The following is a 922746-nucleotide window of genomic DNA, read 5'->3' on the forward strand; positions in this document are numbered from 1 at the left end:
AGCTGGCCTCGCTCGATTCGGTCGACGCGGCCGTGGCGGAACTGCGGCGGAAGAATCCGCGACTGGGCGCGATGGTGTGCAATGCCGGCCTCCAGATCGTGGACTCCGTGCGGACCTCGCAGGACGGCTACGAACTCACCTTCGCGGTGAATCACCTCGGGCATTTCGCGCTCGTCACCGGGTGCGCCGATCTACTCGCGCCGGGCGCGCGGGTCGTCGTGGTGTCCAGCGATGTGCACCAGGGGCCGCGCAAGTCCATGGGCTTCCCCGCGCCGCAATGGCGTCACCCTCGCGAGCTGGCGGACCCGGACGACCAGCGGGACTCCGGTGTGGACGGCCGAATCCGTTATGCCACCAGCAAACTCGCCAATGTCTACTTCACCCATGAGCTCGCGCGGCGTTGGCGCGACCGGGGTATCACGGTCAACGCCTTCGATCCCGGGCTGATGCCGCAGACCGGGCTGTCGCGCGGCTACCCGACTGTGGCCCGCATCGGATTCCGTTTCCTGGCACCGGTTCTCATTCGGGTCATGCCCATCGCCCGCACCGTCACCCGGTCGGCGGCGGACCTCGCCTGGCTGGTCACCGCACCCGAACTCGCCGACACCACCGGTAAATACTTCACGGGGGCGGCGGAGGTGCCCAGCGCACCGGAGTCCTACGACGAGGAGCGAGCCGCCGAACTCTGGCGGGTCTCCGAAGATCTGGTCCGGTCCGTGCGACACGTGCCGCCCGCCGAACGGCGGTGAGCCCCGTGCTGACTCGAATCGCGCTCTTCGCCCAGCACCGCGCGCGGGCCGTGCTGGCGATGGCGGGGCTGGCCGCCGTGCTCTGCTACGCCGTCGGCTGGTCCGCGCCGATGCACCTGCAGTCCGGTGGCTTCCAAGCGCCCGACTCCGAATCCACCTGGGTGGACCAGTATCTCGAACAGCATTTCCCGGGTGCCGCGCCGAACGTCGTGCTGCTGCTCACCGCGCCCGACGGCATCGACGGTCCGGCCGCCACCACGGTGGGAAAGCAGCTCACCGATGAACTGCGCGACTCGGATCTGCAAGGCGTGCAGTCGTATTGGAGCGTCGCGACCGAGATGCGGCCGGCCTTGCGCAGCAAGGATCAGCACAGCGCCGTCATCGTGGCCTTCGCGCGCGGCGATGACACCGCCGCGCCCAAGGTGGCCGACGCCATCGCCGAGAAGTACAACGGAACCCGAGACGGGGTCAGGATCCGGGCGGGCGGTGAAGCGGTCGCGCTCGCCCAGATGAGCCGCCAGGTGACCCTCGATCTGGTGCTCATCGAATCGATTGCCGTCCCGCTCGCCGGTATCGCCCTGGTGCTGGTGTTCGGCAGCCTGATCGCCTCCATGCTGCCGCTGCTGGTGGGTGTGGTGACAATCGGAGCGGCCCTGGCGGTCCTGCGCGGGCTGGCCGCCGTCGGGCATGTCTCGATCTTCGCGTTGAACATGACCACCGCGCTCGGGTTCGCGGTGGCGCTCGACTCCAGCCTGTTCATGGTGAGCCGGTTCCGGGAGGAGATCGCGGCGGGCGCGGACACCGTCGAGGCGGTGGTTCGCACGGTGCGCACAGCCGGGCGCACCGTGTTGTATTCCGGTCTGACCGTGGCCCTGTCGCTGTCCGCGCTGCTGGTGTTCCCGCTCTACTTCCTGCGCTCGTTCGCCTACGCGGGGCTGGCGGTGCTCGCGGCGGCGGTGTTCACCACGCTGCTGGTGCTCCCGGCGGCCCTGGCGCTCATGGGTTCCCGGGTCGACGCCTGGGATGTGCGGCGGTTCCTGCGCCGCCGTCTCGGACGCCCCGACGCCGTACCCGTTCCCGTCGAAGACGACCGCTGGTACCGCTTCGCCATGGGTGTGATGCGCCGTCCCGTGCTGTGGATCACCGCCGTGGTAGCGGTCCTGCTGCTGCTCGGATCGCCATTCCTGACCGTCCGTTTCGGCTGGGCCGACGATCGGGTGCTCGCCGCCGGCTCCAGCCGCGATGTCGGCGACGCTTCCCGATCCGACTTCTCCGAGAACCTGACCGCGGGCATCCTGGCGATCCTGCCCGATGATCACGGCGACACCACGGGGGTCGGCGACTACGCGAAGACTCTGTCCCAGATTCCCGATGTCACCTCGGTGCTGTCCAGCGCCGGGGCCTACGCCGGCGGATTCCAGGTGGCCGGACCACAATCCGCGCTGACCGGGGACGCGGGCACGTATCTGCGGATCGGCACCCGCCTCGACCCGTATTCGACGGCGGCGACCACTCAACTCGACCGCCTGCGCGCGGTCCCCGCCCCGGGCCGGGTGCTCTTCGGCGGCCCGGCGGCCCGCAATGCCGACTCGGTGTCCACACTGGCCCGGCGAGTTCCCCTGGCACTGAGCATTATCGCGGTGTCGATGTTCCTGGTGCTGCTGATGTTCACCCGCAGTGTGGTGCTGCCGATCAAGGCACTGGCGCTGACGGTGCTGTCGCTGACGGCCACCTTCGGCGCGATGGTGTGGATCTTCCAGGACGGGCACCTCTCGGGCGCACTGGGATTCACCTCGACCGGCTATCTGGTCCCGACCATGCCGATCCTGATGTTCTGCCTGGCATTCGGCGTATCCATGGACTACGAGGTGTTCCTGCTGTCACGCATTCGTGAGGAGTATCTCGCCTCCGGCGCGACCGATCGCGCCGTCGCCGTCGGAATCGCACGCACCGCACGGATATTCACGGCCGCGGCGACCTTGCTGGCCATCGCCTTCGTCGGCATGGTGTTCTCCGGGGTGTCGTTCGTCCAGCTCTTCGGCCTGGGACTCACCCTGGCCGTGCTGGTCGACGCGACGATCATCCGCACCATCCTGGTCCCGGCCCTCATGCAGGCCATGGGCCGCCTCAACTGGTGGGCTCCCGGCCGGCGACATCCGGAACCAGCCACCGTCCGAGGGTAAAACCCCATGAACCGGGTGGGGTCTGGCGTTATCGCCGGGCCCACCCGGTGGGGAGGCTGCCGGGCGGCACGGACTTCGATTGTCGTCAGCGGTCACCACTCGGGATCAGCGTGGTAGATCTCGCGGTATTCCTTGGCGAAGGTGCGGCGGCCGAGCAGACGCCAGGCGAGCCGGGCGGGGAGCGGCAGCTCGGCGAGGAGTTTCCGGCGATCGGTGTCGGGGACGTCCTGCAGGATGAAGCCGAGGAAGATCAACTGGCGATCCTTGGGCAGGTGCTCGCGGCCGCGTTCGCCGAGAGCCTGCCATTCGAGCACGGTCATCACGTTCTCGACCACGGGGAGGATGTGCCGCTCCTCCTCGGTCATGTGCTCGTCGAGGGCATCGGAGAGCGCCCGCAGCGTGGCTGCGAGCTGGTCCCGAACCGATGGGTCTGCGGCAGTGGCGAACTCGGCCCCCTCGCGGTGGGCGCGATCGGTGAGTTCGGAGATCCGCTCGTGCTGTTCCTCCATACGCAGCACCAGGGCGGAGTCCGCGGGGGCGCGCTCGAGCAGGATCGGCCACATGAGCTCGTCCTCGCCGGTGTGGTGGTGGCGCAGGCCGGTGCCGAGTTCGTCGAGGAAGGCCAGCAGGCGGCGGGCACGCTCGACGTCTCCGGACGACACCGCCGCGACGAGGCCGGGTAGAGCGCTGAAGTGCCTGCGGAAAGCATTGTGTACGACGATCATGTCGTAGGTGTCGGGGCGGCCGGGTGCGATATCGGTGGTGCTCATGCTGTGCTCCTTGCTGTCGGGTGCCGAGGCGACTATGTGGCCCGCGGCTTGCAGCCCACTTGCAGGGCATTGCGTCGGGGCCCGTCCTAGACTTGGCCCGTCATGATTCGGATTCGGGTACTCGGCGCGCTGACCGCGGCGGACGGGCGTGGCGAACTCGATCTCGGCGGCCCACGGCAACGCGGCGTGCTGGCGCGTCTGCTGGTCGCGCGGGGTGAGGTGGTGCCGATCGATCGCCTGATCGATGATCTGTGGCGAGGTGAACCGCCGCCGCGGGCACTCGGCGCATTGCAGGCCTACGTCTCCAACCTGCGGCGGTTGCTGGAGCCGCAGCGGGCGCCGCGCACGCCCGCCACCGTTCTGATCAGCCGGACCCCGGGCTACGCAGTGCGTTTCGACGCCGAGGACGTGGACGCGTGGTGCTTCGTGTCCGAACTGGAAGCTGCTGGGCGGCAAGGCGATCCGCGCGAGCGACGACAGACGCTGGAACACGCGCTGGCCCACTGGCAGGGCCCCGCCTACGCCGCCTTCGCGGCCGAGCCGTGGGCGACCGCGGAAGCGGCGCGGCTGGAGGAATTGCGGCTGGGCGCACGCGAGAAACTCGCGGCCGCCCTGCTCGAGCTGGACGAGCCGGCGCTCGCCGCGGCCGAGGCCGAGGTATTGAGCAGGGAGCACCCGCTCCGTGAGGAGGCGTGGCGGCTGACAGCGCTGGCTCGATATCGCGCGGGCCGCCAGGCCGACGCGCTGAGCGCCCTGCGGCAGGCCCGCAGCGTTCTCGCGGCCGAACTCGGCATCGATCCGGGCCCGGCTCTGACGCGGCTGGAGTCGGACATTCTCGCGCAACGAATCCCGCTGTGCGAGCCGGTGATTCCACTCCAGGAGACACTTTCCGCGGCCATCGTGACCGGAAGCACCCCACCTGCCGGACCGGGTCCCGAATTGTTCGGCCGCACAGCGGAACTCGCCGCGCTGCGGGAAGCGGCCGCCGGCACCGGGCCCCGGTCGGCGACCGTGGCGGGCGAAGCGGGCAGCGGGAAATCGACTCTGCTGCGGCACGTCGACGCTGCCTTGCGCGCGTCGGGGCACCGGGTGGTGATCGGGCGCTGCCCGGAGGACGACGCCGCTCCGTCGGCTTGGCCATGGGTCGAGATCCTGCGCGCCCTGGCCCGTGAGCATGATCCCGGAGGCTTCGCGCCCGCCCTGGCGCCGCTGCTCACCGACGGCGCCGACGCACCGGACTCCGGCCACGCCCACGGCCGCTTCCTGATGCATCGGGCGGTATGCGACTACCTCACCGCCGTCGCCGCCGACGCTCCGCTGGCGATCCTGCTCGATGACGTACACCGAGGAGACACCGAGACAGCGGCGCTGCTCACCGCGGTGGCGACCCAGGTGCCCGGGCTCGTCGTGATCGGCTACCGTCCGGACGAAGTGCCGCCGGCCTTGGCCGACACGCTCGCCGCCCTGGCCACCTCCGTCCGCGCCCGGGTTCACCTGCGCGGCCTCGGCGTCGAAGACAGCGGTCGCCTGATCACCGCCCTGACCGGCAGCACACCGGCGTCCGCCGTGGTCGCGACCTTGCACGAGCGCACCGGCGGAAATCCGTTCTATCTCGTCGAGGTCGCGCGTCTGCTGCAGAGCGAGGGCGAGCTGGTAGCCGCGTCGGAGGTGCCGGCGGGCGTGCGGGATGTGTTGCGCCGCAGGTTTTCCCGGCTTCCCGAGACCGGGGTGGCGCTGCTGCGCCTGGCCGCGGTGATCGGCCGTGAGTTCGATCTCGCGGTGCTGGTGCACGCGGCCGAGGTATCCGAGGACGAGGTGCTGGACGCGGTGGAAGCCGGGGTACTGGCCGGGCTTCTGGACGAACCCGCCAGCGGCCGAGCGCGTTTCACACACGTGCTGGTGCGTCAAACGCTGCTCGGCGATCTGTCCCGGATCCGCCGCGACCGATGGCATCGACGGGTCGCCGCCGCGATCGAGGAGATCGATCCGGGCGATCTCGCGGCCCTGGCCCACCACTACGGCGAGTCGGTGAGCCCGGAGACGGCACGACGGGCCGCCGACTACGCCGTGGCGGCAGCCGAACAGGCCGAGCGGCGCTACGCCCACGACGTCGCCGCGGCCGGGTACGAACGCGCGGCCGCGGCCCTCGAGCGCCGCGCGGGCGCCGATACCGTCGAGGAACGGGTCGCGATGCTGTGCCGGGCGGGTCGCAGCCATCGCGCCGGTGGAGCTGGGCTCGCCGCTCGCAGCGCTCGGCATCGGGCCGCGGCGCTGGCCGAGGAGGTCGGCCGGACCGATCTGCTGGTACGGGCGTTCACCGCCTGGGAGACACCCACCCCGTGGATGAATCGGCAATGGGGCGTGGTCGAGCACCGGGTCGTCGGTTGGATAGAGGACGCGCTCCGTTACCCCGGCCTCACTCCCGCCGACCGGTGCCGGCTGCTGGTGACCCTGGTCGACGAGATCGGCAGCGACGCAGGCGAACCCGCGGCGGTGGCCGCCGCTCAGGCGCAGGCCCCGGCCCGCGAACTCGGTGACGACGCCCTGCTCGCTCCCGCGCTGCAAGCCATGGCCTCGCTCTACGACTCGCCGGACCGCAGCCCGCTCGGGGCCGAGCTGATCGAGGTCGGGCGGCGCACCGACCGCGGCGAATACCTGCTCCTCGGGCATACGGTCGCGATCCAGGCCGCCGCATCCACGGCCGACATCGCCACCGTCCGCGAGCATCTCGAGGCGGCCACCGTGCTGGCCGACCGTTATCAGTGGCGGCAGGCGCAGGTGGCGAACACGATGGCACGCGGGCTGGTGGCCCTCACGACCGGTGACCCCGACACAGCCGAGCAGCATTATCTACGAGCCAATGAAATGCTCACCCGCGCGGGCATTCTCAATGCGAGCGGGATCCTGGGCATGGCGCTGTTCGTGGTGCGGCTGCACCAGGGCCGCGCCGGTGAACTGGTCGAGATGGCCAGAGAATTCGCCGACAGCGCCGTCCCCGCGACCGTCGACGCCATGGTGGATTTTCTGGTGCTGGCCCTGCTCGCGGCCGGCGACCGGATGGAAGCGGCCCGGGTCTGGCGCCGGGCCCGGCCGATCCGCGACCACGTGTTCCGATCGCTGTTCCTCTCACTGCGCGGCATGGTGGTCGCGACGCTGGGCACGGCCGACGAGGCCGCCACGCTCTACCGCGATCTGCTTCCCTTCCGCGACTGGCTCGGTGGCGCGGACACCGGTTCCTACTCGGTCGGTCCGGTCGACACCGTCCTCGGTGACCTGGCGGCCCGGCACGGGGATGCCGGGCTCGCCACCGAGCACTACCGGGCCGCGCTCCGCGTCGCCCAACGCTGTGGCAACCCGACTTGGATTGCGGCTGCGGCCGAACGCCTCGAGCACTGACGCTTCACTGGTCGCTCACAAGCCGGCCCCGGACCATCACTTCCGACGATCCCGACCGACCGAGGAGTACCCCGTGCCGCATACCCGCCGCTTTCGCGCGGCCACCGATCTGTACCTGAAGACCACGACCACCGCGCACCGCAAACTGCTCGACCTCAGCGGCGGCCGCGTCGGCACCCGATTCAAGAAGATGCCCACCCTGGCCCTCACCACCACGGGACGGCGAACAAGTTTGCCGCGCACCGTGATTCTCACCGTTCCCGTCGTGGAGGACGACAGCTATCTGATCGTCGCTTCGCGGGCCGGAGACGACATCTCCCCGGACTGGTTCCACAACCTGTGCGCCGATCCCGCGGTCGAGGTGTCGTTCCAGCACGGCGTGAAGCAACCGATGACCGCCCGCGTGCTCACCCCGCAGGAACGCGACGGCCGGTGGCCACAGGTCGTCGCGGCATACCCGGGGTACCAGACCTACCAGAAGCGGACCGCCCGGCAGATCCCCTTGGTCCTGCTCTACCCACGCGGGTGAGCGACGTCGCCGCCTCGCAGGAAAAAAACAGAGCCGCAGGTCGATGACCTGCGGCTCTTGTTCTTTGGACCTGACGGACCAGCATACGAACCGAGCGGTGCTGGTGAACGGACCAGACATCACGATCCGTGCGATAGGTACCCGGCCACGGTCAGCAGGCGGCGACACAATATGACCCGGAACCCATCACAACCGGCAAGCCGTCGACCTACCTGTTTTGTTACACAGGACGGTTCAGTCGTCCTGGAGCAGCAGCCGAAACGACGGGTGAGCGGGTGTCAGGGGCCGGACAGCGCGAAAGTTCTTCTCATCCAACGTCAGTATGTCGTTGGTGAGGTAGCGCTCGGCCAGAACCACGGTGACCGCGTCGGCAAGATCGAGGCGGAGCCCGCGGTAGTGCTCGATGATCTTCTGCGCAACTCGGAGATCATCGCGGTCCACGGCCGGAACGAGCACCGAGCCCTCCTCGGCAGAGGTGAGCAAGTCATCGAGTACGAGATCGGCTGTACGGCGGTCTTTTCCGAATCGCGCGATCAGCAGATGATCGATCTCATCGAGGACCAATGGCGAAACAACCGCGACAGAGGTAGCGAGGTACTCACGGGCCTTCTCGTGCAACTCAGCGGCACGATCGTAGGCAGCGATGATGGCCGAAGTGTCGGCGATGAAGAAGCTCACTCGCCGTATGCCTCCCCGAGCAGATCCTCACTATTGGCCGCGAACCCGGGATCGCCGGAATCGAACGACGGCCACGGGCGAGTACGACGAACCCTGTGCGCCCGTAGCAGCACGAGGTCGATTCCCTCCCGAATCAGGTCGGCCTCCGACCGCCCCGACGATTCCGCAGCCTCTTTCAACCGCGCAGCCTGCTCGGGATCGAGATACACGCTGGTCTTGGCCTTCATAAACGTAGGGTACCGCGTAGGGCACCTACCGGGTTCGCGCAATGCCGGAATAGCAACAGAGCCGCAGGTCTTTGACCTGCGGCTCTGTCATTCTGTGGAGCTAAGGGGACTCGAACCCCTGACCCCCACACTGCCAGTGTGGTGCGCTACCAGCTGCGCCATAGCCCCATGTTCACTTCTCCGCCAGCGGGGCGTTGCCCTGCTTGCTTGAACGAAGTTACACGACTGGTGTCGAACAAACCAAATCGCCTGCACAGAGGCTGGCGGCGGCAATCTTCTCGATGTAGTCTCGAACGCATGTTCGATAGCCGAGAGGTGGAGGCGATGGGCGAGGAAGAGCTGATCGACGCGCTGCGGCGAGCACACGGGTCGGCGGCGTTCGCACAGGCGGCGGAAATCACGGCGGTGCGGGAGGTGTATCGCCGGCATCGGGCCGGGAATGCCGCGCCGGGGGTGGGCGGCGTGCGTGCCGGGGAGTTCGCCGCGGCGGAGATCGCCGTGGCGGTGCACGTGTCGGAGGCGGTGGCGGCAGCTCTCATCGATATCGGGTTGGCGCTGGATTCCCTACCGCAGACCAAACACGCCTTCGCGGCCGGGCGGATCGACCTGTCACGGGTGCAGGTGATCGCGGACAGTCTGCGCGGCTTGCCGCACGAGGTGCGAGAAGTGCTGGAGCCCAAGCTGATCGAGGCGGCTCTGCGCTCGGATCCGGCCCGATTACGTCAGACCGCCCAGCGCTGGGTCACCCGCCTGGACCCCGAGGGCGAGACCCGCCGCCGCGAGGAGCGCGAGCAGGACCGCGACGTCCGCATTCGCGCGGTACAGGACGGCATGGCCGTATTCGACGGCCTGCTGCCCGCCGCGGGCGCCCAGGCGCTCGCCATGCGGCTACGCGAAATGAGCCTCCAGGTCTGTGAGGCCGATCCCCGCACCATGTCCCAGCGCCGCACCGACGCGCTGGTCGCGCTCGCCGACGGCTCCGGCCGCCTGCGCTGCGGCTGCGGCCGAGGACTCGACTGCCCCAAGGCCGATGCCCCCACCACGCCCCGCCGCCCGCTGATCCAGGTCGGGGTCTCCGCCGAAACCCTGCTGGGTCTGCGCGACGATCCGGCCTTCCTCGCCGGCTACGGCCCCATCGACGGCGCCCTCGCCCGCACCCTTGCCGAACACGCACGTTTCCAGGTGATTCCGGAGTACTTCCCGAACGAAGCCGCCCAGGAGGCGAACGCGACGGACGGAGCTGCCCCCCAGCGCGCCGAACCGGCCGACGCGCCGGGCCCCCGCACCGCGCGCCGACCGGAGTCACGGACCGTCCCGGTCCGGCAGGCTCCCTGGGAACGCGCCATGACCGCCCTGGATGCGAAACCCGTGGCGGTACGCGCTTTTTCGAGCGCGCCACCCCGTGAGGTCCGCGCCGTAGATGGCCTGTGCCGCTTCCCCGGCTGCACCATGCCCGCGGCGGAAACCACCCTGGTCCAGTTCGAGCCGCACTCCTCCCGCGGCGCCACGGGCCCGAATCCCGCCTACCGCGCCGTCCTGTGCACCCATCACCATCGGCTGAAGCTACTGGCCGACAAGGGCAAACACCCCTGGCGCGTCTATCTCTCGGATACCGATCGCATGCGCTGGATCGACCCCAGTGGCGAGTCACACGAAACCGTCCGCGAAGGTGCGCGCTACCTGTTCCCGCACACCGATATCGACGCACCCGCCAGGCCACACCCCTTGCGCGTCGTTCCCGACCCCATCGAAACCGCGACGGCCGGAGCACCTTTCACCCAGGACCTGGCCTACCCGATGGAATCCCACATCCTCATCCACCCCCAGCTGTCCCGCGCCACCCCGGACAACGACATCCCCGAAACCCCCACCCGAGCCGCATCGCGCTGACCCGCAAGATCTCCTCCCCGACCAAGGAGCCGAGCCCCAGCCCGGCTCCCTCCCCGGGGTGCGGCTCACTTCTCCGTTCCCCCGAGGGCCGCACCCCACCCATTCCACCGGCGTGCGGTGGTGCACAAGAACATCCGAATTCCTGTGCACCACTGCATGTTCTGACCCACCACTGCATGCTGGTCGCATGAGCGACCACGAATCGAGCCCGAAAGCCGACCTGCGGGACCCACTTCTGTTGGAGCAGCGGCGGCAACTCCTGCGGGATCGGCTGCAGACCCTCCGCGCGGACCTGGCGGACCTGACCGCCGCCTACCGCGATCTCCCCGACTCCGGCCTGCTGCTCGATACACCGGGCACCGGCGCACTCACCACCCCGGCCTACTGCATCGCCGGCGCCGCCGAGGTGTTCGACGAGGCCCTCATCGAACTCGACGCCGCCGAGGACGCACTGGGCCGGGCAGCCACCTACACAGGTCGTCTGCGCCGGCCCATCCTCGACGTCTGAAGCCTTACCGCCCAGCCTATTTCGCGGCGTCGAGGACCCAGTTCTTGTTGTTCACGTCGATCTTCTTGCCGTCGATGAAGACCGACGGGGTGGCGGCGCGATTGTTGAGGGCGTCGTTGAGGGCCTTCAGCGCGGCTTCGGCGTGGGCGCGGGCTGTGTCGGCGCGGTCGCCGGAGGTGATGCACTTGGCGACGTCGTCACCGGCGCCCGCCTCCTTGGCGATGGCGGCCAGTTCCTTGTTGTCGTGGTCGGAACCGCCCTCGGCGGGCTGCTTGGTGGTGAACAGCAGCGAGTGGAACTTCGAGTAGACCGGACCGTCACCGGCCTGGGCGACGCACTCGTTGGCGGCGACGGCGCGGGTGGAGTAGTCCTTGCTGCTCGACTTCGAGTCGAGGAAGTTCACCAGGCGGTACCGCACCGCGATCTTGCCGAGGTCGACCTGCTGGGCGATCTCCTGCCCGTAGATCTTCTCCAGCTGGCCACACGCCGGGCACAGCGGATCCTCATAGATGTCAATGGTTTTCGCATTGGGCTTGCCCAGCACAATGGCCCCGTCGGAATCCAGCGCCACCGACACCGCAGCATCGTGCACCGGACCGTATCCGTCGTTGCGCACCTCGTCCCCGCCGCCGCGATTCCACAGGTAGAGGGCCGCCACGATCACCACGACCACGACAACGGCCAGCCCGGCCAGCGCGTAGGTGGTCTTGCTCGAGACCGGCCGCGGTGTGTGATTCGAAGTCGGTTTGCTCACCCGCAACACTCTGCCCGACGCCCCCACCCGAGCAACACCCACCCCGCCCCACCAAAATCTGATGCCGGCCCGCTAGACGGCGGACGCGGCGGGTTCTTTCCGGCGGAGGGTTTCCGGTACCAGCAGCCAGACCGCCGATGCCGAGGCCAGTAGGACGCCGGTTACACCGAGGGCCACGCCGTAGGAGACGCGGTCGGCGAGCATGCCGATGGCGTAGGGGCCCAGGAAGGTGCCCAGGTCGGCGGACATCTGGTAGCCCGCGAGGACCGGGCCGCCTCGGGTGCCGGGGCCGATGATGTCGGCGACCGCCGCTTGCAGGGCCGGGGTGAACATGCCGGAGCCGATGCCCGCCACGCAGGAGGCGGCCAGAAGCCAGGCGAGGGTGGGGGCGAGGCCGATGCCCGCGGTGCCGACGGCGCAGACCAGGGTTCCCGCGATGAGGAAGGGCTTGCGGCCCAGCGTGTCCGACCACCGCCCGGACAGGAACAGGACCGAGGCATTGCCGAGGGCGAAGGCGGTCAGGGCCACGCCTGCGAGGGCGGCGTCCTGCTTCAGGACCTCCACCACGATGAGCGGCACCAGCGCCATGCGCACACCGAAAACGGCTGCGCCATTGCCGAAGTTTGCCCACAGCGCGGCCCGGTAGGCGGGCCGGGCCAGTCCCTCGCGGAAGGTCATCACGGGCGTGCCGTTCGACTTCTCCGGCAGGGCCAGCGGGGAATCCCGCAGCGCCACATAGACGATGAGGCTGGCTATCAGCAGCGCCACGCAGTAGATGAGGAACGGCGCGCGCAGGCCGAGGAAGGACAGCGCACCGCCGACCAGCGGCCCGCTGATCGAGCCGATCAGGAAGCTCGTCGAGTACACCCCCGACACCCGCCCTCGTTCGGCGGGCGGCGACATCCGGATGACCAGCCCCAGCGAGGACACCGTGAACATCGTCGACCCGATCCCACCCAGCGACCGCAATACCAGCAGCTGCCAATAACTCTGGGCCAGCGCACACGCACCGGTCGACACCGCCACGATCAACAGCCCGGTCAGATAGACCGGCCGCTCCCCCAGCTTCTGCAGCAGCCGCCCCGCGAGCGGTGCGAAGATCAACCGCATCAACGCGAACGCGCTCACGATGAACGAGGCCGCGGCCACCCCCACATCGAAACTCCGCGCGAACTGCGGCAACGCCGGCGCCACCAACCCGAACCCGATAGCGATCGTGAACGCCGACCCCACCAGCACCCAGATCTCCACCGGCAGCCGATGCCGCCCGCCCACCGGCCCCTCGACCTCATTCACCACAACGCACCGCCCACCCGGATCCGCCCGGCGCACACACCAATCCATCCATTCGCCACACCTGATCGAAGACCGCGCTATTCACCCGTGAGGGCGTGTCCGACGATCTCCTCGGCCGCGGCCTGGACCTGCGCGAGGTGCTCCGGCCCCTGGAAGGATTCGGCGTAGATCTTGTACTTGTCCTCGGTGCCCGACGGGCGGGCGGCGAACCAGGCGTTCTCGGTGGTGACCTTGACGCCGCCGAGGGCCGCGCCATTGCCGCGGGCGCGGGTCTGGATGCCGGTGACGGATTCGCCGGCGATTTCGGCCGCAGTGATCATGTCGGGCGTCAACGCCGCCAGGCGGGTCTTCTGTTCCGGGGTGGCGGTGGCGTCGACGCGGGCGTAGGCGGGTGAGCCGTAGCGTTTTTCGAGTTCGGTGTAGCGGGTGGACGGACTCTGCCCGGTGACGGCGGTGATCTCCGCGGCCAGCAGCGCGAGCAGGATGCCATCCTTGTCGGTGGTCCACACGGTGCCGTCCATGCGCAGGAACGACGCGCCCGCGGATTCCTCGCCGCCGAAAGCCAGGCTGCCACTGAACAATCCGGGCACGAACCACTTGAACCCGACCGGCACCTCGTACACGTCGCGGCCGAGTACGCCGACCACCCGGTCGATCATGGAGGATGTCACCACCGTCTTGCCGATCTTGGTGAGCGCGTCCCATCCCATCCGGTTGGCGATCATGTACTCGATCGCCACCGCCAGGTAATGGTTCGGATTCATCAGTCCCGCATCGGGAGTCACGATCCCGTGCCGGTCCGCGTCCGCGTCGTTGCCGGTAGAAATGTCGTAATCGTCGCGAATCGCCACCAGCGAGGCCATGGCGTACCGCGACGAGGGATCCATCCGGATCCGCCCGTCGGAGTCCAGTGTCATGAACCGCCAGGTCGGATCGACGAACGGATTCACCACCTCGAGTTCGAGGTCGTACCGCTGCCCGATCTCCTCCCAGTAGTCCACCGAGGCCCCGCCCATGGGGTCCGCGCCCAGCCGAATCCCGGCGCCCCGAATGGCGTCCAGGTTCAGCACATTGGGTAGGTCCGAGATGTAGCGGTCCAGGTAGTCGTAGCGCTCGACATTGCCGGCCAGCGCCTGCGTCAGCGAGGTGCGCTTGACGTCGGCGAGCCCGGTGCGCAGCAGCTCGTTCGCGCGCGCTGCGATGGCGTCGGTGGCGATGGTGTCGGCGGGACCGCCGTGCGGCGGGTTGTATTTGAACCCCCCATCACGCGGCGGATTGTGCGAGGGCGTCACCACGATGCCGTCGGCCTGGTGCCGGGTCCCGCCCCGATTGTGCCGCAGCACGGCGTGGCTCAAAGCCGGTGTGGGCGTGTACCTGTCGCGCGAGTCGATGACGGCGGTGACGTCATTGGCGGCCAGCACCTCCAGCGCGGTGGTCCAGGCGGGCTCGGACAGCGCGTGCGTATCCCGTGCCAGATACACCGGCCCGGTGATGCCACGCGAGGCACGGTATTCCACGATCGCCTGGGTGATGGCCAGGATGTGCGCCTCGTTGAAGGCGCAGTCCAGGCTCGACCCGCGATGCCCGGAAGTGCCGAAGGACACCAGTTGCGCGGGATCCGACGGATCCGGAATCCGGCTGTAGTAGGCCGTCACCAGGTGCGCGATGTCCTCGAGGTCCGTGGCCCGTGCCGGTCGTCCGGCTCGATCGTGGGCCATGCTCGCACCCCCCTTCCGTATCGCCTGCGCCCGGCTCGTCATGAGAATCACGGCAACACCCACTGCCCGAGGAAGGCACCGAGGTAGGCCGCGGCCAGGCTTGCGCCGACGCCGATCACGACGTTCGCCACCGCATAGCTGTAAGCGCCCTCCTCGGCCAATCGAACCGTTTCGTACCCGAACGTGCTGAACGTGGTCAGCGCGCCGCAGAACCCCGTTCCCACGGCAGCCAGGAGCCAATGATTTGCTCCCGCACCGATCAACGCGCCCAGTACGGCCGAACCGCCCATGTTCACCGCCAGTGTGCCCAGGGGGAGAACACTATCGAATCGATAGGCCACCGCGCGATCCACCAGATACCGGACGGGCGCCCCGAAGAGCGCGCCGAGGATGACCAGCAGCCCTGTCACCGCCGCACTCCGGCGAAGACCTCGACCGGCGAGAGCGCCACCGTCACCGAATCCAGCAGGTCCGCATTGCTTTCCACGAAGGCACGCAGCCGAGCGGTGTCGTCGATGATCATCACCATCACCGGCAGCCGCTCGGCCAGATCGAGCAGCCGGGCGGTGTGGATATGGGAGGACACCCCGTAGCCCTCGACGCCGCGCCACACACTGGCCCCGGCCAATCCGGCATCCCGGGCACGCCGCACGATCTCGTGATAGCGGGGCCGGTGCCGGTAGGTGTCGTCCTCGCCGAGCAACACCGTCAGCCGAGACGCGGGTACCCACTGCCGAGCCATGTCACTCATCGCCTGCCCCCAATCGTCGTGCCGTCTCCGATACCCATCGTGTCGCACTCACGCCCAGCAGGACCGAAATCAGTCCTGTCACCACCGTTCCCCCGAGGTAGGCCAGTCCGGCGCCGACCCGGCCCGATTCGAGCAGTGTACGAACTTCCACCGCGTAGGTGGACATCGTGGTGAATCCGCCGAGAATGCCGACCCCGAGAAAGGGCCGCAGCAGCCGGTGCGCCACCCAGATCTCGGTGATACACACCATCAGTACCCCGATGAGGAAGCAACCGATCACGTTGACCGCCAAGGTCTGCCACGGAATCGAGCCGTGGTGCGGCACCCACAGGCTCACGGCGTAGCGCGCTTCCGCGCCGATCGCGCCGCCCAGGGCGATGACACCGAGCAGGGCGGTGTCCACGCCCGCGCGTCTCGCCGCCACCGCCCCTCCTCTCCAATTAGCCATATCGTTGCTGTTCGGCGTGTTGTTGAAGCCGAACAGCAGCCCGGAACTGCGAGGATAATGCCGCTTGCCCGGAGTTGTCCCACCGGCCTCGAGGAGCCAAGTTGGCGGTCCGGCAGTCGATCAGAAAGCTGCTGGTCCAAGGGTTCGGAATCGATACGGTACCGGTCGCTGTCATGGCTGCCACCCCCGCCGCCCGGGCCGGGGCGATTTACCCGGTTTTCCGACCCGGACGGGTTCTACTACGCCGCAGGGAATCTCGACGCCGCAAATAACGGTGACGACATCATTTCGGTCGGCGCGAACCGCAATATCGACAACGTCCTCGACCCGGGCGTCGAGAACACCGCGGACCTGATCCGCACCCTGCATACCAATGCCCTCGAGGTCGCCCCCGAGCTCATCCACCAGCCCGTCGACGAATGACACGGCAGCAACGATCAAGGTCCCCCTGGACCTCGCCGACCGGTTCGCGGGCCTGGCCCGCCCTCCAGCTGCCGCCGATCGCGGTCAGCCGAAAAAGAAGCGGCCCCACTCACTTTCGCGAGCGGAGCCGCTTCCATGTCCGGAACTCAGTGCGCCAGAACGGGTTCACCCTCGGCGGGGACCGGCACCTTGTTCGGCATGATCAGGCCGGTGATCACCGCGCCGACCACGAAGATCGCTGCGGCCCACCAGAAGGTGGTGGTGTAGCTCTTCACCGCGGCCTCGGCCAGCACCGCCGGCGACGGCGGCACATGGCTCGACGCGTAGTTGTCGAAGGCCGTCGAGGCCAGCGTGCTCAGCAGCGCGGTGCCGATGGAACCGCCGACCTGCTGGCTGGTGTTCACCATCGCCGAGGCGACACCGGCGTCACTGTGGTGCACGCCCGAGGTCGCGCCGCTGAAGGCGGTCGACATCGCCATACCGAGACCCAGGCCCATCAGGACCAGGCTGGGCAGGATGTGGCTCGCGTAGCCGGTATCCACGCCGATGCGGGTCAGCAGCACCATTCCCACTGTGGCGAGCAGGAATCCGCTCACCACGGTCACCTTCGGGCCCACCCGCGGAATCAGCAGGGCGGGCACGGTGGTGGAGGCCGCCACCATGCCGGCGACCATGGGCAGGAACGCCACGCCGGTGCGGATCGGCGAATACTCCAGCTGCTGCTGCATGTAGTAGGTGAGGAACAGGAACATGGCGAACATGCCGATGCCGATGGTGAACACCGTGACGTAGGACGCGCCGCGGGTCTTGTCCAGCACCACGCGCAGCGGCAGCAGCGGATGCGCGACACGCTGTTCCAGCCAGGCGAACACGCCGAGCAGCACCGCGCCGCCGATCAGGAAGGACAGTGTCAGGCCATTGGTCCAGCCGTCCGACTCGGCGTGCGAGAAGCCGTAGACGATGGCGAACAGCGCGGCGGTCACCGCCAGGGTGCCGGGCAGATCCAGCTTGGGCCGCTCGGTGGCGGTGTGCTTGGCCAGCAGCAGCACCGCGCCGACCAGCGCGATGGCCGCGAAGACCAGGTTCACGTACATCACCCAGCGCCACGAGGCCCACTCGGTGAGCGCGCCGCCCAGCAGCAGGCCCAGGGCGCCGCCGGCGCCGGCGATGGCACCGAAGATGCCGAAAGCCTTTGCGCGCTCGGCGGGTTCGGTGAAGGTGACGGTCAGCAGCGAGAGCGCGGCGGGCGCGAGCAGCGCGGCGAACACGCCCTGCGCGACGCGGGAGCCGACCAGCACCTCGAAGTTGCCGGCCGCGCCGCCGACGGCCGAGGCGACCGCGAAGCCGACCAGGCCGGTGATGAAGGTGGTGCGCCGTCCGAACAGATCGGAGAGCCGTCCACCCAGCAGCAGCAGGCTGCCGAAGGCGAGCGCGTAGCCGGTGATGACCCACTGCCGATCGCCATTGGAGAAGCCCAGATCGGCCTGCGCGTGCGGCAGCGCGATGTTCACGACGGTCGCGTCCAGCACGACCATCAGCTGGGCGACGCCGAGTACGGCGAGCACCCACCAGCGCAGCGCGTGCGATCCGCGCCGCGGCGCGGCGGCCGGTGCCGCGACCTCTTTCTCGAGAGCTGTTGTCATGGTGGTTTTCCTCGTCCCCTAGGATTAGTGGAGAACCGATCTCCGCTTACCGGTAAAAGCTACCAGCAAAACGGAGACAGGTCCTCCAGATAATCCCGATTGCTGTTAGGATCAGGGTGTGAATCACGTCACCACCGCGCCCCCACCTCGGCGTCTGCGCGCGGACGCCGCCCGCAACCAGCAGCGCATCATCGCGGCCGCCCGCGAGCTGTTCGCCGATCGCGGGCTGGAGGTCACCCTCGACGATGTAGCGGAGCGCGCCGGCGTCGGCGTCGGCACCGTCTACCGCCGCTTCGCCAACAAACAGGAGCTCATCTCCGAGGTCTTCGACCAGATGGTCACCGAACTCGCCGGGGCCGTGGATGTGGCACTGCACCATCCGGACCCCTGGGAGGGCCTGGTCGACCTGTTCGAGTACTCGTGCCGGCACGTCGCGGTCAACCGCGGATTCGGCGAGGTCATCCTCGAATTGCACGACAGCATGGATCGCTTCTGCGCCATGAAGGATCACATCCGGCCCGGCATGCAGGCGGTCATCCAGCGCGCCAGGGACGCGGGCGTGCTGCAGCCCGACATCGAGGCGGGCGACTTCTTCGCCATGGTGAACATGGTCGACGGCATTGCCGGGTTCGCCCGGCCGGTCAATCCCCAGGTCTGGGAGCGCTACATGGCGCTGATTCTCAATGGTGTGCGAGGTGACGGCGTGCCCCGCCTGGCGCTGGCCCAGCCGCCGCTCACCGAGGACGAGGTGGAGCGGGCCAAGGCAGCTGCGTATACCCCGCGCAAACGGTAGCGCGCATCACACTCGCGGTTTAAAGTTGGTCGCATGACCAATTCTTGGGCGAACTGGGCCGGGGATCAGAGCTGCACCCCGGCGACCATCGCCGAACCGAGCTCGCCCGAGGACGTCGCGGCAGTACTCGCACAGGCCGAAGCGAACGGGCACACCGTCCGGGTCGCCGGATCGGGACACTCCTTCACCGAGACCGTGCTCACCGACGGCACACTCCTGCGCCTGAACAAGCTGGACCGGATCCTGAATGTGGACCGCGAATCCGGGCTGGTCCGGGCGGAAGCCGGCATCACGCTCAATGCCGCCAGCAATGCGCTGCACCCGCTGGGCCTGGCCTTCCCCAACCTCGGCGACATCGACGTGCAGTCCATCGCCGGCGCCACCGCGACCGGCACCCACGGAACCGGATCCAAGCTGCAGAACCTCTCGGCCGCACTGCATTCCGTCGAGCTCATGCTCGCCGACGGCAGCCGGGTCGAACTCAACGAGCAGACCGACCCCGACGGCTGGCGCGCCGCCCGCGTGAACGTGGGTGCGCTGGGCGTGGTCACCGCCGTGACCCTGCAGATGGTGCCGTCCTTCGTCCTCGAGGGCATCGAACGGCCGGTGCCGGTCGAGGAGGTGCTGGCCGATCTCGACAGCTACGTCGAGGGCAACGACCACTTCGAGTTCTACATGTTCGCGCACAGCCCGCTGGCAATGACCAAGCGCAACAACCGGGTCGAGCTGCCCGAGCAACCGCGCGGCAAGGCCGTGGACTGGTTCTCCGACATCCTCATGACCAACTACACCTTCGACGCGCTGTGCCGGCTCACCCGCCGCCGCCCGAGCCTGATCCCGCTGGTCCAGCGCAGCGCCGCCTACGCGGGCAGCTACCGCCGCCAGGTCGAGCGCTCCTACCGGGTCTTCGCCAGCCCCCGGCTGTTCCGCTTCACCGAGATGGAATACGCGCTGCCACGCGAGCATTCGGCCGACGCCATCCGCGAGATCAAGGAGGTGGCCAAGCATTTCGACACCCCGATGCCGATCGAGGTGCGCTGGGTCGCCCCCGACGACGCCTTCCTCTCCCCCGCCGGCGGCCGCGAGACCTGCTACATCGCCGTGCACCAGTACCAGAGCATGAACTACGAGCCGTATTTCCGCGCCTGCGAACGCGTCTTCGACCGCTATAACGGCCGCCCGCACTGGGGCAAGCGGCACTTCCAGACCGCCGAGACCCTGCGCGAGCGCTACCCGGACTGGGAAAAGTTCGCCGAGGTCCGCCGCCGCTTCGACCCGAAGGGGCGCTTCACGAACGGGTACATCGAGCGCGCCCTGGGTCCCGTGCACTGAAAGTGCCGGGCATCGTGCACCGAAAGAGTGCAGATGGCGCACCGAAACAGGACTAGTATCGATTGCTGAAAGATCGCTGAAACTGCCCGAGCGTGACCGACGTAGGGAGGGTTCCGATGCCTGAGCGGCGGATCGAAGTAGGGAACCACGACGATGCCCACCAATGATGACTCCGATGACAAGGTCGAACGCCTGACCGACGATCTGCGCACCACCGCCGACGATCTGACCACCGACCTCGGGGTCACCGCCTCCGACCTGCGAGAGCGAGCCGAATCAGCGGCGGGAGCGCTGGCCGAGCGAGCCAGCGGAGCCGCCGCCGAATTGGCCGACCGGGCACAGAGCGCGGCCGCAGATCTCGCCGATATGGCAAAGGCCTTCGCCGACAAGATCACTCCCGAGGATCTCCAGAGCACTCTGGAATCGGTACGCGCCAACCTCGACCACGCCGCCCAGGACGTGCTCGCCGCGGTCAACGAGATCGTCACCGCCCTCAAGAACAGGGCGGGCGGAAAGTAGTCCACCCAACCCCGGTTCCGGGCCACACGGCCCGGAACCGGGGTTGTTCGCTTTCGTCCGGCAGCTTCGTTCGCCCCAAACGACCCCGTAGGGTTGCCAACTGTGTGCCAGCTCCCGACCGACATCCGGAGTGATGCACGTCAAGGGGGCTGTGCCATGTGCGCGCCACGCCGCGACCAGCGCTTAAACTCCCATTCAGAAGATAACGAAAACGTCTCGGATTGGATTAAGCGCGCATCATGCTCAAGGGCTTCAAAGACTTCCTGATGAGGGGCAATGTCATCGATCTCGCCGTGGCCGTGGTCATGGGCACGGCCTTCACCGCGATTGTGACCTCGGTGACCAAGGGTGTGATCGAGCCGCTGCTGGCCACCCTCGGCGGCAACAAGGAGTACGGCCTGGGCTTCCAGCTCCTGTCCGACAAGCCGGCCACCTTCGTCGCCCTTGGTCCGATCATCAGCGCCGGCATCAACTTCCTGTGCGTGGCCGCGGTCCTCTACTTCGTGCTCATCCTCCCGATGAACACCCTGAAGAACCGGCTCAGCAAGCCCACCGCGGTGAAGGCCGATCCCACCGAACTGGAGCTCCTCACCGAGATCCGCGACCTGTTGGCGAAGCAGAACGCGAACAAGTGAGCAGCACACCCCGGGTAGGCTTAGCCAGGTTGTTGCCAGAAGCTTGACCTATGCCTAGCCGAGGAGGCGGAAGACGTGGGCCGCATCCCATCCCGGGAACAGTCGGACGACCTGACGGACCGGGTGGCGCCCGCGCCGGCGAGCCGGTGGGCCATGCTCGCCGTGCTGTGCGCGAGCCTGCTGCTGGTGGCGATGGATGCGACCATCCTCAATGTCGCGCTGCCGTCGCTCATCGATCACATGGCGCCCACTCCGATGGAACAGCTCTGGATCGTCGACCTGTACGGCCTGGTGCTGGGCGGTCTGCTCATCACCTGCGGCGCGATCGGCGACCGTTACGGCCGCAAGCGGCTGTTCCTGTCCGGCTTCGTGCTCTTCGGCCTGGCCTCGGTGGTGGCGGCGACCGCGCACGCCCCCGCGCAGCTCATCGCGGGACGCGCACTGCTGGGCGTCGGCGGGGCCATGGTGATGCCGTCCACACTCTCGCTGATCCGCAATATCTTCTCCGATGACCGGGAACGCACGCTGGCCATCGGCATCTGGGCCTCGGTGGCCGGTGCGGGCGCGGCCATCGGCCCGCTGGTCGGCGGCCACCTGGTCGAGGCGTTCGGGTGGTCGGCGGCCTTCTGGCTGAACGTGCCGGTGGTGATCATCACGGTGGCCGCCGGACTGTGGCTGCTACCGGAATACAAGGCGCCGCAGCACGGCAGCCTGGACTGGGCGAGCGCGGCGCTGTCGGTGCTGGGCGTCGTGGCGCTGGCGTGGGGCATCAAGCATGTGGCCAAGGGCAATCCGGCCCCGATCGATCTGGTGATCATGGCCGCCTCGGTGATCCTGCTGGGGCTGTTCGCCTATCGGCAGCTGAAGTCGCCGGATCCGCTGCTGGATGTGCGGCTGTTCCGCAATCGCGCGTTCACCGCGGCGGCGCTGGCCACCCTGCTGGCCATGCTGGCCATCGGTGCGGCACTGTTCCTGATCTCGTTGTGGCTGCAGTACATTCACGGCTACTCGCCCTCCCAGGCGGGCATGCGCACGCTGCCCGCGGCGCTGGCCACACTGTTCGGCTCGCTGTCCACCCCGTGGCTCATGCAGCACGTGAGCGTGCGCGCACTGATGGGCGTCGCCCTGGGCGCGCTCGCCTCGGGTTTCGCGGTGCTGGCGGCGGCGCCGGACACCACCTATCCGATCGTCGCGCTGGTGCTGGTGTGCCTGGGCATCGGTGACGGCATCGCCATCACCACCGCGGCCGCCGTGCTGGTATCGGCGGTGCCGGCCGAGCGCGCCGGGCAGGCGGGCGCGGTCGAGGAGACCAACTACGAGCTGGGCATCGGCCTGGGCGTCGCGCTGCTCGGCAGCATTCACGGTCGTCTGTTCACCGGCCACATGACCGGATTGCCGCTGCAGGGCGATGATCTGGCCGAGGCGCGCGGCTCGGTGGGCGGTGCGGCCTACATCGCCGAGAAGATCGGCGGGCCCACCGGTGACGAGGTGCTGCGGATCGCCCAGCACGCCTACGATGCCGCGCTCACCACCACCTCCTGGATCTCGACCGCCATGGTGGGCACGGTCGCGGTGCTCACCGTGATTCTGGTTCCGCGCGGCTTCAAGGCCACCGCCGCACACTGATCGACACGCCGTATCCCGTTATGCCAGTGATACTTTGAGCTGGGCGAGCGCCGAGCGGATGCGCGCCTTCACCGCCGGCAGCCCGATGCCCAGCTGTGCCGCGACCTGTGGGTACGTGAGGCCACCGTAGAAGGCCAGCACCACCGACTCGCGCTGGTAGGGGGTGAGCATTGCCAGGCCGCGACGGATGGCCCGCTCGTCGTGGCGGCGCAGGATCTCCTCGGCCACCACATCGATGGCGGGCCGGTAATCGCAGACGCCCCAGCGGTGTTCGTGCCCGGCCGCACTGCATTCGCGCCGCACCCGGTCCACCGCCTGATGGTGGGCCAAGGTGGTGAGCCAGGTCAGAGCATTGCCGCGGGCCGGGTCGAAGGCGGCGGCGCTGCGCCAGACCTGCAGGTAGACCTCGTGACAGGTCTCCTCGGCATATCCGGTGTCGCACACGATGTTCAGGACTCGGGAGTAGACGAGGCCGCGGGTGCGGCGATAGAGCTCCTCGTAGGCGTCCCGATCGCCCGCGCCGATGCGGCGCACGAGCTGATCGAATTCACTACCGCGCCGGTTGGATCGGGACGCGGCGGGACGGATGGATGGGCTGGGATGCGAGTGGGTTGCCGGGTGGGCAGCGGAATATTGCGGTGCACGTGAGGAATTCACGATTTCCCCCAGGTCGACGGAAAGCGAGCACAGACTTGCCGAAACGAGCCGTCGAGGACTGGGACGGTCGCCAACCGCGAACGGAAACCGGCCGGGGACAGGGGCTTTCGGTTCCGCCAACTCTCCAGGCTACTCCACGAACACCCCGTTACCGCCGGGATCTATTTTCGGGGATTGAATTCCGGGCAATGCGCGCGAATTCCTCGCCGATCAAATCCGCAGGCCCAGTTCGACAATGCCGTGCGCGACCGCGTGCACGGTGACGCGATTGCGCCGCGCGTGGGCGCGAATGAGGGCGAAGGCGGCATCGGGGGTGGTGTGGTGGGCGTGCGCGATCACGCCCTTGGCCTGTTCCACCACGATGCGGGTGGTGAGGGCGTGCTGTAGCTGCTCGGTCACCCGCTGCTGGCGCTGCACCAGGTTGGCGGTGACGATGTGGCCGGTGGCCATGCCCGCCAGCAGGGTGGCGACCGAGAGGTCCTTGCCGGTCCAGTGCCGAGGGTCGCGCGAATACAGGCTCAGCACACCGGCTTCGGTGTCGTCGAGGCGCATGGGGACGGCGGCCACCGAGGAAATCCGGTGCCGCCCGGCCAGACTCGTGTACTCCGGCCACACATCGCCGTAGCTACCGATATCGGTGACGGTCACCGGCGCGCCGCAGGCGTGGGCGACCACGCCGGGTCCGCGAGCGTGATCGTGCTGGCAGACCTCGAGATCCAGCAGCTCCTCGGGGATGCCGCCGAAGAGTTCCGACCGGTCACCCCGCAGTTTCGGGGACAGCGCCACCGTCACACCGCCCGGTTCCAGCACATCGATGGCACTGTGCATCAATTCGTCCAGAATATGGGGCAGTTCGGTTGCCGCCGGTAGCAGGCGCGCGAACCTGGCCAGCACCGCCACCAGCAACTCACTGTCGGACACCGTGATCACCCCTCGGCCAACGCCGGGGCGCCCGCCATGAAAGTCTTCCTGTGCCGCTCTTGCCGTCAGCTCATGGTATTTGCCGGGCGGGGTGCTGCGGAACAGTTGCGCTCATTCGGCTTCGATCCGAATCTCGCGCTCCACCACCCGCCGTGCCACCTCCACCAGGGAAAGCCCATGGGTGAAGGCGTATCCGCGCAGGCGTGCATAGGCGTCGGCGATCTCGATCCCGAGCCGGGCGCTGGTCATCCCGGCTGCCTGGTGAATCCACCTGCTGGACAACGGCTGCGCCCACTGCCGGGCGTCGTCGCCGGTGGCCAGTACCAGACTGGCGGTGACCAGATCCGCGATGTGCAGCGCCGCCGACAGCAGTCGCGGCCCCGGCCGCCCGACCGAATCGCGGTACAGATCCACCGCGCCGAGCCGAATCATGCCCAGCCGCAAAGGTACCGCGAACAGAGAACCCGACACCGGCTCCCCCGAGAGCGCCTCGGCGAACCCGGGCCAGTGCTCGCAGTCCGTGCTCAGATCGGTCACCAGCACCGGCATCCCGTCGGCCACCGCCGACACCGCGGGCCCCTCCCCCGCGGTGGCCTGCGCCCGCTCCACCTGCTCGGCGAATCCGTCACTGGCGCACCAGGGTTGCATGCCGGCGTCGCATTCCTCGAGCACGATGGCCGCGCGCCGGACCGGCAGCACCCGCACACACGCGGTGCACACCGCGCCCAGACCGCCGCCGGCATCACGCACAGCGCGCAGGAACTGTCCCGTCAGCTGATCGAACTGCGACGAAGCCATCACCATCGAACCGCCCCACAATCATCGCCCGGCGATGAGTAATTCGGTGCCCGGGGCCAGTATCACCGTCGCGGCTCGACAACGAACAGGGCCGAAAGTCACTGTGGCGGACGGTGGTCAGGGCTGGTAGGCCACACCGAGCCGGGAAAGGCCGCGCAGGTCGTAGGTGTGGGTGGCGACCGCGCCCAGCACCAGACCCAGGGTCAGGCCGAACACCGTCATCCAGATACCGGTGCTCAGACCCGCCTCCAGGTGCCCGTCGAAGAACAGGATGGCGCGCACCGACAGGTAGATCTGGTGCATGGGCTCGAAGCTGGACAGCGCCGCGATCCAGCGCGGAATCGCCTCCACCGGAATCGAACCCGAGGAGGACGGCAGGCCCAGTACCACGAAGACGATCATATTGATCAGCAGGCCGGCGGTGCCGAAGGCCGCCAGCACCGACAGCCCGGTCACCCCCACCGCGATGATGGCCAGCGTGCCGTAGAGGAACAGCGGCAGCGGCTGGTCGATCGGCATGCCGAAGATCCTCGCTATGCCCATGAACATGCCCGAGAGGACCGGCGCGGTGATGACGGTGATGGCCCACTTCACCAGCAGGGTGCGCCAGCGGCTGATGGACGCCGGCTCCGGCGCGCGGAACCACGGGCCGTATTCGGCCGGGACGTAACCGAGCACGTTGTCGATCATGGAGTGGATGATCATGGCGCCGCTGAAGCCCGCGAACAGCAGCACGAGGGTGTAGAAGAAGGCCGACAGGCCCTGGCCGGTGCCCGCGGGCAGCGGCCGGTACGGGCTGACCACGACGTCGATGGGCTCGGCCAGCTGCAGCCGTGCCGCGCCGGATAATTCGGTTGCGGGAGCACCTGCCTTGGGCGCCAGCTTGGCCTTCACCTGATCGGTGAGCTGCGCGCCGACGGTCGTATTGACCTGCGCCATGGCCCGATCGGTGATGCGCTGCATGATCGAGGACGCGTAGGTGCCCGCACGCGGATTGGTCTGCACCGTGATGACCGGGCGCTCCACGTCGCCGGGGACCACCGAGGCCGCCGCCAGAATGGACAGCCGCTTGGTGAAGTCGCTCGGGATGATGATGGCGCCGTAGATCTGGCCGTTGCTCAGCTGCTGGCGGGCGTCGTTGATGCCGACCAGCCGCAGATCGATCTTGTCCTTCGGAATCTGCTCGGTCAGCGCGCCGGTGATCTGGTCGCCGACATTGAGGGTCTTGCCGTCCATCACGTCGCCCACATCCTGATTGACCAGGGCGACCGGGAAGTCGTGCAGGTTCTTCTCCGGGTCGGAGGTATAGCCGAGGTACATGGTGCCGATCAGCGCCGCGAGCAGCGTGAGCACCAGCATCGGGCCGATCCAGCCGCGCAGCGGCACGGCCCGCCGGGCCGGGGTCGCCGCCGGGGTCACCGTGGCCTCCGGGCCGGTCGGGGAGGCACTGTCATTCGCCATGCGACGAATGTAGGCAGCGACAACAAAGTAGTCAACGCCAACATCCCCGAGTGTGTCCGATATCCTGCTCTCACCATGAGCATCGCCAAGCGCAAAGCCCGCGAGGTGGTGGAGCGCGCGCGGTCCTACCACCACGGGGACCTGCGCGCCGAACTACTCCGGCGCGCCGAGGAGACCCTGCGCGGCGCGGGTGTCGACGGCCTGTCGCTGCGGCAGCTCGCCCGCGACACCGGCGTCAGCCACGCCGCGCCCAGTCGGCACTTCCGCGACAAACAGGCACTGCTGGACGCGCTGACCGTAGCCGGATTCGAGCGGCTCGGAGCCGGATTCGAGAAGGCCGCAGCCACCGGCGCCTTCCTGGAGCGCCTGCGCGCCATGGCCCATACCTATCTGCGCTTCGCCATCGACAATCCGGCACTACTGGCACTCATGTTCGCGCGCAAGAACAGCGCGACTCCGGCCATCGGCGAGGCCGCCGCGCGCGCCTTCACCGTGCCGATCGAAATGGTCACCGATGCGCAGGCGAGCGGCGAGGTGGTGCCCGGCGACGCGCGCCGCATCTGTCTGTCTGCGGTCGCCGCGCTGCACGGGCTGGCCGCCATCATGGGGTCGGGCCTGGTCGACGCCGAGGAGGCCGACGGTCTCTTCGACGAGATGGTCACCCACATGATGAACGGTTTGCGTCCGCGACGCTGACGCCGCGTCCGCGAACCGGGCTGCGGAGGTCCGCGAACCGGAATCCGTGAGCCCGCACCCGTAACCTTTCAGGCGTGGCGATCGAGAAACGACAGTGACGATCGAAGGCAGGCAGTACGGCGGACGCGCCGTGACCGAACGAAAAGCCGAGCGCCGGCAGCGCTTCCTCGACGCGGCCATCCAGATTTTCGGTGAGCGCGGCTATGCCAACTGTTCGCTGGCCGATGTGTGCGCGGCCGCCGGACTGTCCAAACGCCAGTTCTACGAGGAGTTCCAGACCCGCGAGGACGTGCTGGTCGCGGCATACGACCAGATCCAGGACCAGGCCGGCGCCGCGCTGGCCACGGCCCTGAGCGCCATGGGACCGGACCCGGACCCGACCGACACGGTGACGCGGGCCCTCTCGGCCTTCCTCGGCTCGATCGGCACCGACCCGCACCGCGCCAAGGTCGCCTTCGTCGAGGTCGTCGGCGTGAGCGAGCGCATGGAGCAGCACCGGCGCGATCGGCGGCACGCCTGGGTCGCCACCCTGCATCTGGCGGTGGAACCGCTGGCCGGATCGGGCGCGCGCGTGCGCGGCGCGGGCGAACTTGCGGGCAGCGCCCTGATCGGCGCGATCAACGGCCTGGCCCACGAGTGGCTGATGTCCGAACCGCGCCCGCCGGTGAGCGACCTGGTGGAAGTACTCGTCCCGATGGCGGTTTCGCTCATCGTGCGGGATCCGGCCTAGGCGGTCACTTCACACCGAGCCGGTCACATCAACTGCCGCATGAAGTAGGTGTACTCCAGCGCGCTGGTGTGCGCCTTCTCGTCATTGTTCGCGCCGGACCCGTGGCCGCCCTGGGTGGCCTCGTAGAACAGGTACGGATCGCCGAATTCGGCTAGTCGGGCGGCGAATTTGCGCGCGTGCTGGGGCCCGACCCGGTCGTCCCTGGTGGTCGTCCAGATCAGCGGCTCGGGGTACTTCACGCCCTTCTTCAGCTGTGCGTACGGCGAAATGGACGCGAGGAAGGCACGTTCGTCCGGATCGGCCACCGATCCGTACTCCCCCACCCAGGACGCGCCCGCCGCGATCTGCTCGTAGCGGACCATGTCCAGCAGCGGAACCTGGATGTCCACCGCACTCCACAGTTCCGGATGCTGCGTGAATTCGACACCCATGAGCAGCCCGCCATTGGACCCGCCCTGGATCCCCAGCCGCCGCGGCGAGGTGATCTTGCGCGCGACGAGATCGTCGGCCACGGCCGCGAAGTCGTCGAAGGCCTTCTGCCGGTGCGTCTTCAGGGCCGCGTCGTGCCAGGCGGGCCCGTATTCGCCGCCGCCGCGGATGTTCGCGATGACATACGCGCCGCCGTGTTCCAGCCACGACTTGCCGAGCAGCCCGTTGTAGCCGGGCGTGGACGAGGAGGCGAAGCCGCCGTACCCCCACAGGATCGTCGGGGTGCTGCCGTCGTAGGGCAGCGTGGCCGGATGCACGATGAAGTAGGGCACCTTGGTCCCGTCGGGCGAGGTGGCCTTCAGTTGCTCCACCACGAACCCGGTCGAATCGAACCGTGCCGGTGCGGCTTTCACCTGGTTCAGCCCGCCGGTCGCGGTGTCCAGGCGCCAGATGGTGGCCGGTGTGAGCATCGAGGTGACCGAGAGGTAGGCCGTCTCGCCCTGGGAATCGGCGTCCACGCCCGAGACGGTCGCATTGTCGGGCAGGGAAACCGGTGCGGACGTCCAGCCGCCATCGGGCTGCGGGGTGTAGACGGCGGCGCGGCCCTTCACGTCGTAGAGCGAGGTCACCACCGCGTGGTCCCGGGTCGTCATGACCCCTTCGAGGGTCTCCTGCGGCCCGGGTTCGTAGACGAGGGTGGCCTTCGGCTGATCCGGGTGCGCGGTCAGGTCGTCGGCGTCGAGGGACACCAGTGAGCCGGACTTGAAGGTGGCACCGCCGGTGGTCCAATCCTGTTGCAGCGCAACCAGCACCCGATTGCCGACCATGCCCTCGAGCCCGGACTTGGGCGGAAGCCCCAGCCGCATGGGCCGCGCGCCGCCGAGCAGGCTGACCTCCGACTCGTAGAACGACGGCCGCCGCTCCACCAGGTTCATCCGCCGCCCGGTCCCGTTGTCCAGCAGCACCGCCGCGGTGGCGAGCCCATCACCCTGGCTGCCGCGGGCGATCTCCACCGCCTGGTCGAGCGCCTGCCCGCGCCCCAGACGCTTCACGACGTACGGATAGCCCGAGGTGGTCTTCTCGCCCGGCTGCCATTCCCGCGACACCAGCAGCGTGTCGGTGTCCACCCAGGCGGCATACTGCTTGCCGCGGTCGAGCACGAACCCGCCGGCCACGAACGTCCCTGTCCCCAGGTCGAATTCGCGCAGTGTGACGGCGTCCTCGCCACCCTCGGACAGCTCGACCATGCATCGCCGATGGGTGACCGGGTCGCAGGACATGCCCTTCCACACCCAGTTCCTGCCCTCGTCGCGGGCCAGGGCGTCCAGATCCAGGACGGTGCGCCACTGTGGTTGCGGCGATTCGTAATCCGCGACCGTCGTCTCCCGCCAGATGCCCCGCTGATGGTCGGCGTCCTGCCAGAAGTTGCCGATCATCCCGTCGTGGAACTCCGGCACCGGCAGGCGATCCGCCGCATTCGCCAGCGCCTTCGCCTGGGCCAGATTGTCGGCGTAGCGCGGATCCTGTTCCAGCACGCCGAGCGTCTTCGTGTTTTCGGCCGCCACCCAGGATTGCGCACGGGGACTGTCCAGCTCTTCGAGCCACCGATACGGGTCGCTCGCCGTGCTCGATCCCCCGCACGCGGCCAGCAGGACCACCGCCAGACCCGCCAGGGCGGCCCGGATTCCGCTCTTGCTCCCCACCATGAAATCCCCCATCCCATGATCACGAGGCGACCCCGATCGGGGCGTCAGCGAGCCACCTTACCGCCGCCCACCGACAATCTGCCGGTGCCCGCCTGCCGACAACCTGTCTGCGCCTCCTGCCGACGACCTGTCGGTGCCGGGCGGCAAGATCACGGGCATGACCGACGAGGAGAGGCGCTGGGCCGATCCGCACGCCACCACGGCGGTGCGGAAATTCCTGCGCCGGCACCGTCGAGCGGTGGAGACCGTGCTGACCGCGGCCCGGCTGGACGGACTGGACGAATTCGCCGATGCCGCAGCGGAATACGCCGCCGACCCCGCCGGGACGGTCACCCCGGAGGGCGCGGCGGTGGTATTCGCCATCGCTCAGCAGGCGGCGATCGCGTATCGGACCGGGGCACAGCGAGAGCAGGAGTTCATCGACCGGTTCATCGACAGCTGGATGAACGAGCACGGGTACGCGTTCACGGCCGCGGTCGCCGAGACACGGCGGGGGTTGCGCGTCGAGGAACCGGAACCGCGCGCGGGACGGATGACACCGTGGCTGCGGGCGACCGTGCCCGGCGAGGAGCCCGAGGCCGCCGCGGAGACGTTGAGTCTCCGGGTGCATGCCCGGCTCGGTGCACAACCGCCCTCTCCCGGCGGGGACACATCGCACACCCCCGCTGACCCGAAATCGGTGACCACCGACCAGATTCGGCGACTGGAGGCGGCCATGGTGGACGGCCGGCGGTGGCGGGCCGCGGCTCACCGGCGGCTGGTGCTCGAGGATCCCGCGCTCGGTCAGCTGGCCCGGCGGCTGGTGTGGGCGAGCTTCGACGGCCGCGGCGCCGTGACGGGCACGTTCCGGATCGATGCCGAGGGCGTGCTCCGGGCCGTGGACGACGGGCCCGTCGAGCTGCCGCGCGAGACGCTGGTGGGTGTGGCCCACCCGCTGCACCTCGGGTCATCCCTCGCGGCATGGCGGAATTCGTTCGCCGGCAACCGATTACGCCAGCCGTTCGAGCAGCTGGACCGACCCACGTACGCCCTCACGCCGGAAGAGGCGGAAGCGGATCGCCTGTCCCGCTTCACCGATCGCCAGGTCCGCACCGATCGGGTGTTCGGACTGCAACAGCTGGGCTGGGAGTTGTCAGGGGAGCTCCTGTATCGCCGATTCGGTCCGTCCCGGGAGGTGGCCGTCGCCCTGGACCCCGGGCTCGCGGGCGGTTATCGCTACGAGCCCGAGCTCCAGCGGGTGCTGGCGGTGGAGCTCCGGGGCGGCACGTTCGGGTCGTTCGATGCCGTCACCGCCTCGGAACTGATCCGTCAGCTGGAGCGGCTGGCGGCGTGACGTCCGGCGCGGCGGCCGAAGAAGGAACCCGCGCCGAGCTGCGTGCCGCTGGAATAGCCCTTGCCGTCCTGGGCCAGGGTGGAGGCCGTCGCGCCCGCCGCGTAGAGCCCTGGAATCGCTGATCCGTTGTCCCGCAGTACTTCCGAGTCGGCCGAGGTGCGCAGACCACCGAGAGTGAAGCCCGCGTACAGCGCCTTGCCCAGGGTCAGGTCGAAGGCCGCCCACGGCCCGTGATCCTGCGGCTCGAGCCATTCGGCCGCCTTGTGGAAATCGGGATCCTCGCCGCGAGCCGCGTTCTCGTTGTATCGGTCGAGGGTGGATCGCAGTGCCTCGTACGGGATTCCGAGCGCGGCCGCCATCTCCTCGACGGTCTCCCAGCCGTCGATGAACGGCGCGAGCGGGAACATGGGCCGTTCCATGTGCTCGGAGTCCACGATCAGATAGGCCACCGCGCCGGGCTGATCGAGCACGAAGGCGGAGGTCCGAGCGTGATAGGAATCCTCGGCGACGAAGCGTTCGCCCCGGTGGTTCACCACGATTCCGGTCAGCAGTTTCGCGGGCGGGTACACGGGCGCGGTGACGAAGGCCTGGTCCATCATGCGGGTCACGCCGCCTGCCGAGACGCCGAGCCGGATGCTCAGCCCGTCGTCGAAGGGCGTCCCCAGCACGAAGGGTTTCTCGGTCAGCCACGGCACGTGCTCGGCCACCATGTCGGTGTTCATGACGAAGCCGCCGGCGGCGAGCACGACCGACTTCGCCCGCACCGCACCGGTGGTGCCGAGGTGCTTCCAGCTCACGCCGGCCACACTGCCGTCGGCCTCGGTGATCAGATTGCTCACTCCGGTCTCGTACCGCACCTCGACGCCGAGCGCGGCGGCCCGCTTCACCAGCAGCTCGATGATCATGGCCGCGCCCTGGGTGTCACCGGGCACCGGAACCTTGTGCCCGCGCGGCGCGGGTGTCGCCTGATCCCGGTAGGGCCATACCTTTTCGTTGCCGGTGTACATCAGCCCCTGGGTGCCGGGCTGAATGACCGCCTTCTCCGGGTAGTAGCTGCGCTCGAATTCGAAGCCCAGGCTCTCCAGCCAGTCGAAGTGCTCGACGCTGCCGTCGCAGTAGGCGCGGATCTTGTCCGGTTCGGGATCGCGCGCCACCGACAGCAGGTACTTGTACATCTCCTCGGCCGAATCGTCGTGGCCGGTCGCCCGCTGCACGGCGGTGCCGCCGCCGAGGTAGAAGTGCCCGCCAGCCAGCGCGGTGGTGCCGCCCGCGACGCCGGCCCGCTCCAGGACCAGCACGCGGGCCCCGTTGGCCGCCGCCTCGACCGCCGCGCAGCCGCCCGCGATGCCGAATCCGGCCACGACCACGTCGACTTCGTCGGACCACTCGGTAATCGACGCCGCCGCAAGGGTTTCCGGGATCTGTGTGCTCACTGCGCATCCTTCTTGATCTGCTCGAAGAACAGCCGCATATTCGGCCCGATCTCGGCGAGTTCGATGAACGGCACGCCCGAGGCGGCGCCGTCGAGGTAGGCGAAACGCATCTGCCCGCTCATATCACCCTGCTGCACGACCGGGATCCCCTGCGCCGCGGCGTCTTTCAGCGCCGCGTCGAAGTCGTCGGGTTCCAGGCAGACGTGGTGCAGGCCGGGTCCGCCGCGTTCGAGGAATTCGGTGTAGATGGAGCGGCCGCGCACCGGCTGGATGAGTTCGAGCTGGATGTCGCCGCTGTAGGACAGCGAGATGTGCGCGGTGAAGTCGGCGGGTTCGCCACGGTAGACGCAGCTCTCGGGCCCGAAGTGGACCTCGGGCATGCGCATCCAGCCGCCTGCGCCCATGGTGGTCTTCAGGAACTGTTCACCGGCCGCGATGTCCCCGACCACCCAGGCGATCTGGGTGACCGGGCCGCGGGCCACACTTGTGCTGTCCACCCCGGCAGTTAATCACAATCGCTTAAATTGGCAAGGGTTACTCGTCGTCGGGATCCGGATCGGACGGCGCCGTCCACCCCTTGTTGCTGAGGCCGTAGAACGTCGAGACCAGCAGATACAGCACCAGAGCCGTGATCGGCGACAAGAATCCGACCCCGATGCACACCGCGTAGACCAGGATGCCCGGCCAGGCCCGCCAACTCTCGCGACGCGCGTAATCCGCACCCAGACCGGGCTTCAACATCTCCGGCCGCTTCGCCAGCCGCCACCACATGGGCGCCCACGGCACGGTCATGATCACCCCGACGATCCCGTACAGCGCCACCGCCACCACCGCGTCCCGGCGCGTCCCGTGCACCACATTGTCGGCCACCACCATCGTCGGGAACGGCACCAGTGAAATGCCCAGCAGCAGCATCAGATTCCACCACCGCAGTACGTGGTCGATGCGTCGCAAACGCCCGAAGAAGGTGTGGTGGTTCATCCACACGACGCCGATCGTCATGAACGACGCCAGATAGGCCACGTACGCCGGCCAGATGTGCGCCAACGCCTGTAGCAGCTGCCCGGGCTCGTGCTCGGGCACCCGGATGTCCAAAATCAACAGGGTGATGGCAATGGCCATCACCCCGTCGCTGAACGCTTCCACCCGGGCGGTTCCGGCGAGCGTGCGATCCGGAACCGATCCATCACTCATGGACCGAAGCGTAACCCGATTCCGTGATCGCTTCGGATCGCTTGGCCTGCTTGATGGTTCGAACCGTGATCGCCATCAGCACCACGGTGACGCCGATCATGAGCGCGCTCGACAGCCAGGCCATGGTGTGAATGGGCAGCCGGTAGGCGAGCACCACCCGCAGCACGGACTCGCCGACCAGGCCCACGCCCCACATCGCGGCGATCCGATTGTGCACGCGGCGCACCAGCGGGTTGGTGCGGAACTTGTGCTCCATCTCCGCCAGCTTCGCCGGTGAGTTCGCGAAAGCCTTCCGGGCCGCCACGTAGGTCAGCGGCTTGCCCAGCAGCGCGCTCACCCCGAACGCGAGACCGATGACGGCGGTGGTGAGGGAGTCCCGCACGATCATCATCCGGGCGTCGCCGCTGATCAGCGAGCTGGCGATACCGAAGACGAAGCCGGCCAGGATGAGCGCGGCCAGGGCGTCGACGCGCCGGGCCCGGATCACCTCGACGAGAACCACGACGCCGGAGAACACCGCGCCCGCCAGCAGCGCGAGGAAATCGGAGTACCCGGCCCAGTGCAGGAGGTAGTACGCCGCGAGCGGCACCGCGATGTCACGGGCGGTGGGTGCGAGCATGCGCAGCAGGTTCGGCCGGTCCTGCGACTGCGGCGCGGGCGCTGCGGTGATGTTGTCGGCCATGGTCGGAACTCCTGTAATCGGTTTGTGCGCTACAGGAATGACGCTACGGTCGCGCCGACCTCGCCGAATCTGCCAACCATCACCTCCCGGCCATGACAGTTGTCATGCCGGCGCCGGACACGCCGTCGGCCGCCATCCCCGCTTCGGGCCGACCGGCGACGATGATTTCCGGAGCCGGGCGTCGTCTCCATTCCCGGGGACCGAAACACCGATTCGAGGAGTTGACCATGTCCTACGTGATGCAGCCGGGCGATCCGGTCTGGACCGATCTCTTCACCACCGACACCGACAGCGCCATCGACTTCTACGGCGACCTGTTCGGGTGGAGCGCGGATGTCGCGCCCGAATACGGCAACTACATCACCTTCCGCAAGGACGGGCGGGCCGTGGCGGGCGGGATGCGCAACGAAGGGAACAGCGGGCCCAACCAGTGGACCGTGTACCTGGCCAGCCCGGACGCCGAGGCGACCGCGGCGGCCGTCGTGGCGGCCGGCGGGATGATCGCGGCGCCGGTGACGACGGTCGGGGACCTCGGAAAGTTCGGGGTGTTCGGGGACAACGGCGGGGTCGGGATCGGTGTGTGGGAAGCCGGAACCATGGCCGGGTTCGAGCAGCGTGGCCTGGTCGGCGGCGGGCAGTGGGAGGAGCATGTGGGCGCGCCCTCGTGGTTCGAACTGCACACTCGCAACTACGACGACGCGCTGAAGTTCTATCGCGAGGTCTTCGGTTGGAAGGACCCGTTCACCATTGCCGATACGCCCGAATTCCGGTACACCACCATTCATTCCGTGACCCCGATGCTGGGCGGCGTGATGGACTCGACCAGCTTCCTGCCGCCGAGCGTGCCCGGATACTGGACCGTCTACTTCGGCGTCGAGGACGTCGACGCCGCCGTACGCAAGGTGGCCGAGTTGGGCGGCAGCGTGGTGCGCCCCGCCGAGGACACCCCGTACGGCCGGCTGGCGGCGGTGGCCGACCCGTCCGGCGTGCGATTCAGCCTGGGCGGCAACAAGTCCTGAACGAGCGCTCTTCGGCGTGTACCCGATCGATAGCCGACCCCCCGACAGGACGAACGGCCCGGTCCCCACAGTGACCGGGCCGTTCGGATCATCCCGCGGCGACGTGGTCGGCGCCCCAGCAGCGCTTCGGACGCCGCCGCGGGAAACTCAGCCCCCGATGACGACGGAGCCGCGCACGCCGGTGGCCAGGGTCTGCTGCCTGCCCAGTCCGGCGACCTCCACGACCACGACATCACCGTCGCGCAGATAGGGTTTCGGCTCCGGCCGGCTGACCGCGACGCCGCCCGGGGTTCCGGTCAGCACCAGATCACCGGGCTCCAGGGTCATCAGCGTGCTCAGGTATCGCAGCAGTTCGCCCACTCCGGCGACCATGTTGCCGGTCGTACCCGCCTGCCGCTGTTCACCGTTCACCCACAGCTGCAGGCTCAGCGCCTGCGGTTCGGCGACCTCGTCGGGCGTCACCAGCCACGGGCCGATGGGGGTGAAGGTATCGAAGGACTTGCCCTTCACCCAGGTCGGTTCACCCGCAATGCCATTGCGCTCGGTGACGTCGTTGGCGGTGACATAGCCGCCCACCGCCCCCAGCGCGGTGGCGGCGTCCGGGCAGTCACGCAGCGTGCGGCCGATCACCACGCCCAGCTCCACCTCGTGGTCGGTGGCGCGGCTGCCGGGCGGCAGCTCGATGGCGTCGTAGGGACCGCTCACCGTGGTGCCCGGCTTCAGGAACACCACGGGCCGTTCCGGAATGGCCGCGCCGATGGCGGCGGCGTGGTCGGTGTAGTTGAGCCCGATGCCGATCACCTTGCCGGGCCGGGCAATCGGTGCGCCGATCCGCGCGGCCGGATCCACCTCGGGCAGTGATCCAGCGGCGAGCGCGGACCGCACCGCGCTCAGCGCCGCCGGATCACCCAGCAGCCGGCCGTCGATATCGGCGGTCACGGACGACAGATCGCGCAGCGCGCCCTCATCGTCGATGGCCACGGGACGCTCGGCGCCCCGTGCCCCTACGCGCAGCAGTTTCATACGTCGCCTCCCGGCTGCTTCATTTCTCGGCCCCCGATTGCTCGGCGGCCGCGGCCGCCACCCCTGCGCCACCCGGCAGATGTTCGTGCGCGATGCGAATACCCAACTGCTGCAACAGCATTGCCCCAGCACTCAGGCAGCGCCGTTCGTCCGGCTCGATCTCGATGAGCGAATACACAGCAGCGAAGCCGGTTTCGCGCAAGCGGTCCGCCGGCAACGTGTTCCGGCCGCACACGGCGACCACCGGCACACCTGGGGTCCGCGCGGCCGCCGCGACGCCCGCGGGCGCCTTGCCGTGCAGGGTCTGCTCGTCGAGCTTGCCCTCACCGGTGACGACCAGGTCCACCCCGGCCAGCTGCGCGTCGAAACCGACCAGCTCCAGCATCAATTCGATGCCGGGCCGCAGGGTCGCGCCGAGGACGGCGAGCGCGGCGAATCCAACACCCCCCGCGGCGCCGGCCCCCGCCGCGTCGCGCCGATCCGACCCGAGTTTCGCCGCCAGCCGCTGCGCCCACTGCCCGAGCGCGGCGTCCAGCTCGGCCACCTGGGCCGGATCGGCGCCCTTCTGCGGTCCGTAGACCGCAGCGGCCCCATAGGGCCCGGTGAGCGGATTGTCGACATCGCAGGCCACCGTGACCTCGACGCCGTCCATCCGCTCGCGCAGGGCGGTCAGGTCGATGGAGTGCACCCGGGTGAGAGCCGCCCCGCCGTCGCCGATGGGCTGCCCATCCGCGTCCAGCAGCCGGGCGCCGAGCGCCTCCAACAGACCTGCGCCGCCGTCGGTTCCGGCGCTGCCGCCGATGCCGAGCACGATGCGGCGGCACCCGGCCGCGACCGCGGCCGCCATCACCTCGCCGGTGCCGCGGCTGGTGGCGGTCATCGGTCGCAGCCGGCCTTCCGGCAGCCGCACCAGGCCCGACACATCGGCCATCTCCACGACCGCGAGTTCGTCGCGGCGGGCATAGGCGGTCAGCACCGGTTCCCCGGTCGGCCCCGACGCGGTCAGCGGGACCGCGTCGAAACCGGCCGCGAGCGCGGCGGCGACGGTGCCGTCACCGCCGTCGGCCACGGGCACGACCGCCACCGAGGCGTCGGGACGCGCCCGCCGGATTCCGGCTCGCACGGCGGCCCCGACCTGCGCCGCGGTCAGCGAGCCCTTGAATTTGTCCGAGGCGATCAGCACACGAGCCATGGGAATCCTCTAGTCCAGCGGGACGGTCGCGGTCGGGGCGTCGACGAAGGCCGAGGCCAGCTCCTCGAACTCCACGACCTCGTTGATCTCACGCGCGCCCATGGACACATTGGTGACGCGCTCGAGAATGCACTCGACCACGACGGGCACCTTGAATTCGGCCATCAGCGACTTGGCCTTCTCGAAGGCGGGACCGATGTCCTGCGGCTGGAAAACGCGAATCGCCTTGCAGCCCAGACCCTCCGCGACCTTGACGTGGTCCACTCCGTAGCCGTTGACCTCGGGCGAGTTGATGTTCTCGAAGTCGAGCTGGACGTAGTAGTCCATCTCGAACGCCCGCTGCGCCTGCCGGATCAGCCCCAGGTACGAGTTGTTCACCAGCACATGGATGTACGGGATGTTGAACTGGGCGCCGACCGCCAATTCCTCGATGAGGAACTGGAAGTCGTAGTCACCGGACAGCGCGACGACCTGCTCGTCCTTGCACGCGGTGGCGACACCCAGCGCGGCGGGCAGGGTCCAGCCCAGCGGACCGGCCTGACCGGCGTTGATCCAGTGCCGCGGCTTGTACACGTGCAGCAGCTGCGAGGCCTGGATCTGCGACAGGCCGATGGTGGTGACGTAGCGGGTGTCCCGGCCGAAGGCCTTGTTCATCTCTTCGTACACGCGCTGCGGCTTGAGCGGCACGTTCTCGAAGTGCGTCTTGCGCTGGCCGGTCGCGCGGCGGGCACGCACCTGTTTCGCCCAGTCGCCGTGGTCGGTCAGACCACCCACGGCGTCAAGGGATTCCGCGACGGCGATGAACTGCTCCAGGGCCGCGCCGGCGTCGGAGACGATGCCGTAGTCGGGCGCGAAGACCCGGCCGATCTGGGTCGGCTCGATGTCGACGTGCACGAACGTGCGGTCCTTGGTGTAGGTGTCGAGACCACCGGTGTGGCGATTGGCCCACCGGTTGCCGATACCCAGCACGAAGTCCGAAGCCAGCAGCGACTCGTTGCCGTAGATGTGCGAGGTCTGCAGACCCACCATGCCGGCGTTCAGCTCGTGATCGTCGGCGATGGTGCCCCACCCCATCAGGGTCGGGACCACCGGAACACCGGTCAGCTCGGCGAATTTCACCAGCAGTGCGTCCGCGTCGGCATTGATGATGCCGCCGCCGGCGATGATCAGCGGGCGCTTCGCGGCGTTCAGCATCTGCAGCACCTTGGCGGCCTGCGCCTGGGTGGCGGCCGGGCGAGCCACGGGCAGCGGCTCGTAGGTGTCGATGTCGAACTCGATCTCGGCCAGCTGCACGTCGATCGGCAGATCGATGAGCACCGGGCCCGGACGGCCTTCGCGCATGAGCCAGAACGCCTTCTGGAAGGCGCCCGGCACCTGGGCGGGCTCGAGCACCGTGTGCGCCCACTTGGCCAGCGGCTTCGCGATGGACGCGATGTCGACGGCCTGGAAGTCCTCCTTGTGCAGCTTGGACACCGGGGCCTGGCCCGTGATGCACAGGATCGGAATGGAATCCGCGCTGGCGGCGTACAGACCGGTCACCATGTCGGTGCCCGCCGGGCCCGAAGTCCCGATGCAGATACCGATATTGCCGGGCTTGGCCCGGGTGAAGCCCTCGGCCATGTGCGAGGCGGCCTCGACGTGGCGGGCCAGCACGTGCTTGATGCCGCCGTGTGCCTTCATGGCGCTGTAGAACGGGTTGATCGCGGCGCCCGGCAGGCCGAAAGCCTGTGTGGCCCCTTCCTTTTCCAGGATCAGGACCGCCGCGTCGACGGTGCGCATGCGCGCCATAGTCAGTTCTCCTTGTCCAGCTTGCCGCTCAGGCGCTCGACGCCGCGCAGCAGTGCAGAGTGGTCCAGGTGGCCGTCGCCATTGGCGCGGGCCGAGGCGACCAGCTGCGCGATGAGCGACCCGGCCGGGGTCACCAGACCGGCCTCACGGGCGGCGGTGGTGAAGATGCCCATGTCCTTGTGGTGCAGGTCGATGCGGAAGCCCGGCGCGAACTCGCGGTTGATCATCTTGTCGCGCTTCTGGTTCAGCACGGCCGAACCGGCCAGGCCGCCGCCGAGCACGTCCAGGGCGGGGCCCAGCTCGACGCCGTAGGCCTCGAGGAAGACCACGGCCTCGGCCACGGCCTGGATGTTGCTGGCCACGATGAGCTGGTTGGCGGCCTTCACGGTCTGGCCCGCGCCATTGGTGCCGACGTGCACGATGGTCTTGCCGACGGTGGCGAAAACCGGCTCGGCGGTGGCGAAGTCCTCGGCCGAGCCGCCGACCATGATGGACAGGGTCGCGTTCACCGCGCCCGGCTCGCCGCCGGACACCGGGGCGTCCAGCAGGCGGAAGCCACGCTCGGCGGCCTGCTTCGCCAGCTCCTGGGTGACATCCGGGCGGATGCTGGAGAAGTCGATGATCAACGCGCCGGGCTCGGCGGTTTCGAAGACACCCTTCTCACCGGCCAGCACCTCCTGTACGTGCGGGGAGTCCGGCACCATCACGGCGATGACCTCCGCGCCGCGCACGGCGTCCGCGATCGAGGTGACGGCACGGCCGCCCGCGTCGACCAGCGGCTGGGCCTGCGCCGGGTTGCGGTCGAAGCCCTTGACGGCGTGGCCGGCGTTCTGGAGGTGGACGGCCATCGGGCTGCCCATGATGCCGAGGCCGATGAAAGCGATGTTGGTCATGATCTGTTCCCTAATCCTCTGTATGGCAAGTTCTCTGGGTCTCCGTACGGGCTACTTCGCGGCGCGGCGCTCGCGCGGCAGCCATTCGAACGCGTCCTCGGAGCGGCCGGACGGCTTGTACTCGAGGCCGACCCAGCCCCGGTAGCCGCGCGACGCGAGGTCGGTGAGCTGAAGCTCGAGCTGGAGCTCGCCGGTGCCCGGCTCGTTGCGGCCCGGGTTGTCGGCGATCTGCACGTGGGCGATCCGGTCGGTGTACTCGGAGATCACCTTGTCCACGTCGTCACCGTTCACGGCGAGGTGGTACAGGTCGGCGAGCAGGCCGATACTGCTGACGCCCGCGTACGCCTGCACCTTGTCGATCACGGCGAGGCCGTCGACGGCCTTCAGCAGCGGGTAGCGCGGCGCGCCGGAGGCGGGCTCGACCAGGATGGTGGCCCCGATCCGGGAGGCGGCCACCGCCGCCGCCGCCAGATTCTCGACGGCCAGCTCGTCCTGCCGCTCCGGGGTGGCGTCGTCGACGCGGTTGCCGTAGAGGGCATTGAAAGCTTTGGTGCCCAGTCGTTCTCCGATGCCGACCGTGACGTCGATATTGTCCTTGAACTCCGCGGACCGCGACGGCCAGGAGACCAGGCCGCGGTCGCCGCCGGCCATGTCACCGGCGAAGAAGTTGAGGCCGATCAGCTGCACGCCCGCGTTCTGCACGGCGGCGACGAAGGCGTCCACGTCCCGGTCCGACGGGACCGCCTCGGCGAACGGCCACCAGAACTCGATCGCGTCGAATCCGGCCTGCCGCACGGCTTCCGGACGCTCCAGGATGGGCAGCTCGGTGAACAGCAGCGAGCAGTTGACGGCGTAGTTGAGCGAGTGGGTCATCAGGAATCCCTCCAGTTCGTTCCCGCAGCGCATCCGCTAGTTTCCATAATGCGGAAATAGTTTTTCGGGATATGAAAATGCTAGTGCTCCCGAAACAAACCCGTCAAGAGAGTTCCGGGAGCTACCGGCCAGTACGGCACGAGATATACGAAATAGCCGACTCAGTCGCGGATATCGTCGTCCAGGCGATCGCCCAGATCGTCCTTGCGATCCTCGGCCGCCGCGAACACCGAAGCGCCCGCCTTGTTTCCACGCTTGATCTCGTTGAACACCAGGTTCAACACGATCGCCACCACCGCCGTGGCGGAGATGCCGGAGTGCATGACCACCCCGAGCCAGGTCGGGAACTTGTCCCAGAACGTCGGCGCCGCAATCGGAATCAGGCCCACACCCATGGCCACCGCGACGATGACCATATTGAGATTGCCGGTGAAGTCCACCCGCGCCAGCGTGCGGATACCGCTCGCCGCCACGGATCCGAACAGGACGATGCCCGCACCGCCCAGCACCGGATACGGAATCCCAGCCACCACCGCGCCCACCACCGGGAACAAGCCCAGCAGTACGAGCACCAAACCGCCTGTCGCGACCACGAATCGGCTCTTGATGCCGGTGAGCGCCACCAGTCCCACGTTCTGTGCGAAGGCGCTGCACGGGAAGCTGCCGAACACCGGCGCGACCGTGGTGGACAGCATGTCGGCCCGCAGGCCGGCCGCCACCCGCGCCGAATCCACCTCGGTGCCGACGATTTCGCCGATGGCGAGGATATCGGCGGTGGTCTCGGTCATGATCACCAGGATCACGATGGTCATGGACACGATCGCCCCGGCCTGGAAGGTCGGCCCGCCGAAGTGCAGGATCGGCGGCAGCGCAATGATTTTCGCCTTGCCCACCGCCGAGAAGTCGGCATGGTGGGTGACCACGGCCAGCAGGGTGCCGATCGCCAGGCCGATCAGGATCGAGAGCCGCGAGATCGCGCCCTGGAAGAGCCGGCTGATCACCAGAATGATGAGCAGGGTCAGCCCCGCGAAACCGATATTGCCCATCGAGCCGTAGTCGGCCGCCTTGGGATTGTTGCCCATCGCCCACCGGAATGTGGTGGGCAGCAACGAGAGTCCGATCACCGTGATGATCGTCCCGGTCACCACGGCCGGGAAGAGCCGTACCAGCTTGGCGAAGAAACTGGACAGCACCAGCCCGATCAGACCGGCCACAATGATCGCGCCGAAGACGGGCCGGAGTCCGCCGTCGCTCGCGATGGTGACCATCGTCGAGACACTGGCGAACGAAATGCCCTGCACGATCGGCAATCTGGAGCCGACCGGCCCGATGCCGAGGGTCTGTAGCAGGGTGGCCAGACCGGAGAGGAACAGGCCCGCCGTCACCAGCAGGGCCATGTCCGATACCGAGAGCCCGGCCGCACCGCCGACGATCAGCGGCGGTGCGATCACACCGCCGTACATCGTCAGAATGTGCTGAGTTCCGTAGACCACCAACTGGCCCAGGGGATGTCGCGCATCCTCGGGACGGGTGATGGTCTCTGTCACGCGGCTATGGTCATCACCCATCGCCGCACCTCCTAGATCAGCACTGAGCCAATTAACAAAAGCCCGGGGTGGCGAGCCAGGCGTTCCCGGCCTCGTTGGCGTCGTCGCGCTCGACGGTGGCCTCGATCAGGCCGTACGGACGGTCCGCGGCGATGAAGACCTCGCCCGGGTTGTCCACATTGAAGGGGCTCAGGTCCACCAGGAAGTGATGCTTGTTCGGGGCCGAGAAGCGGATCTCGGCGACCTCGGTGAACTGCTCGAGCACCGCGCGGCCCATGGAGTAGAGGGTCTGCTGCAGCGCCAGCGAGTGCACCACGGCGAACTGCCGCAGGATGGTCTTGAGGATGGCGTCGTAGGTCTTGTCCCAGTCGACGTCGGTGTGGTTGTAGCGCCACCGGGCCACCAGCGAGGTCGCCATGATGCGGTCGTTGGTCGGCTGCAGGGTGGTGTACTTGTCCTTGAAGAAGCCGTGGAACTCCGAGCCCGTGGTCTTCAGCAGGGTCAGGTCCTTCACGCCGGAGACCACGTGGGCCTTGCGGTCCGGGCCGACGCCGTCGACGTTCACCACGGTGGTGCGTACGCCCCGGCCCGACTTCACGAACGAGTGATCGTGGCCCTGGCCGTCGACCTCGATGCGATCCCAGGCGTACTCCTCGATCTCGACGCGCGCACCGGTGGCGGTGGGGGCCCGGGAGATGAAGTGGTCGGCGAGGGTGAGGCCGAACTCCTCGAGGGAGTGCACGCCCTTCTCCTTGGCGAAGGAGAAGGCGGTGTTCTTCTGGGTGTCGGTGGGGAGCACGTCACCCTGGTCGCCGGTGATGTGAGCGTCGGCGAAGTCGCCGCGCAGCGCCGAGGAGACGTTCAGGTCGCGGATCTGGTGGCGCGGGGTGTCGCGGTAGACGCGGACGACACGGTTCTCGGCCTTGCCGTACTGGTTCTGTCCCAGCTTGATTGCCATGTGAGTTCAGCTTCCTCGGTAGGTGGAATAGGCGAAGGGGCTCATGAGCAGGGGCACGTGATAGTGCTCGCCCGCCTCCCCGGCGACCTTGAAGGTGATGGAGACCGACGGGTAGAAGTAGGTCTGATTCGTTGCGGCGGCATAGCTTTCGATGTCGAAGGTGAGCCGGTAGACACCGGCCGCGAGCCCTTCGGGGCCGAGATCGCGCACTCGGCCGTCGTCATCGGTCTTGCCCTCGGCCAGCACTCGGGCGTCCGGGCCGACCTGTTCCAGCCGCACCTCGACACCGGCCGCGGGCTTGCCCAGCGCGGAGTCCAGGATGTGCGTCGTAATGGTGCTCACTGCTCGAATACCTTTCGCAGGCGCAGGACCGCGATCTTGCGCAGCTCCTCGGCCACCACGGCCGCCTCGGCGGCGTCGTCGTTGGTGAGGCGCTGGTGCAGGCTCGCCAGAATCTGCTCGGCGGACAGACCGGTGGCGCAGATCAGGAAGACCCGGCCGAAACGCTTCTCGTAGGCCCGATTGCCGTCCAGCAGCTGCGCGGCGATGGCCACGTCCTGGCCGACTCCGGCCTGCTCCTGGCGCGACCACGCGGATCCGGTGTCGGTGCCCGACACGCGCTCACCGATGCGGGGGTGCGCGGCGAGCGCACGGTCCACCTCGGTTCCAGAGAGGGCGCCGGCCAGCTCGCCGGCCCGGGCGAGCACGCTGTCGATATCGGCGTAGGGCCGGGCCGCCAGCACACCGTCGGCCCAGGCGGGCACGTCACAGCAGGACAGCAGGTCCGGCCGAAGTTGTTCCCCGGCAGTCGAATTGAATTCGCTCAACGTCACCATCGGCACTACCTCTCTCGGATAGCGGAAGGGTGATTCCGCTACTCGAGAAGAGTGTCGTGGGCCACAACAACTCGTCAACATTTTGTTGAAAATATACAGAGATCGCAGGTCAGGACGCCAGCGAAGCGTACGTGCCAACCAACCCGAAACGAGGACAGCGGCGTCGGGCCGACCGTGGTCGGCCCTCCGCCGCTGATCATCGCACCGGCGTCGGCTAGGTATGCCGCGCGGCCGGTGCCGCCGCCAGGGCGGCGCTGGTGCGGGATCTGAACAGCTGGTGCAACACCAGGGCCGCCAGACAGCCCGCGCTGATCCCCGACGCCAGGATGATCGACACCGGTCCCGGCAGACCGGCGTAGAACGAGGGCGCGACCGTCGGCGTCATGCCGATGAACAGCGCGACGCCCACGATCAGGGAGTTGATCGGTTCGTGCAGATCGGCCTTGGCCAGGGTGCGGATACCGCTCGCGGCGACCGTCCCGAACAGTACGAGACCCGTTCCACCCAGGGCCGGTTTCGGCACCAGCTCCACCACGGCACTCGCCACCGGGAACAATCCCAGCAGCACCAGCAGCGCACCGCTGGCGGCCACGACGAATCGGCTGTACATGCGGGTGAGCGCCACCAGTCCGACGTTCTGCGCGAAAGCGCCGCAGGCGAATCCGCCCATGACCGAGGCCAGCATGGTGCCGACGCCGGCCGCCCGCAGCCCACCCGCGATGTGCTGCTCCTCGGCGGGCCGGTCCACGATCTCACCGAGCGCGATCATGGTCGCGGTCGACTCGGTCATCACCACGAGCATCACGATGCACAGCGAGACGATCGCACCGACCTGGAACTGCGGTGCGCCGAAGTGCATGGGCGGTATGAAACCGACCAGCGCGCTATTGCGCACCGGGCCCGTATCCAGCAGTCCCAGTGGCCATCCCGCCAGCGAACCCGCGACCAGTCCGATCAGCAGGGCCAGCTGCCGCCCGAACCCCTTCAGGAACCGATGGCACAGCAGCACGACCACCAGCGCGATCGCCGCGTCCAGCAGGTTCTTCAGCGGCACATGCGCCGAGCCCATGGAGCCCTCGCCCGCGCCGCTGATCCAGCCGAGCGCGACCGGTAGCAGCGACAGGCCGATGAGCGAGATGACCGTGCCACCCACGATCGGCGGGAAGAACCGGTGCAGCCGTGAGAAATACGGGGCGGCGAAGACGGCGAGCATGCCCGCCACCAGGGTGGCCCCGAAGATGACCGGCAGCGCCTCGCCCGGTGCGGCATCCTTGGCGATCGCCAGGATCGGCCCCACCGCCGCGAACGATCCGCCATTGATGAGCGGCAGCCGCGCGCCGAACTTCCACCAGCCCAGGGATTGCAGCAGGGTGGCCAGTCCGGCGGTGAACAGGCTCGCGGTGATGAGCATGACCGTGTCGCGCGTGCCCAGGCCGACCGCGGCGCCCACGATCAGCGGTGGCGCCACGACGCCGGCGACCATGGCGGCGATGTGCTGCAGGCCGCCGGCGAGCAACTGCCAGGGCGGCGGGACGATATCGACCGGATGCCGTTCGGGCGCTTCGGATTCCAGGACCGCCGATACGGTGGACTCCGGCGCGGAGGGAGTTCCCGGGACGCCGGGTGCGGATTCAGCAGTCACGGGCGGACCGGCCCCCTCGATCAGCGGAGGAAGCAGCACTTCCGTCGCGTAGTCGGCCCGATCGCGACGGCCGGACGACCATCGAAAGTCTTCGGTATGGCGTCGAAACTCTTTGGCCCGCAGGTGAACCGCGTTCGCTCAACGTCTCCATTGGCGCAACCTCTCTTGGATAGCGGAAGGGTCATTCCGCTATCCGAGAAGAGTGGCACGGGCCACATAGGCCGTCAACAATTCGTTGAATATATATCGGTCGACCGACAGCCCGGTCAGGCGCGTTCGCGGTTCAGGTAGTTGTAGACGGTGAAGCGGGTGACGCCCAGCGCCGCCGCCACGGTCTCCGCGGACTTGCGGAACGTGAAGGCGCCCCGCTCTTCCAGCAATCGCACAGCACGCTGCTTGTCGACGCGCGGCAGACCTGCCAGTGGCCCGCCCAGCTCCGCCGCCACCTCGTCCAGCAGCCGCTCCAGGCCGCCGAGGGTGTCGGACTCGGGCTGACCGAAACGGACACAGGCCAGGGTCGTTCCTTCCCAGACCAGGGGGACATCGTCGGCGGTGGCCTCCTGCGCGGGCACCAGGCGGCCGCCGGTTCTCTCCAGCAGCGGGGCAAGGGTCACCAGCACGGGGTGCGACTCGTCCATCGGCGAACGCTCAGTCATCCTGCTCGACCTGCATGGTCACCCGGGTCGCCCCGTGCGCGAAGGCGGTCACCATGATCTCGCCCAGCACCGGCAGCAGGCGGTCGTCAGTCCCGGCCACCGAGGTGCCGAGCGGACCGAAATCGCATTCCAGACCGGCCGATTCGGCGAGTTCGAGGGCCGCTCTGGCATGCGGCGGCGTCTCCCCTTCACCATGGAACGGTTCGGTCGTGAACTCCGCGCGTAGCCGCATGGGCCTCAGGCTACTGGGCAGAACAGGTGATCTACGATCTGCCCTAGAATTCCGGCATTCGGAAAAACGGAGGAGGACCGGGGTGCCAGCAGCGAAGGAGTCCAAGAGCGGCACCGGGGGCGTGCAGTCCATCGAGCGCGCGTTCGCCCTGCTGGAGCTGATGGCCGACGAGGGCGGCATGATGGGCCTGTCCCAGCTCGCCACGGAGTCCGGGCTGCCGCTGCCGACCATTCACCGGCTGGTGCGCACCCTGGTGGATCTGGGCTACCTGCACCAGGAGCCGTCGCGCAAGTACGTACTGGGCCCCAAGCTGATCAAGCTCGGTGAGAGCTCCTCGCAGATGCTGGCGGTGCTGGCCCGCCCGCACCTGTCCCGGCTGGTCGACGAGCTCGGTGAATCCGCGAACATGGCCATGCTGGACGGCGATCAGATCGTCTATGTGGCGCAGGTGCAGTCGCGGCACTCCATGCGCATGTTCACCGAGGTGGGCCGGCGGGTACTGCCGCACTGCACGGCCGTGGGCAAGGCCATCCTGGCCGGTTCGGCGCCGGACCTGACCCGAGAGCTGTTGCAGCGCACCGGAATGCCGCGCTACACCGACAACACCATCACCGATCCGGTGGAGTTCGCCCGGCAACTGGACGAGGCCGCGCGCACCGGATACGCCATGGACGAGGGCGAGCAGGAGCTCGGCGTGCGCTGCGTGGCGGTCGCGGTGCCCAAAGCACCTGCCCGGCTTGCGATTTCGGTGTCCGGCCCGGTTGGCCGGATGACCGAGGAGCTCATCGACCGCGCCGCACCGCTACTGACGGAAGTCGCCGCCGCCCTGTCCGACGACCTCCGATAGCCACGCCCCACCCGCGCGTCACGGCACGACGAAGGTGGCGAAACCGGGTGTGCAGGTCCGCCCGGCTTCGCCCGGTCGAACATCATGGCTCGAATCTCCTACGCAGCAATCTCACCGGCGGTTCTCGGTCGGATACCAGACAGCGATGTCGTAATCGACCTCATAGAACCCGCGAAAACTCGCGGACCAGGCAATTCGAAAAGGATTCCGCCATGACGACCCCCGAACCAGCAGCAACGCCCGACGAGCCCCGAACAACCGAGCTTCCCGCCGCGGCCACAACCCCCGCAACCTCGCAGCGACCCGCCACTCGCCCGCCGAACAATATCGGCTGGGCCGTCGCGTCCCTCCTGTTCTTCTGGCCGCTCTCCTTCTCCGCGTTCACTCACGCCCTGAACGTCTTTCCCCTGTGGTCCGAAGGCGATGCCGACGCCGCCCGCTATGCCTCGCACCGAGCCCGCTACCTCGGCATCCTCTCCCTCTGGATCGGCGGCGTCCTCTTCGTCCTGTTCGCCATCCTCTACATCGTGGGCATGCTGGTCCTCGTGCACCACGGCCATCACGGCCACCACAATTGGGGCGGCCCGGGCCCGCGGATGCACCGCGGCTGACGGTTCCCGGGTCCGTGCACGACAGTGCGCGGGCCCAATCTCTTCCGACGCCTTGCACAAACGTCTTCCGCTACCTCGCAAAACCGGTCGCTGCCAACAATTCCCATGATCGGGACAGATCCGAGAGGGTTCCGGTTTCGAATCCTGATGCGAAGTCATCGACATCTCGGAATGAGGTTTCCATATGGGCACAAGGCAGCCCACAGGTTCGGTTCAGCTGCGTCGGCGTGTGGCCCGGGTCGCTGTTGCGGGGGCTCTTCCCCTCTCCCTGGTTCTCCTGGGGGTAACACCCGCCCTGGCCGAGGAAGCGCCACCGGCCGTGGCGAATCAGCCGGCCCTGGATATCCCGGACTCGTCGATTCACATCGGCACCCTCCAGCTCGACCGGCCGTTCTTTCTGACCCCCGAGCAGACCCAGCAGATCAATATCGCGACCACGGGCACGGAAGCCGGCCTGGCGCAGTCGCTCGAAGCGGCCGGGCTCGACCATGCCCGCTCCACCAGTGTCGCGAAGGCCGTCCTCGGTGACGCGGCCATCGGCGCGTCGGTCGGGTCCGTCCTGGCCAGTCCGATCGCGTGGACCGGCGCACTGGTCGGCGTGGTCTCGGGCGCTGTCGCCGGACTCCCCTTCGCGCCGATCGGCCTGGTCATCGTCCCTGCCATCGGCGGCGCCATCGGCTATGCCATGGTCGCCGCACCGTTCATGGCGCTCGGCGCAGGTGTCGGCGCGGCCGTCGGCGTGGCGGACGGTCTGATCAATCCGGCGCCGGCAATCCAGCCCGACCCGGCTGCGCCTCAGCCCAGCTGAACGCTTTGCAGTTCAGCTGAACCCTATTGGGAGACAACGAGTTCCAGCAGCACGTAGAGCTCGCGCTGCTGGTTCGCGTTCAGCACGGCCAGCGCCGGACCGAACGGCGAAAGCCGGCACCGCGGCGATCCGTGGCGAAGACGGCCGGAGCACCGGCGTAGATTGTGATCCACGCTGCTCGGGCCGTCTTCTTCGATGAAGGGATCGGGTGATGGGTGTGTCGACTCGGTGCCGAGTGGGTGCGGTCCTGGCGATCGTGCTGATCGTGGCCACCGGTGCCTGCGGATCCGATCGGGGCGGTGAGACGAAGAGCTCCGGCACCAATTCCCCCGAAGCCGCGCAGATCGCCGATATCGTGCGCACCAAACTGACCCAACTCGACCTCACCGCAGCGGTTTTCGGGGTGTGGCGGGGCAAGGAGTCGATCATCATCGGCGCGGCGGGCGACTCGCCGCTGGGCATCCCGGCGACCACCGACATGCAGCTGCGGGTGGGCCAGCCCATGGAGCCGATGCTCTCCACCGTGCTGTGGCATCTGGACGCGGCCGGCACCCTGTCCATGGACCAGCCGATCGCCACATGGCTGCCGACCTTCCCGCGCGCCGACCGCATCACCCCGCGCATGCTCGCCGACAGCACCTCCGGAATCTCCGACTACGTCACCGACCCCGGCTTCCTGAAACGCTTCGCCGACAATCCGTTCCACACCTGGACCGCCCAGGAGCTGTTCGACCTGGCCAATGCCCGCCCGCCCCTGTTCGATCCCGGCACCAGCTTCGCCTACGCCCACAGCGACCTGGTCGTCCTGGGCGAGGTGCTGCAGCTGGCCAGCGGCAAATCGCTGGGCGATCTGATCTCCCAGTACGTCCTGGGCCCGCTCGGCATGCGGCATTCCGCGGTGGTCCGCATCGCCCGGATCGACGAGCCGATCCTGCACGGGTACACCGACGAGCGAAAGATCTTCGAAGACGCCACCTTCTGGAACCCGACGGCCTTCCTGCACTCCGGCAACATGAATTCCACCGTCGCCGACGTGGGCCGCTGGGTCCGGGCCCTCGGCAAGGGAGAACTGCTCTCCAGCAGCCAGTTCCAGCAGATGATGGCCCCCTCCACCGCCGGCCTCGGCCCGCTCACCGCCCAGAAATACTTCGCCTTCGGCGTCCCCCACATGGGCGACTGGCTGTTCATGAATCCCGCCTACGGCGGCTACAACGGCATCGCCCTCTACGACACCGAATCCGACACCACCATCGTCGTCTACGCCACCCTGGGCCCGACCGCCAACCCCGACACCGACAACGCCATCCTCATCGGCGCCGCCATTGCCACCCTGCTGGTACCCGACCGCCCGCCGCCCCTGCCCCTGCCCTGATGTGGAACATCCATGGAGATCGTCGGGGATGGCGTGCTCAGCGGGATAGGCTGAGCGCGACGCCCGGGTCCTGACGCAGGTCGGCCGAGAGGAGTTAGCGATGAGCGCCGAGGATGCCACCGCCGCACCGGCCCTGGCCGGTGACCTGTCGGGAATCGTCGGGCGACATCTGATCTATGCGTACGAGAACGGCTGGAAGTACGACCTCTACATACGCAATTCGCAGACTGTCGCCTTCCGCTGCCTGATGGGACCGATGTTCGGGCGCTGGTCCACGGCGCAACCGGCGAAGATGATCCAGCTCAGCGGCGATATGTACAAGCTCGCCTGGGTGGAGCCGACCGGGACGGTCACCGTGCTCATCGTCTGGCTCGGCGAGCGCCGGGTGCACACGACGATCTGCTATCCGCAGTGGATGCTCGACTTACCCGAGAGCACCCTGGGCCGCTACGAGGACGACATCCCTCAGATCATCGCCGACCGCGACCAGGGCCCGACCTACCCGCAAACCCTGATCGCCTCCACCGGCCGCATCACCTACCTCGAAATCCGGGAACCCGACGACGACACCGTCATCGACCGCCCACCGGCCAAACTCCCCCTCGATTACGCGAATCGCATCAACTGATTCGACGGCGGGTCACCGATGAGTTCTGCGCGCCCGCGGCGTCTATGCCTACAGCACGCTCTGTGAACCCGGTGAGGGAGGACCCTGTGAGCATCAACCCGCTGCCGCCCGTCGTCGACATCGACACCTGGCGGACCGAACTCGAAGCACTGCGTATCCGTGAGAAGGCCGCGACCCGCGAGCTCGACGCCATCGCCGCCCAGCGCCGCCGCCTGCCGATGGTCGAACTGCCCGACTACACCCTGGAAGGTGAGGACGGCCCGGTCCGCCTGGTCGACGTCTTCGCCGGTAAGTCCCAATTGATCGTCTACAGCCACATGTGGTTCCCGGGCGAGGAATGGCAGTGCCCGGGTTGCACCGGATTCACCTCGCAATTCACCCGTTTGGAATTCCTGGACCTCTACGACGCCCGCTTCGTCATCGTCACCCAGGGCCCGATCGACGAGGCCCTCGCCTACAAACGTCGCGTCGGCAACCGGATGCCCTGGTACTCCACGGCCAACAGCCCGTTCGGCGCGGACATCGACGCCCCGCCCGGCGGCGGCTTCGGCGTCAACGTCTTCCTCCGCGACGGCGACACGGTCTACCGCACCTGGCACACCAACGGCCGCGGCGTTGAACAACTCACCCACACCTTCCCCCTCATCGACCTCCTCCCCTACGGCCGCCAGGAAGACTGGCAAGACGTCCCCACCGGCTGGCCCCAGTCCCCCACCTACAACCGCTGGCCCAGCTCCAAAGACATCGCCGCCACCTACGGCGATCCGAATACTTGAGACTGCCAACGGAATAACGAATACCCGGCCGATCAAGAATCGAGTTGGATTCCTGTCCACCATGATTCACAGCAAACCGACCGTTCCGTTCATTGTTCTGGATGCGAGTGTTGACGGTGCTGCTGTGCTGCGGAATCGGTGGCGGCAAGTCCGAAGCGCAACCCGGACCAGCCGACCCTGAGCAGGAGCAGGTGGGCGCGAGATCCCCTCGCTGAGGGTGTTGCCGAGCCGGATACCGCGGACGCTACAACCGCCACCGAGCCGCACCCAGCTGTCTCACTGCACTGACGGTGGGGGTATTGCTGGTATTGCCGTCGGCGGGTTGGTGCGCGTGGACTCTGCCGCGAGTTTGCAACGCCGGCACAGTGGAGAACCTCTGCTGACCTGCGTTCAGTCACTGCCCGCACGGGGTTCGGCGTGACCATCGAATCGGTCACAGAAGGAGTGACCCTGTTGACCGAAATCCGATCGGCCGGGCAGTCAGGGCGGGTGCGGGTTTCACCCTGGGGTGGGTGTTGCTCGATCCGTTCACAGACAAGGATTGACCCTGTCCACGTCATGATCGATACCACGCCCAGGGATGTGATGCAGATGCCTCTTGCTGCTCAGTTTCTGTCTTCTCGTCCCGGGAAGCCCGGCAGGCGAATGTGCTCGCGTGCCCGGCGCCGCATCCTTTTGTCGATGACCCTTACCGGTGGACTCATGCTGTTCGGCCCCAGCGTCCTGGGGATGTCGGGGTCGCTGCCGCTACCTGCACCACCGGCGGCCTCCGCGTCGTCGTTCGATGCCGCCTCGCAAAGCCACGGGCATCCGCCGATGCCACGGTGCCCTCACTTCGACTGCTAACTCAGTTCCCTGCCGGGCGGCGGGGGTGGTTCTCCATGTCGCGGAGGGGCGGAGGCTCCGCGCCATCTATCCGTGTTCCCCGGCCCCGGACCAGGGTGGACTGCATGCGGCACCCAGGTTCCCCTGTAACACGAACGCAGAGGCTTCGAGGCCAGACACGGTTTGCCCGAAGACCAGTTGACTTCGTCAGTCCTCATCACGCGAGTTATCGACGTCTGGTCGACGCTGGTTTTGCCGACGCGGCGGAAACATCGGCGTCTACAGCGGGTTCTTCTTGAACCAATCGGACAATCCCTGATCGGTCTTGGGACGGTTGGAGGGGGAATCGGGACCGACGGATTTGACTCGGATGGCGATGTCACTGCTCTGATCCAACGCAACGAGCGTCGGCACGGGATCGGTGAGGCAGGTGAACCGGCCGACGGTCGTGCCATTTCGAATCGACGGTTGCTCGGAAACCGTTGAACCGTCGCACGCGCGCCCGCCGGACTTCCTTATGACACCATCGAAAAACTGGGTCGCGATCGGATGGTTGGGGAATTGGAGAAACCTTGCTGTCGGCGCACCAGACTCGTTGCCGAAGCATAGAACGGCGGCGGTCGCATCGCTCACGGGTGACTCGTGTCGACAGTATCGCGGGTCGTAGGCCTTGGGCAGTTTTTTGAGCAGATCGCGGTCGGCCGGGGTGTAGTCGTCCGGGTCCCTCGGAGTAGTCAGGAATTGCGAATTCCCCTCTCCCGTGTCGTGCAGTGTCCAGTACAGGGCGGCGCTACCGCCCACCGAGTCGGTGAAGGAGAAAACCGCCATGCTCATGGCCGCGTCGTCGGTTTGGATCACGCCCGATGTCGGTGTCGTCGTGGTATTCGCGAAGCAGGCCATCCGCCCGACCTGCCTGCCGTCTCTCGTCGCGGGGCCGTCGGGGCCGGGTGGATCGTCCGGACAGTTGCTGGTCTTCAACGCTGTCTGTAACGCTACGGCGTGATAGGCCTTGCCTAGTGCGTCGGCGCTGGGAAAAAGGTGGAACTCCGCACTGGGCGTGCGGATTTCGGGAATCTCGTCGCAGGTGAGATGGGCTTTCTCCCCCAGAATCGCCTCCGGGTTCCGGTGATGACAGACGCTGCGGTTGTAAGGGTCTCCCACGTTCTTCAGCAAGGTGACGTCATCCTCGGTGAATTCGGATTTCGCCGCCCCCGGGGTCGGTGGTGTGGGCTTGTGGAGCAGCGGCCAGGCTCCGACGGCCACGACGGCGGCAACGGCCGCGGTAGCGGCGATCCAGAGGAAGCGTGGCCGACGCTTGGGTGCCGGAACGGATCTCGCCTCGGATGTGGAGGTCGCCCGGGGTGCGGGATGCGCCGCCACGGTGGGATCGTATTCGAATACGGCGAGGGGACTATGGTCTCCGGCGTCGCCGGTAGACGATGCAAGTGCGGCGTGGGCGGCGGCGGCCAGTTCGCCTGCGCTGGAGTAGCGCTCATCGGGCGACTTCGCCATGCCGCGCGCGACGACAGCGTCGATCGAGACCGGGATTCCCGGTGCGTAGCTGCTCGTCCGGGGTGGAAGTTCGATCATGTGGGCCCGCATGATCGCGGCGTCACCACCGTCGGTCGCGTAAGGGCGGGTGCCGGTCAGGCATTCGTGCAACACGCACGCCAGGGCATACACGTCGACAGCCGGGGTGGCCGGGCCGGCTCGGAAACGTTCGGGTGCCATGTAGCTGAACGAGCCGATCGCCGATCCGGTCTGGGTCAGGCGTTCGTCGGTGTTCGTGTTGGCCAGGCCGAAGTCGGCCAGGTAGGCGAACCCCTCGTCGGTGAGCAGGATATTGTCCGGCTTGACGTCACGATGGACCAGGCCGTCATGGTGTGCGGCGTCGAGTCCGGCCGCGATCTGGCTGATCACCGAGACAGCTTGCTCAGGCGGCAGCGGGCCGTGGGTTCTCACCACGTTGCGGAGGCTTTCGCCGTGCACGAGTCGCATGTCGATGTAGAGCAGCCCGTCGATCTCGCCATAGTCGTGGATCGGGATGACGTGGGGCTCCTGCAGCAGCGCGGCGATGTGGGATTCGCGCCGGAACCGGGCCCGATAGACCGGGTCGTCGGCCAGCTGTTCGGGCAGCACTTTCAACGCGACCACCCGACCCTTGGTGGTGTCGAGTGCCTCGAATACCCTGCCCATCCCGCCGGAGCCGATCAGCCGACGCAGGCGATATTTCCCGAACGCCGACCCTGGCGTCAGTGGCTGCCGTAGGTTGGTCATGACGGCCCTGCCTGCGTTGCGGGTAATGTGCGCAGGTTGGTCAAGATCGAGAATCGGCGCTTGAACATTGTCGACTTGCCAACTGGTCGACGACGCGGCTTCGGGCCCTTCGGCGAAAGTGCGACACCACTGCCACACAATCCATGACCCTTCGCATTGTAGTCCAACGGTGTTGCCCGACGTGCTACGAATGCTCGGGTATCGACCGGCTCTCGCGCCGAAACGTCCAGCGAATACTGGCAACTCACTGCTGATGGCAGCACCGTCTCGTTCCACGAACTCGCCTGGAGAACTTGGTCCGCTGCATGCTGCGCGCAGCGTGCAGCGCGCGGCCGGTACTGCGATCGCTCCGGTATACGGGCAATCGAAGAACGCCCGCGATGGCTCGCGTCCTGGCGGACACGGCGACGGCACCGCCCGATTCGCTTCTGGACGGCACGGACGGCCGGACCACCATCGCCCGTGCGTCGGGGGCGAGTGCGCGGCAGCTCACCGCCTCCGCGACCAGTTCGCGGCCCTTCTCGCGGAGAAAGGTGTAGCGCGGTAGGCATCGGCTCAGTCGCAAACATCCGCGACAAAGGTGGACGGCATTCGTGAACTCCTCGGAAGCTGGTTCGTGTATCGGCGCGCGATGGGTGAGGTCCGCCGCTTCGCTGGTAGCAGCCTCGACAAGAATCTTCGGCGCCGCCGCTCGTCCCGAATAGCCACCATAGGTGGCGATCGTTTTCACCCCCTGGGCAACATCTCCCGCCCTGGGTACCGGCACAGCACCGCTGGTCGGCGCCGATTCCATCGCGGTTGTACAACCGGCCGGTCCGCTGCGCGACGCGATTCCGCGTGTTCCCCTGGTTCCTTGTCTACGCCGGCCCGTCCGCCAGGAGTGAGACCGACGTCGGCGGCGTCGTCTGCACCGCGGACGGTGGTGAGGGCAACGGCCGCAACGGACCCGCGGACTCGAAGGGGCCCGTTGCCCCGGCTCATCGATGACGCGGTCACCGTGGGAGTCTCGAATTTCGTCTATGGGTGTCGGCGAACCGAGGTCACCGCTTCGGGTGGGTGGACCAGGGAGCAGGTGCAGATCTTCGCCACCGAGGCAACCGTGGACCGGTTGCACGCCGTGTTTCTGATGTCCTCCTGCGGTCCGCACCGCTCGGAGGTATGCGGGTTGCGCTGGACCGATATCGATCTGTCGCACGGCACATAGCGTCGAACAGAGTCACCTCGAAGTGGAGGGCGACGACCACACAGTCGGCGAACCCGAGACAGAGCGCTCGCGCCGTGCTCTGCCAACGAATGGCAACCGCTTTGCAGGAGCAGAAGACTGGCCAGAAGCGAGGCGGCCCCGACTGCCGCACCGGACGCGACAACTTCTGCTCGGCTCGGCCGTTGTTCAGCCGGTGAGCCGGCTCACCACCGCAATCCGACCATCCCCCGGAACGTCCCCTGATCAACCAGACGACAGCGCCAGTTGCGTCATCTTCCGTGCCACCGCCCCGACTTCGGCTGCGGACAGTGGGAGCGAAACATATTGGCAGGCAGCAACATCAACACCATTACCGTCAGGACGCACGGTTCCCACTACACCACCGACGTAGTAGCACCGCGTCGACTCCCAACCTCGCCGGGACTGAAGGTCATAGAAGTATTCGACGAACTCACAGAGAAAAGCGGGCTCACCTGCCAGACGAAGTCCCGTCTCCTCCAGCAGCTCCCGATCGAGAGCATCCAGACGCCCCTCTCCAGGCTCGAGACCGCCGCCAGGTAGATCCCATCTCCCCTTCTGCCCGGTGCCATCTCGAACCAGCAGCACCGCATTGTCGCAAAGTGCCACGAGGTACGCGGACGTCCGTTGGACCAGTTCAATTTCGGGCACCAGGTGGGCATCGCCGTTGATGTCACGGCACAGATACATCCTGCTCATGTGGCCTCCGGGTCGGGCCGAACCTCCCACGGACACAAGTAAGTCTGCGCCCGGCCTCGCTGAGCGCCATGGTGAGCATGATCCGCTCGCGCTCGGCGACACGCCAGAGGCGAAACGCAACGATAGGCTGGGTCCATGGCCGACGAACAAGAAGTCCCAGCCGAGCTACTCGCGGGTGATGCTATCGAGTCGCCGGAGGAGGCGACCAAACGGAAGTTCCGGGAAGCACTCGACCGAAAGAATGGCCACGCCTCCGCAGGCGGTTCCGCCCAACACTCCGCCAAGGTGCGCGGCACGCACGCTCAGGCAGGCGGCAAACGCACCTTCCGCCGCAGAGCAGGCGGCTAGACGCGGGAGCGTCACCGCAACTCCGGCTGCCACGTGAACATCGGAATGACGAAGGCCCGGTCCATGTGGACCGGGCCTTCTCATGGACCTAGTTCAGCGCGGCGTGCATCGCGACGCCATCGACGTAGGAGTGCTTCTCCTTGACCGTGCCGTCCTCGACGACGACATAGTCCGCGAGATCGATTTGGACCGGCTTGCCGGTCGAAGAGGTCCCTGTCATCTCGAACCGACTGACCCAGAAGTCCTCTCCCACACGCAGCGAAACCAGCTGGAACGTCAGGTCGGGAACGAGGGTCAAGAATCCCGCCGCCGCCTCGCGGATGGCGGTCCGGCCGCGCGCCGGCTCCTGGCCCGCGTGCAGGTGGAACAGGGAGTCGGCAGCGTGCAGCTCGGCTATCCGGTCAGGGTCGCGGTCGGCCCAGCAGGCGTGGTATCGCTCGAACAGTTCGCGAGTGGCAGCGCTCATGGTGGATGACTCCATATCTATTCAGCCGGTAGGTAATCCGGCGTCGGGGAACTTCAGTCTCGCCGGGAGCGGCGACCATGGCGACAGGCGCAGGCCTCCACTTCGACCGGCTCCGTTGTGCCTGTGCACAATTGAGGACTACGGTTGGCCGTCGTGACACGGGACACGCAGGCCGACTGGCCCCGCCTTCTCGGTGAGCTGCGAGGCGATGTGGCTGTGATCTCCGACCGGGTGACCGCCCGGATCGAGCACGAGGAGCGGGACTACGGCGATGCCGCGCTGACCCACGACGAACTGGCGACCCTGGTGGCCGACAATATCGCCGAGTTACTGGATGCCATTGCCGACAAACGCTATTCGTTGGAACCGGCCCACCGGACCGGGCGGCTCAAGGCCGAGCGAGGCCTTCCGCTGGACGGCCTGCTGCACGCTTTCCGAATCGCGGGGATGGCGGTCTGGGAAGTCATCATCGACCGTGTCGATCACCCGATGCTTCCCCAACTGTCCACCCGGGTGTGGGCCACCGTCGACGAGTACTCCATCGCCGCCGCCGACGCATACCGGCGCACCGTCGTGTCCGGAGATCAACGACCGAATCAACTGCTGTTGCGGGCCTTGCTCGATCCCGACCTCCCCGCCGCACAGCGTGAGACCCTGCGTAGCCGGATGCGCCTGCCTGCGGGAGCCACGCTCGCGGTCCTCGTCGGCGATGTTCGCCTCGCTGCGGCGGGGGTGACAACCGTCGAGACTCTGCTCGCCGACGACCGTGTAACCCTGGCCGTGGCGGCCTCGCCTCGTGCGCTCGACCACGCCTTCCGCGCCGCGACATCACAGCGGGCCGGTGCCAGCCGCCCCTTCACCGACCTCGTGTACGCACCGACCGCCCTCGACCAGGCGCGCCTCGCCCTCCTATGTCTGACACCGTCCGAGACCGGTATCCACACCTACGCCTCGGCACCGGTGCGTGCGCTGCTCGCGGCCGACCCGAGCCTCACCGCCGACGTCCTCTCCGACGTACTGGCAGCACTCGACCCTCTCCACCCCGATGATTCCAACGCTCTCGTGGAAACCGCCCTGGCCTGGTACGAGCTCGGTGGCTCCACGTCGGCCGTCGGCAAACGCCTTCACCTGCATCGCAATACGGTTTTGCACCGACTCAAGCGGATCGAGCGACTCACCGGCAAGGCTTTTGCCGTCCCGGCCGACGCCGCACTGCTGTATCTCGCACTACAGGCGAGCCTGCTACATCCCGCCTCGGGACCCGAGACATAAAAGGTTGCGGCCCCGCAGGTCTCAGACCTGCGGGGCCGCCTCTGGTGGAGCTGCCGGGAATCGAACCCGGGTCCTCCGCCGCATCTTCAGGGCTTCTCCGTGTGCAGTTCGCTATGCCTCTGCTCGGATCTCCCGGTCACGCGAACAAGCCGAGATGACGATCCCAGTCGCTGTTGGATGTCCCGTCCGGCGCCGCGACCGCGTCGGACGGTAGAGCCCTCTAGCTGATGCCAGGGACCGGGTCGAGGGCGAACCCGGGCTGACAGACACGCTTCGTTGCTTAGGCAGCGAGAGCGTAGTCGCGCTGATGAGAATCGGCGCTTATAGGGTTACAGCGACGCTTATACGGTGGTCTCCTGCCTGCACCGACACGCTTCCCCTGAATCAACGTACGCAGTCGAAACCGTTCAGCCCCGTCTGTGTTCACCGATTCAGATGAACTACCCGGCTCTCACCGGGCTACCTATCCTAACACCGAACAAACCTTGGTTCATTCCATTAACGCGCCGTCACCCGGGGGTTCCCGGGATCAGCCGCGCATGCCCTTGATGCGGCGGCCGAGTTCGCGGGTGACCTCGCGTTCGGCGTCGCGTCGGGCCAGGTCCTGGCGCTTGTCGTAGTCCTGCTTGCCCTTGGCGAGGGCCAGTTCGACCTTGACCTTGCCGTCGGAGAAATACATCGACAGCGGGACCAGGGTCAGGCTCGACTCCTTGGTCTTGCCGAGCAGCTTGTCGATCTCACGGCGGTGCAGCAGCAACTTTCGGGTGCGACGCGGCGCGTGGTTGGTCCAGGTGCCGTGCCCGTACTCGGGTACATGCAGGCCGCGCAGCCACACCTCGCCGTCGTCGATGGAGGCGTAGGCGTCGACCAGCGAGGCCTTGCCCTCACGCAGGCTCTTCACCTCGGTACCGACCAGCGCGACCCCGGCCTCGTAGGTCTCGAGGATCGCGTAGTTGTGCCGCGCCTTCTTGTTGCTGGCGATGACCTTGCGCCCCTTTTCCTTCATGTCTCCTCTATCGTCCCGTCGCTGCCCGGAGTGCCCAACCAGCTTACGGATGATCCGGCCCGAACCCGCACGGTGACGGAATCGGGCCTCGTTGTACAACCGCGCCGGCCGACGGGTTGTTCCGGTGGCCGGGACGCGCCCAGCCCGTCCCGGCGGGCCCGGTGTTAGTGATGAGAACGGTGCTGGCGTGAGCCAGTTCACAGCGACTCTCCTCGAAAGGACTTCCGTGCATACGGCTTTCATCCGCATCAAGGTCGATCCCGTGGCAGCCGACCAGGTCGCACAGGCGATGCTGACGCTGACCGCGCCCACCCTCGCAGAACCGGGCTGCCACACCTACGAGTTCTACCGCGACCAGGACGACCCGTCGCTGTTCCTGTGCTTCGAGCATTGGAATTCACGGCAGGCGCTCGACGCTCACGGCTCGACTCCGCACGTGCAGGCCTTCCTCACCGAGTTCGGGCCGCACATCCAGGTGTGGGAACAGAACCATACGACCGCGCTGGCCTGAACCGGTCCCGGCCGGAACGGGATGTTCCGGCCGGGGCGGTGCTCAGACATTCTCCCGCGAGTCGAGGACTACCTTGCTGCCCGGGGCGGCCGCGACCTGCAGGGTCCGCAGGCGCAGCAGGACCGGGTTGTCCGTCAGGAGCTTCGCGGTATTGGCCAGCGAGCGCAGGGCGGCAGCCTCGGCGCGGGCGCGCTCGAGTTCGGCTCGGCCGCGTTCGCGCGCCAGCACCGTCTCGAGGGCGGCCCTGCGGAGCTCGCCCGGGAGCATGAGGTCCTTGGCGCGAAGGCTCTCGACACGAATGCCGAGGCGTTCGACGGCCGCCGCCACGCGCTCGGCGCCCCCGCTGAGCCGGGTGCGGTCGGCGACCAGCTCGTCGAGGGTGTGCGCGGCCACGAGATCACGAGCGACCTCCTGGACCGTCGCGTAGAGCACGGTCTCCGCGGACTGGGCGCCGGTGGTGAAGGTCACCGGATCGGTGACCACCCAGTCGCCGACGAAGCTGACGCGCAGCGACAGACCGTCGCGGGTCAGCAGTTCCTGGCCGCCGACCTGCAGCAGACGCGGGCGCATATCGACGGTGACCAGGGTGCAGCGCTCCTTGTTGTAGCGGTGCCGCCCGGGGCCGAGAACCTCCCGCAGGGTGCCGTCCTCGAATCGCAGCGTGCGCTGGTATTCCATGACCGTCTTGTGTTCCATGACCGTCGTGAACATGTGTATCTCCTTCCCCCACAGTGGTTTCGGCGTGACCGGATACGCCTCGCCCGACCACGGGACCGCGTCGGGGGCGTCCCCCGACCGAAGTCGGGGAGCCCGCAGGGCCGCGGCGCCGTACCCGATCGGGTGAGGCGTACCGGTGAAGGGAATCGAACCCCGGCAGATTTGTTCTGCGCCAACCTGAATGACGTGGCCGCCCTCGAACGGGGAATACGATCCGGAGATTCCGGGGCACCTCTCGAACAGCCGGGACCCACGGTAGCCACGGCATCGCGGTGCACGCCAATGATTTTTGGGCCCGGGATGGACGCTGAAATACAGAAAGGCCCTTCAGCATTCGCTGAAGGGCCTTCTCAGTAGTCCCGACGGGATTTGAACCCGCGCTACCGCCTTGAGAGGGCGGCGTCCTAGGCCGCTAGACGACGGGACCAGGTCGCTCGCTGCGATCCGTGGACCGCGGCAGCTCCGAAAGCTTATCGCGGCGCCGCCCAGCAACCAAATCGCCTGCTACTGGACGTGCGCGAGGTCATTTCCGGACACTGGTCACTGGTAGTCGGGCGGGAGCTCGTCGAAGTCCGGTGGCGCTTCGTCGGGCCAGGGGATCTCGTCGGCGGGGGTGATGGTGGCCGGGCTCGGCTTCGGCGCAGCGGCCGGCGCGGCGCCGAACCGCGAGGAGCGCCGCTCGGGGACCGCGGATTGCGAGCTCGCCCCCGGAGCCGCGGACCGAGATCCCTGGGACGAGGCCGCCGACCGGCCGGGCGGCGTGGCGACGGCGGAACCGGAAGCCGGTGCGGAGCTTGATGTTTCGGTGCTCGAACCGCCCGCGACGACCACTTCCAGCACGCCCTCACCGTATTTGGCGCGCTTGTTCTCCCCGATGCCGGAGATGCCCGCGAGATCGGACAGGGTGGCGGGTTTGCGGGTGGCGATCTCGCGGAGGGTGGCGTCGTGGAAAACCACGTAGGCGGGGACGCCCTGTTCCTTGGCGGTGGCCGCGCGCCAGGCGCGGAGCTTTTCGAACAGGTCGGTGTCGGACTGGCTCAGGTCGCCGGCGGCCAGGCGGGATGCCTTGGCGGGCTTGGCGGTTCGGGCGGCCTTGGCGCGTTCGGGCTCACGCCGGAACATGACCTGGCGCTTCTCGAACAGCACCTGGTTGCTGGCGTCGGTGAGGGTGAGCACACCGTAGTCGCCGTGCACGGCGAGCAGGCCCTGGGCCAGCAGCTGGCGGACGACGCCGCGCCACTCGATGTCGCGCAGCTCGGTGCCGATGCCGAACACCTTCAGCTCGTGGTGTGCGTGCTGCTCCACCTTGGGATTGCGCTTGCCGATCAGAATGTCCACGATGTGGCCCGCACCGAAGCTCTGGCCGCGTTCGCGTTTGAGCCGCAGCACGGTGGAGAGCACTTTCTGGGCGGGCACGGTGCCGTCCCACGCCTCGGGCGCGTTGAGGCAGGTGTCGCAGTTGCCGCAGCGCTCACCCTGCTGACCGAAGTAGGCCAGCAGCTGGACGCGGCGGCACTGCACGGTCTCGCAGAGCGCGAGCATGGCGTCCAGGTGCAGTTGCAGCTGGCGGCGGTGCATGGCGTCGCCGTCGGAGGAGTCGATCATCTTCCGTTGCTGCACAACGTCACTGAGGCCGTACACCATCCACGCGGTGGACGGCTGCCCGTCGCGCCCGGCACGGCCGGTCTCCTGGTAATAGCCCTCGACCGACTTGGGCAGATCCAGGTGTGCGACGAAGCGCACGTCCGGCTTGTCGATGCCCATGCCGAAGGCGATGGTGGCGACCACCACAAGCCCGTCCTCACGCAGGAACCGCGCCTGGTTGGTCGCGCGGATGCGATTGTCCAGCCCCGCGTGGTACGGCACGGCTTCCACGCCATTGGCGGTCAGGAAGGCCGCGGTCTTCTCGACGGAATTGCGCGAGAGGCAGTAGACGATGCCCGCGTCGCCGGCGTGCTCGGTCTGGATGAACGAGAGCAGCTGGTGCTCCGGCCGATTCTTGGCCTCGATCCGGTATTGGATATTGGGCCGGTCGAAGCTGGCCACGAAGTGCTTGGCGCGGGTGAGGTCCAGCCGCTCGGCGATCTCCTTGCGGGTGGCCTCGGTCGCGGTGGCGGTGAGCGCGATGCGCGGCACGTCCGGCCAGCGCTCGTGCACCATCGACAGGCCCAGATAGTCGGGCCGGAAGTCGTGGCCCCACTGCGAGACACAGTGCGCCTCGTCGATGGCGAAGACCGAGATCTTGCCGCGATCCAGCAACTGCGCGGTGGACTCCAGCCGCAGCCGCTCCGGTGCGAGGTAGAGCACATCCAGCTCGCCCGCCACGAATTGCGCCTCGACCGTGCGCCGTTCATCGGGGAACTGGGTGGAGTTCAGGAATCCGGCGCGCACGCCGACGGCATTGAGGGCGTCCACCTGGTCCTGCATGAGCGCGATGAGCGGTGAGATCACCACGCCCACGCCCGGCCGCACCAGCGCCGGAATCTGATAGCACAGCGATTTGCCGCCGCCGGTGGGCATGAGCACCAGGGCGTCGCCACCGGCGATCACCTGGTCGACGATCTCCCGCTGCGGCCCGCGAAAACTGTCGTACCCGAACGTCTTTCGCAGCACCTGGTGCGCCGGATCACTTCCGGCGGCATCCAGGTTTCCGACTACGGTCTCGACCTCCGGCGCGCTCACGCCCGCAATCCTACGGACACCACCCGACACCGGAATGCCGTTGGCCCGTATGCGCCGAACTTCGCACCCGGTGGATGCCTCGTGTCCGTAGGCGACAAACTGATCTCGTACCGATTGGGGTAACTCACCGGGTACGTCCAAAATCGGTTCGGCACCCAACCGTCGGCACCGGTGCGCAACGGCTCACGGTACTCGGCCGTCCGCTGAAGTCGCGGAGAGGCGGGGGAGCACCCTTACTCGCGGACGTAGTACCGAAGCGCGGCATATGCCGTGAGAGCGGCGAATCCGACACCGATCGGTGTGACGATCATCGCTACGGCCGCGATGTCGTCGCCGGTGATCCGCGGCAGCACCTGGTCGTTGAACAGCGACCCCAGCGCCCGGTTGATCACCAGCGGTTGCGCGACGAACAGACCGCACACCGCCAGCACCGATCCCACCAGCGCGGCCAGCACCGCCTCCAGCAGGAACGGCAGCTGCGTGTACCACCGCGTGGCACCGACCAGCCGCATGATGCCGACCTCGGTCTTGCGGGCCAGCGCCGCCACCTGAACCATATTGGCGATCAGCAGCAGCGCCGCCAGCGCCTGCAGCGCCGCCAAACCGAAGGCGGCATTGCGCAATCCGACGAAGAAGCTGACCAGCCGGTCCACGATGTCCATGTCATTGAGCACGGTCATGACGCCGGGCCGCTTGGAGAAATCGTCATAGATGGACCGATATTTGGTGACATCGTCGAGCTTCACCCGGAACGAGGAGGGCAGCCCGTCCTTGCTCACCTCGTCGGCGAGCCCGGGCTGATCCTTGAAGGTGGTCTCCTTGACCTCCTTCACCGCGTCCTGGCTGTTGATGTACTGCACGTTCGCCACATAGTGGTGCTTCTTCAGATCCGCCATGAGCGAGGCGCACGGCTGCCCGGTGCAGTCCGGATCGGTCTTGGAGACCTGATCGTCGAGATACAACCGGATCTCGACACGCTGGACGTAGTAGTCCTGGATCTTGTCCGCCATGCGCACCGCCAGCAGACCGCCGCCCAGCATGGTCAGCGACACCGCGGTGGTGAGGATCATGGCGATGGTCATGGTGACATTGCGGCGCAGGCCGGTGAAGACCTCGCTGAACAGGAATCCCGCGCGCATTACCGGCCCACCCCGTACACGCCCATCTCGTCGTCGCGCACGATGCGCCCGCGGTCGAGTTCGACCACGCGCCGGCGCATGGCATCGACGATGGTGTTGTCGTGGGTGGCCATGACGACCGTGGTTCCGGTGCGGTTGATGCGTTCGAGCAGCGTCATGATGTCCTGACTGGTCTCCGGGTCGAGGTTGCCGGTCGGTTCGTCGGCCAGCAGTACCAGCGGCCGGTTCACGAAGGCGCGCGCGAGCGCCACCCGTTGCTGTTCACCGCCGGAGAGCTCACCCGGCAGCCGGTCGGCCTTGCCGGCGAGGCCGACCATGTCGAGCGCCTCGGGCACCGAGCGATTGATGAATGCTCGCGATTTGCCAATCACTTCCAGCGCGAAGGCCACGTTCTGTTCCACGGTCTTCTGCTGCAGCAGCCGGAAATCCTGGAAGACGCAGCCGATGCGCTGGCGCAGCTTGGGAACCTTGCGCCCGGGCAGCCTGTCGACCCGGAAGTCGGCGACCCACACCTCACCGGTGGTCGGCTTCTCGTCCTTGAGCAGCAGCCGCATGAACGTGGACTTTCCGGAGCCCGAGGGCCCGATAACGAAGACGAACTCGCCTTTTCCGATATCGACGGAGACATTGTCCAGCGCGGGCCGCGTCGAGGTCTGATACGACTTGGTGACGTTGCGCAGGGTTATCACGGGGAGCCAGTGTAGCCAGCACGACGCAGCGGCCGACTACACCGCGCGGACTCGGGCTCAGCGGCCCGTGTGCCCGGAAGTGTTTGGCAGATAGTTGCTGAGCATGGTGTTCATGATCGGCGGGGTGCTGTTGGTCTCGTGTTGGGCGGGCTTGACGAAGATGTACAGAACGAATGTTGCCACCCACACGGCCATCAGGATCGCCGTGGACTTACGCATTCTCTTAATCAGCACCGACACTGAGACCCTCCCGGCGCAACGCGGCGGCCACTCGCACCCGCAAGTCGCGCCCGACTTCGAACTGTTTGCCCGGCAGCGTCCGGGCCACCATCTTGATGTTCATCTGATTGACGGTGAGATCTTCGACACCCATGACGGTCGGCTCGTCCAGCAGCAGTGCTTTGAGCTTGCGATCGGCGAAGGCCTTGGCCCCCACCTCGCGCAGGATCTCGTTGACCTTGTTGATGTCGGCGGTGGCGGGAACGGGCACGTCGATGGCGGCGCGCGCCCAATCCTTCGACAGGTTGGTCACTTTCACGATCTGACCGTTCGGGACGGTTATCACTTCGCCGTCGGCGCTACGCAGCGTCGTGATGCGCAGCGTGACGTCCTCGACCGTACCCTCGGCCTCGGTCGAATTGCCAGTGACGGCGATGCGCACGACATCGCCGAAGCCGTACTGCCTTTCGGTGATCAGGAAGAATCCGGCGAGCAGGTCCTGCACGATCCGCTGCGCCCCGAAACCCAGGGCGGCGCCGAGCACCGCGGCCGGGGCGACCAGTCCGCCGAGCTCGAAACCCATGCGCCGCAAGACTTCCAGCGACACCAGGAAGTAGACGATGGACAGCACCACCCAGGTGATGACCTGCGCCAGCGCATGCCGGTGCTTGGCCGCCTCCGATCGCACCAGCGAATCGCTGCTGCGGAAGCCGGCGTCGATCTTGCGAGTGATGCGGTCGCGCACGAAGGTCGCGGCGCGACTGAACAGCATGGCGCCGACGACCAGCAGCACGATCTCGAGACCGCTCGAACGCAGCCAGTTCCCGAGATCGGCTCCGGTGCCGGCGGCGAGAACTGCGCCCATTTTGCCTCCGCTTCGCTCCGGCGGTTCGCGGCCCTCGTAACCCCGGTCTTCCTTCCTCCGCTTCGCTCCCCCGCTACGTCAGTCCAGACCGGGGCAGGCCGCGAACACCGAAGTGAGCCGCCAACAATGGTTAGTTTGTCGCCTGCTCCCGCATGCGCCAACGGATGCCGGATTCGATGAAAGCATCGATGTCGCCGTCGAGCACGGCGGAGGGGTTGTTGACCTCGTAACCGGTGCGGAGATCCTTGACCATCTGGTACGGGTGCAGCACATAGGAGCGCATCTGGTTACCCCAGGACGCGCCCTCGTTGGTCTTGAGCGCGTCCATCTGGGCGCGTTCTTCCTGGCGCTTGCGTTCGAGCAGCTTGGCCTGCAGCACGCGCATGGCCGAAATCTTGTTCTGCAGCTGCGATTTCTCGTTCTGACAGGTGACGACGATGCCGGTGGGGATGTGGGTGAGGCGGACCGCCGAGTCGGTGGTGTTGACCGACTGGCCGCCGGGGCCGGACGAACGGTAGACGTCGACCCGCACCTCGTTCTCGGGAATCTCGATGTGGTCGGTGGTCTCGACCACCGGCAGCACCTCGACCTCGGCGAAGGAGGTCTGGCGGCGGCCCTGGTTGTCGAACGGGCTGATGCGGACCAGGCGGTGCGTGCCCATTTCCACCGACAGCGTGCCGTACGCGTAGGGCGTCTTGACCGCGAAGGTCGCCGACTTGATGCCCGCCTCTTCCGCATACGAGGTGTCGTAGATCTCGACCGCGTACTTGTGGCCCTCGGCCCAGCGCACGTACATGCGCATGAGCATCTGCGCCCAGTCCGCGGCGTCCACGCCGCCCGCGCCGGAGCGGATGTTGACCAGCGCCTCACGCTTGTCGTACTCGCCCGAGAGCAGGGTCCGGACTTCCATGGCCTCGACATCGGCATGCAGGCTCGCCCGCTCCGAATCGGCGTCGGCGAGCGCGGCCGTGCGATCCGCACCCTCTTCCGCCTCGGCGAGCTCATAGAGCACGGGCAGATCCTCGAGCCGCTGGCGGAGGTCGCGCACCCGGCGCATTTCACTCTGCGCGTGGGAGAGCTGACTGGTCACGCTCTGCGCGTGTTCCTGGTTGTTCCACAGCTCCGGGTCGGCCGCCTGCTGCTCCAGCTCGTCGATGCGGCGAGCCAGCTCGTCGATGTCGAGCACCGACTCGATGGTCTTCAGAGTCGTGTCGAGTTCGGCCAGATCAGCGGAGACGTCAGGATGCACGATGTTCAAGGCTACCCCGCCTCCCCGAGCCTTCAGCGGACGGCCAAGTGCCGTAGTCACTTAGGCACCCGTGCCGGCGGTTGGGAGCCAACCCGATTTTGGACGTACCCGGTGAGTTACCCCGACCGTTGCGAGATCAGTTGCCACCTCTCGAACGGGACAAGAACCCGCCACCAGGCATTATCTCGATAAATCACCCGGCGACGGCGCGGAGGCCGCCTGGGCGGCGGCCCACCAGGCGGTCCAGGGCCTGGGCGGTGGCGTCGTCGGCCGGGAGGTAGACCATGAGGAATTGGTCGTCGTCGGCGGAGAGGTTCAGGGTTTCGTATGCCAGTCGCAGGGGACCCGACTCGGGGTGGGTGAGGCGGCCCACACCATTGGTGTCGGGAAGGCCGGGGAGGGTGTCCAGGCGGCGGGTGAATTCGGGGCCGACGGTGGCGGCCAGCTCATCCATGAGGGCACTGACGTGGGGATCGGCGCGGCCGGGGCCCTGTTTGAGGGTGGCGACCACCTTGTCGGCCTTCTGTTCCCAGTCCGGGTAGGCGTCGCGGGCGCGCGGGTCGGCCAGGACGTAGCGGGCGTAACTGCCGGGCAGACCGCCGTCGAGCAGGCCGATCGGGCCGAACAGGGCACGGTAGCCGTCGGTCACCGCGAGGATCTCGCTGAGCCGGTTCATGATGGCCGCGGGCGCGGGTTCGAGTTGATCCAGCATGGCCTGCACGGCCGGGCGGATGCGGCGGTTGGGCCCGGAACCGCCGCGGCAGCTGAAGTTCGGATCCCCGGCCTTGACGAAATTGAGCAGGTGCACCCGTTGCGCCGGGGTCAATCGCAGCGCGTCGGCCAGCGCGATCAGCACGGGCGCGGACGGGTGCCGGTCGCGGCCCTGCTCCAGCCGGGTCAGGTACTCGACGGAAACTCCTGCGAGTGTGGCCAATTCGGCGCGGCGCAGGCCGGGTGTGCGGCGGCGCGGCCCCGTCGGCAGGCCCACTTCGGCGGGCGTGACCGCCTCCCGGCGCAGCCGCAGGAACAGACCCAGCTCGTTCTCACTCACCTATTCGACGCTAGCAACGGGAGCGATTCTTATCGTGTCCCTGCCACTACCACCCTCAGCATGGTCTCCCTAGCGCTCGGCCGGGCTCGCAGAGTTGATCTCGAGCGGCCGACCGGTCGCGGCGAATCTCGAAGGAGACCCACAATGACCAGCACTCCCCTGCGCCTCGCGGTGATCATCGGCAGCGTCCGGGAGGGCCGCTTCGGACCGGTGGTGGCGAACTGGTTCGCCGAGCAAGCCCGCGTCCACGGGGGGTTCGAGGTGGATGTCATCGACCTGGCCGACTACCCGCTGCCGCACGCCCTGCCCGCCGTCTCGCCGCTCATGGACCCGAACCCGGTGCGCCCCGGCAATACCGCCGAGCTGGCCGAGCGACTGGCCGACGCCGACGCCTTCGTGGTCGTCACGCCCGATATCAACCGCAGCTTCCCGGCCTCTCTGAAGACCGCGATCGATTGGCACTTCACGCAGTGGGATCGCAAAACGGTCGGATTCGTCGGCTACGGCGGCAGCACCGGCGGCCTGCTCGCCATCGAGTCCCTGCGCACGGTATTCAACGAACTCAACGCCCACACCGTCCGCTCCACCGTCACCTTCTCCCGCTACTTCCTGCACTTCGCCCCCGACGGCACCCTCCCCAACCCCACCGAATTCGACGAATCCGCCGGCCGCCTCCTCGAGCAGCTCCACTGGTGGGCGACCGCCCTCACCGCGGCCCGCACGGCCGCCGTCCACGCATGATCGGCGGGTGGCACACCGGCGAGCGCGATATCGGGCAAATCACCTCACCGGTGTGCCACTCGATGTTGGGGACGTGGGACACCACCTGTTAACGGGGGAGGACTAACGTGCTGGGGCGTGACCGGATACTCCGCTGACCTGGAACTCGCGCTGAAGCTGGCCGACGCGGCCGATGGGATCACCCGTGAGCGGTTCCGGGCGCTCGATTTGAAGATCGATTCCAAGCCGGATCTGACGCCGGTATCGGATGCGGATCTGGCTGTCGAGCGGAAGCTGCGGGAGATCCTCGCCGACGAGCGGCCGGGGGACCTGGTGCTCGGTGAGGAGTTCGGCGGGGACGTCGAATTCAGCGGTCGGCAGTGGGTCATCGACCCGATCGACGGGACCAAGAACTTCGTGCGCGGGGTGCCGGTGTGGGCCTCGCTCATCTCGCTGCTCGAGGACGGCGTGCCGGTGGTGGGCGTGGTCAGCGCGCCGGCATTGGCGCGACGCTGGTGGGCGGCGACCGGTCACGGCGCGTGGAGCAGCTTCGAGCAGGGTGAGCCTCGGGCCCTCTCGGTGTCGGCGATCGCCGAGCTGGGTGCGGCCAGCCTCGCGATCTCCAGCCTGTCGGGCTGGCGGGCCATCGGGCGCCGGGCCAAGCTCATCGCGCTCACCGACGAGGTGTGGCGGGTGCGCGGGTACGGCGACTTCTTCGGGTACACGCTGCTGGCCGAGGGCGCGGTCGACATCGTCACCGAACCCGAACTGTCGCTGTGGGACATGGCGGCGCTGGACATTCTGATTCGCGAGGCGGGCGGCACCTTCACGGCGCTGGACGGCAAGCCGGGGCCGCACGGCGGGAGCGCGGTGGCGACCAATTCGCATCTGCAGGACCAGGTGCTGGCGGCCCTGCAGGCCTGATCCGGGCCGGAGGTCCGAGCCTCAGCCGAGTTGCCGCATGGCGGGCCACATCTCGGACCAGGGGCGACGGGGTGTGCGGCACAGGATGATCGCGCGCCCCTGCTCGAGATTGCGGATGTTCAGGCCATTGTCCAAGCGCCCCAATGGTTCCGGGTCCACGCAGAAGCGGCTCACCCGGTCGGCGGGCATGCCGAGCACGAGCACCGAATGGGCGCCCGAAGGCGGACCCCACCACCAGTACGCGTTGTGCACGCTGTGCGGGGTCGGCAGGTTGCGGCTTCCGCCGAAGAATTCGAGAGCGGCTGCCTCTCCGTAGTTGGCGGTGAGGAGGTCGGCGTCGGGCGCGGAATGTGCTCGGACATCCGCGATCTGCGCGGTGAACTGCGACCAGCCGACGGTCTCCCCAGCCTCCTTGTTGATCGCGAGCAGGGCCGACGGGTCCCGAAGGGCGGACATCGGCAGCACGGGTAGGAAGACCACCGCCGAGAACACCGAGTTCAGCGCGATGACGAAAGTCAGTGCGGCAAACCGTATCCAATGCCCGCTGAGCCGCGGCTCCAGTCCGACGGCGCCCGCGGCCACCAGCATCGGATACATCCCGCCGAGGTAGTACGCCTTGCCGACCATGACCAGGTAGCCGACGAACAGCATCGCGTAGGCGACGGCGAAGGCCCGGTAGCGTCGCCACAGCCACCACAGGCCGAACGCCCACACTGGCACCAGCAGTACGCCGATCAGCCCGAATTGCAGGAGCACGAACCCGATTCGCGAATTCGAGCTGCCCGAGGAGCCGCCCGCGATGGCCCGGCTCAGCGCCCACTGCGGCCAACCGTTGCGCGCCTGCCACAGCACGTAGGGCGCGCTGATCACCGCCGCGATACCGAGGGCGAGCGGGAAATACCTGGTGGCGAACACTTCTCGCGGTCCGACCAGGAGCAGTGAGAAGGCCAGCGCGGCAAGGGGAACCACGATCAGGGCCTTGTTCTGCACCCCGATTCCGGACAGCGCGCCGATCGCGAGCCACCATCGCGGGTCGGCGTCGGGTCGCATCAGACGCAGAACCAGCAGCATCAGTACCGACCACACCGCGAGATCGATATCCGCCGTACCGAGGGTGTGCCCGGCCCCGGCCACCACGGCCGCCGACGCCATGGTCCCGGCCGCGACCGCCTGCGCCACCCGGCCGCCGCCGAGTTCGCGGGCGGCGAGTCCGGCGCAGATCACCACGGTGGTGGCCGCCAGCGTCGCCGGAAGACGCAGCAGCATCAAGGAATTCGGATCTATGGCCGACATCGCGCGGGCCAGCAGTGGCACCAGCGGCGGCTGATCGGGATATCCCCAGTCCAATCGCCGTCCCGCGGCCAGAAAGTAGAGCTCATCGCGGTGGTACCCGTACCGTCCGGAGAGCGCGGTGAGCAGCACCGCGAAAATTCCTGCTATCCAGTACGTTTCGCCACCCGAGGCATTGACCGGCCGTTCGCGCATCCCCCGCATCGTCGCATCTCCGGGGCGGCCGGGCCACCGGTGCCGGGGTACCCGGCGCGGGCTGCGGTCCCGCCACCGGGCGCGTTGCTACGCTCTGCTATTCAGCGTCGCTACGCCGTTGTCTCTCAGCCGAGCGGGACGCAGACCGAGCCGAGGTCCAGGAACGGGCCGCCGGGGACAGCGGAGCCCACACCGACCGAACCGAGTCCGATCTCGGTGCCGACACCGCTGATGCAGCCACCCGTGCCGGATCCGGTGCCCAGGCCGACACCGGAACCGGTGATACCCACATCGATCGGCTGCAGCTGCACGTCGGCGCTGGCGTTGGGGGCGGCGAGGAAGAGACCGGCGGCAATGATGCCCGCCGTTCCGAGCGCAATCTTCATATGTACGAACCTCCATCAGGAGCGGGTTATGCGCCGACACCCTAGCCCACCTCGGGTGCGTCTGAAGCGTATTTGTTTCACTAGATCCGAGTGACACCGGTCGGTAAGTTCGAACGACTGCCCTGACCTGCCGATTCGACAATCCTCGACGCCAGTTCTTACTCTGAAGTAAGATAGTCTTACTCAGGAGTAAGATTGCTGGGCAGGATCACCCACCTCCTCGATAGAAAACTGGTGATTATGAGCACTCGAGACACCGCAACGAAGCGGGATACCTCCGCCGTTGGCCTCAACCCGGTCAAACGCGACTGGATGGGCGCGGCGATGCGGGTCATGACGACCATCACGGGATCGGAGCTGGCAGAGAAGTACAAGCTGCGCAAGCCGATCGAACGATTCACCTACGAGAGCACCAAGACCGGGTTCCGCACCCTGGGTGCTGCGACTCGGGTGTTCGAGAAGGTCGCCGGCGGTGGCGCCCCGAAGCGTCTGCCCGCCAACGAGTCTCGTAAGAAGGACTACTTCGACCTCACCCCGTCCGACGAGCAGCAGATGATCGTCGAGACCGTGCGCGACTTCGCCGGCGAGATCCTGCGCCCGGCCGCGTACGAGGCCGACAATTCCGCCAAGGCCCCGCGCGACCTGCTCGAGCGCGCCGCGGAACTCGGCATCACCCTGATCAACGTGCCCGAGGAGCTCGAAGGCGCGGCCTCCGAGCGTGGCGCCGTCACCAATTCGCTGGTGGCCGAGGCGCTCTCGTACGGCGACATGGGCCTGGCGCTGCCGATCCTGGCGCCGAGCGGTGTCGCGGTCGCGCTGTCGCAGTGGGGTACCGACGCCCAGCAGCAGACCTACCTGGGCGCCTTCACGGGTGAGAACGTGCCGCAGGCCTCGGTCGTCATCTCCGAGCCGCAGGCGCTGTTCGATCCGTTCGCGCTGCAGACCAAGGCCACTCGCTCCCCCAGCGGTTTCCGCCTCAACGGTGTGAAGACCCTGGTCCCGGCCGCCGGTGACGCCGAGCTGTTCATCGTCGCCGCCGAGCTGGACGGCCGGCCCACCTTCTTCATCGTCGAGTCCGACACCGAGGGTGTCGTGATCGAGGCCGACCCGAGCATGGGCATGCGGGCCGCGGGCCTGGGTCGCCTGCACCTGAAGAATGTCGCCGTTCCGGCCACCGCCCTGCTGGGCGACTCGGAGGGCGCGCAGCGCGCCGAGGAGTACGCCGACGCCGTGCGGCTGGCCCGCCTGGGCTGGGCCTCGCTGGCCATCGGCACCGGTCAGGCCGTGCTCGACTACGTGATTCCGTACGTGAAGGAGCGTGAGGCGTTCGGTGAGCCGATCGCGCACCGCCAGGCGGTCGCGTTCATGGTCGCGAACATGGCGATCGAGCTGGACGGCCTCCGTCTCGTGACGCTGCGTGGTGCGTCGCGCGCGGAACAGGGGCTGTCCTTCGCCCGCGAGGCGGCGCTGGCCAAGAAGCTGGCCACCGACAAGGGCATGCAGGTCGGGCTCGACGGCGTGCAGCTGCTCGGCGGCCACGGTTTCACCAAGGAGCACCCGGTCGAGCGCTGGTACCGCGATCTGCGCGGCGTCGGCGTGGCCGAAGGCATCGTCCTCATCTGAGCCCGCCTCGTCCCCGCCGCCACCCTCAATCGAGACGCTGCGCGTCGCGGGGCTGAACCTCAACGGAGAGACCACCTCATGATCAATCTCGAACTCCCCAAGAAGCTGCGGGCCAGCGCCAACCAGGCCCACCAGGTCGCGCAGGAGATCTTCCGTCCTGCGTCGCGCAAGTACGACCTGGCCGAGCACGAATACCCGGTCGAGCTGGACACCATGGCCGCCATGGTCGAGGGCCTGTCCGACTCCGGCTCGGCCGACGTCTCCGGAGCCACCGGTGGCCGCAAGGCCGGTGAGAAGACCGACGGTGATGCGCACGCCACCGAGCTGCTCGGGAACACCAACGGCGGCAATATGTCCGCGCTGATGAACGCGCTGGAGACCTCGTGGGGCGATGTCGGCCTCATGCTGTCGATCCCCTACCAGGGCCTCGGCAATGCCGCCATCGCGGCGGTCGCCACCGATGAGCAGCTGTCGCGCTTCGGCAAGGTGTGGGCCGCCATGGCCATCACCGAGCCGTCCTTCGGCTCCGACTCCGCGGCGGTGTCCACCACCGCGGTGCTCGACGGCGACGAGTGGGTGCTCAACGGCACCAAGATCTTCGTGACCGCCGGCTCGCGCGCCACCCACATCGTGGTGTGGGCGACCGTCGACAAGACAGCCGGCCGCGCGGCCATCAAGTCGTTCGTGGTGCCGCGGGATGCCAAGGGCCTCACCGTATCCCGCCTCGAGCACAAGCTGGGCATCAAGGCCTCCGACACCGCCGAGCTCCGCCTCGAGGACTGCCGCATCCCCAAGGACAACATCCTGGGTTCGCCGGAAGTCAATGTGGAGAAGGGTTTCGCGGGCGTCATGCAGACGTTCGACAACACCCGCCCGCTGGTCGCCGGCATGGCCGTCGGCGTCGGCCGCGCCGCCCTCGAGGAGCTTCGCACCGTCCTCACCGACGCGGGCATCGAGATCTCCTACGACAAGCCGGCCAACAACCAGCACGCCGCCGCCGCGGAATTCCTCCGCCTGGAGGCCGACTGGGAAGCCGCCTACCTGCTGTCGCTGCGCGCCGCGTGGATGGCCGACAACAAGAAGCCCAACTCCCTCGAGGCTTCCATGTCCAAGGCCAAGGCCGGCCGCATGGGCACCGACGTCACCCTCAAGGCCGTCGAACTCGCCGGCACCACGGGTTACTCCCAGCGCACCCTCCTGGAGAAGTGGGCCCGCGACTCGAAGATCCTCGACATCTTCGAAGGCACCCAGCAGATCCAGCAGCTCATCGTGGCCCGCCGCGTGCTCGGGCTGTCGAGCGACAAGCTGAAGTAAGTTCTGGCACAACGGAAAACCGGTGCGCGCCGCATTCGTGGCTCGCACCGGTTTTCTCGTTTCCGGACGTCCCTGGTCCGTGGCGGGTTGGATTCCGAGCGCCTTCAGCAGGTGGCCGACAACCGGGATGGAGTCGGAGCTGCCGGTGCCGGTTTGCGCAATCGAGGTTCGCTCGGGTACAGGCGCATCGGCCGGAAGGAACTCGATGTCCGCGATCCGGAACTGCTGTCGGCGGGGACGATGACCAGCGCTACCTGCCGGCCGCCGGGTACGCGCTGAAACTGGCGGTCAACTGGGGCGCGGCCGGGGCGGCGGCCGCTGTTCGACCGGTTCCCCGATCCGCGACCCCGGCGGCTGAGCCGCGCGACTCGACGACACCAGCTGGGAGTTTCGGGCTCTGGTTGCCGAAATGTGATTTGCGCGGATAGGTTTCGCCGGTGCGTGGATTCAGTAGGCGGATGCTATTGGGGGCCGGCGCTATCGCCGCTGGGGGGATGATGCGGACGGGGACGGCCCGGGCCGGGGTGCCGGTGGTGGGCCCGGCCTTCGATGCCCAGTACCGGGCCATCACGAAGGTCGCCGGGGGCCGGTGGCACTGTCTGGTCAGCGATCTCGGGTCGGGGCAGCCGGTTCCGGTCGTCGAGGAGGACGCCGACTTCGTCATCGAGGGGGCCAGCGTGCAGAAGCTGGCGGTGATGACCGCGGTGATGACCGAGGTGGATGCCGGGCGGATCAAGCTGTCGGACACCACGACTCTGGATGCCGACATGGTGGCCGAGGGCAGCGGCCTGTATCTGAACCAGGCGGCGTTCGGGGATCAGCTGACGGTGGCGAATCTGCTGACGACCATGCTGCAGGTGTCGGACAACACCGCGGTGCGGTTGTTGTCGCGTTTCGTGTCCGGGGATCAGATCAACGAGATCTTGGATCGGCTGGGGTTCAAGGCGACCCGGGTGCTGCCGATACCCGGTGAGAGCCGGTTCTATCTGGGGAACACGACGGCGCGGGAGAACAATGATCTGCTGTTCCGGCTGGCGTCGGGGACGCTGCTGTCGAGGGAGTCGACGCAGGCGGTGCTGCGGATCATGACGTGGACCGCGGTGGGATACACCGACGGGATCCGGCGGAACATGTCCTCGGAGGAGCGGGCGCGGTTCGCCACCAAACACGGTGCGTCCGACGACAAGCGGCACGACACCGGGATCATGTTCGACGCGGCGGGCGCGCCGCTGGTGGTGTTCTCGTTCTTCGCCGATCAGGCGCCGGACGCGGACAACTACGGGGCCACCAATCCGGTGGTGGAGGCGCATGCCACGCTGGGCCGGTCGCTGTTCGACACGTACACGCATCTGTCGCCGCTGCAGTCGTTCATCGATCCGAAGAAGATCGCCTCGGGCGGGCACTGAGCCGGCGCGGGAAGTATCAGCCCGCCAATAGATTTCGCATGGCGGTGAAGACCTCGGAGGCGCCGCCCAGCGACCAGCCGCCGTCGACGGGGATGATGGCGCCGTTGACGTAGGTGGCGTACGGGGACGCCAGCCACAGGCAGCAGTCGGCGATCTCCTGGGCGGTGCCGTAGCGGCCCAGCGGCACGGATCTGGCCACCAGCTCGGATAATTCGGGGGTGGGGGCCAGGCGGGACATGCCCTCGGTGTCCTCGATGGGGCCGGGAACCACGGCATTGACGCGGATGCCCGCTCCGGCCCACTCCAGCGCCGCGACCTTGGTGAGCATGTCCACGCCAGCCTTGGCGGCGCAGGCGTGGGCCTGCAGGGTCATGGGAACGGTCGACTGCGGCGCCGAGATGGTGATGACCGACGCCCCGGGCGTGCGCAGGTGCTCGCGGGCGGCGCGCAGGACATTGAAGGTGCCCTTCAGGTCGATGTCCACCACGGCCCCGAAGGCTCGCGCCGACATGGATTCCGTTGCGGCGGGGAAGTTCCCGGCCGCGCCAGAGACCAGCACATCCAGCTCGCCGAGCTCGGTGCAGGTGGCCGCGAGACCCTCGGCGACCGCGTCGTAGTCGCGCACGTCCGCGGCGAAACCCAGGGCGGTGACTCCGCATTCGCCGAGCGAGTCGACGGCCGCGCGCACCTTGCCGGGCGTGCGCGAGAGCACCGCCACCGAGCCCCCTGCCCGCGCGAAGGCTCGAGCCACAACGAGATTGATGCCGCTGGTACCGCCTGCCACGAAGACCGTCCGGCCGGAGAAATCGAAGAGGTCGCTCATCACCTGATTCTGCGGCGCGGTATCGGCGCCGGTACCCGGATCGACCGGTTCGATACCGGATGGTGGCGCGGTCAGGCCACGGCGAGCGTGGTCAGGCCGCCGCGAAGCGGACGGCCAGCTGGGTGCGACTGGTGCAGGCGGTCTCCGCCAGCACCCGGCTGAGGTGCTTCTTCACGGTGTCGACGCCGATGAACAGGCGCTCGGCGATCTGCCGATTGGTGAGCCCGCGCGCGGCCAGGTCCGCGACCTCCCATTCCCGGGGCGTCAGCTGCCAATTCGCTACGGTGTCACGCCGTTCCCGATCCCGGGCGAGCTGGTCGGCGACGAGCGGTGCGAGGTGCCGGCGCAGGGCGTGCAGGACGGCGACGTCCCGTTCCGGCACCCGCAGCGAGTCCGCCACGGCCATACCGACATACAGCACACCGGCGGGACCGCCGTCCACCAGCATGGCGGCCTTGTCACTGATTCCATTGGGGCGCAGGAAATCCGTCAAAAACGGGGTGGCGCCGGGTACTTCGCTGAGCCGGATGACGCCCCGGGTCCGCAAGAGATCGGCGACCAGCTCCCCCCGCAGGGGATCCGCGTCGATCCAGCGCGCGGCGTAGTCGGCGAGGAACTCGGAGGTGTACCCACCTTGGATGCCACAGCCCTCACGGATCGCCTCTGAGAGCGAATCACCGTGCAGCACAGCGACTCCGGTGAATCCGAACCAGCTCTGCAGGGCCAGCAGCAACCGCTCCCGGAACTCGGTCAGATCCCCGGCCCGATCCACCGATTCGAGCACGCCGATCAGCCGCCGATGGTCCTCGGCACTCAGCGGGCCACCCTCGGGCAGCAGGCGAGGACGACGAGTGGGGTCGGTGAGGGCTCCGGTCACCGGTCCATATTCCACCTCTGGGCCATACCGGGCCACGCCGCGCGCGGGCATTGTCGGTGACAGCACTCCGGCGGACCCGCCGGAAGAACCGATCGAGGAAGCGACCCATGACTGCACAGACCTCCCGCCGCTGGCTGATCACCGGAGCGAACAGCGGTTTCGGCGCGGCCTTCGCCCAGGCCGTGCTGGCCGCCGGGGACGAGGTGGTGGCCGCGGTGCGTCGCCCCGAGACCATGGCGGACGTGGTTGCCGCGCACCCGGACCGGGTGCAGGTGGTGACCCTGGACGTGCGCGACCCGGCCGCCGCCGAGCGGGCGGTGAAGGAGGCCGGGAGGATCGACGTCCTGGTCAACAATGCGGGCTACGGCATCGTCGGCGCGATCGAGGAGACCACGGAGGCCGATCTGCGCGACGCCATGGAGGTCATGTTCTTCGGCCCGCTACGGCTGACCCAGCTGGTCCTCCCCCAGATGCGCGAGCGCCACGCGGGCACCATCGTCCAGCTGACCAGCATGGGCGGGTTCCTGTCCTTCGCGGGCGTGGGCGCCTACAGCGCCGCCAAGGGCGCGCTGGAGCTGGCCAGCGAAGCCCTTGCCGCCGAGGTGAATCCGCTCGGCATCCAGGTGCTGATCGTCGAACCCGGGGAATTCCGAACCGGTTTCGCCAAGCCCGCCGCCCTCACCATCGGTTCCGCCATCCCGGACTACGCCGCCACCGTGGGCGCCATCCGCGACGGCCTGCCCGCCTCCGACCAGCAGCAGCAGGGCGATCCCGGCAAGGCCGCGACCGCAGTCCTCGCCCTGGTCGGCCAGGCCGACGCCCCGCTGCGCCTGGCCCTGGGCCCGGACGCGGTCGGCGCCATCCGCGGCAAGCTGGCCACCGTCGCCGCCGAGCTGGACGCCACCGCCCACCTGGGCCTGACCACCGGCTTCGACGAGATCTGAGCCCGGATATGCGAACAGCCCGCCGATCGGTCGGCGGGCTGTTCGCGTGAGCGCTGGATTACAGGGCTGCCAGCGCCGCGCTTCCGCTGCTCATGGCGGCGACGATGTTGGCGAGTACGGCGAGCATTTCCATGTGGGTACCTCATCAGTTCAGGAAGGGGAACCCGCAGCCTGTGGGACCCAGGTTACGAGCGAGCAATCGATAGGTGAACACAGTAGGGCGATTCGCTCAGAGTTGCCGTGTGTCTGTTGTGACCGAATTTGTGTAACGACCGTCACAGGCCGCTGTTACGGTGACGCTACCGCCGTCGGGTCCGGGCGGTGGACGGCTCGTCAACGGAGGTGGTCCGCATGGCCTCGGTTCTGCATTCGGCTCGGCAGCGCATGGCGCACACCGGTGAGGCGCTCAAGGGCCTGAGGCGTTTGCGGGAGCTGGGGTTGAGCGATCCCACCGATCCGGTGGAGACGGTCCGATTGCTCAGGGACGCCAGGGTTTTCGGGCCGCCTGCGACAGCGATACGGCGCGCGGCGCGCCTGTTCGGGGACCGGCCGGCCCTCGCGGACGAGCGGGGTGAGCTCACCTACCGGGAGCTGGACGAGCAGTCGAACGCGCTGGCGCGCGGATTGCAGCGCAATGGCGTCAAACCCGGAACCGTGGTGGGCGTGCTGGCCCGCGATCACCGGGGCCTGGTGCTGACCATGGCGGCGCTGGGCAAACTCGGCGCGCGGCTGGCGCTGATGAACACCGGATTCGCCAAACCGCAGTTCGCCCAGGTCTGTGAGCGCGAGAACGTGCGAGTCGTGTTGCACGACAGCGAATTCCTCGGCCTGCTCGACGCCCTGCCCGAGGACCTTCCCCGCGTACTGACCTGGGTCGACGAGGGCATCGAAATACCCGCCGGCGCAAAAACTCTGGACGAGCTCATCGCGGCCAACGCACCGGCGCCGCTGCCCGCGCCGAAGCAGCCGGGCGGCTTCATCATCCTCACCTCGGGTACCACCGGCCTGCCCAAGGGCGCCCCGCGCGAACGCACCGGACCGCTGTCGACGGTGCAGATGGTGGACCGCATCGACTTTCCGCACCAGGGCACGATGGTCATCGTCTCCCCCATCTTCCACTCCACCGGGTTCGCGACCTGGCTGACCGCGTGCGCCTTCGGCAACAAGGTGGTGATGGCGCGCCGCTTCGACGCCGAGCGGACGCTGCGCCTGATCGCCGAGCACCGCGCCGACATGCTGGTGGCGGTGCCGACCATGCTGCATCGAATGGTGGAGCTGGACAAGGAGATTCGCCAGCAGTACGACACCTCCTCACTGACCGGCATCGTGCTGGCCGGTTCGGCGCTGTCGCCGGAGCTGTCGGTGCGCACGGCCGAGGTGTTCGGGCCGGTGCTCTACAACCTCTACGGCTCCACCGAATGCGCGATCGCCTCGGTGGCCCGGCCCGAGGATCTGGCCCTCGCGCCGGGGACGGCGGGACGGGCGCCGCTGACCTGCGAGGTGGCGCTCTTCGACGACGACGGACGGCGCGTCCTCGCCAAGAACGTGACCGGCCGTGTCTTCATCCGCTCGGGCTCGCCGTTCAAGGGCTACACCGACGGGCGGATGAAGGAGGTCATCGACGGGTACATGTCCAGCGGCGATGTCGGGCACTTCGACGATCGCGGACTGCTGTTCATCGACGGCCGCGACGACGACATGATCGTCTCCGGCGGCGAGAACGTCTTCCCGCAGGAGGTCGAGAACCTGCTGCTGGAGCGCCCCGACGTGTTCGATGCGGCCGTGGTCGGCGTGGACGATGTCGAATTCGGTAAGCGCCTGCGCGCGTTCATCGTTCCCGAGCCCGGCGTGCAGCTCGCGCCCGAGGAGATCAAGACCTATGTGAAGGCCAATCTGGCTCGCTACAAGGTGCCGCGGGACGTCTTCTTTCTCGACGATCTGCCGCGCAATGCCACCGGCAAACTGCTGCGCCGGGTCCTCGTGGAGTACGAGCCGCCCGTCGCGAGTCAGTAGGTGACACAGCACCGAGTCAGCAGGCGGCACAGCACCAATGGTGTCCGCGACACGGCGGCAATCCTGGGATCCCCACCACGAGCTGCGCGGTTTATTCGTAACCGCGAGTAACGGAGACCTCGGCCACACCCGGGCTGCCTGCGCTTGCTAGGGTTAGCACCGCACTGGATCTCGATGTTGCGGTCCGTCGGCCGACTCGTCCGGCGGGGGATCGCGGAAGGTTGTACCCATGTCACTTGCCCTTCCATCGGCTGGCACGGTTCTACGCAAGGCCGGCGATACGGCGCTCAGCGTCAATGCCATGGTCCGAGGGGGACTCTTCAATCCGCTGCGCCCCGATCACGCGGTGCGCTCGGCGCTCAATGTGCTGAAGTTCGGTCCGTTCGCGGGCGCGGTCGTGCATGCGGCCAACACCAATCCCAAGTCCGCGGCCATTGTCGACGAGCGCGGTGAGCTGACCTTCGAGCAGCTCGACCAGCAGTCCAATGCCTTCGCGCGCGGCCTCGCCGCCCGGGGCCTGGGCCCCGGCGATGTGATCGGCGTGCTGGCCCGCGACCACCGCGGCATGGTGCTGACCCTGGTCGCCGCCGGCAAGCTGGGAGTGCGCGCGGTGCTGATGAACACCGGCTTCGCCAAGCCGCAGTTCACCGATGTGGCCGCCCGCGAGAACGTCAAGGCGGTGCTGCACGACAGCGAGTTCTTCGACCTGATGTCGGCCATTCCGGCCGAGATTCCGCGCATCCTGACCTGGGTCGACGAGCAGGACAATGCCGACCCGTCGATTCCGACCATCGAGTCGGTGGCGGCCGGGCAGTCCACCGCGCCGCTGACCCCGCCGGAGAAGCCGGGCGGCATGGTCATCCTGACCTCGGGCACCACCGGCACCCCCAAGGGCGCGCCGCGCGACAAGGTCAGCCCGTTCATCACGGCGCAGTTCCTGGATCGGATCCCGCTGCCGCGCAACAGCACCGTGGTGATGGCCGCCCCGATCTTCCACGCCACCGGCCTGTCGCAGTTCACGCTGTCGATCGCGCTGGGCAACCGGGTGGTGTTCCAGCAGCGCCGCTTCGATCCCGAGGGCACGCTGGCCAATATCAAGAAGTTCCGCGCGCAGGGTCTGACCGTGGTCCCGACCATGCTGCAGCGCATCCTGGACCTGCCGGAAGAGACGCTGGCGAAATACAACCCGGCGGAGACCCTGAAGGTCGTCTTCGCCGCCGGCTCGGCCATCCCGCCGGACGTGGTCACCCGCACCCTCGACTACTTCGGCGAGACCCTCTACAACGTGTACGGCTCCACCGAGTGCGCGGTCATGACCGTGGCCACCCCGTCGGAACTGCGCAAGGCCCCGACCACCGCGGGCAAGGCGCCGGTCGGCATTCGCGTCGCGCTCTACGACGAGAACCGCAGGCGCATCTCCGCGCCCAACGTGACCGGCACGATCTTCATCGAGAACGGGCACTCGTTCAAGCAGTACACCGACGGCCGCACCAAGGAGTATGTGGACGGCCTCATGTCCTCCGGCGATGTCGGCCACTTCGACACCGACGGGCTGCTGTTCATCGACGGCCGCGACGACGACATGATCGTCTCCGGCGGTGAGAACGTCTTCCCGCAGGAGGTCGAGAACCTGCTGTCCAACCGCCACGACATCCTGGAGGCGGCGGTGGTCGGCGTCGACGACCGCGACTTCGGAAAGCGTCTGCGCGCCATCGTGGTTCCGGGGCCCGACTCCAAGCGGGACGTGCAGGAGATCAAGGACTACGTGAAGGAGAACCTGGCGCGCTACAAGGTGCCGCGCGAGGTGATCTTCCTCGATGAGCTGCCGCGCAATGCCACCGGGAAGCTGCTGCGCAAGCCGCTGATCGAGATGGAAGTCACGGGGAATTAGCCAAAGCCGTTCGCACTCCGCCGGTCAACGGCAGGGTACGGGCAGGGGCCAGATCAGGCCTGGCTATTATCAGCGCGTGAACATCGAATCCGGCCGCTCTACAGCGCATTACCGCAGCGATGCTGCGGTATTGCGCGGTGGGGCGGCCGGTTCGGTATCCGGGGCGCTCGCGGTGGCCGCGCACGGCTGGATCTCGGGGGCCGCGCCCCTGGAGTCCGGTCCACTGACGCTGCTGGTCGCCGCCTCGGCGACGGTAGGCGCGGTGGTCGCGAGCGTGCACACGCTGCGCACCACGGCGCTCGGTCTGGTGGTCGCACTCCTCGGCGGGCAATTGCTGGGTCACTTCAGCATGATGTGGGGCTCGCCGGGCAGCATGCACCATCAGCACCACAATGCCGCGATGTGGAGTCCGGCCATGCTGGCCGCGCACATCGTGGCAGCGTGCGCGGCGGCCGCGGTAATTCTCGGCGCGGAAGCGGCCTATCGGATCGGCACCACGGTGCTGTCCTGGGCGCTGCCGCTGCCTATTTCACTACCGGTGCTCACCGGGCCGCCGCTGCTGCCCATCCCGCACCGGGATCTCGTCGTACTGCGCATCTTCGCGGCCGACGTCTTCCGCACTCGCGGACCACCCGCACTCGTTCGAGGCTGATTCACTTCTTTTCACACCCGGGCACACGGACTTTCGCCTCCGTGTGACTTCGCTGTACGCCCGCGACCGTCGCGGTGGCGTCATGCGCGTCCGGGCATCCCCATGACCGCTGTGCGCACGCGGTGGCAGTCGCGTGCGCGCCATGAGGGGGTCATGGTGTGCCCCGACATGCGTCGCCTCGATGTGTTCGCTCCGGTACGGCGTGTCCCCGGGCGTTCCCTCGAACCCGAAAGATCGCTGGTGACAATCACTGACAGCGGTGTCGATGCGACACCGCCGCCCTCCCCTACCCCGGCGACGGATCCACCGCCGTCCGGGAAGGCCCCGAAACGCGGCGCGGGCAATGCCTTCCAGGCGCTCATGCTGCGTTTGCATTTCTATGCCGGCGTCTTCGTGGCGCCGTTCATCCTGATCGCGGCCGTGACCGGTGCGCTGTACGCGATCTCGCCGACGCTGGAGACCGTCACCTCCAGCGGCCTGCTGCACACCGATTCGACCGGCCCGGCCAAGCCGTTGCGGGAGCAGGTCGCCGCCGGGCAGGCCGCCGAGCCGAACCTGGCGCTGGTGGCCGTGGCCCCCGGACAGCACGCCGGTGAGACCACGCGCGTGCTCTTCAGCGATCCGTCGCTGGGCGAATCCGAGCGGCGCGCGGTGTTCGTCGACCCGGTGACCGCGCAGCCGGTGGGCGACAGCGTCGTCTACGGCTCCTCGGGCGCGCTGCCCATGCGCACCTGGATCGACCAGCTGCACAAGGATCTGCACCTGGGTGCGTTCGGGCGCTACTACAGCGAGATCGCGGCGTCCTGGCTGTGGCTGGTGGCGCTGGCCGGGCTGGTGCTCTGGTACCGGCGGGTGCGGGCGCGGCGCGAGAAGCGCTCGCCCGGTTGGCTGCTGCGGCCGGACCGGTCGCGGCCTCGGGTCCGGACACTGAATTGGCATGCGGTGGTGGGTGTCTGGATCCTGCCGGTGCTCCTGCTGCTGTCGGTCACCGGTATGACCTGGTCGAAGTACGCGGGTGAGAACGTCACCCAGCTGCGGCAGGCGATGAGCTGGACCACGCCCGCGGTGAGCGCCAAGCTGCCCGGGTCGACCGGTCCGGCCATGTCCGCGGGCGGTGAACACGATCACCACGGTGGCGGCGCGGGCGCGGCCATGCCTCCCGCCGACAGGTCGGCACTGGTCGACACCGTGTACGGCGTCGCCCGGGCCAACGGCCTGACCGGGCCCTTGGAGATCAGCATTCCGGCCAAGGACGGCACGGCCTTCGTGGCGCAGGAGCTGCGCCGGCCCGGCCAGTACACCCGCGATGCCATCGCGGTGGACGGCGCGACCGGCAATGTCACCGACAAGCTGCCGTACGCCGACTGGCCGCTCATGGCCAAGCTCACCAATTGGGGCATCCAGTTCCACATGGGCCTGATGTTCGGGCTGGCCAATCAGCTTCTGCTGCTGGTCATCATGGCCGGGCTGGGCACGGTGATCGTGCGCGGCTACCTCATGTGGTGGCGGCGCCGCCCGACCAAGGAGTCGAAGCTCGCCGCGGGCAAGGCCCCGCGCCGGGCGCTGGCGCAGACCCCGCTGATCGTCCTGGCGCCGCTGGCAGCGGCCGCCGCGGTGGTCGGCTGGTTCGCGCCCATGATCGGCATTCCGTTGCTGGGCTTCCTGGTGATCGACGTGCTGGTGGGTGTGGGAGCCCGCCTGCGCGCCACCGCCTAGTCCACGAGAACCGCTGAGCGACACGGCCTCCGGGCCGTGCCGCCGGCCGGTCACATCCTTTCGCGGCTCACGCACATAGCAGAGCCGCGCCATTCGTGCGGACCCTGACCCGCACTGACGAAAGACGAAACCTGATGAAGCTCAACAAGTTCGCCGTGTCCGCCGCCCTCGTGACGACCGCGCTCGGGATCACCGCCGGAACCGTGAACGCCGCACCCGCCCAGTCCGACCCGGGTGTCGTCAACTACACGGCCACCACCGGCGAGAGGGACCTGACCATCCGCACGGATGCCGGGTCGCTGGTGGTGGACAACGGCGTCCTGAAGATCAAGGCTCCCGACGGAACCACGGTCGCGGGCACCGAATTGTCGTTCCGGGTAGATGATTTCGTCTTCCCGATCGCCGCCGACATCCACGACCGCGTCGCCACGCTCACCCCGCAGTTCGACACCGCCCACGCGGTCTACCAGCCGGTCGCGCTGCCCTTCGAGAACAGCGCCCCCTGGAAGTCGGACTACGAGCGTGAACAGGCCGCCTGGAGCCGCATGACCAGCACCATCTCCATGGGCGCCACCATCGGCACCCTGGCCGGCGGCCTCGGCGGCGCGGCTCTCGGCTGCCTGCTCGGCGCCGTCGGAGCCGCCGGCCTGGTCACCCTCGGCTCCGCAGGCGTCCTCGCCGCCATGTTCGTCCCGCTCCTCGGCGCAGCCGGCACCGGCTGCCTCATCGGCGCCGGCGCCGTCGGCTTCCTCGGCACCATCGCCGGCCAGCTCTTCGTCACCGCCCCGGTAGCCATCGCCGCCGCGGTTCAGTACTTCACGACGATCAGTCAGCCCTCCATCCAGCCGGCGAAGTAACCCGAAACCCGTTGCCGCCGACCGATCTACACACTTCACGATCGGTCGGCGGCACCGTGACGGCAATCCATCACGAAGTATGTGATCTCCCATCACGAGCCGAATCGTGTCGTCCGAATCCTGCAGGTGCGTAGGGGTGGAGCATCATCTCAGAGGAGGCGGCGGGCGCCGGCGGAGGGGGTTGCGGTGTAGTCACGGGGTGGATTGAAGCCGTTGGCCGAGAAGGCTTCTCGAACGGCCGTCCGCACTTCCACGACGCGGTCGTGGTCTACGAGGGCGAGGATGCTGCCACCGAAGCCGGCGCCGGTCAGGCGGGCGCCGTGGGCGCCGGCGGAGAGGGCGGCGGTTACGGCGGTGTCGAGGGGTGGGGAGGAGACTTCGAAGTCGTCTCGGAGGGAGGCGTGGCCGGCGGTGAGAAGGGGGGCGATGAGGCGGGGGTCGGCGCCCGTGCGCAATTGTTCGGCAATTCGCAGGACACGGGCGTTTTCGGTGATGACGTGGCGGGCGCGTCGGCGGAGGACGGGGTCGGGGAGGTGGTCGGCTTCGGCGGCGAAGGGGACGTCGCGGAGGGTGGGGACGCCCAGTTGAGCTGCGGCGGCGGCACATTCGGTGCGGCGGGCGGCGTATTCGCCGTCCACCAGGCGGTGGGGAGTGCCGGTGTCGATGATCAGAAGGGCGAGGCCGAAGGCGTCGAGGTCGAAGGGGATCTGTTCGGTGGCGCCGGTGCGGGTGTCGAGGAAGAGGAGGTGGCCCGCGGTGCAGAGGAGGGAAGCGGACGGGTCGAGGGTGCCGGTGGGGACGCCGGCGTAGACGTTTTCGGCGGTGCGGGCGATGTCGATGAGCTCGGTGTCGGTGGCGGCGGGGGCGAACAGGTCCCGCAGGGCGACGGCGACCGAGCAGGACAGGGCGGCCGAGGAGGACAGGCCCGCGCCGATCGGGACGGTGCCGTCGAGATCGAGGTGGACGCCGGGCACCTCATGGCCGCGGCGCTCGAATTCGCGGATGACACCGAGCGGGTAGCGCGACCAGGCGGGGAATTCGGACCAGCCGCCGCTGGCGAGGGCAGCCGTGGTGGTGTCGACGGGGTCACCGGGCGCCTGCCGGGATCTCAACCGCACCACGCCACCCGGTCCGGCCGCCGCGGTGCAGGTCACACCCAGTGGCAGGGCCATCGGCAGCACGTAACCGTCGTTGTAATCGGTGTGCTCGCCGATGAGATTCACCCGGCCCGGGGCCCACCAGCGTCCCGCCGTCGTTTCCACTTCCGGCTCCTGTTCACAGGTTCGCGCAGGCCGTACGGTTCGATTCGCTGGGGAGCATAACGAGTCTCGCGGAAAGCGATCCTGCGGGTTCGCCGAACTCCGCTCCGGAGCGGCCGTTTTCATGTCATGATCGGTTCGGTTGCCCAGTTAGTGGCAGCGCCTTTTCTCTACCGGGCACTCTGTCACCGCTGCGCGGGACCTATGCTCGTACCGCAACACTCGGTTGATGATCGGCGGTGTCTTTTCGAGTACTGCTCGGACAAGGGGGGCTGGTGGGAACGGACGCACAACCGACCGAACGGTCTGGTCCGCGCTTCAAAATCTGCTGGCGCACCGTGTTGTTCGTCGGCGGTGTGCTCATTCTCGGCCTGCCCATGGTGGTCAATACCCGCGCGGTGGCGCTGGGCACCCTGTTCGTGTCGGTGGCCATCAGCCTCACCATGATCGGGCTCGGCGTGCGCAGGTACCGCCCCCGCCATCCCCTGCCCTGGTATCTGCTGTCGGCGTCCGCCGTGCAATTCGCCATCGGCACCGGGCTGCGCCACATCTCCGAATCGCAGCGCCACCCCTTCGACGATCTCTTCACCCTCAGTGGATACTGCTGCGTCGGCGTGGCCGCGGTGCTGTGGCTGCGCCCGCGGCAGAACAGCACCGATCACGATCTCCTGCTGGACTCGGGACTGATCGGCCTGGGCGCGCTGCTGCTGTCGTGGACGTTCCTCATCTCACCGGTGCTGCACATGGCGCACCACACCCCCTTCACCACCATTACCTCGGTCGCGGATCCGATCGTGGACGCCCTGCTGCTCACCGTGATCGTGCACTCGGTGATCACCTCGGCGCGCTCGGAAACCTCGCTGCGGCTGGTGCACCTGGCCATGCTGGTGATCCTGGCCGGTGACCTGGCCTACAACCTCGAGACCGCGGGCTCGGCGGTCTTCGGCCGCCAGATCCAGCTGCTGCCACTGCAACTGGGCTTCACGCTGATCGGCGCGGCCGCCCTGCACCCGAGCATGGTGGTCCTCGGCGAGCCGCGCGACATCCATCCGCACCGGTCCCGGCAGCGGGCCAGCATCATCGCCATCGTGATGATCGTGGCCTCGCTGGTGCCGGTCGTGGGCTCCAGCCTCGACACACTGGACCGCGTGGTGGTGTCCTCGCTGTTCGCCCTACTACTAGCGGGCGTACTGCTACGCAGTGAACGCGCCATCGAACGCAGCGCCCGCAGCGAACGGCGCGCGCAGTATCAGGCAGACCACGACATGCTCACCGGACTCCTGAACCGCGCCGCCCTGCTGCGGGCGCTGCATCGTAATCGGGAGCATTGGGCCGGACAGCCTTTGGCCCTGCTGTTCATCGACCTCGACGGCTTCAAGCGGGTCAACGACAACTACGGCCATGCGGTGGGTGACGAGCTCATCGCCAATGCCGCCGCCCGCATCCGCCGCGTGATCCGCCGCGATGACGCGGCCGCCCGCTACGGCGGCGACGAATTCGTGGTGCTCGCCCCGCTCGCGCAGCAGCAGACCCGCCAGCTGGCGGAGCGGCTGCTGGCCACCCTGGGAGAACCGTTCGAGCTGAGCGCGGCCGAGGTGCGAATTGCGGCCAGCATCGGAATCGCCTGCACCAAGCCGCGAGAGACCGAGACCACGGTCTACGAGCTACTGCGCGAGGCGGATTCGGCCATGTACCACGCCAAGGAATACTCCCTCGGCTACATCTTCCACGACGATCTACGCCGCAGCCGTCCCGAATCCGGTCCTCGCACCTGGCAGCGCGAATCCGCGGTATGACCCGGAAGCGGCCCAGCCCCACACGAAAAGGGTTGGGCCACCGGTCCTCGCGCCGGACTTACCCGCGTGGAATCTCGTCAGGCCAGGTCTTCGAGTAGCCGACGGGCCGATTCGAGTTCGGCCTGCAGCTGCGCGACCTTGGCCTGCTGGGCGGCGCGGACCGACTCGTGGATGGAGTCGACGACCTCGGCGAATTCGGGATGGAGAATCTTGGCGGCCTGGGCCACAGCCGAACTCGTGACCGGCAGGCCCTTGATGGTGCGCTTCTTGCCGTTCACGACATCCAGCGTCCACTCCCCCTCGGCGGTGCCGCTGAGGGCGACCGTCACCTCGGCAGCCTTCGGCTTCTTCGCGGCGGCGCTGTTGGCGGCATTGCGGGCCGGACGCGACGCGGCGGGCTTGGTCTTGGCCTCGGGCGCGGATTCCGCAGCCGGCTGCGGGATCTCGACCTTGGCTTCCGGAGCGGGCGAAGCACTCGGCGCGGTCGCCGGCATCGTCACGGGAGACGACATCGTCACGGTGGGTTCCTTCCTGGTTGCCGTTTTCGGTTGAGCTCCGGCCGGTTTGGCCGGGTTCTGCCGGGCCGGTTTGGTCAGGGTCACCTCGGTGGGACCGAAGGACAGCACATCCTTCGAGCCCGTCGGCTTCACCTGCAGGAAATCCCCCTCGGACGGATCCCCGAGGGACATCACCTTTCCGGAACGGCCTTCCGGGACGCCGACCGCCACCGCGGTGAACCACACCATCGGTGGCCGGCCCGCGTCGATTTCGGCGGCGATCTGCCGAATTTCGGTATCCGACAAGGGCTGTGGCTTGGTACGGGTCGACATGGGGCACTCCGGGCGGACGGGGCGGACATCTGCGTGCCAAGAGCATGCACCATGGCACCGACAAATCCACATCCGGAGAACGCACATGGTCACCGCCCGAGAGCCAGTGAACCGTCAGCTATTCCTACTGGTGCGGCCCACAGAGCATGGCCGGCGCTGGTGATCCTAAGCGTCCGCCCCTGTCCCCGCGCAACTTTCGAGGCAGCGCGACCGCCCGGCCGCACGATTCGCGAACATCGGTCAGAGTTGTTCGACCCCGCGCAGCACACACCGGACGGTCTGCGGCCGCGACACCGGATTCAGCCGCGTCTCCGTGGTGAAGTCCTGCGTCGAGCCCGGCGCCACCAGCACCTCGGTGCGTGTCCGTTCCAGATCGGTGGACTCCGGCGACATGAAACTGATCACTACCAGGTACCGGTGCTCCACCACATCCCGATTGCTCACCACGGCGGTCGCCTGCCAGCCCGCCGAGGTTCCCGCGCAGGCGGTGACGAAGGCGCTGCGCTGCATCTCACCGCCGTCGGTGGACGCCATCTCGGTGTTGGACTGGTGTGCGTGCGCGGCATCGGTGTGACCGGCATGAGCGCATCCGGTGAGCAGCGCCGCACATCCCGAGACGACACCGACGAGACCTCGGCCGGGGGTGATCATGAATCTCCCATTCCACCGCGCACTTCCGCCCCCGCACTCCTGTTGCGGCTGATTAGCCGCGCGCCGAGAGTACCCCAGCTCGCCCGCGTGTCGTCACATGACGGCATAGGCGTGTCGCGCCCGGAAACCCGCCGTACGCTCGTCTTTCGCGCACTCACGCGCACCTGCCTACGATCTGTGAGGTGAAGGTTCTCGGCGCATGCCCACTCGACTGCCCGGACGCCTGCTCCTGGGTGGTGGACGTACAGGACGGCCGGGCGACCGGCCTGCGCGGCAACCGCGAGCACCCGGTCACCCGGGGCGCGCTGTGCGTGAAGGTGAACCGCTACCTCGACCAGGTCCACTCTCCCGAGCGTCTCACCCGGCCATTGCGCCGGATCGGCCGCAAGGGCGAGGGCCGCTTCGAACCGATCACCTGGGACGAGGCGCTCGACGAGATCGCCACCCGGCTCACCGGCATCATCGCCGAATACGGCGGCGAGGCCGTCTGGCCCTTCCACGGCACCGGCAGCCTGGGCTACATCCAAGGACTGGAGGGCTTTTCCGGCCGGCGGTTCTTCAATGCGCTCGGCGCCTCCCTGCACGACCCGACCATCTGCTCCGTCGCGGGCAGCACGGGGCTGAAGTACACCCTGGGCACCGCGGGTGGCATGGATCCGGAGGAGCTGGCGCAGTCGCGGCTGATCCTGCTGTGGGGCACCAATCCGCTCAGCTCCGGCCATCATGTCTGGAAGTTCATCCAGGACAGCGACGCGTACACGGTGGCCATCGATCCGGTGCGCACCCGCACCGCCGAACGCTGTGACGAGCACCTGGCCCCGCTGCCCGGCACCGACGCGGCGCTGGCGCTGGGGCTCATGCACGTCATCGTCGGGCTGGGAGCCGAGGACACCGAGTTCCTGGAAACCCGCACCGAGGGCTGGCCCGAATTCCGTGACCGCATCGCGCAGTACCCGCCGGAGCGGGTCGCCGAGATCACCGGGCTGCCGGTGGAACGCATCGTGGCCCTGGGCGAACGCATCGCCCACACCCGGCCCACGGCCATTCGCGCCTCGCAGGGGATGCAGCGGCACGCGGGCGGCGGGATGGCGCTGCGCACCCTGGCCTGCCTGCCCGGCGTCACCGGCGACTGGGCGATTCCCGGTGGCGGACTGCACTATTCGACCAGCGGTCACTTCCGGCTCGACACCCCCGCGCTGATGCGATTCGATCTGCTGCCGCATCCGGTGCGGACGCTGTCCATGACCCGCATGGGCGAGGTGCTGCTGGACACCGACGGGCCGCCGGTCAAGGCGCTGTTCGTGATCGCGGCGAATCCGGTGGGCTCCAATCCCGATCAGCGCCGGGTGATCGAGGGCCTGTCCCGCGAGGATCTGTTCACCGTTGTCCTGGAACACTTTCCGACCGACACGGTCGACTACGCCGATATCGTCCTCCCAGCCACCATGCAGCCCGAGCACCTCGATGTGCTGGCCGCATACGGCAATCTCTATCTGGTCTGGAACGAACCGGCCGTGACCCCGCCCGGTGAATGCCTGCCCACCACCGAGACCTTCCGACTGTTGGCCCGGCGCCTGGGGCTGACCGAACCGGCGCTGTACGAGTCGGATGAGGACCTGGCGAACCAGCTGTTGCAACAGTACGACGTCGACCGGCTGCGCTCCGAGGGCTTCCTGAAGATCGATCCGCGCCCGGTGCCCGTGGACAAGCTCCGGTTCCTATCGGACCGCGCGACCCGGGCGGGCCACGATCCACTGGCCGGGTACACCCCGCCCGCCGATCCGGGCGACGGACTGGTGCTGATCTCCGCGGCGTCGCACTACTTCCTGAACACCAGCTTCGGCATCGATCCCGAACTACGCAGGCGTGCAGGCGAACCGACCGTAACCATCCATCCCGAAGACGCGGCGACACGCGGAATTGCGGACGGCGATCCGATCACCGTCCGCAATGCTCGCGGCTCCTTCGAGGCCGTCGCCGAGGTCTCCGACCGGGTCCGCCCCGGTGTCGCCGCGACCACGAAGGGCCGCTGGGCCAAACACTCCGGTGGTTCGACGGTGAATGCGACCGTCGCGGAACGCGATTCGGATTTCGGCGGCGGCGCGGTGTTCCACGACAACCGGGTCAGCATCACCGTGCGTGGCAGCTATTGCCGCACGTGAACGGATCGCGGCTGAATCAGAGGCACCACACCAGATTCGCTGATCCCGGCATCGGGATCGTGAAGCAGATGCCGACCGATCCATCGACGGGTGAGGCCTGCGGTGTGTCGGCGGAGGCGGTCGAGGCTCCGAGGGTAGCGAAGGAAAGGACTACCGCGCATGCGGCGGCGGAACCGGCGATTCTTGCGATCATCACATCAACTCCCTTTCGTGAACTACCCGCACCGGAACCGGCGCTGGGGGAGGCGTACATGTGCCCGGCATCCACCGTAGGTTTCAGCGTCTACGGCCGTAAACATTGATAGCTGGCCCGGATAAGTGGTGGTACTGGCCGGTGCCACCACCAGGAGCGAATGCGGAGTCACCCCGCGTCGAGCGTCTCCAGCACCTTGCGCGCCTGGTAGTCGGCGCCGAGCTGGTTGGGGTGAAACGGCACCGCGAGCCCGAGCGGGTTGCCGGAGTACGGCAGCAGACCCTCGACCCAGCGGGTGCCGATGGGCTTGCACGCATCGTGTCCGGTACTGCCGTCGTAAGTGTCGACGAACTCCACTCCGGTCTCGGCCGCGACCCGGCCGAGCATGTCGTGCATCTCGATCAGCTTCTGCCCCAGCCAGATCGCGTCGGGGTCGGAGATGGGGATCTCCGGCCAGCAGCCGCCGTCGAGGCCGATGCCCTCGAAGTAGTCGAGCAGCAGGATGCGGGCGTGCGGGGCGCGTTCGCGGATGCCGGCGATGGTGGCGGCCACCCGGGGTTCGGTGCGGGCGATGTTCTGCGACATCCGATCGACGCCGTTCACCACCAGCTCGTTCAGGCAGGGGCTGACGGCCGGGTCGAGGGTGATGCAGTCGGAGACGGTGGCCGCGAGACCCGCGTCATTGCCGCCGATTTCGAGGGTGACCAGGTCGGTGTTCTCGGTCAGCCGGTCGAACTGCGGCGCGTTGTCGCCGAGCACGGTGCGCTGCGGCCGGGTCATGTCTGCGGTGACCGCGCCGCCGCAGGTGGCGTCACGGAACACCGGCACTGCCAGCGCCGCGGCGACCTGCTTGGCGTAATTGTGGACGCTCTGTACACACGGCGCCGGGGTGAAGGCGGTGGTGAGCTGGCTCAGGGTGGCGTCGGCGGCCCAGGAATCGCCCAGGGCCACATACTCGTGGACAGCTGCGCCGGTGTCGGGGGTGGCGGGTTCGGCCTGGGCGGCGGCGGTGGGCACGAGGGCGGCGAGGGCGGCCACGGTCAGCAGTGCATACGAGGTCTTCATGTCTGTTCTCCCCTGAAGCAGCCCAATACCGAATGTTGGACTGCATTCGGTCGGAAACCTAACAGCTGCAGAACCGCGGCGCGCGGCGAATTGAAACAATCCTCAGCCGCAACCGCTCCCGACCCCGGCTCAGACCCGATCCACCGACTCCCAGCGCTCCCGCGCGGGCGACTCCACCCGCTCGTAGCCCAGCAGGACATCGTGGGCGACCTCGCCGTCCGCGACCGTGATCCGGCTGAACACCGCCGGATATCCCCGGGCCATCACGGTGTAGCGCCCCTCCGCCAGATCCGGCACGGCATAGCGGCCGGTGTCGTCGGTGCGGGTCACGGCGATCAGATCCCCGGCCTCGTCCAGCACCGTGATCTGGGCATCGGGCACGCCGTTCCCGCGGTCGTTGCAGGCCGATCCGGCCAGCACCGCGCGCGGCGCCAATTCGATGTCGTGGCGCAGCATTCCGCTGTCCGGCACGGTCAGGCTGACCGCGGAGGGACGCATGTGGTCGGCCACCGCGACCAGCGTGTAGGTGCCGGCCAGCACGCCACGGCAGATGAAATCGCCCTCCGGGGTGGTGACCGTCGAGCCGACCACTTCGCCGAACGCGTCGGTGAGGGTGATGGTCGCATCGCCCAGCGGCGCACCGCGTCCCACCGACCGCACCACGCCCGACACCTCACCGGATCCGAGCAGCGCCACATCCAGGCGGTGCGGGCGACTGCCGACCGAAATGGTCACCGCGGCGGGTTGATACCCGAACGCCGATACGATCAGCACGTAGCCGCCCGGCCGCGGGACACCGATGACATAGCCGCCGTCGGATTCGCCGACGGTTCGCGAAACCTGGTGTCCGCGTTGGTCGATGAGGGTGAGCACGGCGTCGGGCACCGACTGCCCGTCCTCGCGGTGCACGCACCCCGACACCGACGGCCCCAACGGCTCGACGAAATGGAACTCCGGCTCGGGCTCCGGTTCGAGTTCTGGTTCCGGTTCGGCGATATCCTCCATCACCGGGGTCGGAACGTCCTGCAGCGGAATCTCTTTCATGAACATGAGCACCAACGCCGCCACCACCGCCACCGCAGCCGCCACGAGGAACACACCGCCCATGGCGTGGGTGAATCCGGTCAGGATGGGTACGCGCAGCTGGTCCGGTAGTGCCGCGATGCCGCTGGTGTTGCTCTGGATCCGGCCCAGCTGCCCGGCGTCGAATCCCGGCGGCAGCTGTCCACCGAAGGCCGCCAGGATCTTGCGCGGCAGCAGGTTGAACAGGATGGTCAGGAAGACCGCGACGCCGAGCGTGCCGCCCATCTGCCGGAAGAAGGTGGCCGACGCAGTGGACACACCCATATCCGAGCGCGGCCCGGCGTTCTGCGCTGCGATGATGAGCGTCTGCATGCACCCGCCCAGGCCGAAACCGATGACGCCGCAGTACAGCAGCGGCTGCCACAGCGGGCTGTCGTAGTGCACCAGCGCGAACAGCACCGACCCGGCGCCGATCACCAGCGACCCGAGCACCGGAAGCATCTTGTACCGACCGGTGAATTTGGTGACGAGCCCGGACAATTGCGCGCCCAGCATGATGCCCACGACCAGCGGCAGCATGAAAAGCCCGGAGCGCGTGGGCGAATACCCGCGCACCACCTGGAAGTACAGCGGCACCATCACGATCGCGCCGAACATGGCCACGCCGACGATGAACCCGCCCACGATGGCGATGCTGAAGGTGCGATTCCCGAACAGCCGCAGCGGAATCAGCGCGCTGTTCTTCATGAGGAACTCGACGATCAGGAACAGCACCAGCCCCGCCGCCGCGATGCCGTAGCAGAGCAGCGCGCGATGCGAGCTCCAGCCCCAGTCCCGGCCCTGCTGGGCGACGATGAGCAGCGGAACCGTGCCCGCCGCAAGGGTTATCGCCCCCAGCCAGTCGGTGCGGTGGCGGTGCCGCTCGAAGGGCACGTCCAGCACCTTGCCGACGACCCCGATCGCCAGCACGCCGATCGGCACGTTCACCAGGAACACCCAGCGCCAGCCGGAGAGTCCGAGAATGTGGTCGGCATTGGAGAAGAAGCCGCCCAGTACCGGACCGAGCACCGTGGCGATGCCGAAGACCATCATGAAATAGCCCTGGTACTTCACTCTTTCGCGGGGCGGCACGATATCGCCGATGATGGTGAAGGCCAGGGACATGAGTCCGCCGGCGCCGACGCCCTGCAGCGCACGGAATCCCGCGAGCTGGTACATGGAGGTCGCGAAGGTGCAGGCCACCGAGCCGGTCACGAAGATGCCGATGGCGATGAGGTAGCAGGGTTTTCGGCCGTAGATATCGGCGAGCTTGCCGTAGAGCGGCGTCGAGATGGTGGCGGTGATGAGGTACGCCGTGGTGGCCCAGGCCTGTTTGTCGAAGCCGTGCAGGCTGTTGGCGATGCGGACGATCGCCACGCTCACGATGTTCTGGTCCAGCGCCGCCAGGAAGACGCCCAGCAGCAGGCCGGACAGGATGGTCATGATCTGACGGTGCGACAGCGTTCTCTCGATCGGTGCTGCGCGGTCGTTCGGCGTCGGGGCTGCCGGGGCGACCCGGACCGGCGCCGCCACCCGCGACGGGGTGGACACCGATGTCTGGGTGGAGATGTTGGTCATGTTTGGGGCCCTTGTCGGATTTCGGCTGTCCGTGCGTGCGGTGCTACTCGAAAAGACCTCGCCATGAAGCAATTCGGGCAGCTTACTCCCGCCGATCGGGGCCCCTCACACGAGGTGGTGGTTACGCCTCCGTTTGCGCGTAGAGCGGAATACCGGTGTGGAAGAAGCGAATGAGCCGCCCGATGCGCACGCAATGGTCGGCCCCACGCTCGTAGTGGTGGGCCAGCAGCGCGATATCGATGGCCATGGCCGACCCGTGCGGCCAGCCGTCATCGGCCGCCAGCTCCACCAGCCGGCCGCGCAGCCGCTCCAGGTTCTCGTCGCGCGGTACCAGCGCGCGATCACGCGGCGGGTTCTGTGCCGCAATGACTTTGCCCGCGAGATCGGTGAGATCGGTGACCGCGGCGGACATTTCCGCGAGCAGGTCGAGCACGTGTTGCGGGGCCACCGCATTCGGGTAGCGGCGCACCACCACATCGGCCACCCGGCTCAGGGCGCGGCTGACCGCCAGCAGGTCGTCGGCGATCTGCATGGCCGTCACCACCTGGCGCAGGTCGCGGGCCACCGGCGCCTCCAGGGCGAGCAGGATGACCGACCGGTCCTCACATTTCGCGTGCTCGATCTCCACCTGCTCTTCGAGCGCGAACACCTCGTAGGCGGCGGTCAGGTCGCTGCCGAGGAGCGCCGCCGCGGCCCGGTCGGAAGCCTCATGCGTCAGCTGCGCCATATGCGCGAGCTCATCGGTCAGCGCGATCAGCTCGCTGGAGAATTTCGTGCGCACTCGCATATCTTGGCCGCCCACCCGCATGCCTGCACACTATCGCGGCAAAACCTTTATCCCCGAATGGCTCTCGGTTCCCTTCCCGAGGTGGAAACCGACCGCCCAGTCGGGTGGCTGCCGCCGGACACCCACGTGTGGGCCACGGCCTACTGCCCGGCTCCGGGGCCGTTGTCTGTGCGGTGCAGTACCCAGGTGCCGCGGCCGGCGGCCTTGGCGCGGTACAGACCGACATCGGCGTCGTCCAACAGCTTTTCGGCATTCGCGCCGGCAACCGGGGTGACAACGGCGCCGATGCTGGCCGAAATCGACAGCAGATCGCCGGGACCGACCGGAACCGGGTCTCGCAGCGTCGCAAGCATGGTCTCGGCGGCCGCGTGGGCCGTGGCGTCGTCACAGGGCGGTGCGAGCAGCGCGACGAACTCGTCTCCTCCGATGCGTGCCGGCGTGACCGTCGGCGAGGTCAGGGTCGCGTCGAGCCTGCGGCCGACCTCGGCCAGCACGCTGTCTCCCGCGTGGTGGCCGTAGCGGTCGTTGATCAGCTTGAACGCGTCGAGATCGAGGAAGCACAAACCGATGTGATCGGCGGGACGGGCCGCCGCGACAATGGCCTCCAACTGCTCGAGCAGGCGATGACGATTCGGCAGACCCGTCAATGGGTCATGACGGGCCTCCCACCACAGTTTCTGCTGCATGGCCCGCCGTTCGGTGATGTCCTCCCCGACGGCGAGCACGCGCACGTCACCTCCGCCCGTGTCGTGCACCAGCGTCATCGTCCATGCGCCCCAGCTGACGCTGCCGTCGGGGCGACAGAAGCGGCCTTCGAAGTGCGCCGTGCCGCATCCGCGCTTGAGTAGACCAACGACCGTGTGACGGAGCTTGTCGCGGTCGTCGGGGTGCATCAAGTCCAGAGCGGACACCCCTGGCAGGTCCTCCTGGTTCATCCCGACCATTCGTGCCGTCGTGGAATTGGCCTCGAGCGTGATGCCGTAGTTGTCGTAGAGCGCGATAGCAACCGCGGCGTTGTCGAACACCACGCGAAAGCGTTGCTCGGCAGCCTCCTGGCTGCGGGCGTGGACGTCCAGCAGCTCGGTGGTGTAGCCGCGGCCCAGCTCTCCCAGGAGCGCGCCGAACCGCTGTGCTCGATCCGGCCGCCGTGACCGCTCCAGTAAACCGGCCAGCACCGCTGCGGTCGGGGTCATCATGGCGGGGACCGTCAGGTTCGACCGGACCATCTCGACCCCGACTCGGCATGCGGGCGACGGGTCGAACGACTCAGCCGACAGGGCAGCTTCCAGCTCGACGATCCATCTTGTCGTCAACTGGCGGATGTCGTCCGGCACCGATGTCGGCACGCCATCGCAATCGACCAGGGCCGCCGACCATTCCCGCGCCAGATCGGCAACCTCACGACTGTCCATCCGTGAGGACCTTCCTCCATCGCCGGGCCATCGAGGTCCAGCACTTCCTTCCCCGCTCGCTAACAATGAGCATACGAAAGAACCGCTGCACCTGTATCGGTGCCGACCGAGCTAGGCCGGCGCGGGCTCGGCCGCAGGCCGCACCCGGGCCCGGGCGGTGCCGAGGAGCGAGCCCAGGATCACCAGCGGGAAGCCGATCGCCATGCCCGCGGTGAGGGGCTCGTCCAGCAGCGAGACACCGATCAGCAGTGCCACCGCGGGATTGATGTAGGTGATGACGGTGGCGCGCGACGGGCCGACCTCGCCGATCAGCGCGAAGAAGACCACGAAGGCCAGCGCGGTGCAGATCAGGCCCAGGCCCACCACCGACCAGCTCGGCCCGGCCGGGAAGCGAGAAGGCATCCGCCACAGCGCGAACGGCAGATAGATGGCGGCGGCGAAGATCAGCGACCCGGTCACCACGCCGATCGGCGGCAGCTCGGCCAGCTTGCGGTCGATGATGATCGGGCCCAGCGCATAGCCGATGACACTCACGCCGATGGCCGCCAGCGCACCCAGATTCGAGACGTCGATATCCAGACCGACCAGGGCGGTCACACCCGCGAAGCCGATCACCAGGCCGAGAATGCGCCGCGGGTCGAGGCGTTCGTGTCCGAGGCGGGTGGTGAGCACGATGGCGATCAGCGGCACCGCCGCGATCAGCAGGCCCACCGTCGAGCTGGTCAGCCTGGTCTCGGCGCGCCCGATGAGCAGCCACGGACCGGTGATCTCGACGATCGTGTACACCAGCACCCAGTGCCAGTGCCGCAGCGCCGGCCGCAGCACCCGGGTGGACAGCGCGATGGGCAACAGCACCAGCGCACCCAGGAGGGTCCGCCCGAAGGCCACGAACACCGGATCGAAATCCCGCACCGCGACCCGGATCATCGCGTACGGCACACCCCAGATGACACCCATGCCCAGGAACAGCAGCCAGCCGCGCTTGCTCACCGCCCCACCCCGCAACCTCGTCCCACGACACGCTCCTTCCGAATCCCCGGGAGCGTAAGCCACGCCGCCGACACGCTGAATCGGTCGTCCGAACGTCATGGGCAACCGAACTATTTCGGTCGCTGCAAAACTTTCCCAGCGAGAAACATTGCCCACTGGGCACGTTTTGCGCATACTGGAGTCATGCCGGACGAACAGACCCTCGGTCTCCGCGAACGCAAGAAGCTCGACACTCGGAAAGCCTTGAGCGACGCGGCACTCCAGCTCATGTTCGAGCGCGGCCTGGAGAACGTGGTGCGCGAGGACATCGCCGCCCGCGCGGGAGTGTCCGTGCGCACCTTCAACAACTACTTCTCCGGCAAGTACGACGCGCTCGCCTACCGGCATCTGGCCCGAATCAGCAGCGCCGTCGAGATTCTGCGCTCCCGTCCGGTGAACGAGCCGCTGTGGGAGTCGCTCACGGCGGCACTGCTCGAGCCACTCGAAGCGGAACTCGCCGAGTCGCCCGGATATCTGCCCTCCCCCACGGAGCTCGCCGAGGTCCGGAAACTGGTGGCCGCCCCCGAGACTCGGGCCCTGCTGTCCAAGGGCGTCGAGGACAACCTGATCACCGCTATCGCCGAACGCACCGGAACCGACCCGGAGCTCGACCTGTATCCGCGGCTCGTGGCCGGGGCAGCGGGCGCCGCGCTGCAGGCCGCCTTCGAGGTCTATGTGCGCACGGCCCCGACCGTCCCCGTCACCCATCTGCTCCGGCAGGCCCTGACCGCGCTCGCGGCGGGCCTGCCGCAACCACCGGCATAGCAGCGCCGCTCTCGCCGGTTTCTCCAAATACCCTCAACGACAAGAGGTTTATTTGCCATGCCCGAAAACACTGTCGACATCGTCATTGCCGGAGCCGGCCCCAACGGCCTGATGCTCGCCTGCGAACTCGCACTCGCCGGCCTCCGCCCGATCGTGCTGGATCGACTACCCGCGCCCAGCCCCGAACCGAAGGCCAACGGCCTGGCCGGGCAGGTGGTCCGGGTCCTCGATATGCGGGGGCTGTACGCCGCGTTCAGCGGCAGTCCGGCCGCACCGGCCCCGGCCCCGCGCTATATCTTCGGCGGCCTGCCCCTGGATCTCACTGCCGTACAACCGAATCCGGTGCACCTCGTCTTCAAGCCGCAGCCGGAGATGGTGGAGATCCTCACCGAGCGCGCCATCGACCTCGGCGTGGACCTGCGCTGGGGACACGAGCTGACCGGTATCGAACCCGCCGGCGACCAGGTCACGGTCACGGTGTCCGCACCCGACGGGCCCTACCCGCTGACGGCCCGTTTCCTGGTCGGGGCGGACGGCGGAAAGAGCCTGGTGCGCAAGCGGATCGGGATCGAATTCCCGGGCATCACCTCCGACGGGCACGTCAGCCGGGTCGGCCATGCCACTCTGCCCGACGAGTTCCGTTCCGGCGACGGCGGCATCGAGATTCCCGGGGTGGGCCGGTTCGGACTCGGCCATCACCGGCTCGAACGCGGCATCTTCATCTACGCCGAACTCGATCCGGGCCGGCCGATCATCGGAACCATGGAATTCCAAGGCGGCGAGCAGTTTTCCGAGAGCGAACCCCTGACGTTCGAGGAACTGCGCGAGAGCGTCGAACGCGTCCTCGGCGCCCCGCTGCCCATCACGCCGCCGCCCGGCCCGGGCCCGCACACGCTGCGCCGCACGATCGGCCAGAACACCCGGGTGGCGCAGCATTATCGGCAGGGCGCCGTCCTCCTGCTCGGCGATGCCGCGCACGTGCATTCGGCAATGGGCGGGCCCGGGCTGAACCTCGGCCTGCAGGACACCGTCAACCTCGGCTGGAAGCTCGCGGCCGAAATCCGGGGCTGGGCTCCCGAGGGCCTGCTCGACACCTACGAGTCCGAACGCCACCCGGTGGCCGAGCGCGTGGTGATGTACTCGCTCTCCCAGGCGGCGCTGGTCTCCCCCGGTCCGGAAATCACCGCTCTCCGAGAGCTTTTCGGCGAACTGTTGCGGCTCCCGGCAGCAGCCGCCCATATTGCCGGGCTGCTGGCAGGCTCGGACATCCGCTACGACGTCGGCGAGGATCATCGGCTGTCCGGCTACTTCTTCCCCGACTGCGCCCTCGAAACAGCCGGCGGCCCAACCCGGATCGCCGAACTCCTGCGCGACGCCCGGCCCCTCCTGCTGACCTTCGACGCCGCCCTCGATCCGGTCGCCGCCGCGGCGGGCTGGACCGACCGCATCACGCCCATCGCCGTCACCGCCACCGATGCCCCTGCCGCGGCGCTGCTGATCCGGCCGGACGGCTACGTGGCCTGGGCGACCGACGACATCACCCCGGCCGCTCAGGAGAGCCTCCGGAACGCCCTGCACCGATGGTTCGGCGCACCCACTGCCGACGTCGCGGCCGGATAGGAGGGTCGCGCGAGCTCGATCAGGCGTCACCGCCGAAGGCCGGGCGGCCAACCTGATCGAGCCCCTCGGCACTGTCTCCGGCGGTGTCCGGAACCGGGGCCCTGCGACCGGCGTGATCGCGCCGGCCGCAGGCCACGGGTCCTGGGAATCCCCGTGCGGTCGAACTAGAGTCCTCCCATGGCGACATCGGAGGCGGAGTCGGCGGCGGGCGGTAACGGGGCATCGGAGGCCGGGCGGGCCGCCCGGAAGCAGGTGCCACGGCGATCGCTCGGTGAGTGGAAGCCCGCGGCGGATCGGGAGGATCCGATGGCGGTGCTGGAGCGTCAGGCCGCGACCCGGGTGCCCGAGCTGGTGGAGATCCGGTACGCGCGCATGGCGGCCGGGCAGTTCCCGTTCTATCGGGGTGCGCCGGCGATCATGGCGGCCGATCTGGCGAGCGGGCCGAACACCGGGCTCACCGTGCAGTTGTGCGGGGACGCGCACCTGTCGAACTTCGGGTTGTTCGCCTCGCCGGAACGGTCACTCGTGTTCGACGTCAACGACTTCGACGAGACCCTGCCCGGGCCGTTCGAATGGGATGTGAAGCGGCTGGCGGCAAGCGTGGCGGTGGCGGCGCGGGCCAATGGGTGCGACGACGCCGAGGCGGGTGGGGCGGCCGCCGCGGCGGCGCAGGCCTATCGCGAGGCCATGGTCCGGCTGGCGGGTCTGGGCGAGACCGACGTCTGGTACGAGAAGGTGGACGCCGAACAGGTCGCCGAGCTGCTGCGCCCGCACGACCGCAAGCAGACCGAGAAGGTGATCAGCCGGGCGCGGGCGCGCACCAGCCTGCAGGCGCTGGACAAGCTCACCGAACCCGGGCCCGATGGCGCGCCGCGCATCAAGGCCGAGCCGCCGCTGCTCAGGCCGGTACCGAAAGAGCTGCACTCCGAACTGCTCTCGGTGCTCTCGAACTACCGGGAAACGCTGCCGGAGGAGCGCCGGGTGCTGCTGGATCGGTACGAATTGCGGGATATCGCCCTGAAAGTCGTGGGCGTGGGCAGCGTGGGCACGCGCTGCTTCATCGCGCTGCTGACCGGGCGCAATACCGGCGATCCACTCTTCCTCCAGGTGAAACAGGCCGAGAATTCGGTACTGGCCGCGCACCTGCGGAGCAGCAAGTTCCAGCACCAGGGGCACCGGGTGGTGCACGGGCAGCGGCTCACCCAGTCCGCCGGTGACATCTTCCTGGGCTGGGCGACCGGCCCCGATGGGCTGTTCTACTACTGGCGGCAGCTGCGAGACATGAAGGGCTCCTTGGTCATCGACGAGATGTCGGCGGCACAGCTGCGGCAGTACGCGAGCCTGTGCGGGTACACGCTGGCGCGTGGCCACGCGCGATCGGGAGATCGGGTGGCCATCGCCGCGTATCTCGGCAGCAACGACGTCTTCGACCAGGCCATGGGAGCCTTCGCACTGGCCTACGCCGATCAGACGGCGGCCGATCGCGAATCCCTGCTCGCCGCCATCGAATCCGGTCGCGTCACGGCTGCCGAGAACCTCGCGTCGGAGAAGAACGGGCAATAGGCGTGCCGGGCGCTACTCCGGGTTGACGGCGATCACCAGCTTGCCGGTCGAGGAGCGGCCCGCCATCAGCCGGTGCGCGTCCGCCGCCTCGGCGAGCGGGAACTCGGCGGTGATGGGCAGCCGCACCTTGCCGGATGTGGCCAATTCGAAGGCGTGCGAGGCGATCTCGTGCAGAACGTCCGGAGCCTCGACGCTCAGGCCGAGAATGGAGAACCCGGCCACCGAGCGGCCCTGCGGGTAGAGATCGGGCGCGCCGACCTGCCACGGACCCGCACCGCCCGCATTGCCGAAGGAGACCAGGCGGCCGAAGCGGGCCAGGGAATCCAGTGTGCGGCACAGGGTTTCACCGCCGATGGACTCCAGCGCGAGGTCCACGCCGCGACCGCCGGTGGCGGCGGCCACCTCCGCATCGAAGGATTCGTTCAGAAACGCTGCGTCATAACCGTATTCGCGGGCGTACTCGGCCTTGGCGGGGCTGGACACCACGCCGTACACCGCGCCCGCGCCGGCGAGCTTGGCGATCTGCGCGACCACCGTGCCCACGCCGCCCGCCGCGGCCTGCACCAGCATGGTCTCCCCGGGCTGCAGGCGGCCGACGGTGTGCACCAGGGCGTAGGCGGTCGGCAGCACGGTGGGAAGCGTTGCGGCGGTGCGCAGATCGACACCCTCCGGCACCGGGAACACCGTCGCGGCCGAGACGACCGCGACATCGGCGTACGCGCCGCCGTCGGTGATGGCGGCCACCGGCCGGCCGACGCTCAAACCCTCGACCCCCTCGCCCACGGCCCGCACCCGCCCGGACAATTCCAGGCCCGGCACGAACGGCAGCCCCGGCACCCGATAACCCACGGCCCGCGCCTGCAGATCGGCGAAATTCACTCCGACATAGGCCACGTCGATGGATACCTGCCCGGCCCCCGGCTCCGGCACCGCGAGCTCCACCGACCGCAGCACCTCCGGTCCGCCGAATTCGTCGAATCGAATCGCACGCATGCCGCCACACTCCCTCTCCGCCTGCTCACCGGGCGGGTCGAACCACATCATCCGAACGCCGGACGCACAGCCTTGCAGCACCCGGGCGTCACCGGCTATTCCGCATGCTGCCCTTCAGGTCTCGCTCCCGCCACCCGATCCGGTGCCACACCGGACCCGGTGCGATCGACCTTCGGCGATCAGAGTGGTGAGCCCTCCTCGGTCCGAGCAATTGGCCCTCGCCCCCAGTCCGGTGAGACACCGTCAATCCGAGCGACGGGCCGTCGTCAGTCGGAGCGATTGGCGTTGCGGGCGGTGCCGCGGTGGGCGGTGACCGTGGTGGGGTCCTCGGGCCAGGAGTGTTTCGGGTAGCGGCCACGCAGGTCGGCGCGGACCTGGGGCCAGCCGGTGCGCCAGAAGGACGGCAGGTCGGCGGTGACGGCCACCGGGCGCTGGGCCGGGGACAGTAGGTGCAGCAGGATCGAGGCACGGCCGTCGGCCAGGCGGGGCGGCTCGGTCCAGCCGAAGATCTCCTGCACCTTGACCGCGAGCACCGGCGGATCCGCGGAGTAGTCGAGGCGGACGCGGGTGCCCGAAGGGACCTCCAGGCGTTCGGGGGCGAGCTCGTCCAGGCGTGCGGCCTCGGGCCACGGAAGCAGGCGGCGCAGGGCCTGACCGGCGTCGGCGCGCTCCAGGTCGGCGCGGCGGCGGGCGGTGGAAAGTTCGGGGGCGAGCCAGGTTTCGGCGTCGGCCAGCAGGGTCGCGTCATCGACGGCGGGCCAGGGCGCGCCGAGGGTGCGGTGCAGGAAGTCCAGGCGCTGCCGCAGGCTGCGGGCATCCTCGTTCCAGCGCAGCAGGTCCAGCCCGGTGGCGCGCAGTCCGCGCAGCAGGGCCGCCGACACCAGGCTCGGATCCGGATCCCTGAGCGGCTGCTCCGACAGCACGATCGCGCCGAGCCGCCGCACCCGGCGGGCCACCAGATCGTCTTCGGCCCAATCGACCTCGTCGGTGGTTTCCAGGAGGTTCGCGGCGGCTTGCCGGGCGAGCTGCTCATCGGCCTTGGCGGCCAATCGGATTCGTCCCTCGGCCTGACCGGGGTCGCGCCCGGCTACCGCGATGGCGAGCCATTCGGCATCGCCCAGCCCGCTGCCCGGCGGCAGGGTCACCGCGGTACCGCCCGCCATCAGATAACCGGCCGAACCGGGAGCCCGGCGGCGGGCCAGCCGTTCCGGATAGGCCAGTGCCGCAACGAGAGCCGGGGCGTCCACGCCGTCGCCCTCGACGAGTTTCGCCAGTCGCTGCGCCTCCCGCTGCCAGCGGGCGGGCCGGTCGCCGCGCAGGGTCCGCAGCGCTGCGGCCAGATCGATGCCGGGAGCGAGGGAATCGTCGTCGAGCAGCGCGACCACCTCGGCGGCCGCCCGCGCCCCCACCTCACGCGCCCCGTCGAGCAGTGCGCGCGCCAGGCGCGGATGCAATCCGACGGCCGCCATGCGCCGTCCCCGATCCGTCACCGCCCCATGGTCATCCACCGCGTCGAGCGCCCGCAGCACCGCCCGCCCCGCCGCCAGGCCGCCCGCCGGCGGGGCGTCCCACCAGGCCAGCGCCTGCCCGTCGACGGTGCCCCAGCACGCCAATTCCAAGGCCAGCCGGGTCAGATCGGCGGTGCGGATCTCCGGTTCCGGATACGCGGGCAGGGTCGCGTGCTCGTATTCCGGCCAGCACCGCCACGCCCACCCCGGGCCTTCGCGGCCCGCGCGTCCGGCCCGCTGCTCGGCCACCGCGGCCGAAACCCGAACGGTCGCAAGCCCGGACAGCCCGCGCCGATGATCGATGCGAGGCACCCGCGCCAGCCCCGAGTCCACCACCGCCCGCACCCCCGGCACGGTCAGACTGGATTCGGCCACCGCCGTGGACAGTACGACCCGCCGCCGCGCGCCCGGCCGCAGCGCCGCGTCCTGGGCCGCGGCGGAGAGCCTGCCGTGCAAGGGCAGCACGTCCACGTCGGGCAGTCCCGACAACAGGTCGGCGGTCCGGCGTATCTCCCCCGCCCCGGGCAGGAAGACCAGTACATCGCCCGCGCTGCCCGCCAACGCCTGGCGGGTCACTCGCGCCACCTGCTGCTCGATCCGCTCCCGGGCGGCCGGCGGCACGTACTCCAGCTCGACCGGATAGGCCCGGCCCCGCACCTCCAGCACCGGCGCGGCGGTCGCGCCCTCCCCGCCCAGCAGCGCCGAAAGCCGGTCCGCCGCAACGGTCGCCGAGGTCGCCAGCACCCGCAGGTCCGGCCGCAGTCCGGCCCGGGCATCCAGCAGCAGGGCCAGCAGCAGATCCGCGTCCAGGTGGCGTTCGTGGCACTCGTCCATGACGACCACGTCGACCCCGGCCAGCTCCGGATCGTTCTGCAGCCGCCGCACCAGCAGCCCGGAGGTCACCACCTCGATCCGAGTCCCGACCCCGACCTTCCGGTCTCCGCGCACCGCATAGCCGACGGTCTCTCCGACCCGCTCGCCCAGCAGCGCCGCCATTCGCGCGGCCGCCGCCCGCGCGGCCAGCCGACGCGGCTCCGCCACGACTACCCGTCCGCCGGTGGTTGCGGCCAGGGCCAGCGGAACCAGCGTCGTCTTGCCGGTTCCGGGTGGCGCGACCAGCACTGCGGTCCCGCACTCGCCCAGGGTGGCCGCGATGCGGTCCAGAGCCGGGCGTACGGGAAGGTCGGGAAGATCAGGCAGCTTCATTACCGCTCAGTCTGCCGCCCCGGCGACGCGCCGCCGCCACCGGCGTGGGCGGCGACGGCCCGGAACGGCCGATACCGTGACCGGTTCGTGTCGCTACGCGCAGCGAGCGCAACCGGACTAGGGTGAGTCAGTTATCTCGGACGAGGAGCCGTACATCACATGGGAATTCGATCCCACCGCTGGTCGAGTCATTCCGGATTCCCTGCGGCGCCCGCACTCTCGGGCGTTGTCGCGCTGGGCGCGATGCTGCTGCCCGCGCCGCCCGCCGGGGCCGCACCACATCCCTGGGCGCCCGCGCCGGTGAACAGCTGCGGCGAGACCGGATTCGATCCGCTGGATCGCCGAGCGGACCCGAATGGCGCCCAGCCGCAGGGCAATCAGACCATCAAGGTCCCGGTGCCGGTGCCCCAGATCGTCACCGTCCAGGTGCCCGGTCCGAAGCCCGACAGCACCCGTGTCGATCCGGTCGCGCTGCCCGCCGATCCCTGCGCCAATCCGTGCCCGGACGTCCGCGACACGGTCCCGGCCCCGGCGAATCAGCCCGGCGGCGGCAGCGCGTCGCTGCCACAGGTCGAGATCACCACCGAGCCCGAACCCATCCCGATCGTGGTGCCGGGCGGCGAACCACCCGAACCCCAGGCGGTGCCCGCCGCGGCAACGCAGCCGCCCGCGCCCGCACCCGTGGCCGCGGCGGTGGCCGCGCCGCAGGTGGATTCGGTCCAGCTGGTCAACCAGGTCACCGGGCAGGGATCGGTCAATCGCACCGATATGCGCTGGTCGGTCGACGGCACCGACCTCGGGCTCATGTGGGAGACCAAGCCCGGCCAGATCGCCGTCATGTTCGGCGACACCTTCGGCAAGGGCTGGAAACCCACCGGCGCCGGCACCGACCAGCAGGACTGGCGCAGCAATGTGCTGGCCTATAGCAGCACTCGCGATCTGTCGCAGGGTCTGGTCCTCGACGACTTCGTGCAGAACAGCCGCTGCCACGCCGCCGAACTGCTCGACAGCCGCAAGATCAAGAACTTCGAGACCACCACCATCCCCACCTCGGGATTCGCCGTCGGCGACCGCCAGTACCTGACCTACATGTCGGTCAACCACTGGTCCAGGATCCCCGGCATGTGGTCGACCAACCTCGGCGGCATCGCCTGGTCCGACGACAATGGCCGCACCTGGACCAAATCGCAGTGGGCCCGCTGGGACAACCTGTTCGGGCTCGGCCGCTTCCAGGTCGCCACCATGGTTCCGCACGGCGACTACGTCTACATGTTCGGCACACCCAACGGCCGCCTCGGCGTCATCGGCCTCGCCCGCGTCCCCGCCGACCGGGTCCTGAACAAGTCCGCCTACCAGTACTGGATCGACGGCACCTGGACCCCCGCCGACGGCCCCAACGAATTGCTCGCCACCCCACTGGTGTCCGGCACCGCCAGCGAACTGTCCATCCACTACGACCCCGAGTCGAACCAGTGGCGAATGGTCTACCTCGACGTCACCCGCAACCAGATCGTCCTCCGCACCGCCGCCGAACCCCAGGGCGCCTGGTCGGATCCGACCCCGCTGCTCAGCACCGACGACTACCCCACCGCCTATGGCGGGTTCATCCACCCCTGGTCCACCGCCAAGGACCTCTACTTCACCATCTCCACCTGGAACAGCTACAACGTCTACCTCATGCACGCGACGCTGAAGTGATACCGACCCGCTGAGCACTCCCGCTCGATTGCCGCCAGGTGTCGGTTGCGCGACGGAACGGTGGAGATCCCGTCCGGCGTCGTGATCTTGTTGGCCGGCGGCGCGATGCTGACACGACCGAGCCGGGTCCGGGCCGAGGTCGAAGGGAGCGCGCATTGGGGTTGCGACGTCGTCAGGTATTGACCGGGATCATGGGGCTGGGCGGCCTGTTCGTCGCCGGCAGCGTGCCGTACCGGGGCAACGGGCTGCTCCCCCGCGCCTTGCGGCCCGCAGCCATCGTGTTGCCGCCCGTGGCCGCCGGGCGCGAGTTGAGTCCGCGCCAACTCGGCCGGGTCGGTGTTCTCAACGGGACCTTGACCTCGGTCTCCTGGATCGACGAAAACGGTCGACCGCTACCGGGCGCGCTGTCCGCGGATCACCGGACCTGGATCAGTTCCGAACCACTCGGCTACGGCCACACCTATACGGCGTCGGTGGTGGCGAACGGCGAGACCGGAGACGTCGACACCACCGCCGTCTTCACCACCGTCCGGCCCGACACGCTGACCAGCGTCTCCTTCCGTACGAACAACCTCCTCGACATCCAGGACGGCGAAACCTACGGCATCGGCCTGGTGCTGGTCGCGCACTTCGACGAGGCCGTCGACCGCGCCGCCGCGGAACGCACGCTCCAGGTCACCACCGAGCCTCACGTGCCGGGCGCGTGGTACTGGCTCGACGACCGCAATGCGCACTGGCGTCCGGAGAACTATCACACGCCCGGCACCCGGATCACGGTGGCGGCGAACCTGTTCGGCACCCGCCTCGGCGGCGGCGTGTACGGCCGGGACGACCAGCGGGTCTCGCTGGTGATCGGCCCATCCCACATCGCCATCGCCGACGACAACACCAAGCACATCGAGGTCTTCGACAACGGCAACCTGGTCCGCTCCATGCCCACGTCCATGGGCCGGGGCGGCACCGCCGTGGTGGGCGGGCGGGTGTTGTCGTTCTGGACCCATCCCGGGGTCTACACCGTGCTCGACAAGAACAGCGTCGTCAGCATGGACTCCTCCAGCTACGGCCTGCCCGTCAACTCGGGCCTCGGCTACCGCGAGAACATCAACAATGCCGTCCGCATCAGCCACGACGGCATCTACCTGCACGAACTCGCCGCGACGGTCTGGGCGCAGGGCAATACCAACGTCTCACACGGCTGCCTCAACCTCAGTCCCGCTGACGCCGCCTGGTTCTTCGACTTCGCCAATCCCGGCGATGTGGTCGAGGTCCGCAATACCGGCGGCGATCCCCTCGGCATCGGGCAGGGCGGGGACTGGACCATCCTCTGGCCGGACTGGCAGCGCGGCAGCGCCCTGGCCTGAGGGCCGTCAGCGGTCTGCGGGCAGGAAGCCGTCGAGCGCCAGCGCGACCGGCGCGGGCTGCTCCAGGGTCTGCGTGTGCGGGGTGCCGGGCGGTTCCCGGCACCCGTCCACCGGGATGCGCCTGCGATCCCTTCATGTTCGCGGGTGGGTCGAGGCGTCGTGCTCGCGGGCGAGGACGAGCACCGGAGAGGTGAAGTTTCACGAACCTCTCCCGCGTCGCCCCGCTGGGCATCGCGCCTCCATTCCGCGTCCCGCTTCAAGGTATGTGCGGACCCACCCCTCGTTGGGCCCGGACCGGCCAAATCTATCGGTGTTCCGATGGCCGGACGGGGATGGAACGCGCCTGCTAGGGGACATTTCGTGCCAAAGTGCATGATTCGATCCGCATGACTCGGCCACGAATGGCGTCCAGATCACATTCGGGGTAGGTCGGTGCGGTCGGTCACGTTGCGGGCCAATCGTTCTCGGTTTCGGCGACTTGTCGATGTAGTTGGTCAGGGTCCGCAGCGCGCCACGCGGCGCCGGCGTCAGCGGACTACCGGCGTCGCGGTCCGGGTTGCGACACCTCGCAGGATGACGTCGAGTACGTCGCGCAGTTCGCCGGCTATCCGTGCCTGGTCGGTCGTGTGGCGGGCCCAGCGGTACACGACACCGAGGTAGGCGTCGCGCAGGAGGTTCCCCAGCAGGACCGGATCCACGCGTGAGTCGATGTCGCCGCGCCGGACGCCGATCTCGATGATCCGCGCGAAAACCTCGGCGGTGCAGGGCTCTTCGGTCAGTGGCCGACCCGTCTTCACCCACGCCGTCAGCATGATCTCGGTGACGCCGCGCTGCGCCTCGCCGACCTGGGCGAGACCGGCCATGCACAGGTGCAGCAGCGCGCCGGTATCGCTCGCCCCGGTCCCGAGTGGCTGCTCGATCCGGTCCAGCAGTGCGCGGCGCCGGTCCTCGGCCCACTCGGTGATGAGGTCTTCCTTGCGCGGAAAGTGATTGAAGAAGGTGCCGCGCGACACGTCCGCGCGTTCCGCGATCTCATCGATTGTCGTTGCGTCGTAGCCTCTTTCGGCGAACAACTCCAGCGCGGACGTGTAGATCCGGGCACGGACCCGCTGCCTGTTGCGCTCCCTGCGGCCGATCACGGGTATATCGGTGGTAGTCGCCATGTTTCGCTCCCCCTCAGGTCCGGCTCCCCACCGGTCCATGGATCACAGATCCTAACCCGCCCCAACGCGGGCAGCCCCGGAACCAGTGGTTCCGGGGCCGGGAGCGGGCGTCCCGTCAAGCCTCCAGGGAGCCCAGGAAGTCCAGGAGCAGCTGTACGTCGTCGCCGTAGTCGACGTGCGCCTTCGAGGCGTAGAAGGTGGCCATGTCGACGCCTTGGCGGCTCAGTTCCAGCAGATCGTTGATGCTGTCGATACCGCCGATGCCGAGCAGGGTCTGCGCGGAGACGCGGAGATCACCCCGGACGGCATTGGTGAGGGGGCCGAGAACGGAGCCGGCCAGATCGAGTCCGGCCGGGGCGAGGGTCGCCACTTCGGCAGCGGCGGCGGTCGCGTCGTTGCGGGTGAGGGATTCGACTGCACGCCAGAGGGTTTCCTGCATGCGGCCGACATTCCCCGCGATGCGCAGGATGTCGATCTGGGTCAGGGCATCGGCGATCACGCTGGCGGCGGCGGTCCAGCCCGACGGGTCGATGGCAGCGGCCGCCCGGATTACCGAGCCGATGAGCGGCAGGTCCACGCCCGCGGCCGCCTGGACCATCGGAGCCAGGGCCACATTGAGGTTGCTCGCGATCTCGTGCGCACCGGTGATGTCGCCCGCCTGGATCAGATCGGGCAAGTTGGTGAGGCTTTGGAGAATGGCGGGCAGGTTCGCCGCGGTCGCCGCCCAGCCGGCGCCGACCTTCACGGCCTGCGCGAGGAGTGTGCTGGGATCCGTCCCCGCCGGAATCAGGGATGCGATCATCGCGGAGTCACCGCTGAGCACCCGGCCGAGCGCCGAGAGGAACGGGGACGTGGCGGCATTGAGCGAGCAGTACAGATCGCCTTCGACGCACAGGGTGCGCACCCGATCGGTCAGCGCACCGAAATCCTGACTCCGCGTCCCGGCGATGCCGTGACCGGGTTGCGGGTCGCCCAGCGAGAGAGTGGTTCTCGGATCGCGATGCGGATCGGCCAGCAGCCCCACGCCGACCACCCGATCGGCGCTGATCGGCCCCTCCCCATTGCCGATCGCGGTCGCGAAATCGCCGATCCCGTCCGCACCCTGGCTGTACCCGGCAAGGAAGACTCGCGTCGAATCGCACAGGCTGCTCGCCATCTGATACAACCGGGATTCGAGGGTGCTGAGGGATTGCGCATAGCTCAACCCCTGATCGAACGCGCTCGCCGCATACGGGGCGTAGAGCACGGTGATGTCACTGCCGTACTGCCGTTGCAGCCCATCGCCGATCGGCCGGAGCATGCCGACCGGCACCATCGGATCCGCATCGAAGCGCGTCTCCCAGGTCCCCGGCGCGAGAATCGCCGTGTACGGGGTGCAGGGCAGTGCGCCGTGCGTCTCCGCCTGCGCATCGCCGACCACCGTGGTCCCGACCGTGACGCCCGCGGCAACCAAGATCGCCGCGCACGATGTCGCCAGCCTGCTCATTGTCCAATTCCTCTGGTGCCGATGGGGTTTCGGGCGATGCGGTGGCGGGTGCACGTTCCGCTGCGCAGTCATAGACAATTTTCGCCACTGACGGTCGGTTTCGCAGGCTTTTCAGACACATAATCGTTTCAGATTTACAACCCACAGTTGTGGATCACCACCCACGGAGACGAACAGCGAAAAGGCCCCGGAGAGAATCTCTCCGGGGCCCGTCATTTGTAGCGGGGACAGGATTTGAACCTGCGACCTCTGGGTTATGAGCCAACGGGAAACAGTCCCGAACGCACCGCCGCGTACCACTACGTCCTGTCTGCGCAGGTCAGCGACCTATCAATCGTCCGTGACATCCGCCTAGTCCCACGCCGTCCGCTGGGTCCCGCCCTGTCCTGATGCCAAATCTGATGCCAAATCCCCGCCGGTGACCAGCGATTTTCCCCGTCTGGGTTTGTCGGCCGACCACTGCCGATTCAACGGGTGGTCGGCAGACATAGCTTCTTCGGCATGGCCATTCCGGGGCCAATGTGCCGATGTGACCAACGGGCTAGGGATTGCATCTGTTCGGCGCTAGGTGGCCCACCTGTGCCGCAGGAATCGGCCATACCCCGCCCCGGTCCAGTTGTCGGATGCGGGTCGTCCTGCCCGCGCCTTCGGTACGACCAGCCGGTCGACGGTCTCTCGTCTCACGAGATCGATGGTGGCCGCTGGAGATCGGTAGCGTCGCGTCCCTCAGTCGTTGCCGTACTCGGGCTCGAACCACTCCTCCAGGTCCTCCGGGTCGACTTCGACAGTGAATCCCTCCTCACCCAGTTCGGTCTCACAGATCAGCTCGAATCTGTCGAGCACGAGATGGCAAGTCGGACAGCTGAAGTAGTCGGCACTGACATCGATCTCGGCAATCGTTCCAACGAAGTGATCGCGGTCGTCAGCACCGTAGTGCGTCACCCGACGATCGACGATCTCGCTACCCTCCAACCTGCCGATGTTCGAGCATGCCGGACAGGTTGCTTCTGTGCTGTAGTCCAGGACTGGTGCCCAGCGCGGCGCTGCCTGCCACTTCGCCTGTTCACTGCCACTCATTCGCCCGTCCCGGAATCGAGCGAGGGACAGCTTCGCGGCCTCGATTCGCGATGTTAGCTGGTGCTCGATGTTCTTTTTGTTCTGCGCCAGGTGGACTTCCACAGTGTTGACGCGTTCCGGCCCGACCAGATCCGAGATATCCGCCCCCTGCGCTGGCAACAGGATGTGCGCCTGCGCCCAAAACCTGGGCCACCACACATGTGCAGGAATGCCGGTGATCCCCAGTGCCGCACCATGAAGGTATTCGTTTCGCCCCGAGGAGATCTTCGATGCCTCTTCCTCGCTGAAGGGGCGGAACACCTTCTGGCATCGCTTGAAGATCGTCGATGCCCGCGCCGTCGTGAAGTGTGCTTCTCCCTCAATCAACCCGGCAGCCTTCAGCACATGCGATCCGTCCTCTGTCGGTTCAGCAACGAGGATGGGTGAGACCTTACAGAGAGCCGCCTTAGCAAGCAGTTCGAGCGCCAGAGGGCGCCGAAGGTAGATCCGATGCGGTGGCGGGAACGCCAGAAGATGCCGGCGTGGATCAGGCACCGCGGTTGGGAGTTCATCGGCACCGGAAGGCTTGAGCTCGTAATCGACGGGCGAGGCTGTGCCTACAACGGGGACCACTATCGGGACGCGAAGACCGTCAAGGTGGAGGACAAGCTCCCCGAAATCTTCCGTTCCTTCGAGATCCATAAGCTCCGCGCCGACTGGCAGGCGCAGGAACGTGAGCGAGAGGAGATCAAACGCCGTCGACGCTGGGAGGCTGCGATGGCGGTCGCGAAAGAGCGATACGCCGAGCACGCTCGGTGGGAGCACTTCAAAGACTGCTCGCGCGAGTGGCAGAAGATCAACGAGCACCGCCGCTTCCTTACCGCAGCCAAGGACGCCCTTGAACGGTACGACGGGGACGACCGTGACGCCATCCTGCAACATCTCGACGAAGCCGAACGAAACCTCGACACGCTGGACCCGATACTGCACCCAACACGTATCGCCCCAAACTTGTCAGAGCCGAAGCCAGAAGACCTCAAGCCATTTCTCCAGGGCTGGAGACCGCAAGGTCCAGACGGCAAGCTCTGGTGAAGCGGTCGCGCGGAAGGGCTGGAGATAGGCGCGAACGAGGTTGGGTTGGCCGCGGTTGCCGCGCGCGGTGATCTCTTCGAACAGGCGGGCCGCGTTGGTGCAGCCCTGGTTCCAGCACCCGCGTCAACGCCACCGCCGGGCACCAGCAGGCTGGGCAACGTGGAGTGGACGACGCGGTAGCTGCCGCGGCATCACCCGTGGTGCTGGTGTAAGTAGGGCTTGAACTCGTCGAGAATGCTGTCGCGGTAGCCGGTGCGGTTGTTGACCAGCAGTTCCTCCGGCGATGTGGCGCGCGCGAACCGGCGGGTCGTGCCGCGCGCCAGCCCGAGCTGAGTGCCGATGCTGCGAATGCTGTTGCCCTGGGCCAACAGTGCCTGGATCTCGGCATAACGTGCGCGGGTGCGGACCGCGACTCGGTCTTGTCGCAGCGGCGGTTCGACCGGACCGCGCTGCAGTCCTGCGGCGACTTCGGCAATATCCGGTCGTTTCGGTGCGTCGTCGAGGTCGGCGACCGCGGCGACCAGACAGTGTCGGTGCCGCGCGACGGTGCGCTCGACGGCGACACCGAGGTTGTTCCAGAGGTGCCAGCGATCTGCGACCTGGATCGCCTGCGGTGCTCCCTTCGCGACGCCGTCGGCGTAGGCGCTGGCACGATCGCGGCAGATGATCTCGATACCGGGGTGGGCTCGCAACCAGGCCGCCAGGGTGTCGCCGGACCGGTCGGTCAGGACGTCGATCGGGCGGCGGGTCTGCATCTCGATCAGGATCGTGCCGTAGCGGTGTCCGCGGCGCAGCGCGAAGTCGTCGACGCCAGCACGCTGGGCGTCACCAGGTCCGGATCGGGCATGGCGCGGATCTGCCGCAGCAGGGTCATGCGACTGACTCTCGCCGCGAGATGCCCGGTCAACCGCGCGCCGGCGCGGCCACCCAGTGCGAGCCCGACCGCGCCCAGCACCCGTTGTAGCAGCAGGTCCGTCGTCCGTATCGAGCGGCCAGCCCTGGCACCTGTTCAGCGAAAGTTGTTCTCGCGCAATCGGAGTTGTCGCAGAACTGTCGGACCCGCAACACGATGATGACTTCGCGGACGGTGATCGACGTGTCGGACAACCGCCGCCGATAGCGGCTGTGAACGCGCCGCGACGGCGTCGAGCAGCACGGACAAACCGCCGATACATCGCGCGTGGCTGCCTCGATGTGCACCGTCGAGCCGACGGCTCGAACCGTACCGATCGCCAACCCGTCGAGGTGCGGAAACAGGCCCCTCATGGCTGGGCGACGACCGATGGACGGACTTCACCACCCCACCCGCGGGCTGGACGCTGAAGTTGACTCCCGGCTGGCCGGACTCCGCGTGCCCCCGACTCCCGAAGGGCGAGTTCCACAGCTGACGCCGAGGCAGCCTTCCGGTCGGCATTGACCGTCCCACCTCGGGAGCTGTTGCGATTACAGCGCGTGCCGAAGGGACTCTCAAACGTGCCTGGCAGTCGGCCACCGAAGCCCGACGGCATTCGACCTTATAGTGGGGCTTGCTACGGCCATCCGGGATACCTGTCTGGGTGAGGTGGAAAGCGGAAACGTGCTGCGACAGGCAGCGAAGGAGCACGAGCGTGGGGAACGATGACCTTACCCGGTCGGCGCGGTTCAACAGCGACATCGGAGCCGAGTCGCCCGTCAGCATCGAAAACGACTCGCCGGATAAAGGTTTCGCCCTCGGCGAGAGCGCTGCTCAACAGACAGAGGAAAGAACCTCGCCTACAGGTGATTTGAGTCAGCAGCTAATCGACGAGCTCGCTGAACTCCTTGCGTCCGATTGGGGGCAGCTTGATGCGGTGTTCGCGATGACCGTCTCCGACGAGGCTGCGCGTATCACGGTCTCCGACGATCGTCGAAGTGCCCGGGTACGGCCGCCAGCGAGGGTGCTTGCGCTGTTGCGTGAATTGCGGCATCGATCGGCGGAGACCGATGATGGGCCGTGGTGGCGTGTGTTGGTGTCGCTGAACGACGTTGGCGATGTTCAGGTCGACTATGACCACGGTGCCGAGCCGTTTCCCGACGATCAGTTGTTTCCACCTCGATCGTATCTAGCCGATCTGCAGGTCTATCCGCGAAAGCGGCTTCCGGTATGGCTCGCAGCGTATGCCGGTCATAACGGGAGCCAAGAGCGCGGCCCCGGCAGCGCCGCCAGGCAGGCGCGGGCGGATCTTGCGGCGGCAGTTCAGGCAACCCCGGTTGAGTCGGGCCTGCCACCGTTTCCATTGGTGTGGGCGCGTTGGGCGGTAGTCTCGGCAGCCTTCGTCGCTGCGAAATCGCCTTGGGGACCGAGGATTACGACCGCACTTGGCTGGTTCGAAGGGGCGTCGCGCAGCGGATCGACGTTGCATCGACTTCCAAGCGATCGTGCGGTGTTGTCGGGAGGACTGTGGAACGCACCTGAGCTGGATGCGGTCTACAACGACGGTGCGCCGATGCCCGCGTTCTACCGGGGTGCACCGGACTGGGTGGCCGACCCCGTGTTGAGTCCTCGTGCGGCCAACGGCTTGTTGTCGTTCTGCTTTTGGTGGGATGGTACGGGCTGGTATCGCGGCGAATCACCGCAAGCCGAGGCGCTGAGTTCAGCGGTGCCCGGTGTCTGGTCGCCGGAGAGTGCCGTGGATGTGGTCGCTCGGATCCTCGAGACGAGTCGGCGGGATTCAATCGCTGAACTGGTTGCCGCGGCCGAGACGGGCACGGTGACACGCGCTCTGTTTGTCAGTTCGATCGATGCCGATGAAGTCGATGTCGATAGTGCGTACTACCAGCTGATGTTGGCCGGGGTCGTTGCACCGGTGCATACAGCCTGATCGCTCCTCTTGGATTCGCCCAGCCTCGCTGCCGTGTATAAGATCGGCGGGAGTTCGTCCGATCATCGAACCGCGGGGGTTGGTATGACAGGCAAGGTGGAAGTCGAAGTTGCCGGATTGCGGTCTACCGCAGGCGGACTCGATGGCGTCGCATCTCGGATTCGCACGATCCTGTCCGAAGTCAGCTCGGCGGCCCAGTCATACGACGGTTGCTGGGGCGACGACGAGTTCGGGCGGCCTTTCGCCGAGGGGGACAAGGGGTATAAAGCCCGCAATCTTGCTCTTCAAAAAGTGTTCGGGCAGCAGGCCGACCGTTTGGGGAAAGACGCCAATGGTCTGCGTGATGGTGCGACAGCCCTCGAGATCGCCGAGGCCAACAACACCGATGGCTTCCGAACCTAAGGGTCGCAAGAATCCGACAGGCACAGTCGCTTCCGGGGCGCTTGAGGGATGGGAACAGGGGCAGTAGGGCATGGCGAACGAGGCAGAGAAGGCACAGCTGGCCGGGCTGAAAGAATTGGTCAAGGGCAGCTTCGCCTCGATCGCTCGGGCCCAGCAGCAGCGAGCGCTGTTGACTGCAACCGCCCAAGCAGCCGGACGGCGCGTCACGATCACCGTGAACGCTGACGGTGTGGTGATCAAGACCGAATTCTCTGATGACATAGACGATCTGACCTATTCCGAGATCGCCGATGCCGTTACCAAAGCAACTCAGGATGCCGCAGCCCAAGTGCAACAGAGGGCTCAGCAGATCATGACGGGCCTCCAAGAGGAACAGGCCCGAATCCCCTCTATGTCCGAGTTCTTCCCGATGATGCCCGACGTGCAGTCCATGATCCCCACGCCGCCCGAGGTGTCCATGGCGCCCCCGGGATCTCCCGAGAGGACAACGGTCGAACCCGATACGGCCGTGCGATTCTCCAAAGTCGAAGAGTACGAGCATGATCCGTCGATCCGGGGGCGGTCCAGCATCGCTGCTCCCGAGTGGGATTGATACGGTCGGGGACTATTTGTGTCGGGGTGGACATGGGTCGGGGATCACCTTCCCGCCTGGCTGATAGAGGGCCTGAACTTCTTCTCGGCGTACCCGAAAGGCGACCAGGACGAGCTGTTCGCGCTCGGTGACGCCTGGAAGAAAGCGGCCACGGAACTCGAGAATCTCGAGCCCGACCTGAAATCGGTCACCGGCGGGTTTTCCCAGTACTACACGGGTCAGGGCGCTGATGAGATCTTGCAGGAGTTCGCCGCGTACTTCGACAGCTCGGAAACCTCCCTTCCAGCGCTGATCGACAGCCTGAAGAACCTCGGCCACGATGCCCGCTCTACCGCAGCGGAAATCGAGTACACCAAGATCCAGGCCGAGATCTTCGCCGGACTCACTCTCGTCGCCGTCGTGCAATTGTTCGCCAGCCTTTATGGTTCGGTCGCGGTGCCGGCCTACCTGGCCATCTCCCGCGAGGGGCTGGCCGTGTTCGCCCGCACGATGATGGGACGCATCGAGGCGATCGCCGCCCGAGCCGCGACAAAGTCGCTGGCCAAAGCGGTGTCGAAAGAGATCGCGATTCCGCTCGGGGAACGAGTCCTCCCGAAGGCACCCCTGCGTTTGGTGACGAACAGCCTCAAGGGCGGGGCCATCATGGCGGGCCTCGGCGCCGTATCCGATGCCGGTGTGCAAGCCATCCAGCTCGGGGAAGGACATCTCGACGACGGCTTCGATCTGAAGAAGACCTTTCAGACCTCGATAGAATGGGGAGTCGGCGGACTCGTCGGCGGTCCAGCGCACATCAAAGTCGCTGACTTGCTCGGGAATCGAGGATTGTCGCCGCGGCTGGGCGGTTTGATCTCCGGTGGCATCGGAGGCATGGCGGGCGGCCTCGGCATGTACGCCGGTGGTCTCGGAAACCAGATCTACGACCACTTCAAAAACGGCAAGACCATCGATTGGTCGATCAGTCCCCAACTTTTGCTCGGCGGTGCGGCACTCGGCGGCGCGGGGGGTCTTCGCCACGGGCTCAAAAACGAACACGCCACACCGACAGGGGACGGCCCCGGAGCGACGGCGAACGGCCGTGTCGAAGCCCAGGCACCACGCGGACACACTGTCACTCCCGAGACCGACGCCGCGGGTAAGGACCTGTACCGCAACCTGCAAAAACAGGTCAATCCTGACATTCTCAGGGCAAACGGTGAACCGGCCCACCTCATCGACCACGGCGAACAGCTAACCCGACAAATCAATGACATCAACGCCGAGTCGAAGCAACTCGGTGGTTTCAGCGACCAGCACGTCTCCCAACTCGCGGACGTCCGTCAGGAATGGAAGCAGATCTCCGCCGAAGGCGGCGACGGAAGTGCAGCGTACCCCGACGCCCCGATCGGGGCCGACCATCGCGGCGGTCCCGCGAATTCAGCCAACCCACACGGTCCGGCGGAAACGCGAGCCGCAACCCCAGACGGTGCCAGGCCCCTCGATGCCACAACACGTTCGGCCCCAACCGATTACGCCGCACGTCAGGCGGCACCTATCCGTGCCGGTGACCCATCGACACTGCGGGAACCGGTGATCAGTCGACAACCGACACCGGAGAGCCCGGCCCGGATTGTCCCCACTGCGACTACCACCGGCAGCAACGTGAGTGTTGCTGCCGGAAGCCACGACACGCTCGCTCCAGCAGGCGATGCTGCGGCGTCTCGCCCAGTAACCGCGAACCCTGACACCCAGATAAAGCCGGTCCCTTCGGAACTCACGCCGCGCGAGCCCGGGACCCAGCCAGAATCGACCACGCCGCTCCCAACTCGACCAGTCGACCCATCCGTGAAGAACGGTGGCACTTCTCCTGTCGGCCGCCAACCGAATGTCATCGACTCTCCCGAGGTGCCCTCGAAATCTCAGCGGCCGTCCGAATCGCCATCGAGTCCGGCGGGTGATACTGGGCTGCCTGCTGGCGATCACCAGCCTTCGGCACCGACTCCGGACGGAAAGGCCCCCTCCGCGCCGTCTGGAGGCGATCACCTCGCACCCATCGGACCCGAACCGGCCCTCACGGTTCCTTCGCCCGCGGGTGCCGAGCATCCGCTCGAGGTCCGTCGCCGTATCGACCGCATCACTGGCATCGAGCCCGAGCCCGCCCAAGAGAAGGCCGCCGCGGACCTCCGCGACTTCTACCAGCACCAGAACACCGAAGCAGCCGACGCCACATCCGTCACCCCGCGCGATACCCAATCAACGGCTCCCGCACCGGCATACGAGGCGCGGCGGTTCAACTACGGTCCCGACGACTTCCTCCACACCCTCACCGTCCGTGTGCATCTCGACGGCGTCGAACATCTGCCGCCCGAACACGTAGGGCAGATCGTCGACCGGCTTCACACGACCGTCGACAACACGTTCAACAACGGACAGTGCCTCCTCAGTGGCGACCATCTGCGCGTGCACATCGAGCTCACCGACAATCCGGCCGAAGCCCACCTCCGCGCCAGTATCGGTGACCCCCAACATGTTTCCAACCCTCATGTGTGGACCCGCGACACCCACGCCGACACCCTCGCTCGGCAACTTCGCGAACACCTCGGACTATCGACCGACCCGACCAAACAGAAACTCGACTACATCGATGTCCGCCAAATCAGCAACGACATCGCCCTCGCGAACACCGACAACCACCTCACCGGACTGCCTGAGACCCGCACCGTAGCTCCAAAACGTCTGTACGGTCTCGAGACTCGCAACCATCAGTGGGCAGTCGAGGACGCCCTCCGCGACGGCAACAAGTTCCTCACCGGAGCCGACCCACGCACCAACCCCTACGGGCAACTCATCAACGACGGCGGCCCCCACAACATCGGCCGCAGCAACAACTGTTTGGACAACAGCCTCTCCGCCCTCTCGTCATTCCATGGCGACCCCCAGGTCGCACTGCCCCGCTGGCCCGACAAACTTCTCGACGGCAGCATCGATAAGTGGACCGGTGAACAGGGCGGCAACGACCGTGCGCTTGACTGGCTCGGTGGCGGCTTCAGTACCTGGGCCGGGCAAGCCAATCCCCCGACCATCCCGGAACAGTTTGCATGGCTGCACAACCATCTCTCGCAACTGGGCGAGATGTCCTCCGCCCTGGTGGTCAACGAATGGAAGGGTCCTGGCGCTCACGCCACCGTGGTCGTCTATCCGAAGGGCGCGAAGGGCCCGCTCTGGTGGGATCCCCAGCAGCGGACGATCTCTGAAACACCGCCCGACAGTCTTACCCAGGGGTCGTCGGGGCTATGGTTCCGTGCGCTCGATCCGAACGAACCCAATGGAGGTATCACCGGTGCCGGAGCAATACCGCACTCAGGACCAAGTGGAGCAATACCTGGCCCGGATCTTTCGTCCGGATCAGGAATTCTTCATCCTTCAGAGCGAGTACGGCTGGGTCTGCCACCCGAAACCAGCGGAGACGGAACCGCGCAACCCGAACATGCCAACGGAGACGGGCCAGGCGAACTTCGTGGTGAACGCCCAGACGGGGGTGGTGACAGTCCACTCGAGCCTGTCCATGGAGATGATCGGCCAGCAGTACGACCAGGCGATACGGACCGGCCAACCGATACCGGGCGGCCAGGTGTATCCCCACCGCTGGAGAGTGACCCTGCAGCGGACTCACGAGGACGCGACGGAGATCGAGTACCAGGTGACGACCGAGGCCCTGACAATGCCACCAGAACCGACCACCGACCACCGACTGACGATCAACAAGAACACCCTGCAGACGCGGACGAACGTGCTCAGGGTTCCCGAACCGAGCCACCAAGCGATGGCCTGGGCATACGAACACCGGGCGAATCAGACCTGGCCGGAGACCGGAACCTACGAGGTCTAGACGCCCCGACTCGACTACCAGAAGCAACTGACGATCACCAGATCCCGTTCCGGCCGGAACGCGACAACGGCTCGGTACTGGCATCGGCTGCGACAGCCGGCCCACGCGACCAGACACCATTGGATCCAGGGTCCGCCGACCTCGATAGCACGGACCGAGGCCCTAATGAACCGGGTGATCGGCCAAGCCATCGCGAATCGCCGACCTCTGACGAAGCGGAGCGCATCGATGACTCTCACGCATCAGATGCTCTCGAACAAACTGATACTCCTCCGCGGCTACCGGAAACTAGTGCCCGCAGCGGCGAACCGGCAGTACCGGAGTATCGCTCCGCCACGCTGGCGGATCTGGGTTTTCCTGATGTAGCAGATGTGCCCCCGGGTGAGCTGGCCCGGATCGAGTCGGCGCTGCCAACGACCAAAATGGTTCCTCCGAACGAGGTTCGCTTCACCCAGCGCAGCGTGAGCCGGGAGACCTCGGAGGGTATGCCCATCCGGGAACTCGCCGATGCGATGGCCGAATACGGATGGCGCGGTGGCCCGATCCATGCGGTTCTCTGGGAGGACGGTGGTCTTTCGAGCCTGGATAATCGTCGCCTGACCGCAGCTCGTATGGCCGAACTCGACGACGTGCCAACCGCGGTACATGCCCCGAGTGACCGTTTGGCGGACTGGCCGCACGAGTGGGATCCCGCGCGCCGCGAACGGAATCCGCTGCGCGTAGACATCCGCCAGTTGGCAGACGGCACGCTTCGGGTCGGTGGCGACAAAGGTGAAATCGTCTACCACCGTGGCCAAGTCGCGGATACGTGGGGAGAGATCGCGCTGTTCCGCGCGGCGGAACAGCGCAGCTTGCTCCCCGGGGTGCTCGAGGGCTCCGATCACCCGCCGGTCTACGCGGCCAAGCCCGCTAAACCGGTGGAAATCGAACTACCGACCGAAACCCAGCACGAGGTCACCGCGGCCGTTCGAGACGCGCATCCTGATGCCGATCGCATCCTCGCCGATTTCCGGACAACTATCGACAGCGTCACCAACGATCTCGGTATTGGGCACGACCCGCTCGACATGCGCGGCGAGGACCACCGCGTCAAGTCCGCAGATTCCCTGGCACGCAAGTACTTCACCGAACGTGAACCCGGTGAACAGGTCGGCGACTTCCTCGACCGCGTCAACGACCTGGTCCGCTTCTCGGTTCGACTACCCGAAGGCGAACACTACCTGTCCAGCCTGGAGGCCACCCTCGACCGGATGCGAGACCGCGGCTACGAGATCGTCGACGTCAAGAACTTCTGGCGCGAGGGCAACCGCTACCTCGGCATGAACACCACGCTGCGCTCGCCACACGGCCGTGAGTTCGAAGTGCAGTTCCCGACCGACGCGGCTTGGCGCGCCAACAAACTCACCCACGAGCCGTACGAAATCTTCCGCCGCACCGAGGAACCCATCGAACGCCGCATCCATGCGTTCCTCGATATTCTGCGCATCAACAACGAACTCAACCTGAGCGAAAAGATCCCGCCGGGTGTAGATCAGCGCTGGAAACCGGTAGATACGAGCCTTCAGAAGTGGACTGGGAAGAACCCTGCACCGTGGCATGCGTACCAGCGGTGGCTCGTGGAAAACCATCGCGAGTTCGCTTGGGTGACAGACCAATTCGGGCTTGACGTCCATAAGTTGCTGCCGCCGGCGCCCTCGCCACATCCGACGCCGGGCGAAGCTGGCCACCGGCCCACCGGGCCGGAGCCGACGCCCACGGAGCGCGCCGCGAACGAGCCCTCCGGCGATCTGGATCACCCCTCGACACTAACCCAGCATCTGAAGGATCGGTTCGAACAGATCCGCGGACACATCGACGACATCTTCACGGCTCACCAGGACCCAGCCCGCGCACCCGAATTACCGAGCCTACGTGTGAAATTCGGCGAACTGATCGATACAATCGGGCTACGCGACCAGCAGGACTGGGTCACCCCGTGGCGACTGTTCAACGAGCACGACGCGGCACTTGCGAAGTACGTCGAACAGAATCACGAGCACCTGCTACCAACTGCGAAGGACCTTGCTGAAGCTCGCATCGAGCCCGGCACCGAACCGACAGGCCACGAGCCGAGCAACCGCTCACAAGCACTCGACGACCTTCTGGACACTGATGGTTCGAATGACCTGCCGACTCTTTCACTCAAGGCTCAGGAACTCACCGCACAACTAGCAGTCGCCGAGCATATCGAAATCCGGCCCGGAGAAGTCAGCGTCGAACATCTGGGTGAGCTGCAACGACACTCAGGTCTCGAGCACGCGATCGTCCAAGGCCCCAATGGTGAGCTACGACTCTTCCGCGGCAGCGAGATATCCAGCACCATTCCCGAAAGCCTCCGCGACGGTTACGAGTACGTCGTCCACTCACACCCTGAGACAGGTCTGCCGACCGACGCCAGCATGCATCTCGATGTGCTGTACAAGACCACCTCACACATCGAAGCCGTCATCAGCAGCGACGGCCAGGTCCGGTTCTTCGACGAAAACGGCGTCCTGCCCTCCGAAACCCTCCCGCAGGGAAGCCCGATCAACCGACAAGGGTTCGTGGTCCCGGTCGACGAACTCAGGATTCCGACGTCAGAGCACCAGCAGCCGAACCGTTGGATGGCCACGCGCGGGCCGGACGGAAAGCCCTATCGATTCCCTGATTCGAGCTCGTCGACATCGCCTCGCGCGGAAGGCAGTCCGTATCGGGACCTCGACGCGGTCAGACGCGACGCCGACGCCGTCGGCCGCTCGCACATCGAGGGGGCAACTCAACCTGGTACACGGGAGAACCCCGCGACAGACCCCGCCACTAGACAAAGCCGAGATCTAAGCCGCGCCCCCTACTCCGGAACAGCCGCCACCGTCGACCGCACACACGTCCAGGAGGCAACCCAGTCCGGTACACGGGAGAACCCCGCGACAGACCCCGTCACCAGACAAAGCCGAGATCTAAGCCGCGCCCCCTACTCCGGAACAGCCGCCACCGTCGACCGCTCACACGTCCAGGAGGCTCGGGAGGCCCCGGACGTCAGTCGTGCGCCCCAGAGCGAACCAACCCAGCAGATCGAGCGACCACCCGTTCAACCGGCCGACCTGTATCGGCTTCCGACCGACGGAGACAGGCCGATTCCGGCGGTGCCGGAGAAGTACACACAGCTGCCGCCCAACTCGGGCAACTTGGTTCTCGGCAAGGATGGGCTGCTGCACCTACCGTCGGACAAAAATCCGAAGGAGACCTACCGTTCGCTCGAGAACGGAAAGCCGGATGGCCAACTGCACCATATAACGGACCCGGAGAATACCTACCGAGACAAGGATTTCTCCCTCCGCGATAAGTCGAAGCCTCGCCATCCCTTCATGCAGGACCATCTGGCAAATAGAGACGAGCCGGTCCTCTACGAACCCATACCCGTCGGAGAACCCGAACCTTACAAAATTTCTGACACGAAAATCCATTCCGAGCTCCAAGCGAGTGCCAACCTTCGAGCCGAGCTGCAGACGATACGCGATCCGGCCGCAAAAATTGTCCGCACATATATGCCCGAATTCGGAATAGATCACATAAATGACCTTTCCGGCAAGAAGCTCGAGCAGAAATACAAAGAACTCAAGGCAGCTGTCGGCCGCATGCCCGATGGTGTCGCGAAGACGGAGAAGCTGGCACACCTCGAGGCCCTGAGGGAAAACGCCGAGATTTACCACACCGTCGGCCCCGAGATGGTTCAAACATCCAAGAACATGGGCGACGCTGCCGGAAAGGCACGCGCCAGTGATCCGGACCTGCACCCCAACGGCGTCATCCTGCAGTCCCCCGGCCGGGTAATAGACGGTCGCGACACCATCGACATACCCGTCTTCGACCCGGCCGTCGGCGACCAACCTCCGACACTCACATCATTGGAGTGCAAGGGCGTCGGCTCTGAGCTGGGCGCAGCTGACACCGACCTCGGTCGCGCACGACAGTGTTCACCGGAGTACACAGCACGGACGATCGGGATCGAAAAGAACCTCGAGCTGCTCCTGCAAGACACCCCGGAGAGCCTGCGCGCTCGCGGTATCGACCCGAATTCTCCGGAAGTCCGGAAAGTTCTCCAAGCTCGAGACGAAATGATGCGGGCATTCCAAGACGGCACGCTCGTGCACAAGGTCGAGAAAGTTCATGCCGACCTCGCAAGAAACGCGGACGGTAGCACGACCTACGTCGTTTCCGTCACAACATACAGCTTGGAACGCGACGGAGTCGCCATCGCGATCGATCGAATCGGCGGCGTCGAACGAGTCCAAATCCCAGTTCTCGAACGCGCCAGGCAACGCGAGTTGGAGATCATCCGGACAATCGAAAGGGAACGCGCTCGGATACTCGAAGGCTTGTCTCCCGATCAACGGGACATCGTGCAAGCGGCCCTCGACACCACCCGAGACATCCAGAGCGGTACCGCGGCACAACAGTTCGCCCTCACCCAGGACACGTTGGGAAACGTTGTGCGAGCCATCGAAGAGCACGGCGATCCGGCGCAGGTGAGCAAAAGTCTCACTGACGCCCAGTCGGCGCTGGCTCGGATTCACCAACTCGAACTCGATAGCCGGATGCCGGCACTGCGCGAGCTCGACTTGGGTGCGCAAGCAGGTGCGGCCCGGGAATTGCTTGCGCTGGAATTGGATACGCGGAACAGCGTCCTCGCCGCCCAGGTGCAGGTGCTCGAACGCGAGCTCATCGACCAGAGCATCACTCGGGCAATCGACGCGAGAGAAGTCCCAGCCAAGGATCGCGCCAAGTTCGTCCAAAACCACCTCAACCTGGCCCGAACTATCGAAATCGCCGGGGAGGAAGGCCAACCGGTCCGCGAACTGAGCGATCTCCGAGATGCCTTCGAGGGCGCGCAGCGGGTGATCGAGCATGAGCGAGCATGCGAGGCCCGGGCCCTCGAGACAATGGGATTGAGCGAGAAACACCTCCAGGAGGTGCGAAAGGCGCTCGAAGAGGAGCGCGCACACACCCTAGGCAAGGCGCAGGAGGTTTTGGGGCGGGAGATTGTGCGACAGGCCGAGGCCAAGGTCCGGGAAGGCAGGGAACTCGACCCGCGGGAACGTGACGAACGCGAGAGGCTTCGCGAGTACGTGCGCACCATGACGGAAGCGATCGAGCAAGGCGAGACACCCGATCTGGACACGGTTCGAACGAAATACAATGAACTCGCGCAACGCATCGATCGCGACCGCGACCGTGACGCCCGAACACTCGAACGACTCAGGCTGCCCGACGAACTCCACGAAAAGGTCATGCAGGCACTCGACCTCGAACGCGAGCAAACCTACGGCCCAGACCGTGACGCTCTCGGCAGAGTAATGGAACGTGAGGCCGAAGCCAGAGCCCGGGAAGCCCGCGAGCTCGACCCCCGGCAACGTGACGAACGCGAGAGACTTCGCGAATACGTGCGCACCATGGAAGAAGCCATCGAGCAAGGCGAAACGCCCGATTTCGAAACGGTGCGGACCAAATACAATGAGCTCGCTGAACTCATTGAACGTGACCGCGAACGCGACGCCCGAGTACTCGAACGACTCAGACTGCCTCACGAACACGAAGAACGGGTTAGACAACGGCTCGATGGCGACCGTGAGTACGGTCGAGAGCGTGACGCTCTCGGCAGAGAAATGGACCGGCAACAGCCTGGCCGCGAGCGCCATCCTGAGGCGATAGCCGCTCGCGCAATCGAGGCTCGGGATCGGGATGGGCGCACGCCTGATCATCGTGCACCCGAATCACCCACCGTCGCACAGCGACAGACTCCGAGTACCCTCTTCGACCAACAGAGAGCGCTGGCAGACCGTCTCGCTCGCCAGGGATACTCTGCTGATTTGATTGCGGTGCGTCTGCTGATGGAAGTAGGGCAGGGACAGACAATCGCCGATGCCCTTCAGCAGCCTGCCGAGGCGGAGCAGCGGGATCGCGCACGCCGAGAGCGGCTAGAACGCGAACGAGAACGCGAGCGGGAACGCGGCCGCGAACGGGGCGGACAGTGACATTGAGATCAGCGCGGTTCATGTCACCTGCCTTGTCGTTGGTTTCTCGACTGTGGCACAGTCGTTTCCACGCAGACAGGCTGGCCCGACGCGATGAAATCGCGAAGTTCCAAGACCAGGAGCAGTTTTGATCGACGGGGACGATTTCACTGACCGACTCGCCCACGAACGAACGAGCCCCGACGCCGACCAGATCTGGCCGACGCTCGGATACGACGAGATCATGACACTGGCGGCCAGGCTGGTCTCACTCGGCCCCGCGTGGACGTCCGATCCTGGCACGATCGCGCGGATATTCGGGTGGCAGATCCGCGAACCTGCGCCCGGTCTACATCAACTCGATACGGGGCCGGGGACAGCCAAGGGTTATCTGTACTGGCGCGACGGTCGAGCCGAGGGATTGGAGATCCCGGTCACGATGCCAGTTCCCCGCGATGACGTACACCGGCTCGGCTACCTCTTCACGCTGCTGTCCCCCACACTCGCGGAAGCCCTCGGCCGCTCAACCGAAGCGTCATCGTCTCGTCGCGACGAAATCGTTTGGGCCAATAGTGATCTCAGACTGACCCTGGCGCTGTCGGCGACTGACATCCGGCTGTTCGTCGCCCTGAAGCATTGAATAACACTGCTAGTCAAAGTAATTCGAGCTAGTGAAGTCCTTATGGTTGATCCACAGGCTTCACGCTGCCCGGTGCTGCGGAGCGTTCCGTCTCCATGGCCGAGGGGTGGGCCGAACTGCGAGAGGCAGCAACAAAGTCAAAGGTCAATGACGTTAGGGTGATCGTATGACGGAATGGCGTGCGTTGTCCGGACCTGAGGTAGGTGACCTGGCCGTCAGGCTGCGGTCCCTGGACTGGTCGTGGTTGCTCGCGGATGTGCCCGCGCTGGCTGCGAACTTTGGCTGGACTGTGGAAACAACCTATCGGTATTCGGTCTCGCTGGGCGCTGAGCTCGGCCCGGACTCGGGCAGCGTATCCGGCCGATCCGAAACAGCCGACAAGATCGACGTCCGTGTCACCGATTACGCCGACGACGACAGTGATGGCCGCGCGCACGTTCGTGACGCGTTCGTCGATATGGCGTCCGCGATCACCTCTGTCCTCGGCCCTCCTGCCCTGCGCTGCCCCGGTGAGTTCGCCGAAATCCGCTGGTCCGGAGCGGAAACTACGGTGCGGCTACGCCAGTTCACAAGCAGCGTGTCGCTCTATCTCTGCACTAACACGTCACTCGCTCTCGAGGACCAGGTGACCGCGATGGACGAACAGGGGTTGCTGTGACCGACTGGATCCAATTCGAGGCCGGACTCGCCGAGGAGTTGGCCATGCTCCCCGCCGGTGCTCTGATCACTATCGATACGAAAGCACCGGATACCGAACCGGGGTTCGCGCAATTCGCGCAATCGGAGGAGAAGGTGGTGGCCGAATTGGGTGCCTACGCCGACCTCGACCGGGACGCGGGGGCAGCCGCACCCGGAGCTGCAGTGGTACTCGCCGCGGGCTGGCATCCCCCGGACGGGAACGATCACGAGAACTGGTGGGTCGAATTGCCGTGGCCGGTAACCACCGCGACCTACCAGCAACTGGCGGCCATGGTGGTCATCGGGCTGCGGGATGCTTTCCATGTCTCCAGCCCCACACGCCTGGTGTACGACGCGTGGAATTCGAACGCCGGAAACCGTCGCTTCGATCTCCCGCTGCTGGGAATCGAGAAGCAATGAACACGCCACCACACCACGATGGTCCGGAGACGACCTCACCGACCAGGCGTCTGCTGAAACGCCGTCGCGAACTCGAGTTGTGCGGGGATCTGGCCGCCGACAGTCTCGATCAACTCCGACGCGACCTCGGGCTCACCACCGTGAATACGCCCGGTGAAGCTCCGAATACCATTCTGGGAGAACGCGTCGAACGTAGCCAGCGATACCGCACCGTCGCGGAGATGGCGATGACGTTCTCACGCCTCGGCGCGCAGGAGTGGCTGCTGGCGATCGACGCAATGCCCCGGGCCGACATCGATCGCTGGCGGTGCTTGGCCGAAATCGCCTGCCGCAAGGCAGGAATGAGTATCGTCGCCACCCGCACGCCGACGTCCGTGGTTCTCCCTGACGATGAGAAAGAAGAGATCCAGAAGGAAGCCGCCCGCTTGACCGCCCAGTCGCAACGCAGACTCGACGAAATCCCGTTCAGTACGCCGTTCCAGGCGTTCGCGACAGACTCCCAGGAATGACTCCATGCTTCACACGCCTCATGCCTGCCAGTTCTGCGGACGGTATGTCCTCGAGGTCGAGGGGTGGGCGGAATCCCTGAAGCCCGGGCACAAAGTTCTGGTGCCTTGGGATGATGACCCGTCGGTCTTCCACGGCTTCTACCACTGGTCCTGTGTGCGCGCATCCGAGTTCGGACCGAAGTTCCGGACAGAGTTGCTGAACTGGGTCTGCCAGAAGGATCAACTCATCACGGTCCGGGGCGAGGACGGTCTGTTGCATGACACGGTGCGCACGGGACTCGGCTACACACGGCATCTCGCAACAGTTGGGGGTGGCGACATCTACGAAAGCCCGCGATTCGATCGTTGGGTATTCGCGGAGACCGCTGGCCCAGTGCATTTCCTGGACATCGACCAGGCACGCGTCTTGTCCGAGGGAAAGCCGCTGCGCGGCAATAACGGTGGGCGGCATGCGTTTCTGCCGGAAGACCCGGGAGACGTTGTCGCTGGATGGGGATTGGCAGAAGTACTCGACTTCCTCCAGGTCCGCGACGTGTACCAGGACATGATCGACCGGTTTGCGCCGGAATACAGTTTCTGGAGGGGTTCGCCCAAGGGTTCAAGCTACATACTGGTCTACTCGTTGTCGGCCATGCGTCCGGTTCCATCCGATATCGCTGAGTTCTTTCAGAACTACCTGCAGCGGTACACCCTCAAAATCCCCGAACCGGTCCGAACGAACGGTGATCAGTAGGCCCGTCTATCCCTGGTCCCGCCGAGCGCGATCGCTGGGCCGAGGCGTCGTCTACGAATCCTGCTGTGGGGCACGGTCTTCTTTCCATCTCCGGACGTGATGGTCATCGTCCCACGAGATGTCCTCCTGGTCGGGTGGATCGCCCTTCCAGGAGAAGAACCACTCGATCCAATCCTCGGTCGGCAGTTCGCTGGCGGTCGAGCCGTCCACGGCCAACTGGCGAGAGAACTCCTCGGCCGCTGAACGATCGAGAACCGAGATCCGATCGTCGTTGCGGTAATCGGCAGTGAACCGGGCCACCCGAGCCGGGTCGTACTGCCACATCTGGATGCCCTGATTCCAGACCAATGCATCATTAGACGCGTCGGTGGTGACGAAAATGGTAAACGGAGGGGTCTTTCCGAACTCACCGCTGCAAACCGCCTGATAGAACAGCATTTTCGATCTCCTTGTCAGTGGATGTCGGCGTCGCGGACCACCGGCAGATCGGCGAGGAATCTGGCCACCGCCGCCAACTCGCCGCGTGTCACCACAGTGGGAACGTCGACCATAGATCTCACCTCGAGCACGACGCACACCGTCCCTCTTCTGGATCCCAGCCCCAGCTGCTAGCCGATCCTGCCCCGCCGATTGCGGATGCCGGCCCCCACGTCAGTCGTTGCTGAGAGACACTACAAGCGTATGCAGGGTCTCAGAAATACCAACCACGGCGGACAGGCGTGTTCCTACACCGCAGGAGGAGTCCGGTGCTCGCCGCGGCGGGCAGCGTCGCGGGCCATCGCCTGACGGTGGGCATCACGGAACTTCCTACCCATCAACACCACAAAAACCACTCCCATCACGGCCGCCCCGGCTGCACCGCTATTAGTCACCGTGCCGACCACCCCCGCCACCACGACCAACCCGACAGCAGTCAGGAACCAGCTCACCGGAATCATTGTCGAACCCCCTCCGCACCTTCACATCTGATTGCCGAGCGATCTTAACCGGTATCGACGACCGACACTCTGCCGTAGCGGCTGGGAGGGCTGTTGTTGGTGCGATAGTCACAGGCCGTGTCCGAGCCCGCCGAGTAGGTCGAGGCGGAAACCGGCACCCCATTTGGAACCGATTTCTCGAAGTGCGCCGGGCCGATAGCCGCGCAGAGATCGGGCGGGGCTGCGGCAGGCGGGTCGGCGTCGTCGATCGCCTGCAGGGCTTTCGGAATCAGCAGGGAGACAACGACTGCAACGACGATGGCGACCAGGGCGGTCAGGCAGCCCGATGGGCGGCGCCGTGGAGGGGGCGGCATGTCGAACTCCCTGTGACGTCATTCGCGGCCGGGCAGGCAGGCCCGACCCCAAGATCATCTTCCTGGAGACAGCGGATCATCGCCGATCCGGGTGTCGGTGGCGGGGATGATTTCTCCGAGCTCGCGTGAAGCACGGGCGCGGGGTTGAGGAGCGAGGAAGGGCCGGGCCTGCAAGGCGGATTGCTGTGCTTTCCGGCCCGGTTTCCCTAGTACCTATTTGGTCACTGAGGACAAGGGTTTGTTGTCCGCGCCGGGCTCCTTGCATTCGATGCGGACTTCCACGAGGGTGCCGAACGGGCCGACCGTGCCGGTACCGGAAAGTTCCGCTGCGAGCTGCTGCATGAGCGCGATGCCGGTGTCGTCGTCGGTGTCCTGGGCCAGGAAGTCACGGCAGGTCGTCTTGGCGACATTGGTGGCATGTACTTCGGTTGACGGGTTGACGTCCAACGCAACCCCGATAGCCTGGTCGCCTTTGCCTTTGCAGTTCATCTCCGCCCAGGTGACGCCCAGTTCATCGCTGCCTGAGTTCTGCCAGCCAGGGTTCTCCCTGGCGACCCGGCGCAGAATCGACTGTTTCTCGGACGGGCTCGCAGCCAGGAACGTCGCGCAGGCGGTCTTGGATGCCGGGCCCAGGCCTGCAGCACGGTCAGCGGTCATCGTCGGGACGGCGCCGGTGGAGCTCGACGGCGCCGGGGCCGATGCTGGCGAGGCAGTGGTTCCGCATCCCGTGAGGACCGAGACAGCGGCCACGGCTCCGAACAACACACCAGCGGATGACTTCATCGATCGGTCTTCCCCTCATCGAATCTTCCCGCCGGACATACACATTCGCTCCGGGCCCGAAACGATCTTGCCAGATAGTGGCCGAGATGCGGCGTGCCGAAGGCATCTTCACTCATTGCGGACCGCTTGGTTTGGGGCCGACGGCCAACCTCGCCGCAGTTAGCCAGCACTTCCAGGCCCTCAAGCAGATTGTCGATGCTCTCAGCAACGACAGCTTGGGACGACTGCCTGCGCGGGCACCGCCAGCTGGGCCGGCCGGGAGACCGGACCTCGCTGCGGTCGCTTACGACGCATCCGGCACTAGGAGCGAAAGTTTCGGCTTGTGTGTCGCAAAACGGGGGTCGGCATGCAGTTAACGAAGCGCCAGGATCCTCTGCGATCGCCCCCGTCCGCCGGGAATGACCATGCCCACCACGTCGACACCGCGCACCAGCCACGCCCGCTGCAGGCCCGCATCCGACACCGTCGCCACGATCGGACCCCGGGTCGTATCACGGCTGCACCGGCTGGTTCCCGCACCGCACAACGGCACCAGAAGCAGCCGAAGGCAAGCCACGGTAGCGGGGCCGATGCCCGCCCGCGCCAGAAATTCGGCACACAATCGCCCGACTCGGCCAACCAGACGGCTCAAATGCCGCCGCGCTCCAGATCGCTCACCGCCACTCCGAACCACACTCGGGTATCGAGATTTGTTCTTACGCAAGGCACTTGACCCAACGAACGCAACGGAGGGTCCATATCCGGTCGTACCACACCGGTACACACCCGCCCGACACCGGACAAAAGGAAACCGACCATGCCCGATATCGAACCGGATGCCACCACCCACGACCGTTGGGACACGCTGCCGCTACTGCTGTCCGTGCCAAGAGCCGCCGCGCTGCTCGGGATCAGCCGCTCGGCGGGCTACCGGCTCGCCGAATCCGGCGAACTGCCGACTAAACGTATGGGCGGCCGGGTCTACATCGTGACCGCCCGGCTGCGGACCCTGCTCGAGCAGGACACCCGCGGGGAGGCTGCCGCATGAAGCAAGGCCATGTCCGCAAACGCGGCAAGACCTGGTACTACCAGTTCCGGCTCCCGGAGAAGGGTCCCGACGGTAAACCCGAATTCGACTCCAAGGGCGGCTTTGCCACCGAGAAGGAAGCCTGGGCGGCCTGCCGGGACGCGATCAAGGCGGTCGAGCAGAACAAGCGGGTGAGACGCTCGAAGCTCACCGTGCGCACGTTCTTTGTCGACGAATGGCTGCCCGCGATCAAGATGATCGTCGACGCCACCACCTACGACAACTGGCAGGCGCTGATCCACGCCTACGTCGTCCCCCGTCTCGGCGAAGGTGACTTACAGAAACTGACCGCGCCGATGCTGGTGAAGTTCTACACACAGCTGCTCACCGATGGTCGTATCAAGCCCGACAACAACATTCGCATGTACGATTACTGGCTGAAGGCGGCCAACCGCGGCCAGCACCCGACACCTCGCCAGATTGAGCAAGCCTGCGGCGTAACCATCCACGCCGCCCGAGCTGCCGTGCGCCGCTACAAGGCCGGGCGAATTCCTTACACCGAAACCAGCTGGGCTGGAACCGAAAACCGTCCGCAATATCCACCTCGCCGTCCACCGGGCACTCGTAGACGCCGTCGCCTGGAGGCACCTTGTCGACAACCCGGCCGACAACGCGAAACCACCCCGCGTCGCCCGAACACGACGTCCGGTGTGGACGCCCGAGCAGGCTGCCCAGTTCATGGAAAGCATCTGTTTCGACCGCTTCTACGCGCTGTTCCGGCTGGAGCTGACCACAGGGCTGCGGCGCGCGGAGATCTGTGGAATCCGTTGGCCATCTCTGGATCTCGAAGCCGGGGCGCTGTCGGTGCACCAGGGCCGGGTCGTCGTTTCCGGGCGCGCCCAGGATGCTGAGGTCAAGTCCGAAGACTCAGCCCGCCTGATCGCCCTCGATGCGGAGACCGTCTCCGCGCTGCGTATCTGGAAGGCCATCCAGGATGCCGAGCGCGCGCTCTACGGTGACGACTTCCGCGACACCGATCTGGTCTTCACCTACGAGGATGGGCGCCCTGTGCACCCCGATTCGATCCGGGAGCGATTCAAGCGCCTCGCGGCCCGAGCGGGCCTACCCGAGATCCGCTTCTACGACCTCCGCCACACCTACATCACGGCGTCACTGATGGCCGGAGTCAGCCCGAAGGTGGTCAGCCAGCGCGCCGGGCACGCCGACGTCGCCTTCACCATGAAGACCTACCAACACGTCCTGCCCGGCATGGACGAGGACGCCGCCGCCCGCGCCGCCAGCTACATGCTGGGACGCCGCGAACACCCCGAGACGGCATCGCATCCCTGAAACTGAGTTTGGCTAATGATGCCAAACGTGATGCCAAACCAACGCGAAAACGGCCCGGAACCTGATGGTTCCGGGCCGTTTCCCCTAGTAGCGGGGACAGGATTTGAACCTGCGACCTCTGGGTTATGAGCCCAGCGAGCTACCGAGCTGCTCCACCCCGCGTCGGTGAACACAACATTACACACGAGTGGGGAAGGGAACCTAATCGACTGGTCAGAGCCGGTTTTCAGGGTCTGGAGGGAATCGGGCGCAGAGGTTCGGGGGTGCGGTCGGCGGGGGCTGGATCGGGTACGGAGGCGGCTAGGTAGCGGGCGGCGATCATGATCGCCAGGGCGGCAGTGAGGATGAGGAGCAGGGCCGCGATGGAGGTCCAGAACATGCGGTCGTAGAGCGCGATGTCGGTGCGGATGATGGCACGACGGGCGAAGGTCATCGGGGCGATGCCTTTGAAGGGGCGGAACAGGAGTGGGGTGGTGCCGGCGGGGAAAACGCCGCCGAAGGCGAAGATTTGGAACATATAGAAGGAGAAGGCCGCGATGGAACCGGCGACGCGGCCGAAGAGCACGACGAACAGCTGAGCGGTCACCGCTGCCACCAGGCCGACAAGGGCGATGACGGCGACCATGGCGGGCCACTGTTGCGGGGACCAGCCGAGCCGGCTGCCGTAACCGGCGGCGAGGGCGGACAGGGCGATGACGCACGCCGCGCCGACCGCGGTGCCACGCAGGACGGGGCCGGCGGCGCGCCGCCAGGGTGAGCGGCCGCGGGCGGCTCCGCGCAAGGGGCGCAACAACATCCACAGGACGATGGCCGCGAGGAAGGAGCCCATGACGACCAGCACAGGGCCGGCGCCGCGGGCGATCTCCTTGTGGCTCCGGTCGCCGTCGCGGATGAGCTGGCTGGGTTCCTGATTGCGGATGTCCATGGTGACGGGCTGGGCCATGACGTCGGCCGAGGCGTTGGGGTCGGCGATGTGGGGTGCGGCGGCCGCACCGTCGCGCAGGCCGTTGTCGAGCTGGGTTGCGCCGTCGCCCAATTGGGTGACGCCCGCCCGGAGGTCGCGGCCGCCGGCGACCAGCTGGTCCAGGCCCGTGGACAGGTCGTTCGCACCGCTGCCGAGTTGTGCTGTACCGTCGCGCAATTGGGCGCTGCCGTCGGCGAGGGCGAGCACGCCGGAGCGGAAGTCGGCCTTGGGATCGGTGAGCTGTCTGGCCAATTCCTTTGTGCCGTCGCGCAACTGGGTCAGCTGGCCGACGATGGAATCCGGGTCGCCGGGTCGCACCTGGCCGATGAGGCTCTTCAGCTGGCTGACCGCGTCGGCCACCGCGGGGTCCGGGTTCCTGCTCAACTGGTCGAGCAGTGGATCGAGCTGGCCCGCGAGCCGTCCGGCGGGTTCGAGGGCATCCAGCAGCGGTGTGACGACCTGGTCCACGCCGTCGCGGATCTGCCGTGCTCCGGAGCCGAGTTGATCGGTGCCGGTGACCAATTGGTTCGCGCCGTCGGCGAGCTGGACCGCGCCGGTATGGAGCTGGCCCGTGCCGGTCGCGAGTTGCGCCGCGCCGGTGGCGGCCTGATCGAGTCCAGCGGTCAGCTGATCGGAGCCGTCGGCGAGCTGAGTGGTGCCCTGGGCCAATTGGGTCGCCCCCTTGGCGGCGTCGCCCAGACCGGAGCCGAGACTGTTCACGCCGACCAGGATCTGACCGGCGTAACCGCGCCCGATGGTGGCCGCGATCTGGTTCTGCGCCTCGGTGACAACGCTATTGGCGACGGCCGGTCCCAGCGTGCCGTTGAAATCGTTGTACCAGACCATGATCCGAGCATGCTGCGGCGCGGGATCGGTCACGCTCAGCACGTTCCGGGTGAAGTCGGGGGGAATGACGACCGAGAAGGCGTACCGGCTCTCCCGCAGCCCGCGTACCGCTTCCGCGCTGCTGACCCGATGGAACTGGAGTTCGCCGCTGGACACCAGATTGTCGAGAATCTCGGTGCCCATGTTCTGGGCCTTGCCGTCGGAGATGCCGCCGGCATCGTCGCTGGCGACGGCGACCGGAATCTGCTTCAGGTACAGCTCCGGATCCCACATGATCCACATGTAGACCGCCGAGACCAGTGTCGGCACCACCAGGAGCAGCACGATCGAGGCCCGCGCGAAGGCGGATCCCCACGGCTTGCGCCGGAGCAGACCGCCGAGGTGACTGCGGATGGATGTCGATCTGTCTGCCACGGCGAACCCCGATACTGCGCACTGCCAAAGTCGGGCCCAAGCTACCTGGTCACCCGTCCAGAATGTGCGAATTCGGGGAAATACCCGCCCGGCTCAGCGGCTCGCCTCCACCACCAGTGCGGTGGTGTTGTCGGTGCCGCCGCGGCCGAGGGCCGTCCCCACCAGCAACTCCGCCGTCTGACCGGCCGAGGTTCCCTGGGACAGAATCGACTTGATGATCGGCATGCCGAGCTTCTTACCCACCCCATCGGTGCACAGCAGCAGCCTGCCCGCGCTCGATCCGGTGGCCGCGCGCCCGATGTCGCCCGGCTGCACGGTCCGCACCGAGGTCGTGACGAGATGCCGCATACCCGGCAGCGGGTCGCGCCCACGCGCCCGGAAGTACTCGGCGACAGTGTGATCGGTGGTCATGCGGTGCAGGACCCGGCCGTTCCATCGGTAGGCCCGGCAGTCACCCACCCAGGCGATATCACAGGGGCCGTCCAACTGACCACTACTCGGCAACACCGCGACCACCAGTACGCTGTCGGCGCTCGACTCGGGTAGCTCGCGCAGCAATTCCCGCTGCGCCGCCAGGATTCCGGCCTGTGCGCCGTCCCCCACCGCCGCCCGCGCGGCGGTCTGCGCAGCCAACCGTGCCGCCCGGGCCGCCGCCAGATGATCCCCCACCCCGTCGGCCACCACGAAAGCACTCCGCCCGAGCCGGGCATCGGTGAACGTGGCAAACGCGTCCGCATTGATCGTGCGCCGCCCCAGCCGGCTCACCCCCGCCCCGGCCACCAGGCCGAGCCGCACCTGCGCATCGGCGTCGACAGCGGTGGCATCTCCCACCTCGATGGCTTCGGTGTGCACGACCGGACCTCCTGGGACTCCGTCTCACGGGGGTGCTGTCCTGCAGCACTACCTCATTCAACGGCCGAAACCCAAGCTTCGCTCCCGAAATGTCTGTGTGCTTGCTGAGTAATTCGGGAGGTTCACGAACGAACCGCTACGCCACGACGCGTAGCACGGGAAGCGGGCCGCTGGTCATCCCGCTACACGGGTTACCGGGCGGGCCGTTCACTCCGGTCATGAGCACCGGGGCCGCGTTCGGCGCGGGCACCGGCATCCCGTGGACGTAGCTACAGTCCGCCTTCCCGCCGGCGCCTTCGCAATGATCGCCGCCACGGTCGCGGCCGCCATGGTCGTGCGACACCTCGACGGCTACTCCATCTATTCCGCGCGACTCCCGGCCGCCCCGCTCCTGATACCCCGGCGGAGAACCCCGGCTTGGCCTCCCGAGGCGACACCGGGTTGGATGCTCGCCTGGCATGAATGGAGAGCCTCGAATATGCGAAGGGCCCGGAACCTAATGGTTCCGGGCCCTTCGCTTAGTAGCGGGGACAGGATTTGAACCTGCGACCTCTGGGTTATGAGCCCAGCGAGCTACCGAGCTGCTCCACCCCGCGTCGGTGAACACAACATTACACACGGGCCGTGAGATGTACCAAATCGGCTGGTCAAGCCAGGTTTTGAAGCGGTAGGCAGCCAGGGAACGAGGGTGACGGAGCGAACCAGACCGGACGGTTGCCCTTAAAGCGGAGTAATCAGGGTGAAAATCTTCCATTTGAGAGTCTCGCGCACACGTTTGGTTGTTCATTTGAGCATGAAACGTGACTGGGATCACAAATTCTTGGTGAGTTGAATCACATCACGGCTAGATAACAGACCGCTCTGGATTGGCATTTGCAGCATAGCCAGCCTGCATCAACGCCGTTTTTTGGGTCATTCGCTTCATGCAATTCTGGAGTTATCAAGACGTGATCTGCCGAGATTTACTCGTTATCGTCAGTCGCGGCCCGGATCAAACCTGAGATGGGCTCCGACCCGAACCGCTGCACTCCGGAAACCCTGTCCCGCGGTCGGGCACCCCGACTCCTGGGGACAGGGACACGGCGGAGCACTTACGCCGGGCCGGTCGGCACAGGGAGGGAAAACACCATGAAACAGAACCGGAAGATCAACACCCGCGTCCTCGGCTTCGCCGCCGTCACCGGCGCACTTGTTGCCGTCCCGTTCGGCTTCACCGCAACCGCCTCCGCCGCCCCGACCCACGACTGGGACGGCGTCGCCCAGTGCGAGAGCGGCGGCAACTGGGGTATCAACACCGGCAACGGCTACTACGGCGGTCTGCAGTTCTCGCAGAGCACCTGGGCCGCCAATGGCGGCGCCGGCCTCGCCTCCAATGCCAGCAAGGCCGAGCAGATCCGCGTGGCCGAGAACGTGCTGTCCACCCAGGGCGCCGGCGCCTGGCCGGTGTGCGGCCAGTACCTGCGCGCGGGCACCAGCGAGCCCGAGCCCCAGGCCGCCCCGGAGCCCGCTGCCCCGGCTCCCGCCCCCGCCCTCCCGACCGATCGCCAGGCCGTCATCGACCAGGCCAAGAGCGTTGCCGGCGGCCTCGCCGAGCAGTTCGGCGTGCAGGACCAGTACAACCAGGTCCTCCAGTCCAACGCCGCCCTCATCGAATCCTGGGGCAAATAACCCGAATCTCCTTCCCATACCGGAAGAAATGGAAAGGTGCTGCGTCAATGGCGACGCAGCACCTTTCGCTATTCGGAGGCAACAATTCTTATTGTGCGACAGTAAATTCCGCACGATTATCGAGAGCCCATTCCTGAAAGGTTCGCGGTGACCGGCCCGTGACCTCCGCGACCGTCGGGTGCACCACCGACGTGAAGGACTCCAGCGCCGTGGCGCGCAGGGCCATGATGGCCGCGGCCATCTCCGGCTCCACCCCGAAGCACAGCAGATCCGTCCGCGCCCGGTCGGCCGAGATCTCCTCGAATCGCAGTGGGCGGCCGAGGATTTCAGCGAGAGTCTCGGTCTGCTCGCCCGGGGAGAGCGCCTGCGGACCGGTGACCGTGTAGACCTGACCGGCATGGCGCGCCGGGTCGGCGAGCGCCGCGGCAGCGAGGGCGGCGATATCGCGCGGATCCACCACCGCGATGCGGCCCTGGCCGAAAGGTGCACGGACGGTACCGGATTCGCGGATCGAGGGCGCCCAGTGCAGCGCGTTGGACATGAATCCCATGGGACGCACCATGGTCCAGGCGACCCCGCTCGCGCGCACCGCGTCCTCGCCGGAGCGATGCCAGGCGGGAATCGGGTCGGTCGCGGCCGCGTCACCGGCGCGACCCGAGGACAACTTCACGATGTGCTCGACGCCTGCGGCCGCCGCGGACCGAGCGAGATTCGCGTCGTGCGTGGGGATCTCGGGGCCCGCGGTCGACAGGAAGACACGGCGAACACCGGTCAGCGCGGCGGGCAGGCTGTCCGCGTCACCGAGATCGGCGCGCACGACCTCCACGCCGGCGGGCAGTCCGGCAGCCTCGGGGCGGCGGGTGACGGCCCGCACCGGCAGGCCCTCGGCCAGCAGCCGATCGACCACCGCGCGGCCGACAGTGCCGGTGGCTCCGGTCACGAGAAACATGGGTACTCCGTTCGTCGGTGGGTGGCGGGTGTGTCCCGCTCCTTCATCCTGCGAACGCCGCGGAACAGCGGCCAGCCTCTGCCCCTCGACTGCAGATATCTTCCGCGCCAACCTCATCCGCGGTGTTTTCCTCCACATTGGACGCTGGATCGCGGCATTGCCCACGCCCCGCCCATCGATGGGCATCCTGATACGCGAAAGGCGCTGTCACCCAGTGGTGACAGCGCCTTTCGTGGCTAACGGGTCAGTTACCCACCCGTCTTCTCGTAGTTGTTCACGGCGGTCTGCAACTGCTCCAGCGCCTTGCCCAGTTGGCCCAGGTCGCCCGACTTCTGCGCGTCCTGAACCGCCTTCAAGGCGTCGTCGAGCTGTTTGACCGCGGCGTCTCTACCGCCGGACCCGGTGGCCGGGGGTGTCACCGGTGCGGTCGGCGGCGTCGCGCCCTGGGTCGGCGGGGTGGCCGCCTGTCCCGGCTGATCGGTTGCGGCGCTGCCGGTTCCGGGCAGCACCTGGTCGAGCGCTTCCTTCACCGTCGATCCGTAGCCGACCTTGTCGCGGTAGCTGGCCAGCACCTTCACCAGCTGCGGGAAGGACGGCGCGTTGGGCCCGCCGGTATTGCGTTCCAGGTACCAGGGTTCGACGTACAGGATGCCGCCGTCACCGACCGGCAGGGTCAGCAGATTGCCGTATTTGATCTTGTTGACATTGCCACCGGTCAGCAGGTTCCGGTCTCGGGACACTTGATCGGCCGTCGTCATGGACGTCTGCGTCTGGCCCGGGCCCGGCGTCTGTGAATCCGGGGGCAGCTTCAGAACGGTGATCTTGCCGTAGTTGTCGGGATCCGAGTGCGCCTGGATGTAGGCGGACAGGAAGTTCCGCTTGTAACCCACCATCACACTGGTCAGATTGAACTGCGACTTGCCGGTCTTCGTATCACCGAGCAGGACGTAATACGGCGGTTGATGCGCCCCGCTCGCCGCACCCTCCTGGGTCGGATCATTGGGCACCGACCAGAAGGCGTTGTTGGTGAAGAACTCTCGCGGATCGTCCACGTGATACTTCGCCAGCATCTCGCGCTGCACCTTGAACAGGTCCTCCGGGTAGCGGAAGTGCGCGCGCAGCTCGTCGGAGATGGCGCTCTCCGGCTTCACAGCGTTCGGGAACACGCCCATCCACGCCTTCAGCACCGGATCGGTCTTGTCCACCTCGTACAGGCTGACGGTGCCGTCGTACGCATCGACGGTGGCCTTCACCGAGTTCCGGATGTAGGAGACCTCCTTGCGGGGTAGTAGACGCCCCGTGGTCTGGTCGATGGAGTCCTCGACGACGCCGTCCAGCGAGGTCTTCTGCGCGTACGGGTAGTTGTCGAGGGTGGTGTAGGCGTCCACGATCCAGACGATGCGGCCCTTCACCACGGCCGGATACGCATCGCCGTCGGCGGTCAGCCACGGCGCCACCTGGGTGACGCGGTCGCGCGGATTGCGATTGAAGATGATCTTCGAATCCGGTCCGATGGCGCCCGAGAACAGGATGTTGCGCTCGGCGTACTTGGCCGCGAAGGCCAGCCGGTTGAACCAGTTGCCGAGCGGCACGCCGCCCGCGCCGTCGTAGGTGAACTGGTCGGTGGGGGTGTCGTATTCGCGCTTGGGCTGGTTGTTGCTGCCCACGATCGCGTAGTCGGCGTCCGACTTGGCGATCAGCTCGCCGTAGTAGATGCGCGGCTGATCGACCGGGATGGCCTGCTCTTCCTTGGGCGTGAACAGGTCGCTGACCGTCTTCTTGTCGCCGACATTGAACACCGGATAGCCGTACCCGCCACCGGAATCACTGCCCGCGGACTGACCGGCCTGCTGGGATTCCTTGGGCGGAGCCGCGTTCACCTTGTTGGCGGGCGAGGCCACGAAGCCGTTGCCGTGCGTGTACACGGTGTGCTTGTTGATCCAGTCGGTCTGGTTACCGGACAGGTTCTGCGGCTGCAGCTCACGCGCGGCCACGATGTAATCGCCCATCTCACCGTTGATGGTGTAACGGTCGATGTCCAGCGGATCCGGGAAGCCGTAGAAGTTCTGCAGCTGCAGATTGCGCTGAATGAACGTCTGGGTCAGCAGGTTCGGGTCCAGCAGCCGGATGTTCTTGATGGTCTGCTGGTCGGCGGGCACGGTGACCGGGTCCTTGGTCGCCTCGCCCTTGTAGTCGACGTACTGGACCTTGTCCTGGGTGAGCCCGTAGGCCTGGCGGGTGGCCTCGATATTGCGCTCGATGTAGGCCTGTTCCTTGGTGGCCGCGTTCGGGCGCACCGAGAACTGCTCCACCAGCAGCGGCCATACCGCGCCCACCAGCACCGAGGACAGCACCAGCAGCGCCGCCGCCATGGCCGGAATCCGCAAGTCGCGCAGCACGACTCCGGCGAAGAAGGCGATGGCGCAGATGACCGCGATGGACAGCAGGATCAGCTTGGCCGGCAGCACCGCGTTGATATCGGTGTAGGAGCCACCGGTGAAGGTCGGCTCCTTGCGGGTGCTCGACAGCAGCGCGTAGCGGTCCAGCCAGTACGCGACCGCCTTGAGCAGCACGAAGAGTCCGGCCAGGATGGCCAGCTGCACGCGCGCCGAGGTGCTCAGCGTGCCCTCGCGGCCGGACAGCCGCAGCCCGCCGAAGACATAGTGCGCCACCAGGTTCGCGAAGAAGGCGATGACCACGGAGACGAACAGCCAGTTCAGCACCATCCGATAGAACGGCAGATCGAAGGCGTAGAAACCGACGTCCAGATGGAACTGCGGATCCTTGACCCCGAAGGAGCTGCCGTGCAGGAACAGCTGCACCGTCACCCAGCTCGACTGCGCCACCAGACCCGACAGCACGCCGATGAGCACCGGGATGCCGGTCCCGAAAAGGCGCAGCCGGCTCATCACCGTGGTCCGGTAGCGGGCGATCGGGTCGCCGGGTCCGTTCATCGGCACGAACACCGGACGCGACCGGTACGCGAGCAGCAGCGCCAGCCAGATGATGACGGCCACGACCACCGCGACCACCAGGAACAACAGGATCCGGGTGAACAGCACGGTGGTGTAGACGTTGCGGAATCCGACCTCCCCGAACCACAACCAGTTGGTGTAGGCGTCGGTGAGCCGGGGCCCGACCAGTAACAGGGCGGCCAGCACCAGCGCCGCGACGAGCAGAATGCGGCTGCGTCGCGACAGCGAAGGTAAGCCGGTCGGGGGGCGCATGCCCACGATGCCACTCTCCCAGGTCCGGCGACGCCCCGGCCGGGATACCGGCACGCAGCGTCGCAGTCCGATGATGCGAGTTGGTCCCAGGGGACCGTTCGCGCCCCACTCTACGTAAAACGCCCGCCGCGCGGCCGAACACCTGCCGCGTGAGCCGGACACGGGCGGGATGCGAGGATTGCCGGGTGAATCCTGAGCAGTGGGCGGCCTCGGCCCTGTACCGGTGTATCCGGGAAGTCGCGGAATATGTCGACGGCGAGGGCTGGGACCGGCCGCCGCAGATGTTCGCCCTGGTACGGACCGCGGACCTGGTCGCCGCCGAACCCGCGCTGCTGGATCAGCTGGACGAGCAGGACGCCCTGACTCCCATTGCACAGGAGCCTTTCCCGGAGGACATCGCGGGCGAGGCCGACGCCATGGCCCTCGACGAGTTCCTCGCCACCACCAGCTGGCCGCCGTCGGTCGAGGGCTGTGTACTGGTACAGCAGATCGTGGTACTGCCGCCGGCCGCCGAGCAGACCCTCGACGATGCCATCGCGCCCCTGCTCGCCGACCGCGACGCCGCCGACCAGGCCGCCCGCCGCGCGGCCATGACCCACGCCGAGCGCCGCGACGCCCGTCTGTTCGTCGGCGTCCTGCGCGATGGCACCTCGCTGTCGCTGCTGCAGGTCCGCCCCAGCGAGGAGGACGAGGATCCCTTCGGCGACCTCGATCTGCGCACCGCCCCCAACCTCGCCCCGAATCTCGTCGAAGCCCTGCGCCACACGCTGGAGAACGATCCCGACGACTTCTGAACGAGGTCAGCCGCAGCTGGTGACTTCCTTGCCCGCGTTGATGTCCTCGAGCGATTGGACTGCGCCGGACAGGTTTTCGACCTTGACCAGGCGCAGGCCCGCGGGCGTGCGCTGAGCGGCCTCGTTGCAGTTGGCGGCGGGAACCATGAACGTCTCGGCGCCGGCGTCGCGGGCGGCGATCATCTTGTACTGGATGCCACCGATCGGGCCGACCTTGCCGTCGGGGTCGATGGTGCCGGTACCCGCGACGAACTTGCCGCCGGACAGGTCACCGGTGGTGAGCTTGTCGATGAGGGCCAGGGTGAACATGAGGCCCGCCGACGGGCCGCCGATCTCGCCGAGGTTGAAGTCGACCTTGATCGGGCCCTTGTTGATCTCGTCGGGAGTGATGCCGAGGTAGCCCTTGCCGGAATCGTCGGGGCGCGCGCCCAGGGTGATCTCGGCGGTCTGCTCGACGCCGTCGCGGCGGACCACCACGGGGATGGTGGTGCCGGGCTTGGCCGAGGAGACCGCGGTCACAACGTCTTTGGTGGTGGAGATCGGCTTACCGTCGATGCTGACGATCTCGTCGCCCTTCTTCAGCATGTCCTTGGCCGGGCCGTCGTCGGCGACATTCGCCAGCTGCACCGCGGTCGGCAGCTTCAGATAGTTGAGGGCCGCCAATTCCGCGGAGTCCTCGGAATCCTTGAACTGCTGCTGATTGGATTTGTCGACATCATCACGCGATTGTCCCGGCGGATAGACCTCCGCACGCGGCACCAAACCGTGCTGGCCGTCGATCCACAAGCCGATCGCCTCGAAAATATTCAGCCGATCGCGAACGGAGACGGTCGTCATATTGAGATTGCCGGACACCGGTTTCACCGGCGCGCCCCGCACATCGACCACCTGTTTTCCGTCGACTTCGCCCAGCGTATTGAAGGTCGGCCCTGGTCCGAGCGCCACGAACGGAACGGTGACGACACTGCCCAGTATGCCCAGCGCCAGAATCGGGATCAGAGCGGCGAGCAAGGTGAATATCCGACGGTTCACGCGGCCAAGGGTACTGGTCATCGAGGCCATTGCCGCGCTCCGCTCGGCGGTTCGCGTCGTCCACGGCTCCAGTACCGTAGTGGGTATGAGTGATTTTCCGTTCGGATTCTCGAATCGCGACGACGATCCGGAGCGCAAGCCCGGTGACCAGTCCAGCGGTTCTGGTGCGAACAACCCGTTCGGATTTGCCATGGGCGGTCCGGGCGGCGGCGGATTCGATCCCTCGCAACTCGGTCAGATGCTGACGCAGCTGGGTGCCATGTTCTCGAGCATGGGACAGCCGGGCACGCAGACCGGTCCGGTCAATTACGACATCGCCAAGCGGCTGGCCCGCCAGCAGCTCGGGTCCAGTGTCCCGCCCGTCTCGTCCGGCGCGCAGAGCGCGGTCGCCGACGCGGCGCACCTGGCGGAGCTGTGGCTCGACGCCGTCACCACCTTCCCCGCGGGCGCGACCAAGACCGTCGCGTGGACCGCCAACGACTGGATCGAAGAGACGCTGCCCACCTGGAAACGGCTGTGTGATCCGGTGGCCGAACAGGTTTCGGGCATGTGGACGGCCACACTCCCGACCGAGGCCAGGGAATTCGCGGCGCCGATGTTCGGAATGCTCGGCCAGATGGGCGGACTCGCGTTCGGGTCGCAGCTGGGCCAGGCCCTGGGCCAGCTCGCCAGGGAGGTGCTGACCTCCACCGACATCGGCCTGCCGCTGGGTCCCGACGGCACCGCGGCGCTGCTGCCCGCGGCCATCTCGGAATTCAGCGCCGGGCTCGAGCAGCCGGAGAGCGAGATCCTGGTCTACCTGGCCGCCCGCGAGGCCGCGCACCAGCGACTGTTCGCGCATGTGCCGTGGCTGCGCCAGCAGGTGCTGGGCGCGGTGGAGGACTACGCGCGCGGCATCAAGATGGACTTCTCGGCCATCGAGCAGGCCGCCCAGAACCTGGATCCCATGACGCTGGCGCAGGATCCGTCGAAGCTGGAAGAGCTGCTGTCGCAGGGCACGTTCGAACCGCAGACCACCCCCGAGCAGAAGGCCGCGCTGGAGCGGCTGGAGACGCTGCTGGCCCTCATCGAGGGCTGGGTGGAGACCGTGGTCACCGACGCCGTGGGCGATCGGCTGCCCGGTGCGGGCGCCCTGGCCGAGACGCTGCGCCGACGCCGCGCCACCGGCGGGCCGGCCGAGCAGACCTTCGCGACCCTCGTCGGCCTGGAGCTGCGGCCACGCAAGGTGCGCGAGGCCGCGGCGCTGTGGCGGCGGCTGACCACCGACGTCGGGCTGGAGAAGCGCGACGGCGTGTGGGCGCACCCGGACCTGCTGCCCGACTCCTCCGACCTGGACGCCCCGACGGGCTTCGTCGATTCGGTGCTGGGCGGCGGCGCGGCGGTGTTCGACGATCCGCTGGCGCAGCTGGCCGAGACGGAGGCGCGGGAGCGCGCCGAAAAGGAAGGCAAGGGCGAGGATTCCACCGGCGACAAGCCCGAAGGCGACGCCACCGCCTGACCTGTGGATGGGCGCAAGGCCCCGACCTGAGTTGTGGATAACCCGGGAAAGCGCTGATGAACAAGCGTTTTCGCGGGTTTCCGCGTTTCCGGGAGCATGCACGCTGATGGCATGACGACTGTGCTGCCGACCCGTGGACCGATGCTCCATCCCCGAATCTCCGTGCTGGTGCGCCCGAATGGCGCGGTCCAGCTCGGCTGGGATCCCGAGCACGCGGTCATCCTGCAACCGCCGGGGCCGATCGAGGCGGTGCCCGCGCTGCTGCGGCTACTGGACGGGTCCCGCACCGAGGCCGAGATTCTCTGGCAGGCCAGGGAATTGGGATTCGGGACCGATATCGCACAGTCGCTGCTCGAGCAGATGGCGGCCGCGGAGCTACTGGCCGCGGATGAGCCGCGGGCACGGTTGCGGAAGGTGCGGGTCCACGGCCGCGGACCGCTGGCGGACGCACTGCTGGAGGGCCTGCGCCGAATCGGGCTGCGGGCCAAGCACTCCCACGCCGGCTACGGAGAGCCGGATATCGAGAGTCTCGAGGCGGAACGGCCGGATCTGCTCGTACTGTCCGACACCCTGGTCCCGGATCCGGCCCTGGTGGCCGCGCTCATGCGCCGCCGCATTCCCCATCTGCAGGTCCGTATCCGCGATGGGCGCGGGATCGTCGGCCCGCTGGTGCTGCCGGGCGAAACCGGTTGTCTGCGTTGCGCGGACCTGTACCGCGCCGAGTCCGAACCGGCGTGGCCGCAACTGGCGGCGCAGCTGCTGGGGCGGGTCGGGTACGCGTCCCCGGCGGGGGTGGCCATGACCGCGGCCCTGGCGCTGAAGGAGATCGAGACCGTGTCCTTCGGCCGGGCGGAGCGCCCACCGGCCACGCTGCATGCCACGCTCGAATTGGATCCGGAGATTCCGCACCTGGATCGGCGTCCATGGCCTGTCCATCCGAACTGCGGTTGCCATGAAAGCGCGGTGGTGTGATGGAAACCACTATTGCCGCTAACCCGGAAGAACACCCCAATCCCATGGCGGACCGTCTGGGACATCGGCATGATGGGAACGTGTCAGAGATTGTGAGCAAGCGCTCTTCCCGCAATGCCAAGCTGGCCAAGATTCCACTCGGCATCGCAGGGCGGGCGGCCGTGGGTTTCGGCCGCAAACTTGCCGGGGGAGACAAGCAGGAGATCAACGCCGAGCTGAATCAGAAGGCCGCCGAACAGCTCTTCGCCGTCCTCGGTGAGCTCAAGGGCGGCGCCATGAAGTTCGGTCAGGCGCTGTCGGTGATGGAGGCCGCCGTTCCGGAGGAGTTCGGCGAGCACTATCGCGAGGCGCTCACCAAGCTGCAGGCCGCCGCGCCGCCCATGCCGGCCGCGGCCGTGCACCGGCAGCTGGACCAGCAGCTGGGAACCGGCTGGCGGCAGCGCTTCAAGGAATTCGACGACGCGCCCACCGCCTCGGCCAGCATCGGCCAGGTGCACAAGGCGATCTGGTCCGACGGCCGGGTGGTCGCGGTCAAGGTGCAGTACCCGGGCGCCGACGAGGCGCTGCGCGCCGATCTCAAGACGCTCAACCGGATGGCGGGCATGATGGGCGCGCTCATTCCGGGCGCGGATATCAAGCCGATCCTCGCCGAGATCAGTGAGCGCACCGAGGAGGAGCTGGACTACCGGATCGAGGCCGGGCATCAGCGCCAGTTCGCCCGGGCCTACGACGGGCACCCGCGCTTCCTGGTGCCGAAGGTGGTGGCCAGCGCGCCGAAGGTGATCGTCACCGAGTGGCTGGACAATGCCACCCCGGTCTCGACGATCATTCAGCGCGGCATGACCGACCCGGCCGGCACGGTCGACCTGCGTAATCGGACGGCCTCGCTGATGGGCGAATTCCATTTCAGCTCACCGTCGATCGCGGGCCTGCTGCACGCCGATCCGCATCCGGGCAACTTCATGGTGCTCGAGGACGGCCGCCTCGCGGTCATCGACTACGGCGCCTGCGCTCCCCTGCCCAATGGCTTCCCCAAGATCCTGGGCCAGATGGTGGCGCTCGAGGTCCAGCAGCGCTACGACGAACTGACGGCGCTGCTGCACGACAACGGCTGGGTCATCCCGGGCAAGACCGTGAGCATCCAGGAGATCCAGGACTACCTGCGCCCCTTCAGCGACCCCATCAAAACCGAAACCTTCCACTTCACCCGCCGGTGGATGCAGCGCGTGGCGGGCAAGGCCACCGACATCTCCAATGCCGAGATGATGAAAACCGCTCGCTCCCTGCAACTCCCGGCGGAACACGTGATGATCTTCCGAGTCCTCGGCGGCTCGGTTGGGATCTGCGCCCAGCTCGACGCCGAAATCCCCTTCATGAAGCTCATGAACGACTGGGTCCCCGGCTACATCGAGACCCTTCGCGCCGCGAGCTGAATTCCCCTGCGACGCAAAACGACCCGCCTACCGTCTGGTAAGCGGGTCGTATGCGTTCTACTCCCCCGGAAGCCGGGGCGGTCATGCCACCGCGACCTTGCGCGGGCGGCCACGCGGGCGCTTGCGGGCGATCACGACACCCTGGTCGAAGATCTCACCGCCCCAGACACCCCAGGGCTCACCGCGATCCAGTGCGGCCGACAGGCAGCCCTGACGGATCGGGCAGGACGCGCACAGCGCCTTCGCCTCTTCCAGCTGGGCGGGGGCCTCGGCGAACCAGAGGTCCGGGTTGCCGACTCGGCAGGGCAGGGTGATGGTGACTCCCCGGCGGGTGCGGGTAGTCGTGTTGGCCACGGTGTTGCGGCATGTCACTCGTTCACGGATGACCGTGGTGGACACGTCGGGCTCCTTCAGCTCGTGCATCGGTCGTTCGGTGTTTCGCGAAACCGGTGCCGGTGGCTGCAGGGCCGATAAAACTATGGCCACGGTTTCGCGGGGTTCGCGATCCGTGGCCAGGAGGTCTGGGAGTGATTCCCTACCTGAGTCGACTTCGGTGTCGACTCCTGATCACGGTCGCTGGGTCGGTAGTGCGGGGACGGGCTGCCAGCAGATGCACCGGACGCTCGGTTCCGGTTGCGACTGCGAGGGTTTCGACGGCCGCGTACACGGCAGCCGGGTGCCAGTCACCCTTGGGCTTGTCCTGCTTGATCACGATCTGCTGATCCGCTTGGGCTTTGCTTGCAAAGACCTGAAGACCAAGATCGCCATTCATGCCGGACATACGAATCCCCTTGGGCGCGAGGATCCCCCGGGAGACGGACGCGACGGAAATGACACGTGCCGTCGCCAAACGGCCGGCGATGCTGCCGGTCGAAACGAAGCTCGAAATGTTGTTCATCGGTCTGCCTCCCTCCTTCACTCGTATGCGATCAGTGCTTGGAACACGCGGGTTCTTCCCCGGTGCGTGAGAACCACACTAGGTACCTATACGAATGCGCACAACCTATTTTTGACCTGCGGTTTTAGGGGCTTGCACACATTCTTCGCACGGACTAGGAAGAGTCCCGTAGTCGCGACCGGACGATCGCGAGGACATCCGCGCCGTATGTGCGCAGTTTTTTGGCCCCGATGCCGGGGATCGCGACCAAGGCTCGGTCGTCGGCCGGGCGCTGTTCGGCGATGGCGGTCAGGGTCGTATCGCTGAACACCACAAAATGTGGCAGTGACAGCTCCTCGGCCTTCTCGCGGCGCCATTCCTTCAGTGCTTCCAGCAGTTCCGGGTCGATGTCGGCGGGGCAGCGGGAGCAGCGGCCGAGCATGGTGGCCTGCGTATTCAGCAGCGGCCGACCGCAGATGCGGCAGGTCGGGTGGATGCGCTTGGGACCGTTGGGACGTTCGGTGGTGTGGGCGGCGATGCGCGAGGCCGGAGAGTCGTCGGGGACCAGGCCGATGAGGAAGCGGGAACGGCGGCGCACCTTGCGGCCGCCCGCGGAACGGGCCAGGGCCCAGGACAATTGGAGGTGCTCCCGGGCGCGCGTGACGCCGACGTAGAGCAGACGACGTTCCTCCTCGAGGGCGGCCTCGTCGGAAACCGTTGCGTCCGGGCCGAGTACATGCTGGATGGGCAGGGTGCCGTCGGCCAGGCCGACCAGGAAGACGGCGTCCCACTCCAGGCCCTTGGCGGCGTGCAGCGAGGCCAGGGTGACGCCCTGCACGGTCGGAGGGTGCCGGGCCTCGGCGCGGGCGGCCAGCTCGCGCAGCAGGCCGGTCAGTTCCAGGTCCGGATCCTGTTCGGCGAGTTCCTCGGTGAGCTGGACCAGCGCCATCAGCGAGGACCAGCGTTCGCGGGCCTGGGCGCCGACCGGCTCCTCCTTGGTGAGCCCGACCTGGGCCAGCGCCGCGCGCACCAGGGTGACCAGCTGCTCGCCGCGGGCGTCGGGCAGGTCGTCGCGATTGGCGGCCGTGCGCAGCGCCGACACCGCCTGCCGCACCTCGGGCCGATGGAAGAAGCCCTCGCCGCCGCGCACCTGATACGGGATGCCCGCCTCGGTGAGGGCCTGCTCGTAGACCTCCGATTGCGCGTTGATGCGGTAGAGGATCGCGATTTCCGCTGCGGGAACACCGTTTCCGAGCAGTTTGGCGACGGCCTTGGCGACGGCGGCAGCCTCGGCGGGCTCGTCGTCGAATTCGGCGAAGGTCGGTTCCGGGCCGTCGGCGCGCTGGCCGATGAGCTGCAGCCGGGTGCCCGCGATGCGGCCACGGGCCGCACCGATCACCCGGTTGGCCAGCGACACCACCTGCGGGGTGGAGCGAAAGTCGCGTTCCAGACGGACGACGGTGGCGTCGGGGAAGCGGCGGGAGAAGTCGAGCAGATAGGCCGGGCTGGCTCCGGTGAAGGAGTAGATGGTCTGGTTGGCGTCGCCGACCACCGTCAGGTCGTCGCGATCGCCGAGCCAGGCGTCGAGCACCCGCTGCTGCAGCGGGGTGACGTCCTGGTACTCGTCCACCACGAAACACCGGTAGCGGCCGCGGAACTCCTCGGCCACGGACGAATAGTCCTCGAGCGCGGCCGCGGTGTGCAGCAGCAGATCGTCGAAATCGAGCAGTAGCCCATCGGGGGTGTTCTTCAGGGCCTCGTAGTAGGTGTAGACCGCCGAGACCTTCTTCGCCTCGTAGGGCACATCGCGGTGGCGGCGGGCCGCCTCACCCGCATAGTCCTCGGGCGCGACGAGCGAGCCCTTGGCCCATTCGATCTCACCGATCAGGTCGCGCAGGCTATCGGTGTCGGTGGGCAGCCCGGCCCGGCCGGCGGCCTGGGCCACGATGGGGAACTTGCCGTCGATCAGCCGCCACGGCACCTCGCCGACGACCTGCGGCCAGAAGTATTTGAGCTGCCGCAGGGCCGCGGCATGGAAGGTCCGCGCCTGGACCTGCCCGGCCTCACCGCTCAAACCCAGTGCCCGCAGCCGATTCCGCAGCTCCCCCGCCGCGCGGGCGGTGAAGGTCACCGACAGCACCTGGTCGGCGCGCACATGCCCGGCCGAGACCAGGTGCGCGATGCGATGGGTGATGGTGCGCGTCTTGCCGGTGCCCGCGCCCGCCAGCACGCAGACCGGTCCCCGGGGTGCGCGCACGGCCGCGGCCTGCTCGGCATCGAGGTCGTCGAGCCGGAGCTGGGCCTGGGTGGTCGCGGCAGTCACGCGCTCCATCATGACAGTGCCCTCCGACAGGTGTGGTGGCCCTCGGCGTGGCGCTGGTGCTGTGGCCGCTGCTGTGGGAGAGCTGGACTAGCCGCGGTCGCGAAGCCGGCGCAATGCCGCGGTGAACCGGGGGGTGCGGTCGCCGAGGGGGGCGAAGAAGTCGCGGTCGCAGGTTTCGACGGCGCCGATGGCCCGATTGACCAGAGCCGCACCGGATTCGGTGGCAACGAGGGATTTGGCGCGGCGGTCGGTGGGGTGGTCGCGCCGTTCCAGCAGGCCCTTCTGTTCCAGGGTGCGCAGCACCTGGGAGGTCATCATGGGGTCCGTGGCGGCGTGGTCGGCGAGGTCGCGCTGGGTGACGGGATCGCCGCCCGACCCGCCGGTGAGCCAGGTCAGGGAGGCGAGCAGGACGAATTGGACGTGAGTCAGGTCGAAGGGGGCCAGTGCCGCGCGTTGCGCGGCCTGCCAGCGGTTGGTCACCTGCCAGAGCAAGAGACCGGGACTTTCGTCGGCGTGCTCGAATTCGGTGCGCAGTCCGTCATTCGCCATCACTGCCCGACCATAGCGCGGGAAATGAGGTCGAAATCATGGGCGGTGAGCTCGACCAGGCCGCGGCGCAGCACGATCCCCCAGTTGGGGACGCTGGTCAGGTCGAGCTCGGTGCGCAGGTCGTCGATGGGGACCTGGCGGGCCGCGCGGTCGTAGTCGACCGCGCGCCGCCAGGGGCGGAAGCAGCCGCCCTGTTCCTCGACCTGCCAGGCCGGGCCATCGGCGACGGTGCCGATGGCGGTGAAGGATTTGATCGGTTCGCCCTCGCGCATACCGGTGCGGGGCGAGTAGTAGACCAGTCCGTCCCCGGCCTTCATGCGTTCCACGGCCGCGCGCTTGCCGTGATTGGCCTGCGCGAAGCCGAGTTCCACACCCCGGCGGACATGATCGCGGGAGACGACGGCGAGCCAGTACCTGGTACTCATACCAGCACCGCCTCGGCGGCCGCGACCAGCGCCTCGACATCGCCCTGCAGGGACTTGGCGAGATTGCCGCCCATGATCTTGTTCCAGAGGCCGCGCAGCGGGCCCTCCATGGTGATGCGGACCTTCACGGTGGTGCGCTCACCGTCGGTGGTGACCTCGTGGGCGAAGATCAGCCGCGCGCCGATCAGCTTGGACGAGTCGATGAATTCGGTGTCGGTGAGCTTGGTGACGACGAACTTGGTCTTGGGGCCGCCCTTGGGCTTGAGGGTGCCGGTCGCGCCCTGCTGGAAGGGGCCGTCGAGGGTGACCCACTCGGTGTCCTGGTTCCACTCGGGCCAGGTGGCCATGTCGGCCCACTTGGTGAAGAAGGCGGCGGGGGTGGCGGTCGAGGTGGCGGAGGCTTCAGCGATGAACGTCATGCAATTAGTATGCGCGCTTAGTACTTCTGCGTCAACCCCTGATCTTCGATCGGTTCGGAACAGGGTCGATCGACTCACAACCGACCCTGCGCGGGGAACACGATCAGCGGCGAGTATGTTGCACCGACCGTGACTGCTACCGATCTGACCATGTACTCGACGACCTGGTGCGGCTACTGCCGTCGCCTCAAGAAGCAGCTCGACGAGGCCGGCATCACCTACGAGGTGATCGACATCGAGGACCACCCCGATGCCGCCGAATTCGTGGGCAGTGTGAACAACGGCAATCACGTTGTGCCGACCGTGAAGTACCGCGACGGCTCGACGGCCACCAACCCCACCCTGGTACAGGTGAAAGAGGCCCTGGCCGCCATCGGCTAGCCCCGGGGATGAAAGAAAGAAGCCGCACACCAGCAGGTGTGCGGCTTCTTGTTGTGCCCGATCAGCTTTCGGCGGCCCAGGATTCGACAATGGTCCGGGCGATCGAAATCGACCCCGGCAGTAGCAGTTTCGCCTCGCCGGCGGTGCCCCCGGTGGGCGATCCCCACGCACCCGCGGCCAGCGCGGCCCGCACCTCGTCGCGGGTGAACCAGTAGGCCTCGGCGATCTCGCCGTCGTGGAAGGCCAGCGGCTGGTCCGGGTCGGCGACGGCGGCGAAGCCGAGCATGAGCGAGCGCGGGAAGGGCCAGGGCTGGCTGCCCAGGTAGCGGATCTCGCGGACGTCGACACCGACCTCCTCCTTGATCTCGCGTTCGACGCAGCGTTCCAGGGACTCCCCCGCCTCCACGAAACCGGCCAGCAGTGAGAACAATCCCTGCGGCCAGGTGTGCTGGCGAGCGAGCAGCACGCGGTCGCCGCCGTCGTGGATGAGGCAGATGACCGCCGGGTCGGTACGCGGGAAATCCTCGTGCCCGGTTTCGCTGATGCGCGACCAGCCGCCGTTGGCAGCTGTGGTCGGGGTGCCGTCGACGGCGCTGAAGGCCGCCTTGTCGTGCCAATTCAGCAGGGCGATGGCGGTGGAGAGCAGGCCGGTGCCGAAATCGTCGAGGTCCAGGGTGGAACCGTAGGCACGCAGGTCGGCCAGCGTGCCCTCGATGGTGTTGTCGCGCACGGCCCACAGGTGGGTGCCGTCGTCCACGCCGAGGAAGACGGCCTCGGGCGCGCGTTCGGGGGCGAGGGTGAGTGCGGGCTCGAGCACCACGGTCCCGTTGTCGACGCGGACCTGGCCGCGCTTGTTCATTCGCAGGAGCTTGGCCTGGGCCCAGCCCTCTTTGAGGGCCTGTTCGTCGGAGCGGAGGTCTTCGGCTCGATCGAGTGAGGTACGGGACAGCACCGGAACGGCATTCAGCTGGAAACCTGACACACCCCGAGACTAGACGGGCGTGATCGTCAGGCGTGGACGCGGCGCAGATAGAGGAGCTTGTCCCCGGTTTCGAGGGCGTCGGTCTCGGGATCGCCGACGCGGATGAGGCGGCCGTCGCGGACCACGCCCAGCACGATGTCGCGCAGGTGACGCGGGGAGCCGCCGATCTCCTCGGTCTCCACGTCGCGTTCGGCGATGGCGAAGCCGGCCTCGGGGGTGAGCAGGTCCTCGATCATGTCGACCACGGCCGGGGTGGTGGTGGCGATGCCGAGCAGGCGGCCGGCGGTCTCGGAGGACACCACCACCGAGTCGGCGCCGGACTGACGCAGCAGGTGGGTGTTCTCGGCCTCGCGCACGGCCGCGGAAATCTTTGCCCTGGGATTGATTTCGCGGGCGGTGAGGGTGACCAGGACGGCGGTGTCGTCGCGATTGGCGGCCACCACGACGGCCGCGGCGTGCTGAACTCCGGCCAGCCGCAACACATCCGACTTGGTGGCCGAGCCGTGCACCGTCACCAGTCCGGCATTGGCGGCGAATTCGAGCACCTGCGGGTCGGTGTCGACCACCACGATGTCGCCGGCCTGCGCGCCGTCGGCCAGCATGGCGTCCACTGCGGTGCGGCCCTTGGTGCCGTAGCCGACTACCACGGTGTGATTACGCACGGTGCGCCTCCATCGCTGAATCTTGAACGCCTGCCGGGACCGCTCGGTGAGCACCGCCAGGGTGGTGCCGACAAGGACGATGAGGAACAGGATCCGCAGCGGCGTGACAATGAGAATATTGATGAGCCGCGCGGTGGGAGTGACAGGTGTGATGTCGCCGTAGCCGGTGGTCGACAGCGACACCGTGGCGTAGTAGGCGCAGTCCAGCAGGCCCATCCGGTCGCGGGCGTTGTCGTGGTAGCCGTCGCGTCCGATGTACACCACCAGGGTGGCCCCCACCAGCAGCAGCATCGCCAGGCCCAGCCGTCGCACCAGCGAGTACCAGGGACTGGACTGGGCGGAGGGGACCCGCAGGACGCCGACCAGCGCGAAGTCGGGCCGCTCGGTGAGACCGGCCAGTCCGCGCGAGGAGTCACCGAACACGTGAATCACCGGTCATTTCGGGCACTTCTGGCTGCGGCACAGGTCCGGAGCGTACCGGGCGAAACGGCATGCGGCGGTGTCGGCGGGCGCGCGTCGCGAAGTCGGGCGGCGGTCCGGGGCTCAATGCAGCGGGTCCGGCGGCACCGACTCCGGATCGGGTGGCGGCTCGAAATCGGGTGGGAAATCGAAGCCCGGCACGGGATCCCGGTGTGAGACCGGGCGGGCATCGGCGCGCTCGGTGGGCATCGGCGCCGAGGGCGGTGGCGCGTCCGGGCCGGGTGGCGCTTCCGGGTCGGGCGGCGGTTCGAACCCGGGCGCGGGTTCATCGTCGAATCCGGCGGGTACGAGTCGTCCCGAAGCGGCCGGGAGACGCAGCATTTCGACATCGGTGGGCTCGGCGGGACCCGGGTCGTCGTCGTCCGGCTCGGGCGGGAGCGGGGGTTCGGGCGGGGTAGGCTGGGTCCGGCGCGGGGCCGCGTCGGTGATGATGGCGGCGAGTTCGGCTGGGCCGGGCAGGTGTTCGGGGGCGATGGTGCGGCCGGTGCGGACGTAGTGGAAGGCGGCGACCGTCTCGGCCAGCAGGTCGGATTCGGCGCGGCCACTGCGGGCGGCCTCCAGACGGGCCCACGCGAGCCGGTAGACGGCGAGCTGGACGGCGACCGAATCCTCGTCGGCGCGTTGCGGTTCCGCACCGGTCTTCCAGTCGACGATGACCCAGGTGCCGTCGGGGCGGCGGAAGACGGCATCCATGCGGCCGCGAATCACGGTGCCCGCGACGGTGGTTTCGAAGGAGATCTCCACCTCGACGGGATTGCGGTCGGCCCACGGGGAGGCGAGGAAGGCCTCCTGCAGACGCATCAGGTCGGCATCGGTGTCGGTGATGTCGGCCGCGCCGGGCAGTTCCTCGAAGCCGAGCAGGCGCGCGCCGCCGAACCAGCGCTGCAGCCAGGCGTGGAAGGCGGTGCCGCGGCGGGTGTAGGGGCTGGGCGGGTACGGGAGCGGACGGCGCAGGCGGGCGGCGAGTTTCGCGGGATCGGCGCTCAGGTCGACCAGGGCGGTGGCGGCGAGCTGGCCGGGCAGCTCGACCTCGCGCACGGCCTGTTCGGCGGCGCGGTGCTCGGCGATGAGGGCGCTGACATCCTCGGCCCAGCCTTCAGGATCCTCGTCCTCGGGCTCGGGTTCGGCTGGGGTGCCGCCGAATTCGGGTCCGAAGTCGAGTTCCGTCTGCTGCGGCCGGGATTCGGCGCGCAGGGTGTCGAGTGCGGCCTTGACCAGGGTCACCCCCTCCTCCACGAATTCGCGGCGGGAGCCGAGCGGGTCGCGCGGCCAGGTGGCGGTCTGCGGGTTGTCGGTGAAGGGATTGGGGGTGTCGGGCAGGGGCGGATCATCCCAGCGGTCGATGTGCACACCGCGCGCCAGTTCCGAGCCCGGGGCCTCGGTCTCGTGTTTGAGTTCGAGCAGAAAAGCGGAGGGGCCCTTGGGTTTCGAGCCGGTCTCCGACCAGTGGTGGGCGGAGACGAACAGGGCGCGCTCGGTGCGGGTGAGGGCCACGTAGAACAAGCGGCGTTCCTCGTCGAGGCGGCGGGCCGCGAGTGCCTTCTTGTGTTGGTCGAGGGCGCGTTCCAGGTCGGCGCGGTCGTAGAGGTCGGCCAGGTCGAGGACGGGGACGCCGTCCGTGGCGTCCTCCTGCTCGCGGTCACCGCGCAGCACGGTCGGAAGTTCGGCGAGCGCGCCCATCCAGGTCGCGGTGCCGGTGCCGGATGGGAAGGTGCCGTCCACCACGTGCGGAACCGCGACCACCTCCCATTCGAGGCCCTTGGCCGCATGGACGGTGAGCACCTGGACGCGGTCGTGGGCGACCTCGACTTCGCCTGGCTCCAAACCGTTTTCGACCTCTTCTGCGGCGGTGAGGAAGTCGAGCAGGCCGGACAGGGAGGAGCGGTGGTCGGCGGAGTATCCGGCCACCACCTCGGCGAAGGCGTCGAGGTGCTCGCGCCCGGCGGCCGCGTGCGTGCGGCGGGCCTGGGTCTCCACACCGACGCCGATGGTGCGCTCCACATCGGCGACCAGTTCGGCCAGCGGCTGCCCGGCCCGTTCGCGCAGCGCGGAGAGCTCGCGGCCGAGGGCCGTGATGCGGGCGAAGCCCTGGGCCGAATACTGGTCCGGCTCACCGGGATCGGCGATGGCGTCGCCGAGTCCGGCCTTCTCGGCGGGTTCGGGCGCGACCTCGCGCAGCGCCTCGTCCAGGGTGGCGGTGTCGGTGATGGCGTCGGTCTGCCCGGCGGGTCGGCGGATGGACAGCTCCCGGGCACGGCGGGACAGGGCCGCGATGTCAGCGACACCGATCCGCCAGCGGGCACCGGTCAGGATGCGCACCGCCGCGCTACCCGCCGACGGGTCGGCGACCAGACGCAGGGTGGCGACGATATCGGCGACCTCCGGCGTGTGCAGCAGCCCGCCGAGGCCGACGATCTCCACGGGTAATCCGCGCTCCCGCAGGGCTTCCGCGAGCGGGGCGGCATCGGCATTGCGCCGCACCAGCACCGCGGAGGTGGGCGGCGGGTCGCCCGCGTCGCTCGCGGCCCCCCATTCTGCGGCGATCCGTTCGGCGACCCACTCTCGTTCCACCGCAACGGTTTCCGCGAGCGCAAAGGCGACCAGTCCGGCCGTGGCGTCTGGGCGGGGCCGCAGCGCGTCCACCGTCACTCCCCCGCCGCGCGCCGCCCGCTCGCGCAGGGGATCCGATACCAGATTGGCCAGATCCAGGGCCTCCGGCGGATTCCGCCAGCTGGTGAGCAGCGGCAGGATCGGCGCGGGAATCCCTGGGGCACTGGGGAAGTCGGTGGCGAAGCGCGGCAGATTGGCCGCCGACGCGCCACGCCAACCGTAGATCGACTGCATGGGGTCGCCGACCGCGGTCACGGCCAGCGGCTGCCGGGTCCGTGCTGCGGCCGGGTCGGGCGGATCCGTCGCACCGAAGAGGGAGGAGAGCAGGATACGCTGGGAGTGGCCGGTGTCCTGGTATTCGTCCAGGAGGACCAGGCGGAAGCGATCACGTTCGGCCGCACCGACTTCCGCGTGGGTGGCGGCCAGGCGGGCGGACAAGGACATTTGTGCGCCGAAGTCCAGGGCGCCGCGGCGGCGCAGTTCCTCGGCGAGGCGATCCACCAGGGGGAGCAGGGCGACACGCTCGTGCTGGGCTTCGAGAAGGTCGAGAAGGGCCCTCTTCGGGCCGCCCTTCTGCCGGGGTCCGGCGGGGAGAGTGTGGACCAGGCGCTCCAATTCCAGGTGGGCCGTGGCCAATTGGTGCGGTTCCACCAGGTGTTCGGCGAGCTGGCCGGAGAGGGCGAGCACGGCCTCGGTGACGCCGACGGGGCTGCGGTCGGTGTCGAGATCGCCGTCCCAGGTGGAGACGACCCGGTAGGCGAGCTGCCACAGCTGGGTCTGGGTGAGCAGGGTGGCGGTGGGTTCGACCGGCAGCAGCAGGCCGTATTCGGTGAGCAGCCTGCCCGCGTAGGAGTGGTAGGTGCTGATCTCCGGTTCGGACGAGGCGAGCTGGGCACGCAGCTGGCCGGTGGGGTCGATGTCGCGCACCACCGGCGCGCCGGCCAGCCGGGCCAGGCGGGTCCGGATGCGCTGGGTGAGCTGCTGGGCGGCCTTGCGGGTGAAGGTCAGTCCCAGCACCTGTTCGGGTTCGACCAGGCCGTTGGCCACCATCCAGACCACGCGGGCGGCCATGGTCTCGGTCTTGCCCGCGCCCGCGCCCGCCACCACCAGGGTGGGTCCCGGCGGGGCGGCGATGACGGCGGCTTGTTCGTCGGTGGGCGGCGGCAGGCCCAGCGCGTCGGCGAGTTGACGCGGGGTTGGCCCGCCCGTCGCCCGGCCATCACCCCCCACGGAATCGCTACGCGATGCCGCATTCACCGGTCCGTCACCTGCCGGCCGGTGTCCTGCACGGGGCAGCTGCCGGCGACCTTGCAGTGACGGCAGCCGTCATTGCGCATGGCGAGGTAGCTGGGGCCCTTGGAGGCATCGGCGGCGTCGTGGATGACGGTGCGCCAGGTCTCGATTCCGTCCGCGTCCAGTGGCGGCTGGGTGCGCTGGGTCGCACCCTCCTTGCTGCTGGGCTTGGCCACGTAGACCAGGCGCGCGCCGCCGGGCTCGCCCTCGCCGAGCGCGCCCTCGGCGGCGGCGACCTGATAGGTGGCCAGCTGTGCGTGCTCCTCGGCGGCCTGCTTGGAGATGGGGGTCTTGCCGGTCTTCACATCGACGATGACGAAGCGGCCCAGGGCATCTCGCTCCACCCGGTCCACCCGGCCGCTGATCCGCACCGGCTGTTCGCCGGGGCCGCGGGCGGGCAGCACGCAGTCCACCGGCACCTCGACGCCGATGGCGGTGAGCTCGTCGCGGGTATTGCGCAGCCAGGCCAGGAAGGTGTCGACCATGGTCTCGGTGCGGCGCAGTTCCGCCCGGGAGTGCCAGTTCTCGCCGTCGCGGGCGGTGGGGTCGACCTTCTTCCACGCCTTCGCCAGGGCCTGTTTGACCTGGTCCTCGCTGACCTGCCCGGCCAGCGCCTGCACCAGGGTGTGCACCAGATTGCCCTTGAGCGCGTGCGGGTTCTCGCCGTCCCCGCCGCCGTGCCGTTCCAGTGCCCAGCGCAGCGGGCAGGTCTTCAGCTGATCCACTGTGGACGGCGACAGCGAGATCGCGCCGTCTTCGCTGTCCCACAGCGGATTCGTGGAGGAGAGCTCCGCGGTGCCGTACCAGTCGTCCGGGTGTGCGCCGCGCACTCCGGCCTCCGCCAGCCGCGCCAGCTGCCGGGCCGCGCGCAGGCGACGCTCCGGCTCGGTCTCGGGATCGCAGGCGGCGGCACGCAATTCGGCGATGAGGGCGTGCATGGCCAGGGCGCGGCCCGGGTCCACCGGCGGCGGGATCCGGCCGGGCTGTCCGTCGGCGGCCTCGCCGTCCATGTCGGCCAGGAACCGCGACGGCACCAGATCCTGGTCCCCCGTGACGGATTCGACCGCGGTCACCAGCAGCGACCGGCGCGCCCGGCTGCACGCCACCAGCAGCAGTCGCCGCTCCTCGGCCAGCAGCGGCGCGGCCCGGCTCACCTTCTCCCCCGAACCGCCCACGCCCGCGAGCAGATCCACCAGATCCTCGACGCCGAGCAGAGTGCCGCGCGGCCGCAGATTGGGCCAGATGCCCTCCTGCACTGCCGCCACCGCCACGGTGTCCCACTCCCGCCCGGCGGCCGCGTGCGCGCTGCAGATGGTCACCGCCTCGCCCGGATCGGTGACCGGTGCGTTGTCCTGCGGAATCTCCTGCTGCTCCAGGTATTCCACGAATCCCTCGATGGTGGCGCGCGGCAGCCGGTCCACATACGCCGCGGCCGCCTCGAACAACCCGACCACCGCGTCGAGATCCCGATCGGCCTGCATCCCGACCGCTCCCCCGCGCTCGGACTGCCCCACCCACCGCCGCTCCAGCGTGGAGCTCGTCCACACCCCCCACATCACGTCTTCCAGCCCGCCCCCGTCCCGCCGCACCTTCCGCGCCCGCCCCAGCGCCTTCAGCACCCGGCGCAGCGGCGCGGCCTCCACCGGCGTGAGCTTCTCCAGCACCACCCGATTCCCGGCCCCCACCAGCAGATCCCGCAGAATCTCCGCCGACGACCGATCCAAGTCGGCGAATCGCTCCGCGTCCCGGTCGAATTCGGCGTCCGGTCGCGGCCGGGCCGGGCTGTCGCCACGCGGCTGTGCGACAGCGGACGAGCCCGCATCCGCACCCGGCGACTCGGAGGGCCGCCCGCTGCCTGTCGTATCCGATTCCGTCGCATCGGATTCGGCCGCGTCGATCGAATCGCGCTCGGCGTCGTCCTCCGCCGCGCGCTCCGGATATCCGAGCTCCATGACCGTGCGCCGGATACCGCGCCGCAGCCGCCGCAGGCTGATCTGGTCTGCCCCGCCCAGCGGTCCGGCCAGCAGGTCGAGCGCGTCGTCGGCGGTGAATGCAATCGGACGCGGATGCCGCACCGACGTCGGATCGCCCGCGGTTACGGCCCGCAGCGCCAGCAACATCCACACCGCACCCCGCCGCCGCGCGAGCGGAACATCCGCCGGCGGTTGCCGCACCGGCACACCGGCGGCCAGCAGCGCCCGCCGCAGCGGCGCCAGCGACAGCGGCACCGACCGCACGATCACCGCCATGTGCGACCAGGGCACCCCGTGGGTGAGGTGCGCGCGCCGCAGATGATCAGCGATCAGTGCCGCCTCCTTGGCCGGTGTGGTCAGCACCTGCACCCGCACCGAATCGCCGATCGTGCCCGGCGGGGCCGCGGCGGCGTGCCGGATGCCGTTCGAACGGCGGGTGCTGCCGTTGGCGGTCATGGGCGTCGCGTCGTCCGGTCCCGATGTACCGGCTGGGCCGTCGATGTGCGGCGGGGTTGTGGCACCACGAGATTCGCCGCCGGCCACGAGGCCGGCGGCGATCTCGTGGAGGAAATCGAAGGTGGCGGCGGTGGGGCGCGGATCGGCGGGTGGAGTGCGGTGGGGCGCGGCGCCGGGGAGGCGGGCGGCTATGCGGTCGGCTATTTCCTGGATAGCCGGGGTGGAGCGGTGGTTGTGACGCAGGATGATTCGGCGGTCGGCGGGGCCTTCGGGGTCGGCGGCGAAGCGGGGGTCGGCGCCGCGGAAGGTGTAGACGGCCTGGTCGGGGTCGGCGGCGATGACCGTGGTGGCGGCGCCGCCGCCCAGGGCGCGGATGAGCTGGGCGGCATGGGGATCGAGGTGCTGGGCGTCGTCGGCGAGAATGCAGTGCAGCCGATTACGTTCGGCGGCAAGCAGTTCGGGGTCGGTGTAGAAGGCGTCGAGGGCGGCCGTGACGAGTTCGGCGGCGTCGAGGGCGGGGGCGCTGGCCTCGGGCACGTCCATGCCGACCGACCAGCGCAGCATCATGATCTGCTCGTAGCGTTCGGCGAAGCGCCCGGCGGCGACCCATTCCGGGTGGCCGTGGGCGCGCCCGAGTTCGATGAGATCCTCGGGCCCCAGACCGCGTTCGGTGGCCCGCAACATGAGGTCCCGCAATTGTTCGGCGAATCCGGCGGCGGGCAGCGCGGGATGCAGCCTTTCGGGCCATGCCGCGGCGCCGTCGGCGAGGTCGCCGCGCAGCAGTTCGCGCACCACGATGTCCTGCTCGGATCCGGTGAGCAGGCGCGGCGGCGGATTGCCGTGCGCCGCCGCGAAGGAACGCAGCAGTCCGAAGGCGTAGGAGTGGATGGTCCGCACCAGCGGCCCGCGGGTGGCGCCGGGCACCCCGCCCAGTTCCGGATCGGCCGCGGCGACGCGGGCGGTGATGGCGGCGCGCACGGCGGTGGCGGCGCGCTTGGTGTAGGTGAGCACCAGCACCGATTCGGGTGCGGCCCCGGCCAGGATGCGCCCCGCGGCCAGATCGACCAGCAGCGCGGTCTTGCCGGTCCCGGGCCCGCCGAGCACCTGCCAGGGCTGCCAGCCGGGGTCGGCGCCGAGGTCGTCGAACAGCGGCCGGAGGGCGGCGTCCCACTCCCGTGAGGGGGTTTCCGCCTCGGCCCGGCGCACCAATTGCACCGAGCTATCCGATCGCATCACGTCGGCTATTTCAACAGACCGCCCCGACAGGTTTCGTTTGCCATGAGTTGGCCGTGCCGCCGATCACAGTCCGGAAGCTGTTCATATCGGGCGCAGGCAGCAGAATGGGCGGCGTGGTGGAGCTTCATAGTCATCGTTTCGGTCCCCCGACCGGTCCGGTCGTGCTGGCATTGCACGGGTTGACGGGCCACGGCCGGCGCTGGCAGGCGCTGGCCGACGAGCATCTCCCCGATGTCCGGATCATTGCACCGGATCTGCGGGGGCACGGGAGGTCGCCCGGCGTGCCGCCGTGGGATTTCGAAACTCTCGTCGATGATCTCGCGGCGCTGCTGGAGCACGAGACGAGCGAACCCGTGGTGGTGCTCGGGCATTCGTTCGGCGCGGCCACCGCGGTGCATCTGGCGCATCGCCGCCCGGAGCTGGTGCGCGGGCTGGTACTGCTGGATCCGGCCATCGGCCTGGAACCCGAGCGCATGCTGACCATCGCGAATTCCATGCTGGCGGCGCCGGATTACGAGAGCCTCGAACAGGCTCGCTTCGACAAGCTGGAGACCTCGTGGGCCGAGGTGGACCCGGCGGTCCTGGATGCCGAGCTGGCGGAGCACCTGGTGCCCACCGCGAACGGCCGCGTGGGCTGGCGCATGACCATGCCCGCGATCATCGCCTTCTGGGGTGAGATCGCCCGGGACTTCGTGCTGCCGCCCCGCGAGCTGCCGACGGTCATGGTGCAGGCGATGAAGGTGAACCCGCCGCTGGTGTCTCCGGACTTCCGCGCGGCGCTCACCGCTCATCTGGGTGACCGGCTCACCGTCCACGAATTCGATTGCGACCACATGGTCGCGCAGGCGCGGCCGGTGCAGACCGCCGCGCTGGTCCGTGCCCTGCTCTGACCCAGGAGGCGCGAAATGCCAACCACCGAAGCCGAAGTCGAGCGGGTGCGCGAACTGGTCGCGGCCATTCCGCCCGGCCGGGTCGCCACCTACGGGGATATCGCGGCCGCCGCGGGTCTGTCCACGCCCCGCACGGTCGGCTGGATCATGCGTACCGATTCCGCGGATCTGCCGTGGCACCGGGTGCTGCGCGCAACCGGTACGCCCGCACCACATTTGGCGCATCGGCAACTGGCCGAGCTGGCCGCCGAGGGTTGTCCGATCGCGGATGGCCGCGTGGACCTGCGGCGCGCCCGCTTCCGGTTCGCCGAAACCTGATACGCGCCACCCCGCCCGCCGGTTACCGTGGAAGGATGTCCACCCGTCTGGCCTGCGTGGTGTTCGATGCGGTCGAGCCCAGTGCGGCGGCCCGGTTCTGGGCCGAGCTGCTGGGCTGGGAGGTGACGGTGGACCGGCCCGGCGAAGTCGATGTCGCCGCACCGGACCCGGATGCCGCGGACGTGGCGCTCACCTTCCTCCCGTCGCGGCGGCGCAAGACCGCCAAGAACCGCATCCACCTGGATCTGTGCAGCCGGTCGCTGGATCATCAGCGGCTGCAGGTGGACCGGGCGCTGGCCCTGGGCGCCCGCCGGCTGGACATCGGCCAGGGTGCGGTGCCGTGGACGGTGCTGGCCGATCCCGAGGGCAATGAGTTCTGTGTGCTGGAGCCGCGTGAGCACTACGTGGACACCGGTCCGATCGCGGCCATCGTGATGGATACCCGGGACCCGTCGCGGCTGGCCGAGTTCTGGTCCGCCGCCTGCGGCTGGCCGCTCACCCACCGGACCGCCCGCTACGCGGGTATCCGGGCCGCTACCGGGCAGGGCCCGTGGCTGGAATTCCTGCTCGATCCGGCGGCGCCGGGTGAGCGCAGCCGTCTCCATCTGGATCTCGTCACCTTCCCCAGCGACGATCCCGTCGTGGAGGCGGCCCGGTTGCTGGCCGCGGGCGCGGTTCCGGTCGGCCCCGACGCACCGCCGTTCGGCGGTGAATCACCGGCTGTCGAGCCGGTCGTGGTCCTGGCCGATCCGGAGACCAATGAATTCTGTCTCTTACGAGCGACTATCGATTGACGCTGCTGATCCCGACCGCTTCCCCGCGCGAGGATCAGGCAATTCCGTGCTCAGCGCTGAGCCGCATCACCCAGAAGGGTCCGATTTCCGTCAGGCCGCGCCGCGCTCGTAACGACGGCGCTCGCGCGGTGAAAGGCCGCCCCAGATGCCGAAGCGCTGATCGTGGGTGACTGCGTAGTCGAGGCATTCCTTGCGCACAGCGCAGGAGGAGCAAATGCGCTTGGCCTCCCGGGTGGAGCCGCCCTTGTCGGGAAAGAATGCCTCGGGATCGGTTTGGGTGCACAGCGCCTGCTGATGCCAGGATTCGCTCTCGAATCCGTCACGGCGGGCGAGGGATTCGAACATTGCGTCGAAATTGGTGAAAAGCAGCTTCACTTCCTCTATCCCTTCAATACGTATCAGAAAGAAAAACGCATGGTATGTTTTACGCGCGGCTCATACCGCAGTCACCACTGACCGCGGCGAGGCGGGCCTGTTCACCATTGACGAAGATACGACGGGCATGCACGGCCGCCGGCGCACTCGACCACGGCGCGAGCGCAGTGGTGAACATGAGTTCGCACCAACTCAATGCCGGAACCTCACCGCATGCGAGGGTATTCAGCAGAGACAGTTCCTGATCACTGTCGTTCCAGGCGGCGAACAGCCAGGCGGCGTCCAGCCGGCCCAGGAATTCTTCGGCGTCTTCCGGAATGCCGAGCGGGGCATCGACCGCGAGGTGAACCACGGCGGAAATCGCGTGGCGCATCCGCGCATCCAGGCCGACCCCGTTGTGCAGCAGCAGACCTTCGAGCGACTCCCGCAATCCCGCGCCACGATCGATCCGGAAGTCGTTGCGTCGAGCTGCGGTGGTAACGTCGAACATTTGTTTCCTCCCTTGAAATTGCGCTTGTCCCAAAAGCGCCACGGCCTGATTAAAAGTGCCTCGTGATCTTGTTGTCCAGTTTTGGGGCACTCTGGGGCAAACCCCTAGCAGTACTGACACTGGCCAGTGTGGGTACCCGTCCGGAACCTCACCGAAGGGTGCCTGGCACCACGCGGGCAAACGTATGGGGAGCGGCCACTTCCGCCGTTTAGGGTCTGGCCATGCCTTATGTGCGATCAGGTTCTGCAACAGTTCATTACGTCACCAGCGAGATCAACGGCCCGACCCTGCTGCTCGCCCACGGGTTCTTCATGGACGAGTCGATGTTCGAGCCGATGCGCGAACCTCTGGCAGACGCCGGCGTCAATCTCGTAACGGTCGATGCGCGGTGCCATGGCCGCACCCAGTCACCCGATGGCGAACCGTTCAGCTATTGGGATCTGGCGGCGGACGGGCTGGCGGTCCTCGATGATCTCGGAATCGAGAGGGCGGTCGTCGGCGGAATGAGCCAGGGTGGCTACGCCGCATTGCGTATGGCACTGCTGGCGCCGGAGCGGGTGCAGGGCCTGGCCCTGATCGATACCGAGGCAACCGCGTGCAATCCGGCCGAATTGGCCTACTACCGCGAATTCTTCGAATGCTGGACCGGTCCGGAGCCGCTGGCCCCGCTGGTCGCCGAATTGGCCCCGCAACTCATCGGCGGCACCGATCCGCGGCTGTGGCGCGTCTGGACCAGCCGCTGGTACAACTCCGACCGCCAGAGCATCATGCCCGCCGCCCGGTGCCTGATGAACCGGCGCTCGGTACTGCATCGACTCCCGGAGATCTCCGTACCGGCCCTGGTGGTGCGCGGTAGCCACGACACCAACAGCACCGCCCAGAAGTCCGAGGCGTTGGCCACCGGGCTGGCCGGGGCCGGCGGTGTGGTCACCATTCCTGGCGCAGGGCACGGCGCGGCCTGGACTCATCCGGAAGTGGTTGTGCCGCTGCTGACCCGGCTGGTCGAGCTGTCCAACGCCCGTCGGGAGAACCGGCTGACGCGAGCGCTGTCGACACCGTGGCCGCGGATGCGCGGGGGACGCGAGGTCCAAGCCGTGCGGTGACGGGGAGCCTGCTGCCCCGAATGTTCGAGGGAGGGGCCGTGCCCCTGGCGGTCACGGCCGGCGGATTCTCACCCCGCCTCGTGCCAGCTCGGAATGCCGAGGAAGATCTGAATCTGGCTGGGGTAGGCCGCATTGAAAACACTGAACAGTTGCACCGCGATATCGAAGCGCCGGCTGCTCTCGCGATCGCGCAGGCGCATGGTGGCGCGGGGCCGGCCGTAGGCCGCGATACCCTCATCCCACATTTCCCGGAAAAGTCCGAAACGTCCGAGTTCTGAGAGAAATTCAACCGACCAGTCGGTATCTCCGGAGCTTGCGATCAGACCGCGCAGCCAGTGCACGGTCAGCCGGACCTCCTCCTCCCACTCGACCATGACCTCGCGGGCGGCCTCATTGCCCAGAAACCAGCGCAGGATATTGATGTCCCGCTCCAGCCCAGGGAAAGCCCGGGAGTAGCTTTCGTTGCAGGCGAGCACATTCCAGCGGGTGTCGACGTAGGCGGCGAGATTTGGTTCGTGCAGGTCCAGGGCGCGGCGCATGTCGTCGGTGATTTCACCGCGCAGTTGTTCCACGGTGGGGAATTCGCTCACGCCGAGTCCGGCCAGGTCGAGCAGATGCCGGCGCTCGACGGCCGACAGCGGGGTTATTCGGTCCAGATATCGCAGCAGCGCATCCACCACTTCGCGGGTGGGGTGCCCGCGATCGCCCTTCTCCAAATGGCTGATGTAGCTGGCGCTCACGCCGGCATTGAACGCCAGCCTTTCTCGTGATACGCCTCGCGCATCACGCAGGCGGCGCAGCAGCAGTCCGAATGTCGGCGGCTTCAGATCGTCGGAGTCCCTATCCGGTTTCACGCCCAGCACCACGCCGTTCCCTCTCCACAAACATTCAGCAAATCAACCTTCATCGCTCTGAGTCCTCCCGGTACCGGACAGTGGGACCCGGTGTGACGCCTGGTGTGAACTGTGACGAACGCCGCGTACTACGCCAGTTCTCAGGTCGGATACTGCCATATGAGATTGTTCCCAACGTTAAAACGAGACCATTTCTACTATGTGTCGTGCCACATCTCATAACGTAACGACTATCGGCAATTGCTTAGCAAGCACAGGTTTCCGGGCGCGCCCAACAAGCTCTGAACAGCCTGCCACTACGATCTTCAACCATGCGCTGTGAACGAAGGACACGCCCCCGCCCCGGAACGGGCTCGTGACACCCGTGGACGCCATCGTGCTGGCCGGTGGAAAGGCCAGCCGGATGGGCGGGGTGGACAAGCCGGCCATCGTGGTCGGCGGGCAGTCCATGCTGGACGCGGCGCTGGCGGCGGTCGCGGGCTGCGCACGCACCGTGGTGGTCGGCCCGCATCGGCCCGAATTGCCGCCGGAAATCCTTCAGGCACAGGAGATACCGGCCGGAGCGGGCCCGGTGGCGGCCATTGCCGCGGGGCTGGGCGCCCTCGCCGGCTGTGAGTTCCCGGCCGCGCTGATCGTGGTGCTGGCGGCCGACATGCCCTTCCTCACCGCGTCGGCGGTGAACGAACTGCTTTCCCACGCACGGGAATCCGGCAGCGACGCGGTCTTCGCCGCGGATGCCTCGGGTCGCCCGCAGTATCTGGTCGGGGTGTGGCGGCGAGCTGCCCTGGTCGCTGCTTTGAAAGACCTGGATTCCCTGGTCAATCAGCCGATGAAGGCGCTGGTGCCGGTGGAGACCGCCATGGTTACGCTGCCCGGCGTGGACGACTGCGACACCCCCGAGGACGTGCGGCGGGCCCGGACCGGAGCGGCACGCACGGCCGCGCCGCTGTGGCTCGACGAGGCCCGGGATGTGCTGCGCGGGAGGATCTCCCCGCTACCGGTGCGCAGTGCGGTGCTGCGGGCCGCGCGCGGCGCGACGCTGGCCGCGCCCCTGCTCGCGGCGGACGCCCTGCCGCGCTTCGATGTCTCGGCCATGGACGGTTACGCGGTGAGCGGCGACGGGCCCTGGCAGCTGCGCCGCGATATCGGTTTCGCGGGCGGGCAGCGGCCGGTGGGCCTGCTGGACGGCGAGGCGGTGCGGATCGCCACCGGCGCGCACGTGCCCGACGGGACCGGTTCGGTGGTGCGCGACGAGTTCGTCCGCCTCGAGTCCGACGGCACGCTGTACCGGCTGCCGGACACCCCGATTCGCGAGGATGTGCGCCGGCGCGGCGAATACTGGCTCCCCGGTGCGGAAGTCGCGGCCGCGGGCACCCCGGTGACGGCCGCGCTGATCTCGGTGGCGGCCAGCGCGGAGGTCACGGCGGCGGACGTGCGCGGCCCGGTCCGGGCGCGAATCGTCATGACCGGCGACGAGATTCGCGGCGAGGGGCCACTGCACACCGGTCAGACCCGGGACTCGATCGGGCCGATCCTGCCCGACGTGCTGGGCTGGTACGGCGTGGCCACCGTCGATCGGGTTCACCTGCGCGACACCGCGAATGCCTTCGACGAGGTGCTGGCCGCGGCCGCGGACTGCGATCTGCTCGTCATCGTCGGCGCGACCGGCGGCGGCGCGGCCGATCAGCTGCGCTCGGCGCTGGACCGCTCCGAGGCCACCATGCTGCTGCGCCGCCTGCGCCTGCGGCCCGGCGGCTCCACGGTGGCCGCGCAATTGGCTTCCGGCACAGTCGTTCTGGGGCTGCCCGGCAATCCGTTCGCGGCGATCGCGACCCTGCTCACGCTGATCGGCGCCACGGTCGAGGGCCTGACGGGTGCGACCCCGGCCCGCCCGATCGTGGGCCCGCTGGTGAACGCCGCCGAGCTGACCGCGCCGGTGGCGCGCATCGTCCCGGCCCTGGCGCTGCCCGGCGGCGGCTTCCGGGGCGATCTCCGGCTGCGCACCGCGCATCTGGCCGATCTGCTGCACCGCGACGGCGTGGTGGTCGTCCCGGCCGACGCCGTGGACGGCGCGCCGGCCGAATTCATCCCGCTGCGTGGGTGATCCGGACCGCTAGTACAGCGCCTCGATCACCATGGCGTTGGCCTGGCCGCCGGATTCGCACATGGTCTGTAGTCCGTAGCGGCCGCCGCGCTCGCGCAGGGCATGGACCAGGGTGGCGGTGATGCGGACTCCGCTGGCGCCGAGCGGGTGGCCCAGGGCGATGGCGCCGCCGTTCACATTGACCCGGGACAGGTCCGCGCCGGTCTCGCGGGCCCAGGCCAGCACCACGCTGGAGTACGCCTCGTTGACCTCGATCAGATCGATGTCGGCCAGCCGCAACCCGGTCTGCTTCAGCACCTTCGCGGTGGCGGGCACGACCGCGGTCAGCATGAGGAACGGGTCGTCGCCGACGGCGATGTGGCTGTGGATGCGGGCCAGTGGAGTCAGGCCCAGGCGGCGGGCAGTGGCGCTGGTGGTGACCATGACCGCGGCGCTGCCGTCGCCGAGCTGGGAGGCATTGGCGGCGGTGATGTGCCAGCGGATCTCGGGGAAGCGCCGGTGAATAGCCTCGTTGTAGAAGGAGGGCCCGAGCGCGCGGACGGCGTCGGCGGTGGCGTCGAAACGGATGCCCTCGTCGTAGGACAGGTCCTCGATGGACGGGGTGAGTTCGGCCTCGAACTGCCCGTTCTTGGTGGCGTGTGCGGCGCGCGAGTGGCTTTCGAGGGCGTAGTCGTCGAGCTCGGCGCGGCCGAGATCCCATCGGGCGGTGATGAGTTCGGCGCTGATGCCCTGCCACGGCACGCCCTGCGGGTAGCGCTCGAGAAAGGCCGCCCCAGTGAGGTTGTCGGTGTCGAGCAGGCTGGTGCCCATAGGGATGCGGCTGACCGATTCCACGCCGGTGGCCACCGCGATCTCGCAGTCCCCGGCGATGACGGCGTGGGCGGCGAAGCGCAGGGCCTGCTGGCTGGCGCTGCACTGCCGGTCGACGGTGGTGGCGGGCACCGATTCCGGATAGCCGGCGGCCAGTGCGGCGCGGCGGCTGATATTGGTGGCCTGTTCGCCGACCTGGCTCACCACGCCGCCGATGACCTCGTCGATGGCGGCCGGGTCGACGCCGGTGCGGTCGACCACCGTGCGCAGGCTGTGGGCCATGAGGTCGACAGGGTGCACGAATTCCAGTGCGCCGCCGGGCCTGCCCCGGCCGATGGGCGTGCGCACCGCCGCGACGATTACCGCATCCCGCATGACCGCAACATCTTTCGCATGACCACAAACATTCTGAACAAATGACTAGTACCCTGACGGCATCCAAGGTACCCCACCCCGGTAGGAGGGCAGAAGCACTGCACTCCAACGGATTTGCGGGTGGGAGTCACACGTGGAGCGGGTTCAGCCGGGTAGCCCGAGAACTGTCAGCAACTGCCCAGGGTAGGCGGCGCTGTCGAGTCGGCCGTGCTGGGCGTAGACCTTGCGCCGCACCCCGGTCACCGGATTGCGCAGCTGCAGGGCCCACACATGCGGTGCGAACTCCACGCCGCCCTCGGACCAGGCCTGCCGGAATTTCGGGAATTCCCCGAGATCGCGAATGAGATCGGCGAATCCGTCGGTATTGCCCGATCGCCCGATCAATCCACGCATCCAGCGGGTGACCCGGCGGGCATCGGCCTCCCAGTTCACCATGACCCGGGTGGCCTGCTCATTACCGAAGAACCAGCGCAGCATATTGCCGTCCTCGGTCAGGCCGGGAAAGGCGGCGTCCCAGCTGTCATTGCTGGCCAGCAGGTTGGCGCGGGTGTCGAGCAGGGCGGCCATATTCGGGCTGTGCAGCTCCAGGGCCCGCAGCATCTCGGGTGTGATCGCCGCGCGCAGTTCACTCGGGGAGGGAAGCTCGCCCGATCCCAGGCCCGCGAGGTCGCCGAGCTGGCGGCGGTCCTCGGTGGAGAGCGGGTCCAGCCGGTGGAGATAGCGGGTGAGCGCCTCGACCACTTCCCGGGTCGGGTTGTCGCGGTCACCTTTCTCCAAATGCGTTATGTAACTTGCGCTTACACCTGCGTTGAATGCCAGGCGTTCGCGAGAAATACCGCGATTGTCACGCAGGCGGCGGAGCAGGTTTCCCAAGGTGGGTGCTTCGAGTTCCCGAGAATCCTGTCCACATACCGCTTTCGCGCCCACCTGGTTCCCTCCTGTACGGAATCCCGGTGGCCCACCGCGCCTCCCTGTGGAGGCGCCGCCGAGATCTCCTTCGAGACGGATACTTACACAGATTCGGATACGACCCGTTCCACGCGGCAAATCCAGTCAGTATCACCGGATACTCCTATTGGTATAACTTCCGGTGTGTCCGTGGCTGTCAGCGCGGAATGGTGCTCCCCAAATTACTCTCAGGCCCCCAATGCGAGGGGTACTTGAACGGACACGATTTCGTCTCGGCGCGCGCGGGCCGGATCCGGGGCGGGAACCGCGTCCAGCAGGCGCCGCGTGTACTCCTCGCGCGGATGCCGAAAAACGGCTGTGACCGGGCCTGATTCGACTACACGCCCCTCCCGCAGCACCACCGTGCGGTCGGCCACCTGATGCACGACGGCGAGATCGTGACTGATGAACAGGCAGGCGAATCCGTATTCGGCGCGCAGATCGGCGAAGAGTTCGAGCACCTGAGCCTGCACCGACACATCCAGCGCGCTGGTCGGCTCGTCCGCCACCAGCAGCCGTGGCGCGAGGGCCAGCGCCCGCGCCAAGGCCACCCGCTGCCGTTGCCCGCCGGACAGTTCGCCCGGACGCCGGCTCGCGTACTCGCGCGGCAGGCGCACGGATTCGAGCAGATCCCCCACCCTGGCCCGCAACAACGCCCCCGAGGCCGCCCGATGTACCCGCAGCGGTTCGCCGATCGAGTCCTCGAGGCTGTGCCGCGGATCCAGTGAGGCGGCCACGTCCTGATGGACCAGCGCGACATTCTTCCGCAGCCCCCGCAATTCCCTCTGAGACAAGCCGGTCAGCGGGACGCCTTGCAACACGACCTCTCCCGACGCCGCGGGCACCAACCCCAGCGCGGTACGCCCGAGAGTGCTCTTACCCGAACCCGATTCCCCGACCAACCCCACCACCTCGCGTGGAGCCAGAGTCAGCGAGACATCATGCAGGGCCTGGAAGCGCTTGCCGTGGCGGCGATAGACGACCGACAGGTCACTGACACGCAGCACTGGCTCGGCCGTCGGCGCTGACTGCCCCTCCTCCGCAAGCACACCGTCCCCGGAAACACCGGAGACCGACCCGGCACCCGAAGGGACCGCAACCTCCCCGGACACGACTGCGCCCATGGGCACCGCACTGAGTGGCTGCACCGCCCCCTCGTGTGGCGTGGGCCTTGCTTCCCGTTCAGCCGACCCATCCGCGGCCGCCGATGGCGCTGGGCCGGCCGGCAGCACGGGAACCGCGGCCAGTAGTTCGCGGGTGTAGATGGACTGGGGGCTCGTGAAGAGGTCGCGGACCGGCTGGGTTTCGACTATTTCGCCGGCGCGCATGACCACCACGCGGTCGGCGATAGCGGCGACTACGCCCAGATTGTGGGTGATGAAGAGGATTGCGGTGTTGTTGCGGCGTTGGAGATCCTGGAGGAGGTGGAGGATTTCGGCCTGGACGGTGACGTCGAGCGCGGTGGTCGGCTCGTCCGCGATGAGGAGGTCGGGGTCGCCGGAGAGGGCCAGGGCGATCACTACGCGTTGCTTTTGGCCGCCGGAGAGTTGGTGGGGGTACCAGTCGACGCGTTTGTCCGGTTCGGGGAGGTCGACCTGGGTGAGGAGTTCGATGGCGCGGGCGCGGGCCTCGGACCTGCTGATCGGGCGATGGGCGCGCAGGGCCTCGGCGATCTGGGTTCCGATGCGGCGCACCGGGTTCAGTGCGGTCTGTGGTTCCTGGAAGACCATGGCCGCGCGGGTGCCGCGGAGGGGGCGCAGGTCGGTGTCGGTGGCGCCGATGATCTCGGTGCCGTCGAGGCGGATCGAGCCCGTGGCGGTCGCACCACTGGGGAGCAGTCCGAGGACAGCGCGGGCGGTGAGGGATTTACCGGAGCCGGATTCACCGACCAGCGCAACGGTTTCGCCGCGTGCGACGCGCACGCCGACGCGATTTACCACCGTGCGCGGGCCGAAACTCACCACCAGGTCACGAATGTCGAGCAGGGTGTCGTCGGGCCCACCCGTCTCCCCACCGCCGCCCCTAGTGGAATCGCTTCGCGATGCTCCGTTCATATCATCCTCCGGGCGCGGCCCAATGCCTGGGCGATCAACAGGAATCCGAGGGTGAGCGCCGAAACCACCAGCAGCGGGCCGACGGCCATGGCGGGATTGGCGTCCAGGTTGCGGGTGGACTCGGCGATGATCGATCCGAGTGACGGGTCCGGCGGTCGCACGCCGATGCCGATGAAGCTCATGGCGCTGTCCACGAACACCGCCAGGGACAGTGACAGTGCCAGCTGCACGGCGAGCGGCTCGATCACATTGGGCAGCACGTGTTTCCGCAGTGTCCAGCCGGTGCTCGCACCGATCACCGCCGCGGCCTCCACGTAGGGCTGTTCGCGCACCGCCAGCACGGCGGTGCGGATCTGGCGGCCGAAGATGGGGAGTTCGGCGGCGATGATCACGATGACGACCGAGTGCGCGCCCGGCCCGGTGACCGCGGTGAGCGCGATGGCGAAGATGAGCGCAGGGAAGGCCAGGATGAGGTCGAAGACGCGCTGCGCCAGCACATCCGCCACTGGATTTACGGTGGCCGCCAGGCCGATGATCGAGCCCAGCACCGCGCCGGCCGGGACCGCCAGGAAGGCGATGATCAGGTCCACGCGGATGCCGTAGAGGGTCCGGGTGAACACATCCCGGTTGAGCTCATCGGTGCCCAGCCAGTGGTCGCCGCTCGGGCCGAGCAGGTTGGCTCCCGGAATCTGCTCCAGCGGGTCGTATTTCGTGAGCAGCCCGGCGGCGAGGGCCGCCACCGCGATGACGGCGATCAGCAGCACGCCCGCCAGCCCCTGCCCGCGGGTCAGCGCCCGCAGCAGCGGCCGCTCCGGATTCGGTTCGCGGCCCGGGCTTTCCGTGACCGCCGTGGTGTCGCCGCTCTCGGCGACGGCGAGCTCGCTCATGCGCGGCCTCCGATGCGAATGCGCGGATCCAGGTAGGCGTGCGCGATGTCGGTGGTCAGCTGGATGGCCACGAACACGGCCACCGAGAACAGCAGCAATGCCTGCACCACCGGATAGTCGCGCCGGTTGATGCCCTGCTCGATGAGCTGGCCGATGCCGGGCCAGGCGAACGCGGCCTCCACCAGCACCGCGCCGCCGAGCAGGTTGCCGGTCTGGATGCCGAGCGCGGTGAGCATGGTGGGCAACGCATTTCGCAGCGCGTCGCGGGTGATGATGCGGCGGCGCGGGATACCGAGGGCGCGGGCGGTGAGGACGTAGGGCTTGGCCAGTTCGGTGCGCAGGGCCTCGGTGAGGAAGCGGGTCAACGCGGCGGCCACCGGCAGGCCCAGGCAGATCGCGGGCAGCAGCAGGTACTGGACGGCGATATCGGGCCGGGCCAGGAATCCGTCCGGCGGGATGCCGCCCGCGGGCAGGATCGGGATGGCGACCGCGAACACCAGCACCAGCAGCACACCGGTCACGAAGACGGGGATGGCGACGGTGACCGTATTGGCGGCAGCCACGATCGCATTGAGCCAGCGCCGATCCCACAGGACCGAGGCGACGGATACCGCCAGGGTCACGATCACCGCCAGCGACAACGCCGCGGCGGTCAGGATGAGCGTGTTCGACAGACCCCGCACGATGAGATCCGCGATCTGGCCACCGATCACGTAGGACCGCCCCAGATCTCCGGTCACCACACCGTGCAGCCACGACAGGTACTGCGCCGGGATGGGCCGGTCCAGGCCGAGCTGATGCCGGATGGCGGCAATGGTTTCGGGGGTGGCGTCCGGCCCGGCCAGGGTGGTGGCCGGATCGCCGGGCACCAGCCGCAGCAGCAGGAAGATGAGCACCGACGCGCCGAGGAGAACCGCGAGGGCGGACGGCACCCGCCGCAGCAGATAGGCGGTCATGCCAGGAACGCCTCGGTGAACACGTGCTCGCGGCGCTTGGTCCAGTTGAAGCCGTGCAGTTTCCGGGATGCGCCATCCTGCGGGTAGTGCACGCCGATCTCGATCAGGAACAGGCTGTCCAGCAGTTGATCGCTGAGCGCCTGGTAGGCGTGGGTGGCGTCCGGGCCGGTGGCGCGTGGCAGCTGCCAGGCTGCGTCGGCGGCCGAGACGTAGTCGGGCGATTCGTAGCGGGAGGCGTTCTTGCGGGCGTTGAACGGGTAGGCGCTGACCGTCAGCGTGGACGGCACGAACTGCGCCCAGGAGTGGTCGGTGATCCACAGGCCCGGGAACTGCGCGCCGATCAGCTGCTTGATGAAGGTGGCGTTCTCGGTGGGCGCCAGTTCCACCTCGATGCCGATCTCGGCGAGGTTGGCCTGCACGATCTGCGCGGCGGCCTCGAAGACCGGGTAGGCGGTGTTGTAGGTGAGCGGCAGCTTGGGCGGCTTGGGCAGTTGCGCCAGAATCTGCTTGGCCTTGGCGACATCTCGTGTGTAGCGGCTGTTGCGGGAGTCGTCGAAGGCGGGAGAGTTCTTGGGCCACGGCAGGTTCAGCGGATAGCCGGCGCCGCGGAAGACCTCCTTGATGATGCGCTCACGATCCAGGGCGTAGGCGATGGCCTGGCGCACCCGCACATCGGCGAGGGCGGGGTCGGCGACATTCGCGCCGACGTAGACCTGGAGCTCGGCTCCCTCGAAGGTGATGACGCGGAAGCCGTCGGTCTTGGCGAGGTTCTCGTTGTCGCGGTAGGTGATGCCGTCGGCGAGGTGGATCTGGCCGGTCTTGAGGGCGTTGAGTTGCGCCTGATTGTCGGCGATGACGGTGAATTCGACACGGTCCAGGTAGGGTCGGTCCGGCACCCAGTAGGCAGTGTTCTTCTCGAATACCAACTGCTGGTTGGGGATTCGCTGCACGAACCGGAAGGGGCCGGTGCCGATGATCTTGTCGCCGGTGGCGAGCTGATCGATCGACTCGCTGTCCAGGATGGGCACGGTGTCGAGCAGGTCGAACAGATTGCTCAGCGGGTGCGCCAGCGTCAGCGTGATGCGGTGTGGATCGCCGGTGTCGAAGCCGGTGACGGTGGCGGCCGTGCTCTTCAGCTGCGCCGACCACTTGGGATCGGCGTAGGTGCGCAGCGAGAACTCGACGTCCTTGGAGGTGAAGGGGCGGCCGCTGTGGAACTTCACGTCGTCGCGCAGGTCCAGGGTGATGGACTTGCCGTCGGGGGCGAGGGTCCAGCTCTTGGCCAGCAGCGGCTGGGGTTCGAGTTTGTCGTGCGGGTAGCGCACCAGGGATTCGAAGACCAGGCCGATCACATACGGTGTGGTGCCGGTATTGGTGAGCAGGTTGGCGGGCACGAGGTCCACCAGCACGCCGTACTTCAGCGTCCCGCCGCGCACGGGTTGTGCGTTGTCGTCGCCGCCGCGTTGCTGGTTCACCGCCGAGGTGCAGGCGGCCAGCGCCCCGCTGCCGAGGATCGCCAGGGCGGCGACGGCGGAACCGCGCAGGAAATGACGGCGGTGCAGACCGCCGGGGGACGAATTCATCTGGAAAACCTCGAGTGTGGACCGGGGCAGAATGGTGTGCGGCGACGCTATCCGCGGATGTATGACGGATCACCGGTTGCACGCAGCCAGAGTGAAACCCTGGCTCCGGCGCGGGCCCGCGCCCTTTGCTGGGGAGTATGTCAGTCCCCGCCCATGCCCGTGGCTATGAGAATTTCGCCGGCGAGATCGGCCGCACCACCGCCGATTCCACGCCGGAGTGGAACTATCCGCCGACCGCGCCCGCCGGTGCGCCCAATATCGTCGTGGTGCTGGTCGACGATATGGGCTTCAGCGATATCGGCCCGTTCGGTTCGGAGATCGAGACCCCGACACTGGATCGGCTGGCCGCGAATGGATTACGGCTCACCAACTTCCACACCACACCGCTGTGCTCACCGTCGCGGGCCGCTCTGCTGACCGGAATCAATTCCCACCGTGCGGGTTTCGGCTTCGTGGCGAATGCCGATCCCGGTTATCCGGGGCTGCGTCTGGAATTGGCCGATGACGTGCTGACGTTGCCGGAAATATTGCGCGCCAATGGATATGCGACCTACGCGGTGGGGAAATGGCATCTGGTCCGCGATGCCACGCTGCATCCGGCGGCGCACCGGGATTCGTGGCCGACGCAGCGTGGATTCGACCGGTACTACGGGTCGCTGGAGGGGCTGAACTCCTTCTACTATCCGAATCAGCTGATCTCCGACAGTTCGGCGGTGGATGTCGAGGAGTATCCGGAGGGGTACTACCTGACCGACGACTACACCGATCGCGCCATCGGATATCTCAAGGACCTGCGGGCGCACGATGCGGCCAAACCGTTCTTCCTCTACTTCGCGCACACCGCCATGCACGGGCCGTTGCAGGCCAAGCCGGAGGATCAGGCCAAGTATCGGGGGCGGTATCGGGAGGGCTGGGATCGGTTGCGGCAGAGTCGATTCGCCGCGCAGATCGCGCAGGGGCTGTTCCCGGCGGGGACACAGCAGAAACCTCGCAATACCGAGCCGGGTTATGAAGCGCAGGAGTGGGATGCGCTGACCGAGGAGCAGCGGGCGCGGTTCGAGCGGTACATGGAGGTGTACGCGGGCATGGTCGACAGCATCGACCAGAGCCTGGGGCGGATCGTGGACGTGCTCGAGCAGTTCGGCGAGCTGGACAACACCATTATCGTGTTCACCTCCGACAATGGCGGTACCGCGGAGGGCGGGCCCGAGGGCACCCGGACCTATTTCGCACAGTTCGCCCAGGTCGACGAGCCCGACTGGGAGCGGGATGTGCCGCACGACGACGAGCTGATCGGCACCGCGAAACTGGGGGTGCACTATCCGCGCGGGTGGGGGCAGGCGTCGAATACGCCGTTCCGCTTCTACAAGGGGCAGACCTTCGCCGGTGGGGTGCGGGTGCCGTTCGTGCTGTCGTGGCCCCGGGGGCTGCCGCGCACGGAGGCCGATACCGGGGTGCGCGAGGAGTACGTCTACATCACCGATCTCGCGCCCACGCTGCTGGAGCTCGCCGGGCTCGAACGCCCGACGGTCCGGAACGGGCTGCCCGCCAAGGACTTCGACGGCGTCTCGGCGGTGGATGTGCTGAGCGACCCGGCCGCGGTCTCGCGGCACCTCGAGCAGTATTCGGAGATGACCGGTCACCGCGGCTTCTACCGCGACGGCTGGAAACTCCTCGCGCTCTATGAGCCCGAACGGGGCATCGACAATCCACGCTGGCAGCTGTTCGACGTCCGCTCCGATCCGACCGAGCTCCACGACCTTTCCGAGCAGCGTCCGGACAAGGTCGCCGAGCTCTCGGCCGCGTGGGACGAAGCCGCGTGGCACAACACGGTTTTCCCGCTCGTCACCCGGCAGGACCTGGCTCGGCGCCGTCCGGAGGAGGCCCGGCTCGGCGAGCAGGTCCGTATTCTTCCCGGCACCCCCACCCTCGAGCGCTACCGCTCGCAGCGACTGATCGCCTACCGCGACTTCACGATCACAGTGGAATTGGCCGGCTACCGACCCGGCGACGAGGGCGTTCTCGTCGCCCACGGCGATCCGCTCGGCGGCTACCTCCTCTACGTGGAAAGTGGCCGCCTGATCTTCGGTTACAACGCCTATGGCCGCTACACCGAGGCCGATGCCGGTGAAATCTCCTCCGGCAGCGGACATTTCACCGTATCCGCCACCGTCCAACCCCACCTGCGCTGGGACTTCACCATCGGCATCGACGGCGTCCGCGCCGCCACCCTCCCCAACCAGGTCCAACTCGTAGGCATGTCCCCCTGGACAGGGATCTCCGTCGGCCTCGACGCCCGAGGGCCCGTCTCCTGGCCCCTCCGCGACCGCCGAGGCGTCTTCCGCTACTCCGGCTCCCTCCACTCCATCACCTACCGGCCAGGGCCCGTCGGCGTGCCCGAGGAAGCCCAACAAGCCCTGGATTCCGAAGCCGAATTGATAGCGGAGTAGCAGACCAAAACTTAAAGATGACAACCCAAATCGACCTCCCGGCAGGAGTCAGTGTGGTGAGGACGGGGGGTCGGCGGGTTGGAGATGGTCCGTGCTGCCGGGGATTGGGTCACCGGCCTGAGGGGCCGGTGCGGCGGCCGCGAGCGCCGAGTGATCTGAAAACCACTACATCAACGACTTTCGATGATGCATCCGATCGGCTTCAAGAACCGCCGGCGAGGGACTCGACGATCTTGCCGATCCTGCGAGTGCGAGTCTCCGGTTTCTTGGCGTCGGTCACAGCGGTGACGTGCTCACGACGGTTGGTGTACGAGAGCCTGTCGAAGGCGTCCTGTACCCCCGCCTCCCGCAGTGCGGCGGCGAGGTCGTCGGGGACAGCCACGGTGCGCTCCACGGTGTCACGTTCGACAGTGACGGCGACCCGGTCGCCGGCCCCCTTGCCTAGTTCGGCGCGGATCGCCTTCAGCAGTCCCAGGCACGGTCCCGCACCCATGTTGGCGATGGAGCCTCGGTACGGGATGCCGTCGAAGGTGGCCTGGACTGAGATGCGGCCGCCACCACCGAGGGCGGTGATGATGTCGGGGGGAATGGGAATGTATGCACCGCCGTTGGCAGCGGTCTCGATGACGCCGTCGAATCGTTGCATGGGTGCACGATATAGCGACCACTCAGCAATCCGAAGGCGTGTTAACAAATATTAAGTAACCGAGAACCAACCGTTTCGGAAGCTTCACCGCCACTGCCCCGGAAGCCCCTTCCGGGAACTTGTTTCACTGCCTGCGAAGGGGTTTCCCCAGGTCGCGATCGCAAGGTGTGACCTCGGCCGCTACCCCACAGTGACCGGAACATTGCGGCGATCTCACAGCTCACAAACGCGCGTCGAGCATTGTGAGCAAACCGTTTTGATGCCTCCCCCGGCGTCCCTACAGTCGAGCCAGCAGCCCGGTTTTCCAGCTCGAAGGGGGCGTTATGGCTATTACGCAGAACGGACACTCGTCCGCCGATGCGCTGCTTCGACTGGGGAAGTACTTCAACCGCGGCGAGGTGTCCGGTGACCTGCGCACCCTGCACAAGGTGGGCGGGCGCGAGGCCGACGAGTTCTACCGGGATCGGTGGTCGCACGACAAGGTGGTGCGGTCCACGCACGGCGTGAACTGCACCGGTTCGTGCTCGTGGAAGATCTACGTCTCCGACGGCGTGATCACCTGGGAGTCGCAGCAGACCGACTACCCGAGCGTCGGCGCCGACAAGCCGGAGTACGAGCCGCGCGGCTGTCCGCGTGGCGCGTCGTTCTCCTGGTACACCTACTCCCCCGCGCGCATCCGCTACCCGTACGTGCGTGGCACGCTGCTGGAGCTGTACCGCGACGCCAAGACGCGGCTCAAGGACCCGGTGCTGGCGTGGGAGTCCATCGTCGAGGACGCGGACCGGGCCGAGGCCTACAAGTCCGCGCGCGGCAAGGGTGGGTTCGTGCGCGCCGAATGGTGGGAAGCCGCCGAAATCGCCGCCGCCGCACACGTTTACACGGTCAAGAAGTATGGCCCCGACCGCGTCGCGGGCTTCTCGCCGATCCCGGCCATGTCCATGGTCTCGCATGCGGTCGGCGCCCGGTTCATCTCGCTGATCGGCGGCTCGATGCTGTCGTTCTACGACTGGTACGCCGACCTACCCGTCGCCTCCCCGCAGGTCTTCGGCGATCAGACCGACGTGCCCGAGTCCGCCGACTGGTTCGACGCCGGCTACCTGATCATGTGGGGCTCCAATGTCCCGGTAACCCGAACCCCGGACGCGCACTATATGACCGAGGCCCGCTACCGCGGCCAGAAGGTCGTGGTGGTCTCCCCTGACTACGCCGACAACACCAAGTTCGCCGACGAATGGGTGCCCGCACGCCCGGGTACGGACGCGGCCCTGGCCATGGCCATGGGTCACGTGGTGCTGCGAGAGTTCTTCGTGGACAAGCAGACTCCGTACTTCGACGACTACGTCAAGCGCTACACCGATCTGCCCTACCTGGTGGCGCTGGACGAGCACGAGGGTGGCTGGTCCACCGACGGCGACTACAGCGGTCACACCTTCACGCCCGGCAAGTTCCTCACCGCCGCCGATCTCGGCCGCACCGGTGAGGGCGTCGAGCACCAGACGGTGCTGCTGGACGCGGACGGCAGTCCGCAGGTGCCCAATGGCTCCCTCGGCCACCGCTTCAACGAGGCGGGCAAGGGGCGCTGGAACCTGGATTTGGGGGACACCGATCCCCTGCTGACCCTGTACAGGCGCACCGATGATGTTGCGGCCGTGCAGTTCCCCCGCTTCGACGGGCCGCCGGATGGGTCCGAGGGCGGCGATGCAGCTGTCCTCACCCGTGGCGTGCCGACCACCGTCATCGCGGGACGACGGGTGACGACGGTGTTCGACCTGCTGCTGGCACAGTACGGCGTAGCCCGGTCCGGCCTGCCCGGCAGTTGGCCGACCGGCTATGACGATGCGACCCAGCCGTACACTCCCGCCTGGCAGGAGTCGATCACCGGCGTCCCCGCCCAACAGGCCGAACGCCTCGGCCGCGAATTCGCCGACAATGCCGAGCGTTCCAAGGGCCGGTCCATGATCCTCATGGGCGCGGGCACCAACCACTGGTTCCACTCCGACCAGATCTACCGCTCCTTCTTCACCCTGACCCTGCTCACCGGCTGCCAGGGCGTGAACGGCGGCGGCTGGGCGCATTACGTGGGTCAGGAGAAGTGCCGTCCGGTGACCGGTTGGGCCACACTGGCTTTCGCCTCGGACTGGCAGCGGCCGCCGCGGCAGATGCAGGGCACCGTGTTCTGGTACCTGGCCAACAACCAATGGCGCTACGACCCGTTCACCTCCGAGTCATTCGCCTCGCCGTTGAGCAAGGGCACCTTCGCCGGGCGCACGGCGGCCGACAATATCGCGCTCGCAACACGTCTCGGCTGGATGCCGTCGTACCCGACGCTCAACCGCAACCCCCTCGATCTCGTCGACGAGGCCGAGCGGGCGGGCAAGACGCCCGCGGATTACGTGGTGGACGGCCTGAAGTCGGGTGATCTCCGCTTCGCCTGCGAGGATCCCGATGCGCCCGAGAACTTCCCGCGCGTGCTGACGGTGTGGCGCGCCAACCTGCTGGGTTCCTCCGGCAAGGGTAACGAGTACTTCCACAAGCACCTGCTCGGCGCGGACTCCAACCTGCAGACCACAGAGACCACCGGGGTGCGCCCGCAGGAACTGGAATGGCGCGACGAGGCCGCCACCGGCAAGCTGGATCTGCTGATGTCGATGGACTTCCGCATGACGTCCACGACCCTGTTCTCCGACATCGTGTTCCCGGCCGCCACCTGGTACGAGAAGCACGACCTGTCCTCCACCGACATGCACCCGTTCGTGCACGCCTTCTCCCCGGCCATCTCCCCGCCGTGGGAGGCCAAGACCGATTTCGAGGCCTTCCACCGCATTGCCCGCGGGTTCTCCTGGCTGGCGGAGAAGCACCTGGGCGTGCGCCGGGACCTGGTCGCGGTGCCGCTGCAGCACGACACCGCCGACGCGCTGGCGCAGGCCGGCGGGCGGGTGCTGGACTGGAAGCACGGCGAATGCGAGCCCGTTCCGGGTGTCACCATGCCGAGACTCGTTGTCGTCGAACGTGACTACCCGAACGTCGCGGACAAGATGGCCGCGCTCGGGCCGTTGGTCGAAACGCTGGGACTCACCACCAAGGGTGTCACCACTCTGCCCGATATCGAGGTAGATTACCTGCGCGGCGTCAACGGCACTGTGGTTTCCGGTGTCGCGCAGGGCCGTCCGTCCCTGGCCAAGGACACCCACGCGGCCGAGGCGATCCTGGCACTGTCCGGCACCACCAACGGCCGGCTCGCGGTGGAAGGGTTCCATGCGCTGGAACGGCGCACCGGAACCGAGCTGGCCGACCTGGCTGCCGAACACGAGGGAAAGCGAATCACCTTCGCCGACACGCAGGCCCGGCCCGTTCCGGTGATCACCTCACCGGAATGGTCCGGGAGCGAGACGGGCGGACGCCGGTATTCGCCGTTCACCATCAATGTGGAGCGGTCCAAGCCCTGGCACACGCTGACCGGGCGGCAGCACTTCTATCTCGATCACGACTGGATGATGGAGCTGGGCGAGCAGCTGCCGATCTACCGGCCGCCGCTGGACATGACGGCGCTGTTCGCCGAGCCGGGTATCGGCAAGGTGAGCGAGAACGGTGTGACCGTGCGGTATCTGACGCCGCACTCGAAGTGGTCGATCCACTCCGCCTACCAGGACAACCTGCACATGCTGACGCTCTCGCGGGGTGGTCAGGCGATCTGGATGTCGGACAAGGACGCCGCGAAGATCGGTGTCGCCGACAATGATTGGATCGAGGCCATCAACCGCAACGGCATCGTGGTGGCGCGCGCGATCGTGTCGCACCGCATGCCCGAGGGCACGGTGTTCATGTACCACGCCCAGGACCGCGCGGTGAACGTGCCGCGCATCGAAGGCACGGCGGATGTCAAGCGGGGCAAGGGTAAACGCGGTGGTATCCACAATGCGCTGACCCGGATCATGATCAAGCCCTCGCACCTCATCGGTGGCTATGCGCAGCAGTCGTTCGCGCTGAACTACCACGGCCCCACCGGAAATCAGCGCGACGAGGTCACCACGATTCGCAAGCGCAACCAAGAGGTGGAGTACTGACATGACTCCGACGAGGTCACCACACGGTATCCGATTGCGCTCGCAGGAAGTGGAGTACTGATATGCGCGTAATGGCGCAACTGGCCATGGTCATGAACCTGGACAAGTGCATCGGCTGCCACACCTGCAGCGTCACCTGCAAGCAGGCCTGGACCAACCGCTCCGGCACCGAGTACGTGTGGTTCAACAACGTGGAAACCCGTCCGGGACAGGGTTATCCGCGTCGCTACGAGGACCAGGAGAAGTGGAAGGGCGGCTGGACCCTCGACAAGAAGGGCCGGCTGACCCTCAAGTCCGGGTCGCGCATGAAGCGGCTGCTCAATATCTTCGCCAACCCGGATCTGCCCACGGTGTCGGACTACTACGACCCGTGGAGCTATGACTACGACAATCTGCTGTCCGCACCGCAGATGGACACCACGCCGGTGGCGCGGCCCAAGTCGCTGATCACCGGTGAGGACACCAACGTCACCTGGGGCGCGAACTGGGACGACTCGCTGGGGTCGGGCCCGGAGCAGGTGGGTAGGGACCCGTTGCTGGCCAAGCTCTCCGAGCAGGTCAAGCTGGAGTTCGAAGAAACGTTCATGTTCTACCTGCCGCGCATCTGCGAGCACTGCCTCAACCCCTCGTGTGCCGCGTCGTGCCCGTCGGGCGCGATCTACAAGCGCGCCGAGGACGGCATCGTGCTCGTCGACCAGGACAAGTGCCGCGGCTGGCGGCAATGCGTCACCGGATGCCCGTACAAGAAGATCTACTTCAACCACAAGACCGGCAAGGCAGAGAAATGCACGTTCTGCTACCCGCGTGTGGAAGTCGGCATCCCCACCGTCTGCTCGGAAACCTGCGTCGGGCGTCTGCGCTACATCGGGGTCATGCTCTACGACGCCGACAAGGTCCTCGAAGCGGCCTCGGTGGAGAACGACCAGGACCTCTACCCCTCCCAGCTGGGGGTGTTCCTCAACCCGCACGACCCGCGCGTCATCGCCGAGGCCGAACGAGCCGGGATCTCCCCGGAATGGATTCAGGCCGCCCAGGATTCACCGGTCTACAAGCTGATCGTGGACTACCAGATCGCGTTGCCGCTGCATCCGGAGTACCGGACCATGCCCATGGTCTGGTACGTGCCGCCGCTGTCACCGGTGGTGGACACCCTCACCCAGACCGGGCACGACGGGGAGAACCACAACAACCTCTTCGGCGCCATCGATGCTCTGCGTATTCCGTTGGAGTACTTGGCCGAACTGTTCACCGCCGGTGAGATCGGCCCGGTCCGTGCCTCGTTGCAGCGGCTCGCCGGGATGCGGTCGTTCATGCGCTCGATCAACCTCGGCCAAGAGCCCGACCTGTCCATTCCGGACGCGGTCGGCCTCGAGCCCGAAGAGATCGAAGCCATGTACCGGCTGCTGGCCATCGCGAAGTACGAACACCGGTACGTGATCCCCTCCGGCGCGACTTCCCGTGCCCACGAACTGGATTCCCTCGCCACGGGATGCTCGCTCGACACCGACGGCGGCCCCGGCATGACGGCCTTCGACTACATGGCCGACAAATTCCACCTCACCGACACCAACGATGCCTCCCCCGACCAGAAATCCAACCGCATCAACCTGTTGAACTGGGACGGCAAGAGCACGAAAGGCTTGGTGCCCACCGAAACCGGCACCAATGGCTCCGGTGCCAATGGCCATGGCGGAAACGGAGCGAACGGCAGCGGCGCCGGCGTATCCACCGCCACGTCCGGAACCGGCAACGGAAACGGCAATGGCCACCAAGGTTCCGGTGTCGACGGCGTCAGCAACGGCGCTGCTGCCACCGAGCCGGAACCCACCGGAGCCACACGATGAGCCTGCTGAAGCCGCGACGGCGCACCGAACCCGCCGTCACCGCACACGAAGAGGATCGGCGGCAGGCCTGGCGGCTGAACGCGCTGTCGCTCGACTACCCGAACCCGCGGACACGCGCCATGATCGACGAACTCGAAACCGCTGCAACGGAATCCACCGGAGCCCCGCGATGAGCCTGCTGAAACTGCGGCGACGGCCCGCACCCGCCGTTGCCATGAGCGAACGCGATCGGCGACTGGTGTGGCGGCTGGGCGCACTGCTACTCGACTATCCGAACGCGCAGACCCTGGCCATGCTCGACGAACTCGACGCCGCCGCAGCGGAATTGCCGGATACGGTGCGTCCGCTGCTGGCCGGGTTTCTCGCGCACCTGCGCACCGGCGATGCGATCGCACTGGCCCAGGAGTATGTCGAGACCTTCGACATGCGCCGGCGGGCCAGCCTGCACCTGACCTTCTACGCCTACGGGGACACCCGCAAGCGCGGGATGGCGCTGTTGCGTTTCAAGCACGCCTACCGCCACGCCGGGGTCGAGCTCGGCGACGAGGAACTGCCCGACCACCTGCCCGTGCTGCTCGAATTCGCCGCCACTGTCGATCCCGTCGGAGGCGAACGACTGCTGGGTGAACACGTCCCGGTGCTGGAACTGCTGCGGTTGTCACTTTCCGACAGCGGATCTCCTTACGCCGGGGTGCTGGCGTCGGTGGTGGCGACCCTGCCACCGGTCACCACCGCCGACCGCCGGCGCATCGCCGAACTCGCCGCCCAGGGCCCGCCCGAAGAGGAAGTCGGACTCGAGCCCTTCGCCATGGACCCGCTCGCCTTCACCGGATCGGAGGCCCGCCGATGAGCTCCGCGCTCTGGCTGATGCTGCCCTACATCGCGTTCACGTCCTTCGTGCTCGGGCACCTGTGGCGCTACCGCACCGACCAATTCGGCTGGACCACACGGTCTTCGCAGGTCTACGAGTCGCGGCTGCTGCGCCTGGGCAGCCCGCTGTTCCACTTCGGCATGCTCGGGGTGATCGGCGGGCACGTGCTCGGTGTGCTCATCCCGCAGTCCTGGACCGACGCCATCGGCATCTCCGAGGAGACCTATCACGTGGTCGCCGTCTCCGCGGGATCCGTTGCGGGCGTGGCGGTCATCGCCGGGATCGGCATCCTTCTCTACCGCCGCGTCACCGTCCCCGCGGTCCGTCAGGCCACCACCGCCAATGACAAGGTGATGTACATCCTGCTGGCCGCCGCCCTGATCACCGGTCTGCTCAACACCGTCGGCAGCAACCTGCTCTGGGGCACCTACAACTACCGTGAGACCGTCTCCCCCTGGTTCCGCAGCCTGTTCACCCTGCATCCGCACCCCGACCTCATGGTCGGCACCCCCTGGACCTTCCAGGCGCACGGCCTGATCGTGTTGTCCCTCATCGCCTTCTGGCCCTACACCCGCCTGGTCCACATGTTCTCCGCGCCCATCGGCTACCTCGTCCGCCCGTACGTGGTGTACCGCTCCAAGCCGATGAAGTCCGCGGACAAGACCCGCTACGCCCGAGCCTGGGATACCCCCGCCATTCCACGGCGCTGAGACACCGGGCGTGCATCGATTTATCGATGGCGCCCGGTCCCGGCCGGTGTTATGGTTCGGCGCGGCCCGAGCCGAACGGTTGGGCTCGAATTGTCTTCGGGGGAAACCATGTTCAATTGGTATGTGGGCCTGCTCGCGCTCAGTGGCGTGATCATGCTGGCGCTGGCGGTGGTGCGACAGGGGCAGAGCAGCGCCTCACGCTCGATCAACGGCATTTTCGGCGCGGTCTATCTCGGCTACGCCTTCTATCTCGCCTTCCTTTTCGACGGCGGCTCCTACCTCATCTTTTTCCAGGCGTTCATTCTGCCGGTCGTGATGGTGGTCAATTTCTTCCGCAATCGCACACCGAAGCCGAAACTCACCGAAACACAGAAGGCCTGGCGCGAGTATCAGCGCTCCGCCGGGCAGCAATAGGCTCGCCGGGCGACAATAGCGCGGTGTTCTCCAAGAAGACCGAACCCGAGCGGGTTACGCCACCGGCCACGCCCTGCCCCGACTGTGGGGAACGCCGCGTGACACTGGGCGGGAATATGGATACGTATCTGATCCAGCGCAATGGCGGGCGGGCCCTGACGGACCTGCTCGCCCTGCTCTGCCTCGGGTGCGGGCGGGTGTTCTTCTACGCCGAGCGGCTCGACAAGGTGCGGGCCGCGATGAAGTCGACGACGTCCTGAGTGCGAAAGTCGGGGTGCTCGCGCGCCGCGCGCGTCAGCTGTCCACCGGTGAACGTTCAGCCTGCCATCCACCCGGCATGCGGCGCGTCGCAACGAACACGCCGCCACTAACGGAGGTAGGGGACGGGCTGGACCCAATGAAATCCGCGCGAGATCAGCCGGAACCGGTCGAGGTCGACGCGGGTCAGGCGCAGATGCACCGGACGGCCGGCCAGCTGACCGTTCAATATCAGCTGATCGGGCTGGGGCTGTTCATAATTCAGGACCGCGAGCTTCCACTGGTGCGCCGGATCCCTCGTAATGGTCACGGTGTGCAGATCGGTGTCGATCTCCACCGGGAATGACACCAGCGAGTCGTCCATGCGCTGGGCGGTCACGCCCTGCGGGACGTCGAAGATGAGACGGCGGGAGCGGTCCAGCGGACCTGCGAGCTGCCCATCCGGTGGCGAGGACCGGAAGTCGACCAGCGCCGGGACCTCCTGGCCCGCGACGGTATATTCGGTGACGTTCCAGATCCCGTACAGCGGCGAGTGCGGCCGGCCGTTCCCGTACGCCTGCCAGGCATCATGGCCCTCGGCGAGAGTTGTGAGGAATATCCACACCCCCAGAATCGCCTGTGCCGCCACCAGGATTCGTCGCCCACGCACCGAGGAGACCAGCGGCTCGGGCACGCGCACCGGCACCGCCCGGCCGACCAGAGCCCGGACGGTGCGTCCGATGTCCGGGGCCGCCAGCACCGTCGCATACACCAGCAGCTCGCCGGAGAGGATCTTCACCGGCACATCGAAGGTGAGGTTCAGCAGGAACACCTGGAGGGTCACCACGACCGACAGGAGCGCACCCAGTCCCGCGGTGAACGGCAGGATCAGCAGCAGACCTGCGGTGACTTCCGCTGCACCCAAGGCGATTTCGTACGGCTCGGAGCTGGCCGTCTGCGACCACAACACCGCCATCGGGCTGAGATCGCCGAACGGCTCCACCAGCCGGTCCAGCGCGAACGCCATCTGCGACGGCAACAGTTTCGTGACGCCGTACAGCAGCAGGGCGCTCATCAGGGCCAGACGTAGCACCACCCGGAACCACGCGTACAGCCGCGCATAGTCCGGCCGCCGCCGATCCAGCACCGACCACACCGCCGTGACCGGCGCCGCGACGACCAGCAGGGTGAAAATCGACACCCAATTCGCCGCGGTATCACCGCTTCCCGTGAACGACCAGTCGACATGGACGCCGAAGATATGCTCCCCCAGCCAATCCGTGAGCGGATGCAGTGCTGTCCATTTCGCCACACCCACCACGGTCTGCTGCGAGACTCCCACCGACCGCAGCAGCATGTGCAGCACCCACACCCCGGCCATTCCGACGCCCAGCGTCACGAATGAATACCGGAACACCATCCGCCGCAACGGACTCCATCGCGGCTCACCCGTCCCCGCGACGTCCGCCTTGACGGCCGACTGCACAACCACGCCGATTCCTCCGAGAGCTACCGCAACTGATTACCCTGCGGCGCTGAACGTTAGGTCAGCGAACGGCCGACTCGTACCCGGCAAATCCCTTGCCCCTACACCCCTTGCCCCCGGTATCGGGGCCAGGGGTGGCGCCGGCTGACGGCCCCGGCTGGGCGCAGCTGCGTCGGAGGCTGATCGTGCGCCAGCTCGTCGCCCGGGCGTCCCGCTTCCAGTCTGATCCACCGCAATGGCGGGCGAGCCCTGACGGACCTGCTCGCCCTGCTCTGCCTCGGGTGCGGACGGGTGTTCTTCTAGGCCGAGCGGCTCGACAAAGTGCGGGCCGCGATGAAGTCGACGACGTCCTGAGTGCGAGAGTCGGGTTGCTCCCGCGCCGCGCGCGTCAGGCGTTCCAGAGCGTCGTCGAGGCGGGAGCTCGGCCCGTGCTCGGCGAGCAGTACGGCGATGGCCTCCCAGGTGGCGGTGGTCGGATTCGGTTGCGCCAGTAATTCTTCGAGATAGTTGTCCTGGTCGAGCAGGCGCAGCGCGCGGCGGGCGTGGGCGTGGACGCGCCGGGGCAGCTCTGCGCGGATGAGATCGATATCGCCGGGCTGGACGTGACCCGGCTGGTCGGGGTCGAGGCGCACCGACCACAGCTGCTCCGGGTCCTCGGGCAGGCCCTCGCCCGGGAGCAGGCCGGGCCCCGCCGCGGTCTCGATCGCGAGAGGTGCAAGGCCCAGGCGTTCGTTGCGCCAGTTGCGGAATTCCCACCACGCGGTCGGGGTCGCCCAGGCGCCCAGCCCGAATCGGAGCATCTGCTGTCCACCGGTGAACGTCCGGAAGGTCCGCGTCCGCGCCACGGTGGCCGTACCGCCGGGCATCCCTCGCACCCATGTCGGCTCCGCCCCCTCAAACCCATACGGCTGCAGCAATTTTCCCGTATCGCGCATCAAGCGGCGCAGCGCCGACTCCGGTTTGACCATCCCCGCAGACTAGCCGCGCGAACCGACAGGATCCCGCACCTCGCGATCCGCCCAGTCTGCCGCGCGTCGCGCGGAAGACGCCGCGCAGGCACACCGGGTGTGCCTGCGCGGTCAGATCATCGGGACGAGCGACGGGACCGTCAGTGGCCGGACCAGATGTCGTTCACCGTGGCCGCGTAACCGTCGTTGTTGGTCAGGGGCTGCAGGCCGAGGGCGGTGTCGATGGTGCGGAGCAAGCCGTACTGGTCGGTGCGCTGGGAGCTGGTGTAGCCGGGCTTCACGGAGTTCTGCGAGCCGAGCACGATGGTCGGGACCCGGTTCGGGAACAACGGGCCGAACGCCTTGGTGGTGCCCTCGTCCCAGGTCAGGATGAGCAGCGAGCGCTGCTGCTTCCACGCCGGGGAGTTGAGGATCGCAGGCAGGGTGCCGCTGAGCCAGCTGTCACCCGAGGCGACGCCGCAGCCCTCCATGTTGTGGCATTCGTTGGCGGCGAACCAGACGAAGTTCGGGGTGGCGGCGGCGGATTGCAGGTCGGTCGACATCTGCGTGAGCGGCTGCAGGTGTGCCGCGCAATAAGCCTGGTTGGACTTCATGTTCTGGAAGTACAAGAACGGCAGGTCATCCGGGTAGTACTGGCCGTGGGAGGCCTGGTCGCAATTGCCGTTGGCGTCCTCGGCGTAGCCCTTCCAGGTCTTGTGCGCGGCATCCACGCTGTTGCCGATGTGGCGCGCGTCGAGGGTCGTCGCGCCCACGCTGTTGTCGACCAGCCCATACAGTCCGCCCGCCGCCAGCGCGACATAGTTCGGGTCGCTCGGATGCGTCGTGGCATAGGACTGGCTCAGCGTCGCGCCCTGCGGCCGCAGGCCGTTGATGTAGGGGGCCTGGGGATTACCGATGATGCCGGTGAGCCCGTCGTAATCCTGGTTCTCCAGGTAGACCACGAAGACGTGGTCGTAACCCGGCACCGTCGAGGCGGGCGCGGACAGCTGCGGCGCGGGCAGCGCGGCGCCGATGGTGAACGAGAGGTCGTCGGCGTAGCCGTCGTTGGTGTCGCCGTCGGTCCAGGTGAAGTTCAGCTGGATCTTCACCGAGCGTGTGCCCTTCGGCAAGGTGCCCTTCGTATCACGCTGCAGCAGACCGGTTTTCAGGCCGCGGTCGATGCTGCTCACGTCGTCGCACTCGGCCGAGCCGAGCTGGGACCCCGACGCGCTGAGGAATGTCGCCGTCATGTTGACACGGTCGAGTTGCGCGCCGTATCCGCCCAGCCAGCCATTGAGGTCGAAGCTCACGCGGCCCTGGTCGATGGCCGCGCCCGCGCCCGCGACGCTGACGGTCTGATCCATCTCGGAGCTGCCGGTGCCGCCGCCGGCGAAGAACTTCGAGCCCCGGTTCGACGGACCCGGCGAGGACGCGTCCGGCCATCCGGATTGCCCGTAGCACACCGCGTTCGGCTCACCCTTGCCGATGTTCCAGCCCGGCAGCGTCATGCCGTCGAGGCCCTTCGGTGAGCACTGCGCCACCGACTCGGCATCGCCGTCCACGATCAGGTTCGGGCTGGTGACCGCGGCATGCGCCGCGGACGGCGTGACCGCGGAGCCTCCCAGCACGGCCAGTGCGGCCGCAGCCGTGATAGCGAATACTTTGCTGTGGCCGATTCCAACGCCTTTGTGGCGCATACATGTTCCTTTGCGGGTCGTTACCGAAGTGCGCCCCGAATAGAACAGGTTCTAGGTTTCGGATCACCGCTCTGCCCATGGCCGGGTGGTGAACACCACCCGGCTTTTGGACGGACGACCAGCAATGGGGATCGTTGTGCCGCAGGGAACGTCGATCAGCAAGTACAGCTATTGACGAGCAACAGGCTGAGCCTGGGCTAGACCTTTGCGCGGGTGTCCCGCTTCGAGCGGGCGAAGTTGCGCATGATGGGCAGGTCGACCCAGTGGTAGAGCAGTGCGGCGAGGGCGGTGGACACGACCAGGCACAGCAGGGAGAAGCCGGCCCAGCCGAGGATGCCGAACTCCCTGCCGCCGATCAGGTATCGGGTGACCAGCACCATGACCGGGAACTGGATGAGGTAGAAGGCGAAGGAGACATTGCCGAGCCACACCATGCGCGGGTGGGAGTTCAGGCCGCGGATGCCGGCCAGGTCCCGGGCGGCCATGGTGGCCACCACCGCGGTCATCGGGGGCAGCAGCAGCACCGACATCTTGTAGTTCACCGGCACCACCCAGGTCGCCGCGTACGCGACGGTCAGCGCGACCAGCGGCCAGGCGAGATTGGTATTGCGCCAACGACCTTCGAGCACCATGCGGGCCGCCAGCACGCCGAGGAAGAACTCCGGCAGGCGCGACAGCGGGAAGGTGTAGCTGAGCCAGTACGACGGGGACACCGGAATGTCGGGCTGCTGGAACCATGCCGGGGAGGCGTGCAGTTCGTAGTGCGGCGACGCGTTGCCCGGAACCAGCCGCGGCGCAAAGGCATTCGCGATGCCCTTCGGGCCGTCCACCCACAGGAAGTACGAGGTGTGCAGCAGGGCGATGCCCAGCATCAGCAGGCCCGCGGCCAGCAGCAGCCGACGGGTCGGAATCCGCATGACCAGCGGCAGCAGCAGCGGAAAGCTCAGGTAGAACAGCACTTCCGCGGCCAGCGACCAGGACGGGACGTTCAGCCCGCCGACCGTGGTCCACTTCGGCACCCAGGTGTGCACCAGCAGCAGGTTCGGCACCCACACCACCGCGCGGTGCAGGGGCACGCTCGCTGCCGCGATGAAGGCGGCGGCGGCCAGCAGGTGCGTCGGATAGATCTTGAGCACCCGCCGCCGGTAGAAGGCGCGCACCGACATGCCCGGCCGGAACGACCAGTAGATGATGAAGCCGGACAGCACGAAGAAGAAGGTGACGCCCGCGGCCCCGAGCTGCATCGGGATCCACTCGTGGATGTGGCGGAACAGCGCGGACTTCTGGAACGGATAGACCGGCAGGAACACCAAGGCGTGCAACACGAATACAGCGAACGCCGCCCACCACCGCGCGCCGGTCAGCGAGGGCAGCGCGGGCCGCTCCCGCCGGGCGCGCTCGGCGACGGACTCGGTGAGGCCCTTCGTCCGGACCGGTTCGGCGGCCCGGACCGGCTCGGCGGCGCGCGTGGCCTGGCCGGGCTGGAGGAGCTTGGTGGTGTACTGCTCCACCCCGAGCGCGGCGGTGGCTTCGCGCGGGGCGACTTCGGGCGGGCGGGTCATCGTGCATACCTCTCGTACAGTGCGTTTGCTACCACGGCGTCGCCCTGCGGAGCGGGGTGGAACGGCAGCCCGGCGATATTGACTTTCGGGTCGAACACTCCGTTGACCCACTGCTGCGGTGTGCACAGCCCGTGCCCGGCGGTGAGCGCGCGGGCGTCCAGGTATTCCAGGTTCAGCTGCGTGGCGGCTTCACGCCCGGCCTGGTCGAGGCGATTGAGGTACTCGACGACGGTGCGGCCGCGCGGCTGGGTGGCCTGGATGCCCGCGATGTCGTAGCAGATCGAATCCTGGTCGGGCCGGAACAGTTCCGGGTAGCCGACGATCACGATGTGCGCGTTGGGGGCGTAGTACCGGATGTAGGTGATGATCTTGCCGATGCGGGCGGCGTACTCGGCGCCGGTCACGTTCTGCGGGTCGGTCATCCGGCCGGCGGCCACCGCGTCGGGACCGCAGCCGCCGACGACGTCGTAGAAGCAGTGCTCGATCGAACTCCACGGGGACTGCTTCGCGCCGCCCCAGAAGTCGTTGAGCCCGAACTGCAGTGTCACCAGTTTGGTGTTCGGCCCGAACGCGCCCGCCTTATCGGCATTGGCCGCCTGGACCTTCAGGGTGTACCCGTCCCCGGTGTCGAACGACGCGCCCGGACACGATTGGTTCCACATCTGATCCGTGCCCTGCACGCCCATCCGCTCGCCGAGCTGCACCGGCCACGCGGTGTCGCCGTGGTCGCACTTCTTCTCCTGGGACAGCGGGTTCCAGCCGTTGGCCGTGAACGAGTCGCCCAGGATGACCAGTTCCTTACCCTGCGGAACCGAATCCGCTTGCGCCCCCGATGTTCCCGTCATGACCGCGGCGAACGCGACCACGGCGGCACACAGCCACCGACCGTTGTTTCCCGACACGTGTGTACTCCGGTTTCGTCAGTAGCCTGCGCGGGGCTCGAACCCGGGGGCATCCAGGGTCGGCGGCGCGGGCTTGGGCGCCTGCTGGGTCTGCGGCGCGGGCTTGGGCGCAACCGGTTGTGCCGCAGGCGCTTCGGGCGCTGCGGGGGCCACCGGCTGCGCGGCGGGTGCTTCGGTGGTGGCCTCCGGGGCCGCGGCGGGTGCGGGGGCCGCGCTCGGCGCCGGGGCGGCGCTGCTCGCGGGAGCGGCCGAGCTGCTCACGACGGCGACGGTGGTGCTCGCCGGGGTGGTGGGCGTGTCGGCGGCCTTGTCGCTTCCGCACGCCGCCAGTGCGCCGATCAGCACGACCCCGCCGATGGCGGCCACCGCGGTGCGCGCGCCTGGGATACGGAACTTCATGAAACCCTCGAATCGCAAATTGAACGGTGAATTTTTCACTTTTGCGCGGAGTGTACAAGAGGCCCCGAGGGCCGGGGTGCGGGATTCAGCAAACCGCAAAACCCCTGGACAATCGGGAAACTCGACGAGGAGGCTATCGATGATCAACGGTCCGATCGACGGAATCTCGATGACATCAGTGCCCGTATCGGTCGTAGATGGCGTTGGCGACCACGGCGTCACCCTGGCTCGACGGATGGAAGAACAGGCCGTCGAGATCGGTCCGCGGATCGAACACGCCATTCAGCCAGGGCTGCGACGAGCAGAGCCCGTGACCGGTGGTGAGTGCGCGGGAGTCCAGGAACTCGATGCCCAGCAACTGGGCGGCTTCGCGCTGCGCCTGGTCGATGCGGTCGAAGTACTCCACCACCGCGCGACCGCGCGACTGGATGAACGGCGCGACGCCGCCGATGCTGAGACAGACCGTGCTGCTGCCCGGGGTGAACAACTCCGGATAGCCGACGAACACGATGCGGGCGTTCGGTGCGTAGTACTTGATGTAGGTGACCGCATTGCTCATGCGCTTGGCCATCAACGCCCCGGACACACCGTTGTAGTCGGGCATCCGGCCCTGGTCGATCGACTCCGGATCGCAGCCGTCGACGAGGTTGAACACGCAGCCCTGCAACGACTTCCAGAGCGTCTGGTCGTTCTTGCCCCACTTGTCGTTGAGCCCGAACTGCAGCGTGACGACCTTGGTATTCGGCCCGAAAGCGCCTGCCTTGTCCGCTTTCTGGGCCTCCTGGGCCAGGCTCCACCCCGGGCCGCTGTCGATCGACGCGCCTGGGCAGGAGGGATCGGCCATCTCGCCGGTCCCGTACACGCCCATGAGCCGGCCCAGCTGCACCGGCCAGGCCGTCCGGCCGTGGCGCTGGCAGCTGTTGTCCTCGTCGAAGAAGTCCCAGGCATTCGCGGAGAACGAATCACCCAGTACTACCAGCTCTTTACCCGCGGGGGCGGTATCCGGCGAGGCCGGATCCGCGTTCGCCGCGGCCACGGTCGACACCGAGGCCGCGAGCGCTACCGCGGTGGCACACAGCCACCGCCCACCATTACCCAGCACGAGACTGTCCAGCTTCCTCAGTAACCCGCACGCGGCTCGAATCCCGGCGCGTCCAGCGTCGGCGGCGCAGGCTTCTGTTGTTGCTGCTGCGTCTGCGGCGCGGGCTTGGGCGCGGCCGGTTGCGGGGCGACGGGCTGGGGTGCGACGACTTCGGGAGTCACCGGCTGCGGCGCGACCGGTTCCGTTGCGGCCGGCTGCGGAGCGGGCGCCTCGGTGGTGGGTGCGGGCGCGACGGTGGTCGGCGCGGGAGCGGCCGTCGAACTCGCGGCGGGCGCCGAAGTGACGGCCGAACTACTGGTGCCGCTCTGCGACCCCTCGGACGACTTGTCGCTGCCGCATCCTGTGACCCCCGCCAACAGCAACGTTCCGCCGATCAGAGCCGCGGCGGCGCGGACTACGAACTCCCCCGGTGTAGCAGACTTCATGGGTACCTCGAATCTGGATCTGAAGTGTCATCTATTCACTTCAGCGGGCAGTGTACAAAACCCATTCACCCCGCCTGCCTCGATTCGGGAAACTGCCCCGAATTCTCAGGGCAGCGAAACCGATAATCCCTGGTCAGGACTACCTCACCGAGTGAAACCTGTTCCAGATGGAAGGTCGCGCCGGACCGCCCGCCAGGCCGCCCGGGTCCGCGTATCCAAGCACAGATCCCACACGGACGGGCCGGTATCGACATCCCCGACCGGATGCCCGCACCACCCGGGCAACCTGCCCAATTTGAAGCAATGACACTTCATATCGAGCTTTCACGAACTACAGTGTTCGCAAATCGCTACTCTCCGGCCAGGAGGCCAATAGTGAACATTGCCAGGCGTTTTGGCGCTGCCGCCCTCGTCTCGATCGCGCTTGCCGCGGCCGCACCCACCGCCGTCGCGGCCGCGGCGCCCGCTCCCGCCCCGGTCCAGCCCGTCGTCGCGACCCCGGTGGCGACCACCGGCTCGGCCCTCACCGACGCCCTGACCGCGCCGATCCTCTTCCCGCTGGGCTTCCTGGTCCTGGCCTTCTGCGGTGGCGACCCCCAGCCCACCTGCCTCATGGCACAGATCTACGACAAGGCCGCCACCGGCTCCGGCGTCCACAACTGACGCGAACACGACGGGTACGCATTGGCGCGGCTGAATCACGAAAGGCGGGCCGCGCCAGTGCATTCGTACCGGCACGACTCCCGCCCTCCCATCGGCATCAGTACTCGGGAGGCCGCGGCCGAGCGCTCGAGGGATGCCCTGTCCGGATCGGCGGGATCCCTATTTCAGCCACTACACGACGCTCGCCGATATCTACCGGCATCCGGGGCAGCACTACGACAGCCATCGAAAACACTTGGCCACCAGGGCCGTTCTCGGATCCTGACGGCCGGGGCTAGCGGCAGCAGTTCGGGTCGAGGACAACGCACAGGGCTGCGAGGGAGTCGCGCTGGGCACGGTGGTAGGTGTTCATGCCACGTCGTTCGGACTCGACCAGGCCGGCCTTCTTCAGCTGGCCGAGATGGTGGCTGACGGTGGATTCGGCGAGGGTGACAGCTGTGGCCAGGTCGCCGGTGTTCTCCTCGCCGAGGGGGCTGGCGAGCAGCAGGGACAGGAGTTTCACGCGGGCCGGATCGGCTATGGCCTTGAGGCGCAGGGCGATTTCCAGGGCGGCGGCGTCGTCGACGGGGCCGGCGGCGACGGGGGCACAGCAGACCGGGGCGGACATGTCGATCACGGGCAGTGCCTTGGGCATGCGAACCAGATTACCCACCTTCTTGACATATGTCGAAATAGTGGCGCAGACTCGGTCACACCAGTTCTTCGACATATGTCTCACAAGTGGAGGTGCGGTCTCATGTCCCGTGTTCAGCTCGCTCTCAACGTCGACAACATCGACCAGGCGGTGGCGTTCTATTCGACCCTGTTCCAGGCCGAGCCCGCCAAGCGCAAGCCCGGTTACGCCAATTTCGCCATCGCCGAGCCGCCGCTCAAGCTGGTGCTGATCGAGAATCCGGGGCACGGTGGCAGCCTCGACCACCTCGGGGTCGAGGTCGAGTCCAGTGACCAGGTGCACGCCGAGATCGCGCGGCTGTCCGAGGCCGGCATGTTCACCGAGGAGCAGATCGCGACCACCTGTTGCTTCGCCACCCAGGACAAGGTGTGGGTCACCGCGCCCGACACCGAGCGCTGGGAGGTCTACACAGTGCTGGCCGATAGCGAAACCTTCGGCACCGCACCGGTTCCGGCCTCGGGAGTGGTCACGGACGACACACAGGCCATGGCGGTCTGCTGTGGCACCGTGGAGGAAGCCGCCGCCGAAGGGGCTTGCTGTAGCAACGCGGCCAAGGCGGATGCCGTGGCCGCGGGGGCGTCCTGCTGCGGCTGAGCCGGCGCCGAGTCGTTCACCAGGTGTTCGCTTGCCCGCGAATTCGATATCCATCAATATCGACGGGTGTCGAAACGAGTGCTTCCGCTGGCCGTGACCCCACCCGCGTGTGAGGTCACGCCCCTGGTCCGCGAACCGTTGACAGCGCAGGCCGCGTCGGAGCTGGCGGCGGTGTTCAAGGCGTTGTCGGACCCGGTCCGTTTGCGGCTGCTGTCGGTGATCGCCAGCCATACCGGACAGGAAGCCTGCGTGTGCGACATCTCCGACGGTTTCGACGTCTCTCAGCCGACCATCTCCCATCACCTGCGGGTACTGCGCGAGGCGGGGCTGCTGACGAGCGAGCGGCGCGGGTCATGGGTGTACTACCGGGTCGAACCCGCTGCGCTGCGCCAGCTTTCGGCGCTGCTGGACATCACGCTCCCCGAAGCGATGGTCCGATGAACACGCTGAGACGACGATTGCTGGCCGAGTTCGTCGGCACCGGCCTGCTGGTGTGCGTGGTGGTCGGTTCCGGGATCGCGGCCCAGCAACTGTCCGCACACGATGCGGGTCTCCAACTACTGGAGAACTCGACCGCCACGGTGTTCGGGCTGGGCATCCTGATCCTGATTCTCGGCCCGGTTTCCGGGGCGCACTTCAATCCCGTTGTCTCGGCCGCGGATTGGTGGGCCGGACGCCGCCGCGGCACCGGGCTGAGCACCATCGACCTGGTGGCCTACATCGGTGCGCAGGTCCCCGGCGGGATCGCGGGGGCGGTGCTGGCCAACATCATGTTCGACCAGCCCGCCGTCCAGATCGCCACCCATCACCGCGTGACCACCGGCCATCTGGTCGGCGAAGTCGTCGCCACGGCCGGACTGATCGCGGTTATCTTCGCGCTCGCCCGCACCGGCCGTGCGGCGCTCTCGGCCGCAGCCGTCGCCGCCTACATCGGCTCGGCCTACTGGTTCACCAGCTCCACCAGCTTCGCCAATCCGGCCGTCACCGTCGGGCGCGTCTTCTCCGACACCTTCGCCGGAATCGCCCCCGCATCGGTCTCCGCGTTCATCGCCGCCCAAATTCTCGGCGCGACACTCGGTTTCGTCCTGATCGGGCTGCTCTACCCCGATCCCGTACCGGCGGACGACATAGTCACACCCCCGCAACGTCCAGACCTCCTGAAAGGCCCGCCCAGCCGATGACCGCCACACCCAGCGTGCTGTTCGTCTGCGTCCACAATGCCGGACGCTCCCAGATGGCCCAGGGTTTCCTCACCCACCTCGCCGGGGACGCGATCGAGGTCCGGTCGGCCGGGACCGCGCCCGCCGAGACCATCAACCCCGCCGCGGTCGAGGCGATGGCCGAGCTCGGCATAGACATCACCGCTCAGACACCGAAGATCCTCACACCCGACACCGTGCAGACCTCCACCGTCGTCATCACCATGGGCTGCGGCGACACCTGCCCGTACTTCCCCGGCGTCGACTACCGCGACTGGCAACTCGACGACCCCGCGGGCCGAGATGTGGCGGCCGTTCGCCCCATCCGTGATGAAATCCGCACGCGCGTGGAGAAACTCATCGCCGAGCTGCTCCCCACCGGCCGGACCCACGCTTGATCCGGCCCGGACCTGGTCGGCTATTCGAGTCGGCAGGCGGTGGTGTTGGTCAGCCATGACCGAGGACGGTTCCGCCAATGATCTGCAAGATCTGTCCCATGGCCCATGCCGTGCAGCGCGACGTAGACCGACTCCGCGATCGGCGACAACACCACGAGCACAGCGACTCCCACCAGGAGCCAACGCGGAACCGCCCGCGATGCCGGCAAGTGCGCGCGCCACGCGGAGGGGCGCGGGCGCAGCGGAAGCGGGCCACTCGGGCGGTGCGCATTGATCCGGTCCTGGCCCATGGCTCACCCTGACTCGGGTGAGGCGTGGTGAGGGATGGCGGCGATGTGGGTCGGGTGTTCCATTGCGTCCGAGTGAGATTCGGGAGCGTGATCGGTTTCGAGATCCGATGTCAATCGCTCGGCCCGGAATTCGGCGGCGGGCACGAAGCCTGGCGCGTCGACGTCCATGATGCTTTCGAACGAAAAATATTCGTGAAATAGTAAGGCGTACAGGGTAATTCGGGTTCTTTTGCGTCATGATCAGCGGTAGAATTGGCACATGGACCCGAAGGGGGAAACACTCGACACGTGCGGTATCGCCGAATTGGCGGCCGCCGTCGAAACCCTGTCGAATTCCGTCCTCCACGGCAACCTGAACCCGTTCTCCGACGCTGATGTCGTGGAATTGATGCAGCGCCTGGAAACCTGCAAACGCCAACTGTCCGCGCTGGATTCACGCCTGATCATCGAAGCCTGTAACCGTTCGCTGCCCGAAGGCAGTGGGGCCAGGGATGTGGTGCCGTTCCTGCGGCAGACGTTGGGATTGTCGAGGTACGACGCGTCGGTGCGAGTGAAGATCACCCGCCAGTGCGGAGAATTCTTCGAACCCACCGGCCACCTGCACCCGGCCACATTGGAGAAGACCGCCGAAGCCTATGAAGCAGGCGACATCTCGCGTGATCATGTCCGCAACATCATCGACGTCATGCATCACCTGCCCACCGACATCCCCACCGAGACCCGCGCCGAGGCCGAGGACATCCTCGTCGGTCACTCGCGGGTCGGGTGGCCCGATGACCTGCCCAAGATCGGCCGTGACATCCTCGCTCGTGTCGACCCGGACGGGAAGGTTGTCTCCGACGCCGACCGTCGTCGTCGCCGGGGTCTGATCCTGGGTCGTCCCGGGGTGGACGGGATGTCGTGGATCGAGGGCTGGATCACCCCCGAACTGCGGGCGTTGTTGGATGCGGTGTTCGCCAAGCTGGCCCGCCCGGGCATGTGCAACATCGACGATGCCGACAGTGTTGCGGCGACGGTCAAGGTGGTCGATTCGACGGTGCTCGAGGCCGCGGCGCGTCGTGACCGTCGCGATGCCGGTCAGCGCACCCACGACGCCCTGTTCGCGCTCCTGCAGCCCGGCGTCGACCCCGCCAAACTCGGCTCCCACCGAGGCCTGCCGGTACAGGCCATCCTCACCATGAACCTCACCGACCTCGAACGCGGAGCCGGAGTCGCAACCACCGCTTCGGGCGGCCACGTCTCGATCAACGAGGCATTGAAACTCGCCGAGGGCACCCGCCCGGTGCTGGCCGTCCTCGACGCGAACGGACTGCCGCTGTACCTGGGTCGCTGCGAACGCCTGGCCACCCCCGCCCAGCGGTTGGCGTTGATCGCCCGCGACAAGGGCTGCACCCGACCAGGATGCGACGCACCCGCGAGCATGTGCGCGGTGCACCACGTCACCGACTGGGCCACAGGCGGGCCCACGGATCTGAACAACCTGACCTTGGCATGCGACCACTGCCACGCGCTCGTGAATGACAGTCTCGACGGCTGGAGAACCGTTGTCATGGGCAAAGATTCCCCGTATCGGGGGCGGACCGGATGGATTGCTCCGAAACGTCTTGACCCCACGGGCACCCCACATGTGAACGATAGACATCACGTGGGGCAGTGGGTCGCCGCTGCGATCGATTTCAGTTGCCGAAGGTGGGGTTCACGGGCAGCGTGATCCCCGGACCGTTCGTGTGCTGCTGGTGTGCGCAGGGACGGGGAGGTGTGGTTGCGTCGCCTGCCCTACCGGACTTGAGCTGACGCCGAGTTCGGGAACCGTCTCCCGCCGATCCCGGCCCACGGACTGCACGCATCACCTTCTACAGACAACCCCACCGCAAACCCCCCACTGATCCCCGAACCCACACGTCCACAGCAATATTGCCGCCGCCGCGCTCGGCACGGCCATCGCCCCTACAGCCACCATTTGGACCGCAATTACCGCCGCGACCGTGACCGCCCGCAACCACCTCCGGCCCCCGCTGGCTCACTTGTCATTGCCGAATCCAGCACACCTGCACCGAGATTCCCGTCAGTGCGACAGCGACTTGCGCGTGCCATGGGCATCTCGCTTCTCAAGGCGTCTTTATCCTTTGTCTTTGTTTCTTCGGCTTTTGGCCCTTTGGGCCCGCGCGCCGAGCTCTCGGTCCTGCCCACCCCCACCGGAATATGACCGAACCCGCCCTGGGCTGGAACGTGTTTCGGGGCCCAGGGCGGGGTCTCGGCTCAGCCCGCGAGCTTCGCCAAGTTGGGGAAGTTGCTCAGTTCCCAGCCGCCGTCCACCACCATGTCGATGCCGGTGACGTAGGAGGCCTCCTCGGAGGCGAGGAAGAGGCAGGGGCCCGCGATCTGCTCCGGAGTGGCGGGGACACCCATCGGGATGCGGTCCAGGAACATCTGTTTGGCGGGCTCGTAGCCCATGACCGCGGCGACCAGCGGGGTGTCCACCAGGCCGGGAAGGACGGCGTTCACGCGGATGCGGTGCTGGGCCAGTTCCAGAGCCGCGTTCTTGGTGAACATCACCACGCCCGCCTTGCCGGTGGAGTAGGGGCTGCCACCGGGCATGGGAACGCGGGCATCGAGGGAAGAGATGTTGACGATCGATCCGCCGCCGGTCGACTTCATCAGACGCGCTTCGTGTTTGGTGCACAGGAAGACGCTCTTCTGGATCAGGTCGATGGTGAAGTCCCAGTCGGCCTCGGTGAGGTCGGTGACCGCGCCGATGCGGGACGCGCCCGCCGCGTTGAAGGCAGCGTCGAGGCGGCCGAAACGGGTTGCGGCGGTGGCGACCCCGGCCTCGACCTGGGACTCGTCGGTGACATCGGTGACCACGGGGACGAAGGCCTCGCCGAGCTCGGCGGCCTTCTTCTGGAGGCCGGCCTCGTCGATGTCGAGGCCGACCACATTCGCGCCCTCGGCGATCAGCGCGGCCGCGATGGCAGCGCCGATGCCGGAGGCCGCCCCGGTGACGACCGCGGCGCGGCCGTCGAATCTACGGGCGTTCATAGCTGTTGCTCCTCAAAGGATGTCGAAGGTGGCCGGCGCGTTCAGTGACGGCCCGCGCGCAGGAATTCGCCGGTGCGTTCCCGGCCCAGGGTCTCGGCCTTCTCCCCCAGCCCGAAGACGAACTCGCCGTTCACGAGCACCGCGGTGACAGTCTCGTCATTGCGGTTGACCATGCGGGAGAGATTGTCGAACTCCGGGATCGGGTTCTCGGCATAGGCTTCCAGGCTGTCGTCCAAGCGCGCCGGGTCGATGATCAGCACATCGGCCCGGTCGCCCTCTCGCAGGTGCCCGGCGTCCAGGTCGTACCAGTCCGCCAGCTCACCGGAGACCCGGTGCACGGCGTGCTCGACCGTCATGAAGGGCCGGCCCGCCTGCTGTGCCTTGTGCACGCGCTTCAGCAGCCGCAGCCCGAAGTTGTAGAAGGCCATGTTCCGCAGATGCGCGCCGGCGTCCGAGAAGCCCAGTTGCACGCTGGGATCCGCGGCCAGGATATCCAGCACCTCGGGACGGTGATTGGAGATGGTGGTGCGCCAGCGCACCTTCGGCCCGTACTCCACCACCAGATCGAGGAAGGCGTCCACCGGGTGCACGCCGCCGCGATCCACGCCGACCTGACCGAAGGTCTTGCCGATGACGCTCTCGTCCGGGCACTCGGTGATCTCGGCGTCGAAGAAGTCCCGATGCCAGACCCGCGGGCCCCACTTCTTGTCGTAGTCCTTGCGGAACCAGCGGCGATAGTTCTCGTCCGCCAGCAGCGCCCGCCGCTCCTCCAGCTGGTTCGACAGGTGCAGAGCCGCCGCACCGGAGCCGAACTCCTCGAAGACCGGGAGGTCGATGCCGTCGGAGTACACCTCGAACGGCACCGGCAGATGCTGCCAGCGGAAGTCGCCGCCGAGCCGGTTGATGATCTTGCCCAGCAGCGGGAAGACCTTCACGACACCGGGAATCGCCTTGATATCGGCGGCCGAGAGCAGGCTCACCTTCAGCTTCGGCCGGAAGAAGCCCAGGCTGCTCGCCGCCATGCCGACCAGGCTCTGCGGCTTGGCCACGTCGGGACCGCCCTGCAGCGCCCGCTTGCGGTCGCGCAGAATGCGATTCAGTCGCCGCCGCTCCGTGGTGGTGGCATAGGTGGAGGGCAGTGTCCGCGACCGGCACACCTCACCGTCCAGCTTGTCGAACAACAGCTGCTGCGAGGACATGCCGACGAAACCGGCGTCCAGCGCCTCGATCAGCTTGTGCTCCATGGCCGTCAGCTCCGACTCGGTCGGCTTCACATCCGGGTCGGTGGCCCGCTGCAAACCCAGCTGCGACGCCCGGATATCGGAATGCCCGATGAAGGCGGCCACATTCGGGCCCAGCGGCAGCGACTCCAGCGCCGCCACATAGCCGTGCGCGCTGTTCCAGGTCTTCAGCGCGTCCACCGCCTCGACCACGTGCTTGCGCGGAATCGCCTCCACGCGGCCGAACAGGTCACCCGCGTCCGAACCGCCGACATGCACGGTGGACAGCGAGCACGACCCGAGCAGCAGCGTGGTGACGCCGTGCCGCAGCGACTCCGACAGCGTCGGATCCAGCAGCACCTCCACGTCGTAGTGGGTATGGATATCGATCATGCCCGGCATGACCCAGCGGCCGGTCGCGTCGATCACCCGGCCGCACCCGGTTTCGTCCAGCGGCGCGGCCGACACGGTCGCCACCCGGCCGTCCCGGATGCCGAGATTACGGATGGCCGAGGGTGCGCCGGTGCCATCGAACCAGCGTCCGTTCTTGATGATGGTGTCGTACACAGGAATTCACTTCCCCAGGGAGAGGTCGCGGCGCAGCACCTTGCCGGTGGCATTGCGCGGCAAGGGATCCGCGGTGACCAGCCAGCGGGCGGGCACCTTGAAGTAGGCCAGCTGCTTGGCCACGTGATCACGCAACTCGTCCTCCGACAACGACTCCGGGTCGTCGACCACCACGATCGCGGCGACTTCCTGGCCGAGGTCCTCGTGCGGGACACCGATCACGGCCGACTCCCGCACCAGCGGGTGCTCGTCGAGGACGTTCTCGATCTCCTGCGGGTAGACGTTCTCCCCGCCACGCAGGATCAGATCCGAACGACGACCGCAGATGTAGAGCTTGCCACCGCGCAGGGTGCCGTAGTCGCCGGTGCGCAGCCAACGATTCTCGTCGATGGCGGCGTTGGTGGCGTCCTCGTTGTTCCAGTAGCCGAGCATCACGTACGGGCTGCGGATACAGATCTCGCCCTCTTCACCGTCGGGCACGGGCTTGCCGTCGGGGTCGCGGACCTCGATCGAGACACCGACCACGGCCCGGCCCACGGTTTCGTTGTCGGCGGCCAGTTCCGGCGGGGTCGCCACGGTCGCGGCCGTACCGGACTCGGTGCACCCGTAACTGGTGGTCAGGCCCTGCAACGCGACCGGGAACCGCTCACGCAGCCGCTGCACCAGAACCGGCGACGACGGCGCGGAATTGAGCGAGAACGCCGTCAACGACGACAGATCGTACTTCGAGATATCCACGCCCAGAATGCGACTGGCCAACGTCGGCACCGCCGCCCAATTGGTGACCTTCTCCGTCTCGACCAACCTCAACAGCGATTCGGCGTCGAACTCACCCGAGGTTGGGAACACCACCGCGTCACCGGTGGCCAAACGCGGGACCGACAGGTTGTGCAGGCTCGCGATATGGAACAACGGCATCGTCGCCAGATAGCGGCGGCCCGCCGGGGAGCCGTCCCACCCCTGGCCACGGAAACCGGCGGCCAGGGCGTCCATGAACCGGTGATAGTCGGCCACCGCGACCATGTTCTGCTGGGTGTGCACCACACCCTTCGGACGACCCGTGGTCCCGGAGGTGTAGAGGATGATCGCCGGATCGTCCTCGCCCACCTCCACACTCGGGTTACCGCCGGCGAATTCCGCGATCAACGCGGGCAGGTCGGTTTCCATGGTCAGCACCGGGATGTCGGTGCCGGTCTCCGCGGCCAGCCCAGCCCGTTTGGCGTCGGCGATCACGACCTTCGGGGTCGAGTGCTCGAACCCGTAGGCGATCTCACGCGGCACCCACCACGCGTTGTAGCCGACCGGGATCGCACCCAGCCGCTGCGCGGCCCAGAACGTCAACACCCACTCCGGAGCGTTCGCGGCCAGAATCCCGATCCGGTCACCCTTGCCCACGCCATAGCGTTCGGCCAAAGCCGCGGCCAGCGCGCCCGCGGCGGCGTAGTGCTCGGCGAAGCTGTAGCGGGTCCGCGCCGACACCAGATACTCGAGATCGCCCAGCTCACGGGAGGCTTCCAGCAACTCCAGCAGCGAACCGTGACGATGCTTGAACACCGGCAACGACACACCCAGCACCGGCTCGACCGCCATCTCGAACGGCCCACCCGGCCCGGTCAGCTTCCCGGCCACCTGCGCGGCCAGCGCCTGCAGATCAACAGCATTGGTCATGAATCAAGTCCTCGGGTGTCGATGCGCCAACCTTCGCAGCTTGCCCCAGCCGACCGATGGCGCGGGAGTGAACCGCAAATTTTTGGTGCCGCCGTACCATTTTCTGGGACGGTGGCCCGCCCGGTGCGTCTCATGCCGCGCCCCGGACCGCGTCGAAGGTCGCCTTCAGGTACGCGTCGGCCCGATCGGAGCCGATCAGGCCGGGCGCCATCCGGTTCATCGCGTAGGCGAAGGTGACCCGGTGGTCCAGGTCGTTGACCACCATCGCGCCGCCCAGCCCGGCCCACCAGCACACCCGGCCGTCCGGCACGTGCGGTGCGGTCTGCGGCTGCGGCAGGCCGTAGCCGACGCCGAAGCGCAGCGGCAGCATGATGGCCAGGTCTACGCCGTCGGACTGCTGCTCGAAGATGAGGTCGATAGTCTTGTCCGACAGGTACTTCCGGCCGCTGAGCTCGCCGCCATTGCTGATCAGCGACTGCAGGCGGGCGATGGAGCGGGCATTACCATGGCCGCCCATACCGCCCAGCTCGGCCTGCTGCCACTGCGGGGTCCCGCATTCGGCGAAGTCCAGCAGCGGCTGGAACAGGGTCTTGAACATGACGCTGTCCTGCGGCAGCAGCGACTGGTCGAACTCCGGCAGCTCCGGCGGCACCAGCGCGGCGATCCGGTCGAGATCCTCTGCGGCGGTGCCGATATGGAAGTCAGCCCCCAGCGGCCGCGCCAGCTCCTCGGCGAAGAACCGGCCCAGCGGCCGGCCGGTGACCCGCTTGATCACCGCGCCCAGCAGGTGGCCGTAGTTCATGGCGTGATAGCCCGACGCGGTGCCCGGCTCCCACCAGGGCGACTGTGCCGCAAGACGATCCGAGGCGGCGTCCGCGTCGTAGATGTCCGGCAGCATGATCGGAGCCTCCCAACCGGAGACGCCCGACGTGTGCGAAAGCAGGTGCCGCACTTCGATATCCGCCTTGCCGTTGGCCGCGAACTCCGGCCAATAGTGGGCCACCTTCTGGTGCACGTCCAGCTCACCGCGATCGACCAGCAGCAGGACGCTGAGCGCGACCATGGTCTTGGTGATGGAGAAGGTGTTCACCAGAGTGTCCGGGGCCCAGCGCTTCGTCTTCTCCAGATCGGCGTAGCCGCCCCAGAGATCCACCACCGGTTCGCCGTCCACCGTCACGCACACCGAGGCGCCCAGCTCCGCACCCGACTCCACCTGTTCGGTGAAAGCTGCACGGACAGCGTCGAATTCGTCGGCACAGAATCCAGCCACGTTGCTCATCCCGACCGCTCCTCTCTACGCCCGAACCAGCGCGCGACTGCGAACCGGCAGCGTGTTGCCCGCCGCGGCGGCCCGGCGCGCACCGTCGGTGAGTTCCTTCTTCAGCTCGCGGACGTAGATGTCGAAGTCGATCTGAATGGTATGCCGCGGCGAGTTGTAATAGCGCTCGGCGCGTTCGGCCTCCGCCTTCGCCACCGCGGTGGCCATATCCGCCTGCGACGGGAAGCGGTAGTTGCCCGACAGGTACGCCGCGACCAGCTTGGACTGCTGCTCGGCGAAGTTCACCAGGGTCGGCATCGGCTGGGCCAGGCCGAGATAGAAGAGATTGTCGATGTCCGGCTTCAGCATCTGACGCCACAGCGGCAGCTTGTGGTCGGTATCGGGCCGCAGTGCCGGATCGGTGAAGAACGGGAAGCTGATGTGATAACCGGTGGCGCACACCACCACATCCACCTCTTCGGACGAGCCGTCCGCGAAATGCACCGTCTTGCCGTCCAGGCGGGTGATGGCCGGCTTGAAATCGATATCGCCGCAACCGACCCGGTGCAGGAACTCCTCGCTCGCCGACGGATGCGCCTCGAAGGGCAGGTGATCCGGCTTGGGCAGGCCGTAATCCTCCATGCGGCCACGGTTCTTGACCACGAAGCGCTGCTTGAGCTTGAGCGCCACCTTGGGCGGCATCCACGCCGGCACCACCTGCGTGTCGCCGACCTTGCCGCCGACGTACTTGGGCAGCACCCACACGCCGCGACGGGCCGACACCCACAGCTTCGCGGCGAGGAACTTCTGCGACAGCTCCGAGGCGATGTCCAGGCCCGAATTGCCCATGCCCACCACCACGACTCGCTTGCCGCGCATGTCGATCGGGTCGAACGGGTCGTTGTAGGCATGCGAGTGCATGAGCACACCGTCGAACTCACCCGGGTAGTCGGGGGTGCGCGGATCCCAGTGGTGACCGTTGGCCACGATCAGCGCGTCGTAGATCTCGACGCGGCCCTGATCGGTGGTGAGGGTCCACAGGCCGTCGGCGCCCCGCTCGGCCGAGGTCACCTTGTTGTTGAAGAGGATTCGATCGCGGAGGTCGAAGTGGTCGACGTAATCCTTGAAGTACTGGTGCAGCTGGCTGTGGTGCGGGAAGTCCGGCCATTCCTCGGGCGCCGGGAAATCCTCGAACTGCAGCCGGAACTTCGAGGTGTCGATGTGCAGGCTCTGATAGCAGGCCGACATCCCGTTCGGGTTCTGGTAGTACCAGTTGCCGCCCACCTCGTCGGAGGCTTCGTAGCAGTCGAAGGGGATGCCGTATTCGGCGAGCCGCTTCGCGGCGGTGATACCCGACGGGCCGGCGCCGATGATGGCGACCCGGGGTAGCTCACGATTTTGTGCAGATTGCGCAGCCAATTCACTCTCCTGGTTCGGCGACGGGCCATGAAGCCCTGCCGGACGTGACGTGCCACACACGCTAACACTCACTAGACAGTGTGTCTAGTGAGTGAACTTGCGTCTATTATTCAAGCGTGACCCGATCCGACGTAGACCACTCCGACGCACCCCGGCGCACCTCGCTGCGCGACGAACAGAAACGGCTGACCCGCAGCAGGCTCATCGACGCGGCCAAACAGCTGTTCACCACGGAGGGGTACGCGCCGGTCCGCGTCGACGACATCGCCGCCGCCGTCGGCTGCAGCCGCGCCACTTTCTACCTGCACTTCACCGGGAAGCCCGATGTGCTGCGGGCGATCGCCGAACAGGGCACGCTGCCCAGCGTCCAGCACTTCTACGAGGACCTCGACCACGTGCTCGACACCGGCTCACGCGAGGAATTCGCCGCCTGGATGCGGCGCGCCATCGACTGGTTCCAGGAATACAAGGACCTGCTCCCCGCCTGGGACGAGGCCACCACCCTGGAACCCGAATTCCGCGAGGTGGCAAAGGAAGGCATCATGGCCCTCCCCAACCTCATGAGCTCCTACCTGTCCCGCTGGCCCGCCGACCGCCAGGACGAAGCCCACCTGCGCGTGGAACTCCTTGTCGCCCAACTGGAACGGTTCTTCACCCGCTGGGCCATGCAGGGCACCATCGACGTCTCGGCCGAGGAAGCCGCGAATGTGCTCACCGATATCTGGTTCCCGGCCCTGCAGACCCCGAAGGGCTGATCCACCCGGAGAGCTACTCCGAAATCGACGTGACGCGGGCGCGGTCCAATTCCCAGAACGCGCGCAGGGCAAGGATTTTACCGTCCGCATTCACCCGGTAGACGGCGACGAGATCGACCTCGACGGCCACCTCGGAGCGTGTGCTGCGAATGGTCCCGGTGAAGGCCGCTTCATTGCCGCAGGCGAACGAATCGGCCCACTCGAATTCGATTCGGCTGGGCTCGATCGCTTTGTCCCAGAAGGCCGCAATGGCCTCGTGACCCGAATGTCCCTCGCCCACCGGGTCATACGGGGAGATGCCGACCGGATCCTCGACGCGCGCGTCCGCCGCGAAGAGGGCGAGCCACTCGGCCTTGCGCTTGGCGCGTACCGCCGCCTGCGAGGCGAGTCCGGCACGGCGGGCGGGATGTTCGGGCGGCATCCGGCCATCCTCACCGTCGGCGGGGTCGTCGGCGAAGACGAATACCGGTGAGCGGGATATACGAAGGGCGGGATACACGAAGGGCGGCGGGGCCGATCGGTCTCGCCCCCTTCGGACTGCCGGAGACATTCCGGGCCGACGCCAATTCGGCGTCGGCCCGGAATGTGAAATTTAATTGTTTAGGAATGCGAGGCGGCGGAACCGGTCCAGCCGAAACCCGCGCCCTGATCGGTCGGCTGGGTGTTGTTGACCAGCGCCTGGCACTGGTCATAGGTCTGGCCCGACTGGATGCACGCCGTCCACGGGTCGTAGATCGTGGGGAAATCGGCGGCGGCGGTGGCGGCCGGGCCGGCGATACCGCCCGCGATCACAGCGGCGACGACAAACTTCTTCACGTGGGGATCCTCCAGGGTTTTTACCGAATTGCGGTAAAGGTTGCCACGCGAATCGAAAATTACCAAGCTATAGGGGAATTGGGCGATTCGGTTCGGGCCGGGCCCCTGACGGATCGGGGCCGAGCCCCTAATCCGAACGGGCCCGGACCGTGCCGATCAGGCGACCCGGACAGCCGTCAACGAGTCCATCGCCGCGAAGTAGCGATCGGTCAGCAAGCGCACCACGGCCGGGTGCACACCGATCGGCTCGGCGACACCGTCCGCACCCGCCTCGTGCAGACGCTGGTGGAACAGCCCGTGGGCGAGCAGATAGGAGGCCACGAAGACCCGGCGCGCGCCCGAAGCCCGCACCGCCGCAACCACTTCCGGCACCTTGGGCTCGCCGGTCGCGATATAGGCCAGGTGGGCGGTCGTGCCGACGCGTTCCGAGAGCAGGCGCGCCGCGCGCTGCACATCCCGGCGCGCTCGCGCGTCCGAGGAACCCGCGGCGGCGAACACCACCGCGTCCCCCGGCCGCCAGCCCGCCGCACGCAGCCGCAGGTGCATCACCTCGGCCAGCGCCGGGTCCGGACCCATCGCCTGGGTGACCGCGACCGCACCATGAGCACTCGCGGCCACCTCTCGCGGCACGTCCTGATACACGTGGTAGCCCGAGGCCAGGAAGGCCGGAACCACCACGGCGGGAACCGGATCCAGATCCCGCAACACCTCGGCCGGGGAGGGTCCCAGCACATCCACGAACGCGGTGCGCACCCGCGGCGTATCCGCGATCGCGATCTCACGCAACGATGCCGATGCGGCCCCGAAATCGGCACCGGCACCTATCTCGGCGATCCCGCCGCGGACACCGTGCGCGAGCGCCGACGCACCCAGCTCACGCGCAACAGCTCCCGCCAGTTCGGCGATCATCTCCACGCCCCGGGCGCTCCGGGTGCCGTGCGCGACGAGCACCAGCGCCGGCGCGCTCACCACGCACTCCCGGCCGGACGACCGGGGCGCGCGGCCACCGCGGGGCGGGCGGCGGAGACGGACTGCGCCGGGAAGCCCACCGGGCGGGCGGTCCCGTTCACCGGGGCGATCGGGCGGCGGGCCGCCGGCGGCGGGACCTCCGCGTGCGGCGCGCGGGTACCAGGGATGCGCGGCGGCAGGTCGCGGCGCGCGCCCAGACCCTGGGTGTGCGCCGGAACCGACTGACGCGCAGCCGGATTCGGACCCTCCGGGTGCGGGTTGTCGGTGCACTCGGCGGGGTCGAGGGCCAGCCGGTAGCCGCGCTTGACGACGGTCTGGATGGCCTTGGGGGTGCCGAGGCCCGCGCGGAGACGGGCGATGGCGGTCTCCACGGCGTGGGTGTCGTCGCCGCCACCGGGCAGGGCGGCGAGCAGGTCCTCACGGGAGACGACCCGGCCCGGCTGGCGGGCCAGGGAACGCATGAGCGCCATGGGCGCGGGGGCCAGCTGGCGCACCTGACCGTCCACGACGACACAACCGCCGCGGACGCTGAGCAGGTGCCCGGCGGCCTGAATCCGGTTGGCGCGCCGGGGAAGTTCCTCGGCGACGTGGCGGGCCAGCGCGCCCAGACGGGCGCGGCCGGGCATGGACGTCGTGACGCCCAGTTCCTCCAGCGGCGCGGCCGTGATGGGGCCGACGCAGGCCGGCAGCACCCGGGTTCGGAAGGCGTGCAGGACGGCCTCCAGCAGCCCGGTCTCCTTGGCGCGCATGAGAAGTGACGCCACGGCCGGAGCACTGGTGAAGGTCACGCAATCCAGTCCGGCGGTGACGATGCCCTCGATGAGGCGGTCCATGGGAGTGCGGTCCTCCGGCGGAATCCACCGGTAGACCGGGACCGGAACCACATCGGCTCCGGCGCAGCGCAATACCTCGCAGAAGTCCGGCACCGGCTCCCACTCGGTGGTGGCGCCGTGCAGCTGCACCGCGATCCGGACCCCCTCGACCCCCTGGGCCAGCAGGTGATCCAGCACCTCGGCGCTGGACTCCGAAGCGGGAGACCATTCTTCGCGCAGCTCGGCAGCGCGGATGGCGCCCTTGGCCTTGGGGCCGCGGGCCAGCATGCGGGTCGAGCCCAGGGTGGCGCGCAGCTCCTCGGCCAGGCCCCAGCCCTCCGCGGCCTCCATCCAGCCGCGGAAGCCGATGCCGGTGGTGGCCACGGTGATCTGCGGCGGGGCCGCGACCAGCTGCCGCGTCACCCGCTCCAGCTCGGTGTCGTCGGCCAGCGGAATGATCCGGATAGCCGGAGCGGAAACAACATTCGCGCCCCTGCGGGCCAGCAGGGTGGCGAGTTCCTCGGCGCGCCGGGCGGCCGTGATACCGACCGTGAAGCCGGCCAGCGGGGTACCGCTGTCAACCTCGGTCATGCCGTACCGCCGATGAATTGGACGGGGTCGTTGGACACCGAGACCACACCGTCCGCGACGCGGACCGCGTACACCGGCAGAGAAATGGAATCGTCGTCCAGGCAGCGCCCGTCGATCAGCGAGAATGCCTGCTTGAGCAGCGGCGACGCCACCACCGGCACGCCGCCGCGGTCGCCCACCAGACCGCGCGACATGACCGCCGCGCGCCCGAAGGGATCGATATTGCCGACGGCGAACAGCGTCCCGTCGGCGGTGAGGAACAGCGCGGCCTGGCGGCCGCCCTTCAGCAGGACCGCCACGCCGCGGCCGGGAATCAGATAGTCCTGCCGGCAGGCCTGCGTCCAACCGGAAACGGTCGTGACTGCGGTGCCGGGTGTGTCGATCACGGTCATCGGTACTCTCCTCCGAACGCCCTACCTATTGGTACCGGCGCCCTGTTTCCTCGCGGTTAAGCAGTCATTTCCCGTGCGTGGCGGTCTCTGTGGTGTGGGTCGCATCGACCGGGATGTCCGGGATTCCGAGGAGGACCGGCACCTTGCGCTCGCCGGTCTCGTCGAAACCGATGGTCGGGTCCGACTCCTCCGGCGCGTTCACGAAGGACACGAAGCGCGACAGCTTGCCCTCGTCCTCGAGCACCGCGGCCCACTCGTCCTTGTAGCCCTCGACGTGCTTGGCCATGGCCGCTTCCAGATCCGCGGCGATGCCCAGGCTGTCCTCGCACACGACCTGCTTGAGGTAGTCGATGCCGCCCTCCAGGGCCTCCTGCCACGGCGCGGTGCGCTGCAGCCGGTCGGCGGTGCGGATGTAGAACATCAGGTAGCGGTCGATGTACTTGATCAGCGTCTCGTCGTCGAGCTCGCCGGCCAGCAGCACCGCGTGCTTCGGGGTCAGACCACCGTTGCCGCCCACGTACAGGTTCCAGCCGTGCTCGGTGGCGATGACGCCGACGTCCTTGCCGCGCGCTTCCGCGCACTCACGGGCGCAACCCGACACCGCCAGCTTCAGCTTGTGCGGGGAACGCAAACCGCGGTAACGCTTTTCGAGCAGCACGGCCATGCCGACCGAGTCCTGCTGGCCGTAGCGGCACCAGGTCGAACCCACGCAGGACTTCACCGTGCGCAGCGATTTCCCGTACGCGTGGCCGGATTCCATGCCCGCGTCCACCAGGCGCTTCCAGATCAGCGGCAGCTGCTCCACGCGCGCACCGAAGAGGTCGATGCGCTGACCACCGGTGACCTTCACGTACAGGTCGAACTCCTTGGCCACCTCGCCGATGGTGATGAGCTGCTCGGCGGTCACCTCGCCGCCGGGCATGCGCGGCACCACCGAGTAGGTGCCGTTCTTCTGCAGGTTGGCCAGGAAGTGGTCGTTGGTGTCCTGCAGCGAGGCCTGCTCGCCGTCGAGGATGTGATCGCTCGAGGTCGACGCCAGGATGGAGGCGACGGTCGGCTTGCAGATATCGCAGCCGGTTCCGGTGCCGTACTTGGCGATCAGACCCGAGAAGGTGCGGATGCCGGTCGACTGGATGATGTGGAACAGCTCCGCGCGCGACTGCGTGAAGTGCTCGCACAGCGACTTGGAGACCTCCACACCCGACTGCTCCAGCAGCTTCTTGAGCATGGGAACGCAACCGCCGCAGGAGGTTCCGGCATTGGTGCAGCTCTTGATGGCCGGCACGTCGCAGGCGCCGTCGGCGATGGCGCCGCAGATCGAGCCCTTGGACACGTTGTTGCAGGAGCAGATCTGGGCGTCGTCGGGCAGCGCGTCCGCGCCCAGTTCCGCACCCGCCGGGGAGATCAGCGCGGCCGGATCGGCCGGCAGCGGGCGGCCGACCAGCGGGCGCAGCGCCGAGTACTGGGTGGCGTCACCGACCAGCACACCACCGAGCAGGGTCTGGGCGTCATCGGAGACGACCAGCTTGGCGTAGGTGCCCTTGGCCGCGTCGTGCAGCACCACCGACAGCGCGCCCTCGGTCCGGGCGTGCGCGTCACCGAAGGAGGCCACGTCCACACCCAGCAGCTTCAGCTTGGTGGACAGGTCCGCGCCCGGGAACTCGCCCGCGCCGCCGAGCAGGCGGTCGGCGACCACCTCGGCGGTGTTGTAGCCGGGGGCGACCAGGCCGTAGCAGACGCCCTCCACCGCGGCGACCTCACCGATCGCGTAGATGTTGGGGTCCGAGGTGCGCAGGCCCAGGTCGGTCAGGACACCGCCCCGCTCGCCGACGTCCAGCCCGGAGGTACGGGCGATTTCGTCACGGGGACGCACACCGGCCGCGAAAACCACGACCGCGGCGCGCAATTCGCTCTCGTCGGAGAACTTGACCGACAGCCGCTCGGCGACCGGCGCGCCCTCGACGGTCTCGATCGAGGAGGTGCCGACGCCGGTGTGCACGGCCAGACCCAGCTCGGTCACCAGCTTCTCGAGGATGGCGCCGCCGCCCTCGTCGATCTGGGCCGGCATCAGCCACTTGTTGAACTCGACCACGTGCGGGGTCATGCCCAGCAGGCGCAGCGCGTTGGCCGCCTCCAGACCGAGCAGACCGCCACCGACCACGATGCCGACCGCGCCCGGACCGGCCGCCTCGGCCGCGGCCCGGATGCCGTCCAGGTCCTCGAGCGTGCGGTAGACGAAGCAGCCCTCGGCGTCGTGGCCCGGCACCGGCGGCACGAAGGCGTAGGAGCCGGTCGCGAGAACCAGTGCGTCGTAACCGATCACCTCACCGGTGGAGGTGGTGACCTTGCGGGCGATGCGGTCGATGGCGTCGGCCTTCACGCCGAGCCGGACGTCGACCAGGGTGTCGCCCTCGTAGTCGTTGCCGGGCAGCGCCAGCGCGGACGCCTCCCAGATGCCGACGTAGGACGACAGGCCGACGCGGTCGTAGGCGGCCAGCTTCTCCTCGCTGAGGACGATGACCTGCCAGGTTCCGGCCTCGTCACGGGAGCGCAGCGCCTCCACGAAGCGGTGTCCGACCATGCCGTGGCCGATCACCACAACGGTTTTGCGTTCGATGCTGTGGGTCATGACAGTCCCTTTCGCGAATGGACGTCAGGCGCGAGCCGACGAGGTGGACGAGGAATCGGTTGCGGCGGAGCCGGTTTCGGCTTCGAGGACCAGCGCCTCGGCCTCGACGACGACATCGGCGTCGGTGGTTTCGGAGGTCAGCGAGCGCAGGCTCGGGCGGCGCATGAAGACCGCCCAGCAGACGGCGGCGCAGACCACGTAGAAGGCCATGAAGACCCAGAACGCGGTGGTCGCGGACTTGGTGGAGGCGTAGGAGGAGCGCAGCACCAGGTTGATGCCGACACCGCCCAGCGCGCCGATGGCGCCGACGAAGCCGATGAGCGCGCCCGAGGTGTTGCGGGCCCAGGCCGCCCGGCTGGCCGAATCACCGTCCAGGGAGCGGGATTTGGCCTCGAACACCGACGGGATGATCTTGGTGACGGCCCCGTTGCCGAAGCCCGAGATGACGAACAGCGCGGTGAATCCGACGATCAGGGCCACCAGCACGCCGCCCTTCGGGTGCCCGGCGTGATCACCCATGGTGGAGGCCACCGCGACCAGCACGGCCGCCGCGGTCATGGCGCCGAAGGTGTACAGCGTGACCTTGCTGCCGCCGATGCGGTCGGCCCACTTGCCGCCGTAGGGGCGGGCCAGCGAACCCAGCAGCGGGCCGATGAAGGCGATCTGCGCGGCGTGCAGGGTGGCCGCGGCGACGCTCGCGCCGCCGGCCTTGAAGCTGATCTGCAGCACCTGCCCGAACGCGAAGCTGTAGCCGATGAAGGAACCGAAGGTGCCGATGTAGAGGAAGGCGATGGCCCACGACTGCGGGACCCTCAGCGCCTTGATCATGTAGGACAGGTCGGCCTTCTGGTTCTTGACGTTGTCCATGTAGAGGGCCGCGCCGAGCGCCGCCACCACGATCAGGACCAGGTAGACCGCGCACACCACCGAGGCATTGCCGTAGTGGTTGCCCAGGGTGGCGATGACCGCCAAGCCGACCAGCTGCACCACCGGCACACCGATATTGCCGCCGCCCGCGTTGATACCGAGCGCCCAGCCCTTGAGCCGCTGCGGGAAGAAGACGTTGATGTTGGACATCGACGAGGAGAAGTTGCCGCCGCCGAAGCCCGCGAAGGCCGCCACGACCAGGAAGGTCGTGTAGGAGGTGCCCGGCTGGTTGACGAAGTACAGCGTCAGCAGCGTCGGGATCAGCAGCAGCAGCGCGCTCACGACGGTCCAGTTGCGCCCGCCGAACTTCGCGGTGGCGACGGTGTACGGAATCCGCATGAAGCCGCCGACCAGGGTGGGCATCGCGCCCAGGAAGAACTTGCCGGCCGGGTCGATGCCGAACTTGTCGGTCGGCATGAACAGCACCATGACCGACCAGATCGACCACACCGAGAACCCGACGTGCTCGGCGAACACCGACCAGATCAGGTTGCGGCGAGCGATGTCCTTACCACCGGCTTCCCAAGCCTCGACATCTTCGGCATCCCAATGCTCGATGTCGCGCTTGCGGGTCAGCGTCGTCAACAAGAGGCCCTCCTGAAATCTGGATGGCCCCAAGGTAGGAAATCGGTATTGCGTCGATGCTGCGCGAAATGACCGGCAAATCAACGGTTGCTCACGAATATCGGGCAACCGGCGTGAGAAGTGACCTTATGTTTCAGCTATGTGACACAAGGGTTTCCGGCAGCCACAAATCGCCAGGAAACGCGTGAAAAGGCGTGACCGAGCCGGAAGTTGAGAGCCTTGCCACAAAGCATGGCCCCAACCTCACGGCCCGGCAACTCGAACGGTGAATTTATTTCCAGGTGTCTTCCAGCATCTGCGGCTTGCACGCCACCCAGGCGCCCGCCATCAGGATCAGGACCGCCACCACCAGGAATCCGAACGGCGCCAGCCAACCCCCGGTCATCGTGTGCAGCGCGCCGAACAGCAGTGGGCCCACGCATGCCACCGAGTAGCCGACACCCTGGGTGAAGCCGGACAGCGCGGCCGAACCGGCGCCGGTGCGGGTCCGCAGGTTGATCAGGGTCAGCGCCATCGGGAAGGTCGACGGGCCGAGGCCCACCGCCAGCACCCACAGCAGCGGGGCGCTCATCGGCGCGAGCAGCAGACCCGCGAAGCCGATGAAGAAGAACACCGCGCAGCCGATGACGACCGGGAACGGATTGGCCATGCGGCCCACCACGATCGGCGCGCTCAGCGCCGCCACCAGGCCGATGAGGGCGAAGATGCCGACCATGCTGCCGCCGAAGGAGGCGCTGGCGCCGGCGTCGCCGAAGATCGTCGGCATCCAGGTGAACAGCGAGTAGGTGATCAGCGAGGTCATGCCGAACATGAAGGCCATGCCCCAGGCCACCGGCGAACGCCACACCTTGCCGGTGGATTCGACCGCGTCCGAAGGCAATTCGGTGGTGTCCCCGCGGGCGTGGTCACGCCGCACCCGCAGCACCGCGATCCACGGCAGCGCGGCGGCGAAGGCCAGCGCGGCCCACATACCCAGCGACAGCCGCCAGCCGTGCGCGTCCGCGACCGGCACCGCGATCAGGGCCGGGAAGACGGTGCCCAGCTGCACCATCACGATGTAGACCGAACTGAGCGCGGCCAGCCGATCCGAGAAGTACCGCTTGACCAGGGGTGGGATCACCACATTGCCGATGCCCATGCCGGCCAGGGCCAGCGCGGAGAAGGCCAGCAGCTCCCAGGTGGCGGGCACCAGGGCACGGATCACCGAGCCGGCACCGGTCATGAGCATGGCCACCAGGGCGGTCGCCTCCAGGCCCAGGCGACGCGACAGCACCGGTGTCAGCAGCCCGCCGAGGGCGAACATGGCGGTCGGCAGCATGCCGAACACACCGACCACCGCGGTGGAGTAGCCGATGTCCTGCCCGATGCGGGCGGCGAGCGGAGTGAATGCGGTGACGGCGACGCGAAGGGTGAGAGCGGACATGACGATGGCGACGAGCACGAGCAGGCGACCCTCGAACAGGGCGCGCTTCGACATTTCGGGGCGGAAGCCTGTCGTTTCGCTCGGGGCATTGGAAAGGCCCCGCACCGGGGCCATCGTCTCATCCATCGTCGCAGTCACCCGGAAATCATAGGATGACCCGATGATGTGATGCAACGAATGTGAGGCAAGGTACGCTGTCACCCGTGCAACCAGTCCGGCGCACGAGCCTCATCGCCCAGGTGACCGAGCAGCTTCGTGCCGAAATCCGTTCCGGCCGTTGGGCCGTCGGCTCGCGTATCCCCACCGAACCCGAGCTCACCGAACTCACCGGCACCGGCCGCAATACCGTGCGCGAGGCCGTCCAGGCCCTCGTGCACGCCGGCATGCTCGAGCGCAGACAGGGCTCGGGCACCTACGTCATCTCCACCTCCACCCTCGGCGGCACCCTCACCGAGTACCTGGCCGACGCCCAGCAGCGCGATGTCCTGGAACTGCGGCGGGCCCTCGACACCACCGCCGCCCGGCTGGCCGCCGAGCGCCGCGACGACACCGACATCGCGACCCTGCGACGCGTGCTCGACGAACGAACCCGTAACTGGGACACCGACTTCGACGCCGCCATCGAGGCCGACGTGCAACTGCACCGCGCCATCGTGGTCGCCAGCCACAATGCGGTATACCTGGAGTTCTACGACTCGCTGCTGCCCGTCATCGCGGCCGGGATCCGTGTCCGGTCCGAGCGCGAGGGCGAGACGTACCACGACGAGCACGCCGAACTGGTGCAGGCGGTCATCGACGGCGATCCGGAACGGGCGGCCCGCACCGCCAACTGCTTCCTCGATTCGCTCATGGCCGAATACCGGACGCTTGATACGAAATTCGAGTAACCGAAAGGTCACCACGCGACACACCGCCGGGTGAGGCCGAATTACCGTCTCCGTCACGGAAAAACACTCGGACGTAAAAAGCGCTTCCTACGGTTGGACGCGACCGCAGCGGTTCCCCGACGACCGGGAACCCATGATGAGGGCGGTCGCGACAGCCGAGAGGACAGCCGCTCATGGCAACCGTAGTAGAGGCACCGGAAAAGACCTTCGCCTTCCAAAGACGCGGACGGTGGATCGACCGCTGGGAACCGGACAACAGTGAATTCTGGGAAAACGGGGGTAAACAAACCGCCCGCAAAAATCTGATCTTCTCCGTTTTCGCGGAGAACCTCGGATTCAGCGTCTGGGTGCTGTGGGCCAGCGTGGTCACCGCCATGGGCTCGGCCGGATTCGCCTTCCTGAGCGCGAAGAATCCCGATGCGGTCAACAACGCGCTGCTGCTCACCTCCACCCCGACCCTGGTCGGCGCGGCCCTGCGCGTGCCCTACACCTTCGCCATCCCGCGCTTCGGCGGCCGCGCCTTCACCGCCTTCAGCGCGGCCATGCTGCTGCTACCCACGCTGGGTCTGGCGTATTTCATCAACCAGCCGAGCACACCGATGTGGGTGTTCATGGTGCTGGCCGCACTCGCGGGTGTCGGCGGCGGCAACTTCTCGTCGTCGATGGCCAATATCAACTTCTTCTTCCCCGAGGGCAAGAAGGGCGCGGCGCTGGGCATCAATGCCGCGGGCGGCAATCTCGGTGTGGCACAGACACAATTGTTCGTGCCGCTCATCATCACGCTGGGCACCCACATCATGGCCAAGAACCCGGGCGGCTACCGGTTCGGCATCACTCTCGCTGTGCTGGTGTGGATTCCGTTCATCCTCGTCGCCCTGTTCGGCGCGCTGCGCTACATGGACTCGCTGTCCGGCGCGAAATCCGATGGTAAGTCCTACAAACTGGCCCTGAAGAACCGGCACACCTGGGTGATGGCCGTCCTCTACATCGGCACCTTCGGCTCCTTCATCGGCTTCTCCTTCGCCTTCCCCACCCTGCTCAAGGCCAACTTCCCGAGCCTGGCCAAGATCGGTTGGATGGGCACCCTGGGCAACCTGGCCTTCCTCGGCGCGCTCGTGGGTTCCATGAGCCGGCCCTTCGGCGGCTGGATCGCCGACAGGCTCAGCGGCGCGAAGATCACGCTGTACGTCTTCGGTGGCATGGCGGTCGCCGCCGCGCTCATCGTGGCGTCGCTGTCGGCCAAGAACTTTCCGCTGTACCTGATCTCGTTCCTGCTGTTGTTCGTGTTCAGCGGCATCGGCAACGGGTCGACCTACCGGATGATCCCGATGATCTTCACCGCGGAAGCGCGGCGGCACGCCTCGGAGACCGGTCAGGACATCGGGGCGGCCCTGATCTCCGCGAAACGGCAGGCGGGTGCGGCCATCGGCGTCATCGGCGCGATCGGCGCCGCCGGCGGCTGGATCCTGCAGCAGGCCCTGCGACTGTCGAACACCCACTACCACAGCATGAATCCGGCCTTCTGGGGCTACGTGGTGGCCTACCTCGCCATGGGCGCGATCTGCTGGTGGTTCTACCTGCGCTCGTCCTTCGCGGTCGGACGCGCACCCTCCCTGGCCCACGCCAACATCTGAGCAGACCCAACTCTCAGGCAATGACTTTGGAAGCGCGCCCTTCCAGAGATCCCCATCCTCAGGGGAACAGAAAGGCCGCGCCGGATTCGTCGCCCGGCGCGGCCTTTCCGTTGTTCATCCCCCTAGAGCAGCAGGCGGATCATGTCGGCGGTGCGGGCCAGGCCCGGGAACGCTTCGGGCGTGGATCGCGGGTGCAGGGCGTGCACCGCGAGGCGGAACATGACCGCGCGCACCAGCATCTGCGGCCATTCGGGGAGATCACCCCAACGTTCCAGCAGGCCGTCGTCGGCCCCGCCCCAGGACAGGGCGTCGACCACGATGACCGCCGCCGCCCAGGGGGCCGGCCGCCAGTACGGGGTGATGTCGGTGAGGCCGGGCGCGAAAGCGCCCGAGAACAGGACGGTTCCGAACAGATCGCCGTGCACCAGCTGCGCGGGAGTGGTCACCGGCTTGCGCAGCGTGGACAGCTGGGTGATCAGGATCTGGCTGCGGTCGCCGTCCGGGGAGGTGGACGGCAGCATGCCGCCCAGCTTGAGACTGCGCAGCGGAACCGCTTCCCACGCAGCGCGATCCGCGGCCGCGAAGACATCCACATCCACCCACGGCGCGACCGGCTGTGCGGCCAGGAAACGCGGACGCTCCAGGCGCGCGGTCACCTGGTGCAGGCGTAAGGACAGCGATACCACTTCGTCGTGCCGCGGCTCCGGCACTCCTTCGAGGAAGGTGTCGGCGCGCCAACCGGATACGACATACCGTCCATCGGTGGCCCGCACCGGCCGCGCCAGGCGGAGCCCGTCCACCCGCAGGGTCTCGCGTACCTTCGCCGACCACGCCGCTCGCGCATGATCGGTCACCGGGCTCAGGACCACATCGCCACAACGCCAGCCACCGTCCCAGTTCCCCAGCGGAACCGGCGCTTCCTCGCGCAACCCGAAGGTCGAGCGCACATGCTCAGGAGGTTCCACAGCAGTCATGGTCACGCGCGTACGGTACCGCTGTACCGCCTCCCCGGGACTTAAGGCCAGACTAGGAGCCGTCGGAGTGTCGTCGGCGACCGGCGGTCGGGCGTGTCACCGATTTCGGACGTACCCGGGGAGTTACCCGGATCCGTCCGAAATCAGTTGTCACGTCCCGATAAATCAACCCTTTCGGTCAGTAGACCGGCAGCGACGGGTCGACCTGGTTGGCCCAGGCGATGATGCCGCCCTGGAGATGGGTGGCGTCCGAGAAGCCGGCGTTCTTGAGCGCCGCGAGCGCCTCGGCCGACCGGATTCCGGTCTTGCAGTGCAGGACGATCGGGGTGTTCTGGGGCAGTTCGGCCAGGGCCTCGCCGGAGAGGATGCGGTCCTTGGGGATCAGGGTCGCGCCCTCGATACGGACGATGTCCCATTCGACGGGCTCGCGCACGTCGACGATGGCGACATCCTTGCCGGCGTCGAGCATCTCCTTGAGCTCCCGGGCGGTGATGGTGGAGCCGATGGCCGCGGCCTGGCCCTCCTCCGACACCACGCCGCAGAACGCGTCGTAGTCGATGAGCTCGATGATGGGCTGACGCTCCGGATCGCGGCGCAGCTTGATGGTGCGGTAGCTCATGTCCAGTGCGTCGTACACCATGAGCCGGCCCAGCAGCGGGTCGCCGATACCGGTGATCAGCTTGATCGCCTCGGTCACCATGATCGAGCCGATGGAGGCGCACAGCACGCCCAGCACGCCGCCCTCGGCGCAGGACGGGACCATGCCCGGCGGCGGAGCCTCCGGGTAGAGGTCGCGGTAGTTGATGCCTCTCTTTTCGCCATCCGGCGCGTCGGGGGCGTCCTCCCAGAACACCGAGACCTGGCCCTCGAACCGGTAGATCGAGCCCCACACGTAGGGCTTGCCGGCCAGGACCGCGGCGTCGTTGACGAGGTAGCGGGTGGCGAAGTTGTCGGTGCCGTCGACGATCAGGTCGTAGCGGCTGAACAGCTCGACCGCGTTGTCGGGTTCGAGGCGAATCTTGTGCAGCTCCACGGTGATTCCGGAGTTGATCTCCAGAATCGAATCGCGGGCGCTGTCCGCCTTGGAACGGCCGATATCGGACTCGCCGTGGATGATCTGACGCTGCAGGTTGGAGGCATCGACCTCGTCGAACTCCACTATGCCGAGCGTGCCGACACCGGCGGCCGCCAGGTACAGCAGCGCCGGGGAGCCCAGCCCGCCCGCGCCGATCACCAGCACCTTGGCGTTCTTCAAGCGTTTCTGACCGTCCACCCCGAGGTCCGGGATGATCAGGTGGCGGCTGTAGCGGGCGACCTCGTCCCGGGTCAGCTCCGCCGCCGGCTCCACCAGGGGCGGCAGGGAGGGATGCGATGACACGTCTTCGGACTCCTCAATCGAATTCGCCGGAAACTCGCGGCCATTGCTGCAACACCGCAGGGCGGGGCGTTCTTCCCCAAGCCTACGGATGTCACGTCACAGCCGGGCGGGGAGGTCGAACAGGCGGAAGAGGTCCGGGGAGTGGAACAGGTCCAGGCGGGCGAAACCGTCGCGGTCCAGGGTGAGGACGTGGAGGTTGGCGGCCTCGAAGACATCGCCGCGCTCGACATAGGCGGCGAGCGCCGGGCGGTTGTTGGCGCGGGTGGGTAGCAGGCGGAAGACCTCGCCGCGGGCGAAGACCCGGCCCAGGAAGGCGGTGACGGCGTCGCGGCCCTGGAACCAGGCCAGGAACGGCGGCATCTGGAGCATGGCATCGTCGCGCAGGATGGCCTTGAGGGCGTCGATGTCCATGGCCTCGAACGCCTCGACGTAGCGCTTCAGCAGTTCGCGCTGCTCGTCGTCGCCCAGTTCGGCGGGACCGGCCTGGACGCCGGACAGCTGCGCGTGCGCCCGCTGCAGGGCGCTGTTGACAGCGGCGGTGCTGGTGTCGAGCAGCCCGGCCACCTCGGCCGCCCGCAGGGCCAGCACGTCCCGCAGGATCAGCACCGCGCGCTGCAACGGCGGAAGGTGTTGCAGCGCGGCCACGAACGCCAGCCGCACGCTCTCCCGGGCCGCCACCACCGCGGCCGGATCGCCGTCCCCGAGCAGCGCGTCCGGGAACGGCTCCAGCCACGGCAGTTCGGGCGAAGGAGCGAGCCGCTCCGCCCCCACCACCGGATTCGGCTGTGCCAGATCGACCGGCAGCGCCCGCCGCTGCGCGCTCTTCAACGCGGTGAGGCAGACATTGGTGGCGATCCGGTACAGCCAGGTGCGCAGCGAAGCCCGTTGCGGGTCATAGGAATCCGCCGACCGCCAGGCGCGCACCAGGATCTCCTGCACCAGATCCTCGGCATCGTGCAGCGAGCCGGTCATCCGGTAGCAGTAGGCGAGCAGTTCGGGGCGGTGCGAATCGGCGACGGCGACCACGTCGTCGACGGTGGCGGTCATCCCACCTTGCTAGCACGGCGTCGCCGAGTCGTCGAGCGACGGGCCGCCGACCAGCGGCCGATGAGTTTTCGCGAGCCGGTGAGTACGTACCGGTGACACCCGAACCGACCCGAAAGGTCACTCCCCCATGACCACTCACCAGCGCTGGACGCTCGCCCTCACCTCGGTGGCGTCACTCATGGTGGGGCTCGACGCGCTCGTCGTCACCACCGCGCTCAACACCATCCGGGTCCAGCTCGGCGCGTCCCTCGAGGCGCTCGGCTGGACCTTCAACTCCTACACGCTCGCACTCGCGGTGTTCCTGCTGACCGCCGCGGTGATCGGCGACCGCGTCGGCCGCCGCCGCCTGCTCATCGCCGGGCTCACGCTGTTCACCCTCTCCTCCGCCGCCTGCGCACTGGCCACCGGCATCGGCGCGCTGATCGCCGCCCGCGCGGTGCAGGGCGTCGGTGCGGCCATGATCATGCCCGCCGCCTTCGCCCTGCTCGGGGTGGCCTTCCCGCCCGCCCAGCGCGGACGGGCCATGGGCATCTTCGCCGGGGTCACCGGGCTGGCCATCCTGGGCGGACCCGTCGTCGGCGGGGCCGTGGTGCAGGGCCTGACCTGGCAGTGGATCTTCTGGCTCAATGTGCCCATCGGCGCGGCGCTGATTCCGGCCGTCCGCCGCTGGGTCGCGGAGAGCACCGGGCCCGCCGCACAGGTCGACACCGTCGGCGTCCTGCTGTCCGGGCTCGGCGTGCTCGGGCTGGTGCTCGGCCTGGTGCGCGGCAATGCGATCGGCTGGACCAGCACCGAGATCCTGGGCGCACTGCTCGGCGGCGGTGCGCTGCTGGCGGCCTTCGTCGGCTGGGAGCTGCGCACCCCGCAGCCCATGGTGCCCATGCGGCTGTTCACCCGCCCCGGCTTCGGCGCCGCCAATCTGGCAGGGCTCCTGATGACCGCCGCGATCTTCGGCACCGCGTTCTTCTTCGCCCAGTACCTGCAGGCCGGGCTGCACAACACCCCACTCGGCTCCGGGCTGCGCCTGTTGCCCTGGACCGCAACCCTCTTCGTGGTCGCGCCCCTGGCGGGCGCGCGCATGAGCCGGATCGGCGAACGCCGGTTGATCGTGGCCGGACTGCTGCTGGCGGGGATCGGCCTGCTCTGGATCGCACTGGCCGCCGGGGCCGGGGCCGGATACCCGGCGCTGATCGGGCCGATGCTGCTGACCGGTATCGGCATCTCGGCCGCCATGCCCGCGGTGCAGAACGCGGCGATCAGCTCGGTCGGACCGGAGTCCATCGGCACCGCGTCGGGGATCTACAACGCCCTGCGCCAGCTCGGCGGCAGCTTCGGAATCGCGGTCACCTCAGCGGTTTTCACCGTCACCGGCGGCTATACCTCGACGACGGCCGTCCAGCACGGCTTCCGCGCGGCGCTGCTCACCGCGGCCGCCGCGGCGACCCTGGGCGCCCTGGCTGGCCTGGGAGTCGCCCGGCACCGGCCTTCGGCCGCAACGGAATCCGCGCCCGCCGCCGCGGTGGAGGGGGCTCAGGCCCGGGGGTAGGGCCACGGGTTGAAGCGGCAGGTCTTGCCGTCCATCGGCACCACACCTTCGGGATCGAGCTTCGCGATGTCGTTGTTCCGGATCCCGAAGGTCTGCTGCATCATGACCGGCGCCAGCCCGCCGTCGACCTCGCACGGCTGGTGCTCGTGGTAGCCGATGGCATGTCCCACTTCGTGATTGATCTGGTACTGCCGGTAGGAACCCACATCGCCCTCGAAGGCCAGCGCCCCGCGCACCCAGCGCACCTCCGAGAGCACAACGCGGCCCAGATCGGCGTTGTAGCAGGAGGAGTCGACCGGGATCTCGAAACCGCAGGACTTGCGCGTGGTGTCGCGGGAGGTCAGCGAGATTCGGAAATCCGGAGTGCCGGTGTCCACGCGCCGGAAGCCGAAACGCGGATCATGGGTCCAGGACTTGGGATTCGCGAGCGTGGCGTCGACCATCTGGCCGATGGCCGGATCACCGCCGAGGCTGGCGGTGTCCACGCCGTCCTCGATCTCCACGGTGTAGGTGAACACGTGCTGGGAGCCGGTGCCGACCTGCGCGGTATTGCCGGGCACCACGTGCCAGTTGCCGGTGCCGGTGTCGGCGTAGGGCCCGCCGGGCGGGACCGCGCCGGTGGGCAGATCGGCCGCGTACCTGCCGTCGCCCTTGGGTGCGCCGCCGATGATGCCGCTGGGCTTGTCGGTGTGCTCGCTGAGGTGGCCGAAGCCGGGGAGTCCGGTACTGGCGTCGCCGGTGTGGCGCAGGGCGTCCACCACGACCAGGACGGTGATGACCAGCAGTACGGGCAGGGCGTAGGCGCGCCAGCCGTAGGTGCTCACGAAGCGGCCCAGCGGACTCTGCTTCTTGGTCTCGCGGTCGGGGCGCTGCCGGTTGCGGGCGTCGGCGGGCGGGGCGGTGGGATCCCAGCGGGCGCGCAGCGGCTGGTGCGGCAGCGGCAGGTGATCACCGGCGGGCTGACTGGGATCGGGTGCGGGGTCGGGCGGTGTGATGAGCCCGGAGGATAGCGAGGGGCCGGTCTGCGATGCGCTGGCGCCGGTGTACACACCGAGCGGATCGTAGATCGGCCCGCTGGGTCTTCCTCGGCGCTTGTTACCGGCGGTCTGCGGCACATCGGCCCCCACGGGGCGGCGTGAATCAGGCCCGCCGGAACTACTGCCCCCATGGTCGGTCACGACTGACAGACTCTCACAGCCCGCCCCCACGCACGGAAGGGCCGTGGCTGGGCGGCGCTATTGCTGCGAGATATCTCACGCCAATGCGGCAGAGCTCACAAATCGGAACATGTGCTACACAGTTGTGATCGGCCTCGCATAATCGACGCGAGTCCCACTCGACCATCACAGCTGCTGATCGACAACAACCAGCACACCAAAATTCGGAACCTGGATCGGCACGGGCCCCATGAGCGAGTATCGTTCGTGGGATACCGGTGACATCCTTCCCACCGGGAATCAACTGGGAGAAAAGGCAATGACTGACCTCGTGGACCGGATGACGTCGCACCGCATGTCATCCGAGGCCATGGCGGCGAGCAAGCGCGGTACCCGCCTGCCCCGTGAGGCGCGCCGGGCGCAGCTACTCGCGGCCGCCAGCGAGGTCTTCGTGCTACGCGGCTATCACGCCTCCGGCATGGATGAGATCTCGCAGTGCGCCGGCGTCAGCAAACCGGTGCTCTACCAGCACTTCTCGAGCAAGCTCGAACTGTATCTGGCGGTCCTGCAGAACTACGTCGACGCACTGGTGTCGAGCGTGCGCCAGGCGCTGCGCTCCACCACCGACAACAAGCAGCGCGTGCGCGCCGCCGTGCAGGCCTACTTCGACTTCGTCGATCACGAAACCCAGGGCTTCCGACTGGTTTTCGAATCCGATCTGACCAATGAACCGCAGGTGCAGCGCCGTGTCGAGCAGGCCACCGAGGCCTGCGTGGACGCGGTCTTCGACCTGGTCGCCCACGACTCCGGCCTGGAGCCGTACCGCGCCCGTGTGCTCGCCGTCGGCCTGGTCGGCGCCAGCCAGCTGAGCGCGCGCTACTGGCTCGAGGCGGACCGGCCGATCAGCAAGGACGACGCGGTCGACACCACCGTCGCACTGTGCTGGGGCGGCCTGAAGCACGTGCCGCTGCACCCGATGGATTGAGAGAAAAGTTCTCTCAACTCTCGAAGGATTCGGGGGTAATCCCCTCGATCCCCGACAACAGCAAAAGAATTGCCCCGCCGAGCAGCTCGGCGGGGCAATTCTTTTATGTCACTAGGGGTTTCAGGAAGTCCCCGAGAGTTCGACTAGACGGCCGCGAAGCCGACGCGGCCCGAGGAGGGGGTGCCGATCTCGACATAGGCGACCTTCGAGGCCTGGATCAGGAACTTGCGGCCCTTCTCGTCGGTCAGCGTGACGACGCCGCCCTCACCCTGGAGCGCGCCGGTGACGGCCGCCTCGACCTCGGCGGGGGTCTGCGAACTGTTGATGACGAGCTCACGCGGGCTATCCGAAATGCCGATCTTGACCTCCACGGCCAACCTCCGAACCTAGAGTCCTGTGCTGTCCTGATCACGCTAGCGCAGCCGGGACAGCGTCCGGCCGCGACCGCCTGCGCTGTCAGCGAACAGCACCCACGGCACTGCCGGGGAACAGCGCAGACGGCTGGGGGAACGGGGAGCGTCAGCTCAGGCCGAGGACGCGCATGCGCTCGGCGTGACTGTTCTGCATGTGCTCGAACAGCGTGGCGACGCCGTTCAGATCGCCGGTGGCGGTGAGGACCAGCTCGGTGAGCCCGTCGCGCTGCGCCATCACGTACTGCGCCTGGGTGATGGCCTCGCCCAGCAGGCGGCGGCCCCACAGCGCCAGCCGGTCCCGCTCGGACCGATTCTGGGCGACCGCGGTGCGCACCTCCTCGATGACGAACTCGGAGTGGCTGGTCTCGGCCAGCACGTCGCGCACCACGTCGGCGACCTCGGGAGCCAGGGCGCCGGCGATCTCGGTGTAGAAGTCGGCGGCGATGCCGTCGCCGACGTAGAACTTGACCATCGACTCCAGCCAGGTGGAGGGGTCGGTGGAGGCGTGATAGGCGTCCAGGGCGCGCACGAACGGGGCCATGGCGTCGAAGATGTCGACCCCGCGGTCGGCCAGCGCCCGCTCCAAGGTCTCGAAGTGGTCCATCTCGTTGCCGGCCATCTTGGCGACGGCCACCCGGCCGCGCAGCGTGGGCGACAGCTTGGCCTCTTCGGCGAGACGGTAGAAGGCGGAGATCTCACCGTAGGCGAGGACCGCGAAGAGATCGGTGGCTCCAGGATGTTCGGCGGAGATGCGGCCGTCGGAAGACTCCGAGGCAGCGCCGAGCGCAGTGGACGAGTTTGCTCCCATGGGACCCCACCCTAGCGGCCGGAAACGACGTGCATTCACCCATCGGCGACGACACCCGGGGCATACCCCCGACACGTTCGTAAGTCCTCGCGACACAACGCGATTCATGATCGAACCGGCGACTCGGGGCTACCGGTGTGTTCCTGGCATCCGAGGTATCGACCCGTCATGGCTGGTCGCGCAGGAACTTGTCCAGATAGGTCCACGTGGTGTCACGGGCGATGAGAATGCCGAGGTGGGAGCCGGGTGCGGTCTCGTACCGCACCTCCGGCGAGCCGGTCAGCGTCGTCGTCCCGTGCTCCACGGCGGCGGCCGCGGTGATCACGTCGTTCGGTCCGCCGACGAGCAGCACCGGCTGGGTGATGTCGGCCAGCTCGACCCGCCGCTCGCCCAGGTGCACCACGCCCTTGCCGATGTCGTTGTTGAGGATGAACCGGCCCCACAGCTGGTTGTAGAAGCGCCCCGGATACCCGGGCAGCGAATTCTGGAACCGGTCGATGGTCTCCATCCGGGCCAGGGTCGCGGTGTCCGCGAGATTGCTCGCAATGAAGAACGGCCGCTTGAGTTCCCGATCCCAGGCGGTGGCGCGGTAGGCGATCCGGGTCAGCTGCGCCGAGACCCCGCCGGCGGCGCGAATGGCGGCGGTGGCGGTGCGGCCGCCGTCGATGCGGGCCAGGGTGCGCAGTTCGCGCGCACCGAGCATGTGGTCGTAGCTCAGCGGCGCGCCGACGGCGGTGATCGACCGGATGGGCAGCGCCTGATCGGCCGCGGCGGTCAGCAGGGCCAGCACGCCGCCGATGGACCAGCCCACCAGATCCACCGGACGGCCGCCGCGATCGGCCGAGACCTCGCGAATGGCCTCGGGCAGGATGTCATCGATCCAGGTCTCGAAGCCCATGCGCCGGTCGTCGAAGGTGATGTCGCCGTAGTCGACCAGGTAGGGCGCGCGGCCGGTCTCCAGCAGGAACCGGGCCAGGCTCTGATCGGGGCGCAGGTCGAAGCAGAAGGCGGGCGCGGCCAGCGGCGGGACCAGCAGCACGGCCGGATCGTCGGGGCCCGCGCCGTCGTAGCGGCGCAGTTCGCGATGCGGCGCGTCGGACAGCACCGTCGACGGGGTGGGTTCGGGGGCCTCGATGCCGTCGCCGAAGGTCAGCGACCACATGTTGCGGACGGCGGTGCTCACGGTGTCTGCCAAGCTCACGGCACCACCTTGGCAGATAGTGCTACACGGCGTATCACATATGTGAGCAACTCAACTGTCCAAGCGGCGTCCGACACGGTTGCCCCCGGACGAATTATGGTGCGCCACAATCATTAACGGCAATGCGAAACCCCGGATCAGACCGTCTTTCGCTACCGATAAGCGCGCCTACCAGCGCAATAACGCCACACATTAGCGGTGGCGGAAATCAGGGCGAAGGCCGTATCACGCTACAATCTCCGCGGACGGCGGAATTATGCCCGTAGTCCATGGAAAATGTGCGCGCACTCCGATCCGCAGCACTGCACCGCCGCGCCAGGTCGACGCCCATCCACCGGAGAGGCATCCCGCAGCGGCGAGAACGGATCAAGTGGTCGTCGCGGACCGACCGGGTCCGCCCCACGCCTCGTGCGCGCGAGACGCGATAAACGAGGAAAGGCAAGAACCTGAGCAAGATCACCGTAGAGCAGGAACCGGGTGTGGCGGACACGCTGCTGACCGCGGAACTCGACGACACCCACCTCGCTCCCACTTTCGCCGAATTGGGCGTGCGGCCGGAAATCGTCCGGGCCCTCGCCGAGATCGGCATCGAACGCACTTTCGCCATTCAGGAACTCACCCTGCCGCTCGCGCTGGCCGGTGAGGATCTCATCGGCCAGGCCCGCACCGGTATGGGTAAGACCTTCGGCTTCGGTGTGCCGCTGCTGCACCGCATCGCCACCGGCGACTCCGGCACCAAGGCCCTCGACGGCACCCCGCGTGCGCTGGTCATCGTGCCGACCCGCGAGCTGTGCATCCAGGTCACCCAGGATCTGGAGAACGCCGCCAAGTATCTCGACGACAGCACCGGGACCAAGGTGCGCATCACGTCGATCTACGGCGGCCGCCCCTACGAGTCGCAGATCGAGGCGCTGCGCGCCGGTGTCGACGTGGTCGTCGGCACCCCGGGCCGCCTGCTGGATCTGGCCGAGCAGCAGCATCTGATCCTGGGCAAGGTGCAGGTGCTGGTCCTCGACGAGGCCGACGAAATGCTCGACCTGGGCTTCCTGCCCGATATCGAGCGCATCCTCAATATGGTTCCCGAGCAGCGCCAGACCATGCTGTTCTCGGCCACCATGCCGGGTCCGATCATCACCCTGGCCCGCACCTTCCTGAACCGGCCGACGCACATCCGAGCCGAGGAGCACCACGAGTCCGCGGTGCACGACCGGATCACCCAGCTGGTCTACCGTGCGCACGCGCTGGACAAGAGCGAGCTGGTGGCTCGCATCCTTCAGGCCGAAACCCGCGGCGCGACAATGATTTTCGCGCGCACCAAGCGGACCGCTCAGAAGGTCGCCGACGATCTGGCCGAGCGTGGCTTCGCCGTCGGCGCGGTGCACGGCGACCTGGGGCAGATCGCCCGTGAGAAGGCGCTCAAGAAGTTCCGCGAGGGCAGGATCGACGTGCTGGTCGCCACCGATGTGGCCGCCCGCGGCATCGACATCGACGACGTCACCCACGTCGTCAACTACCAGTGCCCGGAGGACGAGAAGACCTACGTGCACCGCATCGGCCGCACCGGCCGCGCGGGCAAGACCGGTGTCGCGGTCACCCTGGTGGACTGGGACGAGCTGAACCGCTGGGGCCTCATCGACAAGGCCCTCGACCTCGGCATCCCGGAACCGGTCGAAACGTATTCCCGCTCCCCCCACCTGTACGAGGAACTCGGCATCCCGGAGGGCGTCACCGGCGTCATCCGCAAGCGCAAGCCCGAGCGCGACGAGGACGCCGTCGTGGAGGAGCGCGAACGCCGCGGTACCCGCAGCCGCAACCGCCGTCGCACCCGCGGCGGCCGGCCGGTCGAGGGCGACGCGGCCGTGGTGACCGCCGAAACCCCTGCCGCCGAGGCCGATTCGGCCGCCGGTGATCCGGAGAAGTCCGGCCGCCGTCGCCGCCGTCGCCGCCGCGGCAAGGGTGGCAACACCCCTGCCGACGTCATCGTCGCGACCGCGGTCGAGACCGAGCTCGACGCCGACGGCCCCGCCGAGGTTGCCGACGTCGTCTCCGAGGATGCCGGAGACGGCGCCCACCGGGGACGCAAGCGCACCCGTCGCGGGGGCAAGGGTTCCGCCGAGGGCATCGGCGTGACCGAGGCCGCCGCCGACGTCGTCTCGGAGGCCGCGGTCGCCGAGACGCCCGCGCCGGTCGAGGCGAGCGTGGCCACCACGACGGTGGAGCCGGTCGCCGACGCCGACGTGGTCGAGGCCGCCGCGCCCCGCAAGCGCACCCGCCGCACCAAGGCAGCCGCCGAGGCCACTGCCACTGCCGCCGAGGCCCCGGTTGCCGCGGAGTCGGCCGTCGTCGCAGAAACCACTGCGGCGGCAGCGACTCCCGTGACTGCCGAAGCGGACGCGCCCCGCAAGCGCACCCGCCGTACCAAGGCCGCCGTGGCCGAATCCGGCACCGGCGCAGCCGAATCCGCTGTCGTGGCGGAATCGGCTGCCACCGACGGCGACTCGGCCGAGCCCGCCCTGCGGGCGCCGCGCAAGCGCGCCAGCCGTGCCGCGAGCACCGCTCCGACCGCCGAGGAGACCGCCGGCGGTGCCGAGGTCGCCGCGGAGGCTCCGAAGAGCGCGCCGCGCAAGCGGACTCGCAAGGCCGCGGCCGCGACCGTGGACGCCAACGGCGCCGCCGAGGTCACGGTCGAGGCGGCAGACGGCGCCGAAACGCCGAAGGCCGCGCCCCGCAAGCGGACTCGCAAGGCGGCCGCGGCGACCGTGGACGCCAACGGCGCCGCCGAGGTGGTCGCGGAGGCGGCGGACGGCGCCGAGGCGCCGAAGGCCGCGCCGCGCAAGCGGGTCCGGAAGGCCGTCAAGGCGGAGGTCGAAGCGGTCGAGTCGGGTACTGCGGCAAGCGGTTCCGACGAGCCCGCGGCGGCGGCTCCGGTGCGGCGGACGCGGCGGAAGAAGGCCGATGCGGACGCCGAGGCCGCCGTGGTGGTGACCGACACCGCGGTCGCGGCCTCGGCCTAGCCGCGCAGATCGGTTACTCTCGCTGTCGTGCTCGCACCCGAGCGGCGGACGCGCGCCGATATTCTCACCGCTGTCGCGATCGCCGCTCTGGTGGCGATCGCGGCAGCGGTCGTGGCGCTGACCAGCGATGTGCGCGGCACCCACGCACAGTCCGCGAACCACACCCTCACCCCGCCGCCGGCGGCCGACTCGCTGCCTGCGCAGGTCAAGGAGCTGTGGCACGCACCGGACGGCGCGGCCATGCGCTCGCTGGCAGTGGGCGCGGTGGCCGTCACCGCCGACGGCGGCACCGTCACCGGGCGGGATGCCCGCACCGGCGACGAGGTCTGGAAGTACCAGCGGGACATGCCGTTGTGCGCGGTGGAGGTCCAGTTCGGGACGGTCATCGCCACCTACCGGGATGAGCGCGGCTGCAGTCAGACCACCCTGCTCAACGCCGAGACCGGGACCCGGGTGGCGGCGCGGTCCAGCTACATGGACAAGCGGATCACCCTGGCCCCGGACGGCACCTATGTGCTCGCGCTGGGCGACGACCGACTGGAGATGTGGCGCTCGGATCTGGTCCGCACCCTCGAATACGGCTATGTGGACGCCCCGGTGAATCCGCACACCCAGCCGCGCGCCGACTGCCGGCTGCTCTCGGCGGGCTCGGCGCCCAGCCGGGTGGCGGTGCTGGAACGCTGCCCCAAGGACTCCGCCGACCGGCTGTCCATCCTCAATCCCGCGCCCAAGGACGGCACGGTGCCGGAGGAATACAGCACGCACGTGCTCAACGAGCCCGGCGGCGCGGTGGACGGGGCGCGCGTGATCGCGGTGTCCGACACCCGGACCGCGCTCTACCTCCCCGCCACCCCGACCACCCCGCCGGTGCTGACCATCTATGACGTCAGCGGCAATCTGCTTGCCACCCACCAGGTTCCGGCCTTCGCGGACAACGCCATGGTGGCGCGCCTGTCCACCGGTTTCTTCGTCTTCACCGGCGACAGCCTGATCGCCCTCAATCCCACCACCCTCGACCCGCAGTGGGGCGCCCAGCACGTGCTCGGCACCCCCGCGCTGATGGCCGGCCAGCTGGTGGCCCCGGTCCCGGACGGCCTGGCCGTCCTGGATCCCGGCACCGGCGCGCAGGTCTCGCGAATCCCGCTGCAGCGCAGCGACTACCACAACGAGCCCATCGGGCTGAGCGTCTCGGGCAGCGTCTTCCTGGAACGCCGGGGCACCCAGGTGTACGGCGTCGGCGCGGCCTCCTGATCCGGCCGCCCGCCGGCGCTCGATTCCAACGGCTCTCGGCCGCCCGCTAGGTATTCGGGTAGGCGGTGGAGCATGATCGAATTCATGAGTGGTGGCGAATTCCGGTTGGTAGTGCTGCGACACGGGGAGACGGCCTGGTCGGCCGCACGCCGCCACACCGGCCGCACCGATGTGCCGCTCACCGAGATCGGCGAGGCGCAGGCCCGGGCCGCCGGAAAACTGCTGTACGACATGGAATTGCGGAATCCGCTGGTGCTGTGCAGCCCCCGGCAGCGCGCGCTGCGCACCGCGGCGCTGGCCGGGCTGCCCGGCGTCATCGTCGACGACGATCTGGTGGAGTGGGACTACGGCGAATACGAGGGCCTCACCACGCCCGAGATCCAGCAGATGTCCCCCGGCTGGACCATCTGGACCGGCGAGACCCCCGAGGGCGAGAGCGCCGAGCACGTCCGCAAGCGCGCCGACCACGTGCTGGCCACCGTCATCCCCGAGCTGGCCACCCGCGATGTGGTGCTGGTCGGCCACGGCCACTTCTCTCGCGCGCTCATCGCCCGCTGGGCCGAGTTCGAGGTGATCGAAGGCCGCCGATTCTTCCTGTCCACCGCCGCGGTTACGGTGCTGGGACATGATCACCAGGCTCGAACCGTGCTCGCGCACAATCTGGTTCCGCCGCTCAACCCGTAGGAAGGGGCCGCCGAATGATTCGCCGCGCCACCCCCGCCGACATCCCGGCGCTCGTCCAGCTCGTCCACGACCTGGCCGAGTACGAGAAAGCCGCCGCCGAGTGCACCCTCACCGCGGCCCAGCTCGAGACGGCCCTGTTCGGGCCGCAGCCCGCGCTGTACGCCCATGTGGCCGAGAGCGATCAGGGCGTGGTGGGCTGTGCCATCTGGTTCCTGAACTTCTCCACCTGGAAGGGCGTGCACGGGGTCTATCTGGAGGATCTCTACGTCAAGCCGGAGGTCCGCGGCCGCGGGCTGGGCAAGAGCCTGCTCGCGACGCTGGCCCGCGAGGCCGTCGAGCAGGGGTATGCCCGCATCGACTGGTCGGTGCTCACCTGGAACACCCCGAGCATCGACTTCTACGAATCCATCGGGGCCGAGCACCAGCACGAGTGGACGGGCTACCGCCTGCGCGGCGCGGCCCTGGCCCGCCTGGCGACGCACGCCGACGACTGAATTCGCCACGGCATCCGAATTCACCGCAGCATCGCTGGAAAGCGCTCGCTCACCCGAGAGGTGGGCGAGCGTCCCAAAACTCGCTCACGGGCCACTGAGCAACCAGTACGGCGACTCTGGCGACCGCTACGGCCTACTCCTCGACGGAGCCGTAGCCCGCGGCCATCCACCGATTCGAGGCCGGAGCGAACAGCGCAACCAGCGCACCCAGTGCCAGCAGTCCCAGCGGCGCTCCGAACTCGGGCCGGTCCGAGGTGAACATGTAGTACGCGACACCCAGCAGCAACAGCTGGGTCAGCGTGGCGATGGCCCGCCCCCACCGCTTCCCGCGCATCAGCCCGATCCCGGCGGCCAGCACCGCGCTGCCCAGGATGGCCGCGTATCCGGCGGTGAGATAGCTGTTCTTGGGGCTCTGCGCCGACCCGTTCACACCGACGATGATCAGCACGACCATCGCGACCAGGCCCAGCGCGCCCTCCAGGGCGACCAGCGCGCCCGCCACGCGCACCGTCGCGGGCACCACGTCGCTCTCGCCCGCGGGCTTGTTCTCGCCGTTGTTCTGCTCAGCCACCCGCCCAGCCTACGACCGAGCGTCGTTGCCGAATCCTGGACCCGCCCACCCGCATTCACCGGGGTGGTCACCGGACTCGGGCAGCCGTGCCGCGGCGGACGTCAGTAGGCTGCGGATGTGCGGACGCTGCTTATCGTGAACCCGAATGCCACTTCGACCACTCGGTCCACTCGCGATCTGCTCGCTCACGCACTGGAAAGCCGCACCCAGCTGACCGTTCGCCACACCGAGCACCGGGGGCACGCCGCCGAGCTGGCGCGCTGGGCCGCCGACACCCGGATGGACCTGATCGTGGTACACGGCGGGGACGGCACGGTGAACGAGACCGTCAACGGTTTCCTCCCGCTGCCGGGTGAGCCGCAGCGGGAGTGGCTGCCGCGGCTCGGCGTCATCCCGGGCGGTTCGGCGAATGTCTTCGCGCGCTCGCTGGGCATCGAACCGGATCCGGTGACCGCCACCAATCAGCTGATCGATCTGGTGGCCGATGACGCCGACCGCCGCATCGGGCTCGGCGTCGCCGACGATCGCTGGTTCCTCTTCAGCGCGGGTGTCGGACTCGACGCGGATGTGTGCGAGGCCATCGACGCCAAGCGCGCGGATGGCAAAGCCGCCACGCCCGCTCGCTATCTGCGCACCACGGTCCGGCAGTTCTTTCGCGCCAAACGGCATGCCCCGCAAGTGCGTCTCGACATTCCAGGTCACGAACCGGTAACAGATGTGCATTACGCATTCGTGACGAATGCCAGCCCTTGGACTTATCTCGACAACACGCCCGTGGTCACCAACCCGGGGACCGCATTCGAATCGGGTCTCGGGGTGTTTGCGATGCGCAGCATGGGCGTTCTGCCCACCCTGATGGTGGCCCGCCAGTTGCTGGCCGCCCATGGAGATCCCAAGAGCCGCATATTGTTTCGCGACGACGACGTTCCGGCCGTGACCGTCACCGCAGCCGAACCGATCGGCTTGCAAATCGATGGCGACTTCATCGGGCGCCGCAACATGGTGAATTTCACAGCCGTCCCGGATATCCTCGATGTGGTCGCGCCGAAGCCCTAGCCGGTTCGACACGCCCTAGAAACATCCCGGTTGCGCTGCGAAAGCTGGCTCAACCGAGTACAAATGACACGGCGGATCCCCATGTAGGGGTCTTACAGCGTGAGCTTCCCCACGGTGCACCGGGTATCTATTGACATCTACGGTGTTCGTGAAAGCATTCACAAGCAACCGTGCGGAAACATTCGAGTCGCACAAGTGAACGGACCACAAACCCGAGGGGCAGCGCCGTGCGCGCCCTAGCAAAGGAGCAGAGGAATGGACTGGCGCCACAAGGCCATCTGTCGCGACGAGGACCCCGAGCTGTTTTTCCCGGTGGGTAACAGTGGTCCGGCGCTCGCGCAGATTGCCGATGCCAAGCTGGTCTGCGCTCGCTGCCCCGTCACCGCTGACTGCCTTTCCTGGGCCCTGAAGTCGGGCCAGGATGCCGGCGTGTGGGGTGGTATGAGCGAGGACGAGCGTCGCGCGCTGAAGCGCCGCAACGCGCGTACGCGTACCCGCACCGTCGTCTAACCAGCTAGGCGACAGGCGTTACGGCCGGCCCCAGCCTCGCGGCCGCAACGCAATTCGGCCCGGCACCAATTCAGGTGCCGGGCTTCAGTGTGTAAAGGGGCCGACCCGAGTCTCGGGACCGGGGGCTCCGCATTCCGATCACGAGAGGAATTCCCGTTCAACGGGATTGACTCTTCGAACGAAAGTTCGGGCGCGCGGATTCTCACTACGCCCGAACTTGTGCGCCGCGCAATATGTTTCAGCGGGCGGAGCGACGGCCGAGGGGAACTCGCAGGACCGCGTCGGTGCCGACATCGGCGCCGGGATGAAGTCCGATGGATCCGCCCAATTCCGCCGTCACGAGAGTGCGGACGATTTGCAGACCCAACCGGTCGGAGGCTTCCAGGCTGAATCCGTCGGGCAGACCGCGGCCGTCGTCGCTGATGATGACATCGAGCCAGCGGGCCGAACGCTCGGAACGGATTGTGACAGTACCGTTCTCGCCGGCGTCGAAGGCGTGCTCGATGGCGTTCTGCACCAGCTCGGTCAGCACCATGACCAGCGGCGTGGCCCGCTCGGCGGAGAAGACGCCGAGCGATCCGGCGCGGCGCACCTTGATGCGGGCGGTGTGGACGGTCGCCACGTCGGCCATGATCGGCAGCAGGCGGTCCACCACTTCGTCCAGATCGACCTCTTCGTCAACCGACATGGACAGCATTTCGTGCACCGAGGCGATCGAGGTGACCCGGCGGACCGATTCGGTCAGGGCCAGGCGGGCCTCCTCGTTCTCGGTGCGGCGGGCCTGCAGTCGCAACAGCGCGGCCACCGTCTGGAGGTTGTTCTTCACTCGGTGGTGGATCTCGCGAATCGTCGCGTCCTTGGACAGCAGCGCGCGGTCGCGCCGCTTCACCTCGGTGACATCGCGGACCAGCACCGCGGCCCCGGCCAGTTCCCCGTGCGGGCGCAGCACCAGGGTGCGCAGCAGCACGGTCGCCCCGCGCGCCTCGACTTCCATTCGGCGCCCGGCCTTTCCGGCCAGGGCCGCCTGGATGTCGCCGACGACTTCCTGCGCGTCGAACGGATCGGTGATCAGTGAGCGGGTGGTCAGCGCCAGATCCTGGCCGACCAGGTCGTTCTGCAAACCCATGCGGTGATAGGCCGACAGGGCGTTGGGGCTGGCGTAGACGACGGTGCCCTCGGTGTCGAGGCGGATGAAACCGTCACCCGCGCGGGGGCTGGAGTGCGCGCCGGTGCGGTCCTCGAGCGCGGGCCAGGTGCCGTCAGCGACCATCTGGCACAGGTCGTCCGCGCAGGACATGTAGGCGATCTCGAGGCTGGAGCGCATCTTGCGACGCTGGGTATCGGTGTCGCGGCCGAGCACGGCGATGATGTCGTCACCGACCCGCACCGGAATCGCCTCGCGCATGGCGTGCACGGGATGCGGGTGATAGACGCCGGTGAGGGCGGTATCGGTTTCGGTACGAGCGATATCGGCGGTCAGCAGGGCCTCGAACACCTGCGGATTCGCCTCCTTGGTGGCGAGGGTGCCGACGAGATCCTCGAGGTGCACGGTGGGCGCGGTGGTGGGACGGCACTGGGCGACGCATACCACCTCCGCACCCGCGCTGACCGGGCCCGTGCCCACCCAGAGCAGCAGATCCGCGAAGGACAGATCCGCCAGCAACTGCCAGTCCCCCACCACTCGCTGCAAATGGTCGACGGCCGCACCCGGTAGATCGGTGTGTTCGGCCAGTAACTCACTCAGTGTCGACATTCACCCACGCTCCTCTGTTCCCACGTCGCGTGTATGTTCCCACGCGACACGGCAAGGGCGCGTCAGGAGCAGGTCGGGGGCTGGGTTGCTCAGGAGATGACGGCGATCAGGTCACCCTGCTGCAGCACCTGGCCGGGGCTGACGTGGATGGAGGCGACGGTGCCCTCGATCTCGGCGATGACGGGGATCTCCATCTTCATCGACTCCAGCAGGACCAGGGTCTGGTCGACGCCGACCTTGTCGCCGACAGCGACCTCGATGTTCAGCACAGTCGACACCATCTCGGCCTTCACTTCCTCAGCCATGTACACCTCTCGCGTTCGAGTGACCCGTAGCCCCTGAAGGTACAGCCAACCACACATGAAAGAATGGCGGCCGACTGAAGGGAGATTACCTATGGGTAAGCGTGGACGTAAGAAGCGTGGCCGCAAGAAGAATGCCGCCAACCACGGCAAGCGGCCGAACGCCTGAGCCGTAGCGAAAAGCTCGAAAACTGCTGAGCGGCACCACTTCCCATGGGAAGTGGTGCCGCTCAGTTCTGCCTCTCCGGGACTTCAGCGGGCAGCCGGGTTGCCGTTTCGGCTCTCGCACCCGTGCCGGCGGCCATCTGCCGAACCTATTTCGGACGTACCCGGTGAGTTACCCGGGTCGCCACCAAATCAGCTCTCCGGCTCCGTAACGACGCGCGTTTCAACACGCGTGTAGCTGGTCCGGATCTCCATCGTCAGGCGCTGGCGCAGGGAATCGGGTGCGCGGTCGCCGCCGCATTTGCGATTCAGCAGCGACTTCAGCTTCTCCTCCAGGCCGTAGGCCTCGATGCACGGCGAGCAACGGTCGATGTGCTCGCGCAACCGTGCCTTCACGGTGTCGTCGCACTCGTTGTCCAGGAGCAGCCAGACATCGGCGAGCACCGCCGAGCAGTCCAGTTCTTCCATCTCGTCGCTCACTGGGTTACCTCCTCACGCGCCGCATCGCTGCCCGATCGATTGAATCCACGTTCCCGCGCCACGTCGGCGAGCAGGCCCTTGAGCTGCTTGCGGCCACGGTGCAGACGGGACATGACGGTACCGATGGGAGTTCCCATGATCTCGGCGATTTCCTTGTAGGGGAAGCCCTCCACGTCGGCGTAGTACACCGCCATCCGGAACTCCTCGGGAAGCGACTGCAGAGCGGCCTTGATGTCGTCGTCCGGCAGCGCCTCGAGGGCTTCCATCTCCGCGGAGCGCAGACCGGTGGAGGTGTGCTCGGCGGTGGAAGCCAGCTGCCAGTCGGTGATCTCGTCGGTCGGATACTGCGCGGGCTGGCGCTGCTTCTTCCGATACGAGTTGATGTAGGTATTGGTGAGGATGCGGTACAGCCACGCCCGCAGGTTGGTGCCCTCGCGGAACGAGCGGAACCCCTGGTAGGCCTTGGCGAAGGTCTCCTGCACCAGATCCTCGGCATCGGCCGGGTTGCGGGTCATCCGCAACGCCGCCCCGTAGAGCTGGTCCAGCAGCGGGAGCGCGTCACGCTCGAATCGCGCGGCCAGTTCCGCCGCGGATTCGGTACTCCTGGCACCGGATTCGCTCACCTCGTCATAGTCGACCGCTTCGTCGTCGCCGGCGTCGATGCGCTCGCTGTCCGCGTCGTCATCACGCTGGCGATCGACCATGTCGTCGTCGCTCGTCACGCTAATCCCTTCGATCGCCGTAGCAATTGAATCTACCGCGAACAGGGATTCGGCCAGGAAACCGGCCGGGGGCGCGACGTCGGCGGCTCCCCTGCGGAACAGCAGCGGCCCGGTCCGCACCGGGGGCTCTTCGACCAGAACGGTCACCGACTCCTCCTTGGATGAATGGATGCGTGCGCCTGCGAACCGTGGGCCCTGCGGTTGCTGCGAAGCGCGTATCGCGTGCAACAGGCGTGGCGCTCACGCTGTTCCCAGCACCGGAAATCCGGTTGCGTTCGCTGGATAGGGTGAGCCCATGGCTGCAGCTCCGACCCCGGCGATCAAGGCTCTGATGCAGGCGCAGGTGGACCACCGGGTGCACTCGTATACCCATGACCCGCGCAGTGATTCGTACGGGGCGGAGGCGGTGGAGGCGCTCGCGGGCGAGCTCGGGGTTACCGCCGGGCAGATCTTCAAGACGCTCGTGATCGAGTTGGGGTCGGGCGGGCTGGCGGTGGCGGTATTGCCGGTGCCGACCACGCTGTCGCTGAAGGCGGCGGCCGCGGCGCTGGGCGGCGGCAAGGCCGCCATGGCCGACAAGGCCAAGGCGGAGCGGACGACCGGGTATGTGCTGGGCGGGATTTCGCCGCTGGGGCAGAAGAAGCGGCTGCCGACCGTCATCGACGAGTCGGCGCTGGAGTGGGATCGGGTGCTGTGCAGCGCGGGCAAGCGCGGGCTGGAGATCGAGCTCGCCCCGGCGGATCTGGTCCGGCTCACAGGAGCGGTGACGGCCGCGGTCGCGGTGGCCTGACCTGCCATTCAAGGGTGATTTGTCCGATTTGGCCGTGAGCGGAGACACAACCTCCGGAAAAAACTTGCCAAGGGACAACCATCTCGGAATACTTGCGCCGTACAACTAGTTGACGCATACAAGCAGTTGACCGACGCAAGGAGGTGAGACCGACCGTGACCGACGATGACCCGGCGATTACCCCCACCGACATCGACGACGGCCTTATCGACACCATCGCCTACGAGATCGCCCGGCTCACCAAATTGCGGGACCGCACCAATGCGCAGATCGCGACCATGTCCCAGGGCGAGATCGAACCGGCCGCGTACGCCATCCTGTTCCAGCTGATCCACGGCGGCCCGAAACGCTCGGGCGCACTGGCGGAGGCCCTCTACTCGGACGCCTCGACCATCAGCCGGCAGGTCGCGAGCCTGGTCAAACGCGGACTCATCGAGCGCCGCGCCGACCCCGCCGACGGCCGCGTCAGCGTCCTCGACGTGACCGACACCGGCCGCGCCGTGGCCGCCCAGATCCGGGCCCGCCGCAACGACTCGCTCCGCCACATGCTGACCGGCTGGGACCCCGGCGAGCGGGAGACCTTCGCCGAGCTGCTGACGCGTTTCGTCGACGGCTACGAGGAGACCCGGCAGCGCATGCTGGCCGACATGGCGGCCCACAAAGACCTTCATTCCTATTACGCACCCGCGGAGAGCAATTCGTGACTACACAAGCGGAAGTGGCGGAGCCGGAACTCAATTCGGCCGGCTTCACCCACAAGCAGATCCTGGTCATCATGAGCGGCCTGATCATGGGCATGCTGCTGGCGGCCCTGGATCAGACCATCGTGTCGACCTCCATCCGCACCATCGCCGATGAGCTGCACGGCTATTCGGCGCAGGCGTGGGTGACCACCGCCTACCTGATCACCTCGACCCTGGCGACGCCGCTCTACGGCAAGCTCTCGGACATGTACGGCCGCAAGCCGTTCTACCTGGCCGCCATCTCCATCTTCGTGGTCGGCTCACTGGCCTGTTCCATGGCGACCTCCATGTACGAGCTGGCCGCCTTCCGGGCCTTCCAGGGCCTGGGCGCGGGCGGTCTGATGTCGCTGGCGCTGACCATCATGGGCGACATCGTGTCCCCGCGGGAGCGCGCCCGCTACCAGGGCTACTTCCTGGCCGTCTTCGGCACCTCCAGCGTGGTCGGCCCGGTCGTCGGCGGCATCCTGTCGGGCACCGACCAGATCCTGGGCGTCACCGGCTGGCGCTGGGTGTTCCTGGTGAACGTTCCGGTCGGCATCATCGCGCTGGCCGTGGTGACCCGCGTGCTCAAGCTGCCGAAGCGCCCCGTCACCAAGGTGCCGATCGACTGGATGGGCATCTCGGCACTGATCGTCGGCCTGGTGCCGCTGCTGGTGGTCGCCGAGCAGGGCCGCGAATGGGGTTGGACCAGCAGCCATTCCATCCTCTGCTACGCGCTGGGCGCGATCGGCGTGCTGTCCTTCATCGCGGTCGAGGCCAAGCAGGGCGACGCGGCGCTGATCCCGCTGCGCATGTTCAAGAACTCCACCTTCGCCCTCGGCGTGGTCATCTCGGTGGTGGTCGGTGCGGCCATGTTCGGTGGCATCACCCTGCTGCCGCAGTACCTCCAGGTGGTGCAGGGCGCGAGCCCGACCAAGGCGGGTCTGCTGATGCTGCCGCTGGTGGCGGGCATGATGACCGGCTCGATCCTGGCCGGCCAGCTGATCGCCCGGACCGGACGGTACAAGTACTTCCCGCCGGTGGGCGCCGCGCTGCTGACCTCGGGCCTGTTCCTGCTGCACCTGGTGTCGGCCGACACCGAGCTGTGGGTCGTCATGATCTTCATGGCCATCACCGGCTTCGGCCTGGGCAACCTGATGCAGCCGCTGACCCTGGCGCTGCAGAACGCGCTGCCGCCCAAGGACATGGGTGTGTCCACCGCGGCCGCGACCTTCTTCCGGCAGATCGGCGGCACCCTGGGTGTGGCGGTGTTCCTGTCGGTGCTGTTCACCCAGCTGGCGCCGAACATCACCACCTCGCTGGAGAGTGTCCGGGGCGACCAGGCCTACACGCAGGCCGCCGCGGACGCCGTGAAGGGCCCCGACTCGGTCGACAAGAAGGTCGTCCTCGGCCTGTCGAACAAGGAGACCGCGCCGGCGGTCGTGGGTCAGGTGCTCAACGACAGCTCGGTGATCCAGCAGCTGAACCCGACGCTGGCGCACCCCTTCAAGGAGGGCTTCGCCAAGTCCATGGACAGGGTGTTCCTGTCGGCCACCGCCGTGGCGCTGCTCGGATTCATCCTGGTGCTGTTCTGGAAGGAGGTGCCGCTGCGCAGCGCAGGTGGCATCCAGGCCAGAAAGGAAGCCGTCGAGGCGGCGGACGCCGCCGCGGTCTGACCGGCCGAACGACAATCGAAGAGACGATGCCCCCGCCGCGAGACGCGGCGGGGGCATCGTCATTTCACAATTCGGGCGATTTTCTGTGAGTTACTTGGGAGCGAGCGGTGAGCTTGTTGTGAACCCTTTGTCCACAAGGTCCTATTCGAACCCGAGGATGTGATGCGGTTTATGTCCCACCATCGGCGTATTGGCACGGCTGTCGCCGCCGGAGTACTGGTGCTGGCGCTGGGAACCGGCCCATTGACGTTCGCCGCCGCGACCGCGCCGGCGGCGCCCATCGATCCGAACTTCCCCAATCCGGGAACCCAGGGCGGCGAGCAGCAGAACGGCGACCAGCAGAAGGGCGGCCAGCCGAAGATCGAGCAGCCTATGAAGGACGAGCACGTCGAAAAGGCGGAGAAGCTCGGGGGCGGGGTGATCACCAAGGCGATCGACACGTGGGCCGACACCTTGAAGTGCACGCTGAATATCGTCCTGCCGACAGTGAAGTGCGGTTGATACGCACCTTCGGACCCCCTTGCCCCGCTGCGATCGGCAGCGGGGCAAATTCTTCGAAGGGTTTCAGATCAGAGTGATCTGACCGGCCTGCTCGTCCACGCGGCCGAGCAATTCGGGACCATTGTTCCTGACGCTGTTGACCAGCGACGGCACCTCGCGCACAAGGATGTCCGAAACCGCCTCGGAGGAGGGCGTTTCCAGTAGTTCCTCCGGGACCGGGCGGTCCGGGTCGAGCCAGGCGTCCCAGTGCTCGCGCGGCATGGGCAACGGCATGCGGTCGTGGACCTTGGTCAGGTCGCCGACCGCGTCGGTGGTCAGGATCGTGCAGGACAGCAGCGGCTGCGCCGCATCGCCCTGGCCGCGATCACGCCACACCGACCACAGGCCCGCCATATAGAGGCGTCCGCCATCGGCGCGGGACATGAAATACGGCCGCTTGACGGCCTTTCCGAGCGCATCTGCCTCGGTGACCCACTCGTACCAGCCGTCCATCGGGACCAGGCACCGGCGCTTCTTCACCGCGTCGCGGAAGGAGGCGGTGGTGGTGGCCTTGTCGGCGCGGGCGTTGAACAGGGGTTTGCCCTTGACCGGGACGCCCGGCTCGGAGGCCTTCGTCCAGGGCGGGATCAGACCCCAGCGCATGGCTCGGATACGCAGGGTGGCCGGGTCCTCGGGATGGTCGTGGTCGTGCCGTTCGACGACCGTGAGCACCTGATTGGTGGGGGCCACGTTGTAGTTCGGGTTGAACCCCTTGTCGTCGGTCTCGTCGATGGCATCGAGCTCGACGGCCAGCTTCGCGGGATTCGTCGTAGTCGCGTACCTACCGCACATGCCGACCATGCTGCCACTGCGGACCGACGGCTACCAGGAAGACGCCGACAGCCACCGCGTATGAATCGCGTGCGATGTGATGGCAATTGACATCACTTGGACGGTATGAGACGTTCGTCTCATCACACTCTCATCAAGGGACGCGCCAATCATGACTGCAACCGAAACCGCCCCGCTCGATCAGGCCGACACGCTGACTTCGGTCAACCCTGCCACCGGCGAGGCCCTCGCCACCTACGAGATCGATGATGAGGCGGCGGTGCGCGCGGCCGTCGCCAAGGCCCGGACCGCCGCCGCGACCTGGGGCGCGCTGACCTACGCCGAGCGCAAGAAGCACATTCTGCGCTGGGGCAGCAAGCTGGTCGAGAAGTCCGACGAGCTCAGCGAGCTCATCCACGCCGAGAACGGCAAGCCCCTCGACGACGCCTTCCTCGAGCTCATGCTGGCCCTCGAGCACATCAAGTGGGCCGCCTCCAATGCCGAGAAGGTGCTCAAGCCCAAGAAGGTCTCGCCCGGCGCGTTCATGGCCAATTTCGCCGCCCACCTGGAGTACCGCCCGCTGGGTGTGGTCGGCGTGATCGGGCCGTGGAACTACCCGATCTACACCCCGAACGGCTCCATCGCCTACGCGCTGGCCGCCGGCAACTGCGTGGTCTTCAAGCCGAGCGAATTCTCCACCGGCATCGGCAATTTCGTGGCCAAGGCGTTCGCCGAGGCGAATCCGGAACTGCCGGACGGCGTCTTCATCACCATCAACGGGTACGGCGCGACCGGTGCCGCGCTGGTCAAGTCCGGCGTCGACAAGCTGGCCTTCACCGGGTCCACCGCGACCGGCAAGAAGATCATGGCCTCCGCCGCCGAGACCCTCACCCCGGTGCTGCTGGAGTGCGGCGGCAAGGACGCGGTGATCGTGGCTGCGGACGCCGACATCAAGGCCGCCGCCGACGCGGTCGCCTGGGGCGCCACCGCCAACTCCGGCCAGACCTGCGCGGGCGTCGAGCGGGTGTACGTGGACAAGTCGGTCGCCGACGAGTTCGTCGCCGAGGTCAAGCGCATCCTCACCGACATCAAGCCGGGTTCGGACGCCAAGGCCTCCTACGGTCCGATGACCATGCCCAGCCAGGTCGACATCGTGCGCCGGCACATCGACGACGCGCTGAAGAACGGCGGCAAGGCCGTGCTGGGCGGGCCCGAATCGGTCAAGGGGCCCTTCATCGAACCGGTCGTACTGGTCGACGTGGACGAGTCCTCGGATGCGGTGTGCGAGGAGACCTTCGGGCCGACCGTCACCATCCGCACCGTCAACGGCGTGGACGAGGCCGTGGAGCTGACCAACAAGAGCAAGTACGGGCTCGGGTCGGCGGTGTACTCGAAGAACCAGGGCATGGAGATCGCCCGGCGCCTCCAGGTCGGCTGCACCTCGGTGAACTCGGTGCTGTCCTACGCGGCGATCTCGGGGCTGCCGTTCGGCGGCGTGCGCGACTCCGGCATCGGCCGCATCCACGGTGCGCCGGGCCTGCTGGAATTCTCGCGTCCGCACTCGATCGCGGTGCAGCGCTTCGCGATTCCCGGCATGGCGCTGCTGTCCTACACCCGGACCGATCGCACCATGAAGCTGCTGCGCAAGATCGTGCCGCTGATTCACGGGCGCGCCAAGTAGGGAGAGCCGACCCTCGGGACTCCCGAGGCGAAACCCTGACCACCACAGGAACAGCGCTCAGCGGTTCTCCGAAATGCCGAGCGCCACAGGCAGTTGATGCCGGTCTCCACCACGGAGACCGGCATCGCGCGTTCACGGAGTCGGCGGCAAGGGCGTGGGGGCGAAGAACTCTTCGAGCGGGGTGGGACCGGTGTAGCGCTGACAGTTGCAGCGCGCCCAGGCCTTGACACCCATGCCGGTCTTACGGAAGGTCTCGGCGTGGCAATGACCCGCTTCGCGGTCGTGCAGGGCGAGGTCGTGGCCGCAGCCGCAGACGGCCGAGCCGGCCGCGGTGCCGGGTTTGGTGCGCCGGGAGCCGAATCGGCCCGCGAGCCAGCCGCCGCCGACGAGTGCGCCACCGATTACGAGGCTGAGAGGATCGATCACAGACCCAGTATACGTACTCATATACGTATATTCGGGCTTGTTCATGCCCGGGCGGTGAGAATTATCGGTCGGCGAAAAGGCTCGGGGAGGCGGGAGTGCGAAGATGGCCATGTGACTTTCTGGCCCGCGCCCCACGTCCGAGTTCCCGTCCACGCGACCGTGACCCTGCCCGGGTCCAAATCCATTACCAATCGGGCGCTGATCCTCGCCGCGCTGGCGGATCGGCCGTCGACCATCACCGGCGCGCTGCGCAGCCGGGACACCAACCTCATGATCGCGGCATTGCGGGCGATGGGCACCGGCATCGAGGGCGAGGGCGAGACGCTCACCGTCACCCCGCCCGCCGAATTCACCAGCGCCATGGTCGATTGCGGGCTCGCGGGTACCGTCATGCGCTTCCTGCCGCCGGTGGCGGCGCTGGCGCGCGGCGACGTCGCCTTCGACGGCGACGAGCAGGCGCGGGCGCGGCCGCTCGGCACGATCCTGGACGCGCTGCGCGCACTGGGCCTCGACATCGACGGCAACCGGCTGCCCTTCGTGGTGCACGGCATGGGCACGCTGCGCGGCGGGCCGGTCACCATCGACGCCTCGGGCTCCTCGCAGTTCGTGTCCGGGCTGCTGCTGTCGGCGGCACGGTTCGAGCAGGGCGTCACCGTGAACCACGACGGTGCGGCACTGCCCTCCATGCCGCACATCGAGATGACCGTGGAGATGCTGCGGCGAGCCGACGTTCACGTGGACGCGCCCAACGATCCGCGCAAGGCGCAGACCTGGACCGTGGCCCCCGGCCCGATCCGGGCGGTGGACTGGGAGGTCGAGCCGGACCTGTCCAATGCCACCCCGTTCCTGGCGGCAGCGGCCGTCACCGGCGGCGAGGTGAGCATTCCGCACTGGCCGCGGCTCACCACCCAGCCGGGCGACGTGATCCGGGAGATCCTGGTGCGCATGGGTGCCGAGGCGCGCTTCTTCGACAGCGTGCTCACCGTGCGCGGGCCCGAGCGCCTGGCCGGCATCGATATCGACCTGCACGACGTGGGCGAGCTGACCCCGACCGTGGCCGCCCTTGCGGCACTGGCGGATTCGCCGTCCCGGCTGCGCGGCATCGCGCACCTGCGCGGGCACGAGACCGACCGACTGGCCGCGCTCGCCACCGAGATCAACCGGCTGGGCGGCAAGGTCACCGAGACCGAGGACGGGCTGGCCATCGTGCCCAACCCGCTCACCGGCGGGCAGTGGCGCTCCTACGCCGACCATCGGATGGCCACCGCCGGCGCGATCATCGGCCTGGTGACGCCGGGTGTGGAGATCGAGGACATCGGCACCACCGCCAAGACGCTGCCGAACTTCGTCGAACTCTGGGACGGCATGCTGGGCTCGTCGGGAGCAGACCACTGAGGCGGCGCGAGTACGACGAGTCCGATGTCCGGGTACGCCCGGGCAAGGGCTCGCGTCCGCGCACCAAGACCCGGCCCCAGCACCTGGATGCCGAAGCGGCCATGGTGGTTTCGGTGGACCGCGGACGCTGGGGGTGCGTGCTCGACGGGGATCCGGACCGGCCGCTGACGGCCATGCGGGCGCGCGAGCTCGGCCGCACGCCGATCGTGGTCGGCGATCAGGTGGACGTGGTCGGCGATCTGTCCGGCAAGCCCGACACCCTGGCCCGCATCGTGCGAGTGGTCGATCGGCGAACAGTGTTGCGCCGCACCGCCGATGACACCGATCCGTTCGAGCGCGTGGTGGTGGCCAATGCCGAGCAGCTCTTCATCGTGGTGGCGCTGGCCGATCCGCCACCGCGCACCGGGTTCGTGGAGCGGGCCATGGTGGCGGCGTATGTCGGTGGGCTGCAACCGATTCTGTGCCTGACCAAGTACGATCTGGCCGCCGACTCCGAATTCGCCTCGGCCTTCGAGGATTTGGATCTGACCATCGTCTACGGCGGCATCGAGGATCCGCTGGAGCCGGTGCTGGACCTGCTGGACGACAAGCTGACCGCGTTCATCGGGCACTCCGGGGTGGGCAAGTCGACCCTGGTGAACCGGCTGGTCCCGGAGGCGGAGCGCGCCGTCGGCGAGGTGTCCGGGGTCGGCAAGGGGCGGCACACCTCGACCCAGTCGGTGGCGCTGCCGCTGCCCGACGGCGGCTGGGTCATCGACACGCCCGGCGTGCGCTCGTTCGGTCTGGCACACATCACCCCCGACAACGTCATCCAGGCCTTCTCCGATCTGGCCAACGCCATCGAGGACTGCCCGCGCGGCTGCACCCACCTGGGCCCGCCCGCCGACCCTGAGTGCGCGCTCGACGAACTGCCCGGCAAGGAGCTCCGGGTGGCGGCCATCCGCCGCCTGCTCACAGCCCTCAATTCGAACGATCCGTGGTTCCGGGGCAGCAGCGACACCTGAAGCTAGCCCTGAGTTAGCTGATAAATCGCCCATTCGATACCTTTTGTGCATAACCGGCATGAAGGGATGGTCATGAGCGAAGAACTTCCCGAGCTGTCGCACGCCAATGGGCGGCGGCACAGCGATGTCCGGCCCGCACCCGACGGGGCCGATCGATCGGGGCGGGAGCAGGACGATTCCGGGCCGCTGGACCAGGACGAGGTGCTGCCGTCCGGGCATCCGGACGACCGGTCCCCGGCCGACGCGCACGATTGGCAGGACGACTGGGATCGGGCGCGCTGGGCGCCCTAGCAACATAATCGGGGCATGGCATTCGCTGAATGGCGGCGCCGGCCCGAGGCGCCCGCCCGCTGGAACCCGCTCCCGCGGCTGGGCCGCGGCCTGGCCCGCCGCCGGACCGTCATGCGCATCGCACCGGCGGTGTTCGCACTAGAACGCTTCACCCGGCGAGTGACGCACGGCCGCAAGGGAATACTCGATGTCGCGGGCCTGCCCGCGCTGCAGCTCACAGTGGCCGGCCGCCGCACCGGCCTGCCCCGCACGGTCAGTCTGCTCTACGTCCCGGACCCGTACGACGAGAAACGCTTCCTGATCGTCTCGTCGAACTGGGGCCGGCCCGAACAGCCGTCCTGGTCGGCCAATCTGCGCGGCGCCGAACGGGCCGAACTGCGGGTCCGCGGAGAACGGTTCCCGGTCGAGGTGCGGCAGCTGACGGGCGGCGAGCGGGATCGCGCGTGGCGGCGGGCGCTGGAGTTCTGGCCGGGTTACGCCATGGAGCGGCGGCTCGCGGGCACTCGCCGTTTCCGGCTGTTCGAGCTCACCCGGACCTGATCCGAAAACCGCTGCTGAGCATTAGCTGTCAGCGTTCGCGGCGGCCGGAACCGCGCCTCAGTGCGGGCGCGTCAGACGCATGCCATTGTCGAAGTCGATGCCGCGCAGCTCGGAACGGCCGGTAAGACCCAGCTTCTCGAGAATCCGGGACATGTGGTGCCCGACCGTGCGCGGGCTGACGAACAGTTCCGCGCCGATCTCCCGATTGGTGAGACCCTGGGCGGCCAGCCGGGCCACCTGGGACTCCTGCGCGGTGAGCGGTGTCGAGCCGGCGCCGGCCTTGGCGCCTGTACCGGTGAGGTCCAGCTCGGAGCGGGTGCGGGCAACCCAGGCGGTGGCGCCGATGAGGTCGAAAGCGTCGGCGGCGGCGCGCAATTGCTCGGCGGCGTCGCGACGGCGGCGGACCCGGCGCAGCCACTTGCCGTAGAGCAGCTGGGTGCGGGCGCGGCCGAAGCTGGTATGCCGGGTGTCGCCGACCGCCAGGGCGCGACGGTAGTAGTGCTCGGCGCGGTCCTCGTCGGCCAGCAGGGCCCGGCAGGAATACGCGGTCGTCAGCGACCAGCGGGCTCGCGTGCGCCGCGTCCAGGCCGCGATCAGCTCCACGTACTCGGCGGCCTCGTCGAAACGGCCCACGCGGCAGGCGGCCTCGACGGTGTCGAGGGCGGCCAGCCGGGCCAGCGTGGGATGCGCGGCCTCGTGGCCGGGCGCGTAGAGCGCGCGCAGGCGGCGATAGGCCGACTCGGCATCCCCGGCGGTGAGCGAGTGGAAGCCGTGATGCCAGTACGCGCTGCCGATCAGCGCCGACACCGCGTGCGGGCGGGCCAGGGCCAGCGCGCGATCCACGCTCTCGGCCACCGTGTCCGCGTCGCCGCGCTGGGCGGCCAGCCGGGCCCGCAGGTTCCAGCACTGGGCCAGGATATTGGCCGCGCCCGCACCGGCGGCCAGGTCGAACGCCTCGGCGAGGGTGCTCTCCCCTGCCTCCCAGTGGCCGGTGGCGAACTGCACCACGGCCAGTTGCGGCAGCACGCCGAGCGCGGCCGGCCGGTCTCCCGAATTGCGCAGGCCCCCGGCCACTCCGAGGTACGGCTCCAGCGCCCGCTCGGCCAGACCCCACTCGAGCAACTGCCCGGCCGGCGGCAGCAGATGCGCGGCCGCGATCGGCGAGGGCGCGGCCCCGACCGCCTCGAGCTGACCGTCCAGCGGCTGGTCCGCGGCGCGGCCCACCGTCCAGGCCGCCCGGTCGGCGAGCAGCCGCAGGCCGGCCGCGAGGTCGGCACCGCCGCCCTGCCACGGCGAATCCGGGCCCGCGGCAGCGGTTTCCGGCATCGCGGCGGACGCGCGGATGGCCTCGGCATCACGCAGCAGCAGGATGTGCGCCTGGGCCGGGTCGCCGGTCGCGAATTCCAGCAGACCGGGCAGGCCGCCGCTGGCGGCGGCGATCGCGGCCGGCGTGGTGCGGGTCTCGGCGAGGGCGAGCAGACGCTGGGCCGACTCGATATCACCGCCCTCCCAGGCGAATCGGGCCGCACTGGCCAGCCGCACCCCGGCGGTGTCCGGGTCCGGGGTGATGGCCGCGGCGCGGCGCAGCACCGCGGCCGCGGCCAGCGCTCCGGCGCGGGCCCGCACTCGCTCGACACCGTCGGCAAGCGACTGCGCCAGCGTGGGATTCGGGCCGTCGAGGACGGCGACCAGATGCCAGCTGCGCAGGTCGCCGTTCTCGGGGCCGGGCAGCGCATCGGCCAGGGCCAGGTGGACGGTGCGGCGCTCTGCCGTGGACGCGGCGTCGTAGGCCGCGCCGCAGAGCAGACGGTGCCGCATTTCGACGCGCCCGTCGGTGACCGTGAGCAGCCCGGCCGCCTGCGCCGACTCCCAATCCGCCGCGGTGACACCGAGTTCGGTCGCAGCCGTCGCGACCGGGCACAGCGTGCCCCGATCCTCCGCGGCCACCACGGTCAGCAGGGTGCGCACCCGCGGCTCCAGGGCGGCCAGCCGATCGGCGAAGGCGGCGCGCAGCCGGGGGCCGAAAGGCACCGGTCCGCTGCCGATTCCGGCGCCGTCCTCGGAGTCGATGGGAAACTCCCGCAGCGCCAGCGGATTGCCGTCGGCCAGCCGCAGCATGCGCGTCGCGCGCGGCTCGCCGATGCCGCCGGAACGCAGGGCCAGCAGCCGTCGCGCGTGTGCCTCGGTCAGCGGTGCGACGGGCAGCACGGGCAGCGCCTGCCACACCGTGGTGGCCGGGCATTCGCGCATCGCGGCCAGCAGCGCCACCCGCCCGGCGCCCAGGCGGCGTAGCGCGAAGGTGAGCGCCTGCCCGGTCGCGGCATCCACCCACTGGGCGTCGTCGACGATCAACAGCAACGGCCGTTCCTGGGCAACTGTCGCCAGCAGTGTCACCAGGGCCGCGCCCACCAGGAAACGGTCGGCCGGGCCGGCGTCCCGGCCGAGGGCCGCGGCCAGGGCCCGCGCCTGCGGGACCGGCAGTGCGGCGACCCGATCGATCAGCGAGAGCAGCAGTTCGTGCAGCGCGCCGAAATCCAGCTCCGATTCGGCAGGAAATCCGCGGCAGGTCACCACTCGAAAATCGGTGGCACGCAGTTCGGCATCGCGTAGCAGTGTGGTTTTTCCGATTCCCGGTTCGCCCCACAAGAGCAATCCCCCGCCGCGACCGGCGCGCGCCTCACTCAATACACGAGACAGTTCGGCCTGTTCTCGTTCCCTCCCCTGGAGAACCCGGATATCGCGCACATTGCAAGCTACCTCGACGCCCGAGAACCGGACAAACTCGAAGTCGCCGCCGTCCCATCGGCTGAGATCACTTGGGAGATATACGATTCCGAATCTTTCATCGATGACCGATTCGATGACCGATACAGCGACCGATTTTGATTCGCATACCGTCGGCTAAAATACGGCGCGGATTCGATCCAAAATCCGGCGACTCGCCCATTTCGATACCCATTGCATTCCCAGAAGATTGCGTGCTAAACATTCGTCATCAGCCGAATTTCCGCTGGTTCGTTTGATTCCAAGGAGATTTCATGCGCAAGATCCGTGTTCTGGGTGTGGCCACCGCTGCCACCGGTCTGCTGTTCGCCGGTGCAGGCCTGGCTTCCGCGGACAGCACCACCCCGACCACCCCCACCACTCCGACCACCGGATCGGCCGAGATCCTCACCAACGTCATCAAGGCGCTGATCACCGGTAGCGCCTCCACCCCGGGCACGTCCCCGACCACCACCACCGGAAACTGATCCGATCGGTTCCCACGCCTTCCCGGATCGACGCCGAAGGGGGTCGCCGATCCCGACGGCCCGGGGTGCGGACACCGCCGGAAATAGTTAGCCTGCCGAGGTGGAAGACCGTGAGCGCAAGGAATTTTCGCCGCTCCTCGACGAAGCCCTCGGGCCCGGCGCGCCCGTCACCCCGGAAGTCCGGATAGGGCGCAACGACCCGGAAGGCGCGCTGCCGGAATGCGTGCGCTGTGGAAAGCCCGCCGCCCTGCACCTGCGGGCGGTGTGGCTTTCCACCCGCGCCGTACTCGCCGGAGACACCGATGTGGACAACCTGATCCAGGTACACGCCTGCGGTGGCTGCGCGGGCAGCGTGGCCGGGATGATCCTCATCAACTGGGACCCGCGCTATTGGGGCGAGTCGGTGCATCTGGAATGACGCCCGAGAGCATCACTGCGATACGGGAGCTTCAGCGCGGCCGCACAATTCGCATGCCATTGTCGAAATCCACGTCGACCAGATCGGTCCGGCCGCTGAGCCCGAGCTTGCCGAACACCCGCGACAGGTGATGGCCCACCGTGCGCGGGCTCAGGAACAGGTCGGTCCCGATCTCCCGATTGGTCAGGCCCTGCGCCGCGAGCCGCGCGACCCGCAGCTCCTGCGCCGTCAGCACCGAGGTCTCGCCGTGCGCGGTGACCGGCGCGGCCCGGCGGCCGGTGAGCTCCAGCTCCTGCCGGGCGCGCAGCAGCCACTGGGCCGCGCCCATGCCCTCGAACGCCTCGGCGGCCGTGCGCAATTGCTCGGCCGCGTCGGCGCGCCGGCGGGCGCGGCGTAGCCACTTGCCGTAGAGCAGCTGGGTGCGGACATGATTCAGATCGTGGCGGGTGCGCCGGACGGCCAGCGCGCGCCGGAAGTAGTGGTCGGCCCGATCGCCGGAGCACAGCAGGGCCTGGCAGGTGTAGGCGGCCGAGAGCGCCCAGTCCGCGCGAGACCGCACCGCCCAATCCCGGATCTCCCCGTAATATTCGAGCGCGTCGGTACGCCGGCCGACCCGGGTGGCGGCCTCCACCAGCTCCACCGCGGCCAGTCGCGCGTAGGTCGGGTGCCGGGCGTCGTGCCCCGGCTGGGCCAGGGTCCGCAGCCGCAGATACGCGGTCTCCGGATCACCCAGGCTCAGCGCGTGGAAGCCCAGATGCCAGTGCGCCGACGCGATGAGCGCATGCGACCGGCGCGGCCGCGCCAGCGCCAGCACCCGGTCCGCGCTGTCCAGCACCGCGTCCGAATCACCGTGCAGCGCGGCGATCTTCGCGCGCAGGGCCCAGCACTGGGCGAGTACGTTCTCCACCCCGCCGGCCTCGGCCAGCTCGAACGCCTCGGCCAGGGTCTGCTCGGCGGCCGCGAACCGGCCATTGGCGAACTGGATGATCGCCAGCTGCGGTAGTAGCGACACCGCGGCGGGCGCCGAACTGCCCCGCAGGTACGCCGCCGCCCGGGTATACGGCTCCAGGGCCGCGTCCGCCAGCCCCCACAGCAGCACCAGCGGCGCCGGCGGCAGCGGCCGGATCATGGTGTGGAAGCGCGAAATACCCTCCCGCACGGTCATTTCCGCGGGATCCAGGTCGAGCACGCCGTGCCCGGCCACCCAGCGCGCGCGTTCGGCGTCGATCCGCAGGTGCGCGGCCGTCTCGGGATCCACCAGCTCGGCATCGCGCAGCAGCAGCCGGCTCGCCCGCTCCGGTTCTCCCGCAACGAATTCCAGCAGACCGGCCAGCCCGCGCCCGGCCACCGCGGCTCGCTCCGGCCCGAGCCGGGCGGTGGCGCGATCGAGCAGGCCGCTCGCGGAGGCGATATCGCCCCCCGCCCAGGCGGATCGACCGGCCGCGGCCAGGCGCTCCCCCGCCCGCTCCGGATCCGGCGTGATGGCGGCGGCCTGCCGCAGCATGGCCGCGGCGGCCATGTGCCCGTGAGCCGAGCCGGCGGCCTCCGCGGTGAGCGCCGCGGCCAGCTCCTCGTCGGGGCACTCGGCGGCCATGGCCCGGTGCCAGATACGCAGGTCCGCCGCGCCCGGTTCGGTCAGCGCGTCCGCCACGGCCAGCTGCGCTGCGCGGCGCTCGGCGGCCGCGGCGGCATCGTGAACGGCGGCGCACAGCAGGGCGTGCGTGCGTTCCACCCGGCCGTCGCCGACCGTGAGCAGGCCTGCGGCCGTGGCGAATTCCCATGCGGCGGCATCGACGCCGAGGGCCGCCGCGGCGGTGGTCACGATGCCCAGCACGCCGCGGGTCTCGGTGGCGGCGACGGTCAGCAGCACGCGCACCCCGGCGGGCAGCGCGGCGACGCGATCGCGGAAGGCCGCGCGCAGTCCGGGCCCCAGCGCGATCGGCTCGGGCGCGGTGCCGGCGAGATCACCGACGACATCCGGCAATTCGTGCAGGGCCAGCGGATTGCCACCGGCCACGGCGAGGATCCGGGCCAGCCGCAGCGCGCCCAGCGGGCCGTGCCGCTCGGCGATGAGACGGCGGGCGTCGGCCTCGGGCAGGCCGGTGACCGGCAGCGTGGGCAGTTCCCGCCAGAGCGTGTCGGCCGGATCGTCGCGCAGCGCCACCAGCAGCGTCACCGGCGCCGCGGTCAGCCGGCGGATGGCGAAGACGAGCGCCTGCGCCGACTCCGGATCCACCAGCCGGGCCTGGTCCACGACCAGCAGCAGCGGGCCCTCGGCCGCGAGCGCAGACAGCAGCCGCACCAGGGCGGCACCGACCAGGAAGGCGTCGGCAGCACCGGCATACAGGCCGAGCACCACGCCCAGGGCCCGGGACTGGGCCGGCGGCAGCGTCGGAAGCCGGTCGGCCACCGGCAGCAGAAGTTCGTGCAGGGCAGCGAAATTCAGTTCGGATTCGATGCTGATGCCCTGACAGCGCAGCACCCGGAAATCGGTGGCGCGATCGACGGCCGTTCGCAGCAGTGCTGTCTTGCCGATGGCCGGATCGCCGTACAGCACCAGCGCCGATCCCCGCCCCGACCGGGCCTCTGCGAGAGCACGATCCAACTGGCCCCGTTCGCGTTCCCGCCCGTAAAACTGCAGATCCTCCCACACATCCGGGAATTTAGCTCAGCTAATCGCGTGCAACCAAGACACCGTCGAGTAACTGGCACAAAATGTCCTGAATGACGCACATCACAAATTTGAGGGGAGTAATTCAATTAACGCGCAACCCGGTTCACGCGATATAAATGCCCTCGCATTGCGATCCCAGCGAAGCGAAAAGGTACAAATGGGATTCGGATCGACGGGGGGCCGCAACGACCGCGCCCAGAGACCGAATACCCCTTGCCGGGCCGCCGAAACACCTGAGCGGCAGGAAATTTCACCGAGCGCCGACCCAGGCGGCCCTGCCGTCGCCCGAATTGGATCTTTTGCCGGAAATCAGCCGCGCGGTTCACTCCCGAAAAAGACAGTGCCCCCGGCGATTTCGCCGAGGGCACGACTTCCGCTCGAGCCGGGGACCGGCGTTCGATCAACGGAAGATGGTCATGTACCACAGGCCGTCGGCGCCCTGATCGCACCGCCACTGCCAGCCGTCCTCACCGCGCAGCTGCACGCCGCCCGCCTGGAACTGGCCGCCATTGCCGTCGGCGGCGCAGGCGTCGACGGTGGCGTAGTTACCGTCGACGGTCAGGGTCTCCGCGTGCGCGGTCGCGGCGCCCAGCCCGGCGATACCCAGGGCCATGGCGGTGAGGGCAAAAGTCTTGCGCATGATCGTGATTCCTTCCTGCTCGGCCGCCCCACGGCGACCGGACTGGAACCCATTTCAGCGAACCGATCGTGACTGTTTCATGACCACGCGAAAACCGCTGGTCCAGGCCGGAAAACACGACGCCCCGGGTGTGAACACCCGGGGCGCAGTGCGTTTCGATTCGCTCAGTGGCGGCGCTCAGCTCAGTGGCGGCGCTTGGAGCGCGGGGCGCGGTCGACCTTGCCCTGGGCGCGGGCCGCTTCCCGGCGCTCGCGGCGGGTGCCGCCCTGGCCGTCCTCGAGGCCGTACTCGTCGCGGTCGCTGCGGATGGCGGCGTGGCCGCCCTCGTCCGGACCGGAGTAGGACAGGCCGCGCGGACCGGACTCGTCGATGCCCTTGGCGCGCAGGGCCGCCGGAGCGCCATTGCCGTTGCCGGCCGCGTCCTCCTCGGTGGGAAGCGGGCGGTTGCCGACCGGCGACTGCAGACCCGCGGCCACGTTCACGCCGACCGGCTGCGGCTGCTGCACCTCGACCTGGAGGTTGAACAGGAAGCCGACCGACTCCTCCTTGAGGCCCTCGAGCATGGCCGCGAACATGTCGAAGCCCTCGCGCTGGTACTCGACCAGCGGGTCGCGCTGCGCCATGGCGCGCAGGCCGATGCCCTCCTTGAGGTAGTCCATCTCGTAGAGGTGCTCACGCCACTTGCGGTCCAGGACGCTCAGCAGGATCTGGCGCTCCAGATTGCGCATGCTGCCCTCGCCCGCGAGGCCGTCGATCTCCGACTCGCGGTTGTCGTAGGCGGCGTGCGCGTCCTCGAGCACCGCGTCCAGCAGTTCCTCGCGGGTCAGCTCGCCCACTTCGCCGCCGTCGCTCTCGCCGGTGAGGTCCTTGTAGTCGATGCCGATGGGGTACAGCGTCTTCAGCGCGCCCCACAGCTTCTCCAGATCCCAGTCCTCTACATAGCCCTCGGCCGTGGCGCCATTGACGTAGGCGGTGATCACGTCGGTGATCATCTCCTGCACCTGGCCCTCCATGTCCTCGCCCTCGAGGATGCGGGCGCGCTCGGCGTAGATCACCTTGCGCTGCTGGTTCATGACCTCGTCGTACTTGAGGACGTTCTTGCGGATCTCGAAGTTCTGCTGCTCGACCTGGGTCTGCGCGGACTTGATGGCACGCGAGACCATCTTGGCCTCGATCGGCACATCGTCGGGCAGGTTCAGCCGGGTCATGATCGACTCGAGCGCCGCGCCGTTGAAGCGCCGCATCAGCTCGTCACCCAGCGACAGGTAGAACCGGGACTCGCCCGGGTCGCCCTGCCGGCCGGAACGACCGCGCAGCTGGTTGTCGATGCGCCGCGACTCGTGCCGCTCGGTGCCCAGCACGTAGAGACCGCCCGCGTCGCGGACCGCCTCGGCGTCCTCGTCCACCTGCTCCTTGACCCGCTCCAGGGTCGGGTGCCAGTGGGCCTCGTACTCGTCCGGGGTCTCCACCGGGTCCAGGCCCTGCCGGCGCAGCAGGATGTCGGCGATGATGTCCGGGTTGCCGCCCAGCACGATGTCGGTACCACGACCGGCCATATTGGTGGCGACGGTGACCGCGCCGGGGCGGCCCGCCTCGGCGACGATCTGCGCTTCCTGCTCATGGAACTTGGCGTTCAGCACGTTGTGCGGGATACCGCGCTTGGTCAGCAGCTTGGACAGGTACTCCGAGCGCTCGACCGAGGTGGTGCCGACCAGGACCGGCTGCCCCAGCTCGTGCTTCTCCTGGATGTCGTCGGCGACCGCGGCGAACTTGGCCTCTTCGGTCTTGTAGATCAGGTCGGACTGATCCTGGCGGACCATCGGCTTGTTGGTGGGGATCGGCACCACACCCAGGCCGTAGGTCTGGTGCAGCTCCGCCGCCTCGGTCTCGGCGGTACCGGTCATGCCCGAGAGCTTGTCGTAGAGACGGAAGTAGTTCTGCAGCGTGATGGTGGCCAGCGTCTGGTTCTCCGGCTGGATCTCCACGCCTTCCTTGGCCTCGATGGCCTGGTGCATGCCCTCGTTGTAGCGGCGGCCCACCAGGATTCGGCCGGTGAACTCGTCGACGATGATGACCTCGCCGCTGCGGACGATATAGTCCTTGTCCTTGGTGTAGAGCTCCTTCGCCTTGATGGCGTTGTTCAGGTAGCTCACCAGCGGCGAGTTGGCCGCCTCGTACAGGTTGTCGATGCCCAGCTGGTCCTCGACGAATTCGACGCCCGCCTCGTGCACACCGATGGTGCGCTTCTTGATGTCGACCTCGTAGTGCAGGTCCTTCTTCAGCAGCGGCGCGATGCGCGCGAACTCCGCGTACCACTTCGAGGAGGCGTCGGCCGGGCCCGAGATGATGAGCGGGGTACGGGCCTCGTCGATGAGGATGGAGTCGACCTCGTCGACGATGGCGAAGTTGTGCCCGCGCTGGACCAGATCGTCCAGCGAGTGGGTCATGTTGTCGCGCAGGTAGTCGAAGCCGAACTCGTTGTTGGTGCCGTAGGTGATGTCGGCGGCGTAGGCCTGGCGACGCTCGGCCGGGGTCATGCCGCCCAGGATCACGCCGACCTCGAGACCGAGGAAGCGGTGCACGCGGCCCATCCACTCGGCGTCGCGCTTGGCCAGGTAGTCGTTGACGGTGACGACGTGCACGCCCTCACCGGAGATGGCGTTGAGGTAGGCGGGCAGCACACAGGTCAGGGTCTTGCCCTCACCGGTCTTCATCTCCGCCACATTGCCGATGTGCAGGGCGCCGCCACCCATGATCTGCACCTTGTAGTGCTTCTGGTTCAGCACTCGCCAGGACGCTTCCCGCGCGGTCGCGAAGGCTTCCAGCAGCAGCTCGTCGAGGCTCTCGCCGTCGGCGTAGCGCTGCTGGAACTCCGCGGTCTTGGCCTGCAGCTCGGCGTCGGTGAGGGCCGTGTACTCCTCGTCGAGGGCGATGACCTCGTCCGCCAGACTTGCCAGCCGCTTGACCGTGCGACCTTCACCAATCCGTAGCAACCTTGAAAAACTCAGCGCAGGCACGGGTCTTGTAGTCCTCTGGTCGGTGTTGTCGGTAGCCCCCACCATGGCGGGAAGCCTGCGCGCGGGCGCGCAATCACTAGCCATGGTAATCCGGAGCCCATCGTAGGTGCTGAACTGCGCGGGCGAGGGTGTGCGTGCTGAGGGAAAGCTGTGAAACCGGGCGGCCCGCACGGTTGCCCGGGAGCCGATCGGGAGGGCCAGCGACCGTTCAGCGAATGATCTTGCGTCCGAGGCTGATTCGTTACCCCTGACGTAGGATGTAGGGGGTCCGGCGTGCGGAGGCCTGCGCCCGCGCACCCGGAGCAGGGGACACCGATGACGGTGTGTGATCTCGGGCAGTGCCGCCCATCCATTCCCCCAGGTGATCGGATTGCGATAGCTTGCCCTCGAAGAATGCCACGGCAACATTTGATGGAAGAACCGCCGGCGCCTAGGCAGGGGGACACTGCGGGCGCAGGCAGGGACTAGGGAGTAGCGGGCAGCGTGATCACCAGACTGACGCCGCAGGACGCGTCGTTCTACCGGCTGGAATCCAGCAGCAACCCCATGCATATCGGTTCCTTGGCCATCCTGCGCAATCCCGCGCCGGCCGGAAACTCGGGGCACGGGCCGCTGGATTACGAACGGCTGGCCACCCTGGTCGAGTCGCGGCTGCCGCTGGTGCCGCAGTACCGCCGCAAGGTGCGGGAGATCCCGTTCACGCTGGGCCGCCCGGTGTGGGTGGACGACAGCCACTTCGACATCACCTATCACATCCGCCGCTCCGCCCTGCCCGAGCCGGGCACCGACGAGCAGCTGCTGGACCTGGTGGCGCGGCTGGCGTCGCGCCCGCTCGACCCCTCGCGGCCGCTGTGGGAGATGTATCTGGTCGAGGGCCTGTCCGAAGGCCGCTGCGCCATCTTCACCAAGACCCATTCGGCCCTGGTCGACGGGGACAGCGCGCTCGAGATCGGGCATGTGATCCTGGACACCTCGACCGCGCCCCGCGAGGTCGCCGACGACGCCTGGATCGCCCATCGCGAGCCCGCCGACCTCGAACTGCTGCTCGGCGCGGTGCTGCACCTGGCCACCCAGCCGCGTGAGGGCCTGGAGGTGGCCCGCCACCACGTTGCCGAGGCCTTCGCCATGGTCGACGCCACCGGCAAGGCGGTGCAGAAGCTGGTGTCCATGGTCCGGGCCGCGGCCATCGGCGCACCCGACAGCCCCCTGAACACCCGCACCTCGCGCAATCGCCGATTCGAGGTGGTGCGCACGGATCTCGAGGACTACCGCAAGATCCGCAAGCGGTTCGACTGCTCCATCAACGACGTGATCCTCGCGGTGGTGACGGGCGCGCTGCGCAACTGGCTGCTCTCGCGCGGGCAGGTGCTGACCGAGGCCGACGCGTTGCGAGCGGTCGTGCCCATGTCGGTCTATGCCGACGGACCGAACGGTGAGCTCAAACCAGCGGGCGAGGTCACCTCGCTGCTGGTGGATCTGCCGGTGGGCGAACCGAATCCGGTGATCCGCATGGAGCACATCAAGCACGCGACCGAGGCCCATACCCGGCATCAGCTCGGGGTCCGCGCCCGCACGCTGATGCACATGGCCGGATTCGCTCCGGCGAGCCTGCATGCCATGAGCGTGCGGTCGGCGAGTACTTTTGCAGAGCACACGTTCAATCTGGTGATCACCAACGCGCCGGGTCCGCAGCAGCCCATGTACATCGGCGGTGCGCGGATGCTGGAGATGTACCCGGTGTCGCCGCTGCTGCGCTTTCAGGCTCTGAGCATCGGGCTCACGTCCTACGACGGACGGGTGTTCTACGGACTCACCGCCGATCGCGACGCTATGGCGGACATCGCGGTGCTGACCGCTTCGGTGCACGAGTCGATGGAGGAGATGCTCGGTGCCTGCGTCCAGTGAGTCGTCCCGCGTCTCGAAGAAACTACGGGTCTACGTCCCGGCCACGGTGCCGATGCTGCGGGAACTGGTCGCAGACCGCGAGATTCGCGCGCTCAACGACACCGCCTTCGCGGTGACGCCGGCGCTGCGCGAGGCCTACGCCTCCGGCGACGACGAGGAACTGGCCGAGGTCGCCATGGCCGAGGCCGCGCGCGCCTCGCTGCGACTGCTCGCCGAGGAACAGGCCGCCGCGGAGCTGCGCGGCGATCGCGCGGGCGACGGATCCGGCGACGAATCCGATCCCACCCCGGCCGGACCGGTCTTCCGCCGCGCGGTCATCGCCGCGGATGTGGACGGCGCGACCCTGCGCCCGGATCTGGACGACGCCGTGGTGCGGTTGTCGGGTCCGATCGCCTACGACCGCATCGCGTCCATCCACGTGGACCTGGCCGAGGCCGAGTCCGAGGTCGCCAAGGCCGTCGAGGTCATCGACGCCGCCGACATGGGTGACGCCGACGCCGAATTCGTGCTCGGCGACGCCGAGGACCACCAGCTCGCCTGGTACGCCGCCCAGGAACTCCCGTTCCTGCTCGATCTCCTGTAACACACAGGTTCGCGGCCGTCTCGATTCTGGACTGACCAGAGCGGGGGAGCGAAGCGGAGGAGCGGCGGGAGGGAAGAATCGAGACCTCAGGGCCGCGAACCCGCCCCGCAGCGAAGCGAAGGGGCAATCCAACCACAGGTTCGCGGCCGTCTCGATTCTGGACTGACCAGAGCGGGGGAGCGAAGCGGAGGAGCGGCGGGAGGGAAGAATCGAGACCTCAGGGCCGCGAACCCGCCCCGGAGCGAAGCGAAGGGGCAATCCAACACCGCCCCCGTAACCTACGATGCCGTAACCTGGCTGTGATGGTTGCTCATCACATGGGCGACAGGCGTACGACGACGCGCTGACCAGCGCGCACGACGACAGGAAGCGTTCCGGGATATGGCATCGAAGAGTGGCGGGTTCTCCGTGCGAGGACTGCGGGACTGGCTGGAAGCCCCCGTGGCCGAAGGCGGCACGGGCGGACGGACTCCCCTCGACGCGCTGCGCGGCGCCGCGGCGCGCATCACCACTCCCCTGCTGCCCGACGACTACCTGCATCTGGTGAACCCGCTGTGGTCGGCGCGCGAGCTGCGCGGCCGCATCGTGGAGGTGCGCAAGGAGACGGCGGATTCGGCCACCCTGGTGATCAAGCCGGGCTGGGGTTTCGACTTCAAATTCGAGCCGGGCCAGTACATCGGCATCGGCGTGCTGGTGGACGGCCGCTGGCACTGGCGCTCGTATTCGCTGACCTGCCCGCCGGATTGGACCGGCGACAGCGCGCACAAGGGCAAGCGGCTCATCTCCATCGCGGTGAAGGCGATGCCGGAGGGCTTCCTGTCCAGCCACATCGTCTCCGGCGTGCCGGCCGGGACCATCGTGCGGCTGGCCGCGCCGCAGGGCGGGTTCGTGCTGCCGGATCCGGCGCCGTCCAAGGTGCTGTTCCTGACCGCGGGCTCGGGCATCACGCCCGTCATGGCCATGCTGCGCACCATGGATCGCCGCAACGCGGTCCCGGATGTCATGCACATCCACTCCGCCCGCACCCCCGACGACGTGATGTTCGGTGACGAGCTGCGCGACATGCACGACCGGCACCCGGGCTTCACCGCGCACCTGCACCTCACCGGCGAGCAGGGCAAGTTCGCGCTCGCCGATCTGGACGAGGTGGTGCCGGACTGGCGCGAGCGCGAGGTCTGGGCCTGCGGCCCGCTGCCCATGCTGGACGAGATCGAAAAGCATTGGACCACAGCCGGTCTGGAGTCCAAGCTGCACGTGGAGCGCTTCGAGATCGAGCGCAACGCCACCGCCGAGGGCGGCACCGTCACCTTCGCCAGGGCCGGCCGCTCCGCCGAGGTGGACGGCGCGACCACGCTGCTGCAGGCCGGAGAGGGCGCGGGCGTGCAGATGCCGTTCGGCTGCCGCATGGGCATCTGCCAGACCTGCGTGGTCACGGTCACCGAGGGCCATGTGCGCGATCTCCGCAACGGCAAGGAGCACCGCGCCGGGGACAAGATCCAGACCTGCATCTCGGCCGCCGCGGGCGACTGCACCCTCGAGGTGTGACGACAAGACCGGGGTGGCAGCCCGACTCCCGAAGCCGCTACCCTCGATAGCGATCCTCTCCAACTCACGCCTCCACAACCTCACCTCGGGCAGACCCGGATACGGGCCCACCCATGGTTCGCGGCCCGTCTCGTTCTGGACTGAGCGGAGCGAAGCGGGGGAGCGAAGCGGAGGTGCGCAGGGAGGGAAGAACGAGACCTCCAGGGCCGCGAACCCGCCCGGAGCGAAGCGAAGGGCAAATTAGACACCGTGGCCATCACCGACATCAAGGCATTCGCCCATCTGACGGCGGCCGATATCGAGACCCTGGGTCAGGAGCTCGACACCGTTCGCCGCGATATCGAGCACTCGCTCGGTGAACGCGATGCCCGCTACATCCGGCGCACCATTGCGGCGCAACGGATTCTGGAGGCCGCCGGCCGCGCCACGCTCTTCGCGTCGAAGAAGCGCTGGGCGTGGCTGACCGGGACCGCGCTGCTGTCGGTCGCCAAGATCATCGAGAACATGGAGCTCGGGCACAACATCAGCCACGGGCAATGGGATTGGATGAACGACCCGGAGATCCACTCCACCACCTGGGAGTGGGACATGACGGGCACCTCGGCGCAGTGGAAAGCCGCCCACAACTATTCGCACCACATGTACACCAACATCCTCGACATGGATGACGATCTGGGCTTCGGCATCCTGCGCATGACGCGCGACGAGGAATGGAAGCCGATCAATCTGGCGCAGCCGGTCGCGAATCTGTTTCTGGCCGCGCTGTTCGAGTGGGGCATCGCGCTGCACGATCTTGCGGCCACCAAGGAACAGATGGGCATCCCCCCGTCCGGGCTCTTCCCCCCGCGCAACATCGTCAACGAACCGAACAAGGCGTTCTGGCGCAAGGCCGGTAAGCAGGTCGCCAAGGATTTCGTGATCTATCCGGCGCTCACCGGTCGCGCCTGGAAGTCGACGCTGAAGGCGAATGCCACCGCGAACCTGATTCGCAATCTGTGGGCGTACGCGGTCATCTTCTGCGGCCATTTCCCGGACGGCGCGGAGAAGTTCACCGAGGAGCAGTTCGAGAACGAGACGCGGGGCGAGTGGTACCTGCGTCAGATGCTGGGCAGCGCCAATTTCGATGCCGGCCCGGTGATGGCGTTCATGAGTGGCAATCTGAGCTACCAGATCGAGCACCACCTGTTCCCGGACATTCCGAGCAATCGGTATCCCGAGGTCTCGGTGAAGGTGCAGGAGCTGTGCGACAAGTACGACCTGCCCTACACCACCGGCTCGCTGGGCAAGCAATACCTGTTGGCATTCCGCACGATTCACAAGCTGGCGCTGCCGGACCAGTGGCTCAAGCGGACCTCCGACGACGCCCCGGAGACCTCCTCGGAGCGCAAGTTCGCGGGCATCTCGCTGCCGTCCATGCCCACGTGGAACGGCAGTGAATGGCTGGCCGAGCACAGCGCGAGCGAGTGGCTGGCCGAACACCAGCCGCGCTGGGGTCTGGACCCCGAGACCGGTGAACGGCGCGGGCTGCGGTCGGCCATGCAGGAGGCCAAGGTGGCACTCAAGGAGAAGGCCGCGCACGAGAAGCAGGTATTGCGCGAGGCCAAGGCCGCACTGCAGGAAAAAGCCCGGACGGAAAAGGCCGCGCTGGCCGATAAAGCGCAGCGCGGGGGCTGGTTCTCGCGTAAACTCCGCCGCAATCGATAGCAGAGTCGAGTCGCGAAAACAATGCGGTATTCGACACGTTAGAGATTCGATCTTCGCCAACCTACGGGACCGTAACCTACGGTAGTGTAACCGCCATGGCGATCTCGGATGTCAAGGAATACGCGCACCTCACCCCGGAGGACGTCGAAGCGATCGGGGCGGAGCTAGACGCCATCCGCCGTGAGGTCGAATCGACCCTGGGCGAGAAAGATGCCCGTTACATCCGCAATGTGATCCGTCTCCAGCGCGGCCTCGAGATCAGTGGCCGCGCAGCGCTTTTCGCGAGTCTCTTCCCGCCTGCGTGGCTGGCCGGTGTGGCCCTGCTGGGTACCGCCAAGATCATCGAGAACATGGAGATCGGCCACAATGTGATGCACGGGCAGTGGGACTGGATGAACGATCCGGAAATCCACTCCACCAAATGGGAATGGGACAACGCGGGCCCGTCCGAACACTGGAAGATCACCCACAACTTCCTGCACCACAAGTACACCAATGTGCTGGGCATGGATGACGACATCGGCTACGGCCTGCTGCGCGTCACCCGCGATCAGCGCTGGTCGCCGTTCTATCTCGGACAGCCGGTCTACAACCTGCTGCTGCAGATGTTCTTCGAATACGGTGTCGCCATCCAGCATTTGGAACTCGGCAAGGTCGCCAAGAAGAAGTGGGCCCCGGGTTCGCCCGAGCGCATCCAGTTCGAGGAGGACCGCAAGACCGTTCTGAAGAAGATCGGCAAGCAGGCCGCCAAGGACTACCTGATCTTCCCGCTGCTCACCGGCCCGGCCTTCCTGGGCACGCTGACCGCCAATCTGGCCGCGAACATCGTCCGCAACGTGTGGACGAATGCGGTCATCTTCTGCGGCCACTTCCCCGACGGCGCCGAGAAGTTCACCAGGTTCGACTGCGACAACGAGACGCAGGGCGAGTGGTACCTGCGCCAGATGCTGGGTTCGGCCAACATCTCCGGTGGCCCGCTCATGCACTTCATGACCGGCAATCTCTCGCACCAGATCGAGCACCACCTGTACCCGGATATTCCGTCCAACCACCTGTCGACCATCGCGGTGCGGGTGCGGGCGCTGTGCGAGAAGTACGACCTGCCCTACACCACCGGTTCGCTGCCGGTGCAGTACGCCAAGTCGTGGCGCACCATCATGAAGTTGTCGCTGCCCAACAAGTACCTGCGTCGCTCCACCGACGACGCTCCGGAAACCAAGTCGGAGAAGATCTTCGGCGGCGAGTCCAGCATCGACCCGATGACCGGACGCCGCCGCGGCCTGCGCACCGCGCTGCGGGAGGGCCGCCGCAAGCTGTCCCGGCGCGAACCGGCCCTGGTCGGCTGAGCCACCCCGGCATCCCGAAAAGCGCCCCCCGCCGAGTTTCCGGCGGGGGGCGCTGTCGCGGGAATGGGTCGATGGCCCCCGTCGACCTCCGGCCTGGTTCACTGGACGCTGTGTGTTCCGAAGGTCCCGTCAGCGCCACCGAATGTCTGAGCGTCTACGACGCCATCAAACTGCGTCGTGATGTCCGCGCCGAATTCACCGGCGCGGTGGTCGACGACACCACGCTGCTCCGGATTCTCGAGGCGGCGCATCGGGCGCCCAGCGTCGGCAATTCGATGCCGTGGGATTTCGTTGTGCTGCGAGATCCGGCCACGCTGAGCAAGTTCGCCGACCATGTGGCCGAGAAGCGGCAGCAGTTCCACGACTCGCTGCCGTCCGATCGCGCCGAGACCTTCAATCCGATCAAGATCGAAGGAATTGTGGAGAGCGGCACCGGCGTCGTGGTGACCCACAATCAGGCGCGCGGCGGCACCCACGTGCTGGGTCGCGCGACCGTGCCGGAAACAGGCATCTACTCCACCATCTTGGCCATCCAGAACCTGTGGCTGGCCGCCACCGCCGAGGGCGTGGGCGTGGGCTGGGTGAGCTTCTACGACGAACCGTTCCTCACCGATCTGCTCTCGCTGCCGCCGGGCGTGAAACCGGTCGCCTGGCTCTGTGTCGGCCCGGTCCACGAGTTCCAGCAGGTCCCGGACCTCGAGCGCTTCGGCTGGCGCCATCGACGGCCCCTCGAATCGGCCGTGCACTGGGAACAATTCACGCCACGCACGGAGGACGATTAGCCACGGACCGGCGGTCCCTGGATCAAGCCGGTCTGGTTACGCTCCCGCGACCGGACGACAGTCGAGGCCATGACGACTTCGACCGGCATCGCCCTCACCCCCGGCCTCTGGACCCTGGACGCCGTGAACTCCACCGTCGGCTTCTCGCTGCGCAGCTTCGGACTGCTGCGCGTGCGCGGTGAATTCCGGCGCTTCGACACCGGATTCGTGGTGGACGACGCCGGGGCGGCGGCCATCGAGGCCACCGTCCACCTGGATTCCTTCGACACCGGCAATGCCAAACGCGACGACCACGTCCGCCACGCCGACTTCCTGGATGTGGAGCGCCGGCCGACCATGACCTTCCGGGCGCCCCGCCCGATCCGGATCGGCGAATCCTTCGACGTGAACGGCGAAGTCACCTTCGACGGGCTGACGCGGCCGCTACCCCTGACGGTGGCCTGGAACGGACTACGGCCGCATCCGGTGACCGGCCACCCGTCCATCGGCTTCACCGCCACCGGCAGCTTGGACCGCCGCGACTTCGGTGTCGGCCCGTCCTTCGGCGGCATGATCGGCCGCATCCTCGACGTCGACCTGAGCATCCAGTTGAACGCACCGGCCTGATCCGTTCAGATTCCCAGCGACTCGATCACCATCTGGGCGACCTTCGCGCCGGAGTACTGCTGTTGACCGGTGATGAGGTTGCCGTCGCGGACGGCGAAGGCGCGGAACAGGCCACCGGTGACGAAGTTGGCGCCCAGCGCGATGGCCTCGTCCTGGATTCGGAACGGCATCACCGTACGACCCAGGGCTTGATCCGAGAAGTCCTCCTCGATGTTTGCGAAGCCGGTCATGGTCTTGCCCGTGATGAGCGGCGTGCCGTCGTCGGCGACAACGTCCAGCAGCGCGCAGGTACCGTGACACAGCACCGCGGTGGGCTTCTCGGCGGCGTGGAATGCCCCGATCGTGGTGGCCAGATCCTTGCGGCCCCGGAAGGTGAACATCGGCGACTGACCGCCACAGACCACGATGGCGTCGAAGTCGTCGTGGTTCAGATCAGCCAATACCGCGGTATTCTCCAGCAGAGCAGCCAATTCGGGGGTGTTGACGAAGCCCATGGTGATCAGATCGTCTGCTGACCACTTGCTCTCGTCGCGCGGGTCGGACATGGCGTCCATCTCGACTCGCCCTCCGTCCGGGCTGGCTATGGTGATCTCGTAACGGGCTCTGGTGAATTCGTAATAGGGATGTGTGAGTTCGGCGGCCCAGAAGCCCACCGGAATGTTCAGCGTCGTCGAGGTCGCCGGGTTGGCGACCACCATCAGCACTCGTGGACGCTTCGAGCGGGTGACATCGATGATCTCGTGATGCTCGGTCGGCTGCGCGATGGCCATTGTCGGTCCTTGGATGGTAGGGAAGGACTTCACCGCCGACACCACGCATCGGCCCTCGATACGGTTCGCGCGGTGACATCAGGGTGCGGTTCGCACGGTGGCGTCAGACTGCGCACGCCATCCCTTCTGGCGCGACGATCAGGTGACGGGTTCGCTCTCAGTGCGGGGGTTGAGGTAGCCGAGCTGGATCGGCCGCAGATCGCCGCGCATGAAGCCTCCGCTGGTGACAGGCTCATCGGCGATGATGCGCCGCGCGGCGGCCTCGTCGTCGGCGGTGAAGATCCCGACGCCGGTATTGACCGCGCCCAGGGTAGGCCCGGCCACCAGCAGCACACCGGCGGTGTCCAGGCTCGCCAGCCAGTCCCGGTGCGCCGCGAATGCGGATCTTTCGTCGGCGGTCATGGTGGCGATGAAATTCTCACGGGGCGGATGCATCAAAAAGATCCACTCGGCCATTTGCCGAGTATACGTTCGCGGTGACAGTTGCCAGGTCGTTGCTTGATGGCTGCGGGTGACCGCCGTCGCGTCCGGGCGAGCGCGCTCATGACGCGCCATCCGCCGCGAACAGCCCTGACCTGGGCAGACACCGCTACACACCTGATACGGACCAACCCACCGGGCCGCCGCCTGGCTACCCCGTCGCAACCGCCCCGACCCCGCGCTTGCGCCGCAGATCCGACAGCCCCAGACCCGCCCCGGCCAGCAGGACGAGCGTGTCCAACGGCAGCCGCAGCTGCCAGAACGTCTCCGCGAACCCATCCGGGTCGGCGGTCGCAGCACCGCGCAGCCCCGCGAGCATGATCCAGCTCAGAGCCGAAGCGGCGAACCAGAATTGGCTGCGGGTGACGGGGCGCGCCAGCGCCACCGTGATCAGCGGAGCGACGTTCACCGCGATCAGCAGTATCGACAGCAAGATCCCGTAGACCGTTGCCGGACCGCTCAATCGACCGGTGTATCCGCGCTGCTCGCCCGCGTGCACGGCGGTGGCATGGATGATGACAAGCACGAGACCGCCGGCGACCGCGATCACCAGCGCCGCCGGGATGCCGGTCAACCGGTCGCGAGGCGCGTCCCTACTGATGCTGATCGAGCCGGTTCGGATCCTCCCTGCCGGCGGGAATCGGCTGCCCGACGGCCGCCGAAAACCGGTGACACAGAATCGTGTCGGCTAAACCCGCTCCAGTACCGCCGAAGCCCCGATGCCGCCGGCGGCGCAGATGCCGAGCAGGGCGGTGGACTTGCCGGTGAGGGCGAGTTCGTTGGCCATGGTGGTGACCATGCGCGCGCCGGTCGCGCCGAAGGGGTGGCCGAGGGAGACCGAGCCGCCGTGCACATTGAGCTTGGCCGGATCGATCTCGCCCACCGCGGCGTCGCGGTCCAGGCGGGTCTTGGCCCATTCGTCGCTGGCCAGCGCCGAGACCACGGACAGGGTCTGGGCGGCGAAGGCCTCGTGGATATCGACGAAATCGATGTCCGCGAGCGACATTCCGGCCTGGTCGAGAGCTCGCGGCATGGAGACGGCCGGGCCGATCAGCACCTGGTCGCGCGGGTCGACGCTGACGAAGCTCCAGGAGCGGAAGGCGGCGAGGGGCTCGTAGCCGAGCGCGCGCGCCTTCTCCTCGCTCATCAGCAGCACCGCCGAGGCGCCGTCGGTGAGCGGGCTGGAATTGCCGGCGGTGACGGTGCCGTTCTCGGCGAAAACCGGTGCCAGCTTGGAGAGTTTGGCCAGGCTGGTGTCCGGCCGCACCAGCCCGTCTCGCGACACCTCGGTCCCGTCGGGCGTGCGGACCAGCACCACCTCGCGGTCGAACCGGCCGCTGGCGATGGCCGCGGCGGCCCGGTGATGCGAGGTGGCGGCGAAGTGGTCCTGTGCGCCGCGCGAAATGCCGTGGATGCGCGCCATCTTCTCGGCCGACTCACCCATGACCTCACCGGTGGTGCGCTCGGCGATCTGGGGCCGGCGCGGCATCAGATCGAAGAACGGGGCCAGTTGCGTTGCGGCGGTGAGATAGTCCTTGGCCTTGGGCTTGCCCAGCGCCAGCGGCGCGGCGGCGTGCACCAGCTTCTGCGGCAGCTTGATCTCGGCATTGCTGGTGGAGTCGCTGCCGCCCGCGACCATGATGTCGTACTCGCCGCGTTCGATGGCGGCCGCCGCCGACACCACCGCCTGCAGCCCGGACGCACATGCGCGCGTCACGGTATAGCCCTCGCAGCCCGGGTCCAGTTCCAGGTCGAGCGCAATCTCCCGCGCGATGTTCGGTGCGCCGCTGGGCAGAATCACCCCGCCCCACACGATGGCCTGGACGTCCTGCGTGGGCACCCCGGTCCGTTCCAGCAGCCCGCGCACAGCGGTATCGGCGAGGTCGATCGAGTCCATCCGCGTGAATTCGCTGAATGCCCGCACGAACGGGGTCCGAGCCCCGGCGACGATGACAGCACGGCGAGCGCCCTTGGTAGCCATGGCCACAGTATTAACTGATACACAGCGTCACAGCAAGTAGCAGATCCGTCCGAACCCGCGACAACTGATTTACCTCCGCCACGGGTAACTCCCCGGGTACGCCCAAAGTTCAGACACCCCCCGACCGCCGGCACGGGTACTCAACTCCAACGGCTCCCAAGCCGCCCGCAAAGGTCCCGGAGCGGCGGTACTGCCGCAAAAATCACGGAGAGGCGGCACTGCACAGCAGGCGACCGGGGTCCTGTCCGTGACCCCGGTCGAAAGGTGGATGTTCCTCAGCCGCTGGTTACGCGAGCCTGATCAGCCCGTAGTCGAAGGCGTGGCGGCGGTAGACGACCGACGGTCGGTCGGTCTCCTTATCCTGGAACAGGAAGAAATCGTGGCCTACCAGCTCCATCTGGTAGAGGGCGTCGTCAACCGTCATGGGGATCGCGGAGTGCTGCTTGGTGCGCACCACATGGCCGGGGCCGGCGGCTTCGTCCATCTCGTCGGCCGGGTGATCATGTGCGATGGATCCATTGGCGGAGAACAGGGATTCGTCGATGAGACTGGCGGTCGCTTCCGACACCGAGATCGGTGTCTTGTCCCCGTGGTGGACGCGACGGCGGTCCTTGAGCCGGCGCAGTCGGCTCTCCAGCTTCTCGACCGCGAACTCGAGGGCAGCGTAGAAGCTGTCCGCGCGCGCTTCGGCGCGGACGACCGGGCCCTTGCCGCGGGCGGTGATCTCTATCCGCTGGCAGTTCTTGCGTTGACGACGGTTGCGTTCGTGGGTGAGTTCCACGTCGAAGAGGTAGATGGTGGGGTCGAACCGCTCGAGCCGAGAGAGCTTGTCCGCCACGTGAATTCGGAAATGGTCGGGCACTCCGCCCTCACCGAGGGTCCTGCCCTTGACCACGACATCCGCGATGGTGGCCCGAGTGGATGAATCGTCTGAGATGACCTCGTCATCGAGCAGCACCGTGGTGTCTGCGTTCTTCGCTGAGAGTCGTGAAGTAGTCGTCACGCGTACCTCCCGGATCTGGCCGCACAAGCCGCTCGTGCGGCGGGATTGAAACGTGTGCCGATCGATGAACTCGCTCGGCACATAAGTCCGAGGCGCCACCTCCAAACTTGCGGTTCGGGTGTCTGATCGCCAACCTAGTGCGCCAGCGACCCGTCCGCCAGTGTTCACGCAAATTTCGGAGAATCAAGCCGCGCAAGTAACCAGCACGGCACGAACAGTCACCCTCGCCTCAGCCAGCGCACGCACCGATTCCCGCACCGTGACACCCGTGGTCAACACGTCATCGATCACCACTACCTCGGCATTTGCCGGAAACAGGGCACCCGGCGGGCGGGTGGTGGCTACGATGATCCGCCCGTGCAGATTGTGCTGGCGATCGCGGTGTCCCAGGCCCACCGAGTCGCGCACACCTGGCCGCATGCGCAACAGACGTACCATTCGGCAACCGGGTAGCCAACTCGCCGCGATGTTCGCGGCACGCACCACCGGATCTCCCCCGCGCCGCCGGGCGGCGGACCCGCGACTGGGCGCCGGCACCAGCACCAGCGGGCGGGCGGTGTCCCGCAAATGATCCAGCCCCCTGGCCAATCCGGCGCCGAGCGGCCGCGCCAGGTCCCAGCGGCACTGCTCCTTGACCGCCAGCACGGCCCGCCGCGGCGCGCCCGCGTAGCCGGCCAGCGCCCAGCACGGCACCCCGGGATCGGCGCGCGGACGGATCCGGATGGGCGGACCCGACAGCGCGGCGGCGCAGTCCGCGCACCACCCCGTCCCGGCCCGCTCGCACCCGCCGCAGGCGTGTGGCAGGATCAGATCCAGCAGTTCCCCCATGTCTCTCAGTGTGCGCCTAGCCGGGCAGCACCGGCACCGCGTTGGCCCCCAGACCCGGAACTTCGCGCCAGTAGTCCTCGCGCCCTTCGGGATTGCGGGTCAGCTCCAGCACCGCGCGGGAGTCGGCCACGTACTCCTGGTCCGGTGAGGCGCTCAGCACGCGCACCGGCGGGGTGAGGTTCTGGGAGGTCTGGGCGCGGTACTCGGAGCCGTCCACCAGCACCCCGGCCACCGGGTCCACACTGCCGTCGCGACCCACCACGACCTTCTCGTCGCTGAGCCAGTCGATGGACACCGCGGGCGTGCTCAGCCCGATGGCCAGCGGCAGCGGCGAGGACAGCGAGAACTTCCCGTTCGGCTGCGGCACCACCACCGCCACGTACACCTTGCCGTTGGCGATGAGGGCCGCCCGCGCCCCGGACGGCGAGATGCGCAGCTCGGTGATGGGCGCGCGCGGCGAGGTCGAATTGGCCGCCGCCGCGGTCAGTTCCGCGATGTCGACGTCCTGCACCGAGACATTGCCGGTGGTGCGGTCGTGCACGGCCCGGATCACGCGGTTGCCGTCCACCACCGACCAGGCCGAGCTGCCATCGGCAGGCCAGGTGGGCCGGGTGAAGGTGCCGCCGGTGGCGACCGGGAAGCCCTGGCCGTCATAGGTTCCGATGATCAGCGTGCGCTCGGGCTCGGGGTCCGGGCGGCCGGACCTGGCGACGGCGGCGACCAGCTGCCCGTCCGGCGACAGTCCCACCGACTGCAGGGTGTGGGTGGCTCCGAAGAAGCCCGGGGCAGCGGTGATGCCGCCGTTGGTGATCGCCACCAGCGACCCGTCGCGCACGGCGTGCATGCCGGCCCGGTTGCGGGCGATGGTGTCGGGGCTGCGGGCATCCACATCGGCGCGCTGCCAGCCGCCGGCGTACTTGTCGTCGAGCGGCTTGCCGTCGGCGTTGAGCAGGTAGGGGCCGAGCACGTCGGCGCCGGAGAGGGTGAGCACGATCTGGGCGGCCATCACGTCGCGGGTGGGCGCGTCGAGGGTGGCGCCGGAGAAGTCGACGCTCAGCCCGCCGCCGCCGACGCCGACATTGTCGGCATCGCCATTGGCCCTGGTGATCGGCCCGCGCAGCGTGACCGGCGCGCCCATGGGGTTGCGCACGGCGGGCGCGAGCGCGGACTGGGGTCCCTGGGCGAGCAGGCCGAGCAGCCGCTGCGCCAGCTGGTCCTTGCGGGCGGAGATCCAGCGCAGGTCGGGCACCATGGCCTGCCCGGCCAGGTTCGGGAAGAACAGCGAATACCGGTGGTAGGACTTGGCGAAGGCGGCCTGTTCGACGATCACGCCGGGCGGCAGATCCTTGATCCGCCACTCGCCGTCGATCTTCTCCATGTCGACCTTGGTCTCCAGGGTGCCGTCACCGGGCCGGTAGGAGCCGTCCGACGACAGCTCGCCGAGCTTGCGCGCCCGGATTACGTAGGTGGCGGAGTCGCCGTTGCGGGACTCCCGCAGCGTATTGGGCTGCGAGTCCACGATGCTGGTGGACGCCGCGTCGTCCCACTGCACATTCGCCGCGGGCGAGAGGAACTGCCGGGCCGCCTGATGCCGGTCGGACGGATCGGCCGTGGCGGCCATGAAGTCCAGCAGCAGCTGCTCGGGCTCCCGCCCGGCGGCGGGCGGGAGCGGCGAGGCACTGGTGGGCTGGTGGTCCAGGCTGCCCAGCGCCTGCGGTGCCGAGGAGTCCGGCAGGCTCGCGCACCCGCTGACACTGAGCAGGCAGCCGAGCATCACCAGGGCCCGGCGCAGGCCCGCGGACGGCCTCCTCATGATTGGCCGTCCCCCTGGGTGGCCGGCACGGAGCCGCCGGAGTTGTCACGGCCGGAACCGGTTCCGCCGGAACCGGTTCCGCCGGAACCGGCGGAATCATTGTCGGCGGCATGGTTTTTCCCGTTGGCGGCGTCGGAGGCGGCTTCGGCCTCGTGGGCGGTGCCGTTCTCGGGCCCAGCGGCGGTGCCGTTCTCGAACCCAGCGGCAGTGCCGTTCTCGAACCCAGCGGCAGTGCCGTTTTCAGACCCACCAGCGGTGCCGTTCCCGGACCTGGCGGCAGTGCCGTTCTCGGACCCGGCAGTGGTTCCGTCACCAGTCCCGGTGGTGGAGGGGAACTCCGGGGCGATGGCCTCGAATCCCCGTTCCCCGTCGCCGATTTCCGCGGTCGGTGCTTCGGGGGGTTCGGCCCCGACGTCGTCCAGGCCCGTGGTGCCCGGTTCCACTGCGCCGGGCCCGGATTCGAGCACCGGCGCGACGGCGGCGATGGTCGGCTGAGCAGTGTCCGAGCCCGCGATGTCGAGGGCCAGCTGCTCGGGCGAGACCGCGCCGCGAATCTTGGGCGGCTCCAACGAGAGTGGGCTGGTGCCGAGTTTGCGGCCGCGGACCAGTGGCAGGGTGAGCCGGAAGCTCGCGCCCACACCGATCTCGCCCCACGCCTCGAGCTTGCCCTCGTGCAGGTTGGCGTCCTCGACGCTGATGGACAGGCCGAGGCCGGTGCCGCCGGAGCGGCGCATGCGTGACGGGTCCGAGCGCCAGAAGCGGTTGAACACCAGCTTCTCCTCGCCCGGCCGCAGGCCCACGCCCTGGTCGCGCACCACGATGGCGACGGCATTGGCGTCCACGTCGCCGCGCATGCGCATGAGCACGGGCTTGCCCTCGCTGTGGTCGATGGCATTGGCGAGCAGGTTGCGCAGCACGCGTTCGACGCGGCGCGGATCCACCTCGGCCACCAGCGGTTCCTCGGGCATGTCCACCACCAGTTCGACGCCGGACTCCTTGGCCAGGTGCCGCACCGTGGAGACCGCGGCCCGCGCGCACATGCGCACGTCCAGCGATTCCACCTGCAGCTCGGCCACGCCCGCGTCGTGGCGGCTGATCTCGAGCAGGTCGTTGAGCAGTCCCTCGAAGCGGTCGAGTTCGTTCACGAGCAGTTCGGCCGAGCGCGCCAGCGCCGGGTCCAGGTCGTCGCTGGATCCGTGGATGAGGTCGGCCGCCATGCGCACCGTGGTCAACGGCGTGCGCAGTTCGTGGCTGACGTCGGAGGTGAAGCGGCGCTGCAGATTTCCGAACTCCTCGAGTTGGGTGATCTGGTTGGACAGGCTCTCGGCCATCTCGTTGAACGACATGGCGAGCCTCGCCATGTCGTCCTCACCGCGCACCAGCATGCGCTCCTTGAGCCGTCCATCGGCGAACCGACTCGCGATCCGCGCCGCGGATCTGATGGGCAGCACCACCTGTCGCGTCACCAGCGCCGTGATGGCGGCCAGCAACACCAGCAGCACGATGCCACCGATGAGCATGGTGCCGCGCATGAGCGACAGACTCCGTTGCTCATTGGTGAGCGGGAAGATCAGATAGATCTCCAGCGAGTCGATATCGGCCGATGGGCTGCCGATGATCAGCGCCGAGCCCTTGTACCCATCCGGGCTGGAGACCGTGGCGAACTGATAGGAGACCTGCCGCTGCTTGACGAATTGGCGTAGCTCGGCGGGAATCTCCTGGATGGCGCCCGAGGTGATCTCCTGCCCGCTGTCGCCCGTCATGGCCAGGGCCGCCTCGTAACTGCCTGCGGCGCCGCCGGTCTGGGTCCCGCCGGCGCTGCTGAACAGCGCGCGGCGGGCGTCGTCGAGGCGACTCTGCTGAGTGCCCGAATCGTGCACACCGGTCAGTTGGTTCTGAACGGTGTTGCGGGCGCGGCCCATCTCCTCGACGGCCGCGTTGATCTTCGCGTCCAACAACCGGTCGGTGATCTGACTCGTGAGCACGACGCCCAGAATCGTGATGACGATCAGCGACAGGGTGAGTGTGGACACGACGACACGCAACTGCAGCGAACGCCGCCACACGTGGCCCAGTTGCTCGCCCAGATTGCGGAACCAGGCCACCGCTACCGCCAGCCACCGCTGAACGCGGTTTCTGGAGCCAGCGATCACGGCGGTCCGGCCTTGTAGCCCACACCTCGGACGGCCAGCACGATCTCAGGGTTCTCCGGATCCTTCTCCACCTTGGCGCGCAACCGCTGGACGTGCACATTGACCAGGCGGGTGTCGGCGGCGTGCCGATAGCCCCAGACCTGTTCCAACAGCACCTCACGGGTGAACACCTGGCGCGGCTTGCGGGCCAGCGCCACCAGCAGATCGAACTCCAGTGGAGTCAGCGAGATCTGCGCCCCGCCGCGAGTCACCTTGTGCGCGGGCACATCGATGACGATGTCGGCGATGGACAGCAGCTCCTGCGGCTCCTCCTCGGTGCGGCGCAGGCGGGCCCGCACCCGCGCCACGAGCTCCTTCGGCTTGAACGGCTTGACGATGTAGTCGTCCGCGCCACTTTCCAAACCCAGGACGACGTCGACCGTGTCGGTCTTCGCCGTCAGCATCACGATGGGCACTCCCGAATCGGCTCGCAGCACCCGGCATACGTCGATGCCGTTCATGCCGGGCAGCATGAGATCCAGCAACACGAGATCCGGACGCAGCTCCCGGACCGCTGTCAGCGCCTGCGTGCCGTCACCGACGACGTGGGGGTCGAAACCCTCACCCCGCAAGACGATCGTGAGCATCTCCGCGAGAGCCATATCGTCGTCGACGACCAGAATCTTCGGCTTCATAACGTCTAGTTTGTCACCTCTCCGGCTCTGATTCGGCCGCCACGCCAACACTCGTGACCTGTCGGCGCACATCCAACCCTATCCAGCAATAATTTCCGCGAGGCGCGCGGCCAGTGTTGCCGGATCGTCACCGCTCCGATGCACCCACCACGGTCCGTGCCAGTTGATTTCGGCCAGCTCACGGTAGACAGTACCGGTGCGACGCTGCAGTCCCCCGTCTTTCTCGTAAGCGTCCAAAGCCCGTGCGGCATCGGCTTCGCCGCGCAGGCGCGCGCGTTCCTCGGCCACATCGACCGGAACATCCAGGAGAATCTGGACATCCGGGGCGGGCAATCCGAAGCGCTCGAACTCCAATTCCTCGATCCAGGCCACGATTTCGCCGTGCGCGTCCTGTTCCATGCGGGCCGCGGAGTACGCGGCATTGGAGGCGACATAGCGGTCCAGTAGCACGATGTCGTTGTCCGCCAGCAGTTTCGAGATCTCGTCGCGGGCGTCGGCGCGGTCGAGCGCGAACAGCAGCGCCATGGCATTCACAGACCGAGCGGTATCTCCATGACCGCCGCGCAGGGCCTCGGCGGCGAGGTCGGCGTGTACGGAGACGCCGTAGCGCGGGAAGGCCAGGGTGGCGACCCGCAGCCCGCGGGCGCGCAGGGCGGTGACAACGGCGTCGGTGAGCGTGCGTTTGCCCGCGCCGTCGAGCCCTTCCACCGGAACCAGTGCACCCATGCCGCGAGAGTACCGAATCAGGTGCGGTCCGCCCCGGCGGGATCCCGTTTGTTCGGAAGGCCCAGATTTTTGTAGCCATTCGATTGCTATAGTCCGGCCATGACTGCTGGATACGCGAGGTCAGCGCAGTTCAAGAGAGCTTTTGCGATCCTCGCGGTAGCGATTGCCGCCATCGGGCCGACGGCCTGCGGCAACAACTCCAGCGGCACGAACCCGGTCGTCGTGGCCGATCCACTCCGCCCCTTCGATCTACAGGCCCACCGCGGCGGCCGCGGCATGACCATCGAGGAGTCGCTGCCCGGCTTCGCCAAGGCCGTCGAACTGGGCGTCACCACCCTGGAACTCGATATCGTGCTCACCGCGGACAAAACGCCGGTGATCTGGCACGACCCGGTCATCCAGGCCGAGAAGTGCGCCGACACCGCCCCGGTCTCCCCCGGTGATCCCCGGTTCCCCTACGTCGGCAAGCTGGTCCACGACCTGACCTACGCCCAGATCCGCACCCTCGACTGCGGCAAGAAACTCGCGGGATTCCCAGCGGCGCAGGAACTTCCGGGCAACCGGATCGCCACGCTGCCGGAACTGTTCGACGTGGTGAAGAGTCACCCGGGCGCGTTCGACACGGTGCGCTACAACATCGAGACGAAGATCGAGGCCGCGCACCCCGAACAGTCCGCCACGCCCAGGGAATTCGTCGACGTCATCCTCGGCGCCGTCGAACGGGCCGGGGCCCTGGGCAAGATCGAGATCCAGAGCTTCGACTGGAGCAGCCTGCCGCTGGTGGAGGCGCAGAACTCCGCCATCCCCACGGTCGCGCTCTACGACGAGACCACCTTCGCGCCGAACAGCCCGTGGCTGGGCCCGATCAGCTACGAGGAACATGCCGGGGACCCGCTCGACGCGATCAGGGCGCTGGGCGCGAACATCGCCTCGCCCGCCTATGTGGATCCTTGGAACGCCGACGCGAAGGTCGGCGACAAGTACTTCAAGCTCACCACGACCGCCGAGTACATCCGCGAAGCGCACGGTTTCGGCATCCGGGTGATCCCCTGGACCGTGAACGACAAGGCGACCATCGGACTGGCGCTCGACCAGGGCGTGGACGGCCTGATCACCGACTATCCGAACCGCGCGCGCGACGTCATGCAGGAGAAGGGCTACCTCCTCCCGAGGTCCTTCCGCAAATAAGCCACGCAAATCCGAAACGCGCGCCCTTCAACTCTTGTAGGGTCCCGGGCAACACTCCCCCTGCAAGGAGCGCAACCCTGATGAAATCCCGTCTCGCACACCACGGTCCGCGTGCCGCCCTGGCCGCCGTGGCGATCACCGCCGCCGCTCTCTCCACGGCCGGTACCGCCACCGCCGCCCCCGTCACCCTCGAACCCGCCACCGCCGACCAGGCCGCCCCGGTGGCCGACTCCGGCTCGGCATCCTCCCTGTCGAGCAACTCCGGCTCCAGCAATGTCGCCGGCACCGGCTCCAGCGCCGGCGAACTCCTCAGCGCCGCCATCTGCACCATCCAGGGCGGCAAGTGGGTCCCCCTGATCGACATCTGCATCAAATAGCGGGCCGCCGATCCCTGTGCCGCCGACCCGAACGGGTCGGCGGCACAGTCGTTTCCGCCCCGGAACTGTCGACGAAATCGGCCGGCCACCCGAAGGTGACCGGCCGAATCCTCAGCTGCTACGGACGGTTTCCGCTCAGTAGCGGTAGTGCTCGGGCTTGTAGGGGCCTTCGACGTCCACGCCGATGTATTCGGCCTGGTCCTTGGTGAGCTTGGTCAGCGTGCCGCCCAGGGCCTCCACGTGGATGCGGGCGACCTTCTCGTCCAGGTGCTTGGGGAGGCGGTAGACCTCGTTGTCGTACTCGTCGGGCTTGGTCCACAGCTCGATCTGGGCGATGACCTGGTTGGAGAAGCTGTTCGACATCACGAACGACGGGTGCCCGGTCGCGTTGCCCAGGTTGAGCAGGCGGCCCTCGGACAGCACGATGATCGACTTGCCCGACTCCTTGAACGTCCACAGGTCGACCTGCGGCTTGATGTTCAGCCGGTCGGCGCCCGAACGCTCCAGGGCGGCCATGTCGATCTCGTTGTCGAAGTGGCCGATGTTGCCCAGGATGGCCTGGTCCTTCATCGCCTTCATGTGGTCGAGCAGGATGATGTCCTTGTTGCCCGTGGAGGTGATGACGATGTCGGCGTCGCCGATCGCCTGCTCCACGGTGACAACGTCGAAACCGTCCATCAGCGCCTGCAGCGCGTTGATCGGGTCGATCTCGGTGACCTGGACGCGCGCGCCCTGCCCGGCCATCGACTCCGCGCAGCCCTTGCCGACGTCGCCGTAGCCGCAGATCAGGACCTTCTTGCCACCGATCAGCACGTCGGTGCCGCGGTTGATGCCGTCGATCAGGGAGTGACGGGTGCCGTACTTGTTGTCGAACTTCGACTTGGTGACCGAGTCGTTGACGTTGATCGCCGGGAACACCAGCTCACCCGCGGCGGCGAACTGGTACAGCCGCAGCACGCCGGTGGTGGTCTCCTCGGTGACGCCCTGCACGCTCTCGGCGATCCTGCCCCACTTGCCCTTGTCGGTCTCCAGGCTGGCGCGCAGCAGGTTCAGGAAGACCTTGTATTCGGCGGAGTGGGTGTCGTCCTCGGGCGGGACCACGCCGGCCTTCTCGAACTGCGCGCCGCGCAGCACGAGCATGGTGGCGTCGCCGCCGTCGTCGAGGATCATGTTGGCGGGCTCGCCCGGCCAGGTCAGCATCTGATCGGCGGCCCACCAGTACTCCTCCAGGGTCTCGCCCTTCCAGGCGAAGACGGGAGTGCCCTTGGGCTCGTCGACGGTGCCGTGCGGGCCGACCACGACCGCGGCGGCCGCGTGGTCCTGGGTGGAGAAGATGTTGCAGGAGGCCCACCGGACCTCGGCGCCGAGCGCGACGAGGGTCTCGATCAGCACGGCGGTCTGCACGGTCATGTGCAGCGAGCCGGAGATGCGGGCACCCCTGAGCGGCTGCACGTCGTGGTATTCGCGACGTAGCGCCATCAGGCCCGGCATCTCGTGCTCGGCCAGGCGAATCTCCTTGCGGCCGAAGTCGGCCAGTGACAGGTCCGCCACCTTGTAGTCGATCCCATTGCGGACGTCAGGCGTCATCTTGCTGGACACTGCGGTCGTCATCTGCCTCTCCTGGTCGGCTGCTTCCCTCAAACCCTACGCGGCGGCTTGGTACTCGTACTCGGCGAGGATGCGCTCCCGCTTACGGGGTTGGATATTGGCCCGGCTCACGTCGCCCGAATAGTGGGCGAGCAGGCGCGGATCCATGACGTAGCGCCACAGCGGCGGGAACAAGGCCAGCAGAATCATGGTCGCGTAGCCCGCTGGAAGCTGCGGCGCCTCCTCGGAGCTGCGCAGTGTCTGGTACCGCCGGCCCGGATTGGCATGGTGGTCGCTGTGCCGCTGCAGGTGGAACATGAAGATATTGGTGACCAGCCGGTCACTGTTCCAGCTGTCGCTCGGCGAGCAGCGGGCCCAGTTGCCATTCGGCCGCTTGCGTCGCAGCAGGCCGTAATGTTCTACGTAGTTGACGGTTTCGAGCAGGCCCGCGCCGATCACCGCCTGCAGCAGCAGATACGGCAGCACCCGCCAGCCGTAGACCGCCAGCAACCCGCCGAACAGCACGACGGTCATAGCCCAGGCCTGCAGGATGTGGTTGTGGACACTGAACCAGCGGTGTCCCTTGCGGCGCAGCCGCTCTCCTTCGAGATGGATTGCCGACCGGAAGCCACCGATCACGCTGCGGGGCAGGAACTCCCACAGCGACTCACCCATGCGGGCGCTGGCCGGATCGTCGGGCGTCGCGACGCGCGCGTGGTGGCCCTTGTTGTGCTCGACGAAGAAATGCCCGTAGGCCGACTGCGCCAGTGCCATTTTCGACAGCCAGCGCTCCAATTGCTCGACCCGGTGTCCGAGTTCGTGGGCGGCGTTGATGCCGATGCCGCTGACGAACCCGAGAGTGGCCGCCAGCCCGAGCTTGTCCACGACGGACAGATCGTCGCCGGCCCACATGTAGGCGGCGATGATCAGGCCGACCACCTGGATCGGCAGGAACATATAGGTGCACCACCGGTAGTACCGGTCATTGGAGAGTAATTCGTAGTCCTCGTCGCGCGGATTGGTTCCGTCGTCCCCGACAACCCAGTCCAGGAACGGAATGGCGATCAGGATGATGATCGGTCCGATCCACCAGAACACCTCCAGCTTGGTGTGCAACACCAGCTGCGACGGCAGTAACGCACACCCGGGCGCGATCAACCCCAGCACCCACAGGTGTCGTTTCGGATCCGGCGAACCCAACCGTTTGCCGACCATTTGCACGTTTGCCCCGCTAATCAATGCCTCGAAGAACTTCGCAGCTACATATCTTGAAACCTAGTCCCTGTTACAGCACCTGGCCGGACCGAAAGGTGGCCACCGTTACATCATGAGCAGTCGGTTCCGCCGCAACCGACCGCGTGGTTCCCATCACCAGGCCTCGAGTGCAAACCGGGAGCGAAACCGGGCTCAGCGAAACCACACATAGCGAACCTGCGGGCGCCCGGTCCGACCGTAGTCTGTTCGCCGTTCCACCACGCCGTCCTCGGCCATCCGCTCCAGATACCGCCACGCCGTCACCCGGGACACACCCACCGCGCGCCCCGCCTCACCCGCGGACAGCCCGTCCGGCGCGGCCCGCACCGCCCGCGACACCTCGTCCATCGTCTGCGGCGCAATACCTTTCGGCGAGGTGGGTCGCTGATCCGGAGTGCGCAGCACACCGAAGGCGCGATCGATGTCCTGCTGCGACACCGCCGTCTCGCCGGCCGGCAGCGCCGCCCGGTATTCGACGTAGCGGTCCAGCTTCTCGCGGAAGGCCGCAAAGGTAAAGGGCTTCAACAGATACAGCACCACGCCGTGCGAGACGGCGGAGCGCACCATGGCCAGATCGCGTGCCGAGGTGACGGCGATGACGTCCGGCCGCGGCCGCAGTCCCGCCAGCGCCGCGGCGACGGCGAGCCCGCTCATATCCGGCAACCCGATATCCATCAGCACCAGATCAACGGGGACGCCTGAAGATTGTGACCTTTTCGCGATGGTGATGGCGTCGCGACCGGTGTGCGCCACCGCGACCACCGTGAAGCCCGGCACCCGCTCCACGTAAGAGCGATGTGCCGCAGCGATTTTCGGCTCATCCTCGACGATCAGCACGCGGATCGCCGATGCCGGCGCGGCGTTCATCGCCGAAACCTCACGATCACCGCGGATTCCGGTTCCCGCCGGGCCCGCAACTCGCCGGCATGCCTGGCGACCAACCGGCGTACCAGCGCCAGGCCCAGCCCGTGGTGGTCGGTCTTGGTGGAATAGCCCCGTTCGGTGGCGCGGGTGAACAACTCCTCCGACATGCCCGGGCCGCTGTCGGCCACCCGGACGTACAGCTCCGGCCCGTCCCGCCGCACCGTCACCTCCACCCACGCGTCCTCGTCGTGCCCGACCGCGTCCAGGGCGTTGTCGATGAGATTGCCCAGCAGCGTGACCATCTCGTGCGGCGTCAGCGGGTCGGTGGTGTCGAGCAGCGTGTCACCGGTGACGGTCAGCTCCACCCCGTTCTCGGCGGCCTGCTCCACCTTGCCCAGCAGCAGCGCCACCACCGCCGGTTCGGCCACCGCGCCGGTGAGCCGGTCGATGAGGGCCTGGGACAGTTCGAGTTCCGCGGTCGCGAAGTTCACCGCCTCGCGCGGGCGGCCCAGCTCCACCATGGTGACCACGGTGTGCAGCCGATTGGCGGCCTCGTGGGCCTGGGCGCGCAGCGATTCGGCGAAGCCGCGCACCGAATCCAATTCGCCCAGTACATCCCGCAATTCGGTGTGGTCGCGCAGGGTGAGCACGGTGCCGATGCGGCGTCCGGCGTGCTCCACCACATCCTGGTTGACGACCAGCACCCGGTCCGGGGTCACGTGCATCTCGTCACGGACCACGCCGGTTCCCAAGCGCTGCAACGACACCGGCAGATCCGCGCGCGTGATCGGCCCGTCCGGCAGATCGAGCAGCAGCCGCGCCTGATCGTTGACCACCTCGGCGTGCTCATCGGATCTGTCGAACACCAGCAGCCCCTCGTGGATCGAGTGCAGCACCGCGTCGTGATGCTCGTACATGGCCCGCAGCTCGGCGGGCCCGAGGCCGTGCGTCTGCCGTAACAGCCTGCGCCGCAACAACAGCGAACTCATCATGGCCAGCGCCAGGCCGCCCGCCGCCGCGGCCAGGATGAGCGGTAGCTGGGCGCGTACCTGTTCGCCGATGTGGGTGCGGGTGACGCCCGCAGACACCAGCGCGACGATCCGGCCGTCCGCATCGCGCACCGGGGTGACCGCGCGAATCGACGGGCCGAGCGTGCCGGTGAAGGTCTCGGTGAAGGTCTCCCCCGCCAGGGCGCGATCGATGTTGCCGCTGAAGGGTTTCCCGATCCGGTCGGTCTCGGTGTGTGTGTAGCGGGTCCGATCCGGGGCCATCACCACGATGAAGTCCATACCCGTCGCCTTGCGGATGGCCTCGGTCACCGGCTGCAGCGCGGCGGTCGGATCCGGGGTTCGCACCCCGGCCAGCGTCGAGGGCGACTGCGCCACCGCGATCGCCGTATCCATGACCTCCGCACGGGTGGCGTCGTCCTGCACCCGGCGGGTCTGCAGGAACGCCAGCATCGACGCGGCGGTGATCACCACCGCCAGCACCAGCACCTGCACCACGAACACCTGCCCGGCCAGCGTACGGCGGGCCCGGGTTCTTCGACCTCTCACGATTCCTCCGGGTACTTCATGAACATAATTTACGAAACAGTGACCCGCGTCACTCACCGGATCATGATTCTCTCCGAACACCCGCGTGGAGCAAACGTCATGCGGGCACTGACCCGGAGGCACCAGCGAGATGAGCGACACGACAACCCGACAGCGCCGAGACCGTACCCACTGGCTCTATCTGGCCGTCATCGTGGCCGTCGTCGCGGGCGTCCTGGTCGGCTGGCTGGCCCCGGGCGTCGGCAAGAGCGTCGGCGAGCTCGGCACGATCTTCGTGAACCTCATCAAGATGATGATCGCCCCGGTCATCTTCTGCACCATCGTGCTCGGCATCGGCTCGGTGCGGGCGGCCGCCAAGGTCGGCAAGGTCGGCGGCCTGGCCATCGGTTACTTCCTGATCATGTCCACGGTGGCGCTGGCCATCGGCCTGCTGGTCGGCAATCTGCTGCACCCGGGTTCAGGGCTGAACGTGGCCGCCCACGCGAAGGAGATCACCAAGTACGCCACCGACGCCAAGGCGGCGGGCGGCACCTGGCAGTTCGTCGAGGACATCGTGCCGACCACCCTGCTGTCGTCGCTCACCTCGGGCAAGGTGCTGCAGGCGCTGTTCGTGGCGCTGCTGGTGGGCTTCGGCATCCAGGCCATGGGCACCGCGGGCGAGCCGATCCTGCGCGGGGTCGCGTCGGTGCAGAAGCTGGTGTTCCGGATTCTCACCATGATCCTGTGGCTCGCCCCGATCGGCGCGTTCGGCGCCATGGCGAATGTGGTGGCGCGCACCGGACTCGACGCGGTCAAGCAGCTGGCGCTGCTGATGGTGGCCTTCTATCTCACCTGCGTCGTCTTCATCTTCGGCGTGCTGGGCCTGCTGCTGCGGCTGGTGGCCGGAAACTCCATCTTCAAGCTGGTGCGCTACCTGGCGCGGGAGTACCTGCTGATCTTCGCCACCTCGTCCTCGGAGTCGGCGCTGCCGCGGCTCATCGCCAAGATGGAGCACGTCGGCGTGGACCGCACCACCGTGGGTGTGGTCGTCCCGACCGGATATTCGTTCAACCTGGACGGCACCGCCATCTACCTGACCATGGCCACCCTGTTCGTGGCCGACGCCATGGGCAAGCCGCTGTCCTGGCACGAGCAGATCGGCCTGCTGCTGTTCATGATCGTGGCCTCCAAGGGCGCGGCGGGCGTCACCGGCGCGGGCCTGGCCACGCTGGCCGGCGGCCTGCAGAGCCATCGACCCGAACTGCTGGACGGCGTCGGCCTGATCGTCGGCATCGACCGGTTCATGTCGGAAGCCCGTGCGCTGACCAACTTCTCGGGCAATGCGGTCGCCACGCTGCTGATCGGCACCTGGACCAAGACCATCGACCCGGCCCGCGTCCGCGCCGTGCTGGATCGCGAGATCCCCTTCGACGAGCAGGCCATGGTGGAGGACCACCTGGCCCCCGCCGCCCCCGAAGCACCGGGCCCGCAAGAGAAAGACCTGGTTCCGGCCTGAACCCAACCCCCAGGCCGAACCCGGACCGTCGGCGCGTTCTCCCCCCGTACGCGCCGGCGGAACCCGCACCCTGCCCGCACGACCAGCCGCCTCCGGCTCGTGCGGGCAGGGTTTCCCTTTTGTCTAGGCGTTGTCTAGGCGCCGACCGCGTCCAGGGCCAGCGTCGCGGCGATGGCATTGGCCAGCTCCGCGCCCTTCACCTCGAAATGCCGCGCGAAATAGGCCAGGTGCTCGCCGTGCTCGTGGAAGTGGTGCGGGGTCAGCACGGCCGAGAACACCGGCACATCGGTCTCGAGCTGCACCCGCATGAGCGCGTCGACGACGGTCGAGGCCACGAAGTCGTGCCGGTAGATGCCGCCGTCCACGACGAGCGCGCAGCCCGCGACGGCGGCGTAGGAGCCGCGGGTGGCCAAACGCTTGACCTGCAACGGGATTTCGAACGCACCGGGCACCTCGATCACGTCGACCTCGGTGTAACCGCGCTCGAGCAGCCCGGCCCGGCAAGATGCGACGGCCTTGTCGACGATGTCGCTGTGCCAGCGCGCGGCGACGAGGGCGATGCGAGTGGAAGTGGGTGACATGGGGATTCCTCCTGTTCGCGATGTCACCCAGGGCAAGACGCGAACAGGCCCGTCCAGCGGTGCGGACGTGCCGGTGCCGCGTTCTCTTTCATCCGGACTGTGACCGTCGGCTCCGGGATCACACCGGAATCTGCTCGACCCACACTGCCGATGAGAGACACTGTGGCGCTCGCGGGCTCGTGCGCTCCGGATCGGCCCGGATGCCATTACCGCCGGTGGGGAATTCCACCCCGCCCTGAGAACGTGTACGTAGCGGACAGTAACACGGGGATTCCGGCGTCCGGAACCCCGCGTACCGCACAATGCGACAGCACGGCCGTGTGTCAGCGCACCAGCACGTCGGAATCGGCGGGCAGCCCGTCCACCGGCCACCAGCGCAGGTCGGTCGACTCCGAACTGCGCACCGGCACAGCGCCTTCCGGCGCCTTGATCTTGAACAGCAGGTCCAGGTGCCGGGTCGGCACGCCCAGCGAGCAGGTGATGGGGTGCGCCTGCGCACCGTAGAGGCCGGGCTCGAGCACCAGCCCGTCGATGCCGGACTCCTCGGTCGCCTCACGGAAGGCGGCCGCCGCGACCGAATCGTCGGATTCCTCACAGTGCCCGCCCAATTGGATCCAGCGGCCCACCCGCGGGTGCAGGGTCAGCAGCACCTCGCGTTCGTCGTGGGAGAACACGATGGCCGAGGCGGTGATGTGCCCGGCCGCGTGCTCGCGCAGGCAGCCGCGCGGCGCGGAACCCAGGAAGGCCAGCATGGCCTCCCGGATGGAGCGCTCCGGACCCGTTGCCGGGGACCAGGTCTCGAGCAATTCGGTCGCCGATTTGTGCAGCGACTCCGCGCTCACAGCTCGACCAGCCCCAGGCCGGGCTCGCGAGCCTCGCGTGGGGCGATCTCCTCGAGCGGGTACCCGATGGCGATGGCGCCCAGCGGATTCCAGTCCGCCTCCAGGCCCAGCACGTCACGGGTGACCTCGGGCGCGAAGATGGTCGATCCGATCCAGCAGCTGCCCACGCCCCGCACGGCCAGTGAGACCAGCAGGCCCTGCACGGCCGCACCCACCGCGACGGTGAACATGGTCTGCTCGGCGGCGCGGCGGCGCTCGTCCGGATAGTCGTGCGCGCCGTCGGGCACACAGAACGGGATGATCATCTCGGGGGCGTCGAAGAGGATGCGCCCGCGCGCGACCCGCTTCTCCACGCTCTCCGGGGTGCGGCCGTCACCGGTCAGGTCCGCGCGCCACTTCTCGGCCATGGCCTCGAGCAGCTGCTCGCGCAGGCCACGCTTGCGGACCCAGACGAAGCGGACCGGTCGGGTGTGGTGCGGCGCGGGCGCGGTGAGCCCGGCGGCGACGGCCTCGCGAATGAGCTCCGGCGGCACCGGCGTCTCGGCGAACCGGCGCACCGAACGCCGCAGCGGCACCGCTTGTTTGCGGCCGAGCTCGACGGATTCGCCGGTTCCCAGCCAGAACAGATCGTCCTCGCCGCGCCGCAGCAGATCTCCGGCGGTGGATCCGTCGTCGGTGTAGTCGAGCCCGCGCACCACCGCGACCGGGACGCCGCCCAGCTTGCCCTTCACCAGGTCCGCGGCCGCGGCCAGCTCGTCGGCCACCGCGACCAGGGTGACGTGCAGTTCATTGCCCTGCCCGTCGACCGCGCCGTCGTAGTCGTGCAGCACCCGGATGCCCGCCGACCCGATGGCGGCGTCGATCTGGCCGTTGCGCCAGGCCCGGCCCATGGTGTCGGTGATGACCACGGCCACCTGCACGCCCAGGCGGTCGGCCAGCGCGGTGCGCAGCGCCTTGGCGCTGGCGTCCGGATCCTCCGGCAGCAGGACCAGTTCGCCCTGTTCCACATTGGAGCCGTCGACTCCGGAGGCGGCCTGCACGATGCCGAGCCGGTTCTCGGTGATGAGGGTGCGGTTCTTGCGTGCCAGCACCCGCACCGACTCGTCGAGTACCAGTTGCCGGCGCGCGGCGTCGCGTTCCTCGGGGTCGCCGGGCACCGGCACGATGCGACCCTCGGCCTTGGCGACGATCTTGCTGGTCACCACCAGCACGTCACCGTCCTGGAGCCACGGCGCCTGTGCCGCGATGGCCTCGGCGACATCGTCGCCCGGGCGGAATTCCGGCAGGCCCGGAATCGGCAGGATGCGCAGTTCGCCGCCGGACGCGTGATCGCCCAGCGCTTCGATGGAATCCGTTGTCACGGTTTGACTCCCGCGATGTCGAGGGCTTCGCGAACCATCTCGGCGGTCGCGGCCGGGTCGGTCATGAGCAGCGGCACGCTCCGGACTTCGACGCCCGGAATGTCGGCGGTGTCGCCGGTGTGCACGAGCCAGCCGTCGAGAATGCCGGTGCCCGAGCGCGCGCCGTAGTAGGTGCCGACGGCCTCGGCGGAGGTCTCCACACCGATCACCGACAGGCACTCATCGGCCATGCCGCGCAATGGTTTTCCGCCGATCACCGGGGACAGTCCGATCACCTTGGCATCCGTGGTGCGCAGTGCGCCCCGAATGCCCGGAACCGAGAGGATGGCACCCACGCTCACGACGGGGTTCGACGGAGCGAGCAGGATCACATCCGCTGAATCTATGATTTCGATCACACCCGGGGCCGGTTTCGCAGCATCTGCCCCAATAGTCACGAATCCATGGGTCTCTACGTTCGCCCGGTATCGAACCCACCACTCCTGGAAATGGATCGCGCGGCGTTCGCCAGGGTTCTCCGGGTCACCGATTACGACATGTGTTTCGCAGCGGTCGTCGGTTGCCGGAAGCAGTTTCACACCCGGTTGCCACCGATTGCAGAGCGCCTCGGTGACCGCCGAGAGCGGGTATCCCTGACGCAGCATTTCGCTGCGAATGAGATGTGTGGCGATATCCCGGTCACCCAACCCGAACCAATCGGGCTGAGCCTTGTATTTCGCCAGCTCCTCCTTGGCGCTCCAGGTCTCGTTCGCGTGCCCCCAGCCCCGCTCGGGGTCGATGCCGCCACCCAGGGTGTACATGCAGGTGTCCAGGTCAGGACAGATGCGCAGCCCGTGCATCCACACGTCGTCGCCGACATTGACGATGGCCGTGGTGTCGGCTCCGGGCAGCAGTTCGCGCACCCCCGTCAGGAACCGCGCGCCGCCGACTCCACCGACCAGGACGGCGATCCGGAGGCCGGTGCCGGGCGCGGTGTCCGCTTGTTCTCGAGTCACATCCGCACAGCCTATGCGTTCGAAGCGGAAAGTCGTCCGGCAGCTCATTTGCTGCGAATTTGCTATTTGAACTGCGGGAACGCTTCCCGGCGGGGTCGAAGATGGTAACGGAATCGCTTCGGCAGCTTGACCATCGCCGCTCCCGGCGTGTCTAATCACAGGCATGTCATTCCGGGTCCGCGTGAGAGTGCAAGGCGCGGATGGGTTTTCGAACAAGCGTTCGCACCGGAGTGGCGTCAAGCTCGGGGATGGCCGCGGGACTACGCCGCGGTGTTGGGCCGTCGGTGGGATCGGCTCCGACGGATTAATCATTCTGCGCTAACACACAGTGAGGAGGCGGAGCGATGGCCGAAGAGCTGGCCCCGTCGGGCATTCCGGGCGGTGTATCGCAAACCGATTCCACGACTGGCGCAGCACCTGACTTCTGCGCCGACGAACGGAACGGATACGAGGGGGGTGAACCGATGACGACTGCGCGACCGGGGGGCGGACAGTGGGCGCGAGCCGCCTACCAGCCCGAACCGCCGCGGCTGAGCCTGATCGTCACCGGTGCCGAGGATATGTACGACACTTTCTCGCGCAACGGTCGCATGATGACCGAGGCCGAACAGTGGCAGGAACGGGCGCTGTGCGCTCAGACCGACCCGGAGGCGTTCTTCCCGGAGAAGGGCGGCTCCACCCGCGAGGCCAAGCGCATCTGCATGGGCTGCGAGGTCCGCGACGAGTGCCTCGAATACGCCTTGGCCAACGACGAGCGCTTCGGCATCTGGGGCGGACTCTCCGAGCGGGAACGCCGCCGCTTGAAACGGGGCATCAGCTAGCTCCCCTCCCCTCCCCGCCTCTCCGCGCCTTTAGCGGGCGGATTGGGAGCCGTAGACCGTTGGCAACCCGTGCCGGCGGTTGGGTGCCGAAACCACCTTGGACGTACCCGGCGAGTTACCCCGGACTTACGAAATCAGTTGTTGCGAAACGTAGTTCGGGGTAGGCGGTGGGATTCCGATTACTCCGGGTCGGGATCGATGATGTCGGGCTCTACGCCCAGGTAGGTCGCGATCTGTTGCACGAGGACCTCGCGCAGCAGGTCGACCAGGTCGTCGGGGTCCCCGGCACGGAGCTCCAACGGCTTGCGGAACAACACGACGCGGGCGCGGGTGGCCATGCCGTAGCGATCCACGCCGGCCGGGATCAGGCGGGAGAGGGGCACCGGGCCGTCGGCCACCACCTCTTCCGGCCAGGTGACCGAATCCGGGTGCAGCGGACGGATTTTCGGCACGTCGTCGACAGCGATGTCGAGCTTGGTGAGCTGTTCGTGCCAGCGCGTCTCCAGCGGCGCGAAGGCCTCCAGCACCAGGCGGTCGAACTCCTGTCCCCGGGTGCGCCGGGCGGGCACGGTCGGCGGCAGCATCGGCCCGCGCACACCCCGCCCGCGGCGGATGACCGACCGCGCGGTGGGCGGCCGCCTCTTACGTGAACGGGTCATACCTTGAATCTAACCCTTACCCCGGGCGGGTGTGCGCACCCGGCTCGCCCGGCCGCGCGGCCGGTGCGGCGGCCCGCCGCGACGGCGTTCCGGAGACCGCGCGACCCGCATTCCGGGGGCCGTGGCGACGCGCCCGCGGCACGAAAGCGCACAGCTACCCGAGGCCCTCGTGGCACGAGTGAGACGGGCTTCATTGAGCGTGTCTGTGTCCACGAGGGCGTGAGGGGGGTTACCCTGCTTGGCGTGATCCCCATGCGTCGTTGCTGCCGTCCAGGCTGCAAGAACCCGGCCGTCGCGACGCTGACCTATGTGTACTCCGACTCCATGGCAGTCGTGGGTCCGCTGGTCACGGTGGCGGAGCCACACTCCTGGGACCTGTGTGAAACGCATGCTTCCCGGATCACCGCGCCCAAGGGATGGGAGTTGGTCCGCCATGAGGGCGGGTTTTCCTCCTCGACCCCGGATGACGACGATCTCACCGCGCTCGCCGAGGCCGTCCGCGAGGCCGGATTGCGCCGCCGCACACCGGAACCCGATCCGCGCGGCTACACCGACTACGCTCCCGCCCCGCAGCGCCCGACCCGCGCGGGTCGCACCGGCAGACGCGGCCATCTACGCGTCCTACCGGACCCGCCGGATCGCCTCCCCGAATCTTGAGCGGGCAGCCGGGAGCCGTGATCCATGGCAATCCGAGCCGGCGGTTGGGTGCCGTCACCAATTTTGGACGTATCCGGCGAGTTACCCTCGCCCCACGAAATCAGTTGTCCAGACAGCAGGGGCAGGGGAAGTCTCGCGTTGCCGGACTCTGCCACTAGGGTGGGGGCCATGACAGTCGCCCGGTCCGCCGAGTCAGTTCAAGCAGTCATCAAGGCATACGACGTTCGCGGAGTTGTCGGCGAACAGATCGACGCGGACTTCGTCCGGGACGTTGCCGGTTCCTTCGCCCGGCTGATGCGTGGCGAGGGCGCCCAGCGCATCGTCATCGGTCACGACATGCGCGACTCCTCACCGGAATTGGCCGCCGCCTTCGCCGACGGCGTGCTCGCCCAGGGACTCGATGTGGTGCACATCGGTCTTGCCTCCACCGACGAGCTCTACTTCGCCTCCGGCCACCTGGACTGCCCCGGGGCCATGTTCACCGCCAGCCACAATCCCGCCAAGTACAACGGCATCAAGCTGTGCCGCGCCAAGGCGCTGCCCGTCGGCCAGGACACCGGGTTGGCCACCATCACCGAGGAGGTCGTCGCGGGCGTCCCGGCCTTCGACGGGCCGCGCGGCGGCGAGACCCGGGAGGACCTGCTCTCGGCCTACGCCGACTTCCTGCACAAGCTGGTGGACCTGAGCGGTTCGCGCCCGCTGCGCATCGCGGTGGACGCCGGCAACGGCATGGGCGGCTACACCGTGCCCGCCGTGCTGGGCACGCTGCCGCAATACACCGTCGAGCCGCTGTTCTTCGAACTCGACGGCAGCTTCCCCAATCACGAAGCCAATCCGCTGGATCCGAAGAACCTGGTGGATCTGCAGGACCACGTCCGCAAGACCGGCGCCGACCTCGGCCTGGCCTTCGACGGCGACGCCGACCGCTGCTTCGTGGTGGACGAGAAGGGCGACCCGGTCTCGCCGTCGGCCATCACCGGCCTGGTGGCCGAGCGCGAGCTGACCAAGGAACCGGGCGCGACCGTCATCCACAACCTGATCACCTCCCGGGCGGTGCCGGAGCTGGTGACCGAGCTCGGCGGCACCCCGGTGCGCACCCGGGTCGGCCACTCGTTCATCAAGCAGCAGATGGCGGCCACCGGCGCGATCTTCGGCGGCGAGCACTCGGCGCACTACTACTTCCGCGACTTCTGGGGCGCCGACTCCGGCATGCTCGCGGCCCTGCACGTGCTGGCCGCGCTCGGCGAGAAGGACCGGCCCATGTCGGAATTGGCCTCCGCGTACTCGACGTACGCGGCCTCCGGGGAGATCAATTCGACGGTGGCGGACGCGCAGGAGCGGGTACTGGCCGTGCTCGAGGCCTTCGGCAAACGGGCGAAATCGGTCGACCGGCTGGACGGCGTGACCGTGCAGCTGGCCGACGGCGCGTGGTTCAACCTGCGCGCCTCCAATACCGAACCGCTGCTGCGACTCAACGTCGAGGCGCGTTCGCAGGATGAAGTAGACGCACTCGTAACCGAGATCCTGAGCATCGTCCGCGCCTGACTGGAATAGTGGAATCACAGAGCTTGGATTCACCAGCGTGTGGTGACCCGATGAGGGGAGGTGGCAACGCCCGATGATCGCTGGGACACCGGTAATCGACCTCGATGACGTCGCCTCGCTGGAGGCGGCTGACGCCGGGGGTGTACTCCGCTCCGCTGCGTCGGGGGGAGCCCAGGTAAGGGCAACCGCCGCGGCACTTTCCGAAGATGCGCTGACCCGGCTGACCGATCTGCGGCCCCGCAGTCTGGTCCTGGTGTCGGGCAGCGGGCGCGCCGCACGCGCGGCGACGCTGTTGATCGCGGCCCTCGGTGACCGCACGAGTATGCCGCTGGTACCGGCGACTTCGATCCCGCCGTGGGTCGGGCCGCTGGACGTGGTGCTGGTGGCGGGCGACGACGCGGGTGATCCGCGGCTGGCCGAAGCGGTGGACCGAGCGCTTCGACGGGGTGCCGAAGTGGTCGTGGCCGCGCCGGACGAGGGACCCATCCGGGCGGCCGCCGCCGGGCGTGCCACCGTTCTCGCGCCGCGGGTGCGGGTCCTCGACCACAACCGCATGCTGCGCTATCTGGCCGCGGGCCTGGCCGTGCTGACCACTATCGACCCGCACCGCATCGGGCCGCTGGTGCCCGAATTGAACGCTCTCGCAGATCTGCTCGACGAGGAGGCGCTGCGCGACGGGCCGCAGCACGAGGCCTTCCACAATCCCGCCAAGACCCTGGCCACTCGCATGCAGCAGCGCAAGCGCCTGGTGCTGGCCGGTGATTCCGGCGCCGCCGCCGTGCTCGCCGAGCACGGCGCCGAGGTGCTGCTGGCCACGGCCGGGCAGACCGCCGCCGCGGTCACGCTCTCGGAAGCCGTTGCGGCGCACGGCCGGTTGGTCGCAGCCGCCGGGGTCGCCGCCCCCGGATTCGATCCGCTGTTCCACGACGAGCAGCTGGACGGGCCGGCGCCGGTGGAGCAGGTGCGGGTGTTCGTGGTGAGCGCCGATCCGGACGAGGTGACGGTGCGCCGGCGGCTGGCCGTGTTCGGTTCCGACGCCGGGCTCGTCGACACCGACCTGATCACCGTGGACACCGAGGTGGCCGCCGCGGCCACCGTTGCCGCCGAGGCGGAGGGGCAGACCATGCCCGCCGTCCAGGGTGGTGAGCTGGAAAAGCTTGCGGTACTCGCACTTCGGCTGGAGATGGCGGCCGCCTATCTCCGACTACTCGGTTCCCGCCCGGCCACCGGACCGGGACGCTACGACGGGGGCAATTACTAGTGCACGAACTCGTTGGTGCGCTGCGTTCCTACGCTTGGGGTTCGCGCACCGCGCTCGCTCAGCTGTGCGGACGACCGGTCCCCTCCGCGCACCCGGAGGCCGAACTCTGGTTCGGCGCGCATCCCGCCGATCCGGCGCGGGTGCAGATCAATGGGCACAGCGAATCCCTGCTGGAGCTGGTCAGCGCCGACCCGCAGCACGAACTCGGGCCGGTGGCGGGCGAATTCGGCGGACGGCTGCCGTTCCTGCTGAAGATCCTGGCCGCCGAGGAACCGCTCTCGCTGCAGGCGCATCCCAGCACCGAACAGGCCCGGGCCGGGTTCGCGCGGGAGAACCACAACGGGGTCGCCATCGACTCCCCCATGCGCAACTACCGCGACGAGAACCACAAGCCCGAACTCGTGGTGGCGCTGCACCGTTTCGAGGCGCTGGCCGGATTCCGCGATCCGCGTCAGACCGTGCGGCTGCTCAATGCCCTGGACGTGCCGGAACTGAGCCAGTATGCCGAACTGCTTGCCGCCCAGCCCGACTCGGCGGGGCTGCGCACGCTGTTCACCACCTGGATCGCGCTGCCGCAGGGCAGTCTGAGCATGCTGCTGCCCAAGGTGCTCGACGGCTGCGTGCGGTATCTGTCCGAGGCCCGGAGCGGCGGCGCCGGCAAGGAATTCGTGGCCGAGGTGCGCACGGCGCTCGAGCTCGCCGAGGCGTATCCCGGCGACGCCGGGGTGCTGGCGGCGCTGCTGCTCAACCGCATCACCCTGGAGCCCGGCGAGGGCCTGTTCCTGGACGCCGGGAATCTGCACGCGTACCTGCGCGGGGTGGGCGTGGAGATCATGGCCAACTCCGACAATGTGCTGCGCGGCGGGCTCACGCCCAAGCACGTGGATGTACCGGAGCTGCTGCGGGTGCTGGACTTCGAGCCGCTGGACCTGCCGGTCCTGACGGCGGAGCGGGTGTCGGACAGCGTGTTCCGCTATCACACGCCCGCGCCCGAATTCGCGCTCAGCCGTTTCGAACTGGCCGCGGGGGCCGAGCCGGTACCGGTGCTGCAGTCGGGGCCGGGGATCGCGCTGGTCACGCACGGGCGGGTGAAGCTGTCCCAGGGCAATCACGAGCTGATCGTGGAACGCGGGCACGCGGCGTGGATCTCGGCTGCCGACGGGGGAATTCGCGCGCAGGCGATCGCGGTGGACGAGCGCGGTGCCGGGGACGCGGACGGCTCGGCGCAGCTGTTCTGCGCAGCCGTCGGCGAGGAGTGACGACCCGGGCTCTAGTAGGCTCTCCCGGTCGAAGGCGTTTTAGGACAAAACGGACATAGATTCGGGAAGGGGCGGTTCATTGTCTGCGGGCGGCGGTAAGAAGGCGATCCTGGCGGCGCTGAGCGCGAATGCCGGTATCGCGGCGGCCAAATTCGTGGGCGCGGCGATCACCGGATCGGCGTCCATGCTGGCCGAAGCCGTGCACTCGGTGGCCGACACCTCCAATCAGGGGCTGCTGCTGCTCGGCCAGCGCCGCGCGGAACGGGAGGCCGACCAGCTGCACCCGTTCGGCTACGGGCGCAACCGGTACTTCTATTCGTTCGTGGTCGCGCTGGTCATCTTCGCGCTCGGCTCGCTGTACGCGATCTGGGAGGGCATCCACAAGATCCAGCATCCCGAGGAACTGTCCAATCCGATCGTCGCGATCGTCATCCTCGGCCTCGCCATCTGCCTGGAGGGCTTCAGCTTCATCACGGCCATGCGGGAATCCAAGCCGCTCAAGGGCAATTCGAGCTGGTGGCGGTTCATCCGCAACTCGCGCAATCCGGAGCTGCCGGTGGTGCTGCTGGAGGACTCGGGCGCGCTGATCGGCCTGATCTTCGCCTTCGCGGCCATCAGCCTGACCATGATCACCGGCGATCCGGTGTGGGACGGCGTGGGCACCCTGGCCATCGGCCTGCTGCTCGGCGCCATCGCCGTCATCCTCATCATCGAGATGCAGAGCCTGCTCATCGGCGAGGGCGCTACGCCCGAGGAGGACGCCGCGATCCGCACCGCGCTGGTCGACGACCGGCACATCGACCGGGTCATCCACCTGCGCACCCAGTATCTGGGCCCGGAGGAAATGTTGGTGGCCGCAAAGGTTTCCATCGTGCCCGGCCTGACGATCGCCGATATCGCCACCGCGATCGACGACGCCGAGGCGCGGGTGCGCGCCGAGGTCCCGGCCGCCCGGGTCATCTACCTGGAGCCGGATCTGTATCGGACGCACTCCCCCGCCTCCCCGAGCGTTTAGCGGACGCACTGCCCCGCCTCCCCGAGCCTTCAGCGGACGGCTCAGGTGCCGTTGACAGTTGGGAACCCGTGCCGGCGGCTGGAAGCCCGACCAATTTCGGGGGTACCCGACGAGTTACCCTGACCGGCGCGAAATCAGTTGTCACCTATCGATCGGCGAGGCGGATGACGAATCGCAATCCCGACCAGGTGTCGTCGATGGCGGCGACCTTGTTGTCGACCAGCCCCTGAGCCAAACCGTATTCCCGAGCGGCGTTCTCACCGAGATCGGTGGGCACGCCGCTCGCCTTCTTGGGCCAGGCCAGCCACAGGCCGCCGTCGACCGCCAGCCGTTGCCGCCACCCGGGGAACCGGCGCGTCAGGGTGGCGCGGTCCGGACAGAATCCGAGGATCACGTCGTAGGGCCCGGCGCCCGCGCGACGATGCACCTCGACCCCGCCGGGCAGTTCGCCGAGCTCGAAACCTACTGGCGCACCGGCCAGCAGCACCCGGCTCTCGGCCTTGATGCCGAGTTTGCGCGGCAGGGGCGTGCCCGAATATCCGGCCATGCCCCGGAGCGTAGCAATCAGATGCGCCAGTGGTCGGTGAGTAGTTCGAGGGGGTCGGTGCGGACGTCGAATTCGGTGCGCAGGGCATGGCGGGCGGCGTAGTAGCCGTTCATGCCGTGCACGCCCGGGCCGGGCGGGGTGGCCGAGGAGCACAGGTAGACGCCGGGTAGCGGGGTCGAGTACGGATTCCAGCGGGGCGCGGGGCGGAAGACGGTCTGACGCAAGGTCATCGCGCCCGCCGAGATGTCGCCGCCGATGTAGTTCGGGTTGTGGGCGGGCATGGTGGCGGCCGTGCGGACATGGGTGGCGAGGACGAGGTCGCGGAAGCCGGGGGCGAAGCGTTCGACCTGGGCGGTGACGGCCTCGGTGAGATCCTCGGCGGAACCGTTGGGGACGTGGGCGTAGGTGTAGAGGGTGTGCTTGCCCTCCGGGGCCCGGGTCGGATCGACGACGCCGGGCTGGATGGCCAGCACGTAGGGGCGGTCGGCGTGACGCCCTGCGGCCACGACCTTCTCGACGGCGACGGCCTCGGCGCGGCTGCCGACCAGGTGCAGGGTGCCGGCACGATCACAGCCGGTGGCCTGCCACGGGACGGGTCCGGCGAGCGCGAAGTCCACCTTGCAGGCCGCGCCGCCGTAGCGGAACCTGTTGAGCGCGAAGTTGTATCGGGCGGGCAGGTTCGCGATGCGCTGGAGTTCGGCGGGCGCGACATCCAGCAGCACGGTCCGGACCTCGTCGAATTCGTCGAGGGAATCCACGCGGTGGCCGGTGAAGATATGGCCGCCATGGGTTTTCAGATCATCGGCGAGCGCGTCCACGATGGCCTGGCTGCCGCCGCGCGGGACCGGCCAGCCACTCACATGGGCGAGGGTGCCGAGCAGCATCGCGACACCCGCGCCCGGAACACCGCGCGGGGGCCGGATGGCATGCGCGGCCACGCCGGTCAGCAGAGCGGGTGCGATGTCCTCGCGAAAACGCATGTTCCACAGCGGCGTCGACTGTTCGAGCAGCCGGCGGGCGAAGCGCAGTTCGATGCCCGGATCCAGGTGCAGCAGGCCGGCCGGGTCGATCGGCGGATGCCGCAGGTCCGACATGGCCAGCCCGACCAGGTCCTCCCACTTGCGCACCAGCGGGCCGAACAGCCGTCGCCAGGAACCGCCGTCGCGCCCGAGGCCGTCGGCGGTGCGGTCGAGATCGAGCCAGGCCAGACCGGCGTGCCCGCCGTCGAGCGGATGCGCGTAGGACACCTGCGGAGTGAGCAGTTCGACGCCGTGCGTCTTCAGATCGAAGGCCCGGAAGACCGGGGACGCCACCGCCATGGGATGCGCGCCCGCGCACAGGTCGTGATGGAAGCCCGGCAGGGTCACCTCGCCGGTGCGGCAGCCGCCGCCGATGTGGTCGGAGGCCTCATACACCTCCACCTCGAGCCCGGCCCGGGCCAGGATCACCGCCGCCACCAGCCCGTTGGGCCCGGATCCGACCACCACCGCGTCAGCCATGAATTCAGCGTAGGCCGGGCACGGCCGCTGGTGGCGCAACCGTGCGGTCAGTCACCGCGAACCCATTGCGCGACCAGGATTTCCAGCCGCTGGTCCCGGAAGCCGGGCCGCAGGCGGCCACTGCGATCCAGGGTGGCCAGCCCGTGCAGGCTGCTCCAGCCGACCTCGGTGAAGGTCTCGGGATCGTGCGGCGGGGCGAAGGGGGCGAAGGTCTGCAGCAGCTCGCCGAAGGCGTCCTTCAACGCCTGTGGCGCTTCGGGGCCGAACTTCAGGTCGGTGTGCAGCAGGAACATGGCGTCGTAGAGGGCGGCGCTGTCGCGGGCGAAGTCGAGAAAGCCCTGGGCGACCGCACGCAGCGCCTCTTCGGGGGTGTCGGCGGAGGCGCGCAGTTGCTTGACGACCGCCCCGAATTCGGTGCAGCCCGCCTCGGCGACGGCCGACACGATGGCGTCCTTCCCCGCGAAATGGCTGTACAGCACGGGCTGGCTGTATTCGATGCGCTCGGCGAGCTTACGCACGGTGACCGCGTCCCAGCCGTCGCTCTCGGCGATCTCGCGGGCGGTGTCGACGATGCGTTGCCGGCGCTCGGCGCGCTCACGTTCCTTACGGGTCTGGATGACGCTCATGAGGAAAACTCTAGCACCGCTAGACAAGCTACCGATGAATGATTTAGCGTTGCTTCATCAGTTAGCGCCGCTAGAATTTGGAGCATCGAACATGATCACCTCGCGACTCACCTCCCGCATCGCCACCACCCTCGCCGTCGCCGGAGCCGGCTTCATCGGCTACATCGGCTTCCGCTACCTGGCCGACCCGCAGGCCACGGCGCCCACCTTCGGCATGCGGGTCTCCCCGACCGGCGAAGCCGCCGACTTCCTGAACGTCAAGGGCGTCCGCGACGCGGCCTGCGCGCTGCTCATCGTGGCCCTGCTCGCCGCCCGCCAGCGGTACGCACTGGGCATCGTCATGCTGGTCATGGCCACCATCCCCACCGGCGACATGCTCACCATCCTGCGCCACGACGGCTCGACGGCCATGGCCTTCGGTGTCCACGGCGTGACCGCCGCCCTGGTCGCCGCCACCGGCCTGCTCCTGGTGAACGAGCGCACCGCCACCGCGGGCCGCACCGTCACCGCATGACCCACGTCACACCGCGATGAATTCGCCCGCGCCGCACCGTCGATCCCTTCGACACCACAGCGCAAGGAGATGATCATGGCAACCACCAAACCCCACGGCCCGGCCTCGTACTTCCCCTCCATCGAGGCCAAATACGGCCGCCCCGTGGACGAATGGTTCGCCGCACTGACCACCACCGGCCTCAGCGGCCACAAGGACCTGGTCAACTGGCTCAAGACCGAACACGAACTGGGCCACGGCCACGCCACCGCCCTGGTCCAGTTCCACCTCAACCCCGGCAAGTGGGAGCGCTGACCCGCCCCTACCCGGGAAGGTCACGAACCTCGGACACCAGCAGCGGCGCGAGAGACACCATGACGAAGGCGAATCCGCCCACCAGGGCCACCGGCGACGCACCGAAGCGGGCGGTCAGCGGGCCCACCGCCAGCTGCCCGACCGGGATCGCCGCATAGGACAGCAGATCGCCGGAGGCGGTGACCCGCGAGAGCATGTCACGCGGAACATGCTGCTGCAGTGAGACTTCCGAGGCGATGTCCAGGGCGGTGAATCCCACCCCGGCCAGGAAGGCGCACCCCAGCAGCACCGGCAGGCCCGCGCCGAAACCCAGTGCCAGCAGGCCGAATCCGCCGAACACCCCGAGCAGTTGTCCGGCGCGCAACAGATATCGGAACGTGAGCCGGTACATCACCACACTCATGGCGAACAGTCCCAGCGCCCGCACCCCGAGCACCAGCCCCCAGGCCGCGTCACCGGCCCGCCGCCGAGTCAGTGCCGGGCCGAGGATCTGCCAGACTCCGGCATAGAGCAGGTTGATCAGGAAGAACGCCACCGTGATCACCCACACCCAGCGGATGCCCCGGAAGGTCCGCCACCCGGCCCGCAGCTCCCGCCACAACCCGGTCCGCGCCGGGGCGGCGACCGGAGCGACCCGCAACCGGGTGAGCAGGGCCCCGGCGACGAGGAAGCTGGCGGCGTCCACCGCGATGGCCCAGCCTCCGCCGACCGTGTCCACCAGCACCCCGGCCGCCGTCGGCCCGAGAATCTTGGTGGCGTTCCGGGTCCCCGCCAACAGCGAATTCGCGCGTTGCAGAGCATCATCCGCGACCAGTTCCGGCACGATCCCGCGCAGCGCGGGCGCGGTGAACGCGCTCGCCGCACCATTGACCAGCTCGAGCCCTGCGATCAGCGGCAGACTGTAGTGCCCGCTGATCAGCACGGACGCCACCCCGGCCTGCGTCACCCCCGCACACAGACTGGCCCCCATCAGCACCGACCTCCGGGACCACCGATCGGCCACCACCCCGCCGACCAGCAGCAACCCGATCTGCGGAATCACCTGCGCCGCAAGCACAATCCCCAGATCCCCCACCCGCGCCGACACCCCGAGCACCGCGAGCGCGAGGGCCACCGGAGTCATCGCACTCCCCGCCAGCGAGATCGCGCGAATCAGCAGGAAACGCCGGAAGGGCGGGGACAGGCGGGGGTGAGCAGAGAGCGAGACCACGCTCCGATATTCCTCAGGCGGGGGCTCGCTAGGCTAACGCTTCGGAGAAAGGCGAAACGATGACCTTGCTCAGATTGAACGCGGTCGCGTTGACCCGGTGCCGCTTCGCCCTGTCGCCCCTGGCCGAAACGCTCGGCACGCTCATCGCCCTGCACCGGCCGAACACCGATCCGGCCTATTCCGACCGGCACGCCCGGCTGCGGCCCGCCCTGTCCGAGTGGCTGGATCGCGATCCGGTGGTCGCCGGCCTGGTGCCGCTGGTCGCCGCCACCAAATGGTTCCCGTCCTTCGTTGCCATCCCGCCGACCGGTGGGATGAGCACCCGCCTGGCCGACGAATTGGCCGCGGTGGCGGCCTATTCCGACGATCGGGTGCGGGCCGAGGTCCGGGATTCATTGATGGCGTGCTGGGCGGAACCGGACACCGGCTGGCTGGCGCTGGACGGCCTCGGGCCGCGGATCGCCGCCGTCTTCGAGCACGCGTGGACCACTCTGGTCGCCCCGGACTGGGCGCGCCGGCGCGCGATCCTGGACCGCGACATCACCTTTCGCGCCGGATTGGTGGCCGACCACGGCTGGCACGAGGCCATCGCCTCGCTGCGCGCCAAACCCATCTGGTCCGCCGCGGACACCGCCATCCGCTTCAGCAATCAGGACTACCCCGACCTCGACATCACCGAGGAGGGCCTGATCTTCGTGCCCCGCACCACCCCCGGCGGTTGGTGGACCTGCGACAACCCGCCCGCCTACGCGCTCGTCTACCAGGCCCGGGGCACCGCCGCCCCCGCGGCGACCACCGAATCCGACCCGCTCGCCACGCTGCTCGGGCCGGGCCGTGCCCGGGTCACCCGCGAACTCACGGCCCCCGCCACCAGCACGCAGCTGGCCGCGCTGCTCGACATCTCGCTCGGCACGGTCGGCGCGCACCTCGGGGTGCTGCGCGACGCGGGCATCATCGCCGGCGCCCGGACCGGCCGGAATGTCGTCTACCGGCTCACGCCGCGCGGCCAATCCCTGTTGTCCGCACTCTCTTCGGAGTGATCGCAGACCACCATCGGGTGATCGCCCGTGGGTACCGGTTCGGCGCGATCGTTCGATCGCCTTGACGAATATCGAACTCCGCGAAAGCGATCGGCCGTCCATCCTCGGAGGATGGACGGCCGATCGCTTTCCGCGCCAGGCTAGACGTCGGTGGAGAAGCGGATGCCGCCGTCGGGGATGTCGACGCCGGGCCAGATGCGGGCACCGCGGAGGAGTTCGCAGCGGGCGCCGACGTTGGCGCCGTCGCCGATGACGGCGTCGCGGACCAGGGCGCGCGGGCCGATGCGGGCGCCGAAGCCGATAATCGAACGCTCCACGGTGGCACCGGCTTCCACGCGCGCGCCGTCGAAGAGGATCGCGCCGTCGAGGCGGGCGCCCGCGCCGACCTCGGCGCCGCGGCCTACGACCGTGCCGCCGATGAGAAGGGCGCCCGGGGCGACACCCGCACCGGGGTGGACCAGGGATTCGCCGCGCTGGCCCGGCAGAGCCGGGGACGGGGCGATGCCGCGAACCAGGTCGGCCGAGCCGCGGACGAAGTCCTCGGGGGTGCCCATGTCACGCCAGTAGGAGATGTCCACGTGGCCCTGGATGTGCGCGCCCTCGGCGAGCAGGGACGGGAAGGTCTCCCGCTCGACCGAGACCGGACGGCCGGCGGGGATCTTCTCGATGTACTCGCGGCGGAAGACGTAGCAGCCCGCGTTGATCTGATCGGTCGGCGGATCCTGGGTCTTCTCCAGGAACGCGGTGACCCGGCCGTTCTCGTCGGTGGGGACGCAACCGAAGGCGCGGGGGTCGCTCACCCGCACCAGATGCAGGGTGACATCCGCGCCGGAGGTGTGGTGGGTCTCGAGGACGCTGCCGAGGTCGGTGCCGCCGAGCACGTCGCCGTTGAACACCAGGACGGTGTCGGCGCGCAGCTTGGGCAGCACATTGCGGATGCCGCCGCCGGTGCCCAGCGGTTCGGTCTCGGTGACGTATTCGAGCTCGAGGCCGAGGTCGGAGCCGTCACCGAAGTGCTCCTCGAACACCTCCGCCTTGTAGGAGGTGCCGAGCACCACGTGCGTGATGCCGGCATCGGCGATGCGGGCAAGCAGATGCTGCAGGAACGGCAGTCCGGCCGTGGGCAGCATCGGCTTGGGGGCGGACAAGGTCAGCGGACGCAGGCGGGTGCCCTGGCCTCCGACCAGGATCACCGCGTCCGTCGACCCGGCGGTACTACCGCTGTTCGCCATCTTCTCCCCTGCTGTCAGGTTGTCGGGAATGCGCGCCCGCGATGTTAAACACTCTCGTTTCGATCACGTTCGCGCAGTGCGGATCGAACCGCAAGCCGGCATCGGATCGCAAGTCCAGCCTTCAGCGCAACCCGCAGCGGAGCCTGCCACCAGTGCGGATGCCGGTCGGCCTGGAAACGATAGGCGCTGGCGTGGTGCGCGGGCAGCATGGTCTCCGGGTGACGACCCGCGGCATGCCCCTTGGCGTGCGTGACCTCCGCGGACGGCACGAAGACATTGTGCCAGCCGGCCTTGCCCATCCGATCACCGAAGTCGACGTCCTCCATGTACATGAAGTAGCGAGAGTCGAAACCGTCGATGGAGTCGAAGGCGGCCCGGCGCACCAGCAGGCACGAGCCCGACAGCCAGCCGACCGAACGCTCGGAGATCTCCTCGTTGTCCTGGCGGTAGCGCAGGGTCCACGGGTTCTTGGGCCAGATGCTGCCCAGGATGGCGTGGCCGGCGCCGTCGGCGATGCCGGGCACCGAGCGCGCGGACGGGTAGGTGCTGCCGTCCGGCTCGAGCACCATCGGGCCCAGGGCGCCGGCCCGCGGCCAGCGGCGGGCCGCGGCCAGCAGCTCGTCGATGGAGTCGGTACCCCAGCGCACGTCCGGGTTGGCGATGACGATGAATTCGATGTCCGGGTCGATCTCGGCGACCGCGCGGTTGATGGCGCCGCCGTAGCCGATATTGCCGCCGGTGCGCAGCAGGCGCACATGGGCGTTGGCCTCGGCGGCCATTTCCGGGGTGCCGTCCACCGAGCCGTTGTCGGCCAGGATGACCTGCGGTTTCTCACCGGTGGCGGTGGCCAGCGTGCTGATGAAGTGTTCCAGGTGCTCGCCGGGCGAGTAGGTCACCGTGACAACGGCCAGCTGCGGTTTTTTCTCCGCGGCGGGGGGTTGTCCGACAGAATCCGAGGGGCTCACGGGGGCCCAGGATAGTCGGAGATGGCGGTCAGTGCGTCGTTCAGTGCCTGCTTCCAGTGACGCAGCGGCGACAGGCCCGCGGCAGCCCATGAATTGTCCGAAAGGACCGAATACGCCGGGCGCGGAGCAGGTCTCGGGAAATCCTCGGTGCCGCACGGCAGTACGCGTTCCGGGTCCGCGCCGAGGCCGGCGAAGACGGCCCGGGCCAGCTCGAACCAACTGGCCTGTCCGGCATTGGTGGCGTGCAGGATTCGGGGTGTAGCGGGATTGCCGGGCCGGCCCGCCAGTTCCAGCAGGCCGGCCGCGAGATCGGGCGCGTAGGTGGGTGAGCCGATCTGGTCGCGCACCACGGTGATGGTGTCGCGCTCGCGTTCCAGCCGCCGCATGGTGGCCACGAAGTCGGCGCCCGCGCCGGTGTAGACCCAGGCGGTGCGCACGATGTTCGCATCGGGCGCGAACTCCAGAACCGCTTGCTCCCCAGCCAGTTTCGACCGTCCGTAGACCGTGGCCGGTCCGGTCGGATCGTCCGGTTCATACGGATGCGTGCCGGTGCCGGGGAAGACGTAGTCGCTGGAGACGTGAATCAGCCGCGCACCATTCTCGGCGCATACCCGGGCCAGCACGCCCGGCCCGGTGGCATTCACCGCGAAGGCGGCGTCCACGTCGGTCTCGGCCCGGTCGACGGCGGTGTAGGCGGCGCAGTTGATCAGCACGTCACCGGGATTCACCAGCATGCGCACGGCATCGGCGTCGGTGATGTCGAGATCGGTGTGGGCCACGCCACGCGCGCCGGGCGCGAGCGTCATCACGGCGCGCCCGAGCTGACCACGCGCGCCCGTCACCAGCAGTCGCGCGGAATCCGGGCGCGGTCGGCCGGTGGTCGGGCTCACGTCATGGGCGGTCACGGCTGTCAGTCTGGCACGGACCCCACACGACTCACGGAGCCGGCGATACGGCAACATCACGGCTACCGCCACTAGCCTGACTGACGGGGGCATTTCCATCGATGCGACCTCGCTCATCGGGGTCCGCTCGGCCGAAGACGCGAAAGGGAGATCGGGTTGCCGGACCGCATCTGGGCATCCGCGCCGCTACCGCCGCGCTCCGGCACGGAATCGCGCGAGCGATGGCCCGGCGGTCCGGGCCGCGTGCTGACCGCCGTGATCTCGGCGCTGGTGCTGACGGTGACCGGATTGGGCTGGCACAGCGTGGATCAGCTGGTGTCGGGCATCGAGCGGATCGGCAATCTGGGGCTCGGCGGCGACAAGGCCGACGGCGCGACCGACATCCTGATGGTCGGCATCGACTCCCGCACCGACGCCCACGGAAACTCGCTCACCTCCCGTGAATTGGCCATGTTGCACGCCGGCGACGACGGCGAGGGCGGGCTCAACACCGACACCATCGTGCTCATCCGGGTGCCCAACAACGGCAGCTCGGCGACCGCCATCTCCATCCCCCGCGACTCCTATGTCGATATCCCCGGCCTGGGCATGGGAAAGATCAACTCCGCCTACGGCGTCACCAAGGCGACCACGCAGCAGAAACTGATGGACAAGGGCACCGATCCGGTCGAGGCCGACCGTCAGTCGACGGCGGCCGGGCGGCAGGCGCTGGTCAAGACGGTGGCCAACCTCACCGGCATCACCGTCGACCACTACGCCGAGGTCGGGCTGGTGGGGTTCGTACTGCTCACCGATTCCGTCGGCGGTGTCGAGGTGTGCCTGAACAATCCGGTGGACGAACCGCTTTCGGGCGCGGACTTCCCCGCCGGGGAGCAGAAGCTGGCCGGCGCACAGGCTTTGAGCTTCGTGCGCCAGCGCCACGAGCTGCCGCGCGGCGATCTGGACCGGATCGTGCGCCAGCAGGTGTACATGGCGCAGCTGGTGCACCAGGTGCTCAGCGCCAGGACGCTCACCAGTCCGAGCCGGTTGAAGGATCTCAGCGATGCCGTCGGCCGCACCGTCGTGCTCGACGACGGCTGGGATGTGCTCAGCTTCCTGCACGAGCTGCAGGACCTGTCCGGCGGCCAGGTGAAGTTCGAGACCATCCCGGTCAAGGACCTCAACGGCTGGACCGAGAATGGCGAATCCGTGGTCCGGGTGGATCCGGCGGCGGTGCACAGGTACGTGGCCAAGGCGGTCGGTGGCGACGACGCCCCGAGCAAGGGCGGGGTGGACCCGTCCACGGTGACCGCCGACGTCTACAACGCCTCGGGCACCGCCGGCCTGGCCGCGCAGGCGGCACAGGCGCTGGCGGCCAAGGGTTTCCGCACCGGCACGGTGGACAACTGGATCGGCGGCCCGATCCAGAGCAGCCGGGTGCTGGCGGCCTCGGGCGGCGACGCCAGGGCGCGGGCGGTGGCGCAGGCGCTGGGCGGGCTGCCGGTGATGGCGGAGTCGGGACTGCCCGAGGGGGCGGTTCGCGTGGTGCTGGCGACTGACTACGCTGGTCCGGGTTCGGCGACCGGCAGCGCCACCTTCGACTTCTCCGGAAGCAGTACGACCGCGACGCCGGTGCCGCCCGCCCCACCCATCGACGCCGGTACGAACGGACCGAAATGCGTGAACTGAACGAGACCCTCACCGAAGCGGTACTCGACCCCATCCTCGCCCGCGACCCCGCGGGCCCGCGCATCACCTACTACGACGACGCCACCGGCGCGCGGATCGAGTTGTCCGCGCTGACGCTGGCCAACTGGGCGGCCAAGACCGCCAATATGATTCGCGACGAGTTCGGGCTGTCCTCCGGCGCCCGGGTCGCGGTGCTGCTCCCGGCGCACTGGCAGACCGCGGCCGTGCTGCTGGGCTGCTGGTGGGCGGGTGCGGAGGTGGTGCTGCACGCCGATCCCGACGCCGAGCTGGCACTGGTCACCGCCGACCGTATCGACGAGGCCGACGGGATCGCGGAGGTCGCGGCCCTCTCCCTGGATCCGATGGGCATGCCGGTGCGTGATCTGCCGATCGGCGTCACCGACTACGCCACCTCGGTGCGCGTGCACGGCGACCAGTTCCATCCGCGCGGCATCGGCTGCGCGCTCGACGGCACCTCGGTCTCCGCCGTCCTCGACGAGGCCCGCAAATCCGCTGCCCGCCAGGGCTTCACCGCCGAGGACCGGGTGCTGTCGACCGCGTCCTGGGACACCCCGGCCGAGCTGGTCGACGGTTTCGTCGCGGTGCTGGCCGCGGGCGCCTCGCTGGTCCAGGTCGCCAATCCCGACTCGGCCGCCCAGGAACGCCGCATCACTTCGGAGCGGGTGACCGCCCAGCGCCGCTGAGCACGCCTTTCCGAGCACGGCCCTCCTACCGCGGTAGGAGGGTCTTTTCCCTCCTCAGGATGTTTCTCACCCACGGGGGTTTCCGTACGGTGGAATCATCCGACGACGAGGGAGTCCCGCGATGATGAGTCCGCGATATTGGACCCGGTGGCTGGTCGAGCACGGCGCCCCGCGGTGGGCGCTGCGACTGCAGGCCCGGCAGGACAGCCCGTTCGCGAAACTGATCACCACCTCGGACGCGCTGCACGACCCGTACCCGCAGATCGAGGAGATTCGCCGCCGCGGGCGGCTGGTGCACAACCCGTACACCTCGGCCACCGCCGACTACGAGCTGACCCGGGCCATCCTGCGTGACAATCGCTTCGGCGCATTCGGGCCCGATGGCGTGGATATGCCGGCATGGCTGCGCGATCGGCTGAAGCGGGCGCAGACCCCGCCCAATCCGGTCGAACCGCCGTCGATGCTGATGATCGATCCGCCGGATCACACCCGCATCCGCAAGTCGGTGTCGGCGGCGTTCACCCCGCGCGCCATCGGCAGGCTGCGCGACCGGGTGGAGTCGGTGACCGCCGAACTGCTGGACGCGCTGCCGCCGAACGGCTCCGCCGACCTCATCGCGGACTTCGCCCAGCAGGTGCCGATCGCCATCATCACCGAGATGCTGGGCTTCCCGCAGGCCTCCCGCGACGAGTTCCTCAGCTGGGGTGACGCGGCCAGCCCGCTGCTGGACATCGGCATCTCCTGGCGGTCCTGGCGCGATGCCTACACGGCCATGGGTGTCATGGACAGCTATCTGAACGACCACCTGGCAGAGCTGCGGCGCGCACCCGGCGAGGACATCCTCTCCAGTCTGGTGTCGGCCGGGGAACTGAACGAGCGCGAGCTCAAGGCGACCGCGAGCCTGCTGATGGGCGCGGGGTTCGAGACCACCGTCAACCTGATCGGCAACGGCATCGTCCAATTGCTCTCGCATCCAGAGCAATTGGCCATGCTGCGCGCGGACCCGGACCTGTGGCCGCAGGCCGTGGACGAGATCCTGCGCTTCGACCCGCCGGTCACCATGACCGCGCGAATCGCCCTGTGCGACGCCGAGGTCGGTGATTTCCGGCTCGCTGCGGGCACGGTGCTCGTGATGTCGCTGGCGGGCGCGAACCGGGATCCGAACAAGTTCGAGGACCCCAACCGCTTCGACATCACCCGCGCCGACGCCCGCGAGCACCTGACGTTCTCCAGCGGCATCCACACCTGCCTGGGCGCGAGCCTGGCCCGGATGGAGGGCGTGTACGCGCTGCGCGCGCTGTTCGACAACTTCCCCGATCTCACCCTGGCGGGCACGCCCGAACGCCGCCGGCTCTACACCCTGCACGGCTACGCGCACATGCCCGCCCGGCTGGGCCGGCGCGCCACCGCCACCGTGTGATCGATTGCGGCTCACCGTGTGATCGATTGTGGCTCAGTAGAACCCGACCACGTCGTCGCCCCACACGGTATTGCGATCGCGGTCGGGATCGTCCATGACGCGGTCCATATTGTCGATGACCAGGGTCGTGCGGGTCGCGGCGCTGTAGGGCGGCCAGTGCTTGGAGCCGTCGATGGCGGCGGGCACGCCGTACTCGGCGAAGGCCAGCCAGCGGCGCATCATGCGGCCCGAGACCTCCTGTGCCGCTCTGCGTCCGCCCAGCCAGAAGGTGGGGTCGTAGTCGAAGGAGCCGAAATTGCCGAAGACATAGGGCAATTCGGTGGCGTGGCCGGCGCCGACCCGGGCGGCCTTGAGCATCGGGGTGGCGTGGTCGAAGCGGTACATCCAGGTCGGCGAGTGCGCCGAATGCGCGTCGGCCACCCAGTGCGAGGGCATACGGAAGGCGGCGTCGGTGGACATGGTGAGCGCGCCGCGCGGGGTGCTGGATTCATAGGCGGAGGCGATCTCGGCCAGCCGCTCCGGTGACAGGCCGGGGTGTTCGGCGGCCACCCCGCGCAGCATGGCGTTCACCGCGTCGGGGGTGACCGGCATGATGGGCGAGCGGAACAGCCGGAACAGCGAGGCCTCGTCCTTGTTGGTGCCGATGATCAGCGGCACCCGGTGCGAACGTCCCTGCTGGAAGCGCTCGCTCGGGTACGCGGGCAGCAGGTTGCCGTCCACCACGGGCGCGGCGGCCAGCCGGCCGGGTTCGCGCAGCGGCACCTCGTCGAGCAGCGCGCCGGCCGCAGTCACGATGCGTTCGATGGGCATGGTGAGCAGCTCGGCCGAATGGTCGGGGGTCAGCTCCAGCAGTTCCAGATAGCGCTTGGCCACCACGGCGGCGCGTTCTGGCCCGAAAACCGTTGTGGCGGGCGGGGATTGGGCGATAGCACGATGGAACAGGCCCGCCGACAGCGGTGAGGTGAGCAGGGCGGTGACACAGCCCGCGCCGGAGGATTCACCGAAGATCGTGACATTGCCCGGATCGCCGCCGAAGGCCGCGGCATTGTCGCGCACCCACTGCAGAGCGGCGATCTGGTCGTGCAGGCCCAGATTCGGGACGAATTCCTCACCGAGCGAGGACAGGTCGAGGAAACCCAGTGCGCCGAGCCGGTAGTTGACCGCGACCACGATCACGTCACCGGTCTCGGCCAGCCGCCGCCCGTCGTAGATGGCCTGGGCGGCGGTGCCCAAGCAGAACGCGCCGCCGTGCAGCCACACCATGACCGGGCGGAGTTCGTCCGCGGCGGCGGCCGGGGCCCAGACATTGAGCCAGAGGCAGTTCTCACCCATGCGCAGGTTGGCATCGACGGGCACGAAGCCCGGGGTCTGCGGAGCGACGTCACCAACACGCACGCATTCGCGGACGCCGGTCCAGGATTGCGGGGGCTGGGGCAATCGGAAGCGATTGGGCCCGGCCGTGCTGGCCCCGTAGGGAATGCCGCGCCACAGCGCCACCGCACCGTCCAGCACACCGGACACCTCGCCGTTCGCGGTCCGCGCAACCGGCGCGCCATCACGTTCCGACAGCCTGTCGAAGAATCGAGTGCTCACATCACACCTCCTCGTACTCCGTAAATCGAGGGTACTGGGTGGTCCCGGGTGGGCCGCGGGATCGACGTCAGCGCGCCACCGCTGCGCCCGGGCGTCGTCTACGCTGGCCGGGTGCCGAGCTATGCGTATCGATGCCGCAGCTGCGGCGACACCTTCGAGCTGACCCGTCCCATGGCCGAGGCGTCCGCCCCTGCGACCTGCCCTGAGGGCCATGACGACACCGTCAAACTCCTGACCACCTTCGGGACCGTGACCCGCGGCGGCACCGCCCCCGCGCCCGCGCCGGCCCCGTCGAGCGGTGGCGGCTGCTGCGGTGGCGGCTGCTGTAGCTGATCCGGCGGTCGGCGGGACGCGGCGGGCATTATAGATGCGCCAACGCGACATCTTCTAGAGTTCGGCGAAAACGCGTAGACTTCCAGCAGGTCGGGACAGCATTTCTGGAGCCCTATCATGACCGAGAGAAAGAGTTCACGCACAAGGTTCACCCGGTTGGCGGCCGCCGCCGGTGTCGCCGCACTCGCCGCAATTCCGGTCGCCGCAGCCGCGGCAAAAGCGCCAACCGCGCAAGCAACGACGACCACGTCTGCAACCCAACTCGTCGACGGCCCCGGCTGGGGCGGCGGCCACGGTTGGGGCGGTGGTGGCGGCCACGGTTGGGGAAACGGCCCCGGCTGGGGCGGCGGCCACGGCTGGGGCGGCGGTGGCGGCCACGGTTGGGGTGGCGGCTGGGGTTGGGGTAATGGCTGGGGTTGGGGAAACGGCTGGGGTGGCGGCAACGGCTGGGGATGGAATCCCGGCTGGTGGCTACCCGGCTGGGGTGGCTGGGGCAGCTTCTAGCGCCGGTGACCGAGCCCGGACACGCACAGCGTGCCGGGCTCGGCCGCATCGAGTACCACCCATGTGAAGCCAGGTTCGACCAACTCGGCTGGAGCCGGTGACGAGATGAAGATCGTGTGTGTCGGTGGCGGGCCGGCCGGGTTGTACTTCGCTATTTCGATGAAGCGACGCGACCCGGCCCATGACATCACTGTGATCGACCGCGATCCTTCCGGATCCACCTATGGCTGGGGCGTCGTGTACTGGGACGACCTGCTCGACATCCTGTATCGAAATGACCCCGACAGCGCCCGGGCGGTGCGCGCCGGGTCGGTCCTATGGCGTGAACAGGCAATCCATGTGCGCGACAACCAGACCGCGCATTTCGCGGGCTACGGGTTCAGCATGGGGCGCGCGGCATTGCTCGACATACTTTCGCAAAGGGCGAGCGACCTGGGCGTCGATGTCCAGCACGGGCGAGAGGTAGATGATCTGTCCGGCTTCGGCGACATCGATCTCGTCGTCGCCTCCGACGGCGCGAACAGCCGGATACGACAGCTCGGTGATCATCGTTTCGGCACATCCGTCACACTCGGCGAGAATCGATATATCTGGCTCGGTACGGACAAGGTCTTCACCCGATTCACCTTCGCCTTCGAACACACCTCGGCCGGTTGGATCTGGTTCCATGCCTACCCGTCGGTTGCCGGAAAGATCAGCACCTGCATCGTCGAGTGCCAACCGCAGACTTGGCATGGACTGGGATTCGATTCCCTGGACAACCTGGAGAACGTGCGTGTTCTGGAGAACATATTCGGCCGCCCGCTCGGCGGTCACTCGTTGATCAGCAAGACACGAGGCGAATTCGCAAAGTGGAGCCGCTTTCCCGAGGTAACCAACAAGACCTGGTATCACGACAACGTGGTGCTGCTCGGCGATGCGGCGCACACGACGCACTTCACCATCGGCTCGGGCACCCGGTTGGCAATCATCGACGCTGTCGTGCTCGCACAGAACCTGTACGAGCATGCCGAGGTCGCCGACGCGCTGGAGAACTACGATGCGCAGCGGCGCGCTGCGCTGCGCCCGATACAGGCCGCCGCCCGTACCAGCATGGTCTGGTTCGAACACGCCGACCGGTACCTCGACCGCGACGCCGTGCAGTTCGCCTATGCGATGTCGGTTCGGCACGGGCTGCAAATGCCATGGCGGTATCAGCTGCACCTGCTCACACAGGTACCCACCGTGCGCAAGATCCGGCGTGCCATCGACTCCGGACAGCGGTGGCGGCGGGCTGCCCGACGGGGGGAACTCGCGATGGCACCCCGCTCGAGCCGCTAGCTCGCCGGTTCGGTGTCCTTCTTGTCCGCGTGGCCGAGCGAGCGCCCGGGCGCCACCCGGTCGCGGACGCGCTGCTTGAGGATGGCGATATCGGGAAAACCGCCGTCGGCCTTGCGCTCCCAGATCTGGTCTCCGTCGACGGTGATGCGGAAGACGCCGCCCTCGCCGGGGATGAGGGCGACCTCGGACAGATCGGTGGCGAAGGTGGTGAGCAACTCCTGAGCCATCCAGCTCGCGCGGAGCAGCCAGCGGCACTGCGTGCAGTATTCGATCGCGACGCGGGGCATGTCCGCGACCCTACCCGGCGGGCCCCGCGCAGCCGTTGGAGCGGGCCCGCTCGTGGCCGTCGGAGCGGCCCCGGTGGTGGCCCGGATCTGTCGGTGCCCTCGGATACAACTTTGCTCAACCGAGGAAGGGGGGATGGATGACCACCGCTTGGACCGCCGATCACGTCGGATCGCTCGCACCGGACGCCGCATCGCTGACCGCCGCGCGCAAGCTGCGTGGCAAGTGGAGCGGCACCGGCATTCACGACACCGCGCTGTGGGGGCTGTGCCAGGGCAGCGGCAGCCGACCGTATCAGACCATCGTGGATCTGTCGGGGCCCGCGTACAAATGCAGCTGCCCGAGTCGCAAGTTTCCGTGCAAACACGCACTGTCCCTGCTGTTGTCGTGGAGTGCGGGTGACGTACCCGCCGCGGACACCGTGGCCGATTTCGCCGCCGACTGGCTGGGTGGCCGGGCCGCCCGCGCCGAAAAGCAGGCCGTGCCCGAGGCCAAGTCTGCCCGCGGCGCCGGGGCCGCCGCCGATCAGCGCCGCGCCCGGGTCACCGCGGGCCTGGCCGATCTGGACATCTGGCTCACCGACCAGGTGCGCACCGGCCTCGCGCAGTCGGATCGGTCGATCCGGGCCTTCGAGACGGTGGCGGCCCGCATGGTCGATGCGCAGGCTCCCGGAATCGCCGCGACCCTTCGCCAGTTATCGCTCGCCACCACCCATTCCGAATGGCCTCGGCTACTGCTGCGCGAATACGCCCGCCTGCACCTGCTGACCGCCGCGCACGCCCGTCTCGACACTCTCGCCCCCGGACTGCGCGCCAGCGTGCGCACCCACATCGGGTACCCCACGCCGGCCGACACGGTCCGTGCCGAGCCCGCGGTCCGCGACCGCTGGCTGGTCCTGGGCATCCGGACCACCACCGAAGACGGCCTCTACACCCGCCGAGTCTGGTTGCGCGGCCGCACATCCGGCCGCTGGGCCCTGCTCGTCGACCACCACTACGGCAGCCCCGCCTTCCCGAACGACACCCCGGCCCCCGGCTTCCAGGTGGACGCGAACCTCCACTTCTACCCCAGCGCCACACCCCTGCGCGCACTCTGGGGCGATCGCCACGAAGACATCCCCGAACCTTTCACCACCATCCCGCTGCACGTGGCCGGCTCCCCGGGCGGTGACGATGTCGCAGGCATCCCGGACGAAGCCACCGACCGGAACGGCACCATTGCCGTTGCTCTCGCCGAGCAGGCGCGGGCGTTGGGGGCCGATCCGTTTCTGCGGTCGTGGCCGGTGCTGCTGGCCGAGGTCGTGCCCGTTCGGGGCGAAAAGGGCTGGTACATAGTGGAATCCGGTGGCGATGCACTGCCGGTGTCGACCGCCGAAGGTGAGCCGTGGCGACTGCTCGGGCTCTCCGGTGGGCATCCGGTCACGGTGATCGGCGAGTGGACGGTGGACGGGCTGGTGCCGGTTGCGGCACTCGCCGCCGGGACCATGGTGGATGTCGGTGTGGTGCAGGGGAATCCGATGCCGATACGGGGTGGCATCGAGGATTCCGCGAGTGCCGAGCTGGTTTCGGCGGCGCTCGTCGGCACGGCGCGGCGTCAGGCCGACCTGTCGGGATTGGCGTCGCCGGTCGCCGCCGCGACGACCGCGTTGACCGGGGATCGGGCCGCGGTATTACTGGAATCGATTGCGCTGCAGGACTGTTTCGCCCGCGGCGGGGTATCCGCCACCTCGGCGGAGCGCAGCGCGGCCGCGGCCGATGACGAACGGCGATTGCTGCCGGTCGCGGCGGGTGCGCGGCTGACCCACCTGCTGGCCGACAATTCGCCGTTCCTCGACGAGTGGTTCGCACTGGCCGGGCCACGCGACTTCCGCGCTCCGGACGGAATGGTCAGCGGCCTGCTGGATCGGGCCAAGGCGCTGGCGTCGCATCGCGAACCGCTGCTGCGGCTGGCGGGTGCGCGGGGTCGCTGGCTGGCCGCACAGCATCCCGGCTGGAAGTCGCTGGTGCGGGCCGCCGCCGAGGACGAGAGCGTGTGGTCGCACGGCCGGGCCGCGGAGCGGCGCAGCTGGCTGTCGCAATTGCGGCAGCGGGACGCGGCGGCCGCGCGGACGGCGCTCGCGGCGTCCTGGGGCACCGAGTCCGGGCCGGGCAAGGCCGAACTGCTGGCGGTGCTGGCGGACGGCCTCTCGCTCGACGACGAGGCACTGCTGGAGACAGCCCTCGACGACCGGCGCGCGGAGGTGCGCCGGCTGGCCGCGGATCTGCTGGGGCGGCTGCCGGATTCGGCTTTCGCGCGGCGGATGGCCGGCCGGGCCGCGGCCTGGCTGAGTTTCGGTTCCCGGCCGGTGCGGCCGCAGCTGGTCACCACCGGCCCGGGCGTCCTCGACGAGGCGGCCCGGCGCGACGGTGTCGGAGACTCCTTCGGCTACACCGCCTATCGCGCCGACGGCGCCCCCGATCTGTCCACCGAATGGCTGCACCGGGTGGTGGCCGCCACGCCGCTGCGGCACTGGGAGCGGCTGCTCGGCCCGGCCGAGGAGACGGTGCGCGCGCCCATGGCCGAGGGCATGCGCGGCCCCATGATCGCGGGCTGGTCGGATGCCGCGCTGGCACAACGGAATCCGGAGTGGGCCCGGGCGCTGTTCGGGGCCGTGTCCGGCACGGATGCCCGCGACGCCGACACCGACAAGCTGCGCGAGCTGTTCGCGCTCCAGCCGGAGGCCGACCAGGTGCGCTACCTGCGTGGCCTGGATTCCAGCTGGCTGGCCGAGATCGAATCCATGCTGCGCGCCATGCCGCATCCGTGGCCCGGCCCGATGGCCGAGCACGTGCTGCGGCTGCTCACCGAGCGCGCCCAGCTGTGCGCCGACCGGCCGGGTGCGCCCAGCCTGGTGCCCGGCTCCTATCGGACGCTGTTCCGCGCGGCGTCCGCTCACTTCCCGGTGGCGGTGGCGGGCATGGTGTCCGGTATCGCCCGCCGATGCGCGGATCCGTACTGGGAGCAGGCCTTCGACCAGCTCGCCCATGACCTCATCGACCGCAAGACAATGCTCGAGGAGCTGCAGTGATCATGACTCAGGAACGGGACGCCCTGCTGCGCCCGCACGCCGAACAGGCCTTCGCCGACGAACTGAAGGCCCTGGCCGCCACCGACGATCGCCCGCGTCCGCCCTCCTGGAAGCTGTCGCCGTGGGCGGTGGTCACCTACCTGCTGGGCGGCACGCTGGCCGACGGCACCGTGATCACCCCCAAGTACGTGGGCCCGCGCCGGCTCATGGAGGTCGCGGTCGCCACCCTCGCCACCGATCGCGCCCTGCTGTTGATCGGCGTGCCCGGCACCGCGAAAACGTGGGTGTCGGAACACCTTTCGGCCGCCGTCGCGGGGCATTCCACGTTGCTGGTGCAGGGCACCTCCGGCACCGCCGAGGAGGCCATCCGCTACGGCTGGAACTACGCCCGGCTGCTGGCCGAGGGTCCGAGCGAGGCCGCGCTGGTGCCCTCGCCCATCATGACCGCCATGCGCGCGGGCTCCATCGCGCGGCTCGAGGAGCTCACCCGCATCCCCTCGGATGTGCAGGACGCGCTGATCACGGTGCTGTCGGAGAAGACGCTGCCGGTGCCGGAACTGGGCATGGAGGTGCAGGCGGCCAAGGGCTTCAATGTGATCGCCACCGCCAATGACCGCGACCGCGGCGTCAACGAGCTCTCCTCCGCACTGCGCCGCCGGTTCAATACCGTGGTGCTGCCGCTGCCGGCCGGCGAGGACGAGGAGGTCTCCATCGTGACCCGCCGCGTCGAACAGCTCGGCGCCGCACTGGAATTGCCCGCCGTCCCCGCGGCGGCCGAGGAGATCCGGCGTGTGGTGCGGGTCTTCCGCGAACTGCGCTCGGGCATGACCGAGGACGGGCGCACCAAGCTCAAGTCGCCGACGGGCACGTTGTCGACCGCCGAGGCGATCTCGGTGATCACCAATGGCATGGCGCTGGCCGCGCACTTCGGCGACGGCGTGCTGCGGCCCGCCGATATCGCGGGCGCGGTGCTGGGCGCGGTGGTCAAGGATCCGGTCGCCGACCAGGTGGTGTGGACGGAGTATCTGGAGGCCGTGGTGCGCCAGCGCCCCGACTGGGCCGACTTCTACCGGGCCTGCCGCGAGGTGCACGAATGACCACTGCCGTCGCGGTATCGACCGAGGCCGGAGTATCGACCGAGACGCGGGTGTTCGGCATCCGCCACCACGGGCCGGGCTCGGCCCGCTCGCTCGCGCTGGCGCTGGAGCGGTTCCGGCCGGACGCCATCCTCATCGAGGGGCCGTCCGACGCCGATCCGCTCATCGGTTACCTTGCGGCCGAGGGGATGTCGCCGCCGGTGGCGCTGCTCGCCTATCAGCCCGACAGCCCGGCCAAGGCCGCGTTCTGGCCCTTCGCGACCTTCTCGCCGGAGTGGGTGGCGCTGCGGTACGCGGTGGACAACGGTGTGGCCGTGGGCTTCTGCGATCTGCCCGCGAATGTCGCGCTCGCGGTGGCGGACGAGCCCGGCGACCGGACCGATCCGCTGGCCATCCTGGCGGCCGCCGCCGGGTACGACGACGCCGAACGCTGGTGGGACGCCATTGTCGAATCCGCCTCGGACGCCGACATATTCGCTGCCGTCAACGAGGCCATGGGCGCCTTGCGGGAGCACGCAGAGCACCTGGACGGTGCACCCACCGATCGGGAATCCGATTCCGCTGTCCCGGTCGACGGGTCCGGGACGACGGAGGAGGACGAAGCGCTCTCGGCGGACGAGCCGGTCTCCATCGAGTCGGTGCGGATCACGGTGGACGCGCACACGTTACGGCGCGAGGCGCACATGCGGCAGATCATGCGAAAGGCGTTGAAGGACGGCGCACAGCGGCTGGCCGTGGTGTGCGGTGCGTGGCATGCGCCGGCACTGGAGGGCAAACTGGGTCCGGCCGCCGCCGATGCCCGGATCCTCAAGGGCATGCCGAAGAGCAAGGCCACGCTGACCTGGGTGCCGTGGACGCATTCGCGGCTGGCGAGCTCGTCCGGCTACGGCGCGGGCATCACGTCGCCGGGCTGGTACCACCACCTGTTCACCGAGACCGAGCAGCCCATCGCCCGGTGGCTGACCAAGGTGGCGGGCACGCTGCGGGCCCACGATCTGCCGGTGTCCAGCGCGCACATCATCGAATCCGTCCGGCTGGCCGACACTCTCGCGACCCTGCGGGGGCGGCCGCTGGCCGGACTGTCGGAGGTCACCGAGGCCACCCGGTCGGTGCTGTGCGATGGCGACGAGACGCTGTTGCGGCTGGTCAGCACCGAGCTGGTGGTGGGCGAGGCGCTGGGGACGGTCCCGGAGGGGACGCCGACGGTGCCGCTGGAGGCGGATCTGCGGGCCCAGATCAGGACGCTGCGGCTGAAGCAGCAGGCCCTGGAACGCACGGTGGATCTGGATCTGCGCACCGACGGCGGGCTGGCGAGATCGCGCCTGCTGCATCGGCTTCGGCTGCTGGGCATCGGGTGGGGCAAGCTGACCGACAGCCAGGTGCGCAATACCGGCACCTTCCGGGAGACGTGGACGCTGCGGTGGCGACCGGAGCTGGCGATCTCGATCGTCGAGGCGTCACGCTGGGGCACCACGCTGCGGTCGGCAGCCGAGGCGAAAATCCTCGATACGGCGCAGGATCCGGACGCGACGGTCGGGAAGGTGGCGTCCGCGCTGGAGGAGGCGCTGCTGGCCGATCTCGGCGGGGCCACCGATGGGCTCATCGCGAGGCTGGAATCGGTTGCGGCGCTGGATCACGACGTCACCCATCTGATGTCCGCGCTGCCCGGATTGCTGCGGATCGTGCGCTACGGCGATGTGCGCGGCACGGACAGCGCGGCGCTGACCCGGGTGGCGGACAGTCTGCTGGTTCGCAGTTGCGCGGGTCTGCCGGGCGCGGTGACCGGGCTGGATGCCGACGCGTCCGCCGCGCTGCGGGCTCAGATCGATGCGGTGCATCTGGCGCTGTCGGCTCGTGACGACGAATGGGCCACCGGGACTTGGCTGTCCACGCTGGCGACCCTCGCGGATCGCGATGACGTCAACGGCGGGATCGTCGGGCGCGCGGTCCGTCTGCTCTGCGATGCCGAGCGCATCGACGGCGCGGAATCCGGGCGCCGACTATCCGCGGCGCTGTCGGTCGGGCGCACCGCTCCCGACAAGGCGGCCTGGATCGACGGCTTCCTGGGCGGGCGCGGGCTGCTCCTGGTCCACGACCGAAACCTGCTGTCGCTCATCGACGATTGGCTGTGCGGGCTCGACGAGGCGCAATTCGTCGCCACCCTGCCTCTGCTGCGCCGGACCTTCGGATCGTTCGAATCCGGCGAGCGGCAGGCCATCGGCCAGGCCGTACGGCACGGCGCGCCAACGGCTTCGGCACCGAACGGCACCGACTACGACGCCACCCGCGGCGTGCTCGCACTGCGGGCCGCGGCCGAGATCCTCGGAGTGGCCGGATGACTCCGCACACACCCCGCGGCGCGATCGGCGAGATCCGCCACAATCAGCCGGGCCCTGATGCACGAACCCGCCTCGGGCCGGGATCGCCGGCGTCGGAAAGCTTCTCACGGCGGGGCGCCGGATACGACTGGAACGGTTCGAGGGGATTGTCATGAACGAGATCGACGAGGCACAGGGGCGGCGGTGGCGGCTGGTGCTCGGCAGCGCCGGTGAGGCCGGGCTCGGGGGCGGCGGGCTGGGCAATGCCGACGATCAGGCAATGGATCGGGCGCTGGGGGCGCTCTACGATTCCGGCGGTCAGGGCGGGAGCGGGCGGCGCTCGGGCGGGCTCGGGGGTTCCGCGCCGCAGGTGTCGCGGTGGCTGGGCGATATCCGCCGGTACTTCCCGTCGACGGTGGTGGAGGTGATGCAGCGGGACGCGGTGGATCGGCTCAACCTCACCGAATTGCTGCTCGAGCCCGAGCTTTTGGAGGCGGTCGAACCGGATGTGCATCTGGTGGGGACATTGCTGAGCCTGAACCGGGTGATGCCGGAGACCACCAAGGCCACCGCCCGCATGGTGGTGGAGAAGGTGGTGAAGGAGATCGAGCGGCGGATCGCGGCGGCGACCGTGGCCGCCGTCGGCGGGGCGCTCAACCGCGCGGCGCGGGTGTCGCGGCCCAGGCTGCGAGACATCGACTGGGACCGGACCATTCGCAAGAACCTGGCGAACTATCTGCCCGAGCATCGGACCGTGGTGCCCGAGCGGCTGGTCGGGTACGGGCGCAAGGCGCAGGCGGTCAAGCGGGATGTGGTGCTGGCCATCGACCAGTCGGGATCCATGGCGTCGAGCGTGGTGTACGCCTCGGTGTTCGGCGCGGTGCTGGCGTCCATGCGGTCGCTGCGCACCTCGCTGGTGGTCTTCGATACGGCCGTCGTGGATCTCACCGAGAAGCTGGCGGATCCGGTGGAGGTGCTGTTCGGCACGCAGCTGGGCGGCGGCACCGATATCAATCGCGCGATCGCGTACTCGCAGTCGCAGATCACGCGGCCGGCCGACACGCTGTTCGTGCTGATCTCCGACCTGTACGAGGGCGGCGTCCGCGCGGAGATGCTGCGGCGCATTCGCGCCATGAAGGAGGCCGGGGTGCAGGTGGTGGTGCTGCTGGCGCTCTCGGACGAGGGCGCCCCGGCCTACGACCGCGACAATGCGGCGGCGCTGACCGCCCTGGGTGTGCCCGCTTTCGCCTGCACTCCGGACCGCTTCCCCGACCTGCTCGCGGTGGCCCTGGATCGCGGTGATGTTGGGGCGTGGGCGCACAAGGCTCTGCACTGCCAGACATAATGGGCACGCACCACGTGGTGACCCAGCCATGAGGTGCACTGGATGATGGAAGCCCAAAGGTTCGCGGCCCGTCTCGTTCTGGACTCCACGGAGCGGGGAGCGAAGCGGAGGAGCGGAGGAGGGAAGAACGAGACCTCCAGAGCCGCGAACCCGCCCGGAGCGAAGCGGAGGGCAAAAAGATTCGGAGGGCTGATTTTGCGCTCTGGTGATGTGTTCGCCGGTTACGTCATCGAACGCGAGCTCGGTCGCGGCGGCATGGGCTCGGTGTATCTGGCCAAGCATCCGCGGCTGCCGCGGATGACGGCATTGAAGCTGCTGAATCAGGAGATGTTCGCCGACGACGAGATTCGCGCCCGCTTCATCCGCGAGGCGGATCTGGTCGCCCGGCTGGACCACCCGAACATCGTCACCGTGTACGACCGCGGTGACGAGGGCGAACAGCTGTGGATCTCCATGCAGTACATCGACGGGATCAACGCCTCCTCGATCACCCCGGGCACGCTGCCTCCGCTGCGCGCGGCCCAGATCATCGGCGAGACCGCCAAGGCGCTCGACTACGCGCACGGCCTGGGCGTGCTGCACCGCGATGTGAAGCCGGCCAATATCCTGCTGGCCCGCTCGTCGTCCAAGACCGGCTCCGGCGAACGCGTCTACCTGACCGACTTCGGCATTGCCCGCCTGCGCGACGACACCGGCCACCTCACCCAGACCGGCACGGTCACCGCCACGCTCGCCTACGCCTCGCCCGAGCAGTTGACCGGTGCGTCCCTCGACGGCCGCTCCGACCAGTACTCACTGGCCTGCACCCTGTTCCAGCTCCTCACCGGCACAGTCCCGTTCGAGGGCACCAGCCCCGCCGCGGTCATCCGCGGCCACCTCCAGCAGCCCCCGCCGCCCGCGAGCCCGCTCCGCCAGACGCTGCCGCGCACCATCGACGCGGTCCTCACCAAGGCGCTCTCCAAGCGGCCGGCCGACCGGTACCGCTCCTGCGTCGAATTCGCCACCGCCGCCGAACGCGCCCTCCAGGCGCCCCGCACCACCGCGCATCCGCGCCCGCCGACCCCCGCGCACCCGCAGCCGGTCGTCGCCCCGCGCCCGCCGACTCCCGTTCGCCCGCAGCCGGTCATCCAGCAGCCGCCCACCCCGACTCCGTCGATGCCGCGCCCGCTCGTGGGCCCGGGCCCGCTGTACACGAACCAGGGCCCGGCCCCGTCCTACCCCAACCCGTCCCCGGCATACCCGGCCCCGCCCACGTCGAACCCGTCCTTCCCCAACCAGCCGATTCCGAATCAGCCGTCATCGACCCCGGCCTACCCGAATCAGCCCGCCCCCCAGACCTTCTCGAATCCGGCGGTAGCCCCGGCTCCCACATACACCCCGCCGTCGTACGCACCACGACCCACCCCACCCCCCACCTACACTCCCCCGCATAGCAATTCGAATACGACGGCCTGGCTGATCGCTGCCATCGTCACGGTCCTGGTCATCGTCATCATCGTGATCGCCGTGATCATCAAGGGCAGCAAATCCAAGGCCGACGCGCCCCAGCCCCGGGACACCATCGTCACGCTGGCCTTCGCCAACGCCCTGACCCCCGACAACGCTTTGAGCGACAAGGCTTTCCGAATCACCCTCTGAACGGCCCTGCCGGTCAACCGAGTTCCACGGCGGGCAGGCATCACCCGCACGACTCGACGTCGACGAGCCATCGGTCGAGCAGCGGCCGACACCGGTAGGTGTCGCAACGGGCGGTTTCGATGACGCACAACCCGAGCGCGGTCGATTCGCGCTGAGCCCAACCCGGTCGGTCCACTCCTCCTCGTGCTCGGACACGGAGAATTCCCAGGGAGCTGTCAGCTCGTCGGAAATTCTGTGGTCAGGTGCGCGGTCGCGTGGTCAGACTGCAGCGGTGGCGACGACGGAAAGGGTTGGGCGGGCTTCGATCCGAATCCGGGCGACCGGGTGGGCTCTGACCTCGTGGGCGGAGCTCCCACCTGAACATGCTCGGTATTGCCGCCGGGCTGGGCTCGGCGATCTGCTCGGCCGGATACTTCCTGCTCGGCGAACACTGCGCCGGCAGGCACGACCCGGCCGGGCTGACTGCCCTCGGTTCGACCATCGGCGCGATGGTGGTGGCAGTGTTCACCCCGCCGTGGACGCTGCCCGCCCACCTACTCACAGCCCCAGCGGAATTGGGTGGTCTGCAGGCACCTTCGTGGCTGCTTTTGCTGGCACTGGCCTCGGCCGGCACCGCGCTGCCGTACCTGGCCGGACTTCGAGCCCTCCGCGACCTGCCCTCAGCTCCGGCCAGCGTGCTGGCCGGAGTCGAACCGCTGGTCGCCGCCGCGCTGGCCTGGCTACTGCTCGGCCAGTCGCTCAGGCCGATACAGATGGTCGGGGCGGCCATCATGCTGATCGGCGCGATACTCGTGCAGTCGACCATGCCCGAAACCGCTCGCACAATTCCGAACCGACTGCAGGACCGTTGCACACCCCGAGGTACGACGGGAAGTAACGAATTCTCGTGATGTGGCGGGGTGGGCTTTGGCAGAAGTATTCCTGTCATGAGCAGCACAGAGATTCGCAACTCCCGCCCGACCGTCCTCGTCACCGGAGCGACCGGCGCCGTCGGCCGCCACCTCGTGGCCACCCTCCTCGCTCGCGGCGTCGCGGTCCGCGCGCTGACCCGTAAGCCCGAAGACGCGAACCTGCCCGAGGGGGTCGAGGTCGTCGCCGGTGATCTGGCTGAGGCGTCGACCCTCGGCTCGCAGGTGTTCGAGGGTGTTGATCGCGCCTTCGTGTTCCCGGCGCGGGGCGTCGGCGTTTTCATGGCCGCGGCCGTCGCCGCCGGCGTGCAGCGCTTCACGGTCCTGTCCTCGCTGGCCGCGGCAATGGAATTCCCCCGCGACCACGACTCGGCGAGCCAGCTGCACCACAGTGCCGTGGAAGCCGCCGTCACCGAGCGCACCGACGGGTGGACGATCCTGCGCCCCGGCACCTTTGCCAACAACCTGCTCGAATGGCGGTGGCAGATCAGCTCGGGTGCGCCGATCCGGGCGCCGTATCTGTCGTCCGCTCAGGCACCGGTCCACGAATTCGACGTCGCCGAGGCCGCGGCCGAGACGCTGCTGTCCGACGATCACATCGGCCAGATCATCCCGATCACCGGCCCGCAGGCGCTCACCCGCACCGAGCAGGTCGCCACGCTGAGCGCCGCGCTCGGCCGGGAGATCCCGCTGATCGAGATTACTGCCGACGAATTCCGCGCCGAGACAGCGCAATTCATCCCCGAGCCGATCATGAAGATGCTGCTCGACTACTGGAGCGACACCCTCACCACCCCCGACCGGGCGCGTCCTGCCACCACCGTGACCGGCAAGCCCGGACGCACCCTCGCCGAGTGGGCCGAAGACCACCGCGCCGACTTCGGCGCCTGACCACCCCTCCGACCGTGCTGGCCGGCCATCCAGGCCGGGCTACACGCGGTGATCATGGAAGTGCCACTGCGAAGTTGGGGTAGTTGCGGGCTGCGGCGCGGGCCGGGGCGAGGAGATGGGTGGGGGCGTTCAGGGTCCAGATCACGAGGCGGGCGGACGACGGGTAGTTGTCGAAGTGCTTCCAGATGTCGTCTTCCGTTGTGGCGGTGAGAGGTTCGCGGATGACCGGTGAGGTGTCGACGGGGTGCGCGGTGAGGGCGCCGGAAAGGCGGAGTTCGAGGAAACCACGCGGGCCCGTCTCGGATTTGCGGGCGGGGTGGGGGCTGCCGGCGTAGGAGGCCGGGCCGAGGTGGGTGCGCTGGTGGACGTGGCCCAGAGCCCAGTAGTCATAGCCATGCGCGGCCAGGGCGGCGAGAGTGGTTGGGGCGCAGGCCCGGCGGCTGTATTCGCCGGTGAGGCTGGTGTGGAGGAGGGCGATGTTGGTCGCGGCGGGGAGGGGGGCGGGGTAACCGGCGGCGAGGTCGCGGAGGTCGTCGCGGGCGGCGATGGACTGGGCGTGCAGGGCGATGCCGAGGTCGGGCCAGTGGTGGCTGACAGGGTTGTCGGCGGGGGCGAGCCAGGTCGTGGGTGGCAGCCGGAGATGTTGCGGGAGGGGGGATTCGGCGTCGTGGTTGCCCCAGATGAGGGCCACGGGGATGCCCGCATCGTGCAGGTCGGCCAGCGCCTGTTCGGCGGTGGCGAGGGCACGCGGGGTGGCTTCGTGCCGGTCGAAGAGGTCTCCGGCGAAGAGGACGCCGTCGTAGCGCTCGTCGAGAATCCTTTGCAGGAGAGCGGCGAAGGCGATGTAGGCGTCCTCGATCGGATCGATGGCGGGGCAGCCGGGATAGTCCGGGACCGCCCGCAGGCGGGCGCCCAGGTGGATGTCGGCGACGTGTGCCAGCCGGATCATCGGGTGGACCGGTCGGTGAGGCGGCGTCGCCACCATTCCAGGATCACCAGGACGACGGTCGAGCTGAGCACGCCGATCACCGTCATGGCCATGGCCTCGGCACGGTGACCCTGATCGAATTGGCCGAGAATCCACGGCGACAGCAGCGGCAGCGAGGACGGCCGCACCATCGAGGACGCGACGACCTCGCGCACGCCCAGCAGGAACGCCAGCAGCCAGCCCGCGACGAGGCCGGGGACGAGCAGCGGAATCGTGATGCGGCGCAGGATCTGCCAGGTGTTCGCACCCGCGGCGGCCGCGGCCTCCAGCAGGGTGTCGTCGATGGCGGCATAGGCGGTCTTCACCTGCTGCAACGCCATGGGCAGGGTGATGACCACATAGGCGAGCACCACCATCGCGCGCGTGTTGTACGGCGTGAGCGGCAGCCAGGGCGCGTTCCAGAAGAAGATGAAGCCGATGACCAGCACGATGGTCGGCACGGTGTCGGGCGCGATGCCGAGCAGATCGACGCCCCGCCGGGCCGCGGATCGGGCCCGCGGTACGGCATCCCGGCCGCGCCGGATGATCGCCAGGGCGCAGGCGACGGCCAGCACGGTCGTCACGGTGGCCGCGATGAAGGCCAGCACCACGCTGTTCTGCAGCGCCTCCAGCCCCCGGCCCGGACGCAGCACCCGCGCGAAGTAGTCGAAGGTGAGATTGTCCGGCGTCGGCGGCTTGGAACGCAGAATCGTCATGGCGCCCAGCAGGATCGCGATATAGGGCACCACCACCGACACCAGCAGCACCAGGCCCGGCCACAGCAGCCCGGCCGCTGTCCAGCGACCGGTCCCGACGGTGGCGCGGCGTGCGGCGCGGCCGCCGAACCCGATATCGCGGCGGCTCACCCACTGCTGCAGCCCCCACACGGTCATCCCCATCGCCAGCAGCAGGCTCGACAACGCGGCAGCCCGCGGGAAATTCAGCGGGTCGATGGTGACGTTCCCGTAGATCTCCGACACCAGCACCGGGAAGCCGATCTGATTGCCGAGCGTGACCGGCGTGCCGAATTCGCCTGCGGCGCGGATGAACACGATCAGCGCGCCCAGCGCATAGGTGGGTGTCAGCAGCGGGGCCAGCACCAGCCGCAGCCGCTGGCCGGCGGATGCCCCTGCCACCGCTGCCATTTCATCCGCGCTGGCGGGGATGGTGTCGAGCCGGTTGCGCAGCAGCAGGTACAGGAAGGTGAAGATTTCGCACGCCATGATGGCCGCCATCCCCACCGGGGTCTCCACCACCGCGCGCAACCCCGCGCCGAACGGCCCCAACCACCGCTCGGCGAGACCGTTGACGCGGGTGAAGTCCAGCCACGCCATGGCCGCCACATACGGCGGGGTGAGGAACGGGACCATGACGGCGATGTCGATCCATCGGTGCCGCCGCAGCGGCGTCCACGACATGAGGAAGGCGAGCGGCGCGGCCATCACGGTGGCGATGACCACGACCAGCACACCCAGCAGCACCGTATTGCCGACGATCCGCAGATTCGCCGATTCGGTGAGCTGCCCGAGCGCGGACGGCCGCCCGTCGTAGCCGGTCACCGCCCGGATGAGCACCGCCACCAGCGGCGCGGCCACACCGACCAGCAGCAGCGCCAGCAGGGCGTAGACCCCGCCGCCGGTGTGCGGACGGGTGGCCGCACTACCGGGTGCGGCCTCGTCGAGGCGTGCGGTCACGCCGCGCCCAGATAGCGCTTGGTGAATTCGGCGAGCACGTCGCTGCCACTGCTCTTCACCTGGTCCCAGGTGAACGAAAGCTGCTTGACGTCCTCGTATTTGCGCGTGCCGTCGGCGACGGGCACCTCGGGCCGCGCCGGAATCATCTTGTGCGCGGCCGAGATCTGCTGGCCCTGCTGGGCGAACATGAAGTCCAGGAACGCCTTGGCCGCTGCCGGGTTCTTGGCGGTCTTCAGCACGAACACCGGGCGCGGGGTGATGGTGGTGCCCGAGGACGGCGAGATCACCTGCAGCGGTTCGCCCTTGGCGATGGCGTCGTAGGCGGAGTAGTCGACGCCGCCGAGGATCACGGCATGCGATCCGGCGGTGACATCGTCCAGGGCCGGACCGTTCGCCCCGTGCACCACCATGCCGTTGGCGAAGAGCTTGTCGAACAGCTCCCAGGTCTTGTCCTTGCCCCAGGCCGCGACCATGGCGGCGATCAGGTCACGGGCGGTGCCGGATTCGCGCGGGTCGGGCATGATCACCTTGCCCTTGTAGTCCGGCCCGGCCAGATCGGCCCAGTCCTGCGGGCGGGTGGTGATGGCCTTGGTATTGACCACCAGCGTCAGCACCGAACCGTCGCGGCCGACGAAGGCGTCGTCCTTGCCGGCCCAGCCGACTCGGATCTGGTCGGATCCGGCCGGGCGGTAGGGCAGGGTGCGGCCGTCGGCGGCGTACTTCGCGGCCGGGCTCCAGGAGGCCAGGTACGCGATATCGGCCTGCGGATTCGCCCATTCGGCATCGAGTTTCGCGGTGATCTTGCCGGTCTCACCCGCGAAGACGTTCACCTTCACGCCGGATGCCTTGGTGAAGGCGGCGACCAGGTCGTCGGTGAGTTCCTGCGGGTTGGCCGAGTACAGGGTGAGTTCGCCCGACAGGCCCGCCGGGGCGGTCCAGGTGCTGGTGACCGCGGTCTTCGCGGTGTCATCGGCGGCCGATCCGCAACCGGCGAGCACGAGCGCCGACACGAGCGTGGCCGCGGCGAAAGCGCGACGGGACATCGACATTTCGGGGATTCCTTTCGAAAAAGCCTGGTGGAGAGCGGGTTCAGGCGGCGGGGGTGAAGACGTCGTCTGCCCGCACCGCCAGCCGCAGTTCGGTCCCGGCCGCGTGCGCGCGCCGGTCCGGAACCGTCCAGAGCCGGTCGACGCCGTCGACCGCGCAGCGCAACTGGTATGCGCCGCCGGTGAAGACGGATGACCGGACCGTCCCCGACAAGGTCACTTCATCCGGTGCGGCGGGCGTCTCGCCGAGGACCCGCACGGCCTCGGCGCGGACACCGCCACCGGATGGCAGCGGATTGAAGGTGCCGACGAACTCGGCCACGAACAGATCGGTGGGCCGGTGATACAGCTCCTCCGGACTACCGTGCTGCAGCACGCGCCCGGCCCGCATCACCACGATGCGGTCGGACATGCTCATCGCCTCCGCCTGATCGTGGGTGACGAAAACCGTGGTGAGACCCAATTCCGTGGTCAGCGAGCGAATCTCGGTGCGCAGCTGCTCCCGCAGCGCGGCATCCAGCGCCGACAGCGGCTCGTCCATCAGCAGCAGGCTCGGCCGCGCCACCAGCGCCCGGGCGATGGCCACCCGCTGCTGCTGCCCGCCGGACAACTGATGCGGCATCTTCTCCGCCGCCGCGGCCAGCTCGACCCGCGCCAGCGCCTCGGCCACTCGCTGCCCCGCCTCGGCGCGCGCGACACCGGTAACCCGCAGCGGGAACCCGACATTCGCCGCGACAGTCAGATGGGGCCACAGCGCCAGATCCTGGAACACCATCCCCAGACGCCTGCGCCGCGGCGGCACGAATTCGCCCCGCCCGACATCGCAGACCACCTCGTCGCCGAGCCGAATCCGCCCTTGCTGCGGCCGATCCAACCCCGCCAGCAGCCGCAACAGCGTGGACTTCCCACACCCGGACGGCCCCAGCACCGACACGAACTCCCCCGGCTCGATCACCAGATCGGTGGGCAGCAAACCGGTCCCGTCCGAATAGGTACGGCTCAGTTCCTCCAGGACGACCCGCGTCCCGAGTCCCTCCCCGGCCACAGCAAACATGGCGGCTGACAGTAGGCAGCAAATCTGACTTCTTCGGGCGCACAGGATGAACGCCCGATGACAACTCGCCTCAGCCCCCGCAGCGGAGACGATCCGGGCCCCTCAGGATCGAAATCCCGAGGGGCCCGGATCGGTCCGGAGTGCTCACAGGTCTGCGATGGCGGCCAGTGGGGGTGTGCGGGCGGCTCGCACGGCGGGCCAGAGGGCGGCGAGGACGCCGACCACGCCGGAGGCGAGGAGCATGAGCACGATTTGGGTCCAGGGCACGGCGATGGTTGCGATGCCCAGGTCGGCAAGGGTTTTGAGGAAGCCTACGCCGAGGGCGAGGCCGAGGATGACGCCTACCACCGCGCCGAAGATGGCGATGAGCATGGATTCGAGGTAGATGCTGCGGCGGACCTGGGCCCGCTGCATGCCCACCGCGCGGAGCATGCCGATTTCGCGGCGGCGTTCCACCACCGACAGGGCCAGCGTGTTGACGATGCCGAGGATGGCGATGACCACCGCCAGCGCCAGCAGGCCGTAGAGGATGGCCAGCAGGGTATCGATCTGTTTACCCTGGGCGCCCTTGAAGTCGTTGCGGTCCAGGACCTGGACGATGACGTACTGCTCGGTGGCCTTCTCCAGGTTCTTCCGCATGGCGGGGAGGTCGGCGCCGGGCTGCGCGGCGACCAGGACCAGGAAGCTGGACTGGTAGCTGACCGGGACCGTCTTCTGGTACAGGGCCATGGGGGTGACCATGTTCTGCAGCAGCTGGGTGTCCTTGTAGATGCCCGCGACGGTGACCTTGAACTTCTTGTAGTCCATGCTGGAGATCTCGACGCTCTCGCCGAGCTTCCAATCATGGTCGGAGGCATAGGTTTCCGACACCATGATGTCGTCGTCGCCGAGCTGGTCGGTGCCCTGCTCCACGGTGTAGTTGAGCACCTTGGCCATCGGCCCCTCGGGCGCGGTGCCGATCACCTGCTTGCCGTCGACCTTCAGGGCGACACCATGGAAGGCCACCACGTCCTTGACCTGCGGCAGCTGCGCGACGGTGGCGGTGGCGGCAAGCGGGACGCCGATGATCCCGCCGGGCGGCCCGGCCAGGATGTAGTCGGCCTTCACGCCCTTGTCGACCAGGTCGCTCACACTGGCCTTGGCCGAGGAGCCGAGCATGCCGATGGCAGACACCAGCATCAGGCCCAGGGTCAGCGCGAATGCCGTCGCGGCGGTCCGGCGCGGATTGCGAATCGCGTTGTTGCGCGCCATCCTTCCGACCGGACCGAACGGCCGCACCAGCAGACCCAGCCCGGTCACCACCGGTCGCGACAGCGCCGGGGAGGCGAACAGCACCGCGAAAATCAGTGCGGCAGCGCCGATTCCGACCACCGTGGCCGCACTGCCGCCGGTGCCGCGCGCACCCAGCACCACCAGCACCGCGCCGGCCACCGCCAGCACCGCGCCGATAATGGTGCGCAGCCGCAACGACTCTCCGGCCGAGTTGGACTCCGAGCGCATCGCCTCCACCGGCGGCACCTTGGCCGCCCGCCGCGCCGGCGCGTACGCACTGAGCACCGTCACCACGGTGCCGACGCCGAGGGCAACGAACACGGTGCGCGGCTCCAGCGACATGGTGCCGGTGGGCAGACCCAGCTTGAAGGCATTCAGCAGCCCGGACAGTCCGAAGGCCAGGCCGACGCCCGCCGCCAGACCCAGTGCGCTGCCGATCAATCCGACGATCAGCGACTCCCCCACCACCGACCGCGAGATCTGCCCGCGGCTCGCGCCGACCGCGCGCAGCAGCGCGAGCTCGCGCAGCCGCTGCGCCACCAGCATCGAGAAGGTGTTGTAGATGATGAACGTGCCCACCAGCAGCGCGATGGACCCGAACGCCAGCAGGAAGTAGTTGATGAACTTCAGCGCATTGCCGAGCTGCGCCTTGAAGTCGTCACGCACCTGCTGGGCGTCCTGCACCTTGTAGTCGGGCAGCGCCGCCTTGATCCGATCGCGCAGATCATCGGCCTTCAGCCCGGGCTGGGCCGCGATGTCCACGTACGCCACGTGCAGGCCGTCGGTGAAGAGCTGGCGGGCCTGCGCATCCTCGAACTGCAGCGAGATGAACCCACCGGTATTGGAGGCCTCGATGTCGTAGATGCCGGAGACGGTGACGTCGATATTGCCCTTGGACGGCACCAGCACCGTGGTGTGGTCGCCGACCTTCAGCCCGGCCCGCTCCGCACCGCCCTTGTTGATGGCGACCTGACCCGGCTGGGCGGGCGGCACGCCGTCGATGAACTTGTCCGGCTCCGCCACCGACTTGCCCGGCGGCAGATACGACTGCCCGAAACTCGGTGCGCCACCGGTCTGCACGGCGTGCCCGTCCTTCAGCAGCACCACCGGGCCATTGACGCTGGGCGCGACGGTCTTGACGCCGTCCAGGTGGGAGAGCTTGTCCACCACGTCGTTCGGTACGCCGAGCGACTGCTGCTCCTTGGGCTGCACTCGCACGTCCACGCCCTTGGCCTGGGAGGCGAAGATGCCGTCGAAGGTGCTCTGCAGCGTGTCGGTGAAGATGAAAGACCCTGAGATGAAGGCGGTTCCGAGCACCACCGCCAGCACGGTCAGCACCAGGCGCACCTTGTGCGCGGCGAGATTGCGCAAGGCGACCTTGCGCATCGGAGAGGCAGCCATCAGAGGGTCTCCAGCGACTTCATCTTGTCGAGCACGGAATCGGCGGTGGGCTCCCGCAATTCGTCCACGATCTGGCCGTCGGCGAGGAAGACGACCCGGTCGGCGTAGGAGGCCGCGCGCGGATCGTGGGTCACGATCACCACCGTCTGCCCGAACTCGTTGACCGCCGCGCGCAGGATGTTGAGCACCTCACCGGAGGAGTGCGAGTCCAGATTGCCGGTCGGCTCGTCACCGAAGATGATGTCCGGCTTGCCCGCCAGCGCACGAGCACAGGCCACGCGCTGCTGCTGACCTCCCGAGAGCTCGGCGGGCCGGTGGGTGAGCCGGTCGCCCAGGCCCAGGCGCTTGACCACCGTCGCCAGCCACTCCTCGTCGGCCTTGCGGTTCGCGATGTCCAGCGGCAGCGTGATGTTCTCCAGCGCGGTCAGCGTGGGGACCAGGTTGAACGCCTGGAAGACGAAGCCGATGCGGTCGCGGCGCAGCGTGGTCATCTGCTTGTCCGAGAGCTTGGTCAGGTCGGTGTCACCGATGTGGACCGCGCCCGCGGTGGCGGCATCGAGACCGGCCAGGCAGTGCATGAGGGTCGACTTGCCCGAGCCCGAGGGGCCCATGATGGCGGTGAACTCGCCCTTCGCGAACTCGGCCGTCACCCCGTCCAGTGCACGAACCTGTGTGTCGCCCGATCCGTAGATCTTCACAAGATCGGTCGCTCGGGCGGCGACCGCGGCCGTGCTCTGCTCGAGCGTGGCGGATTCCGAGACGTTCGAAGTCATGATGTCCAGTGTGTCTAGGTTCTGGGATGGACGCCATCCGGGATGTCCCCGACGACGATGTCCTCACAGACTCCACACGAACAGTCGCGTCGAACAGCCCTCAATTGATGGGGGCGGACCGCCACCAATCCAGCAACTGGTCGTCGGTGGCGAGGAAACCGGTGCTGTACATCAGGAAAGCGTGCTTGCCGTCCTGGGAGTGGAACTCCGTCACCAGGCGTGGACGCAGCAGGGCGCTGTCGCTGAGCTGGTAGTTCGTGTACAGGTTGCCGCGCACCTTGACGTCGGAGCGGGAAAACCCGGACAGAGTGTTCAGGGCTTCCTCGGCATCGGTGGCCGAGCGGTACATGACGAACCGGTAGCTCGGGTGGCCGACACCGCCCGCACAGTTCCAGGCCACCGCCCAGTTGCCCAGGTCGGGATCGCCGGATCCGGTGTCGGGCGGGGGCGCGGAATGCTGGTAGGTCGTGCAGGCCGCGCCCTGGTAGCCGGTGCCGGAGTTCGAGTCGGCGTTCGGGTCGGACTGCGGCAGCATCTGCGGGAAGCGCTGGCTGAGCACCTGCGCGTCGGCGCCGGAATGCTCCGGGATACCGGCGGCGGGATCGGTGGTCTCGGTCGGGGTCGGCTCGTCGTCGGTGGTCGGCGTGGGCGCCTCGGAGGTGGTTGCCGGGCTGTGCGAGGTCCCATTCCGATCCAGCGCGGCCAGACAACCGCCGACCGCCACCAGCGGCAGCACCACGACGGCCGCCGCACCCAGTAGGCAGCCCCGCAGCTTCGAACGCTTCTTCCGCGGCGGCGCCGGACGCGGCGCGGGCGGGGCCGGCGCGGGCGCCTGGGCGGTGTAGCGCATGGTCGCGGGCGGCTGCTGTCCGGGAACGAGATTCGGATCGACACCGTGCGGGGTCGTCGGCGCGGGACCGAATTGCCCTGGCGCCGCCGGTGATCCGCCGGACTGCGCAACGAACGGCGAGTGCGCCACCACGGTGGCCCCGGCCGGATTCTCCAGCGCCTGCTGGGCCGCCGCGGCGAACTCACCGCACGAATCGAACCGCCCCTCAGGGTGTTTGGCGAGCGCACGGGCCAGCACGGCGTCCAGCGCCTGCGGCAGCCCGGCCCGCAGCGCGCTGACCGGCGGCGGCGCCTGGTTGAGGTGACCGTGGATGATGCCCACCGGATGTTCGGCGGCGAATGGCACGTCCCCGGTCAGCAACCGGAACAGCGTGCAGGCCAGCGAATACTGATCCGAGCGCGGATCCAGCGGCTGACCCGAGAGCTGCTCCGGGGAGGCGTAGGTCAGCGTCGCGGTGAACGAGCCGGTCTGGGTCAGCTTGGTGGCGTCGTCGCGCAGGCGGGCAATGCCGAAGTCCGCCAGGAAGACTCGCTCCTCGCCGTCCAGCCGTTCGAGCAGGATGTTGGCGGGCTTCACATCCCGGTGCAGCACGCCGCGTCGATGCGCGAAATCCAGGGCCCGCGCGGTCTCGGCGATGATCTGGATCGCTTGACGCGGCGGCAGATTCGCGGCCTCCAGCTGGGACGCGTCGGGACCGTCGATGTAGCGCATGACGATCCACGGCTGCGCGTCGTCGATGCCGCGGTCGTAGACCGGCACGATATTGGGGTGATCCAGCCGTGCGACGAGATCACCCTCACGCTCGAACCGCCGCCGGATCTCGATATCGCCGAATACGTCCCGGCTCAGCAGCTTCAGCGCGATCAACCGGGGCAGACGGGGGTGCCGGGCCAGATACACCGACCCCATGCCGCCGCGGCCGAGTTCGCGTTCGATCTCGTAACCCGCGAACACTTCCCCAGCGCGCAGCACAACTTCCCTTTCTGTATTTTTTGCCCTCCGCTTCGCTCCGGGCGGGTTCGCGGCCCTGGAGGTCTCGTTCTTCCCTCCTCCGCTCCCCGCTCCAAGGCGGAGGTCTATTCCAGCCGCAGTCCGGAACGAGACGGGCCGCGAACCGGATACTGGGCCGACCCTAGCCTGATCAGCTTCGGGATTCGAATATGCGAGGTCAGCGAGCGGTCAGTTGATGGGGGCGTTCTTCCACCACTTCAGGACCGGATCGAGGCTGCCGGTGAGGCCGTCGGTGTACATGAGGTACTGGGTGCGGTTGTTGTCGCCGGTGAAGGCGGTCACCAGGCGCGGGTGGCTGTCGTCGGTGAACTGGTAGTTGGTGTAGGTCTTACCGCCGTTCGCGTCCTGCGACTTGGTGTCCGGGGTCAGATCGCTCAGGACGGTCTGCACGGTGGCGGCCGAGTCGTAGGCGAAGATGCGGTAGAAGGGGTCGTTGTTGTTGCTGCCGCCGTAGCAGCGCCACTGCACCTTCCAGTCGCCGAAGTCCGGGGTGCCGTCGGTGGCGTCGGAGGAGACCGGCGAGTCGGCCACCCAGCAGGTCGCGCCGTTGTAGCCCTTGCCGCCGGACTTGACGGCGGGCAGCAGCTTCGGGAACTGCTTGGCCGCGACCGACCAGTCGATCTGCTGGGCGCCCCCGGGCGCCGCGCCCGCCGAGGTGTTCACGACACTGCCCGGCGCGCCACCGGCCTTGGTGCCGCCGGCCTTGCTGCCCGCCGCCGCGATCACCGCGACCACCACGATGAGCAGCACCACCACCGCCAGCACAATGCCGATGATGAGGCCGGTATTCGACTTCGCCGGCTCCGCCTGCCGCTGCGACCCCACCGGCGCGACCGGCGGACGCTGCGGCTGACCCGGACTCGGATAGGTATAGGACGGCGCCTGGGTGTACTGATTGGTCCCGCGTCCGGTGTAGTTACCGGTGACCGGCTTGGGCGGGGCCGGATTGACCTGTGTCGGAGCCGGATACGGCACCGCCGGGGACGGCGGCGCGGTCTGCGGACGCGGGCCCGCGGTCGGCATGGGCGCACCGGTCATCGGCACACCGGTCGGGTACGCGCCTCCGGTCACCGGATTGCCGGTCGGCATGGCACCACCCGTATACATGGGCATACCGGTCGGCATGCCACCCGCGGTCGGGGACGGCGCCACCGGGTTCGGCCCGCCGGTGTACGGCATGACCGGCATCGGCGGCGACGTGCGCTGCACCAGCGGAATGGCCGGCGCGCTCGGATTGGCCAGGGCGCGACGGGCGGCGGCCGCGAAGTCGCTGCAGCTGGCGAAGCGATCCTCGGGACGCTTGGCCATGGCCTTGGCGATCACCATGTCCAGGCTCGGCGGCAGCCCGGAACGTGCACTACCCAGCGGCGGCGGCGGATTCTGCAGATGCCCCTGGATGACGGCCGCCGGATTGGTCGCCGAGAACGGACCGGACCCGGTGAACAGCCAGAACAGCGTGCAGGCCAGCGAATACTGGTCGGAGCGGCCGTCCAGCGCGGAGCCGGTCAGCTGCTCGGGCGAGGCGTAGGCCAGAGTCGCGGTGAACGTCCCGGTCTGGGTCAGGTGGCCGCTGTCGTCGCGCAGCCGCGCGATACCGAAGTCGGTCAGGTACACCCGCTCGCCCTTACCGCCGGTGGAGCGGGCCAGCAGGATATTGGCGGGCTTCACATCCCGGTGCAGCACCTCGTTGCGGTGCGCGTAATCCAGGGCGTCGGCCATCTCGGCGACGATCTGCACGGCCCGCTCGGGCGGCAGCGTCTGCGGATTCACGCTGGCGGCATCGATGCCGTCGATGTACTGCATGGAGATCCACAGCTGGCCGTCCTCGAGCCCGCGGTCGTAGACGGTGACAATATTGTGGTGGTCCAGTTGCGCGACCAGGTCGGCCTCGCGCTCGAAGCGTGCGCGGACCTCCTTGTCGAAGACCATCTCCCGATTCAGCAGCTTGAGCGCCGTCATCCGCGGCAGCCGCGGATGCTTGGCCAGGTACACCGAACCCATGCCACCCCGGCCGAGCTGCCGTTCGATGACATACCCAGCAAAAACGTCACCGTTGGACAGCATGACGATCTCCCACTTCCCATTCCACGTGCCGGGACCCACCAGCGCGCGAGGTACCACAGACGATCGGCGTGATCGTTCGGGCCGATCCGAAAACACCGAAACTGTAGCCGATTCGCGGCCTACCGAACTATCTACGCGCGGCCCGCTAACGCAACACTCAACGTTTGCTTATCGCTGCAGGTGACCCGTCCGCGGTGTCGGGGGTCGGGGATACGCTGGCCGCATGCGCATTGGAGCTCACGTCCGAATGGACAGCGACCCGATCGGCTTCGGCGAGAAGCTCGGGGCCGACGTCATCCAGATGTTCGTGGTGGATCCGCAGAGCTGGGACAAGCCCCAACCCCACCCGCGGGCCGAGGAGATCAAGGCCAGCGATATCGACCTGGTGGTGCACTCCTCCTATCAGATCAATGTGGCCAGCCTGAACAACCGGCTGCGCATGCCCTCGCGCAACGCGGTGGCGCAGCAGGCCAAGGCCGCCGCCGAGCTGGGCGCCTTCGGGCTGGTCGTGCACGGCGGCCACGTGCGGTCCGACGAGGAGATGGCCGAGGGATTCGTCAACTGGCGCAAGCTGTTCGAGCGGCAGCAGGACAAGGGCGGATTCGCGGTGCCCATCCTCATCGAGAACACGGCCGGCGGAAATCACGCCATGGCACGGTATTTCGACGATATCGGGCGGCTGTGGGACGCGGTCGGCGACTTCGGGGCCGGATTCTGCCTCGACACCTGCCACGCCTGGGCGGGCGGTGAGGAACTGGTCGGGATCGTGGAGCGGATCAAGGGGATCACCGGGCGCATCGACCTGGTGCACCTGAACTCCTCGCGGGACGCCTTCGATTCGGGCGCGGACCGGCACGCCAACTTCGCCGACGGGACCATCGACCCGCAGTTGCTGGCCGAGGTGTGCCGTACGGCCGCAGCGCCGGTGATCCTGGAGACCCCCGCCGAGGGTGTCGCCGACGACCTGGCTTATCTCCGCGAACACCTCGGGTAGTTCTCCGCGAACGCCTCCGGTAGTGCGGGGCGTTAGCTCACGAGCCTTTCGATCCGGCTGATCCTGAACCTGTTTCACCGGACGCCCCGATGGTGTGCTGGTCACGGCTCGAATCCGGGCCGGACTCCATCGGGCGAAAGGCATTGCATGTCCGTCGATTACGCAACATCCAACCTCACTGTCGTGCAGCTGGGCAGCAAGATCGGCGCGCGCATCGACGGCGTGCGACTGGGCGGCGATCTGGATTCGGTGACCGTGCAGGCCATCCAGGACGCACTGCACAAGCACAAGGTCATCTTCTTCCGCGGCCAGGAGCACCTGACCGAGGACGGGCAGTACGAGTTCGCGCAGCTGCTCGGCGCGCCGACCACCCCGCACCCGACCGTCACCTCCAAGGGCGTCAAGACGCTGCCCATCGACTCCGAGTACGGCCGCGCCAACAGCTGGCACACCGACGTCACCTTCGTGGACCGGATTCCGAAGGCGTCCATCCTGCGCGCGGTGCACCTGCCGTCCTACGGCGGCTCCACCACCTGGGCGTCGACCGTGGCGGCCTACGACTCGCTGCCCGCGCCGCTGCGGGCCCTGGTCGAGAACCTGCGCGCCCGCCACACCAACGCCTACGACTACGCCGCCGACCGCACCGAGGTCGCGCGCGGCGAGAACGCGCAGGTGACGGCAAATATCAAGGCCTACCGCGAGGAATTCGAGTCCACCTACTACGAGACCGAGCACCCGGTGGTGCGCGTGCACCCCGTCACCGGCGAACGCGCGCTGCTGCTCGGGCATTTCGTGAAGAACTTCGTCGGCTTCTCCGCCGCCGAATCACAGGCCCTGTTCCAGCTGCTGCAGAACCGCGTCACCCGGTTGGAGAACACCACCCGCTGGAACTGGCAGCTCGGCGATGTGGCGATCTGGGACAACCGCGCCACCCAGCACTACGCCATCGACGACTACGACGGCCAGCCCCGCCGCCTCACCCGCATCACCCTGGCCGGCGACGTCCCGGTCGGTGTGAACGGAGAAACCAGCACCATCATCACCGGCAATGCCGAGCACTATTCGATCATCGAGGAGGTCGCACCCCGCGCCGCCTGAAGCTGTGTTCGATTTGCCCTCCGCTTCGCTCCGGGCGGGTTCGCGGCCCTGAAGGTCTCGTTCTTCCCTCCTCCGCTCCTCCGCTTCGCTCCCCCGCTCCAAGGCGGAGGTCTATTCCAGCCGCAGTCCAGAACGAGACGGGCCGCGAACCGACAGAGCGGTCCGAACTTTCGTGGAGTCGTTGTAGGTTCCGCAATCGGCACGCCGGTGCAACTGTCCTCTCGACCGTCGCACCGGCTTCGCCGTTTTCGGGATACGCCCATCGTGCAGACTGTGGGCATGGAGATTCGGCCGCTCGACGGCGTTCGGGTTCTGGAACTGGGCAACTATGTGGCCGCGCCGACGGCCGGACGGATTCTCGGGGACTTCGGGGCCGAGGTGATCAAGGTGGAGCGGCCGAAAACCGGTGATGAGCTGCGGAATTGGCGGCTCTACGGCGGTGACACCTCGATGCTGTACCGGACGGTCAACCGGAACAAGAAGTCCATCACGCTGGATCTGCGCACCGAGGCCGGACGCAGGATCGTGCTGGATCTGATCGAGCAGTGCGATGTGCTACTGGAGAACTTCCGGCCCGGGATGCTCGAGAAGTGGGGCCTCGGGCCCGAGGTGCTCAACGAGGCCAACCCGAATCTGGTCATCACCCGCATCTCCGCGTACGGCCAGACCGGTCCGCTCGCGCAGCGGCCCGGCTTCGCGGCGGTGGCCGAGGCGGTCGGCGGGTTGCGCGAACTCGTGGGCGATCCGGACCGGCCGCCGGTGCGGGTCGGCGTGTCCATCGGCGATTCCATTGCCGGGATCTACGCCGCGTTCGGCACCGTGATGGCACTGTTCCAGCGCGAGCGGGTGCAGCGGATTCCCTTGGAGCAGCGCGTCATCGACGTGGCGCTCAACGAATCCATCCTGTCGGTCATGGAATCCCTGGTGCCCGACTATCTGGCCTACGGCATCAATCGCGAACGCGTCGGCGGGCGCATGGAGGGCATCGCGCCCAGCAATGCCTATCCGTGCAGCGACGGCACCAGCATCATCATCGGCGGCAATGGCGACGCCATCTTCCAGCGGTACATGCAGGTCATCGACCGCCCGGACCTCGCCGCCGATCCGGAGCTGCAGGACAATGCCGGACGCTGGCGCCACCGCGAGCGGCTGGACGCCTCGATCGCCGAGTGGACACGGGTGCGCACTCGTGAGGAGGCGCTGCGGGTGCTGGAGGCGGCCGCCATTCCGTGCGGGCCCATCTACACCGCCGCCGACATCGTCTCCGACGAGCAGTACCGGGCGCGCAATATGATTCAGCCCTTCCGGGTGGACGTGGGCGAGCCCGAGCCCAAGGAGGTCGGCTTCCCGGGCATCGTCCCCGTGATCGGCGGCCGATCGCTGCCCATCCGCAATGTCGGCCCGGACCTCGGTGAGCACACCCGCGAGGTGCTCACCGGCCTGCTCGGCCTGACCGACGCCGATATCGATGCCCTGGAGGCGAACTCATGACCCTGCGCGATGTCACGCTGCGCGACGGCCTGCAGCTCACCGGGAAAGTGCTGCCCACCGAGCGCAAGGTCCAGATCGCGCGGCAGCTGCTGGCGCTGGGCGTGCCCGAGCTGGAGATCGGATCCATGGCGCGCCCGGATCTGGTGCCGCCCATGGCCAATACCCTCGAGCTGGTCGCCCAGCTCACGCCCGCGGAACTGGAACGCTGCTGGGTCTGGGTGGCCACACCCAGGCACGTGGCGCGGGCCGCGGAGGCCGGCGTGCGCAATTTCCAGTACTGCTTCTCGGTGTCGGATGCGCACAACAGGGCCAATATCGGCCGCACCACCGAGGACAGCCTGGCCGCCATGCCGGAGGCCGTGCGGCTCGCGGCGGAGGCCGGCGGGCGCATTCAGCTCTGCCTGGCAACGGCTTTCACCTGCCCGTTCGACGGGCCGGTGGATCCCGTGCGAGTCCTGGCCATCGCCACCGATCCGCGCACCGAGGGGTCGGCGGACATCGTGGTGGCCGATACCCTCGGCCAGGCGCATCCGGGTCAGGTCGGCGCGCTCATCGGGGCGGTGGCCGCGACCGGGCACTGGGGAACTCCGCAGCACCGCATCGTCTTCCACGGTCACGACACCTGGGGCATGGGCGTCGCGAATTCCCTGGCGGCCCTGGCCGCCGGCGCGGCCGTGGTGGACGGTTCGCTGGGTGGGCTGGGCGGCTGCCCGTTCGCGCCGGGCGCCTCCGGCAACACCTCGAGCGAGGATCTGCTGTTCGCTACCCGTCCGGAATGGTTTGTCCCGTCGGTATTGTCGGATCTGGTGGGGATTTCCGAAGAGTTGCTGACGGAACTCGGTGAGCCCAACCGCTCCCGGACGATCGAGGGTGCGCGGTCCGAAGCCGAAGCATTCGAATGGGTAATTGCCGCAAATGATTAATTCGCGGAGAATTAGCCAGCGTGTGCGTCGGCCCGAAGTTTGAGCAGCACCAAACCCGCGGTGCAGGCGAGAATCAGTCCGGCGACGGTGATTTCGACGCGTAGTCCGGCAATGCCGAGCACCGCGCCGCCGAGCCCACCCAGGAAGATCAGCCAGGCGACGACGCGGGCCAGGATTGCCGACATCCGCAGCCCGGGAGCCGCGGGTTCTCCCGCACGCGCCGATGCGCGCAGCGGAGATGCCGAAAAAGCACCCATCATCCACTCCTCGATGACGCCCGCCGGGTCTCGCGATTCTTCGGCGCGCCCCTCGGCAAATTTCGAGCGTCTCACGTGTAACTTTGGACACACATTACGGCTCCGCAACGGAAAGTCCATACGACACGAACCCAAAACGCGGCGAGTTTACTAATTCGATATCTGAATCATGGCTGTTTGAGATATTTCCGAGGCCTACGGAATCGCCTGCGCCGTCCGATTATTGAACCGACCACCCGCCTGGCCCCGCCCCGCGGCCTCCGTTAGGGTGAGCCCACTCGACACGAATCAGGAGTGCCACCAATGGACGGCAGCAACGCCGGCGCGGACGAGCGCGGCCTCACCCCGCTGCGTCACCTGCCCAAGCCCGTGGCGGGCGCCGCCGCGGCGGTCGGCGTGGTGTCGGCCGGGCTCATTCTCCTGGGCGCCTGCGGCCTCGGGCACAACGACACCTACGTCGCGCCGCCGCCGCTGAACGCCGATCTGCAAGCGGCGCCGGTGACTTCGACGAACAGCAGTGCGAGCACCACGCCCGCCGTCGTCATCCCGCCGTCCCCCACCTGGCGGGTGGCCGCCGACCAGCCCTCCCGGCGCGCGCCGATCTCCACCATCACCGGCACCCCGGAGGACCCGGCCGCGGACCCGAGTGCGAGCATCCGCTCCACCCCGTCGCGGCCCACCACCACGCGCCCGGCCACCGAAAGCCCGCGCGCCACAACCGAACTCCCGGTCACCACGGTCATGCCGACCGCCCTCCCGACCACGGATCACCCGGCCTCGGACAACTCCGACGGGTAGCGCGGCCGATCCCCACCGAGCGCTCCGGTCGCCGTCTTCGACCGGAGCGCCCTTCTCGTCACCGAGCTGGTGCACCTGCCCCGGGGGCGGGCGGGCCCGCCCCACCCGTCCCCGACACCGGAATTCCAGCTTCGCGCCCTGCCCCGCCGAGAGCAGGAGCATGCCGAGATCCACTGCGCACCAGTGAATTCTGCGTCGGTCGATGCGCCCCACTCCGGGTGGAGCGGGGCGCGGCCTCGGTGCTGCGGGTCAGAACTCCACGAGGGTGTAGTCGCCCACGCGGTCGGTGAGGACGCGCAGGTGTTCCAGGTCGCCGCCCAGGGTGCGGGCGATGGCGGTGAGGCGGGCCACGTAGTGACTGACCGGGTATTCGGTCGTGATGCCGATACCGCCGTGCATCTGGATGGACTCCTGGCCGATGTGGCGGGCGGAGCGGCCGACCTGCAGCCGGGCGCGCGATGCCGCCACCCGGTCGGCGGAACCGTCGGCGACGGAGGCCGTGGCGTACAGGCTCATGCTGCGCGCGAGTTCCAGGGACACATACATATTGGCGGCACGCTGGGTCAGGGTCTGGAACCTGGACAGCGTGACGCCGAACTGCTTGCGCGTCTTCAGGTATTCGGCGGTCAGCCGCAGGGCCTCCTCCATCGCACCGAGGGATTCGGCGCACAGGCTCGCCTGCGCCGCCACCTCCACCGCGTCCACCACCGGCTGCGCGTCGCCGCCGTCGCCGAGGAGTTCGGCCGTGGCGGAGGCGAATTCGAGCTGCGCACCGCGGCGCTCGTCGAAGGTGCGGTAGGGGGTCCTGGTGACACCCTCGGCGTCGGCCGCGATCAGGAACAGGCCGATGCCGCCGCCGGTAAGGGCGGCGCTGACCACCAGCTGATCGGCGCAGTCACCGTGCGGGACGGGGTTCTTGACGCCGGTGACCCGATAGCTGTCGCCGTCGCGGACCGCGGTGGTGGCCAGTTCGGTTGCGGGCCATCGGGTGCCGGGCTCCTCGTGCGCGAAGGCCAGCAGGATCTCACCGCCGGCCAGCGCGGGCAGCACGCGCTGCCGCTGGTCGGCGGTGCCGGCGCGGGCCACCAGCCCGCCGGGTACCAGCACGGCGTCGAGGAAGGGTTCGGGCGCATTGCGGCGGCCGATCTCCTCCATGACCACCATGGTCTCGACCGGGCCGGCGCCCGCGCCGCCGTCCTCCTCGTCGAAAGCCAGTCCGAGGACGCCCAATTCGGCGAGCTGCCGCCAGACGTCGCGGTTCCAGCCGAGGTCGGTGTCGGTGACCTTCAGGCGGGTCTCCGGGTCGTAGGCGCGGCCCAGCAGATCCCGGACCGTGTCACGCAGCATGACCTGTTCATCGGTGAGTTCGAAATCCATGGCGGCGGCTCACAATCCGAGAATGGTGGAGGCGATGATGGTGCGCTGCACCTCGCTGGAGCCTCCGTAGATGGTGGTCTTGCGGAAGTTGAGATAGCCGGGACCGCTGCGCTGCGCCCAGCCGGGCGAGGCGATGTCCCCGGCGTTCACCGGCAGCGCGTCCGGCCCGGCGACGTCCAGCAGCAGCTCGGTGGCGGCCTGCTGCAGCTCCGAACCGCGCAGCTTCAGCACCGAGGAGGCCGGATTCGGCTTGCCGTCATTGGAATTGGAGACCACGCGCATGAGCGTGAGCTCCAGCGCCAGCAGCTCGTTCTCGATCTCGGCCACGCGCGCGGCGAACGCCGGGTCCTCGAGCAGCGTGCCGCTGCCCGAACGGATCTGCGCCGCATACTCTTTCGCGACGCCCAGCTTCACCTTGGTGCGGCCCACACCGGTGATGCCGGTGCGCTCGTTGCCGAGCAGGAACTTGGCGTAGGTCCAGCCCATGTTCTCCTCGCCGACCAGCTGATCGGCGGGCACCCGGACGTTCTCGAAGAAGACCTCGTTGACCTCGTGGTGGCCGTCGATGAGCTTGATCGGCCGGATGGTCACGCCGGGGGTCTTGACGTCGAAGAGCAGCATCGAGATACCGGCCTGCTTCTTGACGGTCGGGTCGGTGCGCACCAGGCAGAAGATCCAGTCGGCGTACTGGGCCAGGGTGGTCCAGATCTTCTGTCCGTTGACGATGTAGGAGTCGCCGTCGCGCACCGCCGTGGTGCGCACCGCGGCCAGGTCCGAGCCCGCGTCGGGCTCGGAAAAGCCCTGGCACCACCAGATGTCGAGATTGGCGGTGGCCGGCAGGAAGCGCTGCTTGAGCTCCTCGGAGCCGAACTGGGCGATGACCGGGCCGATCATCTGGGCGTTGAAGGTGAGCGGCTCCGGCACGGAGGCGAGCTGCATCTCGTCCTCCCAGATGTGCAGCTGCATGGGCGACCAGTCGCGGCCGCCCCACTGCACCGGCCACTTGGGCACGGCCAGGCCGTTCTCGTTGAGGATGCGGTGGGTGGTGACGATGTCATCGCGAGAGAGCTCGAGACCGTACTTCATGCGGTCTCGGATCTCCGCCGGGATCTTGGTCCGATAGACCTCGCGCAGGTCGTCCCGGAATTTCACCTCATCGGGTGAGAGGGCCAGCTTCATTGCTTCTCCCGAGCGTCGCTGTGATGTCGCCATCAAACTTACCCCCCGGTAATGGTCTGATTGTCACCCGGATCACACCGATCGGACGGCCCGTGGTGCTCAGCTCGCAGCGCCTCGACATCCCGGCTCTCGAGCTGGGCTGGTAGGTTGCCCAGAAATCCGATACCCGAATTCCGGGACGTCGGGCTGTTGTGGCTCGGCGAGAATATCGACGCAGGAGCAGCACGAGTGAACGGTTGGACTCTGTCCCGGCGCGCCCTGGCGGTTGCCGCCCTCACGGCCGCGGCCACGGTCGGCGCGACCAGCGCGGCCACCGCCGACCAGCCGGAGACGCCCGTAGCGACCGGCATCGACCAGCTCACCCAGGCCGTCGGCGACAATGCCGCCGGCCGGGCCGCGGTCGCCGACATTGCCAAATCGGCCCAGCTGATCGCCGCCGCGAAGCTGGAAAACGTTCAGTTCACGCCGTTCTCGTACCTGGCGCCCACCCTCGGCTGCGGCTTCAACATGCCGTTCAGCCTGACCTCGGCGATGGCCGTCACCGGCATCACCGGTCCCAACGCCTCGGTGTCGCTGCCGCCGGGCAAACTCAGCTTCCAGGTCATGGCGCAGCAGAACGGTTTTCCGACGGCCTCCGGCCTGAGCGTGGCCTGGCTCAATGTGAACAACGGCCGCAGCGGCATCACCGCCCTGGACGACCAGACCGAGTACAACCTGCCCTCGCTGTCGAAGACCGTCGACGCCGGCGCGGGCACCGTCGTCGCCTCGCTGTGGGGCACCATCGACTACCCGGGCGCGCGCTGCGTGGTGCTGCCGACCGTCGGCCTGTTCACCGTGTCCGACACCCCGCCCGCCCAGCCTGCCGCCCCCGCCACCCCGGACGCCTCGGCCCCGACCACCCCGGACGCCTCGGCCCCGACCACCTCGGCCGCCCCGGCGGCCCCCGCACCAGCCCCCGCCGCGGGCGCGCCCGGAACCAACTGACCTACGGCAACGCCGCACCCTCGAAAACGCAACGCCCGCATCCCTTTCCGGATGCGGGCGTTGATCGTTTCGAGCGGCGGGCTCAGAACCGCGGCTTGCGCCGAATGTCCGGGCGCTTGCCCTCGCGGCGCGGGGCGCGGCTCATGGAGCGCCCTCCGGGCGGGCCCTGGTCCAGCTGGAGATCGATGAGCTGACCACTGATCCGGGTTCGGCTCAGAGCATTCAGGGTTTCCTTGGACAGGTCGGCCGGCAGCTCCACCAGCGAGTGGTCCGGACGGATGCTGATGTGGCCGAAGTCGCTGCGGCGCAGGCCACCCTCATTGGCGATGGCGCCCACGATCGCGCCGGGGGCGACCTTGTGGCGCTTGCCGACCGAGATGCGATAGGTGACAAGCTCCGCGCCGGTCTGACGATGCCGGGACGGGCCGCTGGGCTCGCGACGCTCGCGGGGACCGCGGTCGCGATCGTCGAAGGAACGCGGGGCGCGTTCGCGGCGCTCGCGCGCCGTCGGCTCCGGATCGGGCTCCATGAAGAAGTTGTCGCCGTCGTGACCGCCCACCGCGAGCGCCGCGGCGATGTCCACCAGCGGGATATTGTGCTCCCGCTCGTAGTCCTCGATCAGCTTGCGGAACAACGGCAGATTGGCCGAGGTCAGATTCTCGGTGATGGTGTCGCCGAACTTCTGCACGCGCTGCGCGTTCACGTCCTCGACGCTGGGCAGCTGCATCTCGGTGACCTGCTGGCGGGTGGCGCGCTCGATGGCGTCGAGCAGCCGGCGCTCGCGCGGGGCCACGAACAGCAGCGCCTCACCGGAGCGGCCCGCGCGGCCGGTGCGGCCGATGCGGTGCACGTAGGACTCGGTGTCGTGCGGGATGTCGTAGTTGACGACGTGCGAGATGCGTTCCACGTCCAGGCCGCGCGCGGCCACGTCGGTGGCGACCAGGATGTCGAGCACACCGGACTTGAGCTGGCCGATGGTGCGCTCACGCTGCGCCTGCGCGATGTCGCCGTTGATGGCGGCCGCGGAATACCCACGCGCGCGCAGCTTTTCGGCCAGCTCCTCGGTGGCCTGCTTGGTGCGCACGAAGATGATCATGGCCTCGAAGGATTCGACCTCGAGGATGCGGGTCAGGGCGTCCAGCTTGCGCTGGTACGACACCAGCACCCAGCGCTGGGTGATGTTGGTATTCGTCGAGGTCTTCGCCTTGACCGTGATCTCGGTCGGGTTCTTCAGGTACTGCTTGGAGATCTTCCGGATGGCCGACGGCATGGTCGCGGAGAAAAGCGCGACCTGCTTCTCGTCGGGCGTGTCGGCGAGGATGCGCTCGACATCGTCCTGGAAGCCCATCTTGAGCATCTCGTCGGCCTCGTCGAGCACCAGGTACTGCAGCTGCGACAGGTCCAGGGTGCCGCGCTCGAGGTGGTCGATCACGCGGCCCGGCGTGCCGACGACCACCTGCGCACCGCGCTTCAGACCGGACAGCTGCACCGCGTAGTTCTGACCGCCGTAGATGGGCAGCACATGCAGGCCGGGCATGTGCACCGCGTAGCGGCCGAACGCCTCGGCGACCTGGATGGCCAGCTCCCGGGTCGGGGCCAGCACCAGCGCCTTCGGGGCCTTGCCGGTCATCTCGATGCCCATGAGGATCGGAATGGCGAAGGCCGCGGTCTTGCCGGTACCGGTCTGGGCCAGGCCCACCACGTCCGCGCCGTCGAGCAACGGCGGAATCGTCGCCGCCTGGATGGGCGACGGCGATTCGTAGCCGACATCGGCGATGGCCCGCAGAATGCGGTCATCGATACCCAGATCAGCGAAGGACGGGCCGGAAACGTCCCTCTCGTCGTCAGTGGGAACGCTGTCGGCCGGTGAGGTACTCATTGCCACGGATTTTACTGCCTGCTAGCTGCGGGCTTGACCATCGGGTGAATACCCTGGGGGTCGTGCAACCGGACAACCCGCCCGCGCCCGCCGCCACGACGCCCTCGAGTTCCGTGTCCGGACTCGGAAATCCCGAACCCGCCCCCGTCCGCAACTACGTCACCGCAACCCTGGCCACCGCCGATGCGGGCAGCTCGGGAGCAGTGGTGACGGCCGTGCACGAAACGGCCGCCGCGCCGGAGCGACCCGCCGGGACCGAACCGGCCGGGTCGGTGGATGTGGCGGTGGTGCAGTTCGATCCGTACACCGACACCGTGGCCAATCTCACCGCTCTGCGCGCGGAGGTCGAGGCCGCCAGCGAACTCGGAGCGAAGGTGGTGGTGGCGCCGGAGTACTCGATGTTCGCCACCAAGCGCCTCGACGATCGGGTGCTGGCCGCCGCGGAACCGCTGACCGGACCGTTCGTCACCGGATTGCGTGGTATCGCAGCCGAATTCGGAGTGCACGTGGTCGCGGGCGTGGTCGAGTCCGGCGGCCCGGACCAGCCCGCCGGGCACGTCTACAACACCCTCGTCGCCGCCTCCCCCGATGCCGAATTCGCGGCCGTCTACCGGAAGGTGCACCTGTACGACGCTTTCGGATCGCGCGAATCCGATCTGCTCATCCCCGGCCCGCTGGACCAGTCCCAGACCTTCACCGTGGACGGCGTGGTGTTCGGGCTGCAGACCTGCTTCGATCTGCGCTTCCCCGAAGGCATTCGCCGGCTGGCCGCCGCGGGCGCGCACGTGCTGCTGCTGCCCGCCCAGTGGATTCCCGGCCCCGGCAAGGTCGACCAGTGGACCACGCTGCTGCGTGCCCGGGCCATCGAGAACACCATGTACGTCGCCGCCGCCGACCAGGCCGCGCCGCGCGGGTCCGGCACCTCGATGATCATCTCCCCCACCGGCGCGGTGCTGGCCGAGCTCGGCGACCAGCCGGGCATCGCCACCGCCCATATCGACCTGCACCACCTCACCGAGGTCCGCACCACGAATCCGAGCCTCGCATTACGCCGCTACACGATCCGCGGAGAGTAGAGACACCCACGGGTTCGCGGCCGTCTCGATTCTGGACCGCGGCTTGATAGACCTCCGCCTTGGAGCGACGGAGCGCAGCGGAGGGAAGAATCGAGACCTCAAGGCCGCGAACCCTGCCCCGGAGCGAAGCGGAGGGGCAAAATAGACAGAGCGATGATCTATTCGGATCGGGCGGCCGCGGGGCGCGCGCTGGGTGGGGTGCTGGGGCACCTGCGCGCGGCGGATCCGCTGGTGCTGGGGCTGCCCCGGGGCGGGGTGCCGGTGGCCGTCGCGGTGCGCGACGTGATCGGCGGCGACCTCGATGTGCTGCTGGTGCGCAAGCTCGGGGTGCCGTGGCAGCCGGAACTGGCGATGGGGGCCATCGGGGAGGACGACGTCCGGGTGCTGAACTACGACGTCGTGCGGCATACCGGGGTGACGCCCGATCAGCTGGCGGACATCGAGATCGTCGAGCGGGCCGAGCTGGAGCGCCGCCGCCGGATACTGCGGGCCGGGCCGCCGATCGACCTGAAGGATCGGACCGTGGTGATCGTGGACGACGGCATGGCGACCGGCGCGACCGTCGCCGCCGCCTGCGAGATCGCCGGGCTGCACGAGCCGCGCCGGGTGGTGGTGGCGGTGCCGGTGTCGTCGGTCGAAGCGCTGCACCGGATCCAGGAGATCGCCGACGAGGTGGTGTGCCCGCTGGTGCCGCGCGCCCTCGGCGGGGTGGGCGGGGCCTACCGGGACTTCCATCAGCTCACCGATGCGGAAGTGGTGAAGCTGTTGCGCCCCACCGCTTCCCGGGATTCGGATCAGTGAACCTCGGTGATGCCCGTGCGGTGTCGCTGCGCGAGGTCGGCGTAGAAGCTCGGATTGGTCTTGACCCACAGTTCGGCCGGCGTGCCCGCGAGCGGCTTCTTGACCTGGGCGGGTGAGCCGGCGGCCAGCACGCCGTCGGGAATCTCCTGCCCCGGGCCGACCAGCGAGTGCGCGGCGATCATGACGCCGCTGCCGATCTTGGCCATGTCCAGGACCGTACTGCCGTTGCCCACAATCGATTCCGCGCCCAGCGTCGCGCCGTGGAACACCACCGAGTGCGCGATCGTCGAACCCGCGCCGATCTCCACGGTGACATCCTGCGGCACGTGGATCACCGCGTTGTCCTGCACGTTCGCGCGTTCCCGAATGATGATGGGCGCCAGGTCCGCGCGCAGCACCGCGCCGTACCAGACCGAGGCGCCGGCCTCGACGCGCACATCGCCGATCAGGGTCGCGGTGGGCGCGATGAACGCGGTCGGATCGACCGTCGGGCGCTTGCCTTCGAATTCGTAGAGGGGCACGCCCTCACCGTAATCCTTCGGACCAGCGCGAATCCCTCAGACCAGCGAGCGGGCCTGCACGAACTCGACGATCTCCGTGGTGACCTCGGCGTGCGCGGGCTCGTGCAGCAGGTCGTGGCCGGCATTGGGGTAGGTGTGAAAACGCGCGCCGACCTGGGCCGACCACTCCCGCACCGGTTCCACCGGCGCCCGGCGATCGTCCGCGCCGTGCACGATCAGCACCGGCAGGCCCTCGGGCAGCCGCGGTCCCGGCCAGTCCGACTCCTGCTCGGTCGCCAGTGCCGCGCGTGAGCGCGAACCGCCCTGGGCGCGAGCACGATTCGCGGGTTCGGCACCGCGGGCGGACTTCGGGGACCTGCCCTCCAGCACCGCCTTGGGCGTCCCGCACAGCACCAGTCCGGCGAAGTCGCCCGGCTGTGCGTCGCGCAGCACGGCCAGGGTGGTGGCCGCGCCCAGGGAGTGACCCATCAGGAACGGGGTGGAAGTCGCGTGCGCGTGCACCTGGTCCAGGAACAGCCGGGCGTCGGCGGCCAGCTCGTGGATCGTGCCCGGCCTTTCGGGATCCCCTTCGCTGAGACCGTGCCCGGAGGTGTCCAGGGCCCAGAGTTCGATGCCGCGGGCGGCCAGCGCCCGCGCGAATCGGTGGTAGTGCGCGCTGTGCTGCCCGATTCCGGGTAAGAACGCCATGACGGCGTGTGCGTCATCGAGCTGCCATCGGCGGTAGTGAAGGCGGCCGCGAGCGCCCGCTAGGTAGAGCATCGGCAGATTGTGACAGACGCGCAGGGGTTGCGGGGCCGCCCGAAACAAGCGACTGGCGAGTAACGAGCGAACCTGCCGGACAGCGACGCGCCCCAGGCGGTCCGCGGGGGGCGACACGCCGGAATCGCGATGCGATTTCTGGCGTCCGACCGGGCCTCGAGCCGCTGTCGGCGGCTGCGGCGCGCGCGAGTCGCGTTGTCTCCCAACATCGCCCGCAAACGCGTGCTGACGTGGGCGGGTCATGGCGGGTCCGGACCGGTGCGCGGGCCGCACCTGGCAGCACATCACACCGCCCGCAGTCATTACGCTATGGCCCGACTCGGCCACGTGACGAAGAGACCCGGCCGGGTGCGGGTGTCGGCGGAGGAGAGGCACAGGAGGGCCGCGATTGATGCTGTTCGGTGATCGTGTCGTGTGCAGCACCGGAGACCTGGTGGCGGCGGCGCGTTGTGAGTTCGCGCTGCTGCGCGCGCTCGACGCCGAACTGGGACTGGTGACGCCGGTCGAGTTCCCGTCGCCCGGCACGCTCACGCGCACCCCCGACCCGGCCGTCGAGCACCGCCTCGCCGACCTCCGCGACCGGTACGGGCCGGGCGTCACCCGCATCCGCCTATCCGGGCCCGCGGCCGACGCCCTCGCCACGACCGCGCTCATCTCCGAGGACCTGCGCGAGCGCGCGCTGGCCGGACTGCGGGACGCGCACGACCGGACGCTGACGGCGCTGCGAGCGGACGCCGAGGCGGTCGCGGGCGGTGTGGTGTTCGACGGGGACTTCGTGGCGCATTGCGAATTCCTGGTGCGCGATCACGCCCCCGAGGGACACGACTACATCGTGGCCGGGGTGGCGGGCCGGCGCGGCGGGATCGCGACCCTGCTGGGACTGGCCTCCGCCGCGGAGGCCCTGCGGCGCAACGGTTTCCGGTCCGCACTCCAGGCGCGGGTATGGGAGGACGGCGTCCCGGCCACGTACACGCTCGCGGACATGGCGGTCGTCTACCAGGCGCGGCGGGCGCGGCTCGAACTCATCGTCGACACCAAGCTCGGCGAGCTACTCCCCGTGCAGTGGGGTGACCGGCGCTTCCTGGCCTGCGGCCACTGCCCCACCTGCACGACCGAACTCGAGACCCGCCGGGACCTGCTGCTGGTGGCGGGAATGCGCCCGGCCACCCGCGCCCACCTGCGCGACGCGGGGATCACCACCGTGGACCGGCTGGCCGTCGCCGACGCCACCGTCGCCGGCATCCCGTCCGCCACCCTGACCACCCTGCGCCGTCAGGCCGAGGTCCAGATCCTGCGCGAGCGCACCGGACGTCCGGTACACGCTCTCATCGATCCGGCCGCGCTGGCTGCCCTGCCCGCGCCGACCCGTGGCGACCTTTTCGTCAGTGTCACCCCGGTCAATCCCCCCGACACCGCCGACCTCCCGCGCGCGGGGTCCGGAATCGCCCGCACCGCAGGCGATGTGATCGTGCAGATCAGCGCGCTCGAACCGGCCGACCCGGCGCCGGCGGACCGCCCGTCCGCGCAGGCCCTCCGCTTGGCCGAAACCTCCTCCGCGCCGGCGAGTTTCGTCCAGGAATCGGCGGAATCGGCCGACAGTGAGCAGTTCGCCGAACAGCGCGGCAGCGCCGCGGTCGCGACCTTCGAGCAGGGGCCCGGGGTGAGCACGGTCGCGCTGGGATTCGTGCCCGCCCCCGCCGTACCGAAACCGGCGCGCACCTTCGTCATTCGAGCCGGCGGCCCGGACACCCTCGGTCACGGGAGCCGTTCGCGCCGCCGCGACGACGCCGACGCGCTGCTGGAATTCCTGATCGAGCGCCACCGCGAATGCCCGGATCTGCGGATCCACCACTATCGCGGCGATCTGCGCGGCCTGCTGCACACCATCGGCGGACGCGATTCCGAGGGTGAGGATGTGGTGGCGGAGTTGCTACCCGCGCTGGCCGACCTGTACCCGGTGGTGCGGGCGGCGCTGGTGGTCGGCGAGCGCTCCTACGACCTGCACCAGCTGCCGCCCAATCAGGAGGAGAGTGGCGGCGGCGCGGAAGCCGTACTGCGACTGCGGGATTGGCTGCTCGACCTGGCCGCCGGGCACGAGGTCCGGCCCAGCCGGCGGTGGTCCTACGACTACGCCGAGACCGGGCCCGACGATATCGAGGCGGCGCTGCGGGAATTCGCGGAGAGCGACGGCGAGGAGCGCGGCCCGGCGCAGGAGGCGGCCGGGCTCGCGGCGGCGGCACTGGGCTATCACCGGCGCGAGCGGCGGCCGCTGCGCTGGGCGCACGACGACCGGCTCGACCATCCGGTGGCCGAATGGGCCGACACCGCAGGGGTTCTCGTCGCCGACTCCGGTTCGGTGGACACCGACTGGCACGGCACCGGGCAGCAGCCCATGCGGCGCTACCTGACCCTCACCGGCCGGCTGGGCACCGGCAACGCGCCGCCACCGGGCACGGCGGTGCTCACCCTCTACGATCGCCCCGCGCCCGGCATGACCGTCACCCCGGGGCTGCGCGCGACCGCGCACGCCACCGTCCTCGGCTGCGCGCTGGACACCAATTTCGAGGACGTGGTGCGGGTGGTGGAGATACTCCCCGAGGGCTGCGAACCCTACGACGAGCTGCCCGCGGCCATCGCGCCCTGCCCGCCCGGCCACGACGTCCACCTCGCGGAAGCCTTGGAGGACACCGCACATCAGCTGCTGGTGACCCTCCCCCAGGTGCCCGAGACCGCCGTCTTCGACATCCTGTGCCGCCGCCTGCCGCGGCTGCGCGCGGGCTCGGCACTGCCCGAGGTGTTCGGCGATCACGCCGCCGCCGTCACCGCCGCCGTCCTGGATCTCGACAATTCGTATGTGGCCGTGCAGGGCCCGCCCGGCACCGGCAAGACCGACACCACCGCGCGCGCCGTGGAACGGCTCGTCACCCGCTACCGGTGGCGGGTCGGCGTGGTGGCGCGCTCGCATCAGGTGGTCGAGCACGTGCTCGACGCCGTGGTGCAGGTAGGCGTGCTGCCGGAGCTGGTCGCCAAGGCCGACAGCCGGGCGGTGGCGCCGGAATGGCTGCCCATCGAGGCCTCGCGCTATCCGCGTTTCCTCGACAATGCCGTGAACGGCTGTGTGGTGGGCGGACTCTCGAGCGACTTCGCCGATCCCGAGCGCATCGCGCGCGACAGCCTGGACCTGCTGGTCATCGTGGACGCCGGGAAGTTCCCGCTGGCGGAGGCGGTGGCCGTGGCCGTGTGCGCCCGCAATCTGCTGCTGGTCGGCGACCCCGCGCCGCCGATGGGACACGGCGCGCATCCCGAGCCGATCGCCGAATCCGTGCTGGGGCGGCTGCTCGGGGCGCACCGCACCCTGCCCGCCGCCTACGGCTACTTCCTGGACCGCACCTGGCGCATGCACCCGCGCATGTGCGGCCCGGTGTCGCGGCTGCGCTACGACAATCGGCTGCGCTCCAATGAAACCGTCACCCTCGCACGGGAACTCGACGGCATCCCGCCCGGCGTGCGCACCGTGCCGGTGGAGCATCACGGCAACAGCACCGAATCCGCCGAGGAGGCACGGGAAATCGTGCGTCAGGTGCGCACGCTGCTCGGATTGCCCTGGCACACCGGCGCACTGACCCGTCGCCTGCACCCGCACGACATTCTGGTGGTGGCCCCCTACCACGCCCAGGTGGCGCGCATCCGGACCCTGCTGTCACGGGCCCGCATCGAGGACGTCCTGGTCGGCACGCCCGACCACTTCCAGGGCCGCGAGGCCGCGGTGGTGCTGGTCTCCATGACCACCTCCGCGCCCGAGGACGCCCCGCACGGGATCGCCGCACTGCTGTCGCGGCATTGGCTGACCAGCGCGATCTCGCGGGCCATGTGGTCGGCGATCATCGTGCGCTCGCCGCTGCTGACCGAATATCTCCCGGCCACCACCGCCGAGCTGTCCGACCTGGCCGCGGTGCTGCAGCTCGACCGGGTCTAGCCCGAATCCGGCACCCTCGGCTCAGCCGAAGCAGTGCCCTTCACCGCGATAGGTGGGCACCGTGGTGCGGCTGCCGTCCGCGTCGATCAGATGCACCTCGTTGAAGCGCTCGCACAGCTCGCCCGCCTTGGCGTGCCGGAACCAGACCCGGTCGCCGATCTCCAGGCCGTCGGCGCCCGTCAGCGGGGTCTGCACCTCGCCCGCGCCCTCGGTCCCGATCAGCTTCAAGCCCGAGGGCCACACCGGTTTCGGCACCCGCGAGGCCCCGGTGGGCCCGGAGGCGATGTAACCGCCGGAGAAGACGGTGGCGATGCCCGGCGCCGGCCGGCGCAGCACCGGCGTGGCGAAGTACATGGACGGCCGCGGCGCCAGATTGCGATAGCCGTCGAACAGGGTCGGCAGGTACAGGCCCGAACCCGCGGTCACCTCGGTGACGCCCGGGTCGGTAATGCTGACCTCGATGGACCCGGTGCCGCCGGAGTTGACCAGCTCGAGTTCACCGACCGTCGACCGCACCGCCTCCAGCACCTGGCGGCGGCGCTTCCCGATCTCCGCCGAGGACGCCCACTTCACCAGGCGCACAGCGGGATTGGTATCCGGTAGGCCCGCGATCTGGGCCTCGTAGGTCATCACGCCGACGACCTGGAAACCGCGGGAACGGGTTTCGGCGGCCAGCCGGGCGGCCTGCTCGGGGGTGCGGATGGGTGAACGGCGCACCCCGAGGTGCAGCGGGCCGAGGCGCAGTGAGGCGTCCACGTCCAGACACACACGGGGAGCGACCTTTTCGCTGCCGACGGCCTCGCGAATCAGGTCCAGCTGGGCGGTGTCGTCGACCATGAGGGTGATGGAGTCGAGCAGCAACTGGTCGGAGGCGAGTTCCGCCAGGGCGTGCCGGTCCGCGGTGGGATAGCCGAGCAGTACATCGCGCGCACCCTCCCGGACCAGCCAGATGGCTTCGCGCAGTGAGTAACCCATGATGCCCGCGAAGCCGCCGGAGGCGGTGAGCTTGGGCCCGAGGACCTCCTCGAGAACGGCGCGGCAGCGCACGGATTTACTGGCCACCCGGATCGGGACGCCGCGGGCGCGGCTCACCAGATCGGCGGCATTGGCGCGCAGGGCGGTCATATCGACCGCGGCGAGTGGAGGTTCGAGGTCGGCGGTGGCCGCGTGCAGCCCGCTGATCGGCGACGAATCGGTCACCAGATCATTCGACCACGAACCTGGTCATGCGTCCAGCATTAAGTTTCGGGGCGGGCCGGGTGCGTCAGGGCAGATCGACCGCCTTGGTCGACAGGTACGAGACCAGGTCGTCCAGCACCACCAGCGAGATCTCGTCATCACAGTCGGCCAGCCAGCGCAGCACCATGCCCTGGATGACGGCCAGCAGATAGGCGGCGATGGCATCCACCGGCTCCAGCCACTGGGTGCCCGAGCGGCCGGCGCAGTGCTCCAGGAAGGACGTCACGTCGGCGTCCAACTCCCGGAACATGGCCGTGGCGACCGGGTCCGGAACACAGGTCGCCTGGTTCTCCCAGCGCCGCCGCAGCACCGCCAGGGTGGACTCGTAGGCACGGATCTGCCGGTCCGGGGAGGATTTCAAGATCGGCCACAGCGTGCTGAGTCCCGCGTGCAGCAGGATGCGCAGGGCACGGTTACCCCTGAAATCGAGCGACCCGGCCGCGGTCTCGATGGCCTCGGTCATGGCCGGACGAAGTCCGACCTGGGTGATTTCTCCACTTGCGCTCAACGACGACTCCCTTTGGCGAAAGAACTCGCGCACCTCGCCTGCGCGGCTCGCTCAACGGGTGTTGCAGATCGGCAGTGATCTCCGGCTTGTACGCCGACGTACCCGTTCAACGGGTATCGATGTTACGTCTTTTTCTGGCCTGGCAACCAGCTTTGATAGCCGATTCCATACCTCAAGAATGTTTTGTTACCTAATCGGAACAGGCCCGCGACCGGATGGGAATGATCAAATTGAACGATCGCCCGGTAAAGCCGTTGTTTGGACCGGACGGTATTTTATCGAGGGGTGCACGAGGAAACATAGCGGGTGTGTGCGAACCCACAACGCTCCACTGTTCCTCCACTGTTCGACACTCCGGCGTTACCCGCCCACCGATAGCCTGAGCGGGTGACTTCTGCGCGCCACGACCAATTCCTGATCTCCGGCACCTTCAACTTCCGCGATCTCGGCGGCGCCCGCACCGCGGGCGGTTCCACCGTGCGGGACGGAGTGCTGCTGCGGTCCGCCCAGCTCAGCCGGCTCGACGAGACGGGCCTCACCACCCTCGGCAAGCTGGGCGTCACCGACGTCCACGACCTGCGCGGGTTCGCCGAGATCGACCACATCGGCCACGACGTCGTCCCGGACGGCGTGCGTTTGAACGTCACCCCCTTCGACCCCCGCATGGGCGAGACCCCGCCGCACGAGGCGCGCCGCCACAGCAGCGCCTCCGGGCACATGCTCGAGGTCTACCGGCTCTTCCCCGCCCTGCCCGAGGCACACGTCGCCATCCGGTCACTCGCCGACTCCGTGCTGCGCGGCACCGCGCTGGTGCACTGCGCGGCGGGCAAGGACCGCACCGGCTGGGCCGTGGCCACGCTGCTGCGAGCGGTCGATGTCACCGAAGAGGACATCTACGCCGACTACCTGCTCAGCAATGACGCTGTCCCCACCCTGCGCGCGTTGATGACCGCGAGCACCGACGAGGAACTCTCCGACGATCTGCTGGGTGTCCGCCCCGAATACCTGGAGTCGGGCACCAACTCCATGCACGCCATGTACGGCAGCCTGGACGGCTATCTCACCGAGATCGGCATCACCTCGGAGCTGCGCGACGCGCTGCGTGCCCGGCTGCTCGTCTGACCTCTGCGGCCGACCTCCTGGCGGAGCGCGATCAAACCCCGGCCGACCGGCGGACCAGGCCGTTGCCGTCGATGCTGACCTGGTTTCCGGTGTGGAACCAGGAGCCGGTGAAGCGGGACTCGGTGGTCTGCGGGTCGTTCCAGTAGCGAGGGCTGACATTCGGCCCCCGGCACAGCAGCTCGCCGTGGCCGACGGCCGCGAGCGGGCCCCACAGCGCGAGTTCGGTTCCGCCGAAGGCGAATCCGAGCGCGTCCCGGCCCGGAGCGGCGTCGTCACGCGCCAGCCCGATGCCGGAGGTCTCGGTCGCGCCCCACACCGACCACTGACGGGCCTCCGGGAAGACCGCGCGCAGGGAGTTGGCGACGGATTCCGACCTGGCCGGGTCGGCCGCGGCCAGTTCGGCGCGATGCCCGGCACTGCAGATCTGTCGCACCCGCTCCACCCGCAGTCCGGCCAGGCCGGGCAGCAGACCGGCGAAGATGCGCGGAGTCGCGGCGACCATGTCGATGCGTTCGGCGACAAGGGCTTCCGGCACCGTGGATCGGTCGGGGGTGAGCACCACGGTGCCGCCGACCGCGAAGGTGGGCAGCAGCTGGTCGACGCAGCCACTGGCGTGCGCGAGCGGCAGCAGCACCAGATTGCGCAGGCCGTCGGTGGGCAGATCCAGCGCGCCGACCACGGAACGAATCGCGGAGAGCAGGTTCTCGTTGGTCAGCTCCACCCCGCGCGGGCCCGCCTCGGAGCAGGGGCTGGTGTAGCTGAGCAGTGCCAGTTCGCCGAGGGACGCGCCGTCGTCGATGAAGGCCGCACCATCGGGCAGCGCGTTGCGGAAGCCCGCCGCGCGGCCGCCGCCGTCGAGCACGAAGTCGGCGCAGGCGTCGTGAATCACGCGGTCCGCCACGGCATCCGGCAGCCCGTCGTGGACCAGCACCGGCACCGCCCCGGAGAGCAGCGCCCCCAGGAACGCCTGCACCCAGCGGGCGCCGACCGGCATGCGGACCGCGACCCGGTCGCCGTAGCCGATGCCGTGCTCCTGCAGGCCGCCGGCGATGCGGGAGGCCGAGTACCAGAGTTCGCGGTAGGTGAGCCGGGGGCCGCCGATCTCGACCACGGCCTCGCGGGAGGCGAAGGTGTGGACCTGGATGTCGAGGAGTTCGGTGAGCGCGGGCGTGAGGTTGCCGTAGCGCAGGATGCCGTCGGCGGCGCGGGCAAGCGGGTTGTCGCACCAGCTGTTTCGCGTCTGCGGATATTCCACGAGTAACTGCGACATCGTCGTCCCTCCGGGTACCTCGAAGCCCTGCAGGCAAGAGTGACTATATGATGCAGATCACATCGGTGGGCGGATTGTCGGCAAACGGATGTCAGGCTTTCACACCACGGAAACAGATCGCCGCCCGGCCGACCCCACATTCCCCCAACCGAGCCTGCGGAAACATCGAATTTGCGGGGTCCTCGCAACAGTCGCATCGGGATTCCCCGCCGGGCGGTCTCGTGCCACCCCGATCCCATACCGGTGCAGGTAACGGGCTTGACACGCCCGGGCGGTAGCCGACACGCCCGGGCGCGCACAGTCGATCGGCAGCGCACGGCCGATCGGAGCCTACTGGCCTGTGTACGTGGCCTTTCCGGGGCCGACCTCCAGGAAGCTGCGCACCGCGCCCCGCAGATCCGCGGTGCCGAAAAGTTGCCCGGACACCTCCGGAGTCACCGAATCCGCGTGCGCCACACCGCCCGACCGCCACGCCTCGATGATCGTCTTGGTGGCGGCGTGCGCGCGGGTCGGGCCCTCGGCGAGCCGGGCCAGCAGCGCCCGGGCCGCGGTGTCGACATCCTCGTGCACCGCATTGACCACACCCCACTCGGCCATGGTGGCGGCGGAGTAGGTGTCACCGGTCATGACGAACTCGCGGGCGCGGCCGGAACCGGCGCGCTCGGCCAGCCGCTGCGGGCCGCCCATCGACGGCGTCAGGCCGACCACGGTCTCCACCAGGCCGAACTTGGCCTTGGGTGCGGCCAGGATGATGTCGCAGGCCAGCGACATCTCGAAGGCCGCCGTCAGGGTCAGCGAGTGCGCGGCGAAGATGACCGGGCAGGGTAGCGCCTCGAGCGGGTGGATGATGCGCGCGAACAGGGTCCGCCACAGCTGCGCGCCCTCCTCCTCCGACAGACCGTCGAAGACGTGCACGTCGACGCCACCGGAGACCAGCTTGCCGTCGGCGCGGATCAGCAGCGCACGGGGCGGATTCTCCGACAGCTCGTCGAGATCCGCGGCCAGCGTGTCCATCAGGGCCTTGTCGAAGAGGTTCAGCGGCGGATTGTCGATGGTGAGGATCGCCGCGTCCGCGCCGCCGTCGGTGACGATGCGCTCCAGGCGGGTGGGCTTCGAGTCAGTCATGACCCTGAATGTATGCGGCCGCTTACTTTTACAAAAGGGTGAGCACGACATCGGCCATGACGGCCGAGTAGATCAGCTCAATGGTTCGCGGCCGTCTCGATTCTGGACCGCGGCTTGATAGACCTCCGCCTTGGAGCGGGGGAGCGAACGGCTCCATAGACCTGCGCCTTGGAGGAACGGAGGAGGGAAGAATCGAGACCTCAGGGCCGCGAACCCGCCCCGTAGCGAAGCGGAGGGGCAAAATAAACACAGTGACCTCGAAATCCGAGCCGGGAACCTACGTCGAACCGGGCGAATTCAAGCGGGATACGAACTACATCGACACGCGGATCACCGCCGACGGGCGGGACGGGTATCCGGTCGAGCCCGGACGGTATCGGCTGGTGGCGGCGCGGGCTTGTCCATGGGCCAATCGCACACTCATCGTGCGGCGGCTGCTCGGACTGGAATCGGTGCTGTCGCTGGGACTGTGCGGGCCCACCCACGACAAGCGCAGCTGGACCTTCGATCCGGATCCGGGCGGGGTGGATCCGGTGCTGGGCATCCACTTTCTGCGGGACGCCTACTTCGAGCGGTTCCCCGACTATCCGCGCGGCATCACCGTGCCCGCCATCGTGGACGAGCGCACCGGCGCGGTCGTCACCAACGACTACGCGCAGATGACCCTCGACTTCTCCACCGAGTGGGCGGAATACCACCGGCCCGGCGCGCCGCGGCTGTATCCGGAAGATCTTCGCGCGGAGATAGATTCGGTGAACCGCCGCGTCTACACCGAGGTCAACAACGGCGTGTACCGGTGCGGGTTCGCGGGCGGGCAGGACGCCTACGACGCCGCCTACGACCGGCTCTTCACCGCACTCGACTGGCTGTCAGAGCGACTGGCGACGCAGCGGTACCTGGTCGGCGACACCATCACCGAGGCCGACGTGCGGCTGTTCACGACACTGGCCCGGTTCGATCCGGTCTATCACGGCCACTTCAAGTGCAATCGAGAGAAACTCACCGAGATGCCGGTGCTGTGGGCCTACGCCCGCGACCTCTACCAGACCCCCGGGTTCGGCGACACGATCGACTTCGTGCAGATCAAGCAGCACTACTACGTCGTGCACACCGACATCAACCCGACCCGGGTGGTGCCCAAGGGACCCGAGCTCGGCAATTGGCTGACCCCGCACGGCCGGGAAGCCTTGGGCGGCAGGCCCTTCGGCGACGGCACCCCGCCGCCCCCGCCGGTCGAGGCCGAGCGCGTGCCCGCGCGACACGCCCCGGCCCGGCCCGGCTACTCGCCGGCCGCGCCCCGGTAGGTGCCGAAGCTCCAGTAGACGCCTTCGGGGTCGCGGCAGGTGAAACCTCGTGACTCGTAATCGGTTTCATCGCGCAGCTCACGGGTGACGGTGGCGCCCGCGGCCTGCGCCCGGGCGTACAGGGCGTCCGCGTCGTCGACGGCGATGTATACCGAACCGACGCCGGGCGGCTGGCAGTCCAGCGCCATGCCCTCACGGACGCCGCCGAGCATGATGGCGCCGCCGCCCGGCCAGGCGAGTTCGGCGTGCGCGACGGTGTCGCCCTCGTCGTAGCGGGCGGTGGTCTCGAAGCCGAAGGCCCGCTCCAGGAATGCGATGGCGGCCGGGGCGTCGCGGTAGACCAGGGTCGGCCAGACGACGGTGCCGGTCTCGATGGGGGTTGTCGTTTCGCTCATGGGACTAGCCTCCGATCTCGGCGGCCTGCTGGTCTTGGACGAATGGGAACTCCTCGCGTTCCCGCCACACCGACGGCGGCATGCCCGCGAGCTCCCGCCATTCGCGGGCCATGTGCGCCTGGTCGTAGTACCCGGCGGCGGCCGCCACCTCCGCGAGCGGGGGCAGGATCGGGTCCCGCAGCATGCGGTGCGAGCGTTCGAAGCGCGCCACCCGGGCGGCGTCCTTGGGGGTGATGCCGAATTCGGCGCTGAAACGGCTGCCGAGATGTCGTCGGCTCCAGCCGATCTCGTCGGCCACGGCGGCCACCCGCACCGCCGGGTCGGGGCCCGACAGCAGGGTCCAGGCGCGGGTCAGCTCGGCGTCCCAGTGCACCGGATCCACCTGGCGCAGCAGGATTTCATCGATGACGGCGAAGCGCCGCGGCCACGAGGGCGCCGACGACAGCCGCTCCCGCAACTCCGCCGCGCGCGGCCCGAGCACGTCGGCCAGATCCACGATCCACGACCCGAGCGCCGCCGCCGGCATCCCGAACAGCGCCCGGCAGCCCAGTGGCGTCAGGTTCAGCTGTACCCCGTGCTGGAACCCGTTGTGGGCGATCACCGCCGGCCGCACCGTGAGCCCGCTGGCCAGCATGTCCCAGTGACCGCCCGCCTGCTCCGGATGCGAGGACACCGGCACGTGGATGGGCTCGTCGATGGTGATGATCACGGTCAGCGCCGACGCGGGCATCCCGACATGCGTACCCGGCGCGAAGCCGTGCAGCAGATAGCCCTCGTACCCGAGGACGTACGCGCGTAATCGCGGGTCGGGCACTCCCGACGCGCCTTCGGACACGCCTGCCACGTCGTCCACCCTAGGCCGATGGCCTCCGGCGCGGGACCCTCCCGCCCGGAACCGGTCTATCTCGCGAATCGTTGTCGAGGTGCCATAGAGTTTCGGTCTGGAGGACCGCACGAAGAAGGGGTTGTCGCCGATGTTCAAGGCCGGGCTCGAAAAAGCGGTCGTCTCGCTGCTCGACAACGGGTCCCAGGTACAGGCCCCGGCTGTCACGAAATACGTGGGCAAGCTGCGGGATGCGCATCCGGGTGAGACGCCGGGGCAGATCATCGCGCGCATCGAGAAGCTCTACCTCAATACCGTGACCACCTCCGGCACGGCGGTCGGCGCGACCGCGGCGGTGCCGGGCGTCGGGACGGTGGCGTCGCTGGCGGCCATGAGCGCGGAGACCGCCTTCTTCCTGGAGGCGTCCGCGGTGTTCACCCTGGCGGTGGCGGCCGTGCACGGGGTCGCGCCCGAGGACAAGGAGCGCCGCCGCGCCCTGGTACTGGCCGTGGTGCTCGGCGAGAGTGGCATGGAGATCGTGCAGAAGAGCGTCGGGCACTCGGCCGCGAACTGGGGCGGGCTGCTGGCGGGCAAGATCCCGGGCCTGAGCGCCATGAACGATTCGCTGCTCAAACGGTTCATGATCCAGTTCATCGCCAAACGTGGCGCGCTCATGGTCGGCAAGGTGATTCCGGCCGGAATCGGCGCGGCCATCGGCGGATTCGGTAACCGGGCGATCGGGCACGGCGTGGTCGACAATGCCCGCAAGGCGTTCGGCGCGCCGCCGCTGACCTGGCCCCAGCCCCTGGTCATCGACGCCGATCCGCTGCTCGCGGTGGAGGCGCCGATCCGGAACGTGCAGCCGTGAGCGCGCGGCCGCTCGCCTTCGCCGCCGGGGGCCTGACCAAGACCTTCGAGAGCGTCACCGCGGTCGAGGACGTGAGCTTCGTGGTGCCCGCCGGCAAGGTGGCCGCACTGGTGGGCCCGCGCGGCGCGGGCAAGTCCACGGTGCTGCGCATGCTGCTCGGGCTGCTCACCCCCACCTCCGGCACCGCGAGCGTGGGCGGACCCGGCTCCGGCGTGCGGGCCGGACGCCAGGTGGTGGGCGCCATGCTGAATCCGCGCGGCCTGCACCCGGCCCGGCGGGTGTTCGCCCAGCTGCGCGTCTACGCCTCCGCCGCAGGCGTTTCCGATGCCCGGGCGGAGGAACTGCTGGCGCTGGTGCGGCTCACCGATGCCGCCGACCAGCGCATCGGCGGCCTGCCGGAGGGCATGCGGACCCGGCTGGCGCTGGCCGTCGCACTGCTCGGCGATCCTCCGCTGCTGGTGCTCGACGATCCGGCCGCCGGGCTCGATGTCGGGGAGACCGCCTGGCTCAACGACTATCTGCGCGGCCACGCCCGCCGCGGCGGCACCGTGCTGCTCACCTCCCGCACGCTCAGCACCGTGCTGCCCATCGCCGACGAGCTACTCGTGCTGGACCGCGGTCACATCGCATACCAGGGCAGCCCGGCCCGGCTGCGCCGCAGCCACCCGGACCGGCTGCTGGTGAAGGCCTCCAGCCCGATCGCGCTGGCCACCACCCTGGCCGCGCAGGGCTTCACCGACGCGGTCATGCGGCCCGACGGCCGCCTCGCCATCGCGGAAGCCTCGCTCTCGCAACTGGAATCGGCCGCCTCCACGGCCCGCGTCCAGCTCACCGAGATCACCCCCGAACACATTCATCCCGACCAGGTCCTGGCCGCCCTCACCCACAGCGGGCCCCCGTCCCCCATGTACCCGGGCCCGGCCGCCTACCGGACCTATCGGTGAAGTCGTTGCGCCACACCGCTGTCCGCACCATCGCCGGAGACTCGGGCCGTCGGCGGCCCGGCCACGCCCGCCCGATCGGGGCCGCACGCCTGCGCGGGGTCGATGACCTCCCACGAAAGGACATTCGATGATCCTCACTGTGCCGCCGATGGTGACCCGGGCCGCGAATTCCGAAGTGCGGAAGGTGACTTCGGTGCGGTCGAACTGGCTGATCGGCGGCGGGGTCATCGTGGCGGGCGTGATCGCGTTCGTGGCGCTGGGCACCGGATTCCAGCCCGGCGACTCGCATGCGCAGGGCTTCAGCTCCGGATCGGGCTGGGCGGCGCTGCTGACCACCTGGGTGCTGGTGCTCACGGTCGCCGCGGCGGCCACCTTCGGGGCGCTGGGTGCGGGCACCGATTTCCAGTCCGGATCGCTGGCGATGAGTTCGCTGTACACCCCCGACCGCACGCTGCTGCTCGGCGCGAAACTCGCGGTGGCGGGGGCGTTCTCGCTCGGCACCGTGCTGCTGATGGAGGTGCTGGGCGGGACCGCCATGCGGCTGGCCGGCGGCTCCCGGGTGCCCCTGGACGGCGGCTTCTTCGGCGTGCTGATCGGGGTGGCGCTGGCGGCGGTGTGCTGGGCGGTGATCGGCACCGCGATGGGTGTCGTGCTGCGCTCGCCCACCCGGGCGCTGGCCGCTGTACTGGGCTGGGCCGTGCTGGAGCCGCTGATCTGGATCACCGCGCGCGCCATCGGATTCGGCGGGCTGGCAGCCGTCCTGCCGGTGTCCTCGACGGTCGGGGCGATCAGCGGCGGCCGCTACGCCAAGAGCGCGCTCATCGCGCCGACCCCGGCCGCCATGGCGCTGCTGGTGCTGTGGAGCGCCGCGGCGGGTGCGGCCGCCTGGTGGATGCTCACCCGCCGCGACCTCTGATCAGGCGCGGCCGGAGAACAACCGCTGCCACACCTCGTGATCGGTGCGCGGACCGCCGGGAGTGTCCGCGCCGTACTTCGCGATGAGACCCGGCAGGTCCAGCGGGAGGCTCGGCGCGGTCATGGCGGCCAGCTCCGCTTCCACCGCGGAGTCGGGAACCAGCCAGCAGACCTCGAATTCGATGCCGTCGGGGTCGGCGGCGTAGAGGGCCTTGGTGGAGGCGTGGTCGGAGGCCCCGGTGAGCGCGCCCGCCGCGACCAGGGCGTCGCGCACCCGCTGCAGTTCGCTCAGCGTGTCCACCTCCCAGGCCAGGTGATAGAGGCCGACCCGGCCGGTGCGGTGCGGGACCGACGGGTCGGGCGACTGGAACAGGCCCAGGTCGTGGTCGTTGGCCGACCCCGCCGCCTGCAGGAATGCCCCGCCCGGGAATCCGCCGGGCAGGCGGCGAAAGCCCAGCACCTCGCTGTAGAAGGCGACCGAGCGCTCCAAGTCGGAGACGAACAGGACGGCGTGATTGAGACGCTGAATCGGCATGGGGGCGACTCCGTTTCGAAGGACCGTGACGATCCAGCCGACCACGGCGTGCCGCACCGCACAAGCCGCCGTCCCGGCACACTGGACGGGTCGGCACGACGACGGGAACAAAGTGGGGGTGGGGAGACGGTTGTTCTCCGGGATGACTTCGAAGGATGTGGATACCGTGCGCGGCTGGCTGCACAGGTTGTGGGAGCGGTGCGCCGGGCACCCGTGGATGCTGTCCGGGCTGGGGCTGGCCATCGTGCTCGGCGCGATCGTGGAGGTGACCGGACCGCTGCTGGCCAAGCGCGCCCTCGACGGCGCGACCGCCGGGAGCACCGGCATCATCGCGGCCATGGCCGTGGCGCTGGGCGTGCTCGCGGTCGGCCGCTTCCTCGCCTCCTACGGGCGGCGCATGCTCGCCGGGCGGCTCGCCCTCGACGTCCAGCACGAACTGCGCGTGGATCTGCTGTCCGCGCTGCAACGGCTGGACGGGCCCGGACAGGACGGGCTGCGCACCGGGCAGGTCATCTCGCGCTCGATCAGCGACCTGACCCTGGTGCAGGGCCTGCTGGCCATGGGCCCCTGGTCCGCGGTGGCGGCACTGCAATTCGTACTCGCCGCGGGCGTCATGCTGTGGCTCTCACCGCCACTGGCCCTGGCCGCGCTGCTGGTGGTGCCGGTGCTGGCGCTGGTGGTCTACCGGGTGCGGCCGCGGCTGTACGCGGCGACCTGGTCCGCGCAACAGCGCGCCGCCGACCTGGCCCAGCACGTCGAGGAGACCGTCACCGGCGTGCGCGTGGTGAAGGGCTTCGGGCAGGAGGCCCGCATGGTCGACGTGCTCGAGCAGCACGGTCGCACGCTGTACGCCGAGCGCATGCGCGCCGCCCATATCGACGCCCGCTTCAGCCCCACCCTGGGATCGATTCCGCAGGCCGGTCTGGTCGCGGTGATCGCCGCCGGCGGGCTGCTCGCCTTCCACGGCAGCATCGGGCTCGGCACCTTCCTGGCCTTCGTCGCCTACGTGTCGACGATGACCAACTCCACCCGGATCGTGTCGTACGTGGTGGTCATGGCGCAGCTGACGCGCGCGGCGGCCGAACGCGTGAACCAGGTCATCGACAGCGCGCCCGAACGCATCGATCCGGAGCACCCGGTGGAGGTGCCCGAGGGACCGCTCGGCATCGAAATCGATGATCTCACCTTCGGTTTCGAGCCCGGCCGGCCCGTGCTGCGCGACTTCACACTGAACATCGCGCCCGGCGAGACGGTGGCCGTGATCGGCCCGGCGGGCTCGGGCAAATCCACCCTGAGCCTGCTGCTGCCCCGCTTCTACTCCCCCGGCTCCGGCCGGATCACCCTGTACGGCAAGGATTCCCGCGCCGACATCGCCGACCTGCGCGCCGCCGACCTGCGCTCGGCGGTCGGCGTGGTCTTCGACGAGGCCTTCCTGCTCTCGGACACCATCGCCGCCAATATCGCCCTCGGCCGGCCCGAATCCACCGAGGCGGAGATCCAGGCCGCCGCCAAACAGGCCGCGGCCGACGACTTCATCAACGCCCTGCCCGACGGCTACGAGACCGTGGTCGGCGAACGCGGCCTGACCCTCTCCGGTGGTCAGCGCCAGCGCATCGCGCTGGCCCGCGCCCTGCTCGCCGACCCGCGCATCCTCGTCCTCGACGACGCCACCTCCGCCGTGGACGCCGTCACCGAGGCCGCCATCTTCGCCTCCCTCCCCACCGATTCCGGACGCACCACCCTCATCCTGGCCCACCGCGAATCCACCCTCGCCCACGCCGACCGCGTGATCCGCCTGCCCGCACCGGAATCCGGCGACGAGCGGACAGTGGTGACCGCGGACGCCCGGGACATGACCGCGGAAACGGCTGCCGGAAGCCGGCACTCGGTCGATCGGGACACACCGGCGGAAGTGCGGCGGGTGCTGGGGAAGCTGCCGCCGGCCACCGAGCGGCCGGGGCTGGACGCGGCCGAGCTGCGCGAGCCCGACCCGGGCTTCCGGCTCAGTCATGCGCTGCGGCTGGTGAAGTGGCTGGTCGCCGGCACCATGGTGCTGCTCGCGCTGAACGCGGTCGTGGGCGTGGGCTTCCCGTCCGTGGTGCGGTACGCGATCGACTCGGGCGTCGGCAAGCACGACGGCCGGGCGCTGGTGCAGGCCACCGCGATCGGGGCCGTGCTGGTGGGGCTCGGCTGGCTCGTCGCCTCGACCTCACTGCTGTGGAGCAACCGGGCCGGGGAGCGCGTGCTCTTCGGGCTGCGGGTCCGCAGCTATGCCCACCTGCAGCGGCTCGGGCTCGACTTCTACGAGCGAGAACTGTCCGGCCGCATCATGACCCGGATGACGACCGATATCGACGCCCTGTCCACCTTCATGCAGACCGGACTGCCGGACGCGCTCGTCGCGCTGCTGACGGTGGCCGGCATCGCGGTGGCACTGCTGGTGATCGACTTCCAGCTGGCGCTGGTCGTGTTCGTGACGCTGCCGCCGCTGCTCCTGGCCACCTGGTGGTTCCGCAAGGTCTCCGATTCCGCCTACAGTGCCGCGCGCGAACATTCGGCCACCGTGAACGCGGACTTCGCCGAGAATGTCGCGGGTCTGCGGGTGGTGCAGGCCAATCGGCACGAGGCCATCTCCGCGCGCCGGTTCGCCGGGTACTCCGACAATTTCCGGGTCAGCCGGATGCGGGCGCAGCGGGCCATCGCCACCTTCTTCGCCTTCGTCGGCATGTGGGCGGATCTGGCGCTGGCGTCGGTGGTCTTCACCGGCGCGTGGGCAGTCGCGCACGGGTCCACCACGCCGGGCACGCTGGTGGCCTTCGTGCTCTACCTGCAGCTGCTGTTCGGGCCGATCATGCAGCTCTCGCAGCTGTTCGACGGGTATCAGCAGGCGCGAGTCGGGTTGCGGCGCATCGGGGAACTGCTGCGGACCCGGTCCTCCATCGCGCCGGATCCCGCGGACGCCGCGCCCATCGACGGGCGGCTGCGCGGGGAGGTCGTCTTCGACAATGTCCGCTTCCAGTACCCGGGCGCGGTGCGGCCCGCGCTCGAGGGCGTCAGCCTGACCATTCCGGCGGGCGGCAGCCTGGCGCTGGTCGGCGAGACCGGCGCGGGCAAGTCGACCATCGTGAAGCTGCTCGCCCGGCTCTATGACATGCCCCGGACGCCGGGTGACCACACAGCCCGGTCAACGGGTGACGGGAATCACGAACTTTCCGGCAGTGTTACGCCGTTCTCCATAGCGGATATGCATGACAGTGGCCATGATCCGGACGGCACCGGCGCAATTCGCGTGGACGGCGTGGATATTCGCGACTATCGGCTCGCCGAGTTCCGCTCACGGCTCGGCGTGGTCCCTCAGGAAGCTCACCTGTTCACCGGCGACATCGCCAGCAACATTGCATTTGGCAAACCATTTGCGAGTCCAGGGGAAATCGAGGCGGCCGCGGCCGCGGTCGGGGCGTTGGACACCATCACCGCCCTGCCCCAGGGCATGCGGCAGCCGGTCGGTGAACGCGGGCGCGGGCTCTCGGCCGGGCAGCGGCAGCTCATCGCCCTGGCCCGCGCCGAACTGGTCCGCCCCGATCTGCTGCTGCTCGACGAGGCCACGGCCGTACTGGATCCGGCCGCCGAGGCATCGGTGCTGGTCGCGAACGAATCGGTGACGCGCGGCCGCACCTCGGTCATCGTCGCGCACCGGCTGGCGACCGCCGCCCAGGCCGATCGGATCGCCGTCGTGCAGCACGGCCGGATCAGCGAAATCGGCACCCATGACGAACTCCTCGCGGCAACCGGCCAGTACTCCCGCTTGTGGGCTGCGGCGCAGGCGACCGAAGGAATATTCTCGGGCGCGGACGAGTCGTCATCAGAGAATGTGTCCGCTCGGTGGTAGCCATGCCCGACGGCGAACAGGGGTGGGCATATCCTCAGTGGGGGCGCATCGGCGCGCATCCGCCGATTACCCGTGCCGGGCACGTCACAAACGTCGCAGCGCGAAGAACGAAATGAGGCGAACACCTGCTGTGAGCAGCTCAACAGACCAGTTCGGACAGAACCAGTGGCTTGTCGACGAGATGTACCAGAAGTACAAGCAAGACCCCTCGTCCGTCGATGAGAGCTGGCACGAGTTCCTGGCGGATTACACGCCGGAGAACGCTGCCGAGATTGGTACCAACAGCCAGGCGGTCGCCGCCGTCGCTCCGGCACCCGCCGCCGCGGCCCCCGCCGTGAATTCCACCCCTGTCGCCACCCCCGCCCCGGCCGCCCCCGCCCCGGCTCCGGCCCCCGCCCAGGTGCGCACCCCCCAGACCACTCCCGCCCCCAGCTCCAACGCGGCCCCGACCTCGGGCGGCCCCAAGCCGACCGCCGAGGACGAGACCAAGGTGCTGCGCGGGCCCGCCGCGGCGGTCGTCAAGAACATGTCGGCGTCGCTGGTCATCCCCACCGCGACCTCGGTGCGTGCCATCCCGGCCAAGCTGATGATCGACAACCGTCTGGTCATCAACAACCACCTGGCCCGTACCCGCGGTGGCAAGATCTCCTTCACCCACCTGCTGGGTTACGCCATCGTGCAGGGCATCAAGGCCTTCCCGAACATGAACCGGCACTTCGCCGAGGTCGACGGGAAGCCGAACGCGGTCACCCCCGCGCACACCAATCTCGGTCTGGCCATCGACCTTCCGGGCAAGGACGGCAGCCGTGCGCTGGCGGTCGCGGCCATCAAGAACGCCGAGGGCATGACCTTCACGCAGTTCCACAGCGCGTACGAGGACGTCGTGCGCCGCGCCCGTGACGGCAAGCTGACCAACGACGACTTCGCCGGTGTCACCATCTCGCTCACCAACCCTGGCACCATCGGCACCAACCACTCGGTGCCGCGCCTCATGCTGGGCCAGGGCGCGATCATCGGCGCGGGCGCCATGGAGTACCCCGCCGAGTTCCAGGGCATGAGCGATCAGCAGCTGGCCGAGATGGGCATCGGCAAGCTGATGACCCTGACCTCGACCTACGACCATCGCATCATCCAGGGCGCGGAGTCCGGCGACTTCCTGCGGACCGTGCACAACCTGCTGATCTCCGACGAGTTCTACGACGAGATCTTCCACGGCATGGGTGTCCCCTACGAGCCGGTGCGCTGGCGCAAGGACATTCAGGAACGCGGCATCGACAAGTCGACCCGCGTCCAGGAGATGATCAACGCCTACCGCAGCCGCGGCCACCTGATGGCCGACACCGACCCGCTGCGGCTGGTGAAGGACAAGTTCCGCTCGCACCCCGACCTGGATGTCACCCAGCACGGCCTGACCCTGTGGGACCTGGACCGCGAGTTCAACGTCGCGGGCTTCCACGGCCAGGAGCGCATGAAGCTGCGCGACGTGCTGTCCATCCTGCGCGACGCCTACGCCCGCCACGTGGGTGTGGAGTACACCCACATCCTGGACCCCGAGCAGCTCAGGTGGATTCAGGAACGCGTGGAGCAGAAGCACGCGAAACCCACTGTGGCCGAGCAGAAGTACATCATGTCCCGGCTCAATGCGGCCGAGGCGTTCGAGACCTTCCTGCAGACCAAGTACGTGGGCCAGAAGCGCTTCTCGCTGGAAGGCGCCGAGTCGGTCATCCCGATGATGGACGCCGTCATCGACCAGTGCGCCGAGTACGCCCTCGACGAGGTCATCATCGGTATGCCGCACCGCGGCCGCCTGAACGTGCTGGCCAATATCGTCGGCAAGCCCTACTCGAAGATCTTCACCGAGTTCGAGGGCAACATGAACCCGGCCGCCACCCACGGCTCCGGCGACGTGAAGTACCACCTCGGCGCGCGCGGCACCTACCTGCAGATGTTCGGCGACAACGAGATCGAGGTCTCGCTGACCGCCAACCCCTCGCACCTCGAGGCCGTCGACCCGGTGCTGGAGGGTCTGGTCCGCGCCAAGCAGGACCTGCTCACCAAGGAAGACATCGTCACCAAGGGTGAAGAGGCGCGGTCGTTCTCGGTCGTGCCGCTCATGCTGCACGGTGACGCGGCCTTCGCCGGCCAGGGTGTCGTGGCCGAGACGCTGAACCTGTCGGGTCTGCGCGGCTACCGCACCGGTGGCACCGTGCACATCGTGGTGAACAACCAGATCGGCTTCACCACCGCGCCCGAGTACTCGCGTTCCACCGAATACTCCACCGACATCGCGAAGTTCATCGGCGCCCCGATCTTCCACGTGAACGGCGACGACCCGGAAGCCTGTGTGTGGGTGGCCAAGCTGGCCGTCGACTACCGGCAGAAGTTCAACCGCGACGTGGTCATCGACATGATCTGCTACCGCCGTCGCGGCCACAACGAGGGCGACGACCCGTCGATGACCCAGCCGGGCATGTACGACGTGATCGACACCAAGCGTTCGGTCCGCAAGGCGTACACCGAGAGCCTGATCGGCCGCGGCGACATCTCCATGAAGGAAGCCGAAGACGCCCTGCGTGACTACCAGGGTCAGCTGGAGCGGATCTTCAACGAGGTGCGCGAGCTCGAGAAGTTCCCGCCGGAGCCGTCGGAGTCGGTCGAGGACGAGCAGCAGCTGCCGCCGAACCTGGTGACCTCCGTGGACAAGACGGTGCTGCAGCGCATCGGCGACGCGTTCGTGAACGTGCCCGAGGGCTTCAGCGTGCACCCGCGCGTCAAGCCGGTGCTGGAGAAGCGTCGCGAGATGGCCTACGAGGGCAAGGTCGACTGGGCCATGGCCGAGCTGCTGGCCTTCGGCACGCTCATCGACGAGGGCAAGGCCGTCCGCCTGACCGGTCAGGACTCCCGCCGTGGCACCTTCTCGCAGCGGCACTCGGTGATCATCGACCGCAAGAACGGTGACGAGTACACCCCGCTGCACAACATCGGGTCGAAGAACCCGGGCTGGTTCGCGGTGCACGACTCGGCGCTGTCCGAGTACGCGGCGGTCGGTTTCGAGTACGGCTACTCGCTGGGCAACCCGGACGCGCTCGTCCTGTGGGAGGCGCAGTTCGGTGACTTCGTCAACGGCGCGCAGTCCATCATCGACGAGTTCATCTCCTCCGGTGAGGCCAAGTGGGGTCAGCTCTCCGAGGTCGTGCTGCTGCTGCCGCACGGTCACGAGGGCCAGGGCCCGGACCACACCTCGGGTCGTATCGAGCGCTTCCTGCAGCTGTGTGCCGAGGGTTCGATGACGGTGGCGGTCCCGTCCACCCCGTCGAACTACTTCCACCTGCTGCGCCGCCACGCCCTGGACGGCATCCGCCGCCCGCTGGTGGTCTTCACCCCGAAGTCCATGCTGCGCAACAAGGCCGTGATCTCCGAGGTCGAGGACTTCACGGACAACAAGTTCCGCACCGTGCTCGAGGAGCCCACCTACGAGTCGGGCGACGGCGACCGCGCCAAGGTCAAGCGTGTGCTGCTCACCTCCGGCAAGATCTACTACGAGCTGGTGGCCGAGAAGAACAAGCACAACCGCGACGACGTGGCCATCGTGCGCGTCGAGCAGCTGTACCCGATTCCGAAGTTCCGCCTGAACGAGGCGCTGGAGCAGTACCCCAACGCCGCCGATCTGGCGTGGGTCCAGGAGGAGCCGGCCAACCAGGGCGCGTGGCCGTTCTTCGGCCTGAACCTGCCGGAGATCCTGCCCGCCCGCTTCGGCAAGCTGCGCCGCATCTCGCGCCGCGCCATGTCGGCCCCGTCCTCGGGTTCGTCCAAGGTGCACGCGGTGGAGCAGCAGGAGATCATCGACGAGGCGTTCTCCCCGACCGCGTAATTCGGCCGGACCGCGGTGAAACGGAGCCGCCCGCTGGATCTTTCGATCCGGCGGGCGGCTCTTTCGTTGCGGGAGTGCGGTAGGCGAGCGGCAAGGGTTGTCTCGGACGTGTTCCGCATCGTATATTCCACGTGGAATATTTGGTACGGAGTATGTCGGTGACCCGCGATAGCGTCACCGGGAATGGAGGTCCAGGTGACCCGGAAGCAGTCGACACCGGCACTCACGCCCTTGGCGATGCTGGTCCTCGCGCTGCTGGAGGAACGTCCGATGCACCCGTACGAGATGTATCAAATGCTCTTGAGCAGGCACGAGGACGAGTTCGTGAAGATCAAGCCGGGCTCGCTCTACCACGCCGTGGCCCGGCTGGCCGACCAGGAACTACTGGCCGCCGAGAGCACCGATCGGGCCGGCAACCGGCCGGAACGAACCACCTACCGCATTCGCACCGCCGGGCGCGAGGCGCTGCGCGCCCGGATCCGGGACCTGCTGCGCGAGCCGGCCCGGGAGTACCCGGTCTTCGTGACCGGATTGGCCGAAGCGCACAACTTGCCCCTCGACGAGGTCATCGATGCTCTCCGCGAACGCGTCGCCTCGATCGACGCCCGGCTCGCCGAGCTCGACACGCTCCACGACCTGGCGGCCGCCTCCGACGTTCCGCGGCGGTACTGGGCCCGCGTGGACTACATACGCGCACAGAACACCGCCGAAGTCGAATGGCTGCGTGGATTCATCGCCGAGATCGAGAGCGGCGGCATCGAATGGGAGACCTTCGACGAGTCCGGCGAACGCACCGACATCACGAACCACACGCTGAGATAGGAACCCGAATCCGTGTCCACACAACGCAATCCGTGGCTGGCGCTATACGCGCTGGTCGTCGGGTTCTTCATGATCCTGCTGGACATGACCATCGTCGCGGTGGCAAATCCGGCGATCATGAAGGACCTGCAGGCCGATGTCTCCCAGGTCATCTGGGTCACCTCCGCCTACCTGCTGGCCTACGCGGTGCCGCTGCTGGTCACCGGCCGGCTCGGAGATCGCTTCGGCCCCAAGAACATCTACCTCGGCGGCCTGGCCGTGTTCACCCTGGCCTCGCTGTGGTGTGCCGAGTCGACGAGCGTCAACATGCTGATCGCGGCCCGCGCCGTACAGGGCCTGGGCGCGGCGCTCATGACGCCGCAGACCATGGCGGTCATCACCCGCACCTTCCCGCCGGACAAGCGCGGCGCGGCCATGGGCCTGTGGGGCGGCGTGGCCGGTCTGGCCACCCTGGTCGGCCCGATCCTGGGCGGCGTGCTGGTGGACTGGCAGGGCTGGCAGTGGATCTTCTACGTGAACGTGCCGATCGGCATCATCGCCTTCGCCCTGGCCTTCTGGCTGGTTCCGTCGCTGCCCACCAACGAGCACAAGTTCGACCTGGTCGGCGTGGTGCTCTCAGCCGTCGGCATGTTCCTGCTGGTGTTCGGCATCCAGGAGGGCAACAGCCACCACTGGGACGCCTGGATCTGGGCCATGATCATCGCCGGCGTGGCGGTGCTGGCGCTGTTCATCGTCAACCAGGCCCGTAATACCGGTGAGCCGTTGGTGCCGCTGAGCCTGTTCAAGGACCGCAACTTCGCGCTGTCCAACCTGGCCATCGCGGCCATGGGCGCGGCGGTGACCAGCGTGTTCGTGCCCGCCTACTTCTATCTACAGCAGGTACACGACATGACGCCGACGCGCTCGGCACTGGTGTTCGCGCCCATGGCGATTCTGACCGGCATATTCGCGCCGATCATCGGCAAGATCTCGGACAAGGTCGCGCCGCGCGTCATTCCGACCATCGGTTTCGCGCTCTTCGCGGCGACCCTGTTCGCGTTCGGCGTCCTGATGAAGCCGGACGGCTCGATCCCGCTGTTCATGATCGTCGGCGGCATCTCGGGTATCGCCAACGCGTGCATCTGGGCGCCGCTGGCCACCACCGCCACCCACAACCTGCCGGTGCAGCAGGCCGGTGCGGGCGCGGGCGTCTACAACACCACCCGTCAGATCGGTTCGGTGCTCGGTTCGGCCACGATCAGCGCACTGCTCTCGGCTCGCATCTCGGCGCAGGGCCTGCCCAGCGGCCCGATCGGCGAGGGCGGCGGCAAGAGCCTGAGCAGCCTGCCGGCCGAGGTCCGAGGTCCCATCCTGGAGAAGCTCAGCACCGCGCTGAGCCAGTCCATCTACCTGCCCGCCCTGATCCTGTTGATCGGCGTCGCCGCCTCGGCGCTGTTCATCGGGCACGGCAAGGCGGAGGGTGATGAGCGCGACGATATGGCGAAGGCCGATATCGGGGTGCACTGATCCGCTGACATTCGAAAGCGCTGTCCGCCGGGGCTTTCCCGGCGGGCAGCGCTGTCCGTGCGATCCGGGCGGCAGTCTCGCCGGATTTCGCTGTGCCCTCAGCCGATTCGCACGGTGAGCGAGGGATATCCGGTCGCGCCGTCGGGGACGACGTCCTGTTCCCTGTCGGTCTGGGTCTCCCCGGTGCCGTCGGTCGCGCGCGCCCATACCGTGTGGACGCCGGTGCTGCCGGTGGCGTCCCAGTCGTAGGCCCACTGCACCCAGGTGTCGATGGACGGGGCCACCGCCAGCCGGGCGGGCCGCCAATCCCCCTGGTCGATACGGACTTCCACGCCGCGAATGCCGCGATGCTGCGCCCACGCCACGCCCGCGATGGTGACCTTGCCCGGGGCGATGGTGCCGCGGCCGCGGGGGGTGTCGATGCGGCATTCGGTCTTGATCGGCCCCTTGGCCGACCAGCCGCGCTTGGTCCAGAACGCCTCGGCGCGATCGAATCTGGTGATCTCCAGCTCGGTCACCCATTTGGTGGCCGACACGTAGCCGTACAGGCCGGGCACCACCAGCCGCGCGGGATAGCCGTGCGCGGTGGGCAGCGGTTCGCCGTTCATGCCGACGGCCAGCATGGCGTCGCGGCCGTCCATCAGCACGGCGAGCGGGCTGCCCGCGGTGAAGCCGTCGATGCTGTGCGAGAGCACCATGTCGGCGTCGGGATGCGGTTCGGCGGCGGTGATCAGCTCGTCGAGCCGATAGCCGAGCCAGCGGGCATTGCCGATCAGCTCGCCGCCGACCGGATTGGACACGCAGGCCAGCGTGACCAGCCGTTCGATGGGGGTCTTGGCGGCGAGATCGGCGTAGCTCAAACGGATCTCGCGATCGACCATGCCGTGGATGCGCAGCGACCAGTCGTCCTTGCTGACCTGCGGCACGGTGAGAGCGGTGTCGATGCGATAGAAGTCGGCATTCGAGGTGAGATACGGCGTCAGGCCCGGAATCCGCAGATCCGCGCCCGGCTCGATCGACGGCTCCGCGCCGGTGGGCGTCGGCAGCTGCACATCCGCGCGCTCGGCCGACACATCCCGCGACCGCAGCCCGATGATCCGTCCCGCGATACCGCCGACCGCCGCGGCCACGCCCGCGATCACGATCCCGCGCACCACCAGCCGCCGCTCCACTGCCAGCTCGGCGGGTGAAAGCCGCTGCGGCTCGGCCGTTTCCGCGTCCGCGGCGGTCGCGGCGAATTCGCCGAACCGGGTGATCCGGCCGATCAGGCTGCGCAACACCAGGATTCCGGCGACCACGCCGAGAATAGATGGGAAGGCCCAGGTCCAGGCCGCATTCGGGCGACCGAGCGCGGCGATGGTGGACAGCAGCCCGAAGATCGCGAACAGGATCGACCCGAGCGGCCGCTGCTCCCGCTCCACGATCCCGGCGACCGCGGCCAGCACCACCGCGACCACACCCATGCACACGAACAGCAGCAGTTTGTCATTGGTACCGACCAAGCCGATGATCCACTCCCGGAACCCGTCCGGCGTGTGGTCGATGATCCACGCTCCCACCGCCTGCAAGGGCGCGCTGTCGGGGCTGACCAGCACGGACACCAGCTCCGCCACACCCAGGGTGACGCCGCCGGCAACAATTCCGCCGGCCGTCCGTAATCCGCGATCCGCCACGAAACCGACCCTACTGCGCGGGTCGGCTCGTGGAACGGCTCGAAGGATTACGGAAGCGTGACACCCGCTTCGCGAAGGACCGGCCCGGCGAGCCGGAGTGACTCACATCTGCGCGTTGCCGGTGTAGTTGATCATCCACGGCACCGAGAACTTGTCGGTGACCATGGCGAACGCCTCGGCCCACTCCACCTCGCCCAGCGGCATGGACACGGATCCGCCGGGCGCGAGCTCGTTGAACAGGCGCTCGGCCTCGGCGGCCGACTCGACCTCGATCTGCACGGCGAAACCCGGCTTGGAGTTGTCGATCTCGCTGCCGGGCGGGCAGTCGGAGACCATGAGGATATTGGTCTCGCTCAGCGGCAGCTGGGCATTGGCGACCCGGTTCAGCACGTCCTCGGGCATCTCGGGCGGGGTCTCACCCATGTCGCGGAAGCGGACGATGGTCGCCTCGCCGCCGAAGACGGACTGGTAGAAGGTGATGGCCTCTTCGGCATTGCCATTGAAGAGCAGGTACGGGTTCAGCGCGGGCATGGGTTCCTCCTCGATGGTTTTCGGGCAGGTGCGGCGGCACCCGGAAGGTAGGACGCGGGGGCCACGCGAAAATCATCGGCCCGCGCCCGGGAGATTCGGGTGAACCGGCGAGGAATTCCGTGAATCAGTCGGTGGCCCGGTGGCGCTGGTAGTAGCGGGCGACCCGGACCCGGTTGCCGCACCGCTCGGGCGAGCACCACTGGCGGCGCGGATGCGCGGGCAGGAAGAGCATGACGCAGTCCTCCGCACCGCACTGCCGCAGGCGATCGATGGCCGGATCGGTGAGCAGGGTCGCGGCGGCATCGGCCAGGTGCGCGGCCAGCCGGGCGCCCGGATCGCCGAGGCGCGCCACGGTTTCGGTCACGGCATCGCCGTTCCAGTCCAGGCGGCGAATGGCGGGCGCGGCCGATTGCGCCGCGGCGAGGCCCCGCAGTGCGGCGGCCGGCGGGCGGCGGCCGTGCAGCATCGCGTCCAGCGCCGCGGCGGTGTGGCCGCGCACCGCGTGGACGGCGGCCAGGTCGGCGCCGGTGAGGCGCTGCGGCGGCGGCTCGGGTAGGCGGTCTGCCTCCAGGCGCAGCCAATCCGCCAGTTGCTCAGGGGTTTCCAGCAGGTCGGAACCGGTGGGCCGGGTATTCACCAGGTCCAGTGCGAGGGGTTCACCGATCAACGGTTCGAGATCAGCCACGCCACTAATGCTACCTCGAGCCGTTGACACATTAGCCGGGATCGGCGTAGAACTAATGCGACATCGCCGACAGAAAGCATGTGAAGCCGTGAGCGCACTCCACCAGGTCCTGCACCCGCTCTCCACCATCCGGCACGGCCGCCTCGAGGTCGATGGCGTCGAGGTCTTCTACCGGGAGTCGGCGCCTGTCCGCGCGGACGCCCCGGTCCTGTTGCTACTGCACGGTTTTCCCACCGCGTCCCACCAGTTCCGCCGCCTCATCGATGCCCTGGGCGACCGCTACCGCCTCATCGCCCCCGACTATCCCGGTTTCGGAAACACCGTCGTCCCCGCGGATTTCGACTACAGCTTCGACCGCCTGGCCGACATCACCGAGGGTTTCGTGCAGCGGCTGGGCCTGACCAGTTTCGCCATGTACATCTTCGACTTCGGGGCGCCCGTCGGCCTGCGCCTGGCCACCCGGCATCCGGAGTGGATCACCGGTCTCATCGTCCAGAACGGCAATGCCTACGAAGCCGGTTTGTCCGAGGCAGCACAGGGTTTCGTGGCCCTGTGCCCCGACCACGAGGGGGACGAGGAGGTCATCCGCGGCCTGCTCACCCTCGAGGGCACCCGTGGCCAATACGAAACCGGCGTCTCCGACCCGGCCCTGCTCGACCCCGATGCCTGGACCCTGGATCAGCACTATCTCGATCTCCCCGGTCGCAAGGAAGCCCAGGTGGCCCTGGCCTTCGACTACAAGTCGAACGTGGCCCGCTACCCCGAATGGCAGTCCTGGCTCCGCACCCACACTCCCCCCACCCTCATCACATGGGGCGCGAACGACCCCTTCTTCCCCGCCCCGGGCGCGCACGCCTACCTGGCAGACCTCCCCGATGCCGAACTCCACCTGTTCGATACGGGGCACTTCGCCCTGGAAACCCATGTCTCCGAAATCGCCGGGCTCATCGCCGATTTCCTCGACCGCCTACCCACACCCGCACGGTGAGGTGAGCGACCGCGCTCGCCACGACGAGAGGCCCCGCGCGGGCGGGGCCTGTCGAATGATGTTGGCGGCGTGGATCAGTGGGCCTCGCGCGGCGCGTGCGGGAGCAGGAAGGCCAGGCAGAAGGCCGTGACGCCGAGCCCGAGGCCGACGAGCGTGACATGCTCCATGCCGATCAGGGCATTGCCGCGCGGGGTACCGCCGAGGTGGGTGAAGCGGTTGAAGAACACGGTGCCCAGCACCGCGACGCCGAGCGCGCCGGCCAGCTGCTGCACCGATTCCAGCAGGCCAGAGGCCGAGCCGACCTCGTCGTCCTCGATCTCGCCGATGATGATGCTGAACATCGGGACGAACACCATGCCCATACCGAATCCGATGACCAGCAGCGGACCCGCCAGCTCCCAGGCGTTCAGGCCGGTGCCGACCACGTGGAGCACCGCGTACAGGCCGGCCAGTCCGGCGGTCATGATGCCGACGCCCAGGTGCAGCACCTTGCGGCCCAGCTTCGGGGCCTCCGCGCCGATGGCGGAGCCGAAGAAGGACCCGAGCGCCCAGGCCGCCATGGCGATGCTCGCGCCGATCGGGCTGTAGCCGAAGCCGAGCTGCAGCATCAGGCCCAGGCCGAGCGAGAAGCCGATGATGCCGATGAAGAACACGGTCTCGAAAAGCACTCCGGCACTGTAGGACCGGCGGCCGAACACGCTCAGCCGCACCAGCGGGGTGTGGCCGGCGGCGGTCCGGAACCGCTGCTGCGCAATGAAGATCCCGAGCACCGCCACACCGATCACCGGCATGATCAGGCTCCAGGCCGGCCAGCCGTGCTCACGACCCTGCATGAGCGGATAGATCAGCAGCCCGACACCCGAACCGGCCAGGACGACACCGAGCAGATCGAGGCCGCCGGTGCGGTCCCCGCCGCGCCGGGGCAGCGCCGCGATACCCCCGATCAGGGCGAAGAGCCCGAGCGGCACATTGATCCAGAAGATCGACCGCCAGCCGGTGCCGAGCAGGTCCACCTTGATGAGCAGCCCGGCGACGATCGGCCCGAGAATGCTCGCGACGCCGAGGGTGGTGCCGAACGCCGCCCACGCCCTGGGCTGATCAGCGGTGTCCGGGAACAGATCCCGGATCATGCCCAGGCACTGCGGCACCATCAGCGCCGCCGCCGCGGCCTGCGCGACCCGCCCACCGATCAGCGCCTCGGGCGACGCGGCCAGCGAGCAGGCCACCGAGGCGAGCACGAATCCGACTGTGCCGCCGAGGAATATCCGCCGGCGCCCGAACAGGTCGCCGAGTCGCCCACCGGTCAGCAGCCCGACCGCCAGCACCAGCGTGTAGGCCGCGGCGATCCACTGCATCGTGGCGTAGCTGCCGCCCAGATCGCGCCGGATCATCGGCAGCGCGACGTTCACGACATTGGTGTCGAGCATGTTCATCAGCGTCGCGCTGATGATCGCGGACAGCCCCAGCCATCGGCGGGCGGGCGCGGCGAGTGGAGTGGATACGGCGGTGACGGGCGGCGTGAGGGCGGTGGACATTGCGGGCTCCTTTCGATGGAGCAATAGTATCCACAACACTAGTTTCCAAGCAACTAGTCTCGAGGATATGCCGGAGCGCGCCCCCAGGACCGGCAGGAAGACGTCGGACCCGCGAGCCGGGATCACGAGGCGGTATGGCCGATCCCGTTGTCGCTCATGGCATCAATGCTTCCGGTAAACACCGGACCGCCACACCACGAGGATTCGTTATTCACCAATGCACCCGGGCCGTTGCCCGGGAATGCGAAGGGGCCCGCGGAAATCCGCGGGCCCCTTGCCTTTCCGGATGTCTCCGGAGCCGATCAGGAGTTGTAGATCGCGTCCACGTCGGCCGCGTACTGCTTCATGACGACGGCGCGCTTCAGCGACAGCTTCGGGGTGAGCTCGCCGCCCTCCTGGGTCCAGTCGACCGGGAGGATGCGGACCTTCTTGATCGCCTCGGCGTGCGACACCAGCTTGTTGGTGGCCGCGACCGCGTCATTGATCTCGCCGACCAGGGCCGGGTTCTCGATGACGTGCTCGATCGCGGTGTCGGCGGGAATCCCGTTGCGCGCCTTCCACGCCGGCAGGGCTTCCGGGTCGAGGGTGACGAGCGCGCCGATGAAGGGCTGGCCGTCGCCGACCACCATGACCTGGCTGATCAGCGCGTTCTGGCGCAGCGAATCCTCGAGCATGGCCGGGGAGACGTTCTTGCCGCCGGCGGTGACCAGGATTTCCTTCTTGCGGCCGGTGATCGAGACGAAGCCCTGCTCGTCGATGGCGCCGAGGTCACCGGTCTTGAACCAGCCGTCGGCGTCGAAGGCGTCGGCGCTGGCCTCGGGGTTGTTCCAGTAGCCGCCGAACACGACCGGGCCGCGGATGAGCAGCTCGCCGTCCTCGGCGACCTTGGCGCCGTGGCCGGGCAGCGGGCGGCCGACCGAACCGACCTTGATGAACTTGGGGGTGTTCACGCTGACGGCGGCGGTGGACTCGGTGAGGCCGTAGCCCTCGTAGATGGTGACGCCGGCGCCGCGGAAGTAGTGGCCCAGGCGCGCGCCCAGCGGGCCGCCGCCGGAGACGGCGGACTCGCACTGACCGCCCATGGCCTCGCGCAGCTTGGAATAGACCAGCTTGTCCAACACCATGTGCTGCAGCTTGAGCACGATGTTCGGGCCGCCGTTCTCCAGCGACTGGCTGTACTGAATGGCGATCTCGGTGGCGTAGTCGAAGATCTTGCCCTTGCCGCCGTCGTGCGCCTTCTGCTTCGCGCCGTTGAACACCTTCTCGAAGACGCGCGGCACCGAGAGGATGAAGTTCGGCTTGTACTGCCCGAACTGCTCGACCAGGGTGGACCAGTCGGCGGTGTGGGCCACGGTGACACCGGCGTCGAAGGCGGCCAGCGCGACCGCGCGGGCGAAGACGTGGGCCAGCGGCAGGAACAGCAGCGACTTGCGGCCGGGCAGCAGGAACTCGCTCATGGCGGAGCGGTCGGCGGCCGACTCGGCGTACAGGTTGGCGTGCGAGAGCATGACGCCCTTGGGCCGGCCGGTGGTGCCGGAGGTGTAGATGAGGGTCGCCGGGGAGGCGGCCTTCACCTGGGCGCGACGCTCGTGCACGACGGCGTCGTCGAGTTCGGCGCCACGGGCGACGAGGTCGGCGATCGCGCCCTTGTCGATCTGCAGGACTTCCCTCAGACTGTCCAGTCCGCCTTCGATTTCGGCAATGGTGGCGCGGTGCTTGTCGTTCTGGACAACGGTGAGCTTGGTGGCCGAGTCCTCGAGGATCCAGCGCGCCTGCTCGGCGGAGGACGAGTCGTAGATGGCGACGGTGCAGCCGCCGGCCGCCCAGATGGCGAAGTCGAGCACGACCCACTCGTAGCTGGTCTGGGCCATGATGGCGACGCGGTCACCGAGCTCGACGCCGGAGGCAACCAGCCCCTTGGCCACGTCGGTCACGGTCTTCGCGAACGTCGCCGCCGTGACGTCGTTCCAGCCGCCCTTGCCATCCGGAGTGTTGAAGACGACCAGGTTGGGGGTCTTCTCCGCATGCCGGAACGCGCCGTCCGACATGTTGGCGTTCTCCGGAATGGTGTAGGTAGCCGGGACTTCGAACTCTCGCATCGCTGCCCTTCCACAGTGGGTTTACTGGCGGGTAATCTACGCCACGCTAACGGGTAACTCCCGGCGGACCGCCCGAACCGGTTATCGGACGGCCCCGCGTTATGCCTTCTCCCTATCCTATTGACCGGCTCTGCGCTGGTCGAAGGGCGTGCCGGAGGAACTGTCCGAGCTCGACGGTCACGGCCAGGGCGGGGGCCGCGAGACTCGCCTGCAACTGGGCCACGTGCCACAGTCCGCGGGTCTCGGTGAACTCGGCCGGCACGCCGACCGCCCGCAGCTGCGCGACCAGCCGCGTGCACTGGGCGTGCAGCAGTTCGTCCACGTCGGCCTGGACATAGGTCGGCGGCAGCCCGGACAGGTCGGCGAGCATCGGCGCGTACCCGGTGTCGGTGCTGTCGCCCGCACCCAGATAGGCGGCGGCACAGGCCCGCGACCACGGCTTGTTGATGACCAGATCGCGGTTCCGGACCGGCACCTCGTTCGGGTCGGCCCAGGGCGCGATCAGGCCGAGTGCGGCCGGAACCAGCCGGTGCCGGTCGCGCAGCCGCAGCGCCAGCGCCAGCGAGAGCCCGCCGCCGGCCGAATCACCGGCCACCGCAATGCGTTCCGGCCGATATCCGGCGGCCACCAGGTCCAGGAAGGCCGCCTCGGCATCGTCGAGCGCCGCCGGGAACGGATGCTCGGGAGCCAGCCGGTAGTCCAGAACCTGGACGGCACAACCGGTTTCCCGCGCCAGATAGGCCGCCAGCGACCGGTGCGTGGCCGGCGAGCAGACGGTGTAACCGCCGCCGTGCAGGTACAGCACGGTGGCGTTGTCGGAGACCGGCCCGACCGTCACGCGTTCGGCCGGGCGGCCACCGAGTTCGACGTGCTCCACGTGGGTGCCCCGCGGCGCGCGCTGCGCCACCGAGCCCCAATCCATCAGCGCCCGTTGGACACTGAACGGCAGCCGACGGTTGAGCACGATCCGGAAGAGCGGATTCAACGCGGCGCGGACGATGGGCAACGGCAGTCTCACATCGGGCATGACCGAGCGTCCTCTATTCGTCTCTGGCTACGGCAGGAAGCGCTTCTGCACCACGGCGGAGATGCGCTGGTAGTACGAGGCGGTGGTGCGCACGAACAGGTCGAGGGCCTTGGCCTCCCAGCCGATGAGCACCCGGCCGTGGCCCTTGCGGACGGCCTCGGTAATGGTCTGCGCGGCCATCTCCGGGGTGTGCAGGGCCAGCTTGCTGTCGAAGAGGGCGGCCAGGTTCTTCTGGTTGAGGCCCTCGGAGACGGTGGCATTGCGGGCGACGGCGGTCTTGATGCCGCCGGGGTGCACGCAGGTCACCTTGACCGGGGTACCGCTCATGAGCATTTCCTGGCGCAGCGCCTCGGTGAAGCCGCGGACCGCGAATTTGGCCGAGTTGTAGGCACTCTGGCCGGGGACCGCGATCAGGCCGAAGAGGCTGGACACGTTCACCACGTGGCCGTCGCCGGATTCGATGAGGAACGGCAGGAACGCCTTGGTGCCGTTGACGACGCCCCAGAAGTCGACGTCCATGATGCGCTCGATGTCCTTGAAGGCGGTGTCGAGCACATCGCCGTGGTGGGCGATGCCGGCATTGTTGTAGATCTGGTTGACCTTGCCGAAGTGCTTCTTCACCTCATCGGCGTAGAGCAGCACGGCCTCGCGCTCGGCCACATTGAGCCGGTCGGATTTGACCTTGACGCCGTACTTCTCGCAGCGTCGCACGGTTTCGGCGAGGCCCTCGGCGTCGATGTCGGACAGCGCCAGGTGCGCGCCGCGCCGCGCCAGGTTCTCCGCCAGGGCGCGGCCGATGCCGGAACCCGCGCCGGTGATCACGCAGACCTTGTCCTCGAAGTAAGCATCGTTGCTCACGGTTACCGCTTTCGGTTGTCTCGGTTGGGTGGAACTAGACGGCCTGTGCGACAGGCTCGGTGGTCGTGTCGTAGGCCGAGACATCGAAGTGCTCGAGCAGACTGCGGAACCGGAAGGTGAAGTCCGGCCACAGTGTGGTGTTGTTGCCGTGCTTGTCGAGATACCAGGAGGCGCAGCCGCCGGTGCTCCACACCGCACCTTCCAGTTTGCGCTGCAGGCCGGCGTTGTATTCGTCCTGCACGTCCTTGCGGACCTCGACGGTACGCAGGCCCAGCTTGTCGAACTGCGCGATGGCGTCGGAGATGTAGTTGATCTGCGACTCCAGCATGAACACCATCGAGGTGTGCCCCAGGCCCACGTTCGGGCCCAGCATGAAGAACATGTTGGGGTAGTTGTTGATGGCCGAGCCCTTGTAGCCCTGCTGGCCGATGGCGTCGAAAACCTCGGAGAGCGTACGGCCGTCGCGGCCGGTGACGGTGTCGTAGACCGGAGAGTCGGTGACGTGGAAGCCGGTGGCCACGACGATGGCGTCGACCTCGCGCTCGGTGCCGTCCTTGGTGACGATGGAGCCCGGGCGGATCTCCTTGATCCCGTCGGTCACGACGTCGACATTGTCGCGGCTCAGCGCCGGGTAGTACTCGTTGGAGATCAGCATGCGCTTGCAGCCGATGCGGAAGTTCGGGGTGACCTTGCGGCGCAGCTCCGGATCGCGCACCTCGGCGAAGAGCTTGGCGCGGGCGATGGCCTCGAGGCCGAGCATGGCGGGCGGGAACTTGGCCAGCCCGACGACCTGGGTCTCGCGCGCGGCGTAGATCCCGGCGCGGTAGAGGCTGCGCAGCGCGGGAATGTGCTTGAGCGCGAACTTCTCCGGGGCCAGGTACTCGCGGTCCACGCGGGGCAGCAGCCAGGGCGCGGTGCGCTGGTAGACGTCCAGGTGCGCGACCTGGCCGGCGATGCTGGGGACGATCTGGATGGCGGAGGCGCCGGTGCCGATGACGGCGACGCGCTTGCCGGTCAGGTCGGAGTCGTGGTTCCAGCGGGCGGAGTGGAAGATCTCGCCCTGGAAGTCGTTGATGCCCTTGATGTCCGGCAGGTTGGGCTCGCAGAGCGCGCCGACGGCGGAGACCAGGATGTCGGCGGTGAAGGCGCCCTGGCTGGTCTGGATCTCCCAGCGGGCGTCCTCGGCGTTCCACCGGGCGGCGGTCATCTCGCAGTCGAAGATGTGCCGGTCACGCACGCCGTACTTGTCGGCGACGCCCTGGATGTAGCGCTGGATCTCCGGCTGCTTGGAGAACGAGCGCGACCATTCCGGGTTGAGCGCGAACGAGTAGGAGTACAGCTGGGAGGGCACGTCGCAGGCCGCACCCGGGTAGGTGTTGTCGCGCCAGGTGCCGCCGACGTCGCTGCCGCGCTCCAGCACGAGGTAGTCGGTGCGTCCCTGCTGGCTCAGCCGGATGGCCAGGCCCAGGCCCGAGAACCCGCTGCCGACGATGATCACGCGGGAGTGCCGGACCGGCCGGTTGCCGACAGCTTTGTCTGTAACCTTGCGACTCATGTATCCGAGCGTAGGGTCTTATTGAGCGGGAGTCAACAGTATTGACTCACGTTCAGTAAGACATCGCAAGATGTAACGTTGGACCGATGACCAAGGAGCGCGCCGTGAGCAGCAGACCGGACAGCCGGGCCAAACGCGTGCGCCTGAGCCCCGGCGAACGTCGCGAGCAATTGATCACGCTCGGCGCCCGCATGCTGCGTGAACGCGCCCTGGACGACATCTCCATCGGCGAGATCGCCGAGCAGGCCGGCATCTCGCGCGGCCTGCTGTTCCACTATTTCCCCACCAAGCAGGACTTCCATCTGGCGATCATCCAGCACGCCAATGCCGAACTGCTGGAACGCACCTCGCCCGACCCGACGCTGGCGCTGTTCGACATGCTCCGCGACTCGGTCGAGCGCTACATCGACTACGTCACCGAGAACCGCACGTCCTACCTGGCCCTGCTCCGCGGCCCGGCCAGCGCCAGCCCCGAACTGGTCGCCCTGGTCGACGCCACCCGCATGGCCCTGGTGGACCGCATCATCGCCGAGGCCCCCATCCCCGCCGAGGATCCCGACCGCCCCCGCCTGGGCCTGGCCGTTCGCGGCTGGATCGCCTTCGTCGAGGAAACCACCCTGACCTGGCTCCGCGAGGAACCCATCACCCGGGAGTCCCTGGTCGATATGCTCGTCGCCTCCCTCCCGGCCCTCGCCCTCAACGCGGATCTCGCTGCGGCCCTGCGGCAGTGACGCGGGAACCTAACGAACTCTGATCGCGAACGCGGTGGCCGGCTCGTCCCGGTCCGGCCACCGCCCCGTCACGGCGGCGACGATGAGCGCGGCCGCCAGTGAACTGTGGACGATGGTCAGCGCGAGATAGAGCTCGTCGACCGCTGTACATCCGGACGGTATTTCGGGTGCCGACATCGGTCACACCTCCCGAGGGTTTGCCCCAGATCCATGATGGGGAGACTCCTCGAGGGTGACACGGTGCGGTTGTAAGAACGCCTGAAAAATCAGGTCTCTCAGAAGGATTTCGGGACTCACTTGTCCAATTCCGCGAATCGACGCAGTTTTTCGAGGTTCCGAACGTGGACGTGCCGGTTGTTCAGGCGCACCAGGTCGGCCTCCCGCATCTCGCGCATGGCCAGTCCCACCGCGTCCACACCCGCGCCGACGAGATTGCCGAGCTCCTCGTAGGACAGTCGCACGGTGATCTCCCACCCCGCTTCCGCACGCCGCCCGCAGGATTCGACGAATTCGACCAGCAGGCGGGCGAGGCGGATGTGGACGAGGCAGCCGCCGAAGTCCAGGCGCCGCTGATCGGACCAGGCCAGCCGATCCGCCAGCGAGCGGCACAGCACCAGCGAACCGTCCGGATGGGATTCCAGAAACGCCATGAATACCGATCCCGGAATGCGGTGCGCGATGGTGGCGGTGCACACCGTCGCGGTATTGGACCGTGGCGAATCCGGTACCAGCGCACCCAGTTCGCCGATCACGTCGCCGCTGACCCGGATCGCGAACAGCTTGCCGTCGGCCGCGGTGATCTTCACGCACGCCGACAGTGTGCGATCCCGCGAGCGCAACAGGTACACCGTGGTGCCGGGATCGCCCTGACGCATGAGCACGGTGCCCGGTGGACAGTAGGTCTGCACGCCGAGCTGGAGCAGGTCCTGGCGGCTGCGCACGCACAGCCGTTCCATGAAAGTCCCCGTAGGCCAGGGCCAATCGCCCAGATGCCCGCCGCCTGGTGGGTTCACAGTCGTATCCGGTTCCGTACCGCCGTGGGAAGCTGCCCCGATCCATCCACGGTAGGCGAGCGAAACCGGTTGCGACGCAGGGGACGCCGAGGTGTTACGGATTCACGACCGGACGGGGGTCACAGGGCGTGCGCGTCGAGCCAGACCCGGGCGACGGCGGCGGGGACAGCGCCCTGGTCGCGGACCTGGTGGATCATGTCGGCCAGGTCGGTGGTGGTGAGTTCGCCGGCGACATAGTTGAGTTTGCGGAGTTGCTGGTCGGTCAGGGCGGATTTGCGGATGACCGGGAGGACCATGGCAGCGCGGAAGGCGTAGTCGGGGTCGGCGAGCGGGGCGAGGTCGGCGCCGCCGTCGGGGAGGAAGGCGGGCGGGCCGGGGAGGACGGCCAGCTGGATTTCCCCGTCGAAGAGGGCTTTTCGCAGGTCGGTGTCGGTGGTGAAGGTGACCGGGCGGGTGATCGCGCAGTGGTAGACGGTGCGCAGCGGGTCCAGGACGTCGCGTTGCGGGTCGAGCGGGGTGCGCAGGGCGTCCAGCGGCGCGCCGGTGCCGATGCCGATGGTGAGCTCGGCGCAGCGCGCGCCCAGGTCCTTCAGCGAGGACGGCAGGCCGTCGGGCCGCGCGGCGCTGGCGACCACGGTGGGGCGCAGGTCGGTGCCGTCGGCGGCATCGGAGTCGACCACACCCTCCGGAAGCGCCTTGGACAGAGCCGTATTCACCTCGTCCGGTTTGGTGACGGTCGCGGTGGAATCCAGGGCGGTCAGCAGATCTCCGCTGACATCGCCGAACAGCGCGATCCGGTCGGCGTCGACGGCCGCGAGCAGATCCGCGCGCCGGCCGATCCGATCCTCGACCCGGGTGCGCAGTCCGGTGCGGGCCAGCGCGCCCGCGTAGATCTCGGCGATCATCATCGATTCCGCCGAATTCCCCGCTCCCACGGTCAATACCGGTCCGGTGTCCGAGCTGCCGCAGGCCACCGCGGCCGCGGCGACCGCGACGACCAGCAGCGCCGACCCGAGGCGCGGCCGCCGCGCGAGGCGGAGCGAGCGGGCGCGACGGCCGCGGGCGCGCGGTGCGGAGGAGTCTGTGCCGGACACGCGCAACAGTCTGCCGCCCCACCCCTCCCCCATGCGAAACCGACCCACGAATGAGCGCACCGCGGAGTTCCGCGCAGCTCGAGCCGAGAGGTTCCCATGCCGGAAACGACCCGGCAGGATGGCTCGACCGTATCCGCCAAATGCAGGAAACCGACCACAGGTAGGCAACGTTCGCAGGAACAGCCGGGCAATATGGACAGTTGAGTCTGTTTCAGGGGTGGAATCCGCCCCGACCGCGCAGGCACCCCGCTCGGAAGGACGACAGTGCACTCGCTCATCACCACGCGCGCCGACGGCAGGCGCACCGCCCGGACCGTACTCCGAATTCTGGCCGCGTCGGTGGCGCTGGCCGCGGCCATGGCGCTGTCCGCCTGTGGCGGCACCAAGTCCAATCCGCTCGGCGGTGGCGGCGACTGCGGCAGCGACGCCAACAAGGTGACTGTCGGCTCGGCCAACTTCCCGGAATCCGAGACCGTGGCCGATGTCTACGCGGAAGCCTTGCGCACCAACGGTTTCGGTATCGACACCAAGCTCAATATCGGCAGCCGCGAAGCCTACGTCCCCGCGCTGAAGCAGTGCGCCATCACCCTCATCCCGGACTACACCGGCAATCTGCTGCAGTACCTGGACAAGTCGAGCACCGCCACCACCCCGGACGAGGTGAACGCGGCACTGACCAAGGCGCTCGGCGATCAGCTCGCGATCGGCACCCCCGCGCCCGGTGAGGACTCCGACGCCGTCGTGGTCACCAAGGCCACCGCCGACAAGTGGAACCTGACGAGCATCGCCGACCTGGCCGCGCACTCGGCCGAGGTGAAACTGGCCGCGCCCGCGGAGTTCTCCGAGCGCCCCGGCGGCCTGCCCGGCCTGAAGAAGAACTACGGCCTGGACATCGCGGCCGCGAACTTCGTGCCGATCGCCGACGGCGGCGGCCCCGCCACCGTCAAGGCGCTGACCGAGGGTCAGGTCACCGCGGCCGATATCTTCACCACCTCCCCCGCCATCGCCGCCAACAACCTGGTGGTGCTGACCGACCCGAAGCACAACTTCCCGCCGCAGAACGTGGTGCCGCTCTACAACACCGCCAAGAAGAGCGACAAGCTGACGAAGGTGCTCGACGCGGTTTCGGCGAAACTGACCACCGCCGAACTCATCTCGCTCAATACCGCCGTCTCCGGCAGCAGCAAGACCGAACCGGCCGCCGCCGCCAAGCAGTGGGTGGCCGCGCAGGGGCTCGACAAGCCGATTGCCTAGGGAGGGCCGAACACGGTGTCCGATATCGAATTCACCGGCGTCAGCAAGACGTATCCGGACGGCACCACCGCCGTCCACAACCTCGACCTGCGCATCGAATCCGGGTCGTTCACCGTGTTCGTCGGGCCGTCCGGCTGCGGCAAGACCACCTCCATGCGCATGATCAACCGCATGATCGGGCCCACCACGGGCACCATCACCGTTGGCGGGCAGGACATCTCGCGCAGCAATCCGGTAGAGCTGCGGCTCGGCATCGGCTACGTGATCCAGAACGCGGGCCTGCTGCCACATCGCACCGTCGTCGACAATGTGGCCACCGTGCCGGTGCTGCGGGGGCAGTCCCGCCGCGCGGCCCGCCGGGCGGCGCTCGAGGTGATGGACCGGGTCGGCCTGGATCGCGGCCTGGCGCAACGCTATCCGGCGCAGCTGTCGGGTGGACAGCAGCAGCGCGTGGGCGTGGCCCGGGCGCTGGCCGCGGACCCGCCGATCCTGCTGATGGACGAACCGTTCAGCGCCGTCGACCCGGTGGTGCGCACCGAACTCCAGAACGAGGTGCTGCGGCTGCAGGCCGAGCTGCACAAGACCATCGTCTTCGTCACCCACGACATCGACGAGGCCATCAAGCTCGGCGACCACATCGCCGTCTTCGGCCCCGGCGGCCACCTCCAGCAGCACGATGTGCCGCGGACCGTACTCGCTCAGCCCGCCACCGATTTCGTGGCCGGGTTCGTGGGCCGCGACCGGGGCTACCGGGAACTGTCGTTCCGGGCGGCCGATGCCGTGCCGCTGCACGAACTCTCGACGGTCACGCCGGAGCAGGTGTCCGGCGTCCGGCTGGAGCAGGGCGAATGGCGGCTGGTCATCGACCGGGCCAAGCGGCCCATGGGCTGGATCGACACCACCGGCGTGGAGGGCGTGCGCGCCGGGCACGCGCTGACCGACAGCATGGCCGCGGGCGGCTCGCTCTTCCCGCAGGACGGCGATCTGCGCCAGGCTCTCGACTCCGTCATCTCCTCGCCCTCGGAAATCGGTGTGGCGGTGGATGATTCCGGAGCGGCGGTGGGCGCGATCTACGCGCGCGACGTGCTGGAGCAGTTGCACCGGCAGCGCACCGCCGAGGACGCCGAACGCAATCGGGTCTTCTTCGAGGAGCCCCGGTGAGGTACCTCATCGCCAATTTCGACGAGATCGCCGGATACGCCCGTACCCATCTCTATCTGGCCCTGCTGCCGCTGCTGCTGGGCCTGGTGATCGCGATACCGGCGGGCGCGCTGGCGCATCGGGCGCGCTGGCTGCGGCGGGTCACCACCACGGCGGCCAGTGTCGCGTACACGATTCCGTCGCTGGCGCTGTTCGTCATTCTTCCGCCGCTGCTGAGCCTCGGCGTCATCGATCCGCTGAATGTGGTTATCGCGCTGACCATCTACTCGGTGGCGCTGCTCATCACGGCGGTCCCCACCGCCCTGGATTCGGTGCCCGCCGACACCCTCGACGCGGCCGACGCCATCGGCTACCCGCGCTGGCGGCGGGTGCTCACCGTCGACTTCCCGCTCGCCCTACCGGTTTTCATGGCCAACCTGCGGGTCGTGGCCGTCACCAATATCTCGATGGTGACCGTCGGCGCGCTGATCGGCGTCGGCGGGCTCGGCAAGCTGTTCACCCAGGGCTATCAGCGCGACTACCCGGACGAGATCGTCGCGGGCATCATCGTGGTGCTGGTACTGGCCTTGATCGTGGACCGCCTGCTGTACCTGCTGGGCAGGGTGGCGACGCCGTGGCTGAAAGGGCGTGCGGCATGAGCGGTCAGGGCGCGGAGGAGGCAGCTCGCGTAACCACGCAGCGGCCCCGCCCATGCCGAATGGAGCCAGCATGAACCTTTTCCTGGATGCCTGGCGCTTCCTCACCGACGGAGCGAACTGGTCCGGCCCGGCCGGCATCGGGCGCCGCATTCTCGAACACCTCTGGTACAGCCTGCTGGCCGTGGGCCTGTCGGCCGTCATCGCGGTGCCGATCGGCCTGCTGATCGGGCACACCCGTCGCGGGTCGGCCGTCATCGTCGGCTTCGCAAACTCCATGCGCGCGCTACCGACCCTGGGCGTGCTGACCTTCGTGGTGCTGCTCATGGGCCTGGGCCTGACCCCGCCGCTGCTGGCGCTGCTCACCGTCGGCATTCCGCCACTGCTGGCGGGCGCGTACGCGGGCATCGCGAATGTGGACCCGATCGTGGTCGACGCCTCGCGGGCCGTGGGCATGAGCGAACCCCGGGTGCTGCTGCGCGTCGAGCTGCCCAATGCCATGCCGGTGCTGCTCAGCGGCCTGCGCGCGGCCACCCTGCAGGTGGTGGCGACCGCGACCATCGCCGCGTACGTGAACCTGGGCGGGCTGGGCCGCTATATCTTCGACGGCATCAGCCTCTACCGCTACGACAAGGTGCTCGTGGGCGCGATCCTGGTGGCCGCGCTGGCACTGATTCTGGACGGTCTGCTGGCGTTCGTGGTGTGGCTGAGCGTGCCGGGAACCGGCCGGTTGCGCAGGCCCACGGGTCGCTTCCGAAACGCGCGCATTGACCTTCCGGTGTGATCGGGGTCACGATGTCTCCTGGCACACCCATCCCGAGACAGGAGGTTGCAGTGAAGGCTCGCGACATCATGCACCGGAGTGCGGAATGCATCCCCGCTGATGAAACCCTGGATCGCGCCGCTCAGCTGATGCGCAACATGGACGTCGGCGCACTCCCCATCTGCGAGGGCGACACGCTGATCGGCATGCTCACCGACCGTGACATCGTCGTGCACTGCGTCGCCATGGGACACGACCCCAGCCGGGTCCGGGCCGGCGATCTGGCCCAGGGCCGCGTGTGGTCGGTCGATGTCGACACGGATATGAGTACCGTCCTGGACGTCATGGAAAAGAACCAGATCAAGCGCATGCCGGTTCTCGACATGCGCAAGAACAACCAATTGGTCGGCATGATCTGTGAATCCGACCTCGCCAAGAACATCGACGACAAGAAGCTGGCGGAATTCATCACCGCCGTCGCGGTCCCGCACTAAAACCCGGGAGGCGTCCCGGTTCGCAGCGGATTCACAGGCACAGACCTGAGAATTGCCGGGTGCAACCGGGACGCATTCTTGTCATCGAAGACGCCGAGGCCATTCGGGCCGCGGTAGGAGCCGGACTGTCCGCCGCCGGGCACGAGGTGCTGACGCGTGCGGACGGCGGCCTGCTGGAACAGGACCTCGCCCAGTTCCGGCCCGATGTCGTGGTCCTCGATGTGATGCTGCCCGGCCGCGACGGCTTCGCCCTGCTGGAATCGGTGCGGGCCCGCTCGGCGGCCGGCGTGGTCATGCTCACCGCCCGCGACGGCGTCGAGGACCGGGTGCGCGGCCTGCGCGCCGGCTCCGACGACTACGTGGTGAAACCCTTCGATCTCATCGAACTGGTGGCGCGGGTGGACGCGCTGCTGCGGCGGATGGGAAGACTCCAGAGCCGCATCGTGATCGGCGACCTCGAGGTGGACGTGGACGCCGGCGGCGCGCGGCGGGCCGGGCACGAGCTCACCCTCACCGCCACCGAATTCAAGCTGCTGGCCTACCTCGCGGCGCAGCGGGACCGGGTGCTCACCAAGACCCAGATCCTCACAGCCGTCTGGGGATACGAGGACTACGACCCCAACCTGGTCGAGGTGCACGTGAGCGCGCTGCGCCGCAAGCTCGAGGAACACGGTGAGCGGGTGGTGCACACTGTGCGCGGCCTCGGCTACACGCTGCGGGTGCCGCGGTGAGGACGGTCTCGCTGCGCGGCCGCGTAACCCTCACGGCCGCACTGGTTTCCGGGATCGTGCTGGTCCTGGTCGCGTTGAGCGTGCACACGCTGTTCGGCCTGGTGGTGGCCCGCAGCGAGAACACGGTCCTCACCGACCGCGCGCAGCTGGCCAGACAGCTCGCGCAGGAAGGGGTTTCGCCGGAGGACCTGGTCACCCGGGTCGACACGCATTCGGTACGGGTCCGGCTGGTGCTGCCCGACGGGCACACCTACGGCAGCCTCGACCACCGGCTCGCGGAGGACAGCACCACCAGGACTCGCGTCATCAAACTCGCCGGACCGGGCACCCTCGACGACGGCCGGCTCACCCTCCAGGTGGACACCCCGCTGATCGCCCGGGTGCAGTCCCGGCTGGGATTTCTGCTGATCCTGGCCACCACCGGCGCCATCGCGGTGATCTCCCTCGGACTCTGGTTCGGGGTGCGGCGGGCGCTCGCGCCCCTGGACGCCATGACCGGGCTGGCCCGCGATATCGCGCACGGGCACCTCGGCCGCCGCCTCGAACCTTCCCGCACCGACACCGAATTGGGCCGCACCGCAGCCGCGTTCGACGAGATGCTGGACGCGCTGGAGGGCGCGCTGCGCGACACCGCCGCCGCCGAAGCCCGCGCCCGCGCCTCCGAACAGCGCATCCGGGTGTTCGTCGGCGACGCCGCCCACGAACTGCGCACCCCCATCACCGGTGTGCGCTCGCTGGCCGAGGCGGTGTTCCAGCAGCCCGCGGACACCGATCCCGAGGACCGCCAGCGCATGCTGCTGCTCCTGGTCCGCGAGACCCAGCGTGCGGGCCGCCTCGTCGACGACCTCCTGGACCTGGCCCGCATCGACGCCGGCCTGCAGCTCCGGCTCGAACCGGTGGACCTGTACGCGCTGACCGCAACGCATCTCGACCGTATGCGAATGCTGCACCCGCACACCGAGTTCCGGCTCACCGGCGAGGTGGCCACCGTGCCCGCCGATCCCGAGCGCATCACCCAGGTCCTCACCAACCTGTGCAGCAATGCCTGCCAGGCCATGAAGGACCACGGCAGCGTCACCGTCGAGCTGCGAGCGTATGCCGATGCCGTCCACGTCGTCGTCTCCGACAGCGGCCCCGGCATTCCGGCCGGGGATCGCGAGCGTATCTTCGACCGCCTGGTCCGTCTCGACCATGCCCGCCACCATCGCCCGGACGGTTCGGGCCTGGGCCTGGCCATCGCGCGCGGTCTGGCCCGTGCCCACGGCGGCGACCTGACCTGCGCCGACCCCACCCCCGGCACGACCGGAGCCGTCTTCGTCCTCCGCCTGCCCCGCAGCGCACCGCCGGCTCGCCCCTGATCGCCGAGATTGCCGGGCTTGCCGAGGTTGCCGAGGTGTGGCTGAAGATCACCTGAAGATGGCCGGCCGGTTCAGGCCACCTTCAGCTCGCGCGGGCAGATTCGGTGGGGACCACAACCCACGAACCTGGAGTGAGAATGAAACGCACCCTTGCCGCGACCTTGGTCGGCGCCGCCGGAGCGGCCGCCATCGCCCTGGCCGTGCCGGGCACCGCCTCCGCCGATACGCCGCAGTGCAGCCCGCAGGCCGCCGCCGCGGCTCGCGCGGACGCCGCCCCCAAGGTGGCCGCCTACCTGGCGCAGCATCCTGATGTGGCCGCCGAGATCGCCAAGGTGAAGACGCTCCCCAAGGACCAGCGCCGCGCCGAACTGAAGGCATGGCGTCAGGCCAACCCGCAGGAGGCGCAGGACCTGAAGGCCGCCCGCCAGGCCGTCATCGACTATCACAAGGCGTGCGGCCGCCACAAGTAAGCGGTCACCACGTACGGGCCCGGTCGAAATGACCGGGCCCCGTGCGTATTTCGGCGTCCTTCCGATCGATCAAACGCGGCCCCGGTCGAACCTCCCCGCAATGACCGCGCCCACGAACGCATCCCACTGACCGGCGGTGAAGACATGCGCCGGCCCGCCGGGATTCTTGGAGTCGCGGACACCGACTCGGCCCCCGACAAGGAACGCGGCTTCGACGCACTCCTTGCCGCCGCCGCTCTTACTGCTCTTGAACCAAAGCGCTTCGCGTAGTTCGTCGTTCACAAGAACTCCCTCACTGCATCACGCACCAGTTGCCTGCTGCTCATCTCATCCAATGCTGCTCGCTGGAGAATCCTGAAGGCGGATGCGTAGCTTTCAACGATGTCGGACTTCTCCGTGTACATGTCCGTCGAGAACCCCTCTCCGTACACAGTCGGCGGCTCGGCCGGATCGCCTCGGCTGTCGAGCTTCGCCTCGAGGATCACGAATGGACCGGTCTGACGACCCGTCGGCATTCCCGCGGAGAACGGGAGAACCCGGAGGGAAACGTTGGGCCGGGTGCTGGCTGTGGCGAGGTACTCGAGCTGGTTTGCCATTACCTTCGGCCCTCCGATCACTCTGCGCAACACAGTTTCTCCGAGGATGACATTGAACTGGATCGGGTTGACGTCACGGGTGATGGCGCGTTGGCGCCGGGCCTTCAACTCGAGTCTGCCGCCGAGCTTGGCTTCGTCGTCATCGGGATAGGCGTCGCTGGTCAGGACCCGCGCATAGGGGCGAGTCTGGAGCAGGCCAGGTACCAGATCCGGCTGGAACGACGTCACTATCCGGGCGTTGTATTCCATGTCGACATACAGCCGGAAGTCTTCGGGGATAACCGAACCGAACTCGTGATACCAGCTCTTGACCGCCGCCTGCTGCGCCATCGCCCGTAGGGTGACCGCCCAGTGGTCGTCGACCTCGTACAGACTGATCAGCTTGTCGAGGTCGTGTATGCGAATCTTGGCCGTTTCGCCGACCTCGATCCGCTGGAGAGTGCTTGTGCCCCACTCCATGACCTTCGCCGCCTGACTCAGCGTCAACTTCGCTGCCTCCCGCGCTTCGCGCAGGTACCGCCCCAGCTGGCGACGCGTGAGGGTACTCGTGTTCTCGGGCATGGGTTTTCCCGTTCTGATGCCGTCGCAGTTCCCAGATTTCGCGGGCCTTGATTTCAGGATCGAGAAAATCGTCCCACCGACTTCGGGACGCGCGCTGGGGAAACAGGAAACTCGATCTGGATTTCCAGTTTTCAGTTTTCATACCATGGGAACAGGAGTGAGCTTCGAGGTAGACCACGACGCCGCCGAGAGGACTCCAGATGGTCACCTACCCGCCAACAGTCGAAGGATGGGTCGCGGACGGTTGCCACAACGGCCGTATCTGGCCCGTCAATCGCCAACGCGCCGAAGGGATCCTGGCAATCCACGCCACCTGCGAGCCGCCGTGTCCACGCGCGGAGAGCGCCCGCAAGTATCTGGAGGAGGTGCGAGCCGATGCCCACATGCGCAGGCATGACCGGTGAGAGCCCGGTGGAACGACAGGCATGGCTGTACCGGGAACTCTACGGTTTGCCCTGTCGGGTATCCGGTATCCGAATCACCCTGTCCACCAGCGATGTCTGCGCGATCATGGCGCCGTGCGCCCTGGCGGCGCTGGTCGACGATGAGCTGTTCTGGAGCAAGAAGGTCACGCCGATCCTGAGCGATGGCACCGGCAGCCCCACCCTGATCCTCCTGGCCGCCCCCACCTCACTCGACCTGACTCCCTGCGCCACCGCCCTCCGCCGCCGCGCGCAGTGCGAGTTCCTCCCGCCGGGAAGACAAATCACCCTTCCCGTTCCCCGCCTGTCCGCGACCTCACCCGCCCCCTCCGCGCCCCTCGCTTCCGCCGACCCCGCCCCGCACTGGTTCAGGTACCCCCAGTGGGAGAGCCCCCAGCCCCTCACCGCGGTCCTGCGAGCAATCCGCATCGTCCTCCGCGACCTCCCTCGCACCTACCCCACCTAGTCAAGGGAGCACTCCATGATCCCCGAGATCATCACCACCACAGTCACTCTCGTATCCCTCGCGTGGTACCTCGCCCAGACCGCCCGCCGACACCTCCCCATCCCCCGAACCCCGCACCACCACTCGGTCGCCGCAATCCAAGCCCGCCTCGAAGGCGAAAAGCGCATAGCTGCAGCCTCGAAACACGAGGCCGCCCGCTTGGCGACCGCACCGACCTACTGAACGCCGCACCCGAGCGACGTCCGCGCGGACACGCTGATCCTGTGGGGTGAGAACGACCGTGTCGTCGACCCGTCCCAGCCCCGGCCGCTCGCCCGACTGATCCCGACGTCGAGGCTGCGGATCGTCTCCGGCGCCGGACACGATCTCCACGAGCACGATCCGGCCACGGTCACAGCCGAACTCACCGCATTCTTCGGCCCGCATCAGCCTGCGGCCGAGCTCGACACCGGGTGCCCAGAGCGGGACTCGCGGCACCCGGTGTCGGTTGGGCCGAACCGGCCTCAGCGGTCCGGGGTGAGGAGCGGTTTGATGTCGAGGATCGGCGTGCGGTCGACGGCTTCCAGGTTGCCGACGTGGATGCGGGTGCCTGCGACGGCGAGGATGTGGATGTGGTGCAGGCCGATCGGATTGGGCCGGTGCGGAGCGCGGGTGGCGAAGACTCCGGTGATCGCGCGGCCGACGTCACCGCGCCGATGGATCGCGAGGGTATCGCGGTCGGCGCGGTCCAGCCAGGTGAGGACCAGAAGGTCCATGCCAGCGGTGACGCCGTCCAGTGCGGGGGCATACCGTTCGTCGAGGATCAGCCAGGCCTCCGGGGCGCCTTCGTCGGGTTGACGCGGCGCCGCGGCGGGATCGATGAGTCCGGATTCGACATGCCCGATCGGGCGCAACACATAGTCGGTCACGGTAGGCGAATTCCTTTCGCTGCCAATAAATGACGGGTTGCCTTCAGAACGAGGACAGGGCCCGGACTCGGTCCGCGAGGACGCGGCGGGCGATATCGGAGGAGAAGGCGACGGTGTCGAATCTGTGCGGTACACCGGGATACAGATGGAATTCGACCGGCACTCCGGCACGGCTCAGCCGCAGGGCATAGGTCAGAGCCTCGTCGCGGAAGATGTCGAGCTGACCGACCTCGATATAGGCCGGCGGCAGCCCGGCCGGGTCGGCGACGCGCGCCGGGGCCGCGGCGGCGGGTGTGTCCGGACCTCCGGCGGCATCGCCGAGAATGGCCTGCCAGGCGGTCCGATTGTCGTCCCACGACCACAGCACGAACGGCGCGAGCCGCGGATCCGGATCCGGGGTGCGGTCGTCGAGCATCGGCATGACGAGGATCTGTTTCGTGATGGCGGGTCCCTTGCGGTCGCGGGCCAGGATTGCGACCGCTGCGGCGAGCCCGCCCCCGGCGCTGTCTCCGAAGACACCGATGCGGGCGCGGTTTACACCCAGCTCGTCGGCGTGCTCATGCAGCCAGATCAGCGCGGCGTAGACATCCTCGACCGGCGCCGGGTACGGGTGCTCCGGTGCGAGCCGGTAGTCGACCGACAGCATCGAGGTGCCACTGGCGGACACGTACCGCGCGACCGTTCCGTCGAACAGGCCGATGTGGCCGAGGATCATGCCGCCGGCGTGCAGGTACAGCGCGGCGGGCCCAGGACCGTCGGAGGCGTCTTCGCGTGTGTACCAACGCATTCGGATCGTTGCGCCCTCGCCGGTGGTCAGCCGGTAGTCGGCTACCTCGACATCGTCCGGGAACGGCTGGGCGATATCTGCCTGCCTGATGCGTGCCTCCACGGCGACGCGGCGCGCAGCCACGTCGCCGACCGGCGGGGGCGCGCTACCGGACATCGCGGCGGCAAAAGGCGCGAATGCCTCGGCAACTTGTGGGTCCAGGGCAAAGGACAAGGCGGCCTCCTCGATGCGAACGAGCGAACACCTTCACGACACCGGTGCGACGCCCCACGTAACACCGCCACTGGGTGATCTGGACCACTTGCGATCCCGGCCGACTCGAGGTGATCTGTGTCATGCCGTGTTATGTCGTGGAAGTATCCGGTGTCTGATGGACATGACTGATCACAACGGCACCACCGAAATCGTCGTCATCGGCGGCGGAAGCCGGCTCCAGCTGCCGACGACCGAAATCGTCGCGCTATGACCGCCACCACCGACCACGCCGAGCGGTTCACCTTGCTGCGACCGCTGTTGTTCACGATCGCCTACGAAATCATCGGCTCCGCAACGGAATCCGACGATGTGCTCCAGGACAGCTACCTGCGGTGGTCCGGAGTGGATCTCGCGATCGTGCGGGATACCAAATCGTATCTGGCACAACTGGTGACCCGGCAGGCCCTCAATGCGGTACGAGCCGGTTCTCGCCGCCGCGAGGACTACGTCGGCCCGTGGCTGCCCGAGCCGCTGCTGATCAGCGAACAGGATGCGGCCACCGATATGGTGCTCGCCGAATCGGTATCGATGGGGATGCCGGTGCTGCTCGAAACGCTCACCCCCGATGAGCGCGCGATCTTCGTGCTGCACGAGGTATTCGGCTTCGCCTACGACGAAATAGCCTCGGCGATAGGCAAATCCGCGACCGCGGTACGTCAGATGGCCCACCGTGCCCGTGCCCATGTCCACGCGCGGCGCAACCGATTCGGGCCCGTCGACTCGGCCCGTACCGCCGATCTCACCGAACGGTTCCTGACTGCGGCGACCACCGGCGACCTGTCCGGACTGCTGGCGCTGCTCGCCCCCGATGTCGCCTTCACCACCGACAGCGGAGGCAAAGTCACCGCGGCGAGCCCGCGGGCCCGGGGAGCCCAGCATGTTGCCACCATTCTGATCGACGTCTTCCAGACGATCAGTCGGGTGCCCGGCCTACGGCTCGAGTCGGTGACCTACAACCACGCCCCCGCGATCGCCATCTACGCCGGCGATCGCCAGGAGGCCGCCTGTCTGATCGAGACCACCGAGGGCAGAATCTCCAACCTCTACATCATCCGAAACCCGGACAAACTCGTAACCCTTACCGTCCCACGCACTATCACGCGCAACGACCCGACCGGACACAGACCATCTTGAGTGCGGCTCGTACCCCGCGTCCGCCTGCCGTGCCATGTCGAACACACCACCGCTGCGTGATGGACGGGAACTCACCACGGAGGCAGGACACCATGGCCAGGCTCGATCGCGAGCAGCTCATCGAACTAGTCGCACGCATCCAGAACGTTGAGGGTAGCGGGGAACAATTGGATGAATGGCTCGCTCAGCTCCAGGATTCGGTGGCGGACCCACACATTTCCGACCATATCTTCTGGGACTTCTCTGATCCTCCGTCGCCCCCTGAGCAGATCGTGGACAGGGCGCTGGCCTACCGGCCGATCGTGCTCGGCGGACCGGATTAGCAGACCACCCAAACATCCTGTACTGCCGCGTTGAGCGCAGTTCGAATCGGTCGACTGCTTGTTCGTGTTGGCAGCGTTCTCCGGTGCACGGTTACCGTTGCGAGGTGAATTTCATCCAAGGGGGATCGATGATCGACCGACGCCCGCTGTCCGGGTGGGGCCGTACCGCATCGTCTGTGGCGCAGGTACTCTCCACGCCCGATCTCGACACGGTAGCCAAGGCGGTCAGCGCCGCGGGATCACGCGGGGTCATTGCCCGCGGGCTCGGTCGCAGTTATGGCGATCCCGCCCAGAACGGCGGCGGCCTGGTCATCGACATGACCGCCTTCGACCGCATCCACGACATCGACCCCGACACCGGTGTGGTCGACGTCGACGCCGGTGTCAGCCTGGACACCCTCATGAAAGCGGTTCTGCCTCAGGGGCTGTGGGTTCCGGTCCTGCCGGGGACCCGCCAGGTCACCGTGGGCGGCGCGATCGCCTCCGACATCCACGGCAAGAACCATCACTCCCACGGCAGTTTCGGCAACCACGTGCTCTCGATGGACCTACTCACCGCCAACGGCACGATCTGCACACTGGCTCCCGAAGGAGCCGACGCTGATCTGTTCTGGGCCACCGTTGGTGGCATGGGCCTGACCGGCGTCATCGTGCGTGCCCGGGTGCGGATGAAGCACACCGAAACCGCGTATTTCATCGTCGACAACGACCGCACCGACAACCTCGAGCAGACCATGGAATTGCTCACCGGCGGATCCGACGACGGCTACGAATACTCGATGTCGGTCCCTGACACGATCAGCACCGGCCCCAAACTCGGCCGCGCCGGCTTCAGCCGCGGCTCCCTGGCAACACTGGACCAGCTCCCGCCCAAGCTGCGCCGCAACCCGCTGAAATTCGATGCACCCCAACTACTCACTGTGCCTGACGTCTTCCCCAACGGCATGGTCAACAACCTCACCATCCGCATCGCCGCCGAAGCCGCACACCGGGTGTATCCACATCGGGCGCGCGGGCGCATCCAGAACCTCACGCAGTTCTATCACCCGCTGGATCTGCTGGGTGAATGGAACCGCGCCTACGGCCGCCGCGGGTTCCTGCAGTACCAGTTCTCCATGCCCTTCGGCGCCGAACAGCAGCTCGCTGATGCTGTGCGCGCGATCGCACACTCCGGACACCGATCGTTCCTGAACGTGTTCAAACGGATGGGTGCCGCCAACCCGGCCCCTTTGTCGTGGCCGCACCCGGGATTCATGCTCAGCCTGGACTTCCCGCTCAAACCCGGACTGGGCGAATTCTGTGCCGAACTCGACCGGCGGGTCCTCGACGCCGGGGGTCGCTTGTACTTCGCCAAGGACTCCCGCACTACCCCTGAGATGATCCGCGCAATGTACCCACGCTTGGAGGAATGGCGGCGCATCCGCGACGGCGTCGACCCCGAACGGATCTTTGTCTCCGACCTCGCCCGCCGGCTGCACCTCATCGACGACAAACTCGTCACCGCAGGCGACTGATCACCGAATGGCGTTGCCTACCGCGAAATGCGGACAGGCAACGCCCGACCAAACACGCCATATTGGCGCATACCGCGCTGACCGAACCGGCCAGCGCGGGCCATCGAAAGATCAACTGGTGGTTCCGATCTGAGGCCGGCCGAACGCACCGTGATGCCGAGTTTCGCGCAACCGGCATAGCCTCGCACTACTGATCGTAAATCGCCTGTATTTCGCCAATTCCTCAGTGGTTGTGGGTGATTAGACCAGTCGACTGCAGCATCGGCTGGCACATAGCCGTGCACTATCCTGCCGCGTCCCGCGCTGATCGAACCAGCCAGCATGGGACATCGGAAGATCAACCAGCAGAGGCCGTCCGGCCGCCGGTAGAGCACTTATGCCGATTCAGCAGTTGCGGTCAACCGTTTGTGACGTCGCGCCGACTCGACTTGCCTAACCATTGAGCGTGTCCGCGATCTCGAGAATACTCGCCGGTGGGGTTTGTGACTTTAGGCCTTTTGGCGAATCGGACAGTGATCAGCCATGATTCGTCGGGTAAGTCTCTCCATACGTTGACAGGGAAATGCTTGATGAAGTTCATGGGTAAGGCCGTCGTCGCGGTCGCGGCGGTAGGCCTGGCGGCCGGGTCGGCGATCGGTGCTGGTACGGCGAATGCGGCCGAGCTCCACGGTGCGATCGCGTTCAGTGTCGAGGACTGGAGCTACGGCACCAGTGTCAATGCGGGCAGCCGCGGCGAGGCGATCGACGAGGCGATGGCCAACTGCAGTTACGGCGGCATCTCCGACTGCGCCGTTCTTGTGGCCTGGTCGGACGGCTGTGGCGCACTCGTGTACCGGAACGACGCTGGAGACGACGTCGCGGTAGGCAGCGGCGCTGGCCGCGACCGGGCGTCCGCGCTCCGCGAGGCCTATTCCAGTCTCTCCCGAGTCTATCCGCGGGCCATGCTGGCCAATGTCGGTTCCGCGGACCTGTCGGCGACGGCGATTAACGATGTAATCTGCACCGCCAACGCATGATTCGCGGGTGGCACCGCCGGAAACCTCGGTGCCGGACCTGACAGTGACTGTGCCCCCGCCTGCTAATTCGGTTGGGGGCACAGTGGTTTCTCGATCGAACCGCAGTCTCTCGAGACGGCGTCGCACGGCATTGTGGTGTAGACGAGGATCTTCAGGCCTGCCGGGGGCTGCTTGTCACCGCGAACGCACGCTATTGCCGCATACCGCGCTGACCAAATCGGCCGGCGCGAGGTGCCGGCGGCTGGAATCTGGTGCGGTGCAGAACGTCCGCTTCTGCCGATTAACGGGTGGTGGGCGTCGAACGAGCGTTGATACCGTGCAAGCGTCCAACGATCGGCGACTACGAAGGGGTAACTGTGGTCGCGAGTGCGATCCTCCGGCAGGGGGAGCGGGAGCCGGAAATCATGCGTGACGCGGTCAAAATCGCCCGGTGGCTGGCCGCTGCCGCACCACGTCTCGACGTGGAGCTGGCCAACTTGCTGCGGAGCTCGGCTCGGTCGCTGAGCGTTGCCGGAGAACACGAGCGAGCCTTGGCCGACACCGAAGAATCCCTGCGGATCTGTCGCCGCGGACTGTCCACGGGGCGCTTTCGTTACCGGGTTGGGCTGGCGAAGTCGCTCTACATGCAGGCGGACATCCTGGACAACCTGGAGCGTTACCCTGAGGCCGCGGCCGCCGCGCATGAGGCAGTTGAATTGTCCCGCACCGGAGTCGGCGAGGAGCCAAGGCGGTTCGGGCCGGTGCTGCTGGCATCACTGGACATTCTCGCGCGAGCATTCAGCGCGCTCGGCGAGTCACAGCAGGACACGGCGGAAGGCCTATGAGTCGCACCGATCTGAGGCCGGCCGAACGCACTGATCTGCCGAGGACCGTGCTGGAACTAGATCAAGGCTGGGTGCAGGCATGTTCGCGATTGAACGAGCCGACGCTTCCGGTGCCGGTGGGGAGGTTGCGGGTGGCGTCTGCGTATGCCTCCCCCGGGGTCGCCCCCTTACCGAAGCCCACGATCGGGAACCCTGCGACGATCGCGAGCGGACTCGTCACGACTGCACCGCAGCCGTTCGCGAACGTCACCATCATCCGGCAGTCGATGATGCCTTGACCCTTGCACGCTCGGTCGGCGGCTCGAATGGCGTCGGCTTCCGTCGGGTGGTTGACCGAAATCGCGTAGACGTTGCCCCACACGCTGAGGGAAACGGCGCCCCAGTTGACCGGGTCGGCGGCGGCAGGCGGTGCCGCAAGAACGGCAGCGGCGCTCACCGAGAGGGCGGCGGCCGCAAAGTATTTGTTGAACAAGTGGCGTGCTTCCTCTGCGCGCCGACCAGGGTGCGGCGATCGCATGGAAGATACCGCAGCGCATGGACTCGAGATCGCCCCAAGTCTTGGGGGCACGGCAAAGACCATCACGAACTGCGGTGTTCGTGACGGATCTGCCGAAACCGATCTAGTCGCCCTTGGCTGCGGGAGCGCCCTCGTCGGTGGCCATCGCCTCGCGCAGCGACGGACGCGGTCAACTATGACGACGTGTGGCCCGGGCGAGAGCCGTGGCTGCGGCGGATTCGGTCCTCCCTCGACGAGGTCGCCTTGCCGAACACACTCTTCTGCCGCATAGTGCGCGGTTCAGAACGGCCGCATCCGCTGGCCGCCGAGACGACGGCCCCCACCCGGACAACCAGATGGGGGCAGTGGAGTCTCTACCAGCAGCGATACTTGCGCTGACCTACTTCGCAGAGGCTGATCCGCTTCAGAACTCGACCCTCTCGAAATTGAACGGCAGGAGTGCGGCGACGGTCACTTCTACACCCCCCAAGTAGGCTGGCAAGCTCTCGAATGCCGTTGCCACACAACCGGTTCAGAAACCAGGGCAGCTCATTGGATATGGTCGCCCCCGGGCTGATTCGCGTTCCGAAGCCGAATAACCCTTGATGGTGGGCGCCGCGGCCGGCACGTTCAACCGGGTCTGAACTGCGTACACGCTACACCGGTCAGCGACGAAGACATTCACGGCCGGGTGGTGTAGATGTTTCGGTACTGTCGCGGGGAAACTCCGGCGGCCTCGCGGAAGACCCGGCGGAAGGCGGCGGGGTCGAGGTAGCCGGTGGCCGTGCGGATTTGCTCGATCGGCTGGTCGGTGGTCTCCAGGAGCTTCTTGGCCAGCAGCATCCTGGCTTGTTGCACATAGGAGTTCACGCTCGAGTCGGTGGCGGCGTGGAATCGCCGAGCGAGGGTGCGCGGGCTTATGCCGAAATGCCGGGCCAGGGCTTCGGATCCGATCGGCGTGCCGAGATGGGTGTCGATGTAGTCCTGTATCCGTTGCATCAGCTCGTCGCCGTGATCGCGGACCGGCGTGTAGGTCAGGTAGGGCAGCTGGCTGGTCCGGCCGCCATCGATGAGCAGGACTTTGCGGGCCACGGCCGCACGCTCGTGGCCGCCGAAGCGTTCCACCAGATAGACGACCAGCGACAGGAAGGTGGTGGCGCCGCCGCAGGTGATGACATCCCCGGCGTCGACAATCAGCCGGTCGGTTGCGACCTTGACTCGGGGATAACGGGAGCGGAGGGTCTCGGCGAACATCCAGTGTGTGGTGGCGGGGCGTCCGTCCAGCAGGCCCGCCTCGGCGAGTAGGAACGCGCCGACGCACGATGATGCGACGCGGCCGCCCTGGGCGTGCCATTTGTCCAGCCACGGCACCCACTCCCGGTTGTCGGCAAGCGAATCGAGCAGGTTCTCGTCATCGAAGGCCGGCACCACCACAAGGTTCGGCGGCGCGAGTTCGGCGGCCCGGCAGTGGGGCTGCAGCAGGACTCCATCGCGGCACCGTACCGGGGCGTCGGTCAGTCCGACCAGGGTTGTATCGAACAGCTGAGTCCATGCCGCACCGGCCTGCAACTGCCAGGAGCGATCCGCCTTGGCCAGCACATCCATGAAGCCGGCAGGGCCGATCGAGGCTCCACCCGCCAGTGCCAGCACTGCGACCGATAGCACGGTCCGAGGGTATGCCCGGCGACAGCGGCGCCGATAGGGGCGTGGCCGAATCAGCACGGAAGTTGTCTGACTGGCCCCTCATGATCGCCCGCCCACCGGCGTTAGTTTGCGAGAAGGAAAGGAGGTGTAGGCGATGGCTGAAGTTCAGCAGCTCGAGCCGGTGGAGGTCGCTCGCAATCCGTGGGGCGTCATCCTGCACCACGAAGACTGGCGGACGCTGGAACTGCGTTGGCTGCCCGGCGAATTGAGCGATGACGATTTCAAGGAAACCCTGACGCTGTTCGCCCAGATGGGCGACCAACATAAACCTCGATACATGATTGTCGATGCCACCGACTTCCACCATGAATTCGGCCCGGATGTCACGGGCTGGCGGGACCGGAACATCATTCCGCGCTACGGCGCAGCCGGAGTGACGAAGTTCGCGTTCCTGGTCGCCCCCGGCGTCCCCGGCACGGTCGAGGCCGGTGCACAACCTGGCGTGGAAGGTTCCGCGTCCTTCCCGACCGGCTGGTTCTCCACGCGAGAGCGGGCCTACCGATGGCTCGCCGAGTCGTAGCGCACCAGGTGCGTCGGCCATGACGCCGGCAGTGGCCAGCCTGATCGCCACCACGCTGGCATTGGCCATTGCCGCCGTGGCGGCCGTCTGGTTGGCCGTGCCCTGGCTGCGGCGGCACGCGGTGGCGGTGGCCATCACAGCCTGCCTGTGGGTGCACGTGTTCCGGATTGTCGCTTTGCAGATCTATTCCGCGCGCCGCGTCGGATTCGAGATTCCGCTTTCGGCGGCACACCAGATCGCGTGGGGCGATGTGCTCGGCGCGGGCCTGGCATTTCTTGGGATCTGGCTGCTGCGCCGCGACAGCAGAGCGGCAATCCCGGTCCTATGGCTGTTCATCGCGGAAACAGTGCTCGATCTTGCGAACGGCACCGTGCTCGGTATCCGCTATGACGCGACCACGACAGCGCATGATCTGACCTGGGTCATCCTGAACTTCTACGTTCCGGTGCTATGGGTCAGCCTCATGCTGGTCGCCTGGCAGCTCGTTGCCCGCCGCCGCGAATTCCCAACGGTTGAAGCGGAATTCCCTGCACGTTGAATCTGAATTCGACCCCATGACATGCGCCGCCGCCCGCACGATCGTACCGATGACGCGGCGTTGGGCGAGCATCGCGACCGGACTCCTCGCGCTGACGGTTCATCGTTACTCCTGTACCACGGATACCTGTCGTACTGCCCGGGCGTCGGGTCCGGATAATCACGGCGGTAGCCGGACTCGCCGACTACGGGCGGTGACCGCGACGGCGGTCAGGCCGGCGTGCGCTCGATCAATGCCGTGAGCGCGGCGCGCAGGTCGGGGCGGGCCGCGTCGGAATACAGTTCGGCCAGCGCGATCTCGGCCACCATGGCGATGACCAGGAGCGCCACCGCGGGCGGGTCCGCCCAGCCCAGCAGCTCGATATCGGGCGCGATCACCGCGGCGACCAACTGATTGCGGGCGGTCACCTCGTCGAGCAGATCGGTCTCGGTGCGGGACTGGGCGAGAAAGGCTTTGGTGCCCCGGGTGGCCAGGCAGGCGTCGAGGTAGGCGGCGAGGCCGGTGCGCAGTCGCTCGCGGCCGGGCGCGAGGTCGCCGACGGCGGCGAGGACGAGACCGGTCAGCTCGTCGTGATACCGGCGGTGCAGGGCGACGACATAGCTGCGCCGGTCCGGAAAGTGGTGGTAGAACGTGCCTTTCGCCATGCCGGCGGCCTGGACCACGGCATTGACCGACAGTCCGGCCAGGCCCGTGCGCGCGGCGACCTCCGCCCCGGCGTCGAGCAGGGCGTTGCGGCCCGGTTCCGCGGGTCGGGGCATGGCCGAAATCCTTTCCTGCGTTGTCTCTTCCCCTCGAGGGTACACAGCGGCTAGCCTATGACCGACCGGTCGGTCATGCGCGGCGCGTAGGGGGCATCGTGAGGCCGACCGGCACGAATCCCCCGGGAGTACCCATGCGATCGGCCACCCGCTGCCTCACCGCCGCCGTCCTGTTCGCCGCCGCGCTCGCCGTACGCCCGGCCGCGGCCGACGAGCCGGATCCGTCCTACAGCTACTTCGGCGGACTGGCCGCCGAGCTCACCGCGCCCGGGCAGGCCCCGCCCGGCGCGAACGACTGGTCCTGCACACCCACTGCCGCGCACCCGAATCCGGTGGTGCTGCTGCACGGGCTGTCCAATGACACCGTCACCTGGAACACCCTGTCCGCGGTCCTCGTGAACGCCGGTTACTGCGTGTTCACCACGACCTACGGCACCGGCGCGCTCGGCCCGGTCATGGGCGCCATCACGCCGGTCGAGACCAGCGCCCGGCAGATCTCCGACTTCGTCGACCGGGTGCGCGCCGAAACCGGCTCGGACAAGGTCGATCTCGTCGGCCATTCGATGGGCGGCGCGGTGCCGTTCTACGCCCTGAACCACCTCGGCGCCATCCCGAAGATCGACCGCTACGTGGCGCTGGCCGCGCCGCTGCACGGTTCCACGGTCAGCGGCCTCGCGAACCTGCAGCCGCTGCTCGAATCCACCGCGCCCGGAGCGGAACTGGCTGCGCAGTGCGGACCGTGCCAGCTCTCGCCCGGCTCGAAGGTCGCCATCGACCTGAACGCGGACCCGGCCCTCGCACCGGCCATCCGGTTCACCACCGTGGTCTCCCGCTACGACGAGATCGCCACCCCCTGGACCACCGGCCTGCTGGACGGGCCCAATGTCGACGACGTGGTGCTGCAGGACCTCTGCCCGACCGACTACACCGAGCACTACGAGCTGACCGCGGATCCGGTCACGGTGCGCGTGGTCCTCAATGCCCTCGACCCCACGCACGCCTCACCCGTCTCCTGCACGGTCGTCCTGCCTCTCGCAGGACCGCTGGGTCGATAGCAATCCGCCATTCGAGCCGTCTGTTGGCCATACCCGCCCCGACATCCGCACCCACACGAACGAAGGCCAGCGCATGACCGACTGCAAATCCCTCACTCGCACTAGGCAATTCAGGCAAGACGTGACGGTCGAGGGCACGCTCGTCGAGCTGCGGACGGCCCGGGCACGCGCGCACGGCGAGCTCGAGGCCGCACTGGCGGCCGGACTCACCACCGCCGCGATCGTGGACCGGATTCTCGATCTCGACGACCAGATCACAGTCATCGCCGAGGCGATCGGGAGTCTGAAACTGCTTGGGAAGCAGGAGTTCTGCCATTGAACTACATCGGCCGCCTCATCATGGGAACACGACAAATGTGGTGGATCGGTCTGCCGCACCGTGTTCCGCTCGGATTCCGCGGCACCTGGGTCCCGATGAGCAAAGGATCAGCCCGATGAGCACCTCGCGCACAGTTCTGATCACTGGTGGAACCGGCAGTCTGGGCTACCGTGCCGCCGAGGCCATCCTCGCGGCCGACTCGAGCTGGCAGGTGGTCATCACCGGTCGCGGCCCGGACCGAGTACACGAGGCTGCCCGCAGACTGGGCGACCGGGCTGTCGGCGTGCCGTTGGATTTGGCCTCCCTCGACGAGGTTCGCCGCTTCGCCCGCGAATTCGGCGAACACCGGCTGCCACCGCTCCATGCGATCATCTGCAATGCCGGTATGCAGAGCGTTTCCGGCACGGTCCTGACCATCGACGGGATCGAGCAGACCTTCGCGGTCAACCATCTCGCACACTTCCTGCTGGTCCGGGAGCTGCTGTCCAGGCTGCAGACCCCGGGTCGGATCGTTTTCGTCGCGAGCGACACCCACGATCCCACCAAGCCGACCGGCATGCCGGCCCCGTCCTACAGCACAGCCTGGGATCTGGCCCATCCCGACGTCGCCGACGACGCTTCACGCCCCGGCCCGACCGGGCGCCGCCGCTACACCACATCCAAACTGTGCAACGTGCTGACCACCTACGAACTGGCCCGACAGCTCGATCGCAGCACTGTGCCGCCCCAGATCACCGTCAATGCGTTCGACCCCGGCTTGATGCCCGGCACCGGACTCGGCCGCGACTACCACGGAATACAAGGTCTGGCCTGGCGCTATCTGCTCCCGGCCCTCACCGTTGTGCCAGGCATCAATGTCCACACTTCCCGCCGCTCCGGGCAGGCCCTGGCTCGGTTGATCCTCAACCCTGATCTGGCCACCGTCACCGGGAAGTACTTTTCCGGCCACCGTCGGATTCGATCGTCCACCGACTCCTATGACCCGGCCAAGGCCGAGGATCTTTGGGCAACCAGCATCAAACTCACCGAAACACCGTGACCAACCATCGAAGGGGAGGGGGTTCACTCTCCACCTTTCCGTAGGTGGGCAGGCCGGGATCAGCCTTGCCCGCCTTGGTATCTCGTGATTCGCCGATATCGCTTCAACCGAATTCCGGGACTTTTCGTCGGCTCGCGAGCAGGTCTGACCGACCGGACCTGCGCGATCAGAGAACCGAACTCGCTGCGGTGCCGAACATCCGCTACCCGTTGTCGGTCAACGGTTCTCGTGCTGGTCGGGGCGCACATGCGCGCGCATTCCTTGGAGGCCGAACAGGATGAGTAGTTCGACCGTTCCGCCGTCGGCGCTGCCCAGCCAGTGCGGCAACGAGGTGTCGAACTCTGCGGCTTCGCCGGGCGGCAGGGTCAGGTCGCGTTCGCCGAGCACCAGCCGCAGGCGACCGTTGAGCACGTACAGCCATTCGAAGCCGTCGTGCGTCTGTGGTGTCGGTTCGAGCGGTTCCGGCTGAGCGGGGATGACCATTTTGAACGCCTGTATGCCACCCGGTCGCCGGGACAGCGGCACGAAGGTCATCCCGGACCGCCGTATCGGCTTCAAGTGAATTCGCGGATCACCGGTGCGCGGGGCGCCGACGAGGTCGTCCAGGGGAACGTCGTAGGTGCGGGCCAGCGGCAAGAGCAACTCCAGGGTCGCGCGACGCTGCCCGCTCTCCAGCCGGGACAGCGTGCTCTCCGACACCCCGGTCCGCGTCGCGAGGTCGGCGAGGGTGATCCCGCGGGCGCGGCGCAACGCACGCAGTCTCGGTCCCACTGCGTCGAGCACATCGTCGATTTCGCGGTCCACGCGACCATCTTGCCGGAACCGCAAGATTGCGTGCCAGATCCTGGCGGTCGCGGCGAGACTGGGCGCGTCCCGACCGAAGGAGTCTCGATGAACGCCAGCACTGCGACCCGCCGGACACGCCGCTCGGACACCCCGCCGCCTCGGACCGGAAGCGACGAGATCGAGGTCCTGCGCGGATTCCTCGGCTATCTGCGAACCGCGATCGTCGCGAAGGTCGAGGGCGCACCCGAACCGCACGTACGCACGGCCGCGGTGCCGTCGGGCACGAACCTGCTCGGCCTGCTCGCGCATCTGACCTTCGTCGAACGCTCGATATTCCTCGGGGACAACGTCATCGACTGGCAGGCGACGTTCCGGGTCGCGCCCGAGGACCACGTGGCCGACGTCGTCGCCCGCTATCGAACCGCGGTCGAGCGCGCGGACGAAATACTCGACGGCTGCACCGATCTCGGCGCACCGATCCCCCGGCCGCGACGGGGACGCACGGCTCCGAGCATCCGCTGGGCGCTCACACACATGATCGAGGAGACCGGCCGGCACGCGGGTCACGCCGACATCCTCCGCGAACTGATCGACGGCACAACCGGCCGCTGACTTCCACTCCAGGCAAGGAACACATGATCACCACGACCCGGACGCCGACGCACGGCTTCCTCGGATCGGCCCGCGCGGTGGCGGTCGCCGCACTCGCCCTGCTGATCACGATCGGCACGGCGGCCTGCTCGCCGACCACCCCCGCGGTCGCCCCCTACGCTGTCGCCACCCAGGGCGACCCCGCGTTCGAGAGCACCTTCCGGCACGAGTTCGCCGACGTCGATGGCGTCCGCATGCACTACGTGACCGGCGGCAGCGGCTCGCCGGTGGTGCTGATCCACGGTTGGCCGCAGACCTGGTACGGCTGGTGGCCGATCATGCCGGCACTCGCCGAAGGCCACACCGTCTACGCCGTCGACCTCCCCGGATTGGGCGACAGCACCGGCTCACCGACCGGCTACGACAAGGCCACCCTGGCCCGGTATGTGCACGCCCTCATCGCCGATCGGCTCGGAGTGCGGGATGCCCGCGTGGTCGGGCACGACTTCGGCGCCGCGGTGGCCTTCGAGTACGCCGCCCAGTACCCCGCCGACACCGCGCGCCTCGGCTACCTCGACCTACCGCTACCCGGGCCCGCGATCGACGCGCCGACCTACCGCTCGTTGAGCTGGCACATAGCCTTCCACTCCCAGCGCCGAGTCCCCGAAGCGGTCGTCGGCGACCACGTCCGTGAGTACCTGGCCCTGTTCTACCCGCAGGTCTCCTTCGGCGGTACGGCATTCGGCGGCACCTCGGACCGATCGCCCTTCACCGACGCCGAAATCGACGAGTACGCAAGAACATACAGTCGGCCGGAGAAACTGGCAGGCGGCTTCGACCTCTACCGCGCCCTGGACAAAGACGTACGCGACACCATGGCAGCAACACCGACTCCCGTCCCGACCCTCCTCATGACCGCTCAGGGCCAACTCGACGCGATCCGCGCCACCGTCGCACCGCGCATGACCAACATCGTGCGCGCGGTCGACGTGCCACACGCAGGACACTGGCTCGTCGAGGAGAACCCCCAGTTCGTCGCGGAGGAACTACAGCACTTCCTCTCCTGACGACCTCACCCCGAACTCCTCTCCCCCTTCGGCATATATCGCTTGCGGCAAGATCCGGGGGTGCCGCACAATAGGCGATCGATGCCAGGACCTGCGGAAATGCGGAGTCGGCGGCGACCGCGTGGGCGAGAATCGGGCGCTATCTGATCGAGAAGATCACCGCGATCGACATCCGCTACGACTTCGGCGAGGGCCCCGATCTACTCGGCCGCCGGCTGCGCGATATCGACCTGAAACAGGGCCGCCTCTACGACCGACTACATCGGGGCCGCGGCCTGGTACTCGACCGCACCGAACGCCTGACCGTCGAAGGCTGGTCGGACCGAGTCGACCTCATCGCGGATCCCACTGCGGCACTGGATATTCCGGCCCTCCTGCTCCGCCCCGACGGCCATGTCGCCTGGATCGGCAGCACCAGCAGGACCTGAACGACCACCTCACCCGCTGGTTCGGCAAGCCCGCCAACTGATTTCAACCGAGAAACCGGAAGCCCGGCCGGCTAGTCCTGGGGCTTCGCCCAGCGGCCGCGGGCCTGCCGGATGTGGTCGCGCAGGAAGTGTTCGACGGCGTCCTGATCGCGGGATTCGAGTAGGTCGACGATGGTGAGATGCTCGCGGGCGACGTCGACCAGTTCGCCTTTCTCGGCCAGGGAGGCGAGGCCGAACAGGCGGGTGTGGTCGCGCAGGTCGGAAACCAGGGTGTTGAGGCGCGGGTTGTCGGCGTAGCCGAGCAGGGTCAGATGGAAGATCTGGTCGGCCGCCGTGTATTCCACCAGGTCTCCGCTTTCGGCACCTTCGACGATCTTCTCGGCGAGGGCACGCAGGTGCGGTATATCCGATTCCGGAATCAGCGGGGTGACCTCGCGGACCACCGGCGGTTCCAGCAGCAGCCGGATGCGGGTGATGTCGTCGAGGTCCTTCTCGGCCACCTCGGTGACCCGGAATCCCTTGTTGGGCACAATCGAGATGAGGTTCTCTCGGGCCAGATCCTGCATGGCCTCGCGGACCGGGGTGGCCGACACTCCGAACCGCGCGCCCAGCGTGGGTGCGGAATACACCACGCCGGGCTCCATTTCACCGGCGATGATGGCCGCGCGCAGTGCCCGCGAGACCTTCTCGCGCAGGCTGACCTTCTCCACCTGGGTGAACTGGTCGATACTCACGTGGTCGGCTCCCCTGCCCGTGATCGATGGATTCGATCGGTTCACGACATTCTATGCCATGTCACGTTGTATAGCCGTCGCCCCCGCGACACCCGGCCCGTGGTCGGCGCAGGCGTCCTCATCGCGCAGCCTCCGCATCGACCGACCTCAGCGACTTGCCGACGGTCTCCTTGGCCAGCCCGACCGCCAGCACCGAGATCGCGGCGGCCACAATCAGATACAGCGAGATCGGCACCGAGCTGTGGAAGCGGTCGAACAGGCTGATGGCGATCAGCGGGGCCAGCGATCCGGCCAGAATCGGCGCGACCTGATAGCAGAACGACAGGGCCGTATATCGCACATGCGTCGGGAACATCTCGGTCATGAGCGCGGAATACGGTGCGTAGGTGAGGGATTCGACGGCCAGACCGAGGGTGATGGCCACGACGATGACGGCGTAGTTCCCGGTGTCCATCATCGGGAAGGCCAGGAAACCCCAGCCGGCGGTGAGCACGGCCCCGGTGAGATAGACCGGCCGCCGCCCGATCACATCCGACAGCAGGCCCGCCGCCGGAATCATGAAGAAGTGCAACAGGTGCGCCACCAGCATGAGCGCCAGGATCGGTGCGGTGTCCACGTGCACGGCGAGTTTGAGATAGGTGATCGAGAACGTCACCACCAGGTAGTAGAGGATGTTCTCGGCGAAGCGCGCGCCGATGCCGATCAGCACCTGCCGCCAGTGATGGCGCAGTACTTCGACGATGCCGAGCGCGTGGCGTCGGTCGGCGTCCAACCGCTGCTGCGCCTCGCGGAAGATCGGTGCGTCGTCGACGCTCGAGCGCACCCAGTAGCCGATCAGCACCACGACGGCCGACAGCCAGAAGCCGATCCGCCAGCCCCACGAAAGAAACTGCGCGTCGGACAGATTCGCCGACAGCACCAGCATCACCACGGTCGCCAGGACATTGCCCAGCGGCACGCCCGACTGCGGCCAGCTCGCCCAGAACCCACGCCGATGGTCGGGGCTGTGCTCGCTGACCAATAGCACCGCTCCGCCCCATTCGCCGCCGAACGCGAAGCCCTGGATCAGGCGCAGCCCCACCAGCAGCACCGGGGCCCAGTAGCCGATGGCGGCGAAGGTGGGCAGGCAGCCCATCAGGAACGTGGTGATGCCCACCACGACCAGGCTCAGCTGCAGCAACGCCTTGCGTCCGACGCGATCCCCGAAGTGCCCGAACAGGATTCCGCCGAAAGGCCGGGCCAGGAAGCCGACGGCGTAGAGCGCGAAGGCGGCGATGATCCCGTCGACCGCATTGCCGCTGGAACGGAAGAACACCTGCCCGAAGACCAGCGCGGATGCGGTGCCGTAGAGGAAGAATTCGTACCACTCGGCGACCGCGCCGACCATGGCGGCGGCCACGATCCGGTGTAGTCCGGTCGGCGGGGCAGTCAAGCCCGGATCGGATTGCCGTGCTGTCGCGGAGTCGTCAACTGCGGTCATGCGCCACCCTCATCTGTGATGTGTGACATTGCACCATAGGGTGGTGATCCGGATCACGCAAGTGGTTGACCGGACATGACTCCATCGCTTACGGTCAGTGCAATGTCACACGTCACATGGTGACTGGCGGCCGGGGCGCTCTCCCCGGACTCTCACCCGATGGAGGCTCACATGTCCGAAACCACCACGTCGCCGGCGAACAAGCCCTGGCACGGGGTGATCGTCGCGACCACCCTGCCGTTCACCGAGGATCTCTCGGTCGACTACGACGCCTACGCCGAGCACGTACGGTGGCTGGCGGCCAACGGCTGCCACGGCGTGAGCCCCAACGGCTCGCTCGGGGAGTACCAGACCCTCGACGACACCGAACGCGCCCGGGTGGTCACCACCGCCATCGAGGCCGCGCCGCAAGGCTTCACGGTCATGCCCGGCATCGCCGCCTACGGCGCGCTGCAAGCGCGTAAATGGGCCGAGCAGGCCGCCGAGGCCGGCGCCCAGTGCGTCATGCTGTTGCCGCCCAATATCTATCGGGGCAATCGCGAGGTCGTCCTCGATCACTATCGGACGGTGGCCGCGGTCGGTCTGCCCATCGTGGCATACAACAATCCGATCGATACCCGCATCGACCTCACCCCGGACCTGCTGGCCGAACTGCACGCCGAGGGGCTGATCGTCGGCGTCAAGGAGTTCACCGGCGATGTCCGTCGCTTCTACGAAATCAAGGAGCTGGCACCGGAACTCGACGTGCTGATCGGTTCCGACGACGTGGTGCTGGAACTGGGCATCGCCGGCGCGGTCGGCTGGGTGGCCGGCTACCCCAACGCCATTCCGCAGGTGACCGTGGAGCTGTACAACGCGGCGGTCAACCGCGACCTGGACAAGGCGCTGCCTCTGTACCGGGAACTGCATCCGCTGCTGCGCTGGGACTCCAAGACCGAATTCGTGCACGCCATCAAGCTGTCGATGGACCTGGCCGGGCGACCCGGCGGCGCGTGCCGGCCGCCGCGGATTCCGCTCGCCCCCGGGCTGACCGCCCGGATCACCGCCGACACCAAGGCGGTGCTGGCCAAGGGTTACCGGTAATCCACAGGCCAACAGGCGAATACGGGAAACGAGGACAACACGATGATCGACACGACAGCCGGATCGATCGCCGATACCACGGCGGCCGAGGTCGACGCCGCGGTCGCCGCCGCGGCCGCGGCCGCCCCCGCGTGGGCGGCGCTGGGTGCGGCCGGTCGCGCTCGGGCGCTGACCGACCTCGCCGACCGGCTCGACGCCCGCGCCGCGGAGCTGATCGCCATGGCGCGGAACGAAACCCGGTTGACCGAGGCGCGGCTGACCGGCGAGTTGCGGCGCACCACGTTTCAGCTGCGCCTGTTCGCCGAGACCGTGCGCGACGGCGGCTACCTCGACGTGCGCATCGACACCGCCGACGCCGAGTGGCCGATGGGTGCGCCACGCCCGGATCTGCGCCGGATGAACATGCCGCTCGGCCCGGTCGTCAATTTCGCGGCGAGCAATTTCCCCTTCGCCTTCTCCGTCGCCGGTGGCGATACGGCCGCCGCGCTGGCCGCCGGGTGCCCGGTCATCGTCAAGGCCAGCCCGGGCCATCCATTGCTGTCACGGGCGGTCGGCGCGATAGTCACCGAGGCGCTGGCCGAAAACCAGGCTCCGAGCGGAACTTTCGGCCTGGTGTTCGGTGTCGATGCGGGCGTGCGGGTGCTGACCCATACCGCCATCACCGCGGCCGCGTTCACCGGCTCCACCCGGGGCGGGCGCGCGCTGTTCGACATCGCCGCCGCCCGACCGGTGCCGATTCCTTTCTACGGTGAATTGGGCTCCGTCAACCCGGTTTTCGTCACCTCCGCGGCCGCGGAATCACGGGCCGTGGAGATCGCCGCCGGACTTCTGGGCACGCTGTCGGCCAGTGCCGGGCAGCTGTGCACCAAGCCGGGGATCATCGCGGTCCCGGACGGGTCACCGCTGCTCGCCGAACTGGCCCGGTCGGCACCCGAGCCGACCGGTGACATGCTCAATGCCGCGATCGAGGCCGGATTCGTCGGGGCCGTCGAACAATTGCGCGCGCACCCGCGGGTGCGGATCCTGAGCGGCGGCGCGGCGGGGCGCACGCTGCTGCTGACCACTACCGCCCAGGACGTGCTCGCCGATCCGCAAGCGCTGACGCACGAGATGTTCGGCCCCGCAGCACTGGTGGTGACCTATCGGGAGACCGCCGAACTTCTCGGGCTGGCCCGCGCGGTGAGCGGGCAGCTGACGGTCTCGGTCTTCGGCGACCAAGCCGACGACACCGCTCGTGCCCTGCTCACCGAGGCGGCGGGCGCGGCGGGCCGAGTGTTGTGGAACAGCTGGCCGACCGGCCTGTCGGTGACCTACGCGCAGCAGCACGGCGGACCCTATCCGGCGACCACCGCGCCCGCGTCGACTTCGGTGGGCACCGCCTCGATCGCCCGCTTCCTGCGTCCGGTGGTGTTCCAGTCGGTGCCAGCCGAGCTGCTACCGCCGGAACTGCGCGACGACAATCCGCTGGGTGTGCCTCGATCGGTGAACGGGGCACGAGCTCAATGACATACGACATAGCCGGCACATCGTCCATGAGGGGGACCGATGTGCTGATCGTCGGCGGCGGAGTGATCGGCTGCGCGCTCGCCGACCGGCTCGCCGTGGCGGGCCTGTCGGTGCGGATCTGTGAGGCGGGCGGGATAGCGTCCGGGACCACGGCACACGGCGAGGGCAACGTGCTGGTCTCGGACAAGGGCCCCGGTCCGGAGCTGGAGCTGGCGCGACTGTCGCGGCGGCTGTGGCCCGAGACGCTCGCGCGCATCGCCGAACGGCTGCCCCGAGCGGTCGCGGCCGTCGAGTGGGAACCCAAGGGCGGCATCGTCGTAGCGACCACCGACGCGGGTGCGTCCGCGCTCGCCGCCTTCGCCGACAGCCAGCGCGCGGTCGGTGTGCACTGCGCCGATCTCGACGCGAGCGCACTCGCGGCGGCCGAGCCGGCGCTCACCACCGAGGTGAGCGGCGCGGTCCTCTACCCCGACGACGCGCAGGTCCAGCCGGTCGGCGCGGCCTCGGCACTGCTCGCCGCCGCGGCCGCGGGCGGGGCGGTCGTCGAAACCCGGTGCACTGTCACCGATTCGATCGTCAGCGGCGATCGGCTGCTGGGCGTGCGGACCACGCGCGGCGACCGGTTCGCCGATGTGGTGATCAATGCCGCCGGGCCGTGGTCGGGTGCGGTGGCGGCGGTGCTGGGCGCGCCGATCGCGGTCAAACCGCGCCGCGGCGATGTGCTGATCACCGCTCCGCTGCCGCCGACCGTCTTCCACAAGGTCTACGACGCGGATTACGTCGGCGCGGTGGGCAGTTCGGATACCGCGCTGCAATCCTCGGCCGTGGTGGAGTCCACCCGGGGTGGCCCGCTGCTGCTCGGATCCTCGCGGCGGCAGGCCGGATTCGACGACCGGATCCGCCCCGACAGCCTCGCCGCCATCGCACGCAAGGCACTGCGCCTGTTCCCGATGCTGGCGGACGTCGCGATCATGCGCGCCTACGGCGGTTTCCGCCCCTACGTCGACGACCACCTCCCGGTGATCGGCCCGGATCCGCGCCTGCCCGGACTGTGGCACGCGACCGGCCATGAGGGCGCGGGCATCGGGCTCGCGCTCGGCACCGCGCAGCTGGTCGCCTCCGCCCTCACCGGCAGACCCGACGAGGTCGATATTGCGGCCTTCACCGTCGACCGACCGGCGGTCATCACCTCGAGCACGGAGCACGTCTCACCATGAGCCCCAACCTGATTCCCCCGGACCGCGACCGCCTCGGCCGCGCGGACCGGCCGCTGACCATCCGCGCCGACGGCGTCGAGGTGGCGGGTGTGCACGGTCAGACCCTGGCCACGGTGCTGCTCGCCGCCGGGCGCACACACTGGCGCACCGCGCGCAACGGCGGTGGCCGCGGCGTGTTCTGCGGTATCGGCGTCTGCTTCGACTGCGTGGCGACCGTCAACGGCGTGCCGGACGTGCGCCTGTGTCGCCGTCCGGCGCGCGACGGCGACACCGTCACCAGTCAGAGCCGAGCGGGCGGAAGCGAGCGATGAACCGGCATGTGGTGGTCATCGGCGGTGGTCCGGCAGGCACGGCGGCCGCCGAAGCGGCGCTGCGCCACGGCGCGACGGTGACGCTGATCGACTCCAACGAGGCGCTCGGCGGTCAGTACAACCGCCGCATATCGGCGGCCTACGGAGTCCGCCGGCCGCTGGCCATCGGGCACGGGTACGCGGCGGCCGAGCGCCGGGCCCGGCTCCTGGCCGAGCATCCGCGTTGCGAATATCTGGCCCGCGCGGCGGTGTACCACCTCGAACGCCACCCCGAAGGCGGTTGTCCCACAGTGCGATTGCTCATCGGCCTCGAGGGTGATCACCGTACGCATCGGGCAGTGCGCGGGGACGCGCTGATCATCGCGACCGGAGCCTACGACCGCGTGTGCCCGTTCCCCGGCTGGGATCTGCCCGGCGTCTACACCGGCGGGGCCGCGCAGACCCTCGCGAAAACCCAGCGACTGCTCATCGGGCGATCCGTGCTGGTGTCGGGCACCGGGCCGTTCCTGCTCCCCGTCGCCCACTCGCTGGCCGATGGCGGCGCGCGGGTCCGGGCGGTGCTCGAAGCCAATCCGGCCCGGGCGATCCTGCGACACTGGGCCGCCCGGCCGTGGGAGCTGCGGCACAGTGTCGGCAAGGCGGCCGAACTGATCGAGTACGCGGGTTCCGGTCTGCGCCATCGGATTCCGGTGCGCACCTCGACCGCGGTGGTCGCTGTCGCGGGTGACGGCCGGGTCGAAGAGGCGACCGTGGCCCGGCTCGACGAACACTGGGCACCGGTACCGGGCAGCCATACCACCGTCGCGGTGGACGCGGTCGCGGTCTCGCACGGCTTCACCCCGCAGCACGAACTCGCGGTGGCCGCGGGCGCGCGCCTGACGGCCGACGGATTCGTCAGCGTCGACCGGGATCAGCGGACGAGCGCCGACATGGTCTGGGCGGCAGGTGAACTCACCGGAATCGGTGGGGCGCAGGTCGCGGCGGTCGAGGGCGCCGTCGCCGGGATCGCGGCCGCCGGTGGCGATCCGAGCGCCGAGCGCGGCCTGCGCGCCCGCCACGGCACCGCCCGGCGGTTCATCGCCCGGCTCGCCGCCGCGCACCCGATCGGCACCGAGGCGGTGGCCTGGTCCCGCCCCGAAACCGTGATCTGCCGGTGCGAGAACGCCACCCGGGACGAGCTGACCACGGCCTGGGCGGGCACCGCGGGCGAGAGCTACCGTGCCGCGAAACTCGCCACCCGCGCCGGACTCGGGCCGTGCCAGGGCCGCATCTGCGGGACCGCCGTCGCCGCCCTGCGCGCCGCACAGTCCGCCGGGACCGACGATGCGGCCCCCGGCAGCCAATGCCGCTACAGCACAGCGGATCTCGCTCCTACCGGCCTGGCCGCCGCCACTCCCGCCTGGCGTCCGCTGGCCGCCGTCGTTCGCTTGCGCGAACTCGCCGAACTCGACACCGAAGGGCAATCCTGATGCACAGCAGCAGAATCATCTCCGCCATCGACACCCACACCGAGGGCATGCCCACCCGGGTGGTCACCGGCGGGGTCGGCCCGATTCCGGGTGACACCATGGCCGATCGGCGCGACTACTTCCTCGAGAATCTGGACGGCCTGCGGAAATTCCTGGTCAACGAGCCGCGCGGGCACGCGTCGATGAGCGGGGCCATCCTGCAACCGGCCACCACCGCCGACGGGCACTACGGGGTGCTGTTCATCGAGGTGAGCGGGCTGCTGCCGATGTGCGGGCACGGGACCATCGGCGTGGCGACCGCGCTGGTGGAGGCGGGCATGGTGCCGGTGACCGCACCGGTCACCGAGATCCGCCTGGACACCCCCGCCGGACGCGTCGTAGCGACCGTGAATATCACTGCGGGCCACGCCGATTCGGTGGCGCTGCGCAATGTCCCGGCCTACTGCGACAGCCTCGACAACCAGGTGGAGGTGCCCGGGATCGGCACCGTCCGCTACGACATGGCCTACGGTGGAAACTTCTACGCCATCGTCGATCTCGGCAAGCTCGGGATACCGTTCGACCGCGCCCAACAGGATCGGATCCTCGACGCCGGCCTGCGAATAATGGCTGCCGTCAACGAATTCCGGCGTCCGGTGCATCTGGAGGACGAGCGGATCGGCGGATGCAAGCACGTCCTGTTCCTGGATCCGGCCTCCCAGCCCGCACACACGCGCAACGCCATGGCCATTCACCCGGGCTGGTTCGACCGCTCCCCCTGCGGCACCGGCACCTCCGCGCTGCTGGCCCGCCAGCACGCCCGCGGTCTGCTCTCCGACGGACAAGTGCTGCGCAATGACTCGTTCATCGGCACCACCTTCCACGCCCGCGCGGTCGAGCCCGTCAACGTCGCCGGACATCCCGCCGTGGTGCCGGAGATCACCGGTCGCGCGTGGCTGACCGGCACAGCCAGTTACCTGCTCGACCCGGCCGATCCGTTCCCCGAGGGCTTCGTCTTCTGAAGCTCGCGACTCCCCCGCCGTCCACCACCCCTAGTTGAAGAATCACCACCTGAAAGGCGCGACAATGTCTGTCGTCACCCGCCGCCCACGCCCGCCCATCACCCTCGCCGGAGTCATGCGACGCATGCCCGTCACCGATGCCGATTCCGGCGATTTCACCAAGAGCATGGGCCTGTGGCAACTGGTCGCGCTGAGCCTGGGCGGCCTGGTCGGCGCGGGAGTGTTCTCCCTGGCCGGTGTCGTGGCCAACCAGGTGGCGGGTCCGGCCGTGCTGATCTCCTTCGCCATCGCGGTCGTGGCCTCCGGCGCGGCGGGACTCTGCTACGCCGAATTCGCGGGCATGGTACCGAAAGCCGGTTCGGCCTACACGTATTCGTATGTAGCGCTGGGCGAGATCATCGGGTTCATGATCGGCTGGGATCTGCTGCTCGAGTACACCGCCATCGTGTCGGTGGTGGCGATCGCGGTCTCGGGCTACCTGAACTACATCACCCATTACATCGGATTCGATCTGCCGACCTGGGCGCTCGGCGCGCCCGGCACCGGCGAGGGCCGCAAGATCGACCTGTTCGCGGTCGTTCTCTGCCTGCTGCTGGCCTATCTGCTGTCGCGTGGCACCCGTGAATCCGCCCGTGTGCAAACGGGATTGGTCGCGGTGAAGGTGTTGATCGTGGCCATTGTCGTCGTCGCCGGCGCGTTCCACATCAAGGCGGGCAACTACACGCCGTTCTTCCCGTTCGGAGTCGGCGGCGCGGTTTCCGGTGCGGCACTGGCGTTCTTCGCGGTCTACGGTTACGACGCCATGAGCGCGGCCGCCGAGGAATCCAAGGACGGCAAGAAGCTGCTACCCAAGGCCATCCTGATCAGTCTCGGCATCGCATCCGTCGTCTACCTGCTGGTGTGCCTGGTGATCGTCGGCATGGTCAACTACACCGATATCGATGTTGCCGCGCCGTTCTCCAGCGCCTTCGACACCGTGGGCATGGGAATCCTGGGCCTGGTCATCGCGGTCGGCGCGGTCGTCGGCGTCACCACCTCCGCGTTCGCCAATATGCTCGCCGTCACCCGCGTCGGCTTCGCAATGAGCCGAGACGGCCTGCTGCCCAACTACTTCGGCAAGACCGGCGAACGCAAGGTGCCCACCCGCGTCATCTGGCCGGTCGGCATCGTCTCCGCTCTCATCGCCGGCTTCCTCCCGATCCGCGAGGCCGCCGAACTCACCAATGTCGGCATCCTCATGGCCTTCATCGTGGTGGCGCTCGGCGTCATGCGCCTGCGCCGCACCCGCCCCGACGCCGACCGCACCTTCCGCACCCCCTGGGTGCCGGTCGTCCCCGTCATCGGCATCGGCTTCTCGATCTGGCTCATCAGCCACCTCGACATCGTCACCTGGATCCGCTTCGTCGTCTGGCTTCTCCTCGGCCTCGCCCTCTACGCCACCTTCGGCTACCGCAACTCGACACTGAACCGGACCGGGATCGACACCGCCCCGGTGCCGATCGAGGACTGAGCCCCCCAGCACAGCGTCGCCCACGGGACAACTGCCCGTGGGCGACTCGTGGATCCGCCGACTGCCTGGCAGGCTGCACCTGGTACCTCCAAGTGGGCCGATCCGCGGCCGCAACCCACGCCGCAGAAGAGCCGGTTCGACGAGCGCTTCGGTGCCGCGGCTGCCCAAATCGACCAGTTGGCCTCTCTTTCACCTGCCCGTGATCACGGCTGGCCGGTGGCCCACGCCTGTACGGCACCGATGAAGTCCGGGCCGCCCGTGACGTATCCGCCGATGGTTCCACCGATCAGCGCACCCACGGGGATGCTGATCCCCCATACCAGGGGAAACAACGCCCCAAGGATGCCGCCCACGATCGCGCCGGTGATGATGCCGGGCAGGTTGTTGTTGACCTGCTCCTTGAGCCGGTCATAGGAGCTGATGTCCTTCAGCTGCGCAATATCTTCTGCCGTCGGGGTCGGTGTCAGCGTCAGGGTGCGGCCGTCCGCACCGATGTGCTGCGCAATCGCGATTGAACGCCCGTCGACGGCGAGCCATTGCGGCACTTCGGTCACCGCCGCTCCGTCGCCGGACTCGACCACCGCACCGTTCTGTGCGACCTCGAACCTGCCATTCTCGACAGTGGCGTAAACGGCCCTGTCGACTGGCGAAACGGTGATCTGGTAGTTGATTCCATGATCCACACCGGAAGTTGTGTCCCCCACGGTCACAGCAGTCGGCTGCTCCGTAACGGCCGGCTCTGCATGGGCGGTTGCCGCAGTAATACCCACGGCCGAGATGGCCATGAAAACGGTAGCAGTGAATTTCTCGAACATCATTCTTCGAACCCCTCACTCAGCTGCCCCTGATGGGCGGACCGAGTCAGACCTTAGGCGTCGAATTCAATGGTGTGCTGGTACGCCACACGCAGTTCTGAGTCACTACACTCCTATTTCCCATGCGACTGGCCGAAAAGCCGCATTCCGGACAGTCCGAATCAGCCAAAGCGGGCACGGCCGGCAGCGAGGCCAATTGCGGCCCCGAACATCCTTTTCCGCCGAATGCCGTGCGTCACGCAGGCAGCGGTCACTCTCCGTCGTGCGCTTGGCCAACCGACCGTTCGAGTTGTGTTCGGCCGATCGCGATGGGAAGGCTCACTGGGGGCAGATGAGGCAGATCTTGTTCGCGGCGATGATCGCTCTGACAGTGACGAACGCACCATTATGCCGATGAGCGGCATTCCGGACCGGCCTCAGCGTGGATTGTGTCGGTTCTCTTCGAGAAGCTCCCAACCATGACTTCAAGATCGTCAGTGGACGTGTCGGGCAACCGCCCCTTCACCTCGGTCACTGGCTCAGGCATGCTTGCGCTCTGGGATCCTGCGAGCCTTCACCCACGTCGTGGATTACGACAGTTGGGAGCTGGAACTACTCGACGACGAGCCGATCGTCGAACACATTCGCGCAGGCCGGTTGGTGCCGCTGAACATACCGTCCGACGGGGAATTCGGTGTGTTGGTACGGCTGTACTCGACCGGTACGCACGAGCTCTCCGAGCGAGAACGGTAGTACGTCCGGCACTCGTCCGAGCCGTACCTGTTTCGATCGACCGGTATCGCCAAAGTCGGTGGCATCGAAGACATCGGCGCTTTCCCCGACTCTGAGCCGGCCGTCGCCGACATGGTTCCGACCGAGATCGACGTTCCTGCAGGGGCATACGCGGTGACCGTCCACCTCCTCGATTGGGAAGCAGAGCCAGGAGCGATGGACGACCAAGGCAACGCCACCACTTCCGCGCTCCCCGACTTCGTCGTTCTGATCGAACCCACGACGGAAGACTCCTTCAGGACCGAGCTCGAAACATTCGACGACATCGATTAGTCCCCAAGCCGGCCATGGCTCCCGTCAACAGCAGTTCAGGAACCGAGGTCATCAAAGTGGTTGAGGAGGGATCGACCTAGTTGCTTCGTTGCCGTAGCTGGCCAGGAGAAGCGTGATAGATGTCCCGGCAGGCCTTGTTGAAGACCGACAGAGTCGAAAAACCGCTGTCGTAGGCGATATCGGCGATGGTTCGGCGTTGATTCTGTGGATCGGAGAGGCGTGCCACCGCCCGTTCGAGACGGGCGGTGAGCAGGTAGCTGTGGGGAGTAGTGCCCGCCAGGCGCATGGCACGTTCGAGCTGGCGGCGCGTGATGCCGAGATCTTCGGCGACGGTTTCCACAGTGACCCGCGGGTCATCGGAGCATCTGCGAATGTGCAGGCGCGCATGTCGGGATATCGCGGCCAGTTTCGTGTTCTCCGGGGCCCAGCGTTCGTCCAGAGCACCGGCCAGCAGCCCGGTCCAGTGCGTGCTGATCTTCAAGAATTGGGTCGCCGTCATCGTGTCGCCGTGGCGGTCGAGCTGTTCGGTGAGCGCAAGCACGGACCCGAGCAGCGGGTCGTGGGCGTCCAATGCCAGATGCGGCGGCCCATCGGGAGACAAGCGCAGTGTGTCGGCAGGAACGTTCAGAATCCAGCTCCGCACATGGTCTCCGTGGGAGAGCACCATGCGCTGGCCCCAATCGACGACGCCCATCTGACCAGGCCGCAGCAGCACTCGTGTGCCGTGTTGCTCGATGCCGAGGGTTCCGCTGCGCGGGATCAGCAATCGGGCGCTACGGTCGCCGTCCGCCTCGACTTCGGCCAGCGTGCGTTCGTAGGAAATCTCGGTGGATTCGAACTGCACATTCTGGAAGTCGCCCAACTTATAGCCCGCCAGGCGCTGAACCCGCAGCGCGCCATCGAAGTTCGGCCAATCGCTGAAGTTGACCCGCGCTCCGCCCTGATTGGTGGAAACCTGCTCGCGCCAGAACGCCGGTCTGTCGTCCTTCGGCACCTCGGATGTGGTGTCGCTTGCCAATTCCAGCTCGGACACCTGCGTCCCCCTCCAGCATTGTCGCAATCCCGGAAGAGGTTCGTCGCAAATCCGGTCGACCCGAATCTATACGCGCACTTAACCTTTGACTAAACGAGTCGCTCGCCACGCTGCTCGACGAAATCGAACGCGAGCAGGGCTGACCCGCACCGATGCCGTTGTTGCTGATCTACGAAGGGGGTAGATCAGCAACACCTCACCTTCGCTCGCTGACGCGTGCGCACCCACCGGCCGCGCCTTCACGCGCTCTCGGGCCAGGCCCACCTCACCGGCATCGATGCCCAGCGCCACGCACCAACGGGAAGGTCGAACGGCCTTCAACGAGGGCGCATCAACGCACTCTTCCGGCCGCATACCGCGCTGACCGAACCGGCCACCGCTGGGCGCCGACGGCCGGAACCTGGTGCGGTACAGAACGTCCGCTATTGCCGATGACAGTCAGAATTCCTTACTGGGTTCGGAACGCTTGGACCGTTCTTCGAAAGGCGATGCCGGGCCTGCCCGAGGTTGGCGGGCTCCCGCCCCGGCCGTCGCGCCGCACGCGCGCATCAACCACCGTGACATCCGGCCAGGACATCGGCCCACCTTTGACGCTCAACCAAACGGCAACCGGGAACGGCGTTCCGCCGATAGCCGGGACCCGGCCGCAAAGGCCGGCCGAACGCGTCCCGGAGCGTACCGTCCTGCCTCAGCTGGTGCCGTCCTGCACCGGATAGTCGATGACGACCACACCGCCGGTGGCGTAGTTGACGACATCGGCGGCCGCCAGCTGGCCGTACTGCGACGCCCGCGACGCGGCCAAGGCGGCGGCGTCAGCGAAATCGGCTTCGAAGACCGCGAAATACGGCGCTTCTCCGTTGGTCGCCGCCACGTCGAAGCTGTAGCGCCACGCAAGCAGGCCGGGCCAATTCATGACCAGTGGAAGGTGGTTGGTCTCGTAGTAGTCGCGGAAGTGGTCAGGGTCGGCGGGCTTGGGATACAGGACTAGCAACTTGTGCATGACTGCCTCCCGGTGTGTGTCAGTGCGGTGTCCAGTACCGCGGTCAGCTGAATTGTCATATGCGCAGGTTAGGGCTTGATGTGTGGTCGGGGGAAAGACCGGGACGCGATAGACTCAGAACGGATCGTTATCAATCGGCAGGGAGGGCATGTGGCGCCGGATACGGTGAGCCTGCGGTACTTTCTGGTGCTGGCGCAGGAGTTGAACTTCACCCGCGCGGCCGCACGGATCGGTATCGCGCAGCCCGCACTCAGTGCCCGGATGCGCCGATTGGAGGCGGAACTCGGTACGAGCCTGCTGGTTCGTAACACGCGTAGCGTCGTATTGACCACGGCCGGTGCGGCTTTGGCGGAGTCCGCGCCGCCCGCGCTGGCGGCGCTGGACCGGGCATGGGACACCGCCCGGAATGCGGGGGCCGGTGAACTGGGCACGCTACGCATCGGATACAGCCTCAGCACGGGGGCCGAGACGGCACCGGCCCTGGTGGACAGGCTCATTCGCAGCAGCCCGGGACTCGGGGTCGGCGCGGTCCCCATGACGACACCGGAGATCTCCCCAGCGGTCGCCGACGGCCGCATCGATGCGGGGATCACCCGCGGTGAACAGCCGGGTCGTGGCGTGCGCCGGTTCCTGCTGCGGCGCGAGCGCGTCGGGGTCCAATTGGCACAGCATCATCCGCTGGCCGAACATCCGGAGATCGAGATCGCCGATGCGGCCGCGTATCCGCTGCGACTGCCCGACCGTACGGCCAACCCCGTGATCCACGATCAGCTGTCCGCACTGTTCCGCGACATCCGGCCGATCCCCCGATTCCACACGCCTGCAGTCTCTTTCGACATGTCTCAGCGCGACCTACGCGACGGGCTCACCCTCGCCCCGGCCGGTGAAGTCGCGGTCACGACACAACCGGCCGGTCTCACGTGGCGACCGCTGCAGGGCGCACCCACCTTGACGATCCACCTGGTCCTCCCGCGCGTGCAGTCACCACTACACCGCCGCATCCGGACCGTCGCCAAAACCCTGGCACACGAGCTGCACTGGCTGCCGGACTGACGCGCAGCAGGTCACGCAGATTGCCGACGACGATGACGATCCCCTGCCCCGCCAAACCTTCAACAGCGGATGTGTCCAGGAAATCGGTACGAGCACGAGCAATTGCCCAACCGGCACCACGATCCCGAGTACTACAGCGACCACCACCAGCAGCCAGCTGGTCACCCGTGCGACCCACCCCCCGCGCCGGCGTGCGGTCCCCGAGGTCTGTCGCCGAAACCGGCCTTGCCAACCAGAACGCCCACCACCGCCCGTCTCGTGGGCGGCATGTCCGCCGCTTTCCGACGTCCCGAAAATACCGCGCATCAGCTAACTCATGACAATCACGCTGGGTGGTGTCCTAACGCCAGCACCGCCACCTTCGCAGTAACAGATCCACCGCAACGTCCGCCCCCTGCGTGACCGCGCCAACCGCAGGGGGTCGAGAACGCACTACATTGCCGCATACCGCGCTGACCGAGCCAGCCAACTCGACAGCTCCGAAGATCAACGGCCAGAAGTGAATTCGGACCGTTGCAGTGCGCGCTCATGCCGCCTACTTCGGTCGGAACTTGTCCGCCCACTGCTCACGGTAGGCGCACTGCGCCTCGGCTGAGCACACCTTCGATGCTGGCGCGGGCGCAAAGATGTACCGGTAGCCGCGGTCTCGCGACAAAACCACTTTTAGCGACCGAAGGATATTGCGGAGGCCACACAGATAGCGAGCCCACAGATCGATGCCACCACCCATCTGACTGCTCATCCCAGTCGGCCAGAACTCCCGCCTCGCACCCACGACAAGGAAGCGAAACCCGCTGCCCTCTGGAACTTTCCGTACCGCGGCGAATCCATGGAACACGTCGTCATCCACGGCAACGCACTCGCCGCCCGTCTCATCGGCGAGCGCGACGCGCCATCGCGCCTTCTCGTCGACTGCCACTGTCACTGGCCAATCGCACTCTCACGACACCCGGGCAGCGCCGAAATCGGGCACCAGCCACCGTGATGTCGTCAGTGAGGACGGTCGAGGTGTACGAGGCCATGTTGGTGGGCGTAGACGACCGCGTGGATGCGGTCGCGCACACCGAGTTTGGCGAGGACGCGGGAGACATGGGTTTTGACCGTTTCCTCGCCGACGCCCAGGGCAGCGGCGATCTCGCTGTTGCTGCGGGCATCTGCCACCAACAGGAGTACCTCACGTTCGCGTGCCGTGAGCTGCGCCAGCTCAGGTGGCTCGAACGGCGGGGCGATGCCCGTCACCAGGCGGGTGGCCAGGCGGCGTGTCATGGACGGGTCGATGACGGCGTCGCCGCGCACGGCCACCCGGATGGCGGCGACGAGTTCCTCGGGCGGAAGGCTTTTCAGCAGAAAGCCACTGGCCCCGGCCGACAGCGCGCGATGCAGGTTGGCCTCGCTGTCGTAGGTGGTGAGCACCAGTACCCGGGTGCCGCCCGCCGCCACAATGGCGGCGGTGGCGGCGAGCCCGTCCAGCTTCGGCATGCGCACATCCAGGATCGCCACGTCCGGATGGGTGCGGGCGGCCGCCTCGATGGCGGCGCGGCCGTCGCCCACCTCGGCCACGCACTCCAGATCCGGGTGCGCGTCCACCACCGCGCGCAGACCGGAACGGAACACGGTGTGGTCGTCGGCGATCAGGATGGTGATGCTCATGCGGCTCCGATCGGCTGTGCGGTCTCGATGGGCATCATGCGGACCCAATGGGCACGGAAACCCGGATGACCCAGCGGGTTCCGGATTGGTCGGCACCGTAGGCGACGGTGCCGTCGAACAGTTCGACCCGGCGGCGGATTCCGTCCAGGCCGCGCGGCACCCCGGTGGTGGTCTCCAGGGCGGCAATGGGATTCGTCTCGCGCAACTCCACCGCGCCCGGGAGATAACCGATCTCCAGCGCGGCCGGATCGCGCCCGTGCCGCAGCGCATTGGTCAGCAGCTCCTGGACCACCCGGTAGAGCATGACGTCCAGCGACTCCGGCAGCACCGGCGGCTCACCCGAAACCGTCACGTGCACAGCCAATCCGGCGTCCCGCACCCGCTGCACCAGGTCCTCGATATCGGCCAGGCCGGGCTGCCGCTCGCCCTCGTCATCGCGACCGTGCAGCAGGTCCAGCTGCCGGCGCAGATCCACCATGGCGGCGCGGCTGCTCGACTCCACCGCGGACACCGAACGCGCCGCCGCCGCGGTATCGGTGCGGGACAGCGCCATTCGCGCCACCCCGGCATGAATCCCGATGGCGCTCACATGATGCGAGATGACGTCGTGCAGATCCCGGGCGATGGCCTCGCGCTCATCGGCCAGCGCCCGGTCCAGCGCCGCCCGCTGCTCCTGCTGCCGCAGGGTCTCCCGCTGCTCCAGCTCCGCGATATAGGCCCCGCGCGCCGCGGTGTACCGGCCCACCAGCCAGGGCACCACGCCCGCGCCCAGCGCGAAGATCGCCAGCCGGATCGGATTGTTGGCGCCCGCGATGGCCGCCACCACGTTCACCGTCAGCGAGCCGCCGGCCAGCAGCAGCACGGTCAGCACCGAGCTGATCCCGCTCAGCCACGCACCCGCCTGATACCCCGCGACCAGGAAGCCGACATCGAAAACCCGTGCGGTGATGCCGTAGTGGTGGGCGAACAGCGCCACCGCCACCTTCACCACCACCTGCGCCACCGCCACCGCGGCCGCCGTCGACGCGGGCGCGGCCAGCGCCAGATCCGCGGCCACCGTGGCCAGCGTCAGGATCGCGGCCAGCGCGGGCGCGGCGCCGAAGGCCCCGCACATCACCATCTGCGCGGCGTCCAGCGCCGCCGCGACGGTGGCCACCAGCAGCGACTGCCGAGCCAGCGACCTGGTCACATCCATGGCCGCACGGTACCCCGGGGACCGGCCGTCCCCCGTGTGGGGGACGCGGAATCCCCCGTCGGCGCGACGATCCGCGCGCGCCGCCGAACTAGCGTCGAGCACATGCCAGCAGCCCGACCGCCCCGCCGAGGAGCATGCCCGTGAATGCCGATCTGTTCATCTACGCCCTGCCGGCGTTCGCGCTGCTCATGTTGATCGAATGGATCGACAACCGGCGCGACCCGGACCGCCCGGCCAATGGCATCGACCGCCGCGACACCACCTCCAACATCGCCACCTTCGTGCTCGGCCGTATTGCCAAACCGATTCTGGCGCAGGTGATTCCGTTCTCCGGCGTGGTGCTGGCCGCGCACTTCACCCCACTGCACCTGTCACCGGCGCACTGGTGGGTGTGGGTGCTGGGCCTGATCGTCACCGATTTCTGCTACTACTGGGCGCACCGCGCCGACCATCGTGTGCGGCTGCTGTGGACCTCGCACAGCGTCCACCACTCCAGCCGGTTCTTCAACTTCTCCACCGCCATCCGGCTGCCGTGGGCGCATCCGGCCGCCAATATCGTGCGCGGCCTGTGTTGGGTGCCCGCGGCACTGCTGGGTTTCCCGGCCTGGATGGTGTTCGCCCTGCAGTCGCTGGGGCTGCTCTACCAGTTCCCGATCCACACCCAACGCGTGAAAACCCTGTGGCGGCCCCTCGAATTCGTGTTCAACACCCCGGCCCACCACCGCGTGCACCACGGCTCCAACCAGCCGTATCTGGACACCAATTACGGCGGCATCCTGATCATCTGGGATCGCCTGTTCGGCAGCTTCGCCGCGGAAACCGAACCGATTCGCTACGGGTTGACCAAGGACATCGATACCGACAATCCGATCAAGGTCAATTACACCGAGTTGGTGGATCTTGTCCGTGATGTCCGGACTGCCCGAACCTGGCGCGGCCGGCTCGGATATATCTTCGGCCCGCCCGGCTGGCACGAGAATGCCGCCACGGCCGACCTCGAAAAGGTCTCGGCCGCGGTCTAGTCAAATAGAAAAGGAGCGCTTCGTCTTACGACGAAGCGCTCCTTTCGTTGCTCAGCGAGTGGCTACGCCACACCCTCCACGCGAGCCGCGTTGCCGACGGCCTCGGCGACGGCCGGAGCGACCCGCGGGTCCAGCGGGCTCGGGATGATCTTGTCCGCGGACAGCTCACCGGCCACCACATTGAAGATCGCCTCGGCCGCAGCCACCTTCATGCCCTCGGTGATGCGGCGGGCGCCGGCATCCAGCGCGCCCTTGAAGACGCCCGGGAAGGCCAGCACATTGTTGATCTGGTTCGGGAAGTCGCTGCGGCCGGTGGCCACGATGGCCGCGTACTTCTTGGCCACCTCCGGGTGGATCTCCGGGTTCGGGTTCGACATGGCGAACACGATGGACTCCGGAGCCATCGACGCGATGAGCTCCTCGGCGATGGTGCCCGCCGACAGACCCAGGAACACATCCGCGCCCGCGAGCGCCTCGGCCGGGCCGCCGGTCACGCCGCGCGGATTGCTGCGCTTCGCCAGCTCGGCCTTGACCTCGTTGAGGTCGGTCCGGTCCTGGCTCACGATGCCCTTGGAGTCGAGCACGATGATGTCGGAAACGCCTGCGGCCAGCAGGATGTCGGTGCACGCCACACCGGCCGCGCCGGCGCCGGACACCACGACCTTCAGGCCGGACATGTCGCGGCCCTGCACCGCGGCCGCACCCTTGAGGGCGGCCAGCACCACGATCGCGGTGCCGTGCTGGTCGTCGTGCATGACGGGGCAGTCGAGGGCCTCGATGACGCGCTTCTCGATCTCGAAGCAGCGCGGCGCGGAGATGTCCTCCAGGTTGACCGCGCCGAAGCTCGGGCGCAGGCGGATCAGGGTCTCGACGATCTCGTCGGGGTCCTTGGTGTCCAGCACCAGTGGGATGGAGTCCAGCCCGGCGAACTTCTTGAACAGTGCCGCCTTGCCCTCCATCACCGGCAGCGAGGCGCGGGCGCCGATGTCGCCCAGGCCCAGCACCGCGGTGCCGTCGGACACGACCACGACCAGACGCTCGGCCCAGGTGTAGGTCTTGGCGAGGGACTCGTCCTCGGCGATGCCGAGGCACACCTTCGCGACACCCGGGGTGTAGGCGATGGACAGATCGCGCTGGGTCTCGAGCGGAGCGGTGAGTTCGACCGAGAGCTTGCCGCCAAGGTGCCCGGCGAAAATTTCTTCGTTGGTGATGTCGGACAGGTTCGCCCCATTGGACGCGGGGGCCTCGGTGGCATTCACTGCTTCAGTCACGGGTGACACGATTTCACTCCTGATCGGTTCGGACTCAACCGTTGGACGGTTACCGTTCGGTAATAGCTGAATTTGTGGTTTCGGTGCTCATATATCTTTTGCCGCAGCCGCGTTCAGCGACGTCGACACCACTTCCGAGCCACTTCGTGGAAACCTTGCCACCTCATCGTGGCGACGCATACAAAGTATTACGGCATTGCGAGAAGTGTGTCGCGGCAGCGCAGATCGTCGAGCGAGAACCGGAGGGGTGTGTCCGGGCGATACAGCCGGGGTGACCTCGTGTGAACCCGCGAGTCGGGGTTCGTGATCACCGAGTGTCCCGGGCCGGGCGGTGGCTGCGGCCGGGATCGGCCCATTCTGCCAGTCTCTGCGACGGCCTGCCAAATCGACCCCGGGCCCGTCGCGTCGCCTCACCATCGTTGAAGGGTAAGTCAGCCGAATCACGCCGAGATGAACAGAAACTCGCTGGTCGGAACCTGAACTCGGAGAACTGTCACAACGCGGTCGCGGCGGCGGCTGTGAGCTGTCAAGCGGGGGTTGCACCCGACGCTGTGAGGTCCGGCCGGACCCAGACACTGCCGAGACCCCCGGAGAGCAACCGTACTCGCCAGTCGCTGCCGGCACCCGGATGGTCGGTGCGGCGATGCATGCCGCGGGTCTCGGTGCGGGCCAGAGCGGAGTACTTGGTCCAGCGGGCGACGGCCAGCAGCGCGGCGGCCTGCCGGGCGGGCAGGCGATCGGGTCCCTTTCCGCCGAGCGCCAATTCGACGCCGGGCCACATGCTGTCCAGTTCGCCGATGCTGTCGCGCAGGCTGCCGTCGCTACGCCAGTAGCTGCGCCGCAGCGGCAGCGTGTGCTCCTGAACCAGGCCGACCACCGCGCGCGGATCGATGCGCGCCTTGTCGCCGAGGCCCGCGCCGGGCACCGGGCGCGGCTTGCCGAGCTTGCGGCGGGCCACGGCGAAATCGGCCGCACCCGCGCCCGCCCAGACGCCGGAGGAGATGGCCCACGCGCCGTTCTGGCCGCCGAACCCGCTGACCGCCCCGGTAATGGGCTCCCGGGTGGTGACATCGCCCGCGCCGTAGAGGCCGGGAACCGTGGTCGCGCAGTCGGGTCCGGTCAGCCGCAACCCGCCGGTGCCGCGCACCGTGCCCTCCAGCACCGCGCACAACGGCACCTGACCGGTCAGGCTGGGCCCGTGCCGCTGCAGTTCCGCGCGCACCGCCTCGGGCAGTTCGTCCAGCGCGGCGTAGACCCGCCGCCCGTCGGCGATGGCCGCGAAAGCCTGTGCCCGCGAACCGCATCCCTGCCCCCACAGCACCGCCCGCGATTCGTCGTAGAGGGTGGCGAAGTGCATGACCTGGTCGGAGGCGAACACCGCGGCCACCGGGCGGCCGCCCAGCAGCGGCGAATCGGCCACCGGGGACAGCGAATACGCGTTGGAGAATTCCATGCCGGACAGTTCGGCTCCCGCCTCAGCCCCCATGAGCAGACCGTCCCCGGTGTCCACATCGGTGCCGGCGCCACCGGAGAGGAAGGCACAGCCGCCGGTGGCCAGCACCACCGCGCGCGCCCGGACGGTCCAGCCCCGGAACTCGCCACCCTGCGTCACACCCGCCGCGCCGGACACGACGCCGTCACGGTCGGTGATGAGCTGGAGTGCGGGATGGTGGTCGAGGATGCGGATCCCCGCGATCACCATGCTGCGCCGCAGCCGGCCCAGATACTTCGCGCCGTCGAGATAGACCCGCGCCGGGCGCTCGGCGTGTTCACCCCGGAACCGGAAGCCGCCGGTCACCAGCTGGCCGACACGCCGATGGGTCTCCTCCAGCACCCGGTACATCCACTCCGGGTCCCCCAGTCCGCCGCCATGCGCGAAGTTCTGCCGCACGGCCTCCTCCCGGGCCGGACCGGATGGAATGTTCCACAGTGTGACCCCGCCCCGCGCCGTGGGGCCGCTGCTGCCGCAACGGCTCTTGTCGGCGACCAATACCCGCGCACCCGCAGCGGCAGCGGCCAGCGCGGCCCAGGCTCCCGCCGGGCCACCTCCCAGCACCAGCACATCGGCGTCGAATTCGGTCATAACGACAAATGTTCGACGACGGTTCACTCACTCGCAACCGTTATGCGTATTTCAATTCCACCACTGCGCCCAGAGCAGATATCCGGCTATCACGAAAACGACCGAACTTCCGAAAAAAGCCGCAAAACCCCGATGTCTATCCGCATAAATTTGGGCGGCCAGCACGACTGCCGCCGCGGTCACATGCCACGTCACAGCCGCCCATCCGGGGCCCGGAAAACCGCGCCGAGCACCGATGATCGCGGTGATGGCGACCGTGGCCGCCAGCACCAGCGTGCCCCCCGCGACCACTCCGCTCAGGCCCCGGACCACTCTCATGCGGTGATCACCGGCACCCCGCTCGCTTTGCCCACGATTTCCTCGAATTGCGTTGGGTCGGTGGTGAATTCGCCGAGCCGAATGGTCTTGTTGGCGCCGTGGTAATCCGAGGAGCCGGTCGTCAGCAAACCCAGTTCGGCGGCCAGCCCGCGCAGCACCTCACGGTCCTCCGCACTGTGGTCGGGGTGATCGAGTTCCAGGCCGCCCAGCCCGAACTCGGTCAGCTCGCGAATGTGATCCAGCGCCAGCAGCCGCCCGCGCTTGCGGGCCCGGGCGTGCGCCACCACGCTCACGCCGCCGGCCGAGGCCACCATTTCGACGGCCCGCCGCAGCGGCGTGTCGGCCTTCTCGACGTAGTAGCGGCCGTGCGGGGCCAGCAGATCCTGGAAGGCGGCGTCCACGGTCGGCACCACCCCGGCCTGCACCAGCGCCCGGGCCAGATGCGGGCGACCCGCCGACGGGCCCACGGACGCCATGACCGCGTCCGGATCGATGGGCAGACCGTCGGCGGCCATCTGCTCGGCCATGGTCCGCAGCCGCACCACCCGCTCGGCGCGCAACCGCTCTCGCTCCTGCGCGAAGGACTCGTCCTCGGGGTCGAACAGGTAGGCCAGCAGGTGGACCGGCACCGGATAGCCGTCCTGGCCCAGCCCGACACACGACATCTCCATGCCGCGCACCAGCGTCAGGCCCGGAGGGAGCGCGGCGGCGGCCTCGGCCCAGCCGGAGGTGGTGTCGTGGTCGGTCAGGGCCACGACGTCGAGACCGGCAGCGGCGGCGTTCGCGATCAGTTCGGCCGGGGTGTCCGTGCCGTCGGACGCGTTGGAATGGGTGTGGAGATCGATGCGCACGCCCCCTATATTGCCTGCGGCACGAATCATCGCCAGGGGGCGGGACGATTAGCATCGTTGATGTGTCCTCGATACCGCCGCTGCCGTCCTTCCACTGGCCCGGGCGGTCCAGCGAGCCGCGAGACCCCGCCAAGATGCCTGTCCATCACGGCCGGATCGTCGACTGCGCGGTGTACGTCGAGGGAGTGCGGCTGTTCGAGCACAGCTCCTACAAGAACGCGCTGGCCGAAGTGCGCGAACGTCGCGAAGGATTCGTCTGGCTCGGGCTGCTGGAACCCGGCAAGGAACTCATGGCCGATATCGCGCAGACCTTCGGCCTGCACGAACTCGCCGTCGAGGACGCGGTCAAGGCGCAGCAGCGGCCCAAACTCGAGCGCTACGACGACATCCTGTTCCTGGTGCTGCGCACGGTGCGCTACGTCGAGCACGAACTCAGCACGGTCAGCGAGATCGTCGACACCGGCGAGATCATGGTGTTCGCGGGACCCGATTTCGTGATTACCGTCCGCCACGGTGAGCACACCGAATTGAGTGGTGTGCGCAAAGATCTCGAAGCCGACCCGCGCCAGCTCGCGCTGGGGCCCGGTGCGGTCCTGCACGCGGTGGCCGACCGCGTGGTCGACTCCTATGTGGAGGTCACGGCGGCGATCGAGGAGGACGTGGACGCCATCGAGGAGGCCGTCTTCACCCCCGCGAACAAGCTCCAGATCGACGCCATCTACCAGCTGAAACGTGAAGTGGTGGAACTGCGCCGGGCCGTCAAGCCGCTCGGGCTGCCGCTGCAGGTGCTCACCCACGACACCACCCTGCCGCTGCCCAAGGAGATCCGCCGCTACCTGCGCGACGTGACCGACCACCACACCGCGGTCACCGAGCAGATCATCGATTTCAACGAATCCCTCAGCGCCCTCATCAATGCGGCGCTGGCCAAGGTGAGCATTCAGCAGAACACCGATATGCGCAAGATCTCCGCCTACGCCGCCATGGCCGCCGTGCCGACCATGATCGCGGGCGTCTACGGCATGAATTTCGAACACATGCCGGAACTCTCGTGGACCTACGGCTACCCCATCGTGATCGTGGTGATGGTCGGCCTGTGCGCCCTGCTGTATGCGAATTTCCATCGCAACAACTGGCTTTGAGCACCGAACGCCACCAGCGGCTTTGCCGACCGCCTCGACGCGCACGCCGCCGGGTTGCTATGAATGCGGCTGTGTTCGTGATGAGGACTTCGCCGGTCCGCAGCCGGATGGCTTGGTGGACAGCAATATTCGGGCTTCTGCTGGCGGTGCCGGTACCCGCCGTGGCGGACCCGGCAACCGACTCCTACGTCGACGCCCTCGCGGATGCCGCACCGGCGCCCACCCTGCAGTGGACCGATTGCGATTCCGGATTCTCCTGTGCGACAGCGCGAGTGCCACTGGACTACGCGCATCCCGAGGCCCGATCGATCGACCTGGCCGTGATCAAACTCCCCGCGGCCGACCCGGCCCGGCGGATCGGCACGCTCTTCGTCAACTTCGGCGGCCCCGGCCGGTCCGGGGTGGAACGGCTGCGGCAACGGGCGCACTGGCCGTGGCTGTTCTCCGACGAGCTGCGCGCCCGCTTCGATCTGGTGTCCTGGGATTCCCGCGGCGTCGCGAACAGCGCACCGGTGCACTGTTTTCCGGATGCGACCGCGCAGCAGCTGTTCTTCGCCACCTATCCCGCGATGCCGGGCACGCCCGGGACGGAGCCGCCGTTCTTCGCGGCCGCGAAGACGCTGGCGGACAACTGCGGGCAGCGCGCCGCCGACCTGCTGCCGCACCTGTCGACCGAGAACACCGCACGGGATCTGGATCTGCTGCGCCGGGCCGTCGGCGACGACAAGCTGACGTACCACGGCATTTCGTACGGCACCTACCTGGGCGCGCTGTACGCCAACATGTTTCCGGGCCGGGTCCGCGCCCTGGCGCTGGACGGCTCGATGGACTTCCGCGGCAATGCTGTCGGTCTCGATGACGCGGCCGCCGACCAGCCCATCGACACCCGTCAGGACGTGGCCACCGGAATCGCGGGCACGTTCGACGCCATGCTCGACGCCTGCGTGGCGGCCGGGCCCGAATGCGCCTTCTCCCAGGGAGATCCGCGGGACAAATGGCAGCGGATCCTGGAACGGGCACGGCGCGAACCGATCTCGTGGGACGGCAAACGCTACGACTACGGCACCGTGGTGGCCGCGGCGGGCCAGCTGTCCAATCCGGCCGGCTGGCCGCAGGTCGCCGCCACCCTGCAACTTCTCTACGATCTGCGCGACACACCGTATCGCCCGACCGATGTGCTCGCCGAGACCGCGGCCCTGGTGCGGCAGGTCGCCGATATCGGCACGGGCAGCGCGCAGGGCCTGGGCGGCACCGGCGCCAACACCTACGACGACAACTACACCGAGGCCTTCCACGGCGTCCAGTGCGCCGACAGCCGGGTGCCGCGCGACGAGCGGCGCTACAGCGCCCTCGCCATCAGCGAGGACCAGCGGGTGCCCGTCTTCGGCCGGCTCGGCGTCCTGGACGCACTGACCTGCGCCTACTGGCCGCAGACCGCCGTACACCCCTACTCCGGACCGTGGAATCGGCCGACCGCCCCGATCCTGGTGATCAACAGTCGCAATGATCCCGCGACACCGCTGGCCGGAGCCGCCGCCGGTGCGGCGGAACTCTCGGACGCGCACCTACTGGTGGTGGAGGGAGCCGGGCACAGCAGCATGTACGTGCACAGCGCCTGCTCGGAGGCCGCGAAGCGCGACTATCTCATCGCGGGAACGCTGCCGGCCGGCGGCGCGACCTGTCCGATCGACGGCAACCCGTTCGATTAGAGCGACGCGGCGGCCCGGGCGGGATCACGCACATCGATTCCCGCCTCGGCCCAGGCGTCACGCAACGCCGTCGCGCCGCGGATTCGCACCCACGCAGCCTCCGTCGCGGTGATCGGCGCGACCGCCAGGAACCGCACGGGCTCAGCGGGTTCCGGCAGCGCCACCTCCGGAATGTCGCTCGCACCCAGCAGCACCGCGGTGAACGGCGCATTGGACCACAACGGTTCTCCCAGATCGAGCAGCGCATCCGCCTGCAGCACAACACCTTCCACCGCCGGCGCCGCCACCAGCACGCCCAGCGTGCGGGTCAGCCCCGAACCCGCGCCCGCACCGCCGCGCAGCGTGAGCACCAGCTCCGCACGCGGCCCGCGCACCGGATCGGCCAGCGCCGCGGCCGGATCCGTCATCGGATGCCGTGAGCCGCCCAGCGTGGCGTAGTGCACGAACTCGCCGTCCGGGATACGCAGGATGTCGATGGGCTCCAAACCCAGGAACGTCACCGACGCCGCGTCCGCGGAGTCCACCTCGAAATGACCGAGCACCGCGGCCCTGACCTGATCCAGTACCTCCATGGATCTAGATGGCCAGCCTGGCGAGCATGTCGCGCGCCTGCTCGGCGGTCTTCGGGTCGCACAGCACGTCGTAGCGACCGGCCACCAACTGCATGGTGGAGGCGAAGTCGCGCTGGCCCCGGGTGGCCGCGTACGGGATGGACGCGGAGATGAGGCCGAAGATGATGCCGCCGACCAGGCCGACCACCAGCGGGCCGATGGCCCCACCGGAGGTGAACATGCTCAGCAGCAGACCCAGGAACAGGCCCAGCCAGGCGCCCGAAACCATGCCGCCACCAATGACCTTGCCCCAGGTCAGCCGGTACAGCACGCGCTCGACCTGCATGAGGTCGACGCCGACGATGGTCACGCCCTCCACCGGGAACTGGTTGTCGGCCAGATAGTCGACCGCCCGCTGCGCCTCGGCATAGGTCGGGTAGGAGCCGACCGGCCAGCCCGATGGTGGCGTCGGCAGGCCGGGACGGCCCCGGCTCGGATTCCCCATGGGATTCGTCATGACTCCATCATGCTATTTCGCGTTGACGGACGCCGATTCGCCGTGCCCGATTCGAGGAGAAGGCGTGGTTCGCGCCATTCCGGCCGCCCTGCCTTTATCAGCGATCACCTGAGCCATTTTCGCGCTGGCCTCGTCGATCATCTCGTCGCCGAGCATCACCGCGCCCCGCGCGCCGCCCTCGACGGAGGTGTGGAACGCATAGGCGTCGAGGATCTCCTCGGCCCGGTCGTAGTCGGCCTGGCGCGGGCTGAAGATCTCGTTGCAGGCGGTGATCTGATCCGGGTGCAGCACCCACTTGCCGTCGAAACCCAGTGCGGCCGTACGGGATGCGTTGCGGCGGAAGCCGTCGATATCGCGGACCGCCAGGTAGGGGCCGTCGATGGCCTGCAGGCCGTGGGCGCGGGCCGCCAGCAGGATCGTCATATAGATGTGGTGGTAGGCGTCACCCGGCTCGTAGCCCTCGGGCTGCTCGCCCACCACCAGGGTGCGCATATTGATCGACGCCATGAAGTCGGCGGGCCCGAACACCAGGGTCTGCACCCGCGGGCTCGCGGTGGCGATGGCGTCGATATTGCGCAGCCCGAGCGCGTTCTCGATCTGCGGCTCGATCCCGATCCGCCCGACCGGCAGCCCGTTGGCCTTCTCCAGCTGGGTCAGCAGCAGGTCCAGGGCCTGCACCTGCCCGGCGTCGGTCACCTTCGGCAGCAGGATGGCGTCCAGCTCCGAGCCCGCGCCCTCCACCACCGTGATGACGTCGGCATAGGTGTGCTCGGTGGTCCAATCGTTGACCCGCACAACGCGGATCTGGGCGCCCCAGCCGCCGGAGTTGAGGGCTGCCACGATGTTCGCCCGCGCGGCCGCCTTCGCCGCCGGCGCGACCGCGTCCTCGAGATCCAGGAACACCTCGTCGGCGGGCAATCCCTTGGCCTTCTCGATCATGCGCGGGTTGCTGCCGGGGACGGCGAGCACCGATCGGCGCGATGTCATGGCTCACTCCTTCACGTGGCGCGACATTTAGGACGCGTTTGACCCACTAGCCTTACCAAACATGGCAGCGACGAAAGTTTTCGCCGCCCGGTTGGCGGGCTTGGTGGTACTGGGACCGGACGGCGAGTCTATCGGCCGCCTCCGCGACATCGTGATCTCGATACGCTACGACCGCCAGCAACCCAGGGTGCTGGGCGTTCTCGTCGAGCTCCCCACCCGCAAGCGCATTTTCGTGCCCATGCTGCGGGTCCAGGCCGTCGAACCGGGGGCGGTCACCCTCACCACCGGCACCATCAGCGTGCGCCGCTTCGAGCAGCGGCCCGGCGAGCTGCTGGCCATCGCGCAGATTCTCGACTCCACGGTCCGCGTCTCCGATCCCGAGCTGCCGCAGCTGGCGAGCGCGGACGTGGTGGTGGTCGATCTGGGCATCGAGCAGGGCCGCACCCGCGACTGGGTGGTGTCCCGGGTCGCCGTGCGCGAACGCCGCCGCCTCGGCGTGGGCTTCGGCCGGCGCGGCGCGGTGCACGTGGTCGACTGGGCACAGGTGCGCGGCCTCACCCAGACCGAGCTGAACCTGCCCGGCCAGGACGTCACCCAGCTGCTCGGGCAGTTCGAGGGCATGCGCCCCGCCGACGTCGCGCACATGCTGCGCGAACTGCCGCTCAAGCGCCGCATCGAGGTGGCGGCCGCCTTCGACGACGAGCGACTCGCCGACGTTGTCCAGGAGCTGCCCGAGAACGACCAGGTGGAACTGCTCGAGCAGCTCGGGGTGGAACGCGCGGCCGACCTGCTCGAGGCCATGGACCCCGACGACGCCGCCGACCTGCTGGGCGAGCTGCCCGAGGGCGAGGCGGAATCGCTGCTGGCACTGATGGATCCGGAGGACTCCGAACCGGTGCGCCGCCTGCTCGAGCACGCGCCCTACACCGCCGGTGGTCTGATGACACCCGACGCGATCGTCATCACCGCGTCCACCACGGTCGCCGAGGCGCTGGCCCGCATCCGAGATCCCGAGCTGACCCCGGCCCTGGCCTCGATGGCCTTCGTGGTGCGTCCGCCCACGGCCACCCCGACCGGTCGCTACCTGGGCTGCGTGCATTTCCAGCAGCTGCTGCGGGAACCGCCCGCGAACCTGGTCGGCGGCATCGTCGACGCCGATCTGGTGCAGCTGCGGCCCGATGCCCCGCTCACCGCCGTGACCCGCTATTTCGCCACCTACAACCTGGTGTGCGGGCCGGTGGTGGATGCGGAGAATCATCTCCTGGGAGCCGTCACCGTCGATGACGTGCTCGACCACCTGCTGCCCGAGGACTGGCGCGAGCAGGACGAAGACCATCACGATGCGCACGGCATGCCCGTGATCGAGGGGACGGGAGGCCGCGCATGAGCGAACGGCTCGAAAAACTCAGCGCCCGCCAGCGTTTGGAGACCCCGGTCCAGAGCCGCTTCCGCGGCCTCGACTGGGATCCCGAGGCGATGGCCCGTTCCAGCGAGAAGGTGGCCCGATTCCTCGGCACCGGCCGCTACCTGGTGATCCAGACCGTCATCGTGGTGGTGTGGATCCTGCTCAATGTGTTCGCGCTGCGACTGCAGTGGGACCCGTATCCGTTCATCCTGTTGAATCTGGCGTTCTCCACCCAGGCCGCCTACGCCGCGCCGCTGATCCTGCTGGCGCAGAACCGCCAGGACAATCGCGACCGGGTCTCGCTCGAGGAGGACCGGTCACGAGCGGCCCAGACGAAAGCCGACACCGAATTCCTGGCGCGTGAGCTCGCCGCGCTGCGACTGGCCGTGGGCGAGGTCGCCACGCGCGACTACGTGCGCCGAGAACTGGACGACATCAAGGAATCCCTGATCAGGCTGGAGAAACTGACAGTCGGCGACGAGGTCGCGAGGGGCAAGAAAGCAAAGAAGAGTACCGATCGGAAGACCGATGAGGTCGCAATTTCGACACAGAAAGATGGCGACTGACCACCGAAGTAGTTCCGATCCAGCTGACTCATGGGTAACCTGGATCACGTTGTTCCGAGCGACCGACCCAGACGCTGCCGCTGTATGAGTGTTACCACGGGGCACCGGCCGCACGACTGAGGGGATTGTGTGGTGGCGAAGAGAATTTCTGCTCCGGTGACAGCGTCGGCACTATTGATTGCAGGCCTGGTCACCGCCGGTTCTACCACCAATACGACCGTCCACACCGTGGCCCCGCAGGCCGCGCCGGATGCATTGCTGGCGGCCGCCTCCGCACACAACGCGAATGTGAACGGTCCCGCCGACACCCCCTCGGATCAGACCGTCGGCCTGGTTCCGGCGGCTCCCGAAGCCCCCCGCAAACTCAGCGCAATGACCCCGCCCGCCGACGGCTCGCCACTCTTCGGCGGCACTGTGCCGCTGCAGGACATCGCGCTGCCCGGCGGCAGTGGCGTGCTGGGCATTCCGGAGATCGTGCTGGCTGCCTACCGCAATGCCGAACTGGCGCTGCAGTCTTCGGACCCGAACTGCCATCTGCCCTGGTACCTGCTGGCCGGCATCGGCCGCATCGAGTCCAACCATGCCAACAACGGCCGCACCGACGCCGCGGGCACCACGGTCTCGCCCATCTACGGCCCGGCCCTGGACGGGACGCTACCCGGCAACGAGATCATCAAGGCCAGCGACGGCAGCTTCGTGCGGGCTATCGGCCCCATGCAGTTCCTGCCGAGCACCTGGTCGGTGTACGCCACCAATGGAAAGGGCAGCGGCACACCGGATCCCAACAATGTCTTCGACGCCGCGCTGGCGGCGGGCAAGTACCTGTGCTCGGGCGGCATGGATCTGGCCGATCCGCAGCAGCAGCTCAGGGCCGTGCTGCGTTACAACAACTCGGTGGCGTACGCGGCCAACGTGCTCAGCTGGGCCAATGCGTACAAGACCGGCGGCGCCCCGCAGCAGGTGAGCATCTCGCCGGATCTGGTGCCCAACAACTACGTTCCGGTCAACGGCCCCGATATCACGGTGGCCTCCACCACGATTCCGGCCACCGAGGCACCCGAGACCACGCAGCAGACCACCACTCCGACGCCGACCCAGGTGATGATCACCATCCCGGGCCTGCCGCCGATCCCGTGCGGCATCTTCTGCCCGGCTCCGGTGGTGCCCGCGAATCCCTGTGAGCAGGTGACGGTTCCGGCGCAGCAGCCGGATCAGAAGGCCGACAAGGTCCCTGGCGACCCGGCCACCGACGACAAGACCAAGCCCGAGGACACCGCCAAGGCCGAGGACGCCGCCAAGGCCGAGGACGCCGCCAAGGCCGAGAACGGCAAGCCGAACGGGCAGCAGTTCGGACCCGACGGCAAGCCGGTGGTCAAGGATCAGCCCGCCGTCACCAGCTGCAACACCCAGACGGGTCAGCAGGGCCAGAAGCCACAGGACCAGCCGCAGCAGGCCGGCCAGCAACCGCAGGACCAGCAAACGGCCACGCCCTCCAAGACGCCCGAACCCGAGGCCGGGGCCCCGGCCGAAACCGCTCCGGACACCACCACGACCACCACCCCGGCCCCGGGCATCACGCTGCCGTTCGGCATCACGATTCCGCTTCCGGCTCCGGCCCCGGCGCCCGTCCCGTAATGATTGTGTGATTCGCGAGTTCCGGCGCGGCGCTCCGGAACTCGCGTCTGACTTGCGTTTCCTTCAAATCCTGAAAGTTGGTCACGAAGGGGTAACAGGAAGGTCTCGGATAAGGTAACGTGGCCTTCGTTGCATCACCCCGGTATCAACCGATGGCAATGGAGGGTCACCACACAGTGGGTCGTCACCGCAAACCCCCGGTCCCGAAAGTTCGCCGTGGATCGGTCATCGCATTGACCGGGCTCGTGCCCGCCGGACTGGCCACAGTTACCGGAGCCGGCGATGGGAACATCGCCGACAAGCTCGCGGCTACCGTCCAGCACCAGCTGTCGAACGACAGCGAGGAACAACTACCCGAACCCGAGGCAGCCGTAATACCGGCCGCCGCACCGGAACCGCTGCTGCACGAGGCCAAACAGGTTGTGCCCGTTGGCCCTCCGGAGGTGAAGTCCGTCGCGCAGCCGGACGGCCGGGTGCCGTCGGCGCGCCCCGCCGGGCCGCTCGGCATGCCGGGCGTCGCGCAGGACGCCTACGAGAACGCGGAACGCATTCTGGCCGTGGAGAATCCGACCTGCAATATGCCGTGGAACCTGCTGGCCGGCATCGGCCGGGTCGAATCCACCCACGGCTACGGCAAAGTCGACGACAACGGCTATCCGCTCGAATCCGTCTACGGCCCGATCCTCGACGGCAGGCTGGCCGGGAACAACGTGGTCGCGACCTCCGACGGCGGCGACCTGGACGGCTTGTCCGGCAGCTACCGCCGCGCCGTGGGCCCCATGCAGTTCCTGCCCGAGACCTGGCGCAAGTACGCGGCCGACGGCAATGGCGACGGTATCGCCGATCCGCAGAACATGTACGACGCCGCGCTCACCGCCGGCAAGTACCTCTGCTCGGGCGGTCTCGACATGCGTGATCCGGGCCAGCAGACCCGGGCCATCCTGCGCTACAACAACTCCATGGCCTACGTCGCGAACGTCATGGCGTGGGAGACCGCGTACGGCTCGGGGATCTCCCCGGCGGCCGCCGCGCTGCCTCGCATCTAGACCAGGCCACCCACGCATCCGACCACGCCCCACACACCCGCCCCGGGTATAAGCGGAGGGCGAAAACAACACGGCCGACGGCGCTCCTAGACTTGGGCGCATGCCAGTGATTATGGAATCGGATGTGCGGGTCGCGCTCGCGAAGGTGATCGACCCGGAGATCCGGAAGCCGATCACCGAGCTGGGCATGGTGAAGAGCGTCGAGGTCGGCGCGGATAGCGGTGTCCACGTTGTGATCTACCTGACGACATCGGCCTGCCCGATGAAATCCGCCATCCAGGAACGGGTCACGAAGGCCGTCGCCGACGTGGCCGGGGTGGGCGCCATCACGGTCGAGCTGGACGTCATGAGCGACGAGCAGCGCACCGAACTGCGCCGCAAGCTGCGCGGTGACGCCGCGGAACCCATCATCCCCTTCGCCCAGCCCGGCTCGCTCACCCGCGTCTACGCGGTCGCCTCCGGCAAGGGCGGTGTCGGAAAGTCCTCGGTCACCGTCAATCTCGCCGCCGCCATGGCCGCCAAGGGCCTCTCGGTGGGCGTGCTCGACGCCGACATCTACGGCCACAGCGTGCCCCGCATGCTCGGCACCGAGCAGCGACCCACCCAGGTCGAGCGCATGATCCTGCCGCCCATCGCGCACGACGTGAAGGTCATCTCGATCTCCATGTTCACCCAGGGCAACACGCCCGTGGTGTGGCGCGGCCCGATGCTGCACCGCGCGCTGCAGCAGTTCCTGGCCGACGTCTTCTGGGGTGACCTCGACATCCTGCTGCTGGACCTGCCGCCCGGCACCGGCGACGTGGCCATCTCGCTGGCCCAGCTCATTCCGAACGCGGAGATCCTGGTCGTGACGACCCCGCAGGTGGCCGCCGCCGAGGTCGCCGAGCGCGCGGGCTCCATCGCCCTGCAGACCCGCCAGCGCATCGCCGGTGTCATCGAGAACATGTCCTGGCTCGATCTGCCCGACGGCACCCGCATGGAGCTCTACGGCGCCGGCGGCGGCCAGACCGTGGCCGACAACCTGACCCGCGCCATCGGCGCGAATGTCCCGCTGCTGGGCCAGATCCCGATCGAGCAACAGCTGCGTGAGGCCGGCGACGAGGGCACCCCCATCGTGCTGCGTGCCCCGGAGAGCCCGTCGGGCAAGGCCCTGCTCGACATCGCCGACAAGCTGTCCGTCCGCCGACGCGGCCTGGCCGGCATGTCCCTCTCCATCGACACCACCCGCCACCTGTAGCAATCACGATCCGGGAGCTCTCGGCGCGGAATTCGCCCGAATCCCGCGCCGAGAGCTCCCCGACTCTGTTCTCCCTTTGGGGGAGTGCGGAATTCGAGGGCGCGTTTCCGCCAGGGGTACGGGCGGACTGCGCTGCGGGCTGGCCCTAAGCTCGGGGCATGCTCACGATGCTGCTGTACGTGCTGATCGTCGGATTGGTCGCCGCGCTGCTGTTCCTGGTGGCCAGTGCGATCTTCGGGCGGTCGGAGGAGCTCGGGCCGCTGCCGGAGGGGACGACCGTCACCGTGCTGCCCGCGGCGGGGATCAGCGGCTGCGATGTGCGGGCGCTGCGCTTCCAGCAGGTGTTCCGGGGGTACAAGGCGGGCGAGGTGGACTGGGCCCTGACCCGGCTCGCCGCTCGCATCGACGAACTCGAGGGCGAACTCGCCCGGGTGACCGGAGCAGAGGCCGCGGCGGAGCCGGCCGCCGAGCCGGGCACGGAGCCCGCAGCCCCCAAGGTGCTCCCGGCCGAACCGGCGGAACACGGCGAAGAGCCGGGCGCGCGGTGACCGCGGACGTGAGCGCCGACGGACTGATCCGGTGCGGATGGGCGGAGGGGTCCCAGCTTTATCGGGATTACCACGATCAGGAGTGGGGACGCCCGCTGCACGGCGATGACGCGCTATTCGAACGAATGTGCCTCGAGGCGTTTCAGTCGGGGTTGGCGTGGATCACGATTTTGCGGAAGCGGCCCGCCTTCCGGACCGCATTCGAGGGCTTCGCGATCGAACGGGTGGCGGGGTTCGGGGATGCCGATGTCGAACGCCTCATGGCGGATCCGAGCATTGTCCGCAATCGGGCCAAAATACTGGCGAGCGTCCACAATGCGCGGGTTGCCCGCGACCTCGGCGAGAGCCTGGACGCCCTGCTCTGGTCCTATGCCCCGGCCCCGCACAAGCGCCCGCGGCGCATCTCCGATGTGCCTGCTGTCACAGCCGAAAGCACCGCTCTCGCAAAAGAACTCAAGCGGCGCGGGTTCAAATTCGTGGGACCGACGACCGCGTATGCACTCATGCAGGCGACGGGGATGGTAGACGATCACATCGCCGATTGCTGGGTGAATGTCGGTACTCGCTGAACGCCACAACGGTCGGTTTTTGGAACTCAGGTACCCGCCCCGATCCGCGATAGGGAAGAATGGGCATGGTGTAGCCCGCCACATGCCGGCGGGCTGCCTGGTTGGTGACAACTGGAGTTCCATGAAAGTGCGCAGCAGACCGCGCAGATCTGGAGGGAGCAGAGGATGGCGGCCATGAAGCCCCGCACCGGGGACGGTCCCCTCGAGGCAACCAAGGAAGGGCGTGGAATCGTCATGCGGGTTCCACTCGAGGGTGGCGGGCGTCTGGTCGTCGAGCTCACGCCGGATGAAGCCGCGGCGCTCGGTGACGAACTCGTCAAAGTCACCAGCTGATCGATCGACTCGCCGGTGCCGGTGAGCCCAACTCCCGGGACTCTCAGGGGCTTCGCCCCCGAACCCCCTCGAGAATCCCGGGGGCTCCCAGGCTTACCGGTACCACGGTGAACAACAGCTCATATCCCCCCATAGTCGGCACTGCCGAGCCCTCCCCCGCGGAACGGCTCCTGGCCTGCGCCGACCTGCTGGCCTGCCCACAGTGCGGCCTGCCCCTCGCGGCTCCCATCGCCGACCCCGGGGCCGGCGACCCGCCTGCCCGGACCTTGCGCTGCCCGCACGGCCACAGCTTCGACCTGGCCAAGCAGGGCTACGTCAGCCTCCTCACCGGTGCGTCCACCAAGATGACCGGCGACACCCCGGCCATGCTCGACGCCCGCACCGCCTTTCAGGCCGCAGGCCATTTCGCCCCCATCGCCGCCGCCCTGGCCGAGACCGTCGCAGCAGCCCTCCCCCACCGCGACACCGCCTCCGACCCCGTAACTGGTTCCGACGCAGCAGTATTCGGAGCGGACTCCCCCACGGCTGCCACCTCACCCACACACCCCGCAGCCCAGCAACACGACGGCACCGCAGACCCTGCGAGCTCCCACAGTCCGGGCAGACCCGTCAAAGTCACGCCGACCCGGCATCGACGCCTCCGCCCCGGAACCCTCGCACCCGGAATGTCCGTCACTTCGGCCTCCGCGGCACGACTCGCCACCACCCTCCTGTCCGCAGGCCGCGGCCCGGCACTGCTCGAGATCGGGGCGGGCACCGGGTATTACCTGGCGGCCGTGTTGGATGCCGTGCCGGGGGCCCGGGGAGTCGCACTGGATGTGTCGAAGGCGGCGGTGCGGCGGGCGGCTCGGGCGCATGCGCGAGGCGGGGCGGTGCTGGCGGATGCCTGGCGGGGGCTGCCGGTGCGGGATGGCGTGATGGGGGCGGTGGTGTCGGTGTTCGCGCCGCGCAATGCGGACGAGGTAGCGCGGGTGCTGGGAGAAGAGGGGCGGTTCGTGGTGGTGACGCCGACCTCGCGGCACCTGGGTGAGCTGATCGAGCCGCTCGGGATGGTGAGTGTGGATGCGGCCAAGGCGGATCGGCTCGCCGAATCGCTCGGGGAGCGGTTCGAGCTGGTGCGACACGATGCGGTCGAGTACACCATGGAGCTCTCGCACGAGGACGTGGCGAACGTGGCGGCCATGGGGCCGTCGGCGTTTCATGCGGTCGAGGGGCGCACGGAACAGATTGCGGCCCTGCCTGATCCGATGCCGGTGACCGCGTCGGTCACGATCTCGGTGTATCGCCCGCGCTGAGCCCGGGCGGTTCCGGAGGTTTCGGGCGGTTCGGGAGCAGATCGAGGAGGTTGCGGACCAGGGGGCGGGTGTCGTCCGCCCGGGTGGCGATGTAAATCGTTGTGGCCGCGTCGGTTTCGGCGAGGGGGATGATGCGAACCGAGTCGGGGGCGGTGAAGGTGGCGCTGTGTGGGGCGATGGTGACGCCGAGACCCGCGGCGACCAGGTAGAGGATGATGGTCCAGTTGGTGGCCTCCTGGACGATGCGGGGGCGGCGGCCGGATTCCAGGAGCGGTGCGAGGTTCTTCTCGTAGGCGAGTCCGCCTGCGGCGCGCGGGAAGAAGACCAGCGGGTTCTCGGCGAGTTCGGCACCGGTGAGAGTGGCACGTCCGGCGTCGGGGTGGTCGGCGGGGAGGATCGCCACGAACGGCTCGGTCATGAGCGGGACGGTGACGGTGCCAGGTTGCTCGTCGGGGTCACGGACGATGGCCATGTCGAGGGTGCCGTTGGCGAGGCGCTCCATCAGATGGCTGGTGAATCCTTCGACCAGGTCGACCCGTACGAGCGGGAAGCGTTCGCGGAATTCGCGGACCCCGCGCAGCGGTTCGAGCGGCAACACCGAGGGGACGAAGCCCAGGTAGAGCGTGCCCTGGCTGCCCTGGCCGATGCGGGTGACCTCGGCCAGGTCGCGTTCGGCATGACCGAGCAGGGCGCCGGCCCGCTCGCGCAGCACTATTCCCGCGGCGGTGAGCGCGACGGTGCGCGAAGTCCGGTCGAAGAGCCGGGTTCCGAGCAGGGTTTCCAGGCGCTGGATCTGCTGGGTGAGGGCGGGCTGGGCGATGTGCAGGCGAGCAGCGGCCCGCCCGAAGTGCAGTTCCTCGGCGACCGCCAGGAAGTAGCGCAGGTGCCGCAGCTCCACACCGGAGTTCATAAGCCGATCATATCGATCGCAGCTATCAAGTATTGGACGTTATGGTTCGACGTCCGACATGCTTTCCTGGTGACTCAGCAGACGGAAGCCCGCGCCCCGGAACTCGATTCGATCGTGGTCGCGCCGATGTCCTCGCCCGACGACGCCCGCGCCTTCAAGGACCTGAACCTGGAGTGGATCGAGACCATCTTCTCGGTCGAGCCCGCCGACCTGGCCACCCTCGACGATCCGCAGGCCATCGTCGATCACGGCGGCGAGGTGCTGATCGCCCGGCTGGACGGCGAGGCCGTCGGCTGCGTCGCCCTGGTCCAGGAGGAGCCGGGCGTGTTCGAACTGTCGAAAATGGCCGTGTCGCCGCGCTTCCGGGGCCGTGGCATCGGCCGGGTGGTGCTGGCCACCGCCATCGAGCGCGTGCGCGATCTGGGCGCGACGGAGTTCTTCCTGGCCAGCAATGCCCGGCTGGCCAGTGCCGTGCACCTGTACGAGGCCGTGGGTTTCGTGCACGTGCCGCCCTCTGAGCTGCCGCCCAGTCCCTATGACCGGGCCGATGTGTTCATGCGGTTTCCCTTGACCGCCTGAACCGGCGCCCGGCTATCCCTTGCGGACCAGGTCGTAGATGTGCGCGGTGCGCGCGGCGATCCGGTTCCAGTCGAAGGCGCCGATCGCCCGGTCGCGGCCGGCCGCACCCATCCCGGCGGCCGTGACCGGGTCCGCCGCAACGGTGTTCACGGCGCGGGCCAGGCCGCGCTCGTAGTCCCGGGGCGCGGTCTCGTCGTAGTGGACCAGCCGCCCGGTCTCCCCGGGCACCACCACCTCCGGAATCCCGCCCACATCCGAGGCCACCACCGCGGTCCCGCAGGCCATGGCCTCCAGATTCACGATGCCCAGCGGCTCGTACACCGACGGGCACACGAAAACCGTTGCGGCCGCGAGCACCTGCCGCACCAGCTCGGTGGGCAGCATCTCCTTGATCCAGAACACGCCGTCACGGTCGGCCCGCAGCGCGTGCACCGACGCCGCCACCTCGGCCTCCATCGCGGGCGTGTCGGCGGCCCCGGCCAGCAGCACCAGCTGAATGTCCGGATCCAGATGCCGGGCCGCGGCCAGCAGATGCGACACGCCCTTCTGCCGGGTGATGCGCCCGACGAACGCCGCGATGGGCCGCCCTCGCGACACGCCGAGTTCGGTGAGCACGTCCCGTGAGCCGGACGCGGGACCGCCCGGATGCCAGACGTCGGCGTCGATGCCGTTGTGCACCACATGGACTTTGGCGGGATCGATGTCGGGGTAGGCGGCGAGCACATCGGCGCGCATGCCCGCGCTCACCGCGATGACGGCGTCGGCATGGGCCATGGCATTGTGTTCCGACCACGAGGACAGCCGGTAGCCCCCGCCGAGTTGCTCGGCCTTCCACGGCCGCCGCGGCTCCAGTGAATGCGCGGTCAGTACGTGCGGAATCCCGTACAGCTCCCCGGCCAGATGCCCCGCGAGCCCGGTGTACCAAGTGTGCGAATGCACCACGTCGGCGGAGCTCGCGGCGTCGGCCATGCGCAGCTGCGCGGACATCATCTGCAACGCGGAATTCGCCGCGTAGAGCATCGGATCCGGTTGGTGCACCACGGCATCCGCACGCGCGACCCCCATGCAGTGCACGGTGACATCGCACAGCCGCCGCAACCGCGGCACAAGTTCGGTGACGTGCACCCCCGCCCCGCCGTACACCTCCGGCGGGTATTCGCGGGTCATCAAGGCCACTCGCAGTCCGCGAGCTCCGTCCGCGCGGTAACTCACCGGTCCAAACTAAACGTTAGCTCGCGGGCTAACCAATCGACGGGGCACGCGAGATCGCGATGAACACGGCACCAGCTGGACATTCCGTGTTCGGGCGCAACCGGTAGTTTCAGGAGTGTGAGGAGCCAGCCGCACGTACTCGGGATCGTGCTCGCCGGTGGCGAGGGCAAGCGACTCTTTCCGCTCACCAAGGACCGCGCCAAGCCCGCGGTTCCCTTCGGCGGCGCGTACCGGCTCATCGACTTCGTGCTGTCGAATCTGGTGAATGCGGGTTACCTGCGCATTTGCGTACTGACGCAGTACAAGTCGCATTCGCTGGACCGGCACATCTCCCAGACCTGGCGGCTGTCGGGCTTCGGCGGGGAATACATCACCCCGGTACCGGCCCAGCAGCGGCTGGGCCCGCGCTGGTACACCGGCAGCGCGGACGCGATCATGCAGTCACTGAACCTGATCTACGACGAGGACCCGGAGTACATCGTGGTCTTCGGCGCGGACCACGTGTACCGGATGGATCCGGAGCAGATGGTGCAGGCGCACATCGACTCCGGTGCGGGCGTGACGGTGGCGGGCATCCGGGTGCCGCGCAGTACGGCGAGTGCCTTCGGCTGCATCGATTCCGACGAATCCGGCCGCATCATCGGCTTTCTGGAGAAGCCGGTGCATCCGCCGGGCACCCCCGACGATCCGAATGTCACCTTCGCCTCCATGGGCAACTACGTGTTCAGCACCAAGGTGCTGGTGGACGCCATTCGCGCCGACGCCGACGACAACGACTCCGACCACGACATGGGCGGCGACATCATTCCGGGCCTGGTGCGCTCGGGCGCGGCCGCGGTCTACGACTTCTCCACCAATGTGGTGCCAGGCGCGACCGAGCGCAGCCGCGGTTACTGGCGCGATGTCGGCACCATCGACGCCTTCTACGAGGCGCACATGGATCTGGTGTCGGTGGATCCGGTCTTCGATCTCTACAACAAGCACTGGCCGATTCGCGGCGCGGCCGAGAATCTGCCGCCCGCCAAGTTCGGCCGCGGCGGCCTGGCCCAGGAATCGATCGTGGGTGCGGGCAGCATTCTGTCGGCGGCGACGGTGCGCAATTCGGTGCTGTTCTCGAATGTGCTGGTGGAGGACGGTGCGACGGTGGAGGGCAGTGTGCTCATGCCGGGCACGCGGATCGGCCGGGGTGCGGTGGTGCGGCACGCCATTCTGGACAAGAACGTGGTGGTGTCGGAGGGCGAGATCATCGGTGTGGATCTGGACCGGGATCGGGAGCGTTTCGCGGTGAGCAATGGCGGCGTGGTGACGGTCGGCAAGGGCATCTGGGTCTGACTACCAGGCGTTTCAATCGGCCCGGCGGCACGGGCGACACGGATAAGAGTGGACATCCGGCCGATGCCGGCCCGAAAATCTGTGCATATGGAGCGCCGCCGCCGACGGGCCGCGCGGGAGGGATCACCATGCGCCGTCCGGCACGTGTCGTCACCGCCATCACCTGCCTCGCCTTGACCGCCCTGCTGTCCGGATGCGGTAGGTCCGGCACTCCGGTTCCCGGAGAGCTGGATGTTCGCACCCTGGACACCGGGTCCTATCCGGTGAACCGCTACACCTACGACCGCAACAACGGCGGCAAGGGCAACACCCTCGAGGGCATCCGCATGACCGCGGCCGTCGCCCCGGCGGCGAAGATCGACTCGCATCTCAATATCGGCCGCGGCGGCGTCGTGCTGTCCACGGTCGACGATGTGGTGAATGTCAGCCACCTGTCCTCCGCGGTCAAGGGCGTGCTGACCAACCGCGGTTTCGTGGCCGGTTTCGCGGCCAGCGGCTCGGACCGCGAGGACATCAACGACAATCCGGATCCGAACGGCACCACCATCACCACCCGCGTGCTGCGCTTCCCGTCCGCCGACAATGCCAAGCTGGCCGCCCGCGAACTCGAGGACGCCGACTTCAATGTCGCGCTGAATGTGAACCAGAAGCTCACCCTGCCCGACTATCCGGACGCCTACGCGCACTGGCGGCCGGGCGTGCCGAACATCGGGTTGACCATGGCGCGCAAGGACTTCGTGATCTCGCTGTTCATCCTGCGCCCCAGCGCCGATCAGAAGGATCTGCTGTCCTGGGCCAAGAAGACCCTCGACGCCCAGGTCCCGACGCTGGACGCCTTCCAGGAGACCCCGAACGACCAGATCTCGCAGCTGCCGGTCGATCCCGATCGCCTGCTGGCCCGCACCCTGGTGACCGACCGCGACCACAAGACCGTCGATCCCGACAATTTCGCGGTGTTCCCGGCCAATTGGCTCATCCTGCCCTCCGACGACATGGCCTACTGGACCAAGCTGGTGTCCGATGGCGGTGCGGACGAAATGTCCAGTGCCGACGGCAATTTCGTCATCCGTCTGCGAGATGGCAAGGCGAGCACGGATTTCGTGACCGGCATGATCAGCAACCTGCAGGAGTCCGCGACCAGCGGGCCGGACAAGGTGCCCGACGTCAAGTGCGTGCACCGCACCTCGGACAAGACGCCGAGCCGCTGCTACGTCAGCTACAAGCAGTACGTGGGCGTGGTGAACGGGACCAATGACTCCGACGCCCAGAAGAAGGCGGCCGCACAGTACGCGCTGCTTGCCAACAGCCTGTAGCGGATCCGGTGCGGCGCTTCAGAATCGGAGGACGTCCGCGTCCAGCAGCCGCCAGGCGGCGGGCCGGGACGCGGGCCGGTGCGCCCGCTCCTCGTGCGGCTGCGGCGTGACATCGGCCGCCGCCTCGGCGCACCGGCAATCCGGCTCCGCTGCCGCGCAGTCCTTGTCGCAGGCGTCCGGGCGCACCGCGGCCGCGCTACGCGAGACCGCGTGCCCGGTGCGAGTGCGCCCGCTGCGCGGCGAACTGTCGTCGCGGAACCAGTAGTCACGAAAGCCGAACGGCTGCAGCAGCGCTCGCAGGAAGGCCGCGCCGTCGTCGGGCAGCACGGTGCGGTTCTCACCGAGAATGTCGACGCCCTGGTGGTACCAGACGCGGGCGACCAGTCCTTCGACCGGGTCCACCGTCCGGAAGGTGGCGCGACCGTCCGCGGCGAGCCGGAATTCGGCGATGCGCCGCCACTGCCCGGCCTCGCGGAAGTACAACCCGACCACGGCCGGGATCCGCTGCCCCATGGGTACCCCCACTCGTCGAACTATTCCCGTGGAGTATCCGCGCCGACAGTCCGGAAACCTCGATACGACCGTTCAGTTCGGATATCCGGGTACCGGAGTACGTGCACCGCAGAACGGTTCACACGTGTTCGTCGTGGTCGGCACGTACCGCGACGCGTGGTCGTCGAAGCGGGCTCCGCTGACCAGTAGCAGTACCAGCAGCGCCACGCAGATGATGCCGCCGAAGAAAACCAGTGCGGGCCAGAGCCATCCGGCCGGCAGGTGTACCCCGAGGGCAAGTCCCTCGAACATATCCCCCACCTCCTTGCGAAAATCGATCCCCTTCTGCTGTACCACCGCGTCACCGCCCGAATCCAGACCTCAGCACTGCCCCTGCACCGCCCACCCCGCCCGATCGCCGTACCCGCACCGGCAACTGGGGATTCGCTGTCGGACGGCCATGGTCGCGGATGCGCGAACGGCCGCCCCGGATGCCCGGGACGGCCGTTCGCGGAGGCTTCGCCCTCAGGCGGAGTGGAGATCTCGGCGGCGGAACGCGATCAGCCCCACCGTGAGCAATGCCACGTCCACCAGGAGCAGAATGACCAGCGGGGTGGCGGTGAACGGTTCTCCGGGCACCTTCGGCGCGTGCTCGAAGGGGTTGAGATCGCGGAACCATTGCGGCGCACCGGCCAGCGAGCCGAGCAGGAAGACGGCGATCGCGGCGGTCAGGAAGCCCCAAGCGACCGTGGTGAAGCGCGGCAGCAGGCCGAACAACACGACGGTGAGCCCCACGAAGGTCCATACCGCGGGCACCTGCACCAGCGCGGCCCCCATCGTCCACCCCACCTTGCCGCCGACATCGCCCGCGGCGCGACCATAGATCAGGCCCGCGAGCAGACCCGAGACCGCCAGCGCCAACACCGGGCCGAGCAGCGCGAAGGTCAGATGCGAAGCCACCCAACGGGTTCGGGCGACCGCGCCGGTGAGTACGGCTTCCGCGTGCGCGGTGCTCTCCTCGGCGTGCAGCCGCAGGGCCGCCGACACCGCGTAGGCGGCCGCGCCCACCGCGACCATGGTGAAGGCATAGTTGATCAGGGACTTCTCCAGCGATTCCGAACCGCCCATGCGGGTGATCAGATCTCGGATGGTCTGACTGCTGCCGAGCTGATCGCCGACGCCGTGGGTGACGCTTCCGATCATCAAGCCGTACAACCCGAGTCCGACCGTCCAGGACAACAGTGTCCCGCGCTGCAGCCGCCACGCCAGTCCCAGCGGACCGGCCAGCGCGGGCCCGGCCACCAGCGCACCGGGCCGTTCGGCGATCAGGCCCGCACCGGTATCGCGGTGTGCCAGTAGGTAATACGCGACGACGGTCAACACGATCGCGGTGAGCGCGTGCAGCCCCAGCACCGCGAAGTGGTCGCCCGCGAACGGCCGCACCTGCAGCGACCAGCCCTGCGGCGCCATCCAGGTGAGCGGGCTGGTCGGCCCGGCCGCGGAGCGCACGTCACCGATGGCCCGCAGCGTGAACGTCACGCCCAGCACCGCGAAGGCGATACCCCTCGCGGTCCGCGCGCTGGCGGACAGCTGCGCGGCAACCGCCGCCACCGAGGCGAACACGATGCCCGACCCGGCCAGCGCCAGCCCGAAGGCCAACGATCCCGACTTCGGCACGGACGTGCTCGCGATGCTGACGTATCCGATCAATCCGGTGAGCAGAGCCCCGCCGTAGGCCACGATCAGCGCGGCGGTCAGTCCGGCGAATCGCCCGACCCGGGTGGAAGCCAGCAGCTCGGTGCGCCCGGTCTCCTCGTCGGCGCGGGTATGCCGGATAACGGTGAGGATGGTGGCCACGGCGATGAGCGTGTAGAACATCCCCGCCTTCCAGATGCCCGCCGCACCCAGGCTGCTGTCGTTGTATATCGGCCCGTACATGGCCAGCTCGGCCGGGTTGGACAGGACGCCGTTGGCGAAATCGTGGAAGTCGGAGGGCTGGTGGTAGAGCTTCTGGATACTCTTGACGTACACGCTGCCCAGCGGCAGCGACAGCAGCAGAATCCACAGCGGCAACACGATCCGGTCGCGCCGCAGATACAGCCGCAGCAGCTTCCCGGTCCCGGTGAAATCCGCCGCGAATACCGGTGTTTCGAAGGTGTGCGGCGCGGCGGCGGTGACGGCGGTCATTTCGACACCTTCTCCGGTTCGCGCTCGTCGGCCGCGGCCCGGTCGTCGAGCGAATAGTGGCGCAGGAACAGTTCTTCCAGCGTCGGCGGCTGGCTGACCAGGCTGCGCACCCCGGCATCGCCGAGCACCCGGATGAGCTCGCCGAGGTGCTCGCTGTCCACCTGGCAGTGCAGGGTGTTGTCCTCGATGGTGATGTCCTCGACGCCGGGAATGCGGCTGAGATCCCCGGGGCTGCCGATCATTTCGGCGGTGATGGAGGTGCGCGACAGATGCCGCATCTGCGCCAGCGTGCCGGTTTCGACGGTCTTGCCCGCCCGGATGATGGTGACTCGTTCACACAGCCTCTCCACCTCGGACAGGATGTGGCTGGACAGCAGCACCGTGGTGCCGCGCGCTACCGCCTCGGCCACGCACTCGTTGAACACCTGCTCCATCAGCGGGTCCAAGCCGGAGGTCGGCTCGTCCAGCAGCAGCAGCCGCGCGTTCGACGAAAAGGCCGACACCAGAGCGACTTTCTGTCGATTGCCCTTGGAATAGGTGCGCGCCTTCTTGCTCGGATCCAGCTCGAACCGCTGGATGAGCTCGGCACGGCGCTGCTGGTCGACACCGCCGCGCATGCGCGCCAGCAGGTCGATGGTCTCGCCGCCCGACAGCGACGGCCACAACGTGACATCGCCTGGCACATACGCCATTTCGCGATGCAGCGACACCGCGTCGGTCCACGGGTCCCGCCCCAGCACCACGGCCTCGCCGGAGGTGCGGGTCAGAATTCCCAGCAGGACGCGGATGGTGGTGGACTTGCCGGCCCCGTTCGGGCCGAGGAAGCCGTGCACCTCACCCTCGGCGACCTCGAGGTCGAGGCCGTCCAGGGCGCGCACCCGCCCGAAATGCTTGTGGAGATCCCGGATTTCGATCACGGGATTGGCAGGGACGTTCATCGAATCTCCTTGTAGGAAAACGACGTTGATGGGTTATTGCGCAGTGGCGGTGAGTGCGTCCAGCGCCGTGGAATCGGTGAGCATGCCGTGGGTGTAGATCTCCAGCGCGGGCAGCATCATGCGGTCGGCGTACTCGCGCAGCGCCTTGCGGAAGTCGATGGGACCCGGCTGTTCGGCCGCATAGAGCTGCAGGAACATCATCATGCCGCCGCCGTTGTTGGTGGCCACGTAACGCGCGGTGGCCCGCACGTCGCGCATCGGCTTGATGGACCCGCCCGCGACGCCCGCGCGCAGGTACTGCTCGGTGTCCTCGACCATGTGCTCGAAGAAGGTCTTCATCAGCGACCCGCCCGCCTGGAAGCTGCGCATCAGGTAGGCCATACCCGGGGCGAACTCCTCGATCTCGGCCAGCTGGCGCATGAGCCCGCCGGGCGAGGGGTTCTCGATGTACTCCATCTTGGCGGCCCGGATCGTCTCCCGGACCCATTCGTCGCACGCCTCCCGCAGCCCTTCCTTGGACCCGAAATGGTGATTGACCAGCCCGGCAGAGACTCCCGCCGCAGCCGCGATGGCCCGCACACCGACCCCGAACCCTTGCTCCCCGAACACGGTGATCGCGGCGTCGCGAATCCGGGCCCGGGTTGTCAGATCGTCGGTTGAACGCATGTTTAATACCTTAAACGTGTGTTCAACCGAACGGCAAGGGCCTTTCGGCTCGAGTCGCGAGGATTTACGAAATCCAGACGCCGGGGCACTTCGTCACCGGAGACTTTCCGCGCAGGGAAAGCTCTCCGGCTAGAGTTGTTGCTACGCGGACTATCGGCGCGCGGAACGCCACAGAGGAATCGAGTTCCGCACCGGGCGTTGAGTTTTCACCCGCGCGAGGCGCGGAATCTCACCCGCGCGCAGCGCAGAGCAGCCCGTCGCCGACCGGGATCAGCACACTCGTCAGGTCCGGATCCTCGGCGATCGCCCGGGTCGCCGCCCGCACGGCCATGGTCTGCGGGTCGCGCTGGGCGGGGTCCGGGACCCGGCCCCCGAGCAGGGCATTGTGCAGCAGGATCGCGCCGCCGTCCCGCAGCAGCCGCACCGCCTGCGCCACATACTGCGGGTGCTCGAGCGGCGCGGCATCGATGAAGACCAGGTCGTAGGCCCCATCGGCGAGCCGCGGCAGCACATCCAGGGCCCGCCCGTTGATGAGCCGGGTGCGCGCCGGCGCGATCTCGGCCGACCGGAACGCCTCGCGGGCCGCGCGCTGATGCTCGGGCTCGGAGTCGATGGTGGTCAGGGTGCCGTCCTCGCGCATACCGTCCAGCAGCCACAGCCCGCTCACCCCGGCCCCGGTGCCGACCTCGACCACGGCCCGCGCCCCGAGCAGCTGGGAATACATGCTGAGCAGCGCGCCGACCGCCGGCGCGACCGGGGCCGCGCCGAGTTCGAGGGCGCGCTCACGCGCACCGACGAGGATGTCGTCCTCGGCGACGGATTCCTCCACGTAGGCGAGGTTGCGCTGCAGGTTCTGTGCCGCGGGAGTCTGGCTCACGAAGTAGAGGCTAATGGCGATACACCGGTAAGGCGTGGCGGTGACCGGCCGGTGTGGCGATTTTTCTCAGGTGTCCCTCAGCCTCTGCATACGGCGGCCACATCACGACCGACCAGAGTATTGCTCACGCCAGGCCAGCGACCGCAGGCTCGGAATCGGGAACAGCTGATCCAGCAGATTGGTTGTCCTCGATATCGGGTCCACGGTCCCGAGTAGGAGGTAACCCCATCCACATGGTCGACGCGGCGCGTGAACACGCCAACACTCTGCACCCGCAGATCAAGCCGCTGGACAGCGACATCACGCTGGACAGCGAGCTCATCCTGTCCCCCGCCGACGACGAGGCCGCCCTGTCCGGGACCGCAGCCTTCGACGCTACCGGCGATCGCTCCGTCATGCCGACCTGGGACGAGCTGGTCCGCGAGCACGCCGATCGCGTGTATCGCCTGGCCTACCGCCTCACCGGTGATCCGCAGGACGCCGAGGATCTGACCCAGGAGACCTTCATCCGGGTCTTCCGGTCCCTGCAGAACTATCAGCCCGGCACCTTCGAGGGCTGGCTGCACCGCATCACCACGAACCTGTTCCTGGACATGGTCCGCCGCCGCAACCGCATCCGTATGGAGGCGCTGCCGGAGGACTACGACCGGGTGCCCTCCGAGGGTCCGGGTCCCGAGCAGGCCTATCACGACGCCAACCTGGATCCGGATCTGCAGTCCGCGCTGGACTCGCTGGCCCCGGAGTTCCGCGCCGCGGTCGTGCTCTGTGACATCGAGGGTCTGTCGTACGAGGAGATCGGCGCGACGCTCGGCGTCAAGCTGGGGACCGTGCGCAGCCGCATTCACCGAGGACGTCAGGCACTGCGCGAACACCTCGAGCATAATGGGATTGAGCGGCGATACGCCGCCGCCGAAAACGTCGGGTGAGCCGCGGGCACTGCGCCCCGGCTTCCTGGGCACCACGCCCGTGGGCAGGTGTCGCCCGAACAGCTCGAGTCGTCCGGAAGGGTGTGCAGCGTATGAGTGGTGAGGACCGACCGCACCGTCGTCCCCCGCGTTTCGCCCCCACCGAGCATCTGGCCAGTGAGGCCATCGCCGCCTACGTGGACGGCGAGTTGCGGATGAACGCGTACCTGCGTGCCGCCCACCATATTTCCGTGTGCCGCGAGTGCGCGGCCGAGGTGGATGCCCAGCAGCAGGCCCGGATCGCGCTGCGGCAGTCCTCGGATCAGATCTCCGCGCCGCTGAGCCTGCACGACACGCTGAGCCGGATTCCGCGGGCGTTGCTGCAGGAGTGCGGCAATCACCAGACACCCGACCCCGCCGACCGCGATCGGGGTCCGCTGGCGCGCGGCATGAGTTCCTTCGGCCTGCGCCAAGATTCGTTCGACAGCAGGCGGTGGACGTCATGGTGGCGCAAGTAGAGTCCATAGCGTGACCACCGAATCGAAGAACACGGGCCCGGGGCCCGAGCGGGATGCGGCTTCCGATTCGGCGGCCAATCGGGGGAACCTGAGGCCGTCGGACGCACCGGTGCTGGGGCCTCGGCCGGTCTTGCGGCCACATGTGGACACCCACACCGCCCGCGCCTTCCGCCGCCCGAACGGTCAGCACGGCTCGTTCGCCGCGCGGTCGGCGAGTGCCGCGGGGGCGGCGCCGCAGGGGGAAACCGAGATTCAGAATCGCCCGCCGGACGCGGTGCTGGCGGAGGCGTTCGGTCGTCCGGAGGGTTCGACCGACCTGCTGCAGCGGGACCCGGAGGCACAGACCGAGACGACCGCCCCGGCCGCGCCCGCCGATCCGTGGCGGGACCCGAATTCGGCCGCGCGCCTGGGCACTCCGGCCGTGCCGCAGGCCCGGCCGCAGGCGCTGACACCCGGACCCAAGCTCGGTGCGCGGGAGGTGCTGTTCGGTGGCCGGGTGTCCTGGCAGGCGCTGGCGCTGCTCGCGGTCATCGCGGCGGTCATCGGATTGCTCGGCGGGTTCGTGGGGGCGTTCACCGGCTCGTCGGCCTCGGCGCTGACCTCGCGCAAGGTGGCGCTGCAGTCCGCGCCCGCGGTCAGCGAATCGCACAACCAGATCACCAAGGTGGTCAATGCCGTCATGCCCGCGGTGGTCACCGTCCGGGCGTGGCTGGGTGACACCGGGTCCACGGGCTCGGGCGTGGTGATCGACGGGGCCGGCTACATCGTCACCAACAACCACGTGATCTCGCTGGCCGCCAATGACAAGTCGGGCAAGGCCAAGCTGGATGTGGTGTTCTCCGACGGTTCCCGGGTGCCGACCCAGATCGTGGGCCGCGACACCAAGTCGGACCTGGCGGTGCTCAAGGTCGATGTGAAGAACCTGTCGGTGATCCAGCTCGGCAATTCCAATGACGTGCAGGTCGGCGATGACGTGCTGGCCCTGGGTTCACCGCTGGGCCTGGAGAAGACGGTCACCTCCGGCATCGTGTCGGCGCTGCACCGGCCGGTGAAGGTGGGCGGCGAGGGCACCGACACCGATGCCACCCTGGACGCCGTGCAGACCGACGCCGCCATCAATCACGGCAACTCCGGCGGCGCGCTGGTGGATATGCAGGGCCGGCTGATCGGCATCAACTCGGCGATCAAGTCCGAGAGCGGCGGTTCGGTGGGCCTGGGCTTCGCGATTCCGGTGGATCAGGTCAAGCGGATCTCGCAGGCGCTGATCCGGGACGGTTCGGTGCACCACCCGCGACTGGGTGTGAGTGCCAAGACCAAGATCGTCGCCAATGATGTGATGAGCGGCGCGGCGGTGGCCGATGTGCAGGCCGGTAGCCCGGCGGCCAAGGCGGGCATCGTGGAGGGCGACGTGATCGTGAAGGTCGGCGACCGCGATGTGTCGGGTCCGGAGGAACTGACGGTTGCGGTGCAGTCGCACGAGATCGGGCAGACCGTGACGGTGCGCCTGATTCGCGACGGCCGCGAGGTCGATGTCCCGGTCACTCTGGAATCGGACTAAGAGGTAATCGAACCAAGAAGTCGAACTGGGAAGAATGTCGCGCCCAGAGTTCGCGGCCCGCCCCGGTCTGGACTGACGGAGCGGGGGAGCGAAGCGGAGGAGCGGAGGAGGGAAGACCGGGGTTACGAGGGCCGCGAGCCGCCTGGAGCGAAGCGGAAGGCAAAATAAGTACTGTGTTCAGCAATATCGGCTGGGGCGAGATGTTGATCCTGCTCGTCGCCGCACTTGTCATTTTGGGTCCGGAGCGACTGCCGGGCGCCGTTCGCTGGACCGCGCACGCCCTCAAACAGGCACGCGATTACGCCACCGGCGCGACTCAGCAATTGCGCGATGAGCTCGGCCCGGAATTCGACGAGATCCGGAAACCGTTGGAGCAGTTGAACGAACTGCGCAGTATAAATCCGCGATCGATGGTCACCAAACACCTGCTCGACGGTGACGATTCGATCCTGAACAGTTTCGATGACCTGACCAGTTTCGACAAGCCGGTGAGCAACCCGAACAGCGGAAACGGTTACACCAACAGCGGATCCGGCCCGGTTTCGATGCCGAAGGAACAAAAACCGCTGGAGCGCAACGAACGTCCGCCGGTGGATCCGGACGCCACCTGAGATCAAATATGTCGACCGTACTTGACGCATGATGCTGTCCAGCTATCTAGACTGCGCACATGTCGGCCGACGAGGTGGCCCGGGTATTCGCGATCGAGGACAAGGTCGAACGCCTGAAAGCCGCCACCGAAGGCGTGGCAGCCGCGCAGCAGCAGATCAATGAGCTGACTCGCATCCGCCGCGCCGTCATCCGCGAACTGCATGCCGAGGGCTGGACGTTCGCGAGAATAGGTGCGGCCGCGGGACTTTCCCGCGCCCGCATCCACCAGGTGAGCACCCAAGGGCCAGTACCGGAAGGTTTGTTCTTCGGGCACGGGCCGCTCACCATCCTCACCCCGGACGTCCGCAGCACGACGCGCTCCATCGCCCTCGTGGGTGCGCCCGATGCCGCTGCGCCGCACCGGCTGGTCGAGCTACTACGGGAACTCGGCTTCACCGCCAATGTCCAGCGCTTCCTGCCGGGCCGCCCGCTCGACCTCGACCGGGATGGCCTGATCGTGCTCGGCGGGCCCGAATTGTCGCCCAGTCTGCGGTATCTCGTGGCCGCGGACCCGCGCCTGCGCCGCACGGTGGCGCGCGCCGGGCGGGTGCGCCGGGGCATCGAGGACCGGGCCGCCCGCCGCGTCTACCGCCCGGGCGGCACCGAGCCATACGACATCGCCTACCTGGCCCGCCTCCCCCGCCCGGACGGCAAGGGCAGCGTGCTGGTCATCGACGGCCTGCACCCGCCCGCCTCGTTGGGCGCGATCCGGTTGCTGGCAACCAGACTCGCGACCCTGCACGAGCGTGCGAGCACCCATCCGTTCTCGGCGGTGGTCGGTGTCCGGTACGACCGCTCCACCGGCGAACCGATCGAGGCCGACCTGCTGACGCCGATCTACCGCCACGACCGATAGCCGGATCCGTGGCCGACATGATGGCGCGCAACGGAATCCAGCGAGGTGGAGCGGGCGAGGGCAGTGCGCCGCCGCCCGGCCCCTCGAGGTCAGGCGGCGGCCTCCTCCGGGCGGAGGGTGTTCATCGGGGGGCGGTCGGCCAGCGAGACTTCGGTGGCGTGGGCGATGAATTCGCCTGCGACCATGGGGAACTGGGTCAGGGCCGCGCCGGAGTCCTGAATTCCGCTGCGGCCCAGGACGGTGCCCAGGATCTGGCGGCTCATGACGCCCAGGTCGGCCAGCGGGCGGTTGCGGTGCTGACGGACACCGAGATTGACCTGGCCGATGCTGGACAGGCCCAGCAGGTCGTAAGTGTCCAGCAGCAGGCCGATTTCGACGCCGTAGCCCGGCGCGAACGGTACCGAGGTGAGCAGTTCGCGGGTACCGGCGTACTCACCACCCAAGGGCTGCAGCACATTCGACAGTTCGGGACGCAGCGCGGCCAGCAGCGGGCGGGCCACCAGCTCGGTGACGCGGCCGCCGCCGTGGTGGTCCACCGACTCGCCCGTGCGCAGCGGGCGGCGGTAGTAGGCCTTGACCAGGTGCATGCCCTCGACGGTGAGCAGCGGGCCGAGCAGCCTGGGGACGAAGTCGGGGTCGGGGTCGATGAGGTCGGAGTCCACGAAGGCGATGATGTCGCCGCTGGTGACCGCCAGCGAGCGCCACAGGCATTCGCCCTTGCCGGGAACGGGGTCGAGTTCGGGGACGGCTTGTTCGCGGGTCACCACGGTGGCTCCGGCCGCCTGTGCACGGGCGGCAGTGGCGTCGGTGGACCCGGAGTCCAGGACGACGAGTTCGTCCACCAGCGTGCCGAGCAGGGGCCGGATGCTGGCCACCACGGCGGCGACGGTGGCTTCCTCGTTGAGGGCGGGCAGCACCACCGAGACGGTGCGGTCGCCCTTGGCGGCGGTGAGTTCCGCTACCGTCCAGTCGGGGCTGTCGAAGGTGTTGGTGTTCACCCAGTCTGTTTTCATGCGAGACCTCGCAGGGTACGGGCGGGTGGGCGGTGACCCTGGATGGCGGCGATCATGTCCACCACCCGGCGGGTGTGAGCCACCTCGTGCACTCGAAAGACGCGAGCACCCGCGGCGGCCGACCAAGCAGTCGCTGCCAATGTGCCCTCCAATCGTTCGGACAGCTCGACGACACCAAGAGTCTCTCCGATGAAATCCTTATTGCTCAGCGCCATCAAGACGGGCCATCCGGTTTTCACAAGAACGTCTATCGCACGCAACAATTCGAGCCCGTGATAGGTGTTTTTGCCGAAATCATGGGTCGGATCGATCAAAATCGAGTCCTTGGCCACCCCTGCCGCCGCAGCATTTTCGGCCGCGGCCACCACCGCCTCGGTGACCTGGGTCACCACATCCGTGTACCGGACCCGGTGCGGACGGGTCCGCGGAATCGCACCCCCGGTGTGGGAGCACACAATTCCTACGCCCAGTTCGGCGGCGACGCCGACCAGTTCCGGGTCCGCCCCCGCCCAGGTGTCGTTGATCAGATCCGCGCCCTCGGCGACCGCGGCCCGGGCCACGTCGGCACGCCAGGTGTCCACGCTGATGAGCAGATCCGGGTAGCGCTCGCGAATGGCCGCCACGAACGGCACCACCCGGCGGGCCTCCTCGACATTGCCCACCTCGGCGCCCGGACCGGCCTTCACTCCGCCGATATCGACCAGATCCGCGCCCTCGGCGACGGCCTTGTCGACGGCCCGCATGGCGGCCTCGTCACTGAACGTCGCGCCTCGGTCATAGAAGGAGTCCGGCGTCCGGTTCACGATCGCCATGACAAGCGCCCGATCCGTCGCCACCGGCTTCCCGCACAATGTCGGCAACGGCGCACACATGCCCTCGACTGTACCGAGGGCTGTGGCGCCACTGCTGGGCAGCCGACCGGAACCGGGCTCCGACCGGCTGCTGTTCAGTTGCCGGGCGCGCGCCCCGCGGCGACGTCGGCGGCGTATTCGGAGTACGCGGGAATGTAGCCCTCGGTGCGGTCCGCGAGGACGTAGAGGGTGCTCTCGTCGTCGGGGGTGTAGCCCTGCTTGCGCAGTTCCACCTTCCGGTTCTTGAAGGTGGAGGTCTGCTCGAGCTCCGGCACCACGCGGATGAACAGGGGCACGGCGTAGGCCGGCAGGTGGTCGTAGAGCACCTTGGCGGCGACCTTGCCGTCGAAGTGCGCACCCTCGTGCAGCGTCACCGCGGCCATGCCCGCCTTGCCGTCGGCGCCCGGGATGTCGACGCCGAAAACGACCGCCTGCGTGACCGAGTCGATGCCGTCGAAGGCGCCCTCGACCTCGGTGGTGGCGACGTTCTCGCCCTTCCAGCGGAAGGTGTCGCCGAGGCGGTCCACGAACGCGATATGGCCCCAGCGCTGGTCGCGCACCAGGTCACCGGTGTCGAACCAGCAGTCGCCCGGCTCGAAACCGTCTCGCACGAGCTTGGATTCGGTGGCGGAGGCATCGGTGTAGCCGTCGAAGGGCGAGCGCGTGGTGACCTTGGCCAGCAGCAGCCCGACCCCGCCCGGCGGCACCCGGCGCAGGCGGCCGTCCTGGTGGCGCAACGCCTTGCCGGTGGCGTCGTCGTATTCGACGATGGCGAAGGGCAACGGGGTGAAGCCGGCGGTCCGGGCGACCGAGAAGGCGTTGATGAAGGCGACGTTTCCCTCACTGGCCCCGTAGAACTCGACGATCCGCTCGATGCCGAACCGCTGCTGGAATTCGTCCCAGAGCTCGGGCCGCAGGCCGTTGCCGACGCAGAGCCGGACGGTGTGTGCGCGGTCGGCGGGCTTGGCCGGCTGGTTGAGCAGGTAGCGGCACAGCTCGCCGATGTAGATGAAGGCGGTGGCCTGGTTGGCGATGGCCTCGTCCCAGAAGCGGGTGGCCGAGAACTTGCGGCCCAGCGCGAAGGTCGCGCCGCCCGCGATCACCGAGGACAGCGCCACCGTGAGCGCGTTGTTGTGGTACAGCGGCAGACAGCAGTACAGCGTGTCCCGGCCGTCGAGCCGGACGCCGAGCCCGCCGATACCGGCCATGGACTTGGTCCAGCGCAGGTGGGTCATGACGCTGGCCTTGGGCAGCCCGGTGGTGCCCGAGGTGAAGATCAGGTAGGCGCGTTCCTTGGCGGTGATCTCTTCGGTCACAGCGGGATTCGAGGCGTCGGCGGTGCGGGCCTCGGCGGCCAGCTGCTCGGACCAGAGCAGGGCGGGCCGGGCCTCGGTGAGGGTGTCGAGGGCGTCGGCACACTCCTCGCCGATCACGTCCAGCACCGAATTCAGCAGCCCGAAACTGTGCTGCAGCACCACGTCCCGCTGATTGTGGTTGAGCAGGCCCGCGGTGGCGCCGAGTTTCACGGTGGCGAGCACGGTGAACAGCGCCTCGGCGCGATTGACCATCAGGATGCCGACCACGTCGCCGCGCTCGACCCCGTGCGCGGCGAGCACCTTCGCGTACCGGTTGACCTCGGCATTGGCCTCGCCCCAGGTGTACACGCGCCCTTCGAATTTCAGGAAGGGCCGGTCCGGGTGCCTGGCCGCGCCGCGCTGGAAGAACAGCCCGATGGATGCCTTGTCGCCGGATTTCACCAGCATGTGCACGATATTGCGGAGCATGCCGGGGGCCTGCATCGCCATGCCGGGCAGACCGCGGGCCAGATCGAGCAGGCTCACCGTTGAACGGGCATCGGTATTCACTTCGCTGTGCTCCTCGCGTTCACGTCCCCCGCTGCCCACCCTTACCGATTCGCCCGATCTTGTCGAGTGAAACCAGCCGGTTTCTCAACGGCCGGGACGCAGGGCCTCGAAAGCGGAGTCGAAGTCCTTGGTCACCAGCACCCGATCGATCGCTTCGCGGCCCGCGTACCCGCGCAGCGGCAGCCGCTCGACCCACTCGAACAGGCCGCCGTAGTGATCCTGCGGATCGAGCACCACCACCGGCTTGGCGTGCACGCCCAGGTATGCCCCGGTCCAGGTCTCGAAGAGTTCCTCGAGGGTGCCGATGCCGCCGGGCAGGGTCAGGAAGGCGTCGGCGCGGTCGTCCATGACCTGTTTGCGCTCGCGCATGGTGTCGGTGACGATCAGCTCGTCGGCGTCGGTGTCGGCGACCTCGCGGTGCACCAGCTTCTTGGGGATCACCCCGACGGTCCTGGCCCCGGCGGCCCGCGCCGCCTGCGCGACCGCGCCCATCATGGACACATTGCCGCCACCGGACACCAATTGCCAACCGCGACGGCCGATCTCGTCGCCCACCCGGGTGGCCAGATCGAGCGCCACCGGATCGTCCACGCTGGCAGAGCAGTACACGCAGACCGCGTAGGCGGCACTCACCACTGATCCTCCACGCCCGCCTCGTCCAGCTCGCGGCGCGCCTGTGCGGCCTCCACCACGACCCGCACCACCTCGTCCACGCTGTCGGTGACATGCAGCAGCCCCAGGTCGCCGGGGGCGACCTTGGCCGAGCCGAGCAACGAGTCGCGCATCCAATCCATCAGTCCCGCCCAGTATTCGGTGCCGAACAGGATGATCGGGAAGCGGGTGATCTTGCGGGTCTGCACCAGGGTCAGCGCCTCGAACAGTTCGTCGAGGGTGCCGAAACCGCCGGGCAGACAGACGAAGGCCTGGGCGTACTTCACGAACATGGTCTTGCGCGCGAAGAAGTACCGGAAATTGATGCCGAGGTCGACCCACTCGTTGAGGTGCTGCTCGAAGGGCAGTTCGATGCCGAGACCGATGGAGTATCCACCCGCTTCCGACGCGCCCCGGTTGGCCGCCTCCATGGCGCCCGGTCCGCCGCCGGTGATGACCGCGAAACCGGCTCGGGCCAAGGCACTTCCGATGGCCATGCCGGCCTGGTACTCGGCCGACTCGGCGGGGGTGCGGGCGGAGCCGAAGACCGCCACCGCGGCCGGCGCCTCCGCCAAAGCGCCGAAGCCCTCGACGAATTCGGCCTGGATGCGCAGTACGCGCCAGGGGTCGGTGTGCACCCAGTCGGCCGGCCCGCGCTCGTCCAGCAGATGCTGATCGGTGGTGCCTATCCCCTTCTTGCGATCCCGCCGCAGCATGATCGGCCCGCGGAATCGTGGCGTCTTAGGCGAACGCACACCCTCGTATTCACCGTCAGCAGACATGCAGGCAGTATCCAATTTGCCCTCCGCTTCGCTACGGGCGGGGTTCGCGGCGCTGGAAGTCTCGATTCTTCACTCCCTCCGCTCCTCCGCTTCGCTCCCCCGCTCCAGTCGCTCCAGAATCGAGACGCGCCGCGAACCTCTGGGGCTTCTACCTGCTGGTTCTATCAGCCTTTGGCGCCGGTGAGGTAACTGCGCAGCATCGACGTCACCTGGGTGATCTGGTCGACGGGGAGGTGCTCGTCGCGCTTGTGCGCCAGGTTCGGGTCGCCCGGGCCGAAGTTGACGGCCGGGATGCCGCGGGCGGCGAACCGCGAGACATCGGTCCAGCCGTACTTGGCGCGGACGCCGCCGCTGCCGTGCGCGTGCACGATCTCGATGAGGTCCTTGGCGGCCGGATTGGACAGGCCGGGCAGGGCGCCGGGCGCGCCGTCGGTACGCACGAAATCCAGTTCCAGACCGGCGAATACCTCACGCACGTGCTCGGTGGCCTGGTCCAGGGTGCGGTCGGGGGCGAAGCGGAAGTTCACGTCCACGGTGGCCACGTCCGGCACCACATTGCCGGCCACGCCGCCCTCGACTCGGACCGCGGACAGGCCCTCGCGGTAGGTGCAGCCGTCGATCTCGACCTCGCGCGCCCGGTAGCGGGCCAGCCGCTCCAGGATCGGGGCGAGACGGTGAATGGCGTTGTCCCCCAGCCAGGCTCGCGCGGTGTGCGCACGCACGCCGGAGGTGGTCAGACGCACCCGCAGGGTGCCCTGGCAGCCCGCCTCGACCCAGCCGCCGGAGGGCTCGCCCAGAATGGCCAGATCGCCCGCGAGCCACTCGGGCAGTTCGCGTTCGATGCGGCCCAGGCCGTTGAACTCGGCCGCGATCTCCTCGCAGTCGTAGAAGATCAGGGTCAGGTCGTGGACCGGATCGGCCACGGTGGCCGCCAGGTGCAGGAAGACCGCGTCACCGGACTTCATGTCGACGCTGCCGCAACCCCACAGCTGCCGTTCGCCGTCCGCGGTGGTCTCGAAGTGGCCGGGGACATTGTCGGCGATGGGCACGGTGTCCAGATGTCCGGCGAGAATGACGCGAGTGGGCAGCCCCCGATTGGTGCGCGCGAGCACGGTATTACCGTGCCGCAGGATTTCGAATCCGGTGGTCTGTTCGTGCAGCGCCGTTTCGACGATGTCGGCGATGACCTTCTCGTTCTTCGACACGCTCGGAATGTCCACGAGCGCGGCGGTGAGTGAAATGGGGTCGGCACTCAGATCGATGGTCACTTGATCCACCATAAAGGAGGAATAACCTCCGTTCTCCGCACGGCCGCTGCGTTGGCACAAATCGGCACCGCATGAGGTATGAATTCACAGCCCGGTAACGTAGGGGGACGTGAGTACACAGGGAGCATCTGCAGTCGGCCTAGCCACCATCACCGTCAACGGCACAGTCCTGGACACCTGGTACCCGTATCCCAGCCTCGGGACCTTCTCCGCCGACGAGGTCGGCACCGTCCGGCTCGATGCCTCGGATCCCGAATACGCGAAGTTCGCCGCGTCGGTCGGCGAGGACGAGGCGCGCCGCGTGGAGATCGTCGCGGTGCGCACCGTCATCGCCGATCTGGCCGCCGCGCCGATCGACACTCACGACGCCTACCTGCGTCTGCACCTGATCTCGCACCGGCTGATCCGCCCGCACGGCGCGAACCTGGACGGCATCTTCGGCCTGCTGGCCAATGTGGTGTGGACCAACCACGGCCCCTGCTCCAACGAGGAATTCGAGCTGACCCGGCTGAAGCTGCGCGCTCGCGGCCCGGTCACCGTGTACGGCGTGGACAAGTTCCCGCGCCTGGTCGACTACGTGCTGCCCTCGGGGGTGCGCATCGCCGACGCCGACCGGGTGCGCCTGGGCGCGCACCTGGCCTCGGGCACCACGGTCATGCACGAGGGCTTCGTCAACTTCAATGCCGGCACGCTCGGCAATTCCATGGTGGAGGGCCGGATCTCGGCCGGTGTCGTGGTCGGCGACGGCTCCGATGTCGGCGGCGGCGCGTCCATCATGGGCACCCTGTCCGGCGGCGGCAAGCAGGTCATCTCGCTCGGTGAGCGCTGCCTGCTGGGCGCGAACTCGGGCCTGGGCATCTCGCTCGGCGACGACTGCGTGGTGGAAGCGGGTCTGTACGTCACCGCGGGTACCAAGGTCGCGCTGCCGGACGGCGCGGTCGTGAAGGCCGGTGAGCTGTCGGGCAAGTCGAACCTGCTGTTCATCCGCAACTCGGTGACCGGCGCGGTCGAGGTCCGGCCCCGCAAGGGCACCGGCATCGAACTGAACGCGGCGCTGCACGCCAACGACTGACTCCAGTGACGAGAAAACCCCTGACGGCTTGCGCCGCAGGGGTTTTCGTCATTTCGCGCTCAGTGGTAGAGGCCGCACCAGGGCGCCGCCGAGCCGTCCATGACGGGGAACGGGATGCCGCCGGAGTTGCACTGACCCGACCCGGTCTGGAACGCCTTGATCAGGTTCGACGAGCCGGTGGACGACGGGTCGAAGGATCCGGTGCCGGTGGGCCCGGTGTTCACCGAGCCGGTGCCGGTGGTGCCGGCGATCTGTTCGGCCGGCTGCTGCATGGGGGTGAGGGGCAGCACATCGGCGGTGGCCGCGGCGGCGGGAGCGAGCAGGCCGGCGAAGACGGCGGCGGCCGCCACGGTGGTGCGCAGAGAGGTGTGCATCGAGCGAATCTCCTTGGGAACGTGACTATTTCGCTTCACGTAAGCTAGATGTTCGCTCGCAGGCTGGACGAGACCCCGAAACCTCCGGCACCGGAACTCCGGTGTCAGAGGCCGAAGGCGATGACCCGTTCGGGGGTGATGCGGATCAGCTCCGGGGACAGGCCGGGGTACCACGACTCCATGTCCCGCAACGCCTGCGCGGTGCCGCGGATTTCGAGGCACCGCACCGTCCAGGGGTCGACGGAGGGGACGTCGTCGACCACGAAGGCGACCCGCTCCTCCTTCAGCAGATTGCGGAACTTCTGGCTCGCGCCCAGATCGCGTCCACCGATGTCGATGGTGCCCAGGGCCGCGTTGTAGCGGAAGCCCACCGGATTGTTCTGCGGCGAGCCGTCGGGACGGATGGTGGCCAGCCGCCCCAGTCGCTGGCTGTTCAGGTACTCGATCTGGGCGGGCGACAGAGATGCGGTCATACCGATCACGGTAGGACCTCGAGTGCACTCGAGGTCAAGACAGCAGTTTCTTCTGAACCTTGCCCATGGCATTGCGCGGCAGACCGTCCACCACGCGCACCTCGCGCGGCCGCTTGTGCGCCGAAAGTTCGCCCGCCACATGGGCGATGAGCTCGTCGGCGATCGCCGCGCCCGCACCGGGGCGGAGCACGACATAGGCGACGATGCGCTGCCCCAGATCGTCGTCCGGGACGCCGACGACCGCGGTCTCGGCCACCGCCGGATGCCCCAGCAGCGCGGTCTCGATCTCGCCCGCGCCGATGCGGTAGCCACCGGACTTGATGAGGTCCACCGATTCCCGGCCCACGATGCGGTGGAAGCCCTCGGCGTCGATGACCGCCACGTCGCCGGTCCGGAACCAGCCGTCGGCGGTGAAGTTCTCGGCGGTGACCTCGGGCTTGTTCAGATAGCCGTCGAAGAGCATGGGGCCGCGCACCTGGAGTCCGCCGACACTCTCCCCGTCGTGCGGCACCGGGTCGCCCGCCTCGTCGCGCAGCCGGGTCTCGACGCCCGCGACCGGGGTCCCGACCCAGCCCGGGCGGCGTTCCCCGTCGGGCCGGGTGGAGAGGGTGATCATGGTTTCGCTCATGCCGTAGCGCTCGATCGGGGCGTGCCCGGTGAGCTCGGCCAGCCGCTCGAACACCGGCACCGGCAGCGGCGCGCTGCCCGAGATCAGGATCCGTGCCTTCGCCAATTCCCGTGCGGCGTCGGGGTCTTCGGTGATTCGCGACCACACGGTGGGCACGCCGAAGTACATGGTGCCGTGGGCGTCGGCATATGCCTTCGGGGTGGGCTTGCCGGTGTGGACGAGCGGGCTCCCGGCCCGCAGCGGGCCCAGCACGCCGAGGATCAGGCCGTGCACATGGAACAGCGGAAGACCGTGCACCAGAACGTCTTTGGAGGTCCATTTCCACGCCTGGATGAGCGCGTCCAGGCCCGCCGCGATGGCGTCACGGCTGAGCATCACACCCTTGGGTGCGCCGGTGGTTCCGGATGTGTAGAGGATGAAAGCTGTTGCCTTCCCTGCGGGTTCGGCGTATCGATGCCAGGACCGCGCGTGCTTGCGCACCGGGATCACCGGCAGGTCGTAGCCCTCGGGAGCCTTGCCCAGCCAGGCCTGCGCACCCGAATCCCGCAGGATGTGCGCCAGTTCCGCACTGCCCGAGTCCGGCGGCACCGGCACCACGGTCACCCCGGCGATCAGGCAGCCGACCACGGCGAGCACGGTGGTGACGGTCGGTTCGGCCAGCACGGCCACCCGGCGCGCCTGGGCGACGCGTTCGGCGACGGAGGTGGCCGCGCCGAGCAGATCACTGCGCGACAACGTCTCCCCGTCGATGGTGACGGCATCCGGGATATCGGCTCCGGCGGCGATGGCGGCCGGGTTCAGCGAGCTCAGCAACAGCGGCGACACGGGCCCACGCTACCGGAGCCGCTCGGCAACGAATCGCTTGCGAAGCCGCCGAGCCGGTTGACAGGGGCCCGAGTGGGTAAGAAAGTTTCTATATAACTTTCTCACCCGAGGATGTGGTCGATGATGACCAGGCCGCTGCCCGACCGGTTCGAATCCGCAGCCCCCGCACCGGAGATCGACGTCCGCCGCTATCTGGACGGTGCGGCAGGCTTCTTCGGCGCGGCGGCGAACGTGATCATGCAGCTCTCCCACCCGCCGGTCGGCTACGGCGTGGTGGAGAGCCCGGTGGAATCCGGGAACGTCATGATCCATCCCCTCAAGCGGCTGCGCACCACCCTCACCTACCTGGCCGTGGCCCTGCTGGGTACCGAGGAAGACCGCGCGGCCTATCGGGAGGCCGTCGATTCCGTGCACAAGCACGTCCGATCCCGCCCTGACAGCACCGTGAGATACAACGCCTTCGACCCCCAGCTCCAACTGTGGGTCGCGGCCTGCCTGTACTGGGGTGCGCGTGATCTCTACGAGCGCATGCACGGACCCATGGACGACCGTGACGCCGACACGTTCTACCGCTACGCCGCAAGGCTCGGCACCACGCTGCAGGTGCGCCCGGACATGTGGCCCGCCGATCGCGCTGCCTTCGACCGCTATTGGGACGAGAACCTCGCCAAGACCCGCATCGACCCCAAGATCCGGGCCTACTTCGAGGATCTCATCGACCTGAAGATGTTGCCCCGTCCGTTCCAGCTGGCTTTCGGCGGCGTACACCGCTTCTTCGTGACCGGCCTGCTGCCACAGCATCTCCGCGACGAGATGGGCATGACCTGGACGCCGCGGCAGGACCGCGCGCTGGCCCGGATGCTGCGGCTGGCCGGTGTGGCCGAGTCGGTCGTGCCCGCGTCACTGCGGGCCTTCCCGCTGAACGTCTATCTCACCGATATGCGCCTGCGCCACCGGCTGGGCCTGCGGCTGGTGTGAAAGCCGTTGCCGGTCAGAGGATCCGGAAGCCGGGGACGATGTGGTCGCGAGCGAACTGCCGCAACGCGTCGGGGTCGTCGAGCGGGATGACCGTCTGCGGGGTCAGGGCCAGCGAGAGCGCGGCGCGGGCGATCATCTCGGCCAGCGGCAGCGGATCATATTGCGGCAGTTTGCCTTCCGTCTGCAAGCGGGCCATGAATTCGGCCAGGTAGTCACGGCCCAGTTCGATGACCGGCGCACCCTGCACGGTCAGATACGGCAGCACGATCTCGGGTTCGGTCTTGAGCAGCCTGCCCAGCAGCTGATTGCCGCGCAGTCCCTCGATGAATGCCACGAACAGTGCGATGATCTGATCCTCGGCGCTCTCGTCGCGCTCGATGGGACCCTGCACGGCGGTGTCGACCTCGTCGATGAGCTGACGGGCCTGCCGGAGCCCGACAGCCTGGATGAGATCGTTCTTGCCGGCGAAGCGGCGGTACAGCGTGGCCAGGGACAGCCCGCCGCGCCGCGCGACCTCCACCATGCTGGTGCGTTTGATGCCGAAGTCCAGGAAGGCCATGAGGGCGGCATCGAGGACCTTGGCCTGGTTGTGATCCTCGGGGCCGGATCCGCGGACGAGCGGCAGCAGTTTGGCCAGTTTGGCCATGGTCCGGGCCCTTTCCGGTCGCAAAGAAACGGTGAGGCACCAATCTTCGCACATTGACATGACCACCCCGCGATGAGAAGGTGAGGAGCAAAATTTCTCACACTCTCCTCATGGGCGAGGAGTGACGACGAGGAGCCGAGTCAACGATGACCGCCCCCCTGCGCAAGTTCGACGAGTTCCCGCCGGCCTACGAGCCGATGACCCCGGAATCCGTGCGTGAGCACATCGACGGCGTCGCGGCCTTCCTCGGCGGCGCGGCCAATGTCGTCATGCAGCTCTCGCTGAAACCCGTCGCCTACGGCGTCATGGAGAGCGACGTCGACAGTGGCAAGGTAACGCTGCACCCGATCAAGCGGCTGCGCACCACCCTCACCTATCTGTCGGTCGCGCTGCTCGGGAACGAGGACGACCGCCGCGACTACCGCGAGGCCGTGAACCGCTCCCACCGCAGCGTCCACTCCAAGCCCGGCAGCGCGGTCAAGTACAACGCCTTCGACCCCAAGCTGCAGCTATGGGTGGCGGCCTGCCTCTACTGGGGCGTCGACGACCTCTACCACCGCATGCGCGGCCCGATGAATCCCGAACTGGCGGAAGCCTTCTACCAGTACTGCGCGCGGCTGGGCACCACCCTGCAGATGCGTCCCGAGATGTGGCCCGCCACCCGCGACGAGTTCTACGTGTACTGGGAGGAGAACCTCGCGACCAAGTCGATCGACGGTCCCACCCGCAAGTACTTCAACGACCTCACCGACCTGAAGATGCTGCCCTGGCCCCTGCAGATCACCCTGGGCGGCCTGCACCGCTTCATCGTCACCGCCCTGCTCCCCCCGCACCTGCGCGAGGAGATGGCCATGACCTGGTCCGCCCGCGACGAACGCATCTTCGCCGGCTTCCTCCGCCTGATCTCCGCCGTCTGGACCCGCATGCCCACCCCGATCCGCCTGTTCCCCTACAACTTCTACCTCGCCGACATGCGCTTGCGCCGCCGCCTCGGCCGCCCCCTGGTCTGAACCAACTCTCGGACCCTCAGTCCACCCCCGAAACCCCATCCTGCGGAGGACCGCTCACTCGAGGGTGTGGCCCCGGCGCGCGCCGGGAACGACCCGCGACCGCGGCCCTCAGGCGCGGTCGGCCAGGGCTCGGAGGAAGAAGGCGAGGTTGGCGGGGCGTTCGGCGAGGCGGCGCACGAGGTAGCCGTACCACTGGGTGCCGTAGGGGATGTAGACGCGCAGGGAGTGGCCGCCCGCGACGAGGCGGCGCTGTTCGGCGTCGCGAATGCCGTAGAGCATCTGGAACTCGAAATCGCCCGGGTTGCAGTGGTTTTCGATGGCCAAAGCGAGGGCTGCGTCGATCATGGCCGGGTCGTGGGAGGCGATCATGGGGTACCAGGCACCGCGAAAGAGGACATCGAGGCAGCGCAGGTAGGACGCGTCGACCTCGGCGCGGCGCCGGTAGGCGACGGTCGCCGGTTCCTGGTACGCGCCCTTGCAGAGGCGGACGCGGGTGCCGTCGGCGGCCAGGTCGCGGGCGCGGTCCTCGGCCCGGCGCAGGTAGGTCTGCAAAGCGACGGCGAGCCAGGGGAATTCGGTGCGGGCCTGGCGGACCGCCTCCAGGGTGCCGGCGGTGGTGGAGTGGTCCTCGGCGTCGACGGTCACCCAGACGTGCCGCTCGACGGCCTTGGCGCACAGCTTGTGCAGGTTCTCCGCGGCGATGGCCGGCCCGTCCTGCCCCAGCGACTGGCCGAGCGCCGACAGCTTGAGCGAGACCTCCACCCGGGGGATGTCGGTGTGCGCGCCGGGCATCATCTGGTCGGCCTCGGCCAGGTCGTCGATGAGCGAAAGGTATTCCGCCACCGCGGCATCGGCCTGGACATGCTCGGTGGTGTACTCGCCCAGGAAGTCGACGCTCACCGCGCGGCCGCTCGCCAGCAGCTCGCGCGCCACCGGCACCAGCTCGGCCCTGGTTTCCCCGGCCACGAACCGCCGGACCACCGCAGCGGTGACCGGCACCCGGGTGACGGCGTCCTTCATCCGCGACGATCCGGCCGCGGCCAGAATCGCTGGCCGCAGTGGATTCATCGCGTCTCCATGTGGGCGTAGCGGTAGTCGGTCGGTGGAACGAAGGTCTCCTTGAGCGTGCGGGGCGCGACCCAGCGCAGCAGGTTGAGGTAGGAGCCCGCCTTGTCGTCGGTGCCGGAGGCGCGGGCCCCGCCGAAGGGCTGCTGCCCGACCACCGCGCCGGTGGGCTTGTCGTTGATGTAGAAGTTGCCCGCGGCGAATCGCAGTGCGTCCGCGGCGGTTTCGACGGCCTTGCGGTCGCGGGCGAAGATCGCACCGGTGAGGGCGTAGGGCGAGGTCCCGTCCACCACCTCGAGGATCTCGTCGAACGAGTCGGGGGCGCTGTCGTCGTAGACGTACACCGACAGAATGGGCCCGAAGTACTCGGTGGCGAAGGCATCGTCGCCCGGGTCCTCGCCGAGCAGCACGGTCGGCCGGACGAACCAGCCCTCGCTGTCGTCGTAGCCACCGCCCGCGGGGACCGTGAGCCCCCGGTCCTTCGCCTTCTCGATGGCGGCCACGCACTTGTCGTAGGCGCGGTTGTCGATCACGGCCCCACCGAAATTCGACAGATCGGCGACATCGCCGTAGGTCAGCGACTCCACCTCGGACAGGAAGTCCTGCCCCATGCGCTGCCACACCGACCTGGCGACATAGGCGCGCGAGGCGGCCGAGCACTTCTGCCCCTGGTATTCGTAGGCGCCGCGAATCATGGCCGTGCGCAGGGCATCCGGGTCGGCGGAGGGGTGGGCGAGGATGAAGTCCTTCCCGCCGGTCTCCCCCACCAGCCGCGGATAACCGTGGTAGCGGCCGATATTCGAGCCGACGCTCTGCCACAGGTACTGGAAGGTGCGGGTGGAACCGGTGAAGTGGATGCCCGCCAGCCGCGGGTCGGCCAGCGCCACCTCCGAGAGCTGCGCGCCGCTGCCGGTCACCATATTGATGACCCCGGGCGGCAGGCCCGCCTCCTCCAGCAGCGTCATCGTGTAGTACGCCGAAAGTGTCTGTGCCGAGGAAGGTTTCCAGACGACGGTATTGCCCATGAGCGCGGGTGCGGTGGGCAGGTTCCCGGCGATGGCGGTGAAGTTGAACGGCGTGATGGCGTAGACGAAGCCCTCCAGGGGCCGGTAGTCCATCCGATTCCACACGCCCGCAGCCGATTCCGGCTGGACCGCGAGAATCTGCCGGGCGAAGGCGACATTGAAGCGCCAGAAGTCCACCAGCTCGCAGGGTGCGTCGATTTCGGCCTGCTGCACCGATTTCGACTGGCCGAGCATGGTGGCGGCGGCCAGGGTCTCGCGCCAGGGCCCGGCCAGCAGGTCGGCGGCCCGCAGCAGGATGGCGGCGCGTTCCTCGAAGGGCATCGCTTGCCAGCCGGGGGCGGCGGCCGTCGCCGCCGCGATGGCCGCGCGTGCTTCGTCGTGGGTGGTGTGGGTGTAGGTCCCGAGTGCCTGCCGGCGCCGGTGCGGCATCACGATGGTGTGCCGCTCGCCGCCGCCGGGCTGGTGCTTGCCGCCGATGACGAGCGGCACATCCACGGGGTCGGCGGCGAGAGCGGCGAGCCTGCCGGCCAGCAGCTCGCGTTCGCGACTGCCGGGGGCATAGGTGTGCACCGGTTCATTGCCGGGAGCAGGGACAACCGTGACAGCGTCCATATCCAAGGCTAACGCGATCGCCGCTGTCCGACCGGAACGAACACGCCCCGGCCGGCCCCGCCGACGGAATTTCTCCGTCAGCGGGGCCCCTTCCTCAGTGGAAGTCCTGCGAAATGATCGTCTCGATATTGCGTTCCGCGAGCGCGGTGATCGTGACGAACGGGTTGACGGTGGTGAGGCCCGGAATCAGCGAGCCGTCGATGACGTACAGGCCCGGGTACTGGGTGAGCCGCCCGTAGTTGTCGGTGGACACGTTCAGCACGCAGCCGCCGAGCGGGTGGTAGGCGAAATCGTCGCCCCAGGTCTTGTATTCGCCGAACAGGTCGGTCCGGTAGATGGTGCCTTCCTTGCTGTTGATCTTGTCGAAGATGCGCTTGGCGGCGTCGATGCTGGGCTGATTCCAGGCGGTCTGCCAGTTCAGGTCCACGCCACCGGTTCCCGAGTTGTAGGTGAATGTGCCGCGATTCGGGTTCTTGGTGATGGCCAGGTACAGGCTGGCGAAGGTCTCGATGCCGGCCGGGAACGGCGACACCTCCGCGAAGGCCGGGCCGCCGCTGTCCGCCCAGTTGTCGATACCGACGCAGGGGATACAGGACTGCAGGCTGCCGGTGGCGTCCCAGGCCTGGTTCTGCCGGGCCACCATGACATTGCCGTTGTTGCCCCACCCGGCGCCGATCGAGTCCGGCAGATTGCCCAGCTTGCCGGTGGCCTTCTGCGTAACCAGCAGCTTGCTGGTGCCGACACTGCCGGCCGCGAAGAAGACCTTTTGCGCCGTAACGGTTTTCGCTTTCACGGTATTGCCACTGGTGTCGATCTGGTTCATCGACACCGAGTAGCCACCGCCATTGGCCGGCGCCACCGTGGTGACCACGTGCTGCGGCACGATGGTCACCTTGCCGGTGCCCGACGCCGCCGACAGATAGGTCTTGTCCAGCGAGTTCTTGCCGTAGTTGTTGCCGTAGATGACCTCGGCGTTGAGCGCCGATCGCGGGGCGGTGCTGGCTTGCTCCTGCTTCATGTAGTTGAAGTCGTAGACGTTGGGCACGAAGGTGTACGCGAACCCGGACCGCTGCGCCTGCTTGATGCCGACCCGCGCGAACTGATAGCAGTCCGCGCCCTGGAACCAGGTCTGGTCGATGTTGTTCACCTTCAGCGCGGCATTGGCGCGCGGGTAGTAGGTGCTGTACATCGAGCCGGCATCCACCGACGGCAGGATGCTGCCGAAGTTCTCCTGCTTGGGCGTCACCGCCATACCGCCGTTGACCAGCGAACCGCCGCCCACGCCGCGGCCCTGGTAGATCCGGATCCCGCTGAACTGCTCGGAATCCAGCACGCCGGTGTAGCTGGAGATGGACTTGTTGTAGGGCGCGCCCATGAAGTGGTTGACGGGCTGGTCGGTCTCGGTCCGCAGCCAGAAGGACCGGCCGTCCGGATTGAGCATGTTGCAGAAGACCTTGCCGTCGGACCCTGGCTGGGTCCAGGACATGCCCTTCTCGACCATGATCACGTTCTGCCCGGCCTGCGCGAGCCGCAGCGCCGCGACCGCGCCGCCGTAGCCGGTGCCGATGACCAGGATCGGCATCGTGTCACCGTCATTGATCGATCCCGTGGGTAGCGCCCGGGCCAGAGGCGCCTTCGGTAGTAGCGCAGCCGCCCCCAGAATGACACCTGTTGCAGCTAGGAACCCACGTCGGCTGACATTGCTGCCATAGACACTCTTACCGGGGGTTTCATAAGACAGACCACGCACTGAAAGACTCCTCATCGAGTTGCGATGAGAACCTGTTATAGAGGTAGTGAAGAGGCTGCGTGTCAGTTTTGCGAAAAATCGAGAGGCGACAACTGATTTCGCGAGATGCGGGTAACTCCCCGGGTACGCCCAGAATGGTTTCGGTACCCAACCGCCGGCACAGGTTGCCAGCTATGAACGGCTCTCAGCCCCCCGCTGAATATGCGGGGAGGCGGAACAGAGGCGACCCTGACGGGACTCGAACCCGCGACCTCCGCCGTGACAGGGCGGCGCGCTAACCAACTGCGCCACAGGGCCTTGCAAATCGCTCGGCCACCGGGCCTTGCAACGTCGTAGACGCTATCACGGGCCCGGTGGTAACGGGAAATCAGCTGGTCAGACGATCAGCGGCCGCGGTGATTCGTTCGTCCGTGGCGGTAAGGGCAATGCGCACATGCTGATTGCCACGCGGGCCGTAGAACTCGCCCGGGGCCGCCAGGATGCCGCGCTCGGCCAGCCAATCGAGGGTCGTGCGGCATTCCTCACCGCGCGTCGACCACAGGTACAGACCCGCCTCCGAGTCGTCGATCCGGAATCCCGCGCGCTGCAGGGCATCTCGCAGCACGACCCGCCGCGCCCGGTAGCGGTCCTTTTGCTGAACCTCGTGCGCGTCATCGCCGAGGGCCGCGGTCATGGCCGCCTGGATCGGGAAGGGCAACATCATGCCGGAGTGCTTGCGCACCTCCAGCAACTCCGCCACGAGCGCCGGATCACCGGTCACGAAACCGGCCCGGTAACTGGCCAGATTCGAGGTCTTGGACAGCGAGTGGATGGCGAGCAGGCCGGTGTGGTCACCATCGCTGACCTCGGGGTCGAGGATCGACACCGCGCGGCCCTCCCAGGCCAGCCCCAGGTAGCACTCGTCGGAGGCGACGATGGCCCCGCGCTCGCGGGCGAACTGCACCACCTTGCGCAGGTGGTCGACGCCCAGCACCTTGCCGGTCGGATTCGACGGCGAGTTGAGGAAGATCAGCGCGGGCCGCTCCGGGCCGAGCTGGGTGGTGCCGTCGGCGCGCACGTAGCGGGCCCCGGCGAGCAGCGCGCCCACCTCGTAGGTCGGGTAGGCGACCTCGGGGATGACGACCAGATCCTGCGATCCCAGGCCGAGCAGCCGCGGCAGCCCGGCAATGAGCTCCTTGGTACCGATGGCCGGCAGCACCGCCGCCGGGTCCACCCCCGTGATCCCGAATCGCCGCTTCAGCGCCGCGACAACGGCTTCGCGTAATTCGGGCGTGCCGTGCGTGGTCGGGTAGCCCGGCACCTCCGCCACCGACGAGAGTGCCGTGCGGATCAGCGGATCCACCGGATCGACGGGTGTCCCGACCGAGAGGTCGACGATGCCGTCCGGATGCGACGCCGCCTTCGCCTTCACGGAAGCGATGGTGTCCCAGGGGAAATCGGGTAGCAGAGCGCTGACCCGGCCACGCGCGGTCAAATGCTCGTCCTACTCGCCGGCCATCGGCGGCAGCGCGGCGATGAACGGCGGGTCGTAGTCGACCTTGCCGACCTTGGTGGCGCCACCCGGCGAACCCAGGTCGTCGAAGAAGTCGACATTGGCGTTGACGTAACCGGCCCACTGATCCGGGGTGTCGTCTTCGTAGAAGATGGCTTCCACCGGGCAGACCGGTTCACATGCACCACAGTCCACGCACTCGTCCGGTTGGATGTACAGCATGCGGCCACCCTCGTAGATGCAGTCCACGGGGCATTCCTCGATGCACGCCTTGTCCTTCACGTCAACGCACGGTTCAGCGATGATGTACGGCACTGCCGCTCTCCTAGTCTGTCCTCACATACGGGATACTCCGCCCGGCGAAACCCTAGCAGCGTCCGACTTGCCCTCCGCTGCGCTACGGGCTGTTCGCGGCCCTCATAACCCCGGTCTTCCCTCCTCCGCTCCTCCGCTTCGTTCCCCCGCTCCGTCGGTCCAGACCGGGGCGGGCCGCGAACCTGCGGGTGGGGGCGTCGGAAAGGAGGTCTACTCCAGGGTGACAAGCCTATACGGGTTGTGCCCGGCGGACGTATTCGAGTGGTGCGGCGGGACACCGTAGGTGGTGGTGCGCTGCCGGACCGGGCGGCCGATACCCGACGCGATCTCCGTCAGTTCCCCGACCGTCTTGGCTGATCCATGTTCGGAACCGGCCATGCGGGAGATGGTTTCCTCCATCAGGGTGCCGCCGAGGTCGTTGGCGCCGCCGTTCAACATGAGCCGGGTTCCGGTGATACCAAGTTTGACCCAGCTGGTCTGAATATTCTCGATCCGGCCGTGCAGCATGATCCGCGCCAGGGCGTGCGCGGCCCGATTCTCCCGCACGGTCGGGCCGGGCCTGGAGGCGCCCGCGAGGTAGAGCGGGGCGCTCTGGTGTACGAACGGCAGCAGCACGAATTCGGTGAAACCACCGGTCTCGTCCTGGATTCCGCGCAGCACGCGCAGGTGGCCCACCCAGTGCTTCGGATTGTCCACGTGGCCGTACATCATGGTCGAGCTGGAGCGCAGGCCCAGCCGGTGCGCGGTGGTGACCACATCCACCCAGGCCGAGGCGGGCAGCTTGCCCTTGGTCAGCACCCAGCGCACCTCGTCGTCCAGGATCTCGGCGGCGGTGCCCGGAATGCTGTCCAGCCCGGCCTCTTTCAGCGCCGACAGCCAGTCGTGCACCGACTGCCCGCTGCGGGACGCGCCATTGACGATCTCCATCGGGCTGAACGCGTGCACGTGCATCCCGGGGACGCGAGCCTTGATGGCACGCACCAGGTCCGCGTAGCCGGTGACCGGCAGCTCCGGATCGATGCCGCCCTGCATGCAGATCTCGGTCGCGCCCTCGACCCAGGCCTCCCAGGCGCGGTCGGCGACCTCGGCCGGGCTCAGGCTGAAGGCGTCGGCATCGCCCTTGCGCTGCGCGAACGCGCAGAAGCGGCAGCCCGTGTAGCAGATATTGGTGAAGTTGATGTTCCGGTTGACGATGTAGGTGACGTCGTCGCCCACGGTGTCGCGGCGCAGCTGGTCGGCCAGCGCGGTCACCGCCTCCAGGGCCGGGCCGTCGGCGGTGGCCAGGGCCAGGTACTGGTCGTCGGTCAGGCCCGCGGGGTCCTTCTCGGCGGCGCGCAGGGCGGCCATCACGTCGGCGTCGACCCGCTCCGGGGCGGAACCGGCGAGCTCGAGCACCTGCTCGCGGATGCTCTCCCAGTCGCCGAAAGCCCCCAGCGATTCATCAGCTATCCCTGCGTCGCTGCGGAATTCGGTCAGGCGCCCCTCGGCGTCGATGGCGGTGTGCAGGTCGATACGGCCGACCGATTCCCAATCCTGGTCCGGCTCCTGCCAGGGCAGGCCGGACGGCTTCACGTCGGCGGCCAGGCCGGTCTTCGGATCCATCAGTGCCGCAACATGTTCGGAAATCCGCGGATCGATCCACGGATGGCCCGCCAGCACATACTTCGGGTGGGCGGTGATGCGCTCGGTGAGGACGTAGCCGCAGTCGGCGGTGATCTGCGCGAGGGTCTCCAGATTCGGCCACGGACGTTCCGGATTCACATGGTCGGGGGTGAGCGGCGAGACCCCACCCCAGTCGTCGATACCCGCCGCCAGCAGCGCCCGGCATTCCTCCAGCGACACCAGATTCGGCGGCGCCTGGATGCGCATCTTCGGTCCCATCAGCAGCCGGGTCACGGCGATGGCGGCCCGGAACTCCTCCAGCCCGGCGTCCGGGCTGTGGCGCATGGCGGTGTTCTGCTTGGCCAGGAAGTTCTGCACGATGACTTCCTGCACATGCCCGAAAGCCTTGTGTACCTTGCGAATCGCGAGAATGGACTCGGCGCGCTCGACCACGGTCTCGCCGATGCCCACCAGGATGCCGGTGGTGAACGGCACCGACAGGCGTCCGGCGTCGGTCAGCGCGCGCAGCCGCACTGCCGGGTCCTTGTCCGGCGAACCGTAGTGCGCCTGACCGGGTTCGGTGAACAGCCGCGTCGAGGTGGTCTCCAGCATCATGCCCATGGACGGCGACACCGGCTTGAGCCGCGACAGCTCCTCCCAGCTCATCACGCCCGGGTTCAGATGCGGCAGCAGTCCGGTCTCCTCCAGCACGCGAATCGCCATGGCGCGCACGTAATCCAGGGTGGAGTCGTAGCCGCGCTCGTCGAGCCACTGCCGCGCCTCGGGCCAGCGCTCCTCCGGGCGGTCGCCCAGGGTGAAAAGCGCTTCCTTGCAACCGAGTTCGGCGCCCTGCCGGGCGACCTCGAGAATCTCGTCCGGCTCCATGTACATGCCCTTGCCCTGCGCGCGCAGCTTGCCGGGCACGGTGACGAAGGTGCAGTAGTGGCAGCGGTCGCGACACAGATGCGTGATGGGGATGAACACCTTGCGGGAGTAGGTGATCGGCAGCACCTCACCCGCGTAGCCGGACTCCCGCAGACCGGCATCGCGCACCCGCGCGGCCGACGCGCACAGATCCTCCAGATCGGCACCGCGCGCGTGCAAGAGCACCACGGCCTCGTCGAGATTGAGGGTCGCACCGTCCCGGGCCCGGCGCAGCGCACGACGCATCGCGGAATCGGTGGGCACAGCGGAACCATTGGGTATGGCGGAACCCGTGGGCGCAGCCGAACTGCTGGTGGGCCTCGGCGGCAGGCTCGGGTTCGGTAGATCCGTCACGGTCTCGATCATGCGCCATCCATCCGGCTGTTCCGACTCGGGTGCCATGGAACGAGCCAACCTGCCGCCCACCTCCGGTATTCCGAGTTGATTATTCGTATCCTCGAGTTCATCTATTCAAATTTCAGTTCTGATGAAATAGCCTCGCGGGCGTCCACTTCGCAGAAGAAGAGGGAGACCTTCGTGCTCGCGAAAATCCGCCGCGCCGCTGTCGTCGCCGGCCTGGGCGCCACTGCCCTGCTGACCATCGCCACCAGCACCGCCTCCGCATTCGGACCGGTGCCGCCCGCCAATCCGTACCTGGGACCGGTGGGCACCGCGACCATGCACGGCGACGCCGAGGCCTCCGACACCACGCCACTGCCCGGCGTCGGCACCGGCGGCGTCAACGCCGACTTCCACGAGGAGGGCGCGGCCTGCCCGACGATCCTGCAGGGCGCGGACGGCTTCCCGCAGGCGCTGTGCACGAAGATCACCGATCGCGCGCCGGAAGTGCTGCTGCTGGACCCGAACAACGGCAACACCCTCGCGCACCTCGACCTGACCAAGGGCAGCCTGCTCGGCGGGGTCTACGCCTACCTGGACAACCACGACCAGATGGTCACCGTGGACGGCTCGGGCAGCCTGCTGCGGATCGGGCACCAGCGCGGCTCCGACGGCTCCTGGTCGCTGTCGATCGGCTCGAAAACCGATGTGACACAGGCGGTCACCGGACACTGCGGCGGCGGCACCTGCGACGCCGTCAGTTCGGTGTCTCCCGACTACCAGGGCCGGGTGTGGTTCGCCACCGACAGCGCCGCGGCCGGATTCGTCAACACCGACGGCACCGCGCACTCGATCGTGCTCGCGCCCGGCGAGAACGTGGCCAACAGCATCGCCACCGCGCCCCAGGGCATGGCCGTGGCCACCGACCACGCGCTGTATCTGCTGAACGTGGACGGCAGCGGCAACCCGCAGATCGTGTGGCGACAGGCCTACGACCGCGGCCCGGCCCGCAAACCCGGCCAATTGAGCTGGGGCACCGGCGCGACGCCGACCTTCTTCGGACCCGGCGACGGCACCGAGTACCTGGCCATTACCGACAACGCGGCCACCAAGGAGAACCTGCTCGTCTTCGACACCGCCACCGGCCGGCCGGTGTGCTCGGTGCCCGCCGTCGACGGCACCGAGAACTCCCCCATCGGATCGGGCAACAGCGTGTTCGTGGCCAGCACCTACGGCTACCCCTACCCGGCACTGCCGCCCAACGCCGGCACCAGTCAGCCCGCTAGCGCACCGATTTCGGGCGGCATGACCCGCATCGACGTCACCGGCTCCGGCTGCACCGTGGTCTGGACCAATACCGTGCCCTCCTCGGCGGTGCCGCGACTGTCGGTGGCGGACGGCAAGATCTACACCTTCACCCGGCACTCCCTGCTCGGCAGCGGCAGCGGCGCGCTCGGCAGTGGCAGCAGCACCGGCAGCAGCGGCCTGGGCAGCGGCAGCGCCGGGGTGACCGACAACTACAGCTTCGCGGTGATCGACGCCGATACCGGCAAGGTCGACACCGAGCAGTTCGTCGGCGCGACCACCGTGAACGACACCCTCGAAATGGTCGGCACCATCGCTCCCGGCCGAATCCAGTACCAGGGCACCACCACCGGACTGTTCCGTATTACGCCACGCTAACCGACCAAGAGCACAGGCAATCTGCTGTCGTGACAACTGATTTCGTGAGGCGAGGGTAACTCGCCGGGTACGCCAGGAATTGTTTCGGCACCCAATCGCCGGCACGGGTTACCAGCGTGAACGGCCTTCAGCCGCCCGCTGAATATGCCGGGAGGCGGTACTGTGCCAGCATGTCCCAGCCCCTCGCTCCCGGCGGCATCCTGGCCGACCCGTCGCGGCGTCCCAGCCCACGGGCCAAACTGCTGTGGGCGCTGAGCGCCGCGCTGTCGTGGGTGGTGCCGATCCTCGGAGTGGGGATCTGGGCGCTGTTCGACACGCACCGGCGTGGCCTGGTGGCGCTGGTGTTCGGAATCGTGCTGCTGGCAGCGATATTCAGCATCGTGGCCATCCCACTGTGGCGCTACGCCGTGCACCGCTGGGAGATCACCGACGAGGCCGTCTACACCCGCACCGGCTGGTTCACCCAGGAAAGCCGGGTCGCGCCCATCACCCGCGTGCAGACCGTGGACACCTACCGCGGACCGCTGGAACGGCTGCTCGGACTGGCCACCGTCACCGTCACCACCGCCTCCTCGGCCGGGGCCGTGCACATCAGCGCGCTCGCCCTGGCCGATGCGCGCGACACCGTCGCCCAGCTCACCGCCATCGCCGCACAGCACCGGGGGGACGCCACATGACCCAGCCGCCATCCCCGGATCCGGACCCGTTCCCGGATTCCTATCCGACGGAAGTGCTTTCACCGATCACCGCGGCATCGGGGCCGGGGACGCGCCTCGACCCGGACGCCGAGAACTGGCAGCGGCTCGACAAGCGCATGCTGCTGGTCCACCCGGTCACCGAGCTCATCCGCTTCATCCCGGTGCTGATCGCCACGCTGGTGGCGGGCGCGAGCCGGGACAATCCCGGGTGGAGCCTGGCCGTGGTGGCGATCATCGTCGGCTTCGCGCTCACCCGCTGGTTCACCACCACCTACCGCATCACCCCCGACAATGTGGAGCTGCGTACCGGACTGATCCAGCGCAAACGACTTTCGGTGCCGCGCAACCGGGTCCGATCGGTCGACGTGCAGGCCGATCTGCTGCACCGGGTGCTCGGACTGGCAGTGCTGTCCATCGGCACCGGGCAGCACGCGGAGAAGCGGGAACAGTTCAAGCTGGACTCGCTGGATGCCAAACTGGTGCAGGAACTTCGGCGCGCGCTGCTGGCGCACACCCGGGTCGCCACGGAATCCACTGAAGCCCAGTCGGTTACGACCGAAGGCAAAATACCCGACGCCAAGCCCGGCCACCCCGTCGTGGAAATCGCGCACTGGCAGCCGGATTGGGTGCGGTACGCGCCACTCTCGTTGACCGGCTTCGCACTTGTCGCGCCGGTCGTCGGCCTGGCATTCCAGTACGGGTTCGCCCAGCTCTTCCTGAGGTCCGGCACGGTCCAGGATGTCGGGCACCGCAGCGCGACCGTCATCGCGGGCGTGATCACGCTGCTCGTCGTCATCCTCGTCGTGGTGGTCAGCCTCGCCGCCTGCGCGCGCTACCTCATGACCTGGTTCGACCTGAAGGTACTGGACGACGGGAAGACCCTGACCGTCCGGCACGGGCTGTTCACCACCCGCCAGACCACCCTCGACCTGGCCCGCCTGCGCGGCGCGACCGTCAACGAGCCCCTGCTGCTGCGCCTGGCCGGAGCCGCCGAACTCGAAGCCATCATGACCGGCACCAGCCCGCGGCAGAAGATCCTGCCGCAGGCTCCCCGCGCCGCCGTGCATCGCACCCTCGCCCATCTGCTGGGCACCTCCGCCGTTCCGGCCGAAGCCACCCTGCCGGTACCCCCGCTGGTGACCGTGCCGCTGGTCCCCCACGGCCCGGCCGCCCACCGCCGCCGCTACACCCGCACCCTGAGTCCGCTCGCAGCCACTGCGGCGGTGCTGCTCGTCATTTCCCTTGCGGGCGGCCACATCCCGCTCTGGATGTGGATCACGCTCGCCATCGCCACCCCCATCGCCGCCGCCCTCGCATGGGACCGCTACCGCGGCCTCGGCCACGCCGTGCTCCCCGCCGCCGACGGCAAACCGGCCTGGCTCATCACCCGCAGCGGCTGCCTGGACCGCGACCGCGACTGTCTGGAGGCCCCCGGCGTCATCGGCTGGACCGTCCGCCAGACCTTCTTCCAGCGTCGCGCGGGCGTGGCCACGGTCGTGGCCGCCTCCGCCGCGGGAAAGAAGCGCTACCGCGTCATCGACCTGCCCATCGACCAGGCGTGGTCCCTGATCGACGCGGTCACCCCCGGACAGCTGGGCACCACTGCCGGGCGGTGACCGAAGCGGCTCGGCGGCGGATCGAATGCTCCACCGCCGGGCCGGAATTCGGCGGGATCAGGCGAACACCGGGTAGTTCGAGCGAATCACGTTCCGCGGATCGCGCTCACGCTTGATCGTGCGCAGGCGGTCCACGGTCGCCGCGTCGAAGGCCGCGGCGGCCGACTCACCGGGGGCCAGGAAGGTGAAGGGCTTCTTGCCCGTCACCAGCGCACCGAACTCGGCCACCAGCGCATGTGTCCTGGCGTGCACCGCCTCTCGCAGATGGGGCAGACCGAGGCCGAGGGTGGAGACGAGGTAGCGGTCGGAGAGCGCACCGCGCGCACCCGCGGCCGGGCGGGCCAGCGCGCCGCCCAGATGGCGGACCTGAAGGCTGACCAGCGGTGCGAGGGATTCGCCGAGAATGATCTTCTCCGCCGCCGGGGACAGGTCGTCGAGGAGCTCGCCGCGGGTGATGGCCGGGCTCGGATCAACCGGCTCCTCGGTGATGTCGCCGAGGTCGGCCACCGACATGGCGGCCCGCGTGTCGGTGAGCGCGCCGCCGATCCGGTCCAGCGCGGACACCAGCGTCCGGCCCTGCTCCGGATCGCCCAGATAGGCGAGGTCCACGCCCACCATCTCCGGCGCCTGCGGGAACTGGAAGCGGTTGAACCACACCGACAACTCATCGGGGGCTCGAGAAGTCAACTCGCGGAAGGCTTCCCACACCTCGGGCAGCCGATCGGCGGTCCAGGTGATGCGGCCGCCGTACAGCCCCGGTGCGGGGAAGAGCTCGAACTCGAGGCCCGTCACCACGGCGAAATCGCCACCGCCACCGGACAATGCCCAGAACAGGTCCGGATCGCTGTCCGCGGTCACCCGGGCCGGGCGGCCCTCGGCGTCCACGATCTCGAAGGCGCGCACCGCATTCGACGCCCAGCCGTACTTACGGCCGAACCAGCTCTTGCCGCCGCCCAGCGTGTAACCCGTCACGCCGACCACCGGATTGCTGCCGGCGAGGCCGGTCAGACCGTGCGTGGCCGCGGCCGCCTGCACCTGTCCCCACCGCACGCCCGCACCGACCCGGGCCACCCGCGCGACCGGATCGATCTCGAGCCGGTTCAGCGCGCCGGTCCGCAGCACGATCGCGGTATCGATGCCGCCCGCCGCGCCGTGCCCGGTCGGCTGGGTTGCCACCGGACGGCCCGCGGCACCGGCGTAGCGGACCACGGCCGCCACATCCGCGGCGTCGGCGACCTCGGCGACCGCCGCCACCGGCTGCGCCACGGCCAGGCTCCACGGCCGCGCGGCCTGCTCGAAGTCCGGGTCACCGGACTCCAGGACGCGGCCGCGGACAGCATTGCGCAGTTCGTCGAATCCCATGGTCTTCTTTCGTTCCCGATCGTGATTGCGATTCACGAGGGGGACGAGACAGGGCGCCGAAGTGTGACAGCGCGGCGAAAGAGAACCGAAAACCGCAGGGCGATCCGGTCAGGCTCCGGTCCGGGCCAGGCGAACGGTCGCGCGGTAGTAGAGGTACATGCCCGCGGGCAGCAGGCCGCAGATGAGCAGCAGCATGGTCGGCCAGTCACCCATGAGCAGGGCGTACCCGCTCGGACTGAAACCAGCGCAGATCAGGAAACCCAGGACCCACACCAGAATCGGCAGGGCCATCACCCCGATCCGCTTGGTGATCACACCCATGCCCATCACCAGCAGCACGTTCACCACGGCGGCGGCCAGAGCGGTGAGCGGCACCGCGATCGCGCCATCGGTCATGTTCGAGGCCAGGGTGCCCGCGGCCAGCACCGGCGTCGGCTCCGGGATGTGCGCCCGGCCGGCGTAGATCGGCAGGAACAGCACCTCGAACCCGAGCGTGATCACCGCATCGGCCAGCAGCAGCGTGCCGATCAACGCGGTCAGCACCCCGCGCACCGGTCCCGCCGCCATCACCGCATCGCCCGTCCGGGCACCGACGGCCGCCGTCACGGCACCGGCGGGAATCCGAGCAGCGTCAGCAACTGACTCTGCATGTCCACGAAGCCGTAGAGCACCGAGAGGTACAGCTCGTGCTGCCACTCGAAGTAGGGGCGCTGGCTCTCGACGAACGCCGCGATCGCGTTCTGCAGGTCCCAGTTGTACATAGCCTCAGTCTCTCATTCCAGGCCACCGAGAAGATCATGTTCGCGGCCGTCGGGGCCCAGCGGGCCGCGCTCGCCACGCACCAGAATGTAATGCTCCTCCGGCAATACCGGCTGGGCGACATCGTTCGACAGCGCGAACTCCCGGCCCGAGGGGGCCACCGTCACCTGGGTGGCGTGCGCCCGCAGGGCCGCGCGCTTGGCCGCCAGCACATCCGAGACATCCACCGTGGTGGTCACGGATTCCGCTGGCACACAGGCCAATTCACCCGCGTGCGGCAGCCGCCAGCCGCGCGGCAGCGCACCCGGCAGCTGATCCACCGTGCGGCGCTTCAACGACTCGGTGTGCATGGCCAGCACGGTGCGGTCGGTAACCGTCCAGTACACCTTCGGGACCGTCCAGCCCCAGTCCGAGGCGGCGTCGACGGCCGCCATGGTGATCTGGTGCGCGCGAATGTGATCCGGATGCCCGTAGCCGCCGAGCGGGTCGTAGCCGATCACCACGCGCGGGCGCAACTCCAGGATCACCTGCACCAGCGCGTCGGTCGCGGCGGTGCCGGAGTTCACGAACGCACGGGGGTTGCGCGCCGACGGCGTCCCGGCCATGCCGGAGTCCCGCCAGCGGCCCGCGCCGCCCAGGAAATGCGGCACCCCGGCATCCAATTCGGCCAGCGCCCTGGTCAATTCGAGAATGCGGTAGCCGCCCAGCTGATCGGCCTGCCCGGCCACCAGATGCGCGTAGTCGTCGCCGATGACCTCGCCCTCTTCACCGAGCGTGCAGGTCACCACGGTGACCGGGAGGCCGCGCTTGCGATAGTGGGCGATGGTGCCGCCGGTGGCGATGGACTCGTCGTCCGGATGTGCGTGCACCAGCAGCAGGCCGTGCCGGGAAGCATCATCGAGAGGATTCACGGCAGCCTCCGCCAGTTGGCGGCATCACCGAAGATGCCGGTCTGAATGGCGCCGCTCAGCGAGGCCCCATCCACCCGCGGGCCCGCCGCGGCGACCTGGGTGTCCTGCACGATGGGCAGCACCGTCGCCAGTTCCCACAGCTTGGGCTCGGTCTCGCCGATCACCTTGCCCACATCGATGCCGCGCAGGGCAGCGTCGATGGCGGGCTGCAGGGTCGGATCGCACACGCCGGACACATTCGACGGGGACTTCTTGGCCCCGTCCGCGACAGTGGTGTCGGCGGTGTCACCGGGCGGCGCCACCGGCGTGCACCCGTAGCGCGACGCCAGCACCGTGGCCGGATCCTCACCGGTGCGTTCCCAGCCGACCACCGCGTCGACCCCGACGTCGGTCAGCTCCTTGCCGTACAGCTGCGAGGCCGTGACACTCCGCACGACGACATCGATTCCGGCACTGCGCAATTGGTCGGCGGCGGTATTGGCCACCGCCAATGTGGTGGTGTCGCCGTCCACCGCGCCGATCCTTACCGTCAGCGATTTGCCGTTCTTGGCCAGCGACCGCGGCTGCGGGGCGGGCGAGGTCGCCGACTGCGTGGCCGGCGTCTCCGCGGCCCGCGCGAATCCGGCCTCGGCCAGCAGCCCGAACGCCTCCTCCTGGCTCGGGCGGGGCGGCTGGGTCGCGACATAACCCGGATCGGAGGGCGAAAGTACTTGCGCCCGAGCCGGTTCCACCCAGCTGCCGGTCTGCGCGCCGACCGTGGCCAGCAGCACCGGATCCAGCAGCGCCAGCACCGCGCGCCGCACCCGGACATCGGCCAGGTCGCCGCTGCGGCCGTTGAGCGCCAGCTGCATCTCCCGCGACTGCGGCATGGTGGCCGTGCGCACCGACGGAATCGCCGCCAGCTGCGCCTGCAACGCCACACCGCCGTGCACCAGTGCCATCTGCGCGTCCCCGACCCGCAGCGACTCCGCCACCTGCGCGGGAGTTCCGCCGCGCCGCAACAGAATCTGATCCGGCACCGCGGGCTGACCCCAGTACCGGTCGTTGCGTTCCAGCAGGATCTCCTCGCGGCCGCGGTCGGCCTGCTTGATCCGGAACTGGCCACCGGAGATCCGGATCGTGTCGATCAACCCCTGCTCGAAACCCGAGTCCTTGACCAGATGCTGGGGCAGCAGATCCGAGAACAGTTGCCGCCAGGCGGGATACGGCTGCGTCATGGTGACCGTCACGGTCTTGCCGCCCGCCGACGAATTGACATCCGAGATCAGCCGATAACCCGCGGGATCCACCGCGCCCGGCTGCGTGATCATCTGCTGCCAGAGGTATTTGAAGTCCTCGGCCGCGATGGGCGCGCCGTCGGACCAGGACGCCTCGTTCTTGAGCTGGTAGGTGATGGTGAACGGCTCCTGCGCCGTCACATCCGCCGACACCATGAGCGCCGGATCCAGTATCCAGTCCGTGCCGCCCGGCACCCCCGGCGTCGGACCGGGCCGGAACGGGCTCGGCAACACCATCGACGCGACCGCCGCCGTCGCCGGCGACTGCTGCGACCGCAGATGCGGATTGAACCCGATCCCGATGTCGTCGACCGCGACCACGACGGAGTTCTTCCCCGGCTTGGCCGGCTGCGTCTTCGGACTGTCGGTGGATTCGATGGGCGGTGGCGGATTCGCGGTGCATCCGGTCGCGACCGCCAACAGCGTCGCCACCAATACCAACACCGCGCGCAGCTGTGTCATTTGCCCTCCGCTTCGCTCCGGGCGGATTCGCGGCCCTGAGGTCTCGATTCTTCCCTCCTCCGCTCCTCCGCTTCGCTCCCCCGCTCCGTCAGTCCAGAATCGAGACGGCCGCGAATCATCGCGCGATGGTTCGTGGTGCTGGGTTGCTTGCACAGTCCGCAGCGCACAGCGCCGTGAACGGAGTGCTCTCGGAGATCCTAGGCGAGCATCGCAAGGGCCGGGCAAAGGCTCTGCCCCGCCCTTGCGCTCGGTTGGCTACTGGGCGGCAGCTTTGTCGCGGGCCTTGCGGCGGGAGATCTCACGCTGGCGGTCGTTGGCGTTCAGAGTGACCTTGCGCACTCGCACGATCTCCGGGGTGACCTCGACACACTCGTCGTCGGTGCAGAACTCCATCGCGCTCTCGAGATCCAGCTGCAGCGGCTTGGCCAGGGTCTCGAGCACGTCACCGGTGGCGGACCGCATATTGGTCAGCTTCTTCTCACGGGTGACGTTGATGTCGAGGTCCTCGGCACGCGGGTTGATACCGACCACGTGGCCCTCGTAGGTGTCGGCGCCCGGCTCCACGAAGAACTGGCCGCGGTCGGCCAGCTGGATCATGGCGAACGGGGTGACCGAACCATTGCGGTCGGAGACCAGCGAACCGGTGTGGCGGGCGCGGATCTCACCGGCCCACGGCGCGTAGCCGTCGAACACGGCGTTGGCGATACCGGTGCCGCGGGTCTCGGTCAGGAAGTCGGTGCGGAAACCGATCAGACCACGCGACGGGACGATGAACTCCATGCGCACCCACCCGGCCGAGTGGTTGCTCATCTGGACCATCTTGCCCTTGCGGGCGGCCAGCAGCTGGGTGACGGCGCCCAGGTACTCGTCCGGGCAGTCGATGGTCAGCTCTTCGAAGGGCTCGTGCACCTTGCCGTCGACGGTCTTGGTGACCACCTGCGGCTTGCCGACGGTCAGCTCGAAACCCTCGCGGCGCATCTGCTCGACCAGGATGGCCAGCGCGAGCTCACCACGGCCCTGCACCTCCCAGGCGTCCGGGCGGCCGATGTCGAGCACACGCAGCGACACGTTGCCGACCAGCTCCTGGTCCAGGCGCGACTTCACCATGCGGGCGGTCAGCTTGTGACCCTGCACCCGGCCGACCAGCGGCGAGGTGTTGGTACCGATGGTCACCGAGATGGCCGGCTCGTCGACGGTGATGCGCGGCAGCGCGACCGGGTTGTCGACATCGGCGAGGGTGTCGCCGATCATGATGTCCGGAATGCCCGCGACGGCGACGATGTCACCGGCCACGGCCTCCTCGCCGGGCTGACGCTCGACGCCGATGGTCTTGAGCAGCTCGGTGATCTTGACGGTCTTGACGCCGTCACCGTGCATCCACGCGACGTTCTGACCCTTCTTCAGGGTGCCGTTGTGGATGCGCACCAGGCCGATTCGGCCCAGGAACGGGGAGGCGTCGAGGTTGGTGACGTGCGCCTGCAGGGTGGCCTTCGGGTCGCCCTTGGGGGCGGGAACGTACTTCATGAGGACCTCGAACAGCTCGTCGAGGTTCTCCGCGTCCGGCACCTGGCCGTTGTCGGGGCGGCTGGTGGACGCCACGCCCGCGCGGCCGGAGGCGTAGAGCACCGGCAGGTCGAGGGCCAGCTCGGCGGCCTCGGAGGCCTCGTCGTCGAGGTCGGAGGCGAGGTCCAGCAGCAGGTCGTGGGATTCCTCGACGACCTCCTCGATGCGGGCGTCCGGGCGGTCGGTCTTGTTGACCACCAGGATCACCGGCAGCGAGGCCGCGAGGGCCTTGCGCAGCACGAAGCGGGTCTGCGGCAGCGGACCCTCGGACGCGTCGACGAGCAGCACGACGCCGTCCACCATGGACAGGCCGCGCTCCACCTCACCACCGAAGTCGGCGTGGCCGGGGGTGTCGATGACATTGATGACGGTGACCGATCCGTCGGCGTTATGCCGGTGAACAGCGGTGTTCTTGGCGAGAATGGTGATGCCCTTCTCGCGCTCGAGGTCACCGGAGTCCATCACTCGGTCGACGAGTTCGGCACGTTCGGCGAACGCACCGGATTGCCGGAGCATGGCGTCGACCAGTGTTGTCTTGCCGTGGTCGACGTGCGCCACGATGGCGACGTTGCGGAACTCGACAGACGACACGTTTGATTCCTCCTGGTGAAAAAGTCTGTTGCCGACCCGGATGGGTCTCATGCGTGGGGCTGCCTACGACGAGACATGGCGAACTCCACCGGGCATGCGGCGAGCTACAGACTACCGGGCGCATCAGGTCACATGGTCAATGGGCGGAGGTTAGGTTAAGCTAACCAACATGGGCAAGGTGAAGGCCAAACACGTATCCGGTCTGAAGCCGAAGAAGAAATGCTGCCGCAAGAAGACGCGATGCCTGAAATGCCCTGTTGTGATTACGCGGATGAAGAAGGCCGAAGCCGCAGGCTGCTGCGGCAAAGAACTCAAGAAGTGCCTGAAACTCGCGCGGGCGGCCTGAATCCGGAGTAGACCGGAGGCATGAGTCCTGCGCTGCTCTCCGACGACGACATCGCCAAGGCCCTCACCGAACTGCCCGACTGGACCCGCGAGGGCAACAGCATCACGCGCACAATCAAGGCCCCCTCGTTCCTGGCCGGCATCGAACTCGTGCGCCGGGTGGCCGACGCGGCCGAGGCCGCCGACCACCATCCCGATATCGATATCCGCTGGCGGCGGGTCACTTTCACGCTGTCCACCCATTCCGCGGGCGGTCTCACGACACGCGATATGGCTCTCGCTCGCGAGATCGATCGACTGCACGCCGAGAGTTGAGCCGCCCGGCCCGGATCATCCACACATAGAGCGCCAGCACCCCGATCGCGTTCGCCGCGCCCAGCCAGGCCAGATAACCCGGACGCGAGATATCCCACATCGACTTCTGCAGGGTCCCCAGCATCCAGGGCACCCCGATCACAGTCGTGAACAGCCAGTACGCGGCCATGAGGCGCGCACCGGCGGCCGCGCGCAGCGGACCGTGGAACAGCCACAGTATGAGCGGGACCAGGCAGACCCAGTGGTGTGACCAGGAGATCGGCGACGCCATCAACCCGAACAGCTGCACGATGATCAGCGTGCCCAGCCGGTCATCGGAATCCAGTGCGCGCCAGGCGAAGAACGCGAGCACGGCCGTCACCAGCACGGACGATTTCCACAGCAGCCCGGACCCGATGTCGTGGCCGGCGAGACGGCTGAGCGCCCCGCGCAGCGACTGATTGATCACCGAACCGACCGGCCCGATGCGACGCGGGTCGCCGACCAGTTCCCCGAAGTAGGTCCTGGTCTCCCCCGGCGTGAGCAGGAAGGTCAGGCCGATGGTCCCGGCGAAGGCCACCGCCGACCAGATCACCGCGAACCACTGCCGGCGGGCCGCGAAATACAGTCCGGTCACCGCCGGGGTCAGCTTGACCCCGGCACCCAGGCCGACCAGCGCACCCGACACCCACCACCGGGTACTGCGCGCCGCGACCATGGCGAGCAGCACCAGGAACACATTCACCTGGCCGTAGTCGAGGGTGGATCGCACCGGTTCCAGCCACATGCCGCCCGCGGTCCACGCCACCGCGATGGTGCGCCAGGACTGTTCGTGCATGGCCTCCCCGCCCACGATCATCTCCAGCGAGATCCACACGATGCCGAACAGCGCCCCCGCGGTGGCCAGCAGCCAGCCGACGGCCACCACGTCGAAGGGCAGGAAATGCAGCGGATACAGGACGAGCGCCGCGAACGGTGGATATGTGAACGGCAGCGGAAATTGTGGTGACCGACTGGAATCGGTCCAGTCGTAGAGGTTCCCGCGGAACAGATTCGCGGCCCCTTCGACATAGACGTGCAGGTCCACGAGGATCAGATTGCTGGGCCAGAACAGCGCCCACAGCAGGCGGACCAGCACCGAGATGCCGAGTGCGGCGGCAGCCAGGCGGAAACGTCGATTCACGGCACGGACTTTCGATCGGGTGGATCACCGACCGGAATTCACGGCTGGCGAGCAGGCCTTTTCGGCGCTCGATGAGCGTAGCTGGACTAACGATTATCCCGCGCACCCCAAATATTCAGGGCACCACGGACATTCGAGCACTCCGAATTATTCGGGACGCGGATCTCGCGCTGAAGATCTCACCTCACCGGTCGGACAGCTCTTGCTCGCGAGATCGATCGACCGGACGTCCGGGGCTGAGCCGGCCCGCCCGGATGATCCAGGCATAGAGCGCCAGCACGCCGAGCACGTCCACCGCGCCCAGCCAGGACAGGATGCCCGGACGCGAGATGGTCCAGATCGAATCCTGGAAGAAGCCCAGCACCCAGGGCACGCCGATCAGCATCACCACCAGCCAGTAACCGGCCAGCACCCGGGCGCCCGCCGCCTGCCGCAGCGGGCCGTAGCACAGCCACAGGATGACCGGCAGCAGCCAGATCCAGTGGTGCGACCAGGAGATCGGCGACACCATCAACCCGAACAGCTGCACGATGATCAGCGTGCCCAGCCGGTCGTCGGAATCCAGTGCGCGCCAGGCGAAGAACGCGAGCACGGCCGTCACCAGCGCGGCCGCGATCCACACCGGACCGGACACCACGTCGTGGCCGAGCAGCCGACTGAGCGCGCCGCGCAGCGACTGATTGGTCGCCGATCCGACCGGCCCGATGCGATGCGCGTCCCCGAGCAATTCACGGAAGTACTTATTGGTCTCACCGGGGGCGAACAGATAGGTCAGCAGAATGGTCCCGAAGAAGACCACCGCTGACCAGATCGCCGTGAACCACCGTTTGCGGGCCGCGAAATACAGCCCGGTGACGGCCGGGGTCAGCTTGATGCCGGCGGCCACGCCGACCAAAGTGCCCGACACCCACCAGCGCGCGCTGCGGACCGCGATCATGGCGAGCAGCACCAGGAACACATTGACCTGGCCGTAGTCGAAGGTCGAGCGCACCGGCTCCAGCCACATGCCGATCGCCGTCCACGCCACCGCGGCGGTACGCCAGGACCGTTCACGCATGGCCTCGCGGCCGACCATCATCTCCATTGCCAACCACACCACACCGAAAAGCGCGGCCACCGTGGCGAGCAGCCATCCGATGGCTACCACGCCGAAGGGCAGGAAATGCAGCGGATAGAACACCAGCGCCGCGAATGGCGGATATGTGAACGGCAGCGGAAAATCCGGCGTCTTACTGGAATCGGTGTAGTCGTAGAGGTTCCCGCCGAACAGGTTCGCGGAGCCGTCCACATAGACGTGCAGGTCCACGAAGTTCATGCCATTGGGCAGGAACAGGACCCACACGAGACGGGCCAGCACCGAAATACCCAGTGCCGCGGCGGCCATGTGGAAGTGTCGATTCACGGCACTGTCTTTCAGCTCGGGCGGGTCACCGGCCGAGTGCACGGCTGGCGAATGCGGCTTGCGGGCCTCGCGAATGCGGCGTTGCGTTGGCCCCGGCAAGCGTAGTCGCCCACCAGAATGTGCCGTGCAGCGCGGACCCTACGCTGTAACATTTGCATCACCGACCCCATCTGTAACAGGCATTCCGGTCGCCCGTTCGATAGCGTCAGCTGATCGAGTTCGCCAAGATCACACCGCGGCTGTACAACACGGCAGCCCGGTCCCTAGAGTGGCGCGGAGCGATGGCTCCATCGCTGCTAGATGTCCCTGAAGGTAAGGACGGCTACACCAGTGCTTCGCACCCGAGGATCGCGGTTCGCAATGTCCGCATTGGCCCTGGCGGCCTGCGCCACCGTCGCCGTGCCGACGGCCTACGCGAACCCCGCGCCGGCACCCAGGAGCGCGTCGATTCCGATGATCCCCGAAGGGGTTCCGGTCGACGCGCTGGCCTCGCTGATCCCCGCCATCATCGGCGCGGCCACCGGTCCCGCCGATATCGCGGACGCGGGCCCCAAGAACGCCATTCTCGCCCAGGCCAAGCAGTTGCTGGAGAGCAGCAACCTGCCGGCGCAGGTGAAGACCACGCTGCTCGCCGTCATCACGTTCCTCGACGGCAGTGGCGGTGGCGGCCCGGACATCCCGAAGGATGGCCCGGTCATCTCGCAGTTCCTGTGGCCGACCATCGGCAAGGGCTGCATCTCCTCCTCCGCCGATTCGGTGGGCACCGCACTGGCCGTCGGCGGTCCGGCGCAGCTGCCCCCGCCCGGACCGGCGCAGGGCCAGGCCGGTTTCGTGTTCACCGCGCTGGGCACCAAGCAGCCCACCGATGTGCAGCCCGCCCCGATGACGGTGCAGTGGCTGAACCTCGACACGCGCGCCACCGCCACCCAGAACCTGACCAATGAGGCGCACATCAACCCGGACGGCCCGGCCACCCTGTCGGCCATCGCCAACACCGGTTCCGGTCGCGTGGTCGCCATCGTCTCGGGTTCGCTGACGACTCAGGCCGATCCGGAGTCGCAGCCGATCACCTGCTCGTTCCTGCCGACCATCGGATTCTTCACCGTCGCCTAACAGACACCCCGAGGTAGCGAAGAATTTCGCCCCCGTTCTTCTCCGCCACGATGCGGAAGGGACGGGGGCGAAATCGTTTGCACGGCCGGTTTCCTGTGGTAGACCGACATCTATGGCCGCTGTGACCAACCCCGTGCGGGGACTGCATTCGCGCCGGTCGATCCTCTCGATTCGTTCCGAGGGATCGATCCTGTCGATCGGCTCGGCCTATTCGATCCTGTCCATCGGCAGCGTGGGTTCGGTGCTGTCGATCGGGTCGGTGGGCTCGTTCGGCTCTCTCATCTCCTCGGCTTCCTTCGGCAGCCTCGGCTCCGCCTTCTCGGCGCTGTCCCGCTGGTCCCTGTTCTCCTGGAACGGGAACGGTGAGGTCTTCGCCGACGGCAGCGGCGAGGACGAACACACCGACCCCCACCTCATGCTCCGGGTCGTCCCCGAGGAGCCGGACCTGGCGATCGACCCGACCTGCCACTGCCAGACCTAGCTACCACCATTGGCCGTACTGCGGGGCAAGTACGGCATTGACGTCCACGGAGACGCCGTCGACCTCGCGCTTGTCGATCTCGAACTGGTGCAGGGTGGCAGCGGGGTGGACATAGCCCTTCGGGGTGCCCCAATTGTGTTGCCAGAAGAAGGAACACAGGCCCGCGTCGCGAATGTTGTCGATGGTCGGCGAGTTCGCGTAGACGCCGGTGCGGCCGTGCCCGATGACGGTTTCCCAGCCGCGCAGGTACGGCTCGATGAACTGCTCGAAATCGTCGTCGCCGGGGTTGTCGTCGATGGAGGCGTAGATGGGCGCGGTGTCGGGCCCGCCCGCGGCCTTGTGCAGGATCAATCCCCGTGCGGCGTGCTTCAATCCGGCCGCGTAGCCACCGCGCCAGTCGGCGGTCTGACCCTTGCCGAACTGGTAGCAGGAGACCACCGACAGGCCCGCGGCGCGCAGGGCGTCGACCTCACTGGCGAGCAGCGGTTTGCCCTCCATCCATTCGGCGCCGGGCCGCCGGTCGGAGACGTAGCGGATGACGCCGATATGGCCGTCGTCGCTGATGGATTGGGCGGAGGGAACGCCGCCGGCGTAGTCGAGGAGGGTGCCGAGCTCTTGCTTGGCTGCCGCGGTGCCGGGTGGGAGGGTCAGTCCGGCGGTGATTCCGGCGGCGAGAGTCGTGGCCCCGGAGAGGAAGTTTCGTCGATTGACATGGGCAGGACGCATCACGGGCTCCTTCGCACACACTCGCTGGTCGAACATTCCGGTCGTGACGATTGGGAGACGGCGTCTCACCGGTGACCGGTTGGAACTACTTGCGGCGTGCCCGGCGCACCTTCCCCGATGAAAACAAGATCATCCGTGCGCCGGGAGCCCTGAACGTGCCCTCATTTCACCATATTCACATTGGAATCGCCAGGCTCATCGAGCACATCGGCACCATATGTCACATCGGGGCGAAACCGGGCAACGACCGGCCGATGGCGAACAAACAGCTATCGAATTGCCACGGCCGGAGACCTCAGACGCGCGTCGAGTCCAGCCGGGCGCCCACATCGATGGTCCGGCGCGTCACGTCGGCCACCTCGGCGCGCACAACCCTCGCCACCTGGGCAACGATCTGCTTGCGCATGCCGGCCAGCTTGCCCAGCGCGGCCGCCCGCCAGCCCTCGGCGGTCATCTCCAGATCGATGTCCCGGGCGCGCGGCGGCACCGCGTCGATGACGATCAGCAACGGCTCGGCGGCACGCGCGGTGAGGGCCACCGGCACCTGCAACTCGGCCCGATAGCGGTTGGTCTTGAGCACGTCCACGGAGATGTCCAGGCTCACCGGAATGGTGAGGTCGAAGCGCACCAGCGCCGGATCGTGGGAGTTCGCATGGGCCGCGGCCGCAGCAGCAGCCGCCGCCGATTCGGCGGCGGCATGGGGCAATTCGGCAATCCGCGGCTCGGGCACCGGCGTGACGGTGACCGGACCGGCGGCGGCGACTCGGGGCAGTCGCACACTGCCCTGCACGCAGACCTCGGCCTTGTTGCCCGGGCCGGTGCGCAGCGGGCCGACTTCGATGGGCTTGCCCGCCATCGATTCCACGACCTGCCGCACCCGTTCCGCGGTCACGATGCGCGCGAAGAACCGGCGGCCGAATTCGTCGTAGCCGATCCACTCGTGAGTGGGCCGCCCGCGGTAGGCCGAGCGGGTGCCGTCCATGATGGCCTGCACGTCGAAGGTGCGGCCGCGCTGCGAATCCGGGTCGGCCAGAATGGCATTGATGCGATTGGCGACCTCGCGCTGCACCAGTTTGGCGATGGGGTCCAGCAGCAGTTCCCAGGCGGTGCCGATGGCCTGTGCGCGCATCACGAAGCTGACGTCGCGCCCGGTGACCGGGGGAATGTCGATGACGATGAGCAGCGGATCGGCGGTGCGGGCGTGCATGGTGAGGTCGATCTCGACCACCGCCTCCAGCCGCAGCCGCTGCCCGCCGAGGGTGACGTCGACCCGTAGTTTCACCGGGAGCATGACGTCGAAGTGCACGTGCGGCCCGCGCCTGATGACGGTGGGTTTGCCGATGCTGCCCTTGGCCACGAACCGAGCGAGCCCGGCGGGTCCGATTCCGAAGGGGCCGATGGTGATTCCGCGCCCGGCCACGCTGGAGACCGCCGACTCGATCCGGGATTCCGTCACCGCCGCCGCCACGAAACGTTCGCCGAATTCGGCGTAATCGATCCAGGTCGGTTGATCGGACGACGTCATCAGCTACTTTCGTCGGGCGGGGACCCCTGTCCTGCCGATGAGGGGGCAGCAGGACAGGGATCAATCGACGACGCTGCCGGGCGCCGCCGAAACCCATCGTAAGCGGAAGATGCGCTCAGTAGTACACCCCGCCCCGCGTGTTTCCAGAATGTGGAATCAGCGTGTTCCCAATCGCCCGAATCCCACCAGCCCCGATGTGCCGGACGGGCGGAATTTGTGGATGGCGACACCGCCGGATTCACCGGCCTCATTGCCGCCCACCGTGGTGATGGTATCCGAATCCGCCGCGATGACGATATTCGTGTGCTGATGGAACACACTGGAATCCGAGTACATCACCACATCGCCGACCCGTGGTAGATATCCGTTGTTCGCCTGCTCGAAACGATGCTGACCCCGGTAGTACTCCTCCAGGGTGTACACACCGGGAATCCGCCAGGATCCGGAATTCGGATTGCTCAACGGTTGTCCGGCCGCGCGCATCACCCAGCTGACGAAGTCGGCGCACCAGGGTTCGGCAATGCCCTCGGAGTATTTGTCCCGACCACTCTGTTCGTCGAATTGTTGTCGCAGAACATCGACCACCTGCGCCTGCTCGAGACTCGACCCGGCGGAATCGACCTCCGGAAAGTCGTGCAGCAGGCGCCCGTCCATCTCCCGCGGGCCGTAGGACTCCTCGTGCCGGTGCTGCTGCCACCACCGCACGCCCAGCACTCCCCCGGCACTCAGCGCCGAAATCACCACCAGTGCAACGGTGCTCACCACCAGCCATCGCCGCCGTCTGCGCTGCGGGCGCTCGAGCTCTACTGTCATCGGTCCTCCCCCGTTCCGGCCGGCCGTCGGCCTTGTCAGGTAGGACGTTCCACCCGGCCGCGGAGTTCCCTCAGGGTCGGTGGACGAGCCGGCTGCGGCCCATCGGTCCGAGGCGGCCGGCCTGCATGAGCCCGACGCCCCGGGGTGCGAGTTCGGCCAGCTCGGATTGCAGTCTGTCCTGCAGTTCCTCGGCGGCAGCGCGGTGACCGGCTGCCTGCTCGTGGTCGCCGAGGTAGGTGGCCAGCTCGGCGAGGATGTGGTCCATGGGCCCGAGAACCGAGGCGCCGGTCTCCAGACCGCAGACGGTGCCCGAGTACGGCAGCAGCTGCTGGTAGACGCCCAGCGCCATGGCCGGATCCTCGAGGGCGATGGCGAGGCGGGCCTTCACTCCGGTGAAGGTGGACCAGAACTGCGGGGCCGGTGAGGGTGCGGCGGCCAGTACGCGACGGGCCTCCTCCGGGCGGCCCGAATGCACCAGGGCCAGTGCGTAACCGTGGATGAAGAGCTCCGGTTTGAGGGCGGTGCGCTCGCGCAGATCGTTCAGGTAGACCGACATGTCGTTGCGCAGCCAGCCGATGGAGACGGCGATGCCGACGTGCAGCGCATTGCCGTCGCGGGTCGGTTCGGCCGCGCCCTCGCCGGAGTGCGCCACCAGCTGGTCCAGTTCGCCGGAGCCCTCGCCGAGCAGGCGCAGCACCTCATCGGTATTGCCGCGCAACAGTTCCAGCACCATGCCGAAGGGCGCGATGGCGTCCAGCAGGTGCCGTAGCTGTCCGTCGGTGGCGTATTCGCCTGCCCGGCCGGCGTGTTCGGCGGCGGCCACCAGGTCGGCGTCGGCCAGCGTGGCGCGGAACAGCAGATAGTGTGCGAGCGCGCGGAATTCGGTGAGTTCGGCCGCGGTGGACACCTCGAGCAGCCGGGTCGCAAACCGTTCGAGGTCGTGGGCGCGCAGGAAGCCGCCCGCCGCGAAGGCCGCGAACGCCTGCGCGTTGAGGACCGTGCACAGCAGATCCGGGTCGTCGAGCGGTTCGGCCAGGGCCATGGCCGCACCGGCCAGGATGCGGGCCGCCGAGGGTTCCTCGACGGCGCGATCGAAGACGGCGCTGACGTGCAACAGAATTCGCGTGCGCGCCGGCAGCCCGGTATCGGCGCAGGCCAGGCGCAGCGGTTCGCGGATGCGCGGGTCCGGGGTGTGCCAGTCGTGCACCGACCAGATGAGCGGCGTCGGCCAGCAGGTGACGGCGTGGGCGATCAACTCCGTCCCCCCCGGCGATGACGCTGTGCCGCCGAGTGATTCGGCCAGATCGAGCGCCTGCTCGCGGGCCGCCCGCGCGGCGATGTGCTGCCCGTCGTAGGCCAGCGCCACCACCAGTTCGCATCGCGCCTCGAGCACCGCCAGCCGATCCGCGCGCGCGGCTCCCGCGCCGGCGTGCCCGGCCAGATCGTGCAGTGCGAGCACCGATCGCCACCGCCGCACGGCATCGGCCCGCATCCGCCGCTCCACACACCGCCGCGCCGCCGCGCGGACGTATGGCAGAGCCACCGTGGCGGTTTCGGCATCCGCCCCCAGCGCCGCGTGATGTGCCAGCGCGTCGATGTCCCGCCCGCGCGGTACGTATACCGCATCGTGCGCGGAACTCGTTCCGGCGTGGGCGGACTCGGGTGTTCGGTCGGAGCCGGCGGGAACGGCCGTGCCGGGGTCGCCTATCGCTGTGACGTCCGGTTCGGTCTGCCCGGTCGGCGAGTTCGTGGCCACCTCGTCGGCTCCGTGGAGGGCCGCGAGCGTCCGGTCGGGGCGACGCATGACCCTGGGCCGTGGCGACCCGAGGAGCGCCGCGACCAGATGATCGGCTCCCCACAACGCACTGAGCACTCGATTCCCCATGCCCGGAAGGTCTTCCGTCCCGGCGGGGGTCTCGGATCGTCGGTCGTCCTGTCCGGGCGTGACCGCCGCGCGGGTCGAGCCCGGCGCTGCCGGGCCCGCTTCCGGGTCGCTGCGCAGGTATTCGAAGGCGGCCCAGTGCATTCGGGTGCGGCGCAGGGTGGGGAGGTCGTAGTAGACGGTTTCGCGAACCAGGGCGTGGTCGAAGGTGACGCGGCCCGCCCGGTCGGTGCGCAGCAGGCGCGCGGATTCGGCGGTGGCGATCAGGTCGATGACGGTGTCGGCGGGGCGGTCGGCGGAGGCGGCGAGGGTGGTGATGTCGCCGTCCTCTCCCCAGACCGAGAGGTGGCGCAGCAGGTCCACGACGTCGGCGGGGAGCTGGCCGATGCGCCGGCCCAGCAGGTCGCGCACGGTCTCGGGCAGGCCGTCGGTGGTGCCCTGGGTGGCAACGAGTTTGGCGAGTTCGCGCACGAACAGCGGGTTGCCGCCGGTGCGCCGGCGGAGCAGTTCGACGGTGCGATCGTCGGGGGCGGCGAGCCCGGCGGCGGCCGCGGCGCGGCGGGTGCCCGCCATGTCGAGGCCGTCGAGTTCGAGGCGGTCGGCGGTGAACAGGGCCAGGGCGGCGGCGGTGTCGCGGACGCCCGGGCCGGCCTCGGTGCCGCGCAGGGTGGCGACGATGAGGATCGGGCAGTCCCGCAGCCAGTTCACCACCTGCCGCAGCACCTGCAGGGTGGCGGTGTCGGCGCCGTGCACGTCCTCGAGCACGATGGCGATCGGTCTCCCGGCCGAGCGTTCGCGGCAGGAGCGGACCACGCGCCGGGCCAGGGTGAAAGCATCGGCGGCGGTGAAGGTTTCGGGGTCGGCGGCGTCGAGGCCGGTGAGCACCTCGGCCCAGGCCCAGGCGGGCGGCGCGGACTCGACCTCGGGGCAGCGGCCGAACACGGTGGTCCAGCCGCGGTCGCCCAGGTGTGTGGTGAGGGTGGTGGCGAGGGTGGTCTTTCCGGCGCCGGCCTCACCGGAGAGCCAGACCAGCCGCACGTGCCCGGCCGACGCGGCGTCGGCGGCGGCCAGCACGGCGGCGCGCTGCGCGGCATATCCGGTGTCCGGCAAGGGTTCCGGATCGGGCAGCGGTTCGGGTTCGGCGGGCCGCACGGGTGCGGGCGGGGTGACCGTCTCGGTGTCCACCGAGTGGGTGAGGATGGCGGTCTCCAGATCCCGCAGTCCCGGACCGGGATCCACCCCGAATTCCAGGGTGAGGAATTCGCGGCTGCGGCGCACCGTGGCGAGTGCGTCCAGCGACTGTCCCAGTCGGTACTGGGCGACGGCCAGCAGCCGCGCGCATTCCTCGCGTCCGGGATGCTCCTCCAGGATGGGCCGCAGCGCCAGCACCACCTCGGCGGGCCGGTTCAGTTCCAGCGCGGCCTGGGCTCGCAGTTCGGCGGCGGTCAGCCGCAGCGCCTGCAGGCGGGCGGCTTCCTGTGCCGCCCAGGGCATTCCGGGGAAGGATTCGAAGGCGCCGCCGTGCCAGCACGCCAGGGCGGCGTCCAGCACCCGCACCTGCTCCAGCGGGTCGGGTCGCCCGGCGGGGTCGCGCATGGCGGCCTCGTGCCCGTGTAGCAGTTGCTCGAAGTGCCAGGAATCCACTTGGGACGGCTCGAGATTGAGCGCGTAGCCGTGTGATTCGGACACGATGACGCGCGAGTGCGCCCGCCGCGGCCGTTCCGGCTCGAAGACCCGGCGCAGGTTGTGGATGTACACCTGCAGCGCGGCAACGGCTTTGGCGGGCGGGTCACCGTGCCAGAGGTCGTCGATGAGCCGTTCGGTGGGCACCACCCGGCCACCTGCGGCGACCAGTCGTCCCAGCACCGCGCACTGCATGGGCGCGCCCGGAGGCACGCGCTGACCGTCGATGCTGATGTGCAGTGGGCCCAGCACCCCGATGCGTATGAGCGCCATGTCGCTGTGCGACCCCCGTACCCACTTCGAATAAAACCAAACAGGATCCTCTCAATATGACAGAAATTCTGCGACAGTACCCAGTCTTGTGACGTGGCTTAACTCGATACGAAGACGCTACGAAGAGTTGTCCCGCACACTGCCTAGGGTGTTCGACCCCTCCCCGCCGCCGGACGCCGATCTCGCGGTCCTGCACAGCCTTCCGCATCCGGCCTGCCTGCACGACGGCGGCTACGACGTGGTGGCCGCGAACGAACCCTTCCGGAAACTGTTTCCGGGCACCGGTCCGGGTTCGAACCTGATGACGGCCATCCTGCTGGAACCCATGGCCCGCTACCGGCTGGGCGACTGGGAGGCCGAGGCGCAGGTCATGGTGTCGGCTTTCCGGTCCGCCGCTCCCGACCTGCGGCCGGATCGGGTCGAGGAGATCGTCAACCTGGCCCGCCGCTCCCCCGACTGGGATCGCTTGTGGCACAGCCACGTCGTCCCCCCGGAGCCGCGCGAGCGCACGGTGCTGATGAACGATCCGCTGACTCGCCGCGAACGCCGGATGTACGTGCAGACCTTCGAGTTCCAGTCACCGCAGCGGCCGTGGTGGCTGCTGACGGTGGTGCCGTTCGACTAGCCCGGTCAGGCCTCGGCGGCGGGGACCTCGAACCAGCCGTCCTCGGGTTCGGCGTAGCCGTGATACATGAGCGGTATGCGCCGGTCCACACCGAAGTGCCGATAGACCGCGAGCATGGTGCTGCGCACTGCCAGGTCGTGGAAGTCGTCGATGCGCCGCGGGCCGAGCCAGTGCTCGGGGAGCAGTGCGAGCCGGGTCATCTCGTCCGGATCGTCCATGTCCAGTCCGATGGGGCCGGGGTCGACGATGAAGTGATCGTGCAGCACCGCGTGCACACCGTGCGGGTCGTGCTGCCCGCCCGCGAAGGCGAGGAAGCGGGTGCGGATGGCCGGCGAGCCGTGCTCCTGCAGCCACTCGATGAGATGCCGGTTGGGGCGCGGAATCGACCTCGCGGACAACGGGGCCTGCTCCACCAGGTGCAGCACGCTGGCGCCGGGCACGCGGGGTTCGGGGACGAGGAAGAGACTGAGCACCGGGGAGCCGGACAGACTGTCGCAGAGGCAGACCTTGGTGCGCATGGGGTCGGGCATGCGCCACTCCTTACGAGGGAGGGGTTGCTGGCTTCGTCATCCGAATCGTGCCGGCTCGCCGAGTTACCAGACTCGGACGGATCTCTCCTCGACGCCCGACCGGTGCAACACCCGGAATTATAGTCTCCGGACACCGATCGGACCGACCGGTCTGACGGTCGATCCGATCGGTCACGCGGTTGCTGTGCGGCCCGGTTACGCGCCGACCAGACGGCTGTGCGTGCCCTGCCGGGTCGGCAGCGCCGCCAGCTGGCCGTCGATGGTGGCCCGGACAGTCGGCCACTCCTCGTCCAGGATGGAGTAGAAGGCGGTGCTGCGCACCTCACCGTCCAGCCCGCGCGAGTGCGCGCGCCGCACCCCGTCGCTGGTGGCGCCGAGACGCTCGATCGCCAAGCGGGACCGGAGATTTCGGACATCCGCGCGCATGGCGATCCGCCGCACCCGCCACACCTCGAACGCGTGCTGCAGCAACAGCAGCTTGGACTCCAGATTGATGCCCGCGCCGCGCGCCTGCGGGGACAGCCAGGTATTGCCGATCTCGGCGGCATCGGGCACCGCGAGCAGGGGATCTCCGCTCGGCATACCGTGCACCAGCGGCCACACCACCGGGCCCTGCCAGTAGTCGAAACGGGTGAACCGGGTCGAGCCCAGCACCCGTCCACTGGCGACGGCGACGATGGCGAAGGCCAGCGAGGTGCCCGCGGCATGCCCGGAGAGGGCCTGAGCGATGTATTCCAGCGCCTCGTCCACACCGTGTGGGACAGGCGTGAACGCATACTCGTCACGGTTCCCCGCAGCAGCCTCCGCGAGCCCCGAAGCATGCTGCGGCGCAAGGGGTTCCAGCCGTACCAGACGGCCGGTCAGAGTTACGGGTACGGGCACGTTCCCTCGATCTTTCGGAAGGGGTCGGGGGCTCGCGTCAGGCAATGGCCGCCCCGGCCACACACTCCGGAATCGACGAACCAGCCCTGGCGCGCCAGTAGCAGCATCGGATAGTGGGATGAACGATAGCGGAACACCAGCGCACCGCGCCGCAGGCGGCATGTAAATTTCATGCGCTCTACCGCGCGTCGCGCGGGTTATTTCACAGGTGTCTTACAGCCTTTTCCGGCACGGCCATCCGCTACCTGCCGGCGACCCCCTTTCGGGCTGCCGGAAATGCGAATACCTATGCGTTGGAAGGTATTACTACGCCGGTCTTCCCCGCCAGAAACCGTCGTGTACCGCTCTTGCCTCCGCGAGCTCGATCGGACCGATGACCGGCAGCGCGCGCTGACCGGCGGCGAATACCGCACGGCAGGGCAGCGCCATGGTCGGATTCCCGGGATCCGCACCGGTCAGGGCCAAGAGCTGGTCCTCACCGAGTGCATAAACCACCCGCCCGATATTTCCCCAGTAGATCGCCCCCGCGCACATCGCGCAGGGTTCGGCACTGGTGTAAAGCGTGCAGCCACGCAGAAACTCGACGTCATAGGCGGCGCTCGCCAGCCGCACCAGATTCGTCTCCGCATGTCCCGTCGCGTCACGCATGGTGATCACCGTGTTCTCCGCCTCCAGCAACACCCTTCCCCCGGGCTCGGCCAGCACCGCCCCGAATGGATGATTGCCGTGCTCACGCGACCGCCGCGCAATGCCGACAGCCGTCAGCAGATTTTCCATATCCCGCTCGCTGAGCGATTCGACCACCCGAACACCTTGCCACACAACCACTTCGGCGGCACCGGAGGGGTTCGAAGTCCGCCGGGAGGCGGGCGGCGGCCACAAACGGACCGCGAGCAATGCCGGGCCGACATGGTCGACGCGTGCCCGGACCCCTACCTGCTGCGAAGTTGCCAGATGGCCGGCAGGGGGTTGTCGCCGGGAGATCATCGGCGGAAGATCGATTGGACAACTGTTCCGGGTCGGGGGTCGACCGCCATCGCTCATCCGAGGAACGGAACCCAGACATGAAGACCAAGATTGCTTCGATAATCGCCGCGACCGGCATCACCCTGTCGCTCGCCGGGCTGGCCGCTCCCACCGCATCAGCCGCTCCGCCCACACCTGCGCCGGTCACCGACACCTTCGGCTCGGTCGCGTTCTGCTTCGGTGTCCCGGTGGGCTTCTTCATCTTCACCATCTGTATCTGAGGCGCCGAGCGACGCAACGTCCCCACCGCGCGCCCCGCGCGGTGGGGACCTCGTACCCAGCCGGTTCAGAGGTTGAACCGGAACTCGACCCCACCGACATCGGGCGGCGGCCGTGATCCGTCGTTCGCCTCCAACACCCCTGATATCTCGCCTGCCTCCGATATCACTGTCGCACAACCGCTTCAGCGGCCACGGTCGACATCGTGCTCTACGGAGCGATCCGCTCCACACACTCCGACATCGACGCCCGGACCAACCGGGGCGATCACAGCGACCGCCACGCGGATCAAAAGGAGTCGCGCCATGATCACAGGCACGGAGCGAGTGGCACTGGTGACAGGTGCCAGCAGCGGAATCGGCGCGGCCACCGCGCGTCTGCTGGCGGCGCGAGGAATGCGCGTGGTGGTCAACTACCTGCACAGCGAGGCAGCGGCCGAGCAGGTCGTGGCCGAGATCGGGGAGGCAGGCCGCCACGCGCTGGCCGTGCGGGCCGATGTCCGTGAGTCCGCCGCGGTCGAGAACTTGATCGAACAGGTCCAGGCGCAGTGGGGTGGCGTCGACGTGCTCGTGCACAACGCGCTCACCCCGTATGCGATCAAGTCGTTCCAGGACATGACGTGGAAAGAACTGGGCGGCAAGCTCGATGACGAAATGCGTGCGGCGTTCACCGTTACCAAGGCCGTCCTGCCCGCCATGACGGCACAGCGCTGGGGGCGCATCATCTATATCGGCACCGGCCTCAGCCGCCGGCCCCGAGCGGGCATGATCGCGCTCGGCACCGCCAAAGCCGCACTCGCGCAGTTCGCTCGTTACCTCGCCCAGGAACTCGGGCCGTGGGCCATCACGGTCAATGTCGTGGAGCCCGGCCCGGTCGAGGACACCCGCATCGCTGGTGTGCTCGACGACGAGATCAAACGGCGGCAGGTGGCCGCGACACCGCTGGGCCGCCTGGCCCTGACCGGGGACGTCGCCCAGGCGGTCGCGTTCTATGCCAGCGAGGACAACTCCTTCATGACCGGCACCACCGCCGCGGTGAACGGCGGCATGGCCATGTACTGACGAGGGAGAACGCTCATGCACACGATCGATCTCGCCTACGTCGGTCGGGGATTCCACGAGGAACTGGTTGCCTACATTGCCGACCAACAGGACTTCTACGCCGACGAAGGCGTCCACGTTGCCCTGCGCGACGGTTGCACCTGGGATGAGGAACGACTCCGCCGGTACGCCACCATCGGGCTCGGCCGGGCCCTGCTGTCCCGGTTGACCAACGGAATTCCCTGGGTCGCGTTGACTGTCAACACCGACCGGCCACTGTTCTGGTTCCTCGCCCGTTCTGGCATGACCTCGCCGACCGGCCTATCCGGCAAACGGGTCGCGGTACACGCGCCCCGCACCGCGCCCGGATGCTTTGCGAGGATCGCGTTACGTCGGGCCGGCCTGGACCCGGACCACGATATCCACTCGATCGTCCGCTCGCCCGGCGACTACGGGATGGACCTGCGCATGCTGCACGACGGCACGATAGACGCCGCCCTCGTCGGCAGCACCATGGCACCCGAAGCGGTCGCGGCAGCGGAGGGCTGGCAGGTGGTGGCCTGGGTCGGCGATCACTTCCAGATCCCCACTGTCGGTGTAGCCGTCGATCCGACCTACCTCCGCCCCGACTCGCCCGCGGTCCAGGCCGTCGTACGAGCCCACCGGCGTGCGCTACAGGTGATCCACGACGACACCGATACCACGGTGCGCTACCTGCGAACCTTCCTCGGCCGACACACCGCGGACGAGGTCCGAGCCCACTACGAGACTTTCATCGCACCGTATTTCACCACCGACGGCCACGCCGACCTCACTGTCGGCGATACCGCGATCACTGCGGTAGCCACCGAACTCGGGGTGCCCGTCACCGTCACCGCAGCCGACTTCTACCGCACCTCCTAGCAGCCCGAAGAGGCGCGCCGAAACGTATTCGATGCAACCACAACAGGTTTCACGAAATCAGGCAGGTCGATACACCACCCGGAAGGACATCTCATGAAACTCGCAGTCATCGGCGGAACCGGACTGATCGGATCGCAGGTCGTCGAGGATCTGAACGCCGCCGGGCACCGGGCGATTCCGCACTCGCATTCCACCGGTGTCGATGTCATCAGCGGCACGGGATTGAACGAAGCCCTGGCCGGTGCCGACGTCGTCGTCAACTTGACCAATTCCCCGACCTTCGACGACGCCTCTCCGGCGTTCTTCCAGACCTCCATGGACAACCTCCTGACCGCTGCCCACAGCCAGGGCGTGGGCCATTTCGTCATCCTGTCGATCATCGGCGCGGACCAGGTGCCGGACCTGGACTATTACCGGGCAAAAGTGCTGCAGGAGAGCATCCTCGCGGCCGGGCCGATCCCCTATTCCATCGTCCGGGCCACACAGTTCATGGAGTTCATCGACGCCGTGCTGTCGTGGACCACCGACGGCGACACCGTCCGATTGCCCACGACACCGATCCAGCCGATCGCCGCGAAGGACGTCGCCGCCGCGGTGGCAGAAGTCGCGGCAGGCGCCCCGTTGAACGGCGCCCGCAACATCGCCGGACCCGAGATCTTCCCCCTCGATGAACTGGGCCGAATTACCCTGGCCCGCAAAGGCGACAGCCGAACCGTCGTCACCGACCCCACCGCCGGCATGTTCGCCCTCGTCAAGGGCGACGTCCTCACCGACAGAGACGCCCACCTCGCCCCTACCCACTACTCCGACTGGCTCTCCTGACTCGATTGCCCGACGAACCGCAACTCCACGTCAGTCCGCCGATCATGAGTAGTCGACCACTCACTACGGCCAGGTTTCCGCACCGACCGCTGGAGTGCGAACCCAGCGGCGTGGTTCGGGGCATCCTCAGCCCCGTGATGTCGCCTCGAAGGCCTCTGGGTACTGCCGTCGCGCCTTGTCGAGCAGACCAGGCTCGGTACTGGTGTCGAGCACGGTCTTGAGTTGCAGATTCGTCCGCTCCGCCGCGGCATCGGCTTGGACCGCCTTGGCTTCGGCCTGGGCCCGGCCGGCCACGCCGAACCAGTAGCCGAGCGCGGAGGTCAGCAGCGGAAGCACGACCAGCAGAATGTCTTTGGCGCGTTGATAGGAGTCCACGACATCTCCGGCACTGTCTCTGGCCGGCATGACGTCCAGGTCGCTGGCCACCACCCCCAGCCACCACGCGGTGAATCCCAGCAAGACGAGTGTGATCGCCGCCCGGATCACCGGTCCGGAGAGCTTCATCACTTCGTACCTCCTCCGAATTGCTCCGATCGTCGGCCCCAACTGTGCTGCAGCGGGTCGGGTCGGTCACGGGTAGTTTGCTACCTGTTCGGATTCTCGAACCAGCGATGGGATACACCAAGCGCCACCTCGATCAATTCGAGTGAAGCCGTTTTCCGAGTCCGTCGCGGCGGTCGGCGAGCATGCCGAGTGCAATCAGCGTTGCCGGTGGCGAAGACTCGCACCTGGGAATGACCTCAGCGGCGGCCACGCGGTCAGCAGATCGTGCCGGGCCGGGCCGCGGTTGCGTCGAGCAGATCCCGCAGCAGGCCGAAGTCGATGTTCTCCGGCCTGCGGAACCGCAGGCAGCCCTTGCCCATGTCCTGCCCGGCCAGCTGTTCCGCGAACGCGTCACGGACGTCACTGCGCATGAGATAGAAAGAGATGTACTGCTTCTGGCTGGCAAATGCGATCTCCGCGACACCGTCCCGCTCGTATGCGGGCATCCCGTACGCCATGACCTCGTCGAAGCCCACCAGCTCTTTTCGGCACAGCCGCCGCAACTCGGCCAGCACGGCGCTGCGTTCCTCGGGGACCTCGGTCAGATAGCCGTCGACGTCGCTTGCCTTGCTCCGCACCATTCCACGAGACTATCCAGGAACGGTGTAGCGCGCCGGTAATGAGCCGCTGACCTGCTGGTATGTGGAATGGGGGTGTCAGCGAGTACCGCACAACCAGGCGAGCTATCCAGGCGAGCTATCCAGGCGTGCAATCCGCGCTCCGACCATGCGCCGCCGCTCTCGAGTCAAAACCCTTGCCGCACAAGAGCTTCGGGTCGGCCGACCTCATACCGCGGCGAGTTCGTGCTGCAGCACTTCGCTCGCGGCTCGTTCACCGGAGCGAATGGCTCCGTCGACCCAACCGCACATGACGGCCGAGCTCTCGGTTCCGGCCCAGTGGATACGGCCGCAGGGTTCGCGCAGCGTACGGCCGAACTGGGTGAGCACACCGGTCGGCGTGTGACTGAGCATCCCGCCACCGGAATAGCGCTCGGCACTCCAGTCCTGCTCGATGTAGTCGACCGGGAGACCGGCTTTTTCACCGAATCGCGTGACCAATTCGTGGAGGATCACCGTCCTGCGTTCGGCGGCATCGAGTCGACCGATCTGCCGTGCGATGGGCCCCTCGGAAATGACGCACAGAACCCCGGGTCGCCCGGCGTCGGTGCAGCCGTCGATGGTGACGGTGGCCGGCGATCCCGGCGCGGCCGACTGACCCGACAATCCGTCGCGCCGCCAGAACGGCTCGTCGTACAGGACGGAAATCTTGATGATCGAGCCACTGGGCACCCGCTGATGCAGGAACGAGCGATCGACCGGCAACATCGGCTCGTACCGGATCTGACCGGCGATCGCCAGGGGGACGGCCACGATCGCCCGACGCGCGCGCACCGTCGATCCATCCGCATGCACTGTTACCCCGGCGGCGTCCTGCTCGATACTGTGCACCGGCTGCGACAGGTGAATCGAGTCGCCGAGCTCGGCCGCCATCGGCCCGTAGATCGCACCCATACCCCGACGGGCCGGGCGTCCTGGGCGCCGCCCTTGACGCCGAATACGAAGTTCGGCCCACCTCCCGATGCCATCTGATACAGCGCGAAAAGCATCGACACTTCCGAGGCGGCCGAGGTGTAACTGCCCGCGATAGCGGTCTCGAGCAGCTCGTAGGCGGGCTTGGACCAGACGGTGCGATCCAGCCACTGCGCCAGGCTGATCCGATCCCACTTGTCGGCCTTCTTCGCCTCCCACGGCGCCTCGAGCGGGATCGACTTGCACATGTGCCCCAGCTCGACCATGCTCGCGCCGAGATTCATCGATGCCCAGGGGCTCATCGTCCACGGGATCGTGCCGGTGTAGCGGTACTGCTTGCCGTCGACGACCATCATGGCTTCACCGTCGGTGTACTGCGGGTAACTCCGGACTCCGAACTCGTTCATCAAGGCACGGATGCGGTCCTGTCCCGGCCCGATCCAGGCACCACCGCGGTCGATCCAGCAACCGTCCGCGCGTACCTCGGTGAATGTGCGCCCACCGAGCCGGTCGCGGGCTTCCAGCACAACCACCGATCGCTCCGCCTGCTTCAGCCGCAAGGCAGCCGTCAACCCCGCGAATCCGCCACCGATCACGCAATAGTCGAAGTCTGTCATCGAGAGCCGCCTTCGTCTTGAAGTTCTCCTGGCCACCATCGGGCCACGGCACTGCTCGCACCCACGACTCCACGGATGCGACCACCTTCGATCAGACCCACACCCGAACCAGCAATTTTAGAGCAAATTGCACAGACGGCAGGATAACGCGGTTCGATACCGGAAGGCCCAGCTTCCCAACAAGGAGAGCAAACGGCAGGTAATCCAACACCCGTGCCGCGGGGGGTGGCACTCCTCGCACCGATCTGACGCCAATCATCCCAGAAACGCCGCTGACCGCACCGACCGAACCGGTCGACGCACTGTGCCGGCGAAACAACGACCGAACCCCCACCCGGACATCGGACGGGGCTCAGCAGAGTCTCTACCAGCAGCGATACATGTCTCGAGGAGACCGCTGATGCGCCGGTGCCGGTGGGACCCACAACTCGGTCGCGGCGGAGTCGTTCGGCGTGGCGGGCATGGTCGGTGATCTGCGAGATCGCTACATCATGATCAGCGACCAGATCGCCAACGAATTCGCCGCAATCAGGAACGTGGCGACCAGGCATTTCAGCGGCGTCATGGTGACCAGGTATTTCAGCGGCTTCCTGTACCACCTGACGCGATTGTTGTTTTCATCCCACATGGGAGGTCCGGGTACGTGCGCCCTCGACGTCGGCCGCGTCGCGGGCCATCCGTGGTGTGCCCTCGGCGGCGTCGCGGAGTCGGACGGCCATCGCGATCGACTCCCGGCCATAGAGGAGCGAAGCAGAGCGGCGACGTGGGTCAGCAGGTCACGGGCCGGGAGCGGGATCAGCCGGCATTCCGACACACCGGCGGTCAGGACCCGTTCGACGGTGCCCGCATCGGTATCGCTGCTCGAGGCCAGTATCGGGGCGTCGGTCCGCGCCCGCAGCGCACACAGCACAGGGGGGTGCGTATTGGCCAGTGACGGACCGACCACGACCAGATCCGGTGTCAGCTTCGCTGTGCTCAGCGCCCGCCGAGCACTTATCGTCCGAACGGCCTGATATCCCCCCGAGGCCAGCGTCAGTCCCAGCAGCTCGGCTGTGGCCGGATTGCTCTCGACCACCAGGATCTTCGCAAGCGGGGATGGGTCCTCACCTGGTTGCGAGCGCAGACGGTCGATCCCGGAAGCCGATGCCGGGAAACTGTTCACTGATGGTCCTCCGTTTGGGATCCCCACCCCTCAGTCGAGGATTGCCGGACGACCCTCCGAGCGAAAGGGGTCCAAAGACCTCTCGACTGGGACCTCGGGCCTATGACCCTTCCGCGTCGAAGGCCAATCGTTGCGCGAGATCGCCCGCGGCATCGGAGTCGGCCTCGCTGTCGTCCACGGCGAAGTAAAAGCCGCCGAACTCGGCAGGGCGGGCACGAGCGTGGTGCTGTGGAACACCGTCTACCTCGACCACGCCGTGATGCCCCTGCGCGCCCAGGGCTATCCGGTGCTCGATGACGACGTGGCGCGACTGTCGGCGTTCATCCGCGCCCACCCCGGCCTGGACGGGCACTACAGCTTCGTGGGCCCGGACCTCGGTGGCCGACCGCGCCCCCTGCGCAACCCCGATGCCCTCGACGACGGGTGCCAGGAATTCGATTCGACCGTGCCCGCCGCCGATCCCCGGCCCCTGAAACGCAACCCGGTGACTGGTGATGTGCGGGCACGTGCCGGTCGTGGTTGACAGGCACCCAATCGGCTGCATAATTGCGATAGGCAGCAGAAAGGCTGCCTATCGCAGAGGAGAATCACCAATGGCTGACATCCGGCACCGTGTGGGCGTCTACGCCCCACAGCAGAAGGTTTACGAGACCGTGAGCACGCCCGAGGGGGTGTCGAAGTGGTGGATGCCTGCGACGGGCGACGCCGAGAAGGAACTCGAGTTCGGCGGCGGGGACAAGCCCGTCCTCACCGTCCGGGTGGCCGAGCTCGTCCCGGGTGAGCAGGTGGTGTGGGAATGCATCGACGGCCCGGCCGAGTGGGTCGGCACGACGATCACGTTCGATATCTACCCCGGACCCGCGGCAGAGGAGACGGTCGTGAAGTTCACCCACGCGAACTGGCGTGAGCCGGTGGAGTTCATGCACCATTGCTCCACTCGGTGGGGGCAGTTCCTGTTCAGCCTGAAAAACGGGCTGGAAAACGGCGGCTGGCAGCCCGTCGCGGTGATGCCCCTCGCCAGCAGCTGGAGTTGAGTTGCTGACCGCGCCCGTGGACGAGGTCTTCCGGGCCCTGGCCGACCCGACCCGGCGCCGGCTGCTGGACAGTCTCAACGCCCGCAACGGTCAGACGCTGCGGGAACTGTGCGCCGGGCTGGACATGGCCCGGCAGTCCGTCAGCAAGCACCTGGCGGTCCTGGAGCAGGCCACCCTGGTCACTGCGGTGTGGCGGGGTCGGGAGAAGCTCCACTATCTCAACGCCGTGCCGATCAACGAGATCGCACAGCGATGGATCAACCAGTACGACCGGGCCCGCGTCGAGGCCCTGGCGGATCTGAAACGAGCATTGGAAGGGACCCCCTTGAACACGAACGGCAAGCCCGAATTCGTCTACACCACCTATATCCGCACCACACCGGAACGTTTGTGGCAGGCGCTGACGCAGCCCGCCTTCACCCGGCGGTACTGGGCCGGATACACCTTCGAGTCGGACTGGCAGCCCGGCTCGACCATCGTCGTGACGACCGGCGACGGCCGCATCGCCGAGGACCCCGAACAGGTTGTCCTGGAATCCGATCCGTTTCGCCGCCTCGCCTACACCTGGCACAACAGGACGACGTGCGACGGGGGGACACCGGAGCCGCGATCCAAGGTGGCCTTCCACCTCGAAGATACCGGCGGCCTGGTGAAACTCACCGTCGTCCACGACGGCTTCCTGCCGGGCAGCAAAGTACTGGAGAGCATCAGCGGCGGCTGGCCGCGCGTCCTCGCCGACCTCAAGACCCTGCTGGAAACAGGCGAGCTGGCCGACCCGGTTCGGTGACGCGCGCCGATCGCGGGCCGCGCACGAACACGATGATCCGGCGCCAGACTTCAGCGGTTGTTGCGCCGTGCGGCGGGGTCGGTCGCGGCATGCCAGCGGCCCAACGCCGTCCCACATCGCCGTCCGCGCCGAAGTCGCGGACCAACCGATCCAGTGCAACGGGGTAACCGCGGCGGGTGTTCGTGCCGGGGATCGTGCCGAGATAGATCTTCACCGCGTCCGCCAACCGGACCCCGGCCATCCGCGCCGGAAGTGTCCGCACCGACCCCATCCGAACGCCCTCTCGGCGGTGAGTGCCAGCCGTTGCGCCATCTCTTGCCGGTCCGCGGGTTGATGCCGACGATCCGGCAGGCTTCCACGCTGCTGTAGCCCTGACGCATGAGCTGGAAGTATGCCTCCCGCTCACGCGTCAGTATGCGGCCCCCGCGCGCATTGCGGTCGCTCCGAATCTGAAAGTCCATAGCACCCCTCGAGCTGGGGTGTTGCGACAACCACTAGAACTCAAGACACGGAAATGGGGGCTCAGCAGAGTCTCTACCAGCAGCGATACATGCGCTGCCCTACTTCTTCGCAGAGGCTCAGACGTTGAATCTGAACTCCACCCCATTGACATCCAATCGCTGCAGGTCAAACGCAGTGCTCAGAGATCGGCTCGCGTTCCGAAACCGAATAACCTCTGTACACGACACACCGATCCACCCGCCGGCGGCAACATCTCAGGACCGCACCCCCGGCCGCATGGCCAGGACTGGCCATGGCAGGCACGAGTGCGCGCTTAGGTAGCCGATGCGCGGTAGTTCGGCGCCAGACCACGTTGACTGGACAACGCGGGCGGGGCCAGGCACGACGGTTCACCCCTTGTCTGCGGAAAAGGTTGCGGGGAAGAGTCTTTCGACTGCGGTGATGATGGCTGCGCGGCGGGCTGCCAGGAATGCATCTCGCTCTCCGGTCGCGAGGTCGGGCTGGTCGGCCCAGGCCATGGCGAGCTGGTTGACGAACATGAGGATGTCGAGCGGGTCCCAGGAGCGATCGAGGTGGCCGTCCTGCTGAGCCCGGCGGAGCTGTGCGGTCTTGCGGGACACGATGTCGTGGGTGGCGTCGTCGGGGGCGTTGTCGGCGAATTCGAGTTGGCCCCACCGCATCAGGCGCAGATTGTCGGGATGGCTGGTGAAGTAGTCGTGGACTCGCCCGGCGTAGCCGGGTAGGTCGGTGGGGTCCATTCGAGTGGCTTCGGCGACCGCGTCCAGCTCGCGGGCTGCGACGAATCGGTACAGCTCTTCCTTGCCGCGGAAGTAGGCGTAGACGCGTTCCTTGCTCGTCTTGGCGGACTTCGCGATTCGATCGATCCGGGCCCCGGCGATCCCGTGTCGCGCGAACTCGGCCTTGGCCGCCTCCACGATGCGGTCACGGGTCGAATCGGCGCGCGAAGTCATCCACCGAGCCTACCAGAACCAAACTGTTTGGTTTGACGACCGGAGTTGACCGATGTACCGTCAAACCGAACAGTTTGGTTTGATGTGAGAGGAGCCAGCCATGCAGCACAGGACACTGGGCGACCAGGGCCTGACGGTGTCGGCGATGGGATACGGATCGATGGGCACCGTGGTCGGATACGGGGCCAGCGATGACGAACAGTCGGTCACCGCGATCCGCCGCGCCCACGAGCTGGGGGTGACCTTCTTCGATACCGCCGAGATGTACGGGTGGGGTGAGGGTGAGAAGCTGCTGGGCCGCGCGCTGGCGCCGTTGCGCGACGAGGTCGTCATCGCCACCAAGTTCGGCTTCACCCCCGATTTCGGCACCGACTCCCGCCCCGAACACATTCGCGACGTGGTCGAGGCCAGTCTGCGCAACCTGGGCGTGGACCACATCGACGTGCTCTACCAGCACCGGGTCGACCCGGCGGTACCGATCGAGGACGTGGTCGGCGCCATGGCCGAGTTCGTCGACGCGGGCAAGGTGAAATACCTCGGCCTGTCCGAAGCCGGACCCGAGACGATCCGCAAAGCCCATGCCGTGCACCCGATCTCGGTGCTGCAAACCGAATACTCGATCTTCGCCCTCGATGCCGAACCGCTGTTCGGGCTGCTCGAGGAGCTCGGCATCGGATTCGTCGCCTACTCGCCTCTGGCCCGCGGCTTCCTGACCGGAACAGCGAAACCGTCGAACGACTACACACCGACCGACTTCCGCGCCCACATGCCCTGGTGGAGCCCGGACAACTACGACGCCAACAGCCGAATCGTCGACCAGCTCACCGAACTGGCTGTCGGCAAGGGCGTGACCTTGTCCCAGCTGTCGTTGGCGTGGGTGCTCGCGCAGAAGGATTACATCGTGCCGATCCCGGGCTCCCGAAATCCCGATCGTGTCGCGCAGAACATCGCCGCCACCGACGTCACCCTCACCGCCGAGGACCTCGCACGGATCACCGAAATCGCCCCCACCGGCGGACACGGCGGTCGCGGCACACCCTCGGGATGGCTCTGACCCGAGCCATCCGGCACTACAACGAACGCACGGTCAAGCCATGTGCCGCGCGGTCGACACGGCCGCGTGGCACACAGGAAAATCAACGGGCCGAGATCATCCCAGGGGCAGCTGCTCGGCTGTCGGCGGCACACGCCGACCAGCCGAGTGCACTGCCATCTCGGGCGTCTCGACCGGATAGGAATCCGATATGTCACGCGAGCTCGCCGACCTGTCTTTCGCGCGTTTTCTGCAGTTGCACGCGGACATGGCGAACGAGGGCGCCTACGACTGCGCGCATTTCGACGGTCTCGAGCTGGACGAACCCGATGTCCGCAATGCCGAGTTCACCGAGTGCGCCATCTCCGCGACGGCCGTCACCGGCGGCGTCTTCCGGCACGCGCGATTCAACGACGTGTGGGTCCACGGCAGCCGCTGGATTCGCGCGGATCTGTCCGAAACCTCGTGGATGGACGCCGAATTCGTAGTCGACGCGTTCTCCGGAATCGAGGCGTTCGGTGCGGCGCTGCGCCGGGTCACCTTCCACAACTGCAAGTTCGAATCGGTGAACCTGCGCGCAGCGGTGCTGCAGGACGTGTCGTTCGTGGATTGCGTACTGCGCCATGTGGACATCAGCGAGGCGAAACTGACCTCGGTCACCTTCCCCGGCTCGGAGATCGAGGGGCTTTCGCTGCGCAAGGCGCAGTTGAAAAAGGTGGACCTACGCGAGGCGCGATCGATCGATATCGCCGACGGGATCGAGTCACTGTCCGGCGCACTCATCACCCGCACCCAGCTACTCGACCTGGCTCCTGTCTTCGCACACGCACTCGGAATCATCGTCAAAGACCGCTAGCTCGACGCCTGCGCAATGACGAGCACTGGATTCGGATCGGGCGTCGGTCTCACCGATCGTGACGATCCGGTGGCAGCCCCTGTCCATCAATGGAGATGCGCGCCAGCAAAGCGTCGGCCGCGGCCTCGAAAACGTGCGGCAGGTCGATCTCGTCGGGCTGGGCCGCCCATTGCAGTCGCAGTCCGTCGTTGAGTGCCAGGAGTTCGAGGACGGTCTGGCGGGCGTCGGTGTCGGGTTTGAGTTCTCCGGCGGCGATGCCCTGTTCGAGGACGGGCACGAGTGCTTCGAGGATCCGGGTCATGTTCGAGCGCAGCCGTTGGCTCGCGGGGTTCGACTCGAGCAGGGCCTGCCCGCCCAGCACCGCACGGAATCGCACCAGTTCCGGGTGCCGCATGCTGTCGCGGACCGCGGAAACGAACTGCGCGAACAGCTCTCGCGTCGAAGCCTCGCGATCGTAGATGGGCACGAACGGCTTCTCGCGTAGATCGATCGCGGTGAGGAACAGCTCTTCCTTGGTGCCGAAGTGGTGGATGACGGCGGCGTCGGTGATGCCGGCGTCGGCGGCGATGCGAGCGATGGAGGCGTTGGCGTAGCCGTAGCGGGAGAAGTGGTCGACCGCCGCGGTCAGGATCCGCTCCTGCGTCTCCTCGCCCGGTATGTATCGGCGGCGCGGCCGGGCTCGGCCCTTACGGCCGCCGGGCGAGTCCGGCTGTGCGGAAGTCATCGCGAACCTTTCGTCGAACTACGCGATCCCGTGCTGCTCATCGAGCCTATTGGCTCACCGCCGCCACCCCACGCCCACAGGTCCGTGTCCCACTCACCGGACAGAAGGGTGCGAATGCACAGCAAATGCTTAGTGATCACTTAGCATTTGCGCTCGGCGGTCGGCACACACCTGACCTGTGGCGATGCGCCGTGATTCGAAACGGAGAGTTATCCATGAGAAGTCCTCAACGCCAGTCGCGGTGGCGATGGGCCGCAGCCGCCGCGGTCCTCGCGAGCCTGTTCTCGGCCGTCGCGGCGGCCAACGGAGCACCGGCGCCGGGCCTCGGCAAGCCCTACGCACTCGACGACACCCTGCGGATGAACCAGATTCAGACCATGGGCACCCACAACAGCTATCACTCGGGCCTGATCCCGCAGGGGCTGCCGCCATCGTTGGGCGCCCAATACCCGATCGACCAGCTCACCGCCGGGCTCGACTACCGGCACAAATCGCTGACCGAGCAACTGAGCCGACTCGGAGTGCGCAACGTCGAGCTCGACGTCAACGCCGACCCGCAGGGCGGGCGTTTCGTGAACACCCCGATGCTCGCAGAGGTAGGCGCCCCGACCCGGATGGCCGACCCCGCCTGGGCCGAGCCCGGCCTGAAGGTCTTTCATGTCCCACAGGTAGATCAGCAGACCAACTGCGTGAAGTTCACCTCATGCCTCACCGAACTGAAGCAGTGGTCGAGCAAGAACCCCGGGCACCTACCGCTCATGGTCTTCGTCGAATTCAAGGACATCGACCTGCTACACACCGACCCGAATCCCCCTATGCCGCAATGGGGACCGGCCGACTACGACCGGGTGGACGCAGAGATCCGATCGGTGTTCGCCGAGGACCAGATCATCACCCCCGATGTCGTCAAGGGCCACTACCCCACGCTCGAGGCGGCCGTTCTGGACAAGCAGTGGCCGACCCTGGCCCAATCGCGCGGAAAGTTCATGTTCGTCGACTGCAACTGCCTCGCCGGTGACCGGCACCGCCGCGACTACCTCCGCCCGGACGGCAGCCTGACCGGACGCGTCATGTTCCCCACGTCTCAGCCCGGCAACCCCGACGCCGCGGTGATCCTGGCCGACGAATCGATCCAGAACGCCACCCGGATCCGGGAACTCGTCCAGGCCGGCTACATGGTCCGCACCCGCTCCGACATCAACACCGCCGAGGCCCGCACCAACAACACCGCAGCCCGCGACGCCGCCTTCGCCTCCGGAGCGCAATGGGTCAGCACCGACTACCCCGAACCGGACCCGAGACTGAACAACAACTACTCCGTCCAGGTCCCCGGCGGAAACCCAGCCCGCTGCAACCCCGTCAACGCCCCCGCGGACTGCCAGCCACAGGACGTGGAGAACCCCCGATTCCTCACCGTCCCGGTCGGAGGACGCTCCGACACCCACCGCCAGGACGACCGCGCCGGGCGCTGACCGAACCGGGGCCCGGCATCGGCACCCGCCGCAGCCACTCGCCGCGACGCCACCCAGATTCGACAGCTCGTCGCGGCCATGATGGCCCACCGAAATGACTGAGCCCCCCATCCAGATCCTTGGATGGGGGGCTCAGCAGAGTCTCTACCAGCAGCGATACCGGCGCTGCCCTACTTCTTCGCAGAAGCTCAGACGTTGAATCTGAACTCCACGACGTCGCCGTCGGCCATGACGTAGTCCTTGCCTTCCATCCGGACCTTGCCGGCGGACTTGGCGGCGGCCATGGAGCCGGCCTCGACGAGGTCGGTGAAGGCGACGATCTCGGCCTTGATGAAGCCGCGTTCGAAGTCGGTGTGGATGACGCCGGCGGCCTTGGGGGCGGTGTCGCCCTTTTGGATGGTCCAGGCGCGGGCTTCCTTGGGACCGGCGGTGAGGTAGGTCTGCAGGCCCAGGGTGTGGAAGCCGGCGCGGGCCAGGGCGTGCAGGCCCGGCTCGGTCTGGCCGATGGACTCCAGCAGTTCGAGGGCGGATTCCTCGTCCAGCTCGAGCAGTTCGGCCTCGACCTTGGCGTCCAGGAACACCGCGTCGGCGGGGGCGACGGCGGCCTTCAGCTCGGCCTTCTTGTCCTCGTCGGTGAGGATCGACTCGTCGGCGTTGAAGACGTAGAGGAACGGCTTGATGGTGAGCAGCGACAGTTCCTTCAGCAGCTCGGTGTCCAGCTGGTCGCGCGCGGCGAACAGGGTCTTGCCGCTGTTGAGGATCTCCTGCGCCTGCTTGGCGGTGTCGGCGACCGGCTTGCGGTCCTTCTTGACCTTGGCTTCCTTGTCGAGACGGACCACGGCCTTCTCGAGGGTCTGCAGGTCGGCCAGGATGAGCTCGGTCTCGATCACCTCGATGTCGGACAGCGGGTCCACCTTGCCGTCGACGTGGATCACGTCGTCGTCGGCGAAGACGCGCACCACCTGGCAAATGGCATCGGCCTCACGGATATTGGCGAGGAACTTGTTGCCCAGGCCCGCACCCTCGGAGGCGCCCTTCACGATGCCCGCGATGTCGACGAACGACACCACCGCGGGGACGAGGCGCTCGGAGCCGAAGATGCCGGCCAGTGTGTTCAACCTCGGGTCCGGCAGCGGCACCACACCGACATTCGGCTCGATGGTGGCGAACGGGTAGTTCGCGGCCAGCACGTCATTGCGCGTCAGAGCGTTGAACAGCGTCGACTTTCCGACGTTGGGCAGGCCGACGATTCCGAGGGTGAGACTCACGAGAGTGGGAGTCTACCCGGACCGGCGGCCCGCTCCGTCACCGCAGGTCCGGGGCCGGTCCGTCAGGCCCGCGGGTTGCGGCCGAGGTAGGCCAGCAGCTCGTCGGCCACCGGCGTATCGGTCGCTGGCAGCCCGGTCACGACGGGTGCGAAGACGCCGTAGTCGCGCAGCGGCTCGACGAGGCCACGAGCGGCGGTGAGCAGGTGCCCGGCCAGTTCGTCGGTGAGCGGCGAGGGCTGCCCGGTGCCGATGGCGATATCCCAGGCGTGCACCGCGGCGTCGAGCGCGCACATGACCGCGGCCACCGGGGTGGGGAGCTCGCCGTGCGGCAGCGGGGTGGGCACGGTCTCGGTGCCGTCGGTGACGGTGGACCAGGCGGTGGCGGTGGGTTCGATTGCGGCGGAGACCAATTCGACCGCGCCGCCGTCGAGGTGGCCGGAGGGCTCGAACGGGTTGCAGGCCGGGCCGTCACCGATGCCGAGGAACTTGGCGTAGGCCAGCTGATCACCGGCCGCGTGCTGAACCACCTGCGTCACAGTCCATTCCGAGCACGGGGTGGGGTTGTCCCACTGGTCCGCGGCCACACCGGCCACGACCTCGGCGAGCGCGCGGTGCGACGCCGCGAGGACCTCGCGCCAGGCCGGAGCGAGGACGGTGGCGGGCGAGTTGTCGGTCTGCGGGTTGGCGCTCATTGTTCTTGCCTCTCAGGTCGTTTCGATCCGTTGAGATAAAGATATGACCCGATTAGGCTGGTTTTCTTCCTAATAATCCGGCCGGACGAAGGGGTTCCGCGTGACCTCCACCACAACTCGTTTGCTGCGCCTGCTGTCCCTGCTCCAGGAGCGCACCCTCACCGGCCGCGAACTGGCCGAACGACTCTCCGTCACCGACCGCACCCTCCGCCAGGACATCGCGCGCCTGCGCGAACTCGGCTACCCGGTGCACGCCGACCGCGGCCCGGTCGGCGGCTACCGCCTCGGCCAGGGCGCCACCATGCCCCCGCTACTGCTCGACGACGACGAGGCCGTCGCGGTGGCCGTCGCCATGAACGTGGCCGCCGACGGCAGCACCGGCATCGCCGATATCCACGCCAATCTCGAACGCGCCCAGGCGAAAATGGACCGCATCCTCCCGAAACGCCTGCAACGCAAGGTCACCGCATTGCGTTCCGTCACGGACATCGGCCCCGCCGTCACCGGTTCCCGGGAACCCGATGCCCCCGTCTCCGCCGAAACCCTCGCCACCCTCGCCACCGCCATCCGCGCCACCATCACCCTGCGCGCCGACGCCGCCGAACTCGAGCCCTACCGTCTGATCAGCTGGCAACGCCGCTGGTATCTGGTCGCCTACAGTCTCGAATCCCACTCCTGGCAGGCCCTCCCGGTGGCTTCGATCACCGAAATCATCTCCGGCACACGCCATTTCGCCCCGCGCCCACTCCCCGACTCCGATCTCGTCGCCTTCGTCCTGCGTGAAATAGCCTCCACCGGTTGGCAAGTCCACGCCCGCGTCACAGTCCTGGCCCCCGCCGAAACCGTCATAGCCCGTATCAACCCCACAGTCGGTGTCGTCGAACCCCTCGACGACACCTCCTGCCTGCTACTGACCGGAGCCGACCGCCTGGAAACCATCGCCATCTACCTCAGCATGCTGATGATGGATTTCCGCGTCACCGACCCACCGGAACTGGTCACCCACATCCGCACCCTCGCCCACCGCTACGCGGCCGCCACCGAGCCGTGACCCCCACCGCACCGGTGTGGTGGTTGCTACCGGGTACCGGCCGATTCGGGCAGAACCGTGACGTGGCGGACGGTTCCGGACAATCCCGGAAGCTCGACGGGCGCGGTCCAGGTGCGGAATCCGTCGCGGCTGTCACTGTAGAAGTACTTCTTCTCGGTGTAGGCGTCGAAGTAGATCCGGTGCCCTCCGTCGGGCAGTTCGATCACACAGTGCCCCTCCCGCGGTGCACCCCAGCCGGCCCAGTCGCCGGTGCCGATGAACCGGTACGGCCCCAGCGGAGTAGTGGCGACCGCAAGCTCGATGTACTTGCTCGATTCGTTCTTCGTGAAGGCGTAGTAGCTGCCGTCGAGCGCCACGACGGCGGTGTCGATATAGCCGAGGTGCCCCGGCCGCTGCGGCCCGATCCCCGCGAGCGGAATCGGCAGGTTCCACACCGGCCGCGCGGGATCGTCCGTGAGGATCAGATAGGGCCGGAAGCCCTGCCCCTGCGAGATGGAGACGAGCACCCCCACATATCCGGGAATGAGGTCGAACCATGTTGGCGCCCAAGCAGCTTCGGCCCTCGGCACCGGGACCGGATAGTCCGACAGGTGAGTCCAGGTGAGCCGGTCGGTGCTACGGGCGAATCCGATGGTGTGACCGTCTCCGGCAGTGGTGTACGCGATGTAGTAGGCCCCGTCGGTATGCCGGAGCAAACTGGGATCCCGCACCAGCCCGGCCGCGGGGCGGTAGGCGCCGGCCCGCAGCAATGTGAAATTTGCCGCATCGTCGGATTCATAGACGTAAAGGTCGGTATCGCTGCTATTGGTGAACGCGGTCATCGTGTACCGCGTGGTCGCCGCCGCCCGCGCGATCCCGGTTCGCCTGCCGAGCCCAGCCCCGACCGACAGCACGGCCATCGAAGCCAACACCGACCGACGATTCCACCGGATCGCGGTCATCCGCAGCATTATTCAACGCCCGATAGCCGACCCGTAGCCGCCGCGCCGAGCAAGCCGCTTCCGGTGCAATCTCGCACGACGGCTCGAGAATCGGTCGAAACCGGTGAGCTGGCGCGGATTGCGCGAGGCTGCACCGGTTGTCAGCAGTGCCCAGCAGCGGAGACTCACAGGTCACGAGAAGCTGGGCTGAGAGTCAGGCGTGGATGTGGAGACCGAAACCGGTGCGACCCGGGGCTTCCAGGCCGGGGCGGAGGCGTGCGGCTGGGATCTCGTAGTCGCCACCGTTCTGGGTGCGGTATGGGATGGGATCGGTGTGCGGGAGGTCGAGAAGGCATTCCTTCCAGAGATCGGTTGCGGTGGTGAAGGTTTCGGCGGAGATACGGCCGGCGCCGTAAAGGACGAACGGGGGTAGGACCTGCATGCCGGGGTGGTAGAGGATGCCGTGCTGGATGGGGTAGAGGAGGTCGTCGATGGGGCCGTTGATGCCGCGGTCGGAGTAGTGGGATTCGGGGCCGCCGACGGTGAGGGAGAGCATGGCCCGTTTGCCTTGGAGGGCGCCTTCGCCGAAGCGGTCACCGTAGCGGGTTTCGTTGTGTTCACCTACGCCGTATCCGAATCCGTAGGTGAAGACGCGGTCGACCCAGCCTTTGAGGATGGCGGGCATGGTGTACCACCAGAGGGGGAACTGGAGGATCACCGTGTCGGCCCACCGCAGCTTGTCCTGTTCGGCGCGGATGTCGTCGGTGAGGGTGCCGGTTTCGAAGGCCCGGCCGGAGTCGAGGGTGGCGTCGAGCGGGGTCGATGCGGCGGGACCGAAATCGTCGGCGTCGATGGTGGATTTCCAGCGCATCGCGTACAGGTCGCTGACCCGAACCTCGTGGCCGGCACCGGTCAGGGTGTCCACGGCGATGTCGGTGAGTGCGCCGTTCAGCGACTTCCGTTCGGGGTGGGCGTGGACGATGAAGACTTTCACGATTGCTCCTCGGGTCGATGTGTCTTCGATCCTCGGGGCGCGGCCGGGTGCGGTTCAGGGACGCTTCATCCGTAGGAACGGACTTCCTGGTATCGACAGGGCCACCCGGCGCGGCCGGCACGGCACGGATACTGGAGCGATGGACGATCTGGCCGATTTCCTGCGCACGCGGCGCGCCCGGGTCGCCCCGGAAACCGCCGGCATTCCCGCCGATTCGCGTCGCCGGGTGACCGGGCTGCGGCGCGAGGAGGTCGCGCATCTGTCGGGGGTGAGCGTCGACTATTACGTCCGCCTCGAGCAGGGGCGAGCGCGTCAGCCATCGCCGCAGGTGCTCGACGCGCTCGCGCGGGTGCTCGGTCTGGACGAGGTGGAACGCGACCATCTGCACCGGCTCACCAACCGTCCGGCGTGCAAGCCCCGGCCCACGCCGGCGCCGCGACTGCGCCCCGAACTACTGCGAGTGCTGGACCTCGTCGCCGACGCCCCCGCGTTCCTCATCGACCACCGCATGACGGTGCTCGCCGCGAACCGGCACGCCGACCTGCTCTACGGACGCCGCATGCAGGGGATGAACATCGCCCGGTACGTGTTCCTCACCGACGAAGGGCGCGCCCTGCTCGCGGACTGGGACGGCTGCACCCTCGACACCGTGGGCCACCTGCGCCTAGCGGCCGGCCGCTGCCCCGACGACCCCGAATTGGCCTCTCTCATCGGCGAACTCGCCATGCGCAGTGACCGCTTCCGGCGTCTGTGGGCCCGCGCTGACGTCCGCACGCGGACGCACGGGCGCAAGGCGTACAACCATCCGCTGGTCGGGTATCTGGAGCTGCATCAGGAGAACTTCATGCTCCCGGACGGCACCGGAACGGAACTCGTCACACAGTCGGCGGCACCCGGCACCGCCGCGCACGACAATCTGCGCCTGCTGGCCAGTCTCGGCGCGACGGACGACGCCGCCGCGGACACGAAGCCCGCGAACGAAACTCGACATGCGGGCGAGCCGACTGCCTGACTCACCGAACCGCTGACCATCCACGACGTGACCGCCGATTCAGGCGAGCCGATCCAGAATGGCCGCCAGTTCGCGAGCTCGGAACATGACACCGGCATGTCCGGCCGGGAGAGTATGGACGTCGAAAGGATTGTCCGGCGTGAGGCGATCGGCGTCGTCGATCATCTTCGAGGCCAGAGCCTCGGTGATGACATTGTCATGGGTGAGGCGAATGTAGCTGTGCGGAATCCGCCCCCAGGTGTCGGCCTCGACCCGGCCGTCGGCGAAGTTGGTTTGCGCCCCGTCCTCGGGCTGCATGCCGAAGTTGAGCACCAGGAGCGTCTGCTCGGAGGTGGCCTCGGGCATATTGGTCACCCGGAAATCCTCGAGTGCCTCGGGATCGTCCGACCGCAGGTTGAAGCGAATCAGGCCACGGGCGACGGGTTCCATTCCGAGGAACAACGAATGGTCCGGATTCGGGACCGGCACGCCCTTCAACGCTTCGGGAGTCTGGCTCAGGGCCGTGGCGCTGGGCGCGTCTTCGGTGGACGGACAGAAGGCCGACACGTAGACGATGCGGTCGATGGCCTCGGGTATGGCATTGCCGACCAGACCGATCGTGATGCCGCCGAGGCTGTGGCCGACCAGGATCACCGGGCCATGCCGCCGCACCTGCCGCACCACCTCGATCACGTGGGCGACATTGTCCTCCACGGTAATCGCGGACATCGGCGACGGTCCGGCCGCGAACTCGGCGATATCCTGCGCCTGATACGACATGGGCATCGAGGCGTCGAGCCCGTGTCCGGGCAGATCCACCGGCAGGCTGCGATGCCCGAGGAGCGCGAGTTCGCGTACGACCGGCGTCCAGAAGAAGCTGTTGCTCGTCAGGCCGTGTACGAACACGAATGTCGGAGCAGCAGTGGCATTTTCGGCGGCTTGTCCAGTTTTTGACATGAATCCCCCAGTGGTTTGCGAAAACTGATACTGGGTTCTTTACCCACACCGGGTCGACGCACACCAGCACCGGCGTGGCGCGGAGTGTCTCAACCCACCGCCCGGGTGGTCGGGTCGGGCTGGACCGGCGGTTCCGGAGCAGACCGATCCGAAAGAGACTGCGCCGCAACCGGTACGAGCCAGGCACCGGGGATCTCGGTGCCGTGCAGCGAGGTTCCGGCGGTTTCGCGCATGAAGGCGCAGGCGACCAGTCCGATCAGCGACGCCGCGACCATGTAGCCCGCCGGGAACAACGACTAATCGGTCCGTTCGATGACCGCCTCGTTGATCAGCGGTGCGGTCCCGCCGAACAGAGCCGTGGACACGTTGTAGCCCAATGCGAACCCGGCATAGCGCACGTGGGTGGGGAAGATGGCCGGGAAGGTCGAGCTGATGGTGGACAGCTGCGGCACGTACAGCAGTCCGAGCGCCACGAATCCGATGACGGCCCAGACGGTTCCGCGACCCATCAGCCAGTACATGGGCACCGCGAGGACGGTGAGCCCTACCAGCGAGACCAGCCACAGCGGGCGCCGGCCGACCCGGTCGGAGAGGCGGCCGAACAACGGCAGCGACATCATCATCACCAGCTGGCCGATGAGCATCATGGCGGTGGTGGTGGATTCACCCAGGCCGATGGTGTGCTGCAGGTAGGTGGGCTGATACGTGAGCAGCGTGTAGTTCACCAGGTTGAGCGCCACGACCAGCCCGATCAGGGTGAGCAGTTCGCGCCGGTAGGTGGTGAGCACCTGGCGCAGCCCGCCCGGCGGGGTGGCCCGGTCGTCCTGCTCGGACAGCTCGGTGAAGACCGGGGATTCGTCCAGCTTGCTGCGCAGATACCAGCCGGTCAGGCCCAGTGGAACGGCCAGCAGGAACGGGATGCGCCAGCCGCCGGCGTACATGGCGTCCGAACCGAGTGCCAGCTGGCAGGCCAGCACCACCGCCGAACCGCCGACAAAGCCCGCGAGCGTGCCGAATTCGAGGAAACTGCCCAGGAAACCGCGCCTGCGGTCCTCCGAGCATTCCGCGAGATAGGTTGCGGCGCCGCCATATTCGCCGCCCGTGGAGAAGCCCTGCACCACCCGCAGCAGGATCAGCAGGATCGGCGCGAGCACGCCGGCCGTGGCATGGGTCGGCAGGATGCCGATGGCCCCGGTGGCCCCCGACATGATCAGGATCGTGGTCGCCAGCACTGCCTTGCGGCCGATGCGGTCGCCCAGCGGACCCCACACCATGCCGCCCAGCGGGCGCAGCACGAACGAGATCGCGAAGCCCAGCATGGTGCCGAGGGTGCCCAGCGAGCCCGGGAAGAAGGCGGACGTGAGGTAGCCGGCCGTGGCGGCGTACACGCCGTAGTCGAACCACTCGGTGGCATTGCCCATGGCACTCGCGGCGACCGACCTCCGCAGCGGAAAGCCGGCCCTGTTCGGTTCCGTCGTATCTCGCACGATGCAGACCGATACCCACGCACACTATTCGCAAACTGCGAGGGCCCCGAACGGGCCCTTCCCCACCGACCCCCACCAGTGCGAACACCACGATCGTGATCATCGTCACAAATGCGGCAAATTCGTCTCGGCGGTTCGATTGGTGAGGCCGGATACGCACCAAACCCATCGTGTCCGTCTAGGGTATAAGCGCGGCGATGTCGCGCAGTCAGTGATGCATCAACAGCGGTATGTTCCGTGGTTTTTCCACCGAATCCGAAAGGCGCTGTATGGCTAGGGACTTGACGCAAATCGAGTTACTGACGGAATTGGAGCCGGTGGTCGCGGCCAATATCGACCGGCATCTGGCCACGGCGAAGGACTGGTGTCCGCACGACTATGTGCCCTGGAGCGAGGGCCGCAACTTCGCGGCCATGGGTGGCGTCGATTGGGAGCCCGAGCAGTCACGGCTCTCCCAGGTCGCCAGGGTCGCGATGATCACGAATCTGCTGACCGAGGACAACCTGCCCTCGTACCACCGGGTGATCGCCGAGAACTTCTCCCAGGACGGCGCGTGGGGCACCTGGGTCGGCCGCTGGACCGCCGAGGAGAACCGCCACGCGATCGCCATGCGGGACTACCTGGTGTGCACCCGCGCTGTCGACCCCGTCGCACTGGAGAACGACCGGATGGTGCACCTGACCCGCGGCGTCCACGCGCCGGAAGGCTTCGGCGGCGTCCTCGATCAGGTCGCTTACGTGACCTTCCAGGAGTTGGCCACCCGGGTCAGTCATCGCAGCACCGGACGGGTCTGCGACGACCCGATCGCCGAACGGATGCTGCAACGCATCGCGGCCGACGAGAACCTGCACATGATGTTCTATCGCAACATCACCGGTGCCGCCTTCGATGTCGCTCCCGACCAGGCGATGGAGTCGGTGACCAAGATCGTGATGACCTTCGCCATGCCGGGCACCGGCATGCCGAACTGGCGGCGCAACGGCGTCTTGATGGTCAAACACGGAATCTACGATCTGCGTCAGCATCTGGACGAGGTCCTGTTGCCGGTCCTGCGCACCTGGAACGTCTTCAAGCGCACCGATTTCACCGCGCGCGGCGAACGCAGTCGCGAACACCTCGACCAGTACCTCGAGAAACTCGGTCGCGACGTCATCCGGTTCGAAGAACAACGCGAACGCATCCTCAGCCGCGAAGCGGCACGGGTCGGCTAGCCGATAGGTCGGGCATGTACCCAGCGCATGCCCGACCAGGTACCGGTCCCGCCCATCAGCGGCCGCCCATGCCGGAGAGGGCGATACCGCGGACGAAGACGCGCTGAGCGAGCGCATAGAGCAGCAGCAGTGGCAGCAGGATGACCGTGGCCGCGGCCATGAGCAGCGGCCAGTTGGTCGAGTACTGCCCCTGGAGCCGGACGAGACCCAGTGTGGCGGTCGCGTAGTCGTTGCGTTGAATCATGATCAGAGGCCAGAGAAAGTCGTTCCAGACGGTGATCCAGGTGAGGACCGCCAGGACCATGACCGCCGGTTTGGTGTGCGGCAACAGGACTCGCCAATAGATCTGCCACGGGGTGCAGCCGTCCAGAATGGCCGCCTCCTCCAATTCGATGGGGAGGGTGCGGAAGAACTGGCGCATCAGGTACGTGCCGAAGGCGCTCCCGAAGAGACCGGGAACGATCATCGACCAGGGGGTGTCAATCCAGCCGAAGGCCCGCATGAGCAGGAACTGCGGGATGACGGTGACGGTGAGCGGGACCATGAGGGTCGCCAGGTAGCCCACGAACAGCACCTCGCGGCCGGCGAAACGCAGCCGGGCGAAGGCGTATCCCGCCAGAGAGCAGAAGAAGACCTGGCCGGCGGTCACGCAGGCGGCGTAGACGACGGTGTTGAGCAGCATGCGGCCGAGCGGGATGGCGTCGAAAGCCTCCCGGTAGTTGGACCATTGGGGGTGCGACGGCAGGGGCGCCGCCTCGGTCAGCTCACCATCGGATTTCAGGGACGACGAGACGGACCACAGGATCGGGGTCAGCGCGCACCACGCCACCGCGATCAACGCCAGATAGGTCAGCGCCCCGGCGACCGAGCGCCGCATCACCCCGCCGCGGCTCAAAGCTCCGCCTCGGATCGCCGGGCCAGCCATTGCTGGATCAGGGTGAAGGCCAGCAGAATTGCGAAGATGACCCAGGCCAGGGCCGACGCGTAGCCGACCTCGTAGAAGCGGAAGGCGTTCTGGAACAGCATGATTCCCAGGACGTAGGTGCCGGTCTCGGGACCACCGTTGCTGCCGGTCAGGGCATAGGCCTGGTCGAAGGCCTGCACCGAGTTGATGACGGTGATCACCAGGACGAAGGAGAGGGCGCCGCGGATCAGCGGGATGGTGATCGAGCGGAACCGGCGCCAAGCGTTCGCGCCGTCGATTTTCGCTGCCTCGTACAGGTTTTCGGGGACGCCCTGCATGGCCGCGAGCAGGATGACGGTGGCGAAGGGCACCGATTTCCACACCGTCACCAGGCTCAGCGAGACCAGGGCCCACTGCGGATCGGTCAGCCACGGCACCGGGCCGAGGCCGATCCAGCCCAGGAGAATATTGGCGAGCCCGTCATCGCTGGCGAAGATGAAGCGGAACACCACCGCCATGGCGACGGTCGACGCCACCAGCGGCAGGAACGCCACGGTCCGGAACACCCCGACACCGGGCAGTTTCCGATTCAGCAGTCCCGCGACGGCGAGGCTGACCGCCACCGTGGGCACCAGCGTCAGGATCGTGAACACGGCCGTATTCCGCAGGGCGATATAGAAAAGCGGGTCCTCGGAGAACAGCCGCCGATAGTTCGCCGCACCCACGAACCGCGGCGGGCTGAACAGATCCCAGGCGTGGAAGCTCAGATACAGCGAAAACCCCAGCGGGAACAGCATGAAAACCAGGATGGCGGCCAGATTCGGTGCCACGAACAGCCTTCCGGCGCGCGCCCGCCGCCGCTCCAGCACCGGCCCACCCCTCATACCGCCGCCCGCAGTAGCTGATCGATATCGGCGCTGGTCTGCCCACCCAGTGAGTCCGCTGTCGCCGCGCCCCGCAGCACTCGATTGCAGCCGCGCTCGAGCAGCGCCTCCACCTTGCCCCACACGGGCGTCACGGCCAGCGGACGCGAATTCTCCGGCCCCTCGGTGAAGACCTCGAGATTGCGCAGCGTCGGGTGGGCCGCGGCGAATCCCGGTGACTGCATGGCCGATCGCAGGACCGGCACGAACAGACCCGACTCCGCGATGATGGCCTGCCCCTCGGGCCCGGTCGCGAACTTCACGAATTCCCAGGCCTGTTCACGCCGCGGACTGGCCGCCGCGATGGCCAGTCCGGTGCTGCCGATATCGGTGATCGCGCCCGGACCCCCGTCCGGCCCGACCGGCAGCACCGTGACATCGAAGTCGAGATCGTCGTGCCCGGTGAACTCCGAGTACAGCCAGTGCCCGCCCATGAGCATGGCGGCCCGTCCACCGCGGAACAGATCCTGCGCCGAAACCGATTGCCGGTCACCGACACTGGGTGCCACCCGGTGCCGTACGGCCAGGTCGGCATAGAACTGGAACCCGGCCGCGAACCGCGGATCCCCGAGATTGGTGCTGGTGGGCCGCACCGGCGGACTGAACCATTCGGCGCCGTTGTTCATGCCGAAGCAGGCCGCCGAGAAATAGGGCACCCAGGCGTCCACGAATCCCCACTGCCCGGTGCGCCCGTCGGAGTCGCGGTGGGTGAGCGCCCGCGCGGCCGCCAGGAACTCCGTGAAGGTCCAGGCCGCGGACCAGCGCGCGGGCGGGCGAATCCCGGCCTCGGCGAACAGCTTCCGGTTGTAGTAGAGGAACACCCCCGACCACTGCTCCGGCAGCGCGTACTGCCCGCCGTCCCAGACGAAGGTGTCGCGCAGTGTCGCGTACCCGTCGGCGCGCAGCCGGGCGGCGTAATCCGGCTCCCGGTCCAGGAATTCGCGCAGATCCACCAGCACACCCCGATCGGCGAGCCCGGCGTAGAGCAGCTCCCACGCCATCAGCACGTCCGGGCATTTGCCGCCCGCGCAGTAGGTGAGCATCTGCTGCAGCGGATCGGGCCCGGACATGATGGTGCGGATCCTGATATCCGGTCGCCGCCGGTGGAATTCGTCGATGATACGCAGCCGCGCCCGGGCCTCCTCGGGCCGCGCCTGGAAGAAGAAGGTGACCGCGTCGTCGTCCCCGCCCGCGCAGCCGCCCGCGGCCAGCAGCGCCGCCAGCGCGGCCGAACGCAGCAGGCTACGCCGATCCATTCCGCCGGGCCGGGCCGCCCATTCGCTCGCCAAAGATATATCTCCGTGAACTAAACGAACTAAAGGACCACAGTGACGCAGATCTCGAACCAGCATGGCAGCATACGGGGAGCAACCTGCGACACGCGGCAAACACGCGAACTCGCGGGAATTCGGCCGCCGCGCACCACCCCCGCGCGGCGGCCGCAGCGTCCGCCGGGCCACCCGTACCTGGCGGTACGACACCAGGTGAACAGCTGGTCGAAGCCCGTTCACTCGCATGTCGGTTGGGCTACGTTGTGACCATTTCAGTTAGAAGCCGCAGTACCGCAGGGAGAGTTGTCGCATGGCGACCATCGAATACCTCCGGACGGATCCCGACCTACCTCCGGTAGGTGTCGTGGACCGGACGCCCATGACGCCCGCGAAGAAGGGCATCTTCCTCGTCATCGCCGTGATCGGCGCAATCGCCTGGGGCATCCTCGCTTTCATGCGCGGCGAGAACGTGAACGCGGTGTGGATCGTCATCGCCGCCCTCTGCACCTACGTACTCGCGTACCAGTTCTACGCCCGGCTCATCGAATACCGGATCACCAAGCCGCGCGATGACGTCGCCACTCCCGCCGAGGAGATGGAGAACGGCAAGGACTACATGCCGATGGACCGCCGGGTCCTGTTCGGCCACCACTTCGCCGCCATCGCGGGCGCCGGCCCGCTGGTCGGCCCGGTGCTGGCCGCGCAGATGGGCTACCTGCCCGGCACCATCTGGATCATCGTCGGCGTCGTGCTGGCCGGTGCGGTCCAGGACTATCTGGTGCTGTGGGCCTCGGTGAAGCGCCGCGGCCGGTCGCTGGGTCAGATGGCGCGCGACGAGCTCGGCGTGGTCGGCGGCGTCGCGGCCATCATCGCGGTGCTGGTGATCATGATGATCCTGCTCGCGGTGCTGGGCATCGTCGTGGTGAATGCCCTTGCCGCGACCAAGAATCCGGTTACCGGCGCGCTCGAGGGCGGCAGCCCGTGGGGTGTGTTCTCCATTTCGATGACCATCCCGATCGCCCTGTTCATGGGCCTGTACCTGCGCTTCTTCCGGCCCGGCAAGGTCGGCGAGGTGTCGCTGTTCGGCTTCGTGCTGCTGCTGGCGGCGATCCTGCTCGGCAATCCGGTGTCCCAATCCGGTTGGGGCCGCGACCTGTTCACGCTGTCCGGTACCACCATCGCCTGGATGCTGATCATCTACGGCTTCATCGCCTCGGTGCTGCCGGTGTGGCTGCTGCTGGCTCCGCGCGACTACCTGTCCACCTTCATGAAGATCGGCACCATCGGCCTGCTCGCCATCGGCGTGCTGGTCACCATGCCGGTGCTGCAGGCCCCCGCGGTCTCCCAGTTCGCGTCCAACAGCAACGGTCCGTCCTTCGCGGGCAGCCTGTTCCCCTTCCTGTTCATCACCATTGCCTGTGGCGCACTGTCCGGCTTCCACTCGCTGGTGTCCTCGGGCACCACGCCGAAGCTGCTGGAGAAGCAGTCGCAGGCGCGCATGATCGGCTACGGCGGCATGCTGATGGAATCGTTCGTGGCGGTCATGGCGATCATCGCGGCGTCGATCCTGGATCAGCACCTGTACTTCGCCATCAACAGCCCCGGCCTCACCTCCGCGCAGGCCGCGGCCGACAGCGTGAACAAGCTCGGTGTGGGCGGCAGCCCGATCGACGCGAAGTACCTGAACGACATGGCGCAGAGCGTCGGTGAGTCCCGGGTCTACTCGCGCACCGGTGGCGCACCCACCCTCGCCATCGGCATGACCGAGGTGATGCACAAGTTCATCGGCGGTACCTCGCTCAAGGCGTTCTGGTACCACTTCGCCATCATGTTCGAGGCGCTGTTCATCCTCACCACCATCGACGCGGGCACCCGCGTCGCGCGGTTCATGCTCTCGGATTCGCTGGGCAACCTGGGCGGCGTGGCCAAGAAGTTCCGGGATCCGTCGTGGTGGCCGGGCGTGTTCATCTGCTCCGGCGTGGTCGTGGCCGCGTGGGGTTCGGTGCTGCTGATGGGTGTCACCGACCCGCTGGGCGGCATCAACACCCTGTATCCGCTGTTCGGTATCTCCAACCAGCTGCTGGCCGCGATCGCGCTGACGGTGGTGCTGGTGATCGTGGTCAAGAAGGGTCTCGTGAAATGGGCCTGGATTCCGGCGCTTCCGCTGGTCTGGGACCTGATCGTCACCATGACGGCCTCGTTCCAGAAGATCTTCTCGGGTGACCCGAAGATCGGCTACTGGACGCTGCACCACAACACCATCGACAAGCAGAACGCCTACATCGCCGCGCGCGATTCGGGGCAGCTGCCGAAGGGCGTCAAGGACGTCGCCGCGCTGAATCAGCAGATCCACGATATGGACAAGATCATCCGCAATACCTTCATCCAGGGCACGCTCTCCATCGTGTTCGCGGTGATGGTGCTGATCGTGGCGCTGGTCGGCGTGTGGGTCTGCCTGCGCGCCATCCGCAAGGGCGGCGGCGAGACGACCGAATCGCCGGAGGTGCCGTCGAAGATCTTCGGCCCCAGCGCTTTCCTCGCCACCAAGGCGGAGAAGGAGGTCCAGCAGGAATGGGACACCCTGATCGCCGAGGGCAAGATCCGCGCGCCCGGCGCGGCCACGGTCGCCAGTCATTAGCGCGCCGATGAGTACCCCCGAAGCCCCGCTCGCCGCAGGTCCGCTGCGGCGAGCGGGGCTCGCCCTCGTCCGGGCCGTGAAAGCCGTTGCCTGGTGGTTCAACTCGATCCTCGGCGGCAACGACTACGCCCGCTACGTCGATCACCTGCGGCTGCAACACCCGGAATGCGAGATTCCCAGCGAGCGCCAGTATTGGCGCGATCGCCATGCGGCCGCCGCCAAGAACCCGGCAAATCGCTGCTGTTGACACGAGTGGCGGTTTTCCGCCAACATCCATGTCCGATACCCGCTAGCAGAGGTCGGCCGGGACTGACATGGTGGTATTCGTGAGTGCGAACGACTTGGATTTCGAGCGTTGCTACCGCGCCGTGGCAACCCGGGACGCCCGGTTCGACGGGCAGTTCGTGACCGCGGTGCGCACCACCGGAATCTATTGCCGCCCTTCCTGTCCGGCCATCACCCCCAAACGCACCAACGTCACCTTCCTGCCCACCGCGGCCGCCGCACAGCAGCACGGCTTCCGCGCCTGCCGCCGATGCCTGCCCGATGCCGCGCCCGGCTCGCCCCTCTGGAACACCCGCGCGGACCTGGCCTCACGCGCCATGCGACTGATCGGCGACGGGGTCATCGAACGCGGCGGCGTGCCGGCCCTCGCCGATGCCCTCGGCTACTCCCAGCGCCAGCTCACCCGGGTACTCACCAGCGAGCTCGGCGCCGGCCCACTGGCACTGGCGCGCGCCCACCGCGCGCACACCGCCCGGCTGCTGATCCAGACCACCCGGCTGCCCATGTCGGATATCGCGTTCGCGGCCGGATTCGCCAGCATCCGGCAGTTCAACGACACCGTGCGCGAGGTGTTCGCGGTCAGCCCGACCACGCTGCGCGAGGAATCCCGGCGCCGCAACGGCGATACGCTGCCGGCCACCAACGGGCTGCTCACCCTACGACTCCCCTATCGCGAACCATTGGACAAGTCGTGGCTGGAATGGTTCCTGTCCGCACACACCGTCCCGGGCGTGGAGCTGTGGGAGAACGGCGTCTACAGCCGCAGCCTGCGAACACCGCACGGCCACACCACCATTCGGCTGTCCATCCAGCCCGGCCACGTGCGGGCCTCGCTGTCGCTGCAGGACATGCGCGACCTCGCACCGACCGTCGCCCGCATCCGGCACTTCCTGGATCTGGACGCCGATCCCATCGGGATCGACGAGGCCATGGCCGCCGGCGTGGCGGGAAGCTCACCACGCCCGGGCTTTCCGGGCGCCGTACTGCCCGCCGGAATCCGGGTCCCCGGCTGCCTGGACGGCCCGGAACTCTTGCTACGCACCATGATCGGGCAGCAGATCTCGGTGGCCGCGGCCAATACCCACACCGCGCGGCTGGTGCAGGGCCTGGGCGAGACCATCGCCGGGCCGATCCCGCACCTGTTCCCGACCGCCGAGGCCATCGCCGAACGCGGCTCCGAGGTACTGACCGGGCCGAGCCGGCGCATCGAGGCCATCGTCGGCGCGGCCAAGGCGCTCGCCACCGGCGACCTGGTGCTACACCCCGGCCGCACCGCCGGTGAACTGCGCCGCGACCTGCTGGCCCTGGACGGGGTCGGACCCTGGACCGCGGACTATGTCACCATGCGCCTGCTCGCCGATCCGGACGTGCTCCTACACTCCGACCTGATCGTGCGCCGCGGCGCGGGACTGCTCGGCATCGACCTCGCCGATACCGCCCGCTGGTCGCCGTGGCGTTCCTACCTCACCATGCACCTGTGGAAACACGCCCTCGCCCATCCGGCCGAGGCCAACCGGAGGACCCCGCAGTGAGCTCCGAAAACCCTGTCGGCACAGCCGATTACGCCACCGTCGCGACACCCGCCGGTCCGTTCACCGCCATCGTGGACGCCGACGGGGTGGTCCTCGCCTCCGGCTGGACCGCCGATCCGGAAGAACTGCGGGCGCTCATCCACCCCGGCATCCGGCCCGCCGCGCTGCGCGGACGCGACGCCCTCGGCGCGGTCACCCGGGCCGTCACCGAGTACCACGCCGGTGACCTCACGGCCATCGACGGCATCGCCGTGCGCCAGGTGTCCGGACCGTTCCTCACCCACGCCTGGGAGATCCTGCGCAAGGTGCCGGCCGGAGACCCCGTCACCTACACCGACTTCGCGGCCATCTCCGGGCGGCCCGCCGCCACCCGCGCCGCGGCCAATGCCTGCGCCCGCAATGCCGCCGCGCTCTTCGTGCCCTGCCACCGGGTGATCCGCACCGACGGCAGCCTCGGCGGCTTCCGCTACGGCCTGCCGATCAAGCGCTGGCTGCTCGACCACGAGTCGGCCTGAGAGCTCTCACCCACGGGGTCCGCGCGCGAGCGTGCCCGGGCCGCGTCGGCGCCCGGGCGTACGGTGGCAGCCATGTGCCGCAACATTCACACCCTGCACAACTTCGAGCCGCCGGCCACCCCGGACGAGGTGCACGCGGCCGCCCTGCAGTACGTCCGCAAGATCAGCGGAAGCACCAAACCGTCCCAGGCCAACCAGGACGCCTTCGACCTGGCGGTGGAAGAGATCGCCGCGGCAACCACCCGCCTGCTGAACGGCCTGACCACCACCGCCCCACCCAAGGACCGCGAGGTCGAGGCCGCCAAGGCCCGCGCCCGCGCCGAAGTGCGCTTCGCGGGCCGATAACCGAATCGGCCGGTACAGCGTGCGGATGCGCTGTTCAGTTCAGCCGGCCGTCCAGGGCCGCAGTTTCTCCGGGTTCCGGATCACCCAGATGCGAGTGATCCGGTCAGCTGCGATGTCGAACGCGTAGACCGAGACGATGGCGCCGTCGATCAGCGCCACCAGGCCGGGCTGGCCGTTCACCGTCCGCTCCAGCAGGGTCACCGCGGGACCGTGGGTGGAGATCTCCATCCAGGCCTGGGCGACCTGCTCGCCGCCGTGGATCGGATCGAGGAAGGATAGTGCCAGGCCGCCTCCGTCGGCCGTGGCGATCACCGTCGGATCGAGCAAGCCGATCAGGGCCTCGATATCCTTTGTCTCCCAAGCCCGTTTGAAATCCCGGACCACCTCGGTGCGCACGGCGCCCGACGGGCTCCGCGAGGTATCGATGCGGCGGCGGGCGCTGGAGGCGAGCTGACGGCAGGCTGCGGGGGTGCGCCCGACGATGTCGGCGACCTCGGCGAAGGAGTAGCGGAACACGTCATGCAGGACGAACGCCACCCGCTCGGCCGGTGTCATGGAATCCAGCACGACCAGGAAGGCCATGCTGATCGACTCGTCGAGGGTGACCCGGTCGGCGGGATCACCGGCGGCGGGACCGCCGAGCCAGTCTGATCGGTCGGGGACCGGCTCCGGAATCCATTCGCCCACATAGCGTTCCCGCCTGGCGCGCGCCGAGCCGAGCAGATCGAGACAGATCCGGCCGGCGACCGTCGTCAACCACGCGCCGGGCGCCGCCACCTCCCGCTGCTGCCGCTCGGACAACGCGTACCAGCGCACGTAGGTCTCCTGCACCACATCCTCGGCCTCGGAAAGAGAGCCCAGTAGCCGGTAGGCCAGATTGATCAGCTGACGGCGTTCGTCGATCACCGCGGGCAGGTGCGGATCGGTCATTGTCGGCTCCCTTTCGTCTGTGCGTCCACACCGAATTCGACGAATCAGCCACCCGATTTGTGAGGCGGCCTGACATTCCCGGCGGCTGTGTCGTCGGTAGGTCGTAACACCTTCGACATGGCAGGAGTTCCGGAAATGACCAAGATCGGCATCATCCTCGGCAGTACCCGGCCCAACCGCAAAGGCGAGCAGGTCGCGAAGTGGGTGCTGGACACGGCGGCGCGGCGCGGCGACGCCGAGTTCGAACTCATCGATCTGCGCGACCACCCGCTCCCGCACCTGGACGAGGCGATGCCCCCGATGTTCGGACCGTCGGTCAACGCCCACACCCGGGCCTGGGCCGAGCGGATCGCCCCGTTCGACGCCTTCATGCTGGTGACCCCGGAGTACAACGGCGGCATGCCAGGGGTGCTGAAGAACGCACTCGACCATCTGCTCGCGGAATGGGTCAACAAGGCGGTCGGATTCGTTTCCTACGGTGTGAACGGCGGCGCCCGCGCGGTGGTGCAGCTGCGCACGGTCTGCAGCACGCTGGGCATGGCCGACGTGGGCTATCAGGTCTCGATCTCGGTGCTCACCGATTTCGAGAACCACACCACGTTCACACCGCGTGACCACCACGCCGCCGCGTTGGACAAAACGCTGGATCAGCTCATCGCGTGGAGCACCGCGCTCGCCCCGCTGCGGGCCGGCGCCGAAACCACTCTCGTCAATTCCTGAGGAGTCGATCATGACCACACCCAGCGACTTTCGGTCACGCGCCGAGCGCATCGCGGCCGATGAAGTCGAGATTCGCCGGAACATCGACAGGGTGGTCGAAGGACTGCGAGCCAAGGACCTCGACGCCCTGAAGCAGCTGTACACGCCCGATGTCGTGTCCTTCGATGTCGAACCGCCACTCCAGCATGTCGGGATAGCGGCGAAACTCCAGAACTGGGCGAAAGTCTTCCTGTTCTTCGAGAGTGTGACCTATGAGGTTCGCGATCCGACGTTCATCGTCGGCGATGATGTGGCATTCGGGCACGCCTTCGCTCGTCTCAGCGGCACGCTGAAGAACGGGGCCGCGACGAGCGGTATGTGGGTCCGGGTCACCTACGGCATGCGAAAGATCGACGGCACCTGGTTGATCGCACACGATCAGGTGTCGGTGCCGTACGACATCTCGAGCGGCAAGGGCGTGGTCGACCTCGAGCCCTGACGGGTCGGGGGGTGTCGGGTGCCGGCGCCGCGCGGGCTTTCGCCCTGTCGAAAGCTCATGCGCCGACCGAGGTTTCGAGGCGGGAGCCGGTGCGGCCGCGAATGACGTGCAGGCGGCTGGGGATGCGCTGGCGCATTTCGTCCACATGGCTCACCACGCCGACCACCCGGCCCCCGGAACGAAGCTCGTCCAGGACGCCCATCACGGCGTCGAGGGTGTCGGCGTCGAGGCTGCCGAAGCCCTCGTCGATGAAGAGGGTGTCCATGACCAGGCCACCGGATTCGGCCGACACGACGTCGGCCAGGCCGAGGGCCAGGGCCAGGGAGGCCATGAAGGTCTCGCCGCCGGAGAGGGTCTTGGCCGGACGGATCGCGCCGGTGTAGTCGTCGCGGATATCGAGGCCCAGACCGCCGCGACGGCCACGCGGGCCCGCGGCATCGGTGTGGACGAATTCGTAACGGCCGCCGGACATCCGGCGCAGCCGCACCGAACCGGCCAGCGCCACCTCCTCCAGGCGGGCGGCCAGCACGTACGACCGCAGGGACATGCGGCGGTTGTTCTCGCCACGACCGGACACCACCTCGGCCAGGCGGGCCAGCTCGTCGTGGGAGCGCTGGAGTGGGGCGATGCGATCGACGGCCGCCGACAGCTGTGTGCACAGGCCCTCCAGCTGCGCCAGCCGCCGATCCGCCTCGGCATTCGCGGCGACGGCCCGGTTCAGCTCCGATTCCGCCTGCGCCACCGCGGTTTCCAGCTCGCGCGGATCGCCGGGTTCGTCCTCCCCGGCCGACCGGATCTCAGGTTCGGCGAGCACGGCCTCGGCGTGCGCGCGAGCCCGGTCGGCGGCCACCAGTTCGTCCTCGATGGCCGTCTGCTGCGCGGCGGTGCGGGAGGCGGCGTCGACCGCACGGGCATACGCGCCCAGCACGCCGTAGTCCGGCCCGGACTCCCCCATCACCGGCGGCGCGGAATCCACCAGACCCGCTTCGCAGGAGAGCTTTTCGACCCGGACCGCGGCCGCCGCGACCTGCTCGCGAGCGGCGGCCGCCTCGACGCGGGCAGACCGCACCGCGGTGGCTTCCTCGACCAGCGCCGCCAAGCGGGCCCGGCGGCGGTCGACGGTGCCGTCGGCGCCGGCGGCCGCGCGCAGCCGCTCGGTGAGTTCGGCCAGCCGCCGATCGGTGGCGACGATCCGCTCCGTCGTTGCGCTGGACCGGCTTTCACATTCCCGCGCCTCGTTCTGCAGGCGGGTCTGATCCGCGCGCAGCGTGCTGAGTTCGGCGGTCAGCCCGTCCACGAGACCCGCGATGCCCTTGGCCGCGGTGTATCGCCTGGTCGAATCGTCCAGTGCGGCGGCCAGTTCCGCCTTGTCCACATCACCGCCCCGCTCGACCAGCACCTCGACCGCCCGTTCCAGCTCGGCGACCAGTTGCCCGGCCCGGTCCCGCTCACCCTCGGCCTTCCGCTCCGCGGCCAGCGCCGCGTCCTCGTCGGCCTTGGACACCGCATGCTCGGCCGGTCGCGCCGGATCCGGATGCGCGAGGGACCCGCACACCGCGCACGGCTCGCCGGCGGCCAGGCCCTCCGCCAGCTCCGCCGCCATCCCGGCCATGCGCTGCTCCCGCAGTGCCTGCGTACGCTGCCACGCCTCGGCGTGCCGGGCCCGCGCCCGCTCGAAAGCGGTTCCCGCCCCGGCCAGTTCACCGCGCCGCCGCTCCAACTCCACCGCGGCGGCGGCCGAGGTGCGCAACCGCTGACACTCGGCCTCCAGTCCGGGCAATGCGGCCGCCGCGTCCGCGGCGTCCCGCAACCGGACCTCCACCGCCGCAACGGCATCCGGCAGCTCACGCAGCCGCTGAGCCAGCTTGCCGGCCCGGGCATCCAGATCGGCCTGCTCGGTCCGCAACCCGGCCAGCTCCCGCGTCAGGCGGGTCGCCGAATCCGCATCCGCCCGAACCTCATCGAGCGCGCCCACCTGTGCGCTCCACCGCTGCACAGCCGCCTCGAGCCCCGAGGCACGGCTCTCGAGCATCGCCGGTCCAGCGTCCTCGACGCCGCTGCCATCGTGTATCCGGTCACCGGCGTCGGAGTCGACGGCGTCGAACGGGCGGCGGGTGGTGAGATCGCCGGCGTGACCTGCGTCGGCGTCGATGTCGCCGAGGTCGGCGGCGAGGTCGGTGCCGGTGAGTTCCACTGCGGCGAGATCGGCTGCGGCCCAGGTGGTTCCGTGGAGCTCGGCGCTGGCCGGTTCGAGGAGGCGGTCGGCGAGCTGCTCGGCGGCGCGGGTGGCGTCGTCGGTGCGGCGGCGCAGGGTCACGGCGGCGGCGCGAGCCTCGGCCAGGGCGGTGGCGACGGGTTCGGCGCGGCGGGCCCGGTCGAGTTCGGACTGACGCGCAGCGCGGTGGTCGGCGGTGGCGGCGAAGTCGGCCAGCTGGGTGCGAGCCGCGGTACGGCGGCGGAAGAGCTCGTGGCGGCGGCGCTCCGCCTCGGCGGCGGCGCGGACAGCGGCCGAATCCTGCTGGCGCCGCCGCAGATCAGCGGCCGTCTCGGTCACCAGGGTGCGGGCGGCCGCCAGCAGGGACTGCGACCAGCCGACCGACTCGAGGAGCCCGGCCGTCTCGGTGGCGGGCAGTCCCGCGGCCGTACCGACCTGCGCGATGAGACGGTCGATGCTGTGCTTGCGGGCATCCAGATCGGCGGAACTCGCGCGACGCTTGTCGACCAGCCACTGCTCGGCGGTGCCGAAACGCTCGGTGTCGAAGAGCTTTTCGAGCAGCTTCTCGCGATCCTCGTTGTCGGCGCGCAGGAATCGCGCGAAATCACCCTGCGGCAGCAGCACGACCTGGAAGAACTGATCGGCGCTCATGCCCAGCAGCCGCAGCACCTCGTCGCCGATATCGGGAATGCGGGACAAATTCTGGCCCCGCCCGTCCAGCCACTCCAGCGTGGCGGCCGCGTTCTCCTTCACCCAGCCCGACTTGGCGCGCTTGCTCGGCCGCTGGAATTCCGCCGACCGGTTCAGTCGCAGCCGACGACCACCGACCGTGGCCTCCAACACCACCCGGGGCGGCGTCTGCTCGTCGGCGTGGTCCGAATGCAGCCGCTTGATATCGCCACGCGCCCCCGGCACGCTCCCGTACAGCGCGAACGCGATGGCGTCCAGCACCGTGGTCTTCCCCGCCCCGGTTTGCCCGTGCAGCAGGAACAACCCGTCCGCACCGAGCTCGTCGAAGTCCACCACGGCCGTCTCGGCGAACGGCCCGAACGCCGTCAGCTCCAACCGATGCAGCCGCACGCAGCGCCCCCTTCCCTCGACGCCACTCCCCATCCAACTACCCGGCACCCACCGCCCACCGCGGGACACGCCGAACCACTCAGCGCCCCAACGCTCATGCGGTCATCCCGCCGGCCACATCGCCCGATTCGCCCGGCTCCAACCCGAAGTCATCCAGATCGAACAGCCCGAGCGCCGCATCCGCCTCCGCCGCATCCACCCCGCGCACCGACCCATCGAACCCGGCCGCACTCACCACCCGCGCCGCAACGTCGGCCCCTCCGACCGGATCGGTACCGTCCGAGCCCACCGATCCACGTCCGGCGTTCGCACCCAGCACATCGGCATCATCGGGCGCGGCGAACAACGCGCCCGCCCCCGCCGCGACAGCCTCCGCCGGCGCAGCAGCTGTCGGTGCGCTGCCTTCGGTAGGACCGGCAGCCTCGACAGAGACGGCAACCGCGGCAACCACGGTCTCTGCGACAGATACGGCGGCCGGATCGCCCACCTCGGCGCCACCAGGCACGACAGCCTCGGCGGCGACAGCGGCCGGAGAGATTGGCGCGGCGGCTGTGGCCGGGGTGGGAAGGTGTAGGGGGGCGTCGGTTTCACGGGTGGCCGCGGCGAGGGCGCGCTCGAGCCAGGTCATTTCGCCGGCGGTGGGGGTGCCGCGGACGTCGGCGAGAAAGCTCTGGGCAATCTCGGTGTCGCGGCGGCCGTGCACGCGTTCGCGGTAGCGGAGTTCCGGGTTGCCTTCGGGGCGTTGCCATTCCACGTGGACCGCGTGCGGGAAACGCTCGCGGAGGCGGCGCAGCGCGTCCACAGGACGCGCCTCGTCGGTGAGGGTGGCCGAGACATAGTGTGATTCGGCTTCGGCGTGCTCCGGGGATTCCAGGAGGGATTCCAGGGGCCCGGTGAGTTGCGAGAGGCCGCGCACCACCGGGAGTTCGTGGCGCTGGACGGCGGACAGGCCCGCGGCGTCGATATCCACGATCCAGACCGCCTTGCGGTGCGAGCGCTCGCCGAACGAATACGGCAGCGGCGAACCCGAATAGCGGACGGACTCCGACAGCGTCTGCGGCGAGTGCAGGTGGCCGAGCGCCACATAGTCGATCCCGGCGAAGGCCGACAGCGGCACCGTCTCCACGCCCCCGACCGAAATGGACCGCTCCGACCCGGTGGCCTCGCCGCCCACCACGAACGCGTGCGCCAGCACCACCGACCGCGCCCCCGGCCGCCCCGTCAGATCGGCGCGCACCAGGCCCATGGCCGCGTCCAGGATCTCGGCGTGCGAACGTGCCTGCGGTACGCCCAATTCCGCCCGGGTGATCTCCGGCTCCAGGTACGGAATGCCGTAAAAAGCAATTTCACCGAACGAATCGGACAGCACGATCGGCCGCGCCACATCCGCGATCCGGCAGCGCAAATGCAATCCGCCCGCCGCCGCGAAACTGCCGAGCGCACCGAGCCGAGTCGGCGAGTCGTGATTACCGGAGGTGGCGACAATGGTCGCGCCCGCCGCCCGAACTGCCTCGAATCCCCGATTGCACACCGCAATCGCATCCGCACTGGGAATGGAACGGTCGTACACATCCCCCGGCAGCACGACCACGTCCGCCCCCTCGGTCTGCACCAATTCCGCGATGGCCCGCAGCGAGCACTCCTGATCGGCCAGCAGATCGACGCCATGAAAGGTGCGCCCGATATGCCAGTCGGAGGTGTGCAGGATCCGCATGACGGAAGACGCTAGGCGATTGCCCCGACAGATTGGGCCGCACCCTGGCGAGTCGTAACGAACACGCCGTTGCATAGCTGTACACGGCACGGGCCAGCTCTGCACATACAGCGACCCACAGCCCTACACACACGCCGCAGTGCTTTGCGTATGCCAGGGCGACAACTGATTTCGCAACGGTCGGGGTAACTCCCCGGGTACGCCCAGAATCGGTAAGGCACCCGACCTGCGGCACGGATACGAAACTGGCCACGGCTCTCAGCCGTCCGCTGAAGACACGGAGAGGCGGCAACAGCGAGGCGGCAACAGCGAGGCGGCACAGCTTTGTCGGTGGTCTCCGGCACTATCTCCGCCATGACCGCACCGATGCTGTTCGCGCTGCTGCTGGTGTTCGTATCGGGGCTGGCCCTGGGCTGGCTCGGGCATGCCGCGCGCGCGGGACAGCGGGCGGCGGTGGCCGAGGCGCGGCTGGCGGCGATGCGGGACAACGAGCGGCTGTTGCGGCAATCACTCGGCGCGGCCAGCGAGGACGCGGCCCGGCGGCAGTCCCACGCCATCGGCGCGCTGGTCGATCCGCTGCGGGAGGCGGTCGGCAGCCTCGACCGCCACATTCGCGAGGTCGAGCACAACCGCATCAACGCCTACTCCGGGCTGCGCGAACAGGTCGCGGGCATGCAGCGGATGTCACATCAGTTGTCCACGCAGACCGGTCAATTGGTGGCCGCCCTGCGCGCGCCCCAGGTACGCGGCCGCTGGGGCGAGATCCAGCTCGAGCGCGTGGTCGAGCTGGCCGGCATGGCCCGGCACTGTGATTTCGACACCCAGGTCACCCGCCGCGGCGACACCGTGGTGCGCCCGGATCTGGTGGTGCGCCTGTCCGGCGGCCGCCAGATCGTGGTGGACGCCAAGGTGCCCTGCACCGCCTTCCTGGACGCCGCCGGCACCGAGGACCCGCGCGAGCGCGAGGGCCACCTGGCCCGCCACGCCCGGCATCTGCGCAACCATGTGGATCAGCTGGCGGCCAAGGAGTACTGGGCGGCCTTCGATCCCTCCCCCGAGTTCGTGGTCCTGTTCGTGCCCGGCGATCCGTTCCTGGACGCGGCCCTCACCACCGACTCCGGGTTGCTCGAGTACGCCTTCGGTCGCAATGTGGTCCTGGCGACGCCCACCACACTCATGGCCCTGCTGCGCACGGTCGCGCTGGGCTGGCGGCAGGAGGCGCTGTCGGCGGACATGGCCGTGATCCAGCAGCTGGGCCGTGAGCTCTACACCCGGCTCGGCACCACGGGCCGCCACCTGGACCGGCTGGGTGCGCAACTGGGCAAGGCGGTCGACGCCTACAACCACACCGTGGCGTCGGTGGAGTCGCGGGTCATGGTGACCGCCCGGAAGCTGCACGACCTGGAGATCGCCGATGCGCCGGTACCCGAAGTCCGCAGGGTCGAGAGCTGGCCGCGCGCAGTCGGCTTCGCGGATGCGATGGACCGCGAAGGATGAGGTTGGACACATGAGCACGCCATTCGGAGCTCGGTCGGCAAGCGCGCAGAGGTTCGCGGCGCGTCTTGTTCTGGACTGCGGCTGAACAGACCTCCGCCTCGGAGCGGAGGAGGGAAGAACGGGACCTTCAGCGCGGCGAACCCGCTCGGAGCGGAGCGGAGAGCAAATTGAACAGAGCTTCCGCATACCCGCGTGATGTCGCCTGCCTCGCGAAACACCGATATGCCTTAGTGTGCTTGACGTGGCAGTTACCCAACGCGAGCGAACCGAGGTGCCCCCGTCGCACCGTTCGATCCTGCCGTCGGTTCCCGGCGTCCCGGCCGGAGCCGCGGTGCTGATCGCTGTGACGTGCACGTTCATCGGTCTCCTGATCGACGCTCAGAGCTCGGGTAGCCGACCACAGGGCGACGAACTCACCGGTTCCTTCGCCACGCTGTACATCGCCGGCTGTGTGGTGGCCGTGCTCGCGGTCCGCCATCGGGGACTGTTCACGACGATGGTGCTCCCGCCGCTGCTGCTGTTCATCGCGGTGCCGCTGGCCTACCAGTTCCTATTCGGGTCCTCCGGCAGTCTCAAGCTGAAGGACATCCTGCTGAATCTGGCCATCCCGCTGGTGAATCGGTTCCCCACCATGGCGCTGGCCACCGTGCTCGTGCTGATCGCCGGCGCGGTCCGCATCGTGCTGCACCACCGCGAGACCAAGGCCGGCGCGACCGGCGAACCGCGCAGAACCCGGGCCGGTGCCACCCGCCCCGGCAGCGCTCGCGCCCAGCGCACCCGCTCTACCGGCTCCAAGGAACCCGCCAGACGCCGCCTCCGGCCCGGCGCGGAAACGGCTGAGGAAGGCGGCACCCCCGACTCCGAGACCACCGGTTCGTCCCGCCGCGCGGGTGCCCGGGTCGCGGCCGGGCCGCCGCGGGTAGGCACCGGCCGGCCCGCCGGCGAGAGCCGCCGCCGTCGCGCCCAGGATCCGGATCAGGCCGCCGCCGAGCGCACCCCGGCCGCCACCGAGGGCCGCCGCCGCGCCGCGCGCCCGGACCAGTCCGGCGCCGCCACCGCCGAGGGCCGTCGCCGGGCCCAGTACGCCGAGCAGCCGTCCCGCAACGGCGACCGCCGCGCGGTCCCCGGCGACCAGCCCCGCACGGGCGAGCGCCGCGCCGCGCCGGCCGATCGCCCCCGTAACGGTGAGCGTCGCGCCGCCCCGCCGGCGCCGGAGGCCGCCCAGGGCGAGGGCCGCCGCCGGCGCGCGCAGCCCGAGCAGGCCGCGGGTCGCGGCACCGAACGCCACGCCGCCCCCGAGCGCAATCCGGCCCCCGCCGCCGAGGGCGGCCGCCGCCGTCGCGCGCAGCCGGGTGAACTGCCACCGCATCCGCGTCCGAATGTGCGCTACCGCGAACGTGATTCGGGTCGCATCGAACGCTGAATCCCCCGGCGACATTCGAGCGACTCGCACCGTAGATTTCCGGCAATCAGGAAATTCGGCACGACAATAAGATCATCCGGATAAGCAATTCGCGCCCTCCACAACGAATGTGGAGGGCGCGAATGCGTTTCGGAACGATTACTACGCGCGCGCGGTGCGAAGTTCGCGCGGCAGCGAGAAGACCAGGGTCTCATTGGCGGTCGTGACCGGAACCACCGCACCGAAACCGTGTTCGGCCAGCAATTCCAGCACGCCCTCCACGAGAATCTCCGGCACCGAGGCGCCGGAGGTGACGCCGACCGTGCGAATGCCCTCCAGCCAGGCGGTATCCACCTCGCGGGCATAGTCCACCAGGTGCGCGGCGCGGGCGCCGGCACTCAGCGCGACCTCCACCAGCCGGACCGAGTTGGACGAATTCCGGGAGCCGACCACGATCACCAGATCGCATTCGGGAGCCATGGCCTTCACCGCGGTCTGGCGGTTGGATGTGGCGTAGCAGATGTCGTCGCTCGGCGGATCCTGCAGCTTGGGGAACTTCTGGCGCAGGCGGTTGACGGTCTCCATGGTCTCGTCCACCGACAGCGTGGTCTGGGAGAGCCAGATCACCTTGTTCTCGTCGCGCACGGTGACCGAGTCGACGGCGTCGGGGCCGTCCACCAGCTGCACGTGGTCGGGCGCCTCACCGGCGGTGCCCTCGACCTCCTCGTGGCCCTCGTGGCCGATGAGCAGGATGTCGAAGTCGTCGCGGGCGAAGCGCTTGGCTTCCTGGTGCACCTTGGTGACCAGCGGGCAGGTGGCGTCGATGGTGTGCAGGTTGCGGCGGGCGGCGGACTCGTGAACGGCCGGGGAGACGCCGTGCGCGGAGAACACCACCAGCGCGCCCTCCGGCACCTCCTCGGTCTGGTCGACGAAGATCACACCGCGCTCGCGCAGCGTTTCCACCACGTGCCGGTTGTGCACGATTTCCTTGCGGACATAGATGGGCGCGCCGTGCTTTTCGAGCGCCTTCTCCACCGTTTCGACCGCTCGGTCCACACCGGCGCAGTAGCCGCGCGGTTCGGCGAGCAGCACTCGCTTCGGCGCGTCGGCATCACCCGCCACGGACCGGACGATACCGACGTTCAAAGGGATACCCGAGGACATGGCACCAACAATACTGGCGAACACCTATAGGTTCGCGGCCGTCTCGATTCTGGACTGCGGCTTGATAGACCTCCGCCTTGGAGCGGGGGAGGGAAGAATCGAGACCTCGGGGCCGCGAACCCGCCCGGAGCTCAGCGGAGGGCAATTAAACACAGCTTTTCGCCTTTGCATCACACGGCGTTTCGGGCAGGCTAGGGGCATGTTCCGACCTCCGTTCCTGGCCCGGGTCGCCGCCGGGGCCGCCGTCTATGCTCTCGAGGAAACTCGTCGGCTACCGACGACCGCGATCAATTTCCCGATTACCGCGATCAGCCAGGTGCTGCAGACCACCATGCACCTCCAGCAGTTCGTGACCAGCCTCGCCCTCAAGGGCGACGCCGTCTTCGACCGTTTGCTCAACCAGCCCGAAGAACAGCCCGCCTGGGCCACCTTCGATGAGGATGAGGCAGACGAGCAAACTCCGAGCTTCGCCGCCGAATCGGCGCGGCAGAGCCGGTTCGACCTGTTCACCGAGCCGGAACCGGCCGTCGCGGAGCCCGCCCCGGCCGTGGTGGAGCCGGTCGCGGCCCCCGAACCGGTCGCGGTCGAGACCGAACCGGACACGGTCGACCCCGACCCGGTGCCCGCCGAATCGGCCGCGCAGGAGGCAGCCGATCCGGAGGTCACCGAGACCGCCGCGCCCGCAACGGCTTCCAAGGCGGCCACCAACGGCCACCACAGCAGCGCCGTCGCCGAGCCCGAAGTGGCGGCCCGCTTCGACTACTCCGCCATGACCATCGCCCAGCTCCGCGCCCGCCTGCGCCAGCTGACCGTCGATGACCTGGCGGCTCTCCTCGCCTACGAGCAGGAGACTCTCGATCGTGCCCCGTTCGTCACCATGCTGACCAACCGCATCGCGACCGTACAGGCGAAGTGAACCCAACTCTCGGGAGCTCTCAGGGGTTTCAGCCCTGAAACCCTCGAGATTGCGGGGCTCGCCCCGGACCCCGGCGCAAACATCGGGGCTCGGCCCCCGGAACTCCGGCACCGTCACATCGGCGGTCCTCGACCAGCGCCGGCCGCTCGGGCTACCACCCGGACGGCCGGTGTTCGTATTCACCGGGATTCACACGGTCGGGCAACGCGCGAATCCCGTGTCGGCGGGCAGTGTGTGCCGGGCGTCGGTGGGCACTGACAGAATCGTGCGGTGAGCACCGATACGACGCCGCGGCCGCCGAGCTCGTCCGCCGAGAACCCGATGCCGGTGCGGACCGTCGCGGTGAAGGTGGCGCAGTGGATCGACCGGCTGGGGGCGGTCTGGGTGGAGGGGCAGATCACCCAGATGAATGTGCGGCCGGGGACGCGGACGGCCTTTCTGGTGCTGCGGGATACGGCAGCGGACATGTCGCTGTCGGTGACCTGTGATCCTGAGCTGCTGCGTAATTCGGCGGTGCCGCTGCAGGAGGGCAGCCGGGTCGTCGTATACGGCAAGCTGTCGTTCTTCACCGGGCGGGGCACGGTGTCGTTGCGGGTCACCGAGATTCGGCCGGTGGGCATCGGCGAGCTGCTGGCCCGCATCGAGCGCTTGAAGGCGCTGCTGTCGGCGGAGGGCCTGTTCGATCCGCGACTCAAGCGTCCGATCCCGTTCCTGCCCAATCGGATCGGCCTGATCACCGGCCGCGCCAGCGCTGCCGAGCACGATGTGGTGACGGTGGCCACGCAGCGCTGGCCGGCGGTGCGTTTCGAGATTCGCAATACCGCTGTGCAGGGCCCGACCGCGGTGCCGCAGATCCTGGAGGCCATCGCCGCGCTGGACGCGAATCCCGAGGTGGATGTGATCGTGCTGGCGCGTGGTGGCGGCAGTGTCGAGGATCTGCTGCCGTTCTCCGATGAAACCCTGTGCCGCGCCATCGTTTCCGCCACCACTCCGATCGTGAGCGCGATCGGCCACGAGCCGGACAATCCGATCTCGGACCATGTCGCCGACCTGCGGGCCGCCACCCCCACCGACGCCGCCAAGCGCATCGTTCCCGACGCCGCCGCCGAAACCGCGCTGCTGCAGGAACTTCGGTCCCGCGCGAACGCGGCGCTGCGCGGCTGGGTGGACCGCGAGGCCCGTGCGCTGGCCCAATTGCGTTCGCGCCCGGTGCTGGCCGACCCGCTGCGCCTGCTCGATCAGCGGCACGACGAGGTGGAGCGGCTGCGCGCCAACGCCCAGCGGGCCGTCGACCACTTGCTCAGCGGTGAGTCCACCACGACTCGGCATCTGCGTGAAAAACTCTCCGCCGTCGGCCCGGCCGCTACCCTGGCCCGCGGTTACGCGGTGGTGCAGCGGGTGAACGGCAAGGACCGCGAGGTGGTCCGCGCCATCGAGGACTCCCCGCCCGGCACCCAGCTCCGAATCCGGGTGGCCGACGGCGCGATCTCCGCCGCCGCCCTCGGCGCTCAATCCCTGGCTCCCCGCCCGACCCGGAAGGACTCCTGATGACCGACGACGAACGCGCCGAAATCGCCACCTTCGGCTACGAGCGCGCCCGCGACGAACTGGTCAATGTCGTGAAGATGCTCGAGCAGGGCGGCATGGACCTCGACGACTCGCTGGCCCTGTGGGAACGCGGCGAAGCCCTCGCCACCCGCTGCGAACAGCACCTCGCCGGCGCCCGCAAGCGCGTCGAGGACGCCCTCGCGCACCGCACAGAGCAGGAGTGAGCGCTAGGCGACCACCGTGCCCTGGTGAAAAACGATCTGCCAGTCCGGGCCGACGCGGCGCCAGACGGTCGACCGCCGGCTGACCCGGTCCGGCCGGCGCAGCAGGTAGGTCAGTAGAAACAGATCGGGAGCCAGTTCCTGGCACCGGAATTCGCTGGTCTCCCACACGTCCTCGGACGGTGTCCGCTGCCGCTCGGCCAGCACCTCGAGCACGCGGTCGCGGTCGTAACGCTGCCCGGACGCGCCGATCTCCCAGAACTCGTCGGCGACCATGGCGGTGAAGTCCACGCCGTGCTCGGGGCGATGGAAGATGGGCTCCCGCGAGCGCAATTCGTCGAGAACGTTCATGTCCCCATCGCAGCGGATGCCCGCGCCCGGGTCGAGCGATTTACGGAGTCAGCTGCGCGGCAGCGGCTGTGCCTGGCCCATGGCGGTGGCGAGGGTGCCGAAGGCGGCGGCATTGCCGGCGCCCTTGATGAGGACGCGGACGTCGCCGAAGTCGCTGATCCACGCGGATTCGGAGCCGGGTTCCGCGTAGACGTTCCACATGTGGTCGCCGTAGCGCTGGGTGCCGCTCCCGGTCTTGGTCGGCGCGTACTTCTTCGCGAGGGCGTCGACGGTCGCATTCGACTGGGTCAGCTGCATGTAGGTGCCCTGCGGGGTGATGAAGCCGACAGTGCTGGTGTCGCCGCCGCCGGTTCCGGTGATGGTGTCGTGGCTGCCGGAGTTCGGAGTCCATTTGTCCGGGTCCGCGTCGGGCAGGGCCGGCAGCCGGATCGGGAAGGACAGGTGGCGCGCGTCGTCGGTGAGCGCGGCCTTCGCATCGAAGTTCGGAATCCTGCCCTGGGTCGGACCGCCGGTGGAGAACGAGCACTGGCTCGCGATCCCCGCGATGACCAGGCAGATCAGCACGAGCGGAGCGAGCGACCAGATCAGGTCCTTGTAGTCGTTCTGACTGCGCGGCTTTTGGTACGACACGCACTCAGTATCCATGGGCCGCGGGTGCGACCGAGCTCACGGTCTCGGGAAGCGTAAGTACGTGCCGAGGGCCGCAAACCGCAATGCGACAATTTAGGCAGCTTTAGACAACAAGGAGGCTCTCGTCATGACCGCATCCAGCCGCCGCGAGGCACCGGACCGCAACCTAGCGCTCGAGTTGGTCCGGGTCACCGAGGCCGGCGCCATGGCCGCGGGCCGCTGGGTCGGCCGTGGTGACAAGGAGGGCGGCGACGGCGCTGCCGTGGACGCCATGCGGCAGCTGGTGGCGACGGTCTCCATGCGCGGCATCGTCGTGATCGGTGAGGGCGAGAAGGACGAAGCGCCCATGCTGTACAACGGCGAACTGGTCGGCGACGGCACCGGCGCGGAACTGGACTTCGCGGTCGACCCGATCGATGGCACCACCCTGATGTCGAAGGGTTCCCCGGGCGCGATCTCCGTGCTGGCGGTCGCCGAGCGCGGCGCCATGTTCGATCCCTCGGCCGTGTTCTACATGGAGAAGATCGCCGTCGGCCCCGACGCCGCCGATGTCATCGACCTGTCGGCCCCGATCGCGGAGAACCTACGCCGGGTCGCCAAGGCCAAGAACTCCTCGGTCTCCGACCTGACCGTGTGCATCCTGGACCGCCCCCGCCACGCCGAGCACATGAAGGCCGTGCGCGACGCGGGCGCCCGCATCCGCCTCATCTCCGACGGTGACGTGGCCGGCGCCATCGCCTGTGCCCGTCCGGAGTCCGGCGTCGACATGTTGATCGGCATCGGCGGCACCCCCGAGGGCATCATCGCCGCGGCCGCCATGCGCTGCCTGGGCGGCGCGCTGCAGGCCAAGCTGGCCCCGAAGGACGAGGCCGAGAAGCAGAAGGCCATCGACGCGGGCCACGACCTGGACCGCATCCTGAACACCACCGATCTGGTCTCCGGTGAGGACGTCTTCTTCAGCGCTACGGGTGTCACCGACGGCGACCTGCTCAAGGGCGTGCGCTACTACGGTGGCGGCGCGTACACCCAGTCCATCGTCATGCGCGCCAAGTCGGGCACCATCCGCATGATCGACGGCTTCCACCGCCTGACCAAGCTGCGCGAGTACGCGTCGGTGGACTTCGTGGGCGACGAGCACGCCACCCCGCCGCTCCCCTGATCCGAGCGAAACAGCTTGCCGCCCCGGTGGATCCGTCCACCGGGGCGGTGTCGTCTCCGGGGGCCGGCGGCCATGCCCTATTCCCGCGCATGCTGTGCGGATTCCCTCAGGCGTGGCACTCCCGCGGGCTCGGCCGCGGGCATAGGGTCGGATTCATGAGCGAGGAGACGCAGTACCGCATCGAACACGACACCATGGGCGAGGTCCGCGTTCCCGTCGACGCGCTGTGGCGCGCGCAGACCCAGCGGGCGGTGGAGAACTTCCCGATCAGCGGACGCGGCCTGGAGCGCGCGCAGATTCGCGCACTCGGCCTGCTGAAGGCGGCCTGCGCTGCCGTGAATCGCGATCTGGGTCTGCTGGACAAGGCCAAGGCCGACGCCATCATCGCGGCGGCGGCGGAGATCGCCGACGGCCGCCACGACGACCAGTTCCCGATCGATGTCTTCCAGACCGGTTCGGGCACCAGCTCGAACATGAACGCCAACGAGGTGATCGCGAGCATCGCCGCCCGCGACGGCGTCACCGTGCACCCCAACGACGACGTGAACATGTCGCAGTCGTCCAATGACACCTTCCCCACCGCAACGCATCTCGCGGCCACCGAGGCGGTGGTCAAGGATCTGGTTCCGGCCCTGGATCACCTGCGCCTGGCGTTGCTGGACAAGTCCCAGGAGTGGAAGTACGTGGTCAAGTCCGGCCGCACCCACCTGATGGACGCGGTCCCGGTCACCCTGGGGCAGGAGTTCGGCGGCTACACCCGGCAGGTGAGCACGGGCATCGAGCGCCTGCTGGCCACCCTGCCCCGGGTAGGTGAGCTGGCCATCGGCGGCACCGCGGTCGGCACCGGGTTGAACGCGCCGGCCGGTTTCGGCGCGAAAGTCGTTGCGGAGCTGGCCCGGGTGACCGATCTGGATCACCTGTCGGAGGCCCGCGATCACTTCGAGGCGCAGGCCGCCCGCGACGGCCTGGTGGAGTTGTCCGGTGCGCTGCGCACGGTCGCGATCAGCCTGACCAAGATCGCCAACGATATTCGCTGGATGGGTTCGGGCCCGCTCACCGGCCTGGCCGAGCTACAGCTGCCGGACCTGCAGCCGGGTTCCTCGATCATGCCGGGCAAGGTGAATCCGGTACTGCCGGAGGCGGTTACGCAGGTGGCCGCGCAGGTCATCGGCAATGATGCCGCGATCGCCTGGGGCGGCGGCAACGGCGCGTTCGAATTGAACGTCTACATTCCGATGATGGCCCGCAATGTGCTGGAGTCGATTCGCCTGCTGGCCAATGTCTCCCGCCTGTTCGCCGACAAGTGCGTCCGCGGCCTGGTCGCCGATGTGGACCGGCTGCGGCGGCTGGCGGAATCCTCGCCGTCGATCGTGACGCCGTTGAATTCGGCCATCGGTTACGAGGAGGCGGCGGCGGTCGCCAAACAGGCGTTGAAGGAGCACAAGACGATCCGGCAGACGGTCATCGATCGCGGTCTGATCGGCGACAAGCTCTCGCTCGAGGAGTTGGATCGCCGGCTGGATGTGCTCTCCATGGCGCAGGTGGATGGAAAGAACGAATAGGGCATCCGGCTCGGCGGGTGTGGCGGCGTTGGCTGCCACACCCACGCCAGGGGTTCAAGCGGCGCCGACCATGTCCGGGTAGTTCTTCAGATCGATGTCGTTCTTGGCGTTCTCGGCGTACTTCGCCATCATCTTGAAGCCGCGCGAACGTACGAACCAATTGCGAAGGCGCAGACCGCGTGCGGTCCGGGGCGCCAGGAACCGGCCCGGGCTGGCATCGTCGGTCTTGCGCAACAGGCGCTTCATGATTTCCTCGTAGCGAGCGAATGCCACGGTGTGATCGCCGTCCGCCGCGGCCAATTCACCGGCCAGCACATAGGCCCCGACAATCGCCGAACCGGTACCGAATCCGTTCAGCGTGTGGCCGTGCGCGGAATCGCCGACCAGCGCCACCCGACCCGATGTGAAGTGCTTCATCGACACCTTGGCGATGGCGTCCAGGTAGAAGCCGTCCAGGCGCGGGAGTTCGGCCAGCATGCGCGGCACCTCCCAGCCCATTCCGGCGAAGTGCTCGGCGACGATGCGGCGCTGTTGATCGAAATCGTCACGCGAGTAATCGATTTCGGGCGAGGCGAACATGTACAACTGCGCGGCCTTGTTGCCGCCCGTCATGGCGAGCCGGCCGGGAATATTGCAGCCGAGGGACCTGGCGCGGGACCGGTTCCCTTCCGGCATGTCCTCCCAGACCGAAGCTCCCGCGATGGCGTAGTAGTAGCCGTCGTGCGTGACGAAGTCCGCTTCCGGGCCGAAGGCCAGCTTCCGCACCCGTGAATGGATGCCGTCGCAGCCGAAGACCAGATCGAAGACCCGCGCGGGCGCGTTCTCGAATTCGACGTACACCCCGTCGCCGGTCTCCCGCAGCGCGGTGACGGTGTCGCCGAAGAGGTATTCGCACTCGCCGGCGGTCCGGCTGTAGAGGATCCGGGCGAGGTCGCCGCGCAGGATCTCGATATCGCCGCCGAGGAACTCCCCGGCCATCACGGCCTGCTCGACGCCGTTCTCGTCGACCAGCACCCAGTCGGTCTTGCCGGTCTGCCGCCGCGTGATGTCGTCCAGCACGCCCATGCGCTCGAGCACGGTCATGTGGGTCTCGCCGGTGAAGTCGATGGCCTGGCCGCCGGCGCGCAGCGCGGGCGCCTTCTCGACCACGGTCACCCGGAAGCCGTAGCGGTGCAGCCAGTAGGCGAGGGCGGGACCGGCGACGCTGGCTCCGGAGATGAGGACGGTGGTGTTGCGCATGGCGGTGACTCCTTCGGTAACTGCGTCCCTGGGACGCTGTTGATGGCCATAGCGTACGATGGACGCAGTTTCACGGTCAAGCCCGGAATCCGGAAGGATGGCGACCATGCCGGCACCGACCACCCTCGAACTGCTCTGGGGCTCCCCCGACCGCCCCCGGCGCGGGCCCAAGCCGTCCCTCACGCTGGAGCGCATCGTCGCCGAGGCCATCGACCTCGCCGACGCCGAAGGACTGGCGAACCTGTCCATGGCGCGGCTGGCCGAACGCCTCGGCTGCGCCAAGATGGCGCTGTATCGCTACCTCCCCGGCAAGACCGAGCTCATCGCGCTCATGCTGGACACCGCCCTCGGCGTGCCGCCGGAAAACACCACCGCCCCTTCGGATTCCGATCCGGAACCCTGGCGCACCTATCTACGCCCGTGGACCGAGACCTTCTTCACCCGCGTCGTCGCACACCCCTGGGGCCACGAAGCGGCCACCGGCGTCCGCCCGATGGGCCCCAATGAGCTGGCCTGGCTCGATTCGGCCGTCGGCGCGCTGCACGGCACCGGCCTGACCGCGGCCGAGTGTTTCGACACCGTCGTGCTGCTGGCGGGTCACGCCCGCAGCGTCGCCCAGCAGACCGCGACGGCGGGTGAGGATCTGGAGGGCGGACTGGCCCGGGAACTCGGCGCGGTGCTGTCGGCGCAGGCAGAGCGCTTTCCGCACGCCGCGGCCGCCTTCGCCGAGACCATGTCCGGAACCGCCGCCGAGACCGGCCGCGACAATGCCCTCGCCTTCGGCATCGACCGCATCCTGGACGGCCTGGCCGCGCTCATCGCGACCCGGGTGTAGCCGCCGCGAACGGACACGGCGGTAGTTGTCGTAGATATCTGTGCGACGGTCCGGTTTCGGCCTACGCTCGGCACATGTCAGAGCTACCCGAGCTGAAGCAGGATCCGGTCACCACGGTGCGCGAGTTCTTCGCGGCAATGGAAATGAAGATCGCCGGCGAAGCCCTGGAGCTGGTCGATCCCGGCATCGTCTGGAAGAACACCTCGCTCCCGGACATCCGCGGCGTGGACCGCGTGCGCTGGGTCTTGAATCTGCTCAACAGTCCCCGCTACGGCTTCCGCGCCGACATGCATCACATCGCCGCCACCGAGGACGGCACGGTGCTCACCGAACGCACCGACTATCTGCGCATGGGCCCGGTCGAGATCTCGTTCTGGGTCTGCGGCACCTTCGAGTTCCGCGACGGCCGCATCTCGCTGTGGCACGACCACTTCAGCTGGGAGAACTTCCTGCGCGGCACGGTCACCGGCGTCGTGCGCGCACTCCTTCCCCGCTGAGCCGACTCGCCCGGCGGAAAGCACGACGCCCGCCACGTATTCGCGGCGGGCGTCGGCATCGAACCGCGCACAGGGCACGGGATCAGGTTCTGCGGGGCAGGGGCACACTCAGGGGCGCAGGTGGTCCAGTTCGGCGCGCGCCTTCTCGCCCTCCTCACCGAAGTCGTTGCGGGTGAAGATCTTCCACTGCTCGAGCAGTGGCGCGAAGACCAGCTCGGCTTCGTTCGCGCGGTCGTAGATGCCGGCCTCGGCGAGGACCTCGTCGCTGGTGCGGCCGTCGGCGAGCTGCACCACCGGGGCGTGGAAGTCGGCGATGCGGTCGGCGATGGCGCGCACGGTCTGGTCGGGGGCCAGGTCGAGGGCCGCGCCGACCAGGTTGGCGAAGAAGACGGCCTGCAGTTCGTCGTCGGCGGCCAGCCGGTCGGCAATGGTCGCGACCATGACGTTGTCGGCAAGGCGTGCGGTGGTGCGGTGCCGGACAGCGGCCGCGGTCTCTTCCAGGGCCCAGGCGGCGAGCACATCGGGCAGGTGCATGGCGGGGCGGCGGAAGCCGGTGGTCATGTGCGCCATGCGCATCCGCTCCAGCGCGACCGGGTCGACGGCGCGGGTGACCATCAGGTAGTTGCGGATGAGGATCTCGTGCCGGTTCTCCTCCGCGGTCCAGCGGCCGACCCAGCGCCACCACGGTCCGCTGCGCAGGTACTTGCCGACCTCGCGGTGGTAGGCGGGCAGGTTGTCGGCGATCAGCACACTCACCGTGAGCGCGGTCTTGGTGACCTCGCTGAGGTCGGATTGCGCCGGTTCCCAATCGGTTCCGCCGAGGAACTGGAAATTGCGGCCGTCGTCCCACGGCACGTAGTCGTGGGGCTGCCACTCGGGGGCGGCGGCGATGTGCCGCTCGAGGTTGGTCTCCACCTCCGCCGCGAGTGATTCCAGCAGTTCCCGATCGGACAAAACGTTCTGCACGCGAACAACCTAGCGGCATCGGGGCAAACATGGGGGTTCTTCGCGCGGTATTCGAATCCGCTATGGCCGCAGCCGGGTCCCGGATGCCGGCGCCGGGCGGCCCGGACCGGCCGGGCTACTTCTCGGTGACCGTGGTCTCGTTGTCCACCCAGGTGATGGAGCCGCCGCTGAAATCGCTCTGCTTGCCGCCGGTGATGTCGTATTCGTCGCTGGTCGGGTAGCCGAGTTCGCCGCTCGCGCCGCCCTGGTCGTCCCATGCCTTGCGGATCTCGCCCCACACCACGTGGGTACCGTGGGTCGGGCTGGAGTAGATCGCACCGCCGCCGAATTCCTGCACCATGCCGCCGTCGGGCGCGTCCGTGGCGGGGCCGGTGGGTACGCCGAGAGTGCCGGTGGCGCCGCCCATCTGGTTGTACTTCTCGAGAATGCCGCCCGCGATCTCGGCGCCGTCGCGGGTGGCCATCTTGGTTTCGGCGGCGTGGGTGCCGCCGCCCGCCGGCGCGGCCGCGGTGGTGGAGGTCGTCGACGACGCAGAGTTCGTGTTGTCGTCCTTGCTGCAGCCCGCGCCGAGTGCGGTGACGACCACAAGCGCTGCGATGGCGCCTGCCGCGCGTCGTGCGAAGTCGTGCATTTTCCATCCTCCCGCGAATCCTGGCCGATAACTCGGTTACGATCCAGCGAATCGGACAGCACTCACCAAAGGGGCATCCGAGCTGGAATTACAGCGAAACTTACCCCACCACATGCGAGTTCAACCACTTGCCAAAAAATTGCCCGATCGGAGGCGCGTCGCTCTCCGACCGGGCAGGTCCTAACTACCGGGCATCAGGAATTGGGCCCGAACTCCTCCAGCATCTCGGTGACCAGCGCCGCGATCGGCGACCGCTCACTACGGGTCAGGGTGACGTGCGCGAACAGCGGGTGCCCCTTGAGCTTTTCGATCACGGCGGCCACGCCGTCGTGCCGGCCCACGCGCAGATTGTCGCGCTGTGCGACGTCGTGGGTGAGCACCACCCGCGACCCGCTGCCCAACCGGCTCAGCACCGTGAGCAGCACATTGCGTTCCAGCGACTGCGCCTCGTCCACGATCACGAAGGAGTCGTGCAGCGAGCGCCCGCGAATGTGGGTGAGCGGCAGCACCTCCAGCATGCCGCGCGCCTGCACCTCCTCCATCACCTCAGGGCTGGCCAGCCCGTCCAGGGTGTCGAAGACGGCCTGCGCCCACGGCCCCATCTTCTCGCTCTCGGAGCCCGGCAGATAGCCGAGCTCCTGTCCACCCACCGCGTAGAGCGGCCGGAACACCACCACCTTCCGATGCGAGCGGCGCTCCAGCACCGCTTCGAGCCCGGCGGTCAGCGCCAGCGCGGATTTGCCGGTGCCGGCCCGCCCGCCGAGCGAGACGATGCCGACGCTCTCGTCGAGCAGCAGATCCAGTGCGATGCGCTGTTCGGCCGAGCGCCCGTGCAGCCCGAAGGCCTCGCGATCACCCCGTACCAGTTGCACCCGCTTGTCCGGTGTCACTCGCGCCAGCGCGCTGCCGCGCGGGCTGAGCATCCGAATTCCGGTGTGGCAGGGCATGTCCCGAGCCTCATCGAGGTCGATGACGCTGTCGGAGTAGAGCCTGTCGACGGTGCCGGTGGCGACCTCCAGTTCCACCATGCCGGTCCAGCCGGAGGTGACGACGTCCTGCGCGTGGTACTCGTCGGCCCGCAGGCCGACCGCGCCGGCCTTGACGCGCAGCGGAATGTCCTTGGACACCAGCACGACTCGCTGTCCCTCGGCGGCCAGGTTGAGCGCGCAGGCCAGGATGCGGGAATCGTTCGTGTCCGTGCGGAATCCGACGGGCAATACGGTTGGGTCGGTGTGGTTCAACTCCACCTGGAGTGTCCCGCCCTGGGTGCCGACCGACACCCGCTGATCGAGCCGACCGTGTGCCAGACGCATGTCGTCCAGCATGCGCAGTGCCTCGCGAGCGAACCAGCCGAGTTCGTGGTGATGACGTTTGGCCTCGAGCTCACTGATCACCACCAGCGGCAGCACCACATGGTGCTCACCGAAGCGGGTCAGTGCCCAGGGGTCGGACAGCAACACCGACGTGTCGACTACAAATGTTTTCGCCGGTCCGGAATCGGCCGACTGCGAGGCGCGAACTCCCCGTGTCGTGGTCAGCGGGCTCTGGTCAGAGCCGGCGTCCCTGCTGGGAGCGTTGACGGAGCGTGCATCAGTCACGGTGGGCTCCTTTGCCACTCGCGCGACACCGCGCGAGCGTTCTCGCTGGGCCGGTCAGCCTTGGGGTCGTACGACCCGAGGGCCGGGTGCCGGCCCCCTCGCACTGAGTTGCTCAGTCACGATCAGGACCTCCCGTACGAGCCACACCTACGCGGCCCGCACTCCCGACGCTACCGCCGAAATCGCGATCCGGCTTCCGGACTGCGGGGCGCATTGGTGAAGATCGCGTTAACGCGAGTCCGCTCTGTGTGTTTCGCCCAATTCATCCAGCAGCACGGGAACATGGCTGCGCTCCGGCTCTTTGGTGGCCGTGACCAGCGTCAACGGGGCGGATGCGGCCTCCGACCGCAGGCGCGCCAGCCCCTCCTGCGCCGCATCCGCGGTGAGCTCGATTCGATACCTGCGCTCGAACTCGGCACGGCGTGTCTCCGGCGCGGCGTGATACCACCTCCGCAGCTCGTTCGACGGCGTCACGTCCTTGGCCCATTCGTCTATGGCCGCTTGCTGTTTGCTGATGCCGCGGGGCCAGAGCCGGTCGACCAGTACCCGGCGGCCGTCGGCCGCATCGGGATCGTCGTACACGCGCTTGACCCGGTACCTGGGTTGCTGTGCCATGTCCTCCATTACAGTCGAGGTCATGGCCGAAACTGCGGATCTGGCAACGCTGCCCACCAAGGAATTGCACGACCGTGCCGTGAAGCTGGCAGCCCGGCGCGGCGACATCAAGTTCCTGTGGCAACTGCTCAAGGCGATTCCCGGCGCCGAGGTCGCGGCCGGCAATCAGGGCGAGGGCGAGGTCGACATCTGGAACACCGCCGCCCTGCTCGACGACTACTTCCACGCCGGCGAGGGCAGGGTCGGCGAGGCGCTGCGCCCGATGTACCTGGACTACCTGAGCAAGCACGCCTGAATCGGGAGCCGTCGTGTGTGCCGTGCCATCCCGTCGGCACGGCACGCACGGCGGACTCGAAGCCGAATCACCTGCGCCGCTTGGCAATTCCCGATTCCGAGGCACCGAATCCCGGCTCTGGCGTCCGCCTCGCCCCGCCGACATGGTGGCGGCGGCCGCGCGGATCTAGACTCCGATCATGACCACCGACGCCACCCCGGAACTGGTCGTCTACCGCCGCCCGGGTTGCCCCTACTGCTCCCGCATGCGCCGAGTGCTCAATCGCCACGGCATCGTCCACCGCGAGGTCGACATCTGGCAGGACCCGGACGCGGCCGCCTTCGTCCGCTCGGTGGCCGACGGCAACGAGACCGTCCCGACGGTCGTCCTGCGCGACGGCGACTCCGAACGGAACTGGGTGAACCCACATCCCAAGCAGCTGATCGCCACCGTGACCGCCGACGCTCCGAGCCTCACGGGCGGCCCGCGCAGGTTCTGGTCGTTCTAGCCGGGAATCCTTGGCAGGCAAAGAATCTCACCGCAACAATGAGTCTCACCGCAACGCGGAGAGCCCGCCGCGATCATCGGATCGCGGCGGGCTCTCATCGTCTCGGCGGGCGTCAGCCCAGCAGGCGCCAGTCCTCCAGGCCGTCGTACAGCGGGAAGTCCTGCGCCAGCGTGGAAACGCGCTGACGCAGCGAGTCCAGGTCGGCGGAGCCGGTGAGGGCGGCGGCGATGATCTCGGCGACCTCGGTGAACTGCTCGTCACCGAAGCCGCGGGTGGCCAGCGCCGGGGTGCCGATGCGCAGGCCGGAGGTGACCATCGGCGGGCGCGGGTCGAACGGAACGGCGTTGCGGTTCACGGTGATTCCGATTTCGTGCAGCAGATCCTCGCCCTGCTGGCCGTCCAACTGCGAGTTGCGCAGGTCCACCAGCACCAGGTGCACGTCGGTGCCGCCGGTGAGCACGGTGATGCCCTTGGCCTTGGCGTCGGGCGCGGTCAGTCGCTCGGCGAGAATCTTGGCGCCGGAGATGGTGCGCTCCTGGCGCTCCTTGAACTCCGCGCTGCCGGCGATCTTGAAGGCCACAGCCTTGGCGGCGATGGCGTGCATGAGCGGGCCGCCCTGCTGACCGGGGAAGACCGCGGAGTTCAGCTTCTTGGCGAATTCCTGCTTGGCCAGGATCAGACCGGAGCGGGGACCGCCCAGGGTCTTGTGCACGGTCGAGGACACCACGTCCGCGTGCGGCACCGGCGACGGGTGCAGCCCGGCGGCGACCAGACCGGCGAAGTGCGCCATGTCGACCCACAGGTACGCGCCGACCTCGTCCGCGATCTCACGGAACGCGGCGAAGTCCAGGTGCCGGGGGTACGCCGACCAGCCGGCCACGATCACCTTCGGGCGGGTGTCGCGGGCGATCTTGCGCACCTCGTCCATGTCGACGCGGTGGTCTTCCTTGGCGACGCCGTAGGCGTGCACCTCGTACAGCTTGCCCGAGAAGTTCAGGCGCATGCCGTGGGTGAGGTGACCGCCGTGCGCCAGATCCAGGCCCAGCAGCTTCTCGCCGGGGTTCATCAGCGCCATCAGCACCGCGGCATTGGCCTGCGCGCCCGAATGCGGCTGGACATTGGCGAATTCCGCGCCGAACAGCTCCTTGACGCGGGCTCGGGCCAGATCCTCGACGATGTCGACGTTCTCGCAGCCGCCGTAGTAACGGCGGCCCGGGTAGCCCTCGGCGTACTTGTTGGTGAGCACGCTGCCCTGCGCCTGCAGCACCGCGCGCGGCACGAAGTTCTCCGAGGCGATCATCTCGAGGGTGTCGCGCTGGCGAGCGAGTTCGCCGCCCATCGCGGACGCGACCTCGGGATCGAGTTCGGCGAGGGACTGGCTGTTGACAGAGGCGCTCGTCTGGGTCACGCCGCCGAGTCTATTGGCCGCTGCCGCCGAGCCGATCCGGGGGTTCTCTGTCTCGTTCATCGCGCACCTCCGTTGTCCGGGTACCCCGAATACGGTTCGGGGGTCGCCAGGCACCCAGGCGCGCGGTGCCGGACTTCGGTGCTTCCCGGTGGTTGCTTCCACCTCGAGTGCGCCAGTCGCGGTCCGGTCATCCTATCCCGCGACCGGCGGAGACCATTCGCCGGTCGGCACGCGGACGAATCGTGCCCCGGAAATTGGGGGCAGCGGAATCGTCGGCGCAGCGGAGACGACCGAATCCGCCCGGAGCGGTGGACATCACTCCGAAATCAGGCTATGGCCAGGCAACAAATCTCGGTAATGTATCGCCGCGCTGGCATTAGTTACGCGCCAGTGACATTGGCCCATCCAACCTTTCGAGGAATCCTTCATGAGCGCAGACGCCACCACCATCCAGTCCCTGATCTTCACCCTGCTCAAGACCATGTGCACCATGTCCAGCGGCGGCGCGTCCTGTGCCAGCTGGGGCGCGTAAGCACCAATCAGGACGTCGGGGAGTACCCCTCACAGGCGGCGGATCGCGCCGGGTGTGAGGGGTTCGTCCAAGAGACGGCGAAAACGCTCGGACCGGTCTTCCGGATCGGCTGCCCGGTCCAGCCACCCTCCCAGCAATCGATATCCCTCCACATACGTGGAGATGTAGGCCCGCCACAGCGGCGATGACAGGAATCGCAGCGATTGGGCGGCCCGCTCCGGGGTGACCAGACTCCAGCGCTGCAGAAATTCCGACACCTCGCCGGCATCCCGCCGGCGATCGTGCAGCAGCAACGCAGCATCCTGGCGCACGCTCAGCAGATTCGCGGACGCGTTCGAAATCCTTTCGGCGCGTTCGCCATCGAAGCGCAGCCCCAGGTCCGCGTAGATCTCCTGCGCCCAGCGGCCCCAGCCCGGGCCGACGATCGACTTCAGGGCCAGATCGGCCAGCCCCTCCGCCATCAGGCACTGCGGGGTGTTCACCAGGAACAGCGTCTGCTCGGCCTGCCCCGCGCCGACCAGCCCGGCCTCTTTCCGGCAGTGCTCGGTGTGATGGCCCGGGTAGGCCTCGTGCGCGATCAGCTGCGGCAGCTGCGACATGTGCTGCTTGAGATCGGAATTGATGGCCACCCGGGATTGGTAGTTGCCCAGGTAATAGTTGAAGCCCGACCACGGCTTGTCGCCCACCACTTCGTATTCCACGTGCTCGTTGTCCGGCAGCGGATAGCGGTCGCGGACGAGTTCCCGCAGGGCGCCGGAGAACGCGGCCACGCATTCCTTCAGCCGTTCGGGCGGAATCTCGTCCTGGCGGCGGTGCACGGTAATGCGGTCGAGCAGTTCGCCGTCACCGGGCAGCACCTCGTCCAGTTGCCGGTGCGCCTCGCGGTAGTTCTCGGTATCGCCGGGGGTGATATCCACGTCGAAGTAGGCGCGGACCTCGTCGACGAAGTTGATGTCCTCCCCGGCGAATTTGCGGCCCGAGCATTCCATCGCGCGCAGGTGCGCCTCCAGGAATTCGACGCGCTCCGCGGGGAGACCCGCCTCGGGCAGTTCCTTGCGCAGTGCCGCTGCTCGGTGCGCGATGTCACGCGGCTCCGGCGCGGGCGCGTTCTCCGCCTCGCGACGCAGGGCGGGATCGCCGGTATAGGCGTCCACGAAACCCTCTTCGAGCCGGTCGAATGCCAGACCCAGCCGCAGATATTCAGTGACCAGTGGATGCGCTGCCATAGTCCGACCCTATGCGATCCGATCGCTCCGAGCGGGGCGGATCAGGCTGTCGCACAACCTCACCGGACACGCCCGGCCACTGAGATGTAGTCCATCTCACTCTGGTTACCCGCCAGTAGCAACACCTGGTGTTCACCCGGATGTTGGAGCCGAGCACAATTCGGCTATGCGTGGAGTGTTGGCCGGATCGCCGGGCACGGCGACGATGCGGCTTCCCGAGAGCTGTTGTTGCCGACCGGCCCGAATGCGGGGACACGAATAATGGCGCGGATGAGCGAGCCCAGCCCCTACGTGGAATTCGACCGCAAGCAGTGGCGCACCCTGCGCAAGTCGACTCCCCTGGTGCTCACCGAGGAAGAACTGATCGGCCTGCGCGGTCTGGGTGAGCAGATCGACCTCGAGGAGGTGGCCGAGGTCTACCTCCCCCTGGCCCGTCTCATCCACCTCCAGGTCGCGGCCAGGCAGCGCTTGTTCGCCGCCACCGCCACCTTCCTCGGCGAGACCCACCCGGACCGTCAGGTGCCGTTCGTCATCGGCGTGGCGGGCTCGGTGGCGGTCGGCAAGTCCACCACCGCGCGTGTGCTGCAGGCGCTGCTGGCGCGCTGGGACCACCATCCACGGGTGGATCTGGTCACCACCGACGGATTCCTGTACCCGACAGCCGAACTCACCCGGCGCGGCATCATGCACCGCAAGGGCTTCCCGGAGTCCTACGACCGGCGCAAGCTGCTGCGCTTCGTCACCGAGGTGAAATCCGGTGCGCACGAGGTGTGCGCGCCCGTCTACTCCCACATCGCCTACGACATCGTGCCGGGCGAATATCACTGCGTGCGCCAGCCCGACATTCTCATCGTCGAGGGCCTGAACGTGCTGCAGACCGGGCCGCGGCTGATGGTGTCGGACCTGTTCGACTTCTCGGTTTATGTCGACGCCCGCATCGAGGACATCGAGAACTGGTACGTGCAGCGCTTCCTGTCGCTGCGCAAGACCGCCTTCCAGGATCCGAATTCGCACTTCCACCACTACGCGAACTTCAACGATCAGGAAGCCACCAACCAGGCCAAGGAAATCTGGCACAACACCAACCGCCCGAATCTGGTGGAGAACATCCTGCCGACTCGCCCGCGCGCGACGCTGGTGCTGCGCAAGGACTCCGACCACTCCATCAACCGTTTGCGGCTCCGGAAACTCTGAATCCAGGGCACGGCCGGGTCATCAGAGCCGCCAGGCCGCGTCCAGCCGGGCGGCGACATCGATATCGGTGGCCGCCTGGATGTGCGGCTTGCAGATCTCCGTGGCGATATAGCGCGCGACGAAGCGGCGGATCTCGTGATCGACGCTGGCGAGAATGCGCAGCAACTCCCCGCGGCGGGTCGCACTGGCGACATTGATGCGGACATTGCTGGGCTGCGGCTCGTCGATTTCGATGAGCACCCGCAGCGGCTCCGCAGTGCGGACGGTCAGGTGCAGGTGAATGGTGCCGTCCACCCGGAACGGATACCGATCCACCGCCAGGTCGATGAGCAGGTCGACCTTGAGCGGGATCACCAGGTCGAACGAAATCAGGTCGTCCACTTCGCGATTCAGCCGCGGCTGCCCGAGCCGCACGGTGGCCGAGAGTTTCGCGAGCTTGCCGGGGCCCGCCCCGATCGGCCCGAAATCGAATGCCTCCCCCGTGAGCTTCTCGAACGCTGCGGCTATCCGCCCGGTGGAGGCGGCGTATTCCAGGAACCGGCGGCCGAAGTCCTCGTAGCTGATGTACGGCACCGCCACGACCCGGCTGTCGGCCGGGTCACTCAGCCCTTCACGCAGCTCGCTCATACTCCCCGACGGTACGGCAGCGACCGTCCCGCGAACACGGAAGCCATTGCACTGCAATGGAACCGTTGATTCGCCGTGTTCTACACCCCGAAGCGGCGGTGCCGCGCCGCGTAATCGCGCAGGGCGCGCAGGAAATCCACGCGCCGGAATTCCGGCCAGTACGCCTCGGTGAACCAGATCTCCGAATACGCGCTCTGCCACAACAGGAATCCCGACAGCCGCTGCTCGCCCGAGGTGCGGATGACGAGATCGGGGTCGGGCTGACCGGAGGTGTAGAGATGCTGGCCGATGGCGTCGACGGTGATGGACTGGACCAGGTCCTCGCCGGTCTCGCCCGCGTCCATCTCCTGGCGGACCAGCGAGCGCACCGCGTCGGCGATCTCCTGGCGGCCGCCGTAACCGATGGCGACATTGACGTGCACACCGGTGCGGCCCTCGGTGCTCTTGGCCGCCTCGCTCAGGCGGCGGGCGAACTCGGCGGGCAACTGGTCCAGGGCGCCGACGATGCGGACGCTCCAATCCTGTTCCGGCGCAGACAGTTCGTCGACGACGTCGGTGATGACCTCGAAGAGGGTCTCGAGTTCGTCGGAGTCGCGGCGCAGATTCTCGGTGGAGAGCAGGTAGAGGGTCACCATCTCGATGCCCGCCTCGCCACACCAGCCCACGAGTTCGGCGATCTTCAGCGCACCGACCCGATGGCCGTGCGAGATGTCGCTGAACCCGTTCTCCCGCGCCCACCGCCGGTTGCCATCACACATCACGGCGACGTGCCGGGGATGTTGTTTGCCAGCCAACTGCCTGGACAGCCGTGACTCGTATATGCGATATGGGAGTCCACGCACCTGACTCGCAATCTTCACGGCCGCAACCCTACGCCCCCGGAACGAATGGCGGAGCGACCGGGACAGACGAGCGAAATACCCGGGGCCCGTCGTGACGACAGCCACTGTGAGGGGCAGCCCGCCGCCAACCTACGGTACCGTAGGTTACCGAGGAGGAAACTAATGGCCGAGGCAATACAGCCCGTCGATCCGGCGGTGGGGCTCATCGAAACCGTCCGCGAGGAGCTGGAACTCGTCAAGCCCCGCATGCGCGGATGGATTCATGCCTGGGCCGTGGGCGTGGCCGCCATCGCGGTGGTCGTGCTGGTGTCGGTGGCGAGCACGGTGTCGGCGAAGGCCGCCTGGTCGACGCTGGTCTACGGGATCACCGTGTGCGGTGTCTTCGGGATCAGTGCGACCTATCACCGGGTGAACTGGAAGACCCCGCGGGCCCGCATGTGGATGAAGCGGGCGGATCATTCGATGATCTTCCTGTTCATCGCGGGCAGCTACACACCGTTCGCCCTGCTCGGCGTGCGCGGCAGCGCGGGCACCGTCCTGCTGACCATCGTGTGGGCGGGCGCGCTGGCCGGGGTAGCGCTGAAGATGCTGTGGCCCACCGCCCCCCGATGGGTCGGGGTGCCGCTGTATCTGCTGCTCGGGTGGGCCATCGTCCCGGTGGCCGGGACGCTCATTCACCACGTCGGCTGGACGCCGGTGATCTTGCTGGTCACGGGCGGTATCGCCTACAGCGTGGGCGGGATCCTGTACGCGTCGCGCTGGCCGGACCCGTGGCCGGAGGTCTTCGGGCATCACGAGTTCTTCCATGCCGCAACGGTGGTCGCGGCGCTGTGCCACTACGTTGCCGTCTGGTTCGTCCTGTTGCGCTGATCCGAGCAATTACTCACAAACGTGCATTCTCGGCCGAACGTTCTCTAAAGTCTGCGACGTGACCAGCAGACTCATCCTGTGGGCGCTGCGTGCGCCGGGTGGTCTGTCTGCTGTCGTCATGGCATGCAATCTCGGCGGTCTCGCGGTGATCACCACCGAGCTGTTCCTGAGCGGTTTCCTGAGCCGGCTCGGACCGGATTGGATGACCGCCTTCATTCAGGTGTCGATCTATCCGGCCCTCGGTGCGCTGGTCGGCATCATGCTCGCGGTGCGGGACCGCCACCACTACTTCAGCTGGCTGGACCAGCGCCGGCCACCCACCGAACTCGAGGCGCGACGGCTGCTGCGACTCCCGATCGCGATCACGGGACGGGCGCTGGCCATCTGGCTGCCCGGCGTGTTCGTGGCGGCCGCCGTCTTCGCGCACGCCACCGAGGACCGCAGTTTTCCGGTGGTGCTGTCGATGTTCACGCTGGGCGGGCTGGAGTCCGCTGCGCTGACCTACCTGATCGTGGACCGGCTCATCCGGCCGACCATTCCGGTGGTGGCCGAGGTGCTGGACGAGACCTCGCACTGGAGCAATACCGTGCTGGCCCGGGTGCTGGTCACGTTCGCGGTGGCGGGCGCGGTGCCGCTGTTCATGTTGATCACCGTGCTGGCCGACCCGTCCACCGATGCCCAGGACCGCATCCGGACCGGGATCTACATGGCCATCGTCGGCCTGTCCGCCGGCGCGGTGGCGACGGCGGCGCTGGCCCGGGCGGTGGCCACGCCCATGCACACGCTGCGCGACGCGCTGGACCGGATCGCCCGCGGCGATCTCGACGCCCGGGTGACGATCAACAGCACCAGCGAGATCGGGCGGCTCGAGCATTCGGTGAACGAACTGGCCGCCAATCTCAGTGAGCGCGAGCGCATGCGGACCGTCTTCGGCCGGCACGTGGGTACCGAGGTGGCCGAGCGGGCGCTGTCGGGCAGCCCCAGCCTGACCGGCGACATGCGGGTGGCGACCGCGCTGTTCGTGGACGTGACCGGGTCGGTGGCGATGGCCACCGAGCTCGCCCCGCACGACTTCGTGGCCAAGCTGAATCGGCTGCTGTCCATCGTGGTGGCGGCCACCGAGGACAATCAGGGGCTGGTCAACAAGTTCGAAGGCGATGCGGCGCTGTGCATTTTCGGCGCGCCCATCGCACTCGACGACAATGCCACCCCGGCGCTGCGGGCCGCCCGCCGCATGCGCGACGAGGTGGCCGCGCTGGGCGAGCTCGAGGTGGGCATCGGCATCGCGCGCGGGCTGGTGTTCGCCGGCGATGTCGGCACCGACACCCGGCTGGAGTTCACCGTCATCGGCGACGCCGTCAACGAGGCCGCCCGCCTCACCACCGAGGCCAAACTGGTGCCGCGCCGCATTCTGGCCAGTCAGGCGGTCATAGACGCCGCCTGCGACGCCGAGCGCACGCGGTGGATCCTGCACGACACTCTCCACCTCCGCGGCCGCAAGGAACCCACTCCGGGCTGGACCGACGTGGTGTCCCCCGCAGCGCCCCACCGCAACGGCAGCGCCCCGCAGGCCGGCCCCCGATCGGCCGCACCCCCGTCTTCGGAGTCCGCCGGCCAGGCCGCGGATCGCTAATCATCAACCCGCGCAAGGGTCGGCCCTGCAGCCGGCGGGACCTGGCAATACTTCGCTGAAAAACATGAACCGAACACCCCCGGGACTGTATGACCGCCCGCTCCGGGCGGCAACGGATTAAGCACCGGCAGCACGCCCGGGCTGGGCCCGTCGAATCGCGGTGTCGTACCCGAGGACTGGGCGCATGTCGTACTCGCGGGGGATTCGGTGCGGACCGGGAGGCCGGACAGTAGCGCTATGAATGAAATCGGCGCGTTCGAGCGGACTTCGGCGGCGGTGTGGGCGCGGCCGCAGCGGGCGGTACTGGCTTATCGAGCGATCGTGGTCGCGCTGATCGCGGGCGTGGGCGAGACGTTGGGACGCGTCGCGCTCGCCCTCGACGAGCCCGGGGTCCACGTGGCCGGCATCGCGCTCGGGCTGCTGATCCGGGCGGCGATCTACCTGACGGTCTTCGCGCTGGCGGCCCGGATGCTGGCCGGAAACCTGTGGGCGCGGCGGATTCTCGTGGTGGGGTTGGGCACGCTCGGCCTGGCCTCGCTGGTGGTCGAGCCGCTGCAGGCAGCGCTGACGGCCGAGCATCTCGGCGACCTCTTCACGCACTGGACCCCGAATGCGGTGATACTCGGGCTGTTTCGCGCCGCCCACATCATCGCAGTGCTGGTCGCGGTGCCCGCCGCGGTCATGGCCGGGCACCGCGTCGACGGCGCGACCTGAACAACCGCGTCGACAGCACGACCTGAACACCGGCCGTGCCGGCAGCAGCGATCAGGCGGTGGGCGGGGGCAGCAGGCCGGCGCGAACGTCTTCGACCGTGGTGACCGGGAGGTCACAGACCGAGCCGCGGCAGATGTAGGCGGCGGAGGTGTCGCGTACCGGGGGCCGGTCGGCCAGCAGTGCCTGAGAGCCGACGGGGCCGGACACGATCACCGATCCGCCCGGGGCGGCGGTACGGGCGGCCGCCACCAGTGTTGCGGCCCAGCCGGATTCGCCGTCCGGTCCGTCCACCACGGCCACCTGGATCGGGCCGCGCAGGGCGGCCTCGGCGACGGCGAGCCAATGGCCGGCCGAGCGGGGCGCGCGAGCCAGTAGCACCGCACCCCGGGTCAAGGTGTGATCGGCCAACTGCCGGTAGCGGTCGGCCCGCTGCGGGTCGGTGAGGGCTGCTGCGGTGAGCAGTGCCTCCGCGAGAACCGAAGTGCCGGACGGGGTTGCGCCGTCCAGCGGGTCGCGCGGCCGGGTCAGCAGGGTCTCGGCGTCGTCGGCGGTGTCGAACCAGCTGCCGGAGGTTTCCGGATCGGCGAAGTGGGTGATGGCGGCGTCCAGCAGATCCTGCGCCGCGTCCAGCCAGTCACCCTCGGCGGTCTGGTGCAGCGCGAGCAACCCCAGCGCCAGCCACGCGTAATCCTCCAGCACGCCCGGGGCCGCGCCGGGCACACCACCCAGTGAGGCGCGGCAGACGCGGCCGCCGGTCACGTGGGTGTCGAGCAGGAAGCGGGCGCACCGGACGGCGGCCGCGATCCACTCCGGATGACCGTGTGCCGCACCGGCTTCCGCGAGCGCGACGATGGCCATCCCGTTCCAGGCGGTGACCACCTTGTCGTCCCGCTCCGGCTGCGGACGGCGGGAACGGGCGGCGGACAGCTTCGCCCGGATCGCCTCGAACCGCTCGTAGTCAGCCGGTTTCGGATCGGTGTACCGGGTCAGCACCGAGGTGCCGTGCTCGAAGGTGCCCGCCGTGGTGACATTGAAAACCTCTGCCGCCCAAGCACCGTCGAGCGCGCCCAGCGTGCCGTTGAGTTCTGCGGGCGTCCACACGTACGTGGCCCCCTCCACCCCCGGTCCGCCCGGTTGCAGATGGGTGTCCGCGTCCAGTGCCGAGGCGAAGGCCCCCTGCTCGGTGCCGAGGTCCGTCAGCAGGAATTGCACGGTCTCACGAGTCACCCGCAGCGCCAGCGGTTCCCACGCATCCGCCACACGCTCATCGGCCGACTCGTCGTGCCCCCGCCGCGCCAGATGCGCATACACGCGCAGCAGCTGCGCATTGTCGTAGAGCATCTTCTCGAAGTGCGGCACCACCCATGCCGCATCCACCGAGTACCGCGCGAATCCGCCACGCAGCTGGTCGTAGATGCCGCCGCGCGCCATCGAGTCACAGGTGAACGAAACGGCCTGCAACACGGTCGGATTGCCGGTCAGCTCGTAATGCCGGAGCAGTCCCTCCAGCAGAGCCGACGGCGGAAACTTGGGCGCGCCCCCGAACCCGCCGTGCTGCCCGTCCACATCCTTCAACACCGCACCGACCGCATGCTCGAGCAACTCCGGCCCGACCCCGATCTCCGCATCCGGCAACCCCGCGGTCTGTTGCCGCAGCGCGTCGGCCACCTGCGCCGCCGCCGTGTTCACCTCGTCGCGACGGTTCCGCCACGTCTCGCTCACCGCCGTCAGCACCTGTGTGAACGACGGCATCCCGTGCCGCGGCGTCTTCGGGTAATACGTCCCGCAATAGAACGGCTCCCCCTCCGGCGTCAGGAAGCAGGTCATCGGCCACCCGCCCTGCCCCGTCATGGCCACGGTGGCATTCATGTACACCGCGTCCAGATCAGGCCGCTCCTCCCGATCCACCTTGATGCACACGAAATTCTCGTTCATGACCGCCGCCGTGGCCTCGTCCTCGAACGACTCGTGCGCCATCACATGACACCAGTGGCACGACGCGTATCCGATCGACAGCAGAATCGGCACATCCCGCTCAGCCGCCTCGGCCAGCGCCTCCGCATCCCACTCCCGCCAGTGCACCGGATTCCCAGCATGCTGACGCAAGTAAGGCGATGTCGCGCTGCCCAATCGGTTCATATCCCCACCCTTCCACACCCGGCGCCCACACAACACGATCCAGACGCACCCTCGCGGGCATACGACACCGTCGTCGGGCATCCGCAGGCCGTCACATCTCGCGCCGCTGCCTCCGTCGCAGCATCCCGCTCGCGCCAATCGACGGGATCAGCGGGCGAGCCCGCTGCCGAAGCGGCGAGTGAGGAACGGCATGACGACCCACACCATGGCCGACCGACGAGCACGATGTCGCGGGTCGGACCGGTCGCCACCGCGGTGAGCGTCTCTCGCCACGGATCGAGCCGTGGCGCGTCGGTGTCGGGCAGGTCGGGGATGACGACGCGGTGCCCCATGCCTTTCAGCTCGGCCTCGAAGGTGCGGAACCTCGACGGGCGCTACTGTGCGCCGATGGCCGGGCTGATGGCGGTGCCGCCGCTCACATCAACCACATTGGCGGTGATCCAGCGGGCGTCCTCGGAGGCGAGAAAGGCCACCACATCGGCGATATCGGCGGGCTGCCCCACCCGGCCCAGCGCGGTCATGGCACTGATGCCGGCCCGCGCCTGCGGATGGCCATCGAAAAAGGCGGCCATCCCCTCGGTCTCGGTCGCACCGGCGGCCACCGCGTTCACGGTGATACCGCGCGGACCGAGCTGTACCGCGAGGGTTTTGGTGAGCACATCGATCGCCCCCTTGCTCATCGCGTAGGCCACCTGCGACGGGGCCGCCACCCGCGGTGCGCACGAGGAGATATTGACAATGCGACCGCCATCGCGAAGCAGCGGTATCGCCTGCTGCGAAATGAACAGCGGCGCAGACACATTCACTGCGAAGAGACTGTCCACCGCCGCCGGGGTCAGCTGCTCGATCGAGCCGCTGCCACCGCCGCCGCCCGCATTGTTCACCAGAATGTCCAGCCGTCCGTCCGGCAGGCTCTTCGTCAGATCGCCGAACAGCGCGTCGATTCCGGCCGGCGTGCTCAGGTCGGCGCGGATGGCGAACGCCTGCCCGCCCGCGGCTTCGATGTCCGCCACGGTCTTCGCCGCCGCTTCGTCATCGTGTCCGTAGTGCACCGCGACCACCGCGCCGTTCGCCGCCAACCGCAGGGCAATGGCGCGGCCGATTCCGCGAGAAGCGCCGGTAACGAGGGCGAACTTACCGATCTGAGACATTGGAACTCCTGTGCTCGGGTTTGTTTCCTTGACACAGACGTTCGCCGACCGCGCTCACCAAACCCTCACCGTGCGCTCACCGACGCCGCCCAGCAGCGCCGGCCACCGGGTGGACACGGCCGCGCCGGATAGCACCGAGCAGTTCTGCCTCTCGACGGCGACTCGCAGAGCCGAGGCTCGCCTCGTGCACCCGCTCAGTACCGCGTATCCCTAACCCGCGAGCATTACGGGCGGGTGCGGCGGGTGGACCGGGTCACCGACGCCGGACGCGCCGCATTGGCCGAGGAGCGCCGTGCCATGCGCGACCTCGCCCGCGAAATCCTCGGCGAGGATTGAACTTCATTGTGACGCAGCCGCTCTCGTGGCGGCCGTCAGGCGCGCGTCGACCGACCAGGCCCCGGCACCGACGAGCAGCAGGAATACACTGCCGCACAGTTGCGCGAAATCCAGGCGGGCTTCGTGCAGAAAATCACCGAACCCGGATTCGCGGGCGAACAGCGGCGCGTCGCCCCACACGATGGGAAGTTTCGTGATCAGCAGCGCGCCAACCATGTCCACGATCATCGGCACAACCGCGACACGGGTGACCAGTCCGGCCAGAATCAGTGCGCCACATACGATTTCGAATACTCCATCGACAGGGGCGAAGAACCCGGGAGCCGGAATGCCGGCCTTGTCGAACCGGCCGGCGCCCAGAGCGTCGGGGCGGGTGAACTTCAGGATGCCCTCGGTGAGGAACACTACGCCCACGTAGATACGGATCCAGATCACCGCCGCCGGTGCTGACGTCGCGGTCAGCCGGGCTTGCCAGGTGCGGTTGTCGGACACGTCGAAACCCCTCTCCGGTCAGCCGAATCCCATTGCCGTTCTTTCGATATCGTGGCGCACCGCGCGGTGAATCGGCGGCGCAGCGCGTCGATCACCGCGCCGACGGCCACGACCGCAGCCCGACCGGTACCGACTGGCCCAGCAGGGTGAATACCAGCATTCCATACCACTGGCGGGGGCACCCGTAGCCGAGGAGTCAGCCGCTCCGGCCGACACTGCGAGAGCGGTTCAGGGTCAGCCCGCCGAGAACCAGACCGATCGGCCCGAGCACCATGGCCGCCCAGGACCCGACTATCCCGTTGCCGGTGCCGGGACCACCGGCGGCGGTGGCTGCGAACAAGCTACCGAGGACCAGGCTGATCAGCCCCGAGACCAGCGCCACCATGGCTCCGGTACGCCCACTGCCGGCGCCGATGCGGCCGATTCGGGCCAGGGCCAGGCTGCCGATCACCACGCCGACCAGTCCCACCAGTGCGGTCAGGGTGGGCCCGATCCGCCCGGAGGTCATACCGGTGACGGCGGCGGTCTGCTGGACCGAGGCCGCCGCCGGTGCGGCGAGGGCGATACCTCCGAGCGAGACGGCCGCTGCGACGGCGGACAGATGACGGATGGACATGAGGTCCTCCTTGTGTCGAACGACTCGATGTCGCCTCATCATGTCGGCCGGCCCCACCGTCGATCGTCGTTCGGGCGTGGACAATTCACGCTGCCACCGATGCCGTAGCCGACTGCCGCGGACGCGGTAGCGGTCGCGAAACTACCGCGTGCGCGGTAGTCGATCGATCGTCCGTCAGGCGGAGTCGCGCACTCGGGATTCCGGCTAGGGTGCACCCATGGGCTGGGCACGGATCCGTATCGGTGACTGGTCGGTCGCCGTCGGCGTGGCGGCCATCCTATTGGTCACCGGCCTGTCCGGGCGGCACTCCGCCACGGCGCTCGACGCGCTGGGCTATGTGTTGCTGACCATCGGAGGTCTGGCGCTGGCCGCGTACCGCTGGACTCCGGTCACGGTCCTGGCGGTCACGGGTTTGTGCGTATTGGGCTATCAGGCAATCGGTTTCGAAGTCCCCGCCATCGCCTATCTGATCGCCGTGTATGCCACCGTCCGGGCCGGGCGCCGCCTCATCGCGGCGGCAGGATCGGTGCTCATGGTGGTCACGCTGCCATTCGCAATGCTGGTCCCGCACCCGGAATGGCCTGTGAGCGAGGCGTTCACGCAGGCCCGGGGCGCCCTCCAACTGGCCTGGTTGATCGCGGCAGCGGCCGCGGGTGAAGCACTGCGGCAGGCCGAGCAGCGGGCCGACGAGGCCGAGCGCACCCGCGAGGAGACCGCGCGACGCCGCGCCGACGAGGAGCGGCTGCACATCGCGCGGGAGCTGCACGATTCGCTCACCCACCAGATCTCGGTCATCAAGGTGCAATCCGAAGCCGCCGTCCACGTCGCCCGCAGGAAGGGTGCGGAGGTGCCCGAGTCCCTGCTGGCGATCCGGGACGCCGGACGTGAGGCGGCCCGGGAATTGCGCGCGACGTTGGAGGCGTTGCGCGACGACGGGGCCGTCCCTCGGCAAGGACTCGACCATGTTCCGGAACTCGTAGAGCGAGCCCGCGCAAACGGTTTGGACGCGACATTGACGATCGAAGGACAACGCCCGGACATACCGGCAGCGGTGGACCGGACCATCTACCGGATCGTTCAGGAATCGTTGACGAACATCTCCCGGCACGCCGCCGCCGCGACGGCATCGGTCCGCATCGACTACCGGCCCGACACCCTGCTCGTGCGGGTCGACGACGACGGCGGGGCCAGGCCCGGCACCGCGCCGGTGCACGGCGTCGGACTGCTCGGGATGCGCGAACGAGTCACCGCGCTCGGAGGTCGTCTGCAAGCGGAGCCACGCAGTGCGGGCGGGTTCTCGGTCCGGGCCGAACTTCCCGTGGACCCAACATGATTCGCGTCCTACTGGTCGACGACCAACCGCTGATCCGCAGCGGATTCCGCGCTCTCCTCGATCTCGAGGACGATATCGAGGTGGTGGCCGAGGCCGCCGACGGGAGCGAGGGCGTCGCGCTGGCCGGGCAACACCTGCCCGACATAGCCCTCATCGACATTCAGATGCCCGGCATGGACGGCATCGAAGCGACACGCCGCATCGCGGCAGACCCGGCTCTGGCCGGGGTGCACGTCGTCATCCTGACCAACTACGGCCTGGACGAATACGTCTTCCACGCACTCCGCGCCGGCGCGGCCGGATTTCTCGTCAAGGACATTCGGCCGGAAGACTTTCTGCACTCGGTTCGCGTCGCCGCCCGCGGCGACGCCCTGCTCGCACCCTCGATCACCCGCCGCCTGATCAACCGATACGTCTCCCAGCCGCTCGTCATCGGGACCGGTCCCGGGCTGAAAGAGTTGACCACCCGCGAACGCGAGGCCGTGACCCTCGTCGCCCAGGGCCTGTCCAACGACGAGATCGCCGACCACATGGTCATCAGCCCACTCACCGCGAAAACCCACGTCAACCGAGCCATGACGAAGCTCCGCGCCCGCGATCGCGCCCAACTCGTGGTCCTCGCATACGAATCCGGCCTGGTCGCCCCGCGCAAATCCTGAATCCCGCAGCGCAGACCACCGACTCCGCGCACCGCGGTTTGCTACACCTCGGCGATGTTCGGCGCGTCCGCCGCCACCCGATGGCCGGCGGTCATCGTGCCGCCCTCTGGTTGCGCAGCTCGGTGCGTGCGAGCGTGCTCTTGGCACCTCGTCAGGTCCGTCGGCGAACCGTAGGGAGCGGATACTCACGTAGGCGGTGGCCAGCGGGTAGTCCTGGGACAGGCCGCCGGCGCCGAATACCTGGATGGCCTTGTCCAGGATCCACTGCACCGTGGCGGGGGTGGCGATCTCTGTCATCGCGGTCGCCGCGGCCGCGCTCGCCCTGGCCACCTTCCGGTCGCCGGCCCGGCGCGCCCGGGCGGTCGCGGCGGGCGTCTGACGAGGCCGACGGCACGGATCGGAAACATGAACGGCCCGACGGGAACCCAACCCGCCGGGCCGTTCGCCCGCACCGGAGGTCGGGCGCCCGTTCGCCGGGGTGCATGATGGGGCGCATGCTTCCCACCGACCGCCTGCACCAGGTCGACCGGCATCCCGCCGTGATCGATACGCCGCTCGGCACCGTCGTGTTCGCTGTCGCGCTCGGCTCGGAACAGGTACCGACCGGTCCGGATGCCGTGTGGCGCTTGGCGAACGGCTCGCACCTGCACCGCTGGCGGCACCGGGACGCCACGGTCGATCTGCTCCTCGGCCGCATCGAGATGCCGGCCTGGGACGGCGGCGCGGCCGTGCCGATGTGGGCGGGAATCTGGCAGGTGCAGGCCCACTCGGCGGTGCCCGCCCTGTCCTTCGCGGCCGAACTGACCGATCTGTCCGCGGACACGTTCTGTGGTCCCGACTCCGGTGAATGCCTCGCGGCTGTGACCGCCGAGAACGACCGCTTCTCGGTGTCGATCGGCGGCCCGGATTCCGAACTGCTGGCCATGCAGGCCGCCGACGGCCGGCTCATGCCCGCCGACTGGGCGGACCAGCTGCCCACCGACGGCAATGACGACGACTCCGAATACGGTGTGCGCTACCTGGATCCGGCCGGAATCCAGTGGCGGCTGCCCGGTCTCGCCACCACGGAGGTGGCCCGGCTGTGCATCGCGACCGCCTGGTGCCCCCGCGACGACGACCGGCCCGCGGCCTGGTTCGCGGTCGACATCCCCCTCGACACCGCCTACCTCCACCTCACCACCGACCACCCCTGACCGGCACCGGCTACCCGGATATCGAACCGGTGGCCGCCCACCGGCGGAACTCGTCCGGGGATCGCCCCGCCTGACGGCGGAATGCCCGCCGCAGCGCCCTCGGGTCGGTGTAGCCGAGCCGGGCCGCAATCGCGTACATCGGGAGATCGGTGCCACGCAACAGATCCGACGCGTGCTCGTGGCGGACCGTGTCGACCTCGGCACGCCAGCTGGTGCCCAGCTCCTGCAGACGACGTTGCAGGGTACGCGGGCTGACGGCGAGCCGGGCGGCGACCTGGTCGAGTTCGAGTTCGCCGCACGCCATCGCCCCACGCAGCACCGTGCGGATCCTGCCGATCGGGCTGGGCGCGGGACGCGCACTGGCGAGCAGCAGTTCCGCGTAGCCGCGATGGATCCGGCCCAGGTTCGGGTCGCCCCCGGTGGGCAGTGCCGCCGCGTCGAGGAAGGTCAGCTCGGAGTGCGGGGCCTCGAAGCAGATCCGGTTGGTACCGAACGCCTCCGCGAGGTGCCGGTGATTGCGTGGCGCGCGGTGCCGGAACGCGACCCGAACCGGAACCAGCGGATGCCCGGTCGCCTCACGTGCCCGCTGCAGCATCACCGCGAGCGTGAACTCCTCGACCAGCCCCAGGATCGGACCCGGTTCGACGGTCGCGCTATCCCGCACGATGAGCAACCCGCCGCTCTCCAGCACCTCGCCGCCACCGAGCGGATCCGCGACGACGGCGCGCAATTCGACCACGCTGCGCAGACTTTCGGCCAGCGTCGGCCCACTCGAGAAGAGGTAATCCCACACCGACAGGCTCCCCCGCGTGGCCGTGGCCGCCGCGCACAGACCTCCCGTCGGCCCCGCGGCCGCATAGATCAGCTCCCAGACCCGCCACGCCGAGCCGGTCGGAACCCGTACCAGATCGTCACCGAGCTGATCGGCCCCCAGCTCCAGCGCGCTGAAGAGTTGCGACGCCGACGCTCCCGCCCGCAGCGCCGCCTCCCGAACCAGGGCCGCCAGCCGAGACGAAATGGTATTGCCGATCATCGCCGCAGCTTAGCGACCACCGATTACTTCTGAACGGGACCTTCGGGACCAGCGACCCGACCATTGCTGCCCGGCCGCTGATCGGCCCGGCCGCCGCCACATCGGCCACTGAAGTCACCCACGATGTGCGTCCTGTTTCAAAAACCGCACCGCACAGTCTAATTTGGACCCTCGTGCATTGCACCGTGAGTGCAACGCGATGCCACCGCCCGTCGATCACGCTCCACTCCCGGGATCCCAATGACCATCCACCCCACCGGTATTCACGCCCCCACCGGGGCCGGGCTCGACCCCGACGCACAGGTGATGGACACCGTGCTGCTGCCGGGGTATGTGCTGAGCACGATCGGAGTGTGCGAGGACACGCGGCATCGCCTGGCCCTCGCCGCGGACCTGCCGGGCTGGCTGCTGACCTCGCCCGAATCCATGGTGCCCAGCGAGCGGTATCTGCGACTGTGGGAACTCGTCGAGCACGAAACCCAGGATCCCGCCATCGCCGTCCGCACCGCACTCGAGTACACGCCGGGACAGCTCGGCATCATCGATTACCTGCTGTTGACCGCACCCACCCTGGGTGCGGGACTCGCGCTGACCGATCGGTTCATGGACGCGTGCTCGACCAATCGGGAGTTCCGGGCGGTCGCCGACGCGGATCCGGACGGAGTGACGACGGTGTACACCGGCCTGGCCCGGGGTGAGGGCCGTGGCAGCGAGCTGGCCATGCACACCGGTCTGTGCGGGATGATCGTGAAAATGCGCACGGCCACCGGGCAATACGTGGTGCCGGTCGACGTGCGACTGCGGCAGCGGGCGCCCGCGTGCCGGGCGGAGCTGACCGCGCTCACCGAGCTGTTCGGTACGCCCCGAATAGATTTCGGGGCGGCCACCAATCGCGTCACCTTCCGGAACGCCGACCTGGCGCTGCCGCTGCTGCGCGCCGACCCGGTCCTGAACCGAATCCTGGTTCAGCAGGCCGAGATGACGGCGCCACCGCGCATCACCACCTGGTCCGACCGGCTGCAGCAGGAGCTGGCGTCGATGCTGATCGACGGCGCGGTAACCATCGACGCGGTGGCCCGCCGACTGCTGACAGGCCGTCGCACCCTGCAGCGCCGCCTCGCCGAGGAGGGCACCTCGTGGCGCTGCGAACTCGAAAAGGCCCGCAGGCAACAGGTTCTCGACCAGCCGCTCGGCCTCACCCAGGCCGAGCGCGCCCGCCGCATCGGCTACTCCGATCCGAGATCGCTGCGCCGCGCCCAGCAGCGCTGGACCGACGTGAGCTGAGAGGGCCGGGGTTGCGACTCCGCGCCGGCGGTCACTCCGGCTGATCCCGGCGGAAGCTTGCGGGTGACTGCCCCGTCCAGCGGCGGAAGGCCCGGGCCAGCACACGGTGATCGCGGTAGCCGAGGCGCAACGCCACCGACCGCACCGGCACCGTGTGGTCGCGCAGCAGGGCGATCGCCGTCTCCCGCCGCACGATCTCGAGCTCCGCGCGCCAGCTGGTGCCGTGCTCGGTCAGGCGGCGCTGCAGGGTCCGGTCGCTGATCCGGAGGGCGGCGGCCACCTCGTCCAACCCCACCCCGTCACCTCCGGACTCCGGCAGCGCCGCCTGCAGTACCGCGCGGAAGACATCCAGCCAGACCGGTTCGGGCCCGATCGAGTCGATCAGCCGCTGGGCGTGCGATCGCAGAATCCCCTGCAGGACAGGATCATTCGCCCGGCCACCCACCTGCGCGGCGGTGAGGAAGGTGATCGCGTCCCGGTCCTGACCGAAGTGGATGTTCCCGGTGCCGAGCGCGCGGACCAGGTGCGCGCGATCGTCGGGACCCCGGTGCGAGAAGTCGACCCGGACCGGCCGGCCCGCGTCGCCGAAGCTCTCCGTCGCCCGCCGCACCATCACCGCCATGACGAATTCCTTGTTGGCGGCCGCGGCCGCGCCCCGATGCGGCAGATCGAGATAGCGTGCGGTGAGCAGGGATCCGTCCTCCACCACCTCCAGATCGACCCGGCGGTCGCAGATGGTGTTGTTGTAGCGCGCCGCGTCGCGCAGGCCCTCGGCGAGTGTGGGCGCATTGCCGATGAGGTAGTCCCACACGTGCAGCCGCCCCAGCTCGGCAACGTCCGCGGCCAGCACTCCGGCCTCGGGTCCCGCCAGCCGGTGCAGCAGCTCCCACAGCCGCGACGCCTTCGCGGTCGGGATGCGCGCCGTGTCGTCGGACAGCAGAGCTGGATCGCGGCCGAGCACCTGAGCGATCTGCTCGGTCTCGGCTCCCGCCCGCCGCGCCGCGTCCGCGATCACCCCCACCACATGGGAGGAGACGGTATCGACCGCATTGCCGGACCGGTCCGGGACCGTAGTCACCATCTCTGCCACCTTCTCACGGAATTACGCTGGGACTCCCGTTAACTCGGACCATCCGGTACGTATTCCGCTCGCGCCAGGAGAGTGCCCTTCCGCGTCAGTGGCGTCGTGAAGTGGCATCCTTCAGGGGTCCATGCCCCGCTCGCCGCACCCCGATCAGGAGGCACCATGGCCGGACTGGCCCGCATACGCCACGTCAAACTGCCGGTCAGCGACCTGGCGCGCAGTGTCGCCTGGTACTGCGACCTGCTGGATCTGCGCCTGGCGGGCGAGTTCCGGGAGGAGGGTGAGCTGCGCGGGGCACAGCTCATGCACCCGTCCGGCTTCGGCATCGCGCTGTGGGAGCGCGAATACTGCGCGGGCACACCGGATTTCCGCAGCTTCGACGTCTTCGCCCTGGAGGTGGACTCGGTCGACGACCTGCACGCCTTCGCCGCCCGCGCCGACGAACTGGAATACACCCGCGGCGAGGTGATCGATCGCGGACCGTACGGCGCGATCCTGGATCTCGCCGACCCCGACGACACCGTGGTGCGGCTGCTGGCCAACAATCCCTTCCACGCGGATCGATTCCTCGGGATGGACACCGACGGCAAGGGCGGGTTCACCGTCTACGACACCCCGACCCTCGGCTGAGCGCCGAACCTTCTCGCCCGGCGCATATCCCCAGGTAGACATGGCTGAGACATATGTACTAGACAAATGTGCCAACCATTTAGTACATTTGTCTTAGACGTTAGAGCCAACCGAGAGGGCCCGACACCCATGAACACCACCGCCAACTCGCTGCACATCCTGGTTTCCGGCGGCGGCATCGCCGGCAATGCCGTTGCGCTGCAACTGCTTCGGGCCGGAGCCCGGGTCACCGTCGTGGAGCGCGCCGCCGCGCCCCGCCCCGGCGGCCAGGCCGTCGACCTGCGCGCCGCCAGCAAGGAGGTCGCCGAGCGCATGGGCCTGATGCCGGGCATCCGCAAATACCAGCTCGAAGAGCTGGGCATGGCCTGGGTCGACCGCAAGGGCACCGAATACGCCGCCCTGCCGATGGAGGCCTTCGACGGCAAGGGCCCGGTCGCCGAGATCGAGATCACCCGCGGCGATCTGAACCAGGTGCTGCTCGACCTGGTGGCCGAAACTCCGGGCAATCTCGACTACCGCTACGGCGAGTGGATCGAGACCCTCGACCAGGACGACACCGGTGTGACGGTCGGCTTCGGCTCCGGCGCGACCGGGCGCTTCGATCTGGTGGTCGGCGCGGACGGCGTGCACTCGGCGGTCCGTCGCCTCGCCTTCGGGCCGGAGGAACGGTTCTCCACCTACCTGGGCGGCTACACCGCCTTCTTCACCATGACCACCCCCGCCGACACCAAGCCGGGCTGGTTCGCCATGCACTCGGTGCCCAGCGCGGCCGTCGGCATCCGCCCCGACCGCGACCCGCGCACCGCCAAGGCCATCCTGACCCTCCGCACCCCCGAGGACCCCGCACTGCGCCGCGATGTCGCCGCCCAGCAGCGCCTCATCACCGACATGCTCGGCGAGGCCGGCTGGCATGCGCCCACCGCGCTCGCGGCCATGGGCGACGCACCCGACTTCTACTTCGACGTGCTGGCCCGCATCGACATGCCGACCCTGGCCGCCGGGCGGGTCACCCTGGCCGGCGACGCGGGCTACTGCGGCTCGCCTCTGACCGGCATGGGCACGGCGATGGCACTGGTGGGCGCGTACATCCTGACCGGCGAAATCGCCGCCACCCCGGACGATCTGCCCGGCGCGCTGGCCCGCTACGAGGAGCGGGTGACCCCGTTCCTGGACGCGGCCAAGGAACTTCCCGGCGGCGGCATCCAGATGATGCTCCCGAAGTCGAAGGTCCTGACCGCCCTGGGCCGGCTCAACATGCGGATCATGACCTCGGGCCCGATGCTCCCGCTGACCCGGAAGCTGTTCGAGCCCAAGGCCGAGGACTACCAGCTGCCCGCCTACGAGACCGAGACGCTGGTCTGAATCCCGGCCTCAGCCGAGATGCTTGCGCAGGAAGGCCGCGATCTCGTCGGTGGCGGCCGCCGCCTCCGGCGTGTCCCGCATGCTCGGGTAGACGTGTAGGAGACCCGCACCGAGCGACAGCGTCACATCGACGCCCGCGGCCCGCGCGGCGGCCGCGAAGCCCTCGGAGACGCTGAGCAGCAGTTCGGCCGAGCCGACCTGGATCAGCAGCGGCGGCAGGCCGGCCGGGTCACCGAAAAGCGGTGAGGCCGAAGGAATTCGGGGATCAGCGCCATTCAGGTAGGCGGCGAAGACACCCCGCAGCATGCCGGCGGATGCCGAGGGGATTCAGGCAGTGCCGTTGGTGGCTTCCGGCTTGGTCTCGCTGCGCGGCTCGGACTTGGTGTCCTCCGCCCGCGCGGGCCCATCGTCCTCACGCGACGCGATGCCGTGCTCGGTGCCTTCGTCGGCCTCCTGGTCCGCCTCCGGGTGTTCCGGGGAGAACTCGGCGGGCAGGTTCTTGATGTGCTTGTTCATGTTCCGGATGAGCAGGATGGTGCCGGCCAGCAGCACCAGCACGATGACCAGACCCAGCGGGGACGCCTTGCCGAACTCGGGTCCGGTGGGCGAATTGGTGCCCTGGGCGAGCAGCGTGAGCATCATCGGGCGGCGTCCTCGGTGTCGGCGGCGTCGAAGCCGGAATCGGCCTCGTCGATTCCCGCGAACAGGTCGGTCTCCGGGATCGCGGTCTTGACCCGGGTCCTGGCCAGCTCGAACTCCTCGGTGGGCCACAGTCGCTGCTGCATCTCCAGCGGAATCGCGAAGAAGGCGCCGTTCGGGTCGATCTGGGTGGCGTGGGCGCGCAGGGCGTCGTCACGCTGCGGGAAGTACTTGGCGCATTCGACCTGGGTGGTGACCCGCGCCATGATGTCGCCGCGCTCGGCGGCGTACTTGCGCATGCGGTCCATCCAGTCCTGCATGGGGAAGGGCTCGCCGCGGCGTGCGTACTCGTCGGCGAACACCTCCAGCCGGGTGAGGCTGAAGCCGTGGTTGTAGTACAGCTTGAGCGGCTGCCAGGGCTCGCCCGCGTCGGGGAACCGCTCCGGATCGCCCGCCGCCTCGAAGGCCGCGACCGACACCTGGTGGCACATGATGTGATCCGGGTGCGGGTAGCCGCCCATCTCGTCATAGGTGGTCATGACGTGCGGCCTGAACTGGCGGACCACGCGCACCAGCGCCTCGGTGGCCTCCTCCAGGGGCACCAGCGCGAAGCTGCCCTCGGGCAGCGGCGGCAGCGGATCGCCTTCCGGCAGACCGGAATCCACGAAGCCGAGCCAGGTCTGGCGGACGCCGAGCGCCTCGGCGGCGGCGGCCATCTCCTCGCGGCGGACCTCGGTGATGCGGTCCTTGATGCCGGGAGTGTCCATGGCGGGGTTCAGGATGTCGCCGCGTTCCCCGCCGGTGAGGGAGACGACCAGCACGTCATTGCCTTCGGCGGCATAGCGCGCGGTGGTCGCCGCGCCCTTGCTGGATTCGTCGTCGGGATGCGCGTGCACCGCCATGAGGCGAAGACCACTCACTTCTCGTTCACCTCACCGATCACGTTTTTCACCTCGTAGCGTCGAGCTGTATCAATTGGCACGTGCAGGGGTCCTGCGTGGTTACGCAAGCTGCCTCCTCCGGACCCTGCCCGCGCGTGCCGAGTCCAGGCACAGGCATCAGATATGCATTCCCTATAGTTCCATCCGATCGTTGTTTGTTCCGACCTACCCCCCGGGAGCGTCCCCGATATGAGTGAAAGACCGGCTGACCGGTACGGGATTGCGCCTCGGAAGACCCGCCGCTGGCTCCCCTACGCCCTCGGAGCGGTCGTCATCCTCGCCGGGCTCGGGGTCGCGTATCTGGGCTACCGCACCTACGGGCCGCAGGCCATCGAACCGGATCGGATCGGCTACACGATCGTCGACGACTCCACGGTCAGCGTGGATTTCAAAGTGACACGCAAGGATCCGGGCCAGGCGGTCGTCTGCTTCGTGCGGGCCATGGACGGCGACACCGACGAGGTCGGTCGCCGCGAGGTCCTGGTGCCCGGCTCCGACTCCGGCACCGTCCGCGTGGTCACCACGATCAAGACCGGCCGACGGGCCGGCGCGGGCAATGTCTACGGCTGCACCGACCATGTGCCGGCCTACCTGCGCGCCGGGTGAATCGTCCGTTAAGCGACCCGCTTTGACGCTTCTACCTGCGCCTTTCCGAATCGTGCTAAAATGACGCGATACACGGTTCCGACGTTCGGAGCCGTGTTTGCTGCATTGACGGCCGGCGCTGTCGGGACTCTCCCCAGGGATCGCTCTGGCTGTCCACTGCTGCTGTGCCCATCTCCGGATGGCCACGGTAGCGGGCATCAGGGAATCCCGGCTTGCCGGGGACAACTACTAGGGAGTGATCGAGATGACTGAGACCGTGACTTGGCTGACCCCGGAGTCGCACGAGAGGCTCACGAGCGAACTCGGCGCGCTCATCGCCAACCGTCCCGTCATCGCGGCCGAAATCAACGAGCGCCGTGAAGAAGGCGATCTCAAGGAGAACGGCGGGTACCACGCGGCCCGTGAGGAGCAGGGCCAGCAGGAGGCGCGCATTCGCCAGCTGCAGGAACTGCTGAACAACGCCAAGGTCGGCATCGCGCCCACGAAGTCCGGCGTCGCCCTGCCCGGCTCGGTCGTCAAGGTCTACTACGACGGTGACGAGTCCGACACCGAAACCTTCCTCATCGCCACCCGTGAAGAGGGCCTCGGCAGCGCCGACCTCGAGACCTACTCCCCCAACTCCCCGTTGGGCGGCGCCCTCATCAATGCCAAGGTCGGCGAAACCCGCGAATACACCTTGCCCAACGGCAACACCATGAAGGTGACGTTGGTCTCCGCGGAGCCTTACCACAGCTAGCCCGCCTCCCCGCGCCTTCAGCGGGCGGCAGAGAGCCGTTGACGGTCCTGCACCCGTGCCGGCGGTTGGGAGCCGAAACGATTTCGGTCGTGCCCGATGAGTTACCCGGAACCTTGCGAAGTCAGTTGTCGCGTTCCGAGCAACGACAAAGCGCCGCACCAGTCCTGGTGCGGCGCTTCTGTTTTGTCACAGTCAGGCGAGTGCCTGCTCGATGTCCGACAGCAGGTCGCTGATGTCCTCGATGCCGACAGAGAGGCGGACCAGGTCGGCGGGGACCTCGAGGGCCGAGCCGGCGGTGGAGGCGTGGGTCATGGCGCCGGGGTGCTCGATGAGGGATTCGACGCCGCCGAGGGATTCGGCGAGGGTGAAGATCTTGGTCTTGGCGCAGAAGGCAAGCGCCGCGTCCTTGCCGCCGTGCACGCGCACCGAGATCATGCCGCCGAAGCGGCGCATCTGCTTCTGGGCCACGGTGTGGCCGGGGTGCTCGGGCAGGCCGGGGTAGATGACCTGGGCGATCTTGGGGTGGTTGGCGAGGAATTCGGCGATGGTCTCGGCATTGTCGCAGTGCCGGTCCATGCGCAGGGCCAGCGTCTTGATGCCGCGCATGGTGAGGAAGGCGTCCATCGGGCCGGGGACCGCGCCCGCACCGTTCTGCAGGAACGCGAACTTGGCGTCCATCTCCTGATCGTCGGTGATCAGCGCGCCGCCCACCACGTCCGAGTGCCCGCCCAGGTACTTGGTGGTCGAGTGCAGCACGATGTCCGCGCCCAGCAGCAGGGGCTGCTGCAGGTAGGGCGAGGCGAAGGTGTTGTCCACCACCAGCTTCGCGCCGCCCGCATGCGCCACCTCGGCCAGGGCCGCGATATCGCCGACGTTCAGCAGCGGGTTGGTCGGCGTCTCGATCCACACCAGCTTGGTGTTGGGGCGCATGGCCGCGGCGACAGCGTCCACATCCGACACCGGCGCGACCGAGTACTCGATCCCCCACTGGGTGAACACCTTGTCGATGAGCCGGAAGGTGCCGCCGTACGCGTCGTTCGGGATCACCATGTGGTCACCGGGCCGCAGGTTCGCGCGGATCGCACAGTCGGTGGCCGCCATACCCGAGGCGAAAGCCCGCCCGTAGGTACCGGATTCGAGCGCCGCCAGATTCGCCTCCAGCGCCGTGCGGGTCGGGTTCCCGGTGCGCGCGTACTCGTACCCGCCGCGCATCCCGCCGACCCCGTCCTGGGCGAAGGTCGAACTCGCATAGATCGGCACGTTCACCGCACCGGTCTGAGGGTCCGGATCGAACCCGGCGTGCACCGCCCGTGTAGAGAAACCCAGCTCACTCATGCGAACAGCCTAAGGGCTCCCCCGCCACGCTCCCCCGCCTCCCCGGCTTTCGGCGGGCGGCTGAGAGTCGCTTGCTGTCGGCAACCCGTGCCGGCGGTTGGGTGCCGAACCGATTTCGGTCGGACCCGGCGAGTTACCCTCGCCTCGCGAAACCAGTTGTTGCGTTCGCATCGCGCCGGTGTCATGCGGCGGCGGCGGCCGAGTTCGGGTGGGGGTGCGGCGCGGCGTTGTCGGCAGGGTGGAGGCGGTCTTATCGTGGGGCGCATGGTCACCGTGGATGAGCTGTTCGCCATCGATTCCCTGCTCAGTGACGAGGAGCGGGCGATCCGGGATACGGTGCGCGCGTTCGCGGCGGAGCGATTGCAGCCGCGGGTGGCGGAGTGGTTCGAGGCGGGGACGTTTCCGGCGCGGGAGCTGGCGCCGGAACTGGGGAAGCTCGGGCTGCTGGGGATGCATCTGGAGGGGTACGGGTGCGCGGGGACGTCGGCCACGGCGTACGGGCTGGCCTGCCTGGAGCTGGAGGCCGTGGATTCGGGTGTGCGCAGCATGGTTTCGGTGCAGGGGTCGCTGGCCATGACGGCGATCCACAAGTACGGGTCCGAGGAGCAGAAGCTGCGGTGGCTGCCGGAGATGGCGGCGGGCCGGGTGATCGGATGCTTCGGGCTGACCGAGCCGGACTTCGGCTCGAATCCGGGAGGCATGCGAACGCGAGCGCGGCGGGACGGGGACGACTGGATCCTCGACGGGTCGAAGATGTGGATCACCAACGGGTCGGTCGCGGACGTGGCCGTCGTGTGGGCGCAGTCGCGCGAGGGTGAGCGGGATGTGATCCGCGGATTCGTAGTGCCCACGGACACACCGGGTTTCAGCGCTCGCGAGATGAAGCACAAGCTGTCGCTGCGCGCGTCGATCACCGCGGAACTCTCCCTCGACAGCGTCCGGCTGCCCGCCGACGCCCTGCTGCCCGAGGCCCGCGGACTCCGCGCGCCGCTGGGCTGCCTCTCCGAGGCGCGGTTCGGGATCATCTTCGGCGCGCTCGGCGCGGCCCGCGACTGCCTTTCCGCCACAATCGAATACGCGCAGACCCGCGAGGTGTTCGACAAGCCGCTGGCGGCCTACCAGCTCACCCAGGCCAAACTGGCCGACATGGCGCTCGAACTCGGCAAGGGTGAACTGCTGGCGCTGCACCTCGGCCGGTTGAAGGACCGGCACGAGATCTCCAACGAGCAGATCAGCGCCGGCAAACTGAACAGCACCCGCGAGGCCATCAAGATCGCGCGCGAGTGCCGGACCATCCTGGGCGCGAACGGCATCACCCTCGAGTACCCGGTGCTGCGGCACGCCAACAACCTGGAGTCCGTCCTCACCTACGAGGGCACCGCCGAGGTGCATCAGCTCGTCCTCGGCGAGGCCCTGACAGGCGCGAAAGCGTTCCGCTGAACGGCAGTTCCGGCGAATTGCGCGATATGTCACAGCCGGTCCCCCAGGTGCCGGTCGATTGCTAGCATCACCGGGTGTTTGTGCCCGGCTCCGCCCTGCTCGTCGTTTCGGCGCGTAAGACCCTGAATCGCCTGCAGCGCACCCACGGAGCCCCCGCCGCGGAGGCCGCGGCCGTCTTCCCCGGTGTGTCCGCAGCGATCGACCAGCATGCCGCGGCCGTCCGCGACATCCTCGACCTCGGTGTCGAGAACTCCGGCCTCGTCCCGGCAAGTGTCCTGCTGGCCGGCTACGCCCCCGGCATCCTCGAGGACCTGCGCGAAGCCGAGGCCGTCCTCCCCCACTCCCTGCTCGACTGGCAGGACGCCGACTGGATCCATCTGCGCCTGGCGGGCGTCTGCTCGCTGGCCCGCGCCTCCTGACGTCACGATGAAGCAGCCCCGGGGTGGAAACCCTGGGGCTGCTCGGTTTCGGGCGGCACGGGATCAGCCCATGTCGTCGCGATCGCCCTGGTCCTGACTGCCGGGCCGGGGCATCTGCCCGCTGGAACGCGGGGGCTGTCCGGGCGGCATCGGCTGTCCGGGCGGCGGCATCTGGCCGGGTTGTGTAGGCATCTGACCGGATGGGGGCGGCATTTGCCCAGGCTGCTGCGGCATCTGCCCGGACTGCTGCGGTGGCATCTGACCCGGCTGGGGCGGCATCTGACCCGGCTGCGGCGGCATCTGGCCACCGCCTCCCGGTCCGTAGCCACCCTGTTGGCCGTATCCCGTTTGCCCGTAACCCATCTGGCCGCGCTCAGGCTCTGCCCATTTGCCCGGAGGCATCTGGCCCATGCCCTGCCCCGCCATCATGGGACGGGTGGCCGAGCGCTGCGCCCACATGGCCGCCTCCTGCGCCTGCCGCTGGCGGGCCGCATCCTCACGGCCCCGCTGATAGGCCTGCGCATGCCCCTTCACCTCGGGCATTTCGCCCTCGATGGTGTCGAGCCAGCCCGCCCACCGCTCCTGCATGGGACGGATCAGGCCACCGCCGAGACCGACGATGAGGATGCCGCCGATCGTCGCCAGCACCGTGATGAGAATCGGCATGGTGACCGACGTTCCCACCCCGATCTGATTGAGGGCCGCGATGATGCCGATGCCCCAGATGAACACTGCCGCAATGCGTCCCAGCGTGCGGCCGTAGTCCAGACCGCTCAGCATATTCGACACCATGTCCTGCACGACGCGCGCGATCGCGCCCGCGATACAGACGATGACGATGGCGACCGCCAGCCGGGGTAGCCAGGCCACGATGCCGTTGAGCATGGTGCTCACCGGGTTCGGGCCGAAGACGCCGAAGCCGAGTTGCAGCGTGATCAACAGAATCGCGTAGTACGCCAGCTTGGCGATGATGCCGGTGGCGTCGTAACTGCCGCGGGCCAGCATGTCCTTGATGCCGCCGCGTTCCACCAGCCGATCGAACCCGACTCGGTTCAGGATCCGGGTCACCAGCTTGGCCACAAGTTTGGCCACGAGCCAGCCGATGAACAGAATGACCAGGAACCCGACGAATTTGGGCACCCACGTGGCGATGGAACTCCACGCGTTCGAGAGCCCCTGTCCGATCTGGATATCGATAGCCGAACTCGAGGTGTGCATGACCCCGTCCCTTCGCTATCCGTTCCGGCCGTGTGCCGGAACTGCTCTTCGGGGTCGTTATACGCCTGGTCGATCGTCGAGTTCGCTCGTTTGCGAAATAGTTGCCAAATCAGATGCCTGAGATTGGCCAAAAGGCGGTATGACCGCCATCAAGTCTCCGGGGACAGGCACCGTGGACCGAGATGACAACGATGGCCCGCCCTCATCGGGCAGGCCATCGCAGTGTCGTCCGGTGCGTCGTCGGACCGGATCAGTAGGCGCTGAAGACGTTGTCCATCGAGCCGTAGCGGTGCGCCGCGTAGTTGCAGGCAGCCACGATGTTGGCGACCGGGTCCCAGACGTCGAAGACGGTGCCGTCGACGTGGTACGCGTTGAAGGTCGGGTCGATCACCTGGAGCAGGCCCTTGGACGGGATGCCCATGGCCGCGTTGGAGTCGTACAGGTTGATCGCCTGCGGGTTGCCACTGGACTCGCGAATGATGTTGCGGTAAATGCCGTCGTAGCTACCCGGGATGCCGTGCTGAGCCATGATGTCCAGCGCGTGGCGGATCCAGCCGTCCAGGTTGTCGTCGTAGACGGGGGCGGGCGGCGCGGGAGCCGGAGCCGGCTCGGGAGCGGGCGCGGGGGCCGGCATGGGCGCCGGGGCCGGAGCCGCGACGGCGGCCACGGGGGCGGGGGCGGGAGCGGGCTGTTCCTTGGCCGGAGCGGCGGCAGGCGCGGCGACGGCCAGGGAGGCCTTCAACGCGGCCGGCTGGACATCTCCGCTGGCGGCGGCGCCGGCGGCGGTGATGATGGAGCCGAAGACTCCCAGAGCGAGGGCAGCGGCGCCGGCCGTCCGAGCGGCGGCAACTACCTTGCTACGTCTAGCAGGGTCACTGAGAGCAGTCATAACATTCGTGGGCATGGCGAATTTGGATTCCTGTTCGGTTTCGGGCTCGCGGGCCTGAAGAAGGCAGCGCAGGATCATGTGGGCGTCTCGCGACCCCCGTCTGCGTACCTCGGGCTGTTGTGGATGCTGTTGTGAAACCCGGTATGGGTCAATAAAATTGGCACACTCCGCGGAGTGCAGTGGAGACCTTTGCGACCTTCCGGCCGCGGTGCCTCATCGCACCGATGTAGTGATCACGTTCCGCATGTGTGTTCACATCTCCTTGCGCCATTCAGACTTGCGGTCTGTTTCCGACAAGGTCACAGCTTGATTGCGTGTTGTGAACACAGTCTGAAGCAAAAGTGAACAGAAGGTGAATCAGCCCGCTCGGCGACCCTGGGACCTGCATTAATACAAGCGTTGACCTGGTCATTCAATTCGAAACCCAAAGTGTTTCGGATCACAGAAAAATATCGTTCCGAGATCGCGATATACCGATATTTGCCTGATTTCTGGGCGTTCATCGGCGTTTCACATTCCGAAAGTAACAGCTCAGCAAATCCACATTGGTTAACAAGAATCACAGTCGTCACAGCTTTCACGCAATATAAAGGCGACGCAACGCGGCATAGCGCGGCGGCGCCGCGAGCGACGCACCTGCCGGCTGTAACCCGCAGAGGTATCTCCGAGGCCCCCTTCTGAGAACACCGATCACAGAGGCGAGATGTCCTTGCTGACAGACGTTTTCACCGCGTCTCGGCGCAACCTGATCGCGGTGCCGGTGCTGCTGGCCGGCGCCGCGGTCGCGATCGCGCTCGGGATGGCCGGCACCCACTACTGGCCCGGCACCCAGCCCTTGCCCACCTGGGGCTTCTCCGCGCCGCAGATCTTCAAGGCGTACCTGAGCAGCGTGGTGCTGGTGCTGATCGGCGGCCAATTGCTGACCGCCGTCTGGATCTACCGCTTCCACGCGCCGAGATCGGTGCACATCTACCACCGGCTGTGCGGCGTGCTGGCCTTCCTGCTGAGCCTGCCGGTGGCCTTCTACTGCCTCTACAGTTTCGGCTTCCAGTTCGGCCGGGGCGTCACAGGCCGGGTCATGGCGCACTCCGTCGCGGGCGTGGTGTTCTACGGCGCCTTCGCCTCGAAAATGCTGACGCTGCGGCTGAAGCGGACACCGGGCTGGCTGTTGCCGATCCTCGGCGCCCTGGTCTTCACCAGCTTCGTGCTGGCCTGGACACTGGCGTCGCTGTGGTGGTTCCGTACCGTCGGATTCGCGAGATGAGGTAGCGGTTATCTCGGAAAGCAGTCCGCCCGCCGGAACCAGCTGTGGTTCCGGCGGGCGGCAAAACTCGGCTGCGTCCTAGGAGAGGGCGCCGGTGCTGAGGAAACCGAGCAGGTCGTGCCGGGTGATCACGCCGACCGGCTTGCCGTCCTCGACGACCATGAGGGCGTCGGTGGACTCCAGCAGCTTGGTGGCCGCCGCGACCGGCTCGCCCGCGCCGATGAGCGGGAAGGCCGGGCTCATGTGCTTGGCGACCGGGTCGGTGAGCTTGGCGCGGCCCTCGAAGACGGCCGACAGCAGGTCGCGCTCGGTGACCGAACCCGCGACCTCGCCCGCCATCACCGGCGGCTCCGCACCGACCACCGGCATCTGCGAGACGCCGTACTCGCGCAGGATCTCGATGGCGTCGCGCAGCGTCTCCTGCGGGTGGGTGTGCACCAGGTCGGGCAGCTCGCCGGACTTGCCGCGCAGCACGTCTCCCACGTGCACCTCGGTGTCCGCACCGTCGAGGCGGGTGCGCAGGAAGCCGTAGGAGCTCATCCACTGGTCGTTGAAGATCTTGGACAGGTAGCCGCGGCCGCCGTCCGGCAGCAGCACGACCACGACGGCGTCCGGATCGCGCTCGGCGACCTTGAGCGCCGCCACCACCGCCATACCGCAGGAGCCGCCGACCAGCAGGCCCTCCTCGCGGGCCAGGCGACGGGTCATCTCGAAGGAGTCGGCGTCGGAGACCGCGATGATCTCGTCCGGGATGGCCGGGTCGTAGGCGGTGGGCCAGAAGTCCTCGCCGACACCCTCGACCAGGTAGGGGCGGCCGGTGCCGCCGGAGTAGACCGAGCCCTCCGGGTCCGCGCCGACGATCTTGACCTTGCCGCCGGAGATCTCCTTCAGGTAGCGGCCGGTGCCGGTGATGGTGCCGCCGGTGCCGACGCCCGCCACGAAGTGAGTGATCTTGCCCTCGGTGTCGCGCCAGATCTCCGGGCCGGTGGTCTCGTAGTGCGATTCCGGGCCGCCCGGGTTGGAGTACTGGTCAGGCTTCCACGCGCCCGGGATCTCACGCACCAGGCGGTCGGAGACGTTGTAGTAGCTGTCCGGGTCCTCCGGCGCGACCGCGGTCGGGCAGACCACGACCTCGGCGCCGTAGGCGCGCAGCACGTTCCGCTTGTCCTCACTGACCTTGTCCGGGCAGACGAACACGCACTTGTAGCCGCGCTGCTGCGCGACGAGGGCGAGGCCCACACCGGTATTGCCGGAGGTCGGTTCGACGATCGTGCCGCCCGGCTTCAGCAAGCCGGCCTTCTCTGCAGCGTCGATCATCTTGACGGCGATGCGGTCCTTCGAGCTGCCGCCCGGATTCAGGTATTCCACCTTCGCCGCCACCAGTCCCGAGTTCGGACCCACCACGGAGTTCAACCGAACGAGCGGGGTGTTTCCGATCAGATCGACGACATGGTTAGCGATGCGCATACCTCTTATCGTTGCAGAAAGGAGATCCGCGCCCACGCGCACGTCGGAGATATCACGGCGCCGCGAACTACGATCGCCCCTATGAGGATGCCGACGAGCGTGCCCGCCGCCTCCCTGCTCGCCGCCTCCGGCCTCGCGACCATGATCGTCGCGGCCGCGCCCGCGGAGGCCGCAACCGTGGAATTCCCGCAGGTCCCGAGCGTTTATCACGATGCGTTGATCTGTGGTGGCAATATCCGATCCTGGGCCGACACCGGCCCGCAGTGGCCGGGCCGGGCGATCATCAGCATCCAGGCGCTGCCGGTCGCCGGGTTCGATCCGGGCGAGTACAGCTTCGCCCCGCAGTGCATCACGGTGGCCACCGTCGCGTGGCGGAACATGGACACCGGCGCGGCCGGCGAATATCGAGTTCCCGTGCTGGCCGGCTTCTACGGCAGCGAGCACTACGCCCTGTTCCAGGACACCGGGCCGGGGCACATCATCGTCACCGTCTTCACCGACATGCCGAACATCCCAGCGCACAGCGCCTTCGACGTCCCCGGGTGACCCACCTTCATCGACTTGCCGGCCATCCCCGTCCGACCCACCCGTCCGACAGACATAGCCCTTCCGACCTGCCCGGGTAACTCGACTTCATCGCTGTGGTGCCCCGTCTTTCGCCCTTTCCGTGCCGCGCTGCCGGCAGGCAGCGCGGTACGAGAGCTGCGAGAGTGAGCGATATCCCACAGTTCAGTAGTTGGGATACGGGCATACCGGATGTTTGAGCCGGAACACACCCGTCGTAAATTCGAAGAGGATCACCCCAGCAAAAAAGGAGTCCTCATGGCTGAGGCCGTCATCGTTTCGTACGCCCGCTCGCCCATCGGCCGCGCTGGCAAGGGTTCTCTGGTGAGCATGCGACCGGACGACCTCGCCGCGCAGATGGTGCGCGCCGCCCTCGACAAGGTGCCCTCGCTCGCCGTCTCCGACATCGACGACCTGCACCTGGGCTGCGGCCAGCCCGCCGGTGAGGCCGGTTTCAACATGGCGCGCGCCGTGGCCGTGCAGCTGGGCTACGACTCCCTGCCGGGCGTCACCGTCAACCGCTACTGCTCGTCGTCGCTGCAGACCACCCGGATGGCCTTCCACGCCATCAAGGCCGGCGAGGGCGAGGTCTTCATCTCCGCCGGTGTCGAGACCGTTTCGCGCTTCCCGAAGGGCACCGCCGACGGCTGGCCGGACTCGCACAACCCGCTGTTCGCCGACGCGGAGACCCGCACCAAGGCGACCGCCGAGTCCAACGCCACCTGGACCGACCCGCGCGAGAACGACATCCTCCCGGACGTCTACATCGCCATGGGCCAGACCGCGGAGAACGTCGCCACCTACACCGGCATCTCCCGCGAGGACCAGGACCACTGGGGCGTGCGCTCGCAGAACCGCGCCGAGGAGGCCATCAAGTCCGGCTTCTTCGAGCGGGAGATCACCCCGGTGACCCTGCCCGACGGCACCATCGTCACCACCGACGACGGCCCGCGCGCCGGCACCACCTACGAGAAGATCTCGCAGCTGAAGCCGGTCTTCCGCGAGAACGGCACCATCACCGCCGGTAACGCCTGCCCGCTGAACGATGGCGCGGCCGCGCTGGTCGTCATGTCCGACACCAAGGCCAAGGCGCTGGGCCTGACCCCGCTGGCCCGCATCGTGGCCACCGGCGTCTCCGGCCTGTCCCCGGAGATCATGGGCCTCGGCCCGATCCAGGCGGTCCGCAACACCCTGAAGAACGCGGGCATGAGCATCGGCGACCTCGACCTGTACGAGATCAACGAGGCCTTCGCCGTGCAGGTGCTCGGCTCCGCCCGTGAGCTGAACATGGACCTGGACAAGCTGAACGTCTCCGGTGGCGCCATCGCCCTCGGCCACCCGTTCGGTATGACCGGTGCCCGCATCACCGCGACCCTCATCAACAACCTGCAGACCCACGACAAGCAGTTCGGTCTGGAGACCATGTGTGTCGGTGGCGGCCAGGGTATGGCGATGATCATCGAGCGCCTGAGCTGAGGCACGAGATACCCGCAGCCGAGCTACGGCATTAGTTGGGCCGCCCGACCTTACGGTCGGGCGGCCCAAACTTTTCGGGGAAGGTCGGGGTGCGCCCCACACCCCTCAGGAGTCGGCTTTACCTGGCGGGTAATCGACTTCGTTCCCGGCAGGCGGAAATATCAAGGGCAGCAAAGCAATCCGACCGAGGAGCCTGAAATGCCCGCCTACGCCATCGCCAATCTGTGGGACGTCGACATCAATGCCGAGATCGTGGAATACCTGGAGCGCATCGACGGCACGCTGGCGCCCTACGGCGGGAAGTTCATCGTGCACGGCGGCACGCAGCGAGTGATCGAGGGCCCGGCCAGTGCGATCGTCATCGTCATCGAGTTCCCCGACTATCAGGCCGTGACCGACTGGTACGAGTCGGCCGCCTACCAGGAGATCCTGCCGCTGCGCCTGCGCAACTGCTCCAGCGTCGGGGTCCTGGCCGCGGACTGCGGCGAGAATCACGTCGCCACCGACGTCCTGAAGGAGGTGGTGACCAACGACTGAATGCTCTCGGGCCGGCTACACAGCAGTGGGCGGGCACCGGATTCCGATGCCCGCCCACTCATGTATTCAGCTGTGCGTCAGCCCTTCCCGGACTACCTGTCCTGGAAGTAGCTGAGCAGGCGCAGGATTTCGAGGTACAGCCAGATCAGGGTGACGGTCAGGCCGAACGCCACGCCCCAGGCCGCCTTCTCCGGAGCCTGGGCCCGGATGAGCTGGTCGGCGGCATCGAAGTCCAGCAGGAAGCTGAAGGCCGCGACACCGATGACCACCAGGGAGAACACGATCGAGAGGGTGCCACCCGAGCGCAGGCCGAAGCCGTCGGCGGTGAAGAAGCCGGCGACCAGGTTGCCGAGCATGAGCACCAAGATGCCGATCATGGCGCCGACGACCATGCGGGTGAAGCGCGGGGTGACGCGGATCGCACCGGTCTTGTAGACCACCAGCATGCCGAAGAAGACGCCGAAGGTGCCCAGCACCGCCTGCGCGATCAGGCCGGATCCGCCGACGCCACCGAATTGCACATTGGTGAACAGGAACGAGAACGAGCCCAGCAGCAGGCCTTCCAGCGCCGCGTAGCTGAGCACCAGCGCCGGGTTGTCCTGCTTGCGGCCGAAGGTCATGATCATGGCGAGCGCGAAGCCGCCGAGGCCGCCGACCGCGAGGAACAGCACGGCCAGGCCGTGGTTGGCCGAGGTGAGCGCGTAGGACAGGATCGCCGTCAGGGTGACCACGCCGAGGGTGATGCCGGTCTTCTGCACCACATCGTCGATGGTCATCGGGCGGGTGGTCGGTACGGCCGGCTGGTAGGGCTGCTGGTAGCCCGGGTACTGCGGCTGCTGACCGTACGGGTTGTTGGGGAACTGTCCGGCTCCAGGCGCCGAGCCGAAGCCGGCGTAGCCGCCCTGCTGCGGCTGCAAGTTCCGGAAGACCGGGTTGGATGTGGAGCGCATTTCCGTGCGTCCCTTTCTGGAGTCGCGGCTCACGTCGGTCGTGGCCATTGAAGCTACTCGTCCAACGCGCTGTGGGGGCCCGGAGTTCCCGAACCCCCACGGATCGGACGAACCGGACTTTACCTTAGCTTTACCGAATGCGCCGCCCGGTAAGCCGTGGTCCGGCCGCCCCGGAAGCCGGTCTCAGCCCAGCTGGGTCATCACGCGAGTTGCAATGAGCTCCAGGTGATCCAGATCGGACAGATCCAGAATCTGCAGGTAAACGCGGCTGGTACCGGCGATCTCGGCATAGCGGCCGATCTTCTCGACCACCTCGTCCGGGCTGCCCGCCAGGCCGTTGGCCTTCAGCTCGTCCACCTCGCGCCCGATGGCGGCCGCGCGCCGCGCCACCTCGGCATCGCTCGCGCCGACACAGGCGACCAGCGCGTTGGAGAAGGTGATGTCGTGCGGATCACGGCCGGTGTCCTTGGCGGCCAGGCGGACTCGCTCGAACTGCTCGGCACTGGCCTCGGCCGACTGGAACGGCGCGTTGAACTCGGTCGCGTACCGCGCGGCCAGGCGCGGGGTGCGCTCGGCGCCCATGCCGCCGATGATGACCGGGATCCGCGGCTGCACGGGCTTGGGCAGCGCCGGGGAATCGGTGAGCGTGTAGTGCTCGCCGGCGAAGGAGAAGGTCTCGCCGACCGGCGTCGACCACAGGCCGGTGACGACGGCCAGCTGCTCCTCGAAGCGCGGGAACCTCCGGGCCGGGAACGGAATGCCGTAGGCGGCGTGCTCGGCCTCGAACCAGCCCGCGCCGAAGCCGAATTCGACGCGGCCACCGGACATGGCGTCGACCTGGGCCACCTCGATGGCGAGCACGCCCGGGTGACGGAAGGTGGCCGAGGTGACCAGGGTGCCCAGCCGGATGCGGCGGGTCTCGCGGGCCAGGCCCGCGAGGGTGATCCAGGCGTCGGTGGGGCCCGGGAGACCGTCGGCGTCGCCCATCTTCAGGTAGTGGTCGGACCGGAAGAAGGCGTCGTAGCCGAGGTCCTCCGCGGTCTTGGCGACGGTGCGCAGCGTGTCGTAGGACGCGCCCTGCTGGGGTTCGGTGAAGATTCGAAGATCGATTCGTCCCATGCGCCCTATTGTTCGACGTCGTGCAGGCCGGGTAGCCAGCGGGTCACGGTGGGCGGATCCCAGCGGGTCACAAGGGACGCACCGAGCGGGTCACGGTGAACTTGCGATTGCGGCCCATCACATCGGTTCTGCCGACCATGCGCTCCATGACGCCCCGGTAGTTGAGGTGGGTGTTGTAGACCGTCCACAGCTCGCCTCCGGGGCGCAGCACGCGTCCGGTCTGCTGGAACATCTTGATGGCCGAGCCGGTGTGCACGGCCGCGCCGACGTGGAAGGGCGGGTTGCACAGCACCAGGTCAGCGCTGTTGTCGGGGGCGCTGGACATGGCGTCGTCCTGCAGCACGGTGACGCGGTCGGCAACGCCGTTGGCGGCGGCGGTGGCGCGGGTCGAGGCCACCGCGGCCGCGGACTGGTCGGTCGCCGTCACCCGGATGCCGGGGCGGGCCTTGGCGAGCGCGACCGCGAGAATGCCGGTGCCGCAACCCAGATCGATGGCATCGCGGGCATCGGGCTTCATCCGCTTCAGGTGGTCGAGCAGGAAGCGGGTGCCGATGTCCAGACGCGGGCCGGAGAAGGCGGCACCGTGGGCCACCACCTCCAGGCCCTGCTCGTCGAGCCGGTTGCGGATCGGAAAACGGGGCTCGCCAATGGTTTTGGGCTCGGCGGCGAGCAGGATGCGGGATTTCTGGCGGCCTCGGGTGGCGCGCACCGAGCCGAAGGATTCGGCCAGTACCTCGTTCATGGCGGGGGTCAGGTATTTGTCGCGGCCGCCGGCGAAGACCTCGACATCGGGTGCGGCCCAGCGCGCGATGGCCTCGGCGGTTTCGGCCAGGCCGGACAGCGCACGCGGCAGCCGCCACAGCACGACGCGGACATCGGAGAGCAACCCCGCGCCCAATTCTCGGGTCGAAAAGCGATCGGCCAGACCGACAATTCGGGCATTGTTGGCGAGTGCCAATTCACCGGTGAGCAAATCCTGATGCACCCGGACCCCGTGTAGGTCGTGCGCGGCGATGGCCCCGAGCGTCAACGCCCCGTAACCGTCGTCGATCACGGCCACCCGCCCGTACCCGGCGGTGGCCAGCGAATCCGCGGCGACATCCAGCATGAGGCGGTCGGCGGCATCGACCGCATACAGATTCACCGCTTCGACATCCGGATACCGCCGTAACCGGCCCAATACGTCCTCGACCTCAACCACACCTACAGTGTGCTAGATCATTGCCGAAGCATTCCATTCGGCACGGTCGGCGGCCTTTTTGCGGAATTAACTGAGCCCGGCGCTATTCTGCGATTCCGCAAATCACATGTCGATCGTGTTCACGCCGAATGGATTTCCGAGTCGCCCGCGCTTCGCCGTGGCATGACGGCCGCGGCACCGATGAGGACCACCGCCATGGCGGCCACGCCGAGGAACACCAGGTGCACCGCCGGCGCGAGGTCCGATGCGGCCGGCCGGCCGGCATTCCCGAGGCGGGCATTGACCAGCGCTCCGAAGACCGCCACGCCGACCGCGCTACCCAGCGAGCGGGCGAACATATTGGTGGCGGTGACCACGCCCCGCTCCGACCATTCGGCGCTCGCCTGGGCGGCGATCAGGGTCGGGCTGGCCACCAGGCCCATCCCCATGCCGACGATGAAACAGCCGATCGCCAACTGCCACAGGCTCGACCGCGCGTCCACCACCAGCAGCGACGCCGCGCCTACCACGGCGAACAGGCTGCCGATCAGAGCCGTCGCCCGGAAACCTATGCGCAGGTACACCTTTCCCGCCTGTGACGCCGAGACCGGCCAGCCCAGCGTGAGCGCGCCGACGGTGAGACCCGCGATCAGCGCCCCGCTGCCCAGCACACCCTGCGCGAAGGTCGGCACGTACGAGGTGAGGCCCAGCAGGATCGCGCCGACCAGCAGCGAGGCCAGGCTGCTGGCCACGACGATGCGCCGGGTGAAAACCCACAGCGGCAGAATCGGATTCGCGGCCTGCCGCTCGACCAGCCCGAACGCCGCCAGCATCACCCCGCCGCCCGCGAAGAGCACCAGGCTCGCGGGTGAGTTCCAGGCCCACGCCTGTCCGCCCTCGAGCAGCGCCAGGATCAGCGCCCCGGCCCCGACGGTGAGCAGTCCGGCGCCGAGGTAGTCGATCCGATGGCTCTGCCGCGGAGCACTTTCGGTGAAGTTCCGCAGGATCATCCAGGCCGCCAGCGCCGCCAGCGGCAGGTTGATCAGGAAGATCCACCGCCAGCTGATGTACTCGGAGAACACGCCGCCCAGTAGCGGCCCCAGCACCGACGAGGTCGCCCACACACTGGCCAGATACGCCTGCACCTTGGCCCGCTCCGGCACCGTGTAGATGTCGCCCGCGATGGTCATCGAGATCGGGCTGACCGCGCCCGCCCCGATGCCCTGCACCGCCCGGAACGCGATCAGCGCGGGCATGCTGGTCGCCAGCCCGCACAGCAGCGATCCCACCGCGAAGGCCCCGATCCCGAACAGCATCACCGGTTTCCGCCCCACCATGTCGGCGAGCTTCCCGTAGATCGGCACCGTCACCGCCTGCGCCAGCAGGTAGATGCTGAAAAGCCAAGGGAACTGCGCGAACCCACCGAGCTGATCGGTGATCGTCAGCACCGCGGTGGCAATGATCGTCGAGTCCAACGCCACCAGCGACGTCGACAACATGATCGCCGCGAGAATCGGGCCCCGCTCCGACCGCAACCCGATCGACGACGTCACATCCGTAGCCGTCACCGGCAGCCCCTTCCCTCAACACAACTCACCACCACAGTCGAACACGCCGTCCGGGCGGCTATTCCCGGCGCGCTTGCGCCGACTCGTGCGGGACACGAAACACGAAGGCTCGCACCGGCCGGCAGGCGGTCGTGCCGACAGCGAGCCGGCGTGCCCATGAAATCAGGGGCGCAACGATCTGCGTCCGGGACTCGACGTGCTCGGTAGTACCGAGTGGGAGGGACTTTTCATGAAGAGAATCGTTGGCATCATCGCGGCGGTCGCCGCGGTGGCCCTGGCGACGGCATGTCAGGACGGCGGCTCGACGCCGGCGACCAGCGGGGCGTCGGTGCCGAGCTCCGCCACCGCGACCGCACCGGGAACTGTTCAGTCTCCGGCCCCGCAGCAGTCGCCGGGCGCCACGCAACCCGCCGGTGACGGCGCTCCCGCCACCGCCGGAAACGGCAAGTGCGTCGATCTGAAGTCGGCGGTGGTCACCGCCGCGCTGGGCAGACTCGGCTCCGGTGTCGGCGGTGACGGGTTCTACGCGGACAGCGGCACCGATGCCTCCGTCGGCTCCTGCCCCGCCCTGCTGTGGGTGCTCGCCGGGACTCCGCACGGCACGGCCAGCTCACCGTGGCACGTGATGCTGTTCAACCACGCGGGCTACCTGGGCACCGCGACCAAGAAGTCGACCTCCTACACCCAGGTGGTCGGCTCGTCCGATCGCAGTGTCCAGGTCCAGTACCGGTGGCTCGCCGGTCAGGACGCCAGCTGCTGTCCCTCGGGCGGGCCGGTCACCGTCACGCTCACCCTGGGCGCCGACGATCACACCGTCACCCCGGATCGTGACTTCCCGGCCGCGGTGACCGATCCGAGTTCCGCGGGCACCGCGCCGGTGTGCCCGGTCACCAAATCCGTTCTGCTCCAGGCGTTGCGCGGCACCGACATCGAGTCGCGATTGGCGCAGCCGGTCGAACTCGAGGATCGGATCGACTGCTCGGGCGATTGGGCGATGGCCCACAGCGGAACCCACAACAACACGGTCAACCGGGCGCAGGTCCTGTTCCACTACGTGGCGGCCGACGGCGGCTGGAAGCCGGTGGACCTCGGCAGTGCCCTGCACTGCACCGAGATCGGCGTACCGGCCGATGTCGCGGACAAGATCTGCCACTGATCGATCGGTCAACGGGCGGGCGGCCGGTGAGCCACGCCCACCGGCCGCCCGCCCCGGAGTGTCAGAGGGAGTCGGCCAGATCGCGCAGAACCGGGAGGCTGACCGAGCCGGAGCCGAGCACCGTGTCGTGGAAAGCCTTGATGTCGAAGGCGGATCCGAGGCGGTCGGTGACCAGGGCGCGCTGGCGGCGGATCTCCAGCTGGCCGACCTTGTAGGCGACCGCCTGGCCGGGCATGGCGATGTAGCGGTCGATCTCCACCCGGATTTCCTCGACCCCGACGGGGGCATTGGCGGACATGAAGTCGACGGCCTGCTGACGGGTCCACCCCTTGGCGTGCAGGCCGGTGTCCACGACCAGGCGGCAGGAGCGCCAGGAATCGGCGGCGAGCATGCCGATGCGGGTGAGATCGTCGGGGTACAGGCCCATTTCGTCGGCGAGGCGCTCGGTGTAGAGCGCCCAGCCTTCGACGAAGGCCGTATTGGAGAAGGACATGCGCTGGAAGCGCGGCAGATGGTCCAGCTCGTTGGCGATGGTGAGCTGCAGGTGATGGCCGGGGATGGCCTCATGGTAGGCGACCGCGGCGGTCTCATAGCGGTTGCGGCTCTTGGGTTCCCGCAGGTTCACGTAGTAGGCGCCGGGGCGGGAGCCGTCGGCCGCGGGCGTGAAGTAGTAGGCCGCGGGCGCATCCGCGGCCAGGAAGTCGGGGACGGGCAGGATGTCGCAGGACTGGCGTGGGAGCCGGCCGAACCAGTTGCCCATCTCCGCCTGGGCGGCGGCCAGACACGCCCGGGCGTCGGCCATGATCTCCGCACCGTCGCCGTAGCGCAGCGCCGAATCCTCGCGCAGCCGGGCGAAAATGGCGGTCTGGTCGTCGAGGCCGAACAGCCGGCCGCCCACCTCCTCGTATTCGGTGCGCAGGCGGGCCAATTCGTCCAGGCCGAGCTGGTGGATCTCGTCCGCGCCCAGGTCGGCCAGCGTGGTGTGGTGGCGCAGCAGGCGGCGGTAGATGTCCGCGCCGTCGTCACCGAGCCAGCAGAGGCCGGGCTTGTCATCGGGGCGCGAAGCGGGTTCGAGCTCGGTGGCGAGCACCGCCCGGTAGGCGGCGAAGGCGGGCCGGATGACCTCCCGCGCGACCTCGGTCAGCTCTGCGCGCCAGTCGGTTTCGCCATCCCAGCCCGACGGGCCGGCCAGGGTGACGAACGGGTCGTCGGCGAGATCGGAGGCCAGGTAGCCGTCCAGCTGGTTGAGCGAGCGTTCGATGGTGATGTGCGCAGGCGTGCGCCCGGCCGCGAGTCCCGCCCGGAAGCGCTCTACGGCCTGGTTCATCAGGGTGCCGAACTGCCGGTAGCGCTGCACCAGCCGCTGCGCGTTTTCCGGTTCGGGCGCGTTCACCAGGGGAGCCATGGTCAGCATCCCGGCGTGCACGCCGGTCATCTGATCCGAGGCCATCTCGACGGGCCGCCACTCCAGATGCGAGACCGCCGAAGCCAATTCGGTGCGCAACAGGCTCCGCGTGGTCCGGTCCTCGTCACCCAGCCGCGCCGGATCCAGCGCATCCACCTCGGCCAGTAGCCCCCGCCAGGTACCCAGCAGTCGTTCCTCCGCCGCGACCGACAGATCCTCGATACGATCGTCGAACCGCCTGTCCCCCAACAGGGTTGCCTCACTGGGCGCGGACTCCAGCATGGCGTCCCAGTACCGGTCGGCGAGTGCGATGAGTTCCTCGTGCGCTGTGTTCGATTCCTCGTGCGCTGTGTTCAATGTGCCCTCCGATTCGTTCCGGGCGGGTTCGCGGCCCTGGAGGTCTCGTTCTTCCCTCCCTGCGCTCCCCCGCTTCGCTCCTCCGCCCAAGGCGGAGGTCTATCGAGCCGCAGTCCGGAACGAGACGGGCCGCGAACCATTATGGCCTTCTGCTCCGATGTCAGCGGCGCGGCGGAACCGGAATGCGCATCAGATCCTCGGCCACCACGATCTCCCCGTCGAAATGGGCACGGGCATCGGCCAAATGCTGGTCCAGGGTGCGGTAGCGCTGCGAGTAGTGGGTCAGCACCAGGGTGCGGACCCCCGCCCGCGCCGCTACCTGCGCCGCCTGCCCGGCCGTGAGATGACCGTATTCGACCGCCAGGTGCTCATCGGCATCGATGAAGGTGGACTCGATGACGAGCATGTCCACGGCCCGGGCCAGGTCGTGGACGCCGTCGCAGAGCCGGGTGTCCATGACGAACGCAAAACTCTGTCCCGGTCGCGCCTCGCTCACCTCGTCGAGAGTGACCGTGCGCCCGCCGATCTCGACTTCACCGCGCCGCTGCAATTCACCCACGACCGGCCCGGACAATCCCAGTTCGCGCAGCCGCTCGGGAATGAAGCGCAGGCTGTCCGGCTCGTCGAGGCGATAGCCGAACGATTCGACCGGGTGGGACAGCCGCGCGGCGCGCAGGGTGAAATCGGCTCCCGGCGGCGGCAGTTCACCGGCGTCGGTGATCGGATGCGGGTGCAGCTCCACCTGGCGGTTGTGCGCCGAGGAATCGATGAGCCGTTCGTAGAACACCTCGCCGGACGCCGGGAAGTAGACATCCACCGGATGCAGCGCCCCGTCCAAGCTGATACGGCCCAGCACACCCGGCAGGCCGAAGCAGTGGTCCCCGTGGAAGTGGGTGATGCAGATGCGGGTGATCCCGCTGGCGGCCACACCGGCGAAGCTCATCTGTCGCTGGGTGCCCTCCCCCGGATCGAACAGCAACCCCTCGCGATCCCACCGCAGCAGGTAGCCATTGTGATTGCGCTGTTTGGTCGGTACTTGGCTGGCCGTCCCCAGAATGACCAGTTCGCGCTGTGACACGGCCGTCAGGCTACCGCCCACCTCGCCGATCCTCGCGGTGGCGAGGCGGGCGCGTCCCGTACCGATACCGACAGGGGGTATCCGGCCCGGGGCGACGACCGGTCCGTAGAATGGCCGCCGTGATCGAACAGCAGCCCCTGGGCACCCGGTTCTTCCGGGCCTTCGGGCTGCTCGCCCTGCTGGCGGGGCTGGTGGCCATGCACGCGCTCGTCCTCGGCATGAGCCACGACCGCATGACCGGCGACCACGCCGGGAGCGCGGCGACCGTCATGACCGAGCACCGGCACGACGCCGTTCTGCCCATGGCGGGTATCGCCCCGATCGCAATGGCCGCGGGCGAGAACCACGACATGTCCATGCCCGGCTGCGGCGGTGATTGCGGCAACGGCCACGCCGGAATGCACGGCTGCCTGTTCGTGCTCGCCGCGCTGCTGCTCGGACTGGGCCTGGCCTTACTGGCCTGGGTCGGCATCGGCCGGGGCGACGCGGCCACCTCGACACCGCGCCGCCCGCGCGCGTATCACGCCCGTCCACCACCCTGGACGGTGCTCTCCCTGGCCGAACTGGCGATCCTGCGGATCTGATGGGCCGCCGCGCCGCGTATCCCCCACGCGGACGCGGGTTTTCGCCTGCTCGTTTCCCGATTCGCCAGCACCCACCAAGGAGTTCGACCATGTTCAGCACCCGTATCAAGCTCGCCCTGATCGCCGCCACCGCGGCCACCGCCCTGATCGCCGCCGGCTGTAGCAGCAATGACAATGACACCTCGAAGGCCGCGCCGTCCTCCACCACCACGGCCATGGATCACGGCAGCATGCCCGGCATGGATCACGGCGCGACCGGCACCTCGGCGCCAGCGGCCACCCGCAGCGACTTCAACGCCGCCGATGTCACGTTCCTGCAGATGATGTACCCGCATCACGCGCAGGCCGTGGAGATGGCGAAGCTGGTGCCCACCCGCTCGAAGCACCAGCAGCTGATCACCCTGGCCAAGGCCGTGGAGCAGGCGCAGTCGCCGGAGATGCAGCAGATCACCACGCTGCTGCAGAGTTTCGGCAAGCCCGCGCCGAGCGGCGACATGGGTCACGACATGCCCGGCATCATGTCGAAGGACCAGATGACCAAGCTGGAGGGCCTGTCCGGCCCCGACTTCGACAAGCTCTGGATGCAGATGATGATCGAGCACCATCAGGGCGCGATCACCATGGCGAATACCGAACTGGCACAGGGCACCAACGGCGAATCGAAGGCGCTGGCGCAGTCCATCGTGACCGCGCAGCAGCAGGAAATCACCCAGATGAACTCCATGCTGGGCCAGGGCTAGCAGCGAGAAGCCAACGGGTGCGCCGGTATCCGGCGTACCCGCAAGCCTCGGTCTCCCCAGGGGTTCGGGGGGCGAAGCCCACGGCCTCGGGAAATACGGCCGCGAGCTACGCGAGTTGGTTCAATTGCCGATTACGGTGTTCATGATGGTGCCGGCGCTGGTGGCGGTGGCGCCGCCGATCATCGCTCCGGCGATCATCTTCGGTGATTCGAGGCCGCCGCCGCTCCACTTCTCCCAGGCGAACCGGCCACCGCCGTAGGTGATGGCGGTGACGCCGGACAGCATGGTGAACCAGGTGAAGTAGCGGACCAGCTTCATCAGCTTGTCCGCTACGGGTGGGGTCTCCGGGGTCGGGTTGCCGATCTGCGCGACAACCGTGGTGTAGGCGTCATGCACAGCGAGGAGCATGCTCACGATCGGTTCCTCTCGGGATGCTGAGACGGTGCTGATGGGCCGAACTTGTGGCACAACTCTCAATATTCAGAGCAATTGAACCGCATTCCGCGAGGTCGCGTACGAAAGACACACCACCAGCACCAAACTCGAGCACCCGATCAGCTACCGGTTTTCGCCTCCGCGCGGGCCATCACCGAGTGCCGTCGGCCGTAGGCGAAGTACACGACCAGGCCCAGCGCCATCCAGATGACGAACCGCAGCCAGGTCTCCACCGACAGGTTGAACATGAGCCAGGCGCAGGCGATGACCGACAGGATCGGGATGAGCGGCACCAGCGGCACCCGGAAGCCCCGCTTCAGATCCGGCCGGCTGCGGCGCAGCACGACCACGCCGATGGACACCAGCACGAACGCGAAGAGCGTGCCGATATTGACCATTTCCTCCAGGGTGCCGAAGTCCACGAACCCGGCCAGCGTCGCGCAGATGACGCCGACGATGGCGGTGATCCGCACCGGCGTGCCCTTGGGCCCGGTGTGCGCGAGCCGGCGCGGCATCAGCCCGTCGCGGGACATGGCGAACAGCACGCGGGTCTGGCCCAGGAACAGCACCATGACGACCGTGGTCAGACCGGCCAGCGCGCCGACGGAGATGATGTTCTTGGCCCAGGTGACGCCGTGCAGGGCGAAGGCCGTCGCGAGGGTGGCGTCGTTGCCCTGCAGGTCCTTGTAGGACACCATGCCGGTGAGCACCAGCGAGACCACCACGTACAGCACGGTCACGATGGCCAGCGAGCCCAGGATGCCGCGCGGCACATTGCGCTGCGGGTCCTTGGTCTCCTCGGCGGCGGTGGCGACCACGTCGAAGCCGATGAAGGCGAAGAACACGATGGAGGCCGCGGCCAGCAGGCCGTACCAGCCGTAGTGACTGTTGCCGCCGCCGGTGACCAGCTGGAACAGGGTCTGCTGCAGCGTGCTCGCGCTGCCGGAGTCCGCGTTGGGGACCGATGCGGGGATGAAGGGCTTCAGGTTCGAGACCTTGAAGTAGGTGGCGCCGACCACGACCACCAGCGCGATGACGGCCAGCTTGATGGCGACCGCGACCGCGGAGACCCGCGAGGACAGCTTGGTGCCGAGGGCGAGCAGCACGCCGAGCGCGGCGATCAGAACGACCGCGCCCCAGTCGAACTTGACCGAGCCGAAGTGCCAGATGGGCTGATGCCCGCCCATGACCGTGCCCAGGTACTGCGACCAGCCCTTGGCGACCACCGAGGTGCCGAGCGCGAATTCCAGGATGAGGTCCCAGCCGATGATCCAGGCGATCAGCTCACCGAAGGTGGCGTAGGAGAAGGTGTACGCGCTGCCCGCGACGGGGACGGTCGAGGCGAATTCGGCGTAGCAGAGTGCGGCCAGGCCGCAGGCGACGGCCGCGAAGACGAAGGCCAGCGAGACCGCGGGTCCGGCCATGTTGCCCGCGGTACGCGCGGTGAGGGTGAAGATACCGGCGCCGACCACGACCGCGACGCCGAAGACCGTGAGGTCCCACGAGGTCAGGTCCTTGCGAAGTTTGGCATCGGGATCGTCGGTGTCCCGGATCGACTGTTCGACACTCTTGGTGCGGAACAGTCCGGTGGTGCGTTGGGCAGGGGGACCGGCAGCGTCTCGCGAGGAGTCCGATATCGCCACTGTCTCTCCTAAATCTGGCTTCTCGGCAACAATGCAGTTCTCACCGGTCGGTCGCCATCGGGCGAGTTGTCGGCGTCACACGGCACCGTATCACCAGCTGGTACGTACCAGTTCAGCAACAGGCTGGTCACCGAGAAGGCACCCGCGTGCCGCCGTAACACCACGCCTGGGACCGGTGGGTCGGATTAGTGTTTCGGTATGGCTTTCGGGGGAACGTCCGCGGGCGGCGATCCGGCCGCGCTGGATCGGGTGCTGGCGCATGCGCACGGCGTCCGGGTCAGGGAGATGCCCGGGGACGCGCCGACCCTGCTGGAGGAGCGGGACCCGATTGCCGTGCGAGCGCTGCGCGACGCCCTGCGCATTGCCGACCTGCCCGGTTTCGTGTGCATGTGCTGGGGCGATGTAGTGCTGGACTTCTTCGACACCGACGAGCGTCCGCTCACCACGGTGACCCTGCATCACGGCTATTCGATCCGCTGGGCCGGCTGGCCCCAGGACGCGCTGCTGGCCGACGGCGTCCGCTCGCTGGAATGGCTTGCCGTGCGCGGCGTCGCCGTTCCCCTGCGCGAATACCGCGTGGCCGAGCAGCGCCAGGCCGAACTCGACCGCACCGCCCGGCTGTGGGCGGCCGAGATCCCCGCACCACTCATGCCCTACACCGACATCTTTCTCGATACGTCCACCTCCGGCGGCGGCCTGACCGGACACCAGGTGGCAGAGATCCGTGCCCTGCTGTCGGCGGCGTACCCGGATGCGGTGGATCGAATCCTGCGCCTGTGTGCCTGGTACGCCGCGGGCACCGGCGCCCATTCGGGTCACCCGCCGCACGAACGCATTCCGGCCCAGTTCCTGGATCTGGAGAACCGCACCGATTTCGCCCGCGCCGTCGACCTGGCCGGCGACGCCGCCATCGCCGGCGCGGTCCGCTACCTGCTCAGCTGGGATACCCGAAAACGCCTGGCCCGCCTACTATCCGCGCTCTCCCCCGCCGCCCGCCGCAAGGTCCTCGCCCACGCCCGCGACGCCGAATCCCGCCGCTGGCTGGAACGCCGCATCGCGGGGTTGCAATGAGATTCGGACGGCGGATTTCGCGAGGGTCACCTCGTCGCCGCAGGTGGCTCGGAGATCAGCCCGGAAAACATGGTCGAGTTTCCCGAGAGCAGCGTGGGGCCGAAGTTCAAGGGCGAGCGGGTCGGGTACTTCCGTGAGACGACGGGGGCCGATGACGAATCAGCCTGCCAAGGATCAGCTTTCGGCATTGGCCATGCCGTTCCTCGGGATCTTCGCCGGGCGCAGCATCGTGCACAATTTCCGCAAGCGGGCGGACAAGGCGCGAAAGCTGGTGCCCGGCGGTCGATTCGAGGTGTGGCCGGAGGCCTCGCACGCCATCAACGGCGAGTTCCCGGACGAGATCGCGGCGCGCGTCGCGAAGTTCCTCGGCGAGATAGAGCCCGCCGCAGGCTGATTCGTCCAGCCTGTCTCGGGCTGATTCGAGAGTCGGTCACGGCACCAGGACCGCGCGCCCCCGGATCTGGCCCGCGTCCAGGCGGCGGAAGGCTTCCGGCCCCTCGGCGAGGTCGAAGCGCTCGACCTCCATGTGCAGCTTGCCCGCCTGGGCGAGGGCCACGCACGCGTGCAGGTCGCTGCGGGTGCCGCCCAGCGATTTCCGCACGGTCGCGCCCCACGGCCAGCCGGGGCCGCCGGCCGGTCCGGCGGTGATTTCCGGTGCGCCGCCGCCGATTCCGACCATGCGGTAGGCGCCGTTGGGGGCGACGGTCTCGCAGGCCAGCTTGGCGGTGGAGTCCACGCCGACGAAGTCGAAGACGGCGTCCGCGCCGCGCCCGCCGGTGAGGTCGAGGATCTGCTGGGCAGTGTCGCCGCCGGAGAGGATGCCGAGTTCCGCACCGCAGTCGGCGGCCAGGTCCAGCTTCTCCTGCGCCTGGTCCACGGCGATCACCCGCACGCCGGAGATGGCGTGCAGGATCTGCACCGCCACGTGCCCGAGCCCGCCGATGCCGATGGCGACCGCGGTGCCGCCGGGCCGGAGTGCTTCGCGCGCGCCGCGAATGGCGTGGTAGGCGGTGAGGGCGGCGTCGGCGACCGGCGCGGCCTGCAGGAAGTCCAGATCGCCGATGGGCACGAACGAGCTCGCCGGAATCCGCACGTACTCGGACATGCCGCCCTCGATGGTGAGTCCGGGGCAGGGCGGCATGGCGACGCGACCCGCCGCGAGACAGACGTTCTCGTTGCCGCTCACGCACTCCCGGCAGACGCCGCAGGTCCAGAACAGGTAGACGACGCCGCGTTCGCCGATCTCGCGCCCGTTCACGTCCGAGCCGATGGCCTCGATGGTGCCGGCGATCTCGTGGCCGAGGGTGAGCGGATCCTCGCGCAGCTGGATCGGGAAGTTGACCAGGGTCAGGTCGGAGTGGCAGACGCCCGCGGCACCGACCTTCACCAGCAGGTCGGTGGGTCCGATGTCCGGGACCGGGATGTCGTTGATCTGCACCTTTTCCGGGCCGGTCCACTGGAGTGCGCGCATCGTGCTTCCTTGCCTCGAACTTGTGATCTGGCGCACACGGTAGCAGTGACTTTACACTGTGTCTAGCGAATGACGGAATGTCTACTGATTTACCCGAAAGTCTTCCCACCATGTCGGACAGCTGTCTAGGCTCGCGTCCCATGAACACACCGCGGATAGCCATCGTGGGCGCCGGAATCTCCGGGATCTGCATGGCCGTGGCTCTGCAGCGGGCCGGTTTCACCGACTTCACCCTCTACGAGAAGGCCGACGAGTACGGCGGCACGTGGCGCGACAACAGCTATCCGGGCCTGGTGTGCGATGTGCCCTCGCGGTACTACCAATTCCGGTTCGCCATGAATCCCGAATGGTCACACCTGTATTCGGCCGGGCCGGAGATCAAGGACTACCTGGTCGGGGTGGCGCGCGAACACGGGCTGCACCGGCGCACCCGCTTCGGGACCGAAGTGACGGGCGCGGTGTTCGACGGCGACGGCTGGCAGCTCACCACCTCCGACGGCGTGACCCAGCGCGTCGACTTCGTGCTGTGCGCAACGGGCTTCCTGCACCACCCGAGCCGCCCGGACATCCCCGGCCTGGACGAATTCGGCGGCCCGGTCATGCATTCCGCGCGCTGGCGGCACGATGTCGAGCTGACCGGCAAGCGGGTGGGGGTGATCGGCACCGGCTCCACCGGCACCCAGCTGGTGAGCGCGCTCGCGGGCACGGTGCCGGAAGTCGTGCTGTTCCAGCGCACTCCACAGTGGATCCTGCCGACGGTGAACCGGTCGTACACGCGGGTGTCGAAGCGGCTCTACTCGCTGATCCCCGCGCTGGGCGCACTCCCCTACTGGTTCAACCGCGCGGCCTTCGCCGTGTTCTCGCAGGGCCTGGTGCATCCCGGCCGGGTGCGCCGGTTCATCCAGTGGGTGGTGGAGCAAAACCTACGGTCGGTCAAGGATCCTGAACTGCGGCGCAAGCTGACGCCCGACTATCAGGCCATGTGCAAACGGCTGGTGGTGTCCGACCGCTTCTACCAGGCTGTGCAGCGCCCCGATGTCACGCTGGTGACCGAGGGCATCGACCACATCGAGAAGCGCGGCGTGGTGACCACCGACGGCCGCCTGCACGAGCTCGACATCCTGGTCCTGGCGACAGGATTCGACTCGCACGCCTTCATGCGCCCGATGGCGATCACCGGGCTGGACGGCCGCACCCTGGATCAGGCGTGGGAGCAGGGCCCGCGCGCCTTCGAAGGCGTCATGATGCCGGACTTCCCGAATCTGTTCATGCTCGTCGGCCCGCACAGTCCCTTCGCCAATCATCCGCTGACAGCGGTCGCCGAGGCGCAGTCCGCCCGCATCGTCGGCTGGCTGCGGCGTTGGCAGGCAGGTGAATTCGCGACCGTCGCCCCCACCCGCGCCGCCACCGACCGCTACAACGCGCGGATGCGTGCCGCCGCCCCGAGCACGGTGTGGACCACCGGCTGCACCAGCTGGTACCTCGGCAAGGACGGGCTGCCCGAGCTGTGGCCCTGGACCCCGGGTCGCTACGAGAAGCTGATCCGCAGCGCACCGGATCCGGTCGACTACGACCTGAATCAGCGCGTCGAGAGCCGGAAGTGACATCGTGGAAACAGCGTTCTGGCGCTTGCTCTCCCGCCTGGTGGGCCGCTGGTGGTTCGGCCCCGCCCCCGACTGGTCCCGGGTCCGCGCCCGGGTCGGCGCGGGCACCACTTTCGCCCGGGCGCCCCGCGGTATCGCCGTCGAGACCAGTCGACTCGGCGGCATACCGGTCGAAACCCTCACTCCCCGTTCGGCGCCCGCCGATGCCGCGGTGCTGTACCTGCACGGCAGCGGCTATGTGATCGGCATGCCGCGCATGGTCCGCACCCTCACCGGCGCGCTGGCGGCGGCCATGGGGACGACCGTGCACGCCCTGGATTACCGACTGGCCCCCGAGCACCCGTACCCGGCCGCCGTCGACGACACCGTCGCCGCCTATCGAGCCCTGCTCGCAGCGGGCATCCCCGCCGAACGTATTGCGGTGGTCGGTGATTCGGCCGGCGGCGGCCTGGCATTGGACCTGGCCCTGCGGCTGCGCGAGAAGCACTGGCCGCAACCCGCGATCCTCGGGCTCATCTGCCCGGTGCTGGACCTGACCGCGAATTCCTCGGCCTTCCAGTGCGATCCGAGCCGGGAGCCGCTGCTGAACCCGCCGCTCATGGCGCAGTTCATGGACGCCTACCTGCCGGGTGTCCCCGAGGACGAACGCCGCGCCCGATCCCCGCTCTACCGCGACATCACCGGCCTGCCGCCCATCGTCATGCATTCGGCGGGCGACGACCTGCTGGCCGGGGACGCCCGCCGCTTTGCCGCCCTTGCGGCGAAATCGGCTGCGCCCCTGCGGCACCGCGAGTACCGCGATCTCTGGCACGTCTTCCACGCCATGCCCATGCGTGTGGCACGGGAAGCCGTGACCGACCTCGCCTCCGCGCTGTCCGACCGCCTCTACGGCCACCATGTCGGCCACCGGGCAAGCCGCTGATCGATCCGACACCCGCCCGGTCCGGCACGTTCAGCGCCGGGCGGCGTGCTCGTCCAGCTCGAGGCCGATGAAGGCTCCGATCATGGCCCGCCACACCGCTTCCGCGACGGCGGGCGCCAGCCCGGCCGCGTCGGCACGCTCGCGGGCGAGGGTCACGACCCGCTCCACGCGATCGGGTGCGCGCACCGCTTGCTCGTCGGATTTGAAGGTGGCGGCCGCACGCACCAACTCCTGTCGCTCGGCCAGCAGCCGGATCAGGTCACCGTCGAGAACGTCGATGCGCGTGCGGACTTCGGCCAGCGAACGTGGAGCGGACATGAGCAGGCAGCCTATCGAACGCCGGGTGCCCGGGCCGTTCGGCCGACACCCCGCGGATCACACGAAAGCCCGGCTGACGACCGGCACCACGAACTCCTCCAGCATGGCGCGCTCCTCCGCGTCGTCGCGGCCGGGGGCGGCGAGGAAGGAGACGATGATGCGGGTCAGCCAGCGGGCCAGGCGGCTGCGTTCGGGATCGGTGAGGGCGGTGGGCGTGAACAGGCCCGCCGCAATGGATTCGATGACGTCGGAGTCCTGACTGATGCGCCCGGCCGCGCCGGATTCACCGGGGCGGAACCAGGCGATGAGCATGGGGTCGGCCCGGACCGCGTGGATCGCGCGGAGCATGGCGGTGACCACCTTCTCGCCCGGATCCTCGATCGTGGCGACCTGCTCGAACACGCCCCCGGCAATGCGACGGGTGGCGCGGTGCACGAAGGCCAGGCGGACGGCCTGCCGGTTCTCGAAGTACCGGTAGAGGGTCGCGCGGGAGCATCCGGCCGCCTTGGCGATATCGCCCATGCCGACCGCGGTGACGCCACGCTCGGCGAACAGGCGCGCGGCGGCATCGAGGATGCGCTCGGCGGCCAGGTCGGCGCGGTCGTCGGCCAGCCAGTCTCGGCTCATGGATGTCCCTTCGGTGCTCGCGGTTCCGGCGGCGGGGCAGCCGCCACCGGCCCCACTCGTCCACACTCTGCCCGCGTGGTGCGCGGGCGGTGCGACCGGGCCGACCTTGCGCGGTGGCCGGCCCGGGGTCGGTCAGGCCGTCGCCCGGAACGGGACCGAGATCGGCCAGCGCACGTAGTTGCCGTGCGCCCACTGCACGGTATCGAGATCGACGGTGAAGTCGGGGCAGCGGGCCAGCAGTTCCTCCAGGGCGACGCGTGCCACCATGCGGGCGGCGGCCGCGCCCAGGCAGTGGTGGTGGCCGTGGCTGAAGGTCATGATGCGCTTGGGGTTGCGGCGCACGTCGAGTTCGGCGGCGGTGGGCCCGAATTCGCGTTCGTCGCGGTTGGCCGACCCGTAGAGCAGCAGCACGCGGCGGCCCGCGGGGATGGTGACGCCGTGCAACTCCACATCGCGGGTGGCAGTCCGAGCCAGGCCCTGGACCGGGGAGGTCATGCGAAGGAATTCCTCGACGGCGTCGGGAATGAGCGCCGGCTTCTCCACCAGCAGGCGGCGCTGCTCGGGGAAGGCGGTGAGCAGTTGCACCGCGCCGCCGAGGTTTCCGGTGGTGGTGTCATTGCCGCCGGTGATCATGGTGAAGGCGAAGCCGAGCATGGCCAGCAGGCCCTCGTTGTCACCGTCCGCGCCGAGCCCGGAGGCCAGCAGGTGCGAGATGGTGTCGTCGCCGGGTTCCTTACGCCGCCGTTCGATGAGCTCGCTGAAGTAGCCGACCATTTCACCGACCGCGGTGAAGGCGTTCTGGTCGCCCGCGGCCAGCCCCGCACCCTCGACCGCACCACCGACGATGTTCTCGGTCCACGCGTCGAACTTGCCCCGATCCTGTTCCGGCACACCGAGATAGTGCGCCACCACCATGGTGGGCAGGGGCTTGAACAGGTCCTTGACGATATCGCCGGAGCCCGCCGCCCGCAGCCAGGCGATGCGCTCGACGACGAAGGCGCGCACCTCGGGTTCGACCGAATTGACCTGCCGGGGTGTGAATCCCGGTGATACCCGGCGGCGGAAGTCGGTGTGGTCGGGCGGGTCCATGAAGACGAACGGCTTGGCGGCGCCGAAGCCGGCGGCCAGCAGGTCGACGTAGTCGACGGTCAGGCCCGAGGCCGAGGAGAAGGTCTCGGGGTCGCGCGCGGCCGCGTACACGTCCGCGTGCCGGGACAGGACGTAGAAGTCGTCGGATTCGCGGCCCTCCGGGACGGCCCGGTGGACCGGATCGTGGTCGCGCAGCTGGGAATACATGGGATACGGGTCGCGCCAGGTTTCGCCGGAGCGCAGTTCGAATCGCACCGCATGAGACGCCGTTGAACTCATGAACCGACGGTAAGACAAAACTCACTATATGTCTAGAACCTATGGCATAACTGTCCCGATGTACCAGCCAGTCGGGATCAGAGCACCCGGAAGCGCACGGGATGGGCCAGCGCCCGGCCCGCATCATCCAGGTGATGCAGCAGGTAGGAGCCCGTCGGCAGCGGACCGGACCGCAGGGCCGCATCGGCCGGGACCGCGGCCGCGCCGACCTGCCGCAAGCCCGCTACCGGAGCGACCCCGGCATCGGCCGCGCCCGGCTGTGCGGTGACCGGCAGGACCACCTGATCCCGCGTCACCCCGTTCCCCAGCGCGAGGGTGCGCAGCGCAGGCGTGGCGGGCACCGCGGCGGCCAGGCCACCGGGATCGGCGTAGACCACGAGCCGGTGCCCGGCCACCGCGCCCGCGAGGCCGTAGCTGACGACCAGGTCCCGACCGGGCTCGTAGAGGGACCGGTCCAGCAGCAACCGGTCGAAGGGCGCGGCGTCGTCCGCGGTCCTGCCCGCCGCCCCGGTTTCCACGAATCCGCGTGCCCGGCACCAGAATCCGGCATCAGCGGCGGCGGTCACCGAAAAGTCGTACCAGCCCGCGCCCTCGGAGGCGGCGTCACAGGCCAGGTCGCGCCGTTCGGTCCCACCCGCTGCGATATCGATGATCCAGGGCCTGTCGTGACGGTAGGCATTGGAGACCACCGCGACCGAAACCGGTTGCTTCCCACCATTTTCGAATACCCAGGAGAGCTTGCGTCTGCCGGAGGTGGCCGCGGTGGCGGTGACCCGCAGCGTGCCGCACGGACCGGCGAGGTCGCCGGCGAAGCGGCGCTGGAAGCCGTCGGGGCCGTATACCGAATAGTCGTAGCGACCGTTCGCCGTCGGAAAGTCTTGTGCGACAGCGCCGCCGCCGGGGATGTCGAAGCGGGCCGGCGTGAAGTCCGTGGCGAAGGCGTTCGGATGCACCCGGCAGTGCACGGTGCCGCTGCCGCCGTTGTCGATGGTGAGGGTGATCCCACCCTGTCCGTTGGGCGCGCACCGGGCCTGCATCCGGTACGGCAGCGGTACCCGCACCTTGCTGCCGCTCTGCTGCTTCGGCAGGCGCTGCACGAACGGAAGCGGTTGCGAGACACCGGACATCGTCTGCTCGGCGCGCGGGGCGGCGGTGGGCAGGATGAGGGTGCGGCGCGCGCCGAAGTCGAACAGCGAGGACAGGTCGCCGCACACCTCCCGCCGCCACGGGCTGATATTCGGTTCGGCGACACCGGTGACCCGCTCCAAGAACCTCAGCACCGAGGTGTGGTCGAACAATTCGGAGCAGACGGCCTGTTTGCTCCACGGCGACACGATGATCGCGGGTGTCCGCGCGCCCAGGCCGACATTGTGGCGGCCGAAGTATTCACCGGCCGCGCCCTCCGGCGGCGCCGGCGGCGGGACATGGTCGAAATACCCGTCGTTCTCGTCGTAGTTGAGGATGAATACCGTCTTGTTCCAGACGTCCGGGTGTTCGGCGAGTGCCTCCAGCACCCCGCGCACCATGGCCTGCCCATTGCGCGGGCCCATGACCGGATGCTCGCAGTCGACATAGGGCGCGACGATCCAGGACACCGTGGGCAGCCGTCCGGTCGCCACGTCGGTGCGGAAGGATTCCACCAGCGTGCCGGTGCGTGCCCGCAGCAACCCCTGCTCCACCAGCGCCCGCTGCCCCGCCGACAGCTCGTCCAGGCCCCGCTTCAGGTCGGCGGCGTAGGCGGGTTCGAGGCTCGGATCCCGTTGCAGGTCCGTGTAATAGCGGAAGAAGTTCTCGAAGGCGACCCCGCGGCCGCCGTTGGTGTACTTCAACGCGGCCCGTGCGGCCTCACGAAAGGGCAGGAAGAAGTCGAGCGCGTTGTCGGTGTAGTTGTCCCACTCCTGGTAGACGCGCCAGCCGATGCCGCGCTCCTGGAGTCGTTCGGCGTAGGTGGTCCAGGGCAGGCCGAAGATGATGTCGTTGACGTAGCGCCCGGCGTCGGGGCCGAGCAGCGTGTCGTAGAGGAACAGATTGCCGGTCCGCGGCGCCACCAGCCCGGCCAGCGATTCGGCGACCGAGTGCGGGAGGGCGCTGGTCAGTCCGTGCACCATCCCCAGCACGGCGTCCACGATCCCGGCGACCGGCAGGCTGCGCATCCAGCGCAGTTTCAGATCGTCGGCGAACAGCGAGACCTGCAAGGACTCCGCGAAATTGTCCAGAGCCAGCGGATTTTCCACGGTGCCGGTGAACAGGTACATGCGATTGGGGTCGGTGGGCCCGTTCATCGAGCAGTGGTAGCCGTCGCACAGGGTGAACGCCTCGGCGAGCTGGTAGTAGAAGCCCAGGCTGTCGCGGTCGTAGCCGACCATGGTGCCCTCGCCCTTGGCGGGGATCCAGCCGTCGTGCCGGCCGAAGGCGAAAGCGTCATGGCCGGTGCGGGTTCCGTGATCGGTGCCGTCGATGTTCTCCAGCGTGGTGGGGTACGGCAGCACCACCCGGCCGCCGTCGGGCTGGTGGAAAACCGAGCGTCCGGTGGACAGCTGTAGCGCGTTGAGATCGGCGTAGCCGCGCACTCCGGCCATGGAGCCGTAGTAGTGGTCGAAGGAGCGGTTCTCCTGCATGAGGATGACCACGTGTTCGATCCGGTCCCAGCCGCCGGGCGGGGCCGGTTCGGCCCAGGCCTGCACCAGGCTCGGCGGGAGCATCGACATGGCTCCGGCCGCACCACCCAGCTGCGCGGCGTGCTTCAGAAAACGCCTCCGATCCATGGCAACCCCTGTGAGCATAGGAACGGCTACCGTCGAGGATCGCCGACCGAGCTTGGGGGTTCGTGGCGGTGAGGGGGATCAGTAATGAAGGGTCAGTTAATCATTGGCTCCGGATGTCGCGGATCTGTCACGTGGCATTCACTGCTGTTCAGCCGGCGTTGTTCTCGTCGCGAACCAGCAGGAAGACCAGTTCGGTATCGCCGATGCGCAACACCGCTCCATCGGACAATAATCCGCTGTCGGCAACCCGCGCGCCATCGACAAAGACCCCGTTGGAGGAGTGCAGGTCCTTGATCACCCAGGTGTGCCCGTTGTCGATGAGCAGCGCGTGGTGGCGGCTGACCCGCCCGTCGGCGAGCGCGACGTCATTGTCGGACAGACGGCCGATGCGGGTCGTCGAGCCGGTCACCGGGAAGACGTTCCCGGAGCGATCGCGCAGCAGCGCCTGCGGCTCGTGCCAGCTGCGATCCACGATGGTGGTGGCGCGGGTGGCCGAGGCCGCCGGCACACCGAGCGGATCCTGGCGCAGAATGCGCGATTCCAGTTCCCGGATGCGGTGGCCCGGATCGATGCCGAGTTCCTCGGCGAGGATGCCGCGCAGCCGGCGGGCCGCCTCGAGCGCGTCGGACTGCCTGCCGGTCAGGTACAGCGCGGTGATCAGCTGCTCCCACAGCGATTCCCGCAGGGGATGATCGCGCACCAGCAGGGCCAGCTCGGAGACCACGCCCTCGGCGCGGCCCTGGGCGATATCGGCCTCGGCACGGGCCTCGATGACGCCGATGCGCTCGTCGTCGAGGGCGACGGCGTAGGCGTCGGCGAAACCGAGTCCGCGCAGATCGGACAGGACGGGTCCGCGCCACTGGGCGAGCGCGTCGGAGAGGGCGGCGGAGGCGGCGGCGAACCGTCCGGCGGCGAGGGCGCGCAGGCCGTCCCCGCGACGGGCCCGGAAGCGGAAGACATCGCAGGCGGGGTCCGCGAGCACGATGCGATAGCCGGTGCCCATGTGCTGCAGCATGTTCCGGGCGTCGATGCCGCCGTCGCGCAGCGGCTTGCGCAGATTGGAGATGATGGCGTGCAGGCTGACGCGTACGTCGGGCGGCGGATTGTCCTCCCAGACCGCGCCGGCGAGAGCCTCGACGGATACCGGGCGGTTGGCATTGATCGCGAGGTAGGCGAGCACGGCGCGCTGCTTGGGTCCGCCCAGCTGCTGGGCCACCCCGTCGATGGTCAGCTGCACCGGACCGAGCACCCCCACCTGTGCGCGCACGTCGCTCATCGCCGACCTCCCGCCCGGCCCCGGCTGCCGCCCGTCACTGTCGCTATCCACGGCCGTCCAGCCCCTCGCATCCGCCGAATCCTCTCACCGAAATGGTCGGTCCCCGGCCCGAATTCGTTCCACCCGGGCGCGGATACGTCGAGCATGCACCGGTGGCCACACCGGTGCATGCTCGTGGATGCGTTCGCCGGTCAGGGGTTGAGGTTGTAGACCTCCACGCTGCCGATCATGGTGACCGGGTAGTTCGCCTTCACCCAGGCGGTGATCTGGGCGGAGGTGGACTGATCCGACTCCGAATTGCCCGGGCCGGACTGTGGCGCGTCACCGCCCCGGCCCGGCTGGGGGTCGGCACCGCTCGGCTGGGTGTCGCGGCCCCCGCCGGAGTGGTTGCGGCCGGACTGGGGGTTGCTCGGCTGACCGGCGTTCGGCTGGCCACCCTGAGAGTTGTTGTCCTGTCCGGATTCCTGGCGCTGACGCACCAGCAGGTAGCCGATCTGATGGTCGGCGACGTACTGCTGGAACTGGGCCAGCGTCGGTGAATCGTCGCGGCCGCTGAAGCCACCGACCGCGAGCAGCGCTTTGCCCGTGCTCAATTCGAGCGAGCTGACGTCCTGAGCGCCGATAGCGGCTGCGGCCCAACGAGTGTCACTGCCCTCGATGAGATCGGTGATCTGCGGGTCGGCCACGCCGCCGCGCTGGCCGGGACCGCCACCGTGTTCGCTGCGGGGCGGACCCGCGGTCGGGCTGCCGCCATTGTGTACCTGGGCGACGGTCTCGAGGGTGTAGGCGGTGGGACCGAGCAGACCGGCGAGCAGTGCGAAGACCCCGATGGCGAGCGCGAAGCGCGGCAATTTGGGGGCGATCAGCAGCGCGGCCGCGGCGACCACCGACAGCGCCACCAGCGTCCAGCGCAGCCACGGCAGCCATTCCGGGGTGCGGTGCAGCAGCACGAACGACCACCCGCCGGTGGCGAGCGAGATGACGGCGAGGGTGCCGCGGGCCGCGAGATGCGAACGGCGCTGCCACAATTGGGTGGCGCCGATGCCGATCAGCGCGGCCATCGCCGGCACCAGCTCCATGGCATAGTACGAGTGGAAGCTGCGGCTCATGTAGCTGAGCACGGCCGCGGTGACCAGCAGCCAGCCACCCCACAGCAGCAGTCCGGCGCGCACGCGATCGGTGCGCGGCAGCCGGCGGGTCAGCCACAGTCCGGCGATCAGGGCGATCAGCGCGGCGGGCAGCAGCCATGAGAACTCGGTGGCGAGTTCACCGCTGAACAGGCGGGTGAGGCCGGGCTGCGAACCGAAACCGCCGAAGCCGCCGTGCATCTGGGACGGGTCGGCATGCTGGGCCGGGTCCGGCGTGGGCATCGGAGGCGGGGTGGGCCGGTGGGCGCCGCCGTTCTTGTTGCCCAGCACCCGGCCGAGGCCGTTGTAGTCGACGGCCAGTTCCCAGAGGCTGTTGCTGGTGGAACCGCCGATGTAGGGCCGGGATCCGGCGGGCCACAGCTCGACCAGCGCCACATACCAGCCCGCGGACAGCACCAGGGCCACGCCCGCGGACGCCAATTGCGTGATGCGCGTGCGCCATCCGCCCGCGCCGGCCACCAGCACCACCAGCGCGAGGCCGGGCAGCACCAGGAAGGCCTGCATCATCTTGGCGAGGAAGCCGAAGCCCATGAGCACACCCGCGCCGACCAGCCAGCCGGTGCTGCCGGACCAGAAGCGTTCGCCGCGGGCGTCGATGGCCCGCACGGTGCAGTACGCACCGGCCACCAGCAGCAGGAGCATGAGGGCGTCGGGGTTGTTGAAGCGGAACATCATGGCCGCCACCGGGGTCACCGCGAGCGCCGCGCCGGCGATGAGGCCGGCGGCCGGTCCGGCCCAGCGCCGCACCGCGGCGATGAGCAGCACCACCGCGGCCACGCCCATGAGGGCCTGCGGCGCGAACATGGACCAGGAATTGAAGCCGAAGATGCGGCCGGACAAGCCCATCACCCACATGGCGGCGGGCGGCTTGTCGACGGTGATGGAGTTCTGCGGGTCCAGCGACGCGAACAGCAGGGCCTTCCAGCTCCGGGTGCCGGACTGCACGGCGGCGGCGTAGTAGCCGTTGCCCCAGCCCGCGCCGCCGAGGCCCCACAGGTAGACCACGGCCGTGGCGATCAGCAGTGCCAGGGTGGCCGGTCGCTCCCAGCGCGGCTGCCCGGGCGGGGCGAGCAGCGTCGCCCACCGCGACGCGCGCCTACCCTCCGACAGGGCTGTGCCTTCCCCGGTGGAGGCGTCGCCGCCTCCGGAGGAGGCCGCATCGCCCGCGACGCTGGTGATGGTCGACATGCCACCCGCCTTCCTGTGTTCCCAGATTCCGATTGACCTCGCGGAGCCTAGGCGGCGGGTTTTGAACCGAGCTTCAGGTCGGCTGGGAGTTCCCTGTGAGAGGCCACGAGGGCCCTTTTACCTGGGCAGACAGCAGGAAGGGCATCCATTCGGATGCCCTTCCGCGTGTCGTCCGGCGCTGCGGACCGCGTTGTTCGGTTGTCGTGCTCCGGGGACATCGGCAGTCGCACATGGCTTCTCCGATACGGGCGGGTGGGGTCAGACGGTGGGCAGGGTGAAGGCGGCGGTGCGGACCTTGTCGGCGTGCTTGAAGTCGAGGAACAGCCGGTAGGTGCCACGGCCGGGAACGGCGGTGTGGAAGGTGATGTCGGGGCCGGGCGCGGTGACACCGTCGCCGGGCTCGCCGTTCGGGTGCACGTGGACGTAGGCCAGATCGCCGGCACGCAGGATCACCAGATGACCGTAGGCCGCCAGGTAGGGCTGCAGATCGGTGACGGGTGCGCCGTCCGTGCGCACGGTGAGGGTGAGCAGGCGGCCCTCGCCGGGAACCAGATCGCCGTCCAGGGTGACCTCGTAGCCGTCGACGGTGATGGTGCGCCGCGGTTCCGGCACGGTGCCGGGCCGGTAGTCGCCCGCGATGGCGAAATCGGCTCCCAGTGTGATGGTCTTGCCGAGGGCGCGCGGCGCGATATCGGTGAAGGCGCGGTAGGCGCCCGCCTCGGGCAGGTTCAGCCGGACGGTCCAGACGCCGTCGGCCTGCCGCTCCGGGTGCACGTGCCAGAAGCCGGTCAGCTCGCGCTGCACGACGATCAGGTGCAGTTCCTTGTCGTGAATGGCGTCGAAGTCGTTGACGGGCAGGCCGTCCGGGCCCAGGATGCGGAACCGGAACTCGATTTCGCCTGCGGCTACGACCTTTTCGGCGAGTTCGAGGGTGTAGCCGTCCTGGGTGATCTGGAGTCCGCCCGGCAGGCCGCCGTCGTGGCCGCCGTGGGCGTGGCCACCGTGAGCGGCGTGCGCCTCGTGGGCCGCATGATCGGCATGGTGGGCGTGAGCAGTGTGGTCGACCGGGGCCGCGTGGTGAGCATGCGCGGCGTGATCGCCGTGAGCCGCGTGGTCGTGATGTCCGGTGTGCGCGTGGGTGGTCATTTCTCTTCCCTCTCAACTGCTTCGGTGCCTTACGAAAGATCAAATTAATACCCCCCAGGGGTATATGCAAGATGCCGCGTTGTGAACTGACTCACCGCCGAATCGGCGCGGGTTCGGATCACCGTGACGGCAACCGTGGCCGGACGGGCACGGTTCGACAATCGTCCAACCCATGGCGAGCGAGAGCGAGTACCGAACGGGCCTGTTCGCGTTGGGAATCGAACTCGACGGGGAGGGTCACCACCCCGCCGCGTGGCATCGAGCCGGACACGAACCAGACCGTCTATTGCATCCACAGACCGTGCGCACCCGGGTCCAGGCGGCTGAGAACGCGGGCTTCACGTTCGCGACCTTCGACGATGCCCTGAATCCCGGCCCCGGTCCGGGCGGGCGGCTCGATGCCACCATCCGCGCGGCCTTCGTCGCGGCCACCACCAGCACCCTCGGCCTGGTCCCGGTGTCGGCGGCGACCTACGCGGAGCCGTTCCACCTGTCGTCGCAGCTGGCCTCGCTGGACTATGCCGCGCGCGGCCGGGCCGGCTGGCTGGCCGTCGACGAGCCGGGCGCGGCCCGGGCCTGGGGAGCCATCGCACGCGAGACCCCGGCCGAGATCCGGCGCGAGCGCGTCGATGCCATCGAAGTCGCACGGCGACTGTGGGATTCGTGGGAGGACGACGCGGTCGTCCGCGACTATGCGGCCGGGAGGTTCCTGGACCGCGACAAGCTGCACTACATCGATTTCATCGGCGAGACCTTCTCGGTGAAGGGCCCGGCCATCGTGCCCCGCCCGCCGCAGGGGCAGGTCGTCGTATTCGGTTACGGCGCAGCGGGGACCGAGGGTATCGACGTGGCACTGGTGAGCGGAACCACGCTGCCCGAGATTCACGGGGCGATCGACAACGCACGAGCGGAAGGGGTTTCGCGCGTACTCGTGGATATCGAAGTCACCCTGGATACGCCGACCGTGTCCGCTGCGGAACGCCGCACGGACCTGGACCGCCACGGCGACCTCGAATCCACTGGGCGACTGTCCTTTTCGGGCTCGCACGCCGAGCTGACCGCCCGGCTCACCGAACTGGCCCCGATCGCCGACGGCGTCCGCCTGCACCCGGCCGTCATCGACGAGGACCTTCCCATCCTCGCCCGCTATGTCCTCCCCGCCCTGCTGCGCGCGGGTCTCGCCCATCGCCCGGTCCCCGGTTCGACGCTGCGCGCGAATCTGGGCCTGGCCCGCCCGGCCAACCGCTACGTCAAGGAGCTCGCCCGATGACCGAGGTCCCCTTCCCCGACGCCCAGGTGCATTTCGGGGTCTTCTTCCAGGGCGTCAATCACCACACCATCTGGGCGGATCCGAGCAGCGGATCGCAGATCGACTTCGAGACCTTCCGCCGGGTCGCCACCACCGCCGAGCGCGGCCTGTTCGATGCCTTCTTCCTGGGTGAGGGCCTGCGCCTGCGCGAACAGGACGGGCAGCTGCTGGACACCGATATCGCCGGACGGCCCGACGCCATCACGCAATTGGCGGCGCTGGCGGGAATCACCACGCGAATCGGCCTGGTGGCCACGCAGAATGCCACCTACAACGAGCCCGCCGATCTGGCGCGCCGGCTGGCGAGCCTGGATGTGCTGTCGGGCGGGCGCGCGGGGTGGAACGTGGTGACCACCGACAATGCCTGGACCGGCGAGAATTTCCGGCGCGGCGGATTTTTGGATCACACCCAGCGCTACGAGCGCGCCGCCGAATTCCTGAGCCTGGCACGGGAGATCTGGGATTCGTGGTCCGGCAATGCCATTGCCTCGACCCGCCACGAGGAGGGCCGGTCGCACCCCGGTGCGGTGCGCGTGGTCGAGCGCGACAGCGCGCAATTCAAGGTCGCGATCACCCCGACGGTGCCGCGGAGTCCGCAAGGTCATCCGGTGATCTTCCAGGCCGGTGTCTCCCCCGCCGGTCGCGATTTCGCGGCCGCGCAGGCGGAGGTCATCTTCTCCCCCTTCGGCACCGATTTCGATCCGGCCCTGGAATTCGCCAACGATATTCGTGCCCGGCTCGTCGCGGCGGGGCGGCCCGCCGACGATATCCGGATTCTGCCCGGCACCCAGATCGTGCTGGCCGAGACCGCCGCCGAGGTCGAGGAGAAGCGGCGCTGGGTGCTGGAGCAGCAGATCACCGGCGCTACGGCGCTCTCACTGGCGGGGCAGGTGTGGGGACAGGATCTGTCGCACCTGGATCCGGACGGCCCGCTGCCCGCGGAAGATCCTGCGCCGTCGGTGATTTCGTCCACCCGAGGCGCGCAGCGGGACGGGCAGGACCGCGGGGCGATAGTGGCGCAGTGGCGGGCGCTGGCCGAGTCGAAGGGGCTGACGCTGCGGCAGGTGGCCGTCGAGACCACGGCCCGTTTCGGTTTCGCGGGCACGCCGGGGCAGGTCGCCGATGAGCTGACCCGCTGGGTGCGGTACGGCGCGAGCCACGGCTTCAATATCACCCCGTGGCGGGTTCCGGCCGGTCTGGACGAGATCGTGGACCTGCTGATTCCGGAACTCCAGGAACGCGGTTCGTATCGGACCGCCTACACAGGCGTCACCCTGCGCGAACACCTGGGCCTGCGCCCGCCCCTCACCCGGCGCTGACGCCTACTCACGGCTCCGCGCAAAAGTACGCCGGAAAGCGGTGTCATACCGCGAGGTCCGGGCGGCGGCCGCGTTCAATGAGGGCCGTGGTCGAGACACTCGAGACTCCGAAGAAGCATCCGCTGGTCGTCGACCGGCGGATGCGCCGCGATCAGCGCGGGGACGCCTATCGGCTGACCGCGCTGGGCGGGCTGGCCGCGCTGTCGCTGGACGCCCTGTCGAGCGTGGCGTACGGCCCGGAAGCCATTGTGCTGGCGCTGATTCCGGCCGGGATCGGGGCGGTGTCGTGGACGCTGCCGGTGTCGCTGGCCATCACGGCGCTGCTGCTCGTGCTGGTGCTGTCGTATCGGCAGGTCATCGCGGTGCACCCGGATGGCGGCGGGGCGTACGCGGTGGCCAAGAAGGATCTCGGGCGCGGGGCCGCGCTGCTGGCGGCGGCCAGCCTGGTCGTCGACTACGTGCTGACCGTGGCGGTCAGCCTGGCGGCAGGAGCGGCCAGCCTGGCCAGCGCCTTCCCCGCCCTGGCCGATCATCTGCTGCTGGTGACGCTGCTCGGGCTCGTGGTGCTGACGGTGCTGAACCTGATCGGCATCGCGGAATCGGCCAAGGTGCTGATGGGGCCGACCATCGTGTTCGTGCTGGCCATCTTCGCGGTCATCGCCGGCGGCTTCCTGCACCACGATCCGGTCGCGGTCATCGGCACCGACCTGGGTCCGGTGGAACCGGTCGAGGCGGTGGGAATCGTGTTGCTGCTCAAGGCGTTCTCGGCCGGCTGCTCGGCGCTGACCGGTGTCGAGGCCATCGCCAACGCGGTGCCCGCCTTCCGCACGCCGGCGGTGAAACGCGCCCAGCACACCGAGATGGCGCTGGGCGCGCTGCTGGGGATCATGCTGATCGGGCTGTCGATGCTCATCCGGCAGTACCACATGGTGCCGCGCGGGGACGTGACGATTCTGGCGCAGCTCTCTGCGGCCGCGTTCGGCACCGGCTGGATGTTCTATCTGACCAATATCGCGGTGACCGTGGTGCTGGTGCTGGCCGCCAACACCAGTTTCGGCGGACTGCCGGTGCTGCTGTCGCTGCTGGCCAAGGACCACCGGGTGGCGCACGCCTTCGCCATGCGGTCGGAGCGGCCGGTGTTCCGGTACGGCGTGGGCGCGCTGGCGATCCTGGCCGCGATCGTGCTGCTCATCGTGAAGGCGGACACGCATCGGCTGCTGCCGGTGTTCGCGATCGGCGTGTTCATCGGATTCACCATCAGCCAGATCGGTCTGGTCCGGCACTGGCGGGAGGTGCGCGGGCCGGGCTGGCTGCCGCGCGCTCTGCTCAATGGTTTCGGCGCGGTGCTCACCGCTGTGGCCGGTGTGGTGCTGCTGCTGGAGAAGTTCCGTGAGGGTGCGTGGCTGCTGTTGATCATCATCCCCGCCCTGGTGCTGCTGTTCGCGCGCACCGAGAACTACTACGCGCAGGTCGCGAAGGTGCTGGGGCTGGGCCGGATTCCGCCCGTGCCGGCGCCCGGCACGAAGACCAGCCTCATCGTGGTGCCGGTGGTGACCGTCAGCGCGCTCACCGAGCAGGCCCTCACCACCGCGCTGCGACTGGACGGCGAGGTGGTGGCCGTGGCCGTGGCCATCGAACCGGCCTCGGCGAAACGTCTCGGGGCGCAATGGAAGGAGTGGGAACCGGGCGTGCCGCTCATGGTGCTGCCCGCTCCGAACCGCAGCCTGGTGGCCACGCTGGTCGGATACGTACGCAAGCAGACGGCCAAGGGCCACCAGGTGACGGTGCTGCTCACGCAGGTCGAGACACGCCGCTGGTGGCATCGGCTGCTGCACAATCCGCGCGGGCCGGTGCTCACCGCCGCGCTGCGCGCCCGCACCGATGCCGTGGTGGCGACCCTGGCCGTGCGGGTGGATTGAAACAGCCGTGCGGGCGGATCGATTCGCTGCCCGCGCCCCTCGCGGAGAGAGGCGAATCGCCCGTGGCCGGCGGCCGACCGCGGAGACGACTCGGTGGCGCGGCGGCGCTACGGGGAGGCGATCCGCCCCATCACCGAGCGGCGGTCGAGACCAGCCAATCGACCATGATCCGGGTCGCCTCCGGCAGTTTGGTGATCGCGCAGTGCCCGGTATCCGGGAGCAGGTGCACCTCGGTGTCGCGGCGGCCCTCGAAGACCAGGGTGTCGGCGGCCGGGATGTGCACGTCGTCTGCGCCGTTGAGCACGAGCATAGGCACGTTCCGGTCCTGGTCCAGCCACTGCCGCAGCGTGAACGCGGACATGCGCTGCGCGAGTTCGGCATCGGTGGGCTCGGCATCGAATCCCAGTGCGCTGCCGACGATTCCGCGCATGCCGTACGCCCACGTGCGGTCCGGGTCGAAAGCGCGCTCGATCGGGCCGCCCAGCACGATGGCGGCGTCCACCTCGGCGGCCAGGCCGGAGCGGGCGGATAACCAGCCGCCCATGGAGATGCCCAGATGCGCGACCCGGCCATTGCCGAGAGTGCGGGCGCGGTCGATGATCGCGCGGACCACGCCGTAGCCGTTGTCGGCGGACATGGGCACGGGTGTCTCGCCGGTACCCGGAATATCGAAGGCCAGCACACGCATTCCGGTGCGCAGGGCCATGTCGGCGAACAGCGAGTGCAGGTCGATCTTCCAGGAGTCGACGCCGCCGGAGGCCAGCAGAACGGGGTCGGCGGCCGACCAGCCGGGCGGGGTCAGCAGGTGCACCGGGACGTCGATCCGCATGCCGCTGAAGGGAGCCTCGACGGTCAGCCGGGTGAACTCGAGCCCGAAATCCGGTGCGGCGAGCAGGTATTGATCAACCTGATCGGACAGCGCGGCGCACTTGGACTGGTCGGCCAGGGTGGGGAACTTGGCCCAGCCGTAGGCCAGCGCCGCGAGCCGGTGCCGTCCGGTGGCCGCGTATCCCCCGGCCAGGGTGGACCATTCGTGCACCCAGCCGCCCGGGCCGTCGAGCCACATGTCCGTGATGGCCGCCCGCGTGGTGTCGACGTCGGCCTGCGGCAGGCCGGTACCCACCATCTGCGGGTATCGCTCGACGAAAAGGTCCTGCGGGTCGATCTGCCAGTGGAACGCCATTCGATCCTCCTGCCACTAACGCAAAGATGATTGCGTTTAGGAACGGTAGACGTCGACGGGACCTAACGCAAGACTCCTTGCGTTAATATTGCCGAGTGACCGATTCGGAAGTTCGCCGCCGGACGGGCGGCCGCTCCGCGCGTGTCCGGCAGGCCGTGCTGGACGCGACCTTGGAAGTGCTGGCCGACAATGGATTCGACCAGCTGAGCATCGGCGCGGTCGCCACCCGGGCGGGCGTGCACGAGAGCTCGATCTACCGGCGCTGGAAGACCCGCGAGCGACTGATCTTCGACGCGATGCTGGAGCACAGCGCAGAGAACCTGCCCGTGCCGGACACCGGATCACTGCGCACGGACCTGATCGCGTTCAACCGATCCATGGTGGCGATCGTCGATTCGCCGCTCGGCACGATGCTCGGGCGAGCCATGGCGAGTGCGAGCGACAACCCGGAACTCGCGGAATCCCGCGCGGAATTCTGGCGGATTCGCCTCGACGGCGCACGCGTGATGCTCGATCGCGCCATCGAACGAGGTGAGCTGGAGACGGCTCCGGACCCCTGGCTGGTGCTCGAAATACTGACGGCGCCAATTCATTTCCGCAAACTGCTGACCCGGGAGCCACTGTCCGACGACTACGCCGAGCGGGTCGTCGACCTCGTGCTGAACGGGCTGCTTTCGGCAGACGAAAGGACATCGGAATGATCGCGGTGATGGGAGCATCCGGGGAGACCGGCGGCGCTGCGCTGCAAGGGCTTCGAGAACTCGGGGTGCCGTGCCGAGCCTTGAGCCGGGACCCCGGGCGATTGCGAGATCGGCTCGGCGAGGTGTGCGGCGTGGAGTTCGCGGCCGCCGATGCTGCCGACGCGGAATCGCTGCGCGCGGGGTTCGACGGAGCGTCGCAGCTGTTCCTCACCATGGTGAACGGCCCGCGGCAGGTCGAGTTCGAGACGCGTGCCATCGACCTGGCGGTGAGCAGCGGTGTGCAACACATCGTGAAGCTGTCCGCGCCCGCCGCCGAACCGGACTCCCCCGTCGCGATCTCGCGCTGGCACTGGGCCATCGAGGAGCATCTGCGCGGGTCCGGTGTCGCGCATACGATTCTGCGGCCGTACGCCTTCATGCAGAAGCTTCGGACGCTGGCTCCCGGGTTGGCGGAAGGCGTCATCGTCGGAGCGATGGGCGACACGGCCTGCAACTGGGTCGACTGCCGTGACATCGGGGATGTCGCGGCCGCGGTGCTGACGCGGCCCGAACTCCGGGGGCAGGTACACACGCTCACGGGCGCGGAGGTCTTCGGCTACCCGGAGATCGCGGCGCGGCTGTCGCGCTTGCTCGGCCGCCCGATCCGCTATGTCGATGTACCGCCGGAGGCACTGCGCGACAACCTGATTCGGCAGGCGCATCTGCCCGATTGGCTGGCGGCCCACGTGACCGAGATCCAGCTCCTGGCCCGGACCCGCCCCGAGCGGCCTACCGGCGTGGTGGCCCGGATACTGGGGCGTGCGCCGCGCACCCTGGATGACTTCCTCGCCGAAAACCTCACGCACTTCCGCCGAGCCGGCGGTCCGCCCCCGGGCCTTGACCTCAACGTGGGTTGAGGTACCAGGATGCCTGCATGGGCTGCTGGTAGCCCGGCCCCGCGGCCCCGCCGAGTCCCCGTACACCCCTCGGCGGGGCCGCGGATGTGTTCCGCCGCCGGTCTCGGACCTGGCCGGAATTCCCGTGGCCCGGATCGCGGTGCCGCTCGGTCGTGGCGGGCCCGCGTCGGCGTAGGGTCGATGGCGACCGCTCAGCTATCCCGCAGCCGCACCGCGTGATTCACGATGGGAGAGGACTCAGCATGTCGACAGGGGAAGCCGTCATCGTCGCCGTGGACGAATCGGCCGGTTCGGCCGTCGCCTGGGCGGCCCACACCGCGGCCCTGCACCACGCGCCCCTGCACCTGTTGCGTGTCCTCGAGATCACCCCCGATCAGGGCCTGGGCCTGGGCACCTCGATCACCAGCGAGGACTACTCCCGGCTCGAGGAACACGGCAACTGGCTGCTGGAAACGGCCGCCGAAGAAGCCGCCAAGATCTCCCCCGGCCTCACGGTCACCACCGAATTGAGCGCCGGCGCTGTGGTCCCCACCCTCCTCGAACGCACCCGCGACGCCCGCATGGTCGTGGCCGGCGCCCGCGGCGGCGGCACCCTGCGCCGCGCCCTGCTCGGCTCGGTCAGCTCGGTCCTCGCCCGCCGCGCCCACTGCCCGTTCGTCGTGGTCCGAGACGGCGTCCCCCTACCCCCCGATCTGCTCACCCGGCCCATCCTGGTCGGCGTCGACGGCACCAAGATCAGCGAGCCCGCCATCGCGGCGGCCCTCGACGAAGCCTCGGTCCGCGGCGTGGCCGTCATCGCCCTGCACGCCGAAGGCGCCTCCGACGACCCCGAAATGGACGCTCTCGACGACTACGTCCTCGCCGAGAGCCTGGCCGGCTGGCAGGAGCGCTACCCCAACGTCCGCATAGACCGCGAAACCTCCCACGACAGCCCCGAACGCTCCCTCCTCGAACTCTCCTCCAGCACCCAGCTTCTGGTGGTGGGCACCCGAGGCCGAGGCGGCTTCGTCAGCAAGGTCTTCGGCTCCACCAGCCAATCCCTCCTGCTCTCCGTCCAAACCCCCATCATGATCGCCCCCACCCCCTGACCCGCCCCCCAAATACCTGCTACCAGCACGACCGCACGGCTCGGTAGTCTGACCCACGCGCCCCCGTAGCCCAATTGGCAGAGGCAGCGGACTTAAAATCCGCCAAGTGACGGTTCGAGCCCGTCCGGGGGCACTGAGGAAACAGCAGGTAGGCCGTTTGTCGGGGGGTGCGTGGCCGGCCGGATCGGCTGCCATGCCACCCCCGTGCCATCCCAGCGGGTGTTATCCCTGTCGGGCTGGTCGTTTCTCGTTCATGCGGGCGGAAGACCTTCCCACACTGCAGAAGTCGGCCAAGGCGTCGGATTCAGCAGCCCGTCGGACAGCAAAGTGAGCAACCGGCGCCAGTCGCCGCTGCCGGAGCGAATGGTGGCGGAGAGTGCGCCGACGACCATGTAGACATCGGCGACGGTCAAGTCCGGGCGCACCGTTCCAGCGGCCCGGTCGGATTCGATGAGCGCGCCGATGATCTCGGCGAGCTGTTCCAGCGCAGCGCCGCGCGGCTCACTACCGCGCGATCGACGGGAGGCTTCGATGGCGGCGGACAATCCACTGTCGGCCGCCAGGGTTTCGCCGACATGGGTCAGATAGTCCAGCACCGCCCGGCCGGACTCGGCGTGGTGCAGACATTCGGTGCGGGCGTATTCCTCGATCTCGGCGAAGCGTTGCGCGGCCGCGGCTTCGATCAGGTCGGCCTGCGCCGGGAAGTGCCGGTACACGGTGCCGATCCCGACACCCGCGGCCCGCGCCACCTCCGGCAGTTGGACCTGGCTTCCTCGCTCCGCGAACAGGTTTCGTGCGGCTTCCAGGATGCGGTCACGATTGCGGGAGGCGTCCGCGCGCGGCTTGCGCGACGGCGATGATGGGCTTGACACTCGGGTTCCCTTCCGGCCTACACTCAAAACGGATCCGGATTCCGGTTCCGTTTCTTTTCGAGTCGAAGGGTACCACCATGTCCCACAATCGATTTCTGCTGCTCGACGCCGGCGCGGCCCGCCCCGGCCGCCTGCCTCTGCCGCCCGCGTTCGCCGTGAAGGCCACCACCGCCGATACCGACGGCCGCTTCTCGCTCCTGGAAGTCACCCTCGCCCGCGATATCCCCCGCCACACCCATCACGTGGCCGACGAATGCATCTACGTGCTCGACGGCACACTAGAGGTGGAATTCGACGACCGTGTCGAGCACGCCACCGCCGGGATGTTCGTCCTACTCCCCCACGGCATTCCGCACGCCCTGCGCTGCGCCTCCACACCCCCGCCTCGCCTCATCCAGATCTCGTCACCGGGCGGCTGGGAGTGCTATCTGGAGGATCTGATCGAGGCGGGGCCGGCCGTGCTCACCGCGGGCGCCCTCGACCCTGCCAAGATCAACCCGATCGCCGCCGGGCACCAGATCCGGTACGAGGAACCCACGGTGGCCTAACACTGCAACGGCCTTCGTCGGTCAGGTGAGTGGGTGGCCACATCGCCGGTAGCGGAATCGCGCCGAAGTCTGGTGGCAGCGTCTCCGCCAACGGCCCGCACCGACACGGAGCGCGGTCACCCCTTCAGACGTGACAACGCGCGAACCCGCTGCTGACGAGCAGAATTCGCGCGTTGCCAGGAACCCTCGAAACTCACCAAACATGCACACACCTTGAAATCCACACAGCGTCGGTTCGAACCCGACTGCCGCACGAAGCTGTTCCGGCGTACGCCGCAGTTGGGCAGCGCTTTTCAGGTGTCTCGCTCGCTCAGATTCGAATCGGGCATCCCAGAACCGCAGGAGTGACAGAAGATTCGTGACCGATCCTCAACTGCCGAGAAATCCGGTCAGTTCCGTATCGACCGCGGCGGGGTCGTCCTCATGGGCGTTGTGGCCCGCGCCTGCGAGCATTCGCAACGTCGACGTGGGGATCAGGTGTGCGAGTTGCTGTGCCTGCGATGGGCTTACGACGCGATCCTGTTCTCCCCAGAGGATCAGGGTGCGCGCTCTGATCGTGCTTGCTTCCCATTGCACCTGGGACAGATCGAGATTGCGTGGCTGCTTCCACATCGCCGTGCGGTTCTCGTCGTGGCTCTGCGGGATCCAATAGGTGTCCGCCAGTTCTCTGGTCAATTTCTCGGGGCGCGCATACGCATCGCGCAGTCCCGCCACGTAGATGTCCTCGGTCATCAGATGCGTGGCCAGTTCGCCCAGGACGGGCGTGCGCATCAGCCGCATATTCACATTGAGCTCGGTATCCAGGACGAGCGGTGAGATGAGCACCAGCTGATCCACCTGCGAGGGATATCGTGCTGCGAAATCCACGGCGACCGAACCGCTCAGGGAATGTGCCAATACGGACGCGCGGTCGATGCCGACCGCCGACATGAACTGCCGCAGAGCCTCTGTCATGGCCCGCACGTCATACCCGAAATCCGTGTCGTGCAGCGTCGTGAACCCCGAGCCTGGCAGGTCGACCGCATAGACAGTGTGGTCGGTGGCAAGCGTACCGATGATGTCGCGATAGGTGTAGGACCACAGCGTGCCACCCGGCAGCAGAACGATCGGCGGCCCCTGACCCGCCTCCAGGAAATGGAAGCGGGCCACCGCGGTCTCGACGAACCGGCCGCCGTCGAGAGCCGGCGACTCCGGATGGCTGTCCGCACTCGATACCGCCGATGGCGTCGCCACGCCGAGGTGCAACAGGGCGATCATCGTCGACAGCGCGCGCAACCACCGGCGTCGGCGGTGCGAGTTCGAGTCGATGTCCACTCGATTCTCCTTCCGCTCAAGGCTTCCGGATTACGGCAATATCGAACTGCAGCACCACCTTCGGGCCGACCATGCCCGCGGCCGCCTTCCAGTGCACTCCCCAGTCCTTGCGGTTGATCGTGACGCTGCCGGTGAAATCGATCCGGAGTGCGCCGCGCGGGTCGGTCTCCGTGCCGGTCAGCTGGAATTCCATGGTGATCGGCCGGGTGATGCCACGCATGGTCAAGTCACCGGTGACCTTGACGTTCGCCTCGCCGGACTGTTCCACCTCGGTCAGGACGAAAGTGATCGTCGGGTGGTCGTCGACACCGAGGAACTTCTTGCCCAGCAGATCGTCGCGCTGCCGATTGCCGGTGTCGATACTTTTCGCCTGGATCGTGAGCCGACCGCTCGACCTCGGCGATGCGTCGAAGTCGAGGTGCGCATTGCCGTCGAACGTCCGGAAGTTCCCGCGCACCCTGGTGGCCATTGTGTGCCGGGCGATGAAGCCGATCCGGGTGTGGGCTGGATCGAGGACGTAGTCACCGGTCAGCTCGCTGAGTTTGTTGGTGTTCGACATGGTCTTTCACTCCTGAAGACAGATGGTTTGCCGCGACCGGCTCGCCTACAGCGGGCTGCGGGAGATCGTGAAGAGCAACGGGCGTAACAGGGTGAGTCGCTCGGCATGCTCGTCGGTGGTACTCACGGGTTCGTCACCGCTTCGCGACCGCTCACCGAATGTTCGAGCCGCCTGCCGCCCTTGGCCCAGAACAACACGCCGGGCTTGCGCCGATCACCACGACCTTCGTACGGATGCTGTTGTGCTCACTCATGCCCTCGGGACACCGCCCGCCACCTCGACGTAACAATACGTGATGCAGGTCACCAGGCCGGGTACGGCCGTGATTCACGATGGTCACGAATGGCGAAGCCCCCTCCCAACTCGATTCGGGTGGGGGCGTTGCCTTTCCGCGGGCATGTCGACGAATCAGGCTGCGGGGGTGTGCCCCTGCGCCTCGATCGCAATCTTGCGCCAGTCGGCCCAGGTCGCGAGCCGGTCGGCGTAGACCTGCGGAACGATCTCGTTGCCCTGCGCCCCGAAGAACACCCGCAGCGGTGGGTTGTCGCTGTCGGCGATCTCGAGCAGTGCCCGCCCCGCAGCGGCCGGGTCACCCTGGTCGAGCGTCTGCGCGAAGGCGGCGAAAGCCGCACGGAGATCGGCGTACCGCGGGTCGATCTCGGCGTGGACGGCGCCGGCGGCCCCCTCGGTCGCGTACGAGCTCGGTTCGACCACGGTCACCTTGATGCCGAAGCCCGCAACCTCCTGCGCGAGAGACTCGCTCAGACCTTCCAGCGCCCATTTCGACGCATGGTAGGCGCCACCGAGCGGGAATGCGGCAACACCACCGACCGAGGAGATCTGAACAATGTGCCCGCCACCCTGCTCGCGCAGCTGCGGCAGCACCGCCTGAACAACCCAGACCGCACCGAACAGGTTGGTCTCCAACTGATCTCGCAACTGCTGCTCGCTCAGTTCCTCCACAGCACCCAGCACACCGTAACCCGCATTGTTCACGATGACGTCGAGACGGCCGAAGTGTTCTCCGGCGCGCTCCGCAGTCGCGAACACCGCCGACCTGTCGGTCACGTCCAGCTGTAGCGGAAGCACCGCGTCGCCGTAGGTGGTGGCCAGTCCGGCAAGGTGTTCGATGTTCCGGGCGGTCGCGGCGACCCTGTCACCGCGGGACAACGCGGCCTCGACGAAGTTGCGGCCCAGGCCACGGGAGGAGCCGGTGACAAACCAGACCTTGCTCATGATGGTTTCCGTTCTTTTGCAGGAGCGATCACGGCGGCGCGGGCGTTCACACCGCCGATGTTCCGTGCTGCGCACCGAACGAACACAAGACACCGAAGACCCGTTCCCTGTAACAGAACAGCGGTGTGACCCGGGACACCGCCGCGCCTACATCCCCACCGAATCCATACCTGCCAGGACAAATCCGGCTTCATCAGCCTGTGGGCGCAGAAGTAGCACCACGCTGCCGCCCGCAGCGCTTCGTTTCAGCCGGCCAGGAAGGACAACCGCACCTGCCGCACCGGGTTGTCGACATTGAGATCCACGATCGCGACCGATTGCCAAGTCCCCAGCGCCATTTCGCCGTGCAACACCGGAATGCTGACATAGGGCGCAACCAGCGCGGGCATGACATGCGAGCGTCCGTGTCCGCGTGAGCCGTGTGCGTGCCGCCAGCGATCGTCGGCCGGCAGCAGGTCCTGCAGCGCGGCGAGCAAGTCATGGTCGCTGCCCGCACCGAGCTCGATCAGTGCGATGCCCGCGGTCGCATGCGGTACGAATACGTGAAGCAGCCCGTCACACCCCGAGGCCGTCTCACGCAGAAAAGCTGCACACTGCGATGTGAGGTCGTGGACAACCTCGCTGCGGCCCGTCTCCACCTCGATCAGTCTGCTCTCCATGGATACATGGTCCCCCAGCCGTGCCACCTCATCTCGCGGCTGCCGAAGAATGAACTAGCGCCGGTCGCCGCCCAGCGGTGCGGTGAGGGCGGCCGTGGCCATGGCGAGCAGGTCTTCCTCGAATGCGTCGGCGCTCAAGGGGAGGTCCGATCCGGTGGTCAGGGTGCGCGCGGACCGACAGCATCGTCATCGTCAGCTGAAGCACCGAACGCACCCGCTCCTCGATGACCGGTTCGGGGAGGTGGTCGATCGTTCGGCCCATGAGGCGCACTGTTGTCGCCATCGTGGTCTACGACATGTCAGCAGCATCCCACGGAAGCTCGCCAGGTTGGGGGACACCGTTGCCCGCGGCCGGCTGTTCCGCCAGGGCGGCGCTGTCGTGGGCATAGGGACGGTAGAGGACGGCGCAGGCCAAACCGTTCGAAGCGGTCAGAAAGACGGTGACGAGCAAAAGCGCTGTACCCAAACCGATCTGGTCGCCGAGCACGCCGGTCAGCAGGGAGTAGATCGCGTAGGCGAGGCCGTCGGCGGCTGATACCGACACAGCGAAGGCAAGCGGGCGCAACGGTGGCGGCACGACCGCCATGATCAGCGGGCGGTTGATCACGGGGTACTGTCCCTGGAGGAACCCGACCGCCGCAAACAATGCGACGTACACCGCGATAGACGACCACGGAATCGCAATCGCAGTGAAAGCCACTGCAGCGAAAGCGATCTGACTGATTTGCAGCATGGCAATACGACCGCTGCGCGGACGCGAGCGGTGCACGGCATCGACGGCCCGGCCCCCGAGGAATGTTCCCACGATATACCCGAGCGCGAATGGGAGCGCGATCAAAGCTGCCGTCCCCGTGTCGAATCCGCGTTCCTGCACAAGGAACACCGTGCCGAAGCTCATGATGATGTTCTGCCCGGAGAACAGCCGCTGAACAAGAAGATAGCGATAGGTCCTGATGCCGAACAGCTCTCGCAGCGACACACCGAGGAGGCGCATCCTGCCGGCCGGCACTGCCGGGCCTGGCACGTGTTGCACGTCCGGCGTCATCTCACCGTCCACCCCGGCAGACCGGCGTGCGGGTCCCGGTTCGTCCAGGAACGCGAGGATCAGCACACCGACGATCACACAGATTCCACCGGAAATGAAAAAGCCGTATCGCCAGCCGTTTTCGAACCCGGAAAGCCGGCCGAGCAGGGGTGCTGCGATGCCGGTGGCGAGCGCGGTGCCGGCGTAGAGGGCACCGGTTGCCCGGCCTCGCTCGCTGTCGTCGTAAAGGTCCCCGAGGATACCCAGGGCGATCGGTCCGGCACCGGCGAAGCCCGCGGCGGCGACGGTGGTCAAAAGGATCAGTTGCGCGAAATTGGCCGCCAGGCCCGCCGCCATCGCCCACACGCCCCAGAATCCGGCGCACACCGCGAGCACGGTCTTGCGAGGGAAGCGCCGCGCGAGAAATACCCACGGCAGCGCCGCGACCGTGCCGACGATCTTGCCCGAGGCCACCAGCGCGCCCAACGCCGCCGCCGAGAGCCCGAGCGCATCACGGATCAACGGGAAAAGCACGCTGACCACACTGGTTTCGGCATTGTCGAAGGCGTGTGAGGCCGTCAACAGGGCCAGGTTCTTACCGCGACGCCGAGGTCTCGGCAGCCGAGATCCAGCGGCTGGGGTTGTCATTCGACGCCTCTCTGCATCAGCGCTCACACCGCGGACGAGGTCGTGGCCACGGCGTCGGCGATCTGGGCGAACAGCAGGATGAGCGGCGACTGTGGCAGCGACGGGGACAGGATGTGCGCGCCGTAGTGCACGATCACCAGATCGCGCCGCGGAGACACCAGCATTCGCTGTCCGTGAATGCCGCTGGCCATGTAGGAACCGTTGCCGTCGTTGAGCTGCCACCAGAGGTCGCGATAGCTGAGCTGTCCGGGCGCATCGGCGCTCGCGCGCGGCAGTTGGACTCGTGCGGTCGCCCCCTCGGGGACCCGGCCGAGGGAGGAGACCACCTCGGGTGGGACGATCTGCCGGTCACCGATCGCGCCTTCACAGCGCAGCATCTCGCCCAATCGCGCGATATCCATTGCGGTGGCGGCGAATCCGCCACAGGCCATTTCGCTACCGGCGCTGTCGAGCAGGTAGCAGCCGTTCTCGGCGGCACCGATCTTCGACCAGATCATGTCGCTGAACAGCTGCGCCGTCGACAGTCCGGTGATGCGGCGCAGGACTTCGGCCAGAGCCTCGACATTGCCGTTCTCGTAACGGAATTCACGACCATAGGGGCCGGCCGTGCGGGCGGTGGCGAGGTGATCGAGGATGGTCGCGGGCCCGGTGTAGCCGTAGGGACGTAGTGACGGTGTCACGACCGCCCAGTAGCGGTGGGCCTCGAGGATTCGATCGTAGGGGCGTCCGTCGAACCGCACGTCGGTCGTCATGTGCAGGAGTTGGTCGACGGTGGCTTCCCCGTAGCCGGTGCCCGCGAGGTCGGGGACATAGTCGGCGGTCAGGGCATCGCGACGGAGCAGTCCTTCGTGTTCGAGCATCGCGGCCAGTAGGCCCAGGTAGGACTTGGCCGCGGAGGCGTTCAGATGCGGCTCATGGGGTTGGCAGCCGTGCAGATACGTCTCGTAGACGACGCGGCCGCGGTGCAAGACGACCAGTGCGTCGGTTTCCGATTCGGCCAGCGCCGACTTCAACGGGACAGTGCGCCCGCCGGTCCATCCAATCGGCAGTTCGGCCAGGCCCAGCGGGGATTGCGGCAATCGCCACGGTGCTGTCTCGCCGCGCCACACCGAACGGGTTGGCCCCGTTTCCTGCACCGAGGTCGCGTGTTGACGTACGTGAGCCGGGTCGAGAAACCCACGTGCCCAAACCATTTCATCGTTTCGCACCACTCGGGTCACGGCAGCCCTTCCCTTGATATGACATGAAGACCAATACTGAACATGTTGTCTATTTTCAGTCAAGGTGTCAACAGCCGCTATGCTGGGACGCACCCAGTCACGACCAGAAAGGGGCGTCCGTGCCACCCGAAGACCGCCGCGTCCGCCGCACCAGGCGCGCGCTCCGCGACGCGCTGGTATCACTGTCACTCGAGCGGGGATACGCGAACGTCACCGTCGAGGACATCACCGAGCGGGCCGACCTGGGTCGCGCGACGTTCTACACGCACTTCACCGACAAGGACGCCCTGCTCGATCGGGTGGTCACCGATCTGATCGCCGAGCTGAACGGCCGCCTGGAACCGCTCGCCGACCTGTCCGAGGTCGGCTTCACCGGCAAACCCGTGCTCGAGGTGTTCCGGCATGCGGCGGAGGAACGCGACACCTACCGCGTCATCCTGCGGGGCGAAGGCGACGGACGCGCGCTGCGGAGATTCACCGAGGAGCGAACCGCCGCAGCCACAGCGGCATTCACCGCCCGCGCCACGAATCTCGGCCTGACTCCGAACATCGACCTCGGAATCGTGGCCCGCGCCTGGGTCGGTGAGCAGATCTCGATCTTGCAGTGGTGGCTCGAAACCGATCCACCCCCAATGCCATTGGAGCAGGTCGCGGACATGCTCCGCACGCTCTCGCTGCGCGGCCGCTACTGGGCCACGGGTTTCGAGGGCGAACCGCCGGCCTGATCACGCCGGAGTCCCCTGCCCGACTGGACTTTCACTCTCCCCTGAGAATTCGAGTGGCCTCGCTGTCGATGTGCGGCTGCAGTTCGCTCTCGGGAACATCGCCCAGGCCGGTGGCCGCGCGCAAGAACGATCCGAACAGCTTCCACCCGAGTTCGAGCGCGGCCACATTCGCCACCGCAATCGCCGCTTGCCGCTCATCGCCGTGGTGCCGGCGCGCCTGCTCGAGCAGGAGCGACATCACCGGGAACTGTTCCTGCAACGAGGCGACGTCGAACCCGTCGAGGATGCAGCGAACCAGCACGATCCAGTGCCGTTGCCAGCGCGGGTCGGCCGCGGTCAGCGGATGGTCGGCATCCAGGGCCACCGACTCGGTTCCGAGATAGGTCAGCACGGCCGCCACCAGCTTGTCCTTGGCGCCGAGGTGCCGGAATACCAGCCCGTGATTGACCCCGGCGCGCTCCGCGATATCGCGAATCGAGGTGGCAGCCGGGCCGCGCTCGGCAAAAAGGTCTGCGGCGCTGGTCAAGACCGCTGCCACGACCTCGTCGCGCCCCACCGGGCCGGTATCGCTCGAAGATTTGGTTGCCCCACTCGTAGTCACGTGACTACACTAGCGCATACCCGCTGTGTAGTCGATCGACTACAGCAGGTTCGCGCAGTTCATCTGAGAGGAATCCCCAATGACCGACACCGTCGTGGTTGCCGACAAGGAACCCGCCGCCGCTCTCGACGTCCGGCCCGTCCGGATGCCGGGATCGCCCCTGATCTCCGGACCGTTCACCCACCTGGCCGCCGAACGCGACCGGCTGACCGCGCTGCGGTGGCAGAACTTCGATGCCGTCCAGGTGGGATCCACCCTGGGCGCGGAGATTTCGGGCATCGACCTCACCACCGACCTCCCGGACGAGGTGATCGCCGAACTGCGCCAAGCGCTTCGGGACTACAAGGTGCTGTTCTTCCGCGACCAGCCCATGACCTCCACCCAGCACGTGCACTTCGCGCGGCGCTTCGGCGAGCTCGAGATCCACCCGTTCATCCCGTCCAATACCGATTACCCCGAACTGGTCCGCTTCCAGAAGAGCGCGCAGGTCAGCGGATTCGAGAACAGCTGGCACCACGATGTGACCTGGCGGGAGCAGCCGTCGGCGGGCGCGATCCTGCACGCCCTGGAGATTCCCGCCCTCGGCGGCGACACCCTGTTCTCCGATATGCACGCCGCCTACGACTCGCTCGACGAGGAGACCAAGAACCTCATCGACGGGCGCGACGCCATCCATGACTTCAGCCGGGCGTTCGGGCATGCGCTGCCCGAGGACAAGCGGGATGCCATGCGGGCCGCGCATCCGATGGTCGCGCACCCGATCGTGGCGGCGCACCCCGAGACCGGCAAGAAGCACCTGTATGTCAACCGGATCTTCGTCGAGCAGATCGAGGGCATGGACCGCGACGAAGGCGCGGAACTGCTCGACCGAATCTGCCGCCAGGCCGACTACCCCGAACACCAGGTCCGACTGAAGTGGCAGCCGCACACGGTGGCGTTCTGGGACAACCGCGCGGTGCAGCACTACGCCTCCAGCGACTACTGGCCCGCGATCCGGGTGATGGAACGCGCGTCCATCGCCGGGACCCGCCCGCACCGGTGACCCGGTCTCGACGGAAAGGTCGGATGTGACACACACGAGTCGTACGGCGTCGGCCGCGGCGGAAGTCTTCGCGAAGTTCAAGCAGCTCAACGGATTCCAACGCAGCGCCGACGCCGTCGGCCCGGTGGCGGCCTTTCTGCTCGGCTACCAGCTCGCCGGAGCGCATGCCGGTATCGCCGCCGCGATCGCGGCGGCGGCGGTGCTGGCGCTGGTGCGCCTGATTCGCGGCGATTCGGTCAAGGTCGTCACGGTGTCGGTGGTCGCGGTGCTGGTCTACTCGCTGTTCGTCCAGTTCAGCGGCCAGGGCCGGGACTTCTTCCTGCCCACCGTGGTCGGCTGCGCGGTGCTGACGGTCGTCTTCGGGCTCAGCCTGCTCGGCCGCCGCCCCGCCACCTGGTGGATCTGCCGCAAGGTCGGTATCGAACCCGCCGATGAGGTGAGTGCGGACCGGTTGCGGCTGCACCGGCGTATTACCGCTCTGTGGTTCGCGAACTGGGTCGTGCACGTGCTGGTCCTGGTGCCGCTGTATCTGGCCAACAATGTCGCCGCCCTCGGCTTGGCGGCGATGCTGCTGGGCAAGCCGTCGGTTGTCGTTCTGGTCGCCCTGACCTGGATCCAGGTTCAACGATCGCGCCGGGGGAAGACGGACGAATGAAATCCCCTACGAGGAAACAGATTCCGATGCTGCGACAGCGCCGCCACCACCGGTTGGGGTGGTGGCGGCGCGGGGGACGGTCCGGCGTCGATCTACTGTCGTCGCGCCTCGACCCGGAGGTAGACCTCACTGAAGATCACCTTCGCCATCAGCGCGGGCTCGATTTCCGCACGGCGGGCGAAGATCTCGACATAGGTCGACTGGATGACCGTGTCGTCCGGGTCGGCATGGAAGGCGGTCTCGGCCAGATGGCAAGCCAGACGAATATTGGTCAGCGCCAGATCACGTGCCCGCTCGGCGAGCTTGTCCGCCCCGCCGGCCAGGGCGGCGTATTCCAGGGCCTGATCACGCTCCGGCGCGGGCAGCAGGTTGGCCAGGTGACCGTCCCACCAGCCGCTGTAGCGGCGGATCACGTTGCGGCAGATGAACTCCGCCTTGTCGTAGATGGCCGGGAGCCGCGGGTGGGAGGCCAGATGATCGGGAATGCGCAGCGTCTCGACGATCTCGTCGTGCAGCACCCCCGCGTTCAGCCCGGCCAGCGCGTGGTCGACGATATGGCGCAGGTACGCGGCGATGGCGCCCAGTTCGTCCCCGATGGCCTCGGCGCCCACGACCAGGGTCCCGTGGCCGGGAATGATCACCTCCGGCTGCAGGGCCGCCATTTCGTCGGCGGCGTCGGCCCACTCCTCGGCATAACGCTGCACCTTGCGCGGGTTGCCCGCGTTGGGCAGATACCCGGTGACCAGATCGCCCGCGGCGATGACGCCACGCTCGGGCGCCCACACCCACGAGCAGTCGTCGGTCTCACCCTTGCCGTGGCGGATCACGAACCGTTCCCCGCCGATGGTGAGTTCCAGTGTGTCGCGGTAGGTCTCGGTGGGCCAGATGAAGTCGGTGCGTTCGGCGGGCCACGTCTTGCCCTCGGTGCCACCGGGCTGCTGCTTGTTGATCACCGTGTTGAGGCCCGGCGTCTTCATGTAGCGCTCGAAGTGCCCGATCAGGTTCTCGTGCGCGATGATTCGAGGCGTTTCCCCCGCCTCGAGGAACGCCCAGTGGCCGAACGCGTGGTCGGTGTGCCCGTGGGTGTAGACGATGGTGTGCAGCGGCTTGTCGGAGATCGACCGCACCGCCCGCAGCAGCTCCGGACCGTCACCGGCCAGACCGGTGTCGACCATGAGCAGGCCCTCGTCGGTCTCGAACAGCGCGATATTGACCGTCCCGGGCCGGATGTAATAGGTACGCGGCGCGGCTTCGATGATCTCCGCTTCGCCGACCGGGCCATGGCCGCGGGAGAACAGGTGGGTCATCTGCTCCACATTGAATCCGATGAACGCCGTCTCACCGGCGGAGGTGGTGTCGTCCGGAACCGGTTGTGCCTGGGTCATGCGGGTAGCTCCTCTCCGATGCGGACCGCACGGGTCTGCGTCGATGGCGGGAACGCGGCGGATCGGCCGCGTCATGAAGCCGACGGTAGAAGCGAGAAATCAATGGAAGGCGGGCGATTTCGTTGAGCGGGACAACCCCGATGACGGTGGCCGCGGGCGGGTCCGGCGACCGGACCGGGTTCCGATTTCCAGCACGTTCGACGGCTGGAAACATCGATGGCCGGTCGTACGCCGATGTGGCGGCGGCGATATCGGCGCTGACGCCCCTGGTGCGTGAGCAGGCCGCTCGGTCCGACCGCGATCGCACCCTGAACGAGCGGGTCATAACCGCGATCGTCGAAACCGGCCTGTTCCACCTGCTGCGGCCCCGCGTCGACGGGGTGGCCCCCGACCTGCTCGGCTTCTTCGCCGGAGTGCGCGCCCTCGCCGCGGCGTCACCGTCGATCGGCTGGGTGACCGCGATGTTGGGCACCGCGTCCTGGCATGTGATGCTGCTGGAACCCGAAGCGCGGCACGTGATTTGGGGATACTCGCCGGATGTCCTCGTATCCGTTTCGAACGCCCCGGCCGGTCGGCTCGAACCGGTCGACGGCGGGTATCTGCTGGGCGGGGAATGGCCGAATCTGCCCGCGATCGACCACTGCCGGTGGGCAGCGCTGGCGGCGCTGACCATCGCCGCCGAGGGCGCACCGGTCAGCCTCGCCACCGCGGTCGTGCCCTGCAAGGAACTGGTGGTCGGCGATCATTGGAACACCACCGGTATGCGCGGCACCGGCAGCAGGCGGGTGAGCGCGCACCAGGTTTTCGTCCCCGCCTCCCGGGTGCGGACCGCTCCCCCGCGTGACCGCGGGACCGCGAACGAGAACCCGCCGGGCCGCTGCCCACTCGCGATCGTTTACAGCCTCGCGGCGTGCATGCCGGTCGTCGGGGCGGTACAGGGAGCGTTCGAGGACCATCTCGAGCGTGCGGGCCGGCGCGCCGCGTTCAGTCTGGCGGGTGCGCGTTCGGTCATCGATCCCGCGGTCCAGGCGGCGATCGCGCGCGGGCTCGGGGAGATCGACGCGTCGATCCTCCAGCTGGAACGGAATTCTCGCGAGGCCATGGCCGTAGTTGCCTCCGGCACACCGGTTCCGGCGGAGCTCCGATTGCGAACGCGCCGCGACCAGGTGCGCGCCACCGAACGGGCGCTGGCGGCCTTGGAGTCGCTGATGGGTTGTGCCGGTGCGGAAGCCGTCCGCGAGGGCGGGAGCCTCGAACGGACGTGGCGTGACATCCGGACCGCCGCGGCTCACCTGGTCAATCAAGCCGAACCGGCGCTGCGGCTCTACGGCCAATGGGCGTTCGGTCTCGACGTCCACGACGACATGGTGATGGTATGAATCCGAATCCCGAAGGCCCCCCGCAGTCGATGCTCGAGCGAATGACGCTCATCCTGGACCTCTTCGACGACCGGGCGGTGCGGATGCGCCTGGACGAGGTGGTCGCGCACACCGGGCTGCCGCGGTCGAGTTGCTACCGCATCCTCGAACAATTGGCCGTACTGGGCTGGCTGCGTCAGCGTCCCGGCGGATATGGGCTCGGCCCGCGCGCCCTGAGCCTGGGCGGCAGCCACGACACGAACGAGGACCTACGTATCGCGGCGCTGCCCGCGCTCGAGGAACTCCATGCGTTGACCGGCGCGACAGCCTATCTGGGCGTGCTCGACTTCGACGAGGTGGTTTTTCTCGACCGCGTGGCGAAGGTGCCGTCGGCCGCGGTGGTCGGGGTCGGCCACCGCGCACCGGCGCACGCGACCGCCCTGGGCAAGGCGCTGCTGGCGGATATCGAGCCGGAGGAAACCGAGGCGATCCTGGCGGGACGGCTGCGGCCGTGCACACCGGCGACCATCACCAGCCTGCCGGTCCTGTATGCGGAGTTGCGGCGCGTCCGAGCTCGCAATGGGCTCGCGTTCGACAGCGGGGAGCATCTGCCCGGGATCTACGGTGTGGCAACCGTTATCCGGGGTGCGGACGGTATTCGCGGCGCGCTGGGAGTGAGCGCGCCCGGAACCGCCACGACCGTCGAACGATTCGCCCCGCTGGTCGTCGACGCGGCGCGACGGGTCTCCACGCGGCTGGATCCCGATGTTGCCGAGGCGTCGCCGCCGATGCCGGCCGACACGTTGGTCACGCGCGTGCTGGCGCTGCTCGACGACGACGCTCTACTGTGAGTCCCGGTCAGCGGTGCGCGGAACCCGCCGAGGATCCGGTGCGGATCCCATTGGCCGACCCGCTGGGCAGCCGCAGGATCCCATCCGGAACACCGGCGCCCTGCGGATCGAGCAATCCGTTGTGCGCGTAGGGACTTTCGCCCGGCGCGGACTGCAAGGTGGTGAGGTATTTGCGCACCCCGTCCACCAGACCCGCCCCGCCGCCCACGAGCGTTCCCGCCAGCCCGCCGGCCCCGGCGAAGACCGCCACGGCGGCCGGAACCGTCGCCACGCAGGCCGGCCCGATCACCGCGCAGGTGCTCAACCCCAGCACTCCGCCGATCACCGCACCCACGGCCATGCCGATAACCGTGCCGATCAGCGGTCCGCGGCTGAGACTGCTGGCCAGATCGGTGAGCGCAGCCTGATTCTCGATCGGTGACGCGATCGGCCGCAGCGCGCCCACATCTACCGCGCTGAGGTCCGGAGTCAGTGTGAGCGTGCGGTTCTCGTCGTCGAGGCGTTGCGCGACGGGCACCCGCGCGTCACCGACGAACACGGTCAGGGGAATCGCGTCTACCGGCTGCCCGGCATTGTCGCGTACCTCGATCGATTGCCCGTCGGCCGACACCGCGAAGGTCCCGCCGTCCAGGGCGGTCCGCACCGAGTCCTCGACCGCGGTGAGGGTGTAGTGCACCGGTTCAGTGGCGTCGGCCCGGCCGGGGACCGCGGTGACCGCGATACCGGCGCTCACCATCGCGGCAAGCGTCGCGATACGTAGCGAAGCTGACCCACTATGGCCGGCGCTCATCGGTTTTCCTCCGGTGCGGTCGCCGTGGGCTGACCGTGGTTCGGCAGATACGGCGCGTACTTGCTCTCCCCCGGCGCGGCGCGCAGGACGGAGAAGTAATCGAACAACGCCGCCGCGGCGGTCGGGCCGCCCCCGAGGGCCAGACCCACCAATCCGCCGACACCGCCGACGAGGGTCACCACGGGTAGCACCACCAGGGCGCAGCCGAGACTCAAGACCACGCAGGAGGCGCCCGCGACCGCGAACCCGACACCGACGCCGACGACCGCGCCGATCGCGGTGCCGATGAGACTGCCGATGGAGGTGCCTATGCTGACCGAGTTGATGAGGTCGTTCATGGCGAGCTGATTCTCGAGGGGCGCGGCGACGGGTCGAATATCCTCGTGGCGCACCGCATCCCAGTCCGGCGTCGATACCAGGGACCGGCCGTCGGTGGAGATCCGCTGATCGATCGCGATCTGGTGGCCGTCGAGGCGCAAGGCCGAGGGCAGAGAGTCCAGAAGCTGCCCGGACACATCGCGGATGAGCACCGAGGCCCCATCGGGCGAGAGCGTGAAGGTGCCACCCTCGAGGGTGGTGGTCACCGAATCTCCGGTCGGCGTCGCCGAATACGACACCGCGGGTGTGGCGGCAGCGGGTGGTGCCGCCGAGGCGCTGACGGAGGTCACCAGACCGCCGATGACGGCGGCGGAGGTGAAGGCGGCGAGAGCAGTCGTCCTGCGTGTATTCATGGTGTTCCTCTGAAGCCGAATCATTCGTTCAGCTAATGGAATGTGAGAGCGGTCACTTCGACCGAACGGAAGGTAGCCGGGCGCAAGGCGAACTGGTTCCGCGGTTTCGGTGAGTGACATTCGACCGTCGAAGGTCCCCATCGGGACCGCCGGGGCGCACCGCCAGGATTCCGCTGACCGAAACCGTCACAGAAGCAGCGGGATTCGCAGGCAGCCTGGCGGGATCTCAACCGCGATCGACGAAGAAGGTGCAATGTCAACAACCTCCACCGTCGGCACGTCCGACGTGCCGGGTACGGATACCGGACGGCTCGACGAGTCGTCGCGGCTGCGGATCTTCACCGTGCTGGCGGTCATCGTCCTCTACACCGAGGTCGCACCGATCCAGTTCACGATGGTGTCGGCCGCCCTGCAGAAGATCGCACCATCGTTTCCGGCAGCGGGGCCGAACATCACCTGGTCGCTGATCGTGTTCGGGTTGATCGGCGCTTCGGCTTCACCGGTGATCGGCAAGCTCAGTGACATCTGGGGCAAGAAGCGGATCTTCCTGATCTGCGGAGTGGTTTTCGCGGCCGGCTGTCTGATTTCGGCGACCACCACCAGCTGGCCGTTGTTCCTGGCGGGGCGCTGCCTCCAGTCGACCGCGGCCGGAATGGCGATCGTCGCCTACGGGCTCATCCGAGATCTGTTGCCGCACAAGTATGTTCCGATCGGGCTCGGAATCTCGGCGACCGGTCTCGGGTTCTCCGCCGCGGTGGCGCCGATCCTGGCCGGGTACCTGGTCGATCAGCACAGCTGGCGTGCGATGTTCTGGGTGTTGCTCGTGTTCGTGGCCGTCATGACACCGCTGGTGGCGTTCGTGGTGCCGGAATCGAAGCTGCGCGTGGGCGGTCGTGTCGACATCGCCGGCGCTGTCCTGCTTTCCAGCGGCGTCGCCATGGCGCTGCTGTACGTGTCGAAAGGCAATGACTGGGGCTGGTCGAAGGCGACGACCCTGGCCTGGCTGATCGGCGGGGTGGTGGCGCTCGTGCTGTTCGTGCTGGTCGAATTGCGTTCGAGCACACCGCTGATGGACATGCGATTGCTGCTCGCGCCACGGGTCAGCCTGGTGCTGCTGACAGCGGTGTTCGCCGCGTGTCTGGTCGGCGTGCACAGTTACGCGGTCGCGTACATGGTGCAGACTCCCTCCCAATCCGCTCTCGAGCCGACGATCGTGTCACGCGCCCTGGCTCGCATCGCGCAGGCGACCGGACACACGGTACCGCCGGAACTGGTGCACGTGACGCTCACTCCGGGCTACAGCTACGGTGACGGCCTGTCCCTGATGCAGTTCGCCCTGCGAATCGGGTTGGGGCAGGGGCTGGTTGCCATGCTGTTCGGCGTCATCGCCGGGCTCCTCGCTCGGCGTGTCGGCGCCCGATTGCCCTTGATCGGAGCACTGGTCCTGTTCGCCACCACGACGGTCGCACTGGCCGTGCTGCCGCACACCTGGCAGGTCTTCGCGCTCACAAGCTTCGGTTTCGGTGCCGCGCTCGGGCTCTACTACGCCTGCATGCCGATCCTCATGGTGGAGGCCGTTCCTCCGGAACAGCAGGGCATCAGCGTCGGCATGCAGGGCGCGGCCCAGAGCATCGGCACCGCGATCGGCACAGCGGTCATCACCGCGTTCGTCAGCGCCCACCCGATCACGGCCGCCGTCAGCGTGGCCGGGCGACCGCCGCAGGAGAGCACCCTGCCGAATGTCTTCGCCGACAAGGGATACGAGCTCGGCTTCTGGTTCGGGGTCGCGGCCACGGTGTGCGCGCTGTTGATCGTGCTGGTGATGAAACACGGCCGCACCCCCGCGACCGGTGGTGCGTTCACGCACTGAACGCACCACCGGATCAGGATGCGGCGACGCGGAATCCCATGTTGCCGGTCGCTGATTCGGGGGTGTTGGCGCTCCGCGCGCCGAGCCGGTACCGGTTGCAGTAGGTGTGGTGGCACAGATAGGAGCCGCCCTTGATCACCTTGCCGGTACCGGTCGGCGGGCCCGCGGGATTGTCCAGCGGGGCCGCCGGATGCTCGGTGGTGAACCAGTCCGAGCACCATTCCCACACATTGCCGACCACGTTGTAGAGCCCGAAATCGTTGGGAGCAAAGGCGTTTACCGGTGCAGTACCCACAAATCCGTCCTCGGCGGTGTTGTGGGTGGGGAAGACTCCCTGCCAGACGTTGGCGTGGTGGCGGCGGCCGCGTGGGACGAGTTCCTCGCCCCACGGAAACCGCTGCTGCACAGTGCCACCGCGCGCGGCGCGCTCCCATTCGGCCTCGGTCGGGAGCCGGACCCCGGCCCAGTCGCAGTAGGCGGTCGCGTCGTTCCACGACACCTGGACCACAGGGTGGTTGGGGCGATCGCCGATGCCCGAGCCGGGGCCGTCCGGCGATCGCCAGCAGGCCCCGAGAACATCGAGCCACCACGGGGTTCCCGGTGGGGAGGCATAGCGGTGCCGCTGCTCGGACGGGACGAAAAGGTGGAAGACGAAGGCGCTGCCCACGCGCTCGGCGTCGGTGAGGTAGCCGGTCTCCTTCACGAAGGTCGCGAACTGTGTATTCGTGACCGCGGTGGCTGCGATGCGGTACGGCCGCAAGGCAACCTCGCGGATCGGTCCTTCGCCATCGGTGGGGATACCGTCGGGGTCGGCGGCTCCCATGAGGAAGGTCCCACCCGGAATACCGATGAGCCGCTGCCCCGCGCGCGGCACGCCGGTCGGCACCGGTGCCACGACCGGGTCGGGTGAGTCGAGGCTGCGGGAGGGACCGCAGCACGAGTGACCGCTCATCTTCGATTGCCTCCCATCGCCGTTCGTCTATGCAGTCGCCGGAGCCGGTGTCTCGCCGATGGTTCCGATGGTTGCCGCGATCTCGGGTCCGCCGAAGCTGTCCACCAGCGTTGCCTGGTCCTTCTTCGCCGCGTGATCGACCGCTTCGGGGTCGACGATGCGGCGCAACTCGGCATCCAGGTCCGCCAGCACGGCCGCGTGCGCGGGATCGGCGGCCAGGTCCCGAGTCTGGTCAGGATCGGCGGCCATATCGAACAATTCGGGTTCGTAGCCGACGTAGTGGTGCAGCACATGGTCGCCCTTGCGCACCATGAACGCCGCCGTCGGCGCGCCCATCGCATGGTACTCGCAGAACGCGACCCGGTCGGGTTCGTCTGCCCCACGGGCGATTTCGAGTAGCGATCGGCCGGGCCGATCGTCGTCGCCGAGCGGCACACCCGCACCGTCGAGGACAGTCTGATACATGTCGACCAGACTGACCGGGGTGTGGTTGACCTGTCCGGCCGGGATATCGGGCCCGGTCACGATCATCGGAATCCCGGCCGATTCCCTGTAGAGCAGCGACTTGCCCCACAGCCCGCGACTGCCGACGAGGTCACCGTGGTCGGAGGTGTAGACGACGGTGGTGTCCTCGGCCATTCCGCTGCGATGCAGGGCGTCGAGGATACGGCCGATATTGTCGTCGAGGTAGCTGACCAGGCCGTAGTAGGCGGCCGTGGCGCGGCGGCGTTCTTCCTCGGTATTGGCGTTGTCGAGGCCGGGCAGCGTCTGCGCGTACGTCTCGACCCACGGATGGCGCGGGTGTCCTTGATCCGGCCGCATCGTGGCGTCGGGCATCACCTCGGGGTCGTACAGCTCGAAGAACTGCGGCGGTGCGAGATACGGAAAGTGCGGTGCGACCAGGCCGACGTAGAGCACCCACGGCTCGGCCTTGGCCGACGGCTCCTCCAGCCATCGGCACGCCCGCTCGGTCACCGCGGCGTCATAGCGGGTGTAATCGCTGTCGGCGCCACCTGAAATCGTGACCATGAGCGGTGCCTGCTCCCGGCGGGGCAGCGGATCGCGCACCGATCCCCACACCTGGCCGATCCCATCCTTGATGTGCATCGGCAGCTCCTGCCGATCGAACCCGGTCGAGTCGGACTCGTTTCTGTAGTGCAGTTTTCCGATCGACTCGACCCTCCGACCAGCCCGCTGCAACGCATGCCCCCAGCCGTCGACCCGACCGTCGTACGCGATGGCGTTGTCCCAGTAGCCGGTCTGATTGACATAGCGCCCCGTGGCCAGCGCGGCCCGCGACGGCACGCAGATCGGACTGTTGCAGTAGGCGTTGTCGAAACTCGTGCCCGCCGCGGCCATCGCATCGAAATTCGGCGTCCGCACCAGCGAATTACCGCCACTGCCAAGAATTTTCGGGCTGTGCTGATCCGACACCAGCACCAGGACATTCCGCCGCTCGGCGCTCATCGCCGCACCTCCGGTTCCGTATTCCACGAAGGCCAGACCATCCAGCCTTCACATAGACACAGTATCTATTACTAGACACATAGTCCAGAATCGTCGATTTACTTCACAGTGGCAGTGACAAGCGCCAGAACGAACGCCGCTACGACCACGAAACCGGACACCAAGGGCGCCGCCCGTCCCATCGGGCTGCGACAGTCGGTCCGCAATCGCCGCCCACGGCAATGAGCGGTCACCGCGAGAACCAGGAGGACAGCCGCTGACGCGGCGGTTCCGACACCGGCCTGCCAACCCGAAACTCGTGACGAGAAGTGCACCAGGACAAGTGCGCCCCCCATCGCCGACGCCGCCGTCCGCCGCCAGGCCAAAGCCGTGCGCTCAGCCTGCAATCCGGGATCCCGCGGGGTATCGCTCATGCGATCGCCACGGCCACGCCGGCCACGACACAAATCGTCGCGATCACCGCAGCAAGCACAACCATCAGATCCGAATCCGGCAGCGCGCGATCACTGCGAATGGCGTCGTCGACCGACTGCCAGCGCACATACGCTCCGGCCGCCACTACCGCAGCAAGCCCGATCACCGCGGTAGCCACCACCGTCCGCACCAACGGAGTCGCGAATGTGCGCACCAGCTCGTGCACCGCGACACCGCCGGCGAGCAACGCCAATGAGGTTCGAATCCAAGCCAGGAATGTCCGCTCGGCGGCGAGGGTGAACCGGTAATCGACCAACCGCTCCTCGGGCTCGGGAACCTCCGGCGACTCCACCTGCGCATCACACACTGAATCCATGGCCAGCAGCCTCGCGAGCATCCACCCACTGCGGAGCGCTCGTCTCTCTCACCGGAACAATGCGTCACCGCACCTTCGCCGGCGCTATGACGTACCGCCGAATCGAAAAACGTTCTACGACTTCACATATGTGGTGTCGGCGATGGGTTCGGCGGACCGCTCCGCGCGCCCGGCCGATCACCGCAGGCGGTCGACCAGGTGGGTCGCGGCGCGGGTCAGGCGCTCGAGCGGCCATCGGTCGGGGTCTTCCACGCTGGTGACCATCGCGCCGCGGGTGATCAGGTAGAGCAGGTCGGCGGCCAGGTCCGAGTCCTCGGCATTGTCGGCGCGTGCCGCGTGCCGGAGCTGGCCGTGGAGGATGTCGAGTTCGCGCCGCACGGTCTCCAGACGATCCGGGTCGGGGCGGTCGGCGGCAAGCACCTTCAACAGCACCGCGACCACGGTCGGACCGTCGCCGCTGTACCAGTCGACAGCCCAGGCTGCCAGCTCGGCCAACCCACCGTCGGCGCCGGTCAGCGATTCGGCCTCGGTATCCCATTGCCGCAGCACGCTGTCCATGGTCAGGCCCAGCAGTTCGGTGCGGTCGCGCACGTAATTGGTGACCAGGCTGGTGGAGCCACCCAACTCAGCGGCGACCGCACGCACGGTCAGCGCGGCGATACCCCGGTCGCGGACCACCCGCAGGCCCGCGTCGCCGATCCGACGGCGGCGGTCCGCACTGTCGACTTCGATAGGCATCTCACACCACTTCGCTCTTGCCGGATTCCTTCCTTGGCAATACTGTCATACAACATTGTTATACAACGTTGTTGCATCACGTGAGGTGACCATGAACAAGCCCCTCTATTACCGTGACCAGCAGGCATGGCGAGAACTGCAGCAGTACCTGCCGCAATCGCTGCGACTGGACGAGGACACCGCACCCGCCGAGGAGTTCTGGGACTGGCGCGGCAACGCCGTTCATCTGGACCGCTACGCGAATCCGGCGGCGCCGGCGAAGCTCGTGCTGCACCACGGTGTCGGGACCAACGGCCGCCAGATGAGTCTGATCCTGGGCGCTCCGCTGGCCCGGCGCGGCTTCGAAACCATCGCCCTGGACAACCTCGGCTACGGTCTGACCCGGGTACGGCCGGGATTCACTCCCTCGTACGACGATTGGGTCGACCTGGTCGTCGACTTCCTGGCCTATGAGCAGTCACGCGACGACCGCCCGATTGTGCTCTACGGCCTGAGCGCCGGAGGCATGCTGACCTACCACGTCGCGGCCAAGGCCCCGCGGGGCACGTTGCGCGGCATCGTGGGAATGACCTTCCTGGACCAGCGAATCCAGCAGGTGCGTGACGAGACCGCGCACGACATCGCGACCTCACGCGTCGGCTTCCCGCTCCTGCGCACCATCGCGCGCACCCCGGCCGCTCGGATGAAATACCCGATGACCCTGGCGTCGAAAATGTCGGCGCTGGTCAACGATCCGCGAGCGCTCCGAGTCATGACCCGCGACCGCACCTCAGCGGGCAACTGGGTGTCGGTCCACTTCCTTTCCAGCTACGGCGATTACGCTCCCGCGGTCGAGCCCGAGGACTTCGACGCGTGCCCGGTCCTGCTGACCCAGCCCGCCCAGGACCCGTGGTCGCCCTACCACCTCAGCGATCTCGTGCTCTCCCGGATCACGCGGGTACCGGTCGACACGGTGATGCTGGAAAACGCCGGACACTATCCGCTCGAGGAGCCCGGCCTGCACCAAATGCACGATGCCATATTCGATTTCGTCACCGAGCACACCATGACCGACCGGGTGGATCAGTCCGTCCCGTAGGGATTTCGATGCCGTCCGGAAGTCTGCCGATATCTCCAGTTCAGGCAAGTACAGAAGGTTGTGGATGCTGTTCGAACCACCGCGGGGTACGAACATTCGATAATTCGCACGGCCACAGCGTGATCGGGTGGACGGCTATTCCGGGACGGTGAAGGCTTCGGTGATGCCGCCGTCCAGTGGCAGTGCGGCGGCGGTGAGGAAGGGTGCACCCCTCCCGCGCGCCTTCCCATATCCTCACCGGCACACGGTGCCCGGCATCGGTTCGACGAACTCCGGGCGTGTATCGATCACCGCGGTGGCAGTGTGGGCCGAAGGTCGTGCAGGCACAGCTGTTGGCAGCGGCTACCGACATTGACAGCCTCGAAGAGGCCCGCGGGAACGCAATGAGCCGCCTTCCCCTGCCCACCCGCTGCGGCCGGTCGCCACCGAACCACCCACCTGCAGGGGAACCAGCGGCCGGCCGCAGCGGGACTATCGGTGGACGCGACCGGGTCAGAGGTGGCGGAAGATCCAGCGGGCGCGCGGCTCGTCGCCGATGGTCCCGAGCAGTGCGACGGGTGTGGTGGAGGTGGTGTCGCCGTAGAGGGTTCGGCTGGGGTCGGAGGCGAGGCTGAGGCGATGGTTGCCGTTGGTCTCGCTCATGTACCACAGGCCGGTGTCGGCGACGCCGCACACGTTCTGGCCGACGGAGTAGGTCAGCGAGTCGAGCCGAACGGGTTGCAGGCACAGCCGGGTCGAGGAGTTGAGAAGCCGGAACACCGGCCCGGCGGGACGGTATCCCATCAGCACCGGCTCCCACCGGTTGGTGTCCGCGCCCTCGTCGGCACCCGCTCGCCCCCCGGCGATGTCGGCCGCGGCGACGACGGAGCGCAGTGGGTAGGCGGGCTGGGCCTCGAGGAAGATCCGGTACCCGCCCGACCGGAGCGGTTGGGCGGCGGCGGGTGCGGCCGCGGCGGCGAACAGGACGTGGGCCACGATCACGAGGACTGCGCGGGCGGACATGACGCTGGGGTCCTTTCACGGAAGGAAGGTCTGGAGTGGCGAATCATGCTGTGCACAGGGTGAATTCACCGAAGGTGGCGTGCCCGGCCGGAAGGCACGGGTACGCCACGCCGCGTATTCGAGGCCGGTCCCGTTTCGGAGTGCCCGATATGCGCCGAGCACGCGGAGCGTCCGGAATTGGCAGCGAGAGCCGGTGGGTCGGCACGGTGAGCCGACGATGCCCCGTTTGCCTGTCGGTTTTCGGTGTGATGGGAGGAATATCCGGGATTCAGTAGGTGCCGCCGATTAGCCGTTCACGTGTTTAAGCTTCCGGCTCAGGGGTGCCCGACGGCGCGCACCTCGATCGTGGCGGGGCGCGGAATCGCGCACGGAGCGGGGGTGGGAGCTGACCGATGAGCGTGGTATTCGACACCGCCACCCTGCCGTCGAGAGATCGCCTCCCCGGTCTCGTAGCGATTCTCGAGCAAACAGCACTTCGGGCGGACCGGGAACTCGAACTCGCGCCCGGGCAGGATGCGGTGTCGGCGCGGATGGAGTCGTGGCAGGTCGGGCCCGTGACTCTGTTGCGGGCGAATATGCCGGGCATGTCGACCACCCGCAACGCCGCGCATGTGCGCGCATCCCCGACTTCCACGCTCGCGGTGTCACTGTTGCCGTTGCGTGCTGGTCGCCGTGAGCATGAGCACCGCCGATACGTGTCGCGGCCGGGGGCGTGCGAGGTCTTCGACTACTCGCGGCCACTCCGATTCGATTGGTCCGGGCAGGATTCCCCGATCGGAATGTTCTTCGACGCCGACGGCCTCGACCTACCCGGCGACACCATCGCCGCCGCGACCGGACACCTGCACACCAGCCCCCTGCACTCGTTCCTGACCACGCAATTGGCCTCCATGATCGACCGTGCAGATGGCCTCGTCGCCGATGCCGGCGCCGAGCAGTTCGGCCACGCATGCATCGAGCTGATTCGCGCGGTGCTGATCTCGGCCGCCGAGCACGGCCCCTGCGACGGCACCGCGGTCCCCGCCCGGCTGCTGATGCGCCAGATCCTGGACTTCACCCGCCGCCGCGCCACCGACCCCGACCTGCACATGCCGACTATCGCAGCCGCGCACCATATTTCGGTGCGACGCCTCTACCGGTTGTGCGCCGAGTCCGGGATCAGCCTCGAACAATGCCTCATCGCCGCCCGTCTCGACCACGCCCGCCGCCTGCTGGTCGCCCCGGTCGCTCAGCAGCGCTCCATCGCCGCCATCGCCCACGCCAGCGGCTTCCGCGACCCCACCCACTTCACCCGCCGCTTCCGCCGGCGCTACGGCCTGACCCCCAGCCAATGGCGCGCCGAACACCCCTCGCCGACCCAGCCCGGTCCGGCCGCGGGGTCATGGCGCGGCCGACCAGCGCTGCCACTCTTCTCGGTCAGGTGACCAGTAATTTGAGGTGAAAGTCTCAAAAGTTCATCACGGTTGGTTTGCTATCCGCTATCCTCACACCCGAAGCACCGGAGGGTTACGAAAAATAGTGCAGGCCAACGGTATTGAAGTCGGATATGCGGGCTGTCCGGCCGGCCGGTCGCTACACCATCGGTGCTTCGCGTGGAAGCAGTGAATCCGTCCGGACAGCAAGGAAACGCCGTGTACGCACGCTCCCTCGTCACCGCACTCGGTGCGGTCGCCGCCACCACCGTCCTCGCCACCGGCACCGCGGGCGCGGCCCCCACCCTGACCGTGGACGCCGCCCGAGAAACCAACGGCAACGCGGTGATCAGCGTCTCCTACCAGTGCACCGCCGGCCTCGGCGCGGAACTCTCGGTAACCGTGCGCGCGACCCCCTACCAGGGCTCCGCGGTCAACGGCAGCTCCCTGGCCCCCGCCCTCTGCATCGGCCTCCCCCAGCAGGCCACCGTCACGGTGAATCCCGTCCAGCTCTTCAACGACACTGCCGCCAAATTCCAATCCGGCTCCATCACCGACATCACCGTCACCGTCCTCGATCTGACCCTGAGCTCCCCTGTCACGACCACGAAGAAGCGCTTCGATCACCTCGGCTGAGCTCGGGCGGCCACCCCGCACGGCCGGACCGGCCGGTCACGCCGCATCGCGATCGGCTCTACGATGGCGGGAGAGCGCAAGGGAGACAGCGGAAATGAAAGAAGGCGCGCGGCGCCGCGAGCATACGCCCCGATGGCGGGCCGGGGTGTTCGCGCTGTTTCTGACATTCGTCTTCGCTACATCGTGGACGGTGGGCCGGCTGTCGGGGCACTCGTCACCGACGGAACCGGTCACCGTCCAGCGCCATGAGCACGCTCACTGAACAGCCTGGTCAGCTTCGGCGTCGCAGCGTGACGCCGAGGGCGGCGAGGAGTGACAGTGAGCCCAGAGCGATGCCGATGCCGCCGAGCCGGCGCGCGGTGGTGTCGTGGTCGGCGGTCGCCGCCGCAGTCGGCTTGTGGTCGGAGCCCTTCGGCGCGAGATCCAGTGTGGGGACCGGGCGTTCGGGTTCGGTGCCGTCCGGGTTATCGGCCTGATCCCATTTCACGACCTCGCCGTCGGAATAGGTCTGGGTGGCAGGGAAGGTGAGGTGTTCCTGGTCGGGCAGGTCGTCGGCGAGAACCTGGAACTGCTGGAACTGGCCGGGCGCGATGCCCGCGCCGGGATCGGCGGTCCAGGTGACGGCGGTGACCTTGCCGCCGGCGTCCTTGATGATGACCGACTTCCACCCCGGAATCGGCTGGGCGTCGACCGACAGCAGGGACGGAAACTGAACGGTCAGTGCCGTGGTCGGGCTATTGGTGCCGGACTCGTTGGGGACGCGGAAGGTGAGGACCGCGTCGCCGGACTGGACGGCGTCGGGGGCGGACACGGTGACGTGCGCGGAGGCGACGCCCGCGCCGGTGAGCAGGGCGGTGGCGCTGATCGCGGCCGTGATAGCGGTCCGGGAAACGGAGGAGAGCATGGCGGGAAATCCGTTCGGAGGGAGCCGAATTCGCTGTGCCCGGGCGTCCCGGCGACGCGGGACACCCGGGATGCGGATCAATTCTGGGCGTTGGTGAGGGTGTTGTACATCTGGATCAGGCTGACCACGGTCACCGGCGCGCCGATGGCGAGGGTGCCGATGGCGGTGCCGAGGCCCGCGCCGACACCCGCGCCCGCGATGCAGCCGCCGGGCGCGCCGACCAGGAAGGCCGGCGGCATCAGCGTGGTACCGACGACCGCACCCGCAATGCAGCCGCCCACGAGCCCGATGGCCGCGCCGAGCATGCCGCCGATCGCGGTGGCCAGGCCGATCTGGGTGCCCGCCACGCCGAGCGCGTCATTGAGGTCGTCCTGGGAGAAGATCGGCTTCAGGGCGACCTCGGCGGCAGGGGTGGCCTGCGCGGGGTCGGCGCTCGGGGTGAGGGTAATGGTCTTGCCGTCCGCGTCGACCTGCGCGGCGATCGGCCAGTCCTTCTTGTCCAGCTGGTAGGTCAGCGGCATGCCGAAGGCCAGCTTGCCGTCGGCGTCGAGCACCTCGAACTGGCTGCCGCGCACATTGATCCGGCCGGCGTCGGTGCGCAGCACGACGGAGTGATCCACCACATTGGCGGTGTAGTGGATGCCGGGGACGACGTCGGTGCTGATGGTGCTGCCCGGCCGTTCCTGGGTCGCGGGGGCGTCGGCGGCGGCGGTGCCGGTGGTGATGGCGAGCGCGGCGACGGCGAGCCCGGCGGTGGCGGTGAACTTGTTCAGGGTCTTCATCGGGGGATGTCCTTCCTCGCGAACTGCGGTCCGCGAGACGAAAAGCTGTGGGGAGGAGGGGAACTACCGCTGCGGCGCGGTGCCGTCACCGGGCTGGGCCAGCGTGAACGTGCGCTGCCCCTCGATACGGTGGCCGTCCTTGGAGGTCACGGTGAAGTGAGTGGTGTACACCCCGGCCGGGCCCAGCGGGGCCAGATCGACGCTGAGTGTGCGACCGTCGACATGCACATCGCCGACGGACCAGGTGTTGCCGTCCGGACCGCTGACCGCCAATTCCGGATCGTCCACCTTCTCGTTGAAGGTGACGCTCACCTGCGGCGGTCCCGCCTGCAGCACCGCGCCGTCGGCCGGCTCCGCGTGCGTGATGTGCGAGTGCGCGTCGGCCACTCCGGTGCCCAGCACCGTCGCACCGATCAGTGCCGCGGCCAGCACAGTGAACGCGGGCCGCAGCCGGGGCAGCCCGCGACCGGGCCACGTGAATTTATTGCTCGACAAAGCATTTCCCTTCCACACGCCGACCGGAACGGTCGACGGCAGCACGAATCCGTCATGCGCGCAGCACGAATCGCCAATGGTCGATAGATGATCGACACCGCGCGATTTTCGATATCAGCGCAAGAAGTCAATTACATACGGCCGCGGAAGAATTTCTCACCGCGCGAATTACGTGGCCGGGAGCCGGACCGAAAAATGGACGCACCGATATCCTTCCGGCGCGGACTACGTATCCGCGACGGGCACAAGGGCAGCCTCGGACACGCGCGTACCCGGCCTATCCGGATCAGAGCGCGATCGCGAGGGCGGCAGAGGTCGGCGGGCCACGCCGGGAGATGGCGCCGAGCAGCAGCGCACCGGGCGGCCGGACGTGCGCGTCGGGTGTGCGGACCAGCCGATCATCACCCGGCGCAAGCGATTCGAAGTGGGCGAGCAACGACCAGACGGCACGCGACACCGCGGCGTAGACGCGCTCCACGGCGGCGATCAGCGATGCGGCGAGCACGGTGGACACGGCATGCACGGCCAGCATCATCCATCCGGCGACGCCGGACCCTTCGACGGTGGCGTGGGAATGATCCGCGATGGTCGCCATCATCATCGCATTGTGCGCGAGAAACTGCCCCGCTCCGAGCGCCGCGACGAGCCGGACCCGCCCACGGCCGGCGGAAGATCCGACCGCGGCACCGACAGTACCGCTGACCAGGAGCAGCAGTGTCAGCGCCGCCGAATGCGGCAGGGCACCCTCGAAACCGTGGGCCGCTATGGCCAATAGCCCACACAGAATTCCGGCCAGGCTGCCACGTATTCGGTCACGCGACGGAGCGCCGGCACACGCGAGGACAACCATCGTCGACAACCTTCACAGACAAGCCGGAGCGGAATGGATTCGCGACGACTATAACCGCTCCTCCGGAATTACCGAAATCCCTTCCGCCCCTCGAAATCAACTCGACCACAAGGCCAATTCGCTTCTGAACGGAAGAGATTCGCGCGACCGAGCCGAGCCGGTTCGACACCGGGCATTGGGTTATAGATATCGGCTCTGAAAAGGTGGCATAGTCTACGGAGAGCATGAGGTTGTCTCCGATCCCGTTCAGACGAAGGAGTGACCGTTTCGATGAAGAAATCATGGATGTATCGAGCCGGATTCACCGGCGTCGCCGCGGCCGCTGCCGTCGTGATCGCGGCCGCACCCGCGGGTGCTCACGTCAGCGTCTCCGGGCCCGATGCCGCCCGGGGCGGTTCGGCAGTATTGACGTTCCGGGTACCGAACGAGTCGGCCACCGGCAGCCCGACCACCGCACTGACCGTGCAATTCCCGGCGCTGACAGAGGTGAACACCCAGACGATGCCCGGGTGGCGCGCGGAGGTCTCGCGCGACGCCGACCACAAGGTCACCGGCGTCACCTGGACCGCGGACGCGGGCGGCGGCATCGGCCCCGGACAGTTCGGGACCTTCGCCGTACTGGCCGACGGCCTGCCCGACACCGATTCGATCACCATGCCCGCCACCCAGACCTATGCGGATGGGCAGGTCGTGAAGTGGGACCAGACCTCGTCGGGCGGCTCCGAGCCCGAGAATCCAGCTCCGGTACTGCAATTGGCCGCGAAGCAGTCCGGGGCGGCGGCCGGTCACGGTGATGTCAAGACCGCGATGCCGCAGTCCCAGTCGGAGAAGGACACGACGGCCCGCTGGCTCGGCAGCATCGGCATCGTGCTGGGTGCACTGGGCCTGCTCGGTGGCCTCGGCCTCGGATTCGCCCGCCGCAAGTCCTGACGCACTACCCGACCCCGCACCGCGGCCGACCGGTACGCCCACCCGGGCACGTACCCGTCGGCCGTGCGTCTTCTCAGTGGCCGTGGCCGTGACGGGCCGTCGTCGTCGGAGCCGGCGGCCCGGAGTGGCCGGGAGCAGCCCACGTGCCGACCGCCCGGGCCGCACCGAATACGACCGCGAGCACGAGCAGGAATCCGGCGATCCTGGGTATGACGCCGAACCGTGTGCTCATCGCCGATTCCTCTCTGGCAGTCACTCGCGTCCGCTCGGTCATCCGAGGCTGAAGGGCTGTCCCCAGAGCGTGACCCAGGTCTTGACGTTATCGGTTTCCACTTCGACGTTGACGAACGATCGGGCCTGGGCGTAGCCGCCGCAGCCCGACAGGCCGATGGTCTCGTCGGACCAGCTGACGCTGCCGTTCAGACCGTGGAATTCATTGCGCCAGCGATGGGTCTCGCGGCCGAAGTCGTCGGGCTTTTCCAGATCCAGCAGGTGGAAGGCCTGGGCCTGGCCGGGTCCGAGGGTGAGGTTGCCGCCGCCGTTCACACCCGCCTGCGGGGTGACATTGCCCTGGTTGTCCCAGCTGGCCCCGACGCTCGGGCCGCCGTTCACGCCGCCGCCGTCGATGGCGACCTGGCAGCCGACGACATATCCGGGGTCGATGCGGCCGCCCTTGGCGGTGGTTCCGGACAGCTGCACCGAGACGGCGCCGGACGTCCAGGCGTTGCGGTGCACGGGAGTCGCGCCCATCGACGGGCTGATGGTGGCGGATTCGCCGGTCAGCGTGACATCGATGACGGTGCCGTCGGACAGGGTCTGGGTCAGGTGGCCGCCGGGCAGCGGTACGAAGGTGTCGGCGTGGGCCGCGGCGGCGGACAGGCCCAGGGCGACGGTGGCGGCCGCACCGATTCCGGCCAGCCGGGCCGCGGTCTTACGGAACTGCATGATGACTTCCCTCTGGGTATCGAATTCGCTGATGCGAGAGGTGAATTGGCAATGTCGGCCGCGACGTCAGCCGATGCTGAACGGCTGCCCGTAGAGGGTGGTCTTGGAGTAGTGGTCACCGATGATCTCGACCACGGTGTAGGCCCGCGCCTGGGCGTAACCGGCGCAGCCCTGAATCTGGATCTCGGCGTCCCGGTATTCCACCGAGTAGGCTCCCGCCTTCAGGATGTCCTTGTAGTCGATCTGCACGAATCGCACCTGGCCGGGGCCGAGATTCACGCCGATGGACCCACCGAGGCTGCCGCCGTTGAGGCTGAGCGAACCCGAGATCCCGGCCGAGACGGCATCCTCGCCGATGCTCACCTGGCAGCCGACGATATAGCCGGTGCTGATCTGGGAGGCGCCGTGCGTGGAGGAGTTGTTGGAGCCGGCCTGGTTCACCGGGCCATTGTTGGGGCCGACGGTGCCGTCCGGCGTATCGGTGACGTCGGCGGTCGCGATCCCGGAAACCCAGACCACCCGGCCAGCGCCATTGGCCGCCAGCGACGGTGAGACCACGGCGTGTTCGCCGGTGCGGGTGACCATGACGCCCGGCGCGGACTTCTGCCCGTCCGGCAGGGGCACGAAGGTGTCGGCATCGGCCGCGCCGGTGGAGAGCAGGCCGATGGCCACGGCCGCCGCTGCCCCGGCGCCCGCGACACGGGCACCACGACGCACGGCGGAATACTGGATTTCCCTCACGAATGGTCCTTCATCAACTGTGACTTGCATTTTCCGGACAGTTAGTCGGATGCGACCGCTCCTGGTTCCCGGCCACCACGTGAGGTGGATCACCGAATTCGATTCAGGCAGAACCGTTTTCGTGCGATCCCGCCATCCGCCGCAGGACGCGGCGATCGACCTTCCCTGCCGGGCCCAGTGGCAGCTCGGGCAATGCGAGCAGGCGCTCGGGGAACTTGCGCGGTTCCAGGCCGCGCTCGGCGAGATGCTCGGTGAGATCACGCAGGGTGAGCGTGGCGGTGGCGGCGACGCAGGCGCACAACCGTTCTCCGTACAGCGGATCCGGCACCGCCACACAGGCCACGTCGGTGATGGCCGGATGGGTGAGAAGTAGCGATTCCACCTCGGCCGGGCTGATATTGAGCCCGCCCCGGATGACGACGTCCTTGCTGCGGCCCACGATCGTCAGGTATCCGTCCGGATCGAGGACGCCGAGGTCGCCGGTCCGGGTCCAGCCGTCGGCGGTGCGCAGTGTGCGATCCAGTTCGGCGTCGTCGACATAGCACATCGGCGACATCGGCCCGCGGGACACGATCTCCCCCACCGACCCTGCTGGCAGGCCGTTGAATTCGCGGTCCACGACCTGGATTTCGGCGACGGCCGGATGGGGACGGCCGGCCGTGGTGGCACGTTCGGGCGGATCGTCGAGGGCGGTGTGGCAGGAGACGCCGTCGGCGGATCCGTAGAGGTTGATCACCGGGCAGCCCAGCACCTCGCGACCGCGCACGGCGGTCGGCGTGTCGAGGGCGGAGCCGCCGACCACCACGGCCCGCAGGCTCGACAGGTCCGCGGTGCCGATGGCCGGATGATCGAGCAGCATCCGCAGCATGGTCGGGACGCCGAGCAGATGTGTGGGAGCGGTCCTTTCGATCATGGCCAGGGTGGCGGCGGGCTCGAACCTGGGCTGCAACACCAGCGTCGCCCCCAGGGTGGCCAGGGTGACCGAGGTGCCGCTGGAACCGAACGCCGAGGCGAGCGGAACCAGGAACATATTGCGCATGGCGGCCGGATCCTCGTGCAGTGCCGCCAGCATGGCCCCGCGCCCGCCCGCCAGCGCATTGTGCGAATACAGCACCATTTTCGGTTCGGCTTCCGAACCGGAGGTAACGAGAATCCGGGCCGGGCCGTCGGGATCCACAGTCCGGGGCCGGAATTCGCATGCGTCGGTAGTGAGCAGGGCGTGCACGGGCACGCAGCCGCGCGCGACGTGCCGCCCGACGGCGACGACCGCGCGGAGTGCGGGCAGCTCGGCCGCCATTTCGCGGATGCGTGCGGCGCAGGGGAAGCCATTGTGTTCGGCCAGGGTGATGACGGCGACGGCTTCGGAGCGCCGTAGCAGGCTCGCCGCTTCCCGGCCGCCGCGTCCCACCGGGAACGGCAGCGCGACCGCCCCCAGCGCGGCGATGGCGAGGTCCACGGCGCAGGCCAGGCGGCCGTTCGGAAGCTGCACGGCGACAACATCTTCGGCGGCGACCCCGAGCCCGGACAGTCCAGCCGCCAGTCGCCGGGCCTGTTCATCGAGTTCGGCGTAGGTGACGGTGCCGTCAGCATCGATCACAGCGGGCTTGTCGGGATGCTGTGCGCACCGCGCGGCGTAGAGCGTGTAGATGTCACGGCCGGGGTAGTACCCGGCTCGCGCCCAGAAATCCCTGAGCTCGGTCGGCACCAGGTCCGAATACCAGCGCGCGACGGTCCTTTCGGTGCCGCTCACGAGATTCTCCACGGGGTGCTCAGGGCCGGGCAGCCGAATTCGTCGCGGCCGATCACCGCGGCGAAGCGCGCATCGGTGAGCAGGTCACCGAGATCGGTGGCGACCGCCACGGTGCCGGTCGTCCAGCCGTCCCCGTCGGGAATCGGCTGCCGATCCGCCGACTGCGGGCGGACACCACAGCGGCGCAGCGTATTCGAGGCGCTCAGCAGGCTGCTCTCGACCGCGGCACCGGTGCGGTCGCGCTGCCGCAGCAGCAGGCCGGCGACGGCGGCCTCCGCTCCGAGGATGCCGCCGAGCACATCGAGCAGGGTCATCAGGGAGGGCGCGGGCGGCGCGCACGGCGGGCCGACCAGTTCCGCGAGGCCGGTGCGGGCCTGGACCATGAAGTCGGTGCCGGGCGGCAGATCGCCGAGGTCGAGACCGGACCAGCCGGAGGTGTAGACGTGAACCACGCCGGGCGGCATGTCGGCGGCCGAGAGCTTCAGCAGCTCGGCCTTGCCGGGAGCCCAATTGTGCAGGAAGACATCGGATTCGGCGGCCAGGGCTCGCAGACGCTTCCGGTCGGCGGTGGATTTGATGTCGAATTCGGCCGCCCGCTTGCGCCGGTTGAGCGCCAGCCAGCGCGACGACAGATCGCCGCTGCACGGCGGCATCTCGCGCAGGGGATCGCCGCCCGGCGGTTCGATGCGGGTCACGTCGGCTCCGAGCAGGCGCAGCAGGTGCGCTGCCAGCGGCGCTTGCACCCGGCGGCCCGCTTCCAGGACGACGAGACCGCTCAGTGGAGTTTCGAGCGAGCCGTTACATCGATCCCACTGGGCGAACGGCGAATTCGGGACGGGCAGCACCGTCCACGGCGCGGGCAGCGACTGCGGGGAGGGCGTACCCGTTTCCGCCGCGCTGTACAGGCGGCACACCTGGACCCCGGAATGCGCGGCGGCCACCCGGATCTGGTCGAAGGTGTGCGCGCGGGTGGTGTCGTGCAGATTCCCGGCGAGCGGCGCGGTCGCGGTGGCGTAGCGGAATTGGAAAGGGCGCCAGCCTTTTCGCCAGGCACTCGGTTCCGCGCCCAGCTCCGTCCAGAACGCACCCCACGGCTCCGGTTGCAGCGACTCGATTTCGAATCGGATGCCGTCGGCGCTGGTGAACGGCGGGCCGCCCGGGGCGAGATCCACGGCTTCGGGATCGTCGGCGCCGGCCGCGGCCAGGTACTGGGAGATCGACAGCAGGGCGGCCTCGGCGACGCTGGTCTCGACCCGGGCGAAGCCGCCGGGCGCGGTGAGCAGGCTGGCCAGCAACGCGGTGCCGGCGAGGGCTCCGGCAGCGGTCTCGCAGTAGTCGACCGACAGTCCCCGGGGGCGGCCGGCCCGGCGGCCGTTGACGTGCATGACCCCGCAGATCGCCTGCACGGCAGTCTCATTCGTGAGCGCCGTTTCCGCGACCGGGCCCGCCCAATCCACCGTCAACTCGCGGCGGGTGCCGTCGGGGAGGGCCAGGTGCGCCGTCGCCGCTACGCCGCGGGGCAGGTCGCCGACGGTGACGGCCGCGCCGAGCGCGTCGAGGTGGATGCGCAGCACCTCGGCCGCCGCGCCGGACCCGCTGACGGTCGCGGTCGCGCCCGCGAGCAAGGGAGCGACCGCCGGGATGGTTGCGTGTGTGTGCGACATTGCGCGCCTTCCGCCGGATTCGGGTGTGCAGACAACGAGTCGGCCGGAAGAGCGATTGAGTTCCGGCAAATGGTTCGATCGGGACATGTCGCCCGAATCACCCCCCACATCCATCCCCTCTGCATCCCTGCCGAGTCGGGTCCGGGAATTCGTTGACTCCCAGGTCATTCCGCTCGAGGACGCGCTCGACGCCGATAACGGTGCGGCGTGGGCCACACTGCGCGCGCAAGCCATCGACGCCGGACTCTGGGCGCTGCCCCTGCCACGGGAGCACGGCGGCGGAGGCGTCCCGCTGACGGACTACCTTGCGCTCGCGGAGCTGGAGGGCCGCAGCGATCACGGGCCCGAGGCGCTCGGCTCCTCGGCCCTGCTCACCGTCCGCATGCTGGGCGCGCACGCGCATCCGGAGCTGCGCGCGAGCCTGCTCCCGGAGCTGGTGACCGGCACCGCGAAGGCGGCGTACGCCATGACCGAGCCCGGGGTGGCCGGATCCGACCCGAGCGGCCTGCGCACCACCGCCGTCCGCGACGGGTCCGGTGGATGGATCGTGACCGGCCGCAAATGGTTCATCACGGCCGCCGCGCGTGCCGAGTGGGTGCTCGTCGTCGCCCGCACCGGTATGGATCTGCCCACGCGGCAAGCATTCTCGATCCTGGCCGTACCGACCACCACCGCGGGATTCCGGGTGATCCGGGTGGTCGACGTGCTCGGTGCCGGCGGCCAGCACGAGATCGAATTCGACCGCGTCCGTGTGCCCGGCACGCACCTGTTGGGCTCGGTCGGCGCCGGGATGGCGCTGGCGGCCGAACGGCTCGCGCTCGGGCGCACCCTGCGCGCGCTGCGCTGGATCGGGCAGGCCCAGCGCACCGTGGAACAACTCGCCCGCCGCGCGAGCGAACGCCGGCTCGGCGACGGCGTTCTCGCCGATCGCCAACTGATCCAGCAGCTGGTGTTCGAGTCCGAACTACAGCTCCGCTCGGCACGGCTGCTCGCCGCCCAGGCCGCCCGCGCGGTGGCCGCCGACGCCCCCGCCCAGATCGAGGTCGGCCTGGCCAAGACCGCCGCCGCCCGCGCTCTCGGCACCGCCGTCGATGCCACCGTCCAGGTCTACGGCGCCGAAGGTCTCACCGCCGCAACAGGTCTCCCCCGCCTGCTGCGCACCGCCCGCGCCGCCCGCATCCTCGACGGCCCCGACGAATTCCACATCACCGCCACGGGCCGTCGCCTCCTGCGCGACTACTCCGGCCAGGGTCGACCGCCCACGAACTGACACCCCACCCGCGGCGATCGTCGGCCCGTGACGATCGTCCGCTGGCACGAGATCCGTTCACATCGCGACGAAGTCGCTTCTGTCCCAGATGATTCAGGCGGAGTCCATCGCAACCCGTTGTGCCGGGGGTGGAACTTGGCTCGAACCGCATCGGCCCGGCCCGGTAGGTCCGCGAGAAGCGGGCAGCGGCGCACGGCGACCTCGAAATCCCGGGAACCGAATCGATTCGCGGCACGACTTGTGGATCGACGACGAGTGGAGCTGAGGGTGCGAGCGGGATCGAGGGTGGAACTGACCGGGGTGTGCTGTGCGCACGACCGGCGACCGGTCGTGCGAGAGGTCGATCTGGTGGTCGAGCCCGGCGAGCGGGTCGCGCTCACCGGGACCAACGGGTCAGGGAAGACGACACTGCTGCGCGCGCTGCTGGGGCTGCACCCGGTGTCGTCGGGTGTCATTGCCGTGGACGGGGATCGGGCGCGGTCGGCACGGGATTGGGATCGCCGGCGCAAGGTCGCGGCGTGGATTCCGCAACGGCAGTCCTCCGGCCGCTTTCCGCTGCTGGCGCGCGAATTGCTGGTCAGCAGTGGCGATCTCGGCGCGGCGCTGGAGGCCGGCGAGCGGCTCGGCGTGTCGAACTTCGCGGATCGGCCGGTGGACACGCTGTCGGGCGGTCAGTTGCAGCGCATGTATCTGGCCCGGGCCGTCGGCTGTGTCGCCGCGGGCGCACGGCTGCTGCTGGCCGACGAGCCCACGGCCGCGCTCGATTTCGCCGGTCAGGCGGAGGCGGCCGAATTGCTGGTGGCGCTGCCGGTGACGGTGCTGGTGGTCACCCATGATCGGGCGCTGGCCGACCGCTGTGATCGCGTGCTCGAGATGGCCGACGGCCGGTTGCGCGAAATCCCCGCTCGGCATGAGGAGAGCGCGTGAACAGTGCGGCGAATTTCATGGACGTGTGGCAGCTCGCTCCGGTGCAGCGCGGGTTGTTCGCGCTGGTGCTGGGCGCGGTCGGACTGCCGATCGTGGGCGTGGTCATCATCGGGCTGGACATCATGCCGGTGCGGTTCGCCATGATGCACGTGGCGCTGCTGGGCATCGCGGTCGGCATGCTGACCGGACTGGACCCCATGCTCTGCGCCCTGGTGGCCTGCGGTGGGTCGGGGGCGGCGCTGACGCCGCTGGCCCGCAGCCGCACCGGATTGTCCGGGGCCATGGGTCTTCTGATGAGCCTGTCCATAGCGGGCGCGCTGCTGGTGCTGTCGATCTCGGGCGTCAACGCCAATGGCGCGTTCGAACTGCTCTGGGGATCCATCCTGGCCACTCGCACGCCCGATGTGGTGTTGCTCGGCGTGCTCGCCGCAGTGGTGCCGCTGCTGTTCGTGCTGCGCCGCCGCCAGATCGGACTGCTGCTGCACGACCGGGAACTGGCCGCCTGCTCGGGGGTGCGGGTGGACCGGCTCACCCTGATCCTGCTGGTGCTGGTCGCGATCGCGGTTGCCGCCGGCATCCGGCTCACCGGCGCGCTGCTGGTGGACGCACTGACCCTGCTGCCCGCCCTGGCCGCGCGGCGACTGGCGAATTCGCTCACCACCATGGCGATCACCGCGGTCGCGGTGGGCGTGGTGGTGAACATCGCGGGCTTCACGCTCGCGGTGGCACTGGACCTGCCGCCCGGTCCGGTCCTGGTGCTGCTGGCGGGGGCGGTCGCCCTCGTCGTTCATGTGATACCCGATTGGAGAAAACGAGGATGGCCCTCATCCGACGAAACCGGCTCGCGCGCATCGCGATCGGTGCCGTTGCACTGATCACCGGCGGGGCTGTCGCCACCGGCTGCTCGTCGAGCGGCGACCACGACCACAACGGCCCGCATGTGGTGGCCGCGAGCTCGTGGGAGGCGGCGTTCGCCAAGGCGGCCGGGGCGTCCGAGGTGACGGTCATCGTGCCCGCCTCGATCGAACACGCGCCCGACTACGACCCCAAACCGTCGGATCTGGCCGAGGTCGCCAAGGCCGACTTCGTGCTGTACGCGCAGTTCGAAGGCTTCGCGGGCAAGATCAAGGACGCCGCCGGATCCAAGGCCGCGCTGGTCGAGGTCAACCTCGACAATGCCAAGGACACCATGGAATCCGAGGTACGCCGCCTGGGCGACATGTTCGGCACCCGCACCACCGCCGACAAGTGGATCGTCGATTTCGAGACCGAGTACGGCAAGCTCGCCACCGACGTCAAGACCGCCTGGCCCGGCGGGCAGCCGCCGAAGGTGGTGCAGCAGGCGTTCATGGGCTTCGCCGCCCAGCTGTCCGGCGCGCGGGTGCTCGGCACCTATGGTCCGGCACCCATCACCCCGGGGCAGGTCGCGGACCTCTCCGCCAAGAATCCGCAGTATGTGCTGGGCAATGAGCAGATGAGCACCGGTCAGGTGCTGCCCGGCTCGTCCGCCAAACAGATCGATCTCACCAATTACCCTACGCAGGACCAGGATCTGCTCTCGGTTTACCGGGACGCCGCCGCCAAGCTCACCGCGGCGATGCACGGCTGAGCGGCCGGGCCGGGGTGGGCGGCGTGTCCGGCGGGGCGATCACAGTTCGGCTGGATCCACCTCGCCGGACAGGATCGCCAGCGCGAGCATGAGAAAGAAATCGCCCCAGATCAATTCGTGGCGGGTTGCCAGACCGCGAGACAGGTCGTAGCAGCCGTTCAACAGCCGCCCAGGCGACTCACCGGTCGAAAGGTGCTCACCGACAAGGACCGCGACCAACTCGCGGGCTCGATCAGAGCACCCGAGTTTGCACATTGCCACCGCCGTGATCGAGGCAGCCGACGTGTCGAGCACCAGCGGTTCGCCGCGCACAGCCGCCGGGACAGCCGTCGGCGGCCAGGGCCATTCGCTCAGCAATTCGACTGCCCGCCGGGAGTATTCGGCATCGAGCCAGAGTCCCGCGTCGGCCAGCGCGAGCAGCAACCACGCCTCACCCCGCGACCATCCGGCGGCGGGCTCGGCGCGCGGCTCCCAGCGGCCCTGCGCGAACGACAAGGTGGGAATCAACTCCGACGGACGTGAGCAGGCCCGCAGGTGAGTTGTCAGGTGCCGCTCCGCGACGGCGCCCGAACCGGTCCACGCCAGCAGCGGGATCGTGCCCGCGAGGCCGTCCACGCGGGCGATTGCCGGTTGGGCTGGATCGTTGAAAGCCGTTCCCCAGGGCAGAATTCCGGCCGCGGGGTCGTAGGTCGCGGCCAGCTGTTCCGCGCCCCGACTTGCAAGCTGATGGCCCGATTCCGAGACCCCGAGCCGATGTCCGGCAGCGGCTCCGTACCACAGGGTGAGCCCGCGGGTGACCGTGTCCGCCGCAGCGGCGGGGGCCAGCCGTCGCGCCCAGTCCTTCGCCGCGTCACGGTGCCGCGCATCCCGCGTCAATCGCGCCCGCAGCCACAATTGCCCGACCCAGAACCCGGCCACCCAGGAACCGCGGCGGGTCGTCGTCCACTCTCCCGTGTCCGGTGTGGCGTACAGCGGAAACCGGTCTTGCACAATCGCTTCGGTGACCGCGATCCGTTCGAGCATCGACCCCAGCGCGACGGCTGCGCGTATGCCCGCGGGTGTCCCGCCGATTCGATCCGTCTCCGAGGTCATCACACATCCGCCTTCGCTCGTCGCGCGGTCCGCGCCCGCCACCACCACGCCACCGCTGCCGCCGCGAGGAACGCCCCCGACACCAGGGTCCACGCGGGTCCGTAGCGGCCATCCGAGGCGTCCACGAGCGCACCGAAAACCGCTGGCCCGATGACGAACCCGCCGAAAAATCCCGCCGATACCACCGCCGAGTCACGGCCCACGTACTCGGGCGTGGCCGTCGCGATGACGGTCATCATCGAGACGGCGTTCGCCGAGACCGCACAGCAGCCGATGCCGAGCGCGCCCAGCCACACCCACCCGCTCCACCAGGTCCCAGCGAGAATTCCCAGCGCCGCGACCGCCGCGCCGAAGGCCAAGGGCCCCAGCAGGATCGCCGGGGTGGGCAATCGGGACGACCACCGGGTCCAGCCCACTCGCCCAGCGATTCCGGCGACGCCGAGTACGGCGACCAGGGCGCTCGCCGCGCCCGCGGACAGCCCCAGCTGGTTGGCGGCGTACAGCGCGATATAGGTGTTGATCGCCGAGATTCCGGTCCCGAGCAGCACCGAATAGCCGCACATCCAGATCGCGTCGCCGTGCGGGCGCGCCACCACCAGCGGCGGAAGGCGCGGCGGCTGCGGATCTTTCGCCACCGTCAGCGCCGCAGCGGCTGCCAACGCCGCTGTCACCGCCGCGGTGGCCACGGCCGCGCGCCAGCTCACCGCGCCCGCGATCGCCGCCAGGGGCAGGCCCGCGAGAAACGCGCCGAACTGCACTCCCGACTGCTTCCATCCCGCCACCGCACCGCGCCCGGCGGCCGGAACATGGGTCGCGATCAATTGATTCGTCGCCGGGTTGGCCAGTGCCTGTCCCACCCCCGACACCGCGATCGCCGCCACCAGACCGCCGTAGCCCGGTGCCGCCGCGAACAGGGCGAGGGCTGACGCGGACAGCGCGAACATCCCGATCAGGCAGCGCCGGGCCCCCAGCGCCGCCACCATGGGACCGACCACCGGCGACAGTATCGCCGCCACCCCGAATCCGGCTGCCACCAGCAACCCCAGTTGCCCTGTGGCGATGCCGAATTCGCCGACCAGCCGGGGACCCAGCGCGCCCAGCAGGAACAGCGGCAGCATCGACAGGGCCATCGCCGTGGTCAGCAGCACCGTCAGCACCGAGCTGCGGATGGCCGTGACCGCCGGGGTTTCCGCGCGCACACTCACACCCGACAAGTCGAACGAACGGCGGCCCCGGTTCCCGTGGATTAGGTCCGGGAACAGCCTCGCCGTCCGGCCCGCCGGGAACTTCGCGCCGGGCCTGCGCGACCATTGAGCCATGAGGTGCGAAACGATCCGCGAAGCGCTGTCCGCGCGAATCGACGGCGAACCGGAGCCCGTCGCGGCCGGATCGGCCGATCGGCACCTGGACGCGTGCGCCGACTGCCGTTCCTGGTACCGGCGCGCGGAATCGCTGCAGCGGACGCTGACAGCGCGCCCCGGCCCCCCGGTTCCCGACCTCACGGCCGACATCCTGCGACGGTTGCCGCCGGACTGGCCGCTCAGCTCGGTCCCGTGACGGTGGGCCGGTCGGGCTCCTTCCAGGCTATGACCAAGGATTCCCGGGCACGGGCCACCCGGGAACGGACGGTCCCGACCGGACAGCCGACGGCCTCGGCCGCCTCCGCATAGGACAGCCCGAGCATCTGGGTGAGCACGAACGCCTCCCGGCGATCGTCGGGCAGACCGCGCAGCAGGTCGGCGATGGCGAGCATTTCGGGAAAATCGGAGCTGTCACGCTCGCAGCGTTCATCGATCGCGGTCTGCCAGTCGCCGGAGGCCTTCTTCGGGCGCACTGCGGCGCTTCGGATCCGGTCCACGACGGTACGCCGGGCGATGGACAGCAACCAGGTTCGCGCCGAGGACCTGCCGGCGAAACCGGGCAGGCTGCGCAACGCGCGCAGGTAGGTCTCCTGTGTGAGGTCGTCGGCGGATTGCACATCGGTCAGATGCGCCGTGAAACGCCAGATGTCACGCTGGGTCCCGCGAATGAATTCTTCGAGTGCGCCGCGGTCGCCACGACCGGCGGCCAGCGCGAGCGCGGTCAGCTGATCATCCGCCGAGACCGCGGGGCTGTTCGGGGCCGGGTTCGCCCGGATGAGGCCGCGCGCAGACGCTGACGCGGAAGGGATTAGGTGCATTGCCAAGCCTTCGATTGCAGACGCCACAGCGATGAGACGTCGATCGGAATCGGTCGCCGCACGATCAGCGGCACACCGCGAAGGGGGCGGTCGATCAGTCACCGGTGGGCGAATCCGCCACCGGCAGTGAGCTGTTCAGACCTGGAATGCACACGCGGGCGGGCCGCGACGAGCCAGCACATGCCGCAGCAGGGTTTGCGATGTCTTCGGAACCCCGTATTCCGCCACCCGCCCGGTCGGGATGCCGGCGGGCACAGTCGGATGGAGATAGACGAGCAGCAGCGGCACGAAAAAGCGCGCATACAGCGCGCGCAATAGTGCGAACAAGGCCCGTTCGCCCCGCCACAGCCAGATGCCGCAGAACATCGCGGCCAGGCAGTGCGCCGCGATCATCGCGGGAGTGTTCGCCCCGGCGCTCATCCCGGCGCCATGGTTCATGTGGCCCCCCGACATGGGCGCGAGCCCGAACCACAGATGTAGCACCAACTGCATACCGGCCAAACCACCGGCAATGGGCAACACACCCCACTGCCGATCGGCGAAAGCCCATGCCACCGCGGCGGTCGCGGCGCACGCCACCACCAGACCCGAGAACGACAGCTCGTGTCCGACCACATGACCGTGCCCAGCGGCCGACACCGCGACGGCGATCACGGCGAAAATCGCCGCCCGCACGGCACGCGACACCGGGGTCACGAGTGGATCGGTCATGGCACGGTCCATCGTCGCATCACCACGCGAACGCTTGTGCCAGAGGGCTTCTCGACCTCACGTCATCCCATGAATGCAGTGTCGGGATCGGGCACACGTCGATACTACGGCGCAGGCCCCGCCCGGGTTCAGCAGCGCGGTGCGCTCACTCCGGCCGCCAGGCAGGATTCATTCCGATGGGGCCGAGGTCCAGCGCTGTTCCACCTTGGCCCACCGCCAGTAGGCCACTGCGATGATCCATGCGACCACGAAGAGGCCGACGATGCCGAATCCGACATTGTTCAGGTTGATTCCGGCGATCCAGTCGGTGATCGGGTTGACGAAGTCGGCGTCGTCGTGGAGGACGGTGATCAGTTCGATGGAGCCGACGATCAGCGCCACCGCGATCGAGAGGGCGGTGATGGTGAGGTTGTAGTAGATCTTGCGGATCGGTTCGGAGAAGGCCCAGTCGTAGGCCACGTTCATGAACAGTCCGTCGAGGGTGTCCATCAGGCTCATGCCCGCGGCGAACAGCAGCGGCAGCACCACGATCGCGTACCAGGGCAGTCCGGCCGCGGCACCGGAACCGGCGAGGGCCAGCAGGGCGACCTCGGTGGCGGTGTCGAAGCCCAACCCGAACAGCACGCCCACCGGATACACCTGCGCCGGCCGGCGCACCGCCCGCATGACCGGGCCCAGCAGCCGGGCCAGCGCACCGCGGGCCTGCAGCGCGGCCTCGAGCTCCTCGGCGTCGAACTCGCCGCGCCGGCTGCGCTGGAACACGCGCCAGATCCCGATCAGCGCAACCACATTGAGCAGCCCGATCAGATACAGGAACGATCCGGACGCCACCGTCGAGACGACGCCCAGGGTCTTGCGGGTGGGCGAGTCGTCATCGACCAGGTCGCCGACGACCCGCGCCCCGGCCACCACCAGCGCGGCCAGCACGAACACGATCGTCGCGTGCCCCATGGCGAACCAGAAGCCCACCGACTTGGGCCGCTGCCCATCGGCCATGAGTTTCCGGGTCGTATTGTCGATCGCCGCGATGTGGTCCGCGTCGAACGCGTGCCGCAGGCCGAACGCGTATGCGGTGAAGCCCAACCCGACCCCGAACACCTGCGACCCGAGCTGATAGCTGTGCGGCGCCACCGCCCCGAACAACAGCCCGAACGCCACCACATGGATGGCCGCGACCACCCCGAGCAGCACCCCCGCCTCGATCCAGTCCCGCCGCGACCAGTCGTGCAGAACATGCCGCAATCGACGGCGCGCGGGGACAGCGGAATTCGAACCAGGATCGACAGACATGCGCGCAGAGACCTTCTCGGGGAACCCGCGTCCCCGCACGTAGGGCTGTGGCGACGCGAGGTCTGACTCCCGTACCGCCGCAACGGCCCGGATACAGTGGCGCGACCGTCCCGGATTCCCACCGGGTTCCCACCATCGTCACAAAATGTCCGCCCGACTATACAGAGCAGCGCCGACGCCCCCGCCGGCCAGCGGCCCCGGACGATCCCGCGCCCGAATGACATCGGCTTCGTGGTGGACCATCTGTGGACGGCCGCGGAACCGTAGTGCGCGAGACCGGTCATGAGTACTTAAGGACGACAGATTCCCAGGTACGGCGTTCTTCATAACGTTGTGCTCATCAAGTTCACACCAGCAAGGAGAACCGACATGAGCGACATCAACGAACTCGTCCAGCGCTACCTCGCCGCTTGGAACACCACCGACGCCTCGGCCCGCGCGGCCCTGGTCGCCGAGTTGTTCACCGACGACGCCGAATACACCGACCCGCTGTGCTCGGTCCGCGGGCACGCCGGGTTGGATGCCACCATCGCCGCGGTCCAGGCCCAGTTCGCCGGACTGGAGTTCAGCCTGGGTGCTCCGGTCGACGCGAACCACCACATCGCCCGCTTCACCTGGCACCTCGGCACACCGGGCGCGGAGCCCCTGGTCGTCGGCTTCGATGTCGCGGCCCTCGCCGAGGACGGGCGCATCGAACGCGTCTACGGCTTCCTCGACAAAGTTCCCGCCGGGGCTTGATCGTTGCGCCGCAACCAGTTCGGAGGCGCATCGGTCGGCGATTGCCGGAACTTCAGCGAGGCCGGGTGGCTACTCGGTGCGGGCGGCCACCCGGCCTACGTCGGTCAGCGGTAGGAACCGGCACTCAGATCGGCTGTTGCGCTGGGGCCCTGCGGGTTCCATCCGAGGTCGGTGCGGGCGGCGTTGCCGGTGACGGATTGACTGAGGGCCAAGGCTTCGGCGAAGGGAGCGCCGAGGGCGGCTTCGGCTTCGGCGATGGGCCAGATCACCGGGTCGCCGGAGATGCCGGCGGTCTGGGCTGCGGCGGTGGCGAGGTCGGCGACCGAGACGGCGGGCTCGGTGATGGCGTGCCAGACGGTGCCCGCCGGAGCTGCTTCGACGACCTTCACGAAGAGGTCGGCCAAGTCGTCGACGTGGACGGTCGGCCATACGACAGTCGGGTCGGCGACCACGACGGGGGCCTGGTGCTTGCGCGCGAGATCGACCAGGAGAGCGGGAATTCCACCATTGCGGCCGTGGACGATGCCCGGACGGACAACGGCGGCGCGGACACCGGCGTCGGCCAGGGCGAGAACCTGCCGCTCGATGGTCGGGCGGTACCCGACGATCGGGATGGGGTTGGTAGGTGAGGATTCGTCGGCGGTGGCGCCGTCGGTCGCGCCGAGGACCCAGACGCCGCTGGTGTAGACGAAGGGCTTGCCGGTGCCGCGCAGCGGGTCGGTGAGGGCGGTGATGGCGGCGGCGTCCGCCTCCGCATTTCCGCTGGGGGTGGCGAGGTCGACCACGGCGTCGATGTCGGGGGTGACCGCGGCGGTGAGGGACGACGGATCGGCGAGATCGCCTGTGCGCGTCTCGAATCCGGCCTCACCCTCCTTGCCCGGCCGCACCAGTGCCACGACCTCGTGACCCTGGCCGGCAAAGCGTTCGGCGACAGCGGAACCCAGGTAACCGCCGGTTCCGATGATCAGTACTCGCATGAACTGTCCTCCTTCATATCGGCCGCACTGGGCCTGCTTCTGTAAGCCTCGTCGGCGGCCCTGTCATCCCGCTGTCAGCCGCTGACAGCGGGCGATGTCTCAATTGCCCGCGAACAGCACGTGATTCGCGTACGCGGTGTCGAAATACTCGCGAGCTTCGGCGATTCGGCCGTCGGCGACGCGGAAGGCGATGACCACGTCGTTGACATACTCCGCGCCCGCCACCGTGGTCGCGCGGGTGGTCCACTCGGCCACGGCACGGTCCCCGTCGGCGATCACGCCGCGCACCTCCTGGCTCATGGGCTTACCGGTGTCGAAGCGCGCCAGCATGGCGGGCAGGAAGCCGTGGAAGATCTGATCCGGTCCGACCCAGGTCCCCGACGTCGGCAGGTCCCCGGCCAACGTGTGGCGTCGGGCGCGAAGAACTCGCTGCGCCGCTCGACCGCTTCGCCGCCCTGCAGGGCGCGAATGTAGCTCTCGATCACCGTCCGGGTCTCCTCTGTGCTGCTCATGCCATTCAGTTCACTGGAAACCACGCTTCCGACCAATGGGCAGCTCCGGCACTCAGCGATAAAGAACGCTTATCGATGCGGGCGTGCCCATGCCCCGGCGAACCCGGGGAATCGAATTCGTAGGATGTCCGGGTGAGCGCGGGTTGTTCTTGTTTCCGGCCCGGTGAGCGGTGACCGTCGTCCAGGCGGTCGAGCTGATTGCCGTTGGTTTCGTAGCCGGATTGGTCAGTGTGCTGGTCAGTCTGGCGTCGCTGGTGTCCTTTCCGGCCCTACTCGGCATGGGGCTGATGCCGGTGGCGGCCAATGTCACCAATACCGTCGCGCTCATCTTCACCGGCGTGGGCGCGACCGCCGGTTCGCGAACCGAGCTGGCGGGCACCTGGCGGGTGACGCTGCGGCTCGGACTGATCGCGGCGGTCGGCGGCGCCCTGGGCGCGGTGCTCTTGCTGGTCGCGCCGGCCTCGACCTTTCAGCTCGTAGTGCCGTTCCTCATCGGCGGCGCTTCGGTTTTCCTCCTGGCCCAGCCGTATCTGGCTCGGCGCTGGCAGGATTCGAGCGGCCGTGCCCGGGTCCTGCGCACCCGGCTGCTGGGCACACTGCTGTTCGCGGCCGCGATCTATGCCGGGTATTTCGGTGCGGCGGGCGGAATTCTGATCCTCGCGATCCTGTCGGCCATGTTCCCGGAGTGGTCGCCGCAGCAGGCGAACGCCGTCAAGAGCGTCACGTCCATGTGCGCGAACGGCGCCGCGGCCATCGGTTTCGCGTTCTACGGTCCGGTGCACTGGGCCTTCGTGTTCCCCCTCGCCCTCGGTTTCCTGCTGGGCGGCCGGGTCGGCCCGGTGGTGGCACGACGACTGCCCAGCAACAGCCTGCGGGTGATCGCCGCGGGCTGCGGGATCGCCCTCGCAGTGAAGTTCGCGGTCTAGGAACGGGAAAGCGCCCGCGGCGTTCGGCCACGGGCGCTTTCACCCTCGGAGAGTCAGTCCTTGACCAGTGCGACGCCGGACGCGTCCAGGGCCTCGGGCGAATCCTCGACCGGCTCCGGCGATTCGGAGCGGTTGGGCAGCAGCACCGCCATCACGATCACGATCAGCGCCAGCGCCGCGGAGATCGCGAACGCCAGCCGCATGCCGGACAGGTGGGCGTCGAGCGGGTTGGCGCCGCCATCGGTCAGATGGGTGGCCCGCGACGTCATGACCGTCACCACCAGCGCGGTGCCGAAGGCCGCGGCCACCTGCTGCAGCGTGCCCAGCATGGAGCTGCCGTGCGAGTACAGGTGCATCGGCAGCGCGCCCAGGCCCAGCGTGAACACCGGCGTGAAGGCAGCGGCCAGCGACACCATGAGCAGGATGTGCAGCGCCACCAGCACCGGATACGGCGTGGTCAGCGAGAGCTGCGTGAACCCGACGAGGGCGGCGGTGATGCCGATCGCGCCCGGAATCACCAGGACGCGGCCGCCGAACCGGTCGAACAGCCGGCCCACGGTCGGACCGAGCAGACCCATGGCCAGACCGCCGGGCATGACCAGCAGACCGGTCTGCAGCGGGCTCAGGCCGCGCAGGTTCTGCAGGTACAGCGGCAGCAGGATCATCGAGCCCATCATGGCCAGGAAGGCCAGGGCCATCAGGACCAGCGCCTTGGCGTAGGTGCCGGACAACAGGATTCGCAGATCCATCAGCGGGCTGCCGTTGCGCTGCAGGTACACCTGACGGAACACGAAGATGGCGACCAGGGCCACACCGCCGGCGACGATCAGCGCCGGAGTGAGCGCGCTGCCCGCGCCGAACTTGCTCAGGCCGTACACCAGCCCGCCGAAGCCGAGGGCCGCGAACGCCACGCTGAACCAGTCGATCGAACCCGCTTGCGGCTCACCGACGTTCTCCAGCCTGCGCAGCCCGAACCAGGTCACCGCCGCGGCGATGGGCAGCACCAGCGCGAACAGCCAGCGCCACGAACCGATCTGGAGCACCAGGCCGGAGATGACCGGGCCCATGGCCGGGGCGACCGAGATGGCCAGGGTGACATTGCCCATCACGCGGCCGCGGTCGTGCTCGGGGACGACCGTCATCAGGGTGGTCATGAGCAGCGGCATCATGACCGCGGTGCCGCCGGCCTGGACGACCCGGCCGATCAGCAGCACCGCGAACGACGGCGCGATCGCGGCCACCGCGGTGCCGAGGAGGAAGACACCCATCGCGAGGGAGTACGCGCGCCGGGTGCTGACGCGCTGCAGGAACCAGCCGGTCACCGGAATGACCGCCGCCATGGTGAGCATGAACGCCGTGGACACCCACTGCGCGGACCGCTCGGTCACGTGAAGATCCGTCATGAGCCGCGGAATCGCATTGATCATGATGGTCTCGTTCAAGATCACCGTGAAGGTCGCGAGCACCAGCAACCGGATGACCGTTGGCGTCCGCTGCTTGGTCGAGCTAGCGGATAGATCGGGCACGGGAAAACCTCCGGGGGTGTTCGTATTCGAGGGGTTGACGCGGAATCGGCGACGGTGCCGTCCGGGGGGCCATATCGATGCAGACGGGTACTGATCGCTCAACTCATCGGTCGCCGGTCAGTATTCCGGCGGGGTCCGACAGAATTCATCCGATTATCGGGTGAACCACGGCCCCATAGCATGCTGAAAGTGTGCTGTTACCAGCACTTATCGAACTCGGCAAAATGGTCGAGTGATGCAGATCACGTTTGGGGGGGGACGAGAGCTCGGATCGGTCCCCGATCCGGAACCCGCCATGATGGAGGAGGATGCCCCGCCGCGATGGTGCGATCGCGGGGCGGGAGGGTGTGAGAACGACCGTGGCCGAACATATTCCGCAGCTGCGTGGACGCGAGCGCGAACAGCAGGCGCTCGACACCCTGATCGAGGGTGCGCGCGACGGGCGCAGCGCGGCGCTGGTGCTGCGCGGCGAACCCGGGATCGGCAAGACGGCGTTGCTCGGATACGCCGCCGCGCGAGCGGACGGCGTGCGGGTGCTGCGGGGCACCGGCGTCGAGGTCGAGGCCGAATTGCCGTTCGCCGGACTGCAATTGCTGCTGCGCCCCGCCCTGGACCGGCTGCCCGGCCTGCCGGAACCGCAGCGGGCGGCGCTGGCAGGCGCGCTCGGCCTCGGTCCCGGCGGACGCGAGCCCATGCTCACCGGCCTGGCGGTGTTGTCGCTGCTCACGGAGTACGCCGAGGGCGCCGGGCTGCTGGTCGTGGTCGACGATGCGCAGTGGCTGGACCGGGCCTCGCAGGACGCGCTGCTGTTCGCGGCCCGGCGGCTGCAGGCCGAGGGTGTGGCCATGCTGTTCGGCGTCCGCGAGGGCGAGGGATCGTTCGAGGCCGCCGGGCTGCCGGAGCAGCGATTGACCGGTCTGTCCCACGAGGCGGCGGCGGCCCTGCTGGATGAGCATGCGCTCACCCCGGCCGTGCGCTACCGGCTGCTGGCCGAGGCGCGCGGCAATCCGCTGGCCCTGCGGGAGCTGCCGCTGGCGATGGCCGCCGAATCGACGCCGGATCTCGCCGCGGGCGCGCTGCCCCTGACCGATCGGCTGCAACTGGCCTTCCACGGCCGGATCAGTCGGCTGCCGGAGCCGACCCAGACCCTGCTGACCGTGCTGGCCACCGATGAATCCACTGAACCGGCCGTCGTGCTGCGTGCGGCGGCGAGCCTCGGAGCGGGCATCGATGATCTCGCTCCCGCCGAGGCAGCCGGATTGTTGCAGCGTGGGACCGGCGCCGACCTGTCGATCACGTTCCGCCATCCGCTGATTCGCGCGGCGGTGTACCAACGTGCCCCGCTGGGACAGCGACTGGCGGTGCACCACGCCCTGGCCGAGGCGCTGGACGCTCCCGAGCAGGCGGATCGGCGAGCCTGGCATCGCGCGGCGGCGGCCCTCGGTCCCGATGCGGAGGTGGCGGATGCCTTGGAGCGCAGCGCTGTTCGCGCGCGCGAACGCGGTGGCCACAAGGCGGCGGCCGCCGCGTACGATCGGGCGGCCCGGCTCAGCGATCGGCCGAAGGATCGGACACGACGTCAGACGCTGGCCGCCCAGGCGGCGCTGGAGTCGGGTGATCTGGAGCGGGCGGCCGAGCTGGCCCGGCGCACGGCTCGCGAGGTGAGCTCGGAATCGTTGCGCGCCAGTCTTTCCCAGGTGCGGGCGCTGGCGCTCTTCTGGCAGGGCAAGTTTCCGGACGCGCACCGGCTGCTGATCGACGCGGCGACGAGCATCGCGGCCACCGAACCCGCGCAGGCGGCGGACATGCTGGTGCAGGCCATGCACACCGGGTGGTATCTGGGCGAGGCCGATTTGCGGGAGGTCCTCGCACACCTTGCGGACCTGCGGTTGCCGGATGCGCTGCCGGTGACCCCGGTGGTGCGGTTCATCAGCCGCCTGTTCGGGCGTGGCCCGGGCCGCCCCCTGGCGCTGACCGACATTCTGGGCGAAATCCTTTCCCGGGGCGAGGTTTCCGATCAGGTTCTGTCGATCCTCTGCGGCATCGCGCTCGCGCGCGGGCAGGACGGACCCGCCTTCGATCTGGCCATGTCCCTGGAGGGCAAGCATCGCGCCGCCGGTGCCGCCGGGCGACTGCCCACCGTCCTGTTCTTCGCCTCCGAGGCCGATATCTTCACCGGCCGCCTGCGCGATGCGCGCACCGCGACGGTCGAGGCCCGCGACCTCGCCCGCGATACCGGACAGCAGCAGTGGGTGCGCCAACTCAGCAGTGTGCTGGCGCATCTGGACGCACTGCGCGGCGACGAGGACCAGTGCCGGGCGCAGGCCGAGCTCGGCCTCACCGGGGATACACCGGGAGCGATCGCGCCGGGCGCACCATGGGCGCACTGGTCGCTGGGACTGCTCGACCTCGGGGCCGGGCGAGCGGAATCAGCGCTCTCGCGCTTCGAGCGATTGACGAAATCACCGTTCGATCACCATATTTGCGCCATCCGGGCGGTGCCGGATCTCATCGAAGCCGCGGTGCGAATCGGGGCGCCGGAACGCGCCGCGGCGCCTTTCGCGAACTTCGCCGGCTGGGCGGAGTCGGTGGGACAGGGCTGGGCCGACGCCCTGGTGCTGCGCTGCCGCGCGCTGCTGGACGACGAGAATGCCGAAGATCTGTACGCGAAGGCGCTCGAGCTGCACGACCGCGAGGCTCGTTCCATCGAATTCGCCCGTACCGCTCTGCTTTACGGGGAATGGCTGCGCCGCGCCCGCCGCAAGGCCGAGGCGCGCACCCGATTGCACGAGGCCCTCGAGGTCTTCGAACGGCTGGAACTGGACCCCTGGGCCAGGCGCGCCCGCCACGAGCTGACCGCGGCCGGCGCACCGGATTCCGATCCGGGCCCGTCGCGCAATACCGCGACGGGCCTGACCCCGCAGGAATTGCAGATCGTCCGCCTCGCCGCGCAGGGCCTGTCCAACCGCGACATCGCCGCGCAGCTGTTCCTGAGCCACCGCACCGTCGGCTACCACCTCTACAAGGCGTACCCGAAGCTCGGCGTCACCTCGCGGGGTGAGCTGAAGGATATTGCCGCACAACTTCATTGATCATCGTGCCTGCCGGGTCATGCCTTGATGAACTCGAGCAGGTCGTTGTTGAGCCGCTCGGCGTGGGTGACATAGAGCCCGTGCCCGGCGGCCGGGTACTCGCGGTAGGTCGCACCGGGCAGCAGGTCGGCGGTGCGGCGGCCGGTCATGTCGATCGGCGCCGAGAAGTCGGCGTCGCCGTGCACGATCAGCGCCGGAACGGTGATGCCGCGCACCGCTTCCCGGCTGTCGGCGTGGAAGACCGCCTCCTGGATCTTCAGCGTCGCCCACGGCGCGGTCGACAGGCACTGCCGGTAGGTGAGGTCCGACTGCTCGGGCGACACCTCGGTGCCGAACTGCTCGGCGAAGTACAGCTGCGACTGCCGGGCCAGCCACTTGGGCCGGTCGGTGCGGATGCGATGCAGCATGTCCTCGAGCGCCGCAACCGGAGCCCCGCCCGGGTTGTCGTCGGTGAGCTTCAGGAACGGCAGCATCGAGCTGACGAAAGCCACTCGCGCCACCCGGGATTCACCGTGCCGGGCCAGATAGCGGGCGATCTCCACGCCGCCGGTGGAATGCCCGACCAGGGTGGCCTCGGTCAGGTCCAGGTGGTCGAGCAGGGCCGCCAGGTCGTCGACGGTGGTGTCGAGGTCGTAGCCGCCGCGCGGCCGGTCGGAGCGACCGTGGCCGCGGCGGTCCAGCGAGATGCAGCGGTAGCCGAGGTCGGCGAAGAAGGGGATCTGGTACTCCCACATATCGGAGTCGAGCATGGCTCCGGCGACGAACACGATGGCCGGTCCGGTGCCGTAGTCCTCGTAGGCGAGCGTGGTGCCGTCGGTGGGGGTGGTGAAGAACATCGGAATCCCTTTGGCTCGGATCGCTGGTTCGAACTTGATGAGCACCACGTTATGAAGATCGGCGTGACCGGGAATCTGTCGTACTTAAGTACTCGCGACCGGTCTCCCGGCGCGCATCGGCGGATGCGTTTCGGCCACCCATTCCCCCACCATCGGCCGAAGCGGCGGCATACGATTGGCAAACCAGTCGGAAAAGGCCCGGTCAGCCGGATTCGACCGGGAGACAGTCAGGAGTCACCGATGACCAAATTCCTGGTGATCTACAAATCGGATCAGTCCGCTCGCGAGCAGATGGCCCAGACCACCCCCGAAGCCCAGGCGGCGGGCATGAAGGCGTGGATGGACTGGGCCGATCGGGCGGGGTCGGCGATCGTCGATCTCGGGTCGCCGCTGGGACCCGGATCCCTCAACGCCGACGGCGGGATCGGCGGATTCTCCATCCTGCAGGCCGACTCCAGCGAAGCACTTCAGGAGGTACTGAAGGGCCATCCGCACACCGAATGGGGCGGCACCATCGACATCTACGAATTCCTGGCCATGCCGGGCATGTGACGACGGGAGTTAGTGCACGCCCTCCATGTGGCGGCTGATCCAGGGGGCCACGGTCCAGACGGCCGCGCCGACGGCCATGGCCACCAGGCCGGTGACGCCGAAGTACACCAGTTCGTGAGACGGGTCGTAGAACTTGGACAGCACGCCCGACATCGAGGTGCCGATGCCGACCGAGAAGAAGTACAGGGCCATCATCTGAGCGCGAAAAGCATTGGGAGCCAGCTTCGTCGTGACCGAGAGACCGATCGGCGAGAGCATGAGCTCCGAGACCGCGAACGCGCCCAGGATGAGGAAGACGATCACGAACGACACCGACTTGCCGTGGCTGCCCGAGAACAGGGTGAACAGCAGGAAGGCCGCGCCCATCCCGATCACGCCCAGCGAGAACTTGCGCGGAGTGCTCGGGGAGCGCATGCCCAGGCGGGTCCACATGATCGCGAACAGCGGCGACAGCGCGATGATCCACACCGGCTCCATGGAACCGATCCAGCTCGACGGCGCAGTCCAGCCGAAGATGGACCAGTTCATGCGGTCATCGGAGTACACCGCCAGCACGGTGAAGATCTGCTGGAACAGCGACCAGAACACCGCGTTCGCGATGAACAGCGGCATGTAGGCGCGCACCCGGGTGCGCTCGATCGGGGTCACCTTTTCGCTGGTGAGCATGATGGCGAAGTAGGCGATCGAGGCCACGATGATCACGAAGGTGGTGGCGTCGGGCAGGTTGGACAGGGTCACCAGCTTGGCGGCCCAGGCGAAGGCGACCAGCACGAGGATCGCGGCGAAGGCCGTCACCACCTTGGGAATCGCGGTGCGCGGCAACGGGTTCGGCACATCACGGCCGTGCTCGCCCAGGTTCCTGCGGAAGATGACGTACTGGGCGAGGCCGATCGCCATACCGATGGCGGCCGCGCCGAAGCCGTAGTGGAAACCGACGTGATCCTGCAGCAGGCCGGTGATCAGCGGACCGGCGAAGGCGCCCAGGTTGATACCCAGATAGAACAGCGTGAAGCCGCCGTCCGCGCGCGGATCGTCCTTCTCGTAGAGAGTGCCCAGCAGCGAGGAGGCATTCGCCTTCAGGCCACCCGATCCCAGCGCGACCAGCACCAGACCGACGCCGACACCGGTCAGGCCGGGCAGGACGGCCAGCGCGATGTGGCCGGCCATGACCACGACGCCGCCGTAGAAGACGGTGCGCTCCGAGCCGAGCAGCCGGTCCGCGATCCACGCGCCGAGCACGGTCGACAGGTAGACCAGACCGCCGTAGGCGCCGACGATGCCGGTGGCAGTGGACTTGGCCATGCCGAGGCCGCCGTCGATGGCCGTGTAGTACAGGTAGTAGCCGAGAATCGTGAGCATTCCGTAGAACGAGAACCGTTCCCACAATTCGACGCCGAACAGATTCGCGATACCGATGGGGTGGCCGAACAGGGTCCGTTCAGTGGCCGGTTTCGCGTCGTGAGCTACTCCTGACATACCGGTGACCCTCCCATAAAGGGCAATCTGACAGCAACCTCAGATGTTAACCTGCGTCACAATTGCCAAGGGAATGTCCCGGATGCGTGGGCCGAGGGACAAATATTCCGCAGCCGCTTGATAAGTGGTCTGATCAGGCGATGGACAGTGCGATGCCATCCAGGATGTCGTGTTCGCTGACAATCAGCTCGCGGATCCCGGCACGCCGCGCCAGCTCATCGGCAAGCACTTCGGCTATTACCGCGCCACCACCGATCACATCCACCCGGCCCGGATGCATGGGCCCGAGCGCGGCCCGTTCGTCGTGGTTCATGCCGATCAGCCGATCGCACACCTTGCGCAGGTCGGCCAGCGGCAGGCGGGTGAGATGCACACGGTCCGAATCGTATTCGGGCAGATCCAGCGCCACCGCGGCGATCGTGGTCATGGTCCCGGCCACACCCACCCAGGTGTGCGCCCGCTCCACCGGCACCACGCCGAACGCCTGCGCCAGCCGCTCCGAGGCGAAGAAGCGCGCCGAGGCGACCTCCTCGCGGGTGGGCGGATTGCCGTGCAGGCAGCGCTCGGTGATGCGCACGCAACCGATATCGGCCGAGTACGCCGCGTGCACGCCGGACGCATCGCCCAGCACCACCTCGGTCGACCCGCCGCCGAGATCCACCACCACGAAAGGTCCTGCGGCGCTGGACAGTTCGCCGACGGCACCGGCGAAGGACAGCCGCGCCTCCTCGTCGCCGCTGATGACCTCGGCCTGCGCACCCGGCACCACCCGGCCCAGCTCGACGCCGGTCATGGTGAAGAAGTCCTCACGGTTGGCGGCATCGCGCGTGGCGGAGGTGGCCACCATCCGCACCCGCGTCACACCGTGCTTCAGCATGAGGTCGACATAGTCGCTCAGCGCCACCCGAGTGCGTTCGATCGCTTCGGGATTCAGCGCACCCGTGGCATCCACGCCCTGGCCCAGTCGCACGATCCGCATCTCCCGATGCACATCGGTCAGATGCGGCCTACCGTCGGCGTCGCGCGCGACATCGGCGATCAAGAGTCGGATCGAGTTGGTTCCGCAGTCGATGCCGGCGATCCGCTCGTGCGCTTCCGCACCGGGGGCCGCACTCCGCGCGAACTCTGCGTTGCTCATCCCTGACCTCTGAATTCGACTGGTTCTGAACACATCTCGCCGAGCGGACCACGCCGGCGCTGCACGACCGGTGGATGGCCGGTCGTCACTGCGGGCACGGCCGGCTCACTCGCCGGCAGGCTCCGAATCGGTGCGGTACTCCTCGTATTTCGGCCAGTCCGCCGGAATGGCGGTGCCGCGCAGGCCATGGTCGGCGGCCAGGGCCACGGCCTCGTCGCCGAGGGGGTTGAGGCCCGGGCCCTTGGCCAGGGAGTGGGCGATGAGGACGTGCAGGCACTTGACCCGGTCGGGCATGCCGCCGCCGGCGAAGTCGGTGCCGAGGTCCTCGATGGCATTGCGCTCGGACAGGTAGCTGTCGTACGCGGCGCGGTAGGCGGCGGCGAGTTCCGGGTCGCGGGTGAGGCGTTCGGACATGTCGCGCATCAGCCCGGTGGTCTCCAGACGGCTCGCCTCGGCGGTCAGGCGCGGGTCCGTCAGGTAGTACAGGGTCGGGAAGGGCGTTCCGTCCGGGAGCTTGGGCGCGGTCTTGACCACCGCGGGCAGGCCGTCCGGAGTGCGGTAGGCGATGGCGAGCACGCCGCGCGGAGCCCGGCCCAGTTGCTCGGCGACGATCGCGAGATCGCGCTCGCCGGGGACGTTCTCGGCTGCGGTCACCTGGGTTGTCCTTCCTCGGTGGGGGCGGGCGGCGGGGGCGCCGGTGCGGGTGGCGGGGTGGGAGCCGGGGCGGCGACGGGCTGCGGCGAGGAAACGCTGTGCCACAGCTGCGTGTACCAGGGGTCGGGCTCCCGGGGTTTGGCGGGCTGGGTCGGGATGGCCGGCTGCTCGATCTCGGGGATCTGCACGATGTAGGGCGTGTCCCCCGGCATCACCAGGCGCAGGCGGTCCCGGGCCTCGGCCTTGATGTAGTTCGGATCCTGTTGCTGCGCACGGCGATCGCGCAGGGTCACGACCTCCTCCTCCAGCTGGCGATGCTGAGCGGCCAGCTCGGAGGCGTCCGAGCGCTGCGTGAAGTAGGTGCGCAGCGGCACCGCCAGGGTGAGCGCGAGTCCCGCCAGCACGGCGGCCAGCAGCACGGCGCGACCGGTGGACAGGCCGAGGATCTTGCGTTCGTGCCGTTCGGAATTCGCGGCCGCCCTGGGGGCGGTGCGACGCTTGGCAGCCGGCTTCCCGGAGGTCGTACGGCTACTGCTCGAGCTCGAAGATTTCGCGGCGGCACCGGATTTCGGGACGGCGGCGGATTCGTTCCGCTTCCCGCCCGAGCCGCTCTTGGCGCGAGCGGAGCGCGACGGGCGCCGGTCACTTCGTCCTGCCGGACTAGTTCCGCGCGCCCGTCGCTCCGTCATCTCACACCTCGAAATTCAGTAGTAGTCCCAACTCTCGGGGGCCGGGTCGGGGCTCGAGCTACCGATTATTCAGCCTTCGAACGCGAATCGCGGGAAGGCGGCGTCACCGGCGTAGCGCGCCGAGTCGCCCAGGGCGTCCTCGATACGCAGCAGCTGGTTGTACTTGGCGACACGCTCCGAGCGGGCCGGGGCGCCGGTCTTGATCTGGCCGGAGCCGACCGCCACCGCCAGGTCGGCGATGGTGGTGTCCTCGGTCTCGCCGGACCGGTGGCTCATCATGGTCTTGTAGCCGTTGCGGTGGGCCAGCTCGACCGCGTCCAGGGTCTCGGTCAGGGTGCCGATCTGGTTGACCTTCACCAGGAGTGCGTTGGCCGCGCCCTTGGCGATGCCCTCCTCCAGGCGGTCCGGGTTGGTGACGAACAGGTCGTCGCCGACGAGCTGCACCTTGTCGCCGATCTGGTCGGTCAGGGAGACCCAGCCGTCCCAGTCGTCCTCGGACAGCGGGTCCTCGATCGAGACGATCGGGTAGTTGCCGAGCAGGCCGGCGTAGAACTGGGCCATCTCGGCGGCGGTGTGCAGCTTGCCCTCGAACTTGTAACCCTCACCGGTGGTGTAGAACTCGGTGGCGGCCACGTCGAGCGCGAGCGCGATCTCGCTGCCCAGCTTGAAACCGGCCTTCTCGATGGCCGAGGCGATCAGGTCCAGGGCGGCACGGGTATTCGCGACCGACGGCGCGAAACCGCCCTCGTCGCCCAGACCGGTGGACAGACCCTGAGACTTGAGCACCGACTTCAGCGTGTGGTAGACCTCCGCGCCCCAGCGCAGCGACTCCTTGAAGGTGGCCGCGCCGATCGGGGCGATCATGAACTCCTGGACGTCGACGCCGGAGTCGGCGTGCGCGCCACCGTTGAGGATGTTCATCATCGGCACCGGCAGGACGTGGGCGTTCGGGCCGCCGACGTAGCGGAACAGCTCCAGGCCCGAGGACTCGGCGGCCGCGCGAGCCACCGCGAGCGAAACACCCAGCAGGGCGTTGGCGCCCAGACGCGACTTGTCCGGGGTGCCGTCCAGATCCAGCAGGGTCTGGTCGACGGTGCGCTGCTCGACGGCGTCGAGACCGATCACGGCCGGGGCGATCTCGTCGAGGACGCCCTCGACGGCCTTCTGCACGCCCTTGCCCTGGTAGCGGTCGCCACCGTCACGCAGCTCGACGGCCTCGTGCTCACCGGTGGACGCGCCGGAGGGCACGGCCGCGCGGGTGAGGGTGCCGTCGTCGAGAGCGATCTCGACCTCGACAGTGGGGTTGCCACGCGAATCCAGGATCTCGCGAGCTCCGACCTGTTCGATGATGGCCACGAAACGACACTCCTTCGGCTGCTGACTCGGCAGGTCGCACGGCGAACCCGTGCGCTGACGAGCCTACTGTGCCGGGATCGCGCCGCCGCATCCCCCCATCGGCGCGCCCGCAAGATATACACACTCCCCCACTACTACGACCGCACACCAGGTTCACGGCGCAAGCGCGGGGAGGCGGAGCGCTCGTTCTGGACTGACGTCGCGGGGGAGCGAAGCGGAGGAGGGAAGCGGAGGAGGGAAGAACGAGACTCCGGCGCCGCGAACCCGCCCGGAGCGGAGCGGAGGGCAAATCAGACGCTGCGGCCCACGCTGTAGGCGGCGGCGCGGTAGCGGACGGTGTTCATGTAGGTGGCGGATTGGTTGTAGGTGAGCAGCGCCTGCTGCCAGCCGGGTGCGCCGGTGAGGTCGCCGCCCATGGCGCAGAGGTAGCGCGCGGCGGTGAGGGCCGCATCGTCGATATTGTCCGGATCGATCTTCCCGTCGCCGTTGGCGTCCACGCCCCAGCGCTGCCAGGTCTCCGGAATGAACTGGAACGGACCCATCGCCCGGACGTACACCGGATTCGCCTCGGTTGAGCTCACGTCCAGAATCCGCGCGCGCCCGGGCGAACCATCCAGTGCCAGCCCGCGAATGGGCGGCGACACCGTCCCGTCATCGGCGATGCGCGATCCGCCGTGCGTGCCGTGCCGGCTCTCCACGCTCGCGATGCCCGCCAGCGTGGTCCAGCCGATCCCGCACTCCGGCTTGGACCGCGCCATCACCGCCGCCGCGTATCCGTAGGCCTCCAGGGCCAGCACCGGAATGCCGGTCGGCCCGTGCTGTTCCTCCGCCCAGCCCTGCAGCTGAATCGCGGTGCGCCCCGGCGCATCCAGGTTGATCGGCGGCAGCGGTGCGCCCGCGCCCGGTGGCATGTCGTCCGGAACGGGCGTGAGATTGCTTGTCCCGCAACCGGTCAGCAATACCAGCGCGGCGGCCGTGCCCAGCAGGCCGGCGCGGGTCAGCGGGGCCCGGAGGCCGGCCGTTCGGATACGCACCCCATTCATCATCCAGATGGATCGGCGCGGAGGCGAACACCGTGAACACGGTTCGCCCGGGTCGCCGGTAACGATCGTGTTCAGCGGGCCACCGCACGGGAATCCCATATCCATCCGCTATTTCTACGACACACCGTTAGGTAAGCCTTGCCAAAATTCCACGGTGGTAATACCGTCTTTCGCCGAGCCAAGATCACCATGCCACCGCCCAGCCAGGAAGGCCCTCCCATTGGTGAAAAGCGTTCTCCCCGAACGTAGTCAGCTCCACCCCGCCCAGCTCGAACGACGCGACCTGTCCGAATCCGCAGCCCGGGCAGTGCGCCACGTCGCCGCTGAGATCGCCGTCACAGTCGGACGCTGTCCGGAGATCGCGACCACCCTCTCGCACCCCGTCCTGCTGCGCCACATCGACGCCAAGTACGGACGGCTGCCCGACGCCGTGCACGAGGCCATGCGGCCGCCCGCCACCGCGGCGGGCGTGGCGGTCATCGGCCGGCTTCCCGTCGACGACGAGGAATTCGGCCCGACGCCGTACAACTGGCAGGAGGCAACCGAACTGGCCGGAACCCGAACACCGCGGTCCGGCTCCTTCCAGCTCGATATCGCCATGCTGCTGCTGGCGCGGTGCGCCGGTGAACCCTTCGGCTGGGAGGGCCAGCAGGCGGGACGGCTGGTGAACAACATCGTGCCCACGCCCGGCCACGAACACGAGCAGTCGGGCGCCAGCAGCACCGCGCTGCTCAGCCCGCACACCGAGGACGCCTTCCACCCGGACCGGGCCAACCTGCTCATGCTCGGCTGCCTGCGCAATCCCGATCGGGTCGGGACCACCGTGTCCTCGATCCGGAACGTCGAACTCGATGCGGCACAGCGGAAGATCCTGAGCGAGGCGCGGCTGCCGATCCTGCCCGACGTCTCCTACGGCAGCGCCTTCGGCGACGCCCCGGCGCCGCCGATCGCCGCCCTCGGCGACGACGCGGATGGGACCACACTGCGTTTCGATCCGGCGTACACCCCGCTCGACCGTGCCGACGACGAATTCCGCAGCGCCTACCGGCATTTGACCAGTGAACTCGAAAGAGTGTGCCTCACCACGGCTTTGGCGCCCGGAGAACTACTCCTGGTGGACAATGACGTGGTGGTGCACGGGCGGGTGCCGTTCACCCCCCGCTACGACGGCACCGACCGCTGGCTCAAGCGGGTCAATATTCGCCTGCCCCAACGCCGCCGCGACGCCGAGGCCGGGGAGGACGGCTACGGTCAGCGCGTGGTGGCACCGTTCCGCACGACCCGAGGACAGAACACGTGAACTGCCGCCCCACCCCGCTCCGCGTACTCAGCCGCAGCGACCTGGCCGATGTCCCGATCTCTCCGGTCGAGGTGGTGCGGGCCGTCGAAGACGCGTATCTCGCACTGGCGGGCGGCGATTCGGACAACCCCCGCAAGCTCAGCGTCGCCCATCCCGACGGGTGGTCGGTGGCCTACGCCATGCTGGGGCGCGACGGGCGGCGCCGGGTGGTGGCCATGAAGACCAGCTACAAATTCGACCCGCACCACGACAGGTCGAACAAGCGGTATTTCACGACGATCTCGCTCTACGACGACGCCACCGGGAACCCGATCGCGCTGATGGATTGCGCCCGCGTCGGCGCCCTGCGCACACCCGCGGTCTCGGCACTGCTGGTACGCGAATGCGCCCGGCCGGGAGCGCGCAGCGTCCTGCTGATCGGCACCGGCACCCAGGGCCGTAATGCGCTACCCCATCTACTGGCGGCGAATCCGCAGCTGAACCGGCTCATGCTCTACGGCACCCACCCGGAAGGATTGGAAGCGGTGTATCAGCAACTGCTGCATCATCATCCGCACGCCGAACTCGACATCGTGAGCGACCCGTACGCGGCGGCGCGCGAAGCGGACATCATTCTCGCCACCGCCGGGCCCGGTACCCAGGTCGCGATCGAGGCCAAGGACCTGGCGCCCGGGGCGACCGTGGTACTGGTCGGCTACGGCCTGGCGCCCTCCACCCTCATCGAGGCCGATCGCGTAATCGCCACCAGCGCAGAACAAATGGCTTTGACCGGAACCGATATGGCGGGTCCCGACGGTCGGCTACGCAGGGTCGACGCCGAGCTACCCCAGATACTCGACCGTCGCGCGGCGGGCCGGACAACCGACGACGAACGTATTTTCGTCTACAACAGCGGATTGGTGCTCACCGATATCGCTGTGGCGCACGCGCTGGCCAACCGCGCCATCGCCGAGGGGCGGGGCACCGAAGTGTCGCTCTGGGACTGAATCGGTGGGATGGCCGATGTCCACCCACCGCACCCGAAAGGAACAATGTCCACCTCCGCAGAGACCGTGATCATTCCCCCCGGCATAGCCGACATCACGGCCGCGCCGATGCCGGCCCACCGCCCCGATTGGGAAGAGCAGCTACTCGCCGACACGAAGCTGCTGCGGGAGATGGCCGACACGATCGGTGGACCATTCCATGTCATGTATCCGGACCGGATCGTTGCGAATATTCGAGCCTTCGAGCGGGTCTTCACCCGCGCCGATGTCGTGGGTGCGATCTTCTACGGGAAGAAGGCCAACAAGGCAGCGTGTGTCGTCCGCGCCTGTGCCGAAGCCGACTCCGGCATCGATGTCGCCAGCGTCGGCGAACTGAAAGCGGCCATGAGCGGAGGCATCCGGGGATGCGACCTGATGGTGACCGGCCCCGCGAAGTCGAACCGGCTGCTGGACCTGGCCACCCGGGCCGGGGCCCTGATCGCCGTCGACGATCTCGATGAGCTCGCGCGCCTGCGCGCAATCGGTATCACCAGCCGGGTACTCCTGCGGGTCCTGCCACCGGGTTCGGACAGCCGCCTCGGAATGACGTCCGACGAAGTCGACCGCGCGCTGACCTTCGCCGACACGAACTCGATTCGCCTGGAAGGCTTCAGCTTTCACCTCAGCGGCTATGAAGCCGCACCGCGCGCCGAGCTGGCCCTGGCGCTGATCGAGCGTTGCCGCGAAGCGCGCGCTCTCGGCCATCCCATCACCACCATCTCCGTAGGCGGCGGGTTCGGCGTCGATTACGTCCCCGCGCGGGCGTGGGAAGCCTTCATCGGCGGCGTCAACCCGCGGTGGTTCCACCGCGACCGCGCCCCGGACTCCTATTATCCCTACCACTGCCCGGTCCCCGGCCCGGCGATGCTGGCGGCCATTCTGGAATATCAGGATCTGGCGAAGCTTTTGCGCCGACACGGAATTCGACTGGCAATCGAACCCGGACGAGCCCTGCTCGACGGTGCGGGTAGCACCGTATTCGGAATCCAGGGCGTGAAAGTCAGGACCGCACACGAAGTCCCGTATCTCATCGTCACCGCGAACGGCACCAGCCTGAGCCTCTCCGAACAATGGTTCGACAGTGAATATCTGCCTGATCCCGTCCTGTGGCCGCGAAGTGCGGGAAATCCCACCCCGACCTGCGTCGGCGGATCCTCCTGCCTCGAAGAGGACATGCTGAGCCGGCGTCGTATCCCACTCCCCCGCCCGGCGGCCACGGACGATCTGCTCATCTACCCGAATACGGCCGGTTATCAGATGGACAGCAACGAGTCGTCATTCCACGACTTGCCCATACCGCCGAAGATAGTGTTACGAAGCTCACCGGATGGACGACAATTCGATTGGACCCTCGACACCGACGGTTTCCCGATCTGAAAAGTTTCGCGCTCACCGCCCGCTACACACTCCATCGACTTTCCCGAGGAGAAGTACTCGATGCCGGTTATTGTCAGGCGAGTGTCCGAACTCATCGGACGGACACCGCTGTTCGAGCTGGCCGTCAGCCCCGAGACCGGGACACGGCTGCTACTGAAGCTCGAAACCATGAACCCGACGGGCACGGCCAAAATTCGGATGGCCCGGGCCATGGTGCTCGACGCGGAACAGCGCGGACAGCTGCTGCCGGGAGGCCATATCATCGAATCGACCTCCGGGAATACGGGTTTGGGATTGGCCGTGGTGGCGCGGGAACGCGGGTATCGGTTCACAGCCGTGGTCGACCACCACGCGTGCCCGGCGAAGTTGAATGCCATGCGCGCGATGGGAACCGAGCTCGAATTCGTCTCCGACGACGGCGACGACGGCCTCTCGACCTCGGCGCGGGAAGAACGCGCAGCGCAGATGGCGCAGGAGGAGGGCCCCGGCGCCTACTTTCCCGCACAGCACGACAACCTCGCCAATGGCGTCGGCTACCACGCGCTGGCCGAGGAACTGCTCGAGGACCTCGAGCGGATCGACATTCTGGTCGGTGCGGTGGGCACCGGGGGTTCGCTGTTCGGTACGGCTCGCGGGCTCCGCGACCACGGATGCGCGCCACGCTTGGTCGGCGTGGAGCCCGAGGGTTCGATCGCCTTCGGCGGTCCGGCCCACGACTATTGGCAGTCGGGCACCGGAACGCCGCTCGGCGCCACCCCCGGAATCCATGTGGACCAGGATCTCCACCTGATCGAGGAACGCGATCGGGTGAAGGTCTCCGACGTCGACGCGTTCGCCACCGCCCGGGCGCTGGCCGCCACCGTGGGGTTGCTGATCGGCGGTTCCTCCGGTAGTTCGGTGTACGCGGCCCTGACCCGGCTCGAGCAGTACCCGGACTTCTCCACCGTGGTCGTCATCATCAATGATGACGGGGAGAAGTACCTGGACACCGTTTTCGACGCCACCTGGATGAGCGACCGAGACCTGATCGCTCCGGAACGCGAGACCAAGGTCGTGGAGCTGCTGAAGACCTATGCACCGCCCAGCCGTCCGGATCCCGGCGAACTCACCGTGCGTCGTCACCTCCATCGTGCGTTGCCGGACAACGTCGCGGTCGAGAAGGGACTCACCGGCGCGAATCTCGGGGACTACGCCGACGCGAAGGTGCCGCAGGCCAACCTGATTCACCTGCTGCGCCGGGTCGACATGCCGCCGCACGAAATCGGCGAGCTGCTGGCGAGCGGCAATGACAACGACGTCCACCTGGCCCTCGAGAAGCACCGGCAGCGGCTGGACGACCAGTGCGCGATGGTCGATCAGCTGCTCGCGACCATGCGGGGCTCGGCGTCCGGGCGGCCGGCCACCCACACGATTCTGGTGGCCGATCCGGCGCCCAACGACGCGGACGGGGCTGCCACGAAATGATCGGGGCGCTCCGGCAATCCGATGGGCGGGCGCTGACTTCGCTTGCCACGCCCATCGCTGTGACCCAGCTGGCTCAGGTTGCGTTGTCCACCACGAATATTGCGTTGATGGGGACGCTCGGGGTGCGGGAGGTGGCCGCGGGCGGGTTGGCGCTGGTGTTGTTCAACCAGATTCGGACCATGTGTGTGGGGCTGATCACCGGGACGGGTAATCAGGTGGCGACGGTGGTGAGCCGGGCCGAGAAGCAGGGGCGGGGAGCCGAGGCGGAGGTCCGGGAGGTGGTGCGGTCGAGCTTTCTGATCGCGACCGTCGCCGGATTGCTCGGCGGCGCACTGCTCATCGGGCTCGGGTGGGCCCTGCGGTGGCTGGGGCAGGATGCTCAGGTGCTCGCGGAGGCGCGGCCGATGATGGTCGCGCTGGCGCCGGGATTGGTGCCGTGCCTGTGGTTTCAGGTGTTGCGGCAGTACACCGTCGGGATGCAGCGGCCGCAGGCCCTGCTGCTGGTGACACTGGGGTCGGTGGTGCTGAATCTGGTGCTGGCGCTGACGTTCGTGCACGGCTGGGCCGGGCTGCCCGAACTGGGGCTGACCGGGGTCGGCGTGGCGACCTCGCTGGTTTTCCTGATCACCTTCGGGGTGTTCTGGGCGATGGTGCGGCGGGACCCGAAACTCGGTGCGACACTTCCGGTTCGGATGTGGCCGGTGCCTGCTGCGACGGTGTGGGAGGAGTTGCGGCTGGGGACGCCGATCGCGCTGACCTACGGGTCGGAGGCGGGCATGTTCTCGGTGCTGGCGCTGGTGATGGGGAGTCTGGGTGCGGCGGCGCTGGCGGCGCACAATGTCGTCTATCAGATCGTGTACATCGTGTTCCAGGTGGCGATCGGGCTCTCGCACGGGGCGTCGATCCTGGTGAGCAAGGCGGTGGCGCGGGACGAGTTCGCGCATGCGCGATCGGTGGCGTGGCTGGCGCTGCGGTGCGTGGCAGTGGTCGCGGGGGTCACGGGGATCGCGTATGTGCTGGCGCCGGACCGGGTGCTGCGACCGTTCCTGGCCGACAGTGATCCGGCCACGGTGGCACCGGCGCACACGCTGCTGCTGATCGCCATCGTCCTGCAGTTCTTCGACGCCGCCCAGAACATCGGGGTCGGGCTGCTGCGCGGACTCAAGGACACCAAGGCCGGGTTCCGGCTCTCCCTCGTCGGGTACTGGGGTGTGGGATTGCCCACGGCGCTGCTGCTCGCGTTCCCCGCCAACCTGGGCGCGGCGGGCGTGTGGTGGGGTCTGACCGCCGGTCTGGCCGCCACCGCTGCCCTGATGCTGCGCCGCTTCTTCACCTTGCTGCATGCGCAGGAGCAGGCGAATCCGCGAGTGCTGGCCGGTAGCCTCGGGCACTAGCCCGACACCCAAATCTCACCTCCCCGCAAGCATGTCGTCACTGGGCGTGGGCAACCTGAAAGAAACGGGCTTCGCTATTCTGGCGACGAATTCGGCAAGCGCAGTCGACAGGGTCGGCAAGCCCAGGGCGCATACCACCAACGCCGGGGAGGATGTCCGTGCACATCTCGCGAGTCGCCGAGTATCCGAGGGCAGATCATGTCCTGTTCCATTTCAGCGACACCCATCTGATCGCCGCCGACACCGAGCTCTACGGTGCGGTCGACGCCGAGGCGCGGCTGACCACGCTGCTCGGGCAGGCCGAGGCGAGCCGCATCGCGCCGACCGCCATCGTCTTCACCGGCGACCTCGCCGACCAGGGCGAGCCCGGCGCGTACCGCAAGCTGCGGGATCTGGTGGAGCCGTGGGCCGAACGGATCGGCGCACCCGTGGTATGGGTCGCCGGTAACCACGACGACCGCGCGGCCCTGCGCAAGGAACTCCTCGACGCAGTACCTCTGGACGACGTGGCTTCCGGCGCACCGTTCGACGCCGTGCACATGTTCGACGGGTTGCGCGTCATCGCCCTCGACACCACCGTCCCCGGCCATCACTGGGGCGAGATCACCGACGACCAATTGGCCTGGCTGCGTGAGGTTCTCGCCGAACCCGCTCCCTTCGGAACCATCCTCGCCATGCACCACCCGCCCATCCCCTGCGTCCAGGACCTGGCCGTCCTGGTCGAACTACGCGACCAGCGGCGCCTCGCCGACGTCCTCGACGGCACCGATGTCCGCGCCATCCTCGCCGGGCACCTGCACCTTTCGAGCACCGCCACCTTCGCCGGCATCCCTGTCTCAGTGGCCTCGGCCACCTGCTACAGCCAGGACATGGCCGCCGCCGAAGGCGGCCAACGCGGCCGCGACGGCGCCCAAGCCTTCAACTACGTCCATGTCTACCCCGACACCATCGTCCACTCGGTAGTCCCCATCGGTCACGGCCCCACCGTCGGCAATCCTGCCGACCCCGAACAAGCAGCGACCAGGATCGCCGACGCCGGCATCGTCATCCCACCCGCGGCCCGCATCCCACACGTCCTCCGCCGCCGGACCGAGGCCCCCGAATCCGACGGCGAAACGGTCCTCTGACCGAGAGAACCGAGGTGGCCGATCGATAAGCGTCGCCTATCCGATGGCCGCTGATCGCCCTTCGATAGGGCGAGCCCATGACCATCGGACTTGCAAGGCAACCTGAAACCGGTTGGCCTGCAAAGGTTCTGCGCCAGCTCTTCGATCGCGGGATTGTCCAGTCAGCAGAGACCGACAGGGCCCCGATTGCCCGCGAGACGTCGCACCCGGCACGGAACGTCGTCGGCAATCCGTCACCGCATCACTAAATGATCATCGTGTGCTCTATCGGGGATCATCGGCGTCCCCTTCCGGCCACACCCCGTTCTAGCCTGGTCAGGATTGCCGTTGGCCGCACCGCTATTGCCACCGATCTTGGTGGAATCTCCTTGGGGGACAAGATGTCTCACATGGCGATGGTTGTGCGGGCAACCCGACGACGGATTGGGACATCGAATGAAATTCCGCAGCGCCACCGCGGCTTCCGTACTGGTTGTCGGCGCACTGACCGCCGACCTGGGGACCGTGCATGCCGAGCCCGCCGCCCCGGCCGCCCCGGGGATCAAGTACTCACTCAAGGTGGTCGACAAGACCGTCGTCGCCACGCTGCGGGGCGCGCGGTTCGCGCTGAGCGAGCAGGACGGCACAACGTCCGACGCTCCGAAGACCCAGGTGGCCGACATCAAGGACGATGCCGGCGCGACGGTACTGTCGCTGCCGCTCGACTATCGGATCGGGGACGTCCGGGTTCCGGTCAAAGCGGTCACGAAGAACGATGACACCGTTCTCGAGATCACACCGACGAAGCCGGAAGGAGTGCAGATCTCCAACCAGCAGCTCGCGCTCCAGCCGATTGCCTCTCCCACGGAGGACCAGCGAGCGTTGAACGAATTCAGCAGCAAGCTGTCGGTCGCCGGTCAGGTCGGCGCATTGGTCGGCGGGATAATCGGTTTCGTCGTCGGGTGCGTCGCCAGCATCGCGATCGGCTGCATCCCCGGCGGTGTTGCCGGGGTCCCGGCGGGCGGAATCATCGGTGGCCTGGTGGCGGGCGGCCCGACGTTGATCGCCGCGGGCATCGACCTGCTGAACACCTGGCAGGCCGCACCGGGTACCTCCAAGTGGGCCGATCCGCAGCCTCAACCCGCGCCGCAGAACTGATCCGCACCTCGCCGAACGAGCGCGGCATGTCCTGACCGGCCTCCTCGCATCGGCTGGGGAGTGCTCATGTGACCTCGACACCCGATCGCTTCTCGACGACCCATTCGAGGGCTCTCAGGTCCGCGTCCAGTTTTCGGAACAGCCAATAGGTGGCCACGAACGCGAGCCCGGTGATCCCGCACAACCACAGCACCGAATTCATGATGCGGACGCGCTCGTCCGGCTCGAGGTAGAGGAATCCGGTCAGCACGGCGACCAGGGGCACCGATGCGGCGATGCCGAGGTAGACCGTGCTTCGTCGGTGCAGTGCCCGGAGGCGGGCGGCATCGCGAACGGTCGTGTGCCCATAGCGCAGGTAGATCGGGTAGACGCAGCGGACGATGTAGAACGTCTGCAGGAAGAACATGTAGGAGACCGCGATCGCGCCGCATACCAGCACCAGCATCGCCGCGTGGGCCAACAGCCGCGGCGGACGAGCGGCTATCGCGCTGAGCAGCGCCACCCACACCCCCGCGCCGATCATCCAGAACACCAGGGTGAACATCACGTTGAAGTCGGCCCAGAACAGGGTGCGCGAACGGACCCGGGCCAGCATCGCCTCGCTGTAGCGTCTGCCCGCGCGCAGGCCGCGTGGCACCGCGATCAGATGGCGGCACAGGTAGACCCAGCTCATGATGGCCAGCGGCCAGGCGATCAGATGGAAGGTGTTCGAGGCATGGATGAGCTCCGAGTGGACGGCCCCTGACGGGCGCCCTCTGCCGAACTGCAAGCTCTGCCCGTACAGGTAGACCAATGCCGGTCCGACGCCGACCAAGGCGATGAGCCACAGGATCGGGACGGGATGGCGCGAAAGCCGTGCCCGCCAACTGTTCTCCGGTGGATAGACGAGGTCACGGGCCCGCGCGTCGAGGCACAGATCCAGCTGCAGAGCCAATTCCGATCCGCTGCCGTAACGGTGCTCACGCTCCGGTGACAGGCACGTCAGCAGCACCTGCCGCAGCGCCGCAGGACAATCGGAGGGAACCTCGGACAGGAACCGCGGATCGATGGGCCGGCGGCGCAGTTCGAGCATGCGGCCCAGCGACGTCTCCGACATGCCGGCGGATTCCTCGTCGGCGAACGGGATACGTCCGGTGAGCAACGCCCACAGCATGACGGCCAGCGCGTAGATGTCGCTTCGCGTGTCGAGGTCACCGGCGGTCCCCGGTAGCTCCGGATGGCACGCTTCGAGCTGTTCGGGCGACATGTAGGCCAGCGATCCACCGAAGTACGCCAGCGGACTGGTACCCCGGATCTGTTGGCTGAAGCTGACATTGAAGTCGGCGAGCTTGGGTATACCGTCCGCACTCAACAACACGTTCGCCGGTTTGATGTCGCGATGCAGCACCCCGCGCCCCGCGGCGTGCCCGAGCGCATCAGCGAGTCGGCGACCCAGCCAGGCGACCGTCTCCGGCCACGTCATCGCCGCGATCCGCGCCCGCACCGCCGTCTCGGCAGGACGAACCTCGCCCTTGTCCTTGAGCACCCCATCGATCGCATCGAGCAACACCTGCCCACTACGGGCCTGCACCGGGGTCGACCGCAGCCGAGTCAGCACATCGAGCAGCGTGCCACCCGGCAGATACTGCATATAGAGCAACTTCAGCTCGCCATCGGCGATCAGACGCTGGTCGAAGATCCGCACGATGTATTCGTGGTCCAACTGGGCCAGGGTCTCCGGCTCGGTGCCGTGATTGTGCGAAATCTTCACCGCGACCAGCCGCTGCATCGAACGCTGCCGCGCGAGATACACCCGCGCGAACGCACCCTCCCCGATCATCGTCAACAGATCGAAATCCCCGACCCGATCCCCCGGATTGATCGCCCCGAGAGCAACCTGCGCGCTCGGACGAGCAACCATCGTGCTGCGATATTCGATAGCGTCCAGAGCGACAGGAGATAAACCGATCTCCGTGGCCGCGGGCTCGGTGGCCCCGGGTTCGGTCGTCTCTTCTCCCGCGACCGGCTGCGAGCCGCGACGCAGGGCGTGGTATTCCTCGTAGACCAGGTCCGCAGGGAGTGGGCCACTCCGCAACTCGGCGTACTGCTCGCAATACTCGGCGAGGCGCTTGGGAAAGTGATGCCGAACCCAGCGGTTCTCGAGATCGACCTTGATCAGCTCCACCAGCACCGCACGACGGTCGGCATCGGCATCGGCATCCGCATCGGGCAGGTACGCCGACAGGTCGGGAGGGTACCCGGACGCCACCCACGCCTGCGAAAACCGGGCCACCGCCTCGGCAAGCGCCGTACGGCTCCGTTCGGCCGGATCGATGATCAGATCCTCGAGGTACTCATACGCCACGTCGATACCCCGAGACGCGAATCCCCGAGGTGTGGCCCCACGCGAGGTTCGACAACCACACCGAAATGTTCGACACAGCCTTGGTGCCATCCGCTTTGACTGGCACCTCCAAAGCCTATCGCGCAACCATCGAGCACACACCGATACTCGAGGCGGCAACAACACCGACGGTAAGGCGGGGGAATGGTGCGCGTCCATCAGTGCACGGGAATCAGTCGGCCGGCGGTCGACTGGTCGGCACCCAACGTCCTGTACAAGCTCTGCGCGCAGTCGAGCAGGAGACCCCCTTGTCCTGCCCTTCTCACCGAACTCCGGCGTTGCTGCTGACAAACCAGAGCGAGTCGAGGTGGGTTCAGTTCCTCAGTAGGAACGGTTGATCAGGCGGCGAGTTGGTGATCGTTGGGTGGGTGCGCCGGTTTTCCCGGGTGAGGTGGAATTGCCGGTGGGAGCTGACGTCGCCGTCGTCGATTGGCTTCGAGCCGGATTGGTGTGGCGGTCTATCCGGCACAGATCCGTTCGGTCAGCTACCGAACAAGTCGCCACTACCCCAGTCGCCACTACCCCAATCACCCCAATCACCCCATTCACCATTGGCCCAACCACCATTACCCCAGTCACCGCCCTGACCGCTGCCGTCATCGCCGCCGTCCCGAGCGCGATCAACCTGCACCACACCGGGCGCGGGCGTCGTCGCAGCCATGGCAGGAGCCGCCGCCGTCATCGGAACCGCTATCGCGGCTCCAACGAGCGCGACATTCACGAGCAGCCGGCATGTGGCAGTTCGGTGCGTCTTGTTGGTCATGATCATCACCTTCTTCCGGCGAGTTCGCGCGGACCTCACCGGCGGATTGTCGAGTTTTTCGTAGGCCCCGGCCAGGCGGGCGCCCGGCTGCAGCGGCCGTTCGCAGGTATCGGACCACGAGCGAGTACCGGCCGACCTGCATTGACATTCCCCGACACGTCTGATGTTAGGCCTGGGCCGTCGCCACCACCAGCGAAAAGGAGGAGCCCGGCACTGACTCTCGCCTTGTCGGGCAGCGCGGGCCGAGCCAGGGAAAACACCCTCTGACTTGCGGCTATATCGCACTACCTCGGTGGGCGAAGGGGACTTGAAGCGCTTCTGGTCCCTGCGCTCGCACGTACATGAGCCGGCATCCGGCAAACCTCCACATGGACGGAATAGCGGATGTTTCGGAAGGTTGTCCCTATCGTCTCCAGATCGACGCGCTGTTCCGTTGCCGGGCTGGATCTTTCGGTGGGGAGGGCAGCCGGAGTTCGGATGATCTCGTCCGTTTCCCGCCAGTACGACGGGTGTGGATGTTTGTACCGTCGAGCCATGACCACCGACAGCAGGGCCATCGTCCAGGCGGCGTGGCGGGCGTTCGCCAGTCACGACGCGGAGCAGATCGCCGCGTTCTTCACCGCCGACGCCGAATGGCTGGCTCCAGCGGGCAACGCGACCGCGGTCGCGCTCGACGCTCCTAGCCACATGATCGGCAATCAGGCCATCACACACTTTCTCGCACACGAGTTCTCGCGGTTGTTCGTCAGTGACGTCGCTGTGGATTTCCACGGCTTCTACGTCGACGGGGATCGCGTGATCGTGGAGGAAACGATGAGCGCCAGGCTGGCGAACGGGAACGCGTACCGCAATGACTATTGCTTCATCTTCGAGTTGCGGGACGGCCTCATCCACAGGGTTCGCGAATACATGGACACCGCGCGCGGACATCGTGACGTCTTCGGTGGGGATACCGCCGCCGACGTCATCGAGACCGAGGACTTGTCGATCAGGTGAGTGGGTGACCGCGCGGCATGCTGGTTCGCAACGCACTATTCTGCCGCATACCGCGCTGACCGAACCGGCCAGCGCGAGGTGTCGGCGGCCGAAACCTGGTGCGGTGCAGAACGTCCGCCACTAGCCAGCTACCGCGATGACCAGCCGGCCCGTGTCCGCGCGAGATCGGCTCGCTGAGGGTGTCCGACCGGTGGTTGGTGCACGGGCCGATCATGGCTGCTGTTTGCCTGCGTCGGTCTGCACCATTGCCGGGGTGGGGGTCTTGTCGATCCGGTATTCGGGTGTGGGTGGCCGGGTGCCGACGGTGAGCCGGCCCAGGATCAGATCTGTTGTCGTGCAGCGCAGACTGTCGCGGCGACTGGTAGCCACGTAGTGGCCAGCCTGTAGCTGATGCATGCCGTACCTGCGATCCGTGCGCCACGGTGGTTTGTCGGTGGGTCGCCGTAGGGTTGCGTTCATGAGCATTTCGATGTGCCGGCGCGCGGGCCCCGACGAATTCAGTTGCGCTGCTGGCGGTTCGGATAACACTGTATTGGGCGTCAGCGATTCACAAGAAGGGTCATGGGGAGTGACCCTCCGGGGGAAGGAATGAATGCCATGAGCGGCAATATGATTCGCGGGGAGCATCGCGGCCCGAGGTTCGCCAAGAGCAGCTTCAGCTACGGCGGCGGCGATTGCGTCGAGGTCGCGTACCACGAAGGCCGGATCGCATTGCGTGATTCCAAGGATCGGTACAGCCCGACACTGTGGTTCACGAAATCCGAGTGGCGAGCGTTCATGTCAGGTGTGCGGGCCGGCGAATTCGATTTCGGCGACTGACGGGTCAGGTGGTGTCGCAGCGAATTTGCTGCGACACCACCTCCCCCACGTGCGGCCGACCCCTCGACGGCCGCTGGAAACAGGTCAATTGGTTGCGATGCGGTGGATTTCCTCCCGGAGTTCGGTGAGGAATCCGCGAGCATCGGTGTCGAACATGGCCATTCGAGTCAAAGCCACCCAGCGGCGACGATGGGCGTCGACGAGTTCGGGGCCACGAGTGACCATGCTTCCCGGGATCGGTTCCGCGGAGGCGAGCGCGTGGTCCTCGTTCTCGTAGATGACGAAACCGTGCGGGATCGTGGTGCTCGCCTCGATATCCTGCGGAATCACGCCGATGGTGACCGTATCGAGGGTCTCGATCGAGATGATCCGGTCCAGTTGGGCGAGGAGCACGCGATGCGGGCCGGGCCGAAAGCGCAGGGCCGCTTCGGTAATCAGGAATTCGAAGCGCTTCGTGGGGTCGTACAACACACGCTGGCGATCCAGGCGCGCGGCGAGTGCGGCCGCCAGAGCGTCGGGCGTATAGGGCGGATCGAAAGTGGCGAACACCCGGCGGGCGTAGTCGGCGGTCTGGAGCAGACCCGGCACCAGTGCGGGCTGGAAGTTCCGCACCACGTGCGCGTCCTCCTCGAATGCCCGTACGTCGTCCTGCAAATGCGGGCGGTCCGCGAGTGAGGCCGCCCAGTCGTGTACCTCGGGTGAGTGCGCCGCTACCGTGAGAGTGCGCAGTGAATGCTGCGAATCAGCATCTGCCCCAACTACTTTGGCCCAGTCGAGCACCTGCGGTAGCGGGGGGACCACGTGGCCGGCTTCGATCCGGGACAATGTCGACTGACTGATTCCGACTCGTTTGGCCAGCTCCCGCCCGGAGATGCCTGCCATGTCCCGCAACCGACGCAGCTCCACGCCCAACTGCTGGCGCGGGTGCGACTGGCGCGCAACCGAATTCGCGGCGGCTACCGCCGCCGCCGGCGCGCCCTCTGTCGGTTGATTCACTGGAACCATGATGATTCAGATCGAATCATCTTGATTCATCCGAGTCAAGCTCGGCTGGTCACAAGGTGAATCAGGCGTCGCACCGCGAACCACACGTAGCCCGAGTGCGCTCGCACGCCTCGGAAGATCAACGGGCCGAAGGTATCCAACGTCGGCGGCACGCACACTGCTGCCGAATGCAGCGCGTCTTGTCGGTCTGTTGAACCCGGTGCGCCTGGGCAGCGGGCACGCGATCAGCTCTCGTGCCGGGTCGCGTCCGCGATCCACGCCGCGATCTGGGCGCGAGAGGTGAACCCGAGCTTGGCCAGGATGTGCTCGACGTGGGCATCTGCGGTGCGCTGGGAGATCACCAGCCGGGATGCTATCTGCTTGTTGGTGAGCCCTTGGGCGACCAGGTCCGCCACCTGGCGTTCACGTTTGGTCAACGTCGCCCCGCCGGCGGGTGGCGTGCCGGCCGGTTGTTCTTCGTTCAGCGCGTAGGCGACGGCGGCGTTGATTCTCATTGCCTGGCCGCGTCGCCACGCCGCATCGAAGCGCGCTTCACCGAGCGCGCCACGCACGACACGCTCGCAGTCGAGGTGGGCCTCGACCATCTGCGGGAAGTAGATCGCCGCGCCGGGGGCGGTCTGCATCATATGTGCCGCAGCGCCCATCAGCACAGCGGACCGCTGGTCGTCGGTGCCGGCCGCGATCCACGCCAGCACTTCGAGATCGAGCGCCGCGACGAGGAGGCTGCGCATGCGCTGGTTGAGCCGCAGCGATTCCCGCAGCAAGTCCTGTGCGCGGGAGCTCTCACCCTGCTGCCACGCCGCGATCCCGGTCATTCCCAGAGCAGTCGACCGGAACAACGACTCGCCGCACGCCTCGGTGATGGACAGGATCCGCTGATAGCACTCGGCTGCCCGTCCGGTGTCGCCCTGCTGCGCGTGCGCCACACCGAGAAGCAGCAACGCAGCAACGTGCAGACATCCTCGCGGGTCGGAGCTCAGCACCTCGATGGCTCGATTGATACACGACACCGCGCGTGCGGGCTCATTGCGATAGAGAGCCAGATCGCCCTCCGCATAGGCGATCAGCGCCTGATTCATGGGGGTGGGATCACGCTCGGCGAGCACACGCCCCTGCGCGAGCAGGGTGGCTGCCGTCTGGAGGTCCCACTGCCGCGTTGCCATGAAGATGCTGGCGTGCAGCGCCCGGACCTGGTCGGTTGTCGAATGTGCGCAGGGATGGGCCAGGGTGCGGTCGAGCCAGCGGCGGCCTTCACCGAACAAGCCACGGAAACTCCAGAAGACGAAGGAGGCGGCACTGATGCGCAGCCCCGCTTCGGCCGACTGCTCGGTCGGGTCGGACATGCAGAATTCGAGCACGGCACGGATGTTCGGCTGCTCGCGGTCGAGTCGGGCCATCCAGTCGAGTTGCCGGTCGCTGATCCAGTCGGCCTCGGCGTCGAGCACCAGCCGTCGGTAGAAGTCCCGGTGCCGACGCTGCAGATCCTCGCCCGCACCGGCCTCGCGCAGCTTGTCCTGCCCGTAGTCCCGTACGGTGTCGAGCATCCGGAAGCGGACCGCACCCTGGGATTCTTCCCTGATCACCACCGATTTGTCCACCAGCCAGGACAGCACATCGAGCAGCTCTGCCGCCTCGATATCGGCACCGCACACCGCCTCGACGGCGTCGAGTTCGAAACCACCGGCGAACACCGACAATCGGGCCCACAGCCGCTGCTCGGCCGGGGTGCACAGCTGATAGCTCCAGTCGATGCAATACCGCAGGGCCTGCTGCCGTGTCGGCGCGGTGCGGTGACCCCTGGTGAGCAGCGCGAACCGGTCGGTGAGCCGCTGCAGAATCTGCTCCGGCGCCATGGTGCGCATCCGGGCGGCCGCGAGTTCGATCGCCAGTGGCAATCCGTCCAGCCGGGAACAGATGCCGACCACCGCGGCCTTGTTCTCCTCGGTCAGCTCGAAGCCGGGCACGACCGCCGCGGCGCGATCGGCGAACAACATCACCGCGTCGTATTTGCGCAGCTCTCGCAGCGTCAGCTCGCGGCCGGCGGCAGGAACGCTCAGCGGCGACAGCCGCCGCACCGCTTCTCCGCCGATATCCAGCGGCTCGCGACTGGTGACCAGGATCCGCAATCCCGGACACTCCGACAACAACGTTTCGGCCAGGCTTGCCATCGACTGGGCAACCTGCTCGCAATTGTCCACGACGAGCAGGGTTTCCCGGGATCGCAGTAATTCGACCAGCGTTTCGTCGACCGGCCGGGCCGAATCGACCCGCATGCCCAGCGTGGCAGCGACGATGGGAGCCACCAGCGACGGATCACGCACATCGGCCAGATCGATCGCCCACACTCCATCGGCGAAATCGCGTCGAGCAGCCGCGGCCGCCCGCAGTGCCAGTCGGGTCTTGCCCACGCCGCCCATCCCGGCCAGCGTCACCAGCCTCGACACGGTCAGCAGATTTTTGAGTTCGGTCAACTCGGCGTGCCTGTTGACGAAGCTGGTCAACTCGGGCAGCACGTTGCCGCTGCGTCCTATGGTTCGCGACGAGGTCGGCAGACGGTTTCGCAGCTCGTGGTCGCGGGCGGCGGCGGGATCGCTGTGCAGGGCCATTTCGCCAGCCGGGTAGCCGCAGTGTTGCTGAACCTGCCGGATGGCCTCGCCGAGCTCCGCTGCGGAGGGCCGCTGCTCGGGATCGCGGTGCATGGCCGATTCCACGACGGTGCACACCTCGGCGGGGAAGCCGCCATCGCGCAGGTCCGGCACCGGCCCCTGGCCGATCCGCAGGAACTGGGCCACCAGTTGCTCGCCGCTGCGCCGCTCGTAGGCAGCATGCCCGGTCAGTGCGCAGAACAAGGTGGCACCGAGCCCGTAGATATCGGCGGCGGGAGTCGGAGTGCGGCCCTCGAGCACCTCCGGCGCGGTGAACGCCGGCGATGCCGTCACAATGTCGGCAGCCGTTTCGAACCCGCCGGGGATGCGCGCGATTCCGAAGTCGGTCAGGGCAATTTCACCGTAATCGGTGAACAGAATATTGCCCGGCTTCACATCGCGATGCACGATGCCCAGCCGATGCGCGCTCTCGAGCGCCGCTGCGGTCCCGGCCCCGATCCGCAGCACGTCATCCACCGGAAGCGGACCGTGCTGCCGGATCCGCGCATCCAGCGAGTCCAAGGGGTAATACGGCATCACCAGATAAGGCCGCCCGCTGCTGGTGACACCGGCCTCCAGCATGGTGGCGATATTGGGATGCCCGGTCAGCCGGCCCATCGCCCGCTGCTCCCGCACGAACCGCGCCCGGTTCTCCTCGTCCAGTTCCCCGGTCAGGACCTTCACCGCAACCGTGCGATTCAACCCCACCTGCCGACAGCGGTAAACCGCACCGAAACCGCCGCAACCGATCTCTTCGATGTCCTCGAAGCCGAGTGCGCGCAACTCCTCCGCTACCGTCATGCTCACATCACGGCGGGTACGGTTCGCAGCGTCGTCGATCATCAGTCGCGCGCAATCCTCGCGGTATGGCTGTGAGCACCGGACATGACCAACTCACCTTTCGACGGTGCTCAGCCTATCGCCCATGACGAGCGGACATCCAGCTATTCGACGGTGCGGCACGGCTGTACACGGGTGCCTCCGCGCCGACCGCGAACACCGGGAAGCAATCCCATGGCGCGTACTGCGCTGTTCGCACCGGCCGAATCCTGCCGGTGTAGTTCGCCCCGACTCCGAAGGCCACGGTAATGACCAGCGCATACGCAGCGATCGCGCTGCCGACAATCGTCGCGAACGCTGCGCGCCGCCCGTGCGCGAGCGCCCGGCCGATGAGGACCACGCTGGGACCCGGAACCGCCAGCAGCGCACGTGAGATCGCCGCGAACGCGACCAATCGATCAGGCAGACACCCTGCGGGAATGCTGGCCATGCGAAGTGATTACGACCAGACCATCCCGCGTGCACACATATACGTAATAGGCAACGCACCGCGTTGCCGCGAGCCGCGCAGTTCGAACCGGCCAAGCCGTTGAGCCGAAGATCAACGGGCCGAGACGATCTGACACCGTCGAACGTCCTGCCCTGCCGATTGCATGACGTAGGAGCAACTCGCGGCGCTGTAGCGTGCGATCGCAGGTGAGCTTGCCGGCCGCCGGCGCGGTCCGCGCTCCTCGCTCGGAGACAACTTGGCTGCGCTGCAGCCTTTCGGTGCTCGATTGTGTAATGACCCATCGCCCAGGCGTTTCGAGCTCGTCGGCAGTCATCTCGTCGCGAGAACCACGTCCGGGATCCCAGTCGCCGGCCGGCCCGCGACCTGTGGCTTCGTGCTGAAAGTTGGGATCGGTAGGAGGCGCGCGCGGCGTCTACTTACCCCCATGACATCTTCTCAACCTCCCGCGAACCAACCGCAGTCCGCCGGCTTGGACAAAAAGACCAGCGCGATCCTGTCGTACGCGCTGGGGTGGCTCACCGGAATCATCTTCCTATTCGTGGGAAAGAACGATCCCGATGTGAAATTCCATGCCTCGCAATCGATCGTCTTCTTCGGGGCGGTCTCGGTGGTCAATATTGTTCTGAGCATCGTCGGCTCGCTCCTCGGAGTCCTGGGGATCATCTTCAGCCTCGCCGGACTCGCAGTCGCGGTCTTCGCGGTCGTCGTCTGGATCATGGCCATGGTCCAGGCGAACAACACCGGCGGTGTCCGCGCGGAGCTTCCCATTGTCGGAAAATTCACTGCCCCTTATGCCGATCAGTTGGCCAACTCGATCAAGTAGCGGCGTATTCGAAGTCCCAGCTGGATTCGTAATCGATGATGCTGTCGGCACCACTGCACGGCGGCCGGATGCGACAGTCCGAAGATCAACGGCCCGAGGTCATCTCGGGCCGTTGGCGTCCGCGCGGAACGTCGGGAACTGCCGGTCACCGCAGCGACGGCCCCGCAACGCAGCCGCATCCCGCGCTGACCGAATCGGCTAGCGCGGGGCGGCGGAAGATCGGCCGTGCCCACCCGAAGCCTGCCGCTCACCCACCAAGCGAGTTCGGAACAACCGGTGTAATCGCGCACTATTGGCTGTATATCGCCCGAATTTCGCGAATTCGCCAGTGGTCGTGCGTGTTCAGACCGGATCGACGTCGGTATCCGCACCAGTCAGTGCATAGCCGCCACTGACCTGCCGCAGCCCGCGCCGGTCAAGGCAGCCACGCGATCAGGATTGAAGACCCACGGCCAGAGGTGAACTCGGGCAGATTCAGGGCGCGCACATGCCGAGTACCGTGCGGCTGGCCGGACGGGGCACTACCCGCCACCGAAGAGCACCTACTCGCCAATTCCGTTGCACAGCCATGCGTGCCGCTGCCGGGGTCACACCCGACCCGCAAGGGCCCCTGCTGTGAAGCAGGGCCCTTGCGGTTTCGGCAGAGCGGCAGTCAGGCCGCCCGGCCGGTCAGGGCAGCCGTTGAAGCAGCCAAGTGCCCTCTTCCTCGTTGACCAGCGAGGCTTCCGAGACCCGGGCGGCACCGACGACGGTCATGGGCTTGCTGCCAGAGCGCATGTGCGGCGTGTACAGCGCAGCCTGCTCGATCACCTGCTCGGCGGTGTCCTTTGCAACCAGTCCCCGAGGTTGCTGACCCGAACGTGCCGAACCCGGGTCTCGCCGCCACGCACGGTGTCGACGGCGGTGCGGGCTCGGGGCGATATCGTCCGAATCAGGACCCGCTGGGTGCCGGAGCCGGGCGACGGCTGCTGTTGTCGACCGTGGCGCTCAGGTAGTCGATGCCCCTCACAGTGTTCCAATCGATGATTCGGTGTTTGCTGAACCACTCATCCGGGCATGAGGCACTTACCTGTTGGGTGGAGTGGCTGTTGACCAAGAACGAGATCTCGTGCGGGCCAACGGTGCCCGTGCACCGCACCCGGGCCTGCACGCGGTAGACGTCGTCGGTGTCGTTGCGGCAACTGCGATCGTTGCACGACACCCCTTCGGCCAGGTCCGTGGCGTTCGCCGCCGGGGCGAGCGCGCCGGCCGCGGCGACGATCAGAGCGGCAGTACCCAGACCGACCAGCAATCGTTGAGCCATGCGTGAAACTCCTTATCTACAGCGTCCGTATCCGGGATTCAGCTTGTCGCACAAGAGGTTTGGCGCACATCGGGGCAAACCCGGAATTCGCCCGCTCAGGCACCCTGATTCGCGGCGAGTGCCGCGGCGAAGATTCGGAACGCCTCGTCGCCGAAGAGCACGAGTGCAACTCCCGCACCCGGGCCTCGGCGTCACGCGCGGTCTCTACGGCAATGCGGGCGCCGTCGTCCATAGGATCGGGTCAGCCTGGGGTCGGGTGTGGTGGCTCGAACAGGACCAACTACCGACCAATGGGCCCGTCTGGCACCCCTGTTCGACTCCGACGCCCTGCGCGTTGCCCGCGGTGCCACCTACGATCTCGACGACCTCGCCGACGCGCTGAGGGACATGGAACAACGCGCGCAACCGGCCAACTCACCATCACGAGCCGCTGATATCACCCGAGAATCAGGCACTGACATGCCGTATGGCGCGCTGACCGGAGCGGCCGGCGCGTGCATGGCTCGCTGACAGTTGTCGCGCACCGATGCCCTCGGGGTGGCTGCCGAGGGTGTTCGTTCGCCGCCGTGGGAGGTGCCATTGCGGATCTGTCAGTCGGATTCGGTGCGGCGGTCGTAGTGGGTACTGGCTCGATCGTGGGCGTTTCGGAGGAGGTTTCGGATTGGAGCCTCGGTTCGGGGGCCGGGGTTGACGACAGCCAGCCAGGCGGCTGAGGCGTAGATCGGGTGTGGGATCAGGGTGTCGGTGGTGCTCGGGTCGAGGGAGCCTGATTCGCGGGGAGTGTGGCCGGTCCACTCGATGAACTCGTCCCTCGATGTGTTGATGTTCAGGCGGAACGTGTCGGGGCGGTCGAGCCGGGAGGTGCTGTCGTCGGGGTAATCCTTCGTGATCAGGGTGGCGAAGGGCTGGACTGTGGTGGGGGTGATGCCGTCGGGGGCGTAATAGAAGAAGTAGTCGCCCCAGGCTATTTCGGGGGTGCCGTCACCGGGGGCCGGGTGGAGGGTGAGGACGCCGCCGAGGGATTCGATGAATGTGGCCAGGTCTTCGATGGTCATGAGTTACAGCGTTACATTGAAGTGCTCGTGTGGACTTTCCCTGGATATAGGGAGGTGGAGAGTTGCTGAGTCGCAACTCGGGCCGATTGCGGACCGTGGATGTGGCGCGGCTTGCGGGGTGCTCGGTGCAGCAGGTCCGCAACCTGGAGAACGAGGGCGTGCTGCCGCCGGCGATCCGCACGGACGCCGGTTACCGAATGTTCGGCGAAGCCCATCTGTGGTCCGTGCGGGCGTACCGGAGTCTGGCGGCGGGTGCGGGGCCGGGGGCGGCCAAGCAGATCCTGCGGGCCGCGCAGGCCGGAGCCGGCCCCGAGATGCTCGCATTACTCGATGCGGTGCACGGGCGGCTCGACGGCGAGCGGCGGGAACTCGAAATCGCAAGGGCCGCAGCCAGGTTGATAGCCGAAGAACCCATTACCGATGCGCGGCCCTCGGACGAGATGGGCGTGACCGAGTTGTCGGAGGCATTGGGGGTGCGGGCCTCCACACTGCGGCACTGGGACGCGATGGGTCTGGTTGTGCCCGGACGTGGGGACAGCCGGGGTGCGCGCAGATATGCGCCGGCCGAGGTGCGGGATGCGCGGATCGTGCATCAGTTGCGGGCCGCGGGGTACCGGATTCCGCAGTTGCAGGAGTTGATGCCGCAATTCCGCGGTGCGCGGCGGTGGGACGCGGTGATGGCGGGGCTGGCCGCGCGGGACAAGAGCATCGAGAACCGGTCCCGGGCGCTGTTCGAGGGCACGGCGGCACTCGGTACGGCCATTTCGGCGGCGGCCGATGAAGGAAGATCGACTTCTCCTGAATGACCGCCGGTTTCGGACTGACGGAAGAATGCAGTCGCCGCACTCTGCCGCATAGCGCTGTTCCGCACTGCCGAACAGCCTCTGGTTGCCCTGTGCAGCACGGCTTTTCGTCATAGCAGAAATGGACAATTTCGGTTTGCCGTCAGGATGCGAACCTCCGAGCGGCCCGGTGATCAGAGCGCATCCGAGTCCGGCACATCGCCGAAAGTGCTGTCAGCGGTTGAATTCGGCATTGGCCACGCCCTTGGTGAAGGCGGACCATTCGGCGGGGGTGTAGTCGAGGGCGGTGCCGTGGGGGTCGGTGAGCGTCACATCGCCAGCGGCAGAGATGGTGACAGAGAGTTGGTCGCCGATTCGGCCGGAGTTGCCACTCAGCACGAGATCCAGGAAGGCAGGCCAGAGTTCGGGCGTGATCGCGAGCGTGGGTTGATCGTGAGACGGGCCTGTGTACTTGCTGTCTCGGACGAGAACGTGGTCTGCGCGATGTGCGACCTCTACACAATCCGAGCCGCCCTGGCTGTAGCTGGATTTGAACCATTGAGCGACGGTCGAGTCAACGTTCACTCTCGTGTCTCCTTGCTATCTCTCGCAGAAGGTCGCGGCTCGGGCGGATGTCCAGGCTCGCCTGTTGAAGCTTGCCGAATGCCTCGCGAAACCTCAGCACATCGGTGCGCTTCTCGAGATAGGCGCTACCGGCGTAGCCCTCGCAGTAGACCTGCGGAGGTTCCGTGACGTTGTTGCCGCGTACGGATCCACCGAAATCCATGATCGTGAATGGTGGCAATGCAGCCCCGAGGGGAAGTCCCGCTCGGAACGGCATCACTCGGATATCGATGTTGTCGTGCGTACTCATGTCAGCCACATGTCGGCACTGTGCCGCCATCACACGATTGTCACCGACCACTGTCCGTAATACGTTCTCGTGCAGGACTACTGATACCTCGGTCGGGCGCCGCGAGCGCGTGAGGAGGTGCTGCCGCTGCACGCGGATCTGCACCCTGCGTTCCAGTTCGTCAGCGGTGTCATCGAGGAAGAAGGCCCGGTCGACGGCCCGGGCGTAGTCCGCGGTCTGTAGCAAGCCATGCATGATCAGTGGCTGGAAGATCGTCAAAGCCGTTGCACCGGATTCCAATCCGACATAGAGGTTGGCCCACGCCGGGATGAGGTCGCCATAGGCGTACCACCACGATTTCGCCGGTACCTGCTCGGCGAGTCCCTGTGCGACAGCGGTATTCTCCTCGCTCAATCCGTAGGCTTCACAGAGGGCCAGGACGTCATTGACCCGCACTCTCCCGGTCTCGCCTCGCTCGAGGCGGCTCAGTGTGGGCCGACTCCATTGCACCAGCTCTGCGGCCTCGTCCAGGTTCATGCCCGTTGCTGTGCGCGCATCTCGTAGAAGCCGACCGAGCTGCCGGCGCGGCAAGGTGGTGCCGGTGTCTTCGTGCTCGCGGTCCGCCATCCGTCCGTCCTCTCATCCGGCCGATGCGTTCCTCTCATTTTGAGAGGAAGAGTATGCCTCTCATGAGAAGTGAGCTGCGGCTTCGCGCTGATTTCGGAAATGCGGCGGCGAGTCGGCCCCTGTGTCGCGACCGGGAGCATCGTCAGCTCATGGCTACGACCGTCCACTCAGCGAGGGGCTGACGTAATGCAGTGGGACATCTGGTTTTTACTTCTGATTGCTGTCATTGGACCGACACTTCTGGCCGTCGCGCGGTGGGGGTTCACCGATGCTCGGTCCGCTTCACCGGGCGACTCGCTCCTGGTTGCCGGCGGCTTCCCCCGCGTACCGCTACACAACCGCCATCGCGTGCACGGTAGGCATCGCGCGTGGTGACGACGTGTCCTTCTTCCGTTTACCGAATCTGAGGCGATGATGACCAACCCCTATTTCGCGCCCGCCGATCCACCTGAGCCCGACCGGATGGCGTCGCTGCGCGATCATCCTGCCTGGCATGCCAGGCCTTCGCGCGGTGAGGTGTTCTCCGATCGCGAGGTCGAGGCGCTGCTGCGCGCCCATAACGAAGCATGCGAGCAGGCCGGGTGTGCGCTGCGCCGACACCTCGTGAGCTTGCGCGATGAGAGTGAGGGCCAGCGGCGATGATAAGGCTGCCCGACTGGGTGAAAGTCGGTGCCCCCGTCAGGTTCCGGATGACCGGGAGAGACGATGCCGACTGCACAATCACGGCGATCAGCTCGACCGGGCGAGTCACTCTCTGCAATGGCGAGTGCTTCGCGCCGGCCCATCTGACATCCGGAAGCCTCGATGCCACACGGTATTTCGAGAAGCTCAACCGTCTGTCGGGAGTGACGAAGTCCGTCCGCAAAGCCTGAGTCCGGGTGGTGTCCGGGCTACGCCGGACTCGAAGGCCGTCGCGGAGGTCCTCGACCGTGGCTCCAGTGCCACCGGGGCGCGCCCTGGCGTTCCGAGATCGTCACATGCCGATGGGAGCGCGCCGAGGGCGCGCTCCCCAGGTTCATGATGTGGGTATTCAGTCGATCTTGACGCTGAGGCCGTAGTCGACGGTGCTGTGGCTGGGCGAGGACACCGTGAGCCGGTAGGAACCGTTGACCGGCAGGGTGACCGAGGTCCACTGACGCTGGTAGGACAGGGTTCCGGTGGGGCCGCTGATGGTGACCGTCGCGTCCGACCAGTAGGGGGTGGCGTCTACCACCATGACCTGGCCGCCGCGGGCGTCGACCTGGTAGGTGTCGTGGCTGAAGCCGGTCAGGCGGCCGCTGGCGTAGCCGTTGTCGGTGCCGTAGGCGAAGTAGATCTGGTGCACGTCGTCCGCGGAGGCGGGGCCGGCGCCGAGGATGGTGGCGGTCGCGGCGGCGGCGAGGACGGTGGCGGCGAGGAACTTCTTTTTCATGCTGCCGAGGGTGGGCTGTGGCACCAATCAGATTCCAACCGAACACTATTGGCGCATATCAGCGCCACCGCTCGACGGCCGGCGCTCTCGCGGTAGCGGACTCGTATGGAGCGATGACACACCCATCTCAGCGTTGGAGGTCTTCACACCGAGGTACCAGCGCCGTTGTTGGAACGTGGAATCCCCTGCAACAGGGACGAACGGGCGCGGCCGCGGCTCTACCTTCGGCATCCAGGTTCGGGCGGTGAAGCCCGGCACCTGCAGGAAGGACATCCAGATGACCACGAGCAACCGGATGCGCGTGCGCATCGCCGCGGCGATCATGGGCGCGGCCGTGGTGGCGGGTACGTACAGCGTGAACGCCCAGGCCGCTACCCAGCCCACGGTCCAGGACCTCGTCGATGCCATCAACACCGGCGTGACCACCGCCGGAAAGGCGCTCGCGGACACCGGCATCTCCAGTGCGCCGCACTCCACCATCCCGACCGGCAACGGTCCCGAAATGACCGACGCCGTGGCCGCGTTCACCTTCTCACTCGCCAACGAGAACATGGCCCCCGCCGGCTCCAACGACTGGAACTGCAAACCCACTGCGGCGCATCCCGAGCCGGTGGTGCTGCTGCACGGATCCTGGATGAACGCCTATGACGGGTTCGCCTATCTTTCGCCCAAGATCAAACAGGCCGGATTCTGCGTGTACGCGCTGAACTTCGGCCAGGAGGGTCTGCTGCAGCAGGGTGGTCTGGGAGCGCTGGTGCCGGGCGTCAATGGCATTGCGCCCATGGAGGAGTCGGCCAAGGAGGTCGCCGCCTTCGTCGACAAGGTGCTGACGTCGACCGGCGCGCACCAGGTCGACATCATCGGGCACTCCCAGGGCGGCACCGTCGCCGACCAATACCTGAAGTTCGACGGCGGCGCGGGGAAGGTCGACCAGTTGATCACCTTCGGCGCCACACACCACGGCACCACCCTCGACGGCATCGCCACCCTGGGCCGGCATCTGACGGACATGGGTTTCAACGCACTGGGATTCAGTCAGCTGCTGGTCGGTCAGGGCCTGATCGAGCAGGTCTCCGGATCCAGCTTCTACTCGGCCCTCGACGCCACCGGCGACACCGTTCCCGGCGTGCACTACACCAGCGTCGGCACCACTCACGACGAGATCTCGACCCCGTACAACGCCACCTTCCTGACCGCCGGACCCGGCGCGACGGTGAACAACGTGACCCTGCAGGACAACTGCGGTATCGACCTGTCCGACCACCTGTCGATGATGTACTCCCCCCGGGCCGCGTCCATCGCCCTGCACGCCCTGGACCCAGCAGGCCATCCGAATCTGGTCTGCGCCTTCAACCCGTACGCGCTCTGAGCGACCGCCCGGGTTCGTCGCGCGGGTGCGCACCGAACCCGGGCCCGATCCGGCAGCGCCCACACGGTTGAAAGTCGTTGCCCCGGACGGGTCAGGCCGCGCCGGACTCGAAGGCGGTCAGGGTGCCGACGCTGGAATCCGGCTTTTCCCAGGGGGCCGGATCCGGGAAGTACGTTTCCAGGAATTCCGAGACGGCACGGACCCGTTCGGCCTCCGGCACCTCCGGAAAACTGCCGTCATTGAGGCAGAAGAAATCTACGTTGCGGCGTTTGGACAGGCCGTCGAGCAGGGCCAGGCCCGTGTACATGGTGGTGTCCACATAGCGCATCTTGGCGGCCTCCTGCGGGACCGCGCGGCCCGTGAGCAGGGCGTAGTAGTGATACAGGGAATTCGTCACCGAGATATCGGTGGCGGCGCGGAAGCGGCTGGCTCGGGTACGCGCGAAATCCTCGGCGAAGACCTGCTCCATCTCCATGAGCACACTGCGGCGCAAGGGAACCGGCGTGTGCTCGAGGTGGCGGGTGATGACGTGGCCGAAACGCTGGGTCAGCAGGGCGCGGTTGACGCGGGCCGCGTTCTCGAAACCGCTGCGGCGTTCGTTATTGGCGCCCGGGCCGATTCGGGTGCCCGCTTCGATATAGCGACTGATGCCCGCGGGAGTGAAGAACATGGACGGGCGCACGGGGCGGGCGAAGAACATGTCGTCGTTGGAGTAGAGGAAGTGCTCCGACAAGCCCTCGATGTGCTGCAGTTGACATTCGATCGCATGGGAATTGAACACCGGCAGGCCGCTGATGTCCGAGAAGTGGTCCACCGCACGGACAATGGTGACCTTCGGGTCGTCGGACAGCCAGTCCGGAATCCGGGAATCGGTGGCGATGAAGATGCGGCGGATCCACGGCGCGTTCTTGTGCACCGAGCGCAGGGCGTAGCGCAGTTCGTCGATCTGGCGGATACGGGCGTCCGCCTCGTCGCCCTCGCCGACCACCACCTGGGCCATCATTCCCGCACGGCGAGCGCGGAATTCGGGGTCGGTGCCGTCCACCCACGAGAAGACCAGGTCGATGTCGAAGCCGACATCGGTCGGGTTGGGGGTGAACATCCCCGCCAGGGTGGGCCAGCTGGCGTCGTAGAGCAGCACAGTGGCGGGTTCCACGTCGGCGACGTCGAAGACCATGCGGGTCAGGGCATTCGGGCGCGGGCACTCGACCGTGTCGCCGTGGTACTCCCACAGCTCGAGCTCCACATGATGGGCCGGGTCCAGGTCGCGGCCGAGACGGAAGACATTGTGCGGCTTCTCGTTGCAGGAGAAGCCCGCGACCATCGCGGCTCCCAGCACCCGTCTCAGGGCCGACCGGTGACCGCTGTCCACGGCCAGTACCAGCCGATGGTCGGCGTCGCGCACCAGCAGGAACGGCACGTCCGCGGCGGCCAGTTCGCCGCGCAGGTAACGCAGATCGTCGATGACCGCATCCGATACCACCAGATTCGCCGCGGTCGCGCGCCCCACCATCTCCACCATTTCCGGCTGCCCCGGACCCAGATCCGCCATCACCATCTCCGCTCTCTTCGCGCTGTTCACCTCACATCTGCAGCCCCGGACCGGCGCGACCGGCCGCCGGGCGGACCCGGTACCGGCCAGCGCCGTGAAATCTGTTGGGCAGTCAGAAGAACGGAGCGGACAGGGCGGTGCGAGGTGTATTCCACGGTCGTCGCTGATACGGCCGGAATCCCATTCGCACTCACCTCACTCGTTCACATGGCGCCTGCCGCGCCGGTTGGGAAAAGCTGCTGCGTTCGTCGACACCTGGATGGGCGGACGATATTCACCGGGCGGTCATCGGCCGGCTACTCGCGTGACCTCGTTCAGTCGAGGGACTGTTACGAATGATGCAACCGTTATCGCTTCTCGTCAATCTGTTTCCCCGCAGGTCCAGCGGTGTTTTCACAGTCGTAACGGACGAACCTCGCGGAACCGGCACGCCGCGGGCCCCGATCGGACGCCAGCGGGCCAGCGCGGCAACGGCATACACTTGCCGCAGCACAGTCCAGCCCGCTGTGCGGAGCCGATGGTGAGGTGACGCGGATGGTAGCCGAAGCGCGGGAACGTCAGGAGCCCTCGACAGTGACGGAACCGGACGACACCGAGACGACAGCACTTCCGACCGACCACCCCGAACTGGACGCCCTCCCTGAATGGCCGCAGGACACCATCGCGGTTCTCGTCACCACCGATCCCGCGCCCCACGCCATCCCGGTCTCCTGGCCGGTGCGCGCCGGTGATCGCCGAATCCTGCTCAGCCTCAAGTTCGATCGCGGCTCGCTGGCGCGGCTGCGGGAACGCCCCGATATCGCGCTGCTGATTCTCGGCGGCGGCAACGTGGCGCTGTGCGCCCGCGGCACCGCCGAGGTGATCGCCGATCCCATGCCGGACGCAGACGACTATGTGGCGGTGGAATTGACCGTCGAGGTGATCGACGACCATCGGCAATCGGCTTTCGCGGTCGCCACGGGAATTCAGCGCACCGTCCTCGACGACAGCGAACTACGCTATCTGGAGAAACGAGTCGCGACGCTCAAAGCGATGGCGGCCGACCGGAACTGAGTATCGAAGGAGACCGTGTGTCTGTCAGCTTGGCCAAGGGCGGAAACGTTTCGCTGTCCAAACAGGCCCCCAACCTGACCAAGGTCGCGGTGGCGCTGGGCTGGGACGTGCGCACCACCACCGGCGCCGATTACGACCTGGACGCCAGCGCGCTGGCCTGCGGATCCAACCAGCGCGTGCTCTCCGACGCGCACTTCATCTTCTACAACAACCTGCGCTCCCCCGAGGGCACCATCGAGCACACCGGCGACAACCTCACCGGCGCGGGCGACGGTGACGACGAGGTGATCAATGTCGACCTGGCCGCCATGCCGCCGACCATCACCAATATCTTCTTCCCGGTCTCCATCCACGAGGCCGACGTCCGCCGCCAGTCCTTCGGCCAGGTCCGCAACGCCTACATCCGCGTGATCGACGCCGTGACCAGTTCCGAACTGGCCCGCTTCGACCTCACCGAGGACGCCTCCACCGAAACCGCCATGGTCTTCGGGGAGCTCTACCGCCACGGCCCCGAGTGGAAGTTCCGCGCCATCGGCCAGGGCTACGCCTCCGGCCTGGCCGGCATCGCCCGCGACTACGGCGTGAACGTTTGATCATCGCCTTCTCCGTGACCCCGCTCGGCGTCGGCGAGAACGTCGGCCGCGCCGTCGCCGAAGCGGTCCGGATCGTCCGCGCCAGCGGCCTCCCCAACGAGACCAATGCCATGTTCACCACCATCGAGGGTGAATGGGACGAGGTCATGGCCGTCGTCAAACAGGCCACCGACGCCGTCATGGCGGTCGCCCCGCGCTGCAGCCTGGTCCTCAAAGCCGACATCCGCCATGGCGTCACCGACGCCATGAAGGCCAAGGTCGAAACAGTCGAGCGCTACCTCGCCGAGGAGTAGACGAGCCAGGAAGTCGCGAGCACCCCGGTTGTGCTGGACGACCCGTACCGGCAGACAGCTACCTGATTCGAACGCCGACGGGGCCCGGTCGATCCGCGGTCAGGAGATGCATCAGCGGAGCCAGGTAGGGATTTGTCGCTGCCTCATGGTTGCCGGCCGGGTCGCGGCGACAGTATGTCGCCATGACTGCTATCTTGGGGACATCATGTCGCCAAGATGGGAGGGTTCGGTGCCGAAGATCGACGCGCCGACGGTGGCGGAGCATCGGGCCAATCAGGAGCAGGTGTTGCTCGCGGCGGCGCGGGAATTGTTGCTGAGCAAGGGGGTTGGGGCGGTGACGCCGGCGGCGGTAGGGGCCGCAGCGGGACTGGCCAGGAGCAGTGTTTACAAGTACTTCCGGTCGGGGGAGGAGATTCTCGCGCGGATCGTGGCGGACTCGTTCGTTACCTGGGGGCGGATCGTGCGCGAGGCCGTCGCGGCCGCCGGAGGGGCGGATGCGCGCGTCATCGCCTATGCGCGGGCCACGGTGGAATTGGCGGCTGCGGGGGCGCATCGGATCGCCGTCCTCGGCGGGGGCGGGCTCACGGATGACAGTGCACGGGAGCGGATTTCACGTGCGCATCATGAAATCGCCGAACCGCTGCGGCAGGCGCTCGCCGAGCGGGGAGATCCGGAACCGGAGTTGACCGCGGAGCTGGTCGATGGGGCGTTGGGACGGGCCATCGATCGGATCGACGCGGGGGATGGTTTCGATCGGGTGCTGTCCACCACCGTGCGATTCATCGGTCGCGCGCTGAATCTCGAGGAGTAGTCATGTTTGTCGTCGTCAATGAGTTGTTCGTGGCGGACGCGGATCGAGAGGTGTTCGAGCGGAACTTCGGGGCGAGCATGCGGGAGACGCTGTCGGCCGTTCCGGGACTGGTGGGGGCGCGGCTGATGCGCGCCCGGGAGGTCGGGCGCGGCTATGTGTCGATGCTCGAATTCGCCGATGAGACCGCGTATATCGGGTATCTGGAGTCGGATGCGTTTCGGGCGGCACACGACTGGCCCGACCACGCGCCGATCGAGAGCAACATATTGAGCACCTACTCGGTGATCGTCGATGTAGTCGAGAACGTCCGGCCCTGAACGGTCCGCGCGGTCAGGAGATGCGTTGGCGGAGCCAGACGGGGATTTCATCGCCGGCCCGGGGATAGGTGGCGAGTTCGCGGCGGCATTCGTCGGGCTCGGGGATGGGGAGCCAGTCGGGGATTTCCTTGAAGGACAGAGTGAATTCGGCCTTGGTGGAGGCGGCGCGGAGGACGACCTGGCCGCTGAGCCAGGTGCCGGTCATCTGGTCGTAGCAGACTTCCTTGAGCCGGTTGAGGAGGGTGAGGATCTCCCCGGAGGGCTGGAGCTCGTCGGTGTGATCGGCGTCGGGGTCGGTCAATTCGAGCTGGATGCCGGCGTGGCCGTCGTCGCCGACCCTGGAGAACCACAGGACCGCGAGGTTCCAGCCGACAGGGAGCGCCTCGGTGAAGGCGCTCACGAGCGCGCTCTCCACCATGTCGCGATCGTGTGAACGAGGCGCGGCCGGCGGCGAGTCGGCGGGCGCGTCCTCGACGGCACGCACCGACAGACCGGGATAATGCTCCCGCATGACGTCGACGACCGCCGGCACCGGCACCGGCAGCCGCTCGGCCACGATGAACAGCCGGCGGTCCGGATTGCGGCGCATGGTCACATCGCCGAGTGCCTGTACGCGGTCACGGAATTCGGCCGGATCGCGCAGCACCACCTCGGCGAACATTTCCGCGCGACCGCCCTTGCGCAGCCGCCCGATGCCCAGCCGCACCCGCTCCACCTCCGCCCACGCCACATGCGGAAACCCGCGATAGGTGAAGCCCTGGTCGGTGACCAGCAGGGTCGGCTGCGGGCGAAGCAGATCCTCGAGCATGGCGTACACCCCGAAACCGAACAACGCCATGGCCAATCCGCCGAGCACACGCATGACCGGCTGCTGATTGCCGTCGAACACCACGAAACCGGGTAGCACCGTCATCGATAGGAAGAAGACCAGCGCGATGAGCGCGCCCGTTCGCGGCGGGTAGTACTCGGTTGTCGATTCGCGCCCCGAAGCATGCACCCCTCTGACGCTAGCCGAAACGAGCCGAAGGCAACACCGCCGTTATCGTCCGGCATCGCGACCGCGACGCCCCGATCCGCCCGCGGCGCCGAAACCCGTTCAGCCGCGCGGCCAGTACCGATGCCAGTCCGCGGCGGCCAGCGCGCGTCGCTCGCCCCGGTCGATTTCCGCGGCATCCTCGGCGGCGCGGATGGCGGTGGCGAACGCGAGAGTGCCCTTGCGCAGCCGCTCTTCGGCACTGTCCGGCCCGCCGAGCTCCACGACACGCAGAGCGCCGGGAATCAGCTTCTCGGGTAAACCCGCCTTGATAGCTCGCGAGCGAACCTTCTCCGCCAGCGCCAGCGCGGGCTGCGCCATGGCAATGCCGTCCAGGCAGGAGCGCCGCGCCTTCTCGGCGGATTTGCGCTCCTCCCAAGCCTTTTCCTGCGCCGCGATCTTGTCGGCGACCGCCGCGGCCGGATCGATGCCGTATTCGCCGGGACCGTGCTCGCCGATCAGATGCGGACTGCGGTGCACCAGTTTGGACACCAGCGCCGCGGCTACGTCGGCGACGGTGAATTCTCCTGCGGCCTCGGCGATCCGGGAGTGGAACAACACCTGCAGCAGCAGATCCCCCAGCTCCTCCTTGATGGTCTCCGCGTCTTCGGCCTGAATGGCGTCCAGGAGTTCGTACGTCTCCTCCAGCAGGTACGGCCGCAGCGAATCGTGCGTCTGCGTCACCTCCCACCCACCGAAGTTCCACAGCCGGTCCATCACCTCGACCGCCTCGCCGAGCGCCACGATCATGCGCGCGGTATCGGCCGCGGATTCGGCCGCCGTCGCATCGAGGCCCGCCTCGCGATGCACGAAACCGCCTCCCGCGCTGGGCTGTTCCGAGTTCCGCCGGAGCGACTCGCCCCGCCGGTCCGACCCCGCTCCCGTGCCGTTCCCGGTACTCATCACGCCACCGCAGCCGCGGGCCGGACGCACGACGACGTCGGCGAGACGGCCCGCCCTACGGACGCCCGTGCGGGGCTTGCGTTGGCCGGACAACTCATCGGGGAGCCAGCACCTCGGCTGCGACCTTGACATCCACTGCGCCCGGGGCCTTTCCATCCAGGGCGAGCAGCAGGTCCGCGACGAACTGGAGCACCTGCACGTCGCGGACGCGGGCCGCGCCGACGCTGTCCTCGACGCGCGGCAGCGGCAGCTGGACGATGCCGGTCGCCGGGCGGTAGGTGGCGTTGGGGTACAGCCGTTTCAGCCGCAGCTGCTTGGAATCCGGGAGCTGCAGCGGCGACACCTTCAGAGTGGTTCCGGTGACGCCGATCTCGGCGATGGCGTACTCGCGGGCCAGCAGGCGCAGCTTGGCGACCGAGACCAGGCGGCCGACCTCCACGGGGAGCGGGCCGTAGCGGTCCACCAGTTCCTCGACCACGGCCGAGAGCGCCGAATCGTCCTGGGCGGCCGCGAGTTTGCGGTACGCCTCCAGGCGAAGGCGGTCGGAGGCGATGTAGTCGGGCGGGATGTGGGCGTCCACCGGCAGATCGATGCGGACCTCCTTGACCTCCTCGTCCACCGAGATCGGGCGGCCGTCGGCGGCGGCCCGGTAGGCCTCCACCGCCTCGCCGACCAGGCGCACGTACAGGTCGAAGCCGACACCCGCGACATGGCCGGACTGCTCGGCGCCCAGCACATTGCCCGCGCCGCGAATCTCGAGGTCCTTCATGGCCACCGCCATGCCCGCGCCCAGATCCGAGTTCTGCGAGATGGTCGCGAGCCGGTCGTAGGCGGTCTCGGTGAGCGGCTTCTCCGGCGGGTAGAGGAAGTAGGCGTAGCCGCGTTCCCGCGAACGGCCGACCCGCCCGCGCAGCTGGTGCAGCTGCGAAAGGCCCAGGGCGTCGGCGCGTTCCACGATCAGGGTATTGGCATTGGAGATGTCCAGACCGGTCTCGATGATGGTGGTACACACCAGCACATCGAATTCCCGCTCCCAGAAGCCCTGCACGGTCTTCTCGAGCATGTCCTCGTTCATCTGCCCGTGCGCGACCACCACTCGCGCCTCCGGCACCAGGTCGCGAATCCGCTTGGCCGCCTTGTCGATCGAGGACACCCGGTTGTGCACGTAGAACACCTGGCCGTCGCGCAGCAGCTCACGGCGGATGGCGGCGGCCACCTGCTTGTCGTTGTAGGCGCCCACATAGGTGAGCACCGGATGCCGCTCCTCCGGCGGGGTGAGGATGGTCGACATCTCGCGAATGCCGGCGAGGGACATCTCCAGCGTGCGCGGAATAGGCGTGGCGGACATGGTCAGGACGTCCACGTGGGTGCGCAGCGCCTTGATGTGCTCCTTGTGCTCGACGCCGAACCGCTGCTCCTCGTCGATGACGACCAGGCCCAGGTCCTTCCAGCGCACCCCGGTCTGCAGCAGACGATGGGTGCCCACCACGATGTCGACATCCTTGGAGGTCATGCCCTCCAGGATTTCCCGCGATTCGGCCGCATCGGTGAAGCGGGACAGGCCCTTCACCACCACCGGGAAACCGGCCATTCGCTCGGTGAAGGTCTGCAGATGCTGTTGCGCCAGCAGCGTGGTGGGCACGAGCACGGCCACCTGCTTGCCGTCCTGCACCGCCTTGAAGGCCGCGCGCACCGCGATCTCGGTTTTGCCGTAGCCGACGTCACCGCAGATGACGCGGTCCATCGGGACCGCCTTCTCCATATCGGATTTCACCTCGGCGATGGCCGAGAGCTGATCGACGGTCTCGGTGAACGCGAAGGCGTCCTCCATCTCCTGCTGCCACGGCGTGTCCGCGCCGAAGGCGTGGCCGGGCGCGGCCTGGCGGGCGGCATAGAGCTGCACCAGCTCGGTGGCGATCTCACGAACCGCCTTGCGCGCCTTGCGCTTCGTATTGGCCCAGTCGGAACCGCCCAGTTTGGACAGCGACGGCATCTCGCCGCCGACATAGCGCGACAGCTGATCCAGCGAGTCCATCGGCACGAACAACCGGTCCCCCGGCTGGCCGCGCTTGCTGGGCGCGTACTCGATGACCAGGTACTCGCGGCGCGCGCCACCGACGGTCCGCTCGATCATCTCCACGAAGCGGCCGATGCCGTGCTGATCGTGCACCACCATGTCGCCGGCGGTCAGCGCCAGCGGATCGACCTGGTTGCGCCGCCGCGCGGGCAGCTTCTTGCCCTCGCCGGGCGCGGTGACCCGGTTGCCGGTGAGATCGGATTCCGCGATCACCACCAGCTTGGCGTCGTCGAACACGACGCCGTCGTGCAGCGACCCGCACAGCACGCCGACCAGTCCGCGCACCGGCTCGGCACCGGCCTCCAGCGCCGCCGCGGGCACCTCGGCATCGGCGAGCCGTTCCAGAATGCGTTGCGCCGTACCGTGTCCGGCCACCACGATGACCGCGCGGCCACCGGTCGCGACATGCGCGCGCAGCGAGGCGAAGATGGTGGCGACCAGCTCCTCCGAACCGCGCGCGGAGGCGGCGGCCAGCACCGGCAGCGCGATCTCGTCCGGATCGTCGGCGGCCAGCGGGCTCAGCGTCCACCAGGGCAGGCCGCGCCGCTCGGCATCGGCGTGCACCACATCCAGACCCCGGTAGCCGGAGGCGGCCAGATCCAGCCCGTGCGCGCCCAGCGGGGCGGCCCCACCGAAGGAGGCCGCCGTCCACGACGCCTCCAGGAATTCCTGCCCGGTGCGCACCAGGTCGGCGGCGCGGGTGCGGACCTTCTCCGGATCGCACAGCAGCACATGGGTTTCCGCGGGCAGCGCATCCACCAGCAGTTGCAGCTCACCGGGCTGCAGCACCGGCAGCAACGCCTCCATGCCCTCCACCGGGACGCCTTGGGAGATCTTCTCCAGCATCTCCACCAGCGCGGCATCGGCCGGATTCTCGGCGGCCACCTGGGCGGCGCGTTCCCGCAGGGCGTCGGTGAGCAGCAGTTCCCGGCACGGCGGCGCGACCACCAGGTCGATCGGCACCTCGTGGATCGAGCGCTGGTCCTGCACCGAGAAGGCGCGCACCTCGGAGACCTCGTCGCCCCAGAACTCCACGCGCACCGGATGATCCGCGGTCGGCGGGAAGACGTCCAGAATGCCGCCGCGCACCGCGAACTCGCCGCGCTTGCCGACCATGTCGACCCGTTCGTAGGCGAATTCCACCAGCCGCGTGAGCAATTGGTCGAAGTCGAACTCGGCGCCGCGGCGCAGCACGATGGGCTCGATCTCCCCGAGCCCCGCCGCCATCGGCTGCATGAGCGAGCGCACCGTGGTGACCACCACCCGCAGCGGACCCGCGAAGCCCGGGTCCTCCGGATGCGCCAGCCGGCGCAGCACCTGCAGCCGTCGGCCCACGGTGTCCGCGCCCGGCGAGAGCCGCTCGTGCGGCAGCGTCTCCCAGGACGGGAACAGTGCGACCGTGTCGCCCAGCATCTCCGTCAGCTCGACGGCCAGATCGTCGGCCTCCCGCCCGGTGGCCGTCACCACGAGGAGCGGGCGGTGCCCGGCAATGGTCGACGCTACGAAGGGCCGCACCGCCGACGGCGCGACCAGCATCGCCGACTCCCGGCCGATCAGGTTCGCGACCTGCTCCAGCGCGGCATCGGCACCGGCCACCGCAGCCAGTCCCGCCAGAGGTGGACGTTGGGTGGTCATGGGGCAGACTCCTCGGCGCAGATCAGCGTTTCAGACGGCAACCGAGTCTAGTCACCCGCTGTGACAGCTTCAGCACGCAGACGCTTCTTGGCCCTCCCCCCGGACGCCCCGGCCGTGTTCGGATGACGGAATGTCCTATGCCACCGATCCGCGGGTGGACGCCGACATCGACGCCCGGCCCGGCCGGCAACAAGCCATCTGCCGCCAGGTCCGCGACCTCGTGCACGCGGCCGACCCGGCGGTCGCGGAGACCATCGAACGCACGGTCCGGCCCTACTTCGTGCTCGACGGCAATATCTGCGCACTGCTCGCCACCAAGAAGGCCGTCGACATCTTCCTCTACGACGGGGCCATCGTGCCCGACCCCGAGGGCATCATCACCGGCGGGCACGACAACAGGACCGCCCGGATGATCGCCGTGGCCGAGGGCGAAACCCTCAACAGCCCAGCGCTTCTCGCCGTGTTCCGGCAGATCGTCGCCAACAACCGCGCGGGCGGGTGGCGAAAGCTGAAGGGCGGGTAGCCCGTCGCGTGGACCTGCGCCGATTTCGCCACCCGAGCGGGCGTCGGACCCTGTGATAACAATGGTCCCCGCGGGAGGAGGACCGGGGCTCGGCCCGCTGTGACCAGAACACCCGGGTCCAGGGGACAGCATGACCACTCCGCCACCCGCTCCACCCAGCGGCGGCCAACCCGATCACCACACCAATCCACCGCCGCCCGACAGCCAGTGGGCCCCGACCCAGCAGTGGCAAGGACAACCGGTCCAGCCGCCCGCCCCGCCCCGAGGGCAGTACCCGCCACAGCAGCAATTCGGGCAGGTTCCGGGCCAGAATGTTCCTGCGCAGGAGTACCCGCCACTGGGATTCGGTGCGCCGCAAGGGCCGGGCGTCGATCCGTACGGACAGTTCGGTACCCCGCAGGCGCAGTTCGGTTCCCCGCAAGCACAGTTCGGTGCGCAGCAGAATCAATTCGGTGCTCCTCAGGGCCAGTTCGGTGCCCCGCGGAATCAGTTCGGTACGCCGCAAGGACAATTCGGGCAGCAGCCGCCCTTCCCCGCGCCGGGGCAGTACGGTGCGGAACCACCGTCTGCCGCACAACCGCTGGGGCGCAACAAGAATCGGATGATCCTGCTGGCACTGGCCGGAGTCGTGGTGCTGGCGGTGGGTGCGGTGATAGCTGTGGTGGTGACCCGATCCGATGATTCGGGCGGTACGCAGGCCCAGACCACGGAAACCTCGAGCACGGCCGCCACCACAACCGGGGCGGGCAAGAACGATCCGGCCGCGATGGTGCTGGCGGCCGACGACCTGCCGGTCGGCTGGACCGAGGACACCAAGAAGGAACAGCAGACCAACGACGGCACCGATGAGGCCCGCGTCTCCGGCGAGACCCCGGACTGCACCGCGAAGCTGAAGAAGGAAGCCGCCCCGCCCGCGACCAAGCCGGCGGCCAAGGCCACCTCCGCCTTCGGCCAGAAGGGCGGATACGGCGGCGCCTCGGTCACGACGACGGTCGCGTTCCGCCCGCAGAGTGAGATCCAGAGCGAGTTCGACGAGGAGAAGGACGCCTCCGACAACTGCCCGACGGTGATCTACGACGGCATGCAGATCATCTACACGAAGATCCCGAACATTCCGGCGGTCGGTGACGCGATCATCGGCTACCAGATGGATGCCACCGCGGCCGGCGGCGGCCAGGCCCGCGGCCTGCACTATGTCTGCCGGTCCGGCGGCAAGATCTGGTACTTCGACTACAACGCCAACATCAACGACTACCACGCCGACGAGGCCGACCGCCTGTTCACCAAGGCGCTCACCAAGTGGCAGGCGGGGCTCAAGTAGCCGATTCGCGAAACCCGCTGCGCCGCAGCACTGCACGCTACGTGCTCACCCGCACAGCACGGTGCTTCCATCACCGCACCGTGCACAGCCTCACTGCACGTAGCGACGCAGGCGCCGAGCCGCGAATTCGCGGAAGTAGGCGACCTTCTCCTCGGGCACGATGCTCGGCAGCAGGAAGTACCAGGCCCGCTCCATGCGGGTCGCCATCTGATCGATGGACTCGGTGCTGACCGCGACGATATGGACGCCGGTGGTCATCTCCTGCAGCAGCATGCCGATGGTGTCGGGATCCAGGTCGGGTTTGAGATCCCCCTGGGTGATCGCGCGTTCGGCGAGCAAACGGTGGGTCTCACCCCAGGTCTTGGCGATATTGTCGCCGGTCGCGCCACGGTAGTCGCCGATCTGGTGGGTCAGTTTGAGCATCGCGCCCACCATCGGATCGTTCATGGTGAGGTCGGCGACCACGTAGGTGATCCCGATGCACGCCTCCAGCGCCGGCACCCGCGGATCGAAGAATCCCTGACATGCGCTGACCAGTCGCTCGTTGCCCTGATCGACGACCGCGCGCGCCAGTTCTTCCTTGGATCCGAAGTGAAAGTACAACGCGCCCTTGGTCACATTCGACTGCGCGATGATCTCTGACAGGGACGCGTTCGCGTAGCCCAGTCGCAGAAAGACATCGGCCGCGCCCGCGAGAACGGAATCGCGAGTGATCTCCGCACGCGCTTGCCTAGCCATCAGAGCCGCCTGTCATCAAACCAGCCATCCTGAAGTAGACCGATATCCCGAAGTTGACCGACATCACAGTTCGAACAGCACTCGAAGGATGGGTGAACCGTACCACCCGGCTGCGTGCTGCCAGCCGATTCGAGCATTCGACCCGTCCTTCTTCGCAATTCGCTGGTTAACTGTCCAGTTCTGCCCCGCTAGGACAGACATATCAGACCTGAATTCAAACCGCCGGGTTCTATAACCCCTTGCCGCTCGGCCATTCCGATGCCAGCTCGGGTTCCGCCTCCAAATGAGTGAGGCCGTTCCAGCACAGGTTCACCAGGTGCGCGGCCACCACTTCCTTGGATGGCTGGCGCTCGTCCAGCCACCAGGTCGCCGCCGTCGCAACCATTCCCACCAGCGCCTGCCCGTACAGCGTCGCCAGCGTCGGGTCCAGCCCGCGGCGCTCGAAATCCCCGGCGAGAATGTGCGCCACCTGATTCACGGCCTCGTTCAGCAGACTCGAGTAGGTGCCCTCCGCGGCCGACACCGGCTGATCCCGCATGAGGATCCGGAAGCCGTCGGTGCGCTCCTCCATATAGGTGAGCAACGCCAGCGCCACCTGCTCCAGCCGCACCCGCGAACGGTTCTGGGTGAGCGAGGACGTGATCATCTCCAGCAGCGTCGACATCTCCCGGTCGACCACCACGGCGTAGAGCCCCTCCTTGCCGCCGAAGTGCTCGTACACCACCGGTTTCGACACCTGGGCCCGCGCCGCGATCTCCTCGATCGAGGTGGCGTCGTACCCCCGCTCCGCGAACAGCGCCCGGCCGATCTCGATGAGCTGCTGGCGGCGCTGGGTGCCGGTCATCCGCGGCCGCGCCGGCTTGGAGCCCTCGCCCGTCGTCATCGCCACCTGCCCTTTCACCCTGCCCCCGAGCACCTTCGCAGGGGGTGCGGGGCCATGGGCCGCCGCGCCTTCGTACGTAGCCTATCGACAGACACGTTCGAATCTATGTAAGCGGTTCGACGTAGAGGCGTACTTCATGCGAGGATCAGACCCGCATGACGCGCCAATCCGCCGTGGTGTAATGGCAGCACAACTGATTTTGGTTCAGTTTGTCCAGGTTCGAGTCCTGGCGGCGGAGCTCACGAGCAGGGTCGATATGGTGGGCCCCGCACAAAATCGCTGACCACGCTGTGGGTGCTGACCCACTGTGGCCCAGCACAACTTGACTCAGCACACGATGACCGGCAGCCGAGGGAGATCCATGCCACAGCAGACCGCCGTCGTCGTTCTCGCCGCCGGAGCCGGAACCCGAATGCGGTCCAAGACACCCAAGGTGTTGCACCCGCTCGCCGGTCGGAGCATGCTCGCCCACGCGCTGCATGCCGCGCACGAGATCGACCCGACGGCGCTCATCACCGTGATCGGTCACGATCGCGAACAGGTCGGCGACGCGGTCGGCAAGGTGGGAGCCGAACTGGGCCGCCAGATCACCCTGGCGGTGCAGGAGGAACAGCGCGGTACCGGGCACGCCGTGCAGTGCGCGCTCACCTCGCTGCCGGAGAACTTCGACGGCGACGTCCTCGTCACCTATGCCGACGTGCCACTGCTGGACGGGCACACCCTGCACGCGCTGCTCGACGAGCACCGCAGCTACTCCGACGGATCCGCCGTCACCGTACTGACTTTCGAGCCCGAGGACCCGAACGGCTACGGCCGGATCGTGCGCGATGCGCAGGGTCACGTGCTGGAGATCGTCGAGCACGCCGACGCCAGCCCGGCGCAGGCGGCCATCACCGAGGTCAACTCCGGCGTCTACGTCTTCGACGCGGCCGTGCTGCGAATCATGATCTCGCGCATCGATACCGCCAACGCCCGCCATGAGCTGTACCTCACCGATGTGCTCAAGCTGGCCCGTGAGGCCGGACATCCGGTGCACGGCGCGCGGCTGATCGATTCCGCCAAGGTCACCGGCGTGAACGACCGGGTGCAGCTGGCCGGCGCGGCCCGCACGCTCAACCGCTACATCCTGGAACGGCACATGCGCGCCGGGGTCACCATCATCGATCCGGGCAACACCTGGATCGACGGCAATGTGGTCATCGGCCGCGACGCCGTCATCCGGCCGGGCGTACAACTGTTGGGCGACACCGTGATCGGCGAGGACGCCGAGATCGGACCGGACTGCACGCTCACCGACGTGACCGTCGGCGACGGCGCCAAGGTGGTGCGCACGCACGGCGAGAAGTCGAGCATCGGCCCGGGCGCGAGCGTCGGCCCCTTCGCCTATCTACGGCCCGGCACCTCGCTCGGCGCGGAGGGCAAGATCGGCGGCTTCGTCGAGACCAAGAACGCCACCATCGGCGCGCACTCCAAGGTCCCGCACCTCACCTACGTCGGCGACGCCACCATCGGCGAATACAGCAATATCGGGGCGTCCAGCGTTTTCGTCAATTACGACGGGGTCAAGAAGCACCACACCACCGTCGGCTCGCACGTGCGCACGGGCAGCGACACCATGTTCGTCGCGCCGGTCACCGTGGGTGACGGCGCGTATTCGGCGGCGGGTACTGTACTGCGCAGAAGCGTTCCCCCGGGAGCGCTCGCGGTGTCGGGTGGAGCACAACGCAACATTGAAGGCTGGGTGCAGCGCAATCGCCCAGGCACCGATGCAGCCCGCGCGGCCGAAGCGGCGCTCGCGGCTCTCCCGGATCCGCCGGGAACCACCGAGATATCCAACGAGCAAAAGGATGGCGAACGTCAGTGACCGCGTTCTCTACCGATAACCAGAAGAATCTGATGCTGTTCTCGGGGCGCGCTCATCCTGAGCTCGCCGAGGCGGTGGCCAAGGAACTCAATGTTCACGTCACTCCCCAGACCGCGCGCGACTTCGCAAACGGTGAGACCTTCGTCCGATTCGAGGAATCGGTCCGCGGCTCCGATGCTTTCGTGCTGCAGAGCTTCCCGGCCCCGTTGAACCAGTGGGTCATGGAGCACCTGATCATGATCGACGCGCTCAAGCGCGGTTCGGCCAAGCGCATCACCTCGGTGCTGCCCTTCTACCCCTACGCCCGTCAGGACAAGAAGCACCGCGGCCGCGAGCCCATCTCGGCGCGTCTGATCGCGGACCTGCTCAAGACCGCGGGCGCGGACCGCATCATCACCATCGACCTGCACACCGATCAGATCCAGGGCTTCTTCGACGGCCCGGTCGATCACATGCACGCGCAGGTGCAGCTGGCCGAGCACATCCGCAACAACTACGACCTGTCCAACATCACGGTCGTCTCCCCCGACGCCGGCCGCGTGAAGGTCGCCGAGAAGTGGGCCAACTCGCTGGCGGACGCGCCGATGGCGTTCATCCACAAGACCCGCGACCCGCTGGTCCCCAACCAGACCGTCTCCAACCGCGTGGTCGGTGAGGTCGAGGGCCGCACCTGCATCCTGATCGACGACATGATCGACACCGGTGGCACCATCGCCGGCGCGGTCAAGGTGCTCAAGAAGGCCGGCGCGGGCGACGTGGTCATCGCCGCCACCCACGGCATCCTGTCCGACCCGGCCGCCGAACGTCTCGCCAACTGCGGGGCCAAGGAGGTCGTGGTGACCAACACCCTGCCGATCGACGAGGCCAAGAAGTTCCCGACGCTGACCGTGCTGTCGATCGCCCCGCTGCTGGCGCAGACCATCCGCGAGGTCTTCGAAAACGGTTCCGTCACCGGCCTTTTCAACGGAAACGCATAGCCGGAACTCTCGTAGTTTCCACGCATCGTTCACAGCAGCGCCCCTCCCGCTTCCGGGAGGGGCGCTGCTGCGTGAAATGGGGGCGACAATGGATGTCCGTTTCTGAAGGTAAGCGGTAGCGTTGGATCGAACTCAGGGTTGCTACTGGTGCGCTGACTGCGCGGAGAGGTGGTGCCGAATGGCCGACCGGCCCGACGAGGACGATGCCCGCGTGATGGACGAGATCTTCGACACCGATCAGGTCTTCGACAGCGATGTCGACAACCTCGACTACGACCTCGGCGACGACGATCAGGAAGACGAGATCCGCGAGTACACGCGGTTCATCACCGATCCGCCCGAGGACCTCGTCATCCGCAATCGCGAGAACGACGACACCGGCAGGCTCGGCATCGGAGCCGAACTCGACCAGGAGTGGAGCCGCCGCCGGCAGCGCGAGGAGTTCGTGGCCGAGGACGACCGGCCCGCGGAGGTCGCCGCCATGGACATCGTGGAGGAACTCGGCGATTAGGACTGTTGCGTAGCACGTCCCGCAGAGGGATATCCCTGCAGAGGCACACCACGATCGAGGAGGGCGCGATGACTACGCCGCCGCAGGAGCCAGGCAAACCGTCGGACGAATCCGGCACCGGACCGGCCGACATGTTCAAGAAGGAGTCCGATACGCCAGCGGCGGACACACCGGAGGACGCCTCGGACGCTCGGTCCACCGACGCACCGCCCACGGATGACATCACCTTCCGGTACATCCCGGGCACTCCCCCGCCTCCCGGTCAGCCCGACCCCACCCAGTTCAATCCGGCCGCGCAGTTCGAGCCTCCACCGGCCCAGCCGCAGTACCCGGCGGGCGGGGTGTACGGATACCCGTCACAGGGCGATCAGCCGCAGGGCGATCAGCCGCCGGTCGCGTACCCGGGCGGCGGGTTTCCGCCCTACCCGAACGCTTCCTACCCTCAGGGCGCGCAGCCGCCGTACCCGCAGCAGTTCGGACCCGGTCAGCAGCAGCCGTACGGTCAGCAGCCCTACGGGCAGCCGTACCAGCCCTATCCCGGTGGCGCGAATTTCGGTGCGCCGCCGCCGCGCAGCGGGCCGCAGACCTTCTCGATCATCGGATTCGTCTGCGCGGTCGTGGCGCTCATCTTCTGTCCGCCGCTGTTCGGCATCGCGGGCATCGTGCTCGGCGTGATCGGGCACAGCAAGGGCGAGCCGCTGGGCAAATGGGCCGCGATCGCCTCCGGGGTGGCGCTGGTGCTGGGCATCATCATCGGGGTCGCGATCTACGGCTCCGGGGTCATGCCGAACACTGATTGACATGACCGCATTCACCGGATTCCCGCTCGCCGGACTCGACTTCTACGAGGATCTGGAAGCCGACAACAGCAAGACCTTCTGGAACGCCCACAAGCACGTGTGGGAGCAGTCCGTCCGGGATCCGATGAAAGCGCTTGTCGCCGAGCTGGAACCGGACTTCGGCGAGGCCAAGATGTTCCGGCCGTACCGGGATGTGCGCTTCGCGAAGGACAAGTCGCCCTACAAGGACCACCAGGGCGCGGTGGTGTACAGCGCGCCGTACTCCGGCTGGTACGTCCAGATCAGCGCGGCCGGGCTGCGGGTGGGGGGCGGCATGTACGCCGCCGAGAGCACCCAGCTCGCCGCGCTGCGGGCCGCCATCGACGACGAGGTACGCGGGGCGGAGCTGGAAGGGCTGATCGCACAGCTCGTCTCGGCCGGATACCAGATAGGCGGGGACAAGTTGGCGACCAAGCCCAAGGGCTACGACATCGAGCACCCGCGCATCGAGCTGCTGCGGCACAAATCCCTCACCGCCGGCAGAGATTTCGGCGCACCCAAGTGGCTGAGCACCCCGCGCGCCGCCCGGGAGGTCCGGGCGGCGTGGGAGGACATGCGACCGCTCATCGAGTGGCTGGCGGCGGTGACGGCGCAGAAGTAGCCGCCACCGCCCGCGCCTACCTGCGCTCGGCGAGCACCGTGCCTACCTGCGCTCGGCGAGCACCGTGCCTACCTGCGCTCAGCGAGCACCGTGCCTACCTGCGCTCGGCGAGCACCAGGGCGAACCGCTCAGCGGGATCGGTCCACACCCGCTCGGTGGTGAAACCGGCTGCGTCCAGCTCGCTTTCGAGGATCTCGCGGCGGAACTTGGCGGAGATCTCGGTGCGCAGCTGCTCGCCCGCCGAGAAATCGACGGTCAGGTCGAGGTCCGGGATGCGAACCGTCATGGCCTCGGTGGCCTCGAGGCGCATTTCGATCCACTCCCGCTCGGCGTCCCAGATCGCGACGTGCCTGAACTTCTCCGGTTCGAAGTTCGCGCCCAGCCTGGTGTTCAGGACATGCAGCACATTGCGATTGAACTCCGCGGTGACACCCGCGGCGTCGTCGTAGGCGGGGACCAGGATCGCCGGGTCGATGACCAGGCCCGCGCCGAGCAGCAGCTGCTCGCCCGGTTCCAGGACATCCCGGATGCCGCCGAGGAATTCGGCGCGCTCGGCGGGGATCAGGTTGCCGATGGTGCCGCCCAGGAAGGCGACCATGCGACGGCCGCCGCCGGGCAGATTGTCGAGGGTGGCGGTGAAATCACTGACCACGCCGTGCACGGCCAGGCCGGGGAACTCCGCGGCCACCTCGTCCGCCGCCATCCGCAGCGCCGAGACCGAGACATCCTGCGGCACATAGCTCTTCAGCGGGCCCTCGGCCTTCAGCGCGTTGAGCAGCAGCCGGGTCTTGGCCGCCGATCCCGCGCCGAGCTCGACCAGCACCTCGGCCTGCGCGGTTCGCGCGATCTCGCCGACCACCCGCTCCAGCAGGGCCCGCTCGGTGCGGGTCGGGTAGTACTCGGGCAGCTCGGTGATCTTCTCGAACAGCTCGCTGCCGCGCGCGTCGTAGAACCACTTGGGCGGCAACCACTTCGGTTCCGCGGTCAGTCCCTGTCGCACGTCCGCGCGCAGCGCGGTCGTCAAATCCTCGTCGGTCAGATGAATTTCCAGCGTAGCTGCAGTCATGAGCCAGCCCTTCCGATCTCGATATCCAGTGGTTCCACCGACACCCGCCCGGCCCGCACGCTCAGCAGCTGCCGATCGGCAATCGGCCGCCACCGCGGATCGTCATCGAACGGTTCCGAGGCCACCAACACGAACCCGTCGGCCTCCAACACCGACAAAGAGTGATGCCACGTAGTCCCCCAGATCCCCGCCCCATCCCCCATGAGCAGGTTCAACCGCGCGCGGGGTGACCGCGCCAGCACCGCCGCCATCACCAGCCGCAATATCTCCCCCGGATCTCTCGCCCCCGCACCATGGAACGCCGAGCCGTCCGAGGTCGTGGCCGACCCCCGGACCCGAACCTCCGGCGCGGCACCGGAAGCCGTGGTGACGCTGATCGACGACCCGGACGCCACCGTCGCGCCGAAACTCCGTGATTCGCCGATGCCCGAATGCCCGACGCCCGCAGTGGTTTCGCCACCACCTTCGAGCAGTCCGCGCAGGATCACCCACAGGGCGGCGGAGTCGGTCAGGGACTCAGCCTCCAGGAGCGGGGGCGAACCGAATTCGGCGGCGACCGCACTCAGCGCCCGCCGCCAGTCGGGGATCGCGCCGTTGTGGCTGAAGGCCCAGCGGCCGTGGGTGAACGGGGCGCAGGCCGCTCGCTCCACCGGCATTCCCACTGTGGCGGAACGGATTGCGGCCAGCACTGCTCCGGACCGGATCTGCGGCAACACCTCGTCGACCGCCGGATCCGTCCAGATCGGTGCCGCATTGCGATACCGGCTGACCACCGGATCCGCCCCCGCGGCACCGGATCCGGCCTGATCCGCCGAAACGCCGACGGATTCCGCCGCAGCCCGGATATCCGCCGCAGTGCCGCCGTGCCAGATGACGCCCGGTCCGTGGTCGGGAGCGGCGGCATCGGGGTGGTGCCACCAGGCGACGCCGAAACCGTCGGCATTGATGGTGCCGCCGCCGCGCATGTCGCGCGGGGCCCAGGATTGGGTGCGCAGGGATTTCGGGCCCCGGGTCAGGAGAACCCCTACCGGAGTGGGTGGGCCCAGGTAGGCAAGGTGACGGCACATCAGCGCTCGTCCGATCTCAGGTCCCGGGCGAGGCGGAAGCCGGCGAAGATCTGCCGGCGGATCGGGTGATCCCAGTTGCGGAAGGTGCCGCGGCAGGCGACCTGGTCGGCACCGAAGGAGCCGCCACGCAGCACCCGGTAGTCGCCACCGAAGAAGACCTCGGAGTATTCCCGGTACGGGAAGGCGCGGAAGCCCGGGTAGGCCTCGAAACCCGAAGCGGTCCACTCCCAGACGTCGCCGATCAGCTGATGGACACCCGCCGGGGACGCGCCCGCCGGGTAGGCCCCGACATCGGCCGGTTCCAGGTGGTGCTGGCCGAGATTCGCCAGGGCATCGGTGGGATCGATGTCGCCCCAGGGGTATCGGCGGGAGCGGCCCGTGGCCGGATCGAAGCGGGCGGCCTTCTCCCATTCCGCCTCGGTGGGCAGGCGCTTGCCCGCCCAGTTCGCATAGGCCTCGGCCTCGAACCAGCAGACGTGCACCACCGGCTGGTGGGCGCGCAGCGGCTGCATGGTGCCGAAAACCCTACGCCACCAACGTCCTCCGGCGTCCTGCTCCCAGAACTGGGGCGCGGTCAGCCCGGCCTCCACGCGATGCGCCCAGCCGCGCTCGGACCACAGCTCGGGCCGCTCGTAGCCGCCGTCGTCGACGAAGGCCAGATACTGCTCGTTGGTGATGGGCGCGGCGTCGATGGCGAAGGCGTCGACGTGCACCGGGTGCGCGGGCCGCTCGTTGTCCAGGGCCCAGGGATCGGAGTCGGTGCCCATGGTGAATTCGCCTGCGGGAATGACGACTTCACCGGTGACCGCCACCCGCGCGGCGGGGGTGGGCGGGGCGGACAGCACCGCTTCACCGGTCCGGAGCTGGTGGGTGGCGAGCATGGTCTCGTCGTGCTGCTGCTCGTGCTGGGCGATCATGCCGAAGGCGAAGCCGTCGTGGACCAGGTCGTTACCGCGTAAGGGGCTGCGGTCCAGCACATCCCACACCTTGTCCCGCACGGTGCCGACATAGTCGCGGGCCTGCGCCGGATCCAGCAGCGGCAGCGCGGGCCGGTCCGCCCGCGCGTGCCGGAAGGCGTCGTAGAGGTGATCGATGTCCTGCCGCACGGGTTCCCGCCCGCCCACATCGCGCACCAGCCAGAGTTCCTCCTGGTTGCCGATGTGTGCGAGATCCCAGACCAGCGGGCTCATCAGTCGCGAGTGCTGCGCGACCAGTTCGGCCTCGTCGACGGACTCGGTCAGCCCGATGGTCCGCCGGCGCGCCCGCTCGAGCGCGTCGGCGATCCGCCCGCGCAACGCCTCGGTCGCCGCCCGATCCGATCCCGGCAGATGCTGAACAGTCATGAGAGAACTTCCGATTCTGTCGGGGTGCGGCCGCTGCGACATCGGTCGGCGGCGGCAGCCAATTCCTTGGCCGCCTCGGGAGTGGCGGCATGCGCGGTGGCCAGGTCGAGCAGGGCCACCGCGGCTGCCCGCAGTTCGGCGTCGGCCAGCCCGTGGCGGGCGGATTCGGACCAGAGATCCGCGGTGGAGGCGGCCAGAGCCGTTGCCTCCGTGATGGTTCCGGGATCGGATAGCAGCGCGTCGATGGCATGCACCGGCACCGACCACCCGTCGCCCGGCTGCGTGTCGAGGTAGCGGACCTCGAGGTGCCCGGCCGCGCGGACCGGCGGGAACAGGGTGGTGAGGTGATAGTCCAGATCCGCCCGATCCGGGCGGCGGCCGATCTCCTCGTCCAGCGCCCCGCACAGCCAGTCCGCGAAGGTGGCCCCGGGCGGGGCCGACCAGTCACCGGCCTGCGGGTCCATCGACCGCACGCACAGCAGCGGCACGTCCAGCGCCCAGCGCGCGTACCCGATGATCGGGTCGGCCCAGTCGTGCACGGGCGGCCGAGTGCGGAGCTGGTCGAGCCGCTGCCAGGCCCGCATGCGCTGGGAGGCCCAGTCACCCGGCGGAGCGGTATGCAGCCGGGGTGAGCAGGCGAAAGCGGCCAGCAGGGCGGGACCCACGGCGTACAGGACCTGCCACCGGGCGGCGATCTCCGCGGGATCGGCGCCCGCGTCGACGCTCACCTGGGTGGCGGCGGTATTGCACATCATGAGCGCACCGAACGGGCCGATGCCGGCGAAGGACCGCTCCATGGCCCGGTAGCGCGGCAGCTGCAGCACACGAAGCGGCCGCCGAGTCGGGTCGGCGGCGGCGGAAATAGTTCGGATTTCGCGGGATTCGAGCAGCTCCCGCAGGCGTATCGCGTCTGCCCGCAAGCGCTCGCACAATTCGGCGGCGGTGCCGAACGGGGCACTGGACAGTTCGATCTGACCGCCGGGTTCTAGGGTGACCCGGCTGCCTCCCGGCAACGGAACGGCCGGGGAATCGGGGGAAATGGACCGTGGCGCATACGGTCCGAGAGCGTCCGCGAGGACCCTCGGGTCCGGACGCGAGTTGGTCGCCGAAAGTTCACCTTGCGCGGTGAGCCACTCCAGTTCGGCGCCGATGAGCAGCGGTGGGCCCTGTTTGAAACAGACTTTTCCGACATAAGCCTCGGCGGCGGCGCGTGACGTGAATTCGCCGCCCGGCTCCGATTCGGCCAGGCCACTGTGCAGCACATCGGTCGGTGACGCCGTGACAGCCATTGCCAACCTCCGTCTGATGCGGTCGCCGCTGGGGATCGCACGGCGACCCAAACAAGAGTAGCGAGCGACTGTGACAAGAAATCTGACGAAATGGAGAACGCCTGCAGAGGAACAGCCGATTCCCCATCCTGCTATCCGGGCCGCACCGAGAGCCCGATGGCCCCGGCATCGCGGCGTTCCTCCGGCTCACGATGGGCATCCGCGGCCCCGTTCCAGCGGATGGCGGGCCGGTGGAAACTCGACGCGGTGGATAGGGTCGAACGTGTGAGAGACAACGCCACACTGGATATCGCCCGTCTGCGCGCCGACACACCGGGGTGCCGGAATCAGGTCTTTCTCGACAGCGCCGGGTCCTCGCTCCCCCCGCGAATCGTCGTCGACACCGCTGTCGACCACCTGCGGCGTGAGGCCGAGATCGGTGGCTACCGCGCCGCCAACGAGCGCCTCGACGACCTGCAGGGTGTCAAGACGGCCATTGCCGAACTGATCAATGCCGACCCGGCCGCGCTGGCCCTCAGCGACAGCGCCAGCCGCTCCTGGAGCGACTTCTTCTACTCGGTCCCGCTGAACCCCGGCGACCGCATCCTGATCTCCGGCGTGGACTACGGCAGCAATGCCATCGCCGCCCTGCAGCGCGCCCGGCAGACCGGCGCGGTCGTCGAGGCCATTCCCAGCGACGGCAGCGGGCAGCTCGACCTCGACGCCCTGGACACCATGATCGACGAGCGCGTGAAACTGGTGTCGCTGGTGCATGTTCCGACCAATGGCGGCCTGGTGAACCCGGTCGCCGAGGCCGCCCGCATCGCACACCGGGTGGGTGCGCTGGCGCTGCTGGACGCGTGCCAATCGGCCGGTCAGCTGCCGCTCGATGTCGCCGAACTCGACGTGGACGCGCTGTCCGCCACCGGCCGCAAGTGGCTGCGCGGCCCGCGTGGCACCGGCTTCCTGTATGTGCGGCCCGACCTGGCGCCGAGTCTCGAGCCCGGCCGGCTCGACCTGCACAGCGCCGAGTGGATCGCCCCCGACGACTACGTACTCGCCCCGGCCGCCGGCCGCTTCGAATTCTGGGAATGCTCGGTCGCGAGCCGCCTCGGGCTGGGTGCGGCCGTGCGCTACCTGCTCGACCTGGGTCCGGCGCAGGTGTACGCGGCGATCGCCGAACGCGCCGAGTACCTGCGCAAGGCCCTGCAGGAGATTCCCGGCGTCGAGGTACGCGACCAGGGCATCCAGCACGCGGGCATCGTGTCCTTCACCGTCGACGGCCTGGAACCGGTCCAGGTGCGCGATCGGCTGGCCGCCGAGGCCATCACCGTGACGGTCAGCCACCGCAGCTCCACACTGCTGGATATGACCGCCAGAGAACTGAACTCGGTGGTCCGCGCCTCCCCGCACTGCTTCGTCGACTACCAGGACCTGGATCGCTTCGTCGGGGCGGTCAGAACCTTCGTCTGACCGCCGCCCAAAACTCCGAAACGGTTAACAGCCCGCACCGGGAGCGGGATCATTTGAGGTGCTGGTTCGGCGTTTGAGGAGTCGATCGTGAGCCGATTCACCGACGAAATGTATGCGACCGCCCGCGTTTCCCGGAGAGGGCTGGTGACCGGTGAACCGGATGCGCCGGTGCGGCACGACTGGGGCCGGATCCATGACATCGCACGCGAGATGGCCGGCGGCCTGGCCGCCGCCGGGATCGGCCCGGGCGACGCGGTGGGCGTGCTGGCCGGCATGCCGGTGGACATCGCGCCCGCCTGCCAGGCGGTGTGGATGCGCGGCGCCTCGATCACCATGCTGCACCAGCCCACCCCGCGCACCGATCTGCAGGTGTGGGCGCACGACACCGAGACCGTGCTGGGCATGATCCAGGCGCGGGCGGTCATTCTGGGCGCGCCGTTCGAGATCGCGGAACCGCTGCTGCGCGAACGCGGTATCGCGGTGGTGACCATCGCGGCCATGCGCACGGGCGAGCCGATCGAGCCGGTGCCGACCGGTGAGGACGATATCGCCCTGCAGCAGTTGACATCCGGATCCACCGGGTCGCCCAAGGCGGTGCAGATCACGCACGGCAACTTCTTCGTCAATGCCCACGCCATGTTCGATCGGGTGAAATTCCAGCTCGACGACGACGTGATGATCAGCTGGCTGCCGCTGTTCCACGACATGGGCATGGTCGGATTCCTCAGCGTGCCCATGCAATTCGGCGCGGAAGTGGTGTGCGTGACCCCGCTGGACTTCCTGACCCGCCCCATCCTGTGGGCCGAGTTGATCTCGAGGTATCGCGGAACAGTCACCGCCGCACCGAATTTCGCGTATTCACTGCTGGCCCGCCGACTGCGCAACGCGGCCGACGGGTCGGTCGATCTGAGCAGCGTCCGCTACATGTGGAACGGCGCGGAACCCGTCGAGGCGGACACCATGGACGCGCTCGCCGAAGCCGGAAAACGCTTCGGCCTCAACGCCATGGCCCTCACCCCCGTCTACGGCATGGCCGAGACCACCCTCGCGGTCTCCATCCCTGATCCGGGCCTCGGCCAGATCCTGGACATCGTCGACGCCGACCTGCTGGAGGCCCTCGGCAAGGCCGTCCCGATCCGCGATCCGGGACACCATCACGGCGGCGTGCGCCGCCTGCCGACCCTCGGCTACCTGGTCGACAACCTCGAGGGCCGGATCGTGGACGCCGAGCGCCGGCCCCTCCCGGTGCGCAGCGTCGGCGTCATCGAATTGCGCGGCCCCGCAGTCACATCCGGCTATCTCACGGTGGACGGCTTCCGCGCCGCGCAGGACTCGCAGGGCTGGCTCGACACCGGCGACCTCGGCTACTTCACCGAGGACGGTCTGGTGGTGGTGTGCGGCCGCATCAAGGACGTCATCATCATGGCGGGCCGCAATATCTTCCCCACCGACGTCGAGCGAGCGGCCCTGCGCGTCAAGGGAGTTCGGCCCGGCAATGCGGTGGCCGTGCGCCTCGACGCCGGGAAGAAACGCGAAAGCTTCGCCGTCGTGGTCGAATCCAACGATCACCAGAATCCGGAGGAGGTCCACCGCATCGAGCACGACATCGTGCACGCGGTCTTCTCCGAGGTCGGGGTCCGGCCGCGCAGCGTGACCGTTCTCGGCCCGGGCGCGCTGCCCAAGACCTCCTCCGGCAAGCTCCGGCGCTCGGCCACCGCCACCCACCTCGGCTGAACCGGCCCGGGGTGGGTGGCGGCACCGGCTATTCCGTTCCGGCGACCAGGAGTTCGAGGGTCAGCTTCGGCATCTCCTTGGCGATGTACTGCAACCGCCATTTGTCGCTGAACAGCGCGAGCAGCGCGCCGTCGGTGCGGGTGAAGACCTCGACGCCGCGCTGGCGGTTCAGTTCCTCCGCCGATTCCGCGTCGGTGCGCCGGGCCAGCTGGTACGGCAGATGGTCGAGCTGGGTCTCGACATTGAACTCGGATTGCATTCGGGCCGTGACGACTTCGAACTGCATGGGGCCGACCGCGGCCAGCACCGGCGACTGGTCACCGCGGGCGTCATTGCGCAGCACCTGCACCACGCCCTCGGAGTCGAGCTGGTCGATGGCCTTGCGGAACTGCTTGTACTTGCCCGCGGTCTGGGCGCGCAGCGTCGCGAAGTGCTCCGGCGCGAAGGACGGGATCGGCGGGAACTCGACCTTCTTGTCCACGAACAGGGTGTGCCCGGGAGCCAGCGCGGTGGCGTTGACCAGACCGACCACATCGCCCGGATAGGCGGTGTCGACGGTGGTGCGCTCGCGGCCGAACACCGTCAGCGCGTATTTGGTGGCGAAGGGCCGCCCGGTCTGCGCGTGGGTCACCACCATGCCGCGCTCGAACTCACCGGAGACGATGCGCATGAACGCCAGCCGGTCGCGGTGCGCGGTGTCCATGCCCGCCTGCACCTTGAAGATGACGGCGCTGAACGGCGCGGTCGTCTCGCGCGGATTGCCCTTGATGTCCTTGCGGCCACGCGGCGGCGGCGCGAGCTCGACGAGCGTGTTGAGCAGCTGGCGCACACCGAAGTTCAGCATGGCGGAGGCATAGATGACCGGTGAGGTGTGCCCGGCCAGGAACAGTTCCTGATCGTGGTCCTGCCCCGCGGCCGAGAGCAGTTCGCTCTCCTCCGCGGCGGTGGCCCACACATCGCCCTCGCGCTCGGCGGCCTGCTCGGGTGTGAAGTGCTCCTCGGGGGCGATGGTCGCGCCGCCCGCGGTGCGGGTGAAGTGGATGTACTCGGTGGGCGCGCCCTCCTCGCCGCGGCGCAGCAGGCCACGGAAGTCGCCGGCGATGCCGACGGGGAGGAACAGCGGGGTGGGGGTCAGGCCGATGCGCTCGACGATCTCGTCCAGCAGTTCCAGCGGCGCCTGGCCCGGGCGGTCCCACTTGTTGATGACGGTGATGACCGGGATGCCGCGATCGCGCGCGACCTGAAAGAGCTTGAGCGTCTGCGGTTCCAGGCCCTTGGCGGCGTCGATGAGCATGACCGCCGCGTCCACCGCGGTGAGCACGCGGTAGGTGTCCTCCGAGAAGTCGGAGTGGCCGGGGGTGTCCACCAGGTTGATGACGCAGTCGCCGTACTCGAACTGCAGCGCCGTGGAGCTGACGGAGATACCGCGCGCCTTCTCCATCTCCATCCAGTCGGAGACGGTGGACCGGCGGCCGGCCTTGCCGTGGATCGCGCCCGCCTCGGAGATCATCTTGGCGTGCAGCGCCAGCGCCTCGGTGAGCGTCGATTTACCCGCGTCCGGGTGGGAGATCACCGCGAAGGTGCGCCGCCGCGCCGCCTCGTCGGCCAGCCGACCGGCGGTAGCTGAGGTGGCAGTCGGGGAACTCACGGGGGACTCCTTCGTGCAGACGAGGCAACCGCCCCAGGGTACGCGACCGGCCCCTCTACCCGACCGGCCGGTCCAGCGCCTTCCGGGTCCGGCGCGCTATTCGCCGGTTTGCCCTGCGAGGTGCCGGGCGACAGCCTGGGCGACCAGCGCTTCGATATCGGTCCCCGGCGCGATCGCCTCGATACTGCGATTCGCGACCACCACCGCGATGCCGTGCAGCTGGGTCCACAGGCTCAGGGCCCGCTCGTCCACGCCGTCGCGCACGCACTCGGCGACCAGCGCCCGCCAGCGCGCGAACATGGGCCTGGTCGTGTTCACCCGGAGATTCTCGCCCGCGCCCTCCAGCAGGTCGTGGCGGAACATGAGGGTGAACATCTCCGGCCGCGCCTCCGCGAAGCCGATGTAGGCCAGGCAGGTGCGCCGCACCCGTGCCTGCGCCGTATCACCCTGCACCGCATCGATTTCGGTCCGCAGGTCGGTGTAGCCGCGCGCGGCGATCGCGGCCAGCAGGGCACTGTGGGTGGGGAAATATCGCCGGGGGGCGCCGTGCGAGACCCCCGCCTCGCGGGCGATGGCACGGAGGCCGAGCTCGCCGGACCCGACCTCCTCGAGCAGGGCGACACCCGCGGTCACCAGTCGTTCCCGCAGTGGCTCGAGCGAAGTCATGCGTCACATTCTCCCGACAATGGTAGACAGTGTCTACTCCGGTCCGGTAGGAACAGTGAGTAGACATTGTCTACGGCCACGACTCGGGAGGCTTTCCATGTGGTACTGGCTACTGAAGCAGGTATTGGTGGGGCCGGTGCTGCGACTCCTCGGGCGACCGAGGATCGAAGGGCTGCACCATGTTCCGAAGGACGGCCCGGTGATCATCGCGGCGAACCATCTGGCCGTGGTGGATTCGTTCTACCTGTGCCTGGTGCTGCGCCGCAGGGTCACCTTCATCGCCAAGCAGGAGTACTTCACCGGGGGCGGCTTCCGCGGCCGCGTCAATCGCTTCGTCATGAATGCCACCGGTCAGGTGCCGGTGGACCGCAGTGGCGGCACCGCGGGATCGGATTCACTGGCCGCCGCGGTCCGCATTCTGGAATCGGGCGGCATCTGGGGCATTCACCCGGAGGGGACCCGCTCACCCGATGGCCGCGTCTACCGGGGGCGCACCGGCGCGATCCGGGTGGCCATGCAGACCGGCGCTCCCGTCATTCCGGTCGTGCTGTCCGGCACCGATCGGGTCAATCCGCGCGATCGGCGTTTCCTGCGCCCGGCCAAGGTGGGCATCTCCTTCGGCCACCCGCGCTATATCCCGCCCGCCGATCCGCCGGCCGTGCGCCGGGCCACCGACGAACTGATGGCGGATATCGTGCGCCGCTCCGGCCGCCCGTACGTCGATCGCTACGCGGCCACGTTCAAGGCCGCGTAGCAGGTCGCCGACGCCGCGTAATCGATAGGGCCGCGTAATCGATAGGGCCGCGCATATCGAGACGGCCCGGGAAACAGAACGGCCGGTTGCTCGGACCCCCGCGCGGGTTCCGGACAACCGGCCGTCAGCCGAAACGTCAGCCCACCTGGGAGGAGGCGCCGTTCGAGGTCGAGGCGCCGAGGCTGCTCAGGAGGTTGCTGATCAGCGGGATCAGCGAGCCCGCGCTACCGGTTCCCGTCGTGGTGGTGGTCGTCGAGGGGTCGGAGACGGTGACATCCACCGGGCCGGAGGTCGGCACCGACTGGGAGCCGCCGCTCAGCACCACCCAGAGGTGATGCGAGCCCGAGGTGGCCGGGGTCCACTGCACGGACGCCACGGTGGAGCCCGAGGAGGTCGCCGAGCCGACCGACACCGTGGTGTTGGAGGCGTTGGTGTCGTACACATTGGCGGTGACGCCGGGAACGCCGGTGATGATGTTGATGGTGTACGCCGTGCCGGTCTGGAAGTTGCTGCCGACCACGGTCATACCGTTGCTGGAGGTGTCCGCGGTGGCGAACGGGGCGGTGAGCGCGACGGTGGCGGAGACGGCGGCGATGCCCGCGGCGCCCAGACCGAACCGGCGGATGTTCTTCATGAATCTGTTTCCTTACTTCGAAGACAAGCTACTCAGCGTGCCGATCAAATTGCCTAGCACCGGAGTGGCGTCTCCGCTACCGGAACCGGTATTACCGCGGAAAGTGGTGACGACCACCCGAACCGGTCACGACAGCGAGGCAAACAGATAACCGACCGCCGGTTCAGTCCGGTTTTCGTCAGCCGACCGAGGTAGCGGTGCCGCTGGCCGTCGAAGTGCCGTGGGCGCCCAGGCTGCTCAGAATGTTGTTGACGAGCGGGCCCAGGACGTTCGAGCTGCTACCGGTGCTGGTTCCGCCCGGGGTGGACGGGGGGCAATTGGCATTCGAATCGGCCGCGGCGACCGGGGCGGTGAGGGCGACGGTGGCGGAGACGGCGGCGATGCCCACGGCACTCAGACCGAACCGGCGGATGTTCTTCATCAAACTGATCCTTACTCGGAAGACAAGCTACTCAGCGTGTCGTTCGAATTGCCCGGCGCCGGAAATGGGGCGCATTTCCATAGGGCGCAAAGCATTCCCCGCGAGGCGGAGTGATGCGAAATGGTAGTGTGTCAGATTACCGGAAACAAGAGTGAAAATATTCCTGTGTAATTCCTGGGAACGGGCGCCCCGCATCCGGCCGCCGAGGGGGTGCCGCAAGGCCGTTCCGGCCGCATGTTAGAGTCTTCAGGTTGTCTCGGCGAGGGTGTGGCACCCAACTGCCCACCGTGATCGACGCGGCTCGGCCTATACGGCCGTCCATGTTGGTCTTCGCCGACAAGCAGACCAACCTCAGCCAGGGCGGCCCCGTCGCCTGGCGACACGCTGACATTACAGCCGGACGAGCCGTAGGGAGTAGACAGTCATGTCCGACGCCAACCTTCTCGAAGCCACCGTACGTACCGAGTTCGGCAAGGGCGCTGCCCGCCGTACCCGCCGCGACGGCAATGTCCCGGCCGTGCTCTACGGCCACAACGAGGAGCCGCAGCACCTGTCGGTGAACGCCCAGGCGTTCGCTGCCATCCTGCGTGAGCACGGCACCAACGCCGTCCTGAACCTCGACATCAACGGCAAGAAGCAGCTGGCGCTGACCAAGTCGGTCGTCGTCCACCCGATCCGCCGCTACATCGAGCACGCCGACCTGCTGATCGTGCGCCGCGGCGAGAAGGTCACCGCCGACGTGCTCGTCGCCCTGGTCGGCGACGCCGCCGCCGGCACCCTGGTCACCCAGGACGCCACCACCCTGTCCATCGAGGCCGAGGCTCTGAACATCCCCGAGTCCATCGAGGTCTCGATCGAGGGCGTCGAGGCCGGCACCCAGATCACCGCCGGTGAGATCGAGCTGCCGAAGGGTGTCACCCTGGCCGGCGACGCCGAGGCCCTGATCGTCAACATCATCGCCGCCCCGGCCGCCGCCGCCGAGGAAGAGGCCGCGGCCGCTTCCGAAGAGGCCGCCGCGGAGTAACTCCCTACTCCCACAACGGTTCTCGATGACCGAGGCAACGGCCGGGCCCGCGCTGGTGGTCGGTCTGGGTAATCCCGGATCCGAATACGAGCGCACCCGGCACAATGTCGGTTTCCTGGTCGCCGATGTGCTCGCGGAGCGCGTCGGCGGCCGTTTCACCGTGCACAAGAAGTCCGGCGCGGATCTGCTCGAGGCCCGCCTGGACGGGCGCAAGGTGCTGCTGGCCAAGCCGCGCACCTACATGAACCTGTCCGGGCGGCCCGTCGCGGCGCTGGCCAAATTCTTCTCCGTGCCCGCCACCGAGGTGATCGTCGTCCACGACGAGCTCGACCTCCCCTTCGGCGCCATCCGCCTCAAGCGCGGCGGCGGCGAGGGCGGGCACAATGGGCTGCGCTCCATCTCGCAGGCCCTCACCACCAAGGACTATCTGCGCGTCCGCTTCGGCATCGGCCGCCCGCCTGGGCGCCAGGATCCGGCGGACTACGTCCTCAAGCCCTTCTCCGCGCCGGAACGCAAAGAGGTTCCGGTGATCGTCGAGCAGACCGCCGACGCGGTCGAACTGCTGCTGCGCGTGGGCCTGGAAACCGCGCAGAACCAACTGCACTGACACGCAACACATTCGGCGCCCAGCGATAGCGACACGTTCGGCGCGGCGAGAGCGCGGCCCGATGCCGTCAGCCGAGCGTGTCCGAGCTGGGTTCGGTGCGCGGCGACTCGGCGGGCTCGCGGGCGATCAGCCCCCAGCGGCTCGAGGTCAGGCGCAGGCTGGGCAGATCCGACAGGGACAGCACCACCTCATAGGTGCGCTCGTATCCGGTGTGCGCGATGCGCCACTGCCCGTCGTCGCAGCGGACGTAGCGGTCCGTATAGAACGCCGCGCCGCGGAGCAGCATGTTGTGCCCCGGGATGAGGACGGTGTCGGCCAGGTACCAGGTGCCGGTCGCCTCGTCGCCGTGGACGTCGATTTCCGGGTGGTCGCAGCGGTGTTCGGTGATGACGTGCGGGCCCAGGGTGTTGCGCATGAAGGCCAGGAAGGCGTCGCGCGATTCGAACTGGAGGTACTCGCTGTAGGTGGCGGTGGCCTCCGGAATCATGGTGTCGGCGAACTCCTCCCACGCCTTCGTATCGAGCGCGCGCAGGTAACGGAACTTCAGCCGGCTGATCGCCGCGACGGCATCGGAATCCATACCTTCAACCATCCCATCAGGTGGAGGAAACCTTCAGGGATCGGCACGGATTTGTACCGGATCGCTATCAGCCGGATACCGACTCAGCCGTTGATGCTGAAGCAGGTGTTGCAGAAGTCCTCGCCGAACTCGGTCAGTCGCAGACTCTTTCGCACGATCTTGGGCACGCGACCGGCCTTTTTCAGCGCCTGCTCCACGACGGGCTGCACCTCGAGCACCATGTATCGCGACAAAACGACCGGATCTTCCGAGGTCATGGTGAGGCCGAGGCGGTTCAGATTGATCAGGTAGTGCCGGGCCCGGTCCGGGTAGCGGACGCCGGACTGCTCCGGAACCGAGGTCAGGTCCCCTGCGACCAGCTCGGAACCGATGCCCAGCGGCCGGTTGGTACGGACGTCCACCGACGGCTGCGGGCCCTGCAGCGCCATGAAGCGCAGGATGCGGGCCTCGTCGGGGGCGAGCTGATCGAGGATCCGGTCGTAGGCCGGGTGCACGTCCTCGGTGAAATAGACGTCGGCCGACCGGGCCAGCAGCGCGTCGCCGCGCCGGCGCAGATCCTCGTTGGTGACCGAGCGCACCAGGCCGTTGGTGATGGCCGGCGGCTGCGCGCCCATGGGAGTCGGTACGTAGCTGACGATCTCGCGCACCGAACCCTCGGTGACACCGAGTGCGCTGCGCGCGATGGACCGCAGCGCCGCCCCCGTGCGCTCGGCGATATCGGCCGACGACTCGCCGTCCAGTGCGGCCTGCGTCAGTTGTTTGGTGATCTCGAAGCTGGTGCCGACCGCCCACTCGGTCCCCCGCACCGCGGTGCCGACCGCCAGGCCGGCGGCCCGGAACGCCCCGCGGATCAGCCGGGCCTCATTGCTGATCTGCCGCTTCTCCACATCCGAACTGCGTTCCACGGCACGGGGTCCCGGACGGGCCACGTCCTGCCCCGGGATCCTGTCTTCCGCCACGTCCATCTCCGAATATCGCCAGGTGAACACAATCGTTCACAGATTATTGCCCCCGACGGACCTTCGGGCACCTTGAACCCGCAAGCCAGACGAGATTACCCCAGTCCACGTGCCTCGCCGAACGACGCACATGACCCCCAACACAACTCGCACAAGGCACGATATGGGTGTGGTCCCCGTCATTCTCGTGTGCCCATCGGGAGAGAGGGACATCGAGCCCGGGCAGTGTGACCGAGATCTCCGACTCAGACACTCCGCCGCTGGACTCGCTTACTTAATAGCCAGTAAGGTCCGAACCGCCGAGGGGTTGTCAACGCCAACGGCGGTGCGTTGCGGGTCGGCAGGAGGGTGTCGTGCTGGAAAGTGTTTTTGGGGTGCGTCCGACCATCCTCTTGGAATTGATCACCATCCCGTTGTTCACGGGTGTGATCGGCTATATCACCAACTGGACCGGTGTGCTCATGCTGTTCAAGCCGATCCGGTTCCACGGGTTTCGGCTGCCGGGGCTGGCGGCATTGTTTCCATTGCTGCCCAAGCGCATTCAGGTGCTGCCGTTGCTGCAGTACGACGGCGGGATCGGCTGGCAGGGGATCGTGCCGTCGCGGGCGGACAAGATGGCCAGCATCGCGGTGGACAAGGGGCTGGCGAAGCTCGGCAGCGTCGCGGATTTCTATCGGGAACTGGAACCCGACAAGCTGGCTGAACACTTTGTTGAAATTGCGGACCTTCAGATTCGCGACATTGTCGAGGACATCCTGAAGCGCGAACATCCGCAGCTCTGGTACAACCTGCCGACCGGTCTGCGCGAGATGGTCCACAGCCGGGTGCGCGAACAGTTGCCCGATATTCTCCGGGAACTCACCGATGAACTCGGGAAGAACATCGATCAGCTGCTCGACGTCAAGTCGATGACCATTCGCTACTTCCAGGCGCGGCCGCAGATGCTGAACTCGGTGTTCCAGGTGCTGGGCGCCAAGGAACTGCGATTCATGCAGAACTTCGGCTTCTACTTCGGTGCGCCCATGGGTCTGGTGCTGGTCGCCATCCTGCACTTCACCGGCTGGTCGTCGCTGGTGGTGCTGCCGGTCGGCGGGGTGATCATCGGCTGGGTGGTGAACTGGATCGGCATCAACCTGATCTTCGAACCGGCCTACCCGAAGTGGTGGTGCCCGTGGCGGCAGGGCCTGCTCATCAAGCGGCAGCCGGAGATCACCGAGGGGTATGCGGCCCTGGTGGCCAGCGAGATCATGACGGTCGCCAATATCGGCGACGAGCTGCTCAACGGGCCGCGCGCCGACCGCACCATGCAGATGCTCCAGGACACCCTCAAGCCGGCGGCCGACCGGGCGCTCGGACCGGCCCGGTCGGTGGTCAAGTTCGCCCTGGGCAGTCGCGAGTACGACTCGCTGCAGGACACCTTCACCTCCGAGGCGATGACCATCGCGCCGATCGCCTTCGCCGACCCGGCCTTCAATGTGCAGCAGGGCAAGCAGGTGCAGGAGTACATCGCCAAACAAATGTCGGCGCTGCCCCCGCCGGAGTTCGTGGACATGCTGCGTTCGGCCATCAAACAGGACGAATGGCTTTTGTTCGTCCATGGCGGCGCGCTGGGCCTGTTCGCCGGTTACGCTCACCTCCTGATCTTCGGAACAGGAGTGGCCACCTCATGGATATGACCGACCCGTCCACCGGTGGGCGCGCCGAATCAGGTTCGGGCGACGACGATCCCGCGGATACCGGCACCGACATCGCTGTTCGTGAGACCGCGCCGCTGCCGGTGCCGGTCGGCACGACCGAGCGCCGGGGCGCGGCCGGGCCGGTGCGCGCCGCCACCGGGGTGGTGCGGGTGGCGATGTCGGCCGCGGTCGAGGCGAGCTTCTGGAGCCTGCAGACCGCGCTGGGCGTGACCTCGGTGGTGCTGCGCGGCAGCATGGCCGGGCAGCCGCCGCGCGAGATCCTCTCCGATGCCGGTGCGCAGGTGCGGCATTCGGTCCGGCAGGCGCTGGGCGTGACCGCGCCCGAGGCCGCCGAGATCGCCCCGGAATCGAGTCCCGCCAGCGTGCTGCGCGCCCGCGGCGCCGAATTACTGCGCCGCTCCGCCGATTTCCACACCGAGGACGACAACCACCATCACACCGCCTACGCCCGCATTCTGGGCGAGCTCGCGCCCGACGAGGCGCGCGTGGTGCGGCACCTGTACCTGGACGGGCCGCAGCCCGCGGTGGAGGTGAAGAGCGGGCGGACCGCCTATCGCGGCGTTTTCAACCTGCTGGGCGAGGATGCGGCGCTGCGGTATCCGAACCGGATCGACGAATATCTGACGAATCTGGACCGGCTGGGCCTGATCGACATCACCCGCGAGGCACTGGGCAATCCGAACCGCTACCAGTTGCTCGAGGCCATGCCGGAGGTGCGCCGGCTGCTCAAGCGAGCGAGCTTCGGCACCAAGGTGATGTACCGCACCATCGAATTGACCTCGTTCGGTGCGGGATTCACCCGCACCTGCCTGCCCGTGCCGTCCCTGGACGCCCCCGCCTCCCCGGGACTTCAGCGGGCGGTTGGGGAGCCTTAGTACGCCACGACTCCCCCCGCCTCCCCGGGACTTCAGCGGGCGGCTGAGGAACCGTAGTACGCCACGCATCCGTGCCGCGGTCAGGTGACCCATTCCGCCTCCCCGGGACTTCAACGGGCGGTTGAGGAGCCGTACAAGCCACGCATCCGTGCCGCGGTCAGGTGACCCATTCCGCCTCCCCGGGACTTCAACGGGCGGTTGAGGAGCCGTACAAGCCACGCATCCGTGCCGCGGTCAGGTGACGAACCGATTTTGGACGTACCCGGCGAGTTACCCCGACCGTTACGAAATTCAGTTGTCGCCTTGGCATACGCAAGAAGCAGGGCGGGCGTGACCGGTTTGGCCGTACCTGTGTGAGGCTTGCTCAGGCGTTGTCGGCGAGTTCGAGCCAGCGTTCTTCTGTGGCTTCCTTTTCCGCTTGTACCTGCTTGAGTTCCGCACCGAGAGTGACCAGCTTGTCCGGCTCGGTGGCCGCCTCGGCCAGGGCCGCGTGCAGCTTGTCCTCGCGGTCGGTGAGTTTTTCCAGGGCGCGTTCCAGCTTGGCCAGCTCCTTGCGGGCCGCACGGTAGGCGGCCGAATCCGTCGCCGGGGCGGCGGAATTCGCGGTGGCCGGGGCGGCGGCCTTGGCCGGGGCGGCCGCCTTGCCCGCGGTGAGGGCGGCGCGCTTGCGCAGGTACTCCTCGATGCCGCCGGGCAGATTGGTGAGCTTGCCGTCGCCGAACAACGCCCAGGTGGAGTCGCAGATGCGCTCGATCAGGTAGCGGTCGTGAGAGATCACCACCATGGTGCCCGCCCAGCCGTCGAGCATGTCCTCGAGCTGCTGGAGGGTGTCGATGTCGAGGTCGTTGGTGGGCTCGTCGAGCAGCAGCACATTGGGCTCGGCCATGAGGATGCGGGTCAGCTGCAGTCGGCGGCGCTCGCCACCGGACAGGTCGCCGACCGGGGTGCGCTGCTTGGCCGGGGTGAAGCCGAGCCGTTCGGCCAGCTGGCCGGCGCTGATCTCCTTGTCACCCAGCATCATGCGCTGTGCCACGTCCTGGACCGCCTCCAGCACCCGCATGTTCAGCGGCAGGTCGTCGAGTTCCTGACGCAGCCAGCCGATCTTGACGGTCTGGCCCTGGATTCGCTTGCCGGACTTCGGGTCCGCGTCGCCGGCGAGCGCGCGCAGCAGCGTGGTCTTGCCCGACCCGTTCACGCCGACCAGGCCGACGCGCTCGCCAGGGGCGAGCCGCCAGGTCAGGTCGGTCACCAGTTCCCGGCCGTCCGGGGTGGCGAGGGTGGCGTCCTCGAGCTCGATCACCACGCGGCCCAGGCGCTTTCGCGCGAAGGAGGCCAGCTCGACGGTGTCGCGCGGCGGCGGCACATTCGCGATCAGGGCCTCAGCGGCCTCGATGCGGTAGCGCGGCTTGGAGGTCCGGGCGGGCGCGCCGCGGCGCAGCCACGCGAGTTCCTTGCGGGCCAGGTTCTGGCGGCGGGCCTCGCTGGCGTCGGCCTGACGGACGCGTTCGGCGCGGGCGAAGATCCAGTCGTTGTAGCCGCCCTCGTAGGTCTCGACCCGGCCGCCCTGCACCTCCCAGGTGCGGGTGGCGACGGTGTCGAGGAACCAGCGGTCGTGGGTGACGACCACCAGCGCGCTGCGGCGGTTCAGCAGGTGCTCGGCCAGCCACTGCACGCCCTCGACGTCGAGGTGGTTGGTGGGCTCGTCGAGGACCAGCAGGTCGAGGTCGCGGACCAGAGCGGCGGCCAGGGCGGTGCGGCGGCGTTCGCCACCGGAGAGGTTGGCCACGGGTGTGTCCATGCCGAGGTCGGCGATGCCGATGCCCTCGACCACGGACCGGATGCGCGGATTGGCGGCCCATTCGTGTTCGGCGACACCGTCGGTGCGCTGATCCTCGGCCAGGCCCGCGAGTACGACCTCACCGACGGTCGCGCCCTCGGGCAGCATGCCGCGCTGGGTGACGACGGCCATGCGCAGATCACCGCGACGGCTGACGCGTCCCGAGTCGGGCTCCTCGATTCCGGTCAGCACTTCCAGCAGCGTGGTCTTGCCGCCGCCGTTGAGACCGACGACACCGATCCGCTCCCCCTCCTGAACCCCGAGGGAGATGTTGTCGAGCAGCGGCTTGATGCCGAAGCTCTTGGAGACCGCTTCCAGGTTGATCAGGTTGGCCACTGGCCTGTCCCGCCTCTCCGTGCCATTTGCCGAACCGTAAGAGCCTACTCACCGCACGTCGCGGACCGGCGGTCGCGTACGGAGACACCTGGCTCGTACCCGATGAGTTACCCCGGACGTCACGAAATCAGTTGTCACCGGGGATTCGGCGCGCGCCCGGGACCGGACCGTGGGCGGTGCGCACGCTGCGGCTGACTCCGGCCCCCGCGAGTTCGGCGGCGACGGTGACCGCGGCCTCCTCGCTCTCGCACAGGAAGGCGCAGGTCGGGCCGGAGCCGGAGACGATGCCCGCGAGGGCTCCGGCGGTGACGCCCGCGCGCAGGGTGCGGCGCAGTTCGGGTTTCAGCGAGAGCGCCGCGGCCTGGAGGTCGTTGCCGAGCAGCGGGGCGAGCTGTTTGGCCTCGCCGGAGGCCAGCGCCTGCAACAGCTCCTCCGGGCTGCCGAGCCGCGGCGGGTCGCCGACTTCGCGCAGGCGGTCGAGTTCGCGGAAGACGGCCGGGGTGGACAGGCCGTCCTTGGCCAGGGCCAGCACCCAGTGAAAGGTGTTGCGGGACAACACCGGCAGCAGTTCCTCGCCGCGGCCGCGGCCGAGGGCGGTGCCGCCGTGCAGCGAGAAGGGGACGTCGCTGCCGAGTTCGGCTGCGATATCGGACAATTCGGTGCGCCCGAGGCCGAGTTCCCACAGGTCGTTCAGGCCGACCAGGGCCGCTGCGGCGTCGGCGCTGCCGCCGGCCATGCCGCCCGCCACCGGAATGCCCTTGGTGATGGCGAATTCCACCAGCGGGGCGCGTCCGGCCATATCGGCCAGCTTGACGGCGGCCTGCCAGACCAGATTGCCGCGATCGGTGGGAACCTCGTCGGCTCCCTCGCCGACAACCTTTACGCGTAGCGCCGAGGACGGCGAGATCTGCACGTCGTCGCTGAGCGATAACGCCTGGAACACCGTGGTGAGGTCGTGGTAGCCGTCCTCGCGCAGATCGCCCACCCCGAGGTGCAGGTTCACCTTCGCGGGCGCGCGCACGATGAGGGGGCTGGGCACAACTGAGAGCACGCGCACAGCCTAGTCGACAGATTTCCCGTTCGAGTACTTGCGCCAGGTACCCATGGGGGGTATGTTTCCGAGTGTCGGGGATACCCCCTCACCGTATGAACAGCGAGCGAAGGAGACCACCATGGCCACCAGCACCTACACCGTCACCGGCATGACCTGCGGCCACTGCGTCGGTTCGGTGCAGAAGGAGATCGGCAAGATCGACGGTGTCACCAGCGTGGATGTGGATCTCTCCACCGGCCTGGTCACGGTCGAGTCCGGCACCCCGCTCACCGCCGCCGATGTGGTCGCCGCCGTCGACGAAGCGGGTTACGAGGTGGCGGTGTGAACGATCGACTGAAGTTCGCCGCCTTCGGCGGCGGACTGGTCGTCTTGTTCGGAGCCGCGCTCGGCATCGGTGCCCTGGTGGGCGACCGGTCCGGCGCGGCCCCGGCCGAGGCCGCCCCCGACCACAGTCGGCACGAAGCCGCCGCGGCGACGGGCCTGCAGGACAGCCTCTCCGGCTACACCCTCGGCGATATCAGCGCTCCCGCCGCCCCCGATCAGCAAGGCGCACTGCAATTCCGGATCACGGGACCGCAGGGCACCGTCACCCGCTACAACGACCTGCACGAGAAGGACCTGCACCTGATCGTGGTCCGCTCGGACGCGAGCCAGTTCCGGCACGTGCATCCGACCCGGGCCGCCGACGGCACCTGGGCCATCGACTGGAAGTGGGCCGAACCCGGCAGCTACCGCGTGTTCGCCGACTTCTCCCCCGCCGGCGGGCCCGGCGAACTGGTGCTCAGCCGCACCATCGCGGTCGCGGGGAACGTGACCGGCAAGCCACTGCCGCCGGTCGCGAAGACCGCCGAGGTGGACGGCTACCGCGTCACCCTCAACGGTGACCTGACCACCGCGGGCAGCGAACTCACCTTCACCGTCACCCGCGGCGGCAAGCCGGTGACCGATCTGCAGCCCTACCTGGGCGCGTACGCTCACCTGGTAGCGCTGCGGGCCACCGATCTGGCCTACCTGCACGTCCACCCCGAGGGCGAGGTCGGCAAGACCGCACCCGGCCCCGATGTCGTCTTCCACGCGGCCGTTACCTCCCAGCCGGCCGCACCGAGTGACGGCAACTACCGCCTGTACCTGGACTTCCAGCACGGCGGCGCGGTGCACACCGCGGAATTCACCGACGAAGCATCCACTGCCGCATCCGATTCGGATGCGCCCGCCCACCACGGAGGAGGTCACTCATGAGCGCCCCGGCGTCCGAGCGTTCGATCGAACTCGATATCGGTGGGATGACCTGCGCCTCCTGCGCGGCCCGGATCGAGAAGAAGCTCAACCGTATGGACGGCGTCATCGCGTCCGTGAACTACGCGACCGAGAAGGCGAAGGTCAGCTTCCCTGAGTCGGTGACGACCGATGACCTGATCGCCAAGGTCGTCGACACCGGCTACACCGCCGCCGTGCACCTCACCCAACCGGTGAAAACCGCGGTGCCCGAATCAGATTCGGCCCCGTCGGCGGCGGATCAGTTGCGGCACAGGCTGCTGGTGACGCTGGCGCTGGCCGTGCCCGTGGTCGCCATGGGCATGTTCCCGCTGCTGCAGTTCACCAACTGGCAGTGGCTGTCGCTGACCCTGACCGCACCGATCGTGGTGTGGGGCGGGTCGCAGTTCCACCGGGCTGCGTGGGTGAACGCCAAGCACGGCGCGGCCACCATGGACACGCTGATCTCGCTGGGCACGCTGGCCGCCTTCGGCTGGTCGGTGTACGCGCTGTTCTGGGGCACGGCCGGCATGCCCGGCATGAAGCACCCGTTCAGCCTGGCCATCGAGCGCGGCGACTCGTCGTCGGCGCTGTACTTCGAGGTGGCGGCCACGCTGATCACCGCGATTCTGGCGGGTCGCTACTTCGAGACCCGGTCCAAGGAGAAGGCCGGATCCGCGCTGCGGGCGCTGCTGGAGCTGGGTGCGAAGGACGTGTCGGTGCTGCGGGCCGGCGTCGAAACCCGTATCCCCATCGGCGATCTGCGGGTCGGCGAGGAGTTCCTGGTTCGTCCCGGCGAGAAGGTCGCCACCGACGGTGTGGTGGTGAGCGGCAGTTCGGCGCTCGACATGAGCATGCTGACCGGCGAATCGGTGCCGGTCGAGGTGGGTCCCGGCGATCAGGTGGTGGGTGCGACCGTGAACGCGGGTGGCCTGCTGACCGTGCGCGCCACCCGGGTCGGCGCGGATACGCAGCTGGCGCAGATGGCTGCGCTGGTGGAGGAGGCGCAGAACGGCAAGGCTCCGGTGCAGCGGCTGGCCGATCGGGTGGCGGGCGTGTTCGTGCCGATCGTCATCGCGATCGCGGTGGCGGCGCTGGGCTTCTGGCTCGGCACCGGCGCGGCCGTGGCGACCGCCTTCGGTGCGGCGGTGGCGGTGCTGATCATCGCCTGCCCGTGCGCACTCGGCTTGGCCACGCCCACGGCTCTGCTCGTGGGCACCGGACGCGGCGCGCAGCTGGGCATCCTGATCAAGGGCCCGCAGGTGCTGGAGTCGACGCGGCGCATCGACACCGTGGTGCTGGACAAGACCGGCACCGTCACCACCGGCAAGATGACGCTCGCCGAGGCGATTCCGGGCGCCGGCGTGGATGCCGGCGAGCTGCTGTCGGTGGCCGCGGCCGTCGAGCACGGCTCCGAGCACCCCGTTGCCAAGGCCGTGGTCGCGGGTGCGGCCGAGCGCGGACTCGACACCGAGAAGGTGGAGCAGTTCGTCAGCCACGGCGGCAAGGGTGTGCAGGGTCTGGTCGGCGAGCGCGCGGTGGTCATCGGACGCGTCGAACTGCTCGAGGATTGGTCCATCGCGCTGCCGGAGTCCTTGGCGGACGCCAAGATCCGGGCCGAGCGGGCGGGAAGGACGGCCATCGTGGTGGCCTGGGACGGGCAGGCGCGCGGTGTGCTGGTCATCGCCGACGCGGTGAAACCCACCAGCGCCCAGGCGATCTCGGAGATGAAGGCGCTGGGCCTCACCCCGGTGCTGCTGACCGGCGACAATGCGGCCACCGCCCGTACGGTCGCGGATCAGGTGGGCATCGAGCAGGTCATCGCCGAGGTGCTGCCCAGCGACAAGCTGGACGTGGTCAAGAAGCTGCAGGACGAGGGCAAGGTGGTCGCCATGGTCGGCGACGGCGTCAATGACGCGGCCGCCCTGGCCCAGGCCGATCTGGGCCTGGCCATGGGCACCGGAACCGACGTCGCCATCCAGGCCGCCGATCTCACCCTGGTGCGTGACGACCTGCGCGCGGTGCCGACCTCGATCAAACTGTCGCGGGCCACGCTGCGGACGATCAAGGGAAATCTGTTCTGGGCCTTCGGTTACAACGTGGCCGCCATCCCGCTGGCCGCCGCCGGCCTGCTGAACCCGATGCTCGCCGGTGCCGCCATGGCACTGTCCAGCGTGTTCGTGGTCAGCAACAGCCTGCGACTGCGCCGCTTTCACGGATGAGGGACACCGATCGTTCGTCCCGCGATACCGACAGGGCCGCCCCGATCACCGGATCCGGGCGGCCCTTTCGCATCGTGTTGAATGGCGGGTGACCACCGCCGTCCCCTCGCGAGGAGCCCCGTTGACCACCATCGCCGAATACCTGGCCGCCGCCCAGATCGAGGCCGCCCCGGTCGACCCCGCGGCTCCCGGCGCCCCCAAGGTCGCCGTCGGCATTCCCGAAGGCTGGCAGCAGGTTCCGCCGAGCATGTTCCCCGGCTCCTACGGTGTCTGGACCCAGACCCCTGTGAACGGCTGGGCCGACAACGCCGTCGTGCTGGTCGCCACCTTCACCCCGCCCGTCGATGCCCGCGAACTGCTCACCCACGCCTTCGACGACGCCCGCCGACTCCCCGGCTGGCAGGACCTCGAAACCGACACCACCGACTTCGAGGGCTGGCCGTCCGCCGGCATCACCGGCACCTACAACGTCGAGCAGCTCACCCTCTGGGCCTACAACCGCTACATCATCGTCGAGTCCCACAACGGCCAGTACCTGGTCCAGCTCACCATCACCACCCGCAGCGACAGCGACGGCTCCGGCCCCACCACCTTGCTCCAGGGCCTGTCCATCTCGGCCTGACCCGCCGCCTAGCGCGACTCGAGCTTGCTCGAGCCGCGCCTGCCGCGCAGCCGTCGAACCGCCCGGAATGCCAACCGGCCCAGCCCGATCAGCACGATCAGCAGCACGATGAAGGCGACCAGCGGTACCACCAGCGCCAGAATCGTGAGAGCCAGCGAGACTCCGTCCTCGGCGGTGGAGACCACTGGATTCCCCACGCCCGCAGTCGTTCCCGTGACCAATGGCCGAGCCACCGTCCGACCGGCATGCACGCTCCCCGCGGTGACGGCGCCCAGGACGGCGGCGACCGCGGGCGGCAGATGCGAGGACAGACTGGTCTCGGCCGTGAACAGAATCGCCCCCGACACCGGAGCCACGAGCGTCCCGATGCCGTGCAACACCGAATCCAAGGCCGGGATCTTGTCCCCCACGAGATCGAGCACGAGCAGCACCGCGATACCGATCAACGCGGGAGTCGACGACAACCACCCGTACGAGCTCCCCAGATCGATCCACCCGACCCGATCCGCGACCCCCACCACCAGCAGCGGCAGCCAAGCATTCAAACCCGCCGCCCCCGACAGCCCGAAGGCCCCGAGAACCGCCCCTACAGCCGACGTGATCTCCATGACCCCAGTGTGAGGCCGGAAGGCCCGACAGTCGGCAATGCCGCGATCGACGAGTAGCGTGGAGTGGCGGTTTGCCGACCAGTTGCCTTATCCCCGCGGTATGCGTGAGGAAGGACGAGAGTCATGAAGCGAGGCGCACTGAAGATCGCGGCAGTACCGATCCTGCCGGTGTTGGCATTCTTGGTACCGGCAGGTCCAGCAACTGCGGACCCCCTGAATTTCGATTCGGCTCAGGTCACCGGTTCCACGCCGGGGTGCTCGGGCACGGTCGAAGCCCAGCTCTCGGCCAATCAGGGTCAAACGAGCGATGAGCCCTCGACCTCCGTCGACAGCTCGGCCACGGTGATGGTGAACTTCACCCCCGACACCAATACCCTCGACTCGTTGCTGGCATCGCCCGGAAGCTGCGAAATCTCCACCACGGTCACCATGCAGAACCTGGACAACGGCACGAGCAGGACCGAGACGAAAACCACCGAGTACGACAGCCATTACGGCTGGCACGCCGCCTTCTTCACCCTCGAAGGCTCGGGCCAGGTTTCCGCCCAGGTGAGCACGAACCCCAGCCCATCCCAGCTGACCATCGACGTCCCCGCACCGATCTGATCACGACCCAGCCCACCCGGACAGACCGGGTGCCATAACCGCGCACTGCCGGCAAACCGCGAAGAATCCCGCACGTTGATCTTCGGGTGACCGCGTCGACCGCTTCGGCCGGCGCGGTCACACACGGGCATGTGACGGAAAGGCGCTCAACCGCGCCGCCCATCTCGGGCCGCGACGCACGTGCAATCTCCGCGAAGCCCTGACCGCGCTGCGCGAGATCACCGCCCCCTACTGATCACCCGAGTCTCCGGCTCATGCCTGCTGGGCGAGGCGGACGTAGGCGGCCGTGTCGAGGGTTTCACCGCGGGCGGTGGGCGCGATTCCGGCTGCGGTGAGGCGCTTTTCGGCTTCGGCGGCGGAACCGGCCCAACCCGCGAGGGCGGCGCGGAGGGTCTTGCGGCGCTGGGCGAAGGCGGCGTCGATGACGGCGTAGACGCGCCGGCGGAAGGATTCGTCCTGGGGCCACGGGGATTCGGGGAAGCGGTCGATGCGGACCAGTCCCGATTCGACCTGGGGTACGGGCCAGAAGATCTGGCGGCCAACGGTTCCGGCGCGGCGGACCGTCCCGAAGAAGCCCGCCTTGACGCTGGGCACGCCGTAGATGCGGCCGCCGGGGGTGGCGGCGAGGCGGTCGGCCACTTCCAGCTGCACCATGACGAGAGTGGTTCGGATGCTGGGGAATTCGGCCAGCAGGTGCAGCAGCACCGGCACGGCCACGTTGTAGGGCAGGTTGGCCACCAGCGCGGTCGGCGCGGCGGGCAGGTCGGCGCGGGTGACCTTCATGGCGTCCTCGGGGACGACGGTCAGCCGATCGGCGAGCTCGGGGGCGCGGGCAGCGGCGGTCTCCGGCAGGTGGGCCGCGAGGGTCGGATCGATCTCGACGGCGATGACCCGGTCGACCACGTCCAGCAGCGCCAGGGTCAGCGAGCCCAGGCCGGGACCGACCTCGAGCACGGTGTCGTCGCGGTGGACACCCGCGGTGGCCACGATGCGGCGCATGGTGTTGGCGTCGTGGACGAAGTTCTGCCCGAGCTGCTTGGTCGGACGGACGCCGAAACGCTCGGCCAGCTCACGCACTTCGGCGGGGCCCAGCAGGGCGGCTTTTCCACGACCGGCGACTTCGGGTTCGGACATTCTGGAAAACCTATCAAGCTGCGTGCATCACCCGGCACCCGGTCACACCGCGAGGGCGATGGCGCGCGGAGTCTAACACTGAAGTTAGCTATGCGTTTGCAAACTTGCCCGTCCGAGCGTGGCGGCCGCGCGCGTCGGACCAAATCCGCCATGTCGCACGGTCTTTCACCAGGTATCCGAGTAGCGTCGCCCGTTGGGAACACAATCGTGAAGGAGAGTGCATGCCCGCTCGGCGGATTCGACGGCTCGTCCTGGGCGCGACGCTGCTGACCGCGGCGGTCACGCTGCCCGCGGGACCGGCGAATGCGGACGCGGCCCCGGGACTGGACCGTTTCTACCACCAGACACTGGAGTGGAAGCCGTGCGACAACGCGGCCCTCGACGCCGCCGGTGCGCGGTGCGCGGGCGTCCTGGTACCGCTCGACTACAACAATCCGGACGGTCGCACGCTCACCGTCGCGATCTCGCGCATCGCCGCCACCGACCCGGCGCGCCGTCGCGGCATCCTGGTCACCAATCCGGGCGGTCCGGGCGGCGCCGGCCTGGCGATGACGGTGAACACCCAGAAGGCCATGACCGCGGACGTACGCGCGCAGTACGACCTGATCGGCATGGACCCGCGCGGCATCGGCCGCTCCGACGCGGTCAATTGCACGATTCCGGTTCCCACCATGCTCTTCTCCGCCGGATTCGACGTGTTCGGCTATGCCCGCGACACCGCCGTGGCCGCGGCGCTGGCCACCGCGTGCGTGGGCACCGACCCGGAGAAGGCCCGCAAGATCACGACTCGCAATACCGCGCGCGACATGGACCTCATCCGAAGCCTCCTCGGCGAGAAGAAGCTCAACTATTTCGGCGCGTCCTACGGCACCTACCTGGGCGCGGTCTACACCCAGATGTTCGGCGACCACGCCGACCGCATGGTCTTCGACAGCGCCGTCGACCCGGACCGCTACTACGTCGGGCTCTACCAGGACATGGGCGCGATCAACGAGTACGCCCTCGACGACTGGGCGAAATGGGCGGCCCGCCACGACGATCAGTACCACTTCGGCAGCACCCCGGAGGCGGTACGCGCCTGGGTCGAGGACCTCATCCGGCGATCCGCGGGTCACGAGATCTACGGCAGCGGCTACCTGGTCGACGAACACACCATTCCCATGATGCTGCTGGCGCTGCTGCCGAGCCCACAGCTGAACCCCAACCTCGCCGACGTGCTCACCATGGTGGCGTCGGGCGTGGCGGGCGGCCCCATCGACATGGACGCGCTGAAGGCCAAGATCGTCTCCGTGGTGCCGCTGGAAGCCGCCGCCATGGCCGCCATCTTGTGCGGTGACAAGGCCGCGCCGCGCGATCCCGCCTGGTACTACGGCAATGTCGAGGCCGCGCGGCCGACGCAGCCGGTGTTCGGCGCGTTCGCCAACAACATCACCGCCTGCGCCTTCTGGCCGGACCCGGTGGAACCGCCCACCGAGATCCACAATGCGACGCCGGTGCTGATCCTGGCCAATGTCCACGACACCCGCACCGCATACTCGGAAGGGCTTGCGCTGCACGCAGATCTGACCGAGTCACGCCTGGTGACGCTGGCGGACACCAGGATTCACGGCGCGTTCCGGCCGGGCCTGAGTCCGTGCCTGAACAATATCGTGAACACCTACCTCGCCACCGGTGTCCGCCCGGAGCAGGACGTCGCCTGCGAACCCGATTTCAGCTGGTTCCCGCAGTAAGTCGTCGGGGGCCCGGGTTTTTCACCCCGAGCCCCCGAAGGGATCACGCGACCGTGGTCACGGCACGGCGGGCGTGGCCAGGATCCGATCGCTGAACGCGCCGATGGCATTCCACATCTGCGGGTTCAACTGGGTGTGGGTGCCGGTGCCGATCACCGTCTGGAAGTCCGCGCCGGTGGCGGCGAGCTGGGCGGCCAGCGCCGCGTGCAGCGGAGACGGCACGGTGGTGTCATTGGTGTTGAGCAACAGCAGGATCGGCGCGTTGTAGCCGTTGACCGGCACCGCCATGTACTCGGTCATGGCGGCCCGGAATTCCGGGGTGTCGAGCGGCCGCGACAGCATGTCGCCGATGCCCATGCCGTCGACCACCTTCATGATGTCCGCGAAGCACACACTCTCCGAGGCGTCCACGGCCTGCTTGCCGCGCGGGGTGAGGTAGCTGTCGACATCGACCTCGGGGTGGGTGGCGCGCAGCCCGGCCAGCATACTGACCACGAACCCGTTGACCGCGGTCCCGGCCTGACCGGGGATCTCCGGCGCCCAGGGGCCGACGAACGGGGCGATCTTCTCCAGATCCGATTCCGGGTCGACCGCGATGGCGCCGCGGAAGTCGAGGTCTGGGGTCTGCGACACCTGCAGGTGCGCGGTGCCCAGCGCCGCCTGACCGCCCTGCGAGACGCCGGTCACCGCCCAGGTGCGCGAGAGCGCCGGATTCGTGGCGCGGGCCGCCTGGACCAGGTCGATGGTGGCGCCGGCCTCGGTGCTGATCTCCAGGTACGGGTGCGGGCCGGTGTCGAAGCGGCCCAGGCCCAGGTAGTCCGGCGCGACCACGGCAAAGCCCTTGTTCACGAAGTACTGCAGCACCTGGTCTTCCTTGGCCCGGCTCACTTTCGAGGTGTCGGTCTGCCCGCCGCAGCCCGGTCCCATCCCGGAGGTGCCGTGGTCGTAGGCCATGATCGGCCAGCCGCCCGCGGGCGCGGGACCGGACGGAACGAACAGCGCGCCACTGGCTTTCACCGGTTCGCCATTGGAGCGGGTGGTCCAGTAGTCGATGATGGTGCCGTTCGGCAGGCCACGGAAGCCGTCCGGTAGCGCGGTGGTGGCGAAGGCGGTGCCGGTCGTTTCGGCGTGGGCAGCGGTTCCCGGCAGGGCCAGCACCGTGCCCGCAGACGCAATAGCCGCGGTGAAAATCCGTGTACGCCAACCAACCGACCGCATGAATCCTCCATCAGTCCCGACCCGATGACCATTCCTGTTCGGGGCACGAGTTTATCGATTTGAACGGAGGACCAGTATGAGAACATTCTGGCAACCAGCTACCCACGGGCAGTCGCACAACCCATTGACGCGCCTTGAAACTTGTTCTAATTTCTCGCCATGTCGCGCAGATACGAAGGCCGCCGAGTAATTGTCACCGGAGCTGGATCGGGCATCGGACAGGGCGTAGCCCTGCGACTGCTCGAAGAGGGAGCCCACCTGGTCGCCGCCGATGTGAACGAGGCCGGACTGGCCGCCACCGTCGACGCCGTCCCCGCCGATCAACGCGAGCGCCTGCGCACCCTCACCCTCGACATCTCCGACCCGGCGGCGGTGCGCGCCGTCACCGCCGAGGCCCTCGAATTCCTCGGCGGCCTGGACGTTCTGGTGAACGCCGCGGGCATCCTGCGCGCCGCGCACACCCGCGACATGCCCCTCGAGGACTGGAACCGGGTCATCTCGGTCAACCTGACCGGCACTTTCCTCATGATCCAGGCCGCGCTGCCCGCGCTCATCGAATCCGGGCACGGCGTGATCGTGAACTTCTCCTCCACCTCGGCCTTCGGGTCCAATCCCTACATGGCCGCGTACTCCGCGTCGAAGGCGGGCGTCAACGCGCTCACCCACTCCATCGCCCTGGAATACGTGAAAAAGGGCCTGCGGGCGGTCAATATCGTGCCCGGCGGCATCAGCACCGGCATCACCTCCGGCCTGGAACTGCCCGCCGACGCCGACTGGACGCTCATGGCGCGGCTGCCCGGGTGGATCGAGGGCGGCGCGCTCGGCAAGCCCGAGGACATCGCGGGTGTCGTCGCCATGGCCGCCTCCGATGACGGCCGCTACATGACCGGCACCGAGCTCCGCGTCGATGGTGGCGCACTGATGTAGCGACACCGCCCATTTCCATTCGCGACCGGTTGGTACGGAGTTAGGCTGACAAGCGCTTCAGCAGCTTCATAACCACGTTCCAGCGGACCCGGACGGAGAGTTATGGGATACCGGCGGAGTTTCGGCGTGCTCATCGCAGCTGTGGCATTGACGGTCGCGGCAGGGTGCGGGTCGTCGAACGATACGGGGTCCAAGGAGCCCGGATACGCCGCGACGTTGCGGCCCATCATCACCGAACTGATGAAGGACAACGCCATTCCGGGAGCGGTGGTGGTGGTCAAATCGCCCAAGGACGGTGACTGGACCGCCACCTTCGGGACCGGGACCATCGGCAAGGACGATCCGATGACGGTGGACGACCACTTCCGGATCGGCAGCAATACCAAGACCATGACGGTGACGGTCCTCATGCAGCTCGCCCAGGAGGGCAAGCTCTCCCTCGACGATCCGATCGGCAAGTACTGGCCGGGCGTGCCGAACGGGGACCGCATCACCCTCGCCCAGCTCGCCGAAATGCGCAGCGGCCTCTACAACTACACCTTCGACTACGACTTCAGCGCCGCGATCGACAAGGATCCGCAGCAGGTGTGGACCCCGGAGGAATTGCTGGCCATCGCGTTCGCGCACCCGGTCGATTTCCAGCCGGGCGAGAAGTTCGAGTACTGCAACACCAACACCATCCTGCTGGGGCTGGTCATCGAGAAGGTCACGAATATGCCTGTGGCCGACAACTTCCGGCAGCGCATCTTCGAACCGCTCGGGTTGAAGCACACGTCGTTCCCAGCGCCGGCGGACTCCTCGATGCCGGATCCGCATCCGCAGGGCTACGCCTTCGGCACCATGGTCTCCACCATCGACACCTTCGCACTGCCGCCGGATCAGCGGGCCGCGGCGCTGGCGGGCACGCTGAAACCGGGCAACCAGACGACCTCCAGCCCGTCGTGGACCTGGACCGCGGGTGCGGCGATCTCGACGGTCGACGATATGACCACGTATGCGGAGGCGCTCATCGACGGCAAGCTGCTCGACACCAAGTTCCAGAACATGCGGATGGACAGTATCCAGCCGATCGATCCGGCGAATCCGGCCATGGCCGGGTACGGCCTGGGCATCGTGCGATTCGGTGAGCATCAGTTCGGGCACGACGGCCAGATCCCGGGCTACATGACCTACATGGCGTCGGACCCGGACTCCGGCCTCACCATCGTGGTCGCCACCAACCTGGCGGCCGTCCCCTCCGGCGAAGGGTCGGCGCTGGTACTGGTGAAGGGCATGCTGCCCACCTTCTACGGCGCCGATGCGGTGCCCGGACACGATCCGGCACAACCCAATTCGGCCACGAATACCCCCGCGGCGTCCGAATCACCGACAGGTTCGACCCCATGGACGACACCGCGGTATTCATCGCCGGCGCCGGACCCGTCGGCCTGACCGCAGCGATCGAACTGCGCCGCCGCGGCGTGCCGTGCCGGATCGTCGACCCGCTGCTGGAACCCCCGCAGTACGCGAAAGCCGTTGGCATCCAACCGCGTGCGCTGGAAGTGTTCGAGCAGATGGGGGTGCTGCGCCGGATCCTGGACGCGGCGATCCAACTGCGCGGGCAGCTGGCCTTCGTCAATGGCGAGCCGGGCCCGCGCATCGAGCTGACGCTGCCGCCGGATGTGCCGTTCGGATTCGTCGGCCTGCCGCAGTACGAGACCGAGCGGATTCTGCGGGACCGGCTCGCCACGCTGGGCGGCGCCGTCGAGCGCGGTACGCGGGTCGCGGCTTTCGAGCAGGACGTCGACGGGGTCACCGTGACACTCGCGAGCGAAACGAGTGAGAAGACCACGCGGGCAAGCTATCTCGTCGGCTGCGACGGCGCGCACAGCACGATCCGCAAGGCGCTGGGTCTCTCCTTCGAGGGCGCGGCCTTCACCGAGCACTACATGCTCGGGGACGTGGAACTGAGCTGGTCGATGCCGCGCGGCTACAACATCCGCGCGAGCCACCAGACCGACGGCGTCACCGATGATCTGCTGGTCTGCATCCCGCTCCCCGGCCGGCACCGGTACCGGATCTCCATGCTCCTCCCCGACGGCCGGACACCCGTCCAGGCGACCGGCGACGACGGCGTCGAGCACGGCTTCACCACCGGGTGGACTCCCGACCTGTCCGATCTGCAAGCGGTCGTCGACCGCCTCGCCCCCGAGCCGGCGCAGGTGTCGAACCTGCGCTGGTCCGCGGTCTTCCGGATCAGCCACCGTATTGTCGATTCCTACAGCCGCGGAAGGGTTTTCGTGACGGGCGATGCCGCCCACATCCACCCGCCCACCGGCGCCCAGGGCATGAACACCGGCATCCAGGACGCGCACAACCTGGCCTGGAAGCTGGCCCTCGCGCTCACCGGCGACGCCTCCCCGACCCTGCTCGACTCCTACGACGCCGAACGCCGCCCGGTGGGCGAGGAGGTCGTCGGCCGCACGGTCCGCAGCGCCCGCGAGGGTATCGGGGCGGACTCCACCGACCCCGGCTACGTCCTGCGCCGGGAGGCCCAGCTCCTCATCGACTACACCGGCAGCCCGATCGTCGCGCCGTCCCCGCCCGGTGAGCCCGCCCCGCTGGCGGGCGCCCGCGCCCCCGACACCCGCGGCCTGACCCGCGACGCCGTCGCCTTCGACTTCCGGCTGCTGCCCCTCATCGACGGCGCCGCCCACACCCTGCTGCTCTACGCGGACGACACCACCACCGAACACGACCTGCGCGACCTGGAACAGCTGGCCGTCACCGCGACCGCCACGGCCCACGGCCACCTGGACGCCTACCTGATCGCCGCACCCCGGGTCGGCGCGGCCGCGACCACTCTCCCGCTGATCCGCGACACCGCAGGCGAATTCGTCCGGGCCTACCGCGCGGGCCACGGATCGGCCTTCGTCATCCGTCCCGACGGCTATCTGGGCTTCGCCCGCCGCCCGGCCACCATCCCCGACCTCGTCGACTACCTCGAATCCACTTTCCGATGACCCTGCGCGTTCGCGTCGGGCGCCGATGACCCGGGCGGCCGATACTTCCGTTCGGTAACAACAGGACTCGCGTTGCCGACAGGCCCGGTGGCAGTAACCACCTACGCAAGGGAGATGCGACATGGGCTCCGCAGACCTGATGAGCTGGCTGACCGAGGGCTACCTCAACGGTGATCCGATCCGCTACCCGCTCTATGTCGGGTTGATGTTCCTCAGCATGCCGTTCCAGCTACTGTCCACGCTGTCGGGACAGCCCTTCTAACCGATGCCGAGCCGCGAGGTGCAGGCCGGCCACGCGCCCCAACCCTGGCGGGCGCGCGTCACTTCGGCGATGGCGATCTGTTCCTCGCGGGTCGCGAGGTCGGCGCGCGGGGCGTAGCGGGTGCCGCCCTGGCGTTCCCAGGTGTTCTGGTCGAACTGGATGCCGCCGAAGAAGCCGTTGCCCGTATTGATGGCCCAGTTGCCGCCGGATTCGCATGTGGCCAGGGCATCCCAGGTGGTGCCGTTCTGCACGTCCGGGACCTCGGTGCCGGGCTTGGCGCCCTTGCGCACGGTCTTGGGCTGCGCGGGCACGATCACGGTGGACTTGATCGGATCCTTGCCCGCCTCATGGCCGTTCACGATGGAGACCGCGAAAATCACGTCCTGCGTACCGGGTACGCCCGGATTCTCGACGATCGTGCGGCTCATATTGAGCGTCTGATCCTCGATGATGTTCTCCGGCGGATCCAGCGGCACCCGCTCGGTGCGGTTCTCCACGATCTTGCGGGTGACGGTGATCTTCATGCCGTCGGTGAGCGGGGTGCTCGCGACCGGTTCCACGGAGTCCTGATCGACCAGCGGGCGGCCCTGCGCCTGGAGCAATTCCCCGATGGTCGGGGCTGCGAGGCGGACCAGCGACGCGGGCGCGCCATTGTCACTGAGTTCGACCGTGCGCGGATTGGTGATGAGCAGTTGCGCGCCCTCGAGCGGCAGCGGGGTCGGGCGCGCGGGCGAGGTGAAGACGTCACCGGGCAGGTTGAGCTTGGTGACCGCTTCGGCCACGGTGAGCGCGGTGGTCCACGCCTTGGAGGGCGTGCCGTCGACGATGAGCGAGACCTCACGGGCCCGGTTCAGCGTGATGGTGGATCCGTCGCTGATATGCGCTCCGGCGGAAGGGGATACGTCATCACGGTTGGTGATCGCGTACCCGGCGTCCTTGAGCGCGCCGCGGACATCCCCGCGCATGGTGGATTCGGCGAACTGCTTGCCATCGATGACGAAGGTGATCTGCTTCTTGCTCATGATGGCAATGCCGGCACCGAAGATGAGCGTGACGAGCATCGCCGCGATAGCCCCGTACAGCATCGGGGAACGCGACGAGTTGATCTTCGTCAATGCGTGCATCGGAAATCCCGGCATGGTCACAGTACGATAACGAGAGGGCCAGGGATTGACAACCACTCCCAGCGGAACTGCGGGTACGAAAATTACGACCCGATATCGAACCGCAGGTAAATCACAATCAGGGCAGATCCCAGTGAGCCACGCCACACATGGCGGATCGATCTCGATGTTCGATCCGCGGCAGCGACAACTGATTTCATGACGTTCGGGGTAACTCGTCGGGTACGCCCGAAATCGGTTCGCCGCCCGACCGCCGGCACACGTGTGCGACCGGCCACGGCATCCGAGCCGGGCGCCAGAGTCCCGGAGAGGCGGAACAGTAGCTCAGATTCCGTAGACCCGGCGGGCATTGGCGGTGGTGATCTTGGCCAGCTGCACCGGATCCTGTTCGCGCAGTTCGGCCAGCGCGCGCAGGGTGTACGGCAACATGTACGACTCGTTCTGCGCACCCCGGAATGGATGCGGCGTCAGGAACGGCGCGTCCGTTTCGACCAGAATCAGTTCGTCCGGAACGAGTTTCGCGGCCTCGCGCAATTCGTGCGCGTTCTTGAAACTGACCGTGCCCGAGAAACTGAGCACATAGCCCTCCTCCACACAGGCCATCGCCATGTTCGAGTCGGAGGAGAAGCAGTGGAAGATCACGGTTTCCGGCGCGCCCTCGTCCAGTAGCACCGCCAGCAGGTCGTGATCGGCCTCCCGGTTGTGGATCATGAGCGGCTTGCCCAGCCGTTTGGCCAGGTCGATGTGCCAGCGGAAGCCCTCGACCTGATCCTCGATCTCGGCGCAGCCGTCCAGCTTGCCCGGCCAGTAGTAGTCCAGCCCGGTCTCCCCCACCGCGACCACCCGCGGATCGGCGGCCAGCTGCTCTAGCTCGGCCTTGGCGGCGTCGTCGAGGTGGTTGGCGCGTGTCGGGTGCAGTGCGACGGCCGCGTACACGCGATCGTCCCAATGCGCGGCGCGGACCGCGAAGCGCGCGGCCTCCAGATCGTCGGCGACCGTCACCAGCTCCCGCACGCCCACCGCGCGGGCCCGGTCCACCAGGGCCGCAACCGATTCCGGATCGGTGGCCCCGCAGGCGTCGATGTGGGTGTGCGCGTCGATCAGCGGCGACAGCGGCTCGGGCGGCTCGGGTGCAGGTCGGCGACTTGTCATGCCCATCCCCCGAAAGAAAGATGGGCGGCACCTGCCACGGGGATATTCACGCGAGCGACGTAGGACACGCAGATAGAGTAGACACACCATGAGCGCATCCGATCGCCCCGCCTTTTACATCACCACGGCCATCGCGTACCCGAACGGCGCACCGCACATCGGGCACGCCTACGAGTACATCTCGTCCGATGCCCTGGCCCGGTTCAAACGGCTGGACGGCTTCGATGTGTTCTACATGACCGGCACCGACGAGCACGGCCAGAAGGTGCAGCAGGCCGCCAAGGCCGCCGGTCTCGCGGAGCAGGAGTACGCCTCGCGGAACTCCGACGTCTTCGAGAACATGGACAAGGCGCTCGACATCTCCTTCGACCGCTTCATCCGCACCACCGACGAGGACCACCTGGCCGCGTCGGTCGCGATCTGGGAGCGCATGGTCGCGGCCGGGGACATCTACCTCGACACCTACGCCGGCTGGTACTCGGTGCGCGACGAGGCGTTCTACACCGAGGAGGAGACCACCCTCCTCGAGGACGGCACCCGCATCTCCACCGACACCAAGACCCCGGTGGAGTGGACCGAGGAGTCGAACTACTTCTTCCGCCTGTCCAACTATCAGGACAAGCTGCTCGAACTGTACGAGACCCAGCCGGAATTCATCGCGCCCGCGACCCGGCGCAACGAGATCGTCTCGTATGTGAAGTCGGGCCTGAAGGATCTGTCCATCTCCCGCACCACCTTCGACTGGGGTGTGCCGGTGCCGGGTCACCCCGAGCACGTCATGTACGTCTGGGTGGACGCGCTCACCAACTACCTGACCGGTGCGGGCTTCCCCGACACCGATTCGGCGTCGTTCCAGCGGTATTGGCCCGCGGACCTGCACATCATCGGCAAGGACATCTCGCGGTTCCACACCGTGTACTGGCCCGCCTTCCTGATGAGCGCCGGAATCGAGCTCCCGAAGCGGGTTTTCGTGCACGGCTTCGTCAACTACAAGGGCGAGAAGATGTCCAAGTCGGTCGGCAATGTGGTCGATCCCATGGACCTGGTCGACGCCTTCGGCCTGGACGCCGTGCGCTTCTTCCTGCTGCGTGAGATCTCCTACGGCCAGGACGGCTCCTACAGCCACGAGGCCATCGTCGGCCGCATCAATGCCGATCTGGCCAACGAGTACGGCAACCTGGCCCAGCGCTGCCTGAAGATGGTGGCCCGCGACTTCGGCGGCGTAGTCCCGACCCCGGGCGAATTCACCGAGGACGACAAGGCCCTGCTGGAGCGCGCGGGCGGCCTGCTGGAGAAGGTCCGGGCCGAGTTCGACCAGCAGCAGATCCATCTGGGTCTGGAGCAGCTGTGGCTCACCCTCGGTGAGACCAACCGCTACTTCTCCGCCCAGGCGCCCTGGACCCTGGCCAAGGCCGGCACCCCGGAGGACACCGCCCGCGAGGGCACCATCCTCTACGTGACCATGGAGGTGCTGCGCATCGTGTCGATCCTGGTCCAGCCGGTCATCCCCGGCTCGGCCGGGAAGATCCTGGACCTGCTCGGCGTCACCGACCGTAGCTTCGCGGACCTCACCACCCCGCTCAGCCCGGGCACCGCCCTGCCGGAACCGGCCGTGGTCTTCCCGAAGTACGTCGAACCGAAGTAAGAACCGGTGCCGCCCGCCGCCCTCCGGCGGGCGGGCACCGAGTCACACCCGCCGACCGCGAGTGGAGATTCCCCTCCGAACTCCACCATCGCCGGAACGGGAATGAGGCGCCGAACATGCCGCTGCCCGATCCACGGAATCGGATCGGGCAGCGGCTGATCTCGCCGTTCCAGCATCCGGTCCGGTTGCCGCGCTGGTCAACCTGGGGCGGTAGCACGATTTGGGGCACCCGCGCTGACCGGCGGGCCGGATCAGCTGTACATCCCGACCAACGGCTGCTCGGAAACTGGATCGAACGATTCGAACACCTGATCTCCTACTCTGAACGGCGGCCGCCGCACGATCGGCTCCCCGTTGATCAGCGCCTCCCGCGCGACTGAGGTGGCCATCCTCTGCACGATGACATCGGTGGCCGGAGCCCGGTCAGTGGACCGCGCACGGGTCGATGGTGGCGGTCCCGGGCGACCGCGGCGTGAGCATGAACAGCTGGTAGGAGCAGTTCTGCGGGTGAAAGGCATTGTAGGAACGCATGGTCAGGTTCATGATCTCGCCGGAGGCCGGGTTGCGGACCTGGACGAGCGAGTCATTGAACAGGTCTTCTTCCATCGGGGTGTTCCACATGCGCGCGAATTCCGGGTTGACGCTGCAGGTTTCGATGATCTGGGTCAGTCGCTCGGGGGCGACTACGCCGGGTGAGAGAACACGCAGGCCGAAAACCAGGCGGTGCACGATGGTGTCCCAGTTGACCAGCAACTCGCGAGCTTCCGGGATGGTCAGGAACTGCTCGATGACATTGACCGGGCGGTCGGCGTCGGGCGCCGCGGGGGCCAGCCAGGGAAACGCCCCGCCGGCAGCCCGATTGGCCGCGAGCACCTCGTATTCGGGGAAGCGGTGGAAGTACGCCGGGTAGGGCAGGGCCTCGAGATGGTCGAGGTCCTCTCGGCGCAGCTGGGGCGGCCAGGTACCGCGCGCGAAGGTGGACACCCTGGGCAGGGCCAGCGAGACCACCTTCTCGAGCATCCACATCGGTACGTCCATGGCGGCACACCAGTCCTCGAGCCGGTCCGCCGAGACCGTGCGCTCCCCGCTCTCCAGCTTCCGGTAGAGCGAGACGCTGACGAACATCCGCCGAGCGGTCTCCTCCTGCGTGAGGCCCTGATTCTCCCGGCGGTGCCGCAGGTACATTCCGAGCAGCGGCTGCTCCGGAATCGGTGTGAGCGCGTCGAGCATCTGTCCGCCTATCCCTCCAGCAATCCTTCAGCCAAATATCTATCGAAGTAGCCGGTGAGGATCCAGTTTTCCGGTCCAGCCAGCGTACGGACCGCGGCACACGACAGCGACTCCGGACCCGGGCAGATATCCACGCGGATGGCGACGGCCGATCCGCCGATGCAACGATGTGCATATGCGGCCCAACGACACGAGAGATGATCTTTCGTCGCGCCGGAACGGGCACCCCGATCGCCATCGGGCGGATCGACGCCATTGCCGAGCGCACCTGGCGGCCGATCGAGCGCGGAGGGATTTCCCAACTGCCGCAATGGATTCCGGATCGGCGTGCCTTCGCCTTCGCGGTGTTGCGGCTGCCGCGGCCGTAGCGAACGGCAGAGACTGAGGTCACCCGACCGCCATCCCGGGACGCCCCCGATCCGGGCGCCCACCGATAATGACCATCTGAAGTGAACGCGGTTCAGTGAGAGAGGGAATGGATGCGCGACAGGCAGGTCCACATGACGGCTCGCGCACCACAGGGGACGTTGCAGCGCACCAACTTCGACGAACGGCACCGCGCCGCCCGGGACGCCGTCCTCACCTCACAGCGCGGCCGGCTGCTCGAGGCCATGGTGGAATGTGTCGAGGCCAGGGGCTACCACGCCACCACACTCACCGATATCGTGGCGCGCGCCCGGGTCTCGCGCAGCACCTTCTACGAGCACTTCAGCAACAAGGAGCACTGCTTCATCGAGGCGGTGCGCACCGCCTCCGACATCATCGCGACCCGCATCGCCGACGAGCTGGCGCAGCTGCCCACCGACGCCGGCGCGTACGAGCGCATCGAGTCCATCGTGGTCACCTTCTGCGAAACCGTGGCCTCCGAACCGGATTTCGCGCGGCTGATGCTGGTCGAGGCGTTCAAGGTGGATCAGCAGTCGGTGGCGCTGCGGGATCTGTCGGTGGATCGGTTCGCGGATCTGTACCGGGTCTTCTACGCCCAGGCGCGCGCGACCGATCCGAGCCTGCCGGTCATCGCCGACGAGCTGTTCGCGCTGATTCCGGACGCCATCGGCGAACGCACCCGCCGGGTCATCGTGGCGGAGGGGGCACACCGGGTGCCCGAATTGGCACCGCTGTTCGTGGAATTCGTGGTCGCGGTGCTGGGCCTGCCCGCACAGACATGAATCGCCACGTGCACGTCGCGAAATACGCTGCCGCCCAGACAGTTTTCGAATCGAGGGCACCGGAGCGCGCGGGTGTGGCGTGGCCGGGTGAACTCACTCACAGCGAGAAGCTGGGTTCGTCATCCTCGGGCCATACCGATGACATATAACGGACGGTTGCCAGTGGGTGACCACAGCGCCCGGCTTTCGGCGAACCCCCACTTCAGCCAGGCTGCGGGCGGCCAGGCTGGGTGCGGAAGTTTTGCGGCACCGCGCGTAACACTAAGCGCACGTTCACGTTTCGTCTCAGACAGCCAAACGGAACGCTTCAGTTCCCCAAGCTAGTTACCCTCGGGTAGCCTCGGTTCATCCGAGCTTGACGAACACACATTTCACTCTCTTCCACGAGGTTTCAGCCTCCCAGTTTCAGGAGTCCCCTGTGCCGCAATCTCGATTCGAGTCCATCGGCGCCTATCTGCCCGAGAAGCGTGTTACCACAGCCGAACTGCTCTCACAATTGAAGGAGGTCCCGGAGTTCGATCTCGAACGAATCACGGGCGTCAAGGAACGCCGTTTCCGCGACACCCGCCCGGAGACGCTCGAGGACTCCTTCGCCCTGGCCATGAAGGCCGTCGAGGACTGTCTTTCCAGGTCATCCTATGCCGCAGGCGATCTCGACATCATCATCTCGACCTCCATCACGCGCAGTAAGGAGGGCACCAAGATGTACATGGAGCCGTCCTTCGCCGGTGCCATCGGCCGCGCCATCGGCGCTCGCGAGGATGTCATCGCCTTCGATCTCTCGAATGCCTGCGCGGGCATGATGAGTGGCGTCTACATTCTCGACCGAATGATTCGCAGTGGCGCGGTGAAACGCGGCATCGTGGTCAGTGGCGAGGCCATTACGCCTATTGCCGAAACGGCCGTGAACGAGATTTCCAGTAAATACGATCTGCAATTCGCGTCGCTGACCGTCGGCGATTCCGGTGCGGCCGTGGTGCTCGACGAGGCCGTGGACGACAACGACAAGATCCACTACATCGAGCTCACCACCGCCTCGGAGTTCTCGCACCTGTGCCTGGGCATGCCCAGCGACAAGTCCAATGGCGTGGCGCTCTACACCGACAACCGGAAGATGCACAACGAGGCGCGGTTCCTGCTGTGGACCGACACCCAGCGCAACTTCATGGAGGCGAACGGGATCACCTTCGCCGACGAGGGTTTCGACTACATCATCCACCACCAGTTCGGCGCGGCCGCGATTCCGTTCATGAACGCGATCGCCGAACGCGAGTTCGGCCACCCCATGCCGCCGGACCTGAATGTCATCGAGAAGTACGGAAATACCTCCAGCACTTCGCATTTCATCGTGCTGCACGATCAGCTCAGCCAGCAGAACCTGGCGGCCGGGTCGAAGATTCTGATGATTCCGGCGGCCTCCGGTGTCGTCGGCGGCTTCCTGTCCACCACCATCTCGTCGCTGAAGGTCTGAGGTACTGCCATGGGTGTGCGCATCAAGTCCACCGGAATCAGCCGGGACACCGACACTTTCAGCATCGTCGAGCTCAGCGGCCGGGCCGCGCGGCGGGCCATGGAGAGCGCGGGCATCGAGCCCGGGCAGGTCGGGGTCATGATCAACGCGGGCATCTTCCGCGACAACAATACCGTCGAGCCGGCCGTGTCGGCCCTCATCCAGAAGGCCGCGGGCATCGGGCTCGACTACGTGAAGGAGGACCCGCGGTCGTTCTCCTTCGACCTCATGAACGCCGGCACCGGCGTGCTCAATGCCGTGCAGGTGGCGCAGGCGGTGCTGGCCACCGGCAGCGCCGAGCACGTGCTGGTGGTGTCGGGTGACACCCACCCGTCGCTGACGCGCTCCGCCGCCGACGACGAATTCCCCTACGCCACCGCTGGTGCGGCGCTGCTGCTGGAGCAGACCGGCGAGCCCGAGGGCTTCGGCCGGGTGCACACCCGCGCCGCCGCGGGCGCTCCGGGCCTGGAGTCCTACGTGGACACCGAGACCATGGGCGATCGCGGCCGCGGCATCATGACGGTCGAGCGCGAACCCGACTACCTGGACCGGCTGCTGGCCACTGCCGCCGAGGCCGGGCGCGCCGCGCTGTCGGACAGTGCGGTCGACGAGACGACCACGGCCCTCATCGCCGCCACCCCGAGCGCCGACTTCCCGGCCCGCCTGGCCGCCGAACTAGGCATCGCCGCGGACGCGGTGTTCACCCCGGGCCTGACCGACGGTGACCCGCACACGGCCGCGCTCACCCTGGCGTATCACGCGGCCGCCCAGGCGGATTCGCTGGCGGGCTACCGCGATGTGCTGTTCGTGGCGGCCGGTGCGGGCGCCTCGGCCGCCGCGGTCGTCTACCGGCTCCCGGCCCTCGCTGGAGCCGCGGCGTGACCACCGCGACCTATTGGCAGGCCATCGACCGCTTCCGAGCGGTGGTGGCCGCCGATCCGGACCGTGAGGCGGTGATCTACCCCGCGGGGAAGACCGCCTCCGGCCTCCCGGACTACCGCCATCTCACCTACCGTGAGCTCGACGAGTGGTCCGACACCATCGGCCTGCACCTGGCCGCGGCGGGCGTGGGCCGCGGTACCCGCACCATCGTGCTGGTGCTGCCCAGCCCGGAGCTGTACGCGATCATGCTGGGGCTGTTGAAGATCGGCGCCATCCCGGTGGTCATCGATCCGGGCATGGGCCTGCGCAAGATGCTCAACTGCCTGCGCGCCGCGAATGCCGAGGCGTTCATCGGCATTCCGCAGGCGCACGCGGCGCGAGTGCTGTTCGGCAAGTATTTCCGGAACGTGCGGGTGACTCTCACCGTCGGCCCGCGCTGGTTCTGGAGCGGCCCGACCCTGCGCAGCTGGGGCGCGCCGGTGACCGCGGGCCGGCTCGGCAACCGGTTCCGCACCGACGGCGCGGCCGGTCCGGTCGGCGCCAAAGTCGCGGCGCGGCTGGAGGAACTGCGGGCCGCCCTCGCCGAGCGGCGGACCGCCGGCGAGCACCGGGCCCCGTTCGACGCCTTCACCCTGCGCGAGCGGGTGCCGGCGCCGGCGGACGAGGTGCTGCTCATCGCCTACACCACCGGCAGCACCGGGCCCGCCAAGGCCGTGGAGATGACGCACGGCAATCTCAGCGCCATGGTCGAGCAGGTGCACGCCGCGCGCGGCCGGGTGGAACCGGGCACCTCGCTGATCACCCTGCCGCTGGTGGGCATTCTCGACATGCTGCTCGGATCACGGTGCGTGCTACCGCCTCTGGTGCCGAGCAAGGTCGGCTCCACCGATCCGGCGCACGTGGTCGACGCGCTCAACCGTTTCGGCGTGAAGACCATGTTCGCCTCCCCGGCCGTGCTGATTCCGCTGCTGCGGCACCTGGAGACGCACAAGACGCCGGTGCCGACCCTGCACAGCATCTATTCCGGCGGCGCGCCCGTCCCGGACTGGTGCATAGCCGGGCTGCGGCGGGTGCTGGCCGAAGACGCCGAGGTGTACGCCGGGTACGGCTCCACCGAGGCACTGCCCATGTCCACCATCGAATCTCGGGAACTGCTGGGCGGTCTGGCCGAGCGCGCGCACCTGGGCGACGGCACCTGTGTCGGGCGGCCCGCCGAGGGCGTGCGGGCGCGGCTGGTCGCCATCACCGACGATCCCATCCCGACCTGGGCGCAGGCCGAGGCCCGCGAAGCCGAGCTGGTCGCCACCCGCGGCATCGGCGAGCTGGTGGTGTCGGGACCGAATGTGAGCACCCGGTACTACTGGCCGGAGTCGGCGAATCTGGCGGGCAAGATCCACGAGGACGACACGGTGTGGCATCGCACCGGCGACCTGGCCTGGATCGACGGCGAGGGCCGGATCTGGTTCTGCGGCCGCAAGAGTCAGCGCGTGCACACCGCCGCCGGACCCATGTTCTCCGTGCAGGTGGAGCAGGTCTTCAACATACTGCCCGGGGTGGTCCGCACCGCGCTGGTCGGCGTGGGCACCCGCGGCGCGCAGCTGCCGGTGCTCTGCGTGGAGACCGCGCCGGGCACGGACACCGCGGCGCTGACGGCGCTGCTGCGGCAGCGGGCCGGCGAATTCGATGTCACCGCACCGGTTTCCACGTTCCTGTTCCATCCGAAGTTCCCGGTCGATATCCGACACAATGCCAAGATCGGGCGCGAACAACTCGCGGTCTGGGCGGCGGAACAGCTCGGAAAGGACGACGGACGATGAAGGTGACTGTGCTGCGGGCGATTCCGGTACTGGGATGGCTCTACCTGGCCCTGGGGCTGCTGCTGGCGGCGGGCGATCGCGCCCCCGCCAACCGGCTGCTGCGTGCGGTGTTCTGGATCGACGCCTTCCTCAGCATCGTGGTGCACGCGGCCCAGATCCCGGCCGCACTGAAGGCGACCGCGGGCACCGAGCACTCGCCGGTCAAGACGGCGGCCATGACCCAGATCTTCGGAATCACGTGGTGGAAGACGCAGGAGGCCGCATGAAAGCACTGGTGACGGGGGCATCCGGGTTCCTGGGCGGGGCGATCGTGCGCCGCCTCCTCCGGGACGGCGGTTTCGAGGTGGCCATCCTGGCCCGGCCCACCAGCAATCTGCGTGACCTGTACGAGGTCATCGACGAGATCGAGATCATCACCGGCGATCTCACCGATCAGGTGTCGCTCGAACGCGCCACCAAGGGCGTGGACGTGGTGTTCCACAGCGCGGCGCGGGTCGACGACCGCGGCACCCGGGCGCAGTTCGTGGCCGAGAACGTCACGGCCACCGAGAATCTGCTGCGCGCCGCCAAGCGCAATGGGGCCTCGCGGTTCGTGTTCATCTCCAGCCCCAGCGCGCTCATGGACCGCGACGGCGGCGACCAGGTGAACATCGACGAATCGGTGCCGTACCCCATCCGCTATCTGAACGTGTACTCGGAGACCAAGGCCGCGGCCGAACGCGCCGTGCTGGCTTCCAACACCGCCGAATTCACGGCCTGCGCGCTGCGGCCCCGCGCCATCTGGGGCGCCGGCGACCGGTCCGGCCCGATCGTGCGGCTGCTCGGGCGGGCGGCCGCGGGCACGCTGCCGGACCTGTCCTACGGCAAGCAGGTGCTGGCCTCGCTGTGCCATGTGGAGAACATCGCCGAGGCGGCCGTCCTCGCGGCCCGTTCCGAGCAGGTCGGCGGCAAGGCGTATTTCATCGCGGACGCCGAGCAGACCGACGTGTGGGGCTTCCTCGGCGAGGTGGCGACCGGCCTCGGCTATGCGAAACCGACCCGGCAGCCGAATCCGCGGGTGCTCACCGCCGCGGTGGCCGCCATCGAAACCGTCTGGCGCCTGCCGTTCGTCGCCACCCGGTGGTCGCCGCCGCTGACGCGGTACGTGGTGGCGCTGATGACCCGCACCGCCACCTACGACACCTCCGCCGCCACCCGGGATTTCGGCTACCAGCCGATCGTCGACCGCGAGACCGGGCTGGCCGAGTTCCTGGCCTGGCTCGAAACCCAGGGCGGCATCGTGGCATTGACCGAGAACATCTAGGCAGGGGTACACACATGTTCCGCCGTCCCATCTCCCCCACCGAGCTCATCTACTTCCCCATGCGGGATCTGGCGCCGCCGTTCCTGATGCAGCTGGTGGTGGAGGGCCAGGGCAGCATCGATCCGGAGACGCTGCGGCGCGCGGTCGCCACCGCCGCCGACGCCAATCCGGGTGCGCGGCTGGTCCGCGACGGCAAGCAGTGGGTGGACAGCGGGGTGGCGCCGAGTGTGCGGGTGGTGGACCACGCGCTGGAATACCCGGCGCTGGAGGCGGATCCGGTGCTCACCAGCCCGATCGGGCCGACCCCGGACGCCACCGTGGAGGTGCTGCTGCTCACGGCCGCGCCCACCACCCTGGTGTTCCGGGTCTTCCACGGCGTCATGGACGGCATGGGCATGGTCATGTGGGCCACCGACGTGCTGCGGGCGCTGCGCGGTGAGGAACCCGTCGGTGCGCCCGATCCGATCGCCGACGCCGAACTGGTGCGCAAGGTCGGCGCGCCGGGGCGGCCCACGCTCATGCTGCCGCGCTTCCGCTCAGCGGTCGGGCACGGGCGGCAGGACCCGGGCGAACACCGGCACCTGTTGCGCACCCGCACCATTCACGCGACCGGGCCGGGCGCGCTCATGCGGGTGGCCTCGCTGCTCGCCGAGGAGGGCGGGCCGATCTCGCGCATCATGATCCCGGTCGACATCCGCCGCCACGACCCGGAACTGCGGTCCACCGCGAACCTCGCGCTGCCGCTGTTCCTGGACGTGCGGCCGGGCATGGATTGGAAGCAGCTCAACGAGATCAAGCGCGCGGGCCTGAAGGAGAACCGCGAGCTCAACCAGATGGACAACGGCGGCCTGAAATACCTGCCGCAGGCGGCGGGGCGCGGGCTGCTGCGGACGCTGAACCTGCTCGGCTCACGCACCGGCCGGAACCTGGCCTCCGCCACCGTCTCCCACATGGGCCGCTACGACCTCGACGCGCTCGCGATCCCCGGCTTCACCCCCACCGCCATCAAGGTCATGCCGCAGCACAGCGTCGCCATGCCGCTGCTCATGGGCATGACCGAATGCGGCGGACGCACCGAGCTGACCGTCTCCGTCCGCAACGGACGCGGCATTCCGGAACGCCTGGACGCCCTGCTGGACCGCATCGTCCGCACGCTGGAAAGCGAACTGACGCCCACGAATTCGGACGCAACCGCCTGACCCTCTCCTCGACCCGAGCCCGGCCACGGTAACAGGCCACTCGCACACAAGGATCGGAGTGCCCCATGACCGTCGTCGACAGTTCCGCCGAGGTCGCCGAGACCGCGGAAGCAGATGGCCTCATGGCCGCCTGGGCTCGGGTCGTGGTGGCGCGGCCCAAGACCGTGCTGGCGGTCGCGGTGCTGTTCGCACTGGCCTGCGGGCTGTTCGCGGCCGGGCTGCAGCAGCGGGTGAGTTCGGCGGGATTCGTGGTGCCCGATGGTGAGTCCGCGGCGGTGGATGCCTGGGTGACCGAACGCCTGGGGCCGCAGAACCCGGATGTCATCGCCATCTACACCGCGCCCGAGGGGCAGTCGCTGGCCGATATCGGACCGAGAGTGACCGAGGCGATCGGCAAGATCGATCCCGCGCTGCTGGATCGGCCGGTCGAAAGCTATTGGAACAGTCCGCGATCGCAGTACCTCCGATCGTCCGATGGACGGCAGGCGGTGGCGGTCGTGTTCTCGGCGGGGAACGACAATCAGCGGGTCGCGTCATATCCGAAAATCGCTGCCACACTGCGCATTCCGGGAATCGACACCAAGCTGACCGGATACAGCGCGCTCGCCGACACGATCAGCGATCAGTCGCGGCACGATCTGGTGCTGGCCGAATCGATTTCGATCCCGCTGACCGCGATCGTGCTGGTGCTGGTATTCGGCGGGGTGGTGGCCGCCTCGCTGCCGGTGCTCATCGGCACGCTGGCCGTGGTGGGGGCGCTGGGCGCGGTCGGAATCATCGCGCGGATGACCGAGGTCAGCGTGTTCGCCATGAATGTGGTGTCCCTGCTGGGGCTCGGATTGGCCATCGACTACGGGCTTTTCATCGTCGGACGGTTCCGCGAGGAGCTGGGGCGGGGATGCTCGACCGAGGAGGCGGTGACCCGCACCCTGCGGACCGCCGGGCGCACCGTGCTGTTCTCGGCGCTGCTGCTCATGTGCGCGTTCGGGGGCACCTTCGTGTTCCCGCTGGCCGTGCTGCGCTCGCTCGGCATCGGGGCCATCGCCGCGGTCGGGCTGGCCGCGCTGCTGTCGGTGACCGCGCTGCCCGCGATCCTCAGCCTGCTGGGCTCGCGCATCGGTAAGTGGAGCTGGCGCGCGGACGCCTTCGAGCGCTCGGAGGAACGGGCGCAACGATTCTGGGGACGGGTGGTCACCGCCGTCATGCGCCGGCCGGGCACGGTCGCCATTGCGGTCGGTGCGATCCTGCTGGTCCTCGCCGCACCGCTGTCCGGCGTCCGGCTCGGCGATGTCGACCACACGGCACTGCCCGCCGGTAATGAGACCCGCGTCGCCGTGGAGGAATTGAGCGCGCACTTCCCGGCCGCGAACAGTGGCGCGACCATCTTGCTGCGCGAAACCGACGGCAGCGCACCGACTCCGACCGCCATCAGCACCGCCCTGCGAGAGATCAGCGGCGTCCGGGGCGTGCGCCAGGCGACGGCGCTGGACACCCGCGACAACACCACCGTCATCCACGCGGCACTGGCCGCTCCGGACCGCTCGCCGCGGGCCCAGGACGTCGTGCGCGACCTGCGTGACCTGCACCTGGACGGACTCGACCTGCGGGTCGGCGGCGAGAGCGCCACCACCGTCGACAGCATCGCGGCCGTCCTGGACCGGCTGCCGCTCATGATCGTGGTCATGGTCGCGGTCACCCTGCTCATGCTGGCGCTGGCCTTCCGCTCGATCGTGTTGCCGCTCAAGGCCGTACTCATGGCGTTCCTGAGCCTGACGGCCACCTTCGGGGTGCTGACCTGGATCTTCGATCAGGGCCACCTGGCGGGTGCGCTGCACATCAGCGTCGGGCCACTGTCGGCGGGCATGATGGTGCTCATCATCGCCGTGGTCTTCGGGCTGTCCACCGACTACGAGGTGTTCCTGCTCTCGCGGATGGTGGAGGCCCACAACGCCGGTGCCGACACCGAGGAATCGGTCCGCATCGGCACCGTCCAGACGGCCCGCGTGATCACCGCCGCCGCAACGCTGCTCGTCCTCATCACCGGGGCGTTCACGCTCTCCCCGCTCACGCCCATGCGATTCCTCGGCCTCGGCATGGTGATCGCGCTCGTCATCGACGCCACCCTGGTGCGCATGCTGCTGGTTCCGGCCCTGGTCAAGCTGATGGGGCCCGCCAACTGGTGGGCCCCGGGAGGTAGGAAGCGGACTCAGCCGAAGAATTCGATCAGCGCCGGCGCCAATACGGCCGCCTTGACGAGGTGATGCGGCGGCTCATGCCGCGGCCTCCTGCTGGGTGTAGACCAGGTTCACCACACCGCAGTCCAGGGGACGGCAGTCGGTGAGCGTGAAGGTGGCCGGCATCTGGTCCGGGGTGAAGAATCGCGCGCCCGCACCGCCGAGGATCAGCGGAAACACCAGCAGGTGCAGCTCATCGAGGAGATTCTCGGCGATCAGGTAGCGCACCAGGGTGCCGCTGCCGCCGATGCCGATGTGCTGATGCCGGTCCTTGAGCGCGCCGATCTCCTTGGCCAGGTTGTCGCGCAGAACGGTGGTGTTGGCCCAGTCGGTGGACTCCAGCGTCGTGGACACCACGTACTTGGGCATGGCGTTGACGGCGTCGAAGTACGGGCCGGACTGGCTGGTGAAGAAGGGTTTCAGGCCCTCGTAGGTGGTGCGGCCCAGGAGCATTGCGTCATTGCCCGCCATGATGGCGCCCACGGCCTGCTGCACCTCGGCGTCGTTGAAATACGGCCCGGTGTGCGGATCGGTCGGTGAGATCGACGGGGCGAGACCGGTCCAGCCGCTCTCGGTGACGCCGTCGAGTGAAAGGTACTGCCCTGCAACAATTTTTCCCATGCGTCTACGGTCGCAATTTCGGGAAGCCCAAGGAATTGCCGGGTGGGCAAGACAGCGATGCCTCAGCGGAATGAATGCGGGGCGGGGATACTCGAGCGCATGGTCGAGCCGCTGCCCCAGACCCCCGAGGGTGTGGAACTCCGGCACCTGCGCGCCTTCGTCGCGGTCGCCGAGGAACTGAACTTCGGCCGGGCGGCGCAGCGGCTCTACGTCACCCAGCCGGCGCTCAGCCGGACGATCCGCGGTCTGGAGAAGCTGGTGGGCTGCGACCTGTTCAAGCGCAGCACCCGCAGCGTGAGCCTGACCTCCGCAGGGGCGGCGCTGCTGGACCGGACCCGCGGCGTGCTGTCCGAACTGGACGCGGCGCTCACCGTGGCACGGGCCGCGGGCGGCGAGCTGTCGGCCCGCATGGATCGGATGTGGAGTCCGGTGGAGGAGACCTTCAACGGCGACCTCGCGCCCATGCGGTCGGCCTTCGAAGTCATGCACGCACAGTTCCCCATCCCGGAGGGCGTGCTGCTGGAACCGGTGAACGCCGGCGGGGTGCCCGGCATCCAGCTCACACCCGCCGGGGACTCCGAGACCATCGCCGTCTACGCGCACGGCGGCGGCTTCATGATGGGCTCGGCCTACGGGTATCGCGGCATGGCGGGCGCGATCACCGAGGCCGGGCGCACCCGAGTGCTGGTGCCCGAATACCGGCTCGCCCCCGAACATCCCTTCCCGGCCGCCCGCGACGATGTGTGCACCGCCTACCGCTGGCTGCTGGAGTGCGGTCATCCACCGGAAAGCATTGCACTGGTGGGTGATTCGACCGGGGCCATGCTGATCCTGTCTGCGCTGCTGCACGCCCGCGAGTGCGGCCTGCCCATGCCGCGCGCGACCGTGCTGCTGTGCCCCGCCGTCGACTTCTACGCCCCCGCCGACGACCCGCCCGCCGATGTCGAACAGCACATGCGCTTCCAGAACGCCTACCTGGCGGGCCGGCCGGCGAGCGATCCGGAAGCCAATCCGATGTGCGCCGATCTCACCGGCCTGCCGCCGACCCTGGTGCAATCCGGTGAGTTCGACGGCCTCGGGCGCAATACCAATGCGCTCGTCGAGCGGCTGCGAGCGGCCGATGTCGCGGTCCAGCACGACAGCTACCCGGTCGACGGGCACGCCTTCCAGATCTACTGGTCGTTCCATCCGGAGGCGGCCGAGGCCGTCGGGCAGGTCGGCGACTTCCTCCAGAAGCCGGTCCCGGTCACGCTCTGAATGTTTTTGTCGCGCAACAGCACTCCGGTGACGCAACTGCACGCCACGGATACCGCTCGTGGCATACAGCTGCGCTGACCGGGCCACCGCGCTCCTCGTTGAACGCGGCGCACCCGTGAACCGGGCCGTACCCGACACCGGCGAAACCGATCCGGCCGGCGCGCGTCGGTCCGCGGAGATGGGCGCACAACCCCCTTCGTCGTGCGCACATCTCGACGGGCCGACGCCCGGTTCAGGGGCGAAGCCGCACCGGCAGGGCGATGAGACCTCGCACGATCAGGGATTTGCGCCAGACCAGTTCCGCCCCGGCGGCCAATTCCAGATCCGGGTAGGCCGCCAGCAAACGGCTCAGCGCGATCCCGCCCTCCATGCGCGCCAAGGGCGCGCCGACACAGCGGTGGACGCCGTGGCCGAAGGCGAGGTGGTTCTTGTCGACGCGGTCCAGGTCCACGCGGTGCGGATCGGCGAAGCGGGCCGGGTCGCGGTCGGCGGCGGCCATGGACACCAGAAGGCGCTGACCGGCGGGGATTTCGACGCCGCCCAGGGTGACCGGGACGGTGGTGTAGCGGAAGGTGGCCTCGCTCGCCGGCGACTCGTAGCGCAGCACCTCCTCCACGAAATCCGGTACCCGATCCGAGTTTTCTGCCAGTGTGGTCCGGACGTCCTTGTCCGTCAGCAGGATCGCGACCGCGTTCGAGATGAGGTTCACGGTGGTCTCGAAACCCGCGACCAGCAGCAGGAACACCATGCTGATCAGCTCGCGGTGCGAGAGTCGGTCGCCGTCCTCGCCGGCCGAGATGAGTTCGGAGAGCAGGTCATCGGCGGGCTCTTCGCGCTTGGCGTCGATGAGTTGATCGATGTAGGCGAGGAACCGCTGCACCGCGCCCCCGCGGGCCTCGACGGTCTCGTCATTGGAGACCAGGGTGGTGGACCAAGCACGGAAGTCGTCGCGATCCGCGTGGGGCACACCGAGCAGTTCGCAGATGACCAGCATGGGCAGCGGGAAGGCGTAGCGGTCCAGCAGATCCTGATCGACGGCGGCGTCGGCGGCCAGATCGGCGAGCAGTGCATCGGCCAATTCGGTGATGCGTGAGGCCAATTCGCGCACCGCGCGGCTGCTGAAAGCCCGGTTCACCAGCGTGCGCAGGCGGGTGTGCTCCGGCGGGTCGTAGAAGAGCATCATGTCGCCGAACATGGCGCCGGCTGCCTGGGCGCCCGCGCCGTCACCCGCCAGGGCCGTGCGCGCGCCCTCGGATGTGAGGACCTTGCTGATGGCAGAGTCCAGGAAGGCCGCCTTGGCCGCCTCGTAGTCGGTGATCAGCCAGCCGGTGCCGCCGTCCGGGAAACGCACGAAATGCGCGGGCCCGCGCGCACGCAACAGGTCGTATGCGGCGTGCGGGTGCTGATAGAAGTCATCGGTCAGCACGAACGGCTCGATCGCCAATTCGCCTGCCGGGACATCGGTTTCGTGCACCATGATGGGGGACTCTAACAGCGGCCGGGTTGACCGGTCCCGCCATCGGCCACCCCAGCCGCTGCATACACTCACAGTGCACAAATCTCGGCCGTGCCTGATCACCCGGCCGCGCGGACGCCCGCTCGCCGGCTCGAAATCCACACGGCCGCACCGACGATCAGCGATGCGGCCGCGTAGTAGTACAGCTGCGGCAGTCCCAGCGTGTCATCCCCCGTCACCAGGTACAGCGCCACATTGATCAGCCAATGCCCGACGGTGCCGATCAGCACCCGCTGCGAGTAACTGCCGACCGCGAGAAACCCCAGCACACAGGCGAATCCTAGGACCGCTGCCAGAAATGCCGCCGCCACCGCGGGTCCCGCCGCGAACGCCTGCACATGCCACACCGCCCAGACCACCCCGGTGATCCCGATCGCCACCGGCCGGGCATACCGCGACTCCAGCACCGGCTGCAGGAATCCACGCCAGCCCGCCTCCTCCCCCGCCGCCCCGGCCAGCTGGAGCAGCACGAACACAGCGAAGGGCACCCCACCCACCGCCACCGGACCGTGCAGCTTCATCGAGTCGGAGGCCATGGCGGCGGTCGACAGGCCGATGGCGGCACACGAAACCACCACCGCCACACCATGTCCGCGCACCACGTCCCACGACGCCGGCGCGGGCAGCAGGGCGGCCAGGCGCTGCCGCCACACCAGCGCCACGACACCCACTGCCACCGCGGGCCCGCACTGCGTCAGCGACAGCGCTGCCGGGTCGATCCCTGAATTCGCCTGCACCGCAAGCAGAACTCCGGACGCCAGAAACGCCAGCACCACGTAGGCGCCGACCATCGCACCGATAATTCCCGGCCGCCGCACCTCATTCGAGATCACCCCGCGATGGTCGCACCGCAGGTCTCGACGGTCCTCACACCCGAGAGTGATTCCCGCACCGCGATATCAGACTCGAGAGCCAGCCCCGAGCCCTGCCGACCGGCTACTCGGCGGCCCGCGCGGCGAGCACCGCGTCGTAGAGTTCGCGGCGCGAGGCCCCCGTGGCCGCGGAGACCTCGGCGCACGCGTCCTTGAGCCGCAGACCGGAGCCGATCAATGCCTCCACCTGGCCGACCAGGTCGGCGGGCTCGGCGGAAACCGGTTGCGCGCCTTCGAGAACCACGGTGATCTCACCCCGCGCGCCCTCGACCGCCCACGCGGCCAGCTCGGCCAGCGTGCCGCGCACGACCTCCTCGTAGGTCTTGGTGAGCTCGCGGCACACCGCGGCGCGGCGCTCCGGGCCGAGCACCTCGACCGCATCGGCCAGGCAGTCCGCAAGACGGTGCGGGGCCTCGAAGAACACGACGGCCCGCGGCTCCGCGGTGAGGGTCCGCAGCCATTCCTTGCGCTGGCCGGACTTCCGGGGCGGGAAGCCGTCGAAACAGAACCGCTCGACCGGGAGGCCGGACAGCGCGAGCGCGGTGGTCACCGCGGACGGGCCCGGCAGACAGGTGATCGGGAGCCCGCGCTCCACACAGGCCGCCACCATCCGATAGCCCGGATCGCTCACCGACGGCATCCCGGCATCGGTGACGAGCAGCACGGTACGGCCGGACTCGATCTCCTCGAGCAGCATCGGGATCCGCGCGGTCTCCACGTGGTCGTAGAAGCTCACCACCCGGCCGGTGATCTCGATGTCCAGAGCCTTGGCCAGTGCACGGGTCCGCCGCGTGTCCTCCGCGGCCACCACCTCGGCGGTCGCCAGCGCGTCCCGCAGCCGCTGCGAGGCATCCCCGATATCGCCCATGGGAGTGGCCGCCAAGACCAGCCGTCCACCGGCACTCGGCTCCGCGCTCATGGTGCTCCTACTCCTAGAAGGGTCCGCCAACTCGCCCCCGACTCTATCGATGCGATCGACCGGCACCGCGTACCTCCATCCTCACCGGGGCGGGACTCGGGGGCGGGTACCGCTTACGATCGACGGCGTGACCCAGGTGACCGACGTGCGACCGGCAGCGGTGGGGGCGGAGACGGCGGCGCTGTCGAGTCCGGCTCCGCTGGTGCCCTCACCCGATTTCGGGCCCACGGACTGGGCTCGGGGGTGGGTGGTCACGCTGTTCCTCACAGCCATCGCCGCCATCACCCGGTTCCTGTTCCTGAACTATCCGACCGATCTGCACACGCCCGTCTTCGACGAGAAGCACTACGCACCGCAGGGCTGGCAGGTACTCACCGGCGGCGGCGTGGAGGACAACCCCGGCTACGGGCTGGTGGTGCACCCGCCGGTGGGCAAGCAGATGATCGCGCTGGGCGAGGCCATCTTCGGCTACTCCCCCTGGGGGTGGCGGTTCACCGCGGCCGTCTCCGGAACGCTGATCGTGCTGCTGGTGATCCGCATCGTCCGGCGCATGACCCGGTCCACGCTGATCGGCGCGTTCGCGGGCATTCTGCTCATCTGCGACGGGCTCACCTTCGTGTCCTCCCGCATCGGCATGCTCGACATCTTCCAGGCACTGTTCGTGACAGCGGCTTTCGGCTGCCTGGTGGTGGACCGCGACGACATCCGGGCGCGCATCGCGCTGGTGGCCGCGCAGGGACGCATCGACGACAGCGCATACGGGCCGCGATTCGGGGTGCGCTGGTGGCGCTTCGGCGCGGGCGTCCTGCTCGGGCTGGCCTGCGGCACCAAATGGTCCGGCGCGTACTGGATCATCGGCTTCGCCGCGCTCGCGCTGGCCTTCGATCTCTCGGCCCGCCGTGGCTACCGGGTGAAGCGACCGTGGGCGGGTGTGGCCAGACGGGATCTCGGGCCCACCGTCTACGCGCTCGCCGTCATCCCGGTGTTCGTGTACCTGGCCTCCTTCTGGGGCTGGTTCGCCAACGAGACCAGCTACGACCGGTACGCGGTCGGGGTGAAGGTCGGACGCGGCGGCGACTTCTCCTGGGTACCGAGCGCACTGCGCGGGCTCTGGTACTACGGCGGCGAGGTGCTCACCTTCCACTCGCAGCTCACCAATTCCGCCGGAAATCACCATCCCTGGGAATCCAAGCCGTGGACCTGGCCGATGGGCCTGCGGCCGATGCTCTACTACTACGCCGACACCAATGTGACCGGCTGCGGCCAGCCCACCTGCGTGAAGGCCGTGATGGCGATCGGCACCCCCGCGCTGTGGTGGGTGGCCTTCCCCATGCTGGCGTGGGCGCTGTGGCGCAGCGCGGTGCGCCGCGACTGGCGCTACGCGGCGGTCCTGGTCGGTTACGGTGCGGGCATCCTGCCCTGGTTCCTGGACCTCGACCGCCAGATGTACTACTTCTACGCGGTGCCGCTGGCCCCGTTCCTGGCCATGGGTGTGGCGCTGGCGCTGGGCGACACCCTCGGTCACGCCCCGCCCAGCGGGCGACGGCTGTCGGGAGCCCCTGGCTGGCAACACCTCACGCCACTCAGTGAGCGACAAGGCCTGGGCCTGCTGCTGGTCAGCCTCTACCTGGCCCTGGTCATCGCCAATTTCATCTGGCTCTGGCCGATCCTGACCGCCATGCCCATCACCCCGGGCAACTGGCACGACCACCTGTGGCTCCCCAGCTGGCGGTAGAACCGACGTCAGGTCGTGGGGGCAACCCCCGAAAGACCTGGGGGCCGAGCCCCCGAACCCCCGGGTGAGTTGCCCGGCGCGGATCCGCCGAGACTAAGGAGCAGTGGGAGTTTCGCCGAGCGCCGCATGCAGATAGCGGACGGCTGCCGCGTCGTCGAGGCCGAGTCGGCGGATCACCGCGACGTATTCGGTGGCGGCGCGGCCGGCCAGGTCGCGGGTGGGATCGCCCGAGGATGCGATGAAAGAGCCCAGGCGGCCGCGGGTTTCGAGGACACCGTCCTGCTCCAGCTCCCGGTAGGCGCGGGCCACCGTGTTCGGGGCCAGCTTCAGCGTCGCCGCCAGCGCCCGGACCGTGGGGATCTTGGTTCCGGCGGCCAGTTCGCCGGAGCGGACCCGGGAGATGATGCCCTGGCGCAGCTGCTCGTAGGGCGGGACCGTCGAGTGGTGGTCGACCGGGATGTCCAGCATGGCTTCATCACACCTCGTCACGCGACAACGGGCAGGACAGGCAGCGCGGACCGCCACGGCCCGAACCCAACTCGGAACCGGGGATGCGCAGCACCTCGATTCCGGCGTCTTCGAGCCGCGCATTGGTGTTCTCGTTGCGCTCGTAGGCGACCACCACGCCGGGGGCCAGCGCGAGGGTGTTGTTGCCGTCGTCCCACTGCTCCCGCTCGGCGGTGACGCCGTCCAGGCCGGTGTCGACCACCCGCAGCTTGCCGATGCCCATGGCCTCGGCCGCCACGCGCAGGAAGGGATCCGGGCCGGAGATACTCACCCCGCGCCCCTCCTCCTTGCGAATGGTGAAGGCGCGCAACTCATCCTGGATGGCCGGGTACATGACCACCGCGTCGACGTCCACCATGGTGCAGACGGTGTCGAGATGCATGGTCGCACGGGTCTGGGCGATCGGCACCACGAGCACGGTGCGCGCCAGGTCGTCCTCGAACAGGCTGCGCGCCAAGGCTTCCGCGCCCGCCGCGGTGGTGCGTTCCCCCACCCCGACCGCCACCACGCCCGGCGCGAGCAACAGCACATCGCCGCCCTCGATCGGCGCGGTGTGCGATTCGTAGGCCCGCCGCACACCCAGGAAGCGGGGGTGGAACGCGTAAATCAGGTCGGTGAGCGAGGTTTCGCGGGCGCGGGCCGGCAGCGCCAGCGAGGTGATGGCCACCCGCGGCCCGATCCAGAAGGAGGAGTCCCGGGTGAACAGCAGATTGGGCAGCGGGTCGATGACGAAGTCGTGCCCGTGGTGCATGCGCCGCACCAGCGAGGTGGCGTCCGCCCCGAAGGGCAGCTCGTCGAATGTCATGCCGGACATGAGGATCTGCGCCAGCTCCGGCGCGGGCACCCCACGCAGGTAGGCGGCCAGCTCGTCGGCGAGTAGGTGCCCGAGCCGGCGCGCGTTCACCGCACCCGAGATGCCCTGTATCCGCGCGGCGCCGCTGACCTGGATGGTCTCGGTCAGCACCTCGGCCAGCAGCAGCACCTCCACGCCACGCCGGCGCAACACCTCGGCGAAGATGTCGTGTTCCTGCTGGGCACGCTCGACCCAGGGAATGGCGTCGAACAGCAACTGGTCGTTGTTGCGCGGGGTGAGCCGGCGCAGCTCGTCGCCCGGCCGGTGTAACAGCACCGTGCGCAGCGCGCCGACCTCCGAGGTCACGGAAAACGGTCGCGCCGTGGGTGCGGCCTTTGTTCCCATGACATGACGGTAGTTCCCCGCGGCACGGATGGCATGGAATTCGCGACTCGAGTCGCACCCTGGGAGAACCCTGGAGTCGCACCGGCGAAAAACCTGGAGTAATGTTCAGGTATGCAGACCGCGTCGTGGCAGGCGAAGGAGCTGACCCCGGGTCAGCTCGCCCAGCGAGCCGGAGTTTCGGTGTCCGCCTTGCATTTCTACGAACGAGAGGGCCTGATCACGGCCCGCCGCACCAGCGGCAATCAGCGCCGCTACCCCCGGGAAACCCTGCGCCGGGTGGCCTTCATCCGCATCTCACAGCGGGTCGGCATTCCGCTGGCCGAGATCCGCCGGGCCCTCGACAACCTCCCCGACGGCCGCAACCCCTCCCGCCGCGACTGGGAGACCCTCTCCACCACCTGGCGCGCCGACCTCGACGACCGCATCGAACAGCTGATCCGGCTGCGCGACAACCTCACCGGCTGCATCGGCTGCGGCTGCCTCTCACTGGGCGTCTGCAAGATCTTCAATGCCCACGACCACCTCGGCGACGAGGGCCCCGGCGCGCGCGTGCTGGACACCCACGCCGCCGAGAACTGCACCAAGGCCGTCTGCGCGCCCACGCCCGACCAGGCGTGACTACTTGCGCGGCAGGAAAGAGGTGAACAGGTCGTTGGCGCGGCGCATGGCGAACTCGTAGGGCCAGGCGAACTTGCGGGACCACCAGTAGCCGAACCGGATGTCGAACTGGGTGTGGATCAGGTAGGTGCCCTTCTCGACACCGCGCAGGATCGCCTCGGCCACCTGGTCGGGAGACTTGGCGTGGTGGCGGAAGCGCTTGATCCAGGCCTGGATTCGCGGGTCGTCGCGATCCACGCCGACGATGTCCACGGTCTGCACCAACGGCGTGTCGACCGCTCCGGGCACCACCAGGTGGACGTCGATGTCGTGGCGCGCCAGATCGAAGCGCAGCACCTCCGACACGCCGCGCAGGCCGAACTTGCTGGCGCTGTAGGCGGCATGCCAGGGAAAGGCCATCAGACCGGCGGCCGAGGACACATTGACCAGCGCGCCACCGCGTTTCGCCTCGATCATGGGCGGCACGAAGTTCTCGATGACGTGGATGGGGCCCATGAGGTTCACATCGACCAGGCGTTTCCAGTGGCGGTGCTCGAGGTTCTCCACCGTCCCCCAGGTGGAGATGCCGGCGATGTTCATCACCACGTCCAGCGAGCCGAGCTCCTCGTGCACCTTCTCCGCGAAGGCGGTGACGGCGTCGTAGTCGCTGATGTCGAGGGCGGTGGCGACCTCGACGATGCCGCCGGTGGAACGGATGGTTTCGACGGTAGCGTCCAGCCCCTCGGCATTGACGTCGGTGAGCACCAGCCGCGCGCCCTTGCCGGCCGCCGCCAGTGCCGTCGACCGGCCGATGCCGCTCGCCGCGCCGGTAATCAAAGTCTTCTTGCCCCTCAGGCTACGATCACGCACGTCGATCCATCCCTCACTTCGACAGCCCTGTCAGACCGCACGCTACTACGCGAACAATCCTGTTCGCGAGTCATGCACGTACCCGTTACGCCCCTATTTTCCTGGGCGCACGCACCCCGGTCCGGGATTCCGCGCGCGGCGCGGGGATGTTAGGGAGTCGTGCCCATCCGGACCGCCGGACCGTAACCCCCGGATCGCCGGACCGTGGGTCAGGACGGCCCCGGCAGGACCGACCGGCTGGTCCCCGGCAGGTCCAGATCCAGCGCGATCCGCCCCGCCTCCAGATGCTCCTCGACCTCCCCGCCCGGCATGGGCCGCGCGATCAGGAACCCCTGCGCGCGGTAGCAGCCCAGCGCCACCAGGGTGCGCGCCGCCACGGTGGTCTCGACACCCTCGCCGACCACCCCGAGACCGAACGAACCCGCCAGCCCCACAATCGATTTCACGATCGCCAGATCATCGGCGCTGGCGCCCAGCCGCTGCACGAAACCCCGATCGATCTTCACCGCGTCCACCGGCAGCGCCTTCAGGTGCGACAGTGAGGAATACCCCGTCCCGAAGTCGTCGATGGCGATCTGCACGCCCATCCGCTTCAACCCGCGCAGCGTCACCTGCGTACGCGCAAGATCCTGCACCACAACATGTTCGGTGATCTCCAGGCACACCGACGACCCGTCGATGCCGTACCGCCGCAGGATCCCCTCGATGGTCTCCACGAAATCCAGCGAAACCAGCTGCACCGGAGACACATTGATCCGGATCACCACATTCGACGCCAGCCCCCGCCGCCGCCACTGCGCGAACTGCTCCGCGGCCGTGCGAATCACCCAGCGACCCAGCTCCCCCGCCAGATTGGTGGCCTCCGCGACACCGACGAACGCACCGGGCGGCAGCAGCCCGCGCGTCGGATGCTGCCAGCGCACCAGGGCCTCCAGCGCGACCACCCGGCCGGTCCGCAGATCCACCTCGGGCTGATAGTGCAGCACCAGCGAACCGTCGGACACCGCGCCGCGCAGATTCAGCTCCACGTCGTCCTGCAGCTCGAACTGCGCCCGCATGGCATCGGTGAACACCGCGACCCCGTTGCCGCCGCTCGACTTGGCAGACAGCAGAGCGTGATCCGCGCGCCGCAGCACATCGGCGACGGTGGTCTCGCCCGGAATACCGAGCGCCACGCCGACGCTGGCGCCCCGGCTCACCGTCTCCTCGCCGACGGTCACCCGCCGCGCGATGAGCTGCTGAATCCGGCTCGCCTCACGCTCGGCCGCCGCCGCGTCCATCGGCTTGGCCGGCACGATCACGAACTCGTCGCCACCCAGCCGGGCGATCACGTCACCCGGATCCAGATTCTCGCGCAACCGCGTGGCGAGCGTCCTGATGAAATTGTCCCCGGCCGTGTGCCCGAGAAAGTCGTTGAGCGCCTTCAGCCGATCCAGATCGAGAAAGAACGCCGCCACCGGCCCCGGACGTCCGGGCCTGAGCCGCTCCTCCATGTGCTCGAGCAGCGCCCGCCGATTCGCCAGCCCGGTCAGATCGTCGTGCATGGCGATATAGCGGAGCCGTTCCTCGGCCACTACGCGCGCCTGCAACTGTGCGAATAACGCGGCGATCGCCTTGAGGACATTGAGTTCGCGAGTGCTCCACTCGCGGTCGCCCTCCTTGATGAAGCCGAGCAGCCCCGTCGCCTGGCCGCGTGACACCAGCGGCACCGCAGCGGCGGAGACGGCTTCGATGCCGGCGGCCTGCTGGATCAGACGCTGATAGTCGGCGAATTCCGGGATGGGCCTGATGATGATCGGTTCGGTGGTTTCGCCGAACCTGGTCAGCGCCGCGCTGGGGTCGTCGAGGTTGGCCACCTGCAGTGGATCGCCGGTCTCCGGAGCCGCCCGATGCGGCCACTCCGCAATGAGCACCGATGCCAGCCGAGCCTCATCGGTGAAGCGCAGAAAACTGAAATCGACGTCGAAGTGCTCCACCAGCCAGGCCAGCACCCGTTCACTCGCGGCCGCCATCGTAGACGCATCGACCGCCATCAACTCCGAGGCGACCTGGGTCACCAATGAGTCGAGCGTTCGCCGAGGCACTTCTTCTCCGATCTCACTTGCCGCGCGTGGTAGCGCCCGGTATTGGACGTCGCCTGCTGCGGACCGCGGGCTCCGACGCATACCCGAGACGCAGTACCAACGCCATCGTTTCGTGCCCAGGCACTCCCAACAGCTCCAGGAAGCTGCCTTGAAGTGACGTTAGTGTATCGGCGAACTCCGGGGAAACCGTATGTAGTTCCCCGGGGCGTCGTGCATAAAGAAACACGGGTGAAACCGGTTGAACAGCGAGACCGTATTGTTCCGCGGTTATCCAGAGACGCTGGAGCGCCTCACCGGCATTCGCGTATGCGACGAGTTCCGATGGGCCCAGCGGCGGCTTCGGAAAGGTCAGGGCTACCACGGCCGAACTGGTCCGCACCTTCGCCAGGGCGTCTTCCACCAGCGCGTTGCCACCCGACCACGACCGCAGCTGGGCCATCACGTCCGCGCGAACGGCGATCTCGAGCTTGGCCAGCTCGTCGGGTTGGAGATCCAGGGTGCGCAGATCCATCCCGGTCCGTATGTCATCACCGGGCCAGCGCAGCTCGGAGGTCATCTCCAGGTGCATATCCGGCGTCAGGTAGCGGGTCCGCTCGGACTCGGCGAGGATCCGCGCGGCGGAGTCGATTCGCCGCCGATCCGTGACCATGCGGAGCGTGGCGCCGGCCCGCGTCACGGCCTCGTGAAGTCCGTCCAATATCTCGTCCGGTATCGGCGCCCCGGTCCCACCGCCCCGATTGGTGTGCCGGGCGAACAGCGCCGGGTAGCTATCGGACAGCTCGGGATCAGTGCCCGACCCCAACCGCAGCACGGCGGTGAGCAGATCCGAATCGCCGCTGCGCAGTTCGCTCTCGCCGAGCAGACCGTGCGCGGCGGCCGCGACGCGGGCGTTGAACAGCGCGGCACCGACCGCCAATGCGCTGCCCCGATACCCGATGTCCATCATCGAAGAGTGTTCGGGCGCAAGGGTGATCGTCACCTCGGCCCGATCTGCGCGCAGTGTCCAGGGCTGCGCGTTACCACCCGAGGGCGCCCGCTGCGCACACTCGAGCACAGCCTCGATGCCGGATTCCGGCCGAGGGTCGTCCGGTTCGTCCGGCCACACCAGTTCCTTGCGCACCTCGGGCTCGGTGATCTTGTCCAGGCTCTTCTCGATATCGACGCGCGTGCGTCCCGACCGCAGCGGCTGCCCGAGTCCGATCCTTCGCACCGCAGCGGCGACATTGGAACCGCCGAGTTGCACGTCGGACGCCAGTTGCGGCCAGCTGTTGAGGGTCTGACCGATCTCCACCATGCTGGCCGCGAGCGTCGCAGAGAGATTGCGACCGTCCAGAACTCGAACCATGAGAGGGGTTTTGTCGCGAGTGGACAGCCCGCGCAGCTCTGCGGCGGTGACACCGCCGAGCAAACCGTGGAAGGGCTCACGCTCCGGTTCCAGATCGAAGCGCTCGACATCGAGCAGACCGCGGTCGCTGGAATGCATCACCAGCGGAAGTCGGAGCCGACGGGCGCCTTCGCGCACGGCGAGCTTGATATCGAACGAATCGCACTCCTCTACAACGATATCCAGGCCGGTGAGGAAGGCGTCCATGTTCTCGTCGTCGAGCCCGGCCGGGAGGATCTCCACGGGCAGATACGGGTCCAGCTCCGCGATCCGGCGGGCCGCGACGACTGCCTTGTTGGCGCCGATGTCGAACAGGGTGCCCGGGAGGCGGTTCAGGTTCGAGAGCTCGACGGTGTCGAAGTCCGCCAGCCGCAGCAGACCGCAGGTGCCCTCCATGGCCAGCACGTGAGCCACGGCGTGACCGACGCTCTGCCCGACCACCCCGATCGCCTGGGCACCGAGGGTCTGCTGCTCCGCGCGGGTGAGGTTGTTGCGATTCCGGTCGAGCCGGACAGCGCGCAGCAGTTGCGGGCCGGGCAGCGCGATTACCGCCCGCCGCCACGGGTAATGAACCCAGCGATCCGATTCCGATGTTTCGGACAATTCGGGCGGAGCTACCAGGCTCGCGAACTCGGCCCGCAGCCCGTCTCGCAAGTCCCGAGATTCGATGGCCGGATTCGCCAGCAGTTCAGCAAGTCGCGCGGCCTGCCCGGAATCGGATTCATCGAGCAGTACCGGCCGATAGCACTCGCCCGATACTCCATTTTCGATCATGTTCAGGCCGAGCCCTGGGCTGGAGTCCAGGCAATGCGTGGCAAAAGACCATTCTGCGTCAATTGGGATAATTCGAGATCGAGCAACCGAGCCTGCGATTCCGTGGCCACCGAATCGTAAGTCTCCATATCCCACCAGATCGCGAACGTACGATAACGGTCGTCCGGATACGATGACGGCGGAATCCACCAGGCCACATTCGCTCCGCTGCCGCGATAGAGATTCAGCGCATGCTCGGGCGAATGCGCACTCGTGTAGCGGACCCCCAGCAGCAACGCGGCATGAACGCACGCCCTGGCCATCCAGTCGGCCAGCGCACGGCGGTGTTCGCAGTCGCGAGCAGCCCAACCGGCCTTGCACTCGATCACACCGTCAGGGATCTGGTCGGCCACCAGACGCCGGAAGGCCGGGCCGCCTTCCAATCCCGCCCAGCCCGCGACCGCGCGCATCTCGTCGACCTGCTTGTGCGGCCCCTCCGCCCGGACCCCCGCGACCACCCGACCGCCGGCATCCAGCGCCACGAAGAAGAGGGAGGTGGAGAGGCCGTCGATCACCTTGTCGTACTCGAGCGCTTCCTCGGCGCCGAACCGCCGATATGCCTCGAGTGCACCATCCATGTTCTGGCGCCACAGGCCCGGATCCGCCTCCGGAGGACCCACCAGGATCGTGTATCCCGTCAGCGGCTCTCGAAATCGGAGCATACCGTGACCAGGGCCTTGCGCCGGGACGCGCTCGATCGGTTCGACTGACATACAGTTCCACTCCACTAAAAACGACCCGCGCGACTGCTGCGCCTTCGCCCGATACAGTCATGCATCAACCGCCGTCGGACGTGGGCGCCTAGGGGAGTATCCGTCAGCCAACTGAAATTGTCCAGGCAACCGGCAAATGCCCCGAAACCCAAACGTGGCTCCAGTAATCCCCCCGGTCAAACCATTGCTGTCAACCATGAAATACAACGACAAGACCGGTTGGTACCCATTGGGTTAACAGTCAGCAATCAAACCAGGATGGAGATGAAAAGCTCCAGTTCGGCAGTGCCGTGCCAGATCTCGATCTCCTCGCGGTAGGCGCGGGTGATCTCGGCGGAAGCGGTGGCGTCGTCGACCTGAGCCCAGACATCCTCGGCCGGATCGTGATAATCGCCATTGGGCCGGAAGCGGGCGTAGACGCCCTTGGGGACGCGGATGAGGACGTCACCGACCGGTACGTCGTCGGGGCCCTTGTACTCGTAGGAGACCAGCACGTTGTAGTTGCCGGCCGGGTCGGGAACGTAGACGGTGGCCAGCGGGCGCTCGGCGCCCTCCCGGTCACGCAGGCGGTCGCGCAGGAACTCGATGAGCTCGCTGTTGGAGACCTTGAAACTGGGGCGCACCCGCGGAACCACCAGGCCGCCGTAGACCCCACCGGGCCGGACCACGATCGAATAGGTCATGACGGCTCGACCGCCAGGTACAGATCGATCTTGTACGCGTGCGGATAGGTCTCGAAGTCGCCGGTGTGAATGCGCTTGATCTGCTTGTGTTCCTCCGCGTAGGCGATCTGCGTCCACAGATCGGTCATCACCTGGGGGAAGTTGCCGACCGAGGAGAAGCGGGCGTAGGTGCCGCGCGGCAGGCGGGCCACCACGTGGCCGCGGGTCACCTCGTCGAGCGAGCCGCACTGGTAGCCGACGATCTGGGTGTTGTAGGTGCCGAGCTCGGCCGCGTAGTCGGTGTAGGCCGAGGCCAGCGGACCGCCGAGTTCCTGGTGCAGGACCGCGGCCCAGGCCACTTCCAGATCGTGGTCGCGCAGTTCACCGAGCGCACGTTTGGGACTGCGCACCGGCAACCCGGCAACCCACGTCTCGTCGCGCTCGACGATCTCGAACTGCATTGGATGGAAACTCTCTCGAGGTGTGATTCACAGCCAGTCGGCCAAGCCTTCGCCATGCTATCAATCAGCCCGGACCGCACCGGGCGACACGACAGGTCTGCCACGCGGGCGCGTCGGTCACCCGTCACGGCGGCGGTGGGGGCGGGCCATCGGGGCGTGCCAGTGGCGATACAGCGCGAGCAAGCGGAGGCCGACCGCGCCCGCACCGGCCAAACCGCCTGTCCAGTATGTGTATTGGCCGTAGTGCAGCAGCACGGCCGTCACCACGGACCCGAGCAGGGCCGGCACGGCGTACAACTCGCCATCACTGAGGACGCTCGGAGTGACGCCGGCGAGCACGTCCCGGATCACCCCGCCACCCACCGCGGTCACCAGCCCCAGCGCCGCCGCCGAGGTCGCCGACATGCCGTGCTGGAAAGCGGTCACGGTGCCGGTCACACAGAAGAGGCCGAGCCCGATGGCGTCGGCGGTGTAGAGCGGGGTGCGGACCAGGCGTACCGGCGGATGCCAGAAGAAGATGACAACCGCGGCCAGCAGCGCGACCCCGGCGTAGGAGACCTGAACGAAGGCCAGCGGAGGGGTGCGGCCGATGATGACGTCGCGAATCACTCCGCCGCCGGTGGCGGTGGCGACCGCGAGCACCGCGATGCCCACCACATCGAAGCGGCGACGCACCGCGAGCAGTGCGCCCGACACTCCGAATGCGAACACGCCCAGCAGGTTTCCCACACTCTGTACCGCGTCGACAGGGGTACCGAGTTCGACGAGATCACTCATGTGTGGCCGTTCCCTTCCAGGTCGCTAACTCTCGGCTACCGGCGGACAGTATGCCCGGTCGCCACACCGGCACTCCGCCGCACGGTCGGAGCCCCTTTATGGTTGAGTCGGCCCTGTGTGCCGCACAATTGCCCAGCTAGACGCGGAACTTACCGCGTGTCGTGCCTGCCCCCGGCTGGTGGCATGGCGCGAGCAGGTCGCACAAGAGAAGCGGGCCGCCTTCAGTGACGAGAATTACTGGGCCAAGCCGGTGCCAGGCTTCGGTCCCGCGGACGCCCGGCTGCTGATCGTGGGCCTGGCGCCGGCCGCGCACGGCGGAAATCGCACCGGCCGCATGTTCACCGGCGACCGCAGCGGTGACGTCCTCATCGCCTGCATGCACGCCGCAGGTCTGGCCAACCAGCCGACCAGCGTCTCCGCCGACGACGGCCTGCGGCTGCTGGGCACCCGCGTCACCGCCCCCGTGCACTGCGCCCCACCCGGCAACAAACCCACCCCCACCGAGCGCGATACCTGCCGCCACTGGCTGACCACCGAATTGACCCTGCTGGCACCCACTCTCCGCGCGATCGTCGTCCTCGGCGGCTGGGGCTGGCAAGCCCTCCTGCCCGCCCTGGCCGAATCCGGCTGGGCCATACCCAAACCCAAGCCCCGCTTCACCCACGGCGCCCGAATCGAACTCGCCCCGGCCGTCCCCGGCCGCGCCCCCCTCCACCTGTTCGGCACCTACCACCCCTCCCAGCAGAACACCTTCACCGGCCGCCTCACCCCCGCCATGCTCGAGCAGGTCCTCACCGACGCCGCCGAAGCCGCCGGCCTCCCCGTCCACCGCCCCTAGGCTCGGCCGACCGCGACGCGCAGCTCGATTCGATTGTCCGACCCTGGCCATCCACGAGGTCGCCGCCGACGGGTGGACTGCACGGTTCGGCTGTCCCTGCCCGGCATTGCGCGAGGTCGCCGCCGACAGATGGACTGCACGGTTCGTCTGTCCCTGCCCGGCGTTCCACGAGATCGCCGCCGACAGATGGACTGCACCGTTGGACTGTTCAGGCCCGGCATTCGACAACGTCGTCGCCGGCACGACAGGTGGGCGCGACGGCCAGGGCACGCGGCACTCTCGCTGGCGAGGTCGCCGGACCGGATACGATGCGGGCGTGAGCAGGGCCGATGACGAATCCGAGCGGGAGGGGGCGGCTGCCGATGGGGCGGCCGGGGGTGTGAAGGTGCGCCGCAGCCGGGCCGGGACGCGGCAGCGGCTACTGGACGCGGCGTTCGAGGCCTTCGCCGAGGAGGGGTTCGGCCGGTGTTCGGTCGAGCAGGTGTGTGAACGGGCCGGATTCACGCGGGGCGCCTTCTACTCGAATTTCACCTCGCTGGAGGAATTGTTCCTTGCCATGTGGGAACAGCGGTCGGCATCGATGCTGGCCGAGGCGGCCGCGATACTGGATGCACCGGGCGCGATAGACGGCGATCCGCGGCGGGCGCTCGAGCAGGTGCTGACGGCAGTTCCGGTGGATGACAAGTGGTTTCGGATCACCTCGGAATTCACCGCGCACGCCCTGCGCAATCCCGCGTTGCGGCAGGTGATGGTGGCACGGGAGGAGGCGATCGCCGCCGCACTCATCCCCGTGGTGGTCGCACTCATGCACCGCAACGGCCGACGGGTCCCGGATCCAGCGGCACTGGGCCGGGCGCTGGTGGCCGTGCACGACGGCACGCTGGGCCAGTGCCTACTGGAACCGGACAACCCGGCAGTGCGCGAGTACCGCCTCGATCTGTTCCTGCGGGTGCTCGACTCCTACAGCGAGCCCGTCTGAGGACTCAGTTCGGCGCCTCAGGCCCGAACGGAGTGCGGCGATCAGCCGACGCCCGCCGCCTGCCCACGCCCACATCCACAGAAACCCTCTCCAACCAGCCGATTCGTCGACTCCCCGCCCCACCTGCTAAAGTTCTCCAGCGCGGGTCGGAAACGTCCCCGCGGGGCTATAGCGCAGTTGGTAGCGCGTCTCGTTCGCATCGAGAAGGTCAGGGGTTCGATTCCCCTTAGCTCCACCAATCGTGTCATTGCACGAACCGACTCCGTTGGGGCTGGTACCGCAGAAGCGGTACCAGCCCCAACGTCGTTTCCGGGTTGGGGGATGCGGAAAGTGGGGACGAGGCGATCGGGGCCAGTGATGGAGACGTCGGCGACGAGGGTTTCGATGAGTGCCTTTGCTTGAGTGCGGGTGCCCGTGGCGATGATCTCCGCGATGTGGTCGGCGATGCCATCGAGCGCGGCGGGTTCCGGGGCCGTGGGTTCATTCGCCAGGGTGGCGGTCAGTTGGTCGCGGCGGGTAGCGAGCTGGGTTGTCTTGGCGCGTAATTCTCCGAGTCGTCCGGCGAGGAGTTCGGGGTCGAGGGTGCCGTTTTCGAAGGCGTTCAGATAGCGGTCGATCGCCTGCTGGGTTTTGGCGAGTTCAGCGGAGACCGTGGCCAATTCGGCGCAGGTGTCGCTACTGGCGTCTCGGTGGTTTCGCCGTTGAGCGGTGACGGCTTGGCTGATCAGGTCGTGGCGGGTGCGATAGAACGTGCCCAGGGCTTCGAGGATGGCGACGTCGACGGAGTCGGCGTCGAGTCGGGTGAAGTCGCACTTGTCGGCGTCGTAGCGGGCGCGGTTGAAGCAGGTGTAGTAGCGGTAGGTGCGTGAGCGTCCGGTGGCGCGGGTGCCGATCATGGCGCGTCCACAGCGTGGGCAGCGCAAGCGTCCGGTCAGGAGATAGTCCGAGGAGTTCGCGGCGCGGTGGGCATGGGATTCCCCGCGCGCTCCGAGGACCGCTTGAGCGCGGTCGAAGATCTCGGTCTCGATGAGCGCGGGGTGGGTGCCGGTGACGGTGGTGTCGCGGAAGGTCAACTCGCCGAGGTAGATCCGGCTGTTGAGGATCCGCAGCACATGATGGCCGGACCACTCGCGGCCAGTGCTGGCACGATGCCCGCGCGTATTCAACTCCGCGGCGACGGCACGGGCACCGAGACGGCGGCAGGAGTAGAGGTCGAAGATCATGCGCACCACCACGGCTTCGACTTCGTCCACAACCAGGGTTTGGGTGGTTCTGTCGACCCGGTAGCCGTAGGGCCGTTTGCCGCCCTTCCATTTGCCTTTGGCGGCTTTGCGTTCCATGCCTGCGATGACGCGGTCGATGATGGTGTCGCGTTCGAACTGGGCGAACATGCCCAGCATCTGCACCAGCAAGCGGCCCATGGGTGTGGAGGTGTCGAATGGTTCTGTGGCGGAACGGAACACGACTTTGGCCCGGTCGAGTTCGTCGAGCAGGGTGACCAGGTCGCGCAGGTTGCGGGAGAAGCGATCAACCCGGTAGACCACGAGTACGTCGATGAGCCCGGCACGCGCGGCTTGCAGCGCCCGTTGCAAGCCGGGGCGCTCGGTGCTTGCGCCGGAGGCGTCGTCGGTGAAGGACGTCGTGTGTCGCCAGCCGGGTTGGGAATCGATATAGGAGGCCAGCCGGGTGTCCTGGGCTTCGATGGAATAGGGCTGGTTGTCTTCGGTGGTGGAGCGGCGGGTGTAAGTCCCTACCCGCACGTCCTGCTCCCATGCGGCAATGTCGGTAGTGATACGCGGAGTTGAGGACTTCTTGCTGCCTGCCATGCTGCCGATCCTTCCCATCGAGACACGCTTCTCGCATTCTCGGATGTCCGAAACAACCTGTGGCGTACCGGAATTCGGGTTAGCGATTCGGTCCGAAATGTCACCGGGTCTATTGTCCCTCGATCGGTTTTCGAATGTATTGGTGTGGTGGGCATTTCGATCGTGGCGTTTCATGCGGCCTTCGGCTGCCCGTTGTTGGTGTGGGGACGGTGGGTCCATGAAGTGATGAGGTCGGCGAGGAGGGTGACGGCGTGGTCGTGTTGGGTGGCGGTGAGCGGTTCGGTGTCGATTCGGTCGATGTGCCAGCGTTGGTGGGCGCGTTCGCGGGCAGGCGGCTTGGCGGGTTCGGTGCCGGTCGGGGCGTTGTCTCCGGGTTCGGGGCGTTCCATCTGGGCTCCTATGGGATGTTCGGCGTTTGGAGTGGCGGTCACCCTGTACTGGCAGCGGAACCCGTGTTTATGCGCGTCCGGGACCGGAATTGATGCGATTCCGTGTTCCGCGGTCAAGGTTCGGCATCAATCACGAGATCCGCTGAGTCCGGCATATGGGTTTGGCGCGCCTGTTAACTGCCGAGAAGGGGCCCGATTTCGACATTTCAGTGCGAAACGGTTCGATAACGATCGGTATCGCCACACGCAAGCACCCCAGGGGCGATTGTCTTGCCCCTGGGGTGCTTTGAATATGGATGGGCGGTGGATGGCGCTATCTGCGGTTGATCAGGCCGGTTTGGTCTTGTCCATCGTCGTCGGCATTGACGGGCACGTTCCACAGGTCGTGGCTGCTGCCGTTCGGGCCTGGTTCCAGGGGCTTCATCAGTTCACCCCCTCTCCAATCGTGATGGCTTTCGGCTGGTCGCTGAGGTTGTCGTTTGTGTACCTGATGCCGGTGTCCGCGCAGATCACGTCGGCGATCTTGACCAGGGCCGGGAGATCGTCAGGCTCGAAATGGTCGATGGTTGGGGCGATCACCTCGTTCACGCATTCGGTATAGGCGAGATTCATCAGCCGATTGATCACAGCGCCGGGGCGGTTCGGGACGCCGAAGTAGACCAGGACCATCGACCATCCGCGCTCCTGGGCGAGTGTGTGGATCTGTGCCTCGTCGTGCTGCCACCGCTCGTCCGACACGTCGGGGCGGAGGAATCCGATCACGTAGTGGGTCATGGTCGTGTCCCGGCGTAGTCGCGGTATACGGGGCGGGTGATCGCGAGTCGGCCTCGCGCGGTGCTGCGCCAGCGGGCGGGTCCTTGCAGGGTGCCCATCGCCAACCCGGTGCGCGACAGTCGCAGCAGTGCCCGGTGGATCGAGGTTTCGGGAAGTCCGGTGGCGCGGCAGAGTTGCCGCACAGTCAGCGCTTGGGGCGGCTCCAGGTTCGACAGTGCACCAAGCACTTTCGCTTCCGCTTCGGTGAAGGCCATCGCTCACCGTCCCCGACTGATCGGAACGTAGATCGGTGGCGGTTCGGCCGCCAGCCGCGCCTGAATGTCGGCGACAGTCAGCCGAGCGGCGGGGCAACCGCTGCTGGTGAGAGCGCGGCCGGTCGCGGCGGCGGCGAAGACCAGTAGCGAGACGAGCGTGATGGCAAGAAGGATGTCCATGTCCGGCAGCTCCCGGTACTCGGCGGTCGTTGCAGCGCACCCAGATACCGCGAGCTCGTGGGTCGAAGGGGCCCACCCGGTATCGGGCTGATTGCCAGTTCACTGCACGTCGGGCGGTCGGCGGTAGACGTGTGGGATGGGCGGGTGTGTGCACAGGGGGCGTGCGCAATCGCCGATTGATAGCGGTTCGGTGTTACCGGTGCCACACTGCGATTCATGGGACGCCGTGCGAAACAACCGAATCGGCAGTTCGAGGAGCTGGTCGAAGAGGCCGGCGGGGTACGCAAGGCACTCGCCCGCCGCGTCGTCGACCGGGGCCGCGGTCTCGGACTGAAGCTCAGCTACGACCACACTTCGATCGGGCGCTGGCTCTCCGGGGAGCAGCCGCAGCCGCCGGTGCCGCAGCTGATCGCGGACACGCTGACCGAATTACTCGGGCGCACAATCACACCGGCCATGTGCGGCATGTCCAACCCCCGGGATGCGGCCGCGGATCTTGGCCTGGAGTTCTCACTGAGCCTCTCCGGCGCCGTCGACGCCTCGACCACGTTGTGGCGCAGCGACATCGAACACCGACGATTCCTGCAGGACACCTCCTATGCGGTCGCGGTCTACCCGGCTGCTTCCATGCGGTGGCTGACACTGCCCGGCCCCGAGCATCCTGTGTCGATCGGCTCGTCACGACGGGTGGGACAGATCGATGTCGATGCGGTGCAATCGATGGCGGCCGCCTTCCGGGATCTCGACAACAAGGTCGGTGGCGGCAAGGTCCGCTCGACGATCGTCCAATACCTCCACAGCTCGGTCGCACCGCTGCTGCGCGGAAGCTTCAACGAGCACATCGGCCGCCAACTGTTCGGCTCCACAGCCGAACTCGTACGCCTGGCAGGCTGGGCCGCCTACGACCAAGAGGACCACGGCCTCGCTCAGCGGTACCTGATCCAGGCCCTCCGCCTTGCCCGCGCCGCCAGCGACGGCGCGCTCAGTGCCGAAATCATGGCCGCGATGAGCCACCAGGCTACCTACGTCGGTCGGCCCGGCGATGCCATCGACTTGGCCCGCGCCGCGCAGATCGCTGCCCGCACTGCTGGTCTGGCCGCCCTCGAGTCCGAATGCCACATGGTCGAAGCACATGGCCACGCCGCCCGTCAGGACGAAACATCCTGCACCACAGCGCTCACCGCCGCCGAACGCGCCTATGATCGCGTCCGGCCCGGTGAACAACCGGTATGGCTGGCCTACTTCGACCAGTCCTACATGTCCGCGAAAACCGCCCATTGCTTCCGCGAACTTGGCGACCACACGCGCACAGCGCAATTCGCACAAAGATCATTGACAATGTCGGCGGGCTACCAGCGCGGACGCGCATTCAACTTGAGCCTGCTCGCCTCTGCCCTGACAGTGACTGACCCACGGGAGGCCGTGCGGGTCGGGCTCGGCGCGCTCGATATCGCGGTCGATCTCGCGTCCCGCCGGAGCCTGTCCTACCTGCGAGATCTGCGCTACCGATTGCGGCCGTTCAACGACTTGACCGAGGTCGCCGAATTTCGCCAGCAGATCCTCGAACTCACTCGGCGAGGCTGAGCGCCCGATAGACCGCCACCACCGTCGCTGCACCCACGATCTCACCCCGATCGATCATCGCCGCCGCCTCGGACAGCGGGATCCACCGCACCTCCTCGGCCTCATTGATATCGGGCGCGGTATCGGTCAGATCCGCGCCCCGGGCGAGATAGATCTCCTGCGGTTGATCCAGGGTACCGATCGAGGGCTGATAGGTCACCAGATGCTCCATCGCGCGCGGCCGCCACCCGGTCTCCTCCTCCACCTCCCGCGCCGCCGCCACCGCGACATCCTCGGCGTGATCGACGTAACCGCCGGGTAGTTCCCACACCCATTGATCGATGATGAATCGATGCCGGTACATCAACAGCGCCTCGCGATTCTCGTTGAGTACCAATGTCATCGCGCACCGCGGCATCCGAGCCACATACTGCGTGAACCGGACACCGTCCGGCAGTTCGACGTCGACCGTCGAGAGCCGAATATGCCGATTCTCATCGACCAGCTGCTCTCCGAGGATGTTCCACTGCGTCGCACGCTTCACGCCCTAGACCCTACGCGGTACACATCTACTCGGAAGTGCCGTCCTTAGCCGGGGTCGTATCCATCAGTGCCCACACGACTGCTTCCGAGCAGCGGGGCGGCGGCGGTACAGCCTCGTTAGGAGTTCAGTCGGGCCAGCACTTGATGCGCTCGAAGCGTGAACTGCCTTTGTGACGTGCTCATCTGCGGAAGACTCTGTGTAACAGTCTATTCGAGATGATAGGTTTCTGATCATGCTGGTCGTCGACACACCTCGCTGCGATGGGCTTTCGGAGCCGATCGGCGTTTACAAAGAATGACCGACTCCAACGCGTTCGCCCGCGCAGGTCAGGTATTGGCCGATGTCGCTTCGTTACTTGACCACCATCCCGCCCAAAGCGATCCGAAGCGCGGTCGTCCAGCTGGCGCTGGCTACGGACATCTTCTGCGGTCGAGCGTCGCGCTCTGTTACACCGCGTGGGAGGTGTACGTCGAAGAGGCGCTGGTCGAGACCGTGCAGCTCCTTGTTGCCGATGGTGAACCAGACGAGCTGCCTGTCGCCTTCCGCACGTGGGTTGCGGAACTGAAGCCAAGCCCATGGACCTTCGTAGGCGATGCCTGGCGGTACCAGGTTGTGGAGTTAGTCCGCGAACGAATCGAAGGCGACGACACGGGTCGGTATGGCTTTAACACGGCGTCCGTCGGGAAGGTAACCGGCCTCTACAAAGAGGTCCTTGGCTATTCGCCACTGCAGGATATTAAGTGGCAGAGCAAGTCGAACGCCGCCGTTCGTCGTGATATCTCATTGTTGGTGCAGGTTCGCGGCGAGATAGTACACAAGGGTACGACTCCCGGTTCTCTCAACCTGAAGGGTGTGCGGGACTGGTCTTCGTTCGTAGGGCGACTGTGTGAGAAGTTCGATGAACAACTTGGCCAATTCAGAGCCGATGTATCCTCGGGCTCCAAAAACTAAGACGCAGGCCACACTGAGGAACGCCGATGACCACACAAAATCTGACCGGTGACCAGCCTGAGTCGGGTGATGAACCTAAGACCACCGGGCATCCAGTCGCTCTTGTCCCCAACGGGCAGCGCCCGTCGGCGACTTGGTCGATCGTGGGCGCAACGTGTGGGCTTGCGGCGATCGTGGTCGGATTGGTTGCGCTTGGGCTGGCGAACCACTGGGGTATCGCACAGTTCGGTACGGTGTCGACTTGGGTCTTCGGTTCAGTCACGCTAACTGCGCTGGTACTGGCTTTCTCTGAATCAAGAAGATCGATTCGTGAGTCAGCTAAATCCGAGGAACGGACTGAGCTGCAACGGCAGATCGACCATGAGATTGACCGTCGTAGAGAGACGAGCAAGGCCATCGCTGATCTGTGGAGCGCTATCGCAGCGGAAGCTCTCTCTGTCAACGATGTCCTCAACTTCTTCGATGATCTCCCATACTCGTTTGATCTGAACGTCGCTCGCAATGAAGAAGTATCAACACCACTCGCCGTAGAGATCCACGATGTGGTTAAGGCCTTCGTTCAGGGTTGGTTGCATAATGTTGAAGGCCCATTGCTGTATGCACTTGTCGTCACCAAAGGGACTAAGCTCGACCAGCCTACGCGCCAACTGAATAAGGACGTACGCTCGCTGGTCGATGGGGCGATTCCCGCCCTAACGAATTTTGCTATGACCCAACAACATATACCTGAAACACAGCCGGTTAGAGATCTCTTCAGTTCAATTACCAAGCGGCGGCAGGATTTCCTGGATCTAATGCGTGACCATCTTGCGCTTGATTGGGCTACTGTTACAAGTGCCGTCATGGAATCGTCGGCACCCAATAGGTTGTAAAACGTTCAGCCGCTGTCACGGTCGTTTGTTAGGGCCGCATCGAATCATTGAAGGACCACCAACCACGGCCGCTGCTACGGGCTGACCTGCCACGCGGCTTCATGTGCGAAGGGGCCGTCTGGAGCATCAACTGCCAGGATCAATGGCTGATGCGGCGAGCCGATCATAGATATAGCGAGGCCGCGTTTGGTTTCGCCCTGACTGACGTGGCCTACGGCCCCGGCGGCATGAACGGCCTGTAATCAGCCGACGGATCGCTCCCTTAACCGCTTTTGCTGAGGGCCCACGAATCCGCCGCAGACACGTACCGCCACCACGGAACTCTCGCTGTGCGCGAAGGGTTTGTCGGAGGTGTCAGATCGAAGACCACGCAGGGCAGCGCGCCGATGCAGTGCTCGTTCTTCGTTCGAACCTCGTTGAGAGTGATGTTGGCTGTGGATCCGTCGAGTGCGGTCGCGTGTACCGGGCTGCCGATCATGCCGGCGTAGCTAGGTACGGCGGCAATCTTCGGAGGAGGCTTATCGGTTGTCACCTGATCGCCTTCCGACTCACTGGGGCGTTCCGCGGCCGGCATCTCGATGAGGGGCAATCCTTTCGCCACAGAGGGCCTTACTGGGCTGATACTTCGGCCCCACCCACAGTGCCTAGTTCTTCGAGGAGAGCCGGAAGGATGGATATCGCGGCGGGAAGTCCACCGTCGGCGGCTTTGCGACACCATATTGCGGATTCTGCTAGCTCGCCCCGTTCTTGGAGAAAGAACCCGAGGTTGTACATCGCCGTGAGGTCTCCGTTTTCTGCGCCTCTCCGGCTCCATGCCTCAGCTTCCTGCAGCTCCCCTCTCTCCATGAAGAGAGTCGAGAGTGCATGCATTGCGTCAATTTGTCCGTTTTCCGCGGCCCTGCGATACCAAGTCTCGGCTTCCTCTACCTCACCTCGGTCGGCAAGCAGTATAGCTAGACCCTGCATTGCGGGCGGGTGTCCGTTGTCTGCGGCCGCGCGGTACCACGGTTCGGCCTCCTTAAGTGCACCACGTTCCTTGAGCATGTACCCAAGAATGTGCTTCGCCCGAAGGTCTCCGGCGTCAGCGGCGTTGCGATACCAAGTCTCGGCTTCCTCCCGCGCACCTCGTCTCACGAGCAGAAAGGCGAGATTGTTCATCGCGCGGAAGTCCCCGGTGTCGACGCCTCTGCGACACCATCTCTCGGCTTCCTCAAATTCGCCACGATCCTTGAAAAGAGACGCCGTAGCCAGAATCGCGGATGGGTTCCCCTTATCGGCAGCTCGCCGGATCCAGTTTTCGCCTTCCTCTACTTCATCCCGCTTGGTTAGCGCGCTCCCAAGGGCGAACATGGCGAGCGCGTTTTCCGTTACCACGGCCTGACGAAGCAGCGAGACTGCTGTGCTCAAATCGCCCCGCCGTTGCGCGCTGATTCCGACTAGGGTAAGAACCAGATAATCCCCGTCACGAGTCGCCATGTGCCAGAATGCATCTGGAATCGGCCGAGGCTCGCGGTCACCCTGACCGTCATCTGCGGCGACGAGATAGTCAAAGGGGTGGTACCCGCGAGTCTTGCTGTCGAGAAATATGGTACGCAAGGCCGCCGCTCTGCCGACGCCTTTGGGGGATGTGCCGGCGGATGAGATAGCCGCACGGACGCTCTCACTAATGAGATCGAGGTCCGGTCGTCGTTCGCGAAGGCGATGCATTGCAAGTTCGGTGAGCGTTTGCTCGGGGATCGCGTCTGGTTGCCCGATCCGCGTCCAATCGATTGCAACCTGAATCACCGCGTGTTGCACTGGATCGATCTCAGCGGCATCGTCATAGCGCTGCAACAGTTCTGGTGCGCCGGCAAGGACCTCGCCTAAGCCATAGCCGTTGAAGCTCTGATCCGGGTAGATCTGGCCTGCGGCTGCTTGCTCGCAGAGATCTTCACTAGTGGAAGCCAAATCAATGGTCTTGGCTTGCTCAAGTAGGAGTCGCGTTTCGCGCTGAAGTTCCCCATCGCTCCGAAGTTGGGCTCGCATCTCCGACCGCAAAGTAGCGACGACTATGGTCCGGCCGGGCCGTTCTCTCAGACGCGCCAACACATTAGGGGTTAGTTTATCCGATGATGTCAGGTATTCATGCAGGTCATCAAGCCAAACCACTATGGTGTCACCGGTGGCCGCAACACGCGGATGTGCGACGAGTTCGCGGATCCCATCCGCGATTGGCCATAACAGTTTCGCAGTTGGATGATGAGTATGAATCGCTTCGAAGACGGTGCGGGTTTTGCCCGCCTTCGACGGACCCACGACGATAACCACCTGAGGACTGCCCAGGGCTTCCGACACTCTGGCGTCGACCAGGTTGCGGGTACGAGGTACGTAACCGTCGCGATGGCCATGTTCATGAGCGTTACCGAACGCTGAACTGGTCACCCCTAACTGATAGGGATTGAGGTCACCGATAGTTGGCAGATCGGAGCCTCCAAACAACTGAACGAGCTCACGCAGCGAGCGGTACACGTTCTCGGTGCCCTGTACCGTGAGATCGCCGTGGATTGTGTTCCCGGTAAAGAAGTTACTCCCGCCGTATCTAGGTACGGGCGACGCGGTACGACCGGGGCTCAGGACCGCGTCGAATCGGGGTCCGGCGGCGCCAGTATCCCCGCCTGCACACCATGGATCCGAACATCACCGGCAATCGAGCCGTTCTCGATACGTACCCCATCGCCAGATGATTTGACATCGACGACCTCTAGCGCCGTGGCTACGAGATCCTTTACATCGACGCCTATTACGACATGCGGGGCGTGCCGTTCTACAGCCTGGAGCACCGCAGCGGCTGCGGCAACCAACTCTGGATCTTTGTCCGCGCCAGCATCTTCGAGGTCCTCGGCCAGTGACTCCTTCTTATGGGCCGAGTCGGGGCGACGCTCAAGTGCCGTCACGTCCACATCCCCGTACTTGTGGCTGATCAGCTTCTTCAGCTCCGAGTAGGCATCCTTCACCGCCTGGGTCGCCGTATCCTTCATCCCCGCAGCCGCCCCCGCGGCGAGCGCTGAAACCACCACAGCTGTCACCGGATCCATGCGTCGATCTTCCTTTGCTACCGCGGTGATGGTCAACAGCCCCTCCCATGATTTGCAGGGCTTCATCGATGGAATCTATGAAGATAGAGGGTCGAGGAAGTTCTGAAGACGATGTTCCATCCGATGAGAGGTTGTCGAAATACTGGATGAGGGATCGGAGATCGTGCATCCGTAGGTCGATCACATCACTGTCGGGCTCTAGCCTCGATCTTTCTCGGGGTGTCCGGCCTGGTCTGATCGGTTTCGGATTGGTCTTGGGCCGCTGATCAGCGACCGGTGGGCAACGCAGGGTAGCCCGGTCAGCGGGTGGCTGCCGGGTTCCACGGGCCCGGGAGGAAGTCCTTTCGGTGATCGTAGGGATGGTTTGTGCTGGTCATCCTGGTTGCAGGCGGTTGAGGGCGGTCAGTAGCAGGCCGGTGCCGCGGTGATGCTTGGACAGGCGCAGGTGAACGCGGCGGGCGTGGCGGGCGAGCCGGGCGGGGATCGAGAACAGTTGCAAGCGAAGTGTTTTCGGTTCCCAGCGCCGGGCAGCGTGGTCGTGCAGACCGATGGTCTGCAGCCAGGCCGTCAGATCGAGGGCGAGTGCGACGATCGCGACCCAGATCCGATTCGCGTCGAAGGATTTGAACGGCAGGTTGCGTAGCCCGGTGGCTTTCGCGCCGCGGATGCGGTCCTCGCAGCGGGCGCGGCGGCGGTGTCGTAACTCCAGGTCGGGGAGCTGGCCGCGGCGGGTGTTGGTAACGAACGCGGTCAGTCGCAGCCCGTCGACGTCGGTGAACCGCAGCTGCGCGCCGGGGTGCGGACGCTCTTTGCGGACGATCAGTCGCATGTCGTCGGGCCAACCGTCGAGGTCGAGCATGTCGGTGACCTCGGCGACCCAGGCGCCGTCGCGGACGTCGCCGTCGGCGTCGTAGGCTGGGGTCCAGACATCAGCGGGGATCTCGTTGACCGCTTCGACGATGGTGTCGGTGAGGGTGAATCCCAGCGAGTACTGGACTCTGCGGGCGGTGCAGTAGTCGACGAAGTCGTGGGTGCCGCCGCCGGAATCGGTGCGCACCAGCACTTTCCGGCCGACACGGTAGTCCGGCCGCCAGGGTAGTTGCGCGATCGCGGCGGCGAGGACCCGTTTGTGGTCGGCGGCGGTGTTGGCGCCGGCGTTGCCCGGTCGCAGCAGCTCCGCGAGGGGCTCGCCGGTGCCGTCGAGTCCGTGATCGGCGAACGCCAGCAGCGGGTGGAAGCCATAGCCCTTCTTGTATGTCGGTGCCGCGCATTCCTTTTCCGAATGCGAGTCGAGCAGGGTGGCATCCAGATCGATGGACAGCGGGTCGCTGGCGGTGATCGCATGATCCGGCGCCCGATCACCGGCGGCCTGCCAAGCCGCCGCGCGCGCGGCGGCGCGAGCAGAAGCGATGGCGGCCAACGCTTTCGGCGCATCGGCGGCCAGTGTGCTGATCAGCCGGTGCACGGTCGGGTCCGAGGCGACGTGCCCGAACACCTCCGGCTCGCCGCGCAACAACGCCACATCGGCGCCACAGTCGCCGCCGATCGCGACCATCACCGCCAGGTCCAGCAGGATCTTCCCCGGATCATGGACGGACAACGGCTTCCGCCACGGCACCAGGACCTGCGACAACGCCCGATCGAGGCCCACTTTCACCGCGGTCCGCAGCAGCGCCACCGCTCCCGCCTGCGACACCACACCTGTCCCGTCCCCGCCAATTTTCAGCGACGGGTACCACGACGTAGACTCCCTCACCAGAAGGGTGCTCCTCAAACTGCGTATTCGGTCCTAAGCAAATCGAATTATCACAGCTCAGAGCACCTTTCGCCATTTCAGAAGACCATCCGAGCAGAACAGCATGATCGGTCGAGGCTAGATGCTTGAGACGCTGGATCAGGGTGGTCTTGCCCGCCCCGCCGGGCGCGAGGAGGACGTAGGAGTCTCCTGTACCGGCGAGGTCCTCACCCCACCGAGGCTGCACACCCGCGTACCAGTCGCGGTTCAGCGTCACATTGTCGAGAAGCCCGTCTTTGGTGAAGGGGATGTCGCTGTTCACCGGCGCGACCCGGCGGGAAACGCCTGCACGTTGCGCTTCGTTACCGATTGCTGCCTCATCAAGCAGCGGTGCCTGCTCGCCGGGATCCGTCATAACGCCCTCCAGCCTAGGTTCGACCTGTTGGGCGTACGGAACTCAGTGCCCGCGTGTCGGCCCGAATCGGAGAGTGTCGTCGGCCGCTACATGGACCGCCGCCGATTCTCTTCGCCGATCGTCGGTCGACACGCGATCAGATTTGCCGGTTGGTCCGGGTGCGGGGTATCTGCTGTGTAGTGTGAATCCTCGCATTCAACAAAGCATTTCAAGATCGGACGTGGGGGACGGCACCAGCATGTACGCCAACGAGGATGTGCGGATAAGCCTGGATTCGGCTCGGTCGGTGGACGATTCGCTCGGTTTGGTCGAGTGGCTTCGTAACGAACGCGGTCTTCATGGGCGTGTCCAGCTGAACAGCAATCCCCCGGCAGAAGGAGAGCTCGGCGGCGTCATCGACCTGATCACTGTCGCGATGGGCTCGGGGGGAATCGCCACCGTTCTCGCCGGATCGCTGACCAGCTGGCTGCAGAGCCGTCGGGCACACACCAAAGTGCGGATTGTCATCACTCAAGCTGACCGAAGTCTGGAGCTGGAGACCGACGATACAGTCGCCGCTGAGGCGCTGATTCGCCGCTTCCTAGGCGAACACGATGGAGCCTGATCGCGAACCACATTCGGATTCGCGCGCCATTCTGGTGGGGGTGGGACGCTACGACGACGAGGCGCTTCCGGATGTGCCCGCGGCTGTCAACAGCCTTCATGCGATGGACGAGCTACTCAGGGATTCGGAGCTGTGCCGCTGGCCGGAGGACCGGGTGACGGTTCTGGAAAACTGCCGTGACGCCGTCGAATTGGCCCTGACGCTTCGTCGTCTGGCGGAAGAGACGACCGGTACGCTTCTGCTGTACTTCGTCGGCCACGGTGTGCTCACAGACAAAGGCGAACTGTGTCTTGCAACGGGCAGCACTCGACACCGAGATCCTGACCTGACTGGCCTTGAGTTTGCCAAGGTGCGGGGTATCTTCCTGAACTCGCCTGCGCGCGTCAAACTGGTGATATTGGATTGCTGCTATTCCGGACGAGTGATCCATGGCCTGTCGCCGGCTGGGGACGGCGAACTGGCTTCGGCCACCGACGTGCGAGGGGTGTACACACTCACCGCGGCCGATCGGACGGCTCACGTTCCAGCTCTGGCCGAACAAGATTCGGCCTGCACATCGTTCACAGGCGCATTCCGCGATGTTGTCCGGCAAGGGGTTCCAGGTGGCCCGCCAACACTCGCCCTGAGTCACCTCTACCAGGAGCTTTGGCGCTTGTTGAGGCAGCGTGATCTGCCCGAACCGAACCAGCGCGGGACCGACACTGTTGATCTGTACACGTTCACCCAGAACGCCGCCTATCGACCACCTGCGAACGGGGCCAGCGCATTTCGCCTGATACCTTCCGAGCGCGAGGAACTATTCTTCAAGATAGTTTCCGCGCAACCGGTTCACGGCCTGACGGACGCAGCGTTGTCAAGGCTTGACGATCGACCCGGTGTCTATCAGATATACCTAAAGTCAGCGGATGGCGAGCGCGATCGGGTATATGTCGGTAAGTCAGATCGGTCCGTTCCTGAACGACTCCTAAACCACCGCCGCAAAATCGAGGGCCGCCGCAACATCGACATCAGCGATGTGTCATTCAACTATCTGCTGCTAGATGACGATCTTTCCTATGTAGCGCCAGAATTCCTGCTTCTTCGTCGATCGCACAAGCTTGGCGAGACACTGCCCTGGAACAACGCCGGCTTCGGCAACAAAGACCCCGGCCGACAACGGGACATTACGCGCCTGAAGAGCGGACATTTTGATGCGCTCTATCCGATCGACCTGTCGTGGTCCGTGCGAACCGATGGCCAAGCAGAGCTGATTTCGGTTGATAGCTTGCTCGTTCAACTCAAGTCCGAACTTCCTTACGTATTCAGGTACGGTCTCCGGGATCGAGCGTTGGAGAATGTTCTCGTCGAGCTTCCGCAAGGAGATCTATCTGCTGATGGTGCTTTCCGTCTACTTGCTGAGGCTCTCGGTGACTCCTGGCAGATAACTGCCCTGCTGGGCTACGTTGTGATGTACCAGGAACGAGACAGACAGTATCCCAGCGCCTTCCGATATTACGTCGGTAGCCGCAGCGAGGAAGCGTCCCCAGATATCTACGAGGATCTCGCGTGAATGTGTAGCGAGCCGGAGCCGGTTTCGTGGCGGTTGCCGTTCTTTGGCCGACGACAACGGCCATTGCGCATCTCATGGCATGCGTTCTTCGAGTGCAACCCATCATAAGCGTTTGGGCACGGTGTCAAACCAGAAACAGAGAGACGGCACGGAGCATCGCGCGCTAGCTGGCATTATTGAACTGCACTCAGCAGCAGTGTGTTTCGACCACGCTGGTAGCTTAAATTTGGATTGTGCTGACGGGGAGGGACGATGACCGGCGAACCGGTGACGACGCTGTATGACTTCCAGTTGTCGATGCTTCACGCGATGTCCAGGCGGGTTCCTTCTCCGGGTGCAGATCTGCTCGGTCGGCTCGGCGTGACTCGTGTCGAGACCGAGATCGCTGAGAAGCGGTGGTGGTACGCCGATGCAACCAACGACTTCAACTCGATCGCCGAGTACATCACCGCTTGGGGCGCACCGGATTCCGATCGGCTCGAAAACCACGGCGACCGCCAGATCCGTTATGCGGGATGGGATCTACCGTTCTGGCCCGAGCTGCGAATGGAGTGGATGGAGGTATCGAACTACCCCAAGTTGTTCAGACAGCTTTTGCGGCGGCCTGATTGCCCGCGGCCGCAGTTCGAATCTGTCAACGACCTGACACCCTGGTCGTCCACGTGGACCGAAATTCATGACGGGACACTGGGACCGACCGACATGATCGATGGCTGGGGCGGGCCCGGAGACATCGCGGTCTTCAAAGCAATCGACCCCGACACCCGGCGCGAGCGTGTCTATTGGGCCCATTTCGATTGGGCCCTGTTGCAGTACGTCGAACCCGCTCCGGACACGTACGTATGGACACTCTGAGACGCTGTCAAGACCAGCCGATGGCCGATCGGACTCCGGATCGCTCGACGAAATCTAAGGCCGGGTGGCGCGCTCAGGATCGTCTGCCGTTTCGGGATGGTGTTGGGTATGCCTGGATGTTCAGCACTGCGGATCTATTTGCGCTTCGAGGAGTTCTCGCGCGGCGTGGACCAGGGCAGCGTTGTCGCTGGCTACCGAGCCGTTGGGCAGTGTCAGAACGTCTTCGAAACCAATTCGGGTGTCCAGGCCAAGGCGTGCGGCAACCCGCAGGACTGGCCATGCTCCGGCGTTCTCACCGTGCAGCAGTACGGGTGCGGCGAGCTTCCCCTCCAGTTCCTTCACCAAATCCATTGCCGTAAACGCAGCTTGCTCGGGGTCGGTATCCGTGACCTCGGCGAGGACGCGCAGCACCGTGCGCGAATACGGTGACTTGAGGAATCTGTGGATTGCGTCGGTGCCGGAGTAGATTCCGGCCTCGATAGCGATGCCGCGGTCCAGCAGCGCTATGGCCACCGCGTCGGCCCCATCCTCATGCCAGTTCACCGAGGCATGGTCGGGCAGCACAGACCAGGATCGGATAAGTTCGGTCCGATGTCTCGGATCGAGGACCGTCCAGGCGCCCGTAGTGACCCCGACCTGGATGTGCTCCGGCACAGCCGCTCGCACCTCGGTGACCGCCGCACCGACCAGCTCAGGTTCCAAACTGTCGCGCCCCTCGGTGTCTTTGGGATGCAGGTGAATATCCTCAGCACCGGCAGCCACCGCTCTCCGCGCCTCGGCAGCCAGCTCCCGGGCCGTCATCGGCAGATCGCGGCATTCACGACGGTCGCGGGCCCCGTTCAAGCAAACCTGCAACATGAGCCGAACTCTGCCAGACCCCACCGACATTGCAATTAGTCGGCGGGCGGGTACTGGACGGCAGATTGCGGCCTGGTGGGGATGAACAGGTCGTGGACCTGCGGGTCGTAGTGGTCGAATGCGGCCTCGCTGTAGGGCTGACCGCTGCTGGGTGGTGCGGGATTCGTGGTCCACGTTCGGGCAGTTCGGCCAATCGGAGCCGATCGGCCACTGTACCGCCGACTTTGGGCGTCCACCGCGCCCAGACCGGTCCCGCCGGGCCGTCTGGGTGGATGAGGTCGCGGGCGGTGCTGGCGATCACCAGGCCCAGGTCACCGCTGCCGAGAACGCGACGCAACGCCGTGTTGAATCCAGTTTCGCGTCGGGCCGAATGCACGGAGAACAACAGGACCCCGAACCGGTCGGTGGGGAATCCTTGATAGTCGGCGAGTTTGGCCGCAAGAGTGCTCAGAGTTTCGGTACCAGTGTCGTATTCGAGGAAGAACCGCACCGCACGTCCATCCTGTTCCCAGCAGCCGTAGCCGTCGGGGCGGATCTGGGGTTCACGCTCGAACGAGGTCCAGAACTGCTCAGCGCATTGGCGTTCCGACCACCACTGCGTCAGACCCTCCACCCGTGCAGTGTCCGGTTGGCGGGCGGTGTTGCGGCGCGCGGCCAGGGCGCAGAAGAACCCGTTGACCCCCAACCGATGCGCCAGCGTCGGCGAACAGGCCAGACGCTCAAGACTCAGCGCGTACGCAGCCGGGGTTGGTGGTTTCTCGGCGCGCTGGGCCGCGATCAGCCGTGCGCCGGGATAGCCGAGGGCGTGGCGGGTTTGGCTGGTGCCACCGCCATAGAGCGATTCACGGAAGGCGAACAGCATGCCCATCTCGCGCAGCTTGGCCAGCCGGTCCTGCGCGCGGCGGATCGAGGTGAACTCCAGGCTGGCGATTTGGTCGGTGGTCAACACCTTGTGTTCGTTCAGAAGTGAGAGAAGGCGACGGTCACGATCGAGCAGACGGAACCACGGGCCGGCATCCGGATGCCCGCCGCAGTGTGCCCTCCGGCCGCCGCGCTGCCTCCCACGCGATGAACCCTCAGTATTGATACTGAGTCGGGATTTCGACACCACCCTCGGATTGTCGTGTTGAGCGGCGCGAATGCTGACACGCTGTTCGGCGTTTGGGGCGGCGTCTATAGGACGCCGAGCGGACGCCGATCCAAACGCACCGCCATCCGCCGCCCCAAACGCGGCCCTGCGATCGTCGTGGCCGGTCATCGGACACCACCGCCCGCGACCGGTCGGGCACCCACGGCCCGGATGATCACTTCTGGCCCGTCGACCAGCACCGCCCGGTTCGTATGCTGGTCCGTCAGGTCCACTCCAGAAACGGCTCGGCGGCAACGTCGGGCCGTTTCTGTCTTTCCGGCGCTGGTCATTCAAGCGAAACTGATTGTCGAGCTTTCAATCTGATTGGCGTTCAGGGTTCGGAACTTCCCAGAGGGCGCTGACGGGCATCGCGAGCATCTTCGGTCCGAAGGGCAGCGTTTGTTGGCCGGTGTGGAGCACGATGCCGGTGAGGAAGTCGTCACCGAGACGTTCGGCGAGGTGGCGGAGGTGGCGGAAGTCGTCCGGTCCCACGGTTGAGGCGGCTTTGACTTCGATGCCGACGACTTCGCCGCGTCGGTTTTCGAGGACGGCGTCGACTTCGACCCCGTCCTTGGTGCGGTAGTGGTACATCTCGACGTCCTCAGCGGACCAGGTGCGCTGGCGCGCGAGTTCCATCAGCACGAACCCCTCGAGCAGAGGACCGAATCGGCCGTTGGGGCGCAGCATGTTACGCACGTCGGCTCCGACGAGATTCGATGCGATGCCGGAGTCGATGAGGGCGACCTTCGGGATCATCGTTGCGCGGTTGCTCAGGTTTCTGGACCATGCCGGTATTCGTTTGATGAGGTAGACCTCTTCGAGCAGCGTCAGATAACGTTTGACCGTCGAGGCTCCGAGTGCGAGGTCGTTGCTGAGCGAGGTGTTCGCGAGCAGTTGGCCGGAGCGGGCCCCGACGAGTTGCAGGAGGGCACGCATCTCGGAGGTGCGCTCGATCTCCGACAGTTGGCGGATGTCACGGGTGATCAAGTCGCCGACATAGGAATCGAAGAACGTCCTCCGCCGCTTGTCGGTGTTTCGCGCGACAGCTTCCGGGAAACCGCCGCGGACGATCCGCTCGGCGTAGTCGGCTCGCGGCACGGTCGTGGTGTGACGCAACGTGTCTCGGTGGGTGAAGACCGCGTCGATGAAGGCATCGGGTGTGCCGTCTATCTCGCCTTGGGAAAAGGGCCACAGCTCAACGGTCTCCATGCGACCGACGAGGGTGTCCGGCAGCGCACGCAGCCCGAGTATGCGTGCCGAGCCCGTCAGCAGGTATCGGCCCGGGCGACCGTCCGCGTCCACTTGCGCCTTGATCGCCAGTAACAGCTCGGGTGCCCGCTGAATCTCGTCCACCACCATCAAGCTCGGCGAGTCGACGAACCCGTCCGGGTCGTTGAGTGCGGCCTGCCTGGTCAGGGCGACGTCGAGGTCGCGCCATTCTGCTTCCCGGCCCTTCGAGACGAGACGGACGAGGGTGCTCTTGCCACATTGCCTCGCTCCATTGACGAGGATGACCCGGGTGTCGGCCAGCGCGTCGGTGACCGCCGTTTCGGCGCGTCGAGGGATGACTGGTCCGCGTCGGGTTTGCATGGTCATTCGCTCCGTTCACCGAGGAAAACGACCGACCACAGTCGCTCTTTCGTGCCTGATCATAGCTGGATTTCCACGAGTAGCTGGTTGATTCGTCGCTACATAGCTGGTTGATTTGTCGCAGTATGACTGGTTGATTTGTCGCACATCATGCGGTTGATTCGTCGTAACTGGCCTGATGGATTGGTCACCCTGTCGTCTGCCCACCGCACGGATCAGGATGCCAGGCCCGTCGACCAGCACCGCGCGGTTCGTATGCTGGTCCGTCAGGTCCACATAACGAAAAACCGCCCATGATCTCTTCCGAGGTCATGGGCGGTTTGCGTTTTCGAAGCTATTTGGATCAGTGATGGTCGGTTCCCGTCCGCAGTACGTCCCGGCTTTGGCAAGTGCGGACCGTGCGGCAGTGTCGAGAGCATCCGCGACGGATTCGGGGTCGTCCGGAAACAGGTCGGCGCTGGTGTCCGGGGTCATCGCAGCGGACTTGTGACCGAGCATGGCCTGCACCGCTTTTGGGTTCGCGCCGGCACCGGTCGCCAGAGATGCGGCCGTGTGCCTGAGATCGTGCGGTCCGACTATCGGGAACGCTCTGCCGTCTTGTAGCAGGTGAGTGCGGCGGCGAGGGTGAGGAAGGTGCGGAAGTGGATGCGCTTGCGCTCGAACCGCAGGTTGAGCCGGTGGTAGCCGATCAGCCACGAGATCGTGCGCTCGATGGCGGTGTTTTCCGAGATGCTGCGACGGTCCAACTAAGTAGCCATTACCAGTCACTACCCCGGGACCGCGGCTTCGGCACGTCCTGTCCATCGTGCATCCTCAGGCGCATACTCGAACGATGCACACCGTTCTGATCCTGGGTGCAGGATTCGGTGGGCTCGAACTGGCCGCCAGCCTGTCCCGGTCCGTGCCGGACGAGGTCCGGGTGACACTCGTCGACCGTGCCGACGGATTCGTATTCGGTTTCTCCAAATTGGACGTGCTGTTCCGGGGCCGCACTGTCGACGACGTACGGATTCCGTACAACACTCTCAACCTTCCGGCCGTGGAGTTCCGGCGCGAAACGGTCACTGCGATCGACCCCGCCAACCGAAAGGTCACCACCGACCGTGGCGGGTACGCGCCGGACACCCTCGTCGTCGCGCTGGGTGCGGAGTACGACTGCGGTGCCACCCCCGGATTCGTCGAGGACGGTCACGAGTACTACTCGCTCGAGGGAGTCCACCGGCTGCGTGAACGCCTGGACGTCTTCACCGGCGGCACCGTCCTGCTATCGATCCTCAGCGTCCCGTTCAAGTGCCCACCGGCACCGTACGAAGGTGCACTGCTGCTCCACGAGGAACTGGTGCGACGCAACCTGCGCAGCGCGACCCGCATGCGACTGATCACCCCGATGGACTCCCCTATCCCGGTGTCCCCCAGCTCCAACACCGCGATCGTCGGCGCACTCGCGGACCGCGACATCGAGTACACGACCGGAACGCGGGTGCGCGCTCTGGACCCGGCCACGCACACCGCGTCGACGCGCGACGGCGACCTCGCCTATGACCTGTTCGTCGGGGTCCCCCGCCACCGGGTTCCGGATGTCGTGCAGGCCTCCGGACTGACGGAGGGCGGGGTGGACGGCTGGATCCATGTCGACGCGGCCACCCTTGCGACCCCGTACCCGGGGGTGTACGCGCTGGGCGACTGTGCGGACGCCCCCGTGCCCCGGGCGGGCGTGTTCGCCGAGACGGCGGCGCGGACCGTCGCGGCGGACATCATCGCCCGCCTGCACGACGGCCCGCGCGGGGGCAGGTACCTGGGACAGGGCACGTGCCACATCGAATTCGGCGGCGGCCTCGTCGGGAAGGTGGAAGCGGACTTCCTGTCCGGCCCGGCCCCGGTGGCTCCGTTCCTCGGACCGTCCGTCGAATTCGCCAGGGAGAAGGCGGAGTTCGCAGCAGACCGTCGGCGGCGCTGGTTCGGGTCGTGAGACGAACGGCCAGTCCCGCCGTTCCACCCGCCTGTCGCCATCAGCAAGGCCAAGACCGGCTATCCCCCTACCATGGGCGGGCGAACAACGACCCTGCGTTCGGGGCGTCCACCCTTCTGTCCGCACCTGCCGACCATCACATCCGCGAAACCGTTTCGATCACAGGCAGTTGAGGACCTCGGCTGCGGCGCGGTGGCCGGACGGACTGCGCCGTCCATGTAGCCGTTCCAGATGTCCGACGAGGGGTACTTTCCGGCCTCCGCGGAGCCGTTGGGCAACGTCCACTGGGCCGGCAGCGAGACCGCGAGCGAACATGCCGGATACATCGAAGGAGCCATCGAATCCGGCGAACGGGTCGCATGCGAACTCGCCGAAATGCTCTCCACCGCAACGGTAAACGGTGACACAACCAGCTCCCCGACCCGTTCGTGACCACAGCCCCGCACGCACGCAAGGAACCGGCATTGGTATCAATAGGCAACAGCGAACGTAACCTGCCCGCGGACATCTCGAAGTTCACCGCCGACACCGAACGAACCACCGACGACGGCCTCGTCGACGATCCGCCCGCTCATCGTCGACACATTCGCAGGAACGGCGGCGGCGATCGGTGCGCCGACCGCTCATATTCCGGGTGAGCGGCCCGAAATACGTTGGGCCGGACCGAAGACCACACTGATGCTGAAGCCATACGGGTCGCGGTGAACCTCGAGCTCTTCACCGACTCCCGCCTGGCCCGGCACGATGGAATCGTGAAGTTTCAAGACCAGGAGCAGTTTTGACAGGCTGGGACGATATCACCGATCGGCTCGCCCGCCAGTTGTCCGTGCTACCAGATGGAGCGGTCGTGAACATTGTCGGACTCAGACCTGGGGGAGTGCCTGTCCAGGCGCAGGTGGCGCAGTTCAGCGATAGCCTCTGGGCGACATTTCAGGGTAGGTCGAGCGCCTACCCCGAGATTGCCTTCGGCATCGATCCCGAACTCATGACCGCTGCCGGCTGGCAGCCGCCCGAAAACAGCGATCATGGCACCAGCTGGTGGATCGAATTGCCGTGGCCGGTGCCCATGATGATCCACCGTCAACTGGCCCACATGATCGTCACCGGATTTCGCGACTTTCACCGGATGCCGGACACGGCCGGCCTGACCTATGACGCCTGGGACTATGAGCCGGGTAGCGGGCCCCTCGAGCTGCCACTGCTGGGCATCCCCGCACAGGAGCGACCATGAATCGTCTGCTGCTCACCCTGACCGGGCGGCTCGACCAACCACAACTCGACGAACTGTGTAAAGCCATGGGCCTGACCGGAATCGGCGCGGTAGCCGACCCGATCGGCACTGTCCTGGGCACCCGCGCGGCCGGCGGTCGGACCCTCGCGATCGCGAAACTCGCCCTTTGGCGAAGCGGCACGAGTGAATGGACGCTCGGGATCGACGAGTGGCTCATGACGCCCGGGCAGGAGTTCGCGGCCTCCCCGGCCGCATGGCGAGGCCTGGCCGAACTCAGCGTCCGCGCGGTCGGACTCACCATCTGTGACCGCTGGGAATTCTCGGATGATCAAACGAGGCCCGAGGCCAACCCGACCTGGCCGAGACTCGAATACGACGAGATCGTGGCGCTGGTGGCGCGGCTGGTCTCGCTCGACCCAACATGGACATCCGATCCCAACTCGATCGCCGGGAAGTTCGGGTGGCAGATCAGCGAATGCGGGCCCGGTGTGTACCAACTCGGCACCGGGCCGGGTACCGCCAAGGGATACCTGTACTGGCGTGACGGCCAGGTCATCGGGGTGGAGATTCCGATTACCATGCCGGTACCCGACAACGACGAGCCGCGACTCGGTTACACCTTCATACTGCTGTCGCCCATCCTCGACGCGGCGCTCGGCCGCTCCGCCGAGCCTCATTCTTCCCGGCGCGATGAAATCGTCTGGGCCAATGATGATCTCCGATTGACGTTGAGTTTGCTGGCGCCCGACATCCGGCTGTTCGCCATCCCGAAACGTTGAATGAAGAGATGCTGCACCACCCCTGCGCCGGCACCGATCTTCGGGATGCAGACGGACCGTTTCGGCGTCACCTGGATTCGTGACGCCGAAACGGTCAGCTACTGAACAAGTTCCGTCACCGTCGGCCGCCCTGGGCGATGGCGGCCGTACGGGTCAGGCGGGGCAGTTGGTGGGGGCGGGTTTGCCGGCGAAGCGGTCGGCGGCCCAGGCGGGGAAGCGGTCCGCGGCGGAGGGGACGACGGTTTCATGGTCTTGGCCGGTGAATTCGTTGTAGTCGACGGCGACGCCGGAGTGGCACAGGGCCGTTCGCTCACGCTGGGTCAGCTCCTTCGGCACGACCGTGTCATCGACGCCCTGGTAGACGGCGAAGGGCATGGTGCCGGCGGGCTGCCAGTCGTCGACGGCGGACATGGCGTTCCACCAGGTGCTGCCGGGGGTCAGGGCGTTGGGCTGATAGGCGTCGCGCAGCGGGGCCGCGGCATCCCAGACGTCGAAGCAGCCATTGGCGAGGACGGGAAGCATTTCCATCGCGTCGGGCTTCAGGAAGTCGCGGTAGAGCAGGTCGGGATATGCGGCCTTGATGCCGGGCAAGGTGGAGATGACATATCCGGCGTTGTCGGGGCCGCTCATCGAGTGCAGGGTGAGGTCGCGGATGCGGACCGCGGGTGCGATGAGCGCGGCGCCGACGCCCTGGAATTCGGGTGCGTAGGAGCGAGCGAGGGATTCCACGCGCATGGTGGTCTGACCGCCCTGCGACCAGCCGTATTCGACGAATCGGTTGGAGGCGTTCAGTTCCGGCAGATTGTGGACGGCGCGCAGCATGTCCAGGGAGGCTCGCGCGTTGACCGCGCCGACCATGTAATAGGACGGGCCCGGCAGGCCCTGGCCCGGGTAGTCGCTCATGGCGACGACGTGGCCGGCCTTCAACATCGCCTCGATGGCCGGGACCCGGGAGTGTTCGCCGTCGGACAGGCTGCGGCGGGATGGCGCGCAGGCGTCGGCCAGGCCGGTGGTCTCGTGATTCCACAGCACCATGTCCCGCGGCTGATCGGAATGCGCTGTGGGCGCGTAGATCTCACCGGAGACGAACTTCTTCACCCCGGGCTGGATCTCCGACACGTAGACGACATTCCAGCCCTGCGTGTCCGCCGGCGCATCGGTACGCGGCTGGATCCAGTAGATGTCGCCGGCCTTGGCGTCCGCGGCGGGCTTGTCCTGCACATCCCAGAATGTGGTGCCCGCCGGTCCGGCCTTCGCGTGCAGTGAGATCGCCTCCGGAGCTGACTTGTCCGAGCCGCACGCGGCCAGGGTGAAGACGGACGCGACGGCCGTGGCCGCCGCCAGGGCCTTGATCGCGGCCGGGGCACAGGCGCGGATGGGGCTCAACATGGGTTCTCCGTGTTTCGTCGTTGAAATCTCGCCATCGGATACTGCCGGGGCAATCACCCGGACGGTCGGTACCTTTTCATTGAATGGAAGTGCCGTAGTGGCACCGAATGCCGCGGACCGATTCTGTGCGTACTTCACCAGCACAGATGAGGAGTTCGGTACAGATGCGAACCCGAGTCGCGATCATCGGATCCGGTCCCGCCGGGCTACTGCTGTCGCAGTTGCTCGATCTGGCGGGCATCGAATCCGTGATCGTCGAACGCCAATCCGCCGACCATGTGAAATCCCGTATCCGCGCGGGCATCCTGGAATCCGCCAGCGTCGACCTGCTGCGGCGGGCCGGCGCCGCGGACCGACTGGATCGGGCCGCGATCGAACACCGCGGCATCTACCTGCAGTGGCCGGGCCGACGGCAGCATCTGGACTTCACCGAGCTTACCGGGCAAGCGGTCTACGTGTACGGCCAGACCGAACTGACCGCCGACCTGATGGCGGTCCGGGAAGAGGCCGGCCAGCTCGCCTTCTACGAGGCGACCGACGTCGCGGTGCACGATGTCGACACCGACCGTCCGTCGATCACCTTCTTCGACGCCACCGGCGCGGCCCGGCGAGTGGAGGCGGAGGTCGTCGTCGGCTGCGACGGGTACCACGGCCCCAGCAAACAGGCGATCCCGGCCGGGCTGCGGCAGACCGTCGAACGCGCCTACCCCTTCGCGTGGCTCGGCGTACTGGCCCAGGTCCCACCGTCCACCGACGAGCTGATCTATGCCTGGCATCCGAACGGATTCGCGCTGCACAGCATGCGATCCGAACAGGTGAGCCGCTTCTACCTGCAGGTCGATCCGAGCGAGCGCATCGAGGACTGGAGCGACGACCGTATCTGGGACGAGCTGTCCGCCCGATTGGCGCTCGACGGCTGGACCCTGCGCACGGGACCGATCCTGGAGAAGAGCGTGCTACCCATGCGCAGCTTCGTCACCACACCGATGCGCCACGGTCGTCTGTTCCTGGCCGGCGACGCCGCCCACATCGTGCCGCCCACCGGGGCCAAGGGCCTGAATCTGGCCATCGCCGACGTGGCCGTGCTGGCCCCCGCGCTCACCGCACTGCTGCGTGACGGTTCGACCGAGCCGGCCGACGCCTACTCCGAGACCGCGCTGCGGCGGGTGTGGCGCAGCACCCACTTCTCCTGGTGGATGACGACCATGCTGCACCGTCACGGCGACGACTTCGACGCCAAGCTCCAGCTCTCCCAGCTGCGCCGGGTCGTCGATTCACCCTCGGCGGCAAGGGAACTCGCCGAGAACTATGCTGGGCTGCCGATCGCCGGAGGCGAGGACCGTGGCTGAATTCGCCGCTCTGCGCGACGCCGTGCGGGACCTGGTGTCCGATGGTGCGACGGTCGCCCTGGAGGGTTTCACCCACCTGATCCCGACGGCGGCCGCACACGAGATCATTCGCCAGCGCCGCCGCGATCTGACGCTGGCGCGGATGACCCCGGACCTGGTGTACGACCAGCTGATCGGCGCGGGATGCGCCCGCAAACTGATCTTCTCCTGGGGCGGCAATCCGGGAGTCGGCTCGCTGCACCGGTTCCGCGACGCGATCCAGCGAGACTGGCCGCGCCCGCTCGAGATCGAGGAGCACAGTCACGCGGGCATGGCCAACCGCTATGTCGCGGGCGCATCCGGACTGCCCTTCGCGGTGCTACGCGGTTACGCCGGAACCGATCTGGCCCGGGTGACCTCGACCATCGCCTTCCTCGACTGCCCGTTCACGGGGGAACGGCTGGCCGCGGTGCCCGCCCTGAATCCGGATGTCACCGTCATCCACGCCCAGCGCGCCGACCGCCACGGCAATGTCCAGCTGTGGGGCCTGCTGGGGGTGCAGAAGGAGGCCGTACTCGCCGCGCGCCGCAGCCTGGTCACCGTCGAGGAGGTGGTCGGCGAACTGACCCCGCTTCCGGGCGCAATCGTGCTGCCGCACTGGGTGATCGACGCCGTCGCCGTAGTGCCCGGCGGTGCCCGGCCCTCGTACGCGCAGGGCTATTACGAGCGCGACAACGACGCCTACGCGGCCTGGGACGCCGTCGGCCGCGACCGGGAATCCTTCTCCGGCTGGCTCGATTCCATTCAGGCCGAGGAGGTTTCACGATGACGATGGAGTACGACGCCGACGAGATGATGACCGTGGCGGCGGCTCGCGCTCTGACCGGCGACCAGCGTGTGTTCGTCGGCATCGGCCTGCCGTCCACGGCGGCGAATCTGGCCCGCCGCACGCACGCGCCGGAGCTGGTGCTGATCTACGAATCCGGCGCGATCGGCGCGAAACCCGGACGGCTGCCCGCGTCCATCGGCGACGGTGTGCTCGCCGACACCGCCGACGCGGTCGTGAGCGTGCCGGAGATGTTCAACTACTGGCTGCAGGCCGGGCGCATCGACATCGGTTTTCTCGGCGCGGCGCAACTGGATCGGTTCGGCAATATCAACACGACCGTGATCGGCGACTACGCCGCCCCCGCCGTGCGACTGCCCGGCGCGGGCGGAGCGCCCGAGATCGCGGCATCCTGCGGCGACGTGCTGGTGGTCATGCGGCAGAACCGGCGCAATTTCGTCGACCGGGTCGACTTCGTCACCTCGGTGGGACACGGCCGTGGTCCGGGCGACCGAGCGGCGCTCGGGCTGCGCGGTGCGGGCCCAACCCTGATCATCACCGATCTCGGTGTGCTGCGACCGGATCCGGACACCCGGGAACTGGTGCTCACCGCCCTGCACCCGGGCGTCACGGTCGACCAGGTGGTCGCGGCGACCGGCTGGCCGCTGCGGGTGGCTGCATCCCTGTCCACCACTCCCCCGCCGACCGACGTGGAACTCACCGCATTGCGCCGGTTGAAGGAGGCCCGATGAATTCGGCTTACCTCCTCGACGGCGTCCGTACCCCCTTCGGCCGCTACGGCGGCGCACTGTCGAGTGTGCGACCCGACGATCTGGCCGCGCACGTGCTGCGAGAGTTGGCCCGGCGCACCGATTTCGATCCCGCGCGGGTCGACGACGTGATCCTCGGCGCTGCCAATCAGGCGGGCGAGGACAACCGCAATGTGGCGAGAATGGCCGCGCTGCTGGCGGATTGGCCGACGACCGTGACGGGGACGACGGTGAACAGGCTGTGCGGCTCCGGGATGGACGCGGTGTTCCAGGCATCGCGGGCCATCGAGGTGGGTGACGCCGCACTCCTGGTCGCGGGCGGCACCGAGTCCATGAGCCGTGCGCCCTGGGTATTGTCCAAGCCCGCCAAGGGTTTTCCGTCCGGGCACGAGACGCTGCACTCCACCACGCTCGGCTGGCGGCTGGTGAATCCGGCCATGCCGGAACGATGGACGGTGTCGCTGGGCGAATCCACCGAGCTGCTGGCCGAGCGCTATGGCATCGACCGCGCCGCGCAGGACGAGTTCGCGGCGCGCAGCCATCGCCGGGCCGCACGCGCCTGGGCGGACGGCTTCTTCGACGACGAGGTGAGCGCGCCCCCGGGCACCGGCCTGACGCGCGACGAACCGGTCCGCGCCGACACCACTGCGGAAAAGCTTGCCGCGCTGCGACCTTCGTTCCGCCGGCAGGGCACCGTCACCGCGGGCAACGCCTCCCCGCTCACCGATGGCGCGGCGGCGCTACTGCTGGCCGATGCCGCCACCGCGGAGCGGCTCGGGCGCGAACCGCTGGCCCGGGTGGCCGGTCGGGGCGCGGCGGGTGTCGACCCCGACCTGTTCGGCATCGGACCGACCCGCGCCGCCGAGATCGCGTTGCGCCGTGCGGGAATCGGCTGGTCCGATCTGTCGGCAGTGGAGTTGAACGAGGCCTTCGCCGCGCAATCGCTGGCCTGCCTGGCCGAATGGCCCGACCTGGATCCGGCCATCGTCAATGTCCATGGCGGGGCCATCGCCCTCGGGCACCCGCTCGGCGCCTCGGGCGCACGCATCGTCACGACCCTGGCGCGCCGCCTGCGGCAGCGTGGCGGCGGCTGGGGCCTGGCCGCCCTCTGCATCGGCGTCGGCCAGGGGCTGGCACTGGTCCTACACGCCTGACAGTTGGGAGTTCTCCTTGTACACAACACATTCGGCCCTGCCGAGCTATCGATCCGATCCGCCAGGCACCCATCCGCCACTGCTGTATCCCGATTACCGGTCGACGCCGGTGCGCGCCCCGGGAATGCCGCCCACCCTGCTGCCACAACAGCTGACGGAGATCACCGGGCCACTGCTCGGTCCTGGCCGCCTCGCCGCGACCGATAACGATCTCACCGCGCAGCACGCCGAAGAGCCACTGGGACAACGGATCATCGTCTTCGGCCGGCTTCTCGACGGCGACGGCCATCCGATACCGGATTCCCTGATCGAGATCTGGCAGGCCAATGCCGCGGGCCGCTACCGCCACACCGGCGACCGCTGGCCGGGACCGCTGGACCCCAATTTCACCGGCGTCGGCCGGACGCTCACCGACGGGCAGGGCCGCTACCGGTTCACCACCGTCAAGCCCGGCGCGTACCCCTGGCGCAACCACGACAACGCGTGGCGGCCCGCCCACATCCACTTCTCGGTATTCGGGCGGGCCTTCACCCAGCGTCTGGTCACCCAGATGTACTTCCCGGACGATCCGCTCTTCGGCCAGGACCCGATCTTCAATTCGGTCCCGGAAGCCGCACGGCCGCGCCTGATCTCACGGTTCAGCCTGGAAGACACGCAGCCGGAATGGGCGCTCGCGTTCGAATTCGACATCGTGCTGCGCGGCCGCCACGCCACACCGTTCGAGGAGCCGCATGATGACTGACCGCATCCTGCCGTCGACGCCGTCACAGACCGTCGGACCGTACCTGCACATCGGATTGCCCTGGCCCGACGGACCATTCGTGGTACCCGAGGGCACGCCGGGCGCGGCGTGGATCCGCGGGGCAGTCTTCGACGGCGAGGGTGCGGTGATCCCGGACGCGCTGATCGAAACCTGGCAGGCCGATCCGCACGGGCGATTCGATCATCCCGACGACCCGCGCCCCGGCCCCCCGGGCTGGCGCGGCTTCGGCCGCAGTGAGACCACCTCGGGCGAATTCGCGGTCCACACAGTGATTCCGGGTTCGCTGCCAGGTCCCGGCGGCCGGGAGCAGGCCCCGCACATCAACGTGTCGGTCTTCGCCCGCGGACTGCTGCACCGGCTGGTCACCCGGATCTACTTCCCGGAGCAGGCGATCGCGAACGCCGCCGACCCGGCGTTGGGATCGATCGCGCCGCACCGGCGTGGCACGCTGATCGCGCAACCCGCCGTGGACGGATACCGCTTCGACATCCGTCTGCGCGGCGAGCACGAGACGGTGTTCTTCGATGTCTGAGCTGTTCGGCCCGCTCCAGGCCGCCGGCCCGGTCGCCGCCGCCACCGATGACACCGCCTGGCTACAGGCGCTGCTGGATTCGGAGGCGGCGCTGGCGTGGGCATTGGCCGATCGCGGGATCATTCCCGAGACGCACGCCGGAGCCATCGCTGCGGCGTGCCGGGCCGAACTCTACGACGCCCGCGAAATCGGCGCGGCCGCGGTCGATATCGGCAATCCGGCCGCACCGCTGGTGCGCGCGCTCACCGCGCGGGTCACCGACCGCGAGGCGGCCGGCTCCGTCCATCTGGGCGCCACCAGTCAGGACATCATGGACAGCGCCGCCATGCTGATCGCGGCCCGCGCCCTCGATGCCCTGGAGGCGGACCTGTCGGCGTGCGCGGACCTGCTCGCGGAGCTGACGCGCCAGCACGCGGCCACCCCGCAGGTCGGCCGCAGCCTGTTGCAGCAGGCACTGCCGGTCACCTTCGGCCTGACCGCCGCCGGCTGGCTGTCGAGCCTGGGTGCCGCAGCCGATCAGCTCGACCGGGTGCACCGCTCACGCCTTGCGGCACAGCTGGGTGGAGCCGTGGGAACCCTCGCGTCGCTGGGTGATTCCGGAACGGACGTGATGGAGGCCTACGCTCGCCGCCTCGGCCTGACCGCCCCCGAGCTGCCCTGGCACACCGACCGCAGCCGGATCAGTGAACTGGCGGGCGCGCTCGGCACCGTGAGCGGTGTGGTCGCCAAGATCGGCCGTGACCTCACACTGCTCGCGCAGACCGAGGTCGGCGAGGTCGGTGAGGACGGCGCGGCGGGCGGGTCGTCGACCATGCCGCACAAGCGCAATCCCATTGCCGCGGTCGCGGCGGTCGCCGCCGCCGCTCAGGCCCCCGGGCTGGTGGCCACGCTGCTGTCGGCCTCCGGACACGAGCAGCAACGCGCCGCCGGATCGTGGCACGCCGAGTGGCGGCCGCTCACCGAATTGCTGCGCAGCACCGGGGCGGCGGTGCATTGGCTACGGGAAAGCCTGTCCCGCTTGCAGATTCACCCCGCCCGGATGCGCGGAAATCTGGCGCTGACCGGCGGGCTGCTGATGGCCGAGCGGGTCACCGCCGCGCTGACCCCGGCGCTGGGCCGGTTGGCGGCCCACGACGCGGTGACCGACTGCGCGCGCCGGGTCCGCCCGGACAGCGCGGCGTTCGGCGACCTCCTGGCGGCGCACCCGCTCATCGCGGGTCATCTCGATCGCTCTCGGATCGACGCGCTGCTGGAACCGTCCGCCTACCTCGGCAGCGCACCGACCTTTGTCCAACGGGCCCTCTCCGCACACGAGCAGGGTCGAATCCGCACCCGCCGCATGAGGGGCGGCGGTGATGGTGGCCCGGGTTCCCTCGCCGGAACCCGGGCCACCCGTGCTGTCACCGTGCACCATCTCGACGACGGCGACCCCGGCGGCATACCGGTGGTGTTGATCAATGCCCTGGGCAGCACCCTCGAGATCTGGTCCGATTACGTACAACCGTTGCAAGACAGCGGTTTCCGCGTAGTCCGCTACGACGCCCGCGGCCACGGCGACTCTCCGGTCCCGGCGGGGCCGTACGGTCTCGCGGACCTCGGCGCGGACCTGGAAGCGCTGCTGAACCGACTCGAGATCGAGGCCGCACACCTCGTCGGCGTCTCGCTGGGCGGCATGACCGCACTGTGGCTGGCCAGGTATCGCCCCGAGCGGGTACGCGGACTGGTCGCGTGCTGTACCTCGGCCCGGCCGGGCAATGCCGAGAGGTGGCGGGAGCGGGCCGCACAGGCCGGCGCGCAGGGTATGCGCGCCATCGCCGAGGGCAGCGTCGAGCGCTGGTTCACCCCGGAGTGGCGGGCCGAATATCCCGAAACCACCCGCCACATGCGCGATCTCACCACCGATACGCCCGCCCACGGCTATGCGGCCTGCTGCGCGGCGCTCGCCGATCTCGATCTGAGCGGCGAGCTACCGCACATCACCGCACCGACCCTGGTGCTGTCCACCGTCCAGGATCCGGCGTTCCCGCCCGAGCACGGACGGCTCATTGCCGACCGGATACCGGGTGCGCGCCTCGAAATCCTCGATGGCGCGGCCCATCTCGGCCCTACCGAACGGCCCGACCTGTTCCTCCCACCGATCCTCGACCACCTCAGGGGTGCTCAATGACCGACCAGAACTCCGTCCGGCCCGACGGCGATGCCGCCATGCGGGTGCGCCGCGCCGTCCTCGGCGACGAGCACGTCGATCGGGCACAGGCGCGCACCACCGATTTCACCCGCCCGTTCCAGGAGTACATCACCGCCGCCGCATGGGGCGGGATCTGGACCCGCGAGGGCCTGGACCGCCGCACCCGCAGCGCCGTCACCCTCGCCCTGCTCACGGCGCTCGGCTGCCACGAGGAACTCGCCCTGCACGTCCGGGCCGCGATCCGAAACGGCCTGAGCCGGGCCGAGATCGGCGAGGTGCTGCTGCACACCGCCGCCTACTCCGGAATCCCCAAGGCCAATACCGCTTTCGCGGTGGCCGAGCAGATCCTCGCGGAGATCCCCGCGGACCCGGCGTGACGCACCGCTGAGCGTGTACCCCGCGCGCATCGGCCGACCCGCCCGAAGAGAACTCAGTCCCCCTGCGAGATCCGCAGAGGGCCTGAGTTTTTCAGCTGGTCGACGATCTCAGCCGGGGAAGGGCAGCTGCTCGGTGGCGACGGTGACCCAGCGGGTGTTGGAGAACGCCTCGATTCCCCAGCGGCCGCCGAAACGACCGTAGCCGGAGTTCTTCACACCGCCGAACGGAGCCTGCGGCTCGTCGCCGACGGACTGATCGTTGATATGCACGATGCCGGTGTGCAGCCCGGCTGCCACCCGCAGGCCGTGGGTCGCGTTCTCGGTGATCACGCCGGCCGACAGTCCGTGTTCGGTGTCATTGGCCTTGGCGACGGCCTCGGCGTCGGTCGCGAAGGTGTCCACCACGCAGGCGGGGCCGAAGATCTCGGCGTGGTGGATGTCGGCGTCGAGGGGCACACCGGTGAGCACCGTCGCCCGGTGCACCGTGCCCTCCGGCGTTCCGCCACCCGCGCGCACCACCGCGCCCTTGGCCACGGCGTCCCGCACGAGCGATGAAACGCGCTGAGCGGCCGCCTCGTTCACCATCGGCCCGATGACCGTGGCCGGGTCGGCGGGATCGCCGGTCGGCAGCGATTCCACGGCCCCGCAGAACTTCTCGAGGAACTCTCCCGCCACCGACTCGTGCACCAGGATGCGATCGGCCGACATGCAGATCTGGCCGGAGTTGGCGAAGGCCCCGAAAACCGCCGCGCGCACGGCGTAATCGATATCCGCGTCCTCGAGCACGATCACCGAGTTCTTGCCGCCCAGCTCCAGCACGGCGGGCTTGAGATGCTCGGCGGCCAGCGTGCCGATGATCCGGCCGACGGTCGTGGAGCCGGTGAAGTTGACCGCTCGCACGCGCTCGTCGGCGATCAGGGTCCGCGCCACCGCAGGCGCGTCGTCGAGATCGTTGGTGATCACGTTCAGCACTCCCGCGGGCAGTCCCGCCTCGGCCAGCACGTCTGCGATGAACAGTCCGCTCGCCAGCGGCGCGGCCTCACTCGCCTTGAGCACCACGGTATTTCCGGCTGCCAGCGGCGCGGCCACGGCCCGGGTGGACAGGATGATCGGTGCGTTCCAGGGCGCGAACGCGGCCACCACGCCGAGGGGACGGCGCACCGCCAGGCCGAGCACCCCGGGCTGCGCGGACGCCAGCACCTCGCCGCGGGGCGCGGTGATCGCGGCGGCGGCCTCACGCAGCACCCCGGCGGCCACCGCGGCATTGAACTCGGCCCATGGCCGTGCGCCGCCCACCTCACCCGCCATGTGCTCCGCGCCCTGTGCCGCACGGGATTCCAGCAGATCGGCGGCACGGAGGAAGACGGCTCGGCGCTGCGCCGGAGGCAGGTCGGCCCACTCGCCGAAGGCGGCGTGGGCGGCGTCCACGGCGGCGGTCACGTCGGCAGGTCCGGCAGCGGCGACGGTGGCGTACACGGCCCCCGTGTACGGATTGACGACATCGGTTGTGGCCCCCGAACGGGCGGGGATCTCGGCACCGCCGATGAGCAGGGCGCGGGCGATGGACATGGGCATCCTCTGATCGTTTTCCGGCGGCCCGCGGGCGCGGGGCCATTGCGTTCGCCCCGAGCATGGGACCGGGGTCCCCGGTGCCTCCACGCCCCTTTCATTGAATGGAAGCGCAGGTGGAACCCGGTGCCCGGCGGCGGATCGGCCCCGGACGCGATGCGAAGATGGCCGGGTGACCGGCATTTCCGACGATCGCGCCCTCGACGCGCCACCCTCGACGCTCTACCTGATCAAACAGCTGGAACTCGCGGTGCGGGCACTGATGGACGACGCGCTGCGCCCTCTGGGGCTGACCACGCTGCAGTACACCGCGCTGACGGTGCTCGAGCGCCGCAGTGGACTGTCCTCGGCGCAGCTGGCGCGGCGGTCGTTCCTGCGTCCGCAGACGATGAACGTCATGGTGCAGACACTCGAGGAGCGCGGGCTGATCCGCCGTGATCGCGATCCCGGCAATCGCCGGGTGCTGGTAGCGACGCTCACCGAGCAGGGCCGGGAAACCTTGCGCGAGGCCGCGCCCCGGGTCGGGGAGATCGAAGCCCGGCTGCTGAGCGGGATGAGCGATCGCCGCGGCGCGGAATTCCGCAGCGTGCTGGCCCACGGGGTGTCCGCGCTGGCGGACGAGGCGGCTCGGCGGCGGATTCCCGAATCACCCGGCGAGTGAACGGGTTCGGCGTATCGCCGGACGAAAACGACTGTTGACGTTTCCCCGTCGGGACCTGTAGAACCGTCTCCACAATCATCAGCATTACTGATAAAGGAGCCCGATGAGCACCGTTACCGAACCCTGGGGCGACACCGTCACGGTCGAATTCGACGAGGGCATCGCCTGGGTCAGCCTGAACCGGCCCGAGAAGCGCAATGCCATGAACCCGAAGCTCAATGACGAGATGGTGGCCACCCTCGACCACCTCGAGTACGACGACCGCTGCCGCGTGCTGGTGCTCACCGGCGCGGGCGAATCCTTCTCCGCGGGAATGGATCTCAAGGAATACTTCCGCGCGGTCGAGGCCAGCGGCAGCATCGCCGCCCAGCAGCGCGCCCGCCGTGCCAGCACCGAATGGCAGTGGCGGCGGCTGTCCTATTTCGCCAAGCCGACCATCGCCATGGTCAACGGCTGGTGTTTCGGCGGCGCGTTCACCCCGCTCGTCGCCTGTGATCTGGCCATCGCCGACGAGAAGGCGCAGTTCGGCCTGTCCGAGGTGAACTGGGGCATCCCGCCGGGGAGCGTGGTCACCAAGGCCATGGCCGCCACCGTGAATCAGCGCGACGCGCTGTACTACATCATGACCGGCGAGCCCTTCGACGGCGCTCGTGCCGCCGAGATGCGACTGGTCAACGAGGCGGTTCCGGCCGAGCGGCTGCGCGAGCGGACCCGCGAGCTGGCCCTGAAGCTGGCCGGTCTGAATCAGGTCATTCTGCACACCGCTAAGGTTGGCTACAAGTTTGCGGCCGAGATGACATGGTCGCAGTCCGAGGACTACCTGTACGCCAAGCTGGACCAGTCGCGGACGCTCGATCCCGATCACGGCCGTGAGAAGGGCCTGAGCCAGTTCCTCGACGACAAGAGCTATCGTCCGGGCCTCGGCGCTTTCGATCCGTCGAAGTAGATCCGAGGGACTGGGATGAATGTGCGCAATCGGGGGCTGGGGTCGTGGCCCGCACGCCGCGCCCGCATGACCCCCGACGCGGTCGCGATCACCATCGAGGACCGCTCCGTCACCTACGCGCGGCTGCACGAGCGCGCGACCCGCGCGGCCTGGATGCTGCGGGGACTGGGAGTCGGCCCCGGCGACCGGGTCGCCTACCTGGGCCCGAATCATCCCGTCTATCTGGAAGTGCTCTTCGCCGCCGGGTTGCTGGGCGCGGTCTTCGTACCGCTCAATGCCCGATCCGCGGCGGCGGAGATCGAGTACGCGCTCGCCGATTCCGGCACGTCCGTACTCGTTCATACCGGCGAGCACGATGCCCTGGTGGCTGCCCTGCCCGGCACCGACCGCCCGGGCATCGTGCGCGTCGGCGGCCCCGGCGGCTACGACGAACAGTTGGCCGCAGCCTCGACCGCGGTCATCGACGAGCCGGTGGCGCTCGAGGACGACTGCCTGATCATGTACACCTCGGGCAGCACCGGGCGACCCAAGGGGGCCGTGCTCACCCACGGCAACCTGACCTGGAACTGCGTCAATGTCATTGTCGAGAGCGATGTCGCGAGCGACGAGTCGTCCCTGCTGGCCGCCCCGCTGTTCCACGCCGGCGCACTCGGCATGGTGTGCCTGCCGACGCTGCTCAAGGGCGGCCGGGTGGTGCTGCTGGCCAAGTTCGACGCGGGCACCGTGCTCGAACTGGTCGAGCGCGAACACATCACCTGGATGTTCGGCGTCCCGACCATGTACAACGCGCTGGCCGCGCACCCGCGCTGGAACGACACCGACCTGTCGAGCCTGCGTACCCTGCTGTGCGGGGGTGCGCCGGTGCCGCACAGCACCATTCAGCGCTATCTCGATCGCGGGCTCGGCTTCGTGCAGGGCTACGGCATGACCGAGGCCGCGCCCGGCGTGCTCGTGCTCGACCGCGCGCATGCCGAGACGAAGCTCGGATCCGCCGGTGTGCCTTCGTTCTTCACCGATGTGCGAGTGGTGGACGGCGAGGGCGCGGAGGTCGGGCCGGGTGAGCGCGGCGAGGTGCTGGTGGGTGGCCCGAATGTCATGCGCGGCTATTGGAAACAGCCCGAGGTGACCGCGGATGTGTTGCGGGAGGGCTGGTTCCACAGCGGCGACGTCGCCACCGTCGACGCGGACGGCTATGTGTTCATCGTGGACCGGATCAAGGACATGATCATCTCCGGCGGGGAGAACATCTACCCCGCGGAGGTCGAGAACGAGCTGTGCCGCCATCCGGCGGTGGCCTCGTGCGCGGTCATCGGCGTGCCCGACGACCGGTGGGGCGAGGTGGGCAAGGCGGTGGTGGTCGCCGTCGGCTCCGAGCGCCCGGACCCGGCCGAACTGCTGGGCTTCCTGCGTGAGCGGCTCGCGGCCTTCAAGGTGCCCAAGTCCGTCGAGTATGTCGACGAGCTGCCGGTCACCGGCTCCGGCAAGATCCGCAAGGCCGACGTCAAGCGGCTGTACGGCCGATCCTGAAGTATCGCAACACGATTGCCCGAAACGAATGCGCCCCCGAGCCGGTGATCCCGGCTCGGGGGCTCTTTCTCGTGCGGGTCAGCCGACGAGTTCGGGTTCGGGATCCGCCTCGCGCGGGCGCAGGGCCGGGAGATGCGCGATCAGGATCGCGACCGCCGACAGCACCGTCACGGCGGCCAGATACAGGCCGATGTAGACCGAGTTCCCGGTACCGGCGTAGATGCTGGTGGCGATGATCGGCGACAGCGCGCCGCCGAGGATCGCGCCGAACTGATAGCCGATCGAGGAACCGGTGTAGCGCAGCCGGGTCGGGAACAGATCGCTGATCACCGCGGGCAGCGGCGCGTACTGCGTGGTGTTGGCGACGATGGCCAAGGAGCAGCCGACGATCGCGAACGCCACCACGCCCGTATCGAAGATGGGGAAGAAGGCCAGCGCCGCGACCGCCTGGAACGCCGAGCCGATCAACATCAATCGGCGTCTGCCCCAGCGGTCGGCCATCAGCGTGAGCACCAGCGTGGCCACGAATTGCACCGCGCTGGTGACGATCACGACGATCAGCAGCGTATTGCGGGTGTAGCCAACCTCTTTCGTCCCATAGGACAGAATGTAGGTGAGCACGATGTAGCCGATGGCAGGACTCGCGGTGGCCGCGAAAACCGCCGTCAGCACGTGGCCGGGATAGCGGCGCAACACCTCGAGAATCGGTGCGCGGGCGACATCCTTCTCCGAGACGGTCTCGGTGAACAGCGGACTTTCGCTGAGCCGCCGCCGAATTCGGAAGCCGTAGCCGACCAGCACGATGCTGGCCACGAAGGCGACCCGCCAGCCCCAGTGATCGAAGCCCTCACCGGCGAACTCCGACAGCACCAGCATCATCCCGTAGGCGAACACCGCGCCCGCGGGCACGCCCAGCTGGGTCGCCGAACCGTAGAAGGTGCGCCGGTTCGGCGGTGCGTGCTCGATCGCCATGAGCGCCGCACCGCCCCATTCCGCGCCTACCGCGAGACCCTGGATCAGGCGCAGGACGAACAGCAGAATCGGTGCGGCGACGCCGATTTGGGCGTAGCTGGGCAGCAGGCCCACCAGCACGGTGGAGCCGCCCATCATGACCAGCGAGATGACGAGCACCTTCTTGCGGCCGATGCGGTCGCCGAAATGCCCGGCGATCACGCCGCCCAGCGGTCGGGTCAGGAAGCCCACCGCGAAGCTGGCGAACGAACCCAGTTGGCTCGCGGCCGGATTGCTGGAGGGGAAGTACTGCGGGGCGAAGATCAGCGCCGCCGCGGCACCGTAGAGGAAGAAGTCGTACCACTCGATCGCGGAGCCGATGAAACTCGCGGTGGCGGCCTGCCGGGCCGCCACCGGATTGATGGCTCCGCGATCCTTGGGCTGGCTGTTCATCAACCGGCTCCTGTTCGGAATGTGATCTGGATCGCCGAACAGGAAAGGTCATGCCGCGCCTACCCTCAACAGGGCTTTCCGTTCAATGAGAACCGGCTCACAAGTCGGCGCGGAGAGCGGTCGCGGGTCGGTCCACGCCCAGACCGAGTGCTCGAATTGCATTGTCCTTCATGATCTTCGGCCGCAGCTCGGGTTTGATCTCGAGCTTCTCGAAGTCGGCGATCCAGCGCTCCGGGGTGAGCGCCGGATAGTCCGAGCCGAACAGGACCTTGTCCGAGAGCATGCCATTGGCGGCCCGGATCAGCTGCGGCGGGAAGTATTTGGGCGACCAGCCGGACAGGTCGATGTAGACGTTCGCCTTGTGGGTGGCGATGGAGATGGCAGCGTCCTGCCACGGCACCGAGGGATGCGCCATGATCACGGTCAGCCCGGGGAAATCGGCCGCGACATCATCGAGCAGCATCGGATCGGAGTAGCGCAGCTTGATGCCGCGACCGCCCGGCAGGCCGGCGCCGATGCCGGTCTGGCCGGTGTGGAACAGTGCGGGCACACCCAGGGACTGCAACTCCTCGTAGAGCGGGTACACGCGCCGATCGTTCGGCTCGAACGCCTGCAGGCTGGGATGGAACTTGAAGCCGCGCACGCCGTATTCGGTCACCAACCGCCGTGCGGCCCGGACCCCGGCCGCGCCCCGGGCCGGGTCGATGGACCCGAACGGGATGAGCACGTCCGGATGCGCGGCCGCGGCCTCGGCCAGCTCCTCATTGCTCAATGTCGGGTGCCCGGTGGTGAATTCGGCGTCGACGGTGAACACCACCGCGGCCATGTCGGCGGCACGGTAGCGCTCGGCCAGGTCTTCGACGGTGGGCTGGGGCATCGCCGGGCCCTTGAAGTAGCGCTCGGCGGCCGCCAGCAGTTCGTCGTCGAGGGAGAAGCGGCCGTGCCGGTCGGCGTGGATATGCGTGTGGACGTCGATCGCGACCAGCCCGTCGAGGTCGAGGGTGGGGGCGTTGACGGGTGTCGTCTCGGAGTGGTACACATCTCATCTATATCAGTAATACTGATAATTCCGAAAGGAGCGCCCATGGCCAGATCGACGAGCGGCGAATCCCTGCTGTCCCGCGTGGTACGGATCTACGAGGCCTTCGGCCCGGACCACCGCGCGGTCACGCTGTCGGAATTGGCCAGGCGCAGCGACCTCCCGCTGGCCACGGCATCCCGGCTGGTCAACGAGCTGATCGAGTACGGCTGGTTGCGCCGCGACGCGCAGCGCCGGGTCTGCGTGGGAGTTCGGATGTGGGAGTTGGCGTCCCGGGCCGCTCCGACGGTCGGTCTGCAGGAGGCGGCCATCCCGTTCATGTCGGACCTGCACGCCGCCACCGGCCACCACGTTCAACTGGGTGTCCTACAGGGCGGGGAGGTCCTCTACATCGAGCGGCTCTTCGCGCCGCGCTCGGTCCGCAATCGGGTGCGGGTCGCCGGTCGGCTGCCACTGCACGCCACCTCCAGCGGTCTGGTGCTCCTGGCCCACAGCCCGCTCGAGGTCCAGGAGGCCACCCTCCACCGCCCGCTGCAATCCTTCACCCCGCGCACCATCACCAACCCCGCCCTGCTGCGCTCGACCCTCAGCGAGATCCGCCACACCGGCGTGGCCTACTGCCCCGGCTACGTGGACGAGTGCGCGACCGGCATCGCGGTGCCGATTCGCGCAACCGGCGGCCGGGTCGTCGCGGCGCTGTCCCTGCTCATGCCCAATGACGGCGCGGCCCGCGGTGCGATTCCCGCCCTGCGCACCGCCGGCCGCGGCATCTCCCGTCTACTCGGCGACACCGCCGAGGTCCGCCATATCGCCTGAGCCGCCAAGGGTGCGTCGACACGATCACCGGATGGGACCTTGGCGAATCATGATGAATCGCCCCTGCTCTGGGCACCGGCCGTGGAAAGTCGGGGCATTCGCCGTGGCTCGCGCGGGCCTACCCTTCGGTAGCGTTGCGGGCGGCCCGCCCGGGCAGAAGCGAGACGATGATGGATACGGCGAATCCTGCCTTGGTGAACACGGTGTCGGGGCATGTCGTTCGGATCGTGCTGGACGCGGCGGTCCGATCCGGCATCGATGCGGGCGAGGCCGCCCGAATCGGGAACATCGACCGGAAGCTGCTGGGCGATGACAGGATTCGGGTGCCTTCGGAGAGCCAATATCGCTTGTGGACGCTGATGCATCACGTTATCGGCGACGACGCGGGTGTGCGAGCCGCCGATATGGCCGACCATGGGCGCCTGCATATCTGGGACTATCTGTTCAGCAGCGCACCGTCGCTGGCGGAGGGGTTTCACGACGCGTCCCGGTTCAGTACCGCGATCTGCGATCCGGCCGCGCGACTGGAGGTTGTCGAGGAGGGGTCCACGCTGACGGTCGGCTACCGCGGCACCACCTACGGCGAAACCCGCAGCATCATCAATGAATTCGCCGTGACCGTGGCGGTCCGGCGTGCTCTGAATGCCTTCGGGGACGCGGCCGTGCCCATGCGGGTGGACTTCGCACATCCGGCACCACGGCATCATCGATATCTCGAAGATGCCTTGAACACCAAGGCCATTCACTTCGACCAACCGGCCGACGGCATCAGCTATCGGATCACGGAGCACCAGACCGGGAGGCGGGCGCATGATCCACACTTGCGCTGGATCCTGCACGGCGCCGCCCAGCAGGCCATCGACAACGCCCGATCGATGCCCGGATGGATCGAATCCTTCCGCGCGGAGCTGCGCAGGGAAACCGGGCGCACCGACTGTCATCGCGGGCGCGGCCCGCAGCTCGCCGCCCTCGCCGCCCGGATGCAGATCAGCGACCGCACCCTGCAACGACGACTCGCCGCCGCGGGAACCTCATGGAGCGCGGAGCTCGCCGCGATCCGGTGCGAGCAGGTCAGCTTCCTGCTGCGCAGCACCACCCTCACCATGCGCGCCATCGCGCTGCGCACCGGCTACAGCGATGCCCGCGCCCTCAGCCGCGCCTTCACCGGCTGGACCCGTCTGTCTCCGGATGCCTACCGCCGCGCGCACCGCTTCCGAGATCGAGCATCAACACGAGTCCGACCAGTCCACCCCACACGGTGAGCGTGTCGAACGCGATGCGCTCCGACACCCCCGAGCCGAGCCCGAAATGGCCACTCGCGAAAAGGAATACACCGCCGATCACCGAGATCACCACGGACAGTGCGGTGCAGACGGCCAAGCTCCGCAGTCTGCGTGTCACCTCCGGCAAGATCAGGATCATGCCCGCCAGTTGCAGAAACCATTGCAACAGGGCGATGGTGTCGTGCGCCTGGGATCGAATATCCCAGGGCGCCAACCCGATTCCGGCGATACCGAGACCGGCTCCGGCCAACAGGACGCATCCGGCACGGAACCAGCGCCCACTCCACATCCCGGCCCAGCCCAGCGCACCGACGACGGTCAGCAGTCCGGTGAGTACGAACATCAGGTTCTGGACCGCGTGGCCGGGCGAGCACACCGCACGCGACATGCCGTCGCGATCGGTGTACAGGCCACATCGGGTGATGCCGAGATCGCTGATGTAGTTGCCCGACCAGCTGTATCCCGACGGCCAAGCGCGGGCCACCGCGATCGAGACGGGAAAATACAGCAGCGTCAGCAACCAGCAGCCTGCGGTGAGCCACGGCAGGCGGACACGATGCGACAGCACCCGGGCGACCGCCACGACCGGCAGTGTGGACATCGTCAGAACATCGCGCCGTTGGCGCGGATCGTCTGCCCCGATACCCAGCCCGCCTCATCGCTGACCAGCCACCCGACCACGGGCGCGGTGTCGGAGGGAAGTCCGAGCCGCCCGTGCGGATTGTGCAGGGCCGCGGCCGCAATCGACTCCGGAGTCTCCGCGCCCCGGAAGAAGTCGTCGTCGACAGGACCGGGAGCAACCGCGTTGACGGTGATACCGCGCCCACCCAGCTCCTTGGCCGCCGCGACGACCATGCGCTCGACGGCCGCCTTGGATCCCGAGTACAGCCCGTAGGTGCCCGTCATGATCGAGGTGAGCGTGGTGGACAACACGACATAGCGGCCGTTGTCGGCGATATGGCGGGCGGTGGCGCGCAGTGTGTTGAACGCGGTGCGGGTATTGCGCACGATCAATTGATCGAAGTCGTCGTCGGTGGTGTCCGCGATCGGCTTCTTGATGACCCGCCCCGGCACGTGCACGACAATGTCCAACTTGCCGTGCCGCGCAACGATATCCGCGAACAGCGCGTCGACGTCGGCTGCCGAGGTGGCATCGGAGCGAACCGCCTCCGCGGTCGCGCCGAGCTCCTCCAGCCCCGCCAGCGTCGCCTTCGCCGCCTGCTCGTCGCCCTGGTAGGTGACGATGGTGACCGCTCCGCGGGCGGCGATGTTCCTGGCGAATTCGGCACCCTGGTTACGGGTGCCGCCGACGATCAGCGCGACCTTGCCTTCCAGGTCACGAACAACTTTCGACATCAGCCGAATCCCTTTTCTCTCTTGGTTTTTCCGACTCCTGCCCATCCTCTCGACGGTCGGGTGCCGAGCCAAGGACCAATCGCGTCAACAGGTAACCGCAGACGCCATCGGCTCCGATGACCGGAAAGTCCATAGGTTTACGGCCCTTCGGTGAGAACTGCTTGCCCTTTCACTACTCAGTGTTACTATCTACTAGTAGTCAGCAACACAGAGTAGTACGAGGAGGTGATCCGTGGGCAAGCAGATGACCGAGCTGCTCAAGGGCACGTTGGAAGGCATTGTGCTGGCGATCCTGTCCGTGCGGTCGGCGTACGGATACGAGATCACGGCGTGGCTGCGGGACCAGGGGTTCTCCGATATCGCCGAGGGCACGATCTACGCCCTGCTGATCAGGATCGAGAAGAAGGGCCTCGTCGACGTCGAGAAGGTCGCCTCGGAGAAGGGGCCGCCGCGCAAGGTGTTCACCCTCAACGCGCAGGGGCAGGACTATCTCGACGAGTTCCGCAGAAGCTGGAACTTCCTCTCCGAACGGCTCGAACAACTCCACGAAGGCGGCAAATAGTCATGGACATCTCGAAACTCACCGCGAAGGTGATCGGCGACCTCGGCGACAAGCGGCGGTGGCGGCAGTACAAGGAACGCGCACGACGGCTGCCGGCGAACTACCGCACGGCGATCGACGCGTTCGAGCGGTACCTGATGGTGTACGGGCCGGGCGGCAGCGTCGCCATGTTCGAGGACCTCGCCGATCTTTTCGAGCAGAGCGCGGCGGATCGCACCCCGATCCGGGAGGTCGTCGGCGACGACCCGGTGGAATTCATCGAGACGTTCGCACGGAACTACCAGGAGGAAGCGTGGGTCAACCGCGAACGGAAGCGGCTGGTCGACGCCATCGAGCGCGCCATGGGCGAGGACGCCGGCAGCTGACCATCGCAGCCTGAAGGGAGAGCGACCCGATGGGGAGAATCGTTCATGCCGTCCACCAGTCGCTGGACGGCTATATAGAGGGGCCGAATGGTGAATTCTACTGGCCCACCATGGATTCCGACGTCGCCGCGTATTGGCGCGGACTCGCCGACACGGCGGGGACCTTCCTCTACGGCCGGGTCACCTGGGACTTCATGTCCGAGTACTGGCCCCGAGCCGAGCAATCCGCATTTCATCCCGGCGACGCCGACTTCGCGCCGGTCTGGCTGGCCAAGCCGAAGGCCGTGGTGTCACGCACGCTCGACAGTGCTCCGTGGAATACCCGCGTGTTCTCCGACTTCGGGTCCCTGGCTGATGCGGCGGCCCGTGAGCAGGGGGACTTCCTCCTGTGTGGTGGGTCCGAACTCGCCTCGTCGTTGACTCGCGACGGATTGATCGACGAGTACCACATTTTCGTGCACCCGGTCCTGCTGGGCGGCGGCAAGCCTGTGCTCAACGATGTAAATGTCGGTGCGGCCCTGCGATTGATCGAATCGCGGGTGCTGGACAAACGAGTCGTCCTCCTGCGCCACGCACGGCTCGAGACATCGAATTCACCGGGATAACCTGCCCGACCGCGCCGATCGACGCCGCTAAGAAATCGATAATTTCGTGCGCGGGCCGGTGATGGAAGCGTCAGGAACCACGGGCCACCCTCCGGGTCGATATCCAATGGAACCCAGGCCATGTCGAAGCTGGAGGCAGAGGTTATGGGCATTCTCGGCAGGGAAGTCTGCCTGTCGTCGTTCCACGTGCAGTGGTCGCCGACCGAGGAGGTGTACATCGCGCGGTCCGATCGGCATCCCGGTCTCGCCGCTCGCGATGAGTGGTCCTCCCTCGCCGCCGTCGACACCCTGATGGATCTGATCGAACGTCAAGGACGGCAAGATGATTGGTCGGGGCGGTCGGCCGCGTGAAACACCCGGGCCCGCTACACCTCGATCTGCGAGCCCATGATGACCGTACGGTCCCGGGGAAGGCCGAAGTATTCGGCGGCGTCGGCGGTGATGTGGCTGGTGGCGATGAACAGGCGTTTACGCCAACGAGCCATGGTGGGTGCGGGACCGGGGCGTAGTTCGATGGTGGACAGGAAATACGAAGCCTGGGCCAAGTCCAGCGGGCCCTCGGTTTCGGCGGGGTCGAGCAATGCGAGTGCGGCCGGGACGTCGGGGGTTTCCATGTAGCCGTAGCGGGCGGTGACGTGGATGATGCCGTCTTCGCGGTAGTCCAGGTGGTCGATGGTGATGCGCTGGTCGACCGGAACCCGCGGGACCGGTTCGGTTTTGATCGACAGGAAGACGACCTGCTGGTGCCGTACGTGGTTGTGCTCGACGTTGGCGCGCATGGCCAATGGAGCGGTTTCCTTGCCGCGGTTGAGGAATACCGCGGTGCCGGGGACGGTGACCGTTGCCGGCACTCCGTCCTGCAACTGGTCGATGAACACGCGCAGTGATCCTTCGCGCTGTTCACGGTCTGCGGTGACGATTTCGCGGCCGCGCTGCCAGGTGGTCATGATGGTGAACGCGGTCAGGCCGATCAGCAGCGGCAGCCAGGCTCCGTGCACGAGCTTGGTGAGGTTCGCCGCGACGAACAGCAGGTCGACGATCAGCAGCGGGATCGCGCCGAGGGCGATGAGCCACATCGGTGTATGCCATCGTGCCCGTGCGACATAGAAGAACAGCAGGGTCGTGATGGTGATGGTGCCGGTCACCGCCATACCGAAGGCGAAGGCCAACGCGGCGGAACTGCGGAAGGCGAACACCAGCGTCAGCACCGACACCATCAGCAGCCAGTTGATCCACGGCACGTAGATCTGCCCGATGGTCGATTCGGAGGTGTGCGCGATCCGCAGCCGCGGCAGGTAGCCGAGCTGGGCGGCCTGGGCGGCAACGGAATACGCGCCGGTGATCACCGCCTGCGAGGCGATGACAGTGGCCGCGGTGGCCAGGATGACCATCGGCAGTCGTCCCCAGCCGGGGACGAGCAGGAAGAACGGGGCGCTGGAATGGGCGGGGTCGTCGAGAATCAGCGCTCCCTGCCCCAGGTAGCTGAGCGTGCACGCCGGGAAGACCAGGAACAGCCAGCCGCGGGTGATGGCCCGCCGGCCGAAATGCCCCATATCCGCATAGAGCGCCTCGGCGCCGGTGACCGCGAGCACGATCGCGGCGAGTGCGAAGAACGCGATTTCGAAGTGGCCGAACAGGAATCCGAGCGCATGGGTGGGTGAGAGCGCCTTCAGGATTTCCGGATGCTCGGCGATGCCGGCGACGCCCAGTGCGCCGATGGTCACGAACCACACGATCATCACGGGCCCGAACATTCGGCCCACCGCCGCGGTGCCCCGCCGCTGTACGAGGAACAGCCCGATGATGATCACCGCGGTGATCGGTACGACCAGCTCCGCGAGCGAGGGCTGTACCACCTTCAGACCCTCGACGGCCGACAGCACCGAGATCGCCGGGGTGATCATGCTGTCGCCGAAGAACAATGACGCGCCGAAGATTCCGAGCGCCGAGAGCACGAGCGCGGTGCGCCGCCCGCCCGGTGCGACCCAGCGGCGCAGCAGCGTGATGAGCGCCATGATGCCGCCCTCACCCTCGTTGTCGGCGCGCATCGCCAGCAGGACATAGGTGACGGTGACGATGATCATGACCGACCAGAACACCAGCGACACGACACCGAACACGTTGTCGCGGCTCACCGGAACCGGATGCGGGTCACCGGGATCGAACACCGTTTGCAGGGTGTAGATCGGACTGGTGCCGATATCGCCGAACACCACACCGAGCGCGCCGACCACGACCGCCGGCCGGGCCGGATCGTGTGCGACGGACGTGCCCGATGTCGACTGCGGCGCGGGGGTGTCACCCGTTGCCCCCGTGGGTCGCTGCTCGGTCACAGTGGTACCTCCTCCGAGCGGGCGGCCGTGCGGATGCCCGCGAATCGTGCCGGACGTTACCGGCTCGCAAGCACAACGTCCGACACGCATGACAATCGAAACGGTGTCGTCGATGTGGTTGGCGACGAAGGCGGTGTCGGTGTTCGGGTCGACTGCGACGCTTCCGGGGCCGGGGTCGACGACGACGAATTCGGGATTCGGGTGACGTTGACGCCGCGGACCTCGAAAGTTGTTGGCGCGGCATAGTCGATCACGGTGATGCGAGTGGGTGCTGAATCCTTTTCGCGGTTGGTTGCTCTTATGGACGTGCGGGCATCGAGGTCGGCACGTGGAGGAAGGGTTCTCATGACCGTAGTGGTCGTTGTCGTGGTCGTTGCGGCTGTGTCGGTTTGCAGCTGTGTGTTGTTCCTGCGCAATCGGAAGCGCTCGCGTGGGTAGGGGCACGCCGTCCTCGTGGCCTGCGGCGGACATCGTGGTCGCGGCCCAGGGCGGGGATGAGGCGTCGATTGCGGCGTTGGTTTCGGGTGCGCATCCGCATGTGCGGCGATTCGCGTATTCGCTGTGCGCGAGCAGCCAGGATGCCGAGGATGCGGCGCAGGAGGCGCTGATCGTGCTGTATCGCAAGATCGGAACGCTGCGGGCCACGGGTGCGCTGGCCTCCTGGATGTTTCGGATCGTGCGCAACGAATGCCTGCGACGAGTCGCGGACATGACCCGCCGCTCCGAGACGACCTTCGAGGCGTGCACGGCTTCGGCCGAGGACGACGTGCTGGCTCGGCTGGAGATCGAGCGGGTGGCCGCGGCCATCGCATCCTTGCCCGCCGATCAACGCCGGGTACTGATCATGCGTGACGTTCAGGGCCTGCCGGGAAGTGTGGTGGCCGAATCGGTCGGGCTGAGCACGGCGGCGATGAAGTCCCGGCTGCACCGTGCCCGCGCCACCGTGCGCTCCGAGCTGGATGCCTGGAAGGAGGCGGCACCGGAATGAACAGTCGACTCACCTCGGGCGAAAGGTCTTTCGCCAGCAAGTCCATCCCTGCCCATCTGGCGCGAGGAGTCATCGGATTCGGGCTGCTCGCCGGATCGGTCGCCCTTGCACCGGTTTTCGGCATACTGAGTCTGCTACTGCTCCCGATCGGTGTCCTGGCCCTGCGCGGCTGTCCCACGTGCTGGGCGATCGGCCTGATACAGACGATCTCACGAGGGCGCCTGCAACGCTCCTGCACCGACGACGCCTGCCACCTGACCCGCGTCGAGGGGGACGTCAGGCGCGGGCCGCGCGCACCGACACGGTGATGGCGGCCGCGGCCACGATCGCGCCGGCGGCGATGAGAGCCGTTGCCGCCCAGCCGAACCAGCTGACCGCGGCCGCGCCGAAGGCCGTGCCCGCACTGCCGCCGACGAAGTACACCAGCATGTAGGCGCTGTTGAAGCGAGCGGTCGCGGCCGGATCGATGGCGAGCACGGTGCTCTGATTGGCGACCTGTGCGGCGAACAGTCCGGCATCGAACAGGCCCAGGCACGCCAGCGTGACAGCGGTATTCGACAGGCTCGTCCCGAGGATCACGGTCGCGGCGGCCGCGAGCCCGAGTCCGGCCAGGATCACCCGGCGCGCCCCGACCCGATCGGTCCAGGCTCCGGCGACGCGCGTCGCCACGATGCCGAACAGTCCGGCGCAGGCGTAGAGCCCGATGCGCTCGGCGGAATAGGAGAACGGCGGCTCCGACAGGGCCACTGCCAGTCCGGCCCACACCGCGCAGAAGGCGAAAAACCACAGCGCACCTCGCCCGGCAGCCAAGCGCAGCACCGGGAAACGGGCGTACAGCGCCGGCAGTCCGCGCAGCAACCCCAGGTAGCTGATGCCGGCGTCCCCGGTTTCGCCGGGCAGCACCGCGCGCGCCGCGACCGCCACCACCGCGCAGGCCGCCGCCAGCAGCAGCAACATGCCGCGCCACCCGATGGCATCGGCCAGCCACCCGCCCACGATGCGCCCCAGCAGAATTCCCGCCGAGATCCCCGCGGTGACCATGCCCAGCACGGTCGCCCGCCGTCCCGGTTCCGCGAATCGTCCTGCCACCGAACTCAATTGGGCTCCGACCGCGGATCCGGCCCCGATCACGCCGATAGCGAGGCCGAGCAGCCACGGCGACCCGACCGCCGCCGCGCCGGCCAGAGCGACCCCCAGCGCCCAGAATTGCGCCGCCACCACCGTCCGCGGCGCCACCCGATCCACCAGTGGCACGAGCAGCGCGAGCCCCACCATGTATCCCACCGGCCCGCAGGCCAACGCGCCCCCGACCTCGGCGAGCGATGCCCCGAAAGACTCGGCCACCGCCGCGATGGCCGGCTGCAGCGGATAGATACTGGCAGTCCCCAACGCGGCCGCGACGGCCATGAACCACACCACCGGCGTCCGCAGGCCCGTAATCCGTTCAACGGCAATCAGTTCCGTTTCCATACCCCCGACGCTACGAACACCCCACCCGCGCGGCTGGCGAGAATCAGACGTCACCGTCAGGTGCACAGCGGCGTGACGGCGATGTGCCGGTGCATTTCTGCCACTCCGGTGCGGGGGTTCCTGTTTCACGACGGGGGCGTCGAGCCGGTGGTCGGTTACGGCACGTCATCGCCCGGCTTCGGTGTCGATCTGCCGGGCACGGCGCAGCAGGAAAGGATCGTGAGCATTGATAAGCAACAGTTCGGGGGCCTGTCTGGTCCACAACTCGGCGAGGCGTTCATGATTGGCGCGAACCGCGTTCATGTCATGCGCGACAAGACGTTCCATCGCGGTCAGGGCTCGTGGCACCGGGCTGAGGCCGTCGATCTGGCCGTGGTGGTAGAAGGAGTCGCCGGCGTGGAGGATCCATCGTTCTCCGGTGTCGACGGCGATGGCGGCGTGGCCGCGGGTGTGGCCGGGCAGGCCGATCATGACGAGGCCGGGGGTGATCTCGGTGAGTTCCTCGGCGGCGGCGAAGCCGTACCAGGGATCGCCGTGGCCGGGGGTGTGGCACACCAGCGTCGGGTGGTGGTCGCGATGTGTGGGCAGGTAGCGGGCCTTTTCGAGGAAGCCTGCCGGCTGCCGGGCCGCGTTCGCCTCATCGACGGTGAGATGGACTCTGGCCCAGGGAAAGTCGGCGAGCCCGCCGGTGTGGTCGGCGTCGAAGTGGGTCAGCACGATATCGCGGACAGCACGCGGGTCGAAGCCGAGACGTTCGAGTTGCCGAATGGCGGACTCGTTCGCGTCGAACCTGGGGCGCACGTAGAAACGTCCCGGACCGAATCGGGCAGCTGGGTCGGCGGCATCGCGCAGACCCAGCCCACTGTCCACCAGCACGAGGCCGGTGTCGGTCTCCAGGAGCAGGACGTGGCAGACCAACCCCGCGGGAGTTCGTGGGGGATGCATTGTGCCGCAGTTGAGGTGGTGGACTTTCATCCCAGCGCTTCCAGCATTGCCGCCATGACTGCGGGATCGCCCCCGATGAGGCCCGCGTCGATGGTCTGGATCGGGTTGCTGCCGTCCCAGTTCGCGGCTGCCATCGCGACCAGGTCGAAGACGAGCCTCTTGGTGCCGCCGACGTCGGAGATCTCGATGACCGTGCCGGGGTGATGCTCCGTCTCGAGGTAGGCGAATCGGCCGTCGGCACCACCGATACGGCCTTCCTGCCCGACGGTGAATCCGGCCGCGAGCGCCCGGTCGTAGAGTTGCTGGTAGTCGTCGCTCCAGTAGGCGATGTGTTGCACACCCTCGTGTCCCGCGTCGAGGAAGTCGCGGTACATCGAGGGCGCGTCGTTGACGGGGCTGATCAGCTCGATCTGGATGTCACCGCTGTTGGCGACCGCGACATCCATCACCATTGCCGACGGTTCACCCTGGTAGGTGAAGTCCTCCGGGTGCACACCGCGCAGGAAGAACCACGGACCGATACCGCAGGCGACGAAGTTGCGCATCGATTCCTCGATATCGCGCACCACGTAACCGATTTGGGCGATGCCGCCGAACAGGTTGGCCACCGGGTCGGGTGCCGGCGCCGGACCGGGATGGGCGTCGGCGAACGACAGGACGATCTTGCCGGTGGCCGCGTTGTCGCGCAGACGCTGCGCGGCGGCCCGAGCGTCGTCGACTGCGTAGACACTGTCGAGCGTGGGGGTGATCTCCCCGGCGGCGAGCGCGGGCAGGACCCGGTCGGCGAGCGCGCCGACGACATCGGCGAGTTCGGTGCGGGTGCGGATGCTGAAGGTGGTGCCGAGCACTCGCTGACGGCGGAAGGCCAGCGTATCGAGATCGAGTTCGGTACCCGCACCGGCGAGTCGGCCGATGCTGATGATCGTGCCGCCGACCGCGGTGGCGGCGGGCAACTGCGCGAAGAGATTCCCGCCGACGTGGTCGAGGGTGATGGTCGCACCCTTGCCGTCGGTGGTCGCGAGCACAACCGCTGCCAGGTCCTCGGCGGTGGTGTCGACCACGACGTCGGCGCCCGCGCGCAGCAGGGCAGCACGTTTACCCGTGCTGGTCGTGGTGGCGATGACCCGGCCGGCACCGAGGGCCTTGGCGAGCTGGATGCCGATCAGACCGATCGAACTGGCGCCGCCGACAATGAGCACGGTGTCGCCCGGGGCGAAACCCGCCTGGGTGACGAGGGCGTCGTGTTCGGTGATGAGGCCGACGGGCAGGGTCGCCGCGGCGTCGAAATCGAGGTGGTCGGGGATCGGCACCACCAGACGGGGATGGCACAGGGTGTAGTCGGCGAAGGCCCCGGCGGTGATGCCCATGACCCGGGTACCGACAGGCAGGTGCGGAGCGAGCAGGCTGGAAGCCTCGACGACTCCGGCGACTTCCATGCCCGCGACGAAGGGCCCATCGCCCTGCGAATTGGCGGTGTAGCTGCCGTCGAGGGCGTAGAGGTCGGCACGGTTGAGACCGGCTGCCATGACCTGGATGCGGATGGCGCCCAGCTGCTCGGGCAGCTCGCGGTCCTCGCGGACCCACTCGGTTCCCTTGCCGCCGATGAGTGCACGCATTGTGGTCTTCTCCTTGCGTTCGTTCGAGTCCAGGGCGAGAGTCAGTCGCCGAGATCCGGAGGTGTGGTGTTCAGCAGGCGGGGGTCGGGTTCGCCGCCGGTGGCGGCGGCTCCGGCGAGGGCTCGCGCGAGGGTGAGCAGGTCGCGGGGTTTACGTTTGTCCAGCCCGCCCAGCAGTTGTTTGAGGACGGTGAGCTGGTCGAAATAGATCCGCTCGATCGCCAGGTGCTCGTGCTCGTCGAACACGAAATAGGCCGTCATCCTGGTCCGATGGGCCGACCCGGTGGGCGGGATTTTGCCCAGCGGCCCCAGATGGGTTCCCAGCAGCCAGAATTCGACGATCACCGCGTCGTGGCTGTGGCGCAGGGCGATGATCTCGTGGTCCTGGTCGGGGAACGCGACGCGGGTGTCGCGGTAGTAGTCGCGGACCTCGGTGTCGCCGTCGTGCACGACCATCGGTGCGATCAGCTCGTAGTGCGGGTGCGGGAACGTCGACAGCGTGGCGTCCCAGTCCTGGGCCACCTCGTCATGGAAATGATCGAGGACCAGCTTCTCCCGAGCGCGCAGCACGGCCTCGGGCGGCAGGGTGAATCGTGAAGACATGGTTGGTCTCTCCTCAACGCTGAGGGCCATGGGTGAGGTGGCCGTGGTGGAAGGTGGGGTGGGTACCAGGGTTGGTCCACACGCCGGTGAGTTCGCTGGAGGGGAAGAACTGCAGGAAGCGTGGGTCGGCCTGGCTGCGGTCGGCCAGCGTCTTCTCGAGGATGATCGAGTTGTACTGGTCGGCGGTGGTTTCCATGGTGTTGGCGTTGAGCACGATCTCCTGTCCCCATTCCCGCGCCCACCGCGCCACACCCGGCAATCGGGAGTGTTCCGGGGTGAGTGCCTCCGCCGCGATCACGTTCTCGCTACTGACCCAGATCCCGGTCGAGGTGTTGACCACCAGGCTCTGATTGCCGAACACGTGCCCGGGAGTCTTGATCACGGCGACACCGGGCCCGAGGACGACCGAGCCCTCGATGGGCAGGAACGCCTCGGCGGGAACATCCCGGTAGGCGGCGGGCTGGTACCACGGCCGCTGCAGCGGATGCAGCTCGGCCATGCCCGCGAGTTCGTCGCGTTGAACGATGACCTTGGCGTTGGGGAAGATCGCCGCAGGTGTGGTGTCGAGGTCGGTCTGATGGACGGTGGTCCCGATCCAGCGCCGCAGGTCCTGGGTGTGGAGGTGGTCGAACATCAGATAGTCGACCTCGTCGCGCGCGATACCCAGGTGCGACAGATGGCCCAGCACCGTGCCGTGTTCGGCGACCATACGCCGCTCGATCATCGCCGGGGTCCGCTGGGAGAGATTGTCGAAATACGGTGTGTAGCGGCCGAGTTCGACGTCGGAGGGCTCGAACAGCAGGGTGCGGGGGCGTCCGTCGGAATCGTGCCAGCGGATCACGAGCATCCGGTTGGTGATCGACAGGAACGGCGCAATCGCCCGCGAGGCGCGGAACAGACCGAACCGCGTCGGGTACGGCAGGGTCACCAGATCGCAGGTGGTGATGCTGTCGGGGGTGCCGGTGCCCGCGAATTCGCGACGGAACGCGTGTGCCTGTTCACGAGCGACCCGGAGCCGCGCGCCCGGACCGCCCTCGACGTGCGCGAGATCGGTGACAGTGTCGATACGGGTTCCAACGGTCGGTAGGTCGACCACATCGGAAGTGCCCCAGGGGAAACGCATGCCGGACTCCAATATCCACAGCGTGGGTTTTATTTGGTCGTGACAATATACCCACAGTGTGGATTTAATCAAGGGTGTGAGGCAGAATGGCCGCATGACCAGCCCAGCCCCCTCGACACGCCGGGGACGCCCCCCGAAAGGGTCCGGCCAGCTCACCCGGGCGGGGATCGTCGCAGCGACCCTCACGGTGATCGACGGAGACGGCATCGACGCCGTCGGGATGCGAGCGGTCGCGCGTGTGCTCGGTGTCGACCCGAAGAGCCTGTACAACTACGTGGACGGCAAGGACGGGCTGCTCGATGCGGTGGCCGAGCATCTGCTGGGCTCGATCGAGCTGCCCGCCCGTCGCGGTGATCTCCGTGGTGACCTGCGGGCCATCGCGGAGGCGTTCCGCGATCGGGCCCTGCTGCATCCCGCGGCCGCCGCGCTGGTGCTCACGCGGCAATTGGCATCGGTGGAGGGTCTGGCACCGGTCCAGGCCGTCTTGGACGTACTTCTCGCCGCAGGCTGCGACCCGCGGGAGGCGGTCCATCTGATGCGGACGATGGTGGCCGCCCTCATCGGCACCCTGCTGCGCGAAGTCAACGCCGGCCCCACCTACGGAACCAGCGATATCGCCGGGATCGCCGCGCGCCAGGCCACGCTCGAACAGTCGGGACTGCCCGCGGTCGCGGAAGCCGCTCCCCACCTGGCGCGATTCGACAAGCAGGAGGAATTCGACTACACGATCGACCTGGCGCTCGACGCGGTCATCGCCCGCATCGACGGTTCGACGCGGAACTCCCGGTAGCCGGCGAAGGCGCAGCCCTCACACGGATCCGAGATGAGCCAGGGCTGCCTCGGCGGCATTGGCGCCGCACATGCCGTGGGCACCCGGGCCGGGTGGGGTTGCGGCGGAACAGATGTACATACCTGGAATCCCGATCGCATACGGAGACAGGGCGATTCGTGGGCCGAAGATGAGCTGGCGGATGTCCTTGGCTCCGGTCATGATGTCGCCGCCCGTGAAGTTCGGGTTGTGGATGGCGAATTCGGTGGTCGGGCTGACGGTGTAGCCGATGATGCGGTCACGGAAGCCGGGAGCGAACTGCTCGATGCGCCCGATGATCGCCTCGGTGGCGTCGCCGGTATAGCCGTGCGGGACATGCGCGTAGGCCCACACGGGGTGGACATCGCCCACGGAGCGTTGCGGGTCGGCCAGATATTGCTGGCCGACCAGGACGAACGGTCGCTCGGGCAGCCGACCGGCATGAATGTCGCGCTCCGCCGCCGCGACCTCGGCGAACGGACCGCCCAGATGGACGGTCCCGGCGCGGCGGGCGTCCGGATTGGTCCAGGGCACACCCTCCGCGACCGCGAAGTCGACCTTGAACGCACCCGGTCCGCGCCGGAATCGCCGGTACGCGTGGGAGATTCGCGACGGCAGCCGGTCGCCGAGGATCTCGGCCACCGATTCCGGGGCCAGATCGAACATGATGAGGTCGGCCTGCGGCAATTGGGCGGCCGTCTCGATCCGGACGCCGGTTTCGATCTTGCCGCCGAGGTCGGCGAGCAGGGCCGCCAGGGCGTCGGCGATGGCCCGCGAGCCACCGGCCGCCACGGGCCACCCGTAGCGGTGCCCGGCGGTGAGGATGCCCAGGCCGATGGCCGCGGTCATCGGCAGGTGCAGCGGCCGGAAGGCATGCGCCGCAACACCTCCGAACAGCGCCCGCGCCTCCTCGGTCCGGAAGATCCGGGCCAGCGTCGAGGCGGGCAGCGGGGTCGGTGCGCCGAAGCGGGCCAGAGTCAGTGGGTGCCGGGGCACCCGCAGCAGGGGTCGCAGGATGTCCTCGGCCAGGGCGTCGTAGCGGGCGGCGGGCGCGCCGAACAGCGACGTCCACCGCTGCCCGTCGCGGCCGAGTCCGGCGGCGGTGCGCTCGATCGACCGGTGCAGGACGCCGGCCCGGCCGTCGGCGAGGGGGTGAACACAGTCGATCTCCGGTGTGCGCCAGGACAATCCGTATCGATCGAGTCCGAGTTCACGCAGGAACGGCGAGCCCGCGGCCATTGGGTGGACCGCCGAGCAGTGATCGTGCAGCAGTCCGGGAACGATGGCCTCCACGCTGCGGGTGCCGCCGCCGATCTCCTGGTCGGCCTCCAGCACGGTGACCCGCACGCCCGCCCGCGCGAGGGCCACGGCGGCGGCGAGTCCATTGGGCCCGCCGCCGACGACGGTCGCGGTGGTCATGCCAGCGCTCCGTGACCATGCTGCTGGTCGCGAATCTCCGCCGAGCCGGGCACTTCTGGGTGCGGCCGGGTCCAGGTGACCGCCAGCGGGATCGGGCCGTTGGGCAGCCACGGCTGTTCCGCCACGGCGTCGGCGACCTTCCAGGTGCCCCGCTCGATCACCCCGAGCGCGGCGTCGATGACCTGGTAGTGCTGCACCTTGCTGCCCCACGCCTGCGATTCCACCCACACGACGATCGCCTCGCCCGGTTCGAAGCGGGCTTCGCGCTGTACGGCGGCGATGAAGTCCGCATCGTGCAGGTGCCCGTCGCCGAAGTTGAAGCCGATCACCGAGTTGCAGAGGAATTCGCCCTCGCGCACGGAGCGGGCATCGATATCGGGCAGATTCTTCAGCAGCACCGAGAACAGGCCGCGGCCCTGGCTGTGCATGGTGCGCCAGGCGACGACCTGCTGCATGGTCACCTCGGCCCACGCCGGCTCGTAGCCGAATTCGACGAACTGGTCGACCTGGTTCTTGGCGGAGCGTGTCACCCCATCCAGTTTGCCCTCCGCGCCGGGGGCGAAGGCCCACACCGCGGAGGCCCAGTTGCCGGCGTACTGCCGCATGGACGGCAGGAACGACACCTTGTCCGGCCGGAAATTGCCGAGAATCGGGAAGACCAGCAGTCCGGCGATCAATCCGAGCGCCAGCCAGGGCGAGGAGATGTCGAAGACGCCGTAGCCGTGCCAGTTCGGGAAGCCCAGGAACAGGAACACCGTCGCGTAGGCGAAGAGCACGTTCCATTCCAGCGGCACCGCCAGCGGGAAGGTCGACACGATGAACAGGTGGAAGATCACCATCACCGCGACGGCCGCCAGGGTGAGCCAGCGGTTGGTGGAGAACAGCAGCACCAGCGGCGTGATCACCTCGACCGTGGTGCCGCCGACGTGCGCCATCACATCGGCGACGCGGGACGGGCGCAGATCGCGCGGGAACTCCCGGTAGTGCGCGCGTTTGAACCAGGTGAACGGCACCGACGGGCTGTTGCTCACCATGGGCGGCACCACCTGAGCGAAGTGCTTGCCGAACTTGGACACACCCGCGCCCACCCACACGACGACGATGAGCAGTTTCAGCGCGATGATCATGTCGACGAAGGGCAGCACCGCGAAGAAGAACAGCGCGGGCAGATACTGTTCGCCACGGGCCGCCAGGAAAATAGTCTTGTCCCGCAACCCGTTCAGGACGAGCAGCACGATCGGCGCGATGAGCAGCGCCGGATTCACCAGGCCGGAGGTGTTGCCCGGTACCACCGCCGACAGCGAATCACTGTGCACGCCAGGCGAGAACAGCGCGACCGCCACGCTCACCAGCAGGGCGGCGTACAGCGTGATGTCGAACCAGCCGCGCCGGTCGCCCGCGGTGAACGGCACCCAGGTCCACGGCCGCAGCCGGATGGTGCGCGGTCGCGCCCAGAACCGGATGCCGCCGGTCATGGGTTTCACCTTGCCCGCCAACGGACCCCACGAGCCGGCGATGCCGATGCTCTCCAGCAGGACGGTCCACAGGATGACCTTCTGGTAGACGATCGGCTGGTTCCACCACTGGCTCACATGCCAGAACGCGGGCAGGTGCGAGGTGGTGGTGGCGACGACGATGCCGCCGAGGGCGTACAGCACGATCAGTTTCAGGATGTAGATCGTGTGCACCATGCGCGGCGAGCCGAAGCCGTGTTCGGCCCAGTTGACGGCCAGGATCCGCATGCGCTCCATGAGCGGCAGCCGCAGGAAGTGCTCGGGCTCCACGGCGGGCAGATCGGGTTCGATGAATCCCATGACGATGCTCCTTGATGAAAAATGCTGGGAATCAATGCGTTTGCGCGTCGAGTCGGCGCAGCGCGGGTTTGTCGATCTTGCCGACCGCGTTCTTCGGCAGCTGGTCGAGAATCGAGATGGCTACCGGCAGTTTGTATTTCGCCAGTCCCCGGCGGGCATGCTCACGAATGCCGTCGGCATCCAGTACGGCGCCGGCGGTGAGAGCGGCGAACAGGATCGGCTGTTCGCCGTAGACCGAATCGGGCCGGCCCACGACGGCCGCTTCGGCGATCTCTGGCAGCTGGTAGACGACGGTCTCGATCTCCTTGGGGTAGATGTTCTCGCCGCCGCGGATGATCATGTCCTTGGCCCGGTCCACCAGGACCAGATAGCCGTCCTCGTCCAGCCGCCCGATATCGCCGGTGTGCAGCCAGCCGTCCACCACGGTGGCCGCGGTGGCCTCGGGCCGATTCAGGTAGCCACGCATGACATTCGGGCCGGAGATCAGGACCTCGCCGGCCTCCCCCACCGGTGCGTCGTCGCCGTCCGGACCGAGGATGCGGATGCGCTGGCCCGGCAGCGGCAGACCGACGGTGCCCGGCTTACGGTGTCCGGCCACCGGATTGAGCGTGCTGGCACACGTGCCCTCGGACAGGCCGTAGCCCTCCACGACCGGGATGCCGTAGCGGGCCTCGAATTTCGCCAGCACCCCGATGCTCGCCGGGGCGGCCCCGCAGATGCCGAAGCGCACCGACGAGGGGGCCGGATGTACGTCCGCGGGCCGATCGGCCAGCATGGCGTAGATGGTCGGCACGGCGGAGAAGTATGTGGGCCGGGCCTTTTCGATCCGGTCGAAGAAGCTGCCCGCGTCGAACCGGCCCGCGACGGTGGTGCGGCCGCCCGCCAGCAGCGGGGACAGCACGCTCACCACGATCCCGTTGACGTGGAACAGCGGCAGGACGAGCAGGCTGTGGTCGCTCTCGTTGAGGTCCAGCGCGTCGATGACCATGCCGCACATGGCCAGCAGGTTGGCGTGGTCGAGCATGACCCCCTTGGGCCGCCCGGTGGTGCCGCTGGTGTAGACGAGCAGGGCCGGCGCGCCGGGGTCCGCGTCGATCGGCTCGACGTCGATGCCAGGGCCCGCGAGCAGCTCGCCCAGCGGGACGACCGCGCACCCGGGGCCATCGAACGGTGCATCGGTGACCATCGCCTTGGCGCCGGCGTCAGCCACCTGAAAGGCGACCTCGTCGGCGACCAGCGCCGGATTCACCGGTGTGACCACCGCGCCCAGCCGCCACGCGGCGAACAGCGTCACCACCAGGTCCGCGGTATTGGGCAGCCGCACCGCGACCACGTCGCCCGCGCCGACACCGTGGCCGCGCAGGGTCGCGGCGGCCCGCTGCACCGCCGCGAGGAACCGGGTGTTGTCGAGATCGGCCCAGTCGTCGGCGAGGGCCGCGGCGGTCGGGCGGGCGGCGGCCCTGCGATCGGGTAGTGCCGGGAGGTTCATGAGTTATGTCCTTGCGGGAGGAAAAGTGATGGCGAACACGGTAGAAATCGGCGACCCCCGGGCCACCGTCGCGTGTGAACGAACTTCCGGGCAGTATTTGTCTCCGGGAGACAACCCGCTCGGCGAATCCGCCGCCGCCGCCGCGCGGTCCCGGATCTACCGTGGAGGGGTGACGGTTGCGCGGCGCGACGGGGATGTCGCGGTGGGCCGCTATGTGGAAGCGATCGCCGCCCGGTTGAACGCCAGGGTGACGCAGGTGAGCGCCGCCATTCGCGACGCGCTGGAGGACGACATCGTCGTGCTGCGTGGCGATACCCGCACGGTGGACCTGCTCGGCGCGAGCGTCGAAGCCAATGTGGACACCCTGCTGCACGCCATGCGCCATGACATTCCGGTGGACCGCATCCAGGCCCCCGGCGCGGCCGTCGAGTACGCCAGACGCCTTGCACAGCAAGGTATTCCGGTCAATGCACTGGTGCGGGCCTATCGGCTCGGGCAGCGCCGGATGACCGAGATAGTGTTCACCGAGCTGCACACCATGGACATTCCGGCGGCCGAGCGTGTCACCGCCATCGAGCGCATCACGGCGATCATGTTCGAATACATCGACCGCATCACCGAGCAAGTCGTGCTGATCTACGACGACGAGCGCGAGCGGTGGCTGGAGAGCCGGAACAGCCTGCGCGCGCTACGCGTCCGCGAATTGCTGACCAGCCGCAAGACCGTCGACGCGGACGCCGTGTCCACCGCCCTCCGGTATCCACTGCGCTGGCATCACGTGGCGCTGGTGCTCTGGTATTCGGACTCCGAGGACGACGAGATCCCCCGTCTGCAGCAGTTCGTCCGTGAGCTCGGGCAGGAGCTGGCCGTGGAGGCGAATCCCCTGTTCGTCGCCACCGATCCGGCCAGTGCGTGGGCCTGGCTGCCCTATCGCGCGGATCCCGGCGATCCGGTCGCGCGCATTCGGGCCCGGGTCTCGGCCGAGTCCGGCCCGCCCGGTATCGCCATCGGTCCGGCCCAGCCCGGCCTCGCCGGCTTCCGGGCGTCCCATCGGCAGGCCGAGCGAGCCCACGGTGTAGCGCTCGCCCGTGGACTGCCGAATCCGCTGCTGGCCGCTTCGGAACCGGGTCTCGCGGCGGCGGCGCTACTGGGCAGCGATCTCGGCGAAACCCGCGAGTGGGTGGGCGAGGTGCTGGGAAATCTGGCCTGCGACACCGGCAATGACGAACGCCTGCGCGAGACCTTGCGCGTATTCCTGTGCAGCGGTTCGAGTTTCAAGGCGGCGGCCGGTGAACTGGATCTGCATTTCAATTCCGTGAAGTACCGCGTCGGCCGGGCCATCGAGCGCCGCGGCCGGCCGATCGCCGACGATCGGCTCGATGTCGAGCTCGCCCTGCTGGCCTGCCACTGGTACGGCCCGACAGTGCTGCGTCCGCAGGGCTGAGATCGCGAGCGGCTGCCGCACGCGGAGGACAAGACCCGGACTCATCTTCGTCTCCGCGACACAATGGCAGCGGCGCGCCGGCGGCCTACCTTTCTCGCCATGAATTCCCCCGACTCCACGAGGAGTGACTCATGGTGACCAATTCCGACCACGCCGCCGAACCCGCACAGGCGGACGAACTGGCCGCGCCACTGGATCTACTGCTGACCGGCTCGGCAGTCGGCATCGGCCGCCGGATGCTGCCCAACAATTCCTGGAGCCGGCTGGCCGTGCACCTGGCCCGGCGGCCCGGTGTGGTGGGCAAGCGGGTATCGGCGCTGCGGCACGAGCTGACGGATATCGCGCGCGGACGATCCGCACGGGCTCCGGCCAAGGCCGACAAGCGCTTCGCCGATCCGGCCTGGCAGAGCAATCCGATCCTGAAGCGCAGCATGCAGGCGTATCTGGCCGCCAGTGACACCGCCGAGGAACTGCTCACCGATGCGCACCTGGATTGGAAGGACGAGCAGTGGATGCGCTTCGTGATCGACAATGTCCTCGAAGGGGTGTCACCGAGCAACAATCCGCTGCTCAATCCGCTGGGCTGGAAGGCACTGGTCGACACCGGCGGGGTGAGCGCGGTGCGCGGGCTGCGACGCTTCGTCGGTGATATGGCCCGAGCGCCCCGGGTTCCCGCCATGGTGGAGCCGAACGCCTTCACGGTGGGCGAGAACGTCGCGGTCACGCCGGGCTCGGTGGTGCTGCGCACCGAGATCTTCGAGCTCATCCAGTACGCGCCGCAGACCCCGCGGGTGCATACGGTCCCCTTGCTCATGGTGCCGCCGGTGATCAACAAGTACTACATCATGGATATCGCGCCGCACCGCAGCATGATCGAGTACTTCCTGTCGCAGGGCCAGCAGGTGTTCGCCATATCGTGGCGTAATCCCTCTGCTGCGCAACGTGATTGGGGCTTCGATACCTACGGCCGGGCCATCCTCGACGCGTTGGGCGCCGTCGAGACGATCACCGGTTCCGAGCGCACCCACCTGCAGGCGTCGTGCTCCGGCGGCATTCTGGCGGCCATGACCGCGGCCCACCTCACCGAGATCGGGCAGGATCACCGGCTGGCCGGGCTGACCCTGATGGTGACCGTTCTCGACCAGGCCCGCGCCGGATTCGCCGCGGCCGCCATCGACGAGGAGACCGCCAAGACGGCCATCGCGGTCTCCCAGCGCCGGGGCTACCTGGACGGCCGCGCACTGGCGGAGGTGTTCGCCTGGCTGCGGCCCACCGATCTGGTGTGGCGGTACTGGGTCAACAACTATCTGCAGGGCCGCGCACCCGCACCCTTCGACGTGCTGTTCTGGAATGCCGACACCACGCGCATGACCGCCGCCCTGCACCGCGACATGGTGCTGATGGGTGTGCACAACTCGCTCACCGTCCCCGGAGGGGTGCACATGCTCGGCACGCCCGTGGACCTGTCGCGGGTGACCGTGGACACCTACGTGGTGGCCGGGCTCGCCGACCATATCTCGCCGTGGCAGGCCTGCTATCGCAGCGCCCGGCTGCTGGGCAGCAAGGATTGCCGATTCGTGTTGTCCACCAGTGGTCATATCGCCGCGCTGGTGAATCCGCCCGGAAATCCGAAGGCCGCCTATCGCGTCGGCGCGCCCGACGACGCCGATCCGGCCGCATGGGTGGACAACGCCGCGCAGCAAGCCGATTCGTGGTGGCCCGACTTCGCACACTGGCTCGCCGAACGCAGCGGACCGGTCAGGGACGCACCGGCGACACTCGGCGCCACCGATCTGCCGGCACAGGCCCCGGCCCCCGGCACCTACGTGCTCACTCACTGAAAGGCATACCATGACAACACGACTCGACTCGCCCGCCGATCTGATCGGCCTGACCGGACAGCAGCTCGGTACCACCGAGTGGATCGAGATCACCCAGCCACAGGTGCAGCTGTTCGCGGACGCCACCGGCGATCACCAATGGATCCACACCGATCCGCGGCGGGCGGCCGACGGGCCCTTCCACGGCACCATCGCGCACGGCTATCTCACGCTCTCGCTGGCGCCGGTGATGATCGCCGACGTCCTCGAGATCCGCGACCTCACCGCGGCGCTGAACTACGGCCTGAACAAGGTGCGCTTCCCCGCGCCGGTGCCGGTGGGGTCCAAGATTCGGGCGGTGGTGACGCTGAATGCCGCCCAGCGGAAGACCTCCGGCGTCGAGGCGGTGTTCGGCCTCACCTACGAGATCGACGGCGGCAACCGCCCCGCCTGCGTCGCCGACGTCGTGGTGCTCTACCCGTGAGCACGCCGATGCCCGCCGACGACGTCGAGCAGCGGCTCATTCCCGTACTGGGACAACAGATTCGGGTCCGGGTGCACTGGGGCGAGGGTGTTCCGCTGGTGCTGTGCAACGGGATCGGGGCCGCGTTCGAGGTGCTCGATCCGCTGGTCGCCGCCCTCGACCCCCGGACCACCGTGGTGCGGTTCGATGTGCCGGGCACCGGCGGCTCGCCCGATTCGCCGCTGCCGTACGGGTTTCCGTATCTCGCCGCGGTACTGGGCGAGTTGCTGCGCAAGCTCGGCATCCACGGGCAGGTCGATGTCCTCGGCCTCTCCTGGGGTGGCGCGCTGGCCCAGCAGTTCGCCTTCCAGCATCCACGCCGATGCCGCGCCCTCATCCTGGCCTCCACCGGCACCGGCGCGCTCATGGTCCCCGGCCGGCCGCGCACCCTGCTGAAAATGCTCACGCCGCGCCGCTTCCTCGACCACGAGTACGCCGCCCGGATCGCCGGCGACCTCTACGGCGGCACCGCTCGCTCGGATTCCGCTCGGGTCGCGCAGCTGTTCGACCGGCAGCTGATGGCGGGTTCGCGCGTCGGCTATCTGCATCAACTGCTGGCGGGATCGATATGGACCAGCCTGTTCGCCCTGCCGCTCATCCGCCAGCGCACCCTGATCGTGGCCGGTACCGACGATCCCATCGTCCCGGTCGCCAATGCGCGTCTCATGGCACGCCTGCTGCCGCATGCGACCGTGCACCTGCACGCGGGCGGACACGTCGACGTGATCACCAATGCTCCCGGGCTGGCCCCGGTCATCGAATCCTTCCGCGCAAACCCGACCCGGCGGACCGGCGCGGGAATTGTTGGGCGGCAATGACATCCCGACAGGGCACACAGCGGTGCGAATAGACCGCACCGCCCGCGGCATCAGGAGATGACGCGGGCGGCATTCGTCTGGCGGAGCGACGGATCACTTGGTGGGTTCGGGGTGGGTCGTGGGCGTGTGGATGATGTCGAAGTAGACGGTCTTGTCATCGGCCGTGGGATAGACGCGGTAGGTGAAGTCTTTGTCGTTCAAGGTCACGATGTCGACCACGCGGGTGAATTGTGCTTGGCCCGCATCATTTTTCGCGACGATGGTGCGAGTTCTGCCATCCGGGGAGACGGACCAGTCGCCGTGCATTTTCGGGGTGTCGTCGAGGTTGAACATCGTGAAGGTGCCATCGGACTCGAAGTAGGCGAAGCCCACGTAGTTTTTGACATTGTCGTCGGTGAGGGGGACCGCGGTACCGTGGGCGTCGGTCGCGGAGGTGGTCTCCCAGGGCGTGGCGGCCAGCATGGCGGCGGGCGAGCCCGGCGTGACCGCCGCAGATGCCGAGGTGGGCGCCGCGGCGGAGGTGGTGGTGGTGGTCGGGATCGGCTCGCTGCTGTTGCTACTGCAGGCGCCGAGCAGGCCGACCGCCGCGAGGGCCACGGCAAGAGTCGCGATCTTTCTCGTCATCTCTTTACCTGTCATCGGACTCACTGTAGTTATCCGGCGGCGAGACTCCGCTCGGCGAAACGCTGGCAAGCCTGCACCGCGCGGCGAGGTCTGAGGCGTCGGGAGCCATGCAAGAACCCGGCCGGTCAGTGGCCGGGCCCCACCGGAGATCCACCCCCGGAGAACGAGTCCGTCCGCCTGACCGGCCGGGTCGGGTTCGTCGACTCAGTTGCCCTGGGCGGCAACCGAAATCGGCTGCCACTTACGCCAGGTCTCCAAGCGCGATTCGTAGTCCGCGGTGGCGATGGCCAGCGGAACCTCGCCGAGGAAGATGCGCAGCGGAGGCTCGTCGGCGTCGACGACGGCGAGAATGGCCTCACCGGTGGCGCCCGGGTCACCACGGCGGACCGACGAACGCTGGGCGGCGCGGGCCGCACGGGCGCCGTCATAGGCGGGATTCGGGCTGGCGTGCCGCGAGGACGGACCGGCCCAGTCGGTGTCGAAGCCGCCCGGCTCGATGAGGGTCACGTGAATACCGAAGGGCGCGACCTCCTGGGCCAGGGACTGGGACAGGCCCTCGAGTGCCCACTTCGAGGCGTGGTAGGCGCCCAGGTTCTGGAAGGCGGAGATGCCGCCGATGCTGGAGACCTGCAGGATGTGCCCGTTGCCCTGGGCGCGCAGGATGGGCAGCGCGGCCTGGGTCACCCACACCGCGCCGAACACATTGGTCTCCAACTGATCCCGGAGCTCCTGCTCGGTGAGCTCTTCGATCATGCCGAACTGGCCGTAGCCGGCATTGTTCACGACGATGTCGAGCCGTCCGAAATGGTCGGCCGCCTGCCGCACGGCAGCGAAATCGGCCGCGCGATCGGTGACGTCGAGCCGCAGCGCCAGGAAGGTCTCCGGATACTTGGCAACCAGCTCGTCGAGGGTGCCCAGATCGCGTGCTGTACCCGCGACCCGATTCCCTCGCTCCAGTGCGGCGAGCGCCCATTCCCGCCCGAAACCCCTTGATACACCGGTAATGAACCACACTTTGCTCATGTTCTCCGACCCTAGACAGCTGGAGTGCACTCCAAGCAAGGGTCGAGGCCGTCGACCCTGGATAGATGTGCCGATTCCGCCACGCGTGCATATTGCGAGCCGGGTCACATCCGTGGCAAAGTGAGCTCCGCAATATTGAGACTATGCAGTCTCACAAGTGGGGATTCAGGGTGAGGAAGTGGATCGATGAAGACCAGGCGATTGACCGGCCGGTTACTGCGACTCGGGACGGTGTCCATCAGTGCGCTGGTGATGACGGGACTGACCGCGGGACCGGCGCCGGCCGATCCCGCCGCGCCCGTCCTGCCCTCGATTCAGCCGGCGCAGATCCTGCCGCTGCCACCGGAACTCGACCCGGGCTTCTACCAGCCACCCGCCGACGTGGTCGCGGCCGCGGCGCCCGGTGAGATCATCGCGGCCCGGCGGGTCAACCTCGCCAACCTCGGCCTGATCCCGCTCAATGTGGATGCCTGGCAGGTCTCCTACCGATCCAGCAACGGTCGCGACGAGGCGATCCCCGCGGTGGCCACCCTCATCAAGCCGCGCGGGGTCGCGCCGGCGCCGCGCAAGCTGCTCTCGGTACAGATCGCGGAAGACTCGACCGCGGGCTACTGCAGCCCGTCCTATGCGCTGCAACATCTTTCGGCCGCGCCGTTCGTCGGGCAGATCGTCGCGCCCGCCGAGTTCCTGTTCGCGCAGTCCGCGCTACAGAAGGGCGACGCGGTGGTGATCCCCGATCACGAGGGCCCGAATTCAGCCTATGCGGCGGGTCCGCTGGGCGGCCGCATCACCCTCGACGGCATTCGCGCGGCCACGTCCTTCGCACCCCTCGAGGTCGGCGCGGGCGCGCCGGTAGCCCTCTACGGCTATTCGGGTGGATCCATTCCCACCATGCACGCCGCCGAATTGCGCAAAACCTATGCGCCGGAACTGAATATCGTCGGCGCGGCGTCCGGTGGCACCGGCGCGGATCTGGGCGCGGCCCTCCTCATGGCCGACAACCAGGCAACCGCGGGCCTGGTGCTCGGCGCGGTGCTGGGTCTGTCGCGCGAATATCCGGACTTCAACGCCCTGCTCGATCAGAAGCTCAATCCGCTCGGGCAGCTGCTGCGCGCGGTGAAGGCCCCGTTCTGTGTGCAGTACCAGACGGCGCTGCTGCCGTTCCTGAACATCACCGGCATGATCAATTCGCCCGACCCGCTGCAGGAACCGGCGGTGCAGGCCATGCTCGAGGACACCCGCCTGGGCAAGAGCCTGCCCGATATGCCGCTGTTCATCTGGCACTCGCGCTGGGACGAGATCCTCCCGCTGCCCTCGACCAACCAGCTGGTCGACACCTATTGCCAGCATCCCGAGGCACAGGTGGCCTATACCCGGGACTGGGCCAGCGAGCACGTCATGGCCGAGGTCACCGGCGGCCCCGCCGCTCTCATGTGGCTGTTCGATCGACTGAACGGCGTTGCGGCGCAACCGGGTTGCTCCACCACCGACATGCCGTCCATGCTCGGCACACCCGGTGAGCTGCAGACCCTCGGCGACACCCTGGGCGAGACCCTTGCCTCCTTCTTCGGCAAGCCGATCGGAGCCTGACCGACCCGGCCCATCGGAGCCCGGCCGACGTCGGCAATGCGGGCCCAGTCCAGATACAGCAACGTGTCAGCTACCTTGGACTGGGCAGAAGAAATCGACTCCGTGGAGGGTGAGCATGCTGCATACAGATATCCCCACGCACGGCGAGATTCTGGCGCTGGCGTCGGCCACCGGACCGTGGTGCGTATCCGTCTACACCCCGACCGAGGCGGACACCCCGACCCCGGACAAGAACCGGGTGACCTTCGAGAACCAGGTGAAAGAGGTACTCGACCGGGTCACCGACAAGCAGGCCCGGATCGCGCTGACCGACGCCTGCGCCGACCTCATCGACGACGAGGAGTACTGGCGCTTCCAGTCCCGCACCCTGGCCGTGCACGCCACTCCCGAGGGCATGCGCACCTACCGCCTGCCGAATCGGCTCGAACCCAGCGCCACCCTCGGCGACCGCTTCTACATCAAGCCGCTGCTGCGGGCAGTGACCTTCCCGCAAACCGCTTTCGTGCTGGCCCTCTCCGAGAACGCGGTGCGGCTGGTGGAGGTCGCGGCCGAGGGCCCGGCCGGGGAGGTGGCGGTCGCCGGACTCCCGACCGATCTGAACAAGTACCTGGATCTGCCGCCACTGGGCCGCAGCCCGCACGGCCGCCTACAGGGCAGTGAGGGCCGCAAGGTACGGGTGCGGCAGTTCTGCCGGGCCGTGGACCAGGCGCTGCGGCCGGTGCTGGCCGGTCACGACATCCCGCTCATCCTGGCTGCCGCCGAACCGACGGATTCGATGTACCGGTCGGTCGACAGCTACCCGCTGCTGCTGGCCGAGGGCATTCCCGGCAATCCCGAGCACCTCTCCGACGGCGACCTCGCGGCCCGCGCCCGGCAGCTGCTCGATCAGCACTACGCCGCCGAATTGGCCGATGTCCGAGGCGAATTCGAGAAGCGCCGCAGCGACGGCCGCGGCGTCATCGATCTCTCCGACATCGCCCGCGCCGCCACCTACGGCGTCGTGCACACCCTCTTCGTCGATATCGACGCGTCTGTTCCCGGCACCGTGGCCGAGGACGGCGCACTCGCCGCCGCCACCGGCGACGGCGAGGCCCCGGGCGTCCTCGACGAAATCTCGAGGCGCGTGCTCCTTTCCAATGGCCGCGTGCTGGCCGTCCGCGGCGACGACATTCCCGACGGCGCGCACGCGGCGGCCATCCTCCGCTACGCGCCCTAGTCCCATCCGGTAACGCCGGGATCACACCCGTCACCCGCACTCGACCGGTCCGCCGGAACGGGTGCGGGTGACCGCGTTTTCGCTGTTCCAGCCCCTGCGAAGGGCATGGTCCGGGTCCTGGTGCGGTAACGAATCATTCGATCAAGTAACGTTCGGATCTCCTGTGACGACGTCTCCGGTGGTAGACGGCCCGGATGCGCGCAGGGCCTGACAGTTCACTTGTCGGGGTGAGATGGGGATTCGGGCATGGATATTCGTGGCTTCATGAAACGACATAAGATCGCGTCGGCGGTGGCCGCGCCGGCGACGCTGGGCGTGGCAGTAGCGGTCGCGGCGACGTTCGCGATCACGTCGTCGCCGGACTCGAAGCAGGCCGATCCGGCGCTGAAGGCCTCGGTCACGGAATGTCACGACATGGTGACCATCTCGGTGGCCGGGCGCAACGACTCGCCGCAGCAGGGCACCACGAAGATGCTGGTCGACGCCAATGGCAACGAGCTGCCCGCGGCCCTGTCGGACGATTACCAGAGCCACTGGGTGGATCCGGTGGTGAACGCGCCCGGCGGGTCGGTCGACTCCAACTCGTACTGGGCCGTGTACGTCTCCTATCCGGCGAACCTGAACAGCTACGAGGACGCCGTGAACACCGGTGTCGCCAATACCGAGCAGGTGATGCGCGACATCTCCGCGGCCTGCCCCAACACCAAGTACGCCATCGTGGGCTACAGCGAGGGCGCGGATGTCGCGCGCCGGGTCGCCATGGACGTCGGGCACCAGAGCGCCGGGGCGGACGGCAAGTACGGGATCGTCGATCCGGGCAATGTGGCCGGTGTCGTCATTCTCGCCGACTCGGGCCGGACGGCGGGTGAGGGCCCGTTCCCGGGCGCGAAGGACCCCAGTCATCCCGACAACTTCAACCAGAGCTATCAGACCGGCAAGGACGTCGCCGGCGGCCAGGGCGCGCTGCCGGACCAGTCCGGTGACTTCGGCGCGCTGAACGGCCGGATCGCCTCCTTCTGCTCCGACGGCGACCTCACCTGCGCCGCGCCGAAGAACATCTCGCTGCTCCAGCTGGCCATCAATGTCGGCCGCCAGATCAATGCCGACCAGATGCAGAGCGACGGCCTCACCCCCACCACGGGCATTGATGTCGCGGTGGTGCTGGGAAAGATCGCCGGTGACGCCTTCGCCGATATCGCGCACGACCCGGGCTGGTGGTCGAGCAAGGAGACCTTCCTCGACGTCCTGCTCAAGGTGTCGCAGCCGGGCTACAAACCGAATCAGGACAACCCGACCCCGGTGGCCGCGGATTCCATCCAGGCCGAGACCATGTCGCCACTGGCGTACCTGCCGCAGAAGGTCTTCAACGAGGTCGTCGGTCTGATCACCACCAACCAGAACACCATCCCGGTGCTCCTGAACGACCCGTACAACCTGACCCTCGGCCCCAACGGCACCGGTCACCACTTCGACTACTGGCGGGATTCCAACCCGGACAACGGCAAGCCCCTGACCTCCGCGGAGTACGCCGCCGCGTGGCTCACCGAGCTCGCCAAGGAGGCCCAGGCGGGCCAGCTGAACCCGAAGACGCTGACCTCGACCACCACCACGGCCCCCAACGTGCTGGCCGCGGCGCCGAAGAGCGCCACGTCCGGAACCACCACTCCCGCAACCGGTTCCACGACACCGGCCGCCGGAACCACCACGCCGGCCACGACGACGCCCGCCACCACGACTACGACGCCTCCGACCACCACGGTCACCCCGGACGCGGCCACCCCGGCGACGACCACGCCTCCGGTCACGACCACCCCGCCGGTGACCACCACGACGGTTCCGGTCACCACCACTCCCCCGGTGACCACCACGACACCGCCGACCACCACTCCCACCCACTGATCCACCGGCGAAACGAGCATGCGCTGGGGCACACCCGGAAAGGGTGACGCCCCAGCGCATGCTCGTTTCCGAAGGAACTCGCCGGTTCCGGCTCAGCGGATGGTGAACCAGACCAGGCTGCCGAGGCCCGCGACCAGGCAGTAGATGGCGAACGGGGTCAGGGTCTTGGTCTCGAAGTAGGCCGTGAGGAACTTGACCGAGATATAGGAGAGGACGCCCGCGACCACACTGCCCGCGAAGGCCGGGCCGAGGATGGCGTGGTTCTCGTGCTTGAAGAGCTCCGGCATCTTCAGCACGCCCGCCGCCAGGATCACCGGCGTGGCCAGCAGGAAGGCGAAGCGGGCGGCATCCTCGTGGCGCATGCCCTTGAACAGGCCCGCGACGATGGTGCTGCCGGAGCGGCTGATCCCGGGGAAGAGGGCGGCGATCTGCGCGGCGCCGATCAGGGTCGCGTCGCGCATGCCGAGGCGGGACAGCCGGACATCGGAGGCGCGGGCCGGATCGGTCATGGGGAGCACGACGGTGTCCTCCATGGAGAGGTCGCCGGTGCGGCCGGTGGGGCTGGCGAGCTGGAACTCGGGTTCGTGCTCACGCTTGCGCATGAGCTCGGCCGACAACAGCACGAAGCCGTTGATCGCCAGGAAGATCGACGTCGGAACCGGCGTGCCGAGATAGTTGCGGACCGCCTTCTCCAGCAGCAGTCCGGCCAGGCCCACCGGAATCGTGGCGATGACCAGCAATACGCCCAATCTCGCTTCGGGCGTACGTATTTGGCGTGTCAGCACCACATCCCACAGCCCCTGAACGATGCGCACCCAGTCCCGCCAGAAGAAGATCACGAGGGCGAGCGCGGTGGCGACGTGCATGGCCACCAGCAGCGCCAGATACGGGGAGTCCTTGGCGGACATGCTCAGATCGTCGGCCCATTTACCGCCGACCCAGGCGGGCAGCAGAATGCTGTGGCCCAGGCTGGACACCGGGAAGAGCTCACTCACCCCCTGGAGCGCTCCGACGATGATCGATTCCAGGTAACTGATGGCCATTCGAATTCCTGTCGGGGGCGGTGCGGGGATCCGAACACCCCGGGCCGATACACGGGCATTGTGTGATCGCGCCGGGGCAGCTCGCTTGGCGAGGCTACTCGATGCGGTGTCGGCGTGCGCACACGTGGTGGATCGGCGGAGGATGCGGCAGGATGAGAACGATCGGTATACCGGCAGCCAAGGGCGGGAGACGAAAATGCGAGCGGAACTCACGGAGTGGATGTCGCGGGGGAGCTACTTCGACTTCGACGGGCATCGGATCTTCTACATCCGGGAGGGGAAGGGACCGACGCTGCTCTTGATCCACGGCTATCCCTTCAATTCCTACGACTGGCATCGCATCTGGCCGGACCTGACCGCCCATTACGACGTCATCGCGCCCGACATGCTCGGGATGGGCTTCTCCGACAAGCCCATCCGCCACCACTACAGCGTGCTCGAACACGCCGATATGCACGAGGCCCTGTTGCGACAACTCGGCATCGGCGAAACTCTGCTGCTGGCACACGATCTCGGCGTGAGCGTGGCACAGGAGCTGCTGGCCCGCCGCCTCGACGGCACCGCGGCGGCCGACATCCGGGCCGTGGTGTTCCTCAACGGCGGGCTGTTCGTGGAGGCGTATCGCCCGCGCCTGGTGCAGAAGCTGCTGGGCACACCACTCGGTCATCTGGTGGGCCCACTCATGACCGGCGCGGTCATCGCGCCGGCGGTGCGCGAGGTGTTCGGCCCGGACACCAAACCCACCGACGACGAGATGCGGACACTGCAGGAGGTGCTGTTCTACGGCAACGGCCGCTACGTCAATCATCTGGTCGGTCGCTTCGTAGCTGAGCGCACCACCTACCGCGACCGCTGGGTCGAGCCGCTGCTACGCAAGGAGATTCCGATGCGGCTGATCAACGGCCCGCTCGACCCGAACTCCGGCGCCCACATGGTGGCCCGCTACCGCGAACTGGTCGCCGACCCGGATGTGGTGAGCCTGGATCGGATCGGGCACTGGCCGCAGCTCGAAAACCCCGCCGGGGTATTCGATGCGGCGCACGCATTCCTGCGCGCCGCGAATTCGGCCTAGACGCAATCCATTTGCGCGACGCGGAGCCCGGCTGCGTGGAATACTTCCGCGATATGCAGTACAGGGGATTCGACAATCCCGACGTCGGCGAGGATCCCGAGTTGGCTCAGGCCCGCATCTTCCTGGACGAATTGGAAAGGCATGTAGTCAAACTGACCCGGCGATTGCAGACCGCTCCCACCCACGAAGCCCGGCAGTCGATCAGTGCCGAACTCGCCACGGTGCGCCGGTATGTGGATCGCATTCACCGCAGATTCCCGGGAATTGCCGTCGCGAATCCATTTCGCGGCTCACCACCCGGAGCACCCGCGCTGTAGGCAGGCACCGGGCCGGATTCGATTGCGGCTCACCGAGCCAGGTGTGCGCGCCGACGTTCGGCGGAGCGGACCAAATCCAGGCCCACCCGCTCGAGATGCTCGCTCATGCCCAGCAGCCGCACCCCGGCGGGCGTGGCCGAACCCAGCGCGTCGGCGCCGTCGCGCGCCGTGGCGGCCAGCCGCTCATTGGTGCGCGCACCCGCGAGAGTGGCGCGATACCAGGTGGATTCGTCGATCACATAGCGGTCGCGTCGACTGCCCGGATCCCGGTCCCGCCGGATCAGCGCCTGCTCCTGCAGGTAGCCGACGGCTGCGGACACCGTCGCGGGACGCAACGTAGCGTTCACCCTCGTTCGAACAACCCCCCCGAGGGGCGAACGGCGGACGAGGACAACCGATTCAGCGCCCGGTCAGATCGGCGATCACGCTGAAGTCCATGACATCCGTCCCCGCCAGGTACACCGGCTGTGTCGTGTGCGCCCCGCGCACCCGCACCTCGCCGCGCGGACCCCCGTAACTCACCCGCGTCGCTTCGCGCTCGATGACCCGCACATCCAGGCTGCGCGCCGCCTCCGCCAGCGAGGCGAACAGCAGCAGGCCCTCGTAGCAGGATTCGCCGATATTGTTCAGCGCCGGGGCCAACTGCCCGAAACGGGCCGTGTAACGGCCGCCGAACGCCATGCCCTCGCGCGACACCAGACTCTCGAAATAGCCACAGGCCGTGAACAATCCGCGCGCGCTGTCCGGACCGCCCGCGTACAACACGTCCTCGCCGATCATCATGCTCAGCCGCAGCCGCCCGTCGTCCAGCCCGGCCGCCGCGAACGCCCGGTTGAAGGCCGCGCAGTCCGCGCCCACCATGAACACCAGCACCCCCTGCGCGGGCGAGCGCCGGATCAGGTTCAGGGCGGCGGTGAAATCGCGGCCGCCCAGCGGGACGAACACCTCGCCGACCACCTCGATATCGGTGCCGCGCGCGAATTCCCAAGTGGCCCTGGCAGTTTCACGCGGCCATACGTAGTCGTTGCCGACGACGCACCAGCGCCGCACCCCCAGTTCGGAGCGTAACCAGCGCAGCGCGGGGAACAATTGCTGGTCGGGCGTCTCCCCCACCATGTAGACGCCGTCGGAATCCTCGCCGCCCTCGTAGAAGGTGGTGTAGACGTAGGGCACCCGGCCCGCGGTGTGCGGCGTGATCACCTTGCGAGCATTGGACAGGTGCCAGCCGACCACCCCGTCGATCATGCCCAGGCTCACCATCCGGTCGATCTGCGCGGCCAGCACCGGCAGCGGCGCGCCGGCATCCACCGTGTGCAGCCGGACCGGCCGGCCCAGAATGCCGCCGACGGCATTGATGTCCTCCACGGCGAGCGTCGCACAGGCCTCACAGGACGGCCCGAAGATGCCCGCGGGACCGCTCAGCGGCACCACCAGCGCGAGGTCCACCGTGGCCCGGCGCGACCGGAAATCCCGTCGCGTCATCGAACATCACCACCGTCATCGCTGCCTGCGTCCACCCGGTACGGGGCGGTACATGCCGAAAGGGCACGATAGTACCGTTTCGCCGCGAACCGGGAAACCGCTACAGCCCGGCCTCGCCCTATAGTGACCCCGGTGAACAGTCCTGACGCGCGCGAGCTGATCCTGCTCGCCGGTGAGCGCACCATCGCCGAACGCGGACCGGATGTGGCCCTGCGCGATATCGCGGTGGCGGCGGGACAGCGCAACAACTCCGCGGTGCACTACCACTTCGGATCCCGGGACGGGCTCATCGCAGCCATCATCGAACGGCATCAACCGGCACTGGAATCCCGGCGCACCGCTCTGCTGGCCGAACACGAGGCCACGGGCGCGCCGGACAGCGTGGCCGCGCTGGTCGCCATTCTGGTGCGGCCCATGTTCGACGTGCCCTACGCCGAGGGGTCGACGCACTACGCGCGATTCCTCGAGCAGGCACGTGCACATCCCGCCGTGACCGGACCGAATCTTCACGAAAAGCGCTGGGCCGCAACACGAGTCCTGGTGGCGCGGCTTTACCGCGCCATGCCCGAACTCACCCCGGCGCAACGCCGGTACCGGCTGCAGGCCATGACCACCGTCATGTTCGCCCTGCTCGCCGACTACGAACGCCAGGACCTGCCCACCGCGGCCGAGCGCGCCGACGCCCGGGACAGCATCATCGCCATGATCGTCGGGCTGCTGACCGAACCCGTCGGTCAGAGCGCGGCGGTCCGGGCATCCGGGTCGAAGCCGCCGGGGATCTCGTAGACCATCCCGCTGAAGGTGATGCCGAACAGCCGCCCGGCCGAGAAGCCCTGGCCGCCACGGCCGTACTGCACCTCACTGGTCAGCTGCGGTCCGGAGCCGAGCACGCAGTACTGCCCCGGAGCGTCGATACGGACCACCTGGCCGGACGAATTGAACGGCAACACCGGGCGTTCCAGCGAATCCAGCGTCAGCCCGTCGGGCGCGGCGAGCAAGTCACCGCCGGACAGGTCCAGCAGCGACTGCGGGGCCCCCGGGGCATTGGTGGGGATCCGGCTCACGCCCGGGTTCACGAAGGTGCGCGACACGTAGAGGTACGAGTCGTCCCGGTCGAGCACCGCGCCATTGGCACTGGGGAAGCTCGCCCAGTTCGGCTGCACCACGCCGTTCGGGTACACCCGGCCCACCAGGGATCCGAAATCATTGGTGGTATAGACGGTTCCGTCCTGCGCCACGTCCATGCCATCGGACGCCGAAAGGCCCGTCGCGAAGGGACCCACGGCCCCGGTGTCCGGGTCGACGGTCACGATCCCGGCCTGCCGCAACGCATCACCCACGAACACCCGGGGATCCGCGCCGTAGCCGACCAGCAGCCGGCCGTCCGGCAGCCAGGCCAGCGCGCCCGCGCCACCGCTGGGCACCTTGGCGATCGGCACCGCGGGCGCACCCGGTGCGTCGATACGGAAGACCTGCCCGCTGACCAGATCGGTGACGAACGCCCGCCCGGCGGGGTCGATGGTCAGTCCCTCGAGCGCGGCGCCCGGCAGCGAGGCCACCACAGCGGTCGGCTGTCCCGCGCCCGGACAGACCGGCGCGGCCGAGGCCGGCGCCGCGGCGAAACACGACAGCGCCGTGCAGGCGAGCATCGCGCAGGCGAGCGCAGCAGATTTCCTGATCCCCATGTCGCACCTCGTCCATGTCGGCCGGTAAATCTCTGCATCGTATGACGTATCAGATGTTCGGAGGGTTCGATTGTGGCCGTGCCCGGGACTTCGATTCGCCCCAGTCGCCATTTCCGCCGCCTAGCCGCCGGTCTCGCGCCGGCAACCTCCTGGACCTTCGTTCAAATGTCCATTGTCACGCGGATGCTGTTGCAGCACAACAACTTCCAGTAATGATTCCGAGTATTCAGCATTGGACGCCGACCGGATCGGATACTCCTGGATTCGTTCTCGGCTCCGAGCCCCGAATTATCGCCGACACCCGTTCCGCCGAAATCGCGGAACACCTTGCCGAGGACCTGATCCGGGCCGGAAAACCGATCTCATCGGCCACCGGTAGCGACGGTCCGGGCGATATCGTGCTGCGCACAGACGACATCGGCGACCCGGCCGCGGAGTCGTATCGCATCGCAGTCACCGACCGGCTCACCACCGCCGACAGCCCGATAGGCTTCGTGCACGGCACCCAGACCGCCCTGCAATGGCTGCGGCAGACCAGTACTCTGCCCCGCGGCATCGCCGAGGACCGGCCGGACTACAGCGATCGCGGGCTCATGCTCGACACCGGGCGCGAGTTCTTTCCCGTCGTCCGGGTGAAGGCCCACATCCGCGACGCCGCGTACCTTCGGATGAACCTGGTGCAGCTGCACCTGTCGGACTCGCAGGGTGTCCGGCCGGCGAGCGTCACCCACCCGGAGATCACCTCGCCCGAGCACTACAGCGCCGACGACATTCGTGAAATTTTCTCCCATGCAAGGTCTTTCGGCATCGAGATCGTGCCGGAAATCGACATGCCCAGCCATATGAACGCCATCCTGGCCCAGCATCAGGACCTGGTCCTGCGCCCGGCCCGCACCACACCGCAGGACGCGGTGCTGGACAGTGCGATCGGCGGCGGTGCCGGCGGCAAGATCGATCTCACCAATCCCGGTGCCCACCAGTTGATCAGCGATATCCTGCACGAGTTCGTACCCCTGTTCCCCGGGCGCGACTGGCACCTGGGCTGTGACGAGTACATCTCCGCCTACACGCGCTATTCCCAGCTGGGTGACTACGCCACACGGACTTTCGGCCCGGGAGCCGTACCCGGCGACCCCATCATCGACTTCGCCAACTGGGCCGTGGATCTCGTCGAATCGCTCGGTAGGACGTCGCAGGCTTGGAACGACGGCTTCGACCATCCGGGTGTCCTGGCACAGAAACCCGAACTGGTGGTGCAATACTGGTCGGCCGGCGCCGGTGGGTTGCCATGGCTGCCCGGCGGTCGTACACCCGCCGACTTCACCCGGGACGGGCATCCCGTCCTCAATGCGGCCTTCACGCCCACGTACTTCACGACCGGCGGGCCGGCCGCGGCGCTCAATGCTCCGCCGGAACTGCTGTGGGCCTGGGACCCCGGGCTTTTCGTGAACGGACAGCGGCTGCCCGACTCCGATCGCCCGCTATTGCGTGGCTCCATGCTCTTCCTGTGGTGCGATGATCCTGCCGCCCTTACTCCGGAGCAGATCGTCGCTCCGCTGCGGGTCCGGCTGCCGGTCATGGCCCAGCAGTTGTGGGCGGGCACCGGCGGGATCGGGTATCCGGACTTCCTCGGCCGCGCGTCCGCGGTCGGGTGGTCCTGATCAGAAGCGTCTGGCTCCGGCCATCGGCATGGTGGTCAGCGGTGAGACCTTCACACCGGATCCGTAATCGCTGGCGTGGATGACCTTTCCGTCACCGAGATACAGCGCCGAATGTTCGCCGCCGTAATAGGAGACCAGATCACCCGGTTGCAGATCGTCCACCGACACCGGCGTTCCGGCGGCCAACTGCGAATAACTGGTGCGCGGCACTTCGACTCCGGCCTCACGATACGACCACTGCACCAAACCCGAGCAGTCGAAGGAGTCCGGGCCGGTACCGCCCATGCTGTAACTCGCGCCGAGCTTGGTGCGGGCGGCCTCGGCGGCGCGTTCGCCGACGGTCTTCTTCGGCATGGCCGCGGGTACCGGCGCGCGGGGCGCCGCGGGATCGGTCACGCCGGGGATTCCGACCAGCGGGGGCAGGCTGCTGGGCACCGCGATGGTGCCGAAACCGGCTACCACCACCGAGCGGGATTCCGGAGCCGGGATCGCCAGGTGCAGCCCCTCGGGCGAAGGCGCCTGGACCAGAACCTGATCCGGCACCGGGTCGGCCGGGGCGATAGTGATGTGTCCCGGAATCCCGACCATGCGCGAGGCATCCGGCACGCCGACGGCGGAGGTCTCGCCGACCGCGGGCTGCGGCGCGATATCCACACCCGGCGGCGCGATGTCCACACTCGGCACGGAAGCGAGGCCGAACTGGGTCGCGATCTCCGTGGGAATCGCGATCTCGGTGGGAATCTCGATCTCCCCGATACCGGGGACCGAGACCGACGCTGCGTGCGCCTGGCCCGCCGTGAACAGCAGGGCCGCTCCGACGGCTGCCGCGCCGAGGACTCCTGTCGCCAGGGCCCGCAGGCTCAGCCGCGGTAGCACTCGAACCTTCTGTCTATCACCGTTGGTTTCCATGAGCGGTCGTCCTCCGATCAAGCCGTGAAAGCTATTCGGTATCCGTCCATCACACTCGAACTCTTCGGTCCTGCAGCAGATCCGAGAGTGCATATTTCGCCGGAATTGCACAGGGTGCAATGAGTGACATGCGTGTTATCGATAACGAAACAGTAACCATTCACGGCTGTGTCCAATTGGACACGGCCGATTTTCGGCGAATTCGATGACATCGCGCGAGCCTTCACGAGCCTGGGCGCGCGACCGTGTGAGACTGATCGACGGAAAAACAGCCCTCCCCATCATCAGGAGGATGATCGATGACCAAATCCGGTGCGCTACCGAATCTTCCCGAACCCCTGGTTGTCACACTGGGGAATCTCAAAGGCGGCGTGGGTAAAACGACCTCCGCCTTCTTCCTCGCCTCGTATTTCGCAACGGTGCACGAACTTCGGGTGCTCGTGATCGACGCCGACCCGCTCAGCCAGACCGGTTACTCCTGGTATCGGCGGCTACAACGGGCCGAGCTCGGCATTCCCTTCGAATTGCTGGCTTTCCCGTCCCGGCACGTGAACGACTGCATCACCGACAATTCCGCGAACTACGACGTGATCATCGTCGACGCCGGCGGCGAATCGGCCGACATCTTCAAGGCCGCCGTCCCGGTGAGCGATGAGCTCGTTCTCGTCACCAGCGTCAGCCCGTCGGAGGTCAAACGCGTGCCCAGTACCTATCGCGCCGCGGAAGAGGCGGCCGCCGAACATGAAAAAGCCATCCGGGTGCGGGTGCTCATGACCAAGGTGCCGGTCACCATGAAGAACGGCGTCAATGTCTCCACCGAATACCGGACGCAGCGCGCCAATCTGGAGGACGCCGGATACGACGTATTCGAATCCTATGTGAGCGCGTGGAAGTGGTACCGCGAAGCCGCCGACGGCGAAGTCGGCGACGGCGCCGAGAATCCGATCGAGGATCTCGGCGAATACCGCACCGTCGGTGACGAATTGATACGGCCGTATCTGGAGGCCGCGCAGTCCGATCGCATGCCGGCGGAGGTGTCGGCCTGATGCCGCCCCAGCGCCGCAAGGGTTCCATCGGCGGGGGCCTGGGCCGCAACCCGCTCTCCGACGAGGCCGAGCACACTCCCCCGGTCTCGCCGCTGCGCGACGCCAAATGGCCGCGGACCCCGAAGCTGTCCCAGGCCGCGACCACGGTGCTCATGGCGCCCGCCAAACCCGCACAGCCGGAGGCGGACTCGGCGATATCCGCACCGGAGCCGGCGCAGTCGCCACCGGCTCGGGAAACGGCCGCACCGGCTCCGGCAGAGCCCGAACCGGCGGTGACCGCACCCGAACCGGATGCCGCCCCGCCCGCTTCGGCACCACCCGCCCCGGCCGCTTCGGCACCGGCCGCCCCGGCTCCGGCCCGGGCGGTCGCTCCGGCGGAGGTAGAGGCCGCGCCGAGCGTGCTCGATCTACCGCTACCCAGCACGGGTGGCGAGGGACCGCTCAGCCGGACCGAATCCGATCAGCTCGAGCTCTGCGAGTCCTCCATCGACGCGCTGCGGGTGGCCTTCTGGACCGCCGGGCGCGCCCTGCAGATCGTCCGCGACGGGCGGCTCTACCGCGCCGATCACGCCACCTTCGACGAGTACGTCGAGAAGCGGTGGGACATGCAGCGGTCCTACGCGCACAAGCTGATCCGGGCCTGGCCGCTGGCCGCCCGGCTGCACCCGCTCGCACCCGCCATCAACGAGGGACAGATCCGCGAGCTGCTGCCGGTGGCCGCGGCCCACGGCGAGGACGCGGCGGTCACCGTCTACACCACACTGGCCGCCGACGTGAAGGTCACCGCGGGCAAACTGCGCGAAGCGGTCGCGGTGCTGCCCGACGACTACGACGAGGGCACGGTGGTGCAGCGGCTGCGGGCGTGGCTGCGCGGCGACCTCATCGAGGAGCAGACGCAGACACCCGATCTGTTCAGCTCGGCGGAGTCCCGGCTCGCCGCGCTCACCCAGAAGGTGGTCAAGGGCTCCACCGACCATCCGATCGCGGCCCGCGAATTCGCGGCCAAACTGCGGACGCTGGCCGAACTCATCGAGCGCCAGATTCCGGTTACCGGGCGAATGCCCGACACCGAATAGCGTTACTCCGCATCGTCACAGCGTTACTCCGCATCGTCGAAAGGGCCCGGCCGAGTGCCGGGCCTTTTCGATGTCCGCGATCGCCACCGCGTATTCGATAGGAATAGAATCTTTCTGAAATAGCAAAAACCTATTGACTCGGACTTTGCACGCACAGCCAAGACTTCGCCCGCACAGCAAAAAGGCTCCCCGATCGCTCGGGGAGCCCTCGCATTGCGTCCGGTAGGTCTACTCGCCCACCGCGCGCCGTTCGCGGGCGCCGGCGGCGCGCTGGCGGGTGGCGCGGGCGGCCGCGGCGTCGAACAGCTCCAGGTGCTCGAACAGCGGGTCCTCGTCATCGGATTCGACCAGGACCGCCCGGCGCAACTGGGTACGGGTCTGCTCACGATCCGGGCGCGGGCTTTCGCGGCGGCGCGACTCCTCCTGGCCGTCCTCGACGCGCTTGCGGGCCAGGCGGGCGGCGCGGCGACGGCGGATGTCCTCCTCGATGCGGACCTGTCTGCGTAGGTAACCCAGGTACGCCACCAGGACCGCGCCGGACAGGGCGCACAGCCCCCACAGCACCGCCGAGACGGCGAGACCGGCGGCGGCCAGGACCAGCGTGGACAGCACCAGGCCCAGCACGGCGCGCTGACGGAAGGTGTAGCGGGCCGCCCGGGCGGCGGCGTCGGCCTCGGGATCGAAACCGCCGCGGCCGCGGCGGGACGGCACGAAATCCTCGTCCTCGTCCTCGGATTCGGACTCCGGTGCCGGTGCCGGATCGGGCTCGCGCAGCGCGGGGGTGCGGGCGCGCTGGGGCGCCTCCTGCCGTTCTTCGCGCTCGGCCTCGCGGTCGGCGTCGTCTGCCACCGCCCCATCGTTCTCGGATTCCCCCTCGGCCGTGGTGGTTTCGGGGTCCGCCTCGGACTCGGACGGCTCGGACTCGGATTCGGCCGCGATATCCGCCGCTTCGCCACCATCGGCCGAATCCCCCTCGGGCTCGGGCATTTCGGCGGGCGGCGTCTGAGCTTCGGCGATGGGCGCAGCCTCGGTGTCGACTTCCTTCTCGTCCGATGCAGCGGCGTCGTCCGATCTGGTCATCCGATCCTCCGGATCCTCGCTCGGGTGAAGCTTCCTGCGAACCGGCACGTAGTCCGGGTCGGTGTCATGTCCGGTCGCCGGACCTTTCCTGGTGCGCTGTGCGGCACCGCCGCGATGCAGGACCCGCGTGGAGAGCGCGGCGTCGGTGTGCTGCCGGATACGGGGATGACGGTTGGCCAGCATCGGAAACAGGACGAAGACCCAGAGCACCACCAAACCGATCCACAAGATCGAATTCGGCATTGCCGTCACACCTCCGTCCCGCCCAGCTCATAGTCCCTTCGACGTGCACCGCAGCGCCCACCGGTGGGTAGACAGACGCACCACCGACGTCCGAAGGTTAATTCCACACCGGGGTAATTCCCCACAGGCGCGCCGACCACACACGTAACACTAGTAACAGCCGACGCCTCGGTCGTTCTCCGGGTCCGGCCCCGGAAACCCGATTTCGCGGGGCAATTCCGGTGAGGTGCAGGCAGAGGCGGTAATCGGGCCGCCGAAATACACAGCGAGTTATCAGGCTCTGGTGGCACGTCCGGCGCGAATCAGCCTGTCCACCACCGTCCCTGAGACCTCTTCGACCGTCATGCCGACCAGCAGGTGATCGCGCCAGGCCCCGTCGACATCCAGGTAGCGCTCCAGCAGGCCCTCCTCGCGGAAGCCGACATTGCGCAGAACCGCCTGGCTGGCAAGGTTTTCCGGCCGCACCGTGGCCTCCACCCGATGCAGGCCCACCTCACCGAAGCAGTGGTCCAGCCCCAGCGCCAGCGCCGCGGTGGCCACGCCCTGCCCGCTCAGCTCGCTCGACACCCAGTAGCCGATCCACGCCGAACGCAATGCGCCGCGCACGATATTGCCCACCGTGAGCTGCCCGCTGAACACGCCGTCGACCTCGATGACGAACGGGATCATGGTGCCGCGCCGGGCCTCGGCCTTCAGCGCCGACCACAGCGCGGGCCAGTTGCTCGAGTGGTTGCGTGCCTCCCACGGGCCGCGGCCGGTCGGCTCCCACTTCTCCAGATAGTCCCTGTCCCGGATGCGAATCCGGCTCCAGGTGGAGGCATCACGCAAACGGATCGGACGCAGCGTGACGATGCCCGCGGCGACCCGCACCGGCCCCAGATGCGCCGGCCAGCCCGGATGCTGGGCGGTCCGGAAGAGGTTCACACTGTGCCCATTCGACATGCTCGAGGACCCTCCATGGTTACGCTCGCAAGCGCTCCGGAGGCGCCGCTCCACCACGCGCCCTGACCGATCATGTCGGCCTCACCCTCGCTGCGCAAGGAACGCGACCTGCACCTCGTCACCGGTGCGCACCTCGGTGACCTCGGGATCGATCACGATGAGGCTGTTGGCCTCCGCCATGGTCGCCAGCAGATGCGAGGACGCGCCGTTCGGGCCGCCCAGCGGCTGCACCAGGTAGTCGCCGGTCTGCTCGTCGCGCATGAGTTGCGCGCGCAGATACCCGCGCCGGCCCGGAATCGAGGCGATCGGCAGGATGGTCCGCGCCCGCACCATGCGCCGCATGGGATGGCGGCGGCCCAGCGCGATCCGGATCAACGGACGCACCATGACCTCGAAAACCACCAGCGCGCCAACCGGATTCGACGGCAACAGGAAGGTCGGCACCTCGTCGCGGCCCAGCAGGCCGAAACCCTGCACCGAGCCCGGATGCATGCCCACCCGGGTGATCCCCAGTTCGCCCAGGCCCTCGAGGGCCTCGCGCACCTGCTCCGACGCCCAGCCGCCGACCGCGCCCGCGATCACGACCACCTCGGAGCGAACCAGCTGGCCCTCCACCACATCTCGCAGCCGCTTGGGATCGGCGCTCACGATGCCGACCCGGTTCACGTCCGCGCCCGCGTCGCGCGCGGCGGCGGCCAGCGCGTAGGAGTTCACGTCGTAGACCTGGCCCGGTCCGGGGGTGCGGTCGATGTCGACGAGCTCGCCGCCGACCGACAGCACCGACAGCCGCGGCCGCGGATGCACCAGCACCTTGTCCTTGCCCACCGCGGCCAGCAGACCCACCTGGGCCGGGCCGATGATGGTGCCCGCGCGCACGGCCAGATCGCCGGGTTGCACATCGTCGCCGATGCGACGCACGTAATCACCGGAGCGCACCGACTCGTAGACCTTCACCCGGGCCCGGCCGCCGTCGGTGTTCTCCAGCGGCAGCACGGCATCGGCGAGGGTGGGCAGCGGCGCGCCGGTGTCCACGCGCACGGTCTGGCGTGGCTGCAGCCGGATCGGCTGACGCGAGCCGGCGGCCACCTCACCCACCACCGGCAGGCTCAGGTGCACCGAATTACCGTCCTCGTCACGGATATTCGCGCCCGCGCCGGCCACATCCACACTGCGCACGGCGTATCCGTCGATGGCGGCCTGATCGAAACCCGGCAGTGGACGCTCGGTCACCACGTCCTCGGCACACAGCAGTCCCTGGGCCTCGCTGATCGCGACCCGGACCGGCCGCGGGGCCACGGCCGCAGCGGTCACCTTGATCTGCTGATCCTCAACCGAGCGCATGCCGCCCTTCCGTTGTCTCGCCCGCCGCCGTCGACGTGTCGCCCGCCGGGCCGCTCACGCGAGTCCGGCGCCTGTCCTTCACTTCTGCCCGTTGCGGCTATTCGTACGAGGTCAGCTGGGGATTCCAGCCGGACCCGAGCCGCTGCTCGAGCCACTCCCGCAGGGCGGGACCGTATTCCTCGCGTTCCAGAGCGAAATCGACCGCTGCTCGAAGATAACCGCCCGGGTTCCCCAGATCGTGTCGCGACCCACGATGCACCACGACGTGTACCGGGTGGCCCTCCGCGATCAGCATCGCGATGGCGTCGGTCAGTTGCAGCTCACCGCCCGCGCCGGGGGTGATGCGGCGTAGCGCGTCGAAGATGGCGCGGTCCAACAGGTATCGCCCGGCGGCGGTGAAGGTGGACGGGGCGTCGGCGATGGCGGGCTTCTCCACCATGCCGTTGACCTTGAGCACGTCCTGCGGGCCGCCCGGCAGCTCCTCGACGTCGAAAACGCCGTAGGCACTGACCTCTTCCTTCGGCACGTCGATGGCGCACAGCACCGAGCCGCCGTAGGTGCTGCGCACCTTGGCCATCAGCTCGAGCACGCCGCCGGGCAGCACCAGGTCGTCGGGCAGCAGCACCGCGATGGCGGACTCGTCCGCGTCGAGCACCGATTCCGCCTGTGCCACCGCGTGACCCAGGCCCAGCGGCTCCTCCTGCACCACCGAGGTCACGTCCAGCAGCGCGGGCGCCTTGCGCACCTTCTCCAGCAGATGGAACTTGCCGCGCTCGGCCAGGGTGCTCTCCAGCACCAGGTCCTCGACGAAATGTGCGACCACACCGTCTTTTCCGGGCGAGGTCACGATCACCAGCCGATTGGCGCCGGACTCCGCGGCCTCGGCGGCGACCAATTCGATGCCCGGGGTGTCGACCACCGGCAGCAGCTCCTTGGGCACCGTCTTGGTCGCGGGCAGGAACCTCGTGCCGAGCCCCGCCGCGGGAACCACCGCGGTACGGAAGCACGACTCGGCTGCGCCGCCGTTCGACGACTCGGCTCCGCCGCCACTAGCTGTCATGAATTCACCCTATCCATCCGTCACACGCCCGAGACCGGCTCAGGGCCGCCTCGATATCCCCGAGAGCCTAAGGGGCGGGAGCGTCGAGGGCCCACCGAACGCCGGACCGGAGCAGAACTGGCAGACCGACCTGTTCATTTCATTTCAAGTTCGCCGCACTGTGACCTGTCACGTACCCAGCGGTTGTTAGCTGACACCTATGACCGACCGTGAGGATTCCCACAGCCCCGATTCCACCTCGGACAACCCGGCCGTACCCGCCGCGAACTCGCCCGACGCCGCGCGCGGGCTGAGCCGGCGCCGGCTGTTCGGCGCGTCCGCGGTGGCCGGTCTGGCCGGGCTCGCGGTCGGCACCGGCGGAACGGTCGCGCTGCGCGGCGGCGCATCGAACGCCGCGGCGTGGCCGCGCTCGGCCGAACTGGTGACCACCCCCGACCGCGCGGCCGCGCCCCGCGTCGCGGGCCTGCATCTGCAATTCGGATCCGACGCCACCCGCGAGGTGGTGGTCAGCTGGCACACCACCGGATCGGTCACCAAGCCCACCGTGCGCTACGGCCCCGCCGACGCCGGCTTCGGCAAGAGCGTGCAGGCGGAGACCCGGACCTACCGGGATGCCAAGTCCGGCATCGAGATTCAGGCCCACCACGCCCGGATCACCGGCCTGTCCCCCGACACCGATTACGTATACGCCGCCGGGCATGACGGCGCGCCGCCCGAACTCGGTACCATCCGCACCGCGCCCGCGGGCCGCGCCAAGTTCCGGTTCACCAGCTTCGGCGATCAGGGCACCCCCACCGTCGGCAAGATCGTCGACGGCAAGGCGCTCAACGACAACCTCGGCTCCCAGTACGCCGGCGACGTCACCTCGGCGGTGGAATCGCTGGCCCCGCTGTTCAACCTGGTCAACGGCGACCTCTGCTACGCCAATATCGCCACCGACCGCATCCGCACCTGGAACGACTGGTGGGCCAACAACTCTCGCTCCGCCCGCTACCGGCCCTGGATGCCCGCGCCCGGCAACCACGAGAACGAGCTCGGCAACGGACCCATCGGATACCAGGCGTTCCAGACCTATTTCACCGTCCCGGACTCCGGCGGCGAGGACCACGCCAGGGGCCTCTGGTACTCGTTCACCGTCGGCGGCGTGCGGGTGATCGCGGTCGCCAATGACGACATCTGCCTGCAGGACGGCGGCAACTCCTACGTCAGGGGCTACTCGGGCGGCGCCCAGAAGCGCTGGCTGGAGGGCGAACTGGCCCGGGCGCGGACCGACAAGGGCATCGACTGGGTGGTGGTGTTCATGCACCAGGTCGCCATCTCCTCGGCCGACAAGTTCAACGGCGCGGACCTGGGCATCCGGCAGGACTGGCTGCCGCTGTTCGACAAATACCAGGTCGACCTGGTGCTGTGCGGGCACGAACACCATTACGAGCGTTCGCATCCGGTGCGCGGGGTGACCGGGTCCGAGACGCTGACCCCCAGGCCCGCCGACACCCGCAAGGACATCGTCGACACCAGCAGGGGCACCGTGCACCTGGTGATCGGCGGCGGCGGCACCTCCTCGCCGTCGAATCAGCTGTTCTTCCCCGGCGACAAGTGCCGGGTGATCACCGCGGTCGGCGAGGTGGATCCGGCCACCGGCAAGAAGGCGCCGGTGTACGTCCTCGAGGATGCGCCCTGGTCGGCCTTCAAGGACGCCGAACACCCTTACGTTTTCTGCGCTTTCGACGTGGACCCGGGTCAGCCGGGCGGCAACACCACCATCACCGGCACCTACTACGCCCTCACCGGGCCGACCAGCGACCTGAAGGCCGTCGACACCTTCACCCTCACCCGGCCGCGCTCGGACCGCTGACCCGCCCGTCCTAGGGTGGAAGCGTGACCGACGAGCGGGACAAGCGCGCCTGGCGCGAGGAGATCCTCGCGCGGCGCAGGGCGCTGCCCGCGGCCGACCGGGAGCGCGAGGCGGCGGCTCTGGCAGCGGCGGCCGGGGCGCTCGCCGACGCGGAGTGGGTGTGCGCCTACGTGCCCGTCGGCGGTGAGCCCGGCTCGCTCGCCATGCTCGACGCGCTGCGGGCCGCCGGGGCGCGGGTGCTGCTGCCGGTCACCGGCGAACCCGGTCCGCTGGAGTGGGCCGAGTACACCGGGCCGTCGGGTCTGCGGCGCGGGCGGTTCGGGCTCCGGGAACCGGAAGGCGCGCCGGTCGCGAATGGGATCGCGAAGGCCGCGGCGATTCTGGTTCCGGCATTGGCGGTGGACCGGCGCGGGGTTCGATTGGGGCGCGGGGCCGGTTATTACGATCGAAGTCTGAGCGCCTGCCGCGCCGACGCGCGATTGATCGCGGTGGTGCGCGACGACGAACTCGTGGAGCGTTTGCCGGAAGAGTCGCACGACCACCGAATGGGGTGGGCACTGACCCCGCTCGGGGGGCTGCGGCGGCTCGAAGATCGGGTCGGGAATTGACACCCGATTGGCAGCGTTGGCACTGCCAGCTGTAGAGTGCTAATTCGACGAAGAGCGTGGAGGTTTCCCGATGCCTACTTACTCGTATGCATGCACCGAGTGCGACAACAAGTTCGACATCGTGCAGTCCTTCTCCGATGACGCGCTGACCACCTGCGACCAGTGCAACGGCAAGCTGCGCAAGCTGTTCAACTCGGTCGGCATCGTCTTCAAGGGCAGCGGGTTCTACCGCACCGACAGCCGCAACGGATCGACCTCCTCCGAGCCGGCCAAGTCCTCGTCCACCTCCTCGGAGAGCAGCAGCTCCAGCTCCACGGCGTCGAGCTCCTCGACCTCGGCCTCGTCGACCAGCGGCTCCAGCACCTCCGCCGCCTGATCCGAGTTTCTCCACAGGCTTTTCGTTATCCACAGCCCGGGTTCCGCCCGGGCCTGTCGGTACCGGGGCGGCCGTACGCTGCCCCGCATGACGCGACCGTATCGAGCCATCCTTCAGCTGTTCCGTAGCCGCCTGATCTGGGCGGACGCGGTGCTACTGCGGCGGGCCGGGGCGGTCGCGCTGCTCGTTCTGGCGGGGTTTCTGGCCGTGCGCGCCGACCCCGCGGCCGGACACACCCCGGTCCTGGTCGCCACCCGGGATCTACCACCCGGACAGGTGCTGGGCGAGGGCGATCTGCGGGTCGCGGCGCGGGAGACGGCGACCCTGCCCGCCGGCGTCGTGCGGGAGGCCGCACGGCTGCGCGGAGCCACCCTGGCGGGCGCGCTGGCGGCCGGTGAGATCGTCACCGAGGTCCGGGTGGTGGGGCCGCGGCTGGCGGCGGTGGCGGCGCAGTCCGCCGATGCGCGCATCGTCCCGATTCGCTTGGCGGACAATGCCGTTGCCGAAATCCTGCGGGCCGGGGACCGGGTGGACGTGGTGGCGGGCGAGGACTCGGGCGGGGGCGGGCGTCCCGCGCGGCTGCTCGCGGCCGACGCGGCCGTGGTGCTGGTGTCGGGGACGGAGAACTCGCGCGGGCGCACCGACCGGATCGTGCTGGTGGCATTGGATTCCCGGCGGGCCGCCGCGGTGGCCGCGGCCTCGCTGCGGACGGCACTCACCGTCGTGTTCCACTGAACCGGGCCGCCGGTGAACTAGCATCGCCGTATACCCCCATTACCCTGCGTTCGATCCCTCCGGTAGAGGAGCTTCCGCAATGCTCAAGGGTTTCAAGGATTTTCTGATGCGCGGCAATGTCATCGACCTGGCGGTGGCCGTGGTCATGGGTACCGCCTTCGTCGCCATCGTCACCGCGTTCAGCGACGGTATCATCACCCCGCTGCTCGCCGCGTTCGGCGGCAACAGCCAGCTCGGCCTGGGCTTCCAGCTGGTGGCCGACAAACCGGCGACCTTTGTGGCCGTCGGCCCGATCATCACCGCGGCCATCAACTTCGTGATCATCGCGGCCCTGCTCTACTTCGTCATCGTGCTCCCGTACAGCAGGGCCAAGAAGCTGTGGGGCGCCGCGGAGGACCCGGTCACCGACACCGAACTGCTGACCGAGATCCGGGACCTGCTGGCCGCGCGCAGCGCCGGCGGCAAGCACGAGATGTAAAGGGGGACACAGCAATATCGGAGCGGGATACAGCAAACGGGCCCGGCGCGAAAAGCGCCGAGCCCGTTGCCATTACCAGCTAGCGGGCTTTACCCCAGGCTGAAGGGCTGGCCCCACAGGGTGACCCAGCTGATGACGTTGTCGGTCTCGACCTCGACGCTCACGAAGGAGCGCGCCTGGGCGTAACCGGCACAGCCGTTCAGGCCGATGGTCTCATCCGACCAGGTCACCGAACCGTCGGTGCCCTTGAAGGCGTTGCGGACCTTGTGGGCTTCCTTGCCGTAGTCGTCCGGCATCTCCAAGTCGAGGATGTAGAACGACTTGGCCTGCCCCGGACCCAGGGTCAGGTTGGCACCGGTGTTGGCGCCGGCCTGCGGGGTGACATTGCCGGAGTTGTCCCAGCTGGCACCGCCGGTCGCGCCACCGTTGACGTTGCCGCCATCGATGGTGACCTGGCAGCCGACCACGTAACCCGGGAAGATCTTGCCGCCGGTGGCGCTGGTGTCACCGGAGATGTGGACCTGCGCCGACGCCGAGACCCAGGCGTTGCGGTGCACGGGGGTGGCGCCCAGGGACGGGCTGATGTTGGCGGACTCGCCGACCAGCTTCACCGTGACAACGGTGCCGTCGGACAGGGTCTGGGTGATTTCGCCGCCCGGCAGCGGCACGAAGGTGTCGGCGTTCGCCGCACCGGTGGAGAAGAGGCCAAGGGCGGCGGTGGCAACGGCACCTACACCGGCCGCCCGCGCCACGGTCTTACGGATACTCATTTCTGTTTGTCCCTCGTGGGTCGAATTCGCTTATGCGAGAAAGGATTTGGCGGGTCGAGACCACGTCAGCCGATGCTGAACGGCTGTCCGTAGAGCGTGGTCTTCGAGTAGTCGTTGCCGATGATTTCGACAGTGGTGTACGCACGCGCCTGGGCGTACCCCGCGCAACCCTGAATCTGCATCTCCGCATCCCGGTACTCGACCGAGTAGGTGCCGGACTTGGTGATGTCCTTGGAGTCGATCTGAACGAAAGCGACCTGGCCGGGGCCGAGGTTGACGCCGATGGAACCACCGACGCCCGCGCTGTTCAGGCTGACATTGCCGGAGATACCGGCGGAGATGGCGTCCTCACCGATGCTGATCTGGCAGCCGACGATGTAGCCGGTGCTGATGATCGACGAACCATGGGTGGACGAATTGTTCGAACCCGGGCTGTTGGTCGGGCCGTTCCACGGACCGACGGTGCCATCCGGAGTGTCGACGACGGCGCTCGCGGCGCCGCTGACCCATACGACACGACCCGCGCCATTGGCGGCGAGCGACGGCGACACGATCGCGTGCTCACCGGTGCGGGTGATGGTGACGGTGCCCGCCGGGTTCACCTTCTGGCCGTCCGGCAACGGCACGAAGGTGTCGGCGTTAGCGGCACCAGTGGAAAAAAGGCCGAAGGCCACGGCCGCAGCCGCGCCGATGCCCGCAATGCGGGCAGCGGTACGCGCACCGTGGGTGCGGTTCTCGCTCATACTTCCCCTCATCAGGTTTCAAGCAGTTCAACCTCGACCACCGAGGTTGAAATGGGACCCTTCCGAATCCCCGGTTGAGTTTGTCGCCACATTGTTGCCACCGTGTTACTGGTCACAAATTCTTTTGGCGTAGCGACGCAGGGCACTTTACATCACAGGAGTGGGCTCTGAGACGTGAGCGAACAGAGTCGATCACTCGCCAACACAAACCCGCAGGTATGTCGAGAAAGTCGCGGATAGCAAAAGGGGCCCGGCGCTAATCGCACCGGGCCCCTTCGGATTCCGCTGGGCGGAAACTGATCAGCCGAGACCGAAGGGCCGACCCGACAGCATGTAGGCGGCGATGACGCTGTCGGCCGCGACCTGGACCGCGACGAACGAGCGCGCCCGGGCGTGGCCGCCACAGCCGCTCAGGTTGATGGTCTCGGCGATGGAGCCGCCAGGCAACGGCATGAAGGTGTCGGCGTTGGCGGCGCCGGTCGGCAGGAGGCCGAAAGCCACGGAGGCCGCCGCGGCAACGTCCGCGACACGGGTCGCGCGACGCAAACCGACGGTCCGGTTCTCGCCCGTAGTTCCCCCATCAGTTTTCTTTCGGACAACCCCGACCACCGGGGCTGGAGAGGCCATTACGACACGGGATTCCGACACAAGCAACGCACGAGCATGCTACTCAAAACCGTTCTAGCCGCAGCTTTGATGACCGATGAGAGATCTTTGGCGTGCTAGCTATCAAATGGCAACAATCTTATGACGGACGCAACAGAGCAGATAACAGCGCCATGGCAATTCTCTGGCGAATAACACCGTAAGGCCGTGAACAGGCATGCGGCATCTACGGCGTATAGCTGGATATGAATACGTCGCGAGCGCGACCGTGATACGGCAGCAGACTCAGCCGTGATGCGGCGGAACTTGGGACCGCAGCCAATCATCGGAGGATCGGCCGGATTCGGGCTCGGGAGTGCGCTCGTCCGTGGTCGTGGACGGCAGCTCGTCACCGAAGATGCGCGCAAGCCGGGCGCGCTCCGCGGGTGTCAAACGACGAGACCCCGCCCGGCGCTCGGCCGGACGGGGTGGTTCCGAGGTCTCCGATGACCCTGAGGTCTCGGATGACTCCGAAGGCTGCTCGGCGTCGATCATTCCGACAGACCGGACAGTTCATCGATGACCCGGCTGGCCAGCGGGCCCAGGGTGGCCATGCCGTCCCGGATCGCGGCGCGCGAACCCGGCAGGTTCACCACCAGCGTGCTGCCCGAGACCCCGGCCAGACCGCGGGACAGACCCGCGTCCAGCGACCCCGAGGCCAGCCCGGACGAACGCAGCGCCTCGCTGATACCGGGCAGCACCCGGTCCAGCACCTCCTCGGTGGCCTCCGGGGTCACGTCACGCGGCGACATGCCGGTGCCGCCGACCGAGATGACCAGGTCGACACCACCGATCACCGCGGTATTGAGCGCATTGCGGATCTCCACCTCATCGGCCTGCACCGACACCGAGGCGTCCACCAGGAACCCGGCCTCGGTGAGTAGTTCGGTGACGAGCGGACCCAGCGAGTCCACCCCGCCATGGGCGGTTCGATCGTCGACGACCACGACAAGAGCACGGCCCGCAACAGCGGTATCGATTTCCATGGTGCTCACCGTAGCGCCCTTGTCCGACAACAGCTCCCAGCCCCCGTCCCCGGTGACGCGAATCGCCGGGGTCGTTTCTCTACCGCTCTCGTGAATCATCATCGGCCGCCCTCCGCAGCTGCCTCGCCGAGAGTCACCTCGACGGTCTTGGGGTTCTTGCCCTGGTCGTCGGTGTAGGTCACCTTGACCTTGTCGCCGGGCCGGTGCGAGCGCACCCCGGCGATCAGCGAATTGCCCGAATCCACAATCTGGTCATCGATTTTCGTGATGATCGCGTTCTTCGGAATGCCGGCCTTGGCGGCCGGGCCGTCGGGCGACACGTCCATTACGCGTGCGCCGTTGACGTCGTCCTGCGCCCGCACGGTCACCCCGATCTGGGCGTAGGTGGCCTTGCCGTTCTTGATCAGCTCGTCGGCCACCCGGCGCGCGGTGTCCACCGGAATGGCGAAGCCGAGGCCGATGGAGCCGCTCTGCGCGCCCGCCGACTCGGCGGTGCCCATGGTCGCGATGGCGGTATTGATGCCGATCAGCTTGCCGCTCATATCGACCAGCGCACCGCCGGAATTGCCCGGGTTGATGGCCGCGTCGGTCTGGATGGCGTCGATGACGGTGCCCTGCGAGCCCGGCTCACCGCTCGTGGAGACCGGGCGGTTGAGCGAGGACACGATGCCGCTGGTCACGGTGCCCGCCAGGCCCAGCGGCGAACCGATCGCCACCACGCCCTGGCCGACCTGCAGGCTCGCCGACTGACCCAGGTCGATCGGCTGGAGACCGGTCTTGCCGGTGACCCGGATGACCGCGACGTCCGACACCGAATCCGCGCCCACCACGGTGGCCGGAGCGGTCGTACCGTCACTGAAGGCCACATCCATCTTGGCGTTCTGGCCCGCGCCGCTGACCACATGGTTGTTGGTGAGGATCAGGCCGTCCGAGGACAGGATCACGCCCGACCCCTCGCCCTCGGCCCGCGCGCCGGCGACCCGGATCATGACCACGCTGGGCAGCACCTTCTGCGCCACCGCCTGCACCGAACCCTCCGGCGCGGGCGCGGTCTTGCCATTGCCGATCGGCTGATCGAGTGCGTTGGTCACCGTGGAGCGGGTGTCGCTGTGGTGGGTGGCCAGCGCGCCGACCGCGCCACCGATGCCGCCGCTGAGCAGCGCCAGCACCACCGCGCCCGCGACCAGACCGGTGCGCCCGGACCGCGTGGGCGCGGGCCCGACCGCGTAGGGCATGCCGGGCGCGCCCGGCATGCCCGGGCCGCCCGGTGCACCCGGAATCACCTGTGTCGGATGTTGTCCGGTGGCGTACCCGGCCCCCGACGCCGCGTACGCCTGCCCGTAGGCACCGGCCGGGATCTCCTCGGTCGGATGCTTGCCGGCCCCGTACTGCTCCGAATAGGGCTGCGCCCCTCCGAAAGCCGCGCCGTAGGCCGGCGCACCGTAACCCGCGCCGGGCAGGATCTGGGTCGCCGGGTCCGCGCCGGAGGCGGGGCCGCCGGCACCCGGATAGCCCGGTGCCGCGGGACCCGGAACCGGTTGTCCCGCAACGCCTGAACCGGGTCCGACCGGGACTCCGGGGCCCGCCCCCTGGGGGACGCCAGTGGAAAAGGGCTGCGCCGCACCGAATCCGGCGGGAGCCGCGGAGGCGGGGGTCGCCGATCCGGGGGCGGCGGCCGGTCCGGCGGGGGCCGGATGGCCCGGCTGCGCCGGTGGCGTCATTCCGCCCGGCGCGGCGGGAGCGGCCGGCTGCGACTGCGGGGCCGCGGAGGCGGCGAAGCCGTCGAAGGGCCTGGATCCGGCCTCGGGGGTGGCGGAGCCCGCGGGGTCGCGCTTGGGCAGGCCGGAGGCGGTGGCATCCGGGGCGTCGCCTTCGGGCTCCTTGCCCTGCGTGTTCGAATCCTCGGTCATTTCTCGTTTTCTCCTCGAGTCTCGTCGCCAAGCCTGGCGGGAACGACTGAGAGTGGACTGAGACCGTGCTTGCTTTTCGCCGAGCTTTCCGGCGCTCAGTCCGGCGCCGAGTCGGGCAGCGGCGGTGCGCCTTCTCCAGGCAGCACGATACGGATCAGAGCGCCGCCGCGGTCGGAAGTATCGATGTTGATGGTGCCACCGTGTTTGGTCACCACCTGCTTGACGATGGCCAGGCCGAGTCCGGATCCGGGCATGGAGCGCGAGGCGGTGGTCCGGTAGAAGCGTTCGAACACCAGTTCCCGCTCGGCGGGCGGAATGCCGGGCCCGGCGTCGTCGACGGCGAACTCCAGCAGCCCGCGCCCGCTCTCGCGCATGGTGACGAAGACCTTGGCGCCCTCGGGGCTCCATTTGGCCGCGTTGTCGAGCACATTGAGCAGTGCGCGTTCCAGTCCCGGTTCGTCGCCGTAGATGAACCAGGGGCGCAGCTCGGCATCGAATTCGATTCCGGTGCGCCGCCGCCGGACTCGTTCCAGCGCCCGCTCGGCCACGTCGCCGAGGTCGATCTGCTCGTAGACGGTCTCGGGCGCGTCCTCGCGGGCCAGGTCGACCAGATCGCCCACCAGCGTGGACAACTCCTCGATCTGGGCCATCACGTCGGAGCGCAGTTCGGCCATGTCCTCGTCGGGGATGCGGGGCGCGCCCGGCCGGGAGGAGGCGATGAGCAGCTCCATATTGGTGCGCAAAGAGGTCAGTGGCGTCTTCAGCTCATGGCCGGCGTCGGCGACCAACCGGCGCTGCCGTTCCCGGGATTCGCCCAGCGCCCGCAGCATGGTGTTGAAACTCTCGGTGAGCCGGGCGAGTTCGTCGTCGCCGGTCACCGGGATGGGCGTCAGGTCGTCGGTGCGGGCGATGCGCTCGGTGGCCGCGGTGAGCCGGGCGATGGGCCGCAAGCCGGTGCGGCCCACGGTGGTTCCGGCCGCCGCGGCCACGATGACCCCGCAGCCGCCGACCACGAACAGCAGCCAGGCCAGCCGGTCCAGCACCTCCTTGGTGGGCTGCAGCCGTTGCGAGACGACCAGGGTGGACCCGGAGTGCGTGCGCCGCGCCAGTACTCGCTGATCTTCGACGGTGCGCAGCGAGAAGCTGATCTCGCCCCGGGCCACCCCGCGCTCCTGATTGCCGATGGGCGGAATGGTGGTCTGCGGGGGCACGTATTGCGACTGATCCGGGAAGACCAGGGCGACGCCGACATCGCTGGAGTACAGCCCGGCGAACACCAGCGACTGGAAGCCGAGGCTGTCGAGGTTGTTGTCGATCATCACCGAAGCTCGCGCCCGCAGTTGCGAATCCACGTCCGCGTACAGCGAGCGCGCCACCATGGCGTAGGCGGCGATGGAGGTGAAGGCGACCGCGACGGCCACCACGGAGGCGGCCAGCAGCGTGACCCGCCAACGTAGTGAGACCGAGCGGGTCAGCGGCATGGGCGGCCGCAGCTCGGCCGACTCCGGACGCGACCCGAGTCCGGCGACCACCGGCCGCCGGGGAACGGTTCTTCCCACGAGCACGGCTCCTACGGCGGGGTCTCGCGCAGCACGTAGCCGACGCCGCGCACGGTATGGATGAGACGCGGTTCACCGTCGGCCTCGGTCTTGCGGCGCAGGTAGCCGATGTACACCTCGAGCGCATTGCCGGAGGTGGGGAAGTCGTAGCCCCACACCTCCTCCAGAATGCGGCTGCGGGTGAGCACACGACGGGGGTTGGCCATCAGCATTTCCAGCAGCGAGAACTCGGTGCGGGTCAGGCTGATCTGGCGTTCACCGCGGGTGACCTCGCGGGTGACCGGATCCAGCGACAGATCGGCGAAGGCCATGGCCTCCGAGAAGGCGTCGACCGGATCGCCGGCGGTGCGGCGCAGCAACGCGCGCAGCCGGGCCAGCAGTTCCTCCAGAGCGAAGGGCTTGGGTAGGTAGTCGTCGGCGCCGGCGTCCAGTCCGGCGACGCGTTCGGAAACCGAATCCCGTGCCGTGAGTACCAGAATCGGCAGATCGTCGCCGGTGCTGCGGAGCCGGCGGCACACCTCGAGCCCGTCGAGCCGGGGCATCATGACGTCCAGGACCAGGGCGTCGGGTCGCTGACTGGCGGTCTTCTCCAAGGCGTCGAGACCGTCGACCGCGAGGTCGACGGTGTATCCGTTGAAGGTCAGCGAGCGACGCAGCGATTCCCGGACCGCGCGGTCGTCGTCGACTACCAGAATGCGCATGGCAACCAGTCTGCCCACAGCGACTGAGAGGTGACTGAGAAGGTCCCCTTCGACACGCCGGACGAGTGAGGCGGATGACCTGCGCGTTTCACGGAGGGCCGATGCCAAGTGGTTGCGGTGTCACCCAAATTCGCGCGAAACCCGTTGCGGGAAGGCCGCATTCGGGAACTAAACCTCAAAGTCCTACGAATTGCCGTTAGTCATCTCACGCGGTATGTTGCAGGCCGTAAAAGAAGACCCTTAGTTGGTTCCGCGCGGGTTCGACCCCAAAGCCGCACAACCGCATACGTACCCGAGGGTCAATCGTGAAGCGGAGGCGACGGAAGCGGGATGGAAGCAGCACCCCGGTCCTGGCAATTCAGCCTGTCCAACTGGCCCGTTACCCGCAAGGTCGGGATCGTGCTGGTGCTCCCGGTGCTCCTCGCCGCGACCTTCGCGGTACTGCGCATCAACAGCGAATTGCAGACCATTTCGAAACTGAGCGCGGCGACCGAGCAGATGGACGTGCTCCGCCCCACCATCAAGTTCCTCGTCAGCAGCAATGAACTCGCGGTCGCCGCGATCACCGGCGGCAATCAGGACGTCGACCCCGACCTCGACGCCGCCACGGCCAAGTTCGATCAGGCCCAGGCCGAACTGGAGACAGTCCTCAAGTCCTCCAACGCCGATCCGGGTGTCACCAAGGAACTCGGCGCCTCCATCGCCGTCGCCAAGACCATGCGCAACAGCCTGCGCACCAGCTCCCCCCAGACCATCGGCGATCAGGTCGACGAGGTGCAGACCCGGGCGCAGAACGCGCTCGCGGGCGCGCCCACCGTCGGTGACCTCCGGGTGCAACAGTCCTTCCTGCAGTTCGGTGCGGCCGAGACCGCCTCCCGCCTGCTCACCCAGGAGCGG

General features: G+C 68.0%; 845 protein-coding genes, 8 tRNA genes, 1 other RNA gene, 13 pseudogenes and 2 riboswitches (2 of these 869 running past the window's edge). Of the genes and pseudogenes, 412 read left to right on the forward strand and 455 right to left on the reverse strand.

The features are described from left to right. Together ACQP1O_RS34505 and ACQP1O_RS34510 are read left to right on the forward strand one after the other, a co-directional pair. On the forward strand, positions 1–749 hold the 3' portion of the coding sequence (locus ACQP1O_RS34505; RefSeq protein WP_433562544.1) for an SDR family NAD(P)-dependent oxidoreductase. It extends 181 nt beyond the left edge of the window; the window shows 749 of its 930 coding nt (coding positions 182–930); its start codon lies off the left edge, out of view; the stop codon is at positions 747–749. A 5-nt stretch (positions 750–754) separates the two neighbouring features. Further along, positions 755–2932: an MMPL family transporter gene (locus tag ACQP1O_RS34510; RefSeq protein WP_433562545.1), complete on the forward strand. Its 2178-nt coding sequence runs from the start codon at positions 755–757 to the stop codon at positions 2930–2932. 92 nt (positions 2933–3024) lie between these two features. Here the strand turns inward: ACQP1O_RS34510 and ACQP1O_RS34515 are convergent, their stop codons facing one another. Continuing rightward, positions 3025–3702, reverse strand: a complete 678-nt coding sequence (locus ACQP1O_RS34515) for a hemerythrin domain-containing protein (RefSeq protein WP_433562546.1) — start codon at positions 3700–3702, stop codon at positions 3025–3027. A gap of 102 nt (positions 3703–3804) precedes the next feature. On the opposite strand from ACQP1O_RS34515, the gene ACQP1O_RS34520 reads away from it, so the two are divergent. Then, positions 3805–7098: a BTAD domain-containing putative transcriptional regulator gene (locus ACQP1O_RS34520; protein WP_433562547.1), complete on the forward strand. Its 3294-nt coding sequence runs from the start codon at positions 3805–3807 to the stop codon at positions 7096–7098. A 73-nt stretch (positions 7099–7171) separates the two neighbouring features. Next, the gene (locus tag ACQP1O_RS34525) at positions 7172–7627 is read left to right on the forward strand and encodes a nitroreductase family deazaflavin-dependent oxidoreductase (RefSeq protein WP_433562548.1); all 456 of its coding nucleotides are present in this window, start codon (positions 7172–7174) and stop codon (positions 7625–7627) included. 234 nt (positions 7628–7861) lie between these two features. Here ACQP1O_RS34525 and ACQP1O_RS34530 read toward each other — a convergent pair whose 3' ends face one another. The 3 genes from ACQP1O_RS34530 to ACQP1O_RS34540 form a co-directional block, all read right to left on the reverse strand. Further along, the gene (locus ACQP1O_RS34530) at positions 7862–8305 is read right to left on the reverse strand and encodes a PIN domain-containing protein (RefSeq protein WP_433562549.1); all 444 of its coding nucleotides are present in this window, start codon (positions 8303–8305) and stop codon (positions 7862–7864) included. After that, on the reverse strand, positions 8302–8532 hold the full coding sequence (locus tag ACQP1O_RS34535; protein ID WP_433562550.1) for a ribbon-helix-helix domain-containing protein: 231 nt from the start codon (positions 8530–8532) through the stop codon (positions 8302–8304). The genes ACQP1O_RS34530 and ACQP1O_RS34535 overlap by 4 nt, the downstream gene beginning before the upstream one ends. 95 nt (positions 8533–8627) lie before the next feature. Then, positions 8628–8700: transfer RNA gene (locus tag ACQP1O_RS34540), tRNA-Ala, on the reverse strand. A 129-nt stretch (positions 8701–8829) separates the two neighbouring features. Here ACQP1O_RS34540 and ACQP1O_RS34545 point away from each other — a divergent pair. Further along, on the forward strand, positions 8830–10422 hold the full coding sequence (locus ACQP1O_RS34545) for a DUF222 domain-containing protein (RefSeq protein ID WP_433562551.1): 1593 nt from the start codon (positions 8830–8832) through the stop codon (positions 10420–10422). Between the two features lie 187 nt (positions 10423–10609). After that, positions 10610–10930: a hypothetical protein gene (locus ACQP1O_RS34550; protein WP_433562552.1), complete on the forward strand. Its 321-nt coding sequence runs from the start codon at positions 10610–10612 to the stop codon at positions 10928–10930. Between the two features lie 16 nt (positions 10931–10946). On the opposite strand, the gene ACQP1O_RS34555 is transcribed toward ACQP1O_RS34550, so the two are convergent. The 8 genes from ACQP1O_RS34555 to ACQP1O_RS34590 all read right to left on the reverse strand — a co-directional run bounded on the left by ACQP1O_RS34555 (position 10947) and on the right by ACQP1O_RS34590 (position 17963). Beyond that, positions 10947–11684, reverse strand: coding sequence for a DsbA family protein (locus ACQP1O_RS34555; RefSeq protein ID WP_433562553.1), 738 nt, complete (start codon positions 11682–11684; stop codon positions 10947–10949). Positions 11685–11756: 72 nt separating this feature from the next. After that, positions 11757–12980, reverse strand: coding sequence for an MFS transporter (locus ACQP1O_RS34560; RefSeq protein WP_433562554.1), 1224 nt, complete (start codon positions 12978–12980; stop codon positions 11757–11759). A 77-nt stretch (positions 12981–13057) separates the two neighbouring features. Then, positions 13058–14698, reverse strand: a complete 1641-nt coding sequence (gene pgm / locus ACQP1O_RS34565) for a phosphoglucomutase (alpha-D-glucose-1,6-bisphosphate-dependent) (RefSeq protein WP_433562555.1) — start codon at positions 14696–14698, stop codon at positions 13058–13060. Positions 14699–14745: 47 nt separating this feature from the next. Further along, positions 14746–15108, reverse strand: a complete 363-nt coding sequence (crcB, locus tag ACQP1O_RS34570; protein WP_433562556.1) for a fluoride efflux transporter CrcB — start codon at positions 15106–15108, stop codon at positions 14746–14748. Next, on the reverse strand, positions 15105–15449 hold the full coding sequence (locus ACQP1O_RS34575; protein ID WP_433562557.1) for a DUF190 domain-containing protein: 345 nt from the start codon (positions 15447–15449) through the stop codon (positions 15105–15107). The genes crcB (ACQP1O_RS34570) and ACQP1O_RS34575 overlap by 4 nt, the downstream gene beginning before the upstream one ends. Then, positions 15442–15873, reverse strand: a complete 432-nt coding sequence (gene crcB, locus ACQP1O_RS34580; protein ID WP_433562558.1) for a fluoride efflux transporter CrcB — start codon at positions 15871–15873, stop codon at positions 15442–15444. The genes ACQP1O_RS34575 and crcB (ACQP1O_RS34580) overlap by 8 nt, the downstream gene beginning before the upstream one ends. A 195-nt stretch (positions 15874–16068) precedes the next feature. After that, positions 16069–16323 carry a hypothetical protein gene (locus ACQP1O_RS34585; protein ID WP_433562559.1) on the reverse strand — a complete coding sequence of 85 codons (255 nt, stop codon included), beginning with the start codon at positions 16321–16323 and terminating at the stop codon, positions 16069–16071. 143 nt (positions 16324–16466) lie between these two features. Continuing rightward, on the reverse strand, positions 16467–17963 hold the full coding sequence (locus ACQP1O_RS34590; protein ID WP_433562560.1) for an MFS transporter: 1497 nt from the start codon (positions 17961–17963) through the stop codon (positions 16467–16469). 118 nt (positions 17964–18081) lie between these two features. Here ACQP1O_RS34590 and ACQP1O_RS34595 point away from each other — a divergent pair, with 118 nt between their 5' ends. The 5 genes from ACQP1O_RS34595 (at position 18082) to ACQP1O_RS34615 (ending at position 22868) form a co-directional block, all read left to right on the forward strand. Next, on the forward strand, positions 18082–18756 hold the full coding sequence (locus ACQP1O_RS34595; RefSeq protein WP_354840671.1) for a TetR/AcrR family transcriptional regulator: 675 nt from the start codon (positions 18082–18084) through the stop codon (positions 18754–18756). A gap of 33 nt (positions 18757–18789) precedes the next feature. Continuing rightward, positions 18790–20088 (forward strand): D-arabinono-1,4-lactone oxidase, encoded by a 1299-nt coding sequence (locus tag ACQP1O_RS34600; RefSeq protein ID WP_433562561.1) that lies wholly within the window; start codon positions 18790–18792, stop codon positions 20086–20088. A 153-nt stretch (positions 20089–20241) separates the two neighbouring features. Beyond that, positions 20242–20607, forward strand: coding sequence for a hypothetical protein (locus tag ACQP1O_RS34605; protein ID WP_433562562.1), 366 nt, complete (start codon positions 20242–20244; stop codon positions 20605–20607). Positions 20608–20846: 239 nt separating this feature from the next. After that, positions 20847–21242 carry a large conductance mechanosensitive channel protein MscL gene (mscL, locus tag ACQP1O_RS34610; RefSeq protein ID WP_433562563.1) on the forward strand — a complete coding sequence of 132 codons (396 nt, stop codon included), beginning with the start codon at positions 20847–20849 and terminating at the stop codon, positions 21240–21242. 75 nt (positions 21243–21317) lie between these two features. After that, positions 21318–22868: an MFS transporter gene (locus tag ACQP1O_RS34615; RefSeq protein ID WP_433562564.1), complete on the forward strand. Its 1551-nt coding sequence runs from the start codon at positions 21318–21320 to the stop codon at positions 22866–22868. 18 nt (positions 22869–22886) lie between these two features. Here the strand turns inward: ACQP1O_RS34615 and ACQP1O_RS34620 are convergent, their stop codons facing one another. The 4 genes from ACQP1O_RS34620 to ACQP1O_RS34635 all read right to left on the reverse strand — a co-directional run bounded on the left by ACQP1O_RS34620 (position 22887) and on the right by ACQP1O_RS34635 (position 26705). After that, on the reverse strand, positions 22887–23402 hold the full coding sequence (locus ACQP1O_RS34620; RefSeq protein WP_433562565.1) for a sigma-70 family RNA polymerase sigma factor: 516 nt from the start codon (positions 23400–23402) through the stop codon (positions 22887–22889). 333 nt (positions 23403–23735) lie between these two features. Next, positions 23736–24446, reverse strand: a complete 711-nt coding sequence (locus ACQP1O_RS34625) for a GAF and ANTAR domain-containing protein (protein WP_433562566.1) — start codon at positions 24444–24446, stop codon at positions 23736–23738. Between the two features lie 111 nt (positions 24447–24557). Then, the gene (locus ACQP1O_RS34630; protein ID WP_433562567.1) at positions 24558–25244 is read right to left on the reverse strand and encodes a GAF and ANTAR domain-containing protein; all 687 of its coding nucleotides are present in this window, start codon (positions 25242–25244) and stop codon (positions 24558–24560) included. A gap of 117 nt (positions 25245–25361) precedes the next feature. Further along, positions 25362–26705: a DUF3533 domain-containing protein gene (locus tag ACQP1O_RS34635; RefSeq protein ID WP_433562568.1), complete on the reverse strand. Its 1344-nt coding sequence runs from the start codon at positions 26703–26705 to the stop codon at positions 25362–25364. A 75-nt stretch (positions 26706–26780) separates the two neighbouring features. Here ACQP1O_RS34635 and ACQP1O_RS34640 point away from each other — a divergent pair, with 75 nt between their 5' ends. Beyond that, positions 26781–27401: a TetR/AcrR family transcriptional regulator gene (locus tag ACQP1O_RS34640; RefSeq protein ID WP_364608066.1), complete on the forward strand. Its 621-nt coding sequence runs from the start codon at positions 26781–26783 to the stop codon at positions 27399–27401. Positions 27402–27531: 130 nt separating this feature from the next. Beyond that, entirely contained in the window at positions 27532–28131 is a 600-nt protein-coding gene (locus ACQP1O_RS34645) for a TetR/AcrR family transcriptional regulator (protein WP_433562569.1), read from the forward strand. Between the two features lie 23 nt (positions 28132–28154). On the opposite strand, the gene ACQP1O_RS34650 is transcribed toward ACQP1O_RS34645, so the two are convergent. Beyond that, on the reverse strand, positions 28155–30266 hold the full coding sequence (locus tag ACQP1O_RS34650; protein ID WP_433562570.1) for a prolyl oligopeptidase family serine peptidase: 2112 nt from the start codon (positions 30264–30266) through the stop codon (positions 28155–28157). A gap of 157 nt (positions 30267–30423) precedes the next feature. Here ACQP1O_RS34650 and ACQP1O_RS34655 point away from each other — a divergent pair, with 157 nt between their 5' ends. Next, positions 30424–31599 carry a DUF4132 domain-containing protein gene (locus tag ACQP1O_RS34655; protein WP_433562571.1) on the forward strand — a complete coding sequence of 392 codons (1176 nt, stop codon included), beginning with the start codon at positions 30424–30426 and terminating at the stop codon, positions 31597–31599. Here ACQP1O_RS34655 and ACQP1O_RS34660 read toward each other — a convergent pair. Genes ACQP1O_RS34660 through ACQP1O_RS34675 form a run of 4 tightly spaced genes read right to left on the reverse strand, consistent with a single transcriptional unit; the run spans position 31575 to position 34908 of the window. After that, positions 31575–33032: an FAD-binding protein gene (locus tag ACQP1O_RS34660; protein WP_433562572.1), complete on the reverse strand. Its 1458-nt coding sequence runs from the start codon at positions 33030–33032 to the stop codon at positions 31575–31577. The genes ACQP1O_RS34655 and ACQP1O_RS34660 overlap by 25 nt on opposite strands. Next, the gene (locus ACQP1O_RS34665) at positions 33029–33529 is read right to left on the reverse strand and encodes a VOC family protein (protein WP_433562573.1); all 501 of its coding nucleotides are present in this window, start codon (positions 33527–33529) and stop codon (positions 33029–33031) included. The genes ACQP1O_RS34660 and ACQP1O_RS34665 overlap by 4 nt, the downstream gene beginning before the upstream one ends. 37 nt (positions 33530–33566) lie before the next feature. Then, positions 33567–34226, reverse strand: a complete 660-nt coding sequence (locus ACQP1O_RS34670) for a TMEM175 family protein (protein WP_433562574.1) — start codon at positions 34224–34226, stop codon at positions 33567–33569. Further along, the gene (locus ACQP1O_RS34675) at positions 34219–34908 is read right to left on the reverse strand and encodes a VC0807 family protein (RefSeq protein WP_433562575.1); all 690 of its coding nucleotides are present in this window, start codon (positions 34906–34908) and stop codon (positions 34219–34221) included. The genes ACQP1O_RS34670 and ACQP1O_RS34675 overlap by 8 nt, the downstream gene beginning before the upstream one ends. Before the next feature lie 227 nt (positions 34909–35135). Here ACQP1O_RS34675 and ACQP1O_RS34680 point away from each other — a divergent pair, with 227 nt between their 5' ends. Then, positions 35136–35927, forward strand: a complete 792-nt coding sequence (locus tag ACQP1O_RS34680) for a VOC family protein (RefSeq protein WP_433562576.1) — start codon at positions 35136–35138, stop codon at positions 35925–35927. Between the two features lie 147 nt (positions 35928–36074). Here the strand turns inward: ACQP1O_RS34680 and ACQP1O_RS34685 are convergent, their stop codons facing one another. The 12 genes from ACQP1O_RS34685 to ACQP1O_RS34740 all read right to left on the reverse strand — a co-directional run bounded on the left by ACQP1O_RS34685 (position 36075) and on the right by ACQP1O_RS34740 (position 47567). Continuing rightward, positions 36075–36950 carry a fumarylacetoacetate hydrolase family protein gene (locus ACQP1O_RS34685; RefSeq protein WP_433562577.1) on the reverse strand — a complete coding sequence of 292 codons (876 nt, stop codon included), beginning with the start codon at positions 36948–36950 and terminating at the stop codon, positions 36075–36077. A gap of 19 nt (positions 36951–36969) precedes the next feature. After that, positions 36970–38142 (reverse strand): glycerate kinase, encoded by a 1173-nt coding sequence (locus ACQP1O_RS34690; protein ID WP_433562578.1) that lies wholly within the window; start codon positions 38140–38142, stop codon positions 36970–36972. Positions 38143–38151: 9 nt separating this feature from the next. Beyond that, positions 38152–39930, reverse strand: a complete 1779-nt coding sequence (gcl, locus tag ACQP1O_RS34695) for a glyoxylate carboligase (protein ID WP_433562579.1) — start codon at positions 39928–39930, stop codon at positions 38152–38154. A 2-nt stretch (positions 39931–39932) separates the two neighbouring features. Further along, positions 39933–40823, reverse strand: a complete 891-nt coding sequence (locus ACQP1O_RS34700) for a 2-hydroxy-3-oxopropionate reductase (RefSeq protein WP_433562580.1) — start codon at positions 40821–40823, stop codon at positions 39933–39935. A 51-nt stretch (positions 40824–40874) separates the two neighbouring features. After that, positions 40875–41696: a hydroxypyruvate isomerase family protein gene (locus tag ACQP1O_RS34705; RefSeq protein WP_433562581.1), complete on the reverse strand. Its 822-nt coding sequence runs from the start codon at positions 41694–41696 to the stop codon at positions 40875–40877. Between the two features lie 161 nt (positions 41697–41857). After that, positions 41858–43243, reverse strand: a complete 1386-nt coding sequence (locus ACQP1O_RS34710) for a nucleobase:cation symporter-2 family protein (protein WP_433562582.1) — start codon at positions 43241–43243, stop codon at positions 41858–41860. A 52-nt stretch (positions 43244–43295) separates the two neighbouring features. After that, entirely contained in the window at positions 43296–44201 is a 906-nt protein-coding gene (gene pucL, locus ACQP1O_RS34715; RefSeq protein ID WP_433562583.1) for a factor-independent urate hydroxylase, read from the reverse strand. A 6-nt stretch (positions 44202–44207) separates the two neighbouring features. Further along, positions 44208–44552, reverse strand: a complete 345-nt coding sequence (uraH, locus tag ACQP1O_RS34720; RefSeq protein ID WP_433567890.1) for a hydroxyisourate hydrolase — start codon at positions 44550–44552, stop codon at positions 44208–44210. Then, positions 44540–45037, reverse strand: coding sequence for a 2-oxo-4-hydroxy-4-carboxy-5-ureidoimidazoline decarboxylase (uraD, locus tag ACQP1O_RS34725; protein ID WP_433562584.1), 498 nt, complete (start codon positions 45035–45037; stop codon positions 44540–44542). The genes uraH and uraD overlap by 13 nt, the downstream gene beginning before the upstream one ends. Positions 45038–45251: 214 nt before the next feature. Continuing rightward, a complete protein-coding gene (locus ACQP1O_RS34730) occupies positions 45252–46679 on the reverse strand; it encodes a nucleobase:cation symporter-2 family protein (protein WP_433562585.1) in 1428 nt (475 codons plus the stop codon). Between the two features lie 266 nt (positions 46680–46945). After that, positions 46946–47335: a helix-turn-helix domain-containing protein gene (locus ACQP1O_RS34735; protein ID WP_433562586.1), complete on the reverse strand. Its 390-nt coding sequence runs from the start codon at positions 47333–47335 to the stop codon at positions 46946–46948. Beyond that, positions 47328–47567 (reverse strand): thiamine-binding protein, encoded by a 240-nt coding sequence (locus ACQP1O_RS34740; protein ID WP_356999696.1) that lies wholly within the window; start codon positions 47565–47567, stop codon positions 47328–47330. The genes ACQP1O_RS34735 and ACQP1O_RS34740 overlap by 8 nt, the downstream gene beginning before the upstream one ends. Positions 47568–47649: 82 nt before the next feature. Between ACQP1O_RS34740 and ACQP1O_RS34745 the strand changes: the two genes are divergently transcribed. From ACQP1O_RS34745 to ACQP1O_RS34770, 6 genes are all read left to right on the forward strand, one after another. Further along, positions 47650–48414, forward strand: a complete 765-nt coding sequence (locus ACQP1O_RS34745; protein ID WP_433562587.1) for an IclR family transcriptional regulator — start codon at positions 47650–47652, stop codon at positions 48412–48414. 212 nt (positions 48415–48626) lie between these two features. Further along, a complete protein-coding gene (locus ACQP1O_RS34750) occupies positions 48627–49025 on the forward strand; it encodes a CD225/dispanin family protein (protein ID WP_433562588.1) in 399 nt (132 codons plus the stop codon). A gap of 319 nt (positions 49026–49344) precedes the next feature. Beyond that, a complete protein-coding gene (locus tag ACQP1O_RS34755; RefSeq protein ID WP_433562589.1) occupies positions 49345–49833 on the forward strand; it encodes a hypothetical protein in 489 nt (162 codons plus the stop codon). A gap of 211 nt (positions 49834–50044) precedes the next feature. Then, positions 50045–51205 carry a serine hydrolase domain-containing protein gene (locus tag ACQP1O_RS34760; protein WP_433562590.1) on the forward strand — a complete coding sequence of 387 codons (1161 nt, stop codon included), beginning with the start codon at positions 50045–50047 and terminating at the stop codon, positions 51203–51205. Between the two features lie 100 nt (positions 51206–51305). Beyond that, the gene (locus ACQP1O_RS34765; protein WP_433562591.1) at positions 51306–51833 is read left to right on the forward strand and encodes a phenolic acid decarboxylase; all 528 of its coding nucleotides are present in this window, start codon (positions 51306–51308) and stop codon (positions 51831–51833) included. Between the two features lie 86 nt (positions 51834–51919). Beyond that, positions 51920–52609, forward strand: a complete 690-nt coding sequence (locus ACQP1O_RS34770; protein WP_433562592.1) for a DUF899 domain-containing protein — start codon at positions 51920–51922, stop codon at positions 52607–52609. Positions 52610–53713: 1104 nt separating this feature from the next. On the opposite strand, the gene ACQP1O_RS34775 is transcribed toward ACQP1O_RS34770, so the two are convergent. Continuing rightward, complete coding sequence (locus ACQP1O_RS34775; RefSeq protein WP_433562593.1) at positions 53714–55987, reverse strand: serine/threonine-protein kinase; 2274 nt, start codon at positions 55985–55987, stop codon at positions 53714–53716. A 691-nt stretch (positions 55988–56678) separates the two neighbouring features. Between ACQP1O_RS34775 and ACQP1O_RS34780 the strand changes: the two genes are divergently transcribed. Further along, positions 56679–56915 carry a hypothetical protein gene (locus tag ACQP1O_RS34780; RefSeq protein ID WP_433562594.1) on the forward strand — a complete coding sequence of 79 codons (237 nt, stop codon included), beginning with the start codon at positions 56679–56681 and terminating at the stop codon, positions 56913–56915. 243 nt (positions 56916–57158) lie between these two features. Here the strand turns inward: ACQP1O_RS34780 and ACQP1O_RS34785 are convergent, their stop codons facing one another. Then, entirely contained in the window at positions 57159–57632 is a 474-nt protein-coding gene (locus tag ACQP1O_RS34785) for an NUDIX domain-containing protein (RefSeq protein ID WP_433562595.1), read from the reverse strand. 135 nt (positions 57633–57767) lie between these two features. Here ACQP1O_RS34785 and ACQP1O_RS34790 point away from each other — a divergent pair, with 135 nt between their 5' ends. After that, positions 57768–57980 carry a DUF5302 domain-containing protein gene (locus tag ACQP1O_RS34790; protein WP_379379247.1) on the forward strand — a complete coding sequence of 71 codons (213 nt, stop codon included), beginning with the start codon at positions 57768–57770 and terminating at the stop codon, positions 57978–57980. Positions 57981–58068: 88 nt separating this feature from the next. Here ACQP1O_RS34790 and ACQP1O_RS34795 read toward each other — a convergent pair whose 3' ends face one another. Beyond that, the gene (locus ACQP1O_RS34795; protein ID WP_433562596.1) at positions 58069–58446 is read right to left on the reverse strand and encodes a nuclear transport factor 2 family protein; all 378 of its coding nucleotides are present in this window, start codon (positions 58444–58446) and stop codon (positions 58069–58071) included. 153 nt (positions 58447–58599) lie between these two features. Here ACQP1O_RS34795 and ACQP1O_RS34800 point away from each other — a divergent pair, with 153 nt between their 5' ends. Further along, positions 58600–59718, forward strand: a complete 1119-nt coding sequence (locus ACQP1O_RS34800) for a PucR family transcriptional regulator (RefSeq protein WP_433562597.1) — start codon at positions 58600–58602, stop codon at positions 59716–59718. Positions 59719–59760: 42 nt separating this feature from the next. Here the strand turns inward: ACQP1O_RS34800 and ssrA are convergent. Beyond that, positions 59761–60133, reverse strand: a transfer-messenger RNA (tmRNA) gene (gene ssrA, locus ACQP1O_RS34805). Positions 60134–60247: 114 nt separating this feature from the next. Further along, a complete protein-coding gene (smpB, locus tag ACQP1O_RS34810; RefSeq protein WP_154787106.1) occupies positions 60248–60724 on the reverse strand; it encodes an SsrA-binding protein SmpB in 477 nt (158 codons plus the stop codon). 187 nt (positions 60725–60911) lie between these two features. Between smpB and ACQP1O_RS34815 the strand changes: the two genes are divergently transcribed. Next, complete coding sequence (locus tag ACQP1O_RS34815; RefSeq protein ID WP_433562598.1) at positions 60912–61235, forward strand: putative quinol monooxygenase; 324 nt, start codon at positions 60912–60914, stop codon at positions 61233–61235. A 42-nt stretch (positions 61236–61277) separates the two neighbouring features. On the opposite strand, the gene ACQP1O_RS34820 is transcribed toward ACQP1O_RS34815, so the two are convergent. The 9 genes from ACQP1O_RS34820 to ACQP1O_RS34860 all read right to left on the reverse strand — a co-directional run bounded on the left by ACQP1O_RS34820 (position 61278) and on the right by ACQP1O_RS34860 (position 69846). Beyond that, positions 61278–61946 (reverse strand): slipin family protein, encoded by a 669-nt coding sequence (locus ACQP1O_RS34820; protein ID WP_433562599.1) that lies wholly within the window; start codon positions 61944–61946, stop codon positions 61278–61280. A gap of 360 nt (positions 61947–62306) precedes the next feature. Next, positions 62307–62379 (reverse strand) — tRNA-Glu (locus tag ACQP1O_RS34825). Positions 62380–62492: 113 nt separating this feature from the next. Then, entirely contained in the window at positions 62493–64634 is a 2142-nt protein-coding gene (gene recQ / locus ACQP1O_RS34830) for a DNA helicase RecQ (protein WP_433562600.1), read from the reverse strand. A 233-nt stretch (positions 64635–64867) separates the two neighbouring features. Next, positions 64868–65773 (reverse strand): permease-like cell division protein FtsX, encoded by a 906-nt coding sequence (ftsX, locus tag ACQP1O_RS34835; protein WP_433562601.1) that lies wholly within the window; start codon positions 65771–65773, stop codon positions 64868–64870. Further along, positions 65773–66462 carry a cell division ATP-binding protein FtsE gene (gene ftsE, locus ACQP1O_RS34840; protein WP_033090942.1) on the reverse strand — a complete coding sequence of 230 codons (690 nt, stop codon included), beginning with the start codon at positions 66460–66462 and terminating at the stop codon, positions 65773–65775. Before ftsE ends, ftsX begins: the two co-directional genes overlap by 1 nt. A 57-nt stretch (positions 66463–66519) precedes the next feature. Beyond that, a complete protein-coding gene (locus tag ACQP1O_RS34845; RefSeq protein ID WP_433562602.1) occupies positions 66520–66702 on the reverse strand; it encodes a hypothetical protein in 183 nt (60 codons plus the stop codon). Further along, positions 66686–67546, reverse strand: coding sequence for a mechanosensitive ion channel family protein (locus ACQP1O_RS34850; protein ID WP_433562603.1), 861 nt, complete (start codon positions 67544–67546; stop codon positions 66686–66688). The genes ACQP1O_RS34845 and ACQP1O_RS34850 overlap by 17 nt, the downstream gene beginning before the upstream one ends. Positions 67547–67676: 130 nt before the next feature. Further along, positions 67677–68795 carry a peptide chain release factor 2 gene (gene prfB / locus ACQP1O_RS34855; protein ID WP_433562604.1) on the reverse strand — a complete coding sequence of 373 codons (1119 nt, stop codon included), beginning with the start codon at positions 68793–68795 and terminating at the stop codon, positions 67677–67679. Between the two features lie 193 nt (positions 68796–68988). Beyond that, a complete protein-coding gene (locus ACQP1O_RS34860) occupies positions 68989–69846 on the reverse strand; it encodes a helix-turn-helix transcriptional regulator (protein WP_433562605.1) in 858 nt (285 codons plus the stop codon). Positions 69847–69990: 144 nt separating this feature from the next. Between ACQP1O_RS34860 and ACQP1O_RS34865 the strand changes: the two genes are divergently transcribed. Together ACQP1O_RS34865 and hisN are read left to right on the forward strand one after the other, a co-directional pair. Beyond that, entirely contained in the window at positions 69991–70587 is a 597-nt protein-coding gene (locus tag ACQP1O_RS34865; protein ID WP_433562606.1) for an NADPH-dependent FMN reductase, read from the forward strand. A 117-nt stretch (positions 70588–70704) separates the two neighbouring features. Beyond that, on the forward strand, positions 70705–71490 hold the full coding sequence (hisN, locus tag ACQP1O_RS34870) for a histidinol-phosphatase (RefSeq protein ID WP_433562607.1): 786 nt from the start codon (positions 70705–70707) through the stop codon (positions 71488–71490). 21 nt (positions 71491–71511) lie between these two features. Here the strand turns inward: hisN and ACQP1O_RS34875 are convergent, their stop codons facing one another. Further along, entirely contained in the window at positions 71512–72975 is a 1464-nt protein-coding gene (locus tag ACQP1O_RS34875; protein ID WP_433562608.1) for an ArnT family glycosyltransferase, read from the reverse strand. A 125-nt stretch (positions 72976–73100) separates the two neighbouring features. Further along, positions 73101–73361, reverse strand: coding sequence for a hypothetical protein (locus ACQP1O_RS34880; RefSeq protein ID WP_433562609.1), 261 nt, complete (start codon positions 73359–73361; stop codon positions 73101–73103). A 234-nt stretch (positions 73362–73595) separates the two neighbouring features. On the opposite strand from ACQP1O_RS34880, the gene ACQP1O_RS34885 reads away from it, so the two are divergent. From ACQP1O_RS34885 to ACQP1O_RS34895, 3 genes are all read left to right on the forward strand, one after another. After that, positions 73596–74984 carry an acyl-CoA dehydrogenase family protein gene (locus ACQP1O_RS34885; RefSeq protein ID WP_433562610.1) on the forward strand — a complete coding sequence of 463 codons (1389 nt, stop codon included), beginning with the start codon at positions 73596–73598 and terminating at the stop codon, positions 74982–74984. A gap of 78 nt (positions 74985–75062) precedes the next feature. After that, entirely contained in the window at positions 75063–76298 is a 1236-nt protein-coding gene (locus ACQP1O_RS34890) for an acyl-CoA dehydrogenase family protein (protein ID WP_433562611.1), read from the forward strand. A gap of 494 nt (positions 76299–76792) precedes the next feature. After that, the gene (locus tag ACQP1O_RS34895; protein ID WP_433562612.1) at positions 76793–77704 is read left to right on the forward strand and encodes a serine hydrolase; all 912 of its coding nucleotides are present in this window, start codon (positions 76793–76795) and stop codon (positions 77702–77704) included. A 16-nt stretch (positions 77705–77720) separates the two neighbouring features. On the opposite strand, the gene ACQP1O_RS34900 is transcribed toward ACQP1O_RS34895, so the two are convergent. Next, the gene (locus tag ACQP1O_RS34900; RefSeq protein WP_433562613.1) at positions 77721–78527 is read right to left on the reverse strand and encodes an SDR family oxidoreductase; all 807 of its coding nucleotides are present in this window, start codon (positions 78525–78527) and stop codon (positions 77721–77723) included. A 91-nt stretch (positions 78528–78618) separates the two neighbouring features. Next, a complete protein-coding gene (locus ACQP1O_RS34905; RefSeq protein ID WP_433562614.1) occupies positions 78619–79404 on the reverse strand; it encodes a helix-turn-helix transcriptional regulator in 786 nt (261 codons plus the stop codon). 107 nt (positions 79405–79511) lie between these two features. On the opposite strand from ACQP1O_RS34905, the gene ACQP1O_RS34910 reads away from it, so the two are divergent. From ACQP1O_RS34910 to ACQP1O_RS34935, 6 genes are all read left to right on the forward strand, one after another. Next, a complete protein-coding gene (locus ACQP1O_RS34910; protein WP_433562615.1) occupies positions 79512–80348 on the forward strand; it encodes an SDR family NAD(P)-dependent oxidoreductase in 837 nt (278 codons plus the stop codon). A 351-nt stretch (positions 80349–80699) separates the two neighbouring features. Continuing rightward, the gene (locus ACQP1O_RS34915; protein WP_433562616.1) at positions 80700–82361 is read left to right on the forward strand and encodes an acyl-CoA synthetase; all 1662 of its coding nucleotides are present in this window, start codon (positions 80700–80702) and stop codon (positions 82359–82361) included. 229 nt (positions 82362–82590) lie between these two features. Continuing rightward, on the forward strand, positions 82591–84252 hold the full coding sequence (locus ACQP1O_RS34920) for an acyl-CoA synthetase (protein WP_433562617.1): 1662 nt from the start codon (positions 82591–82593) through the stop codon (positions 84250–84252). A gap of 76 nt (positions 84253–84328) precedes the next feature. Further along, positions 84329–84904, forward strand: coding sequence for a hypothetical protein (locus ACQP1O_RS34925; RefSeq protein WP_433562618.1), 576 nt, complete (start codon positions 84329–84331; stop codon positions 84902–84904). Between the two features lie 240 nt (positions 84905–85144). Further along, positions 85145–86620, forward strand: coding sequence for a PepSY-associated TM helix domain-containing protein (locus ACQP1O_RS34930; protein ID WP_433562619.1), 1476 nt, complete (start codon positions 85145–85147; stop codon positions 86618–86620). Positions 86621–86754: 134 nt separating this feature from the next. Next, positions 86755–87477 carry a hypothetical protein gene (locus ACQP1O_RS34935; RefSeq protein WP_433562620.1) on the forward strand — a complete coding sequence of 241 codons (723 nt, stop codon included), beginning with the start codon at positions 86755–86757 and terminating at the stop codon, positions 87475–87477. A 149-nt stretch (positions 87478–87626) separates the two neighbouring features. Here the strand turns inward: ACQP1O_RS34935 and galK are convergent, their stop codons facing one another. Continuing rightward, positions 87627–88739 (reverse strand): galactokinase, encoded by a 1113-nt coding sequence (gene galK, locus ACQP1O_RS34940; RefSeq protein ID WP_433562621.1) that lies wholly within the window; start codon positions 88737–88739, stop codon positions 87627–87629. 272 nt (positions 88740–89011) lie between these two features. On the opposite strand from galK, the gene ACQP1O_RS34945 reads away from it, so the two are divergent. Further along, the gene (locus tag ACQP1O_RS34945; RefSeq protein ID WP_433562622.1) at positions 89012–90532 is read left to right on the forward strand and encodes a diguanylate cyclase domain-containing protein; all 1521 of its coding nucleotides are present in this window, start codon (positions 89012–89014) and stop codon (positions 90530–90532) included. Positions 90533–90609: 77 nt separating this feature from the next. On the opposite strand, the gene ACQP1O_RS34950 is transcribed toward ACQP1O_RS34945, so the two are convergent. Together ACQP1O_RS34950 and ACQP1O_RS34955 are read right to left on the reverse strand one after the other, a co-directional pair. After that, the gene (locus tag ACQP1O_RS34950; protein ID WP_433562623.1) at positions 90610–91362 is read right to left on the reverse strand and encodes a DUF6319 family protein; all 753 of its coding nucleotides are present in this window, start codon (positions 91360–91362) and stop codon (positions 90610–90612) included. A 240-nt stretch (positions 91363–91602) separates the two neighbouring features. Beyond that, a complete protein-coding gene (locus tag ACQP1O_RS34955) occupies positions 91603–92013 on the reverse strand; it encodes a hypothetical protein (protein WP_433562624.1) in 411 nt (136 codons plus the stop codon). A 182-nt stretch (positions 92014–92195) separates the two neighbouring features. Between ACQP1O_RS34955 and ACQP1O_RS34960 the strand changes: the two genes are divergently transcribed. Beyond that, positions 92196–94175 (forward strand): molybdopterin-containing oxidoreductase family protein, encoded by a 1980-nt coding sequence (locus ACQP1O_RS34960; RefSeq protein WP_433562625.1) that lies wholly within the window; start codon positions 92196–92198, stop codon positions 94173–94175. Between the two features lie 361 nt (positions 94176–94536). Here the strand turns inward: ACQP1O_RS34960 and ACQP1O_RS34965 are convergent, their stop codons facing one another. From ACQP1O_RS34965 to ACQP1O_RS34985, 5 genes are all read right to left on the reverse strand, one after another. Continuing rightward, entirely contained in the window at positions 94537–95433 is an 897-nt protein-coding gene (locus tag ACQP1O_RS34965) for an SGNH/GDSL hydrolase family protein (protein WP_433562626.1), read from the reverse strand. 129 nt (positions 95434–95562) lie between these two features. Further along, on the reverse strand, positions 95563–98073 hold the full coding sequence (locus ACQP1O_RS34970; protein ID WP_433562627.1) for an MFS transporter: 2511 nt from the start codon (positions 98071–98073) through the stop codon (positions 95563–95565). 121 nt (positions 98074–98194) lie between these two features. Further along, positions 98195–98854 carry a phosphate signaling complex PhoU family protein gene (locus ACQP1O_RS34975; RefSeq protein ID WP_433562628.1) on the reverse strand — a complete coding sequence of 220 codons (660 nt, stop codon included), beginning with the start codon at positions 98852–98854 and terminating at the stop codon, positions 98195–98197. A 146-nt stretch (positions 98855–99000) separates the two neighbouring features. Further along, positions 99001–100272, reverse strand: coding sequence for a diguanylate cyclase domain-containing protein (locus tag ACQP1O_RS34980; RefSeq protein WP_433562629.1), 1272 nt, complete (start codon positions 100270–100272; stop codon positions 99001–99003). 111 nt (positions 100273–100383) lie between these two features. Next, a complete protein-coding gene (locus ACQP1O_RS34985) occupies positions 100384–101262 on the reverse strand; it encodes a DMT family transporter (protein WP_433562630.1) in 879 nt (292 codons plus the stop codon). 183 nt (positions 101263–101445) lie between these two features. Between ACQP1O_RS34985 and ACQP1O_RS34990 the strand changes: the two genes are divergently transcribed. From ACQP1O_RS34990 to ACQP1O_RS35000, 3 genes are all read left to right on the forward strand, one after another. After that, on the forward strand, positions 101446–102066 hold the full coding sequence (locus tag ACQP1O_RS34990) for a TetR/AcrR family transcriptional regulator (protein ID WP_433562631.1): 621 nt from the start codon (positions 101446–101448) through the stop codon (positions 102064–102066). 57 nt (positions 102067–102123) lie between these two features. After that, positions 102124–103686 (forward strand): FAD-dependent monooxygenase, encoded by a 1563-nt coding sequence (locus ACQP1O_RS34995; RefSeq protein ID WP_433562632.1) that lies wholly within the window; start codon positions 102124–102126, stop codon positions 103684–103686. Between the two features lie 177 nt (positions 103687–103863). Next, positions 103864–105249 (forward strand): DUF2252 domain-containing protein, encoded by a 1386-nt coding sequence (locus tag ACQP1O_RS35000; protein WP_433562633.1) that lies wholly within the window; start codon positions 103864–103866, stop codon positions 105247–105249. 12 nt (positions 105250–105261) lie between these two features. On the opposite strand, the gene ACQP1O_RS35005 is transcribed toward ACQP1O_RS35000, so the two are convergent. Together ACQP1O_RS35005 and hrpB are read right to left on the reverse strand one after the other, a co-directional pair. Then, positions 105262–106242: a quinone oxidoreductase family protein gene (locus ACQP1O_RS35005; protein WP_433562634.1), complete on the reverse strand. Its 981-nt coding sequence runs from the start codon at positions 106240–106242 to the stop codon at positions 105262–105264. A gap of 266 nt (positions 106243–106508) precedes the next feature. Further along, positions 106509–108956, reverse strand: coding sequence for an ATP-dependent helicase HrpB (gene hrpB / locus ACQP1O_RS35010; protein ID WP_433562635.1), 2448 nt, complete (start codon positions 108954–108956; stop codon positions 106509–106511). A gap of 159 nt (positions 108957–109115) precedes the next feature. Here hrpB and ACQP1O_RS35015 point away from each other — a divergent pair, with 159 nt between their 5' ends. Together ACQP1O_RS35015 and ACQP1O_RS35020 are read left to right on the forward strand one after the other, a co-directional pair. Next, positions 109116–110654 (forward strand): DUF4185 domain-containing protein, encoded by a 1539-nt coding sequence (locus tag ACQP1O_RS35015; RefSeq protein ID WP_433562636.1) that lies wholly within the window; start codon positions 109116–109118, stop codon positions 110652–110654. 155 nt (positions 110655–110809) lie between these two features. Further along, positions 110810–112015, forward strand: a complete 1206-nt coding sequence (locus ACQP1O_RS35020; protein ID WP_433562637.1) for an Ig-like domain-containing protein — start codon at positions 110810–110812, stop codon at positions 112013–112015. Between the two features lie 527 nt (positions 112016–112542). Here ACQP1O_RS35020 and ACQP1O_RS35025 read toward each other — a convergent pair. The 3 genes from ACQP1O_RS35025 to ACQP1O_RS35035 all read right to left on the reverse strand — a co-directional run bounded on the left by ACQP1O_RS35025 (position 112543) and on the right by ACQP1O_RS35035 (position 116125). Continuing rightward, positions 112543–113178 carry a TetR/AcrR family transcriptional regulator gene (locus ACQP1O_RS35025; protein ID WP_433562638.1) on the reverse strand — a complete coding sequence of 212 codons (636 nt, stop codon included), beginning with the start codon at positions 113176–113178 and terminating at the stop codon, positions 112543–112545. Between the two features lie 115 nt (positions 113179–113293). Continuing rightward, positions 113294–114664 (reverse strand): cutinase family protein, encoded by a 1371-nt coding sequence (locus ACQP1O_RS35030; protein WP_433562639.1) that lies wholly within the window; start codon positions 114662–114664, stop codon positions 113294–113296. A 726-nt stretch (positions 114665–115390) separates the two neighbouring features. Then, a complete protein-coding gene (locus ACQP1O_RS35035) occupies positions 115391–116125 on the reverse strand; it encodes a hypothetical protein (protein WP_433562640.1) in 735 nt (244 codons plus the stop codon). A gap of 105 nt (positions 116126–116230) precedes the next feature. On the opposite strand from ACQP1O_RS35035, the gene ACQP1O_RS35040 reads away from it, so the two are divergent. Further along, positions 116231–116812, forward strand: coding sequence for a hypothetical protein (locus ACQP1O_RS35040; RefSeq protein WP_433562641.1), 582 nt, complete (start codon positions 116231–116233; stop codon positions 116810–116812). 191 nt (positions 116813–117003) lie between these two features. On the opposite strand, the gene ACQP1O_RS35045 is transcribed toward ACQP1O_RS35040, so the two are convergent. Both ACQP1O_RS35045 and ACQP1O_RS35050 read right to left on the reverse strand, forming a co-directional pair. Then, a complete protein-coding gene (locus tag ACQP1O_RS35045) occupies positions 117004–117567 on the reverse strand; it encodes a transposase (protein WP_433562642.1) in 564 nt (187 codons plus the stop codon). A gap of 148 nt (positions 117568–117715) precedes the next feature. After that, positions 117716–118078 (reverse strand): transposase family protein, encoded by a 363-nt coding sequence (locus ACQP1O_RS35050; RefSeq protein WP_433562643.1) that lies wholly within the window; start codon positions 118076–118078, stop codon positions 117716–117718. 341 nt (positions 118079–118419) lie between these two features. On the opposite strand from ACQP1O_RS35050, the gene ACQP1O_RS35055 reads away from it, so the two are divergent. From ACQP1O_RS35055 to ACQP1O_RS35095, 9 genes are all read left to right on the forward strand, one after another. Then, positions 118420–119652 carry a hypothetical protein gene (locus ACQP1O_RS35055; RefSeq protein WP_433562644.1) on the forward strand — a complete coding sequence of 411 codons (1233 nt, stop codon included), beginning with the start codon at positions 118420–118422 and terminating at the stop codon, positions 119650–119652. Between the two features lie 84 nt (positions 119653–119736). After that, the gene (locus tag ACQP1O_RS35060) at positions 119737–120054 is read left to right on the forward strand and encodes a hypothetical protein (RefSeq protein ID WP_433562645.1); all 318 of its coding nucleotides are present in this window, start codon (positions 119737–119739) and stop codon (positions 120052–120054) included. Positions 120055–120124: 70 nt separating this feature from the next. Further along, positions 120125–120646, forward strand: coding sequence for a YbaB/EbfC family nucleoid-associated protein (locus ACQP1O_RS35065; RefSeq protein WP_433562646.1), 522 nt, complete (start codon positions 120125–120127; stop codon positions 120644–120646). Between the two features lie 18 nt (positions 120647–120664). After that, entirely contained in the window at positions 120665–130561 is a 9897-nt protein-coding gene (locus tag ACQP1O_RS35070) for a toxin glutamine deamidase domain-containing protein (RefSeq protein WP_433562647.1), read from the forward strand. A 127-nt stretch (positions 130562–130688) separates the two neighbouring features. Next, complete coding sequence (locus tag ACQP1O_RS35075; RefSeq protein WP_433562648.1) at positions 130689–131180, forward strand: DUF6301 family protein; 492 nt, start codon at positions 130689–130691, stop codon at positions 131178–131180. Between the two features lie 166 nt (positions 131181–131346). Beyond that, on the forward strand, positions 131347–131838 hold the full coding sequence (locus tag ACQP1O_RS35080; RefSeq protein ID WP_433562649.1) for a DUF6301 family protein: 492 nt from the start codon (positions 131347–131349) through the stop codon (positions 131836–131838). Beyond that, positions 131835–132278 (forward strand): TY-Chap domain-containing protein, encoded by a 444-nt coding sequence (locus ACQP1O_RS35085; protein WP_433562650.1) that lies wholly within the window; start codon positions 131835–131837, stop codon positions 132276–132278. Before ACQP1O_RS35080 ends, ACQP1O_RS35085 begins: the two co-directional genes overlap by 4 nt. Next, positions 132275–132787 carry a hypothetical protein gene (locus ACQP1O_RS35090; RefSeq protein WP_433562651.1) on the forward strand — a complete coding sequence of 171 codons (513 nt, stop codon included), beginning with the start codon at positions 132275–132277 and terminating at the stop codon, positions 132785–132787. Before ACQP1O_RS35085 ends, ACQP1O_RS35090 begins: the two co-directional genes overlap by 4 nt. Before the next feature lie 4 nt (positions 132788–132791). Continuing rightward, complete coding sequence (locus ACQP1O_RS35095; protein WP_433562652.1) at positions 132792–133520, forward strand: hypothetical protein; 729 nt, start codon at positions 132792–132794, stop codon at positions 133518–133520. A 51-nt stretch (positions 133521–133571) separates the two neighbouring features. On the opposite strand, the gene ACQP1O_RS35100 is transcribed toward ACQP1O_RS35095, so the two are convergent. From ACQP1O_RS35100 to ACQP1O_RS35115, 4 genes are all read right to left on the reverse strand, one after another. Next, the gene (locus tag ACQP1O_RS35100; RefSeq protein ID WP_433562653.1) at positions 133572–133958 is read right to left on the reverse strand and encodes a hypothetical protein; all 387 of its coding nucleotides are present in this window, start codon (positions 133956–133958) and stop codon (positions 133572–133574) included. A 287-nt stretch (positions 133959–134245) separates the two neighbouring features. Continuing rightward, a complete protein-coding gene (locus tag ACQP1O_RS35105; RefSeq protein ID WP_433562654.1) occupies positions 134246–134449 on the reverse strand; it encodes a hypothetical protein in 204 nt (67 codons plus the stop codon). A 53-nt stretch (positions 134450–134502) separates the two neighbouring features. Next, a complete protein-coding gene (locus ACQP1O_RS35110) occupies positions 134503–134811 on the reverse strand; it encodes a hypothetical protein (RefSeq protein ID WP_433562655.1) in 309 nt (102 codons plus the stop codon). A gap of 213 nt (positions 134812–135024) precedes the next feature. Beyond that, positions 135025–135468, reverse strand: a complete 444-nt coding sequence (locus tag ACQP1O_RS35115; protein WP_433562656.1) for a hypothetical protein — start codon at positions 135466–135468, stop codon at positions 135025–135027. A gap of 922 nt (positions 135469–136390) precedes the next feature. Between ACQP1O_RS35115 and ACQP1O_RS35120 the strand changes: the two genes are divergently transcribed. From ACQP1O_RS35120 to ACQP1O_RS35130, 3 genes and pseudogenes are all read left to right on the forward strand, one after another. Then, complete coding sequence (locus ACQP1O_RS35120; protein WP_433562657.1) at positions 136391–136621, forward strand: helix-turn-helix domain-containing protein; 231 nt, start codon at positions 136391–136393, stop codon at positions 136619–136621. After that, positions 136618–136728, forward strand: a pseudogene (locus ACQP1O_RS35125) (hypothetical protein); the annotation flags it as partial. The gene ACQP1O_RS35120 and the pseudogene ACQP1O_RS35125, both read left to right, overlap by 4 nt. Positions 136729–137338: 610 nt before the next feature. Beyond that, positions 137339–137950 carry a site-specific integrase gene (locus tag ACQP1O_RS35130; RefSeq protein ID WP_433562658.1) on the forward strand — a complete coding sequence of 204 codons (612 nt, stop codon included), beginning with the start codon at positions 137339–137341 and terminating at the stop codon, positions 137948–137950. Positions 137951–138038: 88 nt separating this feature from the next. On the opposite strand, the gene ACQP1O_RS35135 is transcribed toward ACQP1O_RS35130, so the two are convergent. The 4 genes from ACQP1O_RS35135 to ACQP1O_RS35150 form a co-directional block, all read right to left on the reverse strand. Next, a tRNA-Met gene (locus ACQP1O_RS35135) sits at positions 138039–138112 on the reverse strand. 64 nt (positions 138113–138176) lie between these two features. Further along, positions 138177–140174 carry a YhgE/Pip domain-containing protein gene (locus ACQP1O_RS35140; RefSeq protein ID WP_433562659.1) on the reverse strand — a complete coding sequence of 666 codons (1998 nt, stop codon included), beginning with the start codon at positions 140172–140174 and terminating at the stop codon, positions 138177–138179. Positions 140175–140267: 93 nt separating this feature from the next. After that, positions 140268–141026: a PP2C family protein-serine/threonine phosphatase gene (locus tag ACQP1O_RS35145; RefSeq protein WP_433562660.1), complete on the reverse strand. Its 759-nt coding sequence runs from the start codon at positions 141024–141026 to the stop codon at positions 140268–140270. A gap of 522 nt (positions 141027–141548) precedes the next feature. Further along, positions 141549–141622: transfer RNA gene (locus tag ACQP1O_RS35150), tRNA-Met, on the reverse strand. A gap of 532 nt (positions 141623–142154) precedes the next feature. Between ACQP1O_RS35150 and ACQP1O_RS35155 the strand changes: the two genes are divergently transcribed. After that, the gene (locus ACQP1O_RS35155; protein ID WP_433562661.1) at positions 142155–142694 is read left to right on the forward strand and encodes a transglycosylase family protein; all 540 of its coding nucleotides are present in this window, start codon (positions 142155–142157) and stop codon (positions 142692–142694) included. An 88-nt stretch (positions 142695–142782) separates the two neighbouring features. Here the strand turns inward: ACQP1O_RS35155 and ACQP1O_RS35160 are convergent, their stop codons facing one another. After that, entirely contained in the window at positions 142783–143643 is an 861-nt protein-coding gene (locus ACQP1O_RS35160; protein WP_433562662.1) for an NAD(P)H-binding protein, read from the reverse strand. Positions 143644–143891: 248 nt separating this feature from the next. Further along, positions 143892–146876, reverse strand: a complete 2985-nt coding sequence (locus ACQP1O_RS35165; protein ID WP_433562663.1) for a UPF0182 family protein — start codon at positions 146874–146876, stop codon at positions 143892–143894. 179 nt (positions 146877–147055) lie between these two features. Between ACQP1O_RS35165 and ACQP1O_RS35170 the strand changes: the two genes are divergently transcribed. Next, complete coding sequence (locus tag ACQP1O_RS35170) at positions 147056–147664, forward strand: PPA1309 family protein (RefSeq protein WP_433562664.1); 609 nt, start codon at positions 147056–147058, stop codon at positions 147662–147664. Between the two features lie 6 nt (positions 147665–147670). Here the strand turns inward: ACQP1O_RS35170 and ACQP1O_RS35175 are convergent, their stop codons facing one another. Then, positions 147671–148696: a YlbL family protein gene (locus tag ACQP1O_RS35175; protein ID WP_433562665.1), complete on the reverse strand. Its 1026-nt coding sequence runs from the start codon at positions 148694–148696 to the stop codon at positions 147671–147673. Positions 148697–148781: 85 nt separating this feature from the next. On the opposite strand from ACQP1O_RS35175, the gene ACQP1O_RS35180 reads away from it, so the two are divergent. The 3 genes from ACQP1O_RS35180 (at position 148782) to ACQP1O_RS35190 (ending at position 152599) form a co-directional block, all read left to right on the forward strand. Continuing rightward, complete coding sequence (locus tag ACQP1O_RS35180; protein WP_433562666.1) at positions 148782–150194, forward strand: zinc-dependent metalloprotease; 1413 nt, start codon at positions 148782–148784, stop codon at positions 150192–150194. Between the two features lie 111 nt (positions 150195–150305). Next, a complete protein-coding gene (locus tag ACQP1O_RS35185) occupies positions 150306–151166 on the forward strand; it encodes a TOMM precursor leader peptide-binding protein (protein WP_433562667.1) in 861 nt (286 codons plus the stop codon). A gap of 44 nt (positions 151167–151210) precedes the next feature. Next, on the forward strand, positions 151211–152599 hold the full coding sequence (locus tag ACQP1O_RS35190) for an ABC1 kinase family protein (protein WP_433562668.1): 1389 nt from the start codon (positions 151211–151213) through the stop codon (positions 152597–152599). A gap of 81 nt (positions 152600–152680) precedes the next feature. On the opposite strand, the gene ACQP1O_RS35195 is transcribed toward ACQP1O_RS35190, so the two are convergent. From ACQP1O_RS35195 to ACQP1O_RS35220, 6 genes are all read right to left on the reverse strand, one after another. Beyond that, positions 152681–153022 (reverse strand): WhiB family transcriptional regulator, encoded by a 342-nt coding sequence (locus tag ACQP1O_RS35195; protein WP_379379392.1) that lies wholly within the window; start codon positions 153020–153022, stop codon positions 152681–152683. Positions 153023–153134: 112 nt separating this feature from the next. Next, positions 153135–153497: a hypothetical protein gene (locus tag ACQP1O_RS35200; RefSeq protein ID WP_433562669.1), complete on the reverse strand. Its 363-nt coding sequence runs from the start codon at positions 153495–153497 to the stop codon at positions 153135–153137. Positions 153498–153651: 154 nt separating this feature from the next. After that, positions 153652–155808, reverse strand: a complete 2157-nt coding sequence (locus tag ACQP1O_RS35205) for an ATP-dependent DNA helicase UvrD2 (protein ID WP_433567891.1) — start codon at positions 155806–155808, stop codon at positions 153652–153654. A 78-nt stretch (positions 155809–155886) separates the two neighbouring features. Then, on the reverse strand, positions 155887–156348 hold the full coding sequence (locus tag ACQP1O_RS35210) for a MarR family winged helix-turn-helix transcriptional regulator (RefSeq protein WP_433567892.1): 462 nt from the start codon (positions 156346–156348) through the stop codon (positions 155887–155889). Then, a complete protein-coding gene (locus ACQP1O_RS35215) occupies positions 156348–156773 on the reverse strand; it encodes an EVE domain-containing protein (RefSeq protein WP_433562670.1) in 426 nt (141 codons plus the stop codon). Before ACQP1O_RS35215 ends, ACQP1O_RS35210 begins: the two co-directional genes overlap by 1 nt. Beyond that, on the reverse strand, positions 156770–157192 hold the full coding sequence (locus tag ACQP1O_RS35220; protein ID WP_364607743.1) for an SRPBCC family protein: 423 nt from the start codon (positions 157190–157192) through the stop codon (positions 156770–156772). The genes ACQP1O_RS35215 and ACQP1O_RS35220 overlap by 4 nt, the downstream gene beginning before the upstream one ends. A gap of 129 nt (positions 157193–157321) precedes the next feature. Here ACQP1O_RS35220 and ACQP1O_RS35225 point away from each other — a divergent pair, with 129 nt between their 5' ends. Beyond that, entirely contained in the window at positions 157322–157573 is a 252-nt protein-coding gene (locus tag ACQP1O_RS35225) for a mycoredoxin (protein WP_354840418.1), read from the forward strand. Positions 157574–157634: 61 nt separating this feature from the next. Here ACQP1O_RS35225 and nudC read toward each other — a convergent pair whose 3' ends face one another. From nudC to ACQP1O_RS35245, 4 genes are all read right to left on the reverse strand, one after another. Beyond that, entirely contained in the window at positions 157635–158555 is a 921-nt protein-coding gene (gene nudC / locus ACQP1O_RS35230) for an NAD(+) diphosphatase (RefSeq protein WP_433562671.1), read from the reverse strand. A gap of 26 nt (positions 158556–158581) precedes the next feature. After that, positions 158582–159640 (reverse strand): potassium channel family protein, encoded by a 1059-nt coding sequence (locus ACQP1O_RS35235; RefSeq protein WP_433562672.1) that lies wholly within the window; start codon positions 159638–159640, stop codon positions 158582–158584. Between the two features lie 120 nt (positions 159641–159760). After that, positions 159761–163537, reverse strand: coding sequence for an ATP-dependent helicase (locus ACQP1O_RS35240; protein WP_433562673.1), 3777 nt, complete (start codon positions 163535–163537; stop codon positions 159761–159763). Between the two features lie 23 nt (positions 163538–163560). Further along, entirely contained in the window at positions 163561–167262 is a 3702-nt protein-coding gene (locus ACQP1O_RS35245) for an ATP-dependent helicase (RefSeq protein WP_433567893.1), read from the reverse strand. A gap of 107 nt (positions 167263–167369) precedes the next feature. Between ACQP1O_RS35245 and ACQP1O_RS35250 the strand changes: the two genes are divergently transcribed. From ACQP1O_RS35250 to ACQP1O_RS35260, 3 genes are read left to right on the forward strand one after another with little or no spacing between them, the layout of a single operon-like run. Next, complete coding sequence (locus ACQP1O_RS35250; protein ID WP_433567894.1) at positions 167370–168155, forward strand: alpha/beta fold hydrolase; 786 nt, start codon at positions 167370–167372, stop codon at positions 168153–168155. Positions 168156–168170: 15 nt separating this feature from the next. Then, positions 168171–168473 (forward strand): MGMT family protein, encoded by a 303-nt coding sequence (locus tag ACQP1O_RS35255; protein WP_433562674.1) that lies wholly within the window; start codon positions 168171–168173, stop codon positions 168471–168473. Between the two features lie 35 nt (positions 168474–168508). Continuing rightward, a complete protein-coding gene (locus tag ACQP1O_RS35260; protein WP_433562675.1) occupies positions 168509–169267 on the forward strand; it encodes a VOC family protein in 759 nt (252 codons plus the stop codon). Positions 169268–169357: 90 nt separating this feature from the next. On the opposite strand, the gene ACQP1O_RS35265 is transcribed toward ACQP1O_RS35260, so the two are convergent. Then, on the reverse strand, positions 169358–169642 hold the full coding sequence (locus tag ACQP1O_RS35265) for a WhiB family transcriptional regulator (protein WP_433562676.1): 285 nt from the start codon (positions 169640–169642) through the stop codon (positions 169358–169360). Positions 169643–169691: 49 nt separating this feature from the next. After that, positions 169692–170174, reverse strand: coding sequence for a hypothetical protein (locus ACQP1O_RS35270; RefSeq protein ID WP_433562677.1), 483 nt, complete (start codon positions 170172–170174; stop codon positions 169692–169694). Positions 170175–170353: 179 nt separating this feature from the next. On the opposite strand from ACQP1O_RS35270, the gene ACQP1O_RS35275 reads away from it, so the two are divergent. Next, positions 170354–171235: an alpha/beta fold hydrolase gene (locus ACQP1O_RS35275; protein ID WP_433562678.1), complete on the forward strand. Its 882-nt coding sequence runs from the start codon at positions 170354–170356 to the stop codon at positions 171233–171235. 68 nt (positions 171236–171303) lie between these two features. Here the strand turns inward: ACQP1O_RS35275 and ACQP1O_RS35280 are convergent, their stop codons facing one another. Then, positions 171304–172101 (reverse strand): helix-turn-helix domain-containing protein, encoded by a 798-nt coding sequence (locus tag ACQP1O_RS35280; protein WP_433562679.1) that lies wholly within the window; start codon positions 172099–172101, stop codon positions 171304–171306. A 343-nt stretch (positions 172102–172444) separates the two neighbouring features. Between ACQP1O_RS35280 and ACQP1O_RS35285 the strand changes: the two genes are divergently transcribed. After that, positions 172445–174193 carry an NTP transferase domain-containing protein gene (locus ACQP1O_RS35285; RefSeq protein ID WP_433562680.1) on the forward strand — a complete coding sequence of 583 codons (1749 nt, stop codon included), beginning with the start codon at positions 172445–172447 and terminating at the stop codon, positions 174191–174193. A gap of 9 nt (positions 174194–174202) precedes the next feature. Here the strand turns inward: ACQP1O_RS35285 and ACQP1O_RS35290 are convergent, their stop codons facing one another. The 6 genes from ACQP1O_RS35290 to ACQP1O_RS35315 form a co-directional block, all read right to left on the reverse strand. After that, positions 174203–175378, reverse strand: a complete 1176-nt coding sequence (locus ACQP1O_RS35290) for a thiolase family protein (RefSeq protein ID WP_433562681.1) — start codon at positions 175376–175378, stop codon at positions 174203–174205. A 144-nt stretch (positions 175379–175522) separates the two neighbouring features. Next, a complete protein-coding gene (locus ACQP1O_RS35295; RefSeq protein WP_433562682.1) occupies positions 175523–176251 on the reverse strand; it encodes a helix-turn-helix domain-containing protein in 729 nt (242 codons plus the stop codon). A 263-nt stretch (positions 176252–176514) separates the two neighbouring features. Next, positions 176515–178380 (reverse strand): dipeptide ABC transporter ATP-binding protein, encoded by a 1866-nt coding sequence (locus ACQP1O_RS35300; RefSeq protein ID WP_433562683.1) that lies wholly within the window; start codon positions 178378–178380, stop codon positions 176515–176517. Then, complete coding sequence (locus ACQP1O_RS35305) at positions 178377–179267, reverse strand: ABC transporter permease (protein ID WP_433562684.1); 891 nt, start codon at positions 179265–179267, stop codon at positions 178377–178379. The genes ACQP1O_RS35300 and ACQP1O_RS35305 overlap by 4 nt, the downstream gene beginning before the upstream one ends. Next, positions 179264–180223, reverse strand: a complete 960-nt coding sequence (locus ACQP1O_RS35310; protein ID WP_433562685.1) for an ABC transporter permease — start codon at positions 180221–180223, stop codon at positions 179264–179266. Before ACQP1O_RS35310 ends, ACQP1O_RS35305 begins: the two co-directional genes overlap by 4 nt. Next, a complete protein-coding gene (locus ACQP1O_RS35315) occupies positions 180220–181806 on the reverse strand; it encodes an ABC transporter substrate-binding protein (RefSeq protein WP_433562686.1) in 1587 nt (528 codons plus the stop codon). The genes ACQP1O_RS35310 and ACQP1O_RS35315 overlap by 4 nt, the downstream gene beginning before the upstream one ends. 137 nt (positions 181807–181943) lie before the next feature. Between ACQP1O_RS35315 and ACQP1O_RS35320 the strand changes: the two genes are divergently transcribed. After that, the gene (locus ACQP1O_RS35320; protein WP_433562687.1) at positions 181944–184256 is read left to right on the forward strand and encodes an arylsulfatase; all 2313 of its coding nucleotides are present in this window, start codon (positions 181944–181946) and stop codon (positions 184254–184256) included. Positions 184257–184458: 202 nt separating this feature from the next. On the opposite strand, the gene ACQP1O_RS35325 is transcribed toward ACQP1O_RS35320, so the two are convergent. Further along, the gene (locus tag ACQP1O_RS35325) at positions 184459–184902 is read right to left on the reverse strand and encodes a YdeI/OmpD-associated family protein (RefSeq protein WP_433562688.1); all 444 of its coding nucleotides are present in this window, start codon (positions 184900–184902) and stop codon (positions 184459–184461) included. A 323-nt stretch (positions 184903–185225) separates the two neighbouring features. Between ACQP1O_RS35325 and ACQP1O_RS35330 the strand changes: the two genes are divergently transcribed. The 7 genes from ACQP1O_RS35330 (at position 185226) to ACQP1O_RS35360 (ending at position 193065) form a co-directional block, all read left to right on the forward strand. Further along, positions 185226–188966: a nitrate reductase subunit alpha gene (locus tag ACQP1O_RS35330; protein ID WP_433562689.1), complete on the forward strand. Its 3741-nt coding sequence runs from the start codon at positions 185226–185228 to the stop codon at positions 188964–188966. Positions 188967–189037: 71 nt separating this feature from the next. Beyond that, positions 189038–190810, forward strand: coding sequence for a nitrate reductase subunit beta (gene narH / locus ACQP1O_RS35335; RefSeq protein WP_433567895.1), 1773 nt, complete (start codon positions 189038–189040; stop codon positions 190808–190810). Next, on the forward strand, positions 190807–190983 hold the full coding sequence (locus ACQP1O_RS35340) for a hypothetical protein (protein ID WP_433562690.1): 177 nt from the start codon (positions 190807–190809) through the stop codon (positions 190981–190983). Before narH ends, ACQP1O_RS35340 begins: the two co-directional genes overlap by 4 nt. Then, on the forward strand, positions 190980–191660 hold the full coding sequence (gene narJ / locus ACQP1O_RS35345) for a nitrate reductase molybdenum cofactor assembly chaperone (RefSeq protein WP_433562691.1): 681 nt from the start codon (positions 190980–190982) through the stop codon (positions 191658–191660). The genes ACQP1O_RS35340 and narJ overlap by 4 nt, the downstream gene beginning before the upstream one ends. Next, entirely contained in the window at positions 191657–192391 is a 735-nt protein-coding gene (narI, locus tag ACQP1O_RS35350) for a respiratory nitrate reductase subunit gamma (RefSeq protein WP_433562692.1), read from the forward strand. Before narJ ends, narI begins: the two co-directional genes overlap by 4 nt. Before the next feature lie 123 nt (positions 192392–192514). Further along, positions 192515–192805, forward strand: a complete 291-nt coding sequence (locus ACQP1O_RS35355; protein ID WP_379379444.1) for a hypothetical protein — start codon at positions 192515–192517, stop codon at positions 192803–192805. 23 nt (positions 192806–192828) lie between these two features. Further along, entirely contained in the window at positions 192829–193065 is a 237-nt protein-coding gene (locus tag ACQP1O_RS35360; RefSeq protein ID WP_433562693.1) for a hypothetical protein, read from the forward strand. A gap of 107 nt (positions 193066–193172) precedes the next feature. Here the strand turns inward: ACQP1O_RS35360 and ACQP1O_RS35365 are convergent, their stop codons facing one another. The 8 genes from ACQP1O_RS35365 to ACQP1O_RS35400 all read right to left on the reverse strand — a co-directional run bounded on the left by ACQP1O_RS35365 (position 193173) and on the right by ACQP1O_RS35400 (position 201562). Further along, positions 193173–194534, reverse strand: a complete 1362-nt coding sequence (locus ACQP1O_RS35365) for a DoxX family protein (RefSeq protein ID WP_433562694.1) — start codon at positions 194532–194534, stop codon at positions 193173–193175. Between the two features lie 293 nt (positions 194535–194827). Continuing rightward, positions 194828–195394, reverse strand: coding sequence for a hypothetical protein (locus ACQP1O_RS35370; RefSeq protein ID WP_433562695.1), 567 nt, complete (start codon positions 195392–195394; stop codon positions 194828–194830). 242 nt (positions 195395–195636) lie between these two features. Beyond that, the gene (locus ACQP1O_RS35375) at positions 195637–197172 is read right to left on the reverse strand and encodes an alkaline phosphatase family protein (RefSeq protein ID WP_433562696.1); all 1536 of its coding nucleotides are present in this window, start codon (positions 197170–197172) and stop codon (positions 195637–195639) included. A 197-nt stretch (positions 197173–197369) separates the two neighbouring features. Continuing rightward, the gene (locus tag ACQP1O_RS35380; protein ID WP_433562697.1) at positions 197370–198734 is read right to left on the reverse strand and encodes an acyltransferase family protein; all 1365 of its coding nucleotides are present in this window, start codon (positions 198732–198734) and stop codon (positions 197370–197372) included. Then, a complete protein-coding gene (locus ACQP1O_RS35385) occupies positions 198731–199636 on the reverse strand; it encodes an SGNH/GDSL hydrolase family protein (protein WP_433562698.1) in 906 nt (301 codons plus the stop codon). Before ACQP1O_RS35385 ends, ACQP1O_RS35380 begins: the two co-directional genes overlap by 4 nt. Positions 199637–199654: 18 nt before the next feature. Beyond that, complete coding sequence (locus ACQP1O_RS35390; protein ID WP_433562699.1) at positions 199655–200035, reverse strand: hypothetical protein; 381 nt, start codon at positions 200033–200035, stop codon at positions 199655–199657. A gap of 175 nt (positions 200036–200210) precedes the next feature. Continuing rightward, complete coding sequence (locus ACQP1O_RS35395; RefSeq protein ID WP_433562700.1) at positions 200211–201137, reverse strand: SGNH/GDSL hydrolase family protein; 927 nt, start codon at positions 201135–201137, stop codon at positions 200211–200213. A gap of 17 nt (positions 201138–201154) precedes the next feature. Next, positions 201155–201562, reverse strand: coding sequence for a hypothetical protein (locus tag ACQP1O_RS35400; protein WP_433562701.1), 408 nt, complete (start codon positions 201560–201562; stop codon positions 201155–201157). Positions 201563–201937: 375 nt separating this feature from the next. Here ACQP1O_RS35400 and ACQP1O_RS35405 point away from each other — a divergent pair, with 375 nt between their 5' ends. Further along, positions 201938–202225: a hypothetical protein gene (locus ACQP1O_RS35405; protein WP_433562702.1), complete on the forward strand. Its 288-nt coding sequence runs from the start codon at positions 201938–201940 to the stop codon at positions 202223–202225. Between the two features lie 274 nt (positions 202226–202499). Here the strand turns inward: ACQP1O_RS35405 and ACQP1O_RS35410 are convergent, their stop codons facing one another. Beyond that, the gene (locus tag ACQP1O_RS35410; RefSeq protein ID WP_433562703.1) at positions 202500–202859 is read right to left on the reverse strand and encodes an Rv2640c family ArsR-like transcriptional regulator; all 360 of its coding nucleotides are present in this window, start codon (positions 202857–202859) and stop codon (positions 202500–202502) included. Between the two features lie 102 nt (positions 202860–202961). On the opposite strand from ACQP1O_RS35410, the gene ACQP1O_RS35415 reads away from it, so the two are divergent. The 5 genes from ACQP1O_RS35415 to ACQP1O_RS35435 all read left to right on the forward strand — a co-directional run bounded on the left by ACQP1O_RS35415 (position 202962) and on the right by ACQP1O_RS35435 (position 207090). Then, positions 202962–203492 (forward strand): ArsI/CadI family heavy metal resistance metalloenzyme, encoded by a 531-nt coding sequence (locus tag ACQP1O_RS35415; RefSeq protein WP_433562704.1) that lies wholly within the window; start codon positions 202962–202964, stop codon positions 203490–203492. A gap of 66 nt (positions 203493–203558) precedes the next feature. After that, positions 203559–203933 carry an ArsR/SmtB family transcription factor gene (locus ACQP1O_RS35420; protein WP_433562705.1) on the forward strand — a complete coding sequence of 125 codons (375 nt, stop codon included), beginning with the start codon at positions 203559–203561 and terminating at the stop codon, positions 203931–203933. Then, positions 203930–204673 carry an aquaporin gene (locus ACQP1O_RS35425; RefSeq protein ID WP_433562706.1) on the forward strand — a complete coding sequence of 248 codons (744 nt, stop codon included), beginning with the start codon at positions 203930–203932 and terminating at the stop codon, positions 204671–204673. Before ACQP1O_RS35420 ends, ACQP1O_RS35425 begins: the two co-directional genes overlap by 4 nt. Continuing rightward, positions 204670–205089 (forward strand): arsenate reductase ArsC, encoded by a 420-nt coding sequence (locus ACQP1O_RS35430; RefSeq protein WP_433562707.1) that lies wholly within the window; start codon positions 204670–204672, stop codon positions 205087–205089. The genes ACQP1O_RS35425 and ACQP1O_RS35430 overlap by 4 nt, the downstream gene beginning before the upstream one ends. Before the next feature lie 549 nt (positions 205090–205638). Beyond that, positions 205639–207090, forward strand: coding sequence for a DUF222 domain-containing protein (locus ACQP1O_RS35435; RefSeq protein ID WP_433562708.1), 1452 nt, complete (start codon positions 205639–205641; stop codon positions 207088–207090). Positions 207091–207638: 548 nt separating this feature from the next. Here ACQP1O_RS35435 and ACQP1O_RS35440 read toward each other — a convergent pair. From ACQP1O_RS35440 to ACQP1O_RS35460, 5 genes are all read right to left on the reverse strand, one after another. Continuing rightward, the gene (locus tag ACQP1O_RS35440; RefSeq protein ID WP_433562709.1) at positions 207639–208418 is read right to left on the reverse strand and encodes an SDR family NAD(P)-dependent oxidoreductase; all 780 of its coding nucleotides are present in this window, start codon (positions 208416–208418) and stop codon (positions 207639–207641) included. A gap of 41 nt (positions 208419–208459) precedes the next feature. Next, entirely contained in the window at positions 208460–210205 is a 1746-nt protein-coding gene (locus ACQP1O_RS35445) for an N-acyl-D-amino-acid deacylase family protein (protein ID WP_433562710.1), read from the reverse strand. Between the two features lie 6 nt (positions 210206–210211). After that, entirely contained in the window at positions 210212–211873 is a 1662-nt protein-coding gene (locus ACQP1O_RS35450) for a class I adenylate-forming enzyme family protein (RefSeq protein ID WP_433562711.1), read from the reverse strand. Positions 211874–212003: 130 nt separating this feature from the next. After that, positions 212004–213152: a serine hydrolase domain-containing protein gene (locus tag ACQP1O_RS35455; protein ID WP_433562712.1), complete on the reverse strand. Its 1149-nt coding sequence runs from the start codon at positions 213150–213152 to the stop codon at positions 212004–212006. A 15-nt stretch (positions 213153–213167) separates the two neighbouring features. Continuing rightward, the gene (locus ACQP1O_RS35460) at positions 213168–214550 is read right to left on the reverse strand and encodes a flavin-containing monooxygenase (protein WP_433562713.1); all 1383 of its coding nucleotides are present in this window, start codon (positions 214548–214550) and stop codon (positions 213168–213170) included. Positions 214551–214666: 116 nt separating this feature from the next. Here ACQP1O_RS35460 and ACQP1O_RS35465 point away from each other — a divergent pair, with 116 nt between their 5' ends. Then, positions 214667–215305 carry a TetR/AcrR family transcriptional regulator gene (locus ACQP1O_RS35465; protein WP_433562714.1) on the forward strand — a complete coding sequence of 213 codons (639 nt, stop codon included), beginning with the start codon at positions 214667–214669 and terminating at the stop codon, positions 215303–215305. A 13-nt stretch (positions 215306–215318) separates the two neighbouring features. On the opposite strand, the gene ACQP1O_RS35470 is transcribed toward ACQP1O_RS35465, so the two are convergent. The 8 genes and pseudogenes from ACQP1O_RS35470 to ACQP1O_RS35505 all read right to left on the reverse strand — a co-directional run bounded on the left by ACQP1O_RS35470 (position 215319) and on the right by ACQP1O_RS35505 (position 224587). Further along, positions 215319–215726 carry a nuclear transport factor 2 family protein gene (locus tag ACQP1O_RS35470; RefSeq protein ID WP_433562715.1) on the reverse strand — a complete coding sequence of 136 codons (408 nt, stop codon included), beginning with the start codon at positions 215724–215726 and terminating at the stop codon, positions 215319–215321. Between the two features lie 179 nt (positions 215727–215905). Continuing rightward, positions 215906–216121, reverse strand: coding sequence for a hypothetical protein (locus tag ACQP1O_RS35475; protein ID WP_357002179.1), 216 nt, complete (start codon positions 216119–216121; stop codon positions 215906–215908). A gap of 156 nt (positions 216122–216277) precedes the next feature. After that, positions 216278–217090 (reverse strand): sirohydrochlorin chelatase, encoded by an 813-nt coding sequence (locus tag ACQP1O_RS35480; RefSeq protein ID WP_433562716.1) that lies wholly within the window; start codon positions 217088–217090, stop codon positions 216278–216280. Positions 217091–217347: 257 nt separating this feature from the next. Further along, positions 217348–218493, reverse strand: a pseudogene (locus ACQP1O_RS35485) (uroporphyrinogen-III synthase); the annotation flags it as partial. Continuing rightward, complete coding sequence (gene nirD / locus ACQP1O_RS35490) at positions 218490–218885, reverse strand: nitrite reductase small subunit NirD (protein WP_433562717.1); 396 nt, start codon at positions 218883–218885, stop codon at positions 218490–218492. The gene nirD and the pseudogene ACQP1O_RS35485, both read right to left, overlap by 4 nt. A gap of 64 nt (positions 218886–218949) precedes the next feature. Beyond that, on the reverse strand, positions 218950–221514 hold the full coding sequence (gene nirB / locus ACQP1O_RS35495) for a nitrite reductase large subunit NirB (protein ID WP_433562718.1): 2565 nt from the start codon (positions 221512–221514) through the stop codon (positions 218950–218952). Positions 221515–221538: 24 nt separating this feature from the next. Then, a complete protein-coding gene (locus ACQP1O_RS35500; protein WP_433562719.1) occupies positions 221539–223029 on the reverse strand; it encodes a nitrate/nitrite transporter in 1491 nt (496 codons plus the stop codon). Between the two features lie 268 nt (positions 223030–223297). After that, positions 223298–224587 carry an MFS transporter gene (locus ACQP1O_RS35505; protein WP_433562720.1) on the reverse strand — a complete coding sequence of 430 codons (1290 nt, stop codon included), beginning with the start codon at positions 224585–224587 and terminating at the stop codon, positions 223298–223300. A 65-nt stretch (positions 224588–224652) separates the two neighbouring features. On the opposite strand from ACQP1O_RS35505, the gene ACQP1O_RS35510 reads away from it, so the two are divergent. Then, a complete protein-coding gene (locus ACQP1O_RS35510) occupies positions 224653–225336 on the forward strand; it encodes a FadR/GntR family transcriptional regulator (protein WP_433562721.1) in 684 nt (227 codons plus the stop codon). Positions 225337–225509: 173 nt separating this feature from the next. Then, positions 225510–226970 carry an MFS transporter gene (locus tag ACQP1O_RS35515; protein WP_433562722.1) on the forward strand — a complete coding sequence of 487 codons (1461 nt, stop codon included), beginning with the start codon at positions 225510–225512 and terminating at the stop codon, positions 226968–226970. A 122-nt stretch (positions 226971–227092) separates the two neighbouring features. Here ACQP1O_RS35515 and ACQP1O_RS35520 read toward each other — a convergent pair whose 3' ends face one another. The 3 genes from ACQP1O_RS35520 to ACQP1O_RS35530 form a co-directional block, all read right to left on the reverse strand. After that, on the reverse strand, positions 227093–227944 hold the full coding sequence (locus ACQP1O_RS35520; RefSeq protein ID WP_433567896.1) for a TIGR02569 family protein: 852 nt from the start codon (positions 227942–227944) through the stop codon (positions 227093–227095). A gap of 178 nt (positions 227945–228122) precedes the next feature. Next, complete coding sequence (gene moeZ / locus ACQP1O_RS35525; protein ID WP_357002160.1) at positions 228123–229322, reverse strand: adenylyltransferase/sulfurtransferase MoeZ; 1200 nt, start codon at positions 229320–229322, stop codon at positions 228123–228125. A gap of 96 nt (positions 229323–229418) precedes the next feature. Next, positions 229419–230369: a sigma-70 family RNA polymerase sigma factor gene (locus ACQP1O_RS35530; RefSeq protein WP_433562723.1), complete on the reverse strand. Its 951-nt coding sequence runs from the start codon at positions 230367–230369 to the stop codon at positions 229419–229421. 127 nt (positions 230370–230496) lie between these two features. Between ACQP1O_RS35530 and ACQP1O_RS35535 the strand changes: the two genes are divergently transcribed. Next, positions 230497–231915 (forward strand): DHA2 family efflux MFS transporter permease subunit, encoded by a 1419-nt coding sequence (locus ACQP1O_RS35535; protein WP_433562724.1) that lies wholly within the window; start codon positions 230497–230499, stop codon positions 231913–231915. Here ACQP1O_RS35535 and ACQP1O_RS35540 read toward each other — a convergent pair. Next, on the reverse strand, positions 231900–233093 hold the full coding sequence (locus ACQP1O_RS35540) for a DUF3152 domain-containing protein (protein WP_433562725.1): 1194 nt from the start codon (positions 233091–233093) through the stop codon (positions 231900–231902). The genes ACQP1O_RS35535 and ACQP1O_RS35540 overlap by 16 nt on opposite strands. A gap of 298 nt (positions 233094–233391) precedes the next feature. Here ACQP1O_RS35540 and ACQP1O_RS35545 point away from each other — a divergent pair, with 298 nt between their 5' ends. Then, positions 233392–234057: a TetR/AcrR family transcriptional regulator gene (locus ACQP1O_RS35545; protein WP_354834016.1), complete on the forward strand. Its 666-nt coding sequence runs from the start codon at positions 233392–233394 to the stop codon at positions 234055–234057. A 143-nt stretch (positions 234058–234200) separates the two neighbouring features. Here ACQP1O_RS35545 and ACQP1O_RS35550 read toward each other — a convergent pair whose 3' ends face one another. From ACQP1O_RS35550 to ACQP1O_RS35560, 3 genes are all read right to left on the reverse strand, one after another. After that, the gene (locus tag ACQP1O_RS35550; protein ID WP_379379513.1) at positions 234201–234428 is read right to left on the reverse strand and encodes a DUF3107 domain-containing protein; all 228 of its coding nucleotides are present in this window, start codon (positions 234426–234428) and stop codon (positions 234201–234203) included. A 148-nt stretch (positions 234429–234576) separates the two neighbouring features. Continuing rightward, positions 234577–235278 (reverse strand): ferritin-like fold-containing protein, encoded by a 702-nt coding sequence (locus ACQP1O_RS35555; RefSeq protein ID WP_433562726.1) that lies wholly within the window; start codon positions 235276–235278, stop codon positions 234577–234579. Positions 235279–235444: 166 nt separating this feature from the next. Next, on the reverse strand, positions 235445–236479 hold the full coding sequence (locus ACQP1O_RS35560; RefSeq protein ID WP_433562727.1) for an alpha/beta fold hydrolase: 1035 nt from the start codon (positions 236477–236479) through the stop codon (positions 235445–235447). 479 nt (positions 236480–236958) lie between these two features. Here ACQP1O_RS35560 and ACQP1O_RS35565 point away from each other — a divergent pair. The 4 genes and pseudogenes from ACQP1O_RS35565 to ACQP1O_RS35580 all read left to right on the forward strand — a co-directional run. Next, positions 236959–238446, forward strand: a pseudogene (locus ACQP1O_RS35565) (DEAD/DEAH box helicase); the annotation flags it as partial. A gap of 1074 nt (positions 238447–239520) precedes the next feature. Then, entirely contained in the window at positions 239521–240744 is a 1224-nt protein-coding gene (locus tag ACQP1O_RS35570; protein ID WP_433562728.1) for an Rv3212 family protein, read from the forward strand. An 84-nt stretch (positions 240745–240828) separates the two neighbouring features. Next, positions 240829–241428: an acid phosphatase gene (locus ACQP1O_RS35575; protein WP_433562729.1), complete on the forward strand. Its 600-nt coding sequence runs from the start codon at positions 240829–240831 to the stop codon at positions 241426–241428. A 14-nt stretch (positions 241429–241442) separates the two neighbouring features. Beyond that, the gene (locus ACQP1O_RS35580; protein ID WP_433562730.1) at positions 241443–241922 is read left to right on the forward strand and encodes an N-acetyltransferase family protein; all 480 of its coding nucleotides are present in this window, start codon (positions 241443–241445) and stop codon (positions 241920–241922) included. Positions 241923–242055: 133 nt separating this feature from the next. Here ACQP1O_RS35580 and ACQP1O_RS35585 read toward each other — a convergent pair whose 3' ends face one another. Further along, positions 242056–242493 carry a hypothetical protein gene (locus tag ACQP1O_RS35585; RefSeq protein ID WP_433562731.1) on the reverse strand — a complete coding sequence of 146 codons (438 nt, stop codon included), beginning with the start codon at positions 242491–242493 and terminating at the stop codon, positions 242056–242058. 117 nt (positions 242494–242610) lie between these two features. On the opposite strand from ACQP1O_RS35585, the gene ACQP1O_RS35590 reads away from it, so the two are divergent. Together ACQP1O_RS35590 and ACQP1O_RS35595 are read left to right on the forward strand one after the other, a co-directional pair. Next, positions 242611–243549, forward strand: coding sequence for a diacylglycerol/lipid kinase family protein (locus ACQP1O_RS35590; RefSeq protein ID WP_433562732.1), 939 nt, complete (start codon positions 242611–242613; stop codon positions 243547–243549). Positions 243550–243804: 255 nt separating this feature from the next. Then, a complete protein-coding gene (locus ACQP1O_RS35595; RefSeq protein WP_011211115.1) occupies positions 243805–244059 on the forward strand; it encodes a WhiB family transcriptional regulator in 255 nt (84 codons plus the stop codon). A 238-nt stretch (positions 244060–244297) separates the two neighbouring features. Here the strand turns inward: ACQP1O_RS35595 and ACQP1O_RS35600 are convergent, their stop codons facing one another. After that, on the reverse strand, positions 244298–245812 hold the full coding sequence (locus ACQP1O_RS35600) for a sensor histidine kinase (protein WP_357002128.1): 1515 nt from the start codon (positions 245810–245812) through the stop codon (positions 244298–244300). 89 nt (positions 245813–245901) lie between these two features. Then, positions 245902–246117: a biotin/lipoyl-binding carrier protein gene (locus ACQP1O_RS35605; RefSeq protein WP_433562733.1), complete on the reverse strand. Its 216-nt coding sequence runs from the start codon at positions 246115–246117 to the stop codon at positions 245902–245904. A gap of 91 nt (positions 246118–246208) precedes the next feature. Between ACQP1O_RS35605 and ACQP1O_RS35610 the strand changes: the two genes are divergently transcribed. Continuing rightward, positions 246209–246283: a 50S ribosomal protein bL37 gene (locus tag ACQP1O_RS35610; protein ID WP_153805149.1), complete on the forward strand. Its 75-nt coding sequence runs from the start codon at positions 246209–246211 to the stop codon at positions 246281–246283. Positions 246284–246471: 188 nt separating this feature from the next. Here the strand turns inward: ACQP1O_RS35610 and rsrA are convergent, their stop codons facing one another. Both rsrA and ACQP1O_RS35620 read right to left on the reverse strand, forming a co-directional pair. After that, positions 246472–246747, reverse strand: coding sequence for a mycothiol system anti-sigma-R factor (rsrA, locus tag ACQP1O_RS35615; protein ID WP_433567897.1), 276 nt, complete (start codon positions 246745–246747; stop codon positions 246472–246474). Positions 246748–246755: 8 nt separating this feature from the next. Beyond that, on the reverse strand, positions 246756–247463 hold the full coding sequence (locus ACQP1O_RS35620) for a sigma-70 family RNA polymerase sigma factor (protein ID WP_433567898.1): 708 nt from the start codon (positions 247461–247463) through the stop codon (positions 246756–246758). A gap of 313 nt (positions 247464–247776) precedes the next feature. Between ACQP1O_RS35620 and ybaK the strand changes: the two genes are divergently transcribed. The 4 genes from ybaK (at position 247777) to ACQP1O_RS35640 (ending at position 251170) form a co-directional block, all read left to right on the forward strand. Beyond that, positions 247777–248271 (forward strand): Cys-tRNA(Pro) deacylase, encoded by a 495-nt coding sequence (gene ybaK, locus ACQP1O_RS35625; protein ID WP_433562734.1) that lies wholly within the window; start codon positions 247777–247779, stop codon positions 248269–248271. 155 nt (positions 248272–248426) lie between these two features. Further along, entirely contained in the window at positions 248427–248975 is a 549-nt protein-coding gene (locus tag ACQP1O_RS35630) for a MarR family winged helix-turn-helix transcriptional regulator (protein ID WP_433562735.1), read from the forward strand. After that, entirely contained in the window at positions 248972–250669 is a 1698-nt protein-coding gene (locus tag ACQP1O_RS35635; RefSeq protein WP_433562736.1) for an MDR family MFS transporter, read from the forward strand. The genes ACQP1O_RS35630 and ACQP1O_RS35635 overlap by 4 nt, the downstream gene beginning before the upstream one ends. Positions 250670–250888: 219 nt before the next feature. Continuing rightward, positions 250889–251170 carry a hypothetical protein gene (locus tag ACQP1O_RS35640; RefSeq protein ID WP_433562737.1) on the forward strand — a complete coding sequence of 94 codons (282 nt, stop codon included), beginning with the start codon at positions 250889–250891 and terminating at the stop codon, positions 251168–251170. A gap of 63 nt (positions 251171–251233) precedes the next feature. Here ACQP1O_RS35640 and ACQP1O_RS35645 read toward each other — a convergent pair whose 3' ends face one another. Further along, positions 251234–252001 carry an SOS response-associated peptidase gene (locus ACQP1O_RS35645; RefSeq protein WP_433562738.1) on the reverse strand — a complete coding sequence of 256 codons (768 nt, stop codon included), beginning with the start codon at positions 251999–252001 and terminating at the stop codon, positions 251234–251236. A 151-nt stretch (positions 252002–252152) separates the two neighbouring features. Between ACQP1O_RS35645 and ACQP1O_RS35650 the strand changes: the two genes are divergently transcribed. Beyond that, entirely contained in the window at positions 252153–253661 is a 1509-nt protein-coding gene (locus tag ACQP1O_RS35650) for an aldehyde dehydrogenase family protein (protein WP_433562739.1), read from the forward strand. A 132-nt stretch (positions 253662–253793) separates the two neighbouring features. Here ACQP1O_RS35650 and ACQP1O_RS35655 read toward each other — a convergent pair whose 3' ends face one another. Beyond that, a complete protein-coding gene (locus ACQP1O_RS35655; protein ID WP_433562740.1) occupies positions 253794–254087 on the reverse strand; it encodes a hypothetical protein in 294 nt (97 codons plus the stop codon). Positions 254088–254198: 111 nt separating this feature from the next. Here ACQP1O_RS35655 and aroA point away from each other — a divergent pair, with 111 nt between their 5' ends. The 4 genes from aroA (at position 254199) to ACQP1O_RS35675 (ending at position 257317) form a co-directional block, all read left to right on the forward strand. Continuing rightward, positions 254199–255482: a 3-phosphoshikimate 1-carboxyvinyltransferase gene (gene aroA, locus ACQP1O_RS35660; RefSeq protein WP_433562741.1), complete on the forward strand. Its 1284-nt coding sequence runs from the start codon at positions 254199–254201 to the stop codon at positions 255480–255482. Further along, entirely contained in the window at positions 255443–256486 is a 1044-nt protein-coding gene (gene rsgA / locus ACQP1O_RS35665; RefSeq protein ID WP_433567899.1) for a ribosome small subunit-dependent GTPase A, read from the forward strand. Before aroA ends, rsgA begins: the two co-directional genes overlap by 40 nt. Positions 256487–256558: 72 nt before the next feature. Further along, positions 256559–256777, forward strand: coding sequence for a hypothetical protein (locus tag ACQP1O_RS35670; RefSeq protein ID WP_433562742.1), 219 nt, complete (start codon positions 256559–256561; stop codon positions 256775–256777). Between the two features lie 15 nt (positions 256778–256792). Further along, on the forward strand, positions 256793–257317 hold the full coding sequence (locus ACQP1O_RS35675) for a nitroreductase family deazaflavin-dependent oxidoreductase (RefSeq protein WP_433562743.1): 525 nt from the start codon (positions 256793–256795) through the stop codon (positions 257315–257317). A gap of 57 nt (positions 257318–257374) precedes the next feature. On the opposite strand, the gene ACQP1O_RS35680 is transcribed toward ACQP1O_RS35675, so the two are convergent. After that, positions 257375–260062 (reverse strand): AAA family ATPase, encoded by a 2688-nt coding sequence (locus ACQP1O_RS35680; RefSeq protein WP_433562744.1) that lies wholly within the window; start codon positions 260060–260062, stop codon positions 257375–257377. 293 nt (positions 260063–260355) lie between these two features. On the opposite strand from ACQP1O_RS35680, the gene ACQP1O_RS35685 reads away from it, so the two are divergent. Together ACQP1O_RS35685 and ACQP1O_RS35690 are read left to right on the forward strand one after the other, a co-directional pair. Then, positions 260356–260568, forward strand: a complete 213-nt coding sequence (locus tag ACQP1O_RS35685) for a hypothetical protein (protein WP_433562745.1) — start codon at positions 260356–260358, stop codon at positions 260566–260568. Positions 260569–260668: 100 nt separating this feature from the next. Continuing rightward, a complete protein-coding gene (locus ACQP1O_RS35690) occupies positions 260669–260986 on the forward strand; it encodes a hypothetical protein (RefSeq protein WP_433562746.1) in 318 nt (105 codons plus the stop codon). A 31-nt stretch (positions 260987–261017) separates the two neighbouring features. Here the strand turns inward: ACQP1O_RS35690 and ACQP1O_RS35695 are convergent, their stop codons facing one another. The 3 genes from ACQP1O_RS35695 to secA form a co-directional block, all read right to left on the reverse strand. Further along, positions 261018–263639, reverse strand: a complete 2622-nt coding sequence (locus ACQP1O_RS35695; RefSeq protein ID WP_433562747.1) for an AAA family ATPase — start codon at positions 263637–263639, stop codon at positions 261018–261020. Between the two features lie 421 nt (positions 263640–264060). Continuing rightward, positions 264061–264300, reverse strand: coding sequence for a hypothetical protein (locus ACQP1O_RS35700; RefSeq protein WP_354833969.1), 240 nt, complete (start codon positions 264298–264300; stop codon positions 264061–264063). A gap of 182 nt (positions 264301–264482) precedes the next feature. Beyond that, a complete protein-coding gene (secA, locus tag ACQP1O_RS35705) occupies positions 264483–267317 on the reverse strand; it encodes a preprotein translocase subunit SecA (protein WP_433562748.1) in 2835 nt (944 codons plus the stop codon). 483 nt (positions 267318–267800) lie between these two features. On the opposite strand from secA, the gene ACQP1O_RS35710 reads away from it, so the two are divergent. From ACQP1O_RS35710 to ACQP1O_RS35740, 7 genes are all read left to right on the forward strand, one after another. Beyond that, positions 267801–269222: a WS/DGAT/MGAT family O-acyltransferase gene (locus ACQP1O_RS35710; RefSeq protein ID WP_433562749.1), complete on the forward strand. Its 1422-nt coding sequence runs from the start codon at positions 267801–267803 to the stop codon at positions 269220–269222. A gap of 52 nt (positions 269223–269274) precedes the next feature. Then, entirely contained in the window at positions 269275–269805 is a 531-nt protein-coding gene (locus tag ACQP1O_RS35715) for a DUF6912 family protein (RefSeq protein ID WP_433567900.1), read from the forward strand. 381 nt (positions 269806–270186) lie between these two features. After that, entirely contained in the window at positions 270187–271350 is a 1164-nt protein-coding gene (locus tag ACQP1O_RS35720) for a ferredoxin reductase (protein WP_433562750.1), read from the forward strand. A 249-nt stretch (positions 271351–271599) separates the two neighbouring features. Then, positions 271600–273054: a fatty acid desaturase family protein gene (locus ACQP1O_RS35725; protein ID WP_433562751.1), complete on the forward strand. Its 1455-nt coding sequence runs from the start codon at positions 271600–271602 to the stop codon at positions 273052–273054. 95 nt (positions 273055–273149) lie between these two features. Continuing rightward, on the forward strand, positions 273150–274400 hold the full coding sequence (locus ACQP1O_RS35730) for a fatty acid desaturase family protein (protein ID WP_433562752.1): 1251 nt from the start codon (positions 273150–273152) through the stop codon (positions 274398–274400). Positions 274401–274546: 146 nt separating this feature from the next. Continuing rightward, a complete protein-coding gene (gene bluB / locus ACQP1O_RS35735; RefSeq protein ID WP_433567901.1) occupies positions 274547–275182 on the forward strand; it encodes a 5,6-dimethylbenzimidazole synthase in 636 nt (211 codons plus the stop codon). A gap of 69 nt (positions 275183–275251) precedes the next feature. Beyond that, complete coding sequence (locus tag ACQP1O_RS35740; RefSeq protein WP_433562753.1) at positions 275252–275788, forward strand: YceI family protein; 537 nt, start codon at positions 275252–275254, stop codon at positions 275786–275788. Positions 275789–275793: 5 nt separating this feature from the next. Here ACQP1O_RS35740 and ACQP1O_RS35745 read toward each other — a convergent pair whose 3' ends face one another. The 10 genes and pseudogenes from ACQP1O_RS35745 to ACQP1O_RS35790 form a co-directional block, all read right to left on the reverse strand. Then, positions 275794–276558: a type 1 glutamine amidotransferase domain-containing protein gene (locus tag ACQP1O_RS35745; protein ID WP_433562754.1), complete on the reverse strand. Its 765-nt coding sequence runs from the start codon at positions 276556–276558 to the stop codon at positions 275794–275796. A 138-nt stretch (positions 276559–276696) separates the two neighbouring features. After that, positions 276697–277014 (reverse strand): YciI family protein, encoded by a 318-nt coding sequence (locus ACQP1O_RS35750; RefSeq protein ID WP_433562755.1) that lies wholly within the window; start codon positions 277012–277014, stop codon positions 276697–276699. Positions 277015–277189: 175 nt separating this feature from the next. Continuing rightward, entirely contained in the window at positions 277190–277612 is a 423-nt protein-coding gene (locus ACQP1O_RS35755) for a hypothetical protein (RefSeq protein WP_433562756.1), read from the reverse strand. Positions 277613–277726: 114 nt separating this feature from the next. Further along, complete coding sequence (locus ACQP1O_RS35760) at positions 277727–279019, reverse strand: acetyl-CoA C-acyltransferase (RefSeq protein ID WP_433562757.1); 1293 nt, start codon at positions 279017–279019, stop codon at positions 277727–277729. A 286-nt stretch (positions 279020–279305) separates the two neighbouring features. Further along, a complete protein-coding gene (hpf, locus tag ACQP1O_RS35765; RefSeq protein WP_433562758.1) occupies positions 279306–280022 on the reverse strand; it encodes a ribosome hibernation-promoting factor, HPF/YfiA family in 717 nt (238 codons plus the stop codon). 183 nt (positions 280023–280205) lie between these two features. Continuing rightward, positions 280206–280850: a ComF family protein gene (locus ACQP1O_RS35770; protein ID WP_433562759.1), complete on the reverse strand. Its 645-nt coding sequence runs from the start codon at positions 280848–280850 to the stop codon at positions 280206–280208. Positions 280851–280866: 16 nt separating this feature from the next. Then, positions 280867–282663: an MtrAB system accessory lipoprotein LpqB gene (gene lpqB, locus ACQP1O_RS35775; RefSeq protein ID WP_433562760.1), complete on the reverse strand. Its 1797-nt coding sequence runs from the start codon at positions 282661–282663 to the stop codon at positions 280867–280869. A 560-nt stretch (positions 282664–283223) separates the two neighbouring features. Beyond that, positions 283224–284816, reverse strand: a pseudogene (gene mtrB, locus ACQP1O_RS35780) (MtrAB system histidine kinase MtrB); the annotation flags it as partial. Continuing rightward, the gene (gene mtrA / locus ACQP1O_RS35785) at positions 284813–285490 is read right to left on the reverse strand and encodes an MtrAB system response regulator MtrA (protein ID WP_433562761.1); all 678 of its coding nucleotides are present in this window, start codon (positions 285488–285490) and stop codon (positions 284813–284815) included. The gene mtrA and the pseudogene mtrB, both read right to left, overlap by 4 nt. A gap of 78 nt (positions 285491–285568) precedes the next feature. Beyond that, positions 285569–286216 (reverse strand): dTMP kinase, encoded by a 648-nt coding sequence (locus ACQP1O_RS35790; protein WP_433562762.1) that lies wholly within the window; start codon positions 286214–286216, stop codon positions 285569–285571. 99 nt (positions 286217–286315) lie between these two features. On the opposite strand from ACQP1O_RS35790, the gene ACQP1O_RS35795 reads away from it, so the two are divergent. Both ACQP1O_RS35795 and ACQP1O_RS35800 read left to right on the forward strand, forming a co-directional pair. Next, positions 286316–287404 carry a glycerophosphodiester phosphodiesterase family protein gene (locus tag ACQP1O_RS35795; RefSeq protein ID WP_433562763.1) on the forward strand — a complete coding sequence of 363 codons (1089 nt, stop codon included), beginning with the start codon at positions 286316–286318 and terminating at the stop codon, positions 287402–287404. An 80-nt stretch (positions 287405–287484) separates the two neighbouring features. Next, the gene (locus ACQP1O_RS35800) at positions 287485–287781 is read left to right on the forward strand and encodes a hypothetical protein (protein WP_433562764.1); all 297 of its coding nucleotides are present in this window, start codon (positions 287485–287487) and stop codon (positions 287779–287781) included. A gap of 135 nt (positions 287782–287916) precedes the next feature. Here ACQP1O_RS35800 and ahcY read toward each other — a convergent pair whose 3' ends face one another. The 4 genes from ahcY to ACQP1O_RS35820 all read right to left on the reverse strand — a co-directional run bounded on the left by ahcY (position 287917) and on the right by ACQP1O_RS35820 (position 292946). Further along, positions 287917–289392, reverse strand: coding sequence for an adenosylhomocysteinase (gene ahcY, locus ACQP1O_RS35805; RefSeq protein WP_433562765.1), 1476 nt, complete (start codon positions 289390–289392; stop codon positions 287917–287919). A 33-nt stretch (positions 289393–289425) separates the two neighbouring features. Further along, positions 289426–290583: an alkane 1-monooxygenase gene (locus ACQP1O_RS35810; protein ID WP_433562766.1), complete on the reverse strand. Its 1158-nt coding sequence runs from the start codon at positions 290581–290583 to the stop codon at positions 289426–289428. Between the two features lie 192 nt (positions 290584–290775). After that, positions 290776–291489 (reverse strand): response regulator, encoded by a 714-nt coding sequence (locus ACQP1O_RS35815; RefSeq protein WP_433562767.1) that lies wholly within the window; start codon positions 291487–291489, stop codon positions 290776–290778. Continuing rightward, entirely contained in the window at positions 291486–292946 is a 1461-nt protein-coding gene (locus tag ACQP1O_RS35820) for a sensor histidine kinase (RefSeq protein WP_433567902.1), read from the reverse strand. The genes ACQP1O_RS35815 and ACQP1O_RS35820 overlap by 4 nt, the downstream gene beginning before the upstream one ends. Before the next feature lie 226 nt (positions 292947–293172). Here ACQP1O_RS35820 and ACQP1O_RS35825 point away from each other — a divergent pair, with 226 nt between their 5' ends. Then, positions 293173–294537, forward strand: a complete 1365-nt coding sequence (locus ACQP1O_RS35825) for a cation:dicarboxylate symporter family transporter (RefSeq protein ID WP_433562768.1) — start codon at positions 293173–293175, stop codon at positions 294535–294537. A gap of 134 nt (positions 294538–294671) precedes the next feature. On the opposite strand, the gene ACQP1O_RS35830 is transcribed toward ACQP1O_RS35825, so the two are convergent. The 4 genes from ACQP1O_RS35830 to cofD all read right to left on the reverse strand — a co-directional run bounded on the left by ACQP1O_RS35830 (position 294672) and on the right by cofD (position 298316). After that, positions 294672–295118 (reverse strand): 6,7-dimethyl-8-ribityllumazine synthase, encoded by a 447-nt coding sequence (locus tag ACQP1O_RS35830; protein WP_364607442.1) that lies wholly within the window; start codon positions 295116–295118, stop codon positions 294672–294674. Between the two features lie 76 nt (positions 295119–295194). Then, a riboswitch (FMN riboswitch) is annotated at positions 295195–295365 on the reverse strand. Between the two features lie 76 nt (positions 295366–295441). Then, complete coding sequence (locus ACQP1O_RS35835; RefSeq protein WP_433562769.1) at positions 295442–295960, reverse strand: NUDIX hydrolase; 519 nt, start codon at positions 295958–295960, stop codon at positions 295442–295444. Continuing rightward, complete coding sequence (locus ACQP1O_RS35840) at positions 295957–297321, reverse strand: coenzyme F420-0:L-glutamate ligase (protein WP_433562770.1); 1365 nt, start codon at positions 297319–297321, stop codon at positions 295957–295959. The genes ACQP1O_RS35835 and ACQP1O_RS35840 overlap by 4 nt, the downstream gene beginning before the upstream one ends. Continuing rightward, on the reverse strand, positions 297318–298316 hold the full coding sequence (cofD, locus tag ACQP1O_RS35845) for a 2-phospho-L-lactate transferase (protein ID WP_433562771.1): 999 nt from the start codon (positions 298314–298316) through the stop codon (positions 297318–297320). Before cofD ends, ACQP1O_RS35840 begins: the two co-directional genes overlap by 4 nt. Before the next feature lie 560 nt (positions 298317–298876). Here cofD and ACQP1O_RS35850 point away from each other — a divergent pair. After that, positions 298877–299137, forward strand: coding sequence for a WhiB family transcriptional regulator (locus tag ACQP1O_RS35850; protein WP_433567903.1), 261 nt, complete (start codon positions 298877–298879; stop codon positions 299135–299137). 179 nt (positions 299138–299316) lie between these two features. On the opposite strand, the gene ACQP1O_RS35855 is transcribed toward ACQP1O_RS35850, so the two are convergent. Beyond that, complete coding sequence (locus tag ACQP1O_RS35855) at positions 299317–299796, reverse strand: metallopeptidase family protein (protein ID WP_354833925.1); 480 nt, start codon at positions 299794–299796, stop codon at positions 299317–299319. Between the two features lie 252 nt (positions 299797–300048). On the opposite strand from ACQP1O_RS35855, the gene ACQP1O_RS35860 reads away from it, so the two are divergent. The 5 genes from ACQP1O_RS35860 to ACQP1O_RS35880 all read left to right on the forward strand — a co-directional run bounded on the left by ACQP1O_RS35860 (position 300049) and on the right by ACQP1O_RS35880 (position 305533). Beyond that, a complete protein-coding gene (locus ACQP1O_RS35860; protein ID WP_402768749.1) occupies positions 300049–300453 on the forward strand; it encodes a DUF3499 domain-containing protein in 405 nt (134 codons plus the stop codon). Positions 300454–300621: 168 nt separating this feature from the next. Beyond that, complete coding sequence (locus ACQP1O_RS35865; RefSeq protein ID WP_433562772.1) at positions 300622–301998, forward strand: phosphomannomutase/phosphoglucomutase; 1377 nt, start codon at positions 300622–300624, stop codon at positions 301996–301998. Between the two features lie 73 nt (positions 301999–302071). Next, on the forward strand, positions 302072–303259 hold the full coding sequence (locus ACQP1O_RS35870; RefSeq protein WP_433562773.1) for a tobH protein: 1188 nt from the start codon (positions 302072–302074) through the stop codon (positions 303257–303259). Beyond that, entirely contained in the window at positions 303259–304518 is a 1260-nt protein-coding gene (manA, locus tag ACQP1O_RS35875; RefSeq protein WP_433562774.1) for a mannose-6-phosphate isomerase, class I, read from the forward strand. Before ACQP1O_RS35870 ends, manA begins: the two co-directional genes overlap by 1 nt. A 79-nt stretch (positions 304519–304597) precedes the next feature. Beyond that, positions 304598–305533, forward strand: a complete 936-nt coding sequence (locus tag ACQP1O_RS35880; RefSeq protein ID WP_433562775.1) for a cation diffusion facilitator family transporter — start codon at positions 304598–304600, stop codon at positions 305531–305533. Between the two features lie 145 nt (positions 305534–305678). On the opposite strand, the gene ACQP1O_RS35885 is transcribed toward ACQP1O_RS35880, so the two are convergent. From ACQP1O_RS35885 to ACQP1O_RS35895, 3 genes are read right to left on the reverse strand one after another with little or no spacing between them, the layout of a single operon-like run. After that, on the reverse strand, positions 305679–306080 hold the full coding sequence (locus tag ACQP1O_RS35885) for a hypothetical protein (RefSeq protein ID WP_433562776.1): 402 nt from the start codon (positions 306078–306080) through the stop codon (positions 305679–305681). Between the two features lie 17 nt (positions 306081–306097). After that, positions 306098–307579 (reverse strand): phytoene desaturase family protein, encoded by a 1482-nt coding sequence (locus ACQP1O_RS35890; protein WP_433562777.1) that lies wholly within the window; start codon positions 307577–307579, stop codon positions 306098–306100. Between the two features lie 47 nt (positions 307580–307626). Beyond that, the gene (locus ACQP1O_RS35895; RefSeq protein WP_433562778.1) at positions 307627–308205 is read right to left on the reverse strand and encodes a TetR/AcrR family transcriptional regulator; all 579 of its coding nucleotides are present in this window, start codon (positions 308203–308205) and stop codon (positions 307627–307629) included. Positions 308206–308296: 91 nt separating this feature from the next. Here ACQP1O_RS35895 and ACQP1O_RS35900 point away from each other — a divergent pair, with 91 nt between their 5' ends. Then, complete coding sequence (locus ACQP1O_RS35900; RefSeq protein ID WP_433562779.1) at positions 308297–308719, forward strand: DUF4267 domain-containing protein; 423 nt, start codon at positions 308297–308299, stop codon at positions 308717–308719. 75 nt (positions 308720–308794) lie between these two features. Continuing rightward, on the forward strand, positions 308795–309013 hold the full coding sequence (locus tag ACQP1O_RS35905) for a DUF4287 domain-containing protein (protein WP_433562780.1): 219 nt from the start codon (positions 308795–308797) through the stop codon (positions 309011–309013). Positions 309014–309020: 7 nt separating this feature from the next. Here the strand turns inward: ACQP1O_RS35905 and ACQP1O_RS35910 are convergent, their stop codons facing one another. Continuing rightward, positions 309021–310223, reverse strand: a complete 1203-nt coding sequence (locus tag ACQP1O_RS35910; RefSeq protein WP_433562781.1) for an MFS transporter — start codon at positions 310221–310223, stop codon at positions 309021–309023. Between the two features lie 59 nt (positions 310224–310282). Here ACQP1O_RS35910 and ACQP1O_RS35915 point away from each other — a divergent pair, with 59 nt between their 5' ends. After that, entirely contained in the window at positions 310283–311263 is a 981-nt protein-coding gene (locus ACQP1O_RS35915) for an ArsR/SmtB family transcription factor (protein ID WP_433562782.1), read from the forward strand. Between the two features lie 140 nt (positions 311264–311403). Here the strand turns inward: ACQP1O_RS35915 and ACQP1O_RS35920 are convergent, their stop codons facing one another. From ACQP1O_RS35920 to rfbD, 3 genes are read right to left on the reverse strand one after another with little or no spacing between them, the layout of a single operon-like run. Further along, positions 311404–312495 (reverse strand): sugar phosphate nucleotidyltransferase, encoded by a 1092-nt coding sequence (locus tag ACQP1O_RS35920; RefSeq protein ID WP_402768636.1) that lies wholly within the window; start codon positions 312493–312495, stop codon positions 311404–311406. 44 nt (positions 312496–312539) lie between these two features. Further along, a complete protein-coding gene (locus ACQP1O_RS35925) occupies positions 312540–313460 on the reverse strand; it encodes a glycosyltransferase family 2 protein (protein ID WP_433562783.1) in 921 nt (306 codons plus the stop codon). Then, the gene (rfbD, locus tag ACQP1O_RS35930; RefSeq protein WP_433567904.1) at positions 313457–314374 is read right to left on the reverse strand and encodes a dTDP-4-dehydrorhamnose reductase; all 918 of its coding nucleotides are present in this window, start codon (positions 314372–314374) and stop codon (positions 313457–313459) included. Before rfbD ends, ACQP1O_RS35925 begins: the two co-directional genes overlap by 4 nt. Positions 314375–314608: 234 nt before the next feature. Between rfbD and ACQP1O_RS35935 the strand changes: the two genes are divergently transcribed. From ACQP1O_RS35935 to ACQP1O_RS35945, 3 genes are all read left to right on the forward strand, one after another. Beyond that, on the forward strand, positions 314609–316033 hold the full coding sequence (locus ACQP1O_RS35935) for an LCP family protein (protein WP_433567905.1): 1425 nt from the start codon (positions 314609–314611) through the stop codon (positions 316031–316033). After that, complete coding sequence (locus tag ACQP1O_RS35940; RefSeq protein WP_433562784.1) at positions 316021–316737, forward strand: TIGR03089 family protein; 717 nt, start codon at positions 316021–316023, stop codon at positions 316735–316737. The genes ACQP1O_RS35935 and ACQP1O_RS35940 overlap by 13 nt, the downstream gene beginning before the upstream one ends. A 124-nt stretch (positions 316738–316861) precedes the next feature. Beyond that, positions 316862–318157 carry a cytochrome P450 gene (locus ACQP1O_RS35945; protein WP_433567906.1) on the forward strand — a complete coding sequence of 432 codons (1296 nt, stop codon included), beginning with the start codon at positions 316862–316864 and terminating at the stop codon, positions 318155–318157. 33 nt (positions 318158–318190) lie between these two features. On the opposite strand, the gene ACQP1O_RS35950 is transcribed toward ACQP1O_RS35945, so the two are convergent. Then, the gene (locus tag ACQP1O_RS35950) at positions 318191–319750 is read right to left on the reverse strand and encodes a carboxylesterase/lipase family protein (RefSeq protein ID WP_433562785.1); all 1560 of its coding nucleotides are present in this window, start codon (positions 319748–319750) and stop codon (positions 318191–318193) included. Positions 319751–319798: 48 nt separating this feature from the next. Between ACQP1O_RS35950 and ACQP1O_RS35955 the strand changes: the two genes are divergently transcribed. The 3 genes from ACQP1O_RS35955 (at position 319799) to ACQP1O_RS35965 (ending at position 321907) form a co-directional block, all read left to right on the forward strand. Then, a complete protein-coding gene (locus ACQP1O_RS35955) occupies positions 319799–320083 on the forward strand; it encodes an FmdB family zinc ribbon protein (protein ID WP_433562786.1) in 285 nt (94 codons plus the stop codon). 117 nt (positions 320084–320200) lie between these two features. Further along, entirely contained in the window at positions 320201–320587 is a 387-nt protein-coding gene (locus ACQP1O_RS35960; protein ID WP_433562787.1) for a hypothetical protein, read from the forward strand. 30 nt (positions 320588–320617) lie between these two features. After that, positions 320618–321907, forward strand: coding sequence for an FAD-dependent monooxygenase (locus ACQP1O_RS35965; RefSeq protein WP_433562788.1), 1290 nt, complete (start codon positions 320618–320620; stop codon positions 321905–321907). Here the strand turns inward: ACQP1O_RS35965 and ACQP1O_RS35970 are convergent. After that, positions 321904–322194, reverse strand: a complete 291-nt coding sequence (locus tag ACQP1O_RS35970; RefSeq protein WP_354833890.1) for a SelT/SelW/SelH family protein — start codon at positions 322192–322194, stop codon at positions 321904–321906. The genes ACQP1O_RS35965 and ACQP1O_RS35970 overlap by 4 nt on opposite strands. A 137-nt stretch (positions 322195–322331) precedes the next feature. On the opposite strand from ACQP1O_RS35970, the gene ACQP1O_RS35975 reads away from it, so the two are divergent. The 7 genes from ACQP1O_RS35975 to ACQP1O_RS36005 all read left to right on the forward strand — a co-directional run bounded on the left by ACQP1O_RS35975 (position 322332) and on the right by ACQP1O_RS36005 (position 333456). Then, positions 322332–325259, forward strand: coding sequence for a DUF5691 domain-containing protein (locus ACQP1O_RS35975; protein WP_433562789.1), 2928 nt, complete (start codon positions 322332–322334; stop codon positions 325257–325259). A 2-nt stretch (positions 325260–325261) separates the two neighbouring features. Further along, the gene (locus tag ACQP1O_RS35980; RefSeq protein ID WP_433562790.1) at positions 325262–326356 is read left to right on the forward strand and encodes an ATP-binding protein; all 1095 of its coding nucleotides are present in this window, start codon (positions 325262–325264) and stop codon (positions 326354–326356) included. Continuing rightward, positions 326353–328695, forward strand: coding sequence for a DUF5682 family protein (locus ACQP1O_RS35985; protein WP_433562791.1), 2343 nt, complete (start codon positions 326353–326355; stop codon positions 328693–328695). Before ACQP1O_RS35980 ends, ACQP1O_RS35985 begins: the two co-directional genes overlap by 4 nt. Before the next feature lie 151 nt (positions 328696–328846). After that, positions 328847–330019: a VWA domain-containing protein gene (locus ACQP1O_RS35990; RefSeq protein ID WP_433562792.1), complete on the forward strand. Its 1173-nt coding sequence runs from the start codon at positions 328847–328849 to the stop codon at positions 330017–330019. A 195-nt stretch (positions 330020–330214) separates the two neighbouring features. Further along, positions 330215–331657 carry a protein kinase domain-containing protein gene (locus ACQP1O_RS35995; RefSeq protein ID WP_433562793.1) on the forward strand — a complete coding sequence of 481 codons (1443 nt, stop codon included), beginning with the start codon at positions 330215–330217 and terminating at the stop codon, positions 331655–331657. Between the two features lie 362 nt (positions 331658–332019). Beyond that, complete coding sequence (locus tag ACQP1O_RS36000) at positions 332020–332547, forward strand: EamA family transporter (protein ID WP_433562794.1); 528 nt, start codon at positions 332020–332022, stop codon at positions 332545–332547. A gap of 36 nt (positions 332548–332583) precedes the next feature. Beyond that, the gene (locus tag ACQP1O_RS36005) at positions 332584–333456 is read left to right on the forward strand and encodes an SDR family oxidoreductase (RefSeq protein ID WP_433562795.1); all 873 of its coding nucleotides are present in this window, start codon (positions 332584–332586) and stop codon (positions 333454–333456) included. Positions 333457–333508: 52 nt separating this feature from the next. On the opposite strand, the gene ACQP1O_RS36010 is transcribed toward ACQP1O_RS36005, so the two are convergent. From ACQP1O_RS36010 to ACQP1O_RS36045, 8 genes are all read right to left on the reverse strand, one after another. Further along, the gene (locus ACQP1O_RS36010; protein ID WP_433562796.1) at positions 333509–334405 is read right to left on the reverse strand and encodes a metallophosphoesterase family protein; all 897 of its coding nucleotides are present in this window, start codon (positions 334403–334405) and stop codon (positions 333509–333511) included. Then, positions 334402–336117: an ABC transporter permease gene (locus ACQP1O_RS36015; protein ID WP_433562797.1), complete on the reverse strand. Its 1716-nt coding sequence runs from the start codon at positions 336115–336117 to the stop codon at positions 334402–334404. The genes ACQP1O_RS36010 and ACQP1O_RS36015 overlap by 4 nt, the downstream gene beginning before the upstream one ends. Next, on the reverse strand, positions 336114–337166 hold the full coding sequence (locus tag ACQP1O_RS36020) for an extracellular solute-binding protein (protein ID WP_433562798.1): 1053 nt from the start codon (positions 337164–337166) through the stop codon (positions 336114–336116). The genes ACQP1O_RS36015 and ACQP1O_RS36020 overlap by 4 nt, the downstream gene beginning before the upstream one ends. 40 nt (positions 337167–337206) lie before the next feature. After that, positions 337207–338217: an ABC transporter ATP-binding protein gene (locus ACQP1O_RS36025; protein WP_433562799.1), complete on the reverse strand. Its 1011-nt coding sequence runs from the start codon at positions 338215–338217 to the stop codon at positions 337207–337209. 144 nt (positions 338218–338361) lie between these two features. Continuing rightward, positions 338362–340890, reverse strand: a complete 2529-nt coding sequence (locus tag ACQP1O_RS36030; protein WP_433562800.1) for an ABC transporter permease — start codon at positions 340888–340890, stop codon at positions 338362–338364. After that, positions 340890–341663 (reverse strand): ABC transporter ATP-binding protein, encoded by a 774-nt coding sequence (locus ACQP1O_RS36035; RefSeq protein ID WP_433562801.1) that lies wholly within the window; start codon positions 341661–341663, stop codon positions 340890–340892. The genes ACQP1O_RS36030 and ACQP1O_RS36035 overlap by 1 nt, the downstream gene beginning before the upstream one ends. 100 nt (positions 341664–341763) lie before the next feature. Continuing rightward, entirely contained in the window at positions 341764–343485 is a 1722-nt protein-coding gene (locus ACQP1O_RS36040) for a serine/threonine-protein kinase (RefSeq protein ID WP_433562802.1), read from the reverse strand. Between the two features lie 207 nt (positions 343486–343692). Then, positions 343693–345588 carry a serine/threonine protein kinase gene (locus tag ACQP1O_RS36045; protein WP_433562803.1) on the reverse strand — a complete coding sequence of 632 codons (1896 nt, stop codon included), beginning with the start codon at positions 345586–345588 and terminating at the stop codon, positions 343693–343695. A 223-nt stretch (positions 345589–345811) separates the two neighbouring features. On the opposite strand from ACQP1O_RS36045, the gene ACQP1O_RS36050 reads away from it, so the two are divergent. The 4 genes from ACQP1O_RS36050 (at position 345812) to ACQP1O_RS36065 (ending at position 350094) form a co-directional block, all read left to right on the forward strand. After that, entirely contained in the window at positions 345812–346582 is a 771-nt protein-coding gene (locus ACQP1O_RS36050; protein WP_433562804.1) for a deoxyribonuclease IV, read from the forward strand. Positions 346583–346729: 147 nt separating this feature from the next. After that, complete coding sequence (locus ACQP1O_RS36055; protein WP_433562805.1) at positions 346730–347680, forward strand: TauD/TfdA dioxygenase family protein; 951 nt, start codon at positions 346730–346732, stop codon at positions 347678–347680. Positions 347681–347959: 279 nt separating this feature from the next. Beyond that, positions 347960–349171: a CaiB/BaiF CoA transferase family protein gene (locus ACQP1O_RS36060; protein WP_433562806.1), complete on the forward strand. Its 1212-nt coding sequence runs from the start codon at positions 347960–347962 to the stop codon at positions 349169–349171. After that, a complete protein-coding gene (locus ACQP1O_RS36065; RefSeq protein ID WP_433562807.1) occupies positions 349168–350094 on the forward strand; it encodes a hydroxymethylglutaryl-CoA lyase in 927 nt (308 codons plus the stop codon). Before ACQP1O_RS36060 ends, ACQP1O_RS36065 begins: the two co-directional genes overlap by 4 nt. An 11-nt stretch (positions 350095–350105) precedes the next feature. On the opposite strand, the gene ACQP1O_RS36070 is transcribed toward ACQP1O_RS36065, so the two are convergent. After that, entirely contained in the window at positions 350106–350426 is a 321-nt protein-coding gene (locus tag ACQP1O_RS36070) for a hypothetical protein (RefSeq protein ID WP_433562808.1), read from the reverse strand. A 228-nt stretch (positions 350427–350654) separates the two neighbouring features. On the opposite strand from ACQP1O_RS36070, the gene ACQP1O_RS36075 reads away from it, so the two are divergent. Next, a complete protein-coding gene (locus tag ACQP1O_RS36075; RefSeq protein ID WP_433562809.1) occupies positions 350655–351149 on the forward strand; it encodes a hypothetical protein in 495 nt (164 codons plus the stop codon). A gap of 249 nt (positions 351150–351398) precedes the next feature. Here the strand turns inward: ACQP1O_RS36075 and ACQP1O_RS36080 are convergent, their stop codons facing one another. Both ACQP1O_RS36080 and ACQP1O_RS36085 read right to left on the reverse strand, forming a co-directional pair. Next, on the reverse strand, positions 351399–352526 hold the full coding sequence (locus tag ACQP1O_RS36080; RefSeq protein ID WP_433562810.1) for an acyl-CoA dehydrogenase family protein: 1128 nt from the start codon (positions 352524–352526) through the stop codon (positions 351399–351401). Between the two features lie 9 nt (positions 352527–352535). Beyond that, positions 352536–353705, reverse strand: a complete 1170-nt coding sequence (locus ACQP1O_RS36085; RefSeq protein WP_433562811.1) for an acyl-CoA dehydrogenase family protein — start codon at positions 353703–353705, stop codon at positions 352536–352538. Between the two features lie 228 nt (positions 353706–353933). Between ACQP1O_RS36085 and ACQP1O_RS36090 the strand changes: the two genes are divergently transcribed. Further along, positions 353934–354689, forward strand: a complete 756-nt coding sequence (locus tag ACQP1O_RS36090) for a hypothetical protein (RefSeq protein WP_433562812.1) — start codon at positions 353934–353936, stop codon at positions 354687–354689. An 82-nt stretch (positions 354690–354771) separates the two neighbouring features. On the opposite strand, the gene ACQP1O_RS36095 is transcribed toward ACQP1O_RS36090, so the two are convergent. Further along, the gene (locus tag ACQP1O_RS36095) at positions 354772–356568 is read right to left on the reverse strand and encodes a DEAD/DEAH box helicase (RefSeq protein ID WP_433562813.1); all 1797 of its coding nucleotides are present in this window, start codon (positions 356566–356568) and stop codon (positions 354772–354774) included. 272 nt (positions 356569–356840) lie between these two features. On the opposite strand from ACQP1O_RS36095, the gene ACQP1O_RS36100 reads away from it, so the two are divergent. Together ACQP1O_RS36100 and ACQP1O_RS36105 are read left to right on the forward strand one after the other, a co-directional pair. Continuing rightward, positions 356841–357644 (forward strand): carbon-nitrogen hydrolase family protein, encoded by an 804-nt coding sequence (locus ACQP1O_RS36100; protein WP_433567907.1) that lies wholly within the window; start codon positions 356841–356843, stop codon positions 357642–357644. 153 nt (positions 357645–357797) lie between these two features. Further along, positions 357798–358445, forward strand: a complete 648-nt coding sequence (locus tag ACQP1O_RS36105; RefSeq protein ID WP_433562814.1) for a phosphoribosyltransferase — start codon at positions 357798–357800, stop codon at positions 358443–358445. On the opposite strand, the gene ACQP1O_RS36110 is transcribed toward ACQP1O_RS36105, so the two are convergent. Continuing rightward, entirely contained in the window at positions 358439–358966 is a 528-nt protein-coding gene (locus ACQP1O_RS36110) for a gamma carbonic anhydrase family protein (protein ID WP_354833823.1), read from the reverse strand. The two genes, ACQP1O_RS36105 and ACQP1O_RS36110, sit on opposite strands and share 7 nt — an antisense overlap. A gap of 36 nt (positions 358967–359002) precedes the next feature. Next, a complete protein-coding gene (locus ACQP1O_RS36115) occupies positions 359003–359725 on the reverse strand; it encodes an alpha/beta hydrolase (RefSeq protein WP_433562815.1) in 723 nt (240 codons plus the stop codon). A gap of 391 nt (positions 359726–360116) precedes the next feature. Here ACQP1O_RS36115 and ACQP1O_RS36120 point away from each other — a divergent pair, with 391 nt between their 5' ends. After that, positions 360117–363701 carry an AAA domain-containing protein gene (locus tag ACQP1O_RS36120; protein ID WP_433562816.1) on the forward strand — a complete coding sequence of 1195 codons (3585 nt, stop codon included), beginning with the start codon at positions 360117–360119 and terminating at the stop codon, positions 363699–363701. Positions 363702–363722: 21 nt separating this feature from the next. Here ACQP1O_RS36120 and ACQP1O_RS36125 read toward each other — a convergent pair whose 3' ends face one another. Beyond that, positions 363723–364901 carry an amino acid deaminase/aldolase gene (locus ACQP1O_RS36125; RefSeq protein ID WP_433562817.1) on the reverse strand — a complete coding sequence of 393 codons (1179 nt, stop codon included), beginning with the start codon at positions 364899–364901 and terminating at the stop codon, positions 363723–363725. 64 nt (positions 364902–364965) lie between these two features. After that, entirely contained in the window at positions 364966–365448 is a 483-nt protein-coding gene (locus ACQP1O_RS36130) for a TetR family transcriptional regulator (RefSeq protein ID WP_433562818.1), read from the reverse strand. A 387-nt stretch (positions 365449–365835) separates the two neighbouring features. On the opposite strand from ACQP1O_RS36130, the gene ACQP1O_RS36135 reads away from it, so the two are divergent. Next, a complete protein-coding gene (locus ACQP1O_RS36135; RefSeq protein ID WP_433562819.1) occupies positions 365836–366570 on the forward strand; it encodes a tyrosine-protein phosphatase in 735 nt (244 codons plus the stop codon). Between the two features lie 31 nt (positions 366571–366601). Here ACQP1O_RS36135 and ACQP1O_RS36140 read toward each other — a convergent pair whose 3' ends face one another. Beyond that, positions 366602–367840, reverse strand: a complete 1239-nt coding sequence (locus ACQP1O_RS36140) for a class I adenylate-forming enzyme family protein (RefSeq protein WP_433562820.1) — start codon at positions 367838–367840, stop codon at positions 366602–366604. Positions 367841–368170: 330 nt separating this feature from the next. Next, the gene (locus ACQP1O_RS36145) at positions 368171–368965 is read right to left on the reverse strand and encodes an enoyl-CoA hydratase/isomerase family protein (RefSeq protein ID WP_433562821.1); all 795 of its coding nucleotides are present in this window, start codon (positions 368963–368965) and stop codon (positions 368171–368173) included. Positions 368966–369216: 251 nt separating this feature from the next. Here ACQP1O_RS36145 and ACQP1O_RS36150 point away from each other — a divergent pair, with 251 nt between their 5' ends. Then, positions 369217–370269, forward strand: coding sequence for a glutathione S-transferase family protein (locus ACQP1O_RS36150; RefSeq protein WP_433562822.1), 1053 nt, complete (start codon positions 369217–369219; stop codon positions 370267–370269). Here ACQP1O_RS36150 and ACQP1O_RS36155 read toward each other — a convergent pair. Together ACQP1O_RS36155 and ACQP1O_RS36160 are read right to left on the reverse strand one after the other, a co-directional pair. Next, positions 370245–370664 (reverse strand): VOC family protein, encoded by a 420-nt coding sequence (locus ACQP1O_RS36155; RefSeq protein ID WP_433562823.1) that lies wholly within the window; start codon positions 370662–370664, stop codon positions 370245–370247. The genes ACQP1O_RS36150 and ACQP1O_RS36155 overlap by 25 nt on opposite strands. A gap of 4 nt (positions 370665–370668) precedes the next feature. Next, on the reverse strand, positions 370669–371508 hold the full coding sequence (locus tag ACQP1O_RS36160; protein ID WP_433562824.1) for a helix-turn-helix domain-containing protein: 840 nt from the start codon (positions 371506–371508) through the stop codon (positions 370669–370671). Between the two features lie 130 nt (positions 371509–371638). Between ACQP1O_RS36160 and ACQP1O_RS36165 the strand changes: the two genes are divergently transcribed. The 3 genes from ACQP1O_RS36165 to ACQP1O_RS36175 all read left to right on the forward strand — a co-directional run bounded on the left by ACQP1O_RS36165 (position 371639) and on the right by ACQP1O_RS36175 (position 374215). Beyond that, positions 371639–372355 carry a hypothetical protein gene (locus ACQP1O_RS36165; RefSeq protein ID WP_433562825.1) on the forward strand — a complete coding sequence of 239 codons (717 nt, stop codon included), beginning with the start codon at positions 371639–371641 and terminating at the stop codon, positions 372353–372355. After that, the gene (locus ACQP1O_RS36170; RefSeq protein WP_433562826.1) at positions 372352–373299 is read left to right on the forward strand and encodes an ABC transporter ATP-binding protein; all 948 of its coding nucleotides are present in this window, start codon (positions 372352–372354) and stop codon (positions 373297–373299) included. The genes ACQP1O_RS36165 and ACQP1O_RS36170 overlap by 4 nt, the downstream gene beginning before the upstream one ends. A 127-nt stretch (positions 373300–373426) precedes the next feature. Further along, positions 373427–374215 (forward strand): hypothetical protein, encoded by a 789-nt coding sequence (locus ACQP1O_RS36175; RefSeq protein WP_433562827.1) that lies wholly within the window; start codon positions 373427–373429, stop codon positions 374213–374215. Here the strand turns inward: ACQP1O_RS36175 and ACQP1O_RS36180 are convergent, their stop codons facing one another. After that, on the reverse strand, positions 374216–374749 hold the full coding sequence (locus ACQP1O_RS36180) for a VOC family protein (protein ID WP_433562828.1): 534 nt from the start codon (positions 374747–374749) through the stop codon (positions 374216–374218). A 142-nt stretch (positions 374750–374891) separates the two neighbouring features. Here ACQP1O_RS36180 and ACQP1O_RS36185 point away from each other — a divergent pair, with 142 nt between their 5' ends. The 4 genes from ACQP1O_RS36185 (at position 374892) to ACQP1O_RS36200 (ending at position 384837) form a co-directional block, all read left to right on the forward strand. Next, positions 374892–378638: an ABC transporter ATP-binding protein gene (locus tag ACQP1O_RS36185; protein WP_433562829.1), complete on the forward strand. Its 3747-nt coding sequence runs from the start codon at positions 374892–374894 to the stop codon at positions 378636–378638. 112 nt (positions 378639–378750) lie between these two features. Further along, positions 378751–382509, forward strand: coding sequence for a multifunctional oxoglutarate decarboxylase/oxoglutarate dehydrogenase thiamine pyrophosphate-binding subunit/dihydrolipoyllysine-residue succinyltransferase subunit (locus tag ACQP1O_RS36190; RefSeq protein WP_433562830.1), 3759 nt, complete (start codon positions 378751–378753; stop codon positions 382507–382509). A 195-nt stretch (positions 382510–382704) separates the two neighbouring features. Then, entirely contained in the window at positions 382705–383331 is a 627-nt protein-coding gene (locus tag ACQP1O_RS36195) for a PadR family transcriptional regulator (protein WP_433562831.1), read from the forward strand. A 12-nt stretch (positions 383332–383343) separates the two neighbouring features. Then, positions 383344–384837: a DHA2 family efflux MFS transporter permease subunit gene (locus ACQP1O_RS36200; protein ID WP_433562832.1), complete on the forward strand. Its 1494-nt coding sequence runs from the start codon at positions 383344–383346 to the stop codon at positions 384835–384837. A gap of 98 nt (positions 384838–384935) precedes the next feature. On the opposite strand, the gene ACQP1O_RS36205 is transcribed toward ACQP1O_RS36200, so the two are convergent. The 3 genes from ACQP1O_RS36205 to ACQP1O_RS36215 all read right to left on the reverse strand — a co-directional run bounded on the left by ACQP1O_RS36205 (position 384936) and on the right by ACQP1O_RS36215 (position 387726). Then, positions 384936–386510: a molybdopterin-dependent oxidoreductase gene (locus ACQP1O_RS36205; protein ID WP_433562833.1), complete on the reverse strand. Its 1575-nt coding sequence runs from the start codon at positions 386508–386510 to the stop codon at positions 384936–384938. A gap of 102 nt (positions 386511–386612) precedes the next feature. Further along, positions 386613–387041, reverse strand: a complete 429-nt coding sequence (locus ACQP1O_RS36210) for a VOC family protein (RefSeq protein WP_433562834.1) — start codon at positions 387039–387041, stop codon at positions 386613–386615. A 124-nt stretch (positions 387042–387165) separates the two neighbouring features. Continuing rightward, entirely contained in the window at positions 387166–387726 is a 561-nt protein-coding gene (locus tag ACQP1O_RS36215) for a CGNR zinc finger domain-containing protein (RefSeq protein WP_433562835.1), read from the reverse strand. Between the two features lie 88 nt (positions 387727–387814). Between ACQP1O_RS36215 and ACQP1O_RS36220 the strand changes: the two genes are divergently transcribed. Then, positions 387815–388714, forward strand: a complete 900-nt coding sequence (locus tag ACQP1O_RS36220; protein ID WP_433562836.1) for an alpha/beta fold hydrolase — start codon at positions 387815–387817, stop codon at positions 388712–388714. 74 nt (positions 388715–388788) lie between these two features. Here the strand turns inward: ACQP1O_RS36220 and ACQP1O_RS36225 are convergent, their stop codons facing one another. The 5 genes from ACQP1O_RS36225 to ACQP1O_RS36245 form a co-directional block, all read right to left on the reverse strand. Further along, a complete protein-coding gene (locus ACQP1O_RS36225) occupies positions 388789–390249 on the reverse strand; it encodes an MFS transporter (protein ID WP_433562837.1) in 1461 nt (486 codons plus the stop codon). A gap of 302 nt (positions 390250–390551) precedes the next feature. After that, a complete protein-coding gene (locus tag ACQP1O_RS36230) occupies positions 390552–392348 on the reverse strand; it encodes an AMP-dependent synthetase/ligase (protein WP_433562838.1) in 1797 nt (598 codons plus the stop codon). Positions 392349–392460: 112 nt separating this feature from the next. Then, a complete protein-coding gene (locus ACQP1O_RS36235) occupies positions 392461–393375 on the reverse strand; it encodes an alpha/beta hydrolase (RefSeq protein ID WP_433562839.1) in 915 nt (304 codons plus the stop codon). A gap of 27 nt (positions 393376–393402) precedes the next feature. Continuing rightward, positions 393403–394233 (reverse strand): SDR family NAD(P)-dependent oxidoreductase, encoded by an 831-nt coding sequence (locus tag ACQP1O_RS36240; RefSeq protein ID WP_433562840.1) that lies wholly within the window; start codon positions 394231–394233, stop codon positions 393403–393405. A gap of 34 nt (positions 394234–394267) precedes the next feature. Then, positions 394268–395788 (reverse strand): flavin-containing monooxygenase, encoded by a 1521-nt coding sequence (locus tag ACQP1O_RS36245; RefSeq protein WP_433562841.1) that lies wholly within the window; start codon positions 395786–395788, stop codon positions 394268–394270. 104 nt (positions 395789–395892) lie between these two features. Between ACQP1O_RS36245 and ACQP1O_RS36250 the strand changes: the two genes are divergently transcribed. Continuing rightward, on the forward strand, positions 395893–396519 hold the full coding sequence (locus ACQP1O_RS36250) for a TetR/AcrR family transcriptional regulator (RefSeq protein ID WP_433562842.1): 627 nt from the start codon (positions 395893–395895) through the stop codon (positions 396517–396519). A 9-nt stretch (positions 396520–396528) separates the two neighbouring features. Here the strand turns inward: ACQP1O_RS36250 and ACQP1O_RS36255 are convergent, their stop codons facing one another. The 3 genes from ACQP1O_RS36255 to ACQP1O_RS36265 all read right to left on the reverse strand — a co-directional run bounded on the left by ACQP1O_RS36255 (position 396529) and on the right by ACQP1O_RS36265 (position 398626). Continuing rightward, on the reverse strand, positions 396529–396696 hold the full coding sequence (locus tag ACQP1O_RS36255) for a hypothetical protein (RefSeq protein ID WP_433562843.1): 168 nt from the start codon (positions 396694–396696) through the stop codon (positions 396529–396531). Between the two features lie 116 nt (positions 396697–396812). Continuing rightward, complete coding sequence (locus ACQP1O_RS36260) at positions 396813–397475, reverse strand: Crp/Fnr family transcriptional regulator (RefSeq protein WP_433562844.1); 663 nt, start codon at positions 397473–397475, stop codon at positions 396813–396815. A gap of 176 nt (positions 397476–397651) precedes the next feature. After that, the gene (locus tag ACQP1O_RS36265; protein ID WP_433562845.1) at positions 397652–398626 is read right to left on the reverse strand and encodes a glycine betaine ABC transporter substrate-binding protein; all 975 of its coding nucleotides are present in this window, start codon (positions 398624–398626) and stop codon (positions 397652–397654) included. Between the two features lie 357 nt (positions 398627–398983). On the opposite strand from ACQP1O_RS36265, the gene ACQP1O_RS36270 reads away from it, so the two are divergent. The 8 genes from ACQP1O_RS36270 to ACQP1O_RS36305 all read left to right on the forward strand — a co-directional run bounded on the left by ACQP1O_RS36270 (position 398984) and on the right by ACQP1O_RS36305 (position 405492). Continuing rightward, positions 398984–399880 (forward strand): ABC transporter substrate-binding protein, encoded by an 897-nt coding sequence (locus ACQP1O_RS36270; RefSeq protein ID WP_433567908.1) that lies wholly within the window; start codon positions 398984–398986, stop codon positions 399878–399880. A 15-nt stretch (positions 399881–399895) separates the two neighbouring features. Next, positions 399896–401041 carry an ABC transporter ATP-binding protein gene (locus ACQP1O_RS36275; protein WP_433562846.1) on the forward strand — a complete coding sequence of 382 codons (1146 nt, stop codon included), beginning with the start codon at positions 399896–399898 and terminating at the stop codon, positions 401039–401041. Further along, positions 401038–401679 carry an ABC transporter permease gene (locus ACQP1O_RS36280; protein WP_433562847.1) on the forward strand — a complete coding sequence of 214 codons (642 nt, stop codon included), beginning with the start codon at positions 401038–401040 and terminating at the stop codon, positions 401677–401679. Before ACQP1O_RS36275 ends, ACQP1O_RS36280 begins: the two co-directional genes overlap by 4 nt. Before the next feature lie 70 nt (positions 401680–401749). Continuing rightward, the gene (locus ACQP1O_RS36285; protein WP_433562848.1) at positions 401750–402460 is read left to right on the forward strand and encodes an ABC transporter permease; all 711 of its coding nucleotides are present in this window, start codon (positions 401750–401752) and stop codon (positions 402458–402460) included. A 50-nt stretch (positions 402461–402510) separates the two neighbouring features. After that, positions 402511–402933 (forward strand): CBS domain-containing protein, encoded by a 423-nt coding sequence (locus ACQP1O_RS36290; protein ID WP_433562849.1) that lies wholly within the window; start codon positions 402511–402513, stop codon positions 402931–402933. Positions 402934–402992: 59 nt separating this feature from the next. After that, positions 402993–403664: a response regulator transcription factor gene (locus ACQP1O_RS36295; protein ID WP_433562850.1), complete on the forward strand. Its 672-nt coding sequence runs from the start codon at positions 402993–402995 to the stop codon at positions 403662–403664. Next, the gene (locus ACQP1O_RS36300; protein ID WP_433562851.1) at positions 403661–405022 is read left to right on the forward strand and encodes a sensor histidine kinase; all 1362 of its coding nucleotides are present in this window, start codon (positions 403661–403663) and stop codon (positions 405020–405022) included. The genes ACQP1O_RS36295 and ACQP1O_RS36300 overlap by 4 nt, the downstream gene beginning before the upstream one ends. A 137-nt stretch (positions 405023–405159) precedes the next feature. Further along, a complete protein-coding gene (locus ACQP1O_RS36305; protein ID WP_433562852.1) occupies positions 405160–405492 on the forward strand; it encodes a hemophore-related protein in 333 nt (110 codons plus the stop codon). Positions 405493–405561: 69 nt separating this feature from the next. On the opposite strand, the gene ACQP1O_RS36310 is transcribed toward ACQP1O_RS36305, so the two are convergent. Both ACQP1O_RS36310 and ACQP1O_RS36315 read right to left on the reverse strand, forming a co-directional pair. Further along, complete coding sequence (locus ACQP1O_RS36310) at positions 405562–405774, reverse strand: DUF397 domain-containing protein (protein ID WP_433562853.1); 213 nt, start codon at positions 405772–405774, stop codon at positions 405562–405564. Next, entirely contained in the window at positions 405771–406649 is an 879-nt protein-coding gene (locus ACQP1O_RS36315; protein WP_433562854.1) for a helix-turn-helix domain-containing protein, read from the reverse strand. Before ACQP1O_RS36315 ends, ACQP1O_RS36310 begins: the two co-directional genes overlap by 4 nt. 375 nt (positions 406650–407024) lie before the next feature. Here ACQP1O_RS36315 and ACQP1O_RS36320 point away from each other — a divergent pair, with 375 nt between their 5' ends. From ACQP1O_RS36320 to ACQP1O_RS36330, 3 genes and pseudogenes are all read left to right on the forward strand, one after another. Next, positions 407025–407537 (forward strand): hypothetical protein, encoded by a 513-nt coding sequence (locus ACQP1O_RS36320; RefSeq protein ID WP_433562855.1) that lies wholly within the window; start codon positions 407025–407027, stop codon positions 407535–407537. Between the two features lie 15 nt (positions 407538–407552). Further along, the gene (locus ACQP1O_RS36325) at positions 407553–407759 is read left to right on the forward strand and encodes a hypothetical protein (RefSeq protein ID WP_433562856.1); all 207 of its coding nucleotides are present in this window, start codon (positions 407553–407555) and stop codon (positions 407757–407759) included. Between the two features lie 39 nt (positions 407760–407798). Then, positions 407799–407903 (forward strand): annotated as a pseudogene (locus ACQP1O_RS36330) (alpha/beta fold hydrolase); the annotation flags it as partial. Positions 407904–408040: 137 nt separating this feature from the next. Here ACQP1O_RS36330 and tsaA read toward each other — a convergent pair. After that, positions 408041–408445 (reverse strand): tRNA (N6-threonylcarbamoyladenosine(37)-N6)-methyltransferase TrmO, encoded by a 405-nt coding sequence (tsaA, locus tag ACQP1O_RS36335; protein WP_433562857.1) that lies wholly within the window; start codon positions 408443–408445, stop codon positions 408041–408043. 43 nt (positions 408446–408488) lie between these two features. Continuing rightward, the gene (locus tag ACQP1O_RS36340) at positions 408489–409445 is read right to left on the reverse strand and encodes an alpha/beta hydrolase (RefSeq protein WP_433562858.1); all 957 of its coding nucleotides are present in this window, start codon (positions 409443–409445) and stop codon (positions 408489–408491) included. A gap of 249 nt (positions 409446–409694) precedes the next feature. Between ACQP1O_RS36340 and sigJ (ACQP1O_RS36345) the strand changes: the two genes are divergently transcribed. From sigJ (ACQP1O_RS36345) to ACQP1O_RS36365, 5 genes are all read left to right on the forward strand, one after another. Next, a complete protein-coding gene (sigJ, locus tag ACQP1O_RS36345; protein ID WP_433562859.1) occupies positions 409695–410621 on the forward strand; it encodes an RNA polymerase sigma factor SigJ in 927 nt (308 codons plus the stop codon). A gap of 92 nt (positions 410622–410713) precedes the next feature. After that, on the forward strand, positions 410714–410944 hold the full coding sequence (locus tag ACQP1O_RS36350) for a hypothetical protein (RefSeq protein WP_433562860.1): 231 nt from the start codon (positions 410714–410716) through the stop codon (positions 410942–410944). A gap of 128 nt (positions 410945–411072) precedes the next feature. Then, positions 411073–412458, forward strand: coding sequence for an FAD-binding protein (locus ACQP1O_RS36355; protein ID WP_433562861.1), 1386 nt, complete (start codon positions 411073–411075; stop codon positions 412456–412458). A gap of 569 nt (positions 412459–413027) precedes the next feature. Next, on the forward strand, positions 413028–413474 hold the full coding sequence (locus ACQP1O_RS36360; RefSeq protein WP_433562862.1) for a DUF4189 domain-containing protein: 447 nt from the start codon (positions 413028–413030) through the stop codon (positions 413472–413474). 356 nt (positions 413475–413830) lie between these two features. Next, complete coding sequence (locus ACQP1O_RS36365; RefSeq protein WP_433562863.1) at positions 413831–414298, forward strand: hypothetical protein; 468 nt, start codon at positions 413831–413833, stop codon at positions 414296–414298. A gap of 61 nt (positions 414299–414359) precedes the next feature. Here the strand turns inward: ACQP1O_RS36365 and ACQP1O_RS36370 are convergent, their stop codons facing one another. Both ACQP1O_RS36370 and ACQP1O_RS36375 read right to left on the reverse strand, forming a co-directional pair. After that, entirely contained in the window at positions 414360–414770 is a 411-nt protein-coding gene (locus tag ACQP1O_RS36370) for a DUF4189 domain-containing protein (protein WP_354833695.1), read from the reverse strand. A 705-nt stretch (positions 414771–415475) separates the two neighbouring features. Then, the gene (locus tag ACQP1O_RS36375; protein ID WP_433562864.1) at positions 415476–416459 is read right to left on the reverse strand and encodes a GlxA family transcriptional regulator; all 984 of its coding nucleotides are present in this window, start codon (positions 416457–416459) and stop codon (positions 415476–415478) included. A gap of 133 nt (positions 416460–416592) precedes the next feature. Here ACQP1O_RS36375 and ACQP1O_RS36380 point away from each other — a divergent pair, with 133 nt between their 5' ends. After that, on the forward strand, positions 416593–417018 hold the full coding sequence (locus tag ACQP1O_RS36380; protein WP_433562865.1) for a hypothetical protein: 426 nt from the start codon (positions 416593–416595) through the stop codon (positions 417016–417018). A gap of 19 nt (positions 417019–417037) precedes the next feature. Then, a complete protein-coding gene (locus tag ACQP1O_RS36385; protein WP_433562866.1) occupies positions 417038–417556 on the forward strand; it encodes a hypothetical protein in 519 nt (172 codons plus the stop codon). 209 nt (positions 417557–417765) lie between these two features. Here ACQP1O_RS36385 and ACQP1O_RS36390 read toward each other — a convergent pair whose 3' ends face one another. Next, complete coding sequence (locus tag ACQP1O_RS36390; RefSeq protein WP_433562867.1) at positions 417766–418314, reverse strand: TetR/AcrR family transcriptional regulator; 549 nt, start codon at positions 418312–418314, stop codon at positions 417766–417768. Between the two features lie 134 nt (positions 418315–418448). Between ACQP1O_RS36390 and ACQP1O_RS36395 the strand changes: the two genes are divergently transcribed. The 3 genes from ACQP1O_RS36395 to ACQP1O_RS36405 all read left to right on the forward strand — a co-directional run bounded on the left by ACQP1O_RS36395 (position 418449) and on the right by ACQP1O_RS36405 (position 420727). Then, positions 418449–419369: an esterase/lipase family protein gene (locus ACQP1O_RS36395; RefSeq protein ID WP_433562868.1), complete on the forward strand. Its 921-nt coding sequence runs from the start codon at positions 418449–418451 to the stop codon at positions 419367–419369. A gap of 121 nt (positions 419370–419490) precedes the next feature. Further along, entirely contained in the window at positions 419491–419688 is a 198-nt protein-coding gene (locus ACQP1O_RS36400; protein WP_433562869.1) for a hypothetical protein, read from the forward strand. Positions 419689–419803: 115 nt separating this feature from the next. Beyond that, positions 419804–420727 (forward strand): SDR family NAD(P)-dependent oxidoreductase, encoded by a 924-nt coding sequence (locus ACQP1O_RS36405; RefSeq protein ID WP_433562870.1) that lies wholly within the window; start codon positions 419804–419806, stop codon positions 420725–420727. Between the two features lie 216 nt (positions 420728–420943). Here ACQP1O_RS36405 and ACQP1O_RS36410 read toward each other — a convergent pair whose 3' ends face one another. After that, positions 420944–421531 (reverse strand): helix-turn-helix domain-containing protein, encoded by a 588-nt coding sequence (locus tag ACQP1O_RS36410; protein ID WP_433562871.1) that lies wholly within the window; start codon positions 421529–421531, stop codon positions 420944–420946. Positions 421532–421618: 87 nt separating this feature from the next. Between ACQP1O_RS36410 and ACQP1O_RS36415 the strand changes: the two genes are divergently transcribed. The 3 genes and pseudogenes from ACQP1O_RS36415 to ACQP1O_RS36425 form a co-directional block, all read left to right on the forward strand. Further along, a complete protein-coding gene (locus tag ACQP1O_RS36415) occupies positions 421619–422125 on the forward strand; it encodes a DinB family protein (protein ID WP_433562872.1) in 507 nt (168 codons plus the stop codon). A gap of 23 nt (positions 422126–422148) precedes the next feature. Then, positions 422149–423171, forward strand: a complete 1023-nt coding sequence (locus ACQP1O_RS36420; RefSeq protein ID WP_433562873.1) for an alpha/beta fold hydrolase — start codon at positions 422149–422151, stop codon at positions 423169–423171. A 131-nt stretch (positions 423172–423302) separates the two neighbouring features. Further along, positions 423303–423640: pseudogene (locus ACQP1O_RS36425) on the forward strand (monooxygenase); the annotation flags it as partial. A gap of 30 nt (positions 423641–423670) precedes the next feature. Here the strand turns inward: ACQP1O_RS36425 and ACQP1O_RS36430 are convergent. Both ACQP1O_RS36430 and ACQP1O_RS36435 read right to left on the reverse strand, forming a co-directional pair. Next, positions 423671–424333, reverse strand: a complete 663-nt coding sequence (locus ACQP1O_RS36430; protein WP_433562874.1) for a GntR family transcriptional regulator — start codon at positions 424331–424333, stop codon at positions 423671–423673. A gap of 118 nt (positions 424334–424451) precedes the next feature. Beyond that, a complete protein-coding gene (locus tag ACQP1O_RS36435; RefSeq protein WP_433562875.1) occupies positions 424452–425813 on the reverse strand; it encodes an MFS transporter in 1362 nt (453 codons plus the stop codon). Positions 425814–425984: 171 nt separating this feature from the next. Here ACQP1O_RS36435 and ACQP1O_RS36440 point away from each other — a divergent pair, with 171 nt between their 5' ends. From ACQP1O_RS36440 to ACQP1O_RS36470, 7 genes are all read left to right on the forward strand, one after another. Then, positions 425985–426896 (forward strand): dihydrodipicolinate synthase family protein, encoded by a 912-nt coding sequence (locus tag ACQP1O_RS36440; RefSeq protein WP_433562876.1) that lies wholly within the window; start codon positions 425985–425987, stop codon positions 426894–426896. Positions 426897–426938: 42 nt separating this feature from the next. After that, on the forward strand, positions 426939–428402 hold the full coding sequence (locus ACQP1O_RS36445; RefSeq protein ID WP_433562877.1) for an aldehyde dehydrogenase (NADP(+)): 1464 nt from the start codon (positions 426939–426941) through the stop codon (positions 428400–428402). Positions 428403–428428: 26 nt separating this feature from the next. After that, entirely contained in the window at positions 428429–429619 is a 1191-nt protein-coding gene (locus ACQP1O_RS36450) for an NAD(P)/FAD-dependent oxidoreductase (RefSeq protein ID WP_433562878.1), read from the forward strand. Then, the gene (locus ACQP1O_RS36455) at positions 429616–429930 is read left to right on the forward strand and encodes a (2Fe-2S)-binding protein (RefSeq protein ID WP_433562879.1); all 315 of its coding nucleotides are present in this window, start codon (positions 429616–429618) and stop codon (positions 429928–429930) included. Before ACQP1O_RS36450 ends, ACQP1O_RS36455 begins: the two co-directional genes overlap by 4 nt. After that, a complete protein-coding gene (locus tag ACQP1O_RS36460; protein WP_433562880.1) occupies positions 429927–431399 on the forward strand; it encodes an FAD-dependent oxidoreductase in 1473 nt (490 codons plus the stop codon). The genes ACQP1O_RS36455 and ACQP1O_RS36460 overlap by 4 nt, the downstream gene beginning before the upstream one ends. Beyond that, on the forward strand, positions 431399–432400 hold the full coding sequence (locus ACQP1O_RS36465; RefSeq protein WP_433562881.1) for a proline racemase family protein: 1002 nt from the start codon (positions 431399–431401) through the stop codon (positions 432398–432400). Before ACQP1O_RS36460 ends, ACQP1O_RS36465 begins: the two co-directional genes overlap by 1 nt. 64 nt (positions 432401–432464) lie before the next feature. Continuing rightward, the gene (locus ACQP1O_RS36470) at positions 432465–433910 is read left to right on the forward strand and encodes an amino acid permease (protein ID WP_433562882.1); all 1446 of its coding nucleotides are present in this window, start codon (positions 432465–432467) and stop codon (positions 433908–433910) included. Between the two features lie 203 nt (positions 433911–434113). Here ACQP1O_RS36470 and ACQP1O_RS36475 read toward each other — a convergent pair whose 3' ends face one another. Next, positions 434114–434728: a hypothetical protein gene (locus tag ACQP1O_RS36475; RefSeq protein WP_433562883.1), complete on the reverse strand. Its 615-nt coding sequence runs from the start codon at positions 434726–434728 to the stop codon at positions 434114–434116. 525 nt (positions 434729–435253) lie between these two features. Between ACQP1O_RS36475 and ACQP1O_RS36480 the strand changes: the two genes are divergently transcribed. Further along, on the forward strand, positions 435254–435457 hold the full coding sequence (locus ACQP1O_RS36480) for a hypothetical protein (RefSeq protein ID WP_433562884.1): 204 nt from the start codon (positions 435254–435256) through the stop codon (positions 435455–435457). A gap of 111 nt (positions 435458–435568) precedes the next feature. Next, on the forward strand, positions 435569–435769 hold the full coding sequence (locus ACQP1O_RS36485; RefSeq protein WP_433562885.1) for a hypothetical protein: 201 nt from the start codon (positions 435569–435571) through the stop codon (positions 435767–435769). Positions 435770–435845: 76 nt separating this feature from the next. On the opposite strand, the gene ACQP1O_RS36490 is transcribed toward ACQP1O_RS36485, so the two are convergent. Together ACQP1O_RS36490 and ACQP1O_RS36495 are read right to left on the reverse strand one after the other, a co-directional pair. Then, positions 435846–436802: an AraC family transcriptional regulator gene (locus ACQP1O_RS36490; RefSeq protein ID WP_433562886.1), complete on the reverse strand. Its 957-nt coding sequence runs from the start codon at positions 436800–436802 to the stop codon at positions 435846–435848. A gap of 688 nt (positions 436803–437490) precedes the next feature. Continuing rightward, the gene (locus ACQP1O_RS36495; protein ID WP_433562887.1) at positions 437491–437802 is read right to left on the reverse strand and encodes an EthD family reductase; all 312 of its coding nucleotides are present in this window, start codon (positions 437800–437802) and stop codon (positions 437491–437493) included. Between the two features lie 150 nt (positions 437803–437952). Between ACQP1O_RS36495 and ACQP1O_RS36500 the strand changes: the two genes are divergently transcribed. Further along, positions 437953–438855: a LysR substrate-binding domain-containing protein gene (locus tag ACQP1O_RS36500; protein ID WP_433562888.1), complete on the forward strand. Its 903-nt coding sequence runs from the start codon at positions 437953–437955 to the stop codon at positions 438853–438855. Positions 438856–439390: 535 nt separating this feature from the next. On the opposite strand, the gene ACQP1O_RS36505 is transcribed toward ACQP1O_RS36500, so the two are convergent. From ACQP1O_RS36505 to ACQP1O_RS36515, 3 genes are all read right to left on the reverse strand, one after another. After that, positions 439391–439780 (reverse strand): hypothetical protein, encoded by a 390-nt coding sequence (locus ACQP1O_RS36505; protein WP_433562889.1) that lies wholly within the window; start codon positions 439778–439780, stop codon positions 439391–439393. Positions 439781–439845: 65 nt separating this feature from the next. Then, a complete protein-coding gene (locus tag ACQP1O_RS36510; protein ID WP_433562890.1) occupies positions 439846–440505 on the reverse strand; it encodes a response regulator in 660 nt (219 codons plus the stop codon). A gap of 34 nt (positions 440506–440539) precedes the next feature. Further along, positions 440540–441700 carry a sensor histidine kinase gene (locus ACQP1O_RS36515; protein ID WP_433562891.1) on the reverse strand — a complete coding sequence of 387 codons (1161 nt, stop codon included), beginning with the start codon at positions 441698–441700 and terminating at the stop codon, positions 440540–440542. Between the two features lie 134 nt (positions 441701–441834). Here ACQP1O_RS36515 and ACQP1O_RS36520 point away from each other — a divergent pair, with 134 nt between their 5' ends. Continuing rightward, a complete protein-coding gene (locus ACQP1O_RS36520) occupies positions 441835–442722 on the forward strand; it encodes a sterol desaturase family protein (protein ID WP_433562892.1) in 888 nt (295 codons plus the stop codon). A 62-nt stretch (positions 442723–442784) separates the two neighbouring features. Here the strand turns inward: ACQP1O_RS36520 and ACQP1O_RS36525 are convergent, their stop codons facing one another. From ACQP1O_RS36525 to ACQP1O_RS36535, 3 genes are all read right to left on the reverse strand, one after another. After that, entirely contained in the window at positions 442785–444002 is a 1218-nt protein-coding gene (locus tag ACQP1O_RS36525; RefSeq protein WP_433562893.1) for an NAD(P)-dependent malic enzyme, read from the reverse strand. A 517-nt stretch (positions 444003–444519) separates the two neighbouring features. Next, positions 444520–446076 (reverse strand): FAD-binding protein, encoded by a 1557-nt coding sequence (locus tag ACQP1O_RS36530; RefSeq protein ID WP_433562894.1) that lies wholly within the window; start codon positions 446074–446076, stop codon positions 444520–444522. Positions 446077–446390: 314 nt separating this feature from the next. Beyond that, the gene (locus ACQP1O_RS36535) at positions 446391–447245 is read right to left on the reverse strand and encodes a PHP domain-containing protein (protein WP_433562895.1); all 855 of its coding nucleotides are present in this window, start codon (positions 447243–447245) and stop codon (positions 446391–446393) included. A 71-nt stretch (positions 447246–447316) separates the two neighbouring features. Between ACQP1O_RS36535 and corA the strand changes: the two genes are divergently transcribed. Next, the gene (gene corA / locus ACQP1O_RS36540) at positions 447317–448387 is read left to right on the forward strand and encodes a magnesium/cobalt transporter CorA (protein ID WP_433567909.1); all 1071 of its coding nucleotides are present in this window, start codon (positions 447317–447319) and stop codon (positions 448385–448387) included. A gap of 161 nt (positions 448388–448548) precedes the next feature. Next, on the forward strand, positions 448549–450096 hold the full coding sequence (locus tag ACQP1O_RS36545) for an alpha/beta hydrolase (protein WP_433562896.1): 1548 nt from the start codon (positions 448549–448551) through the stop codon (positions 450094–450096). Here ACQP1O_RS36545 and ACQP1O_RS36550 read toward each other — a convergent pair. From ACQP1O_RS36550 to ACQP1O_RS36560, 3 genes are read right to left on the reverse strand one after another with little or no spacing between them, the layout of a single operon-like run. Continuing rightward, complete coding sequence (locus ACQP1O_RS36550) at positions 450093–450668, reverse strand: suppressor of fused domain protein (RefSeq protein WP_433562897.1); 576 nt, start codon at positions 450666–450668, stop codon at positions 450093–450095. The genes ACQP1O_RS36545 and ACQP1O_RS36550 overlap by 4 nt on opposite strands. Positions 450669–450672: 4 nt before the next feature. After that, the gene (locus tag ACQP1O_RS36555; protein ID WP_354833658.1) at positions 450673–451164 is read right to left on the reverse strand and encodes a general stress protein; all 492 of its coding nucleotides are present in this window, start codon (positions 451162–451164) and stop codon (positions 450673–450675) included. A 12-nt stretch (positions 451165–451176) separates the two neighbouring features. Then, positions 451177–452151: an HpcH/HpaI aldolase/citrate lyase family protein gene (locus tag ACQP1O_RS36560; RefSeq protein WP_433562898.1), complete on the reverse strand. Its 975-nt coding sequence runs from the start codon at positions 452149–452151 to the stop codon at positions 451177–451179. A 61-nt stretch (positions 452152–452212) separates the two neighbouring features. Here ACQP1O_RS36560 and ACQP1O_RS36565 point away from each other — a divergent pair, with 61 nt between their 5' ends. From ACQP1O_RS36565 to ACQP1O_RS36605, 9 genes are all read left to right on the forward strand, one after another. Next, positions 452213–453538, forward strand: a complete 1326-nt coding sequence (locus tag ACQP1O_RS36565; protein ID WP_433562899.1) for a magnesium transporter MgtE N-terminal domain-containing protein — start codon at positions 452213–452215, stop codon at positions 453536–453538. After that, positions 453535–454122: a DUF1003 domain-containing protein gene (locus ACQP1O_RS36570; RefSeq protein ID WP_433562900.1), complete on the forward strand. Its 588-nt coding sequence runs from the start codon at positions 453535–453537 to the stop codon at positions 454120–454122. The genes ACQP1O_RS36565 and ACQP1O_RS36570 overlap by 4 nt, the downstream gene beginning before the upstream one ends. A gap of 132 nt (positions 454123–454254) precedes the next feature. Continuing rightward, positions 454255–455757, forward strand: coding sequence for a lytic transglycosylase domain-containing protein (locus ACQP1O_RS36575; protein ID WP_433562901.1), 1503 nt, complete (start codon positions 454255–454257; stop codon positions 455755–455757). Positions 455758–455933: 176 nt separating this feature from the next. Continuing rightward, entirely contained in the window at positions 455934–456803 is an 870-nt protein-coding gene (locus ACQP1O_RS36580) for a lytic transglycosylase domain-containing protein (protein ID WP_433562902.1), read from the forward strand. A 100-nt stretch (positions 456804–456903) separates the two neighbouring features. After that, positions 456904–458040, forward strand: coding sequence for an Mrp/NBP35 family ATP-binding protein (locus ACQP1O_RS36585; RefSeq protein ID WP_433562903.1), 1137 nt, complete (start codon positions 456904–456906; stop codon positions 458038–458040). 158 nt (positions 458041–458198) lie between these two features. Next, the gene (locus tag ACQP1O_RS36590) at positions 458199–458588 is read left to right on the forward strand and encodes a DivIVA domain-containing protein (RefSeq protein WP_433562904.1); all 390 of its coding nucleotides are present in this window, start codon (positions 458199–458201) and stop codon (positions 458586–458588) included. Continuing rightward, the gene (locus tag ACQP1O_RS36595; RefSeq protein WP_433562905.1) at positions 458585–459157 is read left to right on the forward strand and encodes a DNA-3-methyladenine glycosylase I; all 573 of its coding nucleotides are present in this window, start codon (positions 458585–458587) and stop codon (positions 459155–459157) included. The genes ACQP1O_RS36590 and ACQP1O_RS36595 overlap by 4 nt, the downstream gene beginning before the upstream one ends. A 165-nt stretch (positions 459158–459322) precedes the next feature. Then, on the forward strand, positions 459323–459490 hold the full coding sequence (locus tag ACQP1O_RS36600; RefSeq protein ID WP_083869218.1) for a DUF3117 domain-containing protein: 168 nt from the start codon (positions 459323–459325) through the stop codon (positions 459488–459490). A 107-nt stretch (positions 459491–459597) separates the two neighbouring features. Beyond that, a complete protein-coding gene (locus ACQP1O_RS36605) occupies positions 459598–460785 on the forward strand; it encodes a putative RNA methyltransferase (protein ID WP_433562906.1) in 1188 nt (395 codons plus the stop codon). Here ACQP1O_RS36605 and ACQP1O_RS36610 read toward each other — a convergent pair. Next, positions 460757–461695 (reverse strand): LysR family transcriptional regulator, encoded by a 939-nt coding sequence (locus ACQP1O_RS36610; RefSeq protein WP_433562907.1) that lies wholly within the window; start codon positions 461693–461695, stop codon positions 460757–460759. The two genes, ACQP1O_RS36605 and ACQP1O_RS36610, sit on opposite strands and share 29 nt — an antisense overlap. Before the next feature lie 69 nt (positions 461696–461764). Between ACQP1O_RS36610 and ACQP1O_RS36615 the strand changes: the two genes are divergently transcribed. After that, positions 461765–462274, forward strand: coding sequence for a GNAT family N-acetyltransferase (locus tag ACQP1O_RS36615; RefSeq protein WP_433562908.1), 510 nt, complete (start codon positions 461765–461767; stop codon positions 462272–462274). A gap of 12 nt (positions 462275–462286) precedes the next feature. Here the strand turns inward: ACQP1O_RS36615 and glgA are convergent, their stop codons facing one another. After that, positions 462287–463456: a glycogen synthase gene (glgA, locus tag ACQP1O_RS36620; protein ID WP_433567910.1), complete on the reverse strand. Its 1170-nt coding sequence runs from the start codon at positions 463454–463456 to the stop codon at positions 462287–462289. Positions 463457–463603: 147 nt separating this feature from the next. Between glgA and glgC the strand changes: the two genes are divergently transcribed. Then, positions 463604–464818 carry a glucose-1-phosphate adenylyltransferase gene (glgC, locus tag ACQP1O_RS36625; RefSeq protein ID WP_433562909.1) on the forward strand — a complete coding sequence of 405 codons (1215 nt, stop codon included), beginning with the start codon at positions 463604–463606 and terminating at the stop codon, positions 464816–464818. 128 nt (positions 464819–464946) lie between these two features. Further along, positions 464947–466131, forward strand: coding sequence for a DUF7373 family lipoprotein (locus tag ACQP1O_RS36630; protein ID WP_433562910.1), 1185 nt, complete (start codon positions 464947–464949; stop codon positions 466129–466131). 18 nt (positions 466132–466149) lie between these two features. Here the strand turns inward: ACQP1O_RS36630 and ACQP1O_RS36635 are convergent, their stop codons facing one another. The 6 genes from ACQP1O_RS36635 to ACQP1O_RS36660 all read right to left on the reverse strand — a co-directional run bounded on the left by ACQP1O_RS36635 (position 466150) and on the right by ACQP1O_RS36660 (position 471291). Continuing rightward, positions 466150–466656 carry a hypothetical protein gene (locus ACQP1O_RS36635; protein ID WP_433562911.1) on the reverse strand — a complete coding sequence of 169 codons (507 nt, stop codon included), beginning with the start codon at positions 466654–466656 and terminating at the stop codon, positions 466150–466152. A gap of 60 nt (positions 466657–466716) precedes the next feature. Beyond that, positions 466717–466935, reverse strand: a complete 219-nt coding sequence (locus ACQP1O_RS36640; protein ID WP_433562912.1) for a hypothetical protein — start codon at positions 466933–466935, stop codon at positions 466717–466719. Positions 466936–467148: 213 nt separating this feature from the next. After that, the gene (locus ACQP1O_RS36645; protein ID WP_433562913.1) at positions 467149–468810 is read right to left on the reverse strand and encodes an ABC transporter permease; all 1662 of its coding nucleotides are present in this window, start codon (positions 468808–468810) and stop codon (positions 467149–467151) included. Further along, positions 468807–469748, reverse strand: coding sequence for an ABC transporter ATP-binding protein (locus ACQP1O_RS36650; RefSeq protein WP_433562914.1), 942 nt, complete (start codon positions 469746–469748; stop codon positions 468807–468809). The genes ACQP1O_RS36645 and ACQP1O_RS36650 overlap by 4 nt, the downstream gene beginning before the upstream one ends. Positions 469749–469781: 33 nt before the next feature. Then, entirely contained in the window at positions 469782–470414 is a 633-nt protein-coding gene (locus ACQP1O_RS36655) for a TetR family transcriptional regulator (protein ID WP_433562915.1), read from the reverse strand. A gap of 229 nt (positions 470415–470643) precedes the next feature. Then, entirely contained in the window at positions 470644–471291 is a 648-nt protein-coding gene (locus ACQP1O_RS36660) for an O-methyltransferase (protein WP_379379867.1), read from the reverse strand. Positions 471292–471524: 233 nt separating this feature from the next. On the opposite strand from ACQP1O_RS36660, the gene sigE reads away from it, so the two are divergent. From sigE to ACQP1O_RS36685, 5 genes are all read left to right on the forward strand, one after another. Further along, entirely contained in the window at positions 471525–472217 is a 693-nt protein-coding gene (gene sigE / locus ACQP1O_RS36665; RefSeq protein ID WP_433562916.1) for an RNA polymerase sigma factor SigE, read from the forward strand. A gap of 92 nt (positions 472218–472309) precedes the next feature. Further along, a complete protein-coding gene (locus tag ACQP1O_RS36670; RefSeq protein ID WP_354833623.1) occupies positions 472310–472714 on the forward strand; it encodes a hypothetical protein in 405 nt (134 codons plus the stop codon). A gap of 10 nt (positions 472715–472724) precedes the next feature. Next, positions 472725–474272, forward strand: a complete 1548-nt coding sequence (locus ACQP1O_RS36675; RefSeq protein ID WP_433562917.1) for a S1C family serine protease — start codon at positions 472725–472727, stop codon at positions 474270–474272. 173 nt (positions 474273–474445) lie between these two features. Next, a complete protein-coding gene (gene tatB, locus ACQP1O_RS36680) occupies positions 474446–474883 on the forward strand; it encodes a Sec-independent protein translocase protein TatB (RefSeq protein ID WP_433562918.1) in 438 nt (145 codons plus the stop codon). Between the two features lie 59 nt (positions 474884–474942). Continuing rightward, positions 474943–475779: a hypothetical protein gene (locus ACQP1O_RS36685; RefSeq protein ID WP_433562919.1), complete on the forward strand. Its 837-nt coding sequence runs from the start codon at positions 474943–474945 to the stop codon at positions 475777–475779. A gap of 89 nt (positions 475780–475868) precedes the next feature. On the opposite strand, the gene ACQP1O_RS36690 is transcribed toward ACQP1O_RS36685, so the two are convergent. The 6 genes from ACQP1O_RS36690 to dapE all read right to left on the reverse strand — a co-directional run bounded on the left by ACQP1O_RS36690 (position 475869) and on the right by dapE (position 482209). Beyond that, positions 475869–476792, reverse strand: a complete 924-nt coding sequence (locus ACQP1O_RS36690) for a glucosyl-3-phosphoglycerate synthase (RefSeq protein WP_433562920.1) — start codon at positions 476790–476792, stop codon at positions 475869–475871. Then, on the reverse strand, positions 476789–477664 hold the full coding sequence (gene folP / locus ACQP1O_RS36695; RefSeq protein ID WP_433562921.1) for a dihydropteroate synthase: 876 nt from the start codon (positions 477662–477664) through the stop codon (positions 476789–476791). The genes ACQP1O_RS36690 and folP overlap by 4 nt, the downstream gene beginning before the upstream one ends. Positions 477665–477738: 74 nt before the next feature. Beyond that, positions 477739–479508, reverse strand: a complete 1770-nt coding sequence (locus ACQP1O_RS36700; protein WP_433562922.1) for a long-chain-acyl-CoA synthetase — start codon at positions 479506–479508, stop codon at positions 477739–477741. 84 nt (positions 479509–479592) lie between these two features. Further along, complete coding sequence (locus tag ACQP1O_RS36705; protein WP_433562923.1) at positions 479593–480144, reverse strand: TIGR00730 family Rossman fold protein; 552 nt, start codon at positions 480142–480144, stop codon at positions 479593–479595. Next, the gene (locus ACQP1O_RS36710; protein WP_433562924.1) at positions 480138–480941 is read right to left on the reverse strand and encodes a TIGR00730 family Rossman fold protein; all 804 of its coding nucleotides are present in this window, start codon (positions 480939–480941) and stop codon (positions 480138–480140) included. Before ACQP1O_RS36710 ends, ACQP1O_RS36705 begins: the two co-directional genes overlap by 7 nt. A gap of 164 nt (positions 480942–481105) precedes the next feature. Continuing rightward, entirely contained in the window at positions 481106–482209 is a 1104-nt protein-coding gene (gene dapE / locus ACQP1O_RS36715) for a succinyl-diaminopimelate desuccinylase (protein ID WP_433562925.1), read from the reverse strand. 109 nt (positions 482210–482318) lie between these two features. Between dapE and dapD the strand changes: the two genes are divergently transcribed. Further along, complete coding sequence (gene dapD, locus ACQP1O_RS36720) at positions 482319–483281, forward strand: 2,3,4,5-tetrahydropyridine-2,6-dicarboxylate N-succinyltransferase (RefSeq protein ID WP_433562926.1); 963 nt, start codon at positions 482319–482321, stop codon at positions 483279–483281. 59 nt (positions 483282–483340) lie between these two features. Here dapD and ACQP1O_RS36725 read toward each other — a convergent pair whose 3' ends face one another. From ACQP1O_RS36725 to ACQP1O_RS36735, 3 genes are all read right to left on the reverse strand, one after another. Further along, a complete protein-coding gene (locus ACQP1O_RS36725; RefSeq protein ID WP_433562927.1) occupies positions 483341–483655 on the reverse strand; it encodes a hypothetical protein in 315 nt (104 codons plus the stop codon). A gap of 104 nt (positions 483656–483759) precedes the next feature. Beyond that, a complete protein-coding gene (locus ACQP1O_RS36730) occupies positions 483760–484128 on the reverse strand; it encodes a PPOX class F420-dependent oxidoreductase (protein ID WP_433562928.1) in 369 nt (122 codons plus the stop codon). Between the two features lie 34 nt (positions 484129–484162). Beyond that, on the reverse strand, positions 484163–485572 hold the full coding sequence (locus ACQP1O_RS36735; protein ID WP_433567911.1) for an acyl-CoA synthetase: 1410 nt from the start codon (positions 485570–485572) through the stop codon (positions 484163–484165). A gap of 132 nt (positions 485573–485704) precedes the next feature. Between ACQP1O_RS36735 and ACQP1O_RS36740 the strand changes: the two genes are divergently transcribed. Then, positions 485705–486559 (forward strand): oxygenase MpaB family protein, encoded by an 855-nt coding sequence (locus ACQP1O_RS36740; RefSeq protein WP_433567912.1) that lies wholly within the window; start codon positions 485705–485707, stop codon positions 486557–486559. Between the two features lie 13 nt (positions 486560–486572). On the opposite strand, the gene ACQP1O_RS36745 is transcribed toward ACQP1O_RS36740, so the two are convergent. Continuing rightward, complete coding sequence (locus ACQP1O_RS36745) at positions 486573–487205, reverse strand: TetR/AcrR family transcriptional regulator (protein ID WP_433562929.1); 633 nt, start codon at positions 487203–487205, stop codon at positions 486573–486575. 146 nt (positions 487206–487351) lie between these two features. On the opposite strand from ACQP1O_RS36745, the gene ACQP1O_RS36750 reads away from it, so the two are divergent. Beyond that, positions 487352–488215 carry an oxygenase MpaB family protein gene (locus ACQP1O_RS36750; protein ID WP_433562930.1) on the forward strand — a complete coding sequence of 288 codons (864 nt, stop codon included), beginning with the start codon at positions 487352–487354 and terminating at the stop codon, positions 488213–488215. A gap of 108 nt (positions 488216–488323) precedes the next feature. On the opposite strand, the gene ACQP1O_RS36755 is transcribed toward ACQP1O_RS36750, so the two are convergent. The 7 genes from ACQP1O_RS36755 to ACQP1O_RS36785 form a co-directional block, all read right to left on the reverse strand. Next, positions 488324–489283, reverse strand: coding sequence for a proline dehydrogenase family protein (locus ACQP1O_RS36755; protein WP_433562931.1), 960 nt, complete (start codon positions 489281–489283; stop codon positions 488324–488326). After that, entirely contained in the window at positions 489280–490917 is a 1638-nt protein-coding gene (gene pruA / locus ACQP1O_RS36760; RefSeq protein WP_433562932.1) for an L-glutamate gamma-semialdehyde dehydrogenase, read from the reverse strand. Before pruA ends, ACQP1O_RS36755 begins: the two co-directional genes overlap by 4 nt. A gap of 94 nt (positions 490918–491011) precedes the next feature. Then, entirely contained in the window at positions 491012–492499 is a 1488-nt protein-coding gene (locus tag ACQP1O_RS36765; protein ID WP_433562933.1) for a GMC oxidoreductase, read from the reverse strand. Positions 492500–492890: 391 nt separating this feature from the next. Beyond that, positions 492891–492964, reverse strand: a tRNA-Asp gene (locus ACQP1O_RS36770). A 70-nt stretch (positions 492965–493034) separates the two neighbouring features. After that, on the reverse strand, positions 493035–494141 hold the full coding sequence (gene dapC / locus ACQP1O_RS36775; protein ID WP_379393940.1) for a succinyldiaminopimelate transaminase: 1107 nt from the start codon (positions 494139–494141) through the stop codon (positions 493035–493037). A gap of 9 nt (positions 494142–494150) precedes the next feature. Beyond that, on the reverse strand, positions 494151–494474 hold the full coding sequence (gene fdxA / locus ACQP1O_RS36780; RefSeq protein ID WP_356995845.1) for a ferredoxin: 324 nt from the start codon (positions 494472–494474) through the stop codon (positions 494151–494153). A 210-nt stretch (positions 494475–494684) separates the two neighbouring features. Further along, complete coding sequence (locus ACQP1O_RS36785) at positions 494685–497366, reverse strand: bifunctional FO biosynthesis protein CofGH (protein WP_433562934.1); 2682 nt, start codon at positions 497364–497366, stop codon at positions 494685–494687. Between the two features lie 171 nt (positions 497367–497537). On the opposite strand from ACQP1O_RS36785, the gene ACQP1O_RS36790 reads away from it, so the two are divergent. From ACQP1O_RS36790 to ACQP1O_RS36800, 3 genes are all read left to right on the forward strand, one after another. Further along, the gene (locus tag ACQP1O_RS36790) at positions 497538–499022 is read left to right on the forward strand and encodes a hypothetical protein (RefSeq protein ID WP_433562935.1); all 1485 of its coding nucleotides are present in this window, start codon (positions 497538–497540) and stop codon (positions 499020–499022) included. A 170-nt stretch (positions 499023–499192) separates the two neighbouring features. After that, positions 499193–499699 (forward strand): PH domain-containing protein, encoded by a 507-nt coding sequence (locus tag ACQP1O_RS36795; protein WP_433562936.1) that lies wholly within the window; start codon positions 499193–499195, stop codon positions 499697–499699. Continuing rightward, positions 499696–501336, forward strand: a complete 1641-nt coding sequence (locus tag ACQP1O_RS36800; RefSeq protein WP_433562937.1) for a PH domain-containing protein — start codon at positions 499696–499698, stop codon at positions 501334–501336. The genes ACQP1O_RS36795 and ACQP1O_RS36800 overlap by 4 nt, the downstream gene beginning before the upstream one ends. A 57-nt stretch (positions 501337–501393) precedes the next feature. Here the strand turns inward: ACQP1O_RS36800 and ACQP1O_RS36805 are convergent, their stop codons facing one another. From ACQP1O_RS36805 to typA, 6 genes are all read right to left on the reverse strand, one after another. Continuing rightward, entirely contained in the window at positions 501394–502734 is a 1341-nt protein-coding gene (locus ACQP1O_RS36805; RefSeq protein WP_433562938.1) for an FAD-binding oxidoreductase, read from the reverse strand. Positions 502735–502806: 72 nt separating this feature from the next. Beyond that, on the reverse strand, positions 502807–503304 hold the full coding sequence (locus ACQP1O_RS36810; protein ID WP_433562939.1) for a hypothetical protein: 498 nt from the start codon (positions 503302–503304) through the stop codon (positions 502807–502809). After that, the gene (locus ACQP1O_RS36815) at positions 503301–503459 is read right to left on the reverse strand and encodes a hypothetical protein (RefSeq protein ID WP_326306468.1); all 159 of its coding nucleotides are present in this window, start codon (positions 503457–503459) and stop codon (positions 503301–503303) included. Before ACQP1O_RS36815 ends, ACQP1O_RS36810 begins: the two co-directional genes overlap by 4 nt. A gap of 12 nt (positions 503460–503471) precedes the next feature. Beyond that, complete coding sequence (gene mshB / locus ACQP1O_RS36820; RefSeq protein WP_433562940.1) at positions 503472–504368, reverse strand: N-acetyl-1-D-myo-inositol-2-amino-2-deoxy-alpha-D-glucopyranoside deacetylase; 897 nt, start codon at positions 504366–504368, stop codon at positions 503472–503474. Then, positions 504365–506107, reverse strand: coding sequence for an ABC transporter family substrate-binding protein (locus ACQP1O_RS36825; RefSeq protein WP_433562941.1), 1743 nt, complete (start codon positions 506105–506107; stop codon positions 504365–504367). The genes mshB and ACQP1O_RS36825 overlap by 4 nt, the downstream gene beginning before the upstream one ends. Before the next feature lie 255 nt (positions 506108–506362). Then, positions 506363–508261 (reverse strand): translational GTPase TypA, encoded by a 1899-nt coding sequence (typA, locus tag ACQP1O_RS36830; RefSeq protein WP_433562942.1) that lies wholly within the window; start codon positions 508259–508261, stop codon positions 506363–506365. Between the two features lie 169 nt (positions 508262–508430). Between typA and ACQP1O_RS36835 the strand changes: the two genes are divergently transcribed. Together ACQP1O_RS36835 and ACQP1O_RS36840 are read left to right on the forward strand one after the other, a co-directional pair. Next, complete coding sequence (locus tag ACQP1O_RS36835) at positions 508431–508607, forward strand: hypothetical protein (RefSeq protein WP_354833569.1); 177 nt, start codon at positions 508431–508433, stop codon at positions 508605–508607. A gap of 20 nt (positions 508608–508627) precedes the next feature. Next, positions 508628–508921 (forward strand): 4a-hydroxytetrahydrobiopterin dehydratase, encoded by a 294-nt coding sequence (locus ACQP1O_RS36840; protein WP_433562943.1) that lies wholly within the window; start codon positions 508628–508630, stop codon positions 508919–508921. On the opposite strand, the gene ACQP1O_RS36845 is transcribed toward ACQP1O_RS36840, so the two are convergent. Beyond that, positions 508863–510083: a mannosyltransferase gene (locus tag ACQP1O_RS36845; RefSeq protein WP_433562944.1), complete on the reverse strand. Its 1221-nt coding sequence runs from the start codon at positions 510081–510083 to the stop codon at positions 508863–508865. The genes ACQP1O_RS36840 and ACQP1O_RS36845 overlap by 59 nt on opposite strands. A gap of 184 nt (positions 510084–510267) precedes the next feature. Next, positions 510268–511467, reverse strand: a complete 1200-nt coding sequence (locus tag ACQP1O_RS36850) for a mannosyltransferase (protein ID WP_433567913.1) — start codon at positions 511465–511467, stop codon at positions 510268–510270. A 378-nt stretch (positions 511468–511845) separates the two neighbouring features. Here ACQP1O_RS36850 and ACQP1O_RS36855 point away from each other — a divergent pair, with 378 nt between their 5' ends. Together ACQP1O_RS36855 and ACQP1O_RS36860 are read left to right on the forward strand one after the other, a co-directional pair. Then, positions 511846–512598 carry an Rv1157c family protein gene (locus ACQP1O_RS36855; RefSeq protein WP_433562945.1) on the forward strand — a complete coding sequence of 251 codons (753 nt, stop codon included), beginning with the start codon at positions 511846–511848 and terminating at the stop codon, positions 512596–512598. A 112-nt stretch (positions 512599–512710) separates the two neighbouring features. After that, positions 512711–513079, forward strand: coding sequence for a hypothetical protein (locus ACQP1O_RS36860; protein ID WP_433562946.1), 369 nt, complete (start codon positions 512711–512713; stop codon positions 513077–513079). Here the strand turns inward: ACQP1O_RS36860 and ACQP1O_RS36865 are convergent, their stop codons facing one another. From ACQP1O_RS36865 to ACQP1O_RS36880, 4 genes are all read right to left on the reverse strand, one after another. After that, positions 513080–513805 (reverse strand): DUF1906 domain-containing protein, encoded by a 726-nt coding sequence (locus ACQP1O_RS36865; protein WP_433562947.1) that lies wholly within the window; start codon positions 513803–513805, stop codon positions 513080–513082. 295 nt (positions 513806–514100) lie between these two features. Further along, positions 514101–515330: a hypothetical protein gene (locus tag ACQP1O_RS36870; RefSeq protein WP_433562948.1), complete on the reverse strand. Its 1230-nt coding sequence runs from the start codon at positions 515328–515330 to the stop codon at positions 514101–514103. Positions 515331–515486: 156 nt separating this feature from the next. Further along, complete coding sequence (locus ACQP1O_RS36875; RefSeq protein WP_433562949.1) at positions 515487–516143, reverse strand: CHAP domain-containing protein; 657 nt, start codon at positions 516141–516143, stop codon at positions 515487–515489. Positions 516144–516213: 70 nt separating this feature from the next. Further along, on the reverse strand, positions 516214–519981 hold the full coding sequence (locus ACQP1O_RS36880; protein ID WP_433562950.1) for a BTAD domain-containing putative transcriptional regulator: 3768 nt from the start codon (positions 519979–519981) through the stop codon (positions 516214–516216). A gap of 148 nt (positions 519982–520129) precedes the next feature. Here ACQP1O_RS36880 and ACQP1O_RS36885 point away from each other — a divergent pair, with 148 nt between their 5' ends. Then, positions 520130–520606 carry a hypothetical protein gene (locus tag ACQP1O_RS36885; protein ID WP_433562951.1) on the forward strand — a complete coding sequence of 159 codons (477 nt, stop codon included), beginning with the start codon at positions 520130–520132 and terminating at the stop codon, positions 520604–520606. A gap of 5 nt (positions 520607–520611) precedes the next feature. Here ACQP1O_RS36885 and ACQP1O_RS36890 read toward each other — a convergent pair whose 3' ends face one another. From ACQP1O_RS36890 to ACQP1O_RS36900, 3 genes are all read right to left on the reverse strand, one after another. After that, positions 520612–521136 (reverse strand): hypothetical protein, encoded by a 525-nt coding sequence (locus tag ACQP1O_RS36890; RefSeq protein WP_433562952.1) that lies wholly within the window; start codon positions 521134–521136, stop codon positions 520612–520614. A 195-nt stretch (positions 521137–521331) separates the two neighbouring features. After that, the gene (locus ACQP1O_RS36895; RefSeq protein ID WP_433562953.1) at positions 521332–522018 is read right to left on the reverse strand and encodes a GNAT family N-acetyltransferase; all 687 of its coding nucleotides are present in this window, start codon (positions 522016–522018) and stop codon (positions 521332–521334) included. A 306-nt stretch (positions 522019–522324) separates the two neighbouring features. Next, the gene (locus ACQP1O_RS36900) at positions 522325–522822 is read right to left on the reverse strand and encodes a nucleoside deaminase (RefSeq protein ID WP_433562954.1); all 498 of its coding nucleotides are present in this window, start codon (positions 522820–522822) and stop codon (positions 522325–522327) included. A 260-nt stretch (positions 522823–523082) separates the two neighbouring features. Between ACQP1O_RS36900 and ACQP1O_RS36905 the strand changes: the two genes are divergently transcribed. From ACQP1O_RS36905 to ACQP1O_RS36920, 4 genes are all read left to right on the forward strand, one after another. Beyond that, on the forward strand, positions 523083–523265 hold the full coding sequence (locus ACQP1O_RS36905) for a hypothetical protein (RefSeq protein WP_433562955.1): 183 nt from the start codon (positions 523083–523085) through the stop codon (positions 523263–523265). A gap of 303 nt (positions 523266–523568) precedes the next feature. After that, positions 523569–524324, forward strand: coding sequence for an SDR family NAD(P)-dependent oxidoreductase (locus ACQP1O_RS36910; protein WP_433562956.1), 756 nt, complete (start codon positions 523569–523571; stop codon positions 524322–524324). A 15-nt stretch (positions 524325–524339) separates the two neighbouring features. Further along, complete coding sequence (locus ACQP1O_RS36915; protein WP_433562957.1) at positions 524340–525206, forward strand: ABC transporter substrate-binding protein; 867 nt, start codon at positions 524340–524342, stop codon at positions 525204–525206. A gap of 93 nt (positions 525207–525299) precedes the next feature. Further along, positions 525300–526028 carry an SDR family oxidoreductase gene (locus ACQP1O_RS36920; RefSeq protein WP_433562958.1) on the forward strand — a complete coding sequence of 243 codons (729 nt, stop codon included), beginning with the start codon at positions 525300–525302 and terminating at the stop codon, positions 526026–526028. A gap of 126 nt (positions 526029–526154) precedes the next feature. Here the strand turns inward: ACQP1O_RS36920 and ACQP1O_RS36925 are convergent, their stop codons facing one another. From ACQP1O_RS36925 to ACQP1O_RS36935, 3 genes and pseudogenes are all read right to left on the reverse strand, one after another. Then, entirely contained in the window at positions 526155–526535 is a 381-nt protein-coding gene (locus ACQP1O_RS36925) for a hypothetical protein (protein ID WP_433562959.1), read from the reverse strand. A 251-nt stretch (positions 526536–526786) separates the two neighbouring features. Next, positions 526787–527152 carry an iron chaperone gene (locus ACQP1O_RS36930; protein WP_433562960.1) on the reverse strand — a complete coding sequence of 122 codons (366 nt, stop codon included), beginning with the start codon at positions 527150–527152 and terminating at the stop codon, positions 526787–526789. A 204-nt stretch (positions 527153–527356) separates the two neighbouring features. Next, a pseudogene (locus ACQP1O_RS36935) lies at positions 527357–528756 on the reverse strand (flavin monoamine oxidase family protein). Positions 528757–530009: 1253 nt separating this feature from the next. Here ACQP1O_RS36935 and ACQP1O_RS36940 point away from each other — a divergent pair. The 3 genes from ACQP1O_RS36940 to ACQP1O_RS36950 all read left to right on the forward strand — a co-directional run bounded on the left by ACQP1O_RS36940 (position 530010) and on the right by ACQP1O_RS36950 (position 531700). Next, the gene (locus ACQP1O_RS36940) at positions 530010–530402 is read left to right on the forward strand and encodes a Tn3 family transposase (protein ID WP_433562961.1); all 393 of its coding nucleotides are present in this window, start codon (positions 530010–530012) and stop codon (positions 530400–530402) included. Between the two features lie 70 nt (positions 530403–530472). Then, on the forward strand, positions 530473–530913 hold the full coding sequence (locus ACQP1O_RS36945) for an SRPBCC family protein (protein ID WP_433562962.1): 441 nt from the start codon (positions 530473–530475) through the stop codon (positions 530911–530913). A 16-nt stretch (positions 530914–530929) separates the two neighbouring features. After that, entirely contained in the window at positions 530930–531700 is a 771-nt protein-coding gene (locus ACQP1O_RS36950) for an ArsR/SmtB family transcription factor (protein ID WP_433567914.1), read from the forward strand. Positions 531701–532551: 851 nt separating this feature from the next. Here ACQP1O_RS36950 and ACQP1O_RS36955 read toward each other — a convergent pair. Next, positions 532552–533133 (reverse strand): TetR family transcriptional regulator, encoded by a 582-nt coding sequence (locus ACQP1O_RS36955; RefSeq protein ID WP_433562963.1) that lies wholly within the window; start codon positions 533131–533133, stop codon positions 532552–532554. 100 nt (positions 533134–533233) lie between these two features. Between ACQP1O_RS36955 and ACQP1O_RS36960 the strand changes: the two genes are divergently transcribed. Then, positions 533234–534187, forward strand: a complete 954-nt coding sequence (locus tag ACQP1O_RS36960; RefSeq protein ID WP_433562964.1) for an aldo/keto reductase — start codon at positions 533234–533236, stop codon at positions 534185–534187. A 190-nt stretch (positions 534188–534377) separates the two neighbouring features. After that, a complete protein-coding gene (locus ACQP1O_RS36965; RefSeq protein WP_433562965.1) occupies positions 534378–535022 on the forward strand; it encodes a pentapeptide repeat-containing protein in 645 nt (214 codons plus the stop codon). Positions 535023–535071: 49 nt separating this feature from the next. Here the strand turns inward: ACQP1O_RS36965 and ACQP1O_RS36970 are convergent, their stop codons facing one another. Continuing rightward, positions 535072–535746, reverse strand: coding sequence for a TetR/AcrR family transcriptional regulator (locus ACQP1O_RS36970; RefSeq protein ID WP_433562966.1), 675 nt, complete (start codon positions 535744–535746; stop codon positions 535072–535074). 215 nt (positions 535747–535961) lie between these two features. Between ACQP1O_RS36970 and ACQP1O_RS36975 the strand changes: the two genes are divergently transcribed. Continuing rightward, on the forward strand, positions 535962–537218 hold the full coding sequence (locus ACQP1O_RS36975; protein WP_433562967.1) for a Ca2+-dependent phosphoinositide-specific phospholipase C: 1257 nt from the start codon (positions 535962–535964) through the stop codon (positions 537216–537218). 188 nt (positions 537219–537406) lie between these two features. Here ACQP1O_RS36975 and ychF read toward each other — a convergent pair whose 3' ends face one another. Both ychF and ACQP1O_RS36985 read right to left on the reverse strand, forming a co-directional pair. Further along, positions 537407–538486, reverse strand: a complete 1080-nt coding sequence (ychF, locus tag ACQP1O_RS36980) for a redox-regulated ATPase YchF (RefSeq protein ID WP_433562968.1) — start codon at positions 538484–538486, stop codon at positions 537407–537409. A gap of 62 nt (positions 538487–538548) precedes the next feature. Next, entirely contained in the window at positions 538549–539178 is a 630-nt protein-coding gene (locus ACQP1O_RS36985) for a TIGR03086 family metal-binding protein (RefSeq protein WP_433562969.1), read from the reverse strand. Between the two features lie 100 nt (positions 539179–539278). On the opposite strand from ACQP1O_RS36985, the gene ACQP1O_RS36990 reads away from it, so the two are divergent. Then, the gene (locus tag ACQP1O_RS36990; RefSeq protein WP_433562970.1) at positions 539279–540229 is read left to right on the forward strand and encodes a helix-turn-helix transcriptional regulator; all 951 of its coding nucleotides are present in this window, start codon (positions 539279–539281) and stop codon (positions 540227–540229) included. A 26-nt stretch (positions 540230–540255) separates the two neighbouring features. Here ACQP1O_RS36990 and ACQP1O_RS36995 read toward each other — a convergent pair whose 3' ends face one another. Together ACQP1O_RS36995 and ACQP1O_RS37000 are read right to left on the reverse strand one after the other, a co-directional pair. After that, positions 540256–541170, reverse strand: coding sequence for a hypothetical protein (locus tag ACQP1O_RS36995; RefSeq protein WP_433562971.1), 915 nt, complete (start codon positions 541168–541170; stop codon positions 540256–540258). Between the two features lie 193 nt (positions 541171–541363). Next, positions 541364–542143, reverse strand: coding sequence for an NAD(P)H-dependent oxidoreductase (locus tag ACQP1O_RS37000; RefSeq protein WP_433562972.1), 780 nt, complete (start codon positions 542141–542143; stop codon positions 541364–541366). 139 nt (positions 542144–542282) lie between these two features. Here ACQP1O_RS37000 and ACQP1O_RS37005 point away from each other — a divergent pair, with 139 nt between their 5' ends. After that, entirely contained in the window at positions 542283–543155 is an 873-nt protein-coding gene (locus tag ACQP1O_RS37005) for a helix-turn-helix transcriptional regulator (RefSeq protein WP_433562973.1), read from the forward strand. 39 nt (positions 543156–543194) lie between these two features. On the opposite strand, the gene ACQP1O_RS37010 is transcribed toward ACQP1O_RS37005, so the two are convergent. Both ACQP1O_RS37010 and ACQP1O_RS37015 read right to left on the reverse strand, forming a co-directional pair. Next, entirely contained in the window at positions 543195–544091 is an 897-nt protein-coding gene (locus tag ACQP1O_RS37010) for an alpha/beta hydrolase (protein ID WP_433562974.1), read from the reverse strand. A gap of 89 nt (positions 544092–544180) precedes the next feature. Next, positions 544181–545512, reverse strand: a pseudogene (locus tag ACQP1O_RS37015) (MFS transporter). Between the two features lie 335 nt (positions 545513–545847). Here ACQP1O_RS37015 and ACQP1O_RS37020 point away from each other — a divergent pair. Next, complete coding sequence (locus ACQP1O_RS37020) at positions 545848–546789, forward strand: acyl-ACP desaturase (RefSeq protein ID WP_433562975.1); 942 nt, start codon at positions 545848–545850, stop codon at positions 546787–546789. A gap of 55 nt (positions 546790–546844) precedes the next feature. Here the strand turns inward: ACQP1O_RS37020 and ACQP1O_RS37025 are convergent, their stop codons facing one another. The 3 genes from ACQP1O_RS37025 to ACQP1O_RS37035 are packed head-to-tail and all read right to left on the reverse strand — an operon-like array spanning position 546845 to position 549872. Beyond that, positions 546845–547666, reverse strand: a complete 822-nt coding sequence (locus ACQP1O_RS37025; RefSeq protein WP_433567915.1) for a carbohydrate ABC transporter permease — start codon at positions 547664–547666, stop codon at positions 546845–546847. 14 nt (positions 547667–547680) lie between these two features. Continuing rightward, positions 547681–548577 (reverse strand): carbohydrate ABC transporter permease, encoded by an 897-nt coding sequence (locus ACQP1O_RS37030; RefSeq protein ID WP_433562976.1) that lies wholly within the window; start codon positions 548575–548577, stop codon positions 547681–547683. Continuing rightward, the gene (locus tag ACQP1O_RS37035; protein WP_433567916.1) at positions 548574–549872 is read right to left on the reverse strand and encodes an ABC transporter substrate-binding protein; all 1299 of its coding nucleotides are present in this window, start codon (positions 549870–549872) and stop codon (positions 548574–548576) included. The genes ACQP1O_RS37030 and ACQP1O_RS37035 overlap by 4 nt, the downstream gene beginning before the upstream one ends. 325 nt (positions 549873–550197) lie before the next feature. Between ACQP1O_RS37035 and ACQP1O_RS37040 the strand changes: the two genes are divergently transcribed. The 5 genes from ACQP1O_RS37040 (at position 550198) to ACQP1O_RS37060 (ending at position 555202) form a co-directional block, all read left to right on the forward strand. Continuing rightward, entirely contained in the window at positions 550198–552525 is a 2328-nt protein-coding gene (locus ACQP1O_RS37040; RefSeq protein ID WP_433562977.1) for a carbon starvation CstA family protein, read from the forward strand. 7 nt (positions 552526–552532) lie between these two features. Then, positions 552533–552772: a YbdD/YjiX family protein gene (locus tag ACQP1O_RS37045; protein WP_433562978.1), complete on the forward strand. Its 240-nt coding sequence runs from the start codon at positions 552533–552535 to the stop codon at positions 552770–552772. A 67-nt stretch (positions 552773–552839) separates the two neighbouring features. Continuing rightward, positions 552840–554342, forward strand: coding sequence for an Ada metal-binding domain-containing protein (locus ACQP1O_RS37050; RefSeq protein ID WP_433562979.1), 1503 nt, complete (start codon positions 552840–552842; stop codon positions 554340–554342). Then, positions 554339–554857: a methylated-DNA--[protein]-cysteine S-methyltransferase gene (locus ACQP1O_RS37055; protein ID WP_433562980.1), complete on the forward strand. Its 519-nt coding sequence runs from the start codon at positions 554339–554341 to the stop codon at positions 554855–554857. The genes ACQP1O_RS37050 and ACQP1O_RS37055 overlap by 4 nt, the downstream gene beginning before the upstream one ends. A gap of 72 nt (positions 554858–554929) precedes the next feature. Continuing rightward, on the forward strand, positions 554930–555202 hold the full coding sequence (locus ACQP1O_RS37060) for a DUF2277 domain-containing protein (RefSeq protein WP_433562981.1): 273 nt from the start codon (positions 554930–554932) through the stop codon (positions 555200–555202). 39 nt (positions 555203–555241) lie between these two features. Here ACQP1O_RS37060 and sigJ (ACQP1O_RS37065) read toward each other — a convergent pair whose 3' ends face one another. Then, the gene (sigJ, locus tag ACQP1O_RS37065; protein WP_433562982.1) at positions 555242–556132 is read right to left on the reverse strand and encodes an RNA polymerase sigma factor SigJ; all 891 of its coding nucleotides are present in this window, start codon (positions 556130–556132) and stop codon (positions 555242–555244) included. Positions 556133–556267: 135 nt separating this feature from the next. Here sigJ (ACQP1O_RS37065) and ACQP1O_RS37070 point away from each other — a divergent pair, with 135 nt between their 5' ends. Next, positions 556268–556852, forward strand: a complete 585-nt coding sequence (locus ACQP1O_RS37070; RefSeq protein WP_433562983.1) for an NADPH-dependent FMN reductase — start codon at positions 556268–556270, stop codon at positions 556850–556852. Between the two features lie 10 nt (positions 556853–556862). After that, the gene (locus ACQP1O_RS37075; RefSeq protein ID WP_433562984.1) at positions 556863–557330 is read left to right on the forward strand and encodes a YybH family protein; all 468 of its coding nucleotides are present in this window, start codon (positions 556863–556865) and stop codon (positions 557328–557330) included. A 55-nt stretch (positions 557331–557385) separates the two neighbouring features. On the opposite strand, the gene ACQP1O_RS37080 is transcribed toward ACQP1O_RS37075, so the two are convergent. Together ACQP1O_RS37080 and ACQP1O_RS37085 are read right to left on the reverse strand one after the other, a co-directional pair. After that, positions 557386–560625, reverse strand: coding sequence for an AAA family ATPase (locus ACQP1O_RS37080; RefSeq protein ID WP_433562985.1), 3240 nt, complete (start codon positions 560623–560625; stop codon positions 557386–557388). Between the two features lie 577 nt (positions 560626–561202). Next, a pseudogene (locus tag ACQP1O_RS37085) lies at positions 561203–562339 on the reverse strand (exonuclease SbcCD subunit D); the annotation flags it as partial. 354 nt (positions 562340–562693) lie between these two features. On the opposite strand from ACQP1O_RS37085, the gene ACQP1O_RS37090 reads away from it, so the two are divergent. Continuing rightward, positions 562694–563836 carry a DNA recombination protein RmuC gene (locus ACQP1O_RS37090; RefSeq protein ID WP_433562986.1) on the forward strand — a complete coding sequence of 381 codons (1143 nt, stop codon included), beginning with the start codon at positions 562694–562696 and terminating at the stop codon, positions 563834–563836. Between the two features lie 241 nt (positions 563837–564077). Beyond that, positions 564078–565259: a DUF6542 domain-containing protein gene (locus tag ACQP1O_RS37095; RefSeq protein ID WP_433562987.1), complete on the forward strand. Its 1182-nt coding sequence runs from the start codon at positions 564078–564080 to the stop codon at positions 565257–565259. Between the two features lie 141 nt (positions 565260–565400). On the opposite strand, the gene ACQP1O_RS37100 is transcribed toward ACQP1O_RS37095, so the two are convergent. Further along, on the reverse strand, positions 565401–566402 hold the full coding sequence (locus ACQP1O_RS37100; protein WP_433562988.1) for a 4-hydroxy-3-methylbut-2-enyl diphosphate reductase: 1002 nt from the start codon (positions 566400–566402) through the stop codon (positions 565401–565403). Positions 566403–566601: 199 nt separating this feature from the next. Here ACQP1O_RS37100 and ACQP1O_RS37105 point away from each other — a divergent pair, with 199 nt between their 5' ends. The 3 genes from ACQP1O_RS37105 (at position 566602) to ACQP1O_RS37115 (ending at position 569090) form a co-directional block, all read left to right on the forward strand. Next, a complete protein-coding gene (locus ACQP1O_RS37105; protein WP_433562989.1) occupies positions 566602–567318 on the forward strand; it encodes a lipid droplet-associated protein in 717 nt (238 codons plus the stop codon). A gap of 321 nt (positions 567319–567639) precedes the next feature. Continuing rightward, on the forward strand, positions 567640–568866 hold the full coding sequence (gene xseA / locus ACQP1O_RS37110) for an exodeoxyribonuclease VII large subunit (protein WP_433567917.1): 1227 nt from the start codon (positions 567640–567642) through the stop codon (positions 568864–568866). Next, positions 568866–569090 carry an exodeoxyribonuclease VII small subunit gene (locus tag ACQP1O_RS37115; protein ID WP_433562990.1) on the forward strand — a complete coding sequence of 75 codons (225 nt, stop codon included), beginning with the start codon at positions 568866–568868 and terminating at the stop codon, positions 569088–569090. The genes xseA and ACQP1O_RS37115 overlap by 1 nt, the downstream gene beginning before the upstream one ends. 3 nt (positions 569091–569093) lie before the next feature. On the opposite strand, the gene ACQP1O_RS37120 is transcribed toward ACQP1O_RS37115, so the two are convergent. Continuing rightward, entirely contained in the window at positions 569094–569438 is a 345-nt protein-coding gene (locus ACQP1O_RS37120) for a DUF4440 domain-containing protein (protein ID WP_433562991.1), read from the reverse strand. Between the two features lie 48 nt (positions 569439–569486). Continuing rightward, complete coding sequence (locus ACQP1O_RS37125; RefSeq protein ID WP_433562992.1) at positions 569487–570068, reverse strand: DUF4245 domain-containing protein; 582 nt, start codon at positions 570066–570068, stop codon at positions 569487–569489. Between the two features lie 127 nt (positions 570069–570195). Here ACQP1O_RS37125 and glpX point away from each other — a divergent pair, with 127 nt between their 5' ends. Next, the gene (glpX, locus tag ACQP1O_RS37130) at positions 570196–571227 is read left to right on the forward strand and encodes a class II fructose-bisphosphatase (RefSeq protein WP_433562993.1); all 1032 of its coding nucleotides are present in this window, start codon (positions 570196–570198) and stop codon (positions 571225–571227) included. A 155-nt stretch (positions 571228–571382) separates the two neighbouring features. Next, positions 571383–572789, forward strand: coding sequence for a class II fumarate hydratase (locus ACQP1O_RS37135; protein WP_433562994.1), 1407 nt, complete (start codon positions 571383–571385; stop codon positions 572787–572789). A gap of 54 nt (positions 572790–572843) precedes the next feature. On the opposite strand, the gene ACQP1O_RS37140 is transcribed toward ACQP1O_RS37135, so the two are convergent. Further along, positions 572844–574028: an FAD-dependent monooxygenase gene (locus ACQP1O_RS37140; RefSeq protein WP_433562995.1), complete on the reverse strand. Its 1185-nt coding sequence runs from the start codon at positions 574026–574028 to the stop codon at positions 572844–572846. Positions 574029–574134: 106 nt separating this feature from the next. Between ACQP1O_RS37140 and ACQP1O_RS37145 the strand changes: the two genes are divergently transcribed. Next, positions 574135–574863, forward strand: a complete 729-nt coding sequence (locus tag ACQP1O_RS37145; RefSeq protein ID WP_433562996.1) for a TetR/AcrR family transcriptional regulator — start codon at positions 574135–574137, stop codon at positions 574861–574863. Positions 574864–574937: 74 nt separating this feature from the next. Further along, on the forward strand, positions 574938–575360 hold the full coding sequence (locus ACQP1O_RS37150) for a limonene-1,2-epoxide hydrolase family protein (RefSeq protein ID WP_433562997.1): 423 nt from the start codon (positions 574938–574940) through the stop codon (positions 575358–575360). Positions 575361–575468: 108 nt separating this feature from the next. On the opposite strand, the gene ACQP1O_RS37155 is transcribed toward ACQP1O_RS37150, so the two are convergent. The 4 genes from ACQP1O_RS37155 to ACQP1O_RS37170 all read right to left on the reverse strand — a co-directional run bounded on the left by ACQP1O_RS37155 (position 575469) and on the right by ACQP1O_RS37170 (position 579170). Beyond that, positions 575469–576326 carry an acyl-ACP desaturase gene (locus tag ACQP1O_RS37155; protein WP_433562998.1) on the reverse strand — a complete coding sequence of 286 codons (858 nt, stop codon included), beginning with the start codon at positions 576324–576326 and terminating at the stop codon, positions 575469–575471. A gap of 115 nt (positions 576327–576441) precedes the next feature. Continuing rightward, on the reverse strand, positions 576442–576957 hold the full coding sequence (locus tag ACQP1O_RS37160; RefSeq protein ID WP_433562999.1) for an LGFP repeat-containing protein: 516 nt from the start codon (positions 576955–576957) through the stop codon (positions 576442–576444). 194 nt (positions 576958–577151) lie between these two features. Continuing rightward, on the reverse strand, positions 577152–578495 hold the full coding sequence (locus ACQP1O_RS37165) for a PhoH family protein (RefSeq protein WP_433567918.1): 1344 nt from the start codon (positions 578493–578495) through the stop codon (positions 577152–577154). Positions 578496–578783: 288 nt separating this feature from the next. After that, on the reverse strand, positions 578784–579170 hold the full coding sequence (locus ACQP1O_RS37170) for a DUF488 domain-containing protein (protein ID WP_433567919.1): 387 nt from the start codon (positions 579168–579170) through the stop codon (positions 578784–578786). A 22-nt stretch (positions 579171–579192) separates the two neighbouring features. On the opposite strand from ACQP1O_RS37170, the gene ACQP1O_RS37175 reads away from it, so the two are divergent. Both ACQP1O_RS37175 and ACQP1O_RS37180 read left to right on the forward strand, forming a co-directional pair. Beyond that, positions 579193–579465 carry a hypothetical protein gene (locus ACQP1O_RS37175; protein ID WP_433563000.1) on the forward strand — a complete coding sequence of 91 codons (273 nt, stop codon included), beginning with the start codon at positions 579193–579195 and terminating at the stop codon, positions 579463–579465. Positions 579466–579643: 178 nt separating this feature from the next. Then, complete coding sequence (locus ACQP1O_RS37180; protein ID WP_433563001.1) at positions 579644–579952, forward strand: glutaredoxin domain-containing protein; 309 nt, start codon at positions 579644–579646, stop codon at positions 579950–579952. A 112-nt stretch (positions 579953–580064) separates the two neighbouring features. Here the strand turns inward: ACQP1O_RS37180 and glyA are convergent, their stop codons facing one another. Both glyA and ACQP1O_RS37190 read right to left on the reverse strand, forming a co-directional pair. Further along, positions 580065–581360: a serine hydroxymethyltransferase gene (gene glyA, locus ACQP1O_RS37185; protein WP_433567920.1), complete on the reverse strand. Its 1296-nt coding sequence runs from the start codon at positions 581358–581360 to the stop codon at positions 580065–580067. Positions 581361–581465: 105 nt separating this feature from the next. After that, a riboswitch (ZMP/ZTP riboswitch) is annotated at positions 581466–581550 on the reverse strand. Between the two features lie 371 nt (positions 581551–581921). After that, on the reverse strand, positions 581922–583118 hold the full coding sequence (locus ACQP1O_RS37190; protein WP_433563002.1) for a DUF885 domain-containing protein: 1197 nt from the start codon (positions 583116–583118) through the stop codon (positions 581922–581924). Between the two features lie 261 nt (positions 583119–583379). Between ACQP1O_RS37190 and coaA the strand changes: the two genes are divergently transcribed. Then, positions 583380–584312: a type I pantothenate kinase gene (gene coaA / locus ACQP1O_RS37195; protein WP_354833430.1), complete on the forward strand. Its 933-nt coding sequence runs from the start codon at positions 583380–583382 to the stop codon at positions 584310–584312. Between the two features lie 21 nt (positions 584313–584333). On the opposite strand, the gene ACQP1O_RS37200 is transcribed toward coaA, so the two are convergent. Both ACQP1O_RS37200 and ACQP1O_RS37205 read right to left on the reverse strand, forming a co-directional pair. After that, positions 584334–584939, reverse strand: a complete 606-nt coding sequence (locus tag ACQP1O_RS37200) for a hypothetical protein (RefSeq protein ID WP_433563003.1) — start codon at positions 584937–584939, stop codon at positions 584334–584336. A gap of 80 nt (positions 584940–585019) precedes the next feature. After that, the gene (locus ACQP1O_RS37205; RefSeq protein ID WP_433563004.1) at positions 585020–585799 is read right to left on the reverse strand and encodes an isoprenyl transferase; all 780 of its coding nucleotides are present in this window, start codon (positions 585797–585799) and stop codon (positions 585020–585022) included. A 144-nt stretch (positions 585800–585943) separates the two neighbouring features. On the opposite strand from ACQP1O_RS37205, the gene trhA reads away from it, so the two are divergent. The 3 genes from trhA (at position 585944) to ACQP1O_RS37220 (ending at position 588998) form a co-directional block, all read left to right on the forward strand. Beyond that, the gene (gene trhA / locus ACQP1O_RS37210; protein ID WP_433563005.1) at positions 585944–586651 is read left to right on the forward strand and encodes a PAQR family membrane homeostasis protein TrhA; all 708 of its coding nucleotides are present in this window, start codon (positions 585944–585946) and stop codon (positions 586649–586651) included. A gap of 58 nt (positions 586652–586709) precedes the next feature. Then, on the forward strand, positions 586710–588284 hold the full coding sequence (locus tag ACQP1O_RS37215) for an adenylate/guanylate cyclase domain-containing protein (RefSeq protein ID WP_433563006.1): 1575 nt from the start codon (positions 586710–586712) through the stop codon (positions 588282–588284). A 237-nt stretch (positions 588285–588521) separates the two neighbouring features. Beyond that, positions 588522–588998, forward strand: a complete 477-nt coding sequence (locus ACQP1O_RS37220) for a hypothetical protein (RefSeq protein WP_433563007.1) — start codon at positions 588522–588524, stop codon at positions 588996–588998. Positions 588999–589049: 51 nt separating this feature from the next. Here the strand turns inward: ACQP1O_RS37220 and ACQP1O_RS37225 are convergent, their stop codons facing one another. Further along, positions 589050–591137 (reverse strand): thioredoxin domain-containing protein, encoded by a 2088-nt coding sequence (locus tag ACQP1O_RS37225; RefSeq protein WP_433563008.1) that lies wholly within the window; start codon positions 591135–591137, stop codon positions 589050–589052. Between the two features lie 374 nt (positions 591138–591511). Further along, positions 591512–592288: an SDR family NAD(P)-dependent oxidoreductase gene (locus ACQP1O_RS37230; protein ID WP_433563009.1), complete on the reverse strand. Its 777-nt coding sequence runs from the start codon at positions 592286–592288 to the stop codon at positions 591512–591514. A 204-nt stretch (positions 592289–592492) separates the two neighbouring features. Here ACQP1O_RS37230 and ACQP1O_RS37235 point away from each other — a divergent pair. Further along, positions 592493–592624, forward strand: a pseudogene (locus ACQP1O_RS37235) (PadR family transcriptional regulator); the annotation flags it as partial. Positions 592625–592627: 3 nt separating this feature from the next. Here the strand turns inward: ACQP1O_RS37235 and ACQP1O_RS37240 are convergent. Further along, positions 592628–593116 carry a DoxX family protein gene (locus ACQP1O_RS37240; protein ID WP_433563010.1) on the reverse strand — a complete coding sequence of 163 codons (489 nt, stop codon included), beginning with the start codon at positions 593114–593116 and terminating at the stop codon, positions 592628–592630. Between the two features lie 196 nt (positions 593117–593312). Further along, positions 593313–593732, reverse strand: coding sequence for a DUF6223 family protein (locus ACQP1O_RS37245; RefSeq protein ID WP_433563011.1), 420 nt, complete (start codon positions 593730–593732; stop codon positions 593313–593315). A gap of 217 nt (positions 593733–593949) precedes the next feature. Here ACQP1O_RS37245 and ACQP1O_RS37250 point away from each other — a divergent pair, with 217 nt between their 5' ends. Together ACQP1O_RS37250 and ACQP1O_RS37255 are read left to right on the forward strand one after the other, a co-directional pair. Continuing rightward, positions 593950–595065, forward strand: coding sequence for a sensor histidine kinase (locus ACQP1O_RS37250; RefSeq protein ID WP_433563012.1), 1116 nt, complete (start codon positions 593950–593952; stop codon positions 595063–595065). Further along, positions 595062–595724, forward strand: a complete 663-nt coding sequence (locus ACQP1O_RS37255; protein ID WP_433563013.1) for a response regulator — start codon at positions 595062–595064, stop codon at positions 595722–595724. The genes ACQP1O_RS37250 and ACQP1O_RS37255 overlap by 4 nt, the downstream gene beginning before the upstream one ends. A gap of 91 nt (positions 595725–595815) precedes the next feature. Here ACQP1O_RS37255 and ACQP1O_RS37260 read toward each other — a convergent pair. Further along, positions 595816–596054 (reverse strand): annotated as a pseudogene (locus tag ACQP1O_RS37260) (acyl-CoA dehydrogenase family protein). Positions 596055–596218: 164 nt separating this feature from the next. Between ACQP1O_RS37260 and ACQP1O_RS37265 the strand changes: the two are divergent. Next, the gene (locus ACQP1O_RS37265; protein ID WP_433563014.1) at positions 596219–596917 is read left to right on the forward strand and encodes a hypothetical protein; all 699 of its coding nucleotides are present in this window, start codon (positions 596219–596221) and stop codon (positions 596915–596917) included. Between the two features lie 10 nt (positions 596918–596927). Here the strand turns inward: ACQP1O_RS37265 and ACQP1O_RS37270 are convergent, their stop codons facing one another. Continuing rightward, positions 596928–597950 carry a helix-turn-helix domain-containing protein gene (locus ACQP1O_RS37270; RefSeq protein ID WP_433563015.1) on the reverse strand — a complete coding sequence of 341 codons (1023 nt, stop codon included), beginning with the start codon at positions 597948–597950 and terminating at the stop codon, positions 596928–596930. Between the two features lie 240 nt (positions 597951–598190). Here ACQP1O_RS37270 and ACQP1O_RS37275 point away from each other — a divergent pair, with 240 nt between their 5' ends. Next, positions 598191–599234: an AraC family transcriptional regulator ligand-binding domain-containing protein gene (locus tag ACQP1O_RS37275; protein ID WP_433563016.1), complete on the forward strand. Its 1044-nt coding sequence runs from the start codon at positions 598191–598193 to the stop codon at positions 599232–599234. A 31-nt stretch (positions 599235–599265) separates the two neighbouring features. On the opposite strand, the gene ACQP1O_RS37280 is transcribed toward ACQP1O_RS37275, so the two are convergent. Further along, positions 599266–600315, reverse strand: coding sequence for an AraC family transcriptional regulator ligand-binding domain-containing protein (locus ACQP1O_RS37280; RefSeq protein ID WP_433563017.1), 1050 nt, complete (start codon positions 600313–600315; stop codon positions 599266–599268). A 165-nt stretch (positions 600316–600480) separates the two neighbouring features. Between ACQP1O_RS37280 and ACQP1O_RS37285 the strand changes: the two genes are divergently transcribed. Continuing rightward, positions 600481–600948, forward strand: a complete 468-nt coding sequence (locus ACQP1O_RS37285) for a VOC family protein (protein WP_433563018.1) — start codon at positions 600481–600483, stop codon at positions 600946–600948. A 129-nt stretch (positions 600949–601077) separates the two neighbouring features. Further along, positions 601078–602310 (forward strand): FAD-dependent monooxygenase, encoded by a 1233-nt coding sequence (locus tag ACQP1O_RS37290; protein WP_433563019.1) that lies wholly within the window; start codon positions 601078–601080, stop codon positions 602308–602310. A gap of 9 nt (positions 602311–602319) precedes the next feature. On the opposite strand, the gene ACQP1O_RS37295 is transcribed toward ACQP1O_RS37290, so the two are convergent. Genes ACQP1O_RS37295 through mca form a run of 3 tightly spaced genes read right to left on the reverse strand, consistent with a single transcriptional unit; the run spans position 602320 to position 603851 of the window. Beyond that, positions 602320–602616 carry an alpha/beta hydrolase gene (locus tag ACQP1O_RS37295; protein WP_433563020.1) on the reverse strand — a complete coding sequence of 99 codons (297 nt, stop codon included), beginning with the start codon at positions 602614–602616 and terminating at the stop codon, positions 602320–602322. 21 nt (positions 602617–602637) lie between these two features. After that, positions 602638–602952 (reverse strand): hypothetical protein, encoded by a 315-nt coding sequence (locus ACQP1O_RS37300; RefSeq protein WP_433563021.1) that lies wholly within the window; start codon positions 602950–602952, stop codon positions 602638–602640. After that, a complete protein-coding gene (mca, locus tag ACQP1O_RS37305; protein WP_433567921.1) occupies positions 602949–603851 on the reverse strand; it encodes a mycothiol conjugate amidase Mca in 903 nt (300 codons plus the stop codon). Before mca ends, ACQP1O_RS37300 begins: the two co-directional genes overlap by 4 nt. A 228-nt stretch (positions 603852–604079) precedes the next feature. Here mca and ACQP1O_RS37310 point away from each other — a divergent pair, with 228 nt between their 5' ends. Then, on the forward strand, positions 604080–604496 hold the full coding sequence (locus tag ACQP1O_RS37310; RefSeq protein WP_433563022.1) for a DUF4307 domain-containing protein: 417 nt from the start codon (positions 604080–604082) through the stop codon (positions 604494–604496). 244 nt (positions 604497–604740) lie between these two features. After that, positions 604741–605232, forward strand: a complete 492-nt coding sequence (gene greA, locus ACQP1O_RS37315; protein ID WP_154789804.1) for a transcription elongation factor GreA — start codon at positions 604741–604743, stop codon at positions 605230–605232. Between the two features lie 192 nt (positions 605233–605424). On the opposite strand, the gene ACQP1O_RS37320 is transcribed toward greA, so the two are convergent. Further along, positions 605425–606567, reverse strand: coding sequence for a cystathionine gamma-synthase (locus ACQP1O_RS37320; RefSeq protein WP_379380107.1), 1143 nt, complete (start codon positions 606565–606567; stop codon positions 605425–605427). A 264-nt stretch (positions 606568–606831) separates the two neighbouring features. On the opposite strand from ACQP1O_RS37320, the gene ACQP1O_RS37325 reads away from it, so the two are divergent. Both ACQP1O_RS37325 and ACQP1O_RS37330 read left to right on the forward strand, forming a co-directional pair. Continuing rightward, positions 606832–608007, forward strand: a complete 1176-nt coding sequence (locus ACQP1O_RS37325; protein WP_433563023.1) for an acyl-CoA dehydrogenase family protein — start codon at positions 606832–606834, stop codon at positions 608005–608007. A 74-nt stretch (positions 608008–608081) separates the two neighbouring features. Next, entirely contained in the window at positions 608082–608426 is a 345-nt protein-coding gene (locus tag ACQP1O_RS37330) for a DUF6401 family natural product biosynthesis protein (RefSeq protein ID WP_433563024.1), read from the forward strand. 63 nt (positions 608427–608489) lie between these two features. On the opposite strand, the gene ACQP1O_RS37335 is transcribed toward ACQP1O_RS37330, so the two are convergent. Continuing rightward, positions 608490–609644 (reverse strand): mechanosensitive ion channel family protein, encoded by a 1155-nt coding sequence (locus ACQP1O_RS37335; protein ID WP_433563025.1) that lies wholly within the window; start codon positions 609642–609644, stop codon positions 608490–608492. Positions 609645–609894: 250 nt separating this feature from the next. Then, positions 609895–610533 carry a transglycosylase SLT domain-containing protein gene (locus ACQP1O_RS37340; RefSeq protein ID WP_433563026.1) on the reverse strand — a complete coding sequence of 213 codons (639 nt, stop codon included), beginning with the start codon at positions 610531–610533 and terminating at the stop codon, positions 609895–609897. A 703-nt stretch (positions 610534–611236) separates the two neighbouring features. Here ACQP1O_RS37340 and ACQP1O_RS37345 point away from each other — a divergent pair. Further along, positions 611237–611797 carry a DUF6529 family protein gene (locus tag ACQP1O_RS37345; RefSeq protein WP_379380117.1) on the forward strand — a complete coding sequence of 187 codons (561 nt, stop codon included), beginning with the start codon at positions 611237–611239 and terminating at the stop codon, positions 611795–611797. A gap of 78 nt (positions 611798–611875) precedes the next feature. On the opposite strand, the gene ACQP1O_RS37350 is transcribed toward ACQP1O_RS37345, so the two are convergent. After that, positions 611876–613264, reverse strand: coding sequence for a cystathionine beta-synthase (locus tag ACQP1O_RS37350; protein ID WP_354833358.1), 1389 nt, complete (start codon positions 613262–613264; stop codon positions 611876–611878). Between the two features lie 81 nt (positions 613265–613345). Here ACQP1O_RS37350 and ACQP1O_RS37355 point away from each other — a divergent pair, with 81 nt between their 5' ends. From ACQP1O_RS37355 to ACQP1O_RS37365, 3 genes are all read left to right on the forward strand, one after another. After that, positions 613346–613810 carry a hypothetical protein gene (locus ACQP1O_RS37355; RefSeq protein ID WP_433563027.1) on the forward strand — a complete coding sequence of 155 codons (465 nt, stop codon included), beginning with the start codon at positions 613346–613348 and terminating at the stop codon, positions 613808–613810. Positions 613811–614086: 276 nt separating this feature from the next. Continuing rightward, the gene (locus tag ACQP1O_RS37360) at positions 614087–615304 is read left to right on the forward strand and encodes an acetyl-CoA C-acetyltransferase (protein WP_433563028.1); all 1218 of its coding nucleotides are present in this window, start codon (positions 614087–614089) and stop codon (positions 615302–615304) included. 198 nt (positions 615305–615502) lie between these two features. Beyond that, the gene (locus tag ACQP1O_RS37365; protein ID WP_354833352.1) at positions 615503–615841 is read left to right on the forward strand and encodes a DUF1330 domain-containing protein; all 339 of its coding nucleotides are present in this window, start codon (positions 615503–615505) and stop codon (positions 615839–615841) included. 92 nt (positions 615842–615933) lie between these two features. Here the strand turns inward: ACQP1O_RS37365 and ACQP1O_RS37370 are convergent, their stop codons facing one another. From ACQP1O_RS37370 to ACQP1O_RS37385, 4 genes are all read right to left on the reverse strand, one after another. Next, positions 615934–616791: a Bax inhibitor-1/YccA family protein gene (locus ACQP1O_RS37370; RefSeq protein WP_433563029.1), complete on the reverse strand. Its 858-nt coding sequence runs from the start codon at positions 616789–616791 to the stop codon at positions 615934–615936. 183 nt (positions 616792–616974) lie between these two features. Further along, complete coding sequence (locus ACQP1O_RS37375) at positions 616975–617901, reverse strand: LLM class F420-dependent oxidoreductase (protein WP_433567922.1); 927 nt, start codon at positions 617899–617901, stop codon at positions 616975–616977. 76 nt (positions 617902–617977) lie between these two features. Further along, the gene (locus tag ACQP1O_RS37380) at positions 617978–619111 is read right to left on the reverse strand and encodes a class I SAM-dependent methyltransferase (RefSeq protein WP_433563030.1); all 1134 of its coding nucleotides are present in this window, start codon (positions 619109–619111) and stop codon (positions 617978–617980) included. Positions 619112–619230: 119 nt separating this feature from the next. Continuing rightward, positions 619231–620658: an MDR family MFS transporter gene (locus ACQP1O_RS37385; RefSeq protein ID WP_433563031.1), complete on the reverse strand. Its 1428-nt coding sequence runs from the start codon at positions 620656–620658 to the stop codon at positions 619231–619233. Between the two features lie 229 nt (positions 620659–620887). Between ACQP1O_RS37385 and ACQP1O_RS37390 the strand changes: the two genes are divergently transcribed. Then, a complete protein-coding gene (locus tag ACQP1O_RS37390) occupies positions 620888–621814 on the forward strand; it encodes an LppP/LprE family lipoprotein (RefSeq protein ID WP_433563032.1) in 927 nt (308 codons plus the stop codon). Positions 621815–621875: 61 nt separating this feature from the next. Here the strand turns inward: ACQP1O_RS37390 and ACQP1O_RS37395 are convergent, their stop codons facing one another. Both ACQP1O_RS37395 and ACQP1O_RS37400 read right to left on the reverse strand, forming a co-directional pair. Next, positions 621876–623576, reverse strand: coding sequence for a DUF885 domain-containing protein (locus tag ACQP1O_RS37395; RefSeq protein WP_433563033.1), 1701 nt, complete (start codon positions 623574–623576; stop codon positions 621876–621878). A gap of 160 nt (positions 623577–623736) precedes the next feature. Then, positions 623737–624654 (reverse strand): ribonuclease Z, encoded by a 918-nt coding sequence (locus ACQP1O_RS37400; RefSeq protein ID WP_433563034.1) that lies wholly within the window; start codon positions 624652–624654, stop codon positions 623737–623739. A gap of 119 nt (positions 624655–624773) precedes the next feature. Between ACQP1O_RS37400 and ACQP1O_RS37405 the strand changes: the two genes are divergently transcribed. Both ACQP1O_RS37405 and ACQP1O_RS37410 read left to right on the forward strand, forming a co-directional pair. After that, entirely contained in the window at positions 624774–625238 is a 465-nt protein-coding gene (locus ACQP1O_RS37405; protein ID WP_433563035.1) for a DUF6153 family protein, read from the forward strand. 89 nt (positions 625239–625327) lie between these two features. Continuing rightward, complete coding sequence (locus ACQP1O_RS37410) at positions 625328–625978, forward strand: DUF305 domain-containing protein (RefSeq protein WP_433563036.1); 651 nt, start codon at positions 625328–625330, stop codon at positions 625976–625978. Positions 625979–626098: 120 nt separating this feature from the next. On the opposite strand, the gene ACQP1O_RS37415 is transcribed toward ACQP1O_RS37410, so the two are convergent. Both ACQP1O_RS37415 and ACQP1O_RS37420 read right to left on the reverse strand, forming a co-directional pair. Beyond that, positions 626099–626386 (reverse strand): hypothetical protein, encoded by a 288-nt coding sequence (locus ACQP1O_RS37415; RefSeq protein ID WP_354834057.1) that lies wholly within the window; start codon positions 626384–626386, stop codon positions 626099–626101. Positions 626387–626532: 146 nt separating this feature from the next. Continuing rightward, the gene (locus ACQP1O_RS37420; RefSeq protein ID WP_433567923.1) at positions 626533–628050 is read right to left on the reverse strand and encodes an APC family permease; all 1518 of its coding nucleotides are present in this window, start codon (positions 628048–628050) and stop codon (positions 626533–626535) included. A gap of 204 nt (positions 628051–628254) precedes the next feature. On the opposite strand from ACQP1O_RS37420, the gene ACQP1O_RS37425 reads away from it, so the two are divergent. Both ACQP1O_RS37425 and ACQP1O_RS37430 read left to right on the forward strand, forming a co-directional pair. Further along, the gene (locus ACQP1O_RS37425) at positions 628255–629127 is read left to right on the forward strand and encodes a hypothetical protein (protein WP_433563037.1); all 873 of its coding nucleotides are present in this window, start codon (positions 628255–628257) and stop codon (positions 629125–629127) included. Positions 629128–629278: 151 nt separating this feature from the next. Next, entirely contained in the window at positions 629279–629521 is a 243-nt protein-coding gene (locus ACQP1O_RS37430) for an alpha/beta fold hydrolase (RefSeq protein WP_433563038.1), read from the forward strand. A 36-nt stretch (positions 629522–629557) separates the two neighbouring features. Here the strand turns inward: ACQP1O_RS37430 and ACQP1O_RS37435 are convergent, their stop codons facing one another. Beyond that, on the reverse strand, positions 629558–630598 hold the full coding sequence (locus ACQP1O_RS37435; protein ID WP_364620797.1) for an NAD(P)-dependent alcohol dehydrogenase: 1041 nt from the start codon (positions 630596–630598) through the stop codon (positions 629558–629560). 140 nt (positions 630599–630738) lie between these two features. Here ACQP1O_RS37435 and ACQP1O_RS37440 point away from each other — a divergent pair, with 140 nt between their 5' ends. After that, a complete protein-coding gene (locus ACQP1O_RS37440) occupies positions 630739–632202 on the forward strand; it encodes a flavin-containing monooxygenase (protein WP_433563039.1) in 1464 nt (487 codons plus the stop codon). Positions 632203–632206: 4 nt separating this feature from the next. Next, entirely contained in the window at positions 632207–633124 is a 918-nt protein-coding gene (locus tag ACQP1O_RS37445) for an alpha/beta hydrolase (RefSeq protein WP_433563040.1), read from the forward strand. 30 nt (positions 633125–633154) lie between these two features. Here the strand turns inward: ACQP1O_RS37445 and ACQP1O_RS37450 are convergent, their stop codons facing one another. The 7 genes from ACQP1O_RS37450 to ACQP1O_RS37480 all read right to left on the reverse strand — a co-directional run bounded on the left by ACQP1O_RS37450 (position 633155) and on the right by ACQP1O_RS37480 (position 642960). After that, on the reverse strand, positions 633155–633442 hold the full coding sequence (locus ACQP1O_RS37450) for a chorismate mutase (protein WP_433563041.1): 288 nt from the start codon (positions 633440–633442) through the stop codon (positions 633155–633157). A 57-nt stretch (positions 633443–633499) separates the two neighbouring features. Then, positions 633500–634069 (reverse strand): TetR/AcrR family transcriptional regulator, encoded by a 570-nt coding sequence (locus ACQP1O_RS37455; RefSeq protein ID WP_433563042.1) that lies wholly within the window; start codon positions 634067–634069, stop codon positions 633500–633502. A gap of 132 nt (positions 634070–634201) precedes the next feature. Then, entirely contained in the window at positions 634202–635437 is a 1236-nt protein-coding gene (locus ACQP1O_RS37460; RefSeq protein WP_433563043.1) for a cytochrome P450, read from the reverse strand. Between the two features lie 77 nt (positions 635438–635514). Further along, the gene (locus ACQP1O_RS37465; protein WP_433563044.1) at positions 635515–638202 is read right to left on the reverse strand and encodes an alkaline phosphatase family protein; all 2688 of its coding nucleotides are present in this window, start codon (positions 638200–638202) and stop codon (positions 635515–635517) included. A 148-nt stretch (positions 638203–638350) separates the two neighbouring features. After that, a complete protein-coding gene (locus tag ACQP1O_RS37470; RefSeq protein WP_433563045.1) occupies positions 638351–639478 on the reverse strand; it encodes a BTAD domain-containing putative transcriptional regulator in 1128 nt (375 codons plus the stop codon). A gap of 191 nt (positions 639479–639669) precedes the next feature. Next, positions 639670–641814, reverse strand: coding sequence for a glycosyltransferase family 39 protein (locus ACQP1O_RS37475; RefSeq protein ID WP_433563046.1), 2145 nt, complete (start codon positions 641812–641814; stop codon positions 639670–639672). A 258-nt stretch (positions 641815–642072) separates the two neighbouring features. Beyond that, positions 642073–642960, reverse strand: a complete 888-nt coding sequence (locus ACQP1O_RS37480) for a hypothetical protein (protein WP_433563047.1) — start codon at positions 642958–642960, stop codon at positions 642073–642075. A 172-nt stretch (positions 642961–643132) separates the two neighbouring features. Between ACQP1O_RS37480 and ACQP1O_RS37485 the strand changes: the two genes are divergently transcribed. From ACQP1O_RS37485 to ACQP1O_RS37495, 3 genes are all read left to right on the forward strand, one after another. Continuing rightward, on the forward strand, positions 643133–644230 hold the full coding sequence (locus ACQP1O_RS37485) for an LLM class flavin-dependent oxidoreductase (RefSeq protein ID WP_433563048.1): 1098 nt from the start codon (positions 643133–643135) through the stop codon (positions 644228–644230). Then, positions 644227–645588 carry an NtaA/DmoA family FMN-dependent monooxygenase gene (locus ACQP1O_RS37490; RefSeq protein ID WP_433563049.1) on the forward strand — a complete coding sequence of 454 codons (1362 nt, stop codon included), beginning with the start codon at positions 644227–644229 and terminating at the stop codon, positions 645586–645588. Before ACQP1O_RS37485 ends, ACQP1O_RS37490 begins: the two co-directional genes overlap by 4 nt. Before the next feature lie 86 nt (positions 645589–645674). Next, complete coding sequence (locus ACQP1O_RS37495; RefSeq protein WP_433563050.1) at positions 645675–647507, forward strand: APC family permease; 1833 nt, start codon at positions 645675–645677, stop codon at positions 647505–647507. Positions 647508–647637: 130 nt separating this feature from the next. On the opposite strand, the gene ACQP1O_RS37500 is transcribed toward ACQP1O_RS37495, so the two are convergent. Then, positions 647638–648690: an alpha/beta fold hydrolase gene (locus ACQP1O_RS37500; protein WP_433563051.1), complete on the reverse strand. Its 1053-nt coding sequence runs from the start codon at positions 648688–648690 to the stop codon at positions 647638–647640. A 95-nt stretch (positions 648691–648785) separates the two neighbouring features. Between ACQP1O_RS37500 and ACQP1O_RS37505 the strand changes: the two genes are divergently transcribed. From ACQP1O_RS37505 to ACQP1O_RS37520, 4 genes are all read left to right on the forward strand, one after another. Then, complete coding sequence (locus tag ACQP1O_RS37505) at positions 648786–649391, forward strand: TetR/AcrR family transcriptional regulator (protein WP_433563052.1); 606 nt, start codon at positions 648786–648788, stop codon at positions 649389–649391. Then, positions 649388–650287 carry an SDR family oxidoreductase gene (locus ACQP1O_RS37510; RefSeq protein ID WP_433563053.1) on the forward strand — a complete coding sequence of 300 codons (900 nt, stop codon included), beginning with the start codon at positions 649388–649390 and terminating at the stop codon, positions 650285–650287. Before ACQP1O_RS37505 ends, ACQP1O_RS37510 begins: the two co-directional genes overlap by 4 nt. 242 nt (positions 650288–650529) lie before the next feature. After that, entirely contained in the window at positions 650530–651375 is an 846-nt protein-coding gene (locus ACQP1O_RS37515; protein WP_433563054.1) for a universal stress protein, read from the forward strand. Positions 651376–651434: 59 nt separating this feature from the next. Then, positions 651435–651508 (forward strand) — tRNA-Leu (locus ACQP1O_RS37520). A 118-nt stretch (positions 651509–651626) separates the two neighbouring features. On the opposite strand, the gene ACQP1O_RS37525 is transcribed toward ACQP1O_RS37520, so the two are convergent. After that, positions 651627–652247: a TetR/AcrR family transcriptional regulator gene (locus tag ACQP1O_RS37525; protein WP_433563055.1), complete on the reverse strand. Its 621-nt coding sequence runs from the start codon at positions 652245–652247 to the stop codon at positions 651627–651629. A gap of 77 nt (positions 652248–652324) precedes the next feature. Here ACQP1O_RS37525 and ACQP1O_RS37530 point away from each other — a divergent pair, with 77 nt between their 5' ends. Beyond that, positions 652325–652795: a cupin domain-containing protein gene (locus ACQP1O_RS37530; RefSeq protein ID WP_433563056.1), complete on the forward strand. Its 471-nt coding sequence runs from the start codon at positions 652325–652327 to the stop codon at positions 652793–652795. A 369-nt stretch (positions 652796–653164) separates the two neighbouring features. On the opposite strand, the gene ACQP1O_RS37535 is transcribed toward ACQP1O_RS37530, so the two are convergent. The 6 genes from ACQP1O_RS37535 to ACQP1O_RS37560 form a co-directional block, all read right to left on the reverse strand. Next, positions 653165–654109, reverse strand: coding sequence for an alpha/beta fold hydrolase (locus ACQP1O_RS37535; RefSeq protein WP_433563057.1), 945 nt, complete (start codon positions 654107–654109; stop codon positions 653165–653167). A 16-nt stretch (positions 654110–654125) separates the two neighbouring features. Then, the gene (locus ACQP1O_RS37540) at positions 654126–654668 is read right to left on the reverse strand and encodes a YceI family protein (RefSeq protein ID WP_433563058.1); all 543 of its coding nucleotides are present in this window, start codon (positions 654666–654668) and stop codon (positions 654126–654128) included. 408 nt (positions 654669–655076) lie between these two features. After that, positions 655077–655907: an SDR family NAD(P)-dependent oxidoreductase gene (locus ACQP1O_RS37545; protein WP_433567924.1), complete on the reverse strand. Its 831-nt coding sequence runs from the start codon at positions 655905–655907 to the stop codon at positions 655077–655079. A 242-nt stretch (positions 655908–656149) separates the two neighbouring features. Further along, the gene (locus tag ACQP1O_RS37550) at positions 656150–656563 is read right to left on the reverse strand and encodes a secondary thiamine-phosphate synthase enzyme YjbQ (protein WP_433563059.1); all 414 of its coding nucleotides are present in this window, start codon (positions 656561–656563) and stop codon (positions 656150–656152) included. A gap of 289 nt (positions 656564–656852) precedes the next feature. Beyond that, entirely contained in the window at positions 656853–658169 is a 1317-nt protein-coding gene (locus ACQP1O_RS37555) for an MFS transporter (RefSeq protein ID WP_433563060.1), read from the reverse strand. Positions 658170–658258: 89 nt separating this feature from the next. Then, complete coding sequence (locus ACQP1O_RS37560; protein ID WP_433563061.1) at positions 658259–659314, reverse strand: serine hydrolase domain-containing protein; 1056 nt, start codon at positions 659312–659314, stop codon at positions 658259–658261. A 260-nt stretch (positions 659315–659574) separates the two neighbouring features. Here ACQP1O_RS37560 and ACQP1O_RS37565 point away from each other — a divergent pair, with 260 nt between their 5' ends. Further along, on the forward strand, positions 659575–660180 hold the full coding sequence (locus ACQP1O_RS37565; protein ID WP_433563062.1) for a TetR family transcriptional regulator: 606 nt from the start codon (positions 659575–659577) through the stop codon (positions 660178–660180). Positions 660181–660211: 31 nt separating this feature from the next. Here ACQP1O_RS37565 and ACQP1O_RS37570 read toward each other — a convergent pair whose 3' ends face one another. Continuing rightward, positions 660212–660781, reverse strand: a complete 570-nt coding sequence (locus ACQP1O_RS37570) for a TetR/AcrR family transcriptional regulator (RefSeq protein ID WP_433563063.1) — start codon at positions 660779–660781, stop codon at positions 660212–660214. Positions 660782–660860: 79 nt separating this feature from the next. On the opposite strand from ACQP1O_RS37570, the gene ACQP1O_RS37575 reads away from it, so the two are divergent. Together ACQP1O_RS37575 and ACQP1O_RS37580 are read left to right on the forward strand one after the other, a co-directional pair. Continuing rightward, on the forward strand, positions 660861–661823 hold the full coding sequence (locus ACQP1O_RS37575; RefSeq protein ID WP_433563064.1) for a TauD/TfdA dioxygenase family protein: 963 nt from the start codon (positions 660861–660863) through the stop codon (positions 661821–661823). Between the two features lie 25 nt (positions 661824–661848). Then, the gene (locus ACQP1O_RS37580) at positions 661849–662478 is read left to right on the forward strand and encodes a DUF3159 domain-containing protein (RefSeq protein ID WP_433563065.1); all 630 of its coding nucleotides are present in this window, start codon (positions 661849–661851) and stop codon (positions 662476–662478) included. Positions 662479–662570: 92 nt separating this feature from the next. Here the strand turns inward: ACQP1O_RS37580 and ACQP1O_RS37585 are convergent, their stop codons facing one another. Further along, entirely contained in the window at positions 662571–663863 is a 1293-nt protein-coding gene (locus tag ACQP1O_RS37585; protein WP_433563066.1) for an MBL fold metallo-hydrolase, read from the reverse strand. 122 nt (positions 663864–663985) lie between these two features. On the opposite strand from ACQP1O_RS37585, the gene ACQP1O_RS37590 reads away from it, so the two are divergent. Then, positions 663986–665242 carry a 3-hydroxy-9,10-secoandrosta-1,3,5(10)-triene-9,17-dione monooxygenase oxygenase subunit gene (locus ACQP1O_RS37590; RefSeq protein ID WP_433563067.1) on the forward strand — a complete coding sequence of 419 codons (1257 nt, stop codon included), beginning with the start codon at positions 663986–663988 and terminating at the stop codon, positions 665240–665242. Further along, positions 665239–666072 carry an IclR family transcriptional regulator gene (locus ACQP1O_RS37595; protein WP_433563068.1) on the forward strand — a complete coding sequence of 278 codons (834 nt, stop codon included), beginning with the start codon at positions 665239–665241 and terminating at the stop codon, positions 666070–666072. The genes ACQP1O_RS37590 and ACQP1O_RS37595 overlap by 4 nt, the downstream gene beginning before the upstream one ends. Before the next feature lie 7 nt (positions 666073–666079). On the opposite strand, the gene ACQP1O_RS37600 is transcribed toward ACQP1O_RS37595, so the two are convergent. Continuing rightward, positions 666080–666862: a hypothetical protein gene (locus ACQP1O_RS37600; RefSeq protein ID WP_433563069.1), complete on the reverse strand. Its 783-nt coding sequence runs from the start codon at positions 666860–666862 to the stop codon at positions 666080–666082. Further along, a complete protein-coding gene (locus ACQP1O_RS37605; protein WP_433563070.1) occupies positions 666859–667593 on the reverse strand; it encodes a hypothetical protein in 735 nt (244 codons plus the stop codon). Before ACQP1O_RS37605 ends, ACQP1O_RS37600 begins: the two co-directional genes overlap by 4 nt. Positions 667594–667846: 253 nt before the next feature. Between ACQP1O_RS37605 and ACQP1O_RS37610 the strand changes: the two genes are divergently transcribed. Then, positions 667847–669463, forward strand: a complete 1617-nt coding sequence (locus ACQP1O_RS37610) for an MFS transporter (RefSeq protein WP_433563071.1) — start codon at positions 667847–667849, stop codon at positions 669461–669463. Positions 669464–669476: 13 nt separating this feature from the next. On the opposite strand, the gene ACQP1O_RS37615 is transcribed toward ACQP1O_RS37610, so the two are convergent. The 5 genes from ACQP1O_RS37615 to ACQP1O_RS37635 all read right to left on the reverse strand — a co-directional run bounded on the left by ACQP1O_RS37615 (position 669477) and on the right by ACQP1O_RS37635 (position 673410). Next, positions 669477–670415 carry a formylglycine-generating enzyme family protein gene (locus ACQP1O_RS37615; protein WP_433563072.1) on the reverse strand — a complete coding sequence of 313 codons (939 nt, stop codon included), beginning with the start codon at positions 670413–670415 and terminating at the stop codon, positions 669477–669479. 27 nt (positions 670416–670442) lie between these two features. Beyond that, positions 670443–671882 carry a sulfatase-like hydrolase/transferase gene (locus ACQP1O_RS37620; RefSeq protein ID WP_433563073.1) on the reverse strand — a complete coding sequence of 480 codons (1440 nt, stop codon included), beginning with the start codon at positions 671880–671882 and terminating at the stop codon, positions 670443–670445. A gap of 98 nt (positions 671883–671980) precedes the next feature. Beyond that, on the reverse strand, positions 671981–672295 hold the full coding sequence (locus ACQP1O_RS37625) for a DUF202 domain-containing protein (RefSeq protein ID WP_433563074.1): 315 nt from the start codon (positions 672293–672295) through the stop codon (positions 671981–671983). Beyond that, positions 672292–672672, reverse strand: coding sequence for a YidH family protein (locus tag ACQP1O_RS37630; RefSeq protein WP_433563075.1), 381 nt, complete (start codon positions 672670–672672; stop codon positions 672292–672294). Before ACQP1O_RS37630 ends, ACQP1O_RS37625 begins: the two co-directional genes overlap by 4 nt. 177 nt (positions 672673–672849) lie before the next feature. After that, a complete protein-coding gene (locus ACQP1O_RS37635) occupies positions 672850–673410 on the reverse strand; it encodes a TetR/AcrR family transcriptional regulator (protein WP_433563076.1) in 561 nt (186 codons plus the stop codon). Positions 673411–673501: 91 nt separating this feature from the next. Here ACQP1O_RS37635 and ACQP1O_RS37640 point away from each other — a divergent pair, with 91 nt between their 5' ends. Beyond that, positions 673502–674488: an alpha/beta hydrolase gene (locus ACQP1O_RS37640; protein ID WP_433563077.1), complete on the forward strand. Its 987-nt coding sequence runs from the start codon at positions 673502–673504 to the stop codon at positions 674486–674488. A gap of 492 nt (positions 674489–674980) precedes the next feature. Here ACQP1O_RS37640 and ACQP1O_RS37645 read toward each other — a convergent pair whose 3' ends face one another. Beyond that, on the reverse strand, positions 674981–675490 hold the full coding sequence (locus ACQP1O_RS37645) for a hypothetical protein (RefSeq protein ID WP_433563078.1): 510 nt from the start codon (positions 675488–675490) through the stop codon (positions 674981–674983). Between the two features lie 392 nt (positions 675491–675882). Between ACQP1O_RS37645 and ACQP1O_RS37650 the strand changes: the two genes are divergently transcribed. Together ACQP1O_RS37650 and ACQP1O_RS37655 are read left to right on the forward strand one after the other, a co-directional pair. Further along, positions 675883–676914, forward strand: a complete 1032-nt coding sequence (locus ACQP1O_RS37650; RefSeq protein WP_433563079.1) for a helix-turn-helix transcriptional regulator — start codon at positions 675883–675885, stop codon at positions 676912–676914. Between the two features lie 207 nt (positions 676915–677121). Next, positions 677122–677538, forward strand: coding sequence for a hypothetical protein (locus ACQP1O_RS37655; protein ID WP_433563080.1), 417 nt, complete (start codon positions 677122–677124; stop codon positions 677536–677538). A gap of 271 nt (positions 677539–677809) precedes the next feature. Here ACQP1O_RS37655 and ACQP1O_RS37660 read toward each other — a convergent pair whose 3' ends face one another. From ACQP1O_RS37660 to ACQP1O_RS37675, 4 genes are all read right to left on the reverse strand, one after another. Beyond that, entirely contained in the window at positions 677810–678442 is a 633-nt protein-coding gene (locus tag ACQP1O_RS37660) for a YcnI family copper-binding membrane protein (RefSeq protein ID WP_433563081.1), read from the reverse strand. Between the two features lie 77 nt (positions 678443–678519). After that, a complete protein-coding gene (locus tag ACQP1O_RS37665; RefSeq protein ID WP_433563082.1) occupies positions 678520–679224 on the reverse strand; it encodes a hypothetical protein in 705 nt (234 codons plus the stop codon). A gap of 63 nt (positions 679225–679287) precedes the next feature. Beyond that, a complete protein-coding gene (locus ACQP1O_RS37670) occupies positions 679288–679719 on the reverse strand; it encodes a copper resistance CopC family protein (RefSeq protein ID WP_433563083.1) in 432 nt (143 codons plus the stop codon). 286 nt (positions 679720–680005) lie between these two features. Further along, entirely contained in the window at positions 680006–680491 is a 486-nt protein-coding gene (locus ACQP1O_RS37675; RefSeq protein WP_433563084.1) for a hypothetical protein, read from the reverse strand. A gap of 348 nt (positions 680492–680839) precedes the next feature. Here ACQP1O_RS37675 and ACQP1O_RS37680 point away from each other — a divergent pair, with 348 nt between their 5' ends. Continuing rightward, positions 680840–681499 carry a YcnI family copper-binding membrane protein gene (locus tag ACQP1O_RS37680; RefSeq protein ID WP_433563085.1) on the forward strand — a complete coding sequence of 220 codons (660 nt, stop codon included), beginning with the start codon at positions 680840–680842 and terminating at the stop codon, positions 681497–681499. Positions 681500–681572: 73 nt separating this feature from the next. Here ACQP1O_RS37680 and ACQP1O_RS37685 read toward each other — a convergent pair whose 3' ends face one another. The 5 genes from ACQP1O_RS37685 to ACQP1O_RS37705 all read right to left on the reverse strand — a co-directional run bounded on the left by ACQP1O_RS37685 (position 681573) and on the right by ACQP1O_RS37705 (position 686599). Continuing rightward, on the reverse strand, positions 681573–681731 hold the full coding sequence (locus tag ACQP1O_RS37685; RefSeq protein ID WP_433563086.1) for a hypothetical protein: 159 nt from the start codon (positions 681729–681731) through the stop codon (positions 681573–681575). A 38-nt stretch (positions 681732–681769) separates the two neighbouring features. Continuing rightward, complete coding sequence (locus tag ACQP1O_RS37690; protein ID WP_433563087.1) at positions 681770–682444, reverse strand: MspA family porin; 675 nt, start codon at positions 682442–682444, stop codon at positions 681770–681772. A gap of 66 nt (positions 682445–682510) precedes the next feature. Then, the gene (locus ACQP1O_RS37695; protein ID WP_433563088.1) at positions 682511–683185 is read right to left on the reverse strand and encodes an MspA family porin; all 675 of its coding nucleotides are present in this window, start codon (positions 683183–683185) and stop codon (positions 682511–682513) included. A 103-nt stretch (positions 683186–683288) separates the two neighbouring features. Then, a complete protein-coding gene (locus ACQP1O_RS37700) occupies positions 683289–684935 on the reverse strand; it encodes an AMP-binding protein (protein WP_433563089.1) in 1647 nt (548 codons plus the stop codon). Continuing rightward, positions 684932–686599 carry a CoA transferase gene (locus tag ACQP1O_RS37705; RefSeq protein WP_433563090.1) on the reverse strand — a complete coding sequence of 556 codons (1668 nt, stop codon included), beginning with the start codon at positions 686597–686599 and terminating at the stop codon, positions 684932–684934. The genes ACQP1O_RS37700 and ACQP1O_RS37705 overlap by 4 nt, the downstream gene beginning before the upstream one ends. Before the next feature lie 85 nt (positions 686600–686684). Here ACQP1O_RS37705 and ACQP1O_RS37710 point away from each other — a divergent pair, with 85 nt between their 5' ends. From ACQP1O_RS37710 to ACQP1O_RS37725, 4 genes are all read left to right on the forward strand, one after another. Next, on the forward strand, positions 686685–687869 hold the full coding sequence (locus tag ACQP1O_RS37710) for an acyl-CoA dehydrogenase family protein (RefSeq protein WP_433563091.1): 1185 nt from the start codon (positions 686685–686687) through the stop codon (positions 687867–687869). Positions 687870–688154: 285 nt separating this feature from the next. Next, positions 688155–688796, forward strand: coding sequence for a metal ABC transporter ATP-binding protein (locus tag ACQP1O_RS37715; RefSeq protein WP_433563092.1), 642 nt, complete (start codon positions 688155–688157; stop codon positions 688794–688796). Continuing rightward, positions 688793–689671 carry a metal ABC transporter permease gene (locus ACQP1O_RS37720; RefSeq protein ID WP_402766507.1) on the forward strand — a complete coding sequence of 293 codons (879 nt, stop codon included), beginning with the start codon at positions 688793–688795 and terminating at the stop codon, positions 689669–689671. Before ACQP1O_RS37715 ends, ACQP1O_RS37720 begins: the two co-directional genes overlap by 4 nt. Continuing rightward, positions 689614–690405: a hypothetical protein gene (locus tag ACQP1O_RS37725; protein ID WP_433563093.1), complete on the forward strand. Its 792-nt coding sequence runs from the start codon at positions 689614–689616 to the stop codon at positions 690403–690405. Before ACQP1O_RS37720 ends, ACQP1O_RS37725 begins: the two co-directional genes overlap by 58 nt. Before the next feature lie 39 nt (positions 690406–690444). Here ACQP1O_RS37725 and ACQP1O_RS37730 read toward each other — a convergent pair whose 3' ends face one another. Further along, positions 690445–691497, reverse strand: a complete 1053-nt coding sequence (locus ACQP1O_RS37730) for a hypothetical protein (RefSeq protein WP_433563094.1) — start codon at positions 691495–691497, stop codon at positions 690445–690447. After that, a complete protein-coding gene (locus tag ACQP1O_RS37735; protein ID WP_433563095.1) occupies positions 691497–692702 on the reverse strand; it encodes an MFS transporter in 1206 nt (401 codons plus the stop codon). Before ACQP1O_RS37735 ends, ACQP1O_RS37730 begins: the two co-directional genes overlap by 1 nt. A 112-nt stretch (positions 692703–692814) precedes the next feature. Between ACQP1O_RS37735 and ACQP1O_RS37740 the strand changes: the two genes are divergently transcribed. Continuing rightward, positions 692815–693054 (forward strand): zf-HC2 domain-containing protein, encoded by a 240-nt coding sequence (locus tag ACQP1O_RS37740; protein ID WP_433563096.1) that lies wholly within the window; start codon positions 692815–692817, stop codon positions 693052–693054. Here ACQP1O_RS37740 and ACQP1O_RS37745 read toward each other — a convergent pair. The 3 genes from ACQP1O_RS37745 to ACQP1O_RS37755 all read right to left on the reverse strand — a co-directional run bounded on the left by ACQP1O_RS37745 (position 693038) and on the right by ACQP1O_RS37755 (position 695677). Then, positions 693038–693676 (reverse strand): sigma-70 family RNA polymerase sigma factor, encoded by a 639-nt coding sequence (locus ACQP1O_RS37745; RefSeq protein WP_433567925.1) that lies wholly within the window; start codon positions 693674–693676, stop codon positions 693038–693040. The genes ACQP1O_RS37740 and ACQP1O_RS37745 overlap by 17 nt on opposite strands. 135 nt (positions 693677–693811) lie before the next feature. Beyond that, positions 693812–694387, reverse strand: a complete 576-nt coding sequence (locus tag ACQP1O_RS37750; protein WP_433563097.1) for a hypothetical protein — start codon at positions 694385–694387, stop codon at positions 693812–693814. Between the two features lie 168 nt (positions 694388–694555). Beyond that, positions 694556–695677 carry a HoxN/HupN/NixA family nickel/cobalt transporter gene (locus ACQP1O_RS37755; protein ID WP_433563098.1) on the reverse strand — a complete coding sequence of 374 codons (1122 nt, stop codon included), beginning with the start codon at positions 695675–695677 and terminating at the stop codon, positions 694556–694558. Positions 695678–696046: 369 nt separating this feature from the next. Between ACQP1O_RS37755 and ACQP1O_RS37760 the strand changes: the two genes are divergently transcribed. Then, complete coding sequence (locus ACQP1O_RS37760) at positions 696047–696415, forward strand: nuclear transport factor 2 family protein (protein WP_433563099.1); 369 nt, start codon at positions 696047–696049, stop codon at positions 696413–696415. Between the two features lie 104 nt (positions 696416–696519). Here the strand turns inward: ACQP1O_RS37760 and ACQP1O_RS37765 are convergent, their stop codons facing one another. Both ACQP1O_RS37765 and ACQP1O_RS37770 read right to left on the reverse strand, forming a co-directional pair. After that, the gene (locus ACQP1O_RS37765; protein ID WP_433563100.1) at positions 696520–697392 is read right to left on the reverse strand and encodes a sugar nucleotide-binding protein; all 873 of its coding nucleotides are present in this window, start codon (positions 697390–697392) and stop codon (positions 696520–696522) included. 99 nt (positions 697393–697491) lie between these two features. Further along, positions 697492–697794 (reverse strand): nuclear transport factor 2 family protein, encoded by a 303-nt coding sequence (locus tag ACQP1O_RS37770; protein WP_433563101.1) that lies wholly within the window; start codon positions 697792–697794, stop codon positions 697492–697494. A gap of 280 nt (positions 697795–698074) precedes the next feature. Between ACQP1O_RS37770 and ACQP1O_RS37775 the strand changes: the two genes are divergently transcribed. Further along, the gene (locus ACQP1O_RS37775) at positions 698075–698830 is read left to right on the forward strand and encodes a sulfite exporter TauE/SafE family protein (RefSeq protein WP_433563102.1); all 756 of its coding nucleotides are present in this window, start codon (positions 698075–698077) and stop codon (positions 698828–698830) included. A 53-nt stretch (positions 698831–698883) separates the two neighbouring features. Here ACQP1O_RS37775 and ACQP1O_RS37780 read toward each other — a convergent pair whose 3' ends face one another. Next, positions 698884–700356 carry an MDR family MFS transporter gene (locus ACQP1O_RS37780; protein ID WP_433563103.1) on the reverse strand — a complete coding sequence of 491 codons (1473 nt, stop codon included), beginning with the start codon at positions 700354–700356 and terminating at the stop codon, positions 698884–698886. Positions 700357–700703: 347 nt separating this feature from the next. Between ACQP1O_RS37780 and ACQP1O_RS37785 the strand changes: the two genes are divergently transcribed. Continuing rightward, the gene (locus ACQP1O_RS37785; protein ID WP_433563104.1) at positions 700704–703448 is read left to right on the forward strand and encodes a helix-turn-helix transcriptional regulator; all 2745 of its coding nucleotides are present in this window, start codon (positions 700704–700706) and stop codon (positions 703446–703448) included. 17 nt (positions 703449–703465) lie between these two features. On the opposite strand, the gene ACQP1O_RS37790 is transcribed toward ACQP1O_RS37785, so the two are convergent. Continuing rightward, positions 703466–704332 (reverse strand): alpha/beta fold hydrolase, encoded by an 867-nt coding sequence (locus ACQP1O_RS37790; protein WP_433563105.1) that lies wholly within the window; start codon positions 704330–704332, stop codon positions 703466–703468. Positions 704333–704524: 192 nt separating this feature from the next. On the opposite strand from ACQP1O_RS37790, the gene ACQP1O_RS37795 reads away from it, so the two are divergent. Further along, positions 704525–704836, forward strand: a complete 312-nt coding sequence (locus ACQP1O_RS37795; RefSeq protein ID WP_433563106.1) for a YciI family protein — start codon at positions 704525–704527, stop codon at positions 704834–704836. A gap of 9 nt (positions 704837–704845) precedes the next feature. On the opposite strand, the gene ACQP1O_RS37800 is transcribed toward ACQP1O_RS37795, so the two are convergent. From ACQP1O_RS37800 to ACQP1O_RS37825, 6 genes are all read right to left on the reverse strand, one after another. Further along, the gene (locus ACQP1O_RS37800) at positions 704846–706312 is read right to left on the reverse strand and encodes a peptide MFS transporter (RefSeq protein ID WP_433563107.1); all 1467 of its coding nucleotides are present in this window, start codon (positions 706310–706312) and stop codon (positions 704846–704848) included. A 133-nt stretch (positions 706313–706445) separates the two neighbouring features. Beyond that, positions 706446–707450 carry an exopolyphosphatase gene (locus ACQP1O_RS37805; protein WP_433563108.1) on the reverse strand — a complete coding sequence of 335 codons (1005 nt, stop codon included), beginning with the start codon at positions 707448–707450 and terminating at the stop codon, positions 706446–706448. A gap of 105 nt (positions 707451–707555) precedes the next feature. Continuing rightward, positions 707556–708104, reverse strand: coding sequence for a DUF501 domain-containing protein (locus ACQP1O_RS37810; RefSeq protein WP_356995623.1), 549 nt, complete (start codon positions 708102–708104; stop codon positions 707556–707558). Next, positions 708101–708793 carry an FtsB family cell division protein gene (locus ACQP1O_RS37815; RefSeq protein WP_433563109.1) on the reverse strand — a complete coding sequence of 231 codons (693 nt, stop codon included), beginning with the start codon at positions 708791–708793 and terminating at the stop codon, positions 708101–708103. The genes ACQP1O_RS37810 and ACQP1O_RS37815 overlap by 4 nt, the downstream gene beginning before the upstream one ends. 69 nt (positions 708794–708862) lie before the next feature. Continuing rightward, the gene (gene eno, locus ACQP1O_RS37820) at positions 708863–710149 is read right to left on the reverse strand and encodes a phosphopyruvate hydratase (protein WP_354833209.1); all 1287 of its coding nucleotides are present in this window, start codon (positions 710147–710149) and stop codon (positions 708863–708865) included. A 290-nt stretch (positions 710150–710439) separates the two neighbouring features. Further along, complete coding sequence (locus tag ACQP1O_RS37825; protein ID WP_433567926.1) at positions 710440–711192, reverse strand: lytic transglycosylase domain-containing protein; 753 nt, start codon at positions 711190–711192, stop codon at positions 710440–710442. A 223-nt stretch (positions 711193–711415) separates the two neighbouring features. Here ACQP1O_RS37825 and ACQP1O_RS37830 point away from each other — a divergent pair, with 223 nt between their 5' ends. From ACQP1O_RS37830 to ACQP1O_RS37860, 7 genes and pseudogenes are all read left to right on the forward strand, one after another. Next, a complete protein-coding gene (locus ACQP1O_RS37830; protein ID WP_433563110.1) occupies positions 711416–712492 on the forward strand; it encodes a TauD/TfdA family dioxygenase in 1077 nt (358 codons plus the stop codon). Beyond that, a complete protein-coding gene (locus ACQP1O_RS37835) occupies positions 712489–713478 on the forward strand; it encodes an ornithine cyclodeaminase family protein (protein ID WP_433563111.1) in 990 nt (329 codons plus the stop codon). The genes ACQP1O_RS37830 and ACQP1O_RS37835 overlap by 4 nt, the downstream gene beginning before the upstream one ends. 204 nt (positions 713479–713682) lie before the next feature. Continuing rightward, a complete protein-coding gene (locus tag ACQP1O_RS37840; protein WP_433567927.1) occupies positions 713683–714894 on the forward strand; it encodes an alanine racemase in 1212 nt (403 codons plus the stop codon). Positions 714895–714954: 60 nt separating this feature from the next. Then, positions 714955–716004 (forward strand): annotated as a pseudogene (locus ACQP1O_RS37845) (cysteine synthase family protein); the annotation flags it as partial. 350 nt (positions 716005–716354) lie between these two features. Beyond that, entirely contained in the window at positions 716355–717752 is a 1398-nt protein-coding gene (locus tag ACQP1O_RS37850; protein WP_433563112.1) for an MATE family efflux transporter, read from the forward strand. Positions 717753–717910: 158 nt separating this feature from the next. Further along, positions 717911–718879: a phosphodiesterase gene (locus ACQP1O_RS37855; protein WP_433563113.1), complete on the forward strand. Its 969-nt coding sequence runs from the start codon at positions 717911–717913 to the stop codon at positions 718877–718879. 435 nt (positions 718880–719314) lie between these two features. Then, complete coding sequence (locus ACQP1O_RS37860) at positions 719315–720016, forward strand: hypothetical protein (protein WP_433563114.1); 702 nt, start codon at positions 719315–719317, stop codon at positions 720014–720016. A 64-nt stretch (positions 720017–720080) separates the two neighbouring features. On the opposite strand, the gene ACQP1O_RS37865 is transcribed toward ACQP1O_RS37860, so the two are convergent. Together ACQP1O_RS37865 and ACQP1O_RS37870 are read right to left on the reverse strand one after the other, a co-directional pair. Beyond that, positions 720081–722360: a serine/threonine-protein kinase gene (locus tag ACQP1O_RS37865; protein ID WP_433563115.1), complete on the reverse strand. Its 2280-nt coding sequence runs from the start codon at positions 722358–722360 to the stop codon at positions 720081–720083. A 520-nt stretch (positions 722361–722880) separates the two neighbouring features. Next, a complete protein-coding gene (locus ACQP1O_RS37870) occupies positions 722881–723162 on the reverse strand; it encodes a hypothetical protein (protein ID WP_433563116.1) in 282 nt (93 codons plus the stop codon). Positions 723163–723696: 534 nt separating this feature from the next. Here ACQP1O_RS37870 and ACQP1O_RS37875 point away from each other — a divergent pair. Beyond that, positions 723697–724158 (forward strand): nuclear transport factor 2 family protein, encoded by a 462-nt coding sequence (locus ACQP1O_RS37875; RefSeq protein ID WP_433563117.1) that lies wholly within the window; start codon positions 723697–723699, stop codon positions 724156–724158. Between the two features lie 210 nt (positions 724159–724368). Here the strand turns inward: ACQP1O_RS37875 and ACQP1O_RS37880 are convergent, their stop codons facing one another. Further along, positions 724369–724527 carry a hypothetical protein gene (locus ACQP1O_RS37880; RefSeq protein ID WP_433563118.1) on the reverse strand — a complete coding sequence of 53 codons (159 nt, stop codon included), beginning with the start codon at positions 724525–724527 and terminating at the stop codon, positions 724369–724371. 228 nt (positions 724528–724755) lie between these two features. Here ACQP1O_RS37880 and ACQP1O_RS37885 point away from each other — a divergent pair, with 228 nt between their 5' ends. Further along, positions 724756–724977 (forward strand): DUF397 domain-containing protein, encoded by a 222-nt coding sequence (locus ACQP1O_RS37885; protein ID WP_433563119.1) that lies wholly within the window; start codon positions 724756–724758, stop codon positions 724975–724977. Between the two features lie 84 nt (positions 724978–725061). Here the strand turns inward: ACQP1O_RS37885 and ACQP1O_RS37890 are convergent, their stop codons facing one another. After that, on the reverse strand, positions 725062–725973 hold the full coding sequence (locus ACQP1O_RS37890) for a helix-turn-helix domain-containing protein (protein ID WP_433563120.1): 912 nt from the start codon (positions 725971–725973) through the stop codon (positions 725062–725064). Between the two features lie 233 nt (positions 725974–726206). Further along, on the reverse strand, positions 726207–729470 hold the full coding sequence (locus tag ACQP1O_RS37895) for a protein kinase domain-containing protein (RefSeq protein ID WP_433563121.1): 3264 nt from the start codon (positions 729468–729470) through the stop codon (positions 726207–726209). A 917-nt stretch (positions 729471–730387) separates the two neighbouring features. Between ACQP1O_RS37895 and ACQP1O_RS37900 the strand changes: the two genes are divergently transcribed. Continuing rightward, on the forward strand, positions 730388–730741 hold the full coding sequence (locus ACQP1O_RS37900; RefSeq protein WP_433563122.1) for a DUF4870 domain-containing protein: 354 nt from the start codon (positions 730388–730390) through the stop codon (positions 730739–730741). A 669-nt stretch (positions 730742–731410) separates the two neighbouring features. Here the strand turns inward: ACQP1O_RS37900 and ACQP1O_RS37905 are convergent. From ACQP1O_RS37905 to ACQP1O_RS37915, 3 genes are all read right to left on the reverse strand, one after another. Continuing rightward, a complete protein-coding gene (locus tag ACQP1O_RS37905) occupies positions 731411–731551 on the reverse strand; it encodes a hypothetical protein (RefSeq protein WP_433563123.1) in 141 nt (46 codons plus the stop codon). Between the two features lie 121 nt (positions 731552–731672). Beyond that, the gene (locus tag ACQP1O_RS37910) at positions 731673–732044 is read right to left on the reverse strand and encodes a hypothetical protein (RefSeq protein WP_433563124.1); all 372 of its coding nucleotides are present in this window, start codon (positions 732042–732044) and stop codon (positions 731673–731675) included. Between the two features lie 590 nt (positions 732045–732634). Beyond that, positions 732635–733099, reverse strand: coding sequence for a DUF6194 family protein (locus ACQP1O_RS37915; protein ID WP_433563125.1), 465 nt, complete (start codon positions 733097–733099; stop codon positions 732635–732637). A gap of 62 nt (positions 733100–733161) precedes the next feature. Here ACQP1O_RS37915 and ACQP1O_RS37920 point away from each other — a divergent pair, with 62 nt between their 5' ends. Continuing rightward, positions 733162–733905 (forward strand): MerR family transcriptional regulator, encoded by a 744-nt coding sequence (locus tag ACQP1O_RS37920; protein WP_433563126.1) that lies wholly within the window; start codon positions 733162–733164, stop codon positions 733903–733905. Positions 733906–734115: 210 nt separating this feature from the next. On the opposite strand, the gene ACQP1O_RS37925 is transcribed toward ACQP1O_RS37920, so the two are convergent. Together ACQP1O_RS37925 and ACQP1O_RS37930 are read right to left on the reverse strand one after the other, a co-directional pair. Beyond that, on the reverse strand, positions 734116–734466 hold the full coding sequence (locus tag ACQP1O_RS37925) for a DUF397 domain-containing protein (protein WP_433563127.1): 351 nt from the start codon (positions 734464–734466) through the stop codon (positions 734116–734118). Further along, a complete protein-coding gene (locus ACQP1O_RS37930; RefSeq protein WP_433563128.1) occupies positions 734456–735361 on the reverse strand; it encodes a helix-turn-helix domain-containing protein in 906 nt (301 codons plus the stop codon). Before ACQP1O_RS37930 ends, ACQP1O_RS37925 begins: the two co-directional genes overlap by 11 nt. 411 nt (positions 735362–735772) lie before the next feature. Here ACQP1O_RS37930 and ACQP1O_RS37935 point away from each other — a divergent pair, with 411 nt between their 5' ends. After that, on the forward strand, positions 735773–736003 hold the full coding sequence (locus ACQP1O_RS37935) for a hypothetical protein (RefSeq protein WP_433563129.1): 231 nt from the start codon (positions 735773–735775) through the stop codon (positions 736001–736003). Positions 736004–736391: 388 nt separating this feature from the next. Here ACQP1O_RS37935 and ACQP1O_RS37940 read toward each other — a convergent pair whose 3' ends face one another. Beyond that, a complete protein-coding gene (locus tag ACQP1O_RS37940; RefSeq protein ID WP_433563130.1) occupies positions 736392–736772 on the reverse strand; it encodes a hypothetical protein in 381 nt (126 codons plus the stop codon). A 277-nt stretch (positions 736773–737049) separates the two neighbouring features. On the opposite strand from ACQP1O_RS37940, the gene ACQP1O_RS37945 reads away from it, so the two are divergent. Further along, positions 737050–738141 carry an esterase/lipase family protein gene (locus ACQP1O_RS37945; protein ID WP_433563131.1) on the forward strand — a complete coding sequence of 364 codons (1092 nt, stop codon included), beginning with the start codon at positions 737050–737052 and terminating at the stop codon, positions 738139–738141. A 91-nt stretch (positions 738142–738232) separates the two neighbouring features. Here the strand turns inward: ACQP1O_RS37945 and ACQP1O_RS37950 are convergent, their stop codons facing one another. After that, positions 738233–739693: a stealth family protein gene (locus tag ACQP1O_RS37950; protein WP_433563132.1), complete on the reverse strand. Its 1461-nt coding sequence runs from the start codon at positions 739691–739693 to the stop codon at positions 738233–738235. Positions 739694–740266: 573 nt separating this feature from the next. On the opposite strand from ACQP1O_RS37950, the gene ACQP1O_RS37955 reads away from it, so the two are divergent. The 5 genes from ACQP1O_RS37955 to ACQP1O_RS37975 all read left to right on the forward strand — a co-directional run bounded on the left by ACQP1O_RS37955 (position 740267) and on the right by ACQP1O_RS37975 (position 742760). Further along, positions 740267–740746, forward strand: coding sequence for a hypothetical protein (locus tag ACQP1O_RS37955; RefSeq protein ID WP_433563133.1), 480 nt, complete (start codon positions 740267–740269; stop codon positions 740744–740746). A gap of 17 nt (positions 740747–740763) precedes the next feature. After that, positions 740764–741339 carry a TerD family protein gene (locus ACQP1O_RS37960; protein WP_354833161.1) on the forward strand — a complete coding sequence of 192 codons (576 nt, stop codon included), beginning with the start codon at positions 740764–740766 and terminating at the stop codon, positions 741337–741339. Then, positions 741336–741632, forward strand: a complete 297-nt coding sequence (locus ACQP1O_RS37965) for an MTH1187 family thiamine-binding protein (RefSeq protein ID WP_433563134.1) — start codon at positions 741336–741338, stop codon at positions 741630–741632. The genes ACQP1O_RS37960 and ACQP1O_RS37965 overlap by 4 nt, the downstream gene beginning before the upstream one ends. Before the next feature lie 229 nt (positions 741633–741861). Then, positions 741862–742443 carry a TetR family transcriptional regulator gene (locus ACQP1O_RS37970; RefSeq protein WP_433563135.1) on the forward strand — a complete coding sequence of 194 codons (582 nt, stop codon included), beginning with the start codon at positions 741862–741864 and terminating at the stop codon, positions 742441–742443. Between the two features lie 2 nt (positions 742444–742445). After that, positions 742446–742760: an antibiotic biosynthesis monooxygenase family protein gene (locus ACQP1O_RS37975; protein ID WP_433563136.1), complete on the forward strand. Its 315-nt coding sequence runs from the start codon at positions 742446–742448 to the stop codon at positions 742758–742760. A 13-nt stretch (positions 742761–742773) separates the two neighbouring features. Here the strand turns inward: ACQP1O_RS37975 and ACQP1O_RS37980 are convergent, their stop codons facing one another. The 3 genes from ACQP1O_RS37980 to mfd form a co-directional block, all read right to left on the reverse strand. Beyond that, on the reverse strand, positions 742774–743757 hold the full coding sequence (locus ACQP1O_RS37980; protein ID WP_433563137.1) for a hypothetical protein: 984 nt from the start codon (positions 743755–743757) through the stop codon (positions 742774–742776). A gap of 99 nt (positions 743758–743856) precedes the next feature. Beyond that, entirely contained in the window at positions 743857–744543 is a 687-nt protein-coding gene (locus ACQP1O_RS37985) for a MazG family protein (protein ID WP_433567928.1), read from the reverse strand. Between the two features lie 247 nt (positions 744544–744790). Further along, a complete protein-coding gene (mfd, locus tag ACQP1O_RS37990; RefSeq protein ID WP_433563138.1) occupies positions 744791–748408 on the reverse strand; it encodes a transcription-repair coupling factor in 3618 nt (1205 codons plus the stop codon). 130 nt (positions 748409–748538) lie between these two features. Between mfd and ACQP1O_RS37995 the strand changes: the two genes are divergently transcribed. Both ACQP1O_RS37995 and ACQP1O_RS38000 read left to right on the forward strand, forming a co-directional pair. After that, positions 748539–748931, forward strand: coding sequence for a DUF1801 domain-containing protein (locus tag ACQP1O_RS37995; protein ID WP_433563139.1), 393 nt, complete (start codon positions 748539–748541; stop codon positions 748929–748931). Between the two features lie 130 nt (positions 748932–749061). Continuing rightward, the gene (locus tag ACQP1O_RS38000) at positions 749062–750252 is read left to right on the forward strand and encodes a hypothetical protein (protein ID WP_433563140.1); all 1191 of its coding nucleotides are present in this window, start codon (positions 749062–749064) and stop codon (positions 750250–750252) included. Positions 750253–750342: 90 nt separating this feature from the next. Here ACQP1O_RS38000 and ACQP1O_RS38005 read toward each other — a convergent pair whose 3' ends face one another. Both ACQP1O_RS38005 and ACQP1O_RS38010 read right to left on the reverse strand, forming a co-directional pair. After that, positions 750343–750990 (reverse strand): TetR family transcriptional regulator, encoded by a 648-nt coding sequence (locus ACQP1O_RS38005; RefSeq protein WP_379387467.1) that lies wholly within the window; start codon positions 750988–750990, stop codon positions 750343–750345. Positions 750991–751219: 229 nt separating this feature from the next. Continuing rightward, positions 751220–751834: a TetR/AcrR family transcriptional regulator gene (locus ACQP1O_RS38010; RefSeq protein WP_433567929.1), complete on the reverse strand. Its 615-nt coding sequence runs from the start codon at positions 751832–751834 to the stop codon at positions 751220–751222. A gap of 206 nt (positions 751835–752040) precedes the next feature. Here ACQP1O_RS38010 and ACQP1O_RS38015 point away from each other — a divergent pair. The 6 genes from ACQP1O_RS38015 (at position 752041) to ACQP1O_RS38040 (ending at position 756665) form a co-directional block, all read left to right on the forward strand. Beyond that, positions 752041–752111 (forward strand) — tRNA-Gln (locus tag ACQP1O_RS38015). A gap of 123 nt (positions 752112–752234) precedes the next feature. Then, a complete protein-coding gene (gene glmU / locus ACQP1O_RS38020) occupies positions 752235–753737 on the forward strand; it encodes a bifunctional UDP-N-acetylglucosamine diphosphorylase/glucosamine-1-phosphate N-acetyltransferase GlmU (RefSeq protein ID WP_433563141.1) in 1503 nt (500 codons plus the stop codon). Continuing rightward, positions 753734–754714 (forward strand): ribose-phosphate diphosphokinase, encoded by a 981-nt coding sequence (locus tag ACQP1O_RS38025; protein ID WP_433563142.1) that lies wholly within the window; start codon positions 753734–753736, stop codon positions 754712–754714. Before glmU ends, ACQP1O_RS38025 begins: the two co-directional genes overlap by 4 nt. Before the next feature lie 178 nt (positions 754715–754892). Further along, on the forward strand, positions 754893–755225 hold the full coding sequence (locus ACQP1O_RS38030) for a hypothetical protein (RefSeq protein ID WP_433563143.1): 333 nt from the start codon (positions 754893–754895) through the stop codon (positions 755223–755225). 68 nt (positions 755226–755293) lie between these two features. Next, a complete protein-coding gene (locus tag ACQP1O_RS38035; protein WP_433563144.1) occupies positions 755294–756025 on the forward strand; it encodes a hypothetical protein in 732 nt (243 codons plus the stop codon). 1 nt (position 756026) lies between these two features. Further along, positions 756027–756665: a DUF2461 domain-containing protein gene (locus ACQP1O_RS38040; RefSeq protein ID WP_433563145.1), complete on the forward strand. Its 639-nt coding sequence runs from the start codon at positions 756027–756029 to the stop codon at positions 756663–756665. Positions 756666–756759: 94 nt separating this feature from the next. Here ACQP1O_RS38040 and egtD read toward each other — a convergent pair whose 3' ends face one another. Genes egtD through egtA form a run of 4 tightly spaced genes read right to left on the reverse strand, consistent with a single transcriptional unit; the run spans position 756760 to position 761430 of the window. Then, complete coding sequence (gene egtD, locus ACQP1O_RS38045; RefSeq protein WP_433563146.1) at positions 756760–757731, reverse strand: L-histidine N(alpha)-methyltransferase; 972 nt, start codon at positions 757729–757731, stop codon at positions 756760–756762. Further along, a complete protein-coding gene (locus ACQP1O_RS38050) occupies positions 757728–758798 on the reverse strand; it encodes an ergothioneine biosynthesis protein EgtC (protein ID WP_433563147.1) in 1071 nt (356 codons plus the stop codon). Before ACQP1O_RS38050 ends, egtD begins: the two co-directional genes overlap by 4 nt. Further along, positions 758798–760141 (reverse strand): ergothioneine biosynthesis protein EgtB, encoded by a 1344-nt coding sequence (gene egtB, locus ACQP1O_RS38055; protein ID WP_433563148.1) that lies wholly within the window; start codon positions 760139–760141, stop codon positions 758798–758800. Before egtB ends, ACQP1O_RS38050 begins: the two co-directional genes overlap by 1 nt. Next, positions 760138–761430, reverse strand: coding sequence for an ergothioneine biosynthesis glutamate--cysteine ligase EgtA (egtA, locus tag ACQP1O_RS38060; RefSeq protein ID WP_433563149.1), 1293 nt, complete (start codon positions 761428–761430; stop codon positions 760138–760140). The genes egtB and egtA overlap by 4 nt, the downstream gene beginning before the upstream one ends. A 264-nt stretch (positions 761431–761694) precedes the next feature. Between egtA and ACQP1O_RS38065 the strand changes: the two genes are divergently transcribed. Together ACQP1O_RS38065 and ACQP1O_RS38070 are read left to right on the forward strand one after the other, a co-directional pair. After that, positions 761695–762882, forward strand: coding sequence for an aminotransferase class V-fold PLP-dependent enzyme (locus ACQP1O_RS38065; protein ID WP_433563150.1), 1188 nt, complete (start codon positions 761695–761697; stop codon positions 762880–762882). Positions 762883–762969: 87 nt separating this feature from the next. Continuing rightward, positions 762970–764616 carry a fatty acyl-AMP ligase gene (locus tag ACQP1O_RS38070; RefSeq protein ID WP_433563151.1) on the forward strand — a complete coding sequence of 549 codons (1647 nt, stop codon included), beginning with the start codon at positions 762970–762972 and terminating at the stop codon, positions 764614–764616. A gap of 28 nt (positions 764617–764644) precedes the next feature. On the opposite strand, the gene ACQP1O_RS38075 is transcribed toward ACQP1O_RS38070, so the two are convergent. Together ACQP1O_RS38075 and ACQP1O_RS38080 are read right to left on the reverse strand one after the other, a co-directional pair. Next, complete coding sequence (locus tag ACQP1O_RS38075; protein WP_433563152.1) at positions 764645–766264, reverse strand: peptide chain release factor 3; 1620 nt, start codon at positions 766262–766264, stop codon at positions 764645–764647. Between the two features lie 96 nt (positions 766265–766360). Next, positions 766361–766930 (reverse strand): TetR/AcrR family transcriptional regulator, encoded by a 570-nt coding sequence (locus ACQP1O_RS38080; RefSeq protein ID WP_433563153.1) that lies wholly within the window; start codon positions 766928–766930, stop codon positions 766361–766363. 97 nt (positions 766931–767027) lie between these two features. Here ACQP1O_RS38080 and ACQP1O_RS38085 point away from each other — a divergent pair, with 97 nt between their 5' ends. Then, positions 767028–767684: a lysophospholipid acyltransferase family protein gene (locus ACQP1O_RS38085; protein WP_433563154.1), complete on the forward strand. Its 657-nt coding sequence runs from the start codon at positions 767028–767030 to the stop codon at positions 767682–767684. Positions 767685–767820: 136 nt separating this feature from the next. On the opposite strand, the gene ACQP1O_RS38090 is transcribed toward ACQP1O_RS38085, so the two are convergent. Further along, the gene (locus tag ACQP1O_RS38090; protein ID WP_433563155.1) at positions 767821–768318 is read right to left on the reverse strand and encodes a hypothetical protein; all 498 of its coding nucleotides are present in this window, start codon (positions 768316–768318) and stop codon (positions 767821–767823) included. A gap of 178 nt (positions 768319–768496) precedes the next feature. Then, complete coding sequence (locus tag ACQP1O_RS38095) at positions 768497–768739, reverse strand: hypothetical protein (RefSeq protein WP_433563156.1); 243 nt, start codon at positions 768737–768739, stop codon at positions 768497–768499. A gap of 424 nt (positions 768740–769163) precedes the next feature. Here ACQP1O_RS38095 and ACQP1O_RS38100 point away from each other — a divergent pair, with 424 nt between their 5' ends. Both ACQP1O_RS38100 and pth read left to right on the forward strand, forming a co-directional pair. After that, positions 769164–769763 carry a 50S ribosomal protein L25/general stress protein Ctc gene (locus tag ACQP1O_RS38100; protein WP_433563157.1) on the forward strand — a complete coding sequence of 200 codons (600 nt, stop codon included), beginning with the start codon at positions 769164–769166 and terminating at the stop codon, positions 769761–769763. Between the two features lie 25 nt (positions 769764–769788). Continuing rightward, positions 769789–770370 carry an aminoacyl-tRNA hydrolase gene (pth, locus tag ACQP1O_RS38105; RefSeq protein ID WP_354836056.1) on the forward strand — a complete coding sequence of 194 codons (582 nt, stop codon included), beginning with the start codon at positions 769789–769791 and terminating at the stop codon, positions 770368–770370. A gap of 67 nt (positions 770371–770437) precedes the next feature. Here the strand turns inward: pth and ACQP1O_RS38110 are convergent, their stop codons facing one another. Together ACQP1O_RS38110 and ACQP1O_RS38115 are read right to left on the reverse strand one after the other, a co-directional pair. Next, positions 770438–770950 (reverse strand): nuclear transport factor 2 family protein, encoded by a 513-nt coding sequence (locus ACQP1O_RS38110; RefSeq protein ID WP_433563158.1) that lies wholly within the window; start codon positions 770948–770950, stop codon positions 770438–770440. A gap of 83 nt (positions 770951–771033) precedes the next feature. Next, the gene (locus ACQP1O_RS38115) at positions 771034–771915 is read right to left on the reverse strand and encodes a DUF4393 domain-containing protein (RefSeq protein ID WP_433563159.1); all 882 of its coding nucleotides are present in this window, start codon (positions 771913–771915) and stop codon (positions 771034–771036) included. A 347-nt stretch (positions 771916–772262) separates the two neighbouring features. Here ACQP1O_RS38115 and ACQP1O_RS38120 point away from each other — a divergent pair, with 347 nt between their 5' ends. Together ACQP1O_RS38120 and ACQP1O_RS38125 are read left to right on the forward strand one after the other, a co-directional pair. Next, positions 772263–773585 (forward strand): hypothetical protein, encoded by a 1323-nt coding sequence (locus tag ACQP1O_RS38120; RefSeq protein WP_433563160.1) that lies wholly within the window; start codon positions 772263–772265, stop codon positions 773583–773585. Then, positions 773576–774481 carry an Abi-alpha family protein gene (locus ACQP1O_RS38125; RefSeq protein WP_433563161.1) on the forward strand — a complete coding sequence of 302 codons (906 nt, stop codon included), beginning with the start codon at positions 773576–773578 and terminating at the stop codon, positions 774479–774481. Before ACQP1O_RS38120 ends, ACQP1O_RS38125 begins: the two co-directional genes overlap by 10 nt. A 364-nt stretch (positions 774482–774845) precedes the next feature. Here ACQP1O_RS38125 and ACQP1O_RS38130 read toward each other — a convergent pair whose 3' ends face one another. Next, positions 774846–776654 carry an ABC-F family ATP-binding cassette domain-containing protein gene (locus tag ACQP1O_RS38130; protein ID WP_433563162.1) on the reverse strand — a complete coding sequence of 603 codons (1809 nt, stop codon included), beginning with the start codon at positions 776652–776654 and terminating at the stop codon, positions 774846–774848. 127 nt (positions 776655–776781) lie between these two features. After that, a complete protein-coding gene (locus ACQP1O_RS38135) occupies positions 776782–777705 on the reverse strand; it encodes a 4-(cytidine 5'-diphospho)-2-C-methyl-D-erythritol kinase (protein ID WP_433563163.1) in 924 nt (307 codons plus the stop codon). A gap of 121 nt (positions 777706–777826) precedes the next feature. Here ACQP1O_RS38135 and ACQP1O_RS38140 point away from each other — a divergent pair, with 121 nt between their 5' ends. From ACQP1O_RS38140 to ACQP1O_RS38155, 4 genes are all read left to right on the forward strand, one after another. After that, the gene (locus ACQP1O_RS38140) at positions 777827–778033 is read left to right on the forward strand and encodes a heavy-metal-associated domain-containing protein (RefSeq protein WP_433563164.1); all 207 of its coding nucleotides are present in this window, start codon (positions 777827–777829) and stop codon (positions 778031–778033) included. Continuing rightward, positions 778030–778947: a hypothetical protein gene (locus ACQP1O_RS38145; protein ID WP_433563165.1), complete on the forward strand. Its 918-nt coding sequence runs from the start codon at positions 778030–778032 to the stop codon at positions 778945–778947. Before ACQP1O_RS38140 ends, ACQP1O_RS38145 begins: the two co-directional genes overlap by 4 nt. After that, complete coding sequence (locus ACQP1O_RS38150; protein WP_433563166.1) at positions 778944–781184, forward strand: heavy metal translocating P-type ATPase; 2241 nt, start codon at positions 778944–778946, stop codon at positions 781182–781184. The genes ACQP1O_RS38145 and ACQP1O_RS38150 overlap by 4 nt, the downstream gene beginning before the upstream one ends. A 121-nt stretch (positions 781185–781305) precedes the next feature. After that, positions 781306–781806 (forward strand): LpqN/LpqT family lipoprotein, encoded by a 501-nt coding sequence (locus ACQP1O_RS38155; protein WP_433563167.1) that lies wholly within the window; start codon positions 781306–781308, stop codon positions 781804–781806. 8 nt (positions 781807–781814) lie between these two features. On the opposite strand, the gene ACQP1O_RS38160 is transcribed toward ACQP1O_RS38155, so the two are convergent. Then, the gene (locus ACQP1O_RS38160) at positions 781815–782414 is read right to left on the reverse strand and encodes a DUF4126 domain-containing protein (RefSeq protein WP_433563168.1); all 600 of its coding nucleotides are present in this window, start codon (positions 782412–782414) and stop codon (positions 781815–781817) included. A gap of 123 nt (positions 782415–782537) precedes the next feature. Here ACQP1O_RS38160 and ACQP1O_RS38165 point away from each other — a divergent pair, with 123 nt between their 5' ends. Then, the gene (locus ACQP1O_RS38165) at positions 782538–783020 is read left to right on the forward strand and encodes a hypothetical protein (protein ID WP_433563169.1); all 483 of its coding nucleotides are present in this window, start codon (positions 782538–782540) and stop codon (positions 783018–783020) included. A gap of 252 nt (positions 783021–783272) precedes the next feature. On the opposite strand, the gene rsmA is transcribed toward ACQP1O_RS38165, so the two are convergent. Beyond that, complete coding sequence (gene rsmA, locus ACQP1O_RS38170; protein WP_433563170.1) at positions 783273–784154, reverse strand: 16S rRNA (adenine(1518)-N(6)/adenine(1519)-N(6))-dimethyltransferase RsmA; 882 nt, start codon at positions 784152–784154, stop codon at positions 783273–783275. Between the two features lie 221 nt (positions 784155–784375). On the opposite strand from rsmA, the gene ACQP1O_RS38175 reads away from it, so the two are divergent. Further along, positions 784376–785884 (forward strand): alpha/beta fold hydrolase, encoded by a 1509-nt coding sequence (locus ACQP1O_RS38175; RefSeq protein WP_433563171.1) that lies wholly within the window; start codon positions 784376–784378, stop codon positions 785882–785884. 57 nt (positions 785885–785941) lie between these two features. Here the strand turns inward: ACQP1O_RS38175 and ACQP1O_RS38180 are convergent, their stop codons facing one another. Next, positions 785942–787102 carry an alpha/beta hydrolase family protein gene (locus ACQP1O_RS38180; RefSeq protein ID WP_433563172.1) on the reverse strand — a complete coding sequence of 387 codons (1161 nt, stop codon included), beginning with the start codon at positions 787100–787102 and terminating at the stop codon, positions 785942–785944. 159 nt (positions 787103–787261) lie between these two features. Here ACQP1O_RS38180 and ACQP1O_RS38185 point away from each other — a divergent pair, with 159 nt between their 5' ends. The 4 genes from ACQP1O_RS38185 (at position 787262) to ACQP1O_RS38200 (ending at position 791293) form a co-directional block, all read left to right on the forward strand. After that, positions 787262–788029, forward strand: coding sequence for an SDR family NAD(P)-dependent oxidoreductase (locus ACQP1O_RS38185; RefSeq protein ID WP_433563173.1), 768 nt, complete (start codon positions 787262–787264; stop codon positions 788027–788029). Between the two features lie 126 nt (positions 788030–788155). After that, the gene (locus tag ACQP1O_RS38190) at positions 788156–789460 is read left to right on the forward strand and encodes a serine hydrolase domain-containing protein (protein WP_433563174.1); all 1305 of its coding nucleotides are present in this window, start codon (positions 788156–788158) and stop codon (positions 789458–789460) included. After that, positions 789412–791031 (forward strand): FAD-dependent monooxygenase, encoded by a 1620-nt coding sequence (locus ACQP1O_RS38195; RefSeq protein WP_433563175.1) that lies wholly within the window; start codon positions 789412–789414, stop codon positions 791029–791031. The genes ACQP1O_RS38190 and ACQP1O_RS38195 overlap by 49 nt, the downstream gene beginning before the upstream one ends. Positions 791032–791152: 121 nt before the next feature. Beyond that, positions 791153–791293 carry a hypothetical protein gene (locus ACQP1O_RS38200; protein WP_433563176.1) on the forward strand — a complete coding sequence of 47 codons (141 nt, stop codon included), beginning with the start codon at positions 791153–791155 and terminating at the stop codon, positions 791291–791293. Here ACQP1O_RS38200 and ACQP1O_RS38205 read toward each other — a convergent pair. Then, complete coding sequence (locus ACQP1O_RS38205; RefSeq protein WP_433563177.1) at positions 791290–792417, reverse strand: transglycosylase family protein; 1128 nt, start codon at positions 792415–792417, stop codon at positions 791290–791292. The two genes, ACQP1O_RS38200 and ACQP1O_RS38205, sit on opposite strands and share 4 nt — an antisense overlap. 324 nt (positions 792418–792741) lie before the next feature. Next, positions 792742–793569, reverse strand: a complete 828-nt coding sequence (locus ACQP1O_RS38210) for a TatD family hydrolase (RefSeq protein WP_433563178.1) — start codon at positions 793567–793569, stop codon at positions 792742–792744. An 88-nt stretch (positions 793570–793657) separates the two neighbouring features. Between ACQP1O_RS38210 and metG the strand changes: the two genes are divergently transcribed. Continuing rightward, positions 793658–795214, forward strand: coding sequence for a methionine--tRNA ligase (gene metG / locus ACQP1O_RS38215; RefSeq protein ID WP_433563179.1), 1557 nt, complete (start codon positions 793658–793660; stop codon positions 795212–795214). 423 nt (positions 795215–795637) lie between these two features. Here the strand turns inward: metG and ACQP1O_RS38220 are convergent, their stop codons facing one another. Further along, entirely contained in the window at positions 795638–796444 is an 807-nt protein-coding gene (locus ACQP1O_RS38220) for a helix-turn-helix domain-containing protein (RefSeq protein WP_433563180.1), read from the reverse strand. Positions 796445–796641: 197 nt separating this feature from the next. On the opposite strand from ACQP1O_RS38220, the gene ACQP1O_RS38225 reads away from it, so the two are divergent. From ACQP1O_RS38225 to ACQP1O_RS38265, 9 genes are all read left to right on the forward strand, one after another. After that, positions 796642–796812: a hypothetical protein gene (locus tag ACQP1O_RS38225; RefSeq protein ID WP_433563181.1), complete on the forward strand. Its 171-nt coding sequence runs from the start codon at positions 796642–796644 to the stop codon at positions 796810–796812. Positions 796813–796923: 111 nt separating this feature from the next. Continuing rightward, positions 796924–797613 carry a TetR/AcrR family transcriptional regulator gene (locus ACQP1O_RS38230; RefSeq protein WP_433563182.1) on the forward strand — a complete coding sequence of 230 codons (690 nt, stop codon included), beginning with the start codon at positions 796924–796926 and terminating at the stop codon, positions 797611–797613. 418 nt (positions 797614–798031) lie between these two features. After that, positions 798032–799084, forward strand: coding sequence for a 3-oxoacyl-ACP synthase III family protein (locus tag ACQP1O_RS38235; RefSeq protein ID WP_354836108.1), 1053 nt, complete (start codon positions 798032–798034; stop codon positions 799082–799084). A gap of 9 nt (positions 799085–799093) precedes the next feature. After that, the gene (locus ACQP1O_RS38240; RefSeq protein ID WP_433563183.1) at positions 799094–800005 is read left to right on the forward strand and encodes a hypothetical protein; all 912 of its coding nucleotides are present in this window, start codon (positions 799094–799096) and stop codon (positions 800003–800005) included. Further along, a complete protein-coding gene (locus ACQP1O_RS38245) occupies positions 800002–801822 on the forward strand; it encodes a fatty acid CoA ligase family protein (protein ID WP_433563184.1) in 1821 nt (606 codons plus the stop codon). The genes ACQP1O_RS38240 and ACQP1O_RS38245 overlap by 4 nt, the downstream gene beginning before the upstream one ends. Continuing rightward, positions 801819–802088, forward strand: a complete 270-nt coding sequence (locus ACQP1O_RS38250; protein ID WP_364622935.1) for a hypothetical protein — start codon at positions 801819–801821, stop codon at positions 802086–802088. Before ACQP1O_RS38245 ends, ACQP1O_RS38250 begins: the two co-directional genes overlap by 4 nt. Further along, on the forward strand, positions 802085–803125 hold the full coding sequence (locus ACQP1O_RS38255) for an SDR family NAD(P)-dependent oxidoreductase (protein ID WP_433563185.1): 1041 nt from the start codon (positions 802085–802087) through the stop codon (positions 803123–803125). The genes ACQP1O_RS38250 and ACQP1O_RS38255 overlap by 4 nt, the downstream gene beginning before the upstream one ends. Before the next feature lie 14 nt (positions 803126–803139). Then, positions 803140–804324 carry a peptide synthetase gene (locus ACQP1O_RS38260; RefSeq protein WP_433563186.1) on the forward strand — a complete coding sequence of 395 codons (1185 nt, stop codon included), beginning with the start codon at positions 803140–803142 and terminating at the stop codon, positions 804322–804324. Between the two features lie 122 nt (positions 804325–804446). Continuing rightward, positions 804447–806585, forward strand: a complete 2139-nt coding sequence (locus ACQP1O_RS38265) for an MMPL family transporter (RefSeq protein ID WP_433567930.1) — start codon at positions 804447–804449, stop codon at positions 806583–806585. Positions 806586–806594: 9 nt separating this feature from the next. Here the strand turns inward: ACQP1O_RS38265 and ACQP1O_RS38270 are convergent, their stop codons facing one another. Next, complete coding sequence (locus tag ACQP1O_RS38270) at positions 806595–807179, reverse strand: dihydrofolate reductase family protein (RefSeq protein WP_433563187.1); 585 nt, start codon at positions 807177–807179, stop codon at positions 806595–806597. Between the two features lie 99 nt (positions 807180–807278). On the opposite strand from ACQP1O_RS38270, the gene ACQP1O_RS38275 reads away from it, so the two are divergent. Further along, positions 807279–808436, forward strand: a complete 1158-nt coding sequence (locus tag ACQP1O_RS38275) for an alpha/beta hydrolase fold domain-containing protein (RefSeq protein ID WP_433563188.1) — start codon at positions 807279–807281, stop codon at positions 808434–808436. A 232-nt stretch (positions 808437–808668) separates the two neighbouring features. On the opposite strand, the gene ACQP1O_RS38280 is transcribed toward ACQP1O_RS38275, so the two are convergent. The 3 genes from ACQP1O_RS38280 to rsmI all read right to left on the reverse strand — a co-directional run bounded on the left by ACQP1O_RS38280 (position 808669) and on the right by rsmI (position 811743). Continuing rightward, positions 808669–809913 carry a cytochrome P450 family protein gene (locus ACQP1O_RS38280; protein ID WP_433563189.1) on the reverse strand — a complete coding sequence of 415 codons (1245 nt, stop codon included), beginning with the start codon at positions 809911–809913 and terminating at the stop codon, positions 808669–808671. Positions 809914–810011: 98 nt separating this feature from the next. Further along, a complete protein-coding gene (locus ACQP1O_RS38285) occupies positions 810012–810785 on the reverse strand; it encodes a CPBP family intramembrane glutamic endopeptidase (RefSeq protein WP_433563190.1) in 774 nt (257 codons plus the stop codon). Positions 810786–810888: 103 nt separating this feature from the next. Beyond that, entirely contained in the window at positions 810889–811743 is an 855-nt protein-coding gene (rsmI, locus tag ACQP1O_RS38290; protein ID WP_433563191.1) for a 16S rRNA (cytidine(1402)-2'-O)-methyltransferase, read from the reverse strand. Positions 811744–811870: 127 nt separating this feature from the next. On the opposite strand from rsmI, the gene ACQP1O_RS38295 reads away from it, so the two are divergent. Further along, positions 811871–813478, forward strand: a complete 1608-nt coding sequence (locus tag ACQP1O_RS38295; RefSeq protein WP_433563192.1) for a dolichyl-phosphate-mannose--protein mannosyltransferase — start codon at positions 811871–811873, stop codon at positions 813476–813478. 93 nt (positions 813479–813571) lie between these two features. Here ACQP1O_RS38295 and ACQP1O_RS38300 read toward each other — a convergent pair whose 3' ends face one another. Together ACQP1O_RS38300 and arcA are read right to left on the reverse strand one after the other, a co-directional pair. Then, positions 813572–813946: a GntR family transcriptional regulator gene (locus tag ACQP1O_RS38300; protein ID WP_433563193.1), complete on the reverse strand. Its 375-nt coding sequence runs from the start codon at positions 813944–813946 to the stop codon at positions 813572–813574. A gap of 7 nt (positions 813947–813953) precedes the next feature. Then, positions 813954–815183 (reverse strand): arginine deiminase, encoded by a 1230-nt coding sequence (gene arcA / locus ACQP1O_RS38305; protein ID WP_433563194.1) that lies wholly within the window; start codon positions 815181–815183, stop codon positions 813954–813956. A 111-nt stretch (positions 815184–815294) separates the two neighbouring features. On the opposite strand from arcA, the gene soxR reads away from it, so the two are divergent. After that, positions 815295–815801, forward strand: coding sequence for a redox-sensitive transcriptional activator SoxR (gene soxR, locus ACQP1O_RS38310; RefSeq protein ID WP_433563195.1), 507 nt, complete (start codon positions 815295–815297; stop codon positions 815799–815801). Here soxR and ACQP1O_RS38315 read toward each other — a convergent pair whose 3' ends face one another. The 7 genes from ACQP1O_RS38315 to ACQP1O_RS38345 form a co-directional block, all read right to left on the reverse strand. Further along, positions 815802–816650 carry an SDR family oxidoreductase gene (locus ACQP1O_RS38315; protein WP_433563196.1) on the reverse strand — a complete coding sequence of 283 codons (849 nt, stop codon included), beginning with the start codon at positions 816648–816650 and terminating at the stop codon, positions 815802–815804. It abuts the gene before it with no gap. A gap of 209 nt (positions 816651–816859) precedes the next feature. Further along, positions 816860–818707, reverse strand: a complete 1848-nt coding sequence (locus ACQP1O_RS38320; RefSeq protein ID WP_433567931.1) for a putative bifunctional diguanylate cyclase/phosphodiesterase — start codon at positions 818705–818707, stop codon at positions 816860–816862. Between the two features lie 40 nt (positions 818708–818747). Next, positions 818748–820892, reverse strand: coding sequence for an Rv1355c family protein (locus tag ACQP1O_RS38325; RefSeq protein WP_433563197.1), 2145 nt, complete (start codon positions 820890–820892; stop codon positions 818748–818750). 2 nt (positions 820893–820894) lie between these two features. Next, positions 820895–821644 (reverse strand): hypothetical protein, encoded by a 750-nt coding sequence (locus ACQP1O_RS38330; RefSeq protein ID WP_433563198.1) that lies wholly within the window; start codon positions 821642–821644, stop codon positions 820895–820897. A 248-nt stretch (positions 821645–821892) separates the two neighbouring features. Further along, positions 821893–822327, reverse strand: coding sequence for an effector binding domain-containing protein (locus tag ACQP1O_RS38335; protein WP_379387402.1), 435 nt, complete (start codon positions 822325–822327; stop codon positions 821893–821895). Continuing rightward, positions 822324–822767, reverse strand: coding sequence for a GyrI-like domain-containing protein (locus ACQP1O_RS38340; protein WP_040861458.1), 444 nt, complete (start codon positions 822765–822767; stop codon positions 822324–822326). The genes ACQP1O_RS38335 and ACQP1O_RS38340 overlap by 4 nt, the downstream gene beginning before the upstream one ends. A 117-nt stretch (positions 822768–822884) precedes the next feature. After that, on the reverse strand, positions 822885–823544 hold the full coding sequence (locus ACQP1O_RS38345; protein WP_433563199.1) for a trimeric intracellular cation channel family protein: 660 nt from the start codon (positions 823542–823544) through the stop codon (positions 822885–822887). Between the two features lie 115 nt (positions 823545–823659). Between ACQP1O_RS38345 and ACQP1O_RS38350 the strand changes: the two genes are divergently transcribed. The 3 genes from ACQP1O_RS38350 to ACQP1O_RS38360 all read left to right on the forward strand — a co-directional run bounded on the left by ACQP1O_RS38350 (position 823660) and on the right by ACQP1O_RS38360 (position 825599). Continuing rightward, on the forward strand, positions 823660–824382 hold the full coding sequence (locus ACQP1O_RS38350; protein WP_433563200.1) for a uracil-DNA glycosylase: 723 nt from the start codon (positions 823660–823662) through the stop codon (positions 824380–824382). A gap of 385 nt (positions 824383–824767) precedes the next feature. After that, entirely contained in the window at positions 824768–825361 is a 594-nt protein-coding gene (locus ACQP1O_RS38355) for a TetR/AcrR family transcriptional regulator (RefSeq protein ID WP_433567932.1), read from the forward strand. Between the two features lie 162 nt (positions 825362–825523). Further along, positions 825524–825599 (forward strand) — tRNA-Ala (locus ACQP1O_RS38360). 529 nt (positions 825600–826128) lie between these two features. Here the strand turns inward: ACQP1O_RS38360 and ACQP1O_RS38365 are convergent. From ACQP1O_RS38365 to ACQP1O_RS38385, 5 genes and pseudogenes are all read right to left on the reverse strand, one after another. After that, positions 826129–827406 (reverse strand): annotated as a pseudogene (locus ACQP1O_RS38365) (recombinase family protein); the annotation flags it as partial. Beyond that, a complete protein-coding gene (locus tag ACQP1O_RS38370; RefSeq protein ID WP_433563201.1) occupies positions 827358–827576 on the reverse strand; it encodes a hypothetical protein in 219 nt (72 codons plus the stop codon). The pseudogene ACQP1O_RS38365 and the gene ACQP1O_RS38370, both read right to left, overlap by 49 nt. A gap of 423 nt (positions 827577–827999) precedes the next feature. Then, positions 828000–828350, reverse strand: a complete 351-nt coding sequence (locus ACQP1O_RS38375) for a hypothetical protein (RefSeq protein WP_433563202.1) — start codon at positions 828348–828350, stop codon at positions 828000–828002. Beyond that, positions 828347–828604 carry a helix-turn-helix domain-containing protein gene (locus ACQP1O_RS38380; protein ID WP_433563203.1) on the reverse strand — a complete coding sequence of 86 codons (258 nt, stop codon included), beginning with the start codon at positions 828602–828604 and terminating at the stop codon, positions 828347–828349. The genes ACQP1O_RS38375 and ACQP1O_RS38380 overlap by 4 nt, the downstream gene beginning before the upstream one ends. A gap of 3 nt (positions 828605–828607) precedes the next feature. Next, the gene (locus ACQP1O_RS38385) at positions 828608–828784 is read right to left on the reverse strand and encodes a hypothetical protein (RefSeq protein WP_433563204.1); all 177 of its coding nucleotides are present in this window, start codon (positions 828782–828784) and stop codon (positions 828608–828610) included. Positions 828785–829000: 216 nt separating this feature from the next. Between ACQP1O_RS38385 and ACQP1O_RS38390 the strand changes: the two genes are divergently transcribed. After that, on the forward strand, positions 829001–830368 hold the full coding sequence (locus ACQP1O_RS38390) for a hypothetical protein (RefSeq protein WP_433563205.1): 1368 nt from the start codon (positions 829001–829003) through the stop codon (positions 830366–830368). Here ACQP1O_RS38390 and ACQP1O_RS38395 read toward each other — a convergent pair. After that, complete coding sequence (locus tag ACQP1O_RS38395) at positions 830352–830891, reverse strand: NUDIX hydrolase (RefSeq protein WP_433563206.1); 540 nt, start codon at positions 830889–830891, stop codon at positions 830352–830354. The two genes, ACQP1O_RS38390 and ACQP1O_RS38395, sit on opposite strands and share 17 nt — an antisense overlap. A 294-nt stretch (positions 830892–831185) precedes the next feature. On the opposite strand from ACQP1O_RS38395, the gene ACQP1O_RS38400 reads away from it, so the two are divergent. Then, positions 831186–831842 carry a hypothetical protein gene (locus ACQP1O_RS38400; protein WP_433563207.1) on the forward strand — a complete coding sequence of 219 codons (657 nt, stop codon included), beginning with the start codon at positions 831186–831188 and terminating at the stop codon, positions 831840–831842. Between the two features lie 26 nt (positions 831843–831868). Further along, complete coding sequence (locus tag ACQP1O_RS38405) at positions 831869–832714, forward strand: hypothetical protein (protein WP_433563208.1); 846 nt, start codon at positions 831869–831871, stop codon at positions 832712–832714. Between the two features lie 609 nt (positions 832715–833323). Here the strand turns inward: ACQP1O_RS38405 and ACQP1O_RS38410 are convergent. The 3 genes from ACQP1O_RS38410 to ACQP1O_RS38420 form a co-directional block, all read right to left on the reverse strand. Then, positions 833324–835222 (reverse strand): tetratricopeptide repeat protein, encoded by a 1899-nt coding sequence (locus ACQP1O_RS38410; RefSeq protein WP_433563209.1) that lies wholly within the window; start codon positions 835220–835222, stop codon positions 833324–833326. A 101-nt stretch (positions 835223–835323) separates the two neighbouring features. After that, a complete protein-coding gene (locus ACQP1O_RS38415) occupies positions 835324–835824 on the reverse strand; it encodes a hypothetical protein (RefSeq protein WP_433563210.1) in 501 nt (166 codons plus the stop codon). Between the two features lie 337 nt (positions 835825–836161). After that, entirely contained in the window at positions 836162–837544 is a 1383-nt protein-coding gene (locus ACQP1O_RS38420) for an IS1380 family transposase (RefSeq protein WP_433563211.1), read from the reverse strand. Between the two features lie 632 nt (positions 837545–838176). Here ACQP1O_RS38420 and ACQP1O_RS38425 point away from each other — a divergent pair. From ACQP1O_RS38425 to ACQP1O_RS38435, 3 genes are all read left to right on the forward strand, one after another. Beyond that, on the forward strand, positions 838177–838542 hold the full coding sequence (locus ACQP1O_RS38425) for an effector-associated constant component EACC1 (RefSeq protein ID WP_433563212.1): 366 nt from the start codon (positions 838177–838179) through the stop codon (positions 838540–838542). Continuing rightward, positions 838532–840091 carry a caspase, EACC1-associated type gene (locus ACQP1O_RS38430; protein ID WP_433563213.1) on the forward strand — a complete coding sequence of 520 codons (1560 nt, stop codon included), beginning with the start codon at positions 838532–838534 and terminating at the stop codon, positions 840089–840091. The genes ACQP1O_RS38425 and ACQP1O_RS38430 overlap by 11 nt, the downstream gene beginning before the upstream one ends. A gap of 252 nt (positions 840092–840343) precedes the next feature. Further along, on the forward strand, positions 840344–840946 hold the full coding sequence (locus ACQP1O_RS38435) for a hypothetical protein (protein ID WP_433563214.1): 603 nt from the start codon (positions 840344–840346) through the stop codon (positions 840944–840946). Between the two features lie 120 nt (positions 840947–841066). Here ACQP1O_RS38435 and ACQP1O_RS38440 read toward each other — a convergent pair whose 3' ends face one another. The 5 genes from ACQP1O_RS38440 to ACQP1O_RS38460 all read right to left on the reverse strand — a co-directional run bounded on the left by ACQP1O_RS38440 (position 841067) and on the right by ACQP1O_RS38460 (position 845269). Continuing rightward, positions 841067–841804, reverse strand: a complete 738-nt coding sequence (locus ACQP1O_RS38440; RefSeq protein ID WP_433563215.1) for a 3-keto-5-aminohexanoate cleavage protein — start codon at positions 841802–841804, stop codon at positions 841067–841069. Then, complete coding sequence (locus ACQP1O_RS38445) at positions 841764–842753, reverse strand: replication-relaxation family protein (RefSeq protein WP_433563216.1); 990 nt, start codon at positions 842751–842753, stop codon at positions 841764–841766. The genes ACQP1O_RS38440 and ACQP1O_RS38445 overlap by 41 nt, the downstream gene beginning before the upstream one ends. A 495-nt stretch (positions 842754–843248) precedes the next feature. Then, positions 843249–844529, reverse strand: a complete 1281-nt coding sequence (locus tag ACQP1O_RS38450) for an ATP-binding protein (protein WP_433563217.1) — start codon at positions 844527–844529, stop codon at positions 843249–843251. A 303-nt stretch (positions 844530–844832) separates the two neighbouring features. After that, the gene (locus tag ACQP1O_RS38455; RefSeq protein WP_433567933.1) at positions 844833–845129 is read right to left on the reverse strand and encodes a tyrosine-type recombinase/integrase; all 297 of its coding nucleotides are present in this window, start codon (positions 845127–845129) and stop codon (positions 844833–844835) included. Beyond that, positions 845099–845269, reverse strand: a complete 171-nt coding sequence (locus ACQP1O_RS38460) for a hypothetical protein (RefSeq protein WP_433568024.1) — start codon at positions 845267–845269, stop codon at positions 845099–845101. Before ACQP1O_RS38460 ends, ACQP1O_RS38455 begins: the two co-directional genes overlap by 31 nt. A gap of 86 nt (positions 845270–845355) precedes the next feature. On the opposite strand from ACQP1O_RS38460, the gene ACQP1O_RS38465 reads away from it, so the two are divergent. From ACQP1O_RS38465 to ACQP1O_RS38480, 4 genes are all read left to right on the forward strand, one after another. Further along, positions 845356–846492 (forward strand): NAD(P)/FAD-dependent oxidoreductase, encoded by a 1137-nt coding sequence (locus ACQP1O_RS38465; protein ID WP_433563218.1) that lies wholly within the window; start codon positions 845356–845358, stop codon positions 846490–846492. A gap of 231 nt (positions 846493–846723) precedes the next feature. Further along, complete coding sequence (locus tag ACQP1O_RS38470) at positions 846724–846924, forward strand: FAD-dependent oxidoreductase (protein ID WP_433563219.1); 201 nt, start codon at positions 846724–846726, stop codon at positions 846922–846924. A gap of 346 nt (positions 846925–847270) precedes the next feature. Beyond that, positions 847271–847723, forward strand: coding sequence for a TY-Chap domain-containing protein (locus tag ACQP1O_RS38475; RefSeq protein WP_433563220.1), 453 nt, complete (start codon positions 847271–847273; stop codon positions 847721–847723). Beyond that, positions 847720–848502 carry a DUF6301 family protein gene (locus ACQP1O_RS38480; RefSeq protein ID WP_433563221.1) on the forward strand — a complete coding sequence of 261 codons (783 nt, stop codon included), beginning with the start codon at positions 847720–847722 and terminating at the stop codon, positions 848500–848502. The genes ACQP1O_RS38475 and ACQP1O_RS38480 overlap by 4 nt, the downstream gene beginning before the upstream one ends. A gap of 153 nt (positions 848503–848655) precedes the next feature. Here the strand turns inward: ACQP1O_RS38480 and ACQP1O_RS38485 are convergent, their stop codons facing one another. Further along, complete coding sequence (locus ACQP1O_RS38485) at positions 848656–849891, reverse strand: lipase family protein (protein ID WP_433563222.1); 1236 nt, start codon at positions 849889–849891, stop codon at positions 848656–848658. 164 nt (positions 849892–850055) lie between these two features. On the opposite strand from ACQP1O_RS38485, the gene ACQP1O_RS38490 reads away from it, so the two are divergent. Genes ACQP1O_RS38490 through pcaC form a run of 8 tightly spaced genes read left to right on the forward strand, consistent with a single transcriptional unit; the run spans position 850056 to position 857829 of the window. Then, the gene (locus ACQP1O_RS38490) at positions 850056–851240 is read left to right on the forward strand and encodes a 4-hydroxybenzoate 3-monooxygenase (protein ID WP_433563223.1); all 1185 of its coding nucleotides are present in this window, start codon (positions 850056–850058) and stop codon (positions 851238–851240) included. Continuing rightward, positions 851233–852048 (forward strand): CoA transferase subunit A, encoded by an 816-nt coding sequence (locus ACQP1O_RS38495; RefSeq protein ID WP_433563224.1) that lies wholly within the window; start codon positions 851233–851235, stop codon positions 852046–852048. Before ACQP1O_RS38490 ends, ACQP1O_RS38495 begins: the two co-directional genes overlap by 8 nt. Continuing rightward, positions 852045–852797 carry a CoA-transferase subunit beta gene (locus ACQP1O_RS38500; protein ID WP_433563225.1) on the forward strand — a complete coding sequence of 251 codons (753 nt, stop codon included), beginning with the start codon at positions 852045–852047 and terminating at the stop codon, positions 852795–852797. Before ACQP1O_RS38495 ends, ACQP1O_RS38500 begins: the two co-directional genes overlap by 4 nt. Continuing rightward, positions 852794–853969 (forward strand): thiolase family protein, encoded by a 1176-nt coding sequence (locus tag ACQP1O_RS38505; RefSeq protein ID WP_433563226.1) that lies wholly within the window; start codon positions 852794–852796, stop codon positions 853967–853969. The genes ACQP1O_RS38500 and ACQP1O_RS38505 overlap by 4 nt, the downstream gene beginning before the upstream one ends. 16 nt (positions 853970–853985) lie before the next feature. Beyond that, entirely contained in the window at positions 853986–854711 is a 726-nt protein-coding gene (gene pcaH / locus ACQP1O_RS38510; protein WP_433563227.1) for a protocatechuate 3,4-dioxygenase subunit beta, read from the forward strand. Beyond that, a complete protein-coding gene (pcaG, locus tag ACQP1O_RS38515; RefSeq protein WP_433563228.1) occupies positions 854701–855264 on the forward strand; it encodes a protocatechuate 3,4-dioxygenase subunit alpha in 564 nt (187 codons plus the stop codon). The genes pcaH and pcaG overlap by 11 nt, the downstream gene beginning before the upstream one ends. Then, the gene (pcaB, locus tag ACQP1O_RS38520; protein WP_433563229.1) at positions 855257–857431 is read left to right on the forward strand and encodes a 3-carboxy-cis,cis-muconate cycloisomerase; all 2175 of its coding nucleotides are present in this window, start codon (positions 855257–855259) and stop codon (positions 857429–857431) included. Before pcaG ends, pcaB begins: the two co-directional genes overlap by 8 nt. Then, a complete protein-coding gene (gene pcaC / locus ACQP1O_RS38525) occupies positions 857428–857829 on the forward strand; it encodes a 4-carboxymuconolactone decarboxylase (RefSeq protein WP_433563230.1) in 402 nt (133 codons plus the stop codon). Before pcaB ends, pcaC begins: the two co-directional genes overlap by 4 nt. Before the next feature lie 108 nt (positions 857830–857937). Here the strand turns inward: pcaC and ACQP1O_RS38530 are convergent, their stop codons facing one another. After that, positions 857938–859404 carry an aldehyde dehydrogenase family protein gene (locus ACQP1O_RS38530; RefSeq protein ID WP_433563231.1) on the reverse strand — a complete coding sequence of 489 codons (1467 nt, stop codon included), beginning with the start codon at positions 859402–859404 and terminating at the stop codon, positions 857938–857940. Between the two features lie 166 nt (positions 859405–859570). Between ACQP1O_RS38530 and ACQP1O_RS38535 the strand changes: the two genes are divergently transcribed. The 3 genes from ACQP1O_RS38535 (at position 859571) to ACQP1O_RS38545 (ending at position 862532) form a co-directional block, all read left to right on the forward strand. Beyond that, positions 859571–860059, forward strand: a complete 489-nt coding sequence (locus ACQP1O_RS38535; protein ID WP_433563232.1) for a MarR family winged helix-turn-helix transcriptional regulator — start codon at positions 859571–859573, stop codon at positions 860057–860059. 103 nt (positions 860060–860162) lie between these two features. Next, positions 860163–861005, forward strand: coding sequence for a p-hydroxycinnamoyl CoA hydratase/lyase (locus ACQP1O_RS38540; RefSeq protein ID WP_433563233.1), 843 nt, complete (start codon positions 860163–860165; stop codon positions 861003–861005). A 15-nt stretch (positions 861006–861020) separates the two neighbouring features. Next, positions 861021–862532 (forward strand): acyl-CoA synthetase, encoded by a 1512-nt coding sequence (locus tag ACQP1O_RS38545; protein WP_433563234.1) that lies wholly within the window; start codon positions 861021–861023, stop codon positions 862530–862532. 78 nt (positions 862533–862610) lie between these two features. Here ACQP1O_RS38545 and ACQP1O_RS38550 read toward each other — a convergent pair whose 3' ends face one another. Both ACQP1O_RS38550 and ACQP1O_RS38555 read right to left on the reverse strand, forming a co-directional pair. Further along, a complete protein-coding gene (locus ACQP1O_RS38550; RefSeq protein WP_433563235.1) occupies positions 862611–863936 on the reverse strand; it encodes an MFS transporter in 1326 nt (441 codons plus the stop codon). 97 nt (positions 863937–864033) lie between these two features. Next, positions 864034–864975 carry an amidohydrolase family protein gene (locus ACQP1O_RS38555; RefSeq protein WP_433563236.1) on the reverse strand — a complete coding sequence of 314 codons (942 nt, stop codon included), beginning with the start codon at positions 864973–864975 and terminating at the stop codon, positions 864034–864036. A gap of 45 nt (positions 864976–865020) precedes the next feature. On the opposite strand from ACQP1O_RS38555, the gene ACQP1O_RS38560 reads away from it, so the two are divergent. Continuing rightward, positions 865021–865791 carry an IclR family transcriptional regulator gene (locus tag ACQP1O_RS38560; RefSeq protein ID WP_433563237.1) on the forward strand — a complete coding sequence of 257 codons (771 nt, stop codon included), beginning with the start codon at positions 865021–865023 and terminating at the stop codon, positions 865789–865791. Positions 865792–865985: 194 nt separating this feature from the next. After that, positions 865986–867053: an AraC family transcriptional regulator ligand-binding domain-containing protein gene (locus ACQP1O_RS38565; RefSeq protein WP_433563238.1), complete on the forward strand. Its 1068-nt coding sequence runs from the start codon at positions 865986–865988 to the stop codon at positions 867051–867053. Here the strand turns inward: ACQP1O_RS38565 and ACQP1O_RS38570 are convergent. Then, on the reverse strand, positions 866953–867675 hold the full coding sequence (locus ACQP1O_RS38570) for a DUF998 domain-containing protein (RefSeq protein WP_433563239.1): 723 nt from the start codon (positions 867673–867675) through the stop codon (positions 866953–866955). The genes ACQP1O_RS38565 and ACQP1O_RS38570 overlap by 101 nt on opposite strands. Positions 867676–867677: 2 nt before the next feature. Beyond that, the gene (locus tag ACQP1O_RS38575; RefSeq protein WP_433563240.1) at positions 867678–868430 is read right to left on the reverse strand and encodes an SDR family oxidoreductase; all 753 of its coding nucleotides are present in this window, start codon (positions 868428–868430) and stop codon (positions 867678–867680) included. Positions 868431–868662: 232 nt separating this feature from the next. On the opposite strand from ACQP1O_RS38575, the gene ACQP1O_RS38580 reads away from it, so the two are divergent. From ACQP1O_RS38580 to ACQP1O_RS38595, 4 genes are all read left to right on the forward strand, one after another. Then, positions 868663–868992, forward strand: a complete 330-nt coding sequence (locus tag ACQP1O_RS38580; protein WP_379387362.1) for a PadR family transcriptional regulator — start codon at positions 868663–868665, stop codon at positions 868990–868992. Between the two features lie 2 nt (positions 868993–868994). Further along, positions 868995–869357, forward strand: a complete 363-nt coding sequence (locus tag ACQP1O_RS38585) for a DUF1048 domain-containing protein (protein ID WP_433563241.1) — start codon at positions 868995–868997, stop codon at positions 869355–869357. A 29-nt stretch (positions 869358–869386) separates the two neighbouring features. Further along, positions 869387–869962, forward strand: coding sequence for a dihydrofolate reductase family protein (locus ACQP1O_RS38590; protein ID WP_433563242.1), 576 nt, complete (start codon positions 869387–869389; stop codon positions 869960–869962). 120 nt (positions 869963–870082) lie between these two features. Then, positions 870083–870313, forward strand: coding sequence for a hypothetical protein (locus ACQP1O_RS38595; RefSeq protein ID WP_433563243.1), 231 nt, complete (start codon positions 870083–870085; stop codon positions 870311–870313). Positions 870314–870327: 14 nt separating this feature from the next. Here the strand turns inward: ACQP1O_RS38595 and ACQP1O_RS38600 are convergent, their stop codons facing one another. Continuing rightward, positions 870328–872196, reverse strand: a complete 1869-nt coding sequence (locus ACQP1O_RS38600; RefSeq protein ID WP_433567934.1) for a potassium transporter Kup — start codon at positions 872194–872196, stop codon at positions 870328–870330. Positions 872197–872725: 529 nt separating this feature from the next. Between ACQP1O_RS38600 and ACQP1O_RS38605 the strand changes: the two genes are divergently transcribed. Then, a complete protein-coding gene (locus tag ACQP1O_RS38605) occupies positions 872726–873283 on the forward strand; it encodes an RNA polymerase sigma factor (protein WP_433563244.1) in 558 nt (185 codons plus the stop codon). 276 nt (positions 873284–873559) lie between these two features. On the opposite strand, the gene ACQP1O_RS38610 is transcribed toward ACQP1O_RS38605, so the two are convergent. From ACQP1O_RS38610 to ACQP1O_RS38630, 5 genes are all read right to left on the reverse strand, one after another. Next, on the reverse strand, positions 873560–874753 hold the full coding sequence (locus ACQP1O_RS38610) for an MFS transporter (protein WP_433563245.1): 1194 nt from the start codon (positions 874751–874753) through the stop codon (positions 873560–873562). A 165-nt stretch (positions 874754–874918) separates the two neighbouring features. Next, on the reverse strand, positions 874919–875728 hold the full coding sequence (locus ACQP1O_RS38615; RefSeq protein WP_433563246.1) for an MBL fold metallo-hydrolase: 810 nt from the start codon (positions 875726–875728) through the stop codon (positions 874919–874921). Next, complete coding sequence (locus tag ACQP1O_RS38620; protein ID WP_433563247.1) at positions 875725–877314, reverse strand: zinc-binding dehydrogenase; 1590 nt, start codon at positions 877312–877314, stop codon at positions 875725–875727. The genes ACQP1O_RS38615 and ACQP1O_RS38620 overlap by 4 nt, the downstream gene beginning before the upstream one ends. Positions 877315–877355: 41 nt before the next feature. Then, positions 877356–877916, reverse strand: a complete 561-nt coding sequence (locus ACQP1O_RS38625) for an ester cyclase (protein WP_433563248.1) — start codon at positions 877914–877916, stop codon at positions 877356–877358. Positions 877917–877929: 13 nt separating this feature from the next. Further along, positions 877930–879039, reverse strand: a complete 1110-nt coding sequence (locus tag ACQP1O_RS38630; RefSeq protein WP_433563249.1) for a hypothetical protein — start codon at positions 879037–879039, stop codon at positions 877930–877932. A gap of 94 nt (positions 879040–879133) precedes the next feature. On the opposite strand from ACQP1O_RS38630, the gene ACQP1O_RS38635 reads away from it, so the two are divergent. After that, complete coding sequence (locus tag ACQP1O_RS38635; protein WP_433563250.1) at positions 879134–879829, forward strand: TetR/AcrR family transcriptional regulator; 696 nt, start codon at positions 879134–879136, stop codon at positions 879827–879829. An 18-nt stretch (positions 879830–879847) separates the two neighbouring features. Here the strand turns inward: ACQP1O_RS38635 and ACQP1O_RS38640 are convergent, their stop codons facing one another. The 3 genes from ACQP1O_RS38640 to ACQP1O_RS38650 are packed head-to-tail and all read right to left on the reverse strand — an operon-like array spanning position 879848 to position 884569. After that, positions 879848–881266: a phytoene desaturase family protein gene (locus ACQP1O_RS38640; RefSeq protein ID WP_433563251.1), complete on the reverse strand. Its 1419-nt coding sequence runs from the start codon at positions 881264–881266 to the stop codon at positions 879848–879850. Continuing rightward, positions 881263–883080, reverse strand: coding sequence for a DUF3556 domain-containing protein (locus ACQP1O_RS38645; protein ID WP_433563252.1), 1818 nt, complete (start codon positions 883078–883080; stop codon positions 881263–881265). The genes ACQP1O_RS38640 and ACQP1O_RS38645 overlap by 4 nt, the downstream gene beginning before the upstream one ends. 31 nt (positions 883081–883111) lie before the next feature. After that, a complete protein-coding gene (locus ACQP1O_RS38650) occupies positions 883112–884569 on the reverse strand; it encodes a class I adenylate-forming enzyme family protein (protein ID WP_433563253.1) in 1458 nt (485 codons plus the stop codon). Positions 884570–884597: 28 nt separating this feature from the next. Here ACQP1O_RS38650 and ACQP1O_RS38655 point away from each other — a divergent pair, with 28 nt between their 5' ends. The 4 genes from ACQP1O_RS38655 to ACQP1O_RS38670 all read left to right on the forward strand — a co-directional run bounded on the left by ACQP1O_RS38655 (position 884598) and on the right by ACQP1O_RS38670 (position 889174). Next, entirely contained in the window at positions 884598–886013 is a 1416-nt protein-coding gene (locus ACQP1O_RS38655) for a PucR family transcriptional regulator (protein WP_433563254.1), read from the forward strand. A 131-nt stretch (positions 886014–886144) separates the two neighbouring features. After that, a complete protein-coding gene (locus ACQP1O_RS38660) occupies positions 886145–887854 on the forward strand; it encodes a PHA/PHB synthase family protein (protein WP_433563255.1) in 1710 nt (569 codons plus the stop codon). Positions 887855–887864: 10 nt separating this feature from the next. Next, complete coding sequence (locus tag ACQP1O_RS38665) at positions 887865–888317, forward strand: MaoC family dehydratase (protein ID WP_433563256.1); 453 nt, start codon at positions 887865–887867, stop codon at positions 888315–888317. A gap of 8 nt (positions 888318–888325) precedes the next feature. Continuing rightward, a complete protein-coding gene (locus tag ACQP1O_RS38670; RefSeq protein ID WP_433567935.1) occupies positions 888326–889174 on the forward strand; it encodes an alpha/beta fold hydrolase in 849 nt (282 codons plus the stop codon). A 93-nt stretch (positions 889175–889267) separates the two neighbouring features. Here the strand turns inward: ACQP1O_RS38670 and ACQP1O_RS38675 are convergent, their stop codons facing one another. Beyond that, positions 889268–889813 (reverse strand): DUF4822 domain-containing protein, encoded by a 546-nt coding sequence (locus ACQP1O_RS38675; RefSeq protein ID WP_433563257.1) that lies wholly within the window; start codon positions 889811–889813, stop codon positions 889268–889270. Positions 889814–890002: 189 nt separating this feature from the next. Beyond that, positions 890003–890821 carry an SDR family oxidoreductase gene (locus tag ACQP1O_RS38680; protein ID WP_433563258.1) on the reverse strand — a complete coding sequence of 273 codons (819 nt, stop codon included), beginning with the start codon at positions 890819–890821 and terminating at the stop codon, positions 890003–890005. Between the two features lie 186 nt (positions 890822–891007). Between ACQP1O_RS38680 and ACQP1O_RS38685 the strand changes: the two genes are divergently transcribed. The 3 genes from ACQP1O_RS38685 to ACQP1O_RS38695 all read left to right on the forward strand — a co-directional run bounded on the left by ACQP1O_RS38685 (position 891008) and on the right by ACQP1O_RS38695 (position 895526). Continuing rightward, positions 891008–892411 carry a lipase family protein gene (locus ACQP1O_RS38685; protein ID WP_433563259.1) on the forward strand — a complete coding sequence of 468 codons (1404 nt, stop codon included), beginning with the start codon at positions 891008–891010 and terminating at the stop codon, positions 892409–892411. 115 nt (positions 892412–892526) lie between these two features. Then, positions 892527–893627 (forward strand): hypothetical protein, encoded by a 1101-nt coding sequence (locus tag ACQP1O_RS38690; protein ID WP_433563260.1) that lies wholly within the window; start codon positions 892527–892529, stop codon positions 893625–893627. 246 nt (positions 893628–893873) lie between these two features. Continuing rightward, complete coding sequence (locus ACQP1O_RS38695) at positions 893874–895526, forward strand: cutinase family protein (protein ID WP_433563261.1); 1653 nt, start codon at positions 893874–893876, stop codon at positions 895524–895526. A 92-nt stretch (positions 895527–895618) separates the two neighbouring features. Here the strand turns inward: ACQP1O_RS38695 and ACQP1O_RS38700 are convergent, their stop codons facing one another. After that, the gene (locus ACQP1O_RS38700; protein WP_379387505.1) at positions 895619–896575 is read right to left on the reverse strand and encodes an undecaprenyl-diphosphate phosphatase; all 957 of its coding nucleotides are present in this window, start codon (positions 896573–896575) and stop codon (positions 895619–895621) included. A gap of 190 nt (positions 896576–896765) precedes the next feature. Here ACQP1O_RS38700 and ACQP1O_RS38705 point away from each other — a divergent pair, with 190 nt between their 5' ends. Both ACQP1O_RS38705 and ACQP1O_RS38710 read left to right on the forward strand, forming a co-directional pair. Further along, complete coding sequence (locus tag ACQP1O_RS38705; RefSeq protein ID WP_433563262.1) at positions 896766–897641, forward strand: alpha/beta fold hydrolase; 876 nt, start codon at positions 896766–896768, stop codon at positions 897639–897641. A 53-nt stretch (positions 897642–897694) separates the two neighbouring features. Further along, entirely contained in the window at positions 897695–897958 is a 264-nt protein-coding gene (locus ACQP1O_RS38710) for a hypothetical protein (RefSeq protein ID WP_433563263.1), read from the forward strand. Between the two features lie 29 nt (positions 897959–897987). On the opposite strand, the gene ACQP1O_RS38715 is transcribed toward ACQP1O_RS38710, so the two are convergent. Together ACQP1O_RS38715 and ACQP1O_RS38720 are read right to left on the reverse strand one after the other, a co-directional pair. Then, on the reverse strand, positions 897988–898278 hold the full coding sequence (locus ACQP1O_RS38715; protein ID WP_433563264.1) for a hypothetical protein: 291 nt from the start codon (positions 898276–898278) through the stop codon (positions 897988–897990). A 79-nt stretch (positions 898279–898357) separates the two neighbouring features. Then, complete coding sequence (locus tag ACQP1O_RS38720; RefSeq protein ID WP_433563265.1) at positions 898358–899440, reverse strand: substrate-binding domain-containing protein; 1083 nt, start codon at positions 899438–899440, stop codon at positions 898358–898360. A 132-nt stretch (positions 899441–899572) separates the two neighbouring features. Between ACQP1O_RS38720 and ACQP1O_RS38725 the strand changes: the two genes are divergently transcribed. Further along, complete coding sequence (locus ACQP1O_RS38725) at positions 899573–900226, forward strand: TetR family transcriptional regulator (RefSeq protein ID WP_433563266.1); 654 nt, start codon at positions 899573–899575, stop codon at positions 900224–900226. Here the strand turns inward: ACQP1O_RS38725 and ACQP1O_RS38730 are convergent. Continuing rightward, positions 900175–901125 (reverse strand): SMP-30/gluconolactonase/LRE family protein, encoded by a 951-nt coding sequence (locus ACQP1O_RS38730; protein WP_433563267.1) that lies wholly within the window; start codon positions 901123–901125, stop codon positions 900175–900177. The two genes, ACQP1O_RS38725 and ACQP1O_RS38730, sit on opposite strands and share 52 nt — an antisense overlap. Positions 901126–901337: 212 nt before the next feature. Here ACQP1O_RS38730 and ACQP1O_RS38735 point away from each other — a divergent pair, with 212 nt between their 5' ends. Beyond that, on the forward strand, positions 901338–902786 hold the full coding sequence (locus ACQP1O_RS38735) for a family 20 glycosylhydrolase (protein WP_433563268.1): 1449 nt from the start codon (positions 901338–901340) through the stop codon (positions 902784–902786). Here the strand turns inward: ACQP1O_RS38735 and ACQP1O_RS38740 are convergent, their stop codons facing one another. Continuing rightward, on the reverse strand, positions 902787–903695 hold the full coding sequence (locus tag ACQP1O_RS38740; protein WP_433563269.1) for a C40 family peptidase: 909 nt from the start codon (positions 903693–903695) through the stop codon (positions 902787–902789). It abuts the gene before it with no gap. A 299-nt stretch (positions 903696–903994) separates the two neighbouring features. On the opposite strand from ACQP1O_RS38740, the gene ACQP1O_RS38745 reads away from it, so the two are divergent. Continuing rightward, positions 903995–904741 (forward strand): ParA family protein, encoded by a 747-nt coding sequence (locus ACQP1O_RS38745; RefSeq protein ID WP_433563270.1) that lies wholly within the window; start codon positions 903995–903997, stop codon positions 904739–904741. Next, the gene (locus ACQP1O_RS38750; RefSeq protein ID WP_433563271.1) at positions 904741–905817 is read left to right on the forward strand and encodes a hypothetical protein; all 1077 of its coding nucleotides are present in this window, start codon (positions 904741–904743) and stop codon (positions 905815–905817) included. Before ACQP1O_RS38745 ends, ACQP1O_RS38750 begins: the two co-directional genes overlap by 1 nt. Positions 905818–906045: 228 nt before the next feature. Here ACQP1O_RS38750 and sepX read toward each other — a convergent pair whose 3' ends face one another. From sepX to ACQP1O_RS38770, 4 genes are all read right to left on the reverse strand, one after another. Further along, on the reverse strand, positions 906046–907140 hold the full coding sequence (gene sepX / locus ACQP1O_RS38755; protein ID WP_433563272.1) for a divisome protein SepX/GlpR: 1095 nt from the start codon (positions 907138–907140) through the stop codon (positions 906046–906048). 273 nt (positions 907141–907413) lie between these two features. Then, entirely contained in the window at positions 907414–908082 is a 669-nt protein-coding gene (locus ACQP1O_RS38760) for a GNAT family N-acetyltransferase (protein ID WP_433563273.1), read from the reverse strand. 81 nt (positions 908083–908163) lie between these two features. Further along, positions 908164–909423 (reverse strand): molybdotransferase-like divisome protein Glp, encoded by a 1260-nt coding sequence (gene glp, locus ACQP1O_RS38765; protein ID WP_433563274.1) that lies wholly within the window; start codon positions 909421–909423, stop codon positions 908164–908166. A 97-nt stretch (positions 909424–909520) separates the two neighbouring features. After that, positions 909521–910483: a UTP--glucose-1-phosphate uridylyltransferase gene (locus tag ACQP1O_RS38770; protein ID WP_433563275.1), complete on the reverse strand. Its 963-nt coding sequence runs from the start codon at positions 910481–910483 to the stop codon at positions 909521–909523. Positions 910484–910682: 199 nt separating this feature from the next. Here ACQP1O_RS38770 and ACQP1O_RS38775 point away from each other — a divergent pair, with 199 nt between their 5' ends. From ACQP1O_RS38775 to mscL (ACQP1O_RS38795), 5 genes are all read left to right on the forward strand, one after another. Then, positions 910683–912338 carry a fibronectin type III domain-containing protein gene (locus ACQP1O_RS38775; RefSeq protein ID WP_433563276.1) on the forward strand — a complete coding sequence of 552 codons (1656 nt, stop codon included), beginning with the start codon at positions 910683–910685 and terminating at the stop codon, positions 912336–912338. A 23-nt stretch (positions 912339–912361) separates the two neighbouring features. Then, positions 912362–912946 carry a 5-formyltetrahydrofolate cyclo-ligase gene (locus ACQP1O_RS38780; protein ID WP_433563277.1) on the forward strand — a complete coding sequence of 195 codons (585 nt, stop codon included), beginning with the start codon at positions 912362–912364 and terminating at the stop codon, positions 912944–912946. Positions 912947–913016: 70 nt separating this feature from the next. Next, positions 913017–913322 carry an FmdB family zinc ribbon protein gene (locus ACQP1O_RS38785; protein ID WP_433563278.1) on the forward strand — a complete coding sequence of 102 codons (306 nt, stop codon included), beginning with the start codon at positions 913017–913019 and terminating at the stop codon, positions 913320–913322. A gap of 87 nt (positions 913323–913409) precedes the next feature. Continuing rightward, entirely contained in the window at positions 913410–914057 is a 648-nt protein-coding gene (locus ACQP1O_RS38790) for an SAF domain-containing protein (protein WP_433563279.1), read from the forward strand. A gap of 79 nt (positions 914058–914136) precedes the next feature. Then, on the forward strand, positions 914137–914535 hold the full coding sequence (gene mscL / locus ACQP1O_RS38795) for a large conductance mechanosensitive channel protein MscL (protein WP_433563280.1): 399 nt from the start codon (positions 914137–914139) through the stop codon (positions 914533–914535). Positions 914536–914624: 89 nt separating this feature from the next. Here the strand turns inward: mscL (ACQP1O_RS38795) and ACQP1O_RS38800 are convergent, their stop codons facing one another. The 7 genes from ACQP1O_RS38800 to ACQP1O_RS38830 form a co-directional block, all read right to left on the reverse strand. Continuing rightward, on the reverse strand, positions 914625–915305 hold the full coding sequence (locus tag ACQP1O_RS38800; protein ID WP_433563281.1) for an MspA family porin: 681 nt from the start codon (positions 915303–915305) through the stop codon (positions 914625–914627). Between the two features lie 65 nt (positions 915306–915370). Continuing rightward, the gene (locus tag ACQP1O_RS38805; RefSeq protein WP_379442256.1) at positions 915371–916048 is read right to left on the reverse strand and encodes an MspA family porin; all 678 of its coding nucleotides are present in this window, start codon (positions 916046–916048) and stop codon (positions 915371–915373) included. 300 nt (positions 916049–916348) lie between these two features. Beyond that, on the reverse strand, positions 916349–916549 hold the full coding sequence (locus tag ACQP1O_RS38810) for an MspA family porin (RefSeq protein ID WP_433563282.1): 201 nt from the start codon (positions 916547–916549) through the stop codon (positions 916349–916351). 635 nt (positions 916550–917184) lie between these two features. Continuing rightward, entirely contained in the window at positions 917185–917679 is a 495-nt protein-coding gene (locus ACQP1O_RS38815) for a MogA/MoaB family molybdenum cofactor biosynthesis protein (RefSeq protein ID WP_354836561.1), read from the reverse strand. 98 nt (positions 917680–917777) lie between these two features. Continuing rightward, complete coding sequence (locus tag ACQP1O_RS38820; protein WP_433567936.1) at positions 917778–919037, reverse strand: S1C family serine protease; 1260 nt, start codon at positions 919035–919037, stop codon at positions 917778–917780. A gap of 647 nt (positions 919038–919684) precedes the next feature. Beyond that, positions 919685–921070, reverse strand: coding sequence for an ATP-binding protein (locus tag ACQP1O_RS38825; RefSeq protein WP_433567937.1), 1386 nt, complete (start codon positions 921068–921070; stop codon positions 919685–919687). Positions 921071–921159: 89 nt separating this feature from the next. Beyond that, positions 921160–921849: a response regulator transcription factor gene (locus ACQP1O_RS38830; RefSeq protein ID WP_402766135.1), complete on the reverse strand. Its 690-nt coding sequence runs from the start codon at positions 921847–921849 to the stop codon at positions 921160–921162. A gap of 330 nt (positions 921850–922179) precedes the next feature. Here ACQP1O_RS38830 and ACQP1O_RS38835 point away from each other — a divergent pair, with 330 nt between their 5' ends. Next, positions 922180–922746, forward strand: the start of a protein-coding gene (locus ACQP1O_RS38835; protein WP_433563283.1) for an ATP-binding protein. It continues 2385 nt past the right edge of the window; 567 of the gene's 2952 nt are visible here — the first part of the coding sequence; the start codon lies at positions 922180–922182; its stop codon lies off the right edge, out of view.

Origin of the sequence: Nocardia sp. CA-151230, assembly GCF_050942175.1 — a bacterium.
GTDB lineage: Bacteria > Actinomycetota > Actinomycetes > Mycobacteriales > Mycobacteriaceae > Nocardia.

What these genes read in the sequence shown, in the direction of transcription:
- ACQP1O_RS34515 (WP_433562546.1), bottom strand. Translation starts at nt 3,702, where the DNA reads ATGAGCACCACCGATATCGCACCCGGCCGCCCCGACACCTACGACATG.
- ACQP1O_RS34520 (WP_433562547.1), top strand. Translation starts at nt 3,805, where the DNA reads ATGATTCGGATTCGGGTACTCGGCGCGCTGACCGCGGCGGACGGGCGT.
- ACQP1O_RS34535 (WP_433562550.1), bottom strand. Translation starts at nt 8,532, where the DNA reads ATGAAGGCCAAGACCAGCGTGTATCTCGATCCCGAGCAGGCTGCGCGG.
- ACQP1O_RS34545 (WP_433562551.1), top strand. Translation starts at nt 8,830, where the DNA reads ATGTTCGATAGCCGAGAGGTGGAGGCGATGGGCGAGGAAGAGCTGATC.
- ACQP1O_RS34550 (WP_433562552.1), top strand. Translation starts at nt 10,610, where the DNA reads ATGAGCGACCACGAATCGAGCCCGAAAGCCGACCTGCGGGACCCACTT.
- pgm (WP_433562555.1), bottom strand. Translation starts at nt 14,698, where the DNA reads ATGGCCCACGATCGAGCCGGACGACCGGCACGGGCCACGGACCTCGAG.
- ACQP1O_RS34575 (WP_433562557.1), bottom strand. Translation starts at nt 15,449, where the DNA reads ATGAGTGACATGGCTCGGCAGTGGGTACCCGCGTCTCGGCTGACGGTG.
- ACQP1O_RS34590 (WP_433562560.1), bottom strand. Translation starts at nt 17,963, where the DNA reads ATGACAACAGCTCTCGAGAAAGAGGTCGCGGCACCGGCCGCCGCGCCG.
- ACQP1O_RS34600 (WP_433562561.1), top strand. Translation starts at nt 18,790, where the DNA reads ATGACCAATTCTTGGGCGAACTGGGCCGGGGATCAGAGCTGCACCCCG.
- ACQP1O_RS34605 (WP_433562562.1), top strand. Translation starts at nt 20,242, where the DNA reads ATGCCCACCAATGATGACTCCGATGACAAGGTCGAACGCCTGACCGAC.
- mscL (WP_433562563.1), top strand. Translation starts at nt 20,847, where the DNA reads ATGCTCAAGGGCTTCAAAGACTTCCTGATGAGGGGCAATGTCATCGAT.
- ACQP1O_RS34630 (WP_433562567.1), bottom strand. Translation starts at nt 25,244, where the DNA reads ATGGCTTCGTCGCAGTTCGATCAGCTGACGGGACAGTTCCTGCGCGCT.
- ACQP1O_RS34635 (WP_433562568.1), bottom strand. Translation starts at nt 26,705, where the DNA reads ATGGCGAATGACAGTGCCTCCCCGACCGGCCCGGAGGCCACGGTGACC.
- ACQP1O_RS34640 (WP_364608066.1), top strand. Translation starts at nt 26,781, where the DNA reads ATGAGCATCGCCAAGCGCAAAGCCCGCGAGGTGGTGGAGCGCGCGCGG.
- ACQP1O_RS34650 (WP_433562570.1), bottom strand. Translation starts at nt 30,266, where the DNA reads ATGGTGGGGAGCAAGAGCGGAATCCGGGCCGCCCTGGCGGGTCTGGCG.
- ACQP1O_RS34655 (WP_433562571.1), top strand. Translation starts at nt 30,424, where the DNA reads ATGACCGACGAGGAGAGGCGCTGGGCCGATCCGCACGCCACCACGGCG.
- ACQP1O_RS34670 (WP_433562574.1), bottom strand. Translation starts at nt 34,226, where the DNA reads ATGAGTGATGGATCGGTTCCGGATCGCACGCTCGCCGGAACCGCCCGG.
- ACQP1O_RS34675 (WP_433562575.1), bottom strand. Translation starts at nt 34,908, where the DNA reads ATGGCCGACAACATCACCGCAGCGCCCGCGCCGCAGTCGCAGGACCGG.
- ACQP1O_RS34680 (WP_433562576.1), top strand. Translation starts at nt 35,136, where the DNA reads ATGTCCTACGTGATGCAGCCGGGCGATCCGGTCTGGACCGATCTCTTC.
- ACQP1O_RS34685 (WP_433562577.1), bottom strand. Translation starts at nt 36,950, where the DNA reads ATGAAACTGCTGCGCGTAGGGGCACGGGGCGCCGAGCGTCCCGTGGCC.
- ACQP1O_RS34690 (WP_433562578.1), bottom strand. Translation starts at nt 38,142, where the DNA reads ATGGCTCGTGTGCTGATCGCCTCGGACAAATTCAAGGGCTCGCTGACC.
- gcl (WP_433562579.1), bottom strand. Translation starts at nt 39,930, where the DNA reads ATGGCGCGCATGCGCACCGTCGACGCGGCGGTCCTGATCCTGGAAAAG.
- ACQP1O_RS34700 (WP_433562580.1), bottom strand. Translation starts at nt 40,823, where the DNA reads ATGACCAACATCGCTTTCATCGGCCTCGGCATCATGGGCAGCCCGATG.
- ACQP1O_RS34705 (WP_433562581.1), bottom strand. Translation starts at nt 41,696, where the DNA reads ATGACCCACTCGCTCAACTACGCCGTCAACTGCTCGCTGCTGTTCACC.
- pucL (WP_433562583.1), bottom strand. Translation starts at nt 44,201, where the DNA reads ATGGCAATCAAGCTGGGACAGAACCAGTACGGCAAGGCCGAGAACCGT.
- uraD (WP_433562584.1), bottom strand. Translation starts at nt 45,037, where the DNA reads ATGGTGACGTTGAGCGAATTCAATTCGACTGCCGGGGAACAACTTCGG.
- ACQP1O_RS34735 (WP_433562586.1), bottom strand. Translation starts at nt 47,335, where the DNA reads ATGACTGAGCGTTCGCCGATGGACGAGTCGCACCCCGTGCTGGTGACC.
- ACQP1O_RS34740 (WP_356999696.1), bottom strand. Translation starts at nt 47,567, where the DNA reads ATGCGGCTACGCGCGGAGTTCACGACCGAACCGTTCCATGGTGAAGGG.
- ACQP1O_RS34750 (WP_433562588.1), top strand. Translation starts at nt 48,627, where the DNA reads ATGACGACCCCCGAACCAGCAGCAACGCCCGACGAGCCCCGAACAACC.
- ACQP1O_RS34760 (WP_433562590.1), top strand. Translation starts at nt 50,045, where the DNA reads ATGGGTGTGTCGACTCGGTGCCGAGTGGGTGCGGTCCTGGCGATCGTG.
- ACQP1O_RS34765 (WP_433562591.1), top strand. Translation starts at nt 51,306, where the DNA reads ATGAGCGCCGAGGATGCCACCGCCGCACCGGCCCTGGCCGGTGACCTG.
- ACQP1O_RS34785 (WP_433562595.1), bottom strand. Translation starts at nt 57,632, where the DNA reads ATGAGCAGGATGTATCTGTGCCGTGACATCAACGGCGATGCCCACCTG.
- ACQP1O_RS34790 (WP_379379247.1), top strand. Translation starts at nt 57,768, where the DNA reads ATGGCCGACGAACAAGAAGTCCCAGCCGAGCTACTCGCGGGTGATGCT.
- ACQP1O_RS34795 (WP_433562596.1), bottom strand. Translation starts at nt 58,446, where the DNA reads ATGAGCGCTGCCACTCGCGAACTGTTCGAGCGATACCACGCCTGCTGG.
- smpB (WP_154787106.1), bottom strand. Translation starts at nt 60,724, where the DNA reads ATGAAGGAAAAGGGGCGCAAGGTCATCGCCAGCAACAAGAAGGCGCGG.
- ACQP1O_RS34820 (WP_433562599.1), bottom strand. Translation starts at nt 61,946, where the DNA reads ATGTTCACGACGGTCATGGAACACAAGACGGTCATGGAATACCAGCGC.
- ftsX (WP_433562601.1), bottom strand. Translation starts at nt 65,773, where the DNA reads ATGCGCGCGGGATTCCTGTTCAGCGAGGTCTTCACCGGCCTGCGCCGC.
- ACQP1O_RS34850 (WP_433562603.1), bottom strand. Translation starts at nt 67,546, where the DNA reads ATGGGCGCAGTTCTCGCCGCCGGCACCGGAGCCGATCTCGGGAACTGG.
- ACQP1O_RS34865 (WP_433562606.1), top strand. Translation starts at nt 69,991, where the DNA reads ATGACCAGCACTCCCCTGCGCCTCGCGGTGATCATCGGCAGCGTCCGG.
- ACQP1O_RS34875 (WP_433562608.1), bottom strand. Translation starts at nt 72,975, where the DNA reads ATGCGCGAACGGCCGGTCAATGCCTCGGGTGGCGAAACGTACTGGATA.
- ACQP1O_RS34880 (WP_433562609.1), bottom strand. Translation starts at nt 73,361, where the DNA reads ATGAAGATTGCGCTCGGAACGGCGGGCATCATTGCCGCCGGTCTCTTC.
- ACQP1O_RS34890 (WP_433562611.1), top strand. Translation starts at nt 75,063, where the DNA reads ATGATCAATCTCGAACTCCCCAAGAAGCTGCGGGCCAGCGCCAACCAG.
- ACQP1O_RS34895 (WP_433562612.1), top strand. Translation starts at nt 76,793, where the DNA reads ATGATGCGGACGGGGACGGCCCGGGCCGGGGTGCCGGTGGTGGGCCCG.
- ACQP1O_RS34900 (WP_433562613.1), bottom strand. Translation starts at nt 78,527, where the DNA reads ATGAGCGACCTCTTCGATTTCTCCGGCCGGACGGTCTTCGTGGCAGGC.
- ACQP1O_RS34910 (WP_433562615.1), top strand. Translation starts at nt 79,512, where the DNA reads ATGACTGCACAGACCTCCCGCCGCTGGCTGATCACCGGAGCGAACAGC.
- ACQP1O_RS34915 (WP_433562616.1), top strand. Translation starts at nt 80,700, where the DNA reads ATGGCCTCGGTTCTGCATTCGGCTCGGCAGCGCATGGCGCACACCGGT.
- ACQP1O_RS34920 (WP_433562617.1), top strand. Translation starts at nt 82,591, where the DNA reads ATGTCACTTGCCCTTCCATCGGCTGGCACGGTTCTACGCAAGGCCGGC.
- ACQP1O_RS34935 (WP_433562620.1), top strand. Translation starts at nt 86,755, where the DNA reads ATGAAGCTCAACAAGTTCGCCGTGTCCGCCGCCCTCGTGACGACCGCG.
- ACQP1O_RS34950 (WP_433562623.1), bottom strand. Translation starts at nt 91,362, where the DNA reads ATGTCGACCCGTACCAAGCCACAGCCCTTGTCGGATACCGAAATTCGG.
- ACQP1O_RS34955 (WP_433562624.1), bottom strand. Translation starts at nt 92,013, where the DNA reads ATGATCACCCCCGGCCGAGGTCTCGTCGGTGTCGTCTCGGGATGTGCG.
- ACQP1O_RS34965 (WP_433562626.1), bottom strand. Translation starts at nt 95,433, where the DNA reads ATGAAGACCTCGTATGCACTGCTGACCGTGGCCGCCCTCGCCGCCCTC.
- ACQP1O_RS34970 (WP_433562627.1), bottom strand. Translation starts at nt 98,073, where the DNA reads ATGACCAACATCTCCACCCAGACATCGGTGTCCACCCCGTCGCGGGTG.
- ACQP1O_RS34980 (WP_433562629.1), bottom strand. Translation starts at nt 100,272, where the DNA reads ATGGACAGTCGTGAGGTTGCCGATCTGGCGCGGGAATGGTCGGCGGCC.
- ACQP1O_RS34990 (WP_433562631.1), top strand. Translation starts at nt 101,446, where the DNA reads ATGCCGGACGAACAGACCCTCGGTCTCCGCGAACGCAAGAAGCTCGAC.
- ACQP1O_RS34995 (WP_433562632.1), top strand. Translation starts at nt 102,124, where the DNA reads ATGCCCGAAAACACTGTCGACATCGTCATTGCCGGAGCCGGCCCCAAC.
- ACQP1O_RS35000 (WP_433562633.1), top strand. Translation starts at nt 103,864, where the DNA reads ATGGCGACATCGGAGGCGGAGTCGGCGGCGGGCGGTAACGGGGCATCG.
- ACQP1O_RS35005 (WP_433562634.1), bottom strand. Translation starts at nt 106,242, where the DNA reads ATGCGTGCGATTCGATTCGACGAATTCGGCGGACCGGAGGTGCTGCGG.
- hrpB (WP_433562635.1), bottom strand. Translation starts at nt 108,956, where the DNA reads ATGAAGCTGCCTGATCTTCCCGACCTTCCCGTACGCCCGGCTCTGGAC.
- ACQP1O_RS35015 (WP_433562636.1), top strand. Translation starts at nt 109,116, where the DNA reads ATGGGAATTCGATCCCACCGCTGGTCGAGTCATTCCGGATTCCCTGCG.
- ACQP1O_RS35025 (WP_433562638.1), bottom strand. Translation starts at nt 113,178, where the DNA reads ATGGCGACTACCACCGATATACCCGTGATCGGCCGCAGGGAGCGCAAC.
- ACQP1O_RS35030 (WP_433562639.1), bottom strand. Translation starts at nt 114,664, where the DNA reads ATGAGCAGGCTGGCGACATCGTGCGCGGCGATCTTGGTTGCCGCGGGC.
- ACQP1O_RS35040 (WP_433562641.1), top strand. Translation starts at nt 116,231, where the DNA reads ATGCGGTGGCGGGAACGCCAGAAGATGCCGGCGTGGATCAGGCACCGC.
- ACQP1O_RS35045 (WP_433562642.1), bottom strand. Translation starts at nt 117,567, where the DNA reads ATGCAGACCCGCCGCCCGATCGACGTCCTGACCGACCGGTCCGGCGAC.
- ACQP1O_RS35050 (WP_433562643.1), bottom strand. Translation starts at nt 118,078, where the DNA reads ATGAGGGGCCTGTTTCCGCACCTCGACGGGTTGGCGATCGGTACGGTT.
- ACQP1O_RS35060 (WP_433562645.1), top strand. Translation starts at nt 119,737, where the DNA reads ATGACAGGCAAGGTGGAAGTCGAAGTTGCCGGATTGCGGTCTACCGCA.
- ACQP1O_RS35065 (WP_433562646.1), top strand. Translation starts at nt 120,125, where the DNA reads ATGGCGAACGAGGCAGAGAAGGCACAGCTGGCCGGGCTGAAAGAATTG.
- ACQP1O_RS35080 (WP_433562649.1), top strand. Translation starts at nt 131,347, where the DNA reads ATGACGGAATGGCGTGCGTTGTCCGGACCTGAGGTAGGTGACCTGGCC.
- ACQP1O_RS35090 (WP_433562651.1), top strand. Translation starts at nt 132,275, where the DNA reads ATGAACACGCCACCACACCACGATGGTCCGGAGACGACCTCACCGACC.
- ACQP1O_RS35095 (WP_433562652.1), top strand. Translation starts at nt 132,792, where the DNA reads ATGCTTCACACGCCTCATGCCTGCCAGTTCTGCGGACGGTATGTCCTC.
- ACQP1O_RS35100 (WP_433562653.1), bottom strand. Translation starts at nt 133,958, where the DNA reads ATGCTGTTCTATCAGGCGGTTTGCAGCGGTGAGTTCGGAAAGACCCCT.
- ACQP1O_RS35110 (WP_433562655.1), bottom strand. Translation starts at nt 134,811, where the DNA reads ATGCCGCCCCCTCCACGGCGCCGCCCATCGGGCTGCCTGACCGCCCTG.
- ACQP1O_RS35115 (WP_433562656.1), bottom strand. Translation starts at nt 135,468, where the DNA reads ATGACCGCTGACCGTGCTGCAGGCCTGGGCCCGGCATCCAAGACCGCC.
- ACQP1O_RS35120 (WP_433562657.1), top strand. Translation starts at nt 136,391, where the DNA reads ATGCCCGATATCGAACCGGATGCCACCACCCACGACCGTTGGGACACG.
- ACQP1O_RS35130 (WP_433562658.1), top strand. Translation starts at nt 137,339, where the DNA reads ATGGAAAGCATCTGTTTCGACCGCTTCTACGCGCTGTTCCGGCTGGAG.
- ACQP1O_RS35155 (WP_433562661.1), top strand. Translation starts at nt 142,155, where the DNA reads ATGAAACAGAACCGGAAGATCAACACCCGCGTCCTCGGCTTCGCCGCC.
- ACQP1O_RS35160 (WP_433562662.1), bottom strand. Translation starts at nt 143,643, where the DNA reads ATGTTTCTCGTGACCGGAGCCACCGGCACTGTCGGCCGCGCGGTGGTC.
- ACQP1O_RS35180 (WP_433562666.1), top strand. Translation starts at nt 148,782, where the DNA reads ATGAGTGATTTTCCGTTCGGATTCTCGAATCGCGACGACGATCCGGAG.
- ACQP1O_RS35185 (WP_433562667.1), top strand. Translation starts at nt 150,306, where the DNA reads ATGACGACTGTGCTGCCGACCCGTGGACCGATGCTCCATCCCCGAATC.
- ACQP1O_RS35190 (WP_433562668.1), top strand. Translation starts at nt 151,211, where the DNA reads ATGGCGGACCGTCTGGGACATCGGCATGATGGGAACGTGTCAGAGATT.
- ACQP1O_RS35195 (WP_379379392.1), bottom strand. Translation starts at nt 153,022, where the DNA reads ATGCACGAGCTGAAGGAGCCCGACGTGTCCACCACGGTCATCCGTGAA.
- ACQP1O_RS35200 (WP_433562669.1), bottom strand. Translation starts at nt 153,497, where the DNA reads ATGAACAACATTTCGAGCTTCGTTTCGACCGGCAGCATCGCCGGCCGT.
- ACQP1O_RS35205 (WP_433567891.1), bottom strand. Translation starts at nt 155,808, where the DNA reads ATGGAGCGCGTGACTGCCGCGACCACCCAGGCCCAGCTCCGGCTCGAC.
- ACQP1O_RS35210 (WP_433567892.1), bottom strand. Translation starts at nt 156,348, where the DNA reads ATGGCGAATGACGGACTGCGCACCGAATTCGAGCACGCCGACGAAAGT.
- ACQP1O_RS35215 (WP_433562670.1), bottom strand. Translation starts at nt 156,773, where the DNA reads ATGAGTACCAGGTACTGGCTCGCCGTCGTCTCCCGCGATCATGTCCGC.
- ACQP1O_RS35220 (WP_364607743.1), bottom strand. Translation starts at nt 157,192, where the DNA reads ATGACGTTCATCGCTGAAGCCTCCGCCACCTCGACCGCCACCCCCGCC.
- ACQP1O_RS35245 (WP_433567893.1), bottom strand. Translation starts at nt 167,262, where the DNA reads ATGCGATCGGATAGCTCGGTGCAATTGGTGCGCCGGGCCGAGGCGGAA.
- ACQP1O_RS35250 (WP_433567894.1), top strand. Translation starts at nt 167,370, where the DNA reads ATGGGCGGCGTGGTGGAGCTTCATAGTCATCGTTTCGGTCCCCCGACC.
- ACQP1O_RS35255 (WP_433562674.1), top strand. Translation starts at nt 168,171, where the DNA reads ATGCCAACCACCGAAGCCGAAGTCGAGCGGGTGCGCGAACTGGTCGCG.
- ACQP1O_RS35260 (WP_433562675.1), top strand. Translation starts at nt 168,509, where the DNA reads ATGTCCACCCGTCTGGCCTGCGTGGTGTTCGATGCGGTCGAGCCCAGT.
- ACQP1O_RS35275 (WP_433562678.1), top strand. Translation starts at nt 170,354, where the DNA reads ATGCCTTATGTGCGATCAGGTTCTGCAACAGTTCATTACGTCACCAGC.
- ACQP1O_RS35290 (WP_433562681.1), bottom strand. Translation starts at nt 175,378, where the DNA reads ATGCGGGATGCGGTAATCGTCGCGGCGGTGCGCACGCCCATCGGCCGG.
- ACQP1O_RS35300 (WP_433562683.1), bottom strand. Translation starts at nt 178,380, where the DNA reads ATGAACGGAGCATCGCGAAGCGATTCCACTAGGGGCGGCGGTGGGGAG.
- ACQP1O_RS35305 (WP_433562684.1), bottom strand. Translation starts at nt 179,267, where the DNA reads ATGAGCGAGCTCGCCGTCGCCGAGAGCGGCGACACCACGGCGGTCACG.
- ACQP1O_RS35310 (WP_433562685.1), bottom strand. Translation starts at nt 180,223, where the DNA reads ATGACCGCCTATCTGCTGCGGCGGGTGCCGTCCGCCCTCGCGGTTCTC.
- ACQP1O_RS35315 (WP_433562686.1), bottom strand. Translation starts at nt 181,806, where the DNA reads ATGAATTCGTCCCCCGGCGGTCTGCACCGCCGTCATTTCCTGCGCGGT.
- ACQP1O_RS35320 (WP_433562687.1), top strand. Translation starts at nt 181,944, where the DNA reads ATGTCAGTCCCCGCCCATGCCCGTGGCTATGAGAATTTCGCCGGCGAG.
- ACQP1O_RS35325 (WP_433562688.1), bottom strand. Translation starts at nt 184,902, where the DNA reads ATGCAACGATTCGACGGCGTCATCGAGACCGCTGCCAACGGCGGTGCA.
- ACQP1O_RS35330 (WP_433562689.1), top strand. Translation starts at nt 185,226, where the DNA reads ATGGCTATTACGCAGAACGGACACTCGTCCGCCGATGCGCTGCTTCGA.
- narH (WP_433567895.1), top strand. Translation starts at nt 189,038, where the DNA reads ATGGCGCAACTGGCCATGGTCATGAACCTGGACAAGTGCATCGGCTGC.
- ACQP1O_RS35340 (WP_433562690.1), top strand. Translation starts at nt 190,807, where the DNA reads ATGAGCCTGCTGAAGCCGCGACGGCGCACCGAACCCGCCGTCACCGCA.
- narJ (WP_433562691.1), top strand. Translation starts at nt 190,980, where the DNA reads ATGAGCCTGCTGAAACTGCGGCGACGGCCCGCACCCGCCGTTGCCATG.
- narI (WP_433562692.1), top strand. Translation starts at nt 191,657, where the DNA reads ATGAGCTCCGCGCTCTGGCTGATGCTGCCCTACATCGCGTTCACGTCC.
- ACQP1O_RS35370 (WP_433562695.1), bottom strand. Translation starts at nt 195,394, where the DNA reads ATGCCCGGCGGTACGGCCACCGTGGCGCGGACGCGGACCTTCCGGACG.
- ACQP1O_RS35375 (WP_433562696.1), bottom strand. Translation starts at nt 197,172, where the DNA reads ATGCGCCACAAAGGCGTTGGAATCGGCCACAGCAAAGTATTCGCTATC.
- ACQP1O_RS35380 (WP_433562697.1), bottom strand. Translation starts at nt 198,734, where the DNA reads ATGACCCGCCCGCCCGAAGTCGCCCCGCGCGAAGCCACCGCCGCGCTC.
- ACQP1O_RS35390 (WP_433562699.1), bottom strand. Translation starts at nt 200,035, where the DNA reads ATGAAGTTCCGTATCCCAGGCGCGCGCACCGCGGTGGCCGCCATCGGC.
- ACQP1O_RS35400 (WP_433562701.1), bottom strand. Translation starts at nt 201,562, where the DNA reads ATGAAGTCTGCTACACCGGGGGAGTTCGTAGTCCGCGCCGCCGCGGCT.
- ACQP1O_RS35410 (WP_433562703.1), bottom strand. Translation starts at nt 202,859, where the DNA reads ATGCCCAAGGCACTGCCCGTGATCGACATGTCCGCCCCGGTCTGCTGT.
- ACQP1O_RS35415 (WP_433562704.1), top strand. Translation starts at nt 202,962, where the DNA reads ATGTCCCGTGTTCAGCTCGCTCTCAACGTCGACAACATCGACCAGGCG.
- ACQP1O_RS35425 (WP_433562706.1), top strand. Translation starts at nt 203,930, where the DNA reads ATGAACACGCTGAGACGACGATTGCTGGCCGAGTTCGTCGGCACCGGC.
- ACQP1O_RS35430 (WP_433562707.1), top strand. Translation starts at nt 204,670, where the DNA reads ATGACCGCCACACCCAGCGTGCTGTTCGTCTGCGTCCACAATGCCGGA.
- ACQP1O_RS35435 (WP_433562708.1), top strand. Translation starts at nt 205,639, where the DNA reads ATGGACCCGAAGGGGGAAACACTCGACACGTGCGGTATCGCCGAATTG.
- ACQP1O_RS35440 (WP_433562709.1), bottom strand. Translation starts at nt 208,418, where the DNA reads ATGAACGCCCGTAGATTCGACGGCCGCGCCGCGGTCGTCACCGGGGCG.
- ACQP1O_RS35450 (WP_433562711.1), bottom strand. Translation starts at nt 211,873, where the DNA reads ATGACCAATGCTGTTGATCTGCAGGCGCTGGCCGCGCAGGTGGCCGGG.
- ACQP1O_RS35455 (WP_433562712.1), bottom strand. Translation starts at nt 213,152, where the DNA reads ATGAGCAACGTGGCTGGATTCTGTGCCGACGAATTCGACGCTGTCCGT.
- ACQP1O_RS35470 (WP_433562715.1), bottom strand. Translation starts at nt 215,726, where the DNA reads ATGCCGCCCGAACATCCCGCCCGCCGTGCCGGACTCGCCTCGCAGGCG.
- nirD (WP_433562717.1), bottom strand. Translation starts at nt 218,885, where the DNA reads ATGACCGTGATCGACACACCCGGCACCGCAGTCACGACCGTTTCCGGT.
- nirB (WP_433562718.1), bottom strand. Translation starts at nt 221,514, where the DNA reads ATGACCCACAGCATCGAACGCAAAACCGTTGTGGTGATCGGCCACGGC.
- ACQP1O_RS35515 (WP_433562722.1), top strand. Translation starts at nt 225,510, where the DNA reads ATGGCAACCGTAGTAGAGGCACCGGAAAAGACCTTCGCCTTCCAAAGA.
- ACQP1O_RS35520 (WP_433567896.1), bottom strand. Translation starts at nt 227,944, where the DNA reads ATGACTGCTGTGGAACCTCCTGAGCATGTGCGCTCGACCTTCGGGTTG.
- ACQP1O_RS35530 (WP_433562723.1), bottom strand. Translation starts at nt 230,369, where the DNA reads ATGACCGCCACCGTCGACGACGTGGTCGCCGTCGCCGATTCGCACCGC.
- ACQP1O_RS35535 (WP_433562724.1), top strand. Translation starts at nt 230,497, where the DNA reads ATGACCACTCACCAGCGCTGGACGCTCGCCCTCACCTCGGTGGCGTCA.
- ACQP1O_RS35545 (WP_354834016.1), top strand. Translation starts at nt 233,392, where the DNA reads ATGACTGACCTCGTGGACCGGATGACGTCGCACCGCATGTCATCCGAG.
- ACQP1O_RS35555 (WP_433562726.1), bottom strand. Translation starts at nt 235,278, where the DNA reads ATGGGAGCAAACTCGTCCACTGCGCTCGGCGCTGCCTCGGAGTCTTCC.
- ACQP1O_RS35575 (WP_433562729.1), top strand. Translation starts at nt 240,829, where the DNA reads ATGAGTGGTGGCGAATTCCGGTTGGTAGTGCTGCGACACGGGGAGACG.
- ACQP1O_RS35580 (WP_433562730.1), top strand. Translation starts at nt 241,443, where the DNA reads ATGATTCGCCGCGCCACCCCCGCCGACATCCCGGCGCTCGTCCAGCTC.
- ACQP1O_RS35595 (WP_011211115.1), top strand. Translation starts at nt 243,805, where the DNA reads ATGGACTGGCGCCACAAGGCCATCTGTCGCGACGAGGACCCCGAGCTG.
- ACQP1O_RS35600 (WP_357002128.1), bottom strand. Translation starts at nt 245,812, where the DNA reads ATGTCGACACTGAGTGAGTTACTGGCCGAACACACCGATCTACCGGGT.
- ACQP1O_RS35605 (WP_433562733.1), bottom strand. Translation starts at nt 246,117, where the DNA reads ATGGCTGAGGAAGTGAAGGCCGAGATGGTGTCGACTGTGCTGAACATC.
- rsrA (WP_433567897.1), bottom strand. Translation starts at nt 246,747, where the DNA reads ATGGAAGAACTGGACTGCTCGGCGGTGCTCGCCGATGTCTGGCTGCTC.
- ACQP1O_RS35620 (WP_433567898.1), bottom strand. Translation starts at nt 247,463, where the DNA reads ATGGTCGATCGCCAGCGTGATGACGACGCGGACAGCGAGCGCATCGAC.
- ybaK (WP_433562734.1), top strand. Translation starts at nt 247,777, where the DNA reads ATGGCTGCAGCTCCGACCCCGGCGATCAAGGCTCTGATGCAGGCGCAG.
- ACQP1O_RS35645 (WP_433562738.1), bottom strand. Translation starts at nt 252,001, where the DNA reads ATGTGCGGTAGGTACGCGACTACGACGAATCCCGCGAAGCTGGCCGTC.
- ACQP1O_RS35650 (WP_433562739.1), top strand. Translation starts at nt 252,153, where the DNA reads ATGACTGCAACCGAAACCGCCCCGCTCGATCAGGCCGACACGCTGACT.
- ACQP1O_RS35670 (WP_433562742.1), top strand. Translation starts at nt 256,559, where the DNA reads ATGAGCGAAGAACTTCCCGAGCTGTCGCACGCCAATGGGCGGCGGCAC.
- ACQP1O_RS35675 (WP_433562743.1), top strand. Translation starts at nt 256,793, where the DNA reads ATGGCATTCGCTGAATGGCGGCGCCGGCCCGAGGCGCCCGCCCGCTGG.
- ACQP1O_RS35685 (WP_433562745.1), top strand. Translation starts at nt 260,356, where the DNA reads ATGCGCAAGATCCGTGTTCTGGGTGTGGCCACCGCTGCCACCGGTCTG.
- ACQP1O_RS35700 (WP_354833969.1), bottom strand. Translation starts at nt 264,300, where the DNA reads ATGCGCAAGACTTTTGCCCTCACCGCCATGGCCCTGGGTATCGCCGGG.
- ACQP1O_RS35715 (WP_433567900.1), top strand. Translation starts at nt 269,275, where the DNA reads ATGCTGCGGGAACTGGTCGCAGACCGCGAGATTCGCGCGCTCAACGAC.
- ACQP1O_RS35720 (WP_433562750.1), top strand. Translation starts at nt 270,187, where the DNA reads ATGGCATCGAAGAGTGGCGGGTTCTCCGTGCGAGGACTGCGGGACTGG.
- ACQP1O_RS35730 (WP_433562752.1), top strand. Translation starts at nt 273,150, where the DNA reads ATGGCGATCTCGGATGTCAAGGAATACGCGCACCTCACCCCGGAGGAC.
- ACQP1O_RS35740 (WP_433562753.1), top strand. Translation starts at nt 275,252, where the DNA reads ATGACGACTTCGACCGGCATCGCCCTCACCCCCGGCCTCTGGACCCTG.
- ACQP1O_RS35745 (WP_433562754.1), bottom strand. Translation starts at nt 276,558, where the DNA reads ATGGCCATCGCGCAGCCGACCGAGCATCACGAGATCATCGATGTCACC.
- ACQP1O_RS35750 (WP_433562755.1), bottom strand. Translation starts at nt 277,014, where the DNA reads ATGGCCGAGTGGATCTTTTTGATGCATCCGCCCCGTGAGAATTTCATC.
- ACQP1O_RS35760 (WP_433562757.1), bottom strand. Translation starts at nt 279,019, where the DNA reads ATGGCTACCAAGGGCGCTCGCCGTGCTGTCATCGTCGCCGGGGCTCGG.
- ACQP1O_RS35770 (WP_433562759.1), bottom strand. Translation starts at nt 280,850, where the DNA reads ATGGGGGAACTGCTGGATCTGATCCTGCCACACGCCTGCGGCGGGTGC.
- lpqB (WP_433562760.1), bottom strand. Translation starts at nt 282,663, where the DNA reads ATGAGGAGGCCGTCCGCGGGCCTGCGCCGGGCCCTGGTGATGCTCGGC.
- mtrA (WP_433562761.1), bottom strand. Translation starts at nt 285,490, where the DNA reads ATGAAGCCGAAGATTCTGGTCGTCGACGACGATATGGCTCTCGCGGAG.
- ACQP1O_RS35790 (WP_433562762.1), bottom strand. Translation starts at nt 286,216, where the DNA reads ATGGGTGCACTGGTTCCGGTGGAAGGGCTCGACGGCGCGGGCAAACGC.
- ACQP1O_RS35795 (WP_433562763.1), top strand. Translation starts at nt 286,316, where the DNA reads ATGACTGCTGGATACGCGAGGTCAGCGCAGTTCAAGAGAGCTTTTGCG.
- ACQP1O_RS35800 (WP_433562764.1), top strand. Translation starts at nt 287,485, where the DNA reads ATGAAATCCCGTCTCGCACACCACGGTCCGCGTGCCGCCCTGGCCGCC.
- ahcY (WP_433562765.1), bottom strand. Translation starts at nt 289,392, where the DNA reads ATGACGACCGCAGTGTCCAGCAAGATGACGCCTGACGTCCGCAATGGG.
- ACQP1O_RS35810 (WP_433562766.1), bottom strand. Translation starts at nt 290,583, where the DNA reads ATGGTCGGCAAACGGTTGGGTTCGCCGGATCCGAAACGACACCTGTGG.
- ACQP1O_RS35815 (WP_433562767.1), bottom strand. Translation starts at nt 291,489, where the DNA reads ATGAACGCCGCGCCGGCATCGGCGATCCGCGTGCTGATCGTCGAGGAT.
- ACQP1O_RS35820 (WP_433567902.1), bottom strand. Translation starts at nt 292,946, where the DNA reads ATGCTGGCGTTCCTGCAGACCCGCCGGGTGCAGGACGACGCCACCCGT.
- ACQP1O_RS35825 (WP_433562768.1), top strand. Translation starts at nt 293,173, where the DNA reads ATGAGCGACACGACAACCCGACAGCGCCGAGACCGTACCCACTGGCTC.
- ACQP1O_RS35830 (WP_364607442.1), bottom strand. Translation starts at nt 295,118, where the DNA reads ATGTCACCCACTTCCACTCGCATCGCCCTCGTCGCCGCGCGCTGGCAC.
- ACQP1O_RS35850 (WP_433567903.1), top strand. Translation starts at nt 298,877, where the DNA reads ATGTACGACACTTTCTCGCGCAACGGTCGCATGATGACCGAGGCCGAA.
- ACQP1O_RS35855 (WP_354833925.1), bottom strand. Translation starts at nt 299,796, where the DNA reads ATGACCCGTTCACGTAAGAGGCGGCCGCCCACCGCGCGGTCGGTCATC.
- ACQP1O_RS35860 (WP_402768749.1), top strand. Translation starts at nt 300,049, where the DNA reads ATGCGTCGTTGCTGCCGTCCAGGCTGCAAGAACCCGGCCGTCGCGACG.
- ACQP1O_RS35865 (WP_433562772.1), top strand. Translation starts at nt 300,622, where the DNA reads ATGACAGTCGCCCGGTCCGCCGAGTCAGTTCAAGCAGTCATCAAGGCA.
- ACQP1O_RS35870 (WP_433562773.1), top strand. Translation starts at nt 302,072, where the DNA reads ATGATCGCTGGGACACCGGTAATCGACCTCGATGACGTCGCCTCGCTG.
- ACQP1O_RS35885 (WP_433562776.1), bottom strand. Translation starts at nt 306,080, where the DNA reads ATGGCCGGATATTCGGGCACGCCCCTGCCGCGCAAACTCGGCATCAAG.
- ACQP1O_RS35890 (WP_433562777.1), bottom strand. Translation starts at nt 307,579, where the DNA reads ATGGCTGACGCGGTGGTGGTCGGATCCGGGCCCAACGGGCTGGTGGCG.
- ACQP1O_RS35895 (WP_433562778.1), bottom strand. Translation starts at nt 308,205, where the DNA reads ATGAGCGTCATCCAGACCCGTAAGGAACGTGAGCGCGCCGAGCGCCGG.
- ACQP1O_RS35900 (WP_433562779.1), top strand. Translation starts at nt 308,297, where the DNA reads ATGATCACCTCGCGACTCACCTCCCGCATCGCCACCACCCTCGCCGTC.
- ACQP1O_RS35905 (WP_433562780.1), top strand. Translation starts at nt 308,795, where the DNA reads ATGGCAACCACCAAACCCCACGGCCCGGCCTCGTACTTCCCCTCCATC.
- ACQP1O_RS35915 (WP_433562782.1), top strand. Translation starts at nt 310,283, where the DNA reads ATGACCTTGCTCAGATTGAACGCGGTCGCGTTGACCCGGTGCCGCTTC.
- ACQP1O_RS35920 (WP_402768636.1), bottom strand. Translation starts at nt 312,495, where the DNA reads ATGGCGAACAGCGGTAGTACCGCCGGGTCGACGGACGCGGTGATCCTG.
- ACQP1O_RS35940 (WP_433562784.1), top strand. Translation starts at nt 316,021, where the DNA reads ATGCGTGAACTGAACGAGACCCTCACCGAAGCGGTACTCGACCCCATC.
- ACQP1O_RS35945 (WP_433567906.1), top strand. Translation starts at nt 316,862, where the DNA reads ATGAGTCCGCGATATTGGACCCGGTGGCTGGTCGAGCACGGCGCCCCG.
- ACQP1O_RS35960 (WP_433562787.1), top strand. Translation starts at nt 320,201, where the DNA reads ATGACCGAGAGAAAGAGTTCACGCACAAGGTTCACCCGGTTGGCGGCC.
- ACQP1O_RS35970 (WP_354833890.1), bottom strand. Translation starts at nt 322,194, where the DNA reads ATGCCCCGCGTCGCGATCGAATACTGCACGCAGTGCCGCTGGCTGCTC.
- ACQP1O_RS35975 (WP_433562789.1), top strand. Translation starts at nt 322,332, where the DNA reads ATGACCACCGCTTGGACCGCCGATCACGTCGGATCGCTCGCACCGGAC.
- ACQP1O_RS35980 (WP_433562790.1), top strand. Translation starts at nt 325,262, where the DNA reads ATGACTCAGGAACGGGACGCCCTGCTGCGCCCGCACGCCGAACAGGCC.
- ACQP1O_RS35985 (WP_433562791.1), top strand. Translation starts at nt 326,353, where the DNA reads ATGACCACTGCCGTCGCGGTATCGACCGAGGCCGGAGTATCGACCGAG.
- ACQP1O_RS35990 (WP_433562792.1), top strand. Translation starts at nt 328,847, where the DNA reads ATGAACGAGATCGACGAGGCACAGGGGCGGCGGTGGCGGCTGGTGCTC.
- ACQP1O_RS36000 (WP_433562794.1), top strand. Translation starts at nt 332,020, where the DNA reads ATGCTCGGTATTGCCGCCGGGCTGGGCTCGGCGATCTGCTCGGCCGGA.
- ACQP1O_RS36005 (WP_433562795.1), top strand. Translation starts at nt 332,584, where the DNA reads ATGAGCAGCACAGAGATTCGCAACTCCCGCCCGACCGTCCTCGTCACC.
- ACQP1O_RS36010 (WP_433562796.1), bottom strand. Translation starts at nt 334,405, where the DNA reads ATGATCCGGCTGGCACACGTCGCCGACATCCACCTGGGCGCCCGCCTG.
- ACQP1O_RS36020 (WP_433562798.1), bottom strand. Translation starts at nt 337,166, where the DNA reads ATGTCGATGTCCCGTCGCGCTTTCGCCGCGGCCACGCTCGTGTCGGCG.
- ACQP1O_RS36025 (WP_433562799.1), bottom strand. Translation starts at nt 338,217, where the DNA reads ATGTTTGCTGTGGCCGGGGAGGGACTCGGGACGCGGGTCGTCCTGGAG.
- ACQP1O_RS36030 (WP_433562800.1), bottom strand. Translation starts at nt 340,890, where the DNA reads ATGGCTGCCTCTCCGATGCGCAAGGTCGCCTTGCGCAATCTCGCCGCG.
- ACQP1O_RS36035 (WP_433562801.1), bottom strand. Translation starts at nt 341,663, where the DNA reads ATGACTTCGAACGTCTCGGAATCCGCCACGCTCGAGCAGAGCACGGCC.
- ACQP1O_RS36045 (WP_433562803.1), bottom strand. Translation starts at nt 345,588, where the DNA reads ATGCTGTCCAACGGTGACGTTTTTGCTGGGTATGTCATCGAACGGCAG.
- ACQP1O_RS36050 (WP_433562804.1), top strand. Translation starts at nt 345,812, where the DNA reads ATGCGCATTGGAGCTCACGTCCGAATGGACAGCGACCCGATCGGCTTC.
- ACQP1O_RS36055 (WP_433562805.1), top strand. Translation starts at nt 346,730, where the DNA reads ATGTCCGTCGATTACGCAACATCCAACCTCACTGTCGTGCAGCTGGGC.
- ACQP1O_RS36060 (WP_433562806.1), top strand. Translation starts at nt 347,960, where the DNA reads ATGGAGATTCGGCCGCTCGACGGCGTTCGGGTTCTGGAACTGGGCAAC.
- ACQP1O_RS36065 (WP_433562807.1), top strand. Translation starts at nt 349,168, where the DNA reads ATGACCCTGCGCGATGTCACGCTGCGCGACGGCCTGCAGCTCACCGGG.
- ACQP1O_RS36075 (WP_433562809.1), top strand. Translation starts at nt 350,655, where the DNA reads ATGGACGGCAGCAACGCCGGCGCGGACGAGCGCGGCCTCACCCCGCTG.
- ACQP1O_RS36080 (WP_433562810.1), bottom strand. Translation starts at nt 352,526, where the DNA reads ATGGATTTCGAACTCACCGATGAACAGGTCATGCTGCGTGACACGGTC.
- ACQP1O_RS36085 (WP_433562811.1), bottom strand. Translation starts at nt 353,705, where the DNA reads ATGAAGCTGGCCCTCTCACCCGATGAGGTGAAATTCCGGGACGACCTG.
- ACQP1O_RS36095 (WP_433562813.1), bottom strand. Translation starts at nt 356,568, where the DNA reads ATGAGTACCTCACCGGCCGACAGCGTTCCCACTGACGACGAGAGGGAC.
- ACQP1O_RS36105 (WP_433562814.1), top strand. Translation starts at nt 357,798, where the DNA reads ATGATCTATTCGGATCGGGCGGCCGCGGGGCGCGCGCTGGGTGGGGTG.
- ACQP1O_RS36115 (WP_433562815.1), bottom strand. Translation starts at nt 359,725, where the DNA reads ATGCTCTACCTAGCGGGCGCTCGCGGCCGCCTTCACTACCGCCGATGG.
- ACQP1O_RS36120 (WP_433562816.1), top strand. Translation starts at nt 360,117, where the DNA reads ATGCTGTTCGGTGATCGTGTCGTGTGCAGCACCGGAGACCTGGTGGCG.
- ACQP1O_RS36140 (WP_433562820.1), bottom strand. Translation starts at nt 367,840, where the DNA reads ATGTCGCAGTTACTCGTGGAATATCCGCAGACGCGAAACAGCTGGTGC.
- ACQP1O_RS36145 (WP_433562821.1), bottom strand. Translation starts at nt 368,965, where the DNA reads ATGACTGACTCGAAGCCCACCCGCCTGGAGCGCATCGTCACCGACGGC.
- ACQP1O_RS36155 (WP_433562823.1), bottom strand. Translation starts at nt 370,664, where the DNA reads ATGAGCGAAACGACAACCCCCATCGAGACCGGCACCGTCGTCTGGCCG.
- ACQP1O_RS36165 (WP_433562825.1), top strand. Translation starts at nt 371,639, where the DNA reads ATGTTCAAGGCCGGGCTCGAAAAAGCGGTCGTCTCGCTGCTCGACAAC.
- ACQP1O_RS36175 (WP_433562827.1), top strand. Translation starts at nt 373,427, where the DNA reads ATGATCCTCACTGTGCCGCCGATGGTGACCCGGGCCGCGAATTCCGAA.
- ACQP1O_RS36180 (WP_433562828.1), bottom strand. Translation starts at nt 374,749, where the DNA reads ATGCCGATTCAGCGTCTCAATCACGCCGTCCTGTTCGTCTCCGACTTG.
- ACQP1O_RS36185 (WP_433562829.1), top strand. Translation starts at nt 374,892, where the DNA reads ATGACTTCGAAGGATGTGGATACCGTGCGCGGCTGGCTGCACAGGTTG.
- ACQP1O_RS36190 (WP_433562830.1), top strand. Translation starts at nt 378,751, where the DNA reads ATGAGGCGAACACCTGCTGTGAGCAGCTCAACAGACCAGTTCGGACAG.
- ACQP1O_RS36210 (WP_433562834.1), bottom strand. Translation starts at nt 387,041, where the DNA reads ATGCCCGCGCTGAACCCGTACCTGCTCTTCAATGGCAATGCCGAAGAG.
- ACQP1O_RS36225 (WP_433562837.1), bottom strand. Translation starts at nt 390,249, where the DNA reads ATGTCCACCGCCCTCACGCCGCCCGTCACCGCCGTATCCACTCCACTC.
- ACQP1O_RS36230 (WP_433562838.1), bottom strand. Translation starts at nt 392,348, where the DNA reads ATGCGAGAGTTCGAAGTCCCGGCTACCTACACCATTCCGGAGAACGCC.
- ACQP1O_RS36235 (WP_433562839.1), bottom strand. Translation starts at nt 393,375, where the DNA reads ATGCCCGATGTGAGACTGCCGTTGCCCATCGTCCGCGCCGCGTTGAAT.
- ACQP1O_RS36245 (WP_433562841.1), bottom strand. Translation starts at nt 395,788, where the DNA reads ATGAGTCGCAAGGTTACAGACAAAGCTGTCGGCAACCGGCCGGTCCGG.
- ACQP1O_RS36255 (WP_433562843.1), bottom strand. Translation starts at nt 396,696, where the DNA reads ATGTCGGCACCCGAAATACCGTCCGGATGTACAGCGGTCGACGAGCTC.
- ACQP1O_RS36260 (WP_433562844.1), bottom strand. Translation starts at nt 397,475, where the DNA reads ATGGAACGGCTGTGCGTGCGCAGCCGCCAGGACCTGCTCCAGCTCGGC.
- ACQP1O_RS36270 (WP_433567908.1), top strand. Translation starts at nt 398,984, where the DNA reads ATGGCGCTGTCCGCCTGTGGCGGCACCAAGTCCAATCCGCTCGGCGGT.
- ACQP1O_RS36285 (WP_433562848.1), top strand. Translation starts at nt 401,750, where the DNA reads ATGAACCTTTTCCTGGATGCCTGGCGCTTCCTCACCGACGGAGCGAAC.
- ACQP1O_RS36305 (WP_433562852.1), top strand. Translation starts at nt 405,160, where the DNA reads ATGAAACGCACCCTTGCCGCGACCTTGGTCGGCGCCGCCGGAGCGGCC.
- ACQP1O_RS36315 (WP_433562854.1), bottom strand. Translation starts at nt 406,649, where the DNA reads ATGCCCGAGAACACGAGTACCCTCACGCGTCGCCAGCTGGGGCGGTAC.
- ACQP1O_RS36320 (WP_433562855.1), top strand. Translation starts at nt 407,025, where the DNA reads ATGCCCACATGCGCAGGCATGACCGGTGAGAGCCCGGTGGAACGACAG.
- ACQP1O_RS36325 (WP_433562856.1), top strand. Translation starts at nt 407,553, where the DNA reads ATGATCCCCGAGATCATCACCACCACAGTCACTCTCGTATCCCTCGCG.
- sigJ (WP_433562859.1), top strand. Translation starts at nt 409,695, where the DNA reads ATGACCGCCACCACCGACCACGCCGAGCGGTTCACCTTGCTGCGACCG.
- ACQP1O_RS36350 (WP_433562860.1), top strand. Translation starts at nt 410,714, where the DNA reads ATGGCCAGGCTCGATCGCGAGCAGCTCATCGAACTAGTCGCACGCATC.
- ACQP1O_RS36355 (WP_433562861.1), top strand. Translation starts at nt 411,073, where the DNA reads ATGATCGACCGACGCCCGCTGTCCGGGTGGGGCCGTACCGCATCGTCT.
- ACQP1O_RS36360 (WP_433562862.1), top strand. Translation starts at nt 413,028, where the DNA reads ATGAAGTTCATGGGTAAGGCCGTCGTCGCGGTCGCGGCGGTAGGCCTG.
- ACQP1O_RS36380 (WP_433562865.1), top strand. Translation starts at nt 416,593, where the DNA reads ATGGCTGAAGTTCAGCAGCTCGAGCCGGTGGAGGTCGCTCGCAATCCG.
- ACQP1O_RS36385 (WP_433562866.1), top strand. Translation starts at nt 417,038, where the DNA reads ATGACGCCGGCAGTGGCCAGCCTGATCGCCACCACGCTGGCATTGGCC.
- ACQP1O_RS36390 (WP_433562867.1), bottom strand. Translation starts at nt 418,314, where the DNA reads ATGCCCCGACCCGCGGAACCGGGCCGCAACGCCCTGCTCGACGCCGGG.
- ACQP1O_RS36395 (WP_433562868.1), top strand. Translation starts at nt 418,449, where the DNA reads ATGCGATCGGCCACCCGCTGCCTCACCGCCGCCGTCCTGTTCGCCGCC.
- ACQP1O_RS36405 (WP_433562870.1), top strand. Translation starts at nt 419,804, where the DNA reads ATGAGCACCTCGCGCACAGTTCTGATCACTGGTGGAACCGGCAGTCTG.
- ACQP1O_RS36415 (WP_433562872.1), top strand. Translation starts at nt 421,619, where the DNA reads ATGAACGCCAGCACTGCGACCCGCCGGACACGCCGCTCGGACACCCCG.
- ACQP1O_RS36420 (WP_433562873.1), top strand. Translation starts at nt 422,149, where the DNA reads ATGATCACCACGACCCGGACGCCGACGCACGGCTTCCTCGGATCGGCC.
- ACQP1O_RS36435 (WP_433562875.1), bottom strand. Translation starts at nt 425,813, where the DNA reads ATGACCGCAGTTGACGACTCCGCGACAGCACGGCAATCCGATCCGGGC.
- ACQP1O_RS36440 (WP_433562876.1), top strand. Translation starts at nt 425,985, where the DNA reads ATGTCCGAAACCACCACGTCGCCGGCGAACAAGCCCTGGCACGGGGTG.
- ACQP1O_RS36445 (WP_433562877.1), top strand. Translation starts at nt 426,939, where the DNA reads ATGATCGACACGACAGCCGGATCGATCGCCGATACCACGGCGGCCGAG.
- ACQP1O_RS36450 (WP_433562878.1), top strand. Translation starts at nt 428,429, where the DNA reads ATGAGGGGGACCGATGTGCTGATCGTCGGCGGCGGAGTGATCGGCTGC.
- ACQP1O_RS36455 (WP_433562879.1), top strand. Translation starts at nt 429,616, where the DNA reads ATGAGCCCCAACCTGATTCCCCCGGACCGCGACCGCCTCGGCCGCGCG.
- ACQP1O_RS36460 (WP_433562880.1), top strand. Translation starts at nt 429,927, where the DNA reads ATGAACCGGCATGTGGTGGTCATCGGCGGTGGTCCGGCAGGCACGGCG.
- ACQP1O_RS36465 (WP_433562881.1), top strand. Translation starts at nt 431,399, where the DNA reads ATGCACAGCAGCAGAATCATCTCCGCCATCGACACCCACACCGAGGGC.
- ACQP1O_RS36470 (WP_433562882.1), top strand. Translation starts at nt 432,465, where the DNA reads ATGTCTGTCGTCACCCGCCGCCCACGCCCGCCCATCACCCTCGCCGGA.
- ACQP1O_RS36475 (WP_433562883.1), bottom strand. Translation starts at nt 434,728, where the DNA reads ATGATGTTCGAGAAATTCACTGCTACCGTTTTCATGGCCATCTCGGCC.
- ACQP1O_RS36485 (WP_433562885.1), top strand. Translation starts at nt 435,569, where the DNA reads ATGGTTCCGACCGAGATCGACGTTCCTGCAGGGGCATACGCGGTGACC.
- ACQP1O_RS36495 (WP_433562887.1), bottom strand. Translation starts at nt 437,802, where the DNA reads ATGCACAAGTTGCTAGTCCTGTATCCCAAGCCCGCCGACCCTGACCAC.
- ACQP1O_RS36510 (WP_433562890.1), bottom strand. Translation starts at nt 440,505, where the DNA reads ATGAGCATCACCATCCTGATCGCCGACGACCACACCGTGTTCCGTTCC.
- ACQP1O_RS36515 (WP_433562891.1), bottom strand. Translation starts at nt 441,700, where the DNA reads ATGGATGTGACCAGGTCGCTGGCTCGGCAGTCGCTGCTGGTGGCCACC.
- ACQP1O_RS36520 (WP_433562892.1), top strand. Translation starts at nt 441,835, where the DNA reads ATGCCCGTGAATGCCGATCTGTTCATCTACGCCCTGCCGGCGTTCGCG.
- ACQP1O_RS36530 (WP_433562894.1), bottom strand. Translation starts at nt 446,076, where the DNA reads ATGACCGAATTCGACGCCGATGTGCTGGTGCTGGGAGGTGGCCCGGCG.
- ACQP1O_RS36550 (WP_433562897.1), bottom strand. Translation starts at nt 450,668, where the DNA reads ATGGAGGTACTGGATCAGGTCAGGGCCGCGGTGCTCGGTCATTTCGAG.
- ACQP1O_RS36555 (WP_354833658.1), bottom strand. Translation starts at nt 451,164, where the DNA reads ATGACGAATCCCATGGGGAATCCGAGCCGGGGCCGTCCCGGCCTGCCG.
- ACQP1O_RS36560 (WP_433562898.1), bottom strand. Translation starts at nt 452,151, where the DNA reads ATGACATCGCGCCGATCGGTGCTCGCCGTCCCCGGCAGCAACCCGCGC.
- ACQP1O_RS36565 (WP_433562899.1), top strand. Translation starts at nt 452,213, where the DNA reads ATGGCAGCGACGAAAGTTTTCGCCGCCCGGTTGGCGGGCTTGGTGGTA.
- ACQP1O_RS36570 (WP_433562900.1), top strand. Translation starts at nt 453,535, where the DNA reads ATGAGCGAACGGCTCGAAAAACTCAGCGCCCGCCAGCGTTTGGAGACC.
- ACQP1O_RS36585 (WP_433562903.1), top strand. Translation starts at nt 456,904, where the DNA reads ATGCCAGTGATTATGGAATCGGATGTGCGGGTCGCGCTCGCGAAGGTG.
- ACQP1O_RS36590 (WP_433562904.1), top strand. Translation starts at nt 458,199, where the DNA reads ATGCTCACGATGCTGCTGTACGTGCTGATCGTCGGATTGGTCGCCGCG.
- ACQP1O_RS36600 (WP_083869218.1), top strand. Translation starts at nt 459,323, where the DNA reads ATGGCGGCCATGAAGCCCCGCACCGGGGACGGTCCCCTCGAGGCAACC.
- ACQP1O_RS36610 (WP_433562907.1), bottom strand. Translation starts at nt 461,695, where the DNA reads ATGAACTCCGGTGTGGAGCTGCGGCACCTGCGCTACTTCCTGGCGGTC.
- ACQP1O_RS36630 (WP_433562910.1), top strand. Translation starts at nt 464,947, where the DNA reads ATGCGCCGTCCGGCACGTGTCGTCACCGCCATCACCTGCCTCGCCTTG.
- ACQP1O_RS36640 (WP_433562912.1), bottom strand. Translation starts at nt 466,935, where the DNA reads ATGTTCGAGGGACTTGCCCTCGGGGTACACCTGCCGGCCGGATGGCTC.
- ACQP1O_RS36645 (WP_433562913.1), bottom strand. Translation starts at nt 468,810, where the DNA reads ATGACCGCCGTCACCGCCGCCGCGCCGCACACCTTCGAAACACCGGTA.
- ACQP1O_RS36650 (WP_433562914.1), bottom strand. Translation starts at nt 469,748, where the DNA reads ATGAACGTCCCTGCCAATCCCGTGATCGAAATCCGGGATCTCCACAAG.
- ACQP1O_RS36655 (WP_433562915.1), bottom strand. Translation starts at nt 470,414, where the DNA reads ATGCGTTCAACCGACGATCTGACAACCCGGGCCCGGATTCGCGACGCC.
- sigE (WP_433562916.1), top strand. Translation starts at nt 471,525, where the DNA reads ATGGTCGACGCGGCGCGTGAACACGCCAACACTCTGCACCCGCAGATC.
- ACQP1O_RS36670 (WP_354833623.1), top strand. Translation starts at nt 472,310, where the DNA reads ATGAGTGGTGAGGACCGACCGCACCGTCGTCCCCCGCGTTTCGCCCCC.
- ACQP1O_RS36685 (WP_433562919.1), top strand. Translation starts at nt 474,943, where the DNA reads ATGTCGGCCGACGAGGTGGCCCGGGTATTCGCGATCGAGGACAAGGTC.
- ACQP1O_RS36690 (WP_433562920.1), bottom strand. Translation starts at nt 476,792, where the DNA reads ATGAAAACAGACTGGGTGAACACCAACACCTTCGACAGCCCCGACTGG.
- folP (WP_433562921.1), bottom strand. Translation starts at nt 477,664, where the DNA reads ATGTGTGCGCCGTTGCCGACATTGTGCGGGAAGCCGGTGGCGACGGAT.
- ACQP1O_RS36710 (WP_433562924.1), bottom strand. Translation starts at nt 480,941, where the DNA reads ATGTCTGCTGACGGTGAATACGAGGGTGTGCGTTCGCCTAAGACGCCA.
- ACQP1O_RS36725 (WP_433562927.1), bottom strand. Translation starts at nt 483,655, where the DNA reads ATGCACACCTCTCTGCGCACCACCGTGGCGGCCGCCGCCGTCTTCGCC.
- ACQP1O_RS36730 (WP_433562928.1), bottom strand. Translation starts at nt 484,128, where the DNA reads ATGACCGCATCTCTGTCGCCCGCCCAGATCGAGTACCTGAACAGCCAG.
- ACQP1O_RS36740 (WP_433567912.1), top strand. Translation starts at nt 485,705, where the DNA reads ATGACCAGGCCGCTGCCCGACCGGTTCGAATCCGCAGCCCCCGCACCG.
- ACQP1O_RS36745 (WP_433562929.1), bottom strand. Translation starts at nt 487,205, where the DNA reads ATGGCCAAACTGGCCAAACTGCTGCCGCTCGTCCGCGGATCCGGCCCC.
- ACQP1O_RS36750 (WP_433562930.1), top strand. Translation starts at nt 487,352, where the DNA reads ATGACCGCCCCCCTGCGCAAGTTCGACGAGTTCCCGCCGGCCTACGAG.
- ACQP1O_RS36755 (WP_433562931.1), bottom strand. Translation starts at nt 489,283, where the DNA reads ATGAATCCACTGCGGCCAGCGATTCTGGCCGCGGCCGGATCGTCGCGG.
- pruA (WP_433562932.1), bottom strand. Translation starts at nt 490,917, where the DNA reads ATGGACGCTGTCACGGTTGTCCCTGCTCCCGGCAATGAACCGGTGCAC.
- ACQP1O_RS36765 (WP_433562933.1), bottom strand. Translation starts at nt 492,499, where the DNA reads ATGCCGATCCTGGTCATCGGCACCGGCTACGGCGGCGCGGTCGCGGCG.
- ACQP1O_RS36785 (WP_433562934.1), bottom strand. Translation starts at nt 497,366, where the DNA reads ATGATCGAGACCGTGACGGATCTACCGAACCCGAGCCTGCCGCCGAGG.
- ACQP1O_RS36795 (WP_433562936.1), top strand. Translation starts at nt 499,193, where the DNA reads ATGTCCCAGCCCCTCGCTCCCGGCGGCATCCTGGCCGACCCGTCGCGG.
- ACQP1O_RS36800 (WP_433562937.1), top strand. Translation starts at nt 499,696, where the DNA reads ATGACCCAGCCGCCATCCCCGGATCCGGACCCGTTCCCGGATTCCTAT.
- ACQP1O_RS36815 (WP_326306468.1), bottom strand. Translation starts at nt 503,459, where the DNA reads ATGTACAACTGGGACCTGCAGAACGCGATCGCGGCGTTCGTCGAGAGC.
- ACQP1O_RS36825 (WP_433562941.1), bottom strand. Translation starts at nt 506,107, where the DNA reads ATGACACAGCTGCGCGCGGTGTTGGTATTGGTGGCGACGCTGTTGGCG.
- ACQP1O_RS36835 (WP_354833569.1), top strand. Translation starts at nt 508,431, where the DNA reads ATGGGCAAGGTGAAGGCCAAACACGTATCCGGTCTGAAGCCGAAGAAG.
- ACQP1O_RS36840 (WP_433562943.1), top strand. Translation starts at nt 508,628, where the DNA reads ATGAGTCCTGCGCTGCTCTCCGACGACGACATCGCCAAGGCCCTCACC.
- ACQP1O_RS36850 (WP_433567913.1), bottom strand. Translation starts at nt 511,467, where the DNA reads ATGGCCGCCGCGGCACTGGGTATTTCGGTGCTGGCCCGTCTCGTGTGG.
- ACQP1O_RS36855 (WP_433562945.1), top strand. Translation starts at nt 511,846, where the DNA reads ATGTCCGCATTGGCCCTGGCGGCCTGCGCCACCGTCGCCGTGCCGACG.
- ACQP1O_RS36860 (WP_433562946.1), top strand. Translation starts at nt 512,711, where the DNA reads ATGGCCGCTGTGACCAACCCCGTGCGGGGACTGCATTCGCGCCGGTCG.
- ACQP1O_RS36865 (WP_433562947.1), bottom strand. Translation starts at nt 513,805, where the DNA reads ATGCGTCCTGCCCATGTCAATCGACGAAACTTCCTCTCCGGGGCCACG.
- ACQP1O_RS36870 (WP_433562948.1), bottom strand. Translation starts at nt 515,330, where the DNA reads ATGACGTCGTCCGATCAACCGACCTGGATCGATTACGCCGAATTCGGC.
- ACQP1O_RS36875 (WP_433562949.1), bottom strand. Translation starts at nt 516,143, where the DNA reads ATGACAGTAGAGCTCGAGCGCCCGCAGCGCAGACGGCGGCGATGGCTG.
- ACQP1O_RS36880 (WP_433562950.1), bottom strand. Translation starts at nt 519,981, where the DNA reads ATGGCGCTCATACGCATCGGGGTGCTGGGCCCACTGCACATCAGCATC.
- ACQP1O_RS36890 (WP_433562952.1), bottom strand. Translation starts at nt 521,136, where the DNA reads ATGCCCGACCCCATGCGCACCAAGGTCTGCCTCTGCGACAGTCTGTCC.
- ACQP1O_RS36905 (WP_433562955.1), top strand. Translation starts at nt 523,083, where the DNA reads ATGAAGACCAAGATTGCTTCGATAATCGCCGCGACCGGCATCACCCTG.
- ACQP1O_RS36910 (WP_433562956.1), top strand. Translation starts at nt 523,569, where the DNA reads ATGATCACAGGCACGGAGCGAGTGGCACTGGTGACAGGTGCCAGCAGC.
- ACQP1O_RS36915 (WP_433562957.1), top strand. Translation starts at nt 524,340, where the DNA reads ATGCACACGATCGATCTCGCCTACGTCGGTCGGGGATTCCACGAGGAA.
- ACQP1O_RS36920 (WP_433562958.1), top strand. Translation starts at nt 525,300, where the DNA reads ATGAAACTCGCAGTCATCGGCGGAACCGGACTGATCGGATCGCAGGTC.
- ACQP1O_RS36930 (WP_433562960.1), bottom strand. Translation starts at nt 527,152, where the DNA reads ATGGTGCGGAGCAAGGCAAGCGACGTCGACGGCTATCTGACCGAGGTC.
- ACQP1O_RS36945 (WP_433562962.1), top strand. Translation starts at nt 530,473, where the DNA reads ATGGCTGACATCCGGCACCGTGTGGGCGTCTACGCCCCACAGCAGAAG.
- ACQP1O_RS36955 (WP_433562963.1), bottom strand. Translation starts at nt 533,133, where the DNA reads ATGACTTCGCGCGCCGATTCGACCCGTGACCGCATCGTGGAGGCGGCC.
- ACQP1O_RS36960 (WP_433562964.1), top strand. Translation starts at nt 533,234, where the DNA reads ATGCAGCACAGGACACTGGGCGACCAGGGCCTGACGGTGTCGGCGATG.
- ACQP1O_RS36965 (WP_433562965.1), top strand. Translation starts at nt 534,378, where the DNA reads ATGTCACGCGAGCTCGCCGACCTGTCTTTCGCGCGTTTTCTGCAGTTG.
- ACQP1O_RS36970 (WP_433562966.1), bottom strand. Translation starts at nt 535,746, where the DNA reads ATGACTTCCGCACAGCCGGACTCGCCCGGCGGCCGTAAGGGCCGAGCC.
- ACQP1O_RS36975 (WP_433562967.1), top strand. Translation starts at nt 535,962, where the DNA reads ATGAGAAGTCCTCAACGCCAGTCGCGGTGGCGATGGGCCGCAGCCGCC.
- ACQP1O_RS36985 (WP_433562969.1), bottom strand. Translation starts at nt 539,178, where the DNA reads ATGAGCGCCAACCCGCAGACCGACAACTCGCCCGCCACCGTCCTCGCT.
- ACQP1O_RS36995 (WP_433562971.1), bottom strand. Translation starts at nt 541,170, where the DNA reads ATGACCGCGATCCGGTGGAATCGTCGGTCGGTGTTGGCTTCGATGGCC.
- ACQP1O_RS37005 (WP_433562973.1), top strand. Translation starts at nt 542,283, where the DNA reads ATGGACGATCTGGCCGATTTCCTGCGCACGCGGCGCGCCCGGGTCGCC.
- ACQP1O_RS37010 (WP_433562974.1), bottom strand. Translation starts at nt 544,091, where the DNA reads ATGTCAAAAACTGGACAAGCCGCCGAAAATGCCACTGCTGCTCCGACA.
- ACQP1O_RS37020 (WP_433562975.1), top strand. Translation starts at nt 545,848, where the DNA reads ATGGCTAGGGACTTGACGCAAATCGAGTTACTGACGGAATTGGAGCCG.
- ACQP1O_RS37025 (WP_433567915.1), bottom strand. Translation starts at nt 547,666, where the DNA reads ATGCGGCGCTCGGTCGCCGGGGCGCTGACCTATCTGGCGTTGATCGCG.
- ACQP1O_RS37030 (WP_433562976.1), bottom strand. Translation starts at nt 548,577, where the DNA reads ATGAGGGGTGGGCCGGTGCTGGAGCGGCGGCGGGCGCGCGCCGGAAGG.
- ACQP1O_RS37035 (WP_433567916.1), bottom strand. Translation starts at nt 549,872, where the DNA reads ATGGATCGGCGTAGCCTGCTGCGTTCGGCCGCGCTGGCGGCGCTGCTG.
- ACQP1O_RS37040 (WP_433562977.1), top strand. Translation starts at nt 550,198, where the DNA reads ATGGCGACCATCGAATACCTCCGGACGGATCCCGACCTACCTCCGGTA.
- ACQP1O_RS37045 (WP_433562978.1), top strand. Translation starts at nt 552,533, where the DNA reads ATGAGTACCCCCGAAGCCCCGCTCGCCGCAGGTCCGCTGCGGCGAGCG.
- ACQP1O_RS37050 (WP_433562979.1), top strand. Translation starts at nt 552,840, where the DNA reads ATGGTGGTATTCGTGAGTGCGAACGACTTGGATTTCGAGCGTTGCTAC.
- ACQP1O_RS37060 (WP_433562981.1), top strand. Translation starts at nt 554,930, where the DNA reads ATGTGCCGCAACATTCACACCCTGCACAACTTCGAGCCGCCGGCCACC.
- sigJ (WP_433562982.1), bottom strand. Translation starts at nt 556,132, where the DNA reads ATGACCGATCCGCACCTGCCCGCGGTGATCGACGAACGCCGTCAGCTG.
- ACQP1O_RS37070 (WP_433562983.1), top strand. Translation starts at nt 556,268, where the DNA reads ATGACCAAGATCGGCATCATCCTCGGCAGTACCCGGCCCAACCGCAAA.
- ACQP1O_RS37075 (WP_433562984.1), top strand. Translation starts at nt 556,863, where the DNA reads ATGACCACACCCAGCGACTTTCGGTCACGCGCCGAGCGCATCGCGGCC.
- ACQP1O_RS37090 (WP_433562986.1), top strand. Translation starts at nt 562,694, where the DNA reads ATGACCGCACCGATGCTGTTCGCGCTGCTGCTGGTGTTCGTATCGGGG.
- ACQP1O_RS37100 (WP_433562988.1), bottom strand. Translation starts at nt 566,402, where the DNA reads ATGTCCTCGGGTATCCCTTTGAACGTCGGTATCGTCCGGTCCGTGGCG.
- ACQP1O_RS37105 (WP_433562989.1), top strand. Translation starts at nt 566,602, where the DNA reads ATGTTCCGACCTCCGTTCCTGGCCCGGGTCGCCGCCGGGGCCGCCGTC.
- xseA (WP_433567917.1), top strand. Translation starts at nt 567,640, where the DNA reads ATGCCGGTGCGGACCGTCGCGGTGAAGGTGGCGCAGTGGATCGACCGG.
- ACQP1O_RS37115 (WP_433562990.1), top strand. Translation starts at nt 568,866, where the DNA reads ATGACCGACGACGAACGCGCCGAAATCGCCACCTTCGGCTACGAGCGC.
- ACQP1O_RS37120 (WP_433562991.1), bottom strand. Translation starts at nt 569,438, where the DNA reads ATGAACGTTCTCGACGAATTGCGCTCGCGGGAGCCCATCTTCCATCGC.
- glpX (WP_433562993.1), top strand. Translation starts at nt 570,196, where the DNA reads ATGACCGCATCCAGCCGCCGCGAGGCACCGGACCGCAACCTAGCGCTC.
- ACQP1O_RS37135 (WP_433562994.1), top strand. Translation starts at nt 571,383, where the DNA reads ATGAGCGAGGAGACGCAGTACCGCATCGAACACGACACCATGGGCGAG.
- ACQP1O_RS37140 (WP_433562995.1), bottom strand. Translation starts at nt 574,028, where the DNA reads ATGCGCAACACCACCGTCCTCATCTCCGGAGCCAGCGTCGCCGGTCCC.
- ACQP1O_RS37145 (WP_433562996.1), top strand. Translation starts at nt 574,135, where the DNA reads ATGCCGGCACCGACCACCCTCGAACTGCTCTGGGGCTCCCCCGACCGC.
- ACQP1O_RS37150 (WP_433562997.1), top strand. Translation starts at nt 574,938, where the DNA reads ATGTCAGAGCTACCCGAGCTGAAGCAGGATCCGGTCACCACGGTGCGC.
- ACQP1O_RS37160 (WP_433562999.1), bottom strand. Translation starts at nt 576,957, where the DNA reads ATGCACGACTTCGCACGACGCGCGGCAGGCGCCATCGCAGCGCTTGTG.
- ACQP1O_RS37170 (WP_433567919.1), bottom strand. Translation starts at nt 579,170, where the DNA reads ATGGCACAGCAACCCAGGTACCGGGTCAAGCGCGTGTACGACGATCCC.
- ACQP1O_RS37175 (WP_433563000.1), top strand. Translation starts at nt 579,193, where the DNA reads ATGGCCGAAACTGCGGATCTGGCAACGCTGCCCACCAAGGAATTGCAC.
- ACQP1O_RS37180 (WP_433563001.1), top strand. Translation starts at nt 579,644, where the DNA reads ATGACCACCGACGCCACCCCGGAACTGGTCGTCTACCGCCGCCCGGGT.
- ACQP1O_RS37190 (WP_433563002.1), bottom strand. Translation starts at nt 583,118, where the DNA reads ATGGCAGCGCATCCACTGGTCACTGAATATCTGCGGCTGGGTCTGGCA.
- coaA (WP_354833430.1), top strand. Translation starts at nt 583,380, where the DNA reads ATGGCGCGGATGAGCGAGCCCAGCCCCTACGTGGAATTCGACCGCAAG.
- ACQP1O_RS37200 (WP_433563003.1), bottom strand. Translation starts at nt 584,939, where the DNA reads ATGAGCGAGCTGCGTGAAGGGCTGAGTGACCCGGCCGACAGCCGGGTC.
- trhA (WP_433563005.1), top strand. Translation starts at nt 585,944, where the DNA reads ATGGCCGAGGCAATACAGCCCGTCGATCCGGCGGTGGGGCTCATCGAA.
- ACQP1O_RS37220 (WP_433563007.1), top strand. Translation starts at nt 588,522, where the DNA reads ATGAATGAAATCGGCGCGTTCGAGCGGACTTCGGCGGCGGTGTGGGCG.
- ACQP1O_RS37225 (WP_433563008.1), bottom strand. Translation starts at nt 591,137, where the DNA reads ATGAACCGATTGGGCAGCGCGACATCGCCTTACTTGCGTCAGCATGCT.
- ACQP1O_RS37230 (WP_433563009.1), bottom strand. Translation starts at nt 592,288, where the DNA reads ATGTCTCAGATCGGTAAGTTCGCCCTCGTTACCGGCGCTTCTCGCGGA.
- ACQP1O_RS37245 (WP_433563011.1), bottom strand. Translation starts at nt 593,732, where the DNA reads ATGTCCATCCGTCATCTGTCCGCCGTCGCAGCGGCCGTCTCGCTCGGA.
- ACQP1O_RS37250 (WP_433563012.1), top strand. Translation starts at nt 593,950, where the DNA reads ATGGGCTGGGCACGGATCCGTATCGGTGACTGGTCGGTCGCCGTCGGC.
- ACQP1O_RS37255 (WP_433563013.1), top strand. Translation starts at nt 595,062, where the DNA reads ATGATTCGCGTCCTACTGGTCGACGACCAACCGCTGATCCGCAGCGGA.
- ACQP1O_RS37265 (WP_433563014.1), top strand. Translation starts at nt 596,219, where the DNA reads ATGCTTCCCACCGACCGCCTGCACCAGGTCGACCGGCATCCCGCCGTG.
- ACQP1O_RS37270 (WP_433563015.1), bottom strand. Translation starts at nt 597,950, where the DNA reads ATGATCGGCAATACCATTTCGTCTCGGCTGGCGGCCCTGGTTCGGGAG.
- ACQP1O_RS37275 (WP_433563016.1), top strand. Translation starts at nt 598,191, where the DNA reads ATGACCATCCACCCCACCGGTATTCACGCCCCCACCGGGGCCGGGCTC.
- ACQP1O_RS37280 (WP_433563017.1), bottom strand. Translation starts at nt 600,315, where the DNA reads ATGGTGACTACGGTCCCGGACCGGTCCGGCAATGCGGTCGATACCGTC.
- ACQP1O_RS37285 (WP_433563018.1), top strand. Translation starts at nt 600,481, where the DNA reads ATGGCCGGACTGGCCCGCATACGCCACGTCAAACTGCCGGTCAGCGAC.
- ACQP1O_RS37290 (WP_433563019.1), top strand. Translation starts at nt 601,078, where the DNA reads ATGAACACCACCGCCAACTCGCTGCACATCCTGGTTTCCGGCGGCGGC.
- ACQP1O_RS37295 (WP_433563020.1), bottom strand. Translation starts at nt 602,616, where the DNA reads ATGCTGCGGGGTGTCTTCGCCGCCTACCTGAATGGCGCTGATCCCCGA.
- ACQP1O_RS37300 (WP_433563021.1), bottom strand. Translation starts at nt 602,952, where the DNA reads ATGATGCTCACGCTGCTCGCCCAGGGCACCAATTCGCCCACCGGACCC.
- mca (WP_433567921.1), bottom strand. Translation starts at nt 603,851, where the DNA reads ATGGCGGTGCACGCGCATCCCGACGACGAATCCAGCAAGGGCGCGGCG.
- ACQP1O_RS37310 (WP_433563022.1), top strand. Translation starts at nt 604,080, where the DNA reads ATGAGTGAAAGACCGGCTGACCGGTACGGGATTGCGCCTCGGAAGACC.
- greA (WP_154789804.1), top strand. Translation starts at nt 604,741, where the DNA reads ATGACTGAGACCGTGACTTGGCTGACCCCGGAGTCGCACGAGAGGCTC.
- ACQP1O_RS37320 (WP_379380107.1), bottom strand. Translation starts at nt 606,567, where the DNA reads ATGAGTGAGCTGGGTTTCTCTACACGGGCGGTGCACGCCGGGTTCGAT.
- ACQP1O_RS37325 (WP_433563023.1), top strand. Translation starts at nt 606,832, where the DNA reads ATGGTCACCGTGGATGAGCTGTTCGCCATCGATTCCCTGCTCAGTGAC.
- ACQP1O_RS37335 (WP_433563025.1), bottom strand. Translation starts at nt 609,644, where the DNA reads ATGCACACCTCGAGTTCGGCTATCGATATCCAGATCGGACAGGGGCTC.
- ACQP1O_RS37340 (WP_433563026.1), bottom strand. Translation starts at nt 610,533, where the DNA reads ATGACTGCTCTCAGTGACCCTGCTAGACGTAGCAAGGTAGTTGCCGCC.
- ACQP1O_RS37345 (WP_379380117.1), top strand. Translation starts at nt 611,237, where the DNA reads ATGTCCTTGCTGACAGACGTTTTCACCGCGTCTCGGCGCAACCTGATC.
- ACQP1O_RS37350 (WP_354833358.1), bottom strand. Translation starts at nt 613,264, where the DNA reads ATGCGCATCGCTAACCATGTCGTCGATCTGATCGGAAACACCCCGCTC.
- ACQP1O_RS37355 (WP_433563027.1), top strand. Translation starts at nt 613,346, where the DNA reads ATGAGGATGCCGACGAGCGTGCCCGCCGCCTCCCTGCTCGCCGCCTCC.
- ACQP1O_RS37360 (WP_433563028.1), top strand. Translation starts at nt 614,087, where the DNA reads ATGGCTGAGGCCGTCATCGTTTCGTACGCCCGCTCGCCCATCGGCCGC.
- ACQP1O_RS37365 (WP_354833352.1), top strand. Translation starts at nt 615,503, where the DNA reads ATGCCCGCCTACGCCATCGCCAATCTGTGGGACGTCGACATCAATGCC.
- ACQP1O_RS37370 (WP_433563029.1), bottom strand. Translation starts at nt 616,791, where the DNA reads ATGCGCTCCACATCCAACCCGGTCTTCCGGAACTTGCAGCCGCAGCAG.
- ACQP1O_RS37390 (WP_433563032.1), top strand. Translation starts at nt 620,888, where the DNA reads ATGAAGAGAATCGTTGGCATCATCGCGGCGGTCGCCGCGGTGGCCCTG.
- ACQP1O_RS37410 (WP_433563036.1), top strand. Translation starts at nt 625,328, where the DNA reads ATGTTCAGCACCCGTATCAAGCTCGCCCTGATCGCCGCCACCGCGGCC.
- ACQP1O_RS37415 (WP_354834057.1), bottom strand. Translation starts at nt 626,386, where the DNA reads ATGCTCCTCGCTGTGCATGACGCCTACACCACGGTTGTCGCGCAGATC.
- ACQP1O_RS37425 (WP_433563037.1), top strand. Translation starts at nt 628,255, where the DNA reads ATGGCTTTCGGGGGAACGTCCGCGGGCGGCGATCCGGCCGCGCTGGAT.
- ACQP1O_RS37430 (WP_433563038.1), top strand. Translation starts at nt 629,279, where the DNA reads ATGACGAATCAGCCTGCCAAGGATCAGCTTTCGGCATTGGCCATGCCG.
- ACQP1O_RS37435 (WP_364620797.1), bottom strand. Translation starts at nt 630,598, where the DNA reads ATGCGCGCACTCCAGTGGACCGGCCCGGAAAAGGTGCAGATCAACGAC.
- ACQP1O_RS37440 (WP_433563039.1), top strand. Translation starts at nt 630,739, where the DNA reads ATGAACACACCGCGGATAGCCATCGTGGGCGCCGGAATCTCCGGGATC.
- ACQP1O_RS37450 (WP_433563041.1), bottom strand. Translation starts at nt 633,442, where the DNA reads ATGTCCGCTCCACGTTCGCTGGCCGAAGTCCGCACGCGCATCGACGTT.
- ACQP1O_RS37455 (WP_433563042.1), bottom strand. Translation starts at nt 634,069, where the DNA reads ATGAGCCGAGACTGGCTGGCCGACGACCGCGCCGACCTGGCCGCCGAG.
- ACQP1O_RS37460 (WP_433563043.1), bottom strand. Translation starts at nt 635,437, where the DNA reads ATGAGTTCAACGGCGTCTCATGCGGTGCGATTCGAACTGCGCTCCGGC.
- ACQP1O_RS37465 (WP_433563044.1), bottom strand. Translation starts at nt 638,202, where the DNA reads ATGGATCGGAGGCGTTTTCTGAAGCACGCCGCGCAGCTGGGTGGTGCG.
- ACQP1O_RS37470 (WP_433563045.1), bottom strand. Translation starts at nt 639,478, where the DNA reads ATGAGCGACGTGCGCGCACAGGTGGGGGTGCTCGGTCCGGTGCAGCTG.
- ACQP1O_RS37475 (WP_433563046.1), bottom strand. Translation starts at nt 641,814, where the DNA reads ATGTCGACCATCACCAGCGTCGCGGGCGATGCGGCCTCCTCCGGAGGC.
- ACQP1O_RS37480 (WP_433563047.1), bottom strand. Translation starts at nt 642,960, where the DNA reads ATGACCACCCACGCGCACACCGGACATCACGACCACGCGGCTCACGGC.
- ACQP1O_RS37485 (WP_433563048.1), top strand. Translation starts at nt 643,133, where the DNA reads ATGGCGAGCGAGAGCGAGTACCGAACGGGCCTGTTCGCGTTGGGAATC.
- ACQP1O_RS37490 (WP_433563049.1), top strand. Translation starts at nt 644,227, where the DNA reads ATGACCGAGGTCCCCTTCCCCGACGCCCAGGTGCATTTCGGGGTCTTC.
- ACQP1O_RS37500 (WP_433563051.1), bottom strand. Translation starts at nt 648,690, where the DNA reads ATGGCGTTCCACTGGCAGATCGACCCGCAGGACCTTTTCGTCGAGCGA.
- ACQP1O_RS37510 (WP_433563053.1), top strand. Translation starts at nt 649,388, where the DNA reads ATGATCGCGGTGATGGGAGCATCCGGGGAGACCGGCGGCGCTGCGCTG.
- ACQP1O_RS37515 (WP_433563054.1), top strand. Translation starts at nt 650,530, where the DNA reads ATGTCGACAGGGGAAGCCGTCATCGTCGCCGTGGACGAATCGGCCGGT.
- ACQP1O_RS37530 (WP_433563056.1), top strand. Translation starts at nt 652,325, where the DNA reads ATGTCCCACAATCGATTTCTGCTGCTCGACGCCGGCGCGGCCCGCCCC.
- ACQP1O_RS37540 (WP_433563058.1), bottom strand. Translation starts at nt 654,668, where the DNA reads ATGTCGAACACCAACAAACTCAGCGAGCTGACCGGTGACTACGTCCTC.
- ACQP1O_RS37550 (WP_433563059.1), bottom strand. Translation starts at nt 656,563, where the DNA reads ATGGAGAGCAGACTGATCGAGGTGGAGACGGGCCGCAGCGAGGTTGTC.
- ACQP1O_RS37575 (WP_433563064.1), top strand. Translation starts at nt 660,861, where the DNA reads ATGACCGACACCGTCGTGGTTGCCGACAAGGAACCCGCCGCCGCTCTC.
- ACQP1O_RS37585 (WP_433563066.1), bottom strand. Translation starts at nt 663,863, where the DNA reads ATGACCCAGGCACAACCGGTTCCGGACGACACCACCTCCGCCGGTGAG.
- ACQP1O_RS37595 (WP_433563068.1), top strand. Translation starts at nt 665,239, where the DNA reads ATGAATCCGAATCCCGAAGGCCCCCCGCAGTCGATGCTCGAGCGAATG.
- ACQP1O_RS37600 (WP_433563069.1), bottom strand. Translation starts at nt 666,862, where the DNA reads ATGAGCGCCGGCCATAGTGGGTCAGCTTCGCTACGTATCGCGACGCTT.
- ACQP1O_RS37605 (WP_433563070.1), bottom strand. Translation starts at nt 667,593, where the DNA reads ATGAATACACGCAGGACGACTGCTCTCGCCGCCTTCACCTCCGCCGCC.
- ACQP1O_RS37610 (WP_433563071.1), top strand. Translation starts at nt 667,847, where the DNA reads ATGTCAACAACCTCCACCGTCGGCACGTCCGACGTGCCGGGTACGGAT.
- ACQP1O_RS37615 (WP_433563072.1), bottom strand. Translation starts at nt 670,415, where the DNA reads ATGAGCGGTCACTCGTGCTGCGGTCCCTCCCGCAGCCTCGACTCACCC.
- ACQP1O_RS37620 (WP_433563073.1), bottom strand. Translation starts at nt 671,882, where the DNA reads ATGAGCGCCGAGCGGCGGAATGTCCTGGTGCTGGTGTCGGATCAGCAC.
- ACQP1O_RS37625 (WP_433563074.1), bottom strand. Translation starts at nt 672,295, where the DNA reads ATGAGCGATACCCCGCGGGATCCCGGATTGCAGGCTGAGCGCACGGCT.
- ACQP1O_RS37630 (WP_433563075.1), bottom strand. Translation starts at nt 672,672, where the DNA reads ATGGATTCAGTGTGTGATGCGCAGGTGGAGTCGCCGGAGGTTCCCGAG.
- ACQP1O_RS37635 (WP_433563076.1), bottom strand. Translation starts at nt 673,410, where the DNA reads ATGCCTATCGAAGTCGACAGTGCGGACCGCCGCCGTCGGATCGGCGAC.
- ACQP1O_RS37640 (WP_433563077.1), top strand. Translation starts at nt 673,502, where the DNA reads ATGAACAAGCCCCTCTATTACCGTGACCAGCAGGCATGGCGAGAACTG.
- ACQP1O_RS37645 (WP_433563078.1), bottom strand. Translation starts at nt 675,490, where the DNA reads ATGTCCGCCCGCGCAGTCCTCGTGATCGTGGCCCACGTCCTGTTCGCC.
- ACQP1O_RS37650 (WP_433563079.1), top strand. Translation starts at nt 675,883, where the DNA reads ATGAGCGTGGTATTCGACACCGCCACCCTGCCGTCGAGAGATCGCCTC.
- ACQP1O_RS37660 (WP_433563081.1), bottom strand. Translation starts at nt 678,442, where the DNA reads ATGCTCTCCTCCGTTTCCCGGACCGCTATCACGGCCGCGATCAGCGCC.
- ACQP1O_RS37665 (WP_433563082.1), bottom strand. Translation starts at nt 679,224, where the DNA reads ATGAAGACCCTGAACAAGTTCACCGCCACCGCCGGGCTCGCCGTCGCC.
- ACQP1O_RS37680 (WP_433563085.1), top strand. Translation starts at nt 680,840, where the DNA reads ATGAAGAAATCATGGATGTATCGAGCCGGATTCACCGGCGTCGCCGCG.
- ACQP1O_RS37685 (WP_433563086.1), bottom strand. Translation starts at nt 681,731, where the DNA reads ATGAGCACACGGTTCGGCGTCATACCCAGGATCGCCGGATTCCTGCTC.
- ACQP1O_RS37690 (WP_433563087.1), bottom strand. Translation starts at nt 682,444, where the DNA reads ATGCAGTTCCGTAAGACCGCGGCCCGGCTGGCCGGAATCGGTGCGGCC.
- ACQP1O_RS37705 (WP_433563090.1), bottom strand. Translation starts at nt 686,599, where the DNA reads ATGTCGCACACACACGCAACCATCCCGGCGGTCGCTCCCTTGCTCGCG.
- ACQP1O_RS37710 (WP_433563091.1), top strand. Translation starts at nt 686,685, where the DNA reads ATGTCGCCCGAATCACCCCCCACATCCATCCCCTCTGCATCCCTGCCG.
- ACQP1O_RS37725 (WP_433563093.1), top strand. Translation starts at nt 689,614, where the DNA reads ATGGCCCTCATCCGACGAAACCGGCTCGCGCGCATCGCGATCGGTGCC.
- ACQP1O_RS37730 (WP_433563094.1), bottom strand. Translation starts at nt 691,497, where the DNA reads ATGACCTCGGAGACGGATCGAATCGGCGGGACACCCGCGGGCATACGC.
- ACQP1O_RS37740 (WP_433563096.1), top strand. Translation starts at nt 692,815, where the DNA reads ATGAGGTGCGAAACGATCCGCGAAGCGCTGTCCGCGCGAATCGACGGC.
- ACQP1O_RS37745 (WP_433567925.1), bottom strand. Translation starts at nt 693,676, where the DNA reads ATGCACCTAATCCCTTCCGCGTCAGCGTCTGCGCGCGGCCTCATCCGG.
- ACQP1O_RS37750 (WP_433563097.1), bottom strand. Translation starts at nt 694,387, where the DNA reads ATGACCGATCCACTCGTGACCCCGGTGTCGCGTGCCGTGCGGGCGGCG.
- ACQP1O_RS37755 (WP_433563098.1), bottom strand. Translation starts at nt 695,677, where the DNA reads ATGTCTGTCGATCCTGGTTCGAATTCCGCTGTCCCCGCGCGCCGTCGA.
- ACQP1O_RS37760 (WP_433563099.1), top strand. Translation starts at nt 696,047, where the DNA reads ATGAGCGACATCAACGAACTCGTCCAGCGCTACCTCGCCGCTTGGAAC.
- ACQP1O_RS37765 (WP_433563100.1), bottom strand. Translation starts at nt 697,392, where the DNA reads ATGCGAGTACTGATCATCGGAACCGGCGGTTACCTGGGTTCCGCTGTC.
- ACQP1O_RS37795 (WP_433563106.1), top strand. Translation starts at nt 704,525, where the DNA reads ATGACCAAATTCCTGGTGATCTACAAATCGGATCAGTCCGCTCGCGAG.
- ACQP1O_RS37800 (WP_433563107.1), bottom strand. Translation starts at nt 706,312, where the DNA reads ATGTCAGGAGTAGCTCACGACGCGAAACCGGCCACTGAACGGACCCTG.
- ACQP1O_RS37805 (WP_433563108.1), bottom strand. Translation starts at nt 707,450, where the DNA reads ATGAGCAACGCAGAGTTCGCGCGGAGTGCGGCCCCCGGTGCGGAAGCG.
- ACQP1O_RS37815 (WP_433563109.1), bottom strand. Translation starts at nt 708,793, where the DNA reads ATGACGGAGCGACGGGCGCGCGGAACTAGTCCGGCAGGACGAAGTGAC.
- ACQP1O_RS37825 (WP_433567926.1), bottom strand. Translation starts at nt 711,192, where the DNA reads ATGAATGGGGTGCGTATCCGAACGGCCGGCCTCCGGGCCCCGCTGACC.
- ACQP1O_RS37840 (WP_433567927.1), top strand. Translation starts at nt 713,683, where the DNA reads ATGTATCCGGACCGGATCGTTGCGAATATTCGAGCCTTCGAGCGGGTC.
- ACQP1O_RS37850 (WP_433563112.1), top strand. Translation starts at nt 716,355, where the DNA reads ATGATCGGGGCGCTCCGGCAATCCGATGGGCGGGCGCTGACTTCGCTT.
- ACQP1O_RS37860 (WP_433563114.1), top strand. Translation starts at nt 719,315, where the DNA reads ATGAAATTCCGCAGCGCCACCGCGGCTTCCGTACTGGTTGTCGGCGCA.
- ACQP1O_RS37870 (WP_433563116.1), bottom strand. Translation starts at nt 723,162, where the DNA reads ATGACCAACAAGACGCACCGAACTGCCACATGCCGGCTGCTCGTGAAT.
- ACQP1O_RS37875 (WP_433563117.1), top strand. Translation starts at nt 723,697, where the DNA reads ATGACCACCGACAGCAGGGCCATCGTCCAGGCGGCGTGGCGGGCGTTC.
- ACQP1O_RS37885 (WP_433563119.1), top strand. Translation starts at nt 724,756, where the DNA reads ATGAGCGGCAATATGATTCGCGGGGAGCATCGCGGCCCGAGGTTCGCC.
- ACQP1O_RS37895 (WP_433563121.1), bottom strand. Translation starts at nt 729,470, where the DNA reads ATGATCGACGACGCTGCGAACCGTACCCGCCGTGATGTGAGCATGACG.
- ACQP1O_RS37910 (WP_433563124.1), bottom strand. Translation starts at nt 732,044, where the DNA reads ATGGCTCAACGATTGCTGGTCGGTCTGGGTACTGCCGCTCTGATCGTC.
- ACQP1O_RS37915 (WP_433563125.1), bottom strand. Translation starts at nt 733,099, where the DNA reads ATGACCATCGAAGACCTGGCCACATTCATCGAATCCCTCGGCGGCGTC.
- ACQP1O_RS37930 (WP_433563128.1), bottom strand. Translation starts at nt 735,361, where the DNA reads ATGGCGGACCGCGAGCACGAAGACACCGGCACCACCTTGCCGCGCCGG.
- ACQP1O_RS37935 (WP_433563129.1), top strand. Translation starts at nt 735,773, where the DNA reads ATGATGACCAACCCCTATTTCGCGCCCGCCGATCCACCTGAGCCCGAC.
- ACQP1O_RS37940 (WP_433563130.1), bottom strand. Translation starts at nt 736,772, where the DNA reads ATGAAAAAGAAGTTCCTCGCCGCCACCGTCCTCGCCGCCGCCGCGACC.
- ACQP1O_RS37945 (WP_433563131.1), top strand. Translation starts at nt 737,050, where the DNA reads ATGACCACGAGCAACCGGATGCGCGTGCGCATCGCCGCGGCGATCATG.
- ACQP1O_RS37950 (WP_433563132.1), bottom strand. Translation starts at nt 739,693, where the DNA reads ATGGCGGATCTGGGTCCGGGGCAGCCGGAAATGGTGGAGATGGTGGGG.
- ACQP1O_RS37975 (WP_433563136.1), top strand. Translation starts at nt 742,446, where the DNA reads ATGTTTGTCGTCGTCAATGAGTTGTTCGTGGCGGACGCGGATCGAGAG.
- ACQP1O_RS37985 (WP_433567928.1), bottom strand. Translation starts at nt 744,543, where the DNA reads ATGATCGTGGCGCTCGGCGAGGCGGTCGAGGTGATGGACCGGCTGTGG.
- mfd (WP_433563138.1), bottom strand. Translation starts at nt 748,408, where the DNA reads ATGACCACCCAACGTCCACCTCTGGCGGGACTGGCTGCGGTGGCCGGT.
- ACQP1O_RS37995 (WP_433563139.1), top strand. Translation starts at nt 748,539, where the DNA reads ATGTCCTATGCCACCGATCCGCGGGTGGACGCCGACATCGACGCCCGG.
- ACQP1O_RS38000 (WP_433563140.1), top strand. Translation starts at nt 749,062, where the DNA reads ATGACCACTCCGCCACCCGCTCCACCCAGCGGCGGCCAACCCGATCAC.
- ACQP1O_RS38005 (WP_379387467.1), bottom strand. Translation starts at nt 750,990, where the DNA reads ATGGCTAGGCAAGCGCGTGCGGAGATCACTCGCGATTCCGTTCTCGCG.
- ACQP1O_RS38010 (WP_433567929.1), bottom strand. Translation starts at nt 751,834, where the DNA reads ATGACCGGCACCCAGCGCCGCCAGCAGCTCATCGAGATCGGCCGGGCG.
- glmU (WP_433563141.1), top strand. Translation starts at nt 752,235, where the DNA reads ATGCCACAGCAGACCGCCGTCGTCGTTCTCGCCGCCGGAGCCGGAACC.
- ACQP1O_RS38030 (WP_433563143.1), top strand. Translation starts at nt 754,893, where the DNA reads ATGGCCGACCGGCCCGACGAGGACGATGCCCGCGTGATGGACGAGATC.
- ACQP1O_RS38035 (WP_433563144.1), top strand. Translation starts at nt 755,294, where the DNA reads ATGACTACGCCGCCGCAGGAGCCAGGCAAACCGTCGGACGAATCCGGC.
- ACQP1O_RS38040 (WP_433563145.1), top strand. Translation starts at nt 756,027, where the DNA reads ATGACCGCATTCACCGGATTCCCGCTCGCCGGACTCGACTTCTACGAG.
- egtD (WP_433563146.1), bottom strand. Translation starts at nt 757,731, where the DNA reads ATGACTGCAGCTACGCTGGAAATTCATCTGACCGACGAGGATTTGACG.
- ACQP1O_RS38050 (WP_433563147.1), bottom strand. Translation starts at nt 758,798, where the DNA reads ATGTGCCGTCACCTTGCCTACCTGGGCCCACCCACTCCGGTAGGGGTT.
- egtB (WP_433563148.1), bottom strand. Translation starts at nt 760,141, where the DNA reads ATGACTGTTCAGCATCTGCCGGGATCGGATCGGGCGGCGACCGAGGCG.
- egtA (WP_433563149.1), bottom strand. Translation starts at nt 761,430, where the DNA reads ATGGCTGTCACGGCGTCACCGACCGATGTGCTGCACAGTGGCCTGGCC.
- ACQP1O_RS38080 (WP_433563153.1), bottom strand. Translation starts at nt 766,930, where the DNA reads ATGACTTCGCTCGAGCCACTGCGGGAACGACTGGTGACCGCGGGTGTC.
- ACQP1O_RS38085 (WP_433563154.1), top strand. Translation starts at nt 767,028, where the DNA reads ATGTGGTACTGGCTACTGAAGCAGGTATTGGTGGGGCCGGTGCTGCGA.
- ACQP1O_RS38090 (WP_433563155.1), bottom strand. Translation starts at nt 768,318, where the DNA reads ATGAAGAACATCCGCCGGTTCGGTCTGGGCGCCGCGGGCATCGCCGCC.
- ACQP1O_RS38095 (WP_433563156.1), bottom strand. Translation starts at nt 768,739, where the DNA reads ATGAAGAACATCCGCCGGTTCGGTCTGAGTGCCGTGGGCATCGCCGCC.
- ACQP1O_RS38100 (WP_433563157.1), top strand. Translation starts at nt 769,164, where the DNA reads ATGTCCGACGCCAACCTTCTCGAAGCCACCGTACGTACCGAGTTCGGC.
- pth (WP_354836056.1), top strand. Translation starts at nt 769,789, where the DNA reads ATGACCGAGGCAACGGCCGGGCCCGCGCTGGTGGTCGGTCTGGGTAAT.
- ACQP1O_RS38110 (WP_433563158.1), bottom strand. Translation starts at nt 770,950, where the DNA reads ATGGATTCCGATGCCGTCGCGGCGATCAGCCGGCTGAAGTTCCGTTAC.
- ACQP1O_RS38115 (WP_433563159.1), bottom strand. Translation starts at nt 771,915, where the DNA reads ATGGACGTGGCGGAAGACAGGATCCCGGGGCAGGACGTGGCCCGTCCG.
- ACQP1O_RS38125 (WP_433563161.1), top strand. Translation starts at nt 773,576, where the DNA reads ATGGATATGACCGACCCGTCCACCGGTGGGCGCGCCGAATCAGGTTCG.
- ACQP1O_RS38140 (WP_433563164.1), top strand. Translation starts at nt 777,827, where the DNA reads ATGGCCACCAGCACCTACACCGTCACCGGCATGACCTGCGGCCACTGC.
- ACQP1O_RS38150 (WP_433563166.1), top strand. Translation starts at nt 778,944, where the DNA reads ATGAGCGCCCCGGCGTCCGAGCGTTCGATCGAACTCGATATCGGTGGG.
- ACQP1O_RS38160 (WP_433563168.1), bottom strand. Translation starts at nt 782,414, where the DNA reads ATGGAGATCACGTCGGCTGTAGGGGCGGTTCTCGGGGCCTTCGGGCTG.
- ACQP1O_RS38165 (WP_433563169.1), top strand. Translation starts at nt 782,538, where the DNA reads ATGAAGCGAGGCGCACTGAAGATCGCGGCAGTACCGATCCTGCCGGTG.
- rsmA (WP_433563170.1), bottom strand. Translation starts at nt 784,154, where the DNA reads ATGTCCGAACCCGAAGTCGCCGGTCGTGGAAAAGCCGCCCTGCTGGGC.
- ACQP1O_RS38175 (WP_433563171.1), top strand. Translation starts at nt 784,376, where the DNA reads ATGCCCGCTCGGCGGATTCGACGGCTCGTCCTGGGCGCGACGCTGCTG.
- ACQP1O_RS38180 (WP_433563172.1), bottom strand. Translation starts at nt 787,102, where the DNA reads ATGCGGTCGGTTGGTTGGCGTACACGGATTTTCACCGCGGCTATTGCG.
- ACQP1O_RS38185 (WP_433563173.1), top strand. Translation starts at nt 787,262, where the DNA reads ATGTCGCGCAGATACGAAGGCCGCCGAGTAATTGTCACCGGAGCTGGA.
- ACQP1O_RS38195 (WP_433563175.1), top strand. Translation starts at nt 789,412, where the DNA reads ATGGACGACACCGCGGTATTCATCGCCGGCGCCGGACCCGTCGGCCTG.
- ACQP1O_RS38200 (WP_433563176.1), top strand. Translation starts at nt 791,153, where the DNA reads ATGGGCTCCGCAGACCTGATGAGCTGGCTGACCGAGGGCTACCTCAAC.
- ACQP1O_RS38205 (WP_433563177.1), bottom strand. Translation starts at nt 792,417, where the DNA reads ATGCACGCATTGACGAAGATCAACTCGTCGCGTTCCCCGATGCTGTAC.
- ACQP1O_RS38210 (WP_433563178.1), bottom strand. Translation starts at nt 793,569, where the DNA reads ATGACAAGTCGCCGACCTGCACCCGAGCCGCCCGAGCCGCTGTCGCCG.
- metG (WP_433563179.1), top strand. Translation starts at nt 793,658, where the DNA reads ATGAGCGCATCCGATCGCCCCGCCTTTTACATCACCACGGCCATCGCG.
- ACQP1O_RS38220 (WP_433563180.1), bottom strand. Translation starts at nt 796,444, where the DNA reads ATGCTCGACGCGCTCACACCGATTCCGGAGCAGCCGCTGCTCGGAATG.
- ACQP1O_RS38225 (WP_433563181.1), top strand. Translation starts at nt 796,642, where the DNA reads ATGATCTTTCGTCGCGCCGGAACGGGCACCCCGATCGCCATCGGGCGG.
- ACQP1O_RS38230 (WP_433563182.1), top strand. Translation starts at nt 796,924, where the DNA reads ATGCGCGACAGGCAGGTCCACATGACGGCTCGCGCACCACAGGGGACG.
- ACQP1O_RS38240 (WP_433563183.1), top strand. Translation starts at nt 799,094, where the DNA reads ATGGGTGTGCGCATCAAGTCCACCGGAATCAGCCGGGACACCGACACT.
- ACQP1O_RS38250 (WP_364622935.1), top strand. Translation starts at nt 801,819, where the DNA reads ATGAAGGTGACTGTGCTGCGGGCGATTCCGGTACTGGGATGGCTCTAC.
- ACQP1O_RS38255 (WP_433563185.1), top strand. Translation starts at nt 802,085, where the DNA reads ATGAAAGCACTGGTGACGGGGGCATCCGGGTTCCTGGGCGGGGCGATC.
- ACQP1O_RS38260 (WP_433563186.1), top strand. Translation starts at nt 803,140, where the DNA reads ATGTTCCGCCGTCCCATCTCCCCCACCGAGCTCATCTACTTCCCCATG.
- ACQP1O_RS38265 (WP_433567930.1), top strand. Translation starts at nt 804,447, where the DNA reads ATGGCCGCCTGGGCTCGGGTCGTGGTGGCGCGGCCCAAGACCGTGCTG.
- ACQP1O_RS38270 (WP_433563187.1), bottom strand. Translation starts at nt 807,179, where the DNA reads ATGGGAAAAATTGTTGCAGGGCAGTACCTTTCACTCGACGGCGTCACC.
- ACQP1O_RS38275 (WP_433563188.1), top strand. Translation starts at nt 807,279, where the DNA reads ATGGTCGAGCCGCTGCCCCAGACCCCCGAGGGTGTGGAACTCCGGCAC.
- ACQP1O_RS38280 (WP_433563189.1), bottom strand. Translation starts at nt 809,913, where the DNA reads ATGGTGCACGAAACCGATGTCCCGGCAGGCGAATTGGCGATCGAGCCG.
- rsmI (WP_433563191.1), bottom strand. Translation starts at nt 811,743, where the DNA reads ATGAGCGCGGAGCCGAGTGCCGGTGGACGGCTGGTCTTGGCGGCCACT.
- ACQP1O_RS38300 (WP_433563193.1), bottom strand. Translation starts at nt 813,946, where the DNA reads ATGCTGGACATCCCGGTCGACCACCACTCGACGGTCCCGCCCTACGAG.
- arcA (WP_433563194.1), bottom strand. Translation starts at nt 815,183, where the DNA reads ATGGGAACAAAGGCCGCACCCACGGCGCGACCGTTTTCCGTGACCTCG.
- soxR (WP_433563195.1), top strand. Translation starts at nt 815,295, where the DNA reads ATGCAGACCGCGTCGTGGCAGGCGAAGGAGCTGACCCCGGGTCAGCTC.
- ACQP1O_RS38325 (WP_433563197.1), bottom strand. Translation starts at nt 820,892, where the DNA reads ATGATCGAAAATGGAGTATCGGGCGAGTGCTATCGGCCGGTACTGCTC.
- ACQP1O_RS38330 (WP_433563198.1), bottom strand. Translation starts at nt 821,644, where the DNA reads ATGTCAGTCGAACCGATCGAGCGCGTCCCGGCGCAAGGCCCTGGTCAC.
- ACQP1O_RS38335 (WP_379387402.1), bottom strand. Translation starts at nt 822,327, where the DNA reads ATGACCTATTCGATCGTGGTCCGGCCCGGTGGGGTCTACGGCGGCCTG.
- ACQP1O_RS38340 (WP_040861458.1), bottom strand. Translation starts at nt 822,767, where the DNA reads ATGCAGTTCGAGATCGTCGAGCGCGACGAGACGTGGGTTGCCGGGTTG.
- ACQP1O_RS38345 (WP_433563199.1), bottom strand. Translation starts at nt 823,544, where the DNA reads ATGAGTGATCTCGTCGAACTCGGTACCCCTGTCGACGCGGTACAGAGT.
- ACQP1O_RS38370 (WP_433563201.1), bottom strand. Translation starts at nt 827,576, where the DNA reads ATGGAACGCCCCGAACCCGGAGACAACGCCCCGACCGGCACCGAACCC.
- ACQP1O_RS38375 (WP_433563202.1), bottom strand. Translation starts at nt 828,350, where the DNA reads ATGACCCACTACGTGATCGGATTCCTCCGCCCCGACGTGTCGGACGAG.
- ACQP1O_RS38380 (WP_433563203.1), bottom strand. Translation starts at nt 828,604, where the DNA reads ATGGCCTTCACCGAAGCGGAAGCGAAAGTGCTTGGTGCACTGTCGAAC.
- ACQP1O_RS38385 (WP_433563204.1), bottom strand. Translation starts at nt 828,784, where the DNA reads ATGGACATCCTTCTTGCCATCACGCTCGTCTCGCTACTGGTCTTCGCC.
- ACQP1O_RS38390 (WP_433563205.1), top strand. Translation starts at nt 829,001, where the DNA reads ATGGGACGCCGTGCGAAACAACCGAATCGGCAGTTCGAGGAGCTGGTC.
- ACQP1O_RS38400 (WP_433563207.1), top strand. Translation starts at nt 831,186, where the DNA reads ATGACCGACTCCAACGCGTTCGCCCGCGCAGGTCAGGTATTGGCCGAT.
- ACQP1O_RS38405 (WP_433563208.1), top strand. Translation starts at nt 831,869, where the DNA reads ATGACCACACAAAATCTGACCGGTGACCAGCCTGAGTCGGGTGATGAA.
- ACQP1O_RS38425 (WP_433563212.1), top strand. Translation starts at nt 838,177, where the DNA reads ATGTACGCCAACGAGGATGTGCGGATAAGCCTGGATTCGGCTCGGTCG.
- ACQP1O_RS38430 (WP_433563213.1), top strand. Translation starts at nt 838,532, where the DNA reads ATGGAGCCTGATCGCGAACCACATTCGGATTCGCGCGCCATTCTGGTG.
- ACQP1O_RS38435 (WP_433563214.1), top strand. Translation starts at nt 840,344, where the DNA reads ATGACCGGCGAACCGGTGACGACGCTGTATGACTTCCAGTTGTCGATG.
- ACQP1O_RS38440 (WP_433563215.1), bottom strand. Translation starts at nt 841,804, where the DNA reads ATGTTGCAGGTTTGCTTGAACGGGGCCCGCGACCGTCGTGAATGCCGC.
- ACQP1O_RS38450 (WP_433563217.1), bottom strand. Translation starts at nt 844,529, where the DNA reads ATGACCATGCAAACCCGACGCGGACCAGTCATCCCTCGACGCGCCGAA.
- ACQP1O_RS38465 (WP_433563218.1), top strand. Translation starts at nt 845,356, where the DNA reads ATGCACACCGTTCTGATCCTGGGTGCAGGATTCGGTGGGCTCGAACTG.
- ACQP1O_RS38470 (WP_433563219.1), top strand. Translation starts at nt 846,724, where the DNA reads ATGTCCGACGAGGGGTACTTTCCGGCCTCCGCGGAGCCGTTGGGCAAC.
- ACQP1O_RS38480 (WP_433563221.1), top strand. Translation starts at nt 847,720, where the DNA reads ATGAATCGTCTGCTGCTCACCCTGACCGGGCGGCTCGACCAACCACAA.
- ACQP1O_RS38485 (WP_433563222.1), bottom strand. Translation starts at nt 849,891, where the DNA reads ATGTTGAGCCCCATCCGCGCCTGTGCCCCGGCCGCGATCAAGGCCCTG.
- ACQP1O_RS38490 (WP_433563223.1), top strand. Translation starts at nt 850,056, where the DNA reads ATGCGAACCCGAGTCGCGATCATCGGATCCGGTCCCGCCGGGCTACTG.
- ACQP1O_RS38500 (WP_433563225.1), top strand. Translation starts at nt 852,045, where the DNA reads ATGACGATGGAGTACGACGCCGACGAGATGATGACCGTGGCGGCGGCT.
- ACQP1O_RS38505 (WP_433563226.1), top strand. Translation starts at nt 852,794, where the DNA reads ATGAATTCGGCTTACCTCCTCGACGGCGTCCGTACCCCCTTCGGCCGC.
- pcaG (WP_433563228.1), top strand. Translation starts at nt 854,701, where the DNA reads ATGATGACTGACCGCATCCTGCCGTCGACGCCGTCACAGACCGTCGGA.
- pcaB (WP_433563229.1), top strand. Translation starts at nt 855,257, where the DNA reads ATGTCTGAGCTGTTCGGCCCGCTCCAGGCCGCCGGCCCGGTCGCCGCC.
- pcaC (WP_433563230.1), top strand. Translation starts at nt 857,428, where the DNA reads ATGACCGACCAGAACTCCGTCCGGCCCGACGGCGATGCCGCCATGCGG.
- ACQP1O_RS38530 (WP_433563231.1), bottom strand. Translation starts at nt 859,404, where the DNA reads ATGCCCATGTCCATCGCCCGCGCCCTGCTCATCGGCGGTGCCGAGATC.
- ACQP1O_RS38540 (WP_433563233.1), top strand. Translation starts at nt 860,163, where the DNA reads ATGAGCACCGTTACCGAACCCTGGGGCGACACCGTCACGGTCGAATTC.
- ACQP1O_RS38545 (WP_433563234.1), top strand. Translation starts at nt 861,021, where the DNA reads ATGAATGTGCGCAATCGGGGGCTGGGGTCGTGGCCCGCACGCCGCGCC.
- ACQP1O_RS38550 (WP_433563235.1), bottom strand. Translation starts at nt 863,936, where the DNA reads ATGAACAGCCAGCCCAAGGATCGCGGAGCCATCAATCCGGTGGCGGCC.
- ACQP1O_RS38560 (WP_433563237.1), top strand. Translation starts at nt 865,021, where the DNA reads ATGGCCAGATCGACGAGCGGCGAATCCCTGCTGTCCCGCGTGGTACGG.
- ACQP1O_RS38570 (WP_433563239.1), bottom strand. Translation starts at nt 867,675, where the DNA reads ATGTCCACACTGCCGGTCGTGGCGGTCGCCCGGGTGCTGTCGCATCGT.
- ACQP1O_RS38575 (WP_433563240.1), bottom strand. Translation starts at nt 868,430, where the DNA reads ATGTCGAAAGTTGTTCGTGACCTGGAAGGCAAGGTCGCGCTGATCGTC.
- ACQP1O_RS38585 (WP_433563241.1), top strand. Translation starts at nt 868,995, where the DNA reads ATGGACATCTCGAAACTCACCGCGAAGGTGATCGGCGACCTCGGCGAC.
- ACQP1O_RS38590 (WP_433563242.1), top strand. Translation starts at nt 869,387, where the DNA reads ATGGGGAGAATCGTTCATGCCGTCCACCAGTCGCTGGACGGCTATATA.
- ACQP1O_RS38595 (WP_433563243.1), top strand. Translation starts at nt 870,083, where the DNA reads ATGTCGAAGCTGGAGGCAGAGGTTATGGGCATTCTCGGCAGGGAAGTC.
- ACQP1O_RS38610 (WP_433563245.1), bottom strand. Translation starts at nt 874,753, where the DNA reads ATGGAAACGGAACTGATTGCCGTTGAACGGATTACGGGCCTGCGGACG.
- ACQP1O_RS38615 (WP_433563246.1), bottom strand. Translation starts at nt 875,728, where the DNA reads ATGAAAGTCCACCACCTCAACTGCGGCACAATGCATCCCCCACGAACT.
- ACQP1O_RS38620 (WP_433563247.1), bottom strand. Translation starts at nt 877,314, where the DNA reads ATGCGTGCACTCATCGGCGGCAAGGGAACCGAGTGGGTCCGCGAGGAC.
- ACQP1O_RS38625 (WP_433563248.1), bottom strand. Translation starts at nt 877,916, where the DNA reads ATGTCTTCACGATTCACCCTGCCGCCCGAGGCCGTGCTGCGCGCTCGG.
- ACQP1O_RS38630 (WP_433563249.1), bottom strand. Translation starts at nt 879,039, where the DNA reads ATGCGTTTCCCCTGGGGCACTTCCGATGTGGTCGACCTACCGACCGTT.
- ACQP1O_RS38635 (WP_433563250.1), top strand. Translation starts at nt 879,134, where the DNA reads ATGACCAGCCCAGCCCCCTCGACACGCCGGGGACGCCCCCCGAAAGGG.
- ACQP1O_RS38640 (WP_433563251.1), bottom strand. Translation starts at nt 881,266, where the DNA reads ATGACCACCGCGACCGTCGTCGGCGGCGGGCCCAATGGACTCGCCGCC.
- ACQP1O_RS38645 (WP_433563252.1), bottom strand. Translation starts at nt 883,080, where the DNA reads ATGGGATTCATCGAACCCGATCTGCCCGCCGTGGAGCCCGAGCACTTC.
- ACQP1O_RS38650 (WP_433563253.1), bottom strand. Translation starts at nt 884,569, where the DNA reads ATGAACCTCCCGGCACTACCCGATCGCAGGGCCGCCGCCCGCCCGACC.
- ACQP1O_RS38655 (WP_433563254.1), top strand. Translation starts at nt 884,598, where the DNA reads ATGGCGAACACGGTAGAAATCGGCGACCCCCGGGCCACCGTCGCGTGT.
- ACQP1O_RS38660 (WP_433563255.1), top strand. Translation starts at nt 886,145, where the DNA reads ATGGTGACCAATTCCGACCACGCCGCCGAACCCGCACAGGCGGACGAA.
- ACQP1O_RS38665 (WP_433563256.1), top strand. Translation starts at nt 887,865, where the DNA reads ATGACAACACGACTCGACTCGCCCGCCGATCTGATCGGCCTGACCGGA.
- ACQP1O_RS38670 (WP_433567935.1), top strand. Translation starts at nt 888,326, where the DNA reads ATGCCCGCCGACGACGTCGAGCAGCGGCTCATTCCCGTACTGGGACAA.
- ACQP1O_RS38675 (WP_433563257.1), bottom strand. Translation starts at nt 889,813, where the DNA reads ATGACAGGTAAAGAGATGACGAGAAAGATCGCGACTCTTGCCGTGGCC.
- ACQP1O_RS38680 (WP_433563258.1), bottom strand. Translation starts at nt 890,821, where the DNA reads ATGAGCAAAGTGTGGTTCATTACCGGTGTATCAAGGGGTTTCGGGCGG.
- ACQP1O_RS38685 (WP_433563259.1), top strand. Translation starts at nt 891,008, where the DNA reads ATGAAGACCAGGCGATTGACCGGCCGGTTACTGCGACTCGGGACGGTG.
- ACQP1O_RS38690 (WP_433563260.1), top strand. Translation starts at nt 892,527, where the DNA reads ATGCTGCATACAGATATCCCCACGCACGGCGAGATTCTGGCGCTGGCG.
- ACQP1O_RS38695 (WP_433563261.1), top strand. Translation starts at nt 893,874, where the DNA reads ATGGATATTCGTGGCTTCATGAAACGACATAAGATCGCGTCGGCGGTG.
- ACQP1O_RS38705 (WP_433563262.1), top strand. Translation starts at nt 896,766, where the DNA reads ATGCGAGCGGAACTCACGGAGTGGATGTCGCGGGGGAGCTACTTCGAC.
- ACQP1O_RS38710 (WP_433563263.1), top strand. Translation starts at nt 897,695, where the DNA reads ATGCAGTACAGGGGATTCGACAATCCCGACGTCGGCGAGGATCCCGAG.
- ACQP1O_RS38720 (WP_433563265.1), bottom strand. Translation starts at nt 899,440, where the DNA reads ATGACGCGACGGGATTTCCGGTCGCGCCGGGCCACGGTGGACCTCGCG.
- ACQP1O_RS38730 (WP_433563267.1), bottom strand. Translation starts at nt 901,125, where the DNA reads ATGGGGATCAGGAAATCTGCTGCGCTCGCCTGCGCGATGCTCGCCTGC.
- ACQP1O_RS38735 (WP_433563268.1), top strand. Translation starts at nt 901,338, where the DNA reads ATGATTCCGAGTATTCAGCATTGGACGCCGACCGGATCGGATACTCCT.
- ACQP1O_RS38740 (WP_433563269.1), bottom strand. Translation starts at nt 903,695, where the DNA reads ATGGAAACCAACGGTGATAGACAGAAGGTTCGAGTGCTACCGCGGCTG.
- ACQP1O_RS38745 (WP_433563270.1), top strand. Translation starts at nt 903,995, where the DNA reads ATGACCAAATCCGGTGCGCTACCGAATCTTCCCGAACCCCTGGTTGTC.
- ACQP1O_RS38750 (WP_433563271.1), top strand. Translation starts at nt 904,741, where the DNA reads ATGCCGCCCCAGCGCCGCAAGGGTTCCATCGGCGGGGGCCTGGGCCGC.
- sepX (WP_433563272.1), bottom strand. Translation starts at nt 907,140, where the DNA reads ATGCCGAATTCGATCTTGTGGATCGGTTTGGTGGTGCTCTGGGTCTTC.
- ACQP1O_RS38760 (WP_433563273.1), bottom strand. Translation starts at nt 908,082, where the DNA reads ATGTCGAATGGGCACAGTGTGAACCTCTTCCGGACCGCCCAGCATCCG.
- glp (WP_433563274.1), bottom strand. Translation starts at nt 909,423, where the DNA reads ATGCGCTCGGTTGAGGATCAGCAGATCAAGGTGACCGCTGCGGCCGTG.
- ACQP1O_RS38770 (WP_433563275.1), bottom strand. Translation starts at nt 910,483, where the DNA reads ATGACAGCTAGTGGCGGCGGAGCCGAGTCGTCGAACGGCGGCGCAGCC.
- ACQP1O_RS38775 (WP_433563276.1), top strand. Translation starts at nt 910,683, where the DNA reads ATGACCGACCGTGAGGATTCCCACAGCCCCGATTCCACCTCGGACAAC.
- ACQP1O_RS38785 (WP_433563278.1), top strand. Translation starts at nt 913,017, where the DNA reads ATGCCTACTTACTCGTATGCATGCACCGAGTGCGACAACAAGTTCGAC.
- ACQP1O_RS38790 (WP_433563279.1), top strand. Translation starts at nt 913,410, where the DNA reads ATGACGCGACCGTATCGAGCCATCCTTCAGCTGTTCCGTAGCCGCCTG.
- mscL (WP_433563280.1), top strand. Translation starts at nt 914,137, where the DNA reads ATGCTCAAGGGTTTCAAGGATTTTCTGATGCGCGGCAATGTCATCGAC.
- ACQP1O_RS38800 (WP_433563281.1), bottom strand. Translation starts at nt 915,305, where the DNA reads ATGAGTATCCGTAAGACCGTGGCGCGGGCGGCCGGTGTAGGTGCCGTT.
- ACQP1O_RS38805 (WP_379442256.1), bottom strand. Translation starts at nt 916,048, where the DNA reads ATGAGCGAGAACCGCACCCACGGTGCGCGTACCGCTGCCCGCATTGCG.
- ACQP1O_RS38815 (WP_354836561.1), bottom strand. Translation starts at nt 917,679, where the DNA reads ATGGAAATCGATACCGCTGTTGCGGGCCGTGCTCTTGTCGTGGTCGTC.
- ACQP1O_RS38825 (WP_433567937.1), bottom strand. Translation starts at nt 921,070, where the DNA reads ATGCCGCTGACCCGCTCGGTCTCACTACGTTGGCGGGTCACGCTGCTG.
- ACQP1O_RS38830 (WP_402766135.1), bottom strand. Translation starts at nt 921,849, where the DNA reads ATGCGCATTCTGGTAGTCGACGACGACCGCGCGGTCCGGGAATCGCTG.